Origin of the sequence: Aestuariirhabdus sp. LZHN29, from assembly GCF_049985285.1 — a bacterium.
In the GTDB taxonomy this organism is placed as follows: Bacteria; Pseudomonadota; Gammaproteobacteria; order Pseudomonadales; family Aestuariirhabdaceae; genus Aestuariirhabdus.
Genome location: NZ_JBNIEU010000001.1, coordinates 679,936 through 1,401,893, shown reverse-complemented (window position 1 = coordinate 1,401,893; position 721,958 = coordinate 679,936). Strand labels below are relative to the sequence as shown.

Sequence of the window (721,958 nt, the reverse complement as noted above, 5' to 3'; positions counted from 1 at the left end):
CTGAAAACGCTTTTTAACAAAGCTTCCCGGGCAACGAGGCGCGCGTTCTACAGCGTTCAATATCGCTGTCAACACACCCTTAAAAGTTCTTCTCAACTCCAGATATCCCCCGCCTGAGCGGTGCCTTGTCGTCGAGAAGGAGGCGCATTATATAGCGATCGGCACCATCGTCAAGTCTCTTTTTAGAGGAGTCCTTACGACACCCTATGCACACCACGAACAACACCCCGGACAGTCAAAGATAGTCACCCGCGCGCAGTAACGCTCCCGATAACAAAGAACATTTCGCAATTAGCCAGCCAGAGTAAAACCGTTTGCGTATATAGCTAAAAATAGCGACCACAAAAACAGAGAGGGCGCCCACTGGGCGCCCTCTCTGTATAGCGTACAAAACCGCCACATCAATCCTCTGCGACTTCCCGGGACTGCCCGCGGCCTAAATTCATTACCGCCATAACAGGACCTGAAAGGGTGTAGATCAAAAACACGCCCCATAACACCCGCGGTGGATCATAGGCCACAATAGCAAATACCAGCACCACCAAAAGAATAAATACGAAGGGCACTCGCCCTTTAAGGTCCAGGTCCTTAAAACTATGGAAGCGTATGTTGGTCACCATCATGACACCCGCCGCCGCCGTGACGACCATCGCCATCAGCGAGAACCACAACGAACTGTCGCCCCCAAACTCGCTAAAGGACCACACCATTCCAGCAACAACTGCCGCTGCCGCCGGGCTTGGAAGCCCCGTGAAAAACCGTTTGTCTGCCGACTCAATCTGGGTGTTGAAGCGAGCCAAACGCAATGCGGCTCCCGCAACATAGATGAAGGCCACGACCCAACCCAGCTTCCCCAAATCCTCCAACGCCCAACTGTATGCAACAACCGCAGGAGCCACGCCAAAAGACACCATATCCGCAAGACTGTCATACTCTGCACCAAAGGCGCTCTGAGTATTCGTCAATCTCGCTACACGACCATCAAGTCCGTCCAGCACCATTGCCACAAATATGGCAACCGCCGCCGGCTCAAACGCGCCCTTCGTAGCGGCGATCACCGCATAAAAACCACAAAACAGGGCCGCCGTCGTAAACAGGTTGGGCAACAGGTACACGCCTCGATGCTGTACCCGGCGGCCATTTTCAGCCACCTCTTCAACATGTTCATCAATCAGCAGGCTTTCCGCAGACTCGACCGAATCGACAGGGGTAGCATCCGCTTCCTCACCAGCCCCCTTTAACGGCGTCACTTTCGTATCGTCAGTCATTACTTTTAGTACTCACAAAAAACATTGCAGCATTATAAACAGCATCTGTATAAATGTCCTGTGCGGGGGCACGCCCATTCGCTACTACCGACACACACTTTCAGCAATCGACCACAACGCTTTAACGGCCGGTTTTTGCAACGAGCGCCCACGCACGCAGAGCCCGATCTCGAATGGCGGCAGTCGCAACTCAATTGCGAGCACTTTTACCCGCTCAGCAACCGGGCTATTTTGCAACACCAGCTCCGGCACCACACCGACCCCACACCCCAGATTTACCATAGCCACAATCGCCTCATTCCCCGCAACCGTAGCATAGACATCAGGCTTAATACCCTGCTCCACGAACCATCTATCGAGGTGCATCCTCGCCACCCCACTCTCGGCCTGCACCAACGGAAGTTCATACCAGGGCTTTCCTACCTCCAAGCTACTGGACACCCCCCCCTCTACCAACGGAGCAATGAGTTGCAGCGGGGTTTCGCTAATTCGTTGAAACTCCACATCCGCGTTCAGCTCGGCGGGCCTCGCCGCGATCACTAAATCCGCCTCCCCCCCCAACAACTTGGGCAATGATAGAGCCGCATCACCAGTGCGCAGCTTTATCTCTACCCCGGGGTGACGCCGCCGAAATTCACTCAGCAACTCCGGCAAGAAACGATAGCTCGCCGTCACCGAGCAATATAAGCTGAGCTCCCCCTCAAGAGGCCCACTCTCCTTTACTCGCTCCTTAAGCTGCCACCAGCGCTCAACCACTTCCCGCGCATAGTGCTGAAACTCCCGCCCCGCCGCGGTTAACGCCACCGAACGATTATCCCGATAAAAAAGCGGCACCCCCACCTCTGACTCCAGCCGCTGCACCACCCGACTCAGGGTGGAAGGGCTGACATGGCAAAGCTCGCTCGCCCGGGAGAAGTGCAAGGACTCGCTTAACACCAGAAACTGTTCTAACGCGACTCTATTCATGCGTGCCTCTTAGCATTTCGTTTTATGCAATAAAGTATTCCATATAATTCATTTTACGCAACACAAGAAATCCGTTAGGGTGGCGCCATTGTTGCCAGTAGCCACACACCGCAACAACCCAGACTTCCCAGCGCCCACGAGGCGCACTACCGATTCGGAGATATCGAATGAACTATTTCAATACCCTGCCACTGCGCATCCAGCTTGAAGAGCTCGGCAAATGCCGTTTTATGCAACGCGAAGAGTTTGACCAGGGTGTCAGCAAGATCAAAGGCTGGAAGCTGGTTGTCGTAGGCTGCGGCGCCCAGGGCCTCAACCAGGGTCTGAACCTGCGGGACAGTGGCCTGGACGTTTCCTATGCACTGCGCGAAGCGGCTATCGCCGAGAAGCGCCAGTCCTGGAAAAATGCCTCAGAAAACGGATTCACGGTCGGTACCTACGAGGACCTGATCCCAACCGCCGACCTGGTACTTAACCTGACCCCTGACAAACAGCACACATCCGTTGTAAAACAGGTTGTCCCGCTGATGAAAAAAGGCGCCACCCTGGCCTACTCCCACGGCTTCAACATTGTTGAAGAGGGCACAAAAATTCGCGATGACATCACCGTAGTGATGGTTGCACCGAAATGCCCCGGCACCGAAGTGCGCGAAGAGTACAAGCGCGGTTTTGGGGTTCCAACCCTGATCGCAGTGCACCGCGAAAACGATCCAAACGGCGACGGCATGGAGATCGCGAAAGCCTACGCTGCCGGCACCGGCGGCCATCGTGCCGGCGTATTGGAATCTTCCTTTATCGCCGAGGTGAAATCCGACCTTGTCGGCGAGCAAACCATCCTGTGCGGAATGCTGCAAGCTGGCTCCCTGCTTTGCTTCGATCGTATGATCGAGAAGGGGATCGATGCAGGCTATGCCTCCAAGCTAATCCAGTACGGCTGGGAAGTTATTACTGAAGGCCTGAAGCTGGGCGGCATAACCAATATGATGGATCGCCTCAGCAACCCGGCTAAAATCCGCGCCTACGAGCTCTCCGTTGAACTCAAGGACCTGATGCGCCCACTCTACAATAAGCATATGGACGACGTAGTAAGCGGTCACTTCTCCTCTACCATGATGGCTGACTGGGCCAACGACGACGCCGATCTGCTCGGATGGCGTGCCGCCACTCAGGACACTGCGTTCGAAAATACCCCCGCCGGCGATGTTGAGATCGACGAGCAAGAGTACTACGACAACGGCATCCTTATGATCGCCATGGTAAAAGCTGGCGTTGAACTGGCCTTTGAGGCGATGACCAGCTCCGGCATCATCGCTGAATCCGCCTACTACGAGTCGCTGCACGAGCTACCACTGATCGCCAACACAGTCGCACGCAAGAAGCTGTACGAAATGAACGTCGTTATCTCCGATACCGCCGAGTACGGCAACTACCTGTTCGCGAACGCCTGTGTACCACTACTCAAGGATTTCATGCAGACCGTAGATACGGACGTTATCGGTTCTGGCATGGCCGTAACCAGCAACAGTGTTGATAATCGCCAACTGGTTGATATCAACCAGGAGATCCGTAGCCACGGTGTAGAAGTAATTGGCAACAAGCTGCGCGCTTACATGACCGATATGAAACGTATCGTATAAGCGCTTGCAACCTACAAAAAAGCCCGGCAATGGCCGGGCTTTTTTGTGTATGGCGCACAAGGCGCCAACAGCTCCTATTTAAAGACTCAACACCTTCTCGCCGCGTGCTATCCCGGAAACCCCGGTGCGCACAACCTCTACAATGATGGCAGGGCCTATCGCCTGGATAAAGGCATCAAGCTTATCCCCATCACCGGTAAGCTGAAGGGTATATATTGAGCTGGTGACATCTACAATCTGGCCGCGGAAAATGTCAGTGGTGCGCTTCACCTCTGCCCGCTGGGCACCCCCGGCCTTCACCTTCACCAACATCATCTCACGCTCAATGTGCGCGCCCTCGGTAAGATCGACAACCTTTACCACATCGACCAGCTTGTTCAGCTGCTTGGTGATCTGTTCGATCTTCTGATCCTCACCCACGGTGGTCAGGGTCAGCCGGGACAATGTGGGGTCCTCCGTCGGCGCAACGTTGAGACTCTCAATATTGTAATTACGCTGGGCAAACAATCCCACAATGCGAGACAGAGCACCCGGCTCGTTTTCCATCAATACAGAAATAATATGTCGCATCAGGTTCGCTCCGTTTTACTCAACCACATGTCACGCATGGAACCGTCTTTAATCTGCATCGGATAAACATGCTCAGATGAATCCACCGCGATATCCATAAAGACCAAACGATCCTTCATCGCAAACGCTTCCTCCATGGCCGGTTTCAGGTCTGCCAACTTTTCTATGCGCATACCGACGTGTCCATATGCTTCAACCAGTTTTTTGAAATCCGGCAGCGAGTCCATATAAGAGTGCGAGTAACGCCCTTCGTACTGCATCTCCTGCCATTGGCGAACCATTCCCAGCACCTGATTATTCAAGTTAATGATCTTCACCGGCAGGTCGTATTGCAGACAGGTAGAGAGCTCCTGAATATTCATCTGGATACTGCCCTCCCCGGTAATACAGGCCACTTCGGCATCAGGGTAATGGAGCTTGATTCCGTTTGCGGCCGGGAAGCCGAAACCCATCGTGCCCAAACCACCCGAGTTGATCCAGCGGCGCGGCTTATCAAACTTGTAGTACTGCGCACCAAACATCTGATGCTGGCCCACGTCGGAGGTGACGTAAACATCCATATCCTTGGTGACCTCATACAGAGTCTCAACCGCCTTCTGAGGCTTGATAATCACCCCGTCACCGGCATCGTAAGGGAAGGTCCCTTTGCTGGAGCGCCACTCGTTCACCTGCTTCCACCAGCTCGCGATTGCGTCAGCGTCGGCAGCGCGCTTCTCCTCTTTCAGCTGCTTGAGCATATCCCGCAGCACGCTATCAACCGGTCCCACAATCGGAATATCGGCAACAATGTTTTTGGAAATACTGGTGGGGTCAACATCGATATGTATCACCTTTGCACCCGGACAGAACTTGCCAATACCGTTGGTCACACGATCATCAAAGCGAGCACCGATGGCCAAAATAACGTCGGCATGGTGCATCGCAAGGTTCGCCGTATAACTACCGTGCATGCCCAGCATACCCAAAAACTGCTGATCCGAGCCCGGAAACCCACCCAACCCCATCAAGGTGTTGGTGATTGGAAAATTGAGCAGGCGAGTCAGCTCGGTAAGCTCCTGCGCAGCACCACCGGTTACCACGCCACCCCCACTGTAAATAACCGGGCGTTTGGCACTTAAAAGAAGATCCAGCGCTTTTCGAATCTGCCCGCTGTGTCCGCGATTGGCTGGATTGTAGGAGCGCATTTTTATCTTTTTGGGATATTGATACTCAAATTTATCCGCAGGATTGGTAATGTCTTTAGGTATATCGACCACCACCGGACCAGGCCGGCCTGTCTGGGCGATATAGAAGGCTTTCTTGATGGTTTCCGGAATATCTTCGGCTCGCTTGACCAGGAAGCTATGCTTCACGATCGGGCGGGAGATACCCACCATATCCGTCTCCTGAAACATATCTGTACCGATAAAGTCAGAAGGCACCTGCCCCGACAGAATAACCATCGGAATAGAATCCATATAGGCGGTGGCAATACCGGTAATGGTATTGGTCGCACCGGGGCCGGAGGTGACCAGCACCACTCCGGGTTGGCCGCTGGCGCGAGCATAACCATCCGCCATATGGGTGGCGGCCTGCTCATGCCTCACCAGGATATGAGTCACCGCATCCTGCCTGAAAATAGCATCATAAACATGCAAAAGGGCACCACCGGGGTACCCGTAAATATATTCAACCCCTTCATCCGCAAGGGAGCGCACTACCATTTCTGCGCCAGATAAAAGCTCCACAATATTCCCCTAAAAGTGTGCAGACCACTGCCGGGAGTGGTCCTGAATTTACTGCGAAAATTGACTATACGGCCTACTACATCCGCACGAAACTGGATAGAGCACACCACCACACCGGATACAGAACCACAAAAACAACCGGCCCGGCTTGCTCAGCCAGCGCCTGTTTGCTTTGTCGTCCTGCCCCAGTAGCCAAACCAACTCGCCCTAAGGGCCTTCAGCTACTTTAAAGCTAGATTGTCTATGCGTTCCGTTTGTCGCGGACCGCTGCAACCCAGCGCGTGGTAACGCGTCTCGGGAGAATCCTTTGCCGAGGGTAACAGCGCTGGATCTGATAGGTCAGGAGCTCACGACCTAAACGCTTAGCCTGCAGGTGTGAGTCTTTCTCGAAGGGGCATTATTCTAACTTCACTACTATAAGTCAACGCTCGGCCAAAAGCGTGCCCAAATCACAGAGTGAAAGGGCTTTAGCGCCTTCAACTACACAGCAAATGAGCAAAGGTATATAGTAGGAATCTCACAAGGAATTTGACCAGTGGAAGCACTCAGATGAAAAAAGCCTGCCTCATAATTTTCTCGGCACTCCTGACCATGAGCTCGGCTCACGCAGCAACCTATTACAAATGGGTCGACGACAACGGTCTGACCCACTATTCAGCCACTCCACCCGAGGGCAGGCCCAGCGTTCAGATAGAGCGGGGCAGCTCGCGATCCCCGTCGGGCATCACCCCTTCAATTCCCAGTGCGAACGAACCAAACGAAGCGGCGGCTAGGACTGAAGACAAACTGGAGGCAGAGGGGTTCGAGCAGAATCTGGCCGCTGCGGAAGAGACTCGCAAAAAAAATTGCGACACGGCACGGGAAAATAAGGTTCAACTGACCCTAAAAAACCGCATCAAATTGCTACAAGACGACGGTACCTACCGCGTACTGTCCGACGAGGAGAAACAGCAGAAAGTCAGGCAGGCCGACGAGGCGATTGATACCTACTGCAACTAATCCGGTTTCTCAAGCACGGGTTAGCAGGCGGTCGATCTGTGCGATCACTTCGAGTAACGGGGCACTTTCACTCGCCCGCCCCTTAAAAAACTCATCAGCCAGAGGGCACAACTCACTGCGCGTTGGTAATGAGGCCCTAGCCTCGATCATGGCACGCAAACGAGCCACAAAAACCCACTGCAACCACTGATCAAACCCCATCGTATCGATGCAAAAAGGCTCCTGACTGGCAAAGGCCTCTGCCGCAGGCGGTACCCCCTGCCACAACTGCAACGCCTGCATCTCCTCTTCTAATCTATCCAGTAACCGGGTTAACTCAATGGCAGTCATCACTATCCTCTCGCCCGGATTTGGGCCTGTTCGATCAAACGCTGTAACTGTGCTCGCTGCTCGGTATCATGCACGATAGAAAGTCCTCTGCGGGCAAGCTGTTCGGCCTGGGCAAATTGCCCCTGCTGCAAACGCACAGACCCCAAGCGATAGTAAAGATCGGCATCATCGGGGGCGATTCTCAGCGCCCGCTCCAGGGACGCGGCGGCGGCATCAAACTGGGCAGCCGATAGCTGCTGCTCCGACAAAGACACCAGCTGTATTACCCCCGCTGGCCGCTGGGCCAACGCCCCCGGAGCAGGATCAACATAGGAATAGGTATCACCAGCCTCGGGTGACGGCGCATCAGGGGTCGCGCTACGATCGGTTTCAATCTGGGGCACCAACTCGCGACCGGGGTCCTGCTCGGGCACATAATAGTACTCGGGGCGGGATGCGCAGCCCACCAGTATGGCACCCAGGGATACACCCAGAACTTTACAAGCTCCCACAACCCATTTCGGAATCACAAACACCCTCACACAAACACTCAGTCGAACCAGGTACGGAACCAGTCTACCACAGGCCCCTGTATCCGGCAGATGCTGCTGGATGAGGGTTCGCTGCCGGTTATAAATGGCATATATCGTGCTCCGGCACAGCCTGCTCCACTGCGCTTCCCCGTATCGGGCTCGACCCAAACATAATCAATACCCTCTATCTCGGTGGGCCGCAGGGACTCCCTGCTTCCCTGCGCCATATAGTCGCTCCATACTCTCAATGCACCACTGCTGCCGGTTAGCTGCGTGGACCGGTTGTCATCCCGCCCCAGCCATACCACCGCCAGACGGTCGGCGCTGTAGCCGGCAAACCAGCTGTCACGCAAATCATTTGTAGTGCCGGTCTTTCCCGCTATGCGCAAATTGTTGGGCAAATAACGGTAGGCTGAACGCCCCGTACCCTCTCTCATTACCTCCATCAGCCCATACTGGATAAGATGGACCGCGGCCGGAGAAAACTGCTGCTGTACCGCCAGCGGATAACGGCTAAGAGGATCTCCTCCGCCGGTCACCACTGCACGAATAGACCGCAGGGGTACTTCAAAACCATTTGATGCAATGGTCTGGTATATCGTTGCCACCTCGATGGGAGACATTGAAGCTGCCCCCAGAATAAGCGCCGGATAATCGGTCAAGGGGCGAAGCACCCCTAACCGACGCAATACCTCCTGCACCGCAGGAACACCGATCTCCATACCCAAACGAGCCGCGGCCTGATTGTAGGAACGAGACAACGCTTCATGCAGGGGCACCATACCGTGTCCCTTGTGATCAAAATTCTGCGGTTGCCACACGTCATCTCGCGACAGGGCTACGCTGAAATCTCCATCGTCGAGCGGGGTGATCAAACTGTAGCGGCGGGGTTGTTCCAGTGCGGCCAGATAAACCGCCGGCTTGATCAGGGAGCCGATAGGACGTACCGCATCCAGCGCGCGATTAAATCCAGCATAACCGGCTTTACGGCCGCCCACCAACGCCAGCACCTCCCCTGTTACCGGGGAGGTAACGACGATAGCGCCCTCGGTTTTTTCATCACCGGGTGCGACGCGGGATAGCGTGCGCTGCAGGCTTCGCTGAGCCCTGCGCTGCGCCAAAGGGGAGAGACTGGTAAAAATTTTTAACCCTTCCGACGTCAGGTCCTGCTCACGATAATCTCTTCGTAGTTGGCGCTTTACCAAATCGAGGTAAGCGGTATAGAGGTTCCCCTGGCCACCCGGGCGGCTAATGACACCAAGCGGCATCCTCTTGGCGCGCTCTCCCTGAGCTGCCGTGGCGCCTCCCTGTTTAACCAGCTGATCGATCACCAGGTTGCGCCGCGCCCTGGCTCGCTCAGGATGACGTCGCGGGTCGTAATAGGAAGCGCCTTTAACCAGCCCCACCAGCAGGGCTGCACGTTCAAGCGACAGTTCCGCTACCGGCTGACCGAAATAGAATTCGCTGGCCAGACCAAATCCATGGATAGCGCGACTGCCCTGCTGCCCCAGATAGATTTCGTTAATGTAGGTTTCGAGTATCTCATCCTTGCTGTAGTGAAACTCCAGCAATAACGCCATCAGCGCTTCGATACCCTTGCGCCACAATGAACGCTCGCCACTCAGGTAGAAATTCTTCACGAGCTGCTGCGTAAGGGTGCTGCCTCCCTGCCGCACCCCCCCCGCACTCAGGTTAACCATCAGGGCCCGCGCGATCGATTTGGGTGAGACGCCTGCATGCTGGTAAAAGCTTCTATCCTCCACTGCCAGCAGGGCAGGTATCAGGGTTGAAGGGAGTTGCGACAGCTTCACCAACAAGCGATCTTCGTTATTAGCCGGGTAGATACCCCCGATCAGGAGGGGTTCCATGCGCACCACCCCCACATCGGTCCCCGCTGCGCTGCGCAGAGACGCTACTCGCCCCCCGGAAAACTCAACCACTAGCCGCTGCGACGGTTCGCGACCATCGGGGAAACGAAAGCCTCGGCTGTAGAGCTCAATTCGATCCCCCGAACGCGACACCTGCCCAGCCCGACGCACCTGCGCTACCGCCTGATACCCAAGCAGTTTTAGCTGTTCCAAAGCGCCATCGGCATCAAGCAGGGCACCCGCATAAAGCTCAAGAGGGCTGGCGTAAACCTTGGCGGGTATCGCCCACTTTTTCCCTTCAAAGCGGCTCACCACTGCGGCATCAAGATAAGCAAGCACAAAGAAACCGACCACTGCCATCACCAGCGACAGCTTGAACAGCGTTGATAGGATCAGTTTTTTGCGGGAGCCAGCGTTTTTCTGGCGTTTTCGCCTGCGGCGCGGGGTAGTAGGTCTGGACATAGGCGGCAAATTATAACCCAGCTACCACTGCGTACTGAGTGCTACATTTACTATTGAATCAAAATCGCCATAATAGTCGGCCTTATTCTGAATCCAAAACCAAGGAGCTGCTGTGAGCAACCCCCTGATCGAGGCACTTTCCCGCCCTGCCCTCTTTGACCACCCGGTTGACTCGTTCGAACTGATCGAGACCCATATCTCCTGGGTACTGCTTACCGGCCCTTATGCCTACAAGATCAAGAAGCCTGTAGACTTCGGCTTTCTCAACTTCACCTCGTTAAGCGCGCGCAAAGCGTTTTGTGAAGCAGAGGTCTCCCTCAACCGGCGCCTTGCCCCCGAGATCTACGACACCGTATTACCCCTCTATGGCAGCGCCCAGTCCCCCTCGTTCCAAGCCAGCGGAGAGCCTTTCGAGTATGTGGTACGGATGCATCAGTTTCCAACGGGGCAGCTCCTCAGCGAACTGCATGAGCGCGGCGAACTCAACGTTGGGCACATCGATCGACTGGGCGAAATTTTGGCCCACTTTCACGCTGACATAGAGATTGCCGCTCCCACCAGCGAATTTGGTACCCCTGCGCAGGTCATGGCTCCCGTTAGCCAGAATTTTGAGCAGATCCGCCCCCTGTTAGGGGATAACACCAACGATTTACGCCAGCTGGACCTACTGCAGGGCTGGGCCGAAGACAGCTTCCAACGCCTTAACGAACTCTTTTCCCAGCGTAAGGCACAGGGCTTTATTCGCGCCTGTCACGGCGACGCTCACCTTGGCAACATCACCCTCTTCAATCAGCAGGTGACCCTGTTTGACTGCATCGAGTTCAACGAGGCGTTTCGCTGGACCGACGTCTGCGCCGATACGGCATTCCTTATTATGGACCTCGAGGCGAGGGGAGAACCGCAACTGGCGAACCACTGCTTGAACCGGTATCTGGAGATCAGCGGTGATTACCAATCGCTGGCGCTGCTCAATTTTTACAAATCCTACCGCGCCATGGTGCGCGCCAAAGTATCGCTGTTTATGATGCAGGGCGCCGACGCATCTGGCCGCGAGGCATTGCTGGCAGAGTATCGCAAGTACGCCGAGCTTGCAGAGAGTTACACCTGCGTCCCCTTCCGCTTCGCAGCCATTACCCATGGCCTCTCCGGATCAGGAAAGAGCACCGCGGGTAACAAACTCATCGACGGCCTGCGCATCATTCGGGTACGGTCTGACGTGGAGAGAAAACGTCTGTTCGGACTGGCCCCGGAAGCCTCATCGGAAAGCGAACTCAACGCCAACATCTATTCTACTGAAGCTACCCAGCAAACCTACGACCACCTTACCGGGCTCTGCGTAGAGATTTTGAGCTATGGCTTCAGCGTGGTAGTTGACGCCACCTACCTGAAACAACACCAGCGCCAGCAGATTCACGACGCTGTCGAAGAGCAGGGAGTTCCATTCCTGATCCTTAGCTGCGAAGCGGAGCTGGACAACATTCGCCGCTGGATTCAAACCCGTGCAGACGAAGGTGGCGACGCCTCCGAAGCCAATCTGGACGTGCTAGAGCAACAGCTGAAAAGTAGCGAGCCCCTTACCGAACAGGAGATGCATTATCGCAAACTGGTCAAAACCGACGACCAGGATAGCGTTGATTCTTTGGTAGCACGAATTCGCCAGCGCTTCGACCAGCACTAAACCGGGAATCAAAGTCCCCCTTGCATTTAACGCAGGTCGTCTATTATTAGTGGGTGAACAGCTTCCGTTCACCCACTTCACCAGACTCACCGGCGAGCGCGCCACCATTGGCGCGTAAAAAGGATTGCAAGCGATGTCAACAAACCTGATCGAAATGAAGAACCTGGGAAAAACCTCGGTTCAATGGCTCAATGCGGTGGGTATCCGCGATAAAGAGAAACTGGAAGAGATCGGATCCGTTGAGGCGTACCGTAAGATCAAGACCCGTGGTTTCAAAGTATCCAAAGTGCTCCTCTATGCACTTGAAGGCGCGCTGATCAACGCCCACTGGAACAAATTGGACCCATCACTCAAGGAGCATCTGGTCGAGCAAGCCGAGAGTGACGGGCAAAAATAAGACCTAGCGCACACAGCACCCCTTTAACTCGCCCAATATTTGGCCTATCGTTGATCGTCCAAACGTACGATGGACATACCTATATGTATTTGCTGGGCGAACATCCTCCCTATATCGACAATCTGATCGAGAGCCTGCAAGCGATACCTGGCCAGATGCTTGCGGGGCTCACCCCAATCGACGATCCCGTTGAGTTCAGTAACGTTGAAAACCTTTACCTGCAACATAGTCGTGACCGCCTGTACCATGTACAGCAGGGAGTCGTGCACGCAGAGATTGAGGGTCGAGCGCTGTTTTATCTCCAGGACGGAGACCTGATTGGCCTGCGCCAGGGCCTGGGCCTCCCCCCCTGCACCTATTCGATCGCCCAAAGCTCCATTCTCGTGCCCTACGATCGTCAGGAAACCTTCCGCCACATTCACCAGGATGAGGAGCGCCAGCAGCTCTTTACCCGCTACATACTTGGCCACTCCGCACTCTTTGCGGACGCCTTGGCGCGTAATAGCCACGCCAAGGCACACCCCGCCACGGGCTTCATGCACGTACGCAAGGGCGAAGCCATTATTCGCGAGGGGGAAGATGCAGACCACGTGTACATTATTATGAGTGGTCACGCCGAAGCCCAGGTTAAAGGCGTCAAGGTAGGAGAGGTCTTTAAAGACGAAGTCTTTGGTGCGATGGCCGTCTTTACCGGTGAAAAACGCAGCGCTTCGGTTATCGCCAGCGAAAACAGTACGGTCATGACCGTCCCTAAGGATCAGTTTGTTGACCTGATGCAAACACACCCCCGCATCTGTTCGACGCTGATTGAGCAGATGGCTCGCACGATCACAGCCTTGAATAAAAAGCTGCTCGAATGCGAGACATGCAGCGACCACTAGGAGGTCACTGCATGCGATGACGTTTTCAGGAAACTGCTTGACTCCTCAAATGAGAATGATTATTATTTGCATGCGGTTGTCGCAAGACAACCGGATAAGCTGAGCAGGACGATCTAGCAATCCTGTTCGGGTTATCTCCTCATCAGGCTAAACCACGGTTTGCCCCTCTCCCCCAGGAGAGGGGCTTTTTTATGTACAGGATGTACGGTAGATCGCGGGAGCCATGGACGGCGGGAGCGATCATATGCAACCACGGTAGATCGCGGGAGCCATGGACGGCGGGAGCGATCATATGCAACCACGGTAGATCGCGGGAGCCATGGACGGCGAGAGCGATCATACACAGCCACGGTAGATCGCGGGAGCCATGGACGGCGAGAGCGATCATACACAACCACGGTAGATCGAGGGAGCCATGGACGGCGGGAGCGATCATACACAGCCACGGTAGATCGCGGGAGCCATGGACAGGCCGGTCAATGCTCCTGCCAGACCGGCACTCCCCCGCCCAATGAAAAGAAGTAAGCACTTACACCCGGTCTTAGCCACCCCGTGAATGCTTGGCCCAATCGGCACAATAATCGGGCCGAGGCATTTTGGGCGTAAACCAAAGATAATCATAAATCCCCCGCAACCGCTCAACCGCATCACCCACACCGCCATCGGAGGCGTCCGAAAGCTCTACCATCGCCAGGGAGATCAGCTTGGCATCGGGCTGCAGACGCTGCAGGTAGAGAGGAACCCCGAGGTCCCGCCGAACGTGATAGGCTCCTGCCACCAGCACCGATACGGCATCGGGGGCCATTATCGCCTCAGCCATACTCTGGTCGCGGTGCTGCTGAACCCGCACCATCGCCTGCAAATGATCCCCCTCCGCCTGACCACAATGGGAAGCAATAATCTGCTTTTCCAACTGACCTTGCACCCGGGCTTGTTGTTGGCTTGCTAATAACGGAGCACCCGAGTCCTGTTGCGCGTAGATCTCCTTAATACGTCCGGCATCCAGATTCCCTGCACGCAAAGGAGCACCCTGCTCGAGCGCCAGCAGCATCAGCGGACCATAAAAATGCCAGTCCCAGCCCCGCACCTGATCCCAACGAAGATGCTGCTTCAGCTCGGACAGGTCTGGGTGTTCCAGCTGCGCGGCACTATCAACCAGGGGCTGCTGACCCTGTTTCAGCATCTCCAGCGTCAACATCCCCAGCCGCTTCTGCTGGCCAAGCTGATCCAGTAGGTACCACTGAATTCGGTGATGGTCCGGGTTATCGTGTTTTTCCCCCAACATCAGGTAATCTGTCTGGCTGATCGCGTGCACCAGCGCTTTCGGCTCAATCCACTGCTCCCGAGGGTATGACCAGATATTCCCCAACCCTGGCGCCTCGCGATTAAGTGGCGCTTGCCACTGCTGTAACTGCTCCTCACCGGCAACGATAATCGGCGGCCGGGAGACGCAGCCCGTTAACATCAATACCACCCCCACACCAAAGGTGAACCATCCCATCTTCATATTGACTCCCGTTTATCGAAAACACGAACGTCGTCGCTGAACATCAAGCGGCGCTCCAATGTGATCGCGTCGAGGCTAATGTTAGCCCCGTAAGCGATCACCTCTACTCCGCAGGCCAACGCCTGGCGCAAGGTCGCCGCATACTCAGGGTCTATCTCATGGGCCGGGGCCACCCGCTCGATCGCGGTATGGGGCACCACATACAACAGAACCCCACGATATCCCGCCTTTACCACGGCCATCAACTCACGTAGATGCTTAGCTCCCCGGGCACTCACAGAATCGGGGAACAGGCCAACGCCCGACCCCACCGCCAGGGTGACACTCTTGACCTCAACATAGCAGTCAGCACGGTCACTAGCCCGTAACAGGAGGTCGATGCGGCTGCGCTCTTTACCATAGGCGACCTCGCGCAAAATCTCGCTATAGCCCTGAAGCTCGACCAGACACCCCGACTCAATGGCCTCGCGGGCCAGATGGTTGGGGCGCGCGGTATTCACTCCGGCCAGCCCCGCTATGGAACCCCCTCCGCCCTCATCCAGCGTGGTTTCCACCAACTCCCAGGTATGAGGGTACTTTCGCTGGGAGTTGCCAGAATCCCAATACCAGACCCGGCTTCCTGGCGCTGCGCAATTTTTCATCGAGCCGGTATTCGGGCAATGGACCGTAAGGCAACCACCCTCAGCGGTTTCCACATCGGCCAAAAAACGCTTATAACGGCGCAGCAGGCGCCCCTCTATTAACGGTGGGTAGTTCATTACTGCCTGTATATCCTAATCGATTTGATTGGGCCGATCTCAAAGCCGACCGCACGCCGGTAGCTGCCAGCACATTAAGCCCCAAATTGTGTGAAAATTCGCGCAGATTTTGACTGACCTCCAATGAAGGGGGTATTTTTTTATTAATTGGCTAGCGCAGAGTTCACTGTTCTGGTAGTTTCTCCGCTCTTGCGAGTAGATGGATCCTACGTCACCGGTCAATCGCGTAATTCCACCTGCAAAAAGATAGCTATTTATGTAGAGGCTGAGAGTATGCCAGCACAGAAAAAGACCACCAATATGATCCGTAGCTTCGAACCCTATAAAGAAAAAAAGGGTGAGGAGTACATGAATGAGTCGCAGACAGCTCATTTCACCCGCATCCTCAATACCTGGAAACTGGAGTTGATGGAGGAGGTGGATCGTACGGTTAACCATATGCAGGATGAAGCTGCCAACTTTCCGGACCCGGCCGACCGCGCCAGCCAGGAGGAGGAGTTCAGCCTCGAGCTGCGCACAAGGGATCGCGAGCGTAAGCTGATCAAGAAAATTGAAAAAACCCTGCAGGCCATCGAAGACGACGACTATGGCTACTGTGATTCCTGCGGCGTTGAGATCGGCATCCGTCGGCTGGAGGCGCGTCCAACTGCGACCCAGTGCATCGATTGCAAGACTCTGGCCGAGATCAAGGAAAAACAACTGGGCACCTAAATGCCCTACCGGGGTCGCACTTTCGACGTAAAGACGACCCCATCCAGCCATGGCTGATCCTTCCTACGTCGGGCGTTTTGCCCCATCCCCTACCGGTTTACTGCATTTTGGCTCCCTGCTGGCTGCGGTTGCGAGCTATCTGGATGCCCGCGCCCAAAAAGGCAGCTGGCTACTGCGTATTGACGATATTGATCCCCCGCGGGAGCAGGCCGGCGCTAGCGATCAGATCCAGCGCACCCTTGAACACTATGGCCTGCACTGGGATGGAAGCACCCACTACCAGTCACTTCATACCGAACGCTACCGCGACTTGCGAGACCAACTCCTTCGGCGCAGCCTAGCCTACCCCTGTAACTGTTCACGCAAACAGCTAGCGGCTTATCATGGCCGCTACCCAGGACTATGCCGAAACGGAACGTCGGGAACCGGAGCCTGCGCCATCCGGGTGCGCTGCGATAACACCCCGACCAGTTTCATTGATCGCATTCAGGGAGTTCAACACTATGATCTTGCGGCCGATTCGGGAGACTACGTTATCTGGCGCAAAGATGACCTGGTGGCCTACCAGCTTGCAGCGGCAGCCGATGACGCATGGCAAGGCATCACCCACGTCGTGCGCGGCGTTGACCTGATAGATTCCACCCCCCGCCAAATCCACTTACAGCAACTGCTGGATTTTAAAGCGGCAAGTTACGGCCACATCCCCGTGCTGGTAAACTCCAGCGGCCGCAAGCTCAGCAAACAAAATTTTGCTCGCCCCCTCCCAACAGGCGACCCTCGCCCCCTACTGTATTTTGCGCTGGAGCTGCTGGGGCAAGAGCCATACCCTGAGTTGCGCGACGCCCGTCTCGACGAGTTGCTCCAGTGGGCGATAGAGCATTGGTCAATCGCGACGGTGCCCCCACTGGTTGAGGTTTCGGTCACGGCGGTAACGCCGCCCTTTGATGTTTAGGTACAGCTTGAGTACCATCGTCTCCACCCCGGACGCCAGAGAGCCCCTATGTACATCTATCGCCTGGTAACCCTGCTTGTTATCGGCATTTACCTGTTCTCGCCTGCGATCATGGACTGGTGGATCCGCTCCTCGGTGGATTGGTACGCGCCCTGGATCCTGTGGCTAATCCTGATTATCGTCTGCCTGCTCCTGCAGCGTCAGCGAGGCCCCGATGAACTTTGAGGTCAGCACCCTGCTGCTGGTTACCCTGGGGTATCTCGCCTGCCTGTTCCTTATCGCCTGGATTACCGAACGGGGAGTGATTCCCAGCCGTATTGTGCGCCACCCCCTGACCTACGTACTGTCACTGGGTGTCTATGCCAGCGCGTGGGCCATCTACGGCACCGTCGGCTTTGCCCACAACTATGGCATGGTATTTCTCGCATATTACCTTGGTATCTGCGGTGCTTTCTTTCTTGCTCCGGTACTGTTGGCACCGATCCTCAAGATCACCCGCACCTACCAGCTGGGATCGCTCGCCGATATCTTTGCCTTCCGTTTTCGCAGCTCATGGGCGGGAACCCTCAGCACCGGGCTAATGGTCATCGCCATTCTCCCTCTGCTGGCACTGCAGATTCAGGCCGTGACCGATGCGATGCAGCTGATCTCCAACTACCGCTCCCCCGAACTCCTGGCGCTCGGTTTTTGTGGACTGATGATCCTGTTTTCGATTCTGTTTGGAGCTCGACACACCTCCTCGCGAGAGCGGCACGAGGGGCTGGTATTTGCGATCGCCTTCGAATCCGTGGTCAAGCTGATCGCGATGGTGACCATCAGCATTATGGCGATATACCAATTCTTCGATGGACCCGAAGGCCTAGAGCAATGGCTTGAGCAAAACCAGGAGCTGATGCCGGCGTTTCAGCAGTCCCTGGAGGGTGGCCCCTGGCGAACCTTGCTGCTGGTATTCTTTGCCTCCGCCGTCACCATGCCCCACATGTTTCACATGATCTTTACCGAAAACCTGAATCGACGCTCACTACTTAGCGCCAGCTGGGGCATGCCGCTGCTACTACTGGTACTGAGCTTTTGCGTGATCCCGATTCTCGCCAGCGGCTTGCTACTGAACACACCGACCAACCCCGAATACTTTACCATCGGCATCGGCATCAGCGCAGAGAGTGCCCTGATGACCCTGCTAGCCTATGTCGCGGGACTATCCGCCTCTAGTGGCCTTATCATCGTAACAACACTGGCGCTCTCGGCCATGGTACTCAACCACCTGGTGCTACCCTTCTACCAACCCAGCGCCAAGGGCAATATCTACAGTTGGCTGGGCTGGACCCGCCGCATTCTAATTAGCACCATCATCCTTGCCAGCTATGGGTTCTACCGCCTGCTCGAGGGCTACCAGGACCTGTCCAACCTGGCGGTGGTTGCCTTTGTCGGTACCTTACAGTTTCTGCCCGGTGTTTTGGCGACCCTCTATTGGCCTACGGCTAACCGCCAGGGGTTTCTCGCGGGGCTCTTCGCGGGGGGGGCGGTGTGGGCGACCACGATGTTGATCCCGCTGATTACTGGTAGCCAACAGATCCTGCTGCCCCTGCTGGACTATGCCCTGGTCATTGATGTCGACACCTGGAACATGGCTGCGATTATCTCCCTCAGCCTTAACAGTCTGGTGTTTATCACGGTATCCATGTTGACCCGCAGCTCGGATGAAGAGATCAGCGCTGCCGCCGCCTGCGCCGTGGATGCGATGAACCGCCCCCACCGACGCGAACTGAGCATCACAACCCCATTGGAGTTCCAGCAACAACTGGGTAAACCCCTGGGGGCCCGCATTGCGCAACGGGAGGTTAACCAGGCCCTGCGGGATCTCGGACTGGGTTACAACGAAAAGCGCCCCTACGCCCTGCGGCGCCTGCGGGACCGGGTTCAGGCCAACCTATCAGGGTTGATGGGACCCAGCGTAGCCCAGGAGATCGTAGACAATTTCTTACCGTATAAAGAGGGCGTCGCAGAGTACGTTACCGAGGACATTCACTTTATGGAGAGCAGGCTGGAGGACTATCATCTCCAGCTCACCGGCATGGCAGCCGAGCTCGACGGGCTGCGGCGCTACCATCGAGAAACCCTTAAAAGCCTGCCGATGGCAGTCTGCTCACTCGGTGAAGACCAGGAGATCTTGATGTGGAACCGGGCCATGGAGCGCATTACCGAGATCGAATCGGTCGAGATCGTCGGCTCTCGGCTCAGTGATATACCGCCCCCCTGGCGTGAATTACTGCAACGCTTCGTCGAGGACCGCGCCCCCCACCTCTACAAACATGAGATCGAAGTCGACGGTGAGCACCGCTGGATCAGCCTGCACAAAGCGGCTATCAGCACGCCCCAGGCTATGCGCAGCGGTACCATCGTATTACTCGAAGACCTGACCGATACCAAAGTGCTGGAAGAAAAGCTGGTCCACAGCGAACGCCTCGCCTCGATTGGCCGCCTCGCCGCAGGCGTCGCCCACGAGATCGGCAACCCCATCACCGGCATCGCCTGCCTGGCACAGGAGATGCGCGAGGAATCCGAAAGAGAGGATTTTCGCGAGATGGCACAGCAAGTACTGGGACAAACCCAGCGCGTGACGCGCATCGTACAATCGCTGGTGAACTTCTCCCATAGCGGGACCAACCATCAACAAACCGCACCTGGCGACCCGGTCAACATGTACATCACCGTCAACGAGGCCGTCGACCTGCTATCGCTCAGTCGCAAGGAGCAGGGGATTGAGTATGACAACCTGGTGGGGAGCGAACTTATGGCCAGTGGCGATGGGCAGCGCCTGCTGCAGGTTTTTGTTAACCTGCTCAGCAATGCCCGCGACGCCTCACCGCCCAACAGCAAAATAACGATCGCCAGCAGTGCCAGCGAGCACACACTAACGCTCTCTGTTAGCGATCAAGGCAGCGGTATTCCAAGCGCTATTCGCGACACGCTGTTCGAGCCTTTCGTCACAACCAAAGACCCTGGCAAGGGAACCGGTCTGGGTTTAGCTTTGGTATACAGTATTATTGAGGAACATTTTGGTAAGATAGAGGTGGTCAGTCCAATTGACAGCGAAAGCGATCGCGGTACCTGCATCCACATCACCTTACCACGATACCAACAGGGCTTCGATTCTTCTCACTCTAGCTAAGAGATTCACACAGGTTTTCCATGCAGCCAATCTTGATCGTCGAAGATGAACCCATTATTCGCTCCGCCCTGCGGCGCCTTCTTGAGCGCAATGACTATCAGGTGCGTGAAGCCGGCTCTGTCCAGGAGGCCCTGGAAAATAACAACCTTCAGGAACTCGCATTGATCATCAGCGACCTGCGCCTTCCGGGCGAGCCCGGCACCGACATGATCAAGCACGCCAATGGCACACCGGTACTGATCATGACCAGCTACGCCAGCCTGCGCTCCGCTGTCGATTCGATGAAAATGGGCGCCGTGGACTACATTGCCAAGCCATTCGACCATCAGGAGATGCTACTGGCCGTTAAACGCATCACCAGCGAGCACCAGCAGCGCATAGAAACCGAGGCTCTGGAGCCCAAAGCGGGCTCCCCTGCCGCTTCGGCCCAGGGCAGCACAATTATCGGCAAGTGCCCAGCGATGCTGGAGCTGTTCAAACGCATCAGTAAAGTCGCCCCTACCGATACCACGGTACTGATTCTGGGAGAGTCCGGCACCGGTAAAGAGCTTGTCGCCCGCGCGCTGCATCGCGAAAGCCGGCGCACCAGCGCCCCACTGATCTCCGTTAACTGTGCCGCCATCCCTGAAACACTGATTGAGTCAGAGCTGTTCGGTCACGAAAAGGGAGCGTTTACAGGCGCTACCAGTGCGCGCAACGGACTGGTTGAGGCCGCCGACGGTGGTACCCTTTTTCTGGATGAGATTGGCGAGCTCCCCCTGGAAGCCCAAGCCCGCCTCCTGCGCGTACTGCAGGAGGGGGAGATCCGCAGGGTAGGCTCGGTACACAGCCACAAGGTAGACGTCCGTCTTATCGCCGCAACCCACCGCGACCTCAAGGCGCTGGCTAAGGTTGGCGAGTTCAGGGAGGACCTGTACTATCGCCTCAACGTGATGCAATTGAAGCTGCCCGCGCTACGCGAACGCGGTAACGACGTGATCGAAATCGCAGAAAAACTGCTTCAACGAACCTGCAGCAAAATGGGTAAAGAACCTCATATCTATAGCCCACAAGCTCTGCAAGCGATCGCGGGCTACCCCTGGCCGGGAAATGTTCGAGAACTCGAAAACGCCATTGAGCGGGCCGTAATCCTGGCGGAAGATGGCCTTATTAGTCACGACCTGCTGGACATAGAGTATGAGTCCGCAACCACCGACCGTACAGCTCGCCCGCCGCGCAACATCGACGATGAGATCCCCCTGGGCAGTGTGGTGGCGGCCCCCCAGTCCAGCAACGCTCATGAGGAGCTGTCGCTGGAGGATTACTTCCAGCACTTTGTACTGGAGCATCAGGAGAGCATGACCGAAACCGAACTCGCGCAAAAACTGGGGATTAGCCGAAAATGCCTGTGGGAGCGCCGCCAGCGCTTGGGCATTCCGCGTAAAAAAAGCACCCAGAGCATCTGAAGGCAGATACCAGGCACACGGGCAACGAACACTGCAGCCGCCTCCCCTCTCTTTGTTACCGGGCCCCTGCCGAGGCCACCCACAAAACTGTTACCGCCTCCCCGTAACGGTAACACCTCCCCCTACGGCACCCCACCATCGGTAACACTTTTTTGGTGTGTTACCCCCGTATCGCCCTTCCAATTACATCGATTTTACCTATCTGATTGTTTTTAAAGCATTTATTAAAACTGGCACACTGCGTGCTATATGAACCGCACAATAAAAATAAAAACCCATAACAATAAGAACAACAAAACACCCTGATAATAAAAACAACCGGGGTAAAGCAAACTGATTTTTTTGGAGAGGGGCCTTTTTAGTGGCCAGATGAGCACCCTGCGGGGTGGCCGGAAAATAAAAAGATCGCGAAAGCGAGGACAACACCGGCAAGCGTAACCGCAACTCAATAACTGCCTCACCCAGCTTCCAAAAGAATCCGCTTGTTACTTGTAGGCCGGATGGGCCTCATGCATTCGGGAGAATGAGCCACCTATAATAAGAATAAAAAAAACAACAAGAACAATAGCGAAGCAATATTATAAAAGGAGAGCCCAGCTCTCCTTTTGCTTTACTTGCCCCCCAAAATACCTCTCTAACGCTGAAATACCGCCGTCTCAATGGTATGATGGCACTATTCAAATATAGCTATCCCACTTTTCAGGAACTCTTCCCCACGATGTTAAAACGGCTGTTTCGCAAATTGCGCCCGTCGTCGTCCGGCATTGCCATGCCCACCCAAACGATTATCCCTCGCGACCACCATACCGTCAGCCGAAAAAGGATCAGCGATAACGCCCTCAAGGTGCTTCGCCGCCTCAACGAGGGGGGCTTTGAATCCTATCTGGTCGGAGGCTGCATCAGGGATATCCTGCTGGGTCACCACCCCAAGGACTTTGACGTTGCCACCAGCGCCACTCCCGAGCAGGTGCGCGGCCTGTTCCGCAACTCGCGCCTGATTGGACGCCGCTTCAAACTGGTACACGTACAGTTTGGCCGCGAGATTATCGAGGTCGCGACATTCCGTGCCGATCACAGCAGCGCAGGGGGCCGCAAAGACAAGTCGAAGGTGGCCGATAGCGGGCGCATCTTGCGAGATAACGTGTACGGCAATATCGAACAGGATGCGATTCGGCGCGATTTCACCATGAACGCGCTCTACTATACCTCTGAAGATTTCAGCATCCACGATTACACCGATGGCTTGCGAGATATCAAGCAGCGCAAGATCCGCCTGATCGGCGACCCGGTCACCCGCTACCAGGAAGACCCGGTGCGCATGCTGCGAGCGATTCGCTTCGCCGCCAAACTTGATTTCGAGATTGAAAAGGCTACCGCCGCCCCCATTCGTCGCCTTGCACCCTCATTGGGAGACATTCCCGCCGCCCGCATGTTTGATGAGATACTCAAGCTTTTGCAAGCCGGTCGCGGTTTAAAAACCTTCGCGCTGATGCAGGAATACCACCTCTTTCAGCCCCTGTTTCCCGCCACCCATACTGCGCTGGAGAGCGACCCGTACTACCAGCGCATGATCGAGCGGGCCCTGCACAATACCGACGAGCGCCTGCGCCAGCACAAGCCGGTCACACCGGCCTTCCTATTCGCGACCCTGCTCTGGGGCCCCTTGCAGGCCTGCCGCAAGGATATCGCGGCGCAAGATATTCCACCGATTCCTGCATTGCAGCAGGCGATACAGGTCGTGATCGGCAACCAGTCCAACCACACCACCATACCCAAGCGCTTTGGCATCCCCATGCGCGAGATTTGGGAGTTACAGGACCGCTTGCCCCGCCGTCAGGGCAAACGCGCAGCGCAGTTGCTTGAACACCCCCGTTTCCGTGCAGCCTACGACTTCATGCTGCTGCGCTGCGAGGCCGGTGAAACAGAGTTACAGGAGCTGTGCGACTGGTGGACCGATTATCAAAAAGTGGAAGAGGGTGATCGCAAGCAGATGGAGCGGCAGGTCGCACCGGCGAAACGATCCCGACCCCGCCGCCGCAGGCGCAAACCTTCCAGCAACGAATGATCCACTGCTACCTTGGACTGGGGAGCAACCTGGCAACCCCCCGACAGCAATTACAGGCAGCGGTCGACGCCCTTGCCCAACTTGCCGACTGTCGCTGGGTCGGGGCTTCCAGCCTCTACCAAAGCAAAGCAGTCGGTCCCGAACAACCGGATTACCTTAATATGGTCGTCGCCCTGGACACACGACTTGCCCCCCTTGATCTGCTCGATGCCCTGCAGGCGATCGAGCAACATCAGGGGCGCGAACGCAACGAGCGCTGGGGCCCCCGAACCCTCGATATCGACCTGCTGCTCTATGGCGAGCAACAGCTGAACCTCCCCCGCCTCCAGGTCCCTCACTCCGAGATGCACTGGAGAGACTTTGTGCTCAAACCACTGTACGAATTGGCGCCCGCGCTCGAGCTGCCGGCGGTACAACCGCTAACGAATTTATTACACACCTGCGTGAACACCCAACTCACCCGGGTAGGCGATCCACTGACCCCCACGGACTAACTTGTGACCATTAGCCAACAGCCCCGCCACCGTTTTATTGCCGTTGAAGGCCCCATAGGGGTCGGCAAGACCACCCTCGCCAAACGCCTGGCCGAAAGTTTCGAGTACGCGCCCCTACTGGAGCCCGTTGAAGACAACCCCTTCCTGGAGCGCTTTTATCGCAACCCTCGCCAGGGAGCCTTTGCCGCCCAGCTTTATTTCCTCTTTCAGCGCACCCAGCAGATTCAGGAGCTGCGCCAGAACGACCTCTTCAGCCCGGCGTGGGTGGCCGATTTCTTGATGGACAAAGACCGCCTGTTCGCCCGCCTCACCCTCGACGCTGACGAGCTTGACCTGTACCACAAGGCCTACGAACTGCAGACCCTCGATATCCCCCAGCCCGACCTGGTGATCTACCTGCAAGCGCCTACCCAGGTGTTGCAGCAGCGCATCAGCAAACGGGGCGTGGCCGCCGAACAGATGATCAGCGATCTCTACCTGCAACAGATCAATGATGCCTACACCGAATTCTTCTATTACTACGATCAGGCTCCTTTGCTGATCATCAATGCCAGCGACATCGACCTGGCCAGCAGCGACGCCGATTACGAACAACTGCTGCAACAAATTCATAGCATCGGTAACGGCCGCCACTACTTCAACCCCATCCATCGCTAGGGAGTTGAGGCGCCAACCTGCGCAACTGGTGCCCCTTGTCGATAGATGGGATTTAGGCCAATTTTGCGTATAATCGCTGCTTCATTCGCAGTATTGATTGGTGATCGCGTTGAATATTACTCTCGACAGTCTCCGTAAACTGAAAGCCGGCGGCGACAAGTTTGCCTGCCTGACCGCGTACGATGCCGCCTTTGCCCACGCGGTTAGTGCCGCGGGTATAGAGGTCATTCTGGTCGGAGACTCCCTGGGCATGGTACTGCAAGGACGCGATAGCACACTGCCGGTAACGATCGAGGACATGGTGTACCACACCCGCTGTGTCGCGCGCGGCAACCAGGGCGCCCTGATCATGGCGGACCTGCCTTTCGGTAGTTACGCCACCCCCGAGCAAACCCTCGAAAACTCCGCTGCATTAATGCGAGCCGGGGCTCACCTGGTCAAGCTCGAAGGCGGACGCTGGCTGTGCGAGAGCGTCGAGCTATTGGCTCGCAATGGCATCCCCACCTGTGTGCACCTTGGACTTACCCCGCAATCGGTCAACCTCTTTGGCGGCTTTAAGGTACAGGGGCGTGATCAGGACGCGGCCCGCCAGATGATTGAAGACGGCCAATTATTGGATCAATCCGGCGCCGCGCTGCTGCTGCTCGAGTGCGTTCCTTCTGCGCTGGCCCGAGAGTTCACCCTTGCCGTTGGAGCGCCGGTGATCGGCATCGGTGCCGGTGGCGATACCGACGGCCAGGTATTGGTACTGCACGACATGCTGGGGGTTACGCCAGGGCGACGCCCTCGCTTTGTAAAGGACTTTATGGAGGGGCAGTCCAGTATCGACAGCGCCCTTAAAGCCTATGGTGAGGCGGTAAAATCCGGCCAATTCCCCGCTGAGGAGCATCAGTTTACGTCATGAATACCGTTCACAGCATTGCCGATGTACGCGAATACGTGCGTGCCTCCCGCGCCGCAGGCAAGCGCGTCGCCTTTGTCCCCACGATGGGCAATCTGCATAAGGGTCACCTGACGCTGGTGCATAAGGCTCGGGAACATGCCGACGTCGTTATCGTCAGCATCTACGTTAATCCCCTGCAGTTCGGCGCCGGTGAGGATCTCGAATCCTACCCGCGCACCCTGGCCGAAGATCAGGCCCAACTCAAGGATGAAAACGTCGATCTCCTGTTTGCCCCCTCCAGCAACGAAATCTATCCCGAGGGCATGGAGCATCACACGACGGTGTCAGTGGAGTGCCTTTCCAACATGCATTGCGGCAAATCCCGCCCCGGTCACTTCGCCGGCGTTGCCACAATAGTGTGCAAGCTGTTCAATATCGTGCACCCCGACGTTGCCGTATTTGGCGTCAAGGACTTTCAGCAGCTGGCCGTAATTCGCCAGATGGTCAACGACCTCTATATGCCGGTAAAGGTCATCGGCGCCGATATCGCCCGGGATAGCCGCGGGCTGGCGCTCAGCTCGCGCAACGGCTACCTCACCGACGCGGAGCTCGACATCGCGCCCAGCCTCTATCGGGTGCTGCGCGAGGCGAGGGAACAGATATTGCAGGGGATGAACTACGACCTGATCCTGCGCGATGCCCTGGCCAAACTGGCGCAAGCCGGACTGAAACCCGACTACATCGACATCTGCAGCCAGCACAGCCTGCAACCGGCCAACGCACAGGACAAGGAGCTGGTCATTCTTGCCGCCGCTTACCTAGGGCGCGCGCGACTGATCGACAACGTCACCCTGACCCTGCCCTGAGGGCACGTCAGGCAACAGGAGCAGAACCCTGAAACAGCTCGCAGCCTACCCGTTACTCGTGCAACACAAACAACGCCTGGAGCAACAAACACTCTGCAAGCTGTTTGCCCAGCAGCCCAACCGCTTCGATCGTTACACCCGCTCCGCAGCGGGCTGGACCCTTGATTACTCCAAAAACCGGCTCGATGATCCCGCGCTCAACGAACTGATACGACTCGCGGGCCAGGCCGATATCAGCGGCCAGCGCGACGCCCTCTTCCGCGGCGAGGAGATCAACAATACCGAACAGCGCCCGGCACTGCACACGGCGCTGCGCAGCAACACGAGCACGCCATTAGAGATCGACGGCGAAGATATTCGCCCGCTTATACGCGCCGCCCAGCAGCAGATGCAACGGCTGTGCGAAGAGATTCACGGCGGCCGCTGGCTCGGATACAGCGGAAAACCGATAAAGGATGTGGTCAACATCGGCATCGGCGGATCCTTCCTCGGCCCCAAAGTGGTGATCCAGGGACTCCAGCCCTACCAGCACTCATCCGTTAAAGTACATTTTATCGCCAATATCGACCCCTCCGATATGCAAGAGACCCTGAACCGGGTTGACCCTGCCACCACGCTCTTTATCGTGGCATCCAAATCTTTCGGGACTCAGGAAACGATCTGCAACGCCTCGGCCTGCCGCGCCTGGCTGCAAGGGGCGGGCGTCGAGGATGGTGATCTTTCAAAGCACTTTTTGGCGATCACTGCCAACGCCCCCAAGGCGATCGAATTCGGTATCGCTGGCGACAATATACTGCCCATGTGGGACTGGGTTGGAGGGCGTTACTCGCTGTGGTCCACCATCGGCCTGCCGATCGCGCTGGGGATCGGCTACGACAACTTCCAGCAGTTACTCGATGGCGCGCGCTCCATGGATGAGCATTTTTGCGAGGCACCCCTCGCCGACAACATGCCGGTGCTACTGGGTATGCTGGGGGTCTGGTATCAAAATTTCTGGCACGCCCGCAGCCACGGCTTGCTCTGTTACAGCTATTACCTGCGCAGCTTCGTCGATCACATCCAGCAACTCGACATGGAGAGCAACGGCAAGAGTGTAAACCGCCACGGCGCAACGCTCGATTACCGCAGCGGCGCCATCATCTGGGGCGGAGAGGGCTGCAATGGCCAACACGCCTACCACCAGCTCCTCCATCTGGGAAACCAGTTCACCCCGGTTGACTTCATTCTCCCCCTGAACTGTCACTACCCCGAGCGCCAGGCCCAGCATTGCATACTGGTTGCAAACGCCTTCAGCCAAAGCCAGGCCCTGATGCAGGGCAAGCCCGGGGCGCAGGCGCGCGCCGAGCTCGAACGCCAGGGGCTGGATACGAGCGCCGTCGAAACCCTGTTACCCCACAAGATCATGCCCGGCAACCGCCCCAGCAATACCCTGGTTGCCGATCGCCTCACACCCCACTCCCTGGGGGCCCTGCTCGCCCTCTATGAGCACAAGGTTTTCGTGCAGGCGATGGTCTGGGATATCAACCCCTTCGACCAATGGGGAGTTGAACTAGGTAAACAGCTAAGCGACACTCTCCATGAAAGGTTACAGCACCCCGGAGCGACGGCGGATCAAGATAGTTCCAGCAACGGCTTGATCAAGCTTTACCACCGCGCTCTCGACGTGTAACCGACAGGGCCCGAAGGGTCCTGTACGATAACAATAACCCACACGAGAGACGCAACATGTTCGAGATTGAAAACCATCCTGTAAAGGATGCCATCAAGCAGCGTGCCCATATTACCGATGCCCAGTACAAGGAGATGTACCAACAGTCCATCGAGCAGCCCGATACCTTCTGGGGCAATATGGCCAACGAATTCCTTGAGTGGTTTACCCCTTGGGACAAAGTCTCCGAGTTTGATTTTCACAAAGGTGAAGCCAGCTGGTTCAAGGGCGGCAAGCTGAACGTCAGCTACAACTGTATCGACCGCCACCTGGCCACCAAAGCCAACGATACCGCCATCATCTGGGAAGGCGACAACCCGGAAGAAGACCTCACCATTACCTACCAGCAACTGCACGACAAGGTGTGCCGACTGGCCAACGTGCTTAAGGCTCGCGGCGTTAAAAAAGGCGACCCGGTCTGCATCTACATGCCGATGATTCCCGAAGCCGCCTACGCCATGCTCGCTTGCGCGCGTATCGGCGCCGTGCACTCGGTGGTGTTTGGTGGCTTCTCCCCCGAGGCCCTTAAAGACCGCATTCTTAACTCCGACTGTCAAACCGTGATCACCGCCGACGAAGGCCTGCGTGGAGGCAAAAGCGTACCACTCAAGGCCAACGCCGATGTCGCCGTGGAGCAGTGCCCTAACGTGCATACGGTCGTCGTGGTCCAGCGTACCGGCGGCGATGTTGCCTGGAACGAAGGCCGGGATATCTGGTATCACGAGCATACCGATGCGGCCAGCAACGAGTGTCCTGCCGAGCCCATGGACGCAGAAGACCCTCTGTTTATCCTCTACACCTCCGGCTCCACCGGCAAGCCCAAGGGTGTACTGCACACCACCGGCGGCTACCTGCTGCAGTCAGCGATGACCCACAAGTACATCTTCGACTACCATCCCGGCGACGTCTACTGGTGTACCGCCGATGTCGGCTGGATTACCGGCCACTCTTACATCGTCTACGGCCCATTGTGTAACGCCGCCATCACCCTGATGTTCGAAGGCGTCCCCACCTATCCCGATGCCTCACGCTGCTGGCAGGTGATCGACAAGCACCAGGTCAACGTGTTCTACACCGCGCCCACGGCTATCCGCGCACTGATGGCCCAGGGCGACGACTACGTCACCCGTACCGACCGTTCCAGCCTCAAGATTCTGGGTACCGTCGGTGAGCCGATCAACCCCGAAGCCTGGGAGTGGTACTACAACGTGGTTGGCGAAACCCGCTGTCCGATCATGGACACCTGGTGGCAGACCGAGACCGGTTCGGTGATGATCACCCCGCTACCCGGCGCTACCGACCTTAAGCCCGGCTCGGCGACCCGCCCCTTCTTCGGCGTTAAACCCGAACTGGTTGATCCCGAGGGCAACATCCTCGAAGGCGCGGTCGAAGGTAACCTGGTCATCACCGCCTCCTGGCCGAGTCAGATCCGTAGCGTCTACGGCGACCACGAGCGCTGCATCCAGACCTACTACAGCACCTACCCCGGTTACTACTTCACCGGCGACGGTGCGCGACGCGACGAGGATGGCTACTTCTGGATCACCGGCCGGGTCGACGACGTGCTTAACGTCTCCGGTCACCGCATGGGTACCGCCGAGATCGAAAGCGCGCTGGTGCTGCACGACGCCGTAGCCGAAGCCGCCATCGTCGGCTTCCCCCACGACATCAAGGGTCAGGGTATCTACGCCTACATCACCCCGATGCACGACGTGGAGCCAAGCGCCGAGCTGGAGAAGGAGCTGCGAGCTTTTGTCACCAAAGAGATCGGTGCTATCGCCAAGCCAGACTTCATCCAGTGGGCCGTCGGCCTGCCGAAGACCCGCTCCGGTAAGATCATGCGCCGCATCCTGCGCAAGATCGCCAGCGACGAGATTGACGCCCTGGGCGACACCTCCACCCTGGCAGACCCCAGCGTGGTCGACAACCTGATCGACAACCGCGCCAAGCGCTAAGCGGCGTATCGACAAAAAAGGGACAGCCGCAACGCTGTCCCTTTTTTTATGGGGTTGACCCGTTCTGGTAGAGCTTTAGCGCAGGGGCACAGGCGGGGGCGAGTTGATATTACCCCCGCGCGCAGAGCCTTACCCCCTCGTTTACGCATATTTTGCCCGCACCCTCGCGCTAAAAAAGAGGAGAAGCCGACACCCCGGTAATAAATTTCAGCCTGGGGCCATTAACCCCGGTGTTCTGGCACCCGCAGCTATTGGCTCGCCTCCGCCAAGACGCTATAATCGCCGCTCTTTCAGGGCCTATAGCTCAGTTGGTTAGAGCAGGGGACTCATAATCCCTTGGTCCGAGGTTCAAGTCCTCGTGGGCCCACCAATAAAATCAACGTCTTGCAGCGTGTTCTTGTAACCATAGTGTGGCCGGTTTGGCCACATTATGGTTACATAGATAAGCAGAACTGGCCGGCTTTGATGTTAAAAAGGCCGTCATACTTAGGTTTGACGGCCTTTTTATTTGAGCCTTAGTTTAGGCAGCTCTACATCATTCCAGATCAGTGATCGCCTCCGCGCTCTGGTACTTGTCGTAGATATGCATAGTGAATCGCCACGACTTCACTAGACACCTTTCACCCCCCACCATAATACCGGTCTTCATACTCTAAAGGTGATAACCCGTGTCGGAGCCAGCCAACTCATCACGCCTGTAGCCTAACCCTCACCATAGACAAACAGCCCGTTGGATTCTTGAGATAAGGCCTTCAGTCGCTTGCAGAGTAACTCTGAAAAGTCGATAGCCAGCAATGACTTTGAACGAGTCGCCGGATAGATAATGTTGTAATTGAACTCGATTTTCGGTTTGAACGGCTTCACCACCAGCCCACGTTTCGAATAGTTGATGGCCGTGGCAGGGTCGACCAATGACACCCCGCTACCCGCCAGGACGTAGGCACAGGCTACATGGGAAACCTGGGTATCGAACAGTAGCTGGCGCTTGACTCCGGCTTGTTCAAATACTTCATCGACCTTATAGCGAACGCTCTGTTCGGTACCCAGTGAAACAAACATCTCACCCTCCAGGTCTTGCGGGATGATCACCGCTTTACTCGCAAGTCGATGGTTGGGCGGCAGGGCACACAGCAACTGACTGCTTGCGAGGCTTTGCACCTCAATGGCCGGGTCGGAGACTTTGATGGCGGAGATGCCAATGTCGAAGTGCTGGGTCGAGATCCAGTCAGCCACCTGTTGTGAACTACGCACTTGCAGGGTGACCGCAACGCCTTTGTGGTCGGCCATGAAATCATGCACCACCTGCGGCATAAAGTCCTGCGCCAGCGCGGGCATGCAGACGATGCGCAGAGTGCCGCGATGAAAATCACGTAACTCCTCGGCGGTTCTCGCCAGCTTCTCAATACCGACAAACGATTTTTCCACCTCTTCGAACAAGATCATCGCTTCGGGGGTCGGTAGCAAGCGTTTCTTATGGCGCTCAAACAGCGTGACTTTGACACTCTCCTCGAAGTCGCTCAGCAGCCGGCTAACCGCCGGCTGCGAGATGCATAAAATTTCGGCCGCGCCGGTGGTGGTGCCCGCGATCATCACCGCGCGGAACGCTTCAACCTGCCGAAAGCTCAGTCGTGCCATATCTGCTACTACTCCTGTATGAGTGCTTTAGCACTCAATCGGCCATTGATTGCTATAACCTTATATTATCAAGTACCAAAAACAAACGATTTGATGTTATCTGTTGCGCTGGGCAACATGGTTATCACCAAAGCGGCGTGGATCGAAACAACGATTCCCGTCTGCGGGACTCCAACATAATAAAGAGAAATCACATGGAGAGATTCTTTCGTTATTCGCTGGCGCTGCTGATTAGCATGGTGGCCGGTTTCCAGTTTGTTCAGGTGATTACGCGTTACGTCTTCGAGACGCCAGTGATGGGGTTGGAGGAGGTTGCCGTGATCCCGACCTTGTGGCTGTACATCCTCGGTGCCGTTAACGCCTCTCGCGATGACACCCAGATACGCGCCAATGTGCTGGAGATATTTCTCAGCACCGAACGGGCTCGGCATATTTTGTTGGTGGTTTCTGAGAGTTGCAGCCTGGTGATCTCAGTGTGGCTAACCGTTTGGGCCTGGGACTACCTGAAGTATGCCTGGCGTGTCGGCAAGGAGACCCCAACGCTATACCTGCCAACGCTGACCTACGAATCGTCGCTGTTTCTTGGCCTCTTCGTTATGACCCTATACGTCGCCTGGCATCTGTGGGGGCATATCCGGACACTGATACGGGGCGGCGCAGCACTGAACACGCCGATCGATCACGAGCACCCCCATACCAACGAAATCGACGAGCTACAGGTGCTGGATCAGCGCGAGGATAAGAATCATGGTTGAGATTGCACTGCTAGCCTTTCTGGTACTGGTTATTCTGCTGAGCCTGGGGGTGCCGCTACCTTACTGTTTTGGCGCCGGTTTAATGGTGATGACCCTGGTGGGTGATGCCACCATGAAGGGGATGATGTTGTGGGGCTTTAGTCAGCTGACCAACCCGATACTGCTGGCGATCCCGCTGTTCGTGTTCGCCGGTACCATCATGAGTGTTAGTGGTATCGCCGCCAGCCTGCTCAAGTTCGTTAACATTTTTGTCGGTCGGGTTCGCGGCGGACTGGGCGTGGTGGCATCGGTAAGCTGTGCCATTATCGGAGCTATCTCCGGCAGCGGCCTGACCGGTATTGCCGCCATCGGTCCATTGTTAATTCCTGAAATGGAGCGCAAGGGCTACCCCCGGGCGTATGCCACGGCTTTAATTGCCAACTCGTCGATCTTGGGTCTGTTGATTCCGCCAAGCGTTACCATGATCGTCTATGGCTGGGTTACCGAGACATCAATTCTGGCCAGCTTTCTGGCCACGCTGGGGCCGGGTCTGCTGATTATGCTCAACTTTGCCATCGTTAACCTGGTGATGGCGCGCAAGTTCCCGCTGGTGCTCGATGAGCCGATGGAGATCGGGGCGATGGCCAAGGAAGCGAGCAAGCATACCGTACATGCGATCCCGGCGTTGCTGATGCCGGTGATCATTCTGGGCGGTATCTACGGTGGCATTATGACGCCCACCGAAGCGGCGGCCGTGGCCGTGATCTACGCGCTACCGGTCGGCTTTATGGTCTATAAAGGGCTGACTTGGAAAACCTTCCTGGAGTCCGCTAAAGAGTCGGCCACCGCCGTGGGCGCCATTCTGATCATGATCCTGTTCAGCCTGATGTTGAGCCAGCTGTTCGTGATGGAGGATATCCCCCAGGCGCTGGTAGAGGTGATCTTCGAGATCACCACCGATAAGACCATGCTGCTGATTATGGTGACGCTGTTTCTGCTAGCCATCGGCATGGTGGTCAACGACATCACCGCTATCATCCTGACCGCGCCGCTGCTGATGCCGCTGATGGGAGCACTGGACGTTAGTCCCATCCAGTTCGCCGCCATCATGGGGGTGACCACCGCGATGGGTGGGGTAACACCGCCCTACGCCAGCATTCTTTACTTGGGTGCGCGGATCGGCAAAGTCAAATTTACCGAAGTGATTAAGCCCGCCATGGTGCTACTGCTGTTCGGCTATCTGCCGGTGGTGATACTCGTGCTGATCTGGCCCGAACTATCTGAATACATACCGGCTCAGCTTGGGTACTAGGAATTCATCCAGGCATTTGAATAGAAAGCGTTTGTTTTTACGTTCGAAAGAAAGGCTCTACCTCGATTCCCGATGTGGAATATAAAAAAAATGGAGAAGACCATGCATAAAACACTAACCAAGAAAATTGCTTTTGCACTGTCATTGTCGTTGGCAAGCGTCGGAGTCGCTCAGGCGGCGACACTGAAAATGTCTCATGTACGGCCTCAGGGCACGATCATCGACCAGGAACTCAAAGCGTTTTCCGCCAAAGTCGATCAGGCTACAGGGGGGGAGATCAAACTCAAAATTTACGCGGCCAGCGCCCTGGGTGACTACACCTCCGTCCAGGAGCGGATCTCCGTCGGCGCGGTGGACATGGCGGTGCAGCCGGCCGCCACCGCCGCCTCACGCAAGATGCAGATAAGCTCCTTCCCCTACCTCGCCGAAAACTGGGAGCAGGCTCGCAAGGTCTACGGCCCTGAGGGTGCCATCTACACCGCCATGAAAGGTCTCTACGCCGAGCAGGACATCACCATGCTGGCTGCCTATCCGGTCTATTTTGGTGGTATCTCTTTGAATCGTGATGCGGTATCACCCGGCGACGTTAATGCCAAGAAAGGCATCAAGGTTCGGGTGCCCGGTATCAAGAGTTTCCAGCTGACCGGCGACGCCCTGGGTTATATCAGTTCTCCCATCCCCTTCTCCGAGGCCTTCACCGCGGTGCAGACCGGAGTGGTTGACGGGGTGATCGGTTCCGGTGCCGAGGGCTACTACGCATCGTTCCGTGATGTCACCAAAACCTATTTGCCGGTCAACACCCACTTCGAGGTGTGGTACATGATCATCAACTCCGAAACTTTCTCCGACCTTGACGCAGACGAACGCGAAGCGCTGCAGAAAGAGGCACAGGCCTTCGAGGTCCAGCGCTGGACCCGTGCCGAGTCCGACCAGGCAGCCTACGAGCAGAAGCTGGCCGATAACGGTGCGACTATCGTCCGTTTGAACGAAGCCCAACTGGCAGAGGCAGCCAAGAAGGTCCGCTCCGACGTCTGGCCCCAGATCCTGGAAGACGTAGGTGCCGCATGGGGTCAGGGCATTCTGGACCAGGTCGCCAACTGATCCTTTAATCCGACAGCTCGGCACGCCGGCCACCGTTGTTGTGGCCGGCCATCAAGCCCGATTCCTAGGGGCTTACCGACTATCCCCACGGGAGGAAAAACAATGAGCGCAGGTGTAAATCCTGACTGCCGTGAGACTAAGGTGGCCGTTATCGGTGGTGGGTTGGTTGGATTGGCGGTCGCTCTCGGGTTGCAAGACCAGGGATTAACCGTTTCGATCGTCGACGAGGGAGATATCGCCCTCCGCGCATCACGGGGAAACTTTGGTTTGGTGTGGGTGCAAGGTAAAGGGGACACCTGTCCCGCCTATGCCCGACTGAGCCGATCATCGGCACTGCGCTGGGGTGAGTTTGCCAAGCAACTGACCGCATCAACCGGTATTGATGTGCAGCTATCTCAGGTCGGCGGGCTCTATATCTGCCTCACCGAACAAGAACTGGAACAACGCCGGCTGCTGTTGGAAGCGATGCGACAGGAGCACGATGGTAACTATCCGTTCGAGATGCTGAACCACGAGCAGCTTAAGGCAAAGGTACCCGAAATTGGTCCTACGGTAGCAGGAGCCACTTGGGGACCTGAAGATGGCCATGTCAACCCGCTGTTGTTACTGCGAGCGATGGCGCAGCGCTTTATCGCTGAGGGTGGCCGGTTGCTGACCAGCGGCCCAGTGACTCAAGTCGAGCCTGACAATGGTCGGTTCAGGATTCACTGTGGCGACCAGCAACTGGAAACGGATCGGGTGGTGCTAGCGGCCGGTCTCGGTAACCGTGAGCTGGCTCCCCAGGTGGGGTTGTCTGCTCCTGTGGTACCCAATCGCGGCCAGGTATTGATTGCCGAGCGGGTACGCCACTTCCTGGATTACCCCACCGGCCATGTGCGCCAAACCGGTGAAGGCACTATCCAGTGTGGCGACTCCAAGGAAGATGTGGGGCTGGACAGCAGCACTACCACCGATGTGGTGGCGACGATTGCACGACGGGCAATAACGATGTTCCCACTGCTTAAGCATGTGCGCTTGATTCGATCCTGGGGCGCGCTGCGGGTGATGACTCCCGACGGCTACCCTATTTATCAGCAATCCCAACAATATCCGGGGGCTTTTTTGGTCTCTTGCCATAGCGGTGTCACCTTGGCCGCAGCCCACGCCGGCCCGATCGCCGAGTGGATCGCCACTGGCATTGCCGATCCGAGCCTCTCTCTGGAGGAGTTCCATGCCGAACGATTCAGCCTTTAAACGGCTCCCTTCGATCGCCACTGAAACGGTCAGTCTTCGAGTCGAGGGGCAAACGGTTGCCGCACGGGCGGGAGAAAGTGTGGCGGCGGCCGTATTGGCGGCCGGCCTCGGACCGACCCGCACCACCCCGGTGTCTAATAGTCCACGCGCGCCTTACTGCATGATGGGGGTCTGTTTTGAATGCCTGATGGTGATCGACGGTCAGCCCAATAGCCAGGGCTGTATGACCCCGGTGGCAGAGGGGATGGAGGTGAGCTTTCAGCATGGCGCTCGTGCGGTGATGGAGGAGCAGGTATGAACACCACGCCATACGACCTTGCTGTGGTAGGCGCAGGTCCTGCCGGAATGGCTGCAGCGATCGAGAGTGCCCGCCTTGGCTTAAAAGTGGTCGTGATTGACGAACAACCCCGCCCCGGTGGTCAGATCTACCGCGAGGTCGGCCAACCGGTGTTGCAGGATCAACAGATCCTTGGGTCTGATTATTACTACGGTGCCGGTCTGGTGCGCGAATTCTCAACGGCCAATATTGAGGTGTTACACAGTGCTACCGTGTGGGAGATCGGTGCACGCCACCTGTGCCTGTCGGCGGACGGTAACAGTCGGCGCATCAGCTTTGCCCGCTTATTGCTGGCAACCGGCGCGCAGGAACGCCCGGTTCCTTTCCCCGGTTGGACCACGCCGGGGGTGATGACCTGCGGCGCCGCCCAGATCATGCTCAAAAGCAGCGGTTTAGCCCCTTCCGAACCGCTGGTCATTGTGGGTAGCGGGCCGCTGTTGCTGCTGGTTGCCTGTCAGTTGCAGCGCGCCGGTGTCTCGGTCGCTGCCGTGCTCGATACCACCCCAACGCGTCATTATGCCGAGGCGCTGCGCGAACTACCGGGCGCGCTGCGAGGTTGGCGTTATCTGCTAAAGGGTTTCAAGCTGTTGATGGAACTGCGATCTGCCGGCGTGAAACGCTTGAACGGCGTGCACCAGCTGCGCGCCGAGGCGGGCCACGATGGCAAACTGGCCAGAGTGCATTTCAGCCACAATGGGCGTGAGCAACAATTGCCGTGCTCCACCCTGCTGGTTCATCAGGGTGTGGTGCCCAACCTCCAGTTAACGCAGGCTTTGGGGGCTGAACACCGCTGGGATGAACTGCAGCAGTGTTGGCACCCTTGCCTCGATAGTGGAGGCGAGACCAGTATCGGCGGCGTTTTTGTGGCCGGCGATAGCGCCGGTATCGGGGGTGCGCTGGTTGCCGAGCTGCAGGGTAAGTTAGCCGCCATCGAGATCGCATCGCGGCTCAGAGGTGTCGGCAAGCAAAACCCTGGAGTAGAGGGCCGAGACAGGGAGATCCGCAAACTGCAGCAGGAGATTGACCAGCAGCTGGCAATCCGCCCCTTCCTCGATCGACTCTACCGTCCCGCTGAGGTGTTTTTGCGGCCGGCTGATGAGACGCTCGTGTGTCGTTGCGAGGAGGTCACTGCGGGGGATATTCGCCGTGCCGCCAAAAATGGCTGTGCCGGTCCTAACCAGGCCAAGGCCTTCAGCCGAGCCGGCATGGGGCCTTGCCAAGGGCGCTTGTGCGGGCTAACCGTATCGCAACTGATGGCCGAGGCACACAATACGCCGGTATCTGAGGTGGGGTATTACAACATCCGTTCACCCATCAAGCCGATCACCTTAGGGGAACTGGCAAGCATGGACACCGAGTCAGAATTTGTTGAGCAGGCCGACGCCTAACCATTCATATGAGAATCAAACAAGAGAGCAATACGATGTCGATTACCCGTTATCAGACTGCAGCACGCATGAGTAAAATTGTGGTGCACAACAACACTGCCTACCTTTGTGGCCAGGTGGCCGAGGATCGAAGCGCCGACATAACCGGGCAGACAAAAACGATGCTGGCCAAGGTCGATGGGCTGCTGGAGTCGGTAGGGAGCAACCGGGATAAGCTGTTAACGGCCACCATCTATCTCAAGGATATGGCCGATTTCGCCGCGATGAACGCCGTCTGGGATGCCTGGGTCCCCGCGGGAAGTGCACCCGCCAGAGCCTGCGTAGAAGCGAGTATGGCCAGCCCTGAACTGCTGGTAGAAATTTCGGTTACGGCGGCGGTCTGAGCCACACCTTAATCCACCTTCTCGAAGGGCTACCGAATCTTACTGGCCCGCTTGCCCCTGCGCCTCTCGGTACAGGGGCTTAATAAGATGGTTCCCTTCGCTCCACGGCCTAAGCTTTGGAGCGAGCAAAACAGGAGAACCGTCCCATATCTACGATCACAGCCCTAATCAATTATGGATGCATAAGCGGAAGCTGATCTGTACGCAACATTAGAGCGTTCAGCTGGCCCTCTTACTAGACAGTAAATCACGGCTCAGCGAGCCGCACCTCCTACCCAGTCAGTTGACCACGTAGCGCACTCCAAAAACTTGAACTAGACGACTATGGATACCTTCGCCGTAATCCCTATTGGGTGAGCAGAAAGATGCTTGAATAGCCAACGCAATGATAAAGTATTGCAGCTATTCAACGGGGCCGGCCAAACGGCCACACTATGGCTCCATACACAGATCCGCAAGGACCACCCTTTTTTGTTTTCTCACAGGAAGCCCCATGGCCGCCAAAAAATATTACGTCGTATGGGTAGGGCAACAGCCTGGCATCTACACCTCCTGGCCTGAGGCTGAGCGGCAGGTTAAGGGCTATCCCGGTGCTAAGTACAAATCCTTTGCCAGTTCAGCGCTGGCCGAAGCGGCCTACGCCAACAAACCAGCGGCTGCGGCGGGCGCCCAAACGGCCTCTCGCGTTTCCAGCAAAAAAAATGTCTCCAGCGCCGCATCCTCGGTAGAGCTCGGTGCCGATGTCAGTATTTTTTGTGACGGAGCCTGTGACCCCAATCCCGGACAGGCCGGTACGGGTATCGCCATCTACCACAAAGAGAAGCTGTATCAGCTCTGGTATGGCCTCTATAACCCCGCTGGCACCAACAACACGGCAGAGCTGCTGGGGTTGCATCACTCGCTTCTGTTTGCCCAAACGGCGATAGAGAGCGGCCTAAGCGTTACCATCTACTGCGACTCCCGATACGCCATCGACTGCATCACCCAATGGGCCAGCGGCTGGAAAGCCAAGGGCTGGAAGAGGGCCGGGGGCGAGATAAAAAACCTTGAGATCATCAAACCTGCCCACGCCCTTTACGTCGAGATCGCCAACCGGGTCGCCGTTAAACATGTTAAAGGGCACGCCGGGGTCGAGGGTAACGAGCTGGCTGATCGCATGTCGGTTGTCGCCATTGAGCGGCAGGAAACGGATCTGTGCCGCTATCAGGAAGAGCTCAGTGTCGAGGAGTTACTGGGGCTAGCCCGAGGCTAGTTCGGGGCGACTACCTGTTCGTGTTTCCTCCACTGGAGACCAGCTGACCTGTATGTACGAAGGGCCGCAGGCCAGCAGCGAAAGCGAAGTGAGGGTTCAGAAAGCGGCGGCCGGTGGCTTTCCCTCCTGATCGGGCCGGGTTTCGCCGCTGAGACTACTGTCTGCCGGGGCTACTTTGGCTGCTCATCGCCAGATTTAATCTCTTCGTAAAACCCGACGTAAGACATGATTAAAACAACACCGACGATAATGGGAAACGAGATGGACCCCGTGTTGTCCCAGATCGAATACGCCAGGCCGCCGAGAAACAACGACAGTATGATGGTCGCAATCGCCCCATTTATAAAATTCAACATACGCCTGTACTCCCTCTAGTCAGCTGTTGCCTGCACAATATGTTGTACCAACCAGTTTGTTGTTCGCAACAAACGCGCATCATCACCCTTGCTGGCCACCAGCTGGGCGCCCATCGGGAGGCCACGCGCCCCCTGCAAAACCGGTGCAGACACACTCGGCACACCGAGCAAAGACCATGGCGTGCAAAAGACAGGGTCTCCGGTGGATTCGAGACCCTTTGGTGCCGCACCCGTGGTCGCTGGAGTCAGGATCGCATCGTACTCCAGCATGATCTCATCAAAAGCTTTATTCAACGCGGGGAGTTGCGCCACCGCGTGATTATAATCAACCGCCCGGCACTGCTGGCCGCGCTCAATCATCTGGCGCAGGACCGGGCTTAAACGCTCCCTGGCACCAGCATATTCACGGCGAAAGCTTCGAGCCAGGTCCGCTTCCATGATGGTCTGGTGCCAACCCACGGCACTCTCCAATAGCTCCGAAAGGTCGATCTCCTCAACCCTGCTGCCTAGGAAAGCGGTCAGTTCACCAAACGCTCCCTGCACCTCTTCACCGGCCTTGTCCCAGGAGGGGGTTTTTACGAAAGCCAGCCGCGGTGTAACCGGTGGCTCTTGCGCTGTGGTGTCCACCAGGCGTGGACGTGCCCGTGGCCGCATATCCGGGTCACGGTCATCGAATGCCATCAACTGTTCAGCCATCAGGGCCACATCCGCGACCGAGCGGCCAAACACGCCAACATGGTCCAACACTCGGGATAACTGCAAAGCCCGGTAGCGTGACACCAGCCCGTGGCTCGGTTTATATCCGACAACACCGCAATAGGATGCGGGGCGAATGATCGAGCCGTTGGTCTGGGTACCCATGGCCAAGGGCACCATCTGCGCAGCTACCGCCGCCGCTGAGCCACTGGATGAGCCGCCCGGGGTACACTCGGGATCATGGGGGTTCCGGGTCTTGCCCGGTGAAAACACCGCCAGCTCTGTGGTCACTGTCTTGCCCATGATGATGGCACCCGCTGCGCGCAGCAGGGCAACCGCGGTGGCATCACCACCCGGTGTGCGCCCCGCATGGAGGGGGGTGCCGTCCTCGGTCGGCATATCGCTGGTGTCAAAAATATCCTTAATCCCCACCGGAACGCCATGAAGCGGCCCAAGGGCCTTGGCGCTACGACGGTAGAGGTCGGCATCGCGGGCCTGCTGCAACGCATATTCAGGGTCGAGGTAGTGCCAGGCCCCCACCGTCTCTTCCAGCGCCTGGGTTCGGTCCAGACAGGATTGAACCAGCTCTTGCGAAGAGATCTCCCCTTCGCGAATGGCCGCTGCCGCCTGCCCCGCACTCATTTCAAACACATTCATCCGTTAACGTCCGCCGCGCTGTATTTCAATATGAAGATGAGATCACCGCCTTCGGGTCGATGATCTCCTTGAACCGCCCCTGAAGCCCAACCGGTTAACCAAAGAGGTATTCCGGCAGCCACAGGATAATTTGCGGGAACATATACATCAGTACCATGGCAAAAATCACGATAGCCAGATAGGGCATGATCCCCTTGAATATCTCTATCAACTGCACATGCTTGGGCGCCACACCTTTGAGATAGTATGCCGACATCGCCATGGGTGGCGTCAAGAACGAGGTTTGTAGATTCAGGGCCACCAGCACCCCGAAAAACAGCGGATCCACACCAAAGGTGCTCAACATGGGCAGGAAGATCGGAACGAAAATAATAATAATTTCACTCCACTCCAATGGCCACCCCAGGAAGAAAATAATGAGCTGGGCGATGATCAGGAAACCCACCGTGCCCAACGCCATTCCTACCACCCACTCTTCGATCAGGCCGTGACCGCCGAGGTAGGAAAACACCGATGCGAAGGTCCAGGAACCGATGAACAACCAGCACACCATCGCCGACGTCCGCGCCGTAAGATAGACCGCCTCCTTCAGGCGCTCCCAACTCAGCGATCGGTACATTCCCGCCAGCACCAGTCCACCGAACGAACCCACACCGGCAGCCTCTGCCGGCGTCGCGATACCGGCCAGAATGGACCCCAACACCCCCATAATCAGCACAAACAGGGGCACAAACGAGGTCACCAGTTGCCACACAATGGTCCTGAATGGTGGGACATGCTCCTCTACCGGCTTGGGCGCTAATGACGGGTTGAGGTAGGCGCGAAGGATGACATAGAGCATATACATGCCCGCCAGCATCAGCCCCGGAAACAGCGCGGCGGCATAGAGACGTACCGGGGAGACCTGCGCAATGGCAGCATAGACGATCAGCATGATACTCGGTGGAATCAATATGCCCAGGGTTCCCCCCGCACAGATAACACCGGAGGCAAGTTTCTTGTCATAACCGGCCTTGAGCATAGCCGGCAATGCCAACAAGCCCATCAGGGTCACGACGGCGCCCACGATTCCCGTCGCGGTCGCAAAAATAGCGCAGGTAGCCAGCGCAGCCACCGCCATGGAACCGGGAATGTGCCGGGTCGCCAACTGCATACTGAAAAACAGCCGGTCAACAATATTTGCCCGTTCAACGACGTACCCCATAAAGAGAAACAACGGCACCGCAACCAGTACGTCATTCGACATGACCGAGAAGGTATTTTGTACAAACAGATCGAATATTCGGTTATTAAACAGGTGTTCCAACTGGTCAACCTGGGCATAGGCGTAGTAACCAAACCCCAACCCCATGGCAATCAACGTAAAGGCGATGGGAAAACCCAGCAACACGATACCGATAAACAACACCAACATCAGGATGGCTATTTGAGGATCAGTCATTTCCGATCTCCTGCTTCACTGCCATCGATTTGAGCACGGCTGCGGTCATTGTCGTCGATTCCCAGTTCGCTTAATTCCACATGCTGGTGATGCGCCATGGTCTCTGTTTCTTCGACGTCATGAAGTCGTGGCGGCCACTGGCCTGTGCGCAGGCAAATGACACAGCGGGTGGCCTCTGCAACCCCTTGCAGGAAGACCAGAAAACCGGCCAATGGAATCAATGTTTTAAAAAAATAGATCTGCACTCGGGCAGGGCTACTCCAGCTGACCTCTTTGTAGCGCCACGAATCGGCGGCAAAGTCATAGCCGTACCACACCAGGGCAAACACCCCTGGAAGCAGGAATAAAATGTAAAGAGTCAGATCAATAACAGCCTGCCCCCGGGGCGGGAGCAAACGGTGAAGCACGTCCCCCCGCACATGACCATTACGCGACAGGGTATAGGCACCGGCCATCATAAACAGGGCACCGTACATCTGCACTGCCATATCGAACGCCCACGCCGTCGGCGAATTAAGCACATAGCGAACAAACACTTCATAACAGGTAGCAAAGGTCAGCACCATGATGCACCAACCAAACGCCTTACCCACCCATGCGCTTAAACTATCAACAAAATAGATAAAGGGGTTCATATCAATTTCCACATAACGGAACACAGCGGTCATTACCAGTGAAGGGGCGACGCACACTGGCGCCACCCCATCTACATCTACGCGTCAGCAACTTATGCGAAATCACCAAAGTAATGCTTGTAAGCACCCGCATAGTCTGGCGCATTGGTCAGCTCAAACGCACCTACACGCTTCATCCACTCTTTCTGCGACGCCACCACCTTGGCAAAGTAAGGGTCTTCCATAAACTTCGGCAGGACCTTATCCCAGGCTTTAAGCTGCGCATCCATAATGGACTGCGGTGTTCTGCGTACCTTCACACCGTGTTCCTTCTTCAAAACCTCCAGGTCCTTTGAGTAACGATCCTGAGCCTTCCAGGACATATCCGAAGACGCCGCTTCGGAAGCGTACTGCAGGATCTTTTGATGCTCATCCGCCAGAGAATCGAATTTCTTCTTATTGAAGATAATCTCAAACGACTCCTGAGACTGGTGGAAACTGGCCAGGTAGTAGTTTTTGGCCACATCCTGCATACCAAAATCCTTGTCGGAGGTTGGGTTATTGAACTCTGCAGCATCGATCAGTCCGCGATCCATGGCCGGCTGGATCTCTCCGCCGGGCAACTGCACAACGGACATCCCCATCTCCTGCATAACGTTGGCGGCCAGACCGACCGTACGGTACTTCAGCCCCTTCATATCGTCGATAGAGTTCACCTCCTTGCGGAACCACCCCAACGGCTGTGCCGGCATGGGGCCGGAGAAGAAGCCAACGATATCCAACTGGAGAATATCCCTCATCAGCTCGTCGTACAGCTCCTTGCCCCCACCGTAGTGAATCCAGCCCAGCAGCTGATTGGCCGTCCAGCCCCAGCAGGGGCCGGTACCAAATAGCGATGCAGCGGCGTTCTTACTGTACCAATAAGCGGTTACCAGGTGAGATCCATCGATAACGCCCTTGTGCACAGCGGTCTGCAGCTCGGCGGTTTTAACAACGGCGCCGACATCCAGGTAATCAATTTTCAGCGAGCCGCCGGACATCTCGTTAACGCGCCTGACGTAGTCCTCGGCATACTCTTTAAAAATACCTCCGCCCCAGGCGCCCTGTAGTTTTAGAACAACCGGCGATGCCGCCGTAGAAATCATCGGGAAGCCCGCAGCAACTGAACCAGCGGCGGCTACCAGCCCGCCCTTCAAAAACGTTCGACGACCGCTCGTTTGCTCAACTGTTTCGGTGTTAACAGCCGCTTTACTACTTGTCTCTTCGGTTTTCATAAATATCTCTCCATTAGGATCTTCTATTTATTAGTCAATATATTCAGCTGCTATCGGATTACGCATCCCTCCTCTCATTAAAACGAGTCACTGAATTCGTTAAGAATAGACATAACTACTCACCACCGGAGTAACCGGCAGAGATTTTGTTCGATTACACCAGGCGGTCACGAGGCTCGCTCCCGGTGAAGATGGCATCCAGGTTCTCCAGCGCCCTGAAACCCATGGCGTCCCGTGTTTCACGGGTTGCACTGCCAACGTGGGGCAATAAAAATGTATTTGCCAGTTCGCGGTAACGCGGGTCGATATCGGGCTCGCCATTAAAAACATCCAGCCCGGCTGCAAACAACTTACCCGAGCGCAACGCCGCAATCAGGTCATCATCATTAACCACCGCCCCCCGCGCGGTATTGACGACGATGGCGCCATCGGGAAGCAGACCGATGCTCTGTGCATTCAACAGGTGATGGGACTCGGGGGTCGCGGGACAATGGATAGAGAGGAAATCACAGTGGGGTAGCAGCTGTTCCAGACTCTCGTGATAGATGGCCCCGGCCTCCCGCTCAGCAGGGAGTCGGCTGCGGTTGTAATAGTGGATCTCCATGTCAAAGCCACGGGCGCGCCGGGCCATAATCTGGCCCACCCGGCCCATGCCCAGAATACCCAGGCGCTTACCCGTCACCTGGGCACCCAGTTGCGCAACAGCACTCCAGTCGGCCCAGCGGTCGGTGCGAATTTGGTGCTCGCCTTCATGGGCCCGCCGGGCAGCACCAAGCATCAGCAGCATGGCGATCTCGGCGGTGGCATCGTTAAGCACTTCCGGGGTGTTGGTGACGATAATCCCCCGCGCCTTGGCGGCACCGAGATCGATATGATCAACCCCCACGGAAAAACTGCAAATAGCCCGCACCGTATCGGGCAAGCGTTGTATAACGTCCGCGGTAAGCTTTTCGGTGTGACACGGAATAATCGCCTGGGCACCGGCGGACAAGCGAATAAGTTCATCGCTGCTATAGACGGTATCTTCGGTGTTAAAGCGGGCGGTGTAATCGCGAGCTAAACGATCTTCCACGGCTTGGGGAAGCTGCCGGGTCACCAATACGATGGTTTTATCACTCATGATTGCGCGTCTTCCTGTGGCACTTCAAGCCTTTGGGTTTACACCCAGCCATCAGGCGGTAATACCTACAAGTTGCTGCCAGAGATAAAGACAACCTATGCTCGAACCCGTTTTTATGATTCTCATTCGAGCACTCAACCTGCGGTACAACCGTCTATATTCGTTTGTTTTTTTGTTGTTATTGAATAGTCAATCAATATACTACAACCGGTAATTAACATATTGCAATTAGTTCTACCTTACAACAGACCCTGCAACTATCAATTCCACCATGTGGAATACCAACACCTTGCTACCCACCAGCAAACCGCCCCGTTTCTGAGCCATCCCGGCGAATAGCTTACAAGCGGTGCAAAGAGAACCTGGACAGTAAGTATAGGAAGAAAAGCCGCGACGTCCTCCCTAACCTGGCCCGCCCCTTGCCCCCAGCTCTCTGGGCACCGACAGGAGCTTGGGCCTTACATTCTGGATAAGACCAAAAAAACCCATAAAATCAACGCAGTAGACGATACGCCAGGATACAACCCAGACCACTCCGGCTCCCGTGCAACGGCGATTTTATTTCCGGCGGTCGGTTTTTGTGTCGATCCGATCTGTAGCGCGGGGCCTGCACGCAGCACCTCACTCCGGTGACACACCTCTGACCGCACCGTAAACCATGGACCGATTCACAGGCTCCTAGCTGCCGCAGGAATCAATCTCCCAAAGATTTTCACTCATCACCTGCAATCGGCACAACGGCCATTGAGGCTCAAGCCACCAACTCCACCACATTTTGGATACACTCAAATGCACCCCAGCGAAGCGAGTAATATCAACAATAGCATCGGGGGCTTGGGTCACATCGGTATCATCACCTGCCCTGCGGTGTTTGTACGCTGTAAAAAATTGATCCGGATACCTGCACGCTAACTCCCGGGCGTCCGCCAGGGTCATGGACACCGCATCCTCGACCTGCATCCGCTTGCTTAGCGGCTCCGGCACGACAAGACGGCTGCCCCAGGGCTGATCGAGCACGACAATCCACTGCGGATGCAGGGACTGCTCCCGGATACGTCGCAACCATTTAGCCAGCAGGGCTTGCTGGCGAACCTTCAGGCGCTCAATCGCGGGTATCAGGTCCTGGGCCAGGTCGTGCCCCAGGGTCTCGGTAGTCGAAGGCTGCGCCGCTATATGCCGCTCAACAGCGCCCTTAAAGCGGTGCAGTTCAGCCAGCGAACCATTTAGAATCCACGCCTGGTTTCCCAATTCAACCAGGTCGTCACTGTATTGTTCCATTACAATCCCCTCAGGCCCATTGCACCATAACCCATTTTTTGATCTTCTCCTCCCCGCGACGACAAAACACCGGGGCAGGCTTGTCTTGATGAACACCCTACTACAGGCGCTGCGATCTGGTGAGGGCGGTGGTCACAACTGGAGGTAGATTGACGTTCCCTGTTGCGCGATCACCCAATCCAGACATTAGCCCCCCGGATTGTATAGAATTGCGGATGACTAAAACCGGATCCAAGCACCTGACATGCAACTACAAACCATCGATAAAAGCATCTACCGAAAGCACCTTAATCGCGTCATTGCGGCGGTGATTGTGTTGCTAGCGGCCACCTCCCTGGCAAGCTCGACCCTCCTCATCCACTTGCTGGGCGAGCCGGGAGGCTCCAATTTTTCCCTCAATCTGGCGGGACTGGCTATTGGAGGAGCAGTAATCGCGCTGGTGCTGCGTCATTACCGACAGCACCCCTATATGTCCGAGGTGATGTACGTGTGGAGACTCAAGCAGGAGCTCAATCGCATCTATCGTAAAACCGCCAAGCTTAATGCGGCGGCAGAAAATGATAACCCGGATGCGCTGGTGATATTGAACTTCAGCTACCGGGGCAGTCAACAGCTCTACGAACTGGACGATAACACCCTGACGGCAGACCAGCTGATTCGTGATATCCAGCGGCTCGATGACAAGATCGCCCATTTGGGGCTGAACATCAGCACCGATGATTACCACTCAGGGCTGCTGCAAACACTCGATTAGACGCCACGATCTGCCCCCGGGCACCCTAGCACCTTATCTTTTCCATCGCAGGGTCAAACAGGGGGCGCAATGAGGCGATGGCAGCGTAGCGCTTGCTGGCTTCGTTGCCGCACATCTTGCCACACACCATAACAATATGAGAATTAATCACCTCAACCGATATTGAACTATTATTAGCTTTCAAACGAAGGCTTGTGTAGCCTGCGCCAAAACTGCTCCAATTCCCCACCAATTATCGACCGCACAGGCCCTGTTTATGCGCCATACCTTTTTACCCTTAGCTTCCTTGCTGGTTAGCTGCTTTATCATGATGCTGGGCAATGGCTTGATCAACATCCTGCTGCCTGTGCGCATGGAGGTCGAAGCCTTCGGCACGGGCACCATCGGTATGGTGCTATCGCTCTATTTTGTCGGCATGCTGGTGGGTAGCCTTTACGCTCGACGCCTGATCAGGCGGGCAGGACATATTCGAATGTTTGCCGGCGGCATGGCCATCGCGTCGGTGAGTATCTTGCTGTGCAGCCTCTATACCGATGCAGCACTCTGGGGTGCCATGCGCATCGTGATCGGTTTCTGTAACGCCTGCGCCTACTGCGCCATGGAGAGCTGGCTCAACGAAAGCGCCAGCAAGAAAAACCGCGGGCGCGTGCTCGCATTCTACCAGGTGGTGGCTATGGTGGGCCTGTTCCTGGGCCAGTTCCTGCTCAATCTGGCGCCCCCTTCCGGAGAAACGCTGTTTGTTCTCGCCGGCATCTTGCTCACCGCCGCGGTCATTCCAATGGTTCTGAGCCGCCAAACCGGTCCGGTTGTAGTGGATGTAGCGGCGATGTCATTGCGCTCCCTCTATCACCGCTCGCCACTGGGGGTGATGAGCTGTTTTATGGCGGGCATCGCCTATTCGGCCATATTCAATATGTTACCGGTATTCGCCCACCACTACGGTATCGACAGTACCAATCTTTCACTATTTATGGCCTCGGCGATCATGGGCGGATTCCTATTGCAGTTTCCGGTGGGCTACCTCGCCGACCGGTTCGATCGCCGTAGCGTCTTGCTGGCGTTGCTGCTGATCTCAGGCTTGGCGGGGCTGTCCATTACCCGGCTAGCCGATGCGGGCCTGTTCTGGCCCGTCTGCGGCGTAACCGCTATAACCGCTGGTATTATTTCGTGCCTTTATCCCATCAGCATCGCCGAATCCTTTGACAAACTGCGCAGCAGTGAGATGGTCGCCGCGATGGGGTGCCTGATTTTAGCATTCTCCCTGGGCGGTATGATCGGCCCCTATACGGCTTCACTGGTGATGGACCTTGCCGGCCATAGTGCTTTGTTCAGCTTTTTAGCCCTGACCCAAGGACTGCTGGCACTCTTTGTTGTTTACCGTATGAAGGCCCGCAAGGCGCTACCGGTAGCCGAGCAGGAGCACATGTCAGTACAGACCGGAGCGGCACCAATGATCGTCGACCTCGACCCTCGCAGCGATATCACCCCGTTCGTCAGTGAAGAGTCTCGTATCGCCACCGAGGTGGCCGAGACCGACCCTGCGGCAGCGGTCAAACTGGCGCGAGCCGTGGTCGTAGCCGGCTCAGAGCACAGCTCCGAAATAGCCACTGCGGTGGCCAGCGCCGATGGTATCGACCCGATGCGCTTCTATCAGGTCCTTCTGGATGCGGTCCCCGAGCAGGCCGCCGAAATTACCGCCGCGGTAGTGCGGGCAAAACCCGAACGAGCCTATGCTCTGGTGGAACAATTAGCCAAGTCCATGCCAGAGCAGGTGGTAGAAATTGCCGCCCAGATCGGCAAAACGATGCCTGACCTGCGTCTTGAAATGGCCCGGATCGCCATTGAGTCGGCTCCCGAGTCGGCGCTGGAGGTAGCGGAGTATTATGCCCATGTGTTGGCAGAGGAGCATGCCGCCGTGCGGCCAGCTGATCGCGGGGAGGATACCAGCGAACAAACAGTCGTCGAGCTGGTTAGCAAAATTACCGACCTTGTTCCCGAGCAGGCCCTGGACATCGCGGCAACCCTGGTAGAATCCATGCCCTCTGCGGCGTCCCAGGTCGCCGAAGAGTATGCCGAAAATCTGTCAGAGGCCCGTAGCGATGAAGCCATTGAGGATATGATCGACACCATAGATGACATCAACAGCCCCGAGGAAGCACTGCAAGCACTCAACCTGGATGCCGTTGAGTTTGTTTCGCGCATCTCCGATGCTGCCCCCGACGAGTCATTCAATATCGCCTGCGCGGTCGTGGCCGCTATTCCCGAGGTGGCCAGCGACCTGATCGATGAGCTGAGCGACGGGGAGCAGTCTGTCGACGCGGAGCTGGCCGAGAGCATTGATGCTCGCCCAGAGGATCCGGACCCCCTGGGTTTCAACCGACGTTAGCGCCTCGCTCGAAAAGAGGGCGTCACCGGGCTCCCGTTGAGCATTAATCGACCAACGTAGTGGCTACCGTTCTCGCTGTTTTTTGGTATAGTCGTGCGCCAATTTACTGGAGGTTGTTATGCCCGCTTACGTACTTGGCCACAAAATCCCGGACAGCGACTCGATCTGCTCCGCCATCTCCCTCGCCTACCTGAAAAATGCCATCGGTGAAGAAGCCGTTCCGGTTCGAATGGGAGAGCTGAACCCCGAAACCACCTTTATCCTCGATACTTTTGGCCTCGATACCCCCGAGCTGAAAACCTCATTCGCTGGCGAATCGGTGTACATCGTCGACCACTCTGATCGGGCCCAAAGCCCCGATGACCTTTCCGAGGCCACCGTGCTGGGTATCGTTGATCACCACAAGCTGGGAGATATCACCACCTCCGCGCCGCTGGAATGCTGGATCCGCCCGGTCGGGTGCAGCAACACCATCATCAAAGAGATGTACGACTACTACAACGTCGAGGTGCCCAAGGGCATTGCCGGCATCATGATGAGCGCGATCCTCAGCGATACCGTAATTTTCAAGTCCCCCACCTGTACTCCGGTTGACGTTGCCGCCGTCGAAACCCTGGCGGCCATCGCCGGCGTCGAAGACTACAAAGCCTTCGGCGTGGAGATGTTCAAAGTGAAATCACGGGTCGAGGGCACCCCGGTGCGCGAACTGGTCATGCGCGACTTCAAGGATTTCGAGATGAGCGGAAAAAGAGTGGGCATTGGCCAACTCGAAACCGTCGACCTGTCGGTATTTGATAGTGTCAAAGCCGATCTGCAAACCGATATTGCACGTCTCAAACAGGAGGGGGGCCGCCACAGCGTCTGCCTGCTGCTGACCGATATCATGCAAGAGGGGTCTGAACTGCTGGTGGTCGGGGATGACCTGTCCATTGTCGAGGGGGCCTTTGATACCTCCATCATCGACGGCAAGGTCTGGCTCGACGGCGTGTTGAGCCGCAAGAAGCAGGTGGTTCCGCCACTGGAAAAAGCCTTCGCCTGATCGGCCGGTCTGTACTGAGTTTACCCTGACTTAGTACCACTAGAAGTCACCAATACATGCTACTCCTTCTGCGTTTGTACAGAGGGAGTAGCATACGAGTGACGGATCAGTGAGTATTTCCTGTTGATAGTCACACTTCTCTTACCGGCGTAGATCTATGATGTTTTCTACCTAACTACGTCAATAAACAACTCTTTTAGTAAATCGTTGCCCGCATCTACTAGATGGTTATCATCATAGTAGAGTGGTTTTCCATTGTAAGAGCCTAAGCATTTGCCGTCGGGGCAAAGATAGGGTGCTGGGTCAAGAACTTTTACATTGCACTCTTTTCGAGCTTCATCGATAGCTAAATTTGCCTCATGATTTCGCTTAACATGCTCGTCCAGTGAGATTGCTATATCAGCGTTCTCACCCAGAATTTTCTTTTGTAAATTCAAACCTTTGTATACACTGAACGGCATAACAGGGACGGGCCTAACAATAAATACAGGCCTATTCACAGACAATTCACATATAGTGCTAACATACTCCCTTCTATAATCTTTATACAGACCATCCCCGCCCTGATTAGCATCCCCATTAAAATATACCTTAAAATCATTATCACGACTTTGATCTAAATAGAGACTGAAATGGTTAAAAACAACTAAAGGAATGCCGTTAAAAGAGTCAGCCAGAATATTTACTTTATCCCTTACAAATGCCCTGCATACATCTTCAAGTTTTTTATCACGCATGCTGAAATTAAGAAGAGTAGGACATCCGCCTCGCGCCCACGACAGCGCCGCCGATTTATTCACCAACTGAACAGCTGCCGCTGTTGATTGCGCATGGCTATCGCCAAACAAAATAACAGAAACTTCCCCCTCCCCTAATTTACATTCCGCAGCTTTATAATCATTAGGAAAACACTCCTGTGAAAAATATTTACTACGATAATCAGGCTGACCAAATTCCACATAGGGGAATCTAATATCGGGGTATTTTTTCGCCGCGGACGCCATTGCGGCCGATACACCAGCAACAGAGATGACAACCAAGAGATACTTACCTAGCATCCTAAGTGCCGAAGGCAACATCGACTCTTTAGACTCTATGAGATAAAAAGAAAACGCACCTAAAACAAAGGATAGCGCTATTCCAGCCGTAACAGCGTACAAGCTACCAAGAAGCCCACAAGTATACAAAAACACCACCAGAGGCCAGTGCCATAAATATACTGAATACGATATTTTACCTACAAACTGGAGCAACCTGTTACGGCTAAACCTCGATGAAGAATTGCCATAGATAACTAAAACAGCGCCCACAACGGGTAACAGCGCCAAATAACCCGGCCACAGCAACTCTTCAGAAAAAAAATACACACTAATAAAAATGAACGAAAGACCTAACACTTCAAAAAAACGCCCCTGAGCTTTAGAAAGAGCCAAGGGAAACAAAAAAACCAAGCCTCCTGCTATCATTTGCCAAGCTCTGGTAGGGAGCATATAAAAAGCATATGTTGCGTTATAACTTGTAACGTAAACTGACAAAACCAGCGACATTACCGCAATTAATACAAGCGTGATTTTTACTCCCCGAAACCCTAAAAATCTATGCAATACAATCAAAAGGATTGGATACACCATATAGAACTGCCACTCTACAGATAGAGACCAGGTATGAAGCATCCAGTTTTCACTTAGCGGGGCGTCAAAATACCCACCGTCACCCGCGAAATAGAAGTTCGAGCCAAAAAAAAGACTATTTTTAATTCCTTTTGCAAGATCTCTGAAATCTTCGAGCGGAAGATAAATAAAACCAAAAACAAGAAGAGCGAAGCACATAACTGCCAAAGCAGGTATGATTCTGCGAGACCTTGAAGCATAAAATCTCAACAAAGAGAACCGGCCCTCATGTAGCCCCTTAATAATTATTCCAGTCATGAGGAACCCGGAGATCACAAAAAAGACATCTACACCGACGAACCCACCGAAAAATACAGGCAAGCCAAAATGAAACAAAACAACTGATACAACAGCAACAGCTCTTAACGCATTAATATCACTTCTAAATTCCAACTGACCAACCTCTCTATCAATCCAGCTGTAAGACAGCTTTCTAAAACCTACGTCATTTAATAACAAATCAACCAGGCTTAAGTTGCTATTTCAACACACGCCTTACTAAAACGACGCATTCAAGAAAACGCACCATTACAGACGCTAAGCCCTCTTGATTTAGCAGTTTCCTGGCAGTGTGTGATTTTATTATCACATATCCATGCGCACCACTCAGCTCTTGATCCGGTAGCCGGTGCGGAATATCCACCACACCGCGCCAAGACAGAGGATCAGAAACAACAGAGTCATCCCCAGGCTGAGGCCAAGGTTGACGTCAGCAACCCCATAAAACGCCCAACGAAAACCGCTGATCAGGTAAACCACGGGGTTAAACAGGGTCAGGGTCTGCCAGGGTTCGGGCAGCATGCTAATGGAGTAGAAGGCGCCGCCGAGGAAGGTCAAGGGCGTTATAACCATCAACGGAATGATCTGCAGTTTCTGGAAGTCATCGGCCCAGATGCCGATAACAAACCCAAACAGGCTAAAGGTAACCGCCGTTAATACCAGAAACACCAGCATCCACACCGGGTGCTGAATCTGGTAGTCAACGAACAGGCGTGCAGTCAACAGAATCAACAGCCCCAGTAAAATCGATTTGGTCGCCGCCGCCCCCACATAGCCGGTAACGATCTCGAAGGGGGATACCGGAGCCGACAGCACCTCATAAATGGTGCCGGAAAACTTGGGGAAGAAGATACCAAAAGAGGCGTTGGAAATACTCTCCCCCAGCAACGACAGCATCACCAGTCCGGGAATAATAAAGGCGCCGTAGCTGATGCCATCAATATCACCCATGCGGTTACCAATGGCGGTACCAAAGACGACAAAATAGAGGGTTGTTGAGAGGACCGGCGAGGCGATGCTCTGCATCAGGGTGCGCCAGGCACGCGCCATCTCAAAGGTATAAATAGCCCGTATTCCATGGAGGTTCATATCAGCTTCCTCGTACCAGGTTCACAAATATCTCCTCCAGGGAGCTTTCGCTCGAATGCAAATCCCTGACTTCGAGCCCCAGCTCAGCAAGGCTACGCAAAAGATCAGCAATGCCATTGGTTGTTTGTTGGGTATCGTACCCGTAAACCAGCACATGACCCTCTTCACACAACCCCAATTGGTAGGGTTCCAGCACCGCGGGCAATTCCTGCAGGGGCTCCTGTAAGGAGACCCGCAACTCTTTCTTGCCCAGCTGCGCCATCAGCGCCTCCTTCTCCTCAACCAGAATCAGTTGCCCCCTGTTAATCACACCGATTCGATCGGCCATCTCCTCGGCCTCCTCGATGTAATGGGTAGTAAGAATAATCGTGACCCCCCGCTCACGCAGCTCACGCACCATATTCCACATATCACGGCGCAGCTCGACATCGACCCCCGCAGTCGGCTCATCCAGAAACAGGATGTCGGGCTCATGGGAGAGTGCCTTGGCGATCATCACCCGCCGCTTCATACCCCCTGAGAGCTCGCGCAACTGGGCATCTTTTTTGTCCCAGAGGGAGAGCTGACGCAATATCTGTTCGAGATAGGCTCCATTGGGAGGCTTGCCGAAGAGTCCGCGACTAAACTTGACCGTCGCCCACACACTTTCAAAGGAGTCGGTGCAGAGCTCCTGGGGAACCAGGCCGATTTTACTCCGCGCCGCTCGGTACTCCCGGGTAATGTCGTGCCCACCTGCTAGCACCGTGCCCCCGCTCGGGTTAACAATACCGCACAGAATACTGATCAGGGTGGTTTTGCCCGCGCCGTTGGGACCCAACAGCGCAAAGATCTCGCCGCGGCGAATATCCAGGTGGATGTCGCGCAAGGCTTCAAAGCCTGAGTCGTAGGTTTTACCGAGACCGGTAACGGAGATTATTGATTGCACTGCAACTCCTGTCTTTCAATGCGCAACGATACCCCGCGATATACCGCCGCGATGGCAAACGCTAACCATAGCAGCTGAGGGCCCCTTTGCCGACGCAAATTATAGATCCCCAGTACCCCCCCTTCGCCCTTGTGAACTAAAAAAGCCACGCTTTGGGCGTGGCTTTTCGTTAATCCGCACTCATTTTCCGGTTACTTTTCGGCGTTACGCTTCACCCAGAAATCCGCATTCTTGATGCCAAGATTTTCAGGGTCAAAGGTGTATTTCTCGACACCCTCTTTCTGCTGGCGCTCGTAATCCTTCAGCGCTTTGATGGCAGGCCGTGCCATAAAGAAGATGATCAGGATGCCGATGATGTTCAACCACGCCATCAGGCCCACACCCACATCGCCCATCCCCCAGGCTAGATCCGCAGTTTTTACGGCGCCGTAGAAAGTTGATGCCATGAGCGCGATCTTCAACGCAAAGGTCAGACCCGGCACATGGATCGTGCGTTTGATGTACGCCACATTGGTCTCGGCGATGTAGTAGTACGCCAGGATTGTGGTGAAGGAGAAGAAGAACAGCGCTAGCGCCACGAAAGGTTTACCGACGCCCGGCAAAACGCTTTCAACCGCGGTTTGGGTATAGGCCGGGCTGTTCGCGGCGATCTCAGCAGCGATATTCTGCACCAGAAACGCATCACCGACACCGTGCACGTTGTACGCGCCGGTAATCAGGATCATAAAGGCCGTAGCCGAGCACACGAAGAGGGTATCTACGTACACAGAGAACGCCTGCACCAGCCCCTGTTGGGCGGGGTGCTGCACTTCAGCCGCTGCCGCTGCGTGAGGTCCGGTTCCCTGGCCCGCTTCGTTGGAGTAGACACCGCGCTTTACGCCCCACCCGATTGCAGCGCCAACACCTGCCATGGGAGTGAATGCATCGTTCAGGATCATTCCAAAAATTGCAGGCACCTCGCTGATATTCAGGGCGATGATCACGCACGCGATTACGATGTAGGCCAGAGCCATAAACGGCACCACAAACTGGGTAAAGTGCGCAATTCGCTTGACGCCACCAAAGATGATGAAGGCCAACACCATGACAACCACCGTCGCGGTCAGAATCTTGGCAAAGCTGATCTCGCCCATCGCCGTATCGATCATGGCACCACTGCCGAAGGCCAGCTCCACGGCGTTACCGATGCTGTTGGACTGCACGCCAGGTAGCAGCACACCGACGGCCACAATGGTGGAGATGGCAAAGATCCAGGCGTACCACTTCTGCCCCATCGCTTTCTCGATATAGTAAGCGGGGCCACCTCGATATTGGCCCTCCTGCTCCTCTTTGTAGATCTGCGCAAGGGTGGATTCGATGTACGCGGTAGCCGCGCCCAAAAAGGCCACCATCCACATCCAGAACACGGCACCCGGGCCACCAAAGCCGATCGCGGCGGCGACACCGGCAATATTACCGGTACCCACACGACCAGAAAGAGATACCGCCAAGGCCTGGAAGGAGGAGATACCCTTATCGGATTCCTTACCGGAGAATAGTAGCCGCCACATCTCACCAAAGTGACGAACCTGCACGAACCGGGTCAGGATAGAGAAAAACAGACCCGCGCCCAGGCACAGATAGATCAGCGCCGGGCTCCAGATAAACCCGTTAAGGGTATTCACCAAATCTTGCATCGATAACACTCCAGAAAATAATTTTTTATACGAGGGAGGGTGTGAAAGGCGGCAATTATACGTAAAAACCCTAACCCCGATTTTCGAAAATCGGACCAAAACTGTCGCCCCTGCGGGGCACTCCCGTTATCCGCTGTAGCCTCATCGGCAGATCCGCGCGTATGATGCGGCCACTATGTCGCCTCTCCTCACCCAACCGAAGCAGGACCTGTTACTGCAATTTCAGCAACTGGACCAACTGTTACTGGAACTTAAGCCCTATTGGCAGCTACGCCCCTTCGCGGAGATGGCCCTGCCGTGGACACACAACCCGCCACTATTAGGTTATTTGCAGCAACTCAAGCCCGACCAGGTCACGGCGCTGGAGGAGGATATGGCGGCGCGCCTGGCCGCCTTGAGCCCCTTCATAGACAATATTGATGCCCTGCACGCACTGATTAATACAAGCACCCTCCCCGTCAATAGCCCGGTTAGTGTCGAGCCACTATTGAGTTACGGAGTGCCCGGACGCAAATGGCGGCAGGTACAGGCATTCAGTGCAGCGTTGCCACAAGAATCGAGGCCCTTTCTCGAATGGTGCGCGGGCAAAGGGCATCTGGGCCGAGTGCTGCATCAGGTTCATGGCGGCACTGTCACCAGTCTGGAGTTACAGGCCTCCCTGTGCCGTGATGGAGAAGCGCTGGCGGAACGCCATCATTCGAGTTGCCAAATGGTCACCTGCGACGTGCTTTCCGACGCGGTTGAGCCTCACCTCTCACCCAATCAGCATGCGGTAGCACTGCACGCCTGCGGCCAACTGCATTTACAGCTGCTGCAGCGGGCCAGTGCCAAAGGCGTTGAGCGTATCAGCCTTTCCCCATGCTGTTATCACTTGATCGATAGTGATCACTATCAACCCATCAGCCCATCCGGCGCTGCCAGCGCGCTGAAGCTGACGCGCCATGACCTGCGTCTGGTCGTACAGGAGACCGTGACTGCTGGCGCCCGTGAGCGACGCCAGCGGAACCGTGAGTTCCATTGGCGGCTCGGCTTCGACCTGCTACAACGCCAGCTGCGGGGCGTGGATGACTACCTCAACTGCCCGCCGGTTCCCCGCCGCGTAATGGGGGGGGATTTTGCCGGTTTTTGTCGCTATATGGCTCAGCGCAAACAGCTGTGCCTGCAACAACCGATCGATTACGACGCATTCGAGGCGCGGGGGGTGGAGCGCGCAGATACCGTTGCGCGCATCGAGTTAGTGCGACACCTGTTTCGGCGACCGCTGGAGCTGTGGCTGGTGCTGGACCGCGCGCTCTTCCTGCAGCAACAGGGTTACAGCGTGCGCCTGGGTGAGTTTTGTGACTATCAACTCACCCCGAGAAACCTGATGATCCTGGCCTCGAAGGGCTGATTAACCCTGGCCCAGCGAGAGCGGTGCCGGACGTCGATACTACTCCGCGATTTGATACCCCTGCTTACCCGAGCCCTTTACCCGGTACATCGCCTTGTCCGCCGAGCGTGTCAGGGCATCACTATCTTCTCCATGCTGTGGATAAAGACTGATACCGATGGAGGCTCCGATCTGCGCGGTATCACCCGAAGGCAGGGGAATAGGACGGGTAACCGCGTTGACGATCTTGGTGGCGATGTCGGTAATTATTTTATTCTCACCACAATCCTCCAGCAGCACTACAAACTCATCCCCGCCATGACGGGCGAGGATATCAGTACTGCGAATACAACCCCGGATGCGAGCAACAGTCACCTGTAATACCGCGTCGCCGGACTCGTGACCAAAACAGTCATTCACTGCTTTAAAATCATCCAGATCCACAAACATCAGCGCCAATCGGGCGCTGCGTCGAGCAGCCAGTTTTATCGCCCTTTCGAACTGATCGTAAAATAGCGTACGATTCGCCACCCCCGTTAATAGATCGCTGTGGGCCAGCTCATGCAAGCGAGTTTCCATGCGCTTGCGCTCGGTAATATCGATCGCCATCGCCACCACCATACGCCCCTGACTTGACGTTGATGGCAACGCCACATTGCGCCAATCGCAGAGAATCTTGCGTCCGCTTTTGGTCAGGTTCCAGTTTTCGTGCTGTTGAACACTGCGCTGCGCGAGGCTCTGGAGCGTTTCATTAACTCCCTTTTGCTCCTCCTCAGGGATCAGGAAATCGTTCAGCGTGCGCCCTATCACCTCATCACGCCGCCACCCAAAGGTCTGCTGTGCTTGTTGATTCCACACCTGTACACAGCCCCGACCATCAATCTGCACTAAGGCCGTCGGGGCGTGATCCAAAATCATCTGCAACCAGGCTTCGCTTCCGGACAGGCGGCGGTTCAGTCGATAAAACGCCATTACCAGCAGCAGCGCAACCGATGTCAACAGCAACCAAACCCACACCCAGGGCTGCCATATCACCGAGTCTGCTGCGGTGGGGTCGTACAGAAAACCCTCCAGATTGGCGTTTTCCGGCAGCATCCCCTGTTCATGGTAAATTCCGGCGATGTGCTGCCACCGACCCTCGCTCATATAGCCGACATCGACCAGGTCCGGGCGCAGCAGGCGCTGCATCTCCTGGGCCTCAAACCGCAGATGATCGGTGCTGTGGCGGTCACTGTATTTGCTTTGAATGACCTGCACCAACTCCTCGGGATGGTCCATCGCGTAGCGCCAGCCTTTGAGCGTCGCCTCCCTGAACGCCGCAACAACCTTGGGGGACTGGGCTATCATCTGCTCGGTGGTAAAAAAATTGTCGCCGTAAAAATCGACGCCACCCTCGGACGCCTCAAACAGCTGATACCTAACCCCGGCCTGTTTTAGGGCAAAGGGCTCGTCGGTAACGTACACCGACATTGCCGCCACGTTTCCCGATAGTAGATCCTCGATATCAAAACTGTGATGTACAATATCCAGGCGCGAACTGCTGATTCCCTCACTCGACAGGTACGCGAACAGCTCCGCCGAGTTAGCTTCGATCATCAGCGGCTTGTCGGCCAGGTCATGGACATTGCGTACCGAGCCGTCACCACGAGCCAGCAAACCCAGCGGCGAGTGCTGGAATACCACCCCTAGTACCACCACCGGCTCCCCCCGTTGGCGCAGCAGTAACAGGTCACTGGTGCCGACACCAAACTCGGCTTTGCCATCAATCACCGCCTGTATAGGGTCCTCTCCCTCCTGGGCCTGGACAACATTAACGTCCAACCCTGCGGCGCGGTAGTAGCCGTTCTCTATCGCCGCGTAATAGCCTGCAAATTGAAACTGGTGCTTCCACTTTAATTGCAAGGTGACGCTCTGCAAAGCGAGAACCGGGCCAGAAAAAAGGCCCAGCAGCAGAGTCAGCCATCCGATGCTGATGCGCCCCAAAAGTCTATTGATCCCCATGCACGAGCCCTGGCCTTTCCCTGACGAGATAATGTACAACATTGTGACCAGCCCCATGGCGATTTGCAATCAAGCACCGGGCGGTACTGGCAGTATCGGCGCCACAGGCCCTATAATTGCGAACCCTTTATCCCGACGCCCCACAGGAATTCACGATGGCCTGGTTACAACTACGAATCGATATAACACCTGACAACATCGAGCGGTTCGAAGAGTTCCTGCTTGCCTTTGGGGCCTCGGCGGTAACACTGGAAGATAACGAAGATCAACCGCTGTTTGAACCGACCCCTGATTACACGCCACTGTGGGATCACACCCGGCTCACCGCGCTGTTTGATGCAGAGACCGATATGGAGCAGGTGCTGCAACAACTGCAGGCCGCCCTCGGAAGCCCCCTGCCTCGGCACAAAATTGAGATTCTCGAAGACAAGGACTGGACTCGCGAATGGATGACTCACTTCGAGCCCACCCGTTTCGGTCAACGCTTATGGGTGTGCCCCAGCTGGAAGCCGGTTCCAGACCCCAATGCGGTGAACCTGATGCTGGACCCCGGCCTCGCCTTCGGCACCGGAACACACCCAACCACGGCATTATGCCTCGAATGGCTCGATAGCCAGCCCCTGAGCGGACAAACCGTCGTCGATTACGGTTGCGGATCCGGTATTCTTGGCATCGCTGCATTGCTGTTAGGTGCAGGCCGCGTTATTGGCGTGGACTACGACCCCCAGGCGATCGAGGCCAGCGCCGATAACCTGCAACGCAACCAGCTTCCTGTTACGGCGATGGATCTCTACCTGCCGGACAACACGCCGGAGATAGAGGCCGACCTGGTGGTCGCCAACATTCTCGCTGGCCCGCTACAGCAGCTGTATCCGACGCTCGATTCATTGCTTAAAGGCGGTGGTCGGCTGGCGCTCTCCGGAATCCTGGTGGAGCAAGCGCAGGATGTGCTGGACACCTACAGCGCCAGCTTTGAGATGGAGCCTCCGCGGGTAAAAGGTGACTGGGTTCTGCTTTATGGGCGTAAACGCGCCTGATCCCACGCCACACGACTAGCCTTATATGCACTATATTGGATACACTCGACAGGTCCGGAAGAAGGGATCTCCTCCCGCCACTAGAAGTCGTCAATTATGAGTAAAACCTGGGTCACACGCTGCCCGCAGTGCCAAACAGCATTCCGTCTAACCCGAGCCCAACTGCAAGCGGCCAACGGGTCAGTGCGCTGCGGCTCCTGTTTGCACGTTTTTAAAGCGACCAACCATATTATCGCCCAGCCCGACGCTTCTGCCGCAGGCCAGCCCACTCCGGCCCCGACCCCAAAACCGGCTCCCGCTCCAACCCAGCGACCCGCTGCAGCGCCACCGCGCCCTGCACCGCCACCTCCTGAACCCAAACGGCAAGAGTTTGAACTCAGCGATGACTTCACGAATCTGGAGGCATGGAGTCCTGAGCAAACCGGCACCTATACCGGTGACAGGGACCACGTCGGACATGAGGCCGCCGATGAAAGCTGGGCAATGGATATGCTTGAGGAGCTGGAGAAGGAGCAGAAAGCGCCCCCACCAGCACCTGCAGCCCCGCCGAAACAAAAACCCCTCGCGGAAAGTAATGAATGGGGTCTCGACGGTGAACCGGATTTTTCAGATACCGACCTGTCAACGTTTGACGAGATCAACAAACTCGAAGCCGCAGAAAACAAAAAGGCACCGGATCAGAATGAGATGGGCGGATTGCGCGCCGACAAGCGAGCACTTCACGCCCTTAACGATGAGCCACTCAACCTGCACCTGCCGGATAGGCCCGCGCGCTGGAAAACCGTGCTCACCACAATGGCCTGCCTGCTGGCTGCGGCCGCACTGGCGCTGCAGTATGCCTGGTATGATCGGAATCAATTGGCCCGACTGGATACACTGCGCCCCTATTATCAGGTAGCCTGCGAGCGGTTTGGGTGTGCCTTGCCGGACAAGATCAACATCGCGGCTATCCGTGGTACCAACCTGGTAGTGCGGAGCCATCCGAAGTTCGAAAACGCGCTGGTGGTGGACGCCATCATCAGCAACCTCGCAAATTACAGCCAACCCTTCCCCGCGATCCAGCTCAGTTTTTCTGACTTGACGGGGCAGCCTGTGGCCTCACGCCGGTTTACTCCCGCAGAGTACCTCGCCGGGGAGCTCGCCGGTGCCCGGGAGATGCCCAGCCGCACGCCGATTCACCTGGCACTGGAGATCGTTGACCCCGGCCAAAAGGCGGTTAACTACCGTCTCGCCTTCTATCCAGCACCCTGATTTAGGCCCCAATTAGCGGCTCGTCCGCGCTGTACATTTTTTCGCCAAACGCTTGGAAATTCGGCCATTTTCCTCTTTATCGCCTGCCGCCAACAGAGTATGATACCGCCCCCTGTGCGACAGGTTCATTTTTAACCAGCCCCCCCTTTGCGCTGATCCGTCGCCGACCCCAAAAACGTACCCATTACTGAGCATGCGGCGACTGTATTGTGTTTGAAATAGGTCCATACCAGATAGACAACCCGGTAGTGTTAGCCCCGATGGCAGGGGTGACGGACCAGCCGTTCCGGCTGCTGTGCCGCCGTCTTGGTGCCGGACTGGTGGTGTCCGAGATGGTCACCTGCGATCAAAGACTGTGGAATACCCGCAAATCCCGCCAGCGCCTTAACCACACGGGTGAGAGCGAGCCGCGGTCAATACAGATTGCCGGCAACGATCCGCAAATGATGGCCCAGGCCGCCATCGAGAGCGTGCGCCTGGGTGCGCAGATCGTCGATATCAATATGGGCTGCCCGGCCAAAAAAGTATGCAACAAGGCCGCAGGCTCCGCACTGCTGCGCGATGAACCTTTGGTACGAGAGATACTGCAATCGGTAGTGGATGCCGTTGAAGTTCCGGTCACGGTCAAGATTCGCACCGGTTGGAATCCAGAAAATCGCAACGGCGTCAGCATTGCTCGAATCGCGGAGGACTGCGGCATCAGGGCCATCGCGGTGCACGGTAGAACCCGCGCTTGCGCCTATAAGGGGGCCGTCGAGTACGACACCATCGCCCACATCAAACAAGCGGTCAGTATCCCTGTGATCGCTAATGGAGACATCAACAGCCCCGGCGACGCCAAGGCTGTTATCGACTACACCGGTGCCGATGGTGTGATGATCGGTCGCGGAGCCCATGGCCGGCCCTGGATTTTCCGCGAGATCAACCATCACCTTCGCACCGGCACCACCCTGGGCACCATCGACCTGCGAGAGTTCCAGTCAATACTTCTCGAGCATCTGGGAAGTATTCACGCCTTCTATGGCGAATATCTGGGCGTACGGATCGCGCGCAAGCATGTCGCTTGGTACACCAATACGCAGCCGGGCGGTAGCTCTTTTCGACGGGACTTTGTCCGACTCGAAAGTGCACAGGCTCAGCGCGAAAGCGTTCAGCAATTCTGTGAACGCCTAATTAACAATGAGGAAATTGCGGCATGACTGCACCCGAACTAGCTCCTAACGAAATGACAGCAGCGAATGTAGACCTGCGTCAACATCTGACTCAACAAATCGAAAAGGGAGAAACCCTGCGCGACTGCGTCCAAAATGCGCTCAGCAACTACTTCTCTCACCTTGAGGGACAGTCGGTTACCGACGTCTACCAGATGGTTCTGTCGGAGGTAGAAGCTCCGCTGCTGGAGGTCGTCATGACCCACGTTAAGGGCAACCAGACCAAGGCGTCGATACTGTTGGGGCTTAATCGGGGCACCCTGCGCAAGAAGCTAAAGCAGTACGGCTTGCTGTAAACACAGATTAAAAAGGCGGATTGGTTTCAATCCGCCTTTTTGCATTATCAGACCCCCTTTCATCAACTTCCAATCGAACCTATGACTATGGCTGACCAACAAACCCTACCTGTTCGCAGAGCGCTGATCAGTGTTTCTGACAAGACGGGCATCGTCGAATTTGCCCAGGCCCTCCACCAACAGGGCATCGAGATTTTGTCCACCGGCGGCACCTTTCGCCTCCTGACCGACAGCGGCATCCCTGCAGTGGAAGTGTCCGATTACACCGGATTCCCGGAGATGATGGACGGTCGTGTGAAAACACTGCACCCCAAAATTCACGGTGGTATTCTCGCTCGACGCGGTCAGGATGATGAGGTAATGGCCGCCCACGGAATTCAGCCCATTGATATGGTCGTGGTCAATCTCTATCCCTTCGAACAAACCATCGCCCGTGACGATTGCGACCTGCCGATGGCCATTGAAAATATCGATATCGGTGGCCCGACCATGGTTCGCGCTACCGCCAAGAATCACCGCTACGTTTCGATTGTGGTCAACAGCAGCGACTACGGCTCCATTCTCGATGAGCTGGAGCAAAATAGTGGCAGCCTGGGGCAGGCGACCCGCTTTGATCTCGCGGTTAAGGCATTTGAACACACCGCCGCCTACGACGGCGCCATCGCCAACTACCTGGGCCGTTTGACCCAGGGGGACGCCGCCGAGGCCTTTCCGCGCACCTTTAATACCCAGTTGGTCAAGGCGCAAGATATGCGCTACGGCGAAAACCCCCACCAGCGGGCAGCATTTTACGTTGAGAAGAGCCCTGCTGAGGCCAGCGTTGCTACCGCACGTCAACTGCAGGGCAAGGCGCTCTCTTTCAATAACGTCGCCGATACCGACGCCGCGCTGGAGTGCGTAAAATCCTTCGAAGAAGCCGCCTGCGTGATCGTCAAGCACGCCAACCCCTGCGGCGTAGCCGTTGGCAGCGACGCGCTGGAAGCCTATCTACTTGCCTACCAGACCGACCCCACCTCGGCTTTTGGTGGCATTATCGCCTTTAACCGCGAACTCAACGCCGATACCGCCCAGGCGATTATCGAGCGCCAGTTTGTCGAGGTCATTATTGCCCCGAGCGTTAGCGCCGAGGCCGCAAAAGTCTTGTCGCAAAAGCAAAACGTTCGCCTGCTCGCCTGCGGCCAGTGGCCCCTCGAGCGCATCGCCGGCTTCGATTACAAACGTGTTAACGGTGGCCTTTTGGTGCAGGATATCGACCTTGGCAATATTACAGCGAGCGACCTCAAGGTCGTTACGGAACGTCAGCCCACAGCGGCTGAACTCGGTGACCTGCTGTTCGCCTGGCGCGTGGCAAAGTACGTCAAATCCAACGCTATTGTGTACGCCCGCAACGGCCAGACCATCGGTGTAGGCGCCGGCCAGATGAGCCGCGTTTATAGTGCGCGCATCGCAGGCATCAAGGCCGCCGACGAAAACCTCGAAGTGAAAGGGTCCGTTATGGCATCCGATGCTTTTTTCCCCTTTCGCGATGGGATTGATGCCGCAGCCAAAGCTGGCATCAGCGCTGTGGTTCAGCCCGGCGGCTCAATGCGAGACCAGGAAGTGATCGATGCGGCGAACGAAGCCGGCATGGCCATGGTCTTTACCGGCATGCGCCACTTCCGCCACTAGGAGCACCTGCAATGAAGATACTGGTAATTGGTAGCGGCGGTCGCGAGCACGCGTTGGCGTGGAAATCGGCGCAAGATCCTCGAGTGGAACAGGTATACGTTGCCCCCGGTAATGCGGGTACAGCGAACGAGCCCGGGCTCAGCAATGTCGATATTGGGGTTGATGCGCAGCAGGAGTTGGCTGATTTTGCCGAGCAAAATGGTGTCAGCCTGACCATCGTCGGCCCCGAAGTCCCGTTGGTTGACGGTATTGTCGATTATTTTGAGGGCCGTAACCTGGCGTGCTTCGGCCCCAGTCAGGGGGCCGCACAGCTGGAGGGATCCAAGGCGTTCACCAAGGATTTTCTGGCTCGCCATCAAATTCCCACCGCCGCCTACCAGAACTTTACCGACGTTGAGCCCGCCCTCGAGTATCTGCGCAAGATGGGCGCCCCCATCGTCGTCAAGGCCGACGGTCTGGCTGCGGGCAAGGGCGTGATCGTGGCAGAAACCCTGTCGCAAGCTGAAGACGCCGTGCGCGACATGCTGTCGGGCAACGCCTTTGGCGACGCGGGCTATCGCGTGGTCATCGAAGAGTTTCTCGATGGTGAGGAGGCCAGTTTTATCGTAATGGTCGACGGCACCAACGTGTTACCCATGGCTACCAGCCAAGATCATAAACGCATCGGAGAGGGCGATACGGGCCCCAACACCGGCGGCATGGGCGCGTATTCACCCGCTCCGGTGGTGACCCCCGAGATACACCAGCGGGTCATGGATGAGGTGATCCTTCCTACTGTGCGTGGCATGGCAGCAGAGGGCAACGAATACACCGGGTTCCTATACGCCGGCCTGATGATCGACGCCCAGGGTATCCCCAAGGTGATCGAGTATAACTGCCGCTTTGGCGACCCCGAGACTCAGCCGATCATGTTACGGCTTAACTCCAGCCTGGTAGAGCTTTGCGAAGCCGCACTGGAAAAGCGTCTCGACCAGGTCAACGCTGTCTGGGATCCGCGCGCCAGCGTCGGCGTCGTGCTGGCAGCAGGGGGCTATCCGGCCGATTATGCTAAAGGTGCCATTATCGCAGGCCTCGACACGGCGGTGAGTGACAACGGTAAGGTATTTCACGCTGGCACGTCACTCAGTCAGGCGGGTGAAGTTGTCACCAACGGCGGGCGCGTGCTGTGCGCCACCGCCCTCGGCGAGAGCGTTAGCTCGGCACAACAGGCCGCATACCAGCTGGCAGACAATGTGAGCTGGGAGGGATGCTACCGACGCAATGACATCGCGTGGCGTGCCATTGCTCGCGAGCAAGAGTAGACCAGGTTGTGGGTGCTGGCCGACCGGTGGTCGCCCGCACCCTTAGACAGCCCCCCGGATTTGGATATAATCAGGGTTCAATAACAGGGAGGTAGGCCGTGGCTCGGTCAAAACCACAGGTGAGCACCCTTCATAGACTGATAGTCGGCGGTTTCCTGCTGTTTGTTACGCTCCTGGCCCTGCCCGCTACCGCCGACATACAATTGCCCGCCGGCAGCTACCATTTCAATCTCACCGGTAGCGTAGATATCTATCTCGACGAGAGTGGAAATCTCTCCATCGACGAAGTACTGTCACAATACTATGTAAACCGCTTTGCCCCATCCCGGCAGGAGTTCCTGCAATTGGGCTCAACCGATGCTGCGGTTTGGATTCGCATTCGACTCACCTCGAGCGCAGGCAGTCAGGACCCCTTCCTGATGGTCACTCCGCCGAACATTAGTGACATCCAGTTGTATCAGTCCAGCGTAAATGGCTGGGTACAAACTCGCACCGGTGCCGACCAACCCTATTCGACTCGCGCCGTCGATACGCGGGACTTTATTTTCCCGTTACAGGTCAGTGGCGAACCCCAGGAATTTTATCTGCGGCTGACATCCGCAAGACCGCTTAATATTAGCCTGGGCCTTGCTTCTGCGGACCAGCTGATCGGCCACGAGCACGCCACACACTGGACCAGCGGAATACTGTTCGGGCTATTCCTTGCGGTTCTGTTCTACAACCTGCTTACCTGGCTGGGTTTTCGTGATCGTAGCTTTCTCTATCTGGCTGCGTTTATGCTCTGCGGGCTGCTATTTCAGGCTAGCTGGCAAGGTCTCATTGCGGAGCTGGTTCCACAGTGGCCCGGATTACAACAGCAGACCTACATCTTCAGTCTGCTGATGGGCACCGCAATCGGCTCACAGCTGATACGACGCTTTTTTGATACCGGCAACACTCAAACCCTGATCGACCAGGGTCTCAGGTGCCTGGTCATTATGCCCCTCGTGACCCTGCCATTGGCCGCGGTGCTGGGTGACCGGCTTCCGGTAAGCGTCCCCATACTGATGGCCACGCTGTCTGCCATCGCGATATTTATCAGTACGGTTTACTATATCCGGCAAGATTATCCCTGCGCTTCAGGCTTGTTCATCGCGCAAACTCCTTTTGCCATCGCGGCGCTGGTAAGCTTTTTGGCCACCCTTGGCATGCTTACCATCCATCCTCAGACGCTGCACTGGGCAATTATCAGCATAGCCAGCCTAACGGTGGTAGGCGAGTCCTGGGCATTCACCAACCTTCACCGACTCAAGCGTCGACAGGAAACGGCAACCGCCCAGCAGGAACGGATACGCTCTTCAGCAGCCATCGCCAAGAGTGAGTTGCTGTCAAAAATCAGCCACAACCTGCGCAGCCCTATGAACGGCATTCTCGGGATGAGTGAACTACTGCTGGAAAGCAGCCTTACTCCCAAGCAAAAAGATTATGTCAGCACTATTCATAACTCGGGAAATGATCTGTTAAATTTGCTCAATGAAGTGCAGGACATCAGCAAACTAGAAACCGGGAAAATGATCCTGAGCGACGTTCGGTTTGAGCTACATGGATTAGTTGAGTCCTGTCTTGATCTTTATAAGGTCACCGCCGAGCAGCGCGATATCGAGTTGATCAGTTATGTACAGTTGGGCATACCCGACACCCTCAGTGGTGATCCCGTGCGCCTGAAACATGTGCTGCTAGCGATGCTGGCGCAGTCCTTTCGCACCACGGATCAGGGTGAAATATTGCTTTCAGTGACCCTTGATCCATCATCCAGCGGCCCCAGAATTCTGTTTACCGTTAAGGACAGCAGCAATGGCATTAGCGCTGCCGAGCGCTCGTTTTTGCTTAATACCCGTATCGACACCCACAACTTTCTGGATGGAAACTCAACCGAATATTCGCTAGGGCTGCTGGTATCGCGTCATGTCGTGAACCAGATGGGGGGCACGCTGGGAATCGAATCCAACCCGGGTGCGGGCAGTCGCTATTGGTTCACACTGCCATTTATACCTAATCAGGACGGGGCAGCGGAAACGGAAGTATTTAATTTTTCCGGCATCCGCGCACTGGTCGTCGACGACAACGACACCTGTCTAAAAGTGCTTACACAACAGTGCCTGGCACTGGGGATGGAGGTCAGCCCTTGCCCGGATGGCAAGGAGGCGTTGGCGCTGCTGCGCACAAAGAACCACCTCAACACCCCCTTTGACCTGGTCATCCTTGACCACAACATGCCGGGCATGACCGGGATGGAGTTGGCCGCCAAGATTAACGAAGACTCCTCCCTGGGGGAGCTGGTTATTATTATGCTCACGGGCATCAGTAATACACCCAATCGTGTGGCGTCGCGCAATGCCGGCATTCAACGCATACTCACCAAACCGGTGGCCAACTATATGCTGCGCACCACGCTGGCAGAAGAGCTAAAAAATCACTTGCCGGCAAAAGTGACAAGCGACGGAGGATCAGAGTCTCTGCTCATCGTGACCCAGGATGCCAATCGCGGGCAAGAGATCCAGCAACTGGCCCAGACCCGCCAGATTTCAACCAGCATTGCCGTCACGGCCAACCAGGCGCTCGATACGCTTCGCAGTGGCGATTACCGGCTGGTGCTGATTGATTGCTCCAGCCGCGTGCACGATGGCTTTGAGGTGGCCCAGCGTATCCGTCGCTGGCAGGAGGCCCAGGGGCTTGGCGCAGTGCCCCTGATCGCCATGAGCGAACAGAGTGATCCTGATTTCGACCAGCAGTTGCGCCTGGTGCAGATCAACGGGCTGCTGCCCCTGCCGCTCAAGCCACCGCAACTGGATAAACTGTTCGACCACTGGCTACGCTGACGTGCGGTGGGCAGCACTACTGCTCAGCCTGTTGGCCACCGCGTCCGAGGCTAGGCCACTCCAGTTGCTGCACAGCCTTACAATCGAATCCCGCGAGGCCAACTTGCAACTCTCCGGGCTTGCGTTCTGCGACGGTGAGCTGTTGACGATTTCTGACCGTCATAACAATCAGCTCTACCGCTTGCAGCTTGAAACCGAGCGCGGCCTGGCCCATGCGATGGATTGGCGATCCATACAGGCACCGCCCTCCAGCGATCAGGGAGTGTGGGGCTGGGCGATCTCATTATTCAGTGGTCGGCGCCTGGATTGGGAGGGGCTCGCCTGCCAGGGGGAGACGCTTTACCTGCTCAGCGAACAACTTAGCGATGTGCTGCTCAGCTCGCGCAACGAGACCCGCTGGCTAAAGTTCCCTCAACTGAGCGTCGGCGGGATGCTGCGTCATACCAACGCCGGTCTGGAGGGGATAGCGCTGCATGAGGAGGGAGTGCTGCTCGCAGCGGAACGCGATGCCCGAGGCCTACTGCTTTTGGTGCCCGATGGAGATAGATGGACACTGCAGCGACAGCAAACACCGCTGCCGCCGTTGCCTCCGATCGCCGATCGTAACCCCGATTTCTCCGGCCTCTGGTACGAATCTCCCTGGCTCTATACCCTCGAGCGCAACCTGTTTCGTATCTGCCGACGCGATAGCGGTTTTCAGCAGCAGCGCTGCTGGAGCTACGCCGATACCGAGCTATCCCCCGCCCGGAGTTATCGCAGTGAATTCGGGGTTGCAGAAGGAATTGCCGCCGATGAAACGCGCATCTACCTGATCACCGACAATAACAACAAAGCCTTGCTCGCTGCCCCCCATGACCGCCGCCCCCAACTGTGGATATTCGCCAAGCCGGATGACTGGAGCCACTGATTACTCGAAGTCGTACCCTGAGTAAGCGCCGGGCGCAAGATTTTCGAAGCGGGTGAACTTGCCGATAAAGGCCATGCGTGCGGTACCAATAGGGCCGTTACGCTGCTTTCCGATAATGATTTCAGCGACCCCCTTATACTCGGTATCCGGGTTATACACCTCATCGCGGTAAACGAACATGATCACATCGGCATCCTGCTCGATGGCGCCCGATTCACGCAGGTCCGAGTTGACCGGACGCTTGTTGGGTCTGTTTTCGAGGGAGCGGTTGAGCTGCGACAGCGCCACCACCGGCACCTCGAACTCCTTGGCCAGGGCTTTCAGCGAGCGCGATATCTCGGAGATCTCGTTGGTGCGGTTTTCTCCGCCCCCGGGAATCTGCATCAACTGCAGGTAGTCGATCATAATCAGACCCAACTCGCCATGCTCGCGTACCACTCGCCGGGCGCGGGATCGCATCTCCGAAGGGCTAATGCCCGCGGTGTCGTCGATCAGCAGTTTTTTATCATTCAACGAGGACACGGCCGAGGTCAACTTCGGCCAATCCTCATCTTCCAGGGCTCCGGCACGCATACGGGTCGCATCAATGCGCCCCAGGGAGGAGAGCATACGCGCGACCAACTGGTCGGCGGGCATCTCCAGACTGAACACCAGCATGGTCTTGTCGCTGTTAAGCAGCGCATTCTCCACCAGGTTCATGGCAAAGGTGGTCTTACCCATCGAGGGACGGCCCGCCACAATCACCAGATCGGAGGGCTGCAGTCCCGATGTCATCTCATCGAGGTCGGTGAAGCCGGTGGTGAGACCTGTAAGTCCGCCGCCGGTATTAAAAAGATGATCAATGCGGTCTATGGCCTTGCCCAGCAGCTCCTTCACCTCCACCGGCCCCCCACTCTTGGGTCGGGATTCGGCGATCTGGAACACTTCACGCTCGGCCTCATCGAGTAACGCGGCGCTGTCGCGCCCCTCCGGATTATACGCCCGATCCGCGATCTGGGTGCTCGCCTTGATCAGTTTGCGCATCACCGAGCGCTCATAGATGATTTCGGCGTAGGCGCGGATATTGGAGATACTGGGGGTGTTTTGTACCAACTCGGTGAGGTAGGCCAATCCACCAATGCGGTCCAGCTCGCCATGGCTGTCCAGGCGTTCCGACAGGGTCAGGGGGTCAAAGGGTGCACTCTGACCTACCAACTCCGCGATCATGCGAAAGAGGATGCGATGGGAAGGGTTATAAAAGTCCCTCTCCACCAACCGGTCGGATACCGCCTCCCACGCACTGTTATCCAGCAACAGCCCACCCAAAACCGACTGCTCCGCCTCTACCGAGTGGGGCGGAGTTTTAAGGGAAACAACCTGCTCGTCAAAGCCGGGGAACTGTTGGGGCACACTCTCGTTCACAATCACTGTACCTGTATGGGGAGATGCTATTCTTGCATAGCAAGCGCATACAAAAAAGCACCTCCCGCCCAAAGGCGCGGAGGTGCTTCCAGATTAGCAGCGCTAACCTTAGACGGCAGTGACAATTACCTTAACGGTAGCGGTCACGTCGCTGTGCAGCTGAACGTCGACATCGAACTCGCCCAGCTGGCGAATAACGCCTTCTGGCAGGCGAATTTCAGTCTTATCCACTTCCACACCCGCAGCGATGATTGCATCAGCCAGGTCGCGAGTACCGATGGAGCCAAACAGCTTGCCCTCGTCTCCGGCCTTGGCACTGATGGCCAACTCCAATCCATTCAGCTTTTCAGCGCGCGCATCAGCTGCGGCACGCTTCTCGGCAGCAATCTTCTCCAGCTCGGCACGACGGGCTTCAAACTCAGCCACGTTAGCAGCAGTCGCAGGAACCGCCTTGCCAAAAGGGATCAGAAAGTTACGGCCGTAGCCAGACTTTACGTTTACCTTGTCACCCAGGTCACCCAGGTTTGAAATTCTCTCGAGCAGAATAATTTCCATCTCGTTTACCTCTAATCTATGTCAAGTCGTTGCCTGACTCAGGTTTGCGGTTTGGCCGCACGACCCCGAAAGTCAAACAAACTGTCCAAAAACGCCATCAGTACAACCAGGGGATAGATGATCTGCGTCGCTATAAATAACATCAGGTAGAGTCCGTAGACCCACACCCGAGACATCTTTCGCATCGCAATCTGCCCGTGCATTAACGCCAGTCCAGCAACAAACAACGGTACCGAAGCGATCGGTATCATGGTTGCCATTAACGGCGATAACTGTGCCCCCATCAGGATCATCCCCAGTAACACTACCCCCCACAAGGCGGGTATGCGTAACTGGTAAAACTCCTGCTGAAAGCCACCGGGATTGTAGAGCAGCGACTGCCAGTACCGCGCCAGCGCCACCGACGCCACCGCAAACAGCAGATAAGCCCAGGCGATCACCCCCACCATCACGAAGGGTAACAGCTGTTGCAAGCGATCAAGCAGATCACCCAGCGCAGCGCTGTCACCCGCAGCTGACAACTGTTGCGCCACAATTTCGTGGGCCAGCTTGCTCAACTCGGCGATGGTTTCGGGCATCAGTGACTGCACCATCAGCGCCTGCACCGCACCCACAATCAGGGCCAGCAGCAGGGTTTGACGCCAGGATACGGTAACTCGCAGCAACGCTGCCAATACCGCTCCCGCGCTGATCGCGAGCAATGCTGCAGGATTCCCCTGCAACGCCCAGTAGCCCGCCGGAATCAGTGCCGCAATCAACACCTCCAGCCCGCTATTCCAGCCTCGACGCAGCAGCACCAAAGCCACTACGGCCGAACTCAACCAGAAAAACATCGGCACTGCTGCCGCGACCAGTGCAATCGCACAAGCCGGAAGGCGCCCTTTCATGATCAGTTCAGCGAGACTACGCATCTATCAATTAATCCCCGGACGTCCCGCTTATTCGTGGGCGTCGGTGTAAGGCAGCAGCGCAACGTAGCGCGCGCGCTTGATCGCAGTAGCCAGCTGACGCTGGTACTTGGCCTTGGTGCCAGTAATACGGCTGGGTACGATCTTGCCGGTTTCAGACACATAAGCCTTCAGGGTAGCGAGATCCTTGTAATCGATCTCGACGGTACCTTCAGCGGTAAAACGACAGAACTTTCTACGACGGAAAAAACGTGCCATAGCAGCGTCTCCTTATCTTTAACTCAATATTCGTTGGATAATCGGTAGAACCGATCAGGCTTCGCTTGTAGTCTCTGCAGCCGCAGGAGTTTCCGCAGGCGCTTCAGCCTTTGGTTCTGCAGGCTTTTCACGGCTGTCGCGACGATCATCACGGTTGTCACGACGCTCGTTACGGCTCTCTTCAGCCTTAACAATATCGGATGGCTCGGTGACGGCAGCATTGCGACGGATAACCATGCTACGAATAACGGCATCGTTAAAGCGGAAGGTGCTGTTCAACTCGTCCAGGGCTTCATTGCTGCACTCAACGTTCATGAGTACATAATGGGCTTTGTGGATTTTGTTGATAGGGTAAGCAAGTTGACGACGACCCCAATCCTCCAGACGGTGGATTTTGCCGCTGTCCTCTTCGATCAGCTTGGTGTAACGCTCGACCATAGCGCTAACCTGCTCGCTTTGGTCCGGGTGCACCAGAAATACAATTTCATAATGACGCATAATTGCTCCTTACGGGTTACAGCCTCCCGATGCGGGACCATCCCGTCGGTAAGGCAAGGAGAAAAACAGAGAGCGTCCAGAGAAGAGGTCCCGCAACGCGGCGCCTCAAACTGCAGTCTCTCTGGATTCCTTTCAAGGAACCGCGCATTCTAGTGACTTGACAACCAACATGCAACCCTGAAATCCCCCTCAAGCGCCCAACTTACGGGGCTCGAAGGGGATTTCGCAAAGCAGGTCAGATCAGGCGATTGCGGGAGTCGCCGGCAAGGAAGGCGTTGAGATTATCGGCTGCGATCATCACCAGCCGCTGGCGAGCCTCACGACTGCCCCAGGCACTATGAGGAGTCAGGATCAAATTGGGGATATCCTCAGCCAGCAACGGATTCCCACCCTTGGGAGGTTCCGTACTGAGGACATCAAAACCGGCACCGCCCAGCTGACCCGCCCGCAGCGCCGCGGCCAGCGCCGCCTCATCCACCAGCCCACCACGAGCGGTGTTAATCAGCAGCGCCGAGGGTTTCAGCAACCCCAGCCGGCGCTCATCGAGCAGGTGCCGCGTGTGCTCGGTCAAGGGGCAGTGCAAACTGACGATATCCGCCTCGGCCAACGCTGGCTCCAGCTCGGGCCGGTCCGCTCGCTGATTAGGGGAACCGGGAGTATTGGCCACCACCACCGACATACCAAAAGCCTTGGCTATGCGCGCCACACCCTGCCCCAACTCCCCGTACCCGATCAACAGCAGGGTCTTACCCGCCAGTTCCATGATGGGGTAATCCAGCAGGCAGAACGCTTCGCTGGCCGCCCAGCGCCCCGCCCTGATATCGCGGTGATAGGAACCTTGGCGGGTAGCCAGCGACAAGATCAACGACCAACAGTGTTGCACCACACTGGGGGCACCATATCCCGTCACATTGGTGACCGCGACCCCGCACTCTTCAGCGGCCTGAAGATCGATATTATTCGTGCCCGTTGCCAACACCCCGATATACTGCAGCTGGGGATTGCTCTTTATCAGCTCTCTGCCGATTACCACCTTATTGGTGAGCACAACCTCGGCACCCGCAATACGTTCTGCGAGCTGTTCTGGACGGGTGTAATCGTGGCGCTGCCAATCGGCATCGATCGACAGCAAAGCCGACAGATCAAGATCACCGCTCGCCAGGGTCCCCTCATCAACTATTACCGCACGCATCACTCACCTCCATTAGCCAGCGCTGGCCAGCGCTGGCGTACCGCTTCAAACAGGCAAACCCCGGTGGCAACCGATACATTCAAACTACTCACCTCACCCGACATCGGCAGATAGGCCAGGCGGTCACAGTGCTCTCGGGTCAACCGACGCATACCCTTACCCTCGGCGCCCATGACCAACGCCAGGGCGCCGGTCATATCCAGATCAAACAGGGACTCCGTCGCCTCGCCTGCGGTGCCGGTAATCCAGACACCGCGCTGCTGCAATGCCCTCATGGTACGAGCAAGATTGGTCACTTCAATATAGGGAATCACCTCGGCCGCGCCACAGGACACCTTGCGCACGGTCGCATTCAGTGGCGCCGAGCGATCCTTGGGTGCTATGACCGCGTGCACTCCCGCCGCATCTGCGCTGCGCAGGCACGCGCCAAGATTATGGGGGTCGGTGACGCCGTCGAGGATCAACAGCAGTGGCGGTACCTCCAGGGCATCCAAGACCTGTTCCAGCCGGGTTTCGTTGCCCGCTTGCAGCATCGCCACTTTAGCAGCAACCCCCTGGTGGACACCATTGAGACGCTCATCCATCCAGCGCTTGTCTTTATAGCTGACACGAATGCCGTTGATTTCTGCGCTGTGCAACAGCTCGTTGATACGCTCACCGCTCTTGCCGCGCTGCAGGATCAGCTCCTGCACCTGCTCGGGATGATTGTCGAGCATGGAGGCAACCGCATGGACTCCGAAACTGATTTCGCTACTCACTACGACTCGTTCTCCTGTGAAAGCAGCCCCCGGAAAAGGTGCCCGGGTACCGCGATAGATTCAGTAACCGACCAGTTAACGCGCCGGCTTGCCGCGGGCAGAGCGACGCTTCCTGCTTTTTACAGGCGCTTTTTTATCGCTTTTCCCTGACTCGGCGGCTTTTTTACTCGCTGCACCGGATTTACGTCCAGTTCCGCCCCTCTTTGCGCCGCCACGGGCACCAGCTTTGGCACCTCGATCACCCCGCCCTCCCTTCGAGGAGGCCTTGGCGCGCTTGGGAGGCTTGGCACCGGCCAGCTCGAAGTCGATCTTTTTCTCATCCAGGTTAACACGCACCACCGTTACCATCAGCTCGTCCCCGAGACGATAGGTAACCCCGCTACGCTCTCCCTGCAGACGCTGGTGAGCCGGATCAAAATGATAATAATCGTTGCTCAGGCCGGTCACATGAATCAACCCTTCGACAAAAATATCCTGCAGCTCTACAAAGAGTCCAAAGCCTGTGACCGCGGTTATGACGCCCGGGTAGGTCTCCCCGATATGACTCTGCATATATTCACATTTGAGCCAGGCCTCAACATCGCGCACCGCTTCATCGGCACGACGCTCCGCCATCGAACAGTGCTCGCCCAACGCCAGCATCCGAGGCAGATCATAGGGGTAGATATCCTGTTTACCCATAAGCTGGGCACCCTTGACCCGCCCCACAACCGCGCGCTCTCCCCGCGGCTGGATGGCATCTTTAATGCGCGCAAACACGTTGGCCCGCCGCTCTCCGCTGGCGGTTGCTCCCTGGGCGCTGGAGCGAATCATGTAACGAATTGCACGGTGTACCAACAGGTCAGGGTAACGACGAATAGGGGAGGTGAAATGGGCGTAGGCAGGATAGGCCAAACCAAAGTGTCCATCGTTGTCCGGGGTATAGGTTGCCTGCCCCAATGAGCGCAACATCATCGACTGGATCATATGCGCGTCGGGACGATCCTTCGCCTGTTCCAGCAACTGCTGGTAGTCACCCGGCAGGGGTTTATCTCTCCCGGGTAAACTTAATCCCAGCTCTCCAAGAAACTTGTGCAGGTTTTCCAACTTCTCTTTTTTAGGGCCCGGATGCACACGGTACAGGGCGGGGAGATCGAGCTTTTCCAAGAAGCGTGCAGTCGCGACGTTAGCGCATAGCATGCACTCTTCAATCAGCTTGTGGGCGACGTTACGCACGGTCGGCACGATACGCTCAATCTTGCGCTCCTCACCGAATAAAATACGCGTCTCGACGGTTTCAAAGTCGATCGCTCCTCGCTGCTCGCGACTCCCACGCAACGCCTTGTACAGGGCAAACAGATCGTGCAGATGGGGCATCAGGTGCTTTAGCTCTTTGCCGAGCTGTTTCCCCTCACGAGAAGTCGGGGTTTCCAGCACACAGCCTACCTGGGTGTAGGTGAGGCGAGCGTGAGAGCAGATCACCGCTTCGTAAAACCGATAGCTGCTCAGTTTTCCCGACGCACTCACGGTCATTTCACACACCATCGCGAGGCGATCGACCAGCGGATTCAGCGAGCAGAGTCCGTTGGAAAGCACCTCCGGCAGCATCGGGATAACTTGACCGGGAAAATAGACCGACGTCGCGCGATTGAGCGCTTCTTCGTCCAGGGCGGTATTGACCTGCACATAATGAGAAACATCGGCAATCGCGACATAGAGCCGCCACCCGCCTCCACGCTTGGCCTCGCAATACACCGCATCGTCGAAATCCCGCGCATCTTCGCCGTCGATCGTTACCAGGGGAAGCTGACGCAGGTCGACCCGAGCCTGCTTGTCGGACTCGTCGACCTTTTCATTGAAGGCTTTTATCTGCGCCAGCACCTCATCCGGCCAGGCGTGGGGAAGCTGGTGCGAACGCACCGCGACATCGATCTCCATTCCCGGCGCCATATGATCACCCAACACCTCCTTCACGATGCCTTTAGGCGGGGTATGCTTGCCGGGCTGCGCGGTGAGTTCCACCGATACAAATTGCCCCTGACGCACCTTGAGGGAGGAGTTGACGATTTGCACCTCGTGCCCCAAACGCGGATTATCCGGCACCACGAAGCCACTGCCCTCCTCCTCGAAATAACGTCCTACCAGGGTATGGGTGTTGTGTTCCAACACTTCAACCAGTTGGCCTTCACGACGTCCGCGGCGATCGATACCGGCAACTCGCACCACCGCTCGATCACCATCAAACAGGCGTCGCATCTGCCCATGACTCAAAAACAGGTCTTCACCACCGGCGTCAGGAACCAGGAAGCCGTACCCATCTTTATGTCCCTGTACCCGCCCGGGAATCAGGTCCATCTTGCTCATTAGTCCGTAACTGCCTTTACGGGTATTTACCAGCTGGCCGTCACGGCACATGGCACGCAGGCGAAACTGCAGCGCTTCGCGCTCCTCCTCCTTATCCAACCCCAGCTCTTTACACAATAGTGGGTGGCTGGCGGGCGCTCCGCGCTGCTCGAGATGCTGCATAATCAACTCTCGGCTGGGGATCGGGTTATCGTAGTTGCGCGCCTCACGATCTGCGTGGGGGTCTTTACGATTCCAGTTCTTGCTCATGGGGTTCTCCAATGGAGCGGACAGGGCTAAAAACAGTATAGAGTAGCCGAATCGGGGGGGGATTAGGGAAATTCAAGGGGGAAAAACAAAAGAGGGGCCTTGCGCCCCTCTTCACTTAGTGACTCAGGCCCATCAGGCCTCGAAGGGATGGCGCAGCACGATCGTCTCTTTACGGTCAGGGCCGGTTGACACTATATCAATCGGCGCACCCACCAGCTCGGCGATCCGCGTGATATAAGCTTGCGCCGCCGCAGGCAGCGCGTCAATAGACTGGGCGCCAACCGTCGACTCACTCCAGCCGGGTAACTCCTCGTAGATAGGCTGCAGCGCTTCGTAATCCTCTGCATCGACTGGGCTTGCTGAGATCTCTTCACCCTCCGCATTACGGTAACCCACGCAAACCTGGATTGCATCCAGACCATCCATAACATCCAGTTTGGTCAAGCAAAGACCGGAGATGCTGTTGACCTGTACCGCATGGCGTAACGCGACCGCATCAAACCAGCCACAGCGGCGGGCCCGGCCCGTAGTGGCACCAAATTCGTGCCCTTTCTTGGCCAGATGCTGCCCAACCTCACACTCCAGTTCGGTAGGGAAGGGGCCGGAACCGACTCGGGTGGTATAGGCTTTGGTGATCCCCAGAATGTAATCAAGGTACAATGGACCCACGCCGCTTCCGGTCGCGGTGCCGCCGGCCGTGGTGTTGGAAGAGGTGACGAAGGCGTAGGTACCGTGATCAATATCGAGTAGCGAGCCTTGGGCGCCCTCAAACATAATCTTGTCACCATTACGGCGATGACGGTGTAGCTCATCGACTACATTGACAACCATTGGCGCCAGAACACGACCCATATCGAGGAAACTATCCAATACTTCCTGGTAGTCAATCGCCGTTTCCTGATAATAATTAACGAGCATGAAGTTGTGATATTCGATCACCTCTTTCAGCTTGGTAGCAAAACGCTCAGGGTGCGCCAGATCGGCAACACGCAGACCACGGCGGGCGACTTTGTCTTCGTACGCAGGCCCAATACCACGACCGGTGGTTCCGATCTTGGCATTGCCCCGGGCCTTCTCCCGCGCCTGATCAAGCGCGATATGAAACGGCAGGATCAGTGGGCAAGCCGGACTCAATCGCAGTCGCTGGGCAACAGGAATACCCTGCGCCTCCAGTTCTGCCATCTCCTTGAGCAGTGCTTCCGGAGACAACACGACACCGTTGCCGATATAACAGGTAACGCCATCACGCAGGATACCCGATGGAATCAGGTGCAATACCGTTTTTTCGCCATCGATTACCAGGGTGTGACCCGCATTGTGGCCGCCCTGAAAACGAACAACCGCCGCGGCTTGATCGGTGAGCAGGTCCACAATCTTACCCTTGCCCTCATCGCCCCACTGGGTGCCCAGCACTACAACATTTTTACCCATGTCTATTCTCTTTAACTACGCTAGATTAATCTGACGGCGAGACTACTGCCCGACAGGCTCGATCTGCCAATCATCGGTGGTCTCCACCAAGCGACGATTGCAACCCAACTCAGCCGCTCCCTGCGACTGTCCTGGTAACTCATAAATAACCCGCTCACCCTGTGCTCGCAGCGACTGTACCAACGCGGCATCGGCCTGCTGCGGTGCAAGTATTGCGTTCGCCGGCGCGGGTTCAGTAACCATCAACCCCAGCAGCACTTTAAGGTCAGTACTAAAACCGGTGGCCGGGCGGGCACGACCAAACGCCGCGCCAATACCATCGTAGCGGCCACCCTTGGCGATCGACTGCCCACTACCAGGCAAATAGGCCGCAAAGACGACCCCTGTGTGGTAGTTGTAGTTGTATCCGCTCAGTTCACTCAGGTCAAAGTAAAGCGAGACCTCCGGGAACTGTTGCTGCACACCGGTAGCGATCTGTTGCAACCGACTCAGTGCAGCGCGCACATCCTCCGGCGCGCCGGACAGCTTTTTGCTCGCATCCTCTAATATTGAGATATCACCATTAAGATGCGGCAGCAGGCACAGCATCTCGGCGATAGCAGGATCGCTCACCCCGGCGGCCACCAGGGCTTGCACTTCGGGATTCGCCTTACGCTGCAGGGCGTCGAACAGCAACTCCTGCTGATCGCCGTCCAGTCCGGACTCGCGCATCAGGCCACGAAAAATTCCGGCGTGACCTATATCCACGTTAATATGACACTGGCCCGCGTGTTTCAGGGTGGTCAGCATCAGCGCCATCACCTCAACATCGCTTTCGAAGCCCCCGTGGCCATACAGTTCTGCCCCCAGCTGGATCGGGCTACGCGATGCAGATGAAGCGCCCGCTTTGGTATGGAACACGCTGCCGCAATAACACAGGCGTACAGGCCCCTCGCGCCGCAGGGTGTGGGCGTCGATTCGGGCTACAGAGGGGGTGGTGTCGGCCCTTAACCCCATCATGCGGCCGGTCAGCTGATCAACCACTTTAAAGGTTTGCAGGTCAAGATCATGCCCGGCCCCCGCCTGTAGTGATTCGAGGTATTCAATATGAGGTGGAATCACCAGCTCGTACCCCCAGCTGGCATAGAGGTCAAGCAGTTCTCGGCGCACACGCTCAATCTGCTGCGCGGCAGCGGGCAACACCTCGTCGATTCCATCCGGCAAAAGCCAACGGTCAGCTATCGTCATTTGTTAACGCCTGTCATTCAATTCACCAGGTAAAGCAGGCCGGTGCCACACAACATGGTAACCAACCCAACAATCCTCAAGGTTCGATCATCGGTGGTCGCCAACTGGGCAACCAGTACTCGCCAGCGGCGAGGATACAGAAAGGGGATGATTCCCTCCAGTACCAACATCAGGCAGAACGCCACCAGCAACTGGTGCCAAAACTCCATCCCCATACCCACCCATTCAAATCGGGGTCATAAAAAAACCGGGTCAGAACCCGGTTCGAACAATAATAACACAATCTTTGCGGGAGGCAGAAGCGCTCTCTGCGCTCCCGCCTCACCGGGCCTATTTGGCGCCAGACTGCTTAAGGTAATGGAAGAAATCGCTATTGGGATCCAGCACCATAATATCGCCCTGCTTGCTGAAGGTTCCCTTATACGCCTGCATGCTGCGATAGAAGGAGAAGAACTCCGCGTCAGCATTATAGGCCTTAGCGTAGAGCGCTGCAGACTGTGCATCACCATCACCACGCAGTTTTTCTGCGTCACGGTACGCCTCGGCCAGTAGCACTCGCTTCTGGCGGTCGGCATCGGCACGAATCACTTCGGCCTGCTCGTTACCTTGTGAACGGATCTCCTGAGCCTCTTTGTCCCGCTCGGTCGCCATTCGCTCAAACACCGAATCACTCACCTGGGGAGGAAGGTCGATCCCTTTGATTCGAACATCGACAACCTGCACACCCAATTCCTGGCGAGCAATTCCGTTGAGGTTAGTGGTAATGACCGTCATTAGCTCATCACGCTCACCGGATACGACCTCTTGCAGCGACCGGGCACCGACGATATTACGCAGGCGCGATTCTACCCGCTGGGACAGCAACTGATTAGCCCGACGAATATCACCGGAGGTTGCCGTATAAAACGTCTCCACATTATCGATGCGCCACTTCACAAAGGAGTCGATAATCAACGCCTTCTTTTCCTGGGTCAGAAAACGCTCTGGCGCGGAGTCCAAGGTTAACAGCCGCCCATCAAAGATACGCACCTTGTCGATAAAGGGCGCTTTCAGGTGCAGGCCGGGCTGGACGTTGGGCTTGATCAACTCACCAAATCGCAACACCACAGCGCGCTCACGCTCGCTAACTATAAACAGGCTTTCCGCACCCACCAGCACAACCGCCGCCAGCAGAATAACTCCTAACATGCTCTTCGGGCTCATTGTGCGCTCCTCCCGCTACGAGTGGTGGTGTTATTGCGTGAACGCAAATCCTCAGCCACCTTGTTGGCCAATTCACGCACCTGCTGCGAACTCAGCTCGACCTTGCCACCGGAGGTAAGACCGGTTTGTTCCTGCATGATTTTGTCGAGTGGCAGGTACATCATGTTGTTGCCTCCCTCCACATCCACCAGCACTTTATTGCTGTCGCCCAACACCTCTTGCATGGTATCGAGATAGATACGCTGGCGTGTTACCTCGGGGGCCTTACGGTACTCGGTAAGCAGCTGAGAGAAGCGGCTCGCCTCACCCTCTGCTCGCGCAATCACCTCCTGGCGGTAACCTTCGGCTTCCTCCAGCAGACGCTGGGCCTCACCACGAGCTTCCGGGACAATAGCGTTAGCGTAGGATTGCGCCCGGTTCTGGGAGCGCTCCTTATCTTCCCTTGCGCGGATAACATCATCAAATGCTGCCTGTACTTCACGGGGAGCCGATGTACTTTCAACGTTAATCTTGCCGATATTGATACCCGAGCCGTAGTTGTCGATGTAGCTTTGCAGACGCTCACGCACCTCATCGGCCATGGCTTCCCGACCCTCGGTCAATACCTGGTGCATCTCGGAACCACCAACCACATGGCGCAAGGCGCTTTGGGTGGCCTGCTCAAGGCTGCTCTCAGGGTTCTCCACGTTGAGGACAAAGTCCTTAAGATTTGCAACGTTGTATTGCACCGACATGGAGACCTCGACGATGTTCTCATCCTCGGTCAGCATCTGGTTACGGAAATTATAGGTCCGAAACTCAGTTACATTTTCCTGATACTTGGTATCGATCGGTGGAAAATAGAAGTGCAAGCCCGGGCCTACCGTCTCGAGGTATTCCCCGAAGCGGAGTATGACAGCCCGCTCCTTTTGGTCGACGGTATAGACCGCGTTCCAAACATAGGCCGCAAACGCAACCAGTAGTGCTACGGCAAGAATGCCGCCAGAGCCACCCGAAGAGGAGGATGAGGAAGACCCACCCCCTTTGCCGCCAAAGATACCGTTCAGTTTCTCTTGCAGCTTACGGAATGCCTCATCGAGGTCAGGCGGTCCCTGGTTTCCACCTCGATTACCACCACCCCATGGGTCTTGATCCTTACCGTTACCACCCGGTTCATTCCAGGCCATAGTTCTCTCCATTAACAATTACGTAAAAAAATAAAACGAGCCTGCGGCATACGCTACCGGCCCGGCGCTGAGTATTTACTGGTTACCGCCGATTCTAGGTAGCCTCTTCGGCCGCTGCAACCCCGTCCAGATAATCATCCTCCGGTATCGGCAACGGATCGAGTCCGGCTTCTTTCATTAGCCGCGCCAGATCATGGCGAGGCATTCTCACCTCAACAACCATCTGCCCCTGCTCATCGTGGCGTTCAGTTACCACCCCACCCAATGCATACAAACGCGCGCGTAGCCGACCCTGAGAGGGCTCCAGCGGCAATTCCATATGCACCATATCTTCGCCGAGGCGCTCACTGATCGCCTGCAACAACAGGTCGACCCCTTCACCGCTGACCGCAGAGCACCAAACCCGCACCGCCTCCCCAGCTTCATTACGCTGGATAGAGGGCTCGACGCCCTCCATCAAATCAATCTTGTTGTAGACCTGAAGTACTGGTATCTCACCGGCACCGATCTCACTCAGCACCAGTTCAACCTGGTGAATGTTGTCGTCCCTTTCTATATCGGCCGCATCGACCACATGCAACAACAGGTCGGCCTGCGCGGATTCCTCCAGCGTGGCCCTGAACGCCTCCACCAGTCGATGGGGCAAATGACGAATAAATCCCACTGTATCCGCCAATACCACCGGACCCAACTCGTCAACACTAATGCGCCGCAGGGTCGGATCCAGGGTCGCAAACAGCTGATCGGCAGCATAAACATCTGCATCGGTAAGGCGATTAAAGAGCGTGGACTTGCCGGCGTTGGTATAGCCCACCAACGAGACATTGGGTATCTGTGCCCGACGTCGTGAACGGCGCCCCTGGTCGCGCTGCTTGCGCACCCTTTCCAGACGCTTGAGAATCGCCTTAATACGCGCCCGCAACAGTCGCCGATCGGTTTCCAGCTGGGTTTCACCCGGCCCGCGCAAGCCGATTCCACCTTTTTGGCGCTCAAGGTGAGTCCAGCCGCGAATCAGGCGCGTACTCATATAATGAAGCTGGGCAAGCTCTACCTGCAGCTTGCCCTCGTGGGTTCGCGCCCGCTGGGCAAAAATATCCAGGATGAGCCCGGTACGATCCAGCACCCGACACTGAAACGCCTGCTCCAGGTTACGTTCCTGGGAGGGGCTCAGGGCATGATTAAAGATCACAATATCGGCTTCGTGAGCGATCACCAGATCACGAATTTCGTCTACCTTGCCACGCCCGATGAAGAAACGCGCGCTCGGCTGCTGACGAGCTACCGAAATAAACGCGACCCCACGGGCGCCAGCCGAGCTGACTAACTCCTCAAACTCGCGCGGGTCCTCTCGCTCACTGTCTTCTGAAAATTCGGGGTGAACCAGTATCGCGTGTTCACCACCTTCGTGGCGTTCAAAAAACAATGAAGAACTCCAATTTAGACGCTGTCAGCTTCGCCCTGCTCTGAAGCAGGTACCGGCATGCGCACCGGGCGACTAGGCACCACGGTAGAGATGGCGTGTTTGTACACCATTTGGCTAACGGTATTCTTGAGTAGAATAACGAACTGATCGAAAGACTCGACCTGACCTTGCAGCTTGATGCCGTTTACCAGATAGATGGAAACGGGAATGCGCTCCTTGCGCAGTACGTTCAGGTAAGGGTCTTGTAGGGTATGCCCTTTTGACATTGTTCTACTCCTTAGTCGGTAGGTATTGATTAGGTCAGGATACAGTCGCTTATGCGACCAAACGGTTTGATAACAGGCGGCGCTCAACACTGAAGCACCTCAAAGACCCGCTACCCTATGCCACCGGATTATAGACTTCAATACGGATTTGCCGCTATAAAAATTATTCCAACAGGTCGAAACACCTATATGAGGTCAGTCGGCAAGGTTTTCAAGGCTTGCTCCACCAGTTGTGGCGATAAACTGTCAAGCCACTTCAGATCACCCCACCCCCGCAACCAGGTGTATTGGCGCTTGGCCAGCTGCCGGGTTGCAATGATACCCTTTTCGACCATCGCTTCGCGCCCTAGTTCCCCGCTCAGGTATTGCCATACCTGGCGGTAGCCTACAGACCGAATTGAGGGAAGCTCAAGACCCAGGTCTCCTCGCTGGTAAAGCTGCTCTACCTCGGCAATAAACCCCTGCTCGATCATCTGCGTAAAGCGCAGCGCTATGCGTTCGTGCAATACCGAACGCTCGGTTGGCGCCACTGCCAGAGAAAGAAACCTGAACGGAAAAGACTCCGAGCGCCGGTGACGCTGCTCCTCGCGCAACACTGTCATGGTCTTACCCGTTAGCTCGCACAACTCCAGTGCGCGCTGCAATCGCTGGGGGTCATTGGGATGAATACGAGCCGCCGATTCGGGATCCAGCTTCGCTAGACGCTGGTGCAAGGCTAGCCAGCCGTGTTCGGCAGCCTCCTCTAACAAGCGCCGACGAATAGTCTCGTCCGCTCCCGGCATCTCCGCCAGACCATCTCGTAGCGCTTTGTAGTAGAGCATCGACCCTCCTACCAACAGCGGTATTCGCCCCCCGGCAGCACTGCGATGCATCGCGGCGAGGGCATCTACAGAAAAATCGGCGGCGGAATAGGGTTGGGCTGGATCGCGAATATCGATCAGCTGGTGGGGAGCTCGCGCCAACAGGTCAGCATCGGGCTTTGCCGTTCCAATATCCATCTGTCGATAGACCATCGCCGAGTCGACGCTGATCAGGTCGCAGGGCAAGCGCTCTCCCAGAGTCACCGCCAGATCGGTTTTTCCCGCCGCGGTCGGACCCATCAGAAAAATAGCCCAGGGTCTGCTATCGTTTGCTTCCGACACCCGCTAGCGTCCCCTTAAAAACAGTTTGTCCAACTCATTCATATCGAGCTGGGTCCAGGTTGGGCGGCCATGATTACACTGCCCGCTACGCTCGGTGACCTCCATATCGCGTAACAGTGCGTTCATCTCGGGAAGCGTCAGGCGGCGGTTAGCACGCACCGACCCGTGACAGGCCATGGTCGCCAAAATCTCATGCTGCCTGGCTTCCAGCAGATCACTGCTGCCCCGTTCCATCAGGTCGGCCAACAGGTCGCGCAGTAACTGTTCAACATCGGCGTTACGCAGCAGGGCCGGTAACTGCCGGATGGTGAGGGTCTCCGGCCCCATTCGCTCCACGTCCATCCCTAGCCGCACCAATAGCTCCTGCTGCTGGTCGGCACAGTCAGCCTCCCGCTGGCTAACCGCTACCGATACCGGCACCAGCAACGGCTGGCGGGTAATCCCTTGATCGGCCCAGGTTGTTTTCAAGCGTTCGTAAGTGATGCGCTCGTGGGCGGCGTGCATATCAACCAGAATCAACCCCTGCGCATTTTCCGCGAGGATAAACACCCCCTTTAACTGCGCCAACGCGTACCCTAGCGGCGGCACCTCTCCATCATCGCTGCTGGTTTCCACAGGAGGGGTTGCGGGCTTGTCCGTCGCCAACAACTGATCAACCGCCGAGTGCATGCTCTGGTAGGCCGCCAGCTGATCGCTCACCCGACCCGCCGGAGGTCGCTCGCTCCATTGTTCGCCCGCGGTGTGTAACGCCATTGGCCGCTGACCGGAGAACTCTCCCGCCGCGAGGCCACCCACACCCGAAGCCGCAGGTGCTTCCAGCGAAACAGATTCGGCCACCTGATCCCGGGGACGCACTTCGGCCAGCACTCGATGCAGGGTACTGAACAAGAAATTGTGTACATTGCGCCCATCACGGAACCGCACTTCGTGCTTGGTGGGGTGCACATTAACATCGACCCCCGTGGGATCGAGTTCAAGAAAAAGCACAAAGGTAGGGTGGCGCCCATTGTACAGTACGTCCCGGTACGCCTGACGCACGGCATGGGCCACCAGCTTGTCGCGTATCACACGCCCATTCACATAGAAATATTGCATGTCCGCATGGCTGCGGGAGAAAGTAGGCAGCCCAACCCACCCCCACAAACGTAACCCCGATGCTTCCACATCAACACAAACCGCGTTATCAATAAACGCCGGCCCACAGAGCATGGCGATGCGCCGTTCTCGCTCTAGCTGGCTATCGGCGGGCTTGAGTTGATGAATGGTGCGCTGGTTATGACGCAGGTGAAAGCCGACATCGAAACGACTCAGCGCCAAGCGTTTGATCACCTCTTCGAGATGGCTAAACTCTGTTTTTTCGGTGCGCAAAAACTTCCGCCGCGCCGGTGTATTGAAAAATAGATCCCTGACCTCTACGGTGGTGCCGCGAGGATGTGCCGCGGGTGCGACCACCGCATCCATATCCCGACCTTCGGTCTTGACCCGCCAGCCAGCCTCCTGCCCTTCACAACAAGAGGTAAGGGATAACTTACTGACCGAACTGATACTGGCCAGCGCCTCGCCGCGAAACCCGAGGCTACCTACCGCCTCCAGATCTTCCAACTCACTGATTTTGCTGGTTGCATGACGATTCAAGGCCATGGGGAGCTCCTGCTGCGGAATCCCCCAACCATCATCACGAATCCTGATTAGCTTAACCCCCCCCTGCTCAACCTCGACATCGATACGCCCGGCCCCTGCGTCGAGACAGTTTTCCAGCAACTCCTTGACCACCGAGGAGGGGCGCTCTACGACCTCGCCGGCAGCAATCTGGTTGGCCAAGCGAGGGGGTAACAACTGAATTTTTTTCATAAGGAGGGCTGTAATAGCAAAGAATAACGGGGCAGCCAGTGTACCTGACCCCGCGCCACCCCAACAGAGGGCAGGCGTGGGGAGGGTCAGGGAATTTGCAGAACCTGCCCGATACGCAACATGTCGGCATTAAGGTTATTGTGCTGGCGCAGACTCGCCACCGTGACCCGATAGCGCGACGCGATCGAAGAGAGCGTTTCCCCCCGCGTTATCACGTGGCGCTGCTGATCTCCGCGCTGACGCTGGGATAGGTAGGTTCCAGGAGGGGGAGTGCGCGTAAAGTAGCGCTTGATACCCGCATGAATCGATCGCGCCAGGCGCTTCTGGTGCTTACTGCTGGCGAGATTCTTGCCATCGGTCGGATTAGTGATAAATCCTGTTTCCACCAGTATCGATGGAATATCCGGAGATTTCAGCACCACGAATGCAGCCTGCTCTACGCGGGACTTATGCAACCGGTTCACCCGGCCGATCTCTTTCAACACTTCCGAGCCGGCATCGAGACTGGCAGACAGGCTCGCGGTCATCGACAGATCCAGCAGCACACCCGCTAAAACGGAGTCTTTATCATCAAGGCTGACCCCCCCTACACCACCAATCAAATCCGCATTGTTTTCACTACTGGCCAGCCAACGGGCCGTTTCTGATGTCGCGCCTCGCTGGGAGATTGCAAACACCGACGCGCCGTTCGCCTTGCGATTCTTGAATGCGTCGGCATGAATGGATACGAGTAGGTCAGCGTTGGCCTCGCGTGCACGCTGGGTCCGTTTTCGCAACCCCACGTAGTAATCCCCGGTGCGCACCAACACCGGCTTAAACCCGGGTTCACGAGCCAGCAGCGCCGCCAACTCGCGGGCGATCTGCAGCACTACTTTTTTCTCTTTCAACCCACGGTAGCCAATCGCTCCAGGATCTTCGCCACCATGACCCGCATCGATAGCAATAATTACATCGGAGGAGCGCGAAGATCCAGGTGCCACCACCTTATCGATAGTTTTAACTGACGATGTTTTGTGGTCATCCAGGTCCAGCACCAACCGATGACCATAAGAGGCGTTGGGCTTAAGCAAGAAACTGCGGGGTTTTACGCTGGCATTCAGGTCCAACACAATACGCAGGTTTTTGCCATCGCGTTGCGCCCAACGCAACTGCTTTACCGGGGTATTCTCCGTTGCCAGCGCCGCCACGGAGTCCTTCATGCGGGCGCCCTTGAGGTCAATCACCAATCGATCGGGGGCTTTAAGGGGAAACACGCTATGCTCCACCGGACCGCTAAGATCAAATACCAGCCGGGTACTATCGGGCGCGCGCCAGATCCGCATGCTCTCGACACTGGCCGCCCAGGCTGTCGATGACAGCAGGTGTATTGCCAGCATCACTCCCAATCCGAGCCATCTCATGGGTCAATGACCCCATAGTGCTTACCAGCCGCCGTCAGCATACTCTCCCCTCTTGGACTACCCGCCGTCAGCGCAACCCGCCGGCCCGGCAATTCAACCTCGATACTGATCTCCAGATCGAAATCCGGCAACCATCCTGCCCCTCGCTGAGGCCACTCAATCAAACACAGAGCCCCGCCATTCAAATAATCACGCACGCCGAGAAACTCCAACTCCTCCGGATCAGCCAGGCGGTAAAGGTCAAAGTGGTAGATGCTCCCCCCCTCCAGCTCGTAGGGCTCAACCAGGGTATAGGTTGGACTCTTAACCGCCCCGAAATGCCCCGCCGACTGCACGACCCCACGGCTGAGGGTGGTTTTTCCTGCCCCCAGCCCACCCAGAAGGTAGATTACGCCTTCCAGCTTGCTCGCAGCAGCCAATACCCCACCCAGACAAACCATTTCGTGCTCATCAGATATATATAGATTCAACGAGTTAGGCATGCAACTTAACCAAAACCATTAATGTACCTGCGTATTTGTACCAGCAAATCGCTCGCCAGCAAACCTCTTACCCCCTGATGGCTCGCCACTGAATCGGCCGCCGCACTGTGTAACCAGCACCCAAGCGCCGCAGAATCCACCGCGCAGACCCCTTGAGCCAGCAGGGACCCCACCACCCCGGAGAGCAGATCACCCATCCCGCCAACCGCCATGGCAGGATTTCCCGCCGTACAAAGCTGCAACGAACCTGCAGGCCCTGCGATCAGTGATCCAGCCCCCTTCAGGACCACCACTCCCCCCCACGCTTGCTGCAAGCGGGAGGCCGCAGCAAATCGATCCTGTTGTACCTCCGCACCAGTGCAGGCTAACAATCTCCCCGCTTCGCCCGGGTGCGGCGTAAGTACTCGCTCACTCCGGCAACATTCCATCAAACCGGGCTCGTTCGCCAACAAGTTCAGGGCATCGGCATCCAGCAACAGCGGCAAACCACTACCCATCGCAACCGATAACAGCTCCCGCGCCCAGGCATCTTGCCCCAAACCAGGCCCCACCACCAAGGCACTTTTACCCTCCAGCAACGCTTGCAACTGATTCCCGTCTGCGACGGCGCGCGCCATCACCTCGGGGCGACGCGCGATAAAGGCCGATAGATGCTGCTCCCGCGTCGCAACGGACACCAATCCGGCGCCGGAGTAGAGCGCCGCCTCGGCGGCCAACACCGCCGCTCCCGCCATGCCCTGGTTGCCGCCGATCACCAACAGGTGACCGTGGCGACCCTTGTGCGAATCCGCCTGACGAGCAGGCAACTGCGCCAGCAAGGGCTGGGGATCAATCCTGTTAATGTCCGCTGGCAACTGTCGAAACACTACGGATGGCACAGCCAGGTCATCGTAGAGGAGCTCACCACAACACAACGGCCCGCTGGAGGTGAACAATCCGCGCTTGAGACCAATAAAGGTCACGGTAAGATCAGCGCGCACCGCGCTGCCCAGTTCGGCACCGGTATCCGCACTCAATCCCGAAGGGATATCCACGGCCAATACCGGTGCGGTGGAGCCATTGATCGCCTCAATCGCAGCCACGTAGTCACCACGTACCGGACCACTCAGACCGGTGCCCAGCAGCGCATCCACCAACAGCCCCGCATCAAGGCTCTGGTTCGAATCCCAGGCACGAATCGGGATACCCAGGTCACGGGCCTGCGCCCAGGCGCGGGCAGCATCACCCCGCAGGCGGGCGGGTTCACTCAGCGCCACAATCGAGACAGCCATACCCGCCCGACGAGCCAGCGCAGCGACAAGATAGCCGTCACCCGCGTTGTTGCCGGCACCGCACAGCACGCAAACCGATAGCGCGGAACCATAACGCTGCAGCAGGGCATCAAAGCAGGCTTGGGCCGCGCGTTGCATCAACGCGAACCCCTCTACCCCCTGCTCTTCGATGGTCATGCGATCGAGTTCACGCACCTGCTCCGCTCGATATAGCCCCTGTGGTAAACTGCGTTTCATCGACTCCCCCGGCAAAGCTGTTGCCTTAGCTCCAGTATGCCAGAAACCAACCACTGCCAGCGACCCCATGCCTTCATCAGAATCCGGTATCGACTACAAACACCTGGCGACGGAGATCCATCGCTGGGGGCGTGAGCTCGGCTTTCAACAAATGGGGATCGGGAGCGTTGACCTCGGAGAACATGAACAGCATCTGCAGCACTGGCTAAAGCAGGGTTACCATGGTGAGATGGATTATCTGGCCCGCCACGGCACCCTGCGCAGCCGTCCTGACGAACTACTCCCCGGCACCCTGAGGGTCATTAGCGCCCGCATCGACTATCTGCCCCCCGATACCGATTGCATCCGCATCCTCAATAACCCGGACAAGGCCTACCTCTCCCGCTACGCACTGGGTCGCGACTATCACAAACTGGTTCGTAAGCGCCTGTCACTGCTGGGAAAGCAGATCGAGGAGGTCGTCGGCGCTCACGGCTACCGCGCGTTCGTCGATAGCGCTCCGATCCTCGAACGAGCGCTCGCCAGCCGCAGCGGGCTCGGCTGGATCGGCAAGAACACCATGTTGATCAACCGCCAAGCCGGGTCCTGGTTTTTCCTGGGAGAGCTTTTTACCAATCTACCTCTCCCCCTGGACAGCGCCGACACCAGCGATCACTGCGGCAGCTGCACCCGCTGCCTGGAGGTGTGCCCAACCGACGCCTTTGTCGACGCTCACCGGCTCGATGCGCGTCGTTGCATCTCCTATTTGACCATTGAACTCAAGGGCGCCATTCCGCTGGAGTTACGAGAAGCCATGGGGAACCGGGTATTTGGCTGCGATGACTGCCAGCTAGTGTGTCCGTGGAACCGATTTGCCAAATCCAGCAAAGAGAACGATTTTCGCCCTCGCCACCAACTCGACAGCAGCGATCTGGCCGAGCTCTTCGAATGGAGCGAGGCGCAGTTCCTGGATCGTACCGCAGGCTCTCCGATTCGTCGTAGCGGCTACAACGGCTGGCTGCGCAATCTGGCGGTAGGGCTGGGCAACGCCCCCTCGTCCCCCCGGGTAATCCAGGCCCTGCAAGCCAGGCTCGGATACGAGAACCCGATGGTGCTCGAGCACATTCACTGGGCGCTCGCACGCCATGGCGTCAATCCAGGTTGAGGAAGTGCTCGCGGTAGTATCGTAACTCTTCGATCGAATCGCGGACATCGTCCAGCGCCAGGTGGGTGCCCGTTTTCGTCAAACCACTCAAAATCTGCGGTTTCCAGCGCCGCGCAAGCTCCTTGAGGGTGCTGACATCGAGGTAACGATAGTGAAAATAAGCTTCCAGCTCAGGCATATAGCGCTCAAGAAAACGTCGATCCTGACCGATAGTGTTACCGCAAATGGGTGAGCTATTGGGCTCAGTATGCAAACGCAAAAACTCCAGCGTGGCCTGTTCTGCCGCAGCATCATCCTGGGTGCTATTGAGTACCCGCTCGGTCAAACCACTGGCACCATGGGTGCGAGTACACCACTCATCCATCCCCTCAATCAGCGCGACCGGCTGATGCACTGCGATCACCGGCCCCTCGGCAATAACATTGAGCTGCGGATCGGTAACAATAGTCGCGATTTCGATAATGCGATCGGCTTCCGGGTCGAGGCCGGTCATCTCAAGGTCGATCCATATCAGGTTTTCCGCTTTAGACATCCACATCTCTCCGGTTGATAACACACTAAAGCTCCATAATAATGCCCTAGGCGCCCTGCCGTAAACGACACAAGGACACTCCCCTGAGCAAACGACGTCTAAACCGCCGGCAAAACTGGCGTATCGAGAAGATCCAGCAGGAACGGACCAAGCGGGCAGAGTCGCGGGAAGACAGGGTGCAGGAGCAGCTGCAGGCGGGCGAACTCGGCGGCGAACAGCAAGGGACTGTCATTGCCCACTACGGCAGCCAGCTGGATATCGAACCAATTGATCAGCCCAACACCCTGTTCCGTTGTCACCTGAGGGCCAACTTGCCGCAACTGGTAACCGGTGACCATATCATCTGGCGTGCCGGCAACGACAATAGCGGAATCGTGGTCGCCGCGCAGGAAAGAAAATCAGAGCTCTGCCGACCCGACAGTCGCGGACAGTTGAAGCCGGTAGCCGCGAATATCGACTACATCGTACAGGTGATCGCTCCCTTACCAACGCCGCACCCCAACCTGATCGATCGCTATCTGGTGGCCGCCGAGGCGGTTGATATAGAACCGGTTATCCTGTTTAACAAGGTCGACCTGATCGGCGATGACAACCGCGAACATTTCGCGCAACTGCTGGGGCGCTATGAATCCATCGGTTATCGGGTGATACACGCATCGACCCACACCAGCACCGGACTCGACGAAATAAAGGCGCTGTTACGGAACCACACCAGCGTTTTTGTGGGCCAATCGGGCGTGGGCAAATCGTCACTGATCAACGCGCTCTTACCCGGCGTGGATATTCGGGTAGGTGCACTGTCGGAGCAGTCCGGTAAAGGCACTCACACCACTACCGCCGCGAAACTGTTTCACTTTCCGGCGGGGGGCGATCTGATTGACTCTCCGGGCATCCGGGAGTTTGGCCTTGGTCATATCGACCAGTCGACACTGATAGACGGATTTCGAGAGTTTCGGCCCTTCCTGGGCTACTGTCGCTTCCGTGACTGCCAGCACGAACACGAGCCGGGCTGTGCGCTACTCAAGGCACTGAAGGAGGGACAGATCAGCTCACAGCGCCTCGCCAGTTACCGCCACATACTTTCCGGTAACTGACCGGTAGCACCCCAAAGGTTTATCCACAAATCAACTGTGCACCTGAGCGCCGTTGCCGGAACGGCGGGTTACGGCCTAGAAATTCTGGTCCGCGGGTAATTGATTTTGCTGAGCCCGCTCACGGGCATCAAACAGGTTGAAACGCTCCTGGCCTTGCGCGTCCTGTGGCTGGGCGGCCTCTGGAACTGTTCTCGCGCGCTTTTCCAGCCCCCCTGCCATACGCTCTATGTTGTTTTGGGTGCGTTTGCTCATGATCAGGATGTCGATACGACGGTTGACCGGGTTGGTAGGATTCGCCGTGTCGAACAGGATGGAGTCGCCATAACCCACAACCTGCGCCACCTGGGAATCAGCCACCCCCCCAAACAGCAGCGTGCGCCGGGCGGTGTTGGCGCGTGCGCCAGAGAGTTCCCAGTTTCCAATCCCCTCGTCGTTGATAAAGGGTGTTGAATCGGTGTGGCCACTGATACTGATCTTATTGGGCACCGACCCAACCAGCGGCGCGATCTCCAATAGAATGTCTTCAAAATAATACTTCAGGGTGGAGCTGCCGCTATCAAACATGGGTCGCTGGCTGTCATCCACAACCTGGATACGCAAGCCATCGGGGGTAATCTCCATGATCAGTTGATCCTTAAAGCGGCGCAGCATCTCATTTTCCTCGACCTTGGCCTGCAACTCGCTCAACAACGATTCGAGTCGAGTCTCCTCAATCTGATCTGCGATCGAAGTGATCTCCTCGGCGTCAAGACGTTTGGCGTCATCCTCATCCATCGGCGCGCCAATCCCCTCCCCTTTCGTCACTGCCGCCGAACCGCCCAAATCGATCACATAGGGGCTGGCGCTCTTGCTAAAGCCTGCAGGATCGTGAAAAAAACCTGCTATCGCCATCTTCTGCTCGGGCGTGGTTTGCGAGGTCAGCCACAGCACCAGAAAGAACGCCATCATCGCCGTGGCAAAATCAGCAAACGCAATTTTCCATGAGCCACCGTGGTGCCTATGGCGTCCCTTGCGGACGCGCTTGATGATAATGGATTGGTCTTTATCCACGATTACCGTCCCCGGACATGGTTCTCCAGCTCGGTAAAGCTCGGACGCGCATCGCTGTAGAGCGCCTTACGTCCAAACTCCACCGCCAACGCTGGAGGCATCCCCCCCAGGGAAGAGACCAGGCAGGCCTTCACGGTTTCGTATCCGTTCAACTCCTCTTGCGCCCCTTGCTCCAGCGCCGTTCCCAGCGGACCGACAAAGCCGTAGGCGGCCAGAATACCGATAAACGTTCCCACCAGCGCAGCAGCAACATGCGCCCCCAGCTCTTCAGGGGGACCGGCGATCCCCTCCATAGAGATAACAATACCCAGTACCGCCGCCACGATACCAAAGCCTGGCAGCGCATCGGCGACTTTGGTCACGGCCATCCCCGGGCGCTCAAACTCTTCGAGACGGGTCTCGATCTCCATATCGAACAGGGCTTCCAGCTCATGGGGCGCCATGTTGCCCGATGACATCAGGCGCAGGTAGTCGGCAATAAAATCGGTTAACTGCTGATCTTTCAAAATTGCAGGATAGCGGGTAAATACTGCGCTGGCGGAGGGTTCATCGACATCCGCCTCAATCGACATCATGCCGTCTCGCCGGCTCTTGTTGAGCAGGTCATAGAGCAATCCCAGCAGATCCATGTAAAAGGCGCGGTTGAAGCGGTTGCCAAAAAACATATTCGGCACACTGCGCAGAACCGCCACCTGCACCCCCCATGGGTTGGCTATCATAAAGCCCCCGAGTGCGGCACCACCGATAATCAGCAGCTCAAAAGGCTGCCAAAGCGCCAACAGTTTACCGTGAGAGAGCACAAAGCCTCCCAACACACTGCCTATTACCACCAATATTCCCAGCAGCTTGAGCATATTTCCTTCCTGATCCCAAAAGCGGGCAGTAACGCCTGTTGTTACGGGAAAATAACCATATAATGAGTTAAACCTATAATCAACGATCCCGCGAACAGCAAAAAGCGAACTCCATCAATGAGCAGCGATAATACCACGCGCACAGCGGAACACTGGCAACTCCTGTTAAAAAGCAAGCCACTGCCAGTGATGGAAAGGTCTTATCGGGACGTGGTGGATGCGCTGAAAAATGAGGCCGTCTCTCTTTATCAGCTGGCCCAGTTGATGCGCCCCTGTCCGGTAATCTGTTTACACGTTTTCGCAGCAGTTAATAGCAAGCGTAATCCCGATGATCCTCGCGTAAATAACCTGGAACATGCCCTGTCGCTGATGGGGCTCACTCCCCTGAGGCAGTTACTCGACACTCTGGAACCGATCAGCCCCCACCGTGACGCTGCCAGCCAGTACTACTGTCATGCGATCACCACCAGCTATCACGCCGCACGACAAGCCCTCTGCTGGTACCAGCACCTTAACCGGGAGGCAAGCGAAGCGGTTTTCTGGACCACGCTGTTTGCGCAGATGATCCGCTGGCCGCTGTGGTTACACGCTCCCGATACGATGCATGAACTGCAGCAGAGGCTTGCACAGGGCGGAGATATCTACCGGGGCGAGAAAGAGGTGCTGGGGTGCACTATCGACGAACTGGCACAACAACTGGACAGCTACTGGCCGCTCCCCCGCCTCGACCACAACGATCGCGAGCAGTTTGCCGAGGTCTCCGGCGAACAATGGCTGCAGCTTTCGCGCATCGCCATCAAGCCCAGCAGCCAGCGCTATACTCAGGCCCCTCTATACGACCGCTACCTACACCTGCTCCACGACCACCGCACCATCAAACTGATAAGAAATGGTCACTGTGGCGCCGTAATGCTGGCCAACCTGATCGCCCTCAAAGCCACCCATAGCTGGTACAGCAAAGGCATGCGACGGTTACAGCGCCTGCTGGCGCTCTTCACCGGCACCGACATTGAAAACGCGATCAGCCTATGCCACAAAGCGGCCATCGATACCTCTCACGAGGAGCGCGATTGGCTTATGCCAGCACCAGCCGCTGCCCTGCTGTGGCCCACCCCCGAACACAAAGGGCATCCGAGCACCTCAGTACCGGCAAAGGCGGCCATCGGAACTCCCCTCAGCGCCCCGCCGAATCAGCCACCCAGAAAGGCGAACCCTGCTCGATTCAAGGAGATACACCACAAACTCGCCCATGAACCCCAGAGCGTCAGCAATCTGCCGGCCCTCATCGATCTTCTGGGCGAGGCCCTGTACGAAGGGCTTGGTTTTGACCGCGTGGTGATCGCGCTCCCCAACAAGGAGCGCTCGAAACTCATCTCATTCCGCCGCTATGGTGATGAAAGCCTTGTCTTTACCCTCGACCTGACTCCTCCCTCCCTGATGCGCAGCATGATGCAAAAGCCCGCCGCACTGTGGATCAAAGGCCCTCAGCAACAGGCGGTCTGGAGCCAGATCCCCACCTCATTCAGGGAGTTGATCGGCAACGAACAGTTTTTCCTGCGCTCACTCTTCGCAGGCAACCGCAGCGCCGCCCTACTGTTTGCTGACATGGGAGCCAGCGGCCGCCCCCTGACCGATAAGCACTATCAGTATTTTCAGGCCCTGTGCAAAGCGGCCGCACCAACCCTTAACCACCTGGCAAGATCCACAAAGGCGAGCAAACCAAGCCCCTCTTGAGGAGTCTGGTTTTATTGTCTGGTTAGCGTACAATCGTGCGTTTGATTTCGCAGTAGCAGACTCTCGCCATGACCCAATTGCGCCACCTTCCCCTGATCCTTGAACCCGACGAGCTCCAGCCCTTGCTTGGACACCCGGAGCTGCTGATCCTGGATCTATGTCGAAGCGACCTCTACGCGCGCGCTCATGTGCCAGGAGCCATTCATGTGGACCCATCCCGACTCATGCGGCGAGAAGAGCCCGCGATGGGGAAATGCTTGTCCGAGGAACAGTTACAGCAACTGTTCAGTGATATCGGTTATACCGGGCAGGAGCATATCGTCGTCTATGACGATGAGGGGGGCGGTTGGGCCGGGCGCATGATCTGGACGTTGGACCTTATCCAACACAAGCACTACTCCTACCTTAATGGAGGCCTGCTGGCCTGGCTCGACAACAACCAGCCCAGCGAACAACAGCCCAATACACCGCCCCCCAGTGAGGTTGAGCTGGAATTTGACTACAGCCCCCTGATAACCCGCGAGGTCTTGCAGGCACAGTTGGGCGCCGACGATCTGGTGATTTGGGATGCGCGTTCAGACGCTGAGTACCGGGGTGAGAGACTGATGGCCCAGCGCGGCGGACATATCCCGGGCGCGATTAACTACGAATGGACCCGCGCGATGGACCGCAGCAAGCAACTGCGCATCCGCGAGAACCTTCTCCCCGAGCTTGAGTCCCTGGGCATACGTCGCGACAAGCGCATCGTGACCCACTGCCAATCCCATCACCGCTCCGGCTTCACCTACCTCCTCGGGAAAGCCCTCGGCTTTGAATCAATCCAGGCCTACGCAGGCTCCTGGTCCGAATGGGGCAACCTCCCCGACACTCCCATCGAAAACTAGCCTGCCCAAGAGAAACGTGACGTGAACCCTAAATTTTTCGCTCTACTGCAATACATTATTCCCCAGCACCTTCTATCCCGCATCGCAGGATGGGTCGCGGAGTGTCGCTGGCCCTGGCTCAAAAATCGCTTTATCACCACATTTGTCAATCACTATCAGGTCGATATGAGCCAGGCATTGGAAGAAAACCCACAGGCCTACGAGCATTTTAATGCGTTCTTTACCCGCGCACTTAAACCCGACGCCCGCACGCTGGCGACAGACCCCGCACAACTGATCTGCCCCGCAGACGGACAGATCAGCCAGATCGGCCAGATCGAGTATGGGCGTATTTTTCAGGCAAAGGGTCACGACTACAGCCTGACCGAGCTGGTCGGGGGTGATACCAAACTTGCCGATGAGTTTATGAATGGCGCCTTTGCCACCGTCTATCTTTCACCCCGCGACTACCATCGGGTGCATATGCCCATGGCCGGCACACTGCGCAGCATGACCTACGTCCCCGGTAAACTGTTCTCGGTAAACCAGGCAACGGCGGAGAACATCCCCGGCTTGTTCGCTCGTAACGAGCGCGTCGTCGCCATCTTCGACACAGAACATGGTCCCATGGCGATGATTCTGGTGGGGGCGATGATCGTCGCCAGCATTGAAACCGTTTGGGCAGGGCTGGTGGCCCCGCCACAAAGAGCACTCAAGCGCGTCGATTATACCGAGCAGGCGCGCCAGCCGGTTAGCTTAGGGCGCGGAGATGAAATGGGGCGCTTCAAGCTAGGCTCCACCGTGATCCTGCTGCACCCCGACAAAAGCGTAAAATGGCTGGAATCGATGCGCGCCGGCAACAGCGTACGCATGGGCGAAGCATTGGGAACATTAACCGCGGCAGCCGAATAACTCCCTAGGCTCGATCAAAACTAAAAGCCAGCACGTCAGCAATATCGCGGGTGCCGGCCATCAGCATCAGCACCCGATCAAGCCCGATCGCCACTCCAGCGCAATCGGGCAGCCCGGCATCCAGTGCCGCCAGCAGGTGTGCGTCATGGGGGAACTCCCGACGCCCCAGTGCCTCCCGCTCGGCTCGATCACGCTCAAAGCGACGCAACTGCTCTTTCCCATCACACAGCTCGTGGTAACCGTTCGCCAACTCCAGACCATCAACGAATAGTTCGAAGCGTCGTGCGACGGTATCGCCATCTTCGGTTTCGATGCGCGCCAGGGCCGCCATCGATGCGGGATAGTCGTACACGTACACACCAGCCATCACCCCATCTCCGGCAACACCCAGCTGGGGCTCGATGCGCTGCGAAAACAGTAGGTCGAGGCAATCATTGCGCGAGAGGTCTTGCAACTGGGGGTCGACCTTGTCCATCACCAACTGCTCGAGCTGCGCGTCGGAGGCACGATGGGGGTTCAGCCCGAAATGTTCTTCAAACAGGCGTCGGTAGCTCACGCGCCTCAGCTCATGAAAACCGATAGCGCTGGCGAGCATAGCGGTCATGTCGGTCATCAGCTGCTGCTGATCCATCCCCAACCGATACCACTCAAGCAGGGTAAATTCAGGATTGTGACGACCACCCACCTCGCCATTACGAAACACCCGGCAAATCTGGTAAATATCGCCACTGCCCGCCGCCAATAGCCGTTTCATCGGAAATTCCGGCGAAGTGTGCAGGTAGCGCGTCTGGTTTCGCCCACCTCCTGCGGGCAGAAAGCGCGTACCAAAACTATCAATATGCAGGTCTGTAGCCGCCGCACACGAAAGCATTGGAGTTTCCACCTCCATCACACACTGCTGCTCAAAGTAGCGTCGAATACTACCGAGCAATTGCGCTCGGCGCTGCAGTTCGAGAGGTGCGGCGCTGGGGCGCCAGGTAACGTCGGTCATAGTGACTCCGCAAAACAACCGTTGATAGAGGGGGGCGGCAACCACCCCCAACCCGACCTAGCTCTTGGCGCGACTCACGTAGTCACCAGTGCGGGTATCAATTTTTAGCACTTCGCCAATATTAATAAACAGGGGGACCTTAACCACGGCTCCGGTACTCAGGGTTGCCGGCTTGGAGCCGCCCTGGGCGGTATCACCCTTGAGGCCCGGATCCGTTTCCACGACTTCCAGCTCGACAAAATTGGGGGCAGTAACGATCAGCGGGGCACCGTTATAGAGGGTGATCTCATACTTCTCCTGCTCCTTGAGCCAGTTCACCGCGTCGCCTACCGCTTTGGCGTCAGCAGCATGCTGCTCGAAGGACCCATCGGTCATCATAAAGTACCAAAACTCACCGTCGGTGTAGAGGTACTCCATATCCAGGTCCATCACATCGGCCCCTTCCAGGGATTCACCGGACTTGAACGTACGCTCCCAAACACGGCCAGTTCTCAAATTACGAAATTTAACGCGGTTGAACGCTTGCCCCTTTCCCGGTTTTACCAATTCGTTCTCAAGAATAGAGCAGGGGTCCCCGTCGACCATCAATTTGAGACCCGACTTGAATTCGTTGGTAGAATAGTTTGCCATTATCTGTATGCACCAATATCGATTAAAGAACCTATGATAACGCGAACCGCATCCTCTGTGCACACCGATAGCTGGCAACAAATACTTCGTGACGCGATTCGTGACCCACACGAGCTATCCCAGGCCCTAGGGCTGACGGGCGTGGTCAGCCAACAGGCGCACCAGCAGTTCTCCGTTGTGGTCCCCGCCCCCTTTCTTGCAAGAATCCGCCAAGGAGACCCCCACGACCCCCTGTTACTGCAAGTATTGCCGTCCTTTGCGGAGACAATATCCGCGGGTTTCGGCACCGATCCGCTACAGGAAGCTTCCTCCAACCCACTCCCCGGCCTGATCCATAAGTACCATAACCGTGTACTGCTCACCTTGGCGGGGCACTGCGCCATCAACTGCCGCTACTGCTTTCGCCGCCACTTCCCATACGATGAAAATATGCCCGGGCGCGAGCACTGGCTACGGGTACTGGACTACATCGCACAGCGTCCGGCCATCGAAGAGGTAATTTTCAGCGGAGGAGAGCCTCTCGCGGTCAATGATCAACGACTTGGCTGGCTCAGCAACGAACTCGAACAGATACCGCACCTCAAGCGTCTGCGAATTCATACCCGTATGCCAATCGTGATCCCGCAACGGATCAACGACCCGTTACTGAACTGGCTCGACCGCGGCAGACTCAAAAAGATCATGGTCATCCACTGCAATCACCCCCAGGAGATTGACGAAAATGTGACTCGTGCACTGCAACTCCTGCACAAGCGCGGGGTCTTACTATTAAACCAATCCGTATTGCTGCGTGGAATCAACGATCATGTAGACACCTTAAGCGCACTCAGCGAGGCGCTGATAGAAGCTGATGTCCAGCCTTACTACCTCCACCTGCTCGACCGAGTTGCAGGCGCTGCGCACTTTGAGGTTGACGAAAATGAGGCGCTGCAACTGATAGCGCAACTGCGTGGTAACTGCAGCGGTTATATGGTGCCCTCACTGGTGAGAGAGACCCCGGGAGCGTCGGCGAAAACCGTGATCGGCTAATAGTGTTGATAATCCTGCAGGGAATCGGTTTTTTATTGATATTTCAAGGTTTTATCATCTAAGCTATAGTTCTAAAGAGTATGGTTTAATAACTCGATGTATTCGCTTTCGGGGCTCTTAATAAAAGTGACGGCATATTTGGTTTACTAATGCAGGACTGAATGGATAGCGACATTTCACAACTACAGCTGAGAGTACCCCAGAGAACGCTAACCGAGCTCAGTTTTTGCCTGCCCGCTCCATCGGCGCTTGAGGAGTGGCTCAACGGTCTTCCCAAGGCAAACCTTGGGGAGATCTCCCGCCAGCTATACAACGCCCTGACCGAGCTCAACAAACTCGACTCCAAACCGCAACTGAGGTTTCAGCTGCTTGAGCTGATACGCTCTACCGTCTATTACACCCTGGACGCCCTAAGCAAGCATTATCTGGGGCAAAGCGTGGTTCTGAACGAGCAGCAGAAAAAAGTCGCCAATCTGGCCCAGGCGCTGCAGATGGGCCTGGCTACCGGCTACAAACAGGTGATTCTTGATTGTCATGCTGCCGAGGGCGAGCGCACGCTCTGTGGTAACGCGATTCATCGTGCCATGGCTGAACTTTCCAGGGCCCAGCTCAGGGCTTACCAGCTCTACTGCCCCCCTCCTCGCTATCTATGGCTTGAGCTCGGACAACTCTACCAAGCCTCAGAGTCACTGCATCTGCTGGATCACGAAGTTGCCGACAAACAAAACCATTACCTCAAATCAAGTACCCCCCGAACGCTTTTTGGTCGCATAGCTCTGCTGGGGTGCTCTCGCCCCAACCAGCTCCGACAGGCCGACCTTAGCCAGGTCTTTGATGTACTGGAGCTCTGGTCATCGCTGGCAGAGGTGCAGGTCATCGCCCAACACGACCCGACCTTTATCATTAACCTTGAAGCGGACCTCCCTCCCAGCTATTTTGCCCTGACCCGGGAACCGGTCACTCTCGCCAGCAGGGGGTTAAACAGCGTGCCCTTGATGCAGGCACTGCAACAAGCGAAAAAAATGCCGGCGATGCCCGGCGATGACGGTACGCTTACCATCCCTAAATCGATGTCGCCGGAGCTAATTAAGCACCTTATTCAGGCTTGGGGCCCGCTAAAAGAGCGCTCCTTCAAGCGCATTTCAACCCACGGCACATTACAGATTACCGTAGGGCTCTCTGCGACCCACTACTTCCTGAGCGGTGAAAAAGATTTCAACGAGCAGCTCATCGCATACAGCTCGGCGTCACGCAAAGCACGTTTTATGGCCGGAGGGGTCGGCTCTGACGCCTGGTCCAGTGCCTTCGATGCCGACGTCTCAGACCGCAAGCAGTTCGCCCCCTTGCGCGAAGGCGAAGAGATTAAATTCAAGCATAGCGACGACAAAACGGTATCCCACTACCAGATCCACGAAACCCAGCTCGAAGATACCAGTCCGGGTGGATACTGTGTTATTTGGCCCGGCAATCTACCTACCCAAACCCAATCCGGAGAGCTTATCGGGGTTCGGGAGACCAGTACCGAGCAGTGGTCTCTGGCTGTCATTCGCTGGATAAAGGTCGATTCTCCAGAGCGAGCCCTAATGGGAGTTGAATTGTTGACACCCAATGCGGAGCCCTGCGCTCTATCACTGCTGCGCAAATCCAGCGACTCCAGTCTGGCGATGCGCGCGTTTCTGCTGCCAGAGATCAAAGCCATAGCCCAGCCAGCCACCTTGATCACGCCACTAAGGCCGTTCGAAGAGGGCAGCAAAATACTGCTCAACCAGCACGGGCACGAGCGCAGGGGCCAGCTAACTCACAAAATAATGGGTACACGCAGCTTTTCTCAATTTGACTTTAAGTTCTTGCAACAGCTGCTCGACACCCAAACAAACACACCAGGCGCTGCCGGTGCAGACGATGAAGATTTCACTTCAGTATGGAAGCTGCTTTGAACTGCTCGGCAGATTTGCCAGCGCCAACCCGTGCCATCCCACTATTTAGCCCTTGCTTTGATTGAACTGTGGTACGATGTGGCCACATTGGGGCACTGCGCCCGTGCTTGCTCGGCCAAGAGCTAACTTCCGGATAAATAGATCAACGACTCGTCACATTATGGCCAAGGAAAAAAAGACACTCCGCCTTCTGATCATCGAAGAATCCCAGAACGATGCCGAGCAGCTCGTTAATGTCTTCCGCAACTCCGGCCATGCTACCCGTGCCCACCGGACGATTTCCGCCGAAGCACTGGAAGAGGAGCTACAGAGCCAAACCTGGGACCTATTGTTGGCCAGTGAGTCCAGCGATGAAATTACCGCCGATCAGGCGCTCGATATCGTTAACACCCTGCATAAAGATATTCCTGTATTGCTGATGCTACCGGAACCTAGCAGTCAGCAGATTACCGAAGCCCTGCAAAAAGGCTATCGCGACGTTATCCCCTACGATGAGGATAAGCGACTGGTATTGGTCGCCAACCGTGAGCTGTCCCAACTGGAGGAGCGCCGTAAGCGCCGACAGCTGGAAGTTAGCCTGAAAGAGACCGAGAAACGCTGCCAACTTCTCCTCGACAGCTCCGTCGACGCCATCGCCTACATTCATGACGGCATGCATATCTATGCCAACCGCGCTTACGTGGAACTGTTTGGATATGAGGACGCCGACGATCTTGCGGGCATGCCAATTATCGATATGGTGGCGCCCGAAAATCAGGCCGAAATCAAAAAACTACTGAAGGAGTTCCATGGTGAGGATACAGGAGAGCGTAAACTCACCTGTTCCGGACAGCGCCAGGACGACAGTCAGTTCCAAGCCGACATGGAGTTTTCCCCCGCCAGCTATGACGGTGAGCCCTGCGAGCAGGTCGTCATCCGGGTCGATACCGGCAACCCTGAGCTGGAAGAAAGGCTCAAGGAGATCAGCACCCAGGACCTGGTAACCGGCCTCTTTAACCGCGACTATTTCTCACAACAGCTCGATTCAGCGATTGAAAAGGCGGTGGGCGGCAAGCAAAACAGCTCCGTCTTCTATATCTCACTGGACAATTTCAGCGAGATCCGCGACAAGGCGGGCATCTCTGGAACCGATCTGGTGCTCACCGACGTGGGGTCGCTGCTTAAGGAAAACGTCCCCAGTCCCAATGTGCTGGCCCGATACGGCGATGACGTTTTCCTCGCCCTGGTCGCCAACGATCAACTCGATAAGCTCAAGGCGGTCGCCGAAAAAATCTGTGCCGAAGTAGCCGAGCACATGTCCGATATATCCGGCGTCACCATACAAACGAGTTGCAGCGTCGGTATCGCTATCGTCAACGAAACCACTAGCTCCGCAGATGGCATCATGGGGCGCGCCCAAAAAGCGGCTAACCGGGCTCAGGCCGCAGGCGGAAACCGTTTCCACCTGCATAACCCCAAAGATGACATTGCCGCCCAGGCCAATAAGGGCGACATCGGCGCCATGATCCAGCAAGCTCTGGACAACAACAGCTTCAAGTTACTCTTCCAGCCGATTATTAGCCTGCGCGGCGACAGCCACGAGCATTATGAAGTCCTCTTGCGCCTGATCGATGCCGACGGCAAGGAGATCAGCCCCAAAGAGTTCATGAGCGTTGCTCACGAAACAGGGCAAAGCACCAAGATAGATCGCTGGGCAATCCTGCAATCGATCAAACTGTTGGCAGGGCACCGTGCCAACGGCCACGACACCCGGCTATTTATCCACTTGAGCGGGGATTCCATCATGGATCCAACGCTTCCACCCTGGCTTAGCGTTGCCCTTAAAGCAGCCCGCCTGCCTAGTGACGCCATCATTTTCGAAATTTCCGAGAAAGATGCCACCACTCACCTCAAGCAAGCCAAGGTACTAACCACGGCCATTAACGAACTGCATTGCCGCGTTGCTCTCGGCCATTTCGGGGGCTCACTGAACCCCTTCAACAACCTCAAGCATCTCGATGTTGCTTTTGTGAAGCTCGACGGCTCCTTCAGCGAAGATATCGACAATAGCGATACCCTTGAGAACATGAAGAACATGATCAGCTCGCTGCAAAGCCAGGGCAAACTCACCATCGTGCCGATGGTCGAGAACGCCTCAATGCTATCCATCCTCTGGCAGGCAGGGGTCAACTACATCCAGGGTTATTACCTTCAGGGTCCTGCAGAGCAGATGGACTACGACTTCTCCAACGACATGTGACCCGTTTAGTCCACCTTCACAGACCAAACTTAACGCAAAAGGGGAGCTATCGGGCTGCCCTTTTTTGATCACAAGCTAACGCCACACCCCCTCTATACCTGATCGCGGTCCCTGAAGCCGATAAGGTAAAGGATCGCATCCAGCCCCAGGGTGGAGATTGACTGCTTGGCGCTCTCCTTTACGATCGGTTTGGCTCGAAACGCAACACCGAGCCCTGCAATACTCAGCATCGGTAGGTCGTTGGCGCCATCACCGACGGCGATGACCTGCTCCAGCCGAATGCCTTCCTGGGTCGCAATCTGCTGCAACAACGCCGCTTTACGCTGACCGTCAACGACGGTACCCGTCACTCGTCCCGTTACCTTACCGTTTTCTATCTCAAGCTCATTGGCATGCACGTAGTCGATACCCAGCCGCTGCTGAAGGTTTTTAGCAAAATAGGTAAAACCACCCGAAAGAATAGCCGTTTTATAGCCCAAGCCTTTGAGAGTCGAAATGAGCGTTTCGGCGCCCTCGGTCATGCGCAACTGACCCGCTATGGTGGCCAGCACCGACTCATCCAGCCCTTTCAGTAATGCGACCCTGCGGCTGAAACTCTCGGTGAAATCGATCTCACCACGCATCGCCTGTTCGGTAATTTCCGATACTTGCTCCCCCACACCTGCGGCCTTGGCCAGTTCGTCGATCACCTCCGCTTCAATCAGGGTAGAGTCCATATCAAACACCACCAGGCGGCGATTACGACGGAAGATACTGTCCTCCTGAAAAGCGATATCAACTTCCAGCTCGCTGGAGATACGCAAAAAATCCGCTTTCAACGCTTCCAGGTCTGGTGCGGACCCCCGCACCGAGAACTCCAGGCAGGCCTTGTTTTGGTTCAGCGGATTCTCCAGCGAAACCCGACTCGATAGGCGGTTAATGCTGTCGATATTAAGGCCGTGACGAGCGGTGATGCCGGACACACGTTCTATCTGCTCGGCACCAATGGAGCGTGACAACAGGGTGACAATGTAGCGTGCCTTGCCCTTCCCACCGACCCACTGTTCGTACTCCTGAGCAGAGATTGCATCAAAATGAACCTGCAACCCGAGGTCATGCATATGGAACAGGAGATCCTTAAGCAAGGGGGCGGACTCCTGCTCAGCCGGAATCTGCACCAATATCCCCCAGGTCAGGTGATCATGGATGACGGCTTGGCCTATATCAAGAATGGTCAGGTTAAACCGCGCCATAATGCCGGTTATGGAGGAGGTAAGACCGGGTTTGTCTTGCCCCGATACGTTGATAAGAATGATCTGGCTCACTACGACTATCCGCTGGATGAACTGAATAGCCATTGTAACCGAGATCCTGTGCTGTATGCTTCTGTGAGCGACAGATTCATCGATTCAAGCTACAATAGCGCTGCGGCCTGCTGCCGCTTTTCTCCCTTAAACCGCAACCCGAAGCAATCCGTGCCAGACATTCTGAAAATAATTGCCCGCGAGCGCACCCGCCTTTTTTTGATGCTTTTCTACGCCGGCAGCGTAGCGCTGTTTTGTGCCATCGCCTACCAGCAGATCCGTTTTACCAGCGAAACCCAAGCCTACGTTTTCGGCGATACGCTGGTAGCCCAAACCGCCCATCAGGCCACCGAGCTGCTGGTGAGCAATGACACCCTGAGCCTCAACGTGATGCTGAACCAGCTCAGCGAAAACCCCTACATCGCAGCCATTAACGTCTACAGCATCGATAACCAGCTACTGGCCGGGCGTGATTTTAATCACAACGCGGCAGGGCGTCTGTATACCGCCCCGGTGCATTACCAGGAAGTAATTGCAGGATACGTGCGGGTACGACTGAACGACCAATATATCCAGCAGCCCGCTCAGGATGCCGTTACTCTCATCCTGTTTTCTGCGCTGCTGATGCTGGTCATCGCTGCCATACTCCTGCGCCACTTACCTACCATCGCCTCGGCCAGCCCTGCTCGCCTCCCCCAGCAAAAAGCGCCCATCGACACTGCCACTGCAACAGCACCGCCAACCAGTGCGGAGGATGATACCGAAGAGGATCAATACACAGACAGCGACGCCTGCGCCCTGCTTTGCATCCGCTTTAACAACCAACCGACCCTGCAGCAATGCATGAATCCCGGGGATTTCAACCAGCTACTGGAACAGCAAACCCAGGCCTTACACCAGGCCGCTCGCCTATACAACGGAGAGCTCAGCTATTCGGCGGAAGGCCACGCGTACATCAGCTTCCCCGAGCGCTTTAACGAAGACTATCTGTTCAGTGCCACCTGCTGCGGACTGCTGCTCGAACGGCTCAGCCAACACAGAAAACTGCAGCAACAGCCGCGCTTTAGCCTCGGTCTTGGTATGAGCCTCCAACACGAGAGGGAACCCTCGAACGAGCACCCCTTGCGCCACCCAACAGCATCGTCAGTCGCTTTCCAATTGGCAATTCTTGAACAGCGGAACGGTATTGCCATCTGCGCAGAGCTGGCCGACATTATGCGCGAGGAGAGCCGCATCCAGCTTGAGGCCAGAAGCCAACACACTCCACCCCGGGTCACTGCGGTACACAACAACTACCAGCACCTGCTGGAGCAGCAGTGCCAGCAGATGGCTGCCAACCCCAAGGGGTGATTGACACCCTTTACGGCTTCCCCTAGCTATCGGCTTCTATACGATCTACTTTCTGGAAGCCCCGTGGTAGCTTATTACCTCTGCGTCCGCGCTCCCCCCGGTAGTGTTCAAGATCGGACGCGCGCAGACTGAGATGCCGTTTTCCTGCGTGGAGCAGCAATGTTTGACGGGGTGACAATACCGCCACGCCCACCACATACTCTTCACGAGCCGCTACCCGCGCCGCGGCGATATTAATAATCTTGTTACCCTTACCCCTCGACAACTGGGGCAGATCGGCGATAGGAAATACCAGCAAGCGTCCCTCGTTGGTCACCGCTGCCACCAAATGGTCGGCAATATCTACGACAGGAATCGGGGCCATTACCCGCGCCCCTTTAGGCAAACTCAGCGCAGCCTTGCCGGAGCGGTTCTTGCTTTGAAGCTCGCCGAGCGTTGTCACGAATCCGTAGCCGGCATCGGATGCCATCAAGAAAAGCTGTCGATCATCGCCAATTAACATTCCCTCGAAGCTCGCGCCCGACGGAACGTTGAGGCGTCCGGTCAACGGCTCGCCCTGCCCTCTGGCAGAAGGCAAGCTATGAGTCGCAACACTGTAACTGCGGCCGGTTGAGTCAATCACCACCGTTGGCTGGTTGCTACGCCCCTGAACCGATAACAGATACCCATCGCCCGACTTATAACTGAGCGCGGCGGGATCAACGTCGTGCCCCTTGGCCGAGCGAATCCACCCTTTCCTGGAGAGGACCACGGTTACCGGCTCCGCCGTCATCAGCTCGGTTTCATCCAGAGCCCGCGCCTCACCGCGCATGACGATGGGCGAGCGGCGCTCGTCTCCGTAGGTCTGGGCGTCGGCGATAATCTCTTTCTTGATCAAGGTTTTCAGGCGAGCTTCCGACCCCAAAACTTTCTCAAGCTTGTCCCGTTCCAACCCGAGCTCCGATTGCTCGGTACGAATTCTCATCTCTTCCAATCGGGCCAGCTGGCGCAATCGGGTATCCAGAATATAATCCGCCTGAATCTCGGTAAGGTTAAACCGTTCTATCAGCACAGGTTTGGGTTCATCCTCCGTGCGGATGATATGAATCACCTCATCCAGATTGAGGAACGCCACCAATAATCCATCGAGCAAATGCAGGCGTTTGTTAACCTTGTCGAGACGATACTGCAAACGCAGACGCACAGTCTCGGTGCGATAACTTAACCATTCGCGCAAGATTTGATCGAGCCCTTTTACCTGGGGCCTGCCGTCAATGCCAATAACGTTCAGGTTAACCCGGTAGGTCCGTTCCAGATCAGTGGTCGCAAACAGATGCCCCATTAACTGTTCGGTGTCCACTCGATTGGAGCGCGGCACAATCACCAAACGGGTCGGATTTTCATGATCCGACTCGTCGCGCAGGTCTGCCACCATCGGCAGTTTCTTTTTCTGCATCTGGTCGGCGATCTGCTCCAACACCTTGGCTCCCGACACCTGGTGCGGCAACGCAGTAATCACCAGATCACCATTCTCACCCTGGTAGATAGCGCGCATGCGCAGGCTGCCACGCCCGCTCTGGTACATCTTCACCAGGTCAGCCTGGGGGGTAATCAGTTCGGCATCTGTGGGGAAATCTGGCCCCTTGATATGCTCGCATAGCTGCTCGAGCGTCGCCTTGGGCTCATCGAGTAAGCGTACGCAAGCCGCCGCTACTTCTCGCAGGTTATGCGGAGGTATATCGGTCGCCATTCCAACCGCAATACCGGTGCCGCCATTGAGCAATACATTGGGCAAGCGCGCGGGCAGTGTTGAGGGTTCGTCGAGAGTACCGTCAAAGTTGGGGACCCAACCTACAGTACCCTGTCCCAACTCGCTCAGTAGCACCTCGGAATAGCTGGATAGCTTGGCTTCGGTATAACGCATCGCCGCAAAGGATTTGGGGTCATCCGCTGATCCCCAGTTTCCCTGCCCCTCCACCAGCGTATAACGGTAGGAAAAGGGCTGTGCCATCAACACCATCGCCTCATAGCAGGCACTATCACCGTGAGGATGAAACTTACCCAATACATCACCGATGGTGCGTGCCGACTTCTTGTACTTGGCGGTGTTTTTTAATCCCAGCTCGCTCATCGCGTACACGATACGCCGCTGTACCGGTTTCAAGCCGTCACCCACATGGGGCAGCGCGCGATCGAGAATCACGTACATCGAATAGTTGAGGTAAGCGTTGCGGGTGTAATCCCTCAGGCTCTGACGCTCAACGCCATCATCGCCGATAATAATCTGGTCTGTCATACGACTTGGTATCTCTTACTTTTCAGGCAATTGGTGTGGATTTTAGGACAACATTATAAATACCCTTTCCTGACTCAGCCTAAATTCGGGCGTTTTTACCAAAAATCCATACATCAGCGTATAGGAAAAGCTTATAAAAATTTCCCGTTGGGGCTTCGCTTACGGGATCATATCTAAGCTATCTGGAGTATCAAGGCCAAATTGATCATAAAACTGACCTCAACTCCGGAAATAACCACTTTGTAAAATGTAAAAGTGAACCATAGGGGCGATAGGATGCCTCTTTATCCTGAGCTACTCAGATGTCTCCGTACGCAGATCGCAGGGTTCCGGGGTGCCAGCGTTGAATTTGATGGCCAACAAAAGCAAAGGGAGGTACGCCAGAACCACCCCCTCGATGCCTCCCAAACCGCCGACTCCCACCCAGATTGCTATCGGTAGCAGCCAGAACAGATTGATTGCACCCACCGCAAGACTAATCGGACGGTGCGACCCAGCCCAGCGAGCCGAATATTGATACGCATGAGTTCGATGCGCTTCGTGCACCCTCTGCCCCTGCAAGAGGCGCCGCAGTAAAGTCCAGGACGTATCGACGATAAACACGCCCAACAAGATCAGCCAGCTCCACAGAAATGCCGGCGAATACCAGGCCGCCTGCAACGACATTGCAGCCAATGCAATACCGACAAAGCAGCTGCCAACGTCACCCATAAAAATCTTTGCTGGTGGAAAATTCCACACCAGGAAACCCAGGGTTGCCGAGGCGAGTAACAGTGGCATAACAACACCGACGCCGTTGCCCGACAACACGCCGAGGGCTGCAGCCCCAATGCATACCGTTATTGACTCTACCCCTGCAATGGCGTCGATACCATCCATAAAATTAAAAAGATTCAGTAGCCAAACGATATAGAGCGAGCCAAGGAGATAACCAAATCCACCCAACTCTATGACGACCCCAAAGGCCGTTACGGGAGGGAACCCTCCTACCCAAAAAAGAATCCACCCTGCGGCAGCAAAGTGGCCCAATAGCCGCCACCGAACAGCCACATGGCTCAGATCATCAAGCCAACCGATGAGAGCTATTACCAGCCCCCCGCCTAGTATCGGCCAGATATCAGCCCATTCGAGCTGCCCATAGATCGCCAATAACGGGAGCATAGCGATTACACAGACGCCAATTGATAAGCCTCCAGCGGTGGGTGTAGGCGTGGAGTGAGAACTGCGCGTATTAGGGTGAGCGAGAATTTGCCGGTTGATCATCCACCTTCTGACCATCCCGGTGAGCAAATAGGCAACCGTAGCCACAGGAAACATCCACCAATAACCGCTCAACTTGGCTTCTCCAAAAACGCTGCTGCGGTACGCCGTAGTGCGTGCTCCATGGTTACTGGAGGTTGCCACCCCAACCGGTTCTGAGTCTTTGCAATATCAACCTGCAACGACTCCATAAGACGCATAGCGATCTGCGGTTTACCTGCCAAGCGGGCACCTAGGGTTAGCAACAGGGGGGGCACCGGCAACAAATTCGCGCCCCGGCCAAGAGCCATCGCGGTACGCCGGATCAGTTCCGGGGTTGAAAGGTCGTCATTATCGCTGACCAAAAAGATCTCATTCGCCGCTCCGGGGTGCACAAGACAGGTAACGATCAGATCCACAAGATTATCGATAGCGACCAGACTTCTTCGATTGCTTATCGCCCCCAGAGGTAAAGGCACTCCCCGGTAAACCCAGCGCAACATAGAGGCGAAGTTTGCCTTAACACCCGGCCCATACACCAATACCGGCCGTACAATAACAACCTCCATTTGCGTGCCTGCTGCCACAGAACGCAGCGCTCTTTCGCCCGCTAGCTTGGACGCCGCATACGAGTCCTCCGGCCTGGCCTCATCTTCGGCACAAAAAGGCTCTCCCTCACGACTCGCGGCCCCATAGACCTTCACGGTGCTAATATAAACAAATCGCCTCACCCCTGCCGCCAAAGCCTTACGGGCCAGCGCCATCGTTCCCTCGGCGTTCACCCGCCGATATTCTGCTTCCACCTCCCGCGTGAGCGGGCCGCTATCGTGAACCTTCGCCGCACAATGCACGACACACTGCACAGCCTGCATATTGCAGCCGTCCCACGCATTAGCATCCCCCATATCGCTGATTAACAGGGGAGTGCACCCTGAAGGCAATGGCTTATCGCTGGATCTTCGAACCGCGGCCATCACCTCCCACTCTCCCTCCCCAAGCAGCCGATGCAGCAACGCGGATCCGATAAAGCCTGTACCACCGGTTAATAGTAAGCGTTTCATCGAAGGTACCACCCAGCATGCCGTAAAGCTCGCTCGCCCCGGTTCGTTTGCTGTATTAACCCCCATAAGGTCGTCATGGCTAGATAACACCTACCTGCGTTAACCTGGCCATGATCGCGTCGACCGATTCGGTCATCGTCAAGCTAGATGTGTCGATCCGAATTTCAGGATTATCCGGTACTTCATAAGGATCATCGATACCGGTAAAGCCTTTAATCTTACCGGCCCGGGCCATTGCATACAGCCCTTTTCGATCACGTTGTTCACAGATCTCTATCGGCGTCGCGACATGAACCTCGATAAAGGAGCCTACCTCATCGATAAGCTGCCTCACTCTTTTCCGAGTCGCCGTATAGGGTGCGATGGGAGCACAAATTGCGACACCACCATTCTTGGTTATTTCGCTGGCCACGTAGCCGATACGCAGAATATTGAGGTCACGATGCTCCTTGGAAAAGGTCAGCTCGCTGGATAGGTTTTTTCGCACCACATCACCATCGAGCAGCGTCACCGGACGGCCACCCAACTCTCGCAAGCGAACCATCAATCCATTGGCCAAAGTTGATTTCCCCGAGCCTGAAAGGCCGGTGAAAAAAACCGTAAAACCCTGACAGGCGCGCGGCGGCAAGGTTGCATGCAGTTCTTCAACCACCTCGGGATAAGCGAACCAGTCGGGCACATCATCGCCTCGTTTTAGTACCTCCCGTAGCTCAGCTCCCGAGAGATACAGGCCCTCCTCACCTGGCAACAACTGACCCGCTTCACAAAACTGGGATCGGTCCTTCACGTAAAGCAAAAAGGGCGCTGGCAAGATCTTGATCGCCAGCTCATCCTGGAAGGAGGTTACCAGGCGCTGTGAGGCTTCCACTTCATAAAACGAGCCCCCTCGATTGTCCCGTCCAGGACCCGCATGATCCCTCCCCACAACAAAATGAGTAAATCCGAAATTCTGCCGTATGATCGCTTGCCACAATGCTTCCCTGGGCCCAGCCATGCGCATCGCCAACGGCAATAAGCTCAGGGCAGCGGTTCCTTTCGGGTAGTGGCTCAACACTTTTTCGTAGCAGCGTACCCGGCAGTAGTGATCGATATCTCCCGGCTTTGTCATTCCAACCGCAGAGTGAATTAAAAAATGTGCATTGCTCTCTCCCATCAAGCGCTTGGTCATTGCGACATGGGCACGATGAACAGGGTTGCGAGTCTGGAAGGCGATCACCCTTTCCCAGCCCTTCTCCTCAAAGCTGGCACGCAGCGAGGTCGGGGTATCGCGATATTGACCGAAGTCGTAATGCAATGGCGGTGTCACTCCAACCAACCTGCCCCCTAACAGGAAGTCTCCTGCCTCATGCATTAGATAGTGGACACCCGGATGATGGGTATCCTGGGTCGCAAACACCGATTGGGCCTCACGCGACTTATCCGGCTGCCAGCAGTCACTGACATCCAGATTGGCAATCACAACACCTTCTGCATCGCGCAGGGCAATGGTTTGGCCAGGCGACACCTGCTCTGCAAACTCCCGTGAAACATCCAGGGTAATGGGCATTGGCCAGAGGGTGCCGTCGGCCAGCCGCATACGGTCAAGTACAGACTCATAATCAGCCTGCCCCATAAAGCCCGTTAGCGGAGAAAATCCACCATTAAGCAGCAACTCAATATCGCACAACTGCCGGCGAGTGAGATCCCAGGAGAGATAGTACTCGGCTCGTTTTTTTTCTGCGGCCACCTCTTCACCTTGCGCATAAAGATCTACCAGCTTACCGCCATGGGCACTTACTTGTTCTATCATCGTCTCATCTCAAACTATCGATCCCCACAGACGTCACCACCTGCCAGGAAATTGCTAGAAAGCCCAGACTCTGGGAATAATCGTTAACGCGGTTACTGCCACCAGAATACTCAATGGCAACCCCAGGCGTACATAGTCAACGAAGCGATAACCACCCGGTCCCTGCACCATTAAATTGGTTTGGTAGCCAATGGGAGTCACAAAACTGGCCGAAGCGGCTACCATCACCGCGACGGCAAATGGGGCAGCATTTACCCCTAAAGACTGAGCAGCGCTCACCGCGATGGGGAACATTACGATGGCCGCCGCATTATTGGTGATGCTCTCGGTCAACAGCACGGTCACTAGATAGATAGCCACCAGTAATAAAAACGCATCGCCTCCGGAAATAGCAAGCGCCTTAGCGGCAATCAACTCCGCCAGCCCTACTTTCTGTATGGCTGCCCCCAAGCCAAAGGCGCAGGCGATCACTAATAGCACGCGGTAATCAATGCTCTTGCGTGCCGAGTCAATGGTCAGGCATCCACTTGCCAACATCCCTCCGACCGCCAACAGTGCTGCTTGCATTAACCCCAGCACGCCGAATGCCGTAAGCCCGAGCATGGTGATCAAAACCGCAAGCGCAAGTGGGGCCTTGTCGTAACGAAGGTTTCGACTATTGGCCAAGCGCGAAATAAGCAAAAACTCCCGGCTATTACCAAACTTAAACAAGAAGCCCTTCTGCGCCTCCAAAAGCAGGGTGTCGCCGGCGCGTAAAACAACATCCCCCAGCTTGCCCGTTAAACGCTGGCCATTGCGTGCTACCGCCAAAACGGCGGCGTTGTAACGATGACGAAACCTCGCATCGCGGATGCTCTTGCCCGCACAGGGGCTTTGGCCAGAGACGACCGCCTCGAACAAGCGCCGATCACCGTGCTCTCCCTCTACCTTAAAAAGCTGGTCTGCGGCTACTTCCAACCCACGAATTCGTCGCAACTCCACCACCGAAGCAACCGCCCCAGCAAAAACCAGCTGATCTCCGGCCTGAATTAACGTGCGAGGAGAAACCACCGTCAGCACCTCCCCTGCGCGGCCAACCTCCACTAAAAACAGACCGGGTAGGTGTCGTAAACCTGCCTGCTCGATAGTTTGGCCAATCAGTTCGCACTCGGGAGAAACGACCATTTCAACCGTGTATTCGCGTACATCATCAAAACTTTCTGCAGCCCCCATTCGGTCAGCAAGCAAGAACCGACTAAAGAGCAGTAGATAGATACATCCGACCAATACCAGTGGAACCCCCACCCAGGCCAATTCAAAAAGAGAAAACCCCTGGAATCCGCCCTGTCGCATCAAGCCATCGACGACCAGGTTGGTACTGGTGCCTACCAGTGTGCAAGTGCCACCCAGAATCGACGCATAACTAAGAGGCAAAAGCAGTTGCGAGGGCGTAAAGGGGCTTCTTTTGCACCAGCTTTGAACGGCAGAAGTGAACATGGCAACAACGGGGCTGTTGTTTACAAATGCGCTGAGTAACGCGACAGGGAACAGCAGCTGGGCTCGCGCCGCCATCAGGTTACGAGGGCGACCGAGCACCCAACGACTCAACCAGTCGATCGCGCCCGTCTCGCGCAGCCCTGCCACCACCACGTAGAGCAACGCAATGGTTACCAAACCCTGATTACTAAACCCAGCTAATGCCTCTACCGGTGTCAGTATATTGGTGAGTAGCAGAATCCCAAGAGAGACCAGCAGCACTATGTCCGCAGGGAAGCGGCCAAGCGCCAGCAAACCCAATACCGTAGGAAGCAGTAACATAACAACCAGGAAATCAAACGAAGCCACAAATCATCCTGGTACGAGGCGAGTCGGCGGGGTAGCGATAGTTGATTGGCCGTAACCGTTTCATCGGCCACGCTCATCGAGTAATGAACGATAGAGCTCCACATAGGAGCTTGCCATCCTGTCGGCAGTAAACAGTTCAGTATAACGCTGGTAGGCCTTCTCCCCCATATTGGCCGCCAACTCTGTATCATTCCAGAGGCGATCCATTGCACCTCGAAGCGCTACTGGGTCGCTGGGGGGAACGACCAGGCCTGTCTCCCCATCGATATTGATGTAGGTAGTGCCGGTACCGATCTCACTGGAGATAAGGGGCTTGCCGTACATTGCGCCCTCCAGCAAAGAGACTCCGAAAGCCTCCGACCGCAAATGAGAGGGGAATACGATCCCATGGGCAAGGCTCAGCAATGCGACCTTGTCCGCTTCAGATACCCTGCCAACAAAATGAATGTTGGTTACCCCCTGCGCTCGGACCTGTTGCTTAAGTTCCTGTTCGATCGGGCCCGCCCCCACAATAACAATGGGATAGGGCGCATCTTTCGCTGCCTCGATCAATATGTGCAGGCCCTTGTAATAACGGAGCAGCCCGACAAACAGGAAAAAACGGCAACCAAATCGTTCGCTCCAACGGGAAACCTTAGCATCAACCGGAACAGGATAACCTCCCTTATCCAACCCGATAGGGATTGAAATTACCTTGCCGTTATAGCGATTCAGGACGCTGCTATTGCGAAGGTAGTTGGGGGACGTCGCAACAATTCGATCAACACTGGAGAGAAAGCGTCGCTTTAGAGGGCGGTAGATCTTTAAAAGATTTTTCTGTTTAACGATGTCAGAGTGGTAGGTAACGACGGTCGGTTTATTAATGCCACTGAGCAGATGCAGCAGGTCGGTGAAGGGGTACGGGTAATGATAGTGGACGATATCCGCCTGTTTAACACGCTGGCGAAAACGCCATAATGCCGATACAGAAAACGGTGTCGATGCCACATCCAGGTGTGATCGGCAACGGTGGACCAAATGCCCATCTACCTCAACGGTACGATCAACCATACTGGAACTGAGTGTCAACACCTCGGATTCTACTCCCTGTCGTGCACAACCCCTTATGATCTGGTTAATAACCTGCTCGACACCACCCACGGTATCCGGATAGTAGGTTTTATAAAAATGCAACACTCTCATCGGAGCCAATTCCTGATGGACTTAAACCAAACCGCATAAGGTTGTGCTAACCACCACTTAATAGGGACAGTTCCGTAATGCTGCTGTACAACTGCAATGGCCTCTCGATAGTGCTTGGCTCGATGCCTTTGGGTTTTAGTTCCATGATGATCACGATTGACGGCTACAAAGTCTGCATAAAAATGGAGTGGCCCACACTGCCTGAACAAACGCCACCACAGATCATAATCCATTACCATATCAAGTCGTTCATCCAAACCATTAACCATCTCCCAGGCTGAGCGACGGATCAAGGTAGCAGGCTGAGAGATAATACAGCGTACCGCCAACCGACGCTCCCGAAAAGGTTCGACCCAAACAGGTCGCCGTTCGGCTGATTGTTCTACAACATTCCACGCCTTACCATAGACGGCGGGAGCATTAGGTTGGGCATCAAGGTGACGCACCAACCTATCCAGGCCATCGGGCAAAAACCAGTCATCGCTATTTAACCAGCACACATAAGGGGCAGTTCCTAACGCCATACCCTCGTTAATTGCTGATGATTGACCCTCATCGGCGCGAGTTCGCCAGCCAGATAGTTTATCGGCATATTTCTCAATGATATTTAATGAACTATCTGTTGAACCACCATCCATTACAAAGACTTCTAAGGGTACCCTTTGTTGAAAAATAGATAGCAAAGCCTGCTCAAGGTAATCCCCTTGATTATATGAAGGCACAACGACTGTAATTAATGGGTCGTTCAAAACAGGCCTGGTATAAACGTCATATGTAACCCCTCACAATTGGAAATCAGACCCTTGCCGTCAGCCACCGCACCAGAAGGTTTTTTACATGCCCAGGGAGAATCTTTGCTATTTTATGCGGCCAATGATTAGGAAGGAAGTCTACCAACCCATTAACCGAAGCACGAATCTTATGGTTTAACTTTTGGGTGATCGTAAGATCATGCCACCCCTTGCTAGCGAAGTTAACGATCGCGCTTTTTTTGGAAAAGCTAATTTTATGCGGCAGAGACCAACGATCGATGAGGCCCTGCTGATTCAGCACGGAGAAAAAACTAAAATAGGAAGCTTCTAATGAAAATTCGTTACGGCAATAGATAGGAGCAAATTCAGACATTGTTTTTAACAGTGCTCTGTCATCATAAAAGCTCATAATGGCTAAAGCTAAGGCGCCAGCAGAAACCTCATCGACCCTTACCCCCGTAACACCATGCATTACTGCATCTTTAACACCGGTGACATTAAAGCCAATCGACGGAGTCCCACACATCGCCGCTTCAACAAATACCTGCCCAAAGGTTTCTTCGGCACTTGGTCCAACATAAACATCGGCCGCCTGCAAAGCAGACACGAGTATGCTTACATCATTCACATATCCTAACTTTACGAGGTCAATCCCTGGCAAATCAATCGGTTGATCCAACTTCCCAATTAAAATGAGTGTTATTGCTTTATCTGAAAGTTGTTGCAACGCTTCAACTAATAACGCGCCACCTTTGCGACCATCGCTTAACGACGAAACACTAAATGCAATTACAAATCTCTCGGGCGAAATGTTAAGTTTCTCTTTGGCTTCTATCTTATCTCTTGGTTTAAATATCTCAACTGGTGCACCTAGAGATATTTTGAAACTTTCAACGTTATTTGAAAAAGTAGAAAGCACTTTATCAATAATGCTTTTTGACCAGCTCGAATTAGCCAGAAAGTTAAATTGTCTGGATTGCGACAAAAACTCGTGCTTATTCTTCCACGCCGGCGCAATGAACTCTTTATCTAGCATGGGATACTGCTGGTGAGTCGGGCAACCATCATTACAACCTGCAAGGTATTGATCACAACCGGAAGTGTATGCGCAACGCCCGGTAATCAGCCAGAAATCGTGGGTTAACCAGTAACAAGGATAGTGGCTTTCCAATTTTGAAAGTATTGAAACAGACGATTTATCTACCGCGTGCAAGTTACCAAAAACCACAAAATGCGGTGAAAATGTTTTTACTTTATCAACAAGATCTTGATAATTATTCGCGTCTGCAGATGACAACAAATCAAACACTGCTACGTTATGGCCGGCAAGCTCAAATGCGCCAGCAATACGCATGTGCGCAATACCGGCACCATACTGATAGCCTATATCGTTGACGAAAGCGACTTTGAGTTTTTGACCCCAGTTTACCAATGGCCTTTTCGAGCCAGACCAATCAATGTTATTTTCTTTACAGAAGTTATCTCTAACCTCTAATAGCTCAGCTTTGAATTTTTCCGGGTTAGCAGTTTTTTGATCTGCATGGGTACGAAAATGTACCATTGGCGTACCAATAACTTTAATCTTAGCCTCTGCTAAAGCAAAACGGCACCATAGCTCATAATCCATACTATAGTAGCAATCTTCTCGAACATGACCTCCGGACCGTTGCCATAAAGAACGAGTAAAAAAAACTTCTGGCTGATAAAAAAACTGTCCCGCATTCCAGCCATTATCAAGATCGAGAAGTTCGTTTAGCGCTAATTGACCATTGCCGCACGAGGTAAGATGTCGGTGCGTTAAATTACCATCTTCATACACCTCACAAATCCCGGCAATTAGATCGGAATCAGATGTAATAAACGCCAGTGCCGCCGACAAAAGCGCATCAGGGGCAAATTGGTCATCACTATTAAGCCAGCAAAAAATGTCACCGGTAGCTTTGGAAAAACCTTTATTAATGGCATGGCTCTGGCCATTATCCGGCTGGCTTACGAAATGATCAATGCGATCAACATATTCGTTGACAATACTGACAGTGTCATCAGTAGAGCCGCCATCGACAATTATATACTCAAGATTCGGGTATCCCTGGGAAAGCACGGACTCTATGGTTTCCCGAATATAGCCCCCCTGATTGAAAGAAGGCGTTATAACGCTAATCTTAGGTAAGCCAGTTTTCTGCAATATACTCACTGCTTATTACCGCTCAATATTACATCACGAATTTGAGCCGGCTTAACAATGCTATCCTTTAAAAATTCAGCGAGCGCTTCATCTCCGGCTACCAGCCCCGACAAACATTTTGCATCGAAATCTTCTAGTGTAAGCATGGGCGAAACGCTTACATTTTTACGTGTTGGCAGAACGGCATAATCAAAAACATCAACAAAAAGATCATCAAAGCTGTCAGAGGAGATAACAAATAGTTCCTTGCTCTTAATCATTTTTTTCCAGCACGAGCCAAGTAAAAACAGCGAATAAACCTTACCCATTCTGTCTCTATACACATCAGAGCGCAGCAAGCACTTTGCAAACTCTTTGGTATTACTAAACTTCATAGGAAAGTTTTCCAGCCACTCCTTACAAAAGATACGTTCCGCCTTAAGCATCCCTTGACCATCGATGTAGTTTGAAACCCTCCGCATGATCATGTTTACATTCGAAACATGTACTTCCGCAGGGTTACGATAGGCTGTTAAAACCAGTGATATATGCTCAAGGCACCCTGAATTTTCAATTACTTTCAAGCTGTGATGCGCTCTGGTTATAACCAGCATCTTTTCATCAGTATTACTAAAACGCAGTAGTTGACCAGCCAACGTTTCCGGCAGAGCGTCAACCGAGATAATAACTGCTTTTTTATCTTGCCCTAATGTTTCTCCAAACGACGTGCCCCCGGTTTTGGGGATGTGTAGAAAATGCAACGCATTAGATGGCTTCTGCCTCAAACACTCTTTAACCAACAGCCAACGCTCAGCGTCAGAAAGGGGCTCGACGATCTCGGCCAGATCAAGTCGATTCATACCCCCAGCTAAAAGCTGCTCGACGCAGCAGCCAAAGTGAGAACACTTATCTCCGCTAGCGCCAGTCTTCAAGATGCGTTGAACCCATCGAGATACCTGAGACACCGGAGACCTTAAAAACTTAGTTGAGGTCATCAAATTAAATTACTTGAGCAAAGTTTTAATTGCTTTGAGCATCGACGACTTAGGAACACAATGCACGTCCGACAGGTAAAAACGGAATTGTTGATCCCCACCATGTTCAGGAGTCAACAATTCGACATGAGTGTGGTCGCTTAGCTTTTTACTTGGCGGAATGTAGCAGAGCAGTCTTAGCTGGCCATTAATTACAGCGTGTTTGTGCTTAAGCTTAACGCCATCAACCTTAATCACTGCTCGATCCAACAGCTGTTTGTCCGAGACATCAGCAATGTCGACGGCAAGCGTTTTTTTAGACGCTCTGTTAATCGGTAGTATTAATTTTACTGTCGATGCGGGTGACAACGAATGGTACGGCAAGTTATTACTGGTATGCTGCAGGTGGCCCAGATGATTTTCCCGGCCAATTTTTTCAATTGACAGTTTGCATTCATCCCGCATCAGAGATTGTGCCGCCAACTGCTGCTGCTTAATATTTAAAGATTCATGCTGCTCAGTTGTTACATGACCATCTAAAACAAGGGTCTGCTCAATAACAGACAAACGTGCGCTAACTTGCGCAAGCGTGAAGGAAAGCTCATCGCATATCGCATCCAGGCGCTCATCTTCTCCAAGCTTACCCTCCAGGCGAGCCCTGAAGTTCTTCTTTATCGTCTTTTGCTCAACATTGATTAACGATTCCAGGTATAGAATATCGTCAAAAACTTCTCTTTGTGGCTCATCAGTCATTGACATTTGCAGACCCTCAAAACATTAAAAATCATTGAACAAATCATAATTGGGAATACGCTATTGTAGCGTTGTTTAACCGCTCCCACCACAACACAAAGAAACCACCATTTTGTACGTTGCAGCCCATTTTTTTGGGTGGAGAGGTCAATACTGCCTGAATAACTGAGTGGGCAGGCGCCGGTACAAATGGGCATAAATATCGTTTTCTTTTAGAGGCTATAGAGCCCTTTTTCATAACAGTAATTGGTAGCTTCGATAAAGCCGGGCACAGAACCACAATCAAAACGTTTACCCTTGAATTTATAGGCTATAACACAACCTGTCTGGGCTTGAGTTTGGAGAGCGTCTGTAATCTGGATCTCGCCACCTTTACCGGGTGCGGTCTGCTCCAGAATGTCGAAAATGTCGGGGGTGAGGATATAGCGGCCTATGATCGCCAGGTTACTAGGGGCTTGCTCAGCGCTTGGCTTTTCAACCAGCTTATCGACGCGATAGATGTCTTCCCTGATCATTTCCCCGGCGATGACCCCGTACTTGTGGATCTGGTCACGGGGAACCTCTTCAACGGCCACGATGCTGCAGCGAAATTGCCGATACAGGTCAACCATCTGTTTGAGCACCCCCTCTTCCTGGTTTAGGCAGAGATCGTCTGCCAGCACCACGGCGAAAGGCTCGTTGCCGACCAGAGGTTTCCCGGTGAGAATCGCGTGGCCTAGCCCCTTCATTTCACGCTGACGGGTAAAAGCGAAGGTGCAGCTGTCGAGCAGATTGCGGATGCCACTGAGTAGCTCCTCTTTCTCTGTACCAGATATCTGGTGCTCCAGCTCGAAATTAGTGTCAAAGTGATCGGCCAACGCACGTTTCCCGCGACCGGTGACTACCGCAATTTCGTTCAAGCCGGCCTCAAGTGCTTCGTCTACTCCGTATTCGATCAGCGGCTTGTTGACTACAGGCATCATCTCCTTGGGCATGGACTTGGTAGCAGGCAGGAAGCGAGTTCCGTAGCCTGCGGCGGGAAAGAGACATTTTGTGATCATTGAATTACCAAGATTTATTAGTATTGATAGTTAATTGTTGTGGGCGGTGAGCTGATGGTGTCGGCACGTTACGGCCGTATGGTTTAATTACAACTGTTCATTGTGAGATCTCCATCCCGGTAGATTAACTGGAAAGCTTTCATTGTCATGGCCCGACGCCTAAAGGGTAAAGTCATGGCCAATCATTTAACCGAGGAGCCTATTGAGAACCCATGGTGAATCATTTATCCGGAATCACAGCATTACGCACGAAAATCATCCTGATGTGCCAGGAACCATTCATACGCATGGGCAAGGCCCTCTTCCAATGAGTAACTGTACTTCCAACCTAAATCCGACAGACGCTTAACATTCATCAACTTTCGCGGCGCACCGTCCGGCTTCGTGGTATCCCAGCGAATCTCGCCCTCATAGCCAACAACTTTGGCAACAGTTTCGGTTAACTCCTTAATGGTGCAATCAACACCAGTACCCACGTTAATATGACTTAACATAGGCTGAGTGTTTTGCTCGTATACGACTTTGTCTAACTCCATTACATGAATAGAAGCAGACGCCATATCGTCAACATGTAAGAATTCGCGCATTGGCTTACCACTACCCCAGGCAACTACTTCATCATCTCCTCGCAACTTGGCCTCATGAAAACGTCGCAACAATGCAGGAATAACGTGGGAGTTTTCTGGATGAAAGTTATCCTGTGGGCCATAAAGGTTCGTCGGCATTACCGAACGATAATCCACGCCATATTGTCGGTTATAAGATTCACATAACTTTATGCCTGCAATTTTTGCCAGTGCATAAGGCTCATTAGTTGGCTCAAGCGTACCGGTGAGCAATGCGCTCTCACTCATTGGCTGTTCAGCCAGCTTGGGATAAATACAGGATGAGCCTAAGAATAGTAACTTTTGAACCCTACACTGATGAGCGGCATGAACAATATTGCACTCGATCATCAGATTTTCATAAATAAAATCGGCAGGATAAGTGTTGTTGGCGTAGATGCCTCCCACTTTAGCTGCGGCAAGATAGACCTGATCGATAGCTTCCTGCTCAAAGAAATCGAGTACCGCTTGTTGATTGCATAAATCAAGCTCCGAGCGATCACGCAACGCCAGCACGACGTCGTCGCGTTGCTGTAATTGGCGAACGATCGCCGATCCGACCATACCCCGGTGGCCTGCTATAAATATTTTTGTTGTCATTTTTATCACTTTATATCCGGGACTGATAATCCGGCTTTACATATGCCGATTTGTGAATCTTTCTTGCCGTAAGCGAATAAACGTTTAGATGTTTCATCCCAAAATGTCTGAATTTGTTCAAAACCAGCTTCTTGCATCATTCTTTCTAACGCAGGACCAGACATAATGAAGTAATTCCAACCGCCCCGATTCAGTTCTTCTCTTGTCCCGTTTTGATGGTAAATATAATTTCCATCAAAACGGCAAATAGGTTCGTCACTCTGTATCCCAGCAGTTTCGATTAAAATGTCACCACCTATCCTTAAAGTATTAAATAAAATCCTCAGTGCCAGTACAGGATCAGAAAGGTGATAAATAACGCCAGGGAAATACACACAGTCAAATTGATCGTAAAAACGTTCTGAATTTAAATCATATAAAGACTCAGAAATCACTTCTGCATTGCAACCAAAAGCATTAGATAAATAACGAGTAGTATCCGCATATTTTTTGACTTCTTCTACTGCTGTCACTTTTTCAGAAATAGCGCTCAATAAAAGAGTAGTCCCCCCAGTCCAACAACCAATATCAAGAACATGCTTGTTTTCAAATGAACCAACTGTAAGAGGGAAAAGTTCTAAAAATTTATCAAACAAATATAAGTGCCTATTACCCATACGACCATCAATTTTAAAATCTCCGAAATCATGATCGTGCCCCCAATGAAACTTGATACTCAAATCCCTTTGCTGTTCTAGCTCAGACTCTAAGTAACCTTCCGATTCAAAGTCAATTTCTCCTAGCCTTCCTTGTAAATTAGCTTTGAGTTCTTCGGGAGTAACATTTACCAAATTCGCAGAAGAAAACTGCCTGAAAATATTTTCAGATTTAGACACTCTACTACTCACTATTCTTTCGCTACCGAAACACTATAACCATGCTGTTTCAAAATCGCATGTTGTTTGGCTTTGTCTAAATCACATTGCACCATCTCGGCGCACATTTCTTCCACGGTGATCTCTGGTACCCAGCCCAATTTTTCTTTGGCTTTAGATGGGTCACCAAGCAAAGTTTCAACTTCTGCCGGGCGGAAATAGCGTGGGTCTACTTTAACAATCACATCACCTACGTTAACGCCTGGCGCATTGTTACCTTCAACGGCTGTAACAGTAGCGATTTCGTCAACACCTTTACCGCTAAACTCAAGGGTTATACCCGCCTCAGCGGCAGACATGCTAACAAACTCTCGCACCGAGATCTGCTTGCCGGTAGCAATTACAAAGTCTTCGGGCTGTTCCTGTTGCAGCATCATCCACTGCATGCGTACGTAGTCTTTGGCATGCCCCCAGTCACGCAGCGCATCCATATTGCCCAGATACAAGCAGGGCTCAATCCCCTGGGCAATGTTGGCAATGGCACGAGTGATTTTGCGGGTAACAAAGGTTTCGCCGCGTCGCGGAGACTCGTGATTAAACAAAATGCCGTTACAGGCATAAATACCGTATGACTCACGGTAGTTTACTGCAATCCAGTAGGCATACATTTTCGCCACTGCGTAAGGTGACCGCGGGTGAAAAGGGGTGGTTTCCTTTTGTGGGATCTCTTGCACTTCACCATACAGCTCAGAGGTAGACGCCTGGTAGAATCGGGTCTTGTTCTCCAGCCCTAAGAAACGGATTGCTTCAAGCAACCGCAATGTACCCAAGGCATCAACATCCGCAGTATATTCCGGGGCTTCAAACGACACCGCAACATGAGACTGCGCGCCCAGGTTATACACTTCATCGGGTTCAACCTCTTTCATAATACGAATAAGGTTGGATGAATCGGTCAAATCACCGTAATGCAGTTTAAAGTGTGCATTTTCTACATGCGGGTCTTCATAGATATGATCAACACGCTGAGTATTAAACAACGATGCGCGGCGCTTAATGCCGTGTACTTCATATCCCTTTTCTAATAAGAATTCGGCTAAATACGAGCCGTCTTGTCCGGTAACACCGGTGATTAATGCTTTTTTCATTCGTGATAGCTCAACACTAAATATTTATCATTTTAAAAAGACCAAACCATTATTAGGCATAAAGTATTTTCGGAACGAAAGATTATCTAAAGCTGTGATTTTAAAGTCAGGTAATCTTTATGCCGCGCGTGCAAATCAAACCAACCACCCACGCTGTCATCCCAATCTGGATTCTTTCTGCCTGTATCAACATCCCAAACTTCTGAGACATGCGAGAAAACTTCCTTGTATGAAAGCCACTCACCCTCAGTTTCTTCACCGAACTTTCCACTTGCTCCAAATTCAAACTGGTGATCAACATATCTTCCTTCTAGAGCTGGCATACATTGCTGCAATTTGTGTACATTGTTTTGCTGTATAAACTTAAACCTGTCGTATCCTTTCGCTGCCAAGTCTTTCAACATCACACTCCCGTTCTCAATAGATATGTAAGGGATAGGATAATCATTGTCCAACACTGACCTCACAGCAACTCTGTCGTTTCCCTCGATATCTATTTTTAAATAGTACGGCACACCATGTGCATTAATTATATTACTTAGCGTGTCTGTAGGAACTTGAATTTCGGTTAATTGATGGCCAGCTCTGCCAGCTATACTACTGTAAAAAGAACTCCACTCACGGGAATGCTCATTAACATAGAAATTCATGGAACCAACATTGTCTGATACACCAACATTTAATACTCTTAATCTTCCATCGCTAATCTCATCTCTAAAAGTAGCTATGGCTTGCTCACACAGATACGGATCAGCCTCAACAGCTACAACTTTAAAACCTTTTTTCAGGTAATAAGTTGTGTCCTGCCCTGTATTAAGGCCGACATCATAAATAATAAGGTTTTCAAAACAACTATGATCCATACCCACCCCACTTGAGAATAATTGGATTTAAAACGAGCCTATATATCCCACACAAAAAGGAAATTCATATATTGCTAGTAATATTAATTGCCAAGCATCAAATCTGTCTTCCTTAAACCCATGTACTGACCATGCTTCTTCGTGAACTGGCTGTACTAGATCACCTTTTAATTTCTCTGGATTTACTATTAAACAAGGCCAAAGATTTTTGGTGGATTTCATAATCTAACTCGTGTTTACTGTACAAAAACTTAAGCTCTGAACTAGTAAAAAAATCTCTTTTTATAATATCTTTACCTTTTAGGTTGATCGAAGCAGTGTCATTTTGAATTTCTTGCAGCTTAACATCTTGGGACAAGACATTCTTAAAAAAAGAATGGAATAGCGTAAGAGATTTCTCCATTGGAAAAATACTTATACATGCGAACAGATCATCAACAGTCATACCTCTGCGTAGCTCTAAAAATTTAAACTGGAAATTTTCTTGTTGTGAAAACACAAACTCCTTGGGATCAAAACTCTGGTGAGCATTATGATTCGGATGGTGCTCATTAACTAAAACGTAGTTATAAAGACTTAATAGCCTGTCTATAGGATCTCGTACAGACGTTATAACCTGTACTTCACCATGACTCATCATTCGATTAGCTGCGGAATTGCTCAGAAAATCTTTTACCGGTAGATGCCCAATTACAGCTGGAATTCCTTTAAGCTCATCCGCTTTAAGATTACAAAATTCGTCTGGTAAAAAGTCAGCACCAAATTTTGTATCCCATACTTTTATACAGCTGCTAGCTGAATAAGCATGGAGAAAATAGCTTTTGAGAGATGTGCCGCCAGCTTTAGGTATATGAGGAAAATAAATCACAACTACATCCTATTGTTGTTCAAAGACTGTCTGATTAACTTGTAAATAATCGAATACAATTTTACTTTCTTTGATCCCGGCAGGATCATTAACTCGATTGTGTGACTGCTGATTTATGTAGTACTGGGATAAAACCCTTGGATATAAAATGAAGTGCTCCCCATGCTTAGTGCACTCAAGCCAGAATGCCCAATCTGCACTCGTGCCGTACTTATCCTCGTCAAAATAACCGTATTTCGTATGCAGTGACTTATCCCATATAGGCATGCAATGCATAATATTTTGCGATTTAACATGCCCTTTTTCATCAGTTAAATACAAAGAAGAAAACTCTATATTTTCATCGTATCCATGCGTAAACCAATACTGGTTAACGGTCGTTGTATACCAAGAGGTATTTCTTGCCGTAGTCGCTCGAATAGCTGCTGCTGCACCACGCTTGCTGGGAGCTGCTAATAATTTATCTAGTAGTGCTTTGGCCTGAAACGGGCTGCGACGATCATCCAGATTAGCGTTTGAAACATACTGTGCTTTTGCTCGCTCTATAGCATACTGCCAACAGTTGTATAAACCGGGGTCTTTCTCTAACCGATAATAGGTAAAATAAGCCTCATATTCTGGATGTTCTTTAATAAAAGCATGAAAGATTGCTTGCTCATTTTGCGGTGAATTTGCGTCAACAATGATAACCTCACCATTACACTCATGCGCTGCTACCGAGATATTTTCTAGGTAACCGTGCATAAACTCTTCACCTTTAAAAACAGAAGTAATGAAAGTTATTGCCGGTTTTTCAGCTATAGTATGGTTCTCTTGCTGGCTGTTTTTCTGTTTATTTAAAACTTCTAAATCAGCTATAAAAGGCTTAAAATAATGCGCAAATGTTTCATTAGATAAACTGGAATTTAACAACTCCAACTGTTCACAATTTAAAGCTAATAATAATCCATATGTGTCGATATCATTTAAGTGCGGCAAATAATCAACAACATAAGCCGGATCATAATCTAAGCCGAAATTTCCATCAAACTCATACATTTCATTTTTGAAGTCAAGAAATTTCCCTTTATTTTTCGCCCTGATTCGATTAACTGTGGCTAATAAGTCATTAGTGTTTATACAAGATGTAGCATAACTACCCGAGTCAACTTCAATTCTGGTTTCGTCTTGAACACCAATATAAATGTGCTCATCTTCCAGTGCACAAATAAATGACTCGATCTGTTGGTAAATAAGAGAGCTTCTCTGCGACTCAGGCAATATAATCCAAATACTTGTTGGACAATTGAGTGCTGCTAAAACTTCTTTTGCCAGTAAGACCGACACCATTACCTGCAACAAATTACTTGCGCTATCGTCAACGTGGATTTTTATTAGTGTGTTATACCAGTCGACAGTGCCAGAATAACTATCATCAGGTAAGCAAGAATCTAGCTTACACCACTTACTTCCTTTGAGCGGCACAATACCGTTGTTCAAGGCAATTTCGTCGTTCAGCTTTTTATCAATTATTTCTTTGTCACGCACAGCCTTTTCTTCAGATGAGTTAAAGACAGGATCATGAACATGATAAATATTAATGTCTAAACATGGGTTATAGAGCTGGTAAGGTGAACGCTCGACATAATAGTTAATAAACGAATCACAGTGATACGACCCTATCGGAAAATTCGCCTTAAATTTATGTTTACGTGGAGCCTGATAAATCCACATATCCGCAGAAAAAGTATTCGGAATACCTAACTGATTCATTATTAAGCCTTCAGGCTCTTTGGACTTTGGCTCTACCTCGTGACGACTCAGCGCCCAAAATGCATTTTGATGTAAATGTTTTTTGATTTGCAAGGCACTTTCGTCCGCTGCAATATCTGCATTGGCAACACAAATAATGTCTTGAGGGAACAGGATGTCTGTAGTATCAAACAAGAACTCAAACGTTGGCCTGTCTTTGTATATAACGAATAAGATCTTTTGCCAGTGCTCTGTATGTTGAAGACGTTCTTTAAGTGCATTATACAAAGTACTGTCATTTTCTTCGTAGTATAAAACAAGCACATCGAAGACTTTAATATTTTGTTCAACGCAATAAAGATACTCTTCAAGTCTGTCTTGACGTTTTTCATCATAAAGGCTGGTTACAAAAACAAGTTTTCGCTGTTCACCTGTCAAAGCATCAGCAGCTAAGTGCGTTAACTTTATATTGGGTAGGTTGGTAGCCGGACGTAAATTGAAACTTGTATCTTTATACTTGATGTCCAAGTTATGTTTTAAACCTTCACACTCAATAACTGAGCCTGAAAGCTTATCAACACTAAGCTTTGGCAAAAGGTTTTCATCGAGTAATTTGGAGGCTGCACTTTGAGAGGTGATTTTTTGTATAACATCAAGAACCGCTTCCCTAGGCGAGCCGCTTTTAAAACTCTCCAACAAATCTGATAGGTACTGCTTATTACTCGCAAGTGAACGCCACAAATCAGGTGATATCCATGATGCCATTTCTAAAGTCGCGTATTTTTCAGCATCTTCTATCACATGAGGTGGTATATCAATACTGGCCGTTATTCTGGATAGTAGCCATTCGTTACCAAGTTGCTTCTTAAGAGAATAGTTCTGTAATAGCGTTTCGCTCCAAGCATCAAATAGTGAAGTAATATACTTATTTCTCATGTTGTAATATTCGGTTGGCTCAAAATGGCCAAGAAATAAGTTCTTATTCACCGATTGGTGTTTTAGTCGTTCTTCCTGATCTTGCTCTAGATGAACTATGGTGTTGGGGTTAATAAACTTGGTTTGACAGCCAGATAGACAAGATAATCGTTTATAAATATCTGAATCATCCCAACCATAGGTTGTTATCAGTTCATTGTAATAACCAATCTCCTTAAGAGCCCTTTTACAAGCCCCAAAAGAACCATTAACAAACTTTTGTTCGTCTTCACCTTTTTCTACAGCGAACTTCCAGTTACCACGAACGAAGCTCCCCTCGCTAAAGTAGTTTTCAACAACAAAGTTTGAAGTTACCTCGATATCTGCATCAAATTTAAGTATTTTTGAGTAACTTGCAAACCTAAGACCCACATTAAAGCCATAAGTTAAAACCCATTTCGGCTCACCCTCTACACGTAATATTTTTATACGACTATCATTTATTTCTTTGATACTCTCGCTAACGGGCTCATTTGACGACCAATCAACAATGACAATTTCATCAACGGGTAGCTTTACCCAAGTTTTTAATGCTTTAAGCAAGTTCTCGTTGCGATTCATGCAGCAAGAAACAATACTTATACCGGGTTTTATTGGTTGGGAGTCCAAATCTGAAAGCTTTCTGGCAGTGAACTCTTGAGGTTCATTATTCACTGTAACATTCAGCCCTTTTGGCAGTTTAGAAGATAGAGCCAAATAGAGCGCATTACTTTTTTCTGAGAGCTCTTCCTGCGATATCTCAGCTAACACTTTCTGGGCAAACTCATAGTTTTTCGCATCTATTTCATCTTTAACCAATTGAAACTTTTTGGATAGCATAAATACATCCTTGCTTTTATTTGCTTATACTTGGCACGAACTACAAAAATTAATCGCCCTAAATTTTTTATAGAATTCTGATTTTTCAGACTCTTTAAGAATATCCTCAGGAGCAATTCTTTCACGCTTGCCAATCACATCAGCACTACGCCCGCTGTCGCCTGTCACTTTGAACATGCCAAACACATCTTCAAAAGTTTCGTCAAAAGGCAAATCAAGCGCTTTACTAATAGATTGCATCTGCCCTTGGGGCGTTTTTAAAAAGTCTTCATATTTAAAAATTTGATCTGGGTTAAACTGCTTAAGCAAGAGCAGTAAACGTCGGCAGTATTCATCAAAACTTTGCGGCTCAAAATGTACCCAGCCGTTTTTCACCAACGACGCGTATGAATCTATTGGGTCACGCAGCGTTAATACAGATTTAATCTCATAATCCTCTTCAAGAAGCTCTATAAGTGCGCTTTTTTCGGGGATTTGGTCTGTGGTATTAAAATCTGCATGGGTATGGTCTCTTAGTACCAATATACCGCCCTGCGTTTCTACGTGCTGATAAACCTGGTTAATAGATTGTTTAAAAAGCTTACCGGCCAGGTCTTTCTGTTTGGGAACACCCGCGTATTTTGCCAATGACGCTATATCTGAAGGTGCGTATTTTGGCTTATCTTTACCCAACGCCAAATCTGTAAACGGGTGTACTTCACTCAGCAAGTACACGTTCGGCATCGCAGAAATACATTTAGAGATTAGCGTTCCCCCACTACAGGCCAAATGATGGATAATGCGAAGAGTGGGCTTTGTTTTTTGGTGTTTCTTGGAAACGCTTTCACACCTTGCGATCAATGACTGGGTATCAACGAGCAGATCGGTCGATGCGGGTAAGTTAGCCGTATCCCGCTCTGCCACACTGGCATTCTCAATCAGGCCGACGGCATCGTCTAGCTGCTTTTTGAAGAGTTCAAAGCTTGATGGCATTTTTAGCTCTCTTCCGCCTGCGCCTGAGGGGGTAAAAGCTCTGGATGCTCTTGCTGGAGTTTAAAATAATATTTTGATGCCAGGGTCAGTTTTTCCCTTAGCTCATTCACCAGCTCTACCAACTCCTTTTCGGATGCCTCTTTTTCCGCATAGGATTCACGCAGATGGTCTAGGTCGATCTGTGCTTTGGCCAACATTTTCTGGCCCAAATTTGCACTTCGTGTTTTTTCCTGAAGTTCTGCCTGTAAACTACCAATTTGCAGGTTTAACGCCTCTGTTAAATCACTCTTTTCTTGATCCCAGGCGTTCTGTTTTGCCTCTTGCTGGGCTAACTGGCTTGCCAACTCCTCCGATCGGGATTCAATGACTGCAAGTTCTTTACTTTTTTCATTCAGCCTTCCGTTCGCCTGATCTAGTTGTTCCATTATGCTGGCAACTTCCGACTCTTTTGACTCAATTGCCTGAATTGCGTCCGTTAGTGCTTTATTCATATCTTCAATCGCTGATTGATGCTCTATCTCTGTTGCTTCAAGCCTTACTGTTAAGTTTGAATTATCGCTTTCAAGCTTCGATATCATCTCTTCGCGTTCAGTTAACGCTGCGGATGTCTGGGAAAGCTTATCGGTTATCGCCGTAACTTCTGCCTCTTTTAACTCAAGCGATGCGCTGATCTCTATTATGGTATTGGTTAGCGCATTATTGTTTTTACTTAATGTTTTTTGCTCGGCCTGTGCTTCCCCTATCTCTATAGCCAATTCTTTATTTTCAGTTTTAAGTACGGCTAGCGCCTTGTCAGCATCACCAAGCTGTTCGGTTTTTCGGGTAAGCGTAGCGTTGAGTTGTGCTATCTCTTCTGCTACTTCCCGGCTTTTTATCTCTGCCAGTGCACTTAATTCATCGGCCCTATGGAGTAGCTCTTCTCTTTCCTCTTTCAACTCGCCAACAGATTCATTAGCTGTTTGGAGTAATGCACTAGCCTCTTCCTTTTTTAGGTATAAGGATTCCAGCTCCTCTTGAAGTTGGCTAATTTGCAGTAAAGCTAATTCTACTTCACCCTGCTGACTCTCCTGCTGACTCTCCTGCTGACTCTCCTGCTGACTTTTATACTCTTCGCACCGGCGTTCGAGCTCGCTTATATAATCATTATTTCTCTCATGAGTTGTTTCTCGGCTACCAGCTTGAACAATAGCATCCTTTAACTCATCCCTGGCTAATTCAAGGCTTTTCGCTAACTCGTTTTTTTCATTAGTTAACCGCTCGACACACTTTTGTAGTTCAGCGCTCGCTTTAAACTGTTCAGAACCTAGGTATTTTTTGTCTTTTAAACGCGCTTTGCGTAATAACAAGGCAGCTGGAGAGACGCTACGCGAATACTTATCGCTAGCTTGTGTTTCTTTTAGCTTGGTATATTCAACGTAGTAATGCTCCAACTCTTCTTGCAACTGGTTTATTTGCAATAATGACAGTTCTAGTTCAGCTTCCAGTTCAATGTGTTGCTGCATCATCCAAGCCCTAATTTCATCATTATACTGCAGACCCAATAGTTACCCTATTGGGTCGACTATATTCCTGTAACACCATTTTTGTTTCACCCTCCATGACCACTTGCCCTTTATCTAGCCAGATAGCGCGCTGGCACAGCCGCTGCACCTGTGGTTCGCTGTGTGATACGAATACTACTGTCTGCTTCGAGTTGATTTTCCTAAGCATGACATCCTCGGCCTTTTGGCGAAATTTAGCATCCCCTACCCCGAGCACTTCGTCAATTAGCAATAGATCTACATCCATTGTAATCGCCACTGAAAACCCTAGCCTGGCCCTCATTCCTGATGAGTAGGTTTTAACCGGTTGATCGATGAAATCACCCAGCTCTGAAAATTCAATCACTTCTGCTAAGGCCTCCCTGGCTTGTTTTTTTGTGGCCCCTAACAGCATTGAGCCAAGAATCGCATTGTCACGCCCCGACAGTTCTGCATCAAATCCTACGCCCAGGGTAAGAAGTGACACACTGGCACAGTGCCGAACGACACTCCCGCTATCGGGCTTATAGATTCCGGCTAACACTTTTAATAACGTTGATTTACCACAGCCATTGCTGCCAATCACCCCAAGGGTTTCACCACGCTCAACGACGAAGTTGACTTTATTCAGCGCGGTAAACTGCTCGTGCCTGAAAAACGCCAAGCGGGTTTTATAGGTAACGGTAACATCGTTTAGCTCCAGAACATTACTTCGCTGCATTATTGAATGACCACTCGAGCATAAACGGTATCTTTTTTACTAAACCACACACCCATAACCACGATTACAAGCACACTTACTACACTAATGGTACTTAATGACTGCATGTCTGGCGGCATGTTACCCAGCAATACATCCCTGTAGTTTTTAATCAAATCTGCTAGTGGGTTCATTAAAAACAACTCTTGGTGTCGCTCGTCTAGCATCTCTTTGTAGCTATAAAAAATGCCAGAACCAAACATCAATAACATCATCCCTGTTGAGATGATAAATTTAAAATCAGGGATAAAGGGTGTCACTGCTGCAGCAAACAGGGCACATGCGATGATGAGCAGAAGCTGGGTGATAATAACCGGTGCCATATACAACCAATTACCGGTTATTTCTACACCGTAACAAACAAGAAAAACAAAGAAAAACCCAAATACAAATAGCTGTTTTACAAAATCCTGCGCGACAACAAGCAGTGGAAAAAACGGTTTGGGTATCTTGATTTGATGAATAAGCCCTTTACCCGCCACAATGGAGTTTGATGAATTAGCCACCGATTTTGAAAACCATAAAAACGGAATTTTACCGCACAGCAAAAACACCAGGAAATCCTCTGTGCCTCTATTAAGAAAAACACTAAATACTAAATAAAACACCGCTACAAATAGCGCCGGCTCCAGTATCCACCATATGTACCGTAGATGGGTTTTTTTAGTTTCCGATTTTAAATTAAAAACAAGCTTGGCAAAAAACACCTCAAGCATATGGGATTTAGTCTTTCGCATTCATCTTACTCACGTGTTATCACTCCTGGCATCCCCTATACACGGTTATAAAGATCGCTAAACCGCACAATATCATCCTCACCCAAATAGCTACCCGACTGCACCTCGATCAGTTCCAAGGGGATTTTCCCCGGATTCTCCAGCGCATGGACTTCACCGATGGGGATATAGACTGACTCGTTCTCGGCAACCACTGATACCTGCTCGCCGCAAGTCACTCTGGCGGTGCCACTTACCACCACCCAATGCTCGGCGCGGTGGTGATGTAGCTGTACCGACAGCTTTTCGCCGGGCTTTACCAAAATGTGCTTAACCTGATAGCGATCTCCGCTGGCGATGGACTCATAGTGACCCCAGGGTCGATAGACATGAACCAACTGATCCACCTCGGGACGCCCTTCTGCCTTGAGCGAATTAACGATTGCCTTTACATCCTGCACCCGATTTTTATCCGCAACCATTACGGCATCCGTTGTTTCCACCACAATAAGGTTGTCTACACCTACCGTAGTGACCAGACGCTTGGTCGCATAGATCATCGAGTTGGACGTATCATGACTGACCACATCGCCATGCGATGTATTGTTGAATTGGTCCTTACTTCCTATATCCCATAGCGCCGACCAGGAGCCAACATCGTTCCAGCCTGCATCAAGCGGAACTACTCGCGCCAAGGCGGTATTTTCCATCACGGCGTAGTCGATGGAATCGTCGGGGCATGCAGCAAAAGCATCATGATCGACACGCACAAAATCGAGATCACCACGCTCTGTACCCAGCGCCTTGCGACAAGCCCCCATGATATCGGGCCGATACCGGTTCAACTCCTCGAGGTAGCTACTGGCCCGAAACAGAAACATACCGCTGTTCCAGAGATATTCTCCGGAGTCCAGGTAACTCTGCGCCGTTTCAGCGTCCGGCTTTTCAACAAACTTTTGTACGGCCATTGAGCCGCTTGCATCCAGCTGGCCTCCTGTCTGGATATAACCATACCCCGTTTCGGGTGCACTCGGCACGATACCAAAGGTTACCAAGGCCCCGTTTTCCGCAGCCTTTACTGCCTGTGCAATGGCCTGATGGAAAGCGCTTTGGTTTTCGATTACATGATCTGCTGCCAACACCAATAGCAACGGATCGTCACCGGATTGACAAGCATGCAACGCTGCCAACGCCACCGCCGGTGCAGTATTGCGCCCCACGGGCTCCAACAAAATCGCTTCTGCTGCAATGTTAAGCTCTCGCAACTGCTCAGCCGCCATAAAACGGTGGTCTTCATTGCATATAACCAGAGGGTTACCCAGCGCAGGAACACCCTCCAAGCGCTGCACGGTATCCTGAAACAGTGTGGTGCTGTTAACCAGGGGTAGAAACTGCTTGGGCTTTTGTCGACGCGACGCTGGCCACAAGCGAGTACCGGAACCACCGGACATAATTACAGGCATTAGCATTTAATGACTCCACAGATTTGGATTATGATCACAGCGATTCCGTACTGCTCTATCCATGTAGCACCCGAAGAATGTCTTCCGTTTTCTTTTGCATCAACGCCTTATCACCCCGACTTTCCACATTCAGCCGTACCACCGGCTCGGTGTTGGAGCTGCGCAGGTTAAAGCGCCAGTGCTCAAACTCCATACTGATGCCGTCGGTGGTGTCGGTATTAATGGCATCGGCGGTGTAATGGGCGCGCACTCGCTCGATCGACTGGGCCGGGTTATCCAGCCGGCGGTTGATCTCACCCGAGGCGGGGAACTTTGCCATGCGTTCGTTCAACATCTCCGACAGGGGCTTGCCCTGGGTACAGATCAGCTCGGCAACCAATAGCCAGGGGATCATGCCGCTGTCGCAGTAGCCGAAATCACGAAAATAGTGGTGCGCGCTCATCTCACCGCCGTAAACGGCGTCTTCCAGGCGCATACGCTCTTTTATAAAAGCGTGGCCGGTTTTGCTCTGTATGGCTTTGCCACCTTGTTGCTGGCAGATCTCTCGGGTGTTCCAGGTCAAACGAGGGTCGTGGATGATGCTGGACCCGGGCTGTTTACTAAGGAAGGCTTCGGCCAGCAAACCGACAATATAGTAGCCCTCGATAAAACGGCCGTTTTCGTCAAACAAAAAGCAGCGGTCGAAATCCCCATCCCAGGCGATGCCCATATCGGCCCCCTGCTCGATAACGGCCTGCGCCGTCGCGGGCTGATTTTCTGGCAAAATCGGGTTAGGGATGCCGTTGGGGAAATCCCCATCGGGGGTGTGGTGTACCTTGATCAGCTCAAAGGGCAGCACCGCCTCCAGCGCATCTACAAGAGGTGCGGCGGAACCATTGCCGGCATTAACTACCAGTTTCAGGGGCTTCAACAGTGAAGGCTCAACAAAGCCCTGCAGAAAAGCGACGTAGTCGGCCCGGGTATCCTGCTGGCGATATCCGCCCCGAACGGTAACTGCGAGTGCGTTATCGAGCTCGCCGCCATAAACGATATCGCGTATATCGTTAAGACCTGTATCGCCACTGATGGGGCGCGCTTCACGGCGCACCAGCTTCATGCCGTTGTAATCGATGGGGTTGTGGCTGGCGGTGACCATAATGCCGCCGTCCAGATCGAGATGGCGGGTGGCGAAGTAGACCTCTTCGGTACCGCAGTGACCGATATCGACCACATTCACCCCTTCATCACGCAACCCATTACTCAGCGCCTGCTTCAACGGCTCACTGGAATGGCGAATATCACTACCCACCACCACTTCGGCAGGCTGTAGAAAACGCGCATAGGCTCGGCCAATACGGTAGGCGAACTCTTCATTTAGCTCGCTGTCGAGCTGGCCACGAATATCGTAGGCTTTGAAACAATTCATTAGGCCAGTCATTTCCTACTTGATTCTCCCTGCTCTTACTGCCACAGCTGGCACGAAAGTACCACTTATATCCAAAACAAAGTCAGTCTCTAGCGTTTGAGCTTATCCCAACGCCATCAGGTGAAGTGGAGAGATGGATCACACACAAAGAGAGACACTACGCACAACATGACCATTATCCGGAAATTTGAGCCAGAGTCACTCTTGACATTGGTCGAGTGCCCCCCCCCCCTGGCACCAATCCTTGACCCACATCAACGACCCTTCGTTAATTGGTAAGCTGTGCATTGGTCACCAGTCTCACAGCATAGGCTGTGGCATAGCCACTATCTATAATGTGTATCTATACAGGTCGCCTAAATGGACAGGTTCGGGCCAGCAATTCGGATCACCCGCTTTCACAGCCTCGGTGAGCGCCAATCGATTTAACTTCGTGGAGGCAACTTTTCGCGCCCTTGCGCGACCCGTTATCGGTGGTTGCGAATGAAACGGACTGAGGCCATATCTGCACCCCAACCGGGCCTGCGTGATGGATTGGGGTTGCAGGCCGGTTGCGAGCCGCTCGACCAGCTGCTGCATCAACCACGCTCCAACAGGAGTCAGCGGTTCGGGTCGAGCACTCCTTTCAGGTGATCAAAAGCCAGTTCGGGCGCAGGAAAACTCGCTATCCAGAGCTTATTCGCAGGCTCCTTAGACATCGGCAAGGTTGCCGCTGCTTTCCAGCCACACTTTGCGATCACCGGCGCGTTTTTTCGCCAGCAACATATCCATCGAACTGGTGGTGTCATCCCCCGTCGCTACCGTCAGCTGCACCAGGCGACGGGTATCGGGGGCCATGGTGGTTTCCCGCAGCTGCAGTGGATTCATCTCACCCAACCCCTTAAACCGCTGCACATTGATTTTGCCGCGCATCTTTTCTGCCTCAATGCGATCGAGCAAACCTTTCTTCTCGCCATCGTCGAGGGCGTAAAACACCTCTTTGCCGACATCGATCCGATACAGGGGGGGCATGGCGACATGGATGTGCCCCGCCTCGACCAGGGGGCGGAAATGTTTCACAAACAGCGCGCAAAGCAGCGTCGCAATATGCAAACCGTCGGAGTCCGCATCCGCCAAAATACAAATTTTTCCGTAGCGCAAACCATCGAGCTGGTTGGAGCCCGGATCAACCCCCAGCGCCACCGAGATATCATGAATCTCCTGGGACGCCAACACCTCGCTGGAATCGACCTCCCAGGTGTTAAGGATTTTACCCCGCAGCGGCATGATGGCCTGAAACTCACGGTCACGGGCCTGCTTTGCGCTACCGCCAGCGGAGTCCCCCTCCACCAGAAAGAGTTCGCTGCGCACATTATCCTGGCTCGAACAATCTGCCAGCTTGCCCGGCAACGCCGGGCCAGAGGTGATTCGCTTACGCGCTACCTTTTTGCTCGCCCGCAATCGGCGCTGGGCATTGTTAATACAGAGCTCGGCCAGCGCTTCGGCCTGGGCGGTATGCTGGTTCAGCCAAAGACTGAACGCATCCTTGACTACACCGGATACGAATGCCGCACACTCCCTGGAGGAGAGACGCTCCTTGGTTTGGCCGGAGAACTGCGGGTCAGCCAGTTTCGCCGACAGCACGTAACAACACCGATCCCAGATATCGTCGGGAGAGAGTTTGACGCCCCGGGGCATCAGGCTACGAAATTCGCAAAACTCCCGCAGCGCTTCCAGCAACCCGGTGCGCAAACCGTTAACGTGGGTGCCCCCCTGCGCCGTTGGAATCAGGTTCACGTAGCTTTCCGTTATCAGCTCGCCTCCTTCCGGTAGCCATTGCACCGCCCAGTCGACCGCCTCCGAGTTACCACTCATGGCGCCGGTAAAGGGTTCGGGGGGCAGGGTTTCCCACCCCCGGGTCGCGACCATCAGGTAGTCCTGAAGACCCGACTCGAACAGCCACTCCTCAGAGGCATCCCCCTGCAGGTCATTGAAGACCACTTTCAACCCGGGGCATAAAACCGCTTTAGCCCGTAGTACGTGCTTTAGGCGGGATACCGAGTATTTGGGGGTGTCGAAATATTTCGGGTCGGCCTGAAATCTTACCTGGGTACCCGTGTTGCGTTTGCCGCAACTGTCGATTACTTCAAGTTCGGTTGCCTTGTCCCCGCTGGTAAACCCCATACGATAAACCTGGCCATCACGGCGCACCGTCACCTCGAGCCGGGTTGATAGTGCGTTGACCACCGACACGCCCACACCGTGCAGGCCTCCGGAGAACTGATAGTTATCATTGGAAAACTTGCCGCCGGCATGGAGTCTGGTGAGGATCAATTCGACCCCGCTCACCCCCTCTTCGGGATGAATATCGACCGGCATTCCGCGCCCGTTGTCACCGACCTCCAGCGAATTATCAGGGTGCAGGGTGACGGTCAGCTGGGTGGCAAACCCCGCCAGCGCCTCATCGACACTGTTATCGATGACCTCCTGGGCCAGGTGATTGGGGCGAGTCGTTTCGGTGTACATACCCGGGCGCTTGCGCACCGGATCCAGTCCACTTAGAACCTCTATCGCTTCAGCGTTATAATTTTGATTGCTCATATCAGGGTGATATCACTACGCATCGATAAATTGAAAAAACGGTAGATCTCTGGCAGCGCCGCTTCGAAGCCATCAAATCCGTGGGAGCCTCCCTCCTCAACCCGCTGCCGGCATCCGGCATATCGATCGAGAGCTCGGCGATAGTCGAGGGTTTCATCCCCGGTTTGCACCATCAAAAGGCAGTCATCGGGCTCGCTTACCTCCCCGATATCCAACAACACCAGTTGGCGCAGGTGATCCTGCGTTAACTCATAGCGCTCGCCAGTATGGTGATTCTGCTGTGGGCCCAGGTAACCACCCCAGTATTCGTAGGGGCGTACCGCAGGGTTAATCAACACCAGGGGAATACGGGTTCCTGGCGGCGATTCGGCCAATAAGCGCTCTCGCAACCAGGTGCCGTAATAGCCACCCAGCGAGCTGCCAATCAACGCAATGGGTCGTTGCCCGACCTCGGGACGCAGGCGGGCAAACAGCACCCGCACCGCTTGCGCAGGCCAATGGGGTAGATCGGGCAGCCACAGCTCGCTATCAAATGCCTGCCGCGACAGATCTTGCTGTAGTTGCACCGCTTTTGCAGAGCGCGCCGAGCTGTTAAACCCGTGTATATAGATCAGCAGGGGAGAGTCGGTCATTGAGCGGATGGCCACACAGCAGTTGATTATTGGGCGAAGCCCAGAAGAGTAAGCAAAACAGGGCGACGAAACAAGCGGCGCTGTTGCCTATGCGGCTTAATACCCCATCAACTCGCGATTGATCGTCAACTCACGCGGGCTCACCCGATGAACCTCGCTCACTACGGATCCATCATCATGTAGCTCGATCGTACGCAACCCTGGCATCTCGCTCGTGACACCGAACGCCTCGCCCAGCGGGGCGAACTGAAAGCAGGTTGCCGGTGTGGACAGCATTGTAATACCTTGCCGCTCCAGCTCCTGCTGCTGATGCACATGGCCACACAGCAATACGACGCTTCCCCTCGCAAAGGCCAGCCGTTCCCATAACTGCTCTCTATTGCCAATGGCTATACGATCCATCCACTGGCTATCGATGGCTAACGGATGGTGGTGCATGCAGATCAGGCTGTGGCCGCCGAACTCGCGCAGGCACCTTTCGACCAGTTCCAGCTCTGACTCCGCAAGCCATCCGCCAACCTCACCTTCGACCTGAGAGTGCAGCATAAGCACTTGCCAGGGGCCCATTCGCACACACTTGACCAGCGCCTCTGGAGTATCGGCGAGCGCTTCAGCCATCGCCAGGCCGTTATCGTGATTACCACAGATCCAGCTGGAGGAGTCCTGTATCAGGGCAACCCTGTCACGCAGCTTTTGATAGGCAGCCACAGAGCCGTCCTGGGCCAGGTCTCCGGTCAGCAACAGGTGATCGGGGCGTTCCAGCGACGACGCCAGATCCATCACCCAATCGAGGGTCAAGGTTGTATCTACACCCATCAGCCGCCCGCCCGGATGGGCAAACAGGTGGCAATCGGTAATCTGCATCAATTTGATAACAGACGATGAACCAGGACTGGGCAAAACAGACTCCCTAACGTGCGACCTCAGCCGCTAATACTTTCCCTTCGAAGGTCTCACTATAGCAGCGCACCTGATAGGACTCAGGGGGTTTATGGCAAAATTCCCAACTCAGTCACATCGCTGTGGCTTGCCAGGACTCAAGGCTGCGCCCTCCTTCAATGCAATGACTCAGCCATTCACCCAAAAAACGGTTCCACTGCGCTTTCTCATCGGGCAGGTCCATCCGCGCGTTGGGGTAATCATAACGCGCCGCCAGGTTCTGCCGATCCAGTGCGCTAACCACTTCGGCCATACGCAGGTCGTGATAGACCCGAACCTGCATCAACGGTGGCGCCAGCCACTGGCCCATCCCCCCCTGATGACTCACTTCCAGCATGCTGGTATAGGGGCAACGTTGCTGTATCAACAGGCGCACTCGGGCGTGGTGGTCACCATAACTGATGGCAAAGCTTCGCTCATCGACTCGATCCCAGTTCGGCAGCAACTTGAACAGGCGAGCATAATTATGCTCGCAGAGCGCATGCTGCGCCGCCAGGTCAATCTGGTAGCGTCGTTTGCTGACAGATGATGTCACATTACACCTTTTGGTAGATCTCCGATCCCTGCTGTTTAAACTGCTCAGATTTCTCCTGCATCCCCTTATCGGCTTCGAGGTTGATGGCAGCTATTTGATTATCGTCCAGCTGGCGCACCTCCTGACTGATCTTCATGGAGCAGAATTTGGGTCCGCACATAGAACAAAAATGGGCAACCTTCGCCGATTCCTTGGGCAGGGTTTCGTCGTGATATTCACGCGCCGTATCCGGATCGAGACCGAGGTTAAACTGGTCTTCCCAGCGGAACTCAAAACGAGCCTTGGACATCGCGTTGTCGCGAATTTGGGCGCCCGGATGGCCTTTCGCCAGATCTGCGGCGTGGGCTGCAATCTTATAGGTAATAATACCCTCTTTTACATCATCTTTATTGGGCAACCCAAGGTGCTCTTTGGGGGTAACGTAACAAAGCATTGCGCACCCATACCATCCAATCATCGCGGCACCGATACCGGACGTAATATGGTCGTAGCCGGGGGCGATGTCGGTCGTTAGCGGCCCAAGCGTATAGAAAGGCGCCTCATCGCACTCCTTCAGCTGCTTGTCCATATTCTCCTTGATCATGTGCATCGGGATATGGCCCGGGCCTTCAATAATCACTTGCACATCGTGCTTCCAGGCGATTTTGGTGAGCTCGCCCAGCACCTCCAGCTCGCCAAACTGGGCCTCATCGTTGGCATCAGCGATGGATCCGGGGCGCAAACCGTCGCCCAGCGAAAATGAGACGTCGTAAGCCTTCATGATTTCGCAGATCTCTTCGAAGTGAGAGTAGAGAAAATTCTCTTTGTGGTGCGCCAGACACCACTTGGCCATAATCGAGCCCCCACGGGATACGATGCCGGTCACCCGCTTGGCGGTCATCGGCACATGGCGCAGCAGCACGCCGGCATGGATCGTGAAGTAGTCCACTCCCTGCTCGGCCTGCTCGATCAAGGTGTCACGAAACACCTCCCAGGTCAGGTCTTCAGCGATGCCATTCACTTTCTCCAACGCCTGATAGATGGGTACTGTACCGATCGGCACCGGTGAGTTGCGTACAATCCACTCACGGGTTTCGTGGATATTCTTCCCGGTAGAAAGGTCCATGACCGTGTCCGAACCCCAGCGAATACCCCAGGTCAGTTTGGCGACCTCCTCTTCGATCGAAGAGCCCAGCGCACTGTTGCCGATATTGCCGTTTATCTTCACCAAGAAATTACGCCCGATGATCATGGGCTCAAGCTCCGGGTGATTAATGTTGGCCGGAATAATGGCGCGTCCGCGTGCGATCTCCTCACGGACAAACTCGGGGGTGACCTGTTGGGGAATAGCGGCTCCAAATGACTGGCCGGGATGCTGTTCCAGCGCCCCCTGGGCACGAGCTTCCTCCAGTTTCATATTTTCGCGGATCGCCACAAACTCCATTTCGGGCGTAATGATTCCCTGACGGGCGTAATGCAACTGGGTCACATTTTTCCCGGCCAACGCTCGGCGAGGTTTGCGCTGCAGGGCGAAACGCAGGCTCTTTAACCCATCATCCTCCTCACGCTGAAGCGCGAACTCGGAACTCGATGCAGGCAGCACTTCGGTGTCGGCCCGCTCCAGAATCCAGCTATCACGCACCCCGGCCAGTCCCTTGCGAATGTCGATCGATACGTGCGGATCAGAATAGGGACCCGATGTGTCATACACCATCACCGGAGCATTGGGCTCGCCACCGAGATCCGTTGAGGTATCGGCGAGAGAGATCTCCCGCATCGGTACCCGAATAGTCGCTCGGCTTCCCTCCACATAAATCTTGCGGGAATTGGGAAACGGCTTAACCGATGCGCCGTCAACCCTAGCCGTTTCGCTCAATAATTCATCTGCAGGTTTGTTCATTGTTAGGCCTTATCTAAATCTGGGTCAGGTTGACGTATATCAGCATACGCCTGAGGGGTGCTCCCGCACGGCTGAAACTCTGCTCGCCAGCATTAAGCTGAGGGTGCGGGGATAAAATATAGAGTGGGCTACTATATACTGAGTAGCGGGATATTTTATACTCCCACCCCAACTCGTTTTGTTACACTGGGTTAAATCAAAAGGCAGGTTGTATTGTATGCGGCGCCGGTTAGCGGCACGTCGCTGGTTCAACAAACAGGGAACAGCACAAATCATGGCTTTAAAACACTTATCGGGTTATCTGTTCATCGGCCTCGCAACACTGGCCGCGCCACTGTATGCACAGCAGGATCCAGCTGACCTGCTAGAGATCTACCAACAGGCAGTGGCCAACGATGCTGAACTCGCGGCCGCAGGGGCCTCACTGAGCGCAAACGAAGAGCTGCCTAGCCAAGGGCTAGCAGGTTTGTTACCCAACATCTCCCTAGATGCGTCGACCGCCTCGGCCACCGACCGAAATCTCGCCTCCACTTCGGCATCCAGCTTTAACAGGACCCGGAGCTATAACGAGCACGGTTGGGCAGCCCAACTGGTGCAACCGGTTTTTCGCCTCGAGCGATGGTTTACCTACACCCGCGCACAGGCACTTTCCGAGCAGGCAAAAGCGGAGTTCAGCGTTACCCAGCAAGACCTTATCCTGCGGGTTGCCGATGCGTATTTTGGGGTGTTACGCGCAGAAGACACCCTCACAACTACGGTCTCGGAAGAGAAGGCTTTCAAGCGCCAGCTAGAGCAAGCGCAGCAACGTTTCGAAGTCGGCCTGATTGCCCAGACCGATGTCCATGAGGCGCAGGCTGTCTATGACAACGCCCGGGTTAACCGTATCGTGGCTGAAAATAATGTGGAGGTCAGCCTGGAGCGGCTGCGCACCCTGACCAAGCAGGAGCATCGTAAGATCGGCAGCCTGAATAAGGATATGCCGGTCGTCAACCCTACCCCGGCAGTAAAGGAGGAGTGGGTCAAAACATCCCTGACACAAAACCTGAGCATTCACGCTGCGCGTGAAGCGGTGCGGGCAACCCAGGAGACACTGAAGCTTTCAAAATCCGGACACGCACCCACCGTGGATGCCGTCGCCCGCTTTTCTCACAGCGTCACAGGCGACCCAACGCTGACGGCGACGGGCTTCGCTGGAAAAGAGGATTCCCAATACTACGGCTTGCAACTCAGCGTTCCGATTTACAGCGGTGGGGGTACCAGCTCACGGGTCCGCGAATCTACTTATCGTCTGCAAGAGGCCCAGGACCGACTGGATTCCCTCAACCGCCAGACCAGCCAGCGCACTCGCAACCTCTATAGCACCGTAACCGCCGACGTAGAACGTATTTCGGCACGGGCGCTGGGTATTATCTCCACCCAAAGTGCACTGGATGCAACCGAAAGTGGCTATGAAGTAGGGTCTCGAAATATCGTCGATGTACTCAATGCGCAGCGGAATCTCTACGCCTCGCAGCGGGATTACCTCAACGCCCGCTACGACTACCTACTCAACACCCTCAGCCTCAAGCGCGAGGCCGGTACGCTCAGCCCCCAGGACCTGACCGACCTCAACCAGTGGATCAGCAAAACCAGTACTGAGCTGCTGCCTCAGCTGTAATCATCAAATGGCGGGCGTTGCCCCTCGAGCAGCCGCCCGCTAATTTCCAGCTGGCGCTGCAGCGCCCCCTTATTTTTCTCAACCACTTCGATTCCCGCCGCCCCCATGCGTTGCCGCTCAGGCTCATCGCCTAACAGGACACCCAGCTTCACACTTAGCTCGGCGGCATCATTCACCACCAGCATCGCACCTGCAGCCAGCAGCTGGTCGCTAATCTCCTTGAAATTAAACAGGTGTGGACCGCTCACTACCGGCACACCCAGCGCCGACGCTTCCAGCATATTGTGCCCGCCGGTCGGCACCAGACTCCCTCCAATAAAGGCGACGTCTGCAGCCCCCAAAAAGGCCAGCATCTCGCCCATGGTGTCGGCCAGCACTACCCGGGTATCGCCAACAACCTGCTGCCCGAGGCTGCGGCGGGCGAAAACCAGTCCGCGCTTTTCAAGTAGCTCTGCGACCGATGAAAACCGCTCCGGATGCCTGGGAACCAACACTAACAGGGGCGGTGTTTCCAGCTGAGCGACCGCGCTCAGTACCTGCTCATCCTCACCCTGGTGGGTACTGGCGGCAACCACTACCCGTGTTCCATTGGCCTGCTGTTGCAGCCACTGCTTACGCAACTCGACACCCTGCTGGCGTACCGACGCGTCTACCGGCAGGTCGAATTTTAGGCTACCGGTAACCCATACCCGGGCCGCCTCGACGCCCAAGGATCGAAACCGGGCCGCTGCCTCTTCGCTCTGTGCCGCAATCCCACTCAGCGCCTGCAACATGGGGCCAACCAACGCGGGAAAACGACCGTAGCCCCGAGCACTGCGCTCAGATAACCGGGCATTGGCCAGCAATACAGGAATATTCTGCCCATGACAGGCCGCAACCGTATTCGGCCACAGCTCCGTTTCCATAATAATCGCCAGCTGCGGTCGGGTGCGGCGTAAAAAGCGAGCCACCGAGCCCGGCAAATCATAGGGGGCATAAACATGGAATACGCTTTCACCATAGATCGCTTTCACCCGCTCCGACCCGGTCGGTGTCATGGTGGTGACCACCAATTGATGCCCCGGGTATTGCTGCTGCAGCCCTCTCACCAGCGGCGCCGCCGCTATGGATTCCCCCACCGAGACGCTGTGCACCCAGATCACCGCCTTACCCTGCAGACAAGATGCGTCAAACCAACCGAAACGTTCGCGCCAGCGCCGGGCATAAGCCGGTGCGCGCCAGGCCCGATACAACAAGCGCAGCATCACCAACGGGAGCAGCAGATAAAACAGCAGACTGTAGCTAAAGCGATTCAACATAATGGGTAAACAGGCGTCAAAGGGAGCCGCGATTATACCCTGTTGGCAGCGCAAATGAGCCCCCGCCGGTGACCTCAGCGCAGGGTCACCGTATACTGTGGGCCTTATTGGGTTGACGAGCACAGCATGACACACGATCTGGACACGGACATCGCTATCCTGGGCGGAGGCATCGCCGGCCTCTGGCTATTCCGGCGTCTCAGCTCCCTGGGGTACTCTACGCTACTGCTGGAGAACGGAACCCTTGGAGGCGGACAAACGATCAAGTCCCAGGGCATCATCCACGGCGGCACCAAGTATGCCTTATCGGGAAGTCTCACCAGTGCCTCCGAGTGCATCGCGGGTATGCCCCAACGCTGGCAAGCGTGCCTTGCCGGTAATGGTGAAGTCGATCTGTCGGCGGCAACGGTGCTCAGCCCCCACCACTACATGTGGTCCAGCGCCGGACTGGGATCGAAGCTCACCACCTTCTTTGCCAGCAAGGCGCTCAGGGGACGAGTCGACCAGCTCAAGCCGAAGCAGTACCCCGCTTTTTTCCAGGACCCCGCTTTTCGCGGTACCCTCTACCAGCTCAAGGAGTTTGTGCTCGACGTTCCCAGCGTGGTCTCGGCGCTGGTTGAGGGGTTGGAGGATCGCACCCTTGCCGTCGACTGGAACCATAGCCAGATCCATAGCGACGCCGATGGCAAGATTAACTCCATTACGATGGAGCATAAAGGCCAGCGCACAACCCTGCGCGCGCGGCGCTACGTGTTCACGGCTGGTGCCGGCACGGCCGACCTAATTCAGCGCTGGGGGGTCGAAGGGCCACAGATGCAACTACGTCCCCTGCACATGGGAATGGTCAGGGTGCCGGGGGCACACCCCCTGTTTGCCCACTGCATTGGCACCAGTACCGTTCCTCGCCTTACCATCACCAGCCACCCCGATGGCGATGGCAACTGGATCTGGTACATCGGTGGCGAGCCCGCAGAAACCGGGGTAAAACGCGATCGCCATGAGCAGATAGCGGTGTGCCAGCAAGAGCTGCACCAGCTTATGCCCTGGATCGACTTTGCCGCCGCCGAGTGGGGCACATTGCGGGTCGACCGCGCCGAGCCGCGCCAGAGCAACCTGCTGCGACCCGATGCGGCCTACTGCAAGAACCTTTATAACAGTATCGTTACCTGGCCCACCAAACTGGCTCTGGCCCCCAACCTGAGCGATGAGGTCCTGAAACAGTTACAGCAGCAGGGGGTCAAACCCCAAACGCCGCAACCGGCCGCCGCCAGCGCTTTACCCCACCCCCTTATAGGGAAACCCTTCTGGCACGAGGCCTTTGCATGATCACTACCCCCATCGCCGATACCGGGGTCGAGGTGACGCCCCTCGGGTTTGGCACCGTCAAGCTGGGCCGCAATAAGGGTGTTAAATACCCCAGTGACTTCAAAATCCCCGATGATCGGCAGGCGCTGGCACTGATCAACCTGGCGGCCGAGCTGGGCATCAACCTGATCGATACCGCCCCCGCCTACGGCAACAGTGAAGAGCGCCTTGGTACCCTGCTTGCCGGACAGCGCCAACGCTGGGTCATCTGTACCAAGGTGGGTGAGGAGTTTGACAACGGGGCCTCTCATTACGATTTTACCCCGGAATACACCCGCTTCAGCATCGAACGCAGCCTGCAACGACTCAATACCGACTATCTCGATCTGGTGCTGGTGCATTCCGACGGTAATGACCTGGATATCGTGCAACGTTATGGCACGCTGGAGGTGTTAAACGAACTCAAGCAGCAGGGTTTGATTCGCGCCACTGGCATCTCCAGCAAGACCGTCGCAGGGGGCATCGCCGCCCTGCAGCAAAGCGATTGCGCGATGGTCACCTACAATCTCAACCAGCAGCAGGAAGCGGAGGTGATCGACTACGCCCACGCCAACAACAAAGGCATTCTGATTAAAAAGGCGTTGGCCAGCGGTCACCTGTGCCAACAGGGAGAGGATCCCGTCGCCCGGAGCATGAAGTTTGTCTTCTCCCGCCCCGGGGTCGGCAGCGCCATCGTCGGCACGATCAATGCGCACCACCTGCGCAGCAATCTTCACGCTGCACTGAGCGCACTGGGGCGCTAAACCGTGTTGCTCAGCCAACACCCTGCCGACAGATTCAAGACACGAAACATCCGCGTCACCCTAAAGACTGGCGGTATCTCCCTTAGCCCATGCCAACCGCCCTTCGGCTTTGCCGAGCTGCTGCGCCAGCGGGCACAACCACCCCGGCAGCAGGGTACGGCGTTTGTTGCTACCCACCTTGGGGTATCCGGTTTTATCCGTGTGCATTGGCAAGGGCAACGCTACCTGATGATGGTGCATCAGCAACGCCATGACCGGGCCGACGAGGTACTGAAGTTACCCTCGGGTTACGTGGACTGCGACCATTTAGGCGCCCCGTGGCGAGCACTCGAACAGGAACTGTGCGAAGAGCTATTACTGCAGACCCCCGAGGGGTTACTGCCCCTGTTACGCGGCAACAGCGCACTACCACGACCTTACTCCAGCCAGCTTGCCTACCAGTCCGACAGGGCAATACTGAAGGCATCCAGCGAATTCGAGGGCACTCCCATTCTATGGCAAGGAGAGCGCCTGGGCGCCTGCGAGTGCTACTTGCACCGGCCCACCGGTAGCGTGCAATTGGTTTTCCACTGGGACCTGGAGCTGCCCGACCGGCTACCCCGGGGGCTCACTCTGTGGCAGCTGGAAGAGCGCCTGACCCCTACAGGAAAAATGCTGGAAACCCATTGGGAGTATCGTGAACCCTTATGGCTGGCCCCCCTCAACGAATACGACCTGCTCGACGGAGGGCTCTACCAGCTACGCGATGACCTGCTTCTACCTGCAGAGGGGGGCGACAGACTGCTGCTCAGCGAATATTTCGCCCCGCGTCAGGGGGTGTGGGTAAATAGCGACAATATCCGCCTGAGCAACTACCATCCCTGCTGCTAACACATCCCAGCAACGACACCCATTTGCTCAGGGTTTATCGAGAATTTTGTTGACGATCGCCGTCGTAGAGCAGTTATCGAGGAAATCGAGCACCGCCACCTCGCCGCCGTATTCACGCACGATATCGCCGCCGACCACGCCATCGACACCGTAATCGCCCCCTTTGACCAACACATCAGGGCGAATCATTGCCAACAGTGATTCTGGCGTATCTTCGGCAAAACAAACCGACCAGTCCACGGCCTCCAGCCCCGCCAGCACAGCCATCCGGCGCTCCGCCGGATTAATCGGGCGGCCCTCGCCTTTCAGCCGCTTCACCGAGGCATCGCTGTTGACCGCCACAATGAGGCGGTCCCCCAGAGAGCGCGCCTGCTCCAGATAGCCAACATGACCCGCATGAAGAATATCGAAGCAGCCATTGGTGAAGACAATTTTTTCGCCATGGGCACGGGCGTCCTCCACCGCAACCAATAATTGGTCGGCGCTCATCACGCCTCGCTCCGAGCCCTGGCTCTTGTGCACCGCTCGGCGCAACTCCGGCGCACTGATTACAGCGGTCCCCAGCTTACCCACGACAACTCCAGCTGCAATATTGGCCAACGCCACCGCCTGGGGCATGCGCTCACCGGCGGCCAGCGCCGTCGCCAATACCGAGATCACGGTATCTCCCGCCCCCGTTACATCGTAAACCTCCCGGGCCTTCGCCGGCAGGTGGAGTTCGGGCTCACCCTCGCGCAACAGGGTCATGCCGTGCTCTCCACGGGTAACCAGCAAGGCTTGCAGGTCCAGCTCACGCAATAGCTCAACGCCCTTGTCGACCAGCGTCTGCTCGTCACGGCAATGACCCACTACCGCTTCAAACTCATGCAGGTTGGGGGTGATCAGGGTTGCTCCCCGGTACAGGCTAAAATCGTGCCCCTTGGGATCGGCTAACACCGCCACCCCGGCCTCCCGTGCCATCGCGATCAGCTGTTGATGGTTGCGAAGCGCGCCCTTGCTGTAATCAGAAAGAATGACCACGTCGACATTTGCCAGCAACGCCCCGTAACGCAGGGTGAGGGCAGAAATATCCAGGTGCTCGAAGGGTTCTTCGAAGTCGAGTCGAATCAACTGCTGGCTGTGGCTGATCACCCTCAGCTTGGTGATGGTAGGATCTCCATCCACCGTTTCGAAATCACAATAGACACCAGCCGCTTCGAGGCGCGTGCGCAGCACCGCTGCCGCTTCATCATCGCCCGTGGGCGCCACCAAAAATGCCGGAGCCCCCAACGCGGCCACATTGAGCGCTACGTTGCCCGCGCCCCCAGGCCGGTCCTCGACCTGATTGACCTTGACCACCGGAACCGGTGCTTCCGGGGAGATGCGGGAAGTGGCTCCATGCCAGTAACGATCCAGCATCACGTCGCCAATCACCAGTACACGCGCCTGGTCAAAACGAGGAAGGGTTAATTTCATGACAACGAATTCCAGTGTTTGCAATAAAGTAGAAGATAAGGGGTAGTCGGCAGCACAGCAAGATTACTGCGCTTCATCCTCAAATTGCTGGCTGTGCAGGCGCGCATAGTGCTCACCAATCTCCAGCAATTCGCTATGTGTGCCGCTCTCAATAATTCGCCCCTTGTCCATAACCAGTATGCGGTCTGCTTTTTCAATCGTGGACAGGCGATGGGCGATCACCAGCGTAGTGCGATTTTTCATCACCTCATCCAGGGCGTCCTGTATGTAACGCTCGGACTCGGTATCAAGGGCCGATGTCGCCTCATCAAGGATCAGGATCGGCGCATCTTTGAGGATCGCTCGTGCAATCGCCAGCCGCTGGCGCTGGCCACCCGACAAACGCACGCCGTCTTCGCCAATCATGGTATGAAGGCCGTCGGGAAGGTCTTTGATGAACTCCATCGCGTAGGCTGACTCGGCTGCGGCCTTGATATCCTCTTCGGGAGCGTCCTGCAGATCACCATAAGCGATATTGCTCGCTACCGTATCGTTGAACAGGCTCACCTGCTGATTCACCAGGGCGATCTGACGCCTGAGGCTGGCTAGGGTATATCGCTCTACGGGCACGGAGTCGATCAAAACCTCACCCTGCCGATGATTGTAAAAACGGGGAATCAGGCTCGCCAACGTACTCTTGCCGCTACCCGAACGCCCGACCAGGGCAACCGTCTGGCCCGGCTCCACAATAAAATTCAAACCTTTAAGGACCGGCTCCTCCTCATCGCTGTAGGCGAAGTTGAGATTGCGTACTTCGATACGCCCGGTAATACGCTCCACCTCGTGATCACCTTCGTCAACCTCTTCCGCTTCGTCGAGCTGCTCGAAGATGGTCTCGCAGGCAGCGATGCCTTTTTGAATGTTGCCATATACCTCGGACAACTGGCGAATCGGTTTAGGCAGCATACCCGCCGCCACCACGAAGGAGATTAGCGCCGCCGTCGAGTCGGTGTCGCGCATATAGAGCACCAGGAACATGATCGCCCCCATCGCACTGATCACCAAAAACTGCAGCACCGGGGTGGTGACAGCAGACACCTTCACCATCTTCATGGCCTGGCGAAAATTGTTAAGCGAAGCGCTCAGAAAACGCTTTCTCTCGAAGCCCTCCCCGCCAAAACTACGCACGACTCGATAGCCTTTGATCGTCTCCGAGGTAACATGGGTCACGTCACCCATAGCATCCTGAATTTTATGGCTCAGCTTGCGCAGGCGACGCCCTACCAGCCCGACAATCAATGCGATTACCGGCAATAACGCAAAAAATACGAGGGTTAGCTTCCAGTTCGTCCAGAGCAGGTATCCCATCAAGAAAATGACGGTTAACCCCTCCCGCACCACAACCTTGATCGCGTCGGTCGCGGCCCCGGTGACCATGGTAACGTTATAGGTGATACGTGAGATCAGGTGGCCTGAGTTGTTGTCATCAAAATAGCGGCTGGGCAGAGTCACCAGCTTATTGAACAGCTCTATGCGGATATCGTGCACCAAGCCTTGGGACACTTTGGCCAGAAAGTAATTACCCAGAAACGAGCCCAGCCCCCGCAGTACCGCCAGAGCGACGACCGCCAGGGGGACAAGGTAGAGAAAACGCTCGTCGGAGCCTTCGAGCCCCTCGATAAAGTACTCGACCATCTTTGCATAGCCTGGCTGGGTCGCCGCAAAAAAGGCAAAGCCGAGGATACTGATAACAAAAGGGACGATGTAGGGTTTTACATAACCCAGCAGCCGTAAGTAGATCGCAATACCACTGGACGGCTGATTTTCTGCAGGTGAGGCCAAACGAATTACCTAACTCAATGGTGAACCAATACTGTGCCACACAGCACAACCAAAGTAGGCGCATGATAGCATAGTCCTGTGATTCCGCGCCCAATGGCGGTAAAATGCCGCCTGATTTCCTCCCCTCAAGTGTCTATGAAAACTCTCAACTCATCTGAACTGTCGACCATGACCGATCTCTCCACTACGCTGGAGGAGGATGGCTATGGCATCAAGGTTCTGCGGCTTAACGATGGCAGCTTTTTGAAGCTGTTTCGACTCAAGCGAATTTTTTCATCGGCACTGCTTTATCCCTACGCCAAACGCTTTGCCGACAACGCAAAAAAACTTGAGTCTCTTGGCATTCCCACCGTCAGGGTGATTGACCTCTTTGACACCATCGAGCCGCGGCGCAATTGCGTGCACTACCACCCGTTACCCGGCATCACCTTGCGAGAACTCTACCGCAGCGAAAGATCACCCATGCCCCATGAACGGGTCGCGCTGCTTGGCAAGCTTCTCGCCAACCTGCACGATAAAGGGGTGTACTTCCGTTCAATACATCTGGGTAACATCGTCCTCACCCCCGACGGCGAACTGGGCCTTATCGATATCTCGGACATGAAAATTCAGCAGAGCCCACTCAGTACCCGCCTGCGCCGGCGCAACTTTTCACACCTCATAAAGGGCGACGATGACCGCAACAGCCTACACACCGGCGGCCCCCTGGGACAACTACTGCTCGACAGCTACGTCAAGGCGTGCAAACGACCACATAAACGAATGACTAGCGCACTTGCGCATGCTCTGGGACTGGCACAATGAAGCTATTGATCACTGGCGGCGCAGGCTTTATCGGTTCTGCTCTTATTCGCATCATCATAGCGGAGGGGGTGCACCAGGTACTCAACATCGACAAGCTGACCTATGCCGGCAACCTCGACAACCTGACGGATATCGAAGACCACCCCAACTATGCATTTTCCTGCACCGATATTTGCGATCGTGCCGCCGTTCAGCAACAGGTAAACCGGTTCCAACCCGATGCAATTATGCACCTGGCGGCCGAATCCCACGTCGACCGTTCAATCGATGGGCCCGGCGATTTTATCCAGACCAACATTGTCGGCACTTACACGCTTCTCGAATGCGCTCGAGAATTTATGGGCAGCGGCAATGCCCCTACCGGTTTTCGCTTTCACCATATATCCACCGACGAAGTTTACGGCACACTGGGATCCACCGGACTCTTTACCGAACAGAGCCCCTACCAACCCAACTCTCCCTACTCTGCATCCAAAGCCAGCTCCGACCATTTAGTCAGGGCCTGGCACGAAACCTTCGGCCTGCCCACGCTTGTCAGCAACTGCTCCAATAACTACGGCCCGTGCCAGTTTCCAGAGAAACTAATTCCGCTGATGATCGGTAACGCTCTGGCAGGAAAACCCTTACCCATCTACGGCAACGGTCAACAGGTACGGGACTGGCTCTATGTCGATGACCACGCTCGCGCATTACTCGAGGTGGTCACAAAAGGCGCCCTTGGCGAAACCTACAATATCGGCGGGCATAACGAGAAGACCAATCTCGAGGTGGTCCACACGCTGTGCAGTTTGCTGGAGGAACTACACCCAGCGAAGCCCTCCGGTGTAGGGCAGTATCGAGACCTGATCACCCACGTTACCGATCGCCCCGGCCACGACGTGCGCTATGCGATCGATGCCAGCCATATAGAGCGGCAGCTCGGCTGGACCCCTCGCGAAACCTTTGAAACCGGACTGCGCAAGACGGTTCAATGGTATCTGGATAATCAACTTTGGTGCGACCGCATCCACGATGGCAGCTATCAGGGCAATCGGCTGGGTCTATCCAACAAGACGGGAGCGAAACACCCATGAAAGGGATCATTCTGGCGGGAGGCTCCGGCACTCGATTGCACCCACTGACCCTGGCAGTCTCCAAACAGTTGCTGCCGGTCTACGACAAACCGATGATCTACTACCCGCTGTGTACTTTGATGGAAGCGGGTATCCGCGACATCATGATCATTACCACACCCCACGATGCTCCGCTATTCCGACACCTGCTCAAGGACGGTAGCCAATGGGGAATGAATTTCGAGTACTGCGTTCAAGCCAATCCTGACGGCATCGCACAAGCCTTTATTCTGGCGGAAACCTTCATTGGCGAGGATAGCTGCTGCCTGATCCTCGGAGATAACATCTACTACGGTCAGGGCCTGGCCGAGCTGCTGCAGACGGCTGCTGACAAGCCCAATGGCGCGACCGTTTTTGCCTATCCCGTGCACGACCCAGAACGCTATGGCGTGGTCGACTTTGATGCCCAGGGACAAGCACTCAGCATTGAGGAGAAACCCTCTCAACCCAAGTCTCGATACGCGGTAACTGGCCTCTACTTTTATGATCAACACGTAGTGGATATAGCTCGCACCATTAAGCCGTCTGCTCGGGGCGAGTTGGAAATTACCAGCGTAAATCAATACTACCTGCAACAAGGGCAGCTGGACGTACAGGTGATGGGGCGCGGTATGGCATGGCTTGATACCGGCACTCACGAATCGCTACTCGAAGCATCCCAATTTGTGCAAACCATTGAAAAGCGACAAGGCATGAAGATTGCCGCGCCCGAGGAGCTGGCCTGGAGAGCGGGCTGGATCGATGACCAACAGCTGCGCGACCATGCGCAACCCCTGCTCAAAAGCGGCTACGGCGCCTACCTCAACTCGTTGCTGGAGCAATCATGAAAACTATTTCCACGCCGCTTCCCGGCGTCCTCCTTATCGAGCCCACCCTGTTCGGCGATCATCGCGGCTTTTTCCTTGAAAGCTATAGCGCCGCACGCTACCGGGAAGCGGGCATCGATGTCGAGTTCGTGCAGGATAACCACTCACGATCGAGCCAGCACGTATTACGGGGCCTGCACTTCCAGTTTCATTACCCTCAGGGAAAACTGGTGCGGGTTTCCCGCGGCAGCGTATACGATGTCGTCGCCGACGTACGCCCCGGCTCACCCCACTTCGGGCAGTGGTACGGTGTCGAGCTTAGCGATGATAATGCCAGGCAGCTGTATATTCCGCCCGGCTATGCCCACGGCTTTCAGGTGATTTCCGATGTCGCCGATTTTGAGTATAAATGCACCGATTATTACCACCCCGAAGACGAGGGAGGCATCGCATGGAACGACAGCCTCCTTGCTATTGCCTGGCCTGCGGCGGAGAAAGCGATCATTTCCGATAAAGACCAACACTGGGGGCAACTGGATCAGCTGGAACCCTCACAACTACCGCTCTATACCCAATGAAAATACTGATTACCGGAGCCAGGGGCCAGCTCGGCAGATCATTGCAAGAGCGCTTGAACACCCGGTCAGGCGTTGAGTTGTTGGTCTGTGACCGGGAGCTGCTCGACATCTCCAGCGATACAGACGTTGCATCCTGCCTGACCCGGCACCGACCCGACCTGCTAATAAATGCCGCGGCCTATACCGCCGTCGACCAGGCAGAAAGCGATCAGGAAAACGCTTACAAGATCAACGCCACCGGCCCCGGCATACTGGCCAAACACTGCGACCGTCTGGGCATCCCTCTCACCCATATCAGCACCGACTTCGTGTTCGACGGCAGCAACACAACCCCTTATCGCGAGGCTGACCCCTGTCGAACCCTATCCGTATACGGCCAAACCAAACTGGAGGGGGAGCAGTTAGTTCGCGAGCTTCACCCCCAAAGCCTGATCGTACGCACCAGCTGGGTGTTCAGTCGCCATGGCGGTAATTTCGTCAAGACCATGTTACGGCTTATGAACGAACGCGAATCGCTCCGTGTGGTTGGCGATCAACGGGGTTGTCCAACCTCCGCCGGTGATTTGGCCGATGCCGTTATTGCCCTTTCCTACAAAGCGATTAATGACCCCTCACTGTATGGTACTTACCACTTTTGCAATCAGGGCGAGACCAGCTGGTACCTGTTTGCCCGCACTGTTTTTCAGCAAGCCACAGAGCTTGGGCTTATAAAAAACGACTGCTCACTTCACTCAATAGCTACTACCGAATACCCCACTGCAGCAGAGCGGCCTGCGTATTCGGTCCTCGACACCCAAAAATTATCCCTGGCCCTGACCGAGTCCCCACGACCTTGGCCAGACGCGCTCTACACCATGCTGACGGAATTAAAGGACTCACTCGATGGCTGAATCTTCCCCCCTGGTTAGCGTTATTGTCGCCTGCTACAACCACGCTCAATATATTGAAGCCTGCCTATCCAGCATTCTGCGACAAACCTACCCGGCTATTGAACTTATCGTGATCGATGACGGTTCAAAAGATGCCAGCGTCGAGGTTATCTCAGCGCTGGCAAAACAGCACAACTTCTATTTTGAAGCACAAGCCAACATCGGCTTGTCGGCCACCCTGAACAAAGGCATCGAAATCGCAAAAGGTGAGTACATTATCACCTTTGGTTCCGATGACATCATGATGCTGGACCGTATAGAAAAGCAGGTTGCGCACATGCAAGCCAATCCTGACCTGGGCCTGTGCGGTGGCAATATGCTCAAGATCAACGAGCATGGAACCATCCTTAGCAGACAAAAAGTTAACGGTGAAGACCGCCTTAACTTTGAGGATGTTCTTTTGGGGCGCAAAGAGGGGACTCCCGCACCGACGCTATTTTTCCGTAAAGAGGCACTTGAAAAGGCAGGGGGATTTCATCCGGAGATAAAGCTCGAAGATCTTTATATCGAACTGAAAATCAGCTCACTGGGTTACCCCATTGGGTACATGAACGATATCCTCGCCTACTATCGAGTTCACCCCAACAACACGTACAAAAACTACCGGTATATGATTGATAATGTACTCAGAACGTACGAGGAGTTCAGCGATCACCCGGACTACTGGCAGGCTTACTACAAGTTTCTCAACTCGATGTTCGTCAAATGCGCCCCAAAAGACAAACCCCTTGCCCGAGAACTACTGAAGCAGATCCCTTTAAGGGAATATCGCATGAAAACACTGAAGGGTATTGGTCGCCTGCTATTCGGCTAGGGATTTAGTTTCTGCGTACGCCAGAAAACTTTCGATATCATCACTACAGAGCAGAGCGGCCGCAGACTCGACCTCCGAAAAAGGCCAATTCCACCACTGGAGTGCCAATAGACGTGCGATCACATCAGTATCAAATCGGTAGCGAATAATCTTCGCAGGATTCCCTCCAACAACGGCGTAAGGTGGAACATCCTTGGTTACCAGCGATCCGCTGGCAATAACCGCTCCGTCTCCGACCGTCACCCCTGAGAGAATGGAGGCATTGGCACAGACCCATACATCGTTACCAATGACGACATCGCCATTGCTGCCACCGTAGTCGGCAATGTGGGACGCCGAGCGCACAAACGCTGGAAATGGATAACTGGAAATCCAGTCCGCACGGTGGTGTCCGCCTAAAAAAATGTTCACTCCCGAAGATATGGAACAATAGGCACCGATGCGTAAAGTGGTTCCCTCATTCCAGTCGTGAACCTGCGGAATCCCGTAGCTTCCAAAACCGATCTCGTAGTCGGGATAAACCTCCCTGAACTTTTCCTGCTGCCTATAAATTCGATCGAGCTTCTCTGGAGTTCGTGACCTGTGCTTTCGAAGCCAGCGCCTGACAGTGCGTTCAAGACCTTTCAGCATGAGCCCTCCCCTCACCAATGGGGGGCTGCTGGCACCCGTTGCTGTAATCGACACAGATAAAGAACATAATCGGCAACCAGATATTAAACCAATGCTCATTCGGTCGAGCCAGGAGTCCACCACCGTCGGTCATGCCCGATAACAGGCCATAAGCCAACACAACCAAGAGCATAGCGTTGTCTGCAGTCCCCTTTATCACCAGCCAAAGAGCGCGAGCATACAGACTTATAAAAAGCATTAACCCAACGAAGCCAAAATAGTAGAGCACACCCAACATCACATTGTGTGAATCGTTAAAGCTCCTGCCCAAACTATCGATCCATACCAGTAAAGGAGCTGCATAGCCATGGCCAAACAGCCACTTCCCGGGCATCAATTGCAACGTTCCCAGCCATATCTCAGGTCTATATGAAAGGCCACGAGCACTAATAACATCCCAGAATTGAAACAGCCCTCCTGCGACCACCAAACCCGCTAACAGCAAAACCACCAAAGAACGTCGGTTAAGATTGTACAATGCGATACTCAACAGAGCACCGGTGACGGATACTAATGGAGTCCTACTCCCTGTTAACAACAACAGCGTTAGCACAGGAACACTCATAAGCAGATACAGCGTGCGCTGCTTCATACCATCAACGTATAACACTATGTAGGCGGCATAAAACACAAAAATAAAGCCAAGCACATGACTTGTTAGTAGTGTGTTATAAAAGGTTCCATAATGATCTTCGCTATCCGACTGAAACCCCTGATGCCATGGATTCCCTTCGATAATATAAAAACTAACTATCCAATAGGCACTCACTAATGCACAAACACCCACAGCAAAAAATCCAACCCTCTCAAATAGCGTGCGGTGATGCGAAAAAAGATAAGTAAACGATATCGTTGCGCACAGCAAATAGACTACCCGCTTGATCGGCACCCCATCCTCGGCATTGCTCCAAAGGGCACTAATACCAACAAACGCCAGATAAACTAACAACATTATGAATTGACGTGTCATCGCTATCTGCCTCGCCTTAGGCAAGAACAGCAAAAGTAAGCCAGGAGTTACAATCCCAAGATAAACCAAGTTCTTGTACAAATGACGAGACTCTACCAAGAACATCCCCGTCACAAGAATAAATAATCCGGCAGCCAACCAAATTGAAAATACCTTACCAACGACAGACCCGCTCCCTAACGGCTGATCTTCAGTACCTATAACTCTCACCCTATCTCCCTTTTCTATGACAGGCATACTTTTTGATCGAACCCACTACCAATCCGGAAACAGTTAAAATAATGCAGCCGTTTATTTTGAAAACAAGCCTAACGTCTCAACCAATCTAGAAACCAAAACTGTTCATCAGGTTTCTCTTTCAATGGCTTTGCCATTTCTTCTACCGCCCGCTTTCCAAGCACTGGCCATGCGTAGTAGTCCCTTGCCAACACTGACCCCGCATCTGCAACAGAATGGGCAAGAACGTTATCCTCTCGCAACTTAGAAAGTTTATTCATCAGGTCAGAGATCCCGCTGTAGAGAACCACATTTTTCATATCAACAAAACCAAGAGCCTTGTTTTCACTTTCGCCCTGATCCCAAGCCAGAAGCAAACATCCACAAGCCATTGCCTCGAAGTTTTTCGCCATATACTCACCAATGCCAGCATCTGCACTGACGAATTTTTCAATTCGATTCAATACGGCTAGATATTTCTCTTTCGTATTGGTTCGAGCAATCACCAGATCTTCTTTGGCGGATAGTTCTTCCAATAGTATGCGTCGATCTTTATAAGCATCATGCGCAAGACTTCCGACAAAACCCAGTTCGATATCACGCTTTGATTTTGAATTGTAGAGTGCTTCGGAGTCATACCCCTTGGGCACAAAACAAGCATCAACCCCCTCAGCTTTCAATTTTTGTGCGACGTTAAATCCCGATACAAGCACCCGAACCCAGGGCATTTTTTTATAAAAGTGGGAAAATTCACCTTTATATTTACCTTCCATATAATTCTGACAGGCATCATGCTCGATAAGAACCAGGTTCGGGATAGCTCTTAAAAACCTGACCTGTTTTCTAATGAGCTTAAAACGCAGCATCAACACGATTCGGTCGAAACGCTCCACATCAACATTTGCTGAAAAATAACGGCGCAAGTTTGACTGCTCTGCCGAGGATAGACGTCGAACCTCACCAGCCTCCGCCTCTTCAATGATGGCACCGTAAAACTGGTCCAAGTTGATTCGTTGCTGATCAATAACGAGCAATAGTACGTTCATATCACCCCTTTGAGGGTAAACAAGCTAACGAGTACTCTTCGAGGAAGGCGAAGTTAACACCCGTAGAAATTTTCGCAAATAGGTCCATTTGAACAGGGAGCGCTTATCCGCCTCCACTGCGAGCCTGTAGTATTTTTTGGCTCTAGCCCGGTCGTTCGCCAGATAATAACTTCGAAACAGCGATAAGCAACGCTGCGCCTGATACGACCTGCGCAACTTCATGGATTCGGCAGGAACAATGGAGGGGTCAAAAACATAATCAACCACTCTCAGCGCCACATCGTCGGCGTAGCTCATATTGTGCCGCAGGCTATCGTCATGTTTATGAATTTTCGCCAACGAGCAATCAACCTGGGCACAATTAAACAAGGCAACCGCGTGGGCAAACACGGGAATATCTTCACTGTTGCGACAGTCTTCCGGGTAGCGGGTTTTATCGAACACGCTGCGATGGAAAAACACGGCGCCATTGGAAAGTGCGAGTTTTTTGTTGAGGTAATCTGCAAAGCGCTGGCTGCCGGACGCGGCGACAGGGGAGACCGGATGGTATTTTTCGCGGCCATCCGCTGACACCGAAGTGTGACCACCAATAATTACTCGCGCATCCGGTGCCTGCTCAATTGCATGGCTAACGGCCTCCAATGCGCTGGCATCCAGTTCATCGTCGGCATCAAGAAATACCAGAAATCGGCCCGAACACTCATCGACGCCACGATTGCGAGTAGCTGCTGCGCCCGCATTTTCCTGATCGATCACCCGCAGCTCAGGGTACTGCTCCTGCAAGCGAGTCATTACCTCGGCCGAATCATCGCTGGAGCCATCATTGATCGTCAGGACCTCTGCGTTATCGGTGTTTTGCGCAAACACTGAAGCCACGGCCCGGGGTAGCAGACGTCCGTAGTTATAACAGGGAATGATAATGCTGATCAGCGGGTGGTCCACAGGCCTCTCCCGATAGGTCTAGAAACCTGCCATCACCAAGGGCGGGATGGCAGGCAGCGCAGGCTTTATGCCTCTAAAGGCTCATCCAGGTCAGCGGCGAAGTCACCCTTCACCACCAGGATATCTTCCATAATCAGGAACTGCAGGTCCGAGCCGAAGAACATGTTCATGGCATCGGTCGGGGTGCAGACTACGGGTTCACCACGACGATTAAGGGAAGTATTCAGCACCACACCGTTACCGGTCAGTTTCTCCATCTCCTCCATCAGCTCGTAGTAGCGCGGATTGTACTCGCGCACCAACGCCTGGCCCCGTGAGGTACCATCTTCATGAACCACTTCCGGCACCCGGGTCTTCCACTCATCTTTTACTTCGAAGGTGAACGTCATATAGGGGGCGGGGTGGTCTACCTTGAACATCTCCTTGGCAACCCGGTCCATCATGGAGGGACAGAAGGGGCGCCAGCGCTCACGGAACTTGATCTGTTCGTTGATGCGGTCGGCGACCCCTTTGATGCTCGGGCAACCCACGATACTACGCCCGCCCAGGGCGCGTGGGCCAAACTCCATTCTTCCCTGGAACCAGGCAACCGGATTACCTTCGTTCAGTATCTTCGCAATGCGCTGGGGAACATGATCAATCTTGCGGAATTTAGGCTTATCGGGGTGCGCTTCACAGGCTTCGATGACCTGCTCATTGGTGAAACTGGGGCCAAGATAGACGTGCTCCATCTTCTCAACCTTGACACCGCGACGCTCGGACGCGAAAGATGCTGCGCCCACCGCCGTACCCGAGTCACCCGATGCTGGCTGTACAAATAGCTCCTTGACCTCGGGACGAGCAATAATTTTTTGGTTCAACTTCACGTTCAGCGCGCCACCACCCGAGAAAGCGATCTTGCCGGTCTCCTTGATGATGTCACCCAGATAATGATCCATCAGCTTGAGGGCAACTTCTTCATACAACGCCTGAATAGAGGCTGCGTAGTGGATATAGGGATCATCGGCGATATCGCCTTTACGACGGGGGCCCAGCCACTCAATCAGTTTGTCGGTAAAGTAGAAGCCTTTGCCCTTCTCTTTGTAGCGACGCAGACCAATGACATTAGCGTACTCGGTGTTGACCCGGAAATCCTTACCATCGAAGTCGATCAAACGGGAGAGGTCGTATTTGCTGGCATCACCATAGGGAGCCATACCCATCACTTTATACTCACCGTCGAGCATCTCGAAACCAAGGTACTCGGTGATTGCACCATAAAGTCCGCCCAGCGAGTCTGGATCGTAGAACTCTTTGATCTTATGGATCTTGCCGTTTTCTCCATAACCGAAGAAGGTGGTGGCGTACTCTCCCTTGCCATCGATCCCCATGATTGCCGTCTTCTCTTCAAAGCCGCTGAGGTGGTAGGCACTGGAGGCGTGGGCAAGGTGATGCTCAACAGAGTCAAACTCAAACTGCCCCCACTCAAAACCGAGGGATTCGAGCATCTCGCGAATACGCCCAACATAGCGACGATAGCGACGATTGCCGTTAAACAGCACGTCCAGGGCGCGGTCAGGGGCATACCAGTAGCGCTTGGCATAGTGCCAGCGCGCTGGCGTAGACAAACTAATGGGGGCGAAGGGTACCGCTACCACATCGATATCGGAGGGTTTGAGACCCGCAAACTCGAGGCAAAACTTGGTGGACTCCAACGGCATCTTGTTCTTGGCATGCTTGTCGCGGAGAAAGCGCTCCTCTTCGGCGGCCGCCACCAGCTTGCCATCGATATAAAGCGCTGCGGAGGGATCATGACTCAACGATCCCGAAAGGCCCAAAATAGTCAGTGCCACGTTTAAAACCTCATCTTGAAGACGCTACCGCGCCGGTAACTTGGAAAGCAGAAATACCCTGCGCAGCACGCGCGACGGGCTTATTGGAACAGGGGGGTACAACACACCTGGGTTCTGGCCAGGCCCCACTGCGGATTGCTGCGCATTATAGGCTATTCGCCCCGCTGCACACAAAACGATCGTCACCGGAATGAGCTGTTTACGGCAAATCCCTACTCACGACCATCGAAAAACGCCAAAATCTTGCCAATTCGTTTCCGATCCGCAGCCGTAAGCCGCGGGCGATCCACATAGTGCAAATAAAAGCCCAGGCGCTGGGTGCGGCTTAGTTGATACTTGGCGACCTTATCGAGGCAGGCCAGATCCTTGACGATACGGTGTTCGAGGAAGGGCCATACCCATCGTCGCCCCGCCGGACAATCAATCAGATACAACCGCGGCGCATCCGGGTTTTGGCTGACAAGGATATTGCGCCATTTAAGATCATTATGGGCAAAACGTCGATCGTGCAAGGCACGCGTAATATCGGCCAACTGCCGCAGCACCAAACGCATCCACCCCCTGTTTTGCAACAGAGGCGAACCCATCTCTGCCATCTGGGCAAGATCAAGGGTGTTTTCCAGCGCCTCGGTAATCAACGCTCCACGCTGGGTTTTACTCAATAGCCGCTGCTGACCATAGGCCACCACTTGAGCAGCAGGAAGACCCCAGGCAACGAACTGCTGCTGGTTACGCCACTCGGTGACGATACGACTCATGCCGAGGTAACTGCGAAACTCTTTGGTTTTATGATAACGCTTGACGTAATACCGCTTCGCACCAACACGATAGGGAAATGTCGCGCTTTCATCGTCTGCCGCGACGATCTCTCCGTCGAGCTCAAACACTTCATCCAGGGTCGCGAACGCTTCTGCTGCATCGGTACCCAGATAGGGCTCGGTTATCGTCCATTCAATACTCATTGAATTTGGTCACCCTTGCGTTTAATCCGTGCCATCAATTTATCCGCCTTACGCTGGAGCCGTGACCAGAGCGCCTTACGCTCCGACAGTGCCTGGCGCAGGTCGGTATCGCAATAACCACGTATGAAGCGCAGTAGATCGCGCCGAGTTAAGCCAATCTCCATGGCGGAAAAGTAGAGCCCGGCAAGATCCTTCTCGACCCAACGAGCCGGTGTACGCTTTCTCAGCTGGGCCCGATGGAGATCAATCAGCGATAATCTAAGGTTGGCAGGGTCGATCGACTCAGGGCCCGCCGAGATATCCAGCAGAAAATGGCAGATGTAGTAATCCCGATGATTGATGCCGTTTTCATGCAACTGCCTCGAGATCCAGGCCACACGCTCTATCAATGCTCGTTTAAGCGCAACCGGGGGAGGGCGCTGAGGCCAGTCGCGGCACAGGTCTTCAAGACTGAGGGTATTAACCAGGTCCTCGGTCACAATAAAGGAGTGCTGCTGCGCCGGGTTCACTCCTCGCTTGCCATAGGCCACCGCGGTCATGGTATCGACCCCGAGTCCCCGCAAGCGATCGATAGCGCGCCACTCGTTTTCCGCACCCAGCACCGGCAGACGCCATCTCAGCAGGTTTTCGATGATCTCCCACCAACCGACGCCGCGATGAATTTTCGCAAAATAGGAGCACCCTCCCTGTTCGAAGCGAAGCGTACGGCGTGCTTCAAGCTCGCGAAACACCTCCCCTTCCAAAGACTCCACCCGCTCGAAGGGGTCTGTCCCTCGCCAGGCCTTGGCAAAGTCATCGCGCAAATAGAGGGTCACGCTCGACTCCCTACCCACTCAATCAGCTCGGCTGCACGCTCGGGCATACTGAATATATCCGCGCGTTCGGCAAAGCGCAGCGCATTGCGCTTCCAGTTGTCCCGATGGGGCGAGACCAGCATCGCTTCCAGCTTGTGGTTCATATCCGCCTGCTCGAACGGCGATTCCAGTAGCTGGCCGGCACCGGCCACCTCCACATAGTGGGCATAACCGCACACATCGGTCACCAGTACCGGCAAGCCGGCGACCACCGCCTCCAGCAATACGGTGCCCGTGTTTTCATTGTAGGCTGGGTGAACCAACAGGTCGGCACCGAGCATAAATCTCGGTATATCGTCACGGCCCGGCAGGAAGTCCACCTGAGCCTCTATTTTCAAGCGTTTGGCGAGACGCTCGAAGGCGCTGAAATTGTCCTGCCCTATGACCATAAAGCGGGTGCGGGAACGCAGTTCGAGAGGTAATGACGCCATGGCATAAAGCGCTCGATCAAGCCCTTTGGTTTTGAACCCGGACCCGACCATCAACAGCAATCGATCCTCCTCTCCAAGCCCGTACTCGGCGCGGAAAGCCGCCCTTAACTCGGCCGCATTCTCTGGTGCGCACCGGTCCCGGGAGATGCCCGGAGGCAACAGGTGAAAACGCTCCTCCGGGGTGTCGAAATGTCGCTGAAAAAGCGGTTTTTGCACCTCCGAAATCATCAGAATCTCGGTGTTGCTATCGACCCCAAATACCGCACGTTCGGCCTCATGAAAATGACGGTAGCGGGCACCCAGCCGATAGAGGGCCGAGCGCTGGGTCAGGGCCTTGTCTTCATAACAGGGGTCTGCCGCATAATAGAGATCCAGCCCCGCCATCTTGTTAAACCCTACCACTGCGTCAACGGGCTCCTGCGCGATCGAATACATGACTTTGCGCTGAAAGGATTCGTTGCGCCGGTGCGCCGACAGCGATTTAACAGAGACCGTACGCAGATCAAACCCGGGAGGGCACTCCCCCTGCCACTCCATGGTGTAGACCCGGACGCTGTGCCCGCGTTGCTGACACAGGCTGGCGATGCGCAGAAAATCGCGCTGCAGACCGCCGTAGGGGAAGTATTTAAATAGCACAAAGGCCAGTTTCATAGTGCCTGCTATACCTGTCTCGTTGGGGAACCGCACATATTACATCAGATCCAGTAGCGCCAGCTTCACCAGCGCTGGATGCAACGGCGCAAAAATCGCTGGCTCAACCGCCTTGCCGGAGCCGTTTCGGGGGATCTCGGTATAATCGCTCGCGCATAGATGCAGCTGATGGTCACCGTAGGCACCGATCAGGCCGGGGGAGGTTGGCCCATACAGGGACACCGTCGGCACCGCCAACGCTGCCGCCAGATGCCCCAACCCGGTATCGACCGCGACCGCACCGCAAGCACCGGCTAGCTGCGCCGCGACTCCGGCGATATTAAGTTTGGGTAACACCGTTGCGGCAGGGGAGATTCGGGCAATGGCCTCCGCCCTCGCACGCTCGCGCTCATTCCCCCAGGGTAAGCGAATTTCGTAGCCTCGGTGAGCGAGCATACCGCACAGAGTCTGCCAATAGGGCTCGGGCCAGTGCTTGTCATCGCGAGTCGTACCGTGAAGGAATACCACATAGGGCTTCTCCGCCTTGACGACCTCCGGCATGAACCGATCCCGCTGCAGGCCAAAATCACCCCGGGTTTCGGGCAGGGGATAGTCCAGGGCCTGGGCAAACAGCTGGCGGATGCGCTCCACCGCATGCTGATCCCTGGGCACCCCAAGGCGGCGCCGATAACAGCAGGACGCCAGGGGCTCACGGATCGAATTTCGATCATAGCCGAAAGTAACACCCCGGGCCTGGCGGGTGATCCACGCGCTTTTCAACAGCCCCTGGGCGTCGATAACCGCATCATAACGCTCACGCGCGATCTCATTACGAAAGGCTTTTACCTGGCCCGAAAAAATACTCCGCAGAGGCTGTTTGCGCCATCGGCGGATCGATACAGGAATCACCCGGTCGACCATTGGGTGCCACGACGGGATCTCGGCAAAACCCTCTTCGACCACCCAGTCCACCCTGAGAAAGGGGAAACGTTCCTGGGCGTCGGTGAGTGCAGGTAGTGCATGGATCACATCACCCATCGACGAGGTTTTAACCAGCAGTATCCTCACGATTGCACCTCGGCGCCCTGCTCAATCACGGCAAGGCGATCCAGCGCCGCCAACACCCTGGAAGCAGGCAGTTGTTTGAGACAATGGGTATGACCCAACGGGCAATCGCGTTTAAAACAGGGACTGCAATCCAGTGCCAACGACACAACCTCATGGTTTGAATTTAATGGCGGCGTAAATTCTGCCGACGTTGAGCCATACACCACCGCCAACGGGCGATGCAGGGCAGCGGCAATATGCATCAACCCCGAATCATTGCTCACCACCGCCGAGGCGAGTGACATCAGGTCCACGGCTTGGGCCAGCGCCGTCTCGCCCGCCAGATTCTTGCATTCGGCCTGTAGTGCTACAGGCAGCTCGCCGCGAATACGCTCGCAACCGTCACGGTCTTTTTCCGAACCCAGAATCCACACCTGCCAGCCCTGGGAGAGTTTCTCAGTGGCCACCTCGGCATACGACTTCTCGGGCCAGCGCTTTGCCTCCCCGAACTCCGCTCCAGGGCACAGAACCAGAATGGGACTCTCGACCTGCAAACCCAACTGATCCAGCGCCAACTCACGCTGAGCCGGATCGATCTCCAGCCGGGGCGAGGGTAACACCGCAGGCATAGCGGCACCCGCATCCAGGCCGAGGGCAATAAAACGCTCGATCATCAACGGGTAACGTTGTTTGTCCAGCACTCGCAAATCATTCAGCAAGCCATAGCGCATCTCTCCCCGCCACCCACTGCGACGAGGAATTCGGGCCCAGGTCGCCACCAGCGCAGACTTCAGGGAGTTGGGTAACGTAATGGCCCAGTCGTAGCTCTCTTCGCGCAGCTCCAGACCCAGCTTGCGGCGCACAGACAACTGCAGCGCGCCGTGGCCAAGGGGCATATCAATCGCGCAACGTACCTGGGGCATCCGCTCGAGCAAGGGGCGAGACCAGGCCGGCGCCAGCACATCGATAACGCAGCCGGGGTACTGTTCGGCAAGCGTCATAAACAGGGTTTGCGCCATCACCATATCCCCTACCCAGGAGGGGCCGATGACCAGAATCTTCAACGATTGTTTACTCACAAAGGAATTCCGTTGTGGGTACGAGGCAACCAGCACCCCGCACACCGCACTCAGTCGACGACTGGAGTCTGCCACTCGGGGTGCTGACTACGCTTGCCAGTCACCTGATCGAAGTAAGCCGCTTGTAACTTTTCGGTCATGGGGCCCCGGCGACCGGTGCCGATCACCCGACCGTCGTGTTCACGAATGGGGAGTACTTCCGCCGCAGTACCGGTAAAGAACGCCTCGTCCGCGACATAAACCTCATCACGAGTAATACGGCGCTCCCGGATAGGGTAACCAAACTCATCCGCCAGCTGGAAGATCGTATCCCGGGTGATACCCGACAAACAGGAGGTCAGCTCCGGGGTATGGATGATACCGTTTTTCACAATAAAGACGTTCTCGCCACTGCCTTCGGCCACGTAGCCTTCGTTATCCAGCAACAGCGCTTCTTCACAGCCTGCATCCAGCGCCTCTTTCAACGCCAGCATCGAGTTGATGTAGTTGCCATTCGCCTTCGCCTTACACATGGTGATATTGACATGATGACGGGTGTAGGAAGAGGTACGGATCTTGATTCCCAGCTCCTTCGCCTCTGGCGACATATACGAGGGCCACTCCCAGGCAGCAACGATGCAGTGGGTTTTCAGGTTATCGGCCCGTAACCCCATGCCTTCGGAGCCGTAAAAACACATGGGACGCAGGTAAGCGTGATCCAGATTGTTTTCCCGCACCACGGCACGCTGCGCTTCGTTAATGGTCTCTTTATCGAATGGAATCTGCATATTCAGAATATGCGCACTCTGGAACAAACGATCGGTATGCTCCTTGAGGCGGAAGATGCAGGCACCACGATCCGTCGCGTAGGCCCGTACCCCTTCAAATACGCCCAAACCGTAATGCAGGGTGTGGGTCAACACATGGGTCTTGGCCTCACGCCACGGCACCATTTCACCATCGAACCAGATAACACCATCTCTGTCAGCCATCGACATTCGGAAACTCTCCTAACGTATATTCACTCTGTTCGGCCTGGCAACTCAACGCCAGGCTGCTACTTGTTCGATTCCAGCATCAGCCGCCGCCAGATATCAGCGACTCCCCGCCGGTAGTCGTGGAATGCGTCCCCACCGACCACCCCTTTTTGATTCTGTAGAGCCAGACGATGCGCCGCCGAGCGGTATGCTTTGTAGGCTTCACGCAATAGATCCGCGTCTTCACTGGAGATCAGGGCTGTTGCCTCGAGCGCGTCCAGCACGCCGATATTATCGGTAAATTCAAGCAGCTCCGGATGGCTATACGACCAGGCTAAAACGCCATATTGCACCATAAATTCGATATCAACGATACCACCATGATCCTGTTTGAGGTGAAATTGGGCGTCACGGCTCCAACTGTTCTCGCTACTACCGGCGGCTGTCTCTGCGGTGCCCAGGCTATCGCGCATTTTTTGCCGCATTCCGACCACCTCATTGCACAGCTCCGACGGCTCCCTGCGCTGCGCCAATACTTCACCGCGCACCCTACTGAAGCGCTCGGCTAACGCCTCACTACCTGCAATAACTCGCGCGCGGCACAAAGCTTGATGCTCCCAGGTCCAGGCGTCTGCGCGCTGGTAACGGGCAAAGGATTCCAACGAACTGACCAGCAATCCGGAAGCACCCGATGGCCGCAACCGCATATCCACTTCGTACAACTGTCCCGATGCCGTCTGGGTATTAAGAATATGAATAATGCGCTGACCGAGGCGCACAAAAAATGTTTGATTATCAATACTGCGCTCTCCGTCGGTGCTCTGCTGCCCCTCAACATCGTGCACGAACACCAGGTCCAGATCCGACCCGTAGCCCAGTTCACCTCCCCCCACCTTACCGTAGCCAATCACGATAAAGTCTCGCGGGGCGGGTTCACCACTGCTCAACCGTGGGCTGCCATGCCGCGCCACCATATTCAACCAGGCAATCTCAACCACCTCGCACACCACCACCTCGGCAATCCAGCTGAGGTAATCACTCACCTTCATAAGCGGTAACGTACCCGCGATCTCAGCTGCCGCTACCCGCAATACATGGGATGTTTTAAAGTAACGTAACGCCTCCATCTGCTGCTCAAGGTCATCGGTGGGTATTCGCATCATCTGCTGACGCAGCTCGTCGGCGAGCTGCTCGCGGCCCGGGGGGGCGAACAGTGAATCGACATCAAGAAACTCATCGAGCAGCATGGGGTAACGCGCGATCTGCTCGGCGATCCAGGGACTTTCTGTACAGAGCTTCAACAACTGCTCCAGCGCGCTGCGGTTTTCCATCAGCAACACCAGATACGCGGTGCGTCGAATCACCGATTCAACCAACGGCACAACACGCTGCAACCCCTGGTCAGGGGAGTCCAGTTCCGCCAGATGGGATAACAGCATGGGCATAAAGAGATCGATTCGCTCCCGCCCCTGACGTTGCACGGACTGCAGGGCGCGTCCCTGCTTCAAGCCCTCTATCAGGGCGAGACAGCTCTCCGCCTGGACATAACCTGCTTTTTCAAAGCGGGACAGCGCGTCTTCAGCCGACAGGCTGCCCGTCCAAAACAGCGCCCAACCCTGATCATCGGCCTCGTTTTCGGATTGTTCGGCAGGGTCCGCAACCACTTCGTCGAAATGGTGCTGCACGTTACCCCGGTGCCGGGTTAACGCTCCGTGCAACCCATCCCAATCCGTGCAGCCCATCACCAACGCGAGGCGCTGGCGGGTTGCGTCGTCTGATGGCAAGTCCTGGGTTTGCTTATCCTCCAGCGCCTGCAGCCCGTGCTCGACATTGCGCAAAAACTGGTAGGCCTCGACGAGCTGGCCCACCGCCTCCGGGGGCAGGTAATCCTTCTCCTTCAACACCTCGAGAACGCCCATAATAGGCCGTTGCTGCAACGCTCGGTCACGGCCTCCGTGGATCAACTGAAAGGCCTGGCCAATAAATTCCACCTCGCGAATGCCGCCGGAACCCAACTTGACGTTCTCCTGCATCCCTTTGCGCTTCACTTCACTTTGAATCATACGTTTCATGTCGCGCAGCGCCTCAACGGCGCTAAAATCGATATAACGCCGATAAACAAAGGGGCGCAACATCAACAAAATCTCCTCTCCGCGCACCTTGTCGCCGGCCACCACCCGCGCCTTGATCATCGCGTAGCGTTCCCAGTCGCGCCCCTGATCCTGATAGTACTGCTCCATCGCATCAAAGCTCAGCACCAGGGCTCCGCTTTGGCCATAGGGGCGCAGCCGCATATCAACCCGGAACACAAAACCCTCTACCGTTGGCGCATCCAATGCCTTTATTAGCTTCTGCCCCAGGCGGATAAAAAACTCCTGGTTGGTTAACGAGCGACGGCCGCCCTGGGTTTCCCCCTGGCAGGGGTAGGCGAAAATAAGATCGATATCCGAGGACAGGTTAAGCTCGCATGCTCCGAGTTTTCCCATCCCCAAAACAACCAGATGCTGGGGTTGCGCAGGCTCGTCGGCGTCAGCTCCCATGGGCACACCCCAGACGGGCGTACAGGATTCATAGAGCCAGGTATAGGCCGCGTCGATCGCAGCATCGGCCATCGACGACAGATCCCCGGTGGTTCCTGTCATCGGGGTCAGGCGATTGAGGTCGCGCCAGATAATGCGCGTCTGCTCTCGCTGGCGAAATCGGCGCAACTGCAACGCCAGCTGATCTTCCGTTTCGACCCCTACCAGCAGCGCATCCAGACGCTGTCGATATTCGCCCACATCATAGGCGCGCAGCAGATCGCCGCTACCCAGCAGCTCATCCAGCAGCCCAGGACGCCTGCGGCAAAGCTCGGCCACATAATCACTCCCGGACCAACACTGGACTAACTGAGCCTGCAGTGATTCATCCGCCGCCAGCTTTTGCTGCACCGACGCCAGCACCTCCATTTCATCGCTTTCGCAAAACTCCTGCCACTGACGTTCAACGATCCGTACAATCAACTCGTGCCGTTGCTTTAAAGCTCCCAGTTCCATGCCCTCACCCTTATGAACCACCACCGTCGAGGACCCAGTATAACGAGAATTAGCGCAGGCGAGGGACTGCTACACTTCAGTCTGTATGCTTATGTAAAAAAATGTAGCTAGACTACATTTGGAGCGCAACCAGATTGATTTAACCTCCTAATTTGTAGTAAAACTACATAAATTATAATAACTATCACAGCAAAAGCTTTCACCGCGCCAGAAGCACTCCAGCACTGCTGGGGATGCATAGCATTTAACCGGCTTGCTGGCGCATCTGACTTGGAGCAAGACCCATGCAAAAAGATGTAGATCCGATTGAAACCCAGGAGTGGCTGGATGCGCTGGATTCCGTACTGGAAAGCGAAGGCGAGGATCGCGCCCATTACCTGCTAACTCGCCTGGCTCGTCGGGCAACCCGCACCGGAACCCAGATTCCCTACGCGATCAACACGCCCTACCGCAATACGATTCCCTCGGCTAAAGAGGCGCGGATGCCAGGGGATCTGTTTATGGAGCGCCGCATCCGCTCCATCGTGCGCTGGAACGCGCTGGCCATGGTAATGCGAGCCAACCAGCACGATCCCGACCTGGGCGGACACATCTCCTCGTTCTCCTCCGGTGCCACCCTGTACGACATCGGCTTCAACTACTTTTTCAAGGGGCCAAGCGATGGTCAGGAGGGGGATCTGATCTATTTCCAGGGCCACTCCGCGCCCGGCATCTACTCCCGAGCATTCCTGGAAGGGCGTTTGACCGAAGAGCAACTGGATAATTTCCGCCGCGAAGTCGACGGCAAGGGTCTGCCCTCATATCCGCACCCCAAGCTGAAGCCCGATTTCTGGCAGTTCCCCACCGTATCCATGGGGCTGGGCCCCTTGCAGGCGATCTATCAGGCACACTTTATGAAGTACCTGCACAACCGTGATTTCAGCCCGGTTAACCAGCGCAAGGTATGGGCCTTCCTCGGCGACGGCGAAATGGATGAGCCGGAATCCCTGGGGGCAATCGGCCTGGCTGGACGTGAAAAACTCGACAACCTTATTTTTGTCGTTAACTGCAACCTCCAGCGCCTCGACGGGCCGGTGCGCGGTAACGGAAAAATTATGCAAGAGCTGGAGGGCCAGTTCCGTGGAGCCGGCTGGAACGTTATCAAGGTTGTTTGGGGGCGCCACTGGGACCCCCTCTTCGCCCAGGACAAGAGCGGCATCATGCAGCAACGCATGGATGAGTGCGTAGACGGCGACTACCAGAACTGCAAAGCCAAAGGCGGCGCATTTACCCGCGAGCACTTCTTCGGCAAGTACCCTGAGCTCAAAGAGATGGTCGCCCACCTGTCTGACGATGACATTTTCAACCTCAACCGTGGTGGTCACGACCCGTACAAGGTTTATGCCGCTTACCATGCAGCGGTTAACCACACCGGCCAGCCTACGGTTATCCTGGCCAAGACCGTCAAAGGTTACGCCTACGGTCAATCTGCCGAAGCCGCAAACGTTTCTCACTCGGTCAAGAAGCTACCACTGGCGGACCTGAAAGCGTTCCGCGACCGCTTCGATATCCCCGTCAAGGACGCCGAGCTGCCTAACGTACCCTATTATCGCCCGGACCCCGATGGGCCCGAAATGGTGTACATGCGCAAGCGCCGCGAATCGCTGGGGGGATTCGTACCCCAACGCCGGGCCACCAGTGCCAGCCTCGAAATCCCACCACTGTCTGCATTTGAAGCGGTCACCAAAGGCAGCGGAGAGCGCGAAATTTCAAGCACCATGGCCTATGTGCGCGTTCTTTCCGCGCTGGTCAAGGACAAGAAGATCGGCAAGCATCTAGTTCCCATTGTGCCTGATGAAGCGCGCACCTTCGGCATGGAAGGGATGTTCCGCCAGCTCGGCATCTACTCATCCGAAGGCCAGCTCTACGAGCCAATGGATTCCGACCAGGTGATGTACTACAAGGAAGATAAAAAGGGCCAGATCCTTGAAGAGGGAATCAACGAGGCGGGAGCACACGCTGCCTGGATTGCCGCAGGTACCAGCTACAGCTGCAACAACGTGCCCATGATCCCCTTTTATACGTTCTACTCTATGTTTGGCCTGCAACGTACCGGTGACCTCGCGTGGGCTTCCGGTGACATCCAGGCGCGCGGCTTCCTGATTGGCGCCACCGCGGGTCGGACCACACTCAACGGTGAAGGCTTGCAGCACCAGGATGGTCACAGCCATATCCTGGCATCCACCATCCCAAACTGTGTCAGCTACGATCCCACTTATGGCTACGAGATGGCCATTATCATTCAGGATGGCTTGCGCCGGATGATGAAGGATCAGGAAAACGTTTTCTATTACATCACCGCGATGAACGAATCCTACCAGCACCCTGCGCTGCCGGAAGGCGAGGCCGTGGTCGAAGGCGTTATCAAGGGTCTGTACTGCTTCGAGGAAAACTCCCGCAAGAGCAAGCTCAAGGTACAGCTCATGGGATCGGGCACCATCCTCAACGAAGTGCGCGCCGCGGCCGTAATTCTGCGTGACGAGTTTAAGGTAGAGTCCGACATCTGGAGCGCCACCAGCTTCAACGAGCTGCGTCGCGAAGGTATGGATGTAGAGCGCTGGAACCTGATGCACCCCTCCAAAACACCACGCGAGAGCTATGTGACCCAGTGCCTGAAAAACCGTCAAGGGCCGGTTATCGCCGCAACCGACTACATGAAGGTCTACGCTGACCAGATTCGCGACTTTGTACCCGGCACCTTTATCTCTTTGGGCACCGACGGTTTTGGTCGCAGCGATACACGCAAAAAACTGCGCCACTTCTTCGAGGTGGATCGCCACTTCATCGTATTGTCTGCACTCTACGCATTGCAGCAAGATGGGCTGGTGAAAGGGGACCTCGTCGCCAAGGCGATGAAGAAGTTCGATATTGACCCGAACAAACCCAACCCGATGTATAGCTAACCCCCAGCAGAGATAGGAACAGAGATATGAGCGACGAAATTATCAAAGTACCTGATCTCGGCGGAGACGGCGAGATCATCGAAATAAGTGTTCAGGTTGGAGATCGGATAGAAGCCGAAGATGCCATTTTGGTGGTTGAATCCGACAAGGCCAGCATGGAAGTGCCTGCCCCCTTTGCCGGCACCATTACCGAAATTCTGGTAAAGGTCGGCGACACCGCCAGTGAAGGCCTGCCCATGGTCAAGGTAGCGACCGAGAGCGCTTCCGCACCAGAGGCGGCACCCGCCGAGGAGACTAAACCGGCTTCTGCGACGGCCCCGGCCGCTGCTGAGCCCGCCACCGTAGCAACAGCCAGCGCCAGCAGTGAAGCGCTGGTAAAGGTTCCAGACCTGGGTGGTGACGGTGAAGTAACCGAGATCTGCGTGCAGGTCGGTGATCAGGTAGAAGCCGAGGACTCCATCGTTGTGGTCGAGTCCGATAAGGCGAGCATGGAGGTCCCTGCGCCTTTTGCTGGTACCGTGACCGAGATCCTGATTAAGCTGGGCGAAACCGCAAGTGAAGGCATGCCCATGGTCAAGTTGAAGACCCAGGGAGCTGCCTCCCAGCCCGCCACTGCGGCTACCGGGACAGAAACCAAAGCGCCAGCCCCGACGACGGCCCCCGCGGCCCCTGCTGTCGACCCTGGCATCATTACCACCCGCAATAAGAAAGTGCATGCGGGCCCCGCCGTGCGCAGGATCGCCAGAGAGTTCGGCGTCGACCTGAGCGAAGTAAAAGGCAGCGGCCCCCGCGGACGCGTTGTGAAAGAGGACGTGCAAAGCTTTGTTAAGACCCGCCTCAAGCAACCGGCTCCTGCGCCCATGGCAACCACCACAGGGGGCAGCGGAATTCCCGCCGTACCCACGATCGACTTCAGCAAATTTGGAGCGGTAAAAGAGGTTCCCCTGACCCGCTTGCAACAGGTGGGCGGTGCAAACCTGCATCGTAGCTGGCTTAACGTACCCCACGTCACCCAGTTCGAAGATGCTGACATTACCGAAATGGAAGCCTTCCGCAAGGCTCAGAAGGCCCAGGGTATCGCCATGACCCCCATGCCTTTCATCATCAAGGCCTGTACAACAGCCCTTAGGCGCATGCCTCAATTCAACGCATCGCTGAATCCCGACGGTACCGCGCTACTCTACAAAGAGTACTGCCACATTGGGTTCGCAGTGGATACTCCGGATGGATTGTTGGTGCCTGTCATTCGCGATGCCGACAAGAAAGGCTTGCAGGAACTGGCTACCGAAATGAGTGCGCTCGCCAGTAAAGCACAGCAGAAAAAGCTGTCACCTGCCGAGATGCAGGGAGCCTGCTTTACTATCTCCAGCCTGGGAAGCGTCGGCGGCACAGCATTTACGCCCATCGTTAACACTCCCGAGGTCGCCATTCTTGGTGTCTCCAAAGCAAGCATCAAGCCGGTATGGGATGGTCAGGCTTTCCAGCCCCGCCTTATGTTACCGCTGTCGCTCTCCTACGATCACCGCGCTATTAACGGTGCCGATGCGGCTCGCTTTACGACCCTGCTCAGCAGTTTGATGGGAGATATTCGCACACTGCTGCTGTAGCACGACGATTGCTGTAAAGAGGCCCTGCCTCTGTTTGCCCCGCACCTCCACTCAGGTGCGGGGCTTTTTTATGCCCAGGGACGGGCGGTAGATCGCGGGAGCCATGGAGGGCGATAGCGATCCAACAAAGGTAGGTAAATCGCGTGAGCCCGAGAGGGCGATAGCGATCCAACAAAGGTAGGTAAATCACGTGAGCCCGAGAGGGCGATAGCGATCCAACAAACGTAGGTAGATCGCGAATCGATATCTGCTCCTGCGTTATCGATACTTCCGGCATCCCTGCTAGTCGGAGCCGGGGAGGTGCTGACGCGTGAAACGTAAAGCCCCGGTAAATGTGAAGCCTTCCCCTTTTGTTCGGCGCCCTTTCACAGGATAATTCGCCCCTTGTCGTCACCTTACCTGGATGTTGAGATGAATAAACGAAAACGCGTAGTAATGGTTGTCGGCCTGTTATTGCCTCTGCTGGCAATCGCCGGTGTCTGGTTCAGCATGAGCGGCCCCAAACCTGCTCCTGAGCTCTCAATCGCCCGCGCCGAAGCGCTGGTTCGTCCGCACTCGCCGGTACTTGGTAGCTCTCACGCCAAAGTTACCCTGGTCGAATTTCTCGATCCCGCCTGCGGAACCTGCAAACTCTTTTATCCCGAGGTAAAAAAACTTCTCGCCGGTCAAGCCGGCAAAGTTGAACTGGTTGTGCGCTATGCCCCCTTCCACCGGGGCTCTGACAACATGGTCAGGATGCTGGTTGCCGCCCAACGCCAGGGCAAGTTCTGGCCCGTGTTGGAGAAGATGCTTGAAACGCAGCAGCAATGGGCTATTAACCATCAGGCCCAACCACAGATTTTCTGGCAATACCTGGGGGGAATGGGGCTGGATATCGAGCAGTTCAAGCTCGACATGAAGGACCCCGCCATCGACGCTATCATCAAACAGGATCTCGCTGATGCCGCTACCCTGGGAGTGAAGAAGACACCAGACTTTTTCGTCAACGGCCAGCCGCTGCCCCGCTTCGGTTTCCAGGAACTGCGCGACCTGTTGCTTGATGAGGTCAACCGGGTTTACTGATAATCGGCGTGCAGTAGCCCGTTAAGGTTTAATTAATAATCTCTGCCGCCCTCCATGGCTCACGAGATTTACCTACATCCTGTTACTAATCTCTGCCGCCCTCCATGGCTCACGAGATTTACCTACATCCTGTAGGCAAAAAAAGGCCAGCCTCGCGGAAGGCTGGCCAAACGAAACTACCCTCGGGCTATTCGCAAACCCGGTGGAGTTCTTGGGAAATCAGGACTCGCAGGTTTTGCAGGTGCTCAAACCCAGAATACGATAAAGCGGACAAAAACTGATGGCACCGGTCAGCAGGGGAACCAATCCCACCCAGCCCCAGGGTGTCTGGGGACCTACGAAAACCAGACTAATCAAGGCGAGACCGACAATTACCCGCAGAACGCGATCAATAGTTCCTACATTACTCATTGTTAAATCTCCTATGGAAATTGGCTTTCATTTGATTGGAAGCCAGCATAGGGAATACACAACGCGCACTCAGTGACTTTCTCACACTGAGCAAAAAATAGTAAGGCTAGAATTATTGTGACAGCAGCTCGTCGATCCGCCGCTGAAGCCCAGCGCCATCGATGACTTCAATCCTGCCTCGGCCCAGTCGAAGCCAACCGTTAGATTCAAACTCTTTAAGGTGACGGCTCACTACTTCACGGGCAGTACCCAACTCTTCGGCAAGATCCTGATGAGTCAATGACAACTCTTGAGCTGCATGCTTGGCCAGATAACGCGCTAACCGAACGTCGATGCGCTCAAAGGCAATTTGCTGCACCAGCGTAATCAAACGCGACAATCGCTCACTGTATGTATTAAACACGAAATCACGCAACGCCACCGATTCAGCCAAGGCGCTTTCGAAGACCTTGGCGGGTATCGCAACCGCCTTCATCGCGGTTTCACTAACGCCTTCAGCCGGGTAGGGGGAGTGGGCGAACAGACAGGATGTCGTCAACACGCAGGAACCACCACTCCCGATGTGATAGAGCACAATCTCCCTGCCCTGTTCCGAGCGCGCAAACACTTTTACCGAGCCTTCGATCACCACCAGATAATTTTCACAGGAGTCACCCTGCCTGAACAATGTCGTCCGTGCCGGGACCTCTACAATTGCCGCCTGCTCCAGCGCCTTGACGGCTGACGCATCGGTGAGCAAAACAGCCAGTGCCGGCACCTGCTGTATAAGCTGCGAATCCATAGCTTCCATTTCTACTCCTGCAACTGCTTTATTAAAGCGGTCAGGCTCCTGCTGAGTTCTGCTGCGGCCTTGTCATCACGACGAATTTCCAGCCACGGCTGACCGTTAACCGGGTGGGTGATCGTGCAGCGATTCGTTGCCCTATCACAACTGGAATCAACGTAGGGGTTAATACCGAACACTGCTATTTTTGAATTGCTGTATTCATATCCACTCTCGGCAGCTTGCCGTAAGGTGACCATCAGTTCACCTCGACGAGGAACCGAAAGCTGGTACAGGTGATCATCGGCGCGCTTAAGGTTAAGCACCCGACTATCGCGCGCAGCGAAGTTCCGCAGCAAGCTATTGGTATGTAAAAGCAGAGCCTCTTGGGCAGAATCCGTCAAATACAACTCCTTTAACGGTTCGATCCAGGCTCCCTGCTTTTGGTTATCGGCATTGACCAGTGACGCTTTTTCGGGCTGAGGTCTTGTCAGCGGTTTCGCCTCACGCTCCTCGATCAGGGTCAACAGCTCCAGCGAGTCGTGGTAATACTCGCCCTCCATCTGCGTCTGCTGAAGGTATTTTTCCAGGGTTTCCCGGGCCAACTGTAGTTTGTCGTTATGATGCAGCACTTCACCATAGACATAATAAAACTCTGGAGGAGGTGTGATTTGCAACGCTACCGCACGCTGCAGATACTGCTCTGCTTCATCAAAATTACCCAATCGCACATGGCGCTGCGCTGCCAATAGATATCGATCCATCTCCATTTCCGGGCTCAACGCCTGCACCGGAGCCACTGGCAAACCCATCAGCATAGTGAGCAGCAGTATTCGTTTCATCATCATTAGCTTCCTCATTTTCCAGTGGGCAGCCCGTCGCCACTTACCGTCCCGTACCTCCGACAAGGGAGCTCCCGAAACTTAAAGGAGCTCACTACAGGTTCACCCTTAGAGACCTTATTCTCGCCGATACAGCTCCGGGGTTAACGGTTATGCGTTACGATCCCGCTCCTGCTCAGGCGTTACCCGCAACACCTCGGCGATGGTAGTCGATCCCTGGGCAACCTTTTGTGCACCACTGAGACGCAGGCTTTTCATTCCTTCCCGAAACGCTTGCCGGCGCAATGCTGCCAGATCGCAGCGCTCGTCAATTAAGTCTTTTAGATTATCCACCAGCGGCATGATCTCGTACACACCCGCCCGCCCCCGATAACCGGTATGGCGGCATTCATCACAGCCAACCGGTTCGAACATCTCTTTCGGCGCCGCCAGTTTCCAGGGGCGTGTCAAACTCCGCCAGGCCTGCAGGTCTACCTCACAGGAACGCTTGCACAGGGGGCACAGTGTTCGCACCAAACGCTGCGCCATCACCCCGTTTATCGTGGATTTGACCATGTAGGGCGGAATCCCCAACTCTAGCAAACGGCTGACCGCCGAGGGTGCATCGTTGGTATGCAGCGTCGATATCACCAGGTGCCCCGTCAACGCTGCCTGCATTGCCATCTCGGCCGTTTCGAGATCCCGAATCTCTCCGATCATGATGATGTCCGGATCCTGACGCATCAGGGCGCGAATGCCGCTGGCGAAATCGAGACCGATGGCGTGATGCACCTGCATCTGGTTAAAGGCAGACTCCACCATCTCTATCGGGTCTTCGATGGAGCAAACATTCACCTCGGAGGTGGCCAGCGCTTTAAGCGATGAGTAAAGCGTTGTTGTCTTGCCCGAGCCCGTGGGACCTGTCACCAACACAATTCCGTTAGGTTGACTTATCATCCCCTGCCAACGGCTGTTGTCGTCTCTCCCCAGCCCCAGCTCGGAAAAGCTCTTGAGCAACACATCTGGATCGAACACCCGCATCACCATCTTCTCGCCGAAGGCCGTAGGCAGCGTCGAAAGGCGTAGCTCAACCTCGTTACCCTCGAGGCTTTTGGTCTTTAATCGTCCATCCTGGGGCTTACGTTTTTCGGCCACATTCATGCGCCCCAGAATTTTGATACGGCTGGTCACCGCAGCGTTTACCTTGGCGGGAAACTCGTACACATTGTGCAGCACGCCATCGATACGAAAGCGCACCGTGCCCTGATCTCGACGGGGTTCGATATGAATGTCGCTGGCGCGCTGCTCGAACGCATACTGCAACAACCAATCGACAATGTTGACGATGTGCTGATCGTTGGCATCGGGTGCCTGGAGATTACCCAGCTCCAGCAGCTGTTCAAAATTGCCCAGTGTGCGGGCATGACCCGACTCCTCTCCTCCCGCCTGTGTCACCGAGTTCGATAGCTTAAAAAATTCTGCCGAGTAGCGGCGAATATCTGCCGGGTTCGCAACAACCCGCTTGATATCGCGCCGCAGCACATGGCGCAAATTCTCTTCCCAGGCGCGAACAAACGGCTGCGCGCTAGCGATTGTCACTGTTTCGTCGTCCATCTCCAGCGCCAAAATCTGATGCCGCTCGGCGAACGCCTGTGACATCAGGGGAGTGACTTTTTGCACCTCAACCTTGAGGGGGTCGATGTGATACAACGGCTGCCCGGCCCAGTCCGCCAACCACTTACTCAGATAATCCAGGTCCAGGGGTCTTTCGGAGCCATCGTGGCGAACAAAGCCGTGACCGGAGACAAACTCCAGTGGATGCAGACTCGTCTGGTTCGACAGCCGGGGCCGAGCCAGCACCTCCTCCGCCTGCTCTGGGGTAATTGTGTTCTTTTGAATCAACTGGCGTACAACACCCTGCAGGTCGAGCAGTTGCTCCTCCGCCACGGCATTCATGCTTCCTGCCCCATCAAACGATAGCCCCGCTGGGCCTTGCTGATATCGCTGGGCGACAGATCAATATCCAACGCCAGCAAGTCCGCCACCTCCTGTAGCACCGTCTCTTCGCCATCCTTGAGTTCCAACTCCAGCTCGCAAATCGCCAGGTGTTTTCCACCAGCTATTACCTGCCCCTGATCCAGCGCGACTTCGATCACCCCCTTGAATTGGCCCGACCACTCCAGCAACCAGCATTCGCGTTCAAAATCCGTATTAAAACAGGGTAAAAGGCTCGATTTGATGCGCTCATCCAGCGGCCAGTGATCTTCATCCAACAATTCGAGGTCGATGCGTTCGTTCTCCAACGGCCACTCCCACTCCTGCCGGCGGCTCAGCCCGGCACTGCGCTCACCGCTGGTTTTGAGGGTTTGGGTGTACCCGGTGGCGTGATGGCGAACCCGTAACGCGACCCGGTTGGCGCGCAAGTCAAATTGGGGGGTATCGTAATAGCAGTTCAGTAAGCGCTGGCTACCCTGACTTCGAGCATTTTCGCCATTTAATATTGCATGATGCCTTACGCGCTCGAACTGATCGGGCTGCAACAATAGTTTCAATTCCGTTTCCAGCGCCATGCCTCTGTTTTCCTTGAAAATCTTGATTCAAACCATGCCATTAAGGGTACTTGCGCTACCCTTGGGATACCAGTAAAAATGCCGCAAAATTCATGATCGGTGGCAACGGTCGAGGGGTTGCCCGCTAATTCGACCCACTTTGGGCTGGCCACCCATTGATCAGATTCGTATACTTGCGCCCACTTTAAACAGGACCTTGATTATGGCTGCCAACTCACCCTTTTCCAGAATGTTCGGCCGATCTCCGATCGGGCCGATCCAGGAGCACATCAGCAAGGCGCACGAGTGCGCCGAACAGCTTATCCCCTTCATCGACGCGGCCATGGCAGGCGACTGGAAAGAAGCCAAACGCCAGCAGCAGCTTATTTCCGCCTATGAGGAGGAAGCCGATAGGCTCAAGAAGAATGTGCGCCTGTCACTGCCCAAGAGCCTGTTCCTGCCGGTTCCACGCAATGACCTACTGGACGTTGTCACGGTACAAGACAAGGTGGCCAACCGCGCCAAAGATATCGCCGGTCTCATGCTGGGCCGCAAAATGATGATCCCTGAACCGCTACAGGGTGCTTTCCGCCGTTACCTCCAGCGCTCGATCGAAACCTCAGCCCAGGCCGTGAAGGCGATTCACGAGCTGGATGAACTGCTCGAAACCGGTTTCCGTGGCCGTGAGGTGGTTTTGGTTGAAGCCATGATCGAGGAACTCGACAAGATCGAGGGCGACACCGATGACCTGCAAATTGCAATTCGTGGCGCCCTGCTCAAAATGGAGCAGGATCTACCCCCGGTAGATGTAATGTTCCTCTACCGTGTTATCGACTGGGTGGGAGATCTTGCCGATCGCGCCTCCCGTGTTGGATCCCGCCTGCAGTTGCTGCTGGCTCGCTAACCAGAACGGGTATCAGATTATGACTATTATTGCTGAGAACGCGACACTTCTACTAGCGATGGCCTGTGTCTTTGGCTTCTTTATGGCCTGGGGTGTGGGAGCAAATGATGTTGCCAACGCCATGGGAACCTCGGTGGGCTCAAAGGCCCTCACCGTAAAGCAGGCGATCATTATCGCGATTATTTTTGAATTCGCCGGTGCCTTCCTCGCAGGGGGCGAAGTGACCGCCACCATTCGCAAAGGGATCATCGACCCCTCCCTGCTCACCGACACTCCGGAGCTATTGGTCTACGGAATGCTGGCCTCGCTGCTGGCTGCCGGCATCTGGTTACTGGTTGCAACCTACTTTGGCTGGCCGGTCTCCACGACTCACTCTATCGTGGGCGCCATCGTCGGTTTTGCTGCGGTCGGCATCTCCATGGAGGCCGTCGCCTGGGGCAAGGTCGGTACCATCGCCGCCAGCTGGGTGGTCTCTCCTCTGCTGGCGGGCACCTTCGGTTTCTTCACCTTTATGAGCGTGCAGAAACTGGTACTCAACACCAAGAACCCCTTCGATGCGGCGCAACGCTATGTGCCGATGTATATCTTTCTGGTCGCTTTCCTCATCAGCATGGTCACCATGGTCAAGGGGCTTAAACATATCGCAGCCTTCAAAGCGCTGCAGCTGAGCTTCCTGCAGGATGCAATGATCTCCGCCGGTATCGCCGTGGTGGTCACCCTGATCGGCATCTCCATGCTACGCAAGATCAAACTTGATCCCAGCGAGAACAAGGATTTCCACTTCACCAGCGTGGAGAAGCTGTTCGGGGTTCTGATGATGTTCACCGCCTGCGCCATGGCCTTCGCCCACGGCTCCAACGATGTGGCCAACGCCGTTGGCCCCCTGGCGGCGGTCGCCAGCGTGGTCTCCTCCGGGGGTGAGATCGGCGCCAAGAGCGTGATGCCCGCCTGGATCCTGCTGCTTGGTGGCGGGGGAATTGTTGCCGGTCTGGTGATGTACGGACATAAAGTGATCGCCACCGTTGGCACCAACATCACCGAACTGACCCCCAGCCGAGGCTTTGCCGCCACCCTGGCCGCTGCGGGTACCGTCGTACTGGCTTCCGGTACCGGCCTGCCGATCTCCACCACCCACACCCTGGTAGGGGCGGTGCTCGGCGTAGGTATCGCTCGTGGTATCGGCGCGCTCAACCTGCGGGTGATCGGCACCATCTTCATGTCCTGGATCGTGACCCTGCCCGCCGGTGCTGGCCTTGCTATCCTGTTCTTCTTCCTCTTCAAGGGCATCTTCTCCTGATCCCCTCCGGGGCCGGCGCACCCGCTGCGCCGGCCCGCCATTGCCCGCCCCCTCGTTGGGCATCCCCCTCCTGACATCCTCGCTGCGCTGGCCTGCTCCACGTCCCCTGTGGCACACTGACCACGGCCCGTTGTTGGGTCGACCCACCGGAGTCAAGGATGCCCGCCCCCAACCTGCCACTGCTGCTACCCCTTCTTTCCAAGCTGATCGAGCTGCCCTCGATTAGCTGTACCAACCCTCGAATCGACCAAGGCAACCGTGGCGTTATCGACCAGCTCGCACAATGGTTCGAAGCGCTGGGCTTTTCCATCGAAATCCAGCCGCTTCCCAAGCAACCGAGCAAAGCCAATCTGATCGCCACTCTGGGGAGCGGCCCTGGCGGGCTCGTACTAGCGGGACATACCGACACGGTACCCTGCGATGAGTCGCTTTGGAGCAGCAACCCCTTCGCTATGACCGAACGCGATCAGCGCCTGTACGGACTCGGGGTCTGCGATATGAAGGGCTTTTTCCCCCTGGTGATCGAGGCGATCCGTGATATGCCGCTAGATAAGCTCAATCACCCACTGATCATTCTTGCGACTGCCGACGAAGAATCCTCCATGGCGGGGGCCAGGGCGCTGGCCGACGCTGGCAAGCCCAAGGCCCGCTTCGCCCTGATTGGAGAGCCTACCGGGATGCGCCCGGTACACATGCACAAGGGCATCATGATGGAACGCATCCACATTCAGGGGCAAGCCGGTCACTCCAGCGATCCATCGCTGGGGCGCAATGCGGCGGAAAGCATGCAACGGGTGATGGCGGAGCTGATGCTGTTTCGCGGCGAACTTCAGCAACAGTACCGTAATGAACTGTTCAAGGTGCCAGTACCCACCCTTAACCTGGGGTGCATTCACGGTGGCGACAACCCCAACCGAATCTGTGGACAATGCTCACTGGAATACGACCTGCGCCCACTACCCGGAATGCAGCCTGCGGAGTTGCGCGAGATGATTCGCCAGCGCTTGCAGCCGATCGCTCAGGCCGACCAGGTAACGATTAGCGTCGAGCCCATTTTTGAAAGTATTCTACCCTTCGCCACCGCTCCCTCATCGGAGTTGGTCACCGCCTGCGAGCAACTAACAGGCTACCGGGCCGAAACCGTTGCCTTTGCCACCGAGGCGCCTTTCCTCTCAAGTATGGGCATGGAAACCCTGGTACTGGGCCCCGGGGATATAGATCAAGCGCACCAGCCCGATGAATTCCTGGCGCTCGATCGCATCCCACCCATGGTCAACCTGCTGCGCTCATTGATTCGTCGCTTCTGTCTGGAGGCGGGACAGGTATAATGAATCGGCATAACAACAGCCCAACGCGAGCAGGAAAGTCAGCGTGAAGATCTCCAGCGCCGAATACGTCAATTTTTTTCGCCACTCCTCACCCTATATCAATGCACACCGGGGCGGTACATTCGTGATCCATCTCTGCGGCGCTACTCTCGCCTACGACGGGTTCGATAACATCATTCACGACATTGCCCTGCTCAATAGTCTCGGCGTGCGACTGGTGCTGGTGTTCGGGGCACGCCCGCAAATTGAGCAGCGCATTCAGGAGCGGGGCATCGAATGCACGTTTCACGATGACGTACGCCTGACCAGCAAAGAGGTGCTGGACTCGGTCAAGGACGCAGTGGGTAACCTGCGCATTCGGATTGAGTCCCTGCTGTCGATGGGGCTCGCCAACTCCCCCATGCACGGCGCCCGCATTCGAGTGGTATCGGGTAACTTTGTCACCGCCAAACCCCTCGGCGTGGTCGATGGCGTCGACTTCCAGCAAACCGGCGAAGTTCGACGCATCGACCATGAGGCGATCTCCCAGCTACTGAGTGACGGTTACGTCGTACTGCTTTCCTGCCTGGGCTCTTCGCCCACAGGAGAGGTTTTTAACCTCCCCGTAGAACAGGTTGCCACGGCTACCGCCGCTGCCCTGAGGGCGCAAAAACTGATTTTGTTCGGTGCCAATGACGGTGTCTGCACGGACTCCGGTGAACTGCAACGGCAGATGCGCGTGCACCAGGCTCGCGCACTCCTTCCCCAGCTGAGCGCAGAACCCAAACGTTTGTTGCACGCCGCGATCAATGCCTGCGAGCAGGGCGTCAATCGCAGCCATATCATAGGCCACGCTACCGACGGAGCCTTACTGCAAGAGTTGTTCACCCGTGACGGAGCCGGCACCCTGATTACCCAGCAGGGGTACGAGGAGACGCGCCAGGCCTGCATCGAGGATGTGGGGGGCATACTGGAGCTGATCCAACCCCTTGAGGAACAGGGGGTATTGGTGCGCCGCTCACGCAAACAGCTGGAGCGGGAGATCGGTTTGTTCACCGTGGTCGAACGCGACGGCATGATTATCGGCTGCGCATCTCTGCACCCCTTTAGTGATGCACGTTGCGCCGAGCTCGCCTGTGTCGCGATCCACCCCGATTACCGCAAGGGAAATCGAGGTGACCTGCTGCTGGAGTATGCCGAGGAGTTCGCCCGTAAGCAGGGGACCGAGCGCCTCTTCGTTCTCACGACCCGCACGGCACACTGGTTTGTCGAGCGTGGATTTAATGAGATTCAGGTCGACCAGTTACCCGACGCCAAAAAAGAGCTCTACAACCTACAGCGCAACTCCAAGGTGTTTGAGAAACAACTGTAAGCCCCTGGCGGCCCCGCGGAAAGCCGCCTGGGGCTGTCTGCCCCGCTTGCTATAAAGTAATGGCACCCGAACGCAGGCATTCAAATTCGGCCGGCAGCAAGCGGTCCAACTGCCGCGCGTAGAGCCCACGCAGGCGCAGCTGAAGCTGCTGCCGCCCCTGACCGGGACACGCGGATGCGAGGGCCTTCCAGCTGTGATGATGCAAAACCTTCCCCTGCAGCAGCGCGTTATCGGCGTCACTCATCGCTCCCAGCTCTCCGTTCTCGAGCCAGAGGCTTAGTGCCTCCTGCAGAACCACCGAACAGGTCTCATAGAGACGTTGTCCATCGGCAAAACTGATCAAATCCGACCACCACTGCTCTTGCGCTGCATGGGGTGAAACCGGCGCAGTCCACTCGGCGCCCGACAGTAGACAGGCCTCCAGTTCAGGCTCAAGCTCGCGGTAATGCTCCGCCAACTGGCGCGGAAAATGATCGACAAAACGGGACCGTCCCAACGCTACCATCGCGGCTCCCGCTTCACTGATCCCTTTGGCAACCATCACCGAGTAGCTGCCACTGCTGGCTTCGCGACGGACCCCAAGGCGTAACGGTGTTAATCCGGCACGCAACCAGAACGGCAGCAAACGTGCCGTCACGCCAAAGCTCGAACCAAGATAATCGCACCCCATTTGCCGTGCCCCGCACTCCGCCTCCTCCAACAGTCGAGAGCCTAACCCCCGACTATGGCACTGCGGGTGAACCGCTATACGCATCACCCGCAAACAGCGCAGGGTCGGCGCTTCGCGCAGTCCACCGTGGGTAGCCAGGGATTGCGCCAGCAAGTGACCCCGTGGACGCCGCCTACCGAGCCAGATCTCTCGTGCCAGCGTCTCGTCGAATCCCCCCTCCTGGGCCAGCAATGCCGCTCCCAGCAACTGCCCCTGGTGCAGCAGCAACAATATCTCCAGGTTAGGGCCATCCAACAGGTGCCGCAGATCGGAGGCACTGGTGCGATAGTGCGCCATCACCAACAAACCAAACAGCTGTCGCAGGAGTTCCGGTTGCTCCCCCAGCTGTGGTTGGGTCACCCAACGTAGCTCGACGCTGTCGCTGTCGATCTGCACTTCGGGTGCGTCGCAATCGGCATCGAGCAATAGACTCTCGAAACACCAGCGCTCCAGCGGATCCTGCTCGGACCAGCGGATCGGCTGCTGCAGCGTTAGTTCACGCCAGCCCGGCGCACGACGCTCAAGCACTTGCTGAAACCTTAATGCAAAGCCCCGGCCGGAGCCCTCGTAGCCATGAATGGTGGAGGCGTATACCACCTGCGGATAGTGATCGAGCATCGCTTCCAGCAGCGGCGAGGGTATGGCGGCGGCTTCATCAACCAGCAACAGATCGGCGGCGGGGCGTTGCCGTAACAACTCATCGGGGGCGAAAAAACGGATGCGCCCCTCAATCCAGTGAATGTCACCCGAGGCCGGGGGCAGGCCCAGTCGCTTGCGCGCATTGGCAAACAGGGCATCGGCCGCACTGCGGCGCGGTGCGCACACCGCAATCTCTCGCGTTCCGACTCGCAGCAGGTTTGCAGCGGCTATACCCAGCGCCGCAGATTTGCCGCGCCCACGATCCGAACGGATTACCAGCGGCCGAGGGTGATGGGTTTGTGCAACCTCCTCGATCGCGATAACCGAACGTTGTTGGTCCTGGGTCAGGCAACCACTGCTGTCATTTAACAGGGGCGATGCGGGTCGCAATGCTTGCCGGGGGCTGTCGGGCAACCGGGTGCCTTGCTGGCACAACACTGAGTCCGCCCCCCCTAACACCCGACTCACCATCCACTGCAAAAACTGCCCGCGCATACGGTCAGGCTGCTGCGGCCAGATCGCCAGACGTTCGTAGTCAGGGTCAGGGAATTCGGGCCACTGCGCCAGCGGCGGGGCCAGCAGCAGCAACAATCCACCGCCACACACCGCTCCGCACGCCGCGCCCAGCGCATCGGGATTGAGTCCGCTCCAGGCATCAAATACCAACAGGTCCCACTCGCTGCCCAGAAGAGCCCCGTGTTTTGCGGGCGCAATCACCTGAGCGCAGCCACAGTCGCTAGCCGCGGTGACCCAGCAGTGCTTTGCGTGGGGGGCTTGCGCCAACAGCGCCAGGCCCCAGGCCTTGGCGTAGTGGCGACTCCAGGCGCGGCTACCCGATAGCACCAACAACCGTCGCTGGCGGGTAAGCCGAGCCTGATGCTGCAGCTGGTGACACAGTGATAAAAAGTCCCGCTCTGCCATGAATGGCCCTTACCCGGAAACTGAAACCAAATTGGGTTCTCATTCTACACCAGCCTCCTGGCTACGCGCGGTTTTCCACCCCCGCGCATCCTGCTATTCTAGGCGGCCATAAAATCAATACTGCAGTGCAGGAGCTATCATGCCGGATTATCGTTCCAAAACATCCACCCACGGCCGCAATATGGCCGGTGCTCGCGCACTGTGGCGCGCTACCGGTGTAAAAGGCGAGGACTTCGGCAAGCCGATCATCGCCGTTGTTAACTCCTTTACCCAGTTTGTACCGGGGCACGTGCACCTCAAAGACCTCGGCCAGCTGGTCGCGCGGGAGATCGAAAAAGCCGGCGGCATCGCCAAAGAGTTCAACACCATTGCGGTCGACGATGGCATCGCCATGGGTCACGACGGCATGCTCTACTCATTGCCTTCGCGCGAGCTGATTGCCGATTCCGTGGAATACATGGCCAACGCCCACTGTGCCGACGCTCTGGTTTGCATCTCCAACTGCGACAAGATCACCCCCGGCATGCTGATGGCGTCCCTGCGCCTTAATATCCCCACCGTATTCGTCTCCGGCGGGCCGATGGAAGCGGGCAAGACCAAACTGGGGGGCGACGTCATCAAACTCGATCTGGTCGACGCCATGGTCGCCGCCGTAGACCCCAGCATCAGTGACGAGGATGCTGCCGAGTATGAACGCAGTGCCTGCCCAACCTGTGGCTCCTGCTCCGGCATGTTCACGGCCAACTCCATGAATTGCCTGACCGAGGCCCTGGGCCTCTCCCTACCCGGAAATGGCAGCATGCTGGCCACCCACGCCGACCGCGAGCAGCTATTTCTCGAAGCGGGACGCCGGATTGTCGATATCACCAAGCGCTACTATGAAGGCAACGACGCCAGCGTGCTGCCACGCAACGTCGCCAGCTATGCGGCCTTCGAAAACGCCATGACGCTGGATATCGCCATGGGCGGTTCCACCAACACCATACTGCACCTGTTGGCCGCAGCGCAGGAGGCGGAGATCGACTTCGGCCTCCACGAAATTGATGCCTTATCGCGCAAGATCCCCCAGCTATGCAAGGTGGCTCCGAATACGCCGTTGTATCATATGGAAGATGTACACCGCGCCGGCGGTATCATGGCCATTCTGGGCGAACTCGATCGGGCAGGTCTGATCAACACGGATATTCCGACGGTGCATAGCGCCACCCTCAAGGACGCACTGGATCAGTGGGATATCACCCGCACCTCCGATGAAGCCACCCGCACATGGTTTCGTGCAGGCCCCGCCGGTATCCCAACCCAACAGGCTTTTAGCCAGGATTGTCGCTGGGACAGCCTCGACAGCGACCGCGCCAACGGCTGCATCCGCGATATCGAGCACGCGTACTCCCAAGAGGGAGGTCTGGCCGTCCTCCATGGCAACATCGCCGAGAGTGGCTGCGTCGTTAAAACGGCCGGTGTCGATGAAAGCATATTGGTATTTGAGGGTCGCGCGCGGATCTTCGAAAGTCAGGATGCTGCCGTCAAAGGTATTCTCGACGACCAGATCGAAGCGGGCGACGTGGTGGTGATTCGCTACGAAGGACCCAAGGGCGGGCCGGGTATGCAAGAGATGCTTTACCCAACCAGTTACCTCAAGTCAAAAGGTCTCGGCAAAGTCTGCGCGCTACTGACCGATGGTCGCTTCTCCGGAGGAACCTCCGGTCTCTCCATCGGCCACGTCTCCCCCGAAGCCGCCTCCGGTGGAGCCATAGGATTAGTGGAGGAGGGTGATTCCATTCTTATCGATATTCCCGCACGCACAATCAACTTGCAGCTCAGCGACGAGGCGATGGCCGCCCGCCGTGCAGCGATGGTTGCCAAAGGACGCGCCGGCTGGAAACCAGCCGCCCCTCGCGAGCGCAAGGTAAGCACGGCACTTAAAGCCTACGCGGCAATGGCGACCAGCGCCGACCGCGGCGGCGTGCGCGATCTTGAGCAGCTTGACTGAGCCAGGCTTGCGCCACACAAAAAAGGGGTGCCATTGCGGCGCCCCTTTTTTATGTTTTATGTTCGGGTGATACAACCCATTGACGTTAAAGCGAGAGTAATCCGAGCCCTTTTATCACCAGTTTGGCTGCCATAAACCACATCAATAACCAGACCCCTCCATCAACCAGCTTCCACACCAGCGGTCGATCAAGCCAGGGGGCCAGTTTCGCCGCGCCCATCCCCAGCGCGTAAAACCAGAGCAGGGACGCGCACATCGCTCCCAGCGTAAAGTGGAGGCGCTCATCTCCGGCGTATTGACCACCAATTGATCCCAGCAGCACCACGGTATCCAGATAAACATGGGGATTAAGCAGAGTCACCGCCAGGGCACCAGCCAGTACCGCCCCCATACTGCCCGCTTGTATGCTGCCTTCGCGCAGATGATGTGGCTGCATGGCGCTGCGCAGCGACAGCCATCCGTACCAGGCCAGAAACAGCGCCCCACCCCAGCAGGCTACCTGAAGTAACAGCGGATTCGCCGCAATCAACACCCCCATGCCCATAACGCCGACGGCGATCAGGACGATGTCGCACAGGGCGCAGAGTGTTGCCACCCAGAAAGGGTAGCTGCGACGCAAGCCGCTGGTCAGAACGTAGGCGTTCTGGGCGCCGATGGGGATAATCAAGCTGGCTCCGAGCCCAAGACCGGTAAGATAGGCGCTCATAACGTTTTCCTTTTCTACATTGATAGATCCGCAATGGATCCGCTGGCAGACAGACCGGTAAATCGGCAAATACGCCATGGCCGGTAGCGATGGTTGTAGCATAAGGAGGCCCCGTGATATTTTAAAACTAATATTCCTAATGATTTATTAATATTTTTTATGATGGACTACAAACTCGTTGAAGCCGTAGCAACGGTACTCCTGTGCGGAGGCTTCGAAAAAGCCGCGCAACGCCTGGGCCTGACACAGTCCGCCGTTTCCCAGCGGGTTCGATTGCTGGAAGCACGCATGGCAAAACCCCTGCTGATCCGCTCCACCCCCCCTACCGCAACGGATGCCGGTTTACGCCTGCTGCAACATTACCAGCAAGTACATACTCTCGAGCTGAGCATGGCGGACGAGCTGTCCCCCGACCTATCTACCCAATACAAGACCCTCTCCATCGGCGTCAATGCCGACAGCCTTGCGACCTGGCTACTCGATAGCGTGGCCGACGAATGCCGGCAACAACGGGTGCTGCTCGATCTCCATTGTGGGGACGAAAGTGTCACCCTGGGAATGCTGCGCCAGGGCAAGGTGATCGGCTGTCTCAGCTCTTGCGAGGAAGCCATACAGGGGTGCCGGGTCGATGCGCTGGGAAGGATGGCCTATATTGCCGTGGCCACCCCCGATTTTATTGCGCGCCACTTTCCTAATGGGGTCAGTCGAGAGGCGCTATACAAGACTCCCACGGTGGTCTTTAACTTCGACGATCGCCTGCAGGATCGCTACCTGCAACATCACTTCAACGTGCAGCCCGGCGAGTACCCTTGCCACCAGCTTCCTTCGACCCAGGCCTTCGTCGACGCCGCGCTACTGGGTATCGCCTACAGCCTGGTGCCGCGACTGCATGTTGAAAGGCAGCTGGCAGACGCAACGCTGATGGAGCTTGCACCGGGGCGCGCCGTATTCAGCGACCTCTACTGGCACTATTGGAGTATTCGAAGCCCGTTACTGGAGCGTTTCAGTAACACCCTTATTCAGCAAGCCAGTGCACGCCTGCTGCCCATCGATAGTGAGTAGTCGCAAACTCAGGGGGTTCGATCGAGAACCAGATAGCTGAATTGCATCGGCGGTTCATCCTCGCTGAAATGATCCTCCCGTTGCACCTCGCTCCACTGGCTCAGGTCGACCTCGGGAAACCAGGCATCGCCGTCAAAGCTCTGGTACACCTTTGTAAGATAAAGGCGGTCCGCTTTCTCCAGCGCCAGGCGATAGATCTGCTCACCACCAATCACCATCATCTCATCGAGCCCGTTGATCAGGCCAATGTTTTGCGCCAGCTCCAGCCCATCCTCCAGACTATGGACGACCTTGACCCCCTCCGGCTGGTAATTGAGGTCCCGGGTAATCACGATATTGGTGCGCCCCGGCAGCGGCTTACGCAATGAATCAAAGGTTTTTCGCCCCATGATGACAGGCTTCCCCATCGTCACCGCCTTGAAATACCTCAGGTCACCGGGTAGATACCAGGGCAGCTTATTGTTAATTCCAATCGCGCCGTTTTCGGCCACTGCGGCGATCATCGCTATGCGCATAGATCTCTCCTGAAAGAGCAAAAAAACTGGCGGCAGCATAACCAGCCAATTCATCGCTAGCAAGAGGTACAGACTCGCCGGGAATGATCTAGACTTAACGGCGATTATTTCAAAACCGATGGAAAAGGAATCCCGCCATGAACATATTACGATCCCCCCGATTACTGCTTGGCTCTCTTATACTCTTTTTGCTCGGCGGCTGCGCTACGGAAGGGCCCTGGTATACCGATTGGCGTAACTGCGCCATGGCTGGCGCTGCGGTGGGCGGTGGCGCAGTAGGCGCCAATGACAGTGACGCCGCCCTCGGAGGGGCCGTCGGTGGCGCCATCGTCAGCGGATTGATCTGTGCTGCGATTGACACCACCCCCCCCGACAGCGATGGCGACGGTGTGCCCGATGACAAGGACCAGTGCCCTGCCACACCGATGGGTGCCAAGGTCGATGCCGTAGGCTGTGAACTCGACAGCGATGGTGACGGCGTCGTTGACCGCCTCGACCAGTGCCCCAATACCCCTCGCGGTACCGAGGTGGATCGTTACGGTTGCCCGGTCAAAAAAGCGCCTCCTCCAGCCCCTGTCGTCATGGACGGTGACAAAGACGGTGTGCCCGATGATCGAGACTTCTGCCCCGATAGCGAAGAGGGTATCACCGTCAATGAAATTGGCTGCGACGATGCTCGACCAACCCTGCTCAGGGGGGTGAACTTCGCCACAAACTCCACCGACCTGGTGGATAATTCACCGCAGATTTTGAACGATGCGGCCAATCGCCTGAAGCTCTACCCCGATGTAAAAATTGAGATCGTCGGCCACACCGACAGCCGAGGCACCGCGGAGTACAACAAGGACCTGTCACAACGCAGGGCCCAGGCTGTGCACGACTACCTGGTCGCCCAAGGCGTCAAGGACGATAACATTAGTGCCCGGGGAATGGGGGAGGAGGACCCCATCGCTGACAACGCTAGCGCTGCAGGACGCGCCGAGAATCGTCGCGTGCAGATTAAGGTTATCAACTAGACAGCACAGATAATCGTATTATTTACGGCACCCTCGGGTGCCGTTTTTTGTGCGCGACCGGTACACTAGCGCCATATCAGTACGAGGACCCTTCGTGAAAAAACGTATCTATATCGCCTACACCGGCGGCACCATTGGCATGCACCGCTCCCCACGGGGTTACGTTGTCATGCCTGGATTTGCGCGCTTGATCGAGGAAAAGATCCCACCCCGCCTGTCCGGTGAGATGCCCGATTACGACCTGCACGAATACCCCACCCAGCTCGACAGTAGCAACATCGTGCCCGCTGACTGGTTGGCGATCGCCCGCGATATCGCCAATCGCTACGATGACTACGATGGCTTTGTGGTACTGCACGGCACCGACACCATGGCCTATACCGCGTCCGCTCTCAGCTTCATGCTGCGGGGCCTGGGAAAGCCCGTTATCATCACCGGCTCCCAAATCCCCCTCAGCGAGACCCGCAACGACGCCCAGGACAATCTGGTAACGGCTATTGAACTCGCCTGCGATTTTGCCATTCCCGAAGTGTGCCTCTACTTCAATGGTCGCCTGCTTCGAGGCAACCGCAGCCTCAAAGTCAAAGCGACCGGTTTTGACGCGTTCGATAGCCCCAACTGTCCCTGGCTGGCCCAGATTGGTATCCATATCGAACTCAACCACCGAGTATTGATGCCTCGCCCTCGCGCAACAACCTTCGAACTCCCCCAGAGCTATGGAGAGAACCGGGTGATACCGGTCCACCTGTTTCCCGGCATCACCGGTGCATTCATCGATGCGGTCACCCAATCACCCTGCCGGGGTTTACTTCTGCGGAGCTTTGGAGTCGGCAACGCCCCCGATAACAACCCCGAATTTCTCGATGCCCTGGCTCGCGCCAATGACCGGGGCATTATCATCATTAACCTCAGCCAATGCCTGCAAGGCGGGGTAGATCAAGGCAGCTACGCCACGGGGTCAGCACTGGCCAACGCAGGCGTCATCAGCGGCGGCGATATGACCCTCGAAGCGGCTTTTACCAAACTGCATCACCTGTTTGCCTGCGGGCTCGACGAACACCGAATAGGCCGACTTATGCAGCAAAACCTCTGCGGGGAGCTGAGCGAAAGCGCCAACTAAAGACCCTGTTGAGTTTTCCCCCCCAGCCTCTATGCTGATTCCATGACGCGGAGATCATTGACAGGGTGGATACTGGTATTGCTACTCGGGGGCTGCACCGCAGACCAGCAGTTTCGGCCTGAAAACCTCGCCAAGCGCGATCTCGACTTCGTCGCCGACGCCCACATCAACCAGGTCGACCAGCATTTACAGCTCTTGATGCGCAAGCTCTACCTGCGTAATCCCAGGGAGCTGCGCAAAACGCCCGGGGCCAACATCCAAAGCCGTATCGACCTGATATTCTCATTGCCCCCGCCGCTGATCTTTGACGAGTTGGGGGGGCGACAATCCATCGACGCCATGCTGCTGGCCATGGGCTCCGAGTTCCGGGGTGACCGGGTATTCGCGCTGATGGTCGGCCTCACCGGTATGCTGCATCGCGCGTACGACAATAAAGCAGAGTTTTTTGTCCTCGACGCACTGGACGCACAAAAGCTTTATGACAGCGCACGCAATATCGAAGTACTCGCGTGGCGTTTGAAAACCCGCACCGATGCCGCCGGCACCCCGCTGATCCTCACCAATAGCCTCAGCAGCCAAGACCCGAACCTTAGCTTCGAGCGCCTGTATGGAAAATTAATTGCATTACAAGATAACCTCGCCCTGATCGTTTCCCAGCGTAACCAGCGCACCATCAACATGCTGGTGCATGGGCTGGCCTCCAGCTTCCTGCCGATTTAGATCAGGTAGTCGTTGGAGAAACTGGCTTTCTGCATCTGCCCGGAGATATCCTTGAGGGCGTTCCCAATCTCCTCCACCGGCTTGGGTTTACTGAGCCAATACCCTTGGGCGACATCGCATTCATACGTTCTCAAACGACGGTACTGATCTTCATCTTCCACCCCCTCTGCAACCACCCGCAGCTCCAGTTTATGGGCCATGGCGATGATCGCCTCGACGATCATCTGGTCACTACGGTCGGTCGCCAGTGATTGAATGAAGCTGCGGTCGATCTTCAGTTTATCGATCGGGAAGCGTTTCACGTAGGCAAGGGAGGAGTACCCGGTGCCAAAGTCGTCAATCGCGATACGAATGCCCATCGCCTGGATGCTGGCCAGCACCTCGATCGCCGCCTCGACATCATTCATCAGCACCGATTCGGTAATCTCAAGCTCCAGCCGGCCTGCATCAATGCCACTGGCAGCGGTAATTGCCGTGATACGCGACAACAACGCCGTGTCAGCAAACTGTGCCGGAGAGAGGTTAACCGCCATGATGGAGTCCGTGCCCAGTATTGCTTCGTGATCACGAAGCAGACGGCAGGCCTCTTTCAACACCCAATACCCCATTTCACGAATCAGACCGGACTGCTCAGCCACACCGATAAAGGCATCAGGGTAGAGCAACCCCTGTTGTGGGTGTCGCCAACGAATCAGCGCCTCGTACCCCATGACCTCGCTGGATGGAAAACTGATCAGTGGCTGCAGGTGAAGTTCGAATTGTTGCTCGTCCAACGCTACCCGCAGATCCTCCTCCACTTCGAGGCGCTTTAACACCTGCTTCCGCATTTCAGCATTGAATAGTTTAAACTGGCGCTTGCCATCCCGCTTGGCGTCATACATCGCCAGATCCGCATTGCGCAGCACAGCTTCTCCGTTTTCTCCATCTTCGGGTAGCAGGGTGACCCCGATAGAGACCGACACCAGAAACTCTTTTTCAGCGATCAGCAGGGGGGTCTCAACGGAGGCGATCAGCTTGTTACAAACGCGGGTAATCGCACCGATTTCGTGGGTATCCTGCAGTAAAACGCCAAATTCATCCCCCCCCAGGCGAGCGACCAGATCACTATCGCGCACCACCGAGCGCAGCCGCTGTGCCACCCGGGTCAGCAACAGGTCGCCAGCCGAATGCCCCATGGTGTCATTCACCAGCTTAAATTCGTCGAGATCGAGGTAGAGCAACGCCGCCTTGTTCCCGTCACGATGCAGCCGCTTGAGCGCCTGATCAAGCTGCTCGTGCAGCAGCCGACGGTTGGCCAACCCCGTGAGCGGATCGTAGAACGCGAGCTCCTCCAACCGACGGGTTTTCTCATCCACTACCTGACGCAGCTTTTCCGGCTGTTTTAGCAGCAGGTTCACCACTGCCGCCACCAGCAAACCCGCCAGCAGACTGGCGCCATAGCCCAAGGAGAAGAGCAGCCCCAGGCTCGACTGGGGCCGACTCATCGCCAAGCGCCACTTGGCGTTTGGTACGGTGATGTCGTATTCGGTAGCGCCAGCGTCAATACTCTCTTGGCTTTGGGCAAATACAACCGACTCGCGAGATACGGGGTCAAACCGGGACAACCGATAACGATAGCCTTTGCGCTCCAACTCGTTGAGATCCGTGACCTTGAGCAGGTCGTCAAGGAAAATCAGCGCCGAGGTAAAGCCCCAAAAATATTCTTCCCCGTCGCTGTAAATGAACACGGGGTTGCGGCCAATCACCGCAATGCCGCCCTGAACCAACTCAAAAGGCCCGGCCAATGTCAGGCTACGGGTATCAATCGCTTTGCGTGCCTGCTGACGACGGCTGTCATCGTTCAGAATGTCGTGACCCAGTGCGCGTTCATTACCCGCCAAGGGGTAGACCTTGCGAATTACGCCATCGGGGGCCAGCTGCAGATTGGACACGCCGCCGATCGCGTCGATGATACCCTGGGCATATTCGTCGAAGGTGTTAAAGTCGCCACCCTGCTGGCGGATCTCCTGGGCCAGTATATCGGTCGCCGACAGCGACCGAGACAGCCTGCGCTCAATCGCGGAGGCTTGAGAGTCTACCAACTGCTGCATCAGCAACTGTTGCTCATTCTGCGCCGAAGTACTCGACAGCTGGGTCCAATAGCTGCCGGCCCACAGCACCACTGCAAAGCAGAGGAAAGCGATTAACGGACGGCGGTAGCGCTGGAAACTAGTCATCACACACAGGGTAGCAGGTAAGGGGTGCGCGAATAAGTCTCCTCACTCTATCAAGGCATTTTTTTCACACAGGTTAAAGTAAAGATCACGCAGCCGTTAAAAACCTTAAGACGATGGTACAAAACAGGTCCGGCTTCTCGGCGTGCAACCAGTGGCCCGTACCGCTTATAACCTTAAGCTCTGCGCCAGGAAACAGCGCCCCGACCTGCCCTCGGTACTTGGGCAATATATAGTCGGAGTTGCCCCCCTTGATAAACAGGGTCGGCCCCCGAAAGGGACTGCCTTGCTGCCCCCGCATGATATTTTGATATTGTCCATGTAAAACCGGCAAGTTGACCCTCCAGCCGAATCCCCCCGCACCTTCGGCACGGCGCACCAGATTCTTCAGCAAAAAGGAGCGTACGGGGAGCTCGGGGACAAAGGGAGCCAACAGTCGATCCGCCTCGCCTCGCGAATGCAGCGTCGCAGGATCAAAGCTGAGCAAGCCTTTGAAGATCTGGCTGTGATGGTCGTCATAGGTAACCGGTGCGATATCGGCAACCACCAGCTGCTTCACCCGTTCCGGGTGGGACAGCGCCAACTGCATGGCGACCTTGCCTCCCATCGAGTGCCCCAGCAGGCTCACCCGCGCCAGTTTCTGCTCATCGAGAAAGCGCAGGATATCGCCAACCATAAGCTCATAGCTCATCATTTCATGGTGCGGTGAGCGCCCATGGTTACGCATATCCAGCGAATAGACGCTAAAATGGGCACTCAGCTGTTTCGCCACATACCCCAGGTTCTCCAGCGAACCAAACAGGCCGTGAATCAGCAGCAGGGGGTCTCCCTGGCCATCTTTGCGAAAATGAAGCTTCATTGCGATTTTACCCTCGGCTGGAACAAGCGGGAGGGATTATACATCTCCCGCGCTCTGGAGGCAGACCGCAGGAAAACTCAGGCGCCCGGCAGCACCACACGGCTGGTAACCGGCTGTTTCAGGTCAACACCTAACGCCGCGTTCACCAGATTGATAGCCGATATGTTGTGGCCACTGATTTTTGCAACCCACCCCTCGGGGCCGAGCAGGCGATCGCTAATCTGGCGCGGCGTTTGCCCTTGGCGGGCCAGAGATTGAGCCTCATCGCAGAAACTCAGCAAATTATCGAATTTAGCCTGCAGAGATTGCTTACCCTGTTCGACGATGCCACGGTGCGGGCAAAACATCACCTCAAAGTCCAGTTCCAACACCTTACCAATGCTGTCGATCAGCTGCGACAGATCCTCATCGGAGCGCAGCATCCTGAGCGACTTCGCAATATATAGGTCACCGCTAAAAAACCACTTTTGGCGAGGGAGGAAGAAACAGGTCAGGTCTTTGGCGTGACCTGGAGTATGTACCGGATAGACAGGACTGCCGTCGGCCAACGCCACCTGGCCTGGCAGCGGCGCCGTTTCAACCGGGTGCGAGCGCCCCCATACAAAACGCTGTACCGGCGGAATCACAAACCCCTGGCGGAGCTTCTCCCGGGCCAGCTCCGGTGCCAGCGGAGTGATAGAAAACTGGCGCGAGAGCCGCGCAGCATTGCCGCTGTGGTCCTCATGGTGATGGGTTATCAGCAACTGTTCAAGGCGGCGCTCATCCACAAACTGACGCACCGACCGCCACTGGTTGGAGGGGCCACAGTCGATGAGGGTCGACCCCATTCGGTAGACGATAAAGGTGGTGGTGATGCCGGCATTGAGGCGTCCGACTCGGACCCCCTCTACCTCCGCATGCTGAAAGCGTTCGCGTATGGGCATGATCGTGCTAGGTTAGATTATGGAGGGGATGCTGCAACAGTCACCGACTGGGGACAATGGCGAAAACCAACGAATCGAGTGTCGAAATCCACCAGAATCCAGCAACCAGCGAGCCAGATCCCTTTCCCGCTTGATCGTCGCCACCGAACTGTTTACCGTCCAAGGCAGGGAACAACAAACAACGCAGGAGCCCCCATGAAAATTTTTGAAACCAAAACAGCCCCCAACGCCCGCCGCGTACGCATGTTTCTTGCCGAAAAAGGGGTGGAGGTCGACTATCTGCAGGTGGATATTACCCAGGGGGAAAACCGCTCGGCCGAGTTTCGCTCCAAGAATCCCTGGGGCAAGGTACCGGTTCTGGAACTGGATGATGGCACCTGCATCTCCGAATCGATCGCGATCTGCCGCTACTTCGAAGAGCTCCAACCCGAACCCTCCCTGATGGGCGAGTCCCCGCTGGAAAAGGCCCAGATCGAGATGTGGCAACGACGCATGGAGTTTTCCCTGATGATGAGTGTTGGCATGGGTTTCCAGCACCTGTCAGGTTTTTTCAAAGACCGCATGACGCCGATCAAGGAGTGGGGTGAGATCAACCAAAAAGCCGCCACCCAGATGCTCGCCATCCTCGATACTCACTTGGCCGATAGCACCTACATTGCAGGGGACCAGTTTTCCGTCGCCGATATTACCGCCCTGTGTTCGATCGATTTTGCCCGTGTTATCGATGTACGCCCAACCCCCGAACAAGAGCACCTGCAACGCTGGTATCAATTGGTGTCCAGCCGCCCTAGCGCCAAAGCCTGATAAGGATAAATACCATGATCGACCTCTACACCGCGGCGACGCCCAATGGCTACAAGATCACCGTCGCCCTAGAAGAGATGGCGCTGCCCTACAACCTTATTCCCCTCAACCTGATGGAGGGGGAGCAAAAGCGGCCCGAATTTCTCAAACTCTGCCCCAACGGGCGAATTCCCGCCATAGTCGACCACGATAATGATGATTTTGCGGTATTCGAGTCGGGTGCAATCCTGATCTACCTGGCGGAAAAATCGGGGCAATTTATGCCCTCCGACCCCAAGGCCCGCTCGCGGGTGTTGCAGTGGCTGATGTTCCAGATGGGAGGTATCGGCCCGATGATGGGGCAGGCCAACGTCTTCTATCGCTACTTCCCGCAAACCATCCAACCCGCTATCGACCGCTACCAGCACGAGTGCCGCCGCCTGTTCGAGGTATTGGATACCCACCTGGCAGACCACGAGTACCTGGTCGATGAGTACAGCATCGCCGACATGGCGAACTGGGCCTGGGTGCGCACCCACGAATGGTCCGGGGTCTCAATCGACGGTCTGGATCACCTCAAGCGCTGGGTCGATACCCTCTACCTACGCCCTGCGTGCGCAAAAGGGATTACCCTGCCGCCCCGGCAAGATGCCAACACGGTGAAGCGGGCAGGTTCATCCATGATCACCCGCTGACCGAGGCGTTATGGGGTGGGAGGGTGTCAGCCCCCCTCACCCTAGGGCAGCGTTCACGAACTCCCGCCCATAGAAGCATTACGTCTTAGGACGTCGTTTTCATGGGGAACGCCTCTAATGCTACCCCCTCTCTTTGCCTATACTGGTTCTCAGGTACGGCCATAAAGCCACCTAAGAGAAGGAGAAGGCGTAATGAAAGCGAGTTCACAACAGCATCAGATCCTGAACGTACTCTCAACATCACTGGTCGAATTGGTTCGCTATCGGCCCGGCAAGGATATCAGTCCCAAACTGGTCGCACTTGAGGCCAAGCTTCACTCCCAGCTTTACGCAATGCCCGCCGACACCACCGAAGATGGCTGGAAATATCCCTGCTAACCCCTACATCCTCGGTTTATTGCAGCTTCCCACCCCCGAACTACAATGACTCTCAACAACAGGTCAATGGAGATCCGGGGTGGAACCACGCACGAATAGCCTAACCCAGGTCAAAGATGCCCCAGCGACAGGGGGCGAGATCCCTGGACAACAGCTGGAGCATTTTTTGGCCGCGCGCAACAGCTTGATGCTGGCGACCACCGATGCCCGCGGGACCCCGCTGGCGAGTTACGCCCCCTGCTACATCGAGCAGGGCAGTATCTTTGTATTTCTCAGCGAACTGGCACCTCATACCGATAACCTACTCCAGGACAACGAGCTGTCGGTGCTTCTGATCGAGGATGAGGCGCAGTGCAGCAACCCTTTCCGGCGCCAGCGCCTTAGCTGCCAAGGAACGGTTATCCGCGTCGAGCGCGACAGTGACCGCTGGTTACAGAAAACGGCGCAACTGGAGAAGCGCCTTGGAAAAACCATGGGGCTGCTTAAGCAGCTCGGTGACTTTCATCTTTTCCAGATCACCCCCACCAGGGGCACGTTCGTGTGCGGATTCGGCAAAGCCTATCGCATTCAAGGGCTCGACGGCGCAAGCCTGGTCGCCATCGAGGGGCGTTGACCCCCTAGGGCGACAACAAACGAATCTGCGCAAAACAGGCCGAGGCCTGCTCTCCGGTGTTATCCGCGTCGCTCATTAACGCAATCCCCGAAACCGGTGGCGGTTCTGCTCCGAAAGCACGCCGATAGTCCGCCGCAATATCCCTCAACTCTGATTGCCATTGACCGGCGCTCGCGTCACCGCCACGGACCACCAGCATCATCGAGTTGTCGGCATAGGGACTCTGCGCCATCTCCCCCGGTGCTTCGGCGCTGGCCCAGACATAATTAAGCACACTATGGGGAGGGTACTCGCCATAGACCAGTCGGTAACCCTCATATTTGATGCTTTGGGCGAAGCCTGCGCGCTCGGGCTGATAGGCAAAACTGATGTAGATTCGAGCTGGAAAATCATCGCCGCTGCGTTCCCCCAAGCGGGCATTTCGATACGTATTCGATATTTTCCAACGCCAGGCGATATGCGAATACTGGGCAGTATCGGTATCTAGTCGATAGATCAATCCCGACGCCGATCCCCGGGCGTCCGCACAGACCATGACTTCACCCTGCTCATCCGAAAACTGATACTGCGTCGGCTCTCTCCCCGAAAAAAGCAGCGGCTGCCAGCCCGCCGGCGGCTCGCCCTCAATCAACGATCCTCCACCGAGCAGATCACCTGATTCCCCCCTCGCACCTACCGGAAGCAGTACCACAACGATGACCATCAGTCTGGCGAGTCGCTTCATGGCACCACGAGCCTGCCCCCCTTGCGGATCAAGTGATAGGGTGAAGCGCACTTCAGGAACCTTGCTGGACGTCATAACGGTAATGCAGAATCTTCAGCCCCTTGTCAGGGTGCTGCTCCGGGAAATCGGCGCCAGTTTCGATGCGCCCGATATAGCTCAATGCGTCACCGCTATCGCGCACCAGCTGCTGCAGGAAACCAACCCCGAGGTCGGGGTCATTCAGGCACAACAGCACCTCGGCGCCGGGAGTTAACAACTCGGGTAACCGCTTTATCACTTTTTGGTAGTGACGTTCTGCCTCAAAACTCCCCCGCTGAAACGAGGGTGGATCGACGATGACTCGCTCAAAAGGGCCTTTACGTTTAAGTTTGCCCCAGGATTTAAGCAGATCGTGGGGTAAAAACTCGATCCGGTCGAGATCGATGCCATTAATGCGATGGTTAACCCACCCCTTTTGCAGCGAGCGCTGGCTCATATCCAGGTTGATCACTCGCTGGGCCCCTCCGAGCATGGCCGCCACCGAAAACGCACAGGTGTAGGAAAACAGGTTCAACACCCGCTTGCCTTCACAGCCTTCACGCAACCACTGGCGTCCCGTTGCCATATCGAGAAAAAGACCACTATTTTGCTGTTTGCCAAGCTCCAGCTGATAACGCGCACCGGCTTCGGTGACGATGGGCTGCGGGTCCATCTCGCCCCATAGCGCCTCGGTGGGAGCGCCGGGCAGATAGCGCCGTTGCACAAGCAAAGCCTGCAAAGGCCCGCCCTCACAGCGGGACGCGACCTGAAGTAACGCCTCCACCAATTGAGCCAGGGGCCCATCGCCCACCTCACGATAGAAGGTCAACAACCACTGGCGCCCCAGGGCATCGAGATTCACCGCCTCAAGGCCTTCAAAGCAATGCCCTCGACCATGAAACAGGCGACGGACATTATCGGAGATCGGGTCGGCACGCTGTGCGCATTGCTGCAACAACTCATCCCAGGGCCAACTAGGGGGATCAATAAAACTCATAGAATACCTGTGGGTAACGCCCTCGCTGGATCGCTACAAAGGGCAGGCAGGGGGTAGATGATACTCAGGCACCCGGTGGGAGTACCCGATTTTTCGCCTATTATACCCCAGGCTACCGCGATAACCGGAGCTCCGCCTGCAACGACAACCGCCCCCCCCTAAAACAACGCCACCCCAAACAGGCTACGGTGAAACATCAACACCACTGTCCAGGTACTACAGCCAATCAGCACCACCAGCAGATCCCAGTACCAGGCTTTCTTACTATGGGACCTTGTTGCGCCACGGCGATTGGCTGAGGCGATCGCAACCACCGAGTAGAGCGCAAAACCGCCAAACAGGATGGCCGATGCCTGGTCACCGTTGGCGAGCAGGTGGCCCAGCGCCCACAGGATCACCCCGCCCAGCATCGGGTGGGGGGTGAGCCGGCGCAAATTCGATGGCAGATAAGCCGAGATCACAAGAATAAAGGCCATCAGCACCAGAGGCGCAGTAAAGCTTCGCCCCCAGGAGGGTGGCGTCCAGAGTGGGACTTCGGGGGCCTGAGCCTTACCCATAACGATCATCACCAACGCCAGTGCCGAAATCAGCGCAAAAACACCTTTGTAGGGGAGCTCACCCAGGCGAATCACCAACCCCGCCCTAAATACGGGGGATGCGGGCAGCATGTGAATGGCGATAAACAGTAACATTCCGAACACCAACAGGGTCATCTCTCTCTCCTTAGCAACAATCGATAGATCGTCGCCAGCATAACAGCGCTCGCGCACAACACCCAACCTCGGCTGACCAACCCGTTGGATCACCACCGCCGCAAGCGCTCCTTTTACCGCGACTCAAGCGGCGACAAGCACACAGATTCCTGTACCGGTGGCTTTCCCCGTAGCCAATTTAGCGCCCCACCATAGCTGGCACGTGCATAGCGCCAACAACTACCCTTTTACTGTGTTCCAGGGTACTCCCTCTTAAACCCTCATTTTGTCTCTAGCGTATGCTGTTTCTGTAAAGGAAGAGTAAGAGCACATGAAGATGTCTCAACTGTGACGTAAACTCTTACAGTCGAGAAAATAGATGACCCCAACCACAACACCGGCGACCTGTTTACGCTTCTATGGATTTTTCGCTCAAACATACCGCATCCTTGATCGGTTGCCTGCTACTGGCAGCCTGCACCAGCATCGAAAGCCGGGTCGAGCGCTCTGACCCCATCATCGCCGACCAGTGGTCTGCCGACGAACTGCAGCAGCAGATGAACCGGGAACCCTGGCTCAACAGCTTCTCCAATGATCAGCTGGTGTTACTGGTGAGGGAGGCGATGGCCGCGAACTACAGCTTGCGCGCCGCCCAGGCCCGCAACGAGGTAGCACTGGCCAATGCCCGTATCGCCGGCGCCGACCGATACCCCGAGCTCAACGCTGCCCTCGACGCCGGCCGACGCAAACAGAACAACGACGGCAACTCCTCCATCGACAACAGCTACAACGCCGAGCTGGAGCTGGGCTGGGAGGTCGATCTGTGGGGCAAACTCGACGCCCGCACCCAGGCTGCCGTAAGCGACTACCAGGCCAGCCAGGCCAACTTTGAACAGGCACGCTTTCAACTGGCAGCCGATGTCGCCAGCGCCTGGTTCAATGTCAGCGAAGCCCGTATGCAGCTGGAACTGGTTGAAAAGCGGCTACAGAATCAATCCAACAACCTAGAGATCATCCGCCAGAGCTACCTCAGCGGCCTCAGCGAATCCCTCGACCTTTACCTCGCCCGCGCGGATCTGGAGGGCGATCGCAGTCGGTTATACACCCGTCGCCAAAATTTACAGCAACGCACCCGGGAACTGGAGATACTGCTAGGCCGTTACCCCGCCACCGCACTGCAGGCTCCAGCGTCGGTTCCCACCCTGACCGAACCACCCCCGGCCGGAATTCCCTCCGAACTGTTACAGCGCCGCCAGGACCTGACCGCCGCGCGACTCGTGCTACGTGCCGCAGACTATCGCGCAGAGGAAGCCCACCTCAGGCGCTATCCCAGCCTACGCCTCACGGCCCGGGGTGGCAGCAGTAGTGACGAGTTGGGGGACCTGATGCGCAGCGACTACCTGGCCTGGTCACTGCTGGGCGGGCTCACCGCCCCGCTGTTTGACGCCGGACGCCTGCAAGCCGCCGAACTAGAGGCTCGCGCCCGGGTGCGGGAAGCCGAGGCCGACTACGCCACCACGGTGCAACAGGCCTTTTCCGAAGTGGAACAAACCCTCAACGATGAGAGTCTATTACTGGAACAACAGCGCGCCCTGAAAAATGCTGCCAGCGACTCCATCAACGCCGAGAAACTAGCCTTTGATAACTACCGTTCGGGGCTAGTGGAGTACATTACGGTGTTGGAGTCACAACGTCGCAGTTTTGATGCTCAAAGTGCCGAGATCGAGGTGCGTAACCGATTGCTGCAAAACCGAATCAACCTATATCTTGCCCTGGGCGGGGATTTCGCCCTGTCACCCAGCTCCTTCGAGGAACCCTGATGCCCCGTTTGCGCAAAGCGATCGCCCCCTTACTGGTGCTAGCCCTGACGGCGCTAGCGGTTAATTACATCGTTAACAATAAACCCGTTCCCAACAAGCGACCACAACCACGGGCCGAACTGTCCGTTGAGGCGGTAACCCTGACCCCCGGTGATTATCAGGTCAAACTCAACAGCCACGGTACCGTGCAGCCCCATACCCAGGGCAGCCTGATCCCTGAAGTGTCAGGGGCTATCGTTAAGGTGTCCGCTAATTTCCGCGAGGGGCGCTTCTTCGATAAGGGTGAGCTCCTGCTACAGATCGATGATCGCGATTACAACGCCGCACTCACCATCGCCCGCGCCCAACTGATTCAGGCCCGCTTCGAACTGCAAGAGGAGCTAGCCAGGGCCAACCAGGCGAAGCGGGATTGGGAGCGCCTGGGAGAAGAGGGGGAAGCCACCCCCCTGGTGCTGCGAACCCCCCAACTCGCGGCTGCTCGCGCACAAATCGCCTCCGCCGAGGCTCAATACGAACAAGCCGAACTTAATCTGGAGCGCACCCGCATTCGCGCTCCCTACGCAGGGCGCATTCTCAGTAAGAAAGCCGACATCGGCCAGTTCGTCACCAGTGGCACCGAGCTGGCACAGATCTACGCGATCGACTTCGTGGAGGTTCGCCTGCCTCTCAACAACCGTCAGCTTGAATTTGTCGAGATTCCGGAGCTCTATCGCGGTAACCGACCCCAGGAACAGGTGGAGTACCCCGCAGTCACCATCAAAGCGCGGCTGGGGCGAGCCGAGTACCACTGGCAGGGTCGTATCCTGCGGGCCGAAGGCGCGGTAGACAGCGACTCCCGCCAACTGTTCGTGGTCGCGCGGGTCGATGACCCCTACGGTAACGACGGCAGCCAGCGGCCACCGCTCAAGATCGGCCAGTTTGTCGAGGCCGAGATCGAGGGCCGCCTGCTTAAAGGGGTCTTCGTCATGCCTCGCAGCGCACTACGCCAGGATAACCAGGTCGCCCTGATCAAAGACCACAAGCTGCAACGACTGCCGATCGAGCTGATCTGGAGTGATGTTAACGCGGCGGTTATCGAGGGCCCATTGCAGCGGGGCGACCAACTGGTAACCTCCCCGACCGGAACCGCGATCAGCGGTACTCCGGTCAGCATCAGCTCCCTCGACGGCGAAGCACAGCTGGCCAGCAAACCGACCAAGTCCGCGCCTGTCGAATCGGCACCAGGGCAGGGGAGCTAACCCATGCATGCAATGATCGCCTGGTTTGCCCGCAACCATGTCGCCGCCAACCTGTTGTTGGTTAGTATTATCGGTGCCGGTTTCTATTCGATGAGCAACCGGGTACCGCTGGAGGTGTTCCCCAGTATTGACCTCGATATCGTCACCATCAATGTGCCCTATCGCGGAGCGACTCCCGCCGAGGCAGAAGAGAGTGTCACGGTGCGGATCGAGGAGGCCATTCACGATCTGGAGGGAATCGACAAGTTACGTTCGCGCTCGGTCGAGGGGCTATCGCAGGTTACGGTCGAGGTCGCCAGCGGCTTCGATTCCCGTGAACTGATGAACGACATCAAGAGCCGGGTCGACGCCCTCAGCACTCTGCCCGCCGACGCCGAGAACCCCGTGGTTGCCACCAGAAAACGCACGCGCGAAGTGATCAGCGTCGTGGCCTCGGGTACCCTCAGCGAAATGGAACTCCGTTTGCTGGGTGAGCGGGTACGGGACGACCTGATCCGCTTACCCGGCATCTCCCAGGTTGAGCTGGATGGAGTGCGTCCCTACGAGATCTCAATCGAGGTCAACGAGCGCACCCTCAAGGAGTTTGGCTTGACCCTGGAGCAGGTCTCCCAACGACTCAGCGACAGTTCACTGGACCTTTCGGCGGGCAATATACGCACGAGTAGCGGCGAGGTGCTGGTGCGCACCAAGGGGCAAGCCTATACCCAACGGGAGTTCGAGGAGATTGTGATTCTCACCCGCAGCGACGGTACCCTATTGCGCCTAAGCGATATCGCCCAGGTGCGCGACGGCTTTGACGAAGACCTGATCGTCACCTCGTTCAATGGCAAACCTGCGGTCGTGATCGAGGTTTACCGCATTGGCGACCAAAGTGCGATTCAGGTCGCCGATGCCGTCAAGCAATACATCAATGAAACCTCACCCACCCTGCCCGAAGGGGTCGAACTCGGTTACTGGCGGGACCGCTCAAAGATCGTCAAGGCGCGCCTCAAGACCCTCTCCGACAGTGCCCTGCAGGGCGGTATCCTGGTCATTCTTCTGCTCAGCTTGTTCTTGCGGCCGGCGCTGGCTTTCTGGGTTTTTATTGGCATTCCGGTCTCTTTTCTCGGTGCCTTTATCGTCATGCCCTTTTTCGGGGTGACGCTGAACATCATTAGTCTGTTCGCCTTTATCCTGGTACTGGGCATCGTGGTGGATGACGCCATCGTCACCGGGGAGAACGTTTACACTCATTTGCAGCGCTCGGAAAATCCACTTCACGCGGCGATCGAGGGCACTCAGGAGGTGTCCATTCCGGTTACCTTCGGCATCCTCACAACAGTCGCGGCGTTCACCCCCCTGCTGATGATCGGAGGGCCACGTGGGGCTATCTTCGCGCAGATCCCGATGATCGTTATTCCGGTGCTACTGTTCTCACTGATCGAATCCAAGTTTGTACTGCCCGCCCACCTCAAGAACCTCAAACCGCCATCAGCACGGGAAGGGCGCTTCTCTCGCCTGCAAACCGGCATCGCCAAGGGGCTTGAAAATGGCATCCGCCGCTTCTACTCCCCCATATTGGAAAAGGCCCTCTCCCAACGCTATCTGTCGCTAGCCCTTATCTGCGGATTTACGGCCATCGTACTGGCAATGGTATTCAGCGGCTGGACGCGTTTTATCTATTTCCCCAAGGTGCAGAGTGAGACCGCCCGCGCTTCCCTTACCATGCCCGCGGGCACGCCGTTCGAGATCACCGACCGCCATATACTCAGAATGTCATTGGCGGCGCGGGAGCTACAGCAACAATATATCGACCCCGTTACCGGCGAGAGTGTCATTACCCAAGTCCTGTCAACCACCGGGTCCTCGGGCGGTGGTGGTAGCGGTCAGTCCAATATCGGCCGCGTGATGTTTGAGATTACCGCCCCCGAACATCGTACCCTCGATGTGACCAGCTCGCAGCTGGTGAACCAGTGGCGCAAGAAGATCGGCCCCATCGCCGGCATGGAGAGCCTTACCCTTCGCGCCGAAATTGGCCGCAGCAGTGACCCGATAGACGTGCAGCTCTACGGTAACGATTTTACCGAGCTTCGTGCAGTATCAGAAAAACTGCGCCAGCACCTGACCGGCTTTCCCGACCTGTTCGATATCCAGGACAGTCTCTCCAACGGCAAGGAGGAGTTGCAACTCGCCATAAAGCCCCAGGCAGAGCTGTTGGGGCTGACATTGAACGACCTGGCACGGCAGGTACGTGCGGCCTTTTTCGGGTTCGAGATTCAACGCATCCAGCGGGGGCGCGAAGATGTGCGGGTGATGGTTCGCTTCCCCGCCAGCCAACGGGAATCCCTCGATAGCTTGCAGAGCATGTTTATTCGCACCCCCCAGGGGGCGGAGGTTCCTTTTTCCGAAGTCGCACAGATTTCACCCGGCCGCAGTCCCACCGCGATCCACCGTCTCAACCGCGAACGAGTGGTCAATGTCACCGCCGACGCGAACAAGGAAACCGCCGATATCGAGGCGATCAAGCGGGATTTAAACCGTTTTATGAGCGAGATCAAACCGCTCCACGCCGGAATCGACTACAGCCTCGAGGGGGAAGCGCGGGAGCAGGCGGACTCGTTTAGCAAGCTGGGTTGGGGGCTGCTGGGGGTACTCTTCGTGATCTACGCGCTGCTGGCGATCCCCTTCCGCTCTTACTTGCAACCGGTAATCGTTATGTCGGTCATCCCCTTCGGCGTGGTGGGGGCTATCCTGGGACACTGGATCATGGACATGAGCCTCACCATCATGAGCCTGATGGGAATGCTGGCGCTGACCGGTGTCGTCATTAACGATTCCCTGGTACTGGTGGACTACACCAACCAACAGCGGCGCAAAGGCCTCAGCGTGGCGCAAGCGGTGCGCAGCGCCGGGGTGGCTCGCTTCCGGCCAGTGCTGCTGACCTCCCTTACCACCTTCTTCGGGCTTATGCCGCTAATCTTCGAGAAAAGCACCCAGGCCCAATTCCTGATCCCGATGGCGGTTTCACTGGGCTTCGGGATACTGTTCGCCACCCTGATCACGCTGCTGATTGTCCCGGTCAACTACCTGATCCTTGAGGATCTGCGCGGCCAAAAGGAGGAGGATACGTCCGCTTTCGCCCACTCGAGCTAGCCCGAAGAGTTCGGCCCGGACCCTGCGCCCAATACAAGACAAAAAAACAAGAGTAGTTATCGCTTACGCTCAGCGTCCAGCTTGTCATCCAACGCTTTAAGCAGATCGATCGCTGAGAGCATACCCACCAGAGCCTCGGTTTTGTCCAATACCGGTACCGCACCTACTCGCTGCTCCAGCAGCAGCTTGACCGCTTTGCTGAGTGAGTCGTAGGTGTGCAGGCAAAATACATTGCGCACCATGATATCGCTCACATCGAGATCGTTATTAAGGTCGTAGATATGGGTAATATCGCGATCCTCATCAACCCAGTTGGGGCGGCGCAGTTCTCGATCGCTGACGATGCCCACCAGCTTGTTGCTCTCATCCACCACCGGCAAGTGCCGCACCCCTTCATCGCGCATGGTAAAAAAGGCTTCACGAACCCCAAGATCCGTCTTGACGGTTATCACTTTGGCGGTCATATATTCAGAAACTTTGGTCGGCACGGTTACTCCTTCCTTCGGTGGTGGCGTTATCGGGGCACCATCATCGCCACTTTAATCTGCAGGTTCAAGCCCCCACCCGTTTGCTAACCAATATTTCAATATCCTCCTGATCCATAGCAACGGGCCTCCACGGTAGTCCTCCTGAGTCTGTTATTTAGAGGTCATCTACTCTATAGTTTTTGAGAAGGAGGGGTGGCTGGGAGCTAACCCCATGTTGTTTGGCCAGGACGGCTGTTCAGCTCACGCAAGCGACCCTATGACCCGACACCACTACGCCACATCCCTGTTACTACTCGCCGCCCTGTCCACCCTGCCGCTGGTGGCAGAGGCTAATATTGCCGCTATTGCCGAGCGCATCAAACCCTACGGCACCCTCTGCCTTAAAGGCGATCCTTGCGAGACCGAGTCCGCCGCGCCGGTCGCTGCTGCGGTCGAGAGCAAGCGTCATCCCTACTCAAAAAGCAGCTCGATCGCCGAGCGACTGCGTCCCTACGGTCGCCTGTGCCTGAAGGGTGAACCCTGCGACCCGGCCTCTGCGGCACCCAAGCCGGAACACGTGGAAGTCAAGGAGGAAGCTGTTGCGGGAGAGCCGGTGGTCACGGTTACCGTCACAGTCACCACCGAACCGGCATCGTCCCCCAAAGCCAAGCCACAGCCGGCTCCGGCAGCAAAACCCAAGCCCAAGCCCAAGGGCGCTTTCAAGATATCCAAAGCCGAGCGCAGCAAGGGTCAGGAGATTGTGTCCAACAACTGCTTCGGCTGCCATGATACGGGCATTATGGGTGCTCCCCGCATCGGCCAGAGAGGGGATTGGGCACCCCGAGCCAAAAAAGGCGTCGAGGGGTTGCTGGCACAAGCCAAAAAAGGCTTCGATGGTCGCATGCCCCCACGAGGTATGTGCAACGACTGCAGCGACAATGAGCTGCGATCGGCGATCAAATTTATGCTCAGCGAGTCCCTATAGCGGGTCGCAGGGCAGTCGCAACCGCACTGCCCAACTTTGGGTTGAGTCGGGTGATGCTGCGGGTCGATCGCCGTTACGCGCCACTCCCCCCGGGTCGGTACGGCATGGGCTGCGGCTAATAGCCCCGCCAGACCAAAAAGTCCTTTGTCGGTTAAGATCCCCGGCTATTCTCGCCACGGGCATATCGCGCCTACGAGGAGCTATTGGGTGTGCGTTTACGCAATCGGCATGCCCATGAAGCGCGCCACTGCCCCCCTCTACTTCGCGGCTATGGCCGCCCCTCCTGGGAGCCTTTCATAGAATCAGGTACGGGCTCTCACAGGTCGGTTTTTTTCATCCCGATCTGCTATCCTCAACGGCTCAATTTACTCGCAATGGACATCATGCAATGCCAATTGAACAGCTTTTGAGTTTCGTTTTTAGTTTCTGGATTGGACTCGCTGTACTGATCGTTATTCTGGTCAAGTCCTCGGTTAAGTTCGTCCCCCAGAACCGGGCTTTTGTGGTCGAGCGCTTCGGCAAGTACAACAAGACGATGGTGGCAGGCCTCAACGTGCTGGTTCCGTTTATCGATAAGGTGACCTATGACCAGTCACTCAAAGAGCACGCCTATGATGTGCCCAGCCAGGCAGCCATTACCAAGGACAACATCTCGTTGGTCGTCGACGGTGTCCTGTACTTGAAACTGCTCGACCCCTACAAGGCATCCTATGGTGTTGATAACTATGTATATGCTGTCTCGCAGCTTGCCCAAACCACCATGCGTAGCGAGATCGGTAAAATCGACCTGGACAAAACCTTCGAAGAGCGGGAGAGCCTGAACACCAATATCGTCAATGCGATCAACACCGCATCCGAGCCATGGGGCATCCAGGTGATGCGCTATGAAATCAAGGATATTGAACCACCCCGCACCATTCTTGATGCGATGGAACGCCAGATGAAGGCTGAGCGTGAGAAGCGCGCCACGATCCTCGAGTCTGAAGGCCACCGACAATCAGCTATCAACGTCGCTGAGGGCGCTAAAGAGGCTCAGGTTCTGGCCGCTGAAGCGGATAAGGCCGAGCAGATCTTACGCGCAGAGGGTGAGGCCAAGGCGATCATCGCGGTCGCCGATGCCCAGGCGAAAGCGCTTGATACCGTCGGTCAGGTTGCGAACACCGACGAGGGTCAAAAGGCGATTCAACTTAACCTGGCCGACAAAGCGATCGATGCCAAACACGCCATTGCCAAGGATTCGACCGTCGTTTTGTTGCCCGACAGCAACTCCGGCGCCGCCAGCGTAGTAGCCGAAGCCATGACCATCATCAAAACCTTAAATGCTGAAAAAACCTCAGCCTAGCTAGCAGGAGAACCGGATAATGGTCGATTATATCGCCAATCACCAGTTTGAATTTTGGTTAGCTCTCGGTTTCGTCCTACTCGCTATCGAAGTTTTTCTGGGCTTTACCAGCGGTATTTTTTTGTTCGCGGGTTTAGGCGCACTGGCTGCCGGCACCTTAATGGCTGTGGGGATCTTGCCCGAAACCTGGATCGCAGGGGTGGCGGGCACTGGTATCAGTTCGGGGGTTATCACCGCATTATTATGGCGACCACTAAAAAAATTACAGGGCGAGCAGCCGGCTGAAAAAGACAACAGCAGTGACTTTGTCGGCCACGAGTTCGTTGTCGATAGCGATATCAGCCTCACCCAACCGGGCTCTACGCTCTATTCAGGGCTCACCTGGAAAGTGGAGATCGACCGTAATACCGGCCTCGAGGCCATCAGCGCAGGACAGCTGGTGTCAGTAACCTCGGTGGAGGTGGGCTTATTCAAGGTCAAACCATCGGCCTGATATTTTGATGCAGGGCACCGTCCATGCCCTGCATCAATCCACTCCCTCAGATAATTCTCATGAGGCCTGTACTCGCGGGTACCGGCTTTGCCGCGGCCGCCTCTTGATTTCGAGATAGAACAGCGGCCCCGCTCCTTCTCACCCCCCCCTCTCCCACTAGCTACACCCATGAGACCGAATTTCTCCACGGCTAACTCACAGCTATTATACTTAGCCCCTACCGATGGGTTTCTGGCTCGGCAACCATCAACATTGGATGGCTGTCCGTTAGAGCGATCTCCGGTTGTCGACTCAATGAGAGGCCATATAGCTATGAACAATGTGCGGGATCTTATTCGAACCTGGGAAGCCAAGGCCAGCAAGGCATGCCGGGTGAAGGAGGTTAAGGTAAAACTAACCAACCACGACTATGCCAAATTGTGTGCGTTGGCTGAGATCTATGGGTGCCAGACACAGGAGCAGATTCTCGGTGACCTTGTGGCTACCGTATTAAAAGAGGTTGAGGAGGCACTACCCTATATTCCCGGCAAGAAAATTATTGCCCGTGATGATCAGGGGGACCCCATTTACGAAGATGTGGGGCTTACACCGCGATTTGAAGCATTAACTCAAAAACACGCGCAACTACCCGACAAGTAACCGCGTTCACGCTTCCAAAGACTGGTGTCAGCGCAGCGGACAATGGCCAACCTCACTCAAGACCACTTGCAGAAGCAGACGCTTTTACATGGAGACCTGTCGATGAGTTTCACGGCGAATGATCCCCTAGAGTGCCGGGAATCCGTCGACATCACAATCTAGCAACGAACCCTTAGCCGCCCCATGCCCCCTTGTGGGCTAGTGTGTACAGGCTGCGAGCAATCGGGATCTAGTCCCCGCTATCGGGGTTCACGATCACGCAACAACTCATTTTGCTGCTGCACCAACGCCTTCAATTCATCCACCTGCATCGACAGGGTTTCGATGGAGGGTCGCCCCCCGGCCAGCGCCTCCTCGTCGCGCTCCTTCTGATGTTCATCCTCAAGGGTGTTCACGACGATACCGATCACCATATTGAGGAAGGCGAAGGCGGTAAGGAAAATAAAGCTCAGGTAGTAAAACCAGCTAAAGGGATAGACCTCCATGGTTTCGTACATCACATCGGTCCAGTCCTCGAAGGTCATCACCCGAAACAGTGTCAACATCGCGATCGAGATATCTTCCCACAGGTAGGGGTTGATCCGGGCGAACAGTGTCGACCCGATAGCGGCGTAGATATAAAAGATGATAAACATCAGCAGGATCACGTAGCCCAGCTGCGGCAAGGCTCGCATCAATGAGTTGAGCAGCAGGCGCAACTCGGGGATGATCGACACCATCCGTAGCACCCTGAATACCCGCACCAAGCGCCCGACCAGCGCCATATCGCTGTTATCGATCGGTATCAGGCTGACCACCACGATCAGGGTGTCGAAGATATTCCAGGGCTGTTTAAAGAAGTTCTTTTTGTGCTCCTCGCCGATAAAACGAATCGTGATTTCGGCCAGGAATATCGCGGTAATGCCGTGGTCCATCCACCCGATGAGCCGCAACAGGCTGGGGTTAACATCGTAAGTCTTGGCCCCCACCACCAGCGCCGAAAAGATGATCACCCCGATCACAAAGAGCTCAAAGGCCTTGTTACTTCGAATGCGGAGAAAAGTCTTTTGCAGAGTCTGAGTATTCATAGCGGTGCCTATGGGTCAAAGTCCGGTTCATGCCCCTAACCCATAAGGGAGGAGTCGTGGTAAATTAGCGCGCAACAGATTACCGCAAATCGAGGTGAAAGGTGAGCGCCGAGTACAACAAGAATTTTCCCGTCTCCTGGGAAGAGTTACACCGTGACGGCCGTGCGCTGGCATGGAAACTACTGGATATGGGCCCCTGGAAAGGCCTGATCGCCATCACCCGAGGGGGGCTGGTGCCCGCGGCTATCGTTGCTCGCGAACTGAACATCCGCCTTATCGATACCATCTGCATTAGCAGCTACGAAGGCGAGCGCCAAGGCGAACTGCAGCTTCTCAAAGGGGTTGAGGCTGATGGCGAAGGCTGGCTGCTCATCGATGACCTGGTCGATACCGGCAATACCGCCAAGATGGTGCGCGAGCTGCTGCCCAAGGCGCATTTTGCCACGTTGTATGCGAAGCCGGCGGGTAAGCCCCTGGTGGATAGTTTTATCACCGAAGTCAGCCAGGAAACCTGGATCCGTTTCCCTTGGGATATGGAGCTGCGTGTTGCGACGCCATTGGTGGAGCTGAAAGACGACTAGCGACCCTGGCCCTGGGGGTTCCTCAACAGGGGCCGCGGGCCATTTGCCACCCGGCTTTTACCGCCCGGGTGGAGAGAGCAGCGCTGCTACAGTCGCATCTCGATGCCACGGGCATCCATGTAAGCCTTGGCTTCGGGCACGCTGTACTCACCGAAATGAAAGATGCTCGCGGCCAATACCGCATCGGCGCCACCTTTGGTGACACCATCTACCAGATGATCCAGATTTCCCACGCCACCCGAGGCGATCACCGGAATACTGAGGCGGTCGGTAATGGCGCGTGTCACGCCCAGATCATAGCCCTGCTTGACCCCATCCTGATCCATACTGGTTAGCAGAATCTCGCCGGCACCCAACGCCTCCATTTTTGCCGCCCACTCCACCGCATCGAGGCCGGTGGGTTTGCGACCACCGTGGGTAAAAATCTCCCAGCGACCCGGCTCACCCGGTTGGCTCACCATCTTGGCGTCGATCGCCACCACAATACACTGGGAGCCAAATCGCGCCGCCGCCTCGCCAACGAACTCAGGTGTAAACACCGCGGCGGTGTTGATCGCGACTTTATCCGCCCCGGCATTCAGCATGGTGCGAATATCCTCTATCTTGCGAATACCGCCGCCCACGGTGAGGGGAATAAAGACCTCACTGGCCATGCGCTCCACGGTATGCACGGTGGTGTCGCGCCCTTCGTGACTCGCGGTAATGTCGAGGAACGTGATCTCATCGGCGCCCTGTTCGTCGTAGCGCTTGGCGACCTCGACCGGATCACCGGCATCGCGGATATCGACAAACTGAACCCCTTTTACCACCCGTCCATTTTCGACATCGAGACAGGGAATAATGCGCTTGGCCAAACCCATGGTGCTACTCCTCGCTTACGCCTGATCGCAGTAACGCTGCGCTTCGGCCACATCCAACGTACCCTCATAGATGGCGCGGCCGGTGATGGCGCCAAGTATCCCCTGGGCAGCCACCGCCTTGAGAGCATGAATATCGTCCATGTTGGTGATACCACCGGAGGCGATAATCGGAATGTTCACGCTTTGCGCCAACTTCAACGTGGCCTCTACATTGACCCCCTGCATCATGCCGTCGCGGGCGATGTCGGTATACACAATCGATTCCACGCCGTCGGATTCGAACTTTCGCGCCAGTTCGACGACCGGCTGGTCGGAAACCTCGGCCCAACCATCGGTGGCGACCAAGCCATCCTTGGCGTCAAGACCAACAATAACCTTACCGGGAAACGCGCGGCACGCTTCACCAACAAAGGCCGGGTCTTTCACCGCCTTGGTGCCGATAATTACGTAGGACACTCCGGCTCGAACGTAAGATTCGATGGTTTCCAACGAACGAATGCCACCGCCGATCTGCACCGGCAGGCTGGGGTAGGCGCGAGCGATCTCCTGCACCACCTCGCCGTTGACAGGCTCGCCGGCGAAGGCTCCGTTAAGATCCACCAGGTGCAAGCGGCGACAACCTGCATCGACCCAGCGCTTGGCCGCATCGGCGGGGCGATCGGTGAACACGGTCGCGTCATCCATCAGGCCCTGGCGCAAACGTACACAAGCGCCGTCCTTAAGATCAATGGCGGGGATAATCAGCATGGTTCGATTCCTGAAAGTAGTTGCAATAGGGGTGCAATAAAGACTCACAAAACGAGTGAACGCCCGCGTAGTCAGGGACGCCAGTTAACAAAATTCTCGAGCAGTTTAAGCCCCACTCCGGCACTTTTTTCCGGGTGGAACTGGGTAGCAAACAGATGGCCATCGGCGACCATCACATCGCAATCGGCGCCGTAGTGGCAGTGACCCACCACCAGCTCTCGCTTCGCCGCACGCACATAGTAGCTGTGCACAAAATAGAAACGGGCGTTGTTATCGATGCCGTTACACAGTGGATGCTCTGCCAGCTGCTCGACCTGATTCCAGCCCATGTGCGGCACCTTAAGGCGCTCACCGTTAGCCTCTTTCAGGTCGCGCCCAAAATACTTCACCTCTCCCGGCAACAGGCCGATGCAGTCTATACCGTCGTTTTCTTCGCTGCGCTCAAAAAGCGCCTGCATGCCCACACAGATCGCCAGCACCGGTTTGTGTTTGACCACCTCGCGCACGATATCGTCGACCCCAAGACGGCGAATCTCCGCCATGCAATCACGAATCGCGCCGACACCCGGAAACAAAACCCGGTCGGCCGCAAGAATGGTGTCGGCATCGGGGGTAACCACCACGCGGGTGTTGGCATCACTCACATGCTCGAGCGCCTTGGCTGCCGAGTGCAGGTTGCCCATCCCATAATCAATTACTGCTATTGTCTTCATCGTTTAGCGGTCCACATACAGTCAGCGCACTACCAGCCCATCACCCGCAAGGTGATAGGGCATCACATCCATCCGGCTATAACGTGCCTTTGGTTGAGGGCATCACACCCGCCATGCGCGGGTCTGCCTCTACCGCCATGCGCAATGCACGGCCGAAGGCTTTGAACACCGTCTCGGCCTGGTGATGACTGTTGGTTCCACGCAGATTATCGATGTGCAGTGTCAGCAGGGCATGATTCACAAAACCCTGAAAAAACTCCTGAAACAGGTCAACGTCGAAGTTGCCGATACGGGCACGGGTAAAGGGGAGGTTGTAGACCAGCCCAGGACGACCGGAAAAATCGATAACGACCCGTGACAGGGCTTCATCCAGCGGCACATAGGCATGGCCGTAGCGGGTGATCCCCTTTTTATCCCCCAGGGCCTTGGAAAACGCCTGCCCGAGGGTAATACCTATATCCTCGACGGTGTGGTGATCATCGATTTCATTATCGCCCTTGGCGACCACCTCGATATCGATCATACCGTGACGCGCGATCTGGTCCATCATGTGATCAAGGAAAGGCACCCCGGTATCAAACTGGCTGTTACCGCTACCATCCAAATTAATGGACACGCGAATCTGGGTTTCCAGGGTATTACGCTCAACGCTGGCAACGCGGCCGCTCATGATATCTCTCACTCCATGGACTGGGGCACGACTCGATGCTGTGCCCAATTGATCAAGGGCTCGAATTATAAGGCTTTACGGGCGCCGGTGCTACGGCGCCAGCGCGTTCGAACCTGCCCCCTGTTCCTCAGGGTGCACGCTGGGTACACTGGCGTCTACCAATAGGTATTCGAGCACCAGGTCGTCGGGAGGCAGATTAGGAATGGAACGGGTAGAGCTGGCGATTATCGGCGGGGGGGTTGTGGGCCTTGCCGCAGCCCGCGCTATGGCTCAGGCAGGCCGGGAAACCTTTATTCTAGAGCAGCACCAGCAGATCGGTTTCGAGACCAGTAGCCGCAATAGCGAAGTGATTCATGCCGGTATCTATTACCCCACGGGCTCGCTGAAGGCCCAGCTCTGTGTCCGCGGAAAAACTCTGCTCTACGACTACTGTGCCCAACAGCAGATACCACACCAGCGCTGTGGCAAGTTAATCGTCGCGTGCGAAGCGGATGAAGAGCCGCAGCTGGCCGAGATCGAACAGCGGGCACGGGCCAATGGCGTGGCCGACCTTAAGCGGCTCGATGCCAGCGCCATCCATGCACTCGAGCCCGAGCTTAACGCCTGCAGCGCGCTTTGGTCCCCCTCCACCGGCATCGTCGACAGTCACGCCTTGATGCAAAGCTGCCAGTTTGACGCCGAACGCCAGGGTGCCATGCTGCTACTGGACACCCAGGTGGTATCACTGGCCCGGGATGGAAGCGACTTTATCATCGGAGCCATTACCGCCGGAGAGGAGTATGAGTTCGCCTGCTCCCAACTGGTGAACTGCGGCGGACTGCACGCCCAGGCCCTGGCCTCCATGCTAGAGGGCTACGACCTCAACCTGATTCCGCCACTGCACTACTGTAAAGGGCATTACTTCTCTCTCAGCGGCGCACGTCCCTTTAGTCATTTGATCTACCCGGTACCGGAACGCAATACCACCGGCCTCGGTGTGCACGCCACCCTCACCCTCGACGGGCAGGTGCGCTTCGGCCCCGACACCCTCTACATCGACAGCATCGACTACGGGGTGCCCGCAGATCTGGCCGACAGCTACTACAGGACCATTCGTCGCTATTATCCGGCGCTGGCCGATGGTAGCCTGCAGGCCGATTATGCGGGTATTCGCCCCAAACTGCAGGGACCCGACGATCCCTTCACCGATTTTTGCCTGCAAGGTACTGACGTCCATGGTATCCCCGGACTGGTACACGCCTTCGGTATCGAGAGCCCCGGTCTTACGGCCTCACTGGCGATCGCCGAGCAGATTGCGGCTATGCTCAAGACCCACTAACACGACACGCATATAGATACGCCCAAACCAAGGAGCCCCGTTGATGAAAGCCCTGTTAAAAGTTGGCCTGATCACCCTGTTACTGGTGATCGCGTTGCTCATCGCCGCGCTGGTGATTATTCCGCTGCTGGTCAACCCCAACGACTACAAACCCCAGTTGCACCAACTGGTGCGCGAACAGAGCGGACTGGAGCTGGTGATCGATGGTGATATTGGCCTCTCCATCTTCCCAACGCTGGGCTTTGAGCTGGAGAAGGTAGCGCTTACTAACCGCGGGCAACCGCTGGCGCAGCTTGAGCGCGCACGGGCGGCGCTCAAGCTGCTGCCTCTGCTCAGTGGCCAGGTGGAGATGCAGGCTCTGGAACTGGCAGGGCTCGACCTCAAACTGGTTAAAAATGCCAGGGGCGAGGCCAACTGGGAGGTCCGCACCCCAGAACGCGAAGGCTCCGCTGCCCCGGCGACGGCCAGCGCCCCGGACACCCAACCCGCGTCGAACCATACCGCAGACAGCGCTAGCAAGCCGATCCGCCTCAGCATCGCCGAGATTCGTATTCAGGATATATCGGTGCATTATCTCGACCAGCAGCAGGGTAGCGAATACCGCCTTGAGCAGATGAGTCTGCTCACCGGTGCGATCGAACCCGGTAAACCCTTCCCGCTAAAGCTTGCAGCTACCCTCAACAGCCATGCCCCCCGGTTGGAACTGCAAACTCGTCTTACCGCCGAGGCAAACGTCGACCTTGCCAGCCAGCGTTACGAGCTCCACAACCTGGATCTGCAAAGCCAACTCAGCGGCGACGCCACCACAGACAAAACTGTACCGTTGAGCCTGAAGGGGAATATTACGGCAGATCTTGCCGGGCAACGGGTTCAGCTCGACAACCTCGTGCTGGAGCTTGCCAGCCTCCGCGCTACCACCCAACTCAACGTCACCTCCATGAGCCCGCTAACCTACGCGGGAAACATCGACCTGCCAGCGTTCGATCTCAATGCGCTGCTCAACGCCCTCGGCCAACCTGCCATCGACACCCAACACCCGGACGCACTCAAGGCCATTGCGTTGAAATCCGGGCTCAAGGGTGACGACAACGCGATCGCCCTGGACCCTATCAGCCTCGGCCTCGACGGCAGCCGTTTCAATGGACGCATTGCGCTCGACGACATCGCCAACCAATCCCTGCGCTTCGCCCTCAAGGGTGATCGTTTCAGCGTCGATGATTACCTGCCCCCAAAAAGCGAGCAATCATCAACAGCGGAGGAGGCCCCCACCACCCCGGGCTCGGCAGTACCCGCAGCCAACGACCAGCAAGCCGCCAGCAAGCCCTGGGACGACTCCCCCCTATTACCCGTTGATGCACTAAAGACCCTGGATGTAATCGGTGAGCTGGCATTGGCGGAGCTGATCTCCAGCGGCGTAACCCTGAGCGATGCCAGCCTCAAACTGAGCGCACAAAACGGCCTACTAAAACTGGAACAGCTTAAAGGACGCGCTTTCGACGGCCTGTTCAGCAAAAGTGCTACCCTCGATCTCAACAAAACGCCGATCCATCTCAGCGCCACTGTAGAGATGAACGGGGTGGACGTCAGCGAAGTGCTAAAAGTAGCAAGCCCGGGCGATCCGGCGGCCCGTGGACGGGCCGCCATCAGCACCCGGATCACCGCCCGAGGCAACAGCCAGCTCAAGCTGGTTAACAGCCTCAACGGCACCACCCGCTTCAGCATCGAAGAGGGTGCATTACTGGGTACCGACCTCAACCGCCTGGTGTGCCGTGCGGTTGCCCGTGTGCGCAAGAAAACCCTTACCGACCCGGCGGGGCCAGAGGAGACCCCCTTCAAGCAATTGGGAGGCAGCCTCAACATCCGTAACGGTGTCGCCGCCAACGACGACCTTATCGCCTCGATGGACAACCTTAAACTGGCGGGCAAAGGGGCGATTAATCTGCCCGACAAAGCGCTCGACTACCGCCTCGGCCTGACCATTGTTGGCAACGGGGCCGAACAGGATGAGGCCTGCCAGATTAATGAGCAGTACGCCGATATCGTGTGGCCGGTACGCTGCAAAGGGCCCTTCGACAGCAGCAGGAGTCTGTGTGGTATCGATAACGAACGTATGAGTGCCGTGCTCACCGGGCTTGCCACCCGGGAGGTGCAAAAAAAGCTGAGCGACAAGATAGAGGAGAAATTCGGCACCGGCCTCAAGGGTCTATTCGACAAGTTCAAATGACGCTACCTCACTCAGCGTTCAGTCGCGCCGTGCTCGACTGGTTCGACCGCCATGGGCGCAAGAACCTGCCCTGGCAGCAGCAGATATCGAGCTACCGGGTATGGATCTCGGAGATCATGCTGCAACAGACCCAGGTGGCGACCGTAATCCCCTATTACGAGCGCTTTATGGCGCGCTTTCCCGACGTCGAGCGGCTTGCGGCGGCGGACGAAGACGAAGTGCTGCACCTATGGACGGGCCTCGGCTACTACGCTCGCGCCCGCAACCTGCATACCGCCGCCCAGCGTATCAGCGCGCTGGGCGTCTTCCCCCAGGGGGTCGATGCCCTCGAGCAACTCCCCGGGATCGGGCGCTCTACGGCTGGTGCCATCGCCACCATCGCCCAGGGTGAACGCGCGCCCATTTTGGATGGTAACGTTAAACGCGTACTGTGCCGCTTCGATGGGGTCGAGGGTTGGCCCGGGGCGAGCGCTACGGCAAAACGGCTGTGGCAACTCGCCGAGCAATACACCCCCACCGAGCGCGTGGCGGACTACACCCAAGCGATGATGGATCTGGGGGCCACGGTCTGCCGCCGCAGCAAGCCCCTCTGCAATGCCTGCCCCCTGCAGACAGAGTGCACCGCTCAACGCAGCGGTCGCCAGTCCGAGTTCCCGCAATCCAAAACGGCCAAAGCCAAACCCCTGCGCCACACCCGCATGCTGATACTGGTGAACGAACACGGAGAGGTGCTACTGGGCAAACGCCCGCCAACCGGTATCTGGGGGGGGTTATGGAGCCTGCCCGAACTGCCCCTCGATAGCGACCCGGTGAGCCACGCCGCCCAATACTGGCACCTTGATATTAACCCCACCAGTCGCTGGGATAGCTTTATACACACCTTCAGCCATTACCAACTGGAGATCACCCCATTGCACTCCCAGCTCAGGGGGCCGATTACGGCGATCATGGAAGAGGGACGCTGGCTCTGGTATAACATGCAGCGACCACAGGATCTAGGACTGGCAGCGCCGGTCAAGATGCTGCTGGAGAAGCTGGAAACCCGACTATAACCCTGATCCGTGACCGGCTGCCTCACTGCCTAACCAGGAGAACATCATGTCCCGCACCGTATTTTGCGCCAAGCTGAATAAAGAGGCCGACGGCCTCGTCGTTCCACCCTATCCCGGTGCCAAAGGTCAGTGGATCTACGAGAACATCTGCGAGGAGGCCTGGAAGGATTGGCAAGCCCACCAGACCCGGCTGATCAACGAAAAGCAGCTGAGTATGATGAACCCCGCCGACCGAAAGTTCCTGATGACGCAGATGGATAACTATTTCGCGGGCAAGGATTTCGAGGAGGCAGAAGGCTACGTTCCCGAGACGAAGGACTAAAGTCCACTGCACTGGTGGAGCGGATTTAGACCCATACAAACAAGCACCAAAAAAAGCGGTCGGAGCCCTTGACTCAACGCGGTCTGGACGGTTTAATAGCGCCCCGTTGCCCGGATAGCTCAGTCGGTAGAGCAGAGGATTGAAAATCCTCGTGTCGGTGGTTCGATTCCGCCTCCGGGCACCACATAACAATCCATTACCGTCTGGATGAACTCAAAGGCCCCGCACTGCGGGGCTTTTTTGTTTCTAAAATCAACCGACCGTGTCGGTGGTTCGACGGTTTACAGGTTCGGGCCTCCGGGCACCATATATAACCCTAGTACCGAAGGGGTTAACGAAAAGCCTGCTAGCAATAGCGGGCTTTTTTTGTTTCTAAAATCAACCGACCGTGTCGGTGGTTCGACGGTTTACAGGTTCGGGCCCCCGGGCACCACATCATCATCCAGTACCGTCTGGATTGACCTAAAAACCCCGCACTGCGGGGCTTTTTTGTTTCTAAAATCAACCGACCGTATCGGTGGTTCGACGGTTTACAGGTTCGGGCCTCCGGGCACCACATCATCATCCAGTACCGTCTGGATGAACTCAAAGGCCCCGTAAGGCGAGGCTTATTTGTTTCTGAAACACATGCCCGACCCACGACATCTTCACCCCGGGGAGAGTCCCTTTGAGCGCTGGGCTTTGCCCGCAGAACTCACAGGTTGGCGTTGAGCCCGGGGTCAAGCGGGGCTAGTATACTCAGAGCGTGCCGACGGGGCCCTCTGGCCCAATGCGCTACACGCGCTTGCAAGGAGGTATCGATAGCATGGAGCAACAGACACCAGCGCCACGGCCCGGCGCCCTGGGGCGTTACATTCTCGGTACCCTACTGCTGTTCTGTGTTGTCACCGAGGCTCCTGCGGCAGCGCCGCTTCGTTTCTCCGCCATAGAAAACTCAGCCTTCACCGACTTTGCCACCGAGGTATTGACCGAAGCCTATCGGCGGGCCGGGAACTCGATCGAGGTGCAGCCACTGCCCGCGGCGCGAGCTCTTAAAGCATCCAGCTCCGGATTAACCGACGGCGAGCTGTATAGAACCCAGGGGCTGGAAAAGCGCTTCCCCTCGCTTATTCCGGTCAACATCCCTATTTTTCTCTCCCATTGGCAGGCCTATACCAAAAACACACCCCTCGAGATCCACGGCTGGGACAGCCTGAGGGGGGTTAAAATCGGGATCCGACGAGGAATCGCCACTACCGACAAAGGCACCGAGGGGATGAATACCGTATCCACCAATACCAACGAAAGCCTGTTCCAATTACTGGTTGCTGACCGGGTAGATGTGATTGTGCTGTCAAAAATCAACGCCCAAAAAGAGATCAACAAAGCGGATTACCCCGAGGTTACCCTGCAGTCGCCTGCGGTGCAGATTGTTCCCGTCTACCATTACCTGCACAAAAAAAATGCCGCCTTGATCCCCCCTCTCGAAGAGGCGCTGCTGGCGATGACCAACGATGGTGAACTCGCACAAATCACCGACAAGCACTGGCCCTGGCTGGTCCAGTAGAGGGGGCCCGGTACCGGAGCTATGCTGCTCCGAGGTGGGACAGGATGGCCGTATCCCTGAAACTCTTTTGCAAGCCGGAACCCGCCTTTACTGGTTACTAAACAGGCAAGAATTCGGCCTCTGCTATTCCATCCTTATCCCGTTACCTGTATAAGGGCCGCCATGAAGATCCCCAAACGAATCCAACCCCTGTTCGAGGATGGCCTGGTCGACGAGGTTATTCGCCCCCTGATGAGCGGCAAAGAAGCGTCCGTTTACCTGGTACGCTGCGGTGATGATATCCGCTGCGCCAAGGTCTACAAGGAGGCCAGTCAGCGCAGCTTTCATCAGGCCGTTCAATATCAGGAGGGGCGCAAGGTGCGCAACAGCCGTCGTGCCCGCGCGATGGAGAAGGGTTCCAAATTCGGCCGCAAGCAACAGGAAGATGCCTGGCATAACGCCGAGGTTGATGCACTCTACCGCTGTGCTGCGGCCGGAGTCCGGGTTCCCCAGCCCTTTGGCTGTTTCGACGGCGTACTGCTGATGGAGCTGATCACCGGCGAAGACGGGCTGGTGGCTCCGCGCCTTAACGATGTTTCCATGTCTGCCGAGCAGGCGCGCGAAGACCACGCAACGGTCATTCGCGACGTCGTGCGTATGCTCTGTGCCGGGCTGGTGCATGGAGACCTGTCCGAGTTCAACGTGCTGGTCGACGCCTATGGTCCGGTTATCATCGACCTGCCCCAGGCGGTCGATGCCGCCGCCAACAATCATGCCCAGTGGATGCTGGCCCGTGATATCAATAATATGCGCGATTATTACGGCCAGTACGCCCCGGATCTGCTGAACACCCAGTTCGCCAAGGAGATCTGGGCGCTGTATGAAGAGGGTGAACTGACACCGGAGAGCGAACTATCCGGCCTGTTCAAAGAGGATACCCAGGCCGCCGACGTCGATTCGGTGTTAATGGAGATCAAAGCGGCCTTCGACGAGGAGCAGGCGCGGGTAGAGCGCCTGCGCGAAGCCAACGAGGCCACCTAAGGCCTGGCCACCTCATTTACTCTGACCCCGATCTAGCGTAGTATGCGCGCCCCTATTGTCATAGGCTCGACTTGATCCGGGCAGGTAACCACCGCGGCCAAGGCGGATAGTAATAATCCGTCCCGCTGGCGCGGTAGTGCATGCTTTTACAGCCCGCATAAACACCTTCAGATCCGATGTTTGCCCTCCCCCCTGACGCGGGAGGTTCGCCGCCATCACCCCAACACGCAGGAAATCCAGATGATCGAAACCATAAAGCGAGACTGGTTCTCCAATATTAAAAATGACCTGCTGGCCGGCATCGTCGTGGCGCTGGCGCTGGTGCCCGAAGCGATCGCTTTCTCCATTATTGCCGGAGTTGATCCCAAGGTCGGCCTTTACGCCTCCTTTTGCATCGCCGTGGTCATCGCTTTCGTAGGCGGTCGGCCCGGCATGATCAGTGCCGCCACCGGTGCTATGGCGCTGCTAATGATCACCCTGGTCAAGGAGCACGGTCTCGAGTATCTGCTGGCCGCGACGCTATTAACCGGCGTATTGCAGATCGGCGCGGGTTACTTGAAGCTGGGAAGCCTGATGCGTTTCGTTTCACGTTCGGTGGTCACCGGCTTCGTCAACGCCCTTGCGATCCTCATCTTTATGGCCCAGCTGCCGGAGCTGACTAACGTCACCTGGCATGTTTACGCCATGACGTCTGCGGGCCTTGGTATCATCTACCTGTTCCCGCTGCTACCCGTTATTGGTAAATCGGTGCCCTCGCCGCTGGTGTGTATTCTGAGCCTGACCGCCGTTGCGATGGTGTTGGGGCTGGATATTCGAACCGTCGGTGACATGGGGGAGTTACCCGATACGTTGCCCATTTTTCTATGGCCAGATGTTCCGCTGACGCTTGAAACCCTGGTCATCATCTTCCCCTACGCCGCCGGACTCGCTGTGGTGGGCCTGCTGGAATCGATGATGACCGCCACCATCGTCGATGATTTAACCGATACCCCCAGCGACAAAAACCGTGAATGCAAGGGTCAGGGCATCGCCAACATCGGCGCAGGAATGCTGGGGGGCATGGCTGGTTGCGCCATGATCGGCCAGTCGATCATCAACGTGAAATCCGGTGGCCGCGGTCGACTATCCACCTTTACTGCCGGGTTCGTGCTGCTTGTTATGGTGGTGTTCCTCGACGAGTGGCTCAAGCAGATCCCCATGGCCGCCCTGGTAGCGGTCATGATCATGGTCTCCATCGGTACCTTCTCCTGGGACTCGCTTCGAGACCTCAAGAAGCACCCTCTATCCACCAATATTGTGATGATTACAACGGTCGCGGTGGTCGTTGCGACCCATAACCTGGCGATCGGGGTATTTGTTGGCGTACTGTTGGCGTCGCTGTTTTTTGCCAACAAAATTGGTCGCTTTATGGTCGTCAAAAACCAAACCAACGACGACACCAGCTCCCGCCGTTATCAGGTTGTGGGGCAGGTATTTTTCGCATCGTCGGATCAGTTCACCAACTCTTTCGATTTTAAAGAGGCCCTTGAGCATGTCACAATCGACCTCTCCCAGGCGCATTTTTGGGACATCACCTCGGTGGCGGCCCTCGATAAGGTGGTGGTAAAGTTTCGCCGCGAGGGTACGGAGGTTGATGTCATCGGAATGAACGAAGCGACACAAACCGTGGTTGATAAATTCGGGGTTTATGGAAAGCCCGAAGAGGTCGAAAAAATGATGGCCGGACATTAACGGATTAATCGGAGATAGAACAATGATCAACATTACCGCCTGCATTGATGGCTCGGCAATTTCCGGATCCGTATGCGAAGCTGCCGCCTGGGCAGGCACCCGACTGGACGCTCCCCTGACCTTTCTTCATGTACTGGAAAAACCCAACGCCCCGGCCAAGGAGGATCTATCCGGCGCCATAGGGCTGGGCAGTCGCGAACACCTGCTCGATGAGCTCACCCTGTTGGACGAGAAGCGCGCAAAGCTGGCGCTGGAGCACGGCAAGCATATGCTGGAAGACGCCAAGGCCCGTGCCATTGCATTGGGTGCCACCGACGTCGCCCTGAAGCAACGCCATGGAAACCTGATGGAGGAGCTGGTAGCGTGCGAAGCCGATGCCCGGCTCTTCGTGATGGGCCGACTGGGCAATGATCACGACATCAACGCACAGGCGATCGGGTCCCATCTCGAAAGCGTGGTGCGTGCGATCCACACCCCGATTCTGGTAACCGTTGGTGAGTTTGTTCGGCCTACAAACTACATGATCGCTTACGATGGCAGTGAAACCGCCAACAAGGCGATCAAGCGTATCTCCACAAGCCCGCTGCTAAAATCCATGCCAGGGCATATTGTCATGGTTGATGGTGACAGCGAAGCAAACCGGAACACGCTGCAGCGGGCCGTCGACCTTCTGTTGGACAGTGGCCACCAGATTACGGGGCATCTGGTTGACGGCGTAGTGCTGGAGTGCCTGGAGCAGTTCCGGCAACACAACAACATCGACCTGCTGGTGATGGGGGCTTACGGCCATTCCCGTATCCGCGACTTTTTTGTCGGCAGCAACACGTCAAAAATGATCGGCAACAGCGTTATACCGGTACTGTTACTGCGCAAGTAGAAAGCGCGTTGAGCACACTCCAGCCTGGCAGGTCAGGGTGTGCTCGAAATGCGTTCGTTCAAGGCTTCTTTAACAGGTTCTTGGAGAGCAACTCATCGGTAAAGCTTTCAACCGAGCTGTCCCGCAAACCATCCAGATTTTCAATGTCGCTAATGTCTGATGAGGCTTGCCAAACCCGCTGTTCTGTTTGCGTCTGGTAAAGGTCGGAAATCAGCGTGACCCTGGTATTGGTGGTCCATGACGCAGGATCGGAATAGACATTGAATATGTAGCCGTAATAACCCCCGAAGCCCCGACCGTAACCTCCCGTATAGACAGGCATCACGGTGTAGTAACTGGTTCCCCGGTGGTATACCTCCTCTTCGGTGGAACCCACATAACGAACCACCAAAATGCTCTCCAGCTTTTCAGCCCGCGCGGCACCCAGCACCTCCTCTTTGGTTCCGTTTCTTGGCACCAAAGTGTAACTGGATACGGCCCGTACGCCCTTGCGCTGCAATATTTTTACAAAGGCATTTTCAAATTCGGCGCGTATCTGCTGGCTGTCGGGTTTTTCCCCCGCCACGGCAATCACCAAAACCCCGTCGAGACTGCTTTCGCTCACCTGCGGATCTATCCAGGCATTGGTGATTTTGGCACTGCTGCCACAACCTGCCAGCACCAGGGCGACTGCCGCCAGTACCCACTTCATCCCTAACTTGATCATACGATCATCCTTTTATAGAGGCGTTTTAAAAACTGTTTTTAACAACGTTCGGCGCGCTCATCCATAGTATCACCGCGGACTCCAACCATAGCCATCATTCAATAGCCCCGTTCAGGATCAACAGACTCCAGGCTCTCACCCGCCTGCAGCTGTTCAATATTGCGGGCAATCTGCTGCGCCGCACTGTCGATAGGGGTAGGCGCAGATATATGGGGAGTTATCAGCACTTTTTTGCTGTCGTATAGCGGGCTGTCGGCCGCGAGGGGTTCACTTTCGAATACATCCAACAGGGCGCCACGCAGATGATCCCCGTCGAGCAGCTCCAGCAAGGCGTCGGTATCCAGCACCTCTCCACGACCACAACTAATCACCACCGCGCCCTCGGGCAGCGCGGACAACCGCTCCCGATTCAGTAACCGTCGGGTTTCCGGTGTGGAAGGCAAGATGCTCACCAGCGCCCGGGTGCGCGATAAAAACCGCTCCAGCTCAGCGTCACCGGCAAAACTTTCGACGCCCGCAATCGATTTGGCCTGACGACTCCAACCCATCACAGGATACCCTTCGGCGGACAGCTTGGCAGCGACCTGGGACCCGATTGCGCCCAGCCCCATCACCCCGACAGGCCAGTGCGATCGACCCCGAACACCATAAGGCCGCCACTGCCGGTCCTTTTGTTGAAGACGATAGCGATCCATATCTCGACCGAAGTGCAGCAACCCGTAGCGTACATAGTCCAACATCCACGCGGCCATCCCGGCATCGCGAAGCTTATAGATCGGTACCCCTGGGGGCAGTTGGGGGGTGGCCAACAGCGAGTCGACCCCCGCTCCCAGGTTGAAGATTCCCCGCAACCGGCGCTGTCCTTGAAACAGCTCAGTGGGTGCCTTCCACACCAAAGCGTAGTCTGCCTGCCAGTCTATCGGGGCCTCGCCATAGACCTCTATCTCTGCCGCCGGAAGGTAGCGCTTAAGGGCTTCTAGCCAGCGGAGTGAAACCCCTGTACTGGAGTAGAATAGTAGTTTGACAGCGCTCACCGGTTTGCCCTCAATTCACATCAATTGGGTTCATTGTATCCACTCTGCTCTACACTGGATACGCATGGAATACCGTATCGTCGCCGACCTGTTGCTGCTACTGCACCTGCTTTTTATCCTCTTCGCTGTGTTCGGCGGCCTGCTCTGCCTGCGCTGGCGCTGGGCGTGTTTGCTGCACCTTCCGGCGGTTGTCTGGGTAGTGCTACTGGAGTTTAACGGTTGGATATGCCCCCTCACGCCACTGGAAAACCGCTTTCGCTGGATGGCCGGGGAGGAGGGTTATCGGGGTGGATTTATCGAGCACTACCTGATCCCATTGATCTACCCCCCGGGTCTCACCCTGGAGACTCAGGTATGGCTGGGTATCGGCGCCCTGGCCATCAACCTGGTGCTGTACGGGCTGGTGATTAGCCATCTCCGCCGGCGCTAGCAATCCAGCTACCTGCGCCTGGAATGTGGCACAATGGCGCAACCCTTAACGAACGTCTCGCCATGTCGCCTACTAACCTACGCTACCTGCAAGGATACTCCCCCGCGTTACTCCAGCAGGCGAGCGCGCTGGTGGAAAGCGGGCGTCTTCCCGCCTGGCTTCGGGAGCGCTACAACGCTGCACACGACATTCGAAACGACAAATCCCTCTACCTGTACGTGATTGAGATCAAACAGCGCTTCCTGAAACAATCGGGGCCCCTAAGCAAAGTGGTTTACGACGATCGCATCGATGTACTCAACCACGCGCTGGGGCTACACACCCGTATCTCCCGTGTACAGGGTGGCAAACTCAAAGCCAAGCGGGAAATCCGGATCGCTTCGCTGTTTCGGGATGCACCGCCGCCGATGCTGGAGATGATCGTGGTTCACGAACTGGCCCACCTGCGGGAGATGGATCATAACAAGGCGTTTTATAAGCTCTGCTGTCACATGCAGCCGGACTATCACCAACGAGAACTCGATACCCGTCTTTACCTGACCTGCCTGGATCAGTTTGGTCCGCTTTAGAGAAATAAAAGAATTCCGTTGACCGCTAGGGTTGCTCCAGCGCCAGGCGCAGACCAAACCCCATCAACAGGGTACCGGTAATCCCATTCATCACCTGCCCAACCCGAGGCCGGGCCATCCACAATCGGGCGCGCCCCACCAGTACCACCAGGGCTCCCTGCCACAGGGTGGCGATAATAAAATGCACTGTCGCCATTACCATCGACTGCCCCATTGCCGACTGTTGTGGGTCGATGAACTGGGGTAAAAACGCCATATAAAAAATAATGGTCTTGGGGTTCAGCACATTGGAAAGGAAACCTTCTCGCAACGATTGGTGCGCCGAGACCCGCAGCGCAACAATATCGGGCAGGGTCAGCGCCCGCGCCCGCCACGCCGTGCGCAGGCTTTGCCATCCCAGCCACACCAGATAGGCCGCACCAACATACTTAACCAGCAAAAATAACTCGGCCGATCCCAGCAAAATAATCGACAGGCCCGCCGCAGAGATCAGTGCGTGGATAAAGAGGCCGCTGCAGATGCCCGCGCTGGTCAGCAAGCCGTCTCTTACCCCTCCCCGTGCCGCATTGCGAATCACCAACAGGGTATCCAGACCGGGCGTAAGGGTCAGTGCGGTGATCGCCAATAGAAAGGGCAACCACTGAAAATGATCGAACATTGCTTGCTCTCCACCATGGGTAGTCGCTGGCCACGCTGATTCAGCGCTCGAGGCCAGCACACCCTAAAAAGTCTCTCGTCCAGCGCCAGATCATAACCTAAAGCGGGTAGCACTCAAGGGGCGGAGGTACTGGGAGTGGCGTGGGTGGAGCCTGGCAGCTCGCTGAAACTGCAAAAGCGGTTGCGGCCCGCGTGCTTGGCCGCATAAAGCGCCTGATCGGCCTTATGCAGTACGGCATCGAGTGTCTCCCCGCTATTGGCGAGATAACCACCGGCGCTCACCTGGATCTGTACGCGCTTGCCCTCATTATCAAACAGATGATTTTCTTGCTCCACGGAGATCCGCAAACGCTCTCCCACCACATTAAGCAGGCTCTCATCGCAGGTATCGATCAACACCAGAAATTCGTCGCCTCCCCAGCGCGCCGCACAGTCGTAGGCGCGTAATACCGATTCAATGCTCCGCGCGACGGCTTTCAATGCCTGGTCCCCAACGCTATGACCATGCTGGTCGTTGATCTGCTTGAACAGGTCCAGATCGATCCAGATGATACCAAAGCTGCGGGACTCTCGATCGCCACGACTTACCTCCGCTTCCAAACGCTCGGTCATACCCCGGCGATTCAATAGCTCGGTCAGGGTGTCGGTCTTACTGAGATGATCCAGCGCTTCGGTGCGCTTAAGCACCTTAAGCTCCAGCTCTTCGCGGGCGGCCGTGACCGAACTCGCCATACGCCTGAAATGCTCAATCAGGCGCGCCACCTCACCCCGGGTGCCCTTGGGTAACTGTTCCGGGCTGTAGCTGCCTTCACTCATCTGGTTCATGGCCTGCTCCAGCTGCGCCAAGGGGACCAGCAGATAACGCTCCAGCGCCAGATGAAAAAACAGCAGGGCAATCACCAACACCACCAGATAGACCGACAGAATACCGCTGAAGCTGCTCAGCGGCAGTAACACATCAAGGTCCATCAACACAATTTCGTACCAGCCCACCTCTGGCAGGTAGGCCACACTGGAAAGAAAGCGCTTCCCCTTGACCTCCACAAACCGACTAATGACCCGGTAATCGGAGGACTCCAGCTGGGACATCGCATCCCGCATCACTTTTCGATCTTCAGGCCGATCAAACAGCAGATCGAGGGTTTTACGCTGCGCCGGCTGGCTCACACTGGAAAAATCGATCATGGTCTGGTCACGATAGGCCTGAATCGCACCCTCGTGATCTACAAACAGACTGGTAATTCCCGGCTCCACCTGTTTGATAACCCGCTCAATAAATTCGGTCAGGTCGAGCCCCGTACCCACCACCCCCAACACCTCGTCACCGTCACGCATCAACACGTCGATCCATAATTTGGTAACGCCGAGGTTCACATCGGGGTTGACGTTCAGGTGCAGGTCCCGTTGCTGCCGAATAATACTGTAAAACCAGCGGGCGGCCTCTGTGCCCGGGTTGAGGGAGTACCGGTACTGCTTGCCCGCGTATTCATTGGCGCTATTGTTATGGTAGTAACGCCCGGATTTTAGCAGCGCGACAAAGTAGCTTTGGTCGGAGAAATTGAGGCGGAAATTTTCCATCTCCGAGATCGCACGGCGCGTCAGCTCCGGATCATCTGGGTTCCGCGCCCACTCTTTGAGCTGGCTGGAATTGGCAAGCTGGCGCGACAGAGTAATTTCACGAATGATCGGCTGAAGGGTGCGAACTTTATCGTAAAGCACCTGTTTCTCTGCGTAGCGAACCGCCCACTGCTCGATCAGGTTCTCGGCCAACTGGCGCACAGGAACCCAGGCAACAGCGCCGGCCAGTATCACCAGCGCGGTGGTAAAAATAAAAAATCGCAACCTCAGATTCATACCCTTCCCTGTCAATGACTGCGAACGCTGCGTCGTTCAATTTTCCGCTATCGTATCCCAGATGATAACGGCAAACTGACTACCGCTTTGCTTTATTAAGCAAAACCTTTCGTTTAAGGCATTTTTTGCCGAGCATCGCCATCGATTCTTAAGCATATCTCTGCCACAGCCCCAGCGCTCCCCTCTACAATAGACACCTTTATCACATCTTACCGACTACAGGATACGACATCGTGCTTGCTATCTCTCGCTCCCATCTGTTGCTGATCAGTGTTGCGGCCATCTGGGGATTTGCCTTCGTCGCCCAGAGCGCCGGCATGGATTACCTGGAACCCCACAGCTTTAATGCCGCCCGCTTCGTACTGGGGGCGATATCACTGATTCCGCTTTGGTTAGTAATGAGTCGCGGCAAGATGCCCCATGGCCGTACGTTGTGGATCGGGGGCCTGTTGGCAGGTTGCGTAATGTTTGGCGGCTTTACCTTCCAGCAGATCGGCCTACTGCACACCACCGCAGGAAATGCGGGCTTCATTACCGGTATGTATATCGTCATGGTGCCGATTGTCGGTACCCTGCTCGGCCAGAGCACCAATCCGCAGACCTGGATCGGGGTGTTACTCGCGGTGCTGGGCCTCTACAGCCTTACCATCGGTCCCGAGTTCAAGGTGAACTATGGCGATATGCTGGAGCTGGTCGGTGCCCTGTTCTGGACCGCCCATGTACTGATCATCGGTTGGCTGTCCCGCAAAGTCGATGCTATCAGCCTCTCTATCTGCCAGTTTGCGGTTGCGGCCCTATTGGCGATGCTGTTCGCGATAACGACCGAGACACCAACAATGCAAGGTTTCCAGGCCGCCTGGATGCCCCTTCTCTACGCAGGCATCGCCTCCAGTGGTATCGCCTGTACCCTGCAAATCATCGCCCAGCGCAAAGTGGAACCCAGCGTCACCGCACTGATCCTCTCTACCGAAGCGATATTTGCCGTCATTGGGGGTTGGATGCTATTGGGCGAAAGCATGGGCAGCAAACAGTTGCTGGGATGTTGCCTGATGCTCATGGGAATGCTGGTTAGCCAATGGCCCACAGGACGCCAGCGGGCGTTGGCCACCGAGGGCGAGGGGTAGTTATCCCTGAAAAAACAAAGCTGGTGAAAGGTTCCCCGGGGGGGCGCTACCTGAAACTGCCAGGCAGTGCTCGGTGTACCGGCTCCTTGAGTACCACCATGGTATTGGTATCGCTAAGAGCGCAGATCTCTTCGAGAACCTCATCCAGCAGTGCCAAAGACTTCACCGCCAGCTTGAGAATAAAGGCTTGCTCACCGGTGACGTTATAACACTCAATCACCTCATCCCGCTCCAGTATCAGGGTCTTCAACGCTTGCTCCTTGGACCGAAACACCTTGCACTGGACCAGCGCGACGATCGGGTAGCCCAGCTTGTCGAGATCCACCTGCACTCCGTAACCGCGAATAACCCCCGCCGCCTCCATTTTGCGAACCCGCTCCGCCACCGCCGGTGCCGAAAGATGCACTCGTTCACCAAGTTTGGCAAAAGAGATACGAGCATTTTCCTGCAGGGCAATCAGAATCTTGCGGTTGATGGTATCGAGCATGGAAGTTCCGTTGGGCAACCAGGGGGAGATCAGGCGCCTGAGTTTAGCACCTGACCTCCGCTTCCGGCAGACGGGGGGACAACCCCGTTTGAGACAGATCGCACAGTCAGGGAGGCGAAGACCGCTTGCGATGCGCCCGGGCCTGGGTATCAGCCGCCATCACCCCTGCTCGCCGCTTTTTCCATGCCTTGGGCTGGGGTTCGAGTCCCAAGCAGCCGACTCAGTAGAGGCAGCAACAGGACCACCAGCGCCAGCAGCATAATGCCCAGTGTCAGCGGACGCTCCCATAGGAATGCAAAACTTCCATCGGACAGGGTGAGCGCGCGACTCAGGTTACGCTCCATCATGTCGCCGAGAATAAATCCAAGCAGCATCGGTGCCATGGGGAAGTCGAGCAGTTTGAGCCCAATGGCGGCGATCGTGATAAACACCATCATGTGGATATCGAAGCTGTTAAAACTCACCAGATAAACCCCGGTGATGGAAAAGAAAAGAATCAAGGGGATCAGAATCGGCCGGGGGATGACCAGTAACCGCGAGATATAGGGTATCAACGGTAAGTTGAGGATCAGCAGCACCACGTTGCCGAGATACATCGAAATAATGACCGACCAGAACACCTCCGGGTTATCGACAAACAGGCGGGGGCCCGGTTGAATGCCGTAGGAGATCAGCGCGCCCAGCATAATGGCCGTGGTGCCAGAGCCCGGTATGCCGAGGGTCAACAGGGGTACAAAGGATCCCGTAGAGGCGGCGTTATTAGCCGATTCCGGTGCCGCCAGGCCGCGTAGAGAGCCTTTTCCAAACTGCAATTTCTGCTTGGCAGAGGCAATATTGCGCTCGAAACCGTAGGCCAGAAACGAGGCAATGGTCGCCCCCGCGCCGGGTAACACACCGACCAGAAATCCGAACACCGAGGAGCGGGCGACGGTGGGGGCGATCTCTTTCACCTCCTCCTTGCTCAGCTTCATACTGCCAAGCTCGCTCATATCCATCTTCGCCTCTTGCTGGCGATGCTCTCCCCTTAACACCGTCATCACCACTTCGGTAAGCGCGAATGTCGCCATCGCCAGTAGCAGGAAGCTAACGCCATCGACCAGATCCAGGGAGTTAAAGGTAAAGCGCGGCGCACCGGACATCACATCGACACCCACCGTGGCAATCATCAAACCAAATACGGTCATCATCAACGCTTTGAGTACCTGCCCCTTGCCGGAGAAGGCCGCTACCGCCGTCAACCCCAGCACCATCAACGCGAAATAGTCGGTCGACTGAAAACTTAATGACACCGACGCTAACGCAGGGGCCGCCACCAGCAGCATGATGGCTCCCACGGTGCCTCCGGTAAACGAGGAGTATGCCGCCAGTGCCAACGCCTTTCCGGCTTGTTTCTGCTGGGCCAGCGGGTAACCGTCAAAAGCGGTCACCACGGTACTGGCGCAACCCGGCGCATTGATCAGGATAGAGGAGGTCGAGCCCCCAAAAACGGCGCCATAGTAAACCCCGGCCATCAGAATCATGCCGGAGGAGGGGTCGAGCCCGAAGGTGATCGGGATCATCAGTGCCACCGCCGAGATCGGCCCCAACCCTGGCAACATGCCAATAAAGGTGCCGGCAAAACAGCCGACGAACACCATCATCAGGTTAAAGGGCATCACCGCGGTGGAGAGACCGGTAACTATTCCATCTAGCATGACTCAGGCTCCCCAAAACATCGTAAATAGGCGACCGGGAGCCAGGTACACCCCCAACAGTTTCGCCAACACCAGCCAGATACCGACCGCGAAGGGCACCGAGGCCAACAGCAGGATCTTGATGCGGTGCTCACCCAGCAGGTAATAGCCCCCCATCAGGAAAAAGATGGTTGATATCAAAAAACCAACCCAGCCAAGGGCCAGGGCAAAAGCGACGACCAATGCCAGCAACTTGGCGACCAGGATAAAATCGAGGCCCTGCAGCTCAACGGCTTGGTCGGGGCCACCACGGGACGACACCAGCATCAGGAAAGAGAGAATGCACCCCATTGCCGCCAGCGCGCTCGGCAAGCTTTGAGCGGTAAAAGGCTCAAACTCGTCACCCGGCAGCAGGGGGATCAGGGTCGTGTAGTAGCCATAGGCGATCGACAGGCACAGAAACACCAAGCCACCGATACGGTCTTTGGTCATGATCATAGTATTTTCCAGGGCGAGCCTACTGCCCGCATGTTTAAGCAAAACTCCCACCTGCAGGGTGGGAGTTCAGGGGGAGAAACCGCTTACTTCAGAAAGCCCAACTCGCGCATCAGGTCGCCTACAACCTGCTCCTGACTTTCCAGGAAAGAGACAAACTCGGCACCCGGCTTGTAGATTTCGGTCCAGCCATAGCGCGCCCGAACCTCTTTCCACTCGGGGGTGGCGTACATCTCGCCCAACATTTTCTCAAAGCGCGCCGCTTCCTCTGCGGACAGGCCAGGCGCGCCGAAAAATCCACGCCAGTTAACAAAGCTGGCATCGTAGCCAAGCTCTTTCAGGGTAGGCACGTCGGCGGCGGCGTCAGAGCGCTCATCCCCGGTCATAACAAGAATGCGTACCTGCCCGGCTTCAGCCATCGCCAATGCCTCGCTCAGGCCTGTTGAAAGCACGTCACTTTCACCCGACAGCAATCCGGCCATCGCTTTACCACCCGCATCGTACGGCACATATTTAACTTTACGCGGATCGCCACCGGCGGCCTTGAACGCCAGCGCCGCGACCAGGTGGTCCATACTACCGCGAGCCGAGCCGCCAGCAATGCTGACCGAGCGTGGATTTTTAAGGTAAGCATCCGCTACCTGTGTGAAGCTGGTGTAGGGGGAATCCTTGGCCACAATGAAGGCACCAAAATCACCGATGGTCGCCGCCACCGGGGTCAGGTCACGGAATGACTGCGGAAATACTTTCGATAGGGAGCGGATAACAATGGGGGTAGAGTTCACCATCAAGGTGCCATGGTTCTGGTCCGCGGTTTCGATCAGGTGCGCGATGGCTTTACCGCCGCCGCCACCGGACATATTCTCGTACGAAACCGTACCCGCCAGGCCTGACTTGGAGAGGGCTTCACCGACACCTCGTGCGGTGCCATCCCAGCCACCACCGGCGCCACCGGGGATCAGGAAGTGCACCTTCTCTTCGATAGGCGCAGCCAGGGCTGCTCCGGCGCTAACACAGGCGGCCAGGGTGGCAGCCAACAGGGTGACAGGCTTGCGCTTAAATAAACTCAACATAGGGATATCCTCATTATTGTTTTAGGTGTTATTCAGCTATTTTTTTACTGCCGGCTCGAACCAGCAAGTTCTCGCTGCCACCAACCTTAGACCCAACAACAAAGCCCTGCACAGCTTGCGGTATTAAAGGCTTTTAAAAACCTAAACATCATTTTGTGCATAATGTTCACGGGCGTTGGCGAAGGCCCGGCCCTAACATCAAACAAAAAATCTGGAGAGCCTGCCCGGTGCTATCGCTGCGCAAATTTAAACTCAAAACCCGTATGGTGCTGGTGCTCGGGCTCATTGCATTGCTGCCCACCAGTCTTATCGGCGCCTTTGCACTGCACTACATCAGCGTTTCTCTCGAAGATCAGATCGGTCAACGGGCACTGGATGTCGCCAAAACCATCGCCCTGGCTCCACAGGTGGTCGAGGGGGTACGCAACCGTGATAGCGCCCATTTGCAACCCATGAGCCAGGTGTTTGCCGAAGGCACTGGCGCCCGCTTTGTGGTGATCGGGGACCGCGAAGGCATTCGCTTGGCGCACCCCAACCCCAAACGCATCGGTCGCTCCATGATCGACGACGATGGCGACGATAACGCCCCCGCCCTGGTGCACGGCCGACCCTACTTATCGAAGGCGTTGGGCAGTATGGGCTTTACCATGCGAGGCAAGGCGCCGGTCTATGATCCCAGCGGCGAGGAGGTGATCGGCATCGTGTCCGTCGGCTACCTGCTCGATTCGGTGCAGGAGGTGATCGGACGCTACCGCACCACACTGATCTCGGTGATGGCGCTGGCCTTCCTGCTCAGCGTGGCGACAGCTATCTGGTTTGCCACCCACTTCAAGCGGGCGATATTCGGTCTCGAACCGGAACAGATCGCGCGCCTGTTTGAGGAGCGCAATGCCACCCTAGAATCCGTGCGCGAAGGTATCATCGCCATCAACGCCGAGGGGGAGATCACTACCTTTAACCGCACCGCCGCGCGGCTCCTGGGTATCGACGACGAAACCGCTTTGACCGGACGCTCCATTCAGGAGGTGCTTCCCGAAAGCCATATGCTCGATGTGCTGCAAAGTGGCACCCCCCAGTTCGACCACGAGGTGTGGCTGGAAAACCGCAACCTGATCGTTAACCGGCTGCCGGTTTTGCGCGGAACCGAAATTACCGGGGTGGTGTCCAGTTTTCGGCGCAAGGATGAACTCGACCTGCTGACTCACAAACTCAGCCACATACAGCAGTACGCCGAAAGCCTGCGCAGCCAGTCCCACGAGTATTCCAATAAGCTGCACACCATCTCCGGGCTCATTCAATTAGGCGCCTTCGACGAAGCGCTGGCGCTGATCGGACAGGAAACCCAAAGCCACCAGGCGTTGCTGCATTTGCTGGTCGAAGCGGTGCCCGACCCCCAGCTGGCGGGTTGCTTGCTGGGCAAGTACAACCGCGCGCGCGAACTGGGGCTCAGCCTCAAAATCGACCCGGAGAGTCAGATGGCCGCGCTTCCCGAACGACTGCCGCGGGAGCTGCTGGTAAGCATCGTCGGCAACCTGCTGGACAACGCCATGGAGGCGACGCTGGCGCACCGAGGTGCCGGCGGTGATATCGGACTCACCATGACCGACCTGGGCAACGACCTGATCTTCGAAATTGAGGATCAGGGCCCCGGCATCAGCGAAGAGGAGCTACCCAGAATTTTCGAGAAGGGGTTTACCAGCAAGCAAACGGAGGGGCATGGCCTGGGCCTGCACCTGGTGCGCAACCTGGTCGAACGCCTGGAGGGCCACCTCACGGTGGAGCCTGGCGATGATGGGGGCAGCCGTTTTACTCTCTACCTGCCCAAAGAGACCCGCACCCACATCCAGGGCGAGGGCAACGATGGCAATTGAATCTACAGGGCAACTATCCGATGATGTCCCCATGCAGTCACCTATTCGAGTCATTATCGCCGAAGACGACCCACAAATTGCGGAGATTCAGCGCCGCTTTCTGGAGCGTATCGATGGTTTTGAGCTGGCCGGCATCGCTCACGGTCTGGAAGAGGCCCAGGACCTGGTGGAGGTGATTCAACCGGAGCTGCTGTTGCTGGATGTACAGTTCCCCACTGGCACCGGGCTCGACTTGCTGCGCCGGCTACGGGCCACCAATTGCGCCACCGATGTCATCCTGATCACCGCCGCCAAGGAGGTTGATACCCTGCGAGAAGCCCTGCGCGCGGGGGTGTTCGATTACATCCTTAAACCATTGGTATTTGAGCGCTTGCAGGAGGCCCTGCATAATTACGCGGCACACCTCAGCCGACTGCGTGGGATGCAGTCTCTGGAACAGAGCCATGTAGACCGCCTGCTCCCCCGTGCCGGTACCGAGCTACCCTCTGCCAAAGAGCGGCTGCCCAAAGGAATAGACCCGCTGACCCTGGATCGAGTGCGTACGGAGTGTGGCCAAAGCACCGCCCCCCTGAGCGCGGAGCAGGTCGGTGAACGCATCGGCGCCAGCCGCACCACGGCGCGGCGCTATCTGGAGCATCTGGTAAGCTGTGCCGAGCTCGAGGCCAGCGTCAGCTACGGCAGTGTCGGGCGCCCGGAACGACGCTACTTGCGGCGGCTCGACTAGGAAGCACCCCGTCGCCCTCCAGCTCAGGAATCAGCCTCTGGCATAGCGGGGTTGGATCGCGCCCCATGGCACCCTGCTTCTGGTCCCCACCCTTCGCAGCCCCCTCCGGCCACTTCGTTCACCCCACTTACCCTGACGTGGTTAGTCCGCCATATCTTGCCTATGATTAGTACTACGACCAACGCCGCAGGCAGGTGAAAAACCGTCCATGGAAACAGTTGCATCTTTGATACGAGCGCTAGCGGTTGGTATCTGCCTGGTGGTATCGACAACCCTGAGCGCCGACAACTGGATTATCATCGGAGACGCCACCGAAAACCCTAAAATTTACCTTGAAGAGGAAACACCTAAAGGCGTACTGATCGACATCCTTGATTATGTTCAGCGCGAGACCGGGGATAGCTACCAGTACCTGCTCTACCCCTGGGCCCGGGCCTACCTGATGGCAGAACGCGGCACCGGCGCCATTGTCGGTTTCTCCAAAAACGAGGAGCGATTGCAACGCTACGATTACTCCGAGGTGATCTATAACGAAGATATATTGCTGGTGGTGATGAAAGGCAACGAATTCTCCTACACAGGAATCGAATCCCTCTACGGCAAGCGTGTTGGCGCGGTACGTGATGGCTCCTATGGCGATCAGTTTGACCTCGCCCGCCAGCAGAGAAAATTCACCCTGATCGAGGACAACAACGCGACTCATCGACTCAAGCTCCTATTCTACGGTCGCAGCGACATTGCGCTAATCGGGTCGGGCGCCGCCGGCTTAATGAACTCCCTACGCGAAGATCCCCAGCTCTGGCAAAACCGTCACCTGTTTGTTCCCCTGGACCGACCCTTTCGGCGCGACCCCAACTATCTGGGCGTGCTCAAGGGAAGCTACGACCCCGCCTTGCTGGAACGGTTCAACAAAGCGCTTCGTCGTGGTTACGAGGGGGGCGATATCCCCGCGATTATCGAGCGTCATGCCGGCCAACCGTAAACAATAGTCCTGAGCTACTCCCAATCGCCAACGCCTAGGGAGGGCCGCCCCCCAATGGCTCGCCCCTGCACGGGCACAAAACAGACGGTATGGGGTAATTGCTGATAAACTCGGCGGGATAAAGCTCAGGGCTCGGTATTGCGGCAGATCAACACCGGGTTTTATTCGATTAGCGGATAATAAAGCGCTGGAGATATAAACATTGAAGTTTGCGCAACAACGGCCGTAAATCTACTTATATCCTCGCAGGGGAAAGGTGCCTAGAGTGGGACTAACCATCTCCCCGTGCACCATAACGTAATTCGCAGGGACCGCCATGAAGTTACATCAAAGCCTTCAAGCCAAAATTTTTGCGCCCTTACTGGTGATCTTCCTGATCATTCTGGGCACCGCCATTTACCAAACCCAAAGCGGGCAAAGCCGGCTGGGACACGACCTCGCGGCCGAGAAAGTACAGGTTGCAGCCAACTCCTATATCGATCAAATCAATATCCTGATGGATTTGGGCGAGATGGGGCTGCGCGAAATCGTGCAGGAAAAGCTCATGGCCGAGGAGGGTATCGTCGAAGCGCGCATGATCCGCGCCGACCGTATCAATGAAAAATATGGGCAGGGCAACCCTGACCAAAAAGTCGTTGACGATCTCGACCGGCGCGCCATGGCGGGGGAGACCATCAACGAAATCAGCATCGTCGATGGCAACGAAGTTTTCACCCATATCCGTCCTGTACCCGCACTGGAGGAGTACCGTGGCAGCTTCTGCATGTCCTGCCACGAGGAGGATGGTGCAAAAATTGGCGAAATTCTCGGGGCGGTCCGTATCAGTTATGACCTCACCGCCGTCAACGACCATATCGCCAGCAGTGTTACCGAAACCACATTGGTACAGGTACTTATCTTTATTCTCTCCTTCGCTGCACTGGTCTGGTTTGCACGACGCAGCGTGACCCAACCCGTAGAGCAGATGGACCAGGAGCTGCAGGAGATTACCGACAACTTTGACCTGGTCAAACGCATCAGCTACCGCAGCACCGACCAGCTGGGCAGTCTCAGTCACTCCATGAACCGCATGCTGGAAGCGTTCCACTCCAGTCTCAGCAAAGTGGCCGATGCCACCACCCATATCAGCGGTGCCTCAACCCAGATCGCGGAACTGGCCCAAGCCACGCAGGAAGCCACCAATCGCGAGCATCAGGATACCGAAGTCGTCGCCGCTGCGATCGAAGAGATGGAGGCAACCTCCCAGGAGCTGCAACGCAGCGCCGAGCAAACCGCCCAAAACTCCAACGAAGCAGATGAAGCCGCCGGCGAAGCTGACCGGCTCTCTACCGTTGCCACCGCAGAGATCAACGACCTGCAGCAGGTTCTCGGCAAGCTCGAAGATGTCTCCCGCAACCTGGGTGAGCGCTGCAACAACGTGGGTTCGGTGCTGGTCGTGATCAAGACCATCGCCGAACAAACCAACTTGCTAGCCTTGAACGCAGCTATTGAAGCCGCGCGGGCGGGGGAGTCCGGACGAGGATTTGCGGTCGTGGCCGACGAGGTGCGCACCCTGTCCCAGCGCACCCACTCAAGCACCGATGAGATCGAGTCGATGATTCAGCAGCTGCAGAGTGAATCCGATTCACTGGTTAACTACATGAATCAGGCCAGCTCGAAAGCCGACAGTAGTGTCGATAAGGTGGCCCAGACGGTTCAGGCGCTGCACCAGATCACCACCAAGGTATCGGAGATCAATCTGCTCAACGACCAGGTGGCGACGGCAGCGGAGGAGCAGTGCGCAGTCAGCAGCGATGTGAGTCGCAACATCCACCAGATCCGGGAGGTCTCCGACGGCACCCTGCAACAAGCACAGCAGTCGGCCCATGCGGCCGAGGAGCTGCTGGAACGCTTCCGTGAGCTGGATCGGGTGGTGAAGAGCTTTAAGCTCTAGGAGCGCCCGCACCCCAGATTAAAAAGGCACCTTCGGGTGCCTTTTTAATTTCAACGGAACAATCAGGTGCAGCGCTGCAGTCGATTGCTATCGGTATGCTCAAAGTTCGAACCGTAAATATCCAGCAACATCGTCTGCTCGTAAACCAGCTCATATCCATCGAGACGAAGACTGCGTTCGAAGGCGGTTGTGGTGGCTTTCTGCTGCATAAAGGGCGATTGCACAATACCCCACTGAGGATCATCCTGCGCCGCTCGCACCTCGAAGGAGCCCTCCTCGTTGAGCGCGCCTCCGGCCAGCACACTTAAGCCCCGTGGTATGCAAAACGACAACATCACCAGCCCCGTGGCCGACTCCCACATCCAGTAACCGGTTTCGTTATGGATCGCTTTATCATCACCCTTGCGGTTCACCTGCAGATGGTAGCGTAGTGCCACCAGCTCTTGCTCCTCGGCATTGCTGGTCGAACCCGCCGCTTCAAACACCAGGGTTTCATAATAGGGGTTCTGCTCGACGCCATCGGGCTCGGGAGACCGATCCATTCCGCAATCTCCCCGCCAGACGCCCAGCAGCGGGGCCAGGGGACCATAGTTCACCTCGGCTATCGGTATACTCATCCACCACTCCTTAAAAACATGCTGGCTCTGGGCCAGGCTATTAGTCCGGATCCCGGCACGCCTGGCCCGAGATACAGACACAGTTTCGTCCACAACTCTTCGCCCGGTAGAGTGCCACATCTGCGTCGTGCATCAACTGTTCGAGGTCATATTTTCCCTCTGTTTGCGCCATCCCGATAGACACCGTCACCACAGGGTCCACCGATGGCGGACCAAAATCGTGGGCTTCAATGCGGTGCAATATGCGCTCGGCGATAGTCAATCCATAGACAGGGTCGGCATCCCCAATATAGACCGCAAACTCCTCGCCTCCGATACGCCCGAACAGGTCATAGGGGCGAACACAGTCGGAGATCAGTGTGGGCAGTTCCCGCAGCACGGCGTCACCGCAGCCGTGACCATAGGTATCATTGATGCGTTTAAAATGGTCGATATCGAAACAGAGCATGACACCATCTTGATTATGACGCTGAGCGGACTGTAATTGCTCCGACACCCGGAAAAAAAACTGCGCCGATTGCTAATGCCGGTCACCTCATTATCAGGGGCAGGGAAAGGAAGCGTTCAACGCATCCATCACTACAGCCGCTGCGGGTTTTTCCAAATCCGTTTTATGGCTATTGGCGTAGCTTACATAAGCTTTGCTTAACTCTCGGGCCTTGACCCCCGCCTTCACACACAGGGTTGTCTTGTTGTGCCGTTGATCCGCCAGGCGCAGGGTCTCCTCAACGCCGCTGACGAAACCATCGCAATAACGCTGGCGCTTCCTTCCGGAGGGGGTCATGGAACTCGACGAACACTGCATCAATAACTGACCTGCATCCATCTGCTGAGGAAAAAACGTTTCACTTTCAAGCTCTTTCGCCAGCAGCGGCCACGAGAACCCTAGCGCCAAAACAGATAAGGCGAGCCCTACTTTCATACCTACTCTCTCCGCGTTACATGGCCCAATGAACCCCTCCTACCTTACCCGTAACCCGCAGGCGGCAACAGCGATAACACGGGAAGTTACGGCTCCATTTACACTCTGGCCTAAGGCTTTAGGTAGCTATCGACGATTTTCTGGTAATGGCCACTATCGCGCAGGGCTTGCAGACCCGCATTGAAATCATCCCGTATCCCGGGGTAGCGGAACGAGACCTTGTAGTGAATGGGCTTAAAGAGAGGGTAGATAGTCACCTCTGATAGCGTATCTCCCGCCCGCCGCGCCTGCTGACTGTAATACTCGAAGATGCTGCGTTCGAGCACAATCAGCTCAACCCTTTTTCGGTACAGCATCCTGACCTGGGAAAACTGGTTGGTGATCTCCTGATAGGTGTCGGCCTCATCGACTGCGTTACTGAATGCTGGTCCCAACAACACCCGGGCATTGGGAAACGCCACAATGGAGAGACTGCGGCTGGCAAGACTCTCTACGTTTCCCAGCTCGAAACCATGCTCGGCCAGCGTGACCGCCACATTCTGGAACACGACATGTGAGTCCGACCAGTAAACGCCCTCGAGCCCCAATGATTCAATAGATAGCAATACTCCGTCGATTGCACCGGTTTCCAACTGTTGCTTCAAACGGGTGAACGGCAGGTACACCGGTTTCAGGCTGTGCCCCCGATAGGCCAGCGCCTGGCGCACAATATCTAGCTCGATACCCCTGTCGCTTGCCTCAATAGCCCAGGGAGCAATGCTCGTGCGCACCCCCAGCGTCACCTCCGCTGACACACAATTCCCGGCGTACAACAACGACCACAGTAAAGCGATCCATCCCCCTCCATAGAACCCTCTGCGGTACATACACATCTCCATGGCAATGACGCTTGCGATGATCCAATTCAAGCACAAAAAAGCCGCCCCGTGGGTTCGACTGCCGCTAGCCGGAAACCGCACAACGGATTACCATAGCCCTCCGACTGTGTTTGTCGCACAACCGCTCCACACGATTAGGGAAATTCTGCATGAGTGATTTTGACCGCCCGGTCGACCGGCGCAGCACCCATAGCCTCAAATGGGATAAATACCGGACACAGGATATTCTTCCTCTCTGGGTCGCCGATACCGATTTCATGGCATCCCCTGCCATTATTGAGGCGCTGCACCAACGCATTGAGCACGGCGTTTTTGGCTACACCCTGGTCTCGAAAGAGCTGGTCGATACTGTGCAGACCCGACTCCAGAAACGCTACCAATGGCCCATCCAGCCCGACTGGCTGGTATGGATGCCCGGTATGGTGAGCGGACTCAACATTGCGTGTCGTGCAACCGGCCACTCCGGTAGTGCTGTGCTTAGCCCCAAGCCGGTCTATCCACCGTTCATGTCGGCACCCACCCTGTCTGAGCGCCAGTCAACGACCATACCGATGGTACTTCAGGGCACGCGTTGGGTGATGGACCTCGATGCCCTCGAAGAGGCGATCACCCCGGCTTGCAAGCTGCTGCTTTTTTGCAACCCACACAACCCGGGCGGCACCTGTTACCGCAAGGAGGAGCTACAGCGTTTACTGGAGATCTGCGAACGCCACGACCTGATTCTGTGCAGTGATGAGATCCACTGCGACCTGATTTTAGACCCCGAGATTCAACACATTCCGGTGGCGTCACTGGATAGCAAGCTGGCAAAGCGCACCATCACCCTGATGGCCCCCAGTAAAACCTACAATATCGCCGGACTCGCCTGCGCTTTCGCAATCATTCCTGACGCCAGCTTGCGCAACCACTTCCGCCGGGTGATGCAAGGTATTGTGCCCGAGGTCAACCTGCTGGGCCTAACCGCCGCACTGGCTGCCTATCGTGATAGTGAACAATGGAGCATGCAGCAGCTCGACTACCTGCGTGGCAACAGGGATTACCTGATTGAGGAGATCAACCGCATCCCGGGTATGCACCTGCACCCGTTCGAGGCAACCTACCTTGCCTGGATCGATATCTCCGGGCTGGAGCTAACAGACCCTGGAGGTTTTTTTGAACACGCCGGAGTTGGCCTGTCACCGGGAGCAGACTTTGGGGATTCGAAATTTATGCGCCTGAATTTCGGCTGCCCACGGGCGACGTTAGAGGAGGCGGTATCCCGCATTCGCCAGGCGCTGGCCCAACGAGGCTAAACCGCCGTAAAGCCGCCATCCACCTTGATTTCGGCGCCGGTCATAAAGCTGTTGTGGGGGTCACAGACCATCAACAAGGCCGCAACGACCTCCTCCACACTGGCGGCTCGACGCAGGGGTGCCGGTGCCGTAAGTCGTACCAACGCCTGCTCTCGGTCGGGCATCAGGTCGAGGGTGCGCTCAAGCATATCGGTGCGAGTAATAAAGGGGCAAAGCGCGTTGATACGGACGTTATCCTTGCCATACTCGGCGGCAGCCGACTTAGTCAACCCGATCACCGCGTGTTTGCTCGCCGCGTAATGGGACATGGTCGGTGCCCCCCCCAAACCGGCAACGGAAGATAGATTAAGAATAGCCCCGCCTCCCTGGGCGACCATCTGCGGGATCTGCTGCTGCATGCAGAGAAAAACTCCCCGTACGTTGATCGCCATGGTGGTATCGAACGCTTCCAGGGTCACATCAGCCAGTTTGGCATGACTGAGTTCCACGCCGGCATTATTAACGGCGATATCGAGACGACCGAAATGAGAGACGGTCTCACGCACAAAGCGCTGCACCTGGCCTGAATCGCTGACATCGCAAGTCATCGACACCACTTCGGTGCCGCCAGAACGCAGCCGCTGTGCACAGGACTCCAGCGCCTGCTCATCAATATCACTGATTGCCAACCTGGCACCACGGGCCGCAAACTGTTGCGCCGCTTCACGCCCGATGCCATTACCCGCGCCGGTAATCAGTACGACTTTTCCATTAAACTGCGTCACATTCACCTCCTCCTGTAGGACGTTTTCTCGCTGAGGCGAGACCACATTGAGCCGAATGTAGTCAATCGCGAGGGCTTCGCCTACGAGCAGTAAGCAGGGAAATGGTGCTCTATCAGTCTGCTGAATAGATCAGCGATAGCTTTCGAGCTGGCGCTGGAGTTCGCCCCATCCGTTATCTTCCGGGGACAATCCCACGACGGCCAGCTCCTGCTCTCTTCCGCGCAGGGGCAGGACGCACTCCTGTTCGTCTGCCATGGTCACCTCTGCCTGGCGTAATAGCTCCACAGAGACCACCAGCGTCTTACCCAGTTGCTTGCAGGATTGTTCCAGTCTCGCGGCGCTGTTTACTGTATCCCCAACCGCCGACAGAATCGGTGAAGCGGGGGGGCCCATCGTGCCGACGATGGCGTCCCCGCAGTGCAACCCTAACCCCATCTTTAGGGGGTGCGGGAGTTCATCGGCAAGTTTCTGGTTGAGGCTATCCAGCCCCGCCTGCATCGCGAGGGCGCCGCGCAAACCGGCACGGCAAGCCTGTCCGTAGTCTCCCTCCACACCATATAGCGCCATCAACCCATCGCCATTGAACTGGGCATAGTGCCCCCCCGTTTGCTCCAACGCCTCGGCTAGCTCGGCAAAGAATTGGTTGAGGATAAAGACCACATCGTAGGGCAAGCGCTGCTCCCCCAGCGCCGTGGAGCCTCGCAGGTCAGCAAACAGCACCACCACACTCTTTTCAAACCCGGCCACACCACCGGGACGATTCATCTGGTGCAACCCGCCACCGGGCTTCAACAGGGGTTCGATGCTAAGGGACTCCGTGACACGCAACTGGCAGGCCAGGCGTACATCCTCACCCGCACCGATACTTTCCAGTACCCGGTGTTCGGCGGCGGATCTAGCCGGTAGGCTCTGCCCACCGGTGCGGATTCGCACCCGGCATGTCGTGCAACGACCCCGTCCGCCGCACACCGACGAGTGCGGCACGCGATGCTGGCGCAGCAGTTCCAGCAGGGTCATGCCCGGCGCTGCCCTTAGGGTTCCACGCTGGGGGTGATCAACCTGGATGCTCGTGCGCTTGCTGTGCAGGTAGACGCGCACCAGATGGTACAGCACCACCCCCAATAGCAACCCAAAAAATAGTGTTTCCAACCCCTCTTTTACTCTATCAACCCATATGAGGGGTTCCGCGTACCCGGCCGACACCCTCTCCCAGCGCGCTCCCAAATCGACCCAGCCAACATCGGCGACAGCACGATAAAACCCCGATAACGCCAGCGTCGGCAACAACAAAGCGAGCAGTTGCCACAGAACTATCGTGCGACGATAGCCTGCCCGGACTCGTAACCAATAGTGTAAACCCACCGCCAAATGGCTCCACACGATCAGCAATAGAAGCGTCTGCTTCAACATCAGTCCGTCGGCATTCCCCATCGTCTCCAGCGCCCACTGATAGCCACCCTCCACCGTTGGCAACAGGGCAGGTATCAGCCGCCCACCGACCACATGGGGAATCAGCAGTAGGGGAACGCACAAACCAAGCAGATACTGGAGAATCTGCCACCAGGGCATATTCCAGGTGGTGCGACGGCAAAAGGCGACGAATGCCAGTAGAAAGTGGGTTAACAGGGCGCCATAGAGCAAAATCAACAGTGGCCAACTGTGCCAGAATGCGGCCAAAATAGTGCGCAATGACTCCATCGCCTGCAGGCTCACGAGCCCCAGACTATGGTTGACCAGATGCAGGGTGACAAAAAGGGCGACAACCAGCGCCGAACCTAACCTGAGACTTCTTTCTACCATCGCCCCACTCCCTGTCCGCACCGCTGCGGAATACCCTGTCACCATAGCGGTATCTACGACTACCCGCGGTCACCACGAAAGCATTAGTATGAAGACATTGGACCGGTACGCGAATTAAAACGCAAGGAGTAGCCCATGAATCAGCAACGCCCCGAAACGACTCCTCCACCCGAGGAGGGCGCGTCTCAGCAGCCCCCCGTGGAGAACCCCCCGCTCAGCTTCAGCGGCTTGCTACGACCCGTTCACTACGATAGCTATAAATCTGTTCCCCTGCACCGTAACAAATATGTCGCCTTGCTGGCATCATTTTCCGTCAGCCCGTTGATCGGCTTTTACCTGATGCTGACGGGGATCTTCTCCAACGATAGCGGACAAGCGAAGCCCGCAGGCTGGGGGGTGAAAGCCGCTATTCTCGTACTGAACGCTTGGCTGCTGTTCAGCGTCGTGACCCAGAGCGGGCTCTACCGCCATGGCTATCTCTCGGTACCGCTCCCCCCCGCGATAGAACAGCATCCTTGATCGACATGCGCCGATTGCCGACGCAATCGAAATCCACCGGGCGCTCGTAACCGGAAGCTAAGAGGGTTGCCGCTACCCGACTCCGTGCAGGATCAACACAACCTCGATCGCTGCTTGATCAGGTCACTCGATAAACGCAGAAACCGAGGCGTTTGGGCCACCTTAAACCGCAAATCGACATCCCGCTTATTTTGCAATCGACCCTCCCATGAGGGGTTGACAGTACAATAAGCCTCTATATAATTGCGCCCACTTGCCGAAGTGGTGGAATTGGTAGACACGCAGTGTTCAGGTCGCTGTATCTTCGGGTGTGGGAGTTCGAGTCTCCCCTTCGGCACCATACAAAGAAAAGGGGAATCGCATCGCGGTTCCCCTTTTTCGTATCTCCCTGTTTCACTTTTAATCTACCCGCTACTCCAGATCAAGCGCCTGCTGGCTGTGATGGCGTCGCTGCTCACGTTGCAGTGATGCGATGTAACGATCCAGTTTGGCCTGCGTTACCGAATCGACCCCTACCAGCTCACAACCGAGCACCGTGTGGGTGTAAGGCCTGCGGGCGAACGCGCTATTGCAGATGCGAAGCTGGCATTTGATGCGTTCATCCTCGAGGGTAAATCGCGCGTCCGGAACCAGCGTACCCGCATCCAGACCCTCATGACGCGAACCGCCTACATGGACCCTCACCCCACTGGAGGAGATATCCACGATAACGCCACTCACCGACGTACTACCGTAACCGCTTAATACCACCGTCATCCGCGATGCCGCGGGCACTTTAACCCTAAACGCGGATCGGCGCTGATGGTGCTCAACATAGTCGGGCACCGTCAGTCGATAAACGGGGATGCCATCATTTTGTTCCTCACTGATCAAGGTGGAGGAAAAGCTGATGTTATAGCCGCCTTCACTGCAATCGATATCAAAGCGACGCCCTTTACTCAAGCGTAATTCGTCGCTGCCCGGGAACAACTCATCGATCAGGATACTTTGCTCTTCTACCGCCAGCACCAGGCTGCGATAGAGGCGATCACTGCCTTCGAGGGTCACTTCAATAAAGGTGTGCTGTAGGCTCAGTCGTTTAAGTAGCGCACGGCCCTCCTCGCGCTGCTGCTTCGCCTCGCTATCCTGGCCCCGCTTTAATAACCAATCGAGCATCCCAAACTGTTCCTGTTGTTTTTCTTATGCCCTTGCCCTACAAGGCGTGCGTTGTCATAAGGGTAGCCGATCCCCCGCACCCTGAATAGTTATCGGCGCAGGAGGCCTTCCCTTGAGCACCAACTATGACCGCAGGGTTTGTTGCCAATCAACGGCGGGGTCCCCAACCACGTAAAACCAGGGGTTGAGCAGCGCCTCCTTGGTGTTGTAACGCAACGGTTTAAAATCGACGTCCAGCACTGCGCCTCCCGCGGCTTCGACCACCGCCTGCGCCGCCGCCGTATCCCATTCGCAGGTCGGGGCCAGGCGCGGGTATATATCCGCCTCACCCTCCGCCACCAGGCACAACTTTAGCGAACTTCCCATACTGGTATCGGTTAATGTACCCAGGGTGGCTAGCCGGTCGAGGCAGTGCTGGAGATCCTCCCCCCGATGGCGGCGGCTGGCCACCGCGACAATCGATTTGCCGGGTTCGAAAGGCCGTGCTCGTATGGGGGTGATCACCCCGTCGCGCTCTACGCTCGCGCCCTCACCCGATACACCGCTGTAACACACCCGGGTCGGCGGCACATAAACGACCCCCAATATCGCACGCTGATCCTCTACCAGTGCAATATTGACCGTGAACTCGCCATTACGGTGAATAAACTCCTTGGTGCCATCGAGGGGGTCCACCAGCCAGTAACGCTGCCATTGCTGACGCTGCTCCCAGGGTATGTTTGCGTCCTCTTCCGACAGGATCGGCGTATCGGCCAGCAGTGATGACAAGCCCTCCACGATAATCCGGTGCGCTGCCAGGTCAGCCTCGGTCAGGGGCGAATCATCCTGCTTGGTTTGCACCCCAAGATCTTCCCGCTGGTATACCTGCATTATCGCCTCGCCTGCATCCATCGCGATCTGGCGCACGGCTGACAGTAGTTCTGCTGTATTCATATCTACATCCATCAAAAAGTTATTTGGGGCGCTCGCAGCGCTAGCGCTGATTACTTGCGTAACAGATCCCTGACCATATAGAGAGCAACCATAGCACGCGCTTCGGTAAACTCTGGGCGCTGCACCAGCTCGGGCAACTGGTCAAAATTAAAGATATGCACACCGAGGGGTTCGGGTTCATCGCCCTGCAGGCGTTTTTCATACAGATCCCGCGCCACCACGACGTTCATGCGATGGGTCATATAGTTCGGGGACAGGGTTAGCTCCGTCAGCAACTCCAGTTTTTTTGCCCCGTAGCCGGCCTCCTCCATCAGCTCCCGATTCGCTCCATCGAACAACGCCTCGCCGGGTTCAACCAGCCCCTTGGGCAAAGTGAGCTGGTAGTCTTCAGTGCCTGCCGCGTACTCCTCGATCATCACAAAATGATCATCGTCCAGCAGCGGCAGCACCATCACGGCGGCGTGCCCGGTGTTAAACCCCACTAGGCGCTCGTAGGTACGCTCGACACCATTGCTAAAACGTAACTCCATCTCCTCGATACGGAACAGGCGGGTGCGGGCGACCTCCCTGCTACCTAACACTTTGGGTTTGGACAAAATATTCTCCTGATTCTGCACTCGTTATTGCGCCGTAGTATACTGCCTCGTCACCGCTTTACAGAATCTGATGCCATGATTAACTGGAAAACCATCGATACCGTGCTGCTCGATATGGACGGCACCCTGCTCGATCTCCATTTTGATAACCGTTTCTGGCTGGAACACGTACCCGAGCATTATGCGCGGCAGTATGACCTCTCCCTGAATCAGGCAAAGGAGGAGCTATACTGTCGCTTCGAAGACCGCATGGGCCAGCTTGAGTGGTATTGTCTCAATTACTGGCAAGCAGAGCTGAACCTGAACCTTCTCACCATGAAGCGCGAACTGGCTCACCTGATCAGCTTACGCCCAGGGGCCGAGCGCTTTCTGCAACAGCTCCAGCGTTCCGACAAGCGCGTTGTGATGATCACCAACGCCCACCAGCAGAGCCTCTCCCTGAAACTCGAGAAAGCCTCCCTCGCCCAGTATTTTGACTGCATGATCAGCTCCCACCAGTATGGATTCGCCAAGGAGCATCCCGAGTTCTGGCCCGCGCTCGAAGCCGACATAGGTATCGATCCAGCACGCTGCCTGTTTATCGATGACAGCCTGCCGGTTCTGCGCAGCGGGCAGCGCTGGGGCATCGCCGAGCTGATTGCCATCAGCCACCCGGATAGCCAACGAGGCCCCAAAGACACCGAAGAGTTCGCCGCCGTAAACGATTTCACCGAGCTACTTCCCATTGAGTAAGCGACCCAACATGACCCAACCCGCAGACGCCAAGCCTCGTCTCGACAAATGGCTGTGGGCGGCTCGTTTTTTCAAGACCCGCTCTCTCGCCAAGCAAGCCATTGAGGGGGGCAAGGTTCATTATGACGGCGCGCGCACCAAACCCGGCAAAGAGCCAAAGATAGGGGATCAGCTGCGGATCCGGCAGGGGCTGGCTGACCGGGAGGTCGAGATCGTCGCGATATCCCAGCAGCGGCGCGGAGCCCCGGAGGCGCAACTTCTCTATCGGGAGAGCGAGCAAAGCATCAGCAAGCGCGAACAGGACGCCGCTCAACGCAAGGCCCTGAGAGGTAACTCCCCGGCCACGGCAGGACGCCCGACCAAAAAACAGCGCCGCGACATCCGTCACTTTCACGACCAGGGCTAATCACAGGGCTGGTCCGCGCCGCTCAGAGGTGAGCAATTTATACAGTACTGGGACGACGTAAAGTGTCAGTACCGTAGAGGATATTAGCCCACCGATAATAGTCCATCCCAACGGAGCCCAGAGGGTGCTCGACGAGAGCGTCAGGGGCAGCAAGCCACCCACCGTTGTCAGGGTGGTCAGCATAATCGGCACCAGGCGGGTTTTGCCCGATTCAAGCGCCGCATCGCGCACTGAGTATCCTCTGGCACAAAGCTGGTTCGCGTAATCCACCAGAATGATGGAGTTGTTGACCACAATCCCCACCAGGGAACTGAAGCCGATAAACGCCATAAAGGAAAAGGTATTCCCGGTCAGCAACAGCAAAAAAATCACCCCGATGATGGCGAACGGTATCGCGGCAAAAACGATCAGCGGCTGCAAAAAAGAACGGAATTGCAGCACCAGCACGGCAAAAATACCCAGCAGTGCAATCAACAGGGCTTTGGTAATCCCCGCAAACGACTCCTCCCGTTGCTGCTCCTCACCACCGATTCGATACCCGTAACCCGCCGGCCATTCGAGCCCATCGAGCCTTGCGGCGATGTTCGCTGTGACTTCGGCCACCTGATAACCCCGCGCCACGTCGGCGGTAACTAGGGTAGTGCGCTCCAGATTGAGATGGCGGAAACTGGCCTGGCCCGGCACAGGCAGCATACTGGCAACATGGCGCAATGGAACCGTGTCGCCGCTGACGCCGGTCACCGTGACACGGTCAAAATCGTCCAGAGAGGGTTTGTTGCTATCGGCGAGCTTGACCACGATATCGTATTCGTCACCCAGGTCATCGCGCATATTCCCCACAGAGCTGCCCACCAGTGAGGTGCGTACGGTTCGGTCGATCGTCACCAGGGGAATCCCCAGGAGTCCGGCTTTGTCCCGATTAATACCCACCTGTATATCCGTTTTGTAATTACCCGTCGGATTATCGATGTTCACCGCTCCGGGCTCTGCACCAACAGCCGCCTCGACCTCCTGACTGAGTCTCTTCAGGGTTTCGATGCTATCACCAACAATCCAGATCGCCACGGCGGCATCCACCGGCGGTCCCTGCAAAAACTCCTTAACCTCAAACTCGACTCCCGGCACATCGCCCAGCTCTTCACGCAACTGCTCAACCACGACCGCGACGCGAGGCTGCTGGTGCTGATGAAACTGTACGAACAGTTGTGCGTAGTTCGGAGTCTCCCGCTTGGGGCGCAGATTATAGTAAACCCGCGGGTTACCTCGCCCAATATTGGTCGTGACGCTGCTCACCTCCGGCAGATTTACCAACCGCTGCTCGGCGATCAACGCGAGGCGCCGAGTATGATCGTAGCTAGTGCCATCGGGGGGGCGCACATCCACCATAAACTGGGGCTTTTCCGCTTTGGGAAAGAGGCTGACCCCAACCGCCCCAAAAAAGGTGAGGCTGTAGGCGAAGATCCCCAAGGCAATGGCCAGCAGTAGTAACGGAAACCGTAGCGATAGCGCTAGCAACGGCCCATACAGATAACGGGTATTCAAGTCGAGCAGCTTATGAATCGGGTTGAGGGTAAATCCCGACGCTTTACGCTTTCGCAACAGGCGGCTGGAGAGCAGGGGGGTAAAGGTGAGGGCCACCAGCAGCGAGGCGATCAGGGTCAGTATCACGGCAACCGGCAGTGACCGGATAAACTGCCCGGTTGGCCCCTCCAGCATCATCATCGGTACAAACGCCAGCAAGGTTGTCGCGGTGCCGCTGGCTACCGCCCACCCCATCTGGCTGGTGCCATTGATGGCCGCCTGCAGGGGCTTCTGGCCCTCTTCCAATAAGCGGCCAATGTTCTCCGTAATAACGATCGCATTATCCACCAGCAAACCCAGCGCAATCACCAGCCCGGCAATGGTCATCTGCTGCAAACCAAAGTCAGCAACGTCGATCCACCCAATTGCGATCAACATCGATATTGGGATCGCCAGTACAACGACGAGGCTCTGCTTGATGCTCAGTACCAGCAATACCACCACCCCCACCAAACCCAGCCCCTGTAACAGGTTGCCCGTTAGTACGCTGACCATTTTCTGCACACTGTCGGTCTGGTCGAAGACCACCGCCGTGGTCACCCCATCGGGGAGCTGGGATTGAAACCGATCCAGAGTGGACCGCAACCCCTCAACAACATTAAAGATGTTGGTACCATCACGCTGGGCGACCGTAATCAGGACCGCACGCTTTCCATCAACCCGGGCTTCATGGGTAGGATCCGCATCGGCAAAGCGAACCTCGGCGATATCGCCCACAAACACGATATGATCGCCGATCGCCTTAACGGTAGTGCTGCGAATATCCTCGATGCTTTTAAAATCGCCACTGGTGCGCACCGTAAAGCGGCGATTGCCCGCGTCCACATGGCCTCCCGGCACATTCACGGCCGCCGCCTCGACCGCAACCAGCAGATTGTCGAGGGAGATACCCAGGTGCCCCATTTTTTGAAGATCGGCCCTGATCTGCACTTGCTGGTCCGGGATCGCCCAGACATCGGCCAGCTTTACTCCGGGACTCGCTTCCAAACGGGTTTCTAGGTTTTCGGCGATTCGCTTAAGATCGCGGTACGAGGCCGTTTCAGACAGCAGCGCCACCATCATGATGTTGACGTCTGAGGGTGATATACGCAGCGCCTCCAGGCGTAACAGATCATCGGGAAGCTGGTCCCGCACCTGCGCCATCGCCTGCACCACATCGTCGTAGTAGTCTTCGGGATCCTCGAGGTCGTGAAACTCAATATGAGTCACACTAAGACCATCCTCAATAAAGGTTTTAATCTCCTTAACGTCATCAAGGCTGTTGAGTTTTTCCTCAACCGGATCCACCACCAGCTTTTCCATATCCTGGGGCGTGGTGCCCGGGTAGGCGGCGATCACATCGGCCATCGCCAGCGTTACCTGGGGATCTTCCGAGCGAGGCATGGTCAACAGTGACACCACACCCAGTACAACACCCAGCAGCACCACCACCAGGGTGAACTGGTGGTAACTTACTGCTAACTGGGGTATTCGCATCCCTGAGCTCCCCGCTTACTGTGCCAGTTTCACACGCAAACCCTCGCGCATATAGGGTGCCCCCTCGGTCACGACCCGCTTGACCCCCTCCAACCCCGCCCTTACCGCTAACTCGGTATCCACCAGCTCCACCATATCGATCGTGCGACGGCTTACACGCCCACTATTTGGGTCGTAGGCAAACACCAGCCCAAGGCGGCCATTGGCGCCGACCAGAGCTTCAATAGGGATAAAGGTGTACTCGGGGGTGCTGTTGGGCAGAATGTCCACCCGCACCACAAACCCGGAACGGAGTTCACGCTCTTCAGCCGGCAAGCTGATCTCTACCTCGAAGGTGCCGGTTGCCTGATCTGCCGCTGCCGCGATGCGGCTCACGGTCCCTATTAGCAGTTCACCCGGATAGGGGTCCATACGCAGCTCCGCCCGATCACCGAGGCGCACCCGCACCACGTCCCGATCTGCCAGCCCCACCTTGACCACCCAGCCCTCCTCTTCGCCGGCAACCACGAACACCGGCGTGCCCGAATTAACCAACTCATTAACCTCCACTTCGCGCTGCAACACTCGCCCCGTAAAGGGGGCCTTGATCACCGACAGGCGTCGGTTAAAACGGGTGATATTGAGCGACGACTGCGCGACATCCAAAGCAGTTTGGGCATTTTCCAGCTGCTGCAACGGAATCACCTTTTTATTAAACAGATCCTTGAGGCGTTTCAGGTCCCGAGCGGCCTGATCGACGCTGGAGGCGGCAGAATTCACCCGAGCGTTCAACTCCTCCAGATCCAGCGCGGCCAGCACCTGTCCCTCTTCGATATAATCCCCCACGTCAACCGCCACCTCGGTGACCAGACCGCTGGTTTTAAAGGCGAGTCGGGTTTCGGCATGGTACGCCAGCCGGCCACTGGTGCGAATCGGAATCCTGCGCTTTTCCCGCACCACAGGAGCGGTTTCGATGGTGATACTCTTCACGGCCTCGCTGGGCTGTGCCTGCAATCCGGCAGCACCGCAGGCCATCAAAACAACCAGCAGGTGGCGCGATAGGCGAAGAATCAAAGGTAACATGGTAACTGTCTGCATCCTGGCTCATAGCGAACACTTGCCCGCCGGGCTCCTCTGTGTCGAACATCCCCGGCACGCGGGGAAAACGGATTCATGCCTACGGTGCCTAAGGGGCATTGTAAAACGCTATACTGCTCCCATATAGAGGAGCTTGGAATCTTCAACAGTATAGGTAATTCATGAGCAGTCACGACCTTACGCGGCGATTTATCTTCGACGACACCGATATACGCGGTGAGTTGGTGCGCCTGGACGACAGTTACCGGTCCGCGCTGGCCGCTCACGAATACCCCCCGGCGGTGCATCAACTGCTGGGAGAGCTCAGCGCTTGCGCCGTATTGCTGAGCGCCACCCTCAAATTCGAGGGCACACTTACGCTGCAGGCCCGCAGCGACGGCCCGGTAAGTTTGCTGATGGTCGAGATCAATCATCACCGCCAGTTCCGGGCGCTCGCTCAATTCGAGCAACAGCCCGCCGAGCTTCCACTGCAGGAGCTAATGCCCAACGGGCAGCTGGTGATCACCATCGACCCGGAGCAGGGTAAGCGCTATCAGGGTATCGTCCCTTTCGACGGTGATACCATGGCAGAGTGCTTTAGCCACTATTTTGCGCAATCGGAGCAGTTGCCAACGCGACTCTGGCTGCAAGCCGACGGGGAGACCGCGTTTGGCCTCCTGCTGCAGGCACTACCTGGCAGCGAAGAGCGCGATGAGTCCACCGTCACCGATGACTGGAACCGCATCGTGCTGTTGGCAAACACCCTGTCCCGGCAGGAGATGCTGACACTGCCGGTTGATGAGTTACTTCACCGCCTCTACCACGAAGAGTCGCTGCGACTGTTCGAGCCCTGCGAAGTCAGCTTTCACTGCAACTGCTCCCAGGAGCGCACCGCCCGTGCACTCTACGGGCTGGGCGAGCAGGAGGTCCGTAAGCTGCTAGCCGAACAGTCGGTAATCGAAGTCGACTGCCAGTTTTGCAGTGCCCGCTATCTATTCGCCGAGGATCAGGTACAAGCGTTATTCGACTCCCCCCCAGGCCGTCTGTTGCACTGATCTGCAAATAAGTACTCACTCGCCTTATAGCCCTAGTGGTTACGGGCTCTGGCGGCGCTTTTGGGGGCAATCAAATCCCCCTTCGCACTGACCCGTTTTTTTTGGCATAATTGCCTGCCCTAAATTTTGGGTTCGGTCAGTCAAAATCCCCGCAGAGGGAGCGCAACGACCACAATCTTGCAGATACATCGACTCCGGTCGACGAGGAATATTCGATATGACACAGGGTATTGGTGGTAACACCACGCATACTAATCTGACGGCCGCGCAGCTCGTTGAGCGCGCACTTGCACGGGGTGAAGGCAAGCTGGCCGCCAACGGATCACTGGTTGTTGAGACCGGCATTCGCACAGGTCGCTCGCCAAAGGACCGCTTTATCGTGGACGAGCCCAGCACCAGCGAGCAAATTCACTGGGGGCCGATCAACCGCCCTTTTGATGCCGAGAAATTCGATGCCCTGTGGGATCGTGTTACAAACTTCCTCGCCGAGCGAGAATCTTTCGTGCAGGAGTTGCACGTTGGTGCCGACCAGGTGCACTACTTGCCAGTCAAGATGACCACCGCTACGGCCTGGCAAAACCTGTTTGGCCGCAACCTCTTCGTACGCCCGGACACGTTCAATCCCGCCCAAAAAGAGGGCTGGGAGATACTCAACGTCGCCGATTTTGTCTGCGATCCCGAGCGTGATGGCACCAACAGCGACGGCGCCGTCATTATCAACTTCGCCGCTCGCAAGGTGCTGCTAGCGGGAATGCGCTACGCCGGCGAGATGAAAAAGGCGATGTTCTCGGTACAGAACTTCCTCTTGCCCGCCAAGGACGTACTGCCGATGCACTGCTCGGCCAACGTCGGTGAAGATGGCCAGACCTGCCTGTTTTTCGGCCTCTCCGGTACGGGTAAAACCACCCTGTCTGCCGATGAAGACCGCTTCCTGATCGGCGACGATGAGCATGGCTGGGGCAAGGGGGTCGTCTTCAACATCGAAGGAGGCTGCTACGCAAAGTGCATCGACCTGAGTCAGAAAAACGAGCCGGTTATCTGGAATGCGATCCGCTTTGGCGCCATCGTTGAAAACGTGATGATCGACCCCGGCACTCGCGAGCCCGATTACAAGGATGTCTCCCTGACCGAGAACAGCCGCTGCGCCTATCCTCTGGAGCACGTTGACAAGCGCGTGGTCGAAAACCTCGCTGGCGAGCCCAAGGCGATCGTGTTCCTTACCTGCGACATGACCGGGGTACTGCCGCCCGTATCGATTCTTTCCAAGGAAGCCGCTGCCTATCACTTCCTGAGCGGCTACACCGCGCTGGTGGGCTCCACCGAAATGGGCGCAGGCCCCGGGCTCAAGTCCACCTTCTCCACCTGCTTCGGCGCCCCTTTCTTCCCCCGCCCCGCCGGTGTTTATGCCGAACTGCTGATGAAGCGTGTGGTGGAATTTGGGAGTCAGGTCTATCTGGTCAATACCGGCTGGACCGGCGGCGCCTACGGCAAAGGCGGCGAGCGTTTCAGTATTCCCACTACCCGCGCGGTCATTTCGGCGATCCAGAGCGGTGCCCTACTCGATGCCGAAACCGAGACCCTGCCGATCTTCAACTTGCAGGTGCCCAAGCAGGTTGAGGGCGTCGACAGCCAGTTACTGAATCCGAGCGTAACCTGGTCTGATGCGGCAGCCTACGAGGCCACCGCTAAGGATCTGGCCCAGCAGTTTATCGACAACTTCAGCAAATTTGAGGTCTCTAAGGAGATCGTCAGCGCTGGCCCGCAACTCTAGTCCAGCGGCCACAATAAGAAGGGGGCTTCGGCCCCCTTTTTTGATTCTCGCCCCTCTCTTTCAGGAAAACTCGCCCCGACTATGCAAAGCATTCACCAACGCATTGCCGAAGAAATCAACGTCCGTCCACAACAGGTTATTGCTGCAGTCCAACTGCTGGATGAGGGCGCGACCGTGCCCTTTATCTCACGCTACCGTAAGGAGGTCACCGGTGAACTGGACGACGCCCAGCTACGAACCCTGGAGGAGCGGTTGCGTTACCTGCGCGAACTTGAGGAGCGGCGAGCCGCGATTCTCAAGAGTGTGGGAGAGCAGGAGAAACTAACCCCCCAACTGGAAGCCGAGATCAACGCGGCCGATACTAAAAACCGGCTCGAAGACCTCTATCTGCCTTACAAGCCCAAGCGCCGCACAAAAGCCCAGATTGCCCGCGAAGCGGGTCTTGAGCCTTTGGCCGACGCCTTGATGGCAGACCCGACCCTCGACCCCGAGCAAACGGCGACCGCCTACCTCAATAGCGATGCCGGCATTGGGGATACCAAAGCCGCGCTGGACGGGGCCAAGCAGATTCTGATGGAACGCTTTTCCGAGGACGCAGAGCTGCTCGGTAAGTTGCGCCAGTTCCTCAAGCTGGAGGCCACCGTCAGTGCACGACTGACGCCCGGAAAAGAGCAAGCGGGCGCCAAGTTCCAGGACTACTTCGAACACGACGAGCCCCTTAAAAATATCCCTTCACATCGCGCCCTCGCCATCTTCCGCGGCCGCAACGAAGGCGTCCTCAGTATCGCACTCACCATGGGGGCCGAAAGCGACCGTACCGCTACCCACCCCTGCGAGCAGATGGTGGCCGAACATTGGCAAGTGAGCGACCAGGGTCGCGCGGCAGACGGCTGGTTGCGTGAAGTGGTGCGCTGGACATGGCGCGTCAAACTGCTCACTCATCTGGAAACCGACCTGTTAGGGGAGGTACGTGAAGCCGCCGAGGTGGAGGCGATCAAAGTATTTGCCAGTAACCTCAAAGACCTCCTACTCGCCGCCCCGGCCGGACAGCGAGCCACCATCGGACTCGATCCGGGCCTGCGCACCGGGGTCAAGCTAGCCGTCGTGGATGCCACGGGTAAGGTGTTGGATCACGGCGCGATCTTTCCTACCCCCCCACAAAAGAAGATCGTCGAGGCGGAAGCGACATTGGTAGCCCTGTGCAAGAAACACGATGTCTCGCTGATCGCCATCGGCAATGGCACCGCAAGCCGGGAAACCGACAAGTTCGTCGGCGACATGCTCAAGGCCCATCCGCAGCTAAAGGTGCAGAAGGTGATCGTCAACGAGTCCGGCGCCTCTATCTACTCCGCGTCGGAATTTGCATCACAGGAGTTCCCCAACCTCGACGTCACCATTCGTGGAGCCATATCCATTGCTCGCCGCCTGCAAGACCCCCTGGCCGAACTGGTAAAGATCGACCCCAAATCGATCGGTGTGGGCCAGTACCAGCACGATGTGTCCCAAAGCCAGCTGGCACGCTCCCTCGATGCGGTGGTTGAAGATTGCGTAAACGCCGTAGGGGTGGAAGTGAACACCGCATCCGCTCCTCTGCTGGCACGGGTATCAGGCCTTAACCAGACCCTTGCCAATAACATCGTCGATTTCCGCGACCAAAATGGCTCTTTCCGTAACCGGGCCGCGCTGAAAGAGGTTCCCCGTTTCGGCGCCAAAACCTTCGAGCTCGCCGCCGGTTTTTTGCGCATTGCCAATGGAGATAATCCTCTCGACACCTCCGCGGTGCACCCGGAGACCTACCCGCTGGTAGAGCGCATTGCGCGGCAGCACAACCGAGAGGTACGCGGTTTAATCGGCGATAGCCCTTTCCTTCGAAGCCTCAAAGCGAAGGAATTTGCCGACGAACGCTTTGGCGTACCAACGGTTACCGACATTATCGATGAGCTGGACAAGCCCGGCCGCGATCCGCGCCCCGAGTTTAAAACGGCACAACTGCTCGATGGCGTGGAGAAAGTTACCGATCTGCGTGAAGCGATGCTACTTGAGGGTACCGTCACCAACGTCACCAACTTCGGCGCCTTTGTCGACATTGGGGTTCACCAGGATGGCCTGGTGCATATCTCCGCGCTCTCCCACCAATTCGTCAAGGATCCACGCGAGGTGGTCAAAGCAGGGGATATCGTTAAGGTGAAGGTGATGGAGGTCGATGTGCCTCGGCAGCGAATTGCTCTTTCCATGCGGCTCGATGATGAAGTCGGCGCCCGCAGCGAGCGTAAAACCGGCGGCGAGCGAGGGCGCAACACCCAACGCCAGGGTCGCCAACCCACAGCGGGCAAACAGGCAACCGATAGCAATGGCACCTTCGCTCAGCTGTTCGCCAATGCCAAGAGCCTTAAAAAGCGTTAAAGGGGCTGTGCACCTAAGCGCCCGGGTCGTATGATGGGCGCATCAACCAACAGGAGTGGTTCCCGTGAGCGCAACAATGCGGCAGCAACTGGACAGCGGCGAGATCAAGGGCAGTCCCTACAGCCAGCACCTCGGTATTCGCTACTGCACCGTTGGCGAGGGAACCGCCCACCTTCAGCTGAGTACAGCGCCTTTTACCCGCAACTTTAACGGCGTTACCCACGGTGGCGCGCTGTTTTCGTTGGTAGATGCCGCCATGGGGGTCGCACTGTTTTCCCGTACCCCCGATGGGTACTCCACCGCGACCCTCGAGAGCAAGATCAACTACACCCGCCCCGTACACGAGGGCACCGTTGATTGCTTCAGCGAGGTGCTGCACCTTGGCTCCCGTACCGCCGTGCTCGAGGCCCGCATCGAGCAGGATGGACAACTGGTCGCCAAGGCCAGCGCCACCTTCGCCCTGATCACCCAGCAAGATCTCGACCGTACCCGCGCGGGTTAGCTCCCGCTCGACTAATCGCCCATACTATCCAGAAATACCTCCACGAGGATGACCGCCTTGCCCCAGCTATCGCAACAGATTTTGCACCTATTCAGCCAGCCGGATGCGCGCGAGCAATTGACCCATATTCTTCACGGGATCGAGAAGGAGAGCCTGCGTGCTACCTCGTCGGCACAGCTGGCGCAGACCCCTCATCCCCGGGCGCTGGGTTCTACCCTGACCCACCCCAGCATTACCACCGACTACTCCGAAGCACTGCTCGAGTTCATTACTCCCGTTTACGAGCAGGCCGAGGACGCACTGAGCCACTTGCGCCAGCTGCACTGCTACACCTACCGCCATATGGGTGATGAAATGCTGTGGGTCAATAGCATGCCCTGCGTGCTGGAGGGGGAAGCCCATATCCCCATCGCCTACTACGGCGATTCCAATGTTGGACGCATGAAGGCGATCTATCGCGAAGGGCTCGCCAATCGTTATAACAAGGCGATGCAAACCATTGCCGGTATCCACTACAATTTTTCACTTCCCGCAGGCTTCTGGAAACTACTGCAGCAACAGAACGGCGAAACGGGATCGCTACAGGAGTTCCAGTCACGGGGCTACTTCCGCCTTATTCGGAATTTTCGTCGCTATAGCTGGCTTCTCATTTATCTGTTCGGTGCCTCGCCGGCGTTCAGCAAGAGTTTTCTTGAAGGGGATTCCAACGATCTCGAAACCCTTGACGAAGACACGCTCTACCTGCCCTGGGCCACCTCACTGCGCATGAGCGACCTCGGCTACCAAAGTGACGCCCAGTCGAGTCTTAAGGTATGTTTCAACGGTCTGGAATCCTATACCGCAACATTGCGCGAGGCCATCACCACCCCCTATGCGCCCTACCAAAAGATCGGCCTTAAAGATGCGCAGGGAAACTACCTGCAACTCAACACCAATCTACTGCAGATCGAAAATGAGTACTACAGCAGTATTCGCCCCAAGCGGGTGATCAAATCGGGCGAGAAGCCGGTCTGCGCCCTCACGGCCCGAGGCGTCGAGTACATCGAGGTTCGCTGCCTCGACCTCAACCCCTTTACACCCCTGGGGCTCGATGCCGAGCAGTGTCACTTCCTCGACTCGTTTCTGCTTTTTTGTGCTCTCGCCGACAGCCCTGTCATCGAAGATGCCGAGTGTATCGAGCTCGACCGCAACTACACACGGGTGGTCAATGAGGGCCGCCGACCCGGTCTGGAACTAATCCGCCAGGGGGAAACGATCGAGCTCAAAGCCTGGGCCAACAGGCTCATGGAACAGGTTGCCGGGGCAGCCTCCCTACTTGATCGCGCCAACGAGACCCAGCGTTATAGCAACAGCCTCATTGCGCAGAACGCCAAGATCGACAACCCTGACCTGACACCCTCGGCACAGGTACTGGCGCAGTTGAAGGGGAACTCGCAAAGCTTTATCGACTTTGGAATCGAGTCGGCGCTAAAGCACCATTCCGCGTTTAGCGCGTGTCAACTGAGCGACGACGAGACCGCAGAGCTGGCCCTGCTGGCGCAACAATCACTACAGGAGCAACTCCAAATAGAGCAGCAGGACAGCGTCGAGTTCGACACCTATCTCGAGCACTACTTTGCCCAGAACTGATCCCTCCCCCACATGAACTACCTGGCGCATCTGGCGCTGGCGGGGGCGCTTGAGGATCACCGCATTGGCAGCTTCCTGGGGGACTTCGTGAAGGGCCCCCTACGCGGCAAATACGCTCCCGCCATCGAAGCCGGCATTCGCCAGCATCGCGCGATTGATGCCCATACCGATCGCGATACCGAGATCACCCAATGCCGGCTACTGCTGGGGAAGGAGCACCGCCGCTACAGCGGTATTGCGGTCGATATCCTCTTCGACCACCTGCTCGCCCGGCACTGGGACCGACTCTATAACGAGGCGTTTGAGACGTTCTGTGAGCGCTGTTATGAGGAGCTGCAGAGTCATCAGCACCTCATGCCGGAAAACGCCCAGCGCTTTGTCACACGGATGCGCGCCCATAGAATTTTGCATAGCTACTACCATCGGGGAACCGTACAGCTCGCATTGGAACGCACAGCGCCCCGAGTGCGGCAGGGTAAACGGCTGCTGGCGCTGCTGCCCGCAATAGATGCCCGCTACAATGAACTGGATGAGGCCTTTGTCAGCATCTATCCCAAGTTGCAACGGTTCGCGGCACAGCAGTTAACCACTGCGACCTAAGGAACCTGCCAGCAGATCAGCGCTGCACCACGAAGCTGGTAAACAGAAGATCCTCGACCAGTGGTTTACCGGTCTCCTGCGTCAACAGCTGCTGCAACATCTGCAGCGCACTCTGGCGCAACTGCTCACGGCCGGCGGCTCCCTCAACATCGGCGAAGGTCTGCGCGCTAAATAGCAACACCAGCCCATCACGCACCAGCGGCATATGGTGGTCGATCTGTTTGACGGTGTCATCTCCGCGGGCGCGTAACGAGATATCCGCCTTCAGATAGGAACGAGCCCCCATACTCGCAACAAATGAGGGCTTGAGAGTGATGTACTGCGCCGGCTCCTTTTGAACCTCTTCTTCTGCGGCCCAAACCGTTGTTCCCAGCCACAGCGGTAGCAGTAATAGTAAAATGGATGATATATACCGCATCGATAACTCCGTAGAACAATCAGTGAAAACTTAGCGAACGAGTTCCGTTTTCGTTCACTCTCTATACTAAGCCCCTTTGAATTATACATATATAGCTATTAGTATGGTTCGCTAACTACTTATATGCTCACCTCAATTGGCCAAGGCAGGCCCAAACCCGGAGTTACCTTTATATGAGCTTTCCTCGTTCTCGTATCCTGTATTTGCTAGCAACGCTCGGTTGCGCAAGCCTGATCGGAACAGCTCTGGTGATGGAACATATCATGGGTCTGGAGCCCTGCCCACTGTGCATCATGCAGCGCATCGTGGTGATCGGACTCGGTGTGCTATTTCTGCTTGCTACCCTGCATAACCCGGGTGCGACCGGATACCGACGCTACTCCCTCCTTTGCCTGATCACCTCCATCGGTGGCATGGCACTGGCTATTCGCCAGCTGTGGCTACAGAGCCTGCCTCCAGAAGAGGTTCCTGCCTGCGCGCCCCCCCTTGATTATATGCTTGAAAGTTTTCCGCTTATCGAAGTACTGGAGTTTATGCTCAGCGGTACTGGCGACTGCGCCGAGGTACAGTGGGTCTTCCTGGGCCTGAGCATCCCCGGTTGGACGCTTGTTGCATTCAGCATCTTCGCGATCTTCTCCCTCTACGAGCTGCTTCGATTCCGACCCCGAGAACGCCTTTTCTCCTGACAGACGCCGGAATAAGTGAAGTCAAGCGGCCGCGTCAAACGATTAGACCTTTTAGCACTTGCCCCTCTCTCCCGGCTCGCATACCCTAACAGATCACGGGTTGGAACCCCGCGACTTTTATCTCTCACTATCCAGGGGAAGAACCATGCTGGAACGTTGCAAATCGGCCAAGGAGCGCTGGGGTGGAGTATCCGAGATCATTGACCGTTGGCTGAACGAGCGCCAACAGCTGATCGTACTCTACTGTGACATTAATGGTATTCACGGTTTTCGGGAGAGCGAGTCCACCCCGACGCCGGTGAGAATTCAACGCTTCTGCCAGATCCTGCTGGATTACACCTCCGCAGGACACTTCGAAGTCTACGAGCAGCTTGCAGCGGAAGCCCGCGAATTTAATGACGACGCGGGCATCGAGCTTCTCGAGCGCATCTACCCACGGATCGAACAGATCACCGCAATCTGTGTCGCCTTCAATGATCGCTACGATACCGCCGAGCATTGCGAACAGTTAGCCTCAGACCTTGCTGGCGAACTATCCCGTATCGGAGAGGTGCTCGAAGAGCGCTTCAGTCTGGAAGATCAGTTAATTGAAACACTTCACGACGCCCATCGAGAATTGGTGGCATCCTAACCAGGAATCGCCACCGAGTCCGTTGCGTACTGCCACGGGCGACATCATCAGCCATAGGGATCGTTGATGCCTGCCAGTCCCAACAGATATACCCCGCGCCTGACCATCACCGCTGCTGTAGCGGCCCTCCTGTTAGCCGGCGGCTGCGGCTTTAGCGCGGAAGAAAGCAATACCGAACTGGCGTTGCAAGGCTTCTACACGGCGGCGCTATCTACCGACGGTAAGCAGGGTGTCGTCGGCTCCATCGTCCACGGGGGCAGCCTGTGGGACCTGACACAGGGCGAACGGCTGTTTAACTGGAACCATAAAGCGGGCGGTGCCAGTGAGATCGTCGCCAGCGCTATCTCCGGGGACGGGTCAGTTGCGGCTACGGCAGACGGGCAAAGAACCATCGTGCTGTGGTCGATCAGCGAGGGAAAGTCTCTCGGCTTCTGGAGTGCTCCGGGAGAGATCCGCGATCTGGCGCTCACCGAACGGGGAGGGCTGGCGTTGCTTGGATTAAGCGATAACCGGGTAGTGCTGTTCAACATCCGCGAAGGTGGGGTATTAACGACACTGCTGCACGAAGATATCGTTAATAGCGTCGACATCACCCCCGATAGCAACCTCGCGATCAGCGGCTCCGACGATTACCACGCAAAGCTATGGGACACAAACAGCGGCCGCCTGCTTCAGGACTGGGACCTCGGCAACAAGCTGGTCACCGTCGCCCTGTCATCCAACGGGCGCTACGCGCTGACGGCCGCTCAAAGCGGGCGAGCGGTGATCTGGGATAGCGCCAGCGGCGAGGTGGTCCACGAACTGAACAAGTACTACGACCTGATGACGAGGGGTAGCACATACTCTGCCGCGCGTTTTATCGAGAGCGATAACCAACTATTGCTTGGCACCACCAGCGGGGAGGTGTTTCTGTTCGACATCGATAGCGGCACGATCAGTCATAAATGGCAGCTCTCCAAGCGCGGCTGGTGGGAACCGACCGGGGTTTCGGTGATGGCGCTGGCAATGGACCCCGGCACAAACAAAGTTCGCGCTCTGGGATCGAACGGACTAAGTTACCAGCTGGCTCTTTAACGTCGCAATCCGAAGGGGCGTGACCAAGCACCAGTAGCCTCCGCCCCTTACTCTGTTGCATCGCCGCCTCCCCAACCCACAGGGGGGATCACTATCGGCCTGCACATAAAAAAAGAGGCCCGGGGCCTCTTTTTTTATTATCCGGTCGGGTTACTCGAAATCGACCAGTTCAACCTTGAACACCAGCACCTCGTTAGGGCCGATCTTGCCAGGAATACCGCCAGGTCCATAGGCGAGCTGGGGTGGGATATACACCTCCCATACGGAGCCTTTGGGCATCAGCTGCAGCGCTTCGGTCCAACCGGGAATCACCTGTGTCACTCCGAACTGGGTCGTCTCGCCACGCTCGTAGGAGCTGTCAAAAACCGTCCCGTCGAGCAGACGACCTTCATAGTGCACCGTTACTCGGCTATCTGCGCCAGGCTTATCGCCGTCAGCCGGGGTCAGCACTTTGTACTGTAGGCCTGATTCGGTGGTCATAACGTCTTTATTGGCACCGTTGGCGGCGAGAAAGTCGCTACCCGCTTCCAGGTTCTTCTGCGCCATATCCTGCTGCAACTCCATAGCACGCTCCTGAGCCTGCTGCTGGGCCTGCTGAATTGCGGTCACCATCTGCTCACGAGTAAGTGACATGTCACCCCCTGCAATGGCGTCTTCAATACCCTGGGCAAGTGCTTTGACATCCAGAGTTTCGAAATCGGCTTTCAGGCGCTCACCCATGATGGCACCGAGGCTGTAACTAAGCTTTTGTTCATCGCTGGTAAGTTCAGCGGCCATCGCAACACCGGAAAAGCCGGTGGTCAAGGCAACTGCAGCAACTAGGCTTCTGAGTTTCATTAATTTATATCCGTTTGTTAATGCGGGAGAAAACTGCTAGGAAGGGGGCATAATTGACCAAATGCAGGGTGAACGCAAATTTTTGTCTGTGAAAATTGCACTGGCTCTCCCTCTACCCTGTTGCGCTGGAATACCCCATACTAAAGGGCAGGGTGCAGGAGAGCGCCCCCGGGGGATATGGACGGACTATGGTTATCTACAAGCATCAACCGCCTTTGCGCTTGTTAATCGCCAATGCCAAGGGCGGTAGTGGAAAAACGACAATCGCAACCAATCTGGCGGCCTATTTTGCCCAGCAGGGTGATTCGATCGTTCTCTACGATCACGATCCCCAAGGGTCCAGCCAGTTATGGCTCAAACAGCGCCCCGACGACTCACCTGCGATTCGTGGTATCGATGCCTGCCGTCCCCACAGCGTTTCCCAAACCCGCAGCTGGCAACTGCGGGTGCCGGACGATTGCCGCAAGGTGATCATCGACTCCCCTGCGGCGATCAAGGACGCCGACCTTCGCCCCTTGATACGCCAGGCCGACGTTATTCTGGTGCCCGTACTGCCGTCATCGATCGACATTCGCGCCGCCGCCGATTTTATCAAAACCCTGATGTTGACCCCGGAGCACCTGCAACGCCCCGGGCGAATCTGCGTCGTAGCCAACCGGGTGCGGCGCAACACCCTCAGCCAGGAGAAGCTTAAGGCCTTTCTCAATTGCCTGTCGATTCCCTACCTCACGACACTGCGCGACACCCAAAACTATGTGGCCGCCTCGGAGCTGGGTCTGGGTGTACATGAACTGCGCGGTCGCAGAACCCAACGCGACCGACAGGAGTGGCAGCCGCTCATCGATTGGGTAGAGCAACTGGAGCAAGCCCGGCAACAAGCGGGCTAGGGTTTTGTAGCTCCCCGCCTGACTGGATATTGAGCCCCCAGATCGTATAATGCGCAGCCATATCCGTGATGCTCGACATGGCAGCATTACCGGTCGCGTCAATCGGGTAAGGCAGGAGCGCTTCCTTATCCCCCCTAGAACCTTTGAGAACGCTGGCGATGATTCGATTGCAACAGGCTGAACTGCTCCGTGGAGGAAAACCTCTGCTGGAGGCGGCGTCACTTACGATTCATCACGGCCAACATGTGGGCCTGGTGGGGGCGAACGGATGCGGTAAGTCTTCGCTATTCGCTCTACTACGGGGTGAACTGCATCTTGATAGCGGCGAAGTACGGGTACCCGCCGCGGCCGATATCGCCCACATGGCACAGGAGATTGTTGCACTCGAGCGCAGCGCCATCGACTACGTAATCGATGGCGACCAGCAGCTCAGGGCCATTGAGCAGCAGCTAGCGGACGCGGAGAAACATCATCACAACGACCGCATCGCCCCTTTGCACGAGGAGCTCGAGGCGATTGATGGTTACAACGCTGTCACCCGTGCAAGCAAATTACTTAGCGGCCTCGGGTTCTCCAACGATTCATTGAGCCGCAGTGTTCGGGAATTTTCCGGTGGCTGGCGTATGCGCCTCAATCTGGCGCGAACCCTGATGTGTCGGTCACGTCTGCTACTACTGGACGAGCCCACCAACCACCTCGATCTCGACGCCATACTGTGGCTGGAGCAATGGTTAAAGCAGTACCCCGGGACGCTGCTCGTGATCTCCCACGACCGCGATTTCCTCGATACGGTAACCGACCATATCGCCCATATCGAACGTCACAACATCTTTTTCTACCGCGGTAACTACAGCGCCTTCGAGATGATGCGCGCCGAACAACTTGCGCAGCAACAGGCAAATTTCGAGAAGCAACAACAGCAGCGCGCCCATATTGAAAGCTATATACGCCGCTTTCGTGCCCAGGCGACCAAGGCTCGCCAGGCCCAGAGTCGGATCAAGGCACTGGCAAGAATGGAAGAGATCGCCCCGGCCCACGTAGACTCACCCTTTAGTTTTGGCTTTCCTCCAGCCGACAAAATCTCCTCCACCCTGATCACCCTCGACCGCGCTTCACTGGGATACGACCAAAAGCCCATACTGGGGAACGTCAACCTCAGTATTCACCCCGGCAGCGCTATTGGCTTGCTAGGACCCAACGGGGCCGGCAAATCAACATTGATCAAGACCCTGGCGGGCCAGCTAGCCGTGATTGCTGGCGAGCGTAGCTGCGGTGAACACCTGCGCATCGGGTATTTCGCCCAGCACCAGATCGATAGTCTCGACGACGACGCCAGCGCCCTGCTCCACCTGCAGCGAATTTCACCCGCAGCCACAGAGCAAAAGCTGCGCGATTTTCTGGGGGGCTTCAACTTTCGCGGCGACCAGGCAAGCGACACTATCCGGCACTTCTCAGGGGGCGAAAAAGCACGTCTCGCGCTGGCGATTATCGCCTGGCAAAAGCCCAACCTGTTGCTGCTTGATGAGCCGACCAACCACCTTGACCTGGAGATGAGACACGCCCTTACCCTCGCACTGCAGGAGCACGAAGGCGCAATGGTACTGGTCTCCCACGACCGCCACCTGATTCGTAACACCACCGACGAGTTGTGGCTGGTAAGCGACGGTTGCACACAGCCCTACGAAGAGGACCTTGACCAGTATGCCGAATGGCTGGCTCGGCAACGGTGCGAGGAGAGCGTCACCCCCAGCGCTACACAGGGGGAGCAGCCGGTGGACCGAAAGGAGCTAAAGCGGCGTCAGGCGGAGCAGCGCAAACAACTGAGCCCACTGCGGAACCAACTGCAAAAGCTCGAACAACAACTCGATAGTCTGCACCAACAGGCGGATAGCCTCGAACAGCGGCTGAGCGACAGCTCGCTCTACGAAGAGGGCCAGCGAGAGGAACTCAAGCAGGTACTCGCCTTGCAGGCCCAAAATCGCAGCGACAGCGAAACCTGCGAAGAGCAGTGGATGGAGCTACAGGAAAAAATTGAAAGTCTACAGGAGCAGTTCTGCTAATGAATAGCCGATAGCAACTGCTCCGTTACACAGGCGTAACTTTGGGGCTCTGGCCTTCGCGCACTCATCACACGCATCCCCCAGATCCCCGCCAGTAACAGGGTAGCCCGGTCAGCCGCACTGCGGCCAGGGCTCAACTGGCCGGCATCCATCGCGCGCTGAATCTGCTCACGCAACAACACCTCAACCCGATCCAGGTAGATCCGTATCTGCTGGTGAACCTCTGGATTGGAGGAGGCAAATTCAAGCAGACTGTTAACCAAAAGGCATCCCCGCCCCTCGTCATCAATACTGCAATCGTGTCCGAGCCTCTGCAGGAACCCCTCGATACCCGACAAAGCATCCGCCGCCTCGGTGAACCGATGCTCTATACGCTGCAGGCTCTGGGCGGCGTACCGCTCCAGGGTTAACAAAAACAGGGTTTGCTTGTTTGTAAACGCAGCATATAGGCTGCCAGGTTTGAGGTTGGTGGCCGCCACCAGATCAGCGACCGAGGTTGCCTCGAAGCCACTTTTCCAAAAACAGGCCATCGCCTGATCCAGCACCCTGTCACGGTCAAACTCTATCGGGCGCGCCATAAGCCGCTCCATTCACTCGCAGATGTTACAGCTATTGTATAGCAAGATAATTGAACATTCGATCCACAAACGTTAGAGTGTAATGGAGCGATCACTCAATAAACTATTTGTCCCCATTATGGAGCAACACTGATGACCACCTTAACCGAGCAGATTGCCGCCTACGAAGTACAAAAGAAGCAGAAGGTTCCCGCTGAGCTTTTACAGGTGATGGACGACGCAACTCGTGATCTGGTTGCAACCGGCATCGAAGCTCAGGCCTTGGCGATCGGGGATTCCCTGCCAGATGTGACCCTCCCCAACGCGAAAGGGGAGCAGGTCCGGCTCTATGACCTGTTAAAAAACGGCCCCATCGTCCTCAACTTCTACCGCGGCGGCTGGTGCCCCTACTGCAATCTGGAGCTGGCTGCACTGCAGGCAGCACTTCCCGCACTCAAGGCTAAGGGTGCCCAGTTAGTAGCGATTTCTCCGCAAACTCCCGACAGTTCGCTATCAACTGCGGAAAAAAATGCCCTCGAATTTGAAGTTCTCAGCGATGCGGGCAATCGCGTTGCCGACCAGTTCGGATTGGTCTTTGAACTGCCCGACAGCATCCGTGGAATCTACGATAAATTTGGTATCGATGTGGTCGGGCATAACGGCGAAAACAGCTTCAAGCTGCCGGTTCCCGCCAGCTATGTCATCAACACTGAAGGCCAGATCGTTTATGCCTTTATCAACGCCGATTACACCAAAAGAGTCGAACCCGCAGACCTGGCAGGCGCCCTCTAGGAAACCTGCTGCGCCATCAGGGTAGCCAGTTCATTACGGCTGGTTACCCCTAGCTTTTGGTAGATCCGGTAGAGATGGTTGGACACCGTTGAGGGTGACAGTCCCAGTTGCCGGGCAGTTTCCTTGAAGGTTTGTCCACGACAGATCGCGTCGACCACCTGCCGCTCGCGCAACGTCAAGCTATCCAATGGCCCCCGAGGCCACACATCGATACAGAAAAGATCACCAATCTGCTCCTGCTGCATGCAGTATCCCTGGCTCTCCAACTCGGCCGCTCCCCGCTCAATCTCAAACGGCAAGCGGCTCACCGCCTCTCCCGGAAAACACTGTTCCATGCAATCGATAAAATCCTGTTGCACCTCGTGATAGATACCGTGCTGGTCGCAGAGAGCGGTGACGCTACCCGGGTTAGCCGGCTGGTGCCGATCCAGGTGCAACAGGCAGTTATGGGAGGCCGCATTTAGCAGGTGGTACAGCATACGCTGCTGCACCCGCTTATCCTGTTGTGTAAACGCCTCCTCTCGGCGAAAGCGATAGAGCGTCAGCAGGGTAATCAAGCCGCTACGGGGGTCCAGGTGGAGAGAGCTGAGGATGCGCTCTATACCCCGGGGCTGAAAGCAGACGCGATAAATCTCCGAGCGGTAAAACGCCGCATCGTCGATCACTTCCGCCATATCGATCGGCTCACCGGGACGGTCGAGCAGCGCATCCGTTAGCGGGTTGATCTCTCGCAAACGAATCAGGTCCTCAGCCAACTGCCGGGGCACACCCTGTAACGTATGGGTATGAAAGCGCATGGTACTGATATGGCCGCTGCTCCACACAGCCCCATCGAAGGCCACCACCTCCTGCAACTGTTGTAACGCCCAACCTCGATAGCGATCCAGCTCCACGCTGGAGGTGGCACGGTAGAGACGTCCGATCAGGGCATCAAGCTCGGGATCATTCACACAGCATCCTTCATTAGGCTATTTTTACTATCGCGACAGCACTTAGTCTGTCACAGAATGGATGCAAACAATAACAGGCTACCCGAATGAGCAAACTGAGCTGTCATACCCTCGTCATCGGCGGAGGCATCGCGGGCATCGTTACCGCGCTGGAGCTATTGGAGCGCAACCAGGCAGTCGTTATGGTTGACCGGGATACCCCTGAACGGCTGGGCGGACTGGCTCGCTGGGCGTTCGGCGGTATGGCGCTGGTCAACACGCCAGAGCAACGAAGAATGAAGATCACCGATTCCCCCGAACTGGCACTGAGGGACTGGCACAGCTTCGCTAATTTCGGTGACGCAGACCACTGGCCCAAGGTCTGGGCACAGCATTACACCGATCAGTGCCTGGAGCGTGTCTATGAGTGGCTACGGGGACGGGGGCTTAAATTTTTCCCGGCGGTTAACTGGGTCGAGCGAGGCCTTTACACTCCCGGGAACTCGGTACCTCGCTACCATGTCCTCTGGGGTACCGGGTGGCATCTGGTAGAAACCCTGATCACCCAACTCAAACAGCACCCCAATGCCGACAAACTTCGTATTCTTCATCGCCATCGTGTTACGGAGCTGCACTGCGACAGCCACAGCCGTGGCTGTGAGGGTGTCAATGAGGCCGATGGCTGTGCGTTTCAGGTTGAGGCCGAGCAGGTCGTGGTCGCCACCGGCGGCATAAATGGTAGTGTCGAGCGAGTCAAACAGAACTGGTACCGTCCCTGGGGCGAGCCACCCGCACAGATACTCAATGGCGCTCACCCTTACGCAGACGGCACTATTCATGATCGGGTCAGCACCCTTGGGGGGCAGTTAACCCATCTCGACAAGATGTGGAACTATGCCGCCGGCATTCCTCACCCCCAACCCCATTTCCCCGGCCATGGGTTGAGCCTGATCCCCTGCAAGTCAGCGCTATGGCTCGATCATCGCGGCGACCGGATCGGCCCCGAACCGTTGGTGACCGGATTCGATACCAATTACCTGTGCCAGCGCGTTAGCCAGCAGGAGAAGCCCTGGACATGGCAACTGCTCAACTGGCGCATTGCCGCCAGGGAGTTTGCCATCTCCGGTAGTGAACACAACGTCCAGATCCGCGACCGCAAGCTGCTGCCATTCCTCAAAGAGACTGTGCTTGGCAATCACCGCCTGATTCGACAGATGCAAGCCGAAAGCGATCACTTTTTGGTGGCAGACGAACTCGGGGAGCTGGTGGAACAGATGAACGGCCTGACCGATCAGCCTTACGTCGATGCTGGCAAGCTGGAGTCCCTGGTTAGCCTCTATGATGCGGGCATAGAACGGGGTAGCGCACTCTTTAACGACGACCAGCTGCGCCGTATAGAACAGGCTCGCAAATGGCGCTCGGACCGTGTACGTACCTGCAAACCCAAGCCGCTTCGCGACCCGTCTGCAGGCCCCTTGATCGCCATTAAACTTAACCTCATCAGCCGCAAGAGCCTCGGCGGCATACAGACGGACCTGCAAAGCCGGGTGCTCGATAACAGGGGAGGTGCTATCCCCGGGCTGTTCGCTGTCGGGGAAGCCGCCGGGTTTGGAGGGGGAGGAGCCAGTGGCTTCCGCTCGCTGGAGGGCACCTTCCTCTCAGGCTGTATTCTGACCGCACGCAATGCGGCGCAGGAGATAACACTCAACCCCTAAGGCCGTTGCCATACCCGGGCGGTCATAACACCCAACAACAGTAACCACTAACGGATAACAATAATGAAAAAAACTGGCGCCTGGCTGGCACGTTACGCCCTCGAACAGATCGGGGTTACCCACACCTTCGGTATTCCCGGAGTACACAACACCGAGCTATACGATGAGCTCAACAAATCGGAGCAGGTCACCCCGGTTCTGGTCACTCACGAAGGCGGTGGCGCATTCATGGCCGACGCCATCAGTCGCTCCTCTGACCATATCGGCACCTTGTTGATTGTGCCCGCGGCGGGAGTAACCCACGCCGCCAGCGGTATCGGAGAAGCCTTCCTCGACGGCATACCCATGCTGGTGATCGCAGGGGGCATTCGCAGTGACTCCGACTACCGCTACCAGCTCCACGATATGGACCAGCACGCCCTGCTCGCACCGATCACCAAAGGAACCTGGAAGGTTGCCACCCACGCAGAGGTGATCCCCACCCTGTACGCGGCGCATCAGCTGGCCACCAGCGGCGAGCCGGGGCCCGTCTTTGTTGAAATCCCGGTCAATATTCAGTTGGATCTGGGGGAGGTCGATGAGTTACCGACCTACCAACCTGCCGCTTTCAGCCGCTCCGTCATCGACGATGCAGAGCTGGAGCGGGCCGCCAAACTGCTTTATGAGGCCAGCAATCCCGGCTTGTTCCTCGGTTGGGGTGCACTGGGTGCGAGTGAGCACAGTATTGCCATCGCCGAGCGCCTTAACGCTCCGGTGGCGACGACCTTACAAGGCCTCAGCGCCTTCCCGGCCAACCACCCCCTGCATACCGGCATGAGCTTCGGGCCGCACTCGGTGCCCGCATCGCAGCAAGCATTTGCCGATTGCGATTGCTTACTGGCCGTAGGGACCCGTTTCGGTGAGATCGCCACCGGCAGTTACGGTATGCCCGTCCCCGAGCAGTTGGTTCATATTGATATCAACCCGGAAGCGCTCAACAACAATTTCCCCGCGACGGTAGCTCTGGAGGGAGACGCAAATGAGATACTGAGCCGATTGCGACAACAGATCGAGGCCCTGGCGGAGAAGCCAACAGACAACAGCGTGCGCAATGCCATTGCCAGCAACAAACGTGCGTTCCTCGATGAGTGGTTCGCCCACGACAGTGGCGACCGGGTGAATCCGGCCCGTTTTTTCAGTGGCCTACGCCAGCAGCTTGACGACGACGCCTGGGTGGTCGCCGATGACGGCAACCATACTTTCCTCACCGCCGAGCTCATGCCCATTCATAAGGTGGGCCATTTTATATCCCCCACCGACTTCAACTGCATGGGCTATGCGGTACCCGCCACTACTGCCACCAAACTGGTTAACCCCTCGCAACAGGTCGTTGGTATTATCGGCGACGGTGCCTTTATGATGACCTGCATGGAGTTAGTGACCGCAAACTCACTGGGCACAGCAGCGCTCTATGTGGTATTCAGCGATGGTGAGCTTTCGCAGATCGCCCAGGCCCAGCAGATACCTTATAACCGCAAGACCTGCACCGTACTCACCGGACTCAATCTCGCCGGAGTGGCGATGGCAACAGGGGTCGAGTATGTCGCCCTAAACAATAACGATGAGATCGACGAGCGCCTGCAACAGGCGTTGGCTCTTTGTGATCAGGGGCGTCCGGTGATTCTCGACGTGCGAATCGATTACAGCAAATCTACCTGCTTCACGAGCGGCGCCGTCAGTACCAACCTCAAAAGGATGCCCCTGAACACCAAGGTACGCATGGTCAGCCGCGCATTGTGGCGCAAGATCACCGGATAGATCCCTAAACCACCCCCGCGCGGGAATCATGCAGCAAATGCAATTCCCGCGCGCTCTTCATGGACCCACATGACTCGTGCTGTGCGCCGCTCGGCGTACGCCTTGAGACTGATCACCTCCCCTTGTTGCAATGGTCCCTTGCAACGAATGCCCCACCCGGTGTCGGTGCGATCCAATACCAGACATTCATAATTGCTGCCCTCCAGATTGAGCTCTGCCACATCCAGGCAGGACTCGCGCTCACCCTGCCGGCGCTCGCTGTCCGGATAGTAAAGGGCACTGTACTGGGGCTGGTATCCGTAGGCGTAACGCACCTGCCCGCAGGCCAAGGCCTTGAGTAGATTGGCCGGGCGATAGAAGCCTCCCTTGATACCCACCATCGCGTCTACACTCGGGTGTACCGCCTCGCCGAGAATCGGCGCCTCACCTCGCTCTGCCCGCTGGCGCGAGCCCACCGGGCGTTGCTCTGTGTGCCAACCCAGACGCTCCAGATAACGGTAGTAGGTACTGTACTCGCGGGTCACCTGTGGTGGCGACCCGTTCTGCAGGGTTTGGGTCGCGCCCTGTTGCTCCTGACGGGTGATGCGATACCTCAATCCCTGCATGGCTTCGGGCCGTAATACCATCCCCGTCTGGTGTGCCTCCTCTACCATCCACAACAGGCTTCGATCTCCGAGATAGGGATCACCATAGCCACAAACATCCGCATGGCTTCCCGCGAACCACAGCTGCTCCACCTCCGGGTGCTGTCCCAGCTCACTTCCCAGGCAGAGCCAGGGAGCCACTCTAAAGGGCGCCCTCAGCTCATCCAGCGCCATTACCTGACGGGCCCGGTTTACCGTCGGAACGATGGTCTGACGCCCCAAGCGCTGGCCGATACGGGCCGAGAGCGTCATCAACCCCGGTATTGGCACGCCTTCGGCGCCGAGGGTATCCCAGACCCCCAACATGCGAATATCGGGGAGCACATTTTTGCGGTAACAGGGTTCGTAAGCGGACTGTTCGGCAGAGGTGAGTGGCCGCTGTTGCTCAGTCCGATAGAGTTGGTATGCGCTATAGAGTTGGTCCCGGCGTGCCATTGGCAACAGGCCAACCCGATCGATAAAACCACACAGATTGCGCGCAACCCAGGCACCACGGCTGGCGCCGAAGCAATATATCTGGTCGCCGCGTTGGTAGTGGGTCATCAGGTAATCGTAAGCGCGCAGAACCTGTTGGCGAGCACCCACCCCTATCAGGTTTTTCCAGTGTAAGGGTGTCGATTCAGCCCCATCGTAATACACCAGTTGGGCCGAATCCCTGCCTTCGTTTAATGGCGACACCATCTCCACCAGCCGCTGCAGGTTGCCCTTAATCTTCGCACTGCCTGCCGCCCCGGGAATCCAGCTACCATCAAGAAATAACAATATACGTTTTCCCATAGCGCCCCTCCCACGCAAAAACCTGTATCAACGGGCATGCCACCGATCTCAATAACACGCTCCCTAGGTATAGTGCAGAAAGAGGCTCTCTTTACGATCAAATCTACATTACAGATAACCTATTGATTCAACAGGTTATATAGGCAGCAGGGCGGACCGTAAAAGGCTAGGGGAGTGACTTGAGAATGCGCTCTGCCTGTCCCCGATAGTTACCACCGAACAGGTTGAAGTGATTCAGTATATGGTAAAGCTGGTAGAGGCTCTCGCGTTCATAATACCCGGGGTCAAGGGGCCACTGCGCCTCGTAGGCACTGTAAAAGGATGGCGCAAAACCACCAAACAGGCGGGTCATCGCCAGATCTGTTTCCCGGTCACCGTAAAAGCAGGCGGGATCAAATAAAACGGGTTCTGCGTCGGTGGTAGAGGCCGCGTTTCCCGCCCAAAGATCACCGTGCAACAGCGACGGCGGCGGATGGTGGCCAGCGAGCCGGGTTTCAATCTGCTCGACCCAGGCCTCGACATCCCCAAGCTTCGCCCCACGCTGGTTGGCCAGGGTCAGCTGGGGACCAATGCGAAAGCGCGCATAAAACGTCGCCCAACTTTTAATGGCCCCGTTGTACTGGGGGGTCAAACCGATGAAATTATTTTCGGCCCAGCCGTAGGCGCTGCCCTGATGCTCACGGTGCAGCCTCGCCAGCGCTTGCCCCAGTGCAGCACCACGCTCCGGGCGCAGGGATAGATGCTCGAGTACCAGATAGTTACCCCCCTGCCAACGCTGGCAACAGATCACCCGCGGCACGCGCAATGCGTCACAGGCGCGCAACGCTGCAAGGCTACCCACTTCCGTTTCGAAATTACGGTTACCCTCTTGCCCCTCAGCCTCATTGTATTTCAGGAAAAAGCGGCCGCGATCGGTCTCCAGGCGCCAGGCCTGGTTAATATCACCACCGCTGAGTTCACGCACCGAAGCGATTGTGATCCTGCAGGCCAGGGCGCGCTCCAGCCAACACTCCAGCTGCCGGATTTTCCCCGCGGTTAAATTTGCCACACCCCCCTCCCAACCGGTAAACACAGTGACGCGAAACGATGGATGACGCTCTGCACAAAATAGGGCAGGATAGCCTGAAAGGCTAGCCGCCGTTTCGCGGTCTAGTCTTTCGACACCCGCAGTAAAAGGATCTTCCCCCTCCATGCAGATGATAAACATCGTCAACGCTGACGCCTTCGACCGCTGGAACTATACCGCCACCGGCGACCGCCGTGGCTATATCCAGCCCTACCAGCTCAGGGAACTCTGGTTCCATACCGGCACCGCCTGCAATCTCTCCTGTGACTTCTGCCTGGAGGGCTCCGGGCCTGCGGACAAGCGTATCGAGCTGATAAAGCTCGATGAGGTACGCCCTTTTATGGACGAGGCACTGGAGCTGGGAGTAGAGCAGTTCTCCTTCACCGGAGGGGAACCCTTTGTCGCGCGCCAAATCGTCAGCGTGTTGCAGTACGCCGCGAATCTGCGACCCTGCCTGGTACTGACCAATGCCACCGAACCCCTGCATCAACGACGTGAACAACTGAAAGCGTTGCTCGACTGCCAGCACCCGGTTTCCTTTCGGGTCAGCCTCGACTACCCGCAACAGGCGGCGCACGATGCCGGCCGCGGCGCAGGGAGCTTTCAGATGGCCATAGAGGGGATGCAGATCCTGCAGCAGCTCGGGTTCCACCTCTCCGTTGCCCGACAGATGACATTAGATGAGGATGGGGCGGCGGTGGAAGCGGAATATCGGCAGCTATTTCGCCGCCATGGACTCGATGAATCACTGCGGCTGGTAGCCTTCCCCGATTTCCTGCCGCCAGGGGCCAGCGCTGACGTACCCGATATCTCCGAAAACTGTATGACCCAGTACCAAAACGAGGAGAGTCGACGCCAATTTATGTGTGCGAGCAGCAAAATGGTCGTAAAGAAGCGAGGCAAGCTGGGGGTATACGCCTGTACCCTGGTCGACGATGATGAGGACTACAATCAGGGCTCCAGCCTACGTGAGGCACTCACCGAACGCGTCAGCATGAAGCATCATCGCTGCTTTAGCTGCTTCTCCTTCGGCTCATCCTGCAGTGAAATCTGATCCCGAACGCCATTCGCTCGGTTGGAGTTAACTACACCGGGCGACCCTCTCGAACCGCTAGGGCGCAAAAGGAAAGACCCAGGGTACGGCAACCATGGCAACGACCATCGCCAACAACTGCAAAGGAACCCCTACTTTAACAAAGTCGATAAAGCGGTAGTTCCCGGGCGCCAACACCAGGGTGTTGACCGGAGAGGCGATCGGGGTACAGAACGCCGTAGAGGCCGCAATCGCTACCATCATCATAAAGGGTGCCGGATTCAAGCCCAGCCCCTGAGCGGTGGCGAGTGCGATCGGGGCCACCAATACGGTGGTAGCCGTATTGGATATAAATTGGCTGAACAACGAGGTAAGCAGGAAGAACACCAGGCACACCAACAACGGCGAACTCGCTCCCAGATGGCTGATCAGCTGATCGGCCAGCAGGGTCAGGGCTCCAGTCTTGTCCATCGCCAACGCCAGCGGCAACATCCCTGCGATCAGCACCAGGCTCATGGCATTAAACGAACGGTAGGCTTCGGGTAACGTAACACAGCCCGTTGCCACCATCGCAAAAGCCGCCAGCAGAATCGCGCTTAGGCTCGGAAGCCAGCCCCCCACCATCGCCACCAGCATGCCCAGCATTATGGCCAGCGCTACCGGGGCTTTACCGCTCCGCGTCGGCACCTCTTTGAGCTCCGCCGGGGTGTCGATAATTACAAAATCACGGTTGTTTTTCAGCGCTTCGATAAAATTCCAGCCACCGAGCAGCAACAGGGTATCGCCCGCTTGTAGCGTCTCCCCGTTGAACTGGGCAATCAACGGTTCATTATTGCGCTTCATACCGATAACACTGAGATTGTACTGCTCGCGAAAGCGCCCGGATTTAATTGTTTTTCCAACCAGGCGCGATTGCGGATAGACCAACACCTCGGCAACGCCGAACTCCTTGCGGGCCCGCTCGCGCTCTACCTCAGGAAACCCCATTTCGGCGCAGCGCTGCTCCTCGCAAAATCGCAAAATGTCGGGCAGCTCACCATAGACCAGTACAAAGTCTCCGCTCTCCATTCGGGTTTCTGCCAACACCGGCATCATGCTCGATAACAGCTTACCCCGGCGGCGGATGCCGTATAGCGTGAGCTCGTAATGGGTGCGAAGTCCCGCTTCAACCACGGTTTTGCCAATCAGCGGAGACCCCGGGAGTACCTGCAATCGATATAGATTGTTTTCAATGCCGTAACGCTCAGCGAAATCCCTCAGGCGCCGTAACGGAGTATGGGGGCCATCGCCAGCGCTGGCAGGCAGCAAATGCCGCGCAACAAACACCAGATAGAAAAGCCCGATCAACAACACCAACAAACCAATGGGGGTAAAGTCAAAAAAACCGAATCCCTGCAACCCAGCGCCGGTCATCAATCCACTCACAACAATATTGGGCGGGGTACCGATCAGGGTCAACATCCCCCCCATCAGGGAAGCAAAGGCCAGCGGCATCAGTAAGCGGGAGGGGCTCATGCCGGTACTGCGGGCAATACTCATCACCACCGGGATAAACAGCGCGACGGCGCCGGTGGAGCTCATGAAAGCGGACAGCAACGCGACCACGGGGATCAACAGCAGCAACAACCGCCGTTCACTTTCTCCGCCCATGCGCAAGATCCACTGACCCGTAGCGGCCGCCACCCCGGTCCTGAATAGCGCCTCACCCACAATAAATAACGCGGCGATCATCACCACGATGCTGTTACCAAACCCTGACACCGCTTCGGCGGGGGTAACCAGCCCCGATAGCGCTAACACCAACACCACACCCAGTGCCACCAGGTCCATACGTACCCGGTCCCAAATAAAAAGTGTAACGGTGGCCACCAGCAGGCCAAAAACAAACCAAATCTCTGCAGTCACGTGTTTAACGCCTCGTCGCGGTAGCCACTCATTCAATCGCTCTCGGGAAGGACGGGGCGGGGTTACCTGCCCTGCCGGGTGCAGGGAGCTATCCGCACAGATAGGTGCCCGTACCAACGGCGCACAGCTCACCTTTATCATTGAAAAATTCAGCGCGGGTGACCGCTACCTTGTTACCCGCCCGCAACAGCGTAGCTTCAACATCAAAACGCTCTCCCCGGCCCGGGCGCAGGTAATCGATACGCAGGTCGATGGTGCCGATCTTGGACAATCGCAACACCCGCTCTTCCAGCGGCAAGTGCTCAAGGTTTCTGAATGCACCCACTAACGACATAGCGCCGCCAGCGACATCGATCATCGATGAAATGACCCCCCCGTGGAGAATTCCTGTAATAAAATTACCCACCAGTTCCGGCCGCATCGGTAACGTCATGGAGACCTTTTCCGGCGTGATATCGGTGAGAGTGAACCCTACCACCTTATTGAACGGTACCCGGTTGATAAAATCGATTACCGCCTGCCGGATTTCGGGCAGAAACTCGTCTACATCACTCATACAGACTCCTCAAGACAGGGCGATGCAGACTACGCCAGCGCCAGAACCTTGTCGACCAGTTTATTGATGCCGCTTGCCGCTTCGGTAATGCGTCCGGCCAACATGTAGGCCGGGGTACTGACTAGTAGAAACTGCTCGTCCACCACAATACCATCGACGCCGCATTCAAGGTGATTAACGCCGGTAGCGGTCATCGCCTCGGCCGTGGCAGCGTCGTTACCAATAGTACAGGTAACACCATCACCGAATAGCTTGCCCGCCATCGCCGGCGCGATGCAAACCAACCCCACCGGTTTGCCTGTACCATGAAAATCGGCCACCACACGCTGCAATTCCGGCAGAACACTGTACTCGGCCCCTTTGAAAGCAAAGTCGGACAGGTTCTTGGCGGCGCCAAAACCACCCGGCAAAATCAGGGCGTCAAACAGATCAGCATCCAACCCATCGAGGGGCTTGATATTACCCCGTGCAAGACGAGCCGCTTCAACCAACACATTGCGCTGCTCGTCCATCGCTTCACCGGTGAGGTGATTGATTACCTCGCGCTGCAACATATCCGGAGCAAAACACTGGTAGCTGCTACCACTACTATCCAGCCGTAACAGAGTGATCACCGACTCATAAATCTCGGCACCATCAAACACCCCGCACCCGGAAAGAACCACCGCGACACGTTTGCTCATTACGCTATCCTCCCACCCTAAGGGTTAAACTGTATTGTCAGAAACTCCGCCATGGTGCTAAGCGCCTGCTCGGCCACCAGGGGGTCATAAGCGTTCATACCACTGTCACCATCAAATACGTGTTCTGATTGTGGATACAGCTCGTACGCCAACGCTGTGCCCTGGGATTGCATTCGATCGAACAGCGTCAGGCAAGCATCGACATTAACCACCGAATCTTGCCCGGCTAACAGACTCAGTACCGGCACGCTGGCATCCCAACCGGTGACAAAATGAGCCGGAAACTCACAATAGGGGTAGTAGGCGACAACGGCCTTCACCCCACGCAGCGCCCCGGGAGTCGCTTTCAGCGCACCCAGGGGGCGCTCTCCGTTGTAGGTCAGGGCATCCAGTACCGTCCAGCCCCCATGGGAATAACCCAGCAGTGCCAGTCGTTCTGCATCGACGAAGGCCTGCGCCCGCAGGTGGGAAAGCGCCGCGTAGACATCGGAGGCGCGCTGGTTGCCCCAAAACTGGTGCCCCGAGCAAACCCTATCCGCACTGAGGCCGCGACCACTAAAACTGTCCACCAATAAAGCAACATACCCTTGCTGGGTGAGCCAGGTAGCCCGTGGCAACGAGAGTTGCGGCTCCGGCCCTGCGCAACCATGAAACACAGCAACCGCGGGAAAAGGTCCGTCCCCTTCGGGTTTAAACAGTTGATAATGAGGCCCCAGCTCTGCCGCGATCTGCTCACCACTGGCAGGCGCCACGAACAGTGCGTTCCGATAAGGCCAGAGGTAGATTATCCCGACGAGGAGGACGCACAGCAAAATCCACAGCAACCATTTCCAGGGTGAGAGCCCTCTCATAAGATCGATCCTTTCCTTCTCGTTGTCGTTATCCGAGAGTCAATTCGGCAACTTCAGACTATCTACCAAGGCCATGTTGACGCTACCATAATCGCCAGTTTGAGTGGAAGGGGCCCACTACCCCGTCTCACTCCCCCTAATGATAGTCGTACCAAGAGAGCGATTATGGACAGCCAAGCGCAGATGAATTACATCGTCTATGCCATCCCGGTTTTTTTTGGCCTGATTTTTATCGAGCTACTGGCAAGCGGATGGCGCCAGCGCACGTACTACCGTATCAATGACAGCATCAACAGTCTCAGCACTGGAATGCTCAGTATCACCACCGGCGTGATCAGCAAGGCCGCCACCCTGGGCATCTATCTCTTTGCTTACGAACAGTGGCGCCTGGGTGAGCTCGACATTCCATTGCTGTGGGTATGGATTATAGCCTTTGTGGCCTACGACTTTTGCTACTACTGGGCCCACCGCCTGGGCCACGAAATCAACATCCTCTGGGCCGCCCATCTGGTCCACCACCAAAGCGAGGAGTACAACCTGACCACCGCCCTGAGGCAAACCAGTACCGGATTTATCTTCGGCTGGATTTTCTACCTGCCGATGGCATTGGCTGGCATTCCGCCATCCATTTTCGCAGCGGTCGCCGCCATGAACCTGCTCTATCAGTTTTGGGTCCACACCCGGCATATCCCCAAACTGGGGCCGTTGGAGTGGATCTTCGTCACCCCCTCCAACCACCGGGTGCATCACGCGCAGAACCAGCGCTACCTGGACCGCAACTACGGAGGTGTTTTCATCCTCTGGGATCGACTACTGGGCACGTTCGCGGAGGAGTCCGAGCAGGAAAAGATCATCTACGGTGTGCGCAAACCACTCGCGAGCTGGAACCCCCTTTGGGCCAATCTTCAGCACTATGTGCAGATGTACCAGGATGCACGCCACGCCAACCGTTGGCAGGACCGATTATCGATCTGGTTTCGCCCCACGGGGTGGCGTCCTGATGATGTCGCCAAGCGCTACCCCTTGCAGCGCACAGATCTCGATCATTTCACGGCGTTTGATATTAAGATCCCTGCGTCCCTGGCCTTTTACGTGGTGTTTCAGTTCGTGCTGACGGTTGTGCTTACCACCTGGGTGATGGCTGTGAGTCACCTGCACCCCCTTTGGTTTACCGCCTTGCTGACCTCGCTTCAAGCCTACAGCCTGTTTTCGATCGGCTACATGCTGGAAGCTCGGCCCAGGTTTGTACACCACGAAAAATGGCGAATGGCGCTCAGCGCCGGAACAGCACTGCTACTGGTTGCGCTGGAGCAGCTATCGTTTTCTACTACCGGATGGCTGTGGCTGCTTGGCTACTTCGTCTTTTCGTCGGCTTGGCTAACCCGCCTCGACCGAGGACTCGCGTTGCGGTCGGTGGCATCCCGGACCTGATCAGGCTGCGCGTTCGCTTTCGACCAGATAGTTGTACAGGTCCTCGTACTGCGCCAGCAACTGGCCACCAAACATCGGATCGGGGCGGGTTTCCAGTTCAGCGGTGATCTGCTCCAGCTCCGCAGGACCAAGGTACTGCTCGATGGCAGGTATCAGGTGTTCGTTTTCACAGGCCATATGCTCCACTAACAGTTCATCGTAGGCACGAAAATCGGTCAGCAGGCGATCGACCGGCAATATTTGATCATTCGCAACGGCGTGAAAGTCATTCTGCAGGCGTCGAGTGAGTTCTTTTAGCTGGGAATGTTGAATTTTGATCCGCTCCAGCATCTCCAGCAGCTCAGGGTCGCTGATATGCGACGCCATTTGCTCATAGATTCGATCTTCAAGAGGATGGTGAAACGCTTCTGGATAGTTCTGGATATAGTCCATTGCATCAAGAATCACGCCCATGTCCGGGGGATCCTCACCACCGCTAAAACCGTACATTTCACGCTGCAAACAACTCAGTACCCGACTCAGGTGCTTGTGGTCCTCAATTAAGCGTTTAATTAGCCGTTGCATAACCTGACTCCCGGCAGCCTTGGCTGCCTTAAACACATTGTGTTGATTACCCTTTAGTCTGGCTCGCAATCCGGGAGCCCGCCAGCGCTGCCCCCCTCATCCTTGACGACCGTCAACGAACCGCGTCGGTTAGCGTAAAATGGCCATTTATGCGCACTGCCTCACCCCTCTTCCGCTCAAATCGTCTATACTTTGATCACTCAGTTTGACTCACGCAGAGATAAAGACCATGACCTCCGTTAAATTGCTCCGCCTTTCCCAAAGCATTTTGTTGGGCGCCACGCTACTGGTAGTGCCACTTGCCATGCCTCTGCTCGACCTTCCATCCGACGCGCAAGCGTTTGCCAAGGGTGGGAACGGTGGTGGAAATGGCGGTGGAAATGGCGGTGGAAATGGCGGTGGCAACGGGGGAGACAATGGCAACGGAGGTAATAGATCCGACGGCAAAGGGCACGCCCAGGGCAATGCTTACGGCCACACCAAAGATCACAACGGCAGGGGTCGGGAGAACGGGTTGGGCAACAGTCGTGGCGCCGTAGCCAGTTCGCTGGGTCGACTGAACGCCGCCCATGCATCAACAGTGGCCCGCACCAACGCCTCACCCAACTCCGCCGTAGGGCAGATCGCCGCCTATGAGCGGGCGGTAGACGAGGCCTTGGCGGCGAGCGAAGACTACCAGTCCCAGCAGGATAAAATCGGCAACCTGGAAGAGACCCTGGCCGACCTGAAGAGTGATCCGAACGCATCCCAGGATGATATCGATGCGGCGGCGCAAGCGCTGGACGATGCCGTAGCGCAAGCCGATGGCATGGTAGATTCCATCGCTGCTGCCGATGAGGCGTCAATGGAAGCCCTTGCCGATGCAGCCAATAAGGAGGTCGACGACAGCGTGGTTTCTGCCGTCAACGATCTACTGGGGTTTAATTAAGCAACGGCTCCCAGAAATAGAGGTCGCGCAGCTGGTTCAGCGTGATCTCATCTATTTCACCATGGCTCGCAACTCCAGCGTCCTGCTGGAAAGTCGCCAAGGCTGCGCGGGTTTTAGCTCCCATTACCCCATCGATCGGCCCGGGCTGGTAACCTTTTTCAGTTAATCTCTGCTGCACAAAAAGCAGTGTGGGTCTGTTGTTATACGCACCCTTCGCCACCAGGGCTGCTTGAGCGCGGCGCTTCGCTCGCTCGCGATCGGACGGCGCTATTCTCTTTTGCAGAGCCCTCGTAACCTCAGCCGCCTGCTCTAATCCCTGTTTATCGGCCCGCAGCACCCAGCTCAGCGCCTGCACCTTGTCGACCGGCAACCCAATCCCTTGGCTCCAGGCGATGCCATAGGCAAACTGGGCGCGAGCATGGCCCTGATAAGCGGCCATCCCCAACCACCGTACTCCCCAGGCGGCATCCTTGTTGCCACCCTTGCCATCGATATAGAGCCTGCCTAACTGGTATTGTGCGCGCGCGTAATCATGCTTGGCCGCCCGCAACAACCAGCGCCGCGCTTCGGTATAATCAACGCCAGCACCGCGACCGGTGTAGAAGGTCATTCCTACCATGTAGGCTCCGGGAACAGACCCATACCGTGCAGCGTCCCTGTAGCTCTGCAGGGCTAATCCGTAATCCTGTTCGACCCCAGCACCGGTACTGTAGCGCGAGCCCTGATGATAAAAAGCTTCCGCCTTAACCGGATCGGGGTCCGGGAATAGCTTCTGCGTGACCGTAGTACAGCCGCTTAACGCCAGGGCCGTGGCCCCGATACCGCACCAGTACCCGACCGCTCCCCAGGCTCGACTCGCTGATTCCATTGATGATCTCTACCTTCTTCACTAAACCTTGACGATAAAAATTACACAGACCCATAGCATTCGCCAATTTGATGGGCTTCTCCAGCAGATCAGGAGGTTGTGTCGATTCTATGAGGGTCCCTGCTCGTAGGTATCGAGGACCTTCAGATAGCTTATCCGCTCCCACGCAGCAGGATCCATCACCCGCTTTTGCGACGCCACCCCTCGAAAGTCATCGAGTGAATCAAAGCCACGTTCGTCCATCCAGGCCAGTAATCCACGTCGCAGTCGCACCAGGCTTTCAGGGCCCTGTTGCAATAGCAGCGAACACAGATGGGTAACATCTGCACCGGCTGCAATGGATCGTGCCACATCCTGCCAGCTGTTTATGCCCCCGCTCAGGGCGATATCGATATCCACCTGCCCTCGAATAATCGCCGCCCAACGAATGCGCTCCGCGCACTCGATGGAGGAGGAGAACTGAATCTGTGATACCACACTGAGGGATTCCAGATCGACCACCGGCTGATAGAACCTATTGAACAACACCACACCACAAGCACCCATTTCGCGACAGCGCTTCACCATATTAACGGGCGCGGACAGGTAGGCACTCAGCTTCACCGTGATCGGCAGGTCCACCTTCTGCTTCAGCGCACCAATTATGCCCAGATAGCGGTACTCCACCTCCATCGGGCTGAGCTCTGCATCGGCGGCGACAAAATAGATATTGAGCTCCAGCGCATCGGCCCCCGCCTGCTGTAGCTGCAGACCGTAATCCACCCAGGAGTCCAGCGACGAGCCATTGAGGCTGGCAATAATCGGGATACCGAGTTCGCGCTTAAGGGATGCGAGCTGGTTCAGGTGGGCATCCACCAGCCGGTTGCTCTCCTGCCCGGTCTGTTCACCGCTTTTGACATCCTCTTCAAAAAGCGAATGCATCACCATCGCCGGCGCACCCGCCTCCACCAACTCATGGCAACTTCTGAGCTGTCGGGTCAAGGGAGAGGCCGAGGGAACCATTGGGTTTTCCAGCGTTAATCCCAGATAGTTAGTCGTCAATCGGCTCATCGCTACACTCCTTGCTCCAATGGGACCGCTCTTTTCTGGCGAAGCACCCGCCCCATTATAGGGGCTAGGTGGATGAGGCCAAGTGCTGCCTGGCCAGGGTACTCAGCTTTAGGTAACCGAGGTAGAAAACTGAGCACAGGCTTGTAAATCCAGAGCCAGCTTGTCTCCAGATGCCAGCACACCGACCCCCGCCGGGGTTCCTGTCAACACCACATCTCCCGGCAACAGGGTAAAGCTTTCGCTGGCATGAGCCAGCAACGCCGGAATTGATGTCAGCATCTGACCACTATCGCCCTGCTGCCGGCCCTCTCCATTGATCGATAGATTAAAGCGCAGTGCACCCAATGGTCCAAGGTCGGCAGGCGGCAAAAAACGGCTCAGCGGGCAGGCACCATCAAAGGATTTGGCGCGCTCCCATGGGTGCCCCTTGGCCTTGAGTTCGGATTGCAGGCCCCGCAAGGTGAGATCCAATGCCAGGCCAATTCCAGTAATGGCCGCCACCGCTTGCTGCTCATCGGCACCGGTCAGCCTTTCGCCGACCAGAATCGCAAGCTCGGTCTCGTAGTGCACCGCTCCCCACTGCTGCGGTAAAAGAAGCGGGTGCTCCAAAGGCACCACCGCCGTCGACGGTTTAATAAACAGGATCGGGGTATCAGGAACCGGGTTATTGAGCTCACGGGCATGCTCGGCATAGTTGCGACCTATACAAACGACCTTACCCAGGGGAAGCTCTATCTCCTGCCCCCCGTACCATTGATGCTGATAAGCCATTCCTGCCCTCTCCCGGTAATGTTGACTCCGCTAGTGCGTTTAACCACTGCGGTATTCGGCGTATGATAATACTAGTGAATCACATAGATAGAAGGAATTACCATGCCTAAAGAGCGGTTACACGAGCAGGTCAGCAATCTGCGCAAAGTGATAGATGACGTCGACGCAGCGGATGAATGCACCACGGCGGAGCTGCGACAAATTGCCGACGAAATTAATCTTACGCTCAATGACCCGGAACTGGAGGCTCCGTCCGAAACCCTACTACACAAGCTGGAAGAGGAGGCGATTCGCTTTGGGGAGAGTCATCCGGCGGTCGCGACCGCTACACGCCAAGTGATGGAGGTACTCAAAAATATAGGCGTCTGACGCCTATATGGCGCCATGCGGTTACCGCTTTACGGCGTTTATCACGGCTGTCGCCAGCCCTTCAGCACTGGCGACAGCGCCGACCAGCCCCCCGGGCTCGAACCAGTCCCCGCACAACCCCATATGAATATCGCTATCGAGGTAGTAGCTGTTTTCATTGAGGCGATCAAACGCCTGACAGTAGAGCCAATGGTGATTGTGCACCCTGGCCGACGGCAAGGGGCGATCCAGTAACTGCTCAAGCGCCTTCAAACTGCGCTCCGAAATCTCGTCCGAACTCACATCCTTGTATTCCAGGCTCTCCCGTGCGCACCAATAGACGGTCCAGGTGTCTTTGACAGCGCTGCGATTTGGCTTGCCGTTGTGACGCACCAGCATATACAGAGGGTTGAGCCCAGGGAATCCGTTGAAACGATCACTGGCATGGGCGACGTCGAACCCCGGATCGAGCACTTCGTCAAACTCCAGTACGCTGGCCCAGCAGGGTATATATTGAACGTTACGGGCCATCGCCTGTAATCCAGGAAACTCTTTCAACAACAGGGCGACCTTGGGGGCAGGGAGCGCCAGGATCAGAAAGTCATAAGGCCCATGGGTTTCACCCTGATGGCAGCGAAGATACCAGCCATCCTCTGCTGTGGCGCTAACCACTCGGGTATCGCCCACCAGGTCAACCCCCTGCAGCAGCTGCTCGGTGACTGCAGACTGGGTATGTGTGCCCAGGTAAAGGGTCCGCTCCTCTTTCACAAAAGGCTCACCATTGCCATGGAAGTCATGCACTGAGACTGTCCAGGGGGTAATCACCCCCGCCTCTATCCAGCCGCTCTTAAGGGCGTCAAGCTGCTCCGAGTCACCCGGTATATAGGGCACTCCGATATCCACCGGTTCACCATCCAGCGTTAGATTTTTGAGACGCCCGCCGGCGCCGCGGTCTTTATCAAACAACGTCACTTTGAGCCCCGCATCAGCGAGGCGCCGGGAGATCAGCGAGCCACTGATACCTGCTCCAACTACCGCCACGTTCGTCTTGATCCGCATTTGATACTCCCCTCAATCTACTCAGGTAGGATTTCGATCCAGCTCGCGCAGCACTTCAATACCTTTTTTACGTTGTGCCCTTACCAGCTCTAGCTCTGCTCCCAGTACATTTTTAGCCTCTTCATCAAACTCCTCGTCGACTAACGACTGAAGCTTTTTTTGCCGCTTTTTCAGCTTACTCAAAACGCGCTGGATATCTTCACGCATTTTCAACTGGGCGCGATAATCTGCATCCAGAAACCCTTTTAAACTGCGCAACAGCTTCCGATACTTTACCTTGTCCGTCATACCCCCTCCCTGTCAATATTCTCGGTTTGCAGTAGCTGCTCGATATCTACGCTATCGAGAGCCAGTACCTGCTCAACGCTGGGCGTACCACTGGAGGAGGCGCTGAACAACACCTCTGCCATGGCGATGAGGTTTTGCGCAACCCTGAGCGCATAACTGTAGTCGTTGATCAGCGATGCTGCATCAGATTCGGAGATCTCCTCCCCCCGAATCAACTGGTCTAGCACCCCGTTACTGAGGATATCGACCTTCTGCATCTCCCGCTTCAATCGCGTCAGTGTCAGCAGTGTCTCCTCCGCCGAGCCCTGACTACGCAACCTACTCAGCTCTCGCAACAAGGTGCCCAACTGCACCCGGATGGTATTATATTGCCGTCGCATTACAGGCGAACCCGTACTCAGCTGAGCCCGCATATTTTTCTGTAGATGTTTCACATCCTTCACGGCTTCGACAATATCACGGCTCGCAATCTTGAGCGAAAACAGCATCTGCATCTGGGACTCACTCATACTCGACTGAGCCCGCGCTGCAAAAGCAATCACCTCGGAGTAGATCGAACGCACGTGCATCTGGTAGAGCTTTTCCACATCGACCTGACCTTTGGGCCCCCCGCCTCGCTCAACAACCTCCTGCAGCGGTTTGTCTGACAGCAGGTCGCTACGATTCAAAAACAGGCCATGGGCCATCACCCCGAATGCGTTATCGAACAGGTGGCGCACCTCACGAATAATCGCTTCGAGGGCCGTATCGGGATACCCCAATACGGCGGGTTTAAGGTAACGCGGCCGATCGGGCTGGGTGCGCCGATCTTGCTGGCCCGCAGGCAACTCATCCGCTTTACGGCGCTCTTTCGGCCGCAGGGCACGCTTAAGCCAACGTACCAGCTGGCGAATCCAGGGCAGCATTACCAACACACCCACAAAATTAAACAGGGTGTGGAAAATGGCCAATTTCAGAGTGTAATTATCCGCCGCAATACCCATCCACTGGGCGGCACTGTCCACCAGTGTCGCCATCGGCTGCAGAAATACAATCGCGATGATCGCGGTCACGGCATTGAAAATCAGGTGCGCTGCCGCCAATTGCCTACCGGCAATGTTGGCACTCAGGGCTCCCAGAATCGCCGTAATGGTAGTGCCGATATTAGCGCCTATCGCCAATGCCAGTGCATTTTCATAGCTGACCTGACCGGCTGCCAGAGCGGTGATGATCAACACCAGGGTGGCATGGCTCGACTGCATAATCACGGTCGCTACGGTACCGATCAGGGTAAAGACCAAAACGCCAGCCAACCCGGGCATCGCGTATGCCACCAGGTCTATACTGCCTCTATAAGCCTCAAAGCCCTCCTTCATGTAATGAATACCGAGGAAGAGGAAACCCAGCCCCGAGAGCACATAGCCTGCCCCTTTGAGCACACGGTTGCTCTGAAACAGCAAAATCACACCAAACACCAATATCGGCATGGCGTAGGCGGAAATCTTGACCTTCATACCGAGGCCGGCGACTAGCCAGGCACCGGTGGTAGTGCCAATGTTGGCGCCAAAAATAATTCCCACCCCCTGCGCAAGCTCTATCAAACCCGCACTGAGGAATGAGATCGTAACCAGGGACACTAGTGAACTCGATTGCATGACCGAGGTGGTGACAAACCCAAAGCTCAGGCTTTTCCACAGCCGGTTAGTGGCGCCTTTGAGCAATTTTTCCAATATCCCCCCGGTAAACGCTTTGAAGCCCTCTTCCAGCGACAGCATCCCGAACAGGAAAATCGCAACCCCGGCACTGATCTCCTTAAACTGGGGGCTCACCCAGAAACCATAACCGAGTATTAGAAAAATCGAGGGAAGAAATATTTTTTTCATTCTGCGTCCATGGAACCTGTTTTATCAATGACATCGCTCCGACACATTGTAGCGCTATGCGGTGCCTGGCGACTGTGCCAAAATGATGACTCAAATCAAGCGGGGAACAACAATGTACCACCTTAATGCAGTTCGGGTGTTTACCCGAGACTTCGATAATGCGTTGGCGTTTTACGAAGAAACGTTGGGGCTGGATGTCAGCAGCTGCGACGAGGAAGCAGGATTCGCCCTGTTTGATACCGGTCCCGCCAAGCTGATATTGGAGCAGTTGGATGAAGACTCTGAATTGGTGGGGCGCTTTAGTGGTGTATCCCTTGCGGTGGATGATATCCATGCCGAATACGATGAGCTCGACCATCTTGGTGTGCAGTTTACCGGCCCCCCCGAACAGCAAAGCTGGGGCGGTTGGCTGGTGCACCTGCTGGATTACGACAACAACATCATCACCCTGGTGGGCGAAGGCTAGTGGGGCCGAATGCTCCCGCCACTCGCGAAAGGGTCGGTCATGAAGAGTTGGTCGCCTTACTAAAACTACGCCAGCCTGGTATCCAGTACCGATCCCATGAAGCAGTTTTTACCTGTGAGCAAGCGGACCAACTCTTCGACGACCTGCCAGGCACTAAAGCCAAAAACCTGCTGCTAAAAGATCGCAAGGGTAATCGCTATATTCTGCTCTGTGCCGCGGAGTCTCGAAGGGTAGACCTCAAAATACTGGCCAGTACCCTGGGTAGCTCACGGCTTAGTATGGCGACTAACGAAGAACTGGAGCGCCTGCTGGGAACCGAGTCCGGCGCACTGTCATTGTTGTCTCTGATCAACGACACTCAACTACGGGTTGAGCCCATACTGGATGCGGAGCTTGCGCAGATCGACCTGATGCTGTGCCACCCCCTGAGCAATCGCTGCACCATGGCCGTTGATATGAGACTGCTATTGCAAATGCTCGATCACAGCGGCCACAGTGCTCGCTGGATTGCCCTGAACTAAACGACAAACCACCAGCGCACTAGATATTCACCCTGCAGGAATTCAGGCCAGTGGGCGAATGCCCATGGCTTTGCGCACCCGGTCCATAAAGGGGGTAGTCTCTTCGCGCGCCTTGCGCGCCCCCTTGATCAGCTCAGCCTCTACGAAGCCCGGGTCTTTCATAAGCTCCTCATAGCGCGCTCGGGGCCCTTTCAACTCTTCATTAACCAGCTCAAACAGCCGCTTCTTAGCCTCACCCCAGGCAATTCCATTTTCAAACTCCTGACGCATGGAAGCGATTTGGGAATCATCGGCAAAGGCTTGCCAGATCTGGAAAACCGTCGAGTCGTCGGGGTTTTTGGGCTCGCCCGGCTCGAGCAGGTTGGTCTTGATTTTATTTATCGACTTACGCAACCGTTTTTCGGTCTCAAACAGTGGAATCGTATTATCGTAGCTCTTACTCATCTTGCGACCGTCAAGGCCTTGCAGTACTGCCACGTTATCGCCAACCACGGCCTCAGGCAGGGTAAATCCAACCTTATAGTGGTGGTTCATGCGATCGGCAATATCCCGCGCCATTTCCAAATGCTGCACCTGATCCCGGCCCACCGGGACTTTGTGGGCGTTAAACATCAAAATGTCGGCAGCCATCAGCACCGGATAGCTAAACAGCCCCATAGTGACCGCCTGATCCGCATCATTACCCTCGGCAACGTTAGCATCAACCGCCGCTTTATACGCATGGGCTCGGTTCATCAGCCCCTTGGCCGTCATGCAGTTAAGCACCCAGCAGAGTTCCATAATCTCAGGAATGTCGGACTGTCGATAAAAGGTCACTCGATCCGTATTCAGGCCGCAAGCCAGCCACGTGGCTGCCACCTCCAGTGAGGACTGGTGTACTCGATCAGCATCGCGGGTTTTTATGATCGCGTGATAGTCCGCCATAAAATAGTACGCGCTGACTGCGGGGTTCAGACTGCCCTGAACGGCAGGCTTGATGGCACCAACATAGTTTCCAAGATGCGGGGTTCCAGAGGTCGTGATGCCGGTGAGGGTTCGTATCGTGCTCATAATGCCCTTGCAGAGGCCATCAAACGGCCGTGATCAATAGGATGGCGCACGATTATAGAAGAGTCGGAAGATAAGGTTAAGTACGGATAGACCCGAGTAACGCTAAAACTAGGTATTTCCCCCTATACGGGTCGTAGTTCTACGCATAGGTCAGTGGGGAGTGAGACTCTACACTACTTGTCAGTTAAGTGACTCGCTTGACTCCTAATTGGTACATCTTAATGCCCTGACCACACCTCATTCCGGTCAGGGCTTTTTTTTTGCCTACAGGACGTAGGTAGATCGCGAGAGTCAGGACGACGGAAGCGATCCCGTTTACCGGTCAATCGCGAGAGTCAGGATGACGGTAGCGCGCTAAACGACAGGGGCTCCTGTAAGTTGCCCTGCCTGATCATGGTTCCTCAGGCTGCGGCCCCCGTCTTGCAGCGTTCAGGACAGTGATAGGTGGTTTTAATCGCGCCGTCGCTTATCGATTCCAGATGAATATCGAAACCCCACAAATTGTGCAAGTGCCGCAACATCTCCTGGCAACTGCTCCCCAAAGGACGATTGTTATGCTGAGTGTGACGCAGGGTTAAAGAGCGATCTCCCTTAATGTTGACGTTGTATACCTGAATATTGGGTTCCCGGTTGCCGAGATTATATTGCGCTGCCAGCGCTTCCCGTACTTGCCGGTAACCCGACTCGTCGTGAATAGCGGGAACCTCCAGCGTTGGAGCCGCTTCATCATCACGAAGTGCAAACAACTTTAGTTCACGCATGATGCGCGGAGACAGGAACTGCAGGATAAAGCTCTCATCCTTGAAATTTTCCATCGCAAAATGAAGCGTATTCAACCAGTCACCGCCTGCGATATCTGGAAACCACTGTCGATCCTCTTCTGTGGGTTCCTCACATATTCGGCGAATATCGGCCATCATATTAAAACCCAGGGTATAGGGGTTGATGCCACTGTAACGCGGGTCGTCGAACCCCGGCTGAAAAATCACGTTGGAGTGTGAGTGTAAAAACTCCATGATAAACCCATCCGTGACCAAGCCCTCTTCGTGCAGGTGATGCAACAGGGTGTAGTGCCAAAACGTGGCCCACCCCTCATTCATTACCTGTGTTTGGCGCTGGGGATAATAGTATTGGGCAATTTTACGAACGATACGCACCAACTCTCTCTGCCAGGTTTCCAGGAGCGGGGCATTTTTCTCAATGAAGTAGAGAATATTTTCCTCAGGGTCCAACGGAAATTTCAGATCCTCCTCTTCTGCAGATTTATCACCCTGCTTTGGAATAGTATTCCAAAGGTCGTTCAGCTGCCGTTGGCGATACTCTTCACGCTCCGCCAGTCGTGCTTTTTCCTGCTCGGCGGAGATCGGTGCAGGGCGAGTGTATCGATTAACACCAAAATTCATTAGCGCATGGCAGGAATCAAGAATGCTTTCTACGGCATCAATGCCATGGCGCTCCTCGCAATGAGCGATATAGCTTTTGGCAAACAGCAAATAATCGATAATGGATTCGGCATCGGTCCAGGTTTTAAACAGATAGTTACCCTTAAAAAATGAATTGTGTCCGTAGCAGGCATGGGCAATCACCAACGCCTGCATCGGCATCGTGTTCTCCTCCATCAAATAGGCGATACAGGGGCTCGAGTTGATCACGATTTCGTAAGCAAGCCCCATCTTTCCACGCTGATAGTGTTGCTGTGTATTGAGAAACTGTTTCCCGAATGACCAGTGGTTATACATTAACGGCATGCCCGTTGAAGAATAGGCATCCATCATCTGCTCTGAACTAATGACTTCAATCTGGTTTGGATAGGTATCGAGCCGGTAATGGGACGCTACCCGAGCAATCTCCTGGTCATAGCGTTCGATCAATTCAAAGGTCCACTCGGAACCCTCCGAAATCGGTTTGCCAGAGCTCATGACTGTTTCCTCTCGAATAGCCTTCGAAATACCGGATAAATGTCAGCCGCCGTCTTTATCTGCTGCATTGCAAAACTTTCACCAAAAACCTCCTGAATCGACTCATACTCACGCCAGAGATTTTGGTGATCCCGATCCGTAATTTCAACGTACGCGTAGTACTGCACTAGCGGGAGTAGATGGGTCGTTAAAATTTTACTACAGACAGATGAATCACCTTCCCAGTTATCCCCATCCGACGCTTGCGCGACATACACGTTCCAGTCAGACGCCGGATACCTCTGCTTGACAACCTTGCAAGCCAACTCAAGGGCACTGGAAACAATCGTACCTCCGGTCTCCCTGGAATAAAAAAAATCGTCCTCTTCCACCTCTTTGGCTGAGGTGTGATGGCGGATAAACACAACCTCTATCTGCTTATAGTTGCGTTGTAGGAAAAGATATAGCAGCAAAAAAAAACGCTTTGCTACATCCTTAATCTCCTGTGTCATTGACCCGGAAACATCCATAAGGCACAGCATGACAGCCTTGCTACTTGGGCGAGGTGTTCGAACAAAATTATTAAACTTTAAGTCAAACTCATCGATAAAAGGTAGGCGTTTTATTTTTTCATTAAGGGCACTGATTCTATTCCTTAATTCAGCTTCTCTCTCTGCATCTCTACTATCAACTGATTGTTCAAGATCTTCTAATTCCTTTTTCAGCTTTCTGGCTTCACGACGCTCTTTACCAGACAGAGCAATGCGCCTGGCGTGAGCACTTCTCAACGAGCGGACAATATTCAGTTTCTCGGGAGTTCCCTTGTTAGAAAATCCGGCATGATGGAGGTCAAATGAAGTGGTATCCTTGAGTTGTTTTTTGACCAGAAAAGGTAACTCAAGATCCTCAAACATAAAGTCAAGAAACTCTTCCTGACTAATATGGAAAGTAAAATCATCGACTCCTTCGCCACTATTGCTGGCATCGCCTGAACCACCGCCTCCGGCACCACCCTGAGGGCGCTTGATCCGATCACCCGCTACAAACTCCTTGTTTCCGGGGTGAACGGTTGTAACGTCCCCCCCCTGCCCATGATGAAATACGGGCTCCGACATATCCTTGCGAGGAATTGTGATGTCGCTACCATTCTCTACATCTGTGATACTGCGCTGAGTAACGGCCTCTGCAACCGCTTTTTTTATGTGCTTGTTATAGCGACCAAGAAAACGCTGCCTGTTTACCGTACTCTTATTTTTCGCATTTAACCGGCGATCAATAATGTGACTCATAAGTGATCTCCCGGTATTTTACTGAGACTTCCTCACACGTATATACCATTCTGAAAGAAGCCGAACCTGTTTCTCCGTATACCCTCTGTCTGTCATCCTACTAACGAACTCTGCGTGCTTACTTTGATCATCTGCTGACGCTTTTGCATTAAAGGATATCACCGGCAGTAAGTCCTCTGTGTTAGAAAACATTTTCTTTTCAATAACAGTTCGCATTTTTTCATAGCTCAACCAGCTAGGATTCTTTCCGTTATTGTTTGCCCTTGCCCTGAGAACGAAATTAACAATTTCGTTCCTGAAATCCTTTGGATTCGCTATACTGGCGGGCTTCTCTATTTTTTCCAGCTCGTCATTTATTGCAGAGCGGTTAAGTATGTCTCCGGTTTCAGGATCACGATACTCCTGATCCTGAATCCAAAAATCAGCATAGGTGATGTAACGATCAAAAATATTCTGCCCATACTCAGAGTAGGACTCGAGGTAGGCCGTCTGTATCTCCTTACCAAGAAACTCTATGTATTTGGGTGCCAGGTACTCTTTTATAAATCGTAAGTAACGATCATGGGTATCTTGCGCATACTGCTGCTGCTCAATCTGCTGCTCCAATACATAAAGCAAATGCACGGGGTTTGCCGCAATTTCAGATGCATCGAAATTGAAGACCTTGGACAAAATTTTAAAAGCGAAACGTGTCGATAAACCCTCCATACCTTCATCGACACCCGCTGCATCTTTATATTCCTGCAATGACTTTGCGTTAGGATCGGTGTCTTTAAGGTTTTGGCCGTCGTACACTCTCATCTTTGAAAAAACGTTGGAGTTTTCCGGCTCTTTGACTCGAGACAACACAGAAAACTGGGCTAGCATTTTCAATGTGTCGGGTGCGCAAGGCGCTCGGCTTAACGAACTATTTTGCAGTAACTTTTCATAAATATGTATCTCTTCAGTCACCCGAGTGCAATAGGGAACCTTTACGATATACACCCTGTCAATAAAGGCTTCATTGGTTTTGTTGTTTTTAAACGTTTGCCATTCAGACTCATTGGAATGCGCAAGAACAATTCCATCAAACGGGATGCTACCCATCCCCTCCGTACTGTTATAGTTTCCTTCTTGAGTTGCTGTAAGGAGCGGATGCAACACCTTAATTGGAGCCTTGAACATCTCTACAAATTCGAGCAGCCCCTGATTCGCATGACACAAGCCACCGGAAAAACTATAGGCATCGGGATCGTTCTGGGAAAACTCTTCGAGCTGGCGAATATCAACCTTACCGACCAGCGCAGAGATATCCTGATTATTCTCATCCCCCGGTTCCGTTTTCGCCACCGCAATAAGATTGGGCACGGAGGGGTAAAGCTTTACTACCTTGAACTGGGAGATGTCGCCACCAAATTCCTGCAGCCGCTTTACCGCCCAGGGAGACATCACGCCTTTGAGGTAACGGCGCGGAATACCATACTCCTCTTTCAGAATGGTCGCGTCTTCCGTCGGGTTAAATAACCCCAACGGTGATTCGTATACGGGGGAGCCTTTGATGGCATAGAAGGGAACCTTCTGGATAAGAAACTTAAGGCGCTCAGCTAATGAGGACTTGCCTCCGCCCACAGGTCCCAGCAGGTAGAGAATTTGTTTCTTTTCTTCCAACCCCTGGGCGGCATGACGAAAGTAGGAAACAATCTGTTCAATCGCCTCCTCCATGCCATAAAACTCTTCAAACGAAGCGTAGCGCTTAATCAATTTGTTGGAAAATATACGACTCAGGCGCGGATCTCTAGAGGTGTCAATGAGTTCGGGCTCACCAATCGCCATAAGCAGTCGTTCGGAAGCAGAGGCATAGGCTGCGGGATCTTCTTTACAGAGCTGAAGGTATGCCTGAAGGCTCATCTCTTCATTCTGGGTAGATTCATATCGGTTTTTGTAACTATTAAAAATATCCATGCTGATCACCTACCTCTTTGATGATTTTTTGACCACACGATACTTCGCACGAACTTTCCTTGCGCCCTATTACACAGAATTAGACCGCTAACGCCGCTATTTGTTATGCAAACAAATCGTAAATTTTGCGTTGCAACAGGCTAGCGCTCCCCTGCCCCTCCATATTTTATTGTTATTGATTGGGTTATATTTTGGTCAGTAATTTTTGCCGTTAAGTCTGAGTGTAGCAGCTCAGTCTTGCTCGACTTCTGTCCGGTTCGATTAAATGTTCCCCTTGCCTGCGTCACCCCGGGCAGCACCCTGTTATACTGCAACGAGATCATGCGATGGAACGACAATGAGCCTTGAGCACAGAACCCAAACGAGAAAACGCCTTAAGTCGGTTGTACAGGTCACCAACGACGACACCGGGGAGGAGGTGGGCCGGATCTTCGATATCACGATTGAGGGGTTTATGCTGCTAACCCGCGAGGTGGTAGATCCCGACAAAACCTTCAACTTCAGTTTTTGTCTACCCGACGGCTTTAGTGGTCACTCGGAGATCAAGTTGCAAGCGGTCTGTATGTGGTGCCAAAACTCGAGCTTTTCCGAGGAGTTCGGAGCAGGCTTTCGACTTGCCACAATCAATCCGGTGTACGAGCCTGCCTTTCAACTATTTATTTCCGAGTTCTAGCGCCGGGGATCATGAATCGGGATCGATAGGGTCTCTTTTAGCTCTTCCATTACGATGTAGCTTTTCGACTCGCGAACACCCGGGAGCTTGAGCAGAATATCCCCCAATAGCTCCCGGTAGGACGCCATCTCGGATATGCGCGCTTTCACCAGATAGTCAAAATCACCAGACACCAGATGACACTCCAGTACCTGCGGCAATCCCACTACCGCGTGGCGAAACTCCTCGAATATATCCGCAGACTTTGAGTAGAGGCTAATCTCCACAAACACCAGTAACCCCGCTTCCAGCATCTGGGGATTCAACTTAGCGGCATAACCCTCAATCACGCCGGCCCGCTCCAGGCGTTTAACCCGCTCCATACAGGGAGTGGTACTGAGGCCGACCTTGGTTGCAAGGTCTACGTAAGAGATACGACCGTCGCGCTGTAGCTCGCGCAGTATACTGCGATCGATCCGGTCCAGCTTACGCACTGTTTCTTTTAGGTTTCGCATGAAAATAGTCTTTGTTTAACGAGTTCAACCATAGGTTATCACTACGCTGGAGGCTTTCGATAACCTTATTACTCGGTTCGACCCTTTAATACTGCGCCGTGCCTCCCGCCGGCTGGATCTGCCGCACCCAAGGTCGTTGCAAATTTTGAACACCCATGTGATGATCAATACGTCACTAAACAGAGAGAACTATGGTGGGCGCAGACTTAGATGTAGGGGGTCGTCTTAAGGCGATCCGTAAACAACACGGGTTATCACAGCGAGAGCTGGCCAAACGTGTTGGGGTAACCAATAGCACAATATCGATGATCGAGAAAAACAGTGTCAGTCCGTCGATCAGCTCTTTAAAGAAAGTGCTCGGCGGGATCCCTTTGTCACTGGTGGACTTTTTCTCCATGGACCTAGCCCCCGACAACCAGCAAAAGGCGGTCTACCGATCCAACGAGCTGCTCGATCTGGGCATAGATGGTATTCAAATGCTGTTGGTCGGTAAGGGGCGCAGTGAACGCGCCATGGCCTTTCTGATAGAGACTATGGCACCGGGTACCGATACCGGCAGCGAGATGCTAAACCACGAAGGGGAGGAGGCTGGAGTGGTGATCGAAGGTCGACTGGAACTCACCGTTGGCATCGAGGTTTCAATACTCGAGGTCGGAGACTGTTACTACTTCGACAGTACACTGCCGCACCGATTTAATAACCCCTTCGATAAACCATTGCGCCTGGTGAGCTGTACGACGCCGGCCAACTTCTAGGCCTATGAACCGGCTTCACATCCACTTTTTTCCCCCCACCAGTCGATCCTTTGCGGGTAAGCGCTGGATTATGATTGGCCTGCGCACTCTGCACATTCTGGGTGTCGCCGGCGCCGGCGCCGGTTTCCTGCTTGAGGGCCGCACTCCCGACAGCTTTTACCTGCACCTGTTACTGATTACCGGAGCCCTGATGGCGCTGATAGAGGTCTGGAGCCACGGTGTTTGGCTATTGCAACTCAAAGGGCTCAGCGTGACCCTTAAACTGGGCTTGATCGCGGCCATGTTAAACTGGCCCGCCCATACCACACCGCTGTTTATTGCGATCCTGATCCTCTCCGGTGTTTTCGCCCACGCCCCCGGCTATGTGCGTTACTACTCACCCTGGCACCGGCGACGGCTGCGCCACCCCTGACCGCTATCGGTATTGCAAGGCATAAAAAACGGGGCTCAGTGAGCCCCGTTTACTCTTCGGTCGTTAGTCGACTTTGGGGTTGGGTATGCGGAAGAAGATCGCGTAGAGCGCCGGTATAACCAGCAGCGTGAGCACGGAGGCAAAGCCCAGGCCGAACATGATGGTCAACGCCATGTTAACGAAGAACACATCGGGTAGCAGCGGAATCATCCCCAAAATGGTAGTACTGGCCGCCATCATCACCGGACGCATCCGGCTCACCGATGCATCCAGAATACCGGTGAAGGGATCCTTGCCCGCGCCAATCTGAAGGTCGATCTCCTCAATCAGCACTATCGCGTTCTTTATCAGCAAGCCCACCAGACTAAGTGCGCCCAGCAGTGCCATAAAATCGAACGCTCCGTTGGAAATCAACAGTCCGGCGGTGATTCCTATGATGGCCAGCGGCACCGTGAGCCAGATGATCAACGGCTGGCGAATCTTGCCGAACAACAAAATGGTGACGATAATCATCATCAGGAAACCGCCAGGCAACGCTCCAAACAACGCATTTTGCGCATTATTGGTATCTTCGTACTCCCCCCCCCACTCCAGAATATATCCTGGGGGAAGCTCCATTGCCTCGATTTGAGGCTTGATACGATTGAACAGCGGCGTCGCCAACTCCCCGGTGGGGTTGGTGGAGGCGATGATCGTGGCGCGGCGATCCCGGTTACGGATAACGTTGTTCTCCCACACCGTCTCCCAGACCGAAACTACCTGCCCCACCGGCACCGAGGTGTTCAGCACCGGACTCCAGACCTGCAGATCCTGGAGGCTCGACACATCTTCACGCTCCCCCACCGGAGGCCAGAGCAGCATCGGCAGCAGCCGGATACCGTCCCGGTAGAGGCCCACCTGAGTTCCCTCGAAACCCTGCTGCAGGGCACGGGCCAGTTCGTGGCGACTGATCCCCAACTGACGGCCGACAGTTTCATTGAACACCGGCCGTATCACCTTCACCGGCTGACGCCAGTCGTCGCGGATATCCTTGGCTTCGGGATCTTCGCGGTAGATCGCCTGGGCTTTCTCCGAGAGTTCGCGCAGCACCGCGTAATCGGGACCACTGAAACGCGCCTCGATCTTGGAATCCCGCCCGGGGCCGATACGAAGGTTTTTCACCTTAGGCTCGGTATTGGGCAGATTTTCAGCCATGAAATCCTCGATTCTGGCCTTGAGGGGTGCAATCTGCAGGCGGTTTTCGGTTTCAACAATGATCTGGCCGTAGGCCTTGTTGGGCGCTTCGGGGGTATAGACCAGGGTAAAGCGGTCCGCACCGGCACCCACGAACGCCGAGGTACTAACCACCTCCGGCTGCTCGCGAATAAATTCGTCGATCATCAACAGGTCATCACGAGTGTGGCGGATATCGGTTCCCTCCACCTCCCACAGGTCGACGAAGAAGAGCGGCGTGTTGGAGTCAGGAAAAAAGGCCTGGCGCACATAACCAAAACCCAGTATCGACGCAACAAACAGTGCCCCGACTAGCCCCAGTGTGAGGTAACGTAGTCGAATGGCTTTGTCCAACAGCCCTCGGTAGAGGCGGAAGCCCAAGCCGGAGTAGGCGTCACTGCCATCGTCGCCCACCTTGGAGTCGGGCTTGATCAGCCAGGCGCAGAGCATCGGAGTGGTGGTGATGGCGGTAAACCAACTCAGCAGCAAGGAGATCAGGATCACCCAAAACAACGAGTTAATAAATTCGCCGGTCGCATCCTGGGACAGGCCAATGGCCGAGAACGCCAGGATACCCACCACCGTTCCCCCTAGCAGCGGCCAGATAGTCTGGCCTACCACCTCGTTACCCGCCTTGACCGGATCCATACCGGCGCGGATACGTACCAGCATCCCTTCAGCGACCACGATGGCGTTATCGACCAGCATCCCCAGGGCAATAATCAGCGCACCCAGTGAAATTCGCTGCAGCTCTATCGCCTTCATATCCATAAACCAGAGGGTTCCGCATACCGTAATCAGCAGCACCGCGCCGATGATCAGGCCAACCCGTACCCCCATAAAGAACAGCAGCACCACCACCACGATCACCAGCGCTTGCACCACGCTGATTACGAAGCCGTTGACCGATTTATTGACCTCCTGGGCCTGATCGTAGATACGGGTAAACTCCATCCCCACCGGGGCCAAATCCAGTAACTCCTTGCCGCGCTTGGCCAACGCCTGGCCCACCGACACGACGTTTACCCCGGAGCTCATGGATATACCCAACGTCAGGCCAGGTTTGCCCTTCATATAGATCAGCTTGTCGGGCACCTCATCGTAGCCGCGGCGCACGCTGGCGATATCCTTAAGGTACACCAAACGGCGATCCTCGCTGCTTATCAGGATATCCCCCATCGACTCCACTGACCCAGACTCACCGGTTGGCTCGACACGGATGTAATCGTTGCCAACCCGGATATTGCCGGCGTCGGCCACTACGTTCTGGCTCTCCAGCACCCCGGCGATGGTATCGGGCGAAATACCCAACTCGGCCATGCGCGCCCGGGAGAGCTCAATATAGACCACCTCATCGACGTAGCCGCCGATGACGACCTTACGCACCCCGGGTACCAGCACCAGCTCCTTCTTGAGGAAATCGGCGTAGTCCTTGAGATCGCGGTAGGTGTAGCCATCGCCGGTGAGCCCGTAGAAGATACCGTAGACGTCGGCGTATTCGTCAAATACCACCGAGGGCAACGCCCCGGGGGGCAGTTTGCTCTGCATATCGCCGATCTTGCGCCGCAGCTCGTCGTATATCTGCGGGAAATCCGCTTTGCGGTATCTGTCCTGGAATTCAACGGAGACTTCGGAGTAGCCCGCGCGGGATACCGTCATCTTAATGCGCTTGAGCTGTTCCATCTGCTGGACAGCATCCTCGACGTGGTAAGTTACCTCGTCATTCACCTGCTCGGCATTTGCCCCCGGGTAGAGGGTAAACACCTTGGCCTCCTTGATTGTGAACTCCGGGTCCTCGAGTTTGCCCATCTCCTCGTAAGCTCCCAGGCCGCCCCCCACCAGAATAATCACCACCAGCCAGGTGACCACCCGGTTTTTTATCGAATACTCGGCAATGCCCATTCTCTATCCCCGTGTTGTTCTTGTTCGATGTACGTATCGTTCGATCAGTTGGTGAGGTCAGGATCTGCCTGTTCAACATCCGGCAGCAGGCGAACCTTCTGCCCCTCATCCAGGAAGGCAACCCCGGCGACCACAACACGGTCTCCCTCATTGAGCCCTCCTACCACATCGATACTGGTTCCGCTCATGCTTCCCACCTCGATGGTCTGAGACGCGACGGTCATATCGTCGGGGTTCACCACCCATACCTGGGGGCTGAGCTTAATATCACCCCGCACCGCCGACAGGGGCAGCTTGAAGCGGGCATCACCACTCATGGAGCCCCGACGCATCCGCATCTCTACCGACGTTGTCATGCCCGGGAGCACCGTGAAAGTGGTGGGGGTTTCCATGGCGAGGGTCACCCTGAAAGTCTGGGTCTTGGCATCGGCCACGGTGGCGTACTCTTTCACCTTTAGTGCAAATTTTTGGTCCTCTCCCGGCCCGAAAATCGCTCGGAGGGAGGGGCGTTCGCCGTTTTCGCGCATCCGTCTTACATCGCTTTCGGGAATATCGACCTTCACCTCAAGGGCGCTGGTATCCTGCAGCTCGATTATCGCCTGCTTGGCCTGGACCTCCTCGAAGTTTTGCACCATACGCAGGGCAATACGGCCCGAAAAAGGCGCTTTTAAGGTTGTATAAGCAAGATCCTGACGAGCCTCCGCGAGCGCCGCGTCTGCACTCTTATACGTTGACTCAAGGCGGTCGTAATCCGCCTTGGAGATATGACCCTGTGGCAGCAGCTGCGCGGCACGCTCGAAGTTGGCTTTGGCCTCCTGGTAGCGAGCCTGCCGGTCACGCTGAACGATCTCAAAATCGGTCGGAGCCAGGGTCGCGATCACCTGACCCTTCTCGACGCGGTCTCCCTCGCGCACCGGCAGTGTTTTCAGCTTGCCCGCCACCCGGAAAGAGAGATCCACCTTCTGGTTGGCGTCGATCACACCGGGAAATACCCTCACGTTTGCGGTTTCAGGAGAGGAGACCACCAGCGTCTTCACCGGCCGAACCGCCTCCGGAGCGGCAACCTTCTCCTCCTTGCTACAGCCGGAGATGAGCAACGGCAACACAACCGCGGCTATCGAGAATTTTACAAACTTACGCATAAAGATCTCCATTTTCATGCTTCAAAATATCGACTAGAAAATCGCAGGACGCTGCTCTTTTTCTATTCGGACAATTGTGGCACAGCGCATCCTGTACCGCACGCAATGGTGCGCGTCATAGCCTGCATTTCTTTAAATTAGTCAGGATTCGCCACTTTAATTGAGATACCTTGAAACATCCGTTATACCTCTACTGTCATGGATAGCGATGTCACCCTCTACAGCTCTCTAGCAGCACTGGCCCATGTGCTGATCTCCTTCGCCCTCGCGGTGCGAGTTGTTATGCGACGGCGCTCGGTGGGGGTCTCCCTCGCCTGGCTCCTGCTACTTTTTTTGCTCCCCGTGGCAGGTATCCTCCTGTATCTAATGATCGGCGAACACCGCCTCGGATATACCCGGCTCCAACGGGGTTCCAACCTGCTGCCGGAGTACAGCCGTTGGGCCGAACAGATGAGCGACACCCACCCCGAAGCGTTACCCGATATAAATCCTTGCTATCAGGGCATGTACCGGCTTTCCCAGAACTCGTTGGGCGTACCCGCACTATGCAACAACCGCCTTGAGCTTCTGCATGACTCGTTGGCCATCCTCACATCCATCGCGCAGGATATCGGCCAAGCCAAACATTTTTGCCACCTGCAATTCTATATTTGGTCCGAGGGGGGTGAAGCCGACAGCATTGCCGAGGCACTTATTGCCGCCAGCGCTCGGGGCGTCGAATGCCGCATTTTGCTCGACTCGGTCGGCAGCGCCTCCTTCCTGAAAGGAGGGTGGCCACAAATTCTTGAGCAACATGGAGTCGAAGTACGTGCCGCCCTGCCTGCTGGGGCTATGCGCCTGTTCCTGGAGCGGCTCGACCTGCGCAACCACCGCAAGGTGGTCGTGATTGACAACCGCATTGGCTATACCGGTAGCATGAACCTGGTCGACCCGCGCTATTTCAAGCAGGGGGAGGGGGTCGGTGAATGGGTTGATGCCATGACGCGTCTGCGCGGCCCTGCAGTTCACGCCCTCAATGCTGTCTTCCTTTGGGACTGGCATCTGGAAACCGGACAAACGCTGGACGTGTTTCACGAGTACAGTCACTTGCAGGTGCCAGAACAGGGGGTGGATGGCCGCGGCCTTCAGGTCGTCCCTTCCGGACCCGACGATACGCGCGAGCTCATCCATCAGCTGCTTTTATCGGCGCTCTACAGCGCACAAAAACAGCTTGTCATCACGACGCCCTATTTTGTGCCTGACGAGACTCTGGTGACGGCGCTCAAATCCGCAGCGACGCGCGGGGTTGAAGTACAGTTGATATTGCCGCGCCGGGTTGATTCACGCCTGGTACGCTATGCGAGCCGCGCCTATTTCTATGAGTTAATGCGGGCCGGGGTCGAGATATGGGAGTTTGATGGCGGTTTGCTGCACACAAAAAGCGTTCTGATCGACCGTCAGATTGCTATTTTTGGAACCGTGAACCTCGATATGCGCAGTGTCTGGCTCAATTTCGAGGTTTCCCTGATCGCCTTCGACCGAGAGTTCGGGGAAGCTCTCGGCTACCTGCAAAACGGTTATCGCGCCCAAAGCCGCCCGCTCGACCTGGCCACCTGGAAACAACGCCCGATCGTGCGACGACTTGCGGAAAACCTGATACAACTGCTTAGTCCACTACTCTAGCAGGCACGCCGCTCTCCGTTAAAAGTCGCGGCGAGGTGCGGTGCAGATTAAGTGGTGGCGGACAGAAAAGCACTCCGGCACAGCGAAGTCCAGCCTGTGGATAAGGCTGTGTGTAACGTGTATAACGTTAGCACCCACTCGGCCGAGCGGGTGCTAAATTCACCATTGGGAGCGCCAGTACCCCAAGCCCTGGCGGTCCGATCGGTCGACCTACATATTCCCCCAGTAGGAGTTTCCGATCATGGTATCGAGGCGCCTGTTTTCAAAATGATCTTCGATTGCCCGGCGCACGAAGAGAGAGCGTGACGCATTCTTCTCTTTCGGGGACTTGGTGATATTCCGCTTACTAAGTTTCTTAATGCTATCGTTTTGCATCGTGACACCCCTGTTATAGCGATTATTTTTTGTTGTTATATGTAACTAGCACAGGGGTAAACTAAAAAAAAATGACACTAATAACAAGCGATATATTCGTTATTCATAAAATTAATAATGACTAAAAGCCCAGTGCTACCATCGGGTGCAGAACGGTGTGATGGGGCCTACAGAACGCGGTAACACCTGTTCCCATATTACCCAGCAACACAACTTTTTTTGCACCAAAATGGTGCGCTAGCGTGAGCTAAGGCGCAGGCTGCGAATGTTTCGTTTAACGGTTTTAAGGTGTTCATTCAGCTCGGGGCCGCGCGCGACCGCGACCCCCATAGCGAGAATATCGATTACGACCAGGTGCACAATCCGCGACGTCAACGGGGTATAAACCTCGGTATCTTCGGACACATCGATCAGAATCGGAAAATCACTCAGCTCCGCCAACGGGGTGTTCCCGGGGCAGATTCCTACAACCTTCGCGCCCCGCTCCTGAACCTGCCGCACGCTGTGCATTAGCTCCCGGGTACGCCCGGTTTGGGAGATCGCTACCACGACATCACCCGCCACCATGGTAGCGGCAGACATCGCCTGCATATGAGGGTCAGAATAGGCTGCAGTCGCCACCTGCAAGCGAAAAAACTTGTGCTGTGCATCACTGGCCACCGCACCCGATGCGCCGAATCCGTAAAACTCTACCCGCTTCGCTTTTGCCAGCGGTTCGATCGCGCTTTCCAGTGCCGCCGGGTCCAGGCTATCCCGTGTTTGCACCAACGAGGTGATGGTGGAATCAAACACCTTGCGCTTGTAGTCGGAAGTGTCATCGTTTGCGTCGATATCGAACTGGGCGAAGCCGCTGTTAACGGCCAGGCTTTGGGCCAACTGCAGCTTGAAATCCTGAAACCCATTGCAGCCCACTGCACGGCAAAACCGCAATACCGTCGGCTCACTAACCGTCGACGCCGCTGCCAGCTCCGCGATGCTCTGGTGGATGATGCGCGAAGGCTGCCCCAGCACATACTCTGCCACTTTAAGCTCGGATTTACGCAATGAGCCCAGAGCCAGCTCAATATCGGATATTAGTTTTGTAGCCATGGTCGCAAACGTTCGAGATATTCCATTACCGGCGTGCCGCCGCCCCGTGTAGTTATACTACAAGAAAGGTTTTCTGACTACATGGAAGACCATCTGCAACAATTTGACAGGCTGTGGACCTAAAAGTACTTCTTCCCCGTTCCCGAGGCGATCATCTTGGACAGATACTCCATCTTTTGCGGATCATCATCCACAAAACGAACATGGATCGCGATCAGGGCGCTATCCATCTTCTGCTCTGCCGCTTCGAGCTTACTCACATAACCGTTGATGCGGGCAACCTCCTGAGCGTCCCCCTGTTCGAGGTCAACCACTGCCTGGGAGAGCAGTTCCGGAATGCGCTCACCACGACGAATAACCGCCTTGACCTCCTTCAGACTAAGCGCCTGAATCACACAGTCTACGGTCATATCCGGGAAGCGAAGCTGCGCCGTAGCCCCCTTTGAGCCGGACTTTTCCTGAGGCGCCGGTGGCGCAGGGGCCGTGTTGCCCGTCAACGCGGCGACTGACGCTACGGCTACAGACTGCGCTTTTGGGGCTGCAGGGGGAGGGGAGCGGGTAAGCGCGGAGACAGAATCGCCATGGGTAGCGCCCGCTCCGGTGAGAGCGTCCGCGCTCCCTTTCGGAGCCTCGGGCCGCCCCCCTCCGCTGAGATCCTCGGCAGAGTGGCGCCTGGAAAGCACCTTGATGATCTTCTTTAGCAGCGACTCGCTGGAAAAGGGCTTGCCAATATACTCTGATACCCCGGATTGCACGGCCGCGACCACATTGTCACGGTCTCCGCGGCTGGTTACCATAATGAAAGGGGTGTCCAGTGAGCGTTCGCTGCGCATCCACTGCAGCAGCTCCAGGCCACTCAGTTCAGGCATCTCCCAGTCGCAGAGCACCAGATCGTAAGGTTGCTTCTCCAGCATGCTTTGGGCTTTGCGACCGTTAACGGCCTCTTCGACCACAAAATGGGGGAAATGACCCCGGACGGTTTTCTTTACCAGATCCCTGATAAAGGCGGCGTCATCCACCACCAGCACTCTGATCTTTTTCATAGCCCGCCTACGTCGTTGCCAGTGCTCCTAATGATAGCGCAAGCAAGACGCTGCAGGATTACTCTTTGAGTTCGCGCTTTATCGCTTTGTAGCTCAGGTGACGCACATCGGTCCCCTTCACCAGATAGATCACATGCTCGGCAATACTGCGCGCATGATCAGCAATACGCTCCAGCGAGCGCAGCACCCAGATGACGTTCAGCACCCGGGTGATACTCCGGGGATCCTCCATCATGAAGGTAACCAGCTCCCGCATCGCACTTTTGTACTCGACGTCCACCGATTTATCCGCTTTGGCAACCCTTAGCGCCATATCGGTGTCGAAGCGGGCAAAGCCGGTGAGACTGTCCTTGATCATGCTACGCACCATATTACCGATGTGCCGAACCTCAACATAGCCTCGTGGGGATTCACCCTGATCGCACAGTTCGATGGCATGACGGGCGACTTTTACCGCTTCATCGCCCACCCGCTCCAGATCGCTGGTCGCCTTGGAACAGGCGACCACAAGACGCAGGTCACTGGCGGCGGGCTGGCGACGAGCCAGAATGCGGGTGCACTCCTCATCGATTGCCAACTCCATATCGTTGATCAACTCATCCTTCTCGCACACGCTCTTGGCCAGTTCGCTATCGGCTTCTATCAACGCTTCTATCGCATCAGAGACCTGCTTCTCCACCAGCCCCCCCATCGCCAGCAGTCGGTTTTTGACCTCATTGAGCTCGGAGTTGAACTGCTGGGAGATGTGCTGGGTATGTACGTCAGTATTTATTTCCATGGCGAAATAAGAACTCCTGGGTTAACCGTAGCGACCGGTGATGTAATCTTCGGTCTGTTTCTTGGCCGGATTAGTGAACAGCGAATCGGTGTCGCCAAACTCCACCAGATCCCCCATATACATGAAGGCAGTGTAGTCAGACACCCGCGCCGCTTGCTGCATATTATGAGTAACAATCACGATAGTGTACTTGGATTTCAACTCGTTGATCAGCTCTTCGATCTTCAGCGTCGAGATCGGATCCAGCGCCGAGGCCGGTTCATCCAACAACAGCACTTCCGGTTCCACCGCAATCGTACGGGCTATCACCAGCCGCTGCTGCTGGCCACCGGACATACCCAGGGCACTTTCGTGCAGCCGATCCTTGACCTCATCCCAGAGCGCCGCGCCGCGTAGCGAGCGCTCCACAACCTCATCAAGCACCCGTTTGTTGTTGACGCCCTGAATCCTCAACCCGTAGGCCACATTCTCGTAAATGCTCTTGGGGAAGGGGTTGGGTTTCTGGAACACCATGCCGACCCGGCGGCGTAACTCGGCAACCTCGGTAGAGCGTTGGTAGATATCCTCACCGTCGAGCAGGATCTTGCCCTCGATACGACAGCCGTCAACCAGGTCGTTCATGCGATTTATGCTGCGCAGCAGGGTCGACTTGCCGCAACCCGAGGGACCGATAAATGCCGTGACACGCTGCTTGGGGATCTTCAGGCCGATCTGGTTGAGTGCTTTTTTGTCGCCGTAATAGAGATCGAGCCCCGATATCTCCAGGCAGACGGTTTCATCATCCATATTCAGGTTCTGCCGGGTTCGACCAAGGGAAGTGGTATCAATTCCGTGGGTGCGAACCTCCCCACCGGCCTGCTCTGTGTTATCGGAACGCTCATTAACTGGGCTTGTTTGTGACATAGAATAGACTCCAACTGGCCGCGGAAATTAAACTTCCAGCGCCTTGTATTTCTCTCGCAGATGGTTACGAATAGCCACCGCGGACAGATTCAACACCGCAATCACCACCACCAATAGTAGTGCCGTCGCGTACACCAGCGGCCGAGCCGCCTCGACGTTCGGACTCTGGAAACCCACATCGTAGATGTGGAAACCCAGGTGCATAAATTTCTGGTCCAGATGCAGGTAAGGGTAGTTGCCATCGAGCGGCAACGAGGGGGCCAGTTTGACCACCCCGACCAACATCAGCGGAGCCACTTCCCCCGCAGCGCGCGCTACGGCCAGAATCAACCCAGTCATCATCGCCGGACTCGCCATCGGTAGCACCACCCGCCACAGGGTCTCCGCCTTGGTCGCACCCAGCGCCAGACTCCCTTCACGCACGGAGGAAGGGATGCGTGATAACCCCTCTTCGGTGGCCACGATCACCACCGGCAACGTCAACAGCGCCAGGGTAATCGCCGCCCACATCAATCCCGGGGTACCAAATGTGGGGGCCGGGAGAGCTTCGGGGAAGAACAGTTGATCTATGTTCGATCCGAGGAAATAGACAAAAAAACCGAGGCCGAAAACACCGTAGACAATAGAAGGCACACCGGCCAGATTATTGACCGCGATACGGATTGCTCGGGTGATCGGCCCCTGACTGGCGTACTCGCGCAGGTACACCGCCGCCACCACACCAAAGGGGGTGACGATAATGGACATCAGGATAACCATCATCACGGTACCGAATATCGCCGGAAAGATCCCCCCTTCGGTATTCGCCTCGCGGGGGTCTTCACTGACGAATTCCCACAATTTGGCTCCGTAGAAGGCGACCTTATCCAACGGGCCCATGGCATTGGGTTGAAACGCCCGCACCACATTGCCCAGCGAGATCCGCACCTCACTCCCATCGGCCGTCACTCCGATCATGCTGTCGCGATTGAAGCGTACGTAGAGTTCACCCAGTTCCGCTTCCAGCACCCGGTAATCGGCGTCCAGCTGGGCACGTTCGGCCGCAATAGCCGCATCGACCGCGGCCGTACGGGTACCGCGCAGTTCATGGCGTCGCTCGCGCAGCCGCAGGCGCTCCAGTCCAGAGTTGATGGTGCCGATGCGGTGTTTTTCTATCTCGTAGATCTCCTCGTGGATAGAGAGTGCCCGCTCGACCCGGCTTTGTAGCTCCTGCCAGCCATCCTCTCCCGAGGCCACCACGTGCTCCCCCTCGTACACCGCCTTCAGGCGCCCGTAGAAATTGCCCCATTCGCGACGTTCGACGGTCATCAGCTCCTCAGGAAAGCGGCGGTCCATGAGAAAGGCATCCAGTACCCAGGAGAAGTCGCTTCCGTACACATCGCGGTTGCCGATCTTGATCAGGTCCCGCTGCATAAACTCCGCATCGATCACCGGCATACCCGCCGATTCCAGACGCAGGGTGGGTACCAATTCGGTCTCTACTATCTCTCCGACGACCAGGCGCTCAGACTGGCCCGGAAGCCGGTACTCCGACTCCATAATCGCGCCTGGCCAGAAGTGACCCAGGCCGCGGACGGCGATCAGCATCAGCAGCCCGATCACCATCACCAGACTGATCGCCACAGCACCGGCGTTCAGCCAGACAAAGGGCGACCCGCTTCGGTACCAGGAGGAAAACGACATACGCATCATGATAAATCCTGTAGTTGAGTAACCCGGTCGGGTTCACGCACCAGCTCTTAAAGCGAGCTGTACTTCTTGCGCAGGCGATGACGCACCACCTCTGCAAAGGTATTAACGACAAAGGTGAAGATGAACAGCACCATCGCGGCCAAAAACAGCACCCGGTAATGAGAGCTGCCCACCTCCGATTCGGGCATCTCCACGGCGATGTTGGCCGCCAGGGTTCGCATCCCCTCGAAGATGTTGGCATCCATGATCGGCGTGTTCCCCGTGGCCATCAGTACAATCATGGTTTCACCCACGGCGCGCCCCATACCGATCATCACCGCCGAGAAGATACCGGGGCTGGCGGTCAGCAGCACCACCCGGGTCAGGGTCTGCCAGGGCGTGGCACCGAGCGCAAGGGAGCCGTAGGAGAGGTGCTTGGGGACACTAAAGATCGCATCCTCGGTGATGGAGAAGATGGTCGGAATAACCGCGAAGCCCATCGCCAACCCCACCACCAGAGCGTTGCGCTGATCGTAGTTGAGCCCCAACTCGCTGCTGATCCAGCCGCGCATATTGCCATCGAAGAACCAGAGTTCCAGATGGTCGCTCATGCCTAGCGCCATTGTGCCAGCCGCGATCACCACCGGAATCAGCAACAACACCTGCCAACCATCGGGCACCAGCAGTCGAATTCGATTGGGCAGCTGCGCCCACATAAAGCCGAACGCCACCACCGCCACAGGCACCAGGATCAGTAGCGCAAAGATGCCCGCCAACGACCCCTCAATAAGTGGAGCCAGCCACAAACCGGCAAGGAAACCCAGAATAACGGTGGGCAGCGCCTCCATCAGCTCGATCACCGGCTTCACCTTGCGACGCATCGCCGGCGCCATAAAGTAGGCGGTGTAGATTGCGCCACAGATCGCCAGCGGGGTCGCCATCAGCATGGCGTAAAAGGCGGCCTTGAGGGTGCCGAATGCCAATGGCATAAGGCTCATCTTGGGCTCGAAATCGTTGGTCGAGGCCGACGACTGCCAGATGTAGTCGGGTTCACTGTACCCCTCGTACCACACCTCCTCCCACAGCGCCGACCAGGAGATCTCCGGATGCTCGTTATGCAGCGAAAAGAACTCCATGCTGCCGTCCCCATGCTCCACCAGCAGCGCATTGGCTCGCGGCGCGATGGTCATGACACCTATCGATGCCTGACTGATCGGCTCCACCAGCAGGCTACGGTGAGCGGTGGCGTTGTAGATCCCCACCCACCCCTGTGCATCGGCCACCATAAAGCCCTTGCGACGATGCTCCGGCGCAATCGAGCTGACCGCGGCATCGCGCAGGGCAAAATTTCGAACGTTTTCGAGGTGATACTCGTTGCTCTCGTCGCGCACCAGAAACCATTGACCGATTCGCCCGCTATCGTCGCCGATCAACAACGAGCTACCACCGAGCAGAAACTCGATATCGGTCACCCGAGCCTCTCCATCAGTAACCGGCAGCACGCTATTGAGCAGCGGGTCTTCACGGTCGCGGATATCCAGCACCGCCAGCCGGCTGCCATCGAGGGCGGCAAAGATCCAGCGCTGCTCGGGATCGATCAACACCCGCTCGACACGCCCGGCGAGGGGCGGCAACTCCAGATTCTGCCGCTCCAGCGTTACCTCCTCGGAGAGGAAATCGACCTCTTTGGTGTAGAGCGCCACGTGCACACCATCAGCCGCACTGGCAGCCAGCATCATCGAGTCCTCGCTATCGCGCAACGCCAATTGCTCGATGGCGGCCCCGCTGCCGACCAGGCGGATCGGCTGCTCACCATAGGGGTACTCGATATGGGGCTCGATCAGCCGCACGTCGTCAGGGTAGCTCACCTTATAGCTGTGTTTGAGCAGTATCACCTCGCCACTGGAGAGGCCCACTGCCAGTTCGCGGCTGTTGGGATCAGCCTCCGCCAGCGCGGTAATCTTGCTACCGGCGGGCAGGGGCAGCGTTGTGCGTGAACGCTCTGCACCGTTTTCGGTAGAGAAAAACACCAGCTGGCCAGAGTCCTCCAGCCGCAGGGCCAGTTCTGCCTGCTCCTCCATCGCCAGATAGAGCGTCTCGGCACCCGCCACGGCCACCGGTGCCGGGTAACGTGCGACGGATTCAATCTCCGCCCCCTTGAACAGCGGCAACACCTCATACAGCAGGTAGAGAAAGATCAGCAGGATGGCGACGATAACGCCGATTCCACCAACGGCTACCGACCACCGCGCCAGCCGATCCTTGATGGATCGCAGGCGACGGTGGCGGCGAGCGTCGTCGGAATTGAAATCGACAATGGGTTGGGACAGATCAGTTACTTCGTTCATGGCGCGTACCTTACTCCGCCAATATGACAGTTAGATGACAAATATGTAATAAAGCGCAGAGTCTTTACGCGTCACCAGAAATAGCAGACCCCGCGCCGTGGCGCGGGGTCTGCTAAGGGCACTCGCCCCGGGATGCGATGGGATTATAGACCCAGTGCAGCCATCTGCTTCTCAACCACCTTGGCTGGCAGAGGGATGTAGCCATCCTTCACGACCACGTTCTGGCCCTGCTGGGACAACACCTGCTTGAGGAACTCTCGCTCGATCGGTGCCAGCGGCTTGTTGGGAGCCTTGTTAACATAGACGTAGAGGAAACGTGACAGGGGATAGCTCCCCGTAACCGCATTTTCCGGGGTGGCGTCGACGAAGGGCTGACCGGGCTTCTTGGCCAGCGGTACGGTACGCACACTGGAGGTCTTGTAGCCAATACCGGAGTAGCCGATGCCGTTGATGGAGGCACTGATGGACTGAACCACAGAGGCGGAACCGGGCTGCTCGTTGACGTTGTTCTTGAAGTCACCCTTACACAGGGCTTTGCTCTTGTAGTAACCGTAGGTACCGGATACCGAGTTGCGCCCATACAGCTGGAAGCTGCGATCCTGCCAGGCGCCGTTGAGCCCCACATCACCCCAGCTGGCGAGGTCACGGTCGTAACCGCACTTGCGGGTAGAGGAGAAGATGGCATCAACCTGGGGAATGGTCAGACCTTCGACAGGGTTGTCCTTGTTGACAAAAACGGCCAAGGCATCGATTGCTACGGGGACTGCGGTGGGCTTATAGCCGAACTTCTTCTCGAAGGCTTCGAGCTCCTTGTCTTTCATCTTGCGACTCATGGGCCCCATGTTGGAGGTTCCCTCGGTCAGCGCGGGAGGCGCAGTAGAGGAGCCAGCGGCCTGAATCTGGATATTAACGTTGGGATATTCGCGCTTGAACTCCTCGGCCCAGAGCGTCATCAGGTTGGCCAGGGTGTCGGAACCGACACTGGACAGGTTGCCGGACACACCGCTGGTCTTGGTGTAGGTAGGGATGGCGGAGTCTACCGCCGTTGCCGCCACTGCGGCATTCAGGCTGCCAGCAGCCAGTGCGGCGGTCAGGCCTTTGATCACGCTGTTTACTTTCATTTGACTTCTCTCCAAAGTGAGCATTGCTGCATTAAGTGTCCACGAGTATGGAGTCACTGTATTGCAACTATATTGCTGCCAGATGACAGTTTTGTGACGACCGACCGGCTATTTCCCCCAATTACACAAATACCACGAATCAACGCTACCCCCTATGCAGGAAGTTTTAGGTATAATCGCGCGCCAGCACAGGACGCACCCAAAGTACTATTCGCCTTTGGCCGTACACTTTAAAAATAACAAGAGCGGAACCGATGATCGACATTGAGGAAAACCCACAACCCATAGGCCAACTTTGCCTGCAGCTGCAGGCGATGCCCAGGGATACCAACGCCGAAGGCGCTATCTACAGCGGCTGGTTGGTATCGCAGATGGATTTGGCGGCCGCCATGCTAGCGCGACGCGCCACCAGGGGCCGCGTCGCAACCGTATCCATGGACAGCATGGCTTTTATGGTCCCGGTCAACGTCGGCGACTGCCTCAGCGTTTACGGCAACGTGACCGACCGTGGCCGCAGTTCACTGACGATCAAGATCGAGGTGTGGAAGCCCTCCCACGAGGACGAAGACGAGCTGTGTAAGGTAACCGATGGCTCCATCGTACTGGTGGCCATCGATGAACGTGGACGCACACGGTCAATTAACCCTTAACAGCGCATCCACTCGCCGGCACTATCCCTGCTCCTGTTCAGGGCCGGCCTGTGACTCCTGCACTGCACTTAACGCGGATAGTATTTCGGTGATACCCGCCACAGTACAGTGCTGGGCCTGAGCAATGGCTTCGGGGTCACCGGCTGCCACGGCCTGGGTTTGGGCCACACGCTGCTGCGCCTCTCGCTGCTTCTCCTCCTCGGATTGCTCCACCCGAATGGTACCCAACGCGCCACCCAGCAAGCGCACTAACTGCACCAGCTGCGCCTTGCTACGAGACTCAAGGGTCTCCTCCAACAACTGATTCAACTGCTGGATCTTCTCCACCCCGACTTCATTGTTATTAGCCAAAATTTAACTCTCCTGAAACATTAACGGTTGCGCTTAGATCGCTTGCAACTTGGCGTAGGAAAGGACCAACCATTTGCTCCCCTCACTGTCAAAATTTACCTGCACCCGCGCTTGCGCGCCCTGGCCCTCATAGTTAAGTATTACCCCTTCCCCAAACAGTTTGTGCAGCACTCGCTGGCCCAGGGCAAACCCGGTTTCCGGGATATCCGTGGCGACACTCGAGAAGAGTCCCTGACTCACCGGGCGCGATATTCGCGCGTTAAGGCGCACCTCCTGAATCAGCTCCCGGGGAATCTCCCCAATAAATCGTGACGGGGCATTCAGGGTTTCGGAACCGTGCAGACGGCGGGACTCCGCATAACAGAGGTACAGCCGTTGCATTGCGCGGGTAATACCCACATAACAAAGCCTGCGCTCCTCCTCGAGTCCATTGCCCGAATCCAGAGACATCTTATGGGGGAACAGACCCTCCTCCACCCCGCTCATAAACACCAACGGAAACTCCAGCCCCTTGGCGGAGTGCAGCGTCATCAATTGGACGCTTTCTTCGGAGCGGTCGGCCTGATTATCGCCCGCCTCCAGCGCGGCATGATCCAGAAATACCGCCAACGGAGAAGCATCGGCTTCCGACTCCTGGTCATGGTAGGGGGAATCCTCGGGATCAAACTGACGGGTGGCGCTCACCAGCTCCTCAAGGTTCTCTATGCGCGCCTGCCCCCGTTCACCTTTCTCTTTTCGGTGGTGATCGATGAGACCGGTAGCGGCGATAACATGATCCACCAGCTCGTGCAGAAGCAGGTGTTCACAACGCACTTCCAACTCCTCCAGCAGATCCATGAAGCCGCTGACGGCAGCACAGGCCCGTGGCGGTAACAGTCGCTGATCAACCACCAGCTCACAGGCTCGCCATAGCGACACTCCCTGTTCACGGGCACAGTCGCGCAGTAGCTGCACGCTGCGTTCACCGATGCCCCGGGTCGGCACATTGATGACCCGCTCCAATGAGGCATCGTCATCACGGTGATTCAACAGGCGCAGATAGGCGAGGGCGTTTTTAATCTCCGCGCGGTCGAAGAAACGCTGGCCGCCATAAATTCGATAGGGCACTGCGGCACGGATCAACGCCTCCTCCAATACCCTGGACTGCGCGTTTGAGCGATAGAGAATCGCCACCTCGCTGCGGCTATGGCCCTGCTCCAACCAGTCCTGTATACGATCCACAATAAAGCGCGCTTCGTCATGCTCGTTGAAGCCTGCGTACAGGGCAATCGCCTCCCCCTCTTCGCCGTCGGTCCACAGCTCCTTGCCAAGGCGGTCAGCGTTGTTGCGAATCAACTCATTCGCGGCCTTTAGAATGGTTGAGGTGGAACGATAATTCTGCTCCAGGCGGATCGTTTGAACACCGGCAAGATCCTCGTCAAAGCGACGTATGTTTTCGATACGTGCCCCTCGCCAACCGTAGATCGATTGGTCATCATCACCCACCGCCATCACCTGTCCATGCTCTCCGGCCAGCAACCTCAACCAGGCATATTGAATGGCGTTTGTATCCTGAAACTCGTCCACCAGCAGATGGGAAAAACGGCGTTGGTAATGTTCCCGTACGGCTCGATTGTCACGCAACAACTCATGGGCACGCAGCAGCAGTTCGGCGAAATCGACCATGCCGCCCCGCTGGCACGCCTGTTCGTAGCGTTCATAGATGCGCACCATAGTCTGGGCGTGGAGATCGCCATGGGCTTCAATATGCTGCGGACGCAAACCCTCGTCCTTCTGCCCGTTGATATACCACTGCGCCTGCCTCGGTGGCCAACGGGAGTCATCCAGCTCCAACTCCTTGCAGATACGTTTAACGAGCCGCAACTGGTCGTCACTATCCAGGATCTGGAAATTATCCGGCAATCTCGCATCTCGCCAATGGGCTCGCAGCAAGCGGTGAGCGAGGCTATGAAACGTGCCTACCCACAACCCCTGTAGCGAACTACCCCACAGGGCTTCGATGCGGGCTCGCATCTCTGCGGCGGCCTTGTTGGTAAAAGTCACCGCCATAATGCTGTAAGGCGACTCGCCCTGGCTTACCAGCCAGGCTACCCGGCTAACCAGGACCCTGGTTTTTCCGCTGCCTGCGCCCGCCAATACCAGATAATTACCCGGTTTGGCCGTCACCGCACATTGCTGGGCATCATTCAGCGATGCCACCTGTTCACTCACGTTCATTAAGATCCTGCCGTACGCTTGCTGCGCTGCGGTTACATGGGTTTAAATGGGGACTGGTTTGATCAAGACCCCCATAATAACAAAAGCCAGCGCCTTGGGCTCTTTACAAGGCAGACTGCAACCCAACAACTCGAGCCTTACATGATCGATGCGATCCGGCGACTGCTGCCACGAGTTGGCAGCAACGCAACCCCGGATAATAGTAACGCGCGCCAACGGACGGCCGATGTCACCCTCTACCAGCTGCAGCAACTGCACCAGCTGCACCGGGCGCTACCCTGGCTGGTCGCTAGCGGCGCGCTGCTTGCAACTGCATTTTTCTGGCAATCCCTCAACGCCTATAGCGTTTTGCTTGGCTGGGCTTGGCTCGCGCTGCTGATGCTGGGCCGTTACAACCTGGCACTGCGTTTTCGCTACCGAAAAGAGACGGGGGTGGGACACTGGCAACTGCTCTCCTGTTTACCGGCGCTTCTCGGCGGTGGCACGGTTGCCCTGATGATGGTTGGGTTGATGCCCATTACCACTCTTGCCCTGTCGGGTGTTAGCTACCTGCTACTGCTGGCCGCACTGTTGAGTGCCATGCTTTACTACGGAATTTTCCCACCGGCCTTTCTCTGTTTTGCCACCGCGTCGGTGCTACCGCTTGCCGTTGAAATTATGTGGCAAAACAGTGGTTACTCGCAGCTTGCCGCCCTCGGCCTGCTGCTCAGCCTTGCGCTCATCAGCTACGGGAACCTGTGCGTCAACCGCCACCTCCTGCGCCATCATAAACTGGCGCAGCACAGCGAACGACTACAGATCAAACTGCAACAGACACAAAAAGAGCTCACACGTAGCCACCGCCAGGCGCTCAAGAGCGTCCCGCTCAACACCCCCGTCACGCCCCCCTCTATCAGCGCCGAGAAAACCTCCCGTTTCAATAACCAGCTTCGCAGGGCCCGAAAAGCAACCCAGCTCGCCGAGCAACGACTCTCCATGGCACTCGATGCCTGCGAATTGAGCCTGTGGGAGTGGGACCTGAGCCACGACCGTTTCGTCCAGCCCCAGGCGATGGAGATGCTGGGGCAACGCTACGATGGCCATCAAGGTTTTATAGAGAGTCTCAAAGGCCTGGTCGATGAGGCGGATCTATTGCGGCTGAAAGAGGCGATGCAACACTACCTGAATGGCAACAGCCTGGAATACCGAGTCCAGTTTCGCGCCCACCATATCAATGGCCAATGGCTCTGGCTGGAAGATGCAGGCCGAGCCAGCGCCTGGGACCCCCAGGGGCGCATCACCCGTATCGCAGGCACCCGCCGCAACATCACCCTGGAAAAAAAGCAGCAAGCAGAAAGTGTCATGTTCCACCGCCTGAGCACCCTCAGTACCCAGGCGGTCTGTTTGCTCGATCACCAGTTTCGATTTTTGCTGGTCAACCCGAGCTTCTGCGAACTCACCGGCTTTTCCAGTGACGAGCTACTCGGCCGCAAAATAGGGCAGGTATCCCGCCACCACGATGCGCTGTTTTATCAGGAGATCGCCGACCAGTTGCAGCGCAAAGGGTTCTGGAGCGGGGAAATTTTGGAGTACCGCAAGGATGGCAGCGCTTACCCGGTAGCCGCCAACTTCTCCTCGGTAACCGACCCCGATGGGCTCAACCCTTACTGTCTGGGAATTTATAGCGACCTGTCTGACCTGCAACAGACCGAAAAACGCCTTCACTTCCTCGCAAGTTTTGACAATCTGACCGGACTCGCCAACCGGGAGCTATTCCTGAGGCGTCTTAGCAAAGCCACTGCGACCGGAAAACCTTTGAACTTGCTGTTATTCAATATTGATCGCTTTAAACAGATTAATGAATCCCTGGGCCACGACGTTGGAGACCAGCTGCTGGTGCAGTTCTCCCGCCGGCTGCGCAAGAGCGCACGAGATGCCGAGCTGATTGCTCGCACCGGTAGCGACGAGTTTGCGATACTGTTACCCGGCGCAACCGGGCTGGGCAGCTTGATGCAGATAACAGAACGGCTGCTACGAAAAACCGGCCGCGACTACCGCGTTGGCAGCCACGATTTAACGCTCACCCTCAGCGCCGGCATTTGCCGATTCCCGCAACAAACACGTAGCTCCAGAGCGCTGTTGCAGGGCGCCTCGCGAGCCCTGATTGAAGCTAAAAAATACGCAGGCAACCACTACCATCTGTATACCGACGAACTTGCCGGCAAGGATACCAAGCTACCGCTACTCGAAGGTGCGCTGCGTAAGGCGGTTACCAATAACGAGTTCGAAGTCTATTACCAGCCCAAGCTCCACCTGGCCAGCGGCTCCATCCGGGGGGTAGAAGCCCTGGTTCGGTGGCAGCACCCTCAATTGGGATTGATCGAACCCGAGCGATTTATCTACCTCGCCGAAGAGAATGGCCTGATTAACGCAATCGGGGAGCAGGTGCTGGAACAGGCCTGCCGGCAGGCACGCCAATGGCTGGATGACGGCGTGGGAGAGATTCGGGTGGCGGTCAATCTGTCGGCCCAGCAGCTGCGCCAGGGCGACGGTTTCGAGGTGGTCGAACGCACCCTCAAGCGCACCGGCTTACCCCATCACCTTCTGGAGATGGAGCTCACAGAGAGCATTCTATTGGAGGAAAACGCACGGGTCAGCAACAGTATTCACCGGATTCGCGACCTGGGTGTCGGTATCAGCATCGACGACTTCGGAACCGGTTACGCCTCTCTCAGCTACCTGCGTCGATTCCCGGTCAACTCGCTCAAGATCGACCGTAGTTTTATCAGTGGTATCCCGGATAGCGAAAACGATTGCGCCATCACTCGAGCCATCATTGCCATGGCCACTAGTCTCGACTTGAGAGTCGTGGCCGAAGGTGTGGAGTTACCACAGCATGCGGAGTTTTTACGGCGCTTTGGTTGTGATGAGATTCAGGGGTATCTGGTGAGCAAACCCGTGCCGGCAGAAAAGCTTACCGAGCTACTTGTAAGCCGCGATCCGGTCACCCTGTAACCGCTAACCGGCGGCTTCACCCAGGGTAACACATGACTCGCCCCCGAAGTGACAGCTAAACGTGCTGCCTTTGCCCGGCACGCTACGCACCGATAACACGCCTTTATGACGCAGCAGTACGTGCTTTACAATGGCCAATCCCAACCCGGTACCTCCGGTCGCGATGGAGCGGCTGGAGTCTATTCGGTAGAAACGCTCGGTCAGGCGGGGTATGTGAAGAGGATCGATGCCGACCCCCTCGTCACGCACCGAGAGATGGGCGCCTTTACTATCCTGCCACCATCTCACCTCGATGTTTCCCGGTGATGGCGTGTACTTCACCGCATTCACAATCAGATTCGAAAACGCACTGTGCAACTCGGGCTCATTGCCCAACAACCCCATCGAAGGGTCGCAATCAACCTGAATACGGGACTCATCATCGAGTAGCTCGGCCGCATCTGTCACGATTCGGTTTAACAGCGGATAGATCGCCACTTTACGCAGCTCTACTCCATCATCACTTCCCTCCAGCCGTGACAGCAGCAGCAGATCCGAAACCAGATCCCCCATACGCTCGGTCTGTTTCTCCATCTGCCCGACCGCCCTTAACCAATGTGACGGTACACCTTCCGGGTGGGTTTGCAATGTTTCCAGATAACCCCGTATCACCGTCAACGGAGTGCGCAACTCATGGGAGACATTGGCCACCAGATCCTTGCGCATCTGCTCAAGCTGGTAGAGGCGGGTAACATTGCGAACCACCAGCAACCGCTCCCCTCGACCAAAGCGGGTGATCACATATTGCAGTCGGACCTGATCATCCAACGGCGACCTCAACTCCAGCGGTTCGTTGTAATCACCGCGCGCGAAATAGCCAGCAAAACGCGGGTCACGGATCAGGTTCTCTAATCGCTGGCCGCTATCTTCTGGAAAACACAGCCCCAGAAGCTGTTCAGCGGCATCATTCCACCAATCAAGGCAGTGGTTGCTATCGACCATTACCACCCCGTCGCGTAGCGCCGCCGTTGAGTCCTGGATACGCTGGATAACCGATTTCAGCCTGCCACGAGCCTGTTGATCACGCTGCTGCAATCGATGCATCGCGTCAAACAGATCGCCCCAGATGCCCACCCCCTCCGGTGGCGCACTTTTGTCCTGTTCACGGCGAAGCAGCCAGCGCAGCATTCGCGTCAGATTGTGGAGCACCCACCCCAGATAAAGCGCTAATACCAATACCAGGGACCAGGCATAAGCATCGGTAAACAGCCCCAACAGGATACCGGCAACCAGCAACCAGCCCAGGTCGCCCAACAGTCGTTGTTGCCATTTGCGCTCCATATCACTCCCTGGTTGAAAACCGGTAGCCCGTGCCACGCACGGTTTGAATGAGGGAGTCATAGCCGCTTCCCAGCGCCTTACGCAAACGCCGAATGTGAACGTCTACGGTTCGCTCCTCGACGTAGACATTACCGCCCCACACCTGGTCGAGCAACTGACCACGACTATAGGCTCGCTCCTGATGGGTCATAAAGAACTGTAGCAAGCGAAATTCGGTGGGCCCCATATCAACGGAGCGATCATCGATACTGACCCGATGGCTGACCGGGTCGAGCTTCAGCCCCTGTACGACGATGGCATCCTGGGGCTCGGTCAACCGGCTCCTGCGCAGAACCGACTTCAGGCGTGCCACCAGTTCGCGAGGGGAGAAGGGCTTGGAGATGTAATCATCTGCGCCGCTTTCCAACCCCTGCACCATATTATCCTCATCGGCCTTGGCTGTTAACATGATGATCGGCAGGGAGCCGGTGAGCTCATCACGCTTTAACCGTCGTGCCAGCTCGATACCTGATGTACCCGGCATCATCCAGTCAAGCAGCAACAGGTCGGGTTTACGGTCAACGATGAGCGCCATTGCCTGCTGGGCGTTTTCCGCCTCCAGCGTCTGATAGCCCGACATCTCCAGGGCGACCGCAATCATCTCACGGATGGCGGCTTCGTCATCGACGATTAATATGGTTTTTGCTGTCACGGCAGTACCTGTTCCTCATGGGCAACTGGGCACTATTAGAGCGAGGCTTTGTTACAGATTCATTACAGCGTGGTATCAGAGTACGCGCAACGCGTAATCGGCAGCAAGCCCCATGAATATCGCCAACCCCACCCAGTGATTATTCAGGAAGGCGCGAAAGCAATCCTCACGCTGGCGTTTACGTGTAAGGCGATATTGATAAGCAAACAATCCTGCGGCCACCGCCAGGCCCAAATAGAAGGGGGCACCCAACTCCAGGCGGCCCGCCACCATCAACAGTACCAACAAGGTAAAACCCTGCAAAAACAGGATCATCGCGTTATCCGCATCACCGAACAGAATCGCCGTCGACTTGATACCTATTTTGAGATCGTCATCGCGATCAACCATCGCATACTGGGTATCGTAGGCGACCGTCCAGAGCAAGGTCGCAATATAGATCAGGCCCGCTGCCGGAGTGACCTCACCGCTCTGGGCGGCGTACGCCATCGGCACCGACCAGGCAAAGGCGGCGCCCAGCACCACCTGGGGAAGATGGGTGTAGCGTTTCATAAACGGGTAACAGGCCGCTAGGGCCAAGCCACCAAAGGATAGGTAGATCGTCAGGCTATTGGTAAACAGCACCAGCACAAACGCCAACCCCACCATCACGAAAAACAGCAGCAGCGCCTCGCGGGGCTGGATACGCCCGGTCGCCAGCGGGCGATTGCGGGTTCGCTCTACGCGCCCATCAAAGTCACGGTCCGCATAGTCATTGATAACACAGCCCGCGCTGCGCATCAGTACCGTACCGACGACAAAAATCAACAGCAGATCGGCACGGGGCAAGCCCTCGGCCGCAGCCCACAGCGCCCAGAGGGTGGGCCAGAGTAGCAGGTAGATGCCAATAGGTTTATTGACCCGGGTTAGGGCGATAAAGTCCGGTAGGCGGGGGAAACGCTCAAGAATCCATTGCATGATGACGACTATCTATCAGGGTATCGGGCACAGGGAGGGTGCCGCAATCAATGCATCGCAGTCTAGGGTTTCACCCGCGGGATTGCAACGCGGCTACTCGAACAGCGATGGCAGAAACACTTCACATACTGACAGGGGGCGATGGTCAAGGTAAAACAGCGAGCGCCTGCCCCAGGCGATTTGATCGTCATAACAATGGGGAAGATGCGCATTGAGTTGACTGACCGGCAGTGGGGCAATCTCAATCTCTCCACGCTGCATGGCAGGGTTACTGAATAGATAGGCTCCCAGCGGCTTGGTGTTAAGGCGCAACAAACAGCGATTAGGCCCTACCAGGGTAGAGTGAGGGAGCACGCTGCGGGCAAACACCCGGGGGACTCCATCACCGATCAAAAGCACCTCGCGAATATTGGCCACTTCCCGCTGGCCAATGCCAAGACAGTGGCGCTCGGAGGGCGTTGGGCGAGCCCAACGCTGCCTGATCAACTGCACACAAAAGCGCTGTGGATAGCGGCGCATCAAACGCTGGGTTAGCGAGCCTCGATCAAGCAACCACTCCCGCCAGGGTTCAGGCAGGTGAGACTTGAGAATCTGGCTTTGCGGACGCCATTGATTGGCGTACAGGGTTGTGAGAGGCAAACGGGTACCAGGGCAAAAGTTGCGAGCAGGAATCCAGCGGCGCCATTCGGCAGCTGGGAGATTCGGCGGAGAATTGTAACACAACTCACCTAAAGCCCCAGAGGACGCGGGCACGGTGCCAAAAAAGACTTCACTTTTCTCTATGCGACTGCTTAGATATATGGTCTAACAATAAATAGAAACCAATGGAACCTTGGGGGACTCATGCGTAAACCAGAATTAACGGCAGCAATAGCCGAACAGGCAGACCTGACCAAAGAACAAGCGGGCGAAGCCCTGACAGCCATCCTGGACCAGATCAGCGGAGCCTTAGGCCGCAACGAAAGTGTGAGTCTGGTCGGCTTTGGCACATTCACCCAGCGCCACCGCGGTGCGCGCACCGGAAAAAACCCGCAAACCGGCGAAGCCATTCAGATTAAGGCCAGCAATACGGTCGCTTTCAAACCGGGAAAATCACTCAAAGATAGCGTCAACGGATAAGTACCCAGGGGCCTGTGCCTGGAGCACGCCTTCGGTACAGCCCCCACGCTCTTCTACGAGTCAGCGAGAGACCTGCGACTCCTGCCTGTATAACCACCCCTCGTATGGCTACATTTAGAGAGACTCCACTGCAATAACGATGAGGCCTCACCGTGCGTAATATACTGCTGTTGTTATCTGGATTATTGCTCTGGACCAATGGCTATGCTGAGACGGTATCTCACGAACTCGCCGAGCAAAGCCTGCAAAAATCAGGCATTGAACTCTTCCTTAAACAAACCCCCATCATGCTCGACCATCTTCTTCGAGCCCAGAATGCGCGTACAGAAGAGGAGCAGGTGCTGTTGCGTCAGGCCAGCGAACGGCTGCAACAACAGATCACCTTCGAGCAACTGCATCAGCGACTGGTTAACCGTTTGCTCCAAAGTGGTCACAGCGACTACCTGAAACAGATGAACGCCGCGCTCGATTCCCCTCTCGCCAAGGCGATGAATGAGAGAGAAAAGCAAGCGGGTAGTGCCGACGGCCGCCAGCGCCTGGAGGAGTACAGGGAAAAAGTGCAGCTCAACCCTCCACGCGGCACACGCGTCGAGCTTGTAAAGCGACTGGACAACGCATCGCGTACCTCCCAGATCAGTGTCATGTTAAGGGAACAGCTAACGCTCTCTATCAGGCACGCAGCGGAGGTATTGACCCAACGACCTGATGGAGAAAACCCTGGTGCGAAGGAGCTGGATCAACAGGTTCATGAGCAATTAGTGAAGGCATCCAGGCAGCAGGTCGAGAGTTTTTTCCTTTACTCCTACCGCCAGGTCCCAACCGCTCAGCTAGAGCAATATGTCCTGCTGTACGAAGCCGACGCGACCCGCTGGTTTATGGATCAGTGTCTGGACGCAATGCGGGAGTTTTTCACTAACCAGCGTAACAGCTTCGCCACACGCCCCTGAGCAATCGGTAATCCCTCGTCAGGGTGTCTTAATAGTGGCCAGGTAGTGTAATACCTCACAAAACTGGTCGAGCGCCTGGGCCCCAAACCGTTCCTCAAGCAGCTGGTTGTTGGTGCGGATAACCGGTTTCACCAGCGCCAGCGCAGCGCGTCCACTATCGCTCAGGTGCAATGAAAACGCGCGCCTGTCTTCCAGGCTACGCCGTTTTTCAACCAGTGCCTTGCGGCACAAGCGCTCAACCATGCCCGTGATGGCTGAGGTATCGAGCTTAAGCCCTACCGCCAGCTCCTTTTGCTGGCAGCCGTCGTTTTTTTCCAGAAACAACAACGCCGCGACCTGGGCGCCGGTAACCCCTGCGGTCTCCACCATGGTCTTATCGATATAGAGTTTTAGCTGGTGCTGTGCCTGATTCAGCAGATGATAGATCCTGCGTTCCTGTTCCATTCGAGTACTGTATGGTGGCTGATGGTGCTAAAGATCATCACCCAATTGGATCCCTGACTGCAAGCTCTTCGGCGGGGGAGGCGAGGGCAGCCGCTCAGGCCTCACACAATGCCCGCCGGATCAGTGGCCGAAAACGTGAGCCATCTGCTCAATTTCGTCCCTGCGTTCTGCCAGTTCGGCTATCGCCTCCCGCGCGCGCTCGGGGTCAAGGTTGAGCTCGTCAAACATGGACTCAGGAATCTCCTCGGCCGGGGCATCCCCCAACTCCTGCTCTCGTAGCAGGCGCGCGGTCACATACAGCAAACGCGCGTAAGTCGCATGCTTGCCGTCATAGTTCGCTTCATTCTGGAAGCGCAGGGCCACAACGACCTCCTCTGGCATGCCCCATAATTCCATCAACCAACCCGCCATCTGCTCCCTGCAGATACCCAGATGATGGCGTTCAACATCCACATGACTGGCATGGGGGTTGGCCTCAATGTGGCGACAAATCACCGAGAAATGAGGGGGGAATACATGAGATAACACCAGATATCCAAAATTATGCAGTAGGCCCGACAGGTAGCAGAGCCCTCTCTCCGGACGCGTTGCCCGAGGAATGAGGGTGCACAGGGCATCGATTGCGGTAGCGTTGTACGCTGACTGCGTCCAGTAAGGGGTCTTGCCCTCTGGCATATCCTTGGGCAACGAGAGGGATTTCCCCAATGCCAAACCTACAGCAAGGTTGATCACCAGGTCGAAGCCCAGTACTCGAATAATCGCATCTTCGATCGACTTTATCCTGCCCGGTGCCGCGTAGTAGGGCGATGCGGCCCAGCTCACAACCTGGGCTGCCAGGCTTGGGTCCTCTTCCACTACGGCAGTAAGATCCTCAATCTCCGCATCGGGATTCACCCGCAGCTTGATAATCCGCTGCGCCGTGCGGGGCAACGGGGGTATCTCTACCGTCTCTTCCAGTCGCTGTTTAATTCGCAGTGTAGTGAAATTTTTAACCGCAGCAGAGATCTCCGCTACGTCTTGGTCAAGGTAGCTCATTATGGGTGCCTGCACTGGGGTGACAATAGTGGCGTCAAGGGGGGTGGCCTCACTGAGTATACGGCGAAACTCATCCTGGGTCAGTTGCAGCAGGTTGCTGCTCGCCCCTGAATCCATCGTTAGCTCGACCTGCTCATAAAGGGCGCTATCTACAATAGTTGGTATACCGGTCAACTGCGGCAAACCTGTCAGCGCCTCCAGGCCGTGCTCCAGACAGATGTTGTGCAAATCGGAAAAGGGCGTCGCTTTCAGGTTACGACCCAACAACTTCTCCAGTTTGCCAAGATCAATCAGGTGATCGGCAGGAAACAGAAGCTGCAAGCGTCCGATCTCATCCTCAAGCATCACCACCACAACGCGGCTGGCGTCGCTGCGGGTCTGCCCGGCAATCAGGCGAGGCATCTCGGTAATACTGTAGGAGATCGCCTGATTATCCAGTAACTGTTTGACCTTATTAGGTATCACTCGCTGCGTTCCTGTTCTTAATCGTTGAATGTTGCTAACTATAGCTAAAGCCTTCGTACAAAAGGGGAGTGTGCGGGCGTTTTTTATCGGCACATTGCCTCAGGTCACAGTATTTCGCCTGCCTTGCAGACTACACCTGCCCGTAGTGGTCCCGCTCCCCTAGCCAACGCTTGATCAACGGCCTGATACTGCTTTCCAGCCCCTGGGCCTGGAGCCAGCGCGCTGCGCTCTGCACAGGTTCCAATAACGCCGAATCCCGCTGCAGGTCGGCGATACGGTACTGTACCAACCCCGTCTGTCGGGCGCCGAGCAGTTCACCCGGACCCCGCAGCTGCAAGTCTTTCTCAGCGATAACGAAACCGTCGGTTGATTCGCGCATAATCCCCAAGCGTTCACGCCCCATTTTTGACAATGGTGCATGATATAGCAATACACAATAGCTCCGGGTCGCACCGCGTCCTACCCGCCCCCGTAACTGGTGCAACTGTGCCAACCCCAACCGCTCAGGGTTTTCAATAATCATCAAGCTGGCATTGGGTACATCGACTCCCACTTCAATCACTGTGGTCGCCACCAGTAACTGTAGCTCCCCCGCCTTGAACGCATCCATCACCTTGGCTTTTTCAACCGCTTTCATGCGCCCATGAACCAAACCTATACCAATTTCCGGCAATAACATGCGCAGCGTTTCAACGGTCGCCTCTGCGGCCTGGCACTGAAGGAGTTCCGACTCTTCGACCAGGGTGCAAACCCAATACGCCTGCCGTCCTTCTGCACAGCCTCTACGCACCCGGTCGATCACCTCCGAGCGGCGTTCCTCCGGAATCACAACCGTCTCCACGGGGGTGCGCCCGGGAGGCAGCTCGTCGATCACCGAACAATCAAGATCCGCGTAAGCACTCATCGCCAGGGTGCGGGGTATGGGGGTCGCCGTCATAACCAGCTGATGGGGCTGGTAACCCGTTTGCTCACCCTTTGCCTTTAGGGCCAGACGCTGGTGCACACCGAACCGATGCTGCTCATCGATAATGACCAGCCCTAGCCGGTCAAAAGTCACCTCGTCCTGAAACAGCGCGTGGGTGCCCACCACAAACCCTGCCCGACCTTCGCTGATTAAAGCCAGCTGTTGACGCCGCTCGCGCACCCCCTGTTTTCCGGCCACCCACGCGACCTCGATGCCCAGCGGCTGCAACCAATCGCTAAAAGTGCGGTAGTGTTGCTCCGCCAAAATCTCCGTCGGTGCCATCAACGCCACCTGACACTGCCCAGCAATCGCCTTTAAGGCCGCCAGAGCCGCTACCAACGTCTTTCCGGAGCCCACATCCCCCTGCACCAGGCGCAACATCGGATGGGGACGCTGCAGATCCCGATCGATCTCCTCCAGCACTCGCAACTGGGCCGCGGTGGGCGAAAAGGGCAGCGAAGACGTCAACAAATCCCTCAGCTCTGCACCCCCCTGCAGCGAATAAGAGGCCAATGCCCGAATGCGCTGGCGAAGCTGAAGCACGCCAAGCTGATGAGCAAGCAGCTCCTCAAAGATCAATCGCCGCTGGGCGGGATGGTTACCCTCTTGCAGCTGCTGCTGCGAGACGTCCGGTGGAGGTCGGTGCAGCAAGAGCACCGCCTGCTGCAGAGGCATCAAGCGGTATTGGGTCAGGAGTTGCAGAGGCAGCCACTCCTCAAGCCCCCCCTCGGACTCCAGCATCAGGATCGCCTGCTCACACAGGCTCCGCAGGCGATTTTGGTGCAGCCCTTCGGTCGCCGGATAGATCGGCGTCAGGTGCTCCTCCACCGCCGTAGCCTGATTATCTTGCAAACGGCTATATTCCGGGTGAAACAGTTCCAGACCCGAGCTTCCGCGCCTTACCTCTGCGTAACAGCGCAAGCGGGTGCCCACCACTAATCCCTGTTTCTGCGCAGCGCTAAAATGGAAAAAGCGTAAGGTTACCGTGCCGGTACCATCCTGAAGCCTGCACACCAGGCTGCGGCGGCGCCCCATAACGATATCCGCCGCCCGTACCTCGCCTTCGATCACCGCATCCTGTCCCAGCTGCAGAGCGGCAATGGCGGTAACCCGAGTACGATCCTGATAACGCAATGGCAGGTGGAACAGGAGATCCTGCAGGGTAAAAATCTGCAGTCGTGCCAGCTTTTCGGCAAGCTGGGGACCGACGCCCTTAAGCGCCGTCACCGAACGCTGGCTAACCCCAAGCTCTGCGCTCACGCCGCCGGTTTTTCCGCAATACTGCAATGACGTACGGCGGACACCAGGATATCGATCGCCTTCGGCCGCGGAAAGCTGGCGCGCCAGGCGACGGCCACCGTGCGAAAGGGTGCTGGTTTGTCAAAGGGCCGGGTAGCCAACATGCCCGGCGTGTAAAACCGATCGCCGGCTGCAGAGATCGGCAGCACCGTAATCCCCATGCCTGAAGCAACCATATGCCGCAGGGTTTCCAGTGAGCCACCCTCCACATCGGTACGCAGCTTGCTCTCACGGGCGCTACCGGTGCTCAGGCCAGGACAGGCCTCCAGCACCTGATCGCGAAAACAGTGCCCCTCACCTAATAGCAACAACTCGTTTTCACACAGTTGTTCCCGGTGGACACTCTCCTGTTCGCTCAAAGGATGCCTAAAGGGCATCAACACCGTAAAAGGTTCATCGTACAGGGCCTTGGTGAGCACATCGGGTTCGGTAAAGGGCAGCGCGATAATAATGGCGTCGAGCTCGCCATGGCGCAGCTTTTGGCGTAACACCGCTGTAAAGTTCTCCTCTATAAAAAGCGGCATAGCCGGTGCCAACTGCCGCAGTCGAGGCACCAGGTGAGGGAAGAGGTAGGGACCGATGGTGTATATAGCACCCACTCGCAACGTAGTACCCAGCTGATCCTTACCCGCGTTGGAGATCTCCCGCACCGCGGCGGCCTCTTCCAACACTTTCTGCGCTTGCTTGACCACCTGCTCCCCTAGGGGCGTAACCCGCACCGAACTCTTGGTGCGCTCGAAAATAGAGATGCCCAGCTCCGCTTCCAGCTTCTTGACCCCCACGCTCAGGGTTGGCTGGCTAACGAAGCAGCGTTCGGCCGCACGGCCGAAGTGTTGCTCACGGGCAAGGGTGACGATATAGCGAAGCTCGGTTAAAGTCATGATTGATAAAACTTATTAGATGGCGGAAGCTGTTAGCCTTATCTTAATCCAGCACCTAACCGATAACACCCCCTTTTGGAGCAAAAAAGATGACCCAAGCCTACTCTCCGCGAGTTCTTATTGTCGGCTGTGGCGATGTCGGCAATGAGCTGGGCAGGCAGCTGCTTAAAAACGGATACGACGTCTGGGGAATGCGACGCAACACCGCCTGTCTGGCGCCCGGGATAACACCGGTGCAGGGCGACTTTAACGAGCCGGCGAGCTGGCAACGGCTGCCCCTGGGGCTCGATTATCTGGTCTTTACCGGGGCCGCCAACGAGCGCAGCGACGCCGGCTATCGGCAAACCTACGTCGAGGGTCTTAAAGCGATGATCGCCGCAGCGACCGCGCTGGACAAGCCTCCGAGACGGTTACTGTTCACCTCCAGCACCGCGGTCTATCACCAGGGCAATGGAGTGTGGGTGGACGAAAGCTCGGCAACTCAGCCCCAGGCCTTCAACGGCCAACGCATGCTCGAAGCGGAGCAACTATTGGCCAGCTCTACGCTCCTCTCCACCAGCGTTCGATTCTCAGGCATCTATGGCCCCGGCCGGGAACGCCTGATACAACGGGCACAGAACGGACAGGGGTGCGAATATCTGCCGGCGCCAATAACCAACCGGGTTCATCGCGATGATTGCGCCGGAATCCTGAGTCACCTTATTCAGCGAGACTGGCAAGGCAAGGAGGTTGCGCCGCTCTATATTGGCAGCGATAGCGAGCCCTGCGCGATGGACGAGGTACTTGACTGGCTGGCAAAGCAGCTGGGGGTCGAGCTATCGGTTACCGAAAAGCGACCCTGCTCCATACCCAGTAAGCGCTGCAGCAACCAGCGTCTGCTGGAAACGGGTTATCGTTTCCTTTATCCCGATTTTCGCGCTGGGTACGGCGCGCTGCTGGAGCAGCGTGCCGCAAAGGGTTAATCAGGCGAGTTCCAGCACACCGTCCATTTCCACCGGAACCCCCTTGGGGAGTTCGGCTACACCGATAGCGGCACGGGCGGGATAGGGTTCCTCGAAGTAGCGCGCCATCACCTCATTGAGCTTGGCGAAATTGCCCAGATCCGTGAGGAAAATATTGAGTTTAACCATATCCTTGAGGCTGCCGCCGGCCGCCTCTGCAACCGCCTCCAGATTTTTAAATACGCGCTCTGCGTTGGCTTCGAAATCGCCATCCACCAGCTCCATGGTGTCAGGGATCAGTGGGATCTGGCCGGACAGGTACACCGTTGTCCCGACCTTGACGGCCTGGGAATAGGTGCCGATAGCGGCAGGGGCACGCTCGGTCGTAATGATCTGCTTATTGCTCATAAAATCTCCAGATAATCGAATACAGTGCCGGGCATTAGCCCCGGGTACGGGTAATAGTATTGACACCCTTGATGGATCGCAGCTTCTTAATTGTGCGCGCCAGATGCAGGCGGTCACTCACATTAATCAATAATTCGACCACCGAGAAGCGCGCATCCCGCTCCTCCAGGCTAATCTTCTCGATGCTGGCATCGGAGGCGGTTACCGCTGTGGCGAGGGTAGCGACCATGCCGCGCTGGTGCTCCAATTCAACCTTCAATTCGACGGTAAACTCGCCGCTAACCTGCTTGTCCCACTCCACCTCCAGGCAGCGCTCGGGATTGTGCCGAATATCGCCTATGTTGCGGCACGACTCCGAGTGAATCACCATCCCCCGGCCCGAGCTGACGTGGCCTACGATAGGATCCCCCGGTATCGGGCAGCAACAGCGAGCGAAGGAGATCACCATTCCCTCGGTACCGCGAATGGTCAGCGGTTGCTGGGAGTTGCTGTTATCAAGTTGGTCTTTGGTTTCACCGGGGGCATTCTCTAGCAGGCGCTTGGCCACCATATAGGCCATGCGATTGCCCAAACCGATATCTTCCAGCAGCGCCTCAAAATTATCGAATTCGGCATCCTTTAGAAGCTGATTGATACGCTCCTGGGGTATCTGTTCCATGGATGCGTTCAGGCTCCCCAGTACTCGATTAAGCAGGCGCCGACCCAGTTCAACGGAATCGGAGTGGCGCTGGTTCTTGAGATAGTGGCGAATATTTGATCGCGCTTTACCGGTAGTAACGAAGCTCAGCCACGCGACATTGGGCTTGGCACCCGGTGCAGTAATCACCTCTACCGTTTGCCCGCTTTGCAGCGGTTGGCTAAGAGACGCGAGACGCCGATCGATGCGACAGGCAACACAGGTGTTGCCCACATCGGTATGCACCGCGTAGGCGAAATCAACCGCCGTCGAACCTTTGGGCATCTCCATAATGTTACCCATAGGCGTGAAAACATAGACCTCGTCAGGGAACAGGTCGATCTTCACGTTTTCAATAAATTCAAGGGGATCACCGGCATTTTGATGCAGCTCCAAAACCCCTTTCAGCCACTGGCGCGTGCGCGCATGACTACCTACCAGCGCCTCCTCCTCCGACTTATAGAGCCAATGGGCGGCGATGCCATTGTTGGCCATCTCCTCCATCTCCTGGGTACGGATCTGGATCTCGATGGGCACACCATGCATGCCAAACAAGGTGGTGTGCAAAGACTGATAGCCGTTGGCTTTGGGGATGGCGATGTAATCTTTAAAGCGACCGGGAAACGGCTTATACAGGTTGTGTACCGCACCCAGAGCCCGGTAACAGTCATCAACTGTCGGCACGATGATACGGAACGCATACACATCCATAATTTCGGCAAAGGACTTCTGCTGGCTGCGCATCTTGCGATAAATGCTGTAGAGATGTTTTTCCCGCCCGGTTACCGACCCCTCCAGACCATGTTCGCGCAGCCGTGTATTGACCGCATCACGAATCACCGAAACCAGCTCGGTGCGATTGCCTCGGGCCTGCTTGACCGCCTGCCTGATCCGGTTCGAGCGCATCGGATAGATCGCTTTAAAGCAAAGCTCCTCCATCTCCACCCGCACCGAATGCATACCCAGGCGATTGGCGATCGGAACGTAAATCTCCATGGTCTCGCGAGCCTTACGCCGTTTATTTTCGGCGGGCATCACTCCGAGGGTGCGCATATTGTGGAGCCGGTCTGCCAGCTTGACCAGAATAACGCGGATATCCTTGGCCATCGCCATGGCCATCTTCTGGAAGTTTTCTGCCTCCTGCTCCGCTTTGGTCTCGAAACGCATTTGGGTCAGCTTGCTAACGCCGTCAACCAAATCGGCAATAACATCACCGAACTGGGACGCGATTGCCTGCTTGGGTATGCCGGTGTCTTCGATAACGTCATGCAGCATGGCCGCCATCAGACTCTGATGGTCCATGTGCATGCTGGCCAGAATTCTGGCTACGGCCAGAGGGTGCGTGACATAGGGTTCGCCACTACGGCGACGCTGGCCGTCGTGGGCTTGCTCGGCGTAATAGTACGCGCGACGGACAAGGTTGATCTGATCCGGCTTTAGGTAGGTAGAAAGGCTCTGGGCCAGATCATCGATGGTAGGCAATCGCCGCCTCCTGCAGTCAGCCGAAACATCCTGCGAAAAAAGGAGCGGGGCAGCGAGAGTGTGTCATTAGAACTCCGTCAATCAGCCCAGAGTATCCGCTTCGTCCATTCCGAAAGCGATCAGCTCTTCGGGTTCAGGCTTGTCGGCCAAAACCTCTTCGGTGACCAGGCCCTCGGAAATTTCACGCAGCGCCATAACCGTGGGCTTATCTTTTTCCCACGACAGCATCGCCTCTTTACCACCGGTCGCCAGTTGGCGAGCCCGCTTGGTGGCAACCATGACGAGTTCAAAACGGTTATCCACGTGGTCCAGGCAGTCTTCAACAGTTACACGAGCCATGGTATTACTCCAACTATATAGGGTTAGGCACAATCATATCAGCCAGCATAGGGCGCCAGCAAAAAGGTTGCACATTTTACGAGCAGCCCAGAGTCATGACAAGAGCTGGGTCAGCAATTGCTGATGTTTTTCACGTTGAACCTGCAGCCGCAGCCGGCGAGCGATCACAATCGCACGCAACTCCTCCAGTGCAGTGTCAAAACAATCGTTCACAATGAGGTAATCAAACTCCACATAGTGGGTCATTTCACTAACCGCTTCAGCCATGCGAGCGGCAATCACCTGCGCATCATCCTGGCCTCGACCCTGCAACCGATCTTGCAGCGTTTGTCGGGAGGGCGGCAGGATAAATAGAGAGACCGCATCGGGCATCAATCGACGCACCTGGGCCCCTCCCTGCCAATCAATTTCAAGAATGACATCGTCGCCCGCCTTGAGGCGCTCCTCTACCCAGAGCTGGGAGGTACCATAGCGGTTGCCAAAGACTTCCGCGTGTTCCAGGAATGCTCCCTCGTCAGCCATCGACTGAAACCTCTGCTGGGAAACAAAATGGTAATCCCTACCTTCGAGCTCACCGGGCCGGGCAGCACGCGTAGTGTGGGAAACCGACACCAAAATACGCGAGCAACCGTCCACCAGCTCTTTTACCAGACTGGTCTTGCCGGCACCGGACGGTGCCGCCACAATAAAGAGGGTTCCTCTACTCATAGTCAACTCATACCTTGCTATCGTTCAACTCACGGATGGCGGGACATGCTCCATCGGTCAGAAATTTGGCCGCCTAATTTACCATGAAGCGCACTCTACGGGCGACTTAATGCTATCTGGCACCGCTCGCGCCCCGACAACCGATCATAACCGGACCAAGGCGGTGAAATTCTGATCGAGATCACCCCCCGCCTGAAAGGGGGGTTGGATTCGACCCAAAAGAAACCGCTACAATAGCAAGCACCGAGCACGCACTCGGGTAGATTTTCACAAGGACGCGGAACATCAACACTCATTACGATCAAACCACTTTTTGTAACGAGCTACACAGAGCTGCGGGACAGCTTCAGCAACGACTTCAACTCCTGGGAACAACCGCCGAGCATGAGTCGTTTCTGCAGTTAGAGGAGCCCCTGGGAGCGATCCCGGAAGAGGGCGTCATCCCCTGGCTCGAAAGCTTCGATTGCTATCCCCGCCTGCTATGGCGTTCCCGCGACGGTCAGATGGTGACCGCGGCCCTTGGCGAGGCCTGCCGCTTTTCCCCATCCGCCGAAGGGGAGATTCCTGCCCACGCCCGTCGCGTCTGGCGTGTGCAGGCCTTCGATGCAAAAACAAGCTGGCCCGGTTATCCCGGCAGCCTCTCCTACATTCCCGAGATCGAGTTGGAGCATACCCCCGCCGGCTGGACGCTGAGGGTGACTCTCGGCTCCCGCAACACCATCGACGGCTTGGGACAACACCTCGCCCGCCTTGGTCAAATGGCCCCGTGTAAAGCCGCCGAACCCTGGCCTATCCCTGACAAAGGCGTGGTGCACCAGCCGCAAGAATCCCGCTGGCTTGAACTGGTTGCCCAGGCGCAACAGGCGATCGAGGAGGGCTCTATCCAGAAGGTAGTACTGGCGCGCCAGAGCACCCTGAGTTTCCAACGGGCTCCCAACCTGTGGGCACTCTTCCGTCGCTGGAGCGACGAGGCCCTTAACTGCTACCGTTTTGTGTTCGAGCCTGCTCCCGGTAAAGGCTTTATTAGCCTTTCTCCGGAACGTTTGATGCAGCGCAGCGGTGATCAGCTATTAACCGAGGCCCTGGCCGGCACCGCCCCCCGCCCGGATCAGGCACAGCAATCGCGCGATGCGTCCCGGGAGCTGCTCGGCGACGAGAAAAACCGGCATGAACACAAGCTGGTCATCGACGACATTCGCCATAAGCTCGAATCCATTGGTATCCGGGTTAACCAGCGCTGTGAGACCTCGGTGTTGCAGCAGCGGGGAATCCAGCATCTGCATCAACTGATTCAGGGCCATGCCAATCCGATGCCTGCGGATTCCCGAATCTCCCATACCCTGCATCCTACTGCCGCAATCGGAGGGCTACCCGCCAACGCCGCCAGGGAATTCCTGAGTCAGCGGGAGGAGATCAATCGCGGTTGGTTCGCTGGTTACTGCGGCTACCTTGCCCCCGGCGGCGCCGAATTTGCGGTCACCATTCGCAGCGCACAACTCAGCGGAAACGAGCTCCGCTTGTTCGCCGGGGCGGGTATCGTCGCACAATCAGAGCCGCTGTCCGAATGGGCCGAACTTGACCAGAAAATAGCACTGCCCCTATCCCTTTGTGTGTCGGGAGAGGAACATGTTTCCCGCCATACATCGCTCTCCTAACGAGCTGCAATCGACGCTCATTTTTGAGGAGCTGACCCGAAACGGGGTCACCGATTGCTGCCTTGCTCCCGGCTCACGCAGTGCACCCCTGGTATTCGCCGCCGACGCCCAGCACCGCCTAAGATTGCACCACCACTTCGACGAGCGCGGTCTCGGCTTCCTTGCTCTGGGCATCAGCAAAGCCCAACAACGCCCGGTCGCGATCATCACCACCTCCGGCAGTGCAGTTGCCAACCTTTACCCGGCGCTTATAGAGGCCGCCCTAAGTGGCGCCAGACTGATTCTGCTAACCGCAGACAGACCCCCCAGACTGCACGATTGCGGCGCAAATCAGGCGATCGACCAGATCGGCATCTTTGCCAACTACCCGGCTCACAGCCTCTACCTCCCACCACCCACTGACGAACTACCGGTATCTCAACTGCTGGACCAGCTGAGTGATGCGCTGGACACCCAACGCAGGGCCGGCGGCGTGGTTCATATCAACTGCATGTTTGACGAACCCCTCTACCCGTCGGGCGCGGCGATCGATCTCTCTCCCGTGCTAACACCACTGAAGTCCTGGCTCGGGTGCGATCGCCCCTGGAGAGGGTCCCATTCTGCTGTTTTCTCTGAGCGCCCCAAGCCGGATGACTGGGCGCGTTTCAGCGCGGTACCCGGGATCATCGTCGCCGGGCGCATCGAATGCGAAACCGATGCCCTGGCCGTCGCCAATCTCGCCAAGGCGCTGGGCTGGCCGCTGCTGTGCGATATCCAGTCTCAACTACGCGGCCATCCGGATAGTCTCGAGTATAGCGACCTCCTGTTGTGCCAGGACTCCGCCCTCGACCTGCTTCAGCAAACCCGACACCTGCTACAGTTCGGCGACCGACTGGTCTCAAAACGGCTGCAAGAGCTGGTTGACTCCCATCCGTGGCACCAGTTCTGGCTCGTCCACCCAGGCGATACCCCGCGGGCGCCCGGCAGGAACCAGCATCGTTTTTACAGCAGCTCCCCCTGCCATTGGTGCCATGGCCTAAGGGTTTCGACCACTGCCGCTTCGACTATTAATGCGTCACTCGCCAATATAAATCAGGCCCTCGGCTGGCGCCTGGGCGCGCACTTTGGAAATCCACCCGATCAGAATCAGCTATCCGAACCGGCGCTGGTGAACCGACTAGGCCGATTGCTACCCCACTCCCATAATCTTTTTGCCGGCAACAGTTTAAGTATCCGCCTGCTCGACCAACTCAGCGGTGCCTTGCCTGCCAGGGTGCGGGTGCTGGCTAATCGCGGCACCAGCGGCATCGATGGTTTACTGGCCACGGCCGCCGGGGTTGCTCGCGCCAGCGAGGGCGGCACCACGCTACTGATCGGCGACACGTCGCTGCTCTATGATCTCAACTCCCTGGCCCTGCTACGCGGCGAGCTGCCGTTGGTGGTGCTGGTGCTCAACAACGACGGTGGTGCCATATTTAATACGCTGCCGATCGAGGATAGTGCACTGCGCCAGCGACATTTCCGTTGCCCCCAGCGGCTGCAGTTTGAGCAGGCCAGCGCCCAGTTTTCGGTTGCCTACCGGCGGGTCGACAGCCTTGACCAATTCGAGCAGGATTACCGGGCAGCCCTCGATAGCCCCACTCCGACCCTTATCGAGATCCCCTGCGATGGAGAGGAGACAGCCACCCAGCTGCGCCGGCTCGCCTCCCCCGACTATCTAACCAACCCCCAATGAGGACCCTATGAAATACGGAATGAGCGAAGCCGAACTGACCGCCCCAATCCAATGGCAGGACCATAGCGCCGGTTACGAGGATATTCTCTACCACAAGGGTGAGGGGATCGCGCGCATCACCATCAATCGCCCGACGGTGCACAACGCCTTTCGGCCGCTTACCGTACAGGAGATGGCCCGCGCCCTGGCCGATGCCCGTTACGATGCCGCTGTCGGCGTTATCATTCTCACCGGTGCCGGCGACAAAGCCTTCTGCTCCGGCGGCGACCAGTCGATCCGCGGCGCAACCGGCTATCAGGACGATGCCGGCAACGAGCACCTGAACGTGCTGGATTTTCAACGCCAGATTCGCACCTGCCCCAAGCCGGTGGTGGCCATGGTCGCGGGCTACTCCATCGGCGGGGGCCATGTGCTGCACCTGGTGTGTGACCTCACCATCGCCGCAGACAACGCCCGCTTCGGCCAGACCGGCCCGGCGGTGGGCTCCTTCGACGGCGGCTACGGCGCCAGCTATATGGCCCGTATCGTCGGCCAAAAGAAAGCTCGTGAGATCTGGTTCCTGTGTCGCCAATACGATGCCGCCCAGGCGCTGGAGATGGGGCTGGTCAATACGGTCGTGCCGCTGGCGGAGCTGGAGCGCGAAACGGTGCGCTGGTGCCGCGAGATGCTGCAGAACTCCCCCACCGCGCTGCGCTGTCTGAAGGCGGCGCTCAATGCCGACTGCGACGGGCAGGCCGGGCTGCAGGAGATGGCGGGCAACAGCACCCTGCTGTTCTATATGTCGGAGGAGGCGCAGGAGGGACGCGATGCCTTTATGGAGAAGCGCCGGCCCGACTTCACCAAGTTCAAGCGCGCGCCCTAGGCAAGACCATGCCACGCCGTGCCGCTCTCTACCGCTACCGCATCCCCCTCGAGCCTCAACCGCTCTGCGCAGGGCAGCGGCTCGCCGCCCGCGATGGACTGGTGGTGCAGTTGCAACAGGGTGAACACTGCGGTTACGGAGAGGTCGCGCCGCTTCCCGGCTTCAGCCCCGAAACCCTGCAGCAGGCCCAGCGAGAGCTGTTGCAGACGCTGCCACTCTGGGTCGCAGGGCAACCGATAACCGTCGATAGCCCATCGGTGGCCTTCGGCCTCTCCTGCGCGGTGGACGAGGTGGCCGGTGCGCACTCTACCCCCGCGCACTGCGGGTCTCCCCTGCAGGGGTATCCCTTGCTCAGCGGCACGCCCACGCAGATCATCGAGCGCTGGCAGCAGTGGCAAGGGGCACGGCCATCGCTGGCCAAGCTCAAGCTCGGGCGTTATCCCATCGCCGCAGAACAGCAGATGGTGCACGCTCTGCTCAGAATTAGTCCCACACTTAAACTTCGAATCGACGCCAATCGCAGCTGGACGCTTCCCCAGGCGCGGGAGTGGGCGCAATGGATTGGAGTTGAGGCCATCGATTATCTGGAGGAACCCTGCCAGCAACTCGGGCAGAGCCTGCAACTGGCCGAGGAGTACGGTGTGGGTATCGCCCTCGATGAGTCGCTGCGCGATCGCCACTTTGTACTGCCCCCGAGCCGCCATATCCGTGCCCTGGTGCTCAAACCCAGCCTCACCGGCTCCATCGCGCAACTGGAAAAGCAGATTGATACGGCCACTCGGCGGGGCATCACCTGCATCCTCTCCAGCAGCTACGAATCGAGTCTGGGCATCGGGCAGTTGCAGGCTCTTGCGGCTCGCCTCACCCCCGACTCGGCCCCCGGGCTCGACACCCTGGGGTGCTTTGCCAGCAACCTGCTGCGCGGCGGCGACCCCGCTAAACCGACCCTGAGCCTTGAGCAACTGGAGCCCCTGTGGCAGAGCTGACCGACCCGCTTGCCCAGGCGGCCGCGCGCCACGGCCCCCGGCCGGCACTGATCGACGGTGCCCACTCCCTCAGCTTTGCCGAACTCCACCACCAATCCCAAGTGCTCGCTACCCAGCTGGCCCAGCAGGGCGTCCGGCGCGGGGATCACCTGCTACTGATCGATGAGCACAACCGACTCACCCTGCGCACCCTGTGGGCCACGTGCCTGCTGGGCTGCGTAGTGATCCCCCTCAACCCCTCCCTGCCGCCTGCCCAGCTCGACGCGCAGCTGGCAACCGCCCAGCCCCGCTGGTTGATCGGCCAAAACTATCGCGGCGCGCTGCCCCCCGGCTGCCACCGGCTCTCCCTCGACGCAGCGGATCTGCCGGCACCCCGGGTAGAGTTCCCCCCCCTCGATCCCCATGCGCCGCTGACCGGCACCTTCACCTCGGGCAGCAGCGGCAACCCCAAACTCGCTCTGCACAGTCTCGCCAATCACCACTACAGCGCCGCGGGCAGCAACCATGTAATCCCCCTGAAACCCGGGGAGGGCTGGGGCCTGACCCTGCCGCTCTACCATATCGGCGGCCTCGCCATCCTGTTTCGCTGTCTGCTTGCGGGGGCGGCACTGGTGCTGGGTGATCGTCGCGATCTCGATTTTTTCCTGCGCCACCCCAAGGTGACTCACCTCTCTGCGGTGGCTACCCAACTGATTCGGCTGCAACGACAGGGTCATACACTGGGGGAGGGCAGCCTACGCCACCTGCTCCTGGGTGGGAGCGCTTTTCCACAGGCGTTGCTCGACTGGCTACAGAAACAAACCGTGCAATGCCATATCAGCTACGGGCTCACGGAGATGAGTTCACAGGTGATGACGGGGCCCCTCAACCCTGAATCGCGTATCCTGTCGGAACTCCCCCATCGCCAACTGCGCATAGCGGCACCGGCGGGAGAGGAGGGTGAGATTCTGCTGCGCGGCCAAACCCTGTGGCTGGGCTATTACCTCGATGGAGAACTGCAACGGCCGCTGGACCCTGAAGGCTGGTTTCACACCCGCGACCGGGGGCAGCTCGATAAAACGGGAGCGCTGAAAGTGATCGGCCGCCTCGACAACCAGTTTGTCAGTGGCGGGGAGAACGTACAGCCGGAGCCGCTGGAGGCGATCATTCGTCAGTTTGGCGGGATCGATGAGTGCTATCTGGTGCCCGTGCCCGACGCCGAATACGGCGCCCGGGCGGTCTGTTTTGTCGAACCTTTCCCCGCCGACGGCGGCACCGCGCTGGGCCAATGGTTGCAATCACAACTGGCCAGCCACCAGCGTCCGCGCGCCTTCTACCCGATCCCCGCCGAACTGCGCAGCGGGCTAAAGATCAGCCGCCAGCACTTATCCCGGTGGGCCCAGCAACAGGTGTAGTTACTCGATGTTCTGGATCTGCTCGCGCATCTGCTCGATCAAAACCTTCAGGTTCACGGCCACCTGGGTGGTGCCGGCGTTGATCGATTTGGAACCCAGGGTATTGGCTTCGCGGTTGAGCTCCTGCATCAGGAAGTCGAGGCGGCGGCCGATTGCGCCGCCACTTTTCAGGACCCGGGAGACCTCGGTGATGTGCACCTGCAATCGATCAAGCTCCTCTTCCACATCGGAGCGTTGGGTAATCAGCACCATCTCCTGCTCGAGCCGACCCGGGTCCAGCTCCACCCCGGCCTCTTCGATGCGCTGCTGCATGCGCTGACGTTGACGCAGTAGAATGTCGGGCATCAGGGCTCGTACCTGGTCCGCTTCGTCGCTGACGCCCTGCAAGCGCTGCTCTATAAATTCACGCAGCTCGGCACCCTCCCGCGCACGCCCATCGATCAACTGCTCAAGCGCCTGATCAAATACGCCAAGAGCATCATTGTGCACCTGCTTCATATCGAACTCTTGCTGTTGCAAAACACCGGGCCACTGCAAAACCGCCAGCGGATCGGGGAGGGCAGAGTCGTAAAAGCTGTGCTGTACCTGTTTCAGGGCTTTTTGCAGCTGATCACAAATATCGGTATTGACCACCAGTTCACCGGCGGCACCCGCGGCCAGCTGGTAGCGCAGCCCACACTCGACCTTGCCCCGGGTCAGGCTTTTACGCAGCTTTTCACGCAAGGGAAATTCAAGCTCGCGCAGTGCCTCTGGAAGACGAAAGCTGGGTTCCAGGTAACGATGGTTAACAGAGCGGATCTCACAGGTGAGAGAACCCCATTCAAACTGTGCCTCCTGGCGCGCAAAAGCGGTCATGCTACTGGTCATGTATGTTCCCTTGATAGTCGAATGTACGCACAAATCGATGCGCAGTGCCTATGGTAAACGGCGGGACCGCCATTCTACCCCATGGAGGGAAACGGGGAAAATGCATCGAGCCACAGCCAAAACAACGCTCAGGCGCTATACTGCCCCCCTTTCAGTTTCCCACCAAAAAAGGATTCAACCATTATGCGACCCAGCAATCGTACGCCCGACCAGATGCGCCCCGTCCGTATCACCCGCAACTACACCAAACACGCCGAGGGATCCGTGTTGGTTGAGTTTGGCGATACCAAGGTTATCTGTACCGCGTCGATCGAAAATTCTGTGCCTCGCTTCCTCAAGGGCAAGGGGCAGGGCTGGATTACCGCCGAGTACGGCATGCTGCCACGCTCTACGGGAAGCCGCATGGGGCGGGAAGCCAGTCGCGGTAAACAGGGCGGACGCACCCTGGAGATTCAACGCCTGATAGGCCGCTCCCTGCGTGCGGCAATCGATCTTGATCTGCTCGGAGAGAACACCATCACCCTCGACTGCGATGTTATCCAGGCCGACGGTGGCACCCGCACGGCATCCATCACCGGTGCCTGCGTAGCGCTGGTCGATGCCCTGCGCAGCCTGCAACGGAGCAAGGCTATCAAGACCGACCCGCTCAAGCAGATGATCGCGTCCGTATCGGTGGGAATCTTTGAGGGCAAGGCCGTACTCGACCTCGACTACCCGGAAGACTCTAACGCCGAAACCGATTTGAATGTGGTAATGACGGAGCACAGCGGTTTGATAGAGGTGCAAGGCACCGCCGAAGGCGAGGCTTTCTCTCGCGAACAACTAAACGAGATGCTTGCTCTGGCGGAGAAGGGTATCAACGAACTGTTCGAGCTGCAGCGCCAGGCACTGGCAGAGTAGGCGGAAGGCTAGGGCGCGTTTGCCAACCCTGGGGTAGACGCTTTCTGAAAGCCCGAGGCCATGGACTCGGGCCTTCAGGCTATACCGACAGTTCCCAGTCGTAGTCGACGATCACCGGGGCATGGAGGCCGAACTCCTGCCCGGTGTAGATACCCGCACTGAGTACCGTATGGCGCATTCCCGGAGTCACCAGCTGGTAATCCATACGCGCACCGTCTCCTGCTTTCCTGTTGGCCTCGCTAGCCCACCAACTGTACTTACCGCCTTCTCGATCAACCTCGCGATAGGCATCAACAAACCCCATCGAGCCCAGCACCTCGTCCAGCCAGGCGCGCTCCGGCGCTGTAAAACCCGGCTGTTCGGCGGACTCGCGCCAATGGGAGAGATCGAGCTTGTTGTGGGCCATCTGCCAGCCACCACAGATGATAAACTCGCGGCGCTTGCGATTCTGTTTCCCCAGGTAGGTCATGTACTCATTGAGGAACTTGTACTTGATGTTCTGGCCGTCGCTCGTGCCGTCCACGCCGGCCACCAGCAAACTGGCAACGCTAACCTTGTCAAAATCGACCTGGATATAGCAGCCGTTCTGGTCCGCCAGCTCGAACCCCAGCCCGCGAATCACCGCCTTGGGCTGATGACGAGAAAAGATCGCTACACCCCCGACGCCGGGCTCCCAGGCCTCGAAAAAGTAACGTTCGTAACCCTGTGGGCAATACTCGGCGCCATCGAGTTCATACTCGAACGCCCGTACATTTTGCAAGCAGAGTACATCGATATCCTGGCCAGCGACCCAGTCGAAAAAGCCCCGCTCAGCGGCAGCTTTAATACTGTCTAGGTTCGCACTTACAACTCTCATACATAGCCCCTGAACAACGTAGCGTGTATGATACCTGAGCTATTTAGTTTTTTGTAACTCATCGCATCGCTAAAAGGCTTTTAATGCAGGATTACCAACGCGATTTCATTCGCTTCGCGATCGAGCAACGGGTGCTCAGGTTCGGCGAATTTACCCTCAAGTCCGGTCGTGTCAGCCCCTATTTTTTTAACGCCGGCCTCTTCAACAGCGGCGGCGCCCTGGCGCGCTTGGGACGCTATTACGCCAGCGCACTGGAGCAGTCGGGGATAGATTACGACGTAATTTTCGGCCCTGCCTACAAAGGCATCCCGCTCGCGGCGACAACCGCTGTAGCCCTGGCCGATCAGCACGGTAAAGACCTCCCTTACGCGTTCAACCGCAAAGAGGCCAAGGCCCACGGCGAAGGCGGAACCCTCGTGGGAGCCGAATTGCAAGGCCGTATTCTCATCGTCGACGACGTCATTACCGCCGGCACCGCCGTGCGTGAAGTGATGGATATCATTCAGGCCCACCAGGCAACCCCGGCGGCGGTACTGATCGCGCTTGACCGACAAGAGAAGGGCAAAGGCGAACTCTCCGCCATTCAGGAGGTAGAACGCGATTTCAACATCCCGGTGATCAGTATCGTCAACCTCAAGCAGGTGCTGGCCTTTATCCAGCAGGAGCCGGAACTTGCCCAACACGCCGATGCGATTCAAAATTATCGCCAACGCTACGGCATCGACTGACAGGACTCACCATGGCTGCCCCGGTATGGAAACCTTTTCTGATCGCGCTCGCCATTGCTGGCACCCTGAACGCTGCCTACGCAGCAGATGTGCGCTACTTCCGCTATAAAAACGCCGAAGGCAGCACCGTTATCTCCCCCGCTATACCTCCCGAGTTCGCATCCAAGGGCTACTCCATCATCAACAGCAAAGGCCGCGTTCTGGAGGAGATCCCACCGGCGCTCACCGAGCAGCAGTTGCTAGAAAAACGTGAAGAGGAGATTCGCGAACTGGCGGCCGAAGGCCAGGAAGCACAGAAACGATCCAGCGATGCGGCACTACTTAAGCTTTACAGCACAGTACCCGACATCGAGCGCGCTCGCAGCCGCGCCATTGCCGACATAGAAGATCGCATCAAAATCACCAACGGTAATATCAGCCGCCTCAAAACCCAGCGCGAGGAGAAGGAAAAAGTGGCCGCCGACCGCGAACGCGCGGGCAAAGCGGTTCCAGAGCGGGTGCTAAGGGATATCGCCTCCATCGACGATGAGATCGAGCTGCAGTTGCTCGAGATTGACCGTCGCCGCCAGGACCAGGTGTTTGTCGGCGAGCGCTTTGACCAGGAAACCCAACGACTCAAGCGCCTGCTCGGAATTATCGATGACAAGGGCCAGTTGATTGAGCGCAAAGCCGTCGAAGCGCTACGCCCGGAGCAACTGGGTGGCATCTGGCAGAGTCGCGACAAAGCAGGGAATCGCTACGAGTGGATTATTAACCCCAAGGGCAGCTTCAGCTGGGTCAGCAATCAAGCGGATCGAGGCAAACTGCTAATTCTTGGCTCCTGGGGGGTCGAGAAAGGGGTGCTGGTGATTACCAGCGAGATGCGACAGATCAGCGCTCCCGACGGCGCAACCAATACCAGTACCAGCGAAGAGCAGCGCAAGGCCACCGTTATCTCCATTGAGGAGAACGAGTTTGTGGTATTGATGGAATCCGGCGAGGAGTTACGTTTCTACCGCGGCAACTGACAGCGCGGTAGAAAGACAAACCGGTCGATCTTCCCGCCTAGGGTGTGACAAAGACCGCCTGCGCCAACTGCTCCCACTGCTCGGGCCAGTTTTCCGTAGGTCGACGTTTGAATTCACTGCGCACAAACTGGCTGATACGACCCTCGGCCGAGGCTAACATCAGGTTGCACGCCATACCCACTGGTAGACGGGTGCGCAGCCGCTCGCTGACCTCCGCCTCCCGAATGATCTGCTTGAGCTGGGATTCAAGGCGATCATAGAACTGCACCACGCGGGCACGCAGGCGATCGGTTTCGCCGGCAAGGGCATCGCCGGTGAGAATCCGGGTAATACCGGGATTGCGCTCGGTAAAGGCCAATAACAGGGCCAACACTTTTTCGCACCGCGCTACCGCGGAGCCCTCTTCGGCCGCAATCAGGGTGATGCGGCTGAAGATGGTCTCCTCAATAAATTCGATCAGGCCTTCAAACATCTTGGCCTTGCTGGGAAAGTGGCGATAGAGCGCCGCCTCCGATACCCCAACCTCCTTGGCCAAACCCGATGTAGTAATGCGGGCACCCGGGCTGGACTCCAGCATTGCGGCCAGGGCCTGCAGTATCTGCTCCTTACGGGAGCTCTTACGATTATCCATAGTCGTTGTCAGCCTTTGTCACGCATTGGTATCGGTTATCAGGGTGCCCACACCCTCACTGGTAAATATTTCTAGCAACACGGCATGGGGAACCCGCCCGTCGATGATATGGGCACTGGTTACGCCGTTTTTGACTGCGCTGAGGGCGCATCGAATCTTGGGCAGCATGCCGCCGTAAATAGTGCCGTCCGCGATCAGGCCATCCACATCCTCGGTGGTGAGGCCCGTTAGCACCTCGCCCCCCTTGTCCTGCAAGCCGGCAATATTGGTCAGTAATACCAGCTTCTCTGCATCGAGAACCTCGGCCACTTTGCCAGCCACCAGATCGGCGTTGATATTATAGGAAGCGCCCTGGCTATCGACACCAATCGGTGCAATAACCGGAATAAACTGGTCTTGTAGCAGCATGTCGAGCACGCGGGTGTCTATTTCGTCCACTTCGCCGACATGACCAATATCGATGATCTCCCGAGCTTTTGCCTCTGGCGCGTCTCGGGTTATCTTCAATTTCTTGGCCGTAATGAAGTTTCCATCCTTGCCCGTCAAGCCTATCGCGCGACCACCATTGCTATTGATCAGGCCAACAATATCTTTGTTAACCAGCCCGCCAAGCACCATCTGCACCACGTCCATGGTGGCGCTATCGGTGACGCGCATACCCTCAACGAAGTGAGACTCGATATCGAGTTTTTCCAGTAGCTCTCCGATCTGGGGGCCGCCGCCGTGAACCACAACGGGGTTGATACCCACCGCCTTCATCAACACGACATCCCGTGCAAAGCCATTTTTTAGCTCTTCACTCTCCATGGCGTTGCCGCCGTATTTGATCACTACGGTTTTGCCTGCAAAGCGCTGCAAATAGGGGAGCGCTTCGGTCAACACCCGGGCGATATCCGCCGCTTTATCTACCTCAAAGGTCATTCACTTCTGTCCTGTCACTACGCAGACGGCTGGATACCGTCAAAAAGGGATATGGAGGGCACTGTCTGCCGCCAGCAGCTGCTGCTTAAACAGGGCCTGTAGTTTCTCAAGGGCGTCCTGTGTATCGGCTTCAAAGCGCAGCACCAGCATCGGTGTGGTGTTGGATGCCCTTACCAACCCCCAACCCACCGGATAATCAACCCGCAAGCCGTCGATATCGGTCACGCTGCCTTTGCCAAATTTGCCGTCGCGGCCCATCTGAACCAGTTTCTCTACCAGTTCGAATTTCGCCTCTTCGGTCACCTCAATATTGATTTCAGGGGTGCTGATGCCCTCCGGGAAGGTGGCAAAAAGGTCATCGGCCGAGCGTGACTCCACCCCCAGAATCTCTAGCAGGCGCGCAGCGCTGTAGAGGCCGTCATCGAAGCCATACCAACGCTCTTTGAAGAAGATGTGACCACTCATTTCACCCGCCAGCAGGGCACCGGTTTCCTGCATCTTGGCTTTGATTAATGAGTGACCCGTTTTCCACATCACCGGACGACCTCCGTAACCACTGATGAGTGAGGTCAGGCGGCGAGTGCATTTGACGTCAAAAATGATGTCGGCCCCCGGGTTGCGTGAGACCACATCCTTGGCGAACATCATCAGCAGGCGGTCGGGATAGATGACCTTACCCTGGTCGGTCACCACGCCTACACGATCGCCATCACCGTCAAAGGCGATACCCAGGTCCGCACCCTCCGCTTTTACCCGCGCGATCAGGTCTTTTAAATTCTCGGGCTTACCGGGGTCGGGATGATGGTTGGGAAAGTTACCATCGACCTCGCAAAACAGAGGCACCACATCGCAGCCCAACTCTTCAAATAAACGCGGTGCGATATCACCCGCCACCCCGTTACCACAATCGATGACGACCTTGAGCGGTTTTGCGATCGCCACATCATCACGGATACGCTCGATATAGTTTTCTCGCAGGTCAATCTGGCTAAGATCGCCCTGACCGTGGCTAAAGTCTCCAGCGACGATGCGGTGATAGAGCGCCTGAATCTGCTCATTGGCCAGGGTTTTGCCGCCGATCACCACCTTGAAACCGTTGTAATCCGGGGGATTATGGCTACCGGTTACCATCACTCCCGACTTGGCATCCAGCTCGTGGGTCGCGTAGTACACCACCGGTGTCGGCACCATACCCACGTTGATAACATTACAGCCCGTTCTCAGAATGCCCTGCGCCAGGGTATCGCTGATCTCAGGACTGGAGAGCCGGCCATCGTAGCCAACCACCAGTGTGGATTCCCCCTGTGCCAGCGCTTCGCTTCCCAGCGCCATGCCGATCAGGCGAACGGTTTCCCCCTGCAGGGTATCACCCACCACTCCGCGAATATCGTAGGCGCGGAAAATCGACGCGGGCACCGCATTACCCTCGCCAACCCCATAGTCGTCCCCCAGCAGCAGATCCTCGTCCTGGTCAATATCCTCGATATCCAGAATATCGGTAGCCTGAAACAGAGGCGCCGCCTCGTCGGCGGTATCAGGAAACTCATCCCCCTGCTCCATACCATCGTCCCCATCCACCTCCATAACCGGGGTCAATGACACCTCTTCCACGGCGGGTTTGGGGGCATTCTCGGGCTTGGGGGCCGGTGCACTGTGCTGCTTGACGAACTCACCGATAGAGAGCGCCACGTTGTAAAACATCTCCAACGCGAAGGCATTACTCTGGGCCGGCTTGCGCTCCAACAGCTGCTGAATAAACGTCGCTAGCAGGGCCGCATCGCGACGGGTTTCCCGCTCGAACATGCGATAGGAGATGAAACTGCTTACCAGAATAAGCGCCAGGGCTACCAGCAGGCCCAATACGAGGGGGATCACCGAGTTGGGTCCACCTTCGCGCAACTGGGGAGAGGGGCGGTATTCAACACTCCACCAATCGCTGCCGGTCGCTCGTGTGTACGGAGTCGCCGTCGCGTCCCCCGAGCCGGCTTTGGCCAGCACACGAGGGTTACTTCCATCGAAGTTCTGTACCAGCGCGACCTCACCAAGGGAGGAATCGACCCCGGTTAGAAGCTCATTAACGAGACTTGCATCCCAGGACACCAGCACCGCACCCAGCACCGCACCCTTGGGAGCTTCACGCACAGGCGCCACCGCCAACAACAGATTCTTTTTGCCGACCCGGTGCACTTCCGGGAATATGCCCTGCTGGGAGCGGTTCGCCTTACTGACCATATCCCGCGCCGAGAAGTTCATAGGCGCAGCTCCCGTCTCATCGAGGCTGTTGTCACCCTTTAGCAGCACCCGCACCTGCAACGCCTTGGGTAGCGCATTGGCAAACCGTAGCTCCAACTGATCCAGCGCCGCAACATCTGCGGCTTTGGCGGCCGCTATCAGGCCGGGGTCTCCAGCGATCCCCCGAAGCTGGGCATCCAACCGACTCAACTGCTGGTTAACCACTGCGGTCACCTGGTTGAGCTGGGTCTGGGCGATATCATCGCGATAGGCGTTGTTGCCACCCACCACCAATAAAACGTAGATAACGGCCACACCCAAGAGCAGCCCCAACGTAGCCCCAAGCGCCGCGATCAGGCTGTATTTTAGGTTACTGCTCTTCTTGTCGTGGCTGGCATTACTCACTGATTGTGACTTGACCGCCTCGGGTTCATTCGACTTTTTGGAAAACAGTTTCACAATCCTTTCCCCAAGTTCCATTGGTACTTTATTGTCGCGCTGCAAACACCCTCTGTTTGCACCCGCATTTTTTAATTCTGGTTACTACCCATCTGCCGCGCAAAGAGCTCGATCAGGCTGCGCGCCAACACCGATTTTGAGGCTTGGGCAAAAGACTGTTCAAGCCCCTTCCCCAGTACCGTGACCGCATTCTCATCACTGTTAAACCCGATTCCCTGGGCCGCCACATCATTAGCTACGATCAGGTCCAGCCCCTTGCGCACGCGTTTGTCGGCTGCGTACCCGACCACATCCCGGGTTTCAGCGGCAAACCCAACCACAAAGGGCCGCGCCGCAAGCGCGGCCACCGAGGCGACGATATCCGGGTTGCGTACCAGACTCAGCTGCAAGCTATCTTCTTGAACCGCAGCATCTTTTTTAATTTTGTGCGGCTGCACAGTGGCAGGACGGTAGTCGGCAACCGCAGCGCAGGCGATAAACAGGTCCGCGTCCGCCACCTCGCGATGCACGGCATCGTACATCGACAGAGCGCTATCGACATCGATACGGCGTATGGCCGTTGCGCAGCCTAGGGACACAGGCCCGGAGACCACAACGACCTCGGCACCCGCTTGGCGCGCGGCCTCGGCCAGAGCATACCCCATTTTTCCGGAACTGTGGTTAGAGAGATAGCGCACCGGATCCAAGGCTTCACGCGTAGGGCCTGCGGTGATCAATACCCGCTTTCCAGCCAGCAGCAAGGAGGGGAGGAGCCCACAAACCCCATCGACCAGATCAACCACCTCCAGCATTCTGCCGGGCCCCATATCACCACAGGCCTGTACACCATCGCCAGGGCCCAACAGCTCGACCCCGCGCTCACCAAGGAGCTCGCGGTTGCGTTGAGTGGCCGGATTGCGCCACATCGCCTGATTCATGGCGGGGGCCAGCACCAGACGCGCCTCGGTCGCCAGGCACAGGGTCGTCAGTAGATCGCCGGCGTGGCCATGGGCAAGACGCGCCATAAAGTCAGCGGTAGCCGGCGCGACCATCACCAGATCGGCCCAGCGCGCCAGTTCAATATGACCCATGGCGGCTTCTGCGGCGGGATCCAGCAGGTCCGTTGATACCGGATTGCCGGATAATGCCTGCAGGGTTAATGGGGTTATGAACTGCTGGCTCCCCCGGGTCATCACCACCCGCACCTCAGCGCCCTGATCCTGCAAGCGACGAACCAGGTCTGCACTCTTATATGCCGCCACCCCGCCGGTGATACCGAGAACGATCCGTTTGTTGGCTAAGCGCTGCATTGACTGCCCATCTAAGTAAGTAGGTAATTACAAACTACTAACGATACCACTCTCTGCCAAGGTTGCGTAGCCTGTAAATAAAGGCAGCGCGATATTCAGCCCACTGCTACCTTGATACAGGTCATGTCGTATTAAAGAAGCAACAGGGAGGTTGCGATGGCAATTACCGATTGGCCCGTTTCAGAGCGGCCACGGGAGAAACTGCTTGCCCAAGGAGCGGGCAGCCTGAGCGATGCCGAACTCTTGGCCATCTTCCTGCGCACCGGGATTCCTGGATGCACGGCAGTGGATCTGGCCAGGGAGTTACTGACCCGCTTCGGAGGCCTGCGCGCCTTGCTCGAAGCCGATCAGCGACAATTCTGTGCCGGGCAGGGATTGGGTCCCGCTAAATTTACCCAGCTGCAAGCCGTTCTTGAGATGGCTCGACGTCACCTTGCCAGCGAACTGGAGCGTGGCGAAGCCCTGACCAGCAGCCAGTCCACTCGCCGCTATCTCAGCGCTCGGCTGCGCCACCATCAGCGCGAGGTGTTTGCCTGCCTGTTTCTCGATAGCCAACACCGAATACTCGGCTTCGAGGAGCTGTTTATGGGGACCATCGATGCGGCAGCCATCTACCCCAGAGAGGTTGTTAAGCGCTGTCTGGCTAGCAACGCGGCAGCGGTGATTCTGGCGCATAACCACCCCAGCGGAGTCGCCGAGCCCAGTGGCGCCGACCTACAGATCACGCAGCGGCTGGTCGAAGCGTTGGCACTGGTCGACGTGCGGGTACTCGATCATATGGTGGTAGGCGACACCACCGTCACCTCATTTGCCGAGCGCGGGCTGATGCCGACACCCGCTTAATGGACCCGCTACCCGCCGACTCCCAGGGTCAATTTTTCACCAATTTTGTTGCACCACCCATGGCCTTCTGGTATAAAGCCCTACTCTTTAGGGGGGCCCGCGCTAAATAGTCCCCTTTGGCGATCTAATCGCTTCCCTAATTCAGATTTCATTGGTCTTGTCGGCCCCATAGCCGACAAGTGGTTGAGAGGCTTTTTAACATGTCCAAGGTTTGTCAGGTAACTGGAAAACGTCCAGTAGCCGGAAATAACGTATCACACGCTCAAAACAAAACGCGTCGCCGTTTTTTACCCAACCTGCATCACCATCGTTTTTGGGTTGAGTCCGAGAAGCGTTTTGTGCGCCTGCGCGTTAGTGCCAAGGGCATGCGCATCATCGATAAGAAGGGTATCGACAACGTTCTTGTTGATCTCCGTAAACGTGGCGAGAAGGTATAAGGAGCGAATTCCATGCGTGATAAAATTAAAATGGTATCCTCTGCCGGTACCGGTCATTTTTACACTACCGACAAGAACAAGCGCACCACCCCTGATAAGCTGGTGATGAAGAAGTTCGACCCGGTCGTACGTCAGCACGTCGAGTACAAGGAAAGCAAGATCAAGTAATCTTGAGGCTTTCCGGTACGAAAAAGCCCGCTTCTGCGGGTTTTTTTATGAGACGACAAAATAGCTGTGTGTTTTTTGCGCAGCGCATCCAACCCGAGATTGAATAATGAAGCCCGAACTGCTCTCCCCGGCGGGAACCCTGAAGAATATGCACTACGCCTTTGCTTACGGCGCCGACGCCGTTTACGCCGGGCAGCCCCGTTATAGTCTGCGGGTGCGCAACAACGACTTCAAACTCGACAATCTCGAGCAGGGCATTCAATACGCCCACCAGCGCGGTAAGAAGTTCTACCTCGCCAGCAACATCGCTCCCCACAACAGTAAGGTGAAAACCTACATGGAGGATATTGCCCCGGTAATTGCGATGGCCCCGGATGCCCTGATCATGTCGGATCCCGGCTTGATCATGCTGGTGCGCGAGCGCTGGCCCGATATGCCGATCCACCTTTCGGTACAGGCCAATGTGGTGAATTACGCCGCCGTGAAATTCTGGTACCAGATGGGGGTCAGCCGCATCATCCTCTCCCGCGAACTCTCCCTTGACGAGATCGAGGAGATTCGCATGCAGTGCCCGGAGATGGAGCTGGAGGTCTTTGTTCACGGCTCACTGTGCATCGCCTATTCCGGCCGCTGCCTGCTATCGGGTTACATCAACCATCGCGATCCCAACCAGGGAACCTGCACCAACGCCTGCCGCTGGAAATACGACGCCCATGAGGCTACCGAAACCCCTTCCGGCGAAGTAGTGCCCGTGCAAACGCAGGAACCGACGCTGGCGGATGTTAAACCCCAACTGGGCGAGGGTGCACCCAGCGACCAGATCGTCCTTCTGCAGGAGCAGGGTCGCCCCGACGACTATATGCCCGCGTTCGAGGATGAACACGGCACCTACATCATGAACTCAAAAGACCTGCGGGCTATCCAGCATGTCGAGCGCCTGACCAAAATGGGTATCCACTCCCTCAAGATAGAGGGCCGCACCAAATCCCACTACTACGTATCACGTACCGCACAGGTCTATCGCCAGGCGATCGATGATGCCGCTTCCGGCAAACGTTTCGACCGCGGGTTGATGGACATTCTCGAAAGCCTGGCCAGCCGAGGTTACACCGAGGGGTTTTACCGCCGCCACGTTCACGACGAGTACCAGAACTACGAGCGCGGTAACTCCATAAGCACCACCCAGCAGTTCGTCGGAGAGGTGGTTGAGTGCGAGCAGGGGATGGTAACCATCGATGTTAAAAACCGTTTCCAGCTGGGGGACCAGCTCGAACTGATGACTCCCCAAGGCAATCACCGGTTTACCCTGACGTCGCTGATCAACAAGAAGGGGGCCGCCATCGAGGTGGCTCCCGGTAATGGCCATCGCGTGCGCTTCCCGGTGGGCGAGTTGCAGGTCGACCCTTACGGGCTACTGGTACGGGACTTGCCCTCAGGCGCTAGCGGACAATAGCTGATCGGCGAGGAGATCCAGGCATATTACCGCCTGCTGTCCCAGGTTACTGAAAAAACCCAGTGACAGGGTCATACAAAGATCACCGTCGGTAGCACTCATATAGGGACGGGAGAAGTGCACTCGTCCCGGCACCGCCATCGCCCGCCGAAAATAACTGCGTCGGGACCAACAGGCGCCGCTGCTATCCAGTAACGGGGTGAAACGCTGCTCATTCGCCGTCAGGTTGCTGGGCTGCAATATTGCCTCGCCCTGTTGTACCCCGCGGCGATCGAGCAGATAGCAGCGCAAGGTTCTATCTTCCGCCATCAGCGGTTTACAGGCGTTGCGCAGGTTTCCACTGTGGCTCAGGTGCTGGGCCGCCCGCTGCATGCGCTCACCAAAGCGATTGCGCCAGAGTACATAACCATTATCAAACTCCTGGCTAGAACGCAGGCTGTTCTCGTGCAGGTGGTGAATCGTTTCCAGCAGGGTTTCATCTTGCGCTAAAAAACCCGCCTCCGGCCGCGCCAGATAAAACCCCTGTAGCAGGTCCACTTCCGTTTCCATCGCAATCATCGCCTGCTCTCGGGTCTCGACCCCCTCAATCAGGGTCAGAGCTCCGGTTTCACGAATCAGCGCGATTAGCCGGGGCAGAATGCGACGCACCTGCGGTTTACTTTCGGCTTGCAGGATATTACTGCGATCAAGTTTGACGATATCGGGCTCGATGCGCCAGATACGGTTAAAGTTGGATTCGCCAGCACCAAAGTCATCGATCGCGACCAGGAACCCCAGCTGTTTGTAAAACGCTACCACATCATGCAAAAGGCCCTCATCACGAAAACGCTTTTCCAGGATTTCAATAACGACCTGCTGCGGTCTCAGCCCGCACTCTGCCAGTTGCGACCAGAGATGGTGCGGGTTCGCAAGATCCTGGGTTGCCGTTTCCGGATTGACGTTGATAAACAGCCACTGCCCGTGGCTGCTCTGTGCCGCGTAATTTTGCAGATGGAGCGCACGAACCTGACTATCCAGTTGAAGCTCTTCATTGAGGCTACTGGCGAGCTGAAACAACTGTACAGGAGGAACACTACGGGCGTTCGCCGAGGAGCGAACCAACGCTTCGTAACCGATTACACGTTGGTGAGAGAGGCTTACAATCGGCTGAAAGTGACTCTGCAGACTAAGCCCGCGATACGCTTCCTGGAATCCCTGATGGGTGATAGACGACAAATGCATGGGAGCAACTACTACTAACCATTGTCAGCGTACGAGTAAACCTCAACGAGTCGACACGCTCAAATCAATCCTTGTGCCGAACACCTATAAATGGCCTTGCGTTGATCGGGAGCAAAAAAAAACCCTGACGATCGGGGGAGAGGCCAGGGCAATGCATAATCCATAGAATGAGGAATGTCTCATCGTGAGAAAGCATACCCCATAACCATCGATCCCCTCTATGCGTAGAAACGGCTAGTCGGTTTCGGTTTATACCTACAGAAGGTCTTTTTTATCGCTGAAATTTGCGGTGCCCAGCTACAATCTCGGAGCCGGGCGATATACTGTAGCGATGAGATCACCGGAGTAGATGATGTTTCGCATTGGCGTACTGGGTTCAGCCTTCGATCCCCCAACACGAGGGCATATTGATGTGCTGCAACAGGCAGCTGCGTTTTTTGACTGCATATTACTGGTCCCCAGTGCCCGCCACCCATTTGGCAAACGTTGCGCGCCGCTGCATCACCGGGTCGCCATGCTCGAAGCGATCTGTTCAAACCTGAAGCTGGCCTGCGAACTTAGAATTTCCACTCTGGAACAGGAGATGTGCGAAGACTCCGAACGCCCGGTCTACACCTACGACCTGCTCGAAACCCTTGAGCAAAAACTGTCTGCCGACCACCCTGGCCTCCAATTAAGCTTTATTCGGGGCCCCGACAATGCCCGACCAGAAATCTGGTCAAAGTTTCATCGCGCGGAGGAGATAGAGCAGCGCTGGCCCCTGTTTACCGCCGAGGAGCGTGTTCCTGTGCGCAGCTCTGCCGTAAGGGCGTTACTTAACAAAACACCGGAGCAACCGCTTTTGCGCCAACTGGTCACCGATGAGGTCGCCGCTTACATCGCCACCAAACGGCTCTATCTTCCCTCCCGGTTAGAGCGCACGCCCTCTTTTGGTTACGACGATGTACGGGTCAAGGAACGCGAGCGCTGTTACGATGGCTTTTTCAAAATGGACCGCTACCAACTCCAGCACCGCCGCTTCGATGGCGGCTGGACGCCTGTGTTGAGCAGGGAGCTTTTCTGTCGTACCAAAGCGGTGGCGGTACTACCAGTGGACCTCAAGCGGAACGAAGTCGTTCTGGTCGAGCAGTTTCGTATCGGTGCCTTTGCGGCGGGCCTTGCCCCCTGGATGCTGGAGATTGTCGCCGGCATTTTGGAACAGGGGGAGAGCCCCGAACAGCTGGTTCGGCGTGAAGCCCGGGAGGAAGCAGGGCTGGAGGTTGGCGAGCTGATCCCTATCTGCGAATACCTGCCCAGTCCCGGAGGAAGCTCTGAGGAGTTACAGGTCTTTTGCGGACTGGTCGACTCCTCGGCGGCCGGAGGGCTGCACGGACTGGAGGAGGAGGGTGAAGATATCCGGGTCCACGCGGTTACGATAGAGCAAGCGATAGCGCTGCTGGGAGCGGGAGAGTTGAACAATGCCGCCACCATCATCGCCCTGCAGTGGCTGCAACTAAACCTCGAACGTTTGCGTGAGGAGTACCGCTGATGCGAATCGCCCCTGTTTTCGCACTACTGCTGGCGGCTCTGTTAAGCGCGAGCTGTAGCAGTCACACCCCACGGCTGGAGCCCGCTGCACAATGGGTGCTGATGCCCATAACAAACTACAGTAAAGACGAGCAGGCCCCGATCCAACTGGCCAGCATGGTCAGCGATGCGATGGCAGGGCTCGGGATTACAGACCTGCCACAGATGCCGGAAACCGACACCCAGGGATCAACGCCACAGCTGCACCAGGCCCACCGCCAGCAGCAAGCCCTGCAGTGGGCCGCCCAGCGTAATGCGGATTATCGCGTACAGGGCAGCGTCAGCGTCTGGGGCATCAACTCTCAGGGTCGGGCGGAGGTTGAGGTGGGGCTTGAAGTCATTCAGCAAGCCGACGGCGCGCCGCTATGGCAAACCCGGATCGCCGCCGCAGGACGCCGCGGTGAAAGCCCAGCTGAACTCGCCCGCCGCCTGGTCGGCGATGGACTGAGCTCGCTGCCGCTGGACCGCTAATCCTCGGTGCACACCCGGTTACGACCCTGCTCCTTGGCACGATAAAGGGCTTTGTCCGCACGCTCAAATGCCGTCGCCACGGTATCACCTTCCCGTAGCTCGGCAACCCCAAACGAGGCGGTGATGGTCAGGGCATCCGACTTGTAGTGCAGTGGCGTCGTCTCAATGGCAACTCGAACCTTCTCGGCCACCGCCTGCCCCTCATTGAGGGTTGTATTGGGCATCAGGATAACAAACTCCTCGCCGCCGTAGCGCGCGATAAAATCCACCTCACGCAGGTTTTTCTGGAGCTGCCGAGCAAAGATACGCAGCAGTTTGTCCCCAGCCAGATGACCAAAACGATCATTGACGCTCTTGAACAGATCAATATCCGCTACCGCAAACACCAGAGACTCCCGGTATCGCTTCCAGCGGGCATACTCGCTCTCCACCCTGGACTCGTAGGCCAACCGGTTGGGCAGGCCGGTGAGGCGATCTCGGGTCGCCCGAGCGCGCTCTTTGGAGAGGTTGGCCTTCAACTGCACAGTCTCCTGCTCCATCTGCTGCATGCGGCTGGTCAACTGCTCCAGCTTATGCCCCTGGTCGCTGCTCTCGGTCTCCCGCTGGTGCTCTTCGATCGTTTGTAGAATGGTGTCGAGGCGCTCGCCCACATCTACCTTGAGCAGCTCCAGGTCTGTCGCCTCTTTTACCGATCGCTGCAAATGGTCAATTCCCGCTCGCAAGCTGGCGTCCAGTCGCTCATTGCTACCCTGGGCTTGCTCCATCCCTTCGCGAACCAATCCAGCCCGCGCCTGAAAATCGGCCAGACGGTCGTGCATCACCTTCAGGTAGTTCTCAAATTCGTCCCGGGTCTGGCCAACCGTAGCCAGCACAATGCGATTGAGGCTTTCCAAATTGGGGACCAATTCATACCAGGTAATACCGCCATCGATATTACGCTTGAGCGAATAGGTCTCCTGCTCCACTCGATCCGACACCGGCAGCTGGCCCAGCAGCTCCATCAAGGTAGACCCTACATGGCGCGACAGGTGCGAGAAATCAAGATCCGTTTTGCTTTCGGGCGCCGACTCGGCGGTAGCTACGGGGGTCGTTTCCGGCTCTTCTGCTGCCGCCGACGGAGTTTCATCCTCGGTCCCTGCGGGCATTTGCTCCGCCGTTGCCGGTGTCTCATCGGGCTCCGCCTCAAAGAGGTCCATTGAGGTATCCGACTCCAGGGGATCGGCCCCCTCCTCTGCAGTAGCGTCGCGCTCCGTTACCGGCTCCGCATTTCCATTATTGCCTCCGAGTAATCGACGCCAGAAAGGTTGCTCTTCACTCTCGGGCTCGGCGCTTGCCAGCTGCATCAGCACGTCACGCTGATGGCCTGCCAGCTGGGTCAGGATCGGTGGTAGGTCAACATAGCCCTTAAGGCCCTTCGCCAGTGCTTTTCCCTCTTTGGATAAGCGCTTTTGCAAGGCTCGATCCACATCACAATTTTTCAGCTGCTCCAACAGTAATGCCAAACAATCCCGCAACTGATCGAGGTCCTTGCGCTCGAGCACCACTCCCGCGCGCTCCTGAACCCTCTCTACCATCGGCCCCAGGTTCAGGTTTTCGGTTTCCCCCCGCAGCTGGTCAGCCAGTGCCTTGATGCGCAGATCAAGCTCACTGTCGATGCCTCGGCAAACCAGCATGACCACCAGCAGGGTCTTTCGCAACTGGTCGACGCGCTGCTGCATCGCCTTCTCGATGCTATCGCGCTCATCGAGGCTTTTCAGGTATTTATTACGCCAGCGATCGTCACTGCCATTGTTCTCGTCTATCACTGAAACCTACTCTCCGTGTTGATCTTTATCGCTGCGCCCTAGTATGGCACTTTCAGGGGATTCTAGCTGCTCGACGGTAGCGATTGCCAATCAAGCAAGGGGCGGGGCGGTCAAGCGCAGCTCAAGGGCAATCGGAAGGTGGTCCGAGAGGGGGAATTCCAGAACATCCACTTTGTCGACCCGCACGCCAGGGCTGACCAGTATGTGGTCAAGATCTCGTGTTGGACGCCAGCTGGGGAACGTAGGCATGCCATTGTGAGCCGCCACTAATCCTGATCCATCAAGGGGAGAGCGCTCCAACAAAGCCGCTACCCGGGTATTCATATCGCCCATCAGCACCGTATGGGTCGCATCACACATTAGCTCCCGCACATAGCCCAGCTGTCGGTTTCGACTGCGCCGGCTAAGGGACAGGTGCATCATAACCACCAGCAGTTGCGCGCCATCGATACGATAACGGCTTACGATCGCCCCTCGCCCCGGGATCAACCCGGGCAGCTTGTGATCCTCCAGGCTTTCCGGTACCAGCCGGCTGAGCAGCCCATTACTGTGCTGGGCCAGACGCCCCATATTGCGGTTGAGCTGCTGGTACCAGTAGGGAAAGCCGCCATGCTGAGCCAGATACTCTATCTGGTTAACATACCCACTACGTAAACTGCCACCGTCGACCTCCTGCAGGGCCACCAGATCGTATTGACGCAACATCAATGCGATCTGCTGTAGTGAGTCCAAACGCTGACTATGGGGCAACAGATGCTGCCAGCAGCGGGTAACGTAGTGGCGGTAGCGCTCGGTGCGATTACCCACCTGCACATTAAAGCTCAGTACCCGAAGCGGAGTATCTTCACCATAATCGAGGGGGGAGTATGGGGGGGGTACACGGATAGGTTGACCACGGCTTGCACCGCCGTGGAATTGAGCGAAGGGATTGGTGACCCCCATTTTGTACCCTCCCCAGAACGAAGAAGAGGGCCGCAGCCCTCTCCCTGTGATCTATTGACGGGCTTTTAGCTCCCGATCCACCAGATAGGATGCAACTTCTAGCATCTTGGCGTTGCTGCCGGCGGTTTGTCCGGTAACCCGATACTTACCATTAACAATAATAGCCGGTACACCACGAATCTGGTATCCACGCGCCTTCGAATAGGCTTGCTGCATCTGGTTCTTAACGCCGAAGGAGTTGTATGCGCTATTGAACTGGTCGGCGGTGATACCGTAAGGCTTCAGGAATGCCGCCATCGCTTCGGGGGTCGCGAGCTGGTTACCCATCTGGTGATAGGCATCAAAAATCGCTACGTCAACCTCTTCGCCGAGCTTCAAGGCCCTCACGGTGTAAAACAGCTGGGCATGGGTTTTCCAGATATTGGAGAACATCGCCGGTGTCTTGGTGAAATAGGACCCCTCGGGCATATTCTTGCTCCACGGCAAAATCAGCGGCTCTAAGTTGTAGCAATGGGGACAGCCATACCAGAACATCTCATTGACCTCTACCTGGTCACGATTCAGGGTCGGTACTGCCTGTGGCAAGCGCTCGTAATGCACTCCTTCCTGGAAGGTTTCGGCGCTCGCCATCAGGGGTAAACAGCAGAGTATCAGCAACACTCGGCGCAGCAACTTGGTCATCAACTAGCTCCTTGAAAACAGCAAATAAGAATGGGCGACAGTGTCGCAAAAAAATCATCGGTGGTGAACCCGAATCCGGACGGGCGGTACAAACTGTTGACCCGCATGCCCACAAGGGCGACGAGGTGGTCACCAGCCTGCGTTCGATGATACCGCAGTATAAGACCCGGAAAGCACCAAAAAGTGCCTCTTATCTCCCTCCGACAGGTCCGGCCAGGTTGTAGCAAGCATAAAAAAAGGTGGCCGCAGCCACCTTTTTGATCGAGCTCGGCAGTTTAACGCAGACCTTCGATAAAGCTGGCAACTGCATCCACCTCTTTATTGCTCAGCTTCTCGGCAATATCACGCATGATACGAGTGTCGCCGTCGTTCGTACGCTCACCTTCACGGAAGGCGCGCAGCTGCTTGGCGGTGTAAGCGGCTTTCTGACCACTCAACGCAGGGAAACCGGCAAGATCATTGCCCTGGCCCGTGGGCGAATGACACGCGTTACACGCGGGCGTTCCCTTGCTGAGGTTACCACCGCGGTAAATGGACTCACCCAAAGCAACCAGGGCGGGGTCGGCCGCGCCGGTAGCGGGCGCCTTGGCAGAGAAGTAAGCCGCAATATCGGCAAGATCCTGATCGGAGAGAGCATTCAACATGCCGGTCATCTCAACCACAACGCGATCACCGGACTTGATATCCTGCATCTGCTTCACCAGATAACGTTCACCCTGAGCAGCAAGGTTTGGGAAAGTAGGCGCTGCGCTTACCCCCTCTACACCATGGCAGGCTCCACAAAGGGCCGCTTTGGCCTGGCCCGCGGTGGCGTCACCAGCGGCTTGTACAACGGTAGAGACCCCCAAGGTCAACATCAGACTTACAATCAGTTTTTTCATCGGCTTACCCAGTTATGCATTCGTAAAATTAAAAAACTTGGATCTCTGTAGCCAGAGCCCTCGGGCCTCCTGCTGCAGAAACGCGTCCCCTCGCGTCAGGCACTGCGACCAAGTCTCTGGCTGTTTGCAGTTGCCTATGGTAAAAACCGCGCCATTATATACCAACAGTAAAAAAAACGTTAATTAGAGGCGGCAATCATGGCTGACAGTCCAGAGAATACCCTAGCGGCACCCGATTATAAGGCCGCGAGCTACATTAAAAGCTCGCCTACCCTTGCCCTGTGCCCGCCCGACCAGGGGCTGGAAGTTGCCTTTGCTGGCCGGTCCAATGCGGGGAAAAGCAGCGCCCTCAACGCCCTCACCGACTCCAGTAAGCTGGCTCGGACCAGCAAAACTCCGGGGCGCACCCAGATGCTCAACTTTTTCGGGCTGGATCAATATCGCCGCCTGGTCGATCTTCCCGGCTACGGCTATGCCAAGGTACCCGAGGCGATGAAAATAAAATGGCAAAAGCATTTGGACGAATACCTGAGCGGACGCCAGAGTCTATGTGGCATCGTGCTGTTGATGGATATTCGACACCCCCTGAAGGAGTTTGACCTCACCCTGCTGAACTGGGCCAATAGCTGTCAGCTGCCCGCCCACATCCTGCTGACCAAAGCGGACAAGCTCAAGTACGGCGCTGCGCAGAAAGTGCTGATGGCGGTGCGCCAGCACTGTAAGGCGATGCCCTCCGTCAGCGTGCAGTGTTTTTCAGCGCCAAAGGGTACCGGCATCACCGACCTCACCCGCCAACTCAATCTTTGGTTCGGAGCCGCGTTCGAGCGGGATGATGTGAGCGCTGACCAGGAGGCTAGCGGGGAGGCCTGATCATCATCTAGTGGGCCTCCTCCCAGTTCAACCCTTCACCGACCTCCACCAGCAGTTCGACATCCAGCGACGCGGCGCCCACCATCAGCTCGATGAGATGCGTCCGCACCTCATCCAGCTGGTGCTCGGCCACCTCCAGTACCAGTTCATCGTGTACCTGCATAATGATGGAGGCGTCCAGCTCGCTACCCTGTAACCAGCGATCAACGTCGATCATGGCCCGCTTGATTATGTCCGCAGCCGTCCCCTGCATGGGTGCATTGATCGCTGTACGCTCCGCCGCCTGGCGACGCATACCATTGCGGGAATTGATCTCCGGCAGATAGAGCCTGCGCCCCATTAAGGTTTCAACATAACCCTGCTCATGGGCCTGCTCACGGGTGCGCTCCATATAGGCGAGAACTCCGGGGTAGCGCTCAAAGTAGAGGTCGATATATTCCTGCGCCGACTTGCGCGATATCCCCAACTGCTTGGCCAGGCCAAAGGCCGACATGCCGTAGATCAATCCAAAATTGATCGCCTTGGCACTGCGTCGCTGCTCGGTAGTCACCGCATCGAGGGGAAGACCAAACACTTCGGCGGCGGTCGCCTTGTGAACATCAAGGCCTTCGCTGAACGCCTTGATCAAACCTGTGTCCGCGGACAGGTGGGCCATAATGCGCAACTCTATCTGGGAGTAATCCGCCGCCAACAGGCGATAGCCTTGGGGGGCCACAAACGCCTGACGAATCCTGCGTCCCTCCTCGCTGCGCACGGGAATATTCTGCAAGTTAGGGTCCGACGAGGAGAGGCGGCCGGTCGCGGTGACGGCCTGATGGTAGGAGGTGTGCACACGCCCGGTGCCCCGATCGATCTGCTGCGGCAGCTTGTCTGTATAGGTGGATTTTAGTTTGGATAGTCCCCGGTGCTCCATGATCACCTTCGGTAGGGGGTAATCCAATGCCAGCTCCTGCAGGATCGGCTCCGCCGTCGATGGCTGGCCCTTTGGGGTCTTTTTGATCACCGGCAAACCCAGCTTCTCAAAAAATATCTGCTGCAACTGCTTGGGGGAGCCGAGGTTGAACTCCTCACCCGCCAGCTCCCAGGCCTGTGCTTCGAGCTCGTCGAGACGACGACCAATCTCTTCGCTTTGCTGTTGCAATAGCCAGGGATCGATCAAGGCACCGCAGCGTTCGGTACGCGACAGCGCCGAGAGTAATGGCAGCTCCAACGACCGATAGAGCTCGGCCAGTTTGGGCTCCGCCTCCAGGCGAGGCCAAAGCACCTGATGCAACCGCAAGGTGATGTCGGCGTCTTCCGCCGCATAGGGGCCTGCCACCTCTAGCTCGACCTCATCAAAACATTTTTGTTTGGCACCTTTACCGGCGACCTCCTCGAAGGTGGTGGTGCGGATGCCGAGGTGATTACCGGCGAGGGTATCCATATCGTGCCGACTCGCTACCGAGTCGAGCACATAGGACTGCAGCATGGTGTCATGGGCAACGCCCCGCAGAACGATACCGGCCCGCGCTAGCACGCTCATGTCGTACTTCAGGTTCTGGCCTACCTTTAGCCGCTGCGGATCTTCCAGCAGGGGCTTGAGGTGAGCCAACACCCAGTCAGCCTCCAGCTGCGGTGGGCACCCCAGATACCGGTGAGCAAGGGGAACGTAGGCCGCCTCTCCCGGCTCAATCGCGAAGGAGACGCCGACAATATCCGCCTGCATATAATCCAGGCTCGTAGTTTCCGTATCGAAAGCAAACAGTTCGGCGGTCTGCAAGCGCTCCAGCCACGCCAGGAAAGCCTCACGATCGGTGACCAGCTGGTAGTCAACGGCGGGTTGTGTGTCGACGGGAGAGGGGGTGAGGCTATCTCCCGTCTTTTCCAGCTCCTCTACCCAACCCCGAAACTCCTGCTCGCGGTATATGTCCAGCAACTGCTCGCGATCGGGCTCAGTCGCCACCAGAGACTCGACACCCAGCTCCAGCTCTACATCGCACTTTATGGTCGCCAGCTGGTATGAGAGCCTCGCAAGTGCTTCGTGCTCTGCCATTTTTGCAGGAAGGGTTTTGGCGCCGCGAAAGCCCAATTCAGGGATTTTATCCAGCTCCGTGTAGATCTGTTCCAGACTGCCCAACCCCTGTAGCAGGGCCAGGGCGGTTTTTTGCCCGACTCCAGGCACCCCTGGAATGTTATCGACGCTGTCGCCCATCAGTGCCAGGTAATCGATGATCAAATCGGGGCCGATACCAAATTTTTCCCGCACCCCTTCCACGTCCATACGGGTATCGGTCATGGTGTTGATCAGGCTGATATGCTGATTCACCAGCTGCGCCATATCCTTGTCACCGGTTGAGATGACGGTGTCGATTCCCGCTGCGGTAGCCTGGGCGGCCAGGGTGCCGATCACATCATCGGCCTCCACCCCCGCAACACTGAGGAGCGGCAGCCCAAGGGCGCGGATAATGCGGTGAATGGGTTCAATCTGCACCCGCAAATCATCCGGCATGGGAGGGCGATGGGCCTTGTATTCCGGATAGACGTCATTGCGAAATGTCGGCCCTTTGGCGTCGAACACCACCGCAAGCTGACTAGCAGGGTAATCCGCCTGCAACCGGCGCAGCATACTGATCACCCCCTTTACCGCACCGGTGGGTTGCCCCCGAGAGTTATTTAGCGGGGGCAGGGCGTGAAACGCCCGGAACAGATAGGAGGAGCCATCAACCAGCACCAGGGGTGCAGGAGCAGTTTCTTTCGTCATGAAGCAGCACTTTTGTTAGGGTGGCGTTACAATGAACTCAGGGTGAGCAGAGCCATCGGCTTACCCATTCTACCTGATCGTTTTCCGAGGATACTAATGAGACGTTTGCTGCTGGCATCACTGCTGACCGTTTCCACCAGCCTGTTTGGCACCCTGACGCTCGCTGAAGAGCGCGGTGAAATTCGCCCAAACACTGAGGTGACCATCCATGAGCAGAAAGACAAAACCATTTACGAATACAGCAACAATGGTTTCGTCTATGCCTACAAAGTGGTCCCCAAAGCCGGTGGTAAGGCCTACTACCTGGTCGCTGCCGACAATGAGGGGAACTTCTTTCGCACCGATGACGTAGGTGCACTCACGCCCAATCGCATGGCGATTCCGTCCTGGAAAATTATTGAGTGGTAACCCGGGTGCAGTCGGCGATCGCCTCGATCATCTGGCGCTGGTGAAGGAGATACCCGTCGGCGCTGGGGGGGATGTTACCGGCGAGAGGGTCCAGCTCACCCAGCTCCACATCGAGCCCCTTTAACAGGCGAACAACCATTGCCGACTGAAACTGGGGTTCGGAAAACAGACAGCTACTGCCCGCACGCTCGAGACGCTCGCGCAGCTCCAGCAGGTGACGGGTGCCCGGCTGCATCTCGGGACTCAGGGTGATGGCTCCCGCTATCTCGATACCATAGAACGACTCCAGCCCTCCATACGCATCATGAAATACGAACAGGCTTCGTACCACGCGAGCCTGCAGACGCGCCCGGTTAGCCTCAATCACGGTGGCAAGCCCCTGCTCAAAACGCTGCAGATTCTCCCGATATCGCTCACCATTGGCGGGGTCACGCTCCCCCAGCACTCGCGCCATCCGCTGCGCAATCAGACGCCCCTCGCTCGGGTCCAGCCAGAGGTGAAGGTCCTCCTCGCCGTGCTCATGGCTGTGCTCATGGCTGTGCTCATGGCCATGAGCATCCACCGCGTCGTGCCCGGAAGCCTCCGAGGCGGCGGAATCCAGAAACTGCTGCACAGCCACCGTATCGGGGAGGTTGGTGACCAGTTTTTGCAAGTAAGGCTCCATCGCGGGCCCCATCCAAAACACCACATCAGCGTTGCTCAACCTTGCAAGATCCGAGGGGCGCAGGGTAAACCCATGAGGCGATGCGCCCACCGGCACCAGGAGTTCTGGCTCACTTACGCCGTCAGTGATTGCGGCTGCAATCAACTGCAAAGGCTTGATCGAAGCCATTACCCGTAACGGAGATTCATCAGCATTGGCCGCCGACACTGCCGGCGCCAACGCGCAGAGAGAGATAAAAAGAAAACGCCACATAGAGAAACTCGTTAGATATTAGGGGGGCATTGGAAAAGAGATGTTATATAATAACAAAATGTACTTTGCCGGAACAGTCTCATGACCACACTCTCGTCAACGGCACCACTGGGCTGCGCGCCCCATAACCACCAACACTGTATCGATGACGCACTGCGCACCGCCCGCCAGCGATGCATCCAGCGGGGTGCCCGACTCACACCGCTGCGCGCGCGGGTTCTGGAACTGGTATGGCAAAGCCACAGCCCCCTCGGCGCCTACCAGATTCTGGAACGCCTCTGTCGCGAAGATGGCCGTCGCTCAGCTCCGCCAACGGTCTATCGGGCACTGGAGTTCCTGCAAGAACATGGGCTGGTCCACCGACTCGCCTCACTAAACGCGTTTATCGGTTGCCCCTTTCCAGACAGATCCCACGAGGGGTATTTCATGATCTGCAACCAGTGTTCGGTAGCGATCGAGATCCACACCGGGGATCTGCAACAGCAGATCAACCGCATAGCGGCCTCTAACGGATTTACCGTAGAGCAAGCCATGGTAGAGGTCTCCGGATGCTGCCCCCGCTGCCGAGATGCTGGAGCCACAGCATGAGTAAACCCTTACTTCAGGTACAGGATATCTGTTTTAGTCGTCAGCAACGGTGCCTGCTGGACAAGATCAGCTTTGAGGTTAATCCGGGTGAAATCGTTACCCTGATCGGCCCCAACGGAGCGGGCAAGACAACGCTGGTACGAATTATCCTCGGGTTAATCAAGGCGGATAGCGGGCACTGCGTGAAGCTGTCCGGGCTACGTATCGGGTATATGCCACAAAAGCTGCATATCGAACCCACCTTCCCCCTCACCACCGAGGGTTTTTTGCGCCTCAATGGTAAACCCTCCCCCGCAGAGGTCGACGGGGCCCTCCAGCGCGTCGGCATCTCCAGGCTGGCTAAGCGGCGCTTGCAAAAGCTATCGGGCGGTGAGATGCAGCGCGTGCTCCTGTCCCGGGCACTGCTGCAAAATCCCCAGCTACTGGTACTCGATGAGCCCGTACAGGGGGTCGATATTAATGGACAACGGGAGCTGTACAGCCTCATCCGCTCGCTTCGTGACGAGACCGGGTGCGCAGTGCTGATGATCTCCCACGACCTGCATCTGGTGATGGCCGCGACGGATAACGTAATCTGCCTCAACCAGCACGTCTGCTGCTCGGGTCACCCCGACCATGTCAGTAATCACCCCGCCTACCTCGAGCTGTTTGGCGACAACCAGCGGGAGTTCGCACTCTACACCCACCACCATGACCATGACCACAGCATCAGTGGCAAGGTCGTACCCTGCGGGGATGACCATGTTTGAGTTTCTGATCTATGCGCTTTTGGCCGGGGTTGGGGTGGCAATTGTTGCTGGCCCGCTGGGATCTTTTATCGTATGGCGACGAATGGCGTACTTTGGCGATACCCTGGCCCACTCTGCGCTGCTGGGTGTAAGCCTTGGATTTCTACTCGACCTGCCGCTGAACCTGGCGGTGGTAATCTGCTGTCTGCTACTGGCGCTGCTGCTGGTAAGTTTGCAGCGTCGGCGCCTGATTGCTACGGACACCTTGCTCGGTATTCTTGCCCACAGCACCTTGTCACTGGGTCTGGTGGCCGTGAGTTTTATGGACAATGTACGGATCGACCTGATGGGCTACCTGTTCGGGGATTTGCTCGCGGTGGGCCCCCAGGATCTGCTATGGATCTACCTTGGGGGTGCCGCCGTACTGGCAACGCTGGTACTGCTATGGCGCCCACTGCTGGCGATCACGGTACACGAAGAGTTGGCCCAGGTAGAGGGGTTAGCGGTGGACTGGATTCGCCTGGTGTTGATGCTGCTTATCGCGCTGGTAATTGCCGTGGCAATGAAGATTGTCGGCGTGCTGTTGATCACCTCACTGATGATCATCCCCGCCGCCGCCGCGCAACGGGTTTCGACCTCGCCGGAACAGATGGCGGTGCGTGCGAGCCTGATTGGCGTTTGTTCGGTCAGTCTGGGGCTGGGCTTTTCCTACCTCGCAGACACCCCGACCGGACCCTCGGTGGTAGTCTGTGCGGCAGCTCTATTTCTGATCACCCTGATGTTGCCTTCGCCCAGAGCGGTAGAGTAAGTTAAACTCCTGCCTCTATAGTGACGCCATGACAATGCCTGCTCGATTATATTTGCCTGCGCTATTAATGCTGGGATTACTAGCGGGATGCGCCTCTCAATCCACGACCACACCTGAACATGCGTCCTCCCCGGTAAGTGCCCAGCCCCCCCTGTCGATAAGCGAACAGATCGAGCGTGATATCGCAAAAAACAGACTTACCACCCCCAAGGGCAACAACGCGATGGAAAAAATTGTGTTGCTGCCGAAGCGGGATCAACAACAGCACTATAAACGACAGGTGGCCCGTCGCTACGTGCAGCTTGCCGAGCTCGAGTTGCAACGCAATAACTACATCAAAGCCAGCAGATATGCCGTTAAAGCCGAAAAGATTGGCGATAATCCACGGGGGCTGGAGCAGGTTCGCCAACGTATTCAAAACTATCAGGAAAAGAGCGTAGTGGTGCCCACTCCCGCGCAAATAGCTCCCCCTAAACCGGTCATGTCGCTCGCCGGCAAGGCCCTACTCGATACCATTCCCATGGAGCAGGCGGAGGTGAGGGAACGCAAATTTGAGCTTCGCTACCGGATCGATCTGGTCATAGAGAAGACCGTCAAGCAGAACGCCCTGGTGGAGCTTACCAGCCAGAATGAGAACGATGCTCGCTGGCTAAGCTCATTGTTGCGTTCCCGTATCAGGCTCAGTCATCCACACTTCGACCTGGTGATATTCTCTACGATCGACCCCGCCCAGGCGCCACAATTTGGCCTGTTTAGCCGCGCGCCCTAAAGTCGCCCGTACACCCACACAGGACTCACTGCTATCGCCACCGTCCCACCCGAAGTTGCGGCACCCTCAGCCTCACGCCCCTGGTTACTCCTGGGGGTACTGGCGCTGGCAGGGGCCGGCCTGTTCTCGCTACTACTGGTGCTATCCCGAACCCCGGTTATTGGAGCCTGGTTTCCCTGGGTGAACTTCTTTCGCACCGCACTGGTTGTGCACGTCAACCTCTCTGTCCTGATCTGGTTCCTCAGTTTTACCGCGTTGTTCTGGAGCCTTGGCGCCCAGACAAAAGGGGCAAGGATCACACGACTCGGCCAACTGTTTTCGTTTGCCGGAACCTTAACGATTGTCACAGCTCCCTTTTTCGGGGCCGGCAACCCCCTGCTGAATAACTACGTCCCGGTTCTGCAACACCCCCTTTTCTATGGCGGACTCCTGCTATTTGGCGCCGGTATCGCCCTGCAAGCGGTGCAGCGTTTGTTCGCAGCTGCCACCCCTGGATTTGGAGCACTATCGCCCGCGTTGCGACTATCTGCGGCCACGGTACTTTTCGCCATGGCGGTGCTGGCTTTTAATGGCTTCCAGCTACCCCGAAACGGGTTGCCGGAAGCCTACTTCGAACTTCTGTTCTGGGGGCCAGGCCATCTGCTGCAATTCAACCACACCCTCCTGATGCTGCTTGCCTGGCTACTGCTGGCAAGTAGCGGAAACCTCCAGGCTCTTCGTTACCCTGGCTGGCTCACCGTATTGGCGGCGATCACCCTGGCTCCGGCACTGGCGGCACTGCCCATTCTGTGGATGTTCGATATTGATTCACTCGATGCACGGCTCGGCTTTACAGAGCTGATGCGTTATGGGGGGCTCGCTTCAATGCCCCTGGCGCTGTACGCACTTAGCCAATGGCGCCGAAGCGACAACCCGCTGTCCGCCGTTGGGCACACCGCGCTTGTCTGCTCTGTGGTGTTGTTTGCCTCAGGGGGCGTATTGGGCTTTATGATCGAGGGGGTCAACGTGGTTATCCCTGCCCACTACCATGGCTCTATCGTCGGGGTGACTCTCGCCTTTATGGGCGTTAGCTATGCCCTGTTGCCCCTGCTGGGGTTTAACATTCCATCCCCTCGGTGGGCTCGCCGCCAGCTGGTTACCTACGCCAGCGGCCAACTGATGCACATTGTCGGATTGGCCTGGTCAGGCGGGTACGGAGTACAACGCAAGACCGCAGGGGCCGCTCAAGGCCTCGATCAACTACCCGAAATTGCCGGTATGGCGCTGATGGGCACCGGCGGACTGGTATCGATCATTGGCGGGCTGATCTACCTGCTGGTCATGCTACAGGCTATGCGACGTTGAGTAATACCTGCATGTAATGATCCAGCAAAAGGGCCGCAAATAGCGCACTGAGGTAGAAGATCGAATAACCAAAGGTCTTCATCGCCAGCTCATCACCGTCGCTGCGATAAAGCGCCCAAGCCTGGAGAATAAAACCAACCCCCAACACCAGGGCCGCCGCCAGATAGATCAAACCGCTCATTTTTACTGCGAACGGCAGCAGGGTCACCGCCAGCAGCATCAGGGTATATATCAACACATTGAGTTTGGTAAAGGCGATGCCATGGGTCACCGGCAACATCGGCAGGCCGGCACGAGCGTAGTCGTCCCGCCTACGGATCGCCAGCGCCCAGAAATGGGGCGGGGTCCAGGTAAATATAATGAGAAACAGCAGGAACGCCTCGACGTTAACCTCCCCTGTAATCGCCGCCCAACCCAGTACCGGAGGGGCCGCTCCTGCGATCCCGCCCAATACAATATTGTGGGGTGTGCGACGCTTTAGATAAACGGTATAGACAACCGCATAACCAATGATGGAAAAGAAACTGAGTATCGCCGTAAGGGCGTTGACCCACACCACCAGTAGCACCATCGATAAGGCGCCCAGCCCGATTGCAAAAGCCAGTGCCTGCCGTGGCGCGATCTCACCCTGGGGCAGGGGTCGCCCCTGGGTTCGCTCCATCACCGCGTCAATACGTTGATCAAACCAGTGGTTAATTGCCGCGCCACTGGCGGCAGCAAGGGCGATGCCTAAACCCCCAATAAAAAAACGATCCAGTGGAACCACTCCCGGTGTGGACAGCAACATACCCACCACCGCAGTGAATAGAATCAAGGCTACCACCTTGGGCTTACAGAGCTCCAGATAGCGACGCCAAAGGCCAGTACTTTGCCTCATCGACAGGGTTTCGGACATGGTGACCTCTCTTTTTTATTCTGGGTGTTTCACCGTCTAGCGACGCGTCGTCAGTTGGTAGTTTAATTTCACAACTACCAGCAATAGTAGTGCAGCGCCCCCGTTATGCGCCACCGCTATCGCCGTGGGCAGGTGCAATAGTACATTACCCACGCCCAGTGATATCTGAACCAGCAGTAACACTAACAGCCACGCCGCCGTAGAACGTAACTCTCCATCCGTGCGCCGTCTCAACAATAACAGGGCCAACAACCCCAGTACCAAAAAGGTGATCAGGGCCCCGGCTCGGTGGGTGACGTGAACCGTAACCGCTGCCTGGTTGGAGAGCACTCCACCCTCGTAATTGGTACCCGTCGGGGCGATTAGCGAGTCCTCTCGCCATAGAGTAAAGGCGCTTTCGAAATCCGTAGGCGGCCACCATTCACCCTGGCAAAGGGGGAGATCCGGACAGTGTAATGCCGCATAATTCGTGCTGGTCCACCCTCCCAGCGCTATCTGACAAAACAGGACAAGCAAGCCCAGGCGAGCCCAGGGGCGCATGCGCTCCCTGCGCCAACCGCTGCTGCGGCTAAATAGCTGCTGGGTATCCCGTTGGCGAAGATAGGCCAGCCATAGTAAAGCAAGGGTCAGCATCCCCATAAGTAAATGCAGGGTGACCACGGTTGGTTTCAGCAGCAGGGTCACCGTCCACATCCCCAGCATCCCCTGCAGGATCACCAACACCACCAAAAGCAGGGGTAAACGCAGCTGTTGTCGCCCCTGTCCACGGTAACGCCAGGCCTGCATGGCAATCCAGACAATCACCAGCCCCAACGCTGCGGCGAGGTAACGGTGGGCCATCTCCTTCCAGGCCTTGGTCGCCTCCAGAGGGCGATCGGGAAATTTTCCATTGGCGGCGGATATATCCGCGGGCGCTACCGGTACCACCAGTTTGCCGTAGCACCCCGGCCAGTCCGGACAACCGAGACCAGCATCCGACAGCCGTACATAAGCGCCGAGAGTGATGACAGAGAGGGCCAACACTACGGCGAATAGCATAAGTCCTACCGACGCTCCTCGTCGGCCCTGAATACTATCCAATGCCAGAAACCTTCAACAGCTTTTGTAGATCCTTAACAATATCCTTGGGGTTTGTTTCGGCGCCGTAGCCGAGGATGACATCGCCCCTGGGGTCGACCACAAAGATTGCGTTTTCCAGTGCTGGCAACTGCCGAGTCAGTGCTCGCTGCACTGGGGCCAGTTGACCTCCTGCATCATCGGTAATCAGCATTCCTTGCCAAAGCTCTGGTTCCAATACAAGCTCTCCGTGCGGCGATGGAAGTACCACCAGAAGACGTTCCACCCGGTCGCGCTCGACCCCCATCGCTTTACGAATCTGACGTAAATGGAACAGGGTTCTTAGGCAGTCATCGCCACAACTGGCAGAGGAAAAGGCGAGCAATATCCATTTTCCCTGAAGACGCTCTGTCTCTATAGGGGGGCTACTTAATCCAGAAAGCTCAAGCGGTGGTATGTGCGGAGCCGGGTTCATCAATACACCATGGTTACTGGTACCAAACTCGGGAACCTCGCCCACAAAAAACCACCAGTAGCTCACAAGATAGGGCAGACCAAACAGCAAAAACATGGCAGGGACAACCCAGAACCTTCCCTTGCGAGGGGGGGGCGTTTGAACCTCGGAGGTCATCAATCGTCACTTCTCTTTTTTATCGTTAGTGATAGGTATGCTGCAACAGAAAACAGTGCAAACACAAGCCAATATAAAAAGTATCCGTAATGCATACCCACCTTTGCATCAAAACTTGACCACTGCCGCTGGTATCCTGATATCGATTCCGGATCAAGATTTAATACCCACGGAAACACCGGCCGCCCCAGCTGACGTTCAAGGTAGGAGAGATCCAGATACTGCCATAACCCGCCGACGTAGAGGTCGGGGCGCGCAAGATCTCCACCCACCAATGGTTTCGATCGTGGCGGCATCAACGCCCCCGTTAGCGCCAGCGGGCTCTGGGGCGTGTCGATTTCTGGCAACGTCTCTCTATGACGAAGTGCCGGGACCCAACCACGGTTCACCAGTATCACCGTCCCCTGATCATCAAGTCCAAAGGCGGTCATAACGTAGAACCCTGGCTTGCCATTGCTGACAATGTTGTCGAGTAAAAAAGTTGAGTCCGCCAGGTAGTGACCTTTAAATGCCAACGGCAAGTGGGCTTCTCCCTCGACGCCATCTAACCGGATAGGCGTTTGAGGAGGCATCGCTTGCATTCGCTCGATACGCTGTTGCAACGCAAGCTTTTGCTGCGCACGATCCCACTGCCAGATCGCGAGGCCACTGAACAGCATCAAGAACAATAAAAAGATGACACTCAGCCACCAAGAAAATGTGAACTGGTATCGACTAATAGTCACCAGCATCATCCCTGATAGCGCCACAGGAATAGGCAGCAAGCGCAAAGATCAGGTACTCTAACATTTGAAACGTCTGCACCGAACGGGGGAAGGGGATGTCACCATGCTGTTTAAGAGCCTGATCGCGATTAATATCCTGCTTATAGTTGCCAGTCTTGCCAGTGGGCTTTTTTTCCTCTCCCGAGACAGTAGCGAAAAAACCCGCGTCGTACGATCACTCACTGTCAGGGTTGTGCTCTCTGTCTCCTTGGTAGTACTTCTTGTTATTGGATACTACACCGGTGCAATCACACCCAATCAGGTGCTATGAAAACACAGTACTGCGACGCCTTTTTTATAGCCAATAGACAAAGAGGTACAGTCCCAGCCATACAAAGTCGACAAAGTGCCAATACCAGGCCACCCCTTCAAATCCAAAATGCTCCTTGGGCGTAAAGTGCCCGCGCAGACTTCGCACCAGGATCACGACCAACATGATGGTACCCATGGTGACATGTAGACCGTGAAAACCGGTTAGCATATAAAACGTCGACCCATATACCCCTGACTTCAGCGTGAGGCCAAGCGCTTCGTATGCATGGATATACTCATACACCTGAAACCCCAAAAAGATACAACCCAGCGCCACGGTTACTGCGAGGCCACCCACCAGATGACCACGACGGTCCGCTTTTAGCCCCCAGTGGGCCCAGGTAATGGTTACACCACTGGTTAACAAAATTATGGTGTTAATTAGCGGAATTCCCATGGGCCCCATCGCCTCCCTGGCCGGCACATATGCCGAATCATCCGGGAGCATTAACAGGGGCCAGACATCACGGAACCCCTCCCACAAAAGATGCGACGAGGCGAGGTGCCCCTCACCGGCCAACGACGGAATAGCGATGGTACGGATATAAAAAAGAGAGCCGAAAAATGCGGCGAAGAAAAACACTTCCGAGGCGATAAACCAGGCCATTGCCTGGCGAAATGAGATATCTACCTGGCCGTTATAACTGCCCGACCTGCTTTCGCGAATAACATCCCCAAACCAACCTGCAAAAAGGTACACCAGTACAGCGAGGCCAAATATCGATACAACAGATCCGGAAGCCACATCGTTTATTGCGAGCACCACGCCGAAGAGGGTGAAAAAAATCCCAACAACAGCAATGATTGGCCACCGGCTCGGCTCGGGCACAAAATAGTGTTCATTGCCTGTGGTCATGCCGTTCTCCTCTCGCTTAACTGCCCTTGGCTTGCTCTACCATGGCCGTTGCGTTTTTTAGCTGACTTCGATTGGTGTCCATCAAGGTATAGGAGAGCGTAATCACCTGATACTCTGGTGGGATCTGTGCATCTACACTAAAGCGCAACCGCATGCGCTTACTTTCACCGGCCTGTAACGGTTGCTGGCTAAAACAAAAACACTCAACTTTCTTCAAATATTCATTGGCTTGCCAGGGGGTAACACTGGGTATTGATTGGGTCACCACATCGATACTGCTCTGGTTGGTGATGATATAGTCCATCTCCATAACCTGCCCTGGCACCACTCGCATTTTTCGGGTCAGAGGCTTCAACTCGAACGGAGCGCCAGCATTAACCGTTGCATCAAATTCCATAGTGACAAAACGAGAAGTATCCACCGGGGCCTGTGACAACGACTCGATGGATACCCGATTACCCTCCGCTGACAAACTATTGATGCCGAGGGCGCCGCAGATCAGCTGATAAAGCGGCGCTAACGCAAAACCAAATGCAAACATTGCCACCACCAGTGCCGACAACAGAACGGCTGTTCGAAAGCGGCGGTTGATGGTCAGGTTATTCATAATCGTTTCCGCTAGTGACTTGCCGACTGCAGCATTAACATCAATGTCGCAACAGAAATCATCAAGGCGACCGAACCCAATGCCAGCGCTAGAAGCAGATTATTTCTTCGCGTTTTTGCATCAGGCTCCCACTGCATTTACTTAACCTCTGGCGGCGTATCGAAACTATGGAAGGGCGGTGGCGAGCTCAGCGTCCACTCTAAACCCGGGGTGCCTGCCTGCGCGCCCTCCCAGGGCATATCGCCTGCCGGCTCCCCGCCACGAACCGTTTTTATAATAATGTAAAGAAACAGCAGATGAGAAAGACCAAAAATAAAGGCACCGATACTGGAGACCATATTGAAGTCGGCAAACTGGTGGCTATAGTCGATAATTCTTCTTGGCATACCCGCCAAACCTGAAAAGTGCTGGGGGAAAAACGTCAGGTTAAAGCCGATGGTGGTCCACCAAAAAAACAGCTTGCCCAGCTTTTCGTCGTACATATGGCCAGTCCATTTGGGTAGCCAGTAAAAAACACCCGCATAGAGCCCAAACAGCGCTCCCGGTATTAACGCATAATGGAAGTGGGCCACGACAAAATAGGTGTCGTGGTATTGCATATCGGCAGGGACAACCGCCAACATAATGCCGGTTACTCCGGCAAAGGAAAACATGACGATTATCGCAATAGCGAATAGCATTGGCGTTTCAAATGTGAGCGATCCTCGCCACATGGTAAATATGAAATTGAACAGCATCAGTCCCACGGGTATGGAGATCAGGATGGTACCGATCATAAAGTAAGTAGTGACCGCTAATGACATTCCGATGGTGTACTGGTGGTGTGCCCAAACAACCATGCCCAACAGCGTAAGGATAATCATAAAGATCACCAGAGGCTTATAACCAAACAACGGCTTACGCGAAAAGGTCGGCACGATCATTCCTAACACCCCAATAGAGGGCAGCAACAAAACGTACACTTCCGGATGACCGAAGAACCAGAACAGGTGCTGAAACAGTACCGGATCTCCCCCTCCTGCCGCATCAAAAAAACTGGTGCCGAAATGACGATCAAACAGCAGCATGGTAACGCCACCGGCCAGCACCGGCATGACCAGAACGAGCAGGAAAGCGGTTAATAACCAGGCCCATACGAAGATTGGCATTTTCATCAAGGTCATGCCGGGCGCGCGCATATTGAGGATGGTGGTGATGATATTTATGGATGCGAGTATCGATGAAATACCCAATATGTGCAGGGTGAAAATTGCCAAATCCATCGACATCCCCGCCTGTATCGACAGCGGCGGATAGAGCGTCCACCCCGTATTGACGGGGCCGCCGGTACCAAAATAGGGTGCCAGCATCGACATCATCAACATCAGGGCTCCGGCGGGAAGCAGCCAAAAACTCAGGTTATTGAGACGCGGCAAGGCCATATCCGGCGCACCAATTTGCAATGGAATCATCCAGTTTGCCATGCCCGCAGCAGCGGGCATGACTAATCCGAATACCATAATCAAGGCATGGTTGGTGACCAGGTTATTGTAAAGGTCAGGATTTAGAATCTGCAGTCCGGGCATATAGAGCTCGGCTCGGATCAGCATCGCCATGCCGCCACCCAGAAACAGCATCACCAGGGAAAATATCAGGTACATGGTACCAATATCCTTGTGATTGGTGCTGAACAACCAACGTTGATAACCCGTAGGTACGTGGTGGTCGTGGCCGTCCTGATCCAGAGCTGCAGTTGTCATCTTCTCTATCCTCTAGCGTGCGGCTTTTACGTCGGCGGGCTGCACCCGATCACCCGTATTGTTATCCCAGGCGTTGCGTTCGTAGGTGATCAGGGCAGCGATCTCCAGATCATTCAGCTGCCCCCCCCAGGCCGCCATCGCTGTGCCGGGCTTGCCATTAATTACGATATTCAGGTGCTCCGCTACTGGGCCAGTAGCAACTGTGCTGCCTTTTAGCGCCGGGAATACACCGGGGAGTCCCGTGCCCGCAGCCTGGTGGCAAGCAGCGCAGCTTTGGTTATAGATGCTCTCCCCACGGGCCATCAGCTCGGCCATGCTCCACTGCTTGTCCGCGCTGGCTTCGGCCATTTGGGCAGCCTTTTGCTGCTTTTGTTCAGCGACCCATTGGGCGAACTCCTGCTCGCTAACCGCCTTTACCACAATCGGCATATACGCATGGCGCGTTCCACAAAGCTCAGCGCACTGGCCGTAGTAGGTCCCCTCTTTCTCGATGATGGTCCAGGTCTCATTGATATACCCCGGGATAGAATCTTTTTTTGGCGCAACGGCCGGCACCCACCAGTTGTGCAAAACATCACTGGCGGTATGCAAAAAACGGATGCGTTGGTGGGTAGGCAATACCACCGGATTATCAACCTCCCGCAGGTACCCCTCGCTCGAGAGGTCCTCGTTATTGAGGGTGCTGACGAAGCGAATGTCCTGATCCAGGTACTCGTACGTCCATTTCCACTGAGAACCAATGACCTTTAGGGTCAGGTCAGCCTCCTCGAAGGTCTCAACATTGTTGAGGGTTTTGGTGCCAGGGCCGGCAATACTCAGGTCGATACCCAGCACCACCACCGGCACTAGTATCCAGCCCCAAGTGCCAAACCGGCTGTCGTTAAAATCCTGATCCGCTTCATAGCCTTTCGATTTCCTGAAACGGAAAATGGTAACGCCCACCAGTACGATCACCACGACCATAATGATGGTAGCCACCGTGGTGGTAAGCATGTGCAGGTCAAAGATCTCGGCGGTAAGTGGGGAGACCGGCTCCGGAAGATTCATCTTCAACTCGGCCGATGCGGTAGTCGCCATCATCCCCAGGCCTGCAATTGCAGAACGCCAGCGCCAAAGTGCCAGGTTGGGCATTGTCATCTCACCTTTTCCCCTCTGCAAAAAGCGCTTAGGAAAACCTAATGCCCCGTGCAGGCGTTTGAGATATTAGTCATTATTGTTGTTGTTCATGGCCTTGGGCTCCGTGCCAAAACCGGTCGGCACCCCAATTAATTGAGAACCATTACGCTCAAAACAGTATAGGTACAGGATTTCTCGCAATGCAAAGAAATGGGGGATTTTTGCGCCGCAAAGGGGATATGGGGTGTAGAAACAACCCTAAGACCTTGCTTATTGTAAGCCTATTAGGGCTGTTCCCCCGCTATTAATTTAATTATGCGCCGTAAAGGTCTCCCCCTCAGGCCCCACCCATGACCCTCGTCAACGAAATAGCGGAATCGTCTAAACGATCGCTCTTGCGATATTTTCGTTTCGGCTACACTCAAATCTACGGCGACCAGTAACAACGAATTACTGGCCGATTTGGTTTGGTGCTCGTAGTCACCGTGAGAGCAATGTATCAGTGCGCGCGGCCTGTTACAGCTAACGGTTACGGCGCCCAGTTAATATTCGCACCGCAGCAGCGCGGGCCTTCGGGGGTTTTCGTCGGCGATCGTTGTTGCTTGTTTAACGGTAAACCCTGACCTTCACCTGTTTACCGTGGGGAATCTGTATGAGTGTTAGCGCAATACGAAAGTTGATTAAGGATGCATTACAAAAGGAACAAGAAACAGAACACCTGAAAGCCCACCTGGCCTCGCTCAAAAATGGGCTTCATCCGCTGCTCGGTCTCGACCAGGGCAAAGCCAACGATAAGTTACTGGAGTTCTCTACCCGCTACATCAATTATGTCCCTCAATTTATCGAGGTAGTGGAGGAGGGTGCCCAGCGAACAGGAACCGGGGCGTTAGTCACCCCGTATGTCACCATCGCCAAAGAGTACTTTCTCACGCCGGTACCCGCGATTAGCGGCCACGAAGGCCTTATTGGGCTGTTTGATGAGGCGTATCTTTGTCATCGGCTGCTTGAGGAGGTGAACGATATTTTCTGGAGCAACGGAGGCTTCCCGCTGCTCCCCCTCGACACCAGCCAGGCCAATGTCATCGCTCACGCGATTGTCGGAGAGCCCTTTGCTAATGAGCTCGATAGCCTGGTAGCCGAAGCCGTCTCCGGGCTCTCCCTCGGTTTTCAGAAGATGGGTAAGGATGGCTTTGGATCATCGCTCAAGGAACGAGCCCAGCATTGGGAGAGTGGCGACCAGCAGTGGCCGTGCCTGGCAGGAGAGATGGGGTTGGATTTCAAACTCCGCCAGCGCTACCTGAAAGCAATCTAATCCTGCTCTTTAGCTGACAGCGGATTGGGTACCAGGCGGAGCGGCTGCAACTCTGCATCCGCCTCCTGCTTGGGAATCACCCGTGTAGGCATCTCACTCACCTCCACATTATCCTGAGCATCGCTAAACCCGCAGGCAACGCACTCCCTGCGGTCCGAGAAGCCCTCTTGCATAATAACGACCAATCGGTCTATTTCGTTGCAGGAGGGGCATCTGGCGCCGGCAATAAAACGCTTTTTAACGGTCACCCTGATTACTCCACAATTCCGCTATGGCGCAGTAACGCCTCGATACTTGGCTCTCTTCCTCTAAAGCGCTTAAACAGCTCCATAGGTTCCTCGGAGCCACCTCGGTGCAATATTTCTTGCAGGAATGATTGGCCGGTTTCAGCGTTAAAGATCCCCTCATCCTCGAACCGTGAAAACGCATCGGCCGATAACACCTCCGCCCACTTATAGCTGTAATATCCCGCCGCGTAACCGCCAGCGAAAATATGGCTAAAGCTGTGCTGGAACCGATTGAATTGAGGGGGTGAAAAGACCGCGACCTCGGCACGAACTTCGTCCAACAGTTGCTGCACATCCAGTCCGGAGTGATAGCGATGGTGAATCAGGAAGTCGAACAACGATAGTTCCAGCTGGCGCACCATCATCATGCCGGAGTGGAAGTTTCTCGCGGCCAATAACTTATCAAGCATCTCCGCCGGTAGCGCCTCTCCCGTTTCAAAGTGGGCCGATATCAGTGCGATCCCTTCGCTTTCCCAACACCAGTTTTCCATAAACTGGCTGGGCAACTCGACCGCATCCCAGGGAACGCCATTAATACCAGAAACCGGCGCGTACTCTACCCGGGTTAGCAGGTGGTGCAAGCCATGCCCAAACTCATGAAACAGCGTCGTCACCTCATCATGGGTTAATAGCGCAGGTTGATCCCCAACCGGACCGTTAAAGTTGCAAACCAGATACGCCACGGGGCGCTGCACCTCATTGCCGATGCGGCGGCGCACCCGGCACTCATCCATCCACGCCCCGCCGCGCTTGTTAGCGCGAGCGAAGAGGTCGAGGTAGAAGTGGCCGATGATGCCGCTGTCGTTACTGACCTCATAGAAACGCACATCGGGATGCCAGCTTGCCACCCCTTGCTGCTGGCAAATCCGAATGCCGTAGAGACGCGTTACAACCTCAAACATCCCCTCTATTACACGCTCCGCTGGAAAGTAGGGGCGCAGCTCCTCCTGGGAGATCGCGTAGGTATGTTGCTTTAGTTTCTCTCCGTAGTAGGGAATGTCCCACGCTTCCAACGCCTCCTGACCATAGTGTTGTTGGGCGAACGCGCGCAGCTCCTCCAGTTCATTCTCGGCCACGGGCTTACTGCGCACGGCAAGATCCCGCAAAAACCCGATGACCTGCTGGGGATCCTCTGCCATCTTGGTGGCCAGGGAAAGCTCCGCGTAGTTGTCAAATTCGAGTATCTCAGCCAGCTCATGACGCAGGGCCAAAATCTCGTCGATCAGCTCACTGTTATCCCACTGGCCCCCGTGAGGACCCTGATCCGAAGCCCGGGTCGCATAGGCCGTGTAGACCTCGCGACGCAACTCTCTGTTGTCGCAATAGGTCATGACGGGCAGATAGGAGGGAAACTCCAGATTGAGCAAGTAGCCACCATGTCCCTTAGCTTCTGCCGCTTGCGCCGCCGCCTGTAGGGAAGATTCAGGCATCCCGGCCAGATCCTCAACCCTGTCGACCCGTTTACTCCAGGCCTGGGTCGCATCCAGAACGTTCTCCGAGAACTTACTGGTTAATTCCGATAGCCGCTTTTTTAACTCCCCGTACCGCTGCTGCTTGGTGGGATCCAGTGCAATACCCGAAAGTCGAAAATCCCGCAGGGCGTTCGTTATCACTTTCTGCTGTGAAACACTGTATTCGGAGAAGGAGGCACTCTGCGAAAGGTCATTATAAACTTGGTAAAGATCTCTATTTTGCCCCATTTCGGTCGCATATTCGGACAACATCGGCAAACAGGCATTATAGGCTTCGCGTAACTCCGGCGAATTTACCACAGAGTTCATATGACTGACCGGCGACCAGGCCTGACCCAGGCGGTCATCGATATCTTCGAGCGGGGCTACAACGTTTTCCCAACTGGGCTCACCGTCACTCCCGAGCAGGGCCTTGATCGCACTGCGACTCTCCTCAAGAAGCTGGCGAAGGGCCGGCTCAGCATGAGCCGCTTCGATACGGTCGAACGGCGGCAGAAGGTGGGTTTGTAGCAAGGGGTTGCTCATGAACAATTCCTGATTAGGTAAAAGGGCACTGCGAATTAACCGCGGCTCACTATACAATGGGTTTTCCGGTAACCGTTTTCAATGGGCAGACACTGAATGAGTCATACAATTCGTCCCTTCCAGCAACACTGGCCCCAGCTCGGCGAGACTGTGTTTGTCGACCCCTCCGCCGTCGTCATTGGCGACGTGGTGCTGGGCGACGACTGTTCTGTATGGCCGATGGTGGTAATCCGCGGGGATATGCACCGTATTCGCATAGGCCAGCGTTGCAGCATCCAGGATGGCTCCATTTTGCACATTACCCATGCCGGCCCCTTTGATCCCGACGGGTTTCCACTCACCCTGGGGGACGATGTCACCGTTGGCCACCAGGCAACCCTGCACGGCTGCACGATCGGCAATGAGGTGCTCATCGGCATGGGCGCCATAGTGATGGACGGCGCGGTGATTGAGTCTCAGGTGGTTCTCGGCGCGGGAAGCCTGGTTCCACCGGGTAAGCGCCTGCAAAGCGGCTATCTCTACGTCGGGCGTCCCGCCCAGGCGATGCGAGCCCTAAACGAAAAGGAACGCTCCTATTTCCGTTACACCGCGGCTAACTATGTGAAGCTGAAAAACACCCATATCGCCCAGCAGGACCAGTCCCCTGGTGCGGGTACAGAGCCGCCAGAGCGGCTCTGATTATGAGTTTACTGGTCGGGCATCAACACCAAACGGGTATCGGTGCGGGCTAGCGCCTTTACCGATTTACCCTCATTACCAATGCCGCGCAGGGTGCGCACACCATCATCCACGACCGCCATCAGGCGTTGTAGATTTTCTGCCTCAACGTAGAAAATCGTATCCTGTGCTCCCAGCACCGTATGGGCACAGACGATTTCAGGGGTTCGAGACAGTAGTCGCTCACTAATATCCAGTGCGCTGGAGATATTGATGTCTGCAAATATCCAGGCAGCCGTCTTTTCCGGGTGCCCATGCTTCTCTGGTGACAGCGGCTGACCATGGCATTGCAGTGATAAACAGGTTTGTGTGTGTGAGATCGGGTTGAACTTGGCTTCGATCAGCGCCGAGGCCTTTTGCGTGATCACTTCACGCATCGCCTCTATGGTATCCGCTTCGCCGTAACAGATTAGGTCAGTGGGCCCAATCAGGCAGTGAACCAGTTTGATCTCGTCAATTTTCAGCAACTCTTCACGAATTTTATGGACGTCGTTGTCACCGGCATCAACCAGAATAAAAAAACCCAGTTTGGAATCCACAACCATGCTCCTGTTGTCTATGGCGAGAAATATTGAAAGGCGTTGGAGCCCACCGAACGGGCCCCTATGCTGACAGTCATGATAGCAGGAAGCCCATCGATTTTATTGTCTTTTGTCAGCCTTCGAACAGGGTTATCTGGCATCCAGCTGCGACCGCAACGATCGCAATACGGGCTCTGTAGCGGGGCGTACGCCACGCCAACAGTAGAAGGCCTCGGCCGCTTGCTCCACCAGCATTCCCAGGCCGTCAATGCAGCGGCGGGCGCCCAATGCGCTAGCCCAGCGATTAAAGGCGGTGGGGTCGGCCCCATACATCATGTCATAACAGATCGTTTTTTCCCCGATGCTAGTCTCGGGCAGCGGCGGTATCTCACCATGGAGGCTGGCCGACGTCGCGTTAACAACCAGATCAAACTCACCACTTAACTGATCGAAGGGTACGGCTTGTAGCGCGCCGCTGCCTGCGAACAGCACTACCAGCTCCTGCGCTCGGGCCAGGGTGCGGTTAGCAATCACAAGGGACGCCGGGTTCTCAGCCAGTAGCGGCTGGATAACGCCCCGGGCAGCTCCTCCCGCGCCCAATAACAAAATTCGACCGCCTTCCAGTCTCACCTTTTGATTCACCTTTAGGTCGGTCACCAAACCGCAACCATCCGTGTTATCGCCTACCAGAGCGCCATCCGCGTCCTGCCAGAGCGTATTGACGGCCCCTGCTCGCTGCGCTCGCTCGGTCAATCTACCTGCATAGTGCCAGGCCCGCTCTTTAAAGGGCACGGTAATATTGAGCCCCTGGCCGCCGACAAAAAATCGCTTTACCGCGTCTTCGAAATCCCCCTCGTCAACCTTCAGCGCCTGATACTCCATCGCCTGCCCAGTCTGCTCGGCAAAGTCGCGGTGAATCTGCGGGGATTTACTATGGGCAACGGGATTCCCCATTACCGCGTACCTGTCCATGGGGCTCATGATTGCCCCTGCAACCAGTTCCGGGGCTTGATATAGTCCGCCAGTTCAGCCTCCCGGCTCCCCGGTTCGGGTGCCCAGTTATAGTCCCAGCGAACCTGGGGCGGCATCGACATCAGGATTGACTCGGTACGTCCACCCGACTGCAAGCCAAACAGGGTGCCCCGATCAAACACCAGGTTAAATTCCACGTAACGGCCCCGGCGGTAGCACTGGAACGCTTTATTATCTTCTGTGAAATCGATTGCGCGCCGCCGTTCCACAATGGGGACGTAGGCTGGCAGGTAGGCGTTTCCAATCGCTTGCATCAGTTCGAAACTGTGGTCAAAACCCTGCTCGTTGTAATCATCAAAAAACACGCCTCCCACTCCGCGATGCTCATCGCGATGCCGCAGGTAAAAATAGTCATCACACTGGCGCTTGAAACGAGGGTAAATATCGTCCCCAAAAGGCTGGCAGGCCTCTTGGGCGGTACGGTGCCAATGCACACAATCCTCTTCGAAAGGGTAGTAAGGAGTGAGGTCAAATCCGCCGCCAAACCACCAAACGGGCTCCATTCCGGGTTTTTCGGCTATGAAAAACCGCACGTTCGCGTGCGAGGTGGGAACATAGGGGTTATGGGGATGCATCACCAAGGAAACCCCCATCGCCTGAAAGCTGGAGCCCGCCAACTCGGGTCGCTGGGCAGTAGCGGAAGGGGGGAGTTTGTCACCAAAGACATGGGAAAAATTAACCCCCCCTTTTTCGAACAGGGATCCACCGGCAATCACCCGGCTGCGGCCACCTCCGCCTCCTTCGCGGAGCCAGCTGTCCTCAACAAAGCGGGCATCGGGTTCCAGTGCTTGAAGCTGGTCGCATATTCGATCCTGTAACGCCATCAGGAACTGCTGCACCTGCTTGCTGTGGTCGACTCCGCTCACCTTAGTCTCCTTGATTTTCCTATCAGGCGGGACGAAGCTCCCGACCACTGTTTAAATCACAAATTCTCGAAGGGCCTCGCTGCCCACCCAACTCACCAGCAACCACCGCACCCAGCTGGCTGGAAAACTGACGACGGATTTGCCAGCTATGGGCCAGGGGCGGCTGTCCAGCCCGGTTCGCGGAGGTCGAAACCAGGGGGCCACCAAAGGCATCACAGAGTGCCGCCACTACCGGGTGAGCGCTCACCCGAACAGCGACACCGGTGTGCTCGCCTTTCACCCATGGCGGCACCCAATCATCAACATCTTCTATCACCCAGGTGGTGGGGCCTGGCCAACTTAGCTTGAGGCGCTGCCGCTGCTGCGGAGACAGGGTCCTTAACAGGGGGGCTAGCTGGGAGCAGGACGAAGCGACCAGTATCAACCCCTTCTGCCAGGGTCTCTGCTTCAGGGTCAACACTCGTTCAACCGCTTCAGGGTTCCAGGGATCACATCCGAACCCCCACACGCCTTCGGTAGGGTAAGCAATCACTTCGCCCGCAAGTAGCGCCTCTATAGCGGGCACCCAGCGCCACCTCATTTGTTAGGCGAGCTGCTGTTGGAGTGCTGCGTTCTTCGCCAACACCGCTTCCGCATTAGCCTTACGGTCTGCTCGCAGACGGTCTGCCAGTTCAGGGTCCTGCAACGCGATAACCTGGGCGGCGAGGTAGCCTGCGTTCTTCGCGCCGGCCTTCCCGATTGCGACAGTCGCTACCGGGATGCCACCGGGCATCTGGGCAGTCGATAGCAGAGCGTCCATACCGTTGAGTGGACCGGCATCAATCGGCACACCAATAACGGGCTTAATCGTCAGCGAAGCAACAACACCCGCAAGGTGTGCCGCCATGCCCGCACAAGCAATAAAGGCAGCGCAACCACGGCTGTCCGCACCCTTTACGTACTCATGGGTTGCATCAGGAGTTCGGTGCGCGGAATGGACGCGCACTTCAACGCCAACTTGCAGGCTCTTTAGTACATCGATAGCAGCCTGTACCTTGGGCAGATCCGAGTCGGATCCCATCAAAATAGCGACAAATGGTTTATTCATTGGACGGTCTCAATCAGGATGGTGGAAAGTGGGCGAAAACTAACCCACTCACCGCCTAGTTGCAAGCCGGATTCGCGCCCGCCCGTTGGTAGCCTCCCGGCACCCGCAGCACCCAGCCCCCCAACTCCATTCTCTGCAACATCACCATAATCTCGGTTACTGGTCTCTGGCAGCGCACAACCAATAGATCGAGGCAGCAGGGTTCTGTGTCCAACATGGCGAATAGGGATTCCTCCTCTGGCGTAAGGGGGTCAGTTCTTTGCAACGTAAGTCTATCCCCTTCCATAGAGTTCTCCCGCTCTGCCCCGGGCCCAGTGTGCAACAAGGGCTGCAAAAACTGCGGGGCCAACCCTCGCACAATCTCTGCGCTGCTTTCTACCAACATCGCTCCTTCCCGTATCAGTCGATGGCAACCGGCACTCTTTCCCTGGCGTATCGTTCCAGGCACAGCGAACACCTCTCGCCCCTGCTCCAGCGCCAGTTGCGCCGTGACTAAAGTGCCGCTTTTCTCCGCCGCCTCGACCACCAACACTCCCATACTCAGGCCGCTTATGATGCGATTTCTACGGGGGAAATGGCCGGGGCGCGGTGCCACCCCAAGGCCAAACTCGGAAACCAGCGCGCCACCAGTTTCAACCAACTCCCTTGCCAACTCCCGATTTTGGGCAGGATAGCAGCGGTCGATACCGGTACCCAGTACCGCTAGCGTGGGCGCCATTCCACGTAACGCCCCCCGGTGGGCTGATGTATCGATTCCTCGCGCCAGGCCACTGGTGACGGTAAGGCCACTGTGTGACAACTGATACCCAAATTCGAACGCGATATCGGCACCCTGATGAGAACAGTGGCGCGACCCAACAACCGCGACCTGTGGGCTCTTTAATAGCTCCGGGTTCCCCTCAATGTAAAGCAGGGGAGGCGGGTCGGGAATTTCTGCCAGTAGCGGCGGATAGGCGCTGTCTTCGACGCACAACAGGTGGCAATCCGGCTGCTGGCCCCACTGCCCGATTCGCTCAAGTTGCTCGCTGGCGTAATTCCAGAACTCACCTCGGCCACGGTGCCACTGTCCCAGCGCAGTGCGGGTTGCTACAGGCATACCTGGCACAGCGTTGATAATCGCCGGATCTAACAGCGCATCGGGGTGCTCCAACTGATGCAGCAGCTGGCCACTACGGATAGGCCCCAAAGCGGGCAGTAGGTGGAGTAAAATCCAGGGTCGTAAGCGCTTCCAGCGCAGTGGGGAGCTATCCATCGATCGTCCTTGATCGTTGACGGAGAATTAAAAAAGGCTGCCGAAGCAGCCTTTTTCAGTATAGCGAAGATCAGGGGTTTTCCAATTTGTCACCCACCAGCAGTGGCTCGGTGGTTTCGAGGATAATGGCAAAACTTACCTTCTCGAATGTGCGATAAACCATTAACAGACCCACACGATGAGCCGGCATCGTCACCTGCTCTTTGCGCTTCTCATCGAGCACCTGCAGATTACGATTAATCGCCAGAATATTTCCTGGAGCAATACCATCACGCTCACCACGGTTGATCAACACATTATCAAATTGACCCAGTTGGGTGATGCCTCCGGAGACGCCCAGGATCTCTCCCTCTACCCGACGCTCGGGCGCACTGGGGAAAAAGGTAGAGTCAATACGACGCTCTTCACTCTCCAGCAGTCGATCACCGGAGCGAATCTCTTTTTCACTACGGGTAACCTGTAGGGTAGCGACATCAGCCTGAATCTGCTTCACATCCGCAGCACCAAGATCAATCGCCATCACGCCCAGCATCTCACGGGTGGTGGGATCCACAATGACGTCGCCCTGACGATAGACACCGTAGGCGGGGGCATTACTATCGAAATTACCCCGCGCGTAAATCTGGTCTCCCAATCCGCTCACCACCTTATCCTGTGAGGCAGCGACGATATAGGGTGCCCGCTCCAAATCCTCGAGGGAGGTAACGACCCGGCTACGCTTTAGAAGACTGTTAATCTTGTCGAGAGGAATAGCCGGAATCACCGAATCAATCGGGGTCGCGCGCACTTTAGGGCCTAGCTTGATGGTGCGACTCGCCTCACCACGGGTGGAAACGGTAAGACGTGGCCGCCCATCGATGTAGATCAAACTGATCACATCGCCCGGATAAATAAGATGGGGGTTGGCGATCTGGGGGTTGGCGTGCCAGATCTCTGGCCACAACCAGGGAGTATCCAGGAAGGTATTGGAGATATCCCATAAAGTATCGCCCTTCACTACAGTGTAGGTGTCCGGGTGTCCGTCTTTCATTGGACTCTCGGCGGCGATCGCAGACCAGCTCATCAGGCAGAGCAGGGCAGCCCCCAGCAGCGATTTCCTCATGGTATACCTTCCCTATATGGTGTCTTGCGCACACGCAATAATCTTTTATTCAGTAGCCGACTATAGCCCAATCGACCTGTTTTTGCAGTTGATGGGTCGCGACTCAAGTCACATACCCAAACATTAATCCCATATTGTTCATAATCTTAGCAGCACATCTTACATTATTACTACAACAAACTGGTGTTTTTGTGTGCAAAGGGTTTGTGCTCGCCTTTGCAATTGTCAAGCCGCCAGCATGGGCATAAAATTGTACGCTTGTCCTTCATTCACATGGGGTTGGCTTTATTGCTGTCAATTCCATCCCAACAAAATTGACCTGACGACCCTATGGCACTACTCGATATTCTTGAATACCCAGACCCACGCCTTCGTACCCGAGCCAAGCCGGTTGACGCCGTCGACCGTGATATTCAAAAGCTCGCCGACGATATGCTGGAAACAATGTACGACGCACCGGGTATCGGTCTTGCCGCGACTCAGGTAGATGTCCACCTGCGGGTGATCGTGGTCGATGTCAGTGAGGACAATAGCACCCCCCATATCCTCATCAACCCTGCCATTTCCCCTATTGGGGATGAGTTTGAGGAGAGCCAGGAGGGGTGTTTGTCCGTACCGGGCTATTATGAGTCAGTGCAACGGCCGGAGCGCATACGAGTTGAGGCGTTGGACAGAGATGGACAACCCTTTACACTCGAGTGCGACGGCCTGATGGCGGTCTGCATTCAACACGAAGTTGATCACCTCAACGGAAAGCTGTTTGTGGATTACCTATCCCCCCTCAAACGCAACCGCATCCGCAAAAAGCTGGAAAAATCCCAGCGCTCCGCCACCCGCTAAGGCTAGCTATTACCGATGAGCGTATCCCCCCTTCGTATTTTGTTCGCCGGCACCCCGGATTTTGCCGCCCATCACCTACAGGTACTCATCGACAGTCCCCATGAGGTGGTCGGTGTTTATACCCAGCCAGACCGGCCCGCCGGGCGAGGGCGTAAGCTCACACCCAGCCCCGTCAAGGCCCTCGCGCTTCAGCATCAGATCCCGGTGGAGCAACCTCTCAGTTTGAAGGAGGAGGAATCACAAACCACCCTCGCTCACTTTCAGGCGGACCTTATGGTTGTCGTGGCCTATGGATTGATCCTGCCTCAGGCGGTTCTTGATACACCCGGCTACGGATGCATCAACGTCCATGCATCGCTGCTTCCTCGCTGGCGTGGTGCCGCTCCCATCCAGCGAGCCATCGCTGCCGGTGATAGCCACAGCGGCGTTACCATTATGCAGATGGACGCCGGCCTCGATACCGGCGATATGCTGGTCAGGGTAGAGTGCCCCATTCTCCCAACCGACAACTCCAGCGATCTGCACGACCGCTTGCAGGATATCGGGGGGCCGGCGCTGATTGAGGCCATCGCGGAGATTTCCGCCGGCAGCTCCCGCCCCCAGGCCCAGGACAACCAACTGGCGAACTATGCTCATAAGTTAGCCAAAGCCGAAGCCCAGCTTAACTTCTCCCTCTCCGCCGACATCCTTGCACGACAGGTGCGAGCCTTTAACCCCTGGCCCGTCAGCTACGCCCCGCTTGGGGGGGAGTCTGTGCGGATCTGGGAAGCCGAAGCCGTTCACATACCCACATCGGAGCAACCCGGTACGATCATTGTTAGTGGCGCCGAAGGTATAGAGGTTGCGTGCGGCGAGGGTGTCTTGCGCCTGAAAACCCTCCAGTTTCCTGGTGCCAAGGCACTGAGCGTCAGGGATCAACTTAACAGTCGCGCCGAGCAGTTGGGCGTTCATCGGAGCTTCGGCTAACCCATGACACAACCCGTCCGCGCCGCAGCCGCACTCGCCCTGCAACAGGTCTTCACCCAGGGGCGCTCCCTCGGTCAGGCCCTCCCCGAGGCCGCCGAAACGGTAGAAGACTCCCAGGAGGCGCTACTCAGTGAGCTTTGCTACGGCACCTGCCGTTGGTACTTTACCCTGCGATCAATCCTATCGATCCTGCTCGACAATCCGTTGCGAGAGAAAGAGACCGATATCGAAGCCCTGCTAATGGTCGGACTCTACCAATTACGCTCCCTCAACATTCCTCCCCACGCGGTGTTAAGCGAAACCGTTGCGGTTTGCGCACTGCTGGATAAGCCCTGGGCCACAAAACTGGTCAATGCCGTGCTGCGACGCTACCAGCGTGAGTCTGCCATTATCGAGGAGCAGTTAAGCTCCAGCGATGTACCCTCCACCTCTCACCCAAAGTGGATGATCAAGCAGTGGCAGCGCGACTGGCCAGACCAGTGGCGAGAGATCACCCACGCCAATAATCAACGCCCCCCGATGACCCTGCGAGTCAACCGACAACAGGGCGATCGAGCGCACTACCTGGCCCAGTGCGAGGCAGAGGGGATTGGCGCACGACCCGGCGGCTATAGCGCTGCCGCCATCACTCTGGAGAGTCCCTGCGACGCCACCCGGCTTCCCGGCTTCTCTGATGGTGCAGTAAGCGTGCAGGATGAAGCGGCACAGCTGTCTGCGTTTTTACTGCAGTTAGCGCCCGGACAGCACGTACTCGATGCCTGCGCCGCTCCCGGAGGCAAAAGTTGCCACCTGCTGGAAGAGGAACCCGGGCTTACGCTGACCTGTCTTGAGGTGGACAGGGCTCGAGCCCAGAGAATCACCCAGAACCTTGAACGACTGCAGCTCAATGGGCGGCTGGTGATTGCTGATGCTACCCAGCCAGACCAATGGTGGGACGGGATTGCCTATGACCGCATCTTGCTCGACGCTCCCTGCAGCGGCACCGGCGTTATTCGACGGCACCCTGATATCAAGGTGCTGCGACGCCGGGAAGATATCCAACAGCTGGTGGCGTTGCAACAACAGATCTTGAGCGCTCTGTGGCCACTGCTCCAACCCGGCGGGCTAATGCTTTACGCGACCTGTTCTACCATCAAAGCCGAAAACAGCGATCAGGTGGCTCGTTTTCTGGTGTGCCAGCCAGACGCCGAAGAGATTACCATCGACGCGAGCTGGGGAGTTCCATGTCAAAGCGGCCGCCAACTCTTTCCCCAAACCGGCGCCCATGATGGCTTCTATTACGCGCTGCTACGTAAAAGGGAACCTGCGAGTTAGCGATTGCTTACTCTCCTTGCATCCCCGAAATCTATTGTTATGCTTTCGACATCGGGTCTACCGCATGATACGGACAATCATAAGGCTACATAATAAAACATGAAGATCATCATTCTGGGTGCCGGACAGGTGGGGGGGACATTGGCGGAGAATCTTGCCAGTGAAGAGAACGACATCACGGTAGTAGATTCCGACGGAGAGCGCCTGCGCGAGCTTCAGGACCGTCTCGACATCCGCACCATCGAGGGTAAGGCCTCCTTCCCGTCGGTCATGCGCCGGGCCGGTGCCGACGATGCGGATATGCTGGTCGCTGTGACCAACAGCGATGAGGTCAATATGATCGCCTGCCAGGTTGCCTACTCATTGTTCAGGACCCCGACTAAAATCGCGCGAATACGACAACCTGACTACCTTAAACGCCCGGAAATGTTTGCTAAAGATGCCTGCCCGGTGGATGTCATCATCAGCCCAGAGCAGGTCGTTACCCACCATATAAAGCGCCTGATCGAGCAGCCCGGTGCCCTGCAAGTGCTCGATTTTGCCGAAGGTCGGGTGCAATTGGTCGCCGTCAAAGCCTATTACGGTGGTCCCCTGGTCGGGCAAGAGCTGCGCTACATTCGTGAACACATGCCCTCGGTGGACACCCGGGTAGCGGCCATTTTTCGCCGCGGAAAGTCCATCACTCCCGAAGGCTCAACCGTTATTGAAGCTGACGACGAGGTGTTTTTTATCGCTGCCAGTCGACACATTCGGGACGTTATGAGCGAACTGCGCCGACTCGATAATGTATACAGCCGAATCATCATCGCCGGCGGCGGCAACATCGGCGAACGACTGGCCCGCTCGATTGAAGATCGATACAACGTCAAACTCATTGAGCGCAACATAGGTCGGTGTCACCAGCTCGCACAAACCCTCGATAACACGCTTGTTTTCCATGGTAGTGCGTCGGACAAAGAGCTACTGGTATCAGAAAACATCGAAGAAACCGACGTCTTCTGCGCACTGACCAATGACGACGAAGCCAACGTCATGTCCGCCATGCTGGCAAAACGCCTCGGGGCGCGCAAGGTAATGGCCCTTATCAGCAACCCGGCCTACGTCGACCTGGTTCAGGGCGGTGAAATCGATATTGCCATTTCGCCCCAGCAAGCAACCATAGGGAGTTTGTTGACCCACGTTCGCCGTGGTGATGTGGTCAATGTCCACTCCCTGCGGAGAGGCGCTGCGGAGGCCATTGAAGCGATCGCTCACGGCGACGAGAACTCCTCCAAGGTAGTAGGTCGAACCATCGGCGAGGTAACACTGCCCCAAGGCACCACCATCGGCGCTATCGTGCGTGATGAAGAGGTATTGATTGCCCACGACCATATCCGCATCGAATCAGAGGACCACATTATTTTGTTCCTGGTTGATAAGAAACGGATTCGTGAAGTGGAGCAACTGTTCCAGGTCGGTTTAACCTTCTTTTAACGAGCCTCATCATGCATTTTTCAGTCATTCTACGCATACTCGGATTGCTATTGATGCTCTTCAGCATCAGTATGCTGCCGCCCCTGTTTATTGGTTGGCTCTACAACGACAATCACCTGGAGGCCTTCGGTTATGCCTTTGCCATAACCCTCGTTACCGGATTCCTTATTTGGGCTCCGGTCTACCGGGTTCGCCAGGAGCTGCGCACCCGGGACGGCTTCCTCGTCACCGTGCTGTTTTGGGTGGTTCTGAGTGGCTTTGGTGCGCTTCCATTTTTGCTCCACGAAAACCCAGCCATCAATGTGGTCGATGCCGTTTTCGAATCGATGTCCGGGCTCACCACTACCGGCGCCACCATCCTCACCAATATAGACGACCTACCCAAATCGATACTCTTCTATCGCCAGCAGCTGCAATGGCTCGGAGGTATGGGGATTATTGTGCTGGCCGTCGCCGTGCTACCTATGCTCGGTATCGGGGGGATGCAGCTCTACCGCGCCGAAACCCCGGGGCCGGTCAAGGATGCGAAGCTCACCCCCCGAATAACCGAAACCGCAAAGGCACTCTGGTACCTTTACCTGAGCCTGACGGTCGCCTGCGCTACTGCTTACTGGATCGCGGGAATGGACCTGTTTGATGCGATAGGGCACAGCTTTTCGACCATTGCCATTGGTGGATTTTCCACCCACGATGAGAGTATCGGGTTCTTTAATAGCCCGGTGATCGACACAATAGCCATCATATTCATGCTCATTGCTGGCATAAACTTCTCTTTGCATTTCTTTGCATGGCGCCACCGTCAGCTCATTCACTATTTTCGTGACCCGGAAGTAGTGGCCTACTTCGTTATTCTCGGCGGTGTCTCCCTGATCGCCGTGCTGGTGCTCAGCGTTACCGGCACCTATGGCTTCGCCCATTCGATTCAGTACGGCGTTTTTGAAGTGGTTTCAATCGCCACCACCACCGGCTTCAGTACCACCGACTTTTCTATATGGCCCACCTTCCTCGCCTACCTGCTCTTTTTGACCAGTTTTTCCGGCGCCTGTGCGGGGTCAACCGGTGGGGGGATGAAAGTTATTCGAGTACTGTTAATCTATCGTCAGGGGGTTAGGGAGATCACTCGACTACTTCACCCCAACGCAATCATACCGATCAAACTGGGGCGTAAAGCAGTTCCTGACCGTGTTGGTGAAGCGGTTTGGGGGTTCTTTTCCGCCTATGTGTTTATTTTTATCCTGCTCTTTCTGGCGCTTATCGCCACCGGGCTTGACCTGCCCACGGCCTTTTCCACGGTTGCTTCGTGCATGAACAACCTCGGCCCGGCGCTCGGTGATGCGTCTATGACTTACGCAGAACTGCCCGATAGCTCGAAGTGGATTTTGAGCTTTGCCATGCTGCTGGGGCGCCTCGAGATCTTCACCTTACTGGTGCTGTTCACACCGATGTTCTGGCGGCGTTAAGGACAAAGACGATGGATCGGTGGGACCTACGATATCAACAAGCCTCCAGCCCGGGAGATGCCTGCGATCTACTGGCAAACAACCTGCATCTACTGCCCGCCCAAGGGCGAGCTCTGGATCTGGCATGCGGGCTGGGTGCCAACGCCTTGCTTCTGCACCAACAGGGCCTAAGGGTTGAGGCCTGGGATCGCTCGGCGGAAGCCTTGCTGCGAGTTGATGAGTTTTCGGCTGGGCTGGTTTCCACCCGCCAGATGGATCTGGAAGCCGACTCTCTACCACTGCTTAACTTCGATGTGATAGTGGTCGCTCACTATCTCTACAGACCTATATGTAAGTGGATTCAAAAGTCTCTAAATCCCGGAGGGGTGCTTTTTTACCAGACCTGGCACCAGCAGAAAAGATCGGAAAAGGGGCCCTCCAACCCTGACTTTTTACTCGCCCCGGGGGAGCTGATCGAGTTATTCCCTCAGCTGGACGTCCGGGTTTATCGGGAGGAGGGGGGCTGTGGTGACCTCAGTCGGGGCCAGCGCGATTTTGGACAGCTGATCGCGCAGAAACCCGCTAACTGACCTCTGCTTCAGGTGTTTAGATTTACCAGGGTTCGCCCCTTCACGCCGCCACCAATCATCGACTGCGCCAATGCTGGAAGCTCTTTCAGGCCCACCTCCTGACCAATATCCGCCAACTGGTCAAGCGGCAGGTCTCGTGCCAGCCGCTCCCATGCCTGCTGGCGGCGGGAGAGGGGGCACATCACCGAATCCACGCCTTGCAAGCGTACATTGCGCAAGATAAACGGCATCACCGTCGTCGGCAGGGAAAAACCTGCGGCCAGGCCGCAAGCTGCAACGGCGCCGTTGTAGTCGGTTTCGGCCAGCATGCGTGCCAGAATAGTATCTCCAACCGTATCTATCCCCGCTGCCCAGCGCTGCTTCTCCAACGGACGTGGGGCGGCTGCCATCTCCTCGCGGCTCAACAGTTCACTCGCACCCAGCGCCCGCAGGTAATCATGGGTCGACTCACGGCCGGTAATAGCGGCCACGGTATAACCTAGCTTGGCTAGAATCGCGATCGCCACACTACCCACCCCACCGGCAGCGCCGCTCACAACCACGGTGCCGCTCTGGGGAGTGATTCCCGCCTCCTCAAGCGCCATGACACACAGCATGGCCGTTAATCCTGCGGTCCCGATCATCATCGCATCAGCAGCCGACAAACCCACCGGCAAAGGTACCAGCCACTCCGCCTTGACCCGCTGCTGTTGACTGTACCCCCCCCAGTATTGTTCGCCGACTCCCCAACCGGTCAGCACCACCTTATCTCCTGGCTGGTATTTCGGGCTGGCGGATTCCACCACCGTACCGGCCAGATCAATTCCCGGTACCATTGGCCATTGGCGTACCACCTTTCCCTTGCCCGTGATCGCCAGTGCATCCTTATAATTCAGACTGGAGTAATCCACCGCCAGCAATACCTCTTCGTCGGGCAGCTCGGCTTGGGTCAATGTTTCAATGCTGGCGAGGGTCTTTCCCTCTTGCTGGGTCAGTACCAGCGCCTTGAATGGGGTGCTCATGATTCGATCTCCTCGACAGTGGGGTGGCACCTGCAGTTTCAGTACAGGGTTGGTGGAGTTTAGATTTCTATTTAACTATTTGTCAAACAAATATGGTTAATACCATTAATCAGTAGTAAAATGTCCTCATACTCCCCGATCACTGGAAACACACTTATGGCGATCAGCAACACTCGCGTTGTCACCCAAAGCCTGGCCAAACAGATTGCCAACAGTATCCGAGACTCGATCGCTCAGGGCGAACTGGTGGTGGATGAGCGTCTGCCTACGGAAGAGGAGCTCTCCGTACAGTTTGGAGTATCCCGACCCACAATTCGCGAAGCGCTGAAACGACTCGCTGCGCAAAACCTGATCCGTTCCCAGCGTGGGCCCACCGGCGGCACGTTCGTCAAGCGCCCGAGCCTCGAAGAGATGCGAGACGCCCTGTGCAGTGCGACCACGCTCATGGTTGGCCTGGGTGCATTTCGGTTACAGGAGATTGCCGAAGCAAGGCACCAGATGGAACGGCTTTGTTGCGAGCTTTCCGTCCACAATATCGACAATACACAGCTGGGGCTGATGGAAGAGGCGCTTGAAAAACAGCAACAGGCCATAACCGATGAGGAGTTTTGCCAATTCGACGTTCAGTTCCACCGCGCCCTGGTTGACGGCTGCGGTAACAACTTGCTGCAGTTCAACATGTTCACCATGATCGAGGCGCTACAACCCGTTTCCAATATGGTTATCTCCCGCTTTCGCGACCGGGCACCCATCATTGAAGCGCACCGCGCGATTCTTGATGGGCTCCTCAACCGCAATGGAGCAGATGCTCTCGAGGCACTGGACAGGCTGATGGCGTACCTGAAAGGGCGTTACGAGGAAGCCCAGGAGTGGAAGTCGAAGCAGCAAAAACAGCGCTCCCCCCAATAGGAGGGTTGTTCTGTTGCGACCAATAGCGGCTTGCAAGTCACGGCTATTGCTCTATGATTTTCCACTCCCTTTCATACTCCTACAGGAATTATCATGGATTATATCGTTTACCTTTCCGGAGAAATTCACACCAACTGGCGGGAGCAGATCCGGGATGGCGTCGCCAGTGCTGACCTCCCGGTGTCACTCTACTCCCCCGTGACCAACCATGAAGCCAGCGATGAGGTGGGTGTCCAGATTCTCGGGGCGGAGGAGAAACCCTTCTGGAAGGACCACAAAGCCAGCAAAATCAACGCTATTCGTACCAACAATATGCTGCAACAGGCCGATATTGTAGTCGTACGCTTTGGCGACAAGTACAAGCAGTGGAACGCGGCCTTCGACGCCGGTCAGGCGGTGGCCATGGGCAAGCAGTTGATCGTAATGCACGCCCCTGAATTGACCCACCCACTCAAGGAGGTCGACGCCCAGGCCATGGCGGTCACGGAAACACCACAACAGGTGGTCGAGATCCTTCGTTATATCTGCCAAGCTTGATTTTACGGCGGGGTCCCCGGATCGGGACCCCGCCGTGCCATACCCCGCAAATCCCCACTGCGCCTGTATTTCCCGTGGCGTAACAGGGTATAATTCGCCCCATTTTTCGTCACCTGTCCACCGCCACCGCGGGGATATTAAAGACCATATTGGGGAGCCACCGTGTCCAACCAAACGACACCCGATGTAAGCACCTTTCAGGGGTTGATCCTGACCCTGCAAAACTACTGGGCAAAGCAGGGCTGTGTTGTCCTCCAACCTCTCGATATGGAGGTCGGTGCCGGTACTTTTCACCCCGCTACTTTTTTACGCGCGATTGGGCCGGAGCGCTGGAGCGCAGCCTATGTGCAACCGAGCCGCCGTCCTACCGATGGGCGTTACGGGGAAAACCCCAACCGGCTGCAGCACTATTACCAGTTTCAGGTAGTGATTAAACCCTCCCCTGATAATATCCAGGACCTTTACCTGGGCTCTCTCAAAGAGATGGGTATTGATACCCTGGTGCATGACGTCCGATTTGTCGAAGACAACTGGGAATCCCCGACGCTGGGTGCCTGGGGGCTCGGTTGGGAAGTCTGGCTCAACGGTATGGAGGTGACCCAGTTCACCTATTTCCAGCAAGCCGGCGGCCTTGAGTGCTACCCCGTCACTGGAGAGATTACCTACGGACTCGAGCGCATCGCCATGTACCTGCAGGGAGTGGACAGCGTTTACGACCTGGTCTGGACGGATGGGCCTCTGGGTAAGGTGACCTACGGTGATGTGTTTCACCAGAATGAGGTAGAGATGTCGACCTTTAATTTCTCTCACGCCAACACCGAAGAACTGTTCAGGCAGTTTGATTTTTTTGAACGTGAGAGTGAGAAACTGGTCGCCGAAAACTTACCGCTCCCGGCTTACGAGTATGTGCTTAAAGCCTCCCACACCTTCAACCTGCTTGATGCCCGCCACGCTATATCAGTCACCGAGCGGCAGCGCTTTATTCTGCGTGTAAGAACCCTGGCTCGCGCCGTTGCCCAAGGCTACTTCGAAACCCGTCGCAAACTCGGTTTCCCGCTGGCCGATGAGACTATCCGCGAAGAGGTTATTAGCAAACTCAGTAGCGCCCAGGAGGAGAAGTAATAATGTCTACACAGGATTTTCTGGTCGAGCTCGGCACCGAAGAGCTCCCGCCAAAGGCGCTTAAGTCCCTGTCCAATGCGTTCTCGGGGGAAATCGTTAACGGGCTCCAACAGGCCGGGTTGGCGTTCGAAAGTGTTCAGCATTACGCCGCACCACGGCGCCTTGCGTTACTGGTTCGAGGGCTCGCAAGCCAGCAAGCAGATCAGGATATTGAGCGCAAGGGACCCGCGGTACAAGCCGCATTCGACAAAGAGGGTAATCCAACTCCCGCAGCCCAGGGTTTCGCCCGCTCCTGCGGTGTCGCTGTGGCAGATTTGCAAACTCTGGAGCAGGGTAAGGGTGCGTGGCTGGTTTATAGATCCGTTACCCCCGGCCAGCAGACCCAAACCCTGTTACCCGCCATTGTGGAACGGTCACTGGCTCAGCTACCTATTCCCAAACGAATGCGCTGGGGTGACAGCCGAACCGAGTTTGTGCGCCCGGTCCACTGGTTGGTGATGCTCTACGGAGACTCGATAGTGGATTGTGAACTATTGGGGCTGCGTGCCAACCGGATTAGCCAGGGACATCGCTTTCACCACAATAAAGCGATCACCATCGAATCGCCCGCTCGCTACGCCGAACAACTGCGCGCCCCCGGTTACGTTATCGCGGATTTTTCTGAGCGCCAGCAACTGGTTCGGAGTCAGGTTGAGACCATCGCCCGACAATCCAAAGGTCATGCGGTTATCGGGGACGATCTGCTCGACGAGGTAACCGGTCTGGTGGAGTGGCCGGTCGCACTGATGGGGCGTTTTGACGATGAGTTTCTCAAGGTTCCGGCGGAATCTCTCGTCTCCTCGATGAAAGAGCACCAGAAGTACTTCCACGTTGTCGACGATGACGGCGCGCTGATGCCCAACTTTATTACCGTTAGCAATATCGAAAGTAAGGATCCAGCCCAGGTCATCAGCGGCAACGAAAAAGTGATTCGGCCGCGGCTGGCTGACGCCAAATTTTTCTACGACACCGACCTCAACAGCTCACTGGCAGACAAGCGGGATCGACTCAAACCGGTGGTGTTTCAAGCCAAGCTCGGTAGCCTGTATGACAAAACCCAGCGCATCGGCTCGGTGGCCGCACAGATCGCCCGGTTGATCGGGGCTGACGACCATCATGCTCGCAGGGCAGGGGAGCTTTGCAAGGCCGACCTCAACTCCGAAATGGTACTCGAGTTTGCGGACCTGCAGGGAACCATGGGCCAATACTATGCGCGCCACGATGGGGAACATGCCGATGTTAGCGCCGCACAGTTTGAACAGTATTTGCCGCGCTTTGCCGGTGATCAGCTACCGGATTCGATGATCGGGTGTTGCGTTTCCCTGGCCGACAAGCTCGACACCCTGGTCGGTATTTTTGGCATTGGCCAACCACCCTCGGGTAATCGTGACCCGTTCGCCCTGCGCCGTGCCACTCTGGGTGTGCTGCGGATTCTGGTGGAAAAGGAGCTGGCCGTTGATCTACGACCAATACTCTATCACTGCGTCGAGGCCTACCAGCAAACCGGCGTCCAGCTCCCACTGGCTCCCACGGTGGATAACACTGTCGATAAGCTTGTGGATACAATTATTGAATTTATGCTGGAACGCTTCCGGGCCTGGTATCAGGATCAGGGGATATCCGTCGAGGTGTTTCTCGCGGTCCGCGCGCTTTCACCGACCAACCCGCTAGAGTTTGATCAAAGGGTGCAGGCCGTAAACCATTTCCGCTCACTCGATGCTGCAACGGCTCTGGCGGCGGCAAACAAGCGGGTTTCCAACATTCTGGCCAAGGCCGAATCCGGTACACTGCAGGCGGAAGTGAATCCTGCGTTACTCGAAAATGGGGCGGAACAGGCCCTGTTTGACGCCCTGATCATCAAGCAGGGTACCGTCGCGCCACTTCTTAGGGATGGCGATTACCAGCAGGTTCTGGTGACACTGGCAGAACTTAAGGATGCGGTGGACAACTTCTTCGATGGGGTTCTGGTTAATGCCGAGGACAGTGCCGTACGCAGTAATCGCTACACCCTGCTGAGACAACTCCGTAACCTGTTCCTGGAGGTCGCCGACATCTCGCTGTTGTAGGCGAAAAAGGCTTCTATTCACCCCCCATTCAGGATCAGCATTTTTATGGCACTTATAATTTTGGATCGAGATGGAGTCATCAACCAAGACTCTGACGATTTTATTAAGAGCCTCGAAGAGTGGATTCCGATTCCCGGCAGTATAGAAGCGATCGCCAGGCTTTCCCGAGCCGGACATCAAGTGGCCATCGCCACCAATCAATCCGGCTTGGGTAGGGGGTATTTCCAGCTATCCGACCTCGATGAAATGCATCGGTACCTGCTCGATCTGGTGGAAGCCCAGGGGGGCTCCATCGACCATATCGCCTACTGCCCCCACGCACCGGACGCCGGATGTGGCTGTAGAAAACCCCTGGCGGGACTCATTGAGCAGATCGAGTCCGCCTTGGGGGTATCCGCCAAAGGCTGTTATCTGGTCGGTGACTCATTGCGGGACCTTCAAGCCGGGGTGAGTAAGGGCGCTCTTCCGGTGCTGGTCATGACAGGGAAGGGGGTGCGTACCCTCGCCAAGGGAGACCCGCTATTGAAGCAGGCCCGGATATACGACAATCTGGACTCATTCACTTCCGCATTGTTAGCAAAGGAGTGCTTTTAAACATGGTCGCCACCGCACGAACGCTGCTGTTTTATCTGTTGCTGGGATTATGGACGATTTTTATCTCTTCCAGCGTGATCTTGTTCGGGCTTTTCGTGCCCCGAAAGCGACGTCACCAACTATTTGTTCAACCTTATGGACGCGGCGTCATGCTCCTTTGCCGCGTGATCTGCGGGGTAGGTTACCGGATCGTTGGGCGCGAGCATATCCCCCAAGGGTCCGCGGTCATTGCCGCCAACCACCAGAGTACCTGGGAAACATTTTTCCTCCAGACCCTGCTGACTCCACAGGCCCAGGTCGTTAAGAAGGAGTTGATGTCGATTCCCTTTTTTGGCTGGGCATTTAGGCTACTTTGCGCGATCCCTATAGATCGTGGAAACCCTAAAAAGGCGCTGATGAAGATTATCCAGGCCGGCAGTGACTACCTGACCGAAGGGTTTTGGGTTTTGGTATTTCCTGAGGGCACCCGACGACCAGCGGGCTCCCCCGGCCGCTTTACCCAAGGCGCTGCCGCGATGGCCACACGCAGCGGAAAACCCATTCTGCCAATCGCCCATAATGCAGGGCGTTGCTGGCCCGGAAGAGGCTGGGTCAAGGTTCCGGGCACCATCGACGTGGTCATTGGCCCCTTGATAGAGACCGAGGGCAAAAACAGTAAGCAAATCACCAATGAAGCGCAGCACTGGATTCACACCACACTGGCAGAGATAGATCCTCAGGTGCCGGCGGCGGAGAGTACAGAGTCGCTATAGATACACCCGAACACAGCCTGCCTACCGAGGTGGGGCGTAAAAGTCCGATCCGGCGGTGATTATCTGGGCCCGGGCTCTCACTACAGCCAGGTTGCGACTCTCTAATCCCTCGATTTTCCCGTAATAACTCGTTGTGATGTAAGTACTAACTTACTAATTTATCTAATAAATACAATAAGTTAAGCGTATCTCCGGGTGTTAATAGGGTTAGGCGGGAGTCTCAAAAAACCATAGAGTAGAGGGCGGCGTCGGCCCTGCGTCAATTCCTATTTCGCCCATCGCTTTTGCCTGACCTCTCCGGGCTCGGACGAGGTCTTTAAACCCCGCCGCAAGGGCACTCCCTGTTGTTTTTAGTTATGCTATTTGCAGGCACAAAAAACCCCATAAAATGAGGTTAATCATATTACGGGGTTTCAGGCACTGCTGGGTTATAGCCCGACAGGCTGTGGTAGCTATACGTCCAGGTTAGCCGCTGATAGGGCATTCGTTTCGATAAAGGCACGTCGAGGCTCTACCTGATCCCCCATAAGCGTGGTAAATATCTGGTCCGCGGCGATCGCATCTTCGATGGTCACGCGGAGCATTCGACGGCCCTCTGGATCCATGGTTGTCTCCCACAGCTGATCGGGGTTCATCTCTCCCAGCCCCTTATAGCGTTGAATACCGTGACGCTTGGTTGATTCATTCATCAACCAGTTAAGACCCTCTTCAAAGCTCGCAATCGGCTGTCGGCGTTCGCCTTTGATGATAAAGGCTCCCTCTTCCAACAGTGAACTCAGTCGCTCACCAAGGGAAACCATGGAGAGGTAATCCCGCGACTCAAAAAACTCTACAGAGAGCTTATACTGAGTATCGATACCGTGATGAAGCTGAGTAATAACCGGCAACCAGACATGGTATTCACGATCCTCTGTGGCAGTAATCGTCGATGAACGTCCAGCAAGCTCTATTGAGGCCACACGCTCTGCGAGAGTCTTGCACCACTCCTCTACCTTCTCCTGATCCTTCAGCGCTTCCGGTTCCAGGCGCTTCATGTGAACCAACTGCTTAAGTACGGTCTCAGGGTAGATTCTGGAAAGACGGGATATTATCCCCTCTATGCGACGATATTCATGGACAAGTTCCTGCAACGGCAACCCACTTATACCCGGTGCTTCTTCGTTGACGTGCAGCGATGTATTTTCCAAAGCTGCCTGGGTCAAGTACTCCGTAAGGGCGTCATCGTCTTTAAGGTACTGCTCTTGCTTGCCTCGCTTAATCTTATACAGCGGTGGCTGCGCGATGTAGACGTAACCGTTTTCAATTAACTCCGGTAGCTGACGGAAGAAAAAGGTTAATAGCAGGGTACGGATATGCGATCCATCGACATCCGCATCGGTCATGATGATTATGTTGTGGTAGCGCAGCTTCTCAATATTAAACTCAGTGCGACCAATACCACAGCCTAGCGCGGTTATCAGAGTCCCCACCTCGACAGAGGAGAGCATCTTGTCAAAACGGGCCTTCTCTACGTTAAGAATTTTACCTTTCAACGGTAAAATGGCCTGGGTTTTTCTGTTGCGACCCTGTTTTGCCGAGCCGCCAGCAGAGTCACCCTCCACCAGGTAGAGCTCAGAAAGGGCGGGGTCTTTCTCCTGGCAGTCCGCCAACTTACCCGGTAAACCAGCAATATCCAGGGCCCCTTTACGGCGAGTCATATCCCTCGCTTTACGGGCCGCTTCCCGGGCACGGGCAGCGTCCACCATTTTCCCGACAATCAGCTTGGCGTCCTGGGGGTTTTCCATCAAGAAGTCTGAAAAGCCGGTATTCATCTCTTGCTCAACGGCTGTTTTAACTTCGGAAGAGACAAGTTTGTCCTTGGTTTGGCTTGAAAACTTGGGGTCCGGAACCTTCACCGACACGATAGCCGTGAGTCCTTCACGAGCGTCGTCCCCGGTAGTGTTCACCTTTTGCTTCTTTAGAACCCCCTCTCTCTCGATATAGGTATTAAGGGTCCGTGTTAAGGCAGACCGAAAACCCGCAAGGTGGGTACCACCATCCCGCTGGGGAATATTGTTGGTGAAACAGTAGATATTCTCCTGGAAGCTATCATTCCACTGCAAGGCGACCTCTACCCCGGTACCATCTTCCCGCTGTGTGTTTAGGTGGAATACCTCGTTAACCGAAGTTTTATTGCTATTGAGGTATTCAACAAAGGCCTTCAAGCCACCTTCATATTTGAACAGCTCTTCGTTGGCTGTACGCTCATCAATCAACCTAATACCCACACCGGAGTTAAGAAACGAGAGTTCACGTAGTCGCTTTGCAAGGACATCGAAGCTGAAACCAATATTGGTAAAGGTTTCTTCGGAAGGGTAGAAGTGGACTTCTGTACCCTGCTCGTCCGTTTCACCCACCTCGGAGAGAGGCGCGTTGGGAACACCGTGGGCATACGACTGGCGGTATACCTTACCCTTGCGCCTTACAGTAAGGCGAAGCTCTCGCGAAAGGGCATTTACGACAGATACTCCTACGCCGTGCAATCCACCTGATACCTTGTAGGTATTATCATCAAATTTACCCCCGGCATGGAGTACGGTCATGATAACTTCAGCGGCGGAAACCCCTTCTTCTTCGTGAATATCCACAGGAATACCACGGCCATTATCTTTCACACTGACGGATTCGTCGGCGTGGATAATCACCTGGATTTCACTACAATGGCCCGCCAGGGCTTCGTCGATAGAGTTATCGACAATTTCGAAAACCATATGGTGGAGTCCGGAGCCGTCATCGGTATCACCGATATACATTCCCGGGCGTTTCCTTACAGCATCCAGTCCCTTGAGAACCTTGATATTCGATGCATCATAGTTTTTTTCAGTCATTCAAGACTCCTATGTGAACTCTGCCCGTCAAGGCAGAATCGACTCAGATATATTCCCATGTTTCACGTGAAACACTTTAATTTCAACATTAGCGGGCCATACTCCCACCAATGATTCATATTCGATACCAGTAACAAACACCTGGCTCTCCAACAATACCAACTCCTGGCAGAGCACTTTACGGTGCTCCCGGTCGAGCTCCGCGGCGAGGTCATCCACCAAAAACACTGTGTACTGACCCCGTTTTTGGGTAAATAAACGTGCCTGCGCCAGTTTTAGCGCACACACCAACAGTTTTTGTTGCCCTCGAGACAAACGTTCCGCCGCATTCTCACGCCCAATCCGGACGTTTAGATCTGCGCGATGAGGCCCTGCCTGAGTAAATCCCGCCCGAACATCGCGATCTATGGTTTGAGCCAATAGCTCAGAGAAATCCACCTTGCTGTCCCAACCACGAGAGTAGGAGAGCGATAACTCGGCCCCCTTCAAACCCAGATCGAACACCTCAACCAATCTACGCACTAGTGGCGCCAGACCGGAAAAATATTGTTGGCGCATTTCGTCGATTGTGTCCGCGTTTCGGGCGAGCTCAGTATCCCAAACCAACACCTGCGAATGGTCAATTTTACCATGCCTGAGGAGGTGATTGCGCTGTTTTAATGCGGTCTGGTATTGCCGCCAACAGCCAAGGAAAGAGCGTTCCACGTGAAACACTCCCCAATCGATAAACTGACGCCTGGGTTTAGCCCCACCCGTTAACAGACTAAAGCTATCGGGGGTTATTAACTGTATAGGCAATAGTTCGGCTAAAGCGGAGGCAGCGCGTTGGGTCACACCATCAATACGAAGCTCTCCGCTACCATCGACACTACGCCGCACTCCTACCTTATGCGTTACCTTTTCGTCAGAAACCTCCCCAAATACAATAAACTCCTCACAACCTTTTTGGATAATTGGTTTGAGCTTATTGCTTCTAAACGAACGGGAAGAGCCGAGAAAATGGATCGCTTCGAGCAGGGAGGTCTTTCCACTGCCATTCTCGCCAACGACAATATTTATACGGGGGGAGGGGGTTAGCTGCGCATCCATCAGATTGCGCAGCTGTTTTACCCGAACACGGGATAGAGGCATGATTGATTAGAAACTAATAAATAGCACTCTTTCTCTATAGCCGCATAGGCATGACAACGTAGAGGGAGTCCGAATTCTCCTCCTCTTCGAGGAGAGCACTACTATTAGGGTCCGCCATCGTGAATTTTACATTATCCCCAGTGAGGACCGAGAGAACGTCCAGCACGTAACTAACGTTAAAGCCTATCTCCAGGCTGTCCCCTTGATAGTTAACAGAGACCTCTTCCTGAGCCTCTTCCTGCTCCGGGTTGTTAGCGGTGAGGGTGAGGCTACCATCAACCAGCACGAGTCTGATACCTCTGTACTTCTCGTTGGACAGGATAGCGGTACGGCTAAATGCCTGTCGGAGCATCTGTCGATCACCGACCACGATCTTGTCGCCGCCTTTGGGTAGTACACGATCGTAATCGGGAAACTTACCATCCACCAACTTTGAGGTGAACGTAAACGCGCCGGTATTAGCACGTATATGATTGACCCCCAGGGAAAGGGTGACAGCCTGAGCACCATCGGTGAGGAGTCGAGCCAACTCCATAATACCCTTGCGAGGAACGATAACCTGGTGTTTGTCCTGAACGCTGCTGTCGGCTTCCACTGTGCAGAGTGCCAGTCGGTGCCCGTCGGTGGCGACCGCTCGAAGGCTTCCGTTATCGATCTCTAACAGTAGACCGTTAAGGTAATAACGCACATCCTGTTGCGCCATCGCGAAACCTGTCCGGTCGATTAAGCGCCGCAGTTTCTGCTGCTCTATGGAAAACTTAAGAGAATCCGCGCTTTCCTCGACACTGGGAAACTCTGTAGCAGGCAGCGTAGACAATGAGAAACGACTCCGACCGGATTTAACCACCAGTTTCTGATCGTCCAGAGTTAATTCGATCAGTGCGGTATCAGGGAGTGCCTTGCAGATATCCATTAGTTTCCGCGCCGGGACGGTGATCTCTCCCTCTTCACAGGGGTGCTCAAGCTGAACCCGGCCGACCAGCTCTACCTCGAGGTCGGTTCCGGTCAGGGAAAGTTGATCACCTTCAACAACCAGTAATACGTTTGAGAGAACCGGTAACGTCTGACGACGTTCAACCACCCCGGCGACCAACTGCAAGGGTTTAATAAGTGATTCACGGCTAATGGTCAGTTTCATAATTTTTCTCTGTTCTATCCCGATACAAAGTCATTAAAAGTAAAAGATACACCATTACGAGTTGGGCTTAATAAATACAGGGACCCAACACCCAATCCAACGAATTTGGCGTCCACTCATGAGGTAAGAGAGCGCAGCAAATTTTTATAATCTTCCCTTATTTCACTATCAATTTCTGTTAGCTCCTTTACCTTTCGGCATGCATGGAGGACCGTGGTGTGGTCGCGCCCACCGAAAGCGTCCCCAATCTCAGGAAGACTGTGGTTAGTGACCTCCTTGGAGAGCGCCATTGCAACCTGCCGCGGACGGGCAACCGAGCGACTACGCCGCTTTGAGAGCAGATCTGAGATCTTGATCTTATAGTATTCGGCCACGGTACGTTGGATATTGTCGATACTAACTTGTTTCTCCTGCAGCGCTATCAGATCCTTAAGGCTTTCTCGAATCAACTCAATGGAGATATCACGCCCCATAAACTTCGCGCTGGCGATAACCCGCTTTAATGCGCCTTCAAGGTCACGCACATTGGAGCGGATGCGCTGCGCGATAAAAAACGCAGAATCATGGGGCAGATCGATCTGGACCTGTTCAGCCTTTTTCATCAATATCGCCACCCGCGTCTCTAGCTCAGGTGGCTCGACCGCCACGGTAAGTCCCCAACCGAAGCGAGACTTCAAACGTTCCTCAAGCCCAATTATCTCCTTAGGGTAACGATCACAGGTAAGAATCATCTGCTGGCCGCCTTCGAGAAGGGCGTTAAAAGTATGGAAGAACTCCTCTTGAGAGCGCTCCTTGTTAGCAAAAAACTGGATGTCGTCGATTAGCAGTGCGTCAACAGAGCGATAAAAACGTTTAAAGTCGTTAATTGCATTTAGCTGTAACGCTTTAACCATATCAGCGACAAAGCGCTCTGATGTGACGAATATAACCTTTGCGTTTGGATTAAGATCAACAATATGGTTACCCACTGCGTGCATCAGGTGAGTTTTACCCAGACCAACCCCGCCATAAAGAAATAGTGGATTATAGGCGGCGCCAGGGTTTTCAGCGACCTGGCGTGAAGCCGCCAGCGCTAGCTGATTGGATTTACCCTCGACGAAACTATCAAATACAAAGGACGTATTAAGAGAACTGTTATGTTTGATCCCCCCCTCAACCTCCACCACACGTTTTCGTTGCCCACTATTTCCAAAAGAGTTTCCACTCGAATCAACGATAGAGGCCGGCGGCGGACTACGAGGTGACTCTAGGGGCACCCGGGGCTGATCCTGAGGGGGGAGGGTGGTTTCCTGGGAACCTCGAGCATGAACCTGAACCCTGGAGCGGTAAGCTTCACTTCGTTCACCACGATCGACAGGAACACCACCGGTGTGACCGCCACGGGTTGAGAAGTTTGGGTTACGCTCGGCAACGCGAATTACGACCTCGGGAGTAAACCCCGTCGCGCTAGCACCAACAACTTCGCGAATCCGATCGAGAAATTTGTCACTGACCCACTCAAGAACAAAGCGGTTGGGAGCCAACAACGTAACAACATTGTTTTCTGACTCCACTTTAAGGGGACGAATCCAGGTGTTGAACTGTTGCGCAGGCAACTCATCCTGCAAAGTAGCGAGACTTTGCTGCCAGATGTCTATAGACACAATTAGGGGGCTCCGAAGGGGTAATGATTACATAAGCCAAGGCTGTTAATAATAACGCCTTACAACAAACTTATCCACATATAAAATGCAAAAATGGTTTAGCAAAAATATAATTTAAGCATATTAATCAGTCACTTAGGGATTCGTTGCGGGATTACAACCTTTTAACACAGGTAGTGGATAAGTTTGTGAATAAGTATCAAGAGTGAGATTCTCGAACAGCGACAACACCACCCAACATATAGATTAACTGCTTACGAAAACCACAACATATGGATGACTAAAAAATAGCCATGGGATAACGACCTAAAGCATTGACGCACGGGGACAAATTCCCTAGAATTGCGCGTCCTCAAGTGGGGTAGTAACACCTCATCCAGAGCTAACCCCGAAAGTTTACAGGTAACAGAATCATGAAAAGAACCTTTCAACCCAGCGTACTGAAGCGCGCTCGTGTTCACGGCTTCCGCGCTCGCATGGCTACTAAAAGTGGTCGCCTGATTATCAAGCGTCGCAGAGCCACAGGCCGTAAGCAACTCACAGCCTAAGCTTGAGTGTCAGCGTTAACTGGCCAGAATAAAGGGTTCGACCGTAAGCTGCGGCTTCTAGATGCAGCAGCTTACAAACGTGTTTTCGATGGCGCCGAGTTCAAAGTATCGCATTCCCATCTGCTGATCCTTGCTCGACCAAACGACTGCGACCACTCCCGCTTAGGAATGGTTATTGCGAAGAAGAATGTACGCCTCGCAGTTCAGCGTAATCGAATCAAGCGCCTTATTCGAGAATCCTTTCGACACCAGCAAGCTGACCTACCGGGTCTGGATATAGTTATTCTGGCCCGCAAAGGGATCGGTGAACAGGAAAACCCAAACATATTGGACCTACTCACTCGGCAATGGCGAAAGCTACTTCAGCGAAGTCAGCAAAACCGCCCCTTGCGAAGCCCTTAAAAAGACGTGTTGATCACGTCTTTTTTTATGGGTTTTTCTCCTAAAACAGCCGGCAGCGTTATATTTTTACCTTGCCACTATTGTGGGGGGGTGGAATGGGGCAAATATCACGTATAATGCAGCCTTTCCGTTGCACTGCTATTTTCGCTACGGGCATTACTCACTCAAAAGACGGCTAGTATTCCATGGATTTGCAAAGAACTATCCTCATCGTTGCACTGGCAGTGGTCGGCTATCTGCTGATTTTACAGTGGAACAATGACTACAACCGGGCACCAGAAACCCCGGTCGTACACACCACTCTCAGCAGCCCAGCTTTGCCTGCTCCGGTACCCGAACCCACCGTCGCTGCAACCACCGATGCTCCACAGGCTCTGGACGCTACCAGCGTCGCTCAAGCACCGACAGAAGCGTCTAAGGCTCCTAGCGGCCAGCTAATAACGGTTACCACCGACGTCCTTGAGTTAGAGATCGACCCCCGTGGTGGTGACGTGGTCAAGGTCGCCTTGCCAGCCTACCCACGCCACAAAGAAACCCCGGATCAGCCATTCGTTTTACTGGAGCGAACCCAGGAACGAACCTACGTTGCCCAAAGTGGATTAACCGGCATCAATGGACCGGATCGAAATGGTCACCCCCTATATAGTGTGGCAAAAACCAGCTACCAGATGCAGGAAGGGGAGCAGTCACTGGTGATCGACCTGGTTCTCAACGAAGACGATGTAACCATTACCAAGCGCTATACACTCACCCGCGGTGAATACGATATCGCTGTCGACCACCTGATTGATAACCGCAGCGAAAATATTTGGCAAGCGAACTTCTACGCCCAGCTCAAACGGGACAGTACGGGTGACCCCAGCAATCAGGGCTCGGCTACCAGCTTTAGTACCTACATCGGCGCTGCGGTTCGTACTAACGAGGACCTCTACCAGAAACTGGACTTCGGAGATTTTTCCGATAAGCCATTTAAAGAGTCTGTTACGGGCGGCTACGCTGCGATCCTCCAGCACTACTTCGTGGCGGCGTGGGTACCCGACGCTAACACAGCGCATACTTACCAAACCCGTTCAGCAAGTAACGGCGACAATATTGTCGGTTTCGTAGACGGTGCAGTGGTGGTCGACCCGGGCAAAACGGCAAGTGTGAGCGCGAAACTGTACGCTGGGCCAAAAATCCCGGACCGTCTTGAGGCCCTGTCCCCAGGACTGGAGCTAACCGTAGACTATGGCATTCTGTGGTTTATCGCCCAACCACTGTTCGCTACCCTGACCTTCATCCACTCCTTCGTGGGTAATTGGGGTTTCGCGATTATTCTCCTTACGGTTTTGGTAAAAGCCATATTTTATCCCCTTTCTGCGGCGAGTTATCGCTCCATGGCTAACATGCGCCGCGTATCACCTATGCTGGCAAGCCTGAAAGAGCAGTTTGGTGATGATCGCCAAAAAATGAGCCAGGCGATGATGGAGCTCTACAAGAAAGAGAAGATCAACCCTCTTGGAGGCTGTCTCCCCATTCTTGTCCAGATGCCCGTCTTCATCGCCCTTTACTGGACACTCCTGGAGAGCGTAGACCTTCGCCAAGCCCCCTTCATGCTATGGATCGACGACCTGTCGCAGATGGATCCCTATTTCATCCTGCCACTTATAATGGGTGCGTCAATGTTCATCCAGCAGCAACTTAATCCGACGCCTCCAGACCCAATTCAGGCTCGAGTGATGAAGATGATGCCCATTATCTTTACCTTCTTCTTCCTCTGGTTCCCATCCGGTCTGGTCGTTTACTGGGTGGTCAATAACATTCTATCGATTCTCCAGCAGTGGATGATCACCAGAAAAATTGAGGCACAAGCTGCCGCTCGCTAAATAGTTACTGGAAAATAGTTTAAAAGGCCTTAATACTCTATGTTTTAAGGCCTTTTTTTATACTTTGAAAATGTAAAAATATATTGAGCAGTCCTTAAAATTTGAGCTTTTTCTCAATTAACTCTAAAACGGCCTGACGTAAACCAGATTTATTCCCAGACTCCATAAGCAGTAAAAAATACTGCAAAACGGATTAGATATGACTGATACTCACAAATATACCACTGATACCATAACCGCGATTGCAACCGCCCCCGGAAGGGGGGGCGTTGGAATCGTTCGAGTATCAGGCCCTCTTTCTAAACAAATTGGTAAAGTTATTTGCAGTAGAACACTAAAACCGAGGATTGCTCATTACGGCGAATTTAGAAGCCATGAAGGTCAGGTAATCGATCAAGGCATAGCAATTTATTTTAGCGGCCCAAACTCATTTACGGGCGAAGACGTCATAGAGTTTCAAGCCCACGGCGGCCCTATAATCCTGGATCTAATCCTCGCTACAGTCATCGCTATGGGGGCCCGTCAGGCGCGCCCTGGAGAGTTTTCCGAAAGAGCCTTTCTCAACGATAAGCTCGACCTAACCCAGGCAGAGGCAATCGCTGACCTAATTAATAGTTCGTCAGAGCAGGCTGCCCGATCGGCACTAAACTCCTTGCAAGGGGAATTCTCACGCCTTATAAACCATCTCGTTGAAAAACTGATACAGCTTCGCATATACGTAGAAGCTGCTATCGATTTTCCAGAAGAGGAGATCGATTTCCTTGCTGACGGTAAGGTTTCAAGCGATCTTGCTGCACTGCAGAAGGAGTTGGAATCCATAAAAAGTCAAGCTGGGCAGGGCGCTATTTTGCGAGAGGGGATGACCGTCGTTATCGCAGGACGCCCGAATGCCGGAAAATCCAGCCTGTTAAATGCCTTATCCGGGAGAGATAGTGCCATCGTAACCGATATCGCCGGCACCACCCGGGACCTCTTAAGAGAGCAGATAAACATCGATGGTATGCCGTTACATATTATCGATACCGCGGGGCTCAGGGAGAGCAACGACGAGGTGGAGCAGATAGGGGTAACCCGGGCATTAAAAGAGATGGAAAAGGCCGACAGGGTGCTGTTAATGGTCGACGCTACCACCACCAGCGCCACCCGTACCGAGGAGCTGTGGCCTGAGCTTATGGATCTGCTCCCGGACCCCGCCAAGATCACGCTGATCCGTAATAAGATCGACCAGAGCGGGGAACAAGCTGGGGTTCAACCGATGGAGCAGGGCGCGGTAGTGCGCCTATGTGCAACAGATCACAGGGGTGTCGACGCCCTGCGCCAACACTTAAAACAGTGTGTCGGCTTTGAGGGTACTACTGAAGGTAGTTTTATGGCGCGCCGGCGTCACCTGGAATCCCTCACCCAAGCCACTGAATCCCTCCAAAACGGCCGTTACCAACTGGAGAATATGGGGGCTGGCGAACTATTGGCTGAAGACTTGAGGATGGCGCAAAAAGCACTGGGTGAGATCACAGGAAGCTTCACCTCGGATGACCTTCTCGGGCGAATATTTTCCAGTTTTTGCATTGGCAAATAGCTGAACTTTTCTTCAATACCCCCTCCAAACTTTACCAAGAAAGCTTACCGGGAGAACATCCTGGGATGTTTTGCGGGTGAAGCCTGCGTAAAAAAGCTCCTCCTGAATCCCCAAAACGTCACTTAAACCTGCTCTCTGGGCGGATTTTCTTCCATTTTCCACCTGGAAAATGACTATTTCCCCATTTTTTTTACACTAAAATACCGCCTAAGCTCTGTGTGTAAGCACTGTATTGGTGGGGGGTAAAAGTTGTGGATAACTAAGGTTGTGAATAACTCACCTTTTATCCACACCCTATCCCCCGCATGCCCCCACCATACCTAACGGAACACAACAGCCTTTACCGTTCATTAACTGATTGATTTAAATGATAAATAACTACTTTTCCACACAAAATAGCGTGCTTATATATAACAATAACATCAAAGAAAACACTATATAAAATACTTAAATAACCTTTAATAACTCCTTTTCACCTGTACATAAAAAAGCTTCTTTTTTAGTCACTTGCCCTTATACTTGTCCCCCCTGAAATCTCGAATTAACTCCTTGGCCATCGATCGCCAGAAGGTGAAACCTGTGGATTATCCCTCTCGCTATGACGTCATCGTCGTGGGTGGCGGTCATGCCGGCACAGAGGCCGCGTTGGCCGCAGCCCGAATGGGCGTTAAAACCCTTTTGATTACCCACAACGTTGAGACCCTGGGACAGATGTCCTGCAATCCAGCGATTGGGGGAATCGGTAAGAGCCATTTGGTAAAGGAGATTGACGCGCTTGGGGGAGCTATGGCGATAGCTACCGACCTCGGCGGAATCCAGTTTCGTGTTTTAAATTCGCGCAAAGGGCCTGCGGTTCGAGCGACCAGGGCTCAGGCCGATCGTATACTTTACAAGGCAGCGATACGCAGCCTGCTGGAAAATCAGTCTAACCTCGATATTTTCCAGCAAGCCGTCGACGACCTGATCGTCGAGCAGGACACCGTGGTCGGTGTTATTACCCAGATGGGGCTGAAATTTTATAGCGACTCGGTAGTGCTTACCGCGGGTACCTTTCTGGGCGGGGTAATCCATATAGGATTGGAAAACCATAGCGGTGGTCGAGCCGGTGACCCCCCTTCAACCACCCTGGCGAAACGTTTGCGCGAGCTGCCGTTTCGGGTTGAAAGATTGAAGACGGGAACCCCCCCACGAATTGATGCACGAAGTGTCGATTTTTCGGTAATGACAGAGCAGCCGGGCGATACCCCAACTCCGGTGATGTCGTTTATGGGAACGGTCGAGGATCACCCTCGGCAGATTAGCTGCTACATCACCCACACGAACGAAAAGACCCACGATATTATCCGCAGCGGCCTTGATCGCTCACCGATGTATACCGGAGTTATCGAAGGGGTGGGGCCGCGTTATTGCCCTTCAATCGAAGATAAAATCAATCGCTTTTCCGATAAAGACAGCCATCAGGTATTTGTTGAGCCCGAAGGTTTGACCACGCACGAGCTGTATCCCAACGGTATTTCAACCAGTTTGCCGTTCGATGTGCAGATAGATCTGGTGCGTTCAATGCGCGGATTCGAACAGGCGCATATTGTCCGCCCCGGCTACGCAATCGAATATGATTTTTTCGATCCCAGAGACCTTAAACCGTCACTGGAAAGCAAATTTCTGCAGGGGATCTTTTTTGCCGGCCAGATAAACGGTACCACCGGCTACGAAGAGGCGGGAGCCCAGGGATTACTGGCGGGCCTGAATGCGGCGCGTCGAAGTCAGGCGCTTGAAGCCTGGTGCCCTCGCAGGGATGAGGCCTATCTAGGTGTGCTGGTTGATGACCTCATTACGATGGGAACTTCTGAACCCTACCGAATGTTTACCAGCCGTGCCGAATACCGCCTGGTACTGCGGGAGGATAACGCTGATTTGCGCCTGACCGAGAAGGGAAGGGAGTTAGGGTTGGTGGATGATGGGCGCTGGAACCGTTTCGAGACCAAGCGAGAGAGTATCGAGCGGGAAAAGCAGCGATTGGCACAAACATGGGTCCAGCCTGGAACGCCCCAGGCCACAGCGATCGACAAATTGCTGGAAACCCCTATTACCCATGAATACAGCCTGTTGGAGCTGTTGCGACGCCCCCAAATTGGTTACAACCAGCTCATTGAAGCCACAGGTCCTGGTGAGGAGGATCCTCAAGTCTGCGAGCAGGTAGAAATTCAAACTCGGTATCAGGGGTATATCGAGCGCCAGGCGGAGGAGATCCAACGTTTGCGCAACCATGAAAAAAACCTGTTACCAGAGGACCTGGATTACCTGTCGATCGATGGATTATCCAACGAGATCAGGCAAAAGCTGATTGAAAATCGCCCTGATACCCTGGGTAGGGCATCCCGTATTCCTGGCGTCACCCCAGCGGCGATATCCCTGTTATTGATCCACCTTAAGAAACGCTCTTTGATCAGGAAGCAAGCCTGATGGCCATAAATGATCCTTTGGTGAGTGCCCTTGCGCTGGGAATTACGCGCCTTAAGCTGGATATTGATGAGTCTAAACAACTGGCCTTGCTGGAATACCTGAGACTGCTGGCGAAATGGAACAGGGCGTATAATCTCACCGCTGTCCGCAACATTGAGGATATGCTCCCGCGCCATCTGCTGGATAGCTTGAGTGTGAGTCCTTACTTAACCGGCCAGCGTGTGCTCGATGTAGGAACAGGCCCTGGTTTGCCGGGTATCCCACTTTCGATCACTTATCCTGATCGGCAATTTACGTTACTCGATAGTAATGGTAAAAAAACAAGGTTCCTGCATCAGGCTGTGGTAGAGCTCGGCCTCGCCAATATCCAGGTTTGCCAGAGTCGAATTGAGGCTTTTTCCTCTGCAGAACCCTTCGATGCGATCCTTTCCAGGGCGTTCAGCACCTTGTCCGATATGGTGAAAGGTTGCTACGACCAATGTGCTGGCGGGGGGCATTTTTTGGCAATGAAGGGGGTTTACCCCCATCAGGAGCTGGAACAGTTGCTGCAGTATTACCCGCAGCTTGAGGTGGAGGCCGTGCATCCCCTTGACGTACCGAACAGCGAAGGTGAGCGGCACCTGGTAGTGTTGCGCAAACCACAAGCATAAAAACAGGGGCATCAGTGTGGGCAAGATCTTAGCGGTAACCAATCAGAAGGGGGGCGTGGGTAAGACCACCACCTGTATCAATCTTGCAGCGTCCCTGGTAGCAACCAAGCGTAAGGTATTGTTGGTCGACCTGGATCCCCAGGGCAATGCAACCATGGGTAGTGGAGTTGCCAAGAACGAGCTCGAGCGTTCGGTCTATGATGTTTTGATCGGAGAGTGCGATATCGATCGCGCGATCCAGTCAACCCAGCACGGGGGATACGACATATTGCCGGCTAATGGCGATCTAACGGCGGCCGAGGTTGAATTGCTTGATCTGAGTTCCAAGGAAAAACGGCTGGCCTACTCGTTGCGTAAGGTTCAGGAAAGTTATGACTTTATCCTGATCGACTGCCCTCCCTCGTTGAATATGCTAACGGTCAATGCCTTGACGGCCGCAAATGGGGTGGTTATTCCCATGCAGTGTGAGTACTACGCACTGGAAGGTCTCAGTGCCCTGCTTGATAGCGTGCGTCGCATTACTGAAGTTCTTAATCCTGAGTTGGGCGTCGAGGGGTTGTTACGCACCATGTATGATCCCCGTAACAGTTTGACCAACGAAGTGTCGGCGCAGCTAACCAGCCACTTTGGCGACAAGGTCTACCGAACCGTTATTCCACGTAATGTGCGGTTGGCCGAAGCGCCGAGTCATGGGCTACCGGCTATGGTGTATGACAAACAGTCAAAAGGGGCACTCGCCTACCTCGCGCTGGCGGGGGAGTTGATACGAAAACAGGAACAACCCAGACAAGCAATATCCGCTTGAGTTGAAGTGATCAGAGGTAATCGAGGACGCTATGGCAGCGAAGAAAAGAGGATTAGGGCGGGGCTTGGATGCGTTGCTGGCGGGAAGTTCATTACCTAAGGCGGGAGATCCCGTACCAACGGGAACCGATGGTAAGCTATCCGAAATTCCGGTTGAGTTTATTCGCCGTGGCAAGTACCAGCCACGCAGGGATATGCAGCCCGAGGCACTGGAGGAGCTGGCTAACTCGATCCGGGTTCAGGGGGTGATGCAACCGATCGTGATTCGCCCGGTCGGTGTCAACCAATACGAGATCATTGCTGGCGAGCGTCGCTGGCGTGCTACCCAGAAAGCGGGCCTGGACAAAATACCGGCGATCATTCGTGATGTCCCTGACGAGGCGGCCATCGCAATGGCCTTGATCGAAAATATTCAACGCGAAGACCTTAACCCGATTGAAGAAGCCATGGCGCTGCAACGGTTGCAGGAAGAGTTTGAGTTGACCCAGCAGCAGGTAGCGGATGCTGTTGGTAAATCTCGCACGACGGTGACTAACCTGTTGCGCCTGATCGGTCTTAACACCGAGGTCAGAACCATGTTGGAGCACGGGGACCTGGAGATGGGGCACGCCCGGGCGATGTTGACTCTGGAGGAGGATCTGCAGTTGCAAGCTGCGCGGGCGGTGGTCGCCCGCTCCCTGTCGGTACGTCAAACCGAAGCCTTGATCCGAAAGTTGCAGCAAGAGTCTCCAGATACCAGCTCCGAGCAGACCCTGAACCCCGATATTCGTAACCTTCAGGATTCCCTGTCCGAGCGTCTTGGTGCTTCCGTTCGTATCGACCACAGCGCCCGGGGAAAAGGGAAGCTGGTGATTCAATACAACAACCTGGATGAGCTGGACGGTATTCTAGCCCATATCAAATAGTCTAATTGACCTTGAAAAGATGGGGATTCCGGCAGCAGGGATTTGCTGCTCACCCATCAGGCTTGGGGTACATCTAGTGTCTTGGGCTATATAAATGACTACATATAGCTCTAAATCATGGTCAGCAGGGTACCGCAGCTTGTTGTTTTTTCTGCAAAAAAAGCAGTGCTACCAGCGGTTTTTTTTTGATCACCCCCTCTCAATGGCTATTGAATGAGGGGGGCATTCCCCCTATAATCACGACGCTTTAAATCAGGGTGAGTCTTGCTACCCCTGACAAATGCACCCCTGAAATGGCAACGGTGAAGGCTGAGTTAACGTGAATAAACCCGTTTCTCACTTTAATAGATCTCCGTTGTACAGGTTGATCGTGCTGCAATTTATCGCAACGCTATCAATGGGAGTTATCTGCTCTCTGGTGAGTTTTGAAGCAGCATATTCTGCGTTTTTGGGCGGCTTGGTGTTCATGCTCCCGAACGCGCTGTTAATTTATAAGGCCTTCTTCGCTATTGAAGTAGGCTCAGCCAGAAAAATAGCCAACTCGATGTATGTTGGCGAAGCAATAAAGTTTGGTCTCACTGCGGTGTTGTTTGCGGGTGTGTTTGTGTTTGTTACCCCGTTGAGTGCATTCCCGTTATTTATGACTTTCTTTATTGTATTGATGATCAACAGTCTGTCGCCTTTGTTAGTTGGGCGATTGAACGACAGTTAACAACGTTTGAGATCTAGGTATGGCAACTGAAATTACCGCATCGTCGTATATTCAACACCACCTCACTAACCTCACCTATGGTCAGCTCCCTGCTGGGTATCAGCGCGGGGATGGCTCTGTATTGTCTGAATCACTTTGGACTTTTGCAGGTTCAGGGCAAGAAGCAGCCGATATGGGGTTTTGGGCACTAAACGTTGACAGTATGGCAATATCCATCCTGTTAGGTGCGGTGTTCTACTGGATGTTCCGCAGTGTTGCTAAAAAAGCGACCAGTGGCGTTCCTACGGGAATGCAGAATGTGGTTGAGACCATTATTGAGTTTGTACAAAGCAACGTCAGCAGCATGTTCCCCTACAAAAACCCGATGGTCGCGCCAATGGCGCTAACGATTCTGGTGTGGGTGTTCTTTATGAACCTGATGGACCTGGTGGCAATAGACCTGATACCCGAAATCGCCAAGATTGTCGGTGTGAGTGTGTTTGGCGCTGATCCTCACCATGTATTTTTCAAGATTGTGCCGTCAACTGACCCTAATATCACACTGGGTATGGCGACCTGCATCTTTATACTGATTCTATTTTACAGTGTCCGCGAGAAGGGAATTGGAGGGTTCATGGGTGAACTCTGCCTACACCCCTTTAGCAGCAAGAACATAGCACTTCAGGCGTTTTTCGTACCTATTAACTTTGTCCTGGAGTTTGTCAACCTGATCGCTAAGCCGGTATCTCTCGGTCTGCGACTGTTCGGCAATATGTACGCTGGTGAGATGATCTTTATCCTGATCGCTCTGATGTTCAGTGGCGGGTTCCTGATGGGAATCTTTGGTGGTGGCCTCCAGCTCGTTTGGGCGATGTTCCACATACTGATCATCTCTCTGCAGGCGTTTATCTTTATGGTTTTGACCATCGTGTACATGAGCATGGCTTATGACACAGGTGAAGATCACTAAAGCTTTTTCTTTTTAATAACCAACCTTAGTAAATTTGGAGATAAAACAGTGACTGAAGCAACTGCTCTGTTAGTAATCGCAAGTGGCATCCTGATGGGTCTGGGTGCTGTAGGTGCAGCTATTGGTGTAGGAATCCTGGGTTCCAAGTTCCTGGAAGGTGGTGCTCGCCAGCCAGAACTGATTCCTATGCTGCGTGCTCAATTCTTTATCGTAATGGGCCTGGTTGACGCCGTTCCTATGATCGGTGTTGGTTTGGGTATGTATATCCTGTTCGTGCTGGCAGCCTAATTAGAAACCCCACGACATCAATTCCTATTTAACGGAGAAGCCGTGTGAATTTTAATTTAACGTTTATCGGCCAGATGATTGCGTTTGGCATATTCGTTTACTTGGTCATGAAACATGTTTGGCCGCCAATTCTGGCGGCGATGGAGGAACGTAAAAAGTCCATCGCCGACGGTTTGAGCGCAGCTGAACGAGCTTCTCGCGATCTTGACCTGGCTAAGAAAAAAGCCGGTCAGGAATTGCGCGAAGCCAAGCAGCAAGCTGCTGACTTGATCGACCAGGCGAACAAACGCTCCAGCCAGATCATCGACGAGGCCAAAGAACAGGCCCGCTTAGAGGGTGATCGACTGCTTACTGCTGCACAATCAGAGATTGAGCAGGAGAAGAATAGGGTTAAGGAAGCGCTTCGTGCGGAAGTAGCGGCGATAGCCGTTGCTGGTGCTGAGAAGATTCTGCAGTCCTCTATCGACGCGAATGCTCACAGCGAGATGCTCGACAAACTCGCTAAAGAACTTTGATAGAGGTTAATAATGGCAGAGTTAACGACAGTAGCCAGGCCATACGCTAAAGCAGCGTTCGAGGCGGCCCAGGACTCTGGTGAGCTGGACCTTTGGGCCAGCATGCTTGAGCTTGGTGCTGCGGTAGCCCAGGATCGGTCCGTGGTATTGTTCCTGGATCATCCGGAATTGAGTCGTGAACAGAAGGCCGCCGCTTTCGTAGATATCTGCGATGGCAAACTTAATGAAGAGGCTAAAAACTTCTTCTCGGTTATGGCCGAAAACAACCGTCTCGCGTTGTTGCCTGAGGTTTTCGTTTTGTTCGAAAACTTCAAAACTCAATTAGACAAGCAGGTCGACGTAACCGTTGAAACCGCTTTCGATATGGGCAAGAAGCAACAGGACGCACTGGCGCAGGCATTGAGCAAGAAGCTGGATCGACACGTAAACCTGAGTAGCGAAACTCATCCCGAACTTATCGGTGGAGTAGTCATTCGCGCAGGCGACCTGGTTATCGATGCATCTGTTCGCAGCAAAATCTCGAAACTAGCCGAGGCGATTAACTCCTAATTGAATTAGGATTTGAGGATAAAGGCATGCAGCAACTAAATCCCGCTGAGATCAGCGAAATTATCAAGAAGCGTATCGAAAAGCTCGATACCACTTCTGAAGCCCGTAATGAGGGCACCATTGTCAGCGTATCCGACGGTATCGTCCGGATTCACGGCCTGGCAGACGTAATGTACGGCGAAATGATCGAATTCGATGGCGGCCTTTACGGCATGGCCATGAACCTTGAGCGTGACTCAGTCGGCGCTGTAATCCTGGGTAGTTACGAGTCTCTGGTAGAGGGCGGTACCGCTCGCTGCACAGGTCGTATCCTCGAAGTACCGGTTGGCCCTGAGCTTCTTGGTCGAGTGGTTGACACCTTGGGTAACCCGATCGACGGAAAAGGTGCGCTGGGTACAGATTTGACCTCTCCGGTTGAGAAGGTCGCTCCCGGTGTAATCGCCCGTCAATCTGTTGATGAGCCAGTGCAAACGGGTCTCAAGGCGATCGATTCCATGATTCCGATCGGCCGCGGTCAGCGTGAGCTGATCATCGGTGACCGTCAGGTAGGTAAGTCTGCCGTCGCGATCGACACCATCATCAACCAGAAAGGCACCGGTATTAAGTGTGTCTATGTCGCCATTGGCCAGAAGCAGTCTTCTATTGCCAACGTGGTACGCAAGCTGGAAGAGCACGGTGCGATGGATCACACTATTGTGGTCAACGCTGGCGCAGCTGATTCTGCAGCCCTGCAGTATCTTGCACCGTTTTCCGGCTGCTCCATGGGTGAGTACTTCCGTGACCGTGGTGAAGATGCATTGATCATCTATGATGATCTGACCAAGCAGGCTTGGGCCTACCGTCAGATCTCGCTATTGCTGAAGCGTCCCCCTGGACGTGAGGCGTATCCTGGTGACGTGTTCTACCTCCACTCCCGTCTGCTTGAGCGTGCTGCTCGTGTAAATGCGGATTACGTAGAAAGCTTTACCAACGGTGAAGTGAAAGGCCAGACCGGTTCCTTGACCGCTCTGCCGATCATCGAGACACAGGCCGGCGACGTATCTGCATTCGTACCGACCAACGTAATCTCCATCACCGATGGTCAGATCTTCCTGGAAACCGATCTTTTCAACTCCGGTATCCGTCCTGCGATCAACCCCGGTATCTCCGTATCCCGAGTGGGTGGCGCAGCACAGACCAAGATCATCAAGAAGCTCAGTGGTGGTATTCGTACCGCGCTGTCCCAGTATCGTGAGCTGGCGGCATTCGCCCAGTTCGCCTCTGACCTTGATGAAGCAACCCGTGCCCAGCTTGAGCATGGTGAGCGTGTAACCGAGCTGATGAAGCAGAAGCAGTACTCTCCGATGAACATCGCCGAGATGGCTGTCAGCCTTTATTCTGCTGAAAAAGGTTACCTGAAGGACGTTGAGCTGAACAAAGTTCTGGATTTCGAATCAGCCCTGATCGCCTACGCTAACAGCGAGTACGCTGGATTGATGGCTCAGGTTGCAGAAAGCGGTGCTTATACCGACGAGATCGAGAACACCTTGAAAGAGATGCTGGAGAAATTCAAGGCAACTCAAACCTGGTAACAAGTGAGAGGTCAGTCGTTATAACGGCTGACTTTTCCGTACTACCCCTGGGTAGTGCCAGCAACCAGATAAAGGTGAGATATGGCAGTCGGAAAAGAGATACGTACACAGATTGGTAGCATTAAAAATACGCAGAAGATCACTGGCGCCATGCAGATGGTGGCAGCGAGCAAGATGCGTAAAGCTCAAAATCGTATGGAAGCCAGCCGCCCTTACGCGAAGCGTATTCGTGAGGTGGTGGGCCATGTTGCAAACTCGTCACCCGAGTATCAGCATGCCTATATGAAAGAGCGTGAAGCCAAGCGTGTTGGTTACATCATAGTATCCACCGATCGTGGATTGTGTGGTGGCCTGAACATCAACCTGTTCAAGCACACAATCAAATCGATGAAGACCTGGTCCGATCAGGGCACAGCGGTTGATATCTGTGTAGTAGGTAAAAAAGCGGGAGCGTTTTTCCGTCACTACGGTGGAAACGTTGTTGCGGCGATCAGTGATCTGGGTGACCAGCCCAATATCGCGGATCTAATTGGTGCCGTTAAGGTGATGCTCGATGCCTATGATGAAGGCAAGATCGATCGTTTGTTCCTGGTGTACAACAACTTTGTAAACACCATGTCTCAGACTCCGGTTGATGAGCAATTATTGCCTTTGCCAGCAGATGAAGACGAGGCTTTGAAGCATCATTGGGACTATATCTATGAGCCCGATGCCAAGGACCTGCTGGATGGTTTGCTGATTCGTTATATCGAATCACAGGTTTATCAGGCAGTGGTCGAAAACGGTGCTTGTGAACAGGCTGCGCGGATGGTTGCGATGAAGAGTGCGACCGATAACGCGGGTGAGCTTATTGATAAACTGCAGTTGGTTTACAACAAGGCTCGTCAGGCTGCGATTACCCAAGAAATTTCTGAAATTGTTAGTGGTGCGGCGGCCGTTTAAGGCGTCGATGACCAATGAGTATTTATAGAGGATCCTACTTATGAGTAGCGGACGTATTGTACAGATCATCGGTGCCGTGATCGACGTGGAGTTTCCCCGCGACAGCGTACCCAAGGTGTTTGATGCCTTGAAGGTCGAAGGGAAAGAAACCACTCTCGAGGTTCAACAGCAATTGGGCGACGGTATCGTGCGCTCCATTGCCATGGGCTCTACCGAAGGTTTGAGCCGTGGTTTGAATGTTGATAACACCGAAGCACCCATCATGGTACCCGTAGGAGTTGAAACCCTCGGTCGTATCATGGACGTGCTGGGTAACCCTATCGATGAGCGTGGTGAAATTGGTGAGCAGACACGTGCCTCCATTCACCGTGAAGCGCCTACCTATGCCGAGCAGTCCGCGTCTTCGGACCTGCTGGAAACCGGCATCAAGGTTATCGATCTGGTTTGTCCTTTCGCGAAGGGCGGTAAGGTTGGTCTGTTCGGTGGTGCCGGTGTTGGTAAGACCGTCAACATGATGGAGCTGATCAACAACATCGCCCTCAAGCATTCCGGTCTGTCCGTTTTTGCCGGTGTTGGTGAGCGTACTCGTGAGGGTAACGACTTCTACCACGAGATGCAGGAAGCGGGTGTAGTAAACCTTGAGAAGCCTCAGGAATCCAAGGTAGCGATGGTTTACGGCCAGATGAACGAGCCTCCAGGAAACCGCTTGCGTGTTGCCCTGACCGGCCTGACCATGGCGGAGAAATTCCGTGACGAAGGTAAGGATGTACTGCTGTTTGTCGATAACATCTACCGTTACACCCTAGCCGGTACCGAAGTATCTGCTCTCTTGGGTCGTATGCCTTCTGCGGTAGGTTATCAGCCTACTCTGGCAGAGGAGATGGGTCGTCTTCAGGAGCGTATCACCTCTACCAAGACCGGTTCTATCACCTCGATCCAGGCGGTCTATGTACCGGCGGATGACTTGACCGACCCCTCGCCTGCAACCACCTTCTCTCACCTTGATGCGACCGTAGTATTGAGCCGTGACATCGCCGCCAAAGGTATCTACCCTGCGATCGACCCGCTTGACTCTACTTCCCGTCAGCTTGATCCCCTGGTGATTGGTCAGGAACATTATGACGTGGCCCGTGGCGTTCAGGGTACCCTGCAGCGTTACAAGGAACTGAAAGATATCATCGCGATTCTGGGTATGGATGAGCTGTCTGAAGAGGACAAGTTGACCGTTGCCCGTGCCCGTAAGATCGAACGATTCCTTTCGCAGCCATTCTTCGTAGCGGAAGTATTCACCGGCTCTCCCGGTAAGTACGTTTCCCTGAAGGACACCATTGCAGGCTTTAAGGGTCTGTTGTCCGGTGAGTATGACAACCTGCCTGAGCAGGCGTTCTACATGGTTGGCTCGATCGACGAAGCTGTCGAGAAAGCGAAGAACCTGTAAGTTGTGGCCGGCGGTCGCTTCGGCGACCGCTCTAATGGTTAAACCGACAAGAGGCAAATAACGATGGCAATGACAGTACATTGTGACATCGTCAGCGCTGAATCGGCGATCTTCTCCGGATTGGTGGAGACGGTTATCGCCTACGGTAGCGAAGGTGAACTGGGTGTAACGCCCGGTCACGCGCCCCTGCTGACAGGCTTGAAGCCGGGTCCTATCCGGATCATCAAGCAGGGCGGCGAAGAGGAGATTTACTATATCTCCGGTGGCTACCTGGAAGTTCAGCCGAACAACGTCAAGGTGTTGGCAGACACCGCGTTGCGTGCCGACGATATGAATGAGGCTGCTGCTGAAGAAGCTAAACGGGAAGCGGAGCAAGAGCTCGCCAACCGAAGCTCTGAACTGGATTATTCCCGTGCTGCGGCGCAGTTAGCAGAGGCGAGTGCGCAGCTGCGAACCCTCAGGCAGATCCGTGATAAAATCCGCAAATAATCGTGGACCTGGAAATGCTAAAATAAGGGCAGTCTGCGGACTGCCCTTTTTTTGTTTGTAATTTCACTATTGATAACCCTATTTACACACAGGTTGTTTGTATGCGTGTTGACATTGTAATTCTGGCAGCGGGTCAGGGAAGCCGTATGAAATCCGCGTTACCCAAGGTGCTCCATTGCGTTGCGGGTAAACCGATGGTTCAGCACGTTATCGAGCGGGCGCAGGAGTGCGCCAGCCACTTTGGCTCGGGCAATATTCATGTAGTGATCGGTCATGGCGGAGCGCAGGTAAAAGAGCGCCTTAACCGGTTGGATGTCTCCTGGGTCGAGCAGACAGAGCAGAAAGGAACCGGCCATGCGGTCGCCCAGTCGCTACCCAATCTGGCGGGTGCTGACCGGGTACTGGTGCTTTATGGTGATGTGCCCCTCACCAGTGCCGACAGCCTGATCGAATTGGTGGGTTCGCTGGATGATGCCCCTCTATCTCTGTTAACCGTCAACCTGGATAACCCAAGTGGTTACGGTCGCATCGTGCGTAACCCCCAAGGTAGTGTTACCGGAATTGTAGAACACAAGGACGCCACCGAGGCGCAGTTAGCCATGACCGAGGTCAATACCGGTATTCTGGCGACAGTGGCCGAAAACCTGCAACGTTGGTTGCCGGCCCTGAATGCCGACAATGCTCAGGGGGAGTATTACCTGACAGATATTGTCGCTATGGCGGTGGCCGAAGGCGGGCGGGTGGTCGCCTGCAACGCACCGGTCGAGCAGGAGGTGCAGGGGGTTAATAACCGTCAGCAGTTGGCTGGATTGGAACGCTGGTATCAACATCGTGAAGCCATACGTCTTATGGCAGAAGGGGCTACACTGTTGGATCCCGCCCGTATCGATGTGCGCGGGACTTTGACTGTGGGTAATGATGTGGTGATCGATGTTAACTGTGTGTTCGAGGGTGAGGTTCGCCTTGCAGACGGGGTTAGTATTGGTCCTAACTGCGTGATCAGCGACACTCTGGTCGGCGCAGGGAGCCGCATAAAAGCCAACTCTGTACTTGAGCAAGCAGTGGTTGGCCAACACTGCGAAGTCGGGCCTTTTGCCCGCCTGCGACCTGGTACGGAATTGAAGGCCAATGCGAAGATCGGTAATTTTGTAGAAACCAAAAAAACCCTCGTCGGAGCAGGCAGTAAGATTAATCACCTAAGTTATGTAGGCGACGCTGAGTTGGGTGAGAGGGTAAATGTCGGTGCTGGCACCATCACCTGTAACTACGATGGCGTTAACAAGTTCAAGACCCAGATAAAACACGGCGCTTTTATTGGTTCTAATACCTCTTTAGTAGCGCCGGTAACAGTGGGTGAAGGCGCAACGACCGGTGCCGGATCCACTATTACCAAGTCGGTAGACGATGGTGAGCTTGCGGTGGCACGCGGCCGCCAGAAAAACCTGTCCGGTTGGCAAAGACCGGTCAAACAGGATAACTAACCGACAGCGCACCGAATAAGGAAAAAGATATGTGTGGAATTGTAGGAGCGGTAGCCCAAAGAGACGTAGCGGATATTTTGCTTGAGGGGTTAAGGCGTCTTGAGTATCGCGGATACGACTCTGCGGGTATGGCGATTGTTGACGGAAAAGGTGATCTACACCGGCTCCGGCGCGTAGGAAAAGTTGCTGAACTCGAAGAAGCCCTAACCCAACATCCACTCACAGGTGGAACTGGAATCGCGCACACACGTTGGGCTACTCATGGTGTTCCGAGTGAGCGAAATGCTCATCCCCATGTGTCTGTTGGCGATCTTGCTATTGTTCATAACGGTATAATCGAAAATCACGAAGCATTACGTGATGAATTATCGCAATCCGGTTACATCTTTAAGTCAGAAACTGACACCGAAGTGATGGCTCATTTGATACATCGCGAGCTAATTAAAAATGACGATTTGTTATCTTCTGTTACTGCTTCAGTAAAATTGCTCGAAGGAGCCTATGGAACGGTTGTTATGGACCGTCGAGACCCTAGTCGTTTGGTAGCGGCTCGTTCCGGTAGTCCATTGGTTGTTGGTTTAGGGATTGGTGAAAACTTTTTGGCGTCTGATCAATTGGCATTGCTCCCTGTTACTCGTCGCTTCCAGTATCTGGAAGAGGGCGATGTGTGCGAGCTTACTCGTAGCCAGGTAACGATTTTTGATCGTTCCGGAAAAAAAGTTGAGCGAAAAATTATTGAGAGTGATTTAGATCACGATGCTGGTGATAAGGGTACCTACCGGCATTACATGCTCAAAGAGATTCACGAACAGCCAAGCGCGGTAAGAAATACACTTGAAGATCGTCTCGAAAAAAACAGAATTATGGTGGAATCTTTTGGAGAAAAAGCGGAAAGCATTTTCTCTAAAGTGAAAAATGTTCAAATTATAGCATGTGGAACGAGTTACCATGCTGGCATGGTGGCTCGATACTGGTTTGAAGAGGTTGCAGGTGTTCAATGCAACGTTGAAATAGCCTCTGAATTCCGTTACCGAAAGAGCTTTGTTCCTGCCGATAGCCTGTTCGTTACCATATCTCAATCGGGAGAAACAGCGGATACATTGGCGGCGCTACGTCTGGCCAAAGAGTCCGGATACATGGCATCGCTAACCCTGTGTAATGTTCCCGGATCATCCTTGGTGCGTGAATCCGATCTCGCCTTTATGACCCGTGCGGGGGCAGAAATAGGTGTTGCTTCGACCAAAGCATTTACCACCCAACTCGTGTCCCTGCTGATGCTGGTCGGGGCAATAGGTCGTTATAACGATCTAAGCGAAGCGAAGGAAGCCGAACTGGTTTCTTCACTTCGATCACTGCCTTCTGTTATCGAAAGCGCACTATCCCTTAGTGGCGATATCGAAAACATGGCCGAAGCTTTTTCAGACAAGCAGCATAGCCTTTTCCTTGGCCGTGGAAGCCAGTACCCCATCGCAATGGAGGGAGCGCTAAAACTTAAGGAGATCTCCTACATCCATGCTGAAGCCTATGCCGCCGGAGAGCTCAAGCACGGCCCGCTGGCGTTAATCGATACCAATATGCCGGTGGTTGTTGTCGCACCCAACAACGAGCTCCTTGAGAAGCTAAAATCCAATATGGAAGAGGTGAGGGCTCGCGGCGGTTTGCTCTACGTGTTTGCAGACACTGATGCGAGATTGATGGAAGGAGACACGGTTGAGGTGCTTACTCTTAATCGGGTAGATGACCTGATTGCACCGATCGTTTATACCATTCCATTGCAGCTTCTCTCCTATTACGTTGCCATCATAAAGGGCACCGACGTTGACCAACCTAGAAACCTGGCAAAATCTGTCACGGTCGAATAGCTAACATAAAATGGTATGGGATAGTGGTGGGGTGAAATGAGGTATCATCCCCGGGCCGCTCCCAACGCTTACCTAAGCCCCGCCGCTAGTCGAGGGCATCATGTGTTGTCGGATCTCAAATTGGCAGTATTTCACATGCCCAATTACTGAGGAATCAGTGCCCCTGGCAATCCAATAATAGGCGACTAAATACCGTTATCGTAAGTGCCCCACCAAGGCAACTAATAGAAGCGCCTTAATCCCTTAGCGAAAAACCTGGTTATAAATGGGGGGATTACAACAGAACCTTTTGCCGTTGATTTCGCCACCGAACCGACTAATATATATGAATAAGCGTATATGCGTATTAAAGAGTGTTCGGTGAACAAGGTTAATCTGTTATTTGTATGTTCCGAGAATTCGGCCAGCTCACAGATGGCCGAGGCGCTGGCGCGACACTTTTATGCAGAGCAGTTCGATATTTCCAGCACCGGTGACTTTGCCGATACGCGCCAACTACTAAAATCTTCATTGGAATTTCCCCGACCCTAAAAGGCTCGGGCCAGACGGATTCAAAAAGATGGCGCAAGAGGTCGCCGAGGGGATAAAGCTGTTCGCCTTGGTGACATTGAAAAAAGAGTAAGCGATATGCCGTATGTTCCAGCCAATGTTTTTAAATGCCTGAGTGACGAAACCCGCCTGCGCACCCTGTTGTTGATTCAGGCAGAGGGGGAGCTGTGTGTGTGCGAAATTGCAGCGGCGCTGGACCTTTCTCAGCCCAAGGTATCGAGGCATCTGGCGCAGCTGCGCAACTGCAGCCTGTTACTGGATACCCGGCAGGGTCAGTGGATCTTCTATCAGCTTCATCCCGAACTTGATCGTTGGATTGTTGAGGTACTGCAAAGTGTCGCCGGCGCTGGCGGCCGACAACTGGCCGGGGATCAACAACGCCTACAACGTATGGGCGATCGACCCGAACGCCAGATTGCCTGCTGCTAGTACTTATTAAGGAGAGATAAGGATGGGACTTTTTGAGCGGTATCTGACGGTGTGGGTGGGGCTCTGTATCCTGGTGGGGGTTGCGGTGGGTAACACCTTCCCCGGAATCTTCGCGGTTGTCGCGACCCTTGAGTACGCCCATGTAAATTTAGTCGTGGCGCTGTTTATCTGGGTGATGATCTACCCGATGATGATTCAGGTGGATTTTGCCGCGATCAAAGATGTCGGCAAACGGCCCAGGGGGCTGGTGCTAACCCTGGTGATCAACTGGCTGATCAAGCCTTTCACCATGGCCGCGCTGGGCTGGCTATTTTTTAAAGTCTTTTTTGCCGGCTGGGTTGATCCGCAGTCGGCCAGTGAATATATCGCGGGTATGATCCTGCTGGGTGTGGCGCCCTGTACGGCGATGGTGTTTGTCTGGAGCCAACTGACCAAAGGTGACCCCAACTACACCCTGGTGCAGGTGTCGGTGAACGACCTGATTATGGTGTTCGCTTTTGCGCCCATCGCCGCGTTTCTGCTGGGTATCAGCGATGTGGAGGTGCCTTGGCAGACGCTGGTGTTGTCGACCGTGCTCTATGTGGTACTGCCATTGATCGCCGGGGTAATCACTCGGCAGCGATTGATCAAGCGCAGTACACGGGCGCTGGATGACTTTGTTCATTGGCTCAAACCCTGGTCGGTGATCGGTCTGCTGGCCACCGTGGTACTGCTGTTCGGGTTTCAGGCCGAAACAATCCTTACCCAGCCGCAAACCATTGTCTTGATTGCGATCCCTCTGTTGCTGCAGACCTATGGGATCTTCGCCATTGCGTACATCTGGGCGCTGCGATGGAAACTGCCCCACAATATTGCCGCCCCCGCCTGTCTGATCGGCACCTCCAACTTCTTCGAGCTGGCGGTGGCGGTGGCGATCTCGCTGTTTGGCCTTCACTCCGGTGCCGCCCTGGCCACAGTAGTGGGCGTATTGGTGGAGGTGCCGGTGATGTTGTCGCTGGTGGCCTTTGTTAATCGAACCGGGCATTGGTTCGCACCCGAACCGGTACCTGAATCTGAGACAAAATCTACCAGCGCGGGATAATAACTATGTTGGCGTGGTTTACCTCTTTTGCCGACTGGCTGGTTTACGGCCAGTGGGGCTTTGATCCAACCGAGCGGTTGGGTACCGCACTGCATTTTTTCGTAGAAGACACCAGCAAGATTTTCGCGTTGCTGATGGTGATGATCTATCTGATCGCCCTGGTACGGGCATCATTACGCATCGAGCGGGTAAGGGATTATCTGGCGGGGAGAAGTCGTTTTGTCGGCTATGGATTGGGGTCCACCTTTGGTGCGATCACGCCGTTCTGCTCCTGTTCCAGCATTCCGTTGTTTCTTGGTTTTACCTCCGCGGGTATCCCCATCGGCACCACCATGGCCTTTCTGCTCACCTCGCCGCTGATCAACGAGGTAGCGATCGTTTTGCTGGGCAGCCTGCTGGGTTGGAAATTTACTATCGCCTACGTAGTGATCGGCATGACGGTCGGCGTTCTCGGCGGATTTTTTCTCGATAGCATTCGTGCGGAGCGGCTGCTGCAGCCCTTCGCCCGTAAGGCGTTCGAGCAGGCGTCCGCGCCGGTCCCGGCGGCTGCCGCCGCTGGGACCCTCACTCTGGCGGAGCGCCACAGTTTCGCCGTGGATGAGCTGAAAGATATTTTCAGCCGGGTCTGGAAGTGGGTCTTTATCGGTGTGGGGCTGGGCGCTGCACTGCATGGTTTCGTTCCCCAGGGCTGGATCGAGCAGCACCTCGGTGACGGCCAGTGGTGGACGGTGCCGGCGGCGGTCGTACTGGGCATCCCTCTCTACTCTAACGCCACCGGGGTGATCCCGGTGATGGAAAGCCTGATCACCCATGGCCTGCCGGTGGGAACCACCCTGGCGTTCTGCATGAGTACGGTGGCGGCGAGTTTCCCCGAATTTATCCTGCTCAAGCAGGTGATGCAGTGGCGGCTGCTGGCGATTCTGTTTGCACTGCTGCTGGTTTCTTTTACGCTGGTGGGCTGGATCTACAATCTGGCCACACCCTGGGTTGTTTAACGCAAGGAGCAACAGGATGAAAACGATCAAAGTGCTGGGTTCTGGCTGTGCAAAATGCAACAAAACCGCAGAGACCATTGAACGAATTTCCAAGGAGCTTAACGTTGAGGTGGGTGTCATCAAAGAGGCCGATCCACAGGTGATGATGGAGTATGGAGTGATGAGCACGCCGGCGGTCGTTGTGGATGGAAAGCTGGTTCACAGTGGTTCGATCCCGCACCGCAGCGACATCGAACAATGGCTGGCATCAGACTGACTAAGTAAACCTGCTAAGGAGTAATTCATGACTGTTCGTATTGGTATCAATGGTTTTGGCCGCATGGGACGCTTGGCGCTGCGTGCCGCCTGGGGCTGGCCGGAGTTTGAGTTCGTCAAGATCAACGACCCGGCGGCCGATGCCGAGTGTTTTGCCCACCTGCTCAACTTTGACTCGGTACACGGTCGCTGGCACCACGAAGCGGTAACCGCAGGTGAGGGCTTGAGTATTGACGGCAAGAGGATCCACTTCACCACCCATAAATCGATCGAAGAGGCGGACTGGTCCGACTGTGATCTGGTGATTGAAGCCAGCGGCAAGTTCAAAAACAGCGACGCACTCAAGGCCTATCTGGATCAAGGCGTCAAGCGCGTGGTGGTGACTGCTCCGGTGAAGGAGCCGGGAGTGCTGAATGTGGTGATGGGGGTTAACGACCACCTCTATGACCGCGATCAGCATCCGATCGTTACTGCTGCATCCTGTACTACCAACTGTTTGGCACCCATGGTCAAGGTGGTGCACGAGGCGATCGGCATCAAGCACGGCGCGTTTACCACCATCCACGACATTACCAACACCCAGAGTATTCTCGACCAGCCCCACAAGGATCTGCGCAGGGCCCGGGCGTGCGGTATGTCGCTGATCCCCACCACTACAGGCTCTGCCACCGCCATCATGGAGATCTACCCGGAGTTGCGCGGGCGCCTGGATGGCCATGCGGTGCGCGTGCCACTGGCCAACGCCTCGATTACCGATGCTCAATTCGAGCTGAGCCGCGAGACCAGCGCCGAGGAGATCAATACACTGTTCCGGCAAGCAGCAGATGGTGAGCTGAAGGGGATATTCGGTTACGAGGAGCGTCCGCTGGTGTCGATCGATTATCGCAGCGACAACCGCTCCGGCATACTCGACCCCGCCTTTACCCGGGTGGTGAACGGCACCCTGGTGAAGCTCTACGCCTGGTACGACAACGAGATGGGCTACGCCACCCGTACCGTCGAGCTGGCGAGAAAGCTGGTATTAGCCGGCGTTTAAGGAGTCGTACAGCGCATGGTCGATCACAACCAGGTAGTTGCCCCGGACCCGCAGGCGGTTCGCCAGTATATGCTGGTGACCGGCAACTACTGGGGCTTTACTCTCACCGATGGTGCCCTGCGCATGCTGGTGGTGCTGCACTTCCATCAGCTCGGTTACTCTCCACTGTCGATCGCCATGCTGTTCCTGTTCTACGAGATCTTTGGTGTCGTGACCAACCTGGTTGGAGGCTGGCTCGGCGCCCGCATCGGCTTGAACCGCACCATGAATATCGGCCTAGCGATGCAGGTGGTGGCTTTGCTGATGCTGACCGTACCGGCGAGTCTACTTTCCGTGCCCTATGTAATGGCGGCGCAGGCGTTGTCGGGGATCGCCAAGGATCTCAACAAGATGAGCGCCAAGAGCAGTATCAAACTGCTCGCCGGTAGCGGCCATCAAGGCTCCCTCTATAAATGGGTCGCACTGCTGACGGGCTCCAAGAACGCCCTCAAAGGGGCGGGATTTTTCCTTGGTGGCGCATTGCTTGCCTGGTTGGGGTTCCGCGACGCATTGCTGGCGATGGCGGCTGCGCTGGCGCTGGTGTTGGTCGGCTCCCTGCTGACCCTGAAGAAAGATCTGGGCAAGGCAAAACAGAAAACCAGATTCAGCGACATCTTCTCCAAGAGTCGGGCGGTTAATATCCTCTCGGCGGCGCGAATGTTCCTGTTCGGCGCCCGCGATGTGTGGTTTGTAGTGGCACTGCCGGTGTTCCTGAGCACCCAACTCAATTGGACCCACACCCAGGTGGGGGGCTTTCTGGCGCTGTGGGTCATCGGGTACGGGGCGGTGCAGGCGTTTGCGCCAAAAGTGACGGGTAGAACCCGCGATCAGGTACCCGATGGTCGCTCAGCTTTTGGTTGGGCAGCCGTGCTGGCTGCGATCCCCTTGATGATCGCCATGGGAATCGCTGACCCTTGGTCGGGGCTAGTTAAAACCCTCAGTCTGGAAGGCGTAATTATCGGCGGGTTACTACTGTTTGGAGCGCTATTTGCGATCAACTCCTCACTGCACAGCTTTCTCATCGTCTCCTACGCCAAGGAGGATGGGGTTTCGTTGGATGTGGGGTTCTATTACATGGCCAATGCCATGGGGCGCTTGGTTGGCACGGTGCTGTCGGGCTGGTTATTCCAAGAATACGGCTTAGCCGTTTGCCTGCTGGTTTCCTCACTGTTTCTAGGCGTCGCGGCGGTGATTTCGCTATGGCTACCCCGCCACAACGGCAAGCCTATGCCGGTGACCCCGAAGAGATAAGGTCCGCCGGGTGGGCATGGCCAAACTGTAGACTCATTGACCTGTCTGAGCATCGACGAATTTTGATTAGTCCGGTCATTGAGTATTCTGGTTCTCGTCAACAAACTATCAAAGAAGGTGACGGCTACTATTTTTACTAACTGTTGCCAGATTGGGGCTTTGGGAGAAAAACCGCCTCCCGGGGAAATGTGATGATACCTTACAGGCGTGGGATGGATAAAAAGTAGCCACTACGGTCGATTCCACGATGACTCTCTATTATCATCCCACCATCACGTCACTTAGGGATCGTTGATATGGAAGTTAATGATCAGGAGATACGAATAGATCTGCGCCATGCGCTACTGATGCTGGCCAGGGCGTTGGATTACGTCGGCATTGATGACATTAATCACGGCCACCGCGTGGGATATATGGCCTATGAGTGTGCGAAGCGGCTCGGCTGGCCAGAAGCCAAGCAGGAATTTACCTATTTCGCCGGTCTGATTCATGACTGCGGGGTCTCTTCCAGCAGAGAGCATTTGCGATTGCTAAGGTGTTTTGAGCCCGAAAGTAGCGAGGGGCATTGCATTCGTGGCTACGAAGCGCTGCACAAATGCTCCACTCTTGTAGGGTTTGCAGAGGTTATCCGCTATCACCACACCCCCTGGCTTCATCTACAGGAAGTGGAACTAGCGCCGGATATTCGGGACGTCACCGCCTTGGTGTTTCTCGCTGATCGTCTGGATTTTCTGCGCGCACGTTACCTCAATGGGCAACATCCGGACATCGTTACGATCTATGAATCGGTAATTGGAGAAAATGTACTCTCTAATGCGGGTGAGATTTTTCATCCTGAATACGCCAGGGTAATGGCAGAGTTAATCAACATCGATGGATTCTGGTACACCATGGAGGCCAACTCGATCGAACAGATTGGCTTAGGTTTTAACCCCAATAGCGGTTATGACCGTCAGCTCTCAACCCCTGAAGTGATCGAGCTGGCGCGCTTTCTCGCCAATATCGTCGATGCAAAAAGCCCCTTTACATTCCAGCACTCCGAAAAAGTGGCCTTGCTTTCCATGGCGCTGGCGCAGGAGGCCGGAGTCAGGGAGGAGTATTGGCAGCAGGTCTATATCGCGGGCCTCCTTCACGACGTTGGCAAGCTACGCACGGCGGATGAGATTCTGCATAAACAGGGGCGACTCGATAAGCGCGAATACTCCCAAATGAAACGCCATACGGTGGATACACGAGACACCCTCCAGAATTTTTTTCCAAACTCCAACATCGGCGTGTGGGCGGCCAACCACCATGAGCGACTTGATGGCTCCGGGTATCCTTTTCGCCTAAGTGGCGATCAGATCGATAGGGAATCGCGAATTATTGCGGTGGCTGACATATTTCAGGCATTAGCCCAGACACGGCCCTACAAGGGAAGGATGAGTGTAGATGAGATATTTTCTATTATTCAGCCGATGGTGGATGATGAGAAAATAGACGCTGAAATAGTCGGCCTGTTGCGCAAAAAGCCGGATTACTATTACAAAATCGTCACCGACGACCTATAGCTTTATTCACCTACAACGTTGTTAGAAAGGGGTAACCCAGCTCAGGGTGACCGTCTCTGCACCGGGGTTACTATCGCCCAGGCCGGCGTTGGAGATATGGCCAAACTCCCCACGAATAAGCTGCTTATTGGTTAACTGGTAGCTTAAGGAGAGGCGGGTGAAAAACTCCAGGTCATAACCGAGCTCATTATCTTCCGAGCCCTCATGGTAGTATCCCAGGCCGGTGGCAACCCCCCACCTCCAGTCGTCATCGATCTCAAACTCGCGATGGCCACCCATGCCCACGTAGTATCCGCTTTGCTCGATGGTGAATCCAAGCAGGGTGGGCCGGATATCCCAGGCAGCCTCGATGGGTTCGCCCTCAAGGGTGAGCGCGATCATGCCGGTCGTCCCTGACCCTAAGGGGTCAAATACACCGGCACCAACGGTGAGTCGATAATCGTCCTGGGTGAATCCGGGGGTAGAAAAGGGGGCAATAGCCAAGGCTGTTAAAAGCGGTACTACTTTTGCTAGTCTCATTAGCCTACAACGTCCATCTCGGTCTATTTGTTTTTATGCCCGATAGAGTAACCTACGGTTAAACTTAAAATAAAGGGGGGGGGGGAATTATTTGGTGGCAGTGGCGCAAGGTGCTGGGTACTCGGTGGCAGACTCTTGTTGCCGTCGTTTGATGGATTACCGATGGGCGAGTGCGAGCATGCTTCAATGATCCTGGTTGTATTCAGGCAGCGTTGAGTTAGGCTCGTGAAATGTCCAAACCAACTCGCTGCGTATATTATAGTGTCGTGACCTTGAGGAGAGTCGAGTGAGTCAGCCACCCAAAATTGATCAGGGACGTCCCAGTTTCGCCGATGTGTATATGGGGTTTGCTTACCAGATCGCCGAGCGTTCAACCTGTCATCGCCTCAATGTCGGTACGGTTATTACCAGTACCGATTATCGCAAGGTATTTGCGGTAGGGTATAACGGTAACGCGTCGGGGTTGCATAATCACTGCGATACCGACATTCCGGGTTCCTGCGGCTGCCTCCACTCGGAGGAAAATGGCGTAATCAACTGTGATGCACCGCGTCATTATGACAAGTTTGTGTTCGTGACCCACCTGCCCTGCCGAATGTGCGCCAAGCGGCTCATCAATTTGGGGGGCGTAAAGCGGGTGTACTACGCAGAGGATTATCGCGTGCGGGACTCGATTGAGTTATTTGCCGAGGTAGGGATCGCCGTAGAGCACCTGCCGCTGAAGCGTAACCCGGCAGAAGAGGCGCTTTATCGCCTTGCCGTCACTGCGTACCAGCACGAAGTGGTAGCAGGAGAGGGTAACCCGTTGGGCGAAGCGGGCGATGTAGACCCGGAGTGGATTGCTAAACGAGTCAGTGCCTGGCTTGGTGGTGAGTGTTGTTGATAAATTGGTGATAAACCTGTTGATAACGCCCGTATAGCCTGTGGATAACATGTGAAAAACGGGTGCGCAGAATCATGGGCTGGTTTTTCCACAGGCTAGACCCATCCGCTTAGGACAGGTGGACTTGCAACGGCGGGTAGTCCTGGCCAACCCCTGTTTTAGCACCTTTTCGTTATTGTTCGCGGCACGTTAACGCGGCTTGCGGGGCCCCTTTTTGCGCGCTTTGGAACCGCTTTTCGCCGGTGCGCCACGGGTTCCCTGGGGTGGCAAACCGGTATGCTGGGTGAGTGCCCGTTGAGTTCTGGGGGCCGTCCGCCGCTGAGCTGGCCTGCGTTCGCTGGCGGGCATATCGGCGGGTACCAGGTGGGTTTTCCCTCGCCCGATTAAGTGAGATTTTCCCATTTTCCGCAAGGCTTCGCGTAACATTGGCCAGTTATCGGGGTCGTGGTAGCGCAGTAGTGCTTTGTGCAGACGTCGCTGCTGTTTGTTACGTGCACTGTAAACCTTCTCGCTCTTATAACCGATTTTCTTCAGCGGATTGCGTTCGCTGTGATACATGGCGGTGGCGTAGGCCATGGGTGAGGGGTAGAAATTCTGTACCTGGTCAACCCGGAACTTGTTGGTTTTCAGCCACAGCGCAAGGTTGAGCATATCCTCATCGCTGCAGCCGGGGTGGGCCGCAATAAAATAGGGGATAAGGTACTGCTCTTTACCGACCTCTTTAGAGAAGTGATCAAACATCTCCTTAAAGCGATGATAGGTGCCCATACCCGGTTTCATCATTTTGGAGAGGGTCCCCTCTTCGGTGTGTTCCGGGGCAATCTTGAGGTAGCCACCAACGTGATGCTGCACTAGCTCTTTCACATATTCCGGGTCTTCCACGGCGAGGTCATAGCGTAGGCCGGAGCTGATTGCGATGCGTTTTACGCCGCGAATGGCCCTCGCCTTGCGGTAAAGCTGGGTGGTGGGGCTGTGGTCGGTGATCAGGTTTTTACAGATACCGGGGTAGACGCACGAGGGGCGTCGGCAGCTGTTGCGGATCTCGTCGCTCTTACAATTAAGCTGGTACATATTGGCGGTAGGGCCACCGAGATCGGAGATTGTGCCGGTAAAGCCGGGCACGTCGTCTCTGATTTTTTCGATCTCTCCAAGAATCGAAGCCTCGGATCGGCTCTGGATGATGCGCCCCTCGTGCTCGGTGATCGAGCAGAAGGTACAGCCGCCGAAGCAGCCGCGCATGATGTTGATGGAGAAGCGAATCATCTCATAGGCGGGTATTTTGGCCTTGCCGTAGGCCGGGTGCGGGACTCGGCGGTAGGGGAGGTCGAATACGCCGTCGAGCTCGTCCGTTTCTAGTGGAATTGGCGGCGGGTTGATCCACAGAAGCTGCTTGCCATGCTCCTGCACCAAGGGGCGGGCATTGCCCGGGTTGGTTTCTCGATGGAACACCCGGGAGGTATGGGCGTACAAAACCGGGTCATTGCGTACCTTCTCGAAAGAGGGGACACGGATATAGGAACTTTCGGGGTCGGTATTGTGGGCACCGGGGTCGATCAGTTGTACGACCTGAGCCTCTTCAGGGTTGCTGCTGCCTTCACAGTCTCCCTCGGGATTACTCTCGTTACCGTAATGGTAGGGGTGGGGATGCACCTCCACCCGCCCCGGCTGGTCGAGACGAGTGGAGTCGAGCTCCAACCAGCCCTGTGGAACGGATTTTCGCTTGAAGGCGGTACCACGAATATCGGTAATCTGATCGATGGTCTCTCCGCCGGCAATGCGGTGGGCGACCTCGGCGATGGCGCGCTCGGCATTGCCGTACAGGAGCAGATCGGCGGTAGAGTCGAACAATACTGAGCGCCTTACGCTATCGGACCAGTAGTCATAATGCGCCAATCGTCGCAGGCTGGCCTCGATGCCACCGATAACAATAGGAACCTGTTTGTACGCCTCTTTGCAGCGCTGGGAGTAGACAGTAACCGCGCGGTCGGGGCGTTTTCCGCCAATATCCCCGGGGGTATAGGCGTCATCATTGCGGATACGTCGATCGGCGGTGTAGCGGTTGATCATCGAATCCATATTGCCCGCCGTCACCCCGAAAAAGAGGTTGGGCTCACCAAGGGCCATAAAAGGGTCTTTCGAGCGCCAGTCCGGTTGGGCAATGATGCCGACACGGAAGCCCTGGGACTCCAGATAGCGGCCAATAACCGCCATACCGAAGCTGGGATGATCGACGTAGGCGTCCCCCGTGACGATGATAATGTCACAGCTGTCCCACCCCAGTTGATCCATTTCATCACGGGACATAGGTAGGAAGGGTGCGGTGCCATAGCACTCTGCCCAGTATTTACGATAGGAGAAGAGGTGGTTTGGGGCGGTCATGGGATCAGGTTCAAAAAGCGAGGGCGCAGAGTATACCATCGCCGGAGTTGGTTAAATACTCACCAACAGGAGGGATAATGAACCGGAGATTTGAAAGTTGTTCGAAGCCGGCCTGGGCCGGCTTCGAAGTGAGGCGCCTAGATAGCGATCCAGGTCGCTTTGAGCTCGGTGTACTTGTCGAAAGCGTGCAGTGACTTGTCGCGCCCGTTACCCGACTGTTTGAACCCGCCGAAGGGAGCGGTCATATCGCCACCATCATACTGGTTGACCCATACGGAACCGGCGCGCAAGGCTTTGGCCGTGCGGTGGGCCTTACCCAGATTACTGGTCCAAACCGCCGCTGCCAAGCCGTAGTCGGTATCGTTGGCGATCTGGATCGCCTGTTCAGGGGTGTCAAAGCCGATGCAAGAGAGGACCGGGCCAAAGATCTCTTCACGGGCGATCTTCATATCGTTATTGACGCCATTAAAGAGGGTCGGCGCGACGTAGAAACCGCCACTCTCCTTGTGCAGTTGCACTCCGCCGCCACAGACTTCGGCACCGGCTTCCTTACCGGCTTCAATAAAGCCGAGAACGGTATTGAGTTGGGTCTGGTCGACTACCGCGCCGATATTGGTATTGGGGTCGAGAGGATTACCCGGCTGCCAATGTTTCATCTGTTCGGCCACCATGGCGACAAATTCGCTGCGGATGCTCTCTTCAACAAGCAGCCGTGAACCGGCAGTGCATACTTCGCCCTGGTTAAAGCAGATCGCGTCGGCGGCAGCCCGGGCGGCCTCTTTCAGGTCCGGTGCGTCAGCAAACACAATGTTGGGGCTCTTGCCACCGGCCTCCAGCCAGACGCGTTTCATGTTGGATTCACCGGCATAGATCATCAGCTGTTTGGCCGTACGAGTGGAGCCGGTAAAGACCATGCAATCCACATCCATATGCAGCGCCAACGCTTTACCGACGGTATGGCCAAAACCAGGTACCACGTTGAGAACGCCCTTGGGGATACCGGCTTCAACGGCGATCTGGGCGATACGAATCGCGGTTAACGGTGATTTTTCGGAGGGCTTGAGGACGATACTGTTGCCGGTAGCCAGCGCAGGGCCCAGCTTCCAGCACGCCATTAACAGAGGGAAGTTCCAGGGCACGATTGCCGAAACCACCCCGATCGCCTCGCGGGTTACCATACCAATCTGGTCGTGCGCGGTGGGTGCGAGCTCGTCATAGACTTTATCGATCGCCTCACCATTCCAGCGGATACTGTTGGCCGCGGCGGGAATATCGATACTGAGAGAGTCGGAAATCGGCTTGCCCATATCGAGGGTTTCCAGCAGGGCCAGTTCCTGCTGATGCTCCATCATAAGGTCGGCAAAACGGATCAACACGCGCTTACGCTGGGCAGGTGCTTGCTGGGACCATACGCCGCTATTGAAGGTTTCACGGGCATTGGCGACGGCGATATCCGCATCGGCGCTATCGCAGGAAGCTACGTTGGCGAGCACGCGACCATCAATCGGGCTCACACAGTCGAAGGTTTCCCCGGAACGAGCATCGACGTACTCACCATTAATATAAGCGCGCCCCTCGATAGAGACGGTGGAGGCCATTTGCTGCCAGTGCGCCAGGGTTCTTTGTTCGTTCATGATGCTCTCCTAGGATTCGTTAGGCTGAACCCGGTGCGTTGTTGCAATGCCAGGGTTGGTTCAAGTGTAAAATATAATAGTGCAAAACGGCGTCGGTGCCGGAATGGGGAAAACGATACCACCGATGGCCGCTATTTCAAAATATTTAACAGTAGAGGGCAATAAACCCTATAAAAAATGGTTTATAGGCTTCACTGTTTGTTTTATTTGACATATTATTGGGCAAAATCCCCTGCGGTCACTACTTAGCCAGCGCCGTGCAAGGGACCGAAAACATCGACAGGAAGATGCTAATAATGAACGATAAAACCAACAGTCTCGACGCCTTCTGGATGCCATTTACCGCGAATCGCCAGTTTAAGGCATCTCCTCGCATTCTTACCGAAGCCAAAGGCATGTATTACAAGACCGACGATGGCCGTGAAATTCTCGACGGTACAGCGGGGCTGTGGTGTTGCAATGCGGGCCACAGCCGGGAGCAGATTACTGAGGCGGTATCTGCCCAAATTGCCAAGCTCGACTATGCCCCTCCCTTCCAGATGGGTCACCCAATGCCCTTTGAGCTGGCCGAGCGGCTGGTACAGCACAGCCCCGAGGGGCTGGATCACGTGTTCTTTACCAACTCGGGTTCCGAATCGGTAGATACCGCCTTGAAAATCGCTATCGCCTACCACCGTCTCCGTGGGCAGGGTACACGCCAGCGTCTGGTAGGTCGTGAGAAGGGATACCATGGTGTGGGTTTTGGCGGCATCTCCGTGGGCGGGCTGGTAAATAACCGTAAATTTTTCGGCTCTCTGCTTAATGGGGTTGATCATCTACCCCATACCCTGAATATCAAGGCCAACGCCTTCACCAAGGGGTTGCCCGAAAACGGAGCCGAGCTTGCTGACGAGCTTGAAAATATTGTTGCCCTGCATGACGCCTCGACCATTGCGGCGGTCATTGTAGAGCCCTTTGCGGGTTCAGCAGGGGTTATCATGCCACCGCAGGGTTACCTGCAACGCCTTCGTGATATTTGCACCAAGCACGGAATCTTGTTGATTTTTGATGAAGTTATTACCGGTTACGGTCGTATCGGAGATGCATTTGCCGCAAACCGGTTTGGCGTGAAGCCCGATATGATTACGACCGCCAAGGGGCTGACCAACGGCGCTATCCCAATGGGGGCGGTGTTTGTCAGTGATGATATCTACAACACCTTTATGGATGGCCCGGAGGGGATTGAGCTGTTCCACGGCTACACCTACTCCGGTCACCCGGTAGCCGCCGCCGCAGGCCTGGCGACGCTGGATATCTATGAGCAAGACGGGTTGTTTGCCCGTGGGCTGGAGCTCGAGTCCTACTGGCAAGAGACGATGCATAGCCTTCAGGGTGCCCCCAATATCATTGATATTCGTAGTCTGGGGCTGGTCGCTGGCATTGAGTTTGCCCCCTCTGCTGATGGTGCGGGTAAGCGCGGTTACGAAGTGTTCCTGCGCTGCTTTGAGAAGGGTGTACTGGTGCGGGCGACCGGTGACATCATAGCGGTGTCACCACCGTTGATTATCGAGAAGGCCCAGATCGACCGCATCGCAGAGGCAATCAGCGAGGCGGCACGTTCCGTCAGCTAAGCACGCTCTTTTCTTTGTTTTACCCCTGCGTCTTCGGGCGCAGGGCCCCTCCACGTTATAGGTGATCCCGATGACCACAGTTTTCAGTAACTACGTTGGTGGCCAAGCTACCGCTGCGGGCGACCGCACCCAGCCCGTATACAATCCAGCAACGGGAGAGCAAACCGGCACCGTTGCGCTGTCTAGTGTGGCTGAAACCGAAGCTGCGATCGCTAACGCCAAAGCGGCATTTCCTGCCTGGGCGGCCAAAACACCCCTGACCCGTTCCCGGGTGATGTTTAAATTCAAGCAGCTGGTTGAGCAAAATATTGATCATCTGGCAGAGCTGATTACCCGGGAGCACGGAAAGGTCCATAGTGATGCTAAGGGCGAAGTGATTCGTGGCCTTGAGGTGGTGGAGTTTGCCTGTGGTATTCCCCACCTGCTCAAAGGTGAACACTCGGAGTCGGTGGGTACCTCGGTAGATGCCTGGTCACTGAACCAACCCCTGGGCGTGGTAGCGGGTATTACCCCCTTTAACTTCCCCTCTATGGTGCCGATGTGGATGTATCCGGTGGCTATCGCCTGCGGTAACACCTTTGTGCTGAAACCATCCGAGAAAGACCCCAGTGCACCCCTCTTTATGGCGGAGCTACTGAAACAGGCGGGCCTGCCCGATGGCGTTTTCAACGTGGTCAATGGTGATAAGGAAGCGGTGGATGTATTGCTGACCCATAAGGATATTGAAGCGGTCAGTTTTGTGGGTTCCACCCCCATTGCCGAGTATATCTACGCCACCGCCAGCGCCCACGGCAAGCGGGTGCAGGCCCTGGGTGGGGCCAAGAACCACATGGTGGTGATGCCCGATGCAGATCTGGATCAGGCGGTAAATGCTTTGATGGGAGCCGCCTATGGATCGGCGGGTGAGCGTTGTATGGCGATCTCTGTCGCCGTTGCGGTAGGTGATGTGGGGGATGCTCTGGTCGAAAAACTGACGCCCCTGGTGCGCGAGTTGAAGGTTGGCAACGGTATGAACCCCGACATGGAGATGGGTCCCCTGGTGAGCCGTGAGCACCTGGCCAAGGTGCGGGGCTACGTTGACAGTGGCGTCGAGCAGGGTGCCAAGTTGCTCGTCGATGGCCGGGATCTGCGGGTTCAGGGTGGGGAAGAGGGCTATTTTATCGGTGGCTGTCTGTTCGATCAGGTGACGACCGATATGACCATCTACCAGGAGGAGATTTTCGGGCCGGTGCTGGTTGTTGTACGCGTCCCGGATTATGACACCGCGGTACGCATGATCAACGATCATGAGTACGGTAACGGTACCGCAATCTTTACCCGCGATGGTGACGCGGCGCGCCAGTTCACCCACGAAATCCAGGTTGGCATGGTGGGCGTCAATGTCCCCATCCCTGTGCCCATGGCTTTCCACAGTTTTGGTGGTTGGAAGCGCTCGCTGTTCGGTCCCTTGCATATGCACGGCACCGACGGCGTGCGTTTCTATACGCGCAAGAAAGCGGTGACCTCACGCTGGCCCACAGGTATTCGCAGTGGCGCCGAGTTTGTGATGCCCACCATGAAGTAGTAGGTACACCTGTTGTGTCGGTTTTCGGCTCGGGCCACCCCCAAGGTGGCCCTTTTTTATGCCCAGGGACGGGCGGCCGATAGCTGCTCCTGCGCAATCGGCACTCCTGACGTCCCTGTCAGTCGTCGCGGGAGTCATGGACGGGCCGGTCAGTGCTCCTGCTGGGCCGGCACTCCCCACGTCCTTGTGGGTCGCGGGAGCGATCAAAGGGACGGGCGGCCGATAGCTGCTCCTGCCTGACCTGAAAAAAGTCGGCACTCCTGACGTCCCTGTCAGTCGTCGCGGGAGTCATGGACGGGCCGGTCAGTGCTCCTGCCGGACCGGCACTTCCTATGTACTTGTGGTTTGCGGCAGGAGAGGGTCTACTACTGTTCGCTCATGCTCTGGCAGGCCATGCACCAGGGGGCTTCGGGTCGAACCCGAAGCCGAGCGTAACCAATGGGCTCCTCGCACTGTTCGCAGTAACCGAAGTCATCACTCTCTATTCTTGCCAGCGCCCGAGTTACCTGTCGCAGTTGCTCTTCGGCCTGCTGTACCGTCGCTTTCGCCATACTCTGTTGTAGCAGGGCATCCTGCCGGGATACGCGGCCAAAGGCCTGCTGGTCGAGCTCTACGATGGCGCTGCTGTCCAGGCCCTGGTGCAACTGTTGGGTCAACTCGTCGCGTTGGCTCAACAGGCTTTGCCTGAGCTCATGTTGTTGCTCGGTGGTGAGATCCAGAATCGTCACAGGGAGCCGCGCATCTAGTCTTCCGCCGCCCGATAGCCGACACGGAAGCAGCCCCAATGGCGACCCCGGAGCATGATAGGAACCGACAGGTCGTGCATCACCTCTCCGGTGTCCCGCTTGTAAGTTTGGAGCAGGCATGGGGTGGTGTTTTTAGCGCAGCGCTGTCCAGTGCGATCACCAAAAATTCGTTTGGTGCGACTGTTCAGCAGGTCCTTTTCGTAGTCGCCGGTCATGGGCTGGGCGTAGCGCCGGTTGTGGGTACCAAAATACCCTTTATCGTCGGTGGCTCCGGCGTAGGCAAGTTCGCTCATGCGTTCGAGTATCGGCTCCTGTATCGGAGGCAGTACCCGGTCGGTGTACTCATCGAAGCGGGTTGTGAACTTTTGTGGGTTGGTGTTGGCGACCGGCTGGTAGTTGCGATCGAACAGATCATCGAGGCTAATGACACCGCGATCAATATCCTCTTCAAACAGCGCCGCGATGGAGCTGGCGGCGTTTTCGGCTTCGCGCCGTACCTGGCTGTGCAATGATTCCACCCCCAGTTCCATCAGGCTGGAGTGAATCTCCTCTGCAACATCCGACACCTGAAGGGCCCGGCTGGATACGTGCTCGGCACTTTGCTCTGTATCATGCAAGTGAGTTTGAACCGAGTGGATCGCCGAGCCAATACCGTCAACCTCTCCCTTATTAGCAGCGGCACCGTCGGAGATGGAGGTGGCCTGCTCTTGCATGCTCCCCACCAGCGAATGAATGCTGTTGAGCTGATCCGCTACGGCCTGGTTTTTATGTTCAGATTGGGATATCGCCTCGGCCAGGGATCCCATGGTTTCAACCGCACGGTGGATATCGCTACTGATGCCGCCGATCATGACGCCAATCTCGTCGGTGGCCTCGGTGGTTTTCTGCGCAAGATTGCGCACCTCATCGGCCACCACGGCAAAACCTCGCCCCTGCTCCCCGGCACGGGCCGCTTCAATGGCAGCGTTCAGGGCAAGCAGGTTGGTCTGCTCTGCGATTCCGCTGATGACACTGGTGATCTGCTGAATCTGGTTGGATTTGGTCTCAAGACTGGCGACAAAGCCCGCGGTTTCCTCCGCCTTGGCGCTGGTTTCCCGCATCTGCTGCATCGCTGTCTCTATCGCTAGCTGGCCAGCTTCGCTGGCACCCAGAGTTTCCTGACCCAGGTGAGCGGCTTCGTCGGCAGATAGATTTACCTGATTGGCGTTGGCCTGAATGCGACTCGCGGCCTCGCCGATATCTTCAATATCACTCACCTCGGCATGAACTTTAGAGGTGATGCTATCGGACAGGTGGGACACCTCGGCCGCGGCAATAGCGATCTGGCTACTGCGAGTTTCAAGCGACTGCAAACGGCTGGTAAGCGCCTCGAGCGCCATGAGCACCTGCTGTTCCTCGCGCTGGACCGGGAGGGGAGGGCTCTCACCCTTTAACACCCTGAGCGCGTAATCCATAATTTTCTCGGAGGGGGCAATAATCACACGCTTGGCTATCCAAAGGGTCACCAGGGCGGCGCTGAGTGCAGCAAGAAGAAACGCGAGGGCAGGCGGTAACAGTAAATTGGCGGATAGCCCGACGAAGAGCCCTGCAAATAATCCTGCGGTCGCTGGGATGAGGTGGGTGGTTGGAAAGGAGGTGGTCGTCACGGAGGGCCTCTGTCGGGAGCTAATGAAATAGCGCCTGTTTTTTTTATTGCTATTTATGCGTTATCGGCGCGGTATCAATAATGTTTAGTAGTAACTATAGACCTTAGGTTGCCGCACGGGCGCGACAGGAGGGAGCTTGCGCAACGCCCGGCCTCTAGTGTTTAATTGCCAACGACCTCCTCTCAAGCGGGTGTAGTTCAATGGTAGAACTCCAGCTTCCCAAGCTGACTACGGGGGTTCGATTCCCCTCACCCGCTCCATTTCCCCCTAATCGTCTCAAACGACATCCCCTGTTAGCAGGGGTGAACGCTACCTCGCAAGATAAGCTGCGAGTCGTAGAGGTAGTCTTCGCGCAAAAAGGGCCCTTCGCTGCGAGCCCTGTCGATCAGGGTCGTGCACAGGTCGGTAGCGATTTGACGAATCGGTAGATCTATTGCGGTCAGCCCTGTGTTTCCCCACCATCGAAAGGCGTTGCAATCACTGTATCCAATCAGGGATATTTTTTGCTGGTCGGCGTTGCGCCACGCTGATACCGAGCTCAGCATGCCCTCACTTAACCCGGCACCGGCGGCGATGATCGCCGTCGGTGGATTGTTTAGGTTGGCCAGGCGGTGGGTGGATTGCTGGCCGAAAAAAGCCCTGGGAGGCCCCTTCATAACGAGCTCGGGGGCGAGCTCAATTCCGGCTTCATGGAGAGCGGTACTGTAGCCGTGCAAACGGTCACGGCCCGATACCAACTCGGACGTTCCACAAATAAAACCAATTCGCTGGTGGCCAAGCTCCAACAGCGCTCGTGTTGCATTTTGCAGTGCCATCACATCGTTGATGCCATACCAGTCGGTGTTGATTTCGCTGTTGCGGCGGATGAGTTGAGCCGCATTTCGGGCAGACAGTAATGAGATGCTTTGCTGGCTCAGGGTGGCGGTTGGAACAATAGCGATCCCTGCGCAACGCGCCGCAACTAACTGGTGGATGTGGCGCTCCTCGATCGCGCTATTGTCATCGCTCACCGCCAGGGTGAGCTGAAAGCCGTGGCTGTTGCAGACATCTGAGAAGGCTTTGGCGATCCGGGCGTAAAAACTGTTTTCAATGTCGGGGATCAGCAGGCCAATCAGCGGACTGAATTTATTGCGCATGGTTTTCGCAGCGCTGTCTGCTACGTAACCCATCTCGGCCGCAGCCTCACGAACCAAGCGTTTGGTTTTGGCGCTGATGCGTGGGTTATCGGCCAGCGCGCGGGTGATGGTTGATGGAGAAACTCCCAGCTTCGTCGCGAGATCTTTAATAGTAACCATGGAGCCTCAAAAGAAGGATGCAAACGATTGCACATAATGTTACTCAACTATTGAAAATGCACAAATAATTTAATATAAGTGTTTGTGCAAACGTTTGCGCAATTTGTTGCTCTGACAGGAAGAGAGGTAGAAAATGCAACCCAATGACACGACGCTGGCGGTACCGGACCAGGGGATGCTCGAGAGCTTGATGGGGTTGGGCCTGCTTCCAGAGCCGGAAAGCGCCACCTATGAGGCATTAACCGGCGGGGTATCATCAGATATCTGGCGGGTATGCACAGAGGGGCGGGAGTACTGTGTTAAACGTGCACTGTCCAAGCTAAAGGTGGAGGCCGCCTGGTTTGCACCGGTTGAACGCAACCAGTATGAGGTTGCCTGGTATGAGTGTGCCAATGAGATTGTGCCGGGGGCGGCCCCGACTATATTGGCTCAGGATAGCCAGGCCATGTTATTTGCGATGGAGTTTCTTGATCCGCAAACCCACCGCCTTTGGAAAACCGAACTGCACGCGGGAAGGGCTGATAGCCGCCAGGCGGCGATGGCCGGAACGATTCTGGGTCGGATCCATAGGGAAACAGCAACAGACCCGGCAGTCAGGGCGCGGTTTCCAGAAACGGGTATTTTTCATGCGATACGACTGGAACCCTATCTTGAAGCAACCGCTGAGAGGCATCCCGACCTTAAGCAGATACTGTTTTCCCTGAGCCGAAGAACCGCAGAGACATCTCTCACCATGATCCACGGAGATGTGAGTCCAAAGAACATTCTGCTGGGACCCAGGGGGCCGGTTTTTCTGGATGCAGAGTGCGCATGCATGGGGGACCCTGCATTTGATCTCGCTTTCTGCCTTAACCACTTTCTTCTTAAATGCTTGTGGACCCCGGGCTCGAAGGAGAGTTTCCTAGAATGCTTCCGGGAGATGACCGAAAGCTACCTGAAAGAGGTGAACTGGGAGTCTGCGGAAGTTATGGAAGCCAGGGCGGCGAGCCTGTTACCGGGTCTTTTTTTGGCTCGGGTGGATGGTAAGTCTCCCGCTGAATATATCACCGCCGATAGCGACAAGGAGCGAGTGCGTAGATGCGCTCGAGCCCTGTTGTTTGACCCGCCAACCCGGCTGCAGTCCGTAGCCGCTGCCTGGAATCAGGAGTTATTGAAATGAGTGTAGAAATAAAAACGGCTAAGGGGCGGCGAGTATGGGACTCGAGAGGACGTCCGACGATAGAGACTGAAATCGAACTGGTGTCCGGGGCGGTGGGGCGTGCTATCGCTCCCGCCGGAGCTTCGACCGGCAGTGGGGAGGCTGTCGACAAGCGAGATGGAGGCGATACCTTTGGTGGATTCGATGTAAAAGCTGGAGTAGCCGCCGTAAACGGAGAGATTGCGAACTGCTTGCGGGGGCTGGATGCATCAGATCAGGAACAGGTGGATGCGGCGTTGATAGAGCTCGATGGTACGGCCAACAAAAGCCGTCTGGGCGGAAACGCATTGATAGCAACATCCATGGCGGTCGCCCATGGGGCAGCGGCCGAGGCGGAACTCCCCCTATGGCAATATTTGGGTAAAGGGCGCGACGACTTTTTTTTACCGTTGCCTGAAATCCAGATCTTTGGTGGTGGAGCCCATGCCGGGCGACGGGTCGATGTGCAGGATTTCATGGTGATTGCGACAGGGGCAAAAACCTATGAGCAAGCGCTGGAGTGGACCGCAGAGGTTTACCGTTGCGCGGGCCGGATAATGACTGAAGCAGGCCTGAATCAGGGCGTTGCAGACGAGGGTGGTTACTGGCCCGCGTTTGTTTCCAACGAACAGGCGCTGGATTATTTGGTACGGGCCATAGAGGGGGCAGGATTCATTCCTGGTGAGGACGTCGCCATATCGCTGGATATTGCCGCGACGGATTTCGGAAAAGCGGGTCGTTACCAGCTATCGGCTGACAAGCGCGAGGTAGATTCCGATGGCCTGTCCGAGATGCTGTTGCGGTGGATCGAGCGATACCCGATTGTTGCCATTGAAGATCCGCTCGGTGAAGATGACCCTGAGGCTATGGCGGCGTTTACGGCAGCAGCGGGCGATAAGGTAGAGGTCATCGCGGATGACTTTATCTGCACCTCGGCCTCACGAATTGAGGAAGCGCACCGTGGAGGAGCGTGCAATACCGCATTGATAAAGCCCAATCAGGTGGGCACCTTGACTGAAACCAAGGCAGCCCTTGATAGGTCGCGGCAGCTGGGGTGGGAGTCAATTGTATCGGCGCGCTCGGGGGAGACCGAAGATACGACCATAGTCCATCTGGCGGTGGGCTGGGGGGTCAAACAGCTGAAAGTAGGCTCGTTCAGCCGCTCGGAGCGTATGGCTAAGTGGAATGAAGGCTTAAGGGTTGCCGAGACGCTGGGCCAGCAAGGTGGACGGCTGGCTCCTCGCAAGAGCTTTCCCTGGGGGTAATCTATCGACTGGGGGGGGGCGCCGCGCCCCCCGCCAGCACAGGTCATTCGACAAATCAGCTGACAGCCGAACAGTGCGGCTAGACCTTTGCAGAGATCCTGCGTTGCCACAGGCGCCCGTCGATGGCAGAAAAGCCCAGTGCGATAAGTGCCATGCCCACGAAATGTACGCTATCAAGGGACTCACCGAGGAACAGGGCACCAAGCAAAATGGCTGAAACCGGAACCAGCAGGGTGACTAACAGGGCGTTGGTTGCACCGGCCAACTCGAGAATCTTGAAGTAGAGAACATAGGCAATGGCCGTCGATAGGACCGCAAGCCCCACAACCGCAGCCCAGACCTCTGTTCCGGGGCCGGCTATGTCGAGTGGACCGTCTACGGTGAGCGCAACAGGAACCATAACCAGCGTGGACGCCGTTACCTGGCCGGCAGCGACCACGACAGGGTTGATTCCCATGGTTCGGAAGCGGCGGCCATAGACCCCCGCAAAAGCGTAGGATAGCGCGGCGCCGACGATCGCCAGTTGCGCCAGGGTGCTATCGCTCTGTCCCATAGCGGGCAAACCGATCATCACCACAACGCCGATAAAGCCGAGTGCGACCCCAATAATTTTTAACACCGTGGCGCGTTCGTCGTGCAGCAGCGCTCCTGCCACAACAACGGCAAAAAGCGGAGTTGTGGCGTTAAGAATGGAGGCCAGCCCGGACGCAATCTGGGTCTGTCCCCAGACAATAAGGGTAAATGGAACCACATTATTGAGTAGTCCCATGCCAAGAAAAGCGATCCAGGCCTGCAACTGTTTGGGGGGGCGCAGCCCCATTGCCCATGCGATGCACCATAGCGCGATCGCCGCCAGCCCGACCCGAAGAGCGACAATGGTCAGGGCAGGCATTTCGGTAACCGCGACACCGACAAAGAAAAAGGAGCCGCCCCAGCGCAGGGATAACAGGATCAACATGATCCATTCGCGGGTGCCCATGGCAGTGTTAATAGCGGGTGTCATCGTAGCTCCTGGTGTCGCTTCAGCACATAGTGCAGCGAGCTTATAGGGCAAGAGGATTACAAACCATCCGCTTCTTGCTTTTATAGGCTTAACCGGGAAAATTTATCTGCAAAGTGGCGCTCAGGGGCAGGGTTTGGAAAAACAGCAATGAATGGGCAAGAAACGGATAGCGCTCTGGTTGGAAAACGGGTCATAGTAGCGCGGTATCACCCCCTCGGAACAGGATCATGAGATGACGATGCCCTCTGAACAGCAGATGCGACAGGCGATTGCGGCGCGGGATAAAACCCAGGATGGCCTGTTTTTTTACGGCGTTATCACGACCCGAGTGTTCTGCCGCCCATCGTGCAGTTCGCGTTCAGCCAACGCTGAAAATCTGCGCTTCTTTCCCAGTGTTGAAGCGGCCATAGTGGCGGGATATCGACCCTGTAAACGTTGCCTGGCGGCAGGGGAAACGGAGAGGGTAGCAGGCCTGGTGGCCATAGCGCGTCACATTGAATCCCATGCCGATGAGGTGCTGACACTGGCTACCCTGGCAGGTATCGCAGGGCTGTCGCCCTCCAGGTTACAGCGACTATTCAAAGCTGCATTCGGGGTTTCACCCAAAGCCTATCAGGATGCGGTACGAATGCAGCGTTTCAAAGCATCACTGAAGCAGGGTGAGGGTGTCACGGATGCTATCTTTGCTTCCGGGTTTGGCTCGGTAAGCCGGGTTTACGGTGAAGCTACCCGCAATATCGGCATGACACCCAAGGCCTATAGGGCGGGGGGCGCAGGTGAGGAGATCACCTATGCGTGCCGTGATACCGCGTTGGGTCTTATGGTAATGGCGGCCACGGACAGGGGGGTCTGCTTTGTCCAGTTCGGCGAAGATGAAGCGTCCTTACTATCGGGTTTGCAACAGGAGTTTCCCAAGGCCGCGTTAAACCCCTCAGCAGCCCAGGAGTCACCGCAGCTCGATGCCTGGATGAACGCCCTGGATCAGCATATTAGTGAGGGGGCACCCTGGCCGGATCTGCCCCTCGATATGCGCGGCACGGCGTTTCAACTGAAGGTCTGGCAGTTTTTGCTGAGCATTCGAGAGGGGGATCTGCTCAGCTATAGCGAGTTGGCCGCGCAGATCGATCAACCTAAAGCCGTTCGGGCGGTGGCATCGGCCTGTGCAAAGAATCGAATCGGGGTGCTGATTCCCTGCCATCGGGTGCTAAGGAGCGATGGCAGCCTGGGAGGGTATCGCTGGGGGTTGGCGCGTAAAAGGGCACTAATCGACAGCGAAAGGGCGCGGCGCGCCCGCTAAACTAGCCGATACACCTGTTCATTGGGCGTCGCCTTATCTGTTGGGTTGAGTAATGATGTCGCGCCTCTTAAGGGGACTGGCCGCAAAAAACTACGCCGTGTCACCATCCAGGGATCAGTAAGTGGCCGTTGAAGAGATACCGGGTTGCGCCCACATGCATTAGCGGTTGCAGCGAGGAAGCCAACATAGGAGAGGAACTCCCCCTCTGGTACGGCAGCATTTTCGGCGCCGTGATGTTAGGCTGTGGCCCTCCTACTTAGCACAGATTAATCCACCCTTATGAGTCAACCCTCCCTCGACAGTTACCGCAAAGCCTGGGTGTTTCGGCATAAAGATATGCCCGTTACCGGGGCGGATCTGGAGCAGATCCTGCCCCTGGGCGAGGCCCGTAGCATGCAGCTGTGGCAACAGCATGTGAGCAGGCAGAGCCAGCACCCGGAGCAGTTTGGTGGCGACGACTGGGCCGCCAATGCAACAACCTGGGGGCATGAGGGGCAATGGCAAGCGCAGTGGGAGAGTGAAGATGCTGCGTTGCCAGCGGAGCTGTTGGAGGCGATAGACTGGGCGGACAATACGGTAGTCTATTTTTGCTACCACAGCCGGGATGTGATCCAGACTCACTGGGGTATATTCCGGCGTCACTGGAAAAACTTCCTGTTCTTCGATGAGGGTCCGTTGTTGTTGGGTAAGCGCCGCCTCCAGGTAGTGCAGTTTCATGAGGACGGCCGCTATACCATCGGTCAACGGCCAGGCTAGCCTTCGCCTTCTGGCGTAAGGCACTATGGAGTCAAACCCTAAGAGGACTCCCCGTGCTGCCCAATAATCCCCAACAGAGTTACCAGCAACTGCGAGAATCGTTTCGCTGGTCGCTTCCTGAGCGTTACAACATCGGTGAGGATGTGTGTGATCGCTGGGCTGCCATTGACCCAGAGCGCATTGCGATTTTGCATCAGTCGGCGGGAGCGGAGCCGGAAGCGTTTAGTTACCAGCGCCTGAAGGAGTGTTCCAACCGCCTCGCAAACCTGATGATCGAGCTCGGGGTTCAGCAGGGGGACCGGGTGGGGGTGTTGCTGGGCCAGTGCCCGGAAACCGCTTTTGGCCATATCGCAATCTATAAGATGGCGGCCATTGCGGTGCCACTGTTTTCATTGTTTGAACGGGATGCGCTGCTCTACCGCCTCAGTGATTCGGGCTGTCGCGTAGTGATTACTGACCGCATCGGGGCCGCCAAACTGGAACCCCTAAGGTGCCAGCTACCCGCCCTGGAGCAGGTGCTGGTGATCGATTCATCGGCGGGTGACGAACGGGACCTCTACGCCGGACTGGAAAACCATTCGGTCGAGTTTGAACCGGTACAGACCACAGCGGACACACCAGCGCTGATCATCTATACCTCGGGTACTACAGGCCAGCCGAAAGGGGCTCTGCACGGCCACCGGGTGTTGCTGGGGCATCTGCCGGGTGTCGAACTCTCCCATAACCTTTTCCCCCAACCCGGGGATCGCATCTGGACCCCCGCCGACTGGGCGTGGATCGGTGGCCTCTACGACGTATTGCTGTCGGCACTGCACCACGGCGTCACGGTGGTCTCCCGTCGTTTTTCCCGATTTGACCCCGAGGCCGCGCTAACCCTTATTGCACAACTGGGTATTCGCAATCTGTTTATGCCCCCTACCGCGTTAAAGATGATGCGAACCCTCGGGGATATTCGAGGCCGCTGGCCGTTGCAGTTACGCACCATCGCCAGTGGAGGCGAGCCCCTGGGGGAGGAGTTACTGCAGTGGGCGCAGCAGCAGCTGGGGGTAACCATTAATGAGTTCTATGGCCAGACCGAGTGCAATATGATTGTTTCGAACTGTACCACGCTGATGCCATCTCGGCCGGGTTCCATGGGAATGGCGGTGCCGGGGCACGAACTCGCCGTGCTCGATGTTGAGGGCGAACCCGTTGCCGCCGGCACCGTGGGTACCATCGCCATAAAACACCCGGACCCGGTTATGTTTTTGGGTTACTGGAATAACGAAAGGGCGACCCGCGAACGATTTGTGGGTGACTGGATGCTCACCGGAGATCTGGCACTGCAAGACGCGGATGGTTACCTCTATTTCCAGGCCCGGGACGATGACCTGATCACCAGCTCGGGCTATCGTTTTGGCCCGGCAGAGATCGAAAACTGCCTGCTCTCCCACGAGGCCGTGAGCATGGTCGCGGTGGTGGGTAAAGATGACCCGGTTCGCACCCAGATCGTTAAAGCCTTTGTGGTGTTGAATTCAGGATACCCGGGTGATGCCGCACTGGTGCAGGTATTGCAAGCGCACGTGAAAACACGCCTTGCGTCCCACGAGTACCCCCGCGAGGTCGAATTTGTCGAGTCGTTGCCGATGACCGTGACCGGAAAAATTATTCGCAAGGCGTTGCGGGAGCGGGACTAGTGATTTGACCCCCTGCCGGGACAGGCTCGGGGGGATTTACTGCGCGCTCACCCAGGGGTTGGAATCCCCCTGTCGGGCGGCGATGCGCTGATTCCGCTCCCGTTCCCAGCCGCTGACCGGGTAACGCCGGTGCCAGTCCTGCAGCAGACGGCGTTGGGCGGGACTCATGGTTAATCCATATTTTTCGTGCACATAAAGGTAGATACGGGCGATCTCTCCCCGTTTAAGGGCGGGAGGTTCCGCTTTTCGTGCCTTGAAATCCACTTTGAATTCACAGGCACCGTACATGGCCGGGTGCTCCCCCAGCATCGAAAAGCGGTAGTTGGAGCGGTCGCCGTTGATCTCGCCGATGGCGGGCACCAGGTTGTGCAGATCCGCCTCCATCTGCTTAAACGCAGGATCTTTTTTACAGGCTTTGCGCCCCCCCTGCTGCCAGCACTGGCGCTGGTGGCCCAGGGTCCAGGCCGGCACCACGTGTTCCCACTCAATGCGTTCGGCGCGCCGGGGCTGTTTGCGCACTTCGTAGCCGCAATGGGCGAGGTCGGGTATCAGTTTTTTGCCCTGCTGTTGGTAGCGGCAGTTGCAGTAAAAGCTGGCGGGGTTGTCCGCGTAGATCTCCCTTGCCTCCTGTTTGGCAGCGCTGAAATTGCTCGCGGCAACGGTCAGGGAGGGGCAAAGGAGCAGGCCAAGAGACAGAAAGATGTGGCGAACAACGGGAGGCATCAGAGGACTCAATACAGCAGCGAAAACGGGCTCTTGAGGGGGGATTATCTCTGGCCTCGTCCCCCTTGTAAATCGGCGGGGAGCCGGTGCCTGCTGGTTGCACCGTGGCTACCCGCTCTGGCGCGGTGGGTTTTGATACGGGCGCTACGCAGAGGGGGACAGCGCGTCAGGGCACGGCCTGGTGGTGGCTGGTGACCCGATACCCTTTTGGAGAGCGCTCCATACGCAGGGTCAGGCAGCACTCTTCGTTTTTGGGCTCTTTGGCGTTGTGAAATAGCAGGGTTAGTTTGCCGCCACCATCGTCCCAGAACCCACGATCAAACCTCCACTCTATCCCGCACTCCCCCCCGTGCTGCTTGGCCAGCTCTGAGCAGAGCCCCTGCTTTAAGCCCGCCTGGGACAGTTCGGACTCGTTTTGTAGCAGCATCAGTTGTTTCGATAATCGGATCACGTGGAACTCCTGTCGTGGAGCGACCAGTGTAAGAAACATCGCTTGCGAAAGAAATTGGTTTGAGTCGCGCTCTTATACCTTGAAAGGCTCGCGAACCTTGTTACTCCAACTACGAATAAGGGAATACGACGATGAAAAAGAGATGGGTTCTGGCGCTGGGCTCAGCGTTACTCAGTAGTGCTGTGATGGCGGCACCTTTCGGTGAAGAAGCGGATATCAAATATTCACAAGACCTCTGGTCTGCACTGTCCAGTGCCGGTCTGGTGGGTGCCGATGCAATCATGTCGACCCCCTATACGGGGCAGCATCCCCATGGCGCTGTGCTCGATACCATTGACGCGAAGGTGTCGGTCGGCGGTGTCAATGACCTGGTGATCATCAAACGAAACTACGGTGGTGAAGGGGTCAGCAAGCAGGCGGTGGCGGATAATCCGTCGAAGTACCTTCAGGCGGTCACCGTTATGTACAAGCGCAAAGGGTTCGATGCCGATAATCAGGACTGGTTCTGGGTGAAGTACAAGCCCGATGGCTCCCTCCATGTAAATCCCAAGGGGATGCAGTTGGCAGGCGCTGTCGCCAAGGGTGCGAAGGCCGGCTGCATCGCCTGTCATACAGCGGCACCCGGTGGTGACATGGTGTTTAACCATGACCGCTACGCCAAGGGGATGTAGTCTATGGGCCGGAACAGGTGGTGGCTAGGGTGGTTATTGTGGCTTCCGCTGTTGGCATCTGCACAGGAGCCTGTCCGGCCTGCTAACCCCCTGCGGGTGGATATTGAGGGTGTCGGTACGGGTGTTGTGGTGTCGGATCAGGGGGTGGCGCTCTTTAGCGGCGACTCCCTGCAAAGACAGTGGCGGGTGCTTGATGGGCAAAGCGTGTTCGAGCCGGTCGCCAACGGGCGCTCGATCCTGGTCGGCAGTAGCAGGGGCATTTATGCGATCAACCCGGCCGATGGAAGTTTCAGGTGGCACTATCCGGTGTCGACCACGGCGGTTTATTCGCCGCTGCTGGTGGAGTCGATGGCGGTAGCCGGAGCCACCGACGGTATCCTGCGTGCAGTGGATGTTGGGACTGGGCGTTTATTGTGGCAGCGATCGTTTCCCGGCTGGATCTACACCCCCGCACCCTTGGGCGATCTATTGGTCAGTGGAGGAAGCCACGGCGTGCTGTGGGCCCTGGACCATGAAGGTAAGAGCCGGTGGCAGTTTGATCTTGATGAGGATGAGCTGGTATTCGGTCCGGTGGCGGTGAACGAGTCGTTGTTGATCGCCACTACGTTCTCCGGGAGGGTGGTGGCGCTTGATGAGCAGGGAAATTTGCAGTGGGAGTTAAGGCTGGCGACGCCGGTTAAACGCATTGATTTTCGAGAGGATCAACTCTTGCTGCACCGTTTCGGAGGCAGCCTGTCGCAGGTGGATGCCTATCGCGGTGAGCTTCTGGCGGACTACCCTCTGCAAGGGGGCATCACCCATCTCTCGAGTTGGCACGGGGGCCGCTGGTGGGTGAGCGATAGCGAAGGTCATGTTGAAACCCTGAACAAGCAGGGTGATATGCATTCCATCGGCGCTTTGCAACGACAGGTCGTAGCGGGACCCATTGTATGGAATCAGCGCGTGATGCTGCCGGTCCGCAGGGGCCGTGAGCTGGAGTTTGTGACGTTGGCGGATCCATCGGCACTTTAGGGCGTTGTGGTTTTTTAGCGGATATGGACTCGGAGCCTGGTGCAGGGTAGTATTCTGCCCGAATTTTGAGCAACAACCCTTCGCTAAAGGACCGCCCATGAGCCTTGCCAACAAAGTACTGGCAGTGAACAACGATCTGCCCATCCGCACCAATAACCCCGTGCATAGCGGGAAAGTCCGTTCTGTTTACTGGCTGACGGAAGCCGACAGCAAGCGCCTGATTCGTGAGCGTGGTTACGATGTAGCCAGTGACGCCCCACTAGCGATTATGGTGATAAGTGACCGCATCTCGGCGTTCGATTGCATCTGGCATGGTGAGGGGGGAATGAACGGCGTGCCAGGTAAGGGTGCAGCGCTTAATGCGATCTCCAACCACTGGTTTAAACTGTTTCGAGAGCAGGGCTTGGCCGATAGCCATATTCTCGAGATCCCTCACCCCTTCGTGTGGATCGTACAGAAGGCGCGCCCGGTAATGATCGAGGCGATCTGTCGCCAATACATCACCGGCTCAATGTGGCGAGCCTACACCAAGGGTGAGCGTGAGTTTTGTGGGATCGAGATCGCTGAGGGGCTGGAAAAGGACCAGAAGCTGCCCGAGCTCCTGATCACCCCATCGACTAAAGGGATTCTGAGCGGTATTCCCGGTGTCCCTGAGGCCGATGATGTCAATATTACGCGCCAAAACATCGAACAGAATTTCGCAGCGTTCAACTTCAGTTGTAAGGAGGATATCGACCGTTACGAGCGTTTGCTTAAAGAGGGCTTCGATGTAATCAGCGACGAATTGGCGAAGTTGGATCAGGTGTTCGTGGATACCAAATTTGAGTTTGGTTACGTTACCGACGCCAGCGGTGAGGAAAAACTGATCTATATGGACGAGGTAGGCACCCCCGATTCCTCGCGTATCTGGGATGGCGCCAGTTACCGGGAGGGGAAGGTGGTGGAAAACTCCAAGGAGGGGTTCCGTCAGTTGTTGCTTAATCATTTCCCCGACCCCGATATCCTTCTGAACAAGGATCGGATGCCCGAGCGCGAGGCGTTGGCACGCGACAACGCGTTACCGGAATCGGTATTGATGGCGGTTTCAAAGACCTATGTCGATATTGCCGAGAAGATTACCGGCGAAGCGCTGGTGCTGTCCGACAACCCCAAGGCCGAGATCATCGAGATCTTGCGTGACCAGTTTGGCCTGATCGACTAACAGTACGATTGCCTGCGGGTTAAAAAACCTCACGGGATCTCTTCCCGTGAGGTTCGGATGTTGCACGGGTCGGGCTGTTTAGACCGTGCGCAAATACCACTTGTACTCCAGATCCGAGATCGACTTTTCGAACTCCACCATTTCGTGTTCCTTGCAGATACAGTAGGTGCTGAGGAACTCTTCCCCCAGGTAGCTCTGCAGGGGGTCCGACTCCTGCAGCAGGCGAAGGGCATCCCTCAGGTTGTCGGCGAGGCTCGGTTCCAGCTGCTCATAGGCATTACCCTTGAGCACCGGTTGGCACTCCAGTCGGTTGGTCACGCCGTGATGGATGCCGGCAAGAATGGAGGCCATCGCCAGGTAGGGGTTGGCATCGGCACCGGAAACCCGGTGTTCAATGCGGGTCGCTGCACGATCTCCAGCGGGAATGCGCAGTGCGGTTGTACGGTTATCCACTCCCCAGCTGGGTGTGTTGGGGGTGTAGAAGTCGGGAGAGAAACGGCGGTAGCTGTTGACGTTAGGGCAAAATAGCGCCATTGACGCCGGCATCAACTCCAATAATCCTGCCAGCGCTTGTTTCATTAGTGGGGCATAGTTGTCGCCACCCTCGCCGGCAAAAGCGTTGTCGCCCGCTTCGTTGATTACGCTCACATGGATGTGCATGCCGTTGCCTGCCAAATCCGGGTAGGGCTTGGCCATAAAGGTCGCTTCGAACCCATGCTTGGTGGCGATGCTTTTAATGACTCGCTTAAGCAGAATGCCATGATCGCAGGCGGCCAGGGGGGCGTCGACGTGGTGAAGGTTGACTTCGAACTGGCCGGGGGCGTATTCGGCGATGATGGTGTCGGCAGGAATGCCCTGTTTTTGGGCGCTATGGATCACGTCTTCGAGAAACTCTGCGTAGTCATCCAGGTCATCCATGGAGTAGACCTGAGTGTTGCTTTCTCGTTTCCCCGAGACGGGAGAGATCGGCGGCTGGGGGGTTAGCTCAGGCGAGAACTCTTTATCCAGCAGGTAAAACTCCATCTCAACGGCGACCACCGGCTTCACACCCAGCTCTTTGAAGCGCTCGACGACATTGGTCAAGACCTGGCGGGGGTTAATGGTGATGGGGGTGCGATCTGCGTGATGCATCGTCATCAGCAATTGGGCGGTTGGGCGTTTTTGCCAAGGCACCAGAGAGAGTGTGCCGGGAATCGGGTAGCAGTATTTGTCGGCATCCCCGGTGGCGAGCCCGACGCCGGTTTCCTCTACCGTGTTGCCGCGGATATCCAGCGAAAAAATAGATTCAGGCAGGCAGATGCCTTTGCTATAGGCTTTCTCGAGAACAGAAGGATCAACCCGCTTACCTCGAATAACGCCGTTCATATCGGGAATCAACAGGTCGATGGTCGTGAGTTCAGGGTGCTTTGCTAAAAACTCGGGCCCCTCATTATCGTAAGCTGAATTATTCATAGATTGCCTGATTGTAAAATATATTTATCAATGACTGTGTGATATTTAGTGAATATTAAGCCGGTATTAAAGTCAAGCAATGCCCCTGGCGAGGGTAGGGGTAAAGCGACCTTTTATGCACCAATATAGGTACAAAGAGATGTTTTTATGCTCGTTTTTGAGGCCTTTGAGAGATTTTTATGGGGGTAAAAAAGAATCTTTGTGTTGTTTTTTTTTTAATGATATCGTGTGAAAAATCGAACAAAAATCACGCTAAGCAAAGTGAACACCATCATGTCGAGCAACAACAAGCCGGTCACACAGAGTAAGCCTTTGGTAGGCGTGTCAGCCTGCACCCGCCAACTGGGCATTCATCCTTTCCATGTTGCCGGCCACAAATACATTGCGGGCGTGGTAGCGGGTTCCGACGTATTACCAGTGATTATTCCATCCCTTGGCGAGGAGCTGGATGTTCATGCAACATTGGCGAGGCTGGATGGTTTGCTGTTAACCGGTTCCTATTCGATGGTGCAACCCCACCTTTATGGTGCCCAGAGCAGCGTTGATCCGGCGGAGCTAGACCTGGGTCGTGACGCTACGACCCTGCCCCTGATCCGCGAAGCGATTGCCAGCGGTGTGCCTATCCTCTCGGTTTGCAGGGGGTTTCAGGAGATGAACGTAGCCTTCGGAGGCTCTCTTCACCAGCGCCTGCACGAGGTAGACGGCTACCAGGAGCATCGTGAGGATAAGGAGCTAACGATTGACCAGCAATACGCGGTTGCCCACCCCGTGATCATACAAGCCGGGGGTGTGCTCGAGTCGTTGGTAGGGTCGGGTGCCCAGATGGTAAATTCGCTCCACACCCAGGGAGTCGATCGCCTCGGCGATGGCTTGCGGGTGGAGGCCATCGCTGAAGACGGATTGGTGGAAGCCTTCTCAGTAGAAGGTGCCCCTGCATTCAGCTTGGCTGTGCAGTGGCACCCGGAGTGGAAAGTGGCCGAGCACCCATTCTATCAAGCGATATTTAAGGCCTTTGGCGACGCTTGCCGCCAGAGGATCCACGAGAAGACTCGAGGTTAATCATGAAAGCCATAGAAAGCTGGCTGAAAGAAAATGGCATTACGGAAGTTGAGTGTCTGGTAGCGGACTTCACCGGTATTGCCCGCGGTAAAATTATGCCCGCAAACAAATTTATGAAAGAGCGGGGTATTCGCCTGCCGGAGTCGGTTGCCCTGCAAAGTGTAACCGGTGATTACGTTGCGGACGACCTCTACTACAAGCTGGTTGACCCGGCAGAGATCGATATGCGCGTGCAACCCGATGAGAACGCGATGTTCCTGGTTCCCTGGGCGTTGGAGCCTACCGCCCAGATCATTCATGACACCTATGATAAGCAGGGCAACCCGGTCGAGCTGTGCCCACGCAATATCCTCAAGAAAGTGATGGCGCTCTACGATGCCAAAGGATGGAGCCCTATTGTTGCGCCGGAGCTGGAGTTTTACCTGACCAAGCCCAGTAACGACCCGGACCTGCCGCTGGAGCCGCCCGTTGGGCGTTCAGGCCGACAGGAGAGTGGGCGTCAATCCTTTAGCATCGATGCAACGAACGAATACGACCCGCTGTTTGAAGATGTTTATGATTACGCTGAAGCGATGGGGCTCGATGTGGATACTTTGATCCACGAAGAGGGCACCGCACAGATGGAGATCAACTTCCTTCACGGTGCACCGGTGAATCTGGCGGACCAGGTGTTTTTGTTTAAAAGGGTAGTGCGTGAGGCGGCCTTGAAGCATGATGTTCGCGCAACCTTCATGGCTAAGCCGGTGGAAGATGAGCCCGGTAGCTCTATGCACATCCACCAGAGTCTGTTGGACACCAAGACCGGTAAGAATCTCTTTAGTAATGAAGATGGTTCCACGTCGGATCTGTTTATGAACTACATCGCCGGCCTGCAGAAGTACATCCCAAGCACCATGCCGCTGTTTGCTCCCAACGTAAACTCCTACCGCCGCCTGCTGCCCGATACATCGGCCCCAGTTAACGTTGAATGGGGAGAGGATAATCGCACGGTTGCCCTGCGGGTGCCGGATTCCAGCCCTGCCAATCGCCGTATCGAGAACAGGTTGGCCGGCGCCGACGCGAACCCTTACCTTGCCCTGGCCGCGACGCTGTTGTGTGGGTACATGGGTATCGAAGAGGGTTTGAAACCGAGCACGCCCGTTAAAGGCAGCGCCTATAAAATCCGCGATAAAAATATGCCGGTCAACCTCGAACACGCGCTGGATAAAATGGAAAGCTGCGAGACCATGCAAAAAATGCTGGGTGAAAAGTTCATCAATGCCTACGTCGCGGTCAAGCGTGCGGAGTATGAGAACTTCAAACGGGTCATCAGCTCCTGGGAGCGCGAATACCTGTTGCTAACGGTATAAAAACGGTGGCGCAGCAAGCGCCCAAGAACTGTAGGTGAGATATGACAACGGAGATAAAAGCATTGGATACCGCACAATTGCAGGCACTGGATCGAGATCATCATCTGCATCCGTTCACCCATTTCAAAGAGTTGGGGGAAGAGGGTGCTCGCGTCATTGAGCGGGCCGAAGGTGTATACCTGTGGGACAGCAATGGCAACAAAATGCTCGATGCCATGGCTGGGCTTTGGTGTGTCAATATTGGCTATGGACGCAAGGAGTTGGCAGAGGTTGCTTTTAAGCAGATGCAGCAGTTGCCTTACTACAATGCTTTCTTTAAAACGACTCACCAACCGGCGGTAGAGTTGGCCCAGCTTATTGCCGAGGTGACTCCGGCCCACATGCAGCACGTATTTTTCTGCGGTTCGGGTTCCGAAGCCAACGATACGGTGTTGCGCATGGTGCGCCGTTACTGGGATGTAAAGGGAAAGCCTTCGAAGAAAACCATCATCAGCCGAATAAATGCCTACCATGGCTCGACCGTAGCCGGCGCCAGTCTGGGGGGAATGACGTGGATGCATGAGCAGGGTGACTTACCGATCCCGGGTATTGTGCATATTGACCAGCCCTATTGGTTTAAGGAGGGGGGCGACCTCTCACCAGAAGAGTTCGGCCTTAAGGCTGCACAGGCACTGGAAGCCAAAATTCTGGAGCTGGGAGCAGACAACGTCGGTGCATTTATCGCCGAGCCCATTCAGGGGGCGGGTGGCGTCATCGTGCCACCAGAGACCTATTGGCCTGAGATCAAGCGCATTCTGGCTAAATATGAAATATTGTTAGTAATCGACGAAGTGATTTGCGGTTTTGGCCGCACAGGGGAGTGGTTCGGAAGCGATCTCTATGACCTCAAACCAGACCTGATGCCGATCGCCAAGGGGCTATCCTCGGGCTACCTGCCCATCGGGGGCGTAGTGGTTGGTGAGCGCGTTGCGAGAACCCTGATCGACGAAGGTGGCGAGTTTAATCATGGCTACACTTATTCTGGACATCCTGTTGCGGCGGCGGTAGCGGCAGAGAATATTCGCATCCTGAAGGATGAGGGTATTGTGGACCGTGTTCGAGAGGAGACAGGCCCCTATCTGCAACAGCGCTGGCACGAATTGGCAGATCACCCCCTGGTGGGTGAAGTGCGGGGTGTTGGCCTGGTTGGCGCACTCGAATTGACCAACGATAAGGCTGCGCGGACTCGTTTTGACGACAAAGGGTCGGCGGGAACGTTGTGCCGCGATTTCTGTTTTAACAATGGTTTGGTGATGCGGGCGACCGGCGACACCATGATTATCTCGCCACCTCTGGTGATTACCAAAGCCGAGATCGATGAGTTGATCGAGAAAGCAAAATATTGCCTGGATCTGACTGCAAAGGAGTTGGGTGTCATCTGACCCGGATAAAAAGGGTCTATTGATCAAGCAAGGGAAGGAGCAGCGGCGCTGCTCCAATCAACCGAGATAGGAGAAAAACTTAAAACCGTAACTGTTGAACCGATTAGGATTAAAGAAAGGACAGCACTATTGACTGACTCGAGCATTGTTAGCAATAGTTAGCCTTCATATAACTATAACCCGAAACAGGAAAACCCTATGAAGAATGTGATTAAGAGCAGTGTTATCAGCCTTACCGCTGCCTGCGCTCTAGCAGCAGGAGGTCAGGCGGTTGCTGCAGACCGAGTACTCCACGTTTATAACTGGTCCGATTATATTGCCGAAGACACCATCGCCAATTTCGAACAGAAAACCGGCATTAAGGTGACCTACGATGTATTCGATTCCAATGAGGTTCTGGAAGCCAAGCTGCTCTCTGGGGGCTCCGGGTTTGATATTGTAGTCCCCTCAGCGTCTTTCCTCGCACGCCAGGCCAAGGCCGGCGCATTTCAGGAGCTCGACCGCGCAAAATTGAGCAATTGGGGTAACCTGGATTCAGCGATGATGAAAAACCTGGAAGTATACGATCCAGGTAACAAATTCTCGTACCCCTACCTGTGGGGAACAACCGGTATCGGTTTTAACCCGGACAAAGTAAAAGCCGCTTTGGGCGATGTCCCGGTAGATAGCTGGGACATTCTGTTCAAGCCTGAGAACATGAAAAAGCTGGCTTCCTGTGGTGTTGCTGTGTTGGACGCACCAACGGAGATGATGCCTGCGGCGTTGAAGTACCTGGGTAAGGATCCGAACAGCACCAACAAGGCTGACTATGAGGCTGCTACCGAGCTTTTGCTCAGCGTGCGCCCGTACATTACCTATTTCCACTCCTCCAAGTATATCTCTGATCTTGCCAATGGCGATATTTGTGTGGCCGTGGGATGGTCTGGAGACGTGCTGCAAGCAGCGGATCGTGCCGCCGAAGCTGAAAACGGTGTAACCGTTGAATACGTAATCCCGAAAGAGGGCGCGGGCATGTGGTTTGATATGCTTGCTATGCCGACCGACGCCAAAAACGTGGACGAGGCTTACGAGTTCCTCAACTACCTGCTCGAGCCTGAGGTTATGGCAGGCATCTCCGATTACGTCGCTTATGCAAACGGTAATGCGGCAGCGACCAAGTTGGTTGATCCGGAAATTACCGCTAATCCTGGTATCTACCCCACCCCGGAAGCGGCGAAGAACCTGTATCCCTTCAAGGTTCTTCCCAAGAAGATTGATCGTATCGTGACGCGTGCCTGGACGAAGGTAAAGTCCGGCCAGTAAGCGGATCCGGCCATAGCGCAAGTTCGCGCTGTGGCCGCTTTTCATCCATTTTAATTTATCTCGGAGATCCCGAATCATGGCGGTTTCATCGGAATTGCAAGCATCCGAACAATCTACTGACGCAGGTAGTAGCACTCAGGAAAAACAACAAAAAGAAAAACCAACCCTGTTGGCGATTGAGAAGATCACCAAGCAATTTGATGAAGCGACGGCCGTCGATGATGTCTCCTTGAGCATTAAAGAAGGTGAGATTTTTGCTCTTTTAGGCGGTTCAGGATCAGGCAAGTCGACACTGTTACGGATGCTGGCCGGCTTTGAAAAACCCACTGCCGGGCGAGTCTTCCTGGATGGAGAAGACATAACCGATCTACCGCCCTATGAGCGGCCGATCAATATGATGTTTCAGTCCTATGCGCTGTTTCCTCACATGAGTGTGGCGGACAATATCGCCTTTGGCCTTAAGCAAGACAGAATTCCCAAGGCAAAGATTAAGGAACGTGTGGATGAGCTATTACGGCTTGTTCATATGAGCGACTACGCACGCCGTAAACCCCACCAGTTGTCCGGCGGACAGCGTCAGCGCGTCGCCCTGGCGAGAAGCCTGGCAAAGAGACCCAAGCTGCTATTGCTCGATGAGCCGATGGGGGCATTGGACAAGAAGCTGCGTACCCAGATGCAGCTCGAAGTCGTACAGATTTTGGAAGAGGTCGGTGTCACCTGCGTGATGGTGACGCACGATCAGGAAGAAGCAATGACTATGGCCGATCGTATCGGCATCATGGATCAAGGGGAGATCGTTCAGATCGGATCGCCGGTCGATATCTATGAAACCCCAAATTCTCGCATGACGGCTGAGTTTATCGGCTCCGTAAATATATTTGACGGTGATATCGATGAAGATGAAGCGGGCTACGTGACCATCCAGCCCGTGGATATGGAGAAGAAAATTTTTATTAATCACGGTATCACCACAGGAGAGGATAACGCCCGTGTCCATGTCGCGATTAGACCTGAAAAAATAGAGATTAGCCGCGAGGAGCCAGATCAAGAGAGTAATTGGTGTGCAGGTGTGGTGAGTGATATTGCTTATCTGGGAGGGCACTCTGTGTACTACATCAAACTCGCATCCGGAAAAATAGTTCAGTCTACCTTTTCCAATATTGAGCGAAAAATGGGGCGCCCTACCTGGGAAGATAAGGTCTACATCAGCTGGGAACCAGAAAGCTGCGTGGTACTGACATCATGAAACTGAGAAAACTTATACCCAGCGGGCGTTCGCTGGTGATAGGGATTCCCTACACCTGGCTAGCGCTCTTCTTCATGGTGCCCTTTGCGCTGGTGGCAAAAATCAGCTTTTCGGAAGCAGAGATTGCTATTCCGCCCTATACCGACGTGTTTCGTTACGTTGACGAAACACTCACGGTGGTACTCAACCTGGGCAACTATATTTTTCTGACCGGCGACGATCTATACATCGCGGCCTATTGGGGATCGGTAAAAATTGCGTTTTTTTCCACCCTGTTTTGTTTGCTATTAGGCTATCCGATGGCTTACGCCATGGCGCGGGCCGACGACAAACTGAAAACCGTTCTGTTGCTATTGGTGTTGTTACCCTCATGGACCAGTTTTCTAATTCGAATCTACGCCTGGATTGGAATCCTCAAAAATAACGGCCTGATCAACAACATGCTGATGGGGATCGGTATCATCGATCAACCCATTATGATGCTCAACACCAACTTCGCGGTGTATGTCGGTATCGTGTACGCCTATCTTCCTTTTATGGTTCTCCCGCTTTACGCGAACCTGGTGAAGCTGGATCACAGTTTGTTGGAAGCCTCTTCAGACTTGGGTGCTCGCCCCTGGAAAACCTTTGCAACGATCACCTTACCGCTTTCGAAGGCAGGTATTATTGCCGGTTCCATGTTGGTGTTTATTCCCGTCGTGGGTGAGTTTGTAATCCCTGAACTGCTCGGTGGACCCGAGACCCTGATGATCGGTAAGGTGCTGTGGCAGGAGTTCTTTAACAACCGAGACTGGCCCATCGCGGCGTCCCTGGCGATTGTTATGTTGGTGCTGTTGAGTGTGCCGATCGCCTGGTTCCACCACTACCAAGCTAAAGAGATGGAGGGCGAGTCATGAAAAAAACATCCTTCTCTACAATGGTTTTATGGGCGGGACTGGTATTTCTCTACCTGCCAATGTTGATTCTGGTGATCTACTCCTTTAACGAATCGCGCCTGGTTACGGTGTGGGCAGGGTTTAGCACCAAGTGGTACGGAGAGTTGTTCAGGGATCCGCAGCTGATGTCGGCGGTCTGGATGAGCCTTCGAATCGCTTTTGCGACCTCGTGCATGGCGGTTGTACTGGGTACGATTGCGGCTTTTGTAATGGTGCGCTTTAGGCGCTTCCCAGGGAAAACAGCCTTTTCCAGCATGATGACTGCTCCTCTGGTAATGCCTGACGTAATCACCGGTCTTTCTCTGCTGTTGCTGTTTGTAGCGATGGCGCAGCTGATCGGATGGCCGGCAGATAGGGGATTCCTCACTATCTGGATTGCCCATACTACCTTCTGTATGGCCTACGTAGCGGTCGTGGTCTCGTCGCGCCTGCGGGAGATGGATATCTCGGTTGAAGAGGCGGCAATGGATTTGGGTGCATCACCACTCAAAACCTTTTTCCTGATCACCATTCCGATTATCGCTCCGGCGCTGATGGCAGGGTGGTTGTTGTCCTTCACCCTCTCTCTTGATGACCTGGTTATCGCCAGCTTTGTATCGGGACCAGGGTCTACGACCCTGCCTATGGTCGTGTTTTCCTCGGTGCGGCTGGGAGTAACGCCGAAGATCAATGCCCTGGCGACCTTGATTATACTGACGGTTTCGATCGCAGCATTTCTGGCCTGGTACCTGGCTCACCGCAGCGAAAAGCGCCGCCGTGCCGCCAACGTCGAGTAGAGGAGCGCGCAAAAAAAACACCGGCTTAAGCCGGTGTTTTTTTTGGTTTCGAGTACGGCTTAGAATTTATAGCCAACGCCGACCATATAGACCCAGGGGTCGATTTCGATATCCTTGATCTTCACAAGGGTAGTGCCGTCTTTTCCTTTAAACTCTGCATTGGTCTCGATGTCGAGTTTCCAGACAGATGCGTTGACTACCAGATTATCCGTGATCTTGTAGTCTGCTCCGGCCTGCAGGCCCCATCCCCATGAGTCATCCAGCTCGAGGTCGGAAGCACCTAAGGTGGCCTCATATTCGCTACTTGCATCCTCGCTAAAGAAGGTAGTGAAATTTATACCCGCCCCAATGTAAGGTTGGAACCGTGAGTCGGTGCCACCCAGTGGGAAATACTGTCCAGTCAGGGTGGGGGGCAGGTGCTTGGCGGTTCCGATCTTGCCAATTCCCAAACCCTGTTCTTTGATTTCATGCTCAAAGGGAGAGGCCGCCAGCAGGCCGATACCGACGTTATCGGTGGCCATATAGGTAAAGGTCAAGCCCAGGGCAGTGTCGCTATCGATACTATCCAGCGTTCCGGGAGTAGACGCGCCATTGAGGGTAGCGTTATCACTTTTCTCGTTGTCTGGATCGACGGTGGCGGCACCTGCGCGCAGGATAAAGTCGCCCTGTTGGTAAGCGGCGGCTTGCCCGGAGATCAGTGCGGTAGCGGCCATTATCGCCGCGGCTAGAGTGAGTTTCCTCATGTTAAATTCCCTTTGGGTTGTTTGAGTTGTTTTTTTATAGGCTTCGAAGACTATAAAAAGCGATAAATGAGATCATTGACTCAAAGCAACTCCATCGCAGGTTCGAGGCCGAACCCGCGATTATAAGCAGCGGATCACGTTAGTTCGGTTGATTTTCGCAACAGATCAGCCGTTACCGGCAGGCTTACGCCTTCTTGTCGTGGCGTTTACCCGGTTTTCCCGCTTTGGCTGGGCGTTTGCTTCTTTTTTTGGGGTTGGGTGCCTGGGATGACGATTCCCCATTACTTTCCGCAAAACGACGAATATTCATCTTCTGTTGACATACCCAGGTACGGCTGAGGGCGTCGAATGTTTCTTTGGGCATACCTTCGGGTAGGTCTACCGTACTGTAGTCATCATAAATTTCGATGTGGCCGATGTATTGGCTATCGATCTCCGCTTCATTGGCAATGGCGCCGACCAGATTGCCAGGCTTCACTCCATGGTCGTAGCCCACATCAACCTTGAAACGCTCCATCACGACTTCCGGGTGATCCTTCAGGGGCAGAGGGCGATCGGAAGTGGATTTTGGTTTCCTGCGCGGTTCCCGTTGCTCGGAGCGCTCGCCTTTTTCTCCTCGCTCAGCGCGCGGGCCGCGCTCGGGTCTGGCGTTGCGATTGTTTCTATCGCCATCGACAACGCGAACCGATTCCCTGCGAGGCTTGGGTTCGTTTTCATTCAGCAGGAAGGGTTTTCCCTTCTGGGCGATGCTGGCGAGGGCGGCGGCGATTGCGAGAGGGTCTAGCTCCTGCTCTTCGCTGAGTTCTCCGACCATTCGGTGAAACAGGTCGATGTTCTGATTCTCGATCGTGTCGCGAATCTGGACCTTAAATTGGTTAATCCTGTGCTGGTTGATATCAACCGCCGAGGGAACTTCCATCGGATCGATCGGCTGGCGCGTTACCCGCTCAATGGTCTTTAACATCCGCCGCTCGCGGGGAGCGACAAACAACAGCGCATCACCTTTACGCCCAGCTCGCCCGGTGCGGCCGATACGGTGTACATAGGACTCAACATCATAGGGAATATCAAAGTTCACCACGAGACTGATGCGTTCCACATCCAGGCCACGGGCAACGACGTCGGTGGCAATAAGAATATCGAGTTTTCCTTTGCGCAGGCGGTCGACCGTGCGTTCGCGTTGGTTTTGCGGAATGTCGCCATTCAGCGCTTCGCAGGCATAGCCTCGAGCAGAGAGTTTTTCAGCCAGGTCGACGGTGGAGGTTTTGGTGCGCACGAATACCAGCACGGCATCATACTCTTCCACTTCGAGCACCCGGGTCAGGGCGTCGAGTTTATGCAATCCGCTCACCTGCCAGTAACGCTGGCGAATCGTCTTGGCGGTAGAGGTAGTCTCCTTGATGCTGACTTCTTGCGGATTTCGCAGGTGACTTTGGGCGACTCGCTTGATCTGGGTCGGCATGGTGGCGGAAAACAGCGCGGTTTGGCGAGTCGATGGTGTGTGCTGTAGGATCCACTCAATATCATCGATAAAGCCCATCCGCAGCATCTCGTCGGCTTCGTCGAGAACCAGCGCCTGCAGCCCGTCCAGTTTGAGTGTTCCTCGGCGAATATGATCCATTACCCGTCCAGGTGTACCCACCACGACCTGTACGCCACGCTTGAGGTGCTTCAGTTGCTGGTCGTAACCCTGACCACCGTAAATCGGCAGGACATGGAAGTCAGGAAGGAAGCGTGCGTAGGTCTGAAAGGCCTCTGCGACCTGGATGGCAAGCTCCCGGGTCGGTGCCAGCACCAGCAACTGTGGCTGGCGTTTGCTGACGTCGATGCGTGACAGCAGTGGCAGCGCAAAAGCAGCGGTTTTGCCGGTACCTGTTTGGGCTTGACCCAGCAGGTCTTCTCCGTCGAGGAGGTGGGGAATGGCTTGCGCCTGGATAGGAGAGGGGGTCTCGTAACCTACATGTTGCACCGCTTGCAGAACGGCGGGGGCGAGCCCGAATGAGGCAAAGTCGGTGGCGTGGTCGGCGGACATAGTTGAAGATACCAGTGGTGCGGCTGGGCGGTGCTGGTGTCAGCGAGCCGGGCCGGTTGTGAAAAGGGGCGCGATTATAGCGAAAAGGAGGCAAGAAAGCTCCTGCTAACTACCGTCGCGATCTACACCAGTATAGACCGGGAGCGGGGTGGGCAGCGGTATAGATCGATTTGCCCCTATAAAGAGAAGCACCAGCGCCATTGCCCGACCGTCTGGATCACTTGGCCCCCACTCTCGCCTGGGTTTGTCGGGTGCGTGGAGTGGGTCTTGGTGCGGTGCCCTGTCAGGCGCTACAACGGTATCGATGCTGACGGCGGCCATGGCGGGTGGAACCTAGTGCCGCTATTATTGGGGCATGCATAAATCAAGGAGGTGTATATGGGGCTTGGATTACGGCTATGGTTACTACTCACGACCGCACTGTTTCTGGCTGGGTGCATGGGGCCATCGGTTAGCGAGGATATGCTGACCTGTCCCGGCGATCGCTCGGTGTTTCAGGTCTGTACGATGGACTATAAGCCCGTGTGTGGGCTGCGCGAAGATGGTACCGACAAGACCTACAGCAATCCATGTGGCGCTTGCAGTGACTCGGAGGTTATTGCTTATTCTATGGGAGAGTGCCAGTAAGCAAGCGTAGAAGGCCTGCCAACAAACCGACTGCATTTTCTGCGGGAGCAAAAACGACCAGCAACCCAAGGAGGTGGTTAGCCAGTGCCCTGGGGTGGGATAAGCCTGCACTCAATAGGCCTTGTGAATAGTAGGGTATTTTCTCTACTCCATGCCCCCGCGCAGCGGGAGTCGGTACACTTTGGTATCGACGTTACCTGTGCCGGAGAGCGAAATGCACTTTCAATTCAATGAACACACCCAGCAGTTACAGGCCCGGATGCAGGCCTTTATGGACGACCACATCGTGCCGAGGATTGGCCAGTGGCATCAGGAGGTAGAGCAGCAGGGTATCTACCCCCCCAGCTTTATGGAGGATCTCAAGGAGCTGGCGCGCAGCGAAGGGTTGTGGAATCTGTTTCTGCCCGGATTGCGTGACGATGAGCCGGGCACCCGCTTGAGTAACCTCGAATACGCGCCACTGGCAGAGATCATGGGGCGAGTCCCCTGGTCGTCGGAGGTGTTCAACTGCAATGCGCCTGACACCGGTAACATGGAGCTGCTGCACATGTTTGCCAATGATGAGCAGCGAGAGCGCTGGCTAAACCCGCTTCTGGAGGGTCGAATTCGTTCGGCTTTTGCCATGACGGAGCCTGATGTCGCGTCATCGGATGCGACCAATATACAGACCCTGATTCAGCGCGATGGTGATGATTACGTCATCAATGGACGCAAGTGGTTTATTACTGGCGCCGCCCACCCCGAGTGCAAATTATTGGTGGTCATGGGGCAAACCAATCCGGACGCCGAAGTGCACCAGCGCCAAAGTATGGTGCTGGTACCGATCGATACCGCCGGCGTTGAGGTTGAGCGCAATATCACCGTAATGAACCATCACTCGCCAGAAGGTCATTGCGAAATCGTATTCAGGGACGTGCGCGTACCGGTTACCCATCTGTTGGGCACCGAAGGCAGCGGCTTTGCCCTCGCCCAGGCGCGTTTGGGCCCCGGGCGCATTCATCACTGTATGCGGGTGATCGGTTTGGCGGAGCTTGCATTGGAGTTAATGAGCGACCGAGTACAAGAGCGCAAGGCGTTTGGCCGTTACCTGCACGAGCATGGCACCGTAGCGGAGTGGATCGCCCTCTCCCGATTGGAGATCGACCAGACCCGTTTGCTAGTGTTGCGCGCGGCCTGGATGATGGATGAGGTAGGAGCGAAAGCAGCACGTAAAGAGATCGGTATGATCAAGGTCGCCGCGGGGCGCATGCTGACCCAGGTCTCTAATCGTGCGATGCAGGCGTTCGGCGCGATGGGGTTGAGTCCCGATACCCCGCTGGCTAATATCTGGTCGGGTGGTCGCATGCTGCAGTTTGCCGATGGCCCTGACGAGGTTCACCTGCGGAGCCTGGCCCGGATGGAATTGAAAGACCGTGCCCCCCGTCGAGGTGATTCAGCGCGGTATATGACGCTCCCTGAGCGTCGTTAATTCGGGCCTTGGACGCCTCAGGTTTTAGGCCGTATCAAGGAGTTTTCAATGCCCGAATTACCCGAAGTGGAAACGACTCGCCGTGGCATTGCACCCTATGTGGAAGGGGTTGGAATCGCGGCGTTCGAGGTCCGCGAAGCGCGTTTGCGCTGGCCGGTGGACCCGTTAATAGCATCTCGTATCGAAGGCAGGGTAGTGGAGCGGGTAGCGCGCAGGGGCAAGTACCTGTTGCTCCAGTTTGCGAGCGGAACACTGCTAATTCACCTGGGGATGTCCGGTAGCCTGCGCGTGCTGACTGCCCACACCCCTGCCGGAAAGCATGATCATGTCGACATCTGCCTGGCCGATGGGCATCGGATTCGTTACACCGATCCCCGCCGGTTCGGCGCTATGGTATGGAGTGATCACCCGGTTAACGGACATAAGCTGCTGGCCTCCCTGGGACCTGAGCCATTGACCAGCGAGTTTGATGGTGGGTACCTGTTTGAGCGCAGCCGGGGGCGGCGTACGCCGATTAAAAGTTTTATTATGGACAGCCGGGTCGTGGTTGGGGTGGGCAATATCTACGCTAATGAGGCTCTTTTTATGGCGGGTATCGACCCGCGTAGGGGCGCCGGCCGAATTTCCCGCCGTCGTATCCTGTTGCTCGTGACGGCTATCCGTGAGGTGCTTGCCGCCGCGATTGAGCAGGGAGGAACGACCCTCAAGGATTTTGTGGGAGGCGATGGAAAACCGGGCTATTTTAGCCAGCAGCTGCATGTGTATGGTCGTGGTGGGCAACCCTGCACTGGCTGCAATCGTGAGCTCAAGGAGGTGCAGTTGGCCCAGCGTAGTACGGTATATTGCCGTTACTGCCAGCGCTAATCAGGTTGGCGTGGACGAAAAATAACAAGCGGGCCTCGAGAGCCCCTGTATGATTAGGTAACCGCTGATGAGTAGTAACTATTCTTTCCGCAGCCCCTGGGCCGAGTGGGTCGGGCGTGGGGTGTTAGGGCTGATGGGCTGGAAAATAGAGGGTGAGCTTCCTTCGCTTCCCAAATATATCATCGTGGTGGGCTACCACACCTCCAATTGGGATTTTGTCGTACTGGTTGCTGCAAAGCTTGTGCTGCGCTTGCGAGCGCGCTGGTTTGGTAAGCACACCCTGTTTCGCTGGCCGTTGCTGGGGCCCCTGTTCCGGCTCTGGGGAGGCGTTGCGATCGAGCGTCATCAATCGAGGGGGGTGGTCGACCAGGCTGTCGAGGCATTTAGCCGCCACGAGCACTTTCTCCTCGCCCTCTCGCCCGAAGGGACTCGTTCGTTAACCTCGGGTTGGAAAGAGGGATTTTTCCACATCGCACAGGGAGCCGGCGTTCCCATCTTGCCGGTTGGCCTGGATTTTGAGCACCGCCGCATCGTTATTGGCGAAGAGGCTCTGGCGGCACCCTGTTTCCAGCAGGAGGTAGAGCGGCTCACCAGCTTCTATAATAAGTACCCGCCCTGCCACCCGGAACTCGCCTGGAGGGGGGGCGAAGAATCGGACATTAGGTCACAAAAGTGAGTGCTGGCTGGGAGTTAGCGTGAATTGTTGCAGAACTTTGTTATAGTTAACACTTGGCTGGATTATCCAAACGATAAGAATGGTTAGAGGGAACGGATATGCGACGTTTTAAATCCAAGGCGGCAGCGCTGATCACCATGCTGCTGACTATGACAGTGTTGGCTATGCCTGTCAGTGCAAGAGAGTATGCAGCAAACTCGGAAGACTTGAAGGCGGGGCGTATGGCCGCTGAAATTGTGGTTCGTCCCGTTTCATTCGCAATTGCCCTGCTGGGCACGGCAGCGTTTGTGGTGACACTACCTTTTTCCGCAATGGGCGGTAACGTGGGTGAAGCTGCAGATACGCTGGTGAAGGGCCCCTTTGATGCGACCTTCAAGCGTTGCCTGGGCTGTGTTGAGGATAGCTACTAGCAGTTCAACTCTATCGGCCTGAAGGCAGTCGCGGGCCAGAGGATTACGGGTTGGTGGTGCCAACCCGTAGCGGGCTTACGCGCTGGTAATGATGTTGTACTTTTCCTGCAGCTCTTCCTGGGTCTCTTCGTGGTCCGGGTCTTTGGGGATGCAATCTACCGGGCACACGAGTACGCACTGGGGTTCATCGTAGTGACCGACGCACTCGGTGCACAGGTTGGGGTCGATCTCATAGATCTCTTCACCGGGTGAAATGGCGCTATTGGGGCATTCGGGTTCGCACACATCGCAGTTGATGCATTCGTCGGTAATCAGCAGGGCCATAAAAGCTACTCTTTGTTTTTCCAGCGCCAAATGGCGAGGGTGTCAATATTAGGCAGTGGCGGTGCCAAAGCGTTCTTTCAGTGCCGCTTCAACCACCGGATGAACGAACTTGGACACATCTCCCCCGAGGGCGGCGATCTCTCGCACCAGCGTTGAGGATATGTAGGAAAACCTCTCTGAGGGCGTCAGAAAGAGGCTCTCTACGGAGGGTGCCAGTACCCGGTTCATGTTCGCTAGTTGAAACTCATACTCGAAGTCCGAAACAGCCCGCAGGCCGCGCAAAATAACATTGGCGTTGCGCTGCACAACAAATTCGGCGAGCAGGTTATCGAATCCGACGACCTCCACGTTATCGAGGTGTGACGTGACCGCCTCGGCCAGGCGGATCCGTGCCTCGAGATCGAATAGGGGCTGCTTCTTCGGATTGTCTGCTACGGCAATCACTACCTTTTCAAACAGGCGCGCGGCCCGTTCGACCAAGTCGCCATGGCCGTAAGTGATCGGATCGAAGGTACCGGGGTAAATTACGGTATTCATCGTATCGGCATGTCCCGTCGGGTTTTTAGCCCATTATCGTTCAAGGGAGGGCGATGTTAGCCCAAACACTGCTTCGGCACAAATTCCTTGCAGGTCAACGCACTCAGGTACTCCGGGTGATCCGGATCCCGCTGAGTTGCTCGGCGAGCGCGGTCGCCTGCTTGCACGCCAGGGCATAGATGGAGAGCTGCGGGTTGGCACCGATGCTGGTAGGGAACGCGGAGCCATCGATAACGCTCAGGTTTTCAAGCTGGTGATGGCGCCCCTGAGAGTCGATAACAGATTCGCGGGGGTCCTGCCCCATCATGCAGCCGCCCATAACGTGGGCACTACCCACCATCATACGATAGGCCTGCATCGGAAGTTGATCGATCTGGGTGCGCACCCGGGCCAGCGAGTTGGCGTAGTGACCATTCTGGTGGCTTGGGCGGACCCTGCGGGCTCCGGCCGCAAACTGGATCTCCGCCATGCTGTGCAGGGCTCTACGAAGTCCGTCCCACAAATAATCGTTGAGGGGATAGTCCAGCACCGGCGTGCCGTCGTTGCGCAGTTGTACGCTGCCCCCTTGGCTCAGGGGGTGAAAACCGTCGCGCATCAGGGCCAGCATCACGTGGGTATTGGGTAACGCAGCCATGGCCTGCTGTAAGTTGTCGCCGGTCGCCTTGAATAGCGCGGCGGTGAGGGCGGGCTGCAAGGGAGGCACTTCGAGCTTATAGGAGAGCGGGCCGTCTACCCCCTGATTCCACTGGAAATGGTCCGAGTAGACGGATTGGGGCGCCCCGTAATAGCCCTCCACGGGGTCGCTCATCTGGGCATAGCTGAACGAAACAGGGTGCAAAAAGGTACGTTTTCCCAGCATGCCGCTAGGGTTGGGGGCGTTGGACCGCAGCAGCAACGCGGGGCCACCGATAGAGCCCGCAGCCACAACGAAATGACGTGCCCGAATGCGCAGGGTCACCCCGGATGGTTTAGAGCAGCGATCATTCATCGCCGAACACACCAGTTCTGTCACCCGATCCCCCTCCCAGCGCAAATACTCGGCTCGTGCCAGGTAGAGCAGCTCTGCGCCACGCTCAAGGGCACCTGGAATGGTGGTGACCAGCATCGATTGTTTGGCGTTGGTGGGGCAGCCGGTGCCGCAATAGCCAAGGTTCCAGCAACCCCGTACATTACGCGGAATAATGGCGTTGCTGTAGTTCAGAGCCTCGCAGCCCCGCCGCAGCAGGTCGTTGTTTTCGTTGGGTGCGATGGCCCATTTTTCGACCCCAAGGCGCTGCTCCATCTGTTCGAACCAGGGAGCCATGTTGACGGGATCGAAACCCTCGATGCCGTGGGCGTGGCCCCAGTGTTCGAGGGTTTGGGGTGGAGTCCTGAAACTGGAGGTCCAGTTAACCACGGTGGTTCCTCCCACCGCACGTCCCTGCAAGATCGTGATCGCTCCATCCTTGGTGGTGCGTCCGCTGCCCTCCTGGTAGAGCTCGGCGTAGGCTGTTTCTTCATCCATATTGAAGTCGTTGGAGGAGCGCAGCAGGCCCTCCTCTACGATCAGGACCCGTAGTCCGGCCCTGGCGAGGATCTCCGCGCTGGTGCCACCTCCGGCGCCACTGCCGATGATTACCACGTCCGCTTCAAACTGTTGGTCCTGCTCGTAACGGGCACCATTGTGTACCTTCCATCCCGAGGCGATACCCCTGCTGATAGGGTCAGCAATAGCCATTGTCTATCTCCGCTTCAGTAATGGTTGGGTGTGGTGATGAGCTGTTCCTGGAAAGGAGGGCCAGGATAGCCCGCCGCCGGCCAGGAGCTGGGTACCAGGTACCAAGCCATGACCATCAGCTGCATCAGCAGGCTGTAACCCATGCGCAGTAGTTGCATCGAGCTGTTTTTCCAGCGCTGGAGATATCCCTGGATCTGCTCGTCCGTAGCGGAGGACCAGGTCCCCCAGACACCGGTCAATGGTCCCCGTGTTGCGCTCATGTGCACCAGATCAAGCAGTTGCATAAGCTGCTGTTGCATCACTGGGGAGATGCGCGATAGGTATTGGTCCAGGGAGCGGACGGCCTGCTCCAGTTGTCGGGAACGCTGGACGGGTTCTTGCGCCAGACTACCACCGAGTACAACGGGGTATAACGCTGCAAAAAACAGCTGGTCATCGGCGCGCAGTAACTGCATCCCGCTGCTGGCGGGGGGCGGAGCCGAGCAGCCGCTGAGGCTGGTCAGTATGCCGCTACCGGCTAATAGCGCTGCGCCGGCCAAGCCGTCGCGCAACACCCTGCGCCGTGCCAGGTCGGCACCCTTCCCATCCTCCATAAAAGGCGTCATGGGACCGCCTCCCTAGCGAATAAAGAACTTGTAGATCAGCCGATTGATAGGCTTGTCGTAGGGGGGGAAGATCATACGGGCGCCATTAAACTTCTGTTTGATAAATACGCCCTTGGCTTTGGAGAGGGTCTGGAAGCCTTCCTTGCCGTGGTAATGGCCCATACCGGAGGGGCCGACTCCGCCGAAGGGCATATCGTCTACGGCAACGTGAAACAGGGTTTCATTGATGCAGGCGCCTCCGGAGTGGGTGTTCTCCATCACCATCTGCTGGCTCGCCTTGTTATAGCTGAAGTAATAGAGCGCGAGGGGGCGAGGTCGGTCTTTTACGTAATCCAGTGCCTGCTCGATGGTGTCGTAGGGCACAATAGGGAGGATCGGGCCAAAGATCTCGTCCTGCATCAGCGTCATCTCGTCGGTGCCTCCCTGTACGATCTGGAGCGGCATGCAACGCGATGCTTCATCGCCATCGTCGGCGATTGGCGTTACTTTGGCACCCTTGTCGATGGCATCCTGTAGCCAGCCATTGAGTCGAGCGTACTGGCGTTGGTTCACCACGTGGGTGTAATCGCGGTTGCCTTTAAGGCTGGGGTACATCTTTTTGAATGCGGTGCGATAGGCCTCAATAAAGGCCGCTTCCTTATCCCGAGGAACCAGCACGTAGTCGGGCGCCACGCAGGTCTGTCCGGCGTTAAATGATTTGCCGAAACAGATGCGTTCGGCAGCATCGGCCAGGGGAACATCTTCGCCAACGATCGCTGGGGACTTGCCACCCAGCTCCAGCGTTACCGGAGTAAGGTTATCGGCAGCAGCACGCATCACATGGCGACCCACGCTGGTGGAGCCGGTGAAGAGCAGGTGGTCGAAGGCCATTTCACTAAAGCGTGCACCTACTTCGGCCTCGCCATTGATGACGACAACCTCCTCTTCGTTAAAGCATCCCTGCATAAGCTCGGCGAACAGGGTCGAGGTCGCGGGGGTGTACTCGGACATCTTAATCATGGCGCGGTTGCCCGCGGCGAGCGCCGTCACCAGTGGACCTACGGCGAGAAACAGGGGGTAGTTCCAGGGAACAACGATCCCCACAACACCGAGGGGTTGGTAGATCACCTGGGCTTTTGCCGGCGCCAGGTGGGCACCTACATGGCGCTTGCTGGGCTTCATCCACCGTTTGACGTGCTTGATAGCGTAGTTGATGCCCTGGATGCTGGGCATAATCTCGGCGAGCAGGGACTCATCGCTGGAGCGCCCACCGAAATCTTCATTGATGGCCTCGATCAAGGCTTGCTGGTTACCGAGGATCACCTGCTTAAGCTTTTTCAGGCCGGTGATGCGCTGCGCAGCCGAGGGCATGGGAGCGTTGCGAAAAGCGCCCTGCTGGCGTTGAAAAAGTGCCTGCATTCGCTCGATGTGCTGCTGTTGTTCGCTGATCTGCTTGAGTTCAGTCGCCATGGGTGAGTCTCCGCAATTCTGTTTGTTATAGTGGGAGCCGTGTAGGCGGCCCCTCGATTTTATAGGTCGATCACATATCGCTCTGGTCAATCTAGAGTAATTGCTCTAAAGTGTCAAACATCAGCAGAACAGGTGAAATTTCGGTGGCTAAACTCAAAACCCGCGACCGCATACTCCAGGCCAGCCTCGAGCTATTCAACGAGGTGGGGGAGCGCAATGTCTCCACCAACCATATCTCGGCCGAGCTGGGCATCTCGCCCGGCAACCTGTACTACCACTTCCGCAATAAGCAGCAGATCATCTATGAGCTCTACCTGGGCTACGAAGATGAGGTGAAGCAAACGCTGCAACTCCCCCAGGGACGCCCCCTGACTCTGGACGACAAGCGCGGGTACCTGGAGGGGATTTTCGATGGCATGTGGAGATTCCGTTTTTTTCACCGGGACCTGGAGCACATGCTCGAGAGTGATGACCAACTACGTGGCCGGTATCGTGAGTTTGCCCAGTACTGCCTGGCTCAGGGCAAGGCGATCTACCAAGGGTTGGTGGATGCCGGCTATCTCAATGCCTCCAGTGAGGAGGTGGAGGCACTCTCCTACAACAGCTGGATCCTGATGACTTCATGGGTAGGATTTTTGCGAACCGTCGTCCAGGAGGAGGGCAATCCTACCCTGACTTCGGCCATGATTCGACGGGGTATCTACCAGATTATGGCGCTTGAGCGGGTGTTTTTGACCGAGTTCGCGCAGGACCAGATCCGCCCTATGGAGCAGGAGTTTTTCGCCCCCCTGGCGGGCATAAAACCGAGCCCGGTGGCCGAGGAGAGCTAAGGCTGGCGTTGAAACAGGCGGTAAGCCACCTGCCCGGCGATTTTTTCACGATAAAGAGACCAGTTTTTCGGTAAGTCAGTTAGCGTTAACTCACGCTCTGCCTCAACGTAGATAAGCGCATCCTCGCTTAGCCAGTCATTCATCTCCAACAACTGGCAGCACTCAATGAGCATCTCGCAACGAAAGGGAGGGTCAAGAAAGACCAGGTTGAAGCGCTCATCTCCATCGCGCGCCAGCTGTTGAAGGCTATCGGCCTGGATCACCTGGCCGCGATCATCGTTAAGCGTGGCCAGGTTGGCTTTGAGCTGTCGTGCCACGCTGCCATCGAGCTCCAGCAGCCTGGCGTACTCTGCCCCCCGTGACAGGGCTTCCAGCGCCAGCGCACCGCTGCCGCTGAAGCAGTCCAGGCAGCGGCTGCCGGGGACCCAGGCGCTGAGCCAGTTGAACAGGGTCTCGCGCACCCGGTCCGGTGTTGGCCGCAGCCCCTCCCGTGCGGTGACGGGTAGCTTACGTCCGCGCCAGACCCCGCCAATGATACGAACCTGCGCGGGCCGGCTTGAGGGCTGGGCACTGCGCTGTTGAGGGCGGCGTGGTGGCATTATCCCTCTTTCCCGGTTTGGGGCTGCCCGGCCGTTATGGTGATCAGCTTCTGCTGGTCGATGTGGCGGGCAAAAGCGTCGCGAATCTGCTGTGCCGAGACCTGTTCGACGTCAGCCAGAAACTGTTCCAGTTGATCCAGTGGCAGATCGTAGAAACCAATCGAGCCCAGTTGGCTGACGATGCTGCTATTACTGGCGGTGGTTTGCGGGAAGCTGCCGAGAATATTCTGTTTAGCCGTTTTTAGCTCCAGCGGAGTAGGGCCGTTGGCCAGAAATCCGGCCAGGGTGTCGTTCACCACCTGCAGTGCCAGTTCGCTTTGGTCCGCTCGGGTTTTGAGGCTGATCATAAAGGGGCCGCGTTCGTGCATCGGGGCAAAATGGCTGTATACACCATAGGTGAGGCCGCGTTTTTCTCGCACCTCCTCCATCAAACGTGATCCAAAACCGCCACCACCGAGAATCTCATTGCCGACATAGAGTGCTGCGTAGTCGGGATCCCCCTTGGAAACCCCGAGTCCACCCACCAAAATCTGGGTTTGCTGGCTGCTGTGCTCAATATGGGCCAACGTGGCGGTGGATAGCGGCTTAACGGGCGGCAGTTCGGGAGCCCGTTGGCCGGCAGGTAGCCGGTCGCTAATCTGCTGTGCGATGCGCTCGGCCGATGGGCGGTCAAGGTCTCCAACCAGCGAGATCACAAGGTTATTGGCAACAAAATAGCGTTGGTAGAACCCTTGCAAGTCACTGCGCTGCATTCTGCTAAGTGTCTCTTCGGTGCCTTGGCTGGGGATGGCGTATGGATGGTCGCCATAGAGTGCGCTGAAAAACCGCAAATTGGCCAGCACTCCGGCGCGCTGCTGCTGGTGCTGCAACGATGCCAGCGCCTGATTACGGCTGCGACTGAACGCATCCGCCGGAAAACTGGGTTCACTGACCACCTCCATAAACAGGTCAAGGGCCGGCTGTAGTTGAAGGGGGTCGCTCAGGCTGCGGATTGAGGCGATCGCCATATCGCGGTAAGAGCCAGCACTGAATTCGACGCCCAAGCCCTCAAACCCTTGGGAAATTTGGCTAGCGCTGAGGTTGTCGGTGCCCTCCCCGATCAGGCCGCTGGTCATCATTGCCAATCCTGCTTGCTCACCATCCCGTGCGGAGCCGGCATCAAACACCAGCCGCAAATCGAGCATGGGAAGCTCGGGGGCGGCTACGAAGTAGACCCGGGCGCCATTGCTGGTTTGCCAATGCTGGATATTCAATGCACGACGCTTGACGGTCGGGTCTGCCTCGATAGCTGCCAACGAGCTAAAGCGCTCTGGAGCCGGCGCCAGCGCGGTGGCGGCCGGGGTGGGCTTGTCGGCAATATTGCTGGGGCTTGTCGCGGCGGGGTCACTGCTCTGTGTCGATTGGTTCAGCAGGATGATGGCCAGTGGCAGCGCCAGCACCAGCGCCCAGAGAAAGAAACGGTTCATTCGAGTTTTTTGCTGTATCATGGGTCGTGGGCTCATTTACTGGGTGGCAACATCCGTTGCAGGCTTGGGCCTGAGGGTGGCGACGGCTAGTCGCTCGGGGGTCAGGTACTTTTGCGCAACCTGCTGGACCTGTTCGGGGGTGATGGCGCTGAGAAGATCGAGTTCCTGGTCGGCGACGCGCCAGCTTTGGCCGATACTTTCGAGCGTACCGATCTGCTGTGCCTGGCTGGAGATAGAATCTTTTTCATAAACCAGCGAAGAGATCACCTGCGCCTTGATGCGGGCGAGTTCCTGCTGGGTAGGTGGGGTCTGTTTCAACGCCTCGATCTGCTCCCAAAATGCGGCTTCCAGATCCTCCAGGTTATACCCCTTTTGGGTGTTGGGTACGCCATTGAGGATGAACAGGTTGTCGCCGCGACTGAAAGGGCTGTAACCGGCTCCGGCGCTTGAGGCGACCTCACTGCCCCGTACCAGCTCACTCTCGATACGGGCGCTGTACCCCCCGTCGAGCACGCCGGAAAGCATACGTAGTGCGTAGGTTTCCCAGGCCTCGCTGGCAGTATTGAGAACCGGCACGTTGAAGCCCATGTAGAGAGAGGGCAGGCGTGCGTTCTCAAGCTCAAGTGCTATACGGCGGGCGCCGGGTGAGTTGATCTCGAATAGAGGTTTGACCACGGGCAGCTCCCGGGCAGAAAGTGGGCCAAAGTAACGGCTGGCCAGTTGCAGCACCTCCTCGGCATCGACGTCGCCAACCACCACAACGATGGCATTGTTGGGGCTATACCAGGCCTGATACCAGCGCCGAAGATCCTCTGCCTGCATCGACTCCAGGTCCTGTTGCCAGCCGATCACCGGATTTCCGTAGGGGCTTGCCTGGTGCGCGGTGGCGAGGAATCGCTCGTAGGCAATGCCAGCTGGCCGGTCTTCGACACGCTGGCGGCGCTCCTCCATGACGACCTGCAGCTCGCGGGCAAACTCCTCATCGGAGATTACCAGGTTGTGCATGCGTTCGGCTTCCAGCTCAAAGCTCAGGGCCAGTCGATTGGCCGCCAGTACCTGATAGTAGGCGGTGGCATCGCGGCTGGTGAAGGCGTTCTCAGTAGCGCCGACACTGGCCATAATGCGCGAAAACTCCCCGGTATCCAGCTGCTTGGTGTCCTTGAACATCATGTGCTCCAGAACATGGGAGAGTCCGGTATGGCCCGCACTTTCGTAACTGGCCCCCACCCGGTACCAGACTTGGGAGACTACCACCGGCGCCCGATGATCCTCTCGCACAATCAGTTTGAGTCCGTTGGGCAAAACATATTCGTGGGTGCTGCTTGTAGCGGCATAGCTTAGGCTGCTGGCAACAAGCAGCGCCAGCAGTGAGGCGAAACGCCCCCAAAGCCCGAAAGTGCGCATGGTGAGATCGATCCTGTTGTGAACGTTTACGAATGTCGAAGAGGGTGAACTAGTGATAGGATACCCATAATTCTGAACACGGGCTATCGAACCGCAAGGGTTCCCGTTGCAACTGTTTTTTTGTAGATAGCCGTATACACAATTGGTTCCATAGTTTGGGCACAAAGCCCCGGGATAAGTTCATGTCCGAGAAAAAACGCTGGTTCTGGCAGCGAGGCGATGAGGCCGCATCCTCCCCGACAGACACCGCGAGCGATAACGGCTCGTGTGCCGAAGACGTTGCTGGAGATCAGCAAGCAGGGTTTATCGCCAGGGAAGTTCCTGTAGCGGAAGAGAAAGAGGACGCCAGCCGAGAGGGGCTGTTCGGACGAATGAAGCGGGGCCTCAGCAAAACCCGCTCCGGTCTGGTAGGGGGCGTAACGACGCTTTTTATCGGCAAGAAAGAGATTGATGATGATCTGCTGGAGGAGCTGGAAACCCAGTTGTTGATCGCCGATGTGGGGATGGCGGCAACCCGGGAGATCATAGATGGCCTGACCCAGCGGGTGCAGTACAGGGAGCTGGATGACGCCGATGCCCTGCTAGGTGCTCTCAAGGCGGAGCTGCGCAAGTTGTTGGAGCCCGCAAACCAGCAGCTGTATATCGATGACAGTAAAACGCCCTTCGTTATTCTGGTGGTGGGGGTCAATGGGGTGGGCAAAACCACCACCATTGGCAAACTCGCCAAGCGCCTGCAACTCGAGGGGAAGAAAGTGATGCTGGCCGCCGGTGATACCTTCCGGGCCGCCGCAGTGGAGCAGTTGGAGGTGTGGGGGGAGCGTAACCAGATTCCCGTAATCGGCCAGCACACCGGTGCCGACAGTGCCTCGGTCATTTTTGATGCGGTAGAGGCCGCCAAGGCGCGTAATGTCGATGTATTGATCGCAGATACGGCGGGACGCCTGCACAACAAAGATAACCTGATGGAGGAGCTGAAAAAGGTCAAGCGAGTGATGGGCAAGCTCGATGACAGTGCGCCCCATGAGGTGTTGCTGGTGGTGGATGCAAGCACGGGGCAGAATGCTCTCAATCAGGCGCGCGAGTTTGATAACACCGTCTCCCTGACGGGTATGGCACTGACCAAGCTCGATGGCACTGCCAAGGGGGGCATTGTGTTCGCGATGGCTCAGGAGATGAAGTTGCCGATCCGTTTTATCGGTGTGGGAGAGCAGATCAACGACCTGCGCCCCTTTGTGGCCGATGAGTTTGTCGATGCGCTGTTCGACGTCGACCGCCTCTAGGGCCGGGGAGCGATCCTTTAGTGATTCAGTTTGATCAGGTAAGTAAGCGCTACCCTACCGGACAGGTGGGTCTGGAAGGGGTGAGTTTTAATTTGGACCCAGGCGAGATGGCTTTTCTGACGGGTCACTCCGGAGCGGGTAAGAGCACGCTATTAAAGCTGGTTATGTTGATGGAGCGCGCCACCCATGGCCAGGTTCGCATCGGTGGCCGTAACCTGCGCAATATGGGGCGCGGCGAAATTCCAGCCCATCGCCGCGAGATTGGGGTGGTGTTCCAGAATCACCAGCTCCTGTTTGACCGTTCGGTATTTGAAAATGTCGCGTTGCCCCTGCAGATAGGGGGTTACTCGCGACAGGATATCGGCAAGCGGGTGCGAGCCGCTTTGGACCAGGTAGGGTTGTTGGACAAGGAAAAACTGCCGCCAATAACGCTCTCCGGCGGAGAGCAGCAGCGGGTGGGAATCGCCCGCGCGGTGGTGCATAAGCCCGCTCTTTTGCTGGCCGATGAGCCCACCGGTAACCTCGATCCGAAACTCTCCGCGGAGATTATGACGCTGTTCGAGCGCTTTAATCAGGTGGGCGTGACGGTATTGATCGCCTCCCACGATATGGCGCTTATCGAAGGCATGCGCCATCGTGTATTGACCCTGAGCCAGGGCAGGTTGGTGAGTGATGGCAGATAACCCTCGCCGAGCCAGCCGCAGCGGCCGCGGAGCCACGCCCATTACACGCCCTAAAGCGGCGGACCAGAAACTCCCGGAATCGGGCGCCCGACGCAAACGGCCGGCAGCACAACGTAAGGCCCGCCCCCATAGTGGTGATCGCTTTGGTGGAGCCTTGCACCATCATCGGCAGATGGTGGGGCAGAGTTTACTGCGGTTACTGGCAGCGCCGGCGGCCAGCATGATGACCTGCCTGGTGATGGCGGTCGCACTGGTGTTGCCCAGTGTCATGCTGGTGGCGGTCGCCAATATCAAACAACTGAGCGCGGGTTGGGACGGTTCTCCGCAACTGACCCTTTACCTGCGAGAGAACGTACAGTCGGCTCCATTGATGCAGCGGCTGGGGAACGACCCACGTATCGAATCGCTGGTGTACCTGTCCGCAGAACAAGCGTTAGCGGAGTTTGAGTTGTACTCGGGGCTAGCCGATGTCACTGCCCAGCTGGAGCACAACCCATTGCCGGCGGTGGTGGTGCTACGGCCTCAGCTTGAAGCGCTGCAAGGAGATCGGGCGCGGCAGTTGTTGAGCGAGATGCAGGAGCTGGCCGAGGTTGAGCTGGCCAGTCTTGACCTGCAGTGGATAGAGCGTTTGCGGCAGATACTCCAACTGGGTGAACGCAGCAGCCTGCTGCTGGCGGCGCTGCTGGCGGTCGCAGTGTTACTGGTGATCGGCAACACCATTCGCCTGGCGATCGAAAACCGGCGTAGTGAAATCGTGATCATCAAACTGGTTGGAGGCAGCGATGCCTATGTGCGCCGCCCATTCCTCTACACTGGCGTGTGGTATGGAACCGGAGCCGGGGTACTGGCCGCACTGTTGGTGCAGGTGTTGGTGTTGCTGGTGGATGGTCCTGCATCGCGATTGGCGGCACTTTACCAAAGCCAGTTTGAACTGCAGGGGCTGGGAATTGGCGCGTCGCTCGGGCTGGTGCTGGTGGGAGCCGCGCTGGGTTGGTGCGGTGCCTGGCTGGCGAGCGTACGCCATTTGCGCCAAATAGAACCCCGTTGATGGCGACGGCGTAGCGAATCGACCGAGGCAGTGGGGCAATAATATTAGGGTAACTCCTTATATTATACCGATATTCATATGCGTAAATTGTCTAAACGGGAACTTCCCGAGCTATTCGCACTCTCAGTGGGAGAGTGTTAAAATCCGCGATCCATCAATATTGGAGCTTTCTGATCAATGCGCACTGAACTACAACGAGTCGAAATGCTGGTGCCGGGGCGTGACCTCGATGCTTACATTCGTGCGGCAAGTAGTGTGGCTATCCTTTCTGCCGAGCACGAGCGGGAATTGGCCGAGCGCCTCTATTTTGATAATGACCTGGAAGCCGCCCGGCAGATGGTAATGGCGCATCTGCGCTTTGTCGTCCACATTGCGCGCAGCTATTCCGGTTATGGCTTGCAGCAAGCCGATCTTATCCAGGAGGGTAACGTTGGCCTGATGAAGGCAGTACGTCGCTTCAATCCTGAGAAGGGTGTACGTCTGGTCTCCTTTGCGGTGCACTGGATCCGTGCCGAGATTCACGAATTTATCCTTCGCAACTGGCGTATCGTCAAGATTGCCACCACCAAGGAGCAGCGCAAACTGTTTTTCAATTTGCGCAGCAATAAGAAGCGCCTGGCCTGGTTCACCAGCGAAGAGGTAAGCAGCCTCGCCCGTGACCTGGGTGTTCAGGAAAAGACGGTACGTGAAATGGAGGGACGTATGTCCAGCCAGGACACCGCCTTTGATAGTCCGGTGGGTGATGATGACGATTCGGCTTACCTGGCACCGGCCTATTACCTTGAGGATAAGCGTTCTGATCCGGCGTCCCAGGTAGAGGATGCCGACTGGAGTCAGCAATCCCTGGATAGCCTGGAGCACGCCATGTCCCAGCTGGACGAGCGTAGTCAGGATATTTTGCAGCAGCGCTGGCTGTCGGAGGAGAAGTCCACTCTCCATGAGCTGGCTGCCCAGTACGGTGTATCTGCCGAGCGCATTCGCCAGTTGGAAAAGAACGCGATGAAAAAGCTCAAGGGAGCGATGATCGCCTGAGATGATTCAAAGTAATACCAAAAAAGCCCCGCAAATGCGGGGCTTTTTTGGTGCTGTGTTCGCCTAGTGGGCGGCCTGCTGGATGCCCTCCATACGCACCGCGCAATACTTGAACTCCGGGATTTTGCCGAACGGGTCAAGTTTAGGGTTGGTGAGCAGGTTGGCAGCGCCCTCAACAAAGCAGAAGGGGATAAAGAGTGACCCCGGCGCAACGGCCTCATCGCTGCGCACCCGGGCCTCGATGCACCCTCGTCGGCTTACCACTCGAACCTGTGCTCCGGCATGAAGTTTCATCTCTCGCAGGGTGAGGGGGTTGGCGCTAACGATAGCCCCGGGTTCCAGAGCATCCAATACCATACTCCGGCGCGTCATGGCGCCGGTGTGCCAGTGCTCCAATAAGCGGCCGGTGGATAAGATCAATGGATACTCCTTATCACAGGCTTCATCGGGCGCTAACAGGCGGGTGGGGACCAGCTGGGCCTTGCCGTTAGCAGTGGGAAACTGCTCGCTAAACAGCACATCGCTCCCCGCACCGCCGGGTGTCGGGCAGGGGTAGGTCACAGAGTCCTCGCGCTCCAGACGCTCCCAGTCGATATGGGTCAGTGACGGCATCGCCCGTTGCATCTCGGCGTAGACCTCGTTGGGGTGGGAATAATCCCACGGAAGACCCATACCCTGGGCGATTGACTGGATGATCCACAAATCCTCGCGGCATTGACCGGGCATGGGCACGGCGGGACGCCCCATCTGTACCTGACGGTTGGTATTGGATACCGTGCCGGATTTTTCCGGCCATGCCGAGGCAGGTAGAATGACATCGGCGAAGGCTGCGGTTTCGGTAATAAAGAGATCCTGCACCACCAGATGATCGAGTTTGGCTAACGCCTGCCGGCTGTGGTTGAGATCCGGGTCTGACATTGCCGGGTTTTCACCCATGATATACATGCCCCGGACCTCACCCCGATGAATGCCATCGATCATCTCGACGACCGTCAGGCCAGGCCTGTCAGGCAACGATACTTGCCATAGCTGCTCAAAGTGAGCGCGGGCAGCGGGGCTGTCGACTCGCTGGTAGTCGGGAAGCATCATCGGAATGAGTCCGGCATCGGAAGCGCCCTGCACATTGTTTTGGCCCCGCAGTGGATGCAAGCCGGTTCCGGGTCGTCCGACCTGTCCGCAGAGCAGTGCCAGCGCGATCAGGCAGCGCACGTTGTCGGTGCCATGGGTATGTTGGCTGACCCCCATTCCCCAGAAAATCATGGCCCGGTCGGCTTTCGCGAACAGGCGCGCCACGTCACGAATGCGATCGGGCTCGATACCGCAATGGGGGGACATGGTTTCGGGCGTACAGTCCACCAGATTGGCTTTAAGCTCCTCAAAGCCTTCAATTCGCTGGGCTACAAACTGCGCGTCAAAGAGGGATTCGCTGATAATCACCTGCAGCATGGCATTGAGCAGTGCGACATCGGAGCCGGGGGTGAGTTGCAACAGGTGGCTGGCGTGCTCGCGCAGACTGTGGCCGCGAGAGTCGATTACCACCAGTTGTGTACCGTTACGAGCGGCTTGTTTGAAAAGGTTGGCGGCGACCGGATGATTGGACTCCGGGTTACAGCCGATGACGATGGCGACATCGGCATTCACCACCTGCATAAAGGAGGCGGTGACTGCGCCGCTGCCTATGCCTTCGAGCAATGCTGCGACAGAAGATGAGTGGCAGAGGCGGGTACAATGGTCGACGTTATTACTGCCGAAACCGGTGCGCACCAGCTTTTGGAACAGGTAGGCCTCCTCATTGCTGCCTTTGGCGGACCCGAGTCCCGCTAGCGCTGTAGGTCCGTATTGCTGGCGTAGCGCGAGTAGCCCTTCACTGGCCCTGGAGAGAGCCTCATCCCAGCTGGCCTCGCGGAAATAGCGCGCCGGGTTGGAGGCATCGAAGGGGATGCTTTTGTCGGGCGCGTCTTCACGGCGGATGAGGGGGCGATGCAGGCGGTCGGGGTGATTAATGTAGTCGAAACCAAAGCGCCCCTTGACGCACAGACGCCCTTCGTTGGAGGGGCCGTCGCGTCCTTCGACGGCGATGATGCGCTCGTCGGAGACCTGATACTGGAGCTGACAGCCCACCCCGCAGTAGGGGCAGACACTGTTTACGGTGCTATCGACCGGCTGTTGGCTGGAGGCGGCCGCGGGGAGCAGGGCGCCGGTGGGACACGCCTGAACGCACTCGCCGCAGGCGACACACGAGGAGTTGCCCAATGCCTCATCGAGGTCGAAGCTAATGGTGGCCTCGATGCCTCGGCCGCTGAGGCCTATGACCCGATTCACCTGCAGATCTTGGCAGGCTTGTCGGCAGAGCTGGCAGTTGATGCAGGCGCTGTGATTAACCCGAATCGCACTGTGGCTAAGGTCTTCGAAGGTCGCATCGCCGGCGGGAAATCGACTCGGCCCCACCCCCAGCTCCTTTGTCCAGCGGTGCAGCTGCTGCTGATGTTCCGTGGCGACGCCATCGGGAAGATCGCTAGCCAGCAGCTCCAGCAGCAGGGTTCGGTTGCGTTGCACCCGTTGCGAGGAGGCGCTGTTGACGCGCATGCCCTCGGTAACCTGGCGGCGGCAGCTGGGAGCCAGAGCCCGCTCGCCCTCGATCTCTACCACACAGGCGCGGCAGTTGCCGTCCGCCGTAAAGCCGGAGTGGTCGGAGCAGCACAGGTGAGGGATCGCCTGATGGGGTTGGGCGGCCTGTAAAATGGTATCACCCGGTTGTGCCGTAGTGGCTTTGCCGTCGAGGAAAAACTGAATCGGAGAGCTGCTCATGGGTGGTTCTCCTTTGCGGCGAGTAGCTCGGGGAAAAAACGAATGATGCTAAGGGCGGGGTTACAGGCGGCCTGCCCCAGGCCACAGATCGAGCTGTCGGCCATCAATTCCGCCAGCTCCTTGATCAGCTCATGGTTCCACTGGCGCTCCCCGACCAACCGCAGCAAACGGTCGCTTCCGAGACGGCAGGGAGAACATTGGCCGCAGCTCTCCTCGCGGAAGAAATGGGTAAGGTTTTTCACCAGCCCGCGCAGGTCGTCTTGGTCGGACAGCACCAGCACTGCCGCCGAACCGATAAAACAGCCATGTTCCTGCAGGGTGCCGAAGCCCAGTGGCAGGTTGGCCAACCGAGCCGGAAGAATGCCGCCCGACGCGCCTCCGGGAAGATAGGCGGCCAGGCGGTGCCCCTCGCTCATGCCGCCACAGTACTCATCGATCAACTCCTGCAAGGTGATGCCAGCGGGCGCCTGCTTGACGCCGGGGTTCTGCACCCGGCCGCTGACACTGAAACTAAGAACGCCCTGCTGGCCACGACGACCCAGGTCACTGAACCATTGGCCGCCGTGCTCAAGGATCTCCCGCACCCGGTAGAGAGTCTCTACGTTGTTGACCAGGGTCGGCTGTCCGAAGAGCCCCTGCTCGGCAACAAAGGGAGGGCGTTGGCGGGGAAAGCCGCGCTTCCCCTCCAGCGATTCGATGAGGGCGGACTCCTCGCCACAGATATAGGCTCCAGCCCCCCGTCGCAGTTCAACATAACCGGCAGGGATGATCTGTTCGCGCTCAAGGGCGGCGATCTCGGTAATAAGCAGCTGTCTGATGCCCGGATACTCATCGCGCAGGTAGAGGTAACAGCGCTGGGCGTCGACTACCCAGGCGGCGACCAGCATTCCCTCCAACATGCGGTGGGGATCGCTCTCCAGGTAGTGGCGATCCTTACAGGTACCGGGTTCGCCCTCGTCCGCGTTGACCACCAGATACCGGGGGCCGGTTTGTTGGCGAACGCTTTGCCATTTGCGTGCAGCGGGAAACCCGGCCCCGCCAAGCCCGCGCAGCCCCGCGAGTTCGAGTTCATCAATCACCTGCTGAGCCTGCAGACTGTGATTTCGACAGCGCTCCAGCAGGCGATAGCCTCCCCCTGTGCGATAGCCCTCCAGTCCGAGGCCTGCAGGAATGCGGGGCGCGCAGTCCCCGCTGGCAATCGCCGCCTGAACGGACTCGACGCTGGCGTATTGCAGACTATTTTCGCCGACCTGCACTGCGGGTGCACCGGTGCAGTGGCCGATGCAGGGGCTGCGCTCGACCTGCACGCCGGCGGCAGGGGTTTGGCTGAGTGAGTTCCACAGGCTCTCCGCGCCGGCCATGGCGCAGCTTGGGTTGGTGCAAACCCTCACCCGAATCGGTTTGGTCGAGGGCCTCTGCTCATCTTCAACCAGATTGAAGTGGGCATAAAAGCTGGCCACGTCCCAAACGTCGGCCTGGCTTAGTCCCAGCAACGAGGCGAGCGCGCAGAGCTGTCCCTTGCTGATGGCACCGAATCTGTCCTGAATCCGGTGCAGGTATTCGACCAGTTGATCCTTGCGTAAGCCGGTGCCGCCGAGAAGCCGGGTTAACTCGGCCAGTGCCTTTGGGTCGACTTGACGGCCCCGTGGTCCATGGCGAGGTAGCGGGCGGATAGCGCTGTGATCTGTGGCAGACATGGATACATTCCCTGAGACAAGTGCCGTTATGATAGAAGTGAGGCTTATGGGAGCGCAACGGCTGGGGTGGTCGAAGAATCTCCGTTATAATGTCGCCCCGATAAACCCCTGACCGATGGAGTGCGACCGCACCATGCGCGTAATCAACCTGATGATCAGTATAGGCGCGATTGGTGGATTTTCGGCAGTGGCGCTGGGCGCGTATGGCGCCCACGGCCTGAGCGGCATGCCTGCACCCTTGCAACAGGCGTATCAGAGCGCTGTGCAGTATCAGTTTTACCACAGTTTGGCGCTGGTGCTGGTGGCGTTGTTGATGCATTGGCGCGGTAGTCGTTTGCTGGTGGTAGCGGGTCTGGGGTTCGCCGTCGGCCTGTTCCTGTTTTGTGGGTCTATCTATCTGCGGCTCCTGTTGGGACTCGATATTCCGCGCCTGCTAACACCTGCGGGAGGCATCGCGTTTATGTTGGGGTGGGCGGGACTGCTGGGGGCTGCCTGGCGTCATCGCGAGAGTAAGGAGGGAGAATGCAGATTCAGTTAAATGGTAAGGATTATGCGCTTAATGAGGGTAGCAGCCTGGCAACCCTGGTTGCTGAGCTGGCCCTGGGTGAGCGCATTGCGGTGGAGATCAACAGGGAGATCATTCCCCGCGGCGAACATGGCCAGCGAGAGCTGCAGCCCGGTGACCGGGTAGAGATTGTAAGGGCCATCGGCGGTGGTTGATGGTGGTGGTGTAACAGCCTTTAATTCCACAGGACAAACAAGTAATGCAACAAGACAAACCCTTTGAGATCGCTGGCAAGGTATACAACTCGCGCCTGCTGGTCGGTACCGGCAAGTACAAAGACCTTGATGAAACCGCAGCTGCAATAGAAGCCAGTGGTGCCGAGATCGTGACGGTTGCGATTCGTCGTACCAACATTGGCCAAAACGCCGACGAGCCCAATTTACTGGACCGGATCTCCCCCGAGCGCTACACCATGTTGCCCAACACGGCAGGCTGCTATACCGCAGAAGACGCGGTGCGTACGTGTCGTTTGGCGCGGGAGTTGCTGAACGGCCATGACCTCGTCAAGCTCGAGGTGCTTGCTGACCAGAAAACCCTGTTTCCCCATGTCACCGAAACCCTGAAGGCGGCTGAACAGCTGGTGGCCGATGGTTTCAAGGTGATGGTCTACACCAGCGATGATCCTGTGGTTGCCCGTCAGTTGGAGGAGATCGGTTGCGTCGCTGTCATGCCTCTGGCCGGATTGATCGGCACCGGGCTCGGAATCTGCAACCCCTATAACCTGCGCATTATTCTCGAAGAGGCCAAGGTTCCTGTATTGGTCGATGCCGGTGTGGGCACCGCCTCCGACGCGGCTATCGCCATGGAGCTGGGTTGCGATGCGGTATTGATGAACACCGCTATCGCCCACGCTGGCAATCCGGTCCTCATGGCTTCGGCAATGCGCAAGGCGATAGAGGCAGGTCGTGAGGCCTATCTCGCGGGCCGTATGCCCAAGCGCCAGTATGCCTCCGCCTCCTCTCCCCTGGATGGTACTTTTTTCTGATGAGCGACCAGCAGCGCAATGTTGAGCATCCGCGCCGTATTCGTAGCTTTGTGCTGCGTGCCGGGCGCATGACGGCCGGCCAGCAAAAGGGTTGGGATGATGGTTTGCCACGCTTCGGTTTGACGCGAGAGCAAGGGACACTGGATCCTGAGGCCGTGTTTGGCCGCGACGCGCCGAGGGTATTGGAGATCGGTTTTGGCATGGGCACCTCGTTGCGGGATATGGCCAAGTCAGATCCGACGCGGGATTTCATCGGCATCGAGGTGCACCGGCCGGGTGTGGGCAGCCTGCTCAATGATGTGATGAAAGAGGAGATTGAAAACCTGCGAGTCTACTGCGATGACGCGGTTGAGGTCCTTAAACAGTGTATTCCGGATGGATCCCTGGCTCGGTTACAGCTTTTTTTCCCCGATCCCTGGCACAAAAAGCGTCACCATAAGCGCCGTCTGGTGCAACCCGAATTTGTACAACAGCTTCGACAAAAACTGGCGGTCGGCGGTGAGTTTCATATGGCTACCGACTGGGAGCACTACGCCGAGCAGATGCTCGAGGTGATGGAAGCCGCCGAGGGGTATCGCAATACCGCGGGCCCCGGCCAATACACCCCACGCCCCGATTATCGCCCGCTGACCAAATTCGAGAAGCGCGGCGAGCGTCTCGGCCATGGCGTCTGGGACCTGGTGTTTGAACGCACCGATTGAGGCCGACGGATCAAAGGTGTGCGGGCAGGCTAGTGACGCAATTCAATGGGTTCGTTTAGCAAGGCGCTCAAGCATCAGGGACGGGTAGATCCGATAGTGAGCGAATGGACTGCCACCCTGCATTGAAGATGATGCTAACGATGGGTGGGTGCCCTCGTTCGATAGGATGCCAGCCGTTACAATGGGAAGTGTCACCTCTTGAGTTCGCCGGGCTGGGAACACTCGGCGCACAAGCTGTTTGGGTTCCAGCGGATGCATGCCCATTCTCTCCCTCTCTGTTTATGATATGGTCTCAGGTATCCAGGACGGAACGAGGAACAGGAGGCCAGATGACGAGGGTGTTGATTCGGAAGTGGTGGCGCGCATCACTGCGTGGAGGGTTCGCGTTGGTAGCGCTGCTTCTCGCACTGCCGGTCAGCGCCGATGCGCCGCTGGTGGCGGCGGCCTCCAGCCTCAAGTTTGCCCTGGAGGAGATCGGTCAACAGTATCGGGCCCAGCGCGGTTTGGCGGTTCGTTTCGTATTCGGCTCTTCGGGCAATTTTTATCGTCAAATTCGCCAGGGGGCGCCCTATCAGATTTTTCTCTCCGCCGACGAAGAGTATGTCCAGTTGCTGGAATCTGTTGATCTGGTGCAGCTGCCGAGCTTTATCTACAGCACCGGGCGGCTGGCCTACTTTGCCCCTGCGGGCTCGTCGCTGAATCCGGAGTTGGGCATGGATGACCTGCGTCGGGCCGTAACCGAGCAGCGTCTGAACCGGTTTGCGATCGCCAATCCGGCCCATGCGCCCTATGGTCGCGCTGCTCTCGAAGTGTTGCAGCAGCTAGGAGTAGAGGCGCAGATCAAACCTCATCTTGTACTGGGCGAAAACGTATCCCAGGCCGCGCAGTTTGCTGTAAGCGGGTCGACCGACGGAGGCCTGATCGCCTATTCGCTGGCGCTCTCACCCCAGCTCTCCGCGCGTGGCTCCTTCCGACTGGTTCCCGCTGAACTTCACGCGCCTCTACGCCAGCGAGCCGCGGTGATCAAAGGGGCGGGGGAGGATGCCCAGCAGTTTTTTGATTACCTGCAAACAGACCAGGCGCAGGCGACGTTTGCCAGGTACGGATTCAGCCAATAGGGAGCATTAACCATGGACTGGACTGCGCTATCACTTTCTCTCAAGCTCGCCCTCTGGACGCTGCTGCTCTTGATCCCTGTGGGTTTGCTGGTAGGACGCTACCTGGCCACTACCCGAATGAGGGGAAAGCACTGGCTGGAGGCGGCTTTGACGCTGCCCCTGGTGCTGCCTCCCACGGTATTGGGGTATTACCTGCTGGTTTCCATGGGGGGGGAGTCCTGGTTGGGAGGCGCGTATCAATGGATGTTTTCAAAGCAGTTGGCTTTTAGCTTTGAAGCGATCCTGTTGGCTTCGCTGTTGGTGAACCTGCCCTTCGCCATACAGCCCGTACAGCGTGCCTTTGAACGCCTGGATCCCGCGTTATTAGACGCGGCAGCCTGCTGTGGACTGAGTCGCTGGCGCATGTTCTGGCGCATCGAACTGCCGCTGATCTGGCCGGGACTGGTGACCGCGTCCGTGATGACGTTTGCCCATACCCTGGGTGAATTCGGGGTTGTGTTGATGGTGGGGGGCAGCATTCCCGGTCAAACCCAGACCCTGTCGATTGCCATCTATGATCGGGTACAGATGTTTGATCCCCAGGGTGCGGGCATTATGTCGGCCACACTGGTGGGGGTTGCGCTGATCGCCATGGCGATCAGCTTGTTGAGCATGCACAGGAGGCGCGGCAGTCATGGACGATAACGCACTCAAGGTGTCTATTCGACAGCAACGACCGGTTCCGCTGGACGCCGAGTTGGTGTGTGAAGCGGGGGAGATGCTGGCGATCGTGGGGCCTTCCGGTAGTGGCAAATCGACCCTACTGAGGGCGATAGCGGGGCTGGGAAAACCCGTACAGGGATTGATCTCCTGTGGCGGGGCAACCTGGCGAGATTCGTCGTCGAGGGTTCGTCTCCCCACCCGGGAGCGGGGGGTAGGGATGGTGTTCCAGCAGTACGCCCTGTTTCCCCACCTTAGCGCGCTGGAAAATGTGATGGAGCCCCTCGCCTCCCTGCCATCGGCCGAGCGCCGAAAGCAGGCGCAGGCTTGGTTGGCACGGGTCAATATGTCGGGCATGGAGCAACGTTGCCCCGATCAGTTGTCCGGGGGGCAGCAGCAGCGAGTGGCCCTGGCCCGTGCGCTGGCGGGAAATCCACGGTTGTTGCTGCTCGATGAGCCTTTCGCGGCAGTGGATAGGGTTACCCGTGAAAAACTGTATCGGGAGCTGGCGGCATTGCGTCGAGATCTTTCGGTGCCTGCCCTGCTGGTGACCCACGATGTAGAGGAAGCGCTGATGCTGGCGGACCGGCTCTGCATCTTTGCCCAGGGTAAGGTATTACAAACCGCCAGTGCCGCAGAGCTGATGGCGCGTCCGGCCGATGGCCAGGTTGCGAGGTTGGTCGGCCACCGAAATATCTTCCGGGCTAATGTCATTCGCCATGATCTTGGCCGTCGGCATACGGTCATCGAATGGAGGGGCATTCGGTTGGCGGCGGGGTTGCAGGAGCGGTTTAGCGTGGGGAGCCGAGTTAACTGGATGATTCCCCGCTCGCGGATATTGCTCTATACGCCCAACAGCGAAACAGAACATCGGGAAAATACCGTTGTAGGGAGGGTTCAGGAGCAGGTGGAGTTGGGCGATATGGTGGCCTTGACGGCCACGGTGGAGGGGCCCGAACGCCCGCCCCTGCACCTTATGCTGCCGGCCCACGTTGTGTCTCGCCGGTGCATCTCGGTGGGTAAACCGTTGCACATGACCCTCGAAGCCGAGGGCATCTGGCTAATGCCGGATGAGCGCTACCAGATTGATGACGAAGCGGCTGCTTTACCGCGCGAATGAACCCTGTCATTTCGATTTAAAGAGGGGGCGCCGCGCCCCCCAAGCAGCTAATTTAGGTGGGTGCTCCCCGATAGTAGTGCCAAAGAAATAGTGATCCTGCACTCCTCCACGGAGCCCAGTGGGCGGTAAGATCTCGCGCTTGTTTTGGAGTGGGTTTGCCTGGCAGCTGCTTCAAACGTCCCAGGGCTACCAGCAGGGCGAGATCGTCTGCAGGAAAGATGTCGGGGCGCTTGAGGGAGAACATCAGGTAGATCTCGGCGCTCCAGCGGCCGAAGCCTCGCAGGGAGGTGATCGTTTGAATCGCCTTCTCGTCGCTCAACGATGCCAGCCCATCGATATCCAGCGTTCCCCTTGCGACCGCCTCGGCGAGCCCTTTGGCATACTCAATCTTTCGGTAGGAGAGTCCTGCTCCGCGCAATGCGTCGTCCTCCACCTCGAGCAAGGCAAGGGCCGAGGTATTGGGCATCAGCGCGGTGACCCGGGCCAGTATCGCGCGAGCCGCGCTGGTCGAAATCTGTTGGCTTACGATGGTCGAAAGAAAGGTCTCAAAGCCTGCCGGGCGAATCCGGGGAGGGGGTGGGCCGATCAGTCCCAGCGCGTTTGCCACGTCCATATCGATCGTGGCGAGGGAACTCATCGCGGCGGCTAGTTGGGATTTGTTCATCGAGTGATTCCAGTAACAGGTCAGTCCACAAGGGTACGACACGCATCCCTATGGTGGCGGCTAAGTGTAGATCGAATGGCGATGGCCCGGTTTTTTTTCTGTTGGCGACCGGGAGGGGAGGTGGGTCAGTCGGTAAAATGTCGGGGAAATTCAAAAAGGGGTTTGCTAAATTGACGCTTGGTGGTATTTTGATCAGCCTGAAATGATCGTTTAATACGTACGATGGTACCATTTAAGCGTGTTGCCAGAGATCTTAACGACTGGAGTCGTTGACTCTGGCCAAAAAAATAATCAAACCGGTACAAGTGACAGGAGCGGTTACTTGTGGGTTAAAACCGGATGCGGAGAAGAAAGAGCATGAATCGGATGATCGTAACGCTGGGCGCTAGCCTGGTGATGAATGCGGCTGTGGCTGCAGTGCCGGAAGAGCAGGCTCAGCGCCTGGGAACAGTATTAACACCCCTCGGTGCCGAGCAGGCGGGCAATGCAAAGGGAACTATCCCACCCTGGAGTGGTGGCCTTACCGCGCCGCCTGCCAGTTACGTTAAGGGAAAGCAGCATACGGACCCGTTTGCCGGGGAAACGCCCCTTTATGAGGTCAGTGCCGGTAATGCAGCGACCTATAGTGAGCTGCTGAGCCAGGGGCACCAGCACTTGCTAGCGAACTATCCCGGTTATAAATTACGGGTATTTCCAAGCCACCGTACGGCATCCTCCCCCGATTACATCTATCAGCGGACCCGTGAAAATGCGCCTCGGGCCGAGTTGATCTCCCGTGGTAATGGTGTCATCGGTGCCGCCGCTGGGGTGCCTTTTCCGATACCCGCTGATGGCTTGGAAGTGATCTGGAATCATATCCTGCGCTACCGTGGTAACAGTATCAAATTTTCGACTCACCAGGCTGCGGTGCAGCGCGGTGGTCGTTATACCCTGGTGCGCCAGGCCAAGGAGATTCTGTTTGAATACGGCCAGCCAGAGATGACTCCGGAAGAGCTGGGCAATAAGATTTTTTACTATAAGTATGCGGTTACTGCCCCTGCCAAGTTGGCGGGTAATGCATTGTTAGTCCACGAAACCCTCGATCAGATACTGTCGCTGCGCAGTGCCTGGCGCTACAGTGCTGGCCAGCGTCGAGTGCGTCGTTTGCCGGTATTGGCTTACGATGACATTAGCCCGGACACCGATGGCATGTTGACCACCGACAGTGTCGATATGTACAACGGTGCGCCCAATCTGTACGAATGGAATCTGCTGGGCAAGCGTGAAATGCTGGTGCCCTATAACGCGTACCCGTTGCACAGTGACCAGTTGGAATACGAGGATATACTGCAGCAAAAAATGGTGAATCCTGAGCACGGTCGTTACGAGTTGCATCGGGTCTGGGTGGTCGAAGCGAATCTGCGCGCGGGAATGAAACACCGATACGCGAAGCGTCGCTTCTACATCGATGAGGACAGCTGGCAGATTCTGATGGTGGATCTCTATAACGAGGATGGAGAGCTGCAGTATTTCCAGGAAGGCCACCCGATCAACTACTACGATGTGCCGCTTGTCGCCACGACGCTGGAGGTGCTTTATAACTTTGAGAGCGGCCGCTATTTTGCTGACGGGCTCGATAATCAGGAGGCACCCTATAACTTCGAGTTTAACACCCGAAAGAGAAACTTCTCCTCGAGCGCCATGCGCCGTGCGGGCCGAAAATAGGGATTAATTCGTTGGGTAACGATGCATAAGGCCGGGTAGTGCACGGAGCACTACCCGCTAGCATCATCGAATGCCTAGTTATTGCGATCGGCGAGAAAGCCCATCAGAATAAAAATCAGCAGCAGTACAGGTGACAGGGTTTCGTTGTTGAAGTGTCCAAGGGTTTGCGCCAGCAGTGGGCTCAGCAGTACCAGTGAAGCGCCATAACCAATGGCGCACACAAGGATAAAAATCGCGGTCCTGAGGACGAAGTTGAGTTGGTTGATATTGCGCTTGATGGTGCGATTGAGGGTTGCACCGTATATCACCATGAGTGTTGCCATTATAGCCAGCGCAATTTCGGATAGATAACCGCGGGCCCAGTGAGACAGGTTGATAAAGAGATCGCCGATCAGTTCCATAGTGTTCAGGGCAAAAATATTTCCAGTAGGTCGTTGAGAAACAGTCGCCCGCGTTCGGTCGGCTGCAGTCGTTGGTTATCCTCCATCAAACCCATTGCAATGGCTTGTTGCAAGGGCTTGGCAATGCTCTCCAGGGATAATCCGGTACGCTCACTGAATAGCGAGCGTTCAACGCCATCGCGCAAGCGTAAGGCGTTCATCATAAACTCCAGCGGCAGTTCGGTATTTTCCAGCGAGCGTTGCCCGGCGCTGAACGTATCCGTTCGCGCAAGGTACTGAGCCGGAACCCGGGTTTTCCAGTTACGCAAAATCTCCCCATGGCGAGTGCTGAGCTTGCCGTGGGCACCTGCACCGATGCCGATAAAGTCACCAAAGCGCCAATAATTCAGGTTGTGGCGGCTTTGCTGGCCCGCCGTTGCGTAGGCAGAGGTTTCGTACTGAACGAAGCCGGCGTCCGCGAGCCGTTGTTGCCCCTGTTGTTGCATTGCCCACAGATTGTCGTCTTCGGGCAGCCGGGGAGGGCGGGAGTAAAACTCTGTATTGGGCTCAATAGTGAGTTGATACCAGGATATGTGATCCGGTTGCAGAGCGATTGCCCGGTCGAGGTCCGCGATCGCTTCGCTCGAACTTTGACCCGGCAATCCGAACATCAGGTCGAGGTTGATCCGGTCGAAACCTGCCGCTCGGGCCTGATAAAACGCGTGCTGTGCCTGATCCGCGCTATGAATACGGCCGAGCAGTTGCAACTTCAGGTCATCGAAGCTTTGTACGCCAATGGATAATCGGTTGATGCCGATATCCCGATAAGCGGCGAAGCGGCCTTGCTCGGTAGTCCCGGGGTTGGCTTCGAGGGTGATCTCGATCGTTTCGGAGAAGCGACAGTGGTGCTGCAACCCCGATAGCAGAGTGTTGAGTGCAGCGGCACTGAACAGGCTAGGAGTACCGCCGCCGATAAACAGGCTGCTGATGGGGCGCTCCCCCAGATGTGAGGATTCGTTAGCGAAGTCCCGCAGCAGGGCGTCGATATACTCGCTCTCCGGTAACTCCTTGGCGGCAGTGTGGGAGTTAAAGTCGCAGTAGGGACATTTGCGCACACACCAGGGGATGTGTACATAGAGGCCCAAAGGGGGGAGCAACATCGTCGCTTACTGCAACTTGAGCCGTTGCGTAAGCTCCTGCATCGCTAGCCCCCGGTGGCTCAACCGGTTCTTAATCTCCGGAGGCAGTTCGGCGCTGGCACAGTGTTCAGTGGGGACGAAAAACAGGGGGTCGTAGCCAAATCCGTTGTCCCCCCTGGGCTCCTCAAGGATAAAGCCTTCCCAGCTGCCTTGGCACACTAACGGTGTCGGGTCGTTGGCGTGGCGCATATAGACCAGCAGGCAGCGAAATCGTGCGCTGCGTTTTTCGGTAGGAATCCCGCGCAGTTCAGCAAGCAGCTTCTGGTTGTTGTCGGCGTCTGTGGCGTCAGTACCGGCAAAGCGGGCAGAGTAGATGCCCGGGGCCCCATTAAGGGCGTCGACTTCGAGACCCGAATCATCGGCAATAGCCGGTAGGCCCGATACCAGACAGGCATGGCGAGCTTTTAGGATGGCGTTCTCGACAAAACTAAGGCCGGTCTCATCGACCGATTCGATAGCAAACTGGCTTTGGGGCAGTAGTTTGACCCCCAGGCCGCCGAGGCGGTGTTGCAGCTCGTTGAGTTTGCCCCGGTTGTTGCTGGCCAGAACCACCTGCTGGATCTCCGTCGACATGGGTTAGGCTACTCCTGGTAGAGCTTATGGGTAAATTTTAGCGTTAGCTGCTGGCCATCTGCGGTTTCAATCTCGATGGTGTAGTGCAAAACCTCTTCATTACTAAAGCGGAAACTGGCTAGATAGTAGATCGCGCTGCCCTCCTCGATCGGAAGGAAGTCGAGGGACTCCTGCTGCTGTATAAGGTTGCTGGTTTTGCCCTTAAGTTTCGCTTTGATAGCGACGTTTCCTGCGTCGGTTTTCTGATGCACGGCAATATTAACGATGCCGATATTCCCGCCGCGCTTGAGGCCATAACTGCGCGCAACATCGGGCTGTAAAAAGGTACTGTTAAACACGCTGTAGTGAACGCGGTGGTGGTCAAACTCCTTGACGCTATCGCTCTCGTTGGCGTGACTCGCCAGTGGCAGGGTTATCAATAGTAGGGAAAGCAAGCGGTAGAATTGACGAATCATATTGAGGTTTCCGGGTGGGGTCGGGATATTGCTAGCGGGTTAAATGATAGATGGCGATTTCACCAAAAAGGTTGGGGGAGATTTTGCCAAGCCAGTGACCCTGATGGGTTTGATCCACTACCAGGCGGTCAAGAATATGCAGGTTTTTCTGGAAGCAGAGTGCTTCGAAATCCTTAAAGGTACAGAAGTGGATGTTGGGGGTGTTGTACCAAGTATAGGGCATAAATTTGGACACCGGCATGCGTCCCCGCCAGCCCAAGTAACCACGGCAACGCCAGTGACCGAAGTTGGGAAAGGTGACGATGCACTCGCGCCCCACCCTTAACATCTCGTCGAGAATGAGGTCGGGATAGTGAACGGCCTGCAGTGCCTGGGTCATGACGACGGTATCGAAGCTGTTGTCGCTAAAGTTTTTCAGGCCCTTGTCGAGATCTTGCTCGATCACGTTGACACCACGCTTCACGCATTCGGCGATGTTGTGGGGGTTAATCTCCAGGCCGTAGCCCTGCACCGCGCGGTCCTCGCTCAGGTACGAGAGTAACGTGCCGTCGCCACAACCAAGGTCTAGCACACGGGTCTGCGGTTTAACCCAACGTTGAATGCACTCAAAATCGCTACGCATCGGTGGTCGCCTCATCTGCAATACGTGTCATATAGGCTGCCAGGGCTTCCATGTAGCGGGGGATGGGCATCAGGAACGCATCGTGGCCCTGTGGCGCATCGACCTCCAGATAACAAACATCTTTACGTGCCTCCAGCAGTGCCGTGACGATCTCCCGGGAGCGCTCGGGCGCAAAGCGCCAGTCGGTGGTAAATGAGACCAGCATAAACTTGCACCGGGCCGGCTGCAGGGCGGAGGCGAGGTTGTCGCCACAGTCGCGGGCGGGGTCGAAATAGTCCAGTGCCTTGGTCATCAGCAGGTAGCTATTGGCGTCGAAGGTTTCGGAAAAAGTTTGCCCCTGATAGCGCAGGTAACTCTCAACCTCGAAGTCTACCTCGTAACCAAACTTCAATTTTCCGCTGCGCAGCTCGCGACCAAATTTCTCCCGCATCGAGTCGTCAGACAGGTAGGTGATATGGCCGATCATGCGCGCCAGCTTAAGTCCACGACGAGGCAAGGTGTTGTGCTGGTGGTAATGGCCCTGGTGAAACTCCTCATCGGTCATGATGGCTTGCCGGGCAACTTCGTTGAAGGCGATATTCTGCGCCGATAGTCGTGGCGCCGATGCGATGACCAGCGCGTGGCGAATGCGCTCGGGGTAGGCGATCGCCCACTGCATGGCCTGCATGCCGCCGAGACTGCCCCCTACCACTGCCGCCCATTGTGCTATCTGAAGGTGATCGGCCAGCATCGCCTGACTGTTGACCCAGTCCTGTACGGTGACCATGGGGAAATCGGGCCCGTAATGCCGTCCGCTAACGGGGTCGATCGAAGTTGGCCCGCTGGATCCATGACAGCCACCCAGATTATTAAGGCTGACGACAAAAAAGCGGTTGGTGTCGATCGCTTTGCCGGGTCCGATGGCGCTGTCCCACCAACCCGGTTTTTTATCTTCCATGCTGTGATAACCTGCAGCATGGTGGTGCCCGCTGAGCGCATGGCAAATCAGCACCGCATTGCTGCGCTCGGCGTTGAGTTCACCATAGGTCTCATATACCAAGGTAAACTCAGGCAGGGAGCGGCCGCTGAGTAACGGCAGTGGCTGCTGGAAGCAAATGCTTTGCGTTTCTACGAGGCCGACGGAGTCTTCGGGGATCGATTCGGGCATAGGGCTGCGTTGGTCCGGAGGAGGAGTCAGGCAAGTCTAATGAGTGAGCTGCCGCGGCGCAACAAGGCGCAGCCCCAAAGGGGCTGCTGGTTTATTGCATGGCGTCGTATTTGTGGGGTCAGGCGACAGACTGACCGCGCAAGTTGACCACTTTTTGGCTACGCAGGAAGGGCGCGGGCTTGCGGAACTCTTTTAATACCGTGTCCAGAATCTGGAGTTGAACCTCCTGGGTATGGATCATGGTGTTGAGTCGCTCCACCTGCTGTTGATGACTCCGGCTCTCCTGTGTCAGGGATTTAAGACGAATCATCTGGTGCTCGAGCAGTTGTTTTTGCTCGAGCATATTCTGCATCAGGGGTAGCAGGACATCTCCCGCCCAGTGGTCAACCTGGATGTGGAGTTTCTCGAATAATTTATTGATCTCGCTGACCAGCGTCGCAAAGTAGCGGCTGACCACTACGCTTTGCTCGGTAAGCAACGTTTTGATCTGGGAGCGAAAGCGATCTGATTTGCGCTGGATAACACGAAGCTCTCTCGTGTATTGGCCAACATCAAGGATCGGGGGTTCCATAAAGGTGCCGGGGTGCTCGGTGCAATAGCGACTATAGATGGAGGCAACCATTTTGTCGGCGAGTTTGCATTCGATCTGCAGGTTGTTGAGATCGAGGTACAGACTGCGAAATAGCAGCTCAACCGATTGGTTCATACCCAGTGTGGTCCAGCTGCCGCTCATCTCCCGGTGCAGCTCGCCGACGCGGTCGTCGTATAATTTGCTGTTACTGGCGGCTTTGAGCATCTGTTGCTGACGGGTGAGCAGGCGCCGGTTGGCGCGCATGGCGATCAATCGTTTTTGATGTTGGTCGTATTTCTGCCGCGCCTCCTCTTGCAGATCGTAGACCAGGTGGTTGTTGTCAGACTTGCTGCCTTCGAGCTGCTGCTGCCGATCGCGGGTCTGCACCAACTGCTGACTGAGGGCGTTACGGCTGTTCTGGATCAGGTGCAGCATCTGTTTGACAACCGTGGTTTCGACCAGCTGCTCTTTTTTCAGAATCAGGCGCTCGCAGAGAAGTGCTTCCAGCTGCTGGATCTGGCTGCGTTCGAGCAGCTCTTCGTTCTTGTTGACCTTGGCCAGAAGCGCCTGCTTGGCAGATAGGGTCATCACATCCCGGCTATCGATTCGCAGCTGGCGAGCGCTGGCATCGCGAACCTGCTCAATGGACTGGCGCGTGAACTCGGGTCCCTGCAGGTCATCCCACAGGATATCGATTTTATTCAGCACCGCGTACAGAGAGCCCTGGGTGTCTTCGTCCAGCTGACGGACGTGTCGTTCCCAGACTTGCATGTCGCTGGCGGTAACGCCGGTGTCGGCGCTTAGAAGGTAGATAATTGCCTGGGCGTTGGGCAGCATGCTCAGGGTGAGTTCGGGTTCGCTTCCCAAGGCATTGAGACCGGGAGTGTCGAGGATGCGAATACCCTGACTCAGCAGGGGGTGGTCGTAGTTGATCATGGCGTGACGCCAGGCAGGGATCGTAACCAGGTTACGGTCTGTGTCACTGTGCTCGAGGGACGCAGGATCAAATCCCAACTGCCGCGCCTTTTCGACCGTAACCTGTTTGGTACGGGCGACTTCGGTAAACGCCTGGGTCATCGCCTGTGGATCTTTACTATCGAAAAAGATGGTGACCCAGTGGTCGGGAATTCGCTTGAAACTCGAAATGCTGGTGCTGGCCATACGGGTTTCGATGGGCAGCAAGCGGATAAAGCAGCGCTCACTTTTTCGGTCATGGAACATCTCGGTGGGGCACATGGTGGTGCGGCCCGCCTGAGACGGCAGCATACGTTGCCCATACTGGGAGAAAAAGAGGGCGTTGATCAGCTCGGTTTTACCACGGGAAAACTCACCCACAAAAGCAAGGGTGATCTCATCCTGGCGCAACACCTTGGCCGCGCGCGCGAGCTTGCTTTCGATCTCCGGGTTGCTGACCTTATTGCTTCGCATCCACGAACGATAGACCGATAACTGTTTGATCAGGTGATGCTTCCATTTGATATAGGCATCGACCTGCTGGGTAAGTTTGCCATTACTCATAATTCGTATCCTGCGACAATCGCATTACCGATCCTTCCATGGAATCAACTGCTGGGGTTCGGGTCAATCTTTAAACAGCCCAATTACCGGAGGTGTGAACAGATCCTCCCGGATTATGGCGATGAAGTGACTTTTACCTTAGTAAACAGTTATATAAATACAACCCTTAATTTCATTTATAGACTAAAAAGTGATCGACCGCAGGTTTTTGGCACGGATAAACCCGTTGGGTTAGCCAAGAAATACCCTGAAGATCGCCGGTAGTAGCTTTTGCAGCGAAATGATAATCAACACAATGGCCATCAGCGATAGATCCAGGCCGCCGATGGGTGGGATTACCCGACGGACTCTGCGGCTCAGAGGCTCGGTAATCTGGTTCAATAGCATCAGCGCTGGATGGTAGCTACCTGGAGCGACCCAGCTGGCGATGGCAATAACGATCAGGCTCCACAGGTAGAGATTCAGCACGGTGTTGATCAGTTCATACAGGCTTTGGACCAGTGCCAGGGTTATCGGAATCGCCATACCCTTGATGGCGAATAGTCCATAAACGAGGGCGATCTGCAACACCATCGCCAACACCAGTGAGGCGATGTCGATTCCCCCAACACCGGGGATAATACGTCGCAGGGGGATCAGCAGGGGATTGGTGGCTTTGACCACAAACTGGGAGAGAGGGTTGTAAAAATCGGCTCGCACCATCTGTAAGATGAACCGTATCAGCACCACCATGATGTACAGGCCGCCGATCGTTCTGAGTAGAAAGCTGAGGGTATCTTGCAGTTCTGCTGACATAGTCTGATTCTCTCCGGTTGTCTGGGGTCGCGGGGTTTATGGTTCCGCTTTTATCATTGAGGTCTGTTGCTCAGGAAGCAAGCTATTTGGTGAGTTCCTCGGCCATCTCCCCAGCGCGATCATAGCAGCGGGTCATCGCCGCCTCGACCAGCTGCGAGAGTCCTGCTTGCTCAAAGGAGAGGACCGCTTGTTCGGTCGTGCCTCCGGGGGACATCACCCTGCGCTTCAACTCACCGGCGTCGACATCGCTATGCTGGGCCATACGTGCCGCTCCCAGTGCGGTTTGCAGGGTGAGTTCGGTAGCGCTTTGACGACTCAGCCCGAGTTTCTCACCGGCAGCGATCATCGCTTCCATCATCATAAAATAGTAGGCGGGACCGCTACCGGATACCGCGATCACGGCGTCAATGAGTGACTCCTGATCGACCCAGCTGGCAATGCCGATGGCGGCAAAGATGTTATCGGCGATATCGCGTTGCTGTGGGCTTACTGTTCCGTTGGCGTACAGGCCGCTGGCACCGGTGCCGACCAGGGAGGGGGTGTTGGGCATGCAGCGGATAATAGGAAGGCCGCCACCGCTCCAGCGATCAAGCGCCTCGACGGTAATACCCGCCGCCACTGAAATGAGTAATGGCCGCCGCTCTTGCAGCTCATCGGCAAGTTCAGTGAGCAGGGCCTGCATGCCTTGGGGCTTGACGCCGAGAATGATGACGTCGGCGTGGCGGATCAGTTCGCGATTATCCGTGCTGGTGCGAATGCCAAAGGTGTCTTGCAGGTATTGCAGGGTTGCGGGCGTGCGTGTGCTCCCCCAGATATTGCCCGCGTCATAGCCTTGTTTGATCAATCCACCGAAGATCGCCTGGCTCATATTGCCGGCGCCGATAAAAGCGAGAGTAGGCTGGTTCATGGGTCTTCCCTTATAGATGGATTACGGGCGCCGAACAGGGCCGTGCCGACGCGCACAAATGTAGAGCCTTGGGCAATCGCGGCTTCGAGGTCACCGCTCATACCCATAGACAGTGTGTCCAGCGGGTGATTCGGGAGCTGCTGTTGCAGTCGGGCGAGGGCGGATTTGAGACGCGCAAAAGGCTGTTGTTGCGCGTCGAAGTCATCGCTGGTGGCGGGGATGGCCATGAGCCCCCGTAACGCCAGATTAGGGTAACAGGCAATTTCGGCAGCGAGTGCGGGTAGCGCTTCAAGGCTGACACCCGCTTTGCTTGGTTCATTGCTGATGTTTACCTGCAGGCAAATATTCAGTTTTGCCTGGTCCGCGCCTCGCGCCTTGCTCAGGCGACGGGCGATCTTGGCGCGATCGACGCAGTGCACCCAATCGAAATGCTGTGCCAGGGCCGTCGTTTTATTGGACTGAATCGCTCCAATAAAATGCCACACTATGTCCCGCCCGGCGAGGGCGTTGATCTTCTCCAGGGCTTCCTGCAAGTAGTTTTCGCCGAAATGGCGCTGCCCGCTCTGCCAGGCCTGTTCGAGCAAGGCCAGGGGTTTGGTTTTACTGACCGCCAGCAGTTCCACCTCTTCGGAGCGCTGAAAGCGGGTGCGGGCGGCTTCGATACGTTGGCGAACGCATTGAAGGTTGGCGGCGATTTGTGACATGGGTAGACTGATTAACCTGTTAACGCAATTACGCAGGGGGATACTAAACTATATCCCTTAAAATCAAAATGTTAAGCTGACTGAATGATAACGGACGCGGCCATCGATCGCGTCCGGCCACATTGGGTATTACTGGGGATCTTTATGGATATTACGGAACTGTTGGCGTTCTCCTCCAAACAGGGTGCATCAGACCTGCACCTGTCGTCGGGTTTGCCACCGATGATTCGGGTGGATGGTGATGTGCGCCGTATCAACTTGCCTGCACTGGAACACAAGCAGGTCCACGCGTTGATATATGACATCATGAACGACAAACAGCGTAAGGATTTCGAGGAGTTCTGGGAAACGGACTTCTCCTTCGAGGTGCCTGGGGTGGCGCGTTTTCGGGTAAATGCCTTTAACCAAAACCGCGGTGCCGGTGCGGTTTTCCGTACCATCCCCTCCAAGGTGTTGACCATGGAAGACCTGGGCATGGGGCAGGTGTTCAAGGATATATCGATGGTGCCTCGAGGTTTGGTGCTGGTAACCGGGCCCACCGGCTCCGGAAAAAGTACCACCCTGGCGGCGATGATCGATTACATCAACGATAACAAGTATGAGCACGTACTGACCATCGAGGACCCAATCGAGTTTGTTCACGAGTCCAAAAAATGCCTGGTAAACCAGCGAGAGGTACATCGGGACACCCTTGGCTTTAACGAAGCGTTGCGTTCGGCGTTGCGGGAAGACCCGGACATTATTCTGGTCGGTGAGCTGCGAGATCTGGAGACTATCCGCCTGGCGTTGACGGCGGCAGAGACGGGCCACCTGGTGTTTGGTACGCTGCACACCACCTCGGCGGCCAAGACCATTGACCGGGTAATCGACGTATTTCCCGCGGAAGAGAAATCGATGGTGCGTTCGATGCTGTCGGAATCGCTGCAGTCGGTGATCTCACAAACGTTATTGAAACGCGTTGGCGGCGGTCGTGTGGCCGCCCATGAAATCATGATTGGCACACCAGCTATTCGTAACCTGATACGGGAAGATAAGGTGGCGCAGATGTATTCGGCGATCCAGACCGGCGGCTCGCTGGGGATGGTAACCCTCGACCAGTGCTTGAAGGATCTGTTGTCCAAAGGTTTGGTCAGTCGCGACGCGGCTCGCGAAAAAGCGAAGATACCCGACAACTTCTAGGCCGGGCCGGTAAGGCAAACGTTGATATGACTCCCGCTTTTGGAGTTACCGCAGGCAGGCTCAGGCCGTGCATGGTAACCTGCGGGAGCAACAGCACTCTACGACTGAAGGGAAGGATGGATCTCACTCATGGATTTTAACAAGCTGCTCAAACTGATGGTGGAAAAGGGGGCTTCGGACCTGTTTATAACAGCCGGAGTGGCACCGAGCATGAAGGTGAATGGGCGAGTGGTACCCGTCACCAAAACGGCAATGAGTCCTGAGGTCACCCGCGAGACGGTGCTGGGGGTGATGAACGAAAATCAGCGCCGGGAGTTTGGCGAAACCCATGAGTGTCAGTTTGCGCTAAGTGCCCGTGGTATTGGTCGTTTCCGGGTGAGTGCTTTCTACCAGCGGAACCTGGTGGGTATGGTGCTGCGCCGTATTGAGACCTCGATTCCCAAGATTGACTCTCTCGGTCTGCCTTCGATCATCCGGGATTTGGCGATGACCAAGCGTGGCCTGATTATGTTTGTTGGCGGTACGGGTACCGGTAAGTCCACCTCGTTGGCCTCCATGATTGGCCACCGTAACGCCAATTCGACCGGTCATATCATCAGTATTGAGGATCCGATCGAGTACATTCACCAGCACAACGGTTGCATTATTACCCAGCGCGAGGTGGGGATCGATACCGACAGTTTCGAGGTCGCGTTGAAAAATACCCTGCGTCAGGCGCCCGATGTGATCATGATCGGTGAGGTTCGAACCCGGGAAACCATGGAGTACGCGGTAGCGTTCGCCGAAACCGGTCACCTCTGTCTCGCGACACTGCACGCCAACAACGCCAACCAGGCTCTCGATCGTATTATTCACTTTTTCCCGCCGGATCGGCACGCCCAGACCTGGATGGATCTGTCGTTGAACATGAAGGCGATCGTCGCCCAGCAGTTGATACCCACTCCCGATGGCAAGGGTCGTCGCGCCGTTATTGAGGTGTTGCTCAATACGCCATTGGCGTCTGACATTATTCGTAAAGGAGCGGTGCACGAGCTGAAGCCGCTGATGATTAAGTCCAACGACCTGGGAATGCAGACGTTCGATCAGGCGTTGTTCATGCTCTATAACCAGGGCGAGATCACCTATGAAGATGCCCTTGCGTACGCAGACTCGGCGAATGACCTGCGACTGATGATTAAGCTGGGTTCCGAGTCGGACGCGGATCATCTGACCGGTATTGCCGGCTCCCTGTCGTTACAGGATACCGATGACGACAGGGGTGGCACCAGCTACCGCTAGCTAGTTTGTTCTGGCTCAGGGGCGTTTTTAGCCCCTGCTTTCCAGCCAGCTGGTGAGGATCAGTTGGGCGGCCAGACCGTCGATTGGACGCTCGTTATAGTCGCCGCGATGCCCCAGCTCTCGTGCCAGGCCCTTCGCTTCTCGGCTGCTCAGCCTTTCATCGACTCCGATCCAGGGTTTCTGGAAACGGCCATTGAGGCGGTTTCCAAATTTGCGTGCGCGGGCGCTCATTTCACTGTCGCTGCCGTCCATATTGAGAGGGATACCGACAATAAAGGTGTCGGGTTCCCATTCGCGAATCAGTTTGCCAACTTCGTCCCAGTCGGGTACGCCATCGCGGGCGCGGATCGGCGCAAGGGGAGAGCTGGTGCCGGTGAGTGTTTGGCCAACCGCCACCCCGATGTTACGCAGGCCGTAATCAAAGGCCATTACCTGGCGCGGTGACGAGGCCATCAGGAGTGGCCACTGTCGGCAGATAGCCGTTGCAGGTCGATGCCTATTGAGGCCGCAGCGGCTTGGCGACGCAGGTGGATGGGAGTATTAAAGAGCACATCGGTGGATGCCTCGCACGTGAGCCAGGCGTTCTCTTTGATCTCCGTTTCGAGTTGGCCTGCTCCCCAGCCCGCATACCCGAGGGCGATGATGATCTGCTCGGGACCACGGTCTTCGGCAAGGGCCTGCAGAATATCCCGCGAGGTGGTCAGGCTGATGCCGGGTGCTATCTGCAGTGTCGATTCCCAGGCCTGTATGGAGTCGTGCAAGATGAAGCCCCGTTCCAGCTGGACCGGCCCGCCCGCACAGATCACCTCCTCGCGATGGGTGGCCTGTTTGTCATTATTGATGCCGACCTGGGACAGGATTTCGCTCAGGGTGAGGCTAGTGGGGCGGTTGATCACGATTCCCATTGCCCCCTGATCATTGTGCTCACAGATATAGGTCACGGAATCCGAAAAATTGGGATCGTCCATGTGGGGCATCGCAATCAGGAACTGGTTGCGCAGGGTGGTCGAGGTTTCGCTGCTCATGCTGTTTAGTATTGGGGCGCTTACGTACTTAGGCAAGGGGTTCAGTTGCTGGAAAGGATATTACTTTTCTCGAATTTCCAGGTGCGGATGATCTCCAGCAGATCCACATCCTTCAGGTCGGGTGTGAAAGGCGCGAAGGGAGCTGCCAGTTTGACGATGCGGATAGCTGCGGCGTCCAGCACGGTATGACCCGAGCTTTGCAGGATTTTAACCTCGTGCAAGCGTCCATCGGGCTTGAGTGCGACCATGACCGTAAGTTTGCCGTAAATTTTCTGTTGTCGGGCCTCCTCCGGGTAGTTCAGGTTGCCCACGCGTTCGATCTTTCGCCGCCAGGACTCTTTGTAGTAGGCACCCTTGTCTTGCATGGTGGAGGCGGCGGTAATTCGGTGGATGCGAGGTCGTTTGGCGTACTGTTGGCGCTTTTGTAGGAACTGCGCCTCAAGGCTCGCGATCTCGGCGCTCAGGTCAATCCTGGGACGGGCTTTTTCTGCTTTTTCGACGGAGGTGGTGGTTTTTTTCTGGGTTACCTGTGTGGTCTGCTGTTGCGATTTGCTGAGCGTGGCGAGGGGCTTTTTACGGGCTTTCTCCACCTCTTTGGGTTCGGCTGCTGATTGCGGTGGCGGTGTTACAGGTTTGATCTTGTTCTCCTGGATAGGAGACACCTGATCCGTGCTGGGAAGTGCCTTCTCCTCCAGGGTGCCGCTGCCTTTCTGGTTAGCCTGGGCGAGATAGTCTGCCTCCTTGACCTCCTCCAGAGTCTTGAAACTTGCCAATGTGACCTCCAGGGTTTTGGAGATTTTGGGCGGATCGAAGAGATCAAAGCTGATGCCAAGCACGACGGCCGCATGGAGCGCGGTCGCAAGAAATAGCATAAAGGCGAGTCGGTCGTTGGCGCTGGCCATGGGTTGTGAATTGGTCATGACTAGCAGCCTGACCGCCGTTGGAGACGGCGGCCGTTCTTTTGGAGGAGGCGCGTAAGAGAGAGGATCATTACGCCAGACCTGCGGCAAGCTGTTGCGCAATTTTATCCATCAACTGGCCGCCAATATCGAGATCAAATTGATCATCCAGCTCGCGAATACAGGTGGGGCTCGTAACATTGATTTCGGTGAGGTAATCGCCAATCACGTCGATACCAACAAACAGCAGGCCTTTTTGGCGCAGGCTGGGGCCCACGCGACGTGCAATTTCAAGGTCCCTGGGGCTCAGGGGCTGGCCGACACCACGGCCTCCGGCGGCAAGATTTCCCCTGGTTTCGCCACTCGCCGGAATGCGTGCCAGGCAGTAGGGAATGGGCTCGCCATCGATGAGCAGGATGCGCTTGTCGCCTTCGACAATTTCAGGAATATAGCGCTGCGCCATGATCTGGTTTTGGCCATGGTCGGTCAAGGTCTCGAGGATGACGCTTAGGTTGGGGTCGCCTTTTCTGACCCGGAAAATAGAGGTGCCGCCCATGCCGTCGAGGGGTTTGTAGATCACATCTTCGTGGCTTGCCGCAAAATCTCGAAGCAGGTCCGCACGCCGGGAAACCAGGGTGGCGGGTGTGCAGTCCGGAAACTGGGTGGCGAATAGCTTCTCGTTACAATCCCGCAGGCTTTGGGGGCGGTTAACCACCAGAGTACCTTCTACTTCCGCCTGTTCCAGCAGGTAGGTGGTGTAGATAAACTCATTATCGAAGGGAGGATCTATCCGCATAAGGATTACGTCGAGCTCCGCCAGGGGGCGCTGGCACGCATCTCCCAGCTCGAACCAGTTGTTGGCATCGGCGGCCACCGTTAGCGGACGCATGACGGCGCACGCCTCACCCTCCTTTTGGTAGAGGTCCTGTTGCTCCATGTAGTGGAGCGTCCAGCCGCGTTGCTGGGCGGCCAGTAGCATGGCGAGCGAACTGTCCTTTTTGAAACTGATCTGCTCGATAGGGTCCATCACAATGCCCAATTGCACACTCATGACGCGGATTCCTGTTGCTGAATAAGGGCCGAAGTGTAACCAATCGGCTCGCTAAAGGGGAGAGATTGCGGATTCCTTCGTCAACCCTTACAGGGGTCTGTTAGCAGAAAGGTTATGAACTTCTCACAACATGATAAAAACCCCGAGGAAATGCCCGTAACTACCTGTGGTTTTATAGATTGCGCGTCAGATGTATGTTAAAACAAGTCGTTGGAAAGGGTATCGTTTATACTCCCTGAAGCGGGATGCTGCGCGGTATCCACACGCTAAAGTGGACTTCACGACCGAATGATGACGGGGCAATACGAGAATGGAAGATAATTTTGAGAGCTTGAAGGTGATGGTGATTGATGACAGTAAGACCATCCGCCGCACAGCTGAAACGCTGCTCAAGAAAGTGGGGTGCACGGTAATTACCGCCGTTGATGGTTTTGATGCATTGGCCAAGATAGCCGATACCCGCCCGAATATAATCTTCGTCGATATCATGATGCCCCGACTCGATGGCTACCAGACCTGTGCGTTGATCAAGAACAACAGCGCGTTCAAGTCAACACCGGTTATTATGCTGTCCAGTAAGGATGGCCTGTTCGATAAGGCGAAGGGACGTATTGTTGGCTCGGACCAGTATCTGACCAAGCCATTTAGCAAGGACGAGCTACTCGGGGCTATTCGCACACACGTGCCTGCACAATAGCACTAACAAATCTGATGCTGGTCGACTTCGGTCGACTGTTGAACACGAAGTAGATGGGGGAGCAATGGCTCGAATACTGATCGTTGATGATTCGCCAACCGAAACATTGAAGCTGCAAGGCATGCTGGAAAAAAATGGCCATGAGGTTCTCAAGGCCGACAACGGAGCCGATGGTGTCGCTCTAGCGAAGGATCAAAAGCCTGACGCAGTGTTGATGGATATTGTTATGCCGGGCTTGAATGGTTTTCAAGCCACCCGCCAGCTCAGCAAGGATCCGGGAACATCCCATATCCCGGTCATCATCGTTACCACCAAAGATCAGGAAACTGACAAGGTGTGGGGGCGTCGTCAGGGGGCTAAGGATTATCTGACCAAGCCGATCGACGAAGCCGTGCTGATGAAGACGTTGCAAAGCGTCCTTCCTTGACCAACTAACGGGGACTAGCATGGCCAATGAGCGAGGGGAAGCCCTAACCCCCTTCGAGCTGTTGAAAGAGATGGCGGCTCGCAGTCACCGCTATGCGAGGGGCTTGCCCCTGCAGGTGGAACTTAAAACCTATTGGAGTGGTATCGGCTTCCGTTTGGGCTCGCAGCGCTATGTGGCGCCGTTGGGGGAGGTGTCCGAAATACTGACCGTTCCCGGTTACACTCGTTTGCCGGGGGTGAAAAATTGGGTAAAAGGGATTGCCAATGTGCGCGGGCGACTACTGCCGGTGATGGATCTTGGTGATTTTCTGGGACAGCCCCTTAGTGCCCGGCGCGCTCATCGACGCATTCTGGTTGTCGACCACGAAGAGGTCTTTAGTGGACTGGTGGTGGACGAAGTGATGGGGATGCAGCATTTTGTTTCTGAAAGCCTCAATAGCGAGGTGCCCGACGACCTGGCTCCCGCCTTCAAGCCATTCATCAATGGTGTTTACGAGCGCGAGCACAGGTGGCAGGTATTCAGTTTATTTTCCCTGGCTCAGCACCCTGATTTTATGCAGGTTGCTGTCTAGCTAGTTTACAAAGCCCGTACAGGGCAACGTGATAAAAAAGGCCATAGTGGAGGCCAGATAAAAATGAAGGCGACTAATTCAGGTGTGCAGACTAACCGGCTCTCAGCGATCATGTTCGTTGTCCTTGTCCTCTCCTTGGTGGGGATGATCGGCAACTTCTGGTACGTCAACCAGCAGGCTGATTACGATAAGGAGTTTATCGCCCACGCCGGTGAGATGAGGGTGCTTTCCCAGCAGATCGCCAAGAACGCCCTTGAGGCAGCAGGGGGTAACGAAGAGGCCTTTACCTTGTTGCACGATGCCCGGGACAGGTTCCAGGTTCACTATGACATGATGCAGTCGGGCTCCAGCTCGATGCACGGTGGTGCTATGGAGCACGGTGGTGAGGGTGACGAGCACGGTAGCTCTGAAAACATGGCGAATATGGCGACCACAGGGAATATGCCAGAAGCCACCGATGCGATGATGATGGAGATGGGCCATCCCATGCTGGCCGAGATGGGGTCCGCGCGCGCCGACGAAAAGTTGGCGGAGTTGACCAAAACCTGGACCAGAACCAAGAAGGGTGCCGATGCGATCCTTGCCAGTGAAGAGACCGTATTGGCCCTGCACGAAGTGGCGGCGGCGCTGGCCGAAACCATCCCCCAGCTACAGGTCGAGTACGATGAGGTTGTGGAGATCCTGCTGGAAAATGACGCACCAGCCGATCAGGTTGCGATAGCCCAGCGCCAGTCCTGGCTCGCCGAGCGGATCGTCGGTAGTGTCAACCGGGTATTGGAGGGTACTGAAGACTCGGTAATGGCCGCGGATAGTTTCGGCCGTGATGCCGGCCTCTTCGGTCGCGTACTGAACGGCATGATTGAAGGCAGCCTGGCGATGCGCATTTCCCGGGTAAGTGATGAAGAGGCGATGGATCGTCTGACAGAAATCGCCGAGCTATTCGAGTTTGTAAACGGTAGCGTGGATGAGATTTTGGAAACCTCGCCAGAGCTGTTTCAGGTTCGTGAAGCCTCCGATGAGATCTTCGAGCTAACCCAGCAGCTTCTGATTGACTCCTCCACCTTGGCGCAGATCTTTGAAACCATGGAAAATGATCGTTTGCTCTCTTCCGAAACGGCGGTGCTGTTTGGTTTGATCGCGGTAGCGGCGATTGTGCTGATCGGTTTCAGCATGGTGGGTGATACCCGCAAGCGTCTGGATGAAACCGCCAGCCAGAACGAGTCGAACCAGGCCGCGATCATGCGACTCCTTGATGAGCTGGCAGATCTGGCCGATGGTGACCTGACGGTATCGGCGACCGTAACCGAGGATTTCACGGGTGCGATTGCCGACTCGATCAACTACTCCATCGAGCAGCTGCGAGCGCTGGTAACAACCATCAACGAGACTGCGGTGCAGGTAGCTTCTGCGGCCCAGGAAACCCAGGCCACAGCGATGCATCTGGCCGAGGCGTCCGAACACCAGGCGCAAGAGATTGCCGGAGCGTCGGCCGCGGTTAACGAGATGGCGGTATCGATCGACCAGGTATCGGCGAACGCCTCCGAATCGGCATCGGTAGCGGAGCGGTCGGTATCGATCGCGAACAAGGGTAACGAGGTGGTACAAAACACCATCTCAGGCATGGACACCATCCGTGAGCAGATTCAGGATACCTCGAAGCGGATTAAGCGACTGGGTGAGTCGTCTCAGGAGATCGGGGATATCGTATCCTTGATCAACGACATTGCTGACCAAACCAACATTCTTGCATTGAACGCCGCCATACAGGCATCCATGGCGGGTGACGCAGGGCGGGGTTTCGCGGTGGTTGCGGACGAAGTACAGCGACTGGCGGAACGTTCATCTGCGGCAACCAAACAGATTGAGGCGCTGGTTAAAACGATCCAGGCCGATACCAACGAGGCCGTTATCTCGATGGAACACACCACCTCCGAGGTGGTAAAGGGAGCGCACCTGGCGCAGGACGCGGGTGTCGCCCTGGAGGAGATCGAAAAAGTATCCCAGAGTCTTGCGGAACTGATCCAGAACATCTCCAACGCAGCCCGACAGCAGGCCTCGTCTGCGGGTCATATCTCCAACACCATGAACGTTATTCAGGAGATCACCTCCCAGACGTCTGCTGGTACCACAGCAACGGCGAACTCTATCGGTAACCTGGCGGAGATGGCTTCTGAAATGCACCAGTCCGTAGCAGGCTTTAAGCTACCCGAAACGGAGTCTATTGGTTAGCAGCTGACCGATGACGTTGGCGACTGGCCAGGATGCGGACCCTAGGAAGATGATGACAAACGAGTGGTCGATGCAGCCACTGCCGGAGATGGATCAAGACCAGTTCGCGCAGTGGCAGACCTTGCTTGAAAGCCGCACGGGTATGCGGGTTTCAGAGCAGAGGAAAACTTTCCTACAGACCAGTGTGGGTATGCGGATGCGCGAGCTAGGGCTGAGTGACTACCAGAACTACTACGACCGGGTTGTTGAGCATCCTCCTGGTGGTATGGAGTGGACGCTGCTGGTGGATCGCCTGACGGTGCAAGAGACCAGCTTCTTCCGGCACCAGGCCTCCTACGATCTTGTGCAGCGCTATCTTCGCCAACGCGCTTTGAGTGGCAAGACCATAGAGATCTGGTCGGTGGGCTGCTCGACGGGTGAGGAACCCTATTCGTTGGCTATGCTGGCCCAGGAAACCCTGCTCGATACGGATAGCTATTTTGGTATCACGGCAACCGATATCAGTGCGCCAGCACTGGCCAAGGCGCGTCAGGGTATCTATCCGGCCCGCAAAGTTGAAACGTTGCCTGCGGAGCAGGCGGCACAGTTTTTTACTCCGCTTGAAAAGGGACGATATCAGGTGGTTGCTGACCTGCGAGACCGCGTGTGCTTCTCCCAGGTCAATGTACTCGAACTGGGCAAAACCCCGATGTACGGAATGGATCTGATCTATTGCCAGAACTTATTGATCTATTTCCGTCGTTGGCGGCGCAAGGAGATTCTTAACCGCCTTGCCGAGCGCTTGGCGCCAGGAGGATTGCTGGTGGTGGGGTTAGGTGAAGTGGTGGATTGGTCCCACCCCGAACTGGAGCGCGAAGGAGATGCCGCAACCCTGGCATTTCGTAAGCGAGTCAGTGCATGAGTGAGAGGACTCAGGAGTAACTATGGCTGATCACCACGACTATGTTGCCCTTGACTGGGTAAAAGGCGAAATTCAGGAGACCTTGACGCAGGCGCGCCAGTCCCTCGAATCCTTCGTCGAAAATCCGGAAGACAGCACTCGCATTCGCTTCTGCCTGAACTACATCCATCAGGTGCACGGCACCTTGCAGATGGTCGAGTTTTACGGCGCGGCGCTGCTCGCCGAAGAGATGGAGATGCTTGCCCAGGCCATAATGAATGGTCAGGTCAACAATGCGGAAGAAGCCTACCAGGTCTTGATGCAGGCGATATTGCAGCTACCCGCCTACCTCGAAAGGGTGCAGGCGGGGCGTCGCGATCTGCCGGTTATCCTGATGCCGGTGCTCAACGATATGCGAGCGGCCCGAGGTGGCAGCCTGCTGTCCGAAACCTCGTTGTTTAAGCCGAACCTGAGCCACAGAAACCCCAAATTACCGATCGGCGCACTGAAACGCTTTAGCGGTGACAACTTCACCGCATTCGTCAGCAAATTGCGCCAGATGTATCAGTTTGCCCTGGTGGGCCTGCTGCGCGACAAGAGCCCCAAGGAAAACCTGGGGTATATGAACAAGGTATTTTCGCGACTCGAGCAGCTGTTGCTGAAAACTCCGGTCGGACAGCTGTGGTGGGTTTGCGTGGGGGTCATCGACGGACTCAACAGTGGAACCATACCGATGAGCTCCAGCATTCGCCACTTGCTACGGCAGGTCGATGGCGAATTGCGCCGAGTGTTTAAAGGAGGCAGCGAAGCGCTTAACCAGCCCGCGCCCGATGAGCTGCTAAAGAATTTACTCTACTACGTTGCCAAGGCTGAGGATGACAGCCTGCGAATCCGTGAGATCAAGGACAAGTTTGATCTGGATGACGCCCTCCCCGATGAGGCCGCCGTGGATGAGCAGCGCCAGCTTATGGCGGGACCCGACCAGGAGGCGATCGCATCGGTCGTGGCGGCATTGACGGAGGAGCTGGTCGCGGTAAAGGACGCGCTTGACCTGTTTGTGCGTAATGAAAACCGTGATCTAGATGACCTGGTTCAGCAGCTACCCCCGCTAAAACAGATTTCCGACACCATGGCGGTGATGGGCCTGGGAGCGCCGCGCAAAATATTGCAGGAGCAGCTCGATACCCTGCAGGAGATCGTCGATGGCGAGCGCCAGCTCGACGATGCGGTGTTGATGGATGTGGCGGGATCACTGCTGTTTGTCGAAGCCACCTTGTCGGGAATGGCAGGAGACGGCGCGCACAAAGGTGTGGGCGACGGTGATATGCCTCCTACCGAGCTCAGCGAAGTGCACGTGATCGTGGTGCGCGAGGCGCGCAATGGCCTCGAGCAGGCGAAGGACTCCATCGTCCAGTTTATCGGCTCCAAATGGGACCACAGCGTACTGGAGGATGTACCCCAGATTCTCGATACCGTGCGCGGTGGTTTGGCGATGATTCCGCTGGAGCGTGCTGCGCTGCAACTGGGGACCTGTGCTAACTATATTCGTGACCGGCTCATTGCCACCAAAGAGGTACCCGAATGGACGGTACTCGACACCCTGGCCGATGTGATCGCCAGTATCGAGTATTACCTGGAACGCTTGTCAGAAGACCAGGCCGCGCAAGCGGACCTGCTGCTTGATGTTGCCGATGAGAGTTTGTTAGCGCTCGGATGCTCCGTTGCGCAACCTCCGCAGCCCGTAGCGGATAAGAGTGAGGACACCGCCACGGCTGCCGAGCCGGACCTGTCCGCGCCAGTTGAAGCCGAGGCGGGGGATGGGGTAGCCCAATCGGTTGAGCCTGCTGCGGTCGATGAGCCGGAGGCAGAAGAAGTTCCCGCGGAGGGCGTCACAGCGTCGCAGCAAAGTGCACAGAGCGATGTTGCCGAAGCAGACGGCGCGCAGATGCCGACCGCGGCTCAGGCGGTGGATGACGATGAGGATATGATCGATGATGAGGTCATCGAAATCTTTATTGAAGAGGCCGAGGAGGTCCATGCAACGATCTCCGAGTATTTCCCCAAGTGGAGGGCGCGGACCCAGGATGGAGACGCGTTAACCGAGATCCGGCGAGCGTTTCATACCCTTAAAGGTAGCGGTCGTATGGTGGGCGCTACGGTCGTAGGCGAGCTGGCCTGGGCGATTGAGAATATGCTCAACAGGGTTCTGGATCAAACCATCGAACCCCACGAAGCACTGTTTGAACTGATCGAGAACGTACGCCTTTTGATCCCGGACCTGATGCAGGATTTTGCCAACAAATCCCAGCAGGAGACCGAGCAGGTACAACAGTTCACGGCCGAGGCTGAAGCCTATGCCAAGGGACAGCCATGGCAGCCACCGGCGCCTGTTGTTGAGATTGAATTTGAGGCGGTGGCCGATGAGGCTGCCGATGCCGGCGCAGGGCTGGACCTGGAAAACGCCGTAGCGGTGGATGCGGAGCTCGTTGAAGCCCCACCCTCTGCTGACTATGAAGATGATGACTCTGATGCTGCATTGCTGCAGATATTCCGCGGTGAGGCCGAATCCCATCTGCAAGAAGCCGATCTCTTTGTAGAGATGTATAACAGCAAGCGCCACCCCCTAACGATTAGCGAAGAGCTTCAGCGTGCACTGCATACCCTCAAGGGCAGTGCTCACATGGCGGGAATTACGCCGGTAGCAGAGGTGGTCACCCCCCTCGAGAAATTGATTAAGGAGTTGCGAGGCAACCTGATTAAGGCGGATCAGGATATTGTCGAGGCACTGGCGCAGGGGTCGGCTATCGTGCGCGAAGCACTGACCCGACTTGGCGTTGATGACCCCCTGCAGATCCCTGCCGCAGAGGACTACTGCCAGGCGCTGCATCAATTGCACGAGCGTTATCTGGCCGCGAAACGCGAAGAGGATGAAGCGAGCGGTCGTGACACCCAGATGCTGACCGTGTTTCTGGCCGAAGGCATGGACCTGTTGCTGGAAACCGAACGCTGGTTGCCGCTCTGGATGCCCGGATGCCGACAAGACAGCCAATACGAGGGGGTTTGCAAGGAGTTGGATACCCTGGCCCGGGGCGCACTCATGGCGGACCTGAGGCCAATATCGGACCTGAGCGAAGGGCTCAAAGCGACCTACGCATCTCTGGTAACCCAGCGCATCGCTGCGGGCGATGAAGCCTTAAGCCTGTTGGCGGAAGCTCACGATGAGCTCATTAATATGCTCGATCGCATGGCAGCCCAGCAGGAGGTGACGGCCCAGCCTGAGTTGGTTCAGCGCTTACGCGCCCTGCCAGCACCCTTGGCACCGGGTGATGAAGTCGTCGATGAGCGTTCACTCGAGGGAGCGACCCTTGAGATCGATGTTGCCGATGTTGCCGATGTTGCCGATGTCGCCGAGGCCGAAGAGGCTCCACTGGCCGAGGTCGATGAAGAGATCGTGCTCGATAGTGTTGAGCCCCTCGAGGCCCTGCAGCAACAGTTCATCGATAATGAGCCTGATGATAACGGGCCTGATAAAGAGGATGACAGCGAGGATGACAGCGAGGAGGCTATTGAGTTAGCGCTGCCGGTGGTAGACGTTGTCGAGGATGAACAAGCTGAAGAAGAGGTGGATTCCGGGCTTCAGGAGCTGACACTGGAAGCCGAAGCCGAAGCCGAAGCCGAAGCCGAAGCCGAAGCCGAAGCCGAAGCCGAAGCCGAAGCCGAAGCCGAAGCCGCGCCCATTGTGGAGCAGTGGATTGCGATCGATGCCGATCCCGAGATGGTAGAGATATTTCTCGAGGAAGCGAACGACATCATGGAGCGCACGGCGGGTTCATTGCAGAACTGGCTGGAGGATGCCAGCCGGCGTGATGAGATCGACCAGCTGCAGCGTGACCTGCATACCCTCAAAGGTGGCGCTCGCATGGCGGGTATCGCGCCTGTTGGTGACCTGAGTCATGAGTTGGAGTTCCTCTATGAGGGGCTGGGCAATGGCCGCTACGAAGCGTCACCGGCGCTGAATGAGTTGATCCAGGCGTGCCATGACAGGCTCTCGGACCAGATTGATGATGTCGCTAGCAGCGGCGGCTGTGCGCCGGCCCAGCAATTGATCGATGCCATTAGTCGCTATCGGGCGAATCCCGAGGCGGGTGTTCTGCGGGCAACTGAAGCTGACGAACAGCCCCCCGTCCCGGACGCAGAAGAGCCCCGAATCGAAAGCGCTGAGGTCGTTGAGGAGGAGCCTGTGGTTGCTGTAGAGCCGACCTCGGGTGTGAGCGAGATTGCATTGGAAAGCGCGGATCGGGTGATGTTTGACGCCGATCCCGAGCTGGTGGAGATCTTCCTTGAAGAGGCGGCTGATATCATGGATCGAACCGCCACCTCATTGCAGGCCTGGATGGAGGACAGTACTCGCAGCGATGAGATCGACCAGTTGCAGCGGGATCTGCATACCCTTAAGGGTGGCGCTCGCATGGCGGGGATCTCACCAATTGGCGATCTTAGCCATGAGCTGGAGTTCCTTTATGAGGGCCTGGGCAATGGACGCTATCAGCAATCCCTGGCGCTGAATGAGCTCATACAGGCGTGCCACGACCGTCTCTCGGATCAAATTGAAGATATCAGTGCCAGTGGCGGGTGTGTGCCGGCGCAGCAGTTGATCGATGCCATCAGTCGATACCGAGCTAACCCTGATGGCGGTGTAGCGATTGCTGAATCACCGGCGAGCGAAGCCCCGATAGCGGCTCAACCGGAGCAGGACCCTGAGGAGATACCCGTCAGCGCGCTCCCTGCCGCCGAGGTCGATGATGAGACTCCGCAGGCGGAGTTTGACACCCTCGACCTGAGTGAGATCGATCCCGATATTTTGGAGATTTTCCTGGAGGAGGCGGGAGACCTGCAGGAGGGCATTGAGCAAAGCTGCGAAAGCTGGAATAAAGCGCCCGGGGATACGGAGGCTGCAGCGGAACTGATGCGCCAGCTGCATACCCTTAAAGGCGGTGCTCGCATGGCTGCGATTACCAATCTGGGCAATTTCACCCACGACTTTGAGATGCTGGTTACCAAGGCGCAGCAGGATCTGAATAATTTACCCGAAGGGCTTTTTGATGACGTTATGGCGCGTCAGGATCTGCTCTTCAAGCATCTTGAAAATATTCGACGACAAGCCCAGGGGGGTAACGCGGAACCCCCTGCCGAGAAGCCCGAGACGGTGGAGAAAGCCGAGCCCGAGGCCAGCGCCGATATTGTGCCTTTCAGCCACAAGAGCGAGGAGAAAGAGGAGCAACAAGCGCCGGCGGTGGTGGGTGCGGCCGAGGCCCTTAAGCAGCCTCGACGTTTGCCCCAGGAGATGATCAAAATCTCCGCTGACGTGCTTGAGGAGTTGGTTAACCTGGCGGGTGAAACCAGTATCTCCCGCGGCCGGGTAGAGCAGCAGGTCAACGATTTTGGTTACACCCTCGATGAGATGCATGCAACCATTAACCGGGTACGGGAGCAGTTGCGACGTCTCGATATTGAAACCCAGACCCAGATCATCTCCCGTCACGAAGCTGAATCCGCCATGCGTGATCTGGAGTTTGACCCGCTGGAGATGGACCAGTATTCCGAGCTGGCCCAGTTATCCCGTTCGCTTGTGGAGTCCGCGACCGATCTGATGGACCTCAAGGATGGCCTCGCCAACAAAACCCGGGATGCGGAAACGCTGTTGCTGCAACAGGCACGTATCAATACGGAGCTGCAGGAAGGCCTGATGCACACCCGGATGGTGCCGTTCAATCGCATGATGCCAAGGTTACGCCGAATCGTTAGGCAGGTATCTGGTGAGCTGGGTAAGCGCGTTGACCTGCAGGTTGTCAACGCCGACGGCGAGATGGATCGTACCGTCATGGAGCGGATGGTAGCACCGCTTGAACATATGCTGCGTAATGCGATCGACCACGGCATCGAAGCCGATGCGAACGAGCGAAAGAGCGTCGGTAAGGCTGTTAAGGGCAGTATCCGTATCGCGTTCTCCCGCGAGGGGGGGGATGTTGTACTGCGCGTGAGTGACGACGGACGAGGGGTCAATCTTGAAGCCGTTCGCAAAAAAGCCATCGAGCGCGGGCTGATGGACAAAAACTCCACCCTGACCGACCACGAAGTGATGCAGTTTATCCTGCAAGCGGGCTTTTCCACGGCGAAGCAGGTGACCCAGATTTCGGGTCGTGGTGTGGGAATGGATGTGGTGCACTCGGAGATCAAACAGCTCGGCGGTAACGTCACGATTCACTCCAAACCGGGTGAGGGCAGTACTTTTGTGGTGCGCCTGCCCTTTACGGTGTCGGTAAACCGCGCACTGATGGTGTATATGGGCGACGACCTCTATGCGATCCCGCTTAACACCATTGAGGGTGTGCTGCGTATCAGCCCCTATGAGCTGGAAGCCTATTACCAGGATCCGAGTCTTGAGTTTGAATACGCCGGGCAGGGTTACCAGGTCAAATACTTGGGCGAGGTGATGAAGCAGCGTCCGCAGCCCTCCATGGAGGGGGTAACTACACCCCTGCCGGTATTGTTGACCCGGGGTGCAGAGCATTCGGTTGCACTGCAAGTAGACTCACTGGCGGGCAGTCGCGAGATCGTGGTTAAGTCGATGGGGCCCCAGTTCGCAGGCGTGAGCGGCGTCTCGGGTGCGACTATTTTGGGCGACGGACGAGTTGTCATCATCCTTGATCTTGTGGCGATGATTCGTACCAGTTTTGCCCATGCCGCACTTCCTGCTGGCCTGACCATAGATATTGAAGCGGAAACCGACGCGGACATCGCGGCGGCACAAGAGGATGAAGCGCGCCAGCCTGTGGTCATGGTGGTTGATGACTCGGTAACCGTGCGCAAGGTGACCTCGCGCTTGCTTGAGCGGCAAGGCTTTGAGGTGATACTGGCCAAGGATGGTGTGGATGCTATCTCCCAGTTGCAGGATAAGCGACCCGATGTGATGCTGCTCGATATCGAAATGCCGCGCATGGATGGTTTCGAAGTTGCCAGCTCCGTCAAAAATGACAGCCGCTTGCAGGGAATTCCAATCATTATGATCACCTCCCGAACCGGTGAAAAGCACCGTGAACGGGCGTTTTCTCTCGGTGTTGAGGAGTATCTCGGTAAGCCATTCCAGGAAGCGATCTTGCTGGAGACCATTAATAAACTGTTGAATGCGGATGAGCAGCAACAGCATTAACGCCACGATCGGAATCATTGCAGACACTGTACTGCAACAGCATTTGGTCGGAACCTTGCTGGCGGAAGAGGATATTGCGGTGCCGGTGAATACCTCTCCGGCACAGTTTACCAGTGAGGCGCTTAAGACCAGCGTCGATCTTTGGTATGTCGATTTAACCCTGGATGAACGCTTCGACGACTTCCTCGACCTGATTCTGGAAGCCGCCGATGTTCCCGTGTTGATAGGCGATGGGCAGGCACCGGCACGGAACAGTGACGAGTACCCCCGTTGGCGCCGTAGTTTTTTGGCCAAGCTAAGCCAGCAGTTGCAGCAGGCTCGTAGCGCTATCGCAGAAGGGGGAGCCAGACTGAGTGTGGGCGGTCCCCAGCAGCCTCCGTTGCCGCTTCCAGAGGTGTTGTCCCAGCTATCCGATGCTCCCACACCGGAGCGGGTATGGGTTCTCGGTGCTTCGCTGGGGGGGCCGGGGGTGGTGAAGGAGTTTCTTGATTCGTTACCTCGTGGATTGCCGGTGGCGTTTGTTTACGCCCAGCATATTGACGCTGGGTTTCAGCAAGTGCTGGCCGATACCGTGGGACGTCACAGCGCATTTGATGTGGTGACGGCCGCTGAAGGGGCTGCGCTGGGTTACGGAAAAGTCATTCTGGCACCGGTCGAGCAAGAGATCCGAATCAATAGCCAGGGGCGTATTGAGTCCACCGGTAAGCATTGGAGTGGACCCTATGAGCCCAATATTGGCGAAGTGATGATGACCGTGTTGCGCCGCTTTGGAGATCGCAGCGGTGCTATTGTTTTTAGCGGTATGGGTGAGGACGGCGTCGCCGCAAGCCTGGAATACCACCGGAGCGGCGCAGACGTATGGGTTCAGGACGCTGACAGCTGTGCCAGTAGCACGATGCCCGATGCGATCAGGAGCGACGGCCATTGTAGTTATCGGGGCACTCCGCGGGAGCTGGCCCAAAGGCTGGTGGCGCGTTTGGCACAAGAGGCAAATCTGAAGGCAGGCTGACCTTCGGCATTGGAGTAGGAATAGAATGAGCGAAACAACGGAAGAGGCGATCTCGGGTTTGATGGTCCCATTACGAGAGGCCCAGCTACTGGTGCCCAACGTGGTGGTTGCCGAGTTGGTGGGCTACGTTCCGCCCCAGAGCACTGAGGGCAAGCCGGAATGGTTTTTGGGTAATATCATTTGGCGGGATCAAAATATTCCCTTGGTCAGCTTTGAGGGCGCTAATGGGGATATCTTCGACCGGGCCCAGCCATCGCAGCGTACGCTGGTGCTAAACGGCATTAGCGGCAAGGACTCACTGCCCTTTTATGGGGTGGTGGTTGAGGGCATTCCCCACGCGGTACGGGTTGGCCCCGAGGAGGCGGTCCCCCAGGAGCGTGATGTCGGCGATTGTGGTGCGGTCATCGTTCATGTCAGCGGCGAAGAGGCACTGATCCCTGATCTTGTGACCCTGGAGTCTATGATCGCCGACGCCCAGGCGAGTTAGTGGCGGCCCGCCGACGGTTTGTGATGGCGAAGGGTGGCCACTGCTGACCAGGTCGATACGCAGTAGGGCACCAGATAGGTGAGGAGCATCTTGATAGCATCGAGCTGGGTTAACTCCACCTCCATGATTCGGTCAGCGTAATTGATAAGAACCAGCAGTGTACCCACGATAATGGCGACTCGTAGCGCCCGTTTTACCACCGGGGTGCGAGTCGCACAGTAGAGCCAGCTGTCGTCCATACTCATCCAATATCCCCCCATAGATACTGAATCAGCGCCAGTGCCGCTACTGGCGCGGTCTCGGTGCGCAGGACCCGGGGTCCCAACGCGGTGCCATGAAAGCCTGCGTCCAGGGCGTCGGCGATCTCCTGCGGACTTAACCCCCCTTCGGGCCCTATCAACAGTGAAACCTGTTGTGGTGCCGGGTGGCTGGCTAACGACTGCTCCGTACGGTGGTGGAGCACCAGCTTGAGATCGCTGCTTTGGGCGCCGCTCCACTGCTCTATCGGCAGCGGGGGATGTAGTTTGGGAACGCGATTACGACCACATTGTTCGCAGGCGCTCACCGCAATCTGTTGCCAGTGGGCAAGGCGTTTGCGGGCCCTTTCTGGATTAAGCCTAACCTCGCAACGCTCGCTGTAGAGCGGCGTAATTTCGTTAACACCCATCTCGGTGGCTTTCTGGATGGCCCAATCCATACGGTCCCCCCGTGACATCACCTGCCCAAGATGCACCGGCAGCGGTGTTTCGGTCCCGCTCACCAGTTCGCTGGTGATCTCAACCCTGACCCTGCGTTTGTGGACCTCGAGAATCCGGGCCTGGAAACCGTTGTCCTCACCATCGAACAGCACCAGTGGGTCACCTGCTTTCATACGCAGTACCCGGGCGACATGATTGGCGGCCCCCTCGCTAAGATCAAAGTGGCTATCAACCACCATCGGTTGAGGGAGGTAAATACGCGGATTTCTCATAGGGGAACCCCAGGCGACTAAATCCTGCGAGCATAGCACGGTGGGTGGAGTGCACGGGAGGGTGAGTTGGCTGTCGGGGCGCTGTAATAGCGCCTAGAGGGTCCAGATATTGACGCCGAGCCAAACCAGTCCGGCGGCGAGCAGCAGCGTAACAGCTGCCAGCCAAAGAGGAGCGATGTATGCGGATTCACCGTCCGGGACCTGATGCGGCTCTTTGTGCCCGGTAATCATTGGCTTGACGAGGTTGTCCTTGGCGAGCAGAAGGTAGGCGAACACCGCGCCAACGTGGAGTCCGGCGACCGTTAAAATAATGTAGAAGCCTTTGTGGTGCCAACTGCCGAGCTGCTCCTGCCAGTCGGAGCTGACGAGAGAGGCCAGTGGCCCCTCGACCAGTATATCGTCGCTGGCAAACAGGCCGAAGCTGCCCTGCAATCCCACCAGCGCCAGCAGTGCGATCACCGACAGTGCCCCCGCGGGATTGTGGCCAAGATAGCGGGGATGGGTGCCTCCGCGCAGGATGTTCAGGTAGCGAAACACTGCCGAAGGGCCACGAACAAAATGGGTAAAGCGCGCAGTGCTGCTGCCCCAGATGCCCCACAGAAGCCGAAACAGAACCAGTGTCAGCAGCGCATAGCCGTTCCACATATGCCACAGCATCTCGATGTCAGCCCACTTCCAGGAGACCCAGGCATTGGCGATCAATATCACCAGTGTCCAGTGAAAAATCCGGGTGGGGAGGTCCCAGGTGGGTATGGTTTTTCTCATGGTATAGTGTGACAAGCTAACGGAACAGGGAGGGTGGCCGGTATCCGGGTGACGATGGTCTGTCCGGATACCCGGCGATACGTAGGGCTATTTCTTTTTCTTACGGAAATCGTCGTGGCACGCCTTACAGGCTTTACCCATTTTCTTGAAGGCATCCAGCGACGCGGCCTTGTCGGCGGATGCGTCTTTCAACGCTTGCGCTGCCATCCGCAGGTCCTTGCCGCGCTGCTTGAAGGTATCCATGTCCTCCCAGATCTCCTTGCGCGCTTTGGTTTCGCCTTTGTCGGAGCCGGGGGGGAATGAGTTACCCATATGGGCGAAGGCATCCAGAATGCCCTGAGCGTGGTAGCTGACGTCTTTTTGTGCATCAAATCCGAGGACGAGAATGGACTTGAGTGCGGTCATATGGCCACCAACTGTTTTAAAGATACCCTGGCGGTGAACAATGTTGGGGTTTGTCTCTGCGGCCTGCAGTGCAACCGGCGCCATCAACATGGAGGAGGCGCAGAGGCTAAGGATTAAGGGGCGTAATTTCATAAGCAAATACTCCAGATTCGACGATGGGATAGCCGGGATGTCTGCTCAACGAAGCGGCCCGACCCGGTAAAGTATAGTCGTTTAGTCAGGAATACAATGTGACATAGTCACACCATCGGCTTTTGACAGGAAGGGGAGGTGCCGGCCCCTTAAAAAGGCCGGCAACCGACCTAACGGCGTTCGCTCAGGCTGAGGTTGTTCCAGATCGCCAGGCTGGGGGCGGCCTGATTGAGCGTATAAAAGTGCAGGCCTGGGGCCCCGCCCTGTAGCAAGCGCTCGCACATGCGGGTGACCACCTCTTCTCCAAAGCGCTGGATCGACTCGATGTCATCACCGTAGGCTTCAAGCTGTTTGCGAACCCAACGCGGAATCTCCGCGCCGCAGGCGTCGGAGAACCGAGCCAACTTGGAGTAGTTGGTGATAGGCATGATGCCGGGCATGATGGGTATATTGATACCGAGTGACTCGCAGCGATCGATGAAGTGAAAATAGCTATCGGCGCTGAAAAAATACTGGGTAATGGCCGCATCGGCCCCGGCCTCCACCTTGCGCTTGAAATTAAGCAGGTCCTGCTCAAAGTTGGGCGCTTGCGGGTGCACCTCTGGATAGGCTGCGACTTCGATCTCGAAATGATCGCCGCTGTGTTCACGGATCAGGCTAACGAGCTCATTCGCATAGCGGACCTCGCTGTTGGCCAGCCCCATGCCCGAGGGAAGGTCGCCGCGAAGGGCAACGATACGGTTAATATCGTTCGCTTTGTAGTGATCCAGCAGGCCGATGATCTCCTCTTTACTGTCGCCGACACACGAGAGGTGGGGCGCCGTAGGGATTCCCGTATTTTGCTGGGCATCGATCACCGTACTCAGGGTACGGTTACGGGTTGAACCACCCGCACCATAGGTCACGGAGAAGAAATCAGGCTGGTATTGCGCCAACTGCTGGGCAGTTGCTAGCAGCTTCTCGGCGCCGGCATCGGTTTTGGTAGGAAAGAACTCGAAGCTGTAGCGTTTGCTAAATTCGTTTTGTGTGTTCATGTCATGGTCTTTTTATGTGCGGGGGCAACCTGCCTGTCGCCCCCGAATGGACGGCTTAGTACTTGTAGTCGTCGGTCTTGTAAGGACCGTCTACGTCGACCTTGATATAGCTGGCCTGGGTATCGGTGAGGCGGGTGATAACGCCACCAAAGCCCTCGACCATATGGCGAGCGACCTCTTCGTCCAGTTTCTTGGGTAGCACTTTGACATAGATGTTGGCAGCACGTTCGGCTTCAGGCAGGTCTGCAAACTTCCTGTCCCACAGGTACAGCTGCGCCAGAACCTGATCCGCAAAAGAGCCATCCATGACCCGGGACGGGTGGCCGGTGGCATTGCCCAGGTTAACCAGGCGGCCCTCAGACAGCAGGATCAGGTGATCTTTGCTGGCGCGGTCGCGGTAGATCTTGTGGACCTGGGGCTTAATTTCGTCCCACTCCCAGTTTTCGCGCATGTAGGCGGTGTCGATCTCGTTGTCGAAGTGACCGATGTTGCTGACGACCGCGCCGTTTTTCAATGTTTGCAGCATATTCCTATCGCAGACATTGGTGTTGCCGGTGGTGGTAACGATCAGGTCGGTGGTGCCCATTAGCTGGGTATTGATGCAGGAGAGTTCACCGGTGTTAATGCCGTCGATATAGGGGGAAACCACCTCATATCCATCCATGCAGGCCTGCATGGCGCAGATCGGATCGATTTCGGTCACACGAACGATCATGCCCTCCTGGCGCAGGGAAGCGGCGGAGCCCTTACCCACATCGCCGTAACCGATGACGAGTGCCTTCTTTCCGGACAGCAGGTGATCGGTACCACGCTTGATGGCATCGTTAAGGCTGTGGCGGCAACCGTATTTGTTGTCGTTCTTGCTCTTGGTGATAGAGTCGTTGACGTTGATCGCCGGTACCTTGAGTGAGCCCTCTTCGAGCATCTCCAGCAAGCGGTGAACACCGGTGGTGGTCTCCTCGGAGATGCCGTGGCAGTTGGCCAGGATAGCAGGGTATTTTTCATGCAGGATCTGGGTAAGGTCGCCGCCGTCGTCAAGGATCATGTTGGCACCCCAGTCGGCACCCTCCTTCTGCACGGTCTGCTCGATGCACCACCAGAACTCCTCTTCAGTCTCACCCTTCCAGGCGAACACCGGGATGCCGGCCGCAGCAATCGCCGCCGCAGCGTGATCCTGGGTGGAGAAGATGTTGCAGGAGGACCAGCGCACATCGGCCCCCAGTTCGATCAGGGTCTCGATCAGCACCGCGGTCTGGATGGTCATGTGGATGCAGCCCATGATGCGTGCACCGGTCAGTGGCTTGTTGGCCGCGTGCTTGGCGCGCAGCGCCATCAGCGCCGGCATTTCGGTTTCGGCGATGTCGATCTCTTTACGGCCCCATGCGGCGAGGGATAGGTCGGCGACTTTGTAATCGGTAAAAGTACTCATTGGATATTCCTGTGTTTGGCGAGGCAACCGGTCTTTACCGGTTACCAGTATATAGAGGGGGTGGTTTACAGCGCCTTGGCGAGATCAGCTGCTTTGTCGGTCTTTTCCCAGGTGAAGTTTTCACCTTCCCGGCCGAAGTGGCCGTAGGCCGCAGTGGCACGATAGATGGGGCGGCGCAGATCGAGCATATCGATCAGGCCCTGGGGACGCAGGTCGAAATGTTCGCGCACCAGAGTGCCGATCGCCTCATCACTCAATTTACCGGTACCGAAGGTGTTGACCGAAATAGAGGTAGGCTCGGCGACACCGATGGCGTAGGAAACCTGGATTTCGCAGCGATCAGCGAGGCCCGCCGCAACGATATTCTTGGCAACATAACGGCCAGCGTAGGCAGCCGAGCGATCGACCTTGGATGGGTCCTTGCCGGAGAAAGCACCACCGCCGTGGCGCGCCGCGCCGCCGTAGGTATCGACGATGATCTTGCGCCCGGTGAGGCCGCAGTCACCCACGGGGCCACCAATAATAAACTGCCCGGTTGGGTTGATATGGAATTGGGTGCCAGCGTGCAGCCACTCAGCAGGCAGTACCGGCTTGACGATCTCTTCCAGTACGGCTTCGCGCAGATCTTCCTGCTTGATGTTGGCGTCGTGCTGGGTGGAGAGCACGACCGCCTCGATGGCAACCGGCTTGCCGTTTTCGTAGCGCAGAGTGACCTGACTCTTGGCGTCGGGGCGCAACCAGGGCAACACGTTCTTCTTACGCAACTGGGCCTGACGCTCAACCAGACGGTGAGAGTAGAAGATGGGAGCGGGCATCAGCACTTCGGTTTCGTTGGTAGCGTAACCAAACATCAGTCCCTGGTCACCTGCTCCCAGGTCTTTGCTGTCGCCTTCATCAACGCCCATGGCGATGTCGTGGGATTGTTTGCCAATGGCATTCAATACCGCGCAGGAAGCGCCATCAAAACCGACGTCGGAGCTGTTGTAGCCGATGTCGAGGATGACATCGCGCACGACATCTTCCAGATCGACGTAAGTTGAGGTGCGAACCTCTCCGGCGACGACCGCCATGCCGGTCTTGACCATGGTTTCAACGGCGACCCGGGCGTTAGGGTCGTCTTTGATGATGGCGTCGAGAATCGCATCGGAGATCTGGTCTGCCATCTTGTCCGGATGACCTTCAGAAACCGACTCGGAGGTAAAGATTGAATATTCGCTCATGGCGTTTTCCTGTATCTAAGCAATGTGCTGTGTGTGAATAGGGGTTGCTGGCTTGTCAAAACGACATACCTGCACCTGAAAACCGTTACGTTGCCCCAGGTAGAGGCTGTTACCGGGAGCCAACCCGGCGTGCTGCGCCCAGGTGGAAAATTCATCGGGTTCGAACCCCAACCAGAGATCGCCGCAGGCATCGCGCACCCAGTTCTGGTCGTGGGAGCAGAGATCGGTGATTACCAGGCGGCCGCCAGGGTTGAGTAGCGTGGCGGCTTCCTCAATCAGTTCGGCGGGAGAGGGGACGTGGTGCAAGACCATATTGATCACAATCGCATCGGCCCGCAGCCCCTGCTGCAGTGCGTCGGCGCTTGTGCCATGAATAAAGGTGATGTTCTCAAGCCGCTGGCGCTGGGCAAAGGCCTGTGCCTGATCAAGCATGACGCGGGCGTTATCAATTCCATAGACCCGCTTAAAACGGGGCGCGAGCTCTGCCAGGAACTCACCCTCACCCGGACCGATCTCAATAACGGTGTTGTTATCGAGTGTGCCACCGAGCAGCAGGTCGCGCGCACTGTCTGCGTATTGGCGGTAGTCGACGATCAGCTCTTGCTGTTGGCGAAACTTGTCGGCGTGGCGGGCGAAAAACTCGCGGGAGCTTTGTGCGCGTTGTTGGTGGATGGTTTCCACGCGTTGCTGAATGTCGGCATCGAGTCCGATCTCGTCGAGGCTATGAAACAGGCTTGACTGCAGCTCTGCGCCGACCTCGGTCGCATCCGCCAGTGCGCGGCGATAGAAAATGGAGTTGCCTTCGCGGCGAGTGTCTACCAACCCTGCGGTCGACAACACCTTGAGATGGTGGCTCATGCCGGATTGTTTAACGTTAAAAATGGCGCAGAGTTCCAGTACCCCGAAAGAGTTGCTTTTGAGCACGCGCAGTACCTGCAAGCGCAGTGGGTCGGCACTCGCCTTGCACAGACGGGCAAGTAGCTCGAAATTGTCGGGTGTGGGCAGGGTTGCGCAGGGGTTGGAGGCTAACATGGAGCGAAGTCTAGCAGCGACTGGGTAGGGCGGCAAGATCTATATCGAAATATTTTGATATAGGGTCTTCGAAGTGGATTTGCGGGTCCAATTAAGGGCAATTCGGAGCTATTGGCGAGGCTGAGGGGTAAAAACTGTGATTTTTTTGTTCAATTTATTGCCGCTGGCAGTAATAAAGGGGAAAATACCGCCCCAATTTTCCCCTACGGTCCTACCTCCAATTCCTTACAGGAGCCTCCCCCTTATGTCTTCCCGTCGCCTGCGAGCTAACGCCATTCGTGCCTTGAGTATGGATGCTGTGCAAAAAGCAAAAAGTGGACACCCCGGAGCCCCTATGGGCATGGCCGATATTGCTGAAGTGCTTTGGGGGGACTACTTGCAACACAACCCCGCCAATCCCAACTGGGCCAACCGTGATCGTTTTGTGTTGTCCAACGGTCACGGCTCGATGCTGATCTACTCCCTGCTGCATCTGACCGGGTACGATCTGGGCATCGAAGACCTGAAGAGTTTTCGCCAACTGCACGCCAAGACCGCCGGCCACCCCGAGTACGGCTATGCGCCTGGCGTAGAGACCACCACCGGCCCCTTGGGGCAGGGCATAGCTAACGCCGTGGGTATGGCTGTGGCTGAGAAGGCATTGGCCGCGCAGTTTAATCGTAACGGCCATGAGATCGTGGACCACAACACCTATGTGTTCCTCGGCGACGGTTGCCTGATGGAGGGGATCTCCCACGAGGTCTGTTCGTTGGCCGGTACTCTGGGGCTCGGTAAGCTGATCGCGTTCTATGACGATAACGGCATCTCCATCGACGGTGAGGTTGAGGGTTGGTTTACCGACGATACCCCCAAGCGCTTTGAAGCCTACGGCTGGCAGGTGATTCCTGCGGTGGATGGCCACGATGCAGACGCCATTGCCGCCGCCCTTGAGCAGGCCCGAGCCAACTCCGATCAACCGACCCTGATCTGCTGCAAAACCATTATCGGCTTCGGCTCGCCTAACAAGGAGGGCAAGGAGGATTGCCACGGCGCGCCCCTGGGTGACGACGAGATCGCCTTGACCCGCGCGCGCCTGGGTTGGGAGCATGGAGCGTTTGAAGTTCCCGCCGAGCTGTACGCCCAATGGGATGCCAAAGAGGCCGGGGCTGCTCGTGAGGCAAGCTGGAACGAGGCCTTCGCAGCCTACCAAAAAGCTTATCCGGAGCTGGCGGCCGAGTTTCTGCGCCGCAGTCGTGGCGAGCTGCCAGCAGACTTTGCGGCCAACGCACAGTCTTACATCGAGCAGTGCCAGGCGGAGGGCGCCACTATTGCCAGCCGCAAGGCATCGCAGAACTCCCTCAATGCCTTTGGGCCCCTGTTGCCGGAGCTGCTTGGCGGCTCCGCCGATCTTGCCGGCTCCAACCTGACCCTGTGGGGTGGCTGCAAAGGGATCAGCAAAGAGGATGCTAGCGGAAACTACCTGTTTTACGGGGTGCGCGAATTTGGTATGAGCGCCATCATGAACGGTATTGCTCTCCATGGCGGCTTCGTGCCCTATGGTGCCACCTTCCTGATCTTTATGGAGTACGCACGTAATGCGGTGCGGATGGCGGCGTTGATGAAGCAGCGCAGCATCTTTGTTTTCACTCACGACTCCATTGGTCTGGGTGAAGACGGCCCTACCCACCAACCGATTGAGCAGCTCACCAGCTTGCGTACCACCCCCAATATGAACACCTGGCGTCCCTGCGACACCGTCGAGTCGGCAGTGGCCTGGAAGAGTGCGCTGGAGCGCGCCGATGGGCCCTCGGCCTTGATCTTCTCGCGCCAAAATCTGCCACACCAGCCTCGCGATGCCGCGCAATTGGCCAATGTCGAGCGCGGCGGATACATTCTCAGCGATTGTGAAGGAACCCCCGAGCTGATCCTGATCGCTACCGGTTCCGAGGTGGGATTGGCACGAGACGGAGCCGAGCAGCTGCGTAGCCAGGGGGCAAAAGTACGAATCGTGTCCATGCCCTGTACCGAACGTTTCGAGGAGCAGGATGTGGAATACCGCCTATCGGTGCTGCCGCTGGAGGTTTCCTCCCGGGTTGCGATCGAAGCGGGGCACGCCGACTACTGGTATAAGTACGTGGGTCTCGACGGACGGGTTATCGGCATGACCACGTTTGGCGAGTCGGCCCCCGCTGCGGACCTGTTCCGGGAGTTTGGCTTTACCGTCGAGAACCTGGTCAGCGTCTGCGAGGAGCTGCTCTCAGTCGACTGATGGCCTATCGAATCGCGATCAATGGTTACGGCCGCATAGGCCAGTGTATATTGCGTGCGCTATACGAGTGCGGCTACCGTGACCGCCTTCAACCTGTGGCGATCAACGAGCTCTCTGACCTCGCCACGGTGACCTACCTGACCCGCTACGACACCACCCACGGACGTTTTCCACTGCCGGTCGAACAGGGGGATGACGGGCTGTTAATCGGTAGTGACCTGATTCGGGTGTTCAATGAAGAAAACCCGGCCCGCCTGCCCTGGCGCGAGCTGGGAGTAGATTTGGTGCTGGAGTGCACAGGCACCTGCCCTGACCGGGTGCATGGTCAGCGTCACCTCGATAGTGGCGCGGGACGCTTGCTGATCTCTCGCCCAACGGCCGGCGCCGTGGATGCTACCCTGGTGTATGGTTTCAATGAGCACATGCTGGGAGCGGAGCAGAAAGTCGTTTCTAATGCCTCGTGCACCACCAACGGGATCGTGCCGGTGTTGCGCCTGTTGCATGAACAGTTGGGCATCGAACAGGGCATGATCACCACCATCCACTCGGCGATGAACGACCAACCGGTGATCGACTCCCGCCACCACAGCGACCTGCGTCTGGCACGCAGTGCGATGCAGTCGATTGTCCCTATCGATACCGGGCTGGCGCTGGGTATTGATCGTTTGTTGCCCGAGCTGGCGGGGCGTTTTCAGGCGCTGCACATGCGGGTCCCGACCAGCAACGTATCGCTGATGGATGTAACCCTGAACCTGTCCCGGAGTATCGACACATCGGCGCTCAACCGCTTGCTCCAGGAGGCGAGTCGAGGTCCCTTGCGGGGACTACTGGGATTCAGCGATGAACCCCTGGCTTCGGTAGACTTTAACCACGACCGCCATTCGGCCACCATCGATGCAACCCAGACCCGGGTGTGCGGAGATCGTATGGTGAAGCTGGTGGCCTGGTTTGATAACGAGTGGGGCTACAGCAACCGCATGCTGGATGTGGCCGCTTACTGGTTGGCCGCAGCCCTCGATAATCCACAACCTATCCCTTAAATGGCCCAGCGGGTCGACCGATAAAGGAACCGAGTGATGTCTGTAATAAAGATGAGCGAGCTGGATCTGGCGGGTAAGCGAGTGCTGATCCGTGAAGACCTCAATGTGCCGGTAAAAGATGACAGGGTAACTTCGGATGCGCGAATCCGTGCTGCCCTGCCCACCATTCGCCAGGCCCTCGATGCGGGTGCCCGGGTAATGGTCATGTCGCACCTTGGACGGCCCGTAGAGGGACAAGCCGCCGCAGAATTTTCCCTGCAGCCGGTTGCGGATCACCTGTCGACGTTGTTGGGAATGCCCGTGCGCCTGGAGGCCGATTACCTGCAGGGGGTTGAGGTCGCTGAAGGTGAACTGGTGCTGCTGGAAAACGTGCGCTTTAACGCGGGCGAGAAAAGCGATGACGAAGCGCTGTCGAAATCCTATGCAGCACTGTGCGACCTGTTCGTTATGGATGCCTTTGGCACCGCCCACCGCGCCCAGGCCTCTACCCACGGTGTGGCCAGATTTGCACCGGTCGCCTGTGCCGGACCGTTGCTGGCCGCCGAGCTCGACGCCCTGGGTAAGGCGCTGGACAACCCGGAGCGGCCGCTATTGGCCATCGTCGGTGGATCCAAGGTGTCGACCAAGTTAACCGTGTTGGAGAGCCTGTCTACGGTCGTGGACCGGATGATCGTGGGGGGCGGTATCGCCAACACCTTCCTGGCCGCGATCGGTAAGCCGGTGGGTAAGTCGCTCTACGAAGCCGACCTTATTCCCCAGGCCAGGGCGCTGCTGGAAAAGGTTGAGATCCCCATGCCGGTAGATGTGGTAACGGGCAAACAATTTTCTGAAGATGCTCCCGCCGAGCTCAAGAGCGTGGATGCGGTGACCGAGGATGACATGATCTTCGATGTGGGCCCGCAGACTGCGGCGCTGTTCGCCGAGGCGCTGAAGGAGGCCCGCACCATTATCTGGAATGGACCGGTGGGGGTCTTCGAGTTTGACCAGTTTGGCGAGGGCACCAAAGCGATGTCGTTGGCGATTGCTGGCAGCAGTGCGTTCTCCATCGCCGGAGGGGGGGACACCCTGGCGGCGGTCGATAAGTACAATATCGCAGACAAGGTTTCCTATATCTCTACCGGTGGTGGTGCCTTTCTCGAGTTTGTAGAGGGTAAAACCCTGCCGGCAGTAGCTATACTGGAAGAACGCGCGCGCAGCTAACGCGCCTTCTTACCCAGATTTCGGCCCCAGGCAACAGGCCTGCGGCCCCCTATTTTTTGACAGACTGAGGAATCATCATGGCTTTAGTGAGCATGCGTCAATTGCTGGACCACGCCGCCGAGTATGGATATGGCGTCCCGGCGTATAACGTCAACAACCTGGAGCAGATGCGCGCCATTATGGAGGCGGCTGACCGTACCGATAGCCCGGTTATCGTGCAGGCTTCGGCGGGAGCGCGCAAGTACGCGGGGGCGCCTTTCCTGCGTCACCTGATTCTCGCGGCCATTGAGGAGTTCCCCCATATTCCTGTGTGCATGCACCAGGACCATGGCACCTCCCCCACGGTGTGCCAGCGCTCCATTCAACTGGGGTTCTCATCGGTGATGATGGATGGCTCGTTGATGGATGATGGCAAAACGCCCTCCAGTTACGAATACAACGTCGACGTTACCCGCCGCACTGTTGAGATGGCACACGCCTGTGGTGTTTCGGTAGAGGGTGAGCTGGGTTGTCTGGGGTCCCTCGAAACCGGGCAAGCCGGGGAGGAGGATGGCGTGGGCGCCGAAGGTACCCTCAGCCATGAGCAGATGCTGACGGACCCTGATGAGGCGGCTGATTTCGTGCAGGCGACGGGGGTCGATGCCCTGGCCATTGCCTGCGGCACCAGCCACGGTGCGTACAAATTTACTCGTCCTCCTACCGGTGACATCCTGGCGATCGATCGTATCAAGGCGATTCACCAGCGTATTCCCGGCACCCACCTGGTGATGCACGGCTCCAGCTCGGTCCCCCAGGAGTGGCTCAAGGTTATTAACGAGTTTGGTGGCGAAATCCCGGAAACATACGGCGTCCCGGTGGAGCAGATCTGTGAGGGGATTAAGCACGGGGTGCGCAAGGTCAATATCGATACCGACCTGCGTTTGGCGTCAACCGGCGCAGTGCGTCGTTTCCTGGCCCAAAATCCTTCGGAGTTTGATCCCCGTAAATACCTGCTGCAAACAACCCGTGCAATGACCGAGATCTGTCTTGCTCGCTACGAAGCGTTTGGGACGGCGGGCAATGCGTCGAAGATCAAGGTAGACAGCCTCGATACCATGTTTGATCGATACCAAAGCGGTGAACTGGATCCGCGCATCCTGTGATGTGATGGAGTTTCAGTAGGTGAAAAAGGCGGCTCCGGCCGCCTTTTTAGTGGATCCTTCGTTATTTTGGGGGGCCGTGTTGAATTTGTGTATCTTTAGCCAAGGGATGGTTGCTGATCCCGCTGAATAGATGTACAAAAGATGGATAGCTGTGTCATAACAACAAACAAGTGGGGGAAGTATGAAGCGCTTGGTCTGGGCTCTCTTGGGGTTAGTGTGTGTCGTCACGACTGCGCATGCCGAGATACCGCCGAACTATATTCTCTCGCTCCAAACTGAAAATTTCCCCCCCTACAACTTTGCCATAAACGGCAGTAACTACGCCAAGGGCAACGACGTGGATGGCATCTCTGTACGCATCGTGCGAGAGATGTTCAAGCGGGCTAATATCAGGCAGAAAGTGACCCTGCGATTCCCCTGGGAGCGAATCTATAAGAAAGCGATGGAAAAAGAGGGCTTTGGCGTTTTTTCCATGGTCCGTAGCGATGAGCGAGAGCCTCTGTTTAAGTGGGTGGGGCCCCTAGCCCCTGATGAGTGGGTATTCTTTGCCCGTGATGGCAGCAATATTCGCCTTAACTCTCTGGAAGACGCCAGGAAGTATAAGATAGGGGGTTATAAGGGGGATGCCCTGACCGATTACCTGCTGGAGCAGGGGTTCAGGGTTCAACAGTCCGTTGCCGACCACCTCAACGCGAGCAAGCTGGCCAGTGGTAAGATCGATCTGTGGGCCGCCAACAACTATTCCGGGCTTTTTCTGGCCAATAGGGAAAAGGTGACGGGCATCAAGCAGGTTCTGACGTTCGACAAGGTAGACCTGTACCTGGGCCTCAACCGGGAGACTCCGGACGAGGTGGTGCAGACACTGCAATCCGCCCTCGACTCGATTCGCAACGACGGCAGCCTCGATAACATCATCAACAGTTATTTGAGACAGTCACCCTAGTCGCGGCTTTTACCGCCTCTGTTCACCGTGTGCAGGTAGACAGGGTCTCCGGCAGGCAGTGGGTAATCGGTGTATGGGTTATCTTCTCATAAGACTCGCCCTTAACGATGCGATACAGTGTGTGGATCGCCTGGCGGCCCATCTCAAAGGCATTTTGACCGATGTTGGCGTGGGCCCCTCCCTCGTTTAGCAGCTCCAATTGCTGGGGCAATGTGTCCCCAATCACCATCACCAGGGCTTTGCTCCGGATCGCGTTGAGGTAGGGTCCGATCAGCTGGCGATAGGCATCGGCATCACTCTGGGGCCAGGAGCCCAGGATCGCGACCGTATCGAGCTGGTCAGGATGCTCCTGGTGCACGCGTAAGGCGAAGCTGGTGAGCTGTCGGGAGCGGGCAATGTCGTCGCGACTGTACATTGGACAGCGGTAAAACTCGCTCCATTGCGCCGTATTCAGGCGCGCGGAGTGACCGGGAGCCGGCCGATCAGCGGCCAGGGCATCCCGCAGGCCATTGATTCGTCGCTGCAAGTTGGGAGATAGCACGTGGCCCGAAATCACACAGAGTTTTCCACCGCGGGGACGTTCACGTAGAACCGCTTCGCCAATCGCATGGCCCAGGGCATAGTTGTCGGTGCCGATATAAGCGCGGCGCAGCTCGGGGTAGCGGGCCAGATCTTCCGCTGCAAAGTCTGAATCAAAGGTGACTACCGGCAACCCGCTGGCCATCGCCGCTTGCATGCTGTGGTTGACCAAAAATGCGGAACCGGCCACCGAGAGCGCTATGCCGTCTATTCCCTCCTCCATTAACGTTTCGACCAGGTGGTTTTGCTGGCGGATATCGAGGTCCGGGGAGCCAACATACAAACAGCGCACACCCAGTGCCTCGGCTGCCTGCTCACAGCCTGCGCGGGCCTGGGCAAAGAAAGGGCTGTCAGTGGACTTGGGAATCAGGGCGAAGGTAAGCGGTTGCGCCGACAGACCCAGCGACCACAGCAGCATATACACCAATAACACCCAACGCATTAACCATACTCCCTGTACAGGTTTCCTGTTAGCGAGTATAGGCTAGTAGCGCCGGAGGATGAGCAGGGTTTGGTGCCAGAGTGCCCGCATAAAGAGCAGCACTAGTATTCCCGAGGCGGCTACCCCAGTGGAGAGTGGGATCCATGGTGTGCCCCCCGCTGCCGCCACGTTTGGCAGTAGCGCTCCCGTGATCAGGCTATCCAGTCCCAAGCCGAAGAGGATTGCCACGCCGATGACGCTACCAAGATAAGCGACCAGGGCTCTTATCCCCAGTTCGCGGTGCACCAGTGCAATGGTCGAGACGTTGGTGGCCGGACCCGCGAGCATAAACACCAACACGGTTCCGGGGGAGATCCCCGCCAGCATCAAGCCTGCGGCGATGGGAGTGGAGGCGGTTGCGCATACGTACATAGGGATACCGATCAGCACCATCATCACCATGGCGGGCAGGCCGCTCCCCCACTGGCTGATGGTGTCGGGAGGAACCCAGGTGACGACGGCGGCGGCGAACAGTAACCCCACCAACATCCATCCGGCGATGTCGTTGACGATCTCAACGAAGCCAAACTGCAAGCCCCGCGATAGCTTCCGTAGTAAGGGTTCAACGGTTTCATCCGGGGCTGGAGTGTCACTACAGCGCTTCGAGGCACAGCAGGCTGTTGGCGTTGTGGTGGGAGAACAGTTCTCTCCTTTACCTGCAAGCAGACCGGCGGTAATGGCGCTGGCGACGGCGGCGATGGGGCGTACAATCGCCATCAGTGGTCCCAGTAGGGCATAGGTGACGGCGATGGAGTCGACCCCGGTTTCCGGGGTTGATATTAAAAAGGAGACGGTCGCCCCCCGCGATGCCCCGGCGCGGCGAATGCCGAGAGCGGCGGGGATGACGCCGCAGGAGCAGAGGGGTAATGGCGCTCCCAATAATGCGGCTTTAACCACCGAGCCGCTGCCTTCGCGGCTCAGGTGGGTTTGCATCCACCGGGTCGGCATCCAGACTTTTAACACCCCGGCAAACAGTAGGCCCAGTAGCAACCAGGGAGCAGCCTCGGAGAACAGGTGGATGAAGTTTTCGACAAAGGTCATCATTTCGATAGTACCTTCTGCTGACCGTCGAGCTCCCGCAAAATAGAGCATCCTACCGCGTGCTCGGGGCCGCCACAGCACTTGGCGGCCAGAGAGTGCAGTGCCTGCTCGATCGCCTGTAATTGGTGGATACGTTGGCGCACTTTATCCAGTTTATCTTCAGCCACCTGCTTGACCTCCCGACAGCTGTGGTGGTTGGCCTCGACCTGCAGCAACAGCAGTTCCTTGATCTCCTTCAGCGAAAATCCGAGCCCCTGGGCGCGGCGGATAAACTGCACCCGCTTGAGGGCTTCGGGAGGGTAGAGACGATATCCATTGGTGGCGCGGGCAGGGAGTTGCAGCAACCCCTGGGTTTCGTAGTAGCGCAAGGTAGCGATACTAACGTCACTCTGTTGCGCCAGCTGTCCAATCTTTAGCATGGCGGTTTCCGTTGGAAAGGTTTATTCGAGTATAAACCCTCAAGTAAACATAAGGGTCAAGCCTTGATGGGAAGCTTGTGCGCGGTGGCGTCATCTGCTCTTATTTGGCGAAACAAAACCATGGGAAAAGAGCCACAACAAAGTCCCATAATAGAAAACCACATAATAAAAACAGATAACCCTCTACAGGAGATACACCATGTTCCAACGATGCCTTTTTGTGGGGTGCTGCGCCGCACTGATTTCCCTGATAAGCGGATGCAGCGACTCTTCGCTTCCGGTTGCCTCGGACTCCAAGGCCAGCGCGGCCACACTGGCTGCCAATAAGGCCCATGCCGAAGCCCTCAACTGGGACGACCGGCGTGATTTCGAGCGGCTCGAACGGGGGCTGGTCGCTCGCCCCGACAGCCTGGTGATCGAGCCCACCCAGACGCCAGCCGATACCTGGAATATGGATCGCTTCGGCTTTATCGAGGGCGAAGCGCCGGACACGGTCAACCCCAGCCTGTGGCGTCAGGCCACCCTGAACCGTGATTATGGTCTTTTTAAGGTGCGCGACCGGGTCTATCAGGTGCGGGGCTACGACCTGGCGGTGATGTCGATCATCGAGGGGGAGAGCGGATATATCGTTATTGACCCGCTCACCAGCCGCGAGACTGCCGAGGCGGGCATGGCGCTGGTGTACCAGCATCTGGGTCGCAAGCCGGTGAAGAGCGTCATCATCACCCACAGCCACATCGACCACTTTGCCGGCATCAAGGGGGTGGTGACCCAGCAGCAGGTGGACGATGGCGAGGTCTCGGTGATTGTGCCGGCGGAGCTGATGGAGCACGCGATTGCGGAGAATGTACTCGCCGGCGCCGCCATGACCCGCCGTGCCAGCTATATGTTTGGTAGTCTGCTGCCGGTGGGGCCTACGGGCTATGTAGGCTCGGGCCTTGGTAAATCGGTGGCGATGGGCACGTTCACCCTGATCAACCCGACCCGCGAGATCGAACAGAGTGGTACCCGGCTTACTATCGATGGCGTTGAGGTAGAGTTCTTCCTCATGCCCGGCACCGAGGCGCCGTCGGAGATGGTGTTTTATTTTCCCGCCTTTAAGGCGTTGATGATCGCCGAGGAGGTCAATCACACGATGCACAACCTCTACACCCTGCGCGGAGCCAAGGTGCGGGACTCGCTGAACTGGGCCAAGTACCTCGACCAGGTGATCCAGCGCTACGGCGAGCAGAGTGAGCTGATGCTGGGCAGCCACCACTGGCCGGTGTGGGGTAACGCCGACGTGGTTGACCTGCTGGAGAAGCAGCGCGACCTGTACAAATTTATCCACGACCAGACGCTGCACTACGCCAACCGTGGCTATACCCCGAGGGAGATCGCCGAGCAACTGGAGCTGCCACCGGCGCTGGCCCGCGAATGGGCCAACCGGGGTTACTACGGCACCCTGAGCCACAATATCAAGGCGGTCTACCAGTATTACCTGGGCTGGTTCGATGCCAACCCGGCCAATCTCAACCCCCTGCCTCCGGAGGCGGAGTCGAAGAAATTTGTCGAGTATATGGGGGGCAGCGAGGCGGTGATCACCAAGGCGCGCGGGGATATAGAGCGGGGCGAATACCGCTTTGCCGCCACCGTCCTCAACAAGGTGGTGTTTGCCGACCCGGACAACCAGACCGCACGGGAGCTGCTGGCGCAGAGCTACGAGCAGATGGGGTTCCAGGCGGAGAGCGGCCCCTGGCGTAACTTCTACCTGACCGGGGCACAGGAGCTGCGCGGCGGCTTGCTGGAGTTTAGTTCCCGGGGTACCGCCTCGGCGGATATTGTGGCAGCGATGAGCGTGGATATGTTTTTTGACTATATGGCGGTGCAGCTCAACGCCGCCGACGCGGAGGATACCGAACTGACCATCAACTGGAACTTCACCGACACCGGCGAGCAGTACATGATGTGGCTGCGCAACGGCGTGCTGAACTATCGCGCCGGGGTGCAATCGGCGGAGGCCGACGCCACCATGAACCTCGACCGCACCACTCTCAACGGCCTGGCCCAGGGTAACTCGGCGCTGGGGGCGCTGGTGAGCGGGGAGATCGATATCGACGGCAGCCTGCTGGCGGTCAAGAATCTGTTTGGCCTGCTGCACAAATTTGAACCAACCTTCAATATAGTGACGCCCTGATGTAGGTGGTGTAGCACTTTTGAGCCTGATTGACGGCGATCATGGCATCTGCGATAGCGAACGGTTTATCATGAGCCAGAGGTTCGCTGAGCTAGGATGGCCGCGGTTTTCATTGAGTTCTAATGGAGGGCGTCCGTGCGAGAGCGCAGTCCCAATGTTGGTCAAAGCTGTGTAACGCCCGCTGGTTACTGCGGTATCGCCATCGTGGCGATGCTGCTGGCGTTGCCTGCGCACGCGGAGTCCCGCCTGATGCTGGGCTATGTCGAGTTTCCCCCTTTTTTCTATACCGATGCCCGCGGCGAACCCCGGGGCGAGATCATTGATATGGCTCGCAAGGTAGCCGAACTCGCCGGCTATGAGCTCTCCGCCGCCTCTTTTCCCCCAAAACGGTTGGAAAAAAACCTCGTCGAGGGGCGCATCGATCTGTGGATCGGACTCGATACCTTCGCACGAATGAAGGCCAATACGCTGTCCAGCAAAACGGTCGTCTCCACTATTGAGCTGCGGGCCTACCATGAAGCGGACATGGCGCCTATTGGTGACTTGAAGCAGCTGTCTGGAATGCGGGTAGGGGTCTATCATGGCTACTCCTACGGGGGCTGGATGTCCAGAATCCAGGACCCGGCCAGTGGCATTGAGCCGGTGGTAGTTCGTATGCGGCCCAATGCGGCGAAGATGCTGGAAAGCGATCGTATTGACTATCTGCTCGACTATCGGGGTCCCTTTGAAAGTCAGGTGCACCCCAACGTTGCGAGGAATCTGGAGTATGAACCCCTGGCCACGTATAACCTCCGCTTTGTGGTCTCCAAAAAGCATCCGCAGGCCTATCAATTGATGAGCAAACTGGAAGGTGCCTGGCATAAGCTGAGGCGGGAAGGGCGCCTCTAGGCCTAACGGGCACGGTTCTATCGCCCCGCTTGTGGTTTGGACTATTCACCCCGGTGATAGTGGTTGTGTGGAATCTGGCTCCGTTGCAGCATGGCTCCATCCTAATGGCCTTGTGGAGGTCTCCATGCTGAAAACGGTTCCGGCAGCGCAGCTGTCCGACTATGTTGGTAAAGAGTTGGGGCGTTCGGACTGGTTCCCTATCGACCAGTCGCGGGTTGACGCCTTCGCCGAGGCGACCCTCGATCACCAGTTTATACACGTCGATGCAGCCCGGGCCGCGCAGACGCCCTTTGGCGGTACCATTGCCCACGGTTTTCTTACCCTTTCCCTGATACCTCACCTGAGCGAATCGGTGGGCGTTGTTCCTGAAAATGTGGTGATGGGCATTAACTATGGCTGCGACAAGCTGCGCTTCCTGCAACCGGTGGCCGTGGGTAGCGAGGTCCGTCTTCACTCCCGCTTGCTGAGTGTGAGCGAGAAAAATGAGGGGCAGTTTCTGTTAAAAAACGAGATAACAATCGAAATCAGGGGCCAGCAAAAGCCGGCGCTGGTGGCGGAGTGGCTGACGATGATGATCACAGCCGTCGAGGACCAATAGGGAGAATTGCGGAATGAGCATTGGATTTGATGGGCGTGTAGCGATCGTAACGGGGGCGGGAAATGGTCTAGGGCGCTCCCATGCACTGGCGCTCGCCGAGCGGGGCGCCAAGGTGGTGGTAAACGATCTGGGTGGCGCCCGGGACGGCAGTGGGCGCTCGTCGGAGGCGGCCGAAGAGGTGGTGGCATTGATCCGGCAACAAGGGGGCGAGGCGATCGCCAATGGCGCTAATGTGTCCTCGCAAGTGGACGTTGAGGCGATGGTTCAGCAGGCGCTGGCGGCTTGGGGGCGGGTCGACATACTGGTCAATAACGCAGGCATCCTGCGCGATAAGAGCTTTGCCAAAATGGAGCTGGATGACTTCCGTTCGGTGATGGAGGTTCATGTGATGGGGGCGGTGCACTGCTGCAAGGCGGTGTGGGAAACGATGCGCCAGCAGCAATACGGTCGTATCGTGATGACATCTTCGTCCAGTGGTCTCTACGGCAACTTCGGGCAGTCCAACTACGGCGCTGCGAAAATGGCTCTGGTGGGGTTGATGAATACCCTGCATCTGGAGGGCATAAAGTACGGTATTCACACCAACACGCTGGCGCCGACCGCCGGCACCCGAATGACCGAAGACCTTATACTCGACAAACGAATTTTTGATGTAATGACCCCCGCAGCCGTAACTGCGGGACTGCTGGTGCTGTGCAGTGAGCAGGCACCAGCGCGCCAAATTCTATGCGCCGGTGCCGGAGGCTATGCGCGGGCACGGATCTACGAAACAGAAGGCATCTTCCTCGCGCCGGAGCAGCAAACCCCGGACAATGTGTTGGCCGGATGGGACCGCTTGTCCGACACCCAGGGGCAGAAGGCGTTGCAGGCCGGTGGCGAGCAAACCCTGAAATTCATTGGCAAGGCAGCGGTAGCGCAGGGGGTCAAGTTGGACTAGTGGAACGGTCCGCGGTGGAGGCAATGGTGTCGCCGCGAGGGCTATCCCGGCAGAGCCCTGTCACTGCGCTATACTGCGTGCCGATCACTCAAGGTTTCGCAACATCAGCCGATACTATTTACCCCGGCAGGCCCCGTGCGCGACCTGCGCCGCGAAATGTCTGCCATGGGTTATATTTAAAGACAAATCCCAGAGTTTTTTGCCGAGCATTGTACTAGGCTAATGTTCCGTTTTTCAGGAGGCTGCCATGCCCTTTGTATCCCAAGCCCGCTTAGACGAGGCTGCGCGCACTATCGAACAGCAACAGCAGCAGATTGACCAGCTTCGAGAGGAGTTGGTGGCGGCTCAGGCGACGCAGATGGAAGTGGAGCAGTCGATGGTGGAGTCGGAATCGGTCCTCTCCCATCAGCGTGAGATGAACGAACTCTGGCTGAGCTCCTCGGACATGGTCAATGAGGTGCGCATGGAGGTGGCCGAGTCCGCAACAGAGTTGCGCGGTCACCGTGACCAGTTTCAGCAGTCGGTTGAGCTGTTTGATCGCGTCATGGCGTCACTGGTCGCTACCAGCGAGGCGATGTCGGAGATCCATGACAACGCCCTCACCACCATCGAGTCGACGAACAAGCTCAAGCAAGCCGCGTCGGGGATAAACAGTTTTCTGGCGATGATCAGGGGAATTTCGGAACAGACCAACCTGCTGGCACTCAACGCTGCGATCGAAGCTGCCCGCGCGGGTGAGCAGGGGCGGGGGTTTGCGGTCGTCGCCGACGAGGTGAGAACCCTGGCCCAGCGCTCGGCGGAAGCCACCAACGAGATCTCCGCGCTGGTGGAGCAGGTCAACCTGGAGATGGATGCGGTGGCGTCGGGTATCGGCAGTATCGGCGAGAGGAGCCAGTCGGTGAAGCAGGGTACCAGCGAAACCCATCAGATCAGTAGCCAGATCGTGGCGCTGTCCCAACAGATGTATCAGGTTATCACCCAGTACACCGACAACTCCTTTCTGTTGACGGTAAAGCTGGATCATATCGTCTGGAAGCTGGACGTATACCAGGTGATGCTGGGTATGTCCGACAAGACCATTGAGCAGTTTGCGGACCATACCATGTGTCGTTTGGGTAAGTGGTATTACGAAGGGGAAGGGAGTACAAACTTCAGCAAATTCAATGCTTTCCGGTCACTGGAAACGCCCCATGCGGCGGTGCACCAAAATGGGCTTTCAGCCCTCGACGCCCAGCAAAAAGGCGATCTTGGTGACAGTCTCGGTTACCTGACCAAAATGGAAGATGCCAGCCGTGAGGTGCTGCGGTTGTTGACCGATCTCGAGCGTGAGGTGGCTCGCGCCTAGTTCGCGCCATTGAAAACCGCAGCGAGCCGATGCGTAACGTTGCGGTAGGGGCATTGATCGGGGGGCGTGGGCGCTCGCCGCCCCGCGACCCCGGTGCTTACTCTTTGGGTTGGCTCTCGGCAAATTGTGCCAGCTGCTCGGCGCTCGCCTCCTGCTGGTATTTATCTTTCCATTGGCTGTAGGGCTCTCCATACACCCGTTCACGGGCCTGCTCGTAGTTGATCTCGACCCCCTCATCGGCGGCAGCGGCCACCATCCATTTGGAGAGGCAGTTACGGCAGAAGCCGGCCAGATTCATCAGGTCGATATTTTGCACATCCTTGCGCTCATCCAGGTGTTTGATCAGACGGCGCAGTACGGCGGCTTCAATCTCGGTTTGTTTGTCCATGGGGTCAGGTTGCTCCGGTAGGTGTCAGTTAGGGATACACACCCTGTGTATCAGCATTCCCCGTGGGGATGCAACCTCCTGCTGGATCTACCTTGCTCATTGCAGCAGATATTGCGAAGGTGACCCCTCTGGATTTTAATCAGGAGCATTACCATGGCAAGGCCACGCCCTCCCCAGCGCGATGAGTACCCTGTGTTCTATGAGTTTGCCAGCCGTTGGCACGACAATGATTGCTACGGCCATTTTAACAACACGGTGTACTACGCCTACTACGACTCGGCGGTTAATCGGTATCTGCTGGAGGAGGGTGGGCTGGATATTCAGCGCGGTAGCCAGATTGGCCTGGTAGTGGAGTCGGGCTGCCGGTTTCATGCCGAGCTCAGGTATCCCGAGCGGGTGGATGTGGGGGTCCGGGTCGGCAAGCTGGGCAATAGCTCGGTGCGCTACGAGGTCGCGCTGTTTCGCAGTGGAGAGGCGCAGGCCGCCGCCGATGGATTTATGACCCATGTCTTTGTAGACCGACAACAGCGCAGGCCTTCACCCCTTTCCGGAAAGCTGCGCGATGCCCTGGCGCGCTTGGTGGTAGCGGGCTAATTGCCGTGCTTTTGACCTCGGTCTATGGTTTATTGAGCACTTATTCTATAACTTTCCCGAGTCGATCAATTAAGGAGTAGATCCGTGAAAGGAAGCTGGACCCGACACTGGGGCTTACTGGGGATTCTCCTGTTCTCCCAGGCGCTATGTGCCCAGGATGTCGAGATAGCGATTGGCGAATCGCTGCCACCCTATGTGTTGGGCGAGCAGGATGCGGGTCTGGAGGTCGACATCATCCGCGAGGCCCTGGCGCTGAAAGGGCACCAGGTGCGTTTTTACTACAGTCCAAACCTGCGCATCCCGAGGTTGATCGAAAGCGGTCGTGTTGACGGGGTTGCGGTGAATCGGGCTTACGATGTCAGTCGCGCGCTTAATCGCAAACTCTACCCATCGGATACCACCCTGACCTACCAGAACTTTGCGATTACCCGAATTGACTCCGGCCGGGAGATTCTTAGCGTCGACGACCTTTTGGAACCCCGCGTGATGGCATTTCACGGTGCGAAGGATTACATGGGGGATCGTTTTGCCGAGATGGCGGCCCGCAATCCTGAATACAAAGAGAATGCCGACCAGGCGATCCAGCCCAAGATGCTGATGGCCGGCCGGATCGATGTGGTCGTGGCCGACCTGCGAATTTTTGAGCATTGGTACCAGCGCGCCTTTGGCAGCGAGCCGGAGTTACCCGTGCGCTACCACCCCATATTTCCTCCCTCCCCCCGCGCTGTTACTCTGGTGGACAGCCAATTACGCGATGACCTTAATGATGGTTTGCAGCAACTCCACCGCAGCGGTCGCTATATGCAGTTGCTGGAACGTTACAATGACCTGTAGTGATTACTTTACTTGTGGGCAAAAAAGGTCTGTAGTTAAGGGGGCGTAACCTGACCACCCACACGGGAGTAAGACATGGGTAATGAAACCCCCCAAATCAAGGATGATCCCCTCTATCAATTGCTTAGGGATGAAAACATAGAAGCGTTTAACCAGCAGCGGAGCCAGGGGGTGAGTGGAGATCTTAGTGGTGCCGATCTGCGCGGACTGGACCTGCGGGGCATGGTCGCAGCGGGGCTGGATATGTCGGGCTGCTATTTTCGGAATACCGATCTCCGAGGCGTCGATTTCACCAGCACCAATCTCAATGGAGCCAGCTTCAAGGGTGCCAAGATATCCGGCTGCTTCTTTCCGGTAGAGGTTCGTGCTGAAGAGTTACTTGTCTCTATGGAGCACGGTATTCGGGTGCGCTACCACCGCCCCTGAGTACAGGTTGCCCCTCCCGACAGTAAAAGCGCCTGCACCTCTTTTACTGGCACTTTCTCTGGGGTAGCTTAACGGTATCTTCGTGAAAGGAAATCTTGCTCAATGTCAGCTTCTGCTAACCAGGATTGGTGCCAACTGTTGCAGCAGATGGGTGAGCAGCTCCGACCCTTAGGGCTGGGGCAGCTGTCGGAGCTCAGCGACGTCGAGCGCCGGGGCCTCGATCGTTACGGGGTGCTATTGTCGCCGCAGCAGGTCAGGCAGTCGGTCGGGTATTTTGAGCACCAGGGGCAGCGTATTGCCCTGTACCGTTTTCGTCCACTCCAGGCTCGTGGCAGCTGTTTCTTGCTGCACGGCTATTACGATCACGTCGGTCTCTACGGCCACCTGATCCGTTTCCTGTTGGGGCAGGGTTTCGAGGTGGTCGCCATCGACCTGCCGGGACATGGTCTGTCTGAGGGAGAGCGCGCCTCGATTAAGGAGTTCTGCCACTATCGGCAACTGTTGGGCGAGCTGGTTTCCAACGCCGCTCGTGACGGCCTGCCCAGGCCTTGGGTCGCCATGGGGCAGAGTACCGGGGCCGGCATACTGGCAGATTTTGTGCTCAGTGCTGATGCGACCTCGAAAGCTAAGGCACACTCGCCCTTCGATCAGTTGGTGATGCTGGCTCCCCTGCTCAGGCCCCATCGGTGGCCGCTGGCACGGATCGCCCATTGCTTGTTGAACCCCTTGATCCGGGAGATACCGCGTAGCTATTCGCGCAACAGTAGTGACGAAGCATTTTTGGACTTTGTCCGCTACCGGGACCCCTTGCAGCCACGGATTCTGCCCTTGGCCTGGGTGGCTGCCCTGGGGCGTTGGATCCCTCGAATGCTGGCGGCCTCGCCATCGCAATGTGCGTCACTGATTGTGCAGGGGGAGGCTGATCAGACCGTCGACTGGCGTTTCAATATACCGGTGTACACCCGACTGTTTCCTGCCGCAAAGGTACTCTATTTGCCTCAAGCGGGGCACCATTTGGCGAATGAGTCGGTATCCTTGCGCGAGTATTACTTGCACTGGCTGTCGCAGAACCTGATTAATGATGGGGGTGTTGGTGCCGATACCAAGGGGTATACTAGGGTTCAAGAAGACGAAATAGAGACAGTGGAGTCGTTTGATGCAGAGTGATCGCACCGGTTCAGAGGGGAGTCGGCAGGAGTTGTTACTGTTCCAGCTTAAAGGACGACAGCCGTTCGGCATCAACGTGCTTAAAATTTGTGAAATTATCCCCTACGAGCCGTTGAATCAGATCCCCTGTTCCCATCCAGCGGTTATCGGTATCGCCAAACTGCGGGGCCAGCCCCTGACGGTGATTGATCTGTCAGTGGCGGTCGGGAAGGCGTCGATAAAGGATCTGGAGGCAGAGACCGCCTCGATTGTGATCACCGAATTCAATCGTTCCATTCAGGGTTTTTTGGTGCGAAAGGTAGATCGCATTGCCAGCTTTGACTGGACAGATATATTACCCCCGCCCGCAGGCAGCGGAAACAGTAGCTACATCACCGGGGTAACGAAGATCGACGATGAGCTGGTGGAGATCATCGACGTCGAGCGTGTGTTAAACGAAGTCACGCCACCGGAAGATATCGCCGGTGGTTATGTGCGCCAGTTGGATGAAGCGCACCTGAAAGCGTTGCAGAAAAAATGCATTCTGGTGGTGGATGACTCCGCCATGGCGCGCAAGCAGATCGCACGCACCCTGGAAACCATTGGTGTTCCCTATTATTTGGCCCGGGATGGTAAAGAAGCGCTGGAGAAGCTGCGCGATCTTAGCCATAGCGAGGGCAAGCATGTCGATATGATTATTTCCGATATTGAGATGCCGGAAATGGATGGCTATACGCTTACCAAAGAGATCAGGAAAGATGAGGAGTTGTCGTCCAGTTATGTTTTGCTGCACACCTCATTGGCAGGGGAGATTAGCGCCCGGAACGCAACCCGCAGCGGTGCAAATGCCTCGCTGACAAAGTTTGTTACCGATGAGTTGACCGAAGCGGTGATCGAAGGTTTGAGCGTCTCCTGACGCCGTTAGTGGGGTGTCAGAAAAAAGCCGGCATCGAAGCCGGCTTTTTTATTACGCGGTAGCGATCAGTAGAGCACGCGACAGCGGATAGTGCCGTCGACCTTTTGTAGCTTTTCCTGGGCGATCTGGCTCTGATCCGCTTCAACATCGATCACGACGTAGCCAACCTTGTCGTTGGTTTGCAGGTATTGACTGCAAATATTGATGTTGTGGTCGGAAAATACACTGTTGATTGAGGTCATGACGCCCGGCACGTTGCGATGAATATGGAGAATACGGTGCTGGCCTGCGTGGGTGGGCAGCGCCACCTCGGGGAAGTTAACCGAGGAGGTGGAGGTTCCGTTGTCGCTGTATTTGGCCAGTTTCTCTGCTACCTCAACACCGATGTTGGCCTGCGCCTCCATGGTGCTGCCGCCGACGTGGGGGGTCAGGATAACGTTGTGCAAGCCGCGCAGCGGGGAGATGAACTCCTCATTGTTAGAGCGGGGCTCTACCGGGAATACGTCAATCGCCGCGCCCAATAGTTTCTTCTCGGACAGTGCAGCGGCCAGGGCGTCGATGTCGACTACGGTGCCCCGGGATGCGTTGATCAGGATTCCGTTTTGTTTCATCGCGGTGATCTGCTCGGCACCGATCATATTTTGGGTGGCCTGGGTTTCGGGCACATGAAGCGTCACGATGTCGGAGGTAGCTAACAGCTCTTTGAGGCTGTTGATCTGGGTGGCATTACCCAGTGGTAACTTGGTAATGACGTCGTAGAAGCAGACCTCCATGCCCAAGCCCTCAGCGAGCACGCTAAGCTGGCTGCCGATACTGCCGTAGCCGACGATGCCCAGGCGCTTGCCGCGAACCTCGTAAGAGTTTGTTGCGCTCTTGCGCCACACACCCTGATGGGCCAGAGCGCTCTTCTCGGGTACGCCTCGTAGCAGCAAGATGGCCTGGGCGAGCACCAGTTCAGCGACCGAGCGGGTGTTTGAATAGGGGGCGTTAAAAACAGCGATGCCGCGCTCGCGGGCCGCGTTGAGGTCAACCTGGTTGGTCCCGATGCAGAAGCAGCCGACGGCAACCAGTTTCTTTGCAGCATCGAAAATCTCTTCGGTGAGCTGGGTGCGTGAGCGGATGCCGATAAAATGGGCATCGGCGATGCGAGCCTTGAGCTCGTCATCGGGTAGAGAGGTCGTGAGGTAATCGATGTTGGAGTAACCGGCTGCCTTGAGATTATCAACGGCGCTTTGGTGCACCCCCTCGAGTAGCAGGAATTTGATCTTGCTTTTTTCTAGAGACGTAGTGGCCATTGTGGCTCGATCCTCGTTCATTCCGGTGGGAGTAGGTCGCCAATCCGGAGCTTATTGACTGCAAATGGTATAGAAAACGGATACTGAAATACCTGTTCCGGGGTGCATGGGTGACTCTTGGAAGTCACCGGTTTGCGGGCTCCCCCGGGCGAGGGGCGCCTATCATACCACAGCAAATCTGGATTTCTTCCCCGGATTGGTTGAATTATATTCAGGCATTTATGAGGGCGGTGCAGAGGCCGAGAAGCGCATGGAAGGGCATGGCAAATTCAGGCCTCGGGGGGATGGCACCAAGGCTGGAACTCACCGTCAGCCCTTTGCTACACTCTGGCGCAGTGCCGGTATAGCTCAGTTGGTAGAGCAACGCATTCGTAATGCGCAGGTCGGAGGTTCGACTCCTCTTACCGGCACCACCTTCCTGCTTGTTTGTTTCGGCCCCCTCTTTGTCATCATCGGCGAGGGTGGCAGAGCGAAATTTAACCGTATTTGTTGGCTGTAAAGAGGGACTGCCGGTGCGTTATCTAATGCTGTCGCTGCTGCTGTTGGCCGGGTGTGGCGATGGGGCTATCGAACGCTTGGCCCCCGATGAGGTTTTGTTAGCATTTGGTGATAGCCTGACGGCCGGGGTGGGGGCGGGTGGTGAAAGCCTGTCCTATCCCGCCCAGTTGCAGCGGCTCAGTGGACGCACGGTGGTCAATGGTGGAATCTCCGGCGAACAGACGCCTCAGGGGCGCGAGCGCTTGCCGGCATTGCTCGACGAGGTGCAGCCCCGGCTGCTGATTCTGCTTGAGGGCGGCAACGATATTCTCCGCAGTCGTCCTGGGGCAGAGATTCGCGGGAATCTGGCGGCTATGATCGAGGCTGCGCAGGGACGTAATATCCAGGTGCTGCTGGTGGGGGTGCCGCAAAAAAGTCTCTTTTCCGATAGCGCCCCCCTCTACGAGGAGCTAGCCGAGCAGTACGGCCTGCTATTTGAAGGTGAGCTGCTCGCTGACCTGCTACGCACCCCGTCGCTGAAATCCGACCCTATCCACCTCAACGCGGAGGGCTATCGCCGCTTGGCGCAGGGTATTCAGCAGCGTTTGCAGGAGGCGGGCGCACTTTAGTCGAAATCCGCAGGCCGGACGGGTTATGGTCGTGGATAGATCGCCATTAGAGCGTCCTGTTTGCTACTGAGGCGTCAGCTAAATGAGCAGCAATAAAGGGCAAGAGTGCGGTCAGGACTCGATCTCTCGACCTGTTTTCCTGGGTTGCACCGCAAGGCGTAGTCCTGTGGATTCTTTATCGGCGCCCCTCCCCGAGGGGCGTTTTTTTCGCTCTCATGTCAATACCCGAAAGCGCTCCAGTACCCGCTCCCGCGCCTGTCGGTAGTCGATGACGGGCTGGGGGTAGCCGAGCTGCTCGCGCAGCGCCGGCGGGGGATTATGAATCAGGCGATTTTCGACGGTGGCAAGTTCGGGGATCAGTGTGCGGATAAACTGGCCCTCGGGGTCGAACCGCTCCGACTGCCGGGTTGGGTTGAAGATACGAAACCAGGGCGAGGCGTCGCAACCCGTCGACGCGCTCCACTGCCAGCCGCCGTTGTTGGAGGCAAAGTCCCCGTCCAGTAACTGCTCCATAAAGAAGGCTTCACCGATGCGCCAATCCACCAGTAGCAGCTTGCAAAGAAAACTGGCGGTCAGCATACGCAGCCGGTTATGCATCCAGCCGGTCTGTCGTAACTGGCGCATGCCCGCATCCACCAGGGGAAATCCGGTACGACCCTGTTGCCAGGCCACCACCCCCTCCTCGTTCCGCTCCCATTGCAGCGCGCGGGTTTGCAGCTTAAAGGGTTGATTACGGCTCAGGCGAGGGAAACCGATCATCAGGTAGCGGTAAAATTCTCGCCACCCCAGCTCCCGTAGCCAGGGGTCGTCACGCCATTCCCAGCCATCCATCGTGGCCAGTTGCCGAATCACCTGTAGGCAGCGGCGGGGGCTTAAAAGCCCATTGGCTAGATAGGGTGATAGGCCGCTGGTCCCGTTGATCGAGGGGATGTCACGACATTCGCTATAGCGGGCACGCCGCTCTTGCACGAAGTGGGTAAGCCGGGACAGTGCGTGCTGTTCGTCGGCGGGCCACAAGTCACGGCGGTAGGGCTCGCTTCCTGGCAGCGCAATGGCAGCGGGTGCTGGCAGGGGGGGCGCTATCGCTTCGGGCTCCGGCAGGGTGCAGTCGCCTATCTCCGGTAACTGCTTGAGCCAGGCTCGGTACCAGGGGGTAAACACCTTAAAATAGGCGCCCTGCTGATTGAAAACCGGCTGCGGTAGGATCTGGTCACTTACCTGCATCTCGTAGCGTACACCGGCGTCGGACAGTGCCTCGACCACCTGCTGATCCCGGTGTCGCTCATCAACGGGGATCTCTTCGTTAAACCAGAGCTTGCGGATACCTCGTTGTATGCAGTGGTCGACAATGCATCCGGGGAGGTCGTCAAAACGGGCAGCCTGGATAACCTCCAACGGGATACCTCGTTGCGCCAGAGCCTGTCCCAGCTGGTTGAGGGCATCTTGCCGAAAACCCAGCTTGATGGGGGACTCATGGTGCAGCCGCCACTGGGTTGGAGTTATGCAGTAGAGGACGGCCACCGGCTGGCCCTGCTGGCAGGCATGGTAGAGGGCTGGATTATCGTCGAGGCGGAGGTCGTTGCGCAGCCATACCAGATTCATAGTTGATTGCTAAGCCCCAGGTCTTCGGGGTAGGGCTGCAGATAGCGCTGGGCCCGAAGGTAGTCGTTGCCTTCGCGGTCGATGTAGTGACGGAGCAACGTCAGCGGGGTAATCAGGGGTATTTTACCTTCACGATAGCGATGAATAATCTCGACCATGTGCTGACGAGCCTCCCCAGGAACGCTGCGTTTGAGATAGCCGAGCAGGTGCATCAGCACATTGGTATGGCCCTTGCGCCGTGCCGGAGCAGACAGGGCTGCCATCAATTGCGGGAAATAGAGTTGAATGACTTCGTCCAACGGGTTTTTGTGGGCTTCGCCCAGCAAGCGGCCGAGAGTTTTATAGGCCTTTTGGCTGTGGGCCATCAGTACATACTTGTAACTGCTGTGAAACTGCAACAATCGGTGGTAACTGGGGTTCGCTAACACCTCGAACCGAAAGTTGTGGTGGGCATAGACCCGCAGGACAAAATTTTCCCGCAGGTGAGCATCATTAAGGCGTCCCTCCTCCTCGACGGGAAGCAGCGGGAAGCGCTCCTTCAGTGCGGCCGCAAACAGTCCTCGGCCCCGATCGATGTGGGGGTGGCCGTTGGGTTGATAGACTTTGACTCTTTCGAGGCCGCAGCTGGGGGAGTTTTTCATCAGCACATAGCCGTCGAGCTGATCCCCTTGGTGGAGTTGATCGGCAAACCCCTGTTGCAGTTGCTCCGTGAGATCCTGCTCGGGCCGGTCCGTGTAGATCAGCCTCGGGGAGGTCGGATCACCGGTCAGTCGCAGCACCGGTCGCGGTGTTCCCAGTCCTGCTGCCATCTCGGGGCAGAAGGGGGTAAAGCTGAAGTAGTGACTGAGGCTGTCGAGACAGAGGCGGGATTGGCTGTGCCCTCCGTTATAGCGAACCTCATGGCCCAGCAGGCAAGCGCTGATGCCAACCTTGATGGAGGCTTGTGAAAGGGTTGTCGGCTGAAGGTCGTTCATCGGTCTATCCTCTACAGGATTTATTGGGTAAACACACCGCCGACCACCGCGCATCCGTGAACAGGGTGGAGTTAGTCGTAAAGGCCATGGTTATAGTATCCCCCGGGAGCTATATTTTGCTGTCGGAGAGTTATACGTTGGCCGTCGATTATTGGATCACCGTCGCGCAGAGAAATCGGGGAGGGTCGCGCCGAGGCCGTTCTTTGTTGCGAGGCGCGGTTGCAAGGTGAAGTTGTCTCATGGGGTGTGGTGTTTAATGTGGTTCAGCATCGCAACTTCATCGGCCTGCAGAGGCCTGCGGGCATCAGCAACAATTCGCGTGCCGGTTGGCAAATCTGGCGCAAGGCCGTGAGAACCCCTGCCAGAATGGGCGAATAATCGGTGTCGCTGTGCGATAATTTCTCCCCCGTTGCCTTCGAATCAGGAATTTAAACCGTGATGACACCGACTGACCAACATCCTCGCTGGTTTATAGGTTTTTTGTTTTTTACAGCCATTCTCTGTGGTGCCCTGATCATGGTGGTGGAGGTATTGGGGTCCAGGGTTATCGGTCCTTTCTTTGGGGTCAGTCTGTTTATCTGGACCTCATTAATTGCGGTAACCATGATCTCGCTGGCGTTGGGCTACGCGGTCGGAGGACGGCTTTCGGATCGCTACGGTGAAGCCCGTTATCTGTTCGCGATTATCCTCCTGGCGGGTATCGCGGTACTGTTGATCCCTATTCTTAAAGCCCCGGTACTTAAACTCTGTGTGCCGATGGGCCTGCGGCTCGGCTCCTTTGTCAGCACCACGTTACTGTTTGGGCCCTCGCTTTTTTTATTGGGTTTTGTCTCCCCTTTTCTGGTGCGTATAGCTGCGCGCGAGATGAACAGCCTGGGTCGCACGGTTGGAAGTCTCTACGCCATCTCTACCCTGGGCTCGGTTATCGGCACCGCCCTCACCGGTTTCGTCCTGATCGCCTGGATGGGCGTCGACCAGATATTTCAAGCGGTTGGCCTGTTATTGGTATTGCTGGGTGCGGGTTATCTGCTGGCTGTGCGGGAGTATCGCTGGCTATTGCCCCTGGCGCTGTTGCCAATATTGCTGTGGCTGCAACCCCACCGTGAGTTGCCGAATGTCACTATGGATAACGGCACCCGGGCGCAGCTGATCGCCAGCGTTGACAGTCATTACGGCAGCGTCAAGGTGGTCGACTACAGCTTTGGCCCCAAACGAATCCGTGAACTCCTGATCGACGGTCTGGTGCAAGGGGGAGTGGATGCCAGCAACCACCAGTCGATCTACGAGTACTCCTACTTTCTCGAATTTCTGCCATGGGCGATGAATCCACAGATGAACAACGCCCTGATGATCGGCATGGGAGCCGGCATCATACCTCGATGGTACGAGCAGCAGGGGGTGGTGACCGACGTAGTGGATATTGATCCGGTGGTGTACCAGATGGCCCGCGACTATTTTGGGGCTGACCCCGTCGGCGAGTGGTATGTGCAGGACGCTCGCTATTTCCTTGCCCAAAGCCGGAAGCAGTACGATCTGGTGGTTATGGATGTGTTTACCGGTGACACGACGCCCTCCCACCTGCTCAGCGTTGAGGCCCTGGAGTTGATCGCCAAGCGCATAAATGGACAAGGCACGCTGGCCGTTAACCTGGCGGCAGAGCTCCACAATGATACCTACATGAGCGCATCGGTCATAAAAACCCTGCGCCAGGTGTTTGACCAGGTGGAGCTCTATCCCACCTTCGCCCCCAGCGCACAGAGCAGCTTTGGTAATCTGGCCGTGTTGGCCTACAACGGCGCTCCCCGTACCCTTGACCTGACTCGAATACGCCAGTTCCCGGTACATCCCATGGCTCGGGAGCAGGTGCAGGCGAATCTGGGGCGCCGGTTTGAATTTCCCGCAGATGCCCGCGCCATCGTCTTAACCGACGATTACAACCCCATGGATTTTTTTGATTCTGATACCCGCGAAGGTGTGCGCGAGATCATCATCAATTCTACTCCCTGGGAGATCCTGATCTACTCCGGTTAATGCTGTCGCGGGCTGGTTGGATGGGGACAGTTGGTTGCCGACGAGATAGACTGTGCCCTCGCCAGCGGGCGTGATAACAAAACCAAAAACACTATACGCGGAGCAGTTCTATGATTGAGCAAACACTTGAGCGGTGGCATCAGCTATTGGAAAGCAAAAACCCGGCAGGGTTGCAGTCGTTGTTAGCCGACGATGTGGTTTTCCACTCACCGGTCGTACACAGCCCTCAACATGGGAAAGCGATTACCAGTATGTACCTCATGGCGGCGATGCAGGTCCTCGCCAACCCCAGCTTTCGCTATCTGCGGGAGGTCGCTAGCGGCCAGGATGCCATGCTCGAGTTCGAAACCGAGATCAACGGTATCCATATCAATGGAGTCGATATGATTCGTTGCAACGAAGCGGGACAGATCATCGATTTCAAGGTGATGTTGCGGCCCTTAAAAGCGGTAAATCTGGTGCACCAAATGATGGGGCAGCTGCTGCCCAAGAAATAATCTGGCCAGCCCCTGGGGGCGCTGCGTTGCCAGCGACTGGAGCGGGGGCTAGGATGGAGACCCTATCCGTTTAGCGTAAAGCGGATTCGCCCTGAGGAGTAAGCAATGCAAATGGATGATTCCCTGAACGTATACGGTGAAGCGCTTTTGCCCTGCAGTGAGCGCCCGAAAACCGGTTTTTTTCGTGATGGATGCTGTAATACCTGCGCCGAAGACGTGGGCTCCCATACGGTGTGTATCGAGGTGTCCGATGCTTTTCTGGCTTTTTCCAAGGCACGGGGCAATGACCTCAGCACGCCCATTCCAGAGTTCGGCTTTCCCGGTCTCAAGCAGGGTGACCGATGGTGCCTGTGCGCCGCGCGCTGGCTTGAAGCCCAGCAGGCCGACAGCGCTCCGCGCGTGCACCTGACCCGCACCCACCAAAAGGCGCTGGAGATCGTTCCCGGAGAGTTACTGCGACGATATGCCGCCGACCTGAACTAGTTTGTCGGGCGGTTTCCGCCCCGGCGTGACCGGGTTCAGAATCCGCGCTGGAAAGCCGTTGTTTTGGCCAAGAAGTGTTAGCGTGACAGCGCTAAACTCGTTACTATCCAAGATGACGCCAGTGGCATAAAACGGCGCCTTCGCGCACCACCTCCTGAACCGGGACCACCATGTTAGAAACCCTCGTACAATTACCAGATGATCCGATTTTGGGGCTTATGGCCGTCTATCGGAATGACCCCAATCCGCTCAAGATCGACCTCGGGGTCGGCATCTACAAAGATGAAGCGGGAAACACGCCTGTACTGGACGCGGTAAAAAAAGCCCAGTTACACCACATCAATACGGAAACCACCAAGGCCTACATCGGCCCGGCCGGTGCACCCGGTTTTGGTAAGGTGATGGAGGCTCTACTGTTGGGTGCCGATCACCCGGCTATCGTCGAGGGCCGCACCAATACACTGCAGACCCCAGGTGGTTGCGGTGCCCTGCGCGCGGCAGCGGAGCTGGTTAAGCGCTGCAATTCGGGCGCTACTGTATGGGTGAGTAACCCGACCTGGGCCAACCATATTCCCCTGATGGGGGATACCGGGCTGCAGATCAAGGAGTACCCCTACTACGATCGCGAGACATCGAGCATCCAGTTCGAGGCGATGATCGCTACCCTGGAGCAGGTGGGTGCCGGTGATGTCGTGCTGTTGCACGGCTGCTGCCACAACCCCTGTGGCGCTGACCTGAACCTGCAGCAGTGGGAGCAGGTCGCGGCAGTGGCGAAAGCGCGCGGATTCCTGCCGTTGGTGGATATCGCCTATCAGGGCCTGGGCGATGGTCTGGATGAAGACGCCGCTGGCTTGCGTATTCTGGCGGCGGCGGTGCCAGAGCTGCTGATCACGGCATCGTGCTCCAAAAACTTCGGTCTCTATCGTGAGCGAACCGGAGCGGTAATCGCGATCTCGGCAAGCTCGATCGCTCGTGATGCAACCCACAGCCAGCTCTGCAGTGTGGTCCGTGCGAACTACTCGATGCCCCCGGCCCATGGGGCGGCGTTGGTAGAGATCATCCTTAGCAGCGAAGAGCTGACCGCGCAGTGGCACAGTGAGTTGACCCTGATGCGTAATCGCATCAACGGGCTGCGCCAACTGTTGGTCGATAAAATTGTTGCTCGCGGAATCGAGCGTGACTTCAGTTTTATCACCCGCGAGAAGGGAATGTTCTCGTTTCTGGGCGTAACTCCCGAGCAGGTGCGCCAGATGAGGTCGGAAAATTCGATCTACTTTGTGGACTCGAGCCGTATCAATATCGCCGGCATCAACAACAGCAATATTGACTATCTGGTCGACTCCCTCGCCCGGGTGCTTTAACCCGGCCCATCGGGGTGCTCCAGTCGCGCCCCGATGACCTTTTCTCCGCTTGCATCCAGCGCTCTTGGTGGCCTCTAGCCCAGCCCGCGGCGTTCGTTCCGGGACAGAATTCTCGGTTCATTTTCCCTCCTGTGCTAAGCTCAGAGGCCACCGGGAGTGCACTCCCGGTCATACTCAAGGACTTGGAGCACCAAAAATGAAAAACCCTTTTTTATCGAAGTTGGCCCTGGCGGGCGCTGCAATAATGTTGCCCGTGGCCCCGGCAATGGCTGATGAAACTTATGTCTGCACCCAAGCCGGGATGGAGCGAATTATCAGTGTGGTTTACACGGCCGCAGATAGCCCGGTGCCCTGTGATGTTGTGTACCAGAAAGATGGCGAAGTGCAGACGCTGTGGCATGCCGACAGCGAGCAGGGATACTGCGAGCGCAATGCAGAAGAGTTTGTTGAGCGCCAGCGCAACTGGGGGTGGGAGTGCACCATGACCAGTACCGGTTCCTGATATTGACGCCGCCGGTGGCTTTGGCCTGCGGGCGCGGTGAGGTAGCGCCCTGCTATGCGGTCGTCGGCAGGGCTTAGGGGGCGGATCTCTGTGCCCAGGGTTCGGTGCCGGCTGTGGCGGTATCTGCAGCGTTAGACGCCGTGACCCATAGAGAGAGACCTATCGCTCGCAGGAGTTCCCATGCTGGAAGTACGTTGGCTGTCCGCCATCGAGCAGATTAGCGCCCAACAGTGGAACGGGGTACTTAACAACGATAACCCGTTTATGCAGCATGCTTTTTTGCTGGCGCTGGAGACTAGTGGTGCGGTCTGCCGCGACACCGGCTGGCAACCGCAACACGGGCTCTTTTACCGTCATGATAAGTTGGTAGGGATTCTCCCCGGCTATCGCAAATGGCATAGCTATGGCGAATACGTGTTTGATTTTAGCTGGGCCGAGGCCTTTCATCGCCACGGTATCAACTATTATCCCAAGCTGCTGGCGGCGATCCCCTTCACCCCCTCAACGGGGCCACGGCTGTGTGCAGTCGATGGTGAAAACCCGCTGCAGATGGCCAGCTTACTGTGTGACCTAATTGGGCGAGAGGAGGGTGAAGATGCCTGCTCCTCCTGGCACCTGCTGTTTGCCGATGAGAGCTTACATCGCCGCCTGCCGGCTCCCTTGCTGTCGCGACAGGGCATCCAGTTTCACTGGTTTAATCGTGGTTATTCCGACTTTGATGACTTTTTGGCGGCCCTGCGCTCCCGTCATCGTAAGACTATTCGCAAGGAGCGGCGGGGAGTCACGGAGCAGGGTATTGAGCTGCAGCGGTTGGATGGTCACCAGATTGACCCGGCTCTATGGGTAGAGTTTCACCGCTTTTACCAGCTGACCTATCTCAAGCGCAGCGGTCATCGGGGCTATCTGCCTCTTTCCTTTTTCGAGCAGCTGGGCAGGGAGCTGCCGTCGCAGTTAATGCTGGTGGTAGCGCGTCAACAGGGCCGCATCGTTGCCGCAGCGTTAAACCTGCGTGATAGTCGGCACCTTTACGGTCGCTATTGGGGGTGCTTGCAGGAGTTTGATTTCCTGCACTTTGAAACCTGTTACTACCAGGGTATCGAGTACTGTATAGAGCAGGGACTTGAGTGTTTCGACGCCGGTGCCCAGGGGCAGCACAAGATCAAGCGTGGCTTCGAGCCGGTTGTTACCTGGTCGAGTCACTGGATTCGTGAACCGCAGTTTCGTGAAGCGATTAAGCATTTTCTGGGGCAGGAGGCGCGCTATCTCGAGCGGGAGATGGCGGCGGCTCGTGAGCTGCTGCCCTACGCCGGCGAACCCTGAGCCGTTGTCATCAAAGCTTCATCAGAAGGTCATCTGTGCGGGCTACTCTCAGGGTAGAAAGATTCCAGCCGCCGGAGGTTTGCCATGCCAGCCCAACTGACCCAGCCCAATGCACTGCCCGACCGGTCTCATCGCCAACAACAGGATAGCTGGTGGCGCCGTGTCTACTACCGTATTCGTCTAAAGCCTGGTGAGTTTCACACCGAGCTGCTGCGTGTCATTGAGTAAGCCGGGAGCACGGTCGATCACCGGATCGGAGTAGGGACTGATCTGGTGTGTAGCTGTCGTCCGGGTTGCGTGCAATCAGGCGCTGGCGATGCTCAGCGTTGGGCTCGGCACCCAGGCACTTACGCGCATCAATCACGAACTATTAACCGCAGCTACTCACCCACGCAGTGGATGAAGGCGGGTGAACCGCGCCCTATGGAGGCTCACCGAGCTGCATCTCCGCCGCCGAGGCGCAACCGTAACCACAACCGTTTCCACCCGCCCCGGACCAAAGAGGCCAGGCCAGACTCGGGGTTGGCGTTGAGGCCTTCGTGGAGCAGGTGAACCATGTGCTGGATCATGGCGTGGTCAAAGGCGAAAGGATCGAACTGTGGGTGACCTGCGGCGGCCAGCTGCGATCGGATAGCGCGCTCGGCAGGGATATACTTCATCGACCAATCATCAAAGAGGCGCTGCTCAATGTGTTCGCTGGAGAGAATGGTGGAGCTGGTGTGGCGGGGGTCCTCGATAATCTGGCGGTAGAGATCCTGCACGGCTTCACGGGGTCCCTCCAGCACCTGAAAAAAATGCCCGTCGCCGTAGTAGAGCACACCGCCGATCTCCAGCCGTGGGTTATTGCGCCGGGACTGCCCCAGTATCCTGCCCACCTCCAGATCGATACCCGTATCACGACGATGGCGTTTAAATGACGCCTTGCTAGCATAGATCAAGCGAGTCAATGGGTGCATAGTCGACCTCCTTAAGCGCGTTGTTTATGGGGAGGTTACGCACAGAGTGCGATAACGGATCACCGGCTAGCCCTGGTGATTTTTTCGGTGCACCGGGGAGGGCAAGCGGGTAGGCTTGGGCTATGACTGAGCCCTCAATCCTGATGTTAATCCTCGTCACGTTCCTTCTGGCCGGCACCGTTAAGGGGGTGATTGGCCTGGGCTTGCCTTCGGTGAGCTTGGCGATACTGGCGGTGGCAATAGATCTGCCCAGCGCCATGGCATTGCTGATCGTGCCGACCCTGGTGACCAATCTGTGGCAGGGGATGGTGGGTGGCCACGGGCGTGAGATTGTGGGGCGCTTGTGGCCGTTCCTGTCGTTGGCGACCCTGAGCGTCTGGCTCGGCGCCCAGGCTTTGACGCGCATCGATCACAGCACCCTGTCATCGCTACTGGGCGTATTGCTGGCGCTCTATGCGCTGATCAATCTGGCCGGGGTCAAAATATCGATCGCCTCGGCTCGGGAGCGTTGGCTGGGGGCGGTGCTGGGGCTGGTTAATGGTGTGTTGATGGGCATGACCGGCTCCTGCGTCGTTCCCGGCGTGATATACCTGCAAGCGATCGGGTTGTCTCGGGATATCCTGATTCAGTCAATGGGCATGCTGTTTAGCCTCTCCACGTTGGCGCTCGCCTTTGCCCTGGAGAGCCAAAACCTCTTAAGCGCAGAGCTGGGGTTGTTGTCCGCACTGGGGCTGCCGCCGGCGATTGCGGGGATGATGCTGGGTCAGGCAATTCGGCGCCGATTGTCGGCAGAACGCTTCCGTATTCTGTTTTTTATCGCCCTGTTTGTGCTGGGGGTGTATATCATTATTTGATGTGCGCGGTTCCCGTGTGCCCTGTTTAAAAGGAGTTACTATGCGATTAAATGGATCCTGCCACTGTGGCGCTGTCGCCTTTGAGCTGGAGTCAGCCCACCCATACCCTTTTAACCGCTGCTACTGCTCGGTGTGCAGGAAAACTGCAGGCGGTGGTGGCTATGCGATCAATCTTGGAGGGGAGTACGCCTCGTTGCAGGTGCAGGGGAAGCAGCATATCGCGGTCTATCATGCCCTGATCGATGGTGAGCCGAGCCCGGCCGAACGTCATTTTTGCCGTCACTGTGGGAGCGCGCTCTGGGTCTACGATGAGCGTTGGCCCGACCTGCTGCACCCGTTCGCATCGGCCATCGACAGCGAGCTACCCGAGCCGCCCCAGACCACCCACCTGATGTTGGCCAGCAAATGTGGCTGGGTGGCGGTGGAGTCCCATGGGGAGGATAAGCGGTTCCAACAGTACCCCGATGAGAGTCTGGCTCAATGGCATGAGCGTCACGGCTTAACCCGCTGAGGCGAGCGGCCCGCGAGGCCGCCGCAGCAGCGGCGAGCCCCACCTTAGTTCGCCGATCTTGCAGATAACAGCCTACAAATCCGCGTTGTGGTATACGTTCTGCACATCGTCGAGGTCGTTGAGCATATCCAGGAAGCGCTCAAACTGGGGCAGATCATCCCCTGCAACCGGAGCGGTATTCTGGGGCACAAACTGGATCTCGTCCACGTCGAAGTCGATCTCGCCGAAGGTGTCGAGCAGCGCTTGCTTGGCTTTGAAGTAGTCGGTGTGGGGGGCGAAAACGGTGATGGCGTCGGCGTCACTTTCGATGTCGGTAACATCGACGTCGGCGTTCATCAGCGCCTCGAGTGCGCTGTCCTCATCGCCACCTTTGAACACCAGGATGGCGCTGTGGTCGAACATATGGCTGACGCTGCCCTGGGTGCCGATCTTGCACTTGGTTTTGGTAAAGCACTGGCGTACATCGCCGAAGGTTCGATTGGGGTTGTCGGTAAGACAGTCGACAATCACCATGCAACCACCCGGGCCGAAACCTTCGTAACGTGCGGTGGAAAAGTCTTCGCCGCCACCGCCCTTGGCTTTTTCGATCGCTTTTTCAATGACGTGACTGGGCACCTGATCCTTTTTCGCGCGCTCAATCATACCCCGCAGCGAAAGGTTGCCGTCGGGGTCGATACCGCCGGCTTTTGCACATACGTAAATTTCGCGGCCATATTTGCTATACACTTTGGCCTTGGCGTCCGACGTTTTGGCCATCGATTCTTTGCGGTTCTGGTAGGCTCTGCCCATGGAACAGTCTCATTTGATTGTAAAAGGGTCGATTTTAGCGCGAAGGCTGGCGATTAAAAACCGTTAGTGGCGGTATATTCGTCCATGTCCCGCTGGTCCCAATGGTGAGACCGCACTAACAGGAGGTATCGATGAGCGGAAAGTTACGTCGAAGTGCCCGTATTAAAACGGCCCCGGCCGCGACTGAAAACCGGGGTCCGGGGCCGAGTTCGCAGCAAATCGTCGCGCAGGCACGGCAGGACCGGGATGCCCGGGAGGCCGGTTATAGAGCAAAGGCATTGAAGCTCTACCCCTGGGTGTGTGGGCGTTGCGCGCGGGAGTTTAATCGCACTAACCTGCGTGAATTGACCGTGCACCACCGTGACCATAACCACGACAACAACCCCGGCGATGGCAGCAACTGGGAGCTGCTCTGTGTCTATTGTCACGATAATGAGCATTCGCGCTACGTTGATTCCGCCAACGGCAGCGCCGAGAGTCACTCTACCGCAGGGGTCGCCACCCACTCCCCCTTTGCCGGTCTTGCCGATATGCTGGAAAAGGGGAAGTAGGTAATAGGCTACCGGCTTCTTTACTATTGGTAAGCGCCGGAAGCGTAATGCAGCTCGTAGCTGTGGCTGTAGATCTCAAGGATGTTACCAAAGGGGTCTTCCATGTAGATCATGCGGTAGGGCTTTTCTCCGGGGTAGTAGTAACGGGGCTTGGCCATGCGCTTCTTACCGCCAGCGGCAACGATCTTTTCCGCCAGCCCTTCTACATCGGGGTCCTGCACGCAGAAGTGGAACACTCCGGTTTTCCAATACTCAAAGTTGTCCTCGGGGTTTTGCTGGTTCTTAAACTGAAACAGCTCGACACCGATGCGGTCTCCTGTAGACAGGTGTGCGATATGGAAATGTTCCCACCCGGCGCCGAACACATCGGTACACATCTCGCCAATGGCGCTGTCGTCTTCAACAATTTTGGTGGGCTTCATAATCAGGTACCAGCCAAGCACTTCGGTATAAAACTTAACCGCTGCCTCAAGGTCGGGTACGGAGATGCCGATATGGGAGAAGGTGCGTGGGTAGGGGTGAGCTACGGCTTGTTGGGTTGTCTGGGTCATTGCGCTGCTTCCGGTGTGGGTGATTGATAGCGGGTAGTGTAGAGATCGACTGTGTTAATATGAAATTATCATTAGTCATCAAAATGATAATATTTAGTTATGATAAATCACCTGTATCTCCGAACCTTTATCAGTCTGGTGAAAACCAACCACTTCACCCGTACCGCCGAGCAGTTGCATATGACCCAACCCGGGGTAAGCCAGCACATCAAGAAGCTGGAAGCTCAACTGGGGAAGCCGCTGCTGTTCCGTTACGGGAAAACCTTCGAGCTGACCACGGTGGGGGAGCGCCTCTATCGTTTTGGCCTCGACCAGGTCGAGGCGGAAGCCGAGCTGGTTAATCAGATCGCCGGCGATGAGCTCAATGCCGGGGAGTGTCGTCTGGCCTGCTCCGGCTCGATGGCGATGCAGCTCTATCCGCGCCTGCTTGAACTACAACGGCACTACCCGGCCCTTAGTATCGCCCTGGAAGCGGCGCCTAACGCTGCGATCGTCGAGCGTGTCAAAACCAATCGCTCGCAGATGGGGCTGGTGACGCAGCCCCTGAACGATTCAATATTGCTGCAACAGCGGTTGTGGGAGGACCCCCTGTGTCTGGTGGTGCCGGCCGAGGCTGAATCCGGGTGGGAGGCGCTGGTAGGGCTCGGGTTCATCAACCACCCCGATGGACACCACTATGCGAGCGACCTGCTCGAGCTAAACTATGCCTCGCGGTTTGTGACCATGGAGCAGATACCCCAGTCGGGTTATATCAACCAGATAGGACAGATCCTGCTACCGGTATCTATGGGGTTGGGCTTTACCGTGATCCCGCAATCGTCGCTGGACGCTTTTCCCCACCCCGCGCGGATTCGTAGCGTTGAATTGGCGGTGCCCGTTAAGGAAACGGTGTACAGCATTACCAAAAAACACCGCCTCTTGCCCGCCAGATACCAGTTGATTACCGAGGTGCTGGCCGGCCAATGGAGCCAGGCATAAGGGGCGCGAGACTCAGGCAGGCCTACCTTAGGCCCCGGGCCTGATCGGCGCTTGTCTCACCCCATGGGTGCCTTATGCTAAAGCGGTGTTTAACGACAAGAGATTCCGTATGAGCTACGCAACACTCTCTATGGTTATGCTGGTTGGCGGCATGGCGACGATATTCTCTTTTTGTGGGCTGCTGATGCTCAGGGCGGACGCGATAGCAGGGTGGTATCGGGCGCTTCGTTCAACCCACACCCGGGGCCGATCCATGGGGATCGGTGGGGTGCTGCTGGCTCTGGTAGCCGGAGCAATTACCATTAGCTTTACGGCAGGTTACCTGCTGGGCAGTGCAGGTGGCTGAATCTCTTGCCCTTACCGGGCGAGGACTGCAACGAACTCTGGACCTCCCGAGATAAAAATCTAGGCGGCGTTAGCGACCGAATACTGATGGGGCGCGGGACGTCCGCTTTCGTCGATGCAGACAAAAACGATGCGATCGACCTGAATGATCTCCGCCTGGGTGGCCTTGTTGCGGACCACGCATTTAACCGTGAGGGAGGTGGTGCCCGCATCGGCCACCTCAAGCCCGAACTCCACCACGTCACCGTTTTGGGCGGAGCTGACGAAGTTGATCTCGGAGATATATTTTGTGACCAGGTGTTGGCTTTTCATCTGGCAGCCGGCAAAAATAGCCGCCTCTTCGTCGATCCAGGACAAAAGGGTGCCGCCAAACAGGCGGTGGGCCGGATTAAGGTCGCCGGGCTTTATGACGCGTCGACTGAAGTATTTCATTCGTTGCTCCCAGGAGATCAGATAGCGGTGGGGGGTATCAGTAACAGTGCAGGGAGCGTGCCAGTGGAAAGCGGTGTTCTGGGGGTGATCTTGTCGGCATCTCGCCCTGCCTTGGTGCACTCACGTGGCACCGCGCTCCGGTTTGAGGCTTGGGGACGCAGATGGCACACTGTGGTTCCGCCCATCCACAGCGAATCGAAACGTGAGTAAAAAATCGGACAAGCCTCTTTCCACCACCGCCCTGGCCAAGTCGGTCAGCAAGGAGCCGCGCGAGCTGTTTATTCTGCTGGCCGACAGCGGCTGGATCGAAAAACAGGGCGACAAGTGGCGGCTCACTCCCAAGGGGCAGTTCGAGGGGGGGCGTTACACTCAGAGCGAAAAATATGGCGAATATATCGTTTGGCCGCAGGCGCTGGTCGAGCACGCGCTGTTCGCACGATTGCCGGCCGCTCCCCTGACGGCTACCCAACTCGGTGGCAAATTGGGCATCGGTGCGCGCTTGTGCAACCTGCTGTTGGCGGAGCTGGGCTGGATTCGCACTTATCGAAAGGGTTGGCAGCTGACCGCCGCAGGGTTGGCATTGGGCGGCCAGCAGCGCGAGAGCGAGAAAACCGGCATCCCCTACGCCAGCTGGCCGGAGAACCTTACCGACAATGCCGTGCTGCAGCGCCGCGCACAGCAGCTGTTGGGAGAGGGGGAGGCGCACTCGGTCGATGGTCAGTGGCTGGCGCTGGATGGTCACCGGCTGCAATCGAAGGAGGAGCTGTTGATCGATAACTGGCTCTATCTCAATGGTGTTGTGCACAGCACCGGGCATCCGCTGCCGTTTGATGGCGATAGCCTGGCGGATTTCTACCTGCCCGCCGGCCAGCTCTACATTGAATACTGGGGCTTCGACAAGACCGCCGCCTATCTCAAACGCAAGCTGGCGCGTCAGGCGCTGTATCGAGAGCATGAACTGCCGCTGGTGGAGGTGGCACCCGAAGATCTCGATAGTCTCGACGAGATGCTGCCCAGGGCTCTGCTCAGGCAGGGTGTGTTGCTTTAGCTCCTCAGGGGATTGGAACGGGTGAATAGCGATTCTATTGATGGTCTGGACAACCCGCTGCGAATTGCAGTGTTGGAACAGCTGCGCCTGCACTCCGAGCCGATCAGCGAACACCGTTTAATGGTCGCGCTGGAGCGGGATTTCGAGGGGCTGCTTGGCCCTGAGATGGATGGCAACCTGCAGCTGTTCCGTAAGCACTTTCTGCTGATGAATGCGCTCTACCAGTTACAGCAGCTGTTGCTGGAGGAGTCGCTCTGGCTGCGAATTTCGGTGCTGGCGATTGTGCTCGAACCCTGCTCGCAAGCCGGACCATCGGCCAGCGATCTGCCCTACCTGGCAGCCGAACAGAAGGTGAGAGAGTATTATCTGGATTGGGACAACTTCGAGCAGGCCGATGCCGATTCGGTGGCACGTTTGTTGGCCAGTTTCTGGCAACGCTACCAGGGGCTCGATCGCCGGCAGGATGCCCTCAAGGTGTTGCAGCTGGATGCCTCGGTGACCTCCGCCGAGCTTATCCGGGCCTATCGACGCCTGGCTGCGCGCCATCATCCCGATCGAGGCGGCGATGCGGGTCGTTTCGTCGAGATCCGCGAAGCCTACGAGGTGCTGCGCCATGCCATCGCCTGAGCATCGCATTGCCGCTCTGCTGGTGAGGGTGACCGAGCAGGTGCTATGGCGGGAGATCCAGCCCTGGTTGAATGCCAGGGGGCACCGCATCGAGCTGCACTGCCGGGTGGGCAGCGGACGGGCCACCCACCACAGCCAGCAGGGGGCACGGCACCGCATCACCTACGGGCACAAGATGGTGGCCAGTAAGCGCTGCCCGCGTCAGGCCGAGCTGTGGATGACCGCACGGGAGATTCGTGCACGGGGTTATTTTGACGGCGAGCCGGGATACGCCGAGCTACTGGCCCACACCTGCTGTCACGAGTTTGCCCATCTGGTGCAGTCGCTCAACGGTTGGTACCGGCGCGGCTCCATCCACAACGCCGGTTTCTATCGCATACTGGATCGCATCCACCGCAGTGGCTGCGCCTCGCGGGTGTTGCAGGCGCTGCGCGATGGCGCGCACAGTGAAGGGCTTATGCTGGATTTTTCAGCCGCCCCCGCGATAGACACAGCCCAAGCCACCCCCTGCAGCGTGCGACGGGGAGAGCGGGTCCGGTTTCGTTTTCGGGGGGATCTGGTGAGCGGAGTGGTCACGCGGGTCAACCGCAGGACGCTGCGCATCGAACAGCACGGAGTTGCGGGGGTGGACTATTTTCGCGTCCCCCCCGCGCAGTTGGAGGGAGGTGGCTAAGCGATACGGATCTACTCCTGTTCCGGCTGCGTTCGCGAGGTCACACGCAGCTCGACGGGGAACTCCTGCCGGCGGGCAATCTGGGTAACAAAAAGGCGAATGGCATCTGCCATGCTCATACCGATCTGCTGCAATACCTGCTCCGCTTCGGCTTTGATATCGGGCTCGATGCGGGCGCGAACAATCTCGGTCTTGATGGTGCTCATTGGGAACTAATCCTCTCGGGTAACTAGCAGGTTGTGAGAACAACGGCCCCTATTGGGTGGTTGCGCGGATGTAATAGCGGTCTCCGTCAAAACGGTTAAAACACTCACCCAGCTTGGGATGACGGATCTGTTGGTGATCCTCGCAGGGAGCCAGGTTACGCTCGGCCACATAGGTGGTGCGGTCGGTGCCGTCCACCAATACGTGATACCAGGGACAATCCCTGGGAGGGCGGGTAACGGCCATGGATTCGTACCACTGCTCATCCAGGGAGAAGCAGGGATCAACCCCGAAGATTACCCCCCGGTACTCGTAACGGCGGTGGCGAATAATCTGGCCCAGATCATAATGGGCGAGGTTCATGGACATAGAGGCACCCTCGGTCAGGTTTGGCTGCCTAGGAAGTATAGAACGCAATGTTGAGCTTTGGTTCCCACAACCCTGCCCGCTTCGATAAAGGCCTGCGGCAGGGGAATAGGTTGTTGATCTTTTTCGGGGTGCTTGAAACACTAGGGGCCGATTTTATTCGCCCCCTGTGAGCGTACTGCCCTGCTATTGACGGAGTTTATATGCCTATTGCCCTACCCCGCGTTTCCCTTTGCCACAGCCCGACGCCGCTGGAAGCGATGCCCAATCTGGGCGCCGAGTTGGGCATCGAGCTGTACGTAAAGCGCGACGATTGTACCGGTCTTGCCCTCGGTGGCAATAAGGCTCGCAAGCTGGAGTACCTGATTGCCGCGGCACTGGAGGCGGGCGCCGATACCCTGGTGACGGTGGGGGGGATTCAGTCCAACCACGCGCGCCAGACCGCAGCGGCGGCGGCGCGCTTTGGGCTCGCCTGCGAGCTGGTGCTGGAGGATGTGCCGGGTACTCCCAAGCAGGATTACTACCGCAACGGGAATCTGTTGCTCGATCAGCTCTGTGGTGCCCATATCCACCGTATTGAGGCGGGACTGGACCTGCATCAAGCCGCCGAAGAGCGGGTCCAACGGCTCCAGGCTCAAGGTTCAAGGCCCTACCTGATCCCGGTGGGCGGATCCAACGAGATCGGCTCCCTGGGCTATATGCGTTGCGCCGAAGAGATCATCGACCAGGCTCGGGAGCAGGGACTGGCGCTTGACCACTGGGTCGTCGCCACGGGCAGTGGCGGCACTCAGGCGGGCTTGCTGGCAGGCCAGCTCAGCGGCGGTGACGAGACGCCCCTGCAAGGCTTTTGTGTCAGCCGCAGCGGTGCAGAGCAGGAGGCGTTGGTGGATGGGCTGTTGGGGCGGACCCTCAAGCGCATCGGCATACCCCTGAGAGCGCGCTCTTGCCGCGTGCAAGCCAACGGTGATTATGTCGGTGCCGGTTATGGTATCCCCTCTGAGGATACCCTGGAGGCGATACGACTGGCGGCGAGCAAGGATGCCATTTTGCTGGACCCGGTCTACACCGGCAAAGCGATGGCGGGGTTGATCGGCCACTGCCGCCGAGGGCTTATAGCCCCGGGTAGCAAGGTGCTCTTTATTCATACCGGCGGCGCGGCGGGACTGTTCGCCTATACGGAATCCTTTGCCTGATTGCCGGGCTGTGGTGGGTGCGGGAGACAGGCCATGAAAGAGTGCAATCAATGCGGTAAGTGCTGCACCCAATACAGCGATGGTGGCTTATCGGCTACCGCTCGTGAGATAGAGTTTTGGGAGGTTCCGGCCGGCTATTAGCCGTTACGTGAGCGCTGGAAAGATCTGGATGGACCCTGATACGGGGGAGCAGCTTGAGCGCTGTCCCTGGCTCCGAAAAGCGCCCGGACGGCCATTGTACACCTGCGATATCTATTACGATCGCCCCGATGACTGCAAGCACTACCCCGTGTCCGTAGGCCAGATGATCAGGGACGGGTGCGAAATGATCGAGGTAAAGGACCTGTCTGATCCGGTGCAGGCGCAGTCCGAGTTGGATGAGATCATGGAGGATAGCTGGGCCTGATCACCTGCTGTTAGCGGGAACCGGTGCAGGTTACAGACCGTGCAATCTCGCGCGCGCCATCGGCCACAAAAACGCCCCGAAGGGCGTTTCAAAACCACCACGGCACGGATCCATTAATGCCCCAGTATCTGGCTTAGGAACAGTTGCGTGCGCTCGTGCTGTGGGTTGTCGAAAAACGAGTGTGGCTCGTTTTGCTCGATGATTTCGCCGCCATCCATAAAGATAACACGGTCGGCTACGGTCTTGGCGAAGCCCATCTCGTGGGTAACGCAGAGCATGGTCATGCCTTCGCCTGCCAGTTCGACCATAACGTCGAGGACCTCCTTGATCATTTCGGGGTCCAGCGCCGAGGTGGGCTCATCGAAGAGCATGATTTTGGGCGCCATGCACAGTGAGCGGGCGATCGCGACACGCTGTTGTTGGCCGCCCGATAACTGCCCGGGGTACTTGTCGGCCTGCTCAGGAATTTTAACCCGCTCCAGGTACTGCATCGCCGTTGCTTCGGCTTCGGCCAGGGGTATTTTGCGTACCAGCTGCGGCGCCAGTGTCAGGTTTTCAAGCACCGTCAGGTGGGGAAACAGGTTGAAGTGCTGGAACACCATGCCGACTTCACGCCGCACCGACTCGATGTTCTTGATATCTTCGTTGAGGTGAATACCGTCGACGATGATCTGCCCGCGCTGGTACACCTCAAGCCGGTTAAGGCAGCGAATGAGCGTAGATTTTCCGGAGCCGGAGGGGCCGCAGATAACAATCTTTTCGCCGCGCTTCACATCAAGGTCAATATCCTTGAGCACATGAAAGTCGCCGTACCATTTGTTGGCTTTTTTGATTTCGATGACGATGTCATTTTGTTCGGTTGGGGTAGTCATACTAGTGCGAATAGCCTTTCTTGAGATCTTTCTCCAGATACTCGCTGTAGCGAGCCATGGAGTAACAGAAGATGAAAAATAGCGCGGCGGTGAAGACATAGCCTTCGACGTAGAATGCGCGCCACTGCGGATCCTTGATTGCGCCTTTGGTCGTCGCCAGCAGGTCAAACAGACCGATGATGATGACCAGCGAGGTATCCTTGAACATGGAGATAAAGCTGTTCACCGTGGGTGGAATCACCAGCCGTAGTGCCTGTGGCAGGATGATCTTGCGCATCGACTGCCAGTAGCTCAGTGCCAGTCCTTCGGCGGCTTCGTACTGGCCGCTTGGGATCGCCTGCAAGCCGCCACGGAACACCTCGGCCAGATAGGCGGCGGTGAAGAGAATGATCCCCACCTGCGCCCGCAGTAGCTTGTCGATGGTGACCCCTTCGGGCAGAAACAGCGGGAACATCACCGACGCCATAAACAGCACGCTGATAAGCGGTACACCGCGCACGAGTTCGATAAAACCGACACAGATTACACGGATCATGGGCATATGGGAGCGGCGGCCGAGGGCGAGGAAAATGCCCAGCGGGAACGCACAGATAGTACCGATTACCGCCAACAACAGGGTCAGGGGCAGGCCACCCCAGAGGCTGTTTTCAACGTAGCTGAGACCAAACACGCCGCCCCACATGATAATGCCGAGGCCGATCAGGGTGACGATCCACAGCGGTAGCAGCCAGATCTTCCAGAAGCTTTTATGCAGGCTTGCGCAGATCAGGGAGACAAACGCGAGCATTGCCACCAAGGGGCGCCACTGTTCGTCGTAGGGGTAGGTGCCGAACAGGATGTATCGGTGCTTCTCGGCAATAAAACCCCAGCAAGCTCCGGCGCCCGCCTTACAGGCTTTAGGGTCGGGGATCCAGGTGGCTTCAATAAGTGCCCAGCTGAGCAGGGCGCCACCGCCTTTATAGAGTATGTAGACGCAGATCAGGGTAATGATCGTATTCAGTGGGGTACTGAACAGGTTTTGTTTTAACCAGCGCTGGCTTTGGCTGGTCCAACCGAGTTGGATTTGTCCGGAATTTTTCATGTCATCGTTCCACCAGGGCCATGCGCTTGTTGTACCAGTTCATAAACAACGAGATTCCAAGGCTGAGGCTGAGGTAGATCGTCATAAAGATAGCGATCGCCTCGATGGCCTGGCCGGTCTGGTTCATGGTGGTGTTGGAGATCGATACCAGGTCGGGATACCCCACGGCAACGGCCAGCGAACTGTTCTTGGTGAGGTTGAGGAACTGGTTGGTGAGCGGCGGAATAATCACCCGCAGCGCCTGCGGCAGAATAATCTCGCGCAGGATATGACCGGGCTTGAGGCCGAGGGCGTTGGATGCCTCCCATTGCCCCTTGGGCACCGATTCGATACCGCTGCGCACAATCTCGGCGATATAGGTTGAGGTGTAGATGGTCAAACCCAGCAGCAGAGCGGTGAACTCGGTGGAGATGTTCCAGCCGCCTTTGAAGTTAAAGCCCTGCAGCGAGGGTGCGTCCATTGTTGTCGGGGCGCCTGCGGCGAAATAGGCGAGCAGGATCAGAGCCAGGGTGAGGGCAAGGCCTGCGATGGCGTGGTGGAAGGGTTGTCCGGTTGCCTGCTGGCGACGGATCGCCCAGCGGCGCAGGGCCCACCAACCGATCACGCCGGCCAGTGCAGCCGCCGCCATCCACCAGTAGGCGACGTGATATTCCGGTATGGCGGTGTAGATACCCCGATTGGTGATGAAGAGATCACCAAAGGGATTGAGCGCTTGTCGGGGCTTGGGCAGGCCGGTGTTGATCAATGCGTACCAGAAGAACAGTTGCAGTAGAACCGGCACATTTCGAAAAGCGTTGACGTAGGCACCGGAAAACTTGCGCAGTAGCCAGTTTGGAGACAAGCGGGCAATGCCGACCAGGGTTCCGATCAGGGTTGCCAGCAGGATACCGACTATCGACACCTTAATGGTGTTGAGGATACCCACCATAAGCGCCTTGCCATAGGTGTCGGCAGGGCTGTAGGCGATCATACTTTCGCTGATGCCAAAGGAGGCTTCCAGTGAGAGAAATCCGTAGCCGGTGGCGATGTTTTGCCGCGCCAGGTTGTCGAGCGTATTGGAGACCAGGTACCAACCCAGCAGAATCAGGGCGCCGGTTACCAGGATCTGGTAGATAATAGCCCGGGTTTTTTCTTCGTAGAACAGCTGCAGGTACCAGGGTCTTTGAGATCCGGCGCCGTTGGCTGTGCTATGGGATATGGGGGTATTTGATTTTGGCATGAACTACTTTTTTAAAATAAAACGGGGGGCCTGCCGGTTGCAGGCCCCCCGTGGGTTAACAATTAGCGTGCTGGGTTAGGGTACATCAGGCCACCCTTGTTCCAGAGCGCGTTGATGCCGCGATCGAGACCGAGTTTTTGGGTCACGTTGCGGTCATAACTCTCGCCGTAGTTACCCACCTGCTTGATGATGTTATAGGCCCAGGCTTCGTCCAGCCCCAGCGCTTCACCCATGCCGGGGGTCACGCCCAGCAGGCGTTGGATGCTGGGATCGTTGCTGCCTTTCATCTGGTCGACGTTGGCAGAGGTGATGCCCTTCTCTTCGGCTTCCAGAGAAGCGGTCAGTGACCATGCAACAATGTCTAACCACTCGTCGTCGCCGTGGCGAACCGCAGGGCCCAGAGGTTCTTTGGAGATGATCTCCGGCAGAATCTCGTAGTCATCAGGGTTCGGCGCGCTGGTCTGGCGGTAGGACGCGAGACCGGAGGCGTCTGTGGTGTAGACATCACAACGGCCGGCGAAGAAAGCCTGGATGGCTTCGTTAGCATCTTCGATAACAACGGGAGAAAACTCCATGTTGTTGGCGCGGAAGTAATCGGCAAGGTTGAGCTCGGTGGTGGTGCCGGGTTCAACGCAGACGGTAGCACCACTGAGTTCGGTAGCGCTTTTGATACCCATCTCCTTGGCAACCATGAAGCCCTGTCCGTCGTAGTAGTTAACGCCACCAAAGTTAAGGCCCAGCTTGGTGTCGCGGGTCAGGGTCCAGGTGGTGTTACGGGTCAGTACGTCGATCTCGCCGGACTGCAGTGCGGTGAAGCGCTGGGCGGCGGTTAACGGGCTGAATTTTGTCTTGGATGCGTCACCCAGTACAGCGGCGGCGATGGAGCGGCACAGGTCAACGTCGAGGCCCTCCCACTTGCCCTGGCTATCAGGGGCGGAAAATCCTGGCAGGCTGGTGTTGACACCACACTGAACGTAACCCTTGGCTTTTACTGCATCAACGGTAGGCCCGGCAACGGCGGCGCCGCTGAAGGTTGCGGCAACCAGTGCGCCGCCTACCAGAGTCTTAAGTGCTTTCATTCATTCACTCCTGATGATTTTTTAGTTATAGGTCTCTGTCATACACAGCAGTACTGTGCATTCCCGGAGCAGCGTACTGCGATGAATATTGCCGCTAAGGACGAGACGTGAGCAAGGTATAGCACGTTCGTTCGACAGGACGCAAACACCCTTCCGGGGCAGGGGTCGGTTTTTGATCATTCGTTCGATAATGGCGCCTGATAGGTGTTGAGGCGAGCGCTGGCAAGCTCGGTATCCCCATGCAAGATGCGGCAGTAAAACAGCCCCATGCCCTCGTTGTGATACTCCTGTTCAATCTCGATCAATAACTCGCTACCGACCCCGAACGCGGAAGTGTGGCAGCTGTACTGGCGTGAGCCCAGCAGGTAGCCCACCCTCACCGCCTCGTCACGGAGTAAACAGTGGTAGCCGGCGAACAGGGCGATGGCCTGCGCCATCAGCTCGACGCCGACCCACCCGGGCAGTTCGTTACGGGCGTCGATAAACGGATTGTTATCCCGCACTGTGAGGGCGCAGCGGGCTCGGTGGTCATCGATGGCCAGCAGCCGTTCGACCATGCGAATGGGCGGTTGGTGAACAAGGCAGTCGGCGACAGCAAAGCGATCAGGGTTCAGGGCGAGCCTCCGCAAGGTCGGTGGTAAGTTGCAGGGTGTCGATGGAGAGTTGGTAGTCTCGCTGCCAGTGGGTGAAGGTGACGCGCCCCGCCCATCTGTCGTGATTTTCATACTCGATAGTGATCATGAGGTCGTCACGATTATAGATTCGGCGTTGATTGGTCTCTACCTCGAGTCGCAGTCCGGCCTGGTGCAGCATGGCTTCGATCTGTGCAGTGCTCCAATAGCAGAGCATCACATCAAGCAGCAGATTGGCGGGGGAGAAGGGCAGTGGCGCGAGGCCGTTGTTGTCGGCCTGCAGGTTTGCACCGTCGTAGTCCAGGCTCAACAGAGGCACCCCCAGTGGGGAGAGCAGCGCCAGTGCCAGCCGTTGCGAGTTGATCTCCAGTGCGGCGATAAGCTGCGCCTGCCGGTCTCCGAAGCGACCTTGCAGCAGTTGGCTGGCGGCCAGCTTGGGGAGCGTCGGGTCGAGGCCGGGCAGGACCACCTCCAGCCCCCGGCCAATAGAGACCGCCGTGCTGGTTGGCGCAGAGGGCGAGTTTGCACAGCCGACCAGGGTGGTAACCAGCAGTGACACTAGCCAGCGGGGGAAAATCCATCGCCGCAAAAAGGGGGTCATGGGAGCAGCCCCCTTTTGGATGCGAAGGGAGCCAGCAGGTAGGCCACCAGAATCCCAACCAGCAGGGTTTGCCCAAAGGCACTGATCGCGGGCGTGGCGCTGAGGCTGAGGAGGCCGAAGGAGAGCAGGGTCGTCAGTGCGGCCAGCGTGACCCCAAGCAGCGTGGTGCGCCATTGGTCCCCTCGCTCCGCAAAAAACACTCCATAGTCGATGCTGATGCCCAATAACAGCAGCAGTGCCAGCAGATGAAACAGGTTGATGGGTTGCCCGCTCAAGCCATGGATGCCCAACGCAAGCGAGGAGGCGAGTAGCGGGACCGTGATAACAGCCACGGCCTGGATTAACGGGTAGCGCAGGCGCAGGATCACGAAGATTGCGAGGTAGGCAGCTGCCAGCAGCCAACTAATCCGGTATCGGTAACGGGCGAGGATCTCGGAGGTGTCATCAGCCTGGCTGATAAAACGGATGCCAGGGAGATCTTTGCTGAGGGCCTTTATTGTCTGGTGTATCTCGGGCTTGAACAGGATGATACTGGCAACGCCGTGCGGGGTGTTGTCGAGCCATTGGTGGTTGAGCGAATATTGTAAGTCATTTTTGATAATTTTTTCGATAGACAAAAAGTTTGCATTCGTCATGTTTTGGTTGTGCGAGGGATTATCCTGTTCTTTATAGCCAATAAAATTAAGTAAAATCTCGAGTTCTGATTTTTTCAAATTTTTTATAAGCGATAAATTATCGCTTTGTGTTTTTATGCTGGGTATTTGTGCAGACACGCGTTTTAATAAATGCGATATATTATCGTTTTTGGATTTTATGTGGGCATAAAACTGCTCCTCTTTTTGTAAGAGTGCTTCGTTGTCGGGAGCCGTTACCAATAGGAAGCTGTGGTCGTATTGGCTTCCTGTCATGGCCTTTATCTTCTTCTCCATAGATTGAACGCCAGCGTTAAGGGGCTGAAGTTGGCGTACGTCATCATTGGTTTCTATGCGTAGCACTCCTGTCAGGGCGATCAAGCCCAGTAGCGCTAGCATTGTGATCTGCCGTCGTGTGCTGGTGTGTTGCCAGAAACGGATCAGGGGGCGGTAGAGGGGGAGTAAACCGCTGCCCGGGTTTCGGGCAAGTGGCCGCAGCAGACTGGGATACAGGAGCACGACCGTAAGCCACGCCAGCAGCAACCCGCTGCAGGAGAACACCGCCAGCTGTTGCAGCCCCGGAAAAGGGGTGGCGAGCAGGGCGCTATAGCCGAGCAGGCTGCTGATCAGGCCCATGGTTATGGCTGCCAGAATGCGTCCCAGTCCCTGTAGTGGTTGCCAGTGGCTACCGCCCTGGTGCTGCTCGGCGAAATAGTGGAACGCATAGTCGATCGATACGCCAATGAGACAGGCGCCGATGACCAGCGTGAAGAGGTGAATCTGGCCAAATAGCAGCAGGGTAACGACCAATCCGGTAACCACACCGCTGCCGATGGATAGGGTGGCAATAAAGAGGGGGCTGAAGGAGCGAAATACCCAAAGAATGAGCAGGAGCACGCCGCACAGCGATCCCAAGCCAATGGTAGAGATCTCCTCCCGGGCGCTGTCGGCACCGGCGGCCGCGTAAAAGAGCGCGCCGCTATACAGCAGCTCAGTGGTGGCAGGTTGGTCCCCACGAAAGCGGTCGAGGAGGTTGATCAGTTGGCGTTGGGTGCCCAGATCAAAGGGGTCACTGTTGAGTGTGGCGCGTAGCAATACACTGTAGCGCTCATCTGTGCGCTGAACCAGCATCCCATCGTCGAGCTGCAGTGAGCCGTTTTGGGGTTGGATGGACTCAAGGTAACGCCGGAAAAGGCCGAAAGGGTCGCTATCGAACTGCTCGGCGGTAACGCCGGAGAAGGGGCTGTAGAGATCCTGCAGCGCACGTTCACGCAACAGGCTACTGTCGCCATTGGTCAGCAGGTGGCGATCTCCGGGGCTGAGCAGCCGATTTCGGTGGTGGTAGTAAAGCGCCCCCATTGCTTGCTGCTGTTGGGGGTCGGTTGTGAGCGACAGTTCGGACAGCAGTGCGCTGTTAACGAGTTCGCGTGCCAGCGCCTGAGCGCTTTGGCGGGCGCTGTCGCGCTCATCTGCTTCGACCACAAAGAGCAGTTGCCGCGACAGGCGGCTGGAAAAACGGTCGAGGGCCTGCTGCACGGCGGGCTGCTGTTCTGCCTGGGGCAATAGCTCGAGCATGCTGGTGCGGGGATGGAAGCCGTTTGCGAGTAACAGCGTGGCCTGCCACACCAGTGCTAGCATCAACAGCGCCCAGGCGATGAGCCGCACCGGCTGCCAGCGTGGTGCCAGAAGTGGGGAGAAAGCGGGTTCCATGGTCTCAGGGGCGATAAAGCACCTGCTCCTCGCGAGTCAGGGCGCTGTTGTCGCCCAGGATATCGGAAAACCTGATCTCAACGCTGCCTCCTTTTCTTTCGATGATCGTTAATCGCGTGAGTTGCTCGTGCCCGTCGATGCGCACCTCTTTAATGGCGTTGCCAACGCGGCGATCAATAGGCCGCAGCAGCAGGCCTTCGTTGGAGCGGCTGACCTGAAAATCCCGCTGTAAATTGCCCCATTCGCCACTCAGTAGTGCGCGGAACAGAAGTGCGAAGTAAAAAGGGGTGGGGTGTTGCTCGGGGGTTAAAATTTGTGGAGCCTTGTTGTCCACCTGTTGAATGATACGCTGGTCAGAAAATACCAGGCGGGTGGTGAAGGGGTGTAGCTGTTGCCATAGCAGTCCGCGCTCCCGCGAGAGTACGAACTGTCCGTCGGAGCTGAGGGGCGCGCTCATATTAGGCAGGGTTCGGGTCTGGGTGAAGTGACCGCGAACGGTGCGAGCGTTTTGCAGGGCAGTGAACAGGGGAGCGGTTTGCAATCCGCTGCGGTCGCCGTAGCCGTAACCGCCGCCACCGCTAATCGTTGCGCTGTGGGCGCAGAGGCTGGCGAGGGTCAGTAGCAGGCCGGCCAGTCGTATCATTGAATGTTTCACAGGGCATCCCTCACGCGTTGTAGCAGTATGGCGGGTGATTGCAGGCATAGGCCGCCGTTGGCGTCGACGGCGACCTGGATGCTGTGCCCGCGGGTGAGCACCTGGCTGCCTTCGGCGTTATGGATAAGATAGTCGATGCGGATGCGGTTTTCGTATTCGCTCAGTTGCGCCGCTACCCGAATGCTGTCGCCAAACTGACAGGGGCGCACGTACTTGAGTCGCAGATCCACGACTGGCCAGCTATAGCCGCTAGTCGCCATCTGCTGGTAGGTGAAGTCGATACGCTTTAGCAGTTCGCAGCGCGCCAGCTCGAAGTATTTGACGTAGTGTCCGTGCCAGGTGATCCCCATGGGGTCGGTATCGAAGAAGGGAATTTCCAGCTCAAGCTCGATAGCGGGCAGGGGGCGACCGCAACGGCTATCGATCACCGGCGTCAGGCCTTGTCGGCTCATGGCTTTTTTTCTCCTTGGGGGCGGGCCCAGAAATCAAAGAAGTTGAACCACTGCAGGGGGCGTAGCAGGCAGTGGTGTTCGAGGCGCGCGGCGTAATCCTTGACGGCGTCGCTCAGGGCTTCTTGCCGGTGCTTGCGGGGCAGCTCCAGACGCTCCCGGAAGGGTTCGAATATCATATCGAAACCCTCTCGGTTGCGTAGGCAAAACAGCAAAATAACCGGGCAACGCATCAACGCCGCCAGCACAAAGGGGCCCTGGGGAAAGGCGGCGCTGTCTCCCAGAAAGGGGGCCTCGATAACACGTTCGCGCGCGGTGGCCGAGGTGCGGTCGCCCACGATCACCACCAGTTCGCCGTTATCGATCTTCTGTTTGAGTGTGACCGCCAGTGTGGGATCGAACCGGCTGACCTGAATCAGGTTGAGTTGGGCGTCGGCATTGAGGCTTTGGATCACTTCGTTGAAAACCTGTGCATGCTCGGTAAAGACAATGGCATTGGCGGTGAGTCCGGGTACCCGTTTGCTCAGGGCACGGCAGATCTCCAGATTTCCAAGGTGGGATCCGAAGATAAGTACGCCCTTGCCGTCGGCCAGTGACTGGTGCAGTAACGCCTCGTTGTGAAAGCGCACTGAGTCCAGTCCAATATCGCCCAGCCATACCGACATCTTGTCGAGCATGGCTTGTCCGAAGGAGTAGAAGTGGCGAAAGCTGGCAACTACGCCGCCGGGCGGTGCCGGGAGTCCCCGTTCCAATGCCGTGCGTTGAACCCTGCGAAGGTAGTCGCGGGAGGCTCTGCGAGCATCGCTTGCGGTCAGAAAATAATAAAGCATGATCGGAAGCAGGAGGGTGTTAAAAACGCCTCGCCCACAGTAGCGGTAGGTTTGCAGCATAAAGCGCATGCCGGCGCGAGTGCCGCGCTCGCCGAGGTCGGACCAGTGCTGTTTTCGATTCGGCCGTTTAGCGATCAGTAGTCGGGGCAGGCGTCGCAGCATGCCGAAAAAAAGTCGCGTATGCATGCGCGTGATCAGCCAATTATCTCGCCAGCCGCTAAAATGTGATACTCCGTCATCTGGATAGATAACGCGGGTAGCAAAATGTACGACGTTTACCCCCTCCCAATAAAGCCGCACCAGTATCTCTATATCGAAATCCATGCGTCGACCCAGTTCGCATCGATTCATCAGCCCGATACAGGGAGCAAGAGGGTAGGCACGAAAGCCGCACATGGAATCGCGAATGGTGAGGGAGAGGGTTTCTACCCAGACCCAAAAATGGGTGATGTAACGACTATAGAGTCGAGCCTTGGGGACAGAGGCGTCGTACTGGGGTTGGCCGCTAATAACCGCTTTGGGGTGCTGGCGCGCTAGCTCCAGCAGCACAGGCAAATCGCTGGCATCGTGTTGACCGTCGGCATCGATCTGGATGGCGTGACTAAAACCCAGTTTCCACGCCAGGCGCATGCCCGCCATGACGGCACCGCCCTTACCTTGATTACTGCCCAGGCGCGTCAGTTTAACCCCTTCCGACCCCTGTTCCAGTCGGCGCAGCTCTTGGGCGGTGGGGGCATCGCTGCCGTCATCAACCAGGATGATCTCCAGACCGTAGGGGATGAGCGCCTGCACGGTGCGGGCAATGGTCCCCGGATGGTTGTACACCGGGATGATAATGCAGGGCTGGACGCTTGCCATCACTGGCCCGCCGCCAGAAGTGTGATGCGACCACTGGCGATATCGCCAGTGGTGTTGTGGTACCGAAACTGAAGCTGATGGCGTTGGGCGTTGTATGCCAGGTTGAGGTGTAAGCGGCTATTGGGCTGCACCAGTTGTTGGAACTTGACCCGTTCCATGCCGCAAAACTGGTCATCCAGCCCAGTCAGTTCGCGGCCAAAATGAACCGCCCAGTGCACCAGAACAACCCCGGGCAGGACGGGGTGTTGCGGGAAGTGACCCTCAAACCAGATAAGATCGGTGGGGAGTTCTAGCTCCAGATGTAACTCGGTCGAGTCCGTACGCTTTGTTATAATTTGAGGATGTTTCATTTTTTATCCTCGATAAAAACGCGACGGTAGACCCACTCTGAACAAACCAGTACGCCCATCAGCACATAAGCGATGAGGCCGTTATAGATTGTCCACAGTTCGAGGCTGGCGTACAGCGCGGTATAGAGCGCGGCAGAACCATTGATGATAAAAAACAGACACCACAGCTGGGTTACCCGGCGGGTGTAGTGCACGCCCTGTTCGGGCAGGTCGGGCTCTGTCATGCGGGCGATCCGCTCTACAAACGAGGGTCCGCGAAAGAGGCTGAGACCAAAGAGACCCAACAAAACGCCATTGACCGCGACCGGGTAAAAACGAAAAGGAAACTCACTGTTGGCAACCAGCGATAACAGGGCAATGGCAACGCCAATGGCGGCGATCCAGGGCGTCGTGGTGAATCGCCCCGCGTGCTTTGCGAGCAGCAGGCGCAGGGAAAACAGGACAATTAGAATCAGCCCGATCGAGGCGGGCTCCCAGTAACTGAGCCCCAGATAGATGGCAAGCGGGTAGAGTACAACCAGCAGCCCGGATAGCAGTGAGAGCAGTCGGTTCACGGTTAGCCGATCAAGCCCTCGACGGCATCGATAACATCGCCGACAGAGCGCACCGCCTTGAACTCCTCCGGCTGGATCTTTTTGCCGGTCAGGTTTTGCAGGCGCACCACCAGGTCAACGGCGTCGATACTGTCCAGGTCGAGGTCCTGATAGAGCAGTGCGTCTTCGGTGATCTGGTCGGCGTCGAGTTCGAACAGTTCAACCATCGCTTTTTGTACCTCTTCAAAAATGGCGGCGCGGTCTTGCATGATAACTCCTCTGTAGTTCTGGTAGCCGTTGCGGGCCTTATTGTACGGCTAAGGTGCCGTCTTGCCCATGTTGCGCGGGGGCCGCACGCAGGGGGAGATTCAGTTGTTGTTCCAGCTCCCGGGTCAGGGCGCGGGCAGCGATCGCCAGGGATGCACTCTGTTCGATCAACTGGCGGGGGTCCAGCTTTGCACCGATCTCAATTCGAAAAAGCGGTCGATGCCTGGGAACGCGATACCAGGGGGTGTGGCGAGTAAACACCGGCGGCTCGCAATGGATATGCACCAGGCGAACGGGGCAGCCGGTGCGCACGGCGATATTGGCGGCTCCCCTGTTGAGGCGCACCGGCTGCCCTGGCTCGGTGCGGGTGCCTTCGGGAAAGACGATCAGTCGCTCGCCGGCGTCGAGGCGTTGGCGGCAGCGTTCGATCATGGCGGGGCCGGTTGAGTTGGGCAGATAGTCGGCGGCGCTTACAACCCCTTTCAGGAAGGGGTTGTGCCACAGAGCCTGTTTGACGATGCAGTCGCAATCGGGAACCCGCGAGGCGAGCAGCACAAAATCCACCAAGGAGGGGTGGTTAGCGATAATAAGGCAGCCTCGGTCCTGCTGTAGTTGTTCGACACCGCTAAACTCAACGCGAAACACTCCCAGTGTGGTAACGGTGCGGGTAAAGCAGCGGAAGCTGAAGTGGATCAGGCGTTTTACTCGCCGTTTGCGCTTAAGGGGATCGCGGCTCAGCAGGCTCGCCGCCGGGAAGCCGACCAGGGTCAGCAGCAAGGCACCTATGCCAAACAGGCTGAAACCGATCGCGGTTCCGAGCAGGCGCCTGCACCAGTCTAGAAGGGACGCTACCATGACGATTGTCCTGCCCGTTCGCACACCAGTAGTGTGTGTCCGCGACCGAGGCGGTCGTGCTGGTGGCTGACCCGCAGGCCCGCTTGCTCAATCAACGAAACCAGCTCGTCGGCGGCGTACATACGGCTGTTGCCATTGGCCATCGCGGTGAAATAGAGGGAGGTGCAGTTAAGGCTGAGGGCGCCGGCTTCCTGGGGTTGGCGATCCCACAATGTTTCCATGATAAACAGCCGGGTGTTGCTCTCCATAACCTTGGCAACCCGCCTTAGTATCGACAGAATCTGCGCGGGGGAGAAGCAGTCGAGGAACTGGCTCATCCAGATCGCTTCGGCCCCTGCGGGGGGTGTTTGTTGTTCGTCGAGCCAGTCGATGGCGTAGTCATCAATACGCTCTTTGTCGCTGTGGGAGGCAATGTTGTCCTTCATCAGTGACAGCTGTTGGGGCAGGTCCGCCACGGTGACCCTAACCGCCGGGTCCTGTTCGATGCAAGCGAGCGCCCACTTACCCGTATTGCCCCCGATATCAAGTAGGCGAGTGATGGGGCGCTCGAACACCAGCGGCAATACTTCGGGGTAGGCGTGGTCGGAGTAGTAGTGATCGAAGGCGAACCAGCTACTGCGAGCAGGCTCGGGTAAGCTGGAGAGGCCGGGGTACAGGGTGGGCCAGTCGCCAAACACCTTGAGCCCTTCGGGTTTGCCGCTGCGGATCGACTCGGTGAGTGCTGCGACCCCCTGATAACAAAAGTCCCGGTTAAAATCGAGATTAATGTTGGTCATAGGGTCGTGAAGAATAAAGTGGCCGGTTTTGGCCAAGACGTAATGAGCCTCCCGCTGCCAGACGAGGCCAATGCTGAGGCTGGCGTCGAGTAGTACTTTGGCGCCGTAGAGGGAGATGGCGCACTCCTCGGCCACCTCATCGGCCGTGGCGCCGCTCCTGCGCTTGCTATCGAGGCAGGCCAGGACACCCAGCTCCCGAAGCGCGACGGTGGCCTGAAAAATAATGGGGGCAAAGGCGATCCGCTGGGCATCGCTGATCGCCTGTAGGGCGCTTTTGTCGTCGGATGTATAGGAGTGGGTCATGTCCGAGGCTCGATGTACCTGCTGTCGTGGGCGTGGTCTGAATGGGCGGGCATTATAGCGGTCCCAGCAGAGGCTGGCGACGAAATAGACCATAACTTTTACAGGTTCTCTGGTGCGCGCTGGGCCCGATTGGTAGAATTCAGCGTTTTTCCCAGGGGTATTGGCGAGTGGTTGTCTGCGCTTGTCCGTGGAGGTCCGGTAAATATGGTTCGCAGGGTATTGGTTACGGGTGCCAGCAAGGGTATCGGCAGGGCGATTGCGTTGCGCCTCGGTGCCGACGGTTTTCATGTCAGCGTGCACTATCACAGCGACCTGTCCGGGGCTGAGCAGACCCTGGCGCAGATTACCGAGGCGGGTGGCTGTGGTGAGCTGTTGCAGTTTAACGTCGCCGATCGCCCCTCCTGTCGTGCCACCCTCGAGCAACAGATAGAGCAGCAGGGGGCCTGGTACGGCATCGTCTGCAACGCGGGTATCTGTGCCGATAACGCGTTTCCTGCGTTGAGTGACGAGCAGTGGGACGGCGTAATTCACACCAATCTTGATGGCTTTTACAACGTCCTTCACCCCTGCGTCATGCCCATGGTGCGTGCTCGTCGTGGCGGCCGTATTATCACCCTCTCGTCGGTGTCGGGGATGGTCGGAAACCGCGGCCAGGTTAATTACAGTGCCGCCAAAGCGGGCATTATCGGCGCCAGCAAAGCACTGGCGCTGGAGCTGGCCAAGCGTAAAATCACCGTTAACTGCATCGCACCCGGCTTGATCGAAACGGCGATGGTTGCTGATCTGGAAACCGAAGAGGCACTTAAATACATTCCGGCGCGCCGCATGGGAACCAGCGACGAAGTAGCGGGGCTGGCGGGCTACCTGATGTCTGATATTGCAGCCTACGTAACCCGTCAGGTGATTGCGATTAATGGTGGTATGGCCTGATGAAGCGAGTTGTTGTAACCGGTATGTCCGGGGTCACTGCACTGGGAAGTCGCTGGGATGAGGTCGAACAGGGGTTGCGTGGGCTCAAGAACCGGGTTCAGTTTGTGCCGGAGTGGGAAAAATACGCCGGACTCAGCACTCGACTGGGAGCACCCATCGCGGGGTTTGAGGTGCCGCCGCACTACCCCCGCAAGAAGCTGCGCAGCATGGGGCGGGTATCGCGGCTGGCGGTAGTGGCGTCGGAAGCGGCGCTGAACGATGCCGGTTTGTTGGAGCACCCCATTATTACCAGCGGCCGCACCGGTGTCGCCTATGGCTCCTCTACCGGCAGCACCGAACCCTTCAAGGCGTTCGGAACCATGCTTAACGAGTACAGTACACGGGGTGTGACCGCTAACTCCTATATCCAGATGATGTCCCATACCGCAGCGGTTAACCTGGCTCTCTTCTTTGGTGCCACTGGGCGCGTGATCACTACCAGTAGCGCCTGCACATCGGGAAGCCAGGGCATTGGTTACGCCTGGGAAGCGATCCGCCATGGTTACCAGACGGTGATGATCGCAGGTGGCGCCGAAGAGCTCTGCCCGACCGAAGTCGCCGTATTCGATACCCTCTATGCGACCAGTGTAAAAAACGACCAGCCGAGCATCACGCCGCGCCCCTTCGATCGTGATCGTGATGGGCTGGTGATCGGCGAGGGTGCGGGCACCCTGATCCTCGAAGAGCTGGAGCACGCCCTGGCGCGAGGGGCGACCATCCATGCCGAGCTGGTCGGCTTTGGCACTAACAACGATGCCCAGCACGTGACACAGCCTACCGCCGAGACCATGCAACTTGCGATGGAGTTGGCGCTGGAGTCGGCTGCGGTGGATCGCAGTCAGATCGGATATATCTGCGCCCACGGTACCGCCACCGAACGGGGTGACATTGCCGAGTCCCTGGCGACGGCGGCACTGTTTGGTGACCGGGCCGCGATCAGTTCACTCAAGAGCTATCTGGGGCATACCCTAGGAGCCTGCGGTGCGGTCGAGTCCTGGATGGGGATAGAGATGATGAAGCAGGGCTGGTTTGCGCCAACCATCAACCTGGAAACGATTGACCCGGCGTGTGGCGAACTCGACTATTTGCAGGGCGCAGGACGTGAGATGCAGTGCGAGTATTTTATGAATAATAACTTCGCCTTTGGCGGCATCAATACCTCGTTGATCTTTAAGCGCTGGAGCTAGCCGTTGTCGGGACAGCAAAAAGGGGGCCGCAGGCCCCTTTTTGCTGCTCGCCGCCCAGGTCTTACTCGTAGGTACACAGATAGGCGGTATCGCGGGCGACCTTGACCTGGAAGTGCTGGTTGGCCTCCACTACAAAGGAGCGGCCGCTCGGGTAGCTATCCCATGTCGTGCTAGCGGGTAGTTTGACGGTCAACTCACCGTTGACCACGGTCATGGTCTCTTTCTGGCTGGTGCCGAATTCGTAGTCGCCGGGTGCCATCACGCCGACGGTCGCGGGGAGTGACTCTCCCTCAAAGGCGATGGAGATAACCCTGCCATCGAAGTATTGGTTGGTCTGGAACATGCCGAATCCTGTAAGGGGGTTGCTGGAAGGCGCATGGTAGCGGATTCGCGGAAGGGGCCAAAGCGTTTTGTGCGGAGCAAAATTCATTAAAGGGTAAACAAAGCGTCATCTTTCCGGATCACACTGGCCACTAGCAGAGGTGGCCTGACGGGAGCCGTTGGCCATCGTATAGCATCCACCCCGATCAAGGAGAGTGCGTTATGAAACAGCAAACCATCCCCCGCCAACTGTGCGGAGAAAAAACTCGTCAGTCCGCAGTGCTGCGTCAGGATATAGAGCGGTTCCTCGCCCGAGGCGGTCGTGTGGAGGTTATAGAGCCTTCACCGCTGGTGGACCTTCCCCGCCGGTGCTACCCGCTCGGTCCGGGCATGGAGTGATTGCAGTATCGGGCTCCAGGCGGGAGGCGCAAAGCTCCCCGCCTGGGCGGTCGATCAGGTTTTGAAGCGACCGAGGGCCGTGGCGACAGTGTCGGCCAGGGTGCGGATCGATCCCGATTCCTGCTGGGCTTGCTCGGCACCGCTGTGAGTTTCGTTGGCTATTTCACTAATTCCCATAATGTGACGGTTTATCTCTTCTGATACAGAGGATTGTTCCTCGGCAGCGCTCGCTATCTGGGTCGCCATGGATGCAATCTCGTTCATATTATGTACCACTTTAGCCAGTTCGTTCTTGGCCAGATCAGCCTGGCTTGTCGCTTCGTCGGCCATCTGCTTGGAGTGATCCATGATACTAACAGCGCGTTGCGAGTCGCCTTGAAGCTTTTCAATGATGCTGCTGATTTCGGTGGTGGCTTCCTGAGTGCGAGAGGCCAGGGTACGCACCTCATCGGCGACCACGGCAAATCCACGGCCGGCCTCACCGGCGCGCGCGGCTTCGATGGAAGCGTTGAGTGCGAGCAGGTTGGTTTGGTTAGAGATGCTGCTTATAACTGATATAACATCATTTATGTTTTCGCTTTGGTCGCGCAGTTGGTGAATAATGCCGGACGCGTCGGTCATTTGTGTATTGAGCTTGTCCATTACCGATTTGGTACGCTCGACCTCCGCTTCCCCGGTGTGCGCAGACTCACTGGCTTGCTCAGAAAACTGAGCGGTTTCGGCGATATTTTTTGCCACATCCTGAGCAGTGGCGCTCATCTCGTTCATCGCCGTTACCAGACTGTCGATGGCGCTTACCTGCTGTTGGGCACCGTTGGCAGAACTATCGGCCAGGGTCGCCGATTTGTCCGCCGAAGCATGCAGTTGCTGCATCGGTTGCAGGATGTCGTTAACCAGATTTCGCAAGCTATCAATAAAGCGGTTGTAGGCGTCGGTGAGTTCTCCCAGCTCATCCTGGCTGTTGGCTTTTAGTTTACGGGTCAGGTCGCCTTCGCCCTCGGCAATCTCCTTGATCGCATCGACGATGCGATTGACCGGTTTCATCTGCAGGTGTACGTAACCAAATACCAGTGCAACCATCACGCCGATGGCGACCACGAGAAAGGTCAGGCCGAGGGTGCGCATGGTAGCGAGTGGAGCGTAGATCACCCCTTCGGGTACCAGCATGACCAGTGACCAGCCGATCTCCCCCACAGGGGTGCGTACGACAAGGTATTGATCTTCGAGGTAATCGATCTGCTGTATATCTGGATCGCCCAATGCGGCGTTCAGATCAGAGATGGGTTTGAGGTACAGCTCGCGGTTTGCTGCCGCCATGATCTGATTCTCCTGATTGAGCAGATAGGCCTCGCCACCTCCGGGAACCTCCAGCGCATTCACGATCTCGTTAAGGCGCACCAGCGTCATATCGCCGGCGGCCACTCCGGCGAATGCGCCATTGATCATGATGGGAGCGGTAAGGGTGAGGACCAGGTCACCGGTATTGGCATCGGTGTAGGGCTCGGTTACGGTCAGCCTTTGTAGCTGTTTGGATTCCTTGTACCACCCCCGCTCTCGCACCGGGTAACTGTTCTCGGCTTTGAAGCGCGCTTCGGTCTCCTCGTCGGTGAAGTAAAAGTCGCCATCTTCAAACCCCAGGTACACATCAAGGAAATCCTGTCCTGAGGTGGAACCCCTTAGGAGCGCACGGAACTGGTTGGCGTCCTGGCCTACGCGCTCAACCTGCTGTTTGACGGCGGTAATGGTGTCGAATTTGCGCTGGAACCAGTCAGAGAGCTCTGTGGACACCGCACCGCTGCGGTAGCTTAGGTCGTTGTTGATCAGGGTATTGATCGAGCTGCTGGAGATCCCATTCATCAACAGGTAGAGGGCTAGCAACAGGATGGCGCTGATGCTGCCGGCGCCGAGGGCGAATTTTTGTTTTAGGCTCATCGATTGCATGGGGGGGCTTCCAATCTATCTTTGGGGGTTCTTTAGGTATAGCAGCGACCGCCCTGTTTTTCCTGATGGGCTGGAGCGTACCCGCTCGTACCACGGGCTGAAATCTCTCTTTGGCCGTCGAGCAAAGGGCTACCCCAATCGAGCAAGCGGCCCTGCACGACAGCGAGGCTGGTGTTTTAATGTTGCTATAATCGCTCTATCATCGAAACATTAATCAGGGGAATAGATATGAAAAAGCTGACAGGGTTTGGTTTGGCGCTGTGTGTGTTGGTGCTGGCGGGCTGTGCCTCCAAGGCAACTTGGGAAGGGATGAGCGAAGGTGATATCGCGGCCTGGAAAGACGCCGGTTTTAGTGTTGAGGCTGCCCAGATGTGGCGCGATGAAAAGTTCGATCAAACGGCCGCCGAAGCCTGGCGTGATCAAGGTTTCGAGCCGGAAGAGGCCGCCAAGTGGAGTAAAGAGAAGTTCACCGCCGAGGAAGCGGGTAGCTGGAAAGCCGCAGAATTTGAGCTTCGCGACGCGATCGATAATCGGAGCCAAGGTTTGACCCCCATTAAAGCCCAGTAGGCTGTATGACCTAGAGTATCTCCTAACCCGCTTCATCAAGCGGGTTGTTTTTTGGTGAGCGCTACCCCATCAAACCGGATTCCGCTCCAGCCGTCGCGCATAAAGCGTCGGATATTGGCATGATCCTCCCCGGCAGGGTTGCCGAGCACATCCTGCCGATAAAAGTCACCGAAGCAGGCCAGGGTCTGTTGTGGGTCTAGTTGGTGAAGCAAGGCAAAGGCAAAGACCCGGCAGGAGCCTTCGTTGCTCCCGGCCCGGTTGGTCACCGGATCATCACCGGCCCCATTGGTGAACGTGGTCGGGCGGTAGTCGTAGTGGGCTGCGATAACCGCCTGCACCTGATCGAAACTGATCGTTTCCGGTGCAGAGCCCAGCGTATCGAGTAACTGCTTGAGATTGGACATGATGGCTCCATAGAGAGTAGCTGCCAACGATACGTGCAAATGGGCGCTAACTCCAACACCAACGGCCACGGCCACGAAAGATGCGGGTCTACCTAACCGCGTGATGCTTTTGGGGGAGGGCGGCAAACGCACCCTCCCCTCTTGTGTGGTAATGCGCCCCTATGAAGACTGGATCTCGACCTTGCGCCGGCTATCCTCACCGTCGCCGAGTTTGGCAATGGTGAGCGTTAGTACGCCCTTGTCGACTTTCGCGTTGAGTTGCGCCGGGTTGGCATTGGCGGGCAGCGTGAGTACCCGCCGGAAGGAGCCGTAACGGCGCTCGACGCAGTGGACGTTGTCTTTGTCTTCGATCTTCTCCTGCTTCTTTTCTCCGGTGATGGTGAGCACGTTACCATCGAGCGCGATATTCAGGTCATCCCTGTCCACCCCGGCCACCTCGACGGTGATGGTGAAGTGTTCGGGGGACTCGCTGATATCCAGTTTGGGCTTGAGCATAACGTCTTTCATGTCAGGGAGTTCCTGTTCGGTGAAAGGTCTTAGGCCAAAGCCACTGAAAGCAACTTCGAACAGGCGGTCCATTTCGTTATGCAGTTGGGTTAACGGGTGCGGTGAAAATGGGCGATCAACAGAACCGACTTGAGGTTGCTCGTTACTGAACCAGTTCCACGGCAGTGCCTTTTGCCATTCCATGATGGGCCTCCTTTTGTCGATAAATTAATGGAGACTGCATTAATAAATATGTGTTAAATACGCGCTGTTTCAAGGGGTTTTGCCCACTAAATTACAAGCACATGACGGCGATCAATAGAACGATTTCGGAACGACCTGAAGTGAATTTTTATACCTGCCTATTATTAAAAAAGAGCATAAAAAATTTACGAAGACGCGTGTATGTGCGCCCCGTAAAGTTTGAGCGCAAAGCGTGCTAGAGTAGGCGTTTATTCGTCGCCAACCTGCGGAGAAACTGTGATCGAAACCGACCAGCTGGACCAGTGGCTGCGCGATAGCCTCAGTGATTACCGCATCGACCCGCGGGAGAAACAGGAGCTGCGTTTGTTGCTGGGGCAGATCGATAGCGAGCAACGTCATTTTCTGCGCAATCGCGCGTTTGATCTGGCACAAGAGGAGTTGCGTCATCACCCCGAGCAGGCCAAGCGGCTACTGGATTGGTTGCGGGCGGTGATGCGCATTTTGGACAACAGCCAAAGCCTGGCGGGGATGGAATCCAGCGTCTATTTCAGCCCCGGAGATGACTGCCGGGAAAAGCTGGTGGCGATGATCCGTGGCGCCAGGCAGAACCTCGATATCTGCGTTTTCACCATCTCCGACGACCGCATTAGCGAGGCCATCATGGCCGCCCATCGAAGAGGGGTAGCGGTACGCATTATCAGCGATGATGATAAGGCCCACGATCGCGGCAGCGACATCGACCGGTTTCGCAGCAAGGGCGTCCCGTTGCGACTCGATAGCGATGCCAGCCATATGCACAACAAGTTCGCCATCGTCGACCGATCCGTGCTGGCGAATGGGAGTTTCAACTGGACTCGGAGCGCCTCGGACCGCAACCAGGAAAACATTCTGGTCACCGAAGACCCCGCCTTGGTGCGTCCTTTTCTGAGCCGCTTCGAGCTGCTCTGGTCGCAGTATCGGAGCCCGTCGCAACAACGGGAGGAGCAGATTCGCAACGCCACACGGGGAGCGGGCAATGCCGATACAAAGGGGTAAGGCGATGACCGTTGAGCGCCCGCCTATACTCTACAGCTTCCGTCGCTGCCCCTATGCCATGCGCGCTCGCCTGGCGTTACAGGTAGCGGGTATCCGCGTCGAACTGCGGGAAGTTGTGTTGCGGAACAAACCCGCGCAGCTGGTGGCGATCTCCCCCAAGGCCACGGTGCCCGTACTGCAGCTCAGCGATGGGCAGGTGATAGAGCAAAGCCTGGCCATCATGCACTGGGCGTTGTCCCGGCACGACCCGCACCAGTGGTTGCCCGCCGCGGATAGGGAGGGTGATGTTGCTACCCTGATCGAGCGCAACGATGGCGATTTCAAGCACTGGCTGGATCGCTATAAATACGCCGATCGGTTTCCTGAGCGCGCAGCCGAGGCCTATCGAGCCGAAGGGGAGCGCTTTCTCGCAGAGCTGGAGGCGCGGCTAACAGCCCGCGTGGGGTTGCAGGGTAAAAGCTGGGGGCTAGCGGATGCAGCGATCTTTCCCTTTGTACGCCAGTTCGCCCATGTCGACCGGAACTGGTTTGATACCGCCTCCTATCCCCGCCTACGCAAATGGCTGGATGAGGGACTTGCCACCCCGCTATTTGCCGCCATTATGGTTAAATATCCCCCCTGGAAAGCCGATGATCCGCCCACCCTTTTTGGCCCTGAAGCACGATAGCGACCCGGGCGCAGCAAACACTGGACGAGGCCGGGGTGGATCAGTATCATAGCCCGCCTGTTCCGCACCCTTAGCTCAGCTGGATAGAGCGCTGCCCTCCGGAGGCAGAGGTCAGAGGTTCGAATCCTCTAGGGTGCGCCACATACAAAAATGCCCACCTTGTGTGGGCTTTTTTGTATGTGTGATCTGGGCGTGTCGAACCTCGGAGGTTCGACACGATGCGTTAGCATTGTGCAACGAGCGCAGCGAAGCCCGGAGGGGACCAACGGCCCCAAGCCGTAGGGATTCATCCTCTAGGGTGCGCCATCTCTCCCCCGTGACCTTTGCCCTAAAACCTCAAAATAACCCTTCTGACGGCTTGTGCCCAAATTGTGTCCATTCTGTGCCCGGATTTTTTGGCGCTCGTGAAAGGGATTTTGAAATGACCATTGCCCCGTTTTTGGTCCTATTGGGTCATGGGCACAGAACCCATTACTCCCCCTAAGTCCGCTCAAGCAGCTTTGGCAGAAGGGTTACAGTATCTAAATCGCTTTTCTGATTTGGGTTCTGGGTTGGATTGTAACGTCTGGATGCGTAAGGGTGCTCAGGGGAACAAAGAGTGCATTGTCGCATTCGCTGGCACTGAATCCAATGCTCAGGATGCCTATGCGGACCTACAGTATGGTATTCCATAGTATGAGGCGCTTATTGGCATGGGTGTGTGGGATAGGTTCATTAGTAAAACATTGGATGATAACTCGAAGATAAATTTTACCGGTCATAGTTTAGGGAAGGGTTACATGCTGACCCTATCGAAGAGGTAGGAGCCATTAAAGTAGCCGTTGCTGACAGGAAGGCCTAGAAACCGTATTCTTACTATGGACTTTAGACGTTGACATTGAGATAGGGCTTATGGATCAGGGAATAGATTTCTCGGTAGTAGCTTTTGGGGAAACGGAACAATTCGATTTCCCACTAATTATGGTATTCGGCAGAGAAAGTAATGGAAGCAATAAAGTTATACCAGGAGTGTCCATCTATGATGAAACAGTTTCTTCAAGATCGACATTTTGGAATCGGTCACTTACTTTCATACAGCGTTGCGCTAGTTCGAAGTTACACCTAAGACGTGAATGTATTAAGCGTAACGCAGGACCAGTGCTCTTCACAAACGCTATCCCCCACCCAATACTGAATGCTGAAAGTGATAAAGACTGTATCCGTGCTGCTGTTGATTCAGCATCTATAGAGGAGCACATATTAAGCGTCTTCAACTTGGATATCGCAAAAAGAGTTAAGGTGGTAGTTTTTTCAACTGGGCCAGGCGAAAAGTTTGACGTTGCTCGAAACAAAGTCAAAGAATTTTGTCTAGATAAAGGGATCGTCTTAATTGACGTGCCATATTTTGCAACTCAAGGCGGGCCTAATGCAGTTATAGATCAATCTATTTCTGTAGAGCAAAAGGAGTTCATAAAATCCGTTATTGATGCCTACTATCTAAGTACCTAAACAACCTTAAAAACCGACTGATGGACTTAAACTTACCCTGCTCTACCAGGTTGCAGGCACCCCTTCAGAGCTAAACATCACATCACATTCCTATTTACTTCGCTTCATAGAAGCCTGTTACCTGGAACTTTATGCGTCACAATACGTCGCATGGATCTCCATAATTGTGTCGTATTGAGAACTATGGAGCGACACTATGAGCACGACACCCAAGTGGCTTGTAAGAGGCGAAGAACAAACGACACCGTGTACTCAGAGTTTAGTGGGAGACATACGTCTATGGGTGCTTCGTTGTCTGGTTCCACTTGAAGGGTATCGACATTTTATCAAGGCAGACTGCTTTGCCGATGATCAATTAGCGGATGCTGTTGGATTGACATTGGTCGATGAACAGTTTGGTGACAAATTTAACAGAGCAGCCGTTCGCCTGAAACTGATCGAAGCCTACGAGCAATGTGATGCGGAAAAAATCTCCGATGACAGCTCACCCATTCTGACCCAGAATATTCAGCGACTGCGTCAGTTAGTCAGCCTGTCTGATGCGGATTGCGATGTCCTACGCTTCATCATCCTTCTGAATACCAATCGAGCGCTGATGCTTGCTACCTACTATCTTGGTGACCTATCGAATGCTGAAGCCTATCGGACCCTCTCGATTATATTGGGCCTTCCCGAAATTACGGTACAGCATTCGTTAGGGCCAGGTGGCATGCTAAGTCGAAGCGGCTTAGTCGTCATCGATAGCAATGGCAGATTCTCTCTCGACAGCAAAATGGACCTCATCAGCGCCAGTTTTTCAGAGAGCATGACCACTAATCTTATCGATCCCATCTGGTTGATTCGCGACCGGGTTAGAAAGAGTGCACCTACTAGCCTGACACCCGATGACTACCCCGGTCTACAGGCAGAGTTATCTCTTCTTAGGTCATACCTCAGTGAAACTGAACGCAAAGATAACTCGGGTATGAATTTTTTGGTCTATGGCCCTCCGGGAACAGGAAAGACTGAATTAGCCCGGCTTGTTGCCAAAGAGGTCGGCGTCAACCTCTTCGAGGTGGCGCGCCAGAGTGAATCAGGTGACCCCCTGAAAGGAGAGGCACGACTCATGGCCTACCGTGCGGCTCAAAGCTTTCTGCAAAAGAGTAATTCCATTCTCCTATTCGAGGAGGTATCCGATATCTTTGAAGAGGATGATGCTAACCCCTTCGGGATCAACCCGACGCAAAAAAGTAAAGCCTGGATTACCCAGATGCTTGAATCGAACTCGGTTCCTACCTTTTGGTTAACCAACTCCATCGCGGGAATTGACTCCGCCTACATACGTCGGTTCGACATGGTGGTCGAGGTCCCGATTCCGCCGGTGTCTCAGCGCGAACGAATATTGAAAAGAACCTGTGCCGATTTTCTAGACGAAGAGACAATTCGTTGCATCTCCAAGTTAGATGCACTCGCTCCCGCTGTTATTACTCGAGCCGCGTCCGTAGTGTCGTTGGTTAAGGCGCGAAGCTGCCAAATGCCCCCTGTTAAGGCGTTTGAGATCCTGATACGCAACACACTCAAGGCGCAGGGCCATAATCCCGGCAATTTTTTAGCGATGACAGATAATCTGAGCTTTTATGACCCCGACTTTATCAGTGCCGACTTTGACTTAAGCGCTGCTGCCGAGGGATTAGCTCAAGCAGGTCAAGGGCGCCTTTGTCTGTATGGCCCCCCGGGGACCGGAAAGACGGCGTTCGGGTATTGGTTGGCGGAGACTATGGATCGCCACCTTGTGACCAAGCGCGCATCAGATCTTATATCACCCTATATCGGGATGACCGAACGCAATATCGCAACGGCGTTCGAAGAGGCAGAGCAAGACGAGGCGGTTCTTCTTATTGACGAAGCGGATAGCTTTTTACAGGATCGTCGAAGAGCTGAACGTCCCTGGGAGATCTCTCATGTCAACGAGATGCTGACCCAGATGGAGTCTTATAAAGGTGTGTTTATCGTGACGACCAACCTGATGGATTCCCTGGACCAGGCTTCTCTGCGGCGCTTTGATCTTAAGGTGCATTTTGACTTCCTCGATCGTGCGCAGCGTGGTGAATTGCTTCGCCGTTACTGCCACAAGCTCAATCTAGGGGCGCCCTGTGAAAACGCCCTCAAGGCGATAGAGCGACTTGAACTTCTGACACCTGGCGATTATGCAGTAGTGGTTCGGCGCTCGCGCTTTGCACCGATTGAGTCATCGGTGGCCTTTGTAGAGGCACTTGCGGCCGAAATTGCTTGTAAAGAAGATGGGAAAAAATATCCCATAGGATTTATTTGATATTCTGTTGATAAAAGAGGAAGCCTGTTGCATGAAGCAACTATCGACATTACCGTTCTTCAAACCTGTACCTTAATCCGCCTATGGGCTTACCCGCCCTAGACCGAACTCATTCATAATTTTGAGATACCCTCATGGGAAAACGCGCCGGAAACATTGAAACCCTCTCACTATCGTTGGAAATACTGCGACGGATACCGAAACACGGATCTGCATCGGCGAAAGAGATCCATGAGCAACTTCTCTGTGCCGGTATTCATCGCGACATCCGAACAATTCAGCGGCAACTGGATATGCTCAGCCTGGAGTTCGACATCGAACGTGATGATCGCACCAAGCCCTACGGATATCGCTGGATGAAAAGCTCGTCTGGGTTTTCCGTACCCATGTTGTCAGAGCAGGAATCCCTGCTCCTGACCCTGGCCGAGCAATATTTACACAATCTGCTTCCTCCCAAGCTAATGAAATCAATGGAGCCATTTTTTAAGCAGTCACGGCGCAAACTGGATGATTCCAATAAGCCGGAGCACGAGTGGCGGGATAAGGTTCGCGTAGTCGACACCTCCCAGCCGTTACTTCCCCCTCCTATAGCAGAGGGAGTTTTCGAATCGGTAAGCGCCGCTCTATACCAGAACCATTGGCTACACATTCAATATGTCAACGCCTCCGAGTACGAAGCGGAATATGACGTCATGCCGCTGGGACTGGCCCAGCAAGGAACGCGCCTCTATCTGGTATGTCGATTTGATGGTTATGACAACGAGCGAAGTATAGCGCTGCACCGGATCGTATCGGCGCGGGTAAAAACCATACGCTTTACCCGTCCCCATAATTTCAGCTTAGAGAAATACGATTTTGACGGGCGCTTTGGGTTTGGCGAGGGACAGAAAATCAGGCTTAGATTTACCGTCGATCGTGAGGCCGGCTACCACCTCCTTGAGTCAAAACTCTCCAATGATCAAAAAGCGATCGTGTCCGATGATCATATTGTCATTACCGCGACCGTTATCGAAAGCGCAATGTTGGAATGGTGGGTGAGAGGGTTTGGAGATCTGATGTGGGATGTTGTTAAACAACCAATCAAAGACTAATAAGGAAGAAAGGCGTGTGGGCAAAAACAGGCGTTTTCTGGATCTATGATGGCATCGTAATGAACGAAGCCGCCGATATTGATCAGGGGGTAGAGCTCACAAGCGGTATGGTTGACTCCGACTAGACTTATGGGAGAACCGGCACAGTTACGCTGGGCGGACCCCGGGCGTCTTAAACTGAATGCCGCTTTCCCCACGAGGGCGCCCCTTCATCCCCAAACACTAAGAAAGCACGTTGTCTACCTGGATGGACCATTGGCGCACGACGAGTATAAGTCACTTTTTTTAGGCGTCTTTGAGATAGACAGGCTGAACTGTATTTGGCATGGCGATGATTACTATGCCATTTTTGGTTAGCTGAATTACCTTCAGCCTCTCAGGCTCGGAAATGGTTTAGCAGGAAACCCGAATGAGCCGCAAATGAATATTTTGCACACTCAAAACATTTATAAAACTGGATTTCAAAAATGCCGGATTGTGACCCCAAAATGTGTCTGATCGGAGTCGAAAGGGAATGTTTGAATAACGGTATATCGGGATAACCTGCTGGCTTTAAGGTTATACCGATTTAAAACAATTCAGAACCTAGCCTAGGCTGCACTTCGATATCTAAATATCAATGGGTACAAAACGGATATAGATGGGATTTTGTGGGAACTTAACAAGAAGGTATTTAACAGGATGAAAGATAATAACAACATAAAATCCCCCGTAAATTTTCAAAACAAATTGGAAGAAGTTATGGAAGGAGTTTACGATTTAATCGAACTTTCAAAGGAGAATAATCTGGATCCTGTCAGCGAAGATGGTGTAGTTCGTTATAGGGAAGAAAGCGGTAAAACTTGTTTTCAAGTATCAGGGCAGTTTGATAGGCCATCCGAATATCTTGAATCACTACTTGATATTATTCGTGTCAATTATGAACCATGCGTGCTTGGTACGTTTTTTTTGAATTCAAATATTGGGTTCTTGTACGATGGGATACCTGATACTTCTTTTCAGTTGGGCTATATTTCAATGACCAGTGAAGTCAATAAGCAGTTTGATACATTTTGGGATGAAGATGTTATTCCGCATATTGAAAAGTGTGGTTACTCTTTTAAAGATACTTCCTCTGTATATGCAGTAGCATCAACTGGTGAAGGGAGATATGATCTTGACTTTATGGACAATGTACTTACTACTTTAGATTCCGAGTTTTCAATTGATGAGGCCATAAATCTAATGACTGCGTCTTTTCGCGAAACGACTGAGGGGCCGACTAAGGATATTTACTCTGGGTTTTGCCTGGATGCAGCATTAGGAAATAAAATAAGACTGTCGCTTTGGCTTTTCATCAATCCGCATGAGCACGTTATTCAATAAAAAATTTAACAAAAGCATACAGCGGACTCTGAACTTCCTCCTCCGCTTTAGCGTGACCTTTCCCCCATATCATGAAACCTTCTCGGCGAAGGCTCCCAGGGGGGTAGAAAGCTTCGCTAACCTGCATGAGGGTTAAACTCGCTTTGCTGCGATTTTGTAGACCAGGTTTCGCTCCCGCTTACCTACGGCAACCACAATCACGGTAACTGTTTCGTCATGCACTTCGTACACCAGTCTGAAGCCGGCTTGGCGTAGCTTGATTTTGTAGCGGTCTTTGGCACCTGACAAGCGGCAGCTCGGTACCCGAGGGTTATCGCAGCGCTCAATAAGCTTCTTCTTAAACTGCTCTTTCACGGAGGAGGCTAGCTTATCCCACTCTTTTTTGGCATCTTCACGAAACGCCAGTTTATAGGTCATTCACATCGACCTCGATGATAGCTTGATCCTGTCGTGCATCCGCGATGGCATTCAGCTCAACATCTTCCAGCCGGTCAACAATCTCTTCCCAAGCGGTAGCCGGAATGCAGTAGAAATCGGGCTCATTGCGATTGAGTACAGCTACGGGAAACCCTTCACCCTGAGAGACAACAAAGCTGGGGTTCTTTTTTAACTCGGAAATGCTGACACAGGTATCAGCTAATATTTGGCGGGACATTTTCACACCTTGAGACCTATAAGAAGACCTTATTGTAGGTCTCATCGGCCTGCCGGGCAACTGCTTAAGACCTGTTTACAGGTTTTTTAAAGCCCTCACCCTGCTTGAGGGTCGCAGGTGATGCTAGGTAATCCCGTCCAGGTCACCACGTTCTGTGAAGGGGGTGGGCTACAGTAAGTTCACATTGGTGATACGTGGAAAGTTAATCGCCCCCTATTAGTTGGAAACGAAGATGATCCAAGCAGGCGCAGATAAGCAGCGATTAATAACGAATATTGGGCAGCACTCAAAACATTTACAAAACTGCATTTCAAGAATTCCGGATTGTGACCAGTAAACGTGCCTGATCGGTGTCGAATGGGGCGGTTCAAGGGTTGCGTATCGATGTAACCTACTGATTAAGCGGAGTTAAACCGATTGATAACGATTCAGGGCCTATGCCGGGCTACACTCCGGAGGGCGCCACATACAAAAATGCCCACCTTGTGTGGGCTTTTTTGTATGTGTGATCTGGGCGTTCGAACCTCGGAGGTTCGACACGATGCGCCAGCATTGTGCAACGAGCGCAGCGAAGCCCGCAGGGGACCAACGGCCCCAAGCCGTTGGGATTTATCCTCTAGGGTGCGCCATACAAATCAACGGCTTAGCGAATTTCGCTAGGCCGTTTTTTTTGCCTGGGACCAAATTGAGACCAATTTGAGACCGGGTTGCGACGCCAGAAATCTTACCTCCCCGAAAATGACCATTGCCCTGTTCTAAGCCAGTCCCCCTTGAGTCTCAACGGACAAGCTCTTAGTCGTCGATGACTTAATACTTCCCTGTCAGCCAGAATTCCCAATATGGCGCTTTAGCGAAACCATAGTTGTGAAGCGACCCGAACAATATTCCCACTATGTGTGGCCGCCTTTTCAGTATATTCCTGGGGCCTTTCCTATCGGCAAACACCCTGACTATTGCTAAATCCGAGTGAAAATCATTCACCTGAAACAGGGATTATTTATTCAGAAATTAGCCCCGAAAGCTGTAGTTTTTTAGCGCCTTATAATATTTAGCAAGAAATCATTTTGGTTTCTTTTGACCATAAATCACACGCTAGAGGTTATTGCTATGAAACAAACATATCTCACCACTCAGGAGCTTTCGGAGCGCATTAAGTACGACAGTCGCACAATTCGGGAGCGCCTGAAGGACTCCGTATTGCTGGAGGGGGTTCACTACATTCGTCCGTTTGGCGGGCGCAAGATTCTCTATATATGGGAAACCATTCAGCGCGATATCGGGCAGTATTCCGAAGAGGCGATCGGTATCCCCATGGCGAATGGAGGGCGGTGCCATGGGTAAGGTTCGCGTGCGGAAAGAAACCAATAAACTGTTTATCGATTTTCGTTTTCAGAATCATCGCTGCAGGGAGCAAACGTTACTGGACGATTCCCCAAACAACCGTCGCAAGCTGGAAACGATGCTTAAGCGCATGGAAGCGGAGATGGTGTTGGGTCAGTTCGACTACGCCAAATATTTTCGTGCAAGCCCTATGGCGCAAAAGCTGAGGCAGCAGAATAGCCTGGTAGCGAGGCACTTCGCTCAAGCCCCCCTGTTCGCCGACTTTGTTGAAACCTGGTACGACGAAGCCCATGTTGCCTGGCGCGAATCTTACCGGGCTAGCATTCGCGGCGTGATCGACCGCCGGTTGCTACAGGCGTTCGGGGAAAAAGGGGTCGACCACATCACCAAGGCAGATCTACTGCAGTTTCGCGCCCAGCTCGCCAAAGTCGTGCGCAAAAACGGCAAAGGTCTATCCGCGTGGCACATCAATCGACACATGAAAGTGTTGAGGATGATCTTGAATGAAGCAGCCGACCGTTTCGAGTTTACCTCACCCTACCGGGGGATCAAGCAACTCAAGGTACAGAAGAGTGATATTGACCCCTTCACCCTGGAGGAGATCAACCTGATTCTCGATACCGTGCGCCCCGACTTTCGCGACTACTACTGTGTCCGCTTCTTTACCGGCATGCGCACCGGCGAGATCGACGGGCTACAGTGGCGTTTTGTGGATTTCGACAAGCGCCAGATTCTGGTGCGCGAAACCATCGTCAATGGCCGTAAGGAGTACACCAAAACCGACGGCAGCCAACGCGAGATCGCCATGGCCCAGCCGGTGTACGAGGCGTTGCTGCGCCAGCGCGATGCCACCGGTGCTCACGACTACGTGTTCTGCAATCGCAACGGTAACCCGATCAGCCACAACAACATCACCCGGCGGGTGTGGTATCCGCTGCTGCGTTATCTCGAACTGGAGCCGCGCCGTCCCTACCAGACCCGCCATACAGCCGCCACGTTGTGGCTGGCCAGCGGTGAGAGCCCGGAGTGGATCGCTCGCCAAATGGGGCATGCCAACACCGAGATGCTGTTCCGGGTCTACTCGCGCTACGTTCCCAACCTGACCCGTCAGGATGGGTCTGCCTTCGAGCGGCTGTTGGCCAGCACTCTGGAATCGACCTCGGCAGCAGGGGAGGTGAGCCATGAACACTAAATTGGCAGATCAACTCTGGCAGGCCGCGCAACGGGAGATGGAGCGAAAACGGAGTCATCGTCACCTGGCCCAACGCCTGGCGCACCGCCTGGAGGTGGTGCAGGGCAATCATTTGGTGGCGTTGTTAGCCCCCGGCAGTGACGCTCGCACCAATGGCGAGGCGATCCTCTATTGGATCGAACGCAGCGGGGTCACGGTACAGGGCTTACGCCAGCGCGGAGAGAACGCAGAGCAGTGGTTCGAGCGGGCGCTGATCAAAACCCTGCAGGATCGCCAGCAGTGGTGGAGTGGCTGAGCCGGGGTTGCCCTCAGCCATGCGGGGAGGATAACTCCCTGCATGGCTACCCTGATGCTTCGGGGTAGCCATGCACCTGTCGCCTCAGGCGACCTGAGTCTTTGTACAGTCTACATCGGCAACGGATCGCTCGTTAAGCTTGAGTCAGGATGAATCCTCGATGGAGGAACCATGAATAAGGAGCCGGACCCACGGACGCAGCAGCCGGTAGAACCCCGGCGCATCGAGCACTCCGAGCCAGAACTCACCCGGCATGAAGTGGTACTGCGGGGTGAGGGGGGCTCTATCACCAAAGGGCTGACCGTCGCCGGCGAGCCCTGTGTGCTGGTGAATGAATGCGCCCTGCTGGAGGAGGACGATGAAAGCGGGGGGATTAGCTGCTACCTGTTTTACAGCGAAGCCGAACGGGACCGCTATATCGAGCAACGCTGGAGCCCGGCGATCAAAAGGTACCGGGCGCGACTGTCGCGCCGCTAGCCGAAGGTGACCACCTCGTTCCTGCGGGGGCGGCGAGCACTGAGGGCTCGTTCTATTGATCTGGCTGGTATGCCCTGTGGCCGTTGGCAGGTACTATTGTTCTCTTCTTGCGATGCGTACGATCGTGTCAGACTTTAAAGTTGGCAGGCATGTTTGCAATTGAGGTAACAGGAGTCCTATGAACGCCACCGAACAGCAGTTTCTGAAGGAACTGGACGACAAACTCTGGAAAGCCGCCGATAAGCTGCGCGCCAACCTCGACGCTGCCAACTACAAGCACATCGTGTTGGGGCTGATCTTCCTCAAGTACGTCTCCGATGCCTTTGAGGAACGCCAGCAGCAGCTGCTGGAGCTGTTTCATCAGGCCGATGACGACAACCTCTACTACCTGCCGCGGGAAGACTACGATAGCGATGACGAATATCAAGAGGCGCTGCGTGAGGAGCTGGAGCAGCAGGACTACTACGCCGAAGCCAATATCTTCTGGGTGCCCAAACACGCCCGCTGGAGCACGCTGAAAGAGAAAGCGATCCTGCCGGTCGGCTCGGTGCTGTGGAAAGACGATGCCGGTCATGAGGTGAAGCTGCGCTCCGTCTCCTGGCTGATCGACAACGCGCTGGAAGAGATCGAGAAGAGCAACGCCAAGCTCAAGGGCATCCTCAACCGCATCAGCCAGTACCAGTTGGATAACGACAAGCTGATCGGCCTGATCAACTCCTTCTCCGATACCTCCTTCTCCAACCCGGTGTTCAAGGGCCAAGCCCTCAACCTGCACAGCAAGGACATCCTCGGCCACGTCTACGAATACTTCCTCGGCCAGTTCGCCCTCGCCGAAGGCAAGCAGGGTGGCCAGTATTACACCCCGAAGAGCATTGTCACCCTGATCGTCGAGATGCTGGAACCCTACAGCGGGCGCGTCTACGACCCAGCGATGGGTTCGGGCGGCTTCTTCGTCTCCTCTGACAAGTTCATCGAGGAGCATGCCGTCGAGCAGCATTACGACCCTGCCGAGCAGCGCAAGCACATCTCCGTCTACGGCCAGGAGTCCAACCCCACCACCTGGAAGCTGGCGGCCATGAACATGGCAATCCGTGGCATCGACTTCAACTTCGGCAAGAAGAACGCCGATAGTTTCCTCGACGACCAGCACCCGGACCTGCGCGCCGACTTCGTGATGGCCAACCCGCCGTTCAACATCAAGGACTGGTGGAGCGAATCGCTGGCCGACGACGTGCGCTGGCAGTACGGCACCCCGCCCAAGGGCAATGCCAACTTCGGCTGGATACAGCACATGCTCCACCACCTCGCCCCCACCGGCAGCATGGCGTTGCTACTGGCCAACGGTTCCATGAGTTCCAATACCAACAACGAGGGCGAGATCCGTAAGCGGCTGATCGAAGAGGATCTTGTTGAGTGCATGGTGGCCCTGCCGGGACAGCTGTTTACCAATACCCAGATCCCCGCCTGTATCTGGTTCCTGACCAAGGATAAAGGACAGGCAGGAGCCGTGTCCGGTAAGCGCAACCGCAAGGGTGAAGTCCTCTTTATCGACGCCCGCAGCCTCGGCTACATGAAGGACCGCGTGCTGCGCGACTTCACCGCCGACGATATCCGCAAGGTGGCCGACACCTTCCATGCATGGCGCCGGGCAGGAGCCCAAGTGCCGCGTAGGCCAGGGATGGCCGAGAGCGGCCAGCAAGGCAAAGACTATGAAGACGTGCCCGGCTTCTGCGCCTCGGTGGACTTTCAGGAGGTCGCCAAGCACGACTTCGTGCTGACGCCGGGTCGTTATGTGGGCGCACCGGATCAGGAGGACGACGGTGAACCCTTTGCCGAAAAGATGGCGCGGTTGAGCGAGCAGCTCAAAGCGCAGTTTGACGAGAGTGACCGACTGGAAGCGGCGATCAAGCGCAATCTGGGGGGGCTGGGGTATGAGTGCTGAATGGCCACGTGTGACCATTAGATCATTGATCGAAAACGGTACCATCAAAATACAGAAAGACGGTAACCATGGCTCAAAGTACCCTCGTGCGGCTGAATTTGGTGATGAAGGGGTGCCTTTCCTCACAGCCAAACTTCTAGACGATGCAGGCAATATCGACCTAGATGCCGCGCCTCGTCTAGATGAAGAAAAGGCGAACAAGTTTACCTTTGGCTTTATCGAGTCAGGGGATGTTTTGCTCTCACACAATGCAACGGTAGGAAGGGTGGCGATAGTTCCTGAACTTCAGGAGCGCGTTCTGATTGGAACCTCTTTAACTCACTACCGCCTAGATACCACGAGGCTATTACCACGTTACTTAGCGGCATTTTTTTCTGGCCGAGATTTCCAGAACCAACTGGCCGCAGTGATGAGCCAAACGACGAGAAATCAGGTTCCCATAACTTCTCAGAGAACACTGAGCATTGTCCTACCTCCATTGGATGAGCAAGAAAACATCGCGAGTACACTCGGCACTCTCGACAGCAAAATCCGTAACAACCACCAAATCAACCAAACCCTCGAACAGATGGCGCAGGCGATCTTCAAGAGCTGGTTTGTCGATTTCGAACCGGTCAAGGCCAAGATCGCCGCGCGTCAGCACTATCTGCAAGAGCACCCCGACGTCACGGAGGAGGAGATACTGGCCGCGACCGACAGGGATGTCGGGAGTGCTGGCTATGCAGGAGCAATAGCCAGTGAACTGGCCGCCATGCGGGTGATCAGTGGGCGCTTTCTACCTGATGCTGACGCATCCGCCGCAGGCGCTCCCGACCCACTCGCCCAGATGGCCGCCGAACAGCCCGAGCAGTACGCCGAACTCCAAGCCACCGCTGCGCTGTTCCCTGCCGCGTTGCAGGAGAGTGAGTTGGGGGAGACAAATTCGTCGGGAACGAATTTGGACGCACAGGGTGCGCCCGCAGGGGGCGGCCCAGGGGCGGGCCGCCTCATTCCGGAGGGGTGGGAGGTCAGCCAGATCGGAGACGAGGTTACAGTTGTTGGTGGTGGCACCCCATCCACCAAGAATCCCGATTTCTGGGAAGGCGGTGACATCCACTGGACGACTCCGAAGGACCTCTCCAGCCTGAATGACAAAGTGCTAATCGATACCGAGCGAAAGATCACCCCTGTGGGCTTGGCCAAGATCAGTTCGGGGCTGCTGCCCGTGGATACAGTTCTGATGTCTTCCCGTGCTCCCGTTGGTTATCTAGCCTTGGCAAAGACCCCTGTTGCGGTCAACCAAGGCTACATAGCGATGAAGTGCGATAAACGCCTCACGCCGGAGTATGTTCTTCAGTGGTGCGAATCTCGGATGGATGAGATCAAAGGGCGAGCAAGTGGCACAACATTCGCCGAGATCAGTAAGAAGAACTTCAAGGCTATCCCCGCAGTTGTTCCGGCACCGGATGTAATCGAGCTTTACTCAGCGAAAGTTAGTGGCTTGTATCTCCAGATTGAGTCGTTGGTACGTCAGTCGCGAATTCTTTCCGAGATGAGAGACACGCTGCTCCCCAAGCTCCTCTCCGGCGAACTTACTCTTCCCGAAGCGCAAACCCAGTTACAGGACGTAGCCCATGTTTAAGATCGATCCGCAGCAGAACCGTATCGCGCCGCTGGAAGCTAAGCGCTTTGGCGAGCTGGGCTTTACCGAGCGCAAACACTTGCAGGAGTGGTTGGAAAACTGCCCCCAGGCGCTGGCGCAAGGCGAAGGCGACGAGCTGCTGATCATCCAGAAGGAGTTCGACGGATTCGACGATACCCGCGAACGCCTAGACCTGTTAGCGCTGGGCAAGGAGGGCAATCTGGTGATCATCGAAAACAAACTCGATGACACCGGTCGCGATGTGGTCTGGCAGGCACTCAAGTACGCCAGCTACTGCGCCAACCTCAGCAAACAACAAGTGGTCGACATCTACCAGCGCTACCTCAACCAGAAGGCGCAGGAGAGCGGCCAGCCCGCCGCCAATGCCGTTGACAACCTGATCGAGTTCCTCGATGTGGACGGGCTGGAAGCCGCCCAGATCAACCGCATCAAGACCCAGCGCCTGATCTTTGTGGCAGCCCGCTACCGCAAGGAAGTGACCAACACCGTGCTCTGGCTGAGCCAGTTCGGCATCGCCTGCCAGTGCTTCAAGGCCACTCCGTTTCAGTCCGGTTCCGAGCAGTTCCTGAGCGTCGAGCAGATCATACCGACGCCGGAATCCTCCGACTTTATGATCGGCATGGTGGCCAAAGAGGCGGAAGAGAAAAGCGCCGACACCGAGCAGAAGCAGCGCCATACCCTGCGGCTTGCGTTCTGGGAACAGGCGCTGGATGCCTTCAGCCATAGCTCCTGCAGCCTCTACAACAACATCAGCCCCTCAAAAGATCATTGGCTCAGCGCGGGGTCTGGCCTCCGCTCCATGCCCTACAACCTGATCTTTGGCAAAAACGAGATCCGGGTGGAGTTCAGCCTGCAGCGCAGCGAGGCGGAGGTGAACACCATCGTGTTCAACCACCTGGCCGCGCAAAAAGAGGCCATTGAAGCCGCCTTTGGCGATGCGCTGGCCTGGTCACCCCTGCCCAACAAGAAAGCCTGCCGCATCCAGTACAGCAAGCCAGTCGATGGTTACGACAAAGCCAACTGGCCGGAGATGATCCAGTGGTTGGTGGAGCATATGACCAAGCTGGAAAGCGCCCTGCAGAAGCCGCTGCAGAAAATAAACCGGCAGCTGAAATCGGAGCCGCCTAGTGTCGAGGTGGCTGAGTGAGTTCAGAAAAGCTATGGCAGGACCTAGTTGCGGACAAGAAGAGATGGTTCGCCGAGCCTTTCATGCAGGTTTTTGATGAGAACACGCTGCGAATCCGGCGCAACTTAATAGCGCTATGCGCCGTAGTCTTGACCTACAAGCTCGCAGCCACAGGGATCGACTTAGAGGCGTCATCCTTTGTTGGTATCAAACTAAAGGGCATCAAGTCGACGGCTATTGATTGGCTGTTGTTGATCGGTGTTGGCTATTTGTTTGTGCACTTTCTATGGAGCGGTTGGGATAAGTTCTGCGAATGGCGCCTTCGCTTGACCGGTATGGTTTTGCCGAAGCCGAAGAACGATACAATCTGGAACGATGGCGAACAGGGGGAAGCTGGAGCTGATAGCCCAGAGCAAGCTACTTTGTCGGGCTGGTGGATGGAAAACACCAAGCAGTACCTCGACAGTGATTTAGCGAACGAGCATAAACTTGATTTTGACGGTGCCTCCGCAAAAAACATCCCGCCAGCTGTAAATCTGATTAAGCAGCGTATTGAAGAGCTATCCAATAAAGGAGCTCATATCGAGGCAGCATTACAAAGGTATGAAACTGGCTTTGATATGCTACAAGCTAGCCAACGCTGGCGCTGGTTTATTCTCGAATTTTCATTGCCCATCGGTATGGCGTTGGTGGCTATTGGATTGTTGTTGGGTAGTACTTTGTTCTGTTCAGCCGAGGTAATCCAATGATACAGCTCCACGCCACGCGCAAGCTGTTCGAGCGCCTGCCTGTGGATCAACAGGGGCAGCTGCCATCGACGCCACGCAGCGCCTGGCTGTTTGATGCAGAGCCTATGGATGCCAATCCGCTCAGCGGCTGGCACGGTAATCGGGTGACCTATCAGCGACGCAACTGTGTGCTGCTGGTACACGATGGGACCCGCTTTCCGCTGTTACTACCTGCGCTGACCAAACCGGACTTTGCCGAGCTGAACGACCGCTTTGTGGATGCGCTGATGAACACACTGCTCAAGTGCGGCGCGAAACAAGGGCAGCTTGATGCGGCACAGCGTCATTTGCGACCGTTGCAGATCGACACTCAGTGCAACCGCTCGGTTCAAGGCACGCTCAACCGGATGGGTCAGGACATAGAGCTTGCATTGCACTACGACAACATCAACGTCGCCGAGATCACCGGCTACCGCCAGGGCGCGTGGATGGCGCAAACACCGCGCACGGTGAAAGGCCAGGGCTGCCTCTGGCCACAGAAGGCGATGTTGGATCTGCTTTCAGGCTTGACAAGTCGCGATGAGAACAGAGAGGCCAACCATGAGTGACCCGAAGATCCAGATCTTCACTTCCAGTGACGGAGAGGCTCGGCTTGAGGTGGCATTGGAGCAAGAGACCGTCTGGCTCAGTCAGGCGCAGATGGCCGAGCTGTTTGGCACTAAGCGCCCGGCCATCACCAAGCACTTAAGCAATATTTTCAAAAGTGGTGAGCTGGACGAGCAGGCCACATGTTCCATTTTGGAACACATGGCCGACCATGGTCAGCGGTATCGCACCAAGCATTACAGTCTGGACGCGATCATCTCGGTCGGGTATCGCGTCAACTCCATGCGCGCTACACAGTTTCGCCAATGGGCTACTGGCGTGCTCAAACAGCATCTGGTGCAGGGCTACACCCTCAATCAGCAGCGTCTGACTGAGCGTGGAATCGAGTTCGAACAGGCGGTGGCACTGCTGTCCCGCACCCTGAGCAACCAGCAACTGCTGGCACCTGCGGGGGAGGCGGTGGTGGATGTGATCCGCGACTACGCCCGCTCCTGGAGTCTGCTGCAGGGCTATGACGAGCAGAGCCTGACCGATGTCGGCGTTAGACAGAACCAGATGCAGTCCCTGGGGCTGGAGGAGGTACTGACCGCCATTGCCCAGCTGCAGCAGACCCTGATCGCCAAGGGTGAAGCGACCGAGTTGTTCGGCAAGCTGCGGGGCGATGGCCTGGCCTCCGCGCTGGCGACCATCGAACAGGGCTTTGGTGACGAGCTGTTCTACCCCAATGTGGCCAGCCGTGCTGCGCACCTGTTGTATTTTGTAGTTATGTACAGGATGTACGGTATGCAGCGGGCGCAGGGATGCGCTGGAGCTGCCACGAATCACCCGTTGGCCGATGGCAACAAGCGGACAGGCTCGTTTCTGTTCCTGTGGTATCTGCGGCTGAATCAGCACCTGCTGGCCAAACCGGTTGAGCAGCTGATCAACGACAATACTCTGGTCGCCCTGGCGCTGCTGGTAGCCGAAAGCCTGCCGGACCAGAAGGAGCTAATGATTCGTCTGGTTGAGCACTTTGTTTTGCTCAAGGATTCCACCGAAGAGGGAGTAAACGCATGAACGAAGATCAGCTGGAACAGCTCTGCCTGGAGTGGTTTGCCGAGAACGGCTGGGAGATCGCCCACGGGCCAGACATCGCCCATGATGGACCGACGCCAGAGCGGCAGAACTACAATCAGGTTTTGCTACTGGCTGATCTGGAAGCGGGTATTCGCCGCATCAATCGGCACCTGCCCGATAGTGCCATTGAGCAGGCCATCGCTCAGGTACTGAAGCCGGAGAGTCTTGATGTGGTGGTGAGCAACCGCGCTTTTCATCGCCTGCTGCTGGAGGGCGTGCCGGTCGAGTACAAGACCCTCACCCCGGCCCTCTCCCAAGGTGAGAGGGAGGAGCGTGTGGTACACGACCACGCGCTGCTGATCGACTTCGATAACATCGACAGTAACCGCTTCCGCGCTATCAATCAGTTCACCATTGCCGGCAGTAAACAGCTGCGCCGCCCCGACGTGATCTGCTTTATCAACGGCCTGCCCATCGCGGTGCTGGAGCTGAAAAGCCCCTCGGCAGAGAACGCCGACATTTGGGATGCCTTTAACCAGATTCAGACCTACAAGGATGAGGTCTCCGATCTGTTCGTATACAACGAAGCCTTGGTGGTCAGCGATGGCTATACCGCTCGTGTCGGCTCGCTGACGGCGAATCAGGAGCGCTTCATGCCCTGGCGCACCATCAAGCACGAAGACGACAAACCGCTGCTGGAGTGGCAACTGGAGACGCTGGTGCGCGGCTTCTTCGACCGTGAGCTGCTGCTCGATTACATCCGTTACTTTGTGCTGTTCGAGACCGACGCCGACAAGCTGATCAAGAAGATCGCCGGTTATCACCAGTTCCATGCCGTGCGCGAGGCGGTCAGGGCCACGGTGATCGCTTCCGAGGAGATGAACGGTGTTGCCGAACGGCGGGCCACCTACAACAGCGAAGTGGTGCCGGGAAGCAAAAAGGCCGGTGTGGTTTGGCATACTCAGGGCTCGGGCAAGAGTATCTCCATGTGCTGCTATGCCGGTAAGTTGCTGCAGCAGCCGGCGATGAACAACCCGACCCTGATCGTGGTGACGGACCGTAACGACCTCGACGGCCAGCTGTTCAAGACCTTTACCGACTCCAAAGAGCTGCTGCGGCAGACGCCGGTACAGGCGGATGATCGTGACAAGCTTCGCCAACTGCTGGCCGAGCGCGAATCCGGCGGCATCATCTTCACCACGGTGCAGAAGTTCGCACTGCTGGCTGAGGAGAACCATCACCCGACTCTCAACGCGCGCCACAACATTGTGGTGATCTCTGATGAAGCCCACCGCAGCCAGTACGGACTGAAGGCCACGCTGAAGCAGGACGGCAGCTACAAGTTCGGCTACGCCAAACATATGCGCGATGCGCTGCCCAATGCCGCCTTTATCGGTTTTACCGGCACGCCCATCGCCAGCGAGGACAAGGACACCCGTGCGGTGTTTGGTGATTACGTTTCCATCTACGACATTCAGGATGCGGTCGAAGACGGCGCGACGGTGCCGATCTACTACGAATCGCGTCTGGCCAAACTGGATCTCAACCATGCCGAGATCGAGCAGCTCTCGGAACAGGTCGATGAGATGGTTGAGGATGAGGAAGACGTCAGCTCCCGCGAAAAGACCAAGGGCGAATGGAGCCGGTTGGAGAAACTGGTGGGGGCCGATCCGCGCCTGAAGCAGGTCGCCGAGGACCTGGTCGAGCACTTCGAGACTCGCACCGCCAGCATGGACGGTAAGGCGATGATCGTCGCCATGAGCCGCGATATCTGCGCACAGCTCTACAACGCCATCGTCGAGCTACGCCCCGAGTGGCATGACACCGATCCCGAGAAAGGCGCGATCAAGATCGTGATGACCGGCTCAGCATCGGACAAGCCGCTGCTGCAGCCCCATATCTACAACAAGCAAACCAAGAAGCGACTGGAGAAGCGCTTCAAGGATGTGAACGATCCACTGAAGCTGGTGATCGTACGCGACATGTGGCTGACCGGCTTTGATGCACCCTGCTGTCATACCATGTACGTCGACAAGCCGATGAAGGGCCACAACCTGATGCAGGCTATCGCCCGCGTCAATCGGGTGTTCAAGAACAAGCCCGGTGGTTTGGTGGTGGACTACATCGGCATCGCTAACGAGCTGAAGCAGGCACTCAAAACCTACACCGACTCCAAAGGCAAAGGGGCACCGACCCACAGCGCCGAAGAGGCATTCGCCATTCTGTTGGAGAAGCTCGATGTCATCCACGGCATGTTCGCCAAGGGGCCGAAAGGTGATGGTTTCGACTACAGCGGGTTTGAGACGGAGGCTCACAAACTGCTGGTCCCCTCGGCCAACTACATCCTCGGCCTGGAGGACGGCAAGAAGCGCTTCCTCGATACCGTGCTGGCGCTGACCAAGGCGTATTCGCTCTGCAGCACGCTGGATGCCGCACGCGAATACCACAAAGAGATCGCCTTCCTGTCGGCAGTGAAAGCCGCGATCACCAAGCACACTAGCGTGGACCGCAAGCTGACGGAGGAGGAGAAGAACTCGGCCCTCAAGCAGATCCTCGACAATGCCGTGGTGGCGGAAGGCGTTGCTGACGTATTCGCCCTCTGCGGTCTCGACAAGCCCAATATCGGCCTGCTGTCGGAAGAGTTCCTAGAAGACGTGCGCCAGATGCCCTACAAGAACCTGGCCGTCGAACTGCTGGAAAAACTGCTGAAAGACGACATCCACGCCAAGACCCGTAACAACGTAGTGCAGGAGAAGAAGTACGCCGAGCGTCTGCAAGAGACACTGCGCAAGTACAACAACCGAGGCATCGAAACCGCTCAGGTGATCGAAGAGCTGATCGCCATGGCCAAGCAGTTCCAGGAGGAGATGGCCCGCGAAGCCGCACTGGGACTCAATCCCGACGAGATCGCCTTCTACGATGCGCTGGCCAACAACGAAAGCGCCGTACGCCAGCTGGGTGATGAAATCCTCAAAAAGATCGCCGTCGAGATCACCGACAAGCTGCGCAAATCCACCACCGTTGACTGGCAGGTACGCGAGAGCGTTCGCGCCAAGCTACGCATCCTCGTGAGGCGCACGCTACAGCGATACAAGTATCCGCCCGATCAGGCACCGGAGGCGGTGGAGTTGGTGTTGAAGCAGGCTGAGGTATTGTCGAGTGGGTGGGCGGCGTGAGTGGCTGTGAGGGAAATGTTACTCATTGCTTAGCGAGGGGATGGAAAAAGAAAGGCTGGAACCTGTTTTACTTGCAGCATAGATCAGTCTCTATAGTAGCTATAGATCGTTAAGGAGTGACTATGATTATTATCGGTATCGATTGCGCCACCGACCCAAAGAAAATGGGTATCACAAGGGCTGTGAGTAGTCCTCATGAGTTGAAAGTACTGATCTTTGGGGGAGTACCCAAAGGGCGGGTGACCGGATAGACTCTAGACACCAAAACAGGGAGATTCATCGTGTCAGCTAGCGCTTCAGATATTATATTGCACAACTATCCACAATCCCCGGTCGCTGAAAAAGTGCGTGTGGCATTGGGTATTAAGGGGCTTGCCTGGCACGATGTGGAGATACCGCGATTGCCCCCCAAACCGCTACTTACGGCGCTTACCGGTGGCTATAGACGTACACCGGTTATGCAAATTGGGGCAGACATCTACTGCGATAGCCAATGTATTATCCGTGAACTGGAACGACGTTATCCGTCACCGACTTTTATGCCATCGGCCAACGCGGGGTTGCTGTGGTGTCTTAGCCGCTGGACCGATGGCGAGCTCTTTAATCTGGGGGTTAAGATCGTTCTGGGTGCCGCTGGCGACAATCTACCCGCGGATTTTGCAAAAGATCGCGGGCTTCTCTATCTTGGCGAAGATTGGGCGGAACGGTTAAAGCAAGCCAACGCTCAGTTGCCCCATCTTGTCGCCCAGCTGCGCGCGCCACTGGGCTGGCTCAACAATACGCTCAGCGATGGTCGTACATTTTTGCTCGGCCCTGATCCTGCGGCCATTGATGCGCAGTGTTATCACGTGGTCTGGTTCTTACGGGGTCGTTGGGACGGAGGCGCGCCACTATTTTCTGAATTTCCACACCTCGAGCGTTGGGAAAAAAGCGTAAACGCAATCGGTCATGGCAGGTCTACCCCCCTCGCAGCAGAAGATGCGCTGGCGTTAGCACAAAGCTCAGACCCTGTTACCGTTGACCCGATTACACAGAATGACCCGCAAGGATTAACGCCAGGCACTAGGGTGTCGATTGGCCCGGATGTGGACAGCGGTGAGCAGCGTACAGAGGGCATGGTCTGTAGCGCCGATGCGGACACCCTATCAATAACGCGCACAACGGATCAGGTTGGAACCGTTTGCGTGCATTTCCCTCGCGCAGGATATCGGATCGAGGTGTAACGGGGCTGTCCTGGCCCCTGCTTCTGCCCACCGATAGAGGGGGGCGACCGCTTTGCTGGTCCCGCGAACACAGCCGTCGTGCCGCCGCCCGCTACTTTTGCATCTATAACTCTACCTCGGTCACAAATAGACGCTGAAAACGGGATAAGGGCCCTGTATTGGTATAGTTTTTAACGAGCCCCCTCCATTCAGTTTTGTTGTTGCAGACGAAAAGGATGTAAATGCTCGAAATTTGGCGCAGCCTGCGGTTGATCATGCTGTTGGTGCTGTTAACTCGATGCGGCTATCTCCATGCCGAGCAGACCCGGATTATTGCTAATCCCGCGGTGCCCGTTGCCGAACTCTCGTTTCAGCAGCTGAAAGCGATCTTCACCAGCAGGCAGAACTTCTGGCCGTCCGGCGAGCGCATCACCCTGTTCGTACTACCCGCATCCCACCCTCTGCAACAGGCGTTCTGCAGGGAGCAAATGCGGTTGTATTGTTATCAGCTGGAGCGCAGCTGGCAGCGCTTGCTCTATTCCGGTTTTGGTACAGCGCCACAACAGGTGGCCAGTGAGGACGAGTTGGTTGGCAAAGTGGCATCGACACCCGGCGCCATCGGTTTTGCGAGAAAGGACTATGTGGATACTCAGATCAAGACGATTAGCGTTCGCTAGGTTCGGGCGCAGCTGGATTGCCGCCCTTGTCCTGCTTCCCTCCTTTGTTGTGGCGGAGGAGTTAGTAGTGCACGGGTTTGTCTCCCAGGGGCTGATCTATACCGATCACAATGGCTACATCGATGATGATTCGGGTTGGACCGGAAAGCTTTCGAGCGCGGCGCTGAACGGGTCGGTACAGGTCACCGAACGTGTGCGCGTGGCGGGGCAGGCGATGTATCTCAACGGTGGCAATCGTTATCGTGAAGGTGGCCGGCTCGATTACCTGTTGCTGGATTACAGCCTGCTCAATTACCTGCAAGGTGAAGTTAACCTGATGCTGGGGCGCTATAAAAATGCCCATGGACTCTACCGGGACACCCGTGACGTGCCTTCGGCCCAGCCCGGCATTATTCCGCCGCAGTCTGTGTACTGGGATATCTATCGGGATATAACCCTGAATACCGATGGTGCGAGCCTGTTTGGGGTGCATTTCAGCGATGCGGGTACTCTTGACTGGCAGCTGAGTGGTGGCCGCACCGACATCGATGATGACACCATTGATTGGGTTATCGGACCCAATGCCAAAGGCAGTCTCGATGAGGATTACGTCGCCCAGGGTAGTCTCTATTTCACCGAGGAGCAGGAGCGCTGGAAGCTGGGGGTGAGCAGCCTCTACTCCAAGGTCGATTATGATAGTAGCGACCCGACGCAAGCGTTGTCGGGTGACTCAAGGGTATGGGAAACGATTCTGTCGGCACAGTACCGCACCGAGCGCTGGGAGTGGACCGCCGAATATATTTTCGACCGTTTCGAATTTAACGGACTCTTTGCCCCTGACTTCAGTGACACTATCAACAGCGATGGATTTTACCTGCAGGGTCTCTACGACCTGACCCCCGAGGTGCGCCTGATGATGCGTTACGATGCGCGCTATCTCGACACCTCCGACCGCGACGGTCACGACCGTGAGAAAACCACCGGGCAGCCCGACTACTTCGCCTACGCACGGGATCTGACCGCCGGGGTCAGCTGGCAGGGTGGTGACGACTGGATGCTGCGCGGTGAATATCACTACATCACCGGCACCGCCTGGATCGCCCCGCAACTGTTTTCGGATACGCAAACGAACGACTCCAAATACTGGAGCCTGTTCGCCCTGCAACTCTCTTACTGGTTTTAATGCTACCGGGAGTAGATATGCGTTTTATGAGTCTGCGATGGAAATCACTGGTGCTCTATACGCTGCTGCTGTTGGCGCTTCTCGGTAGCCTGACCGCCCTGACCCTGTTTTGGTTTGATAGCTATCAGCGCCAGAACCAGAACAGCCGGGTGGAAGAGCAGCGGAGCAACATTGAGCGTGTCTTTCGTCTTAATAGCGAGAACATCATCCGTTCGCTGGAATCTTTTCTGGACCGGGGGCGTGACCCCGAGCTGCAACAAAACAGCATCAGTATGAAGAATGCGTTTACGGCGTTCTGGGAAAATAACGCCCTGCGTAATGACTTCGAGTATGCCTGGCTATTGGATACCCAGGGCAGCATCCTCGCGAGTTGGGGGGCGCCCCCGTTGTTCGAGTGGAGTCAGGGTGTGACCGAGGTGTTACGCACCCTGTCGCCGGTTGAGGGTGTTCGTTGCGAAACTCGGTGCCTGCATTACACGGCCCTGCCCGCACACTGGGCGGGCAGGGATGAGCGGGTGCTGGTGATCGCCTCCTCCCTGATCCAGCCGGTGATTTCGTTGCGTGAAATCCATAATGTAGATATCGCCCTACTGATAGAGGACGACCTGACTCAGTTTGGTGGTTGGTCGGCGCGGGTTCAGTCGCTCTCGAATCGCACCCAGCTGGAGCCTCTTTTATACGAGGCAAGCTCACAATTTAGCTTGAAAGAGATCAGTGCGTCGAGTCATACGATTGACCTCAACGACCATTACTATCGGATCTGGTCGCAACCCCTGGGTAATGACGGGGTATCGGGACACCTTCTTTTTGTTGATGATGTTTCGGAGCAGGAGCGGGCGCTGAACCAGTACCTGTGGCAGGTCTCTGTTTTGGCGTTGGGGATTTTGCTGGTGGGACAGATTATTGGTTACCTCGCCTACAGTGCGCCCATTCGCCGTCTCAACGATTTGGCGCAGGCGATGCCGATGTTGGCCTACCAAAAGTTTGATGACACCAGGGCACTACTGCGCAAGGAGAGAGGGCGTCTTGGCGATGAGCTTAACCAGCTGGAAGATGCCGGAATTGAGTTGGCAGATCAGTTGGAAGCCCTCACCCAGGAGGTAAGACACCGTACCGTGCAGCTGGAAAATATGGCGTTATTCGACCCGCTCACCGGTTTGCCAAATCGTAACCTGTTGTTGCAGTTTCTGAACGAGTCGTTGCAGGCGCAGGCGTCGGATCATAGCCTGTTGGCGGTAATACTGCTGGACCTGGATGATTTTAAACGTATCAATAACAGCCTGGGTCATGAGATTGGCGATAACCTGCTGGTCTCGCTTTCCCAACGCCTCGCCAACACCCTGCGCGAGAGCGATATGGTGGGCCGTTTTGGCGGTGATGTGTTTGTTGTTATCTTGCCCAATGCTGAATCCAGAGAGCGTATTCTTAAAATAGTATCTTCACTGCTGGATGAGATAAGACAACCCCTACAACTGCTCGACCAGTCGTTTGTGATCGCCGCCAGTCTGGGTGTGACCTTTGCCAGTAGCGAGCAGCCGGGCAACGCCGAGGAGTTGATCAAACAAGCCGATACCGCGATGCACGAAGCCAAGGCGCGAGGGAAGAATGCGTTTTGCATTTTTGACAAGCAGATGACGCACAGTGTCGAAAACCGCGTGGCGATGGAGCGCGAGTTACGAGTGGCCGTCGAACAGCAGCAGTTTTGCCTGCACTTGCAACCCCAGATATCCCTCGGTAGTGGCCACCTGACCGGCTTTGAAGCGCTGATTCGCTGGCAGCATCCGCAGCAGGGTTTGCTCTCCCCCGCAGCGTTCTTGCGAGACCTGGAAAATGGTGAGCACAATATTGCCGTTGGCTTTTGGGTGATCGAACACGGCCTCGAGTTACTTGCCAGGGTGTGTCGCCACACCCGGCTTAACCTGAAGCTGGCGGTCAATATGAACCCGGAGCTATTTCTCGATAAACGCCTCACCGCCTTCGTTGAACAACAGTTAGCACGACAGAAACTATCTCCCGGGCAGCTGGAGTTTGAGCTGACCGAAAGCTTGTTGGTGAAGGATATGAGCGCCGTAGCTGCGCAGATGTCCAGACTGGCGAAGATGGGGGTGACCATCGCCATCGATGACTTTGGTACCGGTTACTCATCGCTGGCCTACCTGCGTCAGTTGCCGGTGGATGTATTGAAAATTGACCGTGCCTTTGTCGCCAACGTGCCCCACAATTCAAAAGACGCGCTGCTGGTATGCAGCATCCTGTCGATGGCCAAACAGTTGCATATGGAGGTGGTCGCCGAAGGTATCGAGCATGGGGAGCAGGCGGAGTTCCTGCGGGAACAAGGCTGCCCCCTGGGGCAAGGTTTCAAGATCTCGCGCCCCATTGATGAGGCCAGGTTGCTGGGAGTCATGGATCAGCGTCTGCGCCAGGGGCTTTGGCTGGATCAAGAGTAGACCCCCGTATACAATCCCTCTTTCACCACAGGAGAGGCGGCAGCTCTCTTCTGCCTACAAGCCATAAAGAGATGCCCCGATGCCCCATTGTATTATCGAGTATTCGCAGGAGCTGGCAGCGAACGTTGACCCCGGAGTGTTGGTGGACAGCGTTCACGCCGGGGCCATTAACAGCGCGCTTTTTGAGGAACACGCGATCAAATCAAGAGCGATCGCTTATCAGTATTTTCGTAGCGGAGTTCAGCCACAGTCGTTTGTCCATGTCACCCTGCGTATCTTGTCGGGGCGTACGCTGGTACAGCGAAAAGCGCTGTCCGAATCGGTACTTTCGGCGTTGACGGGTTTGGGTCTTAAAGGCGTTTCCCTGACCGTGGCGGTTGAGGATATGGAGCGAGAAAGTTACGCGAAGGTGGTGGTAGGCCCGGAGTGACACGGGCCTCCACTTCCAACCGTTTGGACAGGGTGATATTCTCCGACGCTGTTCAGTCTTACCCTTAAGGATTCCAATGAAATTTCGATTGCTGTTGTGGTTGATCTCTGTGGCCTACAAACGGGCTATAGGTCGTAACGAGTCGATGCGCGAATACCTGAACGGAGTAGAGAAAACGATTCAGTTTACCAGCGACCAGCCGGTGATCAGTCGCTACCTGTGTTTTAAAAACCAGGCGTTAACCAGTGCTGGCGAGCTGGTCGAGGCTGATATGACGATTCGTTTTGTGTCCCCCCAGGAGGGGTTTTCGATCCTTCGGTCGATGGCCACCGGTAAAGATAAAAATGCCTTTATGCGTGCTATTCAGGATAAGACAGTGCGTGTTGAGGGAGATCCGATGCTGCTCTTGTGGTTCCAGAAATCGATGAAGCATATAAAGTAGCCGCCGTTTTCTGTGCTGGCCAAGAGGCGCCGGTGGATATACCCGCTTTTTTTAATCTCTGGTTGTAGCCATCTTTTTACGTCGGGAGAGGTCCTCCTCTACTCGCAGGTTGGGCGCCGCCTTGGTGTTGTTGTCCCCGTAGGAGTGTCTGGGCAAATACCCCGATGAATCAGGAGATCAGTGCTGCCAGTCGCGGCTCCAGCTCGCTCATGCGCTGTGAGCCTTCGGGGTTCACCTTGATCGCCTCGCGCCACTTGTCGAACAGCGCTTGCAGCTCAGCGATTGATCTGCACGCCTCGATCTCCTCTATGAGCGGCTCGCCGGTGTAGCCGATAAAGGTGCGGGTCGTGTTCACCATGAAATTACGAGCCATCTCTATGCGTTCGTTGTCATCTTTGGGCTTGGGTGCGTCGGAGGGGGCCGATCGCTTCAGCGCTGAGCCGATACCGGATGGTTGTTCCTCTTGATTCAGTGGCGTGATAAAGCCCCCCGCGAGCAGCTGCTCAAACGCCTCTTTCATGCGGTCTCCGGGGACCTGAGCCGTCAGTGCTTCCAGATCACGCTTGCCGTCGATCAAGATCAATAGTTGTCGGGCGCGGGCGGACACCTCATGACTTCGTTGTGCAACGGCTTCGATGCCCTTGGGTGTTTTTACATAGAGGATGTCGCTCATCTCGCTATCTCCTGCGAATCAACTTATTGTTATTGGACTGGTTGAGTGCCTCGGGTTTCAGTCCCGACCCTGATGGGGTCGAGAAATAACGTAGCAAGCCTATAGAGCATAAAATTCGCTCTATCAAAAGTCTAGCTCTAGAATCGGCTCTAAATGGAGGGGATGGCACCCGGTATCGGTTCTGGCTTCGGTGGGCGGTGCTGTATCGGTACCTGCCGCGCTTGGTGAGTAACTATCATATAACGTAGCCTTTGTGGGCACATTAAAAGGCGACAGGCGTGTGGCGCAGGGATATCGGAGGCTTGGGGTTAATTGTCGCCGATCGTGACCGGAGCGCTTTAGATGCAAACCAGAGCGGCGAGGCCGCAGGAGTCGGCTGGGGAAAGGGGTATGGTTGCCGGAGGGGCGGTGTAGCGGGTGGAGAGGGATTTAATTATTTTGCAGGCAATGTCTCATTATTTGTGATGCGGCCGGTGGTTAGGCGGAGGCTTTGGGAGTGCCGAGCAGCCCCTCCCGGAAACGGGAGGGGCTGTGGTTTTCCATGAGGGAGTTAAGAGGTAGCGCTTACTGCGGGCGAGGGGGTGTCATCCTTGATCATCGCATCCACCTCCTCAAAGGTGGTTACGACTGAATCAGAGGGTGGAGCCGTTGCCAGGCTCGCAATGACGATAGCCACCAGGGCGAAGAGAATGCCCGGAATGATCTCGTAGACATCGAACCAGCCACCGGAGAGCTGCTTCCACACCACTACGGTGATTCCGCCAACGATGATGCCAGCCAGTGCGCCGACCTTGTTCATTCGCTTCCAGTACAGGGACAGTATTAGCGCAGGACCGAAGGCGGCACCAAAGCCCGCCCAGGCATAGGAGACCAGTTCCAGCACCTTGGAGTTTTTGTCCATGGCCAGGAATGTCGCGATCAACGCGATAACCACCACGGCGATACGACCGACCATCACCAGCTGCTTTTGGCTGGCTTTCTGGTTGAACAGTGTCTTGTAGAAGTCTTCCGCCAGGGCGGACGATGAAACCAGTAGCTGGGAGTCGGCGGTGCTCATGACAGCCGCCAGAATGGCCGCCAGAAGAATACCTGCGATGACCGGGTGGAACAACGCATCCACCAGTACCATAAAGACGGTTTCGGTGTCGCCCAGTGGTGCGTCAAGATACCCCGTGGCGGCGAATCCTACCAGGCAGGCTCCGGTCATTGTCAGGCCGCTCCATATCACGGCGATGCGGCGCGCGGTGGGAACGTCATCTTTGGAGGTGATGCCCTTGAAGCGCGCGAGAATATGCGGCTGACCGAAGTAACCCAGTCCCCACCCGAGCAGGGAGAGGGTGCCGATCAGGGTAATACTGGTGCCGTCGGCATTGGTAAAGGCGTCGAGTAGTTCAGGATTTTTAGCCTCCATTGCCGCCCAGGTCGCCGACATTCCGCCCACTTCACCCATGGCGATCAGTGGCACGATAATCAGCGCGGCGGCCATTAGCAGGCCCTGCACTACGTCGGTCCAGGATACGGCCAGATAACCACCGAACAGGGTGTAGGAGATGACAGCGATGGCGCCGACGATGACGGCCAGCTGATAATCGAAACCGAATACCGTTTCAAACAGCTTGCCGCCTGCCACCAGGCCCGAGCTGGTATAGAAAAGGAAGAAGACCAGGACGAAAATGGCCGAGATGACCCGCAGGCTGTGGTTGCTGTCTTGAAAGCGTTTTTCAAAGAAGGCGGGCAGGGTCAAGGCGTCATCCGCATATTGGGAGTAGACGCGCAGGCGTTGGGCCACAAGCAGCCAGTTAAGCCAGGTACCGATGAGCAGTCCACCGGCCAGCCAGAACGCACCGTAGCCGGCGGACATGGCGTAGCCGGGAAGTCCCAGCAGTAACCATCCGCTCATATCCGAGGCGCCGGCGGAGAGGGCGCTGGGCATGGGGCCGAGATTGCGCCCGCCAAGTACATAGTCTGACAGGTTCTGGGTACGGCGATAGGCGACGATACCGATCGCCAACATGCCGGCGAGGTATATCAAAAAGGTCAGTGTGATCACGTGGGGGCTTCCTCTTTGGTTTCAATTTATTTTTATGGGTAGAAATTCAGGTAGCCGTAACCAGGTCCGGTGCCCGAATTGGGGGCAATAGTTTACCCAAGGCCGAATGGTCTTATTTCCCGTATATTGCGATGCAATAGACATGATTACGTTATTTTCGCGATAAATTAGTCAATAAGGCTGCGGGTGCGACTGTTTGTGGCCAAACTGTGCTGCGGGTTTTTTGGCTGGCTGCGCCGGTGCGTACTGCGGTAGCCGGGGGGGTAGCGGGTTGCTGGTGCGCTTCAACCGACGGTGCTGGCGGCCCCAGGGCAGCGTCTTCGATCAGACGGGTACTATACTCAAACAGCCTGCGAGTGATACCTGGGAGGATTCTGTCATGGTGAGAAGGGGCGTAATTGCTTTTATTGTGAGTGTTGCTTTTGTATCGACGGCGATGGCGGCGGGCTCGAGTAGCTCGTCAACCCAGCGCAAGAGTGTTGACTACGAGATGGGCATACAGGCGATAAAGGTCGCCCATTATGAAAAGGCGCTTTCACTGTTTGGTAGTGTGGTGGAGGCTGAACCGGATAACGCCGATGCGTGGAATTACATCGGTTTCAGCAATCGAAAACTATACCGCTATGGCGATGCTCTTGGCGCCTATAACAAAGCGCTGGCTATTGACCCGGACCATCGCGGTGCCAACGAGTACCTGGGGGAGCTTTACTTGCAAACCGACGAGTTGGAAAAAGCCAGGGAACGCCTGAACCGACTCGACGACATCTGCACCTTTGGGTGTGAGGAGTTCGATGATCTGAAGGCCGCAATAGAGGCTTACGAGATCAGGTAAACCCTGCGGCCCGTTAATCCTATGATGGAACCCTCCTTGCTTAATGGCTATGGTGCCTCATTAGTCGCGTTTACATTGTTTGGATTGCTCCATTCGGTGGGGGCTCAGGAACCCTTCAAAAGGGGGTTGGCGCGCTGCACGAGCCGCTATTTCGTTGACCATTTTTGGCGACTCATCTATTGCGGTCTCAGTTACTGGGCGCTCTATTATGGGGTGGCGACCATTCACTGGGCGCGAAACAGCGCGCACGACGTTTGGCTGGTGGCCTATCCCGAGTGGTTATGGCAAAGCCTGATCGTGCTCCATCTGGGCTCCATTGCCCTGCTGTATGCCGCCTTCCTGCAGAGCGATTACCTGGAGTTTCTGGGTTTGAAGCAGGCCTGGCGCGGGCTACAGGGGATCTGGGGCAAAGTGCCTCCGGAGGCCGAGGAGAGGCCGGCGTTGTTTGGCTCCCAACGTCTCGAAGTCAGCGGGGTGTATGGATGGGTGCGCCACCCGATGATGGTGGCAGGGTGGATTTTCCTGCTCACCAGCGGGCCATCACTGAATAATATTGTCTACTGTGCCATGTATACCACCTATATGTTTGTGGGTGGTTACTTTGAGGAGAGGCGTATGCTGCGTATCTTTGATGATGAATACCGCCAGTATCAACGTCGGGTAGGAGCGTTCTTTCCTCGCTTTTTTCGCGCACCGGAGCCCTAGGCCTTATGTTGGAGCGAGTCGCCGAATGGTTCTACAACCCCGTACTGTTCTGGACAGCGCCCTTGCTTCTGGTGCTGTTCGCTGCCGGGGTACGCAGGGCGCGCGCCTGTTGGCGGCGCCATAGTGGGTCCTCATCTGAGGCCGATGAGCCATAGATTGTGCCCACCCTCCCCACCCCCGACAGCAAGCAGGCCGCGGCGTGCTTTATTGGAGATCGAGTCGGAAGGGCGCCGACTTAGCGCAGCGGAAGGCCTGTTGTCGGCTTGCTCCGAAAAAATTGTCTATTTGTAATCTGAGGTTGGAACAACGACCTCAGCATAGCTGAGCCAAAAACAGCAAGTGGTTGGAACTGTCTGTTTGAGCAGTCGAGATCAGAAGAGGGGATTGGTTGGACGCCTTGGTGGCAGATAGTCTCTATTCCAAAATCACTTGTTGCCGGGAGCCTTCGCCCCGCTTAATTTCTGTGCCGCCTTATCAAAAGTGTATGTGCCGCCGTAGGCTTCACCGAGTTTGTTGGCAATCAGTTTGGCCTTGTTGACGATCAACGCACCAGCAAAGTCAGCGCCCTTGGTTTGGTGGTACTGATCCAGCGCCACCCAAGTTGCCTGCCCATCCTCAAAACGGATATTTGGCTCTTTGAACAGCGTCTTAACCACCTCGATCAGTTGCGGCTTAGTCAGCTGATATTTCACGCCCCGTAGCGTCCATAGGGTTTCAACCAACACAATGTCCGTCACCAATACCTGCTCAGATCCGCTGATCAGCTGCGCGGCCTGTTCCGCTTGCTTGGCATCATCAGCCAGCAAGTAGCGCAGCAACACATTGGTATCGATACTGATCACGACAGCGCCGACTCCATCGACTGTTTGTCACTGATCGCAGCCTTGGCTTTAACGCCGCTCAACATCCCTTTGGCAGCTCCGGCCACCTTCTTAACGATGTTGATCTGATCGCCCACGGCGAATATTTCCACTTCATCGCCGGCTTTAACGCCGATGGCTTCACGCTGGGCAGCAGGGAGGGTGATTTGGTTCTTGGAGCTGATCTTGGCCATGCCTCTAGCCTCTTTACTGTTTGGATAAAATAAAGATAGCAGTTAGCTTTACTTATGACAATAAGTAAAGCGTGAGAGGCGGGAGCTTATCGACCGAAATCCCAACCACCTTTTGCACGAAACGGCTCGGCGGCTATTCAGGTTAAAGACAATATTCCAACCCTGGAATGCAAATAACCCAAAATTTAGTTACATCCGTTGGCTGTTAATTTCGCGAATATAAAAAGGCGGAAGTGCTACCATAGCCAACCGTTGCGTAAAGTAAACTACAATGCAAACACCGAGGGATGTCGTCATTTCAAGGTTCGGTGATGGCCAGCAGGTGTTGCTGGTGGATGATGTAGCTGCTTCACCCTAAGGTATCCACTTTATATTCGAGCGGGTGAATTCGAATATAGATTCAATAAATTTCACCCACTAACAGAGTAAATAAAATGAGCAAAGGTACGGTTAAGTGGTTCAATGCAGATAAAGGGTTCGGCTTCATCGCTCCAGAGGATGGTGGTAAAGATCTTTTTGTTCACCACTCAGAAATCCAAAGTGGTGGCGGATACGCTACGCTGAACGATGGTCAGGAGGTCGAGTTTGAAGTTGGCCAGGGCCAAAAAGGGCCTTGTGCTAATAAGGTTGTGCCACTGTAGTCACCCTGACAGGTTGCAGTGAGCAGGCGCGTCGACAGGCGCGCCTGTGTGCAAAGGGTTATAGGGCGCTGTGCGTTGTCTCGGTTAGGACCGCTGTAATCGATGGTTCGCAGGCTCACTAATTGCGGACCCTCGTTGGACATTACCATGAATGATGAAGTTAACTACCAGAACAACCCGCTCCACGGTGTCAGCTTAAAAAGTCTGTTGACGCAACTGGTTGGACATTACGGCTTTGATATTCTGTTTGCCTACCTGAACATCAACTGTTTTAGGGCCAATCCGAGTCTTGAATCGAGTTTGAAATTCCTTAAGAAGACAGATTGGGCTCGTGAAAAAGTTGAAGCCTTCTACCTCTATCAATTTAAAAATCTTCCCAAAGCTTCCTTCAGCCAGTTTGAGATACCACCACGAGATCGTATCATTCCGGAGGGGCAGTCTCCGGGTGAGCCTGCGGTGCTAAGCCTTGAAGATGCAGAGAGGTTACGCGAGAAACGGGCCCAAAAGGCGGCAGAAAAACGCCAGGGTAGCGGGCACCGCTCGGCAAAATCTGGCTCCGGCAATATCTATGGCGGAGCCCAGCGAGATGATCGAAAAAACCGTCATCGAGGCGGTGATGCCCCCTCGAGGCCTGAGCGTGACTCAGCGGCACCTTCGACCCCACCGGCCAACAGTGGTGTGGACCCCTGGGAGAAGTCGAGAAAGTAGCTCGATACCCACCGCTAAAAAGCGTGAGTTTTTCGTTTTGTGTGGAGGGAGTTGTGTGATCCACCTACCGTGATGGGCTGGTCTTTTTGTTGCTTTTTTTCCATGCAGTAGCGCAAGGGGTGGCTGATGCAGCGGCTGGAAGCTCCCTCCATGAAGCCTCCTTCGATACCGACCATCGGTGGGCATAAATCAGGGCAGCTCGTCCATCACCGTTTTAACGATGCGGCGGTCAATCTCCAGCAGACTATGGTCTTTCCCGGTGTAGTTAAAACGGCTGAGAAGATACCGAATCGCATTTACCCGTGCGCGTTTCTTGTCGTCTGATTTTATGATGGTCCAGGGGCACTCGGGGGTGCTGGTGTAGAAGAACATATCCTCTTTTGCCTTCGTGTAGGCATCCCATTTCCCCTGGGATTCCTTGTCGATAGGGCTGAGTTTCCACTGCTTCAGGGGGTCTGTCTCCCGCTTGGTAAAACGACGCTCCTGTTCGGCCTTGCTAACGGAGAACCAGAACTTTATCAGGTGGATACCCGAGCCGGTTAGCAGGCGCTCGAAGTCGGGAGTGGCTCGCAGGTGAGCAATAACTTTTTGCTGGGACGTAAATTTCATGACCCGCTCTACGCCGGTGCGGTTATACCAGCTACGGTCAAACAGCGCGATCTCGCCGCCTGCGGGCAGGTGCGCTACATAGCGTTGGAAATACCATTCGGTCATCTCTCGTTCACTGGGTTTCTCCAGCGCCACCACCCGACATCCCCGTGGGTTTAGGTGCTCGACGATGCGCTTGATGGTGCCCCCCTTGCCGGCGGCGTCTCGTCCCTCGAAGACGCAGCAGATCTTGATGCCCTCCTCCTTGACCCAGTTCTGCAGCTTCAGGAGCTCAACATGAAGCGGCGCAATAAGCTCCAGATACTCCGCATTGCTTAATCGGGCTAGGGTCTTGCGGCGATCACTGCCATCGGAACGGCCGTCTCCCTCCAGCTCCTGCTTACTCTCTTTTTTGATGCTGATGGTCTTGATGTCTGCACGCTCCTCAAGCGCCTCCAGTGCATTCATCTCCTGCTCTAGCATCACATCATCATTGTCTTCCGGTTGGTAACCCTCAGTGCCTGCCATTTGCCTCACCTTTACTGCTGTTTTTGTTGTAATAGTCGATACTAATCCATCGCCGGTTTATGGATAAATAGGCAATAAGAAGCATCTTGCCTGTTTACTGATCTGGCTCAGTTTTGCATTAAGGGGCCTGGTTTCAGGCGGCTAAAGCCGCTCCTGAGCCCGTTGTGCTCAGCTATGGCCCAGTGCGGTCAGCAAAAAACGACCACCGACTAACAGCAATAGGACCGCAAAGGCCCTTTTTAGTACGGTCTCCGGCAACGCATGGGCCAGGCGGGCACCGTAGCGGGCAAACCAGGCGCTGGTAAGAACAATGCCGAAAAAGGCGGGTAGGTAAACGTAACCCAGACTCCACTCCATCAGCGCGGGGTGGCTCCATCCCTCCTCGATATTCACCAGGGCACCGGCGAGGGCGATGGGAAAACCGCAGGCCGCCGAAGTGCCGATCGCGCTCTGGATGCGAACGTTGCACCAGTTAAGATAGGGGGTCGTCATGGTGCCGCCCCCAATGCCAAACAGCGCCGAGACCGACCCGATGATACTGCCCACTATGCCGAGGCTGACCCGGCCTGGAACATCCCTGCTGGGCTTGGGTTTTAGGCCCAGACCCATCTGCACCGCGACCGCAATGGCAAAACAGCCGATCAGCAGTTGCAACATGGCCCCGCTGAGTTGACCGGCGGTTTTTACGCCGACCACGGCGCCAACGACGATACCGATGGCCAGCGGTTTGAACAGGTCCCAGCGCACTCCGCCTTTGAGGTGGTGTGAGCGAATGGAGCTGGCAGAGGTAACAACGATAGTGGCCAGGGAGGTGCCGACCGCAACATGGGTCAGTATCTCCGGTGACATACCCTGCAGGCCAAAGCTGAACACCAGGGCAGGAACGATAATTAAACCGCCCCCGATACCGAATAAACCCGCAGTCAAGCCAGCGCAAGCACCAAGGACGAGGTAGGAGAGGATCAGCATGGGTGGGCCTAAATGACAGCTGGGTGAAGGAAGCTCATTATCTATCATTTAGCGCCCAATAGGCCACCCTGCCGCTTATTCGATCCTGACCGGTTGGGCTATGGAGTCTGGTTGATCTCGGGCGTCAGGATCCATTCGGCGCTGTCGTTCCACACATCCATTCGGGTGATCTTGCCGTCGCGTATATCGAATCGATCTAGATAGCGGTTGTTGGCAAAAGGGCGGCCATCGAGCCACTCGCCGTAGAGGGTACCGTTAGAATAAACCGTAACATAGCCCTCGTTTAGGCTGGCATCAAACTGCCCCAGAGCCTTTTTTACCCATTTATAGCGTCCGCCATTGAAGGCGGTAATTGCGTAAGCATTTTCCATAAGGCGACCTCCGGTAAAGGTGATCTTCACGTCCGGAGCCATAAAAGTGGCTGCTAGCTCGGGATCTGGCTTCATTGATGCTTCTAAGAAAGCCTTTATGGTGTTGATTGCCTGCTCTGCACGATCGCTTTGCTGAAGTTTACTCATGAGATGCCACCTTATAGTGCGGTTATGGGTTCAGTGTTCTTTTGTGGTGCGAATATCTGACAAAAGTCGCTAAATATAACGAAAATCGCCTCGATTTCTCTGGCATTATAATTGCTAACAATCCGTTAGCAATACTGCAAATGGAGAAAATCATGGTTAAACAGTTTGGAAAATTAAAAGTAGTTTTTAAATCGGCGGCGCTGACCCTCGCCGCCTCCGCAGCATTCGCCTGCCCCGTCCAGGCCGACACCCTCAAGGTTGGTCTGGTGGCGGCTCTGTCAGGTCAGTCTGCGAAGTCGGGCGAAGCCATAACTCGGGGCTTGACGGTCGCAATTGATGAAATTAACGCTGCGGGCGGCATTTTGGGCCAACAAGTTGAGTTGATTCGCCGCGATGACGAAAGCAACCCCTCCAAAGGCTTACTGGCGACGCGGGAGCTGATCCAGAAAGAGGGTGTGTCGGTTATCTTTGGGGGGCTCGACACTCCGGTTTCTTTAGCTATTGTGCCGGTGATCAACAAGCTTAAGGTGCCGTATGTAGGAACCTGGGCGGCGGGCACACCGATCACCAAGAACGGGGCCAAGGAGAACTATGCGTTCAGGGTATCGGCGGTGGATGAAATTGTGGATGAGGCACTCCTCAGCTACGCGCTCAAGCACTACGGAACCCAAAAGCCCGGAATGATACTGATCAACAACCCCTGGGGTGAGTCCAATGAAAAGGGGCTGACAAAAGCGCTTGACGCCCGCGGTATGAGCGCAGTGGGCATCGAGCGAATTGAGGGCAGCGACGTGGATGTTGTGCCGCAATTAACGCGACTCAAGGAAGCCGGTGTCGACACGCTATTTATGGTGGCCAACGTTTCACCCTCTGCTCAGGTCGTTAAATCACTGGAGCGAATGGGTTGGGATGTTCCGATTGTTTCTCACTGGGGACCCGCCGGTGGACGCTTTAGCGAGCTGGCTGGGCCTAATGCAGACCAGGTTGAGTTTATCCAGACCTACGTGTTTTCTGCCCCGGGCACCGATGCCCGCAGCGACGCGCTGTTTGCTTCCCTGCAGCAACGTTATCCAGAGATCAAGAGTCACGCGGATGTAACCCCTGCGGTAGGTATCGCTAACGCCTATGACGCCATGTATCTGACCGCCAAGGCGATCGAGCTTGCCGGCAGCACCGAAGGTCCTGCGATCCGCAAAGGCTTTTACTCTATCGATCAATACGATGGACTGATCAAGAACTATCAAACTCCTTTTACACCTGATAATCACGATGCACTTGGGCCCGATGACTATGTGTTCACCCATTTTGTGGATGGCAGCATCGTCGTTGTTAAAAAATAGTTGGTTGAGCGCTCGGCCCGTTATCCGGGTCGGGCGCGGCTTCAGGAGTAGATGATGTTTTCTGCAGCAGTTATCTCTGGCCTTGGTTTGGGCAGTATGTACGCTTTATTGGCGCTCGGGTTTCATGTCACTTTTATTGTCTCGCGCACCGTCAATTTTGCGCAGGGCAGCGCGATGATGGTGGGAGCGGTGCTGGGCTACCTTTTTTATCAGACGCTGGGTATGCCGCTGTTGTTCGCGATACCCTCGGCGCTGTTACTGTGCGCTATTTATGGTTTGGCGATTGAACGTTTTCTGGTACGCCCCTTTGCCAGTCGAGGCTCGGATGCCTGGTTGATGGCGACCGTTGCTGGCGGCCTACTGGTGGATAATCTGGTGCTATTCAGTTTTGGCAAAGAGCCGCGGCAGTTCCCATCGGATTGGGCGCAGGATCCGATCGAGCTGTTGGGGGCGGGTATCTTTCCCCAGCAGTTGCTGGTGCCGATTGCGGGGCTGGTTGTGGCCGGGTGCCTGATGGCGGTTAATCGCTATACCCGGTTGGGAAAAGTGCTGCAGGCTACGGTTCAAAATGCCGATACTGCGCGCTTAATGGGAATTCGCGTCGAGTGGGTTGTGGCCAGTGCGTTCGTGGTTTCTTCACTGTTGGCCGGTATTGCCGGGCTGCTGATTGCGCCGCTGTTTAGTGTGTCTGCAGGCATGGGAACCCTGTTTGGGTTGAAAGCTTTTGCGGTGGCAATTCTCGGCGGAATCACCAGCGCAAGCGGGGTCTTGATCGCAGGTTTACTGTTTGGTGTGGTGGAGGCATTAGTGACGGTATCGTTCGGCTCGGCATTTACCCAGATTATCTCGTTCTCTGCCGTGATCGCAGTATTGGCGCTGAAGCCTGATGGGCTATTTGGCAGTAGCGGAGTATTTAAAGTATGAATCGCTCACTTTCCTTGAATGACTATGGTTTAGTTCTGGTGGCGCTAACTGGTGCGGTACTGAGCTTCGCTCTGGAGAGCTATACATTACTGGTGTTTAATCTTTACTGCCTGAGCGTAATCGTCGCATCGGGCCTGAATATATTGATCGGTCTTAGTGGCCAGATATCCTTTGGCCATGTCGCCTTTTATGCGATAGGCGCCTATTGCTCGGCACTAATGACCCTGGCCGGAATTCCCTTCGCGCTGGCGCTTCCGTCGGCGGGTTTAGTCGCGGGCGTTGCGGGCGCTCTGCTGGCAATTCCAGCGTTGCGGGTGAAAGGCCCTTATCTGGCGATGATAACCATCGCGTTTGCATTTGTGGTGCATCATGGCCTGATGGAGTGGCGTTCGCTCACGGGAGGAGCGAATGGCCTGATGGGGATCCCGATGCCGGAGTTTGAGGGGCTAGAGGCCGAAGCCGGTTTAGCGTTGGTGTCGGTAGGCGTGATGCTTCTCTCCTTGTGGCTGTTCCAGCGACTTTCGTTAGGTCCTTGGGGTAAGGCGATGCGGGCAGTGAAAAGCTCGGAGGTCGCGGCGCAGTCGATAGGCATTAATCCGGTGGTACCTAAAACCTGCGCCTTTGCGCTGTCCGCTGGGCTTGCCGGGTTATCCGGCGCACTTCTGGCGCCGTTGATGATGTTTATCAGTCCGAGTACCTTTCCGTTCACCCAGTCGATCCTGTTTGTACTGGCGGTGATTGTCGGGGGCGCCGGTTATCTGTTTGGTCCCCTGGTTGGAGCGGTGATGATCGTGCTGCTGCCGGAGTGGCTGTCTGGTGTGGCGGAATACCGTTTGTTGCTATTTTCTGGCTTGTTACTGGCGGTGCTGTGGATTGCTCCCAGTGGTGTCATGGGGATGATCCTTGCGCGCTTTCACCAAAGCCCTCACCGTTTTGGGCCGGAGACTCCAGATCTGGGGCAGTTGAGAAAATACTTTAACCGCGCTAAAGGGAGCGGTCGTGGTCTGGGAGTAGAGGATCTCAGCATCAGTTTCGGCGGAGTCAAAGCCGCCCAACAGGTAACACTTGATGCACCTTATGGAGAGGTGACCAGCATCATTGGCCCCAACGGAGCGGGTAAAACGACGGTGCTCAATATGATCAGCGGTTTCTATCGTCCGGATAGTGGGGCGATCCTGCTGGATCAGGATCTGGCAGGGAGGAACGCATGGCAAATTGCCCGCGCAGGTATTGCCCGTACCTATCAGACCACCATGTTGTTTGATGAGCTGAGCGTACTCGACAACATCTTGATTGCACAGCGCAATGGCGAGTTGACGTATCTACTGGCCAGGGAGAGCCGTCAGGGTGTCACCCTGGCGCAACAGCTGCTGAGTTTTGTCGGTTATCGTGGTCCCATCGACGCCCTTGCTTCGGACCTACCCCATGTGGATCGCCGGCTGGTGGAGATCGCTCGGGGTCTGGCTACTTGCCCCAGAGTGCTTTTGCTGGATGAGCCGGCAGCAGGGTTGAGCCGGACGGAGACCGATCAGTTGGCGGGTCTGCTGCGGGCGATAGCAGGTTTTGGTATCGCGGTGGTGATTGTTGAACACGATATGCCGCTGATTATGTCAATTTCCGATAGCATTCTGGTACTTGATTCGGGTAAGCCGATCGCAGCGGGAACACCCTCCAGTGTACAACAGGACCCGGCGGTGATTGCCGCTTATCTTGGTGGCACCGACTATCAGGGGCGCGGACGCGAGGTCGCCTGGGATGGCAGCCGTGAGGCGACGCTATTCGTCAAAGATCTCGTGATCGACTACGGTGCAGCGCCGGTGGTTGATAAGGTGAGTCTGGTGATCAATCCCGGGGAGTGTGTCGCAATTCTGGGGGCCAACGGTGCCGGGAAGTCGAGCATAATGCGGGCTCTGGCCGGACTACATCGTCCTACGGCAGGTAGTGTGGTGTTAAATAACCAAAGTATTGAAGGCATGGACGCGAGTCTGATTGCCAGCAGGGGATTGGCGCTGGTGCCCGAGGGGCGGCAGATGTTTCCGGAGCTTTCGGTACGGGATAACCTTAAGCTGGGTGCCTACTTGCGTGAAGGCGCGGATCTGGACGCCGACATCGAGAAGGTGCTACAGCGTTTTCCTCGCCTGCAGGATCGACAGCACTCACCGGCGGGCTTACTTTCCGGCGGCGAGCAGCAGATGGTCGCGATCGGCAGAGCGCTTATGGCTGAGCCCTCCATCTTGTTGCTGGATGAGCCGTCTTTGGGGTTGGCACCGGCGATGATTCGGGAACTGTTCGAAGTGCTGGCCTCGCTACGGGATGAGGGCACCACTATCCTGATCGTCGACCAGATGGCAAACCTTGCGATGGCGCTGGCGGATCGAGCCTATGTGCTGGAGACCGGGCAAATCGTTAAACAGGGACCGTGCGCCGAACTGCGCGGTGACAGTGCGCTAGAAGCGGCTTATCTCGGTGTTTCCGAAAAGAATGTCGCATGACATATACTCACTTTTATAACGCTCGCCGGTTAGAGCAATCGTCCAGTGAGACAGAGTTCTGGGTCCGGAATGGTCGCTTTGTTGAGCCCCCTGCGGATACTGGTGCGGTAGAATCTATTAATCTTGGTGGCGAGTTGGTGTTGCCAGGTTTAGTGGAGACCCATATTCATCTGGACAAATCCTGCATTATGGAGCGCTGCCGACTGCGCCAGGGCACCCTGGCGGAAGCGATCGAACAGACTGCGGCGGCCAAGCGTGATTTCAGTGAGGAGGATATCTATCGTCGCGCACAGAGTGTGATAGAAAAAGCGATCGTGCAGGGTACCAGTCACATGCGCACCCACGTTGAGCTGGATCCGGTAATCGGTCTCAAGGGGCTGCGAGCGATTCAGCGACTGCAGCGTGATTATGCCTGGGCTGTGTCGCTGGAGTTGTGTGTTTTTCCGCAGGAGGGCATGCTCAACAACCCTGGAACCGAAGGGCTATTGATCACAGCGCTAAAGTCGGGTGCCGAGGTATTGGGAGGTTGCCCCTATACAGACAGCGAACCCGAGCTACAGATCAGGCGCCTGTTCGAAATCGCCGTGGAGCATGATCGAGATCTGGACTTTCACCTCGACTTCAATCTGGATCCAGACAGCAGCCTGCTTCCTTTGGTGATCGCTCAAACCCTGGAGTATGGCTGGCAGCGGCGAGTCACCGTGGGGCATGTCACCTCGTTGTCAGCGATGCCCCTGAAGCAGCTTGAGCAGACGGCGAACCATTTGGCCGAGGCGGGCGTATCTGTGACGGCCTTACCCTCTACCGATCTGTTTTTAAACGGCCGTAACTCAGAGTTCAATATACCTCGCGGGGTCGCGCCCCTACAGCGACTTGAGGAGCGCGGAGTATGCTGCTCCCTCTCCACTAATAATCTTGGCAACCCCTTTACACCCTTCGGGGATGCATCATTGATTAGACAAGCCAACCTGTACGCCAATATTGCCCAGCTAGGGACGGGTGAGGGGTTAATCAAATGCTTGAATTGGGTGTCGCGTAACTCGGCGCAACTTTTGCGACTGGAGGGCTATGGCCTGGAGGTAGGTTGCTGGGCAGATTTTATAACCGTTCCGGCCTGTGGGGCGGATCAGGTAATTAGTGAACTGATTGCCCCTAGCTGTGGGTATAAGCGAGGCAGGAAAGTTTTCCAACGATCGTCGGCTGAGCTACTGGCGCCTTTGGTGGAGTCAGGGGAGCGCAGCTCTGGAGTGTTAGTCGTTGAAAACAGATCGTAGATCAATGGTGGTATCAAGATTACGGGAGAGTTCTAGTTGACTTTCTATTTCATCAAGGTGCCCGAGCATGAGTTCAACTGCGTGCGACTTGTCACCGGCGGCGAGGGCGTTAATGATGTTTTGGTGCTCGTCGGACGCGCATGCCGGAACATCGTTGCGTTGATACAGAGCAACGATCAGTGAACTCCGGGTTATCAGGTTTTGTAATATCTCGATCAGAACAGAATTGCCGCTAATCTCACCGAGAAGGAGATGAAATTGACTCAGTTCTCGAACAATAACCTGCCGGTCTTTTCCCAGTGCGGCACGGCGTTCGGACATCATGTGGTCTTCGATGCGTTGCTGGAAAGCCTGGATATCTTCTGGGCTGATCGATTCGGTAACGGCTCGCTCGATCGCTCGGCGGGCGGTAAAAACTTCGCGCGCTTCGGCAACGGAGGGCTGCGCGACCATTGCTCCGCGGTTGGGCTCTATGTTGATGATTCGTTGCATCGCCAGACGCTGCAGGGCGGCGCGGACATGGTTCCGATTGGCGGCGAATGCCTCGACGATTTGGGCCTCCACCAGTCGCGTGCCCGGAGGCAGCTTATGCTGCGCAATGGCCTGGGCAATACGATCCGAAATACGGGTGATCTCTTTCTGCTTGGGGGTCACGAGCGGTTGGGTGTCCATGCTAGAGGAAACAGGAAAAACGCATCTTCATGGGAAGCTAATTATACCATAAGTTGGTGGGCGAGGGCCGAACAAACAGTGCCTTGTGGTACCGACTTAAGACGGGGTAACACGCTATGGGCTCCACTACAGAATCAGCGAGAGAGGGCAAGGATATGAGCAAGGTAGTGTCACAAAGGGGGGTTATCTGCTCGCCCCATCCACAAGCCAGTGCAGCGGGCTTGGCTATGCTGGATCAGGGGGGGACGGCGATAGACGCCATGCTCGCTGCCAGTGCAACGCTGGCGGTGGTGTACCCGCATATGACCGGACTGGGAGGTGATGCTCTGTGGATGATAAGCGATGGGCAGCGAGTCGAAACTCTTGTTGGTATCGGGCAGGCAGGCAAGCGTCTTCCCGACGGAGGGAAGATCCACCTGCGGGGGCCAGCTTCGGCGGCGACAACCGCCGGAGCCCTGCGGAGTTGGTCCCTCGCCAAGCAGTTGAGTAGCGAACGTTGGGGTTCTCTCCTGACATGGGAGACACTACTGGCGAAGGCGATTGAGTACGCTGAGGATGGAATGCAAATTAGCGCCTCCCAGGCATTCTGGCAACAACAGCGTAAGTCGTTGATTGCTGAGCTACCGGGACTGCGTAGCTTTTGTTGCGATGAGGAGGGGCGCTTACTCAGCGAGGGAAGCTGGGTGCGCCAACCCCGGTTGGCAAAGACGCTGAAGCGGCTTGCCGTCGCCGGAGTTGATGACTTTTACCAGGGAGAGATTGGCCGCTCTCTGGCGAAGGGGTTCGCGGAGTTGGGGTGTGGGCTCACTGAACAGGACTTGATAGCAACCAAAGCCTATCTTCAGGATCCAATAGCGATACGCTATCGCAAGGGAACACTCTACAATGTCGCACCGCCTACGCAGGGGCTGTATACGCTGCGGGCGTTAAATATGCTCAACCATGTGGATATCGGGGGCTGTGAAAATTTTGGCAGTGACTATTATCACTATCTGGTTGAAGCGGTAAAGGCCATGCTTCTGGTAAGAAATAAAGAGCTGTGCGACCCCTGTTCAACCCACTTCGAATATCGGAGCCAGCTCCAGAGCGAGCAGTCGGCGAGGGATTTTGCATCGCTGGATCCAGTGAGTGCGCATCCCTGGCGTGAAATTGGCCAACCCGCCGACACCGTCTGGATGGCTGCCACCGATGATAAGGGGCGCACCGCCTGCCTGATACAAAGCCTGTTTCATGATTTTGGTTCGGGTTGTTTTATTGGTGATACCGGAGTGTTGTGGCTAAACCGCGCTGCAGGTTTTAATACCGACCCCGGTCATGTTAATTGTTGGGCACCAGCCAAGCGCCCAGCGCATACCCTAAACCCATCCAGTTACTTGGCGGATAACGGTGAGCAGTTTTTTTTCGGTACCCAGGGGGGGGATGGGCAACCCCAAACGCAGATGGTGCTTGCCACTCAACTGATTGACTATCAGCAACCCATTGACAGGGCATTGTTTGCGCCACGTTTTTTATTGGGACGCAGCTTCTTTGACAGTACCGATAACTTGAAACTGGAGTCTAACATCGCCAAGGAGGTGATTGAAGAGTTGGAGGATCGTGGTCATGAAACGGAGGTTATTTCCGAACTTAGTCCCTATACCGGTCTGGCAGGAGCGATCGCCATCTATCCGGATGGGGTTCGAGAGGCAATGTATGACCCCAGAGGTCAAGGCATAAGTCTCGCACAATAAATCAAATATAAATAACTATTGCTCATATTATAATTTACGAGAAGGGGAAGATGTTGGACGTTTTTTTTGCGTATGCGATGCTAGGGGTTTTTGCTGGGATTATGGCCGGCATGTTAGGTATTGGCGGCGGAGTGATCATCGTTCCAGCGCTAATATTTATCTTCGATTGGCAGGGTTTTTCGCCCGACGTGATCGTTATTTCTGCCGTAGCTACCTCCCTGGGAACGATTATTTTCACCTCGGTATCAGCAGCATGGGCGCAAATAAAGCGTGGCGCTGTTGATTGGGTCATTTTTAGAAGATGGGTATTGCTGGTAGTGGTTGGTAGTTTTTTTAGCGGCTTTATCGCTCAGCAGATGCAGCCGCTAGTTCTGAAGATGGCGATCGCGCTATTTCTACTGCTTGTGTCACTGATCATGTTAAGCAAGTGGGTTCCAAATCCTTCTCGGCAGATGCCCGGTGCTTTTGGTACTTCTGTATTAGGGCTGTTGTCGGGTGTGGTATCCGGTTTGGCCGGCATCGGGGGGGGGAATATCATGGTGCCGCTGATGGTGTTTTTTAACGTAGCCATGCAGCGAGCGGCCGCAACTGCCAGCGCACTCGGATTTCCGCTGGCAACGGTTGGTGCTTTCGGGTACGTGGTTTCGGGCTGGGGGAGTCAGAAACTCGAGTGGTCGCTTGGGTACGTGTACCTTCCCGCCATGTTGACGATAGCGACGTTTACCGTGTTGATGGCGCCCATTGGCGTCGCGCTAGCTCACCGTATGCCGGCGCCGGTGTTAAAACGCTGTTTTGGTGCAGTACTATTAATTGTGTCTGCTCGAATGCTGATTACGGCGAATATGTGATCGGTAGTGTATCCATTAATATGAACTACTTGCGTGATGTGGCTGAGCGCAAGTTTCATTCGATCCTGATCGGTGCCTGCTGGTCGGATGGCTCCTCGATGTAGCCGATCATGCAACTGGCGCCGTAACCCATCTCTTTCAGCGCGTTGACGCAAGCGGTTGCGTTTTCTTGCGGTACGCCGGCTAACAGACCGCCGGCGGTTTGCGGGTCGAACAGCAGCGGGAACACTGGGTGGAGGGCTTTGGCTTCGATATCCTGGATGGCGCGTCGCAGGCGCAGGTTCTGCGGTTGCAGCGACGATAAAATTCCGGCGGCGACCGTATCCAAGGCCCCGTCCAGCAGGGGCAGGGTGTCCAGTTGAAGTACGGCATCGACCCCCGAGGCCCTGGTCATCTCGATCAGGTGACCGACGATACCGAACCCCGTGAGGTCGGTACAGGCGGTTGCCTCGAAGTGTTGCAGGCATTGGGCCGCACCTTGGCTCGATACCAGCATCGACTGAATAGCTGCGTCGACCCAGCGGCCCTTGGCTTTGCCGCGCATGTCCGCCGCGAACAGGGTGCCGGTGCCGATCGCCTTGGTGAGGATGAGGGCGTTACCGGGTTTCAGTCCGCTCTTGCGCCATACGGTCGCGGGGTCAATCAGGCCGTTAACGGTTAAACCAAATGCCAGCTCCATGCCTTCGCTGGAGTGACCGCCGGCCAGTACCGCGCCGCTGGGCTTTAAGGTGTGCAGTGCCCCTGCGAGGAGGTCGTGCAGGGTCTCTTCCACCACCCGTTCGCGACCGTAGGGAACGGTCGCGATCGCCAGCACCGACTGCGGTTCGGCTCCCATGGCGTAGAGATCGCCCAGGGCGTGGTTGGCAGCGATGGCACCGAAGGTGTAAGTGTCGTCGATAAAGGCGCGAAAATAATCGACGCTTTGAACCATTACCTTGCCGCTGGGCACGGCGAGCATGGCGCAGTCGTCGGCACCGGTACGACCGATCAGAACGTCGTCGCGGCGCTCATCGGGCAGGCGTTGCATGACCCGGGATAACACCGTGGCCCCGACCTTGGCGCCACATCCACCGCAGCGCATCGCCATGGTCGATAGCTCTTTTATGGCCGCAGCATCGGCGATGCCTGACGCCAGTTGGGGGGCTTGCTGTGGCTCCATCTCCGGTAGCTGGTTGAATCTATTCATGAAGCGGAGGTCGATCCAGTTTTTGAGCTTCCACAACTGGTCCGATTCCCACGACCTGTTACCGTGGGACGCGATGGCGTACTGGTTGCCGGTGCTGACCAGGCCGAGGAAGTTTTTCTGGGGGCGGTAGCGGCGCAGCCGTTTACCGGTGGCAGCGGCGCGCAGGTTGTGGGCCAGTACGGGGCCTTGGCGAACCGCAAAGACACCGGACTTGGGGCGCGGGTCGGGCAACGAGGCGATGTCGCCGGCAGCGAATACCTGCTCATGGGAGAGGGAGCGGAGGCTAGTGTCGACGCGCACGAACCCGGTGTCATCGACCTCCAGTCCGGAGGCGGTGAGCCAGGGGGGAGCTGCGGCGGTTGTAACCCAGATAACGGCATCGGCCGGGAGGGAGCTGCCATCATCGAGGACCACCTCCCCAGCCCTGACTTCGCACACCTGTTGGCGTGTCTTGATGGTGATATTGCGGGCCGCAAAAATGCGTTCGAAGCGCTGGCGCACTCCGGGGTTGTGCATAAACATGATGCCATCGCTCTGGGTCACCAGGCTGTAGTGCAGGCGACCGGGGTCATCTCCTGCCTGGAGCAGGGTCTGCTGCAAACGGTACTGGGTGGACAGGGCGAGTTCGACGCCACCTGCACCACCGCCCACGATGACGACGCGAAAGCTACCTTCACTTGCTCTCACGCGTTCGATCAGAGCGTGCCACCGCCCTAAAAAACGATCGATAGGCTTAGCTGCCAGCGCGAACTCATCCACGCCGGGGATGTCGATGCTGTTGGGACGCGAACCGGTGTTAATGGAGAGCAGATCGTAGGCGATGGGGGGACGATCGCCAGCAATGACCTGCTGATTGTTGAGGTCCAGCCGTTCAACGGTAGCGTGGTAGAGTCGGGCACCGGCGAATCGAGTCAGGGGGCCAAGGTCGATGTGGCACGCGTCGTAGTCGTAATGGCCAGCGACATAGCCGGGCAGCATGCCCGAGTAGGGGGTATGGATATCTCGCGTAATCAGGGTCACGCGCAGCCCCGGTACCGGTTTCATGCCGAGGCGCTTGAGTACGGTTACATGGGCGTGGCCGCCGCCAACCAGAACCAGGTCTTTCACGATCGGGGTAGAGGTACTGTTCATGGTATCGCCGCGTTGTGGTTGGGTGAATCTTCGGGGGAGTTGGTTTGCACCCTGAGCAGGTGAACACTAAACAGCTGCTCATCATCGCACCACAGTGCCTGGGGTTGAAAGCCGGCTTGGGCCGCCAGCGCGATAAACTCGTCGGTGGTGTATTTGTAGGAGTTTTCGGTGTGTATCGTTTCGCCCTCGGCGAACAGGTAATCGCGATGATTGAGGGTGACCCGCTGGCCATAGCGACTCATCAGGTGCATCTCTATGCGCCCCTGAGTTGCGTCGTAGAATGCCTTGTGCTGCCAGCCGCCGAGGTCAAAGTTACTGCCCAGTTCACGGTTGATGCGCGTTAGCAGATTTAAATTAAAACGGGCGGTAACGCCTGCGGCATCGTCGTAGGCCGCTTGCAAAATTGAGCTCTCTTTTTTCAGGTCGACCCCGATGAGCAGGTAGCCTGCGGGACCAACCAGCTCGGCGATGGCGGTGAGAAAATCGATCGCGTGCGCCGGGTCAAAGTTACCGATGCTGGAGCCTGGGAAAAACGCCACCCTTGTTCCGTTGGGAGCGCTGGGGGGCAGGCGCATCTCACGGCTGTAATCGGTGCAGGAGGCATGGATCTCTAGCCAGGGGTAGGCAACGGCCAGCTCCTGCGCCGCAACGCGCAGGTGGTCCCGGGAGATATCCATCGGCACGTAGGCTTTAGGGTGTAAGCCCTCCAACAGAATGCGTATTTTTGCGCAGCTGCCGCCGCCGGGTTCGACCAGCAGGCTGCCGGTGCCAATGTGACGGGCGATCTCGGCGGCGTTGTCGGTGAGGATTCCGATCTCGGTTCGTGTCGGATAATACTCGGGTAGCTCGGTAATGGCGTCAAAGAGCCTGGAGCCCCTGGTGTCGTAAAAATATTTCGGCGGTATCGTTGCCGGGCGCTGGCTCAGGCCCGCAATCACATCGTTGGAAAATTCATCCCGGCTCGAATGTAGGTCATGAAACTGAATGTCCGTCATTTTATAGGTTGTCTCATTATCTCGCTGTCACAATGCACAGGTACGAAAGCCGGCAAAGACATCGTTTCTGTCCGCGCCATAATAGGTGCGCCAGGTGTTGCGGATCATGCGCCCTCGTGTGGGCCAGGCTCCCCCGCGCAGTACCCGGGTAGTCCCGAACAGCGGCTGCGAGTAATCCTGGTACATGTCCGGGGTGAACCCGGGATAGGGGCCGAAACGGTCGGCTGTCCACTCCCACACGTTGCCGATCATCTGTCGACAGCCAAACGCGCTGTCACCTGCACTGTAGGCTCCGACATCGACGGTGCCCAGGGCGAAGCCGTCGAGATTGGCATGGTCGGGTTGTGGGTCTGAGTCCCCCCAGGGAAATCTGCGTTTGCGGGGGGAGAGGGTGAGTCCGTCTATGGAGGGCTCGGCGGAGGCGGCCACTTCCCATTCGGCTTCGGTGGGTAAGCGTCGGCCCGCCCAGCGACAATAGGCTTGCGCCTCGTGCCAGCAGACATGAATGAGGGCGCTATGGAGGGGGAGGGGCCGCCACTGGTCGAACTGCCGTTGCTGCCACCCGCTCGAACTTTGTCGCCAGTAAACAGGATGCTTGAGGGCGGATTGCCGGCACCAGGTCCATCCTTCATCATCCCAGTATTGCTGCTGTTGGTAGCCACCGGCTTCGACAAACCCCAAATAGTCAGCGTTACTCACCGCGGTGCGGGCGATGCAAAAGGGTTCGATGTCGACGGGGTGCGCCCACTTTTCATTATCAAAAACGAAATCCTCCTGTTCGGTAGCGCCCAGCATAAAGCGACCGCCGGGTATCTGAACATCGCCTTCGAGAACGCCGGAACCCAAAGCTGTTGGCGCGGGCCTTCCCAGCCCGGGCGCGGGGTAATTCAGGGTCTGGCGCGTGTAGGTGTAGGCTTCGTTGTGCATATCCTGATGGAATACGGCGTATTGCGCCAGGTAGTCCCGGGTTGGGTCGTGAGCCGAGGCGAGGCAGGCAAGAATCCTGTCGAGTACCTGCTGCATGTAGTGATGGGTTTCCTCCATGCTGGGCAGTGGCAGATCCCAGCGATTATCGTGGGCTATGGTGATGGAATCGTATAAGCGGTCGGCGTCAGCCCGCAGGGGGGCTTGCCCCAGGTGTTGTCGTAGCACCCAAAACTCATAGAAGTAAGCGGCGTGGCCGACCTCCCAGTGGAGGGGGTTTACGGTGGGCAGGCGCGGGCCTAGCAACTGTTGTGGGCTCAGGCCATCGATCAGGGCCAATGTACGGCTGTGTGCATCCTGCGCCTGACGGGCGATAACCTCGGCGTTCAGTTGGCCCATGGGATCTCCTATGTTGCTTTCGAGTGTTCGGATGACGATGGCTACCTTGATAGCAGGAGCTTAGGCTGCTGTGGCATCGCCCCTCAGGGCGCTCTGGTCAGGTAAAGACAGGTTATGTCCCTTGGTATTTCTCCGATCGCCTTCCACCCAACACCCGTTACCTATAGAGGGTAGCCCACAGAACTACCTTTTAACCAAAACCTCGGTGTAAGGGCGGATAATTTAATCCATACTCTCTTTACCCTGACAGTGCACAGGCATAAGTGAACCATGCGCATTATTCTTATCACCCCAGCTGCGACAAAGTCCAAAGCCGGCAATCGGGCAACCGCCACTCGCTGGGCTCATATTTTCCGTTCGCTGGGTCATCAGGTCAGGGTGGCAACGCATTACGAGGGTCAGGATGCGGACCTGATGGTCGCGCTTCATGCATGGCGCAGTGCCGATGCGGCCACCGCCTACCGTGCAAAGTATCCCGACCGCCCCCTGATCGTCGCGATCACCGGAACCGATGCCTATCGCTTTATCCACACCGATCCTGAAATGACCCTGGGTACCATTGAGCTGGCCGACCACCTGGTGGGACTGCACGACCTTATCGCCAATGCGCTGCCGCCCGCCCAACGGCACAAGGTGCATGTCATTTACCAGTCCGCAGAGCCTATCGGCCAGCGCCACCCCTACCAGCGCTACTTTCACGTGTCGGTGTTGGGGCATCTGCGTGCAGAGAAGGACCCCCTGCGCCCCGCATTGGCTGCGCGGTTGCTGCCCGACAGCAGTCGCATTCATATCCACCACTACGGTAAAGCCCATACGCCCGACTGGGCGGACAAGGCGCACGCAGAGATGGCGATCAATCCACGCTATACCTGGCATGGGGAAAGCGCCCATTTTGAGGTGCGACGGGTGTATCAGCGTACGCAGTTGCTGGTTCTGCCCTCGGTGATGGAGGGGGGCGCGAATGTGATCTCCGAAGCGGTGGTGGCCGGGGTGCCGGTGATCGCCTCGGAAATAGAGGGGTCGGTGGGGCTGTTGGGCAAAGATTACCCCGGATACTACCCTGTAGGAGACGAAGCCGCTTTGTCGGCGCTGTTGTTAAGGGTAGAATCCGAGCCTCTTTTTTATCAGGCGTTGCAGCGAGCAGCGCTGGCTAAACGAGGACGTTTCACCGCAGAGGGTGAAACCCTGGCATGGCAGGCTCTGCTGAGTCAGGTTTAAGACAGCCCCCAAATCCTTTGTTGGCCCGGATTTGGTTTTAATCAAAACGTAGCAAGGAGAGAACGTGGACGCTCTATTTAATCGGTTGATCAGTACAGTTGCGGTATTGGTGTCATTGGCGATGTTTTCGGGCACCGCTTCCGGCGCGCCCAAGACCCTGGTGTTCTCAGCGATACCCGATCAGGATCAGGCGCAGCTGGTGCAGCGCTTTGGAAAAGTGGCGGATTACTTAACCCGGACCCTGGGTGTGCCCGTGAAATATGTGCCGGTAAACTCCTATGCCGCAGCGATCACCGCCTTTCGCAATGACCAGGTCCAGCTGGCGTGGTTCGGCGGCTTGTCGGGTGTGCGGGCGCGACTCCTGGTGCCCGGCTCGGAAGCGATCGCCCAGGGGCTTGAGGACACGGAGTTCGTTACCTACTTTCTTGCTCACAGCAGTACCGGAATAAAACCTTCCGATACATTGCCCGCCGAGATCAGTGGTAAAACCTTTACCTTCGGTTCCAAGGGTTCGACCTCGGGTCGTTTGATGCCTGAATTCTACCTGCGCGAGAGCTTCGGCAAGGCGCCGGATGGGGTGTTCTCCAGGGTCGGTTTTAGTGGAAACCACTCACGTACGATAGCCCTGGTACAAACCGGCGCCTATCAGGTGGGGGCGACCAACTACAAAGTATGGGAAAAGGAGTTGGCGGCCGGAAAAATTGATACCGACAAAGTATCGGTTATCTGGAAAACACCCACTTACCCGGACTACCAGTGGAGCATCCGCGGTGATGTCGACGCTGAGTGGGGGGCAGGGTTCAAGGAGCGGGTGAAGCAGGCGTTGCTCGCTATGGATGACCCCGACCTGTTAGGCGCGTTCCCGCGTACCCGTTTTATTCCTGCCAGCAATAGTGATTACCAACCGATACTCGATACTGCGAAGAAGATCGGACTACTTGACTAATCATTACGGGCGACCCTGTCTTTATGTTCACTCTTGAATCGGCCAGCGCGAGCTACAAAGACAAAGTCGCCCTTACGGATATCAGCTTGCATATCCCGGCAGGGCAAAAACTGGCCCTGATCGGCCGCAGCGGTGCCGGCAAGTCCACCCTGCTCAAACTGCTCTATGAGCAAAAGCCGGGGGATATTGCGCTGGTACCGCAGAGCTATGGACTGGTGAGCAGTCTTTCGCTTTACCATAACGTCTATATGGGGCAGTTGGGGCGGCGGCCCCTGTGGTACAACTTGCTGAATCTGCTCAAACCCCTCAAGCAACCGGTGGCGGAGGTTGCAGCGATTCTGCAGCAACTCCAGCTCGGCGATAAGCTGTTTGAACCGGTGGGTGAGCTGTCCGGGGGGCAGCAGCAGCGAGGGGCCATCGCACGGGGAATGATGCAGGGCGGAGGAATATTGTTCGCCGATGAGCCGGTTTCCTCTCTCGATGAGCAGCAATCAAAACTGGTGATGGGCGTTCTGTGCCAGCGCTTTGATACCCTGGTGCTGGCGATGCACGATATCGACCTCGCGCTCGCCTATTGCGATCGTATCGTGGGTCTGGATCGGGGGCGTATTACACTGGATGCACCGACCTCTGCACTAGCGCGCAGCGACCTGCTTGAGATTTACGGTGAGTAGGGTCTCCTCCTATCAACGCTCGGCTCGCTGGAAGGTAAGCTGGTTGTTTGTTTTTATTGCACTGGCCTGCCTGCCGTTTTCTGATTTGAGTATCACCACCTACGATCCATGGGCCGAACTGGGGCGGCTCTTTGAGGGTCTGTTACAGCCGACGCTTGGGGGGGTCGATAACCCCTTTCAGGCACTGCTGCAAACCCTGGCCTTCGCGTTGCTCGGGGTCTCTGGTGGCGCGTTGGTGGGTTTCGGTTTGGCGCAACTGTTTCATTTGCGATGGGTGCGTATCATTTGCGCCTCGCTGCGCGCGGTGCATGAGCTGTTTTGGGCGTTGATATTTTTACAGATATTTGGTTTACACCCCTTGACCGGTTTGTTGGCTCTGGGCATCCCATACGCGGCGACCTTTGCCAAGGTCTATGCAGAGATTATCGAGGAGGGGGATCGCAGCGCCTATGAGGTCGTGTGTCGGCAGTCGGGACCCATCTCTGCTTTTTTCTACGCTCAGCTACCGGACCTTTGGCGACACATTGTCAGCTATACCAGCTATCGACTGGAGTGTGGTCTGCGCTCCAGTGCGGTGCTGGGTTTTGTTGGGCTACCGACCCTGGGTTACTACCTGAGTACCGCATTTCTAGAAGGGAGCTATGGCGAACTCTGGGCGTTGCTGATGCTTTTTTATCTGGTGATCCTAACGTTACGGTATTGGGCGCAACCCAGGCTTATGCCAATCTATTGCTTGGCAGCACCCTTTATCATCGCCAATGACAGTGAAATATCCCTGGCGAATATCAGCCGCTTTTTCACCCAGGATATTGTGCCTTTACCGCTGCGCAATGGCGAAGGCCTGGCCGGCTTGTGGCATTGGCTTTCCGAACTGTTCGTTAACGATGCGTTGCCCGGTATTATCAACACTCTGTTGTTAACCCAGCTGGCGCTGGTGTTGACCGGGATAATCGCACTGCTGTGGTTCCCGTTAATCTCCAGATTGTTTTTTAAGCGTTGGGGGCGGCTGGTCGGACATCTGTTTCTGGTGGTGATGCGCTCAACGCCGGAGTACATTCTGGCTTTCATTTTACTGATGCTTTGGGGGCCGTCGATGCTTCCCGCAGTGCTGGCCCTGGCTATGCACAACGGTGCCATCATCGCTCATCTGATCGGTCGCTATAGCGACGCGCTGCCCGTGCGGTTGGATGGGATCACAGGTATAAATCGCTACGCCTACCAAGTGGTGCCTGCAATCTATAACCAGTTTCTTGCGTTCCTGTTCTACCGTTGGGAAATTATCCAGCGCGAGACGGCGATCCTCGGGATTTTGGGTATCACCACCCTCGGTTTCTATATCGACAGCGCGATCCAGGACATTCGCCTCGACCGAGCGATGGTTCTTATTGCAATCACTGCCGCGCTCAATGTCGGCGTAGACGCCCTGTCCCATAGTATTCGTTCCCGCTTAAGACTCTCCTTTGGCCTCCAGCGCGATGTTGTAGCCCGTTAGTTTTTGTGCGCCGGGGTAGGGGGTAGTAAAGCGGGTCAAACCTCAACCGCCTATGCCGGTTAGCCCAGTTCGTTGAAACAGTCTACAGCGGTATTGGGGAGGGGCCCTGAATGCCGCAGTAGGCGGGTTGGAGCGAAGAACTACCCATAGGCGCGGGATAGCTTTAGACTGGGTGATCGTTTTTATGTCTCCTCAGCCACCATCCAGATTTGATCCTTATGACACTCGAGCTTCTATTTCTGTTCGTCGCCGGTTTCTTCGGCGGAGTGATCAACTCCATCGCCGGGGGCGGTAGCTTTATCACCTTTCCTGCGTTGCTGTTTGTGGGGGTGCCACCCATCAGTGCCAACGCCACCAATACCTTTTCTTCCTGTGCGGGATACCTCAGCGGGGCTTATGCCTTCAGAAAGGATTTAGTCGCCCATAGAGCGGAGTTGCCAAGAACCGTTTTGGTGAGCCTGGTAGGAGGTATTCTTGGCGCCTGGCTGTTGTTGCAAACGCCCGAGTCGGTATTTCTGGAGGCGGTCCCCTGGCTGCTGTTGTTTGCAACGGTATTGTTTATCTTCGGCGGTCGACTCAACAGTGCCTTGAAAGGCCTCGCTTCTCACCATAAACACGCCTCTGCGGTGGGAGGGGGGGTGCTGCTGTTGTTGCTGTTGGGTGTCTGTGTTTACGGTGGTTTTTTTAACGCAGGGCTAGGCATTATCACCCTCAGTTATCTCGCCCTGGCGGGGCATACCAATATCAACACCATGAACGGTCTCAAGTTGTTGGTCTCCTCCGCAGTATCACTGATCGCCATCGCGCTGTTTATCTACGACGGAGCGATCGCCTGGTACGAGGGAACTATAGTACTGCTCGGCACTCTGGCAGGTGGTTACGTTGCCGCTCATATATCCCGCAAACTACCCCAGGCCGCTGTTAGGGCTTTTGTGATTTTTGCCAGTTGCGGAATTACGGCCTACTTCTTTTTCGATGTCTACCTGCGCGGTTAGCGATAACAAAACGGCCGTGCACTATCGCAAGGCCGTTTATATTACGGGGCATTGATCGCAGGAGACGGATAGGTTATCCCAGTTCGTTTTGGGTGATGGGGAAACCCATCTTTTCCACCATATTGATCCAGGGTTGGCGCCAGCCGCCCTTTTCATCGAGTGTATCCAGCGCGTACATGGTGATCTTGGCACCGATCCAGCGGAAGGGTTCGGGGGGGATGTAACTGGGCAGGGACGTGGCGAAAGCGAGCCGGGTTTCGATGGTATCTTTACCGTCCAGAATTGCGAGTCCTACGCGGGAACCGAAGCGGGTGGCGGTGACTCCAAAGCCGGAATAGCCGCCAGCATAGATCATATCGCCGTTATGGTAGTGCTGGAAATGCACTGCCATACGCGTGGTGAGTCCGATTGGTCCGCTCCAGGCATGGGAAAACTTGATCCCTTGCAGGGACGGGAAGGTCTTATAAAAATTATCAACCAAAGGCAGAAAATTGTTCGCGGTCTTATCGGCCTTGGGATCGGTGTCGTTGTTGAAGAAGTAGTCCAGCCGGCCACCAAACAGTATCCGATTATCGGCGGTCAGGCGCATATAATTTAACTGGGTGCGGGTGTCGTAGATCCCCTGACGATTTTTCCAGCCGATGGTTTCCATCTGGGCGTCGGTCAGTGGCTCGGTGACGACGATGCGGTCGCGAATCGCGGCAACGCGCTGCTTGATCTTTTTGCTACCGGCGGCAAAGGCGTTGGTGGCCAGCAAAACCTTATTGGCCATCACGGACCCCTGTGGGGTTGTAACCTGTACGCCCGGATTGATATGGGTGGAGTCGACCAGCGGCGTGTACTCGTAGATACGCACGCCGAGATTCATGGCGGCACGCTTCAGCCCCCAGGCCAGTTTGGCCGGATGCACGGTGCCACTGCGGCTTTTCGACCAGAGTCCACCGGCAAACAGCGGTGAATTCATTTCGGCCTGCACCTCCTCCTTACTGAGCAGGTAGGCGTCGTGACCGTATTGCTTATAGAGTTTGTACTCATTCTCGATGTCGGGCAAACCCTCTTCACCGATTGCGACCGTGAGCTCTCCGCCCCACTCGATATCACAATCGATCGCGTATTTTTCGATGGTCGCTTTAAAGCCGTCGAGATTGTCTTTACCCAACTGCTCCAGTAGATCCATATCGTCGGGAAACAGACGCTTGGCATTTTCCAGTCCGTGCATAACGGAGGTGGAGAGAATCGCCGCAGGGCGGCCCGATGCGCCGATCGCTACGCACTGAGCCTCGATAATGACAACGTCGCGCTCGGGATCTTCCTCCTTGGCGTGAATGGCAGCCCAGAGCCCGGTAAATCCCGCACCCACAATGAGCAGGTCACAGTCGATAGCCTCCTGCAGTGCAGGCTCGGCATCTGGCGCCGCGGTGTTGTCGAGCCAATAGGGGAAAAATTTGGTTTTCAGCAGGGCTTTTTCGCCAACGGTTTTTTCATACATGACCAATACTCGTATTATACTTATAGTGCCCGCAGCGGCGGGTTATTTTGTAGATAGTGTGAACGTTTTGTTTGTCGGGCAACATACCCTCTATGGGTAGGGCCTATGGTTGTGTTGAGGGTCAACCAATCAGCGCAATGTCCGTGAAAAATAGTCAATGCTGAGGCCTCTCCGTTCGTCGTCGTTGTCCTATGGAGTATAGGTTTAGCGACTATGGTAATTAACGCCGGGCAGCACGCACAGCATCTCATAGAGCAGGTTAGCTGCGACCACGGAGGTAGCACGGCTGGTATCGAACGGAGGGGACACCTCAACCAGATCGCCACCGACAATATTCAATCCTTTGCAACCGCGGATAATCTCGATTCCCTGCATCACGGTCAGGCCGCCTACTTCAGCGGTGCCAGTACCGGGAGCATAAGCAGGGTCGAGTCCGTCGATATCAAAACTGATGTGTACGGGTCCGCCGCCGACCTTTTCGCGCACCTCCTCCATCAGGGGGGCGAGGGATTTGTGCCAGCACTCTTCGGCGGTAACGACGCGAAACCCCTGATCACGTGACCAGTCGTATTCGTCGGCAGAGTAACCGGTGCCGCGCAGACCGATCTGCACGACGCGATTGCAATCGAGCAGGCCCTCCTCAACGGCGCGGCGGAAGGGCGTGCCGTGGGCGATCTGCTCGCCAAACATGTCGTCGTTAACGTCGGCGTGGGCATCGATATGGACCATGCCAACCGGGCCGTGCTTTTTTGCCAAAGCGCGCAATATGGGCAGGGCGATGGTGTGGTCTCCACCCAGCGTCAGGGGGACGACTCCGCAGTCGGCGACTTCGTTATAAAACGACTCAATAATGTCGATGCTTTTTAACAGGTTGAAGGTGTTGATCGGCACGTCGCCGATATCGGCAACGGTCAGGCTATTGAACGGGTCCGCGCCGGTTGAAACATTAAACGGGCGCAGCATACGCGACTCATCGCGAATCTCTCGTGGTGCCAGGCGTGCTCCGGGGCGGTTGGAGGTGCCGATATCAAAGGGCACGCCGATAAAGGCTGCATCCAACTCGTCGGAAAGCTCGACCGCAGGCAGACGCATAAAGGTTGCAGGCCCACCAAAGCGGGGCATTTCGTTACCGCCCAGCGGGCTGTAAAATTTTTTCTCTGCCATCCTATCCTCCAGGCTAAACTGCCGTATTCTTTTTGTTAGTTGCCCTCTAGTCTAGTCGCCACATTGCCAGTGCACTATACCCTGTTCAGGTAGGCCGCCCCGTGGAGCTAGTGGAACGATTTGTCATCCCCCCCCCTGAATAGGGTATATCGCGTGCTTGTGGTTCGCGGCACAGTACGCGCTGACTGAATCCCCATGACGTATTTTTTTGGGGAACCCCCATATAAAAATAAAGAAGGTAACGCGCTATGAGTACGTCCAGCAGCCATAAGAAAACGCTGTGTTTACGTGATATCACTCTCTATACCGTGTCGGCGGTGTTGCTGGTCGACCAGGTTGCTATGGCCGCTGCGGTTGGCCCCGCTGCCGTTTTTTGGTGGTTGGTGGTGATTTTTCTGTTTTTGATTCCCAACACTCTGGTGACCGCCGAGTTGGGAGCCTCGTATCCGGAGCAGGGGGGAATATACGCCTGGGTTCGCAATGCGTTTAACGCCCGTTGGGCGGCGCGGATTACCTGGCTTTACTGGATCAACATCGCGCTGTGGATGCCGGCGGTCTATATCCTGTTTTCCGGTTTGTTTGCCGCGCTGTTTTTTCCCGAGATGAGTCTTTGGAGCCAGATTGCGATGGGTGTAGCCATGTGCTGGTTGACCACCTGGGTAAACTGTATTCGCCTCGGTTACAGCAAGTGGATCCCCAATCTGGGTACGCCAGCCAAATTTGTGGTGATCCTGATTCTAGGCGTTGCGGGTCTCAACTACGGACTCACCCAGGGTTTTGCCAACGATATCAGTTTCAGTGCGGCGATGGGTGATTTGCAGGCAGGCCTGATGTATCTGCCGGTGGTGGTGTATGGTTGTTTGGGTATAGAGCTGGTCTGCGCCGAGAGTGACGAAATCGTCGAACCCAAGCGCAATATGCCCCGTGCGATGCTGATAGCCGGGTTGCTGATCGCGGCTTTTTACGTTTTTGGTACCGTCGGCTTACTGGCCGCTGTTCCTGCTGAAGAGGTCGATATCGTGACAATTTTGGCGAGCACATTGACGGAGTTGTTCGGCGAGAGTGCTGTGGGTAATGCTGTCGCCTTGATCATCGGTGCACTCACACTATTTACCCTGTTCTCAACCATGGTGGCATGGACACTGGGAGCAAATCGCGCGGCGGTCGAAGCGGCGGATGCGAAAGAGATGCCAGCCTATTTTTCCAAGGTGACCCCGGAGCACCAAAGTCCGGTTGGCGCTGCGACGATGACCGGGGTCATCAGTTCGGCGATTATGATTGTTTATGGTTTGATGGCCAGCAACGTCGAGGAGTTGTTCTGGACGCTGTTCTCCTTCAGCGCCATTATCTTTCTGTTGCCCTATATCGCAATGCACCTGGCGTTCCTTAAGTTGCGCATCGCGGATAGGGATCACCCTCGCCCGTTCAAGGTGCCGGGCGGCAACGCAACCGGTTTCGTTCTGTCATTTGTTTGCATTGCGATACTGCTGATGTCCATCGTGCTCTTCTTTTGGGTCCCAGGCGAACCTCTTGACCTAATGATCATGGTGCAGGTAGGAACCGGCGTCGTGCTAACGCTGTTGATCGGTGAATACCTGGTGCATCGAGGGGAGAAGCTAAAGCGAGATGAGCTGGAACGGAAAAGGATTTCACCCGAAGATTCCCTGGTGCTCCAGGCCAGCTAGCCAGCGGGAGCGTATTGTAAAAAGAAACCGCCACTAGGCGGCTTCTTTTTTGTCGGCTCAGGCAATAGCTACGGGGCGGTTTTTCTTGCCTATCCAACCCGGCGGTGGATGCCGGGTTGGATAGCCGGGTGACCTTGTAGGTACTGAAGTAGTGCGGTGAAACGTGAGAATTAATCGTTACAGGTGCAGGTTGGGCTAGCCAATTGGTGCCGTATCACTGTCTTTTGGCGTGGGGCCGCTGTGCCCCTTGATCTCATGCTGTATTACTAAATAGGCACGCCAGTAATTAAACAAACCGCCTGCAAAAAGCAGCAGACTACCGATCAAATACTGCCATGCCAGAAACGCGTACAGTGTAGTGCGGTCCGAGGGACTCTTCACTTCCCAAAGGTAAGGCACCGAGGCCACTGTAAAGAGTACGGAACCGACAACAAATGATATCGCCGTCAGGTTTATGAGCTGAAGGGTTATGAGAGACTTGGACTGAACGATCTGGAGGACATTGATGCAGGCACCGAGTACAAACAGAAGACTCCCGGCCACAAACATCCAGGCGCCAGTCTGAAACCAGCCCACGGCAGAAAGAAAATACTACCCGCCGTAAACAAAATTGTACCTCAGACGTAACTCGCGGCTGCTGTATATTCAAGAATCTGGTCTCGATCATGATGGTCTATCGATCGCCAGTGACATCGAACTTCAAAAAGGTCATGAACGGTAACGATAAGATAGAGCAGCGACCCTACAAAGAAGGTTCAGGCTCCTATGTCCGCGTAGGCTTAAAACCGGGGAAAAAAGAGAATACTGCCTATGATAAAAAATGATGCCGCCGACCTTATAGCGGATTGCATTGATGGTTTCCCAACGAAACTGGGCCTTCAGATCTGACCGATCTCTTGTCAGCTTGTAGATACGAGGACGGTTGATGAATATATGGGGCATATCTTCTTCTCCATGTCACTGAAAGATTGCCGGGTAAGTGAATCCATGTAATTTTGTTATATGGTAAAAACGGAAAGGCAAAATAACGAAATCAAGAGGGCGATAACGTACGACCTCAATCTTAGTTGATGCTCAAGTAACTGCCTGACTTTTGAAATAGTCTGGATTTTGAGGGCATGAATCGACGTGAACGTAACTAGCTACTGACAACCGTATTGGGCCGAACCTTGCTATAGGCATAAGTAGCCACTGGTTAGATTTTTTCTTTCATATACGCTTCGAGTGGATCGCTTTCAGGTTTTCCGCTGCCGTGGGGTAGTGCGGCAATAAAAAGTGAGAAAAGCTCTGATTGTGAGGAGAGGTCGAGCTTGCCGTAGAGGTTTTTACGGTGCATCTGCACGGTGTCGGGAGATATTCCCAGTTTCTGGGCAGCAGATTTTGAGGAGTGGCCGCGCAGTAAAAGATGCACTACCTCGCGCTCCCGCTCGGTAAGAACCGACAGCCCGAAGTTATTGAACGCCGCCTCGACCTGGGAGCGCATTCCCGATGCCGGTTGCGCGGTGCTCGGCGCTTGTTCCAGCACGTTTCGCCAGTATTGCATCATGGAGCCCTGCACGACCGGATTCATGGATCGCAGCAGCTGGAGTTCATGGGCGCTGAAAGGGGGACGATCATCCTGGCGTCCAATACCGAGGGATAGTTTGCTGCCGTCTTTGGGCTCGATCACAAAGTAGGCATCATCGACCAGTGACACATCCCGATAATAGGCTTGGTAATAATCGCTCTGATAGAAATCGTCCGGGGCGATCTCCGACAGGTGGTAGAAGCCGGGGGCCAGGCCTTCGGCCACTGCCAGGCAGAAGGGGTCAAGCAGATAGGCTCCCGAGAAGTAGCTATCGATATGGATTTTGCGCCGCTCGGCTGGGATCTCCAGGTCATACAGCAGGGTTGGGATCTCATCGCGCCGCTCCAGTACTAGCAGCACCGCCTCCACCGGCACCAGCTGGTTGATGGCCTGCACCAGAAAGCGGGGAAAGTCAGGATCATCGAGATGGCTAAACAGGGTGCCGAGGGCCTGGTTCCACTGCTCGATCGATGATTGCTCTGGGTTCATTGCTGCCCCTTGGTCTCTTTGGCACATACTATCGCCGGATGGGTTGCTGGATTCCACTACGGGCGAGTTGGGCACTCAGGGTGATACTCGCTATCAGCCATCATAGCAGCGTCGGTGGTGGGTGGGTGAGGGCCGCGCCGGGAAGTGCGACTTTCTTTGGCAGATCAGGCAGGAGCAATCATCGGCCCGTACTTCCTGTACATCGCCGCTACCGCGCCCCACAGGGATGTGGGAAGTGCCGGTCTGGCAAGGAGCATTGAGCGGCCCATCCGTGGCTCTCGCGTCATACGACCCACAAGGACGTGGGGAGTGCCACTTTCTTTGGCAGATCAGGCAGGAGCAATCATCGGCCCGTACATCCTGTACATCGCCGCTACCGCGACCCACAGGGATGTGGGAAGTGCCGGTTTGGCAAGGAGCATTGAGCGGCCCATCCGTGGCTCTCGCGTCATACCGTACTTCCTGTACATCGCCGCTACCGCGACCCACAGGGATGTGGGAAGTGCCGGTTTGGCAAGGAGCATTGAGCGGCCCATCCGTGGCTCTCGCGTCATACCGTACTTCCTGTACATCGCCGCTACCGCGACCCACAGGGATGTGGGAAGTGCCGGTTTGGCAAGGAGCATTGAGCGGCCCATCCGTGGCTCTCGCGTCATACCGTACTTCCTGTACATAAAAAAAACCAATGCGATGGTTGGGTTTTGATAAACGCGGGGGATGCGCGCCAAGGCGATCCCCTTTGGGCTCCGGTGTTTAGTTACCGGGCAGGAGTGCGTTCAGGGTTGGGCTGGGGCGCATTGCTGCGCTGACCTTCGCCGTGTCGGGCTGGTAGTAACCGGCCATATCGACGTGCTGGCCCTGGGACTCTTTTAACTCGGCGAGGATCTTCTCTTCGCTGTCGCTCAAGTCCTTGGCAAGGGCGGCAAAGGATGCAGCCAGTTCGGCGTCTTCGGTTTGTGCGGCCAGCGCTTGCGCCCAGTACAGTGCCAGGTAGAAATGGCTGCCGCGGTTGTCGAGTTCGCCGACCCTGCGCGATGGAGATTTGCCGGTTTCGAGCAGCTTACCGGTGGCCTGGTCCATAGTCCGGGCCAAAATTTCCGCTTTTGAATTTCCGTCCTTGGCGGCGAGGTCTTCGAGGGATACCGCAATGGCGAGGAATTCGCCGAGGGAGTCCCAGCGCAGGTGATCCTCTTCAACGAACTGCTGGACGTGCTTGGGTGCGGAGCCGCCGGCACCGGTTTCGAACAGGCCACCACCGGCCATCAGTGGCACGATAGAGAGCATTTTAGCGCTGGTGCCGAGCTCGAGGATGGGGAACAGGTCGGTCAGGTAGTCGCGCAGAACGTTGCCGGTGACCGCGATGGTGTCGAGGCCGCGCTTGAGTCGCTCCATGGTGTAGCGGATGGCGCGGTCAGGGTTGAGGATGTGGATCTTGAGGCCGCTGGTGTCGTGATCCTGCAGGTACTTGTCGACCTTCTTGATCATCTGTGCATCGTGACCACGGTGCTCGTCGAGCCAGAATATGGCAGGCATGCCGCTGGCACGGGCGCGATCCACGGCCAACTTAACCCAGTTCTGGATGGGGGCATCCTTGGCCTGGAACATACGCCATACGTCGCCGGTCTCAACGCCCTCATGCTGCAGCAGCACGGTGCCGTCGCTGGCAACGATACGCATGGTGCCATCGGCGGGGGCTTCAAAGGTCTTATCGTGGGAGCCGTACTCTTCTGCCTTCTGCGCCATTAGTCCCACATTGGGTACAGTACCCATGGTGCGCGGATCGAAGGAGTCGTGGTGTTTGCAGAAGTTGATCATCTCCTGATAGATGGTGGCGTAGCAGCTGTCCGGAATTACCGCCTTGGTGTCGAGCAGTTTACCGTGAGCGCTCCACATCTTGCCGCCGTTGCGGATCATGGCGGGCATGGAGGCATCGACGATGATGTCGCTGGGGACGTGAAGGTTGGTGATACCCTTGTCGGAATCCACCATCGCCAGCTCGGGGCGGGCTTCGTAGCATTTGCGGAAGTCGGTTTCGATCTCGGCACGCTTGGAATAGGGCAGGCTGTCGATCTTGAACAGTACGCTACCCACACCGTCGTTGGGGTTAACGCCCAGCTCGGCCAGGGTGTCGGCGTGCTTCTCGAAGGCCTCCTTGAAATAGACGGTTACCGCGTGGCCAAAGACGATGGGGTCGGAGACCTTCATCATGGTAGCCTTGAGGTGCAAAGAGAAAAGCAGGCCCGCATTGCGAGCGCCTTCCATCTCTTCGTCGAGGAACTTGCGTAACTTGCGGGTGCTCATGTACTGGGCGCTGATGATCTCGGCGTCTTGCACCGCCACCTCTTTAAGCACCGTGACCTTGCCACCGTTTTCAACCATCTCGATGCGCAGGGTATCGGCCTTGTCCATGGTGGTGGAGATGTCGCTGGAGTAAAAGTCACCGTCGCGCATATGGGCAACGTGGGTGCGGCTGGCCTGACTCCACTTGCCCATGGAGTGGGGGTTGCTGCGCGCGTACTGTTTTACTGCAGCCGGGGCGCGGCGATCGGAGTTGCCTTCGCGTAGCACGGGGTTTACGGCGCTGCCGAGCACCTTGGCGTACTGGGCTTTGATGGCTTCTTCGTCAGCGTTGGCCGGTGCTTCGGGATAGTCCGGGATCTGGTAGCCGTGGCCCTGCAACTCGGCAATTGCGGCCAGTAGCTGCGGAATAGACGCGCTGATGTTGGGCAGTTTTATGATGTTGGCTTTGGGGTCCTGGGTCAGCTCGCCCAGCTCTTTCAGTGTGTCGGGAACGCGCTGGCTATCGCTGAGGTTCTCGGGGAAGGCGGCCAGGATTCGAGCAGCGAGGGAGATGTCGCTGGTTGCCACGTTAATGCCGGCTGCGGCCGTGAACGTATTGACGATAGGGAGCAGGGAGTACGTTGCCAGTGCAGGCGCTTCATCTGTGAGGGTGTAGATAATCGTCGAATTCTTGTCTGTCATTTTGGTCCCTACCTTAACTGTCTGGATGGCCACCAACTGCTTGCTGGCCATATGCCTGTGAAAATCGTATGCGCACGTGTTAATTCTGGCGCGGATTATACCAGAACTACCGGCGAATTTGCCTCTGCTGCCGGGACTGTCTGGTCCGCTGTGCGGGCGTCTGCTTGCGATCGACTGGATGCAAGCCGGTGTGGACGCCTTAAGCAAAGGAGCCCGAGAGGGGCGCGTGTCCGTCTGGTGTGTGCCACCGGGGTTTCCTGCCGCCATCCGCAAATTGTCGACAATTTTGCGAATAGCTCGGGATTGTACGGCTAAATGCGGCTGAAGGCTTATACGACGATGGTACTAGGCCCTGTTGGTAGCGGATGCTGAAGCCGCTCCGCCAGTGATCGGACCGGTCTGGCGTGGGCGGGGAGGCGCGTACTGTGAAATGGGCAACCCACCCGCGGCAAGCGCCGTGCTAGCATCTGAGGTGATGTCTCGATACGGGGGTGCGCAATGATCGGTTTACCATGGATACGAACCCTGCCCTGGGTTTTCTGCCTGCTGCTCAGTGGGCCGGCGCTGGCCGTTGGTCTCGGTGAGTTGCAGGCGGAAACCCGCTTAGGGCAGCAACTCAATGCGCGCATATCGATTGACCCAGGTGGCGCGAACATTAGCCTTAACGAACTCCAGGCGAGCGTTCTGCCCCCTGGGCCTGATGCTGCCCCTGAGAGCACCCACTACTCCTATCAGGTGACGGTAGAGGAGGCGAAGGGGGATGGCTTCAGGGTTCGTATTCGCTCCCGGCGTCCGATCGCCGAGCCCTATCTGGAGTTGAGGGTCCAGCTTCGCTGGCCCGGCGGCTTGCTGACCCGCGAGTATACATTGCTGCTGGATTGATCTCCGGTGGGCTGTCTGCTTTGAACCGGCGCCTTCATAATGAGCGAGCGCTCGCTGCATGGGAGCACAACAGGCCGCGACTCAGTTGACAATAATCAAATTTAATGTGACGCTTCTCACAAATGGGGTCGTCAGTGACCGAGGCGCAGACTTCGGCGGATGGGAAGCCGCAGGGAGTTCACCCAGCAGTGGGTGCGTTGGATGTACGGCCAAAAGAAGCAATAAAAAGAAGAATCCTGTATATGTTTCAGCATCGTAAACTCGTTTTATGTGCAGTTGCTGGCTTGATATCACTTGCAAGTGGTTACGCTTCCAGCGCCGAACCGATCACTCCCCTACCCCTGAAGGTTGAGGTAGACGTTGCCAAAGCGGAGTTGGGTAAGCTGCTCTTCTTTGATCGCCGATTATCCTCCGACAACACCCTGTCCTGCGCGAGCTGTCATGACCTCAAAACCGGGTACGGCACCGACCTGGCTCCGGTTTCGACCGGTGTTAAGGGTCAAAAAGGGGAGCGTAACTCCCCCACAGTGCTGAACTCCGGCTTCAATTTTACCCAGTTCTGGGATGGCCGAGCGGCGGATCTTGTGGAGCAGGCCCGGGGCCCGGTCACCAACCCCATCGAGATGGGCATGGCCTCCTGGGATGAGGCCGTTGTCAAGTTGGCGGGCGATGGGGAATATACCGCAGCCTTTAATGCTATCTACGGTAGTGACATTACCGCCGATGGTATTGTTGAGGCGATTGCCGAGTTTGAGAAGACCCTTATTACCCCTAATGCACCCTTCGACAAGTTTCTGCGTGGGGACCAGAATGCGATCTCCGAGCAGCAAAAGCGTGGCTACCAGTTGTTCCAGTCCTACGGCTGTATTGCCTGCCACCAGGGACAGAATGTTGGCGGCAACATGTTCCAGAAATTCGGCGTGCTCAAGGATATCGTGATGCAGGAGGGAACCCTGGCCGAAGACTTGGGCCGCTACAATGTCACCCGCAACGAATGGGATAAGCGGGTTTTTAAGGTGCCCAGCCTGCGATTGGCGGTCAAGACGCCACCCTATTTCCACGACGGTTCGGTCCCTACGATTGATGAAGCGGTGGACATCATGATTCAGTTTCAGCTGGGGCGCGATGTCCCTGCGGCGGACAAGCAAGCCATTATTGCATTTTTGGCTTCGCTGGTTGGCGAATTGCCAGAGGGGGTACGCTAGATGAAACCTTCTACATTACTGATCGTATTTTTTCTGCTCGCTCTCGGTGGAGGGAGCGCACTGTTTTATTACGAAACGCAGCTGCCCGATATCGATTCTATCGGTAGCGATGTGAATGAGCGCTTGCTTCAAATCGATGGTCTTGATTCAAGTGTGAGCGAGCTGGCGCTGCGCAGCCGTATCCGACTGGATACCAACTACGACGCCCTGGTAAGTTCGACCACCCAGCTGGACAGCGCCATCGAAAAACTTGAGTCAGACTATTTCGGCGATGACTCCATGGAAGGGTCGCTGGTGCAGCAGCGTTTTGTGGCATTTCGCAGCGAGCTTGAAAACAAGAAAGACCTGATTGAGAACTTTAAATCCCATAACTCGGTGCTGCGAAACTCGGAGCGCTATGCGCCACTTGTTGGCCGTGAGCTGATGGCGGTTGCCGAGGAGCAAGGGTTGGCGGAAGTGGCGCGGTTCTACAGCAATGTGGTGTTCTCGGTGATGGATTATGCGACCCAGGGGCAGCTCACCAGCGCCGATGACCTCAGGGCCCAAATTGGCCAGATCCCGGAGACCGAAGCCCTGTTGCCAGCGGAGTCACTGTCACGAATTATCGAGTTTACCAATCATGTGGCGACGGTGGTGGAGGAGAAACGCCAGACTGACCGCTATCTCGCCAGCGCCCTGGGATCCACTTCTGACGCGCGTATGGGGGAGCTGGTGGAAGCCTTTGGCGCATGGCAGGTGAGCAAAGGAGAGGCGCAGCAGCAGTTTATGTTTGCGTTGACCGCCTACATTGCCCTTTTGTTGCTTTTCTCCGGCTTGATCGCTTTTAAACTGCGTAGCCTTTACGTCTCCCTCGATGCTCAGGTTGCCGAGCGTACGGCGCAGGTGGAGGAGGTCTTTGAAGATCTTCAGAACTCTGAAAAACAGTTGATGCAAACTGAAAAAATGGCGTCTTTGGGTCAGCTGGTAGCCGGGGTTGCCCACCAAATCAACACCCCGCTGGGTTACATCTCCAGTAATATTGATACCGTCAAAGCCAACTTGTCGGAGGTCACAAGCCTCTACCAGATCGCAGGACTCATGGAGCGAGAAGCAACGCGTAAACCCGCTGACAGGGCCAAGCTGAGCGAGCTCATGAAGAGGAATATTCTGCTTTATCGCAAAATTAAGCAGAGTGAGTCGATGCAGGATGTGAATGAGCTGCTTGATGATTCCGGTCACGGACTCAAGGAGATCGCGCAGCTGGTGGACTCCCTGCGTGAATTCAGTCGCGCGGAGTCGGGCGATGCGCAGCCAGCCGATATTCACCAGGGTCTGGAGGCCACGCTCAAAATTTGTGGTCATGTGATCGGGGAGCGCAAGGTAGTGACCCGCTATGACGAGGCATTACCCCTGGTCACCTGCATGCCCGCGCAGCTCAACCAGGTGTTTATGAACGTGCTTACCAATGCAGCCCAGGCGACCCAGACCGATAGTGGTGAAATCGTCATCGAAACCCGCGCCACCGATGATGGGGTGGAAATACTGTTCCGCGATAACGGTATGGGTATGGATCCGGTCACCCAATCCCGGATGTTTGACCCCTTCTTCACCACCAAGGGTGTCAACGAGGGCACCGGCTTGGGAATGTCGATCTGTTACAAGATTATGCAGAGCCATGGCGGTGAAATAGTGGTGCGCAGTGAGCCGGGGCAGGGTACCGAAATCTGTCTTCAGCTGCCTCGCGTGGCTTGAGTGAATCGAACGATGGAGGTGCATCGTGTCTGTTGAATCTGCAGCGGCTATCAATAGCTCCAGCCGGCCCCATGTGCTGGTAGTCGATGATGAACCACGGGTTCTGCGCTCGCTGCGAGCGGCATTTAAGTCCCGTTACAACATCAGTACCGCTAATGACGCCAGTGAAGCAAGGCAGTTGATCGGACAGGGAGCCTCTTTTGACGTCATCGTGTCCGACGAGCGTATGCCCAATGAGAGGGGGCACGAGCTGCTGACCTGGGCTCGCCAGCACCAACCGGGCAGTGTGCGAATTCTATTGTCGGGAACCGACTTTAAACAGTTGGAAGCGGCTATCGAAGGCGCCGAAGTGTTTCGGTGCTTGAGCAAACCCTGGGACCTGCAGGAGTTCGGCCAGGTGCTGGATCAGGCCGTGGAGCAGTCCAGACAGCAAACTCATTTGTTGAAGCCCGAGGCGACCGCTGGCAGCAGTTGCCAGCTGGCGGTGCTCGACCCCGACATTGATTATCAAGCCCTCTATAGCACCCTTGCGGAGAGTATTGAATCTGTTGAGTCTGTACAGGTGGCTCAATCGCCCGAGGCGCTGTATGAGTTGCTTGAACACTCGAACCCGGTCGGGGTGGTGTGCCTCGATCTGGCGTTGGGAGCCGAGACGGTGCAGAACTTGATGCAGCATCTGCAGGGTGAGTACCCAGCCATTGAGGTGCTGGTTACCGCGTCCCCGGCCTCGGCCCGCGACTATCTGGCGCAGGGCGGTCGCAAGCCCCGTCAGAATATTATCCTCAAGCCGGTATCTGCCGCGCGACTACAGCCCGCCATAAACAGCGCTGCCGTTCGTGCCCTGGAAGCGATGGGCCGATAAGCTGTCCCGCGCCCCTTAGCGGGTGCGCCTCCCTCGTGGTGTTCTGGATGCTGGTTGATTTATGTCAACTGGGCTATGCTGATGGTTGAACGCTGGGGGGAACTATTTGCGCTCCAATTGCGTTGTCGCCAATGGCATTCGCTCGCTGTTTCAGCCCCACCCCGCAACGTTTATTCCTGCCTTTATTATCGACTCGCGATACTCCGTTCCGGGGGTATGCGGGTAAGGAGTTCTCTAGTGAGCGCAGTATTGTATGAACGCTTGGGGGGCGCTGCGGCGATCACCTCAATCGCCAATGATATCGTTGACCTGCACCAGCAAAATCCGCGTATCTCTCCTCGCTTTGCAGGGTCTGACACGCCCGTCCTGAAGCGACGAGTGGCGACCTTTTTCAGTATGGGGACGGGGGGACCATCGGAGTATGAGGGGCAGGCGATGCTGGAGGCCCATCGGGGTATGAACATCGATTGCGCCGAGTTTATCGCCGTAGTGGATGACGCACTGGAGGCGTTGCGCCGCAATGGGGTGGGGCAGCGTGAGCAGGAGGAGGTGCTGTTTATCCTCTACAGCATGAAAGCTGACATCGTTAAGGTGTAATCCAATTTCAGCACAACGGAACCCCGGCAGCCTTTATTGCACGGCCTGTGGGGCGCTTGCGGATTCGCCCCATAGACGCTGTACCGTTTGCGGTAGCGCTTTGCCCACACCCTGTCCCTCATGTGCGCAGCTGAATAGCGCCCAGCAATCCTACTGCTGTGGGTGCGGTCAGGCGCTCTGGGCAGCGGACGTTGTCGAATCTGATGATAATGCCGAGCGCCGCCAATTGACGGTCATGTTCTGTGATCTAGTGGGCTCGACGGCGCTGGAGATGACTGCCCGGGTTGCCCGTATCCGGGTGGGTGAGCATCCGCAGCTGGGGGCAAGGGTAGGCATCGAAACCGGCCTCGTAGTGGCCGGGGATATCATTGGCGACGGGGAGGCCCAGGAGCATGCCGTGCTGGGGGATACCCCCAATCTTGCGGCGCGACTGCAGGGAGTAGCGGCCCCCGGCACGGTGGTGGTAGGTCCCGGCACCTACCGCTTGGTCAGTCGGCGTTTTGTTGTCGAGGGGCTGGGACAGCACAACTTGAAGGGGATCACCTCGCCGGTGAACGCCTACCGGGTCGATGCGGTACTGGAGCATGCCCGAGCGGCACCCGTGGCACCGATCGTAGGACGCCAGCAGGAGATTGAACGGTTGGCGCAGCGGCTATGCTCGCCAACGGGGCAAGGCTGCGTCGCGGTGATCGAAGGCGAGTCCGGCATGGGGAAAACCCGGTTGCTGCAGCATGTGCTGGGCCTGGCCTCGGGTCGCTTTGAACGGGTCATCTTGCGCTGTTCACCGTTCTACCGTGATCGGCCGTTGTACCCCATTCGCCGGCACTGGAAAAGCCTGTTGGAGATGCAGGGGGCTGCGGACAATGTGCAGGCATTGCGGCAGGTTCTTGAGATGCACGGAGTCAACAGTCAGGAGCTTTTCGAGCTGTTGCAGAGCGCGCTCCTCGACAGCGATTCGGCGGCCATAGACGGGGGCGGCGGTGGGGTGGCGGAGGCTGTGGATGGGCGTGCTGCCCAGCAGCGACGCAGCGCGATGCTGGCAGCGTTGCAGGAGGTCGTATTGCAGTTCAGTCGGCATAAACCGCTATTGCTGGCGGTGGAGGATGCTCACTGGATCGACTCCTCTACGGCTGAATTTTTACAGCAGCTGTGTCGGCGCTCGGAGATGGAAAACCTGTCGGTGCTGGTGACCTCGCGCGAGCCGCTGGGCTGGATGCCGGAAATGGCAACGGGTTTGCTTCACCTCTGTCTCGAACCCCTCGATCAGCAGGCGGCGCAAGCGATGGTGGTAGCGGTTGCTGGAGGTCAGGCACTATCGGAGCAGACCCGTGCGGAGATTCTGCAGCGCTCCGGAGGGTCACCTCTCTATGTGGAGGAGCTTACCAAGGCGGTACTGGATGGTCAGGAGCAGGGAGGAGAGGCCCACCGCGTGCCGTCATCATTACAGGATTCACTGCGGGCGCGGCTCGATCGTTTGGGCCCCGATAAGCTAATCGCCCAATTTTTGTCGGTGCTGGGCCGGCATTTCAGTCATCGCGTGATCGTTGCCTGTTCGCCCTTTACCGAGGGTGAGTGTGCGCGGGGACTCGAACATTTGTTGGATGCCGGGCTATTGGTGACGACCGGGTCCGGAGTGCGACAGAGCTACGCCTTTCGCCACGCTATGGTGCAGGAGGTCGCCTACGAATCCCTGCTCAATCGAACCCGTCGCACCCATCACCGGCTGGTGGCCGAACGTATTCAGCAGCAATTACCCGAGATGGCGGCGACCACCCCGGAGCTGCTGGCATCGCATTTTGAGCAGGGGGGGAAACTCATCGAGGCGATCGATTGCTGGCATCGTGCTGGCCAGCATGCGGCAGAGAGTTGGGCTCATGTCGAGGCGGTAAATCACTTTACGCGGGCGTTAGAATGGATCGCATCAATTGACGACCGCGACCTGCTGGCGGAGCGAGAGCTGGTGCTGCGGGTGGAGTTGGTGCGCTCGTTGAGGGTTCTTGAACGCGGTGACGAAGGGCTTGAGCAGTTACCGATGGCGATGGCGGTTGCTCGTCGGCTGGAGCGAGAGGCCGAGCTGGCCATGTTGCTCAATTTACGAGGCAACCTGCTGTTTTCCCGGGGTGATATCGACGGCTGCCTGCAGAGCCACAAAGAGGCGATCAGCAGTGCCCGTGTCGCAGGCTCTCCGGTCGCCGAAATACAGGCTCTGAGCGGCATCGGCGATGCCAACCTGTTGCAGGGCATGGTTGCCACGGCGGAGCAGGCCTACAACAGCTGTCTAGCGCTCTGTACGAGCGCCGAATTAAGCCGATTTAAACCGCCAAATTTGAGCCTGCGGGGTCATATGCGGCTGTACCTCAACCGCCTCAACGAGTCGGAGCAGGATGTCCGTGAAGCGATTCGGCTCTCCTTGTCGCTACGGGACCGGCGCACCGAAATGGTGGCGCGGGGCAGCTGTTTGGCAAAAACCCTCTGCGAGCAGGGCGACTATGCATGGGCCTGCTCGGAGCTCGAGCAGGCACTGGAGATCGCCAACGGATTGCATGCGGAGCGTTTCGAGGCGCTCTACTTGCTGTTTTTGGCGCGGGCTCGTCGTGGTGCAGGGTGGGACGGCGATATCAATAGCCTGGCTGAGCGCGCGATCAGCATTGCTGCGGGTACAGGGTTTGGTTACGTCGGTGCGATCGCCTTTGGGGCAAAAGCGCTGGTAGCCTCTGGGGCTGACGAGCGTCAGCGGGCGCTGCAGGAGGGGGAGCGCCTGCTGACTCCGGGGGCCCCGAGTCAGAACTACCTGTGGTTTTTACGCGATGCGATAGAGGTTTCACTGCTGGACGCCCAATGGCTCCAGGCCGAGCGCTACGCCTGCAGGCTCACCCAATACACCGAGCGCCAACCGCTGGCTTGGCCGAACCTATATGTCGATCTGGTCGCTACCCTGGCGGAGGAGCGTCAGCCAGGTAAAGAATCCTCGTCTGCGCGCTCCCCCCTGGGGCTCCGCCAGCTTTGCCTCGACAGCGGGGCGGGTGCGGCACTGCAGCTGTTTGATCGGGTGCGGAGCGTTTAGGCTCGTAGGACCCAGGCCGTGCGGTTGCGATGTTGGTAGCCTTTGCATTTGAGACGCAATCCGACACACTGGCCGCAGCACTAACGCGCAGGGGAATCGGAACTATGAGCGAAAGCAGCGAATTTTTAACGCGCATTCGTAAGTTGAAATGGATCAATCGCTGGGGGCTCTCCAAAAACCTGGTGTCCGAAAATGTGATGGAGCACAGCTGGGAGGTGGCGGTGATCGCGCACCTTTTAGGGTTGTTGGCGCGCCGCAATGGTGAAGCGGTGGATCCGGCGCAGTTGGCTCTGGCAGGAATCTACCACGATGCCACCGAGTCGCTCACCGGTGACCTGCCTACGCCGGTAAAGTATCACTCACCGCAGCTGCAGCAAGCTTACAAGGCGCTGGAACACGAGGCGGTGGAGATGCTGTCAGCGGACCTTGCACCGGATCTGGGGGAGGAGATCCGCGCACTGTTGTCGGGAGAGCACCTGAGTGAGAAAGAGGCCCAGCTGTTGAAGGCCGCGGATATGGTGGCGGCCTACCTCAAGGCAGAGGAGGAGCGGGACGCGGGTAATATCGGCTACATCAAGCCCCTGGGGTATCTGCGCGAGCGTATGGATAAGCTGAACTGCCCCGAGGTTGAGCAGCTGTTCGCGGAGTTTATCAACGTGGAGATCAAATCAGAGGGGCCGATTCGCGAGTAAACCTCCGCTTACGGCCCCGCGGCTAGTCGCCGTGGTAGACACAGCCGCAGGTGCAGGTCTCCTTCACCTCAATGCGGCTCAACAGGGCAAGCCCGGGTTTGAGTTGTTGCCAGATCCAGCGCGCAAGATTCTCGCTGGTGGGGTTTTCCAGCCCCTCGATGTCGTTCAGGTAGTAGTGGTCGAGACGCTCATAGATCGGTTTGAAAGCGGATTTGAGCTCTGCAAAATCGATGATCCAGCCGCTTTGTGTATCGACCTCGCCCTCGACTACGATGCGCACCTGAAAGGAGTGGCCGTGGAGGCGTCCACACTTATGTCCGGCGGGGACGTTGGGCAGCCGGTGAGCAGCCTCGAAGGTGAAATCCTTATATATTTCCATTATTCGATGCCTATTAATTTGTGGGTTTGCAGGCTCAGGCGCCACTGCGGGTGGCGCAGGCAGTAGTCGATGGTTGACTGCTGGAGATTTCTATCGCTGTGCAGGGGTTCAATGTCATCGACCAGCGCCATGGGTTGCAGGTAAAAATGAGTAAAGTCCATGCCGTCGAAGCGTGTTGGCGGCGCCTGTTCCTGAGGATAGACCAGCTTCAGTTCATCGCCTGCGGTGACCACAATGTCGGTGGCGCCCTTGGGGCTGACGCAGATCCAATCGATACCCTCGGGCAGGGGGCGGGTGCCGTTGGTTTCTATCGCGACCTCAAAGCCCTGCTGGTGGAGGGCCGTCACCAGGGCGGCATCGAGCTGCAGGGCGGGCTCGCCCCCGGTGCAGATCACGTAGGGGACACCGCCTTCGGTGGCGGGCCAGAGTGCTCTCAGGTGCTGGGCCAAAAGGTCAGGGTGGCGGAACTTGCCGCCATTTTTGCCATCGCTACCGACGAAGGCGGTATCGCAGAAATCACAGATCGCACCGGCGCGATCCCGTTGTCGACCCGACCAGAGGTTGCAGCCGCTAAAACGGCAGAATACGGCGGCGCGCCCGGTATGAGCGCCTTCGCCCTGAAGCGAATAGAACGCCTCTTTGATGCTGTACATGGTGGCCTCCCCGCTTACTCGTAGTCGAGAGGATCGGTGGCGTTGTTGAGCTCAAACGCTTCCAGGCGCTCGACACAGGAGCCGCATTTTCCGCAAGCGCGCTCGCGACCGTTGTAGCAGGTCCAGGTGTCACCGTAGTCGAGCCCGCGCTCCAGTCCCCAGTGCAGAATGTCGATCTTGTTCTGGTGGAGGAAGGGGCTGTGAATCTCTACCGGCTCGAAATTGGCGATGCGGGTTACCTCATTCATGGCATCAACAAACTCGGGACGACAGTCGGGGTAGATCGTATGATCGCCGGAGTGGGCGCCATAAAAGACCTGGTCCGCACCGATTGATACCCCGTAGCCCACCGCCAACGAGAGTAGAATCATATTGCGGTTGGGAACCAGGGTGCTCTTCATGTTTTCGGCGCTATAGTGTCCCTCGGCCACGGCTATGTCATTGGAGGTGAGCGAGGAACCCTGCAACAGGCCGTTGATGGCGGTGATATCGGAGATCTGGTGGGGGATTCCAAGCTTGTCGCATACCCGCTGGGCGTAGTCGAGTTCGCGCTGGTGGCGCTGGCCATAATTGAAGCTCAGGGCGTAGACCTCAAAGCCCTCTTCGATGGCGCGGTGCAGCACGGTAAAGGAGTCCATTCCCCCGGAATAGATAACAACGACTTTTTTGTTCATGAGGGACCTGTCCGGTATGGGTTGGCCGCGTATCGGCGGCAGGGGCTCGCGGTGATTAGGTGAGGCGATAGGTGTGTATTTTAGCCGGTTATGGGCGCAGAATCGATGCGGTATCCCCCGAGCTGGTCGATATTTGTACGCTATTGTCGTGCCCAATCGCCAACGGTGGACCCTGTCGGGTCACATAATCCTTGAGCGCGAGCCCACTGATGGAGAGGGGGGCAATGGTCGCTGGGCAACCCGCTCATTCTGTGGTGCACTGGCTGGGTATTAACTCAAGGTTTTTGGGCGCGCGGGAGGTCGGCAAATGCGTAGTGGTGTGCGGGGTATGGTAGCCAATTTGAAAGCGGGCGGACGTCTGTTGTCGTGGCGATCATTGCGGGCGGGGCAACTGGCGATCTCCTTCGATCAACTGGTGGCCTTGATCGCACTCGATCTGCTGTTGCAGGTTGCCGGCGATTGGTTGCAAGCGCCGCCTCTGGCCCAGTTTAATCCCTGGTCGCTGCTTTATAGTGCTGGCGGATGGGTACTGATCGGGCTCGCTGCCTGGCTGGTTACACACCTTCTGCGCCGTCGGAATCTGTTGCTGCCGCTGTTGGTTGGCCTATTTGCCCTACTGCCGTTACTGCATCTGCTGCAATGGCTCGCTTACGCCATACAGGGAACAGCGTTGGCGTTCGAAGCGCTGCCCTTGCTGGTGGGCGTGGTTCTATTGTGGGGGTTATGGATTGGACCTTTGCGGTTACTGCGTCTGTTCGGTGTCGGCCCCTGGCGCGGGGCGTTGGCGTCTCTCCTGTTGTTGCTGTTGTGGATGCCAGTGGCGGCGACCTACTCCTCCTACGCGGGCTTCTGGGTTGAGGCGTACGATGACGAGCGCTGGCAAGAAGATGAGATGGCAACGCCTTACGCCCCGCTGGATGGGGAGGCGCTGTTAATCGCCCAGCACCAGCAGCTCGGCGAGGCGCTGGGAAGGGTAGAGCCTCAGCGCCCCGGGGTGACTGACCTCTATTTTGTCGCCTTTGCGCCCTACGCAAACCAGGATGTGTTCCTCAGCGAGGTGCAGATCATCCGCGACCTCATGGAGCGGCGCTTCGATGCGGCGGGGCGCGCGTTAACGCTGGTGAATCATCGTGATACCTTCTTGCTGCAGCCGCTGGCTACGGTGACCAATCTACAGCTCTCCCTGCAGGCGTTGGGGGAGGTAATGGACCCCGAAGAGGATCTGTTGGTGCTCTATCTGACCTCCCATGGTTCGAAGGATCATCGGCTGGCGGCGGAGTTTGGCGACCTGCCCCTGACCGAGCTGACGCCGCCGCGCCTGGCTCGTATGCTGGAGCAGGCGGGTATACGTTGGCAGGTGGTGCTCATCTCCGCCTGCTACGGTGGTGGTTATCTGCCGGAGCTGGCCGATGACAGCCGCTTTGTAGCGGCTGCGGCCGCCGCAGACCGCACCTCCTTTGGGTGCAGCAACGACCATGATATGACCTATTTCGGCAACGCACTGTTTCGTGAGCAGTTGAGCCAGCGCTTCTCCATGATTGATGCCATGCGGCAAGCGCAGCGTTCGATACTCGATCGCGAGCGGCAGGAAGCACTGGAGCCTTCGTTGCCAGGGTTTCGGGTGGGTGAGGCGATGGCGATCAAATGGCAAACCTTCAGCGATCGGCTGTCGATGCTGGCGTGCGACAAGCGTGTGAGCGCTGAAGGGGCGACAAATCAGGGTGCTGCGCTCTATGAGGGTCATCATGGCCAGTGCAGTGGTATCCCCAATAGTAGTGAGGAGAGGTAGGTATGACAGCGAATCCAGTACTGGTTGAGGTGATGCGTGGCGGTATCGTGGAGAGCCGTCATCGGGGTCGGGCAGTGGTGGTCGATGCGTCGGGTGCGGTGCGCTGGCATTGCGGTGATATTGAGGAACTCACCTTTCCCCGTTCGGCCCTGAAAGCCTTCCAGGCGCTCCCGCTGGTGGCCAGCGGGGCCGCAGACCATTATGGATTCAGTGACCAACAGTTGGCGTTGTGCTGTGCCTCCCACAGTGGAGAGGCGAATCACCATGATTGTGCGGCCGCCATGCTGAAGCAGCTGGCGTTGGCTGAAAAGGATCTCGAATGCGGATGGCATTGGCCGATGAATGATGCCGCCTCTCGCGCTCTGGTCGCGCAGGGTCTGACTCCGGGGGTATTGCACAACAACTGTTCGGGTAAGCACTGCGGTATGTTGGCGCTGGCGCGTTACAAGGGGTGGCCGACCGAGGGTTATGTGGACCCTGCACATCCGGTGCAGCAAGCCATTCGCGAGGCTATCGAAGCCTGTTGGGAGGTGGATCTGGCGGGTGCGCCGGTCGCCCTCGATGGCTGCAGTGCGCCGATCTGGGCAGTGCCGCTGCGGGTGTTGGCTCAAGGTTTTGGGCGCCTTGGCGCCCCCGGTCAGTTGCCGGAAGCCTACCGCGAGGCCGCTACACGGTTACTGAGGGCCTGCATGCAGCACCCCCATTATGTTGCTGGAAGCGAACGTTTTTGCAGTCGCTTGATGACTGAGCTGGGCACCCAGGTGTTTGTTAAGCTGGGGGCGGAGGGCGTCTACGTGGCGTCTATTCCGGGTCGCCAGCTGGGTATCGCGGTGAAGATCGATTCTGGCGATGTGCCGGCGGTTGAGGTGGCGATCGCGAGTCTGCTGGCTCAACTTGGGGTCGAGGTACCGAGGCATTTTACCCACCCCTCCATACGCAATCGCAGGCAGCGCCTGAGCGGCCACTATCGGCCTTCAGCGCTACTGTGCGGTGCCTTGGCGCTTTGATCGGGGGGTTATCGCGGTAGCCCCAGCTCAATCTCCTCAACTGTGGGCGAGATCTCCGGCATCAGCGCCGGGCGGGTGCTGGCGTTTTTCCAGTAACCGGTGCAGTCGAGGTCGTTGGGCTCAATACCCTGTTGGTGCAGGGTATTGAGCAGGTATCCGAGTAATTCGTAGGCCAGCGGTGCCAGTCCCAGACAGCTGAGGCAACCCAGTACCCGGCTGATGCGCAGGTGATTGTGATTGGCGCTGCAGCACCAAAGGGGTTCCTGTTCGCTGGCAACGTCATTGGCGCTGAAATGAAGGTTACGGCGTTGAATTCCCCAAAAATGGGCGATGCAATCGACAGAGGTCAGCAATTCGCTCTTTGCGTTGGGGTGGGATAAAAATCGCCGCGCCAATGTTTCGGTCAGTAGCGGGGACTGCTGGTTGGCACGGCTCGCCTCGGGGAGGGGAAACAGCCACTGGATATAGTCGTGGGTGCCTTCGAGCCAACTGAAACGCTGCCGCCGGATCTGGGCCAGGGTGCGTCCCCGGTTGTCTTCGCCGCCGTGAAGATAAAACTGCAGCCACTGCAGCTGCATGGGGTTCAGGCGCGATTCCATGGAAGACCTCGTTGAGCAGTTAGTTTATTGTAGACCTTTCTGCTTGATCAGGATGCCACCGACGCGGGGCCATGAGGAATATGAGAGACCCGATCTATTTCAAGAGGGCGCTAGGAGCGCTTGTCGGACTCGTGCTGGTGCTCGGCGCTGCACCGCTGCAAGCGATCAACTATGTCGTGCTTGAGGGCGAAGAGGATCACCTGCGGGAGCCGCGACAGAAAATTTTGCCCTATGGGTTCTATAACGATACCACCGAACTTGCGGTCGCAGCAGCCTATGTAGTATCGGGATATTTTCAGCCGCAGATGTTTATTGTCGGTAACGCCTTTACCAGCAGCAACGGTTCCAACAACCTGGTCGCCATCTTCAAGGATGTGCAGATCCATGAACGTCTGTTTCTGGATCAGTCCTTTATGTTGGCAGATTATGGTGAGATTCACTCCTACCAAAACGGTAACTCCTCTTTTCCCGACGAGCGTGCCGGCAGCCACGACTCCGACAAGGATAACTACGTCGATGCGGAGGGGTCGGATCGTTACTATCGCACCAAGTTTCGATACCTACTCCCAATCGGGGATGGCGCCAGCGGGCCGATCCACACCTTCGTGATCGATGACAAGGGTTTGCTGGTGGAGGGCTCCGAAGCGGGAGCGAGAGAGTGGAATCCTTTAACCAGTGGGCGCACGATCACTGAGCTGGAGCTGTTCTACCGCAAGCAGGATCTGGACACCGAAGATGGTGGTAGTAGCCTGCTGGAAACCAGTGGTGTGCGCTTTTCATTGGAGTACGACAACGCCGATTTTTACCAGAATCCAACCCGCGGCAGTCGACAGCGGGTGGCAGTGTTCAGGGATTTTGGCACCCTGAGCCAGAGTATTCCCTGGACCAGTGTCGAGCTTGAAGCGACCAAATATTTTAATATTGGCGCCACCGATACGGCCGCGCAGCGGGTGTTGGCAACCACGATGTGGTGGGCCGATGCCCCCACCTGGGACTCCTCCAGCCGCATCGATGGAAAAAAGCAGTTTCATCGCCCACCGCTATTTGCCGGGGCGACACTGTGGGGGGCTCGATCGCATGAAGGGCTACAGCACCAACCGTTTTCACGATCGCTCCGCCGTGCACTACGCGGTGGAGTATCGCCATATGCCCAGGGACAACCCATTCCAGCGAATCCCACTGCTGGATAGGCTCTATATCCCCTGGTGGCAGTGGGTGGCAGTGGGTGGCGTTGGCCGAGGTGGGTCGGGTTAACGATGAGTGGGACCTATCGGAGCTGCACTCGGATATGAAATGGAACCTCGGTGGTGGTATTCGCCTTGGGGTCGATGGGATCGTCGTCCGTGCGGATGTCGCTATGGGAGATGAGGACGCACAGGTGCAGATGTTTATTAGCCATACGTTCTGAGGGCAGTACTGGGAAGTCGGGGGCGCTAGTAGTATGCTAACCGGTTGACGAGAGTTCTAGCGAGAGTGTCCGTGAAACACCCCCCCAGCAAACAGGATGTGCGTAAGCAGTTGCAGCAGGAGATGGACGCATTTCTTTCCGGTGGTGGAGTGGTGCGGGAGATTCCCCGAGGTAAATCGGCCGTTGCGCCGGGAGAGATGCCACCGGGAATGGGGCGCAGTATCCCGTCGGGGGCCCCCAGCGTCAAACGCGAGTCACTATTACATGTCACCCAGGCCATTGATGAGCGCCAGCGCATGAAGCGAGCGAACAGGGCCCGCGCGACGCCTCGTAAGACGGACCGTGGTCCGAGCAAGGTACCGGTTTATGACGATTTCGGCGAGGTGATACGCTGGGAGTGGCGCGCGACTAAGCCGTGATGCGAGTCATACGGTGTGATCATTTTAATGTTTTGTGTAGTGGTGCACAGTTTTCCGGGTGCTGCTATATTGTGGTCAGCCTCTGCCATATTGTTGTCCTCCTGATTTTCAGGTCGTAATCATGCGCCTGCCCAAGGCGCCATCAAGAGGGTTGTTTCGTGAAAGCATTATTAGCGGGTTGTCTGGCAGCTGTGCTGCTGAGTGTTTCTCTGTTTGCCAACGCAGCAGATTACATCACCAATGCCTCCGAGATCGTCAGCAACACCGACTGGGACAAAATGGAAACGGTGCGTGTAATTATGGGGGAGAAGGGGGAAAAGCTATTTTATAAACCCCAAAAGTTGACCTTCAAAGCGGGGCAGCCCTATAAACTCGAGCTGGTGAACAAGGGCAAGAAGAAGCACTATTTCACCGCCGCCGGGTTCTTCCGTAATATCGCTACCCGTAAAGTCCAGTCAGACAAAGACGGCGAGATCAAGGCACCCTATTTTTTGGCGTTGGAGATGATGCCCAAGGGGGGTAAACTGGACCTCTATTTTGTCCCGGTTACACCTGGTGAGTACGATGTGATTTGTACCATCGATGACCATGCCGATCGTGGCATGCATGGCTCCATCACGATTGAACCCTGAGGGGCGCTGTCTTGAATGGGGTGGCCCCAAGACCAAACGATTATACGCTGGCTAATGAGTCGGATGCTGGAGTAGACAGTGTGACATTCAGAAAGATCGGTCATCGAATTATCGTGGTGGTGGGGGCCGTCGTGGTTGCCGGCCTCGTTACCATGGTGTTGTTTTATACCGAGAAGCAGCAGCAAAGCATCATCACCCAAAACGAAGAGGCCGCCAACAAGATCACCAGCAGTGTCATCAACGTACTCGAAGCGGTGATGCTGGCGGGCTATGCCGACATCGCCCAGGCCTTTGCCAACAGCTTGCGAACCATTCCCGATGTGCATGAGTTTCGCATCATGCGCACCAATGGGATGGAGGCTTTTCGGGATAACAGCACCATAAATGCAGTCAATCGCTACCGTGGCGAGGAGGATTTTTTCCCTCGCGATGAAGAGAAGCAGGTGCCCATTTTCGCGGCGGATAATCTGCGCTTGCAAGAGGTTCTATCCAGTCAGCAGATGGTGCGGTATTACGATAAAACCGCCAGCGGGGAGAGCTTCCTTACCTATCTGGTGCCCATTGAAAATAAACAGCAATGCCAAAAATGTCATGGCGATAATCACTCTATTCGCGGCGTTATTAAACTGACCACAACCCTGGCCCGCATTGACGCCGAGATAGAAAAAACCTGGCAACAATCCCTGCTGGTGTTGTCGGGCTCGGTGCTGCTGATTCTACTGGTCACCTGGTGGATGGTACGCCGCTCCGTGGTGCAGCCGATCAATCGCGTGACCTCCGCGATGGAGGCGGTGTCGCGAGGAGATATGAGTCAGAAGGTGCCGGTGTTGGGTAGGGACGAGCTTGGATCAATGGCCCAAAGCTTTAACCGAATGTCCAGCGAGCTGCAAACTACCTACCTGGGTTTGCACCATGAGCAGAATAAACTGACGACCATCATTCTCAGTGCCCAGGAGGGGATGGTGGTAACGAACGCCGCCGGTGACGTGGTACTGGTGAACCCCGCCGCCGAACAGCTTCTGCAGAAGAGCCACGAGCAGATTGTGAGCGAGGGCTTTAAGCGCGTGTTCGACAATGAGGTGCTGATGGAATCCTGGTTGCAGCTGTCGGATCAGTCGCTGGAACCGATTATCTATGAGTACAAGGGACACATGCTGAGCACCTCCATCGCGACCATTCGTAATGAGCAGGGGGATGTTATTGGCTCCTCGGCGTTATTGCGCGACATTACCAACCAGAAACGGCTCGAAGAGGAGCTGCGCGCACTCTCCAATACGGATGCGCTCACACGACTGTTTAATCGTCGTTTTCTCGATGAGAGCCTGAAGGCCGAGCTGGAGCGCTCCTATCGCTATAGCTCGGAGCTATCGATTTTGATGTTCGATGTCGATCACTTTAAAAAGTTTAACGACAACCATGGTCACGAGCAGGGGGATCGGGTCTTGCAGGCGATCGCCCGCGAGATGCGCAGGTTAAGCCGCAGTGTCGATTTTGCCTGCCGCTATGGTGGTGAAGAGTTTATGATCATTCTGCCCAATACGGGGCTGGAAGGCGCCGGGGTGTTGGCAGAGCGATTGCGCTCGGATATTGAAAAAACCGAAGTTGACGGTCTTAGGGTGACTATCAGTATCGGTGTTGCCAGTGCTCGGGATCATAAGCCCAGCGATGCCGCGAATTTTATCTCGATCGCCGATACGGCGCTCTATGAGGCGAAAGATGCCGGTCGCAACTGCGTCCACACCGCCACATTGGCCCACTGAAAACGGTTGTTGGAGTTTTCAGGCAGATAAGGCGTAGCAATAAGCAAGGCATCAGGGGGGCTCCCTGGTGCCTTGTTGCTGAGGGTTAACCGAAGAAGCGGTGCAACGAACGGGTGAGCCAACCCTGATGCTCGTGACGCATACGGCGCTGGTAATCCTGCACCGCTTCGACGTAGTCACCGTCTTCGTTTTTGATGTGATTAAGCAGCCATTTGCGCAGGGTTATAAGCAGCTCTTCGGCCACATCTTCCCCCGCTTCGTGGCGTTTGGAGAAGCGATCTACGCGGCTGATAAAGAGTTCGTGTACCTTTTTGTGGGGAGCGCAGAATGAGTATCCGGCCTGTTCCATTAACGCCTCTTCAAAGGCGAAGTGGGAGATGGTGTAATCCACCACTTCATTGAGCACATCTCCGACCGCTTCCCGGTCCCTGCTCTCGTGAGCGTCCTGTAACTGGTTGATGTAGTTGACGATGCGCTTGTGTTGCTCGTCGATGATATCAATACCGGTGTCCAGTTCGCTGATCCATGCCAGCTTCTCCATAAGTCACATCCTCCTGTGTGCGATCCTGCCTGTTTTCCTTAGGCCTCACTCGTACTCCATCATCGAGTGCTGCTGACACTATAGGGGCGGTTGAGTCATCGATGCTTTGATATATGTTAACTTTTTGGCGGGTTGGGCGAGCGGAACAGGACCAGTGTCTGATTTTGTGAGCAAGCTCTTATTGTCCCGCCCCCAGACTCCTGAGTGTTGCGGGGGAGTGACAGGCAAGGGGTGCACTGTTACAGTGAATTTATTGCCGTCAGAGTCATATCGCACCATGAGCGAACAGCCCGATCCTACCTCAGGGGAAACCCCCTCATTTCCCCATGATGCCCAGTTTGTGATGGAGCCGCTATCGGCGCAAGAGAGCCAGCGGTTGACCATTATCTATGCGCTCTATGCGGCCTCTTTTTTTGTAGGGATCACCTTTTTTGCAGGGTTGCTGTTTAACCTGTTGTGGAAAGCCGAGTTTCGCAGTGATCTTGCGCGCATCCATGCCCGTTGGCAGTTGCGTAGCGCTCTGTTTGGGTTGTTGTGGGGCATTATTGGGGGTATTACCACGCTGTTAATGGTGGGGTGGTTGATAATGCTAGTGGTTGGAGTCTGGTTTATTTACCGTCTGGTGAGAGGGTGGCTGGCGCTGTCGGATCAGCAACCGCCTAAGCCGGGATTTGGGTTATCTTGATGGAATCAAAGGAGTAGAAGATGCCATTGTCACAAACGCTGTATGAAGAGATACGAGTGCTGATGCAGTTCAGTCCGGACAGCATTCAGGAGGGCATTAAGGTGCACAACGATGCCGCCCCTGAATTGGTGCAAGCAGCCCAGAATCTGTTTGATAAGGGGTTGATCGACCGCCATGATGGAGGCTATCTGACGGACCGGGGGCAGGAGGCGCTGCAACATGCGAGAGCCCTCACCGGATTGCTTGCGCCTGCGGAGTAAAATCTACGCGAAACGAGTAACGAAAAGGGCCGCTTTATGCGGCCCTTTTTTTATCTCTTAAGGTAGCGGGATCAGGCTATTTAAAGAGGGAGCTGTACTGTGAGTAGCCCTCCTCCTCCAGTCGCTCGCTGGGTATAAATCGCAGCGACGCCGAATTGATGCAGTAGCGTTTTCCTGTGGGGGCTGGTCCATCATCAAACACATGGCCCAGATGAGAGTCTGCGTAGCGGCTGCGCAATTCGGTGCGGGGGACAAAGAGTTTGAAATCCGTTTTTTGTACTACCAGCTCCTCATGCAGCGGTTTGGTAAAACTGGGCCAGCCGCTCTGGGAATCGTATTTGTCCGTGGATGAAAACAGCGGCTCTCCACTGACGATATCCACATAGATACCCGGTTGCTTGTTGTCCCAGTACTCGTTTCTGTAGGGAGGCTCGGTACCCTCCTGCTGTGTTACTTTAAACTGCTCGGGCGACAGTGACTGACGCAGTTTTTCCGCATCGGGTTTGATGAATTTTTCAAAATCGCTCATGGTCAGGTTCCTCTTCTGAGTCGACGGCATCGGCTCGCTCATGGACGTCTTCATCATTTTTCCTGGCGTGTACTTAATATCGTCGCCCCACACCTTTTGCAGATACTGGTCGCGGCCCGAGTTATAGCGATAGTACTTATAACGAATCGGGTTGTTGGAGTAATAGTTTTGATGGTACTCCTCCGCCGGCCAGAAAGGTTCTGCGGCGCGCACCATGTCGCTGAGGATCGGCTCTGGGTAACGCCCTGAAGCGTTCATCTGGGCGATCGACTTCTCGGCGGCGCTGCGTTGGCTATCATCGTGGTAAAAAATAAACGGGCGATAGTGGTAGCCACGATCAACAAACTGGCCACCGCCGTCGGTGGGATTGATCTCGCGCCAGAAGATCTGCAGCAGGTCATCGTAGCTGATTTTGGTGGGGTCGTAGTGCACCTCAATCGCTTCCACGTGTCCGGTTTTACCGCTGGAAACCTGCTTGTAACTGGGGTTGTCCTGGTGGCCGCCGGTGTATCCGGAGATCGCCTCGGTGACACCCTCGTATTTCTCGAAGGTGGATTCAGTGCACCAGAAACACCCGCCCGCGAACGTGGCGACAGTGCCGGTCGTGGGCATAGCCGGTTTCATGGCCATGCCACTCTTTTCTGGCTGTGTGCTGTAGACGCTGCCTGCGAGTATGAGCAGGGCTGCGGCAGCAAGGGTGACAAGGTTTTTCATAGGAACTCTCCCGGTGTCAGGTGTTGGGTCAGGCTCGGCCTGTTATGAAGCAGTGTGCACAAGCTCCGCGAAGGGGGAAAGGGGCTGTATGGCGGTTTTATGGAATCATGACATCTCGTGACACATTCGTGATAACTTCAAGCATAGCGTCAACCATACTGGTTGCCACTGGCTTTCAGGAGAGGGCCGTTTAAGCCGACAGGCCGAGAGGGCGGCATGACGAAACGGATTCTGGTGATCGAGGATGATCCCGACATCAATAAACTGCTGGTGATGAATCTGGCCGACGCCAATCATGCCGTCGACGGCTGTGACAATGGTGTCGAGGGTTTGGCGTTGGCGCTAAAGGCTCAGTACGACCTGCTGGTGCTGGATCTGATGTTGCCGGGAATCGATGGGTTGGAACTCTGTCGTCGTTTGCGGGCTGAACAGCGAACCCTGCCCATACTGATGCTCACCGCCCGAGACTCGGAAGCCGACCGTGTGGTTGGATTGGAGCTGGGTGCGGACGATTACCTTACCAAGCCTTTCTCGGTCCGCGAACTGCAGGCGAGGGTTAAAGCGCTGCTGCGGCGGGTGGATATGCTCAGCCAACGGGCCGAACCGGAGGTGCAGCAGATTCTTATTGGGGAGCTGGCTATCGACCCGCAGCGCCGGCATGTGGCGCTAGCTGGCCGTGCCGTGGAGTTAACTGCGACCGAGTTTGATCTTTTGCTCTATCTGGCGCGCCAGCCGGGCACCGTATTCAGTCGCACGGAGCTGCTCGATGCCGTCTGGGGCTATCAGCACAGCGGTTACGAGCATACGGTTAACTCCCACATTAATCGCCTGCGCAATAAACTCGAGTCCGAACCCTCCGCGCCCCGCTACGTGCTAACGGTGTGGGGGGTAGGTTACAAACTCTGCGATGTTCCGGAGCCTGTATGCTGACGCGTTTTGCTACCTTCTACAGCAAGCTGTCGCTGGCACTGTTGACCAGCTTTCTGCTGCTGGTGGTGCTATTGATGGCGTTGGCCCAACAGCTGACGCGCACCTATCAGGACGAAGTTGAACAGCGTTTGCATCGCGACCTGGCTCTTCATGTGGTGCAGGATAATCCGCTGGTGCGCGATGGGGAGATTGATCATGAGGCCCTGCGCCAGCGCTTTCACTCGATGATGATTCTGGGGCCCAGCTTCGAATTCTATCTGCTCGATCCCACCGGTAAAGTGACCACTTACTCTGCCGACAAAGACCGAATAAAGAGGAGTTCGGTTGGCCTGCAGCCGATAAAGGCGTTTCTTGCCGGTAGTCAGATGCTGCCTATTATGGGCGATGACCCCCGCTCGCGCTCCCGCCAAAAGGTGTTTTCGGTGGCCGAGATTCGCGATGGTGAACGCCTGGCCGGATACCTCTATATCATCATTGGTGGTGAAGCCTACGATGACCTGATGGCGCTGCTGCAGCAGAGCCATATCGTCAAGCTGGGTGTGTGGGGGGCGTTGGCGGCGCTGGCCTTCGGGTTGCTGGTCAGTTTGCTGCTGTTTGCCCTGTTGACCCGCCCGCTGCGACGGTTATCCCGCGAAATGAGCCAGTATCGCCAGCGAGGCTTCGAGCAGGTCGTGCCCACCCCCCATCGGTGGCGCGCCGACAGTCCGGATGAGATCGAACGCCTGGGCGCCACCTTCAATGAGTTGGTGGAGGTGCTGGAGCAGCAGTATCTGCGGGTCAAAGGCAGCGATGCCCTGCGCCGCGAGCTGGTCTCCTACGTATCCCATGACCTGCGCACGCCGCTGGCAGCGCTGCTGGGGTACCTGGAAACCTGGCAGATTCGCTATGCCGGTGCCGAAGGCGCTGAGCTGGTGCAGGTGGCGCTGGACAGCGGGCATCGAGTCAGTGCATTGGTAGAGCAGCTGTTTGAGTTGGCACACCTCGATAGTGCCGACAGCGCAGTACACCCAGAGCCGGTTGCGATCGCCGAACTGGTGCAGGACCTGTTGCAGAAATTGTCCCTGCAAGCTCAGCAGCGTGAGATCGCCCTCGCGGTGGAACCGAGGGACCCGTCGTTGCAGCTGATGGCCGACATCGAAAAGCTGGAGCGAGTGCTTACCAACTTACTGGAAAACGCTATCCGGCACTGTGATCGAGGAGGTCGGGTCTGGGTAGAGATCGCGACCACAGCGCAAGGGTTACGGGTCAGCGTTTGCGATACCGGCGCCGGCATCGCCAGTGAGGATCTGCCCCATATCTTTGAGCCCCATTATCGCGGCGCTAATGCGGTTTCGGGCAGGTTCGGCAACTCCGGTCTGGGGTTGGCGATCAGCCGCCGAATTTTGCAACTCCACGGCAGCGAAATTGCTGTCGAGAGCCAGCTGGGGAAGGGCAGCCGGTTTCACTTTGTGTTACCGTTTGCGCCCTGAAACCGAGACGTTGCAAGGATCTAGTACCGTGTTAGTCACCGCTATGCCATCGCTGCCCCCCCTGTTTGCCCGCGCGTTGTTTAGCCGCAAGGGGAAGAGCGTCGGAAAATCCTGCACCCTGCCGGAACTGGGCGTGCGGGTAGAAGGGGTGAAGATCGATGCTGCTCATCTGCAAGATTACCGAGCGTTGGTTATGGATCCCGGTGGCGAAGCCGGCCCCCTGCCGATCTGCTATCCCCACCTGTTAAATTTTCCCATGCAGCTAAGCCTGCTGGTGGCCCCCGAGTTTCCACTGCCACTGCTGGGGTTGGTGCACCTGCGCAATCGCATCCGGGTATTGGAGGCGATAGACCCCGGCGAGGTGGTGGATATCGAGTGTTGGTTGGGCGCGCAGCGTGAGTCTGGGCGCGGGCTGGAATTTGATCTTCATACCCGGCTCAGCCGGCAGGGGACAACCCTGTGGCAGAGCTGCAGCGTCAACCTCTACCGCAATCCGGCAATGGCGGTCGCCAGGGCCCGTTCGGCCCCCGACCCACTGGCTCCACTCCCGCTGCGTGAACGCTGGTCTCTACCGGTGAATATGGGGTGGCGTTACGCCCGTAGTGCCGGTGATTATAATCCCATCCACCTTCATCGCCTGTGCGCACGCCTGTTTGGTTTTCCCCGCGCCATTATGCATGGTATGTGGAGCAAAGCCCGCTGCCTGAGCACACTGCAGGCCCAGATGGCCGAACTGCCAGTGGCGCTGGAGGTCGACTGTGATTTTAAAACCCCGCTCTACTTACCGGGAGAGGCGCTGATGAGCTGGCAGCAGGAGGCTGCGGGAGAGGTGCGTTTTCTGTTGCAGGATTCGGCCGCAGTTAAGCCGCATCTCACCGCAGTGGTGCGCCCTATATCTGTGCAGGAATCATTAGTGCCCCCGCCGCACCCTCATTCTGCGGAAGGGTTGTCATGAGCTGGACGGCCTGGCTAGCGCTGGTCGGGGTCTGCCTGTTGGGGGCAATGTCACCCGGCCCCAGCCTGGCCGTGGTGGTGCGCCATACGGTGAATCATTCCCGGGGACACGGCATGGTGGTTGGCGTATTCCACGCCCTCGGGGTGGGCTGTTATGCGTTGCTGTCGGTTACCGGGCTGGCGGCACTGTTCGCACTCTATCCCGTTGGCCAGCAGCTGCTTGGCTGGGCAGGGGCCGCGTATCTGGCATGGCTGGGGATCAAGGCCCTGCGCTCGGCGGGTAGTATCACCGAGGAGTCATCGGCTGTTGCAGATCAGCACTGGCAGCAAGCGGCGCGGGATGGGTTGATGATCTCCCTGCTCAACCCCAAGCTGATGATTTTTTTTATCGCCCTGTTTAGCCAGTTCGTTGAACCCGAGACCTCGTCCTGGCTGGTGTTGGTGATGGTGCTGACCCCGACTGTGATCGATGGTGGATGGTATTGCCTGGTCGCGCTGGTGCTATCACGCCCATCGGTACTGGTTCGACTCAGGGCGCGGGCGCAGTTGATTGATCGCGTGACCGGGGTCATGTTGTTGTTGATTGCACTGCGTGTTGTCACCCTCTGAGAGGCTTGCTTTGTGGCGCGCAGAGAATGGTCTATAATCGCCCTGCAAAAAATTCCTATGATCAAATAATGGTCAGATACATCCAACCAATGAGGGGAAGCTGCGTGGCTTTAGCAATTGAGATGTTGAAAAAAGGCGCCTTTGGCGCACTCTGTATCGCCGGCTTGATGCTGGCCTCTGTTAGCCAGGCCGATGAAGCCATTGCCGAGCGTATTAAGCCGTTAGGTGAAATCTGTGTGCAGGGTGATGCCTGTGCCAGCGCCGGGGGCGCAGCGGCCGCCGCCGGTCGTAGTGGCGAAGAGGTTTTCAATGCTTCCTGTGCTGCGTGCCACGCCACGGGTGTGCTGAACGCACCGAAGCAGGGTGATAGTGCCCAGTGGCAAGCCCGCGTAGAAAAAGCCGGTGGGTTCGATAAGCTGGTGGCCCACGCTATCAGTGGTATCAACGCGATGCCCGCCAAGGGCGGTTGCGCTGCCTGCAGCGATGATGAGCTGGCCTCTGCGGTTGAGTTTATGAGCGGTCTTTCCCGCTAATTAACCCCGACCCGAAAAACCTCCCCGGCACCCCCGCGGGAGGTTTTATGTGCCGGTCGATGGTTGCTCCTGCACAATCGACACTCCTGACATCCCTGCCGGTCGATGGTTGCTCCTGCACAATCGACACTCCTGACATCCCTGCCGGTCGATGGTTGCTCCTGCACAATCGACACTCCTGACATCCCTGCCGGTCGATGGTTGCTCCTGCACAATCGACACTCCTGACATCCCTGCCGGTCGATGGTTGCTCCTGCACAATCGACACTCCTGACATCCCTGCCGGTCGATGGTTGCTCCTGCACAATCGACACTCCTGACATCCCTGTCAGTCGTAGCGAGTTATGCTCAACAGCAGGACTTGGGGTATTAGTCTAGTCTGGTCAATACGGGCATACAGAGGGCTTGCTCGTTGCAGCGTTTCTGTTACCCTGCCGGCCCTTTTTATGTTTACGATACTCACCGTTAAGGAAACAGGATTCATGCACACACTCCTTCGATTCGGCGCACCATTACTGGCGGCGCTTTTGGCCCCCATGGCCATGGCCCAAGGCACAGTGAACGTCTACAACTGGAGCGACTATATCGCCGAGGACACCACCGCCAATTTCGAGGCAAAAACCGGGATTAAAGTGGTGTATGACGTGTTTGATGCCAATGAGGTGCTGGAAGCCAAGTTGCTCACCGGACAATCCGGCTACGATCTCGTGGTGCCTTCGGATAACTTTATGGCCAAGCAGATCCAGGCGGGTATCTACCAGCGCCTGGACAAGAGCAAGATCCCCAATCTGAAAAACCTGAACCCCAAGCTGATGGCGCAGTTGGCTGAAGTGACCGATCCGGGCAATCAATACGGTGTCCCCTACATGTGGGGAACCACCGGCATCGGTTATAACGAGGAGAAGGTCAAGGCGGCGCTAGGCGAGGACGCTCCTGTTGATAGCTGGTCGCTGGTGTTTGATCCCCGGTATATGGAAAAACTGGGAAGCTGTGGCGTCAGCTTTATGGATTCACCCGATGAGATGATGCCACTGGCGCTGATCTATTTGGGGCTCGACCCCAACAGCATGAGTGCCGCCGATTACACCCGAGCCGCTGAGCTGATGGAGACGGTACGCCCCTACATCACCTACTTCCACTCCTCAAAGTACATCGCCGACCTGGCCAATGGTGATATCTGTGTTGCGGTGGGTTGGTCCGGCGATGTGCTGCAGGCTGCCGACCGTGCCGATGAGGCGGGCAGTGGTGTCAGTGTCGTTTACAGCATTCCCAAGGAGGGGGCTCCGATCTGGTTCGATATGATGGGAATTCCCAAGGACGCGCCCAATCCCGACAATGCCCATGCCCTGATCAACTACCTACTGGAACCTGAGGTGATGGCGGGGATCGTCAACTACGTGGCGTATGCCACTCCCAATGATGCCGCTATTGCGCTGGTGGATGAAGAGATCCGTAATCAAAAAGGGATCTTCCCCGACCCCGAGGTGATGGGGAAGCTGTTTATTCATAAGCCGGTGTTGCGCAAACTCGAGCGTCAACAAACCCGCCTCTGGACCCGCCTCAAATCGGGCCAATAGGGGTCGCAGCGGTGCGCTGTCAGCGCTAGTTTTCAGAGGCTCTTTTAAGGACCGCCATGGTGAGGCGGGAGATACAGACCGCTTTGCCCTGTTCAGTCTCCATGCGGATCTCCCAGACCTGGGTCGAGCGCCCGATATGTACGGCTTTGGCGGTGCCGATGAGGGTGCCCGAGCGCATACCGGAGAGATGGTTGGCGTTGATCTCCAGCCCCACGCAATAGCAGTCGGGGGCGGCGGCCAGATTGGCGGCGGTGCTACCGAGGGTTTCGGCCAGCACGACCGATGCGCCGCCGTGGAGGAGACCTATGGGCTGGTGGGTGCGTTTATCGACCGGCATGGTACCCACCAGATAGTCGTCACCCAACTCGGTGATTTCAATTCCCAGATGGCTTATTAACGAGTCGCGCCCCTGTTGATTGATCTGCTGCAGGGTTTGTGGGTTTTTCCAGAGGCTCATGGATGGGCTCCGCAAAGGGTGAGGCTGATTGAAGCAGGAAGTTTCGGGGCACGCAACCCGCCACCGCTTAGGAACGGTTTAGCAATTGCCGCATGGCGTCCAGATGGCTGGTGGCGTTGGCTTGTTTCTGTTCTGCGGTAGCGGTTTCTCCCCAGCCTTCGCGGATCAGGTCTTCGGGGGGGAGCTCGTCAAGAAAGCGGCTAGGGGTCGTATCGAACACCTCTCCATACTGCTTGCGCATACCCGCCAGAGTCAGGGTCAGGGTTTGACGGGCGCGGGTGATGCCGACGTAGGTGAGGCGACGCTCCTCCTCGATATTATCCTCCTCGATACTGGTGCGGTGGGGCAACAACTCCTCCTCCATGCCAACCATAAAAACATGGGGATACTCCAGTCCCTTGGAGGCGTGTAGGGTCATCAGTTGCACCCGGTCAGCATCGTCCTCCTCCTCCTGCCGTTCGAGCATGTCGCGCAGCACCAGACGGGCGATGGCGTCCTCGAAGGTGATCTCGTCGTCGTCGGATTTGTCGAGGGTCTGTTTCAGTGCTTCCAGCAGGAACCAGACGTTGCCCATCCGTTTCTCTGCGATGACCTCATTGCTGCAGTGCTGGGCGATGTAGGACTCGTAGTCGCAGTCGTAGATCATTTCGCGAATAGCGGCCACCGGGTCATCCTGGTAGCAGCGCCGGGCGACGCTATCGATCCACTGGGCAAATTTACGCAGCTTTTCAAGGTGACGCCCGCTCAGGAACTGCTCTAGCCCTACCTCTGCGATCGCCGCGAACAGACTCACGTGACGGTCGTTGGCATAGTTACCCAGTTTCTCCAGCGTAGAGGGCCCTATCTCCCTGCGCGGAGCATTAACGATACGCAGGAAGGCGTTATCGTCATCGCGGTTAATCAGCAGGCGCAGGTAAGCCATGATGTCCTTCACCTCGGCGCGGGAGAAGAAGGAGGTACCGCCGTTGATGTGGTAAGGGATCTGGTGGTGCTGAAGTTTAAGCTCCAGCAAGCGGGACTGGTGGTTGCCACGGTAAAGAATGGCATAGTCGCGATACTGGGTCGCCTGCTTCAGGCGCTGGCTGACGATCTCGGTAGCGACCCGTTCCGCTTCTGCCTCGTCGTTGCGGCAGCGAAGCACCCGGATCTCTGCCCCCATCCCCAGCTCGCTCCAGAGGCGTTTTTCGAACACATGGGGGTTGTTGTCGATCAGGGTGTTGGCGGCCTTGAGGATACGGCTGGTGGAGCGGTAGTTCTGTTCCAGTTTGATCACCCGCAGGGAGGCAAAATCGGTCTGCAGCTGCACCAGGTTTTCCGGCCGCGCACCGCGCCAGGCATAGATCGACTGATCGTCGTCACCCACTACGGTAAATTGAGCGCGCAGGCCGACCAGCTGCTTGACCAGCAGGTACTGGCTGGCGTTGGTATCCTGATACTCGTCTACCAGCAGGTAGCGGATGCGATTTTGCCACTTTTCGAGGATATCGGGACGGGTTTGGAACAGCTTTACCGGTAGCAGGATGAGATCGTCAAAATCGACTGAGTTGTAGGCCTTGAGGGTGCGGTCGTAATGAAAGTAGACGCGGGCAGCGATCTCTTCGCTGGGGCCCCGGGCCGATGCCAGCGCCTGCTCGGGGGTGACCATGTCGTTTTTCCAGTTGGAGATCATGTGCTGGATCTGGTCGGTCTGCTCATCCTCGCCCTGATCGTCTTTAAGCATCAGGTCGCTAATCAGGGTCTGGGCGTCCTGGGCATCGAAGATGGAGAAGGTGCTCTTGTACCCCAGCGCCTGATGCTCCTTGCGGATAATGTTGAGCCCCAGGTTGTGGAAGGTTGAGACCGTGAGCCCCCGCGCAGCAGCGCCTTTTACCAGTTTGCCGACCCGCTCTTTCATCTCGCGTGCTGCCTTGTTGGTAAAGGTGACGGCGACGATGTTGTTGGCACGATACCCACACTGCTGGATTAGGTAGGCGATTTTGGTGGTGATTACGCTGGTCTTGCCACTGCCTGCGCCCGCCAGCACCAGTAGGGGAGCGTCGATAAAATGCACGGCTTCGTGCTGGCGTTTATTGAGGTGGTTCACAGTGATTAAGGCCGAATCGCAGGGCGCGCCATTTTAGCAGATGGTGGAAACGAAAGCAGAACCCGAAGCCGGCCAGCGCGGGAAGGTGCATTCTTTGAATTCGTTAGTTATTTAACATTTTTTTTATTTTTCCCTTGTATCAGCTTGTTTGTATTGAAAAAACCCTTTTCAATCCGGTACTGTGTTCATCACTGGACGGATTCAAATGGAGCTGGCGAGGAGTGCCGGAGCAATAAGGTAGTAGCGGAATTGATAACAATAGGCGGCCTCTTGCCCCCACAGAGCAACAATGGAACCCCTTCCCTCAACCTGCTGTTGGTCAGTACCGACCAGCAGCGGTTCCTATTGTTGCGCCAGTTGCTTTCCAGTCACCCCGACACCCGTAGCCACTCTCTTTATTGGTGTCCCTCGGTTAAGGGAGCGATGGCCCATCTTGGGGAGCACGAGACGGATCTGCTATTGATTGACCAGTCTACAACCTGGCAGGACACCGAGTCCCTGGGAGGGAGCCTCGCTGCGCTCCCATCACCTTGCCCCATTATTCTGCTGGGTGAGGGGCTGACCGGAGCCGGGATGGCCGCTGATCCACTGGTGATAGACCTGTTGCCCGATAGTCAGCTCACGGCTGAGCTTCTTGCGCGCTCTATCCACTACAGCTGTGAACTTAATCGCTGTCGCCAACAGATGGCGCAGCAGGTCCGTTATGACCCCCTTACCAACCTTCCCAATCGGATGCTGTTTCGAGATCGGTTGCAGCGGGCCATAGGGCGCGCCGATCGGGATGGCAGCAGTTTTGTCACCCTGGTGGTTGATCTGGACCAGTTCCGTAAGGTCAATGAATCTTACGGCCAGGAGGCAGGGGATCAGCTGATCTGCGAGGTGACCGGGCGTTTGCAGAGCGCCATGCGCCGCACCGACACCCTGGCGAGAACCTCGGGTGACGAATTCTCCATTATCATGGAGAACATGCCCAACTCTGCCGAGATGCTGCGGGCGGTGAAAAAGCTGGTGGACGTTATCTCGACGCCGATTGAGCTCGGCGAGCATCTGGTGTCGATCCACTGCAGCGTCGGTATCAGCAGTTACCCGGAGGGTGGTAGCGATCTTGCTGCGCTGGTACGCAATGCCGAGCTGGCTATGAAAGAGGCCAAGAAGCAGCGCGGCAGCAGTTACCAGTTTTACACCGAAGAGCTCAAGGTGGAGGCGATGGGGCAGCTTTATCTGGAAGCCGAGCTGCGTCGGGCGATTCGCTTGCAGGAGCTTCGCCTGCATTACCAGCCTCGAATCGATGTCACCAGCGAGCGCCTGGTCGGGGTCGAAGCGCTGGTGCGTTGGCAGCACCCGACCCGGGGACTGTTATCACCCGCCGAGTTTATTCCACTGGCCGAAGAGAGCGGGTTGATTGTTCCGATCGGTTACTGGGTGCTACACCAGGCCTGTAAGGATCTTGGCTTGCTGACAGCGGCCGGGCATAAGGATCTTCACGTGGCGGTGAACCTGTCGTTTCGCCAGTTCCGCGACGAAAAACTGCAAGACACGCTGACCCATATCTTGGGCGAAGCCAATGTAGATCTTGGGCGGCTGGAGTTTGAACTGACCGAAACTGCGGTCATGCAAGACCCTGCCCGGGTCACCGGGGTGATGCGTGCGCTGAGCCAGCTCGGAATTCAATTCTCCCTCGACGACTTTGGTACCGGTTACTCCTCCTTTTCCCACCTGCAACAGTTGCCCATCCAGACCATAAAGATCGATCGCGGATTTATTCGCGATCTGCAAACCAACGGCGATAACCAGGTGATTGTACGGGCGATGATCAGTCTGGCCCACAAGCTCAACTTGCAGGTAGTGGCTGAAGGGGTCGACCATATCGCCCAGGCGGGTTTTTTGCGGGGGGAGGCCTGCGACCAGATACAGGGCTTCCTCTACAGCAAGCCGATTTCGCTGGATTCGCTTATGATTTTACTGGGCAGCGATGATCATATTCTGCGTCTGCTAGAGGAGTCGGACGCCGGTTACGAATCTCTCAGGGTTTGATGCGGTCCAGCTGACGAAATCCTAGCGCTTCGATAATGTGACTATCGGTTACTTTGTGAGTTTGTTCCATATCTGCCAATGTCCGTGCCATGCGCAATACACGATGGTAGGCCCGTCCCGATAATCCCAATTGCTCGATGGAACGCTCCAGCAGTTTGATCTGTGCAGATCCCAGTCCACAGACCTGTATCAGCCTGCGGTTCTCGAGTTCGGCGTTTATGCACCCCTGTCGATCGAATTGACACTGCTGGGTAGCGCTAACGCGGTGGCACACGGTCGAGGAAGATTCTCCGCCATAGGCTTCCAGTTGCGCCAGTGAGCTGGGCGGCAAACGGCTCACCTCAACCTGCAGGTCGATACGATCGAGCAGGGGCCCTGACAACTTTTGCCGGTAGCGGGCCAGTTGTGAGGTGGTGCAGCGGCAGGGCCGGTCGGCATCACCGAGATAGCCACAGGGGCAGGGGTTCATGGCAGCGACCAGCTGAAACTGGGCAGGGAAGGTCACCTGGCGTGCGGCGCGGGATATAACGATCTCGCCCGACTCCAGCGGCTCGCGCAGCACCTCCAGCACTCTGCGCTCAAATTCGGGCAGTTCGTCCAAAAACAACACCCCGCGATGGGCCAGCGAGATCTCCCCCGGGCGCGGATTTCCGCCGCCCCCCACCAGTGCCGCCGGAGAGGCGCTGTGATGGGGGGCGCGAAAGGGGCGCTGTCCCAAAGCCAGGGGGTGCCCGCTGGCGATTGAGTAGAGGTTTGCTACCTGCAGCGCGTCTGCGCGTGCCAGCGGCGGCAGGATTCCCGGCAGGCGACAGGCGAGCATGGTCTTGCCCGTGCCGGGCGGGCCATAGAGCAGCAGGCTATGGCCTCCACTGGCGGCAACCTCCAGCGCCCGTCGCCCCTGAAACTGCCCCACCACATCACTCAGGCAGGGGCCTTCCTGGGTTGTGATGGTAGCCGGCGGTGGGCAGGACCCTAGCGGTTGCCCCTGTACCAGTGTATTGCATAGTGTCAGTAGGTGTTTCGCACAGGCAATTCGAGGCGATTGCAGCAAGGCCCCTTCGCTGGCGTTGGCGGCAGGGATAACAATGCAACGCTGGGCATTCTCGGCCGCCATCATGGCGCTGAGGGACCCGCTGCAGGGACGCAGCTCTCCCGACAGCGCCAGCTCCCCAATAAATTCGTAGTCGGTTAAGTTCACTCCGGGGAGCTGGTCCGACGCCGCCAGTATCCCCAGCGCAATCGGCAGGTCGTAGCGCCCACCCTCTTTGGGCAGATCGGCCGGAGCGAGGTTGATGGTGATACGGCGGGTTGGAAACTGGAAGCCGCTGGTGAGCAGGGCGCTGCGCACGCGGTCTTTCGCCTCCTTGACGGAGCTTTCCGGCAGCCCCACGATCGACAGTGATGGCAAACCGTTGGAGAGGTGGGTTTCAACCGTAACCAGAGGGGCATCAACCCCCACGCGGGCACGGGTATAGACAATAGAGAGCGACATAAACCTTCCCTGGTTATCTGTTGCTGATGAACCACGGCACTGCGCGGTGTGGAGCGTGGAGTCTAGCATCGCTTCACGCCGCCCAATGTGGGGAGATCGCTATTGGGGCTGGGTGAGATTGCCGATTGTTGTGGGGCTTGCCACGGGGGGGGCGGGCGTTGGTCCGGTTGTGCCAAGGGAAGATAGCGGCGATTTTTTCTCCGCAAAAAGCGCCTGTATCCAGGAGAAAATTACCGATGTGATGGAGCGTTTAAAACGCATAAAAAAACACAACCCAAAGGGCTGTGTTTTTAAGGCATTGGCAAGGCGTGAAAGGTTATGCCGTTTTCTTTTTCCGAGTCATTCCTATTCCAGCAAGACCCAACAACAATAGGGAAATAGAGCTGGGGATAGGAACGGTTCCGCGGGTTTGGCCTTCTCCTTCAGCCGTAACCGTCAGGGTTTGGGTCGTCGCCCAGGCTTGCTGGATAAGAGCGGTGGTTCCTGACGTGCCGTTATCCCAGAAAACACTGAAGGAGGCATTGACCAGACTGGAGCCGGTAGTATCAAGAGTGCCGCCGGTGACACTCAGGGGGGAGAGTATCTGGATAAGGTCGATATCGAGGCTACTAAAATTGAACAGGGCTCCCGGTGCAATGGATAAGCCGCTGAAGGTAATGGTTTGGGCAAAGTTGGGGTTTGACAAAAAATTGGAAGCCACCCCTCCGGCAGTTCTGCCCCCGCCTTGCAGGTCCCAGGTGGCAATGCCATCACCGGGAGTGCCCAGGTCATAGACAAGCGTGCTGATATTGGCGCCGCTGGAGGCGTTGTTAGAAATGCTGCCAATCTGGATGAACGAGCTCAATGAGACGTCGGCCATGGGTACCGCGCTGGCGACTCCAGATAAAGTGAGTGCGATCAGGGCGGCGAAAAAACGAGCGGTGATGTTAAGCATTCCAAATGTCCTTTAGGTGCTTGGTGTCGGACAGGAAGAGAGGCATATTTTTTGCCAGTTTTTTTAAATTCATGAAAATCAGGTAGTTAATGGTCTGTGTTGGGGAGGCGGTCGAATATGTGTAAAAACTAGTGACACTTTTGGCGTAGCTGTCCGATGGAGATAGCTCCTGGTCGAGCTGGGAAGGGGTTAAATGAACCCTGAGTGTCATAGGTGAACGATCCTGTAAAATCTAATGATGCTGTAAAGTTAATGTCCTGCTCAATCTGCTCTCGCGAACAGGGGGATTCTGCTAGGGTAAGTGCGTCGTGCTGGCGTACCAGCGTGCACGTCTCCGCCTCAAAACGAAACGGGGCTGTGCGCACGATAGTTGGGTGTAGGGGCAAAACGAGGGAGCGAGAAGAGCGTATGACGAGTCGAGCAGAGGTCGTGGACCGACTGATTGAATTATTGCACCAGGGTGATGAGGTAGACCGCTGTCATGCGGCCCAGGCTCTGGGGGTTCTGGCGGATTACCGGGCTCGCTCTGCGCTTTATGACCACTTGCAGGATGAAGACCTCGATGTCTGTGTCGATGCGGCTCAGGCTCTGGGGGAGATGGGGGGAGAAGACGCCGTGCAGGGGCTGGTGGACGCTCTCGCCTACCATGATGCGGGCGATGTGAAGTTGGCCGCCGTCCGAGCGTTGAGTGAGTGCGGCGGTGCGGTCGCACTGGATGCGTTGCGCCCGCTGGTGTTGCAGCGCCCGGCGGATATGGATACCGGTGAATCCGAGGGCTGGGATGATTGGTGGGACCTGCAACTCGAAGCGGTGAAAGCGGTTGGGCGACACGGCCACGCCGCTGCAATTACCGACATTATGGCGCTGCTCGATGATGAAGAGGGGCAGGACATCGAGATCGAAGCGCTCAAGGCGCTGGCCCAGAGTGGAGCGGCCGGAGTCGAGGCGCTGGCTGGGCGACTGGAGAGCGGGACGATGCGCACCCAGCGTCGAATTGCGGGTGCCCTGGGTCATAGCACGCACCCGCAAGCGTTAACGTTGTTAATCGAACTCACATCCAGCAGCAGTGGGGAGGTGCGGGAAGCCGCTGCGCGCGCACTCTCTGGTCGCCGCGATGGGGTTCAGGCTCCCCATCTGGCGGCGTTGCTTACCGACCCGGTCGCGGCGGTACAGGTGGCGGCCCTGGAGGGGTTGCGGAGTATCGATTCCGGCGCGCTGGATGAAGCCGCTTGTATTGAGCTGTTGCGGTCCGAGGCATCCACCGTGCGCCAGATCGCAATGAGGCTGCTCGCTTTGCGAGTGCAGCAGGCGTCGACAGTGGTAGTGGAGGAGTGGTCAGAACTCATTATTGCCAGTGCCAGGAGTACAGAGCATGAGGAGGCGGCCGTGGCCTGCCAGCTGCTGGGTATTTTGGGCACAGAGGCCGGGGTGGAGGTACTCATTGAGGTGGCGGGTGAGAGTGAGCGCTTGCCCCTCGTCCGTTGCCAGGCGCTGCACGCGCTGGGTACATTGGGGCGTTGTGACTCTTCGGTAATCGAGGTGGTCGTTGCCAGCACCGCCGATATGGACGGTGCCGTGCGCCATAGTGCCATGCGAACTCTGTATCGGCTCAATAGTGCAGCGGGCGTTGAAGCGCTGGATTCAACGCCGTTACAACAAATCCATGAGATGCTCGCAACCGAGGAACAATACGTCCAGGCGGCCGAGGTGGATCCGGCAACCGATCGGGAGCCCTCCGCTGTGGAGGTGGCGCCCGCTGTGGATGAAAACGAAGCGGCGGCCGTTAGCCGAGCCCCGGAATCAGCATCCCCCGACCTGATAGTCACCGTAACGGTCGAAGACGAAGCGGGGGCGGCCAGCCCGGAATCGTCCCTGCAAGCGATATTGGAGGGCCTCTCCACCCAGTACCCGGATACCCGGGATGAGTCGGATTTCGTAACGCCAGTAAGTTCTACCCTGGACGCGATTACCCGCACCAACGCCGAGGCGATGGTGAGTGGAAAGCGGGAGTTGAGCGAGGATTCCGGGCACATTCTGGAGATGGTGGATGCCCTGCCCGAGGAGCTGGCGGAGTTTGGTGATGTCGTGCACCACAACGCCCGTACCGGGGAGCGTATGCTCGGTAAAAAACGCAATCGCCGGGAGTTCACCCACGAGGCGCGCCGGGTTCTGGCGGCGCAGGTGCTGGCAGAAGCGGAGGATGAATTGAGCATGCAAAAATTGCTCGCCTGCCTGATGGATGACAACCCCGATCTGCGCAAGCAGGCGACAGAGAGCCTGGGTGAAATGGCCAGCGCTCACCCTCAGCTGGATGGGCTGAGCAATTGCCTGGGCCCACTGGTGACCCAGTTGCATGGGGGTACCGAAGAGATTCGACTCGCCTGCGCTCGTACCCTTGGAGCGCTGGGGCACAAGAGCGCCATCAAACCGCTGTTTGCCGCGCTGGAAGATGAGGACACCCTGGTCCGGATACAGGCGATCCGCTCGCTGGTGGAGATTGAGCAGGGAAGCGGTAAGGCGCTGACGGCAAAGGACCATGTGTCACTGGATGAAATGACCCCCACCCGCATCGTAAAAGCGATACGCGGGTGTCATGACGATGAGTCGATCGGTGTACGAACGGCCGTCATCGACGCGTTGGGCTCGCTCGGCTACGCGGATGTTTCGCTGATCGTGGCCATGGGGCTTGAGGAGGGCGGCGCCCTGAGTAAACCAGCCGCCGAGGCACTCAGCAAAATGGATATAGAGGCATCAACGGCGTTGCTGGTGCAAGCGCTCGATAACCCCGATAGCATGATTCGGCGCCTCGCGGTGCAGATGCTGACCCGCTTGCATGGGCAGCAGGTAGGCTGATGCCATCTGCGGGTCAGCAGGCACCAGCCAGCGCTGCTCCCTCTGGTAGTGAGGGTCAGGTTGTGCGGCAGGTGAGCTGGTCTATTGAGGTTTGGGCGGCCGTTGGATCACCCGGTTGGTGACCGCGCCGACGCCCTGCACCGATACCTCTACGACATCTCCGGCGCTCAAACGGCGGGTAGATCCCGGCGTGCCGGAGTAGATCAGATCGCCGGGATTGAGGGTGAAGTAGTGGCTGGCGTAGCTGACAATCTCGTCCACCGAAAACAGCAGGTTTTTTGTGCTTTCCGATTGCACCACCTCGCCGTTTACCCGGGTTTGAACCAGCAGGTCATTGTAGTCGGCACCGCGCAGAATCCAGGGCGCGAGAGGGGAAAAGCTGTCGGCACCCTTGGCGCGAATCCACTGTAGATCGGATGACTGCCAGCTACGGTCGGTGACATCGTTGCCGGCGCTGACGCCAAAAATATACTCCGGTGCTTCGCTAACGGAGATATTGCGCGCGGTTTTGCCGATGATCACCACCAGCTCCCCCTCGTAGTGAAGGTTGGTGGAGTCGGGGTATAGCCAGATCGGGTCACCATCGCCGGAGAGGGAGCTGGGTAGCTTGGAGAACAGGCGTGGCACGTCGCCCCGCGATGAGAACATATGGCTGCGGTAGTTGAGGCCCACCGCGATGATCTTCGATGGAGTGGTCGCGGGCAGCAAAATCACCGACTCCAGTGCCAGTGAGCCGCTGCCCGCTCGGTAGTCGCCGCTGAACAGATCTCCGACGAGAGGGGTGATAGTGTTATTGTCGATGAAGCCATAGGCGGGGGAGCCAGCGCTGGAAAAATGAACCAGGCGGTGCGGTGCCGTGCCGGATTGCGTGCCATCGGCAATGAGGGTGGGAGCCGACAGCAGGCTTAATAGCCCCAGCCCCAGCCACAAGACGAGCCTGGGAACCCTTGGGGTGTGGGTAAAGATGATGTTCTGTACGGGTGCTGGAGTGCGAATCGTCATCGTCGTGCCCGCTGAGGTTTCGATAAGTGTAGACCTGTTACGGGGCAGGCAGGCCCATTGCGCCATGGGCCTGTAGCGGCGGGTTGGGTTATTCCAGCACCCCGTTGGCTTTGAGTTCGTCCCAGTTGTCATCGGGTAACTGCAGTAACGCTTGCAGCAGCGTGCGGGAGTCCTGGCCAAGACCGGGGGCCGCACCCTGATACTCGATGGGAGTGGAGGAAAATTTAATCGGGTTGGCGATACTCGGCGCGCTACCCCCTTGTGATCGTGGCAGCTCCAGCTGCATCTCCCGGTGTTGCACCTGGGGATCGTCAAATACCTGGTCGAGGGTATTGATGGGACCGCAGGGAACCCCCTGGTCGGACAACGCCTGTAGCCACCAGTCGCTGCTGTGCTGTTGCATCAGTTGGGTGATAATCGGCACCAATTGATCGCGATGTTTAACCCGCTCCCGGTTGCTACTGTAGAGAGGGTTGCCGGCTAATTCGTTGCACCCGGCGATCGCGCAGAACTTGATGAACTGCGAGTCATTGCCCACCGCCAGAATAATATGGCCATCGGCGGTCGCGAACGCCTGATAGGGGACAATATTGGGGTGTGCATTGCCGAGCCGGCCCGGAGCCTTGCCGCTGGCCAGGTAGTTCATGCCCTGGTTGGCCAGCGTCGCCACCTGAACGTCCAGCAAGGAGAGGTCGATATGCTGTCCTGCGCCGGTTTGCATGCGGTGAATCAGCGCCGCCTGAATGGCATTGCAGGCATAGAGGCCGGTCATCACATCGGCCAGGGCAACACCGGTTTTCATCGGCATGCCGTCGCTCTCGCCGGTTACGCTCATCAACCCTCCCATCGCCTGGATCATAAAATCGTAACCGGCCCGGGCCCGGTACGGCCCTGTCTGGCCGAAGCCGGTGATGGAGCAGTAGACCAGCGCCGGGTTGATTGCGCTCAGGGAGGCGTAGTCGAGGCCATACTTGGCCAGCCCGTCTACCTTGAAGTTCTCCACCACAACATCGCATTTTTTGGCCAGCTCGCGGATGATCGCCTGACCCTCGGGCTGGGTGATATCCACGGCCACGGAACGCTTACCACGGTTAGTGGCGTGGAAATAGGCGGCGTCCTCGGTGTCGTTGCCGGCGCTGTCCTTGATATAGGGTGGCCCCCAGCTGCGGGTGTCGTCACCGCAGCCGGGGCGTTCGATCTTGATCACCTCGGCGCCGAAATCTGCCAGCATCTGGGTGGCCCAAGGGCCCGCCAGGATGCGGCTGAGATCGAGTACGCGGATACCGCTGAGTGCGCCCTTCATTAGCCGAACGCCTGCAAGCCAGTCTGGGCCCGCCCCAGAATCAGCGCGTGCACATCGTGGGTGCCTTCGTAGGTGTTAACCGCCTCCAGATTCATCACATGGCGGATGACGTGAAACTCGTCGCTGATGCCATTGCCGCCATGCATGTCACGCGCCATACGGGCGATATCCAATGACTTGCCACAGTTGTTACGCTTGAGCAGCGAGATCAACTCTACCGGGCACGCGTCCTGATCCATCATCTGGCCCATCCGCAGGCAACCCTGCAGGCCGAGGGATATCTCGGTCTGCATATTGGCCAACTTGAGTTGAATGAGCTGGGTTGCCGCCAGCGGGCGACCGAACTGTTTGCGATCGAGGCAATACTGGCGCGCGGCGTGCCAGCAAAATTCGGCGGCGCCCAGGGAACCCCAGGCGATGCCGTAGCGTGCCTTGTTAAGACAGCCGAAGGGGCCCTTAAGGCCGCTGACATTGGGTAGCAACTGCTCCTCCCCAACGACCACGTTGTCCATCACAATCTCGCCGGTAATCGAGGCGCGCAGGCTGAACTTGCCCTCAATCTTGGGTGCCGACAGACCCTCCATTCCCTTCTCGAGGATAAAGCCGCGAATCTCGCCGTCGAGTTTGGCCCACACCACGAATACGTCAGCGACGGGGCTGTTAGTGATCCACATTTTGTTGCCGATCAGTCGGTAGCCGCCGTCGACTCTTTCGGCACGGGTGCGCATGCTGGCAGGGTCGGAACCGGAGTCGGGTTCGGTGAGGCCGAAGCAGCCGATCCACTCGCCGCTGGCCAGCTTGGGCAGGTACTTCTGGCGCTGCGCTTCGCTACCGTAGGCATAGATCGGGTGCATCACCAGTGACGATTGCACGCTCATCGCCGAGCGGTAACCGCTATCGACGCGTTCGACTTCGCGGGCGACCAGCCCGTAGCAGACGTAGCTGACGTTGGCGCAGCCATAGGCTTCGGGCAGGGTTGCGCCCAGCAGACCCAGTTCGCCGAGTTCGCGCATAATAGCCGGGTCGAACTGCTCGTGGCGGTTAGCCTCCAGCACTCTCGGCATCAGCTGCTGTTGGCAGTAGTCGCGGGCGCTGTCGCGCACCATGCGCTCCTCTTCGCTGAGCTGGGCATCGATGTCGAAGGGATCTTGCCACTGGAAGGCGGTGCGTGACTGACTCATGAAACTCTCCAAAACAGGGTGACGGGTATGGGCATTACTCTATGATGTGGCTCATAATAAATACAATATATGTCACTGATACTTTTTATCAGTAATTTTGATGGCGAGCCCCGGGTATGGATCTCAAACGATTACGCTATTTCAATGAGCTGGCGACCACCGGCAACTTTACCCAGGCCGCGAGTCGGCTGGGGATTGCACAGCCAGCACTGAGCATGGCGATGCAGAAGCTGGAGCAGGAGGTGGGGTTAAAGTTGATCAACCGCACCGAGCGGCGAATGACCGTCACCGCAGACGGCGAGGTGTTGCTGCGCTACGCCCGCCAGATGATCGATCTCATGGCCGACGCCCAGCGCGAGTTGCAGGCGCTGAAGGAGCTGGAGCAGGGTGTCATTCGTCTCGGGGTGTCGGCGATGCTCGCTTCCTATTACTTGCCGGAGCGACTGCTGGCCTTTTCCCAGCGTTATCCGGGGGTGCGCATCACCCTGTTTGAAGCGGGCACCGCCACCCTGGAGCAGATGGTGCTGGCGGGAGAGCTCGACCTGGCCCTGCTGCGCACCGACCGTCCCCATGAGCAGGTTCGTTACCGAGCACTGATCGAAGAGCAGATCGTGGCCTGCGTACCCGTAGGCCACGACCTGGCGCGTCAGCAGACGGTTACCCTGCAGCAGGTGACCGATCAGCCGCTGGTGCTGTTTCGGGAGGGGTATTTTTTGCGTGAGGCGCTCAGTGATTACTCCCGCAGCGCGCGTAAGCCGCTGGATATTCGCTTCGAAACCAACCTGATAGAGCTGCTGAAGCGCCTGGTGCGCGAAGGGGTGGGCATCAGTACCTGCCTGTCGATGATCCTCGAACAGGACACCGACCTGCGCGCGCTGCCCTTCGATCCGCCCATAGGGTTGCCCATAGGGATCGGCTGGAAGCGTAACCACTACCTCTCGCGAGCCGCCCAGGCGCTGGTCAGCTTTCTGGAAACACCGGAGTAGGGCCGCTGCGCTTTAGTCGGGGCTTTGATCCCGCTTTTCGAGTTCGCTGATCAGCGACTCATAACGGGCTTCCAGGGCTTCGAGGCGTGCGCGGGTGCGTGCCAGTACCGCTGCCTGGGTATCGAACTCGTCCCGGCTGACCAGGTTGAGTTTGCCGAAGGCGCTTTGCAATAACAGCTGCAGGTTTTTCTCTGCATCCTGGTGTAACTGGGATTTTTCGCCGCCGAGTACCTGCGCGGCCTGCCGGCTGAGGCCGGCAATAAACATCTTGTTGATCATCTGACTGCAATCTGCTGAACCTGAAAGAAGCGCCATTCTAGCACAGGCGAATCTCCACGCCCCTACTCCTCGTGTCTTCTTAACGGCGGAGCCAGCCTCTATCGGGGTGGGAGTGCACCAATGGGGAAACAGAAATGGTCATTGCTGGTGCTTGCTGACGGGAACAATCGAGACTGCTCTCTCTTGGTGCACTGTTAGGGTGCATCGGCCAAAAACGGTGCTTTGTGGTGCGTTAGGAAATTCCCTGCTTCTCTGAAAAGCCAATAACTTATTGAAATTTATAATAAATCTCAATCTGGCATAGCTGGTGCAAAGAGCAAGCACTACGTAATTGCACAGGCCGATCGCTTAATTGCAGTTACCCGAGGATGCGTGGCCTTAGCCATCAACGTTTATGCAGCGTTAATGGCTAAGGCCAACCCGGTCAGGAAGACCAGAGTATAAGCGCGGGACTCAGAGCCACCGGCCGGCCCCGAAAACGAACCAGGAGATTCTACATGAAGTTAGTGTCAGCAATTGTCAAACCATTCAAGCTCGATGATGTGCGTGAAGCCCTCTCCGAGATTGGTGTTCAGGGTATAACCGCCTCTGAAGTCAAGGGTTTCGGGCGCCAGAAAGGCCACACCGAACTCTACCGCGGTGCAGAATATGTGGTTGATTTTCTGCCCAAGGTAAAGCTTGAGATCGCTATCCCCGATGAGATGCTCGATCAGGTGATCGAGGCCATCAGCAAGGCGGCCCATACCGGCAAGATTGGCGATGGAAAAATCTTTGTCACCACCGTTGAGCAGGTCATCCGGATTCGTACCGGTGAGACCGGCACCGACGCCGTTTAATCACTCACCGAATCAAACGACTCTAAATAGAGGGGAACTGTTGTGGAAAACAACCTATATCATCTCCAGTATGCAATGGATACTTTTTACTTCCTGGTGTGTGGCGCCTTGGTCATGTGGATGGCCGCCGGTTTTGCCATGCTGGAAGCGGGCCTGGTGCGTTCAAAGAACACCACCGAAATTCTCACTAAAAACATCGCGCTCTACGCGATCGCTTGCATCATGTATATGGTGTGCGGCTACGCCATCATGTACGACGGCTCCCTGATGCTATCCGGGATCGAAACGGTCGATGTTGATGCGGTAATGGGCGAATTTGCTGCCCGTGAAGATGGCTTCGAAGGCGGTTCTATCTACGCTGGTGCGTCCGACTTCTTCTTCCAGGTTGTGTTCGTCGCAACCGCTATGTCCATCGTTTCCGGTGCGGTTGCCGAGCGTATGAAGCTTTGGTCTTTCCTGATCTTCGCCGTGGTGATGACCGGTTTCATCTACCCCATGGAGGGTGCCTGGACCTGGGGCGGTGCCGATGTATTCGGTATGTACAACCTGGGTGACCTTGGCTTCTCCGACTTCGCCGGTTCCGGTATTGTGCACATGGCCGGTGCGGCTGCTGCTCTGGCTGGTGTGCTGCTGCTGGGTGCTCGTAAAGGTAAGTACGGCCCTAATGGCCAGGTTAACGCCATCCCCGGTGCCAACCTCCCGCTGGCAACCCTGGGTACCTTCATCCTGTGGATGGGATGGTTCGGCTTCAACGGTGGTTCCGTACTCAAGCTGGGCGATGTGGGTAATGCGGCGTCTGTCGCAATGGTGTTCCTGAACACCAACGCCGCTGCTGCCGGTGGTGTGGTTGCCGCCCTGATTGCTGCCCGCCTGCTGTTTGGTAAGGCTGACCTGACCATGGCACTGAACGGCGCCCTCGCTGGTCTGGTCGCTATTACTGCTGAGCCCTCTACGCCAACGGCCTTCCAGGCCAGCCTGATCGGTGCGATCGGTGGTGTGTTGGTAGTGTTCTCTATCCTGACCCTGGACAAGCTGAAGATCGATGATCCGGTCGGTGCCATCTCTGTTCACGGCGTCGTCGGTCTGTTTGGTCTGATGGTTGTTCCGGCCACCAACAGCGGTGCTTCTTTCAGCGGCCAGTTGATTGGTGCCCTGACTATCTTCGGATGGGTGTTCGTTACCAGCCTGATCGTATGGGCCATCCTCAAGGCAGTGACCGGAATCCGTGTCTCTGAAGAGGAGGAGTACGAAGGTGTTGATATCGCCGAGTGCGGTATGGAAGCCTACCCGGAGTTCACCTCCAAGTAATCGAAAAGCTTCTCGCTATTGGGCGCCTTCGGGCGCCCTTTTTTTGCTTACAGGATGTAAGTAGATCGCGAGAGCCAGGGATGGCGGCAGCGATCAGGAGATGGGCGGTATGCCGCGAGGCCAGGGATGGCCAGGAGCGGCGAGGCCAGTTAAAGGCCGATAGTTGCTCCTGCACAATCGGCACTCCCGACGTCCCTGTCGGTCGTAGATCGCGAGAGCCAGGGATGGCGGCAGCGATCAGGAGATGGGCGGTATGCCGCGAGGCCAGTTTAAGCCCGACCTACAGGGTTTCAAGCTTCTTGGCAAAGGGCGCTAGCAGCGCCTCGAATTCGGTCCGTAGCGGCCCCTCCCAGTTGCGAAGGAAGCGGTCGAGGTCTTTGCGCAGGGCGCTTTTGAGGGCAGCGTCGTGGCGGTGGCTGCGCAAGCTGTCAAGGTCGATCAGTTGCAGTCCCTCGGCGGTCACCAGCAGGTTGCTGGCCTTGGTGTCGCCGTGGCTGAGGCGAGACCGATAGAGTCCATCGAACATCTCCACTACCTGGCGTTTGAGGGTGGCAACAGGGCAGGGAGAGGCGGAGGGGATGTTGAGCGCGGTGGCCAGGTCGGTGCCCTCGATCGACTCCATCACCAGGAAGGCGCGGCCTCGCAGTGGGCCGGCGCGCTCCTCCATAAAAGCGAGGGCGAGCGGGGTGGCGATACCATCGAAGCGTAGCCGGTAGGCATTGCTCCAGTAATGCCAGGCTCGGCTCGGCCTAAGACCGCGGCTGAGGGCATGGCCGAGCCCTTTGAGATTGAAGCGTTTCACCACCCAGCGTTGGCCGTTGATCGTGACACGGCTGACCGTCGCCGTGTTGCCGCGCTTGAGGATTTCGCCCCCATCAACAAAAGGGTCGGGGTCGGCCAACAGTTGCTGGAGAGCAGCGTTGTTGGCATCCCTGCGCTGGATCAACAGACGCTTGAAACTCTGCTGGCACTGGAATTCGGTGCACTCGCGAAATAGCTTCTTGCGGTAATGTCGCCAGCGTTGGGCGCGCATCCGGGTTACGGCGTGACCGAGTGCGTTGCTGTCGAATCCGGGGTTACCGATGGCATCGACGTAATGTTGCCACAGCAGAGAGGTCCAGTTGTCGGCGCGGGGGGGCAGTTGCGCCAGCAGCAGCGCCAGGTTCTCCAGTGCCGTCGAGCGTTCGAGGGGCGTGGCATGGGCACTGATGCTGGCGCTATCGATCACCTGCACGCGGTCACCGGTGGCAAGGAAGTTATCGAGATGGATGTCCGCTTGCACCAGGCCCGCGTGATGCAGTGCCGCGGTGGTGCCGACGGCGCTGCGTAATACCGCCAACGGCTGTTCGGCCCCTTCGGCCTCCCGCCAGCGTTGCAGTAGCGACTGGCCACTGGAAAAAGCGTATTGCACAAGCGCCTGCTCCCCGTTGGGGTGCTGGTAGTGGTGGAGCATCTCGGGGGTGTCGATGCCCTGGTCGATCAGGTGTTGGTAGCCCTCGCGTTCGCGCAGGTAATCCTTGTCGCGGTAAAACAGTTTGACCACCAGGGTCTGCGCGCGCGCCTGCGCCGTTCCCGGTTTAGTTTCCAGGCGCAGCACTACCCGCCGCCCGGGAAGCATTCGCAGTACCTGACTGCAGTGCCACACAGGCTCACCATCGAGCTGGATGTCAAAGGGGGCGTTAAGCTCGTGCCCGGCGTGCTGTAGTGAGGCGAGGGTATGGTGGGAAGTGGTGGGCATGGTGGGACGCTTTATGAGACAGGGCTCTATTCTAGTCGCAACCGCTGTAGGGGGGCTAGCCTGTCGGCCGATTGCCAGGATATGTTGGGTCGCCAACTTGGTGCCCATGCTGTAACCTCTCCCTCGAGCGCGTCGGTTGACGGATGCAGGTGTGTGGGTAAACCCCAACTCTCCATCAGGGCGCAGTAGCCAT

664 protein-coding genes, 6 tRNA genes and 1 pseudogene are annotated in these 721,958 nt (G+C 56.2%); 348 read left to right on the top strand and 323 right to left on the bottom strand.

The annotated features are described in order from the left end of the window. Positions 1–401 precede the first annotated feature (401 nt). Together pssA and ilvY are read right to left on the bottom strand one after the other, a co-directional pair. Entirely contained in the window at positions 402–1,268 is an 867-nt protein-coding gene (gene pssA / locus ACP3PW_RS06640; RefSeq protein WP_426415888.1) for a CDP-diacylglycerol--serine O-phosphatidyltransferase, read from the bottom strand. Positions 1,269–1,352: 84 nt separating this feature from the next. Continuing rightward, the gene (ilvY, locus tag ACP3PW_RS06635) at positions 1,353–2,234 is read right to left on the bottom strand and encodes an HTH-type transcriptional activator IlvY (protein WP_426415887.1); all 882 of its coding nucleotides are present in this window, start codon (positions 2,232–2,234) and stop codon (positions 1,353–1,355) included. A 167-nt stretch (positions 2,235–2,401) separates the two neighbouring features. On the opposite strand from ilvY, the gene ilvC reads away from it, so the two are divergent. After that, entirely contained in the window at positions 2,402–3,871 is a 1,470-nt protein-coding gene (gene ilvC, locus ACP3PW_RS06630; RefSeq protein ID WP_426415886.1) for a ketol-acid reductoisomerase, read from the top strand. Between the two features lie 78 nt (positions 3,872–3,949). On the opposite strand, the gene ilvN is transcribed toward ilvC, so the two are convergent. After that, on the bottom strand, positions 3,950–4,441 hold the full coding sequence (gene ilvN, locus ACP3PW_RS06625) for an acetolactate synthase small subunit (protein ID WP_426415885.1): 492 nt from the start codon (positions 4,439–4,441) through the stop codon (positions 3,950–3,952). Then, positions 4,441–6,168 carry an acetolactate synthase 3 large subunit gene (locus ACP3PW_RS06620; RefSeq protein ID WP_426415884.1) on the bottom strand — a complete coding sequence of 576 codons (1,728 nt, stop codon included), beginning with the start codon at positions 6,166–6,168 and terminating at the stop codon, positions 4,441–4,443. The genes ilvN and ACP3PW_RS06620 overlap by 1 nt, the downstream gene beginning before the upstream one ends. Before the next feature lie 549 nt (positions 6,169–6,717). Between ACP3PW_RS06620 and ACP3PW_RS06615 the strand changes: the two genes are divergently transcribed. Then, the gene (locus ACP3PW_RS06615) at positions 6,718–7,167 is read left to right on the top strand and encodes a DUF4124 domain-containing protein (protein WP_426415883.1); all 450 of its coding nucleotides are present in this window, start codon (positions 6,718–6,720) and stop codon (positions 7,165–7,167) included. A 9-nt stretch (positions 7,168–7,176) separates the two neighbouring features. On the opposite strand, the gene ACP3PW_RS06610 is transcribed toward ACP3PW_RS06615, so the two are convergent. The 3 genes from ACP3PW_RS06610 to mrcB are packed head-to-tail and all read right to left on the bottom strand — an operon-like array spanning position 7,177 to position 10,339. After that, positions 7,177–7,497, bottom strand: a complete 321-nt coding sequence (locus ACP3PW_RS06610; RefSeq protein ID WP_426415882.1) for a YqcC family protein — start codon at positions 7,495–7,497, stop codon at positions 7,177–7,179. 2 nt (positions 7,498–7,499) lie between these two features. Continuing rightward, on the bottom strand, positions 7,500–8,006 hold the full coding sequence (locus ACP3PW_RS06605; protein ID WP_426415881.1) for a tetratricopeptide repeat protein: 507 nt from the start codon (positions 8,004–8,006) through the stop codon (positions 7,500–7,502). 20 nt (positions 8,007–8,026) lie between these two features. Next, on the bottom strand, positions 8,027–10,339 hold the full coding sequence (gene mrcB, locus ACP3PW_RS06600; protein WP_426415880.1) for a penicillin-binding protein 1B: 2,313 nt from the start codon (positions 10,337–10,339) through the stop codon (positions 8,027–8,029). A gap of 112 nt (positions 10,340–10,451) precedes the next feature. Between mrcB and ACP3PW_RS06595 the strand changes: the two genes are divergently transcribed. The 3 genes from ACP3PW_RS06595 (at position 10,452) to ACP3PW_RS06585 (ending at position 13,295) form a co-directional block, all read left to right on the top strand. Next, on the top strand, positions 10,452–12,017 hold the full coding sequence (locus tag ACP3PW_RS06595) for an AAA family ATPase (RefSeq protein ID WP_426415879.1): 1,566 nt from the start codon (positions 10,452–10,454) through the stop codon (positions 12,015–12,017). A gap of 133 nt (positions 12,018–12,150) precedes the next feature. Beyond that, complete coding sequence (locus ACP3PW_RS06590; RefSeq protein WP_426415878.1) at positions 12,151–12,414, top strand: TfoX/Sxy family protein; 264 nt, start codon at positions 12,151–12,153, stop codon at positions 12,412–12,414. Between the two features lie 83 nt (positions 12,415–12,497). Then, entirely contained in the window at positions 12,498–13,295 is a 798-nt protein-coding gene (locus ACP3PW_RS06585) for a cyclic nucleotide-binding domain-containing protein (RefSeq protein ID WP_426415877.1), read from the top strand. 541 nt (positions 13,296–13,836) lie between these two features. Here the strand turns inward: ACP3PW_RS06585 and ACP3PW_RS06580 are convergent. Both ACP3PW_RS06580 and sfsA read right to left on the bottom strand, forming a co-directional pair. Next, positions 13,837–14,802 carry a ChaN family lipoprotein gene (locus tag ACP3PW_RS06580; protein ID WP_426415876.1) on the bottom strand — a complete coding sequence of 322 codons (966 nt, stop codon included), beginning with the start codon at positions 14,800–14,802 and terminating at the stop codon, positions 13,837–13,839. Continuing rightward, positions 14,799–15,560 (bottom strand): DNA/RNA nuclease SfsA, encoded by a 762-nt coding sequence (gene sfsA, locus ACP3PW_RS06575; RefSeq protein WP_426415875.1) that lies wholly within the window; start codon positions 15,558–15,560, stop codon positions 14,799–14,801. The genes ACP3PW_RS06580 and sfsA overlap by 4 nt, the downstream gene beginning before the upstream one ends. Before the next feature lie 273 nt (positions 15,561–15,833). Here sfsA and dksA point away from each other — a divergent pair, with 273 nt between their 5' ends. From dksA to ACP3PW_RS06510, 13 genes are all read left to right on the top strand, one after another. Continuing rightward, positions 15,834–16,271: an RNA polymerase-binding protein DksA gene (dksA, locus tag ACP3PW_RS06570; RefSeq protein ID WP_426415874.1), complete on the top strand. Its 438-nt coding sequence runs from the start codon at positions 15,834–15,836 to the stop codon at positions 16,269–16,271. A gap of 49 nt (positions 16,272–16,320) precedes the next feature. Continuing rightward, positions 16,321–17,223, top strand: a complete 903-nt coding sequence (gene gluQRS / locus ACP3PW_RS06565; protein WP_426415873.1) for a tRNA glutamyl-Q(34) synthetase GluQRS — start codon at positions 16,321–16,323, stop codon at positions 17,221–17,223. A 48-nt stretch (positions 17,224–17,271) separates the two neighbouring features. After that, complete coding sequence (locus ACP3PW_RS06560) at positions 17,272–17,448, top strand: hypothetical protein (protein ID WP_426415872.1); 177 nt, start codon at positions 17,272–17,274, stop codon at positions 17,446–17,448. After that, on the top strand, positions 17,438–20,395 hold the full coding sequence (locus tag ACP3PW_RS06555; protein ID WP_426415871.1) for an ATP-binding protein: 2,958 nt from the start codon (positions 17,438–17,440) through the stop codon (positions 20,393–20,395). Before ACP3PW_RS06560 ends, ACP3PW_RS06555 begins: the two co-directional genes overlap by 11 nt. Positions 20,396–20,415: 20 nt before the next feature. Next, positions 20,416–21,840, top strand: coding sequence for a sigma-54-dependent transcriptional regulator (locus ACP3PW_RS06550; RefSeq protein ID WP_426415870.1), 1,425 nt, complete (start codon positions 20,416–20,418; stop codon positions 21,838–21,840). Between the two features lie 718 nt (positions 21,841–22,558). Continuing rightward, positions 22,559–23,905 (top strand): polynucleotide adenylyltransferase PcnB, encoded by a 1,347-nt coding sequence (gene pcnB, locus ACP3PW_RS06545; RefSeq protein ID WP_426415869.1) that lies wholly within the window; start codon positions 22,559–22,561, stop codon positions 23,903–23,905. After that, a complete protein-coding gene (folK, locus tag ACP3PW_RS06540; protein ID WP_426415868.1) occupies positions 23,902–24,399 on the top strand; it encodes a 2-amino-4-hydroxy-6-hydroxymethyldihydropteridine diphosphokinase in 498 nt (165 codons plus the stop codon). Before pcnB ends, folK begins: the two co-directional genes overlap by 4 nt. Before the next feature lie 3 nt (positions 24,400–24,402). Next, entirely contained in the window at positions 24,403–25,056 is a 654-nt protein-coding gene (locus ACP3PW_RS06535; protein WP_426415867.1) for a deoxynucleoside kinase, read from the top strand. Between the two features lie 109 nt (positions 25,057–25,165). Then, entirely contained in the window at positions 25,166–25,960 is a 795-nt protein-coding gene (gene panB / locus ACP3PW_RS06530) for a 3-methyl-2-oxobutanoate hydroxymethyltransferase (protein ID WP_426415907.1), read from the top strand. Further along, positions 25,957–26,805: a pantoate--beta-alanine ligase gene (panC, locus tag ACP3PW_RS06525; RefSeq protein ID WP_426415866.1), complete on the top strand. Its 849-nt coding sequence runs from the start codon at positions 25,957–25,959 to the stop codon at positions 26,803–26,805. Before panB ends, panC begins: the two co-directional genes overlap by 4 nt. A 28-nt stretch (positions 26,806–26,833) precedes the next feature. Further along, positions 26,834–28,474, top strand: a complete 1,641-nt coding sequence (pgi, locus tag ACP3PW_RS06520) for a glucose-6-phosphate isomerase (RefSeq protein ID WP_426415906.1) — start codon at positions 26,834–26,836, stop codon at positions 28,472–28,474. Between the two features lie 56 nt (positions 28,475–28,530). Beyond that, on the top strand, positions 28,531–30,468 hold the full coding sequence (acs, locus tag ACP3PW_RS06515; RefSeq protein WP_426415865.1) for an acetate--CoA ligase: 1,938 nt from the start codon (positions 28,531–28,533) through the stop codon (positions 30,466–30,468). Between the two features lie 293 nt (positions 30,469–30,761). Beyond that, positions 30,762–30,838 (top strand) — tRNA-Ile (locus tag ACP3PW_RS06510). A 332-nt stretch (positions 30,839–31,170) separates the two neighbouring features. Here the strand turns inward: ACP3PW_RS06510 and ACP3PW_RS06505 are convergent. Then, positions 31,171–32,103, bottom strand: coding sequence for a LysR substrate-binding domain-containing protein (locus ACP3PW_RS06505; protein WP_426415864.1), 933 nt, complete (start codon positions 32,101–32,103; stop codon positions 31,171–31,173). Between the two features lie 194 nt (positions 32,104–32,297). On the opposite strand from ACP3PW_RS06505, the gene ACP3PW_RS06500 reads away from it, so the two are divergent. From ACP3PW_RS06500 to ACP3PW_RS06465, 8 genes are all read left to right on the top strand, one after another. Further along, positions 32,298–32,858: a TRAP transporter small permease gene (locus ACP3PW_RS06500; RefSeq protein WP_426415863.1), complete on the top strand. Its 561-nt coding sequence runs from the start codon at positions 32,298–32,300 to the stop codon at positions 32,856–32,858. Further along, positions 32,851–34,149, top strand: coding sequence for a TRAP transporter large permease (locus ACP3PW_RS06495; protein ID WP_426415862.1), 1,299 nt, complete (start codon positions 32,851–32,853; stop codon positions 34,147–34,149). The genes ACP3PW_RS06500 and ACP3PW_RS06495 overlap by 8 nt, the downstream gene beginning before the upstream one ends. A gap of 102 nt (positions 34,150–34,251) precedes the next feature. Beyond that, complete coding sequence (gene dctP, locus ACP3PW_RS06490) at positions 34,252–35,250, top strand: TRAP transporter substrate-binding protein DctP (protein ID WP_426415861.1); 999 nt, start codon at positions 34,252–34,254, stop codon at positions 35,248–35,250. A gap of 102 nt (positions 35,251–35,352) precedes the next feature. Beyond that, the gene (locus ACP3PW_RS06485; protein WP_426415860.1) at positions 35,353–36,483 is read left to right on the top strand and encodes an NAD(P)/FAD-dependent oxidoreductase; all 1,131 of its coding nucleotides are present in this window, start codon (positions 35,353–35,355) and stop codon (positions 36,481–36,483) included. Then, on the top strand, positions 36,461–36,781 hold the full coding sequence (locus ACP3PW_RS06480; RefSeq protein ID WP_426415859.1) for a (2Fe-2S)-binding protein: 321 nt from the start codon (positions 36,461–36,463) through the stop codon (positions 36,779–36,781). The genes ACP3PW_RS06485 and ACP3PW_RS06480 overlap by 23 nt, the downstream gene beginning before the upstream one ends. Continuing rightward, positions 36,778–38,208, top strand: coding sequence for an NAD(P)/FAD-dependent oxidoreductase (locus tag ACP3PW_RS06475; protein WP_426415858.1), 1,431 nt, complete (start codon positions 36,778–36,780; stop codon positions 38,206–38,208). Before ACP3PW_RS06480 ends, ACP3PW_RS06475 begins: the two co-directional genes overlap by 4 nt. 35 nt (positions 38,209–38,243) lie before the next feature. Beyond that, complete coding sequence (locus tag ACP3PW_RS06470) at positions 38,244–38,591, top strand: RidA family protein (RefSeq protein WP_426415857.1); 348 nt, start codon at positions 38,244–38,246, stop codon at positions 38,589–38,591. A gap of 493 nt (positions 38,592–39,084) precedes the next feature. Further along, a complete protein-coding gene (locus ACP3PW_RS06465; RefSeq protein WP_426415856.1) occupies positions 39,085–39,843 on the top strand; it encodes a viroplasmin family protein in 759 nt (252 codons plus the stop codon). A 170-nt stretch (positions 39,844–40,013) separates the two neighbouring features. On the opposite strand, the gene ACP3PW_RS06460 is transcribed toward ACP3PW_RS06465, so the two are convergent. The 7 genes from ACP3PW_RS06460 to ACP3PW_RS06430 all read right to left on the bottom strand — a co-directional run bounded on the left by ACP3PW_RS06460 (position 40,014) and on the right by ACP3PW_RS06430 (position 47,279). Then, the gene (locus ACP3PW_RS06460; RefSeq protein ID WP_426415855.1) at positions 40,014–40,199 is read right to left on the bottom strand and encodes a hypothetical protein; all 186 of its coding nucleotides are present in this window, start codon (positions 40,197–40,199) and stop codon (positions 40,014–40,016) included. Between the two features lie 15 nt (positions 40,200–40,214). After that, positions 40,215–41,552 (bottom strand): amidase, encoded by a 1,338-nt coding sequence (locus ACP3PW_RS06455; RefSeq protein ID WP_426415854.1) that lies wholly within the window; start codon positions 41,550–41,552, stop codon positions 40,215–40,217. A gap of 94 nt (positions 41,553–41,646) precedes the next feature. Beyond that, positions 41,647–42,993, bottom strand: a complete 1,347-nt coding sequence (locus ACP3PW_RS06450; protein ID WP_426415853.1) for a TRAP transporter large permease — start codon at positions 42,991–42,993, stop codon at positions 41,647–41,649. After that, the gene (locus tag ACP3PW_RS06445; protein WP_426415852.1) at positions 42,990–43,628 is read right to left on the bottom strand and encodes a TRAP transporter small permease subunit; all 639 of its coding nucleotides are present in this window, start codon (positions 43,626–43,628) and stop codon (positions 42,990–42,992) included. The genes ACP3PW_RS06450 and ACP3PW_RS06445 overlap by 4 nt, the downstream gene beginning before the upstream one ends. A 92-nt stretch (positions 43,629–43,720) precedes the next feature. After that, positions 43,721–44,881 (bottom strand): TRAP transporter substrate-binding protein, encoded by a 1,161-nt coding sequence (locus ACP3PW_RS06440; protein WP_426415851.1) that lies wholly within the window; start codon positions 44,879–44,881, stop codon positions 43,721–43,723. A gap of 154 nt (positions 44,882–45,035) precedes the next feature. Further along, positions 45,036–46,001 carry a 2-hydroxyacid dehydrogenase gene (locus tag ACP3PW_RS06435; RefSeq protein ID WP_426415850.1) on the bottom strand — a complete coding sequence of 322 codons (966 nt, stop codon included), beginning with the start codon at positions 45,999–46,001 and terminating at the stop codon, positions 45,036–45,038. Positions 46,002–46,679: 678 nt separating this feature from the next. Then, positions 46,680–47,279, bottom strand: coding sequence for a hypothetical protein (locus ACP3PW_RS06430; RefSeq protein ID WP_426415849.1), 600 nt, complete (start codon positions 47,277–47,279; stop codon positions 46,680–46,682). A gap of 244 nt (positions 47,280–47,523) precedes the next feature. Between ACP3PW_RS06430 and ACP3PW_RS06425 the strand changes: the two genes are divergently transcribed. Further along, positions 47,524–48,033, top strand: coding sequence for a DUF3087 domain-containing protein (locus tag ACP3PW_RS06425; RefSeq protein WP_426415848.1), 510 nt, complete (start codon positions 47,524–47,526; stop codon positions 48,031–48,033). A gap of 25 nt (positions 48,034–48,058) precedes the next feature. On the opposite strand, the gene ACP3PW_RS06420 is transcribed toward ACP3PW_RS06425, so the two are convergent. Beyond that, positions 48,059–48,217, bottom strand: a complete 159-nt coding sequence (locus ACP3PW_RS06420) for a hypothetical protein (protein WP_426415847.1) — start codon at positions 48,215–48,217, stop codon at positions 48,059–48,061. A 72-nt stretch (positions 48,218–48,289) separates the two neighbouring features. On the opposite strand from ACP3PW_RS06420, the gene ACP3PW_RS06415 reads away from it, so the two are divergent. Further along, positions 48,290–50,419: an MFS transporter gene (locus ACP3PW_RS06415; RefSeq protein ID WP_426415846.1), complete on the top strand. Its 2,130-nt coding sequence runs from the start codon at positions 48,290–48,292 to the stop codon at positions 50,417–50,419. A 118-nt stretch (positions 50,420–50,537) separates the two neighbouring features. After that, positions 50,538–51,458 (top strand): manganese-dependent inorganic pyrophosphatase, encoded by a 921-nt coding sequence (locus tag ACP3PW_RS06410; protein WP_426415845.1) that lies wholly within the window; start codon positions 50,538–50,540, stop codon positions 51,456–51,458. A 167-nt stretch (positions 51,459–51,625) separates the two neighbouring features. On the opposite strand, the gene ACP3PW_RS06405 is transcribed toward ACP3PW_RS06410, so the two are convergent. From ACP3PW_RS06405 to ACP3PW_RS06390, 4 genes are all read right to left on the bottom strand, one after another. After that, a complete protein-coding gene (locus ACP3PW_RS06405) occupies positions 51,626–53,521 on the bottom strand; it encodes an acyltransferase family protein (protein WP_426415844.1) in 1,896 nt (631 codons plus the stop codon). A gap of 213 nt (positions 53,522–53,734) precedes the next feature. Further along, positions 53,735–54,496 (bottom strand): ABC transporter permease, encoded by a 762-nt coding sequence (locus tag ACP3PW_RS06400; RefSeq protein ID WP_426415843.1) that lies wholly within the window; start codon positions 54,494–54,496, stop codon positions 53,735–53,737. Position 54,497: 1 nt separating this feature from the next. After that, positions 54,498–55,421: an ABC transporter ATP-binding protein gene (locus ACP3PW_RS06395; RefSeq protein ID WP_426415842.1), complete on the bottom strand. Its 924-nt coding sequence runs from the start codon at positions 55,419–55,421 to the stop codon at positions 54,498–54,500. A gap of 191 nt (positions 55,422–55,612) precedes the next feature. Then, on the bottom strand, positions 55,613–57,097 hold the full coding sequence (locus ACP3PW_RS06390) for an alanine/glycine:cation symporter family protein (RefSeq protein ID WP_426415841.1): 1,485 nt from the start codon (positions 57,095–57,097) through the stop codon (positions 55,613–55,615). 175 nt (positions 57,098–57,272) lie between these two features. Here ACP3PW_RS06390 and ACP3PW_RS06385 point away from each other — a divergent pair, with 175 nt between their 5' ends. After that, positions 57,273–58,487 (top strand): methyltransferase, encoded by a 1,215-nt coding sequence (locus ACP3PW_RS06385; protein ID WP_426415840.1) that lies wholly within the window; start codon positions 57,273–57,275, stop codon positions 58,485–58,487. A gap of 39 nt (positions 58,488–58,526) precedes the next feature. Here ACP3PW_RS06385 and ACP3PW_RS06380 read toward each other — a convergent pair whose 3' ends face one another. After that, positions 58,527–60,467, bottom strand: coding sequence for an ABC transporter substrate-binding protein (locus tag ACP3PW_RS06380; RefSeq protein ID WP_426415839.1), 1,941 nt, complete (start codon positions 60,465–60,467; stop codon positions 58,527–58,529). Positions 60,468–60,622: 155 nt separating this feature from the next. Between ACP3PW_RS06380 and prmA the strand changes: the two genes are divergently transcribed. From prmA to ACP3PW_RS06340, 8 genes are all read left to right on the top strand, one after another. Next, positions 60,623–61,504, top strand: a complete 882-nt coding sequence (prmA, locus tag ACP3PW_RS06375) for a 50S ribosomal protein L11 methyltransferase (RefSeq protein WP_426415838.1) — start codon at positions 60,623–60,625, stop codon at positions 61,502–61,504. A gap of 96 nt (positions 61,505–61,600) precedes the next feature. After that, complete coding sequence (locus tag ACP3PW_RS06370; RefSeq protein WP_426415837.1) at positions 61,601–62,755, top strand: DUF3426 domain-containing protein; 1,155 nt, start codon at positions 61,601–61,603, stop codon at positions 62,753–62,755. A gap of 209 nt (positions 62,756–62,964) precedes the next feature. Continuing rightward, a complete protein-coding gene (dusB, locus tag ACP3PW_RS06365) occupies positions 62,965–63,954 on the top strand; it encodes a tRNA dihydrouridine synthase DusB (protein WP_426415836.1) in 990 nt (329 codons plus the stop codon). Positions 63,955–63,980: 26 nt separating this feature from the next. Further along, positions 63,981–64,262, top strand: coding sequence for a DNA-binding transcriptional regulator Fis (gene fis, locus ACP3PW_RS06360; RefSeq protein ID WP_426415905.1), 282 nt, complete (start codon positions 63,981–63,983; stop codon positions 64,260–64,262). 87 nt (positions 64,263–64,349) lie between these two features. After that, positions 64,350–65,930, top strand: coding sequence for a bifunctional phosphoribosylaminoimidazolecarboxamide formyltransferase/IMP cyclohydrolase (gene purH / locus ACP3PW_RS06355; RefSeq protein WP_426415835.1), 1,581 nt, complete (start codon positions 64,350–64,352; stop codon positions 65,928–65,930). Positions 65,931–65,941: 11 nt separating this feature from the next. Then, positions 65,942–67,231 (top strand): phosphoribosylamine--glycine ligase, encoded by a 1,290-nt coding sequence (gene purD / locus ACP3PW_RS06350; RefSeq protein ID WP_426415834.1) that lies wholly within the window; start codon positions 65,942–65,944, stop codon positions 67,229–67,231. 98 nt (positions 67,232–67,329) lie between these two features. Next, the gene (locus ACP3PW_RS06345; RefSeq protein ID WP_426415833.1) at positions 67,330–70,089 is read left to right on the top strand and encodes a response regulator; all 2,760 of its coding nucleotides are present in this window, start codon (positions 67,330–67,332) and stop codon (positions 70,087–70,089) included. A 1-nt stretch (position 70,090) separates the two neighbouring features. After that, the gene (locus tag ACP3PW_RS06340) at positions 70,091–70,996 is read left to right on the top strand and encodes a hypothetical protein (RefSeq protein WP_426415832.1); all 906 of its coding nucleotides are present in this window, start codon (positions 70,091–70,093) and stop codon (positions 70,994–70,996) included. Here ACP3PW_RS06340 and dnaB read toward each other — a convergent pair whose 3' ends face one another. From dnaB to ACP3PW_RS06240, 20 genes are all read right to left on the bottom strand, one after another. Next, entirely contained in the window at positions 70,997–72,397 is a 1,401-nt protein-coding gene (gene dnaB / locus ACP3PW_RS06335; protein WP_426415831.1) for a replicative DNA helicase, read from the bottom strand. A gap of 108 nt (positions 72,398–72,505) precedes the next feature. Then, on the bottom strand, positions 72,506–72,952 hold the full coding sequence (rplI, locus tag ACP3PW_RS06330; protein ID WP_426415830.1) for a 50S ribosomal protein L9: 447 nt from the start codon (positions 72,950–72,952) through the stop codon (positions 72,506–72,508). Positions 72,953–72,990: 38 nt separating this feature from the next. Further along, positions 72,991–73,863 (bottom strand): hypothetical protein, encoded by an 873-nt coding sequence (locus ACP3PW_RS06325; RefSeq protein WP_426415829.1) that lies wholly within the window; start codon positions 73,861–73,863, stop codon positions 72,991–72,993. A gap of 27 nt (positions 73,864–73,890) precedes the next feature. Continuing rightward, positions 73,891–74,118 (bottom strand): 30S ribosomal protein S18, encoded by a 228-nt coding sequence (gene rpsR / locus ACP3PW_RS06320; protein ID WP_125016015.1) that lies wholly within the window; start codon positions 74,116–74,118, stop codon positions 73,891–73,893. Between the two features lie 54 nt (positions 74,119–74,172). Continuing rightward, on the bottom strand, positions 74,173–74,616 hold the full coding sequence (gene rpsF, locus ACP3PW_RS06315; RefSeq protein ID WP_426415828.1) for a 30S ribosomal protein S6: 444 nt from the start codon (positions 74,614–74,616) through the stop codon (positions 74,173–74,175). Between the two features lie 235 nt (positions 74,617–74,851). Continuing rightward, positions 74,852–75,808 (bottom strand): 2-hydroxyacid dehydrogenase, encoded by a 957-nt coding sequence (locus ACP3PW_RS06310; RefSeq protein WP_426415827.1) that lies wholly within the window; start codon positions 75,806–75,808, stop codon positions 74,852–74,854. Beyond that, on the bottom strand, positions 75,808–76,566 hold the full coding sequence (rlmB, locus tag ACP3PW_RS06305) for a 23S rRNA (guanosine(2251)-2'-O)-methyltransferase RlmB (protein ID WP_426415826.1): 759 nt from the start codon (positions 76,564–76,566) through the stop codon (positions 75,808–75,810). Before rlmB ends, ACP3PW_RS06310 begins: the two co-directional genes overlap by 1 nt. 75 nt (positions 76,567–76,641) lie before the next feature. Then, on the bottom strand, positions 76,642–79,158 hold the full coding sequence (gene rnr, locus ACP3PW_RS06300) for a ribonuclease R (RefSeq protein ID WP_426415825.1): 2,517 nt from the start codon (positions 79,156–79,158) through the stop codon (positions 76,642–76,644). Between the two features lie 132 nt (positions 79,159–79,290). Beyond that, positions 79,291–80,589: an adenylosuccinate synthase gene (locus ACP3PW_RS06295; protein ID WP_426415824.1), complete on the bottom strand. Its 1,299-nt coding sequence runs from the start codon at positions 80,587–80,589 to the stop codon at positions 79,291–79,293. Positions 80,590–80,631: 42 nt separating this feature from the next. Further along, positions 80,632–81,816: an ATP phosphoribosyltransferase regulatory subunit gene (locus ACP3PW_RS06290; RefSeq protein WP_426415823.1), complete on the bottom strand. Its 1,185-nt coding sequence runs from the start codon at positions 81,814–81,816 to the stop codon at positions 80,632–80,634. Positions 81,817–81,833: 17 nt separating this feature from the next. Then, on the bottom strand, positions 81,834–82,031 hold the full coding sequence (locus ACP3PW_RS06285) for a DUF2065 domain-containing protein (RefSeq protein ID WP_426415822.1): 198 nt from the start codon (positions 82,029–82,031) through the stop codon (positions 81,834–81,836). Between the two features lie 115 nt (positions 82,032–82,146). Next, positions 82,147–83,019 (bottom strand): protease modulator HflC, encoded by an 873-nt coding sequence (gene hflC / locus ACP3PW_RS06280; RefSeq protein ID WP_426415821.1) that lies wholly within the window; start codon positions 83,017–83,019, stop codon positions 82,147–82,149. Then, entirely contained in the window at positions 83,016–84,185 is a 1,170-nt protein-coding gene (hflK, locus tag ACP3PW_RS06275; RefSeq protein ID WP_426415820.1) for an FtsH protease activity modulator HflK, read from the bottom strand. The genes hflC and hflK overlap by 4 nt, the downstream gene beginning before the upstream one ends. A 94-nt stretch (positions 84,186–84,279) precedes the next feature. After that, positions 84,280–85,608: a ribosome rescue GTPase HflX gene (gene hflX / locus ACP3PW_RS06270; protein WP_426415819.1), complete on the bottom strand. Its 1,329-nt coding sequence runs from the start codon at positions 85,606–85,608 to the stop codon at positions 84,280–84,282. A 14-nt stretch (positions 85,609–85,622) separates the two neighbouring features. Next, entirely contained in the window at positions 85,623–85,874 is a 252-nt protein-coding gene (hfq, locus tag ACP3PW_RS06265) for an RNA chaperone Hfq (RefSeq protein ID WP_426415818.1), read from the bottom strand. A gap of 185 nt (positions 85,875–86,059) precedes the next feature. Then, a complete protein-coding gene (miaA, locus tag ACP3PW_RS06260; RefSeq protein ID WP_426415904.1) occupies positions 86,060–86,974 on the bottom strand; it encodes a tRNA (adenosine(37)-N6)-dimethylallyltransferase MiaA in 915 nt (304 codons plus the stop codon). Positions 86,975–87,019: 45 nt separating this feature from the next. Beyond that, the gene (mutL, locus tag ACP3PW_RS06255) at positions 87,020–88,867 is read right to left on the bottom strand and encodes a DNA mismatch repair endonuclease MutL (RefSeq protein WP_426415817.1); all 1,848 of its coding nucleotides are present in this window, start codon (positions 88,865–88,867) and stop codon (positions 87,020–87,022) included. A gap of 86 nt (positions 88,868–88,953) precedes the next feature. Continuing rightward, positions 88,954–90,267, bottom strand: coding sequence for an N-acetylmuramoyl-L-alanine amidase (locus tag ACP3PW_RS06250; RefSeq protein WP_426415816.1), 1,314 nt, complete (start codon positions 90,265–90,267; stop codon positions 88,954–88,956). Further along, entirely contained in the window at positions 90,264–90,749 is a 486-nt protein-coding gene (gene tsaE / locus ACP3PW_RS06245) for a tRNA (adenosine(37)-N6)-threonylcarbamoyltransferase complex ATPase subunit type 1 TsaE (RefSeq protein WP_426415815.1), read from the bottom strand. Before tsaE ends, ACP3PW_RS06250 begins: the two co-directional genes overlap by 4 nt. A 5-nt stretch (positions 90,750–90,754) precedes the next feature. Further along, on the bottom strand, positions 90,755–92,257 hold the full coding sequence (locus ACP3PW_RS06240; RefSeq protein ID WP_426415814.1) for an NAD(P)H-hydrate dehydratase: 1,503 nt from the start codon (positions 92,255–92,257) through the stop codon (positions 90,755–90,757). Between the two features lie 67 nt (positions 92,258–92,324). On the opposite strand from ACP3PW_RS06240, the gene queG reads away from it, so the two are divergent. Beyond that, positions 92,325–93,401 (top strand): tRNA epoxyqueuosine(34) reductase QueG, encoded by a 1,077-nt coding sequence (gene queG, locus ACP3PW_RS06235; RefSeq protein WP_426415813.1) that lies wholly within the window; start codon positions 92,325–92,327, stop codon positions 93,399–93,401. Here the strand turns inward: queG and orn are convergent. Next, positions 93,388–93,933, bottom strand: a complete 546-nt coding sequence (orn, locus tag ACP3PW_RS06230; protein WP_426415812.1) for an oligoribonuclease — start codon at positions 93,931–93,933, stop codon at positions 93,388–93,390. The two genes, queG and orn, sit on opposite strands and share 14 nt — an antisense overlap. An 83-nt stretch (positions 93,934–94,016) precedes the next feature. Here orn and rsgA point away from each other — a divergent pair, with 83 nt between their 5' ends. Beyond that, the gene (rsgA, locus tag ACP3PW_RS06225; RefSeq protein ID WP_426415903.1) at positions 94,017–95,027 is read left to right on the top strand and encodes a small ribosomal subunit biogenesis GTPase RsgA; all 1,011 of its coding nucleotides are present in this window, start codon (positions 94,017–94,019) and stop codon (positions 95,025–95,027) included. Between the two features lie 75 nt (positions 95,028–95,102). Here the strand turns inward: rsgA and motB are convergent, their stop codons facing one another. Then, entirely contained in the window at positions 95,103–96,077 is a 975-nt protein-coding gene (gene motB / locus ACP3PW_RS06220) for a flagellar motor protein MotB (RefSeq protein ID WP_426415811.1), read from the bottom strand. A gap of 2 nt (positions 96,078–96,079) precedes the next feature. Continuing rightward, entirely contained in the window at positions 96,080–96,931 is an 852-nt protein-coding gene (gene motA / locus ACP3PW_RS06215; protein WP_426415810.1) for a flagellar motor stator protein MotA, read from the bottom strand. Between the two features lie 117 nt (positions 96,932–97,048). Between motA and ACP3PW_RS06210 the strand changes: the two genes are divergently transcribed. The 3 genes from ACP3PW_RS06210 to asd all read left to right on the top strand — a co-directional run bounded on the left by ACP3PW_RS06210 (position 97,049) and on the right by asd (position 100,440). Continuing rightward, a complete protein-coding gene (locus tag ACP3PW_RS06210) occupies positions 97,049–98,665 on the top strand; it encodes an HDOD domain-containing protein (protein WP_426415809.1) in 1,617 nt (538 codons plus the stop codon). 68 nt (positions 98,666–98,733) lie between these two features. Next, entirely contained in the window at positions 98,734–99,549 is an 816-nt protein-coding gene (locus ACP3PW_RS06205; RefSeq protein WP_426415808.1) for a rhodanese-like domain-containing protein, read from the top strand. Positions 99,550–99,570: 21 nt separating this feature from the next. Beyond that, positions 99,571–100,440: an archaetidylserine decarboxylase gene (gene asd / locus ACP3PW_RS06200; protein WP_426415807.1), complete on the top strand. Its 870-nt coding sequence runs from the start codon at positions 99,571–99,573 to the stop codon at positions 100,438–100,440. Between the two features lie 4 nt (positions 100,441–100,444). Here asd and epmA read toward each other — a convergent pair whose 3' ends face one another. Together epmA and efp are read right to left on the bottom strand one after the other, a co-directional pair. Continuing rightward, positions 100,445–101,431: an EF-P lysine aminoacylase EpmA gene (gene epmA, locus ACP3PW_RS06195; RefSeq protein WP_426415806.1), complete on the bottom strand. Its 987-nt coding sequence runs from the start codon at positions 101,429–101,431 to the stop codon at positions 100,445–100,447. Between the two features lie 57 nt (positions 101,432–101,488). After that, positions 101,489–102,061, bottom strand: coding sequence for an elongation factor P (efp, locus tag ACP3PW_RS06190; protein ID WP_426415805.1), 573 nt, complete (start codon positions 102,059–102,061; stop codon positions 101,489–101,491). Between the two features lie 33 nt (positions 102,062–102,094). Here efp and epmB point away from each other — a divergent pair, with 33 nt between their 5' ends. From epmB to ACP3PW_RS06175, 3 genes are all read left to right on the top strand, one after another. Continuing rightward, positions 102,095–103,090, top strand: coding sequence for an EF-P beta-lysylation protein EpmB (epmB, locus tag ACP3PW_RS06185; protein WP_426415804.1), 996 nt, complete (start codon positions 102,095–102,097; stop codon positions 103,088–103,090). A gap of 161 nt (positions 103,091–103,251) precedes the next feature. After that, positions 103,252–105,027 carry a GTPase gene (locus tag ACP3PW_RS06180; RefSeq protein ID WP_426415803.1) on the top strand — a complete coding sequence of 592 codons (1,776 nt, stop codon included), beginning with the start codon at positions 103,252–103,254 and terminating at the stop codon, positions 105,025–105,027. 160 nt (positions 105,028–105,187) lie between these two features. Continuing rightward, the gene (locus tag ACP3PW_RS06175; protein WP_426415802.1) at positions 105,188–107,266 is read left to right on the top strand and encodes an EAL domain-containing protein; all 2,079 of its coding nucleotides are present in this window, start codon (positions 105,188–105,190) and stop codon (positions 107,264–107,266) included. 92 nt (positions 107,267–107,358) lie between these two features. Here ACP3PW_RS06175 and serB read toward each other — a convergent pair whose 3' ends face one another. Further along, a complete protein-coding gene (gene serB / locus ACP3PW_RS06170; RefSeq protein WP_426415902.1) occupies positions 107,359–108,570 on the bottom strand; it encodes a phosphoserine phosphatase SerB in 1,212 nt (403 codons plus the stop codon). Between the two features lie 150 nt (positions 108,571–108,720). Between serB and ACP3PW_RS06165 the strand changes: the two genes are divergently transcribed. Beyond that, on the top strand, positions 108,721–109,899 hold the full coding sequence (locus ACP3PW_RS06165) for a hypothetical protein (RefSeq protein WP_426415801.1): 1,179 nt from the start codon (positions 108,721–108,723) through the stop codon (positions 109,897–109,899). 22 nt (positions 109,900–109,921) lie between these two features. Here ACP3PW_RS06165 and parC read toward each other — a convergent pair whose 3' ends face one another. From parC to thiC, 28 genes are all read right to left on the bottom strand, one after another. After that, positions 109,922–112,174 (bottom strand): DNA topoisomerase IV subunit A, encoded by a 2,253-nt coding sequence (gene parC / locus ACP3PW_RS06160; RefSeq protein WP_426415800.1) that lies wholly within the window; start codon positions 112,172–112,174, stop codon positions 109,922–109,924. A 294-nt stretch (positions 112,175–112,468) separates the two neighbouring features. Beyond that, the gene (locus ACP3PW_RS06155; RefSeq protein WP_426415799.1) at positions 112,469–113,335 is read right to left on the bottom strand and encodes an MraY family glycosyltransferase; all 867 of its coding nucleotides are present in this window, start codon (positions 113,333–113,335) and stop codon (positions 112,469–112,471) included. A gap of 170 nt (positions 113,336–113,505) precedes the next feature. After that, positions 113,506–114,474 (bottom strand): NAD-dependent epimerase/dehydratase family protein, encoded by a 969-nt coding sequence (locus ACP3PW_RS06150; RefSeq protein WP_426415798.1) that lies wholly within the window; start codon positions 114,472–114,474, stop codon positions 113,506–113,508. 79 nt (positions 114,475–114,553) lie between these two features. After that, a complete protein-coding gene (locus ACP3PW_RS06145) occupies positions 114,554–116,263 on the bottom strand; it encodes a bifunctional sulfate adenylyltransferase/adenylylsulfate kinase (protein WP_426415797.1) in 1,710 nt (569 codons plus the stop codon). A 54-nt stretch (positions 116,264–116,317) separates the two neighbouring features. Further along, positions 116,318–118,087: an SLC13 family permease gene (locus tag ACP3PW_RS06140; protein ID WP_426415796.1), complete on the bottom strand. Its 1,770-nt coding sequence runs from the start codon at positions 118,085–118,087 to the stop codon at positions 116,318–116,320. A gap of 60 nt (positions 118,088–118,147) precedes the next feature. Then, positions 118,148–119,269 (bottom strand): glycosyltransferase family 4 protein, encoded by a 1,122-nt coding sequence (locus ACP3PW_RS06135; RefSeq protein ID WP_426415795.1) that lies wholly within the window; start codon positions 119,267–119,269, stop codon positions 118,148–118,150. Beyond that, positions 119,266–120,018 carry a glycosyltransferase family 2 protein gene (locus ACP3PW_RS06130; protein ID WP_426415794.1) on the bottom strand — a complete coding sequence of 251 codons (753 nt, stop codon included), beginning with the start codon at positions 120,016–120,018 and terminating at the stop codon, positions 119,266–119,268. The genes ACP3PW_RS06135 and ACP3PW_RS06130 overlap by 4 nt, the downstream gene beginning before the upstream one ends. A 46-nt stretch (positions 120,019–120,064) precedes the next feature. Beyond that, entirely contained in the window at positions 120,065–122,215 is a 2,151-nt protein-coding gene (locus ACP3PW_RS06125; protein WP_426415793.1) for a glycosyltransferase, read from the bottom strand. Then, the gene (locus ACP3PW_RS06120) at positions 122,212–123,045 is read right to left on the bottom strand and encodes a hypothetical protein (RefSeq protein WP_426415792.1); all 834 of its coding nucleotides are present in this window, start codon (positions 123,043–123,045) and stop codon (positions 122,212–122,214) included. The genes ACP3PW_RS06125 and ACP3PW_RS06120 overlap by 4 nt, the downstream gene beginning before the upstream one ends. 144 nt (positions 123,046–123,189) lie before the next feature. Beyond that, positions 123,190–123,918 (bottom strand): hypothetical protein, encoded by a 729-nt coding sequence (locus ACP3PW_RS06115; RefSeq protein WP_426415791.1) that lies wholly within the window; start codon positions 123,916–123,918, stop codon positions 123,190–123,192. 206 nt (positions 123,919–124,124) lie between these two features. Then, complete coding sequence (gene galU, locus ACP3PW_RS06110) at positions 124,125–124,952, bottom strand: UTP--glucose-1-phosphate uridylyltransferase GalU (protein WP_426415790.1); 828 nt, start codon at positions 124,950–124,952, stop codon at positions 124,125–124,127. Positions 124,953–125,194: 242 nt separating this feature from the next. Then, positions 125,195–126,157 (bottom strand): GDP-L-fucose synthase, encoded by a 963-nt coding sequence (gene fcl, locus ACP3PW_RS06105; protein ID WP_426415789.1) that lies wholly within the window; start codon positions 126,155–126,157, stop codon positions 125,195–125,197. Between the two features lie 5 nt (positions 126,158–126,162). Beyond that, the gene (locus ACP3PW_RS06100) at positions 126,163–127,032 is read right to left on the bottom strand and encodes a class I SAM-dependent methyltransferase (protein ID WP_426415788.1); all 870 of its coding nucleotides are present in this window, start codon (positions 127,030–127,032) and stop codon (positions 126,163–126,165) included. An 11-nt stretch (positions 127,033–127,043) separates the two neighbouring features. After that, on the bottom strand, positions 127,044–128,159 hold the full coding sequence (gene gmd / locus ACP3PW_RS06095; protein WP_426415787.1) for a GDP-mannose 4,6-dehydratase: 1,116 nt from the start codon (positions 128,157–128,159) through the stop codon (positions 127,044–127,046). An 86-nt stretch (positions 128,160–128,245) separates the two neighbouring features. Then, on the bottom strand, positions 128,246–129,022 hold the full coding sequence (locus ACP3PW_RS06090) for an FkbM family methyltransferase (RefSeq protein ID WP_426415786.1): 777 nt from the start codon (positions 129,020–129,022) through the stop codon (positions 128,246–128,248). 160 nt (positions 129,023–129,182) lie between these two features. Next, complete coding sequence (locus ACP3PW_RS06085; RefSeq protein ID WP_426415785.1) at positions 129,183–129,890, bottom strand: sulfotransferase family 2 domain-containing protein; 708 nt, start codon at positions 129,888–129,890, stop codon at positions 129,183–129,185. Positions 129,891–129,899: 9 nt separating this feature from the next. Continuing rightward, positions 129,900–133,415, bottom strand: coding sequence for a glycosyltransferase family 2 protein (locus ACP3PW_RS06080; RefSeq protein ID WP_426415784.1), 3,516 nt, complete (start codon positions 133,413–133,415; stop codon positions 129,900–129,902). Between the two features lie 24 nt (positions 133,416–133,439). Further along, positions 133,440–134,387 (bottom strand): sulfotransferase, encoded by a 948-nt coding sequence (locus ACP3PW_RS06075; protein ID WP_426415783.1) that lies wholly within the window; start codon positions 134,385–134,387, stop codon positions 133,440–133,442. Positions 134,388–134,389: 2 nt separating this feature from the next. Further along, positions 134,390–135,892, bottom strand: a complete 1,503-nt coding sequence (locus ACP3PW_RS06070) for a hypothetical protein (RefSeq protein ID WP_426415782.1) — start codon at positions 135,890–135,892, stop codon at positions 134,390–134,392. A 19-nt stretch (positions 135,893–135,911) separates the two neighbouring features. Next, positions 135,912–136,628 carry an ABC transporter ATP-binding protein gene (locus tag ACP3PW_RS06065; protein ID WP_426415781.1) on the bottom strand — a complete coding sequence of 239 codons (717 nt, stop codon included), beginning with the start codon at positions 136,626–136,628 and terminating at the stop codon, positions 135,912–135,914. Continuing rightward, entirely contained in the window at positions 136,628–137,404 is a 777-nt protein-coding gene (locus tag ACP3PW_RS06060) for an ABC transporter permease (protein WP_426415780.1), read from the bottom strand. Before ACP3PW_RS06060 ends, ACP3PW_RS06065 begins: the two co-directional genes overlap by 1 nt. Positions 137,405–137,439: 35 nt before the next feature. Then, positions 137,440–138,852 (bottom strand): mannose-1-phosphate guanylyltransferase/mannose-6-phosphate isomerase, encoded by a 1,413-nt coding sequence (locus ACP3PW_RS06055; protein ID WP_426415779.1) that lies wholly within the window; start codon positions 138,850–138,852, stop codon positions 137,440–137,442. A 49-nt stretch (positions 138,853–138,901) separates the two neighbouring features. Then, positions 138,902–140,251 carry a phosphomannomutase CpsG gene (locus ACP3PW_RS06050; protein ID WP_426415778.1) on the bottom strand — a complete coding sequence of 450 codons (1,350 nt, stop codon included), beginning with the start codon at positions 140,249–140,251 and terminating at the stop codon, positions 138,902–138,904. Between the two features lie 690 nt (positions 140,252–140,941). After that, on the bottom strand, positions 140,942–142,831 hold the full coding sequence (gene parE, locus ACP3PW_RS06045; protein WP_426415777.1) for a DNA topoisomerase IV subunit B: 1,890 nt from the start codon (positions 142,829–142,831) through the stop codon (positions 140,942–140,944). Continuing rightward, positions 142,828–143,463 (bottom strand): YqiA/YcfP family alpha/beta fold hydrolase, encoded by a 636-nt coding sequence (locus ACP3PW_RS06040; RefSeq protein ID WP_426415776.1) that lies wholly within the window; start codon positions 143,461–143,463, stop codon positions 142,828–142,830. Before ACP3PW_RS06040 ends, parE begins: the two co-directional genes overlap by 4 nt. 96 nt (positions 143,464–143,559) lie before the next feature. Next, positions 143,560–144,363 carry a metallophosphoesterase gene (locus tag ACP3PW_RS06035; protein ID WP_426415775.1) on the bottom strand — a complete coding sequence of 268 codons (804 nt, stop codon included), beginning with the start codon at positions 144,361–144,363 and terminating at the stop codon, positions 143,560–143,562. Between the two features lie 112 nt (positions 144,364–144,475). Further along, positions 144,476–144,937, bottom strand: coding sequence for a DUF1249 domain-containing protein (locus ACP3PW_RS06030; RefSeq protein ID WP_426415774.1), 462 nt, complete (start codon positions 144,935–144,937; stop codon positions 144,476–144,478). 1 nt (position 144,938) lies between these two features. Beyond that, positions 144,939–146,816 (bottom strand): phosphomethylpyrimidine synthase ThiC, encoded by a 1,878-nt coding sequence (gene thiC / locus ACP3PW_RS06025; protein ID WP_426415773.1) that lies wholly within the window; start codon positions 146,814–146,816, stop codon positions 144,939–144,941. A 274-nt stretch (positions 146,817–147,090) separates the two neighbouring features. Here thiC and ACP3PW_RS06020 point away from each other — a divergent pair, with 274 nt between their 5' ends. After that, a complete protein-coding gene (locus ACP3PW_RS06020; protein ID WP_426415772.1) occupies positions 147,091–148,473 on the top strand; it encodes a TolC family outer membrane protein in 1,383 nt (460 codons plus the stop codon). On the opposite strand, the gene waaA is transcribed toward ACP3PW_RS06020, so the two are convergent. After that, positions 148,464–149,771: a lipid IV(A) 3-deoxy-D-manno-octulosonic acid transferase gene (gene waaA / locus ACP3PW_RS06015; RefSeq protein ID WP_426415771.1), complete on the bottom strand. Its 1,308-nt coding sequence runs from the start codon at positions 149,769–149,771 to the stop codon at positions 148,464–148,466. The genes ACP3PW_RS06020 and waaA overlap by 10 nt on opposite strands. Before the next feature lie 126 nt (positions 149,772–149,897). On the opposite strand from waaA, the gene ACP3PW_RS06010 reads away from it, so the two are divergent. The 3 genes from ACP3PW_RS06010 to ACP3PW_RS06000 are packed head-to-tail and all read left to right on the top strand — an operon-like array spanning position 149,898 to position 152,749. Next, entirely contained in the window at positions 149,898–151,097 is a 1,200-nt protein-coding gene (locus tag ACP3PW_RS06010; RefSeq protein WP_426415770.1) for an FAD-dependent oxidoreductase, read from the top strand. Then, entirely contained in the window at positions 151,094–151,879 is a 786-nt protein-coding gene (locus ACP3PW_RS06005) for an aldo/keto reductase (protein WP_426415769.1), read from the top strand. The genes ACP3PW_RS06010 and ACP3PW_RS06005 overlap by 4 nt, the downstream gene beginning before the upstream one ends. A 3-nt stretch (positions 151,880–151,882) precedes the next feature. Further along, positions 151,883–152,749 (top strand): hypothetical protein, encoded by an 867-nt coding sequence (locus ACP3PW_RS06000; RefSeq protein WP_426415768.1) that lies wholly within the window; start codon positions 151,883–151,885, stop codon positions 152,747–152,749. A gap of 27 nt (positions 152,750–152,776) precedes the next feature. Here ACP3PW_RS06000 and hldE read toward each other — a convergent pair whose 3' ends face one another. Both hldE and msbA read right to left on the bottom strand, forming a co-directional pair. Next, positions 152,777–154,204: a bifunctional D-glycero-beta-D-manno-heptose-7-phosphate kinase/D-glycero-beta-D-manno-heptose 1-phosphate adenylyltransferase HldE gene (hldE, locus tag ACP3PW_RS05995; protein ID WP_426415767.1), complete on the bottom strand. Its 1,428-nt coding sequence runs from the start codon at positions 154,202–154,204 to the stop codon at positions 152,777–152,779. 63 nt (positions 154,205–154,267) lie between these two features. Beyond that, complete coding sequence (msbA, locus tag ACP3PW_RS05990; protein ID WP_426415766.1) at positions 154,268–156,025, bottom strand: lipid A export permease/ATP-binding protein MsbA; 1,758 nt, start codon at positions 156,023–156,025, stop codon at positions 154,268–154,270. Positions 156,026–156,160: 135 nt separating this feature from the next. Between msbA and ACP3PW_RS05985 the strand changes: the two genes are divergently transcribed. The 6 genes from ACP3PW_RS05985 to ACP3PW_RS05960 are packed head-to-tail and all read left to right on the top strand — an operon-like array spanning position 156,161 to position 161,068. After that, positions 156,161–156,829, top strand: coding sequence for a toluene tolerance protein (locus ACP3PW_RS05985; protein WP_426415765.1), 669 nt, complete (start codon positions 156,161–156,163; stop codon positions 156,827–156,829). After that, the gene (gene rfbB, locus ACP3PW_RS05980; protein ID WP_426415764.1) at positions 156,826–157,902 is read left to right on the top strand and encodes a dTDP-glucose 4,6-dehydratase; all 1,077 of its coding nucleotides are present in this window, start codon (positions 156,826–156,828) and stop codon (positions 157,900–157,902) included. Before ACP3PW_RS05985 ends, rfbB begins: the two co-directional genes overlap by 4 nt. Further along, entirely contained in the window at positions 157,899–158,768 is an 870-nt protein-coding gene (rfbA, locus tag ACP3PW_RS05975) for a glucose-1-phosphate thymidylyltransferase RfbA (protein ID WP_426415763.1), read from the top strand. The genes rfbB and rfbA overlap by 4 nt, the downstream gene beginning before the upstream one ends. Beyond that, complete coding sequence (gene rfbC / locus ACP3PW_RS05970; protein WP_426415762.1) at positions 158,765–159,325, top strand: dTDP-4-dehydrorhamnose 3,5-epimerase; 561 nt, start codon at positions 158,765–158,767, stop codon at positions 159,323–159,325. The genes rfbA and rfbC overlap by 4 nt, the downstream gene beginning before the upstream one ends. After that, a complete protein-coding gene (gene rfbD, locus ACP3PW_RS05965) occupies positions 159,322–160,215 on the top strand; it encodes a dTDP-4-dehydrorhamnose reductase (protein ID WP_426415761.1) in 894 nt (297 codons plus the stop codon). Before rfbC ends, rfbD begins: the two co-directional genes overlap by 4 nt. Then, positions 160,208–161,068, top strand: a complete 861-nt coding sequence (locus ACP3PW_RS05960) for a glycosyltransferase family 2 protein (protein WP_426415760.1) — start codon at positions 160,208–160,210, stop codon at positions 161,066–161,068. Before rfbD ends, ACP3PW_RS05960 begins: the two co-directional genes overlap by 8 nt. Here the strand turns inward: ACP3PW_RS05960 and ACP3PW_RS05955 are convergent. The 12 genes from ACP3PW_RS05955 to glnE form a co-directional block, all read right to left on the bottom strand. Next, on the bottom strand, positions 161,057–161,698 hold the full coding sequence (locus tag ACP3PW_RS05955) for a CatB-related O-acetyltransferase (protein WP_426415759.1): 642 nt from the start codon (positions 161,696–161,698) through the stop codon (positions 161,057–161,059). The two genes, ACP3PW_RS05960 and ACP3PW_RS05955, sit on opposite strands and share 12 nt — an antisense overlap. Beyond that, positions 161,682–162,917: an O-antigen ligase family protein gene (locus tag ACP3PW_RS05950; RefSeq protein ID WP_426415758.1), complete on the bottom strand. Its 1,236-nt coding sequence runs from the start codon at positions 162,915–162,917 to the stop codon at positions 161,682–161,684. Before ACP3PW_RS05950 ends, ACP3PW_RS05955 begins: the two co-directional genes overlap by 17 nt. A gap of 98 nt (positions 162,918–163,015) precedes the next feature. Continuing rightward, positions 163,016–163,969 carry a glycosyltransferase gene (locus ACP3PW_RS05945; protein ID WP_426415757.1) on the bottom strand — a complete coding sequence of 318 codons (954 nt, stop codon included), beginning with the start codon at positions 163,967–163,969 and terminating at the stop codon, positions 163,016–163,018. Between the two features lie 24 nt (positions 163,970–163,993). Next, on the bottom strand, positions 163,994–164,911 hold the full coding sequence (locus ACP3PW_RS05940) for a glycosyltransferase family 2 protein (RefSeq protein ID WP_426415756.1): 918 nt from the start codon (positions 164,909–164,911) through the stop codon (positions 163,994–163,996). Positions 164,912–164,976: 65 nt separating this feature from the next. Further along, complete coding sequence (locus ACP3PW_RS05935; protein ID WP_426415755.1) at positions 164,977–166,743, bottom strand: carbamoyltransferase family protein; 1,767 nt, start codon at positions 166,741–166,743, stop codon at positions 164,977–164,979. Positions 166,744–166,955: 212 nt separating this feature from the next. Continuing rightward, positions 166,956–167,705, bottom strand: a complete 750-nt coding sequence (locus ACP3PW_RS05930) for a lipopolysaccharide kinase InaA family protein (RefSeq protein WP_426415754.1) — start codon at positions 167,703–167,705, stop codon at positions 166,956–166,958. Further along, positions 167,702–168,520 (bottom strand): lipopolysaccharide core heptose(I) kinase RfaP, encoded by an 819-nt coding sequence (gene rfaP / locus ACP3PW_RS05925; protein WP_426415753.1) that lies wholly within the window; start codon positions 168,518–168,520, stop codon positions 167,702–167,704. Before rfaP ends, ACP3PW_RS05930 begins: the two co-directional genes overlap by 4 nt. Then, positions 168,517–169,641, bottom strand: coding sequence for a glycosyltransferase family 4 protein (locus ACP3PW_RS05920; RefSeq protein ID WP_426415752.1), 1,125 nt, complete (start codon positions 169,639–169,641; stop codon positions 168,517–168,519). Before ACP3PW_RS05920 ends, rfaP begins: the two co-directional genes overlap by 4 nt. Positions 169,642–169,680: 39 nt before the next feature. Further along, entirely contained in the window at positions 169,681–170,688 is a 1,008-nt protein-coding gene (waaC, locus tag ACP3PW_RS05915) for a lipopolysaccharide heptosyltransferase I (protein WP_426415751.1), read from the bottom strand. Next, the gene (gene waaF, locus ACP3PW_RS05910; protein ID WP_426415750.1) at positions 170,685–171,746 is read right to left on the bottom strand and encodes a lipopolysaccharide heptosyltransferase II; all 1,062 of its coding nucleotides are present in this window, start codon (positions 171,744–171,746) and stop codon (positions 170,685–170,687) included. Before waaF ends, waaC begins: the two co-directional genes overlap by 4 nt. A gap of 50 nt (positions 171,747–171,796) precedes the next feature. Further along, the gene (locus ACP3PW_RS05905; RefSeq protein ID WP_426415749.1) at positions 171,797–172,723 is read right to left on the bottom strand and encodes a branched-chain amino acid transaminase; all 927 of its coding nucleotides are present in this window, start codon (positions 172,721–172,723) and stop codon (positions 171,797–171,799) included. Between the two features lie 59 nt (positions 172,724–172,782). Beyond that, entirely contained in the window at positions 172,783–175,737 is a 2,955-nt protein-coding gene (gene glnE, locus ACP3PW_RS05900; RefSeq protein ID WP_426415748.1) for a bifunctional [glutamate--ammonia ligase]-adenylyl-L-tyrosine phosphorylase/[glutamate--ammonia-ligase] adenylyltransferase, read from the bottom strand. 284 nt (positions 175,738–176,021) lie between these two features. Here glnE and aceE point away from each other — a divergent pair, with 284 nt between their 5' ends. The 3 genes from aceE (at position 176,022) to ACP3PW_RS05885 (ending at position 181,348) form a co-directional block, all read left to right on the top strand. Then, the gene (gene aceE / locus ACP3PW_RS05895) at positions 176,022–178,679 is read left to right on the top strand and encodes a pyruvate dehydrogenase (acetyl-transferring), homodimeric type (RefSeq protein WP_426415747.1); all 2,658 of its coding nucleotides are present in this window, start codon (positions 176,022–176,024) and stop codon (positions 178,677–178,679) included. A gap of 26 nt (positions 178,680–178,705) precedes the next feature. Further along, on the top strand, positions 178,706–180,286 hold the full coding sequence (aceF, locus tag ACP3PW_RS05890) for a dihydrolipoyllysine-residue acetyltransferase (protein WP_426415746.1): 1,581 nt from the start codon (positions 178,706–178,708) through the stop codon (positions 180,284–180,286). A 411-nt stretch (positions 180,287–180,697) separates the two neighbouring features. Beyond that, a complete protein-coding gene (locus tag ACP3PW_RS05885; protein WP_426415745.1) occupies positions 180,698–181,348 on the top strand; it encodes a DsbA family protein in 651 nt (216 codons plus the stop codon). A 219-nt stretch (positions 181,349–181,567) separates the two neighbouring features. Here the strand turns inward: ACP3PW_RS05885 and ACP3PW_RS05880 are convergent, their stop codons facing one another. From ACP3PW_RS05880 to ACP3PW_RS05860, 5 genes are all read right to left on the bottom strand, one after another. Continuing rightward, a complete protein-coding gene (locus tag ACP3PW_RS05880) occupies positions 181,568–181,759 on the bottom strand; it encodes a YgaP family membrane protein (protein WP_426415744.1) in 192 nt (63 codons plus the stop codon). A gap of 112 nt (positions 181,760–181,871) precedes the next feature. Beyond that, positions 181,872–182,549, bottom strand: a complete 678-nt coding sequence (locus ACP3PW_RS05875; protein WP_426415743.1) for a Crp/Fnr family transcriptional regulator — start codon at positions 182,547–182,549, stop codon at positions 181,872–181,874. Positions 182,550–182,551: 2 nt separating this feature from the next. Further along, entirely contained in the window at positions 182,552–183,370 is an 819-nt protein-coding gene (locus tag ACP3PW_RS05870; RefSeq protein ID WP_426415742.1) for a tetratricopeptide repeat protein, read from the bottom strand. 144 nt (positions 183,371–183,514) lie between these two features. Then, positions 183,515–185,299: a GspE/PulE family protein gene (locus ACP3PW_RS05865; RefSeq protein ID WP_426415741.1), complete on the bottom strand. Its 1,785-nt coding sequence runs from the start codon at positions 185,297–185,299 to the stop codon at positions 183,515–183,517. Next, positions 185,296–185,913, bottom strand: a complete 618-nt coding sequence (locus ACP3PW_RS05860; RefSeq protein WP_426415740.1) for an inorganic triphosphatase — start codon at positions 185,911–185,913, stop codon at positions 185,296–185,298. The genes ACP3PW_RS05865 and ACP3PW_RS05860 overlap by 4 nt, the downstream gene beginning before the upstream one ends. Positions 185,914–186,115: 202 nt before the next feature. Here ACP3PW_RS05860 and ACP3PW_RS05855 point away from each other — a divergent pair, with 202 nt between their 5' ends. The 4 genes from ACP3PW_RS05855 to argA all read left to right on the top strand — a co-directional run bounded on the left by ACP3PW_RS05855 (position 186,116) and on the right by argA (position 190,772). After that, a complete protein-coding gene (locus tag ACP3PW_RS05855; RefSeq protein ID WP_426415739.1) occupies positions 186,116–186,796 on the top strand; it encodes a TIGR00153 family protein in 681 nt (226 codons plus the stop codon). A gap of 19 nt (positions 186,797–186,815) precedes the next feature. Continuing rightward, on the top strand, positions 186,816–188,093 hold the full coding sequence (locus ACP3PW_RS05850) for an inorganic phosphate transporter (protein ID WP_426415738.1): 1,278 nt from the start codon (positions 186,816–186,818) through the stop codon (positions 188,091–188,093). A 158-nt stretch (positions 188,094–188,251) separates the two neighbouring features. Further along, positions 188,252–189,421: an acetylornithine deacetylase gene (gene argE / locus ACP3PW_RS05845; RefSeq protein WP_426415737.1), complete on the top strand. Its 1,170-nt coding sequence runs from the start codon at positions 188,252–188,254 to the stop codon at positions 189,419–189,421. 43 nt (positions 189,422–189,464) lie between these two features. After that, positions 189,465–190,772, top strand: a complete 1,308-nt coding sequence (argA, locus tag ACP3PW_RS05840; RefSeq protein WP_426415736.1) for an amino-acid N-acetyltransferase — start codon at positions 189,465–189,467, stop codon at positions 190,770–190,772. A 49-nt stretch (positions 190,773–190,821) separates the two neighbouring features. On the opposite strand, the gene ACP3PW_RS05835 is transcribed toward argA, so the two are convergent. Beyond that, positions 190,822–193,041, bottom strand: a complete 2,220-nt coding sequence (locus ACP3PW_RS05835; RefSeq protein WP_426415735.1) for a tRNA(Met) cytidine acetyltransferase TmcA — start codon at positions 193,039–193,041, stop codon at positions 190,822–190,824. Between the two features lie 139 nt (positions 193,042–193,180). On the opposite strand from ACP3PW_RS05835, the gene ilvD reads away from it, so the two are divergent. Continuing rightward, positions 193,181–195,031 carry a dihydroxy-acid dehydratase gene (gene ilvD, locus ACP3PW_RS05830; RefSeq protein WP_426415734.1) on the top strand — a complete coding sequence of 617 codons (1,851 nt, stop codon included), beginning with the start codon at positions 193,181–193,183 and terminating at the stop codon, positions 195,029–195,031. A gap of 85 nt (positions 195,032–195,116) precedes the next feature. Here the strand turns inward: ilvD and ACP3PW_RS05825 are convergent, their stop codons facing one another. After that, on the bottom strand, positions 195,117–195,737 hold the full coding sequence (locus tag ACP3PW_RS05825; RefSeq protein ID WP_426415733.1) for a LysE/ArgO family amino acid transporter: 621 nt from the start codon (positions 195,735–195,737) through the stop codon (positions 195,117–195,119). Between the two features lie 159 nt (positions 195,738–195,896). On the opposite strand from ACP3PW_RS05825, the gene ACP3PW_RS05820 reads away from it, so the two are divergent. Then, a complete protein-coding gene (locus ACP3PW_RS05820) occupies positions 195,897–196,799 on the top strand; it encodes a LysR family transcriptional regulator ArgP (RefSeq protein WP_426415732.1) in 903 nt (300 codons plus the stop codon). Between the two features lie 8 nt (positions 196,800–196,807). Here ACP3PW_RS05820 and ACP3PW_RS05815 read toward each other — a convergent pair whose 3' ends face one another. Continuing rightward, on the bottom strand, positions 196,808–197,314 hold the full coding sequence (locus ACP3PW_RS05815) for a dihydrofolate reductase (protein WP_426415731.1): 507 nt from the start codon (positions 197,312–197,314) through the stop codon (positions 196,808–196,810). A 137-nt stretch (positions 197,315–197,451) separates the two neighbouring features. Between ACP3PW_RS05815 and ACP3PW_RS05810 the strand changes: the two genes are divergently transcribed. The 3 genes from ACP3PW_RS05810 to ACP3PW_RS05800 all read left to right on the top strand — a co-directional run bounded on the left by ACP3PW_RS05810 (position 197,452) and on the right by ACP3PW_RS05800 (position 200,170). Then, on the top strand, positions 197,452–198,330 hold the full coding sequence (locus tag ACP3PW_RS05810) for an OmpA family protein (protein WP_426415730.1): 879 nt from the start codon (positions 197,452–197,454) through the stop codon (positions 198,328–198,330). 94 nt (positions 198,331–198,424) lie between these two features. After that, entirely contained in the window at positions 198,425–199,450 is a 1,026-nt protein-coding gene (gene ansA / locus ACP3PW_RS05805) for an asparaginase (protein WP_426415729.1), read from the top strand. 57 nt (positions 199,451–199,507) lie between these two features. Continuing rightward, entirely contained in the window at positions 199,508–200,170 is a 663-nt protein-coding gene (locus ACP3PW_RS05800; RefSeq protein ID WP_426415728.1) for a hypothetical protein, read from the top strand. On the opposite strand, the gene ACP3PW_RS05795 is transcribed toward ACP3PW_RS05800, so the two are convergent. The 3 genes from ACP3PW_RS05795 to ACP3PW_RS05785 all read right to left on the bottom strand — a co-directional run bounded on the left by ACP3PW_RS05795 (position 200,167) and on the right by ACP3PW_RS05785 (position 204,165). After that, positions 200,167–202,386, bottom strand: coding sequence for a bifunctional diguanylate cyclase/phosphodiesterase (locus tag ACP3PW_RS05795; RefSeq protein WP_426415727.1), 2,220 nt, complete (start codon positions 202,384–202,386; stop codon positions 200,167–200,169). The genes ACP3PW_RS05800 and ACP3PW_RS05795 overlap by 4 nt on opposite strands. Before the next feature lie 85 nt (positions 202,387–202,471). Continuing rightward, positions 202,472–203,242, bottom strand: coding sequence for an alpha/beta fold hydrolase (locus ACP3PW_RS05790; protein ID WP_426415726.1), 771 nt, complete (start codon positions 203,240–203,242; stop codon positions 202,472–202,474). Positions 203,243–203,319: 77 nt separating this feature from the next. Next, entirely contained in the window at positions 203,320–204,165 is an 846-nt protein-coding gene (locus tag ACP3PW_RS05785; protein WP_426415725.1) for an MBL fold metallo-hydrolase, read from the bottom strand. A 195-nt stretch (positions 204,166–204,360) separates the two neighbouring features. Between ACP3PW_RS05785 and ACP3PW_RS05780 the strand changes: the two genes are divergently transcribed. The 4 genes from ACP3PW_RS05780 (at position 204,361) to ACP3PW_RS05765 (ending at position 206,634) form a co-directional block, all read left to right on the top strand. Further along, positions 204,361–204,969 carry a glutathione S-transferase family protein gene (locus tag ACP3PW_RS05780; RefSeq protein WP_426415724.1) on the top strand — a complete coding sequence of 203 codons (609 nt, stop codon included), beginning with the start codon at positions 204,361–204,363 and terminating at the stop codon, positions 204,967–204,969. 14 nt (positions 204,970–204,983) lie between these two features. Beyond that, positions 204,984–205,643 carry a glutathione S-transferase family protein gene (locus ACP3PW_RS05775; RefSeq protein WP_426415723.1) on the top strand — a complete coding sequence of 220 codons (660 nt, stop codon included), beginning with the start codon at positions 204,984–204,986 and terminating at the stop codon, positions 205,641–205,643. A 192-nt stretch (positions 205,644–205,835) separates the two neighbouring features. Continuing rightward, a complete protein-coding gene (locus ACP3PW_RS05770) occupies positions 205,836–206,021 on the top strand; it encodes a hypothetical protein (RefSeq protein ID WP_426415722.1) in 186 nt (61 codons plus the stop codon). Between the two features lie 79 nt (positions 206,022–206,100). Continuing rightward, complete coding sequence (locus tag ACP3PW_RS05765; protein WP_426415721.1) at positions 206,101–206,634, top strand: HugZ family protein; 534 nt, start codon at positions 206,101–206,103, stop codon at positions 206,632–206,634. Between the two features lie 4 nt (positions 206,635–206,638). Here ACP3PW_RS05765 and ACP3PW_RS05760 read toward each other — a convergent pair whose 3' ends face one another. From ACP3PW_RS05760 to ACP3PW_RS05750, 3 genes are all read right to left on the bottom strand, one after another. Next, the gene (locus ACP3PW_RS05760) at positions 206,639–207,433 is read right to left on the bottom strand and encodes a DUF3047 domain-containing protein (RefSeq protein ID WP_426415720.1); all 795 of its coding nucleotides are present in this window, start codon (positions 207,431–207,433) and stop codon (positions 206,639–206,641) included. Next, positions 207,411–208,373, bottom strand: coding sequence for a class I SAM-dependent methyltransferase (locus ACP3PW_RS05755; RefSeq protein ID WP_426415719.1), 963 nt, complete (start codon positions 208,371–208,373; stop codon positions 207,411–207,413). The genes ACP3PW_RS05760 and ACP3PW_RS05755 overlap by 23 nt, the downstream gene beginning before the upstream one ends. A gap of 158 nt (positions 208,374–208,531) precedes the next feature. Beyond that, positions 208,532–209,182: an NnrU family protein gene (locus ACP3PW_RS05750; protein ID WP_426415718.1), complete on the bottom strand. Its 651-nt coding sequence runs from the start codon at positions 209,180–209,182 to the stop codon at positions 208,532–208,534. Between the two features lie 302 nt (positions 209,183–209,484). Between ACP3PW_RS05750 and ACP3PW_RS05745 the strand changes: the two genes are divergently transcribed. Genes ACP3PW_RS05745 through ACP3PW_RS05735 form a run of 3 tightly spaced genes read left to right on the top strand, consistent with a single transcriptional unit; the run spans position 209,485 to position 215,255 of the window. Next, positions 209,485–210,885, top strand: coding sequence for an efflux transporter outer membrane subunit (locus tag ACP3PW_RS05745; protein ID WP_426415717.1), 1,401 nt, complete (start codon positions 209,485–209,487; stop codon positions 210,883–210,885). Then, positions 210,885–212,123: an efflux RND transporter periplasmic adaptor subunit gene (locus ACP3PW_RS05740; RefSeq protein ID WP_426415716.1), complete on the top strand. Its 1,239-nt coding sequence runs from the start codon at positions 210,885–210,887 to the stop codon at positions 212,121–212,123. Before ACP3PW_RS05745 ends, ACP3PW_RS05740 begins: the two co-directional genes overlap by 1 nt. Positions 212,124–212,126: 3 nt before the next feature. After that, complete coding sequence (locus tag ACP3PW_RS05735; protein ID WP_426415715.1) at positions 212,127–215,255, top strand: efflux RND transporter permease subunit; 3,129 nt, start codon at positions 212,127–212,129, stop codon at positions 215,253–215,255. A 56-nt stretch (positions 215,256–215,311) separates the two neighbouring features. On the opposite strand, the gene ACP3PW_RS05730 is transcribed toward ACP3PW_RS05735, so the two are convergent. After that, positions 215,312–215,743, bottom strand: coding sequence for a CBS domain-containing protein (locus tag ACP3PW_RS05730; protein ID WP_426415714.1), 432 nt, complete (start codon positions 215,741–215,743; stop codon positions 215,312–215,314). A gap of 256 nt (positions 215,744–215,999) precedes the next feature. On the opposite strand from ACP3PW_RS05730, the gene ACP3PW_RS05725 reads away from it, so the two are divergent. The 4 genes from ACP3PW_RS05725 to ACP3PW_RS05710 all read left to right on the top strand — a co-directional run bounded on the left by ACP3PW_RS05725 (position 216,000) and on the right by ACP3PW_RS05710 (position 219,181). Then, positions 216,000–216,707 (top strand): c-type cytochrome, encoded by a 708-nt coding sequence (locus ACP3PW_RS05725; protein WP_426415713.1) that lies wholly within the window; start codon positions 216,000–216,002, stop codon positions 216,705–216,707. Positions 216,708–217,095: 388 nt separating this feature from the next. After that, positions 217,096–218,049, top strand: coding sequence for an SPFH domain-containing protein (locus tag ACP3PW_RS05720; protein ID WP_426415712.1), 954 nt, complete (start codon positions 217,096–217,098; stop codon positions 218,047–218,049). A gap of 19 nt (positions 218,050–218,068) precedes the next feature. After that, positions 218,069–218,542, top strand: coding sequence for an NfeD family protein (locus ACP3PW_RS05715; RefSeq protein WP_426415711.1), 474 nt, complete (start codon positions 218,069–218,071; stop codon positions 218,540–218,542). A 312-nt stretch (positions 218,543–218,854) separates the two neighbouring features. Further along, positions 218,855–219,181, top strand: coding sequence for a type 1 pili tip component (locus ACP3PW_RS05710; RefSeq protein ID WP_426415710.1), 327 nt, complete (start codon positions 218,855–218,857; stop codon positions 219,179–219,181). Positions 219,182–219,420: 239 nt separating this feature from the next. On the opposite strand, the gene ACP3PW_RS05705 is transcribed toward ACP3PW_RS05710, so the two are convergent. Continuing rightward, entirely contained in the window at positions 219,421–220,248 is an 828-nt protein-coding gene (locus tag ACP3PW_RS05705) for an ion transporter (protein ID WP_426415709.1), read from the bottom strand. Positions 220,249–220,349: 101 nt separating this feature from the next. Here ACP3PW_RS05705 and gpt point away from each other — a divergent pair, with 101 nt between their 5' ends. After that, positions 220,350–220,829: a xanthine phosphoribosyltransferase gene (gpt, locus tag ACP3PW_RS05700; protein ID WP_426415708.1), complete on the top strand. Its 480-nt coding sequence runs from the start codon at positions 220,350–220,352 to the stop codon at positions 220,827–220,829. Positions 220,830–220,915: 86 nt separating this feature from the next. On the opposite strand, the gene hisF is transcribed toward gpt, so the two are convergent. From hisF to hisB, 4 genes are all read right to left on the bottom strand, one after another. Further along, a complete protein-coding gene (gene hisF / locus ACP3PW_RS05695; protein ID WP_426415707.1) occupies positions 220,916–221,689 on the bottom strand; it encodes an imidazole glycerol phosphate synthase subunit HisF in 774 nt (257 codons plus the stop codon). A 15-nt stretch (positions 221,690–221,704) separates the two neighbouring features. Continuing rightward, positions 221,705–222,436, bottom strand: a complete 732-nt coding sequence (gene hisA / locus ACP3PW_RS05690) for a 1-(5-phosphoribosyl)-5-[(5-phosphoribosylamino)methylideneamino]imidazole-4-carboxamide isomerase (protein ID WP_426415706.1) — start codon at positions 222,434–222,436, stop codon at positions 221,705–221,707. Positions 222,437–222,507: 71 nt separating this feature from the next. Further along, on the bottom strand, positions 222,508–223,149 hold the full coding sequence (gene hisH, locus ACP3PW_RS05685; RefSeq protein WP_426415705.1) for an imidazole glycerol phosphate synthase subunit HisH: 642 nt from the start codon (positions 223,147–223,149) through the stop codon (positions 222,508–222,510). Between the two features lie 76 nt (positions 223,150–223,225). Beyond that, positions 223,226–223,819, bottom strand: a complete 594-nt coding sequence (gene hisB / locus ACP3PW_RS05680) for an imidazoleglycerol-phosphate dehydratase HisB (RefSeq protein ID WP_426415704.1) — start codon at positions 223,817–223,819, stop codon at positions 223,226–223,228. A 202-nt stretch (positions 223,820–224,021) separates the two neighbouring features. On the opposite strand from hisB, the gene ACP3PW_RS05675 reads away from it, so the two are divergent. From ACP3PW_RS05675 to ACP3PW_RS05635, 9 genes are all read left to right on the top strand, one after another. Continuing rightward, a complete protein-coding gene (locus ACP3PW_RS05675) occupies positions 224,022–225,137 on the top strand; it encodes an NAD(P)/FAD-dependent oxidoreductase (protein WP_426415703.1) in 1,116 nt (371 codons plus the stop codon). Between the two features lie 43 nt (positions 225,138–225,180). After that, positions 225,181–227,361: an AsmA family protein gene (locus tag ACP3PW_RS05670; protein ID WP_426415702.1), complete on the top strand. Its 2,181-nt coding sequence runs from the start codon at positions 225,181–225,183 to the stop codon at positions 227,359–227,361. Beyond that, on the top strand, positions 227,358–228,413 hold the full coding sequence (gene mutY, locus ACP3PW_RS05665) for an A/G-specific adenine glycosylase (protein WP_426415701.1): 1,056 nt from the start codon (positions 227,358–227,360) through the stop codon (positions 228,411–228,413). Before ACP3PW_RS05670 ends, mutY begins: the two co-directional genes overlap by 4 nt. Before the next feature lie 46 nt (positions 228,414–228,459). Next, complete coding sequence (locus tag ACP3PW_RS05660; protein WP_426415700.1) at positions 228,460–228,735, top strand: oxidative damage protection protein; 276 nt, start codon at positions 228,460–228,462, stop codon at positions 228,733–228,735. Between the two features lie 108 nt (positions 228,736–228,843). After that, positions 228,844–228,919 (top strand) — tRNA-Phe (locus ACP3PW_RS05655). A 621-nt stretch (positions 228,920–229,540) separates the two neighbouring features. Next, positions 229,541–230,281: a substrate-binding periplasmic protein gene (locus tag ACP3PW_RS05650; protein ID WP_426415699.1), complete on the top strand. Its 741-nt coding sequence runs from the start codon at positions 229,541–229,543 to the stop codon at positions 230,279–230,281. Positions 230,282–230,443: 162 nt separating this feature from the next. Beyond that, positions 230,444–231,301, top strand: a complete 858-nt coding sequence (locus ACP3PW_RS05645; RefSeq protein WP_426415698.1) for a PA4780 family RIO1-like protein kinase — start codon at positions 230,444–230,446, stop codon at positions 231,299–231,301. A 240-nt stretch (positions 231,302–231,541) separates the two neighbouring features. Continuing rightward, positions 231,542–233,032, top strand: a complete 1,491-nt coding sequence (locus ACP3PW_RS05640) for a SulP family inorganic anion transporter (protein ID WP_426415697.1) — start codon at positions 231,542–231,544, stop codon at positions 233,030–233,032. Between the two features lie 22 nt (positions 233,033–233,054). Beyond that, a complete protein-coding gene (locus tag ACP3PW_RS05635; RefSeq protein ID WP_426415696.1) occupies positions 233,055–233,909 on the top strand; it encodes a universal stress protein in 855 nt (284 codons plus the stop codon). 58 nt (positions 233,910–233,967) lie between these two features. On the opposite strand, the gene ACP3PW_RS05630 is transcribed toward ACP3PW_RS05635, so the two are convergent. Both ACP3PW_RS05630 and ACP3PW_RS05625 read right to left on the bottom strand, forming a co-directional pair. After that, positions 233,968–234,615 (bottom strand): hypothetical protein, encoded by a 648-nt coding sequence (locus ACP3PW_RS05630; protein WP_426415695.1) that lies wholly within the window; start codon positions 234,613–234,615, stop codon positions 233,968–233,970. A gap of 98 nt (positions 234,616–234,713) precedes the next feature. Continuing rightward, the gene (locus tag ACP3PW_RS05625) at positions 234,714–235,649 is read right to left on the bottom strand and encodes a 2-hydroxyacid dehydrogenase (RefSeq protein ID WP_426415694.1); all 936 of its coding nucleotides are present in this window, start codon (positions 235,647–235,649) and stop codon (positions 234,714–234,716) included. Positions 235,650–235,713: 64 nt separating this feature from the next. On the opposite strand from ACP3PW_RS05625, the gene ACP3PW_RS05620 reads away from it, so the two are divergent. Continuing rightward, complete coding sequence (locus tag ACP3PW_RS05620) at positions 235,714–236,079, top strand: DUF2784 domain-containing protein (protein WP_426415693.1); 366 nt, start codon at positions 235,714–235,716, stop codon at positions 236,077–236,079. 62 nt (positions 236,080–236,141) lie between these two features. Further along, on the top strand, positions 236,142–236,648 hold the full coding sequence (locus tag ACP3PW_RS05615; RefSeq protein ID WP_426415692.1) for a M48 family metallopeptidase: 507 nt from the start codon (positions 236,142–236,144) through the stop codon (positions 236,646–236,648). 25 nt (positions 236,649–236,673) lie between these two features. Here the strand turns inward: ACP3PW_RS05615 and ACP3PW_RS05610 are convergent, their stop codons facing one another. Then, positions 236,674–237,306 (bottom strand): LysE family translocator, encoded by a 633-nt coding sequence (locus ACP3PW_RS05610; protein WP_426415691.1) that lies wholly within the window; start codon positions 237,304–237,306, stop codon positions 236,674–236,676. A 113-nt stretch (positions 237,307–237,419) separates the two neighbouring features. Then, positions 237,420–239,159: a diguanylate cyclase domain-containing protein gene (locus tag ACP3PW_RS05605; protein WP_426415690.1), complete on the bottom strand. Its 1,740-nt coding sequence runs from the start codon at positions 239,157–239,159 to the stop codon at positions 237,420–237,422. A 233-nt stretch (positions 239,160–239,392) separates the two neighbouring features. Between ACP3PW_RS05605 and ACP3PW_RS05600 the strand changes: the two genes are divergently transcribed. Then, entirely contained in the window at positions 239,393–240,283 is an 891-nt protein-coding gene (locus ACP3PW_RS05600; RefSeq protein WP_426415689.1) for a DMT family transporter, read from the top strand. Positions 240,284–240,329: 46 nt separating this feature from the next. Here the strand turns inward: ACP3PW_RS05600 and ACP3PW_RS05595 are convergent, their stop codons facing one another. From ACP3PW_RS05595 to ACP3PW_RS05580, 4 genes are all read right to left on the bottom strand, one after another. After that, positions 240,330–240,770 (bottom strand): Lrp/AsnC family transcriptional regulator, encoded by a 441-nt coding sequence (locus tag ACP3PW_RS05595; protein ID WP_426415688.1) that lies wholly within the window; start codon positions 240,768–240,770, stop codon positions 240,330–240,332. A gap of 149 nt (positions 240,771–240,919) precedes the next feature. Beyond that, positions 240,920–242,464, bottom strand: a complete 1,545-nt coding sequence (locus tag ACP3PW_RS05590; RefSeq protein ID WP_426415687.1) for a tripartite tricarboxylate transporter permease — start codon at positions 242,462–242,464, stop codon at positions 240,920–240,922. Between the two features lie 3 nt (positions 242,465–242,467). Beyond that, positions 242,468–242,941: a tripartite tricarboxylate transporter TctB family protein gene (locus tag ACP3PW_RS05585; protein ID WP_426415686.1), complete on the bottom strand. Its 474-nt coding sequence runs from the start codon at positions 242,939–242,941 to the stop codon at positions 242,468–242,470. 83 nt (positions 242,942–243,024) lie between these two features. After that, positions 243,025–244,011 (bottom strand): tripartite tricarboxylate transporter substrate binding protein, encoded by a 987-nt coding sequence (locus ACP3PW_RS05580; RefSeq protein ID WP_426415685.1) that lies wholly within the window; start codon positions 244,009–244,011, stop codon positions 243,025–243,027. A gap of 227 nt (positions 244,012–244,238) precedes the next feature. Here ACP3PW_RS05580 and ACP3PW_RS05575 point away from each other — a divergent pair, with 227 nt between their 5' ends. The 4 genes from ACP3PW_RS05575 (at position 244,239) to ACP3PW_RS05560 (ending at position 249,521) form a co-directional block, all read left to right on the top strand. Further along, complete coding sequence (locus ACP3PW_RS05575; RefSeq protein WP_426415684.1) at positions 244,239–245,882, top strand: ATP-binding protein; 1,644 nt, start codon at positions 244,239–244,241, stop codon at positions 245,880–245,882. Further along, the gene (locus ACP3PW_RS05570) at positions 245,872–246,606 is read left to right on the top strand and encodes a response regulator (RefSeq protein WP_426415683.1); all 735 of its coding nucleotides are present in this window, start codon (positions 245,872–245,874) and stop codon (positions 246,604–246,606) included. The genes ACP3PW_RS05575 and ACP3PW_RS05570 overlap by 11 nt, the downstream gene beginning before the upstream one ends. Before the next feature lie 208 nt (positions 246,607–246,814). Beyond that, positions 246,815–247,588: a substrate-binding periplasmic protein gene (locus ACP3PW_RS05565; RefSeq protein ID WP_426415682.1), complete on the top strand. Its 774-nt coding sequence runs from the start codon at positions 246,815–246,817 to the stop codon at positions 247,586–247,588. 316 nt (positions 247,589–247,904) lie between these two features. Continuing rightward, on the top strand, positions 247,905–249,521 hold the full coding sequence (locus tag ACP3PW_RS05560) for a methyl-accepting chemotaxis protein (RefSeq protein WP_426415681.1): 1,617 nt from the start codon (positions 247,905–247,907) through the stop codon (positions 249,519–249,521). Positions 249,522–249,583: 62 nt separating this feature from the next. On the opposite strand, the gene ACP3PW_RS05555 is transcribed toward ACP3PW_RS05560, so the two are convergent. From ACP3PW_RS05555 to ACP3PW_RS05540, 4 genes are all read right to left on the bottom strand, one after another. Next, complete coding sequence (locus tag ACP3PW_RS05555; protein WP_426415680.1) at positions 249,584–250,138, bottom strand: heme-binding beta-barrel domain-containing protein; 555 nt, start codon at positions 250,136–250,138, stop codon at positions 249,584–249,586. 40 nt (positions 250,139–250,178) lie between these two features. Then, positions 250,179–250,634 carry a GGDEF domain-containing protein gene (locus tag ACP3PW_RS05550; protein ID WP_426415679.1) on the bottom strand — a complete coding sequence of 152 codons (456 nt, stop codon included), beginning with the start codon at positions 250,632–250,634 and terminating at the stop codon, positions 250,179–250,181. Positions 250,635–250,679: 45 nt separating this feature from the next. Then, entirely contained in the window at positions 250,680–251,060 is a 381-nt protein-coding gene (locus tag ACP3PW_RS05545; protein WP_426415678.1) for a Rap1a/Tai family immunity protein, read from the bottom strand. Between the two features lie 110 nt (positions 251,061–251,170). Continuing rightward, the gene (locus tag ACP3PW_RS05540) at positions 251,171–251,926 is read right to left on the bottom strand and encodes a substrate-binding periplasmic protein (protein ID WP_426415677.1); all 756 of its coding nucleotides are present in this window, start codon (positions 251,924–251,926) and stop codon (positions 251,171–251,173) included. 161 nt (positions 251,927–252,087) lie between these two features. Between ACP3PW_RS05540 and ACP3PW_RS05535 the strand changes: the two genes are divergently transcribed. Beyond that, positions 252,088–253,230 (top strand): MalY/PatB family protein, encoded by a 1,143-nt coding sequence (locus tag ACP3PW_RS05535; protein WP_426415676.1) that lies wholly within the window; start codon positions 252,088–252,090, stop codon positions 253,228–253,230. Here ACP3PW_RS05535 and ACP3PW_RS05530 read toward each other — a convergent pair. Both ACP3PW_RS05530 and ACP3PW_RS05525 read right to left on the bottom strand, forming a co-directional pair. After that, complete coding sequence (locus ACP3PW_RS05530) at positions 253,227–253,994, bottom strand: SDR family NAD(P)-dependent oxidoreductase (RefSeq protein ID WP_426415675.1); 768 nt, start codon at positions 253,992–253,994, stop codon at positions 253,227–253,229. The genes ACP3PW_RS05535 and ACP3PW_RS05530 overlap by 4 nt on opposite strands. Positions 253,995–254,123: 129 nt before the next feature. Further along, positions 254,124–255,794 (bottom strand): adenylate/guanylate cyclase domain-containing protein, encoded by a 1,671-nt coding sequence (locus ACP3PW_RS05525; RefSeq protein WP_426415674.1) that lies wholly within the window; start codon positions 255,792–255,794, stop codon positions 254,124–254,126. Positions 255,795–255,929: 135 nt separating this feature from the next. Here ACP3PW_RS05525 and ACP3PW_RS05520 point away from each other — a divergent pair, with 135 nt between their 5' ends. Continuing rightward, a complete protein-coding gene (locus ACP3PW_RS05520; protein WP_426415673.1) occupies positions 255,930–256,313 on the top strand; it encodes a hypothetical protein in 384 nt (127 codons plus the stop codon). 255 nt (positions 256,314–256,568) lie between these two features. After that, positions 256,569–256,653, top strand: a tRNA-Leu gene (locus ACP3PW_RS05515). Between the two features lie 71 nt (positions 256,654–256,724). Here ACP3PW_RS05515 and ACP3PW_RS05510 read toward each other — a convergent pair. From ACP3PW_RS05510 to nudE, 3 genes are all read right to left on the bottom strand, one after another. After that, on the bottom strand, positions 256,725–257,468 hold the full coding sequence (locus ACP3PW_RS05510) for a flagellar brake protein (RefSeq protein WP_426415672.1): 744 nt from the start codon (positions 257,466–257,468) through the stop codon (positions 256,725–256,727). 123 nt (positions 257,469–257,591) lie between these two features. Beyond that, a complete protein-coding gene (gene cysQ, locus ACP3PW_RS05505) occupies positions 257,592–258,401 on the bottom strand; it encodes a 3'(2'),5'-bisphosphate nucleotidase CysQ (RefSeq protein ID WP_426415671.1) in 810 nt (269 codons plus the stop codon). A gap of 50 nt (positions 258,402–258,451) precedes the next feature. Beyond that, complete coding sequence (gene nudE / locus ACP3PW_RS05500; protein ID WP_426415670.1) at positions 258,452–258,997, bottom strand: ADP compounds hydrolase NudE; 546 nt, start codon at positions 258,995–258,997, stop codon at positions 258,452–258,454. A 75-nt stretch (positions 258,998–259,072) separates the two neighbouring features. On the opposite strand from nudE, the gene yrfG reads away from it, so the two are divergent. Together yrfG and ACP3PW_RS05490 are read left to right on the top strand one after the other, a co-directional pair. Continuing rightward, on the top strand, positions 259,073–259,729 hold the full coding sequence (yrfG, locus tag ACP3PW_RS05495; protein WP_426415669.1) for a GMP/IMP nucleotidase: 657 nt from the start codon (positions 259,073–259,075) through the stop codon (positions 259,727–259,729). 10 nt (positions 259,730–259,739) lie between these two features. Continuing rightward, positions 259,740–260,135: an RNA-binding S4 domain-containing protein gene (locus ACP3PW_RS05490; RefSeq protein WP_426415668.1), complete on the top strand. Its 396-nt coding sequence runs from the start codon at positions 259,740–259,742 to the stop codon at positions 260,133–260,135. Here the strand turns inward: ACP3PW_RS05490 and ACP3PW_RS05485 are convergent, their stop codons facing one another. Then, on the bottom strand, positions 260,136–263,192 hold the full coding sequence (locus ACP3PW_RS05485; RefSeq protein WP_426415667.1) for an efflux RND transporter permease subunit: 3,057 nt from the start codon (positions 263,190–263,192) through the stop codon (positions 260,136–260,138). 15 nt (positions 263,193–263,207) lie between these two features. Further along, a complete protein-coding gene (locus ACP3PW_RS05480) occupies positions 263,208–264,269 on the bottom strand; it encodes an efflux RND transporter periplasmic adaptor subunit (RefSeq protein WP_426415666.1) in 1,062 nt (353 codons plus the stop codon). Between the two features lie 161 nt (positions 264,270–264,430). Here ACP3PW_RS05480 and hslO point away from each other — a divergent pair, with 161 nt between their 5' ends. The 6 genes from hslO (at position 264,431) to ACP3PW_RS05450 (ending at position 272,208) form a co-directional block, all read left to right on the top strand. Then, a complete protein-coding gene (gene hslO / locus ACP3PW_RS05475; RefSeq protein ID WP_426415665.1) occupies positions 264,431–265,303 on the top strand; it encodes an Hsp33 family molecular chaperone HslO in 873 nt (290 codons plus the stop codon). Positions 265,304–265,520: 217 nt separating this feature from the next. Then, on the top strand, positions 265,521–267,074 hold the full coding sequence (locus tag ACP3PW_RS05470; protein ID WP_426415664.1) for a phosphoenolpyruvate carboxykinase: 1,554 nt from the start codon (positions 265,521–265,523) through the stop codon (positions 267,072–267,074). An 81-nt stretch (positions 267,075–267,155) separates the two neighbouring features. Continuing rightward, positions 267,156–269,477, top strand: a complete 2,322-nt coding sequence (locus tag ACP3PW_RS05465) for a Tex family protein (RefSeq protein ID WP_426415663.1) — start codon at positions 267,156–267,158, stop codon at positions 269,475–269,477. Positions 269,478–269,541: 64 nt separating this feature from the next. Further along, positions 269,542–269,979 (top strand): PaaI family thioesterase, encoded by a 438-nt coding sequence (locus tag ACP3PW_RS05460; RefSeq protein ID WP_426415662.1) that lies wholly within the window; start codon positions 269,542–269,544, stop codon positions 269,977–269,979. A 48-nt stretch (positions 269,980–270,027) separates the two neighbouring features. Next, positions 270,028–271,608: a glutamate--cysteine ligase gene (gshA, locus tag ACP3PW_RS05455; protein WP_426415661.1), complete on the top strand. Its 1,581-nt coding sequence runs from the start codon at positions 270,028–270,030 to the stop codon at positions 271,606–271,608. Between the two features lie 12 nt (positions 271,609–271,620). After that, on the top strand, positions 271,621–272,208 hold the full coding sequence (locus ACP3PW_RS05450) for an ACP phosphodiesterase (protein ID WP_426415660.1): 588 nt from the start codon (positions 271,621–271,623) through the stop codon (positions 272,206–272,208). A 16-nt stretch (positions 272,209–272,224) separates the two neighbouring features. Here the strand turns inward: ACP3PW_RS05450 and ACP3PW_RS05445 are convergent, their stop codons facing one another. Beyond that, positions 272,225–272,626, bottom strand: coding sequence for a flagellar basal body-associated FliL family protein (locus ACP3PW_RS05445; protein ID WP_426415659.1), 402 nt, complete (start codon positions 272,624–272,626; stop codon positions 272,225–272,227). A 173-nt stretch (positions 272,627–272,799) separates the two neighbouring features. Between ACP3PW_RS05445 and ACP3PW_RS05440 the strand changes: the two genes are divergently transcribed. The 3 genes from ACP3PW_RS05440 (at position 272,800) to ACP3PW_RS05430 (ending at position 275,017) form a co-directional block, all read left to right on the top strand. Continuing rightward, complete coding sequence (locus tag ACP3PW_RS05440; RefSeq protein ID WP_426415658.1) at positions 272,800–273,312, top strand: disulfide bond formation protein B; 513 nt, start codon at positions 272,800–272,802, stop codon at positions 273,310–273,312. Between the two features lie 145 nt (positions 273,313–273,457). Next, a complete protein-coding gene (gene rsd, locus ACP3PW_RS05435) occupies positions 273,458–273,943 on the top strand; it encodes a sigma D regulator (protein ID WP_426415657.1) in 486 nt (161 codons plus the stop codon). A 66-nt stretch (positions 273,944–274,009) separates the two neighbouring features. Beyond that, positions 274,010–275,017 carry a WD40 repeat domain-containing protein gene (locus tag ACP3PW_RS05430; protein WP_426415656.1) on the top strand — a complete coding sequence of 336 codons (1,008 nt, stop codon included), beginning with the start codon at positions 274,010–274,012 and terminating at the stop codon, positions 275,015–275,017. A gap of 150 nt (positions 275,018–275,167) precedes the next feature. On the opposite strand, the gene ACP3PW_RS05425 is transcribed toward ACP3PW_RS05430, so the two are convergent. Continuing rightward, complete coding sequence (locus ACP3PW_RS05425; protein ID WP_426415655.1) at positions 275,168–275,854, bottom strand: FKBP-type peptidyl-prolyl cis-trans isomerase; 687 nt, start codon at positions 275,852–275,854, stop codon at positions 275,168–275,170. A gap of 188 nt (positions 275,855–276,042) precedes the next feature. Here ACP3PW_RS05425 and ACP3PW_RS05420 point away from each other — a divergent pair, with 188 nt between their 5' ends. Next, positions 276,043–276,741, top strand: a complete 699-nt coding sequence (locus tag ACP3PW_RS05420) for an AAA family ATPase (protein WP_426415654.1) — start codon at positions 276,043–276,045, stop codon at positions 276,739–276,741. Between the two features lie 158 nt (positions 276,742–276,899). Then, on the top strand, positions 276,900–278,801 hold the full coding sequence (locus ACP3PW_RS05415) for an ATP-binding cassette domain-containing protein (RefSeq protein ID WP_426415653.1): 1,902 nt from the start codon (positions 276,900–276,902) through the stop codon (positions 278,799–278,801). Here ACP3PW_RS05415 and ACP3PW_RS05410 read toward each other — a convergent pair. Continuing rightward, positions 278,798–279,379 (bottom strand): TetR/AcrR family transcriptional regulator, encoded by a 582-nt coding sequence (locus ACP3PW_RS05410; RefSeq protein ID WP_426415652.1) that lies wholly within the window; start codon positions 279,377–279,379, stop codon positions 278,798–278,800. The two genes, ACP3PW_RS05415 and ACP3PW_RS05410, sit on opposite strands and share 4 nt — an antisense overlap. A gap of 132 nt (positions 279,380–279,511) precedes the next feature. On the opposite strand from ACP3PW_RS05410, the gene ACP3PW_RS05405 reads away from it, so the two are divergent. After that, the gene (locus ACP3PW_RS05405; protein ID WP_426415651.1) at positions 279,512–280,150 is read left to right on the top strand and encodes a peroxiredoxin-like family protein; all 639 of its coding nucleotides are present in this window, start codon (positions 279,512–279,514) and stop codon (positions 280,148–280,150) included. Here the strand turns inward: ACP3PW_RS05405 and ACP3PW_RS05400 are convergent. Then, positions 280,147–281,100 (bottom strand): helix-turn-helix domain-containing protein, encoded by a 954-nt coding sequence (locus ACP3PW_RS05400; protein ID WP_426415650.1) that lies wholly within the window; start codon positions 281,098–281,100, stop codon positions 280,147–280,149. The two genes, ACP3PW_RS05405 and ACP3PW_RS05400, sit on opposite strands and share 4 nt — an antisense overlap. An 86-nt stretch (positions 281,101–281,186) precedes the next feature. Between ACP3PW_RS05400 and ACP3PW_RS05395 the strand changes: the two genes are divergently transcribed. Together ACP3PW_RS05395 and ACP3PW_RS05390 are read left to right on the top strand one after the other, a co-directional pair. Next, positions 281,187–282,794 carry an FAD-binding dehydrogenase gene (locus ACP3PW_RS05395; protein ID WP_426415649.1) on the top strand — a complete coding sequence of 536 codons (1,608 nt, stop codon included), beginning with the start codon at positions 281,187–281,189 and terminating at the stop codon, positions 282,792–282,794. A 63-nt stretch (positions 282,795–282,857) separates the two neighbouring features. Then, positions 282,858–284,591, top strand: coding sequence for a thiamine pyrophosphate-binding protein (locus ACP3PW_RS05390; protein WP_426415648.1), 1,734 nt, complete (start codon positions 282,858–282,860; stop codon positions 284,589–284,591). A 26-nt stretch (positions 284,592–284,617) separates the two neighbouring features. Here the strand turns inward: ACP3PW_RS05390 and ACP3PW_RS05385 are convergent, their stop codons facing one another. Beyond that, positions 284,618–286,012: a T6SS phospholipase effector Tle1-like catalytic domain-containing protein gene (locus tag ACP3PW_RS05385; RefSeq protein WP_426415647.1), complete on the bottom strand. Its 1,395-nt coding sequence runs from the start codon at positions 286,010–286,012 to the stop codon at positions 284,618–284,620. A 166-nt stretch (positions 286,013–286,178) separates the two neighbouring features. Then, positions 286,179–287,060 (bottom strand): fructosamine kinase family protein, encoded by an 882-nt coding sequence (locus ACP3PW_RS05380; RefSeq protein ID WP_426415646.1) that lies wholly within the window; start codon positions 287,058–287,060, stop codon positions 286,179–286,181. Positions 287,061–287,202: 142 nt separating this feature from the next. Between ACP3PW_RS05380 and ACP3PW_RS05375 the strand changes: the two genes are divergently transcribed. Then, positions 287,203–288,132: a radical SAM protein gene (locus ACP3PW_RS05375; RefSeq protein WP_426415645.1), complete on the top strand. Its 930-nt coding sequence runs from the start codon at positions 287,203–287,205 to the stop codon at positions 288,130–288,132. Between the two features lie 57 nt (positions 288,133–288,189). Here ACP3PW_RS05375 and ACP3PW_RS05370 read toward each other — a convergent pair whose 3' ends face one another. The 4 genes from ACP3PW_RS05370 to ACP3PW_RS05355 all read right to left on the bottom strand — a co-directional run bounded on the left by ACP3PW_RS05370 (position 288,190) and on the right by ACP3PW_RS05355 (position 292,106). After that, positions 288,190–290,016: an SLC13 family permease gene (locus ACP3PW_RS05370; RefSeq protein WP_426415644.1), complete on the bottom strand. Its 1,827-nt coding sequence runs from the start codon at positions 290,014–290,016 to the stop codon at positions 288,190–288,192. A gap of 88 nt (positions 290,017–290,104) precedes the next feature. After that, positions 290,105–290,572 (bottom strand): thioesterase family protein, encoded by a 468-nt coding sequence (locus ACP3PW_RS05365; protein WP_426415643.1) that lies wholly within the window; start codon positions 290,570–290,572, stop codon positions 290,105–290,107. Between the two features lie 29 nt (positions 290,573–290,601). Continuing rightward, complete coding sequence (gene elbB, locus ACP3PW_RS05360; protein ID WP_426415642.1) at positions 290,602–291,255, bottom strand: isoprenoid biosynthesis glyoxalase ElbB; 654 nt, start codon at positions 291,253–291,255, stop codon at positions 290,602–290,604. Positions 291,256–291,272: 17 nt separating this feature from the next. Continuing rightward, the gene (locus tag ACP3PW_RS05355; RefSeq protein WP_426415641.1) at positions 291,273–292,106 is read right to left on the bottom strand and encodes a dienelactone hydrolase family protein; all 834 of its coding nucleotides are present in this window, start codon (positions 292,104–292,106) and stop codon (positions 291,273–291,275) included. 165 nt (positions 292,107–292,271) lie between these two features. On the opposite strand from ACP3PW_RS05355, the gene ACP3PW_RS05350 reads away from it, so the two are divergent. Then, positions 292,272–293,537 carry a sterol desaturase family protein gene (locus ACP3PW_RS05350; protein ID WP_426415640.1) on the top strand — a complete coding sequence of 422 codons (1,266 nt, stop codon included), beginning with the start codon at positions 292,272–292,274 and terminating at the stop codon, positions 293,535–293,537. On the opposite strand, the gene ACP3PW_RS05345 is transcribed toward ACP3PW_RS05350, so the two are convergent. Then, a complete protein-coding gene (locus ACP3PW_RS05345) occupies positions 293,538–294,101 on the bottom strand; it encodes a hemerythrin domain-containing protein (protein WP_426415639.1) in 564 nt (187 codons plus the stop codon). A 229-nt stretch (positions 294,102–294,330) separates the two neighbouring features. Here ACP3PW_RS05345 and ACP3PW_RS05340 point away from each other — a divergent pair, with 229 nt between their 5' ends. Next, positions 294,331–295,029 carry a hypothetical protein gene (locus ACP3PW_RS05340; protein ID WP_426415638.1) on the top strand — a complete coding sequence of 233 codons (699 nt, stop codon included), beginning with the start codon at positions 294,331–294,333 and terminating at the stop codon, positions 295,027–295,029. On the opposite strand, the gene ACP3PW_RS05335 is transcribed toward ACP3PW_RS05340, so the two are convergent. The 3 genes from ACP3PW_RS05335 to ACP3PW_RS05325 form a co-directional block, all read right to left on the bottom strand. After that, a complete protein-coding gene (locus ACP3PW_RS05335) occupies positions 295,022–295,897 on the bottom strand; it encodes a peptidoglycan-binding protein (RefSeq protein WP_426415637.1) in 876 nt (291 codons plus the stop codon). The two genes, ACP3PW_RS05340 and ACP3PW_RS05335, sit on opposite strands and share 8 nt — an antisense overlap. A gap of 108 nt (positions 295,898–296,005) precedes the next feature. Continuing rightward, entirely contained in the window at positions 296,006–296,947 is a 942-nt protein-coding gene (locus ACP3PW_RS05330) for a dihydroorotate dehydrogenase-like protein (protein WP_426415636.1), read from the bottom strand. A 108-nt stretch (positions 296,948–297,055) separates the two neighbouring features. Further along, complete coding sequence (locus tag ACP3PW_RS05325; protein ID WP_426415635.1) at positions 297,056–297,718, bottom strand: fumarylacetoacetate hydrolase family protein; 663 nt, start codon at positions 297,716–297,718, stop codon at positions 297,056–297,058. A gap of 102 nt (positions 297,719–297,820) precedes the next feature. Here ACP3PW_RS05325 and ACP3PW_RS05320 point away from each other — a divergent pair, with 102 nt between their 5' ends. Then, positions 297,821–298,087, top strand: a complete 267-nt coding sequence (locus ACP3PW_RS05320) for a DUF4404 family protein (RefSeq protein ID WP_426415634.1) — start codon at positions 297,821–297,823, stop codon at positions 298,085–298,087. A gap of 21 nt (positions 298,088–298,108) precedes the next feature. On the opposite strand, the gene ACP3PW_RS05315 is transcribed toward ACP3PW_RS05320, so the two are convergent. The 3 genes from ACP3PW_RS05315 to ACP3PW_RS05305 are packed head-to-tail and all read right to left on the bottom strand — an operon-like array spanning position 298,109 to position 301,275. Then, positions 298,109–299,125 (bottom strand): NAD(P)/FAD-dependent oxidoreductase, encoded by a 1,017-nt coding sequence (locus ACP3PW_RS05315; protein WP_426415633.1) that lies wholly within the window; start codon positions 299,123–299,125, stop codon positions 298,109–298,111. Positions 299,126–299,146: 21 nt separating this feature from the next. Next, on the bottom strand, positions 299,147–299,413 hold the full coding sequence (locus ACP3PW_RS05310; protein WP_426415632.1) for a hypothetical protein: 267 nt from the start codon (positions 299,411–299,413) through the stop codon (positions 299,147–299,149). Next, positions 299,410–301,275: a Na/Pi cotransporter family protein gene (locus ACP3PW_RS05305; RefSeq protein ID WP_426415631.1), complete on the bottom strand. Its 1,866-nt coding sequence runs from the start codon at positions 301,273–301,275 to the stop codon at positions 299,410–299,412. The genes ACP3PW_RS05310 and ACP3PW_RS05305 overlap by 4 nt, the downstream gene beginning before the upstream one ends. Positions 301,276–301,387: 112 nt before the next feature. Between ACP3PW_RS05305 and ACP3PW_RS05300 the strand changes: the two genes are divergently transcribed. Together ACP3PW_RS05300 and ACP3PW_RS05295 are read left to right on the top strand one after the other, a co-directional pair. After that, entirely contained in the window at positions 301,388–301,741 is a 354-nt protein-coding gene (locus tag ACP3PW_RS05300; RefSeq protein WP_426415630.1) for a VOC family protein, read from the top strand. After that, positions 301,741–302,262, top strand: a complete 522-nt coding sequence (locus ACP3PW_RS05295) for a YbaK/EbsC family protein (protein WP_426415629.1) — start codon at positions 301,741–301,743, stop codon at positions 302,260–302,262. Before ACP3PW_RS05300 ends, ACP3PW_RS05295 begins: the two co-directional genes overlap by 1 nt. A gap of 42 nt (positions 302,263–302,304) precedes the next feature. Here the strand turns inward: ACP3PW_RS05295 and trpS are convergent, their stop codons facing one another. The 4 genes from trpS to ACP3PW_RS05275 form a co-directional block, all read right to left on the bottom strand. Next, positions 302,305–303,312: a tryptophan--tRNA ligase gene (trpS, locus tag ACP3PW_RS05290; protein ID WP_426415628.1), complete on the bottom strand. Its 1,008-nt coding sequence runs from the start codon at positions 303,310–303,312 to the stop codon at positions 302,305–302,307. 401 nt (positions 303,313–303,713) lie between these two features. Continuing rightward, positions 303,714–305,231, bottom strand: coding sequence for a SpoVR family protein (locus ACP3PW_RS05285; RefSeq protein ID WP_426415627.1), 1,518 nt, complete (start codon positions 305,229–305,231; stop codon positions 303,714–303,716). Next, on the bottom strand, positions 305,228–306,499 hold the full coding sequence (locus tag ACP3PW_RS05280) for a YeaH/YhbH family protein (protein WP_426415626.1): 1,272 nt from the start codon (positions 306,497–306,499) through the stop codon (positions 305,228–305,230). Before ACP3PW_RS05280 ends, ACP3PW_RS05285 begins: the two co-directional genes overlap by 4 nt. Positions 306,500–306,517: 18 nt before the next feature. Further along, the gene (locus tag ACP3PW_RS05275) at positions 306,518–308,440 is read right to left on the bottom strand and encodes a PrkA family serine protein kinase (protein WP_426415625.1); all 1,923 of its coding nucleotides are present in this window, start codon (positions 308,438–308,440) and stop codon (positions 306,518–306,520) included. A 337-nt stretch (positions 308,441–308,777) separates the two neighbouring features. Between ACP3PW_RS05275 and ACP3PW_RS05270 the strand changes: the two genes are divergently transcribed. Continuing rightward, a complete protein-coding gene (locus ACP3PW_RS05270) occupies positions 308,778–309,113 on the top strand; it encodes a PilZ domain-containing protein (RefSeq protein ID WP_426415624.1) in 336 nt (111 codons plus the stop codon). On the opposite strand, the gene lrp is transcribed toward ACP3PW_RS05270, so the two are convergent. Further along, on the bottom strand, positions 309,110–309,607 hold the full coding sequence (gene lrp / locus ACP3PW_RS05265) for a leucine-responsive transcriptional regulator Lrp (protein WP_426415623.1): 498 nt from the start codon (positions 309,605–309,607) through the stop codon (positions 309,110–309,112). The two genes, ACP3PW_RS05270 and lrp, sit on opposite strands and share 4 nt — an antisense overlap. A gap of 191 nt (positions 309,608–309,798) precedes the next feature. Here lrp and ACP3PW_RS05260 point away from each other — a divergent pair, with 191 nt between their 5' ends. Both ACP3PW_RS05260 and ACP3PW_RS05255 read left to right on the top strand, forming a co-directional pair. Further along, positions 309,799–310,362 (top strand): cupin domain-containing protein, encoded by a 564-nt coding sequence (locus ACP3PW_RS05260; protein ID WP_426415622.1) that lies wholly within the window; start codon positions 309,799–309,801, stop codon positions 310,360–310,362. 4 nt (positions 310,363–310,366) lie between these two features. After that, positions 310,367–310,774, top strand: coding sequence for a hypothetical protein (locus tag ACP3PW_RS05255; RefSeq protein ID WP_426415621.1), 408 nt, complete (start codon positions 310,367–310,369; stop codon positions 310,772–310,774). Positions 310,775–310,837: 63 nt separating this feature from the next. Here ACP3PW_RS05255 and ACP3PW_RS05250 read toward each other — a convergent pair whose 3' ends face one another. Beyond that, positions 310,838–313,888 (bottom strand): efflux RND transporter permease subunit, encoded by a 3,051-nt coding sequence (locus ACP3PW_RS05250; RefSeq protein ID WP_426415620.1) that lies wholly within the window; start codon positions 313,886–313,888, stop codon positions 310,838–310,840. Positions 313,889–313,932: 44 nt separating this feature from the next. After that, on the bottom strand, positions 313,933–315,030 hold the full coding sequence (locus tag ACP3PW_RS05245) for an efflux RND transporter periplasmic adaptor subunit (RefSeq protein WP_426415619.1): 1,098 nt from the start codon (positions 315,028–315,030) through the stop codon (positions 313,933–313,935). 198 nt (positions 315,031–315,228) lie between these two features. On the opposite strand from ACP3PW_RS05245, the gene cls reads away from it, so the two are divergent. Beyond that, positions 315,229–316,692, top strand: a complete 1,464-nt coding sequence (gene cls, locus ACP3PW_RS05240; protein ID WP_426415618.1) for a cardiolipin synthase — start codon at positions 315,229–315,231, stop codon at positions 316,690–316,692. A gap of 210 nt (positions 316,693–316,902) precedes the next feature. Here cls and ACP3PW_RS05235 read toward each other — a convergent pair whose 3' ends face one another. From ACP3PW_RS05235 to ACP3PW_RS05200, 8 genes are all read right to left on the bottom strand, one after another. After that, entirely contained in the window at positions 316,903–317,067 is a 165-nt protein-coding gene (locus ACP3PW_RS05235; protein WP_426415617.1) for a PA3496 family putative envelope integrity protein, read from the bottom strand. A 237-nt stretch (positions 317,068–317,304) separates the two neighbouring features. Beyond that, positions 317,305–318,156 (bottom strand): transcriptional regulator HexR, encoded by an 852-nt coding sequence (gene hexR / locus ACP3PW_RS05230; protein ID WP_426415616.1) that lies wholly within the window; start codon positions 318,154–318,156, stop codon positions 317,305–317,307. Between the two features lie 119 nt (positions 318,157–318,275). Beyond that, positions 318,276–319,199, bottom strand: a complete 924-nt coding sequence (locus ACP3PW_RS05225; RefSeq protein ID WP_426415615.1) for a response regulator — start codon at positions 319,197–319,199, stop codon at positions 318,276–318,278. 58 nt (positions 319,200–319,257) lie between these two features. Continuing rightward, on the bottom strand, positions 319,258–319,977 hold the full coding sequence (gene phoU, locus ACP3PW_RS05220; protein ID WP_426415614.1) for a phosphate signaling complex protein PhoU: 720 nt from the start codon (positions 319,975–319,977) through the stop codon (positions 319,258–319,260). Between the two features lie 21 nt (positions 319,978–319,998). Further along, positions 319,999–320,880 carry a phosphate ABC transporter ATP-binding protein PstB gene (pstB, locus tag ACP3PW_RS05215; RefSeq protein ID WP_426415613.1) on the bottom strand — a complete coding sequence of 294 codons (882 nt, stop codon included), beginning with the start codon at positions 320,878–320,880 and terminating at the stop codon, positions 319,999–320,001. Positions 320,881–320,907: 27 nt separating this feature from the next. Next, the gene (pstA, locus tag ACP3PW_RS05210) at positions 320,908–322,569 is read right to left on the bottom strand and encodes a phosphate ABC transporter permease PstA (RefSeq protein ID WP_426415901.1); all 1,662 of its coding nucleotides are present in this window, start codon (positions 322,567–322,569) and stop codon (positions 320,908–320,910) included. Positions 322,570–322,619: 50 nt separating this feature from the next. Then, positions 322,620–324,899 (bottom strand): ABC transporter permease subunit, encoded by a 2,280-nt coding sequence (locus tag ACP3PW_RS05205; protein WP_426415612.1) that lies wholly within the window; start codon positions 324,897–324,899, stop codon positions 322,620–322,622. Between the two features lie 143 nt (positions 324,900–325,042). Continuing rightward, positions 325,043–326,020, bottom strand: coding sequence for a PstS family phosphate ABC transporter substrate-binding protein (locus ACP3PW_RS05200; RefSeq protein ID WP_426415611.1), 978 nt, complete (start codon positions 326,018–326,020; stop codon positions 325,043–325,045). A 254-nt stretch (positions 326,021–326,274) separates the two neighbouring features. Between ACP3PW_RS05200 and ACP3PW_RS05195 the strand changes: the two genes are divergently transcribed. Then, positions 326,275–326,670, top strand: a complete 396-nt coding sequence (locus ACP3PW_RS05195) for an acyl-CoA thioesterase (RefSeq protein ID WP_426415610.1) — start codon at positions 326,275–326,277, stop codon at positions 326,668–326,670. 21 nt (positions 326,671–326,691) lie between these two features. Here ACP3PW_RS05195 and ACP3PW_RS05190 read toward each other — a convergent pair whose 3' ends face one another. Next, positions 326,692–327,021 (bottom strand): hypothetical protein, encoded by a 330-nt coding sequence (locus ACP3PW_RS05190; RefSeq protein WP_426415609.1) that lies wholly within the window; start codon positions 327,019–327,021, stop codon positions 326,692–326,694. Positions 327,022–327,054: 33 nt separating this feature from the next. Continuing rightward, positions 327,055–329,238, bottom strand: coding sequence for a DNA helicase II (gene uvrD, locus ACP3PW_RS05185; RefSeq protein ID WP_426415608.1), 2,184 nt, complete (start codon positions 329,236–329,238; stop codon positions 327,055–327,057). Positions 329,239–329,379: 141 nt separating this feature from the next. Here uvrD and ACP3PW_RS05180 point away from each other — a divergent pair, with 141 nt between their 5' ends. Continuing rightward, entirely contained in the window at positions 329,380–332,232 is a 2,853-nt protein-coding gene (locus ACP3PW_RS05180) for a putative bifunctional diguanylate cyclase/phosphodiesterase (protein ID WP_426415607.1), read from the top strand. A 3-nt stretch (positions 332,233–332,235) separates the two neighbouring features. On the opposite strand, the gene phoR is transcribed toward ACP3PW_RS05180, so the two are convergent. From phoR to ACP3PW_RS05160, 4 genes are all read right to left on the bottom strand, one after another. Further along, positions 332,236–333,552, bottom strand: coding sequence for a phosphate regulon sensor histidine kinase PhoR (phoR, locus tag ACP3PW_RS05175; RefSeq protein ID WP_426415606.1), 1,317 nt, complete (start codon positions 333,550–333,552; stop codon positions 332,236–332,238). Between the two features lies 1 nt (position 333,553). After that, positions 333,554–334,243 carry a phosphate regulon transcriptional regulator PhoB gene (gene phoB / locus ACP3PW_RS05170; RefSeq protein ID WP_426415605.1) on the bottom strand — a complete coding sequence of 230 codons (690 nt, stop codon included), beginning with the start codon at positions 334,241–334,243 and terminating at the stop codon, positions 333,554–333,556. Positions 334,244–334,318: 75 nt separating this feature from the next. Then, a complete protein-coding gene (ubiA, locus tag ACP3PW_RS05165) occupies positions 334,319–335,200 on the bottom strand; it encodes a 4-hydroxybenzoate octaprenyltransferase (protein ID WP_426415604.1) in 882 nt (293 codons plus the stop codon). A 93-nt stretch (positions 335,201–335,293) separates the two neighbouring features. Then, entirely contained in the window at positions 335,294–335,839 is a 546-nt protein-coding gene (locus ACP3PW_RS05160) for a chorismate--pyruvate lyase family protein (RefSeq protein WP_426415603.1), read from the bottom strand. Between the two features lie 204 nt (positions 335,840–336,043). On the opposite strand from ACP3PW_RS05160, the gene ACP3PW_RS05155 reads away from it, so the two are divergent. Further along, complete coding sequence (locus tag ACP3PW_RS05155) at positions 336,044–336,319, top strand: HU family DNA-binding protein (RefSeq protein ID WP_426415602.1); 276 nt, start codon at positions 336,044–336,046, stop codon at positions 336,317–336,319. Positions 336,320–336,471: 152 nt separating this feature from the next. Beyond that, positions 336,472–337,266, top strand: a complete 795-nt coding sequence (locus ACP3PW_RS05150; RefSeq protein WP_426415601.1) for a hypothetical protein — start codon at positions 336,472–336,474, stop codon at positions 337,264–337,266. A gap of 18 nt (positions 337,267–337,284) precedes the next feature. On the opposite strand, the gene ACP3PW_RS05145 is transcribed toward ACP3PW_RS05150, so the two are convergent. The 4 genes from ACP3PW_RS05145 to ACP3PW_RS05130 form a co-directional block, all read right to left on the bottom strand. Then, positions 337,285–337,710: a MarR family winged helix-turn-helix transcriptional regulator gene (locus ACP3PW_RS05145; RefSeq protein ID WP_426415600.1), complete on the bottom strand. Its 426-nt coding sequence runs from the start codon at positions 337,708–337,710 to the stop codon at positions 337,285–337,287. Positions 337,711–337,830: 120 nt separating this feature from the next. Further along, positions 337,831–339,210, bottom strand: a complete 1,380-nt coding sequence (locus ACP3PW_RS05140) for an HDOD domain-containing protein (RefSeq protein ID WP_426415599.1) — start codon at positions 339,208–339,210, stop codon at positions 337,831–337,833. Positions 339,211–339,340: 130 nt separating this feature from the next. After that, positions 339,341–341,434 (bottom strand): ATP-dependent DNA helicase RecG, encoded by a 2,094-nt coding sequence (gene recG / locus ACP3PW_RS05135; RefSeq protein ID WP_426415598.1) that lies wholly within the window; start codon positions 341,432–341,434, stop codon positions 339,341–339,343. Further along, positions 341,431–342,354 (bottom strand): LysR substrate-binding domain-containing protein, encoded by a 924-nt coding sequence (locus ACP3PW_RS05130; protein WP_426415597.1) that lies wholly within the window; start codon positions 342,352–342,354, stop codon positions 341,431–341,433. The genes recG and ACP3PW_RS05130 overlap by 4 nt, the downstream gene beginning before the upstream one ends. 89 nt (positions 342,355–342,443) lie before the next feature. On the opposite strand from ACP3PW_RS05130, the gene ACP3PW_RS05125 reads away from it, so the two are divergent. Next, positions 342,444–343,316, top strand: a complete 873-nt coding sequence (locus tag ACP3PW_RS05125) for an SDR family oxidoreductase (RefSeq protein WP_426415596.1) — start codon at positions 342,444–342,446, stop codon at positions 343,314–343,316. Here the strand turns inward: ACP3PW_RS05125 and ACP3PW_RS05120 are convergent, their stop codons facing one another. The 4 genes from ACP3PW_RS05120 to gmk all read right to left on the bottom strand — a co-directional run bounded on the left by ACP3PW_RS05120 (position 343,317) and on the right by gmk (position 346,908). Then, on the bottom strand, positions 343,317–343,703 hold the full coding sequence (locus ACP3PW_RS05120; protein WP_426415595.1) for a RidA family protein: 387 nt from the start codon (positions 343,701–343,703) through the stop codon (positions 343,317–343,319). A gap of 34 nt (positions 343,704–343,737) precedes the next feature. Beyond that, positions 343,738–345,861 carry a bifunctional GTP diphosphokinase/guanosine-3',5'-bis pyrophosphate 3'-pyrophosphohydrolase gene (gene spoT / locus ACP3PW_RS05115; protein WP_426415594.1) on the bottom strand — a complete coding sequence of 708 codons (2,124 nt, stop codon included), beginning with the start codon at positions 345,859–345,861 and terminating at the stop codon, positions 343,738–343,740. A gap of 81 nt (positions 345,862–345,942) precedes the next feature. Beyond that, positions 345,943–346,200, bottom strand: coding sequence for a DNA-directed RNA polymerase subunit omega (gene rpoZ / locus ACP3PW_RS05110; RefSeq protein ID WP_426415593.1), 258 nt, complete (start codon positions 346,198–346,200; stop codon positions 345,943–345,945). A 93-nt stretch (positions 346,201–346,293) separates the two neighbouring features. Then, the gene (gene gmk / locus ACP3PW_RS05105; RefSeq protein ID WP_426415592.1) at positions 346,294–346,908 is read right to left on the bottom strand and encodes a guanylate kinase; all 615 of its coding nucleotides are present in this window, start codon (positions 346,906–346,908) and stop codon (positions 346,294–346,296) included. Between the two features lie 503 nt (positions 346,909–347,411). On the opposite strand from gmk, the gene ACP3PW_RS05100 reads away from it, so the two are divergent. Genes ACP3PW_RS05100 through ACP3PW_RS05080 form a run of 5 tightly spaced genes read left to right on the top strand, consistent with a single transcriptional unit; the run spans position 347,412 to position 353,519 of the window. After that, positions 347,412–348,563, top strand: coding sequence for an isochorismate synthase (locus ACP3PW_RS05100; protein WP_426415591.1), 1,152 nt, complete (start codon positions 347,412–347,414; stop codon positions 348,561–348,563). Then, positions 348,535–350,277: a 2-succinyl-5-enolpyruvyl-6-hydroxy-3-cyclohexene-1-carboxylic-acid synthase gene (gene menD / locus ACP3PW_RS05095; RefSeq protein WP_426415590.1), complete on the top strand. Its 1,743-nt coding sequence runs from the start codon at positions 348,535–348,537 to the stop codon at positions 350,275–350,277. Before ACP3PW_RS05100 ends, menD begins: the two co-directional genes overlap by 29 nt. A gap of 7 nt (positions 350,278–350,284) precedes the next feature. Beyond that, positions 350,285–351,139 carry a 1,4-dihydroxy-2-naphthoyl-CoA synthase gene (menB, locus tag ACP3PW_RS05090; RefSeq protein ID WP_426415589.1) on the top strand — a complete coding sequence of 285 codons (855 nt, stop codon included), beginning with the start codon at positions 350,285–350,287 and terminating at the stop codon, positions 351,137–351,139. 8 nt (positions 351,140–351,147) lie between these two features. Beyond that, positions 351,148–352,125 (top strand): o-succinylbenzoate synthase, encoded by a 978-nt coding sequence (gene menC / locus ACP3PW_RS05085; RefSeq protein ID WP_426415588.1) that lies wholly within the window; start codon positions 351,148–351,150, stop codon positions 352,123–352,125. Further along, positions 352,113–353,519, top strand: a complete 1,407-nt coding sequence (locus tag ACP3PW_RS05080; RefSeq protein WP_426415587.1) for an AMP-binding protein — start codon at positions 352,113–352,115, stop codon at positions 353,517–353,519. Before menC ends, ACP3PW_RS05080 begins: the two co-directional genes overlap by 13 nt. On the opposite strand, the gene ACP3PW_RS05075 is transcribed toward ACP3PW_RS05080, so the two are convergent. Further along, on the bottom strand, positions 353,520–354,386 hold the full coding sequence (locus tag ACP3PW_RS05075; protein WP_426415586.1) for a YicC/YloC family endoribonuclease: 867 nt from the start codon (positions 354,384–354,386) through the stop codon (positions 353,520–353,522). A gap of 183 nt (positions 354,387–354,569) precedes the next feature. Here ACP3PW_RS05075 and rph point away from each other — a divergent pair, with 183 nt between their 5' ends. Next, complete coding sequence (gene rph, locus ACP3PW_RS05070) at positions 354,570–355,286, top strand: ribonuclease PH (protein ID WP_426415585.1); 717 nt, start codon at positions 354,570–354,572, stop codon at positions 355,284–355,286. A 79-nt stretch (positions 355,287–355,365) separates the two neighbouring features. On the opposite strand, the gene ACP3PW_RS05065 is transcribed toward rph, so the two are convergent. Beyond that, positions 355,366–356,142, bottom strand: coding sequence for an exodeoxyribonuclease III (locus ACP3PW_RS05065; RefSeq protein ID WP_426415584.1), 777 nt, complete (start codon positions 356,140–356,142; stop codon positions 355,366–355,368). A gap of 83 nt (positions 356,143–356,225) precedes the next feature. On the opposite strand from ACP3PW_RS05065, the gene pyrE reads away from it, so the two are divergent. Next, on the top strand, positions 356,226–356,870 hold the full coding sequence (gene pyrE / locus ACP3PW_RS05060; RefSeq protein ID WP_426415583.1) for an orotate phosphoribosyltransferase: 645 nt from the start codon (positions 356,226–356,228) through the stop codon (positions 356,868–356,870). A gap of 11 nt (positions 356,871–356,881) precedes the next feature. Continuing rightward, complete coding sequence (locus ACP3PW_RS05055) at positions 356,882–357,877, top strand: hypothetical protein (protein ID WP_426415582.1); 996 nt, start codon at positions 356,882–356,884, stop codon at positions 357,875–357,877. Positions 357,878–357,914: 37 nt separating this feature from the next. Here ACP3PW_RS05055 and slmA read toward each other — a convergent pair whose 3' ends face one another. From slmA to coaBC, 4 genes are all read right to left on the bottom strand, one after another. After that, the gene (slmA, locus tag ACP3PW_RS05050; protein ID WP_426415581.1) at positions 357,915–358,508 is read right to left on the bottom strand and encodes a nucleoid occlusion factor SlmA; all 594 of its coding nucleotides are present in this window, start codon (positions 358,506–358,508) and stop codon (positions 357,915–357,917) included. A gap of 18 nt (positions 358,509–358,526) precedes the next feature. Continuing rightward, on the bottom strand, positions 358,527–359,429 hold the full coding sequence (argB, locus tag ACP3PW_RS05045; RefSeq protein ID WP_426415580.1) for an acetylglutamate kinase: 903 nt from the start codon (positions 359,427–359,429) through the stop codon (positions 358,527–358,529). A gap of 39 nt (positions 359,430–359,468) precedes the next feature. After that, entirely contained in the window at positions 359,469–362,120 is a 2,652-nt protein-coding gene (locus ACP3PW_RS05040) for a phosphomannomutase/phosphoglucomutase (protein ID WP_426415579.1), read from the bottom strand. Between the two features lie 71 nt (positions 362,121–362,191). Further along, positions 362,192–363,409, bottom strand: a complete 1,218-nt coding sequence (gene coaBC / locus ACP3PW_RS05035; protein ID WP_426415578.1) for a bifunctional phosphopantothenoylcysteine decarboxylase/phosphopantothenate--cysteine ligase CoaBC — start codon at positions 363,407–363,409, stop codon at positions 362,192–362,194. 156 nt (positions 363,410–363,565) lie between these two features. On the opposite strand from coaBC, the gene radC reads away from it, so the two are divergent. The 4 genes from radC to yegQ all read left to right on the top strand — a co-directional run bounded on the left by radC (position 363,566) and on the right by yegQ (position 366,310). Then, entirely contained in the window at positions 363,566–364,252 is a 687-nt protein-coding gene (gene radC / locus ACP3PW_RS05030; RefSeq protein ID WP_426415577.1) for a RadC family protein, read from the top strand. Positions 364,253–364,452: 200 nt separating this feature from the next. Next, positions 364,453–364,689 carry a 50S ribosomal protein L28 gene (gene rpmB, locus ACP3PW_RS05025; RefSeq protein ID WP_426415576.1) on the top strand — a complete coding sequence of 79 codons (237 nt, stop codon included), beginning with the start codon at positions 364,453–364,455 and terminating at the stop codon, positions 364,687–364,689. A 12-nt stretch (positions 364,690–364,701) separates the two neighbouring features. Further along, on the top strand, positions 364,702–364,857 hold the full coding sequence (gene rpmG, locus ACP3PW_RS05020; RefSeq protein ID WP_426415575.1) for a 50S ribosomal protein L33: 156 nt from the start codon (positions 364,702–364,704) through the stop codon (positions 364,855–364,857). Positions 364,858–364,963: 106 nt separating this feature from the next. Then, positions 364,964–366,310 carry a tRNA 5-hydroxyuridine modification protein YegQ gene (yegQ, locus tag ACP3PW_RS05015; protein ID WP_426415574.1) on the top strand — a complete coding sequence of 449 codons (1,347 nt, stop codon included), beginning with the start codon at positions 364,964–364,966 and terminating at the stop codon, positions 366,308–366,310. Here the strand turns inward: yegQ and ACP3PW_RS05010 are convergent. Continuing rightward, complete coding sequence (locus ACP3PW_RS05010; RefSeq protein ID WP_426415573.1) at positions 366,290–367,531, bottom strand: sensor domain-containing phosphodiesterase; 1,242 nt, start codon at positions 367,529–367,531, stop codon at positions 366,290–366,292. The genes yegQ and ACP3PW_RS05010 overlap by 21 nt on opposite strands. Positions 367,532–367,880: 349 nt before the next feature. Here ACP3PW_RS05010 and ACP3PW_RS05005 point away from each other — a divergent pair, with 349 nt between their 5' ends. Together ACP3PW_RS05005 and ACP3PW_RS05000 are read left to right on the top strand one after the other, a co-directional pair. After that, positions 367,881–369,059 carry an NUDIX domain-containing protein gene (locus tag ACP3PW_RS05005; protein WP_426415572.1) on the top strand — a complete coding sequence of 393 codons (1,179 nt, stop codon included), beginning with the start codon at positions 367,881–367,883 and terminating at the stop codon, positions 369,057–369,059. Beyond that, the gene (locus ACP3PW_RS05000; RefSeq protein ID WP_426415571.1) at positions 369,059–369,568 is read left to right on the top strand and encodes a hypothetical protein; all 510 of its coding nucleotides are present in this window, start codon (positions 369,059–369,061) and stop codon (positions 369,566–369,568) included. The genes ACP3PW_RS05005 and ACP3PW_RS05000 overlap by 1 nt, the downstream gene beginning before the upstream one ends. On the opposite strand, the gene ACP3PW_RS04995 is transcribed toward ACP3PW_RS05000, so the two are convergent. From ACP3PW_RS04995 to ACP3PW_RS04980, 4 genes are all read right to left on the bottom strand, one after another. Continuing rightward, complete coding sequence (locus ACP3PW_RS04995; protein ID WP_426415570.1) at positions 369,565–371,373, bottom strand: diguanylate cyclase; 1,809 nt, start codon at positions 371,371–371,373, stop codon at positions 369,565–369,567. The two genes, ACP3PW_RS05000 and ACP3PW_RS04995, sit on opposite strands and share 4 nt — an antisense overlap. Before the next feature lie 90 nt (positions 371,374–371,463). Then, positions 371,464–372,315 (bottom strand): endonuclease/exonuclease/phosphatase family protein, encoded by an 852-nt coding sequence (locus ACP3PW_RS04990; protein ID WP_426415569.1) that lies wholly within the window; start codon positions 372,313–372,315, stop codon positions 371,464–371,466. A 51-nt stretch (positions 372,316–372,366) separates the two neighbouring features. Continuing rightward, positions 372,367–372,996, bottom strand: a complete 630-nt coding sequence (locus ACP3PW_RS04985) for a thiol:disulfide interchange protein DsbA/DsbL (RefSeq protein ID WP_426415568.1) — start codon at positions 372,994–372,996, stop codon at positions 372,367–372,369. A 275-nt stretch (positions 372,997–373,271) separates the two neighbouring features. Then, complete coding sequence (locus ACP3PW_RS04980) at positions 373,272–373,877, bottom strand: c-type cytochrome (RefSeq protein WP_426415567.1); 606 nt, start codon at positions 373,875–373,877, stop codon at positions 373,272–373,274. Positions 373,878–374,075: 198 nt separating this feature from the next. Between ACP3PW_RS04980 and yihA the strand changes: the two genes are divergently transcribed. Continuing rightward, complete coding sequence (yihA, locus tag ACP3PW_RS04975; RefSeq protein WP_426415566.1) at positions 374,076–374,747, top strand: ribosome biogenesis GTP-binding protein YihA/YsxC; 672 nt, start codon at positions 374,076–374,078, stop codon at positions 374,745–374,747. A gap of 7 nt (positions 374,748–374,754) precedes the next feature. Here yihA and polA read toward each other — a convergent pair whose 3' ends face one another. After that, entirely contained in the window at positions 374,755–377,487 is a 2,733-nt protein-coding gene (gene polA, locus ACP3PW_RS04970; protein ID WP_426415565.1) for a DNA polymerase I, read from the bottom strand. 96 nt (positions 377,488–377,583) lie between these two features. Between polA and ACP3PW_RS04965 the strand changes: the two genes are divergently transcribed. Continuing rightward, a complete protein-coding gene (locus ACP3PW_RS04965; protein ID WP_426415564.1) occupies positions 377,584–377,895 on the top strand; it encodes a DUF2782 domain-containing protein in 312 nt (103 codons plus the stop codon). Here the strand turns inward: ACP3PW_RS04965 and ACP3PW_RS04960 are convergent. Continuing rightward, entirely contained in the window at positions 377,882–378,811 is a 930-nt protein-coding gene (locus tag ACP3PW_RS04960; protein ID WP_426415563.1) for a zinc ABC transporter substrate-binding protein, read from the bottom strand. The genes ACP3PW_RS04965 and ACP3PW_RS04960 overlap by 14 nt on opposite strands. Before the next feature lie 81 nt (positions 378,812–378,892). Between ACP3PW_RS04960 and ACP3PW_RS04955 the strand changes: the two genes are divergently transcribed. From ACP3PW_RS04955 to ACP3PW_RS04935, 5 genes are all read left to right on the top strand, one after another. Then, positions 378,893–379,399 carry a Fur family transcriptional regulator gene (locus ACP3PW_RS04955; RefSeq protein ID WP_426415562.1) on the top strand — a complete coding sequence of 169 codons (507 nt, stop codon included), beginning with the start codon at positions 378,893–378,895 and terminating at the stop codon, positions 379,397–379,399. After that, positions 379,396–380,148 (top strand): zinc ABC transporter ATP-binding protein ZnuC, encoded by a 753-nt coding sequence (gene znuC, locus ACP3PW_RS04950; RefSeq protein ID WP_426415561.1) that lies wholly within the window; start codon positions 379,396–379,398, stop codon positions 380,146–380,148. The genes ACP3PW_RS04955 and znuC overlap by 4 nt, the downstream gene beginning before the upstream one ends. Beyond that, complete coding sequence (znuB, locus tag ACP3PW_RS04945; protein ID WP_426415560.1) at positions 380,141–380,935, top strand: zinc ABC transporter permease subunit ZnuB; 795 nt, start codon at positions 380,141–380,143, stop codon at positions 380,933–380,935. The genes znuC and znuB overlap by 8 nt, the downstream gene beginning before the upstream one ends. A gap of 34 nt (positions 380,936–380,969) precedes the next feature. After that, positions 380,970–381,704 (top strand): hypothetical protein, encoded by a 735-nt coding sequence (locus tag ACP3PW_RS04940; RefSeq protein ID WP_426415559.1) that lies wholly within the window; start codon positions 380,970–380,972, stop codon positions 381,702–381,704. A 138-nt stretch (positions 381,705–381,842) separates the two neighbouring features. After that, positions 381,843–383,048: a hypothetical protein gene (locus ACP3PW_RS04935; protein WP_426415558.1), complete on the top strand. Its 1,206-nt coding sequence runs from the start codon at positions 381,843–381,845 to the stop codon at positions 383,046–383,048. Here ACP3PW_RS04935 and cyoE read toward each other — a convergent pair. From cyoE to ACP3PW_RS04915, 4 genes are read right to left on the bottom strand one after another with little or no spacing between them, the layout of a single operon-like run. Further along, positions 383,035–383,943, bottom strand: a complete 909-nt coding sequence (gene cyoE / locus ACP3PW_RS04930) for a heme o synthase (RefSeq protein ID WP_426415557.1) — start codon at positions 383,941–383,943, stop codon at positions 383,035–383,037. The two genes, ACP3PW_RS04935 and cyoE, sit on opposite strands and share 14 nt — an antisense overlap. Before the next feature lie 36 nt (positions 383,944–383,979). Continuing rightward, entirely contained in the window at positions 383,980–384,981 is a 1,002-nt protein-coding gene (locus ACP3PW_RS04925) for a COX15/CtaA family protein (RefSeq protein ID WP_426415556.1), read from the bottom strand. A 34-nt stretch (positions 384,982–385,015) separates the two neighbouring features. After that, positions 385,016–385,630 carry an SCO family protein gene (locus tag ACP3PW_RS04920; protein ID WP_426415555.1) on the bottom strand — a complete coding sequence of 205 codons (615 nt, stop codon included), beginning with the start codon at positions 385,628–385,630 and terminating at the stop codon, positions 385,016–385,018. Continuing rightward, positions 385,630–386,355 (bottom strand): SURF1 family protein, encoded by a 726-nt coding sequence (locus tag ACP3PW_RS04915; protein WP_426415554.1) that lies wholly within the window; start codon positions 386,353–386,355, stop codon positions 385,630–385,632. Before ACP3PW_RS04915 ends, ACP3PW_RS04920 begins: the two co-directional genes overlap by 1 nt. 103 nt (positions 386,356–386,458) lie before the next feature. Between ACP3PW_RS04915 and ACP3PW_RS04910 the strand changes: the two genes are divergently transcribed. Beyond that, positions 386,459–386,665 carry a twin transmembrane helix small protein gene (locus ACP3PW_RS04910; protein WP_426415553.1) on the top strand — a complete coding sequence of 69 codons (207 nt, stop codon included), beginning with the start codon at positions 386,459–386,461 and terminating at the stop codon, positions 386,663–386,665. Between the two features lie 24 nt (positions 386,666–386,689). Here the strand turns inward: ACP3PW_RS04910 and ACP3PW_RS04905 are convergent, their stop codons facing one another. The 4 genes from ACP3PW_RS04905 to coxB all read right to left on the bottom strand — a co-directional run bounded on the left by ACP3PW_RS04905 (position 386,690) and on the right by coxB (position 391,045). Continuing rightward, positions 386,690–387,562, bottom strand: a complete 873-nt coding sequence (locus ACP3PW_RS04905) for a cytochrome c oxidase subunit 3 (RefSeq protein ID WP_426415552.1) — start codon at positions 387,560–387,562, stop codon at positions 386,690–386,692. 16 nt (positions 387,563–387,578) lie between these two features. Beyond that, the gene (locus ACP3PW_RS04900) at positions 387,579–388,169 is read right to left on the bottom strand and encodes a cytochrome c oxidase assembly protein (RefSeq protein WP_426415551.1); all 591 of its coding nucleotides are present in this window, start codon (positions 388,167–388,169) and stop codon (positions 387,579–387,581) included. Positions 388,170–388,306: 137 nt separating this feature from the next. Then, the gene (locus ACP3PW_RS04895; RefSeq protein ID WP_426415550.1) at positions 388,307–389,908 is read right to left on the bottom strand and encodes a cytochrome c oxidase subunit I; all 1,602 of its coding nucleotides are present in this window, start codon (positions 389,906–389,908) and stop codon (positions 388,307–388,309) included. 12 nt (positions 389,909–389,920) lie between these two features. Beyond that, positions 389,921–391,045: a cytochrome c oxidase subunit II gene (gene coxB / locus ACP3PW_RS04890; protein ID WP_426415549.1), complete on the bottom strand. Its 1,125-nt coding sequence runs from the start codon at positions 391,043–391,045 to the stop codon at positions 389,921–389,923. Positions 391,046–391,676: 631 nt separating this feature from the next. Between coxB and ACP3PW_RS04885 the strand changes: the two genes are divergently transcribed. Then, the gene (locus ACP3PW_RS04885; RefSeq protein ID WP_426415548.1) at positions 391,677–392,336 is read left to right on the top strand and encodes a hypothetical protein; all 660 of its coding nucleotides are present in this window, start codon (positions 391,677–391,679) and stop codon (positions 392,334–392,336) included. Here the strand turns inward: ACP3PW_RS04885 and ACP3PW_RS04880 are convergent. Both ACP3PW_RS04880 and prlC read right to left on the bottom strand, forming a co-directional pair. Next, the gene (locus tag ACP3PW_RS04880; RefSeq protein ID WP_426415547.1) at positions 392,333–392,584 is read right to left on the bottom strand and encodes a YheV family putative zinc ribbon protein; all 252 of its coding nucleotides are present in this window, start codon (positions 392,582–392,584) and stop codon (positions 392,333–392,335) included. The two genes, ACP3PW_RS04885 and ACP3PW_RS04880, sit on opposite strands and share 4 nt — an antisense overlap. Before the next feature lie 5 nt (positions 392,585–392,589). Further along, complete coding sequence (gene prlC / locus ACP3PW_RS04875) at positions 392,590–394,620, bottom strand: oligopeptidase A (RefSeq protein WP_426415546.1); 2,031 nt, start codon at positions 394,618–394,620, stop codon at positions 392,590–392,592. Between the two features lie 96 nt (positions 394,621–394,716). Here prlC and ACP3PW_RS04870 point away from each other — a divergent pair, with 96 nt between their 5' ends. Continuing rightward, positions 394,717–395,298, top strand: coding sequence for a gamma carbonic anhydrase family protein (locus tag ACP3PW_RS04870; RefSeq protein ID WP_426415545.1), 582 nt, complete (start codon positions 394,717–394,719; stop codon positions 395,296–395,298). A gap of 8 nt (positions 395,299–395,306) precedes the next feature. On the opposite strand, the gene ACP3PW_RS04865 is transcribed toward ACP3PW_RS04870, so the two are convergent. The 7 genes from ACP3PW_RS04865 to ACP3PW_RS04835 all read right to left on the bottom strand — a co-directional run bounded on the left by ACP3PW_RS04865 (position 395,307) and on the right by ACP3PW_RS04835 (position 401,197). Next, positions 395,307–395,876, bottom strand: coding sequence for a hypothetical protein (locus ACP3PW_RS04865; protein WP_426415544.1), 570 nt, complete (start codon positions 395,874–395,876; stop codon positions 395,307–395,309). Between the two features lie 132 nt (positions 395,877–396,008). Continuing rightward, positions 396,009–396,839 (bottom strand): shikimate dehydrogenase, encoded by an 831-nt coding sequence (aroE, locus tag ACP3PW_RS04860; protein WP_426415543.1) that lies wholly within the window; start codon positions 396,837–396,839, stop codon positions 396,009–396,011. Further along, positions 396,836–397,756, bottom strand: coding sequence for an oxygen-dependent coproporphyrinogen oxidase (gene hemF, locus ACP3PW_RS04855; RefSeq protein WP_426415542.1), 921 nt, complete (start codon positions 397,754–397,756; stop codon positions 396,836–396,838). The genes aroE and hemF overlap by 4 nt, the downstream gene beginning before the upstream one ends. Positions 397,757–397,778: 22 nt before the next feature. Then, positions 397,779–398,321 carry an L-threonylcarbamoyladenylate synthase gene (locus ACP3PW_RS04850; protein ID WP_426415541.1) on the bottom strand — a complete coding sequence of 181 codons (543 nt, stop codon included), beginning with the start codon at positions 398,319–398,321 and terminating at the stop codon, positions 397,779–397,781. A gap of 18 nt (positions 398,322–398,339) precedes the next feature. Next, positions 398,340–398,843, bottom strand: a complete 504-nt coding sequence (purE, locus tag ACP3PW_RS04845) for a 5-(carboxyamino)imidazole ribonucleotide mutase (protein WP_426415540.1) — start codon at positions 398,841–398,843, stop codon at positions 398,340–398,342. A gap of 55 nt (positions 398,844–398,898) precedes the next feature. Continuing rightward, a complete protein-coding gene (dprA, locus tag ACP3PW_RS04840; protein ID WP_426415539.1) occupies positions 398,899–400,095 on the bottom strand; it encodes a DNA-processing protein DprA in 1,197 nt (398 codons plus the stop codon). A gap of 70 nt (positions 400,096–400,165) precedes the next feature. Further along, on the bottom strand, positions 400,166–401,197 hold the full coding sequence (locus tag ACP3PW_RS04835; protein WP_426415538.1) for a LysM peptidoglycan-binding domain-containing protein: 1,032 nt from the start codon (positions 401,195–401,197) through the stop codon (positions 400,166–400,168). Positions 401,198–401,527: 330 nt separating this feature from the next. Between ACP3PW_RS04835 and def the strand changes: the two genes are divergently transcribed. The 6 genes from def to ACP3PW_RS04805 all read left to right on the top strand — a co-directional run bounded on the left by def (position 401,528) and on the right by ACP3PW_RS04805 (position 407,819). Further along, the gene (gene def, locus ACP3PW_RS04830) at positions 401,528–402,037 is read left to right on the top strand and encodes a peptide deformylase (RefSeq protein ID WP_426415537.1); all 510 of its coding nucleotides are present in this window, start codon (positions 401,528–401,530) and stop codon (positions 402,035–402,037) included. A 15-nt stretch (positions 402,038–402,052) separates the two neighbouring features. After that, on the top strand, positions 402,053–403,003 hold the full coding sequence (gene fmt / locus ACP3PW_RS04825) for a methionyl-tRNA formyltransferase (protein WP_426415536.1): 951 nt from the start codon (positions 402,053–402,055) through the stop codon (positions 403,001–403,003). Positions 403,004–403,006: 3 nt separating this feature from the next. Beyond that, on the top strand, positions 403,007–404,317 hold the full coding sequence (gene rsmB, locus ACP3PW_RS04820) for a 16S rRNA (cytosine(967)-C(5))-methyltransferase RsmB (protein ID WP_426415535.1): 1,311 nt from the start codon (positions 403,007–403,009) through the stop codon (positions 404,315–404,317). A 99-nt stretch (positions 404,318–404,416) separates the two neighbouring features. Further along, positions 404,417–405,790, top strand: a complete 1,374-nt coding sequence (trkA, locus tag ACP3PW_RS04815) for a Trk system potassium transporter TrkA (RefSeq protein ID WP_426415534.1) — start codon at positions 404,417–404,419, stop codon at positions 405,788–405,790. 11 nt (positions 405,791–405,801) lie between these two features. Then, the gene (locus ACP3PW_RS04810; protein WP_426415533.1) at positions 405,802–407,250 is read left to right on the top strand and encodes a TrkH family potassium uptake protein; all 1,449 of its coding nucleotides are present in this window, start codon (positions 405,802–405,804) and stop codon (positions 407,248–407,250) included. A gap of 11 nt (positions 407,251–407,261) precedes the next feature. Next, entirely contained in the window at positions 407,262–407,819 is a 558-nt protein-coding gene (locus tag ACP3PW_RS04805) for a class I SAM-dependent methyltransferase (protein WP_426415532.1), read from the top strand. Between the two features lie 8 nt (positions 407,820–407,827). On the opposite strand, the gene ACP3PW_RS04800 is transcribed toward ACP3PW_RS04805, so the two are convergent. Then, positions 407,828–408,820 (bottom strand): MDR family oxidoreductase, encoded by a 993-nt coding sequence (locus ACP3PW_RS04800; protein WP_426415531.1) that lies wholly within the window; start codon positions 408,818–408,820, stop codon positions 407,828–407,830. Positions 408,821–408,976: 156 nt separating this feature from the next. Between ACP3PW_RS04800 and ACP3PW_RS04795 the strand changes: the two genes are divergently transcribed. The 6 genes from ACP3PW_RS04795 to ACP3PW_RS04770 all read left to right on the top strand — a co-directional run bounded on the left by ACP3PW_RS04795 (position 408,977) and on the right by ACP3PW_RS04770 (position 414,839). Next, a complete protein-coding gene (locus ACP3PW_RS04795; RefSeq protein WP_426415530.1) occupies positions 408,977–409,729 on the top strand; it encodes a FadR/GntR family transcriptional regulator in 753 nt (250 codons plus the stop codon). 93 nt (positions 409,730–409,822) lie between these two features. Then, the gene (locus tag ACP3PW_RS04790) at positions 409,823–410,266 is read left to right on the top strand and encodes a YtoQ family protein (protein WP_426415529.1); all 444 of its coding nucleotides are present in this window, start codon (positions 409,823–409,825) and stop codon (positions 410,264–410,266) included. Between the two features lie 162 nt (positions 410,267–410,428). Continuing rightward, a complete protein-coding gene (glyQ, locus tag ACP3PW_RS04785; RefSeq protein ID WP_426415528.1) occupies positions 410,429–411,388 on the top strand; it encodes a glycine--tRNA ligase subunit alpha in 960 nt (319 codons plus the stop codon). A gap of 2 nt (positions 411,389–411,390) precedes the next feature. Then, the gene (glyS, locus tag ACP3PW_RS04780; RefSeq protein WP_426415527.1) at positions 411,391–413,493 is read left to right on the top strand and encodes a glycine--tRNA ligase subunit beta; all 2,103 of its coding nucleotides are present in this window, start codon (positions 411,391–411,393) and stop codon (positions 413,491–413,493) included. 45 nt (positions 413,494–413,538) lie between these two features. Beyond that, positions 413,539–414,087 (top strand): D-glycero-beta-D-manno-heptose 1,7-bisphosphate 7-phosphatase, encoded by a 549-nt coding sequence (gmhB, locus tag ACP3PW_RS04775; RefSeq protein ID WP_426415526.1) that lies wholly within the window; start codon positions 413,539–413,541, stop codon positions 414,085–414,087. 2 nt (positions 414,088–414,089) lie between these two features. After that, positions 414,090–414,839 carry a lysophospholipid acyltransferase family protein gene (locus ACP3PW_RS04770; RefSeq protein WP_426415525.1) on the top strand — a complete coding sequence of 250 codons (750 nt, stop codon included), beginning with the start codon at positions 414,090–414,092 and terminating at the stop codon, positions 414,837–414,839. 452 nt (positions 414,840–415,291) lie between these two features. On the opposite strand, the gene gyrB is transcribed toward ACP3PW_RS04770, so the two are convergent. The 4 genes from gyrB to dnaA all read right to left on the bottom strand — a co-directional run bounded on the left by gyrB (position 415,292) and on the right by dnaA (position 421,618). Next, on the bottom strand, positions 415,292–417,706 hold the full coding sequence (gene gyrB / locus ACP3PW_RS04765; protein ID WP_426415524.1) for a DNA topoisomerase (ATP-hydrolyzing) subunit B: 2,415 nt from the start codon (positions 417,704–417,706) through the stop codon (positions 415,292–415,294). 27 nt (positions 417,707–417,733) lie between these two features. Continuing rightward, positions 417,734–418,837: a DNA replication/repair protein RecF gene (recF, locus tag ACP3PW_RS04760; protein ID WP_426415523.1), complete on the bottom strand. Its 1,104-nt coding sequence runs from the start codon at positions 418,835–418,837 to the stop codon at positions 417,734–417,736. Between the two features lie 34 nt (positions 418,838–418,871). Next, the gene (dnaN, locus tag ACP3PW_RS04755; RefSeq protein ID WP_426415522.1) at positions 418,872–419,975 is read right to left on the bottom strand and encodes a DNA polymerase III subunit beta; all 1,104 of its coding nucleotides are present in this window, start codon (positions 419,973–419,975) and stop codon (positions 418,872–418,874) included. 116 nt (positions 419,976–420,091) lie between these two features. After that, on the bottom strand, positions 420,092–421,618 hold the full coding sequence (dnaA, locus tag ACP3PW_RS04750) for a chromosomal replication initiator protein DnaA (RefSeq protein ID WP_426415521.1): 1,527 nt from the start codon (positions 421,616–421,618) through the stop codon (positions 420,092–420,094). A gap of 413 nt (positions 421,619–422,031) precedes the next feature. On the opposite strand from dnaA, the gene rpmH reads away from it, so the two are divergent. The 27 genes from rpmH to ACP3PW_RS04615 all read left to right on the top strand — a co-directional run bounded on the left by rpmH (position 422,032) and on the right by ACP3PW_RS04615 (position 448,812). Continuing rightward, positions 422,032–422,166, top strand: coding sequence for a 50S ribosomal protein L34 (gene rpmH, locus ACP3PW_RS04745; protein ID WP_426415520.1), 135 nt, complete (start codon positions 422,032–422,034; stop codon positions 422,164–422,166). A 6-nt stretch (positions 422,167–422,172) separates the two neighbouring features. Beyond that, the gene (gene rnpA / locus ACP3PW_RS04740; protein ID WP_426415519.1) at positions 422,173–422,568 is read left to right on the top strand and encodes a ribonuclease P protein component; all 396 of its coding nucleotides are present in this window, start codon (positions 422,173–422,175) and stop codon (positions 422,566–422,568) included. A gap of 185 nt (positions 422,569–422,753) precedes the next feature. Continuing rightward, positions 422,754–424,433, top strand: coding sequence for a membrane protein insertase YidC (yidC, locus tag ACP3PW_RS04735; protein WP_426415518.1), 1,680 nt, complete (start codon positions 422,754–422,756; stop codon positions 424,431–424,433). Positions 424,434–424,632: 199 nt separating this feature from the next. Further along, entirely contained in the window at positions 424,633–426,009 is a 1,377-nt protein-coding gene (gene mnmE, locus ACP3PW_RS04730; protein ID WP_426415517.1) for a tRNA uridine-5-carboxymethylaminomethyl(34) synthesis GTPase MnmE, read from the top strand. Positions 426,010–426,588: 579 nt separating this feature from the next. After that, a complete protein-coding gene (gene mnmG, locus ACP3PW_RS04725) occupies positions 426,589–428,472 on the top strand; it encodes a tRNA uridine-5-carboxymethylaminomethyl(34) synthesis enzyme MnmG (protein WP_426415516.1) in 1,884 nt (627 codons plus the stop codon). Beyond that, positions 428,472–429,122: a 16S rRNA (guanine(527)-N(7))-methyltransferase RsmG gene (gene rsmG / locus ACP3PW_RS04720; RefSeq protein ID WP_426415515.1), complete on the top strand. Its 651-nt coding sequence runs from the start codon at positions 428,472–428,474 to the stop codon at positions 429,120–429,122. The genes mnmG and rsmG overlap by 1 nt, the downstream gene beginning before the upstream one ends. Positions 429,123–429,138: 16 nt before the next feature. Then, complete coding sequence (locus ACP3PW_RS04715; RefSeq protein WP_426415514.1) at positions 429,139–429,927, top strand: ParA family protein; 789 nt, start codon at positions 429,139–429,141, stop codon at positions 429,925–429,927. 31 nt (positions 429,928–429,958) lie between these two features. Continuing rightward, positions 429,959–430,831, top strand: a complete 873-nt coding sequence (locus tag ACP3PW_RS04710) for a ParB/RepB/Spo0J family partition protein (protein ID WP_426415513.1) — start codon at positions 429,959–429,961, stop codon at positions 430,829–430,831. Positions 430,832–431,150: 319 nt separating this feature from the next. Then, complete coding sequence (locus ACP3PW_RS04705; RefSeq protein ID WP_426415512.1) at positions 431,151–431,543, top strand: ATP synthase subunit I; 393 nt, start codon at positions 431,151–431,153, stop codon at positions 431,541–431,543. 19 nt (positions 431,544–431,562) lie between these two features. Continuing rightward, a complete protein-coding gene (gene atpB, locus ACP3PW_RS04700) occupies positions 431,563–432,492 on the top strand; it encodes a F0F1 ATP synthase subunit A (RefSeq protein WP_426415511.1) in 930 nt (309 codons plus the stop codon). Positions 432,493–432,540: 48 nt separating this feature from the next. Then, positions 432,541–432,780, top strand: coding sequence for a F0F1 ATP synthase subunit C (gene atpE, locus ACP3PW_RS04695; RefSeq protein WP_426415510.1), 240 nt, complete (start codon positions 432,541–432,543; stop codon positions 432,778–432,780). A gap of 44 nt (positions 432,781–432,824) precedes the next feature. Beyond that, positions 432,825–433,295, top strand: coding sequence for a F0F1 ATP synthase subunit B (locus tag ACP3PW_RS04690; protein WP_426415509.1), 471 nt, complete (start codon positions 432,825–432,827; stop codon positions 433,293–433,295). Positions 433,296–433,307: 12 nt separating this feature from the next. Beyond that, on the top strand, positions 433,308–433,844 hold the full coding sequence (locus ACP3PW_RS04685) for a F0F1 ATP synthase subunit delta (RefSeq protein ID WP_426415508.1): 537 nt from the start codon (positions 433,308–433,310) through the stop codon (positions 433,842–433,844). A 26-nt stretch (positions 433,845–433,870) separates the two neighbouring features. Then, positions 433,871–435,415 (top strand): F0F1 ATP synthase subunit alpha, encoded by a 1,545-nt coding sequence (gene atpA / locus ACP3PW_RS04680; RefSeq protein WP_426415507.1) that lies wholly within the window; start codon positions 433,871–433,873, stop codon positions 435,413–435,415. An 81-nt stretch (positions 435,416–435,496) separates the two neighbouring features. Beyond that, positions 435,497–436,357: a F0F1 ATP synthase subunit gamma gene (gene atpG / locus ACP3PW_RS04675; protein WP_426415506.1), complete on the top strand. Its 861-nt coding sequence runs from the start codon at positions 435,497–435,499 to the stop codon at positions 436,355–436,357. Between the two features lie 40 nt (positions 436,358–436,397). Next, entirely contained in the window at positions 436,398–437,795 is a 1,398-nt protein-coding gene (gene atpD / locus ACP3PW_RS04670; RefSeq protein WP_426415505.1) for a F0F1 ATP synthase subunit beta, read from the top strand. 63 nt (positions 437,796–437,858) lie between these two features. After that, positions 437,859–438,284: a F0F1 ATP synthase subunit epsilon gene (locus tag ACP3PW_RS04665; RefSeq protein WP_426415504.1), complete on the top strand. Its 426-nt coding sequence runs from the start codon at positions 437,859–437,861 to the stop codon at positions 438,282–438,284. Positions 438,285–438,385: 101 nt separating this feature from the next. Beyond that, positions 438,386–439,765: a bifunctional UDP-N-acetylglucosamine diphosphorylase/glucosamine-1-phosphate N-acetyltransferase GlmU gene (gene glmU / locus ACP3PW_RS04660; RefSeq protein WP_426415503.1), complete on the top strand. Its 1,380-nt coding sequence runs from the start codon at positions 438,386–438,388 to the stop codon at positions 439,763–439,765. Between the two features lie 29 nt (positions 439,766–439,794). Beyond that, the gene (gene glmS, locus ACP3PW_RS04655; protein ID WP_426415502.1) at positions 439,795–441,627 is read left to right on the top strand and encodes a glutamine--fructose-6-phosphate transaminase (isomerizing); all 1,833 of its coding nucleotides are present in this window, start codon (positions 439,795–439,797) and stop codon (positions 441,625–441,627) included. A 360-nt stretch (positions 441,628–441,987) separates the two neighbouring features. Further along, on the top strand, positions 441,988–442,158 hold the full coding sequence (locus ACP3PW_RS04650) for a low molecular weight phosphatase family protein (protein WP_426415501.1): 171 nt from the start codon (positions 441,988–441,990) through the stop codon (positions 442,156–442,158). A gap of 96 nt (positions 442,159–442,254) precedes the next feature. Further along, positions 442,255–442,605, top strand: a complete 351-nt coding sequence (locus tag ACP3PW_RS04645; RefSeq protein WP_426415500.1) for an ArsR/SmtB family transcription factor — start codon at positions 442,255–442,257, stop codon at positions 442,603–442,605. Positions 442,606–442,627: 22 nt separating this feature from the next. Further along, on the top strand, positions 442,628–443,686 hold the full coding sequence (arsB, locus tag ACP3PW_RS04640) for an ACR3 family arsenite efflux transporter (RefSeq protein WP_426415499.1): 1,059 nt from the start codon (positions 442,628–442,630) through the stop codon (positions 443,684–443,686). A gap of 5 nt (positions 443,687–443,691) precedes the next feature. Further along, positions 443,692–444,681 carry a permease gene (locus tag ACP3PW_RS04635; RefSeq protein ID WP_426415498.1) on the top strand — a complete coding sequence of 330 codons (990 nt, stop codon included), beginning with the start codon at positions 443,692–443,694 and terminating at the stop codon, positions 444,679–444,681. 16 nt (positions 444,682–444,697) lie between these two features. Beyond that, positions 444,698–444,937, top strand: a complete 240-nt coding sequence (locus tag ACP3PW_RS04630) for a thioredoxin family protein (RefSeq protein ID WP_426415497.1) — start codon at positions 444,698–444,700, stop codon at positions 444,935–444,937. Positions 444,938–444,964: 27 nt separating this feature from the next. Continuing rightward, positions 444,965–445,972: an ArsJ-associated glyceraldehyde-3-phosphate dehydrogenase gene (locus ACP3PW_RS04625; protein ID WP_426415496.1), complete on the top strand. Its 1,008-nt coding sequence runs from the start codon at positions 444,965–444,967 to the stop codon at positions 445,970–445,972. A 15-nt stretch (positions 445,973–445,987) separates the two neighbouring features. Continuing rightward, the gene (arsJ, locus tag ACP3PW_RS04620) at positions 445,988–447,262 is read left to right on the top strand and encodes an organoarsenical effux MFS transporter ArsJ (protein ID WP_426415495.1); all 1,275 of its coding nucleotides are present in this window, start codon (positions 445,988–445,990) and stop codon (positions 447,260–447,262) included. 296 nt (positions 447,263–447,558) lie between these two features. Continuing rightward, positions 447,559–448,812 carry an HD domain-containing phosphohydrolase gene (locus ACP3PW_RS04615; RefSeq protein WP_426415494.1) on the top strand — a complete coding sequence of 418 codons (1,254 nt, stop codon included), beginning with the start codon at positions 447,559–447,561 and terminating at the stop codon, positions 448,810–448,812. Between the two features lie 21 nt (positions 448,813–448,833). Here ACP3PW_RS04615 and ACP3PW_RS04610 read toward each other — a convergent pair whose 3' ends face one another. Further along, positions 448,834–449,331 carry an acyloxyacyl hydrolase gene (locus tag ACP3PW_RS04610; RefSeq protein WP_426415493.1) on the bottom strand — a complete coding sequence of 166 codons (498 nt, stop codon included), beginning with the start codon at positions 449,329–449,331 and terminating at the stop codon, positions 448,834–448,836. 286 nt (positions 449,332–449,617) lie between these two features. Between ACP3PW_RS04610 and ACP3PW_RS04605 the strand changes: the two genes are divergently transcribed. Beyond that, positions 449,618–450,214 (top strand): deoxycytidylate deaminase, encoded by a 597-nt coding sequence (locus tag ACP3PW_RS04605; RefSeq protein WP_426415492.1) that lies wholly within the window; start codon positions 449,618–449,620, stop codon positions 450,212–450,214. 189 nt (positions 450,215–450,403) lie between these two features. Here ACP3PW_RS04605 and ACP3PW_RS04600 read toward each other — a convergent pair whose 3' ends face one another. Both ACP3PW_RS04600 and ACP3PW_RS04595 read right to left on the bottom strand, forming a co-directional pair. Next, positions 450,404–452,593 carry a YgiQ family radical SAM protein gene (locus tag ACP3PW_RS04600; RefSeq protein WP_426415491.1) on the bottom strand — a complete coding sequence of 730 codons (2,190 nt, stop codon included), beginning with the start codon at positions 452,591–452,593 and terminating at the stop codon, positions 450,404–450,406. 137 nt (positions 452,594–452,730) lie between these two features. After that, positions 452,731–454,227, bottom strand: a complete 1,497-nt coding sequence (locus tag ACP3PW_RS04595) for an aldehyde dehydrogenase (protein WP_426415490.1) — start codon at positions 454,225–454,227, stop codon at positions 452,731–452,733. Between the two features lie 296 nt (positions 454,228–454,523). On the opposite strand from ACP3PW_RS04595, the gene ACP3PW_RS04590 reads away from it, so the two are divergent. Both ACP3PW_RS04590 and ACP3PW_RS04585 read left to right on the top strand, forming a co-directional pair. Further along, positions 454,524–455,837: an aspartate aminotransferase family protein gene (locus ACP3PW_RS04590; protein ID WP_426415489.1), complete on the top strand. Its 1,314-nt coding sequence runs from the start codon at positions 454,524–454,526 to the stop codon at positions 455,835–455,837. A 70-nt stretch (positions 455,838–455,907) separates the two neighbouring features. After that, on the top strand, positions 455,908–457,401 hold the full coding sequence (locus ACP3PW_RS04585; RefSeq protein WP_426415488.1) for a CoA-acylating methylmalonate-semialdehyde dehydrogenase: 1,494 nt from the start codon (positions 455,908–455,910) through the stop codon (positions 457,399–457,401). Between the two features lie 365 nt (positions 457,402–457,766). On the opposite strand, the gene ACP3PW_RS04580 is transcribed toward ACP3PW_RS04585, so the two are convergent. Both ACP3PW_RS04580 and ACP3PW_RS04575 read right to left on the bottom strand, forming a co-directional pair. Next, positions 457,767–458,129 (bottom strand): TraR/DksA family transcriptional regulator, encoded by a 363-nt coding sequence (locus tag ACP3PW_RS04580; protein WP_426415487.1) that lies wholly within the window; start codon positions 458,127–458,129, stop codon positions 457,767–457,769. A gap of 14 nt (positions 458,130–458,143) precedes the next feature. After that, positions 458,144–459,793, bottom strand: coding sequence for a methyl-accepting chemotaxis protein (locus ACP3PW_RS04575; protein WP_426415486.1), 1,650 nt, complete (start codon positions 459,791–459,793; stop codon positions 458,144–458,146). Between the two features lie 186 nt (positions 459,794–459,979). Here ACP3PW_RS04575 and ACP3PW_RS04570 point away from each other — a divergent pair. Next, a tRNA-Gly gene (locus tag ACP3PW_RS04570) sits at positions 459,980–460,053 on the top strand. A gap of 33 nt (positions 460,054–460,086) precedes the next feature. On the opposite strand, the gene ACP3PW_RS04565 is transcribed toward ACP3PW_RS04570, so the two are convergent. Next, a complete protein-coding gene (locus tag ACP3PW_RS04565) occupies positions 460,087–461,088 on the bottom strand; it encodes a LacI family DNA-binding transcriptional regulator (RefSeq protein ID WP_426415485.1) in 1,002 nt (333 codons plus the stop codon). A gap of 133 nt (positions 461,089–461,221) precedes the next feature. Here ACP3PW_RS04565 and ACP3PW_RS04560 point away from each other — a divergent pair, with 133 nt between their 5' ends. Continuing rightward, positions 461,222–462,247, top strand: a complete 1,026-nt coding sequence (locus ACP3PW_RS04560; protein ID WP_426415484.1) for a phosphotransferase family protein — start codon at positions 461,222–461,224, stop codon at positions 462,245–462,247. Beyond that, positions 462,244–463,530, top strand: a complete 1,287-nt coding sequence (gene eno, locus ACP3PW_RS04555; protein ID WP_426415483.1) for a phosphopyruvate hydratase — start codon at positions 462,244–462,246, stop codon at positions 463,528–463,530. Before ACP3PW_RS04560 ends, eno begins: the two co-directional genes overlap by 4 nt. A 79-nt stretch (positions 463,531–463,609) precedes the next feature. Here eno and ACP3PW_RS04550 read toward each other — a convergent pair whose 3' ends face one another. Beyond that, positions 463,610–464,533 carry a DMT family transporter gene (locus tag ACP3PW_RS04550; RefSeq protein WP_426415482.1) on the bottom strand — a complete coding sequence of 308 codons (924 nt, stop codon included), beginning with the start codon at positions 464,531–464,533 and terminating at the stop codon, positions 463,610–463,612. A gap of 232 nt (positions 464,534–464,765) precedes the next feature. On the opposite strand from ACP3PW_RS04550, the gene ada reads away from it, so the two are divergent. The 3 genes from ada to ACP3PW_RS04535 all read left to right on the top strand — a co-directional run bounded on the left by ada (position 464,766) and on the right by ACP3PW_RS04535 (position 468,262). Further along, complete coding sequence (gene ada, locus ACP3PW_RS04545) at positions 464,766–465,830, top strand: bifunctional DNA-binding transcriptional regulator/O6-methylguanine-DNA methyltransferase Ada (RefSeq protein ID WP_426415481.1); 1,065 nt, start codon at positions 464,766–464,768, stop codon at positions 465,828–465,830. 279 nt (positions 465,831–466,109) lie between these two features. Continuing rightward, entirely contained in the window at positions 466,110–466,586 is a 477-nt protein-coding gene (locus ACP3PW_RS04540) for a DUF2947 domain-containing protein (protein WP_426415480.1), read from the top strand. A gap of 53 nt (positions 466,587–466,639) precedes the next feature. Continuing rightward, on the top strand, positions 466,640–468,262 hold the full coding sequence (locus tag ACP3PW_RS04535; RefSeq protein WP_426415479.1) for an acyl-CoA synthetase: 1,623 nt from the start codon (positions 466,640–466,642) through the stop codon (positions 468,260–468,262). A gap of 36 nt (positions 468,263–468,298) precedes the next feature. Here ACP3PW_RS04535 and ACP3PW_RS04530 read toward each other — a convergent pair whose 3' ends face one another. Beyond that, the gene (locus tag ACP3PW_RS04530) at positions 468,299–468,985 is read right to left on the bottom strand and encodes an endonuclease (protein WP_426415478.1); all 687 of its coding nucleotides are present in this window, start codon (positions 468,983–468,985) and stop codon (positions 468,299–468,301) included. A 166-nt stretch (positions 468,986–469,151) separates the two neighbouring features. Continuing rightward, positions 469,152–469,436: a hypothetical protein gene (locus ACP3PW_RS04525; protein WP_426415477.1), complete on the bottom strand. Its 285-nt coding sequence runs from the start codon at positions 469,434–469,436 to the stop codon at positions 469,152–469,154. Positions 469,437–469,567: 131 nt separating this feature from the next. Here ACP3PW_RS04525 and ACP3PW_RS04520 point away from each other — a divergent pair, with 131 nt between their 5' ends. From ACP3PW_RS04520 to ACP3PW_RS04510, 3 genes are all read left to right on the top strand, one after another. Next, positions 469,568–470,107, top strand: a complete 540-nt coding sequence (locus tag ACP3PW_RS04520) for a cytochrome P460 family protein (RefSeq protein WP_426415476.1) — start codon at positions 469,568–469,570, stop codon at positions 470,105–470,107. A 3-nt stretch (positions 470,108–470,110) separates the two neighbouring features. Then, positions 470,111–471,118, top strand: a complete 1,008-nt coding sequence (locus ACP3PW_RS04515; protein ID WP_426415475.1) for a PQQ-binding-like beta-propeller repeat protein — start codon at positions 470,111–470,113, stop codon at positions 471,116–471,118. 97 nt (positions 471,119–471,215) lie between these two features. Further along, positions 471,216–472,319: a phosphoribosylaminoimidazolesuccinocarboxamide synthase gene (locus ACP3PW_RS04510; RefSeq protein ID WP_426415474.1), complete on the top strand. Its 1,104-nt coding sequence runs from the start codon at positions 471,216–471,218 to the stop codon at positions 472,317–472,319. 78 nt (positions 472,320–472,397) lie between these two features. On the opposite strand, the gene ACP3PW_RS04505 is transcribed toward ACP3PW_RS04510, so the two are convergent. Continuing rightward, positions 472,398–473,771, bottom strand: a complete 1,374-nt coding sequence (locus tag ACP3PW_RS04505) for a glutamine synthetase family protein (RefSeq protein ID WP_426415473.1) — start codon at positions 473,769–473,771, stop codon at positions 472,398–472,400. Between the two features lie 228 nt (positions 473,772–473,999). On the opposite strand from ACP3PW_RS04505, the gene ACP3PW_RS04500 reads away from it, so the two are divergent. From ACP3PW_RS04500 to ACP3PW_RS04470, 7 genes are all read left to right on the top strand, one after another. Then, entirely contained in the window at positions 474,000–474,830 is an 831-nt protein-coding gene (locus tag ACP3PW_RS04500) for a gamma-glutamyl-gamma-aminobutyrate hydrolase family protein (RefSeq protein ID WP_426415472.1), read from the top strand. A gap of 2 nt (positions 474,831–474,832) precedes the next feature. After that, a complete protein-coding gene (locus ACP3PW_RS04495; protein ID WP_426415471.1) occupies positions 474,833–476,179 on the top strand; it encodes a glutamine synthetase family protein in 1,347 nt (448 codons plus the stop codon). Positions 476,180–476,220: 41 nt separating this feature from the next. Then, the gene (locus tag ACP3PW_RS04490; RefSeq protein WP_426415470.1) at positions 476,221–477,600 is read left to right on the top strand and encodes an aspartate aminotransferase family protein; all 1,380 of its coding nucleotides are present in this window, start codon (positions 476,221–476,223) and stop codon (positions 477,598–477,600) included. 198 nt (positions 477,601–477,798) lie between these two features. After that, positions 477,799–478,902 (top strand): extracellular solute-binding protein, encoded by a 1,104-nt coding sequence (locus ACP3PW_RS04485; protein WP_426415469.1) that lies wholly within the window; start codon positions 477,799–477,801, stop codon positions 478,900–478,902. A 76-nt stretch (positions 478,903–478,978) separates the two neighbouring features. Further along, positions 478,979–480,148: an ABC transporter ATP-binding protein gene (locus ACP3PW_RS04480; protein ID WP_426415468.1), complete on the top strand. Its 1,170-nt coding sequence runs from the start codon at positions 478,979–478,981 to the stop codon at positions 480,146–480,148. Then, positions 480,145–481,044, top strand: coding sequence for an ABC transporter permease subunit (locus ACP3PW_RS04475; RefSeq protein WP_426415467.1), 900 nt, complete (start codon positions 480,145–480,147; stop codon positions 481,042–481,044). Before ACP3PW_RS04480 ends, ACP3PW_RS04475 begins: the two co-directional genes overlap by 4 nt. After that, the gene (locus tag ACP3PW_RS04470) at positions 481,041–481,859 is read left to right on the top strand and encodes an ABC transporter permease subunit (protein WP_426415466.1); all 819 of its coding nucleotides are present in this window, start codon (positions 481,041–481,043) and stop codon (positions 481,857–481,859) included. The genes ACP3PW_RS04475 and ACP3PW_RS04470 overlap by 4 nt, the downstream gene beginning before the upstream one ends. Positions 481,860–481,918: 59 nt before the next feature. On the opposite strand, the gene ACP3PW_RS04465 is transcribed toward ACP3PW_RS04470, so the two are convergent. Both ACP3PW_RS04465 and ACP3PW_RS04460 read right to left on the bottom strand, forming a co-directional pair. Continuing rightward, positions 481,919–482,602, bottom strand: a complete 684-nt coding sequence (locus ACP3PW_RS04465; RefSeq protein ID WP_426415465.1) for an OmpW/AlkL family protein — start codon at positions 482,600–482,602, stop codon at positions 481,919–481,921. 184 nt (positions 482,603–482,786) lie between these two features. Then, positions 482,787–484,634: a DEAD/DEAH box helicase gene (locus ACP3PW_RS04460; protein ID WP_426415464.1), complete on the bottom strand. Its 1,848-nt coding sequence runs from the start codon at positions 484,632–484,634 to the stop codon at positions 482,787–482,789. Between the two features lie 378 nt (positions 484,635–485,012). Between ACP3PW_RS04460 and ACP3PW_RS04455 the strand changes: the two genes are divergently transcribed. The 5 genes from ACP3PW_RS04455 (at position 485,013) to ACP3PW_RS04435 (ending at position 488,679) form a co-directional block, all read left to right on the top strand. Beyond that, positions 485,013–485,261: a hypothetical protein gene (locus tag ACP3PW_RS04455; protein WP_426415463.1), complete on the top strand. Its 249-nt coding sequence runs from the start codon at positions 485,013–485,015 to the stop codon at positions 485,259–485,261. A gap of 214 nt (positions 485,262–485,475) precedes the next feature. Continuing rightward, complete coding sequence (locus ACP3PW_RS04450) at positions 485,476–486,729, top strand: acyl-CoA dehydrogenase family protein (RefSeq protein WP_426415462.1); 1,254 nt, start codon at positions 485,476–485,478, stop codon at positions 486,727–486,729. 48 nt (positions 486,730–486,777) lie between these two features. After that, positions 486,778–487,593: a bifunctional DNA-formamidopyrimidine glycosylase/DNA-(apurinic or apyrimidinic site) lyase gene (gene mutM / locus ACP3PW_RS04445; protein WP_426415461.1), complete on the top strand. Its 816-nt coding sequence runs from the start codon at positions 486,778–486,780 to the stop codon at positions 487,591–487,593. A gap of 67 nt (positions 487,594–487,660) precedes the next feature. Next, on the top strand, positions 487,661–488,269 hold the full coding sequence (locus ACP3PW_RS04440) for a 1-acyl-sn-glycerol-3-phosphate acyltransferase (protein ID WP_426415460.1): 609 nt from the start codon (positions 487,661–487,663) through the stop codon (positions 488,267–488,269). A 98-nt stretch (positions 488,270–488,367) separates the two neighbouring features. Continuing rightward, positions 488,368–488,679, top strand: a complete 312-nt coding sequence (locus ACP3PW_RS04435) for a hypothetical protein (RefSeq protein WP_426415459.1) — start codon at positions 488,368–488,370, stop codon at positions 488,677–488,679. 75 nt (positions 488,680–488,754) lie between these two features. On the opposite strand, the gene ACP3PW_RS04430 is transcribed toward ACP3PW_RS04435, so the two are convergent. From ACP3PW_RS04430 to ACP3PW_RS04410, 5 genes are all read right to left on the bottom strand, one after another. Next, on the bottom strand, positions 488,755–489,003 hold the full coding sequence (locus ACP3PW_RS04430) for a YfhL family 4Fe-4S dicluster ferredoxin (protein ID WP_426415458.1): 249 nt from the start codon (positions 489,001–489,003) through the stop codon (positions 488,755–488,757). 48 nt (positions 489,004–489,051) lie between these two features. Further along, positions 489,052–489,540, bottom strand: coding sequence for a pantetheine-phosphate adenylyltransferase (gene coaD / locus ACP3PW_RS04425; protein ID WP_426415457.1), 489 nt, complete (start codon positions 489,538–489,540; stop codon positions 489,052–489,054). Between the two features lie 103 nt (positions 489,541–489,643). Continuing rightward, positions 489,644–491,257, bottom strand: coding sequence for a GMC family oxidoreductase N-terminal domain-containing protein (locus ACP3PW_RS04420; RefSeq protein ID WP_426415456.1), 1,614 nt, complete (start codon positions 491,255–491,257; stop codon positions 489,644–489,646). A gap of 14 nt (positions 491,258–491,271) precedes the next feature. Beyond that, the gene (locus tag ACP3PW_RS04415; protein ID WP_426415455.1) at positions 491,272–491,862 is read right to left on the bottom strand and encodes a hypothetical protein; all 591 of its coding nucleotides are present in this window, start codon (positions 491,860–491,862) and stop codon (positions 491,272–491,274) included. A 12-nt stretch (positions 491,863–491,874) separates the two neighbouring features. Further along, positions 491,875–493,311: a coniferyl aldehyde dehydrogenase gene (locus ACP3PW_RS04410; RefSeq protein ID WP_426415454.1), complete on the bottom strand. Its 1,437-nt coding sequence runs from the start codon at positions 493,309–493,311 to the stop codon at positions 491,875–491,877. Between the two features lie 143 nt (positions 493,312–493,454). Between ACP3PW_RS04410 and ACP3PW_RS04405 the strand changes: the two genes are divergently transcribed. Beyond that, positions 493,455–494,141, top strand: a complete 687-nt coding sequence (locus ACP3PW_RS04405) for a TetR/AcrR family transcriptional regulator (RefSeq protein ID WP_426415453.1) — start codon at positions 493,455–493,457, stop codon at positions 494,139–494,141. Here ACP3PW_RS04405 and rsmD read toward each other — a convergent pair. From rsmD to ACP3PW_RS04390, 3 genes are read right to left on the bottom strand one after another with little or no spacing between them, the layout of a single operon-like run. Next, positions 494,138–494,740, bottom strand: coding sequence for a 16S rRNA (guanine(966)-N(2))-methyltransferase RsmD (rsmD, locus tag ACP3PW_RS04400; RefSeq protein ID WP_426415452.1), 603 nt, complete (start codon positions 494,738–494,740; stop codon positions 494,138–494,140). The two genes, ACP3PW_RS04405 and rsmD, sit on opposite strands and share 4 nt — an antisense overlap. Further along, the gene (locus ACP3PW_RS04395; protein ID WP_426415451.1) at positions 494,740–496,227 is read right to left on the bottom strand and encodes a M16 family metallopeptidase; all 1,488 of its coding nucleotides are present in this window, start codon (positions 496,225–496,227) and stop codon (positions 494,740–494,742) included. The genes rsmD and ACP3PW_RS04395 overlap by 1 nt, the downstream gene beginning before the upstream one ends. 15 nt (positions 496,228–496,242) lie before the next feature. Beyond that, the gene (locus ACP3PW_RS04390; RefSeq protein ID WP_426415450.1) at positions 496,243–497,610 is read right to left on the bottom strand and encodes a M16 family metallopeptidase; all 1,368 of its coding nucleotides are present in this window, start codon (positions 497,608–497,610) and stop codon (positions 496,243–496,245) included. Between the two features lie 182 nt (positions 497,611–497,792). Between ACP3PW_RS04390 and ftsY the strand changes: the two genes are divergently transcribed. From ftsY to rpoH, 4 genes are all read left to right on the top strand, one after another. After that, the gene (gene ftsY, locus ACP3PW_RS04385) at positions 497,793–498,890 is read left to right on the top strand and encodes a signal recognition particle-docking protein FtsY (protein ID WP_426415449.1); all 1,098 of its coding nucleotides are present in this window, start codon (positions 497,793–497,795) and stop codon (positions 498,888–498,890) included. Between the two features lie 20 nt (positions 498,891–498,910). Further along, positions 498,911–499,573, top strand: coding sequence for a cell division ATP-binding protein FtsE (ftsE, locus tag ACP3PW_RS04380; protein ID WP_426415448.1), 663 nt, complete (start codon positions 498,911–498,913; stop codon positions 499,571–499,573). Further along, entirely contained in the window at positions 499,563–500,621 is a 1,059-nt protein-coding gene (ftsX, locus tag ACP3PW_RS04375) for a permease-like cell division protein FtsX (protein ID WP_426415447.1), read from the top strand. The genes ftsE and ftsX overlap by 11 nt, the downstream gene beginning before the upstream one ends. A 177-nt stretch (positions 500,622–500,798) precedes the next feature. Then, complete coding sequence (gene rpoH, locus ACP3PW_RS04370; protein ID WP_426415446.1) at positions 500,799–501,653, top strand: RNA polymerase sigma factor RpoH; 855 nt, start codon at positions 500,799–500,801, stop codon at positions 501,651–501,653. A gap of 63 nt (positions 501,654–501,716) precedes the next feature. On the opposite strand, the gene fdhF is transcribed toward rpoH, so the two are convergent. Both fdhF and ACP3PW_RS04360 read right to left on the bottom strand, forming a co-directional pair. Next, positions 501,717–504,461 carry a formate dehydrogenase subunit alpha gene (gene fdhF, locus ACP3PW_RS04365; RefSeq protein ID WP_426415445.1) on the bottom strand — a complete coding sequence of 915 codons (2,745 nt, stop codon included), beginning with the start codon at positions 504,459–504,461 and terminating at the stop codon, positions 501,717–501,719. Further along, on the bottom strand, positions 504,458–506,158 hold the full coding sequence (locus ACP3PW_RS04360) for an NADH-ubiquinone oxidoreductase-F iron-sulfur binding region domain-containing protein (protein ID WP_426415444.1): 1,701 nt from the start codon (positions 506,156–506,158) through the stop codon (positions 504,458–504,460). The genes fdhF and ACP3PW_RS04360 overlap by 4 nt, the downstream gene beginning before the upstream one ends. Positions 506,159–506,291: 133 nt before the next feature. Between ACP3PW_RS04360 and ACP3PW_RS04355 the strand changes: the two genes are divergently transcribed. From ACP3PW_RS04355 to ACP3PW_RS04325, 7 genes are all read left to right on the top strand, one after another. Continuing rightward, on the top strand, positions 506,292–506,696 hold the full coding sequence (locus ACP3PW_RS04355; protein ID WP_426415443.1) for a DUF423 domain-containing protein: 405 nt from the start codon (positions 506,292–506,294) through the stop codon (positions 506,694–506,696). Continuing rightward, entirely contained in the window at positions 506,681–506,878 is a 198-nt protein-coding gene (gene thiS, locus ACP3PW_RS04350; RefSeq protein WP_426415442.1) for a sulfur carrier protein ThiS, read from the top strand. Before ACP3PW_RS04355 ends, thiS begins: the two co-directional genes overlap by 16 nt. Before the next feature lie 44 nt (positions 506,879–506,922). Next, positions 506,923–507,708, top strand: coding sequence for a thiazole synthase (locus ACP3PW_RS04345; protein ID WP_426415441.1), 786 nt, complete (start codon positions 506,923–506,925; stop codon positions 507,706–507,708). Continuing rightward, a complete protein-coding gene (trmB, locus tag ACP3PW_RS04340) occupies positions 507,708–508,409 on the top strand; it encodes a tRNA (guanosine(46)-N7)-methyltransferase TrmB (RefSeq protein ID WP_426415440.1) in 702 nt (233 codons plus the stop codon). The genes ACP3PW_RS04345 and trmB overlap by 1 nt, the downstream gene beginning before the upstream one ends. Before the next feature lie 329 nt (positions 508,410–508,738). Beyond that, positions 508,739–509,527: a molybdate ABC transporter substrate-binding protein gene (modA, locus tag ACP3PW_RS04335; protein WP_426415439.1), complete on the top strand. Its 789-nt coding sequence runs from the start codon at positions 508,739–508,741 to the stop codon at positions 509,525–509,527. A 12-nt stretch (positions 509,528–509,539) separates the two neighbouring features. Next, positions 509,540–510,211 carry a molybdate ABC transporter permease subunit gene (gene modB / locus ACP3PW_RS04330; protein WP_426415438.1) on the top strand — a complete coding sequence of 224 codons (672 nt, stop codon included), beginning with the start codon at positions 509,540–509,542 and terminating at the stop codon, positions 510,209–510,211. Continuing rightward, positions 510,201–511,346 carry an ABC transporter ATP-binding protein gene (locus ACP3PW_RS04325; protein ID WP_426415437.1) on the top strand — a complete coding sequence of 382 codons (1,146 nt, stop codon included), beginning with the start codon at positions 510,201–510,203 and terminating at the stop codon, positions 511,344–511,346. The genes modB and ACP3PW_RS04325 overlap by 11 nt, the downstream gene beginning before the upstream one ends. Before the next feature lie 52 nt (positions 511,347–511,398). Here the strand turns inward: ACP3PW_RS04325 and ACP3PW_RS04320 are convergent, their stop codons facing one another. After that, positions 511,399–512,010: a DNA-3-methyladenine glycosylase family protein gene (locus ACP3PW_RS04320; RefSeq protein ID WP_426415436.1), complete on the bottom strand. Its 612-nt coding sequence runs from the start codon at positions 512,008–512,010 to the stop codon at positions 511,399–511,401. Between the two features lie 357 nt (positions 512,011–512,367). Between ACP3PW_RS04320 and ACP3PW_RS04315 the strand changes: the two genes are divergently transcribed. After that, a complete protein-coding gene (locus ACP3PW_RS04315; RefSeq protein WP_426415435.1) occupies positions 512,368–513,714 on the top strand; it encodes a DUF1329 domain-containing protein in 1,347 nt (448 codons plus the stop codon). A 74-nt stretch (positions 513,715–513,788) separates the two neighbouring features. Here ACP3PW_RS04315 and ACP3PW_RS04310 read toward each other — a convergent pair whose 3' ends face one another. From ACP3PW_RS04310 to ACP3PW_RS04265, 10 genes are all read right to left on the bottom strand, one after another. Further along, a complete protein-coding gene (locus ACP3PW_RS04310) occupies positions 513,789–514,115 on the bottom strand; it encodes a DUF3392 domain-containing protein (RefSeq protein ID WP_426415434.1) in 327 nt (108 codons plus the stop codon). A 5-nt stretch (positions 514,116–514,120) separates the two neighbouring features. Next, entirely contained in the window at positions 514,121–515,254 is a 1,134-nt protein-coding gene (hemW, locus tag ACP3PW_RS04305; RefSeq protein WP_426415433.1) for a radical SAM family heme chaperone HemW, read from the bottom strand. A 6-nt stretch (positions 515,255–515,260) separates the two neighbouring features. Beyond that, on the bottom strand, positions 515,261–515,866 hold the full coding sequence (rdgB, locus tag ACP3PW_RS04300) for an RdgB/HAM1 family non-canonical purine NTP pyrophosphatase (protein ID WP_426415432.1): 606 nt from the start codon (positions 515,864–515,866) through the stop codon (positions 515,261–515,263). Positions 515,867–515,874: 8 nt separating this feature from the next. Beyond that, complete coding sequence (locus ACP3PW_RS04295; RefSeq protein ID WP_426415431.1) at positions 515,875–516,321, bottom strand: DUF4426 domain-containing protein; 447 nt, start codon at positions 516,319–516,321, stop codon at positions 515,875–515,877. A 31-nt stretch (positions 516,322–516,352) separates the two neighbouring features. Further along, a complete protein-coding gene (gene metW / locus ACP3PW_RS04290; RefSeq protein ID WP_426415430.1) occupies positions 516,353–516,943 on the bottom strand; it encodes a methionine biosynthesis protein MetW in 591 nt (196 codons plus the stop codon). Then, positions 516,936–518,090 carry a homoserine O-succinyltransferase MetX gene (metX, locus tag ACP3PW_RS04285; RefSeq protein WP_426415429.1) on the bottom strand — a complete coding sequence of 385 codons (1,155 nt, stop codon included), beginning with the start codon at positions 518,088–518,090 and terminating at the stop codon, positions 516,936–516,938. The genes metW and metX overlap by 8 nt, the downstream gene beginning before the upstream one ends. A gap of 118 nt (positions 518,091–518,208) precedes the next feature. Beyond that, positions 518,209–520,179, bottom strand: a complete 1,971-nt coding sequence (locus ACP3PW_RS04280; protein ID WP_426415428.1) for a dynamin family protein — start codon at positions 520,177–520,179, stop codon at positions 518,209–518,211. Positions 520,180–520,410: 231 nt separating this feature from the next. Then, positions 520,411–520,974, bottom strand: coding sequence for a YggT family protein (locus tag ACP3PW_RS04275; RefSeq protein WP_426415427.1), 564 nt, complete (start codon positions 520,972–520,974; stop codon positions 520,411–520,413). An 82-nt stretch (positions 520,975–521,056) separates the two neighbouring features. Then, on the bottom strand, positions 521,057–521,881 hold the full coding sequence (proC, locus tag ACP3PW_RS04270) for a pyrroline-5-carboxylate reductase (protein ID WP_426415426.1): 825 nt from the start codon (positions 521,879–521,881) through the stop codon (positions 521,057–521,059). Beyond that, complete coding sequence (locus ACP3PW_RS04265; protein ID WP_426415425.1) at positions 521,878–522,585, bottom strand: YggS family pyridoxal phosphate-dependent enzyme; 708 nt, start codon at positions 522,583–522,585, stop codon at positions 521,878–521,880. The genes proC and ACP3PW_RS04265 overlap by 4 nt, the downstream gene beginning before the upstream one ends. Before the next feature lie 144 nt (positions 522,586–522,729). On the opposite strand from ACP3PW_RS04265, the gene ACP3PW_RS04260 reads away from it, so the two are divergent. Together ACP3PW_RS04260 and ACP3PW_RS04255 are read left to right on the top strand one after the other, a co-directional pair. After that, entirely contained in the window at positions 522,730–523,764 is a 1,035-nt protein-coding gene (locus tag ACP3PW_RS04260) for a type IV pilus twitching motility protein PilT (protein WP_426415424.1), read from the top strand. Between the two features lie 129 nt (positions 523,765–523,893). Continuing rightward, on the top strand, positions 523,894–525,042 hold the full coding sequence (locus ACP3PW_RS04255; protein WP_426415423.1) for a PilT/PilU family type 4a pilus ATPase: 1,149 nt from the start codon (positions 523,894–523,896) through the stop codon (positions 525,040–525,042). 27 nt (positions 525,043–525,069) lie between these two features. On the opposite strand, the gene ruvX is transcribed toward ACP3PW_RS04255, so the two are convergent. From ruvX to gshB, 4 genes are all read right to left on the bottom strand, one after another. Then, positions 525,070–525,495 (bottom strand): Holliday junction resolvase RuvX, encoded by a 426-nt coding sequence (gene ruvX / locus ACP3PW_RS04250; RefSeq protein WP_426415422.1) that lies wholly within the window; start codon positions 525,493–525,495, stop codon positions 525,070–525,072. Next, positions 525,495–526,067, bottom strand: coding sequence for a YqgE/AlgH family protein (locus ACP3PW_RS04245; protein ID WP_426415421.1), 573 nt, complete (start codon positions 526,065–526,067; stop codon positions 525,495–525,497). The genes ruvX and ACP3PW_RS04245 overlap by 1 nt, the downstream gene beginning before the upstream one ends. 41 nt (positions 526,068–526,108) lie before the next feature. Beyond that, complete coding sequence (locus tag ACP3PW_RS04240; protein ID WP_426415420.1) at positions 526,109–526,987, bottom strand: energy transducer TonB; 879 nt, start codon at positions 526,985–526,987, stop codon at positions 526,109–526,111. Between the two features lie 70 nt (positions 526,988–527,057). Continuing rightward, complete coding sequence (gene gshB / locus ACP3PW_RS04235; RefSeq protein WP_426415419.1) at positions 527,058–528,017, bottom strand: glutathione synthase; 960 nt, start codon at positions 528,015–528,017, stop codon at positions 527,058–527,060. Positions 528,018–528,327: 310 nt separating this feature from the next. Between gshB and pilG the strand changes: the two genes are divergently transcribed. The 8 genes from pilG (at position 528,328) to ACP3PW_RS04195 (ending at position 541,527) form a co-directional block, all read left to right on the top strand. Further along, on the top strand, positions 528,328–528,714 hold the full coding sequence (pilG, locus tag ACP3PW_RS04230; RefSeq protein WP_426415418.1) for a twitching motility response regulator PilG: 387 nt from the start codon (positions 528,328–528,330) through the stop codon (positions 528,712–528,714). A gap of 64 nt (positions 528,715–528,778) precedes the next feature. Further along, positions 528,779–529,141: a twitching motility response regulator PilH gene (pilH, locus tag ACP3PW_RS04225; RefSeq protein ID WP_426415417.1), complete on the top strand. Its 363-nt coding sequence runs from the start codon at positions 528,779–528,781 to the stop codon at positions 529,139–529,141. Positions 529,142–529,160: 19 nt separating this feature from the next. Then, positions 529,161–529,712 (top strand): chemotaxis protein CheW, encoded by a 552-nt coding sequence (locus tag ACP3PW_RS04220; RefSeq protein WP_426415416.1) that lies wholly within the window; start codon positions 529,161–529,163, stop codon positions 529,710–529,712. A gap of 144 nt (positions 529,713–529,856) precedes the next feature. Then, positions 529,857–531,941, top strand: a complete 2,085-nt coding sequence (locus ACP3PW_RS04215) for a methyl-accepting chemotaxis protein (protein WP_426415900.1) — start codon at positions 529,857–529,859, stop codon at positions 531,939–531,941. A gap of 49 nt (positions 531,942–531,990) precedes the next feature. After that, positions 531,991–532,842: a CheR family methyltransferase gene (locus ACP3PW_RS04210; RefSeq protein ID WP_426415415.1), complete on the top strand. Its 852-nt coding sequence runs from the start codon at positions 531,991–531,993 to the stop codon at positions 532,840–532,842. A 22-nt stretch (positions 532,843–532,864) separates the two neighbouring features. Then, complete coding sequence (locus ACP3PW_RS04205) at positions 532,865–540,031, top strand: Hpt domain-containing protein (protein WP_426415414.1); 7,167 nt, start codon at positions 532,865–532,867, stop codon at positions 540,029–540,031. Continuing rightward, entirely contained in the window at positions 540,012–541,040 is a 1,029-nt protein-coding gene (locus tag ACP3PW_RS04200) for a chemotaxis protein CheB (protein ID WP_426415413.1), read from the top strand. Before ACP3PW_RS04205 ends, ACP3PW_RS04200 begins: the two co-directional genes overlap by 20 nt. A gap of 25 nt (positions 541,041–541,065) precedes the next feature. Beyond that, a complete protein-coding gene (locus ACP3PW_RS04195) occupies positions 541,066–541,527 on the top strand; it encodes a chemotaxis protein CheW (RefSeq protein WP_426415412.1) in 462 nt (153 codons plus the stop codon). Here the strand turns inward: ACP3PW_RS04195 and nrtS are convergent. From nrtS to ACP3PW_RS04155, 8 genes are all read right to left on the bottom strand, one after another. After that, positions 541,524–541,772: a nitrate/nitrite transporter NrtS gene (gene nrtS / locus ACP3PW_RS04190; protein WP_426415411.1), complete on the bottom strand. Its 249-nt coding sequence runs from the start codon at positions 541,770–541,772 to the stop codon at positions 541,524–541,526. The two genes, ACP3PW_RS04195 and nrtS, sit on opposite strands and share 4 nt — an antisense overlap. After that, positions 541,769–542,497 carry a 16S rRNA (uracil(1498)-N(3))-methyltransferase gene (locus ACP3PW_RS04185; protein ID WP_426415410.1) on the bottom strand — a complete coding sequence of 243 codons (729 nt, stop codon included), beginning with the start codon at positions 542,495–542,497 and terminating at the stop codon, positions 541,769–541,771. Before ACP3PW_RS04185 ends, nrtS begins: the two co-directional genes overlap by 4 nt. A 93-nt stretch (positions 542,498–542,590) precedes the next feature. Continuing rightward, a complete protein-coding gene (locus ACP3PW_RS04180) occupies positions 542,591–543,262 on the bottom strand; it encodes a cytochrome b/b6 domain-containing protein (RefSeq protein WP_426415409.1) in 672 nt (223 codons plus the stop codon). Between the two features lie 87 nt (positions 543,263–543,349). Then, the gene (locus ACP3PW_RS04175; RefSeq protein WP_426415408.1) at positions 543,350–543,799 is read right to left on the bottom strand and encodes a c-type cytochrome; all 450 of its coding nucleotides are present in this window, start codon (positions 543,797–543,799) and stop codon (positions 543,350–543,352) included. Positions 543,800–543,969: 170 nt separating this feature from the next. Continuing rightward, positions 543,970–544,833, bottom strand: a complete 864-nt coding sequence (gene metF / locus ACP3PW_RS04170) for a methylenetetrahydrofolate reductase [NAD(P)H] (RefSeq protein WP_426415407.1) — start codon at positions 544,831–544,833, stop codon at positions 543,970–543,972. A 55-nt stretch (positions 544,834–544,888) separates the two neighbouring features. Then, positions 544,889–546,262, bottom strand: a complete 1,374-nt coding sequence (gene ahcY, locus ACP3PW_RS04165; protein ID WP_426415406.1) for an adenosylhomocysteinase — start codon at positions 546,260–546,262, stop codon at positions 544,889–544,891. A 65-nt stretch (positions 546,263–546,327) separates the two neighbouring features. Continuing rightward, complete coding sequence (gene metK / locus ACP3PW_RS04160) at positions 546,328–547,482, bottom strand: methionine adenosyltransferase (protein ID WP_426415405.1); 1,155 nt, start codon at positions 547,480–547,482, stop codon at positions 546,328–546,330. Between the two features lie 15 nt (positions 547,483–547,497). After that, complete coding sequence (locus ACP3PW_RS04155; RefSeq protein ID WP_426415404.1) at positions 547,498–548,514, bottom strand: metalloregulator ArsR/SmtB family transcription factor; 1,017 nt, start codon at positions 548,512–548,514, stop codon at positions 547,498–547,500. Positions 548,515–548,758: 244 nt separating this feature from the next. Here ACP3PW_RS04155 and tkt point away from each other — a divergent pair, with 244 nt between their 5' ends. The 5 genes from tkt (at position 548,759) to ACP3PW_RS04130 (ending at position 555,087) form a co-directional block, all read left to right on the top strand. Further along, the gene (tkt, locus tag ACP3PW_RS04150) at positions 548,759–550,762 is read left to right on the top strand and encodes a transketolase (RefSeq protein WP_426415403.1); all 2,004 of its coding nucleotides are present in this window, start codon (positions 548,759–548,761) and stop codon (positions 550,760–550,762) included. Next, positions 550,762–551,802 carry a type I glyceraldehyde-3-phosphate dehydrogenase gene (locus ACP3PW_RS04145; RefSeq protein ID WP_426415402.1) on the top strand — a complete coding sequence of 347 codons (1,041 nt, stop codon included), beginning with the start codon at positions 550,762–550,764 and terminating at the stop codon, positions 551,800–551,802. Before tkt ends, ACP3PW_RS04145 begins: the two co-directional genes overlap by 1 nt. A gap of 36 nt (positions 551,803–551,838) precedes the next feature. Next, positions 551,839–553,002 (top strand): phosphoglycerate kinase, encoded by a 1,164-nt coding sequence (locus ACP3PW_RS04140; protein WP_426415401.1) that lies wholly within the window; start codon positions 551,839–551,841, stop codon positions 553,000–553,002. A 77-nt stretch (positions 553,003–553,079) separates the two neighbouring features. Next, positions 553,080–554,144 carry a class II fructose-bisphosphate aldolase gene (fba, locus tag ACP3PW_RS04135; protein ID WP_426415400.1) on the top strand — a complete coding sequence of 355 codons (1,065 nt, stop codon included), beginning with the start codon at positions 553,080–553,082 and terminating at the stop codon, positions 554,142–554,144. A gap of 181 nt (positions 554,145–554,325) precedes the next feature. Continuing rightward, entirely contained in the window at positions 554,326–555,087 is a 762-nt protein-coding gene (locus ACP3PW_RS04130) for a substrate-binding periplasmic protein (protein ID WP_426415399.1), read from the top strand. Positions 555,088–555,109: 22 nt separating this feature from the next. On the opposite strand, the gene ACP3PW_RS04125 is transcribed toward ACP3PW_RS04130, so the two are convergent. The 3 genes from ACP3PW_RS04125 to zntR are packed head-to-tail and all read right to left on the bottom strand — an operon-like array spanning position 555,110 to position 557,607. Further along, on the bottom strand, positions 555,110–556,108 hold the full coding sequence (locus ACP3PW_RS04125) for a substrate-binding domain-containing protein (RefSeq protein ID WP_426415398.1): 999 nt from the start codon (positions 556,106–556,108) through the stop codon (positions 555,110–555,112). A gap of 42 nt (positions 556,109–556,150) precedes the next feature. Continuing rightward, entirely contained in the window at positions 556,151–557,191 is a 1,041-nt protein-coding gene (locus ACP3PW_RS04120) for an SO_0444 family Cu/Zn efflux transporter (RefSeq protein ID WP_426415397.1), read from the bottom strand. Further along, positions 557,188–557,607: a Zn(2+)-responsive transcriptional regulator gene (gene zntR / locus ACP3PW_RS04115; protein WP_426415396.1), complete on the bottom strand. Its 420-nt coding sequence runs from the start codon at positions 557,605–557,607 to the stop codon at positions 557,188–557,190. Before zntR ends, ACP3PW_RS04120 begins: the two co-directional genes overlap by 4 nt. Before the next feature lie 199 nt (positions 557,608–557,806). Between zntR and ACP3PW_RS04110 the strand changes: the two genes are divergently transcribed. From ACP3PW_RS04110 to ACP3PW_RS04085, 6 genes and pseudogenes are all read left to right on the top strand, one after another. Beyond that, positions 557,807–559,783, top strand: a complete 1,977-nt coding sequence (locus ACP3PW_RS04110) for an alkyl/aryl-sulfatase (RefSeq protein ID WP_426415395.1) — start codon at positions 557,807–557,809, stop codon at positions 559,781–559,783. A 135-nt stretch (positions 559,784–559,918) separates the two neighbouring features. Continuing rightward, positions 559,919–560,671, top strand: a complete 753-nt coding sequence (locus ACP3PW_RS04105; protein ID WP_426415394.1) for a substrate-binding periplasmic protein — start codon at positions 559,919–559,921, stop codon at positions 560,669–560,671. Positions 560,672–560,795: 124 nt separating this feature from the next. After that, a complete protein-coding gene (locus ACP3PW_RS04100) occupies positions 560,796–561,269 on the top strand; it encodes a MaoC family dehydratase (protein ID WP_426415393.1) in 474 nt (157 codons plus the stop codon). A gap of 13 nt (positions 561,270–561,282) precedes the next feature. Continuing rightward, positions 561,283–562,206 (top strand): SDR family NAD(P)-dependent oxidoreductase, encoded by a 924-nt coding sequence (locus ACP3PW_RS04095; protein WP_426415392.1) that lies wholly within the window; start codon positions 561,283–561,285, stop codon positions 562,204–562,206. Between the two features lie 247 nt (positions 562,207–562,453). Continuing rightward, positions 562,454–563,122, top strand: a pseudogene (locus tag ACP3PW_RS04090) (methyl-accepting chemotaxis protein); the annotation flags it as partial. 45 nt (positions 563,123–563,167) lie between these two features. Further along, positions 563,168–563,551, top strand: coding sequence for a CZB domain-containing protein (locus tag ACP3PW_RS04085; RefSeq protein ID WP_426415899.1), 384 nt, complete (start codon positions 563,168–563,170; stop codon positions 563,549–563,551). A gap of 97 nt (positions 563,552–563,648) precedes the next feature. Here the strand turns inward: ACP3PW_RS04085 and ACP3PW_RS04080 are convergent, their stop codons facing one another. After that, complete coding sequence (locus ACP3PW_RS04080; protein ID WP_426415391.1) at positions 563,649–563,939, bottom strand: DUF1244 domain-containing protein; 291 nt, start codon at positions 563,937–563,939, stop codon at positions 563,649–563,651. 153 nt (positions 563,940–564,092) lie between these two features. Here ACP3PW_RS04080 and ACP3PW_RS04075 point away from each other — a divergent pair, with 153 nt between their 5' ends. The 5 genes from ACP3PW_RS04075 (at position 564,093) to ACP3PW_RS04055 (ending at position 567,855) form a co-directional block, all read left to right on the top strand. Beyond that, positions 564,093–564,533: an acyl-CoA thioesterase gene (locus tag ACP3PW_RS04075; RefSeq protein WP_426415390.1), complete on the top strand. Its 441-nt coding sequence runs from the start codon at positions 564,093–564,095 to the stop codon at positions 564,531–564,533. An 84-nt stretch (positions 564,534–564,617) separates the two neighbouring features. Continuing rightward, positions 564,618–565,367 (top strand): substrate-binding periplasmic protein, encoded by a 750-nt coding sequence (locus ACP3PW_RS04070; RefSeq protein WP_426415389.1) that lies wholly within the window; start codon positions 564,618–564,620, stop codon positions 565,365–565,367. Positions 565,368–565,442: 75 nt separating this feature from the next. Then, entirely contained in the window at positions 565,443–565,793 is a 351-nt protein-coding gene (locus tag ACP3PW_RS04065) for a pentapeptide repeat-containing protein (protein WP_426415388.1), read from the top strand. A gap of 102 nt (positions 565,794–565,895) precedes the next feature. Beyond that, entirely contained in the window at positions 565,896–566,960 is a 1,065-nt protein-coding gene (locus tag ACP3PW_RS04060) for an alpha/beta hydrolase (protein WP_426415387.1), read from the top strand. Further along, a complete protein-coding gene (locus ACP3PW_RS04055) occupies positions 566,950–567,855 on the top strand; it encodes a chemotaxis protein (protein ID WP_426415386.1) in 906 nt (301 codons plus the stop codon). Before ACP3PW_RS04060 ends, ACP3PW_RS04055 begins: the two co-directional genes overlap by 11 nt. A gap of 65 nt (positions 567,856–567,920) precedes the next feature. Here ACP3PW_RS04055 and serA read toward each other — a convergent pair whose 3' ends face one another. Further along, complete coding sequence (serA, locus tag ACP3PW_RS04050) at positions 567,921–569,150, bottom strand: phosphoglycerate dehydrogenase (protein WP_426415385.1); 1,230 nt, start codon at positions 569,148–569,150, stop codon at positions 567,921–567,923. A gap of 337 nt (positions 569,151–569,487) precedes the next feature. Here serA and ACP3PW_RS04045 point away from each other — a divergent pair. Together ACP3PW_RS04045 and ACP3PW_RS04040 are read left to right on the top strand one after the other, a co-directional pair. Then, a tRNA-Thr gene (locus tag ACP3PW_RS04045) sits at positions 569,488–569,563 on the top strand. A gap of 99 nt (positions 569,564–569,662) precedes the next feature. After that, positions 569,663–570,256, top strand: a complete 594-nt coding sequence (locus ACP3PW_RS04040; protein ID WP_426415384.1) for an arylesterase — start codon at positions 569,663–569,665, stop codon at positions 570,254–570,256. A gap of 213 nt (positions 570,257–570,469) precedes the next feature. On the opposite strand, the gene ACP3PW_RS04035 is transcribed toward ACP3PW_RS04040, so the two are convergent. Together ACP3PW_RS04035 and ACP3PW_RS04030 are read right to left on the bottom strand one after the other, a co-directional pair. Further along, positions 570,470–571,858: a cryptochrome/photolyase family protein gene (locus ACP3PW_RS04035; RefSeq protein ID WP_426415383.1), complete on the bottom strand. Its 1,389-nt coding sequence runs from the start codon at positions 571,856–571,858 to the stop codon at positions 570,470–570,472. Further along, positions 571,855–572,832, bottom strand: coding sequence for a YbgA family protein (locus ACP3PW_RS04030; RefSeq protein WP_426415382.1), 978 nt, complete (start codon positions 572,830–572,832; stop codon positions 571,855–571,857). Before ACP3PW_RS04030 ends, ACP3PW_RS04035 begins: the two co-directional genes overlap by 4 nt. 438 nt (positions 572,833–573,270) lie before the next feature. Between ACP3PW_RS04030 and ACP3PW_RS04025 the strand changes: the two genes are divergently transcribed. The 7 genes from ACP3PW_RS04025 (at position 573,271) to ACP3PW_RS03995 (ending at position 579,254) form a co-directional block, all read left to right on the top strand. Beyond that, the gene (locus ACP3PW_RS04025; protein ID WP_426415381.1) at positions 573,271–574,863 is read left to right on the top strand and encodes a fused MFS/spermidine synthase; all 1,593 of its coding nucleotides are present in this window, start codon (positions 573,271–573,273) and stop codon (positions 574,861–574,863) included. A gap of 110 nt (positions 574,864–574,973) precedes the next feature. Next, positions 574,974–575,360, top strand: coding sequence for a nuclear transport factor 2 family protein (locus tag ACP3PW_RS04020; RefSeq protein ID WP_426415380.1), 387 nt, complete (start codon positions 574,974–574,976; stop codon positions 575,358–575,360). A 105-nt stretch (positions 575,361–575,465) separates the two neighbouring features. After that, entirely contained in the window at positions 575,466–575,843 is a 378-nt protein-coding gene (locus ACP3PW_RS04015; protein WP_426415379.1) for a DUF2237 family protein, read from the top strand. A 170-nt stretch (positions 575,844–576,013) separates the two neighbouring features. Then, positions 576,014–577,204 carry an aromatic amino acid transaminase gene (locus tag ACP3PW_RS04010; protein WP_426415378.1) on the top strand — a complete coding sequence of 397 codons (1,191 nt, stop codon included), beginning with the start codon at positions 576,014–576,016 and terminating at the stop codon, positions 577,202–577,204. A gap of 196 nt (positions 577,205–577,400) precedes the next feature. After that, the gene (locus ACP3PW_RS04005) at positions 577,401–577,706 is read left to right on the top strand and encodes a hypothetical protein (protein ID WP_426415377.1); all 306 of its coding nucleotides are present in this window, start codon (positions 577,401–577,403) and stop codon (positions 577,704–577,706) included. 180 nt (positions 577,707–577,886) lie between these two features. Next, positions 577,887–579,026 carry a GNAT family N-acetyltransferase gene (locus tag ACP3PW_RS04000; protein WP_426415376.1) on the top strand — a complete coding sequence of 380 codons (1,140 nt, stop codon included), beginning with the start codon at positions 577,887–577,889 and terminating at the stop codon, positions 579,024–579,026. A gap of 84 nt (positions 579,027–579,110) precedes the next feature. After that, on the top strand, positions 579,111–579,254 hold the full coding sequence (locus ACP3PW_RS03995) for a hypothetical protein (RefSeq protein WP_426415375.1): 144 nt from the start codon (positions 579,111–579,113) through the stop codon (positions 579,252–579,254). A gap of 203 nt (positions 579,255–579,457) precedes the next feature. On the opposite strand, the gene ACP3PW_RS03990 is transcribed toward ACP3PW_RS03995, so the two are convergent. Continuing rightward, positions 579,458–579,982, bottom strand: coding sequence for a BLUF domain-containing protein (locus tag ACP3PW_RS03990; protein WP_426415374.1), 525 nt, complete (start codon positions 579,980–579,982; stop codon positions 579,458–579,460). Between the two features lie 122 nt (positions 579,983–580,104). Between ACP3PW_RS03990 and ACP3PW_RS03985 the strand changes: the two genes are divergently transcribed. Both ACP3PW_RS03985 and ACP3PW_RS03980 read left to right on the top strand, forming a co-directional pair. Beyond that, positions 580,105–580,836, top strand: coding sequence for a sulfite exporter TauE/SafE family protein (locus ACP3PW_RS03985; RefSeq protein WP_426415373.1), 732 nt, complete (start codon positions 580,105–580,107; stop codon positions 580,834–580,836). A 40-nt stretch (positions 580,837–580,876) separates the two neighbouring features. Next, complete coding sequence (locus ACP3PW_RS03980; protein ID WP_426415372.1) at positions 580,877–581,347, top strand: GFA family protein; 471 nt, start codon at positions 580,877–580,879, stop codon at positions 581,345–581,347. Positions 581,348–581,419: 72 nt separating this feature from the next. On the opposite strand, the gene ACP3PW_RS03975 is transcribed toward ACP3PW_RS03980, so the two are convergent. Further along, entirely contained in the window at positions 581,420–582,136 is a 717-nt protein-coding gene (locus ACP3PW_RS03975) for a YebC/PmpR family DNA-binding transcriptional regulator (protein WP_426415371.1), read from the bottom strand. 131 nt (positions 582,137–582,267) lie between these two features. Between ACP3PW_RS03975 and ACP3PW_RS03970 the strand changes: the two genes are divergently transcribed. Beyond that, positions 582,268–582,687, top strand: coding sequence for a YajD family HNH nuclease (locus ACP3PW_RS03970; RefSeq protein ID WP_426415370.1), 420 nt, complete (start codon positions 582,268–582,270; stop codon positions 582,685–582,687). 23 nt (positions 582,688–582,710) lie between these two features. On the opposite strand, the gene ACP3PW_RS03965 is transcribed toward ACP3PW_RS03970, so the two are convergent. Further along, positions 582,711–583,238, bottom strand: coding sequence for a lactoylglutathione lyase family protein (locus ACP3PW_RS03965; RefSeq protein ID WP_426415369.1), 528 nt, complete (start codon positions 583,236–583,238; stop codon positions 582,711–582,713). A gap of 99 nt (positions 583,239–583,337) precedes the next feature. On the opposite strand from ACP3PW_RS03965, the gene ACP3PW_RS03960 reads away from it, so the two are divergent. Continuing rightward, a complete protein-coding gene (locus ACP3PW_RS03960; protein ID WP_426415368.1) occupies positions 583,338–584,216 on the top strand; it encodes a LysR family transcriptional regulator in 879 nt (292 codons plus the stop codon). Between the two features lie 109 nt (positions 584,217–584,325). Then, complete coding sequence (locus tag ACP3PW_RS03955) at positions 584,326–584,562, top strand: hypothetical protein (RefSeq protein WP_426415367.1); 237 nt, start codon at positions 584,326–584,328, stop codon at positions 584,560–584,562. Positions 584,563–584,621: 59 nt separating this feature from the next. On the opposite strand, the gene ACP3PW_RS03950 is transcribed toward ACP3PW_RS03955, so the two are convergent. After that, the gene (locus tag ACP3PW_RS03950) at positions 584,622–584,993 is read right to left on the bottom strand and encodes an acyl-CoA thioesterase (protein WP_426415366.1); all 372 of its coding nucleotides are present in this window, start codon (positions 584,991–584,993) and stop codon (positions 584,622–584,624) included. Positions 584,994–585,195: 202 nt separating this feature from the next. Between ACP3PW_RS03950 and ACP3PW_RS03945 the strand changes: the two genes are divergently transcribed. Genes ACP3PW_RS03945 through ACP3PW_RS03935 form a run of 3 tightly spaced genes read left to right on the top strand, consistent with a single transcriptional unit; the run spans position 585,196 to position 587,341 of the window. Then, the gene (locus ACP3PW_RS03945) at positions 585,196–586,041 is read left to right on the top strand and encodes a hypothetical protein (RefSeq protein ID WP_426415365.1); all 846 of its coding nucleotides are present in this window, start codon (positions 585,196–585,198) and stop codon (positions 586,039–586,041) included. Between the two features lie 21 nt (positions 586,042–586,062). Beyond that, positions 586,063–586,668, top strand: a complete 606-nt coding sequence (locus ACP3PW_RS03940; protein ID WP_426415364.1) for a DNA-J related domain-containing protein — start codon at positions 586,063–586,065, stop codon at positions 586,666–586,668. Further along, the gene (locus ACP3PW_RS03935; RefSeq protein WP_426415363.1) at positions 586,655–587,341 is read left to right on the top strand and encodes a hypothetical protein; all 687 of its coding nucleotides are present in this window, start codon (positions 586,655–586,657) and stop codon (positions 587,339–587,341) included. Before ACP3PW_RS03940 ends, ACP3PW_RS03935 begins: the two co-directional genes overlap by 14 nt. Positions 587,342–587,352: 11 nt before the next feature. Here the strand turns inward: ACP3PW_RS03935 and ACP3PW_RS03930 are convergent, their stop codons facing one another. Together ACP3PW_RS03930 and hspQ are read right to left on the bottom strand one after the other, a co-directional pair. Next, complete coding sequence (locus ACP3PW_RS03930) at positions 587,353–587,547, bottom strand: type II toxin-antitoxin system RelB/DinJ family antitoxin (RefSeq protein ID WP_426415362.1); 195 nt, start codon at positions 587,545–587,547, stop codon at positions 587,353–587,355. A gap of 49 nt (positions 587,548–587,596) precedes the next feature. Beyond that, on the bottom strand, positions 587,597–587,914 hold the full coding sequence (gene hspQ / locus ACP3PW_RS03925) for a heat shock protein HspQ (RefSeq protein WP_426415361.1): 318 nt from the start codon (positions 587,912–587,914) through the stop codon (positions 587,597–587,599). Positions 587,915–588,114: 200 nt separating this feature from the next. On the opposite strand from hspQ, the gene ACP3PW_RS03920 reads away from it, so the two are divergent. Together ACP3PW_RS03920 and ACP3PW_RS03915 are read left to right on the top strand one after the other, a co-directional pair. Then, the gene (locus ACP3PW_RS03920) at positions 588,115–589,104 is read left to right on the top strand and encodes a D-cysteine desulfhydrase (protein ID WP_426415360.1); all 990 of its coding nucleotides are present in this window, start codon (positions 588,115–588,117) and stop codon (positions 589,102–589,104) included. A 169-nt stretch (positions 589,105–589,273) separates the two neighbouring features. Continuing rightward, complete coding sequence (locus ACP3PW_RS03915) at positions 589,274–589,510, top strand: hypothetical protein (RefSeq protein ID WP_426415359.1); 237 nt, start codon at positions 589,274–589,276, stop codon at positions 589,508–589,510. Between the two features lie 113 nt (positions 589,511–589,623). Here ACP3PW_RS03915 and ACP3PW_RS03910 read toward each other — a convergent pair whose 3' ends face one another. The 15 genes from ACP3PW_RS03910 to ACP3PW_RS03840 form a co-directional block, all read right to left on the bottom strand. Then, the gene (locus ACP3PW_RS03910) at positions 589,624–590,382 is read right to left on the bottom strand and encodes an amino acid ABC transporter ATP-binding protein (RefSeq protein WP_426415358.1); all 759 of its coding nucleotides are present in this window, start codon (positions 590,380–590,382) and stop codon (positions 589,624–589,626) included. Between the two features lies 1 nt (position 590,383). Beyond that, positions 590,384–591,463, bottom strand: a complete 1,080-nt coding sequence (locus ACP3PW_RS03905; protein WP_426415357.1) for an amino acid ABC transporter permease — start codon at positions 591,461–591,463, stop codon at positions 590,384–590,386. Position 591,464: 1 nt separating this feature from the next. Then, the gene (locus ACP3PW_RS03900; RefSeq protein WP_426415356.1) at positions 591,465–592,682 is read right to left on the bottom strand and encodes an amino acid ABC transporter permease; all 1,218 of its coding nucleotides are present in this window, start codon (positions 592,680–592,682) and stop codon (positions 591,465–591,467) included. Between the two features lie 62 nt (positions 592,683–592,744). Further along, positions 592,745–593,761: an amino acid ABC transporter substrate-binding protein gene (locus ACP3PW_RS03895; RefSeq protein WP_426415355.1), complete on the bottom strand. Its 1,017-nt coding sequence runs from the start codon at positions 593,759–593,761 to the stop codon at positions 592,745–592,747. Positions 593,762–593,937: 176 nt separating this feature from the next. Then, positions 593,938–594,390 (bottom strand): hypothetical protein, encoded by a 453-nt coding sequence (locus ACP3PW_RS03890; RefSeq protein ID WP_426415354.1) that lies wholly within the window; start codon positions 594,388–594,390, stop codon positions 593,938–593,940. Further along, positions 594,365–594,994 carry a DUF3261 domain-containing protein gene (locus tag ACP3PW_RS03885; protein ID WP_426415353.1) on the bottom strand — a complete coding sequence of 210 codons (630 nt, stop codon included), beginning with the start codon at positions 594,992–594,994 and terminating at the stop codon, positions 594,365–594,367. The genes ACP3PW_RS03890 and ACP3PW_RS03885 overlap by 26 nt, the downstream gene beginning before the upstream one ends. Beyond that, positions 594,991–597,336, bottom strand: coding sequence for an MMPL family transporter (locus tag ACP3PW_RS03880; protein WP_426415352.1), 2,346 nt, complete (start codon positions 597,334–597,336; stop codon positions 594,991–594,993). The genes ACP3PW_RS03885 and ACP3PW_RS03880 overlap by 4 nt, the downstream gene beginning before the upstream one ends. Before the next feature lie 4 nt (positions 597,337–597,340). Then, positions 597,341–597,991 (bottom strand): outer membrane lipoprotein carrier protein LolA, encoded by a 651-nt coding sequence (locus tag ACP3PW_RS03875; protein WP_426415351.1) that lies wholly within the window; start codon positions 597,989–597,991, stop codon positions 597,341–597,343. After that, positions 597,988–598,443, bottom strand: a complete 456-nt coding sequence (locus tag ACP3PW_RS03870; protein ID WP_426415350.1) for an acyl-CoA thioesterase — start codon at positions 598,441–598,443, stop codon at positions 597,988–597,990. Before ACP3PW_RS03870 ends, ACP3PW_RS03875 begins: the two co-directional genes overlap by 4 nt. Further along, complete coding sequence (locus tag ACP3PW_RS03865) at positions 598,440–600,128, bottom strand: glycosyltransferase family 2 protein (RefSeq protein WP_426415349.1); 1,689 nt, start codon at positions 600,126–600,128, stop codon at positions 598,440–598,442. Before ACP3PW_RS03865 ends, ACP3PW_RS03870 begins: the two co-directional genes overlap by 4 nt. Then, positions 600,128–600,478 carry a hypothetical protein gene (locus ACP3PW_RS03860; protein WP_426415348.1) on the bottom strand — a complete coding sequence of 117 codons (351 nt, stop codon included), beginning with the start codon at positions 600,476–600,478 and terminating at the stop codon, positions 600,128–600,130. The genes ACP3PW_RS03865 and ACP3PW_RS03860 overlap by 1 nt, the downstream gene beginning before the upstream one ends. After that, the gene (locus ACP3PW_RS03855) at positions 600,475–601,032 is read right to left on the bottom strand and encodes a hypothetical protein (protein WP_426415347.1); all 558 of its coding nucleotides are present in this window, start codon (positions 601,030–601,032) and stop codon (positions 600,475–600,477) included. The genes ACP3PW_RS03860 and ACP3PW_RS03855 overlap by 4 nt, the downstream gene beginning before the upstream one ends. Before the next feature lie 2 nt (positions 601,033–601,034). Further along, a complete protein-coding gene (locus ACP3PW_RS03850; RefSeq protein ID WP_426415346.1) occupies positions 601,035–601,280 on the bottom strand; it encodes an acyl carrier protein in 246 nt (81 codons plus the stop codon). A gap of 37 nt (positions 601,281–601,317) precedes the next feature. Further along, on the bottom strand, positions 601,318–602,133 hold the full coding sequence (locus ACP3PW_RS03845) for a lysophospholipid acyltransferase family protein (RefSeq protein ID WP_426415345.1): 816 nt from the start codon (positions 602,131–602,133) through the stop codon (positions 601,318–601,320). Next, entirely contained in the window at positions 602,127–603,212 is a 1,086-nt protein-coding gene (locus tag ACP3PW_RS03840; RefSeq protein WP_426415344.1) for a methyltransferase, read from the bottom strand. Before ACP3PW_RS03840 ends, ACP3PW_RS03845 begins: the two co-directional genes overlap by 7 nt. A gap of 204 nt (positions 603,213–603,416) precedes the next feature. Here ACP3PW_RS03840 and ACP3PW_RS03835 point away from each other — a divergent pair, with 204 nt between their 5' ends. Further along, positions 603,417–604,142, top strand: coding sequence for a 3-ketoacyl-ACP reductase FabG2 (locus tag ACP3PW_RS03835; protein WP_426415343.1), 726 nt, complete (start codon positions 603,417–603,419; stop codon positions 604,140–604,142). After that, positions 604,142–605,368, top strand: coding sequence for a beta-ketoacyl-ACP synthase (locus tag ACP3PW_RS03830; protein ID WP_426415342.1), 1,227 nt, complete (start codon positions 604,142–604,144; stop codon positions 605,366–605,368). Before ACP3PW_RS03835 ends, ACP3PW_RS03830 begins: the two co-directional genes overlap by 1 nt. Positions 605,369–605,429: 61 nt before the next feature. On the opposite strand, the gene ACP3PW_RS03825 is transcribed toward ACP3PW_RS03830, so the two are convergent. Continuing rightward, entirely contained in the window at positions 605,430–605,711 is a 282-nt protein-coding gene (locus ACP3PW_RS03825) for a pyrimidine/purine nucleoside phosphorylase (protein ID WP_426415341.1), read from the bottom strand. Between the two features lie 200 nt (positions 605,712–605,911). Here ACP3PW_RS03825 and ACP3PW_RS03820 point away from each other — a divergent pair, with 200 nt between their 5' ends. Then, entirely contained in the window at positions 605,912–606,088 is a 177-nt protein-coding gene (locus tag ACP3PW_RS03820) for a hypothetical protein (RefSeq protein ID WP_426415340.1), read from the top strand. Positions 606,089–606,142: 54 nt separating this feature from the next. On the opposite strand, the gene ACP3PW_RS03815 is transcribed toward ACP3PW_RS03820, so the two are convergent. After that, a complete protein-coding gene (locus tag ACP3PW_RS03815) occupies positions 606,143–608,029 on the bottom strand; it encodes a methyl-accepting chemotaxis protein (RefSeq protein WP_426415339.1) in 1,887 nt (628 codons plus the stop codon). Positions 608,030–608,257: 228 nt separating this feature from the next. On the opposite strand from ACP3PW_RS03815, the gene ACP3PW_RS03810 reads away from it, so the two are divergent. Next, on the top strand, positions 608,258–608,596 hold the full coding sequence (locus ACP3PW_RS03810) for a hypothetical protein (RefSeq protein ID WP_426415338.1): 339 nt from the start codon (positions 608,258–608,260) through the stop codon (positions 608,594–608,596). Between the two features lie 35 nt (positions 608,597–608,631). Here ACP3PW_RS03810 and ACP3PW_RS03805 read toward each other — a convergent pair whose 3' ends face one another. Both ACP3PW_RS03805 and ACP3PW_RS03800 read right to left on the bottom strand, forming a co-directional pair. Further along, positions 608,632–609,000, bottom strand: a complete 369-nt coding sequence (locus tag ACP3PW_RS03805; protein ID WP_426415337.1) for a HopJ type III effector protein — start codon at positions 608,998–609,000, stop codon at positions 608,632–608,634. A 159-nt stretch (positions 609,001–609,159) separates the two neighbouring features. Continuing rightward, the gene (locus ACP3PW_RS03800) at positions 609,160–609,690 is read right to left on the bottom strand and encodes an Hsp20/alpha crystallin family protein (protein WP_426415336.1); all 531 of its coding nucleotides are present in this window, start codon (positions 609,688–609,690) and stop codon (positions 609,160–609,162) included. A 276-nt stretch (positions 609,691–609,966) separates the two neighbouring features. On the opposite strand from ACP3PW_RS03800, the gene ACP3PW_RS03795 reads away from it, so the two are divergent. From ACP3PW_RS03795 to ACP3PW_RS03765, 7 genes are all read left to right on the top strand, one after another. Continuing rightward, positions 609,967–610,725 (top strand): phospholipase D-like domain-containing protein, encoded by a 759-nt coding sequence (locus ACP3PW_RS03795; protein ID WP_426415335.1) that lies wholly within the window; start codon positions 609,967–609,969, stop codon positions 610,723–610,725. After that, entirely contained in the window at positions 610,706–611,392 is a 687-nt protein-coding gene (locus tag ACP3PW_RS03790) for a glutathione S-transferase (RefSeq protein WP_426415334.1), read from the top strand. The genes ACP3PW_RS03795 and ACP3PW_RS03790 overlap by 20 nt, the downstream gene beginning before the upstream one ends. Before the next feature lie 64 nt (positions 611,393–611,456). Further along, positions 611,457–611,533, top strand: a tRNA-Arg gene (locus ACP3PW_RS03785). Positions 611,534–612,283: 750 nt separating this feature from the next. Next, complete coding sequence (locus ACP3PW_RS03780) at positions 612,284–612,880, top strand: hypothetical protein (RefSeq protein ID WP_426415333.1); 597 nt, start codon at positions 612,284–612,286, stop codon at positions 612,878–612,880. Positions 612,881–613,076: 196 nt separating this feature from the next. After that, positions 613,077–615,191, top strand: a complete 2,115-nt coding sequence (locus ACP3PW_RS03775; RefSeq protein WP_426415332.1) for an AAA family ATPase — start codon at positions 613,077–613,079, stop codon at positions 615,189–615,191. 134 nt (positions 615,192–615,325) lie between these two features. Beyond that, entirely contained in the window at positions 615,326–616,282 is a 957-nt protein-coding gene (locus tag ACP3PW_RS03770) for a helix-turn-helix transcriptional regulator (RefSeq protein ID WP_426415331.1), read from the top strand. Positions 616,283–616,963: 681 nt separating this feature from the next. Then, complete coding sequence (locus ACP3PW_RS03765) at positions 616,964–617,647, top strand: hypothetical protein (protein ID WP_426415330.1); 684 nt, start codon at positions 616,964–616,966, stop codon at positions 617,645–617,647. A 132-nt stretch (positions 617,648–617,779) separates the two neighbouring features. On the opposite strand, the gene ACP3PW_RS03760 is transcribed toward ACP3PW_RS03765, so the two are convergent. Together ACP3PW_RS03760 and ACP3PW_RS03755 are read right to left on the bottom strand one after the other, a co-directional pair. Then, positions 617,780–618,064: a type II toxin-antitoxin system RelE family toxin gene (locus ACP3PW_RS03760; protein ID WP_426415329.1), complete on the bottom strand. Its 285-nt coding sequence runs from the start codon at positions 618,062–618,064 to the stop codon at positions 617,780–617,782. After that, a complete protein-coding gene (locus ACP3PW_RS03755; RefSeq protein WP_426415328.1) occupies positions 618,054–618,302 on the bottom strand; it encodes a type II toxin-antitoxin system Phd/YefM family antitoxin in 249 nt (82 codons plus the stop codon). Before ACP3PW_RS03755 ends, ACP3PW_RS03760 begins: the two co-directional genes overlap by 11 nt. Positions 618,303–619,409: 1,107 nt before the next feature. Between ACP3PW_RS03755 and ACP3PW_RS03750 the strand changes: the two genes are divergently transcribed. The 18 genes from ACP3PW_RS03750 (at position 619,410) to ACP3PW_RS03665 (ending at position 638,243) form a co-directional block, all read left to right on the top strand. Next, positions 619,410–619,643, top strand: coding sequence for a hypothetical protein (locus tag ACP3PW_RS03750; RefSeq protein WP_426415327.1), 234 nt, complete (start codon positions 619,410–619,412; stop codon positions 619,641–619,643). Further along, positions 619,636–620,835 carry a tyrosine-type recombinase/integrase gene (locus ACP3PW_RS03745; protein WP_426415326.1) on the top strand — a complete coding sequence of 400 codons (1,200 nt, stop codon included), beginning with the start codon at positions 619,636–619,638 and terminating at the stop codon, positions 620,833–620,835. The genes ACP3PW_RS03750 and ACP3PW_RS03745 overlap by 8 nt, the downstream gene beginning before the upstream one ends. After that, entirely contained in the window at positions 620,825–621,130 is a 306-nt protein-coding gene (locus tag ACP3PW_RS03740) for a hypothetical protein (protein WP_426415325.1), read from the top strand. The genes ACP3PW_RS03745 and ACP3PW_RS03740 overlap by 11 nt, the downstream gene beginning before the upstream one ends. 171 nt (positions 621,131–621,301) lie before the next feature. Continuing rightward, positions 621,302–621,607 carry a hypothetical protein gene (locus ACP3PW_RS03735; RefSeq protein WP_426415324.1) on the top strand — a complete coding sequence of 102 codons (306 nt, stop codon included), beginning with the start codon at positions 621,302–621,304 and terminating at the stop codon, positions 621,605–621,607. A gap of 178 nt (positions 621,608–621,785) precedes the next feature. Then, on the top strand, positions 621,786–623,549 hold the full coding sequence (locus ACP3PW_RS03730) for a type I restriction-modification system subunit M (RefSeq protein WP_426415323.1): 1,764 nt from the start codon (positions 621,786–621,788) through the stop codon (positions 623,547–623,549). Further along, entirely contained in the window at positions 623,539–625,170 is a 1,632-nt protein-coding gene (locus tag ACP3PW_RS03725) for a restriction endonuclease subunit S (RefSeq protein ID WP_426415322.1), read from the top strand. Before ACP3PW_RS03730 ends, ACP3PW_RS03725 begins: the two co-directional genes overlap by 11 nt. Continuing rightward, positions 625,163–626,338, top strand: a complete 1,176-nt coding sequence (locus ACP3PW_RS03720; protein ID WP_426415321.1) for a DUF4268 domain-containing protein — start codon at positions 625,163–625,165, stop codon at positions 626,336–626,338. Before ACP3PW_RS03725 ends, ACP3PW_RS03720 begins: the two co-directional genes overlap by 8 nt. Continuing rightward, positions 626,335–627,066: a hypothetical protein gene (locus ACP3PW_RS03715; RefSeq protein WP_426415320.1), complete on the top strand. Its 732-nt coding sequence runs from the start codon at positions 626,335–626,337 to the stop codon at positions 627,064–627,066. Before ACP3PW_RS03720 ends, ACP3PW_RS03715 begins: the two co-directional genes overlap by 4 nt. Then, positions 627,063–627,653, top strand: coding sequence for a DUF6933 domain-containing protein (locus tag ACP3PW_RS03710; RefSeq protein WP_426415319.1), 591 nt, complete (start codon positions 627,063–627,065; stop codon positions 627,651–627,653). Before ACP3PW_RS03715 ends, ACP3PW_RS03710 begins: the two co-directional genes overlap by 4 nt. Further along, entirely contained in the window at positions 627,646–628,707 is a 1,062-nt protein-coding gene (rhuM, locus tag ACP3PW_RS03705; protein ID WP_426415318.1) for a RhuM family protein, read from the top strand. Before ACP3PW_RS03710 ends, rhuM begins: the two co-directional genes overlap by 8 nt. Then, positions 628,704–631,883, top strand: coding sequence for a type I restriction endonuclease subunit R (locus ACP3PW_RS03700; RefSeq protein ID WP_426415317.1), 3,180 nt, complete (start codon positions 628,704–628,706; stop codon positions 631,881–631,883). Before rhuM ends, ACP3PW_RS03700 begins: the two co-directional genes overlap by 4 nt. Positions 631,884–632,005: 122 nt before the next feature. After that, entirely contained in the window at positions 632,006–632,134 is a 129-nt protein-coding gene (locus ACP3PW_RS03695) for a hypothetical protein (protein WP_426415316.1), read from the top strand. Between the two features lie 30 nt (positions 632,135–632,164). Beyond that, complete coding sequence (locus tag ACP3PW_RS03690; RefSeq protein WP_426415315.1) at positions 632,165–633,106, top strand: glutathione S-transferase family protein; 942 nt, start codon at positions 632,165–632,167, stop codon at positions 633,104–633,106. 221 nt (positions 633,107–633,327) lie between these two features. Beyond that, positions 633,328–633,762 (top strand): hypothetical protein, encoded by a 435-nt coding sequence (locus ACP3PW_RS03685; RefSeq protein WP_426415314.1) that lies wholly within the window; start codon positions 633,328–633,330, stop codon positions 633,760–633,762. A gap of 67 nt (positions 633,763–633,829) precedes the next feature. Continuing rightward, positions 633,830–634,924 (top strand): hypothetical protein, encoded by a 1,095-nt coding sequence (locus ACP3PW_RS03680; protein WP_426415313.1) that lies wholly within the window; start codon positions 633,830–633,832, stop codon positions 634,922–634,924. A 17-nt stretch (positions 634,925–634,941) separates the two neighbouring features. Next, on the top strand, positions 634,942–637,371 hold the full coding sequence (locus ACP3PW_RS03675) for a putative bifunctional diguanylate cyclase/phosphodiesterase (protein ID WP_426415312.1): 2,430 nt from the start codon (positions 634,942–634,944) through the stop codon (positions 637,369–637,371). A 79-nt stretch (positions 637,372–637,450) separates the two neighbouring features. Then, positions 637,451–637,801 (top strand): 5-carboxymethyl-2-hydroxymuconate Delta-isomerase, encoded by a 351-nt coding sequence (locus tag ACP3PW_RS03670; protein WP_426415311.1) that lies wholly within the window; start codon positions 637,451–637,453, stop codon positions 637,799–637,801. 76 nt (positions 637,802–637,877) lie between these two features. Next, positions 637,878–638,243: a hypothetical protein gene (locus tag ACP3PW_RS03665; RefSeq protein WP_426415310.1), complete on the top strand. Its 366-nt coding sequence runs from the start codon at positions 637,878–637,880 to the stop codon at positions 638,241–638,243. Positions 638,244–638,412: 169 nt separating this feature from the next. Here ACP3PW_RS03665 and ACP3PW_RS03660 read toward each other — a convergent pair whose 3' ends face one another. Together ACP3PW_RS03660 and putP are read right to left on the bottom strand one after the other, a co-directional pair. Then, positions 638,413–638,916 carry a hypothetical protein gene (locus tag ACP3PW_RS03660; protein WP_426415309.1) on the bottom strand — a complete coding sequence of 168 codons (504 nt, stop codon included), beginning with the start codon at positions 638,914–638,916 and terminating at the stop codon, positions 638,413–638,415. Between the two features lie 550 nt (positions 638,917–639,466). Further along, complete coding sequence (putP, locus tag ACP3PW_RS03655; protein ID WP_426415308.1) at positions 639,467–640,966, bottom strand: sodium/proline symporter PutP; 1,500 nt, start codon at positions 640,964–640,966, stop codon at positions 639,467–639,469. Positions 640,967–641,345: 379 nt separating this feature from the next. Between putP and ACP3PW_RS03650 the strand changes: the two genes are divergently transcribed. Beyond that, positions 641,346–641,798 carry a tetratricopeptide repeat protein gene (locus tag ACP3PW_RS03650; RefSeq protein WP_426415307.1) on the top strand — a complete coding sequence of 151 codons (453 nt, stop codon included), beginning with the start codon at positions 641,346–641,348 and terminating at the stop codon, positions 641,796–641,798. A gap of 21 nt (positions 641,799–641,819) precedes the next feature. After that, on the top strand, positions 641,820–642,503 hold the full coding sequence (locus ACP3PW_RS03645) for a methyltransferase family protein (protein ID WP_426415306.1): 684 nt from the start codon (positions 641,820–641,822) through the stop codon (positions 642,501–642,503). 425 nt (positions 642,504–642,928) lie between these two features. Here the strand turns inward: ACP3PW_RS03645 and ACP3PW_RS03640 are convergent, their stop codons facing one another. Beyond that, complete coding sequence (locus ACP3PW_RS03640) at positions 642,929–643,345, bottom strand: PIN domain-containing protein (RefSeq protein WP_426415305.1); 417 nt, start codon at positions 643,343–643,345, stop codon at positions 642,929–642,931. Beyond that, a complete protein-coding gene (locus tag ACP3PW_RS03635; protein WP_426415304.1) occupies positions 643,342–643,557 on the bottom strand; it encodes an AbrB/MazE/SpoVT family DNA-binding domain-containing protein in 216 nt (71 codons plus the stop codon). Before ACP3PW_RS03635 ends, ACP3PW_RS03640 begins: the two co-directional genes overlap by 4 nt. A 434-nt stretch (positions 643,558–643,991) precedes the next feature. Here ACP3PW_RS03635 and ACP3PW_RS03630 point away from each other — a divergent pair, with 434 nt between their 5' ends. Then, positions 643,992–644,198 (top strand): cold-shock protein, encoded by a 207-nt coding sequence (locus ACP3PW_RS03630; protein WP_426415303.1) that lies wholly within the window; start codon positions 643,992–643,994, stop codon positions 644,196–644,198. 147 nt (positions 644,199–644,345) lie between these two features. Beyond that, complete coding sequence (locus ACP3PW_RS03625) at positions 644,346–644,906, top strand: VF530 family DNA-binding protein (protein ID WP_426415302.1); 561 nt, start codon at positions 644,346–644,348, stop codon at positions 644,904–644,906. A gap of 189 nt (positions 644,907–645,095) precedes the next feature. Here ACP3PW_RS03625 and ppk2 read toward each other — a convergent pair whose 3' ends face one another. The 3 genes from ppk2 to ACP3PW_RS03610 form a co-directional block, all read right to left on the bottom strand. After that, a complete protein-coding gene (gene ppk2, locus ACP3PW_RS03620; RefSeq protein ID WP_426415301.1) occupies positions 645,096–646,022 on the bottom strand; it encodes a polyphosphate kinase 2 in 927 nt (308 codons plus the stop codon). A gap of 168 nt (positions 646,023–646,190) precedes the next feature. Continuing rightward, positions 646,191–647,039 (bottom strand): sulfite exporter TauE/SafE family protein, encoded by an 849-nt coding sequence (locus ACP3PW_RS03615; protein WP_426415300.1) that lies wholly within the window; start codon positions 647,037–647,039, stop codon positions 646,191–646,193. A gap of 50 nt (positions 647,040–647,089) precedes the next feature. Beyond that, positions 647,090–647,509: a nuclear transport factor 2 family protein gene (locus ACP3PW_RS03610; RefSeq protein WP_426415299.1), complete on the bottom strand. Its 420-nt coding sequence runs from the start codon at positions 647,507–647,509 to the stop codon at positions 647,090–647,092. Positions 647,510–647,661: 152 nt separating this feature from the next. Here ACP3PW_RS03610 and ACP3PW_RS03605 point away from each other — a divergent pair, with 152 nt between their 5' ends. From ACP3PW_RS03605 to ACP3PW_RS03590, 4 genes are read left to right on the top strand one after another with little or no spacing between them, the layout of a single operon-like run. Beyond that, the gene (locus ACP3PW_RS03605; RefSeq protein WP_426415298.1) at positions 647,662–648,849 is read left to right on the top strand and encodes an ABC transporter substrate-binding protein; all 1,188 of its coding nucleotides are present in this window, start codon (positions 647,662–647,664) and stop codon (positions 648,847–648,849) included. Between the two features lie 51 nt (positions 648,850–648,900). Further along, entirely contained in the window at positions 648,901–649,773 is an 873-nt protein-coding gene (locus tag ACP3PW_RS03600) for a branched-chain amino acid ABC transporter permease (RefSeq protein ID WP_426415297.1), read from the top strand. Continuing rightward, positions 649,770–652,265 carry an ATP-binding cassette domain-containing protein gene (locus ACP3PW_RS03595; protein WP_426415296.1) on the top strand — a complete coding sequence of 832 codons (2,496 nt, stop codon included), beginning with the start codon at positions 649,770–649,772 and terminating at the stop codon, positions 652,263–652,265. The genes ACP3PW_RS03600 and ACP3PW_RS03595 overlap by 4 nt, the downstream gene beginning before the upstream one ends. Then, on the top strand, positions 652,262–653,539 hold the full coding sequence (locus tag ACP3PW_RS03590) for an amidohydrolase family protein (protein WP_426415295.1): 1,278 nt from the start codon (positions 652,262–652,264) through the stop codon (positions 653,537–653,539). Before ACP3PW_RS03595 ends, ACP3PW_RS03590 begins: the two co-directional genes overlap by 4 nt. Here the strand turns inward: ACP3PW_RS03590 and ACP3PW_RS03585 are convergent. Further along, positions 653,516–654,193 carry a GntR family transcriptional regulator gene (locus ACP3PW_RS03585; protein ID WP_426415294.1) on the bottom strand — a complete coding sequence of 226 codons (678 nt, stop codon included), beginning with the start codon at positions 654,191–654,193 and terminating at the stop codon, positions 653,516–653,518. The genes ACP3PW_RS03590 and ACP3PW_RS03585 overlap by 24 nt on opposite strands. 173 nt (positions 654,194–654,366) lie before the next feature. On the opposite strand from ACP3PW_RS03585, the gene ACP3PW_RS03580 reads away from it, so the two are divergent. Together ACP3PW_RS03580 and ACP3PW_RS03575 are read left to right on the top strand one after the other, a co-directional pair. Next, a complete protein-coding gene (locus ACP3PW_RS03580) occupies positions 654,367–655,941 on the top strand; it encodes a gamma-glutamyltransferase family protein (protein WP_426415293.1) in 1,575 nt (524 codons plus the stop codon). A gap of 50 nt (positions 655,942–655,991) precedes the next feature. Further along, positions 655,992–656,789: a sulfite exporter TauE/SafE family protein gene (locus ACP3PW_RS03575; protein WP_426415292.1), complete on the top strand. Its 798-nt coding sequence runs from the start codon at positions 655,992–655,994 to the stop codon at positions 656,787–656,789. 55 nt (positions 656,790–656,844) lie between these two features. On the opposite strand, the gene selD is transcribed toward ACP3PW_RS03575, so the two are convergent. Genes selD through senA form a run of 3 tightly spaced genes read right to left on the bottom strand, consistent with a single transcriptional unit; the run spans position 656,845 to position 661,424 of the window. Continuing rightward, positions 656,845–659,106: a selenide, water dikinase SelD gene (gene selD, locus ACP3PW_RS03570; RefSeq protein WP_426415291.1), complete on the bottom strand. Its 2,262-nt coding sequence runs from the start codon at positions 659,104–659,106 to the stop codon at positions 656,845–656,847. Then, positions 659,103–660,101 carry an L-histidine N(alpha)-methyltransferase gene (egtD, locus tag ACP3PW_RS03565; RefSeq protein WP_426415290.1) on the bottom strand — a complete coding sequence of 333 codons (999 nt, stop codon included), beginning with the start codon at positions 660,099–660,101 and terminating at the stop codon, positions 659,103–659,105. Before egtD ends, selD begins: the two co-directional genes overlap by 4 nt. A gap of 27 nt (positions 660,102–660,128) precedes the next feature. Further along, positions 660,129–661,424: a selenoneine synthase SenA gene (gene senA / locus ACP3PW_RS03560; protein ID WP_426415289.1), complete on the bottom strand. Its 1,296-nt coding sequence runs from the start codon at positions 661,422–661,424 to the stop codon at positions 660,129–660,131. A 270-nt stretch (positions 661,425–661,694) separates the two neighbouring features. Here senA and senB point away from each other — a divergent pair, with 270 nt between their 5' ends. The 5 genes from senB to ACP3PW_RS03535 all read left to right on the top strand — a co-directional run bounded on the left by senB (position 661,695) and on the right by ACP3PW_RS03535 (position 666,749). Then, positions 661,695–662,642 carry a selenoneine biosynthesis selenosugar synthase SenB gene (gene senB, locus ACP3PW_RS03555; RefSeq protein ID WP_426415288.1) on the top strand — a complete coding sequence of 316 codons (948 nt, stop codon included), beginning with the start codon at positions 661,695–661,697 and terminating at the stop codon, positions 662,640–662,642. An 88-nt stretch (positions 662,643–662,730) separates the two neighbouring features. Further along, the gene (locus ACP3PW_RS03550; RefSeq protein WP_426415898.1) at positions 662,731–663,588 is read left to right on the top strand and encodes a putative selenate ABC transporter substrate-binding protein; all 858 of its coding nucleotides are present in this window, start codon (positions 662,731–662,733) and stop codon (positions 663,586–663,588) included. Positions 663,589–663,611: 23 nt separating this feature from the next. Then, a complete protein-coding gene (locus tag ACP3PW_RS03545) occupies positions 663,612–664,262 on the top strand; it encodes an ATP-binding cassette domain-containing protein (RefSeq protein WP_426415287.1) in 651 nt (216 codons plus the stop codon). Next, complete coding sequence (locus tag ACP3PW_RS03540; protein ID WP_426415286.1) at positions 664,255–665,754, top strand: PhnE/PtxC family ABC transporter permease; 1,500 nt, start codon at positions 664,255–664,257, stop codon at positions 665,752–665,754. Before ACP3PW_RS03545 ends, ACP3PW_RS03540 begins: the two co-directional genes overlap by 8 nt. 218 nt (positions 665,755–665,972) lie before the next feature. Then, on the top strand, positions 665,973–666,749 hold the full coding sequence (locus ACP3PW_RS03535) for a sulfite exporter TauE/SafE family protein (RefSeq protein ID WP_426415285.1): 777 nt from the start codon (positions 665,973–665,975) through the stop codon (positions 666,747–666,749). 73 nt (positions 666,750–666,822) lie between these two features. Here the strand turns inward: ACP3PW_RS03535 and ACP3PW_RS03530 are convergent, their stop codons facing one another. After that, positions 666,823–668,238 (bottom strand): NAD(P)/FAD-dependent oxidoreductase, encoded by a 1,416-nt coding sequence (locus ACP3PW_RS03530; RefSeq protein WP_426415284.1) that lies wholly within the window; start codon positions 668,236–668,238, stop codon positions 666,823–666,825. Positions 668,239–668,442: 204 nt separating this feature from the next. Next, entirely contained in the window at positions 668,443–669,402 is a 960-nt protein-coding gene (gene speB / locus ACP3PW_RS03525) for an agmatinase (RefSeq protein WP_426415283.1), read from the bottom strand. Between the two features lie 248 nt (positions 669,403–669,650). Between speB and ACP3PW_RS03520 the strand changes: the two genes are divergently transcribed. Then, positions 669,651–671,087, top strand: coding sequence for an APC family permease (locus ACP3PW_RS03520; RefSeq protein WP_426415282.1), 1,437 nt, complete (start codon positions 669,651–669,653; stop codon positions 671,085–671,087). Positions 671,088–671,282: 195 nt separating this feature from the next. On the opposite strand, the gene ACP3PW_RS03515 is transcribed toward ACP3PW_RS03520, so the two are convergent. The 4 genes from ACP3PW_RS03515 to ACP3PW_RS03500 form a co-directional block, all read right to left on the bottom strand. Next, complete coding sequence (locus ACP3PW_RS03515; protein ID WP_426415281.1) at positions 671,283–671,630, bottom strand: hypothetical protein; 348 nt, start codon at positions 671,628–671,630, stop codon at positions 671,283–671,285. A gap of 652 nt (positions 671,631–672,282) precedes the next feature. Continuing rightward, positions 672,283–673,143, bottom strand: a complete 861-nt coding sequence (locus ACP3PW_RS03510) for a helix-turn-helix transcriptional regulator (RefSeq protein WP_426415280.1) — start codon at positions 673,141–673,143, stop codon at positions 672,283–672,285. Positions 673,144–673,472: 329 nt separating this feature from the next. Continuing rightward, positions 673,473–673,799, bottom strand: coding sequence for a hypothetical protein (locus ACP3PW_RS03505; RefSeq protein ID WP_426415279.1), 327 nt, complete (start codon positions 673,797–673,799; stop codon positions 673,473–673,475). Between the two features lie 97 nt (positions 673,800–673,896). Next, positions 673,897–676,125 carry an NADP-dependent isocitrate dehydrogenase gene (locus ACP3PW_RS03500; RefSeq protein WP_426415278.1) on the bottom strand — a complete coding sequence of 743 codons (2,229 nt, stop codon included), beginning with the start codon at positions 676,123–676,125 and terminating at the stop codon, positions 673,897–673,899. Between the two features lie 498 nt (positions 676,126–676,623). Here ACP3PW_RS03500 and ACP3PW_RS03495 point away from each other — a divergent pair, with 498 nt between their 5' ends. The 7 genes from ACP3PW_RS03495 (at position 676,624) to yfbR (ending at position 685,158) form a co-directional block, all read left to right on the top strand. Then, positions 676,624–677,007, top strand: a complete 384-nt coding sequence (locus tag ACP3PW_RS03495; RefSeq protein WP_426415277.1) for a type IV pilus assembly protein FimV — start codon at positions 676,624–676,626, stop codon at positions 677,005–677,007. A 284-nt stretch (positions 677,008–677,291) separates the two neighbouring features. Beyond that, on the top strand, positions 677,292–678,212 hold the full coding sequence (locus tag ACP3PW_RS03490; RefSeq protein WP_426415276.1) for a cytochrome-c peroxidase: 921 nt from the start codon (positions 677,292–677,294) through the stop codon (positions 678,210–678,212). Next, a complete protein-coding gene (locus tag ACP3PW_RS03485; RefSeq protein ID WP_426415275.1) occupies positions 678,213–679,943 on the top strand; it encodes a DAHL domain-containing protein in 1,731 nt (576 codons plus the stop codon). Between the two features lie 25 nt (positions 679,944–679,968). Further along, positions 679,969–680,805, top strand: coding sequence for a response regulator (locus tag ACP3PW_RS03480; RefSeq protein ID WP_426415274.1), 837 nt, complete (start codon positions 679,969–679,971; stop codon positions 680,803–680,805). A 237-nt stretch (positions 680,806–681,042) separates the two neighbouring features. Next, positions 681,043–681,402, top strand: a complete 360-nt coding sequence (locus ACP3PW_RS03475) for a group I truncated hemoglobin (RefSeq protein ID WP_426415273.1) — start codon at positions 681,043–681,045, stop codon at positions 681,400–681,402. 100 nt (positions 681,403–681,502) lie between these two features. Further along, positions 681,503–684,466 (top strand): ATP-binding protein, encoded by a 2,964-nt coding sequence (locus ACP3PW_RS03470; protein WP_426415272.1) that lies wholly within the window; start codon positions 681,503–681,505, stop codon positions 684,464–684,466. A 104-nt stretch (positions 684,467–684,570) separates the two neighbouring features. Further along, the gene (gene yfbR, locus ACP3PW_RS03465; protein WP_426415271.1) at positions 684,571–685,158 is read left to right on the top strand and encodes a 5'-deoxynucleotidase; all 588 of its coding nucleotides are present in this window, start codon (positions 684,571–684,573) and stop codon (positions 685,156–685,158) included. A gap of 22 nt (positions 685,159–685,180) precedes the next feature. Here yfbR and queD read toward each other — a convergent pair whose 3' ends face one another. From queD to queC, 3 genes are read right to left on the bottom strand one after another with little or no spacing between them, the layout of a single operon-like run. Further along, the gene (gene queD / locus ACP3PW_RS03460; RefSeq protein ID WP_426415270.1) at positions 685,181–685,537 is read right to left on the bottom strand and encodes a 6-carboxytetrahydropterin synthase QueD; all 357 of its coding nucleotides are present in this window, start codon (positions 685,535–685,537) and stop codon (positions 685,181–685,183) included. Beyond that, positions 685,537–686,190 carry a 7-carboxy-7-deazaguanine synthase gene (gene queE, locus ACP3PW_RS03455; RefSeq protein WP_426415269.1) on the bottom strand — a complete coding sequence of 218 codons (654 nt, stop codon included), beginning with the start codon at positions 686,188–686,190 and terminating at the stop codon, positions 685,537–685,539. Before queE ends, queD begins: the two co-directional genes overlap by 1 nt. Positions 686,191–686,204: 14 nt before the next feature. Continuing rightward, positions 686,205–686,864 (bottom strand): 7-cyano-7-deazaguanine synthase QueC, encoded by a 660-nt coding sequence (gene queC / locus ACP3PW_RS03450; RefSeq protein ID WP_426415268.1) that lies wholly within the window; start codon positions 686,862–686,864, stop codon positions 686,205–686,207. Between the two features lie 307 nt (positions 686,865–687,171). On the opposite strand from queC, the gene ACP3PW_RS03445 reads away from it, so the two are divergent. Both ACP3PW_RS03445 and ACP3PW_RS03440 read left to right on the top strand, forming a co-directional pair. Beyond that, positions 687,172–688,653, top strand: coding sequence for a C13 family peptidase (locus ACP3PW_RS03445; protein ID WP_426415267.1), 1,482 nt, complete (start codon positions 687,172–687,174; stop codon positions 688,651–688,653). 2 nt (positions 688,654–688,655) lie between these two features. Then, positions 688,656–689,660: an asparaginase gene (locus tag ACP3PW_RS03440; protein ID WP_426415266.1), complete on the top strand. Its 1,005-nt coding sequence runs from the start codon at positions 688,656–688,658 to the stop codon at positions 689,658–689,660. A gap of 8 nt (positions 689,661–689,668) precedes the next feature. Here the strand turns inward: ACP3PW_RS03440 and ACP3PW_RS03435 are convergent, their stop codons facing one another. Continuing rightward, positions 689,669–690,259, bottom strand: coding sequence for an opioid growth factor receptor-related protein (locus tag ACP3PW_RS03435; protein WP_426415265.1), 591 nt, complete (start codon positions 690,257–690,259; stop codon positions 689,669–689,671). 80 nt (positions 690,260–690,339) lie between these two features. On the opposite strand from ACP3PW_RS03435, the gene ACP3PW_RS03430 reads away from it, so the two are divergent. The 5 genes from ACP3PW_RS03430 to ACP3PW_RS03410 all read left to right on the top strand — a co-directional run bounded on the left by ACP3PW_RS03430 (position 690,340) and on the right by ACP3PW_RS03410 (position 694,478). Next, complete coding sequence (locus ACP3PW_RS03430; protein WP_426415264.1) at positions 690,340–691,449, top strand: hypothetical protein; 1,110 nt, start codon at positions 690,340–690,342, stop codon at positions 691,447–691,449. 35 nt (positions 691,450–691,484) lie between these two features. Then, positions 691,485–691,667: a hypothetical protein gene (locus ACP3PW_RS03425; protein ID WP_426415263.1), complete on the top strand. Its 183-nt coding sequence runs from the start codon at positions 691,485–691,487 to the stop codon at positions 691,665–691,667. Between the two features lie 71 nt (positions 691,668–691,738). Further along, positions 691,739–692,086 carry a hypothetical protein gene (locus ACP3PW_RS03420; protein WP_426415262.1) on the top strand — a complete coding sequence of 116 codons (348 nt, stop codon included), beginning with the start codon at positions 691,739–691,741 and terminating at the stop codon, positions 692,084–692,086. A 158-nt stretch (positions 692,087–692,244) separates the two neighbouring features. Beyond that, a complete protein-coding gene (locus ACP3PW_RS03415; RefSeq protein WP_426415261.1) occupies positions 692,245–692,718 on the top strand; it encodes a multicopper oxidase domain-containing protein in 474 nt (157 codons plus the stop codon). Positions 692,719–692,798: 80 nt separating this feature from the next. Continuing rightward, positions 692,799–694,478, top strand: a complete 1,680-nt coding sequence (locus ACP3PW_RS03410; RefSeq protein ID WP_426415260.1) for a sensor domain-containing diguanylate cyclase — start codon at positions 692,799–692,801, stop codon at positions 694,476–694,478. Positions 694,479–694,563: 85 nt separating this feature from the next. On the opposite strand, the gene ACP3PW_RS03405 is transcribed toward ACP3PW_RS03410, so the two are convergent. After that, positions 694,564–695,019, bottom strand: coding sequence for a bacteriohemerythrin (locus tag ACP3PW_RS03405; RefSeq protein WP_426415259.1), 456 nt, complete (start codon positions 695,017–695,019; stop codon positions 694,564–694,566). A 277-nt stretch (positions 695,020–695,296) separates the two neighbouring features. On the opposite strand from ACP3PW_RS03405, the gene ACP3PW_RS03400 reads away from it, so the two are divergent. Together ACP3PW_RS03400 and ACP3PW_RS03395 are read left to right on the top strand one after the other, a co-directional pair. After that, the gene (locus ACP3PW_RS03400) at positions 695,297–695,704 is read left to right on the top strand and encodes a DUF4870 family protein (protein WP_426415258.1); all 408 of its coding nucleotides are present in this window, start codon (positions 695,297–695,299) and stop codon (positions 695,702–695,704) included. Between the two features lie 20 nt (positions 695,705–695,724). Next, positions 695,725–695,964 carry a TIGR02647 family protein gene (locus tag ACP3PW_RS03395; RefSeq protein WP_426415257.1) on the top strand — a complete coding sequence of 80 codons (240 nt, stop codon included), beginning with the start codon at positions 695,725–695,727 and terminating at the stop codon, positions 695,962–695,964. 76 nt (positions 695,965–696,040) lie between these two features. Here ACP3PW_RS03395 and msrB read toward each other — a convergent pair whose 3' ends face one another. Next, complete coding sequence (msrB, locus tag ACP3PW_RS03390) at positions 696,041–697,207, bottom strand: peptide-methionine (R)-S-oxide reductase MsrB (protein ID WP_426415256.1); 1,167 nt, start codon at positions 697,205–697,207, stop codon at positions 696,041–696,043. A 216-nt stretch (positions 697,208–697,423) separates the two neighbouring features. Between msrB and ACP3PW_RS03385 the strand changes: the two genes are divergently transcribed. The 6 genes from ACP3PW_RS03385 to ACP3PW_RS03360 all read left to right on the top strand — a co-directional run bounded on the left by ACP3PW_RS03385 (position 697,424) and on the right by ACP3PW_RS03360 (position 703,279). After that, positions 697,424–698,137, top strand: coding sequence for a response regulator transcription factor (locus tag ACP3PW_RS03385; protein ID WP_426415255.1), 714 nt, complete (start codon positions 697,424–697,426; stop codon positions 698,135–698,137). Next, complete coding sequence (locus ACP3PW_RS03380; RefSeq protein ID WP_426415254.1) at positions 698,131–699,606, top strand: sensor histidine kinase; 1,476 nt, start codon at positions 698,131–698,133, stop codon at positions 699,604–699,606. Before ACP3PW_RS03385 ends, ACP3PW_RS03380 begins: the two co-directional genes overlap by 7 nt. 28 nt (positions 699,607–699,634) lie before the next feature. Next, positions 699,635–700,561, top strand: a complete 927-nt coding sequence (locus ACP3PW_RS03375; protein WP_426415253.1) for a MaoC/PaaZ C-terminal domain-containing protein — start codon at positions 699,635–699,637, stop codon at positions 700,559–700,561. After that, a complete protein-coding gene (locus ACP3PW_RS03370) occupies positions 700,558–701,169 on the top strand; it encodes a LysE family translocator (protein ID WP_426415252.1) in 612 nt (203 codons plus the stop codon). Before ACP3PW_RS03375 ends, ACP3PW_RS03370 begins: the two co-directional genes overlap by 4 nt. Positions 701,170–701,273: 104 nt before the next feature. Then, complete coding sequence (locus ACP3PW_RS03365) at positions 701,274–701,702, top strand: c-type cytochrome (RefSeq protein ID WP_426415251.1); 429 nt, start codon at positions 701,274–701,276, stop codon at positions 701,700–701,702. 482 nt (positions 701,703–702,184) lie between these two features. Beyond that, on the top strand, positions 702,185–703,279 hold the full coding sequence (locus tag ACP3PW_RS03360) for a polyamine ABC transporter substrate-binding protein (RefSeq protein ID WP_426415250.1): 1,095 nt from the start codon (positions 702,185–702,187) through the stop codon (positions 703,277–703,279). 25 nt (positions 703,280–703,304) lie between these two features. Here ACP3PW_RS03360 and ACP3PW_RS03355 read toward each other — a convergent pair whose 3' ends face one another. Then, a complete protein-coding gene (locus ACP3PW_RS03355) occupies positions 703,305–703,736 on the bottom strand; it encodes a hotdog fold thioesterase (protein ID WP_426415249.1) in 432 nt (143 codons plus the stop codon). Between the two features lie 67 nt (positions 703,737–703,803). Continuing rightward, the gene (gene rep, locus ACP3PW_RS03350; protein ID WP_426415248.1) at positions 703,804–705,819 is read right to left on the bottom strand and encodes a DNA helicase Rep; all 2,016 of its coding nucleotides are present in this window, start codon (positions 705,817–705,819) and stop codon (positions 703,804–703,806) included. Between the two features lie 270 nt (positions 705,820–706,089). Here rep and ACP3PW_RS03345 point away from each other — a divergent pair, with 270 nt between their 5' ends. Continuing rightward, a complete protein-coding gene (locus ACP3PW_RS03345) occupies positions 706,090–707,853 on the top strand; it encodes a putative bifunctional diguanylate cyclase/phosphodiesterase (protein ID WP_426415247.1) in 1,764 nt (587 codons plus the stop codon). Here ACP3PW_RS03345 and ACP3PW_RS03340 read toward each other — a convergent pair. After that, positions 707,843–709,345 (bottom strand): YifB family Mg chelatase-like AAA ATPase, encoded by a 1,503-nt coding sequence (locus tag ACP3PW_RS03340; protein WP_426415246.1) that lies wholly within the window; start codon positions 709,343–709,345, stop codon positions 707,843–707,845. The genes ACP3PW_RS03345 and ACP3PW_RS03340 overlap by 11 nt on opposite strands. Before the next feature lie 316 nt (positions 709,346–709,661). Further along, complete coding sequence (locus ACP3PW_RS03335; RefSeq protein WP_426415245.1) at positions 709,662–710,279, bottom strand: PEP-CTERM sorting domain-containing protein; 618 nt, start codon at positions 710,277–710,279, stop codon at positions 709,662–709,664. A gap of 408 nt (positions 710,280–710,687) precedes the next feature. On the opposite strand from ACP3PW_RS03335, the gene ACP3PW_RS03330 reads away from it, so the two are divergent. Continuing rightward, positions 710,688–713,132, top strand: coding sequence for a HEAT repeat domain-containing protein (locus ACP3PW_RS03330; RefSeq protein ID WP_426415244.1), 2,445 nt, complete (start codon positions 710,688–710,690; stop codon positions 713,130–713,132). Positions 713,133–713,213: 81 nt separating this feature from the next. Here ACP3PW_RS03330 and ACP3PW_RS03325 read toward each other — a convergent pair whose 3' ends face one another. The 3 genes from ACP3PW_RS03325 to ACP3PW_RS03315 form a co-directional block, all read right to left on the bottom strand. Continuing rightward, entirely contained in the window at positions 713,214–714,134 is a 921-nt protein-coding gene (locus tag ACP3PW_RS03325; RefSeq protein WP_426415243.1) for a fumarylacetoacetate hydrolase family protein, read from the bottom strand. An 88-nt stretch (positions 714,135–714,222) separates the two neighbouring features. Beyond that, a complete protein-coding gene (locus ACP3PW_RS03320; protein WP_426415242.1) occupies positions 714,223–715,437 on the bottom strand; it encodes a CaiB/BaiF CoA transferase family protein in 1,215 nt (404 codons plus the stop codon). After that, the gene (locus ACP3PW_RS03315) at positions 715,437–716,618 is read right to left on the bottom strand and encodes an acyl-CoA dehydrogenase (RefSeq protein ID WP_426415241.1); all 1,182 of its coding nucleotides are present in this window, start codon (positions 716,616–716,618) and stop codon (positions 715,437–715,439) included. The genes ACP3PW_RS03320 and ACP3PW_RS03315 overlap by 1 nt, the downstream gene beginning before the upstream one ends. Before the next feature lie 116 nt (positions 716,619–716,734). Here ACP3PW_RS03315 and ACP3PW_RS03310 point away from each other — a divergent pair, with 116 nt between their 5' ends. Further along, positions 716,735–717,604 carry a LysR family transcriptional regulator gene (locus ACP3PW_RS03310; protein ID WP_426415240.1) on the top strand — a complete coding sequence of 290 codons (870 nt, stop codon included), beginning with the start codon at positions 716,735–716,737 and terminating at the stop codon, positions 717,602–717,604. 12 nt (positions 717,605–717,616) lie between these two features. On the opposite strand, the gene ACP3PW_RS03305 is transcribed toward ACP3PW_RS03310, so the two are convergent. Then, positions 717,617–717,883 (bottom strand): accessory factor UbiK family protein, encoded by a 267-nt coding sequence (locus ACP3PW_RS03305; RefSeq protein ID WP_426415239.1) that lies wholly within the window; start codon positions 717,881–717,883, stop codon positions 717,617–717,619. A gap of 497 nt (positions 717,884–718,380) precedes the next feature. On the opposite strand from ACP3PW_RS03305, the gene glnK reads away from it, so the two are divergent. Beyond that, positions 718,381–718,719 carry a P-II family nitrogen regulator gene (gene glnK / locus ACP3PW_RS03300; RefSeq protein ID WP_426415238.1) on the top strand — a complete coding sequence of 113 codons (339 nt, stop codon included), beginning with the start codon at positions 718,381–718,383 and terminating at the stop codon, positions 718,717–718,719. 75 nt (positions 718,720–718,794) lie between these two features. Further along, a complete protein-coding gene (locus tag ACP3PW_RS03295; RefSeq protein WP_426415897.1) occupies positions 718,795–720,027 on the top strand; it encodes an ammonium transporter in 1,233 nt (410 codons plus the stop codon). 280 nt (positions 720,028–720,307) lie between these two features. On the opposite strand, the gene ACP3PW_RS03290 is transcribed toward ACP3PW_RS03295, so the two are convergent. After that, a complete protein-coding gene (locus ACP3PW_RS03290; RefSeq protein WP_426415237.1) occupies positions 720,308–721,765 on the bottom strand; it encodes a lipopolysaccharide kinase InaA family protein in 1,458 nt (485 codons plus the stop codon). Positions 721,766–721,958 lie beyond the last annotated feature (193 nt).

Excerpts from the sequence above, each read along its gene's own strand:
- pssA (WP_426415888.1), bottom strand. The coding sequence starts at position 1,268 with ATGACTGACGATACGAAAGTGACGCCGTTAAAGGGGGCTGGTGAGGAA.
- ilvY (WP_426415887.1), bottom strand. The coding sequence starts at position 2,234 with ATGAATAGAGTCGCGTTAGAACAGTTTCTGGTGTTAAGCGAGTCCTTG.
- ilvC (WP_426415886.1), top strand. The coding sequence starts at position 2,402 with ATGAACTATTTCAATACCCTGCCACTGCGCATCCAGCTTGAAGAGCTC.
- ilvN (WP_426415885.1), bottom strand. The coding sequence starts at position 4,441 with ATGCGACATATTATTTCTGTATTGATGGAAAACGAGCCGGGTGCTCTG.
- ACP3PW_RS06615 (WP_426415883.1), top strand. The coding sequence starts at position 6,718 with ATGAAAAAAGCCTGCCTCATAATTTTCTCGGCACTCCTGACCATGAGC.
- ACP3PW_RS06610 (WP_426415882.1), bottom strand. The coding sequence starts at position 7,497 with ATGACTGCCATTGAGTTAACCCGGTTACTGGATAGATTAGAAGAGGAG.
- mrcB (WP_426415880.1), bottom strand. The coding sequence starts at position 10,339 with ATGTCCAGACCTACTACCCCGCGCCGCAGGCGAAAACGCCAGAAAAAC.
- ACP3PW_RS06590 (WP_426415878.1), top strand. The coding sequence starts at position 12,151 with ATGTCAACAAACCTGATCGAAATGAAGAACCTGGGAAAAACCTCGGTT.
- ACP3PW_RS06585 (WP_426415877.1), top strand. The coding sequence starts at position 12,498 with ATGTATTTGCTGGGCGAACATCCTCCCTATATCGACAATCTGATCGAG.
- ACP3PW_RS06580 (WP_426415876.1), bottom strand. The coding sequence starts at position 14,802 with ATGAAGATGGGATGGTTCACCTTTGGTGTGGGGGTGGTATTGATGTTA.
- sfsA (WP_426415875.1), bottom strand. The coding sequence starts at position 15,560 with ATGAACTACCCACCGTTAATAGAGGGGCGCCTGCTGCGCCGTTATAAG.
- dksA (WP_426415874.1), top strand. The coding sequence starts at position 15,834 with ATGCCAGCACAGAAAAAGACCACCAATATGATCCGTAGCTTCGAACCC.
- gluQRS (WP_426415873.1), top strand. The coding sequence starts at position 16,321 with ATGGCTGATCCTTCCTACGTCGGGCGTTTTGCCCCATCCCCTACCGGT.
- ACP3PW_RS06560 (WP_426415872.1), top strand. The coding sequence starts at position 17,272 with ATGTACATCTATCGCCTGGTAACCCTGCTTGTTATCGGCATTTACCTG.
- ACP3PW_RS06555 (WP_426415871.1), top strand. The coding sequence starts at position 17,438 with ATGAACTTTGAGGTCAGCACCCTGCTGCTGGTTACCCTGGGGTATCTC.
- ACP3PW_RS06550 (WP_426415870.1), top strand. The coding sequence starts at position 20,416 with ATGCAGCCAATCTTGATCGTCGAAGATGAACCCATTATTCGCTCCGCC.
- pcnB (WP_426415869.1), top strand. The coding sequence starts at position 22,559 with ATGTTAAAACGGCTGTTTCGCAAATTGCGCCCGTCGTCGTCCGGCATT.
- folK (WP_426415868.1), top strand. The coding sequence starts at position 23,902 with ATGATCCACTGCTACCTTGGACTGGGGAGCAACCTGGCAACCCCCCGA.
- panC (WP_426415866.1), top strand. The coding sequence starts at position 25,957 with ATGAATACCGTTCACAGCATTGCCGATGTACGCGAATACGTGCGTGCC.
- acs (WP_426415865.1), top strand. The coding sequence starts at position 28,531 with ATGTTCGAGATTGAAAACCATCCTGTAAAGGATGCCATCAAGCAGCGT.
- ACP3PW_RS06505 (WP_426415864.1), bottom strand. The coding sequence starts at position 32,103 with ATGGCACGACTGAGCTTTCGGCAGGTTGAAGCGTTCCGCGCGGTGATG.
- ACP3PW_RS06500 (WP_426415863.1), top strand. The coding sequence starts at position 32,298 with ATGGAGAGATTCTTTCGTTATTCGCTGGCGCTGCTGATTAGCATGGTG.
- ACP3PW_RS06495 (WP_426415862.1), top strand. The coding sequence starts at position 32,851 with ATGGTTGAGATTGCACTGCTAGCCTTTCTGGTACTGGTTATTCTGCTG.
- dctP (WP_426415861.1), top strand. The coding sequence starts at position 34,252 with ATGCATAAAACACTAACCAAGAAAATTGCTTTTGCACTGTCATTGTCG.
- ACP3PW_RS06485 (WP_426415860.1), top strand. The coding sequence starts at position 35,353 with ATGAGCGCAGGTGTAAATCCTGACTGCCGTGAGACTAAGGTGGCCGTT.
- ACP3PW_RS06480 (WP_426415859.1), top strand. The coding sequence starts at position 36,461 with ATGCCGAACGATTCAGCCTTTAAACGGCTCCCTTCGATCGCCACTGAA.
- ACP3PW_RS06475 (WP_426415858.1), top strand. The coding sequence starts at position 36,778 with ATGAACACCACGCCATACGACCTTGCTGTGGTAGGCGCAGGTCCTGCC.
- ACP3PW_RS06470 (WP_426415857.1), top strand. The coding sequence starts at position 38,244 with ATGTCGATTACCCGTTATCAGACTGCAGCACGCATGAGTAAAATTGTG.
- ACP3PW_RS06465 (WP_426415856.1), top strand. The coding sequence starts at position 39,085 with ATGGCCGCCAAAAAATATTACGTCGTATGGGTAGGGCAACAGCCTGGC.
- ACP3PW_RS06460 (WP_426415855.1), bottom strand. The coding sequence starts at position 40,199 with ATGTTGAATTTTATAAATGGGGCGATTGCGACCATCATACTGTCGTTG.
- ACP3PW_RS06455 (WP_426415854.1), bottom strand. The coding sequence starts at position 41,552 with ATGAATGTGTTTGAAATGAGTGCGGGGCAGGCGGCAGCGGCCATTCGC.
- ACP3PW_RS06450 (WP_426415853.1), bottom strand. The coding sequence starts at position 42,993 with ATGACTGATCCTCAAATAGCCATCCTGATGTTGGTGTTGTTTATCGGT.
- ACP3PW_RS06445 (WP_426415852.1), bottom strand. The coding sequence starts at position 43,628 with ATGAACCCCTTTATCTATTTTGTTGATAGTTTAAGCGCATGGGTGGGT.
- ACP3PW_RS06440 (WP_426415851.1), bottom strand. The coding sequence starts at position 44,881 with ATGAAAACCGAAGAGACAAGTAGTAAAGCGGCTGTTAACACCGAAACA.
- ACP3PW_RS06435 (WP_426415850.1), bottom strand. The coding sequence starts at position 46,001 with ATGAGTGATAAAACCATCGTATTGGTGACCCGGCAGCTTCCCCAAGCC.
- ACP3PW_RS06430 (WP_426415849.1), bottom strand. The coding sequence starts at position 47,279 with ATGGAACAATACAGTGACGACCTGGTTGAATTGGGAAACCAGGCGTGG.
- ACP3PW_RS06425 (WP_426415848.1), top strand. The coding sequence starts at position 47,524 with ATGCAACTACAAACCATCGATAAAAGCATCTACCGAAAGCACCTTAAT.
- ACP3PW_RS06415 (WP_426415846.1), top strand. The coding sequence starts at position 48,290 with ATGCGCCATACCTTTTTACCCTTAGCTTCCTTGCTGGTTAGCTGCTTT.
- ACP3PW_RS06410 (WP_426415845.1), top strand. The coding sequence starts at position 50,538 with ATGCCCGCTTACGTACTTGGCCACAAAATCCCGGACAGCGACTCGATC.
- ACP3PW_RS06400 (WP_426415843.1), bottom strand. The coding sequence starts at position 54,496 with ATGAACCTCCATGGAATACGGGCTATTTATACCTTTGAGATGGCGCGT.
- ACP3PW_RS06390 (WP_426415841.1), bottom strand. The coding sequence starts at position 57,097 with ATGCAAGATTTGGTGAATACCCTTAACGGGTTTATCTGGAGCCCGGCG.
- ACP3PW_RS06385 (WP_426415840.1), top strand. The coding sequence starts at position 57,273 with ATGTCGCCTCTCCTCACCCAACCGAAGCAGGACCTGTTACTGCAATTT.
- ACP3PW_RS06380 (WP_426415839.1), bottom strand. The coding sequence starts at position 60,467 with ATGGGGATCAATAGACTTTTGGGGCGCATCAGCATCGGATGGCTGACT.
- prmA (WP_426415838.1), top strand. The coding sequence starts at position 60,623 with ATGGCCTGGTTACAACTACGAATCGATATAACACCTGACAACATCGAG.
- ACP3PW_RS06370 (WP_426415837.1), top strand. The coding sequence starts at position 61,601 with ATGAGTAAAACCTGGGTCACACGCTGCCCGCAGTGCCAAACAGCATTC.
- fis (WP_426415905.1), top strand. The coding sequence starts at position 63,981 with ATGACAGCAGCGAATGTAGACCTGCGTCAACATCTGACTCAACAAATC.
- purH (WP_426415835.1), top strand. The coding sequence starts at position 64,350 with ATGGCTGACCAACAAACCCTACCTGTTCGCAGAGCGCTGATCAGTGTT.
- purD (WP_426415834.1), top strand. The coding sequence starts at position 65,942 with ATGAAGATACTGGTAATTGGTAGCGGCGGTCGCGAGCACGCGTTGGCG.
- rplI (WP_426415830.1), bottom strand. The coding sequence starts at position 72,952 with ATGGAAATTATTCTGCTCGAGAGAATTTCAAACCTGGGTGACCTGGGT.
- ACP3PW_RS06325 (WP_426415829.1), bottom strand. The coding sequence starts at position 73,863 with ATGCGTAGTCTCGCTGAACTGATCATGAAAGGGCGCCTTCCGGCTTGT.
- rpsR (WP_125016015.1), bottom strand. The coding sequence starts at position 74,118 with ATGGCACGTTTTTTCCGTCGTAGAAAGTTCTGTCGTTTTACCGCTGAA.
- rpsF (WP_426415828.1), bottom strand. The coding sequence starts at position 74,616 with ATGCGTCATTATGAAATTGTATTTCTGGTGCACCCGGACCAAAGCGAG.
- ACP3PW_RS06310 (WP_426415827.1), bottom strand. The coding sequence starts at position 75,808 with ATGCGTGCGGTAATAGTTGATGAGGGGACCCTGGCGAGCGGTGATCTT.
- rnr (WP_426415825.1), bottom strand. The coding sequence starts at position 79,158 with ATGAGCAAGAACTGGAATCGTAAAGACCCCCACGCAGATCGTGAGGCG.
- ACP3PW_RS06295 (WP_426415824.1), bottom strand. The coding sequence starts at position 80,589 with ATGGGTAAAAATGTTGTAGTGCTGGGCACCCAGTGGGGCGATGAGGGC.
- ACP3PW_RS06290 (WP_426415823.1), bottom strand. The coding sequence starts at position 81,816 with ATGACGATAGCTGACCGTTGGCTTTTGCCGGATGGAATCGACGAGGTG.
- ACP3PW_RS06285 (WP_426415822.1), bottom strand. The coding sequence starts at position 82,031 with ATGGGGATGGAGTTTTGGCACCAGTTGCTGGTGGCGTTCTGCCTGATG.
- hflC (WP_426415821.1), bottom strand. The coding sequence starts at position 83,019 with ATGAGCCCGAAGAGCATGTTAGGAGTTATTCTGCTGGCGGCGGTTGTG.
- hflK (WP_426415820.1), bottom strand. The coding sequence starts at position 84,185 with ATGGCCTGGAATGAACCGGGTGGTAACGGTAAGGATCAAGACCCATGG.
- hfq (WP_426415818.1), bottom strand. The coding sequence starts at position 85,874 with ATGTCAAAAGGGCATACCCTACAAGACCCTTACCTGAACGTACTGCGC.
- miaA (WP_426415904.1), bottom strand. The coding sequence starts at position 86,974 with ATGGGTCCGACCGCGGCGGGAAAAACCGATCTGGCGGTGACTCTGGGA.
- mutL (WP_426415817.1), bottom strand. The coding sequence starts at position 88,867 with ATGAAAAAAATTCAGTTGTTACCCCCTCGCTTGGCCAACCAGATTGCT.
- ACP3PW_RS06250 (WP_426415816.1), bottom strand. The coding sequence starts at position 90,267 with ATGAGATGGCTCGGATTGGGAGTGATGCTGGCAATACACCTGCTGTCA.
- tsaE (WP_426415815.1), bottom strand. The coding sequence starts at position 90,749 with ATGCCTAACTCGTTGAATCTATATATATCTGATGAGCACGAAATGGTT.
- ACP3PW_RS06240 (WP_426415814.1), bottom strand. The coding sequence starts at position 92,257 with ATGAAACGCAGTTTACCACAGGGGCTATATCGAGCGGAGCAGGTGCGT.
- queG (WP_426415813.1), top strand. The coding sequence starts at position 92,325 with ATGCCTTCATCAGAATCCGGTATCGACTACAAACACCTGGCGACGGAG.
- orn (WP_426415812.1), bottom strand. The coding sequence starts at position 93,933 with ATGTCTAAAGCGGAAAACCTGATATGGATCGACCTTGAGATGACCGGC.
- motA (WP_426415810.1), bottom strand. The coding sequence starts at position 96,931 with ATGCTCAAGCTGCTGGGAATATTGGTGGTAATAGGCAGTGTGTTGGGA.
- ACP3PW_RS06210 (WP_426415809.1), top strand. The coding sequence starts at position 97,049 with ATGAGCAGCGATAATACCACGCGCACAGCGGAACACTGGCAACTCCTG.
- ACP3PW_RS06205 (WP_426415808.1), top strand. The coding sequence starts at position 98,734 with ATGACCCAATTGCGCCACCTTCCCCTGATCCTTGAACCCGACGAGCTC.
- epmA (WP_426415806.1), bottom strand. The coding sequence starts at position 101,431 with ATGACCGACGTTACCTGGCGCCCCAGCGCCGCACCTCTCGAACTGCAG.
- efp (WP_426415805.1), bottom strand. The coding sequence starts at position 102,061 with ATGGCAAACTATTCTACCAACGAATTCAAGTCGGGTCTCAAATTGATG.
- epmB (WP_426415804.1), top strand. The coding sequence starts at position 102,095 with ATGATAACGCGAACCGCATCCTCTGTGCACACCGATAGCTGGCAACAA.
- ACP3PW_RS06180 (WP_426415803.1), top strand. The coding sequence starts at position 103,252 with ATGGATAGCGACATTTCACAACTACAGCTGAGAGTACCCCAGAGAACG.
- ACP3PW_RS06175 (WP_426415802.1), top strand. The coding sequence starts at position 105,188 with ATGGCCAAGGAAAAAAAGACACTCCGCCTTCTGATCATCGAAGAATCC.
- parC (WP_426415800.1), bottom strand. The coding sequence starts at position 112,174 with ATGACAGACCAGATTATTATCGGCGATGATGGCGTTGAGCGTCAGAGC.
- ACP3PW_RS06155 (WP_426415799.1), bottom strand. The coding sequence starts at position 113,335 with ATGCTCCCGTTATTGGCGATCTATGGGCAGCTCGAATGGGCTGATATC.
- ACP3PW_RS06150 (WP_426415798.1), bottom strand. The coding sequence starts at position 114,474 with ATGAAACGCTTACTATTAACCGGTGGTACAGGCTTTATCGGATCCGCG.
- ACP3PW_RS06145 (WP_426415797.1), bottom strand. The coding sequence starts at position 116,263 with ATGATAGAACAAGTAAGTGCCCATGGCGGTAAGCTGGTAGATCTTTAT.
- ACP3PW_RS06135 (WP_426415795.1), bottom strand. The coding sequence starts at position 119,269 with ATGAGAGTGTTGCATTTTTATAAAACCTACTATCCGGATACCGTGGGT.
- ACP3PW_RS06120 (WP_426415792.1), bottom strand. The coding sequence starts at position 123,045 with ATGAATCGACTTGATCTGGCCGAGATCGTCGAGCCCCTTTCTGACGCT.
- ACP3PW_RS06115 (WP_426415791.1), bottom strand. The coding sequence starts at position 123,918 with ATGTCAATGACTGATGAGCCACAAAGAGAAGTTTTTGACGATATTCTA.
- galU (WP_426415790.1), bottom strand. The coding sequence starts at position 124,952 with ATGATCACAAAATGTCTCTTTCCCGCCGCAGGCTACGGAACTCGCTTC.
- fcl (WP_426415789.1), bottom strand. The coding sequence starts at position 126,157 with ATGACAACAAAAATATTTATAGCAGGCCACCGGGGTATGGTCGGATCG.
- gmd (WP_426415787.1), bottom strand. The coding sequence starts at position 128,159 with ATGAAAAAAGCATTAATCACCGGTGTTACCGGACAAGACGGCTCGTAT.
- ACP3PW_RS06090 (WP_426415786.1), bottom strand. The coding sequence starts at position 129,022 with ATGGATCATAGTTGTTTTGAAAACCTTATTATTTATGATGTCGGCCTT.
- ACP3PW_RS06080 (WP_426415784.1), bottom strand. The coding sequence starts at position 133,415 with ATGCTATCCAAAAAGTTTCAATTGGTTAAAGATGAAATAGATGCGAAA.
- ACP3PW_RS06075 (WP_426415783.1), bottom strand. The coding sequence starts at position 134,387 with ATGCCATCAAGCTTTGAACTCTTCAAAAAGCAGCTAGACGATGCCGTC.
- ACP3PW_RS06070 (WP_426415782.1), bottom strand. The coding sequence starts at position 135,892 with ATGATGCAGCAACACATTGAACTGGAAGCTGAACTAGAACTGTCATTA.
- ACP3PW_RS06065 (WP_426415781.1), bottom strand. The coding sequence starts at position 136,628 with ATGCAGCGAAGTAATGTTCTGGAGCTAAACGATGTTACCGTTACCTAT.
- ACP3PW_RS06060 (WP_426415780.1), bottom strand. The coding sequence starts at position 137,404 with ATGCGAAAGACTAAATCCCATATGCTTGAGGTGTTTTTTGCCAAGCTT.
- ACP3PW_RS06055 (WP_426415779.1), bottom strand. The coding sequence starts at position 138,852 with ATGCTAATGCCTGTAATTATGTCCGGTGGTTCCGGTACTCGCTTGTGG.
- ACP3PW_RS06050 (WP_426415778.1), bottom strand. The coding sequence starts at position 140,251 with ATGAATTGTTTCAAAGCCTACGATATTCGTGGCCAGCTCGACAGCGAG.
- parE (WP_426415777.1), bottom strand. The coding sequence starts at position 142,831 with ATGAGCAATCAAAATTATAACGCTGAAGCGATAGAGGTTCTAAGTGGA.
- ACP3PW_RS06040 (WP_426415776.1), bottom strand. The coding sequence starts at position 143,463 with ATGACCGACTCTCCCCTGCTGATCTATATACACGGGTTTAACAGCTCG.
- thiC (WP_426415773.1), bottom strand. The coding sequence starts at position 146,816 with ATGAACAAACCTGCAGATGAATTATTGAGCGAAACGGCTAGGGTTGAC.
- ACP3PW_RS06020 (WP_426415772.1), top strand. The coding sequence starts at position 147,091 with ATGGCTTTAAAACACTTATCGGGTTATCTGTTCATCGGCCTCGCAACA.
- waaA (WP_426415771.1), bottom strand. The coding sequence starts at position 149,771 with ATGTTGAATCGCTTTAGCTACAGTCTGCTGTTTTATCTGCTGCTCCCG.
- ACP3PW_RS06010 (WP_426415770.1), top strand. The coding sequence starts at position 149,898 with ATGACACACGATCTGGACACGGACATCGCTATCCTGGGCGGAGGCATC.
- ACP3PW_RS06005 (WP_426415769.1), top strand. The coding sequence starts at position 151,094 with ATGATCACTACCCCCATCGCCGATACCGGGGTCGAGGTGACGCCCCTC.
- hldE (WP_426415767.1), bottom strand. The coding sequence starts at position 154,204 with ATGAAATTAACCCTTCCTCGTTTTGACCAGGCGCGTGTACTGGTGATT.
- ACP3PW_RS05985 (WP_426415765.1), top strand. The coding sequence starts at position 156,161 with ATGAAAACTCTCAACTCATCTGAACTGTCGACCATGACCGATCTCTCC.
- rfbB (WP_426415764.1), top strand. The coding sequence starts at position 156,826 with ATGAAGCTATTGATCACTGGCGGCGCAGGCTTTATCGGTTCTGCTCTT.
- rfbA (WP_426415763.1), top strand. The coding sequence starts at position 157,899 with ATGAAAGGGATCATTCTGGCGGGAGGCTCCGGCACTCGATTGCACCCA.
- rfbC (WP_426415762.1), top strand. The coding sequence starts at position 158,765 with ATGAAAACTATTTCCACGCCGCTTCCCGGCGTCCTCCTTATCGAGCCC.
- rfbD (WP_426415761.1), top strand. The coding sequence starts at position 159,322 with ATGAAAATACTGATTACCGGAGCCAGGGGCCAGCTCGGCAGATCATTG.
- ACP3PW_RS05960 (WP_426415760.1), top strand. The coding sequence starts at position 160,208 with ATGGCTGAATCTTCCCCCCTGGTTAGCGTTATTGTCGCCTGCTACAAC.
- ACP3PW_RS05955 (WP_426415759.1), bottom strand. The coding sequence starts at position 161,698 with ATGCTGAAAGGTCTTGAACGCACTGTCAGGCGCTGGCTTCGAAAGCAC.
- ACP3PW_RS05945 (WP_426415757.1), bottom strand. The coding sequence starts at position 163,969 with ATGAACGTACTATTGCTCGTTATTGATCAGCAACGAATCAACTTGGAC.
- ACP3PW_RS05930 (WP_426415754.1), bottom strand. The coding sequence starts at position 167,705 with ATGAGTATTGAATGGACGATAACCGAGCCCTATCTGGGTACCGATGCA.
- ACP3PW_RS05920 (WP_426415752.1), bottom strand. The coding sequence starts at position 169,641 with ATGAAACTGGCCTTTGTGCTATTTAAATACTTCCCCTACGGCGGTCTG.
- ACP3PW_RS05905 (WP_426415749.1), bottom strand. The coding sequence starts at position 172,723 with ATGTCGATGGCTGACAGAGATGGTGTTATCTGGTTCGATGGTGAAATG.
- glnE (WP_426415748.1), bottom strand. The coding sequence starts at position 175,737 with ATGGAACTGGGAGCTTTAAAGCAACGGCACGAGTTGATTGTACGGATC.
- aceE (WP_426415747.1), top strand. The coding sequence starts at position 176,022 with ATGCAAAAAGATGTAGATCCGATTGAAACCCAGGAGTGGCTGGATGCG.
- aceF (WP_426415746.1), top strand. The coding sequence starts at position 178,706 with ATGAGCGACGAAATTATCAAAGTACCTGATCTCGGCGGAGACGGCGAG.
- ACP3PW_RS05885 (WP_426415745.1), top strand. The coding sequence starts at position 180,698 with ATGAATAAACGAAAACGCGTAGTAATGGTTGTCGGCCTGTTATTGCCT.
- ACP3PW_RS05880 (WP_426415744.1), bottom strand. The coding sequence starts at position 181,759 with ATGAGTAATGTAGGAACTATTGATCGCGTTCTGCGGGTAATTGTCGGT.
- ACP3PW_RS05875 (WP_426415743.1), bottom strand. The coding sequence starts at position 182,549 with ATGGAAGCTATGGATTCGCAGCTTATACAGCAGGTGCCGGCACTGGCT.
- ACP3PW_RS05870 (WP_426415742.1), bottom strand. The coding sequence starts at position 183,370 with ATGATGATGAAACGAATACTGCTGCTCACTATGCTGATGGGTTTGCCA.
- ACP3PW_RS05865 (WP_426415741.1), bottom strand. The coding sequence starts at position 185,299 with ATGAATGCCGTGGCGGAGGAGCAACTGCTCGACCTGCAGGGTGTTGTA.
- ACP3PW_RS05860 (WP_426415740.1), bottom strand. The coding sequence starts at position 185,913 with ATGGCGCTGGAAACGGAATTGAAACTATTGTTGCAGCCCGATCAGTTC.
- ACP3PW_RS05855 (WP_426415739.1), top strand. The coding sequence starts at position 186,116 with ATGGCTGCCAACTCACCCTTTTCCAGAATGTTCGGCCGATCTCCGATC.
- ACP3PW_RS05850 (WP_426415738.1), top strand. The coding sequence starts at position 186,816 with ATGACTATTATTGCTGAGAACGCGACACTTCTACTAGCGATGGCCTGT.
- argE (WP_426415737.1), top strand. The coding sequence starts at position 188,252 with ATGCCCGCCCCCAACCTGCCACTGCTGCTACCCCTTCTTTCCAAGCTG.
- ACP3PW_RS05835 (WP_426415735.1), bottom strand. The coding sequence starts at position 193,041 with ATGGCAGAGCGGGACTTTTTATCACTGTGTCACCAGCTGCAGCATCAG.
- ilvD (WP_426415734.1), top strand. The coding sequence starts at position 193,181 with ATGCCGGATTATCGTTCCAAAACATCCACCCACGGCCGCAATATGGCC.
- ACP3PW_RS05825 (WP_426415733.1), bottom strand. The coding sequence starts at position 195,737 with ATGAGCGCCTATCTTACCGGTCTTGGGCTCGGAGCCAGCTTGATTATC.
- ACP3PW_RS05820 (WP_426415732.1), top strand. The coding sequence starts at position 195,897 with ATGATGGACTACAAACTCGTTGAAGCCGTAGCAACGGTACTCCTGTGC.
- ACP3PW_RS05815 (WP_426415731.1), bottom strand. The coding sequence starts at position 197,314 with ATGCGCATAGCGATGATCGCCGCAGTGGCCGAAAACGGCGCGATTGGA.
- ACP3PW_RS05810 (WP_426415730.1), top strand. The coding sequence starts at position 197,452 with ATGAACATATTACGATCCCCCCGATTACTGCTTGGCTCTCTTATACTC.
- ACP3PW_RS05795 (WP_426415727.1), bottom strand. The coding sequence starts at position 202,386 with ATGACTAGTTTCCAGCGCTACCGCCGTCCGTTAATCGCTTTCCTCTGC.
- ACP3PW_RS05790 (WP_426415726.1), bottom strand. The coding sequence starts at position 203,242 with ATGAAGCTTCATTTTCGCAAAGATGGCCAGGGAGACCCCCTGCTGCTG.
- ACP3PW_RS05785 (WP_426415725.1), bottom strand. The coding sequence starts at position 204,165 with ATGCCCATACGCGAACGCTTTCAGCATGCGGAGGTAGAGGGGGTCCGA.
- ACP3PW_RS05780 (WP_426415724.1), top strand. The coding sequence starts at position 204,361 with ATGAAAATTTTTGAAACCAAAACAGCCCCCAACGCCCGCCGCGTACGC.
- ACP3PW_RS05775 (WP_426415723.1), top strand. The coding sequence starts at position 204,984 with ATGATCGACCTCTACACCGCGGCGACGCCCAATGGCTACAAGATCACC.
- ACP3PW_RS05770 (WP_426415722.1), top strand. The coding sequence starts at position 205,836 with ATGAAAGCGAGTTCACAACAGCATCAGATCCTGAACGTACTCTCAACA.
- ACP3PW_RS05760 (WP_426415720.1), bottom strand. The coding sequence starts at position 207,433 with ATGACGTCCAGCAAGGTTCCTGAAGTGCGCTTCACCCTATCACTTGAT.
- ACP3PW_RS05755 (WP_426415719.1), bottom strand. The coding sequence starts at position 208,373 with ATGAGTTTTATTGATCCCCCTAGTTGGCCCTGGGATGAGTTGTTGCAG.
- ACP3PW_RS05745 (WP_426415717.1), top strand. The coding sequence starts at position 209,485 with ATGGATTTTTCGCTCAAACATACCGCATCCTTGATCGGTTGCCTGCTA.
- ACP3PW_RS05740 (WP_426415716.1), top strand. The coding sequence starts at position 210,885 with ATGCCCCGTTTGCGCAAAGCGATCGCCCCCTTACTGGTGCTAGCCCTG.
- ACP3PW_RS05735 (WP_426415715.1), top strand. The coding sequence starts at position 212,127 with ATGCATGCAATGATCGCCTGGTTTGCCCGCAACCATGTCGCCGCCAAC.
- ACP3PW_RS05725 (WP_426415713.1), top strand. The coding sequence starts at position 216,000 with ATGACCCGACACCACTACGCCACATCCCTGTTACTACTCGCCGCCCTG.
- ACP3PW_RS05720 (WP_426415712.1), top strand. The coding sequence starts at position 217,096 with ATGCCAATTGAACAGCTTTTGAGTTTCGTTTTTAGTTTCTGGATTGGA.
- ACP3PW_RS05715 (WP_426415711.1), top strand. The coding sequence starts at position 218,069 with ATGGTCGATTATATCGCCAATCACCAGTTTGAATTTTGGTTAGCTCTC.
- ACP3PW_RS05710 (WP_426415710.1), top strand. The coding sequence starts at position 218,855 with ATGAACAATGTGCGGGATCTTATTCGAACCTGGGAAGCCAAGGCCAGC.
- ACP3PW_RS05705 (WP_426415709.1), bottom strand. The coding sequence starts at position 220,248 with ATGAATACTCAGACTCTGCAAAAGACTTTTCTCCGCATTCGAAGTAAC.
- hisF (WP_426415707.1), bottom strand. The coding sequence starts at position 221,689 with ATGGGTTTGGCCAAGCGCATTATTCCCTGTCTCGATGTCGAAAATGGA.
- hisA (WP_426415706.1), bottom strand. The coding sequence starts at position 222,436 with ATGCTGATTATCCCCGCCATTGATCTTAAGGACGGCGCTTGTGTACGT.
- hisH (WP_426415705.1), bottom strand. The coding sequence starts at position 223,149 with ATGAAGACAATAGCAGTAATTGATTATGGGATGGGCAACCTGCACTCG.
- hisB (WP_426415704.1), bottom strand. The coding sequence starts at position 223,819 with ATGAGCGGCCGCGTTGCCAGCGTTGAGCGTAATACCCTGGAAACCCAG.
- ACP3PW_RS05675 (WP_426415703.1), top strand. The coding sequence starts at position 224,022 with ATGGAACGGGTAGAGCTGGCGATTATCGGCGGGGGGGTTGTGGGCCTT.
- ACP3PW_RS05670 (WP_426415702.1), top strand. The coding sequence starts at position 225,181 with ATGAAAGCCCTGTTAAAAGTTGGCCTGATCACCCTGTTACTGGTGATC.
- mutY (WP_426415701.1), top strand. The coding sequence starts at position 227,358 with ATGACGCTACCTCACTCAGCGTTCAGTCGCGCCGTGCTCGACTGGTTC.
- ACP3PW_RS05660 (WP_426415700.1), top strand. The coding sequence starts at position 228,460 with ATGTCCCGCACCGTATTTTGCGCCAAGCTGAATAAAGAGGCCGACGGC.
- ACP3PW_RS05650 (WP_426415699.1), top strand. The coding sequence starts at position 229,541 with ATGGAGCAACAGACACCAGCGCCACGGCCCGGCGCCCTGGGGCGTTAC.
- ACP3PW_RS05645 (WP_426415698.1), top strand. The coding sequence starts at position 230,444 with ATGAAGATCCCCAAACGAATCCAACCCCTGTTCGAGGATGGCCTGGTC.
- ACP3PW_RS05640 (WP_426415697.1), top strand. The coding sequence starts at position 231,542 with ATGATCGAAACCATAAAGCGAGACTGGTTCTCCAATATTAAAAATGAC.
- ACP3PW_RS05635 (WP_426415696.1), top strand. The coding sequence starts at position 233,055 with ATGATCAACATTACCGCCTGCATTGATGGCTCGGCAATTTCCGGATCC.
- ACP3PW_RS05630 (WP_426415695.1), bottom strand. The coding sequence starts at position 234,615 with ATGATCAAGTTAGGGATGAAGTGGGTACTGGCGGCAGTCGCCCTGGTG.
- ACP3PW_RS05620 (WP_426415693.1), top strand. The coding sequence starts at position 235,714 with ATGGAATACCGTATCGTCGCCGACCTGTTGCTGCTACTGCACCTGCTT.
- ACP3PW_RS05615 (WP_426415692.1), top strand. The coding sequence starts at position 236,142 with ATGTCGCCTACTAACCTACGCTACCTGCAAGGATACTCCCCCGCGTTA.
- ACP3PW_RS05610 (WP_426415691.1), bottom strand. The coding sequence starts at position 237,306 with ATGTTCGATCATTTTCAGTGGTTGCCCTTTCTATTGGCGATCACCGCA.
- ACP3PW_RS05605 (WP_426415690.1), bottom strand. The coding sequence starts at position 239,159 with ATGAATCTGAGGTTGCGATTTTTTATTTTTACCACCGCGCTGGTGATA.
- ACP3PW_RS05595 (WP_426415688.1), bottom strand. The coding sequence starts at position 240,770 with ATGCTCGATACCATCAACCGCAAGATTCTGATTGCCCTGCAGGAAAAT.
- ACP3PW_RS05590 (WP_426415687.1), bottom strand. The coding sequence starts at position 242,464 with ATGCTAGATGGAATAGTTACCGGTCTCTCCACCGCGGTGATGCCCTTT.
- ACP3PW_RS05585 (WP_426415686.1), bottom strand. The coding sequence starts at position 242,941 with ATGATCATGACCAAAGACCGTATCGGTGGCTTGGTGTTTCTGTGCCTG.
- ACP3PW_RS05580 (WP_426415685.1), bottom strand. The coding sequence starts at position 244,011 with ATGTTGAGTTTATTTAAGCGCAAGCCTGTCACCCTGTTGGCTGCCACC.
- ACP3PW_RS05570 (WP_426415683.1), top strand. The coding sequence starts at position 245,872 with ATGGCAATTGAATCTACAGGGCAACTATCCGATGATGTCCCCATGCAG.
- ACP3PW_RS05565 (WP_426415682.1), top strand. The coding sequence starts at position 246,815 with ATGGAAACAGTTGCATCTTTGATACGAGCGCTAGCGGTTGGTATCTGC.
- ACP3PW_RS05560 (WP_426415681.1), top strand. The coding sequence starts at position 247,905 with ATGAAGTTACATCAAAGCCTTCAAGCCAAAATTTTTGCGCCCTTACTG.
- ACP3PW_RS05555 (WP_426415680.1), bottom strand. The coding sequence starts at position 250,138 with ATGAGTATACCGATAGCCGAGGTGAACTATGGTCCCCTGGCCCCGCTG.
- ACP3PW_RS05545 (WP_426415678.1), bottom strand. The coding sequence starts at position 251,060 with ATGAAAGTAGGGCTCGCCTTATCTGTTTTGGCGCTAGGGTTCTCGTGG.
- ACP3PW_RS05540 (WP_426415677.1), bottom strand. The coding sequence starts at position 251,926 with ATGTACCGCAGAGGGTTCTATGGAGGGGGATGGATCGCTTTACTGTGG.
- ACP3PW_RS05535 (WP_426415676.1), top strand. The coding sequence starts at position 252,088 with ATGAGTGATTTTGACCGCCCGGTCGACCGGCGCAGCACCCATAGCCTC.
- ACP3PW_RS05525 (WP_426415674.1), bottom strand. The coding sequence starts at position 255,794 with ATGGTAGAAAGAAGTCTCAGGTTAGGTTCGGCGCTGGTTGTCGCCCTT.
- ACP3PW_RS05520 (WP_426415673.1), top strand. The coding sequence starts at position 255,930 with ATGAATCAGCAACGCCCCGAAACGACTCCTCCACCCGAGGAGGGCGCG.
- ACP3PW_RS05510 (WP_426415672.1), bottom strand. The coding sequence starts at position 257,468 with ATGCTCGATTGGTTATTAAAGCGGGGCCAGGATAGCGAGGCGAAGCAG.
- cysQ (WP_426415671.1), bottom strand. The coding sequence starts at position 258,401 with ATGAATACAGCAGAACTACTGTCAGCCGTGCGCCAGATCGCGATGGAT.
- yrfG (WP_426415669.1), top strand. The coding sequence starts at position 259,073 with ATGATTAACTGGAAAACCATCGATACCGTGCTGCTCGATATGGACGGC.
- ACP3PW_RS05490 (WP_426415668.1), top strand. The coding sequence starts at position 259,740 with ATGACCCAACCCGCAGACGCCAAGCCTCGTCTCGACAAATGGCTGTGG.
- ACP3PW_RS05485 (WP_426415667.1), bottom strand. The coding sequence starts at position 263,192 with ATGCGAATACCCCAGTTAGCAGTAAGTTACCACCAGTTCACCCTGGTG.
- ACP3PW_RS05480 (WP_426415666.1), bottom strand. The coding sequence starts at position 264,269 with ATGCAGACAGTTACCATGTTACCTTTGATTCTTCGCCTATCGCGCCAC.
- hslO (WP_426415665.1), top strand. The coding sequence starts at position 264,431 with ATGAGCAGTCACGACCTTACGCGGCGATTTATCTTCGACGACACCGAT.
- ACP3PW_RS05470 (WP_426415664.1), top strand. The coding sequence starts at position 265,521 with ATGACACAGGGTATTGGTGGTAACACCACGCATACTAATCTGACGGCC.
- ACP3PW_RS05465 (WP_426415663.1), top strand. The coding sequence starts at position 267,156 with ATGCAAAGCATTCACCAACGCATTGCCGAAGAAATCAACGTCCGTCCA.
- gshA (WP_426415661.1), top strand. The coding sequence starts at position 270,028 with ATGACCGCCTTGCCCCAGCTATCGCAACAGATTTTGCACCTATTCAGC.
- ACP3PW_RS05450 (WP_426415660.1), top strand. The coding sequence starts at position 271,621 with ATGAACTACCTGGCGCATCTGGCGCTGGCGGGGGCGCTTGAGGATCAC.
- ACP3PW_RS05445 (WP_426415659.1), bottom strand. The coding sequence starts at position 272,626 with ATGCGGTATATATCATCCATTTTACTATTACTGCTACCGCTGTGGCTG.
- ACP3PW_RS05440 (WP_426415658.1), top strand. The coding sequence starts at position 272,800 with ATGAGCTTTCCTCGTTCTCGTATCCTGTATTTGCTAGCAACGCTCGGT.
- rsd (WP_426415657.1), top strand. The coding sequence starts at position 273,458 with ATGCTGGAACGTTGCAAATCGGCCAAGGAGCGCTGGGGTGGAGTATCC.
- ACP3PW_RS05430 (WP_426415656.1), top strand. The coding sequence starts at position 274,010 with ATGCCTGCCAGTCCCAACAGATATACCCCGCGCCTGACCATCACCGCT.
- ACP3PW_RS05425 (WP_426415655.1), bottom strand. The coding sequence starts at position 275,854 with ATGAAACTCAGAAGCCTAGTTGCTGCAGTTGCCTTGACCACCGGCTTT.
- ACP3PW_RS05420 (WP_426415654.1), top strand. The coding sequence starts at position 276,043 with ATGGTTATCTACAAGCATCAACCGCCTTTGCGCTTGTTAATCGCCAAT.
- ACP3PW_RS05415 (WP_426415653.1), top strand. The coding sequence starts at position 276,900 with ATGATTCGATTGCAACAGGCTGAACTGCTCCGTGGAGGAAAACCTCTG.
- ACP3PW_RS05410 (WP_426415652.1), bottom strand. The coding sequence starts at position 279,379 with ATGGCGCGCCCGATAGAGTTTGACCGTGACAGGGTGCTGGATCAGGCG.
- ACP3PW_RS05405 (WP_426415651.1), top strand. The coding sequence starts at position 279,512 with ATGACCACCTTAACCGAGCAGATTGCCGCCTACGAAGTACAAAAGAAG.
- ACP3PW_RS05395 (WP_426415649.1), top strand. The coding sequence starts at position 281,187 with ATGAGCAAACTGAGCTGTCATACCCTCGTCATCGGCGGAGGCATCGCG.
- ACP3PW_RS05390 (WP_426415648.1), top strand. The coding sequence starts at position 282,858 with ATGAAAAAAACTGGCGCCTGGCTGGCACGTTACGCCCTCGAACAGATC.
- ACP3PW_RS05385 (WP_426415647.1), bottom strand. The coding sequence starts at position 286,012 with ATGGGAAAACGTATATTGTTATTTCTTGATGGTAGCTGGATTCCCGGG.
- ACP3PW_RS05375 (WP_426415645.1), top strand. The coding sequence starts at position 287,203 with ATGCAGATGATAAACATCGTCAACGCTGACGCCTTCGACCGCTGGAAC.
- ACP3PW_RS05365 (WP_426415643.1), bottom strand. The coding sequence starts at position 290,572 with ATGAGTGATGTAGACGAGTTTCTGCCCGAAATCCGGCAGGCGGTAATC.
- elbB (WP_426415642.1), bottom strand. The coding sequence starts at position 291,255 with ATGAGCAAACGTGTCGCGGTGGTTCTTTCCGGGTGCGGGGTGTTTGAT.
- ACP3PW_RS05355 (WP_426415641.1), bottom strand. The coding sequence starts at position 292,106 with ATGAGAGGGCTCTCACCCTGGAAATGGTTGCTGTGGATTTTGCTGTGC.
- ACP3PW_RS05350 (WP_426415640.1), top strand. The coding sequence starts at position 292,272 with ATGGACAGCCAAGCGCAGATGAATTACATCGTCTATGCCATCCCGGTT.
- ACP3PW_RS05345 (WP_426415639.1), bottom strand. The coding sequence starts at position 294,101 with ATGCAACGGCTAATTAAACGCTTAATTGAGGACCACAAGCACCTGAGT.
- ACP3PW_RS05340 (WP_426415638.1), top strand. The coding sequence starts at position 294,331 with ATGACCTCCGTTAAATTGCTCCGCCTTTCCCAAAGCATTTTGTTGGGC.
- ACP3PW_RS05335 (WP_426415637.1), bottom strand. The coding sequence starts at position 295,897 with ATGGAATCAGCGAGTCGAGCCTGGGGAGCGGTCGGGTACTGGTGCGGT.
- ACP3PW_RS05330 (WP_426415636.1), bottom strand. The coding sequence starts at position 296,947 with ATGAGCCGATTGACGACTAACTATCTGGGATTAACGCTGGAAAACCCA.
- ACP3PW_RS05325 (WP_426415635.1), bottom strand. The coding sequence starts at position 297,718 with ATGGCTTATCAGCATCAATGGTACGGGGGGCAGGAGATAGAGCTTCCC.
- ACP3PW_RS05320 (WP_426415634.1), top strand. The coding sequence starts at position 297,821 with ATGCCTAAAGAGCGGTTACACGAGCAGGTCAGCAATCTGCGCAAAGTG.
- ACP3PW_RS05315 (WP_426415633.1), bottom strand. The coding sequence starts at position 299,125 with ATGCGGATCAAGACGAACGTGGCGGTAGTTGGAGCAGGTATCAGTGGC.
- ACP3PW_RS05310 (WP_426415632.1), bottom strand. The coding sequence starts at position 299,413 with ATGACGGACAAGGTAAAGTATCGGAAGCTGTTGCGCAGTTTAAAAGGG.
- ACP3PW_RS05305 (WP_426415631.1), bottom strand. The coding sequence starts at position 301,275 with ATGAAAAAAATATTTCTTCCCTCGATTTTTCTAATACTCGGTTATGGT.
- ACP3PW_RS05300 (WP_426415630.1), top strand. The coding sequence starts at position 301,388 with ATGTACCACCTTAATGCAGTTCGGGTGTTTACCCGAGACTTCGATAAT.
- trpS (WP_426415628.1), bottom strand. The coding sequence starts at position 303,312 with ATGAGCACGATACGAACCCTCACCGGCATCACGACCTCTGGAACCCCG.
- ACP3PW_RS05285 (WP_426415627.1), bottom strand. The coding sequence starts at position 305,231 with ATGAGCTCTGGCAAACCGATTTCGGAGGGTTCCGAGTGGACCTTTGAA.
- ACP3PW_RS05280 (WP_426415626.1), bottom strand. The coding sequence starts at position 306,499 with ATGAGTCACATTATTGATCGCCGGTTAAATGCGAAAAATAAGAGTACG.
- ACP3PW_RS05275 (WP_426415625.1), bottom strand. The coding sequence starts at position 308,440 with ATGGATATTTTTAATAGTTACAAAAACCGATATGAATCTACCCAGAAT.
- ACP3PW_RS05270 (WP_426415624.1), top strand. The coding sequence starts at position 308,778 with ATGAGCCTTGAGCACAGAACCCAAACGAGAAAACGCCTTAAGTCGGTT.
- lrp (WP_426415623.1), bottom strand. The coding sequence starts at position 309,607 with ATGCGAAACCTAAAAGAAACAGTGCGTAAGCTGGACCGGATCGATCGC.
- ACP3PW_RS05260 (WP_426415622.1), top strand. The coding sequence starts at position 309,799 with ATGGTGGGCGCAGACTTAGATGTAGGGGGTCGTCTTAAGGCGATCCGT.
- ACP3PW_RS05255 (WP_426415621.1), top strand. The coding sequence starts at position 310,367 with ATGAACCGGCTTCACATCCACTTTTTTCCCCCCACCAGTCGATCCTTT.
- ACP3PW_RS05250 (WP_426415620.1), bottom strand. The coding sequence starts at position 313,888 with ATGGGCATTGCCGAGTATTCGATAAAAAACCGGGTGGTCACCTGGCTG.
- ACP3PW_RS05245 (WP_426415619.1), bottom strand. The coding sequence starts at position 315,030 with ATGCGTAAGTTTGTAAAATTCTCGATAGCCGCGGTTGTGTTGCCGTTG.
- cls (WP_426415618.1), top strand. The coding sequence starts at position 315,229 with ATGGATAGCGATGTCACCCTCTACAGCTCTCTAGCAGCACTGGCCCAT.
- ACP3PW_RS05235 (WP_426415617.1), bottom strand. The coding sequence starts at position 317,067 with ATGCAAAACGATAGCATTAAGAAACTTAGTAAGCGGAATATCACCAAG.
- hexR (WP_426415616.1), bottom strand. The coding sequence starts at position 318,156 with ATGGCTACAAAACTAATATCCGATATTGAGCTGGCTCTGGGCTCATTG.
- ACP3PW_RS05225 (WP_426415615.1), bottom strand. The coding sequence starts at position 319,199 with ATGAAAAAGATCAGAGTGCTGGTGGTGGATGACGCCGCCTTTATCAGG.
- phoU (WP_426415614.1), bottom strand. The coding sequence starts at position 319,977 with ATGGAAATAAATACTGACGTACATACCCAGCACATCTCCCAGCAGTTC.
- pstB (WP_426415613.1), bottom strand. The coding sequence starts at position 320,880 with ATGTCACAAACAAGCCCAGTTAATGAGCGTTCCGATAACACAGAGCAG.
- pstA (WP_426415901.1), bottom strand. The coding sequence starts at position 322,569 with ATGCGTATGTCGTTTTCCTCCTGGTACCGAAGCGGGTCGCCCTTTGTC.
- ACP3PW_RS05205 (WP_426415612.1), bottom strand. The coding sequence starts at position 324,899 with ATGAACGAAGTAACTGATCTGTCCCAACCCATTGTCGATTTCAATTCC.
- ACP3PW_RS05200 (WP_426415611.1), bottom strand. The coding sequence starts at position 326,020 with ATGAAAGTAAACAGCGTGATCAAAGGCCTGACCGCCGCACTGGCTGCT.
- ACP3PW_RS05195 (WP_426415610.1), top strand. The coding sequence starts at position 326,275 with ATGATCGACATTGAGGAAAACCCACAACCCATAGGCCAACTTTGCCTG.
- uvrD (WP_426415608.1), bottom strand. The coding sequence starts at position 329,238 with ATGAACGTGAGTGAACAGGTGGCATCGCTGAATGATGCCCAGCAATGT.
- ACP3PW_RS05180 (WP_426415607.1), top strand. The coding sequence starts at position 329,380 with ATGATCGATGCGATCCGGCGACTGCTGCCACGAGTTGGCAGCAACGCA.
- phoR (WP_426415606.1), bottom strand. The coding sequence starts at position 333,552 with ATGGAGCGCAAATGGCAACAACGACTGTTGGGCGACCTGGGCTGGTTG.
- ubiA (WP_426415604.1), bottom strand. The coding sequence starts at position 335,200 with ATGCAATGGATTCTTGAGCGTTTCCCCCGCCTACCGGACTTTATCGCC.
- ACP3PW_RS05155 (WP_426415602.1), top strand. The coding sequence starts at position 336,044 with ATGCGTAAACCAGAATTAACGGCAGCAATAGCCGAACAGGCAGACCTG.
- ACP3PW_RS05145 (WP_426415600.1), bottom strand. The coding sequence starts at position 337,710 with ATGGAACAGGAACGCAGGATCTATCATCTGCTGAATCAGGCACAGCAC.
- ACP3PW_RS05130 (WP_426415597.1), bottom strand. The coding sequence starts at position 342,354 with ATGACTTTAACCGAGCTTCGCTATATCGTCACCCTTGCCCGTGAGCAA.
- ACP3PW_RS05125 (WP_426415596.1), top strand. The coding sequence starts at position 342,444 with ATGACCCAAGCCTACTCTCCGCGAGTTCTTATTGTCGGCTGTGGCGAT.
- ACP3PW_RS05120 (WP_426415595.1), bottom strand. The coding sequence starts at position 343,703 with ATGAGCAATAAGCAGATCATTACGACCGAGCGTGCCCCTGCCGCTATC.
- rpoZ (WP_426415593.1), bottom strand. The coding sequence starts at position 346,200 with ATGGCTCGTGTAACTGTTGAAGACTGCCTGGACCACGTGGATAACCGT.
- gmk (WP_426415592.1), bottom strand. The coding sequence starts at position 346,908 with ATGAGTAGAGGAACCCTCTTTATTGTGGCGGCACCGTCCGGTGCCGGC.
- ACP3PW_RS05100 (WP_426415591.1), top strand. The coding sequence starts at position 347,412 with ATGGTGACCGCGGCCCTTGGCGAGGCCTGCCGCTTTTCCCCATCCGCC.
- menD (WP_426415590.1), top strand. The coding sequence starts at position 348,535 with ATGTTTCCCGCCATACATCGCTCTCCTAACGAGCTGCAATCGACGCTC.
- menB (WP_426415589.1), top strand. The coding sequence starts at position 350,285 with ATGAAATACGGAATGAGCGAAGCCGAACTGACCGCCCCAATCCAATGG.
- menC (WP_426415588.1), top strand. The coding sequence starts at position 351,148 with ATGCCACGCCGTGCCGCTCTCTACCGCTACCGCATCCCCCTCGAGCCT.
- ACP3PW_RS05075 (WP_426415586.1), bottom strand. The coding sequence starts at position 354,386 with ATGACCAGTAGCATGACCGCTTTTGCGCGCCAGGAGGCACAGTTTGAA.
- rph (WP_426415585.1), top strand. The coding sequence starts at position 354,570 with ATGCGACCCAGCAATCGTACGCCCGACCAGATGCGCCCCGTCCGTATC.
- ACP3PW_RS05065 (WP_426415584.1), bottom strand. The coding sequence starts at position 356,142 with ATGAGAGTTGTAAGTGCGAACCTAGACAGTATTAAAGCTGCCGCTGAG.
- pyrE (WP_426415583.1), top strand. The coding sequence starts at position 356,226 with ATGCAGGATTACCAACGCGATTTCATTCGCTTCGCGATCGAGCAACGG.
- ACP3PW_RS05055 (WP_426415582.1), top strand. The coding sequence starts at position 356,882 with ATGGCTGCCCCGGTATGGAAACCTTTTCTGATCGCGCTCGCCATTGCT.
- slmA (WP_426415581.1), bottom strand. The coding sequence starts at position 358,508 with ATGGATAATCGTAAGAGCTCCCGTAAGGAGCAGATACTGCAGGCCCTG.
- argB (WP_426415580.1), bottom strand. The coding sequence starts at position 359,429 with ATGACCTTTGAGGTAGATAAAGCGGCGGATATCGCCCGGGTGTTGACC.
- coaBC (WP_426415578.1), bottom strand. The coding sequence starts at position 363,409 with ATGCAGCGCTTAGCCAACAAACGGATCGTTCTCGGTATCACCGGCGGG.
- radC (WP_426415577.1), top strand. The coding sequence starts at position 363,566 with ATGGCAATTACCGATTGGCCCGTTTCAGAGCGGCCACGGGAGAAACTG.
- rpmB (WP_426415576.1), top strand. The coding sequence starts at position 364,453 with ATGTCCAAGGTTTGTCAGGTAACTGGAAAACGTCCAGTAGCCGGAAAT.
- rpmG (WP_426415575.1), top strand. The coding sequence starts at position 364,702 with ATGCGTGATAAAATTAAAATGGTATCCTCTGCCGGTACCGGTCATTTT.
- yegQ (WP_426415574.1), top strand. The coding sequence starts at position 364,964 with ATGAAGCCCGAACTGCTCTCCCCGGCGGGAACCCTGAAGAATATGCAC.
- ACP3PW_RS05010 (WP_426415573.1), bottom strand. The coding sequence starts at position 367,531 with ATGCATTTGTCGTCTATCACCCATCAGGGATTCCAGGAAGCGTATCGC.
- ACP3PW_RS05005 (WP_426415572.1), top strand. The coding sequence starts at position 367,881 with ATGATGTTTCGCATTGGCGTACTGGGTTCAGCCTTCGATCCCCCAACA.
- ACP3PW_RS05000 (WP_426415571.1), top strand. The coding sequence starts at position 369,059 with ATGCGAATCGCCCCTGTTTTCGCACTACTGCTGGCGGCTCTGTTAAGC.
- ACP3PW_RS04990 (WP_426415569.1), bottom strand. The coding sequence starts at position 372,315 with ATGGGGGTCACCAATCCCTTCGCTCAATTCCACGGCGGTGCAAGCCGT.
- ACP3PW_RS04985 (WP_426415568.1), bottom strand. The coding sequence starts at position 372,996 with ATGACCAAGTTGCTGCGCCGAGTGTTGCTGATACTCTGCTGTTTACCC.
- ACP3PW_RS04980 (WP_426415567.1), bottom strand. The coding sequence starts at position 373,877 with ATGAAAAAACTGATTGTAAGTCTGATGTTGACCTTGGGGGTCTCTACC.
- yihA (WP_426415566.1), top strand. The coding sequence starts at position 374,076 with ATGGCTGACAGTCCAGAGAATACCCTAGCGGCACCCGATTATAAGGCC.
- polA (WP_426415565.1), bottom strand. The coding sequence starts at position 377,487 with ATGACGAAAGAAACTGCTCCTGCACCCCTGGTGCTGGTTGATGGCTCC.
- ACP3PW_RS04965 (WP_426415564.1), top strand. The coding sequence starts at position 377,584 with ATGAGACGTTTGCTGCTGGCATCACTGCTGACCGTTTCCACCAGCCTG.
- ACP3PW_RS04960 (WP_426415563.1), bottom strand. The coding sequence starts at position 378,811 with ATGTGGCGTTTTCTTTTTATCTCTCTCTGCGCGTTGGCGCCGGCAGTG.
- ACP3PW_RS04955 (WP_426415562.1), top strand. The coding sequence starts at position 378,893 with ATGACCACACTCTCGTCAACGGCACCACTGGGCTGCGCGCCCCATAAC.
- znuC (WP_426415561.1), top strand. The coding sequence starts at position 379,396 with ATGAGTAAACCCTTACTTCAGGTACAGGATATCTGTTTTAGTCGTCAG.
- znuB (WP_426415560.1), top strand. The coding sequence starts at position 380,141 with ATGTTTGAGTTTCTGATCTATGCGCTTTTGGCCGGGGTTGGGGTGGCA.
- ACP3PW_RS04940 (WP_426415559.1), top strand. The coding sequence starts at position 380,970 with ATGCCTGCTCGATTATATTTGCCTGCGCTATTAATGCTGGGATTACTA.
- cyoE (WP_426415557.1), bottom strand. The coding sequence starts at position 383,943 with ATGTCCGAAACCCTGTCGATGAGGCAAAGTACTGGCCTTTGGCGTCGC.
- ACP3PW_RS04925 (WP_426415556.1), bottom strand. The coding sequence starts at position 384,981 with ATGCTATTCGCCGTAGTGTTGGCCCTCTCTGTCATCACTCTCGGCGCT.
- ACP3PW_RS04920 (WP_426415555.1), bottom strand. The coding sequence starts at position 385,630 with ATGACCTCCGAGGTTCAAACGCCCCCCCCTCGCAAGGGAAGGTTCTGG.
- ACP3PW_RS04910 (WP_426415553.1), top strand. The coding sequence starts at position 386,459 with ATGCTGTTTAAGAGCCTGATCGCGATTAATATCCTGCTTATAGTTGCC.
- ACP3PW_RS04905 (WP_426415552.1), bottom strand. The coding sequence starts at position 387,562 with ATGACCACAGGCAATGAACACTATTTTGTGCCCGAGCCGAGCCGGTGG.
- ACP3PW_RS04900 (WP_426415551.1), bottom strand. The coding sequence starts at position 388,169 with ATGAATAACCTGACCATCAACCGCCGCTTTCGAACAGCCGTTCTGTTG.
- ACP3PW_RS04895 (WP_426415550.1), bottom strand. The coding sequence starts at position 389,908 with ATGACAACTGCAGCTCTGGATCAGGACGGCCACGACCACCACGTACCT.
- coxB (WP_426415549.1), bottom strand. The coding sequence starts at position 391,045 with ATGACAATGCCCAACCTGGCACTTTGGCGCTGGCGTTCTGCAATTGCA.
- ACP3PW_RS04885 (WP_426415548.1), top strand. The coding sequence starts at position 391,677 with ATGAGTGTTAGCGCAATACGAAAGTTGATTAAGGATGCATTACAAAAG.
- prlC (WP_426415546.1), bottom strand. The coding sequence starts at position 394,620 with ATGAGCAACCCCTTGCTACAAACCCACCTTCTGCCGCCGTTCGACCGT.
- ACP3PW_RS04870 (WP_426415545.1), top strand. The coding sequence starts at position 394,717 with ATGAGTCATACAATTCGTCCCTTCCAGCAACACTGGCCCCAGCTCGGC.
- aroE (WP_426415543.1), bottom strand. The coding sequence starts at position 396,839 with ATGAGCCCCATGGACAGGTACGCGGTAATGGGGAATCCCGTTGCCCAT.
- purE (WP_426415540.1), bottom strand. The coding sequence starts at position 398,843 with ATGAATAAACCATTTGTCGCTATTTTGATGGGATCCGACTCGGATCTG.
- dprA (WP_426415539.1), bottom strand. The coding sequence starts at position 400,095 with ATGGATAGCTCCCCACTGCGCTGGAAGCGCTTACGACCCTGGATTTTA.
- ACP3PW_RS04835 (WP_426415538.1), bottom strand. The coding sequence starts at position 401,197 with ATGAGGAAATCGCTGCTGGGGGCTGCCCTGCTCTGCCTGATGAGCTGG.
- def (WP_426415537.1), top strand. The coding sequence starts at position 401,528 with ATGGCACTACTCGATATTCTTGAATACCCAGACCCACGCCTTCGTACC.
- fmt (WP_426415536.1), top strand. The coding sequence starts at position 402,053 with ATGAGCGTATCCCCCCTTCGTATTTTGTTCGCCGGCACCCCGGATTTT.
- rsmB (WP_426415535.1), top strand. The coding sequence starts at position 403,007 with ATGACACAACCCGTCCGCGCCGCAGCCGCACTCGCCCTGCAACAGGTC.
- trkA (WP_426415534.1), top strand. The coding sequence starts at position 404,417 with ATGAAGATCATCATTCTGGGTGCCGGACAGGTGGGGGGGACATTGGCG.
- ACP3PW_RS04810 (WP_426415533.1), top strand. The coding sequence starts at position 405,802 with ATGCATTTTTCAGTCATTCTACGCATACTCGGATTGCTATTGATGCTC.
- ACP3PW_RS04805 (WP_426415532.1), top strand. The coding sequence starts at position 407,262 with ATGGATCGGTGGGACCTACGATATCAACAAGCCTCCAGCCCGGGAGAT.
- ACP3PW_RS04800 (WP_426415531.1), bottom strand. The coding sequence starts at position 408,820 with ATGAGCACCCCATTCAAGGCGCTGGTACTGACCCAGCAAGAGGGAAAG.
- ACP3PW_RS04795 (WP_426415530.1), top strand. The coding sequence starts at position 408,977 with ATGGCGATCAGCAACACTCGCGTTGTCACCCAAAGCCTGGCCAAACAG.
- ACP3PW_RS04790 (WP_426415529.1), top strand. The coding sequence starts at position 409,823 with ATGGATTATATCGTTTACCTTTCCGGAGAAATTCACACCAACTGGCGG.
- glyS (WP_426415527.1), top strand. The coding sequence starts at position 411,391 with ATGTCTACACAGGATTTTCTGGTCGAGCTCGGCACCGAAGAGCTCCCG.
- gmhB (WP_426415526.1), top strand. The coding sequence starts at position 413,539 with ATGGCACTTATAATTTTGGATCGAGATGGAGTCATCAACCAAGACTCT.
- ACP3PW_RS04770 (WP_426415525.1), top strand. The coding sequence starts at position 414,090 with ATGGTCGCCACCGCACGAACGCTGCTGTTTTATCTGTTGCTGGGATTA.
- gyrB (WP_426415524.1), bottom strand. The coding sequence starts at position 417,706 with ATGACTGAAAAAAACTATGATGCATCGAATATCAAGGTTCTCAAGGGA.
- recF (WP_426415523.1), bottom strand. The coding sequence starts at position 418,837 with ATGCCTCTATCCCGTGTTCGGGTAAAACAGCTGCGCAATCTGATGGAT.
- dnaN (WP_426415522.1), bottom strand. The coding sequence starts at position 419,975 with ATGAAACTGACCATTAGCCGTGAATCACTTATTAAACCCTTGCAGTTG.
- rpmH (WP_426415520.1), top strand. The coding sequence starts at position 422,032 with ATGAAAAGAACCTTTCAACCCAGCGTACTGAAGCGCGCTCGTGTTCAC.
- yidC (WP_426415518.1), top strand. The coding sequence starts at position 422,754 with ATGGATTTGCAAAGAACTATCCTCATCGTTGCACTGGCAGTGGTCGGC.
- mnmE (WP_426415517.1), top strand. The coding sequence starts at position 424,633 with ATGACTGATACTCACAAATATACCACTGATACCATAACCGCGATTGCA.
- rsmG (WP_426415515.1), top strand. The coding sequence starts at position 428,472 with ATGGCCATAAATGATCCTTTGGTGAGTGCCCTTGCGCTGGGAATTACG.
- ACP3PW_RS04710 (WP_426415513.1), top strand. The coding sequence starts at position 429,959 with ATGGCAGCGAAGAAAAGAGGATTAGGGCGGGGCTTGGATGCGTTGCTG.
- atpB (WP_426415511.1), top strand. The coding sequence starts at position 431,563 with ATGGCAACTGAAATTACCGCATCGTCGTATATTCAACACCACCTCACT.
- ACP3PW_RS04685 (WP_426415508.1), top strand. The coding sequence starts at position 433,308 with ATGGCAGAGTTAACGACAGTAGCCAGGCCATACGCTAAAGCAGCGTTC.
- atpA (WP_426415507.1), top strand. The coding sequence starts at position 433,871 with ATGCAGCAACTAAATCCCGCTGAGATCAGCGAAATTATCAAGAAGCGT.
- atpG (WP_426415506.1), top strand. The coding sequence starts at position 435,497 with ATGGCAGTCGGAAAAGAGATACGTACACAGATTGGTAGCATTAAAAAT.
- atpD (WP_426415505.1), top strand. The coding sequence starts at position 436,398 with ATGAGTAGCGGACGTATTGTACAGATCATCGGTGCCGTGATCGACGTG.
- ACP3PW_RS04665 (WP_426415504.1), top strand. The coding sequence starts at position 437,859 with ATGGCAATGACAGTACATTGTGACATCGTCAGCGCTGAATCGGCGATC.
- glmU (WP_426415503.1), top strand. The coding sequence starts at position 438,386 with ATGCGTGTTGACATTGTAATTCTGGCAGCGGGTCAGGGAAGCCGTATG.
- glmS (WP_426415502.1), top strand. The coding sequence starts at position 439,795 with ATGTGTGGAATTGTAGGAGCGGTAGCCCAAAGAGACGTAGCGGATATT.
- ACP3PW_RS04645 (WP_426415500.1), top strand. The coding sequence starts at position 442,255 with ATGCCGTATGTTCCAGCCAATGTTTTTAAATGCCTGAGTGACGAAACC.
- arsB (WP_426415499.1), top strand. The coding sequence starts at position 442,628 with ATGGGACTTTTTGAGCGGTATCTGACGGTGTGGGTGGGGCTCTGTATC.
- ACP3PW_RS04635 (WP_426415498.1), top strand. The coding sequence starts at position 443,692 with ATGTTGGCGTGGTTTACCTCTTTTGCCGACTGGCTGGTTTACGGCCAG.
- ACP3PW_RS04630 (WP_426415497.1), top strand. The coding sequence starts at position 444,698 with ATGAAAACGATCAAAGTGCTGGGTTCTGGCTGTGCAAAATGCAACAAA.
- ACP3PW_RS04625 (WP_426415496.1), top strand. The coding sequence starts at position 444,965 with ATGACTGTTCGTATTGGTATCAATGGTTTTGGCCGCATGGGACGCTTG.
- arsJ (WP_426415495.1), top strand. The coding sequence starts at position 445,988 with ATGGTCGATCACAACCAGGTAGTTGCCCCGGACCCGCAGGCGGTTCGC.
- ACP3PW_RS04615 (WP_426415494.1), top strand. The coding sequence starts at position 447,559 with ATGGAAGTTAATGATCAGGAGATACGAATAGATCTGCGCCATGCGCTA.
- ACP3PW_RS04610 (WP_426415493.1), bottom strand. The coding sequence starts at position 449,331 with ATGAGACTAGCAAAAGTAGTACCGCTTTTAACAGCCTTGGCTATTGCC.
- ACP3PW_RS04600 (WP_426415491.1), bottom strand. The coding sequence starts at position 452,593 with ATGACCGCCCCAAACCACCTCTTCTCCTATCGTAAATACTGGGCAGAG.
- ACP3PW_RS04595 (WP_426415490.1), bottom strand. The coding sequence starts at position 454,227 with ATGAACGAACAAAGAACCCTGGCGCACTGGCAGCAAATGGCCTCCACC.
- ACP3PW_RS04590 (WP_426415489.1), top strand. The coding sequence starts at position 454,524 with ATGAACGATAAAACCAACAGTCTCGACGCCTTCTGGATGCCATTTACC.
- ACP3PW_RS04585 (WP_426415488.1), top strand. The coding sequence starts at position 455,908 with ATGACCACAGTTTTCAGTAACTACGTTGGTGGCCAAGCTACCGCTGCG.
- ACP3PW_RS04565 (WP_426415485.1), bottom strand. The coding sequence starts at position 461,088 with ATGGTTACTATTAAAGATCTCGCGACGAAGCTGGGAGTTTCTCCATCA.
- ACP3PW_RS04560 (WP_426415484.1), top strand. The coding sequence starts at position 461,222 with ATGCAACCCAATGACACGACGCTGGCGGTACCGGACCAGGGGATGCTC.
- eno (WP_426415483.1), top strand. The coding sequence starts at position 462,244 with ATGAGTGTAGAAATAAAAACGGCTAAGGGGCGGCGAGTATGGGACTCG.
- ACP3PW_RS04550 (WP_426415482.1), bottom strand. The coding sequence starts at position 464,533 with ATGACACCCGCTATTAACACTGCCATGGGCACCCGCGAATGGATCATG.
- ada (WP_426415481.1), top strand. The coding sequence starts at position 464,766 with ATGACGATGCCCTCTGAACAGCAGATGCGACAGGCGATTGCGGCGCGG.
- ACP3PW_RS04540 (WP_426415480.1), top strand. The coding sequence starts at position 466,110 with ATGAGTCAACCCTCCCTCGACAGTTACCGCAAAGCCTGGGTGTTTCGG.
- ACP3PW_RS04530 (WP_426415478.1), bottom strand. The coding sequence starts at position 468,985 with ATGCCTCCCGTTGTTCGCCACATCTTTCTGTCTCTTGGCCTGCTCCTT.
- ACP3PW_RS04520 (WP_426415476.1), top strand. The coding sequence starts at position 469,568 with ATGAAAAAGAGATGGGTTCTGGCGCTGGGCTCAGCGTTACTCAGTAGT.
- ACP3PW_RS04515 (WP_426415475.1), top strand. The coding sequence starts at position 470,111 with ATGGGCCGGAACAGGTGGTGGCTAGGGTGGTTATTGTGGCTTCCGCTG.
- ACP3PW_RS04510 (WP_426415474.1), top strand. The coding sequence starts at position 471,216 with ATGAGCCTTGCCAACAAAGTACTGGCAGTGAACAACGATCTGCCCATC.
- ACP3PW_RS04505 (WP_426415473.1), bottom strand. The coding sequence starts at position 473,771 with ATGAATAATTCAGCTTACGATAATGAGGGGCCCGAGTTTTTAGCAAAG.
- ACP3PW_RS04495 (WP_426415471.1), top strand. The coding sequence starts at position 474,833 with ATGAAAGCCATAGAAAGCTGGCTGAAAGAAAATGGCATTACGGAAGTT.
- ACP3PW_RS04490 (WP_426415470.1), top strand. The coding sequence starts at position 476,221 with ATGACAACGGAGATAAAAGCATTGGATACCGCACAATTGCAGGCACTG.
- ACP3PW_RS04485 (WP_426415469.1), top strand. The coding sequence starts at position 477,799 with ATGAAGAATGTGATTAAGAGCAGTGTTATCAGCCTTACCGCTGCCTGC.
- ACP3PW_RS04480 (WP_426415468.1), top strand. The coding sequence starts at position 478,979 with ATGGCGGTTTCATCGGAATTGCAAGCATCCGAACAATCTACTGACGCA.
- ACP3PW_RS04475 (WP_426415467.1), top strand. The coding sequence starts at position 480,145 with ATGAAACTGAGAAAACTTATACCCAGCGGGCGTTCGCTGGTGATAGGG.
- ACP3PW_RS04470 (WP_426415466.1), top strand. The coding sequence starts at position 481,041 with ATGAAAAAAACATCCTTCTCTACAATGGTTTTATGGGCGGGACTGGTA.
- ACP3PW_RS04465 (WP_426415465.1), bottom strand. The coding sequence starts at position 482,602 with ATGAGGAAACTCACTCTAGCCGCGGCGATAATGGCCGCTACCGCACTG.
- ACP3PW_RS04460 (WP_426415464.1), bottom strand. The coding sequence starts at position 484,634 with ATGTCCGCCGACCACGCCACCGACTTTGCCTCATTCGGGCTCGCCCCC.
- ACP3PW_RS04455 (WP_426415463.1), top strand. The coding sequence starts at position 485,013 with ATGGGGCTTGGATTACGGCTATGGTTACTACTCACGACCGCACTGTTT.
- ACP3PW_RS04450 (WP_426415462.1), top strand. The coding sequence starts at position 485,476 with ATGCACTTTCAATTCAATGAACACACCCAGCAGTTACAGGCCCGGATG.
- mutM (WP_426415461.1), top strand. The coding sequence starts at position 486,778 with ATGCCCGAATTACCCGAAGTGGAAACGACTCGCCGTGGCATTGCACCC.
- ACP3PW_RS04440 (WP_426415460.1), top strand. The coding sequence starts at position 487,661 with ATGAGTAGTAACTATTCTTTCCGCAGCCCCTGGGCCGAGTGGGTCGGG.
- ACP3PW_RS04435 (WP_426415459.1), top strand. The coding sequence starts at position 488,368 with ATGCGACGTTTTAAATCCAAGGCGGCAGCGCTGATCACCATGCTGCTG.
- ACP3PW_RS04430 (WP_426415458.1), bottom strand. The coding sequence starts at position 489,003 with ATGGCCCTGCTGATTACCGACGAATGCATCAACTGCGATGTGTGCGAA.
- coaD (WP_426415457.1), bottom strand. The coding sequence starts at position 489,540 with ATGAATACCGTAATTTACCCCGGTACCTTCGATCCGATCACTTACGGC.
- ACP3PW_RS04420 (WP_426415456.1), bottom strand. The coding sequence starts at position 491,257 with ATGGCTATTGCTGACCCTATCAGCAGGGGTATCGCCTCGGGATGGAAG.
- ACP3PW_RS04415 (WP_426415455.1), bottom strand. The coding sequence starts at position 491,862 with ATGACGCCTTTTATGGAGGATGGGAAGGGTGCCGACCTGGCACGGCGC.
- ACP3PW_RS04410 (WP_426415454.1), bottom strand. The coding sequence starts at position 493,311 with ATGGCGACTGAACTCAAGCAGATCAGCGAACAACAGCAGCACATCGAG.
- rsmD (WP_426415452.1), bottom strand. The coding sequence starts at position 494,740 with ATGCCACCACGCCGCCCTCAACAGCGCAGTGCCCAGCCCTCAAGCCGG.
- ACP3PW_RS04395 (WP_426415451.1), bottom strand. The coding sequence starts at position 496,227 with ATGATACAGCAAAAAACTCGAATGAACCGTTTCTTTCTCTGGGCGCTG.
- ACP3PW_RS04390 (WP_426415450.1), bottom strand. The coding sequence starts at position 497,610 with ATGCGCACTTTCGGGCTTTGGGGGCGTTTCGCCTCACTGCTGGCGCTG.
- ftsY (WP_426415449.1), top strand. The coding sequence starts at position 497,793 with ATGTCCGAGAAAAAACGCTGGTTCTGGCAGCGAGGCGATGAGGCCGCA.
- ftsX (WP_426415447.1), top strand. The coding sequence starts at position 499,563 with ATGGCAGATAACCCTCGCCGAGCCAGCCGCAGCGGCCGCGGAGCCACG.
- rpoH (WP_426415446.1), top strand. The coding sequence starts at position 500,799 with ATGCGCACTGAACTACAACGAGTCGAAATGCTGGTGCCGGGGCGTGAC.
- fdhF (WP_426415445.1), bottom strand. The coding sequence starts at position 504,461 with ATGAGCAGCTCTCCGATTCAGTTTTTCCTCGACGGCAAAGCCACTACG.
- ACP3PW_RS04360 (WP_426415444.1), bottom strand. The coding sequence starts at position 506,158 with ATGTCTGCCACAGATCACAGCGCTATCCGCCCGCTACCTCGCCATGGA.
- ACP3PW_RS04355 (WP_426415443.1), top strand. The coding sequence starts at position 506,292 with ATGCGCGTAATCAACCTGATGATCAGTATAGGCGCGATTGGTGGATTT.
- thiS (WP_426415442.1), top strand. The coding sequence starts at position 506,681 with ATGCAGATTCAGTTAAATGGTAAGGATTATGCGCTTAATGAGGGTAGC.
- ACP3PW_RS04345 (WP_426415441.1), top strand. The coding sequence starts at position 506,923 with ATGCAACAAGACAAACCCTTTGAGATCGCTGGCAAGGTATACAACTCG.
- trmB (WP_426415440.1), top strand. The coding sequence starts at position 507,708 with ATGAGCGACCAGCAGCGCAATGTTGAGCATCCGCGCCGTATTCGTAGC.
- modA (WP_426415439.1), top strand. The coding sequence starts at position 508,739 with ATGACGAGGGTGTTGATTCGGAAGTGGTGGCGCGCATCACTGCGTGGA.
- modB (WP_426415438.1), top strand. The coding sequence starts at position 509,540 with ATGGACTGGACTGCGCTATCACTTTCTCTCAAGCTCGCCCTCTGGACG.
- ACP3PW_RS04325 (WP_426415437.1), top strand. The coding sequence starts at position 510,201 with ATGGACGATAACGCACTCAAGGTGTCTATTCGACAGCAACGACCGGTT.
- ACP3PW_RS04320 (WP_426415436.1), bottom strand. The coding sequence starts at position 512,010 with ATGAACAAATCCCAACTAGCCGCCGCGATGAGTTCCCTCGCCACGATC.
- ACP3PW_RS04315 (WP_426415435.1), top strand. The coding sequence starts at position 512,368 with ATGAATCGGATGATCGTAACGCTGGGCGCTAGCCTGGTGATGAATGCG.
- ACP3PW_RS04310 (WP_426415434.1), bottom strand. The coding sequence starts at position 514,115 with ATGGAACTGATCGGCGATCTCTTTATCAACCTGTCTCACTGGGCCCGC.
- hemW (WP_426415433.1), bottom strand. The coding sequence starts at position 515,254 with ATGTTGCTCCCCCCTTTGGGCCTCTATGTACACATCCCCTGGTGTGTG.
- rdgB (WP_426415432.1), bottom strand. The coding sequence starts at position 515,866 with ATGTCGACGGAGATCCAGCAGGTGGTTCTGGCCAGCAACAACCGGGGC.
- ACP3PW_RS04295 (WP_426415431.1), bottom strand. The coding sequence starts at position 516,321 with ATGATTCGTCAATTCTACCGCTTGCTTTCCCTACTATTGATAACCCTG.
- metW (WP_426415430.1), bottom strand. The coding sequence starts at position 516,943 with ATGCGTAGCGATTTTGAGTGCATTCAACGTTGGGTTAAACCGCAGACC.
- metX (WP_426415429.1), bottom strand. The coding sequence starts at position 518,090 with ATGCCCGAATCGATCCCCGAAGACTCCGTCGGCCTCGTAGAAACGCAA.
- ACP3PW_RS04280 (WP_426415428.1), bottom strand. The coding sequence starts at position 520,179 with ATGAGTAATGGCAAACTTACCCAGCAGGTCGATGCCTATATCAAATGG.
- ACP3PW_RS04275 (WP_426415427.1), bottom strand. The coding sequence starts at position 520,974 with ATGTCAGCAGAACTGCAAGATACCCTCAGCTTTCTACTCAGAACGATC.
- proC (WP_426415426.1), bottom strand. The coding sequence starts at position 521,881 with ATGAACCAGCCTACTCTCGCTTTTATCGGCGCCGGCAATATGAGCCAG.
- ACP3PW_RS04265 (WP_426415425.1), bottom strand. The coding sequence starts at position 522,585 with ATGTCACAAATCGCCGCCAACCTTCAATGCGTTCGCCAACGTATCGAA.
- ACP3PW_RS04260 (WP_426415424.1), top strand. The coding sequence starts at position 522,730 with ATGGATATTACGGAACTGTTGGCGTTCTCCTCCAAACAGGGTGCATCA.
- ACP3PW_RS04255 (WP_426415423.1), top strand. The coding sequence starts at position 523,894 with ATGGATTTTAACAAGCTGCTCAAACTGATGGTGGAAAAGGGGGCTTCG.
- ruvX (WP_426415422.1), bottom strand. The coding sequence starts at position 525,495 with ATGGCCTCGTCACCGCGCCAGGTAATGGCCTTTGATTACGGCCTGCGT.
- ACP3PW_RS04245 (WP_426415421.1), bottom strand. The coding sequence starts at position 526,067 with ATGAGCAGCGAAACCTCGACCACCCTGCGCAACCAGTTCCTGATTGCG.
- ACP3PW_RS04240 (WP_426415420.1), bottom strand. The coding sequence starts at position 526,987 with ATGACCAATTCACAACCCATGGCCAGCGCCAACGACCGACTCGCCTTT.
- gshB (WP_426415419.1), bottom strand. The coding sequence starts at position 528,017 with ATGAGTGTGCAATTGGGCATTGTGATGGACCCTATCGAGCAGATCAGT.
- pilG (WP_426415418.1), top strand. The coding sequence starts at position 528,328 with ATGGAAGATAATTTTGAGAGCTTGAAGGTGATGGTGATTGATGACAGT.
- pilH (WP_426415417.1), top strand. The coding sequence starts at position 528,779 with ATGGCTCGAATACTGATCGTTGATGATTCGCCAACCGAAACATTGAAG.
- ACP3PW_RS04220 (WP_426415416.1), top strand. The coding sequence starts at position 529,161 with ATGGCCAATGAGCGAGGGGAAGCCCTAACCCCCTTCGAGCTGTTGAAA.
- ACP3PW_RS04215 (WP_426415900.1), top strand. The coding sequence starts at position 529,857 with ATGATCGGCAACTTCTGGTACGTCAACCAGCAGGCTGATTACGATAAG.
- ACP3PW_RS04210 (WP_426415415.1), top strand. The coding sequence starts at position 531,991 with ATGATGACAAACGAGTGGTCGATGCAGCCACTGCCGGAGATGGATCAA.
- ACP3PW_RS04205 (WP_426415414.1), top strand. The coding sequence starts at position 532,865 with ATGGCTGATCACCACGACTATGTTGCCCTTGACTGGGTAAAAGGCGAA.
- ACP3PW_RS04200 (WP_426415413.1), top strand. The coding sequence starts at position 540,012 with ATGAGCAGCAACAGCATTAACGCCACGATCGGAATCATTGCAGACACT.
- ACP3PW_RS04195 (WP_426415412.1), top strand. The coding sequence starts at position 541,066 with ATGAGCGAAACAACGGAAGAGGCGATCTCGGGTTTGATGGTCCCATTA.
- nrtS (WP_426415411.1), bottom strand. The coding sequence starts at position 541,772 with ATGAGTATGGACGACAGCTGGCTCTACTGTGCGACTCGCACCCCGGTG.
- ACP3PW_RS04185 (WP_426415410.1), bottom strand. The coding sequence starts at position 542,497 with ATGAGAAATCCGCGTATTTACCTCCCTCAACCGATGGTGGTTGATAGC.
- ACP3PW_RS04180 (WP_426415409.1), bottom strand. The coding sequence starts at position 543,262 with ATGAGAAAAACCATACCCACCTGGGACCTCCCCACCCGGATTTTTCAC.
- ACP3PW_RS04175 (WP_426415408.1), bottom strand. The coding sequence starts at position 543,799 with ATGAAATTACGCCCCTTAATCCTTAGCCTCTGCGCCTCCTCCATGTTG.
- metF (WP_426415407.1), bottom strand. The coding sequence starts at position 544,833 with ATGAACACACAAAACGAATTTAGCAAACGCTACAGCTTCGAGTTCTTT.
- ahcY (WP_426415406.1), bottom strand. The coding sequence starts at position 546,262 with ATGAGTACTTTTACCGATTACAAAGTCGCCGACCTATCCCTCGCCGCA.
- metK (WP_426415405.1), bottom strand. The coding sequence starts at position 547,482 with ATGAGCGAATATTCAATCTTTACCTCCGAGTCGGTTTCTGAAGGTCAT.
- ACP3PW_RS04155 (WP_426415404.1), bottom strand. The coding sequence starts at position 548,514 with ATGTTAGCCTCCAACCCCTGCGCAACCCTGCCCACACCCGACAATTTC.
- tkt (WP_426415403.1), top strand. The coding sequence starts at position 548,759 with ATGTCTTCCCGTCGCCTGCGAGCTAACGCCATTCGTGCCTTGAGTATG.
- ACP3PW_RS04145 (WP_426415402.1), top strand. The coding sequence starts at position 550,762 with ATGGCCTATCGAATCGCGATCAATGGTTACGGCCGCATAGGCCAGTGT.
- ACP3PW_RS04140 (WP_426415401.1), top strand. The coding sequence starts at position 551,839 with ATGTCTGTAATAAAGATGAGCGAGCTGGATCTGGCGGGTAAGCGAGTG.
- fba (WP_426415400.1), top strand. The coding sequence starts at position 553,080 with ATGGCTTTAGTGAGCATGCGTCAATTGCTGGACCACGCCGCCGAGTAT.
- ACP3PW_RS04130 (WP_426415399.1), top strand. The coding sequence starts at position 554,326 with ATGAAGCGCTTGGTCTGGGCTCTCTTGGGGTTAGTGTGTGTCGTCACG.
- ACP3PW_RS04125 (WP_426415398.1), bottom strand. The coding sequence starts at position 556,108 with ATGCGTTGGGTGTTATTGGTGTATATGCTGCTGTGGTCGCTGGGTCTG.
- ACP3PW_RS04120 (WP_426415397.1), bottom strand. The coding sequence starts at position 557,191 with ATGATGACCTTTGTCGAAAACTTCATCCACCTGTTCTCCGAGGCTGCT.
- zntR (WP_426415396.1), bottom strand. The coding sequence starts at position 557,607 with ATGCTAAAGATTGGACAGCTGGCGCAACAGAGTGACGTTAGTATCGCT.
- ACP3PW_RS04110 (WP_426415395.1), top strand. The coding sequence starts at position 557,807 with ATGTTCCAACGATGCCTTTTTGTGGGGTGCTGCGCCGCACTGATTTCC.
- ACP3PW_RS04100 (WP_426415393.1), top strand. The coding sequence starts at position 560,796 with ATGCTGAAAACGGTTCCGGCAGCGCAGCTGTCCGACTATGTTGGTAAA.
- ACP3PW_RS04095 (WP_426415392.1), top strand. The coding sequence starts at position 561,283 with ATGAGCATTGGATTTGATGGGCGTGTAGCGATCGTAACGGGGGCGGGA.
- ACP3PW_RS04085 (WP_426415899.1), top strand. The coding sequence starts at position 563,168 with ATGTATCAGGTTATCACCCAGTACACCGACAACTCCTTTCTGTTGACG.
- ACP3PW_RS04080 (WP_426415391.1), bottom strand. The coding sequence starts at position 563,939 with ATGGACAAACAAACCGAGATTGAAGCCGCCGTACTGCGCCGTCTGATC.
- ACP3PW_RS04075 (WP_426415390.1), top strand. The coding sequence starts at position 564,093 with ATGGCAAGGCCACGCCCTCCCCAGCGCGATGAGTACCCTGTGTTCTAT.
- ACP3PW_RS04065 (WP_426415388.1), top strand. The coding sequence starts at position 565,443 with ATGGGTAATGAAACCCCCCAAATCAAGGATGATCCCCTCTATCAATTG.
- ACP3PW_RS04060 (WP_426415387.1), top strand. The coding sequence starts at position 565,896 with ATGTCAGCTTCTGCTAACCAGGATTGGTGCCAACTGTTGCAGCAGATG.
- ACP3PW_RS04055 (WP_426415386.1), top strand. The coding sequence starts at position 566,950 with ATGCAGAGTGATCGCACCGGTTCAGAGGGGAGTCGGCAGGAGTTGTTA.
- serA (WP_426415385.1), bottom strand. The coding sequence starts at position 569,150 with ATGGCCACTACGTCTCTAGAAAAAAGCAAGATCAAATTCCTGCTACTC.
- ACP3PW_RS04035 (WP_426415383.1), bottom strand. The coding sequence starts at position 571,858 with ATGAATCTGGTATGGCTGCGCAACGACCTCCGCCTCGACGATAATCCA.
- ACP3PW_RS04030 (WP_426415382.1), bottom strand. The coding sequence starts at position 572,832 with ATGAACGACCTTCAGCCGACAACCCTTTCACAAGCCTCCATCAAGGTT.
- ACP3PW_RS04025 (WP_426415381.1), top strand. The coding sequence starts at position 573,271 with ATGACACCGACTGACCAACATCCTCGCTGGTTTATAGGTTTTTTGTTT.
- ACP3PW_RS04020 (WP_426415380.1), top strand. The coding sequence starts at position 574,974 with ATGATTGAGCAAACACTTGAGCGGTGGCATCAGCTATTGGAAAGCAAA.
- ACP3PW_RS04015 (WP_426415379.1), top strand. The coding sequence starts at position 575,466 with ATGCAAATGGATGATTCCCTGAACGTATACGGTGAAGCGCTTTTGCCC.
- ACP3PW_RS04010 (WP_426415378.1), top strand. The coding sequence starts at position 576,014 with ATGTTAGAAACCCTCGTACAATTACCAGATGATCCGATTTTGGGGCTT.
- ACP3PW_RS04005 (WP_426415377.1), top strand. The coding sequence starts at position 577,401 with ATGAAAAACCCTTTTTTATCGAAGTTGGCCCTGGCGGGCGCTGCAATA.
- ACP3PW_RS04000 (WP_426415376.1), top strand. The coding sequence starts at position 577,887 with ATGCTGGAAGTACGTTGGCTGTCCGCCATCGAGCAGATTAGCGCCCAA.
- ACP3PW_RS03995 (WP_426415375.1), top strand. The coding sequence starts at position 579,111 with ATGCCAGCCCAACTGACCCAGCCCAATGCACTGCCCGACCGGTCTCAT.
- ACP3PW_RS03990 (WP_426415374.1), bottom strand. The coding sequence starts at position 579,982 with ATGCACCCATTGACTCGCTTGATCTATGCTAGCAAGGCGTCATTTAAA.
- ACP3PW_RS03985 (WP_426415373.1), top strand. The coding sequence starts at position 580,105 with ATGACTGAGCCCTCAATCCTGATGTTAATCCTCGTCACGTTCCTTCTG.
- ACP3PW_RS03980 (WP_426415372.1), top strand. The coding sequence starts at position 580,877 with ATGCGATTAAATGGATCCTGCCACTGTGGCGCTGTCGCCTTTGAGCTG.
- ACP3PW_RS03975 (WP_426415371.1), bottom strand. The coding sequence starts at position 582,136 with ATGGGCAGAGCCTACCAGAACCGCAAAGAATCGATGGCCAAAACGTCG.
- ACP3PW_RS03970 (WP_426415370.1), top strand. The coding sequence starts at position 582,268 with ATGAGCGGAAAGTTACGTCGAAGTGCCCGTATTAAAACGGCCCCGGCC.
- ACP3PW_RS03965 (WP_426415369.1), bottom strand. The coding sequence starts at position 583,238 with ATGACCCAGACAACCCAACAAGCCGTAGCTCACCCCTACCCACGCACC.
- ACP3PW_RS03960 (WP_426415368.1), top strand. The coding sequence starts at position 583,338 with ATGATAAATCACCTGTATCTCCGAACCTTTATCAGTCTGGTGAAAACC.
- ACP3PW_RS03955 (WP_426415367.1), top strand. The coding sequence starts at position 584,326 with ATGAGCTACGCAACACTCTCTATGGTTATGCTGGTTGGCGGCATGGCG.
- ACP3PW_RS03950 (WP_426415366.1), bottom strand. The coding sequence starts at position 584,993 with ATGAAATACTTCAGTCGACGCGTCATAAAGCCCGGCGACCTTAATCCG.
- ACP3PW_RS03935 (WP_426415363.1), top strand. The coding sequence starts at position 586,655 with ATGCCATCGCCTGAGCATCGCATTGCCGCTCTGCTGGTGAGGGTGACC.
- ACP3PW_RS03930 (WP_426415362.1), bottom strand. The coding sequence starts at position 587,547 with ATGAGCACCATCAAGACCGAGATTGTTCGCGCCCGCATCGAGCCCGAT.
- hspQ (WP_426415361.1), bottom strand. The coding sequence starts at position 587,914 with ATGTCCATGAACCTCGCCCATTATGATCTGGGCCAGATTATTCGCCAC.
- ACP3PW_RS03920 (WP_426415360.1), top strand. The coding sequence starts at position 588,115 with ATGCCTATTGCCCTACCCCGCGTTTCCCTTTGCCACAGCCCGACGCCG.
- ACP3PW_RS03915 (WP_426415359.1), top strand. The coding sequence starts at position 589,274 with ATGGACCCTGATACGGGGGAGCAGCTTGAGCGCTGTCCCTGGCTCCGA.
- ACP3PW_RS03910 (WP_426415358.1), bottom strand. The coding sequence starts at position 590,382 with ATGACTACCCCAACCGAACAAAATGACATCGTCATCGAAATCAAAAAA.
- ACP3PW_RS03905 (WP_426415357.1), bottom strand. The coding sequence starts at position 591,463 with ATGAAAAATTCCGGACAAATCCAACTCGGTTGGACCAGCCAAAGCCAG.
- ACP3PW_RS03900 (WP_426415356.1), bottom strand. The coding sequence starts at position 592,682 with ATGCCAAAATCAAATACCCCCATATCCCATAGCACAGCCAACGGCGCC.
- ACP3PW_RS03895 (WP_426415355.1), bottom strand. The coding sequence starts at position 593,761 with ATGAAAGCACTTAAGACTCTGGTAGGCGGCGCACTGGTTGCCGCAACC.
- ACP3PW_RS03885 (WP_426415353.1), bottom strand. The coding sequence starts at position 594,994 with ATGACCCCCTTTTTGCGGCGATGGATTTTCCCCCGCTGGCTAGTGTCA.
- ACP3PW_RS03880 (WP_426415352.1), bottom strand. The coding sequence starts at position 597,336 with ATGGAACCCGCTTTCTCCCCACTTCTGGCACCACGCTGGCAGCCGGTG.
- ACP3PW_RS03870 (WP_426415350.1), bottom strand. The coding sequence starts at position 598,443 with ATGAGCCGACAAGGCCTGACGCCGGTGATCGATAGCCGTTGCGGTCGC.
- ACP3PW_RS03865 (WP_426415349.1), bottom strand. The coding sequence starts at position 600,128 with ATGGCAAGCGTCCAGCCCTGCATTATCATCCCGGTGTACAACCATCCG.
- ACP3PW_RS03860 (WP_426415348.1), bottom strand. The coding sequence starts at position 600,478 with ATGAAACATCCTCAAATTATAACAAAGCGTACGGACTCGACCGAGTTA.
- ACP3PW_RS03850 (WP_426415346.1), bottom strand. The coding sequence starts at position 601,280 with ATGCAAGACCGCGCCGCCATTTTTGAAGAGGTACAAAAAGCGATGGTT.
- ACP3PW_RS03845 (WP_426415345.1), bottom strand. The coding sequence starts at position 602,133 with ATGGTAGCGTCCCTTCTAGACTGGTGCAGGCGCCTGCTCGGAACCGCG.
- ACP3PW_RS03840 (WP_426415344.1), bottom strand. The coding sequence starts at position 603,212 with ATGACCCACTCCTATACATCCGACGACAAAAGCGCCCTACAGGCGATC.
- ACP3PW_RS03835 (WP_426415343.1), top strand. The coding sequence starts at position 603,417 with ATGGTTCGCAGGGTATTGGTTACGGGTGCCAGCAAGGGTATCGGCAGG.
- ACP3PW_RS03830 (WP_426415342.1), top strand. The coding sequence starts at position 604,142 with ATGAAGCGAGTTGTTGTAACCGGTATGTCCGGGGTCACTGCACTGGGA.
- ACP3PW_RS03825 (WP_426415341.1), bottom strand. The coding sequence starts at position 605,711 with ATGTTCCAGACCAACCAATACTTCGATGGCAGGGTTATCTCCATCGCC.
- ACP3PW_RS03820 (WP_426415340.1), top strand. The coding sequence starts at position 605,912 with ATGAAACAGCAAACCATCCCCCGCCAACTGTGCGGAGAAAAAACTCGT.
- ACP3PW_RS03815 (WP_426415339.1), bottom strand. The coding sequence starts at position 608,029 with ATGCAATCGATGAGCCTAAAACAAAAATTCGCCCTCGGCGCCGGCAGC.
- ACP3PW_RS03810 (WP_426415338.1), top strand. The coding sequence starts at position 608,258 with ATGAAAAAGCTGACAGGGTTTGGTTTGGCGCTGTGTGTGTTGGTGCTG.
- ACP3PW_RS03805 (WP_426415337.1), bottom strand. The coding sequence starts at position 609,000 with ATGTCCAATCTCAAGCAGTTACTCGATACGCTGGGCTCTGCACCGGAA.
- ACP3PW_RS03800 (WP_426415336.1), bottom strand. The coding sequence starts at position 609,690 with ATGGAATGGCAAAAGGCACTGCCGTGGAACTGGTTCAGTAACGAGCAA.
- ACP3PW_RS03790 (WP_426415334.1), top strand. The coding sequence starts at position 610,706 with ATGCCGATACAAAGGGGTAAGGCGATGACCGTTGAGCGCCCGCCTATA.
- ACP3PW_RS03780 (WP_426415333.1), top strand. The coding sequence starts at position 612,284 with ATGGATCAGGGAATAGATTTCTCGGTAGTAGCTTTTGGGGAAACGGAA.
- ACP3PW_RS03775 (WP_426415332.1), top strand. The coding sequence starts at position 613,077 with ATGAGCACGACACCCAAGTGGCTTGTAAGAGGCGAAGAACAAACGACA.
- ACP3PW_RS03770 (WP_426415331.1), top strand. The coding sequence starts at position 615,326 with ATGGGAAAACGCGCCGGAAACATTGAAACCCTCTCACTATCGTTGGAA.
- ACP3PW_RS03765 (WP_426415330.1), top strand. The coding sequence starts at position 616,964 with ATGAAAGATAATAACAACATAAAATCCCCCGTAAATTTTCAAAACAAA.
- ACP3PW_RS03760 (WP_426415329.1), bottom strand. The coding sequence starts at position 618,064 with ATGACCTATAAACTGGCGTTTCGTGAAGATGCCAAAAAAGAGTGGGAT.
- ACP3PW_RS03755 (WP_426415328.1), bottom strand. The coding sequence starts at position 618,302 with ATGTCCCGCCAAATATTAGCTGATACCTGTGTCAGCATTTCCGAGTTA.
- ACP3PW_RS03750 (WP_426415327.1), top strand. The coding sequence starts at position 619,410 with ATGAAACAAACATATCTCACCACTCAGGAGCTTTCGGAGCGCATTAAG.
- ACP3PW_RS03745 (WP_426415326.1), top strand. The coding sequence starts at position 619,636 with ATGGGTAAGGTTCGCGTGCGGAAAGAAACCAATAAACTGTTTATCGAT.
- ACP3PW_RS03740 (WP_426415325.1), top strand. The coding sequence starts at position 620,825 with ATGAACACTAAATTGGCAGATCAACTCTGGCAGGCCGCGCAACGGGAG.
- ACP3PW_RS03735 (WP_426415324.1), top strand. The coding sequence starts at position 621,302 with ATGAATAAGGAGCCGGACCCACGGACGCAGCAGCCGGTAGAACCCCGG.
- ACP3PW_RS03730 (WP_426415323.1), top strand. The coding sequence starts at position 621,786 with ATGAACGCCACCGAACAGCAGTTTCTGAAGGAACTGGACGACAAACTC.
- ACP3PW_RS03725 (WP_426415322.1), top strand. The coding sequence starts at position 623,539 with ATGAGTGCTGAATGGCCACGTGTGACCATTAGATCATTGATCGAAAAC.
- ACP3PW_RS03720 (WP_426415321.1), top strand. The coding sequence starts at position 625,163 with ATGTTTAAGATCGATCCGCAGCAGAACCGTATCGCGCCGCTGGAAGCT.
- ACP3PW_RS03710 (WP_426415319.1), top strand. The coding sequence starts at position 627,063 with ATGATACAGCTCCACGCCACGCGCAAGCTGTTCGAGCGCCTGCCTGTG.
- rhuM (WP_426415318.1), top strand. The coding sequence starts at position 627,646 with ATGAGTGACCCGAAGATCCAGATCTTCACTTCCAGTGACGGAGAGGCT.
- ACP3PW_RS03700 (WP_426415317.1), top strand. The coding sequence starts at position 628,704 with ATGAACGAAGATCAGCTGGAACAGCTCTGCCTGGAGTGGTTTGCCGAG.
- ACP3PW_RS03695 (WP_426415316.1), top strand. The coding sequence starts at position 632,006 with ATGATTATTATCGGTATCGATTGCGCCACCGACCCAAAGAAAATGGGT.
- ACP3PW_RS03685 (WP_426415314.1), top strand. The coding sequence starts at position 633,328 with ATGCTCGAAATTTGGCGCAGCCTGCGGTTGATCATGCTGTTGGTGCTG.
- ACP3PW_RS03675 (WP_426415312.1), top strand. The coding sequence starts at position 634,942 with ATGCGTTTTATGAGTCTGCGATGGAAATCACTGGTGCTCTATACGCTG.
- ACP3PW_RS03670 (WP_426415311.1), top strand. The coding sequence starts at position 637,451 with ATGCCCCATTGTATTATCGAGTATTCGCAGGAGCTGGCAGCGAACGTT.
- ACP3PW_RS03665 (WP_426415310.1), top strand. The coding sequence starts at position 637,878 with ATGAAATTTCGATTGCTGTTGTGGTTGATCTCTGTGGCCTACAAACGG.
- ACP3PW_RS03660 (WP_426415309.1), bottom strand. The coding sequence starts at position 638,916 with ATGAGCGACATCCTCTATGTAAAAACACCCAAGGGCATCGAAGCCGTT.
- ACP3PW_RS03650 (WP_426415307.1), top strand. The coding sequence starts at position 641,346 with ATGGTGAGAAGGGGCGTAATTGCTTTTATTGTGAGTGTTGCTTTTGTA.
- ACP3PW_RS03645 (WP_426415306.1), top strand. The coding sequence starts at position 641,820 with ATGATGGAACCCTCCTTGCTTAATGGCTATGGTGCCTCATTAGTCGCG.
- ACP3PW_RS03635 (WP_426415304.1), bottom strand. The coding sequence starts at position 643,557 with ATGGCCAAGATCAGCTCCAAGAACCAAATCACCCTCCCTGCTGCCCAG.
- ACP3PW_RS03630 (WP_426415303.1), top strand. The coding sequence starts at position 643,992 with ATGAGCAAAGGTACGGTTAAGTGGTTCAATGCAGATAAAGGGTTCGGC.
- ACP3PW_RS03625 (WP_426415302.1), top strand. The coding sequence starts at position 644,346 with ATGAATGATGAAGTTAACTACCAGAACAACCCGCTCCACGGTGTCAGC.
- ppk2 (WP_426415301.1), bottom strand. The coding sequence starts at position 646,022 with ATGGCAGGCACTGAGGGTTACCAACCGGAAGACAATGATGATGTGATG.
- ACP3PW_RS03615 (WP_426415300.1), bottom strand. The coding sequence starts at position 647,039 with ATGATAGATAATGAGCTTCCTTCACCCAGCTGTCATTTAGGCCCACCC.
- ACP3PW_RS03610 (WP_426415299.1), bottom strand. The coding sequence starts at position 647,509 with ATGAGTAAACTTCAGCAAAGCGATCGTGCAGAGCAGGCAATCAACACC.
- ACP3PW_RS03605 (WP_426415298.1), top strand. The coding sequence starts at position 647,662 with ATGGTTAAACAGTTTGGAAAATTAAAAGTAGTTTTTAAATCGGCGGCG.
- ACP3PW_RS03600 (WP_426415297.1), top strand. The coding sequence starts at position 648,901 with ATGATGTTTTCTGCAGCAGTTATCTCTGGCCTTGGTTTGGGCAGTATG.
- ACP3PW_RS03595 (WP_426415296.1), top strand. The coding sequence starts at position 649,770 with ATGAATCGCTCACTTTCCTTGAATGACTATGGTTTAGTTCTGGTGGCG.
- ACP3PW_RS03590 (WP_426415295.1), top strand. The coding sequence starts at position 652,262 with ATGACATATACTCACTTTTATAACGCTCGCCGGTTAGAGCAATCGTCC.
- ACP3PW_RS03580 (WP_426415293.1), top strand. The coding sequence starts at position 654,367 with ATGAGCAAGGTAGTGTCACAAAGGGGGGTTATCTGCTCGCCCCATCCA.
- ACP3PW_RS03575 (WP_426415292.1), top strand. The coding sequence starts at position 655,992 with ATGTTGGACGTTTTTTTTGCGTATGCGATGCTAGGGGTTTTTGCTGGG.
- selD (WP_426415291.1), bottom strand. The coding sequence starts at position 659,106 with ATGAACAGTACCTCTACCCCGATCGTGAAAGACCTGGTTCTGGTTGGC.
- egtD (WP_426415290.1), bottom strand. The coding sequence starts at position 660,101 with ATGACGGACATTCAGTTTCATGACCTACATTCGAGCCGGGATGAATTT.
- senA (WP_426415289.1), bottom strand. The coding sequence starts at position 661,424 with ATGGGCCAACTGAACGCCGAGGTTATCGCCCGTCAGGCGCAGGATGCA.
- senB (WP_426415288.1), top strand. The coding sequence starts at position 661,695 with ATGCGCATTATTCTTATCACCCCAGCTGCGACAAAGTCCAAAGCCGGC.
- ACP3PW_RS03545 (WP_426415287.1), top strand. The coding sequence starts at position 663,612 with ATGTTCACTCTTGAATCGGCCAGCGCGAGCTACAAAGACAAAGTCGCC.
- ACP3PW_RS03535 (WP_426415285.1), top strand. The coding sequence starts at position 665,973 with ATGACACTCGAGCTTCTATTTCTGTTCGTCGCCGGTTTCTTCGGCGGA.
- ACP3PW_RS03530 (WP_426415284.1), bottom strand. The coding sequence starts at position 668,238 with ATGTATGAAAAAACCGTTGGCGAAAAAGCCCTGCTGAAAACCAAATTT.
- speB (WP_426415283.1), bottom strand. The coding sequence starts at position 669,402 with ATGGCAGAGAAAAAATTTTACAGCCCGCTGGGCGGTAACGAAATGCCC.
- ACP3PW_RS03520 (WP_426415282.1), top strand. The coding sequence starts at position 669,651 with ATGAGTACGTCCAGCAGCCATAAGAAAACGCTGTGTTTACGTGATATC.
- ACP3PW_RS03510 (WP_426415280.1), bottom strand. The coding sequence starts at position 673,143 with ATGAACCCAGAGCAATCATCGATCGAGCAGTGGAACCAGGCCCTCGGC.
- ACP3PW_RS03505 (WP_426415279.1), bottom strand. The coding sequence starts at position 673,799 with ATGACGCGAGAGCCACGGATGGGCCGCTCAATGCTCCTTGCCAAACCG.
- ACP3PW_RS03500 (WP_426415278.1), bottom strand. The coding sequence starts at position 676,125 with ATGACAGACAAGAATTCGACGATTATCTACACCCTCACAGATGAAGCG.
- ACP3PW_RS03495 (WP_426415277.1), top strand. The coding sequence starts at position 676,624 with ATGATCGGTTTACCATGGATACGAACCCTGCCCTGGGTTTTCTGCCTG.
- ACP3PW_RS03485 (WP_426415275.1), top strand. The coding sequence starts at position 678,213 with ATGAAACCTTCTACATTACTGATCGTATTTTTTCTGCTCGCTCTCGGT.
- yfbR (WP_426415271.1), top strand. The coding sequence starts at position 684,571 with ATGAGCGAAAGCAGCGAATTTTTAACGCGCATTCGTAAGTTGAAATGG.
- queD (WP_426415270.1), bottom strand. The coding sequence starts at position 685,537 with ATGGAAATATATAAGGATTTCACCTTCGAGGCTGCTCACCGGCTGCCC.
- queE (WP_426415269.1), bottom strand. The coding sequence starts at position 686,190 with ATGTACAGCATCAAAGAGGCGTTCTATTCGCTTCAGGGCGAAGGCGCT.
- queC (WP_426415268.1), bottom strand. The coding sequence starts at position 686,864 with ATGAACAAAAAAGTCGTTGTTATCTATTCCGGGGGAATGGACTCCTTT.
- ACP3PW_RS03445 (WP_426415267.1), top strand. The coding sequence starts at position 687,172 with ATGCGTAGTGGTGTGCGGGGTATGGTAGCCAATTTGAAAGCGGGCGGA.
- ACP3PW_RS03440 (WP_426415266.1), top strand. The coding sequence starts at position 688,656 with ATGACAGCGAATCCAGTACTGGTTGAGGTGATGCGTGGCGGTATCGTG.
- ACP3PW_RS03435 (WP_426415265.1), bottom strand. The coding sequence starts at position 690,259 with ATGGAATCGCGCCTGAACCCCATGCAGCTGCAGTGGCTGCAGTTTTAT.
- ACP3PW_RS03430 (WP_426415264.1), top strand. The coding sequence starts at position 690,340 with ATGAGAGACCCGATCTATTTCAAGAGGGCGCTAGGAGCGCTTGTCGGA.
- ACP3PW_RS03405 (WP_426415259.1), bottom strand. The coding sequence starts at position 695,019 with ATGGAGAAGCTGGCATGGATCAGCGAACTGGACACCGGTATTGATATC.
- ACP3PW_RS03400 (WP_426415258.1), top strand. The coding sequence starts at position 695,297 with ATGAGCGAACAGCCCGATCCTACCTCAGGGGAAACCCCCTCATTTCCC.
- ACP3PW_RS03395 (WP_426415257.1), top strand. The coding sequence starts at position 695,725 with ATGCCATTGTCACAAACGCTGTATGAAGAGATACGAGTGCTGATGCAG.
- msrB (WP_426415256.1), bottom strand. The coding sequence starts at position 697,207 with ATGAAAAACCTTGTCACCCTTGCTGCCGCAGCCCTGCTCATACTCGCA.
- ACP3PW_RS03385 (WP_426415255.1), top strand. The coding sequence starts at position 697,424 with ATGACGAAACGGATTCTGGTGATCGAGGATGATCCCGACATCAATAAA.
- ACP3PW_RS03380 (WP_426415254.1), top strand. The coding sequence starts at position 698,131 with ATGCTGACGCGTTTTGCTACCTTCTACAGCAAGCTGTCGCTGGCACTG.
- ACP3PW_RS03370 (WP_426415252.1), top strand. The coding sequence starts at position 700,558 with ATGAGCTGGACGGCCTGGCTAGCGCTGGTCGGGGTCTGCCTGTTGGGG.
- ACP3PW_RS03360 (WP_426415250.1), top strand. The coding sequence starts at position 702,185 with ATGCACACACTCCTTCGATTCGGCGCACCATTACTGGCGGCGCTTTTG.
- ACP3PW_RS03355 (WP_426415249.1), bottom strand. The coding sequence starts at position 703,736 with ATGAGCCTCTGGAAAAACCCACAAACCCTGCAGCAGATCAATCAACAG.
- ACP3PW_RS03340 (WP_426415246.1), bottom strand. The coding sequence starts at position 709,345 with ATGTCGCTCTCTATTGTCTATACCCGTGCCCGCGTGGGGGTTGATGCC.
- ACP3PW_RS03335 (WP_426415245.1), bottom strand. The coding sequence starts at position 710,279 with ATGCTTAACATCACCGCTCGTTTTTTCGCCGCCCTGATCGCACTCACT.
- ACP3PW_RS03330 (WP_426415244.1), top strand. The coding sequence starts at position 710,688 with ATGACGAGTCGAGCAGAGGTCGTGGACCGACTGATTGAATTATTGCAC.
- ACP3PW_RS03325 (WP_426415243.1), bottom strand. The coding sequence starts at position 714,134 with ATGACGATTCGCACTCCAGCACCCGTACAGAACATCATCTTTACCCAC.
- ACP3PW_RS03320 (WP_426415242.1), bottom strand. The coding sequence starts at position 715,437 with ATGAAGGGCGCACTCAGCGGTATCCGCGTACTCGATCTCAGCCGCATC.
- ACP3PW_RS03315 (WP_426415241.1), bottom strand. The coding sequence starts at position 716,618 with ATGAGTCAGTCACGCACCGCCTTCCAGTGGCAAGATCCCTTCGACATC.
- ACP3PW_RS03310 (WP_426415240.1), top strand. The coding sequence starts at position 716,735 with ATGGATCTCAAACGATTACGCTATTTCAATGAGCTGGCGACCACCGGC.
- ACP3PW_RS03305 (WP_426415239.1), bottom strand. The coding sequence starts at position 717,883 with ATGATCAACAAGATGTTTATTGCCGGCCTCAGCCGGCAGGCCGCGCAG.
- glnK (WP_426415238.1), top strand. The coding sequence starts at position 718,381 with ATGAAGTTAGTGTCAGCAATTGTCAAACCATTCAAGCTCGATGATGTG.
- ACP3PW_RS03295 (WP_426415897.1), top strand. The coding sequence starts at position 718,795 with ATGGATACTTTTTACTTCCTGGTGTGTGGCGCCTTGGTCATGTGGATG.
- ACP3PW_RS03290 (WP_426415237.1), bottom strand. The coding sequence starts at position 721,765 with ATGCCCACCACTTCCCACCATACCCTCGCCTCACTACAGCACGCCGGG.